Raw genomic sequence first — 922,746 nt, 5'->3', positions numbered from 1 at the left:
TACTGGATCTTGAAGATGCAGTGGAGCTTGATTTACTTAGCATGACAGAGTTTGAAAACATTTTGACCCACGTGGTAGATATTGACAATCTAAAATCCATCAACAACCCCATGCAAAGGCGTGGAGCGATGCGTGGAATTGCCATTGGTTACGCCATTCATGACATTGCCAATGCCTTTATGAAGCACCATGATGAGCTATTAACAGGTAAGTTTTCACACAAAGACTTGCTGGCAGTTAGTAGTAATAACGTACAAAACACCTTAGACAATGCCAAACAAATCGCCCAAGACAAAATTTTTCATCACCCAAGTAAAATTACCACCGAAATCGCAAGTTTTGGCTGCCTAGGTCTGCTGCTTGATTTATTTATCCCTGCAGTACACGCCAAAATCACAGGTCAACCACTCACGGTTAAAAACAATTTGACATTAAAGCTTATGAAAGATACACCCATTCGGGAGTATGATACCTTATACACAGGCTACATGAAAGTATTAGATTTTGTTGGTGGCATGACCGACAATCGTGCCGCCACACTTGCCAGAGAGCTATCAGGCGTAGGTATGATCTAATGCTACGCTTACCAAAAATTCGCCTGCCTTATGTGCTTGCCAAGCATTGTAAAAATAAGCCTATCAGCCGCTGTCTCACCTGTGGCGAAAAGTTACTGTGTCGTACGGTATTTGGTGATTATCTAAAGACCGATGACATTAGGATAATCGCCTGCCCTTATGTCTTTTGGCAATCAGACGATATCATCATCGCCCCTAATGGCAATCTGTATGTCCCAAAAAAGCATTATAAGGCAGATTATTCGGTGGAAAATACCACCTATCGCACCCTATTTATTCACGAGATGGCTCACGTTTTTCAGCACCAACAAGGGATTAACGTCTTATTAAAGGGGGCATTTTTACAATCGCTGCATTATCTTAGCCTTAAAAAATTTAATCCCTATCGCTACACATTGGATAAACAAAAAAGTTTTTGGGCGTATACTATCGAACAACAAGGCAAGATTTGTGAAGATATTTATTTAGGCAAACTAGATAATATCGTGTGTGAAAGGCAACCTAAACCGTATTTATAACAAGGAAAATCATGAATTTATCACAATGGCTAACGGTGGATATTAATCAGCTTATTGGAATTTTATTGTCGTTAATTGGCATTTATATCGGTGTGATTATCTACACTCGTCTACTTGGGCTTAGAAGCTTTACCAAATTATCAGGCTATGACTTTGCTATGACGGTGGCTATCGGTAGTATTCTTGCATCTACCGCTTTATCCGCTGAGCCAAGTTTATTACAAGGCTTGTTTACGATGGGGGCGTTGTTTGGGTTGCAGCGGATACTCTCATGGATTAGAATTCATCTTAAGCCTGTCAAACGCATGGTTGATAATCAACCGATGATTTTAATGGCACACGGTCAATACCTGTGGGATAATATCCATGCGTGTAATCTTAGCAAAAGCGACATTCAAGGCATCTTAAGGCAAAATAACATTAAATCATCAAGCCAAGTTTTTGCAGTGATCATGGAGACATCAGGCGATGTTAGCGTACTTAAAAATGATGATACCGACTTTGAGCCTGAGCTTTTTAATGACATTCGTGAGTGGGAGCTATTAAAAACATTGCACCCGCATAAAAAACACTGACAGTCTAAACTTTTACCATCTTAACATACTGCCAATGGATAACCATGACCCAAATCCCCCTAGCTGAACGCTTACGCCCAAAATCCATTGATGACGTCATTGGACAAACGCATTTGCTCGGGCAAAACGCCCCCATTAGACGCATCATAGAGCAAGGTCATCTGCCATCTATCATCTTACATGGTGAAGCAGGGATTGGTAAAACCACCATTGCTCGCCTACTTGCCGATGCGGTCGGTCGTCCGTTTCATGCCTTATCTGCCATTAGCTCTGGGGTGAAAGAATTACGAGAAGTACTGATCAAAGATGACAGCTTGTTTGGTGCTCGGGCGGTGGTGTTTGTTGATGAAATTCATCGCTTTAATAAAGCCCAACAAGACGCACTTTTAGGAGCGGTAGAAGCAGGCGACATTACACTCATCGGAGCGACCACCGAAAATCCGTCTTTTAGTGTCAATAATGCCCTACTCTCTCGCACCCAAGTGTATCGCTTACACCCCTTAAGCGATGATGAAATCACACAAATACTCAAGCGTGCCATTAACTGTGATGATGAATTTAATAAATTAACCATTACCCTTCAATCTGCTAGTGCAATCATGAAGCTAGCACAGGGGGACGCTCGTAAAGCATTAAATTTATTAGAATTAGCCGTGCAATCACACCCCAATTTTAATAAAAATTTACCGATTATCATTAATGATGAAAACGTAATAGCCGTAGCAGGCTCAACCCTAGTCCGCTATGATAAAGATGGCGATAACCATTATGATCTTGTGTCTGCTATGATAAAGTCGGTGCGTGGCTCGGATGCTGATGCGTCTTTGTACTGGCTTGCTCGCATGCTAAACGCTGGCGAAGACCCTGCATTTATCGCTCGCAGGCTTGTCATCTTGGCAAGCGAAGACGTAGGACTTGCCAATCCCAATGCCTTATTGCTTGCTCACACTGCTTTGCAAAGCATACAAAGTATCGGCATGCCTGAAGCCCGCATTATTTTAGGGCAAGTGGTGGTGTATTTGGCAAATAGCCCAAAATCCAACTCAAGCTACAAAGCCATTAACGAAGCCATAGCATTTACCAAAACGGACGGCTCGCCTGTACCATTACACCTAAGAAATGGGGTGACAGATCTCATGAAACAGCAAGGCTATGGGGTGGATTATGTCTATCCGCACGATTATCCCAACCATTATTACCCACAAACGTATTTGCCTGATAATTTGGTCGGTAAAGTGCAGTTTTATCGCTTTGGTGATAACCAAAAAGAGCAGGCAAGTTTTGGATTTATCAGGTGGCTTAAGGGCGATTAAGGGATGTATCATGCTTATAATAATCTGCCAATAGTCGCATTTTGATAATAACCATTTGACAAAAAAACATGTTTACCAGAATAAAATCTATCACGCCCAAAAACAAACCCTGCCCACATTGTCATCATACCCTACATGCTAAAAAAGTGCATGGCATTGTGTTTTGCACCCATTGTGATAATAGTGTGATTGTCAATCCTACACCTATTCAAAATACACAAAAAACCAATGACAATAACCCAGATGCGACTGCATCCATAAGCCTAAAATCTGCATTTATGGATTTTTATCAATATCATCAAAAACCAATCATCATCACACTCATTATCCCTGCTTTGTTGTGGCTTATGATTGGCACGGATTTTTTAAAAATATCATGGATTTATTGGCTGATGTTTTTTGGGGTGATGGTGGTTTCCGCCATTTTAAAAATCATTAATTATGAAAAAAACACCCAGTATTATCTTACGCACCATTATCCCATTAAAAAGGGCGTAGATAGCCTAACCGATATAAAAAATAATTTTAAATTTTCACTTGCTCATAATCAACTATCAGAGTATTTTGATCCATATTCGCCTTATTGTCCAAAATGTATCAGCCAGCGTTTGACATTAAATCCGCTAGATGAACATCAATACACCTGCCAAAATTGCCTTACTCATATCTGCCTACACCCAAAACTTATTAGCCTTAAAAAGTGGTATCACACTTATACTATGACGCCTTATTTATTTATAATTCCAAGTGCCATCAATCATGTTGATGGTGTGTATTTTTATTTGGTGTTGGAGTTGTTTATTATTGTGATGATTGCATTGAAATTTATGTTTTATTATTTATTTATAGGTTGTCCAAAATGGGTGGTGAATAAATAACTTTTTAAAACAATGCTGTTTATTTTCTCAAATACGCCTACCGTCTTGACTTTATGGGTTAAGGCAGGCTTGATGGTACTATGATACGGACAAATAAGTGGTTGTTTTGGCTGTTTTGGCACTACTTAAAAGTAGGTAAATTTTATATGGGATGCTAACTTAAACTTGCCACCTTTATAAATAAAAAAACGACCTTATTATACATTAAATCCTTTTATTTTTAGGCAATCTTATGGCACTAAATACCGCACAAGAAATCATTGAAGACATCAAAGCAGGCAAGATGGTTGTCTTGATGGATGATGAAGACCGTGAGAATGAAGGCGATATCGTTATGGCGGCAACCCACGTAACCCCTAAAGCCATTAATTTTATGATTACTCATGCTCGTGGGCTTGTGTGCTTAACGCTGTCTGAAGAACGCTGTCAGCAGCTTGAACTGCCTTTAATGAGCGATAAAAATGGAGCGAAATTTAGCACCAACTTCACGTTATCCATCGAAGCTGCCGAAGGCGTTACCACAGGTATATCAGCTGCCGACAGAGCTCGCACTATCCAAGCGGCAGTCGCCCCTTATGCTAAGCCATCCGATATCGTCCAACCGGGGCATATTTTCCCCATTATGGCAAAAAAAGGTGGTGTATTGCACCGTGCAGGGCATACCGAAGCGGGGTGCGATCTGGCAAGGCTTGCAGGACTTGAGCCGTCAGCGGTGATTTGTGAAATCATCAAACCTGATGGCGAGATGGCACGTCGTGATGATTTGGAAATTTTTGCCAAAGAACACGGTCTTAAAATCGGTACAATCGCTGACTTAATCCACTATCGCATGACCAACGAACAGACCGTTGAGCTAATTGATAGCCAAGAGTTTGAAAGCGAGTTTGGCACATTCACCCTACATCGATTTAAAGAATATGGTGCAAGCGAAATACACATCGCCCTTGTCAAAGGTGACCCAAGCAATGGCGTTGCTACCGTGCGTGTGCATGGTCTAAACCCACTTAAAGATTTATTTGCCGCCAAGCAAAGTAAACATGGCTGGAGTATGGCAAATGCACTATCTAAGATAGGCAAAAGTGAGCAAGGTGTGTTTGTGTGGATTGCAAGTACCAATCCTATTAACATCAGCCATGAGATTGATAAGCTTCATTCCTCTCAAAGCATCCACGAAACAAGCGAACCTTATCGCAGTATCGGTGTAGGTGCACAAATCTTAAAACAGCTTGGCGTTAAAGACATGCGATTACTCTCAAGCTCAGGTCGCTTTAATGTATCAGGCTTTGACCTTAATATCGTTGAGACCATCAATGCCAATGAATGTTAACGGATAATTTTTCCGCTTGATAAGTCGATGATTTGGCTGGGTTTATCAAAGCCTAAACTTTCATCCATCAGATAGCCCACCGAATCACCAAAATAGTTAGCCGCCTGCAAGAAGGTTGTCGCAGGGGGTTGATTGGCAATATTACAACTGGTCGATACCAAAAATCCATAAGGATTTTTATCACTTGTCAGTTTTTGGCAAATCAAATTTAAGGTGGGGTGCGTGGTGATTCTGACCGCTAAGGTGTTAAATCCCCCTGTCAAAAGTGTAGGTATATGACTTGATGGTGATATGGGTACAAGCCAAGTAATCGCTTGGTTTTGGTAGTGATGGCGGCTCATTTTTTTAAGCAGGTGTGCTTGGTTTTGTGGTGGTAAATCCACCAATAACGGTTTGATCTTCATCACATGATCGGTTAATACAATCAAACCTTTTGATGCTGGTCGTTGTTTTAGTTTTAAAACCTGCTCCACCGCCTGCTCACAAAATGCGTCTGCACCTATTCCCCACACACTTTCTGTGGGATAAGCAAGCACGCCACCACAGTGTAGATGATCGATTAATACATCTAATTGACCAACATTAAATACCTTTTTTGTTATCTTACAGTTTGACATACAGACCGCCTTTTTGAGTGATAAAACCAAGCACTTCAAGCTCCATCAGCTTTGCTAGCAGCGTGCCTGCATCTAGCTTAGTCATCACCACCAAACGATCTAAATCCACACCATCTGCCAAAATATAAGACAATACATCAAGCAAGTGTTCTGGCGGTAGCGGCAAATCGTTAGTCCATTGCTCATTTGGCTGAGTGTTTGTCTTTGCTGTTGCATTAGTGGTGTCGCCTTTAGAGAAAGTTTTTGGTAAGTTATTAAAAGGCACTTGTGTGTGATTATTAATATCTTCTAATATGTGGTTGGGGTGATAAATAAGGGTTGCCCCCTCACGAATCAAATGATGGCAGCCTTCAGTATTGGCATGATAAATATTGTTTGGTAGTGCAAACACTTGCTTGCCCTGCTCTGCAGCAAGCCTTGCTGTGATTAACGACCCACTTTGGATGGCTGCCTCGGTAACCACTGTCGCTATGGATAATCCTGCTACAAGCCTATTTCTGCGTGGAAACGTATGCTTACTAGCAGGGGTATGTGGTAACAGCTCGCTAACCAAGCAGCCGCCATCTTGGATAATTTGAGCAAATAACGCATGGTGATTTTTCGGATAGCATACATCAACCCCTGTGCCAGTCACACCAACTGTCCTACCAAGAAGTCCTTGTGCTTGAGTTAATGCCCCCAAATGTGCCGCCCTATCCACACCCTGAGCCAGACCGCTGGTTATGCTAAAGCCTGACTGCACCAAGTACTGAGCTAAATCAAAAGTGACCTTTTGGGCATACTCACTCGGCTTTCTACTACCAACAATAGCGATTTGGCGATCACTTAGTCGTGTGACATTGCCACGATAAAACAGCACAGGTGGCGGGTCATACAGCTCAGTTAGCTGTGATGGATAGTTATTCTCCCCAAAAAACAGCAGCGAATAAGCTTTGCGTGCCACATCATCATGCACTTGATCGATAAATGCCAAGACGTCAGACGCATCACCCAGTCGCTTAATGTGTGACGCATGAATAGACAATTGCCGCCACGCTGATTGTGACCCAGACAAGGCAGTTTTAGCACTACCAAAGGCATTCACAAGCTTATAATAGGATACTAAAGAAGTATTCACCACATACCATAAGGCAAGCATACTTTGGTGATCGTCAAGATGTTGATAAGCAGTGTTCATAAGCTTAATGATTGAAAATGTGGTGATTATTTTATCATGGATTATCTTAATAAGACGGTTAAACCACTTTGCTTCACTATCAATACAAGCGAGAGTAATATTACTTAGCACCCAATCTGATTGATAAAATTGGGTGCTTTATGGCTAGCAACATGATTATTTATTATGTTTCACATGAAACATGTTAAATTTTCACAACCTTCTCAATCTCTGCTCTAACCAATTCTGCTTTATTATCCAGCACAGTAACGAACTGTGGCAAAGTTTCAATATCTTTTGTGTGAGTAGGGCGTGGTATGTCAATCTCACCTAAGGCTTCTGCCATCGTTTCGCTAAATTTGGCAGGTAAGGCAGTTTCAGCACAGACGATGATTTCATTATCTTCACGCACAGAACGTGCCACTTTTACACCATCTGCGGTGTGTGGGTCTATCAAATCTTTATCGCTTTCATACACCGCTTTGATGGTGGCGATGCGGTCAGCGTGGGTAGATTTACCTGAAACAAAGCCGTATTTGCCGTTGATGTCAGTTAGTTTGTCTGATAAATCAAACCCTTTTTTACTATCCATCCAAAGCTGGCTGATGGTTTCGCCATTCTTATCACTTAGTAAGTAAATAAATCGCTCAAAGTTAGACGCTTTTGAGATATCCATAGATGGGCTTGACGTGATAAACGTTTCGCTTGGCGTGCGTGGCGTATATCTACCTTGGTTAAAAAAGTCATTTAGCACATCATTTTCGTTGGTGGCGACAATCAAACGATGGATTGGTAAACCCATTTCACGAGCGATATGTCCTGCACAAATATTACCAAAATTGCCAGACGGCACACAAAAACTAACCTTTTGGTCGTTATCTGTAGTGCTGGCAAAATAACCTTTAAAATAATAGACGATTTGAGCCAAAATCCGCCCCCAGTTGATGGAGTTTACCGTGCCAAGTCTATATTTAGCCTTAAAATCTTTGTCGTTTTGTAAAGCTTTAACAATATCTTGGCAATCGTCAAACATACCATCAATGGCGATATTATGGATATTTTTATCGGTCAAGCTGTACATTTGAGCCCGTTGAAATTCACTCATTTTGCCATGGGGCGACATCATAAATACTTCAATATTATCCTTGCCACGCAGGGCGTATTCGGCAGCAGAGCCTGTATCACCACTGGTTGCACCGATAATGGTAAGACGCTCGCCCTTTTGTTTGAGTACATATTCAAAGGCGTTACCCAAAAACTGCATGGCAATATCTTTAAAGGCAAGCGTCGGCCCATTTGACAACTCTAGGATTTTAATGCCGTCTTTAAGTGTACGAACAGGGGTAATCTCATCTGTGCCAAAGGCGATTTTGGTGTAAGTTTTATCAATCAACGCCTTTAAATCTGCCTTGTCAATATCGGTGGCAAATAAACTCATGATTTCAAATGCCAAATCGGTATAGCTCAACGCTCGCCACTTATCAAGGGTTACGCGGTCAATATGTGGATAGGTTTCTGGCAACATAAGCCCACCATCTGGGGCAAGCCCCATCAGTAGAACATCACTAAATTGCATTTTTGGGGTATTGCCACGAGTACTGATATAGTACATGGTTTTTCCTTATTTTCGTTTAATCTAGGCTAATCGATTATCATAACAAAATCTTGATAAATTGGCACAGTTTTTATGATCTTTTTGCACATTTCTACTTTTTTATCGTTTTTAAAAGCATTTTTAGACCATATTTAGATGATATTTTTTCTTTTATCATAGCCACTACCTGACAAAGACAACCGCTAAAACATTTGATTGACTGCATAAAAAAACCACCCACTTTTATGGACGGATTTTTTCAAGAGACTAGATTAATCTAAGCGGCTTTTAACCATATCATGCACGCTTTTTTAATCACTGCATTATCAATGTTGGATTTTTTTGCCCATTCATTAAGCTTGTTTTGATGATTTTTGGTAAATTTTTGATCATCAGCAAGCTTGCGATGCGTCAAGCGAAATAGTACAGCACGAATTTTTTTTTGTTCTTTATCCACTTGTTTACGCTCCTTAAACCATGCAAAACCAAGCACAAACAGAGCAGCAAAACCCCCACATAACCCACGATTGGATACATCACAAAAACAAGCTACTTAAAGCCTGCAAAGCTCAGCACAAACCCTACCGCCACAAGGGCAATATTTACCAGATTAAATTGTTTTTGTATTTTTGAGAATCGCTTGGCAAGAGCATAATACAAGCTGATCGCTGTATTAAAAATCATACCAAAAATTACCACCGACATCACCGACCCTAGTAGCGGATGAATTTTAGCAAACAGTACCTGTGTTGGGATATCAGCATCCTTAACCGCAGCAATCTTAAATAAACATCACAAGAGCGTTCAATGCAATAGTCAGTCCTATCAAAAACCCGCCAATCACCCCACCCCAAGTGGCATTTTTGATATGTACTGCTGAGCCACCAAGCACGAATGCCATCGACACTGCAGCGATTAAAGATAAGGCAAAATAATTTATAACAGATACCCAGACGCTTGGCGTAGCAGGATTAACACTCGTTGTGGCGATAGCATGAATATGTGCCAATCTACATCAGTTGTAGCCAGCGTATGACCTGCCAAGCCCACAATCATCACAAGCACGACAGGGGTAAGCACACCAATGGCTGCCGATACTTTTTCTAAATCCATCATACTCACAAAGATAATCAGTAAAGCACAAAGCAGCGACCCAATCGGGCGATCAATCCCAAAGCCTTGGTTAAGACTTACTCCTGCTCCTGAAATCATAATAAATCCAATCACAAAACAGGTAAAAATCAGCGACCAATCAAGTAGCTTACCAAGTAATGAGCTTGCGATATTATCCAATACCTCACTATGATCTTGGGCTTGATAATACGAGCCAAAGGTAAAGCGTAATACCACCAAAAATGACACTAAGCAGACCCAAAAGCACAACCCCAACCATACCCCAATTACCAAAACTCATAAAATACTGCAAAATATCTTGCCCTGATGCCACGCCTGCACCAACGATAATGCCCACATAGGATAAAGCAATGAGCATAATTTTCTTAAAATTCATATCTGATACCTTATAAAAATAGTCATAAAATAGCCATAAGATATCAATTTCTTTACAAAAAGATGTGATTTATCAATAAATTATAACCTTTGTAAAGAAATTGATACTTGCAAATTTGTCAAAATCAAATAAATGATTTATAGCCACCAATACGGTCTATTAGGTTTTTTTTAAGGCATAAAAATCCATACCAACATTAATAAATCATAATAAAAATTCATAACAATGATAACAAATTTTTTTTTAAAATTGACAAAAAACCACTATTTACTATGTCAGCAGGTATCAGCATTTAATGGTTTTAACGTATCTTTTAAGGTAAAATAACCTAACCGTGTGTGAATTAAAACTGACATAATCCACATAGCTTTTAAGCATTAAGCTATAAAAATCAGCACGCAACCAATAAAAAAGCAACCAAATGATGATGGTTACACTAACAACATCTCACAATTAAGATAAAAGACATGACTTACAAAAATCTGTCCAAACTCATTAAAGACCGTCAAAAGCCCATATTTGTGACGCTATTTACTACTTATGTTAGCTTTTGCGTTGGTGCATTTGCCCAAGATGCCAACACAAACCACCTAAATCACACACAACCATCTGTTCAAATATCCGCCCAAACCCTGCAGCAGACAAGTAAAGATAATTTTGCCAATCAAGAATTACCAAGCGATTACGAGCTTGCCAAGCGTCAGGCAAAAGACAATCCTAATAAACCTGATAACTTTGGTGAATATGTCACCAAACAAGCCCAAAAGATAACCCGTAGTAACGCCAGCCATCTAAATGGCTCTGATAATATTCAAGACAACCCGCCCACCTACCAAACTCAAATCCCCTTTAACCAAGCTGCTTATACCGAATATAACGAATATTACACACCCTTAAAGACTTTTAATGCAGGACTGCCCCAGCTTGACACACCGCCCAATCTATCGACACCACTTGCATGGCTTGAGTTTTTTAGCACCGCCATCGCAACCGATAACCCTTTTTTGGCAAGCTACGCCCTAAATCTTAATGCTTATTCAGCCCAAGAGCAATCCTTAATCGCCCCTAATCTTGCGGTAAAACTAGACTATCTACTCACCCAGCACGGACTTTATATTTTTGATGATTTACCTGATCGACCCGATGGACTGATTGAACCAACTGTCGGCAGTCAAAACCCATTAAAAGGCGTGCCAAGACGCAGTATCAAAATCGGCACTATTGCTTACAAAGACCGTCATATACCGCTTTATATTGAGCGTGTTAAAGTAGGCGATGACGCACCGATTTGGGTGTTATCTGGGGCGAGTAGTGAAAATATTAACCTGCTTTATGACCAGCACAAACCTGCCGAATTTGAGCGATTTTTTGCCGACTGGCTAAAGGGTAAGCTTTTTGGGATTAAGGTGTGGGAGCTGATTGCTCTGTTGCTGTTTTTTGCCTTATCGCTTGGGGTGTCATGGTTCATCAGCCGTGTCATTACGACAGTTTTAACCACAATTAAAAACAAAAGCAAAAACACACACGGCTCAGTACATACTTTTGCTAAGTCTAATTTTTTGACCGATTTGGCAAATAAAATCACCGTACCATTTATCTTAACCATGAGTTTTTTGGCGGTGTACTTACAAGTATCAGGCAGACTTCCCATTGACCCAATTGCTTCATCTACTCGTCCGGTTATTTGGGTAGCGTTGGTGCTGTTTACTTTATGGCTTGGCATTCGTACCATCAATTTTATCGCCAATCGCTATCGGGATTTTGGCATTGACAATTTAGATGACGAAGAGACTGATAAAACACGTAGACGACTTACTTATTTATCCTTGTTTCGCCGATTATTTATTTTTGTGATGATTATTGTAGGCTTCATCGCAGGTTTAAGTATGTTTACCGACTTAAAAGGACTTGGCACAACCCTTTTAACGTCAGCAGGGATTGCAGGGGCGATTATTGGTATTGCTGCACAGCCGATTTTAGGTAATATCATGGCAGGCGTGCAGGTAGCGATCACTCAGCCTGTGCGGATTGGCGATACGGTAACCCTTAAAGATGAGTGGTGTACGGTGGAAGATTTGCGTTACACCTATGCAGTGCTGATGACGTGGGATGAGCGTCGTTTGATTGTACCTATGCGGCATTTTGTTACCGATATTATCTGCAACTGGTCACACACCGACCCTGCCCAGCTTTATCCTGTATGGCTATATGTGGATTATGGGGCAGATGTAAAAGCCATCGGCGAGCAATTTATCAAAATCACCAAGGCTCATAAATTAAGCGACACTGACAATGAACCCACCTTTGTGGTCTCAGGCGTGTCCGAGCATTTTATTACTTTACGAGGGGTTGTAGCATCTAGCACACCAAACAATGCATGGCAGTTATCTTGTGAAGTGCGTGAAAGCATGCTTGAGTATCTTGCTCAAGAGCACGCCAAATTTTTACCCGCTGATAAAGTATTACTCAAAGATAACAATCCTTTTACAGACCCTTATGCACCATCTAACCACCCTAAATAACGATACTAAAAAAGGATTTTTGGATATACTTAACCCATAACTACTCTTTGGTAATATTTCACAGCGTATTTTAATAAACCTTAGCGACTAACTAAGGTTTATTAACATTTTAAATGCTTTGTATTTTTACAATTTTATATTTTTTGCAATAAGGCATAATAAAAGCCATCGCCATCATATTTATCCAATGGCAAGCATTGATAACCCACAGACTGCTTGATGTGATTAGGTAGGGTCAGTTCAATATCCACCGCACGAGCGTTCGGTGTGTTTGTCAAAAAATTGCTTATTTGTGCAGTATTTTCTGCCTTGATGAGTGAACAAGTGATATAAAGCAAATAGCCCCCCACCGCCAAACTTTGCCACAAATTCGCCAAAATCTGTGCTTGCAATTTGACCGTCTCAATGATGTCATTTTCTGTCCGCAAAAGGGCGATGTCAGGGTGTCTTCGTATCACCCCTGTGGCGGTGCAAGGTGCGTCAAGTACAATCACATCAAAGGGTATGTCCGCCTGATAAGTTGTCGCATCCGCACAAATCACGTCCGCCTTATCACCCAAATGCAGTCTTGCCAAATTCTTATGCACACGGTCAAGTCGTCTGTCATCACTATCAAGGGCGGTCATGTGTTTGATATCAAATGCACCGCTGTGGGACAGCTCCAAAATCTGAGCCAATTTCCCACCGGGGGCGGTACAAGCGTCCAGAATGTTTGGGTGCTTAGGCAATCTCAAAGATGCCAACAAATGCCCTGCAATTTGAGCGTGGCGGTCTTGTACACTCACATAACCTTCACAAAAATCAGGCAAGTCTTTGATTTTTATATTATCTTTTAATACAATACACCGCTCATCACGCACGCCCACAGGCACCACATCACAGGCGATATTGGCGTGATTGAGTCTTGTGGCATAATCATCTGGCGTACCAAACTTGGTATTAACACGCAAAAATATCGGTGCAGGCTGACGTAAATTTTGGCTTAATATCTCATAATGGGTTTGCCAGTCGCTTTTTAGGATTTTGGCAAGATGGTTGGGTAGACTGTGGTTTTTTTGTACTTTTTTGGCAAATTTGGCAGGATTGTTGGCAACTTTTCGCAATATCGCATTAACCAAACCCACGCCATAGCCTTTATTCAGCTCTTTTAGGGCATCTAGTGTGGCATTGATGGCGGCATAATCAGGCGTACTCATGTACAGTAGCTGATACAAGCCAACATTTAACGCCACACTCACGCCCCGATCGGTAGGCTGTCTTTCAATCAGACTCTCACCAATACGAGACAACGCCCACCATTGGCGGAGCGTGCCAACCGTCAGCTCATGGGCAAAGCCCCTATCATCATCGCCCACGACTGCAAGCAACTCATCAAGCAAAACAGATAACGACTGCCCTGCCAAAATCCGCTCAATGACGTGAATGACCTTAGCACGGGCAGATTTTTGTGTGTGTAAAATATCAAGCACCAAATATATCCCCATCAGCGATTTTGTTGGAATTAGCGATTTGCAGTGCGTCCAAAGGTTTGCCACCTGCCCATTGCATGGCGGTGATGTTAATCAGGTGTTGCACGCCATGTTCATCTGCCCCACACGCCACCAGTACCGCATTTTTGCCCACACTGACGATCGTGCCAGCAGGTTTTTGTGTGGTTTGGTCGGATTTGATGGGTTTGGCAGATAAGATTTTGACACGCTCATCATGGATAAAGGTATGGGCGTTCAAGGCACGGATTTGTCGGTTGATTTGACTGGCTGTATTTTGCCAGTTGATCTGCCCTTCTTCGGTGCTGATTTTATCGGCATAATTAGCTTGAATGTCATCTTGTTTGACGGCGTTTTTTTGAAAATTTGTCAAATCCTTGAACACACAAGATATCGCCACACCGCCAAGCTTGGCAAGTTTATCATGTAGGCTTTGGGTGGTGTCGGTGTCGTCAATCCCACACGCCGTCATGTAGAGCATATCGCCTGTATCCAAGCCTTGGTTCATCTGCATGATGGTAATACCCGTCTGATCATCACCTGCCAAAATCGCCCGATGAATGGGGGCAGCTCCACGCCATCTTGGGAGCAAGGACGCATGGATATTAAGACAGCCCAAGCGTGGCGTATTTAGCACGCCAAGCGGTAATATCAAGCCATAAGCACACACCACCATCACATCAGGACAATAACTGGCGAGCGTTTCACGTGAAACTTGTCCGTCCTCGTGTTTTAGGCTAAAACTTATCGGTTGTTCCACAGGGATATTGTGGGCAGTCGCAAGCTCCTTGACAGGCGAAGCGGTGAGTTTTTGTCCACGTCCTGCCTTTCTGTCAGGCTGAGTATAGACCGCCACGATGTCAATATTAAGAGCGTCTTGTTCGTCAATGAGTTGTTGCAAGGCGACTTTGGCGAAGATGGGAGTGCCCGCAAAAACCACCCTTAATTTGTCTTTTGTCGTCATTTTTATCTCTTTTTATGATAATTATGATAAGATTTATTAAAAAAAACCGCTTTTTATCAACAACTCTTCGGTGATGTTACTTGTCTTTGCTTCACACTCTTTTCTCCCAAAAACAAGTCGCTCCAAATAGCGTGCCACCAAATCCACCTCTATATTGACCGCACGACCCACCGCCCAATGCTTGGCGATGTTGGTCATATCGGCGGTATGCGGTATGATATTTAGGCAGACGATGTTTTGGTTGTGCTTAATGCGGTTGGTCGTAAGAGAAATGCCGTCCACAGTGATAGAGCCTTTGTCAGCGGTGTATTTCATAATCTCTGGCGGCAACACCACTTCTATATATACCGAACGTGCGTCCTTGGCGATTTTGGCGATTTTACCCACGCCGTCCACATGACCTGCGACAATATGACCGCCAAAACGAGTGGTAGGAAGCATTGCCTTTTCTAGATTGAGCGTATCGCCCACTCGCCACACCCCCAAAGCGGTGGTAGATAAAGTTTCACATGAAACATCTACTGCATAACTTGTCCCATCTATGGCAACCACCGTCAAGCAGATGCCGTTGGACGCAATAGAATCACCCAATTTCACATCAGTAAAATCAAGCTTGGGGGCAGATATGACCAATCGCACATCTCCACCTGTGGGGATGATGGCGGTGAGCGTGCCTGTGGTTTCTATGATGCCTGTAAACATAATTTACCCATTGTTTAATTTTTTAAATTATTAATACATACTAATGCTGTTATTAAAGATTATTATTAATTTAAAAAATCAATCATTCGGTTAATTGATATTTTATGATAGTCAAAACAAACAGTCTTCACAACCATTAACACTCTCACATACACATCAAGCCACCAATCAGGATAATTAAAAAGTTATGCTGTGGATAACTTAATTATACACACGGTAACCATCAATAATGTTTAAAACTTATCCACAATCAAAATTTGTTTCACGTGAAACTAAAAATATTCTTAGTTTATTCTAAGCCTTTGATAATAAAAGGCTTAGCAACCTAATATCATCATCAGCCGTCTAACATGCGTTCTAAAATTTAAGTTATCCACAGATGTTATTCATGTTTTTATGGCGGTTTTGGCGTGTTTGATTATGCAATACAAATCTGTGGATAACTCATTTACGACACTGTGGTTTTTGCCCAAATGTCATTTTTAAATCATCACCTAATCGCTCACAGCTCTCTAAATTAAAGCTTAATCTGTCGGCTAACTGATCAAATTTACCATCAAACATCGCCCTTGCTGTTTTACCAAGCAAACAAGGGGCTTGATACACAATCAGCTCATCAACAAATCCTGCTATCAAAAAACTCGTGGCAAGTGTACTGCCTGCCTCTACAAGCACGTCATAGCATTGATACTCACTTACTAATGTTTGCAGCAAACTCTTAATATCATCTTGCCAAAGTAGGGTGTTTTTATTGTTAAATACCTGATAATTATCGGTATTTTTTAATTTACCCGTTCTGTCCATCACCACAATTTTAGGTGGCGAAATATTTACCAAATCAAGCGTGTCAAGACGAACCGTTAATGCAGGATTGTCCGCCAAAACCGTCCTTGAACCTGTAATAATAGCCCCACTTCTAGCACGAAGCTTTTGCACATCTATTCGTGCCATCTCACCTGTAATCCATTTTGACTCACCGCTTGCCATCGCTGTGCGGCCATCTAGGCTTGTGGCAATTTTGACGCGTACATATGGCAAACCTGTTGCCATCGCCTTTAAAAACCCTGCATTAAGCTTGCGTGCTTCACGCTCACACACGCCTATTTGCGTGTCAATACCTGCATTTTGTAGCATAGATATGCCACGACCTGCCACTTGCGGATTAGGATCAAAAGTAGCGATAATCACCTTATTGATACCACTTTCTATCAGTGCTTTACTACAAGGTGGGGTTTGCCCATAATGACTACACGGCTCAAGCGTTACATACGCAGTCGCTCCTTTTATATCATACCCATGTGCTTTAGCGTCATTTAAGGCGTAAATTTCGGCATGTGGCAGTCCTGCTTTAGGGTGAAAACCTTGTCCGATTATTAAGTTATCCTTAACAATAACACAACCAACACAAGGGTTAGGGCGAGTGGTATACAGTCCTTTTTTGGCAAGACCTAAGGCAGCTTGCATAAATGTATAATCACTACTATCAGTCATGGCTATCGCCTTTAGGTTTGATATTAGCAAGCTCAGCTTTAAAAGCTTCTAAATCTTGAAAATCCCGATACACACTGGCAAATCGCACATACGCCACGTCATCGATGGCTTTTAACTCATTCATCACAATCTCGCCAAGCTGTTTTGAGCTAATCTCACGCTCGCCTGTCTGTCGCAGCGTTTTTTCAATACGGCTAATCATCGCCTCAATCTCATCAATGCTTATAGGGCGTTTTTGCAGAGGTAAAGAGATGGATCGTCGTAATTTGGCGGCATCATAAGGCTCAATCTTAGTACTAGCCTTGACAATTCTAGGCATAACCACCTCCATCACCTCAAAGGTGGTAAATCTTTCGCAGCACTCTAAACAATGTCGGCGTCGGCGGACTTGAAATCCATCTGCACACAGTCTAGAATCAATTACTTTGGTCTCACAAGCACTACAAAAAGGACAATGCACGACTATTTTCCTATACAAAAGCTTGAAAAAATCTTACCTAAAAGCTCATCACTACTTACCTGACCTGTAATCTCACCAAGTGATTGAGCAGACAGTCTTAGACTTTCTGCAACCAACTCGCCTGCATGAAAAACGGTCAGCTGCGTTTTAGCTTCATCAGCATAAAACTTGGCACGACTAATGGCATCTAAATGACGTGTGCGTGCAATCAAACTATTCTCAGATGGGTAAAAGCCCACTTTCTGGCATAAAGACTGACTTAGCCCATCTATCCCCTCACCTGTTTCACATGAAACATAGACAATATCATCAGTCAAATCCACAATATTTAACTCATTAGACCATTCTAGGTTGGCATTTAATAACCCCGTTAAGTCTTTTTGTTTTGTTTCACGTGAAACATCTAATAAATCGCACTTATTTGCCACCAACATAAGTCTATGAGCGATATTTTCTTGAAAATACAGCACATCATGATTGGCAAATAACTCAACGGCAAGCCTAATAGGATCTTCATCTGTACAAACATCATAAACCAAGATTAAAATATCAGCTTGATTAATAGCAGCCTTTGCCCTATCAATGCCGATTTTTTCTACCTTATCTTTCGTATCTCTTAAGCCTGCTGTATCAGTTAGATGAATTTTCAATCCATTTAGCACCAATGTTTCTTCTAGTGTATCTCGAGTTGTCCCTGCAATATCAGTGACGATGGCACGATCTGTTTTTGCTAATCGATTTAACAGACTTGACTTGCCTGCGTTTGGCTTGCCTGCCAACACCACATGAACACCATCTTTTAAAATCTGACCTTGTTTGGCAGTTGCCAAAATAGCATCCATCACCTGTAAAATGTCGTTTAGCCGCTTTAAAATTACCCCATCTGACAAAAAATCCACATCTTCTTCATCACTAAAATCAATGCTTGCCTCCACATACAGTCGTAAATTAATAATATCATCTTGCAAATCATTAATTAATGCTGAAAACTCGCCCGACAATGAGCGTATGGCACTCATCGCTTCAGCTGCAGTAGTGGCACTGATTGCATCACTAATTGCCTCAGCCTGCACCAAATCAAGCTTGTCATTATCAAAGGCACGCATTGAAAATTCGCCAGCTGCAGCCTGTCTTGCACCAAGCTCAAAGGTTCTAGCAAGCAGTAGGTTTTGTAGTACCATACCGCCATGGCCTTGTAGCTCTACGACATCTTCGCCTGTAAATGAATGCGGTGCATTAAAATAAATCACCACACCCTCATCAATGACAGTACTACCTTCGCCATAAAACTTCACAAAGTGAGCATGACGTGGCTTTAATGAATTCTTGCCTGTTATAGCAAGCCCAATATCATACGCCTTACCGCCAGATAATCGAATAATACCAACACCCCCTTGACCTGTGGGCGTGGCAATGGCTGAGATAGTAGGAAGCTGAGTCATTGTATTACCATAAATAAAGTTAACCTTTCATTTTATCATCTTTTTGGTTTTATTGTGAAATTTTCATCTAAAAATAAAAAATCTGCCGACCAATAAGATCGGCAGATTTTATGGCAATCATTTAACTTTATGATTGCGCCATATTTTTTGCTCTCATTTCACGCTCAACACGCTTATTTACTAAATGCTGATGTGTCATGCTAAATAAGTTATTCACCGTCCAGTACAGCACAAGACCTGCAGGGAAAAACAGCATAAACGCACCAAAAATCAGTGGCATGATTTTCATCATTTTAGCTTGCATCGGATCAGTTGGTTGTGGATTTAGCATCTGCTGAACAAACATGGTTGCCATCATAAAGATTGGTAAGATAAACCATGGGTCCATTGCTGATAAATCTTTAATCCATAAAATCCAAGGGGCATGGCGCAACTCAACGCTCTCTACCAAGCACCAATATAAAGCTAGAAAAATAGGCATCTGCATAAATATTGGTAAACATCCTGCCATCGGATTGACTTTCTCGTCACGATAAAGCTGCATCATTTCTTGGCTCATCGCCATGCGATCATCACCATGCTTTTCTTTAAGAGATTGCATTTTTGGGGCGATGGCACGCATTTTTGCCATCGAAACATAGCTCTTATTAGATAGCCAAAATAATGCGATTTTAATAAGCAGTGTTAAGCCAATAATTGCCCAGCCCCAGTTGCCTAGCACTTTATGCAAGGCTTCAAGCACAGCAAATAACACCTTAGAAATTGGCCACAGTATGCCATAATCAACCGTCTGCTCAAGACCTGTTGCAACCGTAGCCAGCTTGTCTTGTTCTTTTGGTCCTGCATACAGCGTAGCATCTAAAGTGATTTGCTTACCAGGTGCGACGTTCAGTACTGGGCTATTAAAGCCAATAAAGTGATTACCACCATTAACACGGCTAAAAAACTGCCCATCAAAATCGCCCGGCGTCCAAGCTGACACAAAGTAATGCTGGACGATACCAACCCAGCCATCTTTACTGACCGCATTTAGCTTGCCATCATCAAAGCTTTTAAATTTTAGCTTATTATAAGGTTCTTCAGGTACGCCCCACGCCCCACCAAGATAGGTCGCCATACTCATAAAGCCCTTATTCTCCATACCAGGATCTGAGCTTTCGTCACGCTTTAGCTGAGCATACATCTGCCCTTGCCACGCTTGATTTGACACATTATTAATGTTATAACTTACATTAATAGGGTACTGACCCTTAGTAAAAGTATAAGTTTTGGTAATGGTTACGCCATCTTTTTGATAGGTTAAAGGCACCTGTAGCGTATCTGCATCTGTTGCCATGGCATAGCTTGATTGGGGCGTGGTATAAACAGCACGTCCATCTGCAGTATCAATCCCATCTCTACCAACAAGACCAGACTGTGCAACATAAGTACGTGTACTGTTATTTTCAAGCAATACAAATGGCTGATCGCTATTTAATGTAGCAGCATGCTTTTTAAGGGCCGCATGAACAACATCACCCCCAACAGGATCGATCTGTATATCATAATAATCTGTAGAGACATGAATCATCTGATGGCTGGACGCCAAAACACTTGGTTTAGCACCTGATGTAACAGGCACATCGCCATTTACTGCCGTCGCAGGAATATCACTGCCTTGCACCGTTGCTATTTGATGATTAACCACAGGTTGATTCACTTGATCGTCACGCCAAGCCAAAATCAGCAAGTACGCTGTAATTAACATGGCAATAATGATCAAAATTCGAAGAATTTTTTGCATAACATTGTCCTAAGCTTAGTTAAAATACGCACGCCAAAGCACACGAAACGCACTTTTACCAATCAAAATTCTAAATAAACCGCCCATTCTACTAAAGTTTGGGGTAAAATCCTAGAAATTATTTTAATCACATAAATTTTAAGGCTTGGTAGCTGTATAAATATGCGACAACCGAGACGCATAGCTAAAAGCATCTTTAAAAACATAGGTTTGATAACAGGCGATGATTTGAGCATTCGCCTTTAAAAATTGATAATGGTAAAATGGCAGTGGCACAAAATCTATACCATGACCACCCCAAGGGTGGCACCGTAAGATGCGTCTTATGGCAAGCTTTCCGCCACGTCCAAAACCATGCCACAAAATGGCAGTCTTTGCATAATGCGAGCAAGTTGGATAATAGCGACATCTGGCAGGTATCATAGGACTAATCGCCTTTTGATAAAACCAAATACACCTTAGTATAATACGCCCAAAGATAGTCATGATGCTGGGTGATAAGTACGTAGTTTGCCAAATAAATGATTTAATTCACCATGAATATCACACTCTTTGGTAAAGCTTTTTTTGACAATCAATACCACATCAACTGACCCAATCTCTAAGGCTACATGGCGAAAATACTCTCGAGCCAGCCTTTTGGTCCAGTTTCTCATCACTGCGTGCTTTAGTTTTTTTTTGGTAATGGCAAGCCCAAGTCGTGGCTTCTTGGTATTGTTTTTTTGGACAAATAAAAGTAGATGATCGCTGTGGATTTTCTTAATCGGCTTATTAAAAACCAATTTATATTCATCTGGCGTTAAAATTCGTTGCGACTTACTAAAAGAATTTTTCTTCATGTTTTAGGACCACTAAACATCATTAAAAAAAGCACCATCAATGTGGTGCTTTTTATTCATCGATCGTTTATACAGTTAAACGATGACGGCCTTTGGCACGGCGACGTGCTAGAACTTGGCGGCCTTTTTTAGTAGCCATACGAGCACGGAAACCGTGGGTGCGTTTGCGTTTTAGAACGCTTGGTTGAAAAGTACGTTTCATAATAAACCTTAAGGTGTTGGCATCGCTAAGCTCTGCAGAAGCCTGACAGCGATGACTTGATTAAGTCACTAATGAATGACAAATTTAAATTCTTTTTGCCTAAGATTAGCAAAAATCTTACTCATTATACTAAAAATGATTTTTAAGGTCAAATATTTTTTTGTTTTTAGTGATAATCGCATCTTATTGGTGGTACTAATATGGTGTTATATAGATGTCCTAAGAACAGATTTTATGCCTTTATTTTTTAGCAAAAATTACAAAATTTAAAATGTTATCCACAGATTTTTAATTTTCTTATTCTTAAAATAAATAGAGAATATAATAATAATAAAGAGATACTAAAATTGTGGAAAAGTTAATTAATTTATTTAAAAACATTAACTTATATTGTGGAAAAATTTGTTTAAACTTTGTCAATAAACTGTGGAAAACTCTGTTGATAAAGTTATAAACAGAGTTTTCCATAAAGTTATCCACAATTTTAATCAAAAATTCTTGGCTATTGATTTAAGCTGTGTTACTATATGCACTTAATGATATTTGTGTATGAACTCATGTAAATTGAGTGACTTAGTCTTAGCTGAACCGTTAAGGGTGTTTTTTTTGGAGTATTGTGGCATGATGTCGCTTTTTGATGATACAGAGCTTGATGAACCGAAAGTTAAAAAACTTGAGAAGCTTGATAAGGCGGTCAAGCCAGCTGGGTCAATGGCATTTTGGCAAGCGTGTACAGCTGAGATTCAAGAAAGTGTGGGTAATTCAGAATACTCCACATGGCTTGCATCACTAAACCCAAAGATAGTCGGCGATGTACTCATATTGCAGACAATCAACTCGTTTTTTGTGAAGCATATTAAGACGCATTATCTAAAAGAGCTGCATCGCTTGGTGTCAAAGCACGCCCAAGGTATGTTCTCTGATGTGCAAATTGCAGTATTTCAAGACACCCAGTCAAATCAAAAGAGTGTGCCTGCTAAACGAGGTAAGACGGTTACGCAGATTGCAGAAGGTATGCAAATTGAAGAAAGATTTACTTTTGATGCGTTCGTAAAGGGTAAATCTAATGCGACTGCTTATAATGTTTGTCATGATTTATCTAAAAAAATGGGACAAAGCGACTACACGCTGTATTTTATCTATGGATCATCAGGATTGGGTAAGACGCATTTAATGCACGCAGTGGCTCACCGTTACCAAAAAGCAGGGCTAAGTTACTGTTACTTCACTAAAGATCGTTTTTTTGAAGAAACGGTGGAGGCGTTGCGTGGTGGTGAGGGTAAGACAGATGCCTTGATTAAACGCATTTGTAAAGCAGACTTGTTAATTGTTGATGATGTGCATTTAATTAATAATAAAAAAGCCCCGAAAGTGTCACAGCTTTTATTAACACTGTTTACTGAATTTACAAACGGCAAAAAAAGACTGATTTTGGCGTCAGATCGTCAGCCTTCTCAGATGGAAGGATTTGAGGATCGTTTCGTATCACGGTTTTCAAGTGGTGTGACAGTAGCGATTGAGCCGCCAGATATTGAGATGCGAGTTCAGATTTTGGAAAAAAAAGCCAGTCTTTGGCAGGTTGATTTGCCAAAAGAATGTGCACTGTTTATTGCTCAAAACGTACCGCCAGACGTTCGTCGCCTTGAAGGGGCATTAAATCAAGTGCGTGCTAGCGTGATTTATTCAAAAGAAGCTATTACATTACCACTTGTAAAGCATGCCATTAAAGATCATATCGAGGCTCGCGCCCGAGCGGTCAACGCTGAAAATATTCGTGAAGTGGTGGCTGAGTATTATGGCGTTTCGGTGAAAGATTTAATGGGTAAAAAGCGTGCTAGAAATATTGCACGACCACGCCAAATGGCAATGGCGTTAATTCGGGATCTAACCAAAGATAGCTTTCCTGAAATTGGTCAAGCATTTGGCGGACGAGACCACTCAACAGTCATGCATGCATGCGAAAAAATTAAAGAGCTGTGTGATGAAGATCCCAAAGTTCTTAAGGACTACTCATCTTTAAAGGCAACTTTAGAGTTTGCTTAAGCGATGCTGGGTGTGTTAAGTGACTGTAAGGCGTGCTAAAATATACCATTATTTGATTAAAATCGAGACAATATTATGAAATTATCAATCCAAAAAGACCTGCTTATTAATGCTATTAACATGGTGGTAAAGATTGCTGATAAGCACAATCAGCGTGTGGCTATCTTAGAAAATATTAAGCTTGTTTTAGAACCTAATATCTTAACGTTAACAGCATCCGACCTAGAAGTAGAGCTAACAGCAACAGTGCGACTGCCAGATAATGCTTGTATCAAAGCAGGAAGTACAACTTTGCCAGCAGAGAAATTTTTTGGTATTTGCCGAGCATTAGCAGGAGATATAGCAACCATAGATGCTGAAGATGGACGTTGTATTATTGGTAGTGATAAGGGTAAATATAACCTAAAAAGCAGACCTGCTCAGGATTTTCCAAGTATTGGTGTGCCAAATAATACTGTGCCGCTAAGTATTGACCGTACTGATTTGTTTGAGATGCTAGGACATACACGATTTGCGATGGCAACTCAAGATGTTCGTCATTACTTAACAGGTATGCTGCTTGAGATTAATGAAGATAAGCTGACTGCTGTAGCAACAGATGGGCATCGCCTGGCGGTGGCTCACCGTGCGTTATCTAAAAGTTATGATTCATGGGCTGTGATAGTTCCAGGTAAGGCAATCGTTGAACTTGAAAGGCTGCTTGCTGATTTAATCAAAGAAAGTAAAGAAGGCGATGTGGTGTTAGGCATTGATAACGACTTTTTACAAGTTTCCTTAAACTTTAGCGATGAAGGCGAGCTTGGTGGTATTAGTACGACGCTCACCGCACGCTTAATTGAGGGGCGATTCCCTGACTATCGCCGTGTTATTGCAGTAAATGCCAATCGATCTGCCGTCTTTAATAAAGAAGAGCTTGTAAATGTCATGCGTCGCTTGTCGGTGTTAAATAGCAAAGACTCTCCTGGTATTTTATTTGACTTTAAAGAGTTGGATAGGGTAAAGGTGAGTGTGCGAAATAGTTATCAAGAAGAGGCAGAAGAATTTTTGCCCGTGAATTACCAAGGTGAGCCACTTGAGGTATCATTTAACGAAGCGTATTTACGAGCTGTTTTAAGAACATTGGAGGGGCAAGTTTATTTAGGTATGACAGGCGATGTTAATCCTGTGCTTATTCATCAGGTGAATGATGAAATGAATCATCTGTATGTCGTTATGCCAATGCGAGTGTGATGTGATCACCAAGATTAATGTACATCAGCTGCGTAATATCAAACATGTCAGTCTTAATCTGGCATCGTGCAACCTAATGGTGGGGTTAAATGGCAGTGGCAAAACATCGCTTCTTGAGGCGGTGTTTTTGCTTTCTCGTGGAAAAACGTTCCGCCATCATGAGCCAAAACGCTATATCACGCATCACACCAAAACTTGCACGGTATGGGCAGCCACTGCCGATGGTGCGACATTTGCTTTGCAAAAGACGCTGGATGCAACACATCTTGCCACAACCACGCTTAAAGTTAATAATATTCATGTCTCATCTCAAAGCACGCTAAGCTTTCGCTTGCCGACGCTGCTAATTGATCCGTCAGGAATGGCGATTTTAGAGGAGGGAAGTGGTAGTCGCAGGCAGTTATTAGACTGGCTTTGTTTTCATCTTGAATCGCAATTTTATCCTGAATGGCTTGCTTATCAAAGACTTTTAAAGCAGCGAAATGCTTTATTAAAATCGCCAGCTGTGCTTGGTCGCCAAGAAGAGCTAGTAGCATGGGATAGACAGCTGTCATATCACGCTCATCATTTACACACCCATCGCCAAGCTGTGTTTGAGCGTTGGCAAATGATATTTCAATCCATGCTAGAGCGACTTTTACCACAGTATCAAGGCCAGATTGAATTAAACTATTTGGCAGGTTTTGATGCGACACAAGGGCTATTTGAGGTGCTTAAGTCACGACTTAGTGGTGATATTGAGTTGGGCTACACCAGAGTGGGTGCACACCGTGCAGATGTATCAGTGGTGCTAAAAAAAGTCAGTCATGGCGAAAAATTGCGTGAGCAGGCGGCAAATATCTTATCTCGTGGCGAGAAAAAGTTGCTCATCGTAGCACTTCGGCTGTCGCAGCTTTATATGATTTGTGAGCATGAGAATGCAAAAGCCATGCCTATGGTTTTAATTGACGATATTGATGCTGAGCTTGATAATAAGGCTGTGCATACATTGCTTGATGTGGTGTTAAAACTACCATGTCAAATCATAATCAGTAGTCTAAATATACAGATGAATGATATTATCACCCAAAAGCTTAGGACGCAGCATAAAGATGCATCGTTAAAAACTTATCAGATGTTTCACGTGAAACATGGTGAAATTTATCCTAAATCATCACAAGATGATTCAACCGACCTAAATAATACCTAAAGCAATCCTACATCATCGCTAAAGCCTTGCCAAACCTATGACTTTTTACAAAAAAAATGCTATAATAATGGGTATTTATTATTACAATAAAATCAAAATCGATCAGCTTGCTAAGACTTTGATTTTTAAGGAAGTATCATGACCGAGCAGACGCACGACCTTGAGCAGTCTCAAGCCCAAACTAACGATTACACCGCCAAAAACGTACGTGTCCTAAGAGGGCTTGAAGCGGTGCGTGTCCGTCCTGGAATGTATATTGGCGATACCGATGATGGCACAGGCTTGCACCACATGGTGTTTGAGGTGGTGGATAATGCCATCGATGAGGCGTTGGCAGGGCATTGCGATGAGATTAATATCGTCATTCATGAAGATGAGTCGGTGTCGGTTGCTGATAATGGGCGTGGCATTCCTGTGGACATTCACCCAGAAGAAGGGGTATCAGCAGCTCAAGTCATCATGACGGTGCTTCACGCAGGCGGTAAGTTTGATGATAATTCTTATAAAGTGTCGGGCGGTCTGCATGGCGTTGGGGTGTCGGTTGTTAATGCGTTATCTGAAAAGCTTATCTTAAACATCAGTCGAGATGGTTTTGCTTATACCCAAGATTACACTAATGGCGTTCCTGATTTTGAACTAAAAAAACTGCACGCAACCACAGAAACTGGCACTCAAGTAAGATTTTATCCATCTGCTGAGATTTTTAGTGGGACGATTTTTGATTATGACATTCTTGCCAAGCGTTTACGAGAATTATCATTTCTAAATTCAGGGGTGCGTATCGTATTGACTGATAAAAGAGATGGTAAGCAGCAGGTTTTTGAGCATAAAGGCGGTCTGGGCGAGTTTGTAGATTATATCAACGATGGTAAGCAGACATTAAATGATACATTTCACTTCACGGCTGATTCAAGTGATGGCATAGGCGTTGAGGTGGCTTTACAATGGTCGGACAGCTTTAACGAAAAAGTTTTATGCTTTACCAATAATATCCCCCAAAAAGACGGTGGAACACACTTATCAGGCTTTCGCTCAGCATTAACTCGCTGCCTAAATGCCTATATGGATAGTGAAAATATTGCTAAAAAAGAAAAGGTGCAAGTGACGGGCGATGACGCACGAGAAGGGCTTGTTGCCATCATCTCGGTTAAAGTGCCTGACCCTAAATTTAGCTCTCAAACCAAAGAAAAGTTGGTCTCAAGTGAGGTGAAAGGGGCGGTTGAAACTGCCATGAACGAACGCCTAAGTGAGTATTTACTTGAAAATCCAAGTGCAGCCAAAGCTATTGCTGGTAAAATCATCGATGCTGCTAGAGCTCGTGAAGCTGCTCGTAAAGCTCGTGAAATGACACGACGTAAGACGTCTTTGGATATTGCAGGGTTGCCAGGTAAGCTTGCTGACTGCCAAGAAAAAGACCCAGCACTTTCTGAGCTTTATTTGGTGGAGGGTGATTCGGCAGGGGGTTCTGCTAAGCAAGGACGTAGCCGTAAAACACAAGCCATTTTACCTTTAAAGGGTAAAATTTTAAATGTAGAAAGAGCCCGTTTTGACAAAATGCTATCATCTGCTGAGGTTGGTACGTTAATCACTGCTTTAGGTTGTGGCATTGGTAAGGATGAGTATAACCCCGATAAGCTCCGCTACCACAAAATCATCATCATGACCGATGCAGATGTGGACGGCTCACACATTCGCACATTGCTTTTGACGTTCTTTTTTCGTCAAATGCCAGAGCTGATTGAGCGAGGTTATATTTATATCGCTCAGCCGCCGCTTTATAAGATTAAAAAAGGCAAGCAAGAGTTATATCTAAAAGATGATGAAGCCTTAAAAGCGTATCTTTTATCATCAACGATTGATGATAATCAGCTGTTTTTAACCAAAGATACACCAGCTATTACAGGGCAGGCTTTAGAAAATTTGTTAAATGATTATAGTCTTGCTCAAAACACCACAAATCGCCTAAGTCAAAAGTATCCACGAGCTTTAATTAATGCATTAAGTCTTTTGCCTAAGCTTGAAACTGAGACTTTAAAAGATAAAGCTAGGCTTGGTGAATGGGCAGATAAGTTACAATCTATGATGAATGAAACTGCCGCTAAGTTAATGCCTAGTGTGTCGCTTGAACCGCTAGGGGGTGATGATAATTTAGGTATGTTTTTACCAAAAGTAACCATCTATGTGCATCAATTACCACAATATTATACCCTTGATCCGCTATTTATCGACTCAGGTGAGTATGCTAAGTTGTTAAAATTATCAAGCACATGGAATACGATTTTAACTAAAGACAGCTTTATTAGACGTGGCGATAAAGATATTGCCATTAAGGATTTTGATCATCTATGGGAGTTACTCATGACGGACGCTCGACGTGGACTTGGCATTCAGCGTTATAAAGGTCTTGGTGAGATGAATCCTGAGCAACTATGGGAGACCACCATGGATCCTGAAAATCGCCGAATGCTTAAAATCACTATTGAAGATGCTATCGCTGCTGATCACTTATTTACCTGTCTTATGGGTGATGATGTCGAGCCAAGACGTGCATTTATTGAAGAAAATGCTTTAAATGCAGACATTGACACCTAAAGTTAAGATGTTTAAAACATAAATAACCCTGCCAAGCGATACCGTCGTTTGGCAATATCTGATTAACCAATTACTTTATTTAATACCAAACAAAAGGCAAAACACATGACGCAGACCATCACCACTGACCGCATTTTAATCCTAGATTTTGGCTCACAATACAGCCAGCTTATCGCTCGCCGTGTTCGTGAAGCTGGCGTGTATTCTGAGATGTATGCGTTTGATATGTCTGATGATGACATCAAAGCCTTTAATCCAAAAGGCATCATTTTATCTGGCGGTCCTGAGAGCGTCCATGAGGCAGGCAGTCCACGTGCCCCCAAAGCGGTGTTTGAGCTTGGCGTACCTGTGCTTGGTATTTGCTATGGCTTTCAGACGATGGCAGAGCAGTTTGGTGGCAAGGTAGAAGCTGGCTTGGTGCATGAATTTGGTTATGCTGAGATTGACGTATTACACCAAGACCGTTTGCTCAGTAACATCGCCAACGACAAAAACCAAGTCCAAGTGTGGATGAGCCATGGGGATAAAGTATCTTTATTGCCAGAAGGATTTGTTAGCACATCAAGCACGCCTAGCTGTCCGTATGCATCTGCCAGCGATGAGCATCGTGGCTTTTATGGGGTGCAGTTTCACCCAGAAGTTACGCATACCGACAAAGGGGTGGTGCTGATTTCTAATTTTGTACATGGTATTTGTGGCTGTGGTCATGCGTGGAATTCTGAGAACATCATTGAGCTACGCATCGCCCAACTAAAAGAGCAAATCGGCGACCAAAAGGTATTGCTTGGCTTATCTGGCGGTGTGGATAGTTCGGTGGTGGCGGCACTTTTGCATAAGGCGATTGGCGACCAATTAACCTGCGTTTTTGTGGATAATGGCTTATTACGCCTAAATGAAGGCGATGAGGTTATGCAAATGTTCGCCCAGAATATGGGCATTCGTGTGATTCGTGCTGACGCTGAGTCTCGTTTTTTGATGGCATTGGCAGGCGTAACAGACCCAGAAGCGAAACGCAAAATCATCGGACGAGAATTTATTGAAGTGTTTTCAGAAGAAGCACGTAAGCTAGATGGCGTGAAATTCTTGGCGCAAGGGACGATTTATCCTGATGTGATTGAATCGGCGGCAAGCAAGCAAGGCAAGGCTCATGTCATTAAATCGCACCATAATGTTGGTGGTTTGCCTGATGATTTGGCGTTTGAACTGGTTGAGCCGCTGCGTGATTTATTCAAAGATGAAGTACGCAAATTGGGTGTGGCACTTGGCATTCCCCATCACATGATTTATCGCCACCCATTCCCAGGTCCGGGTCTTGGCGTGCGGATTTTGGGCGAAGTCAAAAAAGAATACGCCGATATTTTGCGTATGGCGGACGACATCTTTATGCAGGAGCTTCGTGCGTCTGGTTGGTATGATAAGACGGCACAGGCATTTGCGGTATTTCAGCCTGTCAAGTCGGTAGGGGTGGTCGGTGATGGCAGACGTTATGCGTGGGTGATTGCACTTCGTGCGGTTGAGACGGTGGACTTTATGACGGCACGCTTTGCCCATTTGCCTTATGATTTGGTGGATAAAATCTCAACTCGTATCATGAATGAAATCCGTGATGTGTCTCGTGTGGTATATGATGTCAGTAGCAAGCCACCTGCGACCATTGAGTGGGAGTAAATACATAAAAACCAAGTCTATGTGCTTGGTTTTTTTGGGTGTGATGATAAGATGAATTCAAAATATATGTTTCATGTGAAACATACAAATGGGCTTGCATGAATTGTGGTGTTATCTATTATCTCACCGGTATGATATACAAAGAATCTCTACTTTATCAATACACCTGTATTTATTAACAAAACCACCCTAATCATCTTGGTTGGTATTATTATTTATGATAGAATCAAGTTTTCTCACTTTTTATTGGAAATTGTCATGTATTGTCTTGACAGGCTGTATTTGCCCGCTATAATGCTCTGCGTACCTGCGTACCTGCGTACCTGCGTACCTGCGTACCTGCGTACCTGCGTACCTGCGTACCTGCGTACCTGCGTACCTGCGTACCTGCGTACCTGCGTACCTGCGTACCTGCGTACCTGCGTACCTGCGTACCTGCGTACCTGCGTACCTAGTCTAAGCCATACCCAAAATCTCTTAGTATCCCATCATACCCCATTCTTATCTCATTTAGCAAACCATCTGACCTGCACGGGGCAATCCCATGCAAGTTAAATCAGCCACTCAAACACACCCCCAGTCCCCATCTCAGACCAAGTCTCGTGAGCGTATCAAAGACCATGGCGAAGTTTATACAAATGAGCGTGAAGTCAATGCCATGCTTGATTTGGTCGCTCACCAATGCACCGACCCCGAAGCCACCTTTTTAGAGCCTGCCTGTGGTACGGGGAATTTTCTTGCGGTGATATTACAGCGAAAACTTACCGCCATTTACCAAAAACACAAAAAAATTCAATACAACTACGAATTAAACGCCATTACCGCCATTAGCTCCATTTATGGTATTGAGCTGTTGGCTGACAATGTCGCTGAATGTCGTGAGCGGTTATTAGCGATTTTTCAAAATCATTACTCATCTCATTTTAAAAACATTAACCCACGCTGTATAGACGTGGCACGTTTTTTATTATCAAAAAATATCTTATGTGGAGATGCTTTATCATTAAAGCAGAAAGACGGCACGCCCATTGTGTTTAGTGAATGGTCAATGCTTGGCACGGATATGATACGCCGTGAATATGTCTATCCTGATTTAATCAATAAATCCAGCGAGCGTGAATTGCCGTTATTTTCGGATTTGGGCGATGACGCTTATATCCCTGAGCCGATAAAAGAATACCCGCCTGTGTATTTTTTGGATATTGATTTAAGCGACAAGGAGTATAAAAAATGAGTGATTTAATCAATTACAACCCAGACGTTTTGGAATGCCTTGCCAATTTATCCAATGATGAAGTTTTTACCCCGCCAAAGCTCGTCAATGAAATATTGGACAGACTGCCCCAGGCATTATTTGAAAATCCAAACACGACATTTTTGGATCCTGTCTGCAAATCAGGTGTATTCCTACGAGAAATCACCAAACGTCTCATCAAAGGCTTAGAACACCAAATCCCAGACCTACAAGAACGGCTCAATCATATATTTAGCCAGCAACTCTACGGTATCGCCATCACACATCTGACCGCTCTATTATCACGGCGGAGCGTCTATTGTGCCAAGCGAGCAGGGGGAGAATACAGCATTTGTACAGCATTTGATGATAATGATGGCAATATCTTTTTCCCCCAAAGCGAGCATACATGGCAAAACGGCAAATGCACAGCCTGTGGAGCAAGTCAAGATGTCTATGACAAAAGTAACGGCAGTATCAGCCGTGAGCATGAATTTGAGACCCATGCGTATGCATTTATCCACCCATCTTTTTATGAATTGGAAATTAGTAAAATGAAATTTGATGTAATTATTGGTAATCCGCCGTATCAATTATCGGATGGTGGTGCTTCTGCAAGTGCCACGCCTATTTATCATAAATTTATCCAGCAAGCCAAAAAATTAAATCCGCATTATCTGATTATGATTACGCCTAGTCGTTGGTTTGCAGGTGGAAAAGGGCTTGATGAATTTCGTGATGAAATGCTAAATGATAGACGTCTAAAAGTTTTGGTTGATTATATTGATTCAAATGATTGCTTTCCAGGCGTGGATATTTCAGGCGGGGTTTCTTATTTTTTGTGGGATAAGAGCCACTCTGGAACTTGCTTGGTGGAAACCATTGAAGGAAATAGTATTGTTTCAAGAATGAATAGATATTTAAAAGAAGATGGCACTGAAACTTTTATTCGTTTTAATCAGGCAATTTCTATATTAAGAAAGATTAAAAATTTTAAAGAAAAAAGTTTTTCAAATTTGGTTAGTTCAAGAAAGCCATTCGGTTTTTCTACATCATATCGTGGACAATCAAAATCAAATAGTAACAGTGTTGAATTGTATACAAGCGATGGTATAAATTATATAAGTTTAAATGATATAGATAGGAATAGAAATTGGGTTAATCAGTATAAAGTTTATATTGCAAGAGCTTATGGGGAAAGAATTTCATCTAATTTTTGGGTATTAGGAAAACCATTTTTGGGTAAACCAAATACAGCTTGTACAGAAACTTATTTAGTTATTGGAACATTTGAAAATGAACAAATTTGCAAAAATGTAATGTCTTATATTAGTACAAGATTTTTCCGCTTTTTGGTTCTACTTAAAAAGAATACACAAGATGGAACTCAAAAAGTTTATCAATTCGTACCTATGCAAGACTTTTCAAAATCGTGGACAGATGATGAATTGTATCAAAAATATGGTTTATCTGATGATGAGATTGCTTTTATTGAAAAGATGGTTAGACCGATGGAGCTTGAAAATGAGTAAAAATTATACGTTAAAAACACGCAATGTATCTTTTAATCAAACTAATCTAGTTAAACATTTTCAATCTATTAGGGATAATGCCGAGCAAAATTTGGGCGGTATTGTTACTAATGCTGATGATATTTTGGATTTAAAAGATTTTTTAAGCTGTTTTTATAGCGGTAGAGATGAGTTAAAACAGCATTTTGATTTGGATAATTGTGAATTTTATGTGGATTATCCACCAAAAGAAATTCGTAATAGAAATAGCAAAAAAATGTTTTTATATTAGAGATTTGTCAGATAAAAGCAAATTCCGACAGGTTTCTATTTTATCAACAAAAGCGATTAAAAAGCCAACAGATTTTGAAAATTTTAAGGAATTTTGTCAAGATGTTATTCAAGACTTTAAATACGAAAAACGAAAAGAACTGGCGTCAATTGATGGATTAAATTATCAAGAATTTGATTTATATAGTAATCCCACAACGACACAAATTGTTCAAGAATTTTTGGATAAAAATGAATTGACGGATAAATTAGATTTAATTATCTCGCCAAATGATTTGGGAAATCATATTCCTTTTTTATTAGATGGTCATAAATATCTTGAACAAGATTTTTTAAATTTTTATCATCAAAAAGTTCAAAATGATGAAATTGAATTTTTCTTAAAAGCGAGAAAAACCCAATGAACCCACAAACCCCCGTCAATCTCACCGACACCCTAAACCCACCCCGCATTTATGCCTATACCGATGAGCGGTTTGACGGCTGTATCAAGGTCGGCTACACCACCAAGACCGCCTTGGAACGTGTGCAGGCACAGTATCCGATTGCCACACCACGCCAGAGCTGGCGGATTGTCTTTGATGAGCTGGCGGTTCGTGATGACGGCACGACATTTAGCGACCATGCCATTCATCAAGCCCTGATTAAGATGGGTTTTGACAGACCAAATGGCGAGTGGTTCGCTTGCACACTAGACGATGTCCATTCGGCATTTTTGACTGTTAAGACAGGCAAGGCGATGGCGGACAGGCGCACGGCAGATTTTGGGCTACGTCCTGAGCAGGCACAGGCGGTGGCACGCACCAAGGCGTATTTTGAGAGTTTTTCGGCAGAGCCTGCCAATCATGGCAAATCGCCCAGATTTTTGTGGAATGCCAAAATGCGATTTGGCAAGACTTTTGCCAGTTATCAGCTTGCCCGTGCGATGGGTTGGGAGCGTATACTGATTTTGACGTTCAAGCCTGCGGTGCAAGATGCTTGGGAAAATGACCTAAAAAGCCATGTGGATTTTGTAGGTTGGCAGTTCATCAGCAAAAACAGCGATTTGACGATTGACACGGCGGATAAAAATCGCCCGATTGTCTGCTTTGGGTCATTTCAAGACTTTTTGGGCAAAACCAGATCAGGCGGTATCAAAGCCAAAAATGAATGGGTACACGCCCTAAATTGGGACTGCGTGATTTTTGATGAATATCATTATGGGGCGTGGCGTGAGAATGCTCGTGATTTATTTGATGGCGAAACCGACAAAAAAGAGCAAGAATTTGCCGAAAGCTCATTTTTAAAAGACTTTGACCAAGAGCTTTTGCCGATTACCACAGACCACTATTTGTATTTGTCAGGCACGCCATTTCGGGCGATGTCGTCAGGCGAATTTATTGAAGAGCAGATTTTTAACTGGACGTATTCAGACGAACAAAAAGCCAAAGCCGAGTGGGACGACACATACGGCAAAAATCCGTATTTATCACTACCCAAGATGGTGATGATGACCTATCAGCTCCCTGATAGCATTCGTGATGTGGCAAAGAAAGGCGAGTTTAATGAATTTGATTTAAATGAGTTTTTTCGTGCGACAGGTGATGGCGATACGGCACGGTTTATCCATGAGAACGAAGTGCAACGCTGGCTAGAATTTATCCAAAACAAACTGCCTGAGATGACCGTAGACACCCTAAAAATGGGGGCAAAAAAACCGCCCATGCCATTTAGTGATGTGCATCTAAAAAATGGGCTACTGCATACTTTTTGGTTTTTGCCATCTGTGGCGAGCTGTTTTGCGATGAATAATTTATTGGCCCAAAAACAAAATCAGTTTTTTCATGAGTATAAAATTATCGTCTGTGCAGGCACGCAGGCAGGTATTGGTGTAGAAGCCTTGCCCCCTGTACAGCAGGCGATGGGCAGCAATCCTTTGACCACCAAGACCATCACGCTCTCCTGCGGTAAGCTCACCACAGGCGTATCGGTCGCTCCGTGGACGGGGATTTTTATGCTCCGTAATACCACAAGCCCAGAGACTTATTTTCAGGCGGCATTTCGGGTGCAGACCCCTTGGGTGCTTAAAAACTATGACCCCACCGACCCACATGGCGAGACCATCTTAAAAGAGCAGTGCTATGTCTTTGATTTTGCTCCCAATAGAGCCTTACGCCAAATCGCTGAATACAGCTGTCGGTTGGACAACACGAACACCAATCCTGAACAAAAGGTGGGTGAGTTTATCCGCTTTTTGCCTGTGCTTGCCTATGATGGTAGCACGATGAAGCAGATAGATGCAGGCGGCGTTCTAGACATGGCGATGAGTGGCACGACTGCCACACTTTTGGCACGGCGGTGGGAGAGTGCTTTACTTGTTAATGTGGATAACGACACATTGACACGGCTGATGAATGATGATAAAGCGATGAAAGCTTTAATGGGTATTGAAGGATTTAGAAGTCTAAACCAAGACATTGAGACAATCATCAATAAATCTGAAAACGTGGCAAAAACAAAAAAAGAAAAAGGCGATGAGCTGACACCCAAAGAGAAAAAAGAACTTAGCGATGAAGAAAAAGAATACAAATCGCTTCGCAAACAAATCCAAGAAAAACTCATCAAATTCGCCACACGCATACCCATATTTATGTATCTGACCGATTATCGTGAGCATTGTCTAGAAGATGTGATTACCCAGCTTGAACCTGATTTATTTCGCCGTGTAACAGGTCTTACGCAATCAGATTTTGCTCTGCTAAACCGCCTAAATGTCTTTAATGGCAGTCTGATGAATGATGCGGTATATAAATTTAAACGCTATGAAGACAGTAGTCTAGAATACACAGGGCTAGACAGACACAAAGACAAGGTGGGGCTTTATAATACGGTGGTGGGGCGAGATGAATTTGATAAAATAGATGTTTGATTACTTAAATGTTTGATGTACTTAAGATGCTTAGCCCATCAAAATTTCAACTTTATCCCAATCAACCACAACCATAATCTAACTTTATCACAACCCAAAAAAAAGCACCAAACCCTACAAATATCTAGGCTTGGTGCTTTGGTGTGATGAGCTTATTGATATTAAATCCTTATTGATTAAATGGCTGCGATGACCATAATCTCAATCAGCCATTTTGGATTGACTAATTTTGCTTCAATGGTCGCACGAGCAGGGGGTGTGATGCCTTGCACCCACGCATTCCACTCGGCATTAAATGCGTCAAAATTCGCCAAATCGGTAATGAACACCTGAGCAGATAGCAGTTTTGATTTATCTGTACCTGCCTTGGCAAGGGCTTCGTCTATATTGGCGAATACTTCACGAGATTGTCCTTTAATATCTAGGCTGTCGTCATTGGGTACTTGCCCTGCCAAATAGACCACGCCTTGATGAATGGCGATTTCGCTTAGGCTGTCGTTGCTGTCAAGTTTGGTGATGTTGCTCATGAATTATCCTTGTTGATTAAATGGGTTGTTGGTAGTTGGTTGTTATCGTTGATAGCGTGCCAAAGACAGACCATCTAGGCTGATGTCTGGGGTTTGTTTGGTGATGATGTCAGCGACAAGCTTGCCTGAACCGCACGCCATCGTCCAGCCAAGTGTGCCATGCCCTGTATTGATGAACAAGTTATCAAAAGAAGTTTCGCCGATGATGGGCGTGCCATCTGGTGTCATGGGGCGAAGACCTGTCCAAAAGCTCGCCTGCGATAGGTCGCCTGCGGGGAATAGGTCACGGGTTACCATTTCAAGGGTGGCACGACGCTGTGGGTTTAGTTTTAAATTAAATCCTGATAATTCTGCCATACCACCGACACGAATGCGATTATCAAAGCGAGTGATGGCAATCTTATAAGTCTCATCAAGCACGGTTGAGACAGGGGCAAGGCTTTCATCAATAATAGGTATGGTCAAAGAATACCCCTTGACAGGATAGACAGGCAGGCTTAATCCTAAGTGTTTGGCGATGGCACGAGAATAGCTACCAAATGCTAATACATAAGCATCTGCTTTAAGGATTTTGCCATCAACTAATACGCCTGTGATGGTCTGTCCGTTGTGCTGTATTTCTTGTACGGTCTGATTGAATAAGAATTTTACCCCCAAAGTTTCGGCGATTTTTGCCAAGCCTTTGGTGAATAAATTGCAATCGCCTGTCTCATCATTGGGCAGTCTTAGTCCGCCCACAAGCTTATCTTTGGCGTGTGCCAAAGCAGGCTCGGCACGAGATAATTCATCACGACCTAATAGCTCATAAGCGACACCGCATTCTTTTAACACTTCAATATCACGACCCACCACGTCTAGTTGGGCTTGTTTTCTAAATAATTGTAGTGTGCCTTTGGTGCGATGTTCATAATTGATGCCTGTGTCTTGGCGGAGTGCTTGCAGGCAGTCTCGGCTATATTCAGCGACACGCATCATGCGTTCTTTGTTGATGGCGTAGCGTTCGGCGGTACAGTTGGCGAACATTTGCTTTGCCCATTGGGTCTGCCAAAGTGTGCCGTCAGGTACGATGGCAAAGGGGGCGTGTTTTTGAAATAGCCATTTGGTAGCCTTGGCAGGGATGCCGGGGGCTGCCCAAGGGGTGGAATAACCGGGGGAGATTTGCCCTGCATTGGCAAAACTTGTCTCTTCGGCAACATTTGCTTGGCGTTCAATGACGGTTACATCAACACCTTGTTTGGCAAGATAATAAGCAGATGTAACACCAATCACACCACCGCCTAGCACAATCACTTTCATAGCAATCCTTATACAATCCTTGAATAACAAAATGACAACCAAATGATAACAACCCCATATGATAACAAGCACACTGATGAATAACAAGAGACTTTCCCTAAAAGATAAAAATATTTTATGTTTATCAAAAAATATGGTTTGGTTTTTTGGGGATTTGTTGTGTTACAATGTAATTAACTTGACGGAGTGCAATTTTAGATTGCCGAGATTGTGTCTTTTAACACAAAATCCGTTGAACCTGATGCAGTTAATACTGCCGTAGGAATCAAGTTAATCAAAGTCATTTTTCCGCCATTGGCAACCATACGGGCAAAATTTCTTTATTGGCTTGATTTGTTAAAGCCAATTTAAGGAAAAATGTATGAGCCAATTAACAAATCCCCACCTAAACCAAGTCGTCAATCAGCACGAACAAGACGCAAAAGACCTAACTCGCACCTTGCCAGCGTCTCGTAAAGTCTATGTACAGGGCAGTCGTGCCGACATTCGTGTGCCATTTCGTGAGATTAGCTTGACTGACACGCCAACAGGTCTCGCCCAAGACGGCGTGGAGAAAAATCCGCCAATTTTGGTGTATGATACGTCTGGCGTTTATACCGACCCAGATGTGCAGATTGACCTAAATCAAGGCTTACCAAAACTTCGTGAACAGTGGATAGTCGAGCGTGATGACACCGAGATTTTGGACGGTTTGACATCGGCTTTTGGTAAGGCACGCTTAAACGACATTCGCACCCAAGGCATTCGTTTTGCCCACATTTCTAAACCACGCCGAGCCAAACAAGGCAAAAACGTTACCCAATTACACTACGCTAAACAAGGCATCATCACGCCTGAAATGGAGTACATCGCCATTCGTGAAAACGGTCGCCAAGCAGATGGGGTGGATTTACGCCAACATCAAGGGCAAAATTTTGGGGCGAAAATGGTGCGTGAAATTACCCCTGAATTCGTCCGTCAAGAAGTCGCAAGCGGACGAGCGATTATCCCGAGTAACATCAATCACCCAGAGAGCGAGCCGATGATTATCGGGCGAAATTTTCTCGTGAAAATCAACGCCAACATCGGTAACTCGGCACTTGGCTCGTCCATTGATGAAGAAGTCGCCAAAATGACGTGGGCAACTCGTTGGGGGGCGGACACGATTATGGATTTGTCCACCGGCAAAAATATCCACGAAACTCGTGAATGGATTATCCGCAATTCGCCTGTACCGATTGGGACGGTGCCGATTTATCAGGCCCTTGAAAAGGTGGGCGGTGTTGCCGAAGATTTGACGTGGGAGATTTTTAAGGATACGCTCATTGAGCAAGCCGAGCAGGGCGTGGATTATTTTACCATTCATGCAGGGGTGCTACTTCGCTATGTACCGATGACAGCAAATCGCTTGACGGGCATTGTCAGCCGTGGCGGTTCAATTATGGCACAGTGGTGCTTGGCTCATCATAAAGAAAACTTTTTGTATGAGCATTTTGATGAGATTTGTGAAATTGCCAAAGCCTATGACGTGGCGTTTAGCTTAGGGGACGGACTTCGCCCCGGCTCAATCCAGGACGCTAATGACGAAGCTCAATTTAGCGAGCTTATCACGCTTGGTGAGCTGACAAAACGTGCGTGGGAGCATGACGTGCAGGTAATGATTGAAGGGCCTGGACACGTTCCCATGCATATGATTAAGGAGAATATGGAAATGCAGTTAACCCATTGCCATGAAGCGCCATTTTATACGCTAGGACCACTCACGACCGACATTGCCCCTGGGTATGACCACATCACCAGTGCCATTGGGGCGGCGATGATTGGCTGGTATGGTACGGCAATGCTGTGCTATGTTACGCCAAAAGAGCATCTAGGTCTGCCCAATAAAAAAGACGTTAAAGACGGTATCATCACCTATAAAATCGCCGCCCACGCCGCCGACCTTGCCAAAGGACACCCGCTGGCTCAGGTGCGTGATAATGCCTTGTCTAAGGCACGCTTTGAGTTTCGCTGGGAAGATCAGTTTAATCTTGCCCTAGACCCTGACACCGCCCGAGCCATGCACGATGAGACCATGCCAAAAGAAGCCCACAAGTCGGCTCACTTTTGCTCTATGTGTGGCCCGAAATTTTGCTCGATGAAAATCACCCAAAACGTGCGTGAGTATGCCAAGGGAATGGACGAGATGAAAGAGAAATTTAAGGAAGAAGGCAGTCGGTTGTATCGTGCTATATAGCCATAAGAAAATAAGGGGGTGGTTCAAAAAGTGTGTTAGTTTGGTTTTTTGTTCGCCCTGAGTAGTGAGCTTGCCGAACTATCGAAGGGCGGGAAAACCGTCATGGGCAGGCATAGCTCACCACAAACGGTTTTCTTGTCAGCATACTTTTCAAGCCATAGCCGAAAATAAAACCACCACAAAAGCCGTCCTTTGGGCGGTTTTTTGTTTATGTGATGATAAACTGTTATAATAGTAAGTTTTAATCGTATCATTTATAAAAAAAAACTCATGTCCCTATTTTCCTACTTTGAAAACCGCCTAGACACTTATCCTGACACCCCCATGCCCACCGCCAAAGACGGATTATTTGCCTTTTTGTGGGCGTGTACGGCGGGTGCTCGTGGCTGGATACTGATGCGTATGCTATTATCCATGCTTTTGGGAATATTTGGTTCGCTGTTATTTGCTTGGGCAGGTGATGTGGTAGATTGGCTGACCACTTATAGCCCACAGACCCTTTGGCAAGAAAAAGGGGCGACCATCATGCTGATTTTGGGCTTGTGTGTCTTGTCTATCATTGGCGAGTTTTTGGGGAATTTGATCCACTTTCAGACCTTGCAAGGCGTGTTTCCCATGCGACTTAGATGGTGGTTTCATAAGCACATGCTTGGGCAATCCATGCAGTTTTATCAAGATGAATTTTCAGGGCGTGTGTCTGCCAAGGTGATGCAAACCGCTCTTGCCGTGCGTGATACGATTATGACGATGGCGGAGATGATGTCATTTGTTATCGCTTATCTTGTAACGAGCGGTGTGATTTTGTTTGGGCTTGATGTGTGGCTGTTCTTGCCATTTGTGGCGTGGCTTGTTTGTGCAGGCGTGATTATGAAAATTTTTTTGCCACGTCTAAAACGAACCGCAAGTATGCAGGCGGACGCACGAGCCTTGATGACAGGGCGTATCACGGACGCTTATGCCAACATCAGTGCGGTCAAATTATTTAGCCATTCACACCGTGAGCTAGATTATTCCAAATCCGCCATGACGGACTTTATGAGTACTGTCCACGCCCAAATGCGGTGGGTGTCTTTGCTAGGTACGACCACTGAACTGTTGTCTTTGATGATGATTGTCGGCTCTACTGCCATCGGTGTCTATCTGTGGACACAAGGGCAGGTTACGGTGGGGGCGATTGCGGTGGCAAGTGGTATTGCCCTTAGATTAAAAGGCATGATTCAGTGGATCATGTGGCAGACGGCAACTTTGTTTGAGCATATCGGTACGGTGCAAGATGGTATGGGAACACTGACCATGCCACACGCCATCACAGACAAAGATGGTGCCAAGGATTTGGTGGTGACGGCAGGGGATATTGTTTTTGATGAGATGGTGTTTAATTATGGGCGTGGTGATGATCAACTTGGGCTATTTAATCAATTTAATCTTAGCATCAAAGCAGGCGAGAAAGTCGGTCTGGTGGGGCGAAGTGGGGCGGGTAAATCTAGCCTTGTCAATCTGTTGCTAAGATTTTATGATGTGGACGGTGGGCGAATTTGTATTGATGGTCAAGACATCAGCCAAGTTACCCAAAACTCACTTCGCCATCAAATCGGCATGGTAACCCAAGACACGTCCCTACTTCACCGCACCGTGCGAGAAAACATCGCCTATGGCAGACCTGATGCGACTGATGATGAGATTATCATGGCTGCCAAAAAAGCCCATGCGTGGGAGTTTATCCAAAGCCTACACGACAAATATGGCAATACAGGGCTTGATGTACAAGTCGGCGAGCGGGGGGTTAAGCTGTCTGGTGGTCAGCGTCAGCGTATCGCCATCGCTCGTGTCATGCTCAAAAACGCACCGATTTTACTGCTTGATGAAGCCACATCCGCCCTAGATAGTGAAGTAGAACACGCCATCACTCAAAGCCTAGACGACATGATGACCGGCAAAACCGTCATCGCCATCGCCCATCGTCTCTCCACGATTGCAAGCCTAGATAAGCTGGTTGTCATGGATAAAGGGGAGATTGTGGAGATGGGCAGTCATGATGAACTTATCGCTCGTGGCGGTATTTATGCAGGGCTTTGGGCAAGACAAAGTGGCGGATTTTTAGGAGAGATGGACGGCTGACGACTTGTTTTTTCAATGTTTTAAATATTTGCTGTTGATGCACAACCATACTCATCAAACCAAAGAAGGTAGATTATGTACCCATTTTTACGTTTAGCCAAAACCCTAGCCAAAAGCTCATTAGACTTTAAACAAGGCGACAAACTTCGCTTGACCGACACCGCCACATACCAATTTACGGTGCAATTAAATGACATTGATAATTTTTTGGAGATGAATAACGGACGGATTTTTACGCTATTTGATTTGGGGCGGACGGATTTTGCCATTAGGGCAGGACTTGGCAAAAAACTGCTTGAAAACCGTTGGGGGTTTGTGGTAGCAGGTAGTACCATTCAATACAAAAAGCGTATCCGTGCCTTTGACAAAGTTACCATGAAAACTCGTGTCGTAGCCATTGATGGGCGTTGGTTTTATATGGAACAAACCTTGTGGGTCAAAGGGGTATGTGCTTGTCATGCCTTGCTACGCACCGCCGTTACCAACATCAAAACAGGCAAGAGCATTGATAGTCAAGATGTGCTCAATCAGCTTGGTTATCATGATGTCAGTCTGCCACCTGATGAATGGGTGCAGGCGTGGATTGATGCCGATAAACTGCGTCCTTTTCCTTAACTAACCTTTATTGAGTTGGATTTTTGATACCCAAAACCCAAGAGTTTATCTTGGGTTTTTATTGGGTGTTTTGATTTGATTAGATGTTTTGATTAGGTGTTTTTGGCGGTAACTTTGCGTACTTTATCTCTGGCACGGTCTTGTTTTAGGCGAGACAAATAATCTACGAATACCACGCCATTAAGATGGTCAAGCTCGTGCTGAATACACACCGCAAGCAGTCCGTCTGCTTCTACGCTAAATTCATCGCCATGCTCATCTAATGCCTCTATGCGGACACGAGTGGGGCGAGACACCTCATCATACACCTCTGGGATAGACAGACAGCCTTCTTTGTAGGGGGCGACCTCATCGGTGAGTGGAGTTACTTTGGGGTTGATATAGACTTTTGGTTGTGGATCTTCATCTTGTCCTGCCAAATCCATCACCACCACACGAATGTGTCTGTCTACTTGGGTGGCAGCCAAGCCTATGCCTTGGGCATTATACATGGTCTCAAACATATCTTTGATGAGTGTTTTGATGTCATCATCAATCACCAAAACATCTTTGGCGACCGTCCGCAGGCGTGGGTCTGGATAATGTAAAATCGGTAAAAGTGCCATAGTTATCTCGATTAAAGGTTGAGTTATCTCATTATAATCCAAAGCACTTTGATTGGCAAAGTTTATGGCATAAGTTTATGACATCTTGGGGCTGATTTTTCATAAAAATTTCCCCCAAAATGAGTAAATTTTGTGTAAAATGGTGTTTTTGTCAAGCAAATGCCAAGACAGGAGATGTCATGAACGCCCCACGCACCGCACAAATTAGCCGAAACACCGCCGAGACGCAGATTTTTGTTGCCATCAACATTGACGGCACAGGCAAAAGTCAGCTAGATACAGGCGTACCATTTTTGGATCATATGTTAGAGCAAATCACTCGCCATGGTTTGTTTGACCTTGAAATCAAATGCACAGGCGATACGCACATTGATGACCATCACAGCGTAGAAGACATTGGCATCGCACTTGGTCAAGCCCTAAAAATTGCCTTGGGCGACAAAAAAGGCATTCGCCGTTATGGGCATTTTTATGCACCGCTTGATGAGAGCCTAAGCCGTGTGGTGGTGGATATTTCAGGTCGCCCAAGCCTGCATATGGACGTGCCATTTACTCGTGCTTATGTGGGCAGATTGGACGTGGATTTGTTCAGCGAGTTTTTTTATGGTCTTGTCAACAATGCCGCCATCACACTGCACATTGACAACCTAAAAGGCAAGAACAGCCATCATCAAATAGAAAGCGTGTTCAAAGCACTCGCCCGTGCCTTGCGTATGGCGTGTGAGATTGATGAGCGTGCCAATGGGGCATTGCCATCTACCAAGAATGTGCTGTAATAACAATGTGTTTGGCTGTATCGGCTTAATTTTATTGACTTAATATTGTTTTATTGACTTAATATTGTATTAGGTTAATTGTATCAACTAAATGATATCGGCTAAGGGTTTATCATGAATTTTTCAAAAATTGCTTTGCTTGACTATGGCGTGGGGAATTTATATTCTGTGGCAAATGCACTCACCAAATCAGGTGCAAAGGTCATCTTAACCAATAGACCTGCCGACATCAAACAGGCGGACAAGGTCATGCTACCGGGTGTGGGGGCGATTGGCGATGCCATGATGCACATGAAAAATGCAGGGGTGGACGTGGCAGTCAAGGACGCTTTATTGACCAAGCCTGTCATGGCGATTTGTGTGGGTATGCAGGCGATGTTTGATTATTCTACCGAAGGCGGACGAGTAGATTGTCTTGGTATTTTGGCAGGTAATGTCCAAAAATTTGACGACACATGGACAGACTGCGACCAACCAATCAAAATCCCCCATGTCGGCTGGAATGCGGTCAATACCGACACCGACCATGTGCTGTGGGACGGCTGTGGCGGTGAGCATTTTTATTTTACGCACAGTTATTATTGCACCCCTGATATGGCAGATGCTCGCAACGCTGGGGCTATTGTGGCGACGTGTGATTATGGGGTAAAATTTTGTGCCAGTGTCATCAAAGACAATCTATTCATCACGCAATTTCACCCAGAAAAAAGCCATCACGCTGGTCTAAAATTGCTGTCAAATTTCGTCAATTGGCAAATATGATGTTCCATGTGAAACCATATGCCGATGACATCAGTGGCTCAATTTAGCACCACAGCTGATACCCAAAATTTGGGGTCCATACTCTATATATTATATATACTGTCTATTTAATACCCAAAATCCGCCCCAATCTTTTGGGGCGCTTGTGTAGTGATGTTGGGCTTATTTTTAAAGACTTGCTAAATAAAAAAAGCCCAAGCTTTTATATAGTAAAGCTTGGGCTTAAAACATGGCTTAAATATGAGCAAAAAATACTACGCCAATCTCAACACATATAAAGGTTAGGTCTTACAAGCTTGACCCAACCTAAGGTTAGTAGCTAACCTGCCTTTGGATAAGCTGGATTTACCAACCTAGCCAAAGGCGGTTTGGTTAAGCGTGTGCTATGCAAAGCGACCAAATACCAAACTGCCGTTTGTACCCCCAAACCCAAAGCTATTTGAGATGGCATAATTGACATTATTGACACTGCGGGCGGTATGGGCAATGTAGTCTAAGGTGCAACGCTCATCAGGATTATCTAAGTTGATGGTGGGGGGTAGGTGTTGGTGTTGTAGAGCAAGGATAGTGAAGATGGCTTCCACCGCCCCTGCTGCCCCAAGTAGGTGTCCTGTCATGGATTTGGTTGAGCTGACCAAAATATCATCGCCAAACAAAGCTTGAATGGCGCGGCTTTCAGCGACATCGCCTGCTGGCGTACTGGTGCCGTGTGCATTGACATAGCCTATCATATCGGCATTTAGTCCTGCGTCATTTAGGGCGTTTTGCATGGCACGTTTTGCCCCTTCGCCATTGTCAGGCGGTGCGGTGATGTGGCTTGCGTCATCGCTCATGCCAAAGCCCACAAGCTCCGCTAAGATGGTCGCCCCACGAGCTTTGGCGAAAGCTAGGCTTTCTAATACCAATGCCCCTGCCCCATCACCCAACACAAAGCCATCACGGTCTTTATCAAAGGGGCGACTTGCTTTGGTGGGTTCGTCATTGCGTGTTGATAGGGCGTGCATTGCCCCAAAGCCTGCCAAGCCAAGCGGTGTGGAGGCTTTTTCGCTACCACCGACCAATACCGCATCAAGGTCGCCATAAGCAATCAATCTTGCCCCCAATCCGATGGCGTGCGTAGAGGTGGTGCAGGCAGTGGAGGTGGCAAGGTTTGCCCCTTTTAGAGCATGGCGAATGGCGATAAGCCCTGCTGGCATATTGACGATTGCCCCTGGTATGATAAAAGGCGAGACTTTTTTTGCCCCAAACGCCTTGAGGGTATCTCGGCTGTTTTCAATCGTTCCGATACCACCAATACCAGACCCCATCACCACCCCAAAACGCTTGCCGTCCACATTGATGGGTAGGCTGTCGCCTTTGATGTCGTCTATCAGCCCTGCATGATATAAGGCTTGGGCGGCTACTACTTGGGCGTAGTGCATAAATTCATCAAAACGGCGAATCTCTTTGGGATTTAAAAATTCACGAGCGTCAAAATCTTTGACAAGCCCTGCGATTTGTGAGCGAAATTCACCAATATCAATTTTATCGCTAAAGCTGTCAATCTTTGTGATACCGCTTTTGCCATTGATGAGATTTTGCCAAATGGTGTCAAGGTCGTTACCGACTGGCGTGATTGCTCCCATGCCTGTAATGACGACACGCTGATTGTCTGGACGGCTGTGGTGGATTGGTTTTTTTATCATAGGATTGTCCGCATTCATGTTTTGTTACAAATTGAATTTATCTTAGCATGATTTTATAGTGATGAAAAGTTTACAGATGTATTTTTTTATCAGTTTTTATATAATCAGATAGTTACCAGTAACTTAGTAACACATAAAATACACAAAACATACAAATTTTTTATTGTCTGTCGGTTTACTTTGTTATATCCTTATCATAGACATATATTTTTATTTTCTTTGTGATAATAACTATATTTGTGATGTATCGGCATATCTATTTTGGCTATGCCATTAACTTCCAAAAGGAGATAACAATGAAATTTGCATTACCAATTACCGCAGCTTGCGTACTTGCTCTAACTGGCTGTACCGCTACTGATCATATCATCAATAAAGCTCAAACCGTAACTCAAAATGCGGTTCAAACAGTTAAAAATGCGGTGAACGATTATCAGCCACACAGCAAGACTTTTATCTGTGAAAACGGCATGGCACCAAAAATTGATTACCTAAACGACAGCCAAATCAACCTAAACCTAGAAGGTAGAACTACCACTCTAGACGCTGCAACCGCTGCTTCTGGTGAGCTTTATGTTGCTGAAAAAGGTATCTTTGGCCATGGTGGCGAATGGCACCAAAAAGGCGATATGGCAACATTTAGCTACAGCAACCTACATGGTGTTGCAGCAGACATTAACTGTAAAGCTGAATAATAGCCAGTATTTTAACTTTTAACAAGTTAGTATACTAATAAAAAACCGCATTAATTTGCGGTTTTTTGTTGAGATTGATAAAACTTTTGATGTATTTTAGTTGATGAGTTTAGGGGAAACACACTTGCCCCAAAACGACCGCTTTATTAGCCCCTGTTACACTCGGTAGATTGGCTGGTTTAGATAGCATGGTCTGTCTGGCAAGCCAAGCAAAGGCGGTGCTTTCAACTAAGGTGGGGGCTATGCCAAGGGTGTCGCTAGACTGCACTTGCCAGTGGGGCAGATGATGAGCTAGTCTAATCATAAGATGGTCATTTAATGCACCCCCGCCACAGACGAACAGCACGCCTTTTGTGGTGGCAACTTTTGTGCCTGCGACATCATAAAGTGCATTGGCGACACTGACGGCGGTCAAATCCACAAGCGTCGCCTGTACATCTTGGGGGGTATAGTTGGGGGAGTGGCTCGTTCGGAATTTATCAAGTTCATCATCTAGCCAAGCTAGGTTAAATTCTTCACGACCAGTACTTTTTGGATAAGGTTTATCAAAAAAATCATGCGTTAATAGTTGTTTAAGTAGTAATGGAATGACCTGCCCAGATTTCGCCCAGTCGCCATTTTTATCAAAATCTGCCCCTGTATGACGTTTTACCCAGCCATCAAGCAGAAGATTGGCACAGCCTGTATCAAAGCCGATGACTTCATCAATGCCATCTGATAGCACCGTGATGTTGGCAATACCGCCAAGATTTAGCACCGCTTTGGGGCAGTCATCAAAATGATTAAATACAGCTTCATGAAAGGCAGGGGTAAGCGGGGCACCTTGTCCGCCTACTGCCATATCACGGCGGCGAAAATCTGAAACCACGGCAATGCCTGTTCTTTCAGCCAAGACATTGGGGTCTAAAAGTTGCAGGCTAAAGTGCCAATGTGGGCGATGACGCACCGTCTGACCATGACAGCCAATGGCAAAAATTTCATCAGCCGTCATGCCTGATTTATCCAAGAGTTCAAGCACCGCCTGTGAACATAGCTCGCCATAAAACACGCTCGCCCAACCAAAGACATCAAGCTCACTTTCAAATCCAAGCCCATTGTCCTTTATATAGCTATCTACACCGTTTGGGGTGGTTAATGCCAGTAATGCAGACTTTAAGTCGGTAGGAAAGGCTAGGCTATGATGGTTGATGATTGTAGGCTTATCATTATCAAATCGGCATAATACGGCATCTAATCCATCAAGGCTTGTGCCACTCATCATGCCAATAAAATAAAGCGGTTCGTGTTCATTTAATTCGGTATCATCAAAGTGCATAATTTTCTCGTTTATAAAGAGAGTAGAATAACAGACTTTAATAGAATTTGTAATATTCACATTGAAAATGTAACAAAATATATCAATAAATCTAAATATCAAGATTAATCATCCACATTTGTAACAAATAATTACCATATTCTCCTATTTTTTTTAAAAATCGCTTGCTATAATGCAATCGTGAACTAAATTTGGTTCATTTTTGATAAAGAGGAAATTATGAAAGCATTAAAAATGATTGCACCTTTATTTGTTTTAGGTGTTGGCTTGTCAGGTGTCGCTTCTGCCCAAACCACTATGAACCCTGAAACTGCTGATAATACCGCAGTTAAAGTACGCCAAGTAACCTACCAATGTAATATTGGTGGTACAACTAAGGTTACTTATGGGTTTAACAGACAAAACCTACCTACTTATGCAGAAATGAATTTAGGCGGTAAAAGCCGTTTTCTACCAATCAATTTAGAGCGTTCAGACATTGCAGGCACATACTTTGGTAATGATGATAGCTGGCAAATTGGTACAGATGTATTGACATTGGGTAACTATCACAAATCAGATGTGATAATCCACAGTCCAGCCGCTGAAACTGCTTACAAAGGTTGCCATGTAGTCAAAGTTAAGCGTATCAAAGGTTAATTTAGCTGATGGCTGATAGATGGCAAGAATATTTTATATTGCTTTTTATGCCATGAAATCAGCTTATAAAATAGCCACCTAAATCGGGTGGTTATTTTTTTGTCAAAAAATCCCCTACAAAACCAATCACTTACAAACTTTTCCTAACTTTCTTCAAAAAATCCCTTGACCCACATCAAATCTTAGGTATAATACGCACCACTCAGGCAGTTCAAGTTCTAAAAAACTTGTTAAATTTCAATAACTTAGTTAGTTTTAAACAAACTTCCAAAATTCTTGAAAAAAAGCTTGACATCAAATATTAAAAGCGTATAATACGCCACTCACAAAGTCAAGGCAGTTACTAACGATTACAAATAGCAATCGTAACCAACTTGATACAGTGAAAAAAAACAACTTAAAAAAAAGCTTGACATTATAACTTTTCAATATATAATGTACAGCCTTAATTGATACAGACGATGTATCATACACTATTTAAAATCAAACAAAGAACAACTTGTGTGGATTTTTGTCAATACAAGATAAATCAAATAATATAAATATGCAAGTATCATTTATTATTTATTATCATGACAAAAATACTCAAAGTTAATTCATTTACACGATGAGCAAATTTTGCTAGTAATAAAAATAAATGAGCCAAGTCCTAATCTTTAATTTACTTTAAAGCCTTAGGCAAAACAAAGATTAAACTGAAGAGTTTGATCATGGCTCAGATTGAACGCTGGCGGCAGGCTTAACACATGCAAGTCGAACGATGATTATCTAGCTTGCTAGATAGGATTAGTGGCGAACGGGTGAGTAATGCTTAGGAATCTGCCTATTAGTGGGGGATAACTATCCGAAAGGATAGCTAATACCGCATACGTCTTACGAGAGAAAGGGGGCTTTTAGCTCTCGCTAATAGATGAGCCTAAGTCGGATTAGCTAGTTGGTGGGGTAAAGGCCTACCAAGGCGACGATCTGTAGCTGGTCTGAGAGGATGATCAGCCACACTGGGACTGAGACACGGCCCAGACTCCTACGGGAGGCAGCAGTGGGGAATATTGGACAATGGGGGAAACCCTGATCCAGCCATGCCGCGTGTGTGAAGAAGGCCTTTTGGTTGTAAAGCACTTTAAGTGGGGAGGAAAAGTCAATGGTTAATACCCATTGACCCTGACGTTACCCACAGAATAAGCACCGGCTAACTCTGTGCCAGCAGCCGCGGTAATACAGAGGGTGCAAGCGTTAATCGGAATTACTGGGCGTAAAGCGAGCGTAGGTGGCTTATTAAGTCAGATGTGAAAGCCCCGGGCTTAACCTGGGAATTGCATCTGATACTGGTAAGCTAGAGTAGGTGAGAGGGGTGTAGAATTCCAGGTGTAGCGGTGAAATGCGTAGAGATCTGGAGGAATACCGATGGCGAAGGCAGCACCCTGGCATCATACTGACACTGAGGTTCGAAAGCGTGGGTAGCAAACAGGATTAGATACCCTGGTAGTCCACGCCGTAAACGATGTCTACCAGTCGTTGGGTCTCTTGAAGACTTAGTGACGCAGTTAACGCAATAAGTAGACCGCCTGGGGAGTACGGCCGCAAGGTTAAAACTCAAATGAATTGACGGGGGCCCGCACAAGCGGTGGAGCATGTGGTTTAATTCGATGCAACGCGAAGAACCTTACCTGGTCTTGACATATCTAGAATCCGAAAGAGATTTCGGAGTGCCTTCGGGAATTAGAATACAGGTGCTGCATGGCTGTCGTCAGCTCGTGTCGTGAGATGTTGGGTTAAGTCCCGCAACGAGCGCAACCCTTTTCCTTAGTTACCAGCGAGTTAAGTCGGGAACTCTAAGGATACTGCCAGTGACAAACTGGAGGAAGGCGGGGACGACGTCAAGTCATCATGGCCCTTACGACCAGGGCTACACACGTGCTACAATGGTTGGTACAAAGGGTTGCTACACAGCGATGTGATGCTAATCTCAAAAAGCCAATCGTAGTCCGGATTGGAGTCTGCAACTCGACTCCATGAAGTCGGAATCGCTAGTAATCGCAGATCAGAATGCTGCGGTGAATACGTTCCCGGGCCTTGTACACACCGCCCGTCACACCATGGGAGTTGATCTCACCAGAAGTGGTTAGCCTAACGCAAGAGGGCGATCACCACGGTGGGGTCGATGACTGGGGTGAAGTCGTAACAAGGTAGCCGTAGGGGAACCTGCGGCTGGATCACCTCCTTAACGATATTATCTGATTGGCAAGAATTCACAACAAGTTGTTCTTTGGAAAGATGTTTTAAAACGGGTCTATAGCTCAGTTGGTTAGAGCACCGTGTTGATAACGCGGGGGTCATAAGTTCAAGTCTTATTAGACCCACCATTAACACATGGGGTTATAGCTCAGTTGGTAGAGCGCCTGCCTTGCACGCAGGAGGTCAGGAGTTCGACTCTCCTTAACTCCACCATTAAAACATCAATAAGCATACATAAGCAATTTAAATAAGATTTCTTATTTATGCTTTAACTTTATAAACTGACGAAGTTTATATCATTATTTAACAACATATTATGAGTCTGGGTTAATTATTTATTCCAACAAATAATTAACCATGGTGATTATACCCAATATAATCACCTAAAAGTAAAGAGAACTGAATCAAGCGTAAACATAGGTAAATCGTTACAATCATTCTCATACATCACAAGTAAGTAAAACTACTTGGGGTTGTATGGTCAAGTAATGAAGTGCACATGGTGGATGCCTTGGCAGTCAGAGGCGATGAAAGACGTGATAGCCTGCGATAAGCGTCGGTGAGGTGGCAATATCCTGTGACCCGGCGATTTCTGAATGGGGAAACCCACTTATCATAAGATAGGTATTCTATCCTTTGGATAGAAGGCAAACCGGGAGAAGTGAAACATCTCAGTACCCCGAGGAAAAGACATCAATAGAGATTCCGTAAGTAGCGGCGAGCGAACACGGAGGAGCCGATCAAATTTACAGTAGCAAAATGGCGTGGGAAAGCCAACCATAGTAGGTGATAGTCCTGTATGCGAAACTGTTTATACGACATATTAAGTAGGGCGAGACACGTGAAATCTTGTCTGAAGATGGGGGGACCATCCTCCAAGGCTAAATACTCCTGACTGACCGATAGTGAACCAGTACCGTGAGGGAAAGGCGAAAAGAACCCCTGTTAGGGGAGTGAAATAGAACCTGAAACCGTGTGCATACAAGCAGTCGGAGCTGAATAATTTATTATTTGGTGACGGCGTACCTTTTGTATAATGGGTCAGCGACTTATATTCTGTAGCAAGCTTAACCGTTTAGGGGAGGCGTAGGGAAACCGAGTCTTAATAGGGCGACTTAAGTTGCAGGGTATAGACCCGAAACCGAGTGATCTATCCATGAGCAGGTTGAAAGTGCCGTAACAGGCACCGGAGGACCGAACCCACTGTCGTTGAAAAGCCAGGGGATGACTTGTGGATAGGGGTGAAAGGCTAATCAAACTCGGTGATAGCTGGTTCTCCCCGAAAGCTATTTAGGTAGCGCCTCGGACGAACACCATTGGGGGTAGAGCACTGTTTCGGCTAGGGGGTCATACCGACTTACCAAACCGATGCAAACTCCGAATACCGATGAGTGATATCCGGGAGACAGACGGCGGGTGCTAACGTCCGTCGTCAAGAGGGAAACAACCCAGACCGCCAGCTAAGGCCCCAAATTCCTAGTTAAGTGGGAAACGATGTGGGAAGGCACAGACAGCTAGGAGGTTGGCTTAGAAGCAGCCACCCTTTAAAGAAAGCGTAATAGCTCACTAGTCGAGTCGGCCTGCGCGGAAGATGTAACGGGGCTCAAACTAGGAGCCGAAGCTGCGGATTTAATTGTTTCAATTAAGTGGTAGGGGAGCGTTGTGTAAGCCTGTGAAGGTGTATCGTAAGGTATGCTGGAGGTATCACAAGAGCGAATGCTGACGTGAGTAACGACAAAACGGGTGAAAAGCCCGTTCGCCGGAAGACCAAGGGTTCCAGTCCAACGTTAATCGGGGCTGGGTGAGTCGACCCCTAAGGCGAGGCCGAAAGGCGTAGTCGATGGGAAATTGGTTAATATTCCAATACTTGTTTATGATGCGATGGAGGGACGGAGAAGGTTATGTCAGCCTGGCGTTGGTTGTCCAGGTGAAAGGATGTAGGTAGGTTTAGTAGGCAAATCCGCTAGACTATTACTGAGATCTGACAGCAAGCCAATTTATTGGCGAAGTGGCAAATACCATGCTTCCAGGAAAAGCTTCTAAGCGATAGTCTTAAACAAATCGTACCCGAAACCGACACAGGTGGTCAGGTAGAGAATACCAAGGCGCTTGAGAGAACTCTGCTGAAGGAACTAGGCAAAATGGTACCGTAACTTCGGGAGAAGGTACGCTGCTGATGGTGATAAGACTTGCTCTTTGAGCTATTGGCAGTCGCAGATACCAGGCTGCTGCAACTGTTTATTAAAAACACAGCACTCTGCAAACACGAAAGTGGACGTATAGGGTGTGATGCCTGCCCGGTGCTGGAAGGTTAATTGATGGGGTTAGCGTAAGCGAAGCTCTTGATCGAAGCCCCAGTAAACGGCGGCCGTAACTATAACGGTCCTAAGGTAGCGAAATTCCTTGTCGGGTAAGTTCCGACCTGCACGAATGGCATAATGATGGCAGCGCTGTCTCCAGCAGAGACTCAGTGAAATCGAAATCGCAGTGAAGATGCTGTGTACCCGCGGCTAGACGGAAAGACCCCGTGAACCTTTACTACAGCTTTACATTGAACTTTGACCTAACTTGTGTAGGATAGGTGGGAGGCTTTGAAGTGTGAACGCCAGTTTGCATGGAGCCAACCTTGAAATACCACCCTGGTTATGTTGGGGTTCTAACTTAGATGTAACAACATCAAGGACAATGTATGGTGGGTAGTTTGACTGGGGCGGTCTCCTCCTAAAGAGTAACGGAGGAGTACGAAGGTGCGCTCAGAACGGTCGGAAATCGTTCAAAGAGTATAAAGGCAAAAGCGCGCTTAACTGCGAGACCCACAAGTCGAGCAGGTACGAAAGTAGGTCTTAGTGATCCGGTGGTTCTGTATGGAAGGGCCATCGCTCAACGGATAAAAGGTACTCTGGGGATAACAGGCTGATACCGCCCAAGAGTTCATATCGACGGCGGTGTTTGGCACCTCGATGTCGGCTCATCTCATCCTGGGGCTGAAGCAGGTCCCAAGGGTATGGCTGTTCGCCATTTAAAGAGGTACGCGAGCTGGGTTTAGAACGTCGTGAGACAGTTCGGTCCCTATCTACCGTGGGCGTTGGAAATTTGAGAGGATCTGCTCCTAGTACGAGAGGACCAGAGTGGACGAACCTCTGGTGTTCCGGTTGTTTCGCCAGAAGCATTGCCGGGTAGCTACGTTCGGATGGGATAACCGCTGAAAGCATCTAAGCGGGAAGCCCACCTCAAGATAAGATTTCCCTAAAGAGCCGTTGTAGACGACGACGTTGATAGGTTGGGTGTGGAAGCATGGTGACATGTGTAGCTAACCAATACTAATTGCTCGTTTGGCTTGACCATACAACACCCAAGTGGTTTTGTATGATTAAAGTGTAAAGATTTTACCTAACAAGCTTGATAAAGAATATATCTTGAAGTAAATTTAATAAAAACAGACTCATAATCGTTGTTAATCCTTTTACGCTGACGACAATAGCAAGATGGAACCACCTGATCCCTTCCCGAACTCAGAAGTGAAACGTCTTAGCGCCGATGGTAGTGTGGTTCGCCCATGTGAGAGTAGGTCATCGTCAGCACTCTTATTTAAGACCCCCGCAAATGCGGGGGTTTTTGTTTTGTTTGTGTTTTGGTAGTCGTTTTGTATGTTTGATGATACAATTTAGATACATTTTTCCTATTGAATCGTTTTTTTTTTTTCATATAATAGGAAACCTATGCATAAAAGTAGGGTTTTTATGTAATTTTGGTATGCATAGAGCAATATTTTATTGCAATTATTTTTTTGTTTTTATAATACAGGACTTATCATATGCTATCTATCAAACAACTTTCGCTGGCAGCAGCGATAGCTACTACGTTTGTAGTATCTGCTCAAGCAAACACTGTGGTTGTGCCGAGTGGTAATAACGCTATCACATGGACTAAATCAGCGTCTGGTAGTTTAAACGATTTAGCACTTACTGACCGTACTGCCGCTCTTGTTTTTATTCGCCCTAGCACAAATGGCGTATCATCTGCTGATTCTAGCACTAACATCGCACTTGACGGTCGCTTTTTGACCAGCCTTCAAGATGGTCATTACTCAGCAGGTATCGTTTGTGCGGGTGATGTAAAACTGTCTGCCATTCCTACTGCGGCTAAAATCAATGATCTAAGCTTAGGTGCAGCAACTTTGCATCTTGATGCGGGTGAGACTCAGTATTTCTTGGTCGGTACCGAGCCAAATTACACCCCTGTTCTAAAGCAAATCACAGCCGAAGAAGCTGCTAAAACTTTATCAGCAGTTAATACTTATAAACAAAACCATCAAATCAGCCGTGTTAATGCAGATAACTGCCCTGCACCCGCTCCTAAGCCTGCACCAAGACCTGCTCCTGTAGTGGTACAGCCTACCCCTGTGGTAGCAGTGCCAGCTCCACAATACTATGTAGAGACCCGTCCTAATGTACGTCTTAACATCTTATTTGACTTTGATAAATCAAACATCAAAGCTCAATACCAAGATGAAGTACAAAAGGCAGCGAACTTCTTGGCTAAATACGCCGATGCTAATGTCATCGTAGAAGGTCATACCGATTCAGTAGGTAGCGACACTTATAACCAAAAGCTATCAGAACGTCGTGCTAATGCTGTGCGTAATGCTCTAGTATCTAACTATGGCATCGCCCCATCACGCATTCGTGCACAAGGCTTTGGTGAGACACGCCCTGTGGCAACGAATGCCACCGCTGAGGGTCGTCAAGACAACCGCCGTGTGATGGTTGTTATCCCAAGCGAATAATCTACTCAGGTAATTTAATCATTCTTTTTTAAATTATTCTTTTAATCATTTTATAAGATAAATATCTATGAAAAACATTATTGTAAAAATCAATGACGCGGTAAAAACCGTACAACAAATTGCTGTGACAACCAATGACGGTCAGCCAACCACCATCAAAGCTGGCAAACATGTCAATTACCAATTCATCGACCAAGCCAATGGTCGTGGTCCTGACCACATCGTCACCAAGCGTGTGAACAAAGACTTGCACATCTCTTTTGAAGATGAGGGTCAAGACAGTGATTTGATCATCGAAAACTTCTATGAAGATGACAATGCAGCCCTAATCGGTCAAGCAGAAGATGGTCAGCTTTATTACTATATCCCAGATACAGGCGAAGTGGCAGACTATGTAACCCAGCTTGCGATGGGTGATATTGAAGGTCAAGCCCTAGGTGGCAATGCTCTATCATCTCCTTGGTGGGCAGGTGTGATTGAAACCAAAGCTTCTATCTTGCCATGGCTTGTGGGTGGATTGCTTGGTGCAGGTGCTATCGCTGCTGCTGTTGCTGGTGATAAAGATGATAAAGACACAACACCGAACGCAAAAGCTAAAACCGCTACCCCATCAATCACCGCCGAAAACAAAGACAGTGATAACGATGGCGTAGATGACAAAACTGTCATTTCAGGTAAAACTGAGCCTAATGCTAAGGTTACTATTACCTTGCCAAACGGCAAAACTCAAACAGTAACTGCTGACAAAGATGGTAATTATAAAGTTGAAGTACCTGTACTAAAACAAGGTGATAAAGTTTCTGCAACTGCGACTGCACCAAATAAAGATGGTTCAGATCCAAAAGAAGCGACGGTACCTGCAGTAGACACAACACCGAACGACAACACCGCAGACGCTCCTACCATCACACCAAGCACTACTGATGGCTCTGTGACTGTTACCCCAGGTGCTGATAACAAAACCAATAAAGTTACCTTTACTGATGAAGCTGGTAAACCACACACCATCACAGCAACCAAAGGCAAAGATGGTTGGACGCTAGATGATAAAGATAACACTGGTGCAACCATTGACAAGGCGACTGGTAAGATCACTATCCCACAAGATTCTGTGAAAGATGGTAGCAAAGTGACTGCCACTGGTACTGATGACAAAAACAATCCATCAACAACCAGCAGCGGTAATGCAGGTAAAGATACCCCAGTAGACAACACCGCAGACGCTCCTACCATCACACCAAGCACTACTGATGGCTCTGTGACTGTTACCCCAGGTGCTGATAACAAAACCAATAAAGTTATCTTTACTGATGAAGCTGGTAATCCACACACCATCACAGCAACCAAAGGCAAAGATGGTTGGACGCTAGATGATAAAGATAACACTGGTGCAACCATTGACAAGGCGACTGGTAAGATCACTATCCCACAAGACGCCATCAAAGATGGTAGCAAAGTGACTGCCACTGGTACTGATGACAAAAACAATCCATCAACAACCAGCAGCGGTAATGCAGGTAAAGATACCCCAGTAGACAACACCGCAGACGCTCCTACCATCACACCAAGCACTACTGATGGCTCTGTGACTGTTACCCCAGGTGCTGATAACGTCACCAATAAAGTTATCTTTACTGATGAAGCTGGTAAACCACACACCATCACAGCAACCAAAGGCAAAGATGGTGGTTGGACGCTAGATGATAAAGATAACACTGGTGCAACCATTGACAAGGCGACTGGTAAGATCACTATCCCACAAGACGCCATCAAAGATGGTAGCAAAGTGACTGCCACTGGTACTGATGACAAAAACAATCCATCAACAACCAGCAGCGGTAATGCAGGTAAAGATACCCCAGTAGACAACACCGCAGACGCTCCTACCATCACACCAAGCACTACTGATGGCTCTGTGACTGTTACCCCAGGTGCTGATAACGTCACCAATAAAGTTATCTTTACTGATGAAGCTGGTAATCCACACACCATCACAGCAACCAAAGGCAAAGATGGTTGGACGCTAGATGATAAAGATAACACTGGTGCAACCATTGACAAGGCGACTGGTAAGATCACTATCCCACAAGACGCCATCAAAGATGGTAGCAAAGTGACTGCCACTGGTACTGATGACAAAAACAATCCATCAACAACCAGCAGCGGTAATGCAGGTAAAGATACCCCAGTAGACAACACCGCAGACGCTCCTACCATCACACCAAGCACTACTGATGGCTCTGTGACTGTTACCCCAGGTGCTGATAACGTCACCAATAAAGTTATCTTTACTGATGAAGCTGGTAAACCACACACCATCACAGCAACCAAAGGCAAAGATGGTGGTTGGACGCTAGATGATAAAGATAACACTGGTGCAACCATTGACAAGGCGACTGGTAAGATCACTATCCCACAAGACGCCATCAAAGATGGTAGCAAAGTGACTGCCACTGGTACTGATGACAAAAACAATCCATCAACAACCAGCAGCGGTAATGCAGGTAAAGATACCCCAGTAGACAACACCGCAGACGCTCCTACCATCACACCAAGCACTACTGATGGCTCTGTGACTGTTACCCCAGGTGCTGATAACGTCACCAATAAAGTTATCTTTACTGATGAAGCTGGTAAACCACACACCATCACAGCAACCAAAGGCAAAGATGGTGGTTGGACGCTAGATGATAAAGATAACACTGGTGCAACCATTGACAAGGCGACTGGTAAGATCACTATCCCACAAGACGCCATCAAAGATGGTAGCAAAGTGACTGCCACTGGTACTGATGACAAAAACAATCCATCAACAACCAGCAGCGGTAATGCAGGTAAAGATACCCCAGTAGACAACACCGCAGACGCTCCTACCATCACACCAAGCACTACTGATGGCTCTGTGACTGTTACCCCAGGTGCTGATAACAAAACCAATAAAGTTATCTTTACTGATGAAGCTGGTAAATCACACACCATCACAGCAACCAAAGGCAAAGATGGTTGGACGCTAGATGATAAAGATAACACTGGTGCAACCATTGACAAGGCGACTGGTAAGATCACTATCCCACAAGATTCTGTGAAAGATGGTAGCAAAGTGACTGCCACTGGTACTGATGACAAAAACAATCCATCAACAACCAGCAGCGGTAATGCAGGTAATGATGCGTCAGGTACTGCTGTTGCCGATGGCAGTGATGCAGTAGTGACTAAACCAAACACGCCAAATGCAGAAAAAGGTGCAGATGAAGGTACAAACCTAATCACAACTATTAAGCTAACTAATAACAATGGCGGTAGTATCCCTGCGCCGACCATTGAAAATGGTGAAGGCAATACAAAAGGTAAAGCCAATAATGGTGACTTTGATCTAACCAAGCAATCGTTCGTTGGTAAAGACAACCAAGGCAACCCAGTAAAAGATGGCGTAACCAAAAATGGCAATCAATTAACCATCAAACCAGGTGTTCAAACGATTGAAGTAACCACGCCAATCAAAAATGATAAGACCACCGAAGGCGATGAAACTGTCAAAGTGGTAGTTAACGGCAAAGGCAATGAAGTAACGATTAAGGATACTTCTGTTGCTCCTGTCAAAGCAAAAACCATTACAGGCATCAAACTAGCCGATAACCTAACCGATGAGACGCAAAACGCCCAAAACTTCTATCCAAATAAGGATACCAAGCCATACGTGGGCGATGTCAAATCTGGTAATGGCGATAAAGCAGTGAGTCTAGCGACTGGCTTAACCAACGATACCACGCCAACTCTAAACTTCTCGCTAGATAAGGCGCTGGCAACAGGTCAACAAGTTGTTGTGACTCGTTACACGATCGTGAACGGCGTTCGTACCAATGCTGAGGAAGTATTGACTGCAACCACTGGCAAAGACTTTGAATACACTGAAGCTGAGCTAGAGCAAACTTATGGCACTGACTATGAGTATGAAATCGAGCTATTGACAGACGGTGCAGTGACAGCTACCCAAAGCCATACCTTCCGTTTGGATACTATGGTAGAAGCAATGCAGGTAACTGGTACCACTTACAACGAGTCAACAAAGGGTATTGAATCTATCACCTTTACAGCTCGTGATAACTCAGAAGTGGGTGCAACTCTGTCAGCTACCTACAAGGTAGGTACTGAAACTAGACCGGCAACCGTTACCGAGACTAGCCCTGGCGTGTATGAGGTTAAAACTCCTGGCTTTAACCATCGTGATGTGAATGGCCTTGAGCTTACCATTGTTGATGCAGCAGGTAATGTCAACACACAAAAAGTTAATATGATTCGTAACCTATTAACAGATTACAACCTTGAGCAAGGTCCGGATACAACTGCGACAGGTACAGGTATTGGCAACCGTTCATATGCAAACAGCAATGGTGGCTATGATGATGGCTATCGCGATGGCGTAATTCAAAGTGTTGCAACTGCTGCTAACAGTGGTTTGACTGCAACTGCTGGCAATGATACGCTAATCATTGGTATGGAGTACTTTAATGACTTTACCACTGCGGGAACTACTGGATTACCTCTAAATGGCGTCATGTCAAATGAAAATAGTGCATCATTTAGAAACCCTAATAGATCGCCAAATATTGACACTGGCGCAGGTGACGACTTTATCCATGTTCGTGGTATGTTCCTAGCACCAGATGCTAACTATACTTGGACAACTGGAGCCGGTAACGATAAAGTACAAATTGACAATGAGGTGTTTAGCACTCTAGTTGGTAGTAACTTTAATCTAGATATGGCTGATGGGCATGACATGCTTTATGTTAATGGATATATTGCCGCTGCCATCAACTCAAATCTATCATTTGGTGCTGGCAATGACACCATGATCGTTCAAAGCAACTTTGATGGTAATAAAACCGTTGATTTTGGAGATGGTGACAACACCCTGAAAGTTGGTGGTTATATCAATAATCAAGGCACAATCACCTTTGGTGATGGTAATGACACTACAATTGTTGCAGGTGACTTTGTACACAATACCTTGGTTACTGGCGGCGGCAATGACAGCGTCTTTATCAGTGGTGAATTCTACAATGTCGGAAACTCTGCTAAGAAAACCATTATGGATACTGGCACCGGCGACGATGTCATCACCTTGAATAATCTAGGTTCAGTAGGTACTACCAGTGATAGTACTGCAGATATCCAAGTGTTAGCAGGTGAAGGTAACGACCAACTTACCATCACAGGTTGGGCGGTTCGCGGTTTGGTTGATATGGGTGCTGGCGATGATACCGTTAGTCTAAATGATATCTATAGCCCAGCAACCAACTCACAAGCCATGCGTATGGATGGCGGTATCGGCACTGATACGCTGAAGCTAACAGGTACCGAAGACAAAACCTTTGAAATGAAGAACTTCAGCAACTTCGAGAATGTCGATATGACAGCCGATGGTAAGCAGATGCTAAAAGTTACACTAAGCGATTTGGTTAACAATGAGTCGAACAAGCTGTACATCACTGGTGATTCATTGGATATTGTTGAACTAGGTACTGGTAATAACAACCTAGATGATAACTCAAACGGTTCTAATCTAGCCTGGACACCTATGGGTAAAGAAGGTGATTATAATGTCTATGTGATTAGCAGTGCTGATCAGTGGGTATATATCCACCAAGACATCACTCAAATCATCTAATGATGCCCTGATACCACAAGCTACACCAACCACCTCCGAAGTTCGGGGGTGGTTTTTTTATAGTTTATCTGTTGGGTTTGGTTCATAAGCCCTGTTTTTTGAAAGTTGAAAATTAAGTCATGATGGATAAGAAAACAGAACATAAACCGATTAAAATTTACGTCATTATAGGATAAGCATCTCACCTGTTAAGATGATGCTTTATTTGACAAAAATTTTAGTCACGATTACAATGCCAAATAACCATTTATTTTAGGGAAGTAGCGATGTTTGATTTGCCCATATCCTACCAACACATCATTAGCAAAAAAGCCGCTTTATACGGCATGAGCGAGATTGAGCTGATTACCAAGGCGATAGAAAGTTATGAGCCTGCTTTGTTTGATAGCGACGAGCTTAAGCAGTCCATTGACAGCGGTTTTGTAGAAGTGCCAGACTGGGCATTGACCGACCTAGACAGTATGGATAAATGGTTAAAGAACCCATGAATGTTGTATTTTCACACCATTTTAAAAAGCAGTTCTCAACTTTAAATGACCAAGCACGCCAAGCGATATTGGATTTTATCAAACACGCAAGGCAGCACGGCTTAAAAGGGCTACAAGGACGAAACAAGTCATCAATACCGCCTACCGTCCGTACCAAACGCCAAAGAGATGATTTTGCTTTTGCTCAAAAGTATTGTTTATGGCATTATCACATTGGTGTGCCGTACTATGTGGGTAATGACGGTGATAAAACCAGCGAGATGATTTTGCACTATCAACGATTAGACGATGAAATCAGGTTGTTGGCGATAGGTTCACCCACCTTTTAAATTGCCTAGCTGTGAGATGATTTGAAAAACTCTATTACTGATAACTCTATTACTGACAACTCTATTACTGATAAAAGCCCCAATATTGCAAAACACCCCAAAAGTTAGACAACTAAGCTTTGGGGTGTTCTTTATGAGGCATGCACAGTCTTTTAAACGAATGTCATTACGACCATTGAATTTTGAATTTGTTTTTAAAGCTATCGTAGGCTTTAGTCAGGATTGTAAGCCCCAACTTTTGTATTTATACCAAAGCGATACCCAACGCTTTTAAATGCTCGGTGTCATACTTCTACCCAACCTACCTACTTGCCCAATAGCTCAAACATTGATTTTATCCCCTTTTATCATGCGTTCGCCCAGTCCCAATAATTCACGCATGATAGGGTTCGGCGGTGGGGGATTTTCCAATAACTCTATAATCTGCATGGCTTGGCGTTTATTTAGGCGTAAATTTGCACCGTTTGGATTTAAACCATGCTTATCCAGTTCTAGCCAAATATCATCATTGATGTCTATATCATCTTTGGCAAAATTAGTTAATAGCTCGTTGACGCTCAAGCCCTGTTGTTCTGCCTTACAATGATGGCTTGTTCTATGTGTGGGAAGGTCAATTATCATGGTTTAACTCCTTATAATACTTATTCATCAGCCCATCATCTAAACTTAAAAGCTGTATTTGATAATTTAGGGCGGTGGCTAGCACAATGCAATCAGGTAATTTAATTTTATGGCGTTGTCGCAAATCAATCGCTTTATTTTCTATGGCTCTATTGATGGGTAATGACTTAAGGCTATCTAATAGCCAGTTTAAATTATTTTCATCGTCTTTGCTTAATTGCGAAAACCCCAAAACTTCCATGCGGTTAATAGGGCTGATTACACACTCTGTAAGTTCTATCTGTTTTGCTTGGATAATATCCAAAACTTGCTTATTGCCATTGTAAAACTCAATAATAAAACAAGTATCTAATAAATATTTAATCCCATTCATGACGCAGCTGCCTTTGAATGTCTAGCCCATCGCCTAAATAACTACGATTTGGCATATTATTTAAAGTATCAATCAGTAATGTTCTAGGTGGTTCTTTGGCAAACTTAGTTAATAACTCGTTGACGCTCAAGCCTTGCTGCTGTGCTTTGGCGATGATGGCTTGTTCTATGTGTGGGGGTAGGTCAATTATCATGGTCTTATCCGTTTTTTTATTTGTGCTTTTTATTTATGGTATCGGCATACTGAGTATAGCATATCACTTACGATTTTTATAGTAGATCGCTCCATGCAGACGGTGCAAGATAGGCTGATTTGGTTTGTAATGATGGTAAATAATGATATCATGATTAACATGACAATCACGCTTGTTATCCAAGAACTCCAAACAAATCCCAACAAAAGGAATATAAAAATGCAAGATAGTGTTGGTATACCAACACGATAAAGATTTTGATTTTAGTACAGCAAAACCAGCCACCAACCCCAATATTCTACAAGCAAGGGCAAGAAAAAAAAGCCCACGATGATTTGAGTATGTTTTTTGATGGTGATGTATTAGATGCCATCAAACAGCACAACACCCCACAAGACAGAAATGCGTGTCAATCAGATAATTCGGCTGTTATTTGTCAGCACTTAGAAATTAAAGCAAAAGCATGGGCAATAGAATAAGACAAGGAAATAAAAGATAAATAAATTTGGTGTTATTTTTTGATGAAACACAACAAAAACAAAGATCTGCCAAAAGTTAGATACTTTTGGGGTGTTTTTTATAAAATGTAAAAAGTTGTTTTAGGCTAGATGTCATCACCTATAAGCTTATCATTATAATCGAGTGGTTATTCATACTGAGTAAGTGTTGTGGGCTATTGTGCTTATAAAAGTAAGTTATGATAAGGCTGTGATTTTATTTGATGTGTTTATTTTAAGCTGCGATAATCACAAGGCTTAGTTAAGCGATAAAATCAAGCGTGGGCATTGGTGTGCCAAACTTTAGCCAAATTAAGTATTTATTTGACTTGGCATAATCTAGATATGTGTGGCATATCGCTTAGTGAGTTTAGATAGAAAATGACGAGCCACAGCCACAGGTCGTGGTGGCGTTAGGGTTATTGACAATAAAGCGAGAGCCTTCTAATCCTTCGGTATAATCAATAGTAGAGCCGTGCAGATACTGATAGCTTAGACTATCTACGACCAGTATGGCGTCATCGGTTGTAAAGGTGGCGTCGTCGTCTTCAATTTCTTCTGCAAAATCAAAACCATAAGAAAACCCCGAGCATCCTCCCCCTGTGACATACACCCGAAGCATAAGATTATCATTGCCTTCAGCTGCCTTAAGTTTTGAGATTTTTTTGGCGGCATTTTGTGTTAGGTTCATTGCATTAAACATAATAAAACCTGTATTTTAAGTTGTAATAACTGTAATATAATGGGATTGTTTTTACATTATACAAGAGTTAAGTTTGTTATAATAGCGGTTTTTATTGTCAGGACGTGTTTGTGATTGAGTTTAAAGATGCTGCGGTTCGGCGAGATGGTAAACTGCTATTTTCTGATGTGAATTTTCAGCTGCATAAGTCCCAAAAGATTGGCTTGACGGGTAATAATGGTGCAGGCAAATCCACCTTATTTGCTGTATTGCTTGGCGAACACGGGTTAGATGCAGGTCAACACCAGATGCCAGCTGATTGGCAAATCGCCCATATGGCACAAGAAGTGATGGCAACACACTTAACCGCCTTAGATTATGTGCTGTCTGGCGATGCTGAGTGGCATGATATTTATACAAAAATACAAGCCTACGATGAGCAAGACAATGAACAAATCGCGAAATTATACCAACGATTTGATGAGATTGATGGATTTCGTACTTCAGCTAAAGCGGCTCAGATTTTAGCTGGGCTTGGCTTTAGTGAGGCAGATCATGGCAGGTGCGTGGCTGACTTTTCAGGTGGTTGGCGAATGCGGTTAAATCTGGCTCGTACGTTAATGAACCGTGCAGATGTGCTGTTATTAGATGAGCCGACCAACCATTTGGATTTAGATGCAATTTTATGGCTTGAAGAATGGATTTTAAAGTTTGATGGGCTGGTGCTGGTTATCAGTCATGACCAAGCATTCTTAGATGCGGTGTGTAGCCATATTTTACACATTGAACAGGCAAAAATTACTTTATACTCAGGTAATTATAGCCAATTTATTCAAACTCGCTCCCAAAGGCTTGCCCAAGAGCAGCAAGCTTACCAAAAACAGCAGGAAACTCGGGCTCATCTAGAAGACTATATTCGCCGATTTCGTGCCAAAGCCACCAAGGCAAAGCAAGCCCAAAGTCGGATTAAGCAGCTGTCTGCCATGACCAAGCTTGCCCCTGTGATGGCAGATAGCGGTTTTGGCTTTGAGTTTTATCCGCCAAGCCACATGGCAAGCCCATTAATGACGCTTGAAAACGCCCAAATCGGCTACGATAAGCCATTGCTTAGCAAGGTAAACTTGCAAATTACCCCCGAGGTTCGCTTGGGTGTGCTTGGAGCGAATGGTGCAGGTAAATCCACCTTAATGAAGGCTTTAGTTGGGGATTTGCCTATCATGAGTGGTGTGCGAAAAGTCTCTTTGACGCTAAAATTAGGCTACTTTAATCAGCACCAGATGGATGCTTTGGATAATGAAGCAACGCCTTTGACGATGTTACGACGTCTGGCTGGGCAGACATCAGATGCTCAGTTGCGAGCATTTTTAGGGTCATTTGGCTTTCAGGGGGATAAAATTGATACGATTAGCCGATTATTCTCTGGTGGCGAAAGAGCAAGATTAACCTTGGCACTCATTGTTTGGCAGCGTCCTAACGTTCTTGTGCTTGATGAGCCGACCAACCACCTTGATTTGCAGATGCGAAATGCACTGATGTTAGCGTTGCAAGATTTTAAAGGAGCGTTAATCTTGGTGTCGCACGATCGTAATCTTATTATGGCAGTATGCGATCAGCTGGTACTTGTGGCAGATGGCAAGGTTACTGAGTTTACAGGCGATATGGCAGACTATACTGAGCATTTAAGACAAATAAAGCTTCAAAAAAAGACAAATCAAGCCAACGAAAAACCGCCATCAAGTGACACACAAGCTTTATCAAAAGAAGAGCGTCGCAAGCATAATGCTCAGATTCGTAAGACCACAGCCCCCATTCGTAAAAAGATTGATGAGCTTGAAGCAGTCGTTCAAAAAAGCACAGAAGCATTATCTGATATTGAAGAGCGTCTATCTGATCAGTCGTTATACGATGACATCAATAAAGAAAAACTGCTAGATCTGCTTGGCCAGCAGTCGCAATTACAAAAGCAAATTAATGATGGCGAAGAAGCCTTGCTTGAATTAATGGGTGAGTTAGAGTCATTAGAAGTATCTTTAATGGAATAATTATCATGAAAAATCAGTCGTTTAGACCGCCATTTTGGCTAAAAAACCCACATTTACAGACGATTTTACCAAAGTTTGTGGTGAAATATCAGCCCCAATATGAACGAGAGCTACTAAAAGATTCGCTGGGTGAGAGTGATGTGGCGTTTGATTTTTTGCCTGTGGCAGATGAAAAAGACGAACAGGGACGTTATAAAAAGCCTGTGGTGGTGCTGTTTCATGGTATGGAAGGCTCAAGCCAAAGTCATTATGCAAAAAATCTGGCAGAATTTATCCATGCGGCAGGCCATCATTTTGTGGTGGCTCATTTTCGTTCGTGTGGTGGTGTGCGTGTGAGTGGCGAAGTGTTTTATAACGCAGGCGACACCAAAGAAGTGCATCACTATCTAAGTATGTTACAAAGCTGTTATCAAACCATTCATGCGATGGGTGTGTCGCTTGGCGGTAACGCCTTGGCTAAGTACATGGGCGAGTATGCCGATAAAGCCATTGCAAAGACGGCAGTCGTTATCAGTGCTCCTGTTGATTTGGCAAGCAGTTCTGTTGCCATGCAGCGATTTATCGGACGGCATATTTATACGCCTTATCTGCTAAATCCCATCATTAAAAAAGCCTTAGAAAATCGTTTAACAGATGTAGAAGTAACTGCGTTAAAATCTGCAAAATACATCGGCGATTTTGATAACGCCTTTACCGCCCCTCGCCACGGCTTTTGCTCAAAAAATGACTATTATCGCCAAGCGTCTTCTTTGCCTTGGTTAAGTCAGATTGTCAAACCTGTGCTTATTATTACAGCAAAAGACGATCCGTTTTTAGGCGTGATTGCCGAGCCAACTGACGTTTCTAAAAGCGTGACACTGCTTAATACTAAGCATGGCGGTCATATCGGATTTTTGGATTTTGATCATAAAAAACGCCGCTTTAGAACCGATTTTATCCCAAAGCAGGCGTTAGGTTTTATGGGGCTTTTAGATTAAGTTTGCTTTAGCCCAAGCACATCTTGCATATCATACAGTCCTGCAGGCTGCTGACTTGCCCAGATGGCAGCACGCACCGCACCTGATGCGAAAGTCATGCGACTGGCAGCCTTATGGGTGATTTGGATAATCTCACCGTCCATGATAAATTCTACGGTGTGTTCGCCGATAATCTCGCCACCTCGAATGGCGTGCATACCGATATCACCAGCTTGGCGTTTGGCACTGCCGTGGCGTCCATGCACTAAGGCGGTTTTTAGGCTTTGATTGCGAGCTTTAGCAACTGCGTTTGCCATCATTAAGGCAGTGCCACTTGGTGCGTCAATCTTATGCTTATGATGGTGTTCGATAATCTCAACATCTGCATCAAGCCCAAGCACTTTGGCGGTGGTGCTTAGCAGATTTAAGGATAAATTAACCCCAGTAGAGTAGTTACCTGCATAGACGATGGCAATGTCTTTACTTGCTTGGTTAAGCTTGGCTTCATCTTCACAGCTTAACCCTGTGACACCCATGATGAGCGGTTTTTTGTGTGATATGCACTGAGAAAGCACGTCGTCTAAGGCTTCAGGCAAGCTAAAGTCAATTAAGACATCAACGCCACTTACATCTAAGGTGTCAAGTGTGACACCGCTACGATCTATCCCAATAAATTCGCCTGAATCCACACCGATGAGGCTAGATATAGGGCGAACGAACGCTCCTGCCAGTTTAGCTGATGGGTTGTTATGGACGGCCTCTAAAAGCATTCTTCCCATGCGTCCAGATGCACCCATGATGCCAATTTGAGTGATGCTCATAAAAATCCTTGCATTATTTAACTTAAATCTTTGTGATTATAGCCTAATTTTGTGTCATAAAAAAGCACGATTATATCGTGCTTTAGGTCGGATTAGTCAAACATATCTTTGACTTCATCTTTAAGCTTGTCAAAAAACCCTTTTTGTTTGGCAGCACCGCCATTTTTATCGTTTAGGGTGTTGCCAAATTGACGCAGTAGGTCTTTTTGTTGGCTAGATAAGTTGGTTGGCGTTTCAACCACAATGCGGCACAATAAATCCCCTTGGAAATTGCCACGCACACTTGAGACGCCTTTATTGCGTATGCGAAAAGTCTTGCCACTTTGGGTGCCTTCGGGGATTTTTAGCTTGACTCGTCCATCTAGTGTAGGAACTTCAATCTCGCCACCAAGCGTTGCTAAAGCGATGTTAGTTGGCACATCGACATGTAAATCTGAGCCATTTCGTGTAAAGGTGCTGTGCGGCTGCACCACCACTTCAACAAATAAATCGCCACTTGGCATGCCTGCATCGCCTGCTTCGCCTTTACCTGCTAGACGGACACGATCGCCATTATCTACGCCAGCTGGAATGGAGACTTCCAAAGTCTGTCTTTGTTGCTGTTTACCTGTACCGTGGCAGTCTGGGCAAGGATTTTTGATTTGCTTGCCTGTACCGTGGCAGTCTGGGCAAGTCTGCTGTACTGCAAAAAAGCCCTGCTGCATGCGTACTTGACCATGTCCATGACAGGTGCTACAGGTGCTGATGTCAGCATCAGATTTTGCCCCTTTGCCGTGGCACGTGTCACAAGTTACCGATGAGCTAAAGCTGATCTCTTTTTTACAGCCTTTTGCAGCTTCTTCTAAGGTTAGGGTGATTTTATAGAGTAGGTCGCTGCCTTTTTGGGCACGACTGCGTGATCTGCCACCACCAAAAAAGTCACCAAAGCCGCCGCCACTGCTACCACCGAAAGCTCCGCCAAAGATATCACCGAAGATATCGCTAAAGTCAGCATTACCAAAACCACCGCCAAAACCGCCATTACCCATGCCTTGCTCAAAGGCGGCATGACCCATGCGATCATAAGCAGCACGCTTTTCTTTATCGCCGAGCACTTCATAAGCAGTGGTTGCTTCTTTAAATTTTTCTTCTGCGGTGGGGTCGTCAGGGTTTTTATCTGGGTGATATTTCATCGCCAGACGACGATAGGCTTTTTTAATTTCTTTTTCGTCTGCTGATTTATCTACACCAAGCACACTATAAAAATCTTTACTCATTTTTTATCCAAGTTAAGTCAATTAGTTGCCAAAATATCCTTATACATGGTGGTCTTTGGCAAATAATCAAGCTAATTTGCTGTATTTGTTCAAATTTTACCAAAATATTTGACGATTTAGCTTGCAATAAAAAGTCGCCAACAAGGGCGACTTTAACGTGGTTTATAAGCCTGTTACAAGAGTACCTTGCTCAGTATAGATGGCTGGTGTGGCAAAAATTGCCAGACCCTGAGCAATCGTTTGGTTTGGTGCTAAGTGGTTTTCATTGCCTTGGCATTGTGCTTTTGGTGCGATGTCTTTCATAGCAAGATTGAGCAGGGCGGCACGCTTGGCATTATCAGATTCGCACCAGATTTGACGCATAGGCTCGATAGATTCGTCATATATGGGATAGCCGATAACTTTAATAGTGACCCCTTTGGCATTAAGATCACCGATTTTTTGGTGAAAAACTCGGCAGTAAGGGCAGTTGATGTCTGTTGCAACATATAGCACGGCTTTTTCTGTCTTAGCAGGGTAGATGATAAGCTCTTTGGTATCAAGGCGGCTTAAGACATGGCGGTTTTTACGCTGTTCAAAGTCGGCGTCTAATCCTGTAAATTTCCCATCTACAACAGCAGAAATTTCACCATTAATGAAATGGCGTGCATCTTTGCTCACCAAAAAAGGCGTGCCACCAAAACCTGATATACCCCACAGCAAGCTATCAATGCTTGTATGATAAAAGACGGTATTATCATCGATGTTTTTTAGATCAGCCATATTTGCAAGTAAATCAGACTTATAAGCATCACTGACAGGCGTGCCACTTTCGCCCGCTGTATCAGCAGTAATGGCTACGCTATCACTTGGGTTATTTTCGATGTTGCCTAAGATAGCATAATCAGCATTTTTGGTAATTAAGATGGATTCGCCCCCATTTGGGCTATTGACTGTGTATAAATCGGCAATCGGACTTGGACTAATGCTAAAATTGGTATGACTTGGCAGAGCTTGGCTAAGCACTTGGCGGATATTTGTGACCGCTGTATCCACGTCTTTAGCAAATAGGCTGCTGCTTGCTAGGCTAATGCTTATGGCAAGTAAAAGTTGGCTAAGTTTTAGGTGTTTTATCATAGTTGGCTTTCTCGTTCGTGTTTAAAATTGTTCAATCTCATCATCGGTCAAAAAGCGACACTCCCCTTTTTCAAGACCATCAAGGTTGATTGTGCCGATATTTGCTCGGTGTAACTCGATAACTTTATTACCAAAGTACGCCATCATGCGTTTGACTTGATGGTATTTGCCTTCAGTGAGTACCAGCGTGGCGTGTGTCTCGTCGGTAAATGACAGTTTGGCAGGGCAAGTTTTTTGGGTTTCGCCTTCTAATAATATGCCTTTAGCGACGTCATGAATTGCCTTTTGTTGCAATTCATCGCTCATAGGGTCGGCAAGCGTAATCTGATATGTTTTGGCAACATGACGTTTAGGGCTGGTTACTCGGTGTAAAAATTTGCCATCATCTGAGAGTATTAATGCCCCTGTGGTGTCTACATCAAGCCTTCCTGCCATGCGTAAGCTTGCTACTTCTGGCACAGCAATGAGATCAACGACGCTTGGGTGCTCTTTAGGCTTAAGCGAGCATTCAAACCCTTCAGGCTTATAAAGCAATAAATAACGATTGCCATCTGCCACAGACAGCGATTCTCCTGCCCACAGTACTTCGTCATTTGCCACGTCAATATGACGGCTGCCATCTTTGATGATTTCATCGTTTACGGTAATCTCGCCACGGTGCAAGACTTTTTTGGCATCACTTCGGGATAATTCGGTCGCTTTACTTAAAAATTTGTCTAATCGCATGCTATGCCTTAAAAGAGATTATAAAATTGACAAGTAGTTTATCATGAACACCGCGACAAACAAAACGATTGATAAAAATACATACAAGAAGCGATGATAAGTATGGATTTGGTAAGTATTTAGTAAGTATTTTACCCAAAGATGGTAATGATAGGGTGTGGTATGTCAGATTGGTCGCATTGATTGCTATATTGACATGGTAGCTTAGCTTTGTGCTGAGTCAATTTTTTGGCTACGAGCTGCCAAAAAACCCATGGGGATATTCACAATCATTAGCCCTAATAACACCATCAGTGGCAAGTGCCAATCGCCCATTTTCTCAAATAATAGCCCAAGCAGTAAAGGACCAAGTGTGGCAATCAAATAACCGACCGCCTGAGCCATGCCTGATAAATCTCGAGCGGTCTCAAAACTGCTCGTCCGCAAAGAAAACATCATCAGCACAAGCGTAAATGTCGCCGCTCCGCCAAAGCCCATCATGCCTGACCAAAGATACAGATAGTCTGGTAGCCACAGCAAGCCTGCTACACCTGTGGCATTTAATATCGCACACAATAGTGCAAAAATCTGCGTGGGGAAATCTCGCTTAATGAGATAGGTTAATAATAAAATAGCAAAAGGAGCGACCAACTGAAAAGCAAGCATTAAGCCTGTCGCCTGTTCAAGGCTTAGCCCATAGCCGATGCCTACGGAAGTTAAAAAACTTGCCGCCCAGTAGAACATGAGCGACTGCAAGCCTAGAAAAACAGCCATTTGCCATGCTTGGGCAGCTTTCCATGGGTTAAATTGCTTAAAATGCTGATGTGCCATAGCAGGCGTGGCAGAATGTTTGATTTTGGATTTTTGGTGGGTGATAAGCCAAATTACCGCTGCAATCACGCTAAATACCGCCCAAAGACTAAGCGACAGCTGCCATGTCAATGCGTGCGACATTGGCACAACAGCCCACGCTCCTAGCCCTGCAATGACTGATAGACTTAGGCTAAAAACCCCTGTGGCAAGTGCAATATGCGAGCCGATGTGTTTTTTGATAAAAGGTGCACTAAGAGCGTTTAAAATACCGATGGCAAGCGATAAAATGAGTGTGCCAATAAATAATAAGCCAATGCCTGACCATGAGCGAGTCGCCACACCAACTGCTAAAAGTAGTGTCATACAAATCATCATCATCTCAATGCCAAACCGCTTAGCCAAATATGGAGCGATGAGTGAGCCTATGGCAAATAGTGGCATGGGCAACGCCCCAAGATAGCCGATGGCAGCGGCATTCATACCAAAATCTGCCGACAGCATGGGCGAGACTGATCCAAGCATGACGATGGGCGAACGCATGTTGGCAGCGGTAAAAATAAGCCCTGCAAAAAACAGCGTCAGTGGAATGGCAGGCTTATGTATCACAGCAATAGCTAGGCTTTCTTAGCAAGTGATGCGGCTTTTTTGCTGACTTTAGCAGCGTTGGCGATTTGGCTTTCGCACTTATTAGGGTCGTTGCCACAAAATTGGCAATATTCATCGCCCATCAAGGTTGCCACACCGCCACATGAGCCTTTTAGGGGTTTTTTCTTGACAAGATAGCCAATGCCCATGAATAAAAAGAATAGGGCAAAAACCACAAGGGTGACAAAAAACATGGGTAAAAACTGCTGAATCATAGTGTTCATAATACACCTATTTTCTTAATTTTTACTCATTATAGCAGTTTTGGGGCATACTTTGCTAATGATATCAGATAATCAAAACACCGCTTAATTAGCGGTGTTGATAAATCGCATCTATAAATCCTTGCCTTAGCGTCTTTTAATGGCAGCTTCGTAGATGGCACGGTTTTGGGGAAGTAGCTTTTGCATTGCTATGATACGCTTGTCATTATTAGGGTGGGTTGACATGATGTTGCCAATAACCGTGTTACGACTTGAATCTTTGGCGTTCATCTTTCTCCATACATTGATGGCATCGGCAGGGTTGTAGCCTGCTTGAGCCATCAGCTGCATACCTAAGGCGTCCGCTTCGTATTCGTGATGACGAGAGTAGGGCATATCAAGACCGTATTGGTGCAGAATGCTTGCCCCTAGGTTAATCGTTTCGGTGCTATATCCTGTCTTGGCTTGGATTGCTGCAGAACCAAGCTGCATGGCGATACCCGATAGCATTTTACTACCGACTTGTTTTTTACTGTGCTCTAGTATGGCGTGTGCCATCTCATGACCTACAATCGCTGCAATCTCGCTTTCGGTTAGGTTGTGTGCTTTGGCAAGCCCTGTATAAAATGCCATTTTGCCGCCCGGCATAGCCCACGCATTTTCTATATCAGAGTGGATAACTGACATTTGCCAATCAAACTTTATGCCTGTTTGGTTTGCTGCATCAGCATAAGGTCTTAGGCGATGAAAGGCACGTTGCACTTTTTTAGCAATCGCTGAAGTGGTGTCAATGCGGGATTCGTTAAGGATTTGTTGGTATTGTGAGACAGCTTTAGCATTAAGTGCTGATGAATTATAACCTGATAAATCGGCTACTGTCGTACAGCCTGTTACTGCCAAAGTGGTAGTTAGTATAGCAATGCTGAGTTTTTTCATATTAAGTCCTTTAAAATCCATAAAAGTTAGACGCCACCAAAGGTGTCGGATCATCATAGCACAGCTATTTTGCAAATACAATCAACACGAAAGTGTGCTTTTTTGTGAATTTTTTATGGCTTTTGACGCACGAAAAAACACCACCCAAATCAATTAGGTGGTGTCTTTTAACGGTTTAGCTTAATGGCTTACCAAATTAACAACTTATCAGACTAAGATTATTTCTCATCTTTGACTTCGGTAAATTCAGCATCTACCACGCCATCATCAGCTTGGTTGTCAGCTTGTCCACTAAAGTCACCTGCCTGCTGTCCGCCTGCTGCTCCTGCATCTTGGTAAATCTTCGTACCGATTGGCAAGAACGCGTTATCAAGTGCTTCAATCTTAGCCTTGATGTCGTCCACATCATCTTCTTTGGTGGCGAGCTCTAGGGCTGAGATGGCTTCTTCGACTGCTGTTTTTTCTTCAGCTGTGGCTTTATCACCAGCTTCTTTTAGTGCTTTTTGTACTGCACCGATGCGTCCGTCTGCTTCATTGCGAGCGTTTGCAAGGTCAGCAAACTTCTGATCTGCTTCAGCATTGGCTTCAGCATCACGCACCATTTGCTCAATCTCTTCGTCAGTCAAGCCAGAGTTTGCCTTGATTTGGATAGATTGTGATTTGCCTGTGCCTTTGTCTTTAGCAGAGATGTTCATGATGCCATCTGCGTTGATGTCAAAGGTAACCTCAATCTGTGGCACGCCACGAGGAGCTGGTGGAATGTCGGTTAGGTCAAAGTTGCCCAAAAGCTTGTTTTGGTTGGCAATCTTACGCTCGCCTTGATACACCTGAATGCTTACTGCAGGCTGATTGTCGGCTGCCGTTGAGAACACTTGTGATTTTTTGGTAGGAATCATGGTGTTCTTTTCGATAATCGGTGTTAACACGCCGCCCATGGTCTCAATGCCAAGCGTCAGCGGAGTTACGTCAAGTAGTAGCACGTCTTTGATATCGTTTGACAGCACCGCACCTTGAGTTGCAGCACCAATAGCGACCGCTTCATCAGGGTTTACGTCTTTTCTTGGCTCTTTACCAAAGAACTCTTGCACTTTTTGTTGCACAAGTGGCATACGAGTTTGACCACCCACTAAGATAACATCATCAATGTCGCTTGCCGATAGACCTGCGTCTTCTAGGGCAGTCTTACAAGGGGCGATGGTGCGAGCCACCAGCTCTTCGGTCAAGGCTTCTAGTTTAGCACGGCTAATTGTTACTACCAAATGCTTAGGACCTGTCGCATCTGCGGTGATATAAGGCAGGTTCACTTCGGTGCTTGTGCTGCTTGACAGCTCAATCTTCGCTTTTTCAGCAGCTTCTTTTAGACGCTGCATAGCAAGTGGGTCGCCTTTTAGGTTCACGTCTTGCTCTTTTTTGAACTCATCTACTAAATAGTCAATGAGTGCGATGTCAAAGTCTTCACCGCCCAAGAAAGTGTCGCCATTGGTTGATAGTACTTCAAATTGTTGTTCGCCGTCCACATCAGCAATCTCAATGATAGACACGTCAAACGTACCACCACCTAAGTCATAGACAGCAATGGTGCGGTCGCCTTCTTTTTTGTCAAGACCAAAAGCCAAGGCAGCAGCGGTAGGCTCGTTGATGATACGTTTGACATCTAGCCCTGCGATACGACCTGCATCTTTGGTGGCTTGACGCTGGGCATCATTAAAGTAAGCAGGCACGGTAACAACCGCTTCTGTTACGCTCTCACCCAAATAATCTTCGGCAGTTTTTTTCATTTTTTTCAAAACTTCTGCACTGATTTGCGGTGGAGCTTGTTTTTTGCCATTTACTTCTACCCACGCATCGCCATTGTCAGCTTTGATGATTTTATAAGGCACAAGACCGATGTCTTTTTGTACTGCTTTATCATCATAACGGCGACCGATTAAGCGTTTAACTGCAAACAAAGTGTTGTTTGGATTGGTGACAGCTTGGCGTTTAGCCGATTGTCCAACCAAAGTTTCGCCGTCTTTAAATGCAACGATAGATGGTGTGGTTCTAGCACCTTCAGCATTTTCAATCACTTTAACTTTGTCGCCTTCATAAACAGCGACACAAGAGTTGGTTGTACCTAGGTCAATACCGATAACTTTACCCATAATTATTTCTCCAGTTTTTCTTTCTTTAAGGTTTTTGGCAACTGCCAAACTTGTCTCTTTATATTTGTGTCATTTTTGGCTTTTCAAGGGAAAAATTTTAATTTTTTTTTAAAAATTTCTCCAATTTAACTTATTGAAAAATAGAATAAAAACTACAAAACAGCGTCTTTATTTATTTTTGATAAGCTAAATGTGCCAACACTGCATAACAATGGTGCTGGCGTGTCATCAATTAGGCTTAACCGCCTACCATGACAATCGCAGGTCTTAATGTCCGCTCGTTTAATGTATAGCCTTTTTGTAGCACTTGCCCTACGATGTCTTTGTCCGCCTCTGGGTGAATGCCAACCGCTTCATGAAGGTCAGGATTAAAGGCTTCTCCCACTTCACCAACAGCGATGACGCCATTTTTCTCAAGGACGGCAATCAGTGATTTGTGGGTAAGTTTCACGCCTTCAATAACTGCTTCATCAGCATTTGCTAGGTTCTCGATGGCACGCTCAAGATTATCCACCACGTCTAACATTTCTTTGGCGAACTTTTGTAGGGCGTATTTTTTCGCCTTGTCCGTCTCTTGTTCCATACGGCGTTGGGCGTTATACGAGTCGGCATTGGCACGTGCAGCAGCTTCTTTGGCATTAGCGACCTGTGCTTCTAGTTCGGCAATCTTTGCACTTAGTTCGCACGTTTCGGTTTGTTTTTGCTCAGCGTTTTGCTCGCTGATTGGCTCGCTGTTTGTGGTGTCGTTGTCAGCGATGGTGTCAGCTGTTTGATTGTTTTGAGTGTGCTTAGTCATGATATCCTACCTAAAAAATGATAATAAAATCCTTATCTTGATAAAGACTTTGGAAAAATTTTCAAGGGCATGGGAATAAAATGTGGGGATTTTGATGAAATTTGGGAAAAATGCGAGTTGTTTTTAAAGATGATTTTATGAATTGGCATCAGCTCACAAAAATGAGATGATAAGGTGTCAGCCGATGGGTGGGTGCATACTTTATAGGCTTTGATATGTCATTTGTGTGGTCTAAGTCTAAGTTGAACAGGTGTTTGGTACGCCATTGGTAGAACGTATGATGTCATCAATCACATCTTGCACGTGTTGGGCGCTTAAGGCATCAATTAAGTGTGTGCGTGCTTTTGGGTAGGCGGTACGCACGATGTCGAATAATCTGTCACCAAGCGTCAAATAATGAATGCGATGGGCGTGCGTGCTACGCAAGCTTTGCCAGTTCTCAAATGCCATTTGACTGCTGATGAGCATGATGACAGGCTGATTGTGCATGATGAATTTATCAATCTGTGGGGTGATGGCATGATAATTATCTGCCAAATCGTGCGGTTTGGTGCGTTCGTACCACTCAATGACATCAATCTGTATTTGCCGATTGGCTAAGTCATCTTCTAAAAGCCTGCGACCACCCACGCCACGCCAAATTAGCACCTTATCGCTTGCTTGAAGGTTTTGGATTTGGGGGAGTTTTAGCATACCTTCGTTGTTCGCTGTAGTGGGCAACACTACGACAAAGCCAAAATCTTTAAGTACCTTGGCACTGGCTTCCCCAACTGCGATGACAGATGGGGCTTTGGCATTGGGTAATTGGCAGGCGGTGCTTATGCCTAAGTGCCTTAGAAAACAAATCGCACGTTTGGCAGACTCAACGCTTGTGATGATGAGTGCTTGATAAGGATTTTGGGTAATCAAATCCCTCATGATGGCTTGTTCATCGTTAGATAAAGCCACATCATCAATCCTAAGCAAAGGCAGTTCTACGCACGCACAAGACAGATGATGAAAGCAAATATTTCGGTGTGTGGGACGAGTGTTGATGAATAGGGCGTGATTCATGGGTGATTTTAGGTGTGATAAACTTCTTTTAAAATCTTGTCCGCTCCTTGGGATAATAAATCATTGGCAACTTGTATGCCTAAAATCTGGGCTAGACCTTCGTCATCGTCATGAGTTAAGGTGGTACTTTGAGTGGTTTTAAGTAGGGTTTTACCATCAATACTGCCAACCCGACCGCACAGTGTCAAGGTGTTGCCATTTAGAGTGGCAAAACCTGCAATTGGCACTTGGCAACCTCCTTCAAGCGTACGATTCATAGCACGTTCGGCAATGACACATAGGCGAGTCTGGGTATGGTTTAAAGGGGCAAGTAAGCTTAAAATAATCTCATCATCATCACGGCATTCAATTGCCAACGCCCCTTGACCGACCGCAGGCAGACTCAATTCATCGTCTAATTCGTGGCGAATGCGTGCATCTAGCCCCAATCGCTGTAAGCCACTTGTGGCTAGGATAATGGCATCATATTCACCATTATCCAGCTTAGATAGGCGAGTGCCGACATTGCCACGCAAGGATTTGATGACAAGATTGTCTTTGGCGTGGGCGATTTGGCATTCACGGCGTAGACTTGATGTGCCTAAGATTGCCTCAGCAGGCATCTCATCTAAGTGGAGGTATTTATTAGATACGAAGGCATCTGTTGGGGCGTGTCGCTCTAAATACGCCCCAAGTGTTAGACCTTCTGGTAATACCATCGGCACATCTTTTAAAGAGTGTACGGCAATGTCGGCACGTTTTTCATATAAGGCGTTTTCTAGCTCTTTGACAAAAAGCCCTTTACCTCCGATTTTGGCAAGTGGGGTATCTAGGATTTTATCGCCTTTTGTTACCATTTCAAGTAGTTTTACTTTCATGGTTGGGTAGAGTTTTTCTAAAATGTCTTTGACAAAATTGGCTTGCCACAGTGCAAGTGGGCTTTGGCGAGTGGCGATGGTGAGTGTGTCTGGGGTGGATATGGTCATGATGATTGTCTTTAAATGGCATCTAAGATAGGTCTAAGATATTGGTTAAAAAGTATATTTAATTCATATTATCATAATTTTGATAAATGTTTGGTAAATTTATTAAATATTTAAATATAAAATATTTGAATATAAGCGTTCTTTTTGATTAACTTTTGGGGCTACTTTTGTACTCATCTATTGTATTTATCAAGTCTGCCAACCGCAGTCGCACGTCTGCTAGACACCGCCAAAAGATGCTAAGCAGATTTCTGATATTTGGCAAGGTTTTGGGTGTTTGCTGTGTTATAATTTAGCCAAATTTGTATTAAATTAGGTATGACGATGACTGACCAAACTAAGCACCAAACCACAGCCCAAGCCGACCAAGCCACTTCTAACATCTGGGGCGGACGTTTTAGTGAAGCTACTGACCATTTTGTCGCCCAGTTTACCGCATCGGTGAATTTTGACAAACGCATGGCAAGTCAAGATATTGCAGGCTCTATTGCTCACGCCACCATGCTTGGGCAGTGTGGGATTATTACCAAAGACGAGAGCCGTCAGATTATAGATGGACTGACCCAAATCAAAGGCGAGATTGAACGTGGCGAATTTGTTTGGCAGGTCGCTCTTGAAGATGTGCATATGAACATTGAGAGTCGCTTGACTGCCTTGATTGGCGATGTCGGCAAAAAACTGCACACAGGACGCAGTCGCAACGACCAAGTGGCGACCGACATTCGTCTGTATTTGCGTGATGAAACCAAAAAAATTGTCAGCCTTATCGCCAAACTTCAAAGCGGTCTTTTGGATTTGGCAAGTCGCCACACACACACCATCATGCCGGGGTTTACGCATTTGCAGACCGCCCAGCCCATCAGCTTTGCTCACCATGTGATGGCATGGTTTGAGATGCTTGTGCGTGATGGTGAACGCTTTGTGGAGACCAGAAGACGCATTAACCAAATGCCACTAGGCTCGGCGGCTCTGGCTGGCACGACTTATCCGATTGACCGCACCATCACCGCTCGCCTGCTTGGTTTTGATGGCATTTGCCAAAACTCATTGGACGCAGTGTCTGATCGTGATTTTGCCATTGAATTTGTCAGTAATGCCAGTATTTTGATGATGCACCTATCTAGAATCAGCGAAGAGCTGATTTTGTGGATGTCGGCACAGTTTGCTTTTATTAACATTCCTGACCGTTTTTGTACAGGCTCGTCCATCATGCCCCAAAAGAAAAACCCTGATGTGCCAGAGCTTGTGCGTGGCAAGACGGCTCGTGTCTTTGGGCAATTAACAACCCTGCTTACGCTCATGAAAAATCAGCCTTTGGCTTATAATAAAGACAACCAAGAAGATAAAGAACCGCTGTTTGACTGCGTGGATACACTGACAGGCAGTCTCATCGCCTTTGCCGATATGCTTCCTAATATCACGCCAAATGCCAAGAATATGAAAGATGCCACCATGAAAGGCTACGCCACCGCCACTGATTTGGCAGATTATCTTGTCAAAAAAGGCTTGCCTTTTCGTGATGCTCATGAAGTGGTGGGGTCTGCGGTGGGATTGGCAGTGCAAAAAGATGTGGACTTATCAGAATTGTCGCTTGATGAGTTACAAAGTTTTAGCGATTTGATAGCCGATGATGTCTTTGATTGTTTGACCCTAGAAGGTTCGCTAAACGCTCGCAACCACATCGGTGGTACAGCCCCAAGCCAAGTGGAGCAGGCGATAGAGCGTGGGCGTGAGCGGATTGTCAAAGTTTGATTTGCAAAATAGGGTGAATTTAAATAAACTGATGGTACTGTCGGTTTATTTTTTTAAAAGGGGGTTGAATTATGCTTGCAACTTATCAAGCTAAATTAGTCAATAATCAAATTGAATGGTTAGATACACCGCCACAATCTGATGAAGAATTGTATTTGGCGATTACCATTCTACCAAAAGCCAAACCCAGCAAGCCCAAACGCCAAATGCCTGCGATGTTAAAGGGGTGTGGTGTGCAAAACGATGACATTATAGACACAAGCGAAATATGGCAAGATTGGGAATATTTAAAATAACCGCTAAAATAACCGAAATTTCAAACCTATACCAATCTTTGCTATAATACCCCCTTATCTGCCAATTAGGAAATCTTATGGAAATCTTCAATCCCAAAGACAATCTGGTGTTTTGTCGTAAATACCAAGAAAATTTGCCAAAACTACCAACCCCTCCATTCCCCAACGCCAAAGGACAAGAAATCCAAGACACCGTCTCGGCAAAGGCGTGGGGTGAATGGATAGAGCTACAAACCATGCTCATCAACGAAAAGCATCTTAGCATGGCAGATAAAGATGCCAAAAAATTCATCAATGAACAACGAGAGCTGTTCTTGGACAACGGCGATTATGAACGCCCAGCAGGCTTTAAGCCCAAGGCAGACAGCTGATGCTTGGCGTTGAGCGTGTTTTTGAGCCGATATTGACAGGCGATGCTCGCCCAAAACAGCTACATGAGTATCCTTGTGTGCACGTTCAGCCTGTGGCGTGGGGGGAGATGGACGGCTTTCATCATCTTAATAATGTCGTGTTTTATCGCTATGCTGAATCGGCACGTATCAGCTATTTGCGTGCGTCTGGACTTGTGAAGACACGCACCGACATTGCCACCATCTTGGCGGCGAACAGCTGTCAATATCTACGCCCTGTTGTCTTTCCTGATACGCTGCTTGTGGGTGTGCGTATCAAAAATTTGGGCAATACCAGTGTGGTATTTGAGCATATTTTTTATAGCACCGCCCAAAAGACAATCGTTGCCATGGGCGAAGCGGTCATGGTGCGAGCTGATGAACACGGCAAAAAACAAGCGTGGACGATTGATGAGCGTGCCACCTTTGAGCAGTTTGAAGCTCGGACACTCTAAGCTTGCCAACTGCCTATACAGTCCCAATCAACTGCCAACCGACCACCGCACACTGCCTTTTAATCCGCCAATACTAACCTCTAACTAAAAAGCAAAGCCCAAAACCATAAATTTTGGGGCTTGGGCTTGTTTTTAGGCTTTTTTGGTGTGTAGTCAAATCATGTATTTGCACCCAATGCGTCAATCAGCCGTGTGTGAATGCTTTCAAAACCGCCATTTGACATGATGATAATCGCATCGCCCGCCTTAGCGTGTGTGCTTAGATGGCTGATGATGTCATCTGTGCTTGGTAAGACAAGCTGATTGGGCGTGCCTGCAATCACGTCTGACAGCCCCCACGCAAGGCTTGTCGGCTCATACCACAGCACGCCATCTGCCAAACTAGCAGACGGTGCTAATAAATCTTTGTGGCTACCAAGTTTCATGGTGTTGGAGCGTGGCTCAATGACTGCCCAGATTCTGCGTCCGTGTAATTTTTTCTTGGCTCCGTCAAGTGTGGTTTTGATGGCGGTGGGGTGGTGGGCAAAATCATCAAAAACCAAAATATCGCCCACATCACCGACAAGCTCCATACGGCGTTTAATGCCACCAAAATTGGATAAAGCATCACATGCCACCTTGATGTCCACGCCGACATGATGGGCAGCACTGATGGCGGCTAGGGCGTTATTGACGTTGTGCAGTCCGCTCATTGCCCAGTTCACCACGCCTGTTTGTCCACCGATGGATACTATAAAAGATGAGCCGTCATCTTGGTTTAGCCTTGCCCAATTGTCGCCTGCCACCAAGCCAGATCCATCAATTGAGATGCGCACCACGTCCGTCCATACGCCCATGTCTAGCGTCTCTTCTAGGCTGTCTGTGCCACTTGGCATGATGATCTGACCATTGGCAGGTATCATGCGTATCATGTGGTGAAACTGTGTTTGAATGGCTGTTAGGTTGGGGAAAATATCGGCGTGGTCGTATTCTAGATTGTTTAAGATGGCGGTGGTTGGGCGGTAGTGGACGAATTTTGAGCGTTTGTCAAAAAACGCACTGTCATATTCATCTGCTTCAACCACAAAATAATCCTTGCCCAGATGACTGCTGTGTTTAAAGGCATCTTGCAGGCGAGCGTCATCGTTGTCAATTTGTGGCACGCCACCAATCAAAAACCCTGTATCAATACCAGCAAACTGCAAAATCCAAGCCAGCATGGTCGTGGTCGTGGTTTTGCCGTGCGTGCCTGCCACCGCCAACACATGGCGAGATTGTAGGACATAATCTGCCAAAAACTGTGGACCTGAGATATAAGGCAGACGCTCGTTTAGCATATACTCCACCGCTGGCATACCACGCTTACAAGCATTGCCCACAATGACAAGGTCTGGGGCAGGCTGTAAATGCTCTGCCTGATAGCCTGACATAATTTTGATGCCAGCGTTGTGTAATTGGGTACTCATGGGCGGATAGATGTTGGTGTCAGAGCCGGTAATGCGATGCCCCAAATCACGAGCCAAAAGGGCAAGCGACCCCATGAATGTACCACAAATGCCGAGAATATGAATGTGCATGATCATCACTTGTATGAATAAATGTGGGTAAATTATATCAAATTTTATCTGTCAAATGCCATGCGTGTTCGGCTTTATTACATGATGATGGCACTAATGTTAATCTTATAAAAATAATGTTAAAACTTTTAAAATTATTGTATTTTATTTTACTCACTTGTATGATAAATCAGGCTTAAGATTATAAAAAATCAGCGATTTTTACCTTAAAGATCAATCGTCAATGCGTAAGGTTTGGTATGATTGGTTAAAGCGATGATAGCCACTTGTCAGATGATTGATGAAGTTTTACCACATTTCCCACAATAATAACCGCAGGGGCAGGTAAACAAACCTTTGCTTGCCTATCCACGATGTCGCCAAGTGTGCCTTTTAATATCTGCTGGGTAGGCAAGCTTGCGTGTGAAATAATGGCAATAGGCGTGTCTGTTGTAACAGATGATGCCATAAGATTTGTTACCAGCTTATCAAGGGCGTGCAATCCCATATAAAACACCAAAGTTTCGTCTGCATGGTATGTACTTTTAAGACCGTCAAAATGCTCGCCTGTTTGGTAACATGCCGTTAAAAACCGTACCGAAGTTGCTACGCCACGATGCGTCAAAGGTATGCCAGATGATGCTGATGCTGAGAGTGCTGATGTGATGCCGCTGACCACTTGTACTGCTATGCCTGCTTGTTTACACGCCAATAGCTCTTCGCCACCACGCCCAAACACAAAGGGGTCGCCCCCTTTTAGGCGTAACACTCGCTTGCCGTCTTTGGCGTATTTGATAAGTAAGGCATTGATTTCATCTTGGCTTTTGGTGTGATAAGAGCGTTTTTTACCAACAAAGATTTTTTGGCTATCACGGCGACATAAATCTAAAATTACATCAGGGACTAGGGCGTCATACAGCACCACGTCCGCTTGACCCATAAGCCTTAACGCCTTTAAGGTCAATAAATCAGGGTCGCCTGTGCCTGCTCCCACGATGTACACTTCGCCAACAGATGGCTTTTTTGCTATAAAATCGCCCAATTCATCGTCCAAACTTTTTAATGACTTATCAGAAATGACTTTATTAAATACGCTTTCCCAAAAATGACGACGCTTACTGATGTGGGCTAATTTTTGTTTGACGATTACCCTAAAGTTGCCTGCTTGTTTGGCAATCGTGCCGATATTTTGGGGTAATATACGCTCTATTTTGGCACGCAAAAGCCTTGCCAATACAGGGGCGTTGCCATTGGTGGATATACCTATCATCACAGGATTTCTATCTACAATGGCAGGAAAAATAAAATCGCATAAATGTGGCGTGTCCACCACATTGACAGGGATGTTTAGGGTATGTGCCTGATGATAAATACGCTCGTTTAAGTCGTTGTCATTGGTGGCACAAATCATCAAGACAAACTTATCTGCTGTTAAATCGTGGGGTTCATACGATTTTTGTACCACCTTATGATGATGAGTGGTTAAAAAGGTGTAAAAATCGTCACTCACATTTTTGGCAATGACCGTGATTTTTGCCCCTGCCTTGTTCAGTAACATCGCTTTACGATAAGCGACATCGCCACCGCCAACAATGAGTATTGGCTTATCAGTTAAGTTAAAAAATAGCGGCAAAGTATTCATGGGTATCCTTTATCATCATTAACAAAATTATCATTAACGAAACATCGGCAACTGATTTGCTGACAAGCCCACATGGGCGGTTTGTAAGTCTTTTAAGGTCAGTGTTAAGGTGTCAGCTTGTCCGTCTGCCACCACAAAACCACTTGCTCCAGATTTGACAAAATAGCCTGCCTGGTCAGCAGCAAACTGCCCGATGATGATAATCTGACCTTGATAACCCTTTTGTCGGCAATGGCGAATAAGGCTAAACACTCGCCCATCTGTAAATTGTTTGATATAAAAAATAAGCGGTGTGTTATCACCATTTATAATCAAATCTTGCAATTTCTCAAACGTGGTGTCGGCAGTTAAAAATAACCCCAAATTCTCCCAACTTTTGTTTTCTTTATTACCAACGTCATCTATCATAACCTTGACGATATGCTCAAATTCTATCGTGTCAGTTGTGTTTGGCGATAATGAATACTGCTGATTGTCTTTAGTTAATAGCACCACGTCTACAGTTGCGATTTGTTCTTTGGTATTGAATAATTTCATATCTTTATCCTATCCATACACCGCTTGTTTAAAGGGGGTGATGCCCACTCGCTCCACAAAATCATAAAAACTCTCAAAGCTGTCATCATAGGCTTGGCGGTTATTCTTATAGACTTCGGTAATGGTTTTAATGGTGCGTGCCACGTCATCGGCAGGCACAGCGCGCCCCAATATCTGCCCAAGTTTGGCGTTTTGTCCAGAGTTGCCGCCCAGCGAGATTTGATACCAATGTTCGCCTTTTTTATCCACACCCAAAATGCCAATGTCGCCCACATGATGATGAGCACAAGCATTCATACACCCTGACATATTTAAACGAATCTCGCCCAAATCGTACAAATAATCTAGATCATAAAATTCGTCTTCAATTTGCTTGGCGATATTATGCGTGGTGGCATTTGCCAAAGCACAATAATCAAAGCCGGGGCAGACTATCATGTCGGTGAGCGTGCCTATATTTGCTCTTGCTAGATTTAAGCGGTCTAAGGCTTGCCACAGTGGATACAGCTCGTCTATTTTGACATCGCTAAAAACTAAATTTTGGTGGTGAGTGACACGAATTTCTCCAAAACTATAACGCTTTGCCAAATCTGCTAAAGCGTGCATTTGCTCGCTTGTCAAATCGCCTGCTGGCACATAGCTGCCATTGACATTACCCGCTTTAAGTGAGATGGTGACCGCTTTATAGCCTGTAATTTTGTGATTGACGGTATTGTGCTGATACCAGTTTTTAAACCGCTCATTTTTAAGATTTTTTTGTAAACTATGGGTGGCGTGCAACAGGTCAATTTGCTCATAATCTGGCAAGCTAAAATAACTGATTGCTTTGGCAAATTGTGCATCCGTTAAGGTCAAATCGCCATCTTTGCTAAATTGCCACTCATCAGCGACTTTTTTGGCAAAGACATCGCTGCCAAGTGCGTCCACTAAGATTTTAATGCGTGCTTTGTATTTATTGTCTCGTCTGCCTTCTAAATTATACACACGCAAAATAGCGTCCAAGTAGCTTAATAAATGACGACGTGGTAAAAACTCACAAATGACTTTACCAATCATTGGCGTTCGCCCAAGCCCACCGCCAACCATCACTTCAAAACCAAGCTCGCCCGACTTTTCTACCAAATGCAATCCAATGTCGTGAAGCTGTGTGGCTGCACGGTCGGCTTTGGTGCCGATGACAGCGATTTTAAATTTGCGTGGTAAGTAGGCAAATTCTGGGTGAAAACTGCTCCATTGGCGGATGATTTCGCAATAAGGGCGTGGGTCGGCAACTTCATCGGCACAAATACCTGCATAAGGGTCGGTGGTGGTGTTACGAATGCAGTTGCCTGATGTTTGAATAGCGTGCATTTGCACATCGGCAAGTGCTGCCAAAATATCAGGCACGTCACCAATATTCACCCAATTTAACTGCACATTGGTGCGTGTGGTAAAGTGGGCGTAACCTTTATCAAAGTTTGTGGCAATATCAGCTAGGGCGTGCAGCTGCTTGGCTGATAGCAGTCCATAAGGAATGGCGATGCGTAGCATGGGGGCGTGGCGTTGGACATATAAGCCGTTTTGTAATCTTAGGGGTAAAAACTCTTCTTCTGAAAGTTTGCCTGCCAAATATCGCTTTGTCTGATGGCGATACTGGGCAACACGTTCATACACCAAATCGGTGTCGGCATGGCTGTATTGATACATATTATCTCTTTTGGCTGTTGGTGGGCGTGCTAAACTTTCATATTTGCACTTAAAAATAAAAAAAGTCGCTGGTTTTTAAAACTTGCAGATAGTATTAAGATATCTGCAAAAGCTTTGATAGCAAAAAACAAGATTTGGCTTTTAATGCAAAAAACAGTCAACTACCTTTAACTGATTGATAAATCTAAAGCGTGTTATAAAGATTTAACACGCCTTTGGTTAGTTATCATAAAATGTTTGACCAACGTTTTAAAATGCCAAAATCGCATATCAATAACGCTATTTGGTATTTTGTAAGCCCCAACGCTTTTAGTATAGTGCATGACTATCACTCGTTACTTATCGGTAGGTGTACTATGTCTATTACCATTACTCCCATTAAACCCGCTATCGGTGCTGTCATTGATGGTATTGATTTAAGCGATATTCATGAACAAGAATTTGACATGATTAAACAAGCCTTGCTTGATTATCAAGTTATCTTTTTTCGTAAGCAGAATCTGACGCCAAGTAAGCAAGTAGCCCTTGCCAAAGGCTTTGGCTCACTGCATATTCACCCGATTTTCCCGCATATCCTTGATGTGCCTGAGATTATCGTGCTAGACAGTCATCAGACCGATTTGCGTGATAATGAGTTGTGGCACACGGACGTAACTTTTAGCCAAACGCCACCTTTAGGCTGTGTGCTACACGCCATAAAAGTCCCAGAAAAAGGCGGCGATACCCTATGGGCAAGCCTATCTGCTGCCTATGATGACCTTGATGACGACACCAAAGCCAAGTTACAAAGTCTAAACGCTGTGCATGACATTCGTCTGTCATTTCCCAAAGAACGCTTTGGGCAAACTGCCAAAGACATTGCAAAACTTGAGCAAATTATCAAAGACAATCCGTCTGTTATCCACCCTGTTATCCGCACTCATCCAGAAAGTGGACGACAAGGATTGTTTGTGAGTGAAGGTTTTACCAGTCATATTGACGGCATGGAAAAAAATGAAAGCCGTGAATTGCTCGATAAACTGTTTGCTCACAGCATCCAAGATAAGTTTAGTTTGCGTTGGCAGTGGCAAGCAGGCGATGTTGCCATTTGGGATAATCGTATCACTCAGCATAAGGCGTTATTTGATTATGGCAATGCTCATCGTATCATGCACCGTGCCACTGTAAATGGCGACGTGCCATATTTTAAAGCAGATTAAATACGCCCATGACCGCCAATAACAACCGCCAAATCTCACCCATTCAAGCCATCGCCGTAAGTGTTGGGGCGATGATTGGGTGGGGTGTATTTGTCATGCCAAGCGATTTATTTTTGGTCAAAAGCACGCTACTTGGGTCGGCGGTGGCGTTTGTGTTTGGTACATTGCTCATTACGTTGGTGGCTCGCTGTTATATGAATTTAATGAAGCTGCACAGCGATGAACAAGGGGGTGTGTTTTGGGTGCGTCATTATTTGGGCGACAGGCATGCCATGATTTATGGCTTTTGCGTGCTGGCGGGTTATTTGGCGATTGTGGCGTTAAACACGTCTGCCATCACGTTACTGCTTCGTAATCATTTGCCTGCTGATTGGCAATGGCTGCCTTTGTACCGTATCAACGATTGGCAAATGTTTGGCAGTGAGCTTATCATCTCATCTTTCGTGCTTGTGGCGTGTGCATGGATAAATAGCAAAGGCATTAAGCATGGGGCTTTGGTGCAGCTTATCATTGCCTTTTTGATGGTTGGAGCGATTATTGTCTTAAGTGTTGGCTCGCTTTGGGTCGCTCCCCATGCCTATTTACCACCCCTTAAATCAGAATTAGGGGCGTTTGACAGTGGCTCGTGGCTTGCTATACTTGCTATTGTGCCTTGGGCGTATGTCGGCTTTGAAACCACGCCAAACATCGCCAAAAATATTGCCACATCTAAAAAGCAAAGCACACACATCATCTACTTGTCTATTTTTTCTGGGCTTGTGTGTTATTTGCTTGTTAATTATTTTACTGCCTTAAATGTTAATTTTGATTATGCCGCTATCAAAGAGCTGTCATGGGCGACAGGTGCAGGCGTGCGTGAGCAACTTGGGTCGGCAGGTATGGCGATTTTGACGCTTGCTATGGCGTGTTCTATTATCAGCGGTATTAATGGCTTTTTGTTATCCGCTTTGTCATTGGTTGAATCCATGAACGAGCAGCGTGTACTGCCAACGTTTTTATTTCATGGCTTTCACGAGCAAAAGCCAAACCCGCTTATCATTACCATGCTAACCTTATTGTGTTTAAGCATGACTTTGCTTGGGCGTAATCATCTTTTGACGCTTGTCAATATCGCATCGCTTGGCATTGCATTTGGGTTTATTTATGTTATTTTGGCAGACATCATCTCACAAAAACAGCACAAAAAAAGACTGCGATTATCAAGCTGTCTTGCGTTGGTGGTGGGGGCGTGGTTTGTGTGGTTGGTTTTTTAAAAGCGGTGTCAAGCAGGTTATTTTGATAAAATGAATAAATCGCCCAATGTATCAAACCGCTCATGCATCTGCTGATTAAATCATCTTACGCATCATTTATGCTTTAATGCGTGTACTTAAAGCGATAGCACAAATTGGCAATCACCCAAAACAGCGTCCTAGCGATACATCAAAGACAAGCTTAATCATCGCTTTATCATAAAAAAAACTGGGCTATGTTTGCTTTATGAGAGATATTTATTTAAAAAGGTGGTATGACAATAAACATCAAAAAACACCGCATTACACGGTGCTTGACATAAATCTACTGGCTTATATGTGGTTGCTATTAGAGTAGTTAGTTTTTACAAGTTCCGCTAGTGTCTTGTAAGCGAATTTCTTTGCGTTTGAGAGCGTCTTGATGGCGTTTTTTTTGTTCATCGGTGATAAGCTTAAGTGCCGGCACAGGCGTGGAACAACCTTTTTCATCTACTGCTACCATCGTGAAATAACAGCTGTTGGTGTGACGAATCTTGCCTGTTTGGATATTTTGAGATTCTACACGCACGCCTACTTCCATAGAAATTCGCCCTGTGTAATTGACACTTGCTGAGAAAGTAACCAGCTCACCGACGTGAATTGGCTGGCAAAATACCACTTTATCCACTGATAAGGTAACGACGTATTTACCGCTATAACGACTGGCACAGGCATAGGCGACTTGATCGAGCAATTTTAAAATATCGCCACCATGAACATTGCCTGTAAAGTTTGCATATTCAGGTGTCATTAGAACAGACATTTGTAATTGGTGATGTTGGCTCATGGTTTTTCCTTGACTGATTGTACCCATATTTATTGGTTAAAATTGTAAAGCATAAGTGCTGTTTTGTCCATTGCCAAAGGTATAAATACCAAAAGGCTCTCATAGCTACTCAAGGCTGCCGCTTTCTTAAAGTAGTAAGTGGCTTTTATTTTTATCGCTTAAGCACTTTTAATCCCATGATTAGTACCACCCCAAATACTCCAAACATCGCCAAAGTCATCTCAGGAATGCTTATCCCAAGCAACTGCCAATCAATCACCGCACATTCACCAGAGCCTTTAAGTACTTGTTCAAACACTTGCAGTATTGGCAGTGTCTCTACCCAATAATTAAGCCCAGGCCCACACGCAGGCACTTGGTCGGCAGGCAGGTGCTGTAGCCACACATGACGAGCTGCCACGCCTATGCCCCAAAGCACGCCTATCATCATACCAAGCCAGACAGACAGTTTTGCCCACACTTTTTTGGGATTGATAAGCATACCAATAAAGGCAAAAGCCCCCATGATCCACACGCCAATCCGCTGAAAAATACATAAAGGGCAAGGATCAAGCCCCAAATGCTTTTGAAAATAAAAAATTGCTACCAATGTCGCCACAACACTCATTATAAATAAGCAGGCACACAGCGTTTGAAATGTTAGCTTTTTTGGCATGGCAGTCATACCTTAATCAGCGGTATTGCCGAAAAAATTCATCAAAACTTTGTGTTTCTTCTCGCTCAAGGCGTTGCTGTTCGGCGAACGACTGCACCGCAAGCTCATAGAATTTTAGGGTGTCTTCTACGCTGATGGCATGAGCAAGCAGCTCGTTTTGGTGCTTTTTGGCAAGCTCTTGACCTAGCTTCCATGTACTACCAAGTCTGCGACTGTCAGACTCAATCTGTGCAGATAAGGTCAGATTGGCATTATTTGCCTTGCCTTGCATGAGTGTTAAAGCGGTGCGATAGGTGTTACCGCCGTGATATTCATCAAATTTATCAGCGATTGGTTGCATTTGTATCAGTCGCTCTTCGATCCATGTGCTAAGCTTTGTATTGCCTGTGGTGGTATAGATAGTGGCATCAGGGCTGCGTCCATGATTGACGACAATCTCGACATTATCAGCAAGACGCTTTTCTTCATCAGGTAAAAGCTCAGGCGACTCTGAAAATAAGCAGTACAATGCTAAAATCTCCAAAAAGCATGCCGTTTCGGTGGTGATGCCAATATCGCTGTATGGGTCTAGGTCAATGGCACGAAATTCCACATAGGCGATGCCCCGCTTATCAAGGGCTTGGGTGGGGGTTTCGCCAGATTTGGTGACTTGTTTTGGGCGAATGGGGCTATAAAATTCATTTTCAATTTGTAAAATATGGTCGTTAATCTGTATTGGCTGACCATCTTTATCATCTACGCCAATCTTGCTAAAGTCAGCAAATGGTGTATCAATCGCCCGTCTTAAGCCCTTAATGTACTCACCAAGCTCATTATAACGAATGTCTAGGTCTTCTTGGACGCTGTTGGTGTAGCCAAGTTTACCCATGCGTAGGCTTGTTGCATAAGGCTTATAAAAAGTTGTGCAGCTGTCTTTGGTGAGTGGTATTAGATCATGCTTGCGACCTGTTAAAAAGCAGCCGCACACGCTTGGGCTTGCTCCTAGAAGGTATAGCACAAGGGGGGTTAGGCGTTTAAAGTTACGAATTAGGCTTAGATATTTTTCATTTTTAAATTCGGTAAGATCGGTACGGTTTTCTGCTTTCATCCATTCGCTAAATAAATCATCACCGATAGATAGGTTATAATGCAGTCCTGCTATAGTTTGCATTTTTCGTCCATAACGCACACCAAGCCCAGAGCGGTACAGGGTTTTTAGTCGTCCGATGTTAGATGTACCATAATTTGCCAATGGGATATCTTCATCATCATCAGAGAGCATGCACGGCATGGACAAAGGCCACATCATCTCGTCATTTTCTAGGCTGCGATGTACTAAGACGTGTAGCTGTCTTAGCATGTCAAGGGCGTCCTTGATTGTATCTTTTGGCTCGGTGATAAGTTCAAGCAAGTTCTCAGAATAATCTGTGGTGATAAAAGGGTGAGTTAGCTTTGAGCCAAGTCTTGCAGGGTGAAATGTCTTAGCAGAATGACCATCTGGCTGCATTCTTAACCCTTCTTTTTCGATGCCACGCTGCATGCCTGCGACAAGATTGGAGGTGAACCATGTGGGTAAAGTGGTGTTGGTGACTGTCATTGTTGTCTCTTTTATGAAAATTTAGCCCATTATAAAGATAAGTTTGAAAGTTGGCAAAGAAAATCATCAGTAAGTGTACCAATATGATGGGTGTTTGTTAAGGTGTTTTTATGCAGTAGTTGTCTTTAGTCTTGTGATTTTGCATAAAATTGTCTAAAAAATTATGCTAAAATGCACCGATAGTTAATGAAATATTAAGGTCAGTCATGAGTAATTTTCTTTCCCCAACCGAACAACTTAAACTGCTAAAGCGTGGCGTGGTAGACATCTATTCAGAAGATGATTTAATCAAAAAACTACAAGAAAATCGTCCACTACGAATTAAGCTAGGCATGGACCCCACCGCCCCTGATTTGCATTTGGGGCATACGGTTGTTTTGAATAAATTGCGTCATTTTCAAGATTTAGGGCATGAAGTGCTGTTTTTGATTGGTGATTATACCGCTCGTATTGGCGACCCAACTGGCAAAAACACCACTCGTCCGCCCTTGTCCGAAGCAGATGTCAAGCACAATGCCCAAACGTATGCCAGTCAAGTCTTTAAAATCCTAGATAAAGACAAAACCAAAATCATGTTCAATTCTGACTGGTTTGGGCAAATGTCGGCAGGGGATATGATTGCCCTAGCCAGTCAGCTGACCGTTTCTCGTATGCTAGAACGTGATGATTTTTCAAAACGTTATAACAGCCAAACACCGATTGCCATTCATGAATTTTTGTACCCATTGGTGCAAGGCTATGACAGCATCGCCATGGACAGCGATGTGGAGATTGGCGGCACGGACCAGACCTTTAATGTGCTGATGGGACGCACGCTCCAATCTCGCTATGGCAAACAGCCACAAGTGTGCTTGACCATGCCTTTGCTTGAAGGGCTTGATGGCGTGAATAAAATGAGCAAATCGCTTGGCAACTATATCGGCATCGCAGAGCCTGCTGGCGTGATGTACCAAAAAATCCTATCCATGCCTGACACACTGATTGCTCGTTATTTTGAATTGTTAAGTTTCAAGCCGATGAATGAAGTCAATGACTTGTTAGATGAGATGGCACAAGGACGCAACCCCCAAGAACTCAAACGGATATTGGCACTAGAATTGATTGAACGCTTTCATGACAAAGACAGTGCTGACAATGCCCATAAATCGGCAGGTAACCGCTTGGCGGACGGCGAGCTACCCATTGATTTGCCAGAAGTTACTTTGTCATTAAATGGAGCGGACAAATTATTTATCACGCAAATTTTAAACCAAGCCAGCCTTGCCAAAAACTCCGCCCAAGCCAAAGACATGCTCTCTCGTGGGGCGGTCAAAGTAGATGGCGAAGTTGTGGTCGCAGGATTTGCCTTAGAACAGGGGCAGACGGTCGTAATTCAGGCAGGTAAAAAGGCGTATGCTCGGGTGAGTGTGGTTAATTAAGGATACATAATGAAAATTATTTCTCTAAAAACAGGTCAAGAAATTTATGGGGTTATTTACAACAATAACCCTAGTCAAATCCAAGAGATTTTAAATGAGCCAAAAGTTTTGCATTGGCATAGTACATTTGAGCAGTCTCAAAAATACATGCAGCCACTTTTAATTGCTTTTAATTTCTGCTATTTTCAAAAAAGCAACACAGACAATGATGAATATTCTTATTTATTTGATAAAGTATCAAGCAATCATTTTATAGTGGGGATATTTGAAGAAATGGGTGGTAAAAATCACATTTACATACTGCAAAATTCCAATAATAACCCTATTGCTTTGGATAAGAACGTTTTGGATAGTGATATTAAAAATATCACTGTGAAAAATTTTGTTGAAAGATTTCTATTAATTAACCAAACATTATGAAATCATCAGAAATTATAGATTTGTTGTTGCAGGCACAGTCTTGTGCTGAAAAAACCCATGGAATTTCGAATATTTTGCAACCAGGTATTGTAAAAGAATTAATTATGGCTGAGATATTAGGTCACCAGCTTATACCACAGAAAGACCTCCCTGATGCCAAAGATGAAAGTGGTAATTTTTATGAATATTTAGCTAGCATTAGAAGGGTTAATACAAAAACAAATAAAGGTTGCAGTTTTCAAATGGATAGAATAACAAAAAGCAATCTTTCAAGAGTAACCAGAAATCGTGCTTTTTATTTTGGTATCTTTAAAAATCACCTGGAGATTGAACAGGTGTGGATTGTTGAAGTTCCCATAATTTTACAAGAAGTGGAAAGACAATTAGATAAATGTAAAAATGAAATAGCTCATGTAAATTTTCTATTAAAATGGCTTGAAACCAATGGCAAGTTAGTTTATCAAACCCAAAATCATGAATAATGCAAATTTAAAAACAGGCATCTACCGCCATTACAAAGGTAAAGAGTACCAAGTCCTGCACATTGCCCACCACAGCAAGACAAAAGAGATGCTTGTTGTCTATCGTGCCTTATATGGCGAGCGTGGGGTGTGGGTGCGACCTTTGGCAATGTTTTGTGAGATGGTAAACATAAACGGTCAAGATGTGCCAAGATTTAAGCTGATTAAAGAGTTATCATGCTAAGAAATTTTAAGGAATTGCCATGAGTGAATTTAAAATAACCGACCTTTAGGCGGATTATATGTTCTAGATACAGGTTTGCTTTATGATTTTCTTTAAGAGCTAAGCAGACAGCCGTATAGCCGTATATAAGTGGGCAAAAAGCTTATGCTAAAGTAGATCAGTCATCTATCATCTGGTTGATAGATAAATATTCACCAAATAGCAGACATAAAAAGCCGCACTAAGTTGTGCGGCTTTTGTCTATCGCTTAGTGTTCTTTAGCAGCTTCTAACGCTGATAAGTCTAAGTATTTATTGACAATTTCATTGTACTTGCCGTTTGTTTTTAGGGTGGCAAGTGCGGCGTTAAACTCATCTTTTAAAGGGTCGTTTTTACGTAAAGCGATAGCGACGGTATCACCGATGTCGATCGCATTACCTTTGATCTCAAAATCTTTACCAGCATCGGTTGTTAGCCAGTCTAGTGCTGGAACGATGTCACTCATCATTGCATCTGCACGACCTGCTGATAGATCTAGATACGCATTTTCTTGTTGGCCGTATGTTTTGAGCGTGGCGGCTGGTTGGTTAGCAGCAACCCAGTCAGATGATACCGTAGCAAGCTGAGCGGCAACGGTTTTGCCTTCTAGGTGGTTGGCATCCATATCCACGCCTTTTTTGCCAAGAAGTACGATGCTGTTATCAAAATATGAATCGCTAAAATCAACCACTTCAGCACGCTCTTTGGTTACAGACATACCAGCCATGATGGCATCAAATTTATTGGCAGTAAGACCTGGGATTAGTCCGTCCCAATCTTGAGATGAAATTTCACACTGGACTTTCATCTCATCGCATAAGGCGTTCGCCAGATCGATCTCAAGTCCGACAAGGTTGCCTTGGTTGTCTAGATAGCTAAACGGCTTAAAGCTTGATTCAGTTGCGATATGTACGACACGTTCAGCATCAGCTGCTGCTGTGGTCTGTTCGTTGGATTTATCGCTACCACAAGCAGTTAAAATGCCAGCGGTTAGTACGGTGGTAAGTAGTTTAATTTTCATGGTAATTTCTCTGGTTATTTATTAAAATTAGCCGTTTCAAGCTCGGCAAGTTTACCGCTTTGCTTGATCTTAGCAAGAGCAGCATTGATTTCATCTTTTAATGGATCGCCTTTACGCACAGCGATACCTAAATTGTCGCCATTGTCAAGCTCTTCGCCCACCAAGCCAAAGCCGTCAGAGTTTTGTTTTAGCCAGTCAGCGGCGGAGACTTTTTCTGCCATAACAGCAACGTTACGTCCTGCTTTCATGTCAAGATAGGCATTGGTATAGGTGTCGTACAGTTGCACACGGTTGCCATCTTTACCATCATACTTCTCGGTGATGTAGTCAGCTCCTGTGGTTGAGCGTTGTCCGCCTAGCACAGAATTGGTGATGTGGTTTGGGTCAAAGCTGCCGTCGTTTTTGGCAAGCCAAACGATGGTATTTGAAAAATAAGGGTCACTAAAATCTACTTGTTGTAAGCGTTCTTCGGTGATAGACATACCTGCGATGATGGCATCATATTTATTTGCCAACAAGCCAGGAATTAGCCCGTCCCAGTCTTGGGCGACAATCTCACACTTTGTTTTCATCTCTTCACAAACAGCATTGATGACATCGACATCAAAGCCGACAATCTGACCATCTGCAGTGGTGTCGTTAAACGGAGGGTAGGCAGCTTCTGTGGCTATACGAAGGGTTTTTTGTTCGCTATTGGCGTCAGTGGTAGCGACCTGTTCGGCAGGTTTATTGCATGCTGTTAATGTGGTGGCAGCAAAAACGGCTGTACCTAAAACAAGAGATTTTAAAGTTGACATAACAGTCTCCTTTTATTGGTGAAAAACTAACGGTGTGATGCCATAAATTCACGCACACGTTCTGATTTTGGGTTGTCAAAGACTTCTTCTGGCGTGCCGATTTCTTCGATACGCCCTTGGTGTAAGAAAACGACTTTATTAGAAACTTCACGGGCAAAACGCATCTCGTGAGTAACGATCAGCATGGTACGACCTTCATCAGCCAGTTCACGCATCACAGACAGCACTTCATTGACAAGCTCAGGATCTAAAGCAGATGTCGGCTCATCAAATAGCAGCACCTGTGGACGCATGGCAAGCGAGCGGGCAATCGCCACACGCTGACGCTGACCACCTGACAGATTATCAGGATAAGCATTTTGTTTATCTAGCAGACCTACTTTGTCCAATAATCGCTTAGCATCTTCGATGGCTTCAGCTTTATTAATCCCAAGCACTTGGGTTGGACCTTCGATGATGTTTTGTAAAATGTTCTTATGCGGCCATAAGTTAAAATTTTGAAAGACAAAACCAATTTGTGAGCGTAAGGTTTCTAGCTGTTTGGGGCTAGCTGCCACAAGTTCACCGTTTTTTGGCTTAAGCATCAGCTCTTCATTGCCTACGATGATTCTGCCACGACTGGGTTTTTCAAGCAAATTAATGCAGCGAAGCAGTGTGGACTTACCAGAGCCTGATGAGCCTAGGATGCTGATTACATCTCCATCATGGGCGGTAAGAGAGACGCCTTTTAGGACTTCTAGTGAGCCGTAATTTTTGTGAATGTCTTGTAAATCTAGGGCGATAGGGCGGGCATTTGTCATGATTAGGTATCGTTTATTTGGCACTAAAAGTAAATAGGCTATTTTCACCCAAAACCGCCATAAAAGGCAAACATTTTTTTACTTATTTTGCCAAAAACTTACAAATTTTTAACAGTTTTTATGATTTAACCCGTTATCCTTGTCTTTGGCTGTTATTTGTAAGAACCAAAGTTGAGCGATGAGTGTGTCAGTTGTCAAGTGTGACTTGCTGTTGTATTATGGCGTTTTAGGTAAAGATGCAAGGATTATCATGGCTATCAACGACATTCACGAGTACATGGCAAATGTAGGTAAGCGTGCAAAAGTGGCGGCAAGCACTCTAGCTGCGAGCGATACACAGACGAAAAATTTGGCGTTATGTGCCATTAAAAATGCGATTATCGACCATAAAGACGACATTTTAAGCCAAAACGCCATTGATGTGGCAAATGCCAAAAACAGTGGGCTAGATAGTGCTTTGCTTGATCGCTTGGTGATTGATGATGCTCGCTTTGATGGTATGGTCGCGTCTTTAAATGATGTCTTAGGGTTACAAGACCCTGTGGGTGAGATTGAGCAGATGACCTATCGCCCATCAGGGATTTGGCTTGGCAAGATGAGAGTGCCGCTTGGGGTGGTGGGTATGATCTATGAGAGCCGCCCAAATGTTACCTTGGAGGCGGCAAGCCTTGCTATAAAGTCAGGTAACGCCATTATCTTGCGTGGCGGTTCTGAGGCGTTTTACTCAAACCAAGCCATCGCCCGCTGTGTACACATGGGGCTAAAGGCAGCTAATCTGCCAACAGACTGCGTGCAAGTGCTAAAGACAACCGATCGCAGTGCTGTGGATAGCCTAATCACCATGACAGACTGCGTGGATGTGGTAATCCCCCGTGGCGGCAAGGGGCTTATTGAGCGTATCTCAAAGGGTGCTAGCGTGCCTGTCATTAAGCATTTAGATGGCAATTGTCATACTTATATTGATAAAGATGCGGATAATCAGATGTCGGTAAGTATTGCACTTAATGCAAAGACTTCTCGTTATGGCACGTGCAACACGACTGAGACTTTGCTTGTGCATGAAGACAAGGTAGATATTTTGGTAGATGTGTTGTCTGCTATGGCAGCTGCTGATGAAAATATGCAATTTAGAGTGTGTCATCGGTCGCAGTCGGTTTTAGCCAATGCTAAGCTTAATATAATACCTGCCACAGAAGATGATTGGTATGCAGAGTATTTGGCGCCGATTTTGGCGGTTAAGGTGGTAACAGACATTGATGAGGCGATTAGTCATATTAATCACTACGGCAGCCATCATACTGATGTTATTATCACTAATAACTATGCCGATAGCCAAAAATTCATTCGTCAAGTGGACTCATCTAGTGTGATGGTAAATGCGTCTAGTCGTTTCGCTGATGGTTTTGAGTATGGACTTGGAGCAGAAATTGGCATCTCAACTGATAAAATCCACGCTCGTGGGCCTGTTGGGCTTCATGGGCTTACTTCCCAAAAGTGGATCGTGCTTGGCAGTGGTCAGGTGCGATAAGCTAAACCCTAAGCTTATGGCTTAGGGTTTAGGGTTAATCCGATAAGTCTTAGGCGGTTTATCGGATTAATTGTGCGGTTTTGGGATATGAGCTAGAAACTAAAATGCTCAATATCCATCTGCATCATGACACTGCTTGGCGTTGTCATCGCTTCAGCATGAGCGTTGGTGCGTGGCAAAATTTTCTCAAAGTAAAATTGAGCGGTCTGGGTTTTGGCAAGATAAAACTCGTAAGGCTGCTCTCCGCCATTTTTCATCTTATCAAATGCAATCGCTGCCATGCGTGCCCAGTGATATGCCATCATTAGATAACCTGAGTACATTAAAAAGTCATCAGACGCTGCTGAGACGATATCACGGTCTTTGCGTGCAGTCAGCAGCAGGCGTGCAGTTAGCATATTATACTCAGCACACAGTTTGGTGAGCGACCAGACGAATTGACGCATGTCCTTATCTAAGGCGTACTCGCCACACCATTTCATAATGCCTGCAGTGTATTCACGCACCACCTTGCCACCGCCATGCAGCAACACTTTACGCCCTAATAGGTCTAATGCTTGAATGCCTGTCGTGCCTTCATATAAGGTTGAGATACGAGCATCACGAGCAATAAGCTCCATGCCAGTTTCTTTGATATAGCCGTGACCGCCATAGATTTGTTGACCGTGTTTGGCAGCTTCGATGCCAAGCTCTGTTAAGAACCCTTTTAGGATAGGCGTATAAAAGCCTAATTTATCATCCCACTTTTTGATGGCAGCTTCATCTTCTTTGATGATGGCATTTGCCAGATGATCAGCATAGCGTGCCGCATGGTAAACCATGGATCTTGCCCCTTCGGCAAATGCCTTTTGGGTCAGTAGCATACGGCGAACGTCTGCATGATGAATGATGGCATCAGCTGGCTTGTCAGGCTCTTTGACGCCCGATAAGGCACGCATAGAACGGCGTTCTTTGGCATATGGTAGGGCGTTTTGAAAGGCAAGCTCGATATGTGCTAAGCCTTGGATGCCTGTGCCGATACGAGCGGTATTCATGTAGGTAAACATCGCCTTAAGCCCTTTGTTGGGCTCGCCAATTAAAAAGCCTGTCGCTCCATCAAAGTTAATCACACAAGTGGCACTCGATTTAATGCCCATTTTATGCTCAATAGAGCCGCACACCACTTGATTGCGGTCGCCTAATTCTCCTGCCTCATTTGGTAAAAATTTTGGCACGATAAATAAAGAGATGCCCTTAGTGCCAGCAGGTGCGTCAGGTAAGCGAGCCAATACGATGTGAACGATATTTTCTGTTAGGTCGTGTTCGCCAGCTGAGATAAAAATCTTAGTACCTGTGATGGCGTATGTGCCATCTTCGTTTGGTGTGGCACGAGTTTTCATTTGGTTTAGGTCGGTGCCGCAGCCAGCTTCGGTTAAGCACATTGTCCCAGACCACTCCCCTGTAATTAGCTTAGGTAGGTAGATGGCTTTTTGGTCTGGTGTGCCATACTGTAAGATGGTGTTCACCGAGCCGATGGTAAGACCAGGGTACATAGACCACGGCCAGTTGGCTGTGCCCATCATCTCAGATTTGATGAGATTAAGCGACATTGGCAGGTTCATACCACCGTATTCTTCAGGAAATGAGATGCCTTGCCAGCCACCTTCAACGAACTGCCGATATGCTTGTTTAAAGCCTGTCGGTGTCGTTACCTCACCATCTTTAAAGCTGCACCCTTCAGCGTCTGCAGACTGATAAATAGGCGAAAGCACATTTTCAGCAAAGTCGGCAAAACCCTCGACAATCATGCTGACTGTCTCAGGGTCAGCGGTACTGCCATTATCTAAGCCTTGATAGTGGGAATGAAAGTCGAATACTTCATTAATTAAAAACTTAATGTCTCTAAGTGGTGCTTTATACGTCAGCATGGTATATTCCTTAATATTGTTATGGTCTGTGTGTCAAAAGGCGATTGTCGCCAATGAGTTTGTAATATACCGTAAATTTTATACAAATGATGTAACTTTTATTTATTTATAATTTATTTTCATTAAAATTTTAAATTTAAATAAATAAAAGTTATTAAAAAGCAAAGATTTAATTAGTGAACTATTGATTGCTTAGCCGTTCTAAGGTTGATTGGCTGACTTGGCAGTTAGTCCATAACGCAAAAGATAAGGCTGCTTGATGGATAAGCATGCCATATCCGTCTGACAGCTTTGCCCCACGCTGCTTAAAATGCTCTAAAAATTCTGATGGCTTGCCATACATCATATCATAAGCAAAATCTGCCGACAGCGATTGTGACAGAGCGAGTGTCTGGCTGTGCGTGGTGGCTGATGTGGCATTGATGATAACATCAAAGTGATGCGTGCCTGTGCTTAGCTTAGACAATTCATAGGCACACAGCGTGTCTGCAGATGATTTAAAGTCTGCCACAAGGCTTGTAGCCTTAGACAGTGTGCGATTAAAAATGTGTAGCTTTGCTCCTTGTTCTATAAGGGGTAAAATCGCCCCACGAGTTGCTCCACCTGCCCCAATGATGGCAACTGTTTTATCTTGTAAATTTATGCCTTGAGATTGTAGGTCTGATACAAGCCCACGTCCATCAGTGTTATCGCCATACAGTTTGCCATCTTGCATACTAAGCGTATTGACTGCCCCTGCTGCTTTGGCGTGATCACTGAGCATACCTGTGTCTTGGCACAGCTTAAACGCCATCTCTTTAAAAGGGAGTGTAACGTTCGCCCCTGTGCCACCACCATGAAAAAATGCCGATACGACTGCACAAAAGCTATCAAAATTATCTGGACAAAACTCACGAGAGTAGCGAATGGATTTGCCTAAGCTGTCTGCAAATGCGTGATGAATGTCAGGGCTTTTAGAGTGGCTGATAGGATTGCCGATAACGATAAAATGCTGCATATAAGGTGTCTTTTTTGAATAAAATTATGTCAGTTTTACTTGATTTGGTTAAAAATAGCAAGTTTTTTAAAATTTTTGTAAAATAGGGTGATAGGAGTTAAATCATGACGCAAATACAAACGGTGCAGTTTTATCATCTGACAGATGGTCAGATGGTGGCTTCAAATCAAGCGATGGATGAGCGAGCCTTTGCTTATGGTGATGGGTTTTTTAGCACGATGGGCGTAAAAGATGGCGTCATTTTATGGGCAGATTGGCATAGGGTGCGATTGGTGGATTGTGCTTGGCGATTCTGCCTAGATATTGATGTCAGCGAGATAATGACACATCTGACCGCATTGGCAGCAGCGATGGGCTATGGTATGCTAAAGATTATCATCACACGACACGCCCAAAAAGTGCGTGGCTATGGGTTTTTGGCGGCAAAAATAGGCAGGCGTGCTCAAGTCTTTATTAAGATTATGCCATCACCCATCTATGATGCTGTATCATTTATTGGAGAGTTTCCCATCCAAAAGTCTGGACAGGCTTGGTGCTTGACCGAAAAAATAGGCATTAGGCCCAGTCGGTTTTATGGGGTAAAATTAATCAGCTGTCATGAACACGTTTTTATCCATCATGAACTGTTACAAGCTCAAGCTGCCCAAGATAAGATTATAGAAGGGCTTGTTCAGAACACTGCAGGCGAGTGGATTTGTGGGGTTAGTAGTAATGTATTTTATCAGCTTGATGGCAAGTGGTACACGCCAAGCCTAAATGGCTCAGGTGTTAATGGTACAGTGCGTAAGGCGTTGTTATCTTATTCATTAGCAGTTGAACGGGTGCTGTGTGATAATGATTTGACCAAAATAACAGCAATGGCATTCACCAATGCAGTAAAAGGCGTTATACCCATTGATGGGCTGTGGTATCGTGATGTCTATCACGTCATGCAGACTAAGGACGCCTTGCCAAGTTTATTAGGCTATCGATGAAAAATCACACAAATTTTCTATGATTTGCTACAATAATCATCAAAATCAGCAAAGTATTAATTTATGAATCAGCCAAAAACACGCAAAACCACCAAAAGACACTATGTCAAAAAGCCTGACAAAAAACAGCCTAAGTCCCAGCTAAGATTTGTAGTGCTGGTTGTGCTAGCTTTGCTGATTTTGATGGGATTATTTATCGGCTATATGACGATTTTTGCCAAGACAAGTCAGCCATCTCAAATACTTGACGTCCAAAAAGGCGACACCTATCATGGCATACTTGTTCAACAAAAATGGCAGTCATCGCCTTTTGCATCTAATGCGATAACTAAGCTGTACTTAAAAATGTATGCCAATAAAGAGCTGCACGTTGGAAAATACCAAATTCCGACAAATGCCAGCTTAAAGCAGGTGGTGGATATTTTAAACGCAGGGGTTTTGGTTACGACCATTAAGGTGCAAATTATTGAAGGTAAGACCATTAAAGATTTGTACCACACGCTAAAAAATACCGATGGTGTCACGCTTGAGCTGTTAGCTCCAAAGACTGCCGATTATACGTGGCAGGATGTTGCAGCTGATAATAAGGCGGTGGCAGAAGCTTTGCAAATTGACAAGTCAAAAGGCGGGCAAGGCAATTTAGAAGGGTGGTTTGCTCCAAATACCTACTTATTTGATTATGGAACAAGTGACCGCCAAATCCTAAAACGACTATATAGCGAACAAAAAAAGCTCTTACAGGCAGAGTGGGATGACAAAGATGCCAATTTGCCTTATCAGTCGCCTTATGAAGCACTCATCATGGCAAGCATCATTGAAAAAGAAACAAGCATTGATGATGAGCGTCAAAAGGTAGCGGCAGTATTTATTAATCGCTTACGCCAAGGTATGCGACTACAAACAGATCCGACCATCATCTATGGTTTGTTTGATCGCTATGATGGTAAGATTTACCGTTCAAACATTAGCGAAAAAACCGCCTATAACACCTACCAGATTAATGGACTGCCACCAACGCCAATCGCCTTACCATCTGCTGCATCTATTCGTGCCGCTATGCACCCAGCAGATACAGATGTGGTGTATTTTGTGGCGACAGGCAAAGGTGGACACACGTTTAGCCGCACCTTAGATGAGCATAATCAGGCGGTTGCCAAGTATCGTGCCACTCTAAAGGATAATGCAAAATGAGTGCTTTATTCATCAGTTTTGAAGGCACAGAAGGGGTGGGTAAGACTACCGCCATCGACCATCTTTGCCAAACATTAGCCGATAAAGGGGTGGATTTTATCCGCACTCGTGAGCCTGGCGGTAGTATCGTTGCTGAGAAACTAAGAGCCATTTTGCTAGATAAAGACACTCAGATTAATGATGATACCGAGCTTTTATTAATGCACAGTGCTAGGGCTGATCATCTACATCAGACCATCTTGCCTGCACTAGCTGCCGATAAGTGGGTGATTTGTGATCGCTTTGTGGATAGCACAGTTGCATATCAAGGCTTTGGGCGGTTCTTTGGTGATAAGGCAGCTTTACAAAAAATCAAGCTTTTAACAGATGGCTTTGTGCCACGCTTGCCGGATTTAACGTTTTGGTTGGATTTGGATGTTCATCTTGGTATGAGCCGAGCATCTAAGCGTAGCGTCGCTGACCGCTTTGAGACTGAAAAGTTAGCGTTTTTTGAGCGAGTGTATGAAGGCTTACAGTATCAAGCCATGCACTATGATAGAATCTGCCGCATTGACGCTAGTGGTTCGCCAGAAGATGTCTTGGCAAAAATTATCTTAAAGCTTGAGCCATTTTTACCAAATGGCAATCAATAGATGATGAGCTTGTTTTAAACATTAAAAGCATTAATAAAAATTTTAGAAAAATTGCAACCAAATCTGCACATCACCAAAACAAGTGTGATAAACTAGGCTAATTTCTTGAATTAGGATAAATCAAAGTAGGTTCTCATGGCAGACGCATATCAAGATATAAAAAGCAGACTGCACGGCTCGATACCTGCGCTAATTACGCCGATGACGGTAGACGGTGCGGTAGATTATGACGCTCTTGCAAAGCTTATCGAATGGCAAATCGCAGAAGGTACGCACGCTATCGTGGCAGTTGGTACGACAGGCGAGTCGGCAACTTTATCTATGCAAGAGCATGCTGAAGTGATTAAGTTTTTTGTTCAGCAAGTGGCAGGACGTGTACCCGTCATCGCAGGTACAGGGGCAAATAACACGCTTGAAGCGATCGAATTAACCCAATACGCCAAAGACGCAGGGGCAGATGCTGCACTGCTTGTCGTGCCATACTACAATAAGCCTTCCCAAGAAGGTATCTATCAGCACTATAAGGCGATTGCCAATGCGGTGGACATTCCACAAATTTTATATAACGTGCCAGGACGCACCGTGGTAGATTTACAGCAGGCGACTGTAGAACGCCTGATGACCATTCCAAATATCGTCGCCATTAAAGATGCGACAGGCGATCTGACCCGTGGTCGGGCGTTAATTGAGGCAGTTAGTGATCACATCGTGGTGCTGTCAGGCGATGATCCGACCGCTTTAGAGCTTATTAAGCTTGGTGGCAGGGGTAACATCTCTGTAACGGCGAATGTCGTTCCTCGTGCGATGAGCCAAACTTTTACTTTGGCACTTGAGGGTAAATTTGACGAAGCGAACGCTTTGCACGACACCATTAAGCACTTACACAGCGATTTATTTTGTGAGGCAAGTCCTCAGCCAACTAAGTATGCTTTATACAAGATGGGCAAGATTGATAAAGGCATTCGCTTGCCACTGGTTTGGTTATCTAAAGAGTATCAGCCTGTGATTGATGCAGCACTGACCAAGGCGAATTTGATTTAATGGGTAAAAAGATGAACGTATTAAAAATTACATTTACAGCATTGGTTGTAAGCCTAGTTTTGACAGGCTGTAGTGCCACCAAAAATCTGTTGGCTAAGCGTAGTGACGGCAGTCTTGATTATCAATCAAGCCAAAAACTTGACCCAATTAAGCTTCCTGCTGATCAGGTGACAGGCAACTTTATTCCGCTATATCCAACCGTGGAGCTTGGTGATAATCAGCTTGATCTAAAAAACAGCTCAGGCAAGCAATATCAATTGCCAGCACCGCCAAGCATTCATTAATTTATTGGTTTTATTAACGACTTTTAGGGCTTTTCTATGGAAAAACAAGCACTTCTTTATACTGGTAAAGCAAAATCTGTCTATGAGACACATGATGCTGATTATCTGATTTTGCACTTTCGTAACGACGCCAGTGCATTCAATGGCGAGAAAATTGCCCAGCTTGACCGCAAGGGTAAGGTCAATAATCGCTTTAATGCTTTTATTATGCAAAAACTTGCCGAAGCTGGTGTTGAGACACACTTTGAGCGTCAGCTATCTGACGATGAAGTGCTGGTCAAACGCCTAAAAATGATTCCTGTGGAATGCGTGGTGCGTAACTATGCAGCAGGCGGGCTAATGAAGCGTCTAGGTCTAGAAGAAGGCTTGCCACTACTGCCACCAACGTATGAGCTTTTTTATAAAGACGATAAGCTTGGCGATCCAATGCTGTCAGAATCAACTGCTATCGCCCTAGGTTTTGCCACAGCTGATGAGCTTGATCAGATGAAGAAGCTCACTTATAAGGTGAATGAAGTTTTATCAGCTATTTTTGATGAAGCAGGTCTTTTGCTTGTGGACTTTAAGCTTGAATTTGGCTTATTCCAAGGTCGAATTGTGCTTGGTGATGAGTTCTCGCCAGACGGTTGCCGCCTTTGGGATAAACAAACTAAGAAAAAACTAGATAAAGATCGTTTCCGCCAAGGCTTAGGCGATGTGGTAGAAGGTTATGAAGAAGTCGCCCGCCGAATTGGTGTGCCACTAGAAGACTGATTGAGTCGATGAATAAAAAACCCAAAATGTGATGTTTTGGGTTTTTTGTAAGGAAAAAAGATGTATAAATTAATCATCTATATACCCCAAGAACATTTAGACGAGGTAAAAGAGGCGGTGTTTCAGGCAGGTGCAGGGCAGTTTGGTAATTATTCTTGCTGTGCTTGGGAGGTTTTGGGAGTAGGTCAGTTTAAGCCACTTAAGGGAGCTAATCCTACTATCGGTCAGGTTGGCACTCTTGAGACTGTCAAAGAATGGCGTGTGGAGATGATAGTGCCAGATGATAGGCTACATTCGGTTATTCAAGCCTACAAGAAAGCTCATCCTTATGAATGCCCTGCGTACGATGTGTATCTGATGGTAGATGTGTAGGCTTGATAATTAGGCATAAAGTACAAGAATTTATACTAATAAAATTAAAATATTCACCACATCAAATCTTAAAATGGCGTTGTCATTCATCAATATTTTTATGCCAATGCTATTTGTATTTTTAGGTGCTGTCGCTGTGGCGTTGCCCTTGCTTTTGGTCTTAGGCGGTCATAAAGTTGGCGCACGTCTGTTAAAGCGTATCCAAGACAAAGCAGAAAAACAAGCAGACAACAAAGTCATTATGCCAAATCCACAGGTTAACGAACCACGTTTTTAAATCATATTTTAGCTACTGATACAAAACAATAAAAACGACATCATGGGGTGTCGTTTTTTGTTTTGGTCGCTTCGTACATTGCACGAATTATCGCACACAATCCAAAACACACACCCACGCCAATCGGTGCAACCACAAGCCCTATAAATGGTGCTAATGCTCTGCCTGTGTCATTGGCAACCCTTTGTAGGGCGATTTGTTGGGTGGGTGTAATTTCATTGTCTTCAAAAAATCCATTATTATTCAAATCAAAACTTTGCAAAATCGCATTTAAATATTCACTTATCGCCCATGCCGTGCCGATAATGAGTAGATACGCAATTAGGCAAGTTATGGGAAATACAAAACGCAGTCGCAACTGGTATTTATATTTAATAAAATAGGCGATAAAGGGCGTAGTAAGTAATAAAAAGAATAAAGTGTTTTTTAAAATATACAAAATATTCGCCATACTGTTTACCACCCATAAATCAAATAACTTCTTATTTATTATTTTATTTATTATTTTGCCATACCATGTAGTTTTTGCAATTCTTGTAATAGTATCGCTCTATCATAGCCACGATACGGCTGCCCATCTACTTCACGAATTTGCAATCCATCAATAAAGCTAGTAGGCGGCATATGGTGGGCATACTTACCTTGTTTGTTTAAAACCATAATGGTCGGATAAACAACGATTTCATCTGTAAAATTCACATAATCCAAAGCCTGCTCGCCATTGGCATAATCTCCGTCAATATGAGCAATGACAAAGTTATCCGCCACATAATGATTTAATTTTATGGCGTTATCAATGTCATTTTGAGTAATATTTTCATTCATTACCCATTGCGACAAATCGCCATTACTATCACGCCAAACATAATCATGTGTTTGAATTTTCCCATTAAAATATCTATCCAAAACATGACACCAAATACACCATTCGCCCCCATAAATCATAAGAACATTTTTATTTTGAGATTGGGCGGTGGCAATGGCATTTTTGATAATTAATACTTGGTCGCCACATTCATCATGTAATTTGGCATTCCCATCACGGCAATTCACATCTGGTGTTTTTGGGAAATGCTCTATGGGTTTAATGGTGGGGGCGGTAGTATCGGCAAATGAACAAGCAGAGATTGCCAAACCAAATAGCAATCCAACATAAGGCAATTTTTTCATATTTTTCCTATTAACTATATAAATACAATAAAAGCCCATGATTTTATCACGGGCTTTTATTTAGGGCTTACCCACCAATCTTTTTATATTTCGTTCTTTTTGGTGTGGCATCTGCCCCCAATCGCTCCTTACGCCATTTTTCGTATTCTGAATAATTACCATCAAAAAATTCAGGCTCTTCATTCTCAAAAGATAAAATATGCGTACAAATACGGTCCAAGAACCATCTGTCATGCGAAACGACCATCACTGTGCCGGGGAACACTTGAATCGCATCTTCTAAGGCACGCAAGGTCTCCACATCAAGGTCGTTGGACGGCTCGTCCAGTAGGATAACGTTCGCCCCTTGTTTTAGGGTTTTGGCAAGTTGTAGGCGATTTCGCTCACCACCTGATAGATTGCCAACGAGTTTTTGTTGGTCTTGACCTTTAAAGTTAAAGCGTCCGATGTAGGCACGGCTTGGTGTGGTATACTCGCCCACCGTTATCATGTCAAGTCCGTCCGACACTTCTTCCCACACGGTTTTTTTGTCATCAAGATCATCACGCACCTGACCCACATAGGCAACTTTCACGCTCTCGCCAATCTCCACAGTGCCTGTGTCTGGCTTATCTTTACCTGTAATCATGTTAAATAAGGTGGTTTTACCCACGCCGTTAGGTCCTACGATACCGACAATCGCTAAGGGTGGCACGGTGAAAGATAGATTTTCATACAGCAGACGGTCGCCAAAGGATTTGGAAATGTTATTAACTTCAATCACTTTATTGCCAAGGCGTGGTCCCGGTGGGATATAAATTTCGGCGGTTTCGTTACGCTGTTGGAACTCTCGTGAGTTCATCTCTTCAAAGCGTTCTAGGCGAGATTTGGATTTGGCTTGCTGACCCTTTTGGTTTTTGCGTACCCATTCTAGCTCTTGTTTTAGGGCTTTGGCAAAGGCTTCTTCTTGTTTTTGTTCTTGTTCTAGACGTTTGTTTTTCTGTTCAAGCCATTCGGTATAGTTGCCTTGATACGGATAGCCATAGCCACGGTCCAGCTCCAAAATCCACTCAGCGACATTGTCAAGAAAATAGCGGTCATGCGTAATCGCCACAATCGTGCCAGAGTAGTCTTTTAAGAAACGCTCAAGCCACGCCACACTCTCTGCGTCCAAGTGGTTGGTCGGCTCGTCAAGTAGGAGCATATCAGGCTTGGATAACAGCAGGCGACACAATGCGACACGGCGTTTTTCGCCCCCAGACAGCTTAGACACATCAGCGTCCCAAGGTGGCAGACGAAGTGCGTCCGCTGCTTTTTCAAGCTGAGTATTTAGGTTGTGTGCGTCCCAAGCAGTGATAATATCTTCCATCTTGCCTTGCTCGGCAGCCAGCTTATCAAAATCAGCATCAGGCTCGGCATATTCGGCATAGATTTGGTTTAGGCGGTCAAGAGCGTCTAGGGCTTCACGCACGCCATCTTCTACATTACCACGCACGTCTTTGGTGGGGTCAAGCTGTGGCTCTTGGGGTAGGTAGCCAATCTTGATGCCTGTTTGTGGGCGTGCTTCGCCATTGTATTCGGTATCCACGCCTGCCATGATACGAAGAAGTGTGGATTTGCCAGCACCGTTTAGACCGAGTACGCCAATTTTCGCCCCTGGGAAGAAAGACAGCGAGATGTCTTTTAGGATTTCACGCTTGGGTGGAACAAGTTTTGACACTTTGTTCATGGTGTAGATGTATTGTGCCATGAGTTTCCTTGAATAAAATAAAAGTTAAACCAACTATTATCGCATGCTTTGGTTGGTGGGGCAAGCAGATTTGGGGAGTAAAAATTTGGCTAATGCCACGGATGCTATACCACCAATCAGCCCAAAAATCCCAAAAAACAAAAATCCAAATACACTTCTTTTAATAACATAATACACATCCATACCATCCATTAATAGGTCAAATATCCCAGTAATTAAAAAGCACAAAAATGTCATCACAAAACCAATGGTAAATATTCGCCAGTAATCAGAATCTTTCTTAATTCTTGTTTTTGTCAAAGATAGCGTCAATCCTGTCAAGAAAGCAGGTGCGGTGCCAAACATGACAGCAGCCTCCACCACCGCAAATAAAACATTCCAATCATCACCCAAGAAAAACAACCAAAATAAAAGCAACCATACAAACGGCAAACTTCCTAATAATCCGCCTAATAACGCATAACCTAGAATGACTTTTATGGTGGGATATTTTTTCATAAAAATCCTTGTTGAAGCTCCTAATTTATAACTTAAAACACCATGAACCAAATTAGCAAGCCCTAACGCTTTGGTACAAATAACCTTGCCAATACCACAGATGATAATCCGCCAAGTAGTGCAAACCAAAGCGTTGTAACTTCTTTTTTGGCTGACCAGTCCGACCAATCAGCCCCACTCAAAACCGTCAAAAGCATCAATCCCAAATAAGCCAGCACCACCGCCACAAAGCCGATAACAAAAGCCTTAAAATAACTTTTAAAATTACCTACATGGATTTTAAAAATTACCATCATTATTCCTGCCAATAACGCAGGCAACAAGCCTACCACAAAGGAAAAAATCAGTACCAAAAATATCATTTCAAAAATCACAAGAAAATAGCCATCTTGTGTATTAACTGTAAGATTAAAAAGAAAATAAGGCAAACTTAGCACGCCACCAACCACGCCACCTAATAGCGGATATAATATGATGATTTTGGCGGTGGGGTAATGCTGATTAGATAAATTCATAAAAGCCTAAATTTCATTTACTTTTTATCAATTTATGATAGCATAATGATGACAACATAAACATGATTTTCACAAAAGGACATCTGATGACTATTATGCTGTTTGTGTTATGATGGGATGTTTTTATTTATTCTAATTGATATGACTTATTCAACCCTATCTGCACCTTGCTCGGCTGTTTTTGAGATTAAAAAAAGCGAATTTCTTGCTTTTGCTCACCCCATCACCAATCGTGACCAATTAACGTTTCACGTGGAACACTACCGACAGACCTATCCAGATGCTCGCCATGTCTGCTACGGCTATATCATTGGTGATCCAAATAATACCACATCAGCAGGCTTTGATGATGATGGAGAGCCAAATGGCACAGCAGGTAGACCTATTTTAAACGTGCTACAACATAAAGCCATCGGTAATGTATGCGTCATCGTGGTGCGGTATTTTGGGGGTATTAAGCTTGGTGCGGGCGGTCTGACTCGAGCCTATGCTACAGCAACACAGATGGCTGTTGATAAGATGTCTTTGGCTGTCTTTGTACCACAATCCACCGTTAAGATTATGTGTGATTTTAAGGATGAGGCTCAAGTGCGGTACTTAACCGAGCAAGTCCAAGGCGAGATTTTAGAGGTGGATTATTGCAAAGCAGTCATGCTGACAGCACGGCTTGATGATGAAAAAATCGCTCAGTTTCAAGAAAGCTTAGGTGTCTTTGGTGAAATAATAACGCCATCAATCAAAAAATAACAAACCGTAAACCAAAGGAGCAAGTTTACGGTTTGTGATAGAGCGTCATGCGTTTCTAAGCTCTTCCATGATTACAGCTATATTCCGTGTGGCAGTCCATCTGCCTAATCCTTGCTGTATGAGTGCATTATGCCAAAATCACCATCGTATGAAAAGGTGTAAAAATCGTCAATGTTTGTAAGATTTGGCTTACAAAGCTGAACAATAAAACAAATTCATAAAGAACAAAGCCACAGACCGAAATCTGTGGCTTTATCTTAACGTTTATTACCTTGCGGTATCCTAGCTTAATCCATCAAAGCTTTCTCAATCCTTGAGAAACAACAGCAAATTTTATCAATCCTTAAAACCATCCATTTCCTTTGCTGTGTGTGTATTATCCTAAATTATGCTGAATAAGAAAAGACGCAAAAATCGTCAATGTTTGTAAGATTTGGCTTACAAAGCTGAACAACAAAACAAATTCATAAAAAACAAAGCCACAGACCGAAATCTGTGGCTTTATCTTAACGTTTATTACCTTGCGGTATCCTAGCTTAATCCATCAAAGCTTTCTCAATCCTTGAGAAACAACAGCAAATTTTATCAATCCTTAAAACCATCCATTTCCTTTGCTGTGTGTGTATTATCCTAAATTATGCTGAATAAGAAAAGACGCAAAAATCGTCAATGTTTGTAAGATTTGGCTTACAAATTATAAATGCTCAAGCAGTTCATCGGCATTGGTGATGACGTCAGCAAGTGTGTAGTCATCTAGCACCGTAATAAAAGCAAGCATCGCCTTACTAAACACGCCTTTTAGCTGGCATACAGGTGAGATAACACAGCTGCTTGTTACTTCTGCTGTGCTGATTTCAAGACTGGGTATGACGTCTGGAGGCGTTTTTTTTGATGGGGTATCAGAGCTGTCATCTAGGCAGTCTAGGATATAAAAATCGCTTTCAGTATGGCGAATGAGTGTGCCAATGTTAATCTGTTTTGGGTGTTTGGCAAGGCGAATGCCACCGCCTTTACCACGCACGCTTTCAATATAACCCAGCTTGCCCAGTTGATGGATGATTTTGGTTAAGTGGCTTTTTGAGATGTGGTAGCTGTCAGCGATGTCATTAATGTTGGCAAGTTCATGGTTTTTAGGCTTGATTGCCAAATAAATGAGCGAACGCAGAGCGTAGTCACTGTAATTGGTAAGACGCATTTTAAGATATATATTTTATAAATATTTAGATTATTATAACAAATTTTAGTTATGTTTTTAGTGGATTTATAATAAATAAATCATTTTATGCTAACTCCACCTTTAAACTTGCTTTAAAAAAGTGATTGGATTATAATTGTATCATTATACTAGAACACAAAAACAAGCAATGCCAAAATCCGCCCACCAATCTGCCCATGTCTATCTTGTGCAACTACTGTGTGAGAACCAAGATCCGCAGTACATCGAGAGTTTGCTATCAGCGATATTAACCCAAAAAGAGCAAGCCGAGCTTGCCAACCGCATCTTAATTTTTGCTCTGCTTCAACAAGGCTTGCCACAGCGTGAGATTGCCGAACGGCTTGGCGTGGGGATAGCTACTGTGTCAAGGGGGGCAAAAGCGTATCAAGTGAACGATGTAGCAAGTTTATTACCAAATTTAAAAGAACGGTTTTAATATGACCTTGCTCTTGTAGTTCATGACCAATGCTTGCCTTATGTAACAAACTTTCATGGGTAAGTTTTAGACGCTTAGACTTATTTTGTATTTTATAAGTTGTATAAACACCAATGCTATCATTTAAGTTTGGTGGTTAATCATAGCATGCTGGTTTTATCCGATTGCGTAGATAATGCCAATTTTTAAATAGCGAGAGTGAGCAAGGCATCTTTATGTACTAACTTAAGCTGTACTTGATGAAAGACAATGGGGCTAAAGTTACGATTATAATACCAAAACGAAGTAACTTTAATCCAAGCACTGAAGATCTTTAGTATGAATAAGACACTAATCACTGTCAATTATATGCAATTTTCAATCACTTAATTATCTTCAATCAAATGATTAAAAAATATTATCATTAAAATCAAGAATTTATTGGTGTTTTAAATATAAAATAGTTGCAAATTATATAAAATGCGATTAGAATGTATCATCATACTAGAACATTGAAACATCTATGAATACTCAAAACACACCACCAAAAATCCAAATCCCAAGTAAGCCACACCTGATAAAAATCGCTCAAGACATTGATTTTTTTGAGTTATTTAAACGTATTGAAGATAAATACGATTCTTGTTTTTTGCTAGAATCCTTGGGCGAAGACAGCCACATTTCACGTCATCATGCCATTGGTTTTGCTCCTGATAAAATCATTTTTGCCAAAGATCGTCACACCCTAAGCATAGATGATAACGGCACGATAAGTGATTATGTCTGCGACAATCCCTATCAGCTGTTACGACAAATCACACCCCAAAATGTGCTATCTCGCAACCACACGGGTGGCTTGGTTGGCTATTTGGGGTATGACAGTATTAATTTTTTTGAGCCAAGCCTTGATGTACAAGGTTCTGACGAGTTTGAACCGTTTAAATTTGGCTTATATTTGGACGGTTTAAGCCTTGATAAAATGACAGGCGAGATTTTTTATTTTTATTATCATAACAATCGTATTGATGAGATTAAAGTTTTGCTTGATATGCCAACACCTGAGCAAAAATCGCCAAAAGTGCGGTATTTGGGCGATGGCATGAGTAAAGACGAACACGCTAAAGCCGTACAAAAGGTCAAAGAAGACATCAAAGCAGGGCGAATTTTTCAATGTGAAGTGGGCTTTAAATCGCACTATGCCATTGATGGTGATACGTTACCGATTTACCAAAAACTGCGTGAAGTCAATCCATCTCCGCATATGTATTTTGTCAAATTTGGCAAGCAAAAAATCATTGGGGCATCGCCTGAGCTGCTGTTTCGTCTGCGAAATGGCGAAATGGAAACCTTTCCACTTGCTGGCACAACTAAGCGTGGGGCTAATGAAAGCGAAGATAGGCAGCTTGCCAGAGCCTTGCTTAATGACCCTAAAGAGATTGCTGAGCATAATATGCTTGTGGATTTGCACAGAAACGATATTGGGCGAGTGGCTCAGTTTGGCACGGTCAAAGTGCGAAATCTTATGGATATTAAACGATTTTCGCATGTTCAGCACATCTCAAGCGAGATAGTCGGTATTATTCATCCGTCTGAAGATATGTTTTCTGCCCTTGCGAGCAATTTTCCTGCAGGCACGTTATCAGGAGCTCCTAAGATTGAAGCGATTAAAATCATCAATGAGCTAGAGCCTGATGGACGTGGGGCGTATGGCGGGGCGTTGGGGCAATTTTCGTTTAATGGCGATTGTATTTTTGCCATTCCTATTCGCTCGCTGTTTATCAGTGGCGATAAGGCGTATGCTCAGACGTGTGGTGGTAATGTGTATGACAGTAATGCTGATGATGAATATGAAGAAATTGTGCGAAAATTGTCTGCGATGAAGGCGACTTTGGGTTATTTTATGGGGGAAGTAAAATGAATGTTTTAATCATTGACAATTACGACAGTTTTACCTTTAATTTATACCAATACATTGGCGAAATTTTGATAGATCGCCAAGGACAAACAGGGCAAAATTTTAGCGTAACCGTCAAACGTAATGACAAGATTACTCTTGATGAAATTAAAGCATTAAATCCTGATCGCATCATCATCTCACCGGGAGCAGGCTCGCCTGACGACCCCAATTATTTTGGCGTGTGTGGTCAAGTGATTACCACGCTTGGCAAAACCACGCCTTTATTGGGTGTGTGCCTTGGCATGCAGGGAATTGCCCACTTTTTTGGTGCTAAAGTGGTGCGAGCAAATACTCCTATGCACGGTAAAACATCACCCATTCGCCATGACGCAAAAGGCGTATATCAAGGCTTGCCACAGGGCATTGAGATTATGCGTTATCATTCGCTGATGGTAGATGCTGGCAGTCTGCCTGATTGCCTAGAAATTACAAGCATCGTCCAAAACTTTGACAATGACGATAAAGACATGATAACAGCAAGCAAGCTTGGTGATGAAATTATGGGCATTCGCCACAAAACCTATCCCATTCAAGGCGTACAATACCACCCAGAATCGTTTGCGACCGAAGGGGCAAAAAGATTGCTTGGAAATTTTATTTTACAAGGGGTGTAATGATTGGTATTAAAAGAAATATCTCACATAACCTGCCAAACCAATCTTATGTATATGCATCATGAATATACCGACACAAAAACAGCCAACTTCGTTTGTTGGCTGTTTTGGTTTAGGGATTATCATTAGGCTCATCTGTAGAGACGATGTCTTGTGCGTATTTTTTTAGCGGTGATGTTGAGTGATATGGCACAAGCCCAGATGGCACTACATGGCGAGCAGCATCAATATGCTTAATGCTGTCATCAAAAAAGATGTGTGGCAAGAAGCTTTGTAAGACTTTGGTTTTGCCAATACCGCCTAAGAAAAAGGCTTCATCAACGGTCACGCCCCATTGACGTAAGGTTTTTATGGCTCGTAAGTCCGCTGGGGCGTTGCGTGCGGTTACAAGGGCAATGCAGATGGGGCTTTTGTCGGCATTGATATTGGTGGGGAGTTTGGCTTGCAGGGCAGACAGCTTAATTAAAAAGTCAGCATAAGGGCCTTTATCTATGGGTGTGTCAGTCATCTGGTTTTCACGCTCATGAAAGGCTTGTAATCCCTTTTGTTTAAAGACAAGCTCGCCTGAATCATCAAACAGAACCGCATCGCCATCAAAGGCGATTCTAAGCTGATCGGTATCAAGCTCGCTGACATCAATGGGGGCGGCGTCTAATATGGCACAGGCACAGATGCGTTCATCTACCACCGCTTGAGCATCGGCTTGATTAGTGGTTAAAAATAGGTCTACGTCAAAATCAGCGATATAACGTGCCACACTATCACCTGAGACGAACGCCGATCGTGTGATGGGCAGTTCGTGTTGGCGAATGGCGTTTAGTACTTGGACGCCCATATCTGGCGTGGATTTTGAGACGATGACCACTTCTACTAAGGGCGATTCATCGTGATAATCTTTTTTTGTTTGGTAGCGGTTTAGGTTTAATAATGCTTTAATTAGGGGATAGCCTGCTCCTGCATCGAGAGGTTTGTTTTCTTGACTGATAACAAATTCTTGAAATTGCTTAGGGGCAGTCTTAGGGTTTTTGGTGGTGAGCTCTGCTAACTTATTTTCTAAATGTCTTAAGTCAAAAAGAGCGGTAGCACTGATCGCCACGATGAGTGTTTCGGAGAAGTTTACTGCCATTGTTATTACTCATTGGTTTGTATATAGCGGTATTATACCAAAAGTTGTCGTGGTTGTTGGGATTGGTTGTGGTTTTAGATTATAATCTTAGGTTAATAAGTGGCTTGTAATAGGTGGGCTTTTTGAATAATTTACCAATGATAAAAGGTGTATCGCCAAGCGTAGTATATTTACCAAAAATGATGGATAATCCTAATACGATTTTTGAGTTTTTTTGCCAAAAGTTTAGCCATATTAGCGAAGATGTGTGGCGGCAACGTTTTTTGTCAGGTCAAGTATTAGATGAGTGTGGGCAAGCCTTAAGTCTTGATACACCTTATCGTTATGGCAAAAATGTGTATTATTATCGCTGGGTTGATGGCGAGGTGGTAGTGCCATTTAGTCATAAGATTTTATACGAAGATGATGAGATTATCATTGTAGATAAGCCACACTTTTTGGCAGTAAGTCCAGCAGGAAGTCATGTCAGCCAAACGCTACTCACTCGGCTAAAGTATGAAACGCATAATCAAAATTTATCACCTATCCATCGATTAGATCGGCAGACGGCAGGGCTGATAATGATTAGCAAAAACCCAAAGACTCGAGACAGCTATCAAGCATTATTTCGCCATAATCGCATTACTAAGGTATATCACGCCATCGCCCCTGTCAGTAAGAACCAAGCTTTCCCATGTGAGTTATCGCTTCATCTGACTCGTGGCGAGCCATTTTATACGATGCGTGTTACAAAGGGTGAGCCAAATTCGCAGACCTTCATTGATCTGCTTGACGTGCAAGACAATCTTGCTAAGTATGAACTTAGACCCACGACAGGCAAGCTGCATCAGCTAAGAGTGCATTTAACTCATTTGGGTTTGCCGATTTTACACGATGAATTTTATCCTACGGTATGCCACCAGCCCAAAGATGATTTTACAAAACCTTTGCAGTTATTGGCAAAATCGCTACAATTTATCGACCCAATGACAGGTAGGCAGCAGTATTTTGAATCAACTCGCACACTTTTGTGGTAAGACTTTGAAAAGATAAGGATAAAACGGTATCTTTAAGAGAGTTTTAAAGTCTTGAGGATAAGCAATGACAGATTTTGTAACGTGTGATTTGCTAGATGGATATAATAGCGATGGCGTACAGGTTAACGCCTTATATTGATGGGAAATTTTACGAAAAAGAGCAGGCAAGATAGACATGACTTTGTGTTTAGTGGTGTAACCATTCGTGATGGGGCGTATATCTATGCCGATAATAACGGTATTTTGGTAGCCGATTGCCCTTGATTTAAGCTTTGATAAACTTTTTAAACTAAAATCCCCCAATGATTGGGGGATTTTGTTATATTGGCATTGCCGAAATTTTAGATGGTTTATTTGCCTGATTGTGCTTTTAGGTATTGCATAAGCAAAGGCACTGGGCGACCGCTTGCACCTTTAATGTCAGACTGCCATGCTGTGCCTGCAATATCAAGGTGAGCCCACGCTTGACCATCTTTAATAAATCGCTGTAGGAAACAAGCTGCTGTTACTGAGCCTGCTTCACGTCCACCGATGTTTTGAACATCTGCAAAAGTGGACTTTAGCTGATCGTCATATGCACTATCTAGTGGCATTTGCCATACTAAATCATCGGTGAAGTCACTCGCTGATTCTAGAGCAAATAGCGTATCTTCGTCGTTAGTATAGACGGCAGAACGTATGCTACCTAAGGCAATCACACAAGCCCCTGTGAGTGTCGCACTATCAATGATAACTTGTGGTTTGTAGTTTTCTTGGGTGTAGCATAGGGCATCACATAGTACAAGGCGACCTTCGGCATCGGTGTTTAAGATTTCAACAGTAGTGCCATTCATTGCAGTAACGATGTCGCCCGGTCTAGAGGCGTGACCTGATGGCATATTTTCAGCACAAGCAAGCACAGTTACCATATCTAGTGGTAAATTTGCTTCGCATGCAGCTTTGGTAGTGCCAAGCATAGCAGCAGCACCGCCCATGTCATATTTCATATCTTCCATGCCTGCAGCTGGCTTAAGCGAGATACCGCCTGTGTCAAAAGTAATTCCTTTACCAACTAAAGCTATCGGATTATCTAATGTGGCTGAGTCTGATTTGGCAGTCTTACCGAAGTATTCGATAACGACAAGCTTACCTTCTTCATCTGAGCCTTGAGACACTGCTAAAAAGCAGCCCATGCCAAGCTCTTTCATTTGTTCTTCACCAAGCACAGTAACACGCACTTTATCGCTATAATCTTGAGCTAATTTTTGAGCTTCGTTGGCAAGTGCACTTGGGCTTAATACGTTTGGTGCTTCGTTAGCGACATCACGGGCTAAGCTTTGACCGACGAAAGTTGCTTGCACTTGGGTTAGGGCGTCTTGATAGTCATTTTCGCTTTCTTTATTATTGATAAAAGCGATGGTGCTGATGGTATCAGCGTCCGACTTTTTGGATTTATGATTTTCAAAGCGGTAGCTTGCATTTAGTAGGGCAAGGCTAAACCAAGTAAAGTGCTTGTGGCAAATGACATCGCCCCAAATGATGGCTGCACTTTCGCTGTTTTTGATGGTTTTGTAGGCAGTGGTTGCCAGTTTTTTTATGTTGTTTACTAAGTTTTTGGTATCACCAACACCGATAACGCTAATAGCAGGGTTGTCGCTATTTAAAGCATAGTCGCTGATAACTTCGTTTGTATCGCCCTTAAAATTGGCAGCTTTAATGAGCGACTGAGCACGTTCAAGGTGAGCGGTATTTGCCAGAGCATCAGCAGCATTACCCAGTATATTGCCTTGTTTATCAGCAAAAAAAACCAAGTGTGATGCAGTGCTTGATTCGCTAAGTTTTGGCAAAACAGATAGATTAAACTTTGACATAACATAATCCTTTTTTAAAAATGAACCTAAAAGTGGCATGGATATTAAATCGCTTGCCTAAAATATATCAACCTAAAGTGTATCATATTTGGCGAAATATTATCAAAAAATCTAAAAAAAATCAGGGTTTTTGCTATAATAAGCCCTTTATATCAGTTGGGTGTTCTTGTGATTTTACGCCGCTATTTGGTCAGACAGGTTGTAATGACGACAACCCTTGTGCTTGGGTTTTTGGTCGTGATGCTGCTTGGCGGTCGTTTTATCCGTTACTTTGGTATGGCAGCAGAAGGCGGGCTAAGTGTCAGCGTTCTGTTTTCACTTATCACCTATAACTTGCCATATTTTTTAGAGCTGATTTTTCCTTTGTCATTTTTTGTGGCGTTAATGCTTGTCTTTGGTAGAATGTATGCCGATCATGAGATGGCGGTGTTAAACAGTAGCGGGATAAGCCGTGGTGCAATTGGCAGGCAACTTGGGGCTTTAATCTTGGTGTTTATCGTGCTGCAGGCGTGGATTACGTTTATTGCCAAGCCGTGGGGTGTGCATCGATCAGATACCATTTGGCATGAGCAATCAGTAGTGCAGGTTTTTGACTTAATCAAGCCAAAAACGTTCGTAAGTGTAGGTAAGTATCAACTGTATGTCGGTGAAATCGGTCAAGATAGACAATACCTAAAAGACGTCATCATCATCGAATCATCAGATAATCCCAATAAGCCAAATAAAGATGCCATCATCTATGCAAAATCTATGACGCAGACGAGTCATAACAGCGGTGCAATACAGCTTGATCTACATCAAGGCAGGCGTTATGAGGTAAATGCGACTACAGGTCAATACAACCAAATAGGCTTTGAGCGGTATCGTATCAGTCTAGCACAAGCAGCATCAGAAGATATTAGCTCACAAAGAGTTGAGGGCTTGACGACGTGGCAATTGCTATCAGCCATGAAAAATAAATCACCAAATAATGCCAGTCAAATCCAAGCTGAGTTTGGCTATCGTGCAAGCTTACCATGGTTGATACTTATTGCAGTAATGTTGGCATTACCATTGTCTCAGACCAAGCCACGCCAAGGCAGATGGCTAAAGCTTGTGCCTGCTGTATTTGTATTTGTTGCCAGTGTCATCGTACTCATCTCACTAAAAGAGACCATATCTAAAGGCAAGATGGGTGTATGGATTTATCCTGTGGCGGTTGTTGGTTTTGTTTTACTTGGATTGTATTTAAATTATCATGAACGTATCATCATGCGGTTACGCCTAAGCAAGGAGAGTGCGTCATGAGATTGATGATTTTACCCCGATATGTGATGACATCGGTGCTGCTTGCCATGCTAGGTTCTGTGGTGGGTTTATGGCTACTGCAGATGGTGTTTGCTTACTTGTCCGAGCTTGAAAACCTAAGCGATGCATATACCTTTAAAGATGCATTTTTATACATTTTGTATCGCTCCCCTTATTTTTTGGTGCAGTTTATTCCAACGGGCGTTTTATTGGGTTCGGTTCTAGGGCTTGGCATGCTTGCCACAAACAGTGAATTAATCAGCATGAGAGCGGCAGGGCTTGGCTTATATCGGATTATTAGCTGGGCGATGATACCTGCGATGCTCTTTGTGTTTGTTTCGCTTGGCATAAATCAGTTTGCACTGCCTGCGGCTAAGGAGTATTCTCAAGCACTACAAGCTCATCGACCAGTTAATACATTAGCTTCGGTGCAAGGCTATTGGTCGGTGCTTAATACCCCAAAGGGTCAAGATATTGTGTATATCAGTTATGCTGACAGCGATGGTAAACTTGGTTTGACCAAGCGGTATAGCCTAGACGCTAATAGCAATCTATCTCAGGTTGTACAAGCTGACTTTGGTGTCTATAACGCACAACCTAATATACCAGATACAAGTGATAACTACACATGGCAAATGCACGGTGTTCATCAGACGACCGTCACGCCCACAGGTGTGCAAGCTACCGCTTTAGACACTCAGACTTTAGCACTACCTATCGCTCCGTCTGATGTGCGTCTGCTGACATTACAGCCTGATGATATGTCCTTGACCGATCTTCAGGCTCATGCAAGGCTGATGAACTATCAAGGCAGACAATCATTACCGCATCAATTGTCGTTTTGGCAAAAGCTGCTGTCGCCATTTTCGGTGTTGTCGCTTGTGCTTGTCGCTTCTTCTTTTGTTTTTGGCTCTTTTCGCCATCAAAGTTTAGGCTTAAGAATTGTCATGGCGTTATTAACAGGACTGCTTTTTAGCTACTTGACAGACTTATCAGGCTTTATTGCATTGGCAACAGGCGTATCGCCTTTATTGATGGTGTTACTGCCTATCATTATCAGTGCCATAGCGGGCGTTTACCTTCTTAATCAGCAATAATCAACAAATAAACTGACAAATAAAAGGTTGGTCAAGTAAAGACAATGTAGTCTACTGTACCAACCTTTCTTTTTGGTGTTTTGGTGGTGATTGATTAGCTTTCGGCACCATCAGGCACGAAACAATAGCCAACACCCCACACTGTCTGAATGTAGCGAGCTTGGCTTGGGTTGTCTTCGATGAGACGACGTAGGCGAGACACTTGCACATCAATACTGCGTTCCATCGCCCCCCATTCACGCCCACGAGCTAAGTTCATAAGCTTATCTCGAGTGAGTGGCTCTCTTGGGTGTTGTACTAATGCTTTTAGTACGCTAAATTCACCTGTTGTTAAGGTAACGACATTGCCATCACGCTTTAATGTGCGAGTGGATAAGTCAAGTGTCCAAGGTCCAAACTCCACCACTTCCATTTGCTGGCTTGGTGCTCCGGGTAGTTCACGATTTTGGCGACGTAACACAGCCTTAATGCGAGCAAGCAACTCTTTGGGGTTGAACGGCTTAGGCAGATAGTCGTCTGCACCAGCTTCAAGCCCAGCAATGCGGTCAGCATCCGAGCCTTTGGCAGTGAGCATGATGATAGGTATGTCGGCATTTTCGGCACGCAAACGCTTACAGATGGCGATACCGTCTTCATCTGGGAGCATTAAGTCTAGCACGATGAGCGAGAACAGCTCTCTTGAGATGAGCTTATCCATTTGTTTACCATCATGAGCTACCCTAACAACAAAGCCGTCATCTTCTAAGAACCGCTGCAACAAGGCTCTAAGGCGGGCGTCATCATCTACAACTAAGATACGATGGGCGATGTTTTCATTATAGTCTGTCATAAGAAATCCTTCGTCAGTGAGCTTATGATTAGTGTACAACATTGCACAAAAAAATGTAACTGCTTTATCTAAATTACCCTATCATACCATGCTTTTTTAGTGAAAAAATGAAAAAATCTGCCATTTTTTGTGTATTTTTGGTAAAGCGGATTGGTTTTGGTGTTTGGCTAAAAACTTGCTATAATGATAAGGTTTTTGTGGCAATTCCCACATTTTAGCTAAAACGTGTGAAATATTTATCACACGCCCAAAATCTACTCAGTGTGCCGATTTTTAAGTGTATAGTCTATAAAAGCTGTCCAAATATGCACGATAATCGGCACACCTTAAACAAAGAGTTTTTATGATCCAGATTAGCACCGATTCACCAAGTACCAGCGAAAACGCCATTGACCAAATGATAATTTTTGATAAACTTGCTAAGAAAAATAACGTAAAAAAAGCACAAGTTATCGCTTTTGCTGAACTTTTAGACGATGGAGCAAGTGTGCCATTTATTGCACGTTACCGTAAGGAGAAGACGGGCGGTTTAGATGATGCGTTATTGCGTAGCCTAGAAAAAGACTTAGTGTATGAAAGAGAGATTGCCGCTCGTCGCCTAAAGATTATTGATTTATTAAAAACTCAAAACGCCTACACAGAAGATCTTGGTAAGCGTATCGAGGCTGCCACAAGCAAGCTTGAACTAGAAGAAATTTACCAGCCGTATCGTCCACGTCGTCGCTCTGTCGCAAGCCGTGCAAAATTAGCAGGGCTATTGCCCATCGCTCAGGCGGTGCTGTCAGGTACAGATCCAAAAATCGCATTAGATGGCTTTAGTTGCCCTGATACACTAACCGATGAGACAGGTGAGAGTTTTGAGGCGGACTTTCATGATTATGATAAGCAGCTTTTAGGCGTTCAGGCAATTATTTTAGATGAATGGGCTCAGTCTTTGGATTTGTTAGATGCGGTGCGTCTAGGATTTAATCAGACAGCAGTCATTAAAAGCGAGCTTGTCGGCGAAGAAAAGCGAGAGGCAGGCGAGAAGTTTAAAGATTATTTTGAGCACAGTGAGCCATTTGCTAAGCTGTCTAATCATCGTTTACTTGCTATGTTGCGTGGTCGCCAACAAAATGTACTGGTGCTAAGCGTTGATGGCGAAGATGAGCCGTTTATTGAGATGATTTTAAAGCATTTTAATATAGATAAATCAGCTGCTAATGGCGAGTTTTTGGCAAGCACTGCCGAGAAATTATGGTCAACCAAATGGCGTACACAGATTGAGCATCGCCTGCTAACTGAAAGACGTATCATGGCAGAGACAGATGCTATCGGTGTGTTTGCTGAGAATCTTAAGCATTTGCTGATGGCATCTCCAGCAGGCCGTAAAGTGATTTTAGGGGTCGATCCTGGCATTCGTCATGGTGTAAAAATGGCGGTCATAAGTGCCACAGGTGATGTACTGGCGACAGATACAGCTTATCCATTTGAGCCTTATAAGAAGTTAGATGAAGCAAAAGTCATCATTAAAAACTTAATTACTGATTATGGTGTAGAGCTTGTGGCTATTGGTAATGGCACAGCAAGCCGTGAGTCAGAAAGCCTTGTCAAATCCATTATTGAAGAGCATGGTTTATCCGCCAAGGCGGTGGTGATTTCAGAGGCGGGTGCGTCAGTATATTCTGCCAGCGAGCTTGCAAGTAATGAGCTTTCAGATCTTGATGTGTCCGTGCGTGGAGCGGTGTCTATCGCTAGACGACTTCAAGACCCATTGTCTGAGTTGGTTAAGGTTGAGCCAAAAGCGATCGGAGTGGGGCAGTATCAGCATGATGTGAACCAAGTTGAGCTTGAAAGCAGTTTGGATAAAGTAACAGAAGATTGCGTGAATGCGGTCGGCGTAGATGTAAACACTGCAAGCCCTGCTATTTTGGCGCACATTGCTGGGTTAAATAAGAACGTTGCCCATCAGATTGTAGAATACCGCCGTGCAAATGGTGAATTTAAGAATCGTGAAGAGCTAAAACGTGTTCCACGACTTGGCGTAAAGACGTTTGAGCAAGCGGCAGGATTTTTGCGAATTAAGGACGGCACAGAACCATTAGACGCTACTGGCGTACACCCAGAAAGTTATGGTTTGGTTCATGAGATTTTATTAAAATCAGGTAAAACTTTAAATGAGGTGCTTGGTAATGAACAGGTAGCCATGTCTTTAAATAAAGACTTAGATGATTTTAGTCAGCTATCTACGGTGCTTTGTGAGCTTGCCAAGCCCGCTCACGACCCTCGTGGCGAGTTTCGCACAGCGAATTTTAGCGATGATGTAAATTCTATTAAGGATTTAAAGGTTGGCATGGTGCTAGAGGGCGTGGTAACGAATGTTACAGCGTTCGGCTGTTTTGTGGATGTGGGCGTACATCAAGACGGCTTGGTGCATATTTCTGAGATGTCAGATGGTTTCGTGGATAATCCTGCAAGCATCGTTAAGCCGCAAGACATCATAAAGGTTCGTGTAATTGTCGTGGACGAAAAGCGTGGTCGTATCGGATTTAGCATGAAATCAGAACCGAAAAAATCTACCAAGCAAGAGCAGTCTGACGGTAAATCCAAAAAGTCGTCTTATCCTAAGTCTTTACAGAAGAAAAGTGCTAAGTCTGCCAAAGGTAGCAGTACCCATAAAACGGGTAGCTTTGGTGCTTTGTTAAAGCAAGCAGGGTTATAAATGCTTATCTACCCACCCAAGCCAAAAAAGCCAAACTTTATAAGTTTGGCTTTTTATTAAGCTAAAAAAATCCCCAAGACAGGCTTGGGGATGTTTAATGGGATTATTTACGGTCTTCAATTTTAACAAATTCACGGTGTTTTTCGCCAATATAACGCTGACGTGGACGACCGATTTTAAATGGTTCTGAGTGCATTTCTGTCCAGTGAGCAATCCAGCCTGCTGTACGTGCTAGGGCAAAGATTACGGTAAACATAGATGTTGGGATACCGATTGCTTTTAGAATGATGCCAGAGTAGAAATCCACATTCGGATATAGCTTACGATCGATGAAGTATTGATCAGATAGAGCAATCTTCTCAAGCTCCATAGCAAGCTGTAACTTAGGATCGTTAATACCAAGAGCGCCTAAAACCTCATCACAAGTCTCTTTCATAACTTTAGCACGTGGGTCGAAGTTCTTGTACACACGGTGGCCAAAGCCCATAAGCTTAGCTTCTTTGGTTTTTACTTTTTCCATGAATGGGGCGACATTCTCAACTGAGCCGATCTCATCAAGCATGGTTAGTACCGCTTCGTTAGCACCACCGTGAGATGGTCCCCATAGGGCTACGATACCTGCTGCGATACACGCATATGGGTTAGCACCTGTTGAGCCAGCTAGACGAACGGTAGAAGTTGAAGCGTTTTGTTCGTGGTCAGCGTGCAAAGTAAAGATTTTATCCATCGCCTTAACCAGTACTGGGTTTGGCTTATAATTTACATCGCCAGGTGTTGAAAACATCATGTATAGGAAGTTTTCAGCATAGCTGAAGTCTTTGCGTGGATATACGAACGGCTCTCCGATAGAGTATTTATAGCTCATTGCAGCAAGCGTTGGCATCTTAGCGATTAGATCTACTGCTGTATCATCACGATGATTCGGATCAGAGATGTCTAGATGGTTGTGGTAGAATGCTGATAATGCACCTGATACACCAACCATAATTGCCATTGGGTGGGCATCACGACGGAAACCTTCAAAGAATTTGCGTAGTTGGTCATGAACCGCCATATGCTCATCAATGCGTGCATAGAATTTTTCTTTTTGTTCTTTTGTTGGTAGATCACCATAAAGAAGAGCATAACAAACTTCTAAATAATCAGCGTTGTCGGCTAAGTCGTCAATGGCATAGCCACGGTGTAGTAGCTCGCCTTTTTCGCCATCGATGTAGGTTAGTGCAGATTCGACAGGGGCAGTTGCCATAAAGCCTGGATCATAGCTCCATAGACCTGCTTTAGCGACCGCACTGATGTCTAGAACAGGACGGCCAAGCGAGCTTTCTAATACTGGCATTTCATATTCTGTGCCGTCAACGACTAATTTCACTTGTTTTGACATAATAAACCTCTTGATGGTTGGTTGCGTTCTTCTTAACAAGTCAAAGTGACGTTATCCATAACAAACTTAAAAATGACCTGACAAAAAAAGAAACGATTTGAATCGCATTTACTTTACTTCCTTATGGCAAAATGCGACATCCTTGTTTTGCTTTTCGATACCCTACTTATCATAAATTATCATAAGTAATTAAGCTAGCATGTTGATGATACAAAAACTTTCTCAAACTTACAAGCATTTTTACTAAAAATTAAGAATAACCATTTTAAATGAATAAAAAATCTTGGCTAAAATCATGTAGTTATTGATAAAAATTATCATTAATAACAGTGTCACAATATCTAAAATGCCATATTTGTCAAAATATCACACTAATTTTGCAAAAATACGGTTTTTTGTTTGTAAAATTTCCCCAAGCGTTTTATAATTCATCTATTTTAGCAACGAAATTCATCAATAATCAGCAAAGCATTGAAAGGTCATTTGCTTTGTGGTGATTGTTTATGAATCATTATATATCATGTAATGCTCGCTGTGATCTGTGGCATAGACTACAGACACTATCAGCCAGCTCTCCTTGCCGTAAGTTGACGGCGAAATCAGATAAGGACGCCCGCTGTGAAAAGCAATAGACCAGTTAATTTACCCTTAAGCCAAGTAATCGCAGTGAACTCAAAGTCACCGATTGCGATGGCTTCTATCTTACACCGTATTTCTGGCATCGTGCTGTTTTTGCTCGTGCCTGTTATGCTGTGCATTTTGCAAACTTCACTCTCATCAGTTGAAGGTTTTGAAAGTGTTGCTCATAATGGATTTTTACGTTTTGTAGCGTGGATTTTTGTGGCAGCGACCGCCTACCACTTTGTGATGGGGATAAAACACTTGCTTGCTGATATGGGCATGAATGAAGAATTTAAATCAGGCAAAACAGCTGCAGTAATTAGCTTTATTATCGCTGCTGTGCTTATTGTCGCATCGTTTGTATGGGTGATGTTCTAATGAAAAGAAATAATTCAGGTATTAAAAGTGCGACAGGTCTGACAGGTTCAGGCTCTCGTGATTGGGTTTTGCAACGTATCAGTGCTGTGGTGCTTGCTGTATATGCAGTGGTTTTGGTGGGATTTTTCCTATTTAATACCGTTGATTATCAGGTATTTTACGGCTTTATGATGAGCTTGCCAATGAAGCTGTTCACCCTTGTTGCGATTTTATCGCTCGTATTTCACGCATGGGTGGGTATGTGGACAGTGTTCACTGATTACGTTAAATCAGGCGGTGTGCGTATGGTGCTACAATCTGCCGTGATTGTTGCGATTTTGGTGTATTTGTTCTGGGGCGTGATGATTTTTTGGTAAATAACCATTCATTGTCGCTAAGTTCATTTTATAAAAGCAAGGATTTATCATGGCTTTATTAGAAGAAAAAATTAATAACATTCCTACCTTAAATTTTGACGCTGTCATCGTTGGTGGCGGTGGTTCAGGTATGCGTGCATCATTGCAGTTGGTTGAAGGCGGTATGAAGGTTGCGGTATTGACCAAAGTTTTCCCAACTCGCAGCCATACGGTTGCAGCCCAAGGTGGTATCGGTGCAAGTCTTGGCAACATGAGCGAAGACAACTGGCACTTTCACTTTTATGACACGGTCAAAGGCTCTGACTGGCTGGGTGACCAAGATGCCATTGAGTACATGTGCCGTGAAGCACCAAAAGTGGTCTATGAGCTAGAACACATGGGCATGCCTTTTGACCGTAACGCTGATGGTACGATTTATCAGCGTCCATTTGGCGGACACTCTGCCAACTATGGCGAAAAACCTGTACCACGTGCGTGTGCGGCAGCTGACCGTACAGGACACGCCCTACTTCACACGCTGTACCAAAAAAACCTTGAAAAAGGCACGCAGTTTTTTGTGGAATGGATTGCTCTTGATTTAATCAAAGATGCAGACGGCAATATTAATGGCGTAATTGCACTTGACCAAGAGACAGGCAATATATCAGTATTCCAAGCACCAACCACCGTGCTTGCTACAGGTGGGGCAGGGCGTATCTTTAAAGCATCTACCAACGCTTATATCAATACAGGCGATGGTCTGGGTATGGCAGTGCGTGCAGGCATTCCGCTACAAGACATGGAGTTTTGGCAATTTCACCCAACAGGCGTGGCAGGGGCAGGCGTACTATTGACCGAAGGCTGTCGTGGCGAAGGGGCGATTTTACGTAATAAAAATGGCGAAGCCTTTATGGAGCGTTATGCCCCCACCTTAAAAGACTTAGCCCCACGAGATTTCGTTTCTCGTTCTATGGACCAAGAAATCAAAGAAGGCCGTGGCTGTGGTCCTAACGGCGATTATATCGTGATGGACATGACGCATCTAGGGCATGAAGGCATTATGAAGCGTCTGCCATCGGTGTTTGAGATTAGCCATAACTTTGCCAATGTGGACATCACCAAAGAGCCTGTGCCAGTTGTGCCAACCATTCACTATATGATGGGCGGCATTCCAACCAATATCCATGGGCAAGTAACCGTGCCTGTGCTTGATGGTAATGTAGATGAGCAAGGACTATACACCGAAGGTCGTGTGGTGAAAGGTCTGTATGCCATCGGCGAATGTGCGTGCGTATCTGTGCATGGTGCTAATCGCTTGGGTACGAACTCACTACTTGATTTAGTGGTATTTGGTCGTGCGGCAGGTCAGCACATCATTGATGAATTCCACCAAAATGACCACACCTATAAGCCAATGAACCCACGTGTGCTTGACTTTACTCAAGCCCGCCTTGATAAACTGCAAAATTCAACTGACGGCTACAACGCCCAAGACGTGGCAGATGAAATCCGTGAAGTCATGCAAGCCCACGCTGGCGTATTTCGCACCCAAGCGTTGATGGATGAAGGTCGTGAGAAGATTTTGGCGTTGGCTGATAAAGTAAATAACATTCATCTACAAGACAAGTCAGCTGTATTTAACACAGCTCGTATTGAAGCACTAGAAGTAGCAAATCTTTATGAAGTTGCTAAGGCGACCATGCTATCAGCTGCCCTACGTCACGAATGCCGTGGAGCACACAGTGTGCTTGATTATGAGCGTGATGAGACGGATGAATATGCACCACTGGGACGTAATGACCATGAGTGGATGAAGCACACTTTATGGTACTCAGAAGGTAACCGTATCATCTATAAGCCTGTGCGTAAGTCACCACTTACAGTTGAGTATTGCGAGCCACGTGTTCGTACGTTCTAATTTGTCAAATAAATTTTGAGTGCATGGCTTTGGCATGCACTCAACCAATTGGAGTAAAATTATGAGTCGTGGAACTCGCACCATTGAAATCTATCGCTATGATCCTGATAAGGACGCAGCACCTCGCATGCAGACTTATACGATTGAGCTGCTTGATTCTGATCGTATGCTCTTAGATGTGCTATTACGCCTAAAGAAACAAGATGAATCATTGACATTCCGCCGCTCATGCCGTGAAGGTATTTGTGGCTCTGATGGTATGAATGTCAATGGTAGAAATGGCTTGGCATGTCTAATCAACATGAATACTTTGCCAGAAAAAATCATCATCCGTCCATTACCAGGCTTGCCTGTGATTAAGGATTTGGTGGTGGATATGAACCAATTTTATGCTCAATATGAAAAAGTTCATCCATTTTTAATCAACGATCAGCCAGCACCACCTAAAGAGCGTTTGCAGTCGCAAGCGGATCGTGAAAAACTAAACGGTCTGTATGAATGTATCTTATGTGCTTGCTGTTCAACGTCTTGTCCGTCATTTTGGTGGAATCCTGATAAGTTCTTAGGTCCATCAGCCTTGCTGAACGGCTATCGTTTTATCATTGATAGCCGTGATACGGACACTCAAGCACGTCTATCACGTCTTGATGATCCGTTTAGCTTGTTCCGTTGCCGTGGCATTATGAACTGCGTAAGCGTTTGTCCAAAAGGACTAAACCCAACTCGTGCTATTGGTCACATCCGTAATATGTTACTTGATGTCGGTGCCTAAGCTTATCACAAAAAACCGCTTGCAAAATATGCAGGCGGTTTTTTGTTGCAAAGCAGATTAATTTGCTACGTCAATGAGTATTAACGATGTATTTGTTGGGAGAATAAATTGAATCTTTTGTATAAGATTGCAATGCTGCTAATCAGTATGATGATGATACACATTATTCATGCTAAAGGCGATGTATAACCGCTTAAATTTTTGAAGTGGGTAAAAGTAAAGCTAATTATACGATTAATGAAGTAATTGAACTTATTTAATAAATAAAAACACCGCCTTTATAGCGGTGCTTTTACGTTAATTTGATTTAATTTTATAAAGTAAAGCGTTAGATGCCAACATAACGAATGCGTTCTTTAAGTGGAGTAAATTCTTTGTCGCTTGCAGGGCTTTGAACACTGCCAAATACAAGCTGTGCCATTAATTTGTAAGTTTTTGGTACGTTCCATGTTTTTGCAACTTCATCATCAATGATGGGGTTGTAGTGTTGTAAATTTGCTCCCACGTCAACAGCGGTAAGTGCAGTCCAAATAGCGTATTGGTGCATGGCATTGGTATGCTCTGACCAAGTTGGGAAGTTGTCAGCATAGGTGGGAAACTGCTCTTGTAATCTTTTAACAATGTCTGTGTCTTCAAAAAATAACACCGTCCCTGCTCCATTTTTAAAGCCGTTTAGCTTTTGTTCGGTGGATTTGAATTTCTCAGCAGGAACGATTTTGCGTAGCTCCATCTCGGTTAATGACCAAAGTTTTTTGTGTTCATCGCCAAACAATACCACAAGGCGTGTAGATTGAGAATTGAAAGCCGATGGGGTGTGTAAAACAGCGTGCTCAATAATTTTTTTAATGTCAGTGTTATCCACGGGCAGATTATTGCCTAAATGATAAATGGAGCGACGTTTTTCTCGGATGTCATACAATGTATTGATGTTCATAATTTTCTTTAGCATTTGAGTGTGTCATTAAGATAACAAATGAATATTTATAAAGTATTACTCTTATGTGCACTAACTGTTATTTTTACAGGCATCTTGTGATAAAATTTTAAAAAAGACCTATGCAACTGGGTATTTTGGTGTAATTTATATCAATTTTTAAGCCCAATGATTTTTTAAAAAGATTACAACTTGTTATCTTATCTTAAATGGCGTAAACTATACAACTATGCGTATGTGTTATGCAATGGGTTAACGATTGTTCTAATTTATACAATCTAAATTCACTAAAAAATGGCAATCATCATGACAAAAACCAGTAAAGATACGGTGGCATATCAAAGCACCGAATTAACAGCAGATGGTGCGTCTTATATTGAAGCACTGTATGAAGATTATTTAGCGGACAAATCAAGCGTCAGCGAAGAGTGGCAAGACTATTTTGCCAAATTTGAACAAGCAGGCGATGCACCACATGGTGCGATTCGTGAGCAGTATGCACTGCTTGCTCGAAATCAAACGAACGCTCGTCCAGTAGCTAGCACACAAGGTGAGTGTGATCCTAAGCAGATGGCAGTACAGCAGCTGATTTCTGCCTATCGTCGCCGTGGACACCGTAAAGCAAAAATCGATCCGCTAGGACTTCAAGATCGTAGTGGCGTTGAAGATTTGACCTTGGCATATCATGGCTTGTCTGAGAGCGACTTAAACACCGTATTCCCAACCACATTAATGAATATTGGTAAGTCAGAAGCCAAGCTTAGCGAAATCATTGAAATCTGTGAACGTATTTATTGCGGTAGCATCGGCTATGAGTATATGCATGTATTTACCGCAACAGAGAAAAAATGGTTTGAAAAATACATCGAGCAAAATTTAGGATTTATCAATTTTGATAAAGATAAAAAATTAGAAATCCTTGACCGTCTGACGGCAGCCGAAGGTCTAGAGAAGTATTTGGCTCGTAAATATACTGGCGTAAAACGTTTTGGCTTAGAAGGTGGTGAAAGCTTTATCCCTGCTGTACATGAGATGATTCAGCGTGTGGGTAGCTATGGTGCCAAAGAAGTCGTGATTGGCATGGCTCACCGTGGACGCTTAAACTTACTTGTAAATATCATGGGTAAAAACCCATCTGAGCTGTTTGATGAGTTTGATGGTAAAGTGCAACCTACCGCAGGGTCTGGCGATGTTAAATACCATAATGGTTTTTCGTCGAACGTACATACTGATGGCGGTGAGCTACACTTAGCTTTGGCTTATAATCCATCACATCTTGAGATTGTTTCTCCTGTTATGCTAGGTTCTGTTCGTGCAAGACAAGCCAGACGTTCAGATGGCTATGGTCATGATATTGACAACAGTACCGTCCTGCCTATCGTTGTGCATGGTGATGCTGCCTTTGCAGGTCAAGGTGTAAACCAAGAAACATTCCAAATGTCACAAACTCGTGCCTATAAAACAGGCGGCACAGTGCATATTGTGATTAATAACCAAGTTGGCTTTACCACATCTCGTGTAGATGATGCACGTTCGACTGAGTACTGTACAGACGTAGCCAAGATGGTTCAAGCCCCTATACTGCATGTCAATGGCGATGATCCTGAAGCGGTGGTTTTTGCATCGCAGTTGGTTTTAGATTACCGTCGTGAGTTTGGTAAAGATGTCGTTCTTGATATTTGCTGTTATCGTCGTAATGGGCATAACGAGTCAGATGAACCATCTGCCACTCAGCCATTGATGTATCAAGTTATCAAAAAGCTGCCAACGACTCGAGCTAAATATGCCAAACAGCTCATTGGCCAAGGCGTCATTACTGAAGACGAAAACAACCAAATCGAAGACAGCTATCGCATCGCACTAGATAATGGTGAAGATGTGGCACGTGGTCTAGCGACAGAGCCTGACACAAGCTTATTTGTGAATTGGCAGCCTTATTTAGGCCACGAGCTTGAAGACGATTGGGAGACTGGTGTTGACATTAATAAATTAAAAGCCTACGGTAAAGCAATGGCAGAGCTGCCAGAAGGTTTCCAAGTTCAGCGTCAAGTCGGTAAAGTGCTAGAGCAACGCTTAGCGATGCAAACTGGCGAAGAGCTTTTAAACTGGGGTGCAGCAGAAACTTTAGCTTATGCAAGTTTGGTTGATGAAGGCACACTAGTTCGCATCACAGGCGAAGACGTGGGTCGTGGTACATTTAGCCATCGCCATAGTGAACTTCATAACCAAAAAGACGGCAGTCTTTACATTCCGTTGCAACACATCAGTGAAAATCAGGCACGTTTTGCGACATATAACTCGCTATTATCAGAAGAAGCGGTGCTTGCTTTTGAATATGGTTATGCGACCACCGTGCCTAATGCCTTGATCGTTTGGGAAGCTCAGTTTGGTGACTTTGCTAATGGTGCCCAAGTTGTTATTGATCAGTTCATCTCTAGTGGTGAGACAAAGTGGCAACGTGCGTGTGGTTTAACCATGTTATTACCGCACGGCTTTGAAGGTCAAGGTCCTGAGCATTCGTCTGCTCGTCTTGAGCGTTTCTTGCAGCTGTGTGCAGAAGATAACATGCAAGTGATTACACCAACAACGCCTGCACAGATTTTCCATGCTTTACGTCGCCAAGCGGTACGCCCGATTCGTAAGCCACTTATTGTGATGTCGCCAAAATCTTTGCTGCGTCATCCGTTAGCGACATCAAGCCTAGAGCAATTAGCAAATGGTAAGTTTGAGACGGTATTGCCTGAGATTGATTCAATCGACAACAGCAAGGTAACTCGTCTTGTGCTTTGTGGTGGCAAGGTGTATTATGAGCTTTTAGAGAAGCGTTGTGCACTTGGGTTGGATCATGTAGCGATTGTGCGTATAGAGCAACTATACCCACTGCCTGAAGAGCGTATTATTGAAGAGCTTAATAAATACGAGAACTTGCAAGAAGTGGTATGGACGCAAGAAGAGCCACTTAATCAAGGTGCGTGGTACTATTTAGCTCCTGAGATTTATCGCATTGTTCCAAACTCAACGAACGCAAAAGTCGCTAAGCCATCTGCTCGTCCTGCGGCAGCCGCTCCCGCAACAGGTTCGCCAAAAATCCACGCCGCTCAGCAAAAACAAGTCGTGGCTGATGGATTGGGCGTTGACGTAGAGAAGTTATAATGTTCATAGGCTTGGTTGATGGTTATCCATTAACCAAGCAAATATTTTGTAATTGGCAGGGTAATTTCAAGCTATTTAGCTTTATAGGTAATTTTATACCAGCTTGCGTTAAATACTAGCGAAAATGAGTAATTGAGATTTACAAAAGCCAAACTTTATTTTAAATTTGAAAAAACTTTAGGAGTTTATTATGGCGGATATTAAAGCCCCAGTATTTCCAGAATCTGTACCTGATGGCACGATTGTTGAGTGGCATGTTAGTGCAGGTGATGCGGTAAGCCGTGACCAACTACTAGCAGAAATTGAAACTGATAAGGTGGTTTTAGAAGTTATCGCTCCTGATGATGGCGTGATTACCACCATCGTTAAGAACGTTGACGATACTGTATTATCTGATGAAGTGATTGCTCAGTTTGAAGCAGGTGCAGTGGCGGCAGATACACCAAAAGCACTTAGTGAAGAAGAAGCAGAAACTGGCACAACGGTTGATCCTACAAGCGTTGCAGCACCTATTCAACCAAAAGAAGACACGAAAGCTGAAGGTGACTACAAAGATCAAAGTCCAGCTGTGCGTAAAGCCGCTAAAGAGTCAGGCGTAAATCCAGCTGATGTACAAGGCAGTGGACGTGGTGGACGTGTGACTAAGTCAGACATGGTAAATCCACAGCTTAAAACGACGTCTGGCAGTGTAATCGCTACTGCTATCGGTGAGCGTGCTGAGACTCGTGTGCCAATGACTCGCCTACGTAAGACTGTTGCAAATCGTCTGCTTGCTGCCACCCAAGAGACTGCCATGCTCACTACTTTCAACGAAGTGAACATGAAACCGCTTATGGATTTGCGTGCTAAGTATAAGGATCAATTTGAAAAACGTCACGGCGTAAAATTAGGCTTTATGTCGCTATTTGTTAAGGCGGCTACCGAAGCTTTAAAACGTTTCCCTGCGGTTAATGCATCGATTGATGGCGATGATATTGTTTATCATGGTTATTATGATGTAGGTGTGGCGGTATCAAGCGATCGTGGTTTGGTTGTGCCAGTGCTACGTGATACTGATGGTATGGGGCTTGCTGACGTAGAAAGCGGCATTCGTGACTACGCAACCAAAGCTCGTGAAGGTAAATTATCTCTTGATGAGATGACAGGTGGTACTTTCACCATCACCAATGGCGGTGTATTTGGTTCGCTAATGTCTACCCCAATCATCAATCCACCACAAACTGCCATTCTTGGTATGCACGCCATCAACGAACGCCCAATGGCGGTGAATGGTCAAGTGGTAATCCTGCCGATGATGTATTTGGCACTATCGTATGACCACCGTTTGATTGATGGTAAAGATGCGGTGCAGTTCTTGGTAACGATTAAAGAGCTGATTGAAGACCCTGCTCGTTTGATTTTGGATTTGTAACATGTACACTTTGCCAGCGGTTGGTGCGATATTGACGCACGATGAATTGATTTCTACATTTTCAGTGGCCAATACGGGCGGCATGCGCCGTAGCTTAAAAAATAATGTATTGGTTTTGATTCACAAGCATGATAGTGTGTATCACGACCGTTGGCAGAATGGCGTACTTTTGTACACAGGTATGGGACTACATGGCGATCAAGACATGAACGCCAGCCAGAACAAAACGCTTGCTCAGTCTCGTACCAATGGTGTTAATGTGCTGCTATTTAGTAGCAAGTATGCTAATGAGTACAAATTTGAAGGGGAAGTGGCACTGGCTGCTGACCCTTATTATGAAACACAGCAAGACGAGTCTGGCAAAACAAGACAAGTGGTGATTTTTCCATTACGATTGTTGAATAATTAAAGGTAAAAACTATGAAAACTTCTTACGATTTAGTTGTTATCGGTGGCGGACCTGGTGGTTATGAAGCCGCCATTCGTGGTGCTCAGCTTGGTATGAGTGTAGCTTGTATTGAAAAACGTGTTCATAAAGGCGAACCTGCCCTAGGTGGCACTTGTCTAAACGTGGGTTGTATCCCATCAAAAGCTTTGCTTGATAGTTCACATCGTTTTGAAGCAACAAAACATGAACTTGCTGAGCATGGGATTTCTACAGGTGAAGTAAGTATTGATGTTGCAAAAATGCTTGAACGCAAAGACGCTATTGTTAAGGGCTTGACAGGTGGTGTTGCAGGATTGCTAAAAGGCAATGGCGTAGATTGGCTACAAGGCACAGGCACGCTACTAGATGGCAAAGGCGAAACAAAAAAAGTACAATTTGCTCCCATTGATGGTTCAGATTCTAGCGAAATTAGCGCAAAAAGCGTGATTTTGGCAGCAGGTTCAGTGCCAATCGAAATTCCAGTTGCTAAAACTGATGGAGAGTACATTGTAGATTCAACAGGTGCTTTAGAATTTAGCGAAGTTCCAAAGCGTCTAGGCGTCATCGGTGCTGGTGTTATCGGGCTTGAGCTTGGTTCTGTATGGCGTCGTCTAGGGTCTGAAGTGGTTATTTATGAAGCTATGCCAGAGTTTTTAGCAGTAGCAGATAAAGACATCGCTAAAGAAGCGGGCAAGTTGCTTAAAAAACAAGGTCTAGACATCCGAGTTAATACTAAAGTAACAAATGCTGAAGTTGTTAATGGTGAAGTGGTCGTGACCACAGATGTGAACGGCGAAACTAAAACTGATACGTTTGATAAATTGATCGTTTGTGTGGGCCGACGTGCTTATAGTGAAAAATTATTGGCAGATGATTGTGGCATTGAGCTGACCGAGCGTGGTCTTGTAGCGGTTGATGATCAGTGTAAAACCAATCTTGACAATGTTTATGCCATTGGCGACTTAGTTCGTGGTCCGATGCTTGCCCATAAGGCAATGGAAGAGGGTATGATGGCGGTTGAACGCTTACATGGCGAAAAAGCCCAAGTGAACTACGATGCTATCATTAGTGTGATTTATACTCACCCTGAGATTGCGTGGGTAGGTTTGACCGAAGAGCAAGCGATTGCTAAGGGTCACGAAGTTAAAACTGGCTCATTTAGCTTAGCAGCGAACGGTCGTGCATTGGCTCAAGGCGAAGGCATGGGTTTGGTTAAAGTGGTTGCAGATGCTAAAACTGATCGCTTGCTAGGCATGCATATGGTTGGTGTGGGTGCTGGTGATATTGTCCATCAAGGTATGATTGCTCTTGAATTTGTGTCAAGCATTGAAGATTTACAGCTCATGACATTTGCTCACCCAACAGTGTCTGAAGCAGTGCATGAAGCAGCACTGTCAGCAGATGGTCGAGCGATTCACGCAATCCAACGTAAAAAACGTAAATAAATCATTGCTGAAAAGTTTTTAAGCCGTCAAGTACACTCTTGGCGGTTTTTTGTAGTTAAATTTGCCTAATCTACATGGGCGTATCCAATAAAAAGGCGAGAAAATATCTTAAATGTGGTTGACAAGTAAATTTTAGCTATATATAATACGCATCCTGTAATGGCGATGTAGCTCAGCTGGTTAGAGCGCACGACTCATAATCGTGAGGTCAAGAGTTCAAGTCTCTTCATCGCCACCAGATTTGTTTATTTATACAATAATTTGAACAAAAAAGAATTTGAAAAAAAATTCTTGACTTATCATCAAAATATTGTAGAATAGATTTTCTAACCAAATGGTTATCAAAATCGAAAAAACAACTTAAAAAAAAGCTTGACATTATAACTTTTCAATATATAATGTACAGCCTTAATTGATACAGACGATGTATCATACACTATTTAAAATCAAACAAAGAACAACTTGTGTGGATTTTTGTCAATACAAGATAAATCAAATAATATAAATATGCAAGTATCATTTATTATTTATTATCATGACAAAAATACTCAAAGTTAATTCATTTACACGATGAGCAAATTTTGCTAGTAATAAAAATAAATGAGCCAAGTCCTAATCTTTAATTTACTTTAAAGCCTTAGGCAAAACAAAGATTAAACTGAAGAGTTTGATCATGGCTCAGATTGAACGCTGGCGGCAGGCTTAACACATGCAAGTCGAACGATGATTATCTAGCTTGCTAGATAGGATTAGTGGCGAACGGGTGAGTAATGCTTAGGAATCTGCCTATTAGTGGGGGATAACTATCCGAAAGGATAGCTAATACCGCATACGTCTTACGAGAGAAAGGGGGCTTTTAGCTCTCGCTAATAGATGAGCCTAAGTCGGATTAGCTAGTTGGTGGGGTAAAGGCCTACCAAGGCGACGATCTGTAGCTGGTCTGAGAGGATGATCAGCCACACTGGGACTGAGACACGGCCCAGACTCCTACGGGAGGCAGCAGTGGGGAATATTGGACAATGGGGGAAACCCTGATCCAGCCATGCCGCGTGTGTGAAGAAGGCCTTTTGGTTGTAAAGCACTTTAAGTGGGGAGGAAAAGTCAATGGTTAATACCCATTGACCCTGACGTTACCCACAGAATAAGCACCGGCTAACTCTGTGCCAGCAGCCGCGGTAATACAGAGGGTGCAAGCGTTAATCGGAATTACTGGGCGTAAAGCGAGCGTAGGTGGCTTATTAAGTCAGATGTGAAAGCCCCGGGCTTAACCTGGGAATTGCATCTGATACTGGTAAGCTAGAGTAGGTGAGAGGGGTGTAGAATTCCAGGTGTAGCGGTGAAATGCGTAGAGATCTGGAGGAATACCGATGGCGAAGGCAGCACCCTGGCATCATACTGACACTGAGGTTCGAAAGCGTGGGTAGCAAACAGGATTAGATACCCTGGTAGTCCACGCCGTAAACGATGTCTACCAGTCGTTGGGTCTCTTGAAGACTTAGTGACGCAGTTAACGCAATAAGTAGACCGCCTGGGGAGTACGGCCGCAAGGTTAAAACTCAAATGAATTGACGGGGGCCCGCACAAGCGGTGGAGCATGTGGTTTAATTCGATGCAACGCGAAGAACCTTACCTGGTCTTGACATATCTAGAATCCGAAAGAGATTTCGGAGTGCCTTCGGGAATTAGAATACAGGTGCTGCATGGCTGTCGTCAGCTCGTGTCGTGAGATGTTGGGTTAAGTCCCGCAACGAGCGCAACCCTTTTCCTTAGTTACCAGCGAGTTAAGTCGGGAACTCTAAGGATACTGCCAGTGACAAACTGGAGGAAGGCGGGGACGACGTCAAGTCATCATGGCCCTTACGACCAGGGCTACACACGTGCTACAATGGTTGGTACAAAGGGTTGCTACACAGCGATGTGATGCTAATCTCAAAAAGCCAATCGTAGTCCGGATTGGAGTCTGCAACTCGACTCCATGAAGTCGGAATCGCTAGTAATCGCAGATCAGAATGCTGCGGTGAATACGTTCCCGGGCCTTGTACACACCGCCCGTCACACCATGGGAGTTGATCTCACCAGAAGTGGTTAGCCTAACGCAAGAGGGCGATCACCACGGTGGGGTCGATGACTGGGGTGAAGTCGTAACAAGGTAGCCGTAGGGGAACCTGCGGCTGGATCACCTCCTTAACGATATTATCTGATTGGCAAGAATTCACAACAAGTTGTTCTTTGGAAAGATGTTTTAAAACGGGTCTATAGCTCAGTTGGTTAGAGCACCGTGTTGATAACGCGGGGGTCATAAGTTCAAGTCTTATTAGACCCACCATTAACACATGGGGTTATAGCTCAGTTGGTAGAGCGCCTGCCTTGCACGCAGGAGGTCAGGAGTTCGACTCTCCTTAACTCCACCATTAAAACATCAATAAGCATACATAAGCAATTTAAATAAGATTTCTTATTTATGCTTTAACTTTATAAACTGACGAAGTTTATATCATTATTTAACAACATATTATGAGTCTGGGTTAATTATTTATTCCAACAAATAATTAACCATGGTGATTATACCCAATATAATCACCTAAAAGTAAAGAGAACTGAATCAAGCGTAAACATAGGTAAATCGTTACAATCATTCTCATACATCACAAGTAAGTAAAACTACTTGGGGTTGTATGGTCAAGTAATGAAGTGCACATGGTGGATGCCTTGGCAGTCAGAGGCGATGAAAGACGTGATAGCCTGCGATAAGCGTCGGTGAGGTGGCAATATCCTGTGACCCGGCGATTTCTGAATGGGGAAACCCACTTATCATAAGATAGGTATTCTATCCTTTGGATAGAAGGCAAACCGGGAGAAGTGAAACATCTCAGTACCCCGAGGAAAAGACATCAATAGAGATTCCGTAAGTAGCGGCGAGCGAACACGGAGGAGCCGATCAAATTTACAGTAGCAAAATGGCGTGGGAAAGCCAACCATAGTAGGTGATAGTCCTGTATGCGAAACTGTTTATACGACATATTAAGTAGGGCGAGACACGTGAAATCTTGTCTGAAGATGGGGGGACCATCCTCCAAGGCTAAATACTCCTGACTGACCGATAGTGAACCAGTACCGTGAGGGAAAGGCGAAAAGAACCCCTGTTAGGGGAGTGAAATAGAACCTGAAACCGTGTGCATACAAGCAGTCGGAGCTGAATAATTTATTATTTGGTGACGGCGTACCTTTTGTATAATGGGTCAGCGACTTATATTCTGTAGCAAGCTTAACCGTTTAGGGGAGGCGTAGGGAAACCGAGTCTTAATAGGGCGACTTAAGTTGCAGGGTATAGACCCGAAACCGAGTGATCTATCCATGAGCAGGTTGAAAGTGCCGTAACAGGCACCGGAGGACCGAACCCACTGTCGTTGAAAAGCCAGGGGATGACTTGTGGATAGGGGTGAAAGGCTAATCAAACTCGGTGATAGCTGGTTCTCCCCGAAAGCTATTTAGGTAGCGCCTCGGACGAACACCATTGGGGGTAGAGCACTGTTTCGGCTAGGGGGTCATACCGACTTACCAAACCGATGCAAACTCCGAATACCGATGAGTGATATCCGGGAGACAGACGGCGGGTGCTAACGTCCGTCGTCAAGAGGGAAACAACCCAGACCGCCAGCTAAGGCCCCAAATTCCTAGTTAAGTGGGAAACGATGTGGGAAGGCACAGACAGCTAGGAGGTTGGCTTAGAAGCAGCCACCCTTTAAAGAAAGCGTAATAGCTCACTAGTCGAGTCGGCCTGCGCGGAAGATGTAACGGGGCTCAAACTAGGAGCCGAAGCTGCGGATTTAATTGTTTCAATTAAGTGGTAGGGGAGCGTTGTGTAAGCCTGTGAAGGTGACCTGTAAGGGTTGCTGGAGGTATCACAAGAGCGAATGCTGACGTGAGTAACGACAAAACGGGTGAAAAGCCCGTTCGCCGGAAGACCAAGGGTTCCAGTCCAACGTTAATCGGGGCTGGGTGAGTCGACCCCTAAGGCGAGGCCGAAAGGCGTAGTCGATGGGAAATTGGTTAATATTCCAATACTTGTTTATGATGCGATGGAGGGACGGAGAAGGTTATGTCAGCCTGGCGTTGGTTGTCCAGGTGAAAGGATGTAGGTAGGTTTAGTAGGCAAATCCGCTAGACTATTACTGAGATCTGACAGCAAGCCAATTTATTGGCGAAGTGGCAAATACCATGCTTCCAGGAAAAGCTTCTAAGCGATAGTCTTAAACAAATCGTACCCGAAACCGACACAGGTGGTCAGGTAGAGAATACCAAGGCGCTTGAGAGAACTCTGCTGAAGGAACTAGGCAAAATGGTACCGTAACTTCGGGAGAAGGTACGCTGCTGATGGTGATAAGACTTGCTCTTTGAGCTATTGGCAGTCGCAGATACCAGGCTGCTGCAACTGTTTATTAAAAACACAGCACTCTGCAAACACGAAAGTGGACGTATAGGGTGTGATGCCTGCCCGGTGCTGGAAGGTTAATTGATGGGGTTAGCGTAAGCGAAGCTCTTGATCGAAGCCCCAGTAAACGGCGGCCGTAACTATAACGGTCCTAAGGTAGCGAAATTCCTTGTCGGGTAAGTTCCGACCTGCACGAATGGCATAATGATGGCAGCGCTGTCTCCAGCAGAGACTCAGTGAAATCGAAATCGCAGTGAAGATGCTGTGTACCCGCGGCTAGACGGAAAGACCCCGTGAACCTTTACTACAGCTTTACATTGAACTTTGACCTAACTTGTGTAGGATAGGTGGGAGGCTTTGAAGTGTGAACGCCAGTTTGCATGGAGCCAACCTTGAAATACCACCCTGGTTATGTTGGGGTTCTAACTTAGATGTAACAACATCAAGGACAATGTATGGTGGGTAGTTTGACTGGGGCGGTCTCCTCCTAAAGAGTAACGGAGGAGTACGAAGGTGCGCTCAGAACGGTCGGAAATCGTTCAAAGAGTATAAAGGCAAAAGCGCGCTTAACTGCGAGACCCACAAGTCGAGCAGGTACGAAAGTAGGTCTTAGTGATCCGGTGGTTCTGTATGGAAGGGCCATCGCTCAACGGATAAAAGGTACTCTGGGGATAACAGGCTGATACCGCCCAAGAGTTCATATCGACGGCGGTGTTTGGCACCTCGATGTCGGCTCATCTCATCCTGGGGCTGAAGCAGGTCCCAAGGGTATGGCTGTTCGCCATTTAAAGAGGTACGCGAGCTGGGTTTAGAACGTCGTGAGACAGTTCGGTCCCTATCTACCGTGGGCGTTGGAAATTTGAGAGGATCTGCTCCTAGTACGAGAGGACCAGAGTGGACGAACCTCTGGTGTTCCGGTTGTTTCGCCAGAAGCATTGCCGGGTAGCTACGTTCGGATGGGATAACCGCTGAAAGCATCTAAGCGGGAAGCCCACCTCAAGATAAGATTTCCCTAAAGAGCCGTTGTAGACTACGACGTTGATAGGTTGGGTGTGGAAGCATGGTGACATGTGTAGCTAACCAATACTAATTGCTCGTTTGGCTTGACCATACAACACCCAAGTGGTTTTGTATGATTAAAGTGTAAAGATTTTACCTAACAAGCTTGATAAAGAATATATCTTGAAGTAAATTTAATAAAAACAGACTCATAATCGTTGTTAATCCTTTTACGCTGACGACAATAGCAAGATGGAACCACCTGATCCCTTCCCGAACTCAGAAGTGAAACGTCTTAGCGCCGATGGTAGTGTGGTTCGCCCATGTGAGAGTAGGTCATCGTCAGCACCCTTATTTAAGACCCCCGCAAATGCGGGGGTTTTTGTTTTGGGAGAGGGGTGAAAGGTGAAAAAGGGCTATCATTTAGGGGGAAAGGTTGGTAGAATAGGGAGTTTGTTTAATGTATGAAGTGTGATTATGACTGATCTTGCTAATATCCGTAACTTTTCTATTATTGCTCATATTGACCATGGTAAATCAACCCTAGCGGACCGCTTTATCCAGGTATGTGGCGGTTTGTCTGATCGAGAAATGCAAGCTCAGGTGCTAGATAGTATGGATATTGAGCGTGAGCGAGGTATCACCATTAAGGCTCAGTCAGTTACTCTGTATTATACACACCCTAACGGTCAGAAATATCAGCTGAATTTTATTGATACGCCAGGACATGTAGATTTTAGCTATGAAGTTTCTCGTAGCTTGGCAGCTTGTGAGGGTGCATTACTTGTCGTGGATGCCGCCCAAGGTGTAGAAGCCCAAAGCGTGGCGAACTGTTATACTGCGGTAGAACAAGGGCTTGAGGTGTTGCCTGTCTTAAATAAGATTGATTTGCCTCAGGTTGAGCCTGAACGAGTGATTGAAGAAATTGAAGACATTATTGGCATTGAGGCGATTAATGCTCCTAGAGTTTCGGCAAAAACAGGTATAGGTATTGACGAGTTGCTACAAGCATTAGTTGAGACCATACCAGCACCACAAGGCGATCGTGATGCACCGCTTCAAGCTTTAATTATTGATAGTTGGTTTGATAACTATTTGGGTGTGGTCTCATTAGTTCGTGTACGAGAAGGGCGAGTAAACACTGGTGATCGTATTTTTGTCAAATCAACAGGTGAAAGCCATCTTGTAACAAGTATTGGTGTGTTCACGCCAAAACCTGTTAATACAAACAGCTTACAAGCAGGTGAAGTGGGCTTTGTGATTGCGGGCATTAAAGATATTGCTGGTGCACCTGTCGGCGATACTATCACGTTGGCTAAGACGCCTGAAGTGCCAAGTATTAAAGGCTTTAAAAAGGTAACACCTCAGGTTTATGCAGGTATGTTCCCTGTGGATTCATCTGATTTTGAAAAATTTCGTGAAGCCTTACAAAAATTACAAATTAACGATTCTGCCTTATTTTTTGAGCCAGACACATCTGATGCTTTGGGTTTTGGATTTCGTTGTGGGTTTTTGGGAATGCTGCATATGGAGATTATCCAAGAGCGTCTCGAGCGTGAATATGACTTAGATCTAATCACCACTGCACCAAGTGTTATTTATGAGATTGTCAAAAAAGGAGGCGGTATTGTCTATGTGGATAATCCATCCAAACTTCCTGATGTCGGGGTAATTGACGAATTCCGTGAGCCAATCGCTCGTTGCCATATTTTGGTACCCCAAGAATATTTGGGTAATGTAATCACACTTGCTATTGAGCGACGTGGTGTGCAGGTGGATATGAAATTTATGGCTCGTCAAGTTCAAGTGGTATTTGATATTCCGATGGGTGAGGTAGTGATGGACTTTTTTGACCGATTAAAATCTGCATCCCGTGGCTTTGCCTCTTTGGATTACGCATTTGAGCGTTATGAAGCAGACAGATTGGCTCGTGTTGATGTGCTAATTAATGGTGAGAAAGTAGATGCCTTGGCGATGATTTGTCATCAGGAGCATGCTCGTCGCCGTGGTGGGCAGCTGGTTGAGAAGATGAAAGAGCTTATTCCCCGACAGATGTTTGATGTGGCAATTCAAGCAGCGATCGGCAGTCAAATTATTGCCAGAAGCACGGTAAAAGCCATGCGTAAAGACGTTCTTGCTAAATGTTATGGTGGTGATGTGAGTCGTAAAAAGAAATTGCTAGAAAAACAAAAAGCAGGTAAAAAACGTATGAAGCAAGTTGGTAGTGTTGAGATTCCACAAGAAGCATTCTTAGCTGTGCTGAAAGTGGATAACTAACCAAATTGTAATACAGCAGATTTAAGGGGAAGTAAGTGGAATTTGATGTTAATTTAATCTTAGTACCAGTAACGTTGCTATTTTTAGCGGTTTGGCTGATTGATAAATTTAAACTCAAGCAGACAAAACGCACTACGCTTGTTCGTTGGTCGTATGAGTATCTGCCAATTTTAGCATTTTTGGTGGTGGTGCGTTCGTTTATTGTTGAACCATTTAACATTCCATCATCATCTATGGTGCCAACCCTGTACACAGGGGATTTCATTGCGGTGAACAAATCTGCTTATGGTGTGCGTTTACCCCTAATCCACACTAAGGTTTTAAATACAGGTGAGCCAGAGCGTGGCGATGTTGTGGTATTTCGTTATCCTGAAGTACCAAGTCGTTATTATATCAAGCGTATGATTGGTCTGCCTGGCGATATTATTGCGTTTGATAATGGCGTATTAAGTGTGAATGGCGAAAAAGTAACCACTGTATCAGCCATGTACGATATGCAGGATCGCTTTGTGGACACTATGATGCCAACCCAAATTGGCACTCAAGTATTAAGTGATGAAGAGCGTGCCAATTTTGGTCGCCAAGAAGAAAGCTATGCACGTTATTATCAAGAAACACAAGGTAATCATCAGCATTTGGTACGATATGTTGGTGATTTAAATGCTTCTCAGGCGGGTGACTTTTTAAATCAAGTTTCTCCAGAAGTAGCAACTTCTGGTGGTACTAAGTGGCATGTTACGGTACCTGATGGGCAGTATTTTGTGATGGGTGATAACCGTGATCGAAGTGAAGACTCTCGTTTTTGGGGTTTTGTACCAGAAAAGAATTTAGCAGGTAAGGCAACTTATATCTGGATGCATAAAGAGCCTGGACTAAATTTACCAAGCTTTGAACGCAATGGCAAAATTAATTAATTTGGAATAGCATGGAAATTCTAGATAATACGCAACATACATCTAAGAAAAAATCGTTAGAACAGCTGACTTATTTTGCCAATTTTGAGCAAGGTTTACCGATACTGTGCGATAAATTAGGCTATGTTTTTAAGGATCATAGCTTGCCAAGACAGGCGTTGACGCACCGTTCATACGATCCTAAAAACAGTTATGAGAGATTGGAGTTTTTGGGCGATGCTTTGCTTGGCATCATCATTGCTCAGACGCTTTTTACACGCTACCCAGATCATGATGAAGGCAAGCTGACCCGAATGCGAGCAACGCTTGTTCGTCAAGAAACATTGGTTCAAATCGCTGAAAAATTAGAGCTTTGTCGCCATCTTATTTTAGGCGTTGGTGAGCGTAAAGGGGGTGGTCGCCACCGTGCTTCAATCTTGGCAGACAGTGTTGAAGCACTTATTGCAGCAGTGTACCTAGATGCACAAGATAGATTTTTTGTGCGAGATTTGGTGCTTGAATGGTACGGTGATTTGCTTGATGGTATTGGCGAAGAAAAAATGCTAAAAGATGCCAAATCACGTTTGCAAGAGTGGCTACAGGGTAATCGTGTGCCATTGCCAACCTATGAGCTGGTAGAGATTGTAGGAAACGCTCCTAAGCAAACTTTTGTAGTAACCTGCCAAGTGTCGGTGGATGGGATAAGCCCCGTCACTGAAACGGGCGAATCTCGCCGCATTGCTGAGCAAAAATGTGCTGAACGCATGATTAATCAACTTAATAGATTAGGCAGTTAACTAAAAATGACAGATCAACACGACAACGAAACCGCCATCGCTTCTTTTTTTAATGAAAATCCTACGCCCATTACCATCAGCGATAAGTTTCGTGCAGGCTTTGTGGCGATTGTCGGTCGTCCAAACGTAGGTAAATCTACGCTAATGAATCATCTGCTTGGTCAAAAACTTTCTATCACCAGTCGTAAGCCACAGACCACACGCCATCGTATTCATGGGATTTTAACCGATTCTATTAAGCAAATCGTATTTGTGGATACGCCTGGCATTCACGCCAAAGAGGTCAAGGCAATTAACGAACGCATGAATAAAGCCGCCGTTTCTGCTTTATCAGATGTGGATTTGGTGTTGTTTGTGGTAGATAGCGTGCAGTGGCGCGAAGATGATCTGCTGACTTTAGAAAAGCTTGCCCAGACAAGCTTGCCTGTGGTACTCGTTATTAATAAAGCTGATACCATCAAGGATAAGGGTAAGTTGTTGCCTTTGATTGAAGAGTATAAGGACAGCTTTGACTTTGCAGATATTATCCCAGTGTCTGCACTGCGAGGGCATAACTTAGACGGACTTGAAAAGCTTATCACAAGTTATCTGCCAGTGCGTCCACCGATTTTTGATCCTGAGCAAATTACCGATCGCTCGGAGCGGTTTTTGGCAAGTGAGATTATCCGTGAAAAAATCATGCGTGCTTCTGGCGAAGAAGTACCTTATGATTTGACTGTTCAGATTGATGAGTTTAAAGACGAGCCTGCACACCAAGACCCTAAAACTGGCAAATGGCGTAAAGCGGTAACTTTCATTGACGCGACAATCTTTGTAGAACGAGCGGGTCAAAAAACCATCATTATCGGCGATAAAGGCAGCCGCATTAAGCAAGTGGGTATCGATGCACGTAAAGACATGGAGGCGTTGTTTGATCGTAAAATCATGCTGACCCTATGGGTGAAAGTCAAGCGTGGTTGGAGTGATGATGAGCGGGCGTTAAATAGCTTGGGTTATTAAAGACTAGACTAACGTGCGTAACGAGCCATTAACCGCCTATGTGCTACACACTCGTCCTTATCAAGAAAAAAGGGCGATTTATCAGTGCTTTAGTCAGGAATTTGGCATGGTACATGGCGTGGGTATGCGAGGCGTACCTTCTTTTGTGCCTGTTCGATTGTTCGCAAGTGGTCAAACAGCCTTAAAAAACTTCAGCCAAATCACAATTGATAGTGACAAAAATTCAACGCTTTTTCCTGTTCGTGGTCAAGCACAGTTTGCTTTGTTGTATCTGAACGAAATTTTATGTAAGCTTTTGGCACTGGAAAATGCCTGTCCTAAGCTTTGGCAAAGCTACCAAGACAGCATAAACGCTCTACAAGCACTTAGCCTGTCTCATTTGGACGATTCAAACACCCTAGGCATGAAGTGCATTTTACGTAAGTTTGAAAGAGCCTTATTTGATGAACTTGGGGCGATGATTGATTATGATGGTGATTATTTGGGCGAAACCCTTGCTCACAATGCCTATTATCAATTTATCCCAAATTCAGGCTTTACCAAAGTTGATACTTTTAAGAAAAATCAAAGTTATTTTTTAGGTGATACACTAAAACAAATGGGAAAATTTGGCATTAAAGATGAATTTTTGACGGAGTTTGGTCAAATTCATCGGCAATTACTTGATTTTTTATTAGACTTTAAGCCATTAAATAGTCGAAAGTTATGGCAAGCGTTTTATCGTTATCAACACTAACGACTGGCAGATGTTTTATCAATGGGGAAAATTATGAAAAAGTTACCAAGGCTTGGTGTAAATATTGACCACATTGCTACTTTGCGTAATGCTCGTGGCGTGGACTACCCTTGCCCAGTTCGCGGGGCTTGTGTCTGTGAGCAAGCTGGAGCTCAAGGCATTACGCTGCACTTAAGAGAAGATCGTCGCCATATTAAAGATAGCGATGTTTATGCCATTAAAGATGCCATTACGGTGCCTATGAACCTTGAGATGGCGGTTACTGATGAGATGCTTGCCATTGCTTGTGATGTCTGCCCAGAGTGGGTCTGTCTTGTGCCAGAAAAACGAACAGAAGTGACCACAGAGGGCGGGCTTGATGTGGTAAACTTGGTGCATATTGATGATTTTGTGGCAAAATTACAGTCCAAAGGTATTAAGGTGTCGTTGTTTATCGACCCAGACTTTGCCCAGATTGATAAGGCAATCTGTGTTGGTGCTGATGCAATCGAGCTGCATACGGGAGCTTATGCTAATTATGACTTGTTAGGCGATCACGATGCCACTCAGCATGAGCTTAACCGCATTATTGAGGCGGTCGGTTACTGCCAGCAATCGGCAGCCAAGCACAATCACACCATATTAATTAACGCAGGGCATGGATTGACCAGACGAAATGTTGCCAATATTGCCCAAATCGATGGTATTAACGAGCTAAACATTGGGCACGCTATTATCGCTGATAGTGTATTTATGGGGCTTACTGACGCGGTTAAAGCTATGAAAGATGCCTTTAAGATATGTTAAAAGATTATTTCTACAAGCTAAATGAAACATTGCCTTTGTGTAATATTGCATGGATTTTGTAAAAAAAGGGTTGTAAATTTTGTGTTTTTCCATTATTCTAAGCCCATCTATCTAAAATTGTGCATATTTTACTTTTACCGGCAATGGTATGGCATTTGACACAGCTTGATGGTAGAATGTTTTTGTACAAGTTTTAATGAAATCTAAACCATTCCTTGGAGGAATATTATGAAGTTAAACAAAATTGCTCTAGCAGTTTTTGCAACTGTAGCAACTGCTGCTTCTGCAGGCGTAACAGTAACTCCGCTAGTTGGTTACAACTATGTGGATGACAGTGCTGCAGCTAAACACCAACGTAAAACTTTTGAAGTAAATGTATCTGGATTGACCGATGAAGATGGCAAGTCAACCAAGGGTGTTGCTCTTGATAGCGGACTATATACTGGTGTAGCACTAGGCGTAGAGCTTACTCCATCTACTCAATTTCAAGTAGAATATGGCGTAACTGACGTTGACGCTTTTTCTTCAGAAAAAGACCATAAGAATGCAACTCTTCCAAAATTCTCTGGTAAGCAAGAAAACCTTTCTGGTAACTTCCTAGTAGGTACTGAGCAGTTCTCTGGCTATACTACTGGCAACCTTAAGCCATATGTACTAGTAGGTGCTGGTCAACAAAAAACTGAAGTGAAAAATGAGTCACGAAATAGTGATGCACTTGAATCTACTGATACCATCGGTAATTTAGGCTTTGGTGCTCGTTATCTAGTAAATGACGCACTTGCACTACGTGGTGAAGTTCGTGCAGAGCACAACTTTGATGAAAACTGGTGGAATGGTAAAGCTCTAGCAGGTCTAGAAGTAGCTCTAGGCGGTCGCCTAGCTCCAGCAGTACCAGTTGCTCCGATTGCTCAGCCAGTAGTTGAACCAGTTGCTCCTGTAGTTATTAAACAACCAGTTGTTGCTGTTATTGAAGAAACTGACAAAGACAGCGACCTAGACGGCGTATTTGATTCTGTTGATGCTTGCCCAGGTACTCCACGCAATGTCGTAGTAGATGCTCATGGCTGCCCATTGAAAGTTGATGTAACTACGCCACTACGCTTAGAGCTACGTGCTTACTTCGACCGTGATAAGTCTGACATCAAGCCTCAGTTCCGTGAAGACGTAGCAAAAGTTGCTCAAGCAATGCGCGAGTTCCCGAATGCTACTGCAACCATCGAAGGTCACGCATCTAAAGACAGCCCACGTTCAAGTGCAAAATACAACCAACGTCTGTCTGAAGCTCGTGCAAACGCTGTTAAGTCTATGTTAACTCGTGAGTTCAACATCGCTCCTAACCGTGTATCTGCAATCGGTTATGGCTTCGACCGCCCAATCGCACCAAACGACACTGCTGAAGGTCGTGCGATGAACCGTCGTGTATATGCAGTGATTTCTGGTGACAGAACTCAAACTGTAGAACAAACTAAAGATATGGTTGTACGTTAATTTTTAGTATAACTATGCTTAGTTCACAAAAAGCCGCCATTGTGCGGCTTTTTGTTATTTTATGCCTTATTTTTTTAATTCTTATTACCTAATAATTGTGTTATAATTAACGGTTTTCTACCGAATACTAGCCATAATATGTGGTGATTTATTCGCAAGCGATAAGCTTGATTCTTTTATGTTCTTAAGAACGCTATTTTTTACTGAGTTTTTTATGTCAAATTCTATCCAAAATCTACGCAATATCGCCATCATAGCTCACGTTAATCATCTATCATAAGACATAAAACGACATAGCAAGACAAAATCATAATAATAACAGTAGTTTAGCATAAAATTATCAAATAAATATAGACATAGTACGACACAATAAGACATAATAAGACACGATTTTTATGTACATAATTAAGTACATAATCGCCTAAAAAAAAATAATTTCATTTTATGTACAAAGGTGTCTTATGACTCTAACAGAATCGTGGCTAAAAGCAAATAACGGCAAGCACAGAGAGAAAGTAGAAGAGTTTGCTGACCGTGATGCGATGAGTGTTCGCATATCGCCAAAGGGAAAAATCGTTTTTCAGTTACGCTATCGTTTTGGCGGAAAGGCAAAAAGGCTAGACATAGGCACTTATCCGCTCATGACATTAAAGAAAGCTAGGGAGAGGGCAACAGAATACAGGGCGTTGTTGGACGAGAATAAAGACCCAAAATTTGAACTTACCAAAAATCAAGCAGTCAAAACGTTCAAAGAAATATTTGAGCTTTGGTATGATAACTATTGTATTAAGAATAAACAATCAGCAAGTCAAATTAAGCGTTCTATCGAGCGTCATGTTTACCCCAAATTTGGTTCTATGCCTGCGGATAAAATCACTTTACAGCACTGGCTTGATTTGATTGAGCCGATAGCTGAAAGCACGCCTGCGATGGCTTCACGCATTTTATTGAATGTAAAACAGACGTTGAAATGGGCGGTTAAACGTCAATACATTCCACACAATCCATTATCTGATATTTTCGCCCATGCGGACTTAGGTATTCGTAAGAATAAGAAAGAAAGGGTGTTAAGCGATGACGAGCTTGTACTGATTTTTGTAGCACTAAGAAAATCAAGAATAACGTTTAAAAATCGCTGTCTTGTTGAATTATGTCTGATGTTTGGCTGTCGCAAAGGAGAATTACTCAGAGCTAGCAAAAACGATTTTGATTTTGATAAAAAAGTTTGGACTGTGCCCGTTGAAAACAACAAAGTCGGTAAAAAAACAGGGCGTAAAATTATCCGACCGATATTGCCCGAGCAAGAAAAACTATTGTTGCAGTTGATTAAATTGAGCGAAATTGATTGCTTATTCCCACGAGAAGATAATACAGGCAGTGTTGGTGGAAATTCAAATTTGACATTACCAATCAATTTGAGACAGTTTATCAAGCGGTATCAAGGGGTTGAAATTCCAAACTGGTCAATGCACGATTTAAGACGCACAGCACGAACCAATTTTAGTAAATTTACGACAAGAGACGTGGCGGAAATTATGCTTGGTCATACGCTGGCAGGCGAGCAAGCAACGTATGACTACTATGATTATCTTGACGAGCAAAGGTTGGCGTATAGAAAGTGGATAGATAAAATAAACGAGCTTAAAGCTATTAGTGAGCTTCAATAGCGTTTTGCCACTTCATAATTTCACTAGCTTTGTATCTGTTTTCACGACCGAAGTTTTTATTTGGTTTTGGAAACTTAATACCACTCAAATGCTCTTTTTGCCATCTTAGTAGTGTGCGCGGACTAATTTTCATTAGCTCGCACACTTCTCTCGTCGTGTAAAATTGTTTATTCATAGTTATTCCTTATTTTTTTTTGAAGGTGCAAGTGGCAGTGGTTGCCAATATTCAACCTCATCAACTTCTGCGATAAAATAACCATCTTTTCTGCTAAAACATTGGAAGTAATCGCGACTATTGCCATCGTCACTTACTGTATCAGTATCTACCCTATATTCAGCAATTCTACTTACTCCATCATAAACAACAATAACTTCTTGATTTGTTTTGGGCAGACTCTCTTTTGTTCTTATCCATCCATTATTTTTAATAAGCACATCAAATATATTTAGCGTATGATAACAATCATCAACAGCTTCTATACCTTGACCGTCATCAATCAAATAAGTCAAATAATTTAATTTGGAATGGATGAGACGGTGTATTTGTTTGATTAAATGACCGCTTGTGCCGATGCTATTTACTAAGTCTTCTGCAAAACTGCAAATATGCTCTTGACCTTCTAGGTCATATCTACGAATCAAGTCTTTAATCAACTTTTCTTTTGCGAATTCTTTCATTTCTTTGTTAGTCCTTTTGTTAGTACGTGCCACGATATTGGATAAAGCAGGGCGATAATATCGCTCACCATCTTAGCTAGTTCTTGGATTTCTTTTTGGGCGTGGCTATCACTACGCAAATTGTAAAATCTAGCATAAGCAAGCAAAGAACCCGTCCACACCCATTCAGTCATAACGCCTTGTGGTAACACAAACCTAGCCTGTTCAGGTGCTATACCGTTTTCAATCATCTGCTCGTACATCTGGATAGCATTTTGACATTGTATCTCATACTCCTTCTGCCAGTAATTCTGCTTTTCTGTGCTTAACTCAGCACCGCTACCCTGTTTGATGTTACCATCAGGGGCTTGACGGAATTTTGGAATAAATAGTTTGGGTTTTGATTTAATGTATCTGCGTGATACTTCATTCTCAACAAAACCAATTTTATGCTTAAAGCACTGTGTTCTAATTGATATTGGTGCTTCAACACGCAAAGTAATAGCCGTGTGAGCGAACGGTATCTCATGCTTGTGTGTAGCTAGATACTTAATCAATCGTGCGTTCTCATCTTCAGGAAACTGTTTAGCACGCTTAGAATAGCTGACACGAGCAGAAGTAACTACGCTGTTATCATTGCCCATGTGGTCTATGTATTCTACGTTAATGCCTGTTTTATTTTGATTTGGTTCATCGGTGTTAAATTCACTGTTAATCTTTTCTTTCATTTCTTTGCTCCTTTTTCCAGTTTCGTCATACAAACTGTTCTAACTTCGGTGCTTCATAATCTGCGCCTTTGATAATCTTGCCATGCTCATTTCGGATAGGCTTGCCATTTTCAAACTTAGACCAATTCGAACGGTTTACTTCATCTAACGCACCATGAATGTCCATTCCCATGTATTCTGCTACACCGATTGCCGTTACGATTTGGTCACAGAGTGCGTCAAGTAGGGCAGTACGGTCTATTGATTGGATAAACCCTGCTACCTGTTCATTTGTACCGCCTTGTTTTAGTTCATCTGCTATCATGACAATCTCGGGGAGGGGTTCGCCAGTTAGAACTTCTATCATTTCCGTCACTTCTTCAAAATGACAACCAAGCTGTACTAAAATATTTTTATTGGTTGGTGCAGGCGTGGCGGTTTTGAACCATTCGCTAATTGATTTTAGGGTATCGTTACTCATTTCATTTCTCCAATTTGTTAATCAAAATTTAAACAATTTTAGCGACAAGCGTCTTTGCATATTAGCCCTTTAAGTAATCCGTAAAGCCCATCATACTTGCTTTGATTTTTTATACGCCATTGCAACTTCAGCATTGGTACATAAAATAGGAATACCCATGAGGTTACAACAATACACATATCATCAAAAATAATATGATAGTAACCAGATTTATTGGATTTTTGATTTATCATATTAGTAGCTACTCTTATTGATTTTTCTTGAACGCTCAAGTAACGATTTGCAAAATAAGTATCTTTTTTTGTAATATTCATGATTAATACTACATAGACACCCATTCATCGCCTCTTTCCACAGTGATTGTGCTTTTCTAAAGTGACCGCTACGTTCACACATAGCGGCTTGGTATTGTTTTGAATGCTTATTCATACTTAACCTCAAAAAGGAATGTCATCGTCTTTCACGCCTGCTCCATCAGCGGCGTCTTGGGGCGGTCTTTGCATTGACGTGCTTGGGCTAGGGGTCATGCCCTGCGGATAGCCATGTGGGGCTTGTGGGGCGTAACCTTGGGGCTGTTGCGAACGCTCCGCTGTTTGCTTGCTTGTCTCTGATGACTTTTGCGCATAAGCGATGGATTGTTCAATTTGCCCATCAACTATGGGTGTGTTATTTAAAAACTGCTTGGCATTTTGCTTGGTTTGGTAATGATAAACGGCTGATAGGTTTAAATTGTGCTTAATGCCGTTTTTCCCCTGGTAGTAGTTTTCCGATAAGATAATACCAACATAAGCCCCAACAAGCTCATTAGCTACCAAGCCTTGCTTATCCACCACGCCACCAGCTTCAAAATCATATGCCTTGTAAATTCCTTGGCTATTGCTTAACCCTTGGATATTATTAAAAGCAAGAATTGCATTGATTTGATGATAGCCTGATAGGCGTTCGCCTTGATTGCTTTCATAATAAATCTTGATTTCGTCCGCTGTCTCATTTTGGGCGTTTATAAAGTTTAAAGCGATGAATTTCGCTCCGTTCTGTGATACGCTCCAATATGCTTGCGTGATTTTTACCGCATGAAATTCATGCGGGCTAATACGGCTTGATGAATTGGCTTTGGCAGCTGAACTGTCATCACGGGTAAAATAAAAGTTCATGAGTTTTCTCCTGTTTTTGGGATATTGTAGTAGTCGCAAATTGCGTCATCTACGAAGTTTAAATCATTGGGAATTAACACATCATCGAACATCTCAAAGGGTGTTTTGACGGTGGTGTGTCCGTTGTTTTGGGTAATAAAATAATGCCCATTGTCAATGTGGGTTTGTAGTACAATACCCACCATGCCCTCGGGCGTGATTTTTTCATCAAGCATTTTGCCGATGGTTTTTAGCTTGGTTTTGCCGTCCACTTCATCAGTATGCGATAAAATATAAACACGCTGATAATCTTTCATGTGATAGTTGATGGTGTTTAGAATGTTCCAAATTCCCTTGCCGTTGGCGGTGTATTTGTCAAATCCCTTAATATCGCTATCACGCATAAAGCGGTTACTCATCAAATACTGAAAGTCATCTATCACGATGATGGGGGCTTTTGATTTTACTAGAAGGTAGCAAATCTCATCGGTGTTGTCTGTTACCACCGTCTTAAAATTCGCCCCTTTAAAGGGTAGGCGTTTGCCCACCACGTTAAAAAAACCAACCAAATTAGGGTCTAAGTTTTTAAGCGAAAATGATTTACCGCTCCCACTATGACCTAAAATAAAAGCTCCGATTGCCATAATCACACACCTTTTAAAATCATACCTTAACAAAAAAGATAGCAGGCGTGGCGGTTCAAGGTATGAAAATAACCGCCGTTCGGTTTGCAATTCCTAGCCTGCTAAAAGGGTTTTAACTAATTCTAATATGTTGATTTTGCACAAGTGCCACGCCATCAATCACAACACCTGCTTTTAACGCTTTGGCAAGAGAGGTATTGTCCGCCTTAATCTCTACCTTTTGAAATTCTTTGGGTAGTCTTGCAGGGGATACGTCAAGGCGTACTGATGGGGCGGATTTTTAAATCCATATCTTGCCTGTGGCAAATTCAAACTTATTGCGTCCAGAAGTTTGCATGGCGCTGAATACCGCATTTTTTAGCCTGTCATGGTTTCTTTGTAGCGATTGTTTTTTGCGATTTAGTCGGTCAATTTCCGCCTTAAACGCTTCAATACTGCTATCAAGATTTAACAAAACATAGCGGTAACTTTCTAATTTGTCGCTCAAATCCCCATCAATTAAGCCAAGTAGTTCGACAATTTCGTCGTCATCAGGGGCAGGGCGTTCGTTATCATCTAACCGCTCGCCCAAGGCTGTCATTCGGCTTTGGATTTCTTGATTGATTTGATATAAATTCATTGTATTTTCTCCACTAATTCATCATATCCGATACATTCATCAAGGAGTGCCATGTCCTGCTCATACTGCTCTTCATCAGTTATCTGCTCTTGTAGCAGTTCAATATACCAATCGCCTGTCAAGCTCATTGTTCCACCCCCCATTTTTTGGGGTCGCATTGAATGTTATACCCCTGTAATTTCCACGACATACATTCTTCAAAGTCTGCTTTTGCTTGTTGAGTGATTGCAATATCAAAACATTTTAAAAGTGCTAGGCATATCACAACTAACATCATAAAAAAACCAAGTGTATTTAAAATTTTATGTTTCATTGCAAAATCCTTAAAATGGCACATCAATATAGCGAAACCGCTCAAGCTGTCTTTTGTGTGCCGGCTCAAGGCTCGGTTCAATATCATGCAAAAACTCTAATACTTCTTGATTTTTGCTAATAAGATGCTTATTTGACAGTTCTGCAAGCTCAAGTTTTCTGTTAAGAATATCAATCTGATTTAGTAGATGCTTAACAATGCGTTTTCTTAAGTTCATATATCCTCCCGATTTAAGTTGATTGATTAAGAAAGACGATGTCTTTGTTGCTGAAGTCAAATGCTATAGATAAGTCTCTAAGTATCATTTTTTGAATTCTTGTTTTGCGTTTAATACCTTGCTTTACAAAATAAAATGGGTTGCTACTTGCATTTGGTGCAACATAAACTTCAATATCTGACACCCGCATTTTGTTTTGTAGATAGTCTTGAATAATTTTTGTGCTGTGTGTTTGAATCATTTTTAATCTCCTCTGGGTTGCTTCGTCTTGATGTGTGTATTATGCAATATTGCATTGAATAAGTCAAGCGTATTTGCATTAAAATAATGCAAATAATGCAAATAATGCAAAATAATTTTTAAATATATGATTTTTAAAGAAATTTTTTTTATTTATAAAATTTTGAAAAAATTATTGTATAATAATCATCAATACGCCCCCTACCGCTGTTTGCCGACGGGCAAGAAAAGTAGGGGCTTTTATAGCAGGGTAGAGCATTCGCCTTGTGGTGGTTGTAAGTTCAAGTCTTACTGACAACGCCAAATTTGCTGACCGACCTATGGACGGAACAGCTACGAAGCCATCTTTTTGGCTTTTGTTTTATTCCAACAAGGCAACTTAGCTGAGATAGATTAGCAGCAGTCCGAAACACTGCATAGGTTGGAGCGTTACCAACAGTTGCCACCATTTTAAGTCGCAGGTAACGGTATTTTTAATAACTCCCCTAGTCCTGCCAATCTTACGAGATTGGGCTAACAGGCTGGGGGCTTTTTATGGGCGAAAAAAAATCCCCTTATTCTTAGGAATTAAGGGGATTTTTAAAGGCTAGGGGGTTATTTACACAAACTCTCGCACGGAACGCCATCACCATCTTTATCAAGGCGTGATACACCGCACACGTTTAGATAATGCTTAGCTTCACTACACGTTGTCATCTGCTTGCAATACCGTTTACTACCACATTGCCCACCACTGCTTGCCAAATCTCTTTTTTCCTGCGATTGGGCTATCTGTTGGGTCTGGATAGGGGTGTTTTGCTCGCCACGCTTGGCACGTCTAAAATCGCTAGGATAGATGGGGTTTGGTTGCGACCAAATGCCGAGTTGTTGCAGGCGTGCATTGTTTTCTAAATCAATATAATAATTATCTTTAAGATATTCACGATAAGCCCACGCCATGCCGATAGCCACCATTTCTTGATTGATGTTTTTATCGTTATAATACACTTCTGCGACAGTGCGACCGTATTTGTCCGTTTGTTTTGCGTCAATTTCTACTGTTTTGTTAAAAATCATATCGGATAGGGCTTGCTTACTAGCTGTACCAAAATCTTGTGCTTTCTCTGGTGCATCTATCTGGTCAAATCGGATTTTGATTTGCGTCTTATCGTCGGTTAAGCAGTTGATAGTATCGCCGTCTGATATGCCCACGACTTTACAAGACACATCGTATTTTTGGATAGTTACGGGCGGTTCTTTGGTCTCGATTGTCGGTGGTGATACTACGACAACAGGCGGAACGGATGGAGCGGTACTTTCAGCAGGTGGCGGTGTGGTTGCGACAGGCTGGGCAATTTCTTGCTTGATTTCACGCTCTTTTTGCGCTCTTTGTGCTTGTTCAATCTTTCTAGCTTCTTTCGCTTTTTCTTTGACAGCAGGCGTGGCGAACACACCGACAGAGAACAAGGCAACAACCGATGACAATATGGTAACTAAAAACGGTTTGATTTTTAATTTACACTTGATGGGCGGTGTAATAAGCAAGGCACAAAACAGCATAACCAAAGTGCCAAAGCCATTTACCGTGTTGCTAAAAAACATAAAAACAGCTAAAAGCGCAATAATGCCAGCCCACGCCCACGATAAGAAATTAAATACTTTTTGGATTTTATTGCTCATCTGCTTGCCCCAAAGTTTTCAAAATATCCCATTTTGTTTATTTACCACACCATCAGACTAGACCAATTCCACACCCAGCCTAGCACTTGGATATTTTCGCTGTCAATCTCGTCCCCTGTGATTATTTCATCTTTATATTTTGGATTGTGACTGCGTATAATTAGACCTCCGTCTGGGCGAGGAATTAGGTATTTTACTCTAAGCATATTGCCGTGGCGAAAGGCGTAAATCTTACCTTCTCGGACGTCTGTCTTGCTTGTATCAATAGCAATCATTGAGCCGTCCAATATCAGCTCTTCCATGCTATCGCCCCGCAATGTCATACACACAACCTTACTCGGTGTTGCCCCTGCACGGCGTGCGGCGGTATAGGCATAGCGGATTTTTCTACGTCCTTCGTCGTGTACATCGCTATCAAATCCGCTACCGCCCAAAAATTCAGTATCTTTATAAAATGGTACTTCAAACTCATCATCATACAGCGGCGTTTCGCTATCCCAAAACTCCATATCTATTGCGTCTTGTTCGTCTAGTTGGGGTTCGTGATTTGGTTTTTTCTTTTGTTTTTCCAAATCCGTATAACGCAAGTCTGCCATAGGAACACCAAAAAAGTCCGAATATTGCTGTACCACACTATCTCGTGGGTTTTTGGTTGAGCCATTTAAAATGCGACTGGTAGTTGTTTGCGTAATGCCTGACTTGTCTTGCAGACCATTAGCGTTTAACCCTTGTTTTTTCATTAAAAAATCAAGGTTTTTTGCAAATAATAAGACATCAGACATTGTAATCACCTATTTTTAGTTACGCCCTATCATTGTATCAAAAACAATGCAAAAACGCATTACTTTTTTTTATTTCAATATTGCATTAAAAACCCTTGATTTTAATGCAAAATAGCTTTAAAATAGATGAATTTAATGCACAAAAGAGAAAAAATATGCAAGCAAGAGAAATGTTGCGTGAGCTTCAATCTATAAAAGGGGTGAGCTTGACGAAACTTGCAAAACAAATTGGGATTACGCAATCAACAGTACAGCGCATTGCAACAGGAAAAACCAAGCATTGCCACGCTGACACTTATATCACTATTTTGGAATTTTACAATCAAACAAAAACCCCTAGCGACAACTAGGGGCAGGAGACCAAAAATGCAAAAACATCGTACCAAAAAACCCACAAAAAAGCAAATGATTTTAGAACATTTGCTATCAGGTCGTACACTCACACAGCTAGAATGCACGAACTTGTATCATTGCACACGTCTAAGCTCTGCTATTCATGAGTTAAGGAAAGCAGGTCACGATATTGAGACGATTAAGTGCAAAAATACAGAAAGCGACGGTACGCACGGCAAATATAGATATATCGGAGTAGCGTCATGAGTAATTTTATCGCTAACAGCTTTCAAGTACCCAACGCTTTGATTGATGAAATGCTAGATAAAATCAGCGGTAATGCGTGCAAAATCTACTTGCTTATCGTGCGTAAAACACGTGGCTGGCATAAAGAAACTGACCGCATTAGTTACAGTCAAATCAAAAAAGCGACAGGGATTGGTAGCTATGCGACGATTGATAAAGCATTATCTGAACTTGTAGAAATAGGCTTAATCAGCGTCAAAAGTGGGAATGAAAAACAAGCGAACGAATACCGATTGAATGATGATTTTACTATTACAAAAACTGTAAAACCAAAAAACTGTAGTACTACAAAAACTGTAAAAGCTATTACAGAAAATGTAAAAGCTATTACAGAAACTGTAAAGGGGGGTATTACAGAAACTGTAAACACAGAAATACATTCTTTTAAAAACACTAATAATAAATACACTAAAGAGAAAGACAAGAGCGAAAACCCAAAAACGCAAAAAACTTCATCGGTTAAAAAACCATCAGACGTATCTGACGATGTTTGGCAAGATTTACTACACTTTCGTAAACAAAAAACCAAAACCGACATGACAGCGACCGCTTGGAAGCGAAACGAAAGTGAATTACGCAAAGCTCAATCCATGACAGGCGAAAGCATGGACGAGTTAATCGCCTTTTGGCTATCGGCAGGGTGGCAAGGTTTTAATGCCAAATGGTATCTAAACCGCATACAAGATAACGAACAAGGGGCGTTTTTGACAGAACTTCAAGCAGTTGATAATAAATTTAAACAAAACCCATTTGCTAACCCACAAGCGTTTATCGGAGCAGACCATGAATAATCAACTATCAACGGTTACAGCGACCATCTTTGCCATCAAATCCATTGTGCCAAAGAACTTTGCTAAAACTTTTGACGGTCTGACAATGGAGCAAATTGCTGTTGGGATGAACATTTGTATTTTTGATTTAAGCCAAGAGCAGATTGAACAGGGCTTGATAGCAGTTAGAAAAAACGGCTTTTGCCCTGACCCTGCTTTGTTTCGCCGTTGGTGCTTAGGGCTAAAAGATTTTGATAACACAGACGTTATCGCAGACAGCTACATCAACAAACACGGAGCGTTATCACAAATCATCAAATGGCAAAACGACCCAAAAACGCCAATCACAGTTGCGATGAAGCAAGCCTATGATGAGACCTACCATCTTTGGATAAGTATTCAATCATCAAGCGATACGACAAAAGCAGAATTGGCGTTCAAAGACTGTTATCAGATGATAGTAAGAGAATTTGTTAAGAATAAAAAACTTTGTGAGCCTTACGTTATGCCAACCGCTATCAGTCAATCATCAAACGAACAAAAGCACACGCCCGTTGATGGCAAAGAAGCCCAAATGAACATTGACAAAATTAAACGCACACTGGGGAAGAAAGTAGCATGAATTTACTATCAGGCTATCTAAAATTATATTTGAACAGCCAAAGTGATGAACCTAACATGGAGCTACACGGCGAATGGCAACACAGGTTCAAAAAGAAAAAAGAGAAAGCGTTTAAAAAACAGCGTAATTTCAAAGTCTGTTTTTACTTAAAAACACTTTGCGATAAAACTGTTCATGAAGTATGCGAATTTAAATGCTATGCAGACGAGCTTTCACAAGTCATCTATCAAATGGGCAAGCAAATCATCGATGAACACAAAGAGTGGCAATTTAATACTTTTGAAAGCTATGCGGTGGTGAGAGTATGAAACACTTAGCAAGTTTGGTTTTGCCTATGCCACCAACGGTCAATCAGTACTGGCGTTCTGCAAGTAACGGTTTTGCAAAAGGTGTCAAAGTTTATTTGTCAAAGCAAGCCCAAGCATACAAGCACGAAGTTTATCAAATCGTCAAAAAAGCAGGTTTAGACATACGCACCGACAAACGCCTAAAAATGTACGTTATGCTTAATTTTAAGGATAAGCGTAAAAACGACTTAGACAATCGCATGAAAGGCTTATTAGACGCTTTAACGCACGCAGGCGTGTATCAAGATGATAGCCAAATTGATAAATTGATTGTAGAGCGTGGCATTGAAAAAACAAATGCAGTAACTGTAAATATTTGGGAACTACCATGAAACTATTTATCAAAGACAGCACAATCACAAGCCCTACACACGTTTATAAGATACAGCAGGGCAAAGACATCTTAACCGTCTGCTATCACAATTTGCACACAAATGACAGCGACGAGCGTGCTTTTAAAGATAAAGACGATGCGTTGGATTGGATTAAAAACACGCACGCAAAAGACAAGATGAAGCCGTGGCTATCTGATGGTGAGAATGTCGTGTTTGAGTATGTGTAATGGCTAAGTATTATCACAAACAGACAGGTGATGTTATAGATGTTGTCAGAGCTTACAGATATGACAATGTTGAGTACGCACAAATAGAACAAGACGGCAAGCTAATCACTATCACATGGGACGAGCTATTACAAGATTATGAACTTAGACGAGAAACAAAATGAAAAATCTTAAATGGTACGACTGGCTTTATATTGTTTTTAGCGTATTGACTGTGTCACCCTTTTGTTTCTATATGTACGGCACTATGTACGGCACTATGATTTTTGGCGATGTATTTTTTAATGCTGAACAAAAACAGATATCGATTCTTATGGCGGTGATTTGGCTTGCTGTTTCGCTTTACTATCGCATGGAAAAAGATTTAAGAAAAATCTATGAGTAAACGCTATCGCATCACAAGCGACAATGTCTTACAAAACTGCGTGGCGGACATCTTAACAAGACAAGAACGAGGCGAGATAGTCAATGTCATCATCACAGATAAGGACGAGACCAGAAGTCAAGCCCAAAATCGCTTGCAACGTCTTTGGGTAAATGAGCTAGCCGAGCAGGGCGATTTGACCGCAGAAGAGTACCGTGCTTATTGTAAATTACATTTTGGCGTGCCGATTTTACGCAATGAAAACGAAGAATTTAGGGCAACTTATGATGAAAGGGTTAAATACTGTTACAGCTATGAGCAAAAGCTACAATTTATGGCATTGCCGTTTGATTTTCCTGTAACTAGATTGATGACGGTTAAACAGCACAAGCGGTATTTGGACGATGTGTATGTGCATTATACGGGACTTGGCTATGTTTTGACTATCCCTGATGATTTAAGGTGGTGTTATGAACGTTGAAACAAAGAATATGAAGAATAAGCGGGAAATCCTAAGCTTAATCGTTGATGATGAATACACGATGAAAGCAGTGGTTAAAATTTGGGGACGAATAGTTTATGTATCTATGGCAAATTGCCCAAAATCCCTAAACGACTTTCAATTAAGGCGGTTGGCGATAAGATTAGCAAGGCGGACGATAAGAGATGAGTAAATTATTTGATTGTATTGTGTTAATCACAGTTTTTATTTTTTCTATGTTAATGGTGGGGACGTTATGAACAACAATTTTAAAAATGGCTATGGTGTAACAGACAAGGGTTTTTTCATTATTTACGAGGATTTAGATGTGGAGTGTGGTTTTCCAAGCCATATACTTAATCTTAATCAAGTAACTACTCTTCGCAGAAAATATGTCAAGTCAAATCCCAGTTTGTCTATTTTATATGTCAATGGCAAGAAATGGTACAAGGGCAAGAGTATTGATGTTGATGATATGCTCAGTTGGATTGAATGGCATATGGGGGCGCAATCATGAAGGATTTTTATTTTAGAAGCGAATTTGCAATTTGGCTAGGCCATCAGTTAGTCAAATATGACCTAACTATGTTTGATTTAAAAGGCAGAACAGGTTGGGAATGGTATAAAACCGCAAACTATCTTAATGACAGACGTTATTTAAGCGATGATGACGCAGAAAAATTGGCATTTATTTTTGATGATGTGCCAAAACGTTTACAGGAAATGCAGACAAAAGCGGTCATGATTGACTGTCATAGATTGAGGGAGAAGTGGCAAATGATAATGAGCGAACAAGAAAAAGAGCAGATGAAAAATGGCAGTCAGAGACATGAACAAAGTAACTGATTTGATTTTGTGTTTTATTTTATTTAGTGCAGGCGTGTATGGAATGGGGGTGTTGTGATGAGCGAGATTAAAATAGGGCAAGTGTGGCAAAACATCAGAAATGGCGAAAAAGCCGAAGTTATTAAGATAGTGGGCGATTTAGTGCTTTTTAAGGTTGGTAACATTATTTGCTACACACCCAAACAAAAATTTTTAAATTGGTTTAGCTTGGAAAATCCCACGCCTGCACAAACCAAAGACGGTCAAAAGCACGACAATATCAACCCATCTCATTACAAATCCCACCCAAGCGGTGTAGAGTGCATTGCTATCACGGAACACATGAATTTTTGTCTTGGTAATGCAGTCAAATACATCTGGCGAGCAGGGCTTAAAACCGATAATGCGATTGAAGACTTGCAAAAAGCCAAGTGGTATATTGAGCGTGAGATTGAAAGGTTGAAAAAATGAACAGTAAAGAATACTACAACTGGCTACAAAAGTTTGAAAAACGCACAACAAGCGATGATGCATTTACGCCACCTGCTGTCTATGACGCTGTCCGTCAATATGTGCATGATGAGATAATGAATTTAGATGGTTTAAACGTAGTACGCCCCTTTTATCCTGATGGCGATTACCAAGCGGTGGATTATGGCGATGATGATATTGTCATTGATAATCCGCCATTTAGCATACTTTCTAAGATTTGCAGATGGTATCAAGAACGTGGCGTAAAATTCTTTTTATTTTGTCAAAACATGACGGCGTTTAGCACGGTGGCAAGAGAATATGGATTGACGGTTATTTTTACCAATAGTGAAATCATCTATGGCAATGGGGTAGAAGTTAAAACGGCATTTATAACGAATTTAACACCACATATTAAAGCCAAATCCGCCCCACGTCTTGCCATGGCGATAAATGCCTTGTTTGCCAAAGCTAATAAGTTGCCAAAATATCAATATCCCCCCAATGTACTAATGGCAAAAGATTTTAATAACATAGATGTAGATTTTGAAGTTAGAGTAGATGAGTGCGTTTTTATCAGACAACTAGATAGCCAAAAGTCGCATAAAAAGCAGATGTTTGGGGCAGGGCTTTTGGTATCTGACCGCATAGCCAAACAAGCCAAACAAGCCAAACAAGCCAAACAAGCCAAACAAGCCCAAATATGGGAGCTGTCAGAACGTGAACGAAAGATTATTGATAGGTTGGGGGAAATGAAAGAACATGGTTAAGCAACGGTTAAGCAAATAGGAAAAATGAAAGAACACAATAACCGAAAAATCGCCAAAGCCCATGCTGAATTCATCACAGGGCAAGCCTTACGCCAATATGTCGCTGATAAAGTCAAACAGTATGTAGGCGATAGCGTTAGCGTATTTGATGGAGCGGTAGGTTCAGGGCAGTTAGAACAGCATATAAGCCCTAAGCACGTCTATGGCGTAGAAATTCAAGACAAAGCGTGCGAAGTGTTTTTGGATAATTACCCTAATAGCAAGGTTTATCACGGCTCATTTTTTGATTTTAATGATGACCATGTAGCAGATTGTGTGGTGATGAATCCACCGTTTTCTATCAAGTTTAAAGAGCTATCAGACAGCGAGCGGACGATTATCCAAAGCGAATTTACTTGGAAAAAATCAGGCGTGGTAGATGATATTTTTGTTTTAAAATCATTAAAGCATACCAAAAGATACGGTTTTTATATCTTATCGGCAGGCGTGGGCTATCGTGCGACAGAAAAGACGTTTCGCACGATTATCGGAAACCGCTTAGCAGAGTGTAGTCGTATTAGCAACGCTTTTGATGATACCGCCATTGATGTGCTATTTTTCATCATTGATAAGCAAAAGACAGATGATAGCTACCAAAGCGAGTTTGTGGATTTTAAAACAGGTGAGATATACCAAGACACTTTTAAGATTGACCCTGATAGATGGGAAACCGCCAATAAACCTACCAAAGATGAATGGGCTGATTTTGATATTAACAAGATAAATGATGAACTTGATGATTTGGTATTAAAAAAGCTTGAAAACAGCCTACAAAATAAGCTTTTGATAAGCCAACTATTTAATCCTACAATGAACTTTTTAGCTTTTATTGACAAAATCATGGGAATTTGTGAGAAATTCAAAAAGCAATACGAGATGTCAAAATAAGGGGTTTTAATTGAACGAATTTCACGAATACGGCAAATGGGCAAGGCATAACCCTGACCGTTTAGGCTATCCATCCCCTTGGCTTGAGATGATAATGCGGGATAACGTGCCAAGCGAGCCGTTATCGTACACCATCACAGACGATAGGGCGATGATGATTGATAAGGCGGTGTGTAAATTGGCAAAGTATAGCCTTTTGCAATACCAAATCTTTTGTATGTATTATTTGGCACGACTAAGTGAGCGTAATATCGCCCAAATGGCAGACGAGCGAATATTAAAAAACAAGCGTAATCGTGTCAAAATTGAGCTTGAAAAAGCGTGTGCGTTTATTGCAGGCGTGCTTGAAGTAGAGAGTTAAAAAAATATTACTTTTTTGTTGCTAAAAGTTTAAAGGTTGTGTACTATATAAGCTCAATTTATTGCAGGAGTTTAAAGATGAACAAGCTAATCACAGCCCTAGTCGCAAGCACACTACTCGTAACAACCCCAGCACTAGCAAAAGGTAAACAACCTTGTAGCGGTAAAAAGGGTGGGATAAGTCATTGCAGTAACGGTAAATTCGTGTGTAAAGATGGTACGATAAGCAAATCTGAGAAAGTCTGCAGATAAACTTGAACCGCTCATACTTGGGGCGGTTTTTACTGTTAAAATTTTTGGTAAGGTAGCTATCAATGATGAAATAAATGTAGAAAAAGTGAAAGTAATACTAGATAATTGGCGATGTTATATATTGCAAGAGAAGAAAAAACTTAAAAAATAGAATTTTTTTTAAAATCAAAAAAAACACTTGACTGGCTAGCCAGTAGCAGGTATAATCTACCCATAATCAAGAAGTGTGTAAATTTTCTTGGTTATTATAAGAATTTGATTTTAAAACCCTTGCAGGCGTGCAAGGGTTTTTTATTTGCCAATCTTTCTAGAAGAAAAAGATAGTTTTTGCTTTACGCCATCAAATCACGACTGGCAAGCTGTGCCAAATAGTTGCTACGGCTTTTATATAGCGATTTATGAGCGGATACTTTTTCATCAATCCGTGCAATCAGACGAGATGGCAAGGTTACGTTGATTTTTTCGCTTTTACCCATATAGGCAGATAGGTCAATATCTACCACCGCCCATGTCATGCCTTGATAGTCTGGGTTTTTTGCATGGTCTGCAACATTTTTGGCAAGTGGAATGTCATCACCGTCCTTTGCTAATCCGTCAAGGTGTAGGCTGATGGCTTCATGAACGCTTTTGATGGCATCATCTAAACTGTTTCCTGCACTAAAACAGCCTGGTAAGTCAGGGACAATCACGCCAAAACATTCATTATCATTGGCAGGGCTTTCAATGGCGATGGGGTAATACATGGGTTCTCCTATGGGATTAAGTGCCAGCTGGGTTAGTTTAACCCAGCTTGTTTTAAATGCTCTTGTAGGTGCCAATGGGTATGTCTTTGTCAGGGTGCTTTACCGTAACTTTCCCCTTTTTAGTGGGGTGTTTGTATTGGTGATGGCTACCAACTACGTTTACTTCATACCAACCGTCATCAATGAGCATTTTGATGATAACACGGCTTTGCACTTAATCACTCCTGTTGTAAATATGGAGTTATTATAACCCCAAATGACAATTAGTTCAAGAGTTATTAGAGTTATTTTTAAAAATATTTGATAAAAAAGGAGCGTAAGCTATGGCGAAACTTACGCCAAAACAAGAACAATTTTGCCAAAAATACATAGAGCTGGGCAATGCGTCTGAAGCCTATCGCCAAAGCTACAATGCTAAAAATATGAAAGATGAAACGGTTAACCGCAACGCAAAAGCCTTATTAGACAACAACAAGATTACAACAAGATTAAACGAACTTCGCCAAGCCCACGCCAACCGCCATGATGTGACGATTGATGAGATGTTATCAGCTTATGATGAAGCATATCAAATCGCCAAACTGAACGAGAACCCAACGGCGATGATTAGTGCCATTAATGCCAAAGTTAAGGTCTTAGGCATGGATAGGCAGTCAAAATCAGAGATTAGGATTAAAGAGTTAGAAGCCCAATTAAAACAGCTTGAAATTGACCGCCTAAAAGCTCAGATGATAGACACTACAGGCAATGAAATTCAAATTAACGTGGTAAGGGTTAAAAATGAATGAAATTAGATTTAACACTGACCGCTCCACAAGACGACTTTGTATTTAGTGATGAGATTTATCCGCTATTTGTCGGTGGTTTTGGTAGCGGTAAATCAGAAGCGTTATTTAAACGCTTAATTATCCAAAAGCTAAAATACAGACAGTTAAGCCAAGGGTATTTTGCTCCAACGCATGATTTGATACGGCTTATTGCTTTTCCACGCATTAGCCAACTGCTGACAGATTGCGGTTTGTCGTTTAAGCTTAATAAATCTGAAAAGATATTTTATATCGCAGGTTTTGGTGAGATTATTTGCCGTAGCATGGATAATCCTGATAGCATTGTTGGTTTTGAAATTGCTGACGCTGTTATTGATGAGCTAGATACCTTAAAGACTGAACACGCTAAAAATGCGTGGAATAAAATCATCGCGCGGTGCCGTCAAAAAAAGCCTGATGGCAAGCCAAACACGGCAGCAGTTGGCACAACGCCAGAGGGCTTTCGTTTTTGTTATGAGCGTTGGGTAAAAAATAGCGGTACGCACTATCAGCTGTATCAAGCACCAACCGCGTCAAATCCTTATTTACCGCCAAGCTATATAGACAGCTTAAAGGCAAGTTATCCACAAAAGTTATTAGATGCTTATCTAAATGGTCAATTTGTCAACTTAACAAGCGGTGCGGTTTACCCTGACTTTAATCGCACGCTAAATCACACAGACGCTACGATACAAGCAGGCGAGACCTTGCATATAGGTATGGACTTTAACGTGCTTAAAATGGCGTGCGTGGTGTTTGTCGTGCGTGATGGTATGCCTTTGGCGGTAGATGAAATCACAGGCGTGCGAGATACGCCAACGATGGCACAGATACTAAAAGAACGCTATGGCGGTCATGAAATTTGTATTTACCCAGATGCGTCAGGACATAACACGAGCAGTAAGAACGCAAGCCTATCTGACCATGATATTTTAAGGCAATATGGCTTAAAGGTATATGTAAATAGCACCAATCCAAGCATTAAAGACCGCTTAAATGCGGTTAATCGCTTAATCTTAGATGGGCAAGGTAAGCGAACATTTAAAGTAAACACCAAGCAATGCACTGAGCTTACAGACGCACTAGAACAGCAGGTGTATGATAAAAATGGCTTGCCTGACAAGGACAATGGGCTTGACCATATCACAGACGCTTTTGGGTATTTTTTAAGCTATCGCTATCCTATATCACGCCCTGTTACACAATTTAATGTGAGTATGTATCTATAAAGCAAAATCCCAAGTTTTGGCGAACTTGGGATTTTTTATTTTCAACATTAGTAAGGAATGATGAAAACTTATGAATAATGATAAACGATTTTTTATAAAATTGCTAGGTATTTTTATGATTGAAATCACCAATGTAACACCTGAGAAAATCGGCAAATTGTTGTGGAAAATCACATATATGATTTGCGTGCTGATTGTCTTTGTAAAACTACCTGACTATATCAATGCAATTAAATGGTGGTGACATGAACCCTGATTATATTTTACCAGAGCTATTAGAAAAGATACCCATTTGGGCGATGGTGCAAGATTGCTACTTAGGACAACACGCCATCAATAAAAAGGGTGAGGTTTATCTGCCTAACCCTAGCCCAATTGATGAGCCGTTTGAGGTAAAACGCCAACGGTATATTGATTATCAAAAAAGAGCGGTTTTTTATAACGCCACACGCCACACAGCTAACGGCATGGCAGGTATGGTGTTCGCTAAGTACCCAACGCTTGACATACCAAAAGAGCTTGAATACTTAAAAAACAGCATTGATGGCGGTGCGTTATCGCTAGTAGGGCAAGCACGCCAAGCTTTTTTGATGTTATTACTTAAAGGGCGTGGCGGTCTTTTGGTAGATTTACATGAAATTAATGAGAAAGGTTATTTACCAACAAAAGACAGCGGTAATAGACCTAAAATTAAGCTGTATGACCCTGAAAATATCATCAATTGGCGTACCCAAATTATCAATAACAAAAGAGTACTTACTTTATTAGCGTTAAGAGAAAATTACGTTAAAGAAAATGGGGATTTATTCAAAAACGAAGTAGGCGAGCAGATTTTGGTGATACGCCAAGATGAAGCACAAGTTTTGTTTGACATTTTTAGAAAAGAAAATGGAAAATGGACAGGCAAAGGCTGGCGTGTCATGAAAAACGTCGATAGCATACCGTTTAGCTTCATAGGGGCAAATGATAATGATGAGACCGTAGATGATGCACCGCTTTATGATTTAGCGGTCGTTAATTTAGCACATTATCGCAACAGTGCAGATTATGAAGAAGGCAACTTCATCGCAGGACAGCCAAGCCTATTCATCACAGGCGTTAGCAATGAATGGTATCAAGATGTGATTAAAAACGGCAATCCGATTAGATTAGGGGCAAGAACCGCTAATTTATTAGGCAGCGGTGCAAATGCCTTTTTATTGCAAGCTAATGCAAACAGTGGCTTATATCAAGCCATGACGGATAAAAAAGAGCTGATGGTAGGCTTAGGGGCTAGGCTAATAGACACTGATAGCAGTGTCAAAACAGCCACACAAGCAGGGGCTGAAATGGCAGAAAAGACATCACAGCTTGCCCATTTAGCTAACAACTTATCAGACGCTTATAGCCGTGCTTTTAATTTTTGTGCAAAACTTTTAGGGGCTAATCATGAATGCGTAGTTACTTTTAACACCAAATTTAACACCGCTAAAATGACCGCACAAGAACGGGCGCAACTTATTGCAGAATGGCAAGGCGGTGCAATTACTTGGGACGAATACCGTGCAAGACTTGTTGATGATGAGATTGCATTTATTGAAGACGCTAAGCAAGCAAAAACGCAAATTGAAAACGATAACCCATTAAACGGAGCAGATTATGACTGAACAAACAAACGAACAAGCTAACCAAGAACAAGCTAGCAAGCAAGAATTTACACAAGACGATTACAACGCCTTAAAATTAGAAGTTGAAAAATTGCGTAAACATAGCGAGACGCTCTTGGCAGAAAAAAAAGCCGAACAAGAAAAGCGTAAAGCTGAACAAGCGGAAAAAGACCGCCTAGCTGAAGAAACTGCACGTAAAAAAGGCGATTTTGAGACGCTAGAAAGTCAATACAAGCAAAGAATTAGCGAGCTTGAAAATACAATCAATGAACAAAACAAACAGCGTGATTTAGACTTAGTAAAGTCGCACGCTGAGAAGTTGGCTAGTAGCCTATCGGATAATCCGAATAATCAAGCCATCTTGCAGATGGTTATTGAAAAAAGATTATCAGCCAAAGACGGTCAAGTCAAAGTATTAGATGATGGCGGTGCTATCACAATAAGCACGCTTGACGATTTGGCAAATGAATTAAAGGGCAGTGGTAAGTATGACAGCTTAATTGTGGGCGTTCGTGCATCAGGCACAGGTTCAACAGGCACAAGTGCAAAGCAAGCAAGCGATTATAGCGAAAGCGAACGTATTACATTAGCGAATAACAACCCTGCTTTATTTCATCAATTATTTGGAGTTTAATACATGGCAAATTTACGAGAACTTTTTAATAAAAACGTAACCTTGTCTTATCAAGTCAAAGACAATTTAGAGCGTTCAAAATTTTATCAATCAGGGGCGTTTGTCTCTGACTCACGCCTGCGCCCACTTTTAACAAGTGGCTCAAAAACCTTTGAAGTGCCTTTTATCCACCCAATTGACGGCAACCTTGAGGCAAACTACGGCAATACGATTATGACTGATATTGCCATGCCACGCACCATTGAAGGGTCTAAATCAAAAGGGCGTGTGGCGTTCTTAAACGAAGGCTTTATTGAAAGCCGATTAGAAAGCTATCTAACAGGTCAATCACCGCTACAAATGATTGCCCAAATGATTGATAACTTTTGGCGAACGCAAGCGGAAAACCGTGCGATTGCTACCTTGTTTGGTCTGTTAAATTATGACCAAGCCAACGGTAAAAAACTATCTTTTGATATTTCAAAAGCAACCGCTGATGAGACAAGCGGTTTTGATGTGAACGCCTTTATTGACGCAGACGGCTCGCTTGATGAGGCGTATCAAGGACAAGGCGTGATGGTAGTACACCCACTTATTGCCACCAAAATGCGTAAGCAAAAGTTAGTTGAACGTGTAACGACATCAGACAATCTAACGCCTGTGGAAACTTACAACGGTCGTACTATCGTGCAAAGCACCAAAGGCACAGTACTAGGCACAGGCAAAAATGCTAAATATGTCTCTTACTTGCTAGGTCGTGGGGCGTTTGCCGCTGACATGGTAACAGGGCTTGATGATTTAGAGCTTGAACGTACAGCCAACACAGGTAACGGTGCAGGTCATACCACGCTATGGACACGTCGCAATATGCTTATACACCCACAAGGGTTTAGCTTTATCGCCGAAGACAACCAATTAACGGGCGGTACGAAAAACGAAGCTTTATCAGCAAGTTGGACGGATTTGACCGCAGCGGCTAACTGGCGATTAGATGCAAGCGTAGAACAAACGCCTATCCGCTTTTTAATCACCAACCTTTAAGGAGTAACATATGGGATTGCCAAAAGATAAAGTAAAACCTGCCTATAACTTTACTTACCCATCAGAAAAAGATTATTTTGATGACAGTAAAGCAAGTATTACTAATGCCACCGTTACCGACACTACCAAAAGCGGTGTAGATTACGGCATAAAAGACCCGCAGGTTACCGAAGAAGTAACAGGCGGTAAGTCTGAAACAGGCAAGGTAGGAGCTTAAAGCAAAAACCCCAAAGACGGCAATCTTTGGGGTTTTTTAATACAAGATATTTGTACAATGCTTAACAATAAGGATTTTAACAAAATCTATGATGAATATCAAATAAATGGTGGTAAAAAAAATGCTAACTGATTTACCGATTGAACATGATGACAAACCACGCATTTTATTGATTATAAATGCCTATTTAAAAAATAAGGGTGTGCGATTTACAGGCGATGAAGTGCCAGAGCCTATCAAACAAGCAGGCGTGGAATTAGCACAAGCCTTTATCAAAGGTGAGCTATTAGCTGGGCGTGATGAAGGCGTCGTCGTATCTAAATCATCAAAGGCAGGCGAGGTATCTGTCTCAAAAAGCTATGCTGGTGGGGCAGACGGTCAGGCGATGGGGCAACATGAGATGATAGCCCTTGCTTTAATTGAGCCGTATATCGTTAAAAATGCAGGGTTTTTAAGTTTGCCAGTAACAAGGGGCTAATATGGGGCTAAATAGTGAAATTAGTGCTGATATTGCCAATGCTTTTGATACGGATTTAAATGACGCTGTAAAGTATTTTGATGGCGAACATAAAGATGGGCGTATTGATGGCTTAGGCGATTGGTTAGGCGATGATGATAAAACAAGAACAAGCTATTATGATGGACGTGGCGTGTTCGGTGGCTTTAACGCCCATGAAGTTGATGGCAATAGCATTTTGGCAACAGATACAAGGCTAATTTGCCTACAAACAGAAGTGTCTGACACGCCTGCTGTTGATGATGTGATAATAAACGATGATAACAAGTATCGCATTATTGCCATCAATAAAGACCCTGCTGATGTCAGCTATACAATACAATTAAGGGCGATATGAGTATTACATGGACAGTCCCACTTGATGAGATGTTTACCGAGAGCAAAAAACAAGTGCTAAGTGATTATGAAAACTTAGCATTAGAGCTTTATAACGCCATTATCGCCAATTCCCCTGTGGATAGCGGTCGTTATCGTGCTAATCATATTATGACCGTAAACAGTCAAGATTTTAGTGTAAACAATAGCAATACAGTAAGGCTTTATGCCAAAGGATTTTATAACAGTAAAAAGTTTTTACCGATTATTATTCAAAATAATTTGCCCTATGCTTACCGCCTAGAACACGGCTGGTCAAAGCAAGCCCCAAAGGGCATATACGCCTTATCAATGCAACAGGTGTCAAATGGACTATAACAGTTTTATCAACCGAATGCAGATTTATTTAGAAAGCCTAAAAGCCCATGAAGTCAAAGAATTCATCAAGGCATTAAGCCTAATTGATAAAGCAGTACAAAAAACATTAGCAACTGATGAATTAACAGACATTAGTCCAAGAAAATTTGCCCTTATTTTAAATGATTTGGAAGATGAGCTAAAAGATGAGATGGTATTGCTAACAAAAGCCTTTTATGAGTCAAGCCAAGCCATTGCAGATTATGCCTACACCGCAGAAAGTAAATATTTAGGGGTAAGCATAGGCACACTTGCCCTAAAAGATACACCCATGGCAAGCTTTGGGGGTGCTTTGGTAACAGAAGTATTAAAAAGCTTTGAGACAAACGAAAGTCAAAGAATAATAAACGCCATACGGCTTGCCCGTCATCAAGGTAAAACCAACAGCCAAATACGCCAAATCATATTAGGTACAAAAGCAAGGCGGTATCAAGATGGTATTACCAACGTAACCAAACGCCATGCCAATGCCATTGTAAGAACTGTTGTACAGCATGAAGCGTCACAAGCTAGGGGAGAGCTTGCCAAAGAGCTGGGTATTGATGAGATTAAAGTAGTAGCAACCTTAGACGGTCGCACAAGTAGCATTTGCCGTAGTCTTGATGGGCAAATCTTACCTTTATCACAAAAACCGCCTTATCATGTTAATTGCCGTACAAGCTACATTTTATGGAATGGCAAAGATGTAAAAACTCGTGCAAGTATGCACGGAGTAGTTCAAAACCAAACCTATTATGAATGGCTTGCCACGCAAGATGATAAGTTTCAAGATTTTGTGCTAGGTAAAGAACGTGCTAAGTTATTTCGTGATGGCGGTTTATCACCCAAACAGTTTAGCGATTTACAGCTAGATAAAAACTTTAAGCCTAGAACACTTGATGAGATTAGGGCAATGATATGAACATCACAACCATACAAAAACTAATCGCCAAACGTATCGCTACTATGCCAAATTACAATCCTAAGGCATGGGTTACAGGCAATCATAACTATGTGCCTACCGATATATGGCATAGATTAAGCCTACAAAGTGCAGGGGCTATCATGAGCGGTATGGCAGATAAGCCTATGAGCCGTGAGATAGGGGCGGTGGTGGTGCAAGTATTTACAAGGCAAAATATTGGCGAAAAAAGAGCAGTAGAACAAGCAGACACCATCGCTAATCATTTGGCGTATTATACTGATGAAAACTTAGAATTATTAACGCCATCGGTGGTTATAGTCGGTAGTGATAACGACTGGTGGCAAGTTAATGTGAGAGTGCCTTATCGGTATAAGTAAGCAAATTTTTGATTAAAATTCTAGGGTTTAGTATGCAATCTATCAATTTAAAGCCTGACAATTTTATTAAATTCTTTTGGCACATTGTGCTAATGATAGCGTTTTTAAAAGTAGTATGGGTAATTACCAACATTGCATTAGTGCATTTTGGTTAAGCCCTTAGCAATCGCCCATTAGGGCTTTTTTTTTGGAGTAAATTTATGTCAAGCGGTGCAAAAGTAGTAACAGCGTATGCCAAGCAGACCACAAAAACCGTGCCAACTACAGGCTGGAAAATCTTGCCAAATATCAAAAACGGCTTATCGGTTAATAACACACTAACTGATAGCGAAATGTTATCAGGTTCACGGATTAAATCGGCAGGCATGGTAACAGGCGGTGAAGTAGCAGGCGAGATAGAAACCGAATTACAATATGGCGTCTATGATGAGCTATTAGAAGCGGCATTTTTTAATGAATGGCAAGCAGACGCAAGAAATACTAAGTTAAAAAAGCTTAGCATTGGTGATACTAAAAAGATGTTTGCCATATCAAAAGACTTTAGCGATATTAACGTAAACCACGTCTTTACAGGCTGTGTTATCAATAGCCTAAAAATTGACATTACGACTGATAATCTTATCAAAGCTAATTTTGGGGTGATGGGGCAAGGCTATCAGCATAGCAAAGAGACATCATTTGCCAAAAGCCCTGCTACTGCTACTGTAGGCAAACCTGCAAGCGGTTTATCCATCGGTACAATCAAAAAAGATGGTGCTGATATTGGTATTTGTGTTGAAAGCTTTAGTTTTGAGATTGACAATGGGGCAGAAGTACAAAAGTGCTTAGGCGATAACATTTATGGCGGTAATATCGTCGCTATGCTTGCTAATATTTCAGGCAGTTTAACGCTTGCCTATGGCGTAAAATCGCATGATTTAATCGTCAATCAATTAACAGGGGCAACCGTATCGCTAGAAATCCCCATTTCATTTAATGAAACAGATAAATACATCATCAAAATCCCAAAAATGCAAGTATCAGGGGAAATTCCAAGCCCATCAGGGTCTGACCTTGTTACTGTTGATGTTAGCTATACCGTCGTTGAAGAAAGCCCAATTATTGAAAAACACCAAGCATAAGGAGAACACACATGGCATTTAGTTTAAAAGACTTAAAAAAACCAAATCAAGTTGTTGGCGAAGTTGTACGCACGATTAAGCACAAAAGCGGTTTACAGCTTGAGCTTGTTGTCAAACAAGACACCGCCTTTGAAAGGGCTTTATCTAAGGTACAAACCTTATTGAATGACACCAAGATTAAAAAAGATGATTTAAAGCGTGCTAACCAAACCGATATTACAACTAATGAAGCTTTACTAATGGTTATCGGTGAATACAACATTAAATCATGGAATGTAGATGTAAACGGTGAGCCTTTAGAGCCTAGCGGTGATAACCTGCTTATTGTCTTAGCAAATATCAGTGATGGCTTGCCTGAATTGTTAGACACGCTATTTGACACCTTTACCGAGATGGGGCATGAATATAGTGAGCAGGTGCAAAGCATGAAAAAAAAGCCATCGAGTACTACAACTGGCAAAAAACAAAGTCAGAATTAAGCCCAAAGCGGATTGAGATTTATCAAAGGTTAAACCTACCCTTGCCTAATGAGGTTTTGGGTAGTGCTTTACTTGATGATATTATCCATGTATTTGTGATGGCTTGCCGTGAAAGACGTTATGCAGAAGGTACGCCCTTACCGCTATCGGTTAGCGATGTTAGCCATGTACTCGCGGTGTATCATGTGAACATGGCAAGATGGCTGATTGATGATATTGTTTTTGCATTAGATGAGATTGTAAGGGGATAAAATGTCAGATACACGCATGAGCATCACCATTGATGTGAAAAATGCAGACCAATTAACAAAACTGCAACAAGCATTAAAAGACGTTGATAAAACGACGCATCAAGCAGGCAAAGGCATTGATGACGTTGCCAAACACTCAAAAGAAGCAAGTAAGCAAGCAGGTGGCTTATCAAAAGCCTATGGATTGTTAAAAACAGCGGTGGTTGGCTATTTATCAATCGGTGTGGCAAGTAACATTACAAATACAGCTGACGCGATGACTACATTAACCAGTCAAATCCGTATTGCCACAAATAGCACAGATGAATATAACAAAGCATTTCAATCGGTGCGTGAAATTGCTAACGCTAACGGCACATCAATGCAAGCGGTGGGTGAGCTATACACAGCAAACACTAGGGCGTTAAGCCAGCTTGGTAAAAGCCAAGATGAAGTAATCCATTTTACCAAAAACTTAACGCTTGCTATGAGAGTAGGTGGCGGTTCGGCAGAAGGTCAAGCAGCAGCAATACGCCAGCTAGGGCAAGCCTTAGCAAGTGGGACATTGCGTGGTGATGAATTTAACTCGGTGGCTGAACAAGCACCTGAGATTATGAACATTTTAGCCAAGCATTTAAAAGTTACCACAGGCGAGCTAAATGATTTGGCAAAAAAAGGTAAAATTACCGCTGATGTGCTTTATAACGCTATGGCAGGGGCAACAGACAACCTAAGCGAAAAGGCAGCTAAAATGCCTATGACCATTGCCCAAGCACGGCAAGTGGTTGAAAATGAATGGGGGGTGATGGTTGAAACTTTTGTCAATCAAACAGGCATTACAGATACTTTAGCTAAAATCGTTATATCAATTGCACAATTAATCCCTAAAATTACTGAAACAGTCAAAGAGTTTTTGGCTATGCCATCGGTGCTAACAGTCGTGCAAACAGGTACACAGCTACTTAGCGACGCATGGGATTTATTAAAGCAAGCTTTTGATGTCATCATGCCTATCGTCGGTGATGTCGTAGCTAAAATCATTGAATTAGAGCCGTATTTAACGCCCATTGCAGCAGGGGTGGCAAGTGCAGCAGCTGCTTTTAAAGCGTGGAATTTCGCACTTGGTATTTATAACGGTATCGTGGCTTTATCAGCGTCTGTTACCACCGCCTTTGCAGGGGCATTAGCATTTATCACAAGCCCCATTGGGATAGCGGTGCTTGCTATCGGTGCATTGGTGGCAGCAGGTGTGGCACTGTATAAAAATTGGGACACCGTCAAGGCAAAGGCGGTGGAGCTATGGAATGCCCTACCACAGATGGCGTCTAACGCTTGGCATGGTATTCAGTCGGCTTTCGCCGATGTGGGTGCTGTCATTGGTGGTGTGTGGGACACGATTAAAAAGGCAATCACCACCAAAATCGATGAGATTAAGCAGGTATTTTTTGCTTGGCTGTCTGGTATGCCAGCCCCTGTACAGGAGATGGTTACCAATGTCATTAGTATATTTAGCGGTATTGCAACGCTTGCAAGTGCCATTTGGTCAGGCATCACTACTGTAGCTCAGGCGGTATTTGTGGCAGTGGTCGGCATCTGGCAAGGGCTAAAATCAGCGGTGGCAGGTGCATGGCAAAGCATTGTGTCCATTGCAGCTGATGTGTGGCATAATGTCAAATTGGCGGTGGCAAGCACAATCAATGCAATTAAGCCTGTCATAACAAGCATTGCCAGCTTTTTTTCAAGTGCGTGGAATGTCTTGGTAGCTATCACACAAAGCATTTGGAATGGTATTAAAGCGGTGGTATCGGCGGCGATGAATGGCATAAAAGCCGTATTCACCGCAGGACTTACCGTCTTTGCCAGTATTTTTAACGCAGGATTTAACAGCATTAAAAACGCCTTTACCACCGCCTTTAACGTCATCAAGGCGTTGGTGCAAGGTGATATGGACGGCGTAAAAAAAGCAATCTTTGATGGCTTAAAAAACGCCTATGCCATCATCCAAACCATGCTAGGTAACATTGCAACAGCGTTTTTGGGGCTGGGTAGTAAGCTACTACAAGCTGGACGTGACGCTATCCAAGGCTTTATTAACGGCATAAAAGAAAAGTTTAATACAGCAATAAGCACGGCTAAAAACTTAGCAGATTCTGTCGTTACAAGCGTAAAATCTACACTTATTATTCGTTCACCGTCTCGTGTGATGAAAGCACTAGGCAAGCATACCGCTGATGGTTTTGCCTTAGGCATTCGTAATAATGCGAGTAAAGCTGCTAAAGCTGCCCAAAAAATGGCAGAAGACGCCAAAAAAGCGGTGGCTGACGCGGTGGATAGCATACAGCGTGAGATAGCCCTATTTGGCAATGATAGCCGTGTTGACGCCTTACAATACGACATCAAAGCAGGTAAATACGGCAATGCTGATACAACTAAGCTTAGTAAACTTACTCAAGAATACGAGCAGATACAAAAAAATGCCAAAGCTGATGAAAGACGCCAAAACGCCTTAAATCGTGTTATTGAGCTTGAAAATGCCATCAAAAAAGTTGGCATGGACAAATGGCAACTGTTGCAATTTGAATTAGATACCCTAGAAGAATACAAAGACGTATCAGATGAGATTAAGCAAAACATCATCAACACATCAAAAGCACTAGATGAGCATAAGCTTAATGATACGGTTAGCCAAGAAGTTGCCAAAATCAATAGCGAGCTTAGCAAAAACCAATATATCTTAGCGAATATCACAGATAAGTATGCAAGCTTAAAATGGGATAGTAAGCTTAAAGGCTATACTGATGCACAAGTAGATAGCATTGTTATGGCAACTAAGCAAGCGGACGCCTTTGCTGATTTTGTACAATCACAACAAGCCATTCAAGATGCATTAGCTAATAACACCAACGTTTATCAAGGTACGATTGATAAGCTTAAAGGGGCGTTAGGTGCACCAAATAGCACAATAGGCGGTATTGCTAACATTGCTACAAGCGTCTTTGATAATTATAGCGTATCAAAACAGCTTGATGAAAAGCACCAAGCTGAGCTTGACAAAATCAAAGCACAAGAGGACGCTAAAACCATCACAGAATACGAAGCACAACAAGCACGCCTAGAACAAATGCAGCAATACGAAATGGCGCGACAACAAATCAAAGAACGTAGCGAACAATCACTATTAGGCACGATAACAGGTGCTGCTAAGGCGATGTTTGGCGAAGGGTCTCGTGCTTATAAAGCGTTATTTGCTTTTGAAAAAGCGATGGCGTTAAAGCGTATTTTGGTGGCAAACCAAACCACATTAGCACAAGCGTGGGCGTCTGCCCCATTTCCTGCTAACTTAGGGGCGGTCGCGGTAGCAGCGGCTAAAAGTGGAGCGTTGGTTGCGGCACTAAACGCCATATCAGCCCCAGTAGGGCAAGCCCATGACGGCATTATGTCTGTGCCGAAGTCTGGTACGTGGAATCTAGAAAAAGGCGAGCGAGTGCTACCTAAGCACACCGCTCAAAATTTGGATAGAACCTTAAATAATCTGCAAGGCGGTGGTACGGTGGTAAACGTCAATGTTACCGTAAACAGCGATGGCACATCAGATACAAAAACATCGCACGAGCTAGGCAAAGGCTTTGGCAATGCTATTAAGCTTGCCGTGCAAACTGAGCTACAAAAACAGCGTCGTCAAGGGGGATTATTACATGGAACACTTTGATTATCGGTTACTGATTGATAGCGTGCATACCACGACCCCAAAGGCAAGCGTCATTAAATTTGGTGATGGCTATGAACAAGTATTTAGCCAAGGCATTAACACCATTGATGAAAAATGGAGCTGTAAACTACAAGATACCAAAAGCCAAATAGACAACGCTTATGGCTTTTTGATACGCACAAAGGGCGTTCATGCTTTTACAATACAGCCTGTGCCTAGTGAGCCTGTCATCACGGTAAGGCTTGACGGTGAAATAAGCCGAAGCAATATCGGTGGTGATGTTTGGCAATTATCATTTAATATTAGGCGTGTTTTTTAGTAACACTTAACTTAAACTTAAGCCCATTGATAATCAATGGGTTTTATTTTTACCACCTTTTAAGGTGCTATTTAAGGAGCAACCATGAAACAAATTACCGCAGATGAGCTTAACGTCTTAACAGGCTTTGGCTACAAGATAGAAGACTTAACCAAAAATCACGGCATTAGTAAGGCAGCTATCAGCTATGATGCTACTACTGATGATTTTAGCGTCTCTACCGATAAAACAAGCAAAAAAGGTCGTGCGTCAAGAATTGATATTGAGCTAATTAAGTTTGCTGATAATCAGATTACCAGCTTTGGTTATTATGGTTTGATTGTAGATAAGCTTGCACTAGAATATAAAGACAATCAATATTTTATTGAGATGGTTACCAAAGAGCCACAAGCTGATGAGTTGGCAACTGATGAACAAGACGCACAGGAAACCGACGAGCAGACAACTGACGAGCAAGTAACTGACGCACAGGCAACTGATGAGTAAGCACAATGAGCTTTAACGATGACATAAAGAGCCGTGAAATTACAGGGCTAGTTACCTTGTATGAATTAGATGCCACGCCCCTAGGGGCTGGCATTTATCGCTTTCATGGGCATAGTGGCGTGATTAATTTTCTAGGGGAAGACTACCACCCCATTGCCATTCGTGCTGATGGGCTAGAAATGCGCGGCGATGGCACAGCAAGTATGCCAAAGCTTATAGTCGCTGATAACTTAGATGGCGTACAAGGGGCGATTAGTGCCTTATGTAGGGTGTATCATGATTTTGCAGGGGCAAGGCTTAGCGTCTATCACACCCTTTCCAAGTATCTTGATGACGCCCACAACTACAAAAAACAAATTTGGGAAATAGAACAAAAGACAAACGAAAACCCAACGCATGGCGTGGTTGAGTTTGAATTATCTAACCCGATTGACTTTGAAGGTCAAAAAATCCCTGTTAGAAATATCACAAACTATTGCCATTGGGAGATGTGCAACCGCTATCGGGGTGAAGAATGCGGTTACACAGGGGCATTGATGTTTGATAAACAAGGCAATCCTGTGGATAACTTAGAACAAGACAAATGTGGGGGCTTAATGAGCGATTGTAAACTTCGTGGCAATGAAGACAGCTTTGGCGGATTTGTGGCGGCAGGGTTAATATGAGAATCACCAAAAAACTAAAACTAGCCATTGAACACCACGCTAAGGCAGAGTACCCCAAAGAGTGCTGCGGTCTTGTGATAAACGGTGAGTATTACCCATGCGACAACGTGGCGGATAACCCTAATGACACCTTTATCATTAGCCCAAAAGACTTTATCAAGTATTCAAGCTTGGGCGAGATACAAGCCATCGTCCACAGCCACCCTGATGGCGATGTACTGCCTAGCGAGCTTGACCGTGTGCAGATGGCAGTACATGACACCGACTGGCTAATTTGTGCGATTAGTTCTGATAATCAGTTTTATATCAAAAGCCATAAACCAAAAGCCTACACCGCCCCCTTATTAGGGCGTGAATATCACCACGGCGTGCAAGATTGTTATAGCCTTGTGCGTGATTATTATGAGCGTGAATTAGGCATAACGTTACCTGATTTTGACCGCACAGACGCATGGTGGGAAAATCAAGACCATAAACCGCTTTATCAAGATAACTTTAAAAAAGCAGGTTTTGTACAAATTGAGATAGACGAGCTACAAAAGCATGACGTGATACTTTGCTATGTCGGACGTACGCACCACATTAACCACGCTTTAATCTATCTTGATGATGGCAAGCTTACGAGCGAAAAAACACCGCCTACGCCCATGACAGGCTTAGTGCTACATCACCCCTACGGCACGCTGTCGGTGCGTGAGCTGTATGGCGAGACATGGCGTAAGCGGACGGCGTTGGTGGTTAGACATAAGCAATTTGCGGTCTAGTAATAGGCTTGATTGCTGAATAGTCAATGTTTGAGTTATGCTCGGCTTGCCATAGGTCGTATTTTTTTTGCATATCCAGCCAAAAGTTAGGATTTGTTCCTAGTAGATAATGCAACCGAACACTCATCTCAGCGGTGATGCTTTGTCTGCCATTTAAAATACGGCTAAGATTAGCACGAGTAATGCCTAGGCGTTCGGCAACTTCGGTTACGCTATGACCGTCTATATATTCACGCAAAACAAGCCCTGCGTGTGGGGGGTTGTGCATTCTCATAAAAGTCTCCTTAGTGATAGTCTTGGTAATCTACAATTTCGGCATTGCCATCGTCATTAAAGCGAAAAGTTAAACGCCAGTTGCCACTCACATTTATTGCCCAATACCCTGCCAAATTGCCTTTTAAAGGGTGCAAACGCCAATTTGCGGTATTCATATCAAGGGGGCTTTTGGCGGTATCTAGGGCGTTTAATTGTATGGCAAGTTTGTTTTTATGCTTAGCTTGAATGCCTTTGGTACTACCTGTGGTAAAAAAGTTTTCTAAGCCTTTGTGAGCAAACGACACAATCATAAACATTATCCATATAGCGTATAGATACATTATACAATAATTTTAGGTACTGTCAAATGAAAACCATCCACTTTTACGGCATTTTAGCTAAAAAATTCGGCACGCCCTTTGTGCTAGATGTTAAGACCGCTTTTGAGGCAACGCACGCCCTAGCGTGTCAAATACCTGCCTTTAAAGCATTTATGGCACAACGTGGCGTAAATTTAGCCGTATTTTTAGGCGATAAGGTATTAAAAAACAACATTGGTGAAACTCAAATCCATAACCAAACCGCCAAATCTGACATTCATATCGTGCCACAAATTGAAGGGGCTGGCGGTAAGGTTGGCGGTATTTTACAGACCGTGGCAGGGATTGCGATGATTGGTGTTGGCGTATTTTCCAGCACTATTACGGCAGGGGCGTCATCTGCCTTAATCGGTGTTGGTGCAGGGCTTTTGATGGGCGGTGTCTCAAGCCTACTTATGCCCACGCCAAAACATGAACCTGATGACCCTGACGGTAATAAAGCCAATAACGGCTTTGGGGCAGCGGTTACCACAGTAGCACAAGGCAATCCTGTACCCATCCTTTATGGCGAGCGTGAGATTGGTGGATTTGTAATATCTGCGTCTGTATATGCCCAAGATAAAATGATACAAGGGGTCGTTATGACAACGTTACACAATGCAGCTACTGACCTTATTAAAAAAGCATTTAAAGGTAAAGGGTAAAATCATGCAAATTCAAGGTGCTAAGAAAAAAAAAGACGCCAAGCCAAACATCGCCAAAGACACCGCCCAAAGCACAACCGTATTACAAGCGATGTATGGGCTATCAGAAGGTGAAGTGGCAGGGCTTGTTGATGGCGGTAAATCTATTAAATTAGATGGCACGCCTATCATCAATGACAATGGCGAGCCTAACTTTGATGGCGTGGAATGGTCGTATCGTGCTGGTACATTGGACCAAACACACATTGACGGCTTTAATGCGGTTGAAAACGAGATTGGCGTGGGCGTTGAGCTAAATAGTTCACGTCATTTTGTCAAAGAGATTACCAATACCCAGCTGTCTGCTGTGGTGGTTCGCATTGGCTTTAATGGCTTATACAAAACGCATGACAATGGCGATGTGGGGGCTTATCGCATTGATTATGCCATTGATTTACAAACTGATAACGGGGCGTATTTGACCGTATTAGATACCTTTATTGACGAAAAAGCGTCGCAAGGCTATCAAAAAAGCCATAGAATCAACCTGCCAAAAGCTAAAAACCATTGGACAATCCGAGTTCGTAGAAAAACGCCCAACCAAAACAGCGAGCTTATCGGCGATAAAATGCGCATTATCGCTTTGACCGAAGTTGTGGACGCAAAATTACGCTATCCTTGCACCGCCCTACTTGCCCTAAAATATGACGCAAATACCTTTGGTAATATTGCCAAATTATCGGTGCGTATGCGTGGCATGATTATCCAAGTACCTACCAATTATGACCCTGTAACACGCATTTATACAGGGCTTTGGGACGGCAGATTTAAGATGGCGTATTCTGATAACCCTGCATGGGTGCTATACGACATCTGCACGCATACACGATATGGGCTGGGCAATCGGCTAGATGGCAAAGTAGATAAATGGAGCTTGTACCAATTAGCCCAGTACTGCGATGAGCTGGTGGACGATGGGCGTGGCGGACGTGAACCACGTTTTCGTGTCAATGTGTATATTCAGCAAGCCCAAAATGCGTTTAGCGTTTTACAAAACCTATCATCTATCTTTCGTGCGATGAGCTTTTGGGACGGCGAAAAAATCGTCTTTGACGCTGACACGCCAAAAGAGCCGAGTTATCATTTTAATACGGCAAACGTGGTCAATGGCGAGTTTGTTTATACAGGCACACGAGCAAGAGACCGCCACACCATCGCCCAAATTGCTTATGATGACCCTGACAATGACTTTAAGACCGATTATGTTCACGTTAAAGATGAACAAGCGATAGCCAAATACGGCATACGTATCGTTAAGATTAACGCCTTTGGCTGTACCAGTCGCACCCAAGCCATCAGAGCAGGACGCTGGGCGTTATTATCCGAGCAGATGCAAACACAAACGGTAAGCTTTAGCGTAGGGCTTGACGGCTTTATCCCAAAAGTGGGCGATGTGATTAGTATTACCGATAACCGCCGCGCTGGTCTTAGTGGGCGGATTGTGGGGTCGGCTAATTTGGTTGAAAGCATGACCCCTACCACCACATCTAATCATCTGATTGTGGGCTTGGCATTAAAGCAAGCTTTTAATGATGGCGATAAAGTTACCATCAGCCTTAGTGCCACCGATGGTGAATATCTGATTTATAATTCAGAGTCAGCGGCGGCAAACGAGATTGGTCGCATAAACGTGGTAGATGGCACAGCTCGTGCTGTGATGACGTGGAACGTGGGGAAAAGTGGCAACAGTCATTTGTATATTTATCGCACAAGCACACGCCAAGAACGCACCATCAATCAAGTTACCCTAACCGCCACCAAGACACGCCATGTCGTACTAGACCGCACCCCCAAAGACCAAGATAGCATCATCGTAGGCGGTCGCACATTAAGCGTTGAAAGCATAAACGGCAATGAGCTACTGCTTAGCGATAAAGTGAATATTGGCGATGTGTGGAGCATGGGTGGGGCAGATAATTACCGCATTTTGCACATGACGCATAACGATGACCACACCTTTAGCATCACCGCGTTGCAGTATGAAATCGCTAAATTTAGCGTAGCAGAACACGGCTACACCATACCGCCTAAGCCTGTTAAAGTGCATGAGCAGGTACTTACCGCACCGTCATCTGTCAATATCAGCCAGTTTAACTACACGCACCAAGGCTTAAATCAAATCAAAATCACCATTGATTATTCACAAGTCTTAGCAGCAGATTACTATGTCGTAGAATACAATAAAGACGGCACAGGCTGGAAGCTATTAGGTGAAACGACCGCTACTAGTATTGATATTGATAACGCAGTAGCAGGTGAATATCTGGCACGAGTAAAAGCGGTGGACGGCTTTGGCAACAGCAGTCGCTATACGCTAAGCCATCAGACCACCATCACCGATAAAACCGCACCGCCTAAGCCATTATCAAGCTTTAGCGGTAAAGGCATATTATTTGGCATAGATTTATCATGGCAATATTCTGATGATACAGACATTGCCTTTGCCGAGATTGAGGTGAGTGATGATAAGCAAACAACTAGCATTCTTGGGCAATATGCCTATCCGACCAACACGGCTAATATTACAGGCTTACAAGGCAATCTGACACGCCATTACCGTGCAAGGTCGGTGGATAAGCTGGGCAATGTGAGTACTTGGAGCGAGTGGCAAACGATTACCACGTCTGCTGATACCAGCCAGATTTTATCGCTATTATCTGATGACATCACAGGCGATATGCTAGATAATGCGTTGCGTGGTAAGATTAACACCGCCTATGATAAGAGCGGACAAAATGAGACGAATCTTGCGACAGAAATCCAAAACCGCACGGCAGCCATCAATCAAGAAATCCAAAACCGCACGCAAGCCATCAATGCCAAAACAGGCGAAGTGCGTGGGCTGTTAAACGGACTGCAAACAGGCTTAACCCAGCGTATTGATGATGTCAGCGACGCCAACCGCCAAACCTTATCAGAGCTAAATGGCTACAAGACGGCTAATGATAGGGCTGTAGCAGGGGTAGTACAGCAGGTAAACGCCATTAGTGATAACACACAGGCGGCATCATCACGGCTTGATGGCTTGCAATCACGCTTTGATGGGGTGCTTAATTCTAAAAACTTATTACAAAATACCACAAATAGTACAACGGACCAGTTTTTGGTGGCAAGTTATCCCATCGTAAAAAACATAGCTACAGGGCAAAAGGTGCTAGTTAGTATCACCACCGACCCCCAAAGTGAGCTACTTGTTTATAACTCAAGTGCAGCAGGGGCAAATAGCATTGGGCGTATCACAGCCAACGGCACACCCCAACAGCTGACGTGGAACGCTGGGATAAGCGGTAATAACGCACTGCATTTTTATCGCACCAATATCCGTGACACAAGCCGTATATCTGTATCAAATGCAAGCTTAAAGGTGATAGATGGGGCGATAGATGATGTGAGTGCTGACTTAACCGAGTTTAAGCAGACACAGACAACGGCTACACAAGCGTTAAGCGAAAAAACCGAGCGATTAAGGGCAGATTTGGGGAGTAAAGCTAGTGCCAGTGCCTTAAATAACTACTACACCAAAGCCCAAACCGATAACGTGGTCAGTGGGCAAGTTCGGCAGTTTAATTCAAGATTAAATGGCAAAGCAGACAGTTCAGTTGTCAGTAGCCTATCAAGCACCGTTAGCCAGCAGGGGCGTGATATTACAAGTCAAGGGCAACAGCTAACCCAGCTTAATCAAAACCTTGGCAATAAAGCGAATGCTAGTGCCTTAAACAGCTTGACAAGTACGGTTACACAGCAAGGCGGTACTATCCGAGCCACCAGCGAAAAGGTGCGACAGCTTGAAACGAACGTAAACGGCTATAGCACCAAAATCCGTAACGTAGAGCAGTCTATTGATGGCGTAAGTGCGATTAAAGCGGTTACGGTGGATAATAACGGTGTCATCAGTGGCTATGGGCTTATCAGCGAGCTTAAAAATGGGCGTGTTACTAGCCGATTTGGCATTAACGCTGACCAGTTTTATTTGGGCAATCCTAATGATGGTAAAAAGCCGTTTACGGTATTAACTCACCCACAGACGATAAATGGCATAACTGTACCTGCTGGTATGTATATGCAAGGCGATGTCATCATCAGCGGTGGTACAATTAACATTAATGATAAGTTTATCGTGGATGCACAAGGCAACCTGACTGCCAAAAGCGGTGTGTTTGGTGGTATTGTTAAGGCTGAACGCTTGCAAGGTAAAATTGGCATTAATCAGCTAGATGAAACCGTCTTATTTCCGCATTATAAGGTTTATTATGCCAATCGTGTTTTAACACAAGCTGATATTAACCAGCCTAATAAATTTGGTGCATTTGATGAACAAGCTAAAGCACAGCTGGCTGATAAAGAGCGACTGCTAAAAGAAAAAAATCAAACTCTTTTTTCACTTTTGGGCTGGGATTTTAACGTTGACAAAATTTTGTCCGAAAAATCGGAAAAAAACGATTTAATTATTAATCTTAGTCGTGAAATACGTGAGCTTGAAGAACAAATTAGGCAGTTTAAACAAGAATCATCTAAGTTTGCCAAAATCTTTGATTACGAGTATAGCCATGTATTGCCGTCTTTGGGCGGACTTCAGCACGTTACATCACAGCGTGATGGCTCTCAAACTCCTGCTACGATGTACGAGATGAAAGTAACTGTTGAAAGGGCAACACAAGTTAGCCAAAAGCTTGTTTATGCTGATGATACGTTATTTTGTTATGTTGATGAAACGTTGCAATTTCAGCATAGCGGTCGTGAACGAAAAATCGTTAATTTGCAACTGCCAGCTGGCGAACATACGATACGCCTTATCGTCAATAACTGGGGCGGTGAAAGCTCAATCACGCTTTTAGGTGATTTTATTGACCATCAAAACATTAAATTTAAGTACTTTTAATTGTCTAGATGGTCAAACGCTAACACCGCACGAACAATCAGCTCGTTTTGGGGAATACCTAAGCGTTTGGCGGTCTGTTCAATCATGGCGATGTCGTCTATGTGTAGCTTAAAGCCCTTGGTTTTCATGCCACGCTTGGCATCGCTGTCGTATTGGATTTGATTGCGTGATTTTGGATTTGTGGTGTATTTTGGCATTTGACTTTTTCCTGTGGTGTGTTATTATAAGATTTAAGGAGATGAGCTAGGGTTTCCCCTAACTCCACCTTAGGCTATGCCCTTAGGTGCTTGATGTTAGTAAGCTGGCAGGCTATATAACACCAAGATAATCACAATGACTACTCTCATTGGTTATCTCCTGTTGGTTGATATTCCCTTTTTGGGGCTTCCTTAGTCAAGTGTGCCACCACTTGCTAAGTTGGTGTTATTATAGATTAACCTATAATAAAAGTCAAGTAAATTATACGTTTTCGTGTAAGTTACTTGGCTTTTTTTTCGTTTTTAAGGAGTAACATGTTCATTCAAATTTATGTCTATGACAAGACAACAGGTCAATATCTTTATCAAGACGTGGGTAATCCAAATGGTGTCATACGTGATTTATCCGATGATAAAGATTTCACCCTAACCCCACCGCCTGATAACGTCAAGCCTTGGCGTTGGATAGACGATAAGTGGATTACCGCCTAATGGGCGGTTTTTTATTGGAGAAAATATGACAGAAAACCAGTGGCTTCAAGTCTTAGTCACCTTGCCTTATGTGCTTGTGTTATCGCTATTAGGTGGCTTGGCAAGCTTTATCATGCGACTTAATACTGCCACCGAACCTAAGCCATTAGGCAAGATATTTTTAAACTTATTTGGTGAACTGTTTTTAAGTGGCTTTGCAGGTCTTACAACCTTTTTACTGTGCCGTGAATGGGAATTATCCTTAAACATCACCGCTGTGGCTGTGGCAATCAGCGGACACTTGGGCGGTAATGCCATCAATCAGTTAACCAAAATCTATGACAACGTAATCAACAAGGGGAGCTAATGCCACCAAAAATCAAACTTAGCTTGTATCGTGGTGATGATATTGCCAAGCGATTTAGATTTACGCAAGGCGATGCACCATACGACACAAGCCAAATTGCAAGGCTTGATTTACAAGCATACACTGAAACTAAAACTAAGCGTACACAAGTGCTGTCATTGTCTAGCGATGACGGCATTTTTATTGTAGATACTGGCGTTATTATCGTGAACTTTTCGCACGACATGACAGATAACGCAACATGGTCAATGGCAAAATACGACTTACAAGCAACGATGAAAGATGGGCGTATTAAGACGCTTGTGCAGGGGGTGATAAGCCTTACCCATGACATGACAAAAAGGGGATGATATGTGCAAATAGAGCTACACGTTGAACAAGACATCGAAGTTCAAATCGACGATGTTACACCCATCAATTTGCCTGAACAAGAAGGCGAGTTGGTCCTATTAGTAGAACACTGGCTAACCTACGGAGAATGATATGAGCCAAACAACCCAAGCAATGAAAAAAGTCGCTATCGCTGTCTATAACGTCAAGCAGAAAATAGGCGATACCCAAAACCTTAGCACAAATGATAAGACGCTGGCAGGGGCAATTAACGAAGTTGCTACAAAAGTACACAACATCACAGATGGGGCAAGCAGTGCGTTTGACACATTAAAAGAAATTGAGGACGCACTACAAGGCAGCTCGGCAACAGCAGAAATGCTAAAGCAAATCGGTGACATTAAAAATCGCTTACAAGCCCTAGAAAGTCATATTGACAATGACATCTTACAAACCATTGAAACCGCACTAACTACAGGAGCATAACATGAAACCAACCATTTCTAGCGTATTACAGCTTATCACAACACACATCATAGAGATTAAAGAGCTTTTGACTAAGATTGATAATAAACTTAACAAGTTGCCAAGCAACACCGAAACAACAACAAGCACCGATAAAACGGTAGGCATTGATGACATTGAGAAAAAAATCGCTGAAATCAATGAAAAAATCGATGCAAATTATGGTGAGAATAAGGCACGCCTAGATGGGCTTGATAAATTAATGGCTCGTGCTTTAAGAACCGTTGCTTTAACCGAAAAACAAAGAGATGCAGATAATGACCGCATCACAGATTATGATGAATACGAAAAATACGGCACAAATCCTGATAACAAAGACACCGATAATGATGGGTATAGTGATTATTCAGAAGTGATGGAGCATTCAGACCATAAAGATGAGACAAGCACGCCCAGTTATCCAATAGCTGATGATTGGCATATCACTGCCAAAAAGCGTGATGATGGTATTCTGCAGTTTTATTTGCATCTTACGTATCAAGGAGAACCCGTTATAGCCCCTAAGGTAAACTTAAAAGATTTTATTGGTCGGGTAATTGCTATAAATGACCACAGCGACGTAACCATCAATTTTAATGAAGATACTGTCATTACACCTGATGGGGCGGTTCTTCTTAATCTTGACGATGCGTTTAGTAAGGGTTTACATGAATTTGTTTTTAAGTTTAAAGACAGAACTGGTAAACATGATATGCCAGCTGGTCTATTTAGTTCAAAATATTATACTGCAAAAGAAGACGCAAACGAAGTAAGGCTTGTCTTAGACAGCATTCCTGAGAGTACTGAAACTAGAGTGAAAGCCGCTGAACAAGCTTTGCAGATAGCATACAATAAGCGACAAGAGATTGACAAATATAAGATTATCAGTCAAAAAGACGTTGATGAGCTTATCGCCTTAAATGACAAGGTAACTCAAGCTAAACTGACGGCTGCTGCAGCGGTTAAAATCTTGCCAGAAGACATCACAACCATCACAAAAGGCATTACTAAAGCTATGCTTGAAAATCGCCTTAGTGTGATTAAACTCGTTGAAGTACCAGCAGTCACAGACGCCTTAGAAGTTGAGGGATTTGAGTGAACATCAAACACATTCAAGAACAAATAAACACGCCTGCTGACGGCGTGTGGGGGGTGCAGTCACAGCGTGCATTAAAGCACGCTTTAGCTGTAGGCAAGACGATTAAAATCACGCAAAACATCAGCTTAAACGAGCTATTACACAGCAATACCGCAAAAGCTCGTGGCATTGATAATATCCCTGATGCTGGGGTATTGCAAAACTTGATAGATAGTAGCGTAAATCTGTGGCAACCTGTCAGAGACCTGCTTGGAAAACCCATTCATATATCTAGCGGTTATCGTTCGCCCAATGTCAATCGTGCGGTGGGTGGGTCTAATACATCAGCACACACTTTTGGGCGAGCAATTGACTTTAAGTGTCCTGAATTTGGCACAACACGACAAATTGCTAACTTTTTAAAAGACAAGCTAAAAAAGTTTGACCAGCTTATTTTAGAATTCCCTGACGAAAATAGCACATGGATACATTTAGGCTACAAGTCAAATGCTGGTGACCAGCGAAGTCAGTTTCTAACAGCTGTTAAGCGTGGCGGTCGGACAACGTATCTAGTAGGGCTTAAGTAAAAATAAACCCCCAAAGTTTGGGGGTTTATTGGTAGTTATTACTGATTTACAATCATATAATTTTCTAAGCCACTTCTGCAGTGGTAAACCTTTTTTACAATCATATAACTTTCTAAGCCACCTAAGCGGTGGTAAACATATTTTAAAATTATACAATTTTCTAAGCCACCTAAGCGGTGGTGAACCCTTTTAACAATTGTAGAACTTTCTAAGCCACTTTTTTGCAGTGGCGTAATAACTACATGAACTATCTTATTAAAATAAATTTGATTTGTCAAGTTTAATTTCATCAAATACTTTTACTTTTAGTTCAAGATTTTATAGTTCATTGAGTGATATTCGTAATCTTGTTTTAGTCTTGAAAACCGCCAGCGTGGGCGGTTTTCTTTAAAAATCTAAGTCTTATGTGTATTTTATAATCTAGAAAATCAACACTAGATATACATACCGTTAACTGTAACTAAGTGAACATATCTTCCGTGTCCGCTATTTTCTAAGAATAAATACGCATCGTGTTCTTCATCAAATTCATAGATTGTCTTTGTAGACTTGTCATAGCGATAACGCTCTATTTTAAATTGCTTATTTGCTTGTGAAAGAATGTCAAACACTTCACTTGCTTTTTTATTTGTGATTTTCTTATCTGCATAATTTTTGATAGTTAAATCACAAACAGTATAAAAATCTAGCTTATCAACATCAATCCCCAAAATCGCGTTGATTGTTTGCATTTCATTGGGGTGTAGAAAGCCGATGATATTCTCACGACATTCTTTGATTGCTTTCATTTCAGATTTTTTCATTTGTAAGCTCCTGTAGCTTTGGGTTGATTGTCGAGCTTTTGCTCTGTATATGTGCTTATTATATCTAATTATAATTAGATAATCAAGCATTATTTTCATTTTTTTTAAAATATTCTTCTAAAAATTCAAAAAATATTTTTGACAAATTGCCCGTTGCTTTTGCTTGTTTAAGCATTTGCATCTTTTGTTCGTCTTTTGTGCGTACAGTCCAACTTTCGCTAGTCTGTTGATATTGCTTAACTGCTCTTGCTTGAGCTTTGGTAGTGTTTGCCATTTTTTTTACTCCTTTATTCTTATAACAATATCGCAATTAATATCTATCAACTCATCTTTGCTTGCTTGTTGTAAGCCGTCAAAAAACGATATTAGTGTCTTGTCTAGCATGGGGCGATACAGCCTGTTTTGTTCATCGCTGATACGCCATGACTTAACTAGCGACTTTGTTATTTCAGAGTGCGTGCCACCAAGCTTAAAAATTTTGGCGGTCATGTCGTGGTTACGGTGTAAATTGAGCGTTGTTAATAAACGATTGAATACATAGTTATTGTTCATACATGACCTAGAAAATTTTTTTTTTTTGGGTTTTTCAAAAATCGCAATTAAGCTAATTTTTTGTCTGTCATTTTTCCATAAAATCTTACAACAAGCTGAGCGTGATAGTTGTAAAATTCCCTGCCGTGTTCACCGTTAAACTCATACGTTCTAGTACTACCATTTTTTTTATGAGTACCGATGATTGTCAAGCCGTTTTTTAAAGTGTGGTAAATTTCAGAATTAACAACAACTTCTGCATATCGAGTACCGTTTTTTGCAGTACCTCCGCTCATTTTGTTGTCATGAAAAAAATCACCAAATCCGAATTTATCAATATGTACTACTTTCATTTGTAAGCTCCTGTAGCTTTGGGTTGATTGTCGAGCTTTTGCTCTGTATATGTGCTTATTATATCTAATTATAATTAGATAATCAAGCATTATTTTCATTTTTTTAGCTTTTTTGTTGCGTTATCTGTATAATGCGACATCAAGTTATTAAGTTATGAACTTATGTGTACACAATAGTGTACATAAAAAAATAATCAACCAAAATTTTTAGGTAAAAACATGAATAATATCAAACAGTTAAGAAATATCGCCATTATAGCTCACGTTGACCATGGCAAAACCACGCTTGTTGATAAGTTATTACAACAATCTGGTGCATTGGGTGAGCGTGCAGGCGAGATTGAGCGTGTGATGGATTCTAATGCTTTAGAAAGCGAGCGTGGTATCACCATTTTAGCCAAAAACACATCAATCAAATGGCTCGACAAACGCACTGACACTACCTATCGCATTAATATCGTGGACACCCCAGGACACGCTGACTTTGGTGGTGAAGTGGAACGTGTGATGAGTATGGTGGACTGTGTACTACTGCTTGTTGACTCTCAAGAAGGCCCAATGCCACAAACTCGCTTTGTTACCCAAAAAGCTTTTGCTCGTGGACTTAAGCCGATTGTTATTTTAAATAAAATTGATAAGCCATCTGCTCGCCCTGATTGGGTAATGGATCAAGTTTTTGATCTGTTTGATAATCTAGGTGCAACCGATGAGCAGCTTGACTTTCCAATCGTATATGCTTCAGGTATGAACGGCATTGCAGGACGTGAGCCAGATAATCTTGCAACTGACATGACCCCATTATTTGAGACCATTGTTGATGTGGTTGAGCCGCCGAAGGTGGATGTAGATGGTCCGTTCCAAATGCAAATCTCAAGCCTTGACTATAACAGCTTTGTGGGTGTTATTGGTATTGGGCGTATTCAGCGTGGTTCTGTTAAGACAAACACGCCTGTCACCGTGATTGATAAAGAAGGTAAAACTCGCAACGGACGAATCTTAAAAATCATGGGTTATCACGGACTTGAGCGTGTCGATGTCGAAGAAGCTCACGCAGGTGATATCGTGTGTATCACAGGGATTGATGGGCTAAATATTTCAGACACTATCTGTGATCCTAAAGTAGTAGAGGCCCTGCCTGCACTGTCGGTAGATGAGCCAACCGTGTCTATGACCTTTCAAGTGAATGATTCACCATTCGCTGGTAAAGAAGGTAAGTTTGTTACTTCTCGTAATATTCGTGAACGTCTTGATCGTGAGCTTATTCATAACGTTGCCTTACGTGTGGAAGACACTGATAGTCCAGAGAAATTTAAAGTGTCTGGTCGTGGCGAGTTGCATTTATCTGTTTTGATTGAAAATATGCGTCGTGAAGGCTTTGAGCTTGGCGTATCTCGCCCACAAGTTATCATGAAAGAAATTGATGGTAAGATGTGCGAGCCTTACGAGAACGTAACTTTTGATGTTGAAGAACAGCACCAAGGTGCAGTTATGGAACAAATGGGCAACCGTAAAGGTGAGCTGACCAATATGGAAGTCGATGGAAAAGGACGCATCCGTATTGAAGCGGTTGTACCGTCACGTGGTTTGATTGGCTTTCGTTCAGAGTTTTTAACGATGACATCAGGCACAGGTATTATGACGTCAAGTTTTTCTCATTATGGCGAAGCTAAAAGCGGTACAGTGGCTGGTCGCCAAAATGGTGTGTTGATTTCTATGGTCAATGGTACGTGCTTGGCATATGCCTTATTTACGTTGCAAGACCGTGGACGTCTGTTTGCTAAACCACAGCTTGAAGTGTATGAAGGCATGATTATCGGTATTAATTCTCGCTCTGATGACATGGTGGTGAATCCAACTAAAGGTAAGCAGCTGACCAACGTGCGCGCTTCTGGTACGGATGAAGCCTTGACGCTAACACCTGCTGTTGAGTACACGCTAGAACAGGCACTTGAGTTTATCGAAGATGATGAGCTTGTGGAAGTTACGCCAAAATCAATTCGTATTCGTAAGCGTTATTTGACCGAAAATGAGCGTAAGCGTTTTAGTCGTAAAAAAGACGCTTAAGCCAGCAGTGGTTTACATAAAACCAACATAATACTTGATAGATGATACAGTAATTTTTATCCATTGTAGTATGATGTTGCCACTTTTTACAAGATAAACGTACTTTGTGCGTTTATCTTTGGTTATTTTTGGGAGTTAATCTTATGAGTATAATTCAAGAGTTTAAGGAATTTGCCCTAAAAGGCAATGTTATGGATTTGGCGGTTGGTGTCATTATTGGTGCAGCCTTTGGTAAGATTACGACATCATTGGTAGAAGATGTCATTATGCCAATCGTGTCTTTTATCATGGGTGGCGAATTTGATTTTAAAAATAAATTCATCTTACTTGGCGACGCTCCAGAAGGCGTGGCGATGACTTATGACGCCCTAAAAGAAGCAGGTGCTCCGATGTTGGCGTGGGGTAGCTTTGTGACAGTTGTCATTAACTTTATTATCTTAGCATTCATCATATTTTTGATGGTAAAAGGCATGAACAGACTGCGTCGTCAGCAGACCCAAGAGCCGGAATCTGCACCAGAGCCATCAGAAGAAGTATTATTGCTGCGTGAAATTAGTGCAAAGTTAAGTAAGTAAGTTATAAAGCCTTAAAAACCTAGTTTAGTTGCTAGGTTTTTTTTGGCAGTGCGGACAATACACACTGGCTCTGCCTGTTATCTTGACACTCTCAAGAGGCGTACCACAGACGGTGCAAGGCAGGTTTTGACGTCCATACGCAAGGAGTACTTGCTGAAAATAGCCTGTTTTTCCATTACCTGTGCTAAAGTCTTTTAAAGTTGTACCGCCTTGGATAATGGCTTTTTGTAGAATGGCTTTGATATGCTCAACAAGTGTAGCAATTTCATCAAAGCTAAGTAAATGTGCAGGCGTCTGTGGATGAATGCGTGAGAGAAATAGGCTTTCTGTGGCATAGATGTTACCCACGCCAACCACGCAGCTTTGATCCATGATGACAGCCTTAATGGGTTTGGCAATCGGTCTTTGGCGAGAATGAGTGATGTACTGATATAAGTAATCGGCATTAAAGTTACAGCTGAGCGGTTCTGGGCCTAAATGTGCCAAAAATCTATCATAAGCCAAATCGGTATTATCAATAAAATCATCATTAAACGCCCATAAAATCATTCCAAATCGTCTGGGGTCATGATAGTGCAATGGGGTGATATTGCCATCATCATCGGCAAAGGTAATCACCACATGGTCGTGCTTGATGGGCATTGGTGCGCCATCTTTGGCGGGTCTATTTTGAAGACTACCTGACATGCCTAAGTGGATAAGCAGTACCTTTTTTCGATTGTCTTGGGCGTTAAAAAAAGTCAATAGCAGATATTTGGCACGCCGAGACACATCTGTTAGCCTAAAGCCGACCAAAGTTGATAAGTCGCTGGGTATTGCATAGCGAAGCTTTGGCTGACTGATGGCGACACTGGCAACTTGTTGATTTAGTAGCACAGCAAGGCTTGTTTTTGTGGTTTCAACTTCAGGTAACTCTGGCATTAGCCATTACTCCGTTTTGCAAAAATGACGCTTGGCTGCTGTTCGATTTTATTTAGCAGACGAGATAAATGTGTTAATCCTGCCACTTCCACAAAAAACTTCATCTGACTGATGGCATCATCACAAAAAACAGTCTCAGCCCGATGAATATTCACTTTTTCTTTATCAATGACATGCACTAAGTCACGCAACAGACCATCACGGCTGTAAGCTTCTACGATAATGGCGACAGGTTGATAGCGTCCAAAGCTTTCTTGCCAGCGAGCAACGATACAGCGGTCAGGCTCTTTTTCGACCAAGCGCAGATATTCAGCACACGCTTGACTGTGAACGCTTATACCATTAGATAGGGTAATAAATCCTGCAATCGGCTCACCATGAATGGGGTTGCAGCATTTGGCAAGGTGTAGCTCTACATTATCAAAGCCTTCTAGATCGATTTTGTATTTATTGGTACGTACTGGTGTCTTAATCTCAATGGTGGATTCATTTACCTGAGGTATGGCAAGGCTAAGCTTGGTGGCAATCTTGCCGACAAGCTGTGCTGATCCAATCTCACCCATAAAGATGCCAAGGTATAGGTCTTCATCACTTTTGACATTAAATTCTTCAAAGTAGTCAGACAGCTTAACTTGGTTTAGGCTGATGGATAAGCGATCAAGCTCACGCAAAAATAGATTCTTACCTGTCTCAATGTTCTTATCACGGTCTTGTTTATTAAACCACTGCCGTAGCTTTGCCTTGGCTCGGTTGGTGTGAATATAGCCTAGCGATGATACCAGCCAATCTCGGTTTGGCTCTCGGCTAGATTTGGTGATAATCTCGACTTGATCGCCTGTCTTTGGCTGGTGAGTGAGCGGGACATACCGCCCATTGACTCGAGCTCCTTGGGCTCGATTACCGACTTCTGTATGCACATAATAAGCAAAATCTAAGACGGTCGCACCTTTTGGCATCTCGGTGATATCGCCATCACGACTAAAAACATAAATTCGTTCAGCGTTATCTAGGTCTAAATCGTCAATATCTGATTCGGTGCTAGCAACTTTATCGCCTTCTAAGAGCTGACGCAATGAGCTAATCTTTTGAACTAAATAGTTGTCTTGCTTGCCTTTAAGCCCTTCTTTGTAGTTTACATGTGCCGCTTTACCAAGCTCTGCTTCAAAATGCATGTCAAAGGTACGAATCTGTACTTCTAAGGTGCGGTGCTCGGCGATGACAACGGTGTGTAGTGACTTATATCCGTTAGGCTTAGGGTTTGTGATGTAGTCGTCAAATTGTTCTGGCACATGACGCCATAAGCCGTGAACCACCCCAAGCGTGTAGTAGCATTCTGCATTGGTATTAACAAGCACACGCAAGGCACGAATATCATACAACTGATCAAACGATAAGTTCTTTTTCTTCATCTTTCGCCAGATAGAATAGATGTGTTTGACACGCCCAGACAGCTCAAAGCTAATGCCTGCACCTTCTAGGGCATCTGCTAGGCTTTGCTTGACGGTGTCAATGTACAACTCACGTTCACTGCGTTTTTCGGCAAGCAATGAAGCAATTTTTTTATATTCATCAGGAGCAATATAGCGAAATGCTAAATCTTCAAGCTCCCACTTTAGCTGAGCGATGGAAAGTCTGTGAGCAAGTGGGGCGTAGATGGTCATGACTTCTCGTGCCACACGTTGCTGACGATCTTGTGGTGCAAAAGATAACTCACGCATGGCAAAGGTGCGTTCAGCAAGCTTAATCAATACGGCTCGCACATCATTGGTGGTGCTGACAAGCATGCTATAAATATTAGAAAGCTGTTCTCTTTGGTTGCCATCAAAGTAGTCTTCTAGTCGTTTATTGCTCTCGATACTCTCTGACAGCTTTCCGATGGCAAGCGTGTCTTGAACCAAATGAGCGACATCACTACCAAAATTTTGGCGAATAGTGTCAATACTCACCAACTCTCGGCGTGCTGTCCGATATAGCATGGCAGCGATAAGTGCGTTTTCGTCTTGGAATAGATACGCTAGAATATCTGCCATGCCAATGCCTGTGGCATAAGCCCCAGAGCGGCAGGCGTGTGGCTTGCCAGATTGAATTTTAACAAAATCGCACGCCTTTTTAAGCATGGGTAAGCTATCTTTGCCAAAGCGTTCAGAGACTGACTTAAGCCAAGCGTCCACATCAATGTCTGCTTCACTTAGGCTAGATGGCACCTGTGTGGTGCTTGAGTGATCAAGTGTGGTGGCAAGCTTAGGATGGGAAAGCTGAGCTTTAAAATCAGGATGCAATCGTGCAACCAGACTGGCTGTCAAAGTTGCACTGTCAGTGCTGCTGCTGTTGCCGCCAAGTAATGGCAAGCTGTCACGAATCTGTACCACAAGCTGTCCTTATTGCAAAAATAAAAGCTTTTTACGCTATTTTAGTTATTATGGCATTTTAGCGGTGAATTTAAAAGTAAAAACGGCTAAATTTTACCCAAAAAGCCGATACAATCGCAGGCATTATCTTTTGCTAAAAATTCATAATATTTTTTCCCGTTTTTTAATAATCTGTGTTATAATCTTTAGATTGTGAGTTAAACTCACTCGCTTGATGACATCGCCTTTTATTGATTTGAGTTTTATTTTGTGCGTTTGGGCAACTACTTTGCCAGAAAAACGCAACTTAAATGCCTGACGTTCTTTATTCGTTTGACGACACCCCAAGAATACCAAGCGTAAACCTGCCTAATTTTGCGATGATTTAGCTGTAAGCTGAGCGATAATCCAACCATATAATGCCTAAATTCACGATTACCTTGTATCTAAAGGTGGTTTGTGTATTCTTGTTCATCAGTGGTTTTTGCGTACCTATTTTTAAAGTGTAATTATGACGAACGAAACTCAAAATCCGTTAAACCTTAAAGCAATTTTAAGCCCAACCCTTGCCCAGCAGGCAATAGAAGATGTGGCGACCGATGAAACAACTTTTGCTGATTTAAACTTACATAAGCTGATTTTAAAAGCATTAACCAAATCAGGCTACACCAAGCCTACCCCAATCCAAGCAGGAGCAATCCCGCACGCCTTAGATGGTCGTGATTTATTATTGTCAGCACAAACAGGCTCTGGCAAGACAGCAGCATTTGTTCTGCCGATTCTGCACAGCTTAGCCACTCAGTCTGCCAAGCCAAAGACAGATGAAGTTAATAAAGATGATTTTAGTCAAAAATCACACGACCGTTACCAAAAAACCCCAATCAAAGCCCTAATTTTAACGCCAACCCGCGAGCTTGCCATGCAAGTTCAAGACAATGTGCGTAAGTACAGCGGTGAGCTTAAAGGCATCTTTAGTGTGCCGCTTGTCGGTGGTGCACCGTATAGCGGTCAGATTCGTGCCTTACGCAAAGGCGTCCAAATCGTCATCGCAACACCGGGACGCTTAATCGATCACATAAACAGTGAGCGAGTGGATCTGTCTGAGCTTGATACGTTGATTTTGGATGAAGCTGATCGTATGCTGGATATGGGCTTTGCCGATGACATCAGTGCCATTTTACAAGCTGCTCCAGAATCTCGTCAGACCATCATGTCATCAGCAACTTGGGATGGAGCAGTTGGTAAAATTGCAGAAAGTTTCACAGTAAATCCTGAACGTGTCGCCATTAAAGTAGAATCAGCTCACATTGATGAAAGTGTGTATTTTTGTGATGACTTTCACCATAAAAATAAGATTTTAATTGAGCTACTAAGTGACCCTAAGATTAGCCAAGCTGTGATTTTTACAGCAACCAAACGCAGCACCGAACAGCTTGCCGAGACGCTTGTTGAAGCAGGGCTAAAGGCACGTTATCTGCATGGTGATTTGCCCCAAGGCAAACGTAACCGCATTATCAGTGATGTAAAAAGTGGTAAATGTGACTTTCTTATTGCAACAGATGTCGCTGCTCGTGGTATTGACATCTCAAACATCAGTCACGTTGTAAACTATGATTTGCCACGCCAAGTAGAAGATTATGTGCATCGTATCGGTCGCTGTGGTCGTGCTGGACGCACAGGTGTGGCGATGAATCTATGCAGTATGGATGATCGTTCACAGTTGTTTAAGATTAACCATTATCTAAAGCGTGACATGAAGACGGCTGTTGTAGAAGGGCTTGAGCCAAGGCGTCCTGCCCCAAACCTTGACGATAATCGCCGTAAAAAAGACCGTGGTAATCGTCGTGATGGCGGTCGTGGCGGTCGATTTGAGGGGCGTAGTCAAGGGCAAGGCAGGTTTGATCGTAGGCTTAAGGCAGGTCGTGATGAGCGTCAGTTTGGGCGTGGTGACGACAACCGCAACCGCCGTAATGAGGGATATGCAGATAGACCCTATCGTAATGACAGAGCCGACACAAGCGAACGTCGCTTTGATGACAGACGAGATACTAGACGAGACGATAAACCACGCTTTAATGACAAACCACGTTTTGGTGACAAACCACGCTTTAATGACAAACCACGCTTTAATGACAAACCACGCTTCGGTGACAAACCACGCTTTAACGACAAGCCAAAATTTGGTGATAATAGACGTTCAGGATTTAGCGATAAGCCATCGTATTTTAGCGATAAGCCGTCATATAAGAAGAACGATCACCCATTTTCAAAGAAAACTCGTGGATCAGAGGAAGAAGTTTTTTTTGCTAAGCGTCAAGCAAAAAAAGCAAAACGTAAGTTTGGCGATGAATAGTCATTTTGTGTGTTCATACAAAGCCCTGCCGATAGCGGGGTTTTGTATTATAATACCGCCGATGAATATGGATGCTAAAGATGATGAATTTTGGACTAAATGCTGAGTTTGCCATTTATGTGCTAGATATGGTAGGTATCGTGGCATGCTCAGTTGCAGGAACGACGCTTGCATTATATAAGCGGTTTGACTTTTTTGGTTGCATTTTAGTTTCAATGGTAAATGCCATTGGTGGCGGTACTTTGCGTGATGTCATGCTAGATCGTCATCCGCTGTTTTGGATGACAGATCTTAATTATATGATTGTCATTACCTTGACATCGCTGTTATGCCAAGTGTTTTTTGGTCTGTATAAAAAAGTTGCAGGGGCTTTAAAATTCTTTGATGCGATTGGCTTGGCGGCATTTAGTGTGATCGGCTTAAAAGTCACTTTGTCTTTTGGAGCAAATCCTTTGGTGGCAGTATTAATGGCGGTGATGACAAGTATTGCTGGCGGTATCATGCGCGATATGATCTGTAATGAGGTGCCACTTGTGCTACAAAAAGAGATTTATATCAGTGCCAGCATCATCGGTTCGGTGTTATATTTTGGATTGGAGCAGATAGGCTTTAGTATGCACCTTGTAGAGATGCTGACGCTGCTGACAATCTTTGGTGTGCGAATGTTTGCCATTCGCTTTGATTGGCATTTACCATCTTTGGAATGGCGATTTGATCGCTAAGCTTTTTGTATAAACGTTTCTTTGTATCAGCAGATACATGTTAAAATAACTTTAAATTTTTGCTAAGTTTAATCATGCTTGCCTGTCCTATCTGTCATACCCCCTTAATGTATGCTCAAAAATCTTATACGTGCCAAAATCGCCACAGCTATGATGTCAGTAAAGATGGCTATGTCAATCTACACGTCGTCCAGCATAAACGCAGTCATCATGCAGGCGACACGCCAGAATCGGTGCAAGCAAGGCGACGCTTTTTGGCGGGTGGGTTTTATGAGCCGTTAAGAGCGAAAATCGGTGAGATTATAGCAGCCCAAAAAGTCCATACCGCACTTGATATTGGCTGTGGTGAAGGTTATTACACCGCTCAGATTGCCAAACAGACGCATCAAGTTTTTGCTTTAGATATCGCAAAACCTGCTGTAAAAATCGCTGCCAAATCCTACAAGTTATCACATAAAAACATTACTTGGATTGTCGGCACAGGATCACTTTTGCCAATCACTGATAACAGTGTGGATCTGTGTACCAGCTTGTTTAGCCCACTACCAAAATCTGAGATGTTAAGAGTGCTAAAAGATGGTGGTCTGATGTTAATGGCAACGCCTGCCCCTACGCATCTGTACGCACTTCGCCAAGGGCTGTTTGATACGGTAAATTTACACGAGCCTGGTAAGTTTGTAGAACAGATGAGTCCAGAATTTTATTTACTTAACACATGGCACGTGGATAATGAGATGACCCTAGATGCCCAAGCATTAAGCGATCTAATTGACATGACGCCTTATGCTTATAAAGCTCGCTTGGATAAAAAAACCGCCCTAAAGTCATTGGACGGTTTTAAGGTTTTGGCAAGTTTTTGTGTTTATTTATTTAAAAAGTGCGACACTTAGCACTATTATCTTGGTATCGGCAAATGGTGCTTAACGAATAAGCTGTCGCCTAAATTTTCTCAAATCGTGCAATACTCTCCACATGCCCTGTGTGGCTAAACATATCCATCACGCCTGCATGAGTTAGCTTATAACCTTGCTCAAGCAGTAGGGCGGTATCACGAGCAAGTGTTGCAGGGTTGCATGAAACATAAACAATGCGTTTGGCGTTAAATTTACCCAAGTACGCCATCACTTCCATAGCACCACTTCTAGGTGGGTCAATAAGTAGAGCATCCACTTCGCCTACCCACTCTTCGGCAGAAAAATCTTGTGTCAAATCTTGGGCATAAAACTTAGCGTGCATAATGCCGTTTGCTTTGGCATTCATGGCGGCACGCTCTGTCATCTCATGACTGCCTTCAACACCAATCACAAAACCTGTCTTACCCACACATTTAGCAAGCGGCAGGCTAAAATTGCCAAGTCCGCAGAATAGATCAAGCACTCGCTCGCCTGCTTTTAGATCCAATAGATCACAAGCAAGCTTGGTCATCTTGCGATTAACTGATAAGTTGACTTGGGTGAAGTCAAGGGGTGAAAATTCAAAAGTAACATCAAAATCAGCTAAGCGATAAAACAGTCCGCCAGTCGGTGGCACGGTCAAAGAGCTTGCTCGCCCATGGGGATCATCGATGCGATGCACGGTATCGCTACCTTTTGGTTGTAAGAACAGTTGCCAGTGACGCTTGGCAAAAAAGTCTTGTAGTTTATCAATATCGCCATCACAAAGTGGCTGAAGATGACGCACGATAACAGCAACCGACTTAGTACTATCTGCGACATCATCAAGCGTCTCACCCATGGCAAGCTCTAATTGGGCAATGTCATTACGCCCATCTAGACTTGTGATAAGGGCTTTTAGGTTATCAATCTCAAAGCCAATGCGAGTATCTAAAATGTGGCATTCATTTAAATTTGCTAAAAAATTACTGCTACGCTCACGAAAGCCGACAAGAGCAGTGTTCTTTTTTTCTACAAATCTTACGCCCATGCGTGCCTTGGTACGGTAACCTAGACGTTCTGCTGTGAGTGGGGTTAGCCAAGTCTCTGGCTGAGTGAGTGCTTGGTGGCTTAGTAGTTCTGCCAAGACCTTTTGTTTAAAGGCGATCTGCCCATCGGCTTGCCAATGCTGCAGACTACAGCCACCACACACCCCAAAATGTGGGCAAGGCGGTGTTTGGCGTTCAGGATTAGGGTTATTTAGCACAGTTAAAGCGTCACCTTCTTCAAAGGTTTTTTTGCTAGATTTAATCTGTACGCTGACGGTTTCGTTTGGTAGGGCAAAATTAACAAAGACTTTTTTGCCGTGCTTATCGGTAGGGTGTAAGCTTGCCTGCTCACCGACACCATACGCTGCCACGCCACGCCCATCATGAGCTAGATTGTCAATGACGAGCGTAACAGGCGGTGCGTCTTGTAAGCGTTTACGGGTGCGAGCATTGGTTTTGCTGTGTTTTTTATTTGGTGCTTGTAAGATGGTTGGGTTATGAACAGTCATGGTTGCCTTGCCAAAAAAGGTGGGTAAAAGGCTCAATTATACCACAGATTATCTATGACTCTTGCCAACCTTGTAAAAACTGCTGATGGCGTGGTTTTCCACTTGTATCAACTAAAGATTGGATAAAGTCTTGGGTGTGGGTTAGCAGCGTGTTTGCACTTTGCTCATCCATTTTACCTGTCAGCACAAGCCATCTTAGGTAAATAAACCACGTATTAATCACGTCGCTTTCACAATAATTAGTCAGCTTATGCCATTGATTTTTTAGCACCATTGGCACAACTTGAGAGCCATCTAAGTCACCTTTACCAGCAAAGCCACATAGGCTTGCGATGGTGTCAAGTTTTTGTTTATTTGACCACACGCCAAAGGAGAACTTATCCATCAGATCCACGTGTTTTTCGCTGTAACGGTTTAGATAATCGTTCTGCTTAAAGCCTGCATTCATGATGGGGCTAGCATCAATGTGGTGGTGCGTCATGCGATACAGCAGCACAGGCAAATCAAATCCTGATCCATTCCATGACACAATGATGGGCTTTTTGTCAAAAGCACGCAAAAATGTGCTAAGAATGCTGCGTTCGTCCCTACTATCTAGGCTTAATGATTTTAGGGTGAATTGCCCTTCATCAAACCATAAAAACGACAAGCACGCAATCTTATGCAAAGGGTGCTGCATAAAGCTATTACCCACTTCAGACTGTCTTAACGCCATCAAGGCGCTAAGCGTATCGGCCTCAGATAGACCTGCAAGCTCAGGATAAAGCTTTTTACCTGTCACGGTGTCAGGTATGGTCTCAATGTCAAATACTAAAATCGGTGGCATGGCTTATCCTTGTATCAAACAAAAATCGAGTCAACTGGTGTGGCTTAATTAATCTTCAACACCAAACAGCCCTGTTGATAAATACCTATCCCCTCTATCGCAGACGATAAAGACGATTACTGCTTTGGGGTCATTTGTAGTGATGGTCTTTGCCACTTGCTGGCTTGCCCAAGCTGCACCGCCAGATGACACCCCACAAAATACGCCTTCTTGCTTGGCAAGCTGTCGCATGGTGATCTCAGCGTCTTTTTGATTAACATCCATCACGACATCGACGAATGTTGGGTCAAAGATTTGTGGCAGATAGGCCCTCTCCCATCGGCGAATGCCTGCAATGCTTGAATGCTCATCTGGCTGTAGCCCGATAATCTGGATATTTGGGTTTTGTTCTTTTAAGAATTTTGAGACGCCCATAATCGTGCCTGTTGTGCCCATAGAGCTGACAAAGTGGGTGATTTTACCGTCCGTCTGCTTCCAGATTTCAGGTCCTGTGGTGCGGTAATGGGCTTGCCAGTTATCATCATTATTAAATTGATCTAAGACGATGCCTTTGCCATCGGCTTGCATTTGTAATGCTAGGTCACGAGCCTCTTCCATGCCTTGCTCAACCTCGATAAGTGTCGCACCATAGGCACGCATGGCGTCTTTACGTTCTTGGGTTGAGTTTTTTGGCATGATGAGCGTCATCTTATAGCCAAGCATGGCAGCCACCATCGCAAGAGCAATGCCTGTGTTACCGCTTGTCGCTTCGATGAGCGTGTCGCCCGGTGTGATTTGTCCACGCTTTTGGGCCTCGTTAATCATATTAAAGGCAGGGCGATCTTTTACAGAACCTGCAGGGTTATTGCCCTCAAGCTTGGCTAAGATGGTGACATGTGGTGTGCCAAAGCTATCAAGCAAAACCAAAGGCGTGTTACCTACTGTATCAGCAAGGTGTGTGGTGGTTAAAGCAGTGTGCATCATGATAAAATCCGTGTCATTAATTTGGTGTGATGTGATGGATTATAGCACATCTACCACGACAAAAAACTCTAAGCTTATACAGCGTTTTGGTTTTTTTTGTGATTTATTCGCTGTGTGAAACATGCTACACTAACCACAGTCATTTGTTAGGTATTATCTATGAATCACCCCCGACTAAAAGCCTTAAAAAGTGCTTATGGACAGCTGATTTTGTTGGTGTTTGTGCCAATCGCTATCTTAGCGATGGTTGGTGGTTTGCTTGTGTTTTTTGAAGTGCGTCGAGCCGTTTTATCAGAGCAAGACGTGCTTGCCCAAGCTGCATTAACACGCTATGAAGTGCAAGCACGTTCGCTACTTGCCCAAGATAATAATCCTAATATGACTACTACCTTAATGCAGATTACCCAAGACTGGAATGACGATGCCAACAGGTCTAATCTGCATGATCATGATGCCAGTTTATACGTTAAGCTTAGCAATTATTTTAACCAAATTAAGCTTCAGCATGTCCAGCGAATGGCGATTATGGATAGTCAGGCAAATATTGTGCTGACATCAGGGTCAAATAAGCAGGCTAAGTGGGGTGATTTTGATACAACCAAGCAAGTAGTTTCAAGACTTGCCACCGATTATGGCACAGCTTATGGGCGTGCTATACAAGTGGACCATCAGCGATTTTGGCTGTTTGTAGAGATGGATGATAGTCCCTTAATCATCACCTTTTATCGAGTGCTGTTGGCACTGTGTGTGACGGGACTTATCACCATTTTATTACTGCTTTTGATTTTAAATAGCTATTCTAAGCGATGGATTGCCCCCATTTATGAGATGCGGCTTTATCTACAAAAGCTAAATGTTGACAATTTAACTGAGCCACCAAGTATGCGTACAAGTGGTGAGTTTAAGCTGATTCAGCAAGATTTTGTCAGGGCGTTAAGACGGCTAAATGTCAGCTTTCAAGAGTTAAAGCAGCACGCTGATGAAACAGAAAGAGACTTACAACAAGCCTTTGACGAGATGGAAATGCAAAATATCTCCATTCGTAAGGCTCGTGATTTGGCGGTAAGTACAAGCCAAGCTAAGTCGGCATTTTTGGCAAATATCAGCCATGAACTTCGCACGCCACTAAACAGCATTGATGGGTTTATTAATCTGTTAGCTCGTAAAAAAGACCTAACAGGTGAGCAAAATTTATACGTTCAGACCATCAAAAAATCATCTGCCCATCTGCTTGCTTTGGTGAATGATGTACTCGATTTTTCAAAGATTGAAGCAGGTAAATTGGTGCTTGACAGCCATGAGTACGATTTGTACGCCACGATTTATGATGTGGTGGATATGCTGTCACCTACCGCCCTTGAAAAGCATTTACGCTTGGCGGTGTTATTTTATAATGACGTGCCAACGCACGCTATTGGTGATAGCTTGCGTGTTAAGCAAATTTTAACCAATCTTGTTGGTAACGCCATTAAATTTACCGATACAGGTGGTGTGGTTGTCAAAGTCAGCTTATCTGATGATAAGCCAAACTTTCTAAAAATTGCGGTGGAAGACACAGGCAAAGGCGTCAGCGAATCTGATAAAGAGCAATTATTTAAAAGCTTTAGCCAAGGGGATTTGTCGGTAACTCGGCGTTATGGTGGCACAGGTCTTGGTCTGGTTATTTCAAAGCAGCTAACTGCCTTAATGGGCGGTGATATTGGATTTTTTGATAATCAAAGCGAAAATGCTGCTAAAAACGGAGCGACTTTTTGGTTTGAGATGCCAACAGGGCTTAAGACTGCAGAAGTAACGGAGATACAAGAAGTTGTGCCGACACTTGGCACAAAGGAGCGACCGCTCTCTGTCTTGGTGTGGATTAACCATCTGCCAGCAGTTCAAGTACTAAAAGCAAGCCTAAGCCAAGATAACGTACATGTATTTTTTGCGATTGGCTTGGCAGATTTATTAGAGCAGCTTGACCATAAGGAGCATGGCTTTGATTGGGTGATTGTGGATAACTTTGGGCAAGACGCCGCCCAAGACGACATCCGAGCGATTTTACGCCAAATTCGCTTAAGATACCAAGGTCCATTAGCAGCGTACGGTTATCAGGTTGGCATGGATAATATGCTGTTAGAACGCTATAAAACCCATGCACTGTATGAGCCACTTGACCGTAGACAGCTTTATGCGATGCTTTGCAATCATGGCGATGCCTATGCTAAAAGCAAGTCTGTTGAGCTAAAATTTAAAGGCACAAGAGTGCTGGCAGTTGATGATCATTTGCCAAATTTATTGGTATTAGAAGCATTGCTTTGTGAGCTTGGGGTAGAAGTGATTCAAGCAAGTAACGGCTTTGATGCCATCGAGATGATGAGTCAGGTGGTGACCAATAGCCTTAAGCCGATTGATTTAATCTTTATGGATATTCAAATGCCAAGAATGTCAGGGCTTGAAGCAACTCAGCAAATTCGCAAGTTAGAGCAGACGCATAAGGCGAAGCCGACGCCTATCATCGCCTTGACTGCTCATGGGCTTGCAGATGAGAAAGACCGTCTGGTGGCAGCAGGGCTTGATGACTATGTTGGCAAGCCCATCGGGCATCTACAGCTGATGCAGACGCTAGAGCGATGGTTACACCACGATGTGACAGGGGTGGATGTCATGTCTAAAGCGGTATCAATGCTTAAGCCTGTGGCGATGAGTGACGCCACTTCTGTGGTAAATGCTGCTGATATTGATTGGGCGGATGCACTGCAGCGAGCAGCCAATAAAGTTGATTTGGCTGAAACGCTCCTACAGACCATAATCGACACAGCCGAGAGTGAAAAACAGCTCTTAGAGCGTGCGTGGGCGGATAGGAACAGAGCAGAGCTTGCTCAGATTGCTCATCGCATGGTGGGCGGCTCTCGCTATACAGGCGTGCCAAGATTACGCCATGCTGCACAAGACTTTGAAGAGCAGTGCCGAGCAGATGTTAGTCAGGTGAGTGCCAGTCATTTTATTAGTATGCGTCCAAGCTACCGTATGCTTATTGATGCGTTAGATGCCTTGCAAGCGATTGATTTAAATGAGTATTTACAATCATCATCGCACCATGATACAGCTGATGAAAATGCCATCACATGGAAAGTGATGTAATAGCTTAGTAAGCTAGCCATAACAACAAAGCGATGGCAAATCTACAGTCAAATTAAGCCAATCTATCAAGCAAAAACGACAAGCAATACTGCCACCCATTTTGTCAAACACCAAAGGTTTTAGCCGTGTGATGAACATATGTTGGCTACTGGTCATCATTGTCTTAGCATTTTTATGGTGGATATATTTATGGGTGTTTGTTTGGATTATTTGCCTAAGCTGTTTGTCTAGGCTTTGGGTAGTTTGGCTAAAGTGCTAAATTGTACTAATTTGTAAAGTAATATTAAGACTTGTGTTTAATTTATAACAGGCGATAAAGAGATTTGGGCGTTGATGACTAAAGTTTGTGCCCACTTTTTGGTAAATCTGTTATAATGCAGGTATTTTTCTTTTGCACCATCTTAAAAGGTATCGCCATGATTAGCACCATCGCAGGGCATCGTTTTTTAACGGATTTTCAAGCTCATCAATTAGCCACACAGCTTCGCCAAAAAGCAGGGCTACACATTGAGCGTATTGACAGCCAACAAGTGTATGTATTTGATTTGCCCCTAAGTGGTAGCGACCATCAAAAGGCGGTAAGCCTACTCAATCAAGGCGAGAAAATCCCTTTAACCACCGCCACAGACGACGAGCTACAACTCATCATCGCCCCAAGATTTGGCACGATTAGCCCTTGGTCATCTAAGGCGACCGATATTTTTAATAACTGTGGCATCAAGGTGGGTCGGATTGAGCGTGTTGTCATCTTTACGCTGACAGGCGACAATCTGCCTGCCAAATTACCAGTCGCCGCCGAGCGTATCTTGTACGACCGCATGACCCAAAGTTTGGTGTACGACTTGGACGAAGTGTCAGCTTTATTCATTGATGGCGAGCCTGCCCATCTAAGCACGGTGGACATCATGGGCTGTGGGCGTGATGCTTTGGTGGCAGCCAATCGTGAGTTTGGCTTTGCTTTGTCTGATGTCGATGTGGATTATTTGGTAGATAATTTCACCAAATTAGGTCGCAATCCGACCGATGTTGAGCTGATGATGTTCGCCCAAGCCAACTCTGAGCATTGCCGTCATAAGATTTTTAATGCCGAGTGGACGATTGATGGGCAAATACAGCCCAAATCACTGTTTAAGATGATTAAAAATACCCACGAGAAGCACGCTGACGGCATCTTGTCTGCCTACAAGGACAATGCAGCGGTGATGGCAGGCTTTAAAACGCCCCGTTTTTATCCCACCAAAAATACAGACCGTGAAGCACAGTACGGCTTTCATGATGAACAAATTGACATCTTGATGAAAGTGGAGACGCACAATCACCCCACCGCCATCGCCCCATTTGCAGGGGCAGCCACAGGAGCTGGTGGTGAGATTCGTGATGAAGGGGCGACAGGGCGTGGTGGCAAGCCAAAAGCAGGCTTGGCAGGATTTAGTGTGTCGCATTTGCACCTGCCAAATATGCTAGAAAAATGGGAAACATCAGGCAAGGTATCAACCAAGGACTATGGCAAGCCTGAGCGTATGGCAAGTGCTTTGGAGATTATGATTGACGGACCGCTGGGGTCGGCAGCCTTTGCCAATGAATTTGGTCGCCCAAATTTAAATGGTTATTTTCGTAGCTTTGAGCTAGACACGTCAGCCGACCAAGACGGCAGCCAAATGCGTGGCTATCATAAGCCGATTATGATTGCAGGGGGCTATGGTAACATCAAGCGTAATTTGGTACAAAAAAACGCCATTCAACAAGGCGATTTGCTCATCGTGCTTGGCGGTCCTGCCATGCAGATTGGTTTGGGTGGTGGTGCGGCAAGCTCGGTGGATAGTGGTGAGCTTGACGAAGGCTTGGATTTTGCGTCTGTACAACGTGATAATGCTGAGATGGAACGTCGCTGTCAAGAAGTGATTGACACCTGCTGGGCGATGGCAAAAGATGGCGATGATAATAACCCAATCGTCTCTATCCATGACGTGGGAGCAGGTGGGCTGTCCAATGCCATGCCAGAGCTTGTGGACGACCATGAGCTTGGGGCTCATCTTAATTTGCGTAAAGTACCTTCGCTAGAACAAGGTATGTCGCCAATGGCAATCTGGTCCAACGAAGCCCAAGAGCGTTATGTGCTTGCCATCTCACCCCAAAATGAAAAATTATTTGATGAAATCTGTGCTCGTGAGCGGTGTCCGTATGCCATCTTGGGCATAGCAACGGCGGTGCGTGAACTAAAAGTAGACGACAGCCTGCTGCCAGAACAGCCTGTGGATATGCCCATGCAGGTGCTATTAGGTGGCACGCCCAAAATGAAGCGTGCGTTTCATCGCAAGGACAATCCTTTGCGTTCGCTTGATGTCTCTGGGGTGGATTTGGCGACCAGTATTACAGATGTGCTAAGACACCCAACCGTTGCCAGTAAGTCGTTTTTGATTAGCATTGGCGACCGTTCTATCACAGGCATGGTTACCCAAGACCAGTATGTCGGACCTTATCAAGTGCCTGTGGCGGACTGTGCAGTTACGATGACAGGACTGCTTGCAGATACTGGCGAGGCGATGGCGATGGGTGAGCGTACGCCAGTTGCACTCATCAGCCCCAAAGCATCTGCACGGCTTGCGGTGGGCGAAGCCTTGACGAATATTGCGTCTGCTCGTATCAATAAGGTGTCAGATGTTACCTTGTCTGCTAACTGGATGGCAGCGTGTGGCGATGAGCGTGAAGATGAAGCACTGTATGATGCAGTGTATGCCATTGGCGAAGAGCTATGCCCTGCACTTGGCATTACCATTCCTGTGGGCAAAGACAGCTTGTCTATGAAGGCAAACTGGCAAGATGATGGCGTGGAGAAGACCGTCAGCTCGCCGATGAGTCTTATCATCACAGCCTTTGCCCCTGTACAAGATGTCGCCAAGACCATCACGCCAGAGCTTGTCAATACAGACGCAAAATTATTCCGCCTTGATTTATCCAAAGGCAAATACCGCTTGGGTGGTTCAATTTTTGCTCAGACATTAAGTCAGCTGGGCGATGATTGCCCTGATGTGGATAATGCGTCTGACCTTGGCAATCTGTTCGCTTTCATTCAAGCGGCAAGTGGGGCAGGGCTTATCCGTGCTTATCATGATATTAGTGATGGTGGTTTGGTGGCAAGTGTGGCAGAGATGCAGTTTGCCAGTCGCTTAAAAGTGGAATTAAACCTATCTGATGACAATCTACTAGGACAGCTGTTCGCCGAAGAGTTGGGGGCGGTCGTGCAGGTGCTTGCAGATGATGTGGCGACATTCATTGAGCTTGCCAAGACCCATCAGGTGGCGGATATGCTAAGCGACATTGGTCAAACTTATGCCACACCAAAAGGCGGGGCTAATCAAGACACATTAAGTATCATTACCCCAAGCCAAACCACCCAATTTAGCCGTGCTCAATTACAAGAACAATGGAGCAAGGTTAGCCATGCCATCGCAAGACTGCGTGATAATCCTGTGTGTGCCGACCAAGAGTTTGCACTCATCAGCGACCCTAGCCATCATGGACTGATTGCACAGGCGAATTATGAGCTGGATTTGGCGGTAGAAGCTCCTTATGTGAATAGTCGCACAAGCCAACCAAAAGTGGCGATTTTGCGTGAGCAAGGCGTGAATGGACATCTTGAAATGGCGGCAGGCTTTGTGCGTGCAGGCTTTGAAGCCATTGACGTGCATATGAGCGATTTGATGAGCGGACGCATTAACTTGCGTGATTTTGAAGGCTTGGTGGCGTGCGGTGGATTTAGCTATGGCGATGTGCTTGGGGCAGGCTCTGGCTGGGCAAACTCGGTATTATTCCATGATGAATTGCGTATGCAGTTTGCCAGATTCTTTCATCGCCAAGAGACATTCGCCTTGGGCGTGTGTAATGGCTGTCAGATGATGAGCCAATTAAAAGAGCTGATGGTGGGGGCTGACCATTTCCCACGTTTTATCCAAAACCAATCGGCACGCTTTGAAGCACGCACGGTCAATGTGCAAGTAGAGCGCACCAAGTCTGTGCTACTAAAAGGCATGCAAGACAGTATTTTGCCAGTTGCGGTGGCACATGGCGAAGGCTATGCGGATTTGACCGACAAATCAATCAATGAGCTTAGCCTACATGGTCAAATCGCCTTGCGTTATGTGGACAGTCAAGGCAATCCGACCGAGCATTATCCACTCAACCCAAATGGTTCGCCACAAGGCATCACAGGCGTGTGTAGTAGTGATGGGCGAGTTACTTTGATGATGCCACACCCAGAGCGTACCTTGCGTGCGGTGAACCATTCTTGGAAGCCTGACGCATGGCAACAAGATGGAGCGTGGTTACGTTTATTCCGCAATGCTCGTGCATTCTTGCGTTGATAGCAGTTAGGTGGTTTAGCGTGTCGCCAAAATAAGCTTAAGGTTTATTTTGGCGTGGTTTGATGAGTTGGGCTTTGATAACGTCGCTAAAAATGTTACAATGCTTTATCATTTTGCAATGCTGGCGTATGAAAGTTGTCTTTACATGCTGATGTGTTGCACCATTTTATCGTGTCAGGACGGACAGTTTTTACTGTCTGTTTTTTTTATTGGAGTGTTTATGGAATTTACATTAAACGGCTATTACACGCTGATTTTAGCAACGCTTGTGTTGCTTGTAGGGCGTTTTTTGGTAAAACGTATTAAATTTTTATCCGACTTTAACATTCCTGAACCTGTGGCAGGTGGCTTGGTTGGTGCGGCGATTGTTTATGGGCTAAATGTCGCCTTTGGTTATAGTTTTAATTTCCAAAAAGAATTGCAGACTGCTTGTATGCTCATGTTTTTTGCATCCATCGGTTTATCGGCAGACTTTAGCCGTCTAAAAGCAGGCGGCAAAGGCTTGCTGGTATTTTTGTTCGTGGTGTCATTTTTCATCATTTTACAAGATGCGGTGGGTGTTGGCCTAGCGAAGCTGCTTGACATTGATCCGTTACTTGGCTTAGTTGCAGGTTCGATTGCGTTAACGGGCGGACATGGTACAGCAGGAGCATGGGGTGCGACCTTTGAAGAGACCTATGGCGTTGTCGGGGCGACGACATTGGGTATTGCTTGTGCCACTTATGGCTTGGTATCAGGTGGTATTATTGGCGGTCCTGTGGCTCGTCGCTTGATTAATAAGCTTGGTATAAAGTCAAGTGTGCAAAGTGGCACGCCATTAAATGCTACTGCTCGCAGCTTAGATGGTACGCCTACTGACATTAAAGGCGGTGATTATTCCAGCGAAGAAATCTTTGAAAAATCAGATGATGTGCGTCTAATCACAGCGATTTCAGCGGTAGAAACTCTAGCACTGTTCGCTGCTTGCTTGGCATTTTCAGATATTATGGTGGGTGTTGCCAAGGATACTTGGTTTGAGTTGCCACAGTTTGTGTGGGCGTTATTTGGCGGTGTGGTGATTCGTAATATCCTAACCAATCTTTTTAATTTTGATATGTTTGATAGAGCGATTGATGTGTTTGGCAATGCATCTTTGTCGTTATTTTTAGCGATGGCATTATTGTCATTAAAACTGTGGGAATTAACAGACTTGGCAGGTCCAATTTTGATCATCTTGGTGGTGCAGACTGTTGTCATGGTGCTATATGCCACATTTGTGACGTATCGCATTATGGGTAAAGACTATGATGCTGCCGTTTTAGCAGCAGGTCATTGTGGTTTTGGTATGGGAGCCACCCCAACCGCCATCGCCAATATGCAGGCGATTACCGACCGCTATGTGCCATCGCATAAGGCATTTTTGATTGTGCCGATGGTGGGGGCGTTCTTTGTGGATATTGTCAATGTGGCGATTTTGCAGACCTTTATCGGTTTTATTGGCTAAGTAATTAAACCACCCCTAAAAACTAAAAACTTGGTGTTTTGCACCAAGTTTTTTTTTGCTTAATGTCACTTAAGTTTACGTACCGTTACATAAGCCCACTATTTTGTGATGATAAATTTTGTTATGATAGTGTAAACTTACCAAATTTAGGATGAACATCATGAGTTTATTACAAAACATTGTTACCCAAGTGGTCAAAAACGCCATTAGCGATGATAACCGTCATACGCAAAAAAATAGCCAAAATAGCGGAATTGGCGGTGCATTGGGCGGTATTTTTGGCGATGTCTTAGGTGATAACGACAGCCGTCAGCAAAAGTCACGCACCAGCCAAGGCGGGCTTGGTGATATCTTAGGCGGTGTGCTAGGTGGTGGACGCCAGTCAGGCGGTCAATTAGGCGACGTTCTAGGTGGTCTGCTTGGCGGTCAGTCTAAATCACCAAACGATCTAGGCTCTGTATTAGGTTCGGTGATTGGTTCGCAGATGGGGGGTCGTGGTAGCTTTAATAAATCGACCTTACTTGTGGCTTTATTACCCGTTGTGCTTGGATTTATCCAAAAAAGTGGCGGATTATCAGGCGTGCTGTCGAAGTTTGATAGTAATGGGCTTGGCAATAAAGCTCAGTCTTGGCTTAGCATTGACCGAGATAATGACGGCATTGATATAGGCGACATCAAAAGATTATTTGGCAATGATGAAATCAACAGCGTCTGTGAAAAAACAGGGGCAAGCCAAAATGAAGTATGTCAAGGCATCGCAGATTTACTCCCCCAAGTGATGGATGAACTAAGCCCACGCGGTAACTTAGAAGATGAGGGCAGAGCCAATCAAGAAATTTCTGAGATTTTACAAAAGCTGTAATCAGTAGCATAAAAACCGCTTAGACTGCTAAGCGGTTTTTGTTTGAGTGTTGTGGCTAAATGCCGAGCATTTTTGTGATGATACTATAATGGTCTTCAAACATTTTTTTGCCATCAAGCTTATTTAAGGGTAGCCAAAACGCTTGGGTAGCGTCATCTGCACCCACCACGTCAGGCAAGCTACTACCTTGAAGTTCATGATAAAACACTGTCGTCACCGTACGCCCACGAGCGGATCGATCAGGTGCATCGAAAGTGTGCGAGTGCTTAAAGCTACTCTTATCAAGGTGTAAGCTGGTTTCTTCTGCAAGTTCACGCAGTCCGCATTCGTGTAGCGTCTCATCTTTATCCAAAAATCCGCCTGCCATCGCCCAAAGTCCACGTCCATAATCACCGCCACGCTCTACTAATAAGATATGCCCACTTTGTACCACAAGCATATCAGCGGTAACAAACACAGGTGGATAGGGGGCGTCTTCCCACGCTTTTTGGTAGGCTAAGATGTGACGATATTCAGCTTGTAAGTTGGCGTAGGCAGGCGTGCTGATGAAATCTGCCAAAAATGCTTGCGATGATTGTGGCATACGTTCATCAATGACGCCTTGACCAAAATAACGCTGACGCAAAGGCGTGGCAGATAGCCCTTCAAAGCTTGGCAAAGCGATAAACTCCCAATCTGGAAATAAGGAAAGATAGTAAGAGCTGTCGTCTTTTTGGTGTCCGATAACGCCAATGCGATCACCTGCTTGGGTAACGCTTGCAACTGCTTGGCGAGTGTTTTGTAGCCATTTATGGTCATTATATAAGGTGTCATCAATGGGCAAGCAGGTGATTTTACGAGAGATTTCATCACTAAATGCCTTTAAAATCATCGCTTGGCGTTCATCAAAGTTAAATGGGTTTTTGATGGTGCGTGGGCTGTTTGCTGAGCCGATTAGTAAGATGACATGATCGGTGTGCTTTAAGGCTTCACGCACAACAAATTCATGACCGTGATGAAAAGGCTCAAAGCGTCCGATAAAAATAAGATGATCAAAGGTTGGCATGGGTTTCCTTAATTGTAAATCTTAGAATAATTAATCTACACCGTCATTGTACCGTGATTTGCCAAGCATCACAACAGCAGATGGTTGATCTTTAGCTTTGTAGCTTGCTTTAATCTAGACCCAAGCTATGATAAATTACGCTGTTATTTGAGACCATCATGCACGCAAATCAACCTTATCCATCTGCCAATCCTTATCCGCTCACGCACCCCAAATTTATTCGCTATCTGATGGCGATTGGCTTGTCGCTTGTGGCGGTGTCGCTGTTATATTTGGTGGGGGCAAATTGGTTTATGATGCCAAATGCCATCAAACTTGCTTTGCCAATGATATTGATGGTGCTGTTTGCTCTATTGTCGTTGATGGTGTCGCCAAAAGATGATACGACAAAAATCAGCACAGTAAAGCTACTTAAAAATACCTTTGAGACAATAAGCGGAGCGATGATAGGTTTATCGCTTGCGGTCATCGGACAAGTGTATCAAAGTGGGGCGGATAGTTTTTGGTTGTTTATGATTTGGACAGTTTTACTGCTGCCGTGGTGTTATCGGCAAAATATCGGCATTTTTGTGCTGATGGCTGTGGTCTCACAAGTGGCGTTTTGGCTTATGCTGACAAGCCAAAATATGGATTTTGGCGTGCTGATAACTGCTCTTGCACTGCTTACGTTGGCACAGTTTTTTGTTGCCAGTTGGTGGTATCGCTCGCTACTTTGGTTATTTGTGTTAGAGTGTGCAGTCATTGCAAGCATTGGTGCGGTTAGTATTAACTTTCATCAGTCAATAAGTTACATAAATTTCACGGGTTTTTTGGCACTTGTGATAATGTGGTGGTATGCCAAACGATGTGCTAATGCGTGGATTAGTAGTCTATCTTTGATTGGTTTTGGGACAGCGTTATTTGTGGGGCTGTGCGTTCACGTCTTTACTGATAAGCTTTTTGCCATTGGTTTTATGGCGATGTTGTGGTTTGGGGCGATGGGTTATTTGATTTTATGCCTATTTCCAAATGCCAACTATCATGCGATTGCCTTTGGGATTGGCGGCTGGTTTTCTGCTTGGTTTATCTCATTGTTTATGTTGTTTGATATTGATAACTTGCCACTTATCACAGGGCTGTTGTTTATCATTGTCGGTATCGCCATTTTAAAACAATATTATCATCATACTTATTTGCGTCATTTAGGTTATGCGTTATTTGCGATGGGTCAAGTGGCGTCTTATATTGGGGTGGATAAATACTTTGGGTTAAATAATTTTTGGATACAGCTACCCTTACAGACAGTATTGCTTGGTGTGCTGATTTATCTTCGGGTGCATTGGTTGTATCTAGCATTACAAATGCTTGCGTGGTATGGCATGATAAGTTATGACATCATGCAGATATTTGATGATACGCCAATCAGCCAAGCACTGCTCATGGTTGTTGGTACATTACCGATGGTTGCATTATATCAACGCAGGATTGAGTATTTAAAAAAACCATTGGCAATTACCATGATAGGTGTATTGGCTGTGCTTGCGGCGGTAAGCAGTTTTGATGAGATTGGATTGCTTAATTTTCATGCCAATATGGATTATGTGGTATTGCCGATTTTATTGATCGTATTTTATCAATTATATCAGCTAGATACATCAAAACATCATCTGACGACAATAGCGTTATTTTTAGGTTTAACAATCATGCTGATGGTGCTTGGCTATATCAATATCGGTGTGATGTTATTGATTTTGGCGTATGGCATTTATCAAAAAGATAAAGCAATTACTGTATTATCGGTATTTTTATTAATGTTTTTATTGTGGCAGTTATATTATTCGCTTGCCATACCTTTTTTATTAAAATTTATCACGTTGTTGTTGTCAGGCATGATGATGTTTATTCTAGCACTTATCATCAATAAAAAAGGTGACTGTCATGTTGCGTAAATATATGCCTTTACTAGCGGTTATAATAGCATTGATGGTGTTTGGACTTCTCATATATCGCCACCAAACACACCTAAATCAAGGGGTGATTATCTATGCCAAACTTGCTCCATTAGATCCACGCTCGCTCATACAAGGTGATTATGTGGCACTTAATTATGAGCTGTATATTGATGATGTTAATTATCCTTTGATTGACAAGCACATTGACAGTAAAGTGGTGTTAGACCACGAACAAAAAATCATCAAGACGTATTTAGACGGTCGGGGTGATGTTAAGTTACGACTAAAAGGCGATGGACGCAGGCTTGATGGCTTGTATCCTGCGGTTAGAAGTTTTTTGTTTGCCGAAGGGCTTGGGGCGTGCTATGAACAGGGCGAATATGCCAAGCTATCAGTGCTGCCAAATGGGGTGAGTATGCTTGTGGATTTGGTTGATGGGCGGTTACAGCCATTAAACTGTGAGCAAAGATTGACCGCACAGACTGACTAAAAATACCAGCTTTATAACCATTGGCTAAGAATAACCCATCTGCATAATTTAGAGCTTTAAAGCCAAGCATAAGATTGATAAACAAATAATGATGTCTATTAAAGTTAGCATTAATAATGGGTATATTTAATGGCACAACCTTAAAAAAATTATACTTAATAAAGCATAAATATGTTACCATAATAACCAAGTAAATTACTCGGAATTTTTATCACTTTAAAAGAGAACATCATGAGCCAAGAAAACACCGCCTTACAAAGCAATATTTCTATCACTAAATCTGCCCAAGAATACCTTGCCCAGCTACTTGCCAAACAAGAAGTTGAAGGCATTGGTGTGCGTATTTTTGTGGAACACCCCGGCACGCCACGAGCCGAATGCTGTATGAGCTACTGCCAGCCTGATGAGATTGATGAGACGGATTTACAGATTGCTTATGAAAAATTCACCGCCTATATTGACACGCCAAGCATTGCCTATCTGCACGATGCGGTGATTGATTATAATAAAGATCGTTTTGGTGGACAGCTGACTTTCCGTGCCCCAAATTCAAAAGTCCCCCAAGTGGGCGAAGATGCCAGCATTGAAGAGAGAATCTATTATGTATTACAGTCTGAAGTTAATCCACAGCTTGCCAGTCATGGCGGTATGGTGGAGCTTGTAGAGGTTATCGACGATGAGCATGGTAAGACCGCTGTGCTAAAATTTGGGGGCGGTTGTCAAGGGTGTAGTGCGGTGGATGTAACGCTGCGTCAAGGGGTGGAAGTACAGCTAAAACAGCAAATCCCAGAGCTTACGCACGTCATTGACGAGACTGACCATTCACAGACGCACAATGCTTATTACAAATAATCAATCATGAATGTAATGACAGACCAGAAAAAAGACCCAAAAAAAAATTGGGTCTTTTTTATTATGATATTAATATAAAGATTTCTAAGCTCTAATGAGCGGTGTGACAGGTTTTAACACTCATTGTTGACGAAGTTTGTGAAAGTGCTTATAATGATAATGGTTATTATTTTTTACTGCAATAGTATCTAGTTTGCCTATAATCTACCTAATGATGATACAAAGTGTTGGATTGGCGGGCATATACGCACTAAAAATAAAAGCCGACATCAAGGCATTAAGTAATAATCTTTATTCATAGCAATTATCCTAAAGATTGCTATGCCAATCAAAATCTTTCCCAAAGACTTTCAATAAGTATTGATGGCTTAATTTTCTTATGATGATGAAGTGATAAATCGTCTATTGGTTGGTGTTGGTGACATAAAAAGCAGGCGGAGGTGACAGATGTTGATTGTTAAATTTATTTTTTCTGTTTGCCTAGATGATTTGATTAAACATTTGATTAAAAAAGGCATACAATGAATAACTCTTTTAAACCCAATATGGCAACGCTTGGCATATTATTGCTGAGCATCACCCTAAGCAAATCTGCATTTGCCAATGACAAGACCATTATCACTGAACAAGATGATAAGCGTATCCAAGACCGCCAATTAACCCACATACAACCGCCGCCCACCTTGCCACAAGTTCATCTAGATAAGACGATGACGGCAGAGCAGACGCTGTCAATCAGTGCTGATGAACTGGTAAATTACCCCACGCTTATCCACCGTGCGATGGCGGCGGCACTCATGTATCAGCATGACGATGATGTGGTTTTTTTGTTGCCTTATTATGAACAGCTCCCCAAAGACCAACAAGACCAAATCGCATTGTCGTGGGCAAGGGGAGTGTCTTATGAAAAAAAAGGCAATTTGCCTTGGGCGATTCGTGAGTATCGCAATGTCTTATCGCACAATCATCAGGCAAATCTTGTGCGACTTCGCTTGGCGGTGGTGTTATCTGCCGATAAGCAGTTTAATGCTGCTGAAGACCAATTCACCAAAATATTAAGCGATAAAGAAGTGCCTGCTGATGTGGCAAATTTCATCGGTCATCATCTTGCTGCCATCAAGCGTCAAAATCAAGCATCATTTGGCGGTGGTATCAATTTTTTGAATGACAAAAACATCAATAACGCCCCAAAAAACAAAGACTTAGGCGGTGGTTGGGTCGCACCACAAGCCCAATCTGCACAGGGTTTCGGCATCAATTTTGATGCACAGAAAAAATGGCGACTACAAGATGGGTTTTTTGGGGAAATGAATGGCGACATTCGTGCTAAATACTATTGGAATAACAAGCCGTATAACGAGCTGACAGGGCGTATCAGTGCAGCAATAGGACATGAAAACGCCCGTCATAGCATCAGCATCGCCCCATTCGTTGAAAAAAACTATTATGCAGGTGGTGGCAAAAACACCCAACTACAATATTTTTCAGACACCAAAGGAGTGTCGGCAGATTTTCGCTATTGGCTTACGCCAAATTGGCGTCTGTCGGCATCAGGCGAGCTTGCCAGTTTGGATTATACCACTCGCCACCATTTGGACGGCTCATCACGCCATGTCGGTGCTAATCTGATGTATGTGGCAAACCCAAAAAGCTATTATTTTGTTGGGGTAGACCGTCATAAAAATAATGCCCAAGATGGCGATGATTCTTTTGTCAGACGTGGTGTGCGTGTCGGCACAGGGCAGGATTTGCCATACGGATTTGGTATGCAGCTGACTGCCAATTATGCCAAAAAAGACTATCGTGCGGCAGGATTTTTTGGCAAAGTTCAGCACAATGATGAATATGGGGCAGGGCTGTCGCTTTGGCACAAAAAACTCTATTTTGGTAAACTCACCCCACGCCTAACTTGGCAATACCAAAAGGTTGATAGCAATTTGCCATTATATCAATACGACAAGCATAAGGTATTTGTTGAACTAAACCAACGGTTTTGATGATGATTTAGGTGGTCTTGAGTGTGGCGGTTAAGCAGTCAAAACAAATAAAAAAGCCAAGGCAAAATACATCGTGATGCGATTAAGACATAGGTGCTTTTGTATGAATAAAAATCTACCGCTTAGCCAAAACACCACCTAAAAAACAAAACCCAGTTTGTGCATTACTAGGTTATTTTTACTTAAGCTTGAGCTACCACTGTTTTTTAAGCCAAATTTTAAGCCAAAATATCGCCATACGGCTTTTTATTTCATAAAAGCGTTATAATGATTTAGTAAACATAAATACAGCCAAAACATTTTGACTGTATTTAAAATTTAACGGCTTATTCTGCGGCTAATTGCACCACCAACAAATCGCTGTCTACATCAGGCAAAATGCTGTCTGCGGTTGCACCAGCAAGCCAAGCCGACAGTCCTGTTCGCTTGTGGCGACCGATGACCACCAAGTCAATGGCATGATTTTTGCAATAATCCACAATGCCTTTGCGTCCACTGATGGCGGTATTAATCTTCACGTGATCGGCGTGTAAGTTGTTGCGTGCCATGACTTGAGCCAGTCGCCCACGAGCCACCGCACAGCGTTCATTATCAGCTTCTTCATGCAAGACGGATGCTGGGATTAACTCATAACCAAAACCGATCATTGTCTCTTCAACCACATGAAGCACAGATAGTTCGGCATTAGGTGTGGTGTCTAAAATCCATTTGGCTTTTGTGGCGACCAAGTCGGTGTCATCTCTTAGGTCAGTTACCAATAAAACGTGCTGATACATGGTTTTTTCCTTTTGGTTGTCAATAAATGATTGGATGCCAATCCCTTTGAGTATAACAAACCTAACCTAAAACGTCAGCATTTTTTGGTGGATAGTATTATTTATCCTACCTACTCATTGATTGACAAGACTGCCAAGCCCCCTTACAATGACCCTTTTATTTAATAAGAAATCTTTTTTATGATAAATCATACCTTGCATGACAGTTTTGCCCATATCGCAACCCATCGATTAGACGCCTTAGATATTGACGTGATCATTGCTAAGCATAAGGCGACAGGAGCATTGCATTATCATTTGGCGACAGATAATGATGAAAACGCCTTAATGATTGGCTTTGCCACTCAGCCGATGACATCTCGTGGTGAAGCACATATCTTAGAACACGTCGTATTATGTGGCTCTGAAAAATACCCTGTTAGAGACCCATTTTTTAGTATGATTAAGCGGTCTTTACAGACCTTTATGAATGCGATGACTGCTGCTGATTGGACAGTCTATCCATTTGCCACCCAAAATAAAAACGACTTTTTTAACTTACTGTCTGTGTATGCTGATGCGGTATTTTTCCCAAATATTCATGCCTTAGACTTTGCCCAAGAAGGTATTCGCACCGAGCTTGATGATGATGGCAATTTGCATTATCACGGCATTGTCTTTAATGAGATGAAAGGGGCGATGAGTGGCGAGATTGAACAGCTGTATTATGCTTTGGCACAACATGTATTTGCTACGACGACATACCACTATAATTCAGGTGGCGATCCTAAGTGTATTGTGGATTTGACCCATGATGAATTGGTGGCATTTCATCAGACGCACTATCATCCAACTAATGCTATTATCATGAGTTTTGGTAATATTGCTGTGGGTGAGATTGAGGCTAAATTGCATGAAGATGCTTTATCACGCTTTAATGACACCGAAAAACCAAGTCGGGGTAAGAAGTTAACATCAGTAAAAGAAAGCCGACTGGCCGAGCCGATTCGTGTCTTTGATACCTATACGGCAGATGAGATGGGTGAGAAAATGACCCATCATGTGATGGCGTGGCTGCTACCAACCATCACCGATCCTAAGGAGCGTCTGGCTTTGCGATTGATGGAAGGTGTGTTGGTTGAGCATGCAGGTTCGCCTTTACGAGCCTATCTTGACAGCCACCCGCTTGGCACGTCGCCATCGCCACTTTTAGGCTTAGATGACAGCCATTATGAGATGGTGTTTTATGCAGGACTTCGTGGCTCAGAAGCGGCTTATGCTGATGAGGTGGAACAAGGCATTTTAGAGCTACTAAACACGGTGGCAAATGGCAAAATTAGTGATGAAACTATTCAGACGATTTTGCACCAAATAGAGCTCGATCAACGCCATATCGGTGGTGATAGTATGCCTTATGGTTTGACGCTGATGTTAGAGGGCTTTAGCACTGCCATCCATGGGGGTAATCCTGTGGATGTTTGGCAGATTGATGAGCATTTAACTTGGCTTCGTGAGCAAGTTAAAAAGCCGCATTGGGTGCAGCAGCTCATTAGGCAGCATCTGATTGATAATCCCCACCGAGTGCGATTAACCCTAAGCCCTGATGTTCATAAAGCCAAACGGCAAATGGATGAAGAGCGCACCAAGCTTGATACGTTACTCAGTACGCTCACCAAGGCTGATAAAGTTAAAATCACTGAGCAAACAGCCGATCTAAAAGCACGTCAAAATGCCTTAGATGATGTCAGCATTTTACCAAAAGTGGGGTTATCAGACATTCCAAGCAAGATTAGCTTTGTCAAAGACACCATTAAGCCCATCATCATCAACGGCGATTCTCGCACGTTGCATGAGTATCATGCAGGTACAAATGGACTGTATTATTATCAAGTGGTGACGAGCTTAGGCGATATGGCAGATGAGATTTTAACCAATCCTTTATTACCCATATACCTGACATTGCTTTCTGAGCTTGGTACTGATAAATATAATGCCCGTGATTTTCAGGCGGTGCAAGCTGCCCACTCATCAGGGGTAACAGCACGCATCAGCCAGCGAACCGACTTGCATAATAAAGACAAAATGAGCAGTTATTTTGTGGTGGCAACTCGAGCATTAAATCGTAAATTAGAGGCAATCGAGCTTGTGAGTGATGTGCTAGATGGCAGTATTTTTAGCGAAACAGATCGCATGCGTGAACTGCTCCAACAAAAACAATCTTCATGGCAGTCTCGCCTATCTGGCGCAGGACACGCCTATGCCATGCAGACGGCAAGCCGAAACATGAGCCGATTAGCTAAGATTGAGTACGCTTTTTCTGGGCTGCCTGCGTTGGGTGCATTAAAATCCTTCTTAAAATCTGCTAAAGACAATGATGATGCATGGCAGGCACTAAGTGAACGATTGGCTAATTTGCACGCCCAAATCACAAGCCTACCAAAAGATGTGGTGCTGGTCTGTGAAAGCGAGATGGTGGATGTCTTAACCACCAAAATCAGCGAAACACTCAAAAACACCAAGCCTTATACGCCAAACACAGCCAAAAAAGAACTGCCTTTTGATGAGCTTGCCGGCATTTTACATAATGATGGTAGCGAAGATATAGCGTGGCTGATTTCCACGAATGTCTATCATAATGCGGCGGTATATCCTGCGACCACATCAGATCATGATGACACACCTGCTTTAATGGTGCTTGCTCCTTTTATGCGAAATGGCTATCTACACGGTGCAATCCGTGAAAAGGGCGGGGCGTATGGTGGTGGTGCAAGTTTTGATAGCAACAGCTGTGCCTTTCGGTTCTATAGCTATCGAGATCCCAACTGTGCGATGACGTTTGAGCATTTTAACCAAAGCATTGATTGGGTGCTTGATGGTAATCATGATGATGAAAAATTAGAAGAGGCGATTATGGGTATTATTGCGGGTATGGATAAGCCTGCAAGCCCTGCTGGCGAGGCGGTAAAATCTTGCTTTAGTGATTTACATCAGCGTACGCAGGCGTGGCAGCAGGCGTTTCGTGCCAAGATTTTAGCGGTTAGCATTGATGACTTAAAGCGTGTGACTAAGACCTACCTAAAAGATAAACCGTATCAGCGAGCAGTGATTGCTCCGATGGAGAGTGCAGATACGGTTAAAGCTCTTGGTTTTACAGTCAAAACGCTTGGCTAATGTAGTGCTTTAGAGTCTATATTAAGGTGTATTGCAAGCCAAAAAAAGCAGCCGCTAAATAAGGCGGTTGTTTTTTTGTGTCAAAACTGCCAGCTAAATTTTAAATACATGTATGTTTTGTCTTTTTGGCATCAGTATTTTAAGTCAAATAGATAAAGGGTTGAATTTTGGCTTAGATGGTTTTGGTGAGTTTTGTCTTTATACTAGAGACCATACTATAATCTAGGGTTGTCCATAATCATGCGACAGCCCTTGTTATTTCTAGGGTTTTAGCGGTTTTGTTATCCGTGATTGTCTATGATTATCTATTGCAAGCCATGAAAAAAGTTGGTATTATTGTTGGTATTGTAGTTCATTTCCTTATAATACCAACAAATCCACGTGCAAGGCTTATCATTCATGGCTTTAACCGATACCGCTATTAAGAAATTAAAACCGTCCGATAAATGCACCGCCACACGCCCTGACAAGTACAGCGACATGAACGGCTTGCAACTATGGGTAAGATACACAGGTGTTAAATCATGGGTGGTTGCTTATCGCTATCAAGGCAAACAGCAAAATATCAGTTTAGGACTGTATCCATTTATCAGTTTAGCAGACGCACGAAACGAAACCACCAAAATTAGAAATGACCTAGCACAAGGCATTAACCCCAAAGACGAACGCCAAAAAGCCAAGCAAAAAGACAACCTAGACTTTGACCATTTTGCCCAAATATGGTTTGAACACCAACAAACACGCATAAAACCGCATACCTTTAAAAGAGATAAAGGGGTTTATTACAACCATATCAAGCCCCTATTAGGTGATAAAGACATTTACACCGTGCGATTGCCTGACATTATGGCGGTGCATGACCGTTTGGCATTGCAAGGCAAAACGTCCACCGCCCACAAGGTTATTGCTGATATTGGCAGAATTTACGACCATGCAATCATCAAAGGGCTTGCCCCAAACCTTGCTAACCCCATTCCAAGGGGTATTCATAAATCATTAGTAGAGCATAAAAGCAAGCACTATCCACGCATAAAAATAACCGAGCTACCAAAGCTACTAACCGACATTGATACTTCAAATAGTGAGCCATTAACTAAATTTGGCTTTTATGTGTTGTGTTATACGTTCGTTCGTACCAAAGAGCTATTAGGCATGACATGGCAAGAGTTGGATTTTGATAATTGCTTATGGAATATCCCTGCTAACCGCATGAAAAACGGCTTACCCCATGTTGTGCCACTAGCCCCACCAGTGATAGAGATTTTGCAGACGATTAAATCATGGCATTTGCATGATGAATTTGTGTTTTTTAGCAATAGGGGTAAGGATAATGTATTAAGTAGCAATGCCTTTACTGTTGCCCTAAAACGCATGGGCTACAAAGACAAAATGACAGGACACGGATTTAGGGGCTTGGCTAGTACTTCACTTTATGAAATGCAGTACAACCCACAAGCCATAGAGCTACAATTATCCCACGTCCAAGGCAGTAAGACGGTAAGAGCCTATAACTCCGCTAATCTGCTACCAGCACGAATAAAGATGGTGAATGACTGGGCAAATGTTGTAAATGAAGTCAAGCAAGGGGATTTTAGCACCTACAAAGCCAAATCGACCGCTGACGGCAATGAAATGGCGTTTATTAGCTTTTTACAAAGCCTAAGATACAAAGAGCAGGAAATTCAAGACGAGCTAGACATTCACCGCATGGAGCGGTTAGAAGTTTTGGCGGGCTAATTTTTAAGGTAAGTTTATGAAAATTCCACCATCACTATATAAGACAATAGCAGATTATCAAGAAACGAATTTACAATCTGCCCTTAGGCAAAATGCCAAATTGATTGATGAAGTTATACAGCAACTTCAAGAGGTATTTGGACCACCAATAGAGGTACAACAGGCGGTGCAAAAGCTAATGGCGAATATGCCACCAAGCATAGTATCACACACGCTACAAGACCAAAGACATCCCACGTACTTGAAAAAAATATCACACACGCTACAAGATCAAAAAAGAAAGCCCATTGTCATTGATGTAACGCCCACACAGACGGATAAAAAGCACAAAAAACTAAAACGAAAGATAAACGAGCTAGAAGCAGAAAACAAGGCATTGCGAGAAGTTATCTTAATGCTGACGCAACAAAAGCATGATGAGCCATCAAACAAAATTGCCAAACAAGATAAAATTATTAATGATTTAAATAAACAGGTTGAAAAGCTACAAAACGAGCTATTACAAGTTGGTGAACAAGGATTAACCCCCAACAGCAAAAGCACCATATCAAAATTATTATATGCTTTGATGACTGAACACGGTTACACACTAGACGGCACAACCAAAGGCAATTTAAATGATATATTGCTAAACTTAACCCATAAGCATAAAGTAGGTATAGCCAAAGAAACTGTTGCAAATTGGCTTGAATATCTAAACGACAAGTATTATTACAATCAAAAGGACAAATAAGCCCTTTTTTGTTGTAGCTTTTAGGGCTAAATAGCCCTATTTTTACGGCTATTTAGTCTTTTTTCATTTTATCAATGCACCTAAAATACACCCACAAACAACGCTAGACCATTATGGAGTGTATTTATGCAAAACCTACCCAAAGACGGCATGAGCCGTATTAATCAAATCTTACCTTTTTTACCCATTGGTAAATCCACCGTATGGAAATGGGTAAGGGAAGGCAAATTCCCTGAACCAGTCAAATTATCCAGCACTATGACCGCATGGCGTAACAGCGACATTCACGCATGGATAGAAGCACAGGGCAAATAAAAAAACACCCCTTTACCAATCTTTGCAAAGGGGGTTTATGACAAACTTAAGAGAAGTTTTTAATGTGAGTAAGTATAACATGAATTATTTTAAATTAAAACAGGTTTTTGATGAAATTATTTCACTTTCAAAAAATGATATTTTAGGCAATAATACGCCCACTACTAAATATCTAGCGGTAAAGCCAAACCGTCATACTTTGGCTATTTTTTCGCCCACCACAGGCGAAAACACCCCATATTCTGAAAAATCAGTTTATGGCGGGTTGATAGGGGCAAATACAAGACCGAAAGGAAATAGCCCCAGCCGTCTAGATACGGTAGTTGAGACCTGCCACCCCATTTGTTGGGTGGTAAAAGCAACTAAATATCTAGGAGCGTTCGCCATGAACCAATCTATCTTAAATCATTCCCTAACCGTTCTATCAGACGAATACCACCGCTATAACGAGCTACACGCACAAGAACCCTTTAACGGCTATTGTGAGCGTGCCAATGCCATTTATAACGCCATACACGCCCTAAAATCGCTTAATAACGCCCCTTGTGCTACCTATGCACCACCTAAGCCTAAAAGTGCCTTAAAACGCATTCTAGGCGTATTTAAAGGGGGTGCAAAATGAAATATCAAAACCTAACCGCCAAGCAATGCAACACCCTAGCCCATGCTGAAGACGTTATGAGTTCGCTTGAAGACATTAACAATATCATGGGCTTATTGTATGAGTACACTTGCAACCCAAATTTTGAACAAGAGAGAGTTAACAGCCTAATTTTTCTACTTTGGGAAAAGGTGGAACAAACCTACAAAGACAGCCAAAAAACGCATGATTTGTTAGATAGTTTGGGAGATGAAGCATGACCCATTATGAGTATGTGGTGAGTTGTCTTACCAAAGGATTTATGTCTTTGCAGTTATTTTCATCAAAAGAGCAGGCAATTAAGCATATCAGACAAATTAAGAGTAATTGTCCAAATGCTGAAATCCTAACCCAAAAGAAAGTAACCATCTTTGAAGAGTGGGAGCCTTGTGATGATAATTGATAGCATAGACCCAAAATTCAAAATAAATCCAAACGGTTTTTATAAAGGACGAGTAACAAGCAACAATATCATCTTAACCGATGATATTGATGTGCATGATACCTTAATGAAAATCGGTGTTGACGTGGTTTTTTATGATGATATTAACACCTTGGTGGATAACGCCATAGAAGAGCGAAAAAATATCAGAATTATCACCCAAAGCGAATTATTAAAAGGTGGGGATAAGAAGTTTTTGGTAAAAATGCCAAATAATCCCACTTTGCAAAGCTTGAACGCCTTATTTAAGCAAGGCGGTGAGCTTAATTTAATTTGTGCTTCTGATGTGAAGCCTATGCCGATAAAATGGCTATGGCGTGGCTGGTTACCACTTGGCAAATTAACCACCTTTGCAGGGGCTGGCGGTAGTGGTAAAACCACCATTGCATTAGACCTAGTACGAGCCATCACAACAGGCGGTGCATTCCCTGATGGGAGTATTTGCGACAATGTGGGCGAATGCGTGATTTATTCTACCGAAGATGACATTCACGACACACTAACGCCACGCTTAAAAGCAATGGGAGCTGACCTATCCAAAGTGCATTTTGTAGATAGCGTGATGGAAAAGGGAGAAGAGCGGTATTTTGACCCATCAGAAGACTTGCCACGGCTTGCAGAAGCATTACAAGGGCGTGATGTTCGCCTTGTGATGATTGACCCTATTTTGGCGGTGGTAAGCGGTAATATGCACCATGCCAACGAAGTGCGAGCGTCTTTGGATATATTGGTAAAAATGGCAAATGAGTTAGATTTTGCCATTGTTGGTATCACCCATTTTGCCAAAGGTACAAAAGGGCAAGACCCAACGGAGCGAGTTATCGGTTCTCAGGCATTTACCGCCTTAGCACGCATGGCATGGGTAACAGCACCAGCACAAGAGCCTGACAAGCCAAATATCTTTACCAAGACCAAAACCAATATCGCAAAGATTGATGGTGGTTTTGAGTATTTTATAGAGCCTTGCCAACTTGATGATATAGATACCACACGCATAAAATGGGGTAATTTTAAGCAAGGTACAACCAAAGAATTACTAAACCAAACCGAACAAACCGAAGAAGAAAAGGAGATGTCAAGTGCAGATTATGCCAAACAATTTTTATTAGAAATACTTCTAGATGTGGACGATATGAAAGTATCGGAAATTGAACAAGAAGCCAAAGAAGCAGGGTTTACTATTAAGCAGATTAGAAGTGCAAGGGAAAAGGTTTGTAACCGCCCTGAAAAGAAAAAAGATGGCTGGTATTGGAGCTTAAAACCTGCTTATAAAAACCACGAGCCAAGTATCTTTATTGATTTAAAAAACTAATCATAAAGGCAAAAATTAGGTAGGTATCCCTTATTATATGGTCATCTTGGTCATCTTGGGCAACTTAAAGTAAAATCAAGGCTTACAGAGTTTTTACCATGGTCATCTTGATTTTAAGATGCCCAACCAAAAAACCGCTACAACCCTTGAAAATACTACAAGATGACCAAGATGCCCAAGATGACAAACAAAAAAGGGATACCACCCCAAAAAACCCATCAATGATTTAAAAAACCAATCGGAGTAACAAAAATGACCGAACAAAATTTAACCCAAAATGATGACGTTTTAGACGTGCAAAATGATGAAAATTTGCTTAAACAAAACGAAAATTTAACCCAAAATTTAGATGAAAGTTTATCCAAAAATGATGAAAATTTATCAGAAAATAAAAACCAAAATGATGAAAGATTTATTAAAAAATCTGATGAAAACTTATTAGACAAGTCTGATGAAGTAACAAAATTAACCGCCAAAAACAGAGAGCTTTTGGGTAAATTAAAAGCAAGCAAACAAGATTTAGAGTTAAGTCAATCTAAAATATCAGAATTGCAAAAATTAAATGACGAATTGCAACAAGTTAAATCAGATTTTGAAGAATACAAAAAAACTGAATACTTAGAAGCGGTTTTTTATAATGTGATTGACGTTTTGCCAAGTAGTAGGGATTATATGGAATATGAATTAAGTAAACGAGGTTATAAAGTTATTTATGCTGACAACGAACCATTAAAACAAAGAGAAATCTGCAAGGATAGCAAAAAAGAAACTTATAAAACCGTTTTTAAAACTGGTTATTGTTTTGTCAATGCTGATAATGTGCTGGTAGATAGACGTGAGTTATACGAAATACGAGAACGTTTTCCAAGCCATTGTTATACTGAAGTAAGGGGAAGTGGCACAGGTTCGGACGCAATTGATTTACACTGGGAAGTTAAAGAGCTTTGTGAGTATAAAGACGGCGTATTTATTGGCAGACCAAAAGTAAAAGAACAAGTTACCAAGCTGGTTAAGTTCTTCAAAAGCGAACTGGAAAAAAAGCAAAAAGCAGTAGATTATTATAATGCCCAAATACCTGCACTTTTAGAGACTGCTGACCGTTTGCCAAACCAAACGTTATCAGATGATGATAGATTGCATTTTGGCTTAGAATAAAGTAAAATTAAGGGTGTTGGCAATGCTGACACCTTTTCTTTTTGGGCTATGCCCTATCTTTTTTTTGTACAATGTACACCCCTATTTTGTAATGCAAAATATTCACCAATTAACAGTAACTTTGCTATTGGAGAATATTATATGGCAACTACTCAATTAACGGACATTATCGAGCCATCACAATTTACCGATTATCTATTAGACAAAACCGCAACTAAAACCAAGCTGATTGAAAGTGGGCTTTTGGTTAAAAACGACCAAATTTCCAAATACTTAAAAGCTGGTTCAACGTCTTTTAACGTCCCTTACTGGAAAGACATTGCAATCGGTGCAGAAGCTGACATTATTTCTGACAATCCTGATGAACATTCCACACCAAAAAAGGTAAGTGCTTATAAGCAAAATATCAGAAAAGCATTTTTGCATAATTCATGGTCTAGCATGGGCTTATCTGCTGAAATTGCAGGAGCTGACCCTTTAAAGGCTATCCAAGAGCGTGTAACAGCCTATTGGGATAACGAGCTACAAAAACGCTTAATAGCGTCTATCCGTGGCATTGTGGCAAGCAACAAAGCAAATGGTGGTGATATGATACACGATATTACAACCGCCACAAAAACCAATAAATTTACATCAGAAGCGGTTATAGATACAGCGTCCACGCTTGGAGACGCATTTAATAGCGTGGTTGCGATTGCCATGCACAGTAAAATCTATTTTGACGCACTCAAAAGCGACCAAATCCAAACCGTAACACCTAGCCAAGGCAGACCATTTCAAACGTTTAGGGGCTTAATGGTTATCGTAGATGATGGTTTAACGCCTGACGATGATGGCAATTATTTAAGCGTGCTTTTGGGGGCTGGTGCATTTAGTTATGGTATTTCACAGCCATTGCACACACCTGCCACAGCCGTGGAGCTAATCAATAGTGCTGGTATGGGTGGCGGTATGAGTGTTTTGCATTCACGATTAAATCTAGCGGTTCACCCATTAGGTTATACATGGGTAGAGGGCGAGTTACAAGGCGAAAGCCCAACCATTAGCGAGCTTGCCAAAGCAGAACATTGGAAGCGTATGACAGAGCGAAAAAACATTCCTTTGGCATTTTTAATCAGTAAATAATAATAAGGGGCTAAGCCCCTTATTTTCTTTGGAGAAAAAACATGGCACAAAAAGGGTTAAATGCCAACAAAAAACAGCCCACAGCACAGCATATTAAGCTGATTGAACAAATGACCGCTAAAGGGCATTCCATTCCTAATATTGCCAAAGCGTGTAATATATCAAAATCGTTATTTTATGTATGGCGTGAAAAATTTCCAGAAGTAGAACAAGCCTTAGAGCTTGGACGTGAAAAAGAACGCCAAGACTTGCATAATATGCTATACACGCAAGCGATGGAAAAAGGCAATATCACCGCAGCGATTTTCCTACTAAAAGCAAGGCACGGCTATAAAGAATACGACCAAACCGACCAAGCCAACAAGGTTGCAATTACTTTTAATTTACCTGCACCTGCCCAAAATATGGACGATTATTTAAAGGTGGTTAGTCAGGGGGATAAATGATGCAAAATATTCCATTAAACAGTTTTCAAGAAAAAGTAATGGCAATTCCTGACGGTGTAGATATTGCCTTACTTGGTGGGCGTGGCGGTGGTAAATCTTACTGTATCGCTTTATTGATTTTACGACATATTGAGTTATACAAAGAAAAAGCACGGTGTTTATTTATACGGCGTACTTACAAAGGGCTTGCAGATTTTGAATTGATATGCCGTGAAGTGTTTGGCATGGTTTACGGACAAAGTGCAAGATACAATCAAACTGAACACGTTTGGCGTTTTCCTAATGGTGGTTATTTGGAGCTTGGACAGCTAGAAAGTCAATCAGATTATGCAAAGTATCAAGGGCGTTCATTTAATTTACTGGTTGTTGATGAAGCTGGGCAATTTTCTGAACCTAGATTATTGGATTTAATGCGTTCAAATTTGCGTGGTGATACAAAGACACCCATCAGAATGATTATTAGTGCAAACCCTGCAGGCGTGGGCCATCATTGGATAGCCAAAAGATTTGTATTTAATGGTTTTGAAGCATGGCAACCATTCCACGAGCCAAAAAGCAAAAGAACATGGGTACACGCCCCCAGTACATTTGCAGATAACCACTTTATAGACCGTGAACAGTATAACGAACAATTAACAGCGTCTTGTCCTGATGACCCTGAATTATTAAAAGCGTGGATTGATGGTAATTGGGCGGTAAACCGTGGGGCATACTTTGCCAATGTACTTGATGAAAAACGCATGATGATTGAAGAATGGACGGAAATCCCTGACGGTTGGCGTTATTGGTTAGCCCATGATTTTGGTTCATCTGCCCCTAGTGCAACGCTGGTAATCGCTGAAAGTTATGGCGATACAATCAATGGGCGTTATTATCCCAAAGGTTCGCTGGTGGTGGTTGATGAATTGGTAACGCATAAGCACGGTAATTTAAATGTTGGTTTAGGCTGGACAGTGCCAACACTAGCAGAAGAAATTAAAAAAATGTGCGATTATTGGAATATTAGAGCTAAGGGCGTTGCAGATGACGCAATTTTTGCCAAAGCTGGACACGCAACAGGTAGTATTGCCGATGAATTTAGAATGCAAAGCGTGCATTTTGAACCAGCTAAGAAAGCAGACCGCATTACTGGCTGGAATATTTTAAGGCGGTTGATGGCTGACGCTGGCAAACCTGATAGAGCTGGCTTGTATATTTCTAATCAATGCCGTTACTTGTGGGAAACTTTACCAACATTGTGTAGAGATGACAAAAGACCTGAAGACATGGCAAGCGATGGAGCAGACCACGCAGCAGACGCATTAAGATATGGGGTGCTTAAACGTGAACCTTGTATCAGTAAATTGGAAGTAAGGTGGTGGACGTGATTGTTGTTTGAAATGATTGTTTTTTGTCTGTTTGGAATGGTAAAAAAAGCCCCTTGTTTGTGATAAATAGGGGGTTACTTTTTATTTTGTTGGTATTATTGTTGGTATTGAAAAAATATATAAAAATAAAATTGTTTAAAATCAATTACTTATAAAGCCTGTTCCGTCTTTATACTAAGATTTATCCGTTTAAGGCATACCATTTAGTTGATCGAAGTAACAGGTGGCTAAAGATAAAGGCTTGTATTTTGGCAAGGGTATGGGATTTTGGTAAGCGACACCACAAATACAGCAAATGAATAAGCCAACCAACTGATTGGTAGTCCAAACAAAACCTTGTAAGACAACAAGGTTTTTATTGTTAAAAATATGATACAATCGCATAAATTTTTTTTAGAGTGTGCCTGCCTTTTGTATTTGCAATAAAAAATTGAGAAAAATCACACGTTTTTAAAAAAAAAGATTTAGCCATTTTTTATGCAAAAATGTTCAAAATCATTATCAAATGGTTTTTATTTTATAAAAGTGTTATAAAGGTTTAACATGCTTTAATCAACAAACCATCAATCAATTGGGCAAGAATAATAGGAATGAATGATGTCTAAAACTAACTTTGAACATTTGGATAAAAGTTTTATAGGGCACCCAAAACCCCTTCAAGGGCTGTTCTTTGTTGAGATGTGGGAGCGGTTTTCTTATTATGGCATTCGCCCGTTGCTTGTGCTATTTATGACGACCGCTTTGGTTTCTGGGGGATTTGGCTTTGATGATACGACTGCCACCGCCATTTATGGTATTTTTAGTGGCATGATATATTTGGCACCATTGGCAGGCGGTTGGCTTGCTGATAATTGGCTAGGTCAGGAGCGTTCGCTGTGGTGGGGCTGTGTGATTATGGCATTGGGTCATTTGGCGATTGGATTGTCTGCTGTGCCGATGCTTGGTATGACGATGTTTTTTGTTGGGCTGATTTTATTGGTATTGGGTACAGGTCTGTTTAAGACGTGTATTGCTGTCATGGTGGGGTCGCTTTATGATGAACAAGACGAACGCCGTGATTCAGGCTTTACGGTATTTTATATGTCAATCAACTTAGGGGCGATGATTGCTCCTATCATCACAGGATATTTTGCCGAAAATGGTCAATGGCATACAGGCTTTACCGTAGGGGGTATTGGTATGCTACTTGCCTTGTTGGTGTATCGTTTCATCGCCAAAAAACATCTGGCACAATATGCCAATGCCAAAGGCATGACGGTCAGTTGGGATAAGCCAAATCGCAAGGCTTCTCATGTGGGCAAGGTGGTCTTTGCCTTTTTGGTGGCATTGGGTGCGTTGGTGGTTTTGGTGGCGACAGGCGTGATTGGCATTGATGCGGTATTGATTCGTGATATGATGACGTATTTGATTATTGGTGCGTTATTTGCCTTTTTTGGGTGGGGATTTTTGTCTCATCGCTTTGATAAAGCAGAAAAAATGCGTCTGCTCGTGGCTTTCTTTTTGATCATCGGTGCGTCTTTGTTTTGGTCAAGTTTTGAACAGCAACCTGCTTCTTTTAACCTGTTCGCTGAGCGTTATACCGACCGTGATGTCAATGGCTTTGTGGTGCCTACGGTATGGCTTCAATCGCTCAATCCGATTTTTATTTTGATATTTGCCCCTTTGGTGAGTATGTTTTGGATCAAACTTGGCAAAAAACACAAAAATCCAAACAGCATGACAAAATTTGCCTTTGGTATGTTGCTTGCATCGGTGGCTTTTGCCATCATGATTATGGCAAGCAAACTCATCGTAGGCGGTAGTGCTAGTGTGTCTATGGGCTGGCTGGTTAGTTCGCTCTTATTTTTGACCTTAGCGGAGCTATTTATTTCGCCTGTGGGCATGAGTAGTATGACCAAACTTGCCCCAAAAGGTATGCAGGGCATGATGATGGGCATTTGGTATACGTCCATTTCGCTTGGGGGTCTGATTGGCTCTATCTCAGGCGGTTATGTGTCTGCCGAGACGATTGGCGATTTGCCAACTTTATTCACCGCATTGACGGTATTTTTGGTGATATGTGCGGTGATGTTGCTGATTTTATCTAAGCCCATCAACAAATTATTAAGCAACGCCGACCACAAGGCAAATGCCTAACAAGCGAATATCTAAATACATAAAAACACCGTCTGATGGCGGTGTTTTTCTATCTAGCATGATTTGATAAGGGGCTGTACTATTAGCCTTAAACACATCATTTTTTTAATGTTTTAGGCTGGTTGTAGGCAAGCCAGTTCAATTAAAACGTTTGTCTTTGATAAAAAGACAAACGTTTTTTTTGTTAACGCTGCTGTATTTGCCTTGGTGTCTTTGGCAAATGACCATATAGATCTTGCCATCATAGTTTAAAAGGCCAAAGACAGCGGCTTTATGTTAGCACCACGCCCAAGATTACCTTTACAAGCACCACCAAAATAGCTTTCATTAAGCTTTATCTTTTTATCAAAGTGTGTTTGAGTTTCTAGGTTAAGACAATACTGTATCAAAATTAAGAGTATCAAAGTTAAGATTTTGCGGTAAAAGAATATTACTTAAGATAAAACAACACTGCTTAAATTGTGCGTAAATAACCAAGTAAACCACTAGCTATTCTAGCTGTAACTTTGCGTCACTTTCGCCACAAAAGTTTAACTAGCAAATGTAAGTAACTTAACCTGTGGTTTTTACTGTGTTATAGTAAGTTTTTTTTATTTTTGTAGTATAGTGTCATAACTAATCTACGTTAGCCCTTTTTTTGATTAAGCAAAACAAGGATAAATCATATTTAGCAAGGATGAATAATGTTTAAAGCTTTAACTCAATTTAGTGTTGCATTGGTCAATCGTTACCTGCCATCACCGTTTATTTTTTCAATTTTACTCACACTGATTGCGTTTATGTTGGGTGTGGGTCTGACAAGTCAAAATATCATTGAGATGGCAGGACATTGGGGTAAGGGGCTTTGGTCGCTCCATGGATTTGCCATGCAAATGGCACTGATTTTGATAACAGGCTATGCTTTGGCAAACGCTCCAATTGTTCAGCGGTTTTTGGATTTTTTGGCAAGCCGTGTCAAATCGCCCACGATGGCGATTGTGCTGGTAACGCTTGTGGCGATGATTGGCTGTTTGTTAAATTGGGGTTTTGGGCTTGTAATTGGGGCGGTGTTTGCCAAAGCACTTGCCAAAAAAGTGCGCAGCGTGGATTATCCGCTTCTTGTGGCGTCAGCGTATTCTGGGTTTTTGGTGTGGCATGGCGGATTGTCAGGTTCTGTGCCTTTAACTTTAAGCTCAGGCGGTGAGACACTTGCCAAGCTGTCAGGCGGAGCGATTACTGATGCCATTGCACTTAGCCAGACGATTTTTTCTACTTATAATTTGGTGATTGTCAGCTTGATTATGCTGATTATTCCTGCTCTTAACGCACTTATGCACCCCAAAAATCCGCAAGTGGTCAATCCTGATTTGATTAAACAAAAAGTTATTACCCTGCCACCCACCGATACGCCTGCCCAAAAGCTGGACGACAGCCGTTTGATGATGATGGCATTGGTGGTGCTTGCCTTGTTATATTATGTGGGCGAATTTAGCAAAGGCGCGGACATTGGCTTAAACATCGTCATCGGCATATTTTTGTTTTTGGGTGTGATGGCTCATGGCACCATTGAGCGTTATTATCGTGCGGTGGGCGATGGCATCAGTGGCATTACAGGGGTTGTGCTGTTGTTTCCATTTTATGGGGGCATCATGGGGATTGTAACAGGGGCGAATGCTGATGGGGTGTCTATTGGTTCGCAAGTAACGCATTTTTTCTTAAATCATGCCAGTGCAGAGAGTTTTCCTATACTTGCATTTTTGAGTGCAGGGGTTGTCAATGTGTTTGTGCCTTCAGGGGGCGGGCAGTTTGCGGTACAAGGTCCGATTATGATACCTGCAGGTGCAGCTTTATCGGTAAATCCAAGTGTAACTGCTATGGCGATTGCTTGGGGTGATGCGTGGACAAATATGATACAGCCATTTTGGGCATTGCCATTGCTCGGTATTGTAGGGCTTGATGCTCGAGCAATTATGGGTTATTGTTTGTTGGTGCTGATTGTGTCAGGGCTGATTATTACAGGGACGTTTTATTTTTTGGTATGATAATTAAGATGCATCGCACTGATTGCAAAAGCCACAGCGTTACTCTACAATAAATAAGCGATTTATTTACGTCAATATAGGGAAAATTATGAACGACATCGTTGTTTTGTCTGCCACTCGTACGCCTATGGGGGCATTTAATGGGGTGTTTGCTGGTCTGTCCGCCAGTGATTTGGGAGCAACCGCCATTAAAGGGGCGTGTCAGCAAGCGGGTATTGATACCCATGACATTGATGAGGTGGTCATGGGCTGTGTGCTGTCGGCAGGACTTGGACAAGCCCCTGCTCGCCAAGCCATGATTAAAGCTGGGCTTGATGAAAAGGTCGGTGCGATTACGGTCAATAAAGTCTGTGGTTCAGGCTTGGTGAGTGTCATGCAAGCTGCCAATGCCATCAAAGCTAAACAAGCCAGTGTCATCATCGCAGGCGGTATGGACAGCATGACCAATGCCCCCTATGCTCTGCCTAAGGCTCGTGGCGGTATGCGAATGGGGCATGGCGAAGTTATGGATTTGATGTTCTTTGACGGACTGCAAGATGCCGAAAGTGGTAAACTTATGGGTGTATATGCCCAAGAAATGGCAGATAAAAAGGGCTACACTCGCCAAAGTATGGACGAATTTGCCATTTCATCGCTAAATAAAGCCAACGAAGCGATTACTAAGGGCTATTTTAAAGATGAGATTTGCCCTGTTATCATCAAGGATAAAAAAGGTGAGCAAGTTATTGATACAGACGAGTCGCCAAGCCGTGCCAAAGTGGATAAAATCCCCACGCTAAAACCTGCCTTTGCTAAAGATGGTACAATCACTGCTGCCAACGCAAGCTCTATTTCTGATGGAGCAGCAGCGGTTATTCTAAGCTCAAAGGCGTATGCAGACAGCCACGACTTGCCTGTACTTGCTAGCATTAAAGCCTACGCCACCCACTCACAAGCCCCCAGTGAATTCACCACAGCCCCCATCGGTGCGATTAAAAAAGTGCTGGATAAAGCAGGCTGGACGACAGATGAGGTAGATGTGTGGGAAATCAACGAAGCCTTTGCTATGGTAACGCTTGGAGCGATAGATGCCTTTGGGCTTGACCCTGCCAAAGTCAATATCAACGGCGGTGCGTGTGCCTTAGGACACCCGCTTGGCTGTTCTGGCACTCGCATTTTAGTAACGCTCATTCACGCCCTAAAACGCACAGGCGGCACAAAAGGTGTGGCAAGCCTATGTATCGGCGGTGGCGAAGGTGTGGCAATGGCGATTGAGTTGGCTTAATTTGGGATATGCTAATACTTCATCACCCAAATGCTTATATAAATAGGATATGTTAGTATTTTAACAAATAAGTAGAGCTGTCACTTTTGGATAAAAACGGACAAGTCTTGTTATTTGTGCCAAACCCTTGTGAATGCGATTGAGTATTTTTTGCAAGGTTTTGCTTAGATTAACTGCATTTGTCTTGTTTTTATTACTAAAGACGAAACATCAACACGCTGTATTTGTTTCTCTATTTGTTAAAAAAAATCATCATTTTTAAGGAAAAAAAATTATGGCAATTTCAAAAATTTACCCCACCGCCAAAGAGGCTTTGGCAGATGTGGTGGCGGACTCTCAAACCCTTGCTGTGGGTGGTTTTGGTCTGTGCGGTATTCCAGAAAAACTCATTGAAGCGTTATGCGATACAGGCGTCAAAAACCTAACTTGTATTAGCAATAATGCAGGCGTTGATGATTTTGGCTTAGGTTTGTTATTAAAAACTAAGCAAATTAGCACTATGATAGCGTCTTATGTAGGCGAAAACAAAGAGTTTGAACGCCAATTTTTATCAGGTGAATTAGAAGTGATACTCACGCCACAAGGCACGCTTGCCGAAAAACTGCGTGCAGGTGGGGCAGGCATTCCTGCGTTTTATACCAAAACAGGGGTCGGCACCCAAATTGCCGATGGCAAAGAAGTTCGTAAGTTTGATGGTCAAGAGTACCTTTTGGAGAAGTCTTTGACTGCTGATGTGGCACTTATCAAAGCCCAAAAGGCGGATAAAGCGGGCAATTTGGTGTTTAACAAAACCGCACGCAACTTTAACCCAGAGTGTGCGATGGCAGGAAAAATCACCATTGCTGAGGTAGAAGAGATTGTGGAAATCGGCGAGATTGATCCTGACCATGTGCATTTGTCAGGCGTGTTTGTGCAACGCATTGTGCTAAACACTGCCCCCGAAAAACGCATTGAAAATATCACCACCAAATAACTAAGGAATAATCATGGCTTGGAGCAGAGATGAGATGGCACAGCGTGCCAGTCAAGAATTACAAGATGGGTTTTATGTCAATTTAGGTATTGGGCTGCCAACCTTGGTGGCAAACCATATCCCTGATAGCGTCGATGTGTGGCTACAGTCTGAGAACGGACTGCTTGGCATTGGCGAGTATCCAAGTGTTAATGAAGTAGATGCTGACTTGATTAACGCTGGTAAGCAAACTGTTACTGCCAAAACAGGGGCGAGTTTTTTTAGTAGTTCCACATCATTTGCGATGATTCGTGGTGGACACATCAACCTTGCGATTTTGGGGGCGATGGAAGTGTCCAAGACGGGCGATTTGGCAAATTGGATGATACCAGGAAAACTGGTCAAAGGCATGGGCGGTGCGATGGATTTGGTAGCAGGCGTGCAACGTGTCATTGTGCTGATGGAGCAGGTGAATAAACACGGCGAGCCAAAAATTTTACCCGAATGCACTTTGCCACTGACAGGCAAAGGCGTTGTCAACCGTATCATTACCGAGCTTGGGGTGTATGATGTTACTGATAAAGGCTTGACATTGGTTGAGCTTGCCGATGGCGTAACCGTTGATGAAGTTAAGCAAAAAACGCCTGTGGATTTAGTAATTGCGGTGTAATTATTTGCAAATCAACAATAAAAAGTCTAAATTTAACGATTTAGGCTTTTTTAAAGCAATTATACTAAATCCGCCCAAGCCTTAGGAGATGCCTGTATAAAAGCAGGCAAGCTTATACAATGCTCATAAATAGCGACAATGTTTGGAAATTTTGACAAATCTACATTAAAGCGTTTGGCGTTATACACCTGCGGAATTAAACAACAATCTGCCATGGTAGGCGTATCGCCATAACAAAATTTGCGTGGTGTATCGCCTGGATAACGCTCTAGCATAAGTGTCTCTAAGGCGCCAAATCCTTGTGTAATCCAATGAGCATACCAAGTTTGTTTTTGTTCATCATTCACATTTAAGTCGTTTTTTAGGTAATTTAGCACTCGTAAGTTGTCAAGCGGATGAATATCGCACGCCACCAAATACGCCGCCGCACGCACCCAAGCGCGCTCTTGCACATCGTCTGGTAAAAGCGGTATTTGTGGGTATCTATCTTCTAGATATTCTATAATGGCAAGCGATTGAGTCAGTACAAAGCCATTATCATCAAGGGCTGGCACAAGCTGTTGCGGATTGATGGTTTGATAATCAGGGCTTTTGTGTTCACCCCCATTTTTCATCAAATGCACAGGCACAGTGTCATAGTCCACTTTTTTTAACGCCAACGCAATGCGTACCCGAAACGCTGCTGAGCTAAGAAAATAAGAATATAATTTCATCATCTAGTCCTGTTAGGCTTGATTGGTGGTATTACTAGGCAATTTGGTAATGGTAAAGCCTGTAAAACCAAAAATAATGGTTAAAAATAAACATAAATAACAAAAAAATGCATAAGGCAAATAAGCCAGCACCGATACGCCTAACTGCTCGCTAATAAACACGCCACACACACTCCAAGGCACCAGTGGGTTGATAACCGTCCCTGCGTCTTCAATGGTACGAGCCAAATTTTTGGGGTGTAAGTTTAAGCGGGTGTATTCGGTTTTAAAACTCTCTGCTGCCAACAAAATACTCAAATACTGTTCACCGATAAGTACATTCACCCCAAGTGATGTTAAAGCTACTGCCAAAGTAACTTGCCCTGCATTGATCAATTTATGTTTAATGCTGTTAAGCAACGCTGGCAAAATACCCAAATTATGCAACAATCCGCCCAAGCTTAATGCCAAAATCACGATGGTTTGGGTAAAAAACATACTGTTTAACCCACCCCGAGAAATTAAACTACCAATCGCTCCAAGCTCTAAGTTTTCGGCAGGTTTGTAGCCTTGGAAAAAATAACTGCCAATTTCAGATAGTGTGGGAGAGCTGTGAAAAAAGGTGATCATCACCGCACTGATAATAGTCATGATAATGGCGTATATCGCATTAACTTTAAATAAAATCAAACCGACTAGCAACGCAAAAGGCAATAACGCATAGCCTTGCACCAAGCCTGTGGCAACCAACTGCTCTTTTAGTTGCCCAACTTGACTTAAATCTGCCCCTGCATTTTGCCCCTGAAGAAACCATAACAATACTACCGTTAAAATCCAAGCAGGTACGGTGGTGTAGGTCATGTTGCCAATATGCTCAAATAAATCAATGCCTGCCACCGATGCTGAAATAGTGCAAGTGTCGGATAAGGGCGACATTTTATCGCCAAAAAACGCCCCCGATACCACCGCCCCTGCCACAATCGCTGTATTGGCATCAAACGCCCCTGCCATACCCATAAACGCCACGCCAATGGTGGCACAGGTGGTCAAACTACTGCCAATCGCCACGCCAATAATAGATGTTAAAATAAACGCTGACACATAAAAATATTGTGGAGAAATCAGCTCAAAGCCATAATACATCAAGGTAGGTATCGCCCCAGACATCATCAATGCCGATACCATCAGACCAATAAAAAAGAACAGATAAATCGCCCCAAAGCCACTCATCACCCCTTTTGCCATATAATCTTGCATGGTACTAAAGTCTAAGCCTTTAAAATAACCAAACAAAAACACGCCACAAATGACCAAAAGCAGTGCCAAATGTGGTATCCAGCCTAAGGCAATCATAACGACTGCCATCACCGCAATCATGGCAGTCGCCATTATCATCGCTGTTGGGGTAGTGATATTAACGTTTTTTGTTTTGTTAAAATTTGAATACATGAATATCCTTAATACAAAATAAGCACAAAAAGACTTGCGGCAAATAACCCTAGTCATTGGCAATAAAAACAGACGATTTTGGGGTTATGAGGTTAACATCAGGCAGGGTTAGACCATCGACCCAGCTATGCTAACTGGCAATATAAAGTATAGCAGTAAGTTAAGTATCTACAAAATCAAAAATCATAAAAAAATTATAAAAATTTTTGACGCCATCTTAGATAAACAATCTTAGTTATACTAGAATCATAAAAAAAAGCAAAACTAAGCATCTACAAATAAAATCACCTGAGTAAATTATTTGTTGTAGGCGTAACTGTAAGAGTAGTAGCACAGCTTGTACAAGTTAATAAAACAACCGCTGCTTATTATTTTTATCAGCATTATGTTGGTTAATCGGTGGATAAAGAGTTTACCCTAGTAGAGGACGTCGCCAATCTTGCACTGTTTTTATCGGCATTTCCAACTCATGTTTTTACAAGACAATCCATCGCGGCAAGTCATGGCTGGTTTATGAATCGATACGAAAAAGCAGCTGATCTAATCGCTAAAAATTAGGATAAAATAGACATTTGGCTAAGTTTAACTGGGCTACATGTCTGTTTTTATGTCAATCATCTTATGATAAAAAAGCGCTTTAATTTAACCGATGGTAAGTAAGCACTTATCAAACGAACGTCCCACCACTGGGTGAGACGTCATATTAATGTATTTTATCTACTCAAAAATATTACCTGTAAGATTAAACTCAATTCGCATGAGTTCTTGGAGTTTGAACTTTTGAGGTTTGCCAGAGGCAGTCATCGGAAAGTCTGTGACGAACTTAACGTAGCGTGGCACTTTATGATGGGAGATTTGGCAACGACAAAAATCTTGAATCTCTGTCTCGGTGCATGTGGCATTTTCATTTAGGATAATGCATGCGCATAATTCTTCGCCATAACGCTTATCAGGCAGCCCGATGACTTGCACGTCTGAGATAGCAGGGTGCTTATACAGCAGATCTTCGATTTCTTTAGGGAATAGATTTTCTCCCCCACGAATGACGACATCTTTGATGCGTCCTTTGATACGAACAAATCCTTCTTCATCCATCTCAGCGATGTCGCCTGTATGCATCCAGCCTTGCTTGATGACTTCTTTGGTTTTGTCAGGTTCACCCCAATACCCCGCCATTATAGAGTAGCCACGAGTACATAGCTCGCCTGCCACGCCCACAGGGACGATATGACCTTCTTCATTAACAATCTTAATCTCCACATGGGGATGAATGCGTCCAACCGTGCTAACTCGCTTATCAAGTGGGTCATCAACATGACTTTGGGTGCTGACAGGGGCAGTCTCAGTCATGCCATAGCAGATGGTAATCTGACTCATGTGCATACGCTCAATGACTTTTTGCATAATTTGTCTTGGACAAGGACTGCCTGCCATAATGCCAGTGCGTAAGCTGCTTAAATCATAGCTATCAAAAGACTTGTCTTCAAGCATGGTAATAAACATAGATGGCACGCCATATAAGGCGGTGCAACGCTCTTGATGAACTGCTTGTAAGGTATCTGTGGCATTATAAGCATAAGCAGGATACACCATCGTCGCCCCATGGGTAATGGCGGCAAGATTACCCATCACCATACCAAAGCAGTGAAACAGTGGCACGGCAATACAGATTTTATCTTTATCCGTTAGCTTGATGCCTTCACCCACAAAATAGCCATTATTAAGAATGTTATGATGGGTAAGCATGGTGCCTTTGGGGTTGCCTGTCGTGCCAGATGTGAACTGAATATTAACTACGTCATCAAATTGAAGTTGAGAGCTGACATAGTTAATGTGCTGCTCTTGAGCGAGCGTTGGCGGTGTTAATAGGTCTTGGAATCGATATAAACCATTGTGATGGTCTTCACTGATTTTAATGACAGTTTTTAGGTGGGGTAAGTTATGTGAGACCAATAACGTATCGGCTGATTGCCCAAGCTCTGGAGCGATACTGCTTAGCATGGCATGATAATCAGATGTTTTAAATGTATCGGCAATTACAATGCCCCGACATTCAACTTTATTGAGTACATACTCTAGTTCTTTGGCTTTATAGGCAGGGTTAAGATTGACAAGAATAACGCCAATTTTAAAGGCGGCAAATTGTGTGATCACCCATTCAACGCTATTTAATGCCCAAATCCCCAAGCGATCACCTGTCTTAAACCCAAGATCTAATAAAGATGCTGCAAAAGCATTTACTTTATCGTTTAGTGCTTGATAGGTAAGTCGCTTGTTTTGATGAACACTGACTAACGCTTCTTTATCACCGTATTGCTTGCAAGCACGGTCAAATGCTTCGCCAATTGTCAGTCCAATCAGGGGCTTGTCACTTGTGCCTGATAGGTAGCTTAACTTTTCATAATGCATGATTCTCTCCTTAGTTCATGATGAAATTACATACCTTGTACGTCCCGTCCATGGTAAGGCTTATGATTGTTTGCTTTATATTTGTGTTTAATAATTCCTTATTTTTGTTGATTGACTTAAGTATTGCACCGACTGCTGGTCAAGCTTGGCTACCCAATATGAACTGCATTTAGACAAAAGCTTGCCACTTGGGTGCTAAACATCTCTTTATCTATCGTCTGCGGATCTAAACTTAAAGGCTCAATGACAGCAAAAGTCATCGCCCCAACAATACACAAAGCAGTCGTACTGACGTCTTCAAAGTCAAAGCTATGTTGCTGCTTGCCTTCTAATAAAATGTGCTCGATGGCATCTTTGACTATTTGTTTGCTCTTAAAACGGGCTTCTTCTACTAATGCATCAGCAGGCTCAAGCATGAGTGAATAGGCAAGTTTTGGGTGATTTAATGCACGCTTAACGAAAGTTTTGATCGCTTTATACAGCTTATCATGTGCTGGCATAGAGCGGTTTGCGATGTTCATTAATATCGCAAGCTCAGCTTGTATTGCTTCAGACAGCACTTCGGTGATGATATGGCTTTTATTGTCAAAATATCGATAAACAAGCCCACTTGATACGCCAGCTCTTTCGGCAATCGTCTGAATCTGTGCTTCTTTAATACCGCCTTGACCAATAAGATATTTGGCGGCTTCCAAGATTGCCTGACGGTTTTGTTGTAAGCGTTTTTGCATTAGTTCAGAGCGTTTATAACCCATGAAATTTATTCTCTCTTATTTTAAAATGAATTGCAAATCATTTTTTTAAAGAAATTCACTTTTTTTATTAAAAAGACTGTGATACTCTATCGATAGTGAAATAAAAGCACATAAGCTAATCAAACCAGCGGATGGTGATTGCTTTGGTTTGTGCCGATACCAATAAGATCTGGCAACGAACGGCTTATGTTGCTAATCACTGTATTGTAACACAACCATCATCACCACACTGATATAAACCACACAAGGATGACTGCCATGACACTTTCTACTTTAACCTTTGGCTTAGATGAGACATTGCTTGCAGTGCAAGAACAAGTGCGTAAATTTTGCCAAAAACAAGTCGCCCCACTTGCCAAAGAAGCGGACGAAACCAATGAATTTCCAAGCCATCTATGGCGTAAATTTGGTGATATGGGGCTGCTTGGTATGACGGTTGATGAGCGTTATGGCGGCACTAATTTGGGGTATTTGGCACATATCTTAGTCATGCAAGAGATTTCTCGGGCATCAGCTTCCATTGGCTTATCTTATGGTGCTCATTCTAATTTATGCGTAAACCAAATTAACCTTAATGGTAATGAAGAGCAAAAACAGCGATTTTTACCTAAATTGATTTCGGGCGAATATATCGGGGCACTTGCCATGAGTGAGCCAAACGCTGGGTCAGATGTGGTAAGCATGAAATTAAAAGCTGAACAAAAGGGCGATGTTTTTGTATTAAATGGCTCTAAAATGTGGATTACTAATGGTGGCGATGCAGATGTTTTGGTGGTGTATGCCAAAACAGATAGTCAAGCAGGTGCTAAAGGCATGACGGCGTTCTTGGTAGAAAAGAACATGGAAGGTTTTAGTTGTGGCACGCATTTAGATAAGCTTGGTATGCGTGGATCAAATACCTACCCTTTGTTTTTTGATAATGTACAAGTGCCTGCCAAAAATGTGCTAGGTGGTGTAGGTAATGGCGTTAAAGTTTTGATGAGCGGTCTAGACTATGAAAGAGCGGTGCTAAGTGGCGGACCACTTGGCATCATGGATGCGTGTATGGATTTGGTGATACCTTATGTGCATGAGCGTGAGCAGTTTGGGCAGGCAATTGGCGAATTTCAGTTAATGCAAGGTAAGCTTGCAGATATGTACTCAACTTGGATTGCGTGTAAGGCGTTGGTTTATGCAGTCGGTGCAGCGTGCGATGCTAGTAATCATGATCGAATGTTACGAAAAGATGCTGCCAGTGCAATCTTATACGCTGCTGAGAAAGCCACATGGATGGCAGGTGAAGCCATACAGGTTTTAGGTGGTAATGGTTATATCAATGAATTTAGTGCAGGCAGATTATGGCGTGACGCCAAGCTGTATGAGATTGGAGCAGGAACGTCTGAAATTCGTCGGATGCTGATCGGCCGAGAGCTTTTTGCCCAGACCAAGTAACCAAAGCAATAAAGACGCTAACTTTGAGCCTATATTGTCAATGATAAGGAAAAAAAATGAGCCAAGCCACAAATCAGTTATCCAGTCGCATTAATGTGCGAGCCGAAGAATTTTTGGTAAATCATGCCGCCATGAATGCCATCGTGCAGGACTTAAAAAAGCTTAGCGGAGCAGTCGCTTTAGGTGGCAGCCAAGCATCTCGTGATAAGCACACAGCACGAGGAAAGCTACTTGCACGAGACAGGATTAATGCCTTACTTGACACGGGGTCAGCTTTTTTAGAGATTGGTCAACTGGCAGCTTATCAAGTTTATGATGATGATGTGCCATGTGCAGGTGTGGTTGCAGGCGTGGGTCAGGTGCAGGGGGTTAGCTGCATGATTGTGGCGAACGATGCTACTGTAAAGGGCGGTGCTTATTATCCTTTGACAGTAAAAAAGCATCTAAGAGCCCAAGAAATTGCCAAAGAAAACCGCCTGCCTTGTATTTACTTGGTGGATTCTGGCGGTGCGTATTTGCCACTTCAAGATGAAGTATTTCCTGATAAAGAGCATTTTGGGCGGATTTTTTATAATCAAGCCACCATGTCTAAGCTGGGTATACCGCAGATTGCAGTAGTTATGGGTAGCTGTACAGCTGGTGGGGCATATGTGCCTGCCATGAGTGATGAAACAATCATCGTGCGTAACCAAGGGACAATTTTTTTGGGAGGACCACCGCTGGTTAAGGCGGCGACAGGCGAGATTGTGAGTGCAGAAGACCTAGGCGGCGGCGATGTGCATACTCGTTTATCTGGCGTGGCAGATTATTTGGCAGAAAATGATGAGCATGCATTACTAATGGCACGTCAGATTATCGCCAACCTTAATTATCCCAAGCAAGCATTGCCAACTAAATTTACTGAACCTGTTTATGACGCCAAAGAATTATACGGCATCGTGCCGGCTCAAAGTAAGACACCATTTGATGTGCGTGAAGTTATCATGCGATTGGTAGATGGTTCTTGCTTTGATGAGTTTAAGGCACGTTTTGCCACCACGCTTGTGACAGGGTTTGCCAAAATTTATGGCATGCCAGTTGGTATTATTGCTAATAACGGTATTTTATTTTCCGAATCTGCCCAAAAAGGGACGCATTTTATTGAACTGTGTTGTCAGCGTAAAATCCCCTTGATATTTTTACAAAATATCACAGGGTTTATGGTGGGTCGGCAGTATGAAAATGAGGGAATCGCCAAGCATGGGGCAAAACTTGTGATGGCGGTGGCAACTGCCAACGTGCCAAAAATTACCTTGGTGATTGGCGGCTCGTTCGGTGCAGGTAATTACGGTATGTGTGGGCGGGCGTATTCGCCACGCTTTATGTGGACTTGGCCAAATGCTCGCATTTCAGTGATGGGTGGTGAACAGGCAGCAAGCGTCCTTGCAACGCTTAAAAAAGATCAATTAGCAAAGCAAAATAAAACATGGACAAGCCAAGAAGAGGCACAATTTAAAGCACCTATTCAGGCTCAGTATGAACGTCAAGGACATCCTTATTATGCATCAGCAAGACTGTGGGACGATGGGGTGATTGACCCTGCTGATAGTCGCCATGTGCTGGGATTAAGCTTGGCTGTCGCCATGAATGCACCGATAGATGAGATGGGTTTTGGTGTGTTTAGAATGTAGGCTAGCCCATAAAGCCTATTTATATAGGGCTTAAATTGGTGCTGATGACATAATATTGACTTAATTAAAGATATTTTATGACGGATAGTTATTACACGCTAAAATCTCGTAATCAGACTGATGGCGGTGTGATTGCATACTACCAAAGCAATAAACATGCTCAAGGGGCGTGGAATCCCCATGAGCAGCATATGGCCCCTGCCACAGGCGTGCTGTGTGCCGAACTTGAGACGTTTATGTCCCGAGATGATATGCGTATTGCAAGGATTAGCCTAGACATTTTGGGCTTGATTCATTTTGGTGAGTTTTGTATTCATACTAAGCTAATTCGTGCAGGGCGTACCATTGAGCTGATTGAAGCGGTGATGATAGCTTGCGACAAGGTTTGTATTGTGGCAAGAGCATGGCGACTTCAGATAAGTGATACCACAGCCATCGCAGGTCTTGAAAACCAAGACATAGTAGCACCCGATACTCTGCCTGATTGGGACGGTCTAAGTCATTGGGGTGGTGGCTATATCCAAAGCATTCGTGCTAAAGCTGACCTAAGCAATCGTCAAGGACGAGGGGTAGTCTGGATTAATACGGATTTACCGATGATTTATCATAATAATGATGCCTTGCCGACCTCTGATTTTGTACGTATCATGGGTATGGTAGATGTTGCTAATGGCATTGTGCCTCGTATTCATCAGCCAGATGGTATTCGGTGGATATTCCCAAATATAGATTTACAAATCCACCTATTACGCCTACCTATAGGGTCGTGGCTTGGTCTTGAAACCATGCAACAAATTGGCAATGATGGCGTGGGTCTGACAAGTAGCGTGCTACATGACAAGCAAGGTGTGTTTGGGCATAGTGAGCAGATTTTAACTGTTAGAAAACTGTGAGTTTTTACGACTTATAATGCTAACAACTAAAATGATGGATAATCAAGGAGATGAAATGGGGCGTCAATTTAACTTTATACAGTGTGTGATAAAGGGTGCAGTAGCTCGTGTGTGGGTGAATCGACCAGAAGTGCATAATGCATTTAATGCGGTGGTTATCCGCGAGCTGCATGACTGTTTTGAGATGATTAATGAAAGTCAAGACATCCGGGTGGTGGTGCTTGGCGGTCGTGGCAAAAGCTTTTCGGCAGGGGCAGATGCCAGCTGGATGAAAAAAGCAGGCGAGGCAAGTATGGATGATAATCATGCCGATGCTTTATGCTTAGCAGCAATGCTAAACAGACTTGCAACATTAAGACAGCCGACCATTGCACGAGTTCAAGGTGCAGCATTAGGCGGTGGTATGGGGCTGGCGAGTGCATGTGATATGTGTGTGGCGACCACTCGTGCAATCTTTGCAACATCAGAAGTGCGTTTAGGGCTTGCTCCTTCTACCATCAGTCCTTATGTCATTCGGGCGATTGGCACTAGGCAAGCGAGTCGTTATTTTTTAACTGCTGAGCGGATTACAGCTGACGTTGCTTGGCGTATTGGACTTGTACATGAAGTAGTTGATGACGAAGTAGCATTAGATGAGACGATTGATCATCTTATCGCCGAGATTTTAAAAGGAGCGCCTAAAGCCCAAGCCCAATCAAAAGTATTAATTAACATGGTGGCACATGATTTGCCAAATAATCAGATGCTTGATAAGACCGCAATGCACATTGCAGCACTAAGAACGGGCGATGAAGCTAAAGCAGGATTACAGGCATTTTTATCCAAGCAAACACCGCCTTGGGTGATAGATTGATAAAGTGGGTATTATGCTATCACCACAAGAATACGCTGATGTAACGTACTATCAACGACATGATGATAACCGATAACAAAGGAATTGACGATGTTTCAAAAGATCTTGATTGCCAATCGTGGCGAGATTGCTTGCCGTGTGATACGAACCGCCAAAAAACTTGGCATACAGACTGTTGCTGTTTACTCAGATGCTGATGCTAACGCCCAGCATGTCAAGCTTGCTGATGAGGCGGTGTTTATTGGTCAATCACCTGCCAGCTTAAGCTATTTGCAGGTGGATAAAATCATTGCAGCTGCTCTTAAGACCAATGCTAAAGCCATTCACCCCGGTTATGGTTTTTTATCTGAAAATGCCACTTTTGCTAAGGCTTGTCAAGATAATGACATTGTGTTTATCGGACCGCCTGTGGAGGCAATCTTGGCAATGGGTTTAAAGGCGACTTCAAAATCTTTGATGGAGCAAGCGGGGGTGCCATTGACACCAGGCTATCATGGCAAGAACCAAGAGTCAGACTTCCTAAAGCAACAAGCAGATCGTATCGGCTATCCTGTATTGATTAAAGCAAGTGCAGGCGGCGGTGGTAAAGGCATGAGCCTTGTGGAAGACGCAAAAGATTTTCTAGCATCTCTTGCTTCTTGTAAGCGTGAAGCGTTATCAAGCTTTGGTAATGATGATGTTTTAGTTGAGCGGTATGTCACTAACCCACGCCATGTTGAGGTGCAAATTTTTGGCGATAAGTTTGGCAATTATGTGCATATGTTTGAGCGTGATTGTTCAGTACAACGTCGTCACCAAAAAGTAATCGAAGAAGCACCTGCCCCTTTACTTCCCAAAGATAAGCTGCTTGTCATGCGAGATGCTGCCATTAACGCTGCTCGTGCAGTGAATTATGAAGGGGCAGGTACGGTAGAATTTATCGTAGAGCAAGATGGTACAGCGTATTTTATGGAAATGAATACACGCTTACAAGTGGAGCATCCTGTAACAGAGATGATCACTGGGCTTGACTTGGTTGAATGGCAGCTGCGTGTGGCTTTTGGTGAGCCATTGCCAAAAACGCAAGATGAAATCATATGTCAAGGACACGCACTAGAGGCTCGTATTTATGCTGAGATTCCTGAAGCAGGTTATATGCCTGCCACAGGAGTCATTCGTCATTTGACTTATCCTAAGCAAAACGACTGTATCCGAGTAGATAGCGGCGTAGTCTTAGGCGATGAGATTACCACATATTATGATCCTATGATTGCAAAGCTGATTGTTTGGGGTCAGCATCGTGATGAAGCCATAGATAGACTGCGTTATGCATTAAACCAAACGCATGTCGATGGCTTAGGTAATAACATTGCATTTTTGGCAAGAATATTACAGACGGATTCTTTTAGGCAAGCTAGGCTTGATACTAACTTAATTGGGCGAGAAGAAAATGTGCTATTAAATCCATCAACAGCAGTGGATAAAAAGTATCAAATCATGGCTGCATTCATCAATTTATTAAGCCAGATGAGTCATCATAATGGACTGTGGCACACACAGCCATCATGGCGACAAAACACCCAAGCCTATCAAGATGTCAGCCTTGTATCTCAAGGTGAGTTATACCATGTCCGTTTCACCAAAACAGCAGATGGCTGGATAGCTCGCCTTAATCATACCGATGATGAGTTGATAATAAACGGCTCGATTGATGGCGAAGGTCAAGCAACGATTCATTTAGATGGCATTCGCACAAAGGTTGCCTTTCATCGCCACCCACAGGGCTTTGCCTTGTTTAATGGGTCTTATTCGTTATCTTTTGAGTATCCTGCCACTTATGATAGTAAAAATCATGATGAGGATAATGGCTCGTTAAAAGCACCAATGCCCGGCATAATCACGTCTGTACTGGTATCGGCAGGGCAGCGTGTTGCTAAAGACGATGTATTGCTGACTATGGAGGCGATGAAGATTGTCTATACGATTAAGGCGATACAAGATGGTGTTGTACAAGCGTGTTATTTTGAAGTGGGCGAGCAGGTCAAGGCTGGCGATGAGCTGGTTGATTTTGTGGCAGACGACCAAAATAACGAATAGGGGTGATATATGACGAATGTTAAGATTGTAGAAGTAGGGGCAAGAGATGGTTTACAAAACGAAAAGACGCCCCTAAGTGTCGATGATAAATTGGCATTAATCACAGGTCTGATGGCGGCAAACTTAGTGTATATTGAAGTAGGTTCATGTGTATCACCAAAGTGGGTGCCACAAATGGCGGGTAGTACCAAGGTATTTTCAAAGTTGCCAAAACAATCTAAGACGCAGTTAAGCTTACTTACCCCAAACCTTAGGGGGTTACAAGATGCGTTAGCAGTTGGATGTAAGGATGTGGCGGTTTTTACTGCGGCTACTGACAGTTTTACCCAGCATAACATTAATTGTACGATTGATGAGAGTTTGGCACGCTTTGCAGATATTATTGCTCTTGCTAAAGATCATGATGTGCGTGTGCGTGGCTATGTGTCGTGCATGGTGGATTGTCCTTATGAGGGTGCGGTGTCGCCAAGTCAAGTTGCTCACGTGGCGCGTCGTCTGTATGATTTGGGTTGTGATGAGATTTCTTTGGGAGAGACCATTGGTACAGCAACCCCAAACCGTGTCAAACTTGCATGGCAGGCTTGTCTTGATGAGCTTGATAAGCATGTACTTGCAGGGCATTTTCATAATACTTATGGCATGGCGATTGCAAATGTTTATGCATCGCTTGAACAAGGTATACGAATCTTTGATTCATCTGTGTCAGGATTGGGCGGCTGCCCTTATGCTAAAGGGGCGTCTGGCAATGTCGCTACCGAAGATTTGCACTATTTACTAACTGGAATGGGGTTTCAGACAGGTATCGATATTGATCAGCTGATGAAGGTTAGCCAAATGATTAGTAAAAAGTTAAATCGGGATAATGGATCGCTGTTTACTAAGGCTAGACTGGCACAATGCACCAGTGCTTAATGAATAAAATGATGATTTTGGCTAATCGCCGATGTCATAGTGTGGTAAGGTGATGGCGGTCTATTAGTCACCAAAGCCACTCATGCTTTGCTTGAAATACATACGGTGTTATGCAATAATACCATGCAGATTTTAATTTAAGGAGTTAGCGATGAGATTAATCGCCATTATGGCAGCAAGTGTGGCACTTGTAGCTTGCAGTAACTCAGTGCCAGTTAAGGTGACTGATACATCAGCACCAGTCATCCAAGCACAAGCAGTAACACCTAAAATCAAAGGCACATGGATTGATGTACGCAGCCCACAAGAGTATGCGGAAGGGCATTTACAAGGGGCGACAAACATCACAGTAGAGGATATTGCTGACCAAATACACACCGTTCAGCCCAATAAAGACGCTCAAGTTAATCTGTATTGTCGCAGTGGTCGCCGTGCTGAAGCTGCTCGTGGCATCTTGACACAGCTTGGCTATACCAATGTGGTGAACCACGGTGCTTTTAATGATTTGGCGGAAAAAGGATACCCAGTCGCCCATAAGTAGCTAAAAGCTTAACTTACATAAATCAAGTACGCCAGTTCTGTGATGGGACTGGCTTTTGGTTTTTATAATGTTTATAAGTTTTATCATATTTATAAAAAGTAGCGTTTTGGGTGTGGTTGCAGTTGGCTTTAAATATAAACGAACAATATAAATAGGATTTAACTGCGATGATTTGGCTTGCGTTTTTGCTCAATGTATACAAAAACCTTACAAACTAATAATATACCAGATGGAAAAACATATTATACTAAATGATAAATTTGTAACAAAGGTAAGTATTCATGAAATTTTCAAAGATAACACAATCAGCTCTTTTAGCGTCAATCATTGTAGCAGCTCCGCTAGCAGCATCAGCAGACGACTTGCAGCTAAATCAAAGTGTAGCGACTACCCAAAGTAGTATTTCACTAGCCGATGCTATGAACCTAGCCAAGCGTCATGCACAAGGTACTATCGCTAATGTTAGCTTAGATGATAGCGGTGTCTATGATGTGACGATTTTTTCTAAAAATTACGAACATGAAGTCAGCGTGAATGCCCGTTCAGGTGAGATTCTAAGAACAGAACGTAGCAGTTTAGATCGTAGTGATAAGCGTAAATTGCGTGCTCTAAATTCAGTAAAAATCAAGCAAAACGATGCAGCAGACCGTGCTGTTAAGGCTGTTGGCGGTGGTCAAGCAGTAGAGATTGAATTTGATAAAGAGCGTCGTCTTTGGGTCTATGATGTAAAAGTTGTTAAAAACGGACAACAATATGACGTTCGTATTAATGCCAATACAGGTGCGGTGCTAAAGCAGCAAATTGATTACTAATCAGCCGATAAGTCACTAAAAAGCCAAGGTTGCATGCCTTGGCTTTTTAGTTTTGGGCGGTTAGGATTAAAAAAGACTTACTGTAATGGTAGGTCTTTTTTGTAATTAATTTTATTTAATATGTATAAATTGTTGACAAATCGTTTTTTTTTTGCATTATTATGCCACTTTAAATTATTTATAGGGTTTGATATGAGCAAAGTTCTTAAATTGATATTTTTCATCATTGTTATTGCGGTTATTGTCTCGATGTGTACTGACAATTCCAATGAGCAAAAAGCCAATGTAGAGCCTTCTGAAAAAGAAACGGAAACAACTATCAATAAAGAAGCAAAGGCAAGTGATTATAGTGATAGAGTGGTTTCTATTACCCAAGATGGTTTTCCCAAGATGTATAAAGCATGGGGTAAGCAGTGGGTAGATAAAATCAATGAAACCATGCCCATTGCTATTAATCATGTGGCTAAAAGTGAAAAATGCGATGAGCCTGTTGATATTGGTCTATCCAATGAAAGAAGTGAACCAAGAAAAGCAATGGTGTTTTATGTGGACTGTCAAAATGGTGAACGCTTTTATGTTACTGAACAAGATTTGAAGCAGGATACAATTGTTGGTGCCGAAAGTGAGAAATTAGCTGAGCCATCTGAGTATATTAGACCTTGCATAGAGGGAATTAAGGCTCGTGTAAATTATCCAGCAACTTTTGATGAAAAAACTTTATCAATTCGAGCTTATAAGGGAACTAGTGGCAATGTTGTTGTTAATGTACCATTTACTGCGAAAAATGGTTTTGGGGTCGAAGAAGAACATCAGGCTAGATGTGTTATTGATACTAGAAATAATTTAATTGTTGAGATGTAAGTAGGGTTGATATTGTCAAATCGTTTTGCATACAATTAATAAGGGCGGAAATTTCCACCCTTATTTTTTAAGCAAATCAGCCTTGCAATACCCCAATATCCGCCACACTTAAAAACAGCGTACGCACGTTATTTAAAAGTGCCAAGCGGTTATTTTTTAGATTTTCATCATCGGCATTAACCATCACATTATCAAAAAATGCGGTCAATGGCTCGGCAAGAGCGGTCAAGGCGGTCAATACGCCAACATAATCTGCCTTATCCTGCAAGGGTTTGACGGCGGTCTTGGCAGATTGCACCGCTGTGTAAAGTTGTTGTTCGGCAGGCTCAATCAATAAATCATCATCTACCGCATCGCCTACGTCTCCTGCTTTGGCAAGGATATTGGCGACACGTTTGTTGTTTTCTGCCAATACTTTGGTGTCAGGCAGACTGCGAAATGCCTGCACGGCACGAATGCGTTCATCAAAATCAAGCGGAATCTGTGGATTGATGGCTTGTACTGCCAAAATGGTATCAACGCTTATGCCGTGTTCTGTGTACATGGCACGGTAGCGTGAATTGATAAAATCCATGACGGCACAAAAAGTCTTGTCGGCATCGGCAATCTTGTCGCCATAATTTTTAATGGCATCATTTACCAGACTTGCTAGATTTAATGGCAATTTATTTTCAATCAAAATGCGTAACACACCAATGCTGGCGCGTCTTAGGCTAAATGGGTCTTTTGAGCCTGTCGGTGCTTCATTGATACCAAAAATTCCAACGAGCGTATCTAAGCGGTCGGATAACGCTAAGGCAATACCAATGGGGGTTTGGGGTAGTTTATCGCCTGAGAATTTGGGCAGATACTGCTCACAGATTGCATCGGCAACGCACGCCTTTTCGCCTGATTTGTGGGCATAATATGTCCCTGCCACCCCTTGCAATTCTGGAAATTCGCCCACAAGCGTCGTTGCCAAGTCTGCTTTTGACAGCAAGCCTGCTTGCAGTACATCATCGCTTGCAACCGTCCAGCCATGGGTTGCCATCGTTTCACTGATGAATGTAGATAATTTGGCAATGCGTTCAGATTTATCCCAGATCGTGCCAAGTTTGTCTTGGAACACACGATTTTTTAGCGTTTCGGCAAAGTCTGACAAGGGGCGTTTTTGGTCTTGCAAAAAGAAAAATTCGGCATCTGCCAAGCGTGGACGCACCACTTTTTCATTGCCTGATATGACCTGTGCTTTGTCAAGGCTATCAATATTGCTGACAAAAATAAAGTTTGGCATCAATTTGCCATTTTTATCTGTCAAACAAAAATATTTTTGGTCAGCTTGCATGGTGCTGATTAAGGCTTCTTGGGGGACTGCCAAAAACTTTTCATCAAATCCTGCTTTCATTGCCACAGGGTAGTCCACAAGGGCGGTAACTTCATCAAGCAGTTCGTCAGGCATGATTGCCACCGCACCGATTTCATCGGCTAATTGATGGGTTTGGGCGACAATGTCCGCTTGGCGTTTGTCAAAATCAGCAATCACAAACCGTTCGGCAAGCAATTTTTCATAATTATCCGCATGGTCAATCGTAAAAAATTCTGGGGCATGATGGCGGTGTCCACGAGACTGATTGCCCGTTTTGTGTCCTTGAATGTGTGCAGGGATAATCTTATCATCACTCATCAGCACCACCCATTTGACAGGACGCACAAATTCATTTTTGTCGCTACCTGAACGCATACGCTTGGCGATTGGTAGGTCGTCTAGGGCTTTTTGGATCAGGGTGGGGATTAGCTCTGCGACTTTTTCGCCTTTGATGGTGAGTGTGTAGGCGATGTATTCGCCTTTTTTATCGGATACTCGTGTTAAATCATCTTTGGTTAAATTTAGTCCGCTTGCGTTCAAGCCCTGCAAAAAGCCTGCCCCTGCACGAGTAAGATTGCCATCATCGTCAAAGGCTGTCTTGACACTTGGGCCTTTTTTGGTCTCGGTGCGGTCAGGCTGATACTCGCCCACGCCTGTGATAGACAGGGCAAGACGGCGTGGGGCACAGAATGCTTTGATGTCGTCAAAGGCGATGTTTTGCTCGGTGAGTGCCGTTTTGACATGGTCGGTCAAGGCATTTTGGAGTGTTTTTAAAGATTTTGGTGGCAACTCTTCGCAGCCAAGTTCAAATAAGATTGTGGTCATAAGTTTCTCAATTCATAAAAATATTTATTTAAAGTTTAATCGCCAATATTCGCCCACCAAGCCATCTACCATGTCGTCATGCTGATATACAAAGCCGTATTTGGTAAGTAAATGTTTGGAGATGGCGTTTTGTTTATTTACGGTGGCAAATAGATTGATATTTTTGTCTTTGGCGATGTCAATAAAATGACTGATGATAAAATTGGCAATACCTTTATGCCAAAACTGTGGCAAGATAAAATAGCCAAGCTCCGCTAAATTTTGCTCATATAATTTAAATTTAACAAAACCTGCATATTTATCATGATGATATATTTTAAAATAACCAAAATTATCATGCTCTGTATTACTCATTAACACCGTATCAAAAGCACGTTTAATTTCATCATTATCAATCGCCTTGCCTGTTACCGATTTCATTACCGTCTCATCGCTTAATACTTGATGATACAGATGATAATCTTGGGCGGTGAACTTGGCTAAGCTAATTTTGGCAATTTTAGGTGTTGTCATCTTTTAGCCATCTTGCCAAAGCCTCTGCCTTATGCTTATCGTCCGCCATTGGGAAGCCCAATTTGGCACGAGCTTTGGTATAGCTTGTCGCCACTTTGCGAGCCAATGTCCGCACACGCAGGATAAATCGTTGGCGTTCGGTAACGCTGATTGCCCCACGAGCGTCCAATAGATTAAAGCTGTGCGATGCTTTTAAGACCATCTCATAGGCAGGCAGTGGTAGATTGGCAACCACAAGGCGGTCAGCCTCACTTTCATAAAAATCAAATAACTCAAAGAGCTTATCCACATTGGCGTATTCAAAATTATAGGTGGATTGCTCCACTTCATTTTGATGGAACACATCGCCATAGGTAACTTTACCAAACTCGCCGTCCGTCCACACAAGGTCATACACGCTATCTACGCCTTGGATATACATGGCAAGGCGTTCTAGCCCATAAGTAATCTCGCCTGTAACAGGGAAGCACTCAATGCCACCGACCTGCTGAAAATAGGTAAACTGCGTAACTTCCATGCCGTTGAGCCACACTTCCCAGCCCAAGCCCCACGCACCCAAAGTCGGCGACTCCCAGTTGTCTTCTACAAAACGCACATCATGGGTCAATGTGTCAATGCCCAAGGCATGAAGCGAGCCTAAATACAGCTCTTGAATGTTATCTGGATTGGGTTTTAGTACCACTTGGAATTGATAATAATGTTGTAGGCGGTTGGGATTGTCGCCATAACGCCCATCGGTAGGACGGCGAGACGGCTGAACATATGCACTGTTCCACTTTTCAGGGGTCAAAGCACGCAAAAAGGTGGCGGTATGAAATGTGCCTGCCCCCATTTCCATGTCATAAGGTTGTAGGACGACACAGCCACGGCTTGCCCAATAATTTTGTAGGGTGAGAATGATTTCTTGGAAGGTTAGGAGCTTTTTGGTGGTCATGATACTGCCTTGAAATAAGAAGTTTGCATCATTTTATCACGTTATGGCAGATGAAAAAACCACTAAAATCACGCCATTACAATTAGGGTGATTTTAGCAGTGTGCCTACCTTTATTTGCCTTAAGATGGCGTTGTTTGCATGCTTTGATGTTAAAGCTTAGTATAGGCTAATTAACTTCAAATATTCGGCGATTTTCATAAGAATCAGCGGTGGCGTTTGGCATAATAATCCACAGTATGCAGTAAATTAAAATGCCGGGTACAGCAACGCTTGCACTTGAAATGATGAAAAATGCTAAGCGGGTGATGGTTGGCGACCAACCAAGATATTCAGCGATACCACCCATGACGCCTGCAATCATGCGGTGGTTTTTGGAGCGGTGTAGTTTGGTAAGCTTTGCCATACTGTACTTTCCTCTTGTTTTTATTTTGTGTATAATGTCTTGCTTTGTTATATAAAATAAGGTCAAACCGACCACTTTTCAACATGTAGGATGTAAAAATGACAACAGGATTGTTGATTGGCTATTTTGAACCGCTACACCTAGGGCATTTACAAGACATCAATGTTGCAGCAGGGCAGGTAGATACGCTGCATATCGTAGTGCTAGAGCGTGATGATGGTTCATCAGCGTTTGCTGTGAGCATTGAAGATAAAGCTAGAGCGGTGCAGGTGGCGTGTCAGCATTTTGGCTTTGTCAAGGTGCATACTGCAAAGACTTTAGGTATTGACGTTCGTTCTTGTTGTTATGATGAAGTGGACACTCCATTAACTTTTGATGTACTTAGGCAGCTTATTCATCATTTAAAGCTTGATGATGCCGTGGTGTTTTATCAGCATGATACTCAAGCACCGCTTGATGAGACAGCTTACTCAGATCAGTCTGCTATAGATTTGGCAAGTTTGCATTATAAAATAAAAACTTTGCCACAGACGGCATTTGACAGTAAAACAATCTACGACAACCCCCTTGTAAATTTTCATAGTATTGCACCATCTGCTCGGATAAATTACACCAAAACAATTTGTATCGTCGGGGGTGAAAGCTCGGGTAAGACGACACTTGTGCATAAGCTTGCCAACCACTATGGAGCGACGGTTGCTCTTGAGATGGGTCGCCTTTATGTGCATAGTGATCTAGGCGGCACAGAAGTGGGGCTACAGCTAAGCGATTATGCACTGATTGCTGCTCGCCATGCCAATGCCATTCATCAAGCAACGACGATGGCAACTGCGCCAGTGACTTTTGTGGATACCGATTTTGCGACGACGCAGGCATTTTGTGAAGAATATGAAGGACACACAGATGATGTCGTGGCAGCGTTTGCTATGACTAATCGCATGGATTTGACCATTATGCTGGATAATAACGTGCAATGGGTGGCAGATGGCATGCGTCAGCTTGGCAGCGATCAAGATCGTACACGCTTTGAGAATCGTTTGCTTTTGATGTTTGATCGTTATGACATTACACCACAGATGATCACCCATGACGATTACCATGAGCGATATTTGCAGGCACTGACTATCGTTGATGGCTTTTTATCCCAGTTACTCTCACATAAGGTAAATTCATGAGAATTGCACTTTTAGATAATATCACAGGCTTTGGTGAAAAAGACTGGAGTATGCATTGGATTTTATTGTGGTTCGCTTTAGGTGCGATAGCACTGTTTTTAGGCTTTTTATTGACCACTACCCAGTCAGGACTTGACTGGTTTTATTTGGCGGTGTCGTTGATTGGGCTTTTGTGCGTGGTTGGTCTTAGCTTTCGTAAAAATGTCTTAGGTAACGGCATGGGTATGCTTGCCACGGCAGGAGAAGTGATCGTACAAGGCACATCAGGAGCGGTAGGTTTAATGCTTGCTCCTTTATTTAACTTTTTTACCCATGTCTATGGCGTGTATTATTGGCGAAAAAACACCGATGCTGATGGCGAGATGATTCCAAAATCAGCCAACAAATATGTTTGGGTTACGACGATCATTTTTGTTGCAGTAGGGCTTTTGCTATTTCCTGTGATCAATGACTGGCTCATTGCTCGTGGTTATGGGGTGATTGAAGATGATGGTAGCCGTTTTTTTGGTGTGAGTTTTTTTGCCATCAATGTGGTGGCGTTCGTGCTGTCTATCACCGCCCAAGTCATGATGATTTTACGGTATTCGTTTAACTGGTGGATTTGGATTGCGGTAAACGGTGTTTGGCTGATTGTTAATCTTATGTCGGGCAATTACATATTCGCCATTCAGACGATGGTATATCAGGTGAATGCCATTGTTGGGCTTTATGGATGGTATCGCAGCGAGCATCTAAGATGATAAAAATGGGCGATGATTTGCCCATTTTTTTTAATCTTGTTTTAGGTAAGGCCATGCTGCCTTTAGGTAAATCATCATTGACCAAAGTGTTAAAATCACTGCCACAATCATCAGTACATAGCCGATGGTTTCTAACATTTGCCAGTTTAAAAGTAGTACAGTAATGGCGATCATCTGAAAGGTGGTCTTAAGCTTGCCCACATAGCTGACAGCAACGCTTGTGCGATTGCCAAGCTCTGCCATCCATTCACGCAAGGCAGATACAGCTATCTCTCTTGAAATAATAACGATGGCACTAATTGCCATGACGATATTGGCATGCCACTGTACTAGGATGATTAAGGCTGCCGCTACCATCAGCTTATCTGCCACAGGATCTAAGAAGCGTCCAAATGCAGAGCTTAGGTTCATCTTACGAGCCAAATACCCATCAAGCCAATCTGTTACTGCTGCTAAAACAAATAAAAAAGTCAGCAAAAAATGCCGCAGCATGCTATCACTGTACTCAAGCATACCAAGGCGTGCGATGGCATTATCACTAATGGCAGGCAAGCCAATGCCTAAGGCAGGCGGCCAGTATGCAATCAGAATGAACAGTGGTATCATCACAATGCGAGCGATGGTTAAGTTATTTGGTAAAGTAAAAATCGTCTTATCAGACGTATGACTTTGTATGGGTGGTGTTTTCTTTTCCATGATGGGGTGAAATCAAAAAATTACCATATGATACCTTAATCAGCTAGACTTTGGCAAAATATTTTAAAGTTTGGCTAATCGGTTGACTGCCATGTGTCTATTTTTGGCACATGGCGATGATGTCAAGTTTTTTATCATACAGTGAGAACGATTTGTCCATATCACTCATGCCAATCACAGTATGGTAGAAGTTGTCATGAGAAAAATGCTGCTCATCACTGATGGTTTTTAGGCAGTGCTTATCTATCCTTTTTGATTGATAAAACGCGTCATTTGCCCAAAATATCATCGGTACATGCGTCTGATGTTCTGGTGCGACTGCATAAGGTGTGCCGTGCAGGTAGATGCCATTTTCGCCAAGCGATTCACCGTGGTCCGAGACGTAGATTAAGCTTGATTTGATGCCGTCTTGAGCTTGTAAGTAGTTGATGGCTTTATCTAAGATGTAATCAACATATAAGATGGTGTTATCATAAGTGTTCACCAATTCTTCATTATTGCAAGTGTTGATTTTACTGGTTTTGCAAGTCGGTGTGAATTTATTAAACTCTTTTGGATAGCGTTCAAAATAGGTCGGACCGTGGCTGCCAATGGTATGTAGCACAATGACGGTGTCCTTATCTGTACGACCCATGATATCGTCTAAGTTATGAAATAAAATCTCATCTTGGCATTCGCCATCGTGGCATAGCCCATCGATGTTTAAGGCGGTGACATTGTCATTGGGGATGCGGTTACAGACGTCTTTGCAGCCAGAATCGTTATCTTGCCAGTTGGCATAAATACCCGCTCGTTGCATGATGTCCATAAGATTATCAGTAAAAGGGGCATCACCTATATTAAAGCTATCTTTTGGTAGGTGCGAGAACATACATGGCACAGAATAGGCGGTAGACGTACCACAGCTGATGGTGTTTTTAAAGTTAATGACATCATCTCTTGCGGCAAGCTTTGGTGTGGTTTGGCGAGCGTAGCCACTAAGCCCCCAGTTGGCAGCCCGTGTCGTTTCGCCCACGACCAGCACGGTGACGTTTCTAAGGTCGTCCGTTTTTTGTAATTTGGCATCTAGTCCGATGGTCTCAAAAGGGCGATTGGCATTTCGGCGTATTTTATAATGCTTGACACCTGTTGCGATGAAGTTGCTTGGAACGATGAGATTTTTAGTTTCTCGGTGATTTCTAAAAAATGACGCATAGTCTTGGTAAAATAATGCAGCGATCAATCCAGTCAAACCTATGCCAATGCAGATCGCCAGCAGACGAAAGGCGATTTCTTTGATGATTGGGCGGTAGATGATTTTTGTTTTTAGGTACAAAACGCTTGGCACGATACCAAAGATAACAATCCACGCCAAGTAGGGTAAGGTTATTAGTCTACTGCTCTCAGCTGGCGTGGTCTGTAAGACGTTGGTCAGCATATCATAATCAAAATACACCCCAAAAAATAGCGATTGATAGCTAATGGCTGCTGATATGGTTAGCAAAATGGGTATGATGATTTTATGGATGATTGGCAAGCCAATAACGCTAAATATCGCCCATAGCAAGCCAAAGATAAATACTGGCAGGCTAAATAAAAAAGCACCCGCAGAACCTTCATGATGAGCGATATTAAAGACTTTTTGATAAAAGGGAAAGTTTAATAGGCTAAAATATAATGAAACTAGCCCAAAAAGCCATATAGAGTACATTTTAGGGCGAAAGCGGCGATAAGACTGACGGTTAAGAGTGTATCTCATGGTGGTATCGTGGCTAAAATTTTGTAATATTATAGCATGAAAAATCTAAAGTACAGCGATGATTGATTATTGCTTTTTTTTATGGCTTTTAGTAGCCAACACAAGTTATCATAAGGATGACTAAATAGATGGCGGACGATTTTTTTTTGCCATTATTATAAAATGCAAGTAGAATGGCAATAAATACACTTTAATCCTAAGGAAAAATCATGAGTAACTCTAATCTTATCAATCCCCATGCAGATCGCTTGCATCAGCTGCGTGATGTCATGAAGTTGCACGGTATTGATGCCATCATCATTCCATCAAATGATCCACACATGTCAGAGTATTTACCCGAATACTACCAAGGACGTGCATGGCTGTCAGGCTTTACAGGTTCAGTTGGCACGCTTGTTGTTACGCAGAATTTTGCAGGCGTGTGGACAGATAGCCGTTATTGGGTACAAGCCCCAAAACAGCTAAAAGGTACAGGTATTGACCTAATGAAAATGGAGCAAGGCAAGCCTTCGTTTGCTAAGTTTTTAGCAGAGAATTTACCAAATAATGCTACTGTCGCCATTGATGGGTCGGTGCTGTCGGTGGCTGAGTATGATGACTTAAATGAAAAATTTGCCACCAAAGATATTAAGCTATTAACGGATCGTGATTTTTTGGCCAAAATTTGGCAAGACCGTCCAAGCTTGCCTTGTGCTAAGATTTATGAGCATCAGCCTAAGTTTGTGGATATGACAGCCAAAGATAAGCTGGCACAGGTGCGTGAGCAGATGACTGCAAAAGGTGCTAGCCATCATCTTATCTCAAGTTTGGATGATATTGCTTGGCTGACCAATCTGCGTGGGGCAGACGTCAGCTTTAACCCTGTGTTTTTGGCACATTTATTGATTGGGCATAAGTCTGTGACATTGTTTGTCCACCAAGATAAGCTAAATGATGCTGCTAAGGCCGCCTTAGATGGTGCAGGCATTGATGTATTAGATTATGATGATGTTCAAGCCAAGATTGCCAAGCTAGATGACTCCTTGCTGTTTGATCCTGCAAAGGTGGCTGTTAGCACGATAGAAAAACTGCCAAGTTTAGTAAAGCGTATTCAAGCGGTAAACCCAAGCACCATCTTAAAGGCGGTGAAGTCAGATGCTGATATCGCCCACATTAAGGATGCTATGAGAGCAGACGGTGCTGCACTGTGTGAATTTTTTGTGAAGCTTGAGCATAAGTTGGCAGCAGGCGAGCGTGTCAGCGAACTTGATATTGATGCTATGCTGCTTGAAGCACGCAGTCGCCAGCCTTATTTTGTCAGCCCAAGCTTTGATACGATCGCAGGATTTTGCAGTAATGGAGCGGTTGTGCATTATAAGGCAACCAAAGATAGTTTTGGTTACTTAGATGGCGATGGATTACTACTGATAGATTCTGGGGCTCAGTATGAAAATGGTACAACCGACATCACTCGCATGGCGGCGGTAGGCTGTATTTCAGATGAAGAAAAAAAAGACATTACTTATGTGCTAAAGGCTCATATTGCTTTGGCAAAGGCACATTTCCCTGCTAACATTCCTTCAATGCAGCTGGATGTTTTAGCCAGAAATCAGCTTTGGCAACATGGCTTAGACTATGGTCATGGCACAGGGCATGGCGTGGGTTATTTTATGAATGTTCACGAAGGTCCACAAGTTATTAGTAGGACTGCAGCACCCACCCCTGAACGCATTATGGTTAAAGGCATGATAACCAGTAATGAGCCTGGTCTGTACCGCACAGGTCAATGGGGCGTGCGATTAGAAAATCTTGTGTTGTGCGTGCCAGCGTGCCAGACGGAATACGGCGAGTTTTTAAAGTTTGAGAATCTAACGCTTTGTCCTTTTGATACTCGTTTGATTTTATCAAATCTTTTAACCCAAGAAGAAAAAGATTGGTTAAATGACTACCACCAAAAGGTTCGTGATGAATTAAGCGGGTTGGTTGATGGCGATGCCAAAGCGTGGCTTATAGAACGCACTAAAGCAATTTAGATGATCTTTTATCATTGATTAAATGAAAAACGAGTGCGTTATCGGTTATGATTGCACTCGTTTTATTATCGGCGTATTTAACTTAAGTGTTAAACGATTCATGCTTTAATAAATCAATGATTTTACCCACTTTATCAAAACATTCTTGGTATTCAGCATTGACGTCTGAGCAAATGGTGATGCCACCACCTGCCCAAAGCTCAACCACTCCTTGAAAGCTTTGAAGTGTGCGAATAAGCACGTTCCATTGACCTGTGCCATCAAAATTTAGATAACCTAATGTGCCACAATAAGCACCACGCTGTGTGCTTTCTAGCTCATGGATAATCTCACAAGCCCGTTTTTTGGGAGCACCTGTGATAGAGCCTGCAGGTAGACTGCCTAGCAAAACACTGATAGGGTGGCTATCAGGTTTTAGGACGGCGGTGATGGTGCTGACCATGTGATGAACGTTTGTAAAGCTTTCAATGGCAAATTTAATCGGTGTCTTAACCTGTCCGACTTTTGCATATTTACCCAAATCGTTACGCAATAAATCGACAATCATTAAGTTTTCGCTGATGTCTTTTTCGCTACTTGCTAATTCTGCTTTTAGACGTTCATCTGTCGCTTGGTTGTTGTGGCGTGGGCGTGTGCCTTTGATAGGCTTAGTGGTGATATGACAAGCATTATTTTGACGATAAAAAGTAAAGAACAGCTCAGGCGATACCGATAATAGCTCAAATCCATCAATGCACATAAACCCTGAAAAAGGTGCGTTCATCGCTTGATGCAGATGTGGCAGATGTAAGTGTAAATTATCCGCTAAGCCTTGCCAGCACTGGGTTAGGTTAATTTGATAAGCATCGCCTGACAGTAAGTAATCTTGGGTTTTATAAAAGGCGGTATGGTAGTCGTTTCGTTGCCATTTTGGGCTTAGGCCGATGGCGGTTTTTGGCGGTAGTATTTTGGTGAGAAGCTGAGTAATTTTTTGAGAAATTGTATCAAAGAACACTTGATTATCACCCCAAAAATTTACCAAAAATCCATCATCTGCTTGTGTAATCATCACATCATAATGCCCAAAAAACCCCGCCAATTGGTCATGCTTAAGGCAAATGTTTGGGTTTAGGGTGTTTGCTGAGAGGTCATAACCCATAAAGCCCATCAGACCGTGGTGGTATTTTGGGCTATCGCTTATATCTGTGGGATTTGCATAAGCTTCATAATAGCTGATAAGCTGTGCTTCTAGGGTCGCTTGGTTGCCAAAGCTTGTATTGGTGCTGTACTCTGTGATTTTATCACTTTGACGGGTGGCTTTTTTGATATAAAGTGGCACTGCTTGAGAAGTTTGTTGGCAGGCGTGCTTAGCATTTGGGTAAATTTTCCACGCAGTTTTTGGCAAGATGCCGACGACAGGGTGTCCGTTATTTTGTAAAAAGCAGACTTGCCAGCAGATATCATCATGAGCAAAAAGAGCAGCTAATGTTGTAAGGTTAAATGTGCTTGGAATGAAAGTGGTTTGCATGATGTAAACTTTAATTTGCTTAAAAAAGGTAAATTTTAAAGTAAAATTACCAAAAACATAAAGCCCTAAATGTAATCGCTTGGATTATAGTTAGGGCTTGGGAGCTTTGAACTAATTGAGCTAGTCGGTGAATTTTTTAATGACTAAGGCAGCATTTGTCCCCCCAAAACCAAAGCTATTTGTCATAATGCTGTTGAGCTTGGTGTCGCGAGTCTGGGTAACGATGTCGAATTTTGTAGCATTTTCGTCCATATCTTTAATGTTGATGCTTGGAGCGATGAAGTCATTGTTTAGCATAAGTAAGCAATAAATGAATTCTTGAACACCCACAGCTCCCAAGCTATGCCCTGTCATGGATTTGGTTGAGCTTATCGGCGGGGTTTTATCTGCACCGCCAAAGACATCGGCGATGGCGTTAAGCTCGGTGACATCACCAAGTGGCGTACTTGTGCCGTGGCTATTAATATAATCTACGGTATCAAGCCCTGCTTGTGTTAGAGCAATCTTCATACAGCGAGTTGCACCCTCACCGCTTGGTGCGACCATTTCTGCCCCGTCAGACGTTGCTCCGTAGCCGACCACTTCAGCTAAGATGGTCGCCCCACGAGCTTGGGCGTGTTCTAGGCTTTCAACGACAACCATACCGCCACCCCCTGCGATGATAAAGCCGTCACGTGTTGAGTCATAAGGGCGACTGGCTGTCTGCGGGGTATCGTTATACTGCGTACTCATCGCACCCATCGCATCAAACATACAAGACTGGGTCCAATGCTCGCTTTCTGCGCCGCCTGCCAGTACGATATCTGCTTTACCAAGTGCAATTAGTTCCATAGCATTGCCGATACAGTGGCTTGAAGTGGCACAGGCACTAGACACAGAGTAACTAATGCCTTGAATTTTTAGCCCTGTTGCTAAAGCCGCTGAGACGGTACTGCTCATGATTTTTGGCACAGCCATAGCCCCTACGCCACGCAAGCCTTTTTCACGCATCGCATCAACTGCACCCACCACGTCAGATGTCGATGCTCCACCAGAGCCTGCCACGACAGCAACTCGTGGGTTATTACCAACTTCTTCTAGGGATAAGCCTGCATGTTGAATGGCTTGTAGGGCACTGATGTAGGCATATAGACTGGCATCACTCATAAAGCGTTTTAGCTTACGGTCAATGCCTGTCATGTCTAAGGTATCTTTATCAATACTGCCTGATACGCATGACTTAAAGCCATGATTAGCATAGCTTTCGTTAAAGCGGATGCCAGATTTTCCTTCAATTAAGGATTGCTTAACACTGCCTAAATCATTGCCAATGCATGAGACGATGCCTGCACCTGTGATGACCACTCTTTTCATAATAAAGTCCATGTTGTGTTTACAGTTGTATCTTAATATTGTAACAAATTATCTTATAAAAAAGGGGAAATTTTAAACGTTTACTCAAAAAATTTAAGCAATAATTTAAGCAATCATGTATAAACGGTGTATAAATTGTTACATTTTTAGCTTACAATGGTAGTGATTATCATTTTATGGTAAATATAGCTGGTAAGAACCTATAGAATATGATAGGCTAGGATGTCTGGCAATATTAATTGGAGAACATGATGTCAAACACAAAAAATACCGATCAAGATTTCGCCCAAAGCTTACAAAACGACGAGAATATCGACGTAATCGCAGAAGTGGATATTGAAAATAAAGCAGTTCAGGACGTATTTGTGGTAAAAAATACCGCAAGCCAAGATAATGACCAAACGTCAGGGTCACAAGATGCTAAAGAAGCGGTGAAACAGACTGCTAAAGACGCTAAACAAACCGCTAAAGAAACCTTAGATAACACCAAAGCAGATGCTAAGCAATCGGCTAAAGATGTCGCAAAAGACGCAAAAGATGCTCTTGATGGTGCTAAAGAATCTGTTAAGGATACGGTTAAAGATACTGCCGATCAGGCAAAACAAAAAGCTAAAGACGTTGCTCAAAAAGCCGAAGATGCTGTAGAAAATGTTAAGGCAGATGCCAAGCAAGCTGCTGATACTGCCAAGCAAGCCGTTCAAGATGCTGCTACTAACACTAAAAACACGGCTCAAGAAGTGCTTGACAGTGGTAAGGCAAAAGTTGAAGAAGGCGTTGAGAAACTTGACGAAATCAAACAGCAGGCAGCTGAAGCCATCACAGATAAAAAAGACGAGCTAGCCCAAAAGGCAGATGATTTGACAGAGCAAGGCAAAGGCTTTGCTAAAGATGCCTTGGCAAAAGCTGATGAACTAAAAACTGAAGCGGTGCAACGCCTAAAAGACAGCACAACCGAAGCTAAAGAACGTTTAGTCAATGTAAAAGACGAAGCCAAAGCTGCGTTTGACAATGTGCTAGAAACTGCCAAAACTAAGCTTGATGACCTAAAAAGTCAAGCAGATGACCAGCTAGAAAGCGGCAAAGAGTCTGCTAAGGATGCTTTGCAGCAACTTGATGAAAAAACGCATGCTACTGAGTATGTAGAACAAGCCAAATCAGCTATCCAAGGTCTGCAAGATGACGCTAAAAAGTTACAAGATGATGTTCAAAATGCCGCCCAGAAGGCGAGCGAGTCGGCAGCAGCTTATGAGCAGGAAGGTAAATCAGGCTTTGCATTTAATCTAACGAAGCTTGGTGCTTACTTAGGTGGTCTGTATGGTGTAGACCAAAAAGAAGCATATCAAGGCATCGACTTAAATCAGCATGAATTTAAAGACAGTGCATTTTATAAGCAAGGTACGCATATTGCAGGGCAGTTGTTCGGCTCTAAAGTTGCTACAGCCCAAAAGCTGGTTACGAAAGTTGTGCCACAATCTAAATTTGACCGTTTAGCACAAAGTATATTTGACAAGCTGGCTGATTGGGCAGGTTCTTGGGCAACTAAAGATTTATCAAAAGACAGTCGTTTTCATCGTCTAGGACAGCTGACCGATCGTGAACGTGATGATTTTGCTCACGAAATCGCTAACCAAAACCGTGCTTTAGCGGCACTTGGCGGTGCGACTGGAGTGGCAGGTTTAATCGGTGTTATCCTAGATAGTGCTTGGCTATTACTTGTGTCATTGAAGTCGGTATATCAAATTGCTGCTATCTATGACAAGCCATTAACTGGCCGAGATGGTGCAAAATTAGCCTATGGCGTATTGTCTGGTGCAGGTCTTGAAAAACTTCAAGAAAAGCAAATCATATTGACAGCGTTGGCGTTAGCAAAAAGTGTGATTAGCCATGCTGACCAGACTGATGTGGCAACTGAGCTTAAGAAAGTGGGTAGTCAGTTTTCATCAGCACAGCTTTATACTAAGCAATTAGATGACCTAGCACAGTTTGTCAATTTAGATAAGCTAAATAACGGTTTGCTTGGTGCGATTTTGCCATTAGCATCTGTGGCTGTTGGCGTGCATTATAATAATGAGCTGATTAATGAAGTGCTTGGTACAGCCAAAGCAACTTTTAGACCTGAACGTCCAAAATTGCTTGTTGCACCCATTGAAGCTGGCAAAGATGATACTGCCACTGACGAATAAACAGTAGTTTTAAAGATAAAACATCAAGGGTGATGATGTTGCCCTTGATTTTTATTGTGCTAGGACATATAATATATTGCCCTTAATGGGATAAGTACGTCTTTTTGACATAAAAATTGATGTCACAGGACGATTTTTTAATCAACGGGAGAGAGTGCCTATGGCAACTACAAACCAGCTAATCCGCAAGGGTCGCAAAACAATCACGGAAAAGTCAAAAGTTCCTGCATTGAAAGCGTGCCCACAGCGTCGTGGCGTGTGTACTCGTGTTTACACCACCACACCAAAAAAACCAAACTCAGCCATGCGTAAAGTGTGCCGTGTTCGTTTGACTTCAGGTTTTGAAGTGTCAAGCTACATCGGCGGTGAAGGACATAACCTTCAAGAGCATAGCGTTGTACTAATCCGTGGTGGTCGTGTAAAAGACTTACCAGGTGTTCGTTATCATACCGTTCGTGGAGCGTTAGACTGTGCAGGCGTGAAAGATCGTAAGCAAGGTCGTTCTAAGTACGGTGCTAAGCGTCCTAAGGCATAAGCCTAAGACTTTTTATGCATGAGTAAATCTTTGGTGTGTCAAAGATAGCCATGCAGTAAGGCTGGTTAAACTAGCTTTTAATACCAGATTATCCTGAAGAAATAAGGAACTATTATGCCAAGACGTCGTGTCGTTGCTGCCCGTGAAATCCTACCAGATCCTAAATTTGGCAGCCAAACCATCGCAAAATTCATCAACCACGTAATGGTTGATGGTAAAAAATCAGTCGCAGAAAAAATTGTTTACGGTGCATTACAGACTGTTGCTGAAAAACGCAAAGTTGAAGATCCTGTAGCGTTTTTTGAAGAAGTGCTAGAAAGTGTTCGCCCAACCGTAGAAGTAAAAGCCCGCCGTGTTGGTGGTGCTACTTACCAAGTGCCTATGGAAGTACGTCCCTCCCGTCGTACAGCCCTAGCCATGCGTTGGCTTGCTGACGCTGCTGCTAAGCGTTCAGAAAAATCAATGGCATTACGCCTAGCAGGTGAGTTAAATGACGCCGCCGAAGGCAAAGGCGCTGCTATCAAAAAACGTGATGACGTTCACCGTATGGCAGACGCTAACAAAGCGTTCTCTCACTTTCGCTTCTAATTTGCTTTTGCAATTAAAAGCCGTTTGTCTTGTATGGGTGTATGCTCAGACAAGACAAACAAAATTAGTCTAGTATGAGTTAAATTATGTATCATGCTAGACCCCAATTTAACCCAATTTTTCATAGGAAAAATTATGGCTCGTAAAACCCCCTTAGATAGATACCGTAATATTGGTATCTCAGCTCATATTGATGCTGGTAAAACCACCACCTCTGAACGTATTTTGTTCTACACAGGTAAAAGCCATAAAATCGGTGAAGTGCACGAAGGCGCTGCAACGATGGACTGGATGGAACAAGAGCAAGAGCGTGGTATTACCATCACGTCTGCTGCGACCACTTGCTTTTGGTCAGGTATGTCAGACCAATTCAAAGAACACCGCATTAACCTAATTGACACCCCCGGCCACGTTGACTTCACCATCGAAGTTGAGCGTTCTATGCGTGTGCTTGATGGTGCTTGCATGGTGTATTGTGCCGTTGGCGGCGTACAACCTCAGTCTGAAACTGTATGGCGTCAAGCAAATAAATATAAAGTACCACGTCTAGCGTTCGTAAACAAAATGGACCGTACTGGTGCAAACTTCTTCCGCGTGGTTGAGCAAGTAAAAACCCGTCTAGGCGGTAATCCTGTACCTGTGGTTGTACCAATCGGTGCAGAAGATAGCTTTACTGGTGTTATTGATTTGCTAGAAATGAAATCAATTATCTGGGATGAAGCTTCTCAAGGTATGAAGTTTGAATACGGTGAGATTCCAGCTGATCTAGTAGATGTTGCTGAAGAATGGCGTAACAACATGGTTGAAGCTGCCGCTGAATCTTCAGAAGAATTGATGGATAAATACCTAGAAGAAGGTGATCTATCTCGTGAAGACATCGTTGCTGGTTTGCGTACTCGTACTCTAGCTTGCGAAATCCAGCCAATGCTTTGTGGTACAGCCTTTAAAAACAAAGGTGTGCAGCGTATGCTTGATGCGGTTATTGAATTCTTGCCAGCACCTGTTGACGTTGCAGCTATCGAAGGCGTACTAGACGACAAAGCAGAAACCAAAGCAACTCGTAAATCATCTGATGAAGAACCATTTGCTGCGTTGGCGTTCAAAATCATGAACGACAAATATGTTGGTAACCTAACTTTCGTGCGTGTATACTCAGGTGTTGCCAAACAAGGCGATAGCGTATACAACCCAGTTAAGATGAAGCGTGAGCGTATCGGTCGTATCGTTGAGATGCATGCCAATAGCCAAAACGAAGTTGATGAAGTACGTGCAGGCGATATTGTGGCCTTGGTTGGTCTAAAAGACGTAACCACAGGGGATACATTGTGCGATAATGACAATATCATTACTTTGGAGCGTATGGAATTCCCAGACCCAGTCATCAGCTTAGCAGTAGAGCCAAAAACCAAAGCTGACCAAGAAAAAATGTCTATCGCACTTGGCCGTCTTGCCAAAGAAGACCCTTCATTCCGTGTACGTACTGATGAAGAATCTGGTCAAACCATTATCTCTGGTATGGGCGAATTGCACCTTGATATTATCGTTGACCGCATGAAGCGTGAGTTTGGTGTAGAAGCGAACATCGGTGCACCACAAGTTGCTTATCGTGAAACTATCCGACAAACGGTTGAAGTTGAAGGTAAGTTTGTGCGTCAAACAGGTGGTCGTGGTAAGTTTGGTCACGTTTGGCTACGCCTTGAACCGCTTGATCCAGAAGGTGAAGTGGAATACGAATTTGCCGAAGAGATTGTGGGTGGTGTTGTACCAAAAGAATACCACGGTGCAGTTGATAAAGGCATCCAAGAACGCATGAAAAATGGTGTACTTGCAGGCTATCCAGTCGTTAACGTAAAAGCAACGCTTTATGATGGTTCTTACCATGATGTGGACTCTGATGAATTGTCATTTAAGATGGCAGGTTCTATGGCGTTCAAAAAAGGCTTCTTGCAAGCATCTCCTGCACTGCTTGAACCTATCATGAAAGTCGAAGTTGAGACTCCAGAAGACTACATGGGCGATATCATGGGTGACTTAAACCGTCGTCGTGGTATGGTTCAAGGTATGGATGACTTGCCTGGTGGTACTAAGGCAATCCGTGCTGAAGTTCCACTTGCTGAAATGTTTGGCTATGCCACACAAATGCGTTCTATGTCTCAAGGTCGCGCAACTTATTCTATGGAATTTGCAAAATACCAAGAAACACCGAAGAATGTTGCAGATGAGATCATCAAGAAATTCACTGCAAAAGACGACGACGAGTAATTTGTTGTTTGTTTTATCCCATCATCTTGGTTGCTGATGTGTTTTGCAACCAAGATGAATAACTTAATTTTAGTTAATTTGTCTAATATCTGTTGATTTAGACTGTTATAAAAGGAATACTATCATGGCCAAAGCCAAGTTTGAACGTAACAAGCCGCACGTAAACGTAGGCACCATCGGTCACGTTGACCACGGTAAAACCACTCTAACTGCTGCTATCGCAACTGTTGCTGCTAAGCACCACGGCGGTGAAGCAAAAGACTACGCTGCTATTGACTCAGCTCCTGAAGAAAAAGCACGTGGTATCACGATTAACACATCTCACATTGAATATGACACTGCCAATCGTCACTATGCACACGTAGACTGCCCAGGACACGCTGACTATGTTAAAAACATGATCACAGGTGCAGCTCAAATGGACGGTGCTATTCTAGTTGTATCAGCAACTGACGGCCCAATGCCACAAACTCGTGAGCACATCTTGCTATCTCGTCAGGTTGGTGTACCATACATCATGGTATTTATGAACAAGTGCGATATGGTAGATGACGAAGAACTTCTTGAGCTAGTTGAAATGGAAGTGCGTGAACTTCTATCTGACTACGACTTCCCAGGTGATGACACGCCTATCATCAAAGGTTCTGCTCTAGAAGCCCTAAACGGTTCTGACGGCAAATACGGTGAGCCAGCAGTTCTAGAACTATTAGACACACTAGACACTTATATCCCTGAGCCTGAGCGTGACATCGATAAGCCATTCTTAATGCCAATCGAAGACGTATTCTCAATCTCTGGTCGTGGTACTGTTGTAACAGGCCGTGTAGAATCAGGTGTCATCAAAGTTGGTGAAGAGATTGAAATTGTTGGTATCAAACCAACCGCAAAAACGACTTGTACTGGTGTTGAAATGTTCCGTAAACTACTAGACGAAGGTCGTGCAGGCGAAAACTGTGGCGTGCTACTTCGTGGTACTAAGCGTGAAGACGTACAACGTGGTCAAGTACTAGCAAAACCTGGTTCAATCACTCCACACACCAACTTCGACGCTGAAGTGTATGTACTATCAAAAGAAGAAGGTGGTCGTCACACGCCATTTTTAAATGGCTATCGTCCACAGTTCTACTTCCGTACCACTGACGTAACTGGTGCTATCACTCTACAAGAAGGTACTGAAATGGTAATGCCTGGTGATAACGTTGAGATGAGTGTTGAACTTATCCACCCAATCGCTATGGACAAAGGTCTACGCTTCGCTATCCGTGAAGGTGGCCGTACTGTAGGTGCTGGTGTTGTTGCTAATGTTAAGAACTGATCTTAACTTAACTACAAAGCTAAGCAATACAGAACTAAGCTAACAAAGTTAGTTTAACAAAACCCCTGCTATGTGCGGGGGTTTTTGTTTGGGGGCAAAAACATCATCAATCTTGACTGATTACCCTTAATCTAGCACAGGTTTGGCTGTATTTTCTTATTAGACTTATTAAGCGATATTTTTTAAAAAAGTGGTTGATTTGATGATGGGATTTGGATATGCTAGAAGCATTCATTATGAATTGTTAATAGTCATCAACAAGGAGAAAAACATCATGGAACGCCGCCGCTTTTTGCAATTGGGTTTTGGTTCGGCAATGGCCATGGGATTGCCAAACTTGGGCTTTGCTAGTGCCATACCAATCAACATTCCTAAACGCCTTAGTTCAAATCCTTTGCTGAATTTTGATGGATTGCCTGATTTTGCCGCCGTCAAACCGACCCATATTGAGCCTGCCATTGATTTTTTATTGCAATATAGCCGTGGTGTGGTTGAAGAGATTACTGCCCAAAAAAACATCACTTGGGAGAATTTTTATGTGCCACTACAAGAATCTCAAAATAAGCTAAACCGTGCATGGTCCATCGTCAGCCACTTGCATTCGGTTGAAAATAGCGATGATTTACGCAAAGCCTATGATAAGGCAGAGCAGATTTTAACTGACTATGAGACGTGGTATGGTATGCACCGTCCATTGTACGAGTCTTTTGATAAACTCAAACAAAGCAAACAATTTAAGCACTACACCAAAGCCCAAAAAAAGGCGATTGACGATGCTTTGCTTGATTTTAAATTATCAGGCGTGGCTTTGACAGGGGAAAAAGCACAACGTTATGCCAAGATTGCCGCACGTTTGTCTGAATTAAGTACGCAATTTGGCAATCATGTGATAGATGCAAGCAAAGGCTGGGAGCTTGTGGTAGATGATGTCGTGAAGCTTAAAGGGCTAAGCGAGCTTGCCATCGCTTCTGCTAAGGAAGCTGCCGACAAAAAAGGTGTGTCAGGTTATCGCTTTGCATTAAATTATCCAAGCTATGCCGCCATCATCACTTATGCTGACGACCGTGAACTGCGCAAAGAGATGTACACCCAATATCGCACTCGTGCATCCGACCAAGGGGCGAATGCTGGCAAATGGGATAATACGCCCATCATCAAAGAAATGACCGATTTACGTTTGGAGATGGCACAGCTGTTGGGCTATAAGAATTATGCCGAATATGCCCTTGCGACTCGTATGGCAGATAGCCCTGAGCAGGTTTTGGGCTTTTTGAATGAATTGCTTGATAAGGCACGTCCCAAAGCCGTCCTTGAGCGTGCTGCCCTTGAAAAATACGCCAAAGACAAGGGGCTGATTCAGGCGGACGAAACGCTAGAAGCGTGGGATTTATCCTATGTGTCCGAAAAACAAAAGCAAGAGCAGTATGACATTGACACCGAAGCCTTGCGAGTGTATTTCCCCATTGATAAAGTGCTGTCTGGTATGTTCAAGATTACTCATCGTCTGTTTGGTGTGGATATCAGCGAAAAATCTGGCGTGTCGGTGGTGAATCCTGACGTCCGCTTTTTTGAGATGTATAAAGACGGCAGACACATTGCGTCCTTTTATTTGGATTTGTATGCTCGTGATGACAAGCGTTCTGGGGCGTGGCACAGTGCTGCGATAAAACATTATAAAAAGCCAGATGGCACAATTCAGTTGCCCGTCTCAACGATTGTGTGTAATTTTCGTCCACCCAATCAAGGCGAGCCTGCTTTATTGCTTCATGATGAAGCAGAGACGCTATTTCATGAATTTGGGCATGGGCTACACAGTATGCTAACCCAAGTGGACGTGTTGGCATTATCAGGTACGTCCGTACCTTGGGACGCTGTGGAATTTCCTAGTCAAATGCTAGAAAATTGGTTGTGGAATACTGAGTCGTTGGTGCTGATGAGCGAACATTATCAGACCAAAGAACCCATTCCAAAGGCGATTATTGATAAAATGATTGCTGCCAAAAACTATCAAGCGGCGATGGGCATGGTGCGTCAGCTAGAATACGCACTGTTTGATATGCGACTTAATACCGAATACAAAAAAGGCGACACAAACACGATGGAGCGTATCCGTGAAGACATTCGCAAGCACGTTTCGGTCATTGGCGAGCCTAAGTGGGTGCGTACCGCTCATAGCTTTAATCACATTTTCTCAGGCGGTTATGCGGCAGGGTATTATAGTTATCTGTGGTCAGAAGTGTTATCCAGCGATGCTTATACTCGTTTTGTCAAAGAAGGTGTACTCAACGGCAAAACAGGTCAAGACTTTGTTGATGCCATCTTATCCAAAGGCGGTGTTGAAGAGCCGATGGATATGTTTGTGCAGTTTATGGGTCGCAAGCCGAATTTAGAAGCCTTATTAAAGGCAAAAGGAATCATATAACTGATATAAGGCACGGTCTTCTAGGCTGTGCCTTATTCTCTTGCCATTAACCCTCTTTATTGATTTGGTCGGTCAAAAAGACAAATCTGATGGCAAGGATAATGAGCAAAATCATCACTATTTTTTGCCTGTTGTTCTAAGGCAGCTTTATCGTTTAGATAGTATTCTATGGTTTGGCGTACGGTTTTAAATGCCAAATTCGCCATATCAATTTCATCAGGATAAAATAATCTGCATTCTAGACTTTCTGCCCCCACGCCAAATCTGCCATCTTTTAGCTTGGCAAGATACATGGCATGAATCTGCCCAAGATGGGGTAAATCAAACAGGGCAAACAGCCGTAAATCTGTCGCCACGCCGTCTGCTTCTTCTAGCGTCTCTCGCCTTGCACCATCTGCCATCGTCTCACCAAGCTCCATAAAGCCTGCTGGCAATGTCCAAAACCCAAATCGTGGTTCAATGGCTCTTTTGCACAATAAAATCTTGCCATCATGTACGGCAAGCACCCCACAAATCATCTTGGGGTTTTCATAATGAATATGACCGCACGCACCGCAAACCAAGCGTTCACGTTGGTCGCCATCAGGAATGGTGAGTGTGGCTGTGCTACCACATTGCAAACAAAAAGACATAATAACAGGCGTGAAACTGATGAGTTAAGCTATAATAATGAAAGGTTAAGTGTAATGGAAAATGCCACAAATGACAAATGATTTTCAAAACTATCGCCAACAAATATATACGGATAAAGCGATGATTGATGTGTTACCATCGCACCGTTTTTATGAGTTATCCCAACATTTGAGTAATTATCAAGGCGTGGATATATTGCCATTGACACAAAATAATGAGCTTTTGACAGGCTCAATCAAAGACAAAATAATCAAAAGCAAACCAATCAAAGGCAAACCAATCAAAAAATGCCAAAATCTTTTAAATAATCACTTTTTGCCACAGGCGTGCGTGCTGATTGTCATTACGGACGAAAATTGCCCAAAACTGCTTTTGACACGGCGGTCATACCACCTAAATAGCCATGCAGGCGAAGTGTCTTTGGTGGGTGGTAAGCGTGATGATGCGGACCTAAATTCTATTGGTGTCGCCTTGCGTGAAGCCTATGAAGAAGTCGGTTTGGCATCAAAGGACGTAACTGTGCTCGGCTATTTACCCATGCAGGTTTCTAAATCAGGTCTTTTGGTGCGTCCTGTGGTGGCGTGTGTGTCGCCGTCTGTGGCAGATGGACTGACATCTAATCCTGACGAGATAGCACGGATATTTTGGTTGCCGATTGATGTGCTAAATGCACCGCCTGCGGATTATGTGTTTGACGGACAGGCGGACAACACCAAACTACACACCCCTGCCTGGGTCTATGACTGCAATGATGATGGGCAAGTAGAAGTGATTTGGGGGCTGACAGGGCGGATATTGGCAAGTTTGATGGAGATTGGCTTTGGGGTGCGACATGAGTGGTATTATAAAGTGCGTTAAAATCTATCTGCCATATCACCAAAGCCTACAATCTTATCGCCCATAAGTTCCATAAATAATGCACTCGGATAATGCCGTGCCACATGATTTTTTAGATAATTTAGCGTGTCGGCACTGATGTCATCATCGCCATCAAAATAATGATTAAACACAACGCCTGCCACATCAAGCCCCCGATTGGCGATGGCTTCTAGGCTAAGTAGGGTATGGTTGATACTGCCTAGGCGAGCCGATGTTACGATGATGACAGGGTAGCCACAGTGGGCGATATGGTCTAATGTCAATAATTCATCGCTCATCGGCACCAAAACACCGCCTGCCCCTTCTAGTAGGACGATGTCATAATGGCTTTGTAGCCTTTGAGTTGCCTTGGTGATGATGGCGGTATCTATCGTTTTATTTTCTAGGCGAGCTGATAAATGGGGGCTGGCAGGCTTGGCAAACATCATTGGACAAGTCGTACCATCTGTATCCGTATCCTGCAAGCTAATGCCCATAAGCTGTCGGTGCGTAATGATGTCGTCCGCCACTTGCCCTGTTACGCCTGTTTGTACAAGTTTTTGGGTGATGACCGATTTGCCCAGCTTGATAAACTCACGAGCCAGCACACCTGTGGCATAAGTCTTGCCAATGTCAGTATCTATGCCTGTGATGAAATAAACACTCATGTTATTTTGTCCGTTTTGTCCGTCTGTTTTTGTGGTTGTTTAATCAGCTGTTACGCAAGTTTTGTTTAGGTATTCTGCCAACAATGCCACAAGCTGTGTGCATAAATATGCCAAATCATCATCGCCCATCACGATTGGGGGCATAAGATATACCAATTGACCAAAAGGTCGCACCCAAATGCCATATTTGGGCAGTAGCGATTGAAAGATGGGCATATTTATTGGGATTTTCATTTCAATCACGCCAATCGCCCCCAAGCATCGCACATCTGCTACCTGTTCCCAGTCTTGGCATACCGCCAAATGAGTTTCTAATTTGGCTTGCATGAGTTTGGCAAGGTGGGGCGTGTTGTATTCATGCACCAAATCAATGCTTGCAGATGCCACACCACACGCCAAAGGATTGCCCATAAAGGTTGGACCGTGCATGAGCGTGGGGCAGTCGCTGTGATGAATGCTTAGGGCGACATTGTCGGTTGTCATCACCACCCCAAAGCTCATCATACCCCCTGTCAAAGCCTTGCCTAGGGTCATGATGTCTGGGCAGATATTGGCGTGATTTACCCCAAACATTGCCCCTGTCCGCCCAAAGCCTGTGGCGATTTCATCACAAATTAGCAAGACATCATAATACTGACACAAAGAATGTAAATATGATAGATATTCTGGGCTATAAAACCGCATACCTCCCGCACCCTGTACGATAGGCTCAATGATAAAGCCTGCCAATGTTGCATGATGACGCACAAAAAAATCTGCCATTTGTGCTTTGGTTTCATCATCTAGTGGCGTGTCAAAGCCTGTAGGTGGTTTGGGCAAAAAATATTGCGTAGGTAGTTTTGTGCCATATAATGTGTGCATACTGTTGATGGGGTCGCACACGCTCATGGCGTGCCATGTGTCGCCATGATAGCCTGAATGCGTACTGGCGAAGGTGTTTTTTGTGGGGTTTTGTTTTGCAATGTGGTATTGCAACGCCATTTTTAGGGCGATTTCTACTGCCACCGAACCTGAATCGGCATAGAAAATTTTGGTTAAGTTTTTGGGGGTGATGCCAAGCAGTTTCTCGCCAAGTGTGATGGCAGGGGTGTGAGTTAAACCGCCAAACATCACATGACTCATCTTGGATAATTGTTTGGTAATGGCGTGATTTAACACAGGGTGATTGTAGCCATGAATTGCTGCCCACCATGATGACATACCATCTATCAGCTGAGTGCCGTCCGCCAAATAAAGGCACACGCCATCAGCATGGCTGACCACAAGATTATCATAAGCAGGCGGTAGGCTGGCATAAGGGTGCCAAAGATGGGTGCGGTCAAAGTGTTGTAACGCCTGCACGGTCATTTATTTATTCCAAAAATCATGATGGGTATTTGTGGTATTATAAATAGTTATTGTCAATCAGGCAAATAAAAACCACCCAAAAGAGTGGTTGGTAATGAGTGGTTTGGCAATTGGCAATATCGGTATATTTGTATGAATGATACTAGTACAAATGGCATTGATTAAGATGGTCTTTAAAGCTGTCGCCATGACTAATAATATCAGATATTTTATAAGTATTGCCAAACTCAGATAGTTTAATATCTACAAAAAAACTAGGGAAGTTTTGTCTCTTATTTACGATGTCTTTAAATTTGGCACGAACATCGCCATTTTTAAGGATTGAAAATTGAAACTGATTCATCTTAAAACCACCAAGTGGCGAATCTTGCGACCAGCCTAATAGGGCATTATCACCAAATCCCCAATCAGTACATGGATGGAAAGGGTCTCCTGAGATATCCCCCAAGTCTTTATTCTCATAGGCGTGCTTAACAGCAGAGCGTAGGCTATCATCAAGATAAGACCAAATAGGATTATCACCACAAATCGAGCTATCATTACAATCAATTGCACGCTGATATATTTTTTTGATCGTATCAACCTTTGTTTGGTCGTTGGCAATAGCACTAGCATTTACCAAAAGTAAACCGCCAAATGCAAGAGATAATTTTGTGCCGATAGCTTTCATGTGATAATCCATGTCGATATGTCCTTAGATTAAAAACAACTATAAATTTACGCCTTTTGTATTGCCAATGCTCGCAAGGCTTCTGGTGATGACCACAGACCTTCTAAATCATAAAATTCACGAGCCTGCGGTGTCATGATATGCACGACCACCGCCCCTAGGTCTACCCAAGTCCAATCGCTGTCTTTGTCGCCTTCACGCCCAAGTGGCATAAGCCCCGATGCTTTGGCTTTGGCACTCAGCTTTTTGCCAAGCTAGGCAGCTGGCAAATAAAGACACACGCCATCAGCATGGCTGACCACAAGATTATCATAAGCAGGCGGTAGGCTGGCATAAGGGTGCCAAAGATGGGTGCGGTCAAAGTCGGCTATATTCATGGCGTGATATTAAGCGTCACTTATGGCAGATAGGCTTTTATTTTGTTGGCAAGCTCATCTACTTGGGCGATTGTTGTATCAAAGCCCATCATCAAGCGAATCTCGCCAGTAAATTCATTCCAATCATAAAAATAAAAATCTTCGTGCAGTTTTGCGACGGTTTGCTTGGGTAAGATGACAAATACAGCATTAGACTGCACTTTTTGGGTGATGGTAACGCCATCTAAGTTTTGAATCTGATTTGCCAAGTGACGTGCCATTTCGTTGCTATGCTTGGCAAGCTCAAGCCATAACCCACTTTCTAGCCAAGTGACAAACTGAGCGGAGATGAAACGCATTTTTGAGCTTAATTGCATGGTCATTTTACGCATGTATTTCATGTTGGCATCAAACTCATCGTTTAGCACCACGATGCACTCACCGAGCATAAGTCCGTTTTTTGTTCCGCCAAGTGAGAGCATATCCACACCTGTATCGGCGATGTCTTTTAGGGTGCAATTTAGATAAGCACAGGCATTAGAGAGTCGAGCTCCATCAATATAGGTGTATAGCCCAAGTTTTTTGGCGTGTGCCACAATGGCACGCAGCTCATCAAGACTATAACACGTCCCAACTTCGGTCGTCATAGCAAGATGGACAATCGCAGGTTGTGAGCGATGCTCTTTACCAAAGCCATAAGCCTGAGTGTCAATGAGTTCAGGGGTTAGCTTGCCATCTTCGGTTGGTATGGTGAACATTCTAAAGCCACCAACGCACTCGGGGGCGTTACTTTCATCATTATAGATATGCCCCTTATCTGTACAAATCACCGCCCCAAATCTTGGGAGCATGGCAGTCAGTGCGGTGATGTTTGCCCCTGTGCCGTTAAAGACAGGATAAGCTGTGCCTTTGCCGAAGTGCTGTTTGACTAAGTCGTTTAGCTTGTCTGTCCACGCATCTGTTCCGTAGGCATAATCATGTCCGCAGTTGGCGTCACTGATGGCTTGTAAGATGGTGGGGTGTATGCCAGAGTAGTTATCAGAGGCAAAAGAATGGCTAAGATGATTCATGATAATCAAAACCTAAGTTAGTGGGTTGATGGTGCTAAGTGTCCGTTTAGCTTAAGCGTACTTGGTTTTATCTTAAATTTAGCAACCAAAAAGCCGCTTTATGTCTTCCTAGATGACCTAAGATATAGACCTAAGTGGTAAATGGACGTAAAAATTTGGCTAGGCGTGTAATTTTATCATCAGTAGACACGATAAAAAACACCTAACTGTATTTGGGTTATTCTTGTTTAACAGCTAATGCTCTTAGGGCGTCAGGTGATGACCATAAGCCTTCTAAGTCGTAAAATTCACGAGCTTGGGGAGTCATGATGTGTGCTACTACCGCACCTAAATCCACAAGCGTCCAGTCGCTATCTTTATCGCCCTCACGGCCAAGTGGCATAAGCCCTTGTTCTTTGGCGGCTGCACCAAGCTTGTCAGCCAGTGCCTTAACGTGGCGTTTACTGGTGGCGTTAGCGATGATGATGCGTTCAGCAATCTCGGTTAAATGATCGACGCTCATTACGGTGATTTGTTTAGCCTTTAGGTCGTCTAACGCATTAACAACGAGTGCTACTTGAGCATCCAATGATAGATTATTGGTATTTGTCATAATAGTTTTACTTAATTAAAATAACTTATTATTCTATCATAACTTTACATAAAGTGCGTGGTTTTTGATGTAGTTTGCAACGTTTACTGATAAAAACTGTTCAGCTTTTGGGTTGTTATTTGCCAGCATGGAGCGTATTTGGCTTGATGATGTCGCTATAATGGGTGTTGTATCTTGGTAAATCTGATGCGATTTATCCAAAAATTTGCTTAAACTGTCGGTGATGAGAGGGCTTAAGCTTGGCGGTAGTGGCTCTGATAGGTTAGATCTGTGAAATGCCCAAATATTCACAAAATCTAAAATCTTGTCGCCAGATTTCCATGTCGGCAAAGCGTGCAGGCTGTCTTGCCCCACGATAAAAATTCGCCGATCATTAGGGTGCTGATGGGCTAAATGCTTAACGGTATCAATGGTAAATACAGGTGGTGGCACAGACAGCTCAAAAGTATCAATGCCAATCGGTGTGCCAGCTGCGGCAAGTTGTAGCATGGCAGTGCGGTGCTTATCTGATGTGGGTTGTGACTTAAAAGGATTACCAGCAGTGGGCAGTAGATAAACATGAATGTCACAGGTGGGGCGATGTCGCTTAAGCGTGTCAAAGACGGTTGCTGCCATTTGTAAATGCCCCAAATGTATGGGGTCAAAGCTGCCACCTAAATAGGCACGAATGGTCTGATTCATGGTCGTTTATCGTGTTGGTTTTGGGTATTATAACTTGGGTTGTGACAGATTGCATCTGATTGGTATATCGCTACTGACATTTGACAGATTATGATAAAAGCCACATTATCAAAAGAGCAAGCACATTTTACCTTTAAAACGAGCAAATCACCCCCATTTAGACTAAAAATTATACGGATAAATCAATGAGCGAGTTTATGCATAAGCACATTAGTATCAAAGGGGCAAGAACACATAATCTAAAGAATATTGATGTGGATATCCCCCGTAACCAGTTTGTGGTCATTACAGGTCTGTCAGGGTCGGGCAAGTCGTCGCTTGCCTTTGATACGCTGTATGCAGAAGGTCAGCGTCGCTATGTGGAGAGCTTATCTGCCTATGCTCGCCAGTTTCTTAGTCAGATGCAAAAGCCTGATGTAGATAGCATTGAAGGCTTATCACCAGCGATTGCCATTGAACAAAAATCCACCAACCACAACCCCCGCTCAACCGTCGGCACAATCACAGAAGTGTACGATTATCTAAGGCTTTTGTTTGCTCGGGTGGGTGTGCCATATTGCCCTGAGCATGGCGAGCCTATGGTAGCTCAGACGGTATCGCAGATGGTCGATGAAGTGATGGCAAGACCTGAAGGCACAAAGCTGATGATTTTAGCCCCTGTGGTGCGTGAACGCAAAGGCGAGCATTTGGCTTTACTCGATCAGCTGTCTGCCCAAGGTTTTACTAAGGTGCGTATTGATGGTATAATTTACGATATTGATGAATTGCCAAGCTTAGAAAAAAACAAAAAGCACACCATCGATGTAGTGGTGGATCGGTTTAAAGTGCGTGAAGATTTGGGTAATCGGGTTGCTGAGAGTTTAGAGACTGCCTTAAGATTGGGTTCAGATTTGGCAATCATTCATCTGATGGATACTGCAGATGAGCAAATCTTATCTGCCAAGCATTCTTGTCCTGTGTGCGATAGAGCAGTGGCTGAGCTTGAGCCAAGGTTATTTAGCTTTAACAATCCGTTTGGGGCATGTCCTTCGTGCGACGGCTTAGGTAAGCGTCAGTATTTTAGTGCAGAGCGTCTGATTCACGAGCCACAAAAATCCCTAAATCAGGGGGCAATCCATGGCTGGGATAAACGCCATGCGTATTACTTTGGATTATTGACAACCGTTTGCGCGCATTTTGGCATCGATATGGACACACCATGGCAAGCGTTGGATAAAAAGCACCAAAACATCATTTTAAATGGTTCAGCAAAAGAAAAGATTAACTTTCAATTCACCGATGAGCGTGGACGTAAGACCAATAAAAATACGCCTTTTGAGGGGATTTTACCTTATCTAGAGCGTCGTTATCAATCCACAACGAGTAACCTTGTGCGTGATGAACTGGCGCGGTATCTATCAGACACCACCTGTAATGTCTGTGATGGCGTTCGTTTAAATGACATCGCTCGTCATGTGCAAGTTGATAATCGAGTGATTGGCGATATCATACATCAGCCGATTGGTGAGATTTGGCAATATTATGAGAAACTCACCATCGGCGGTCATAAAGGCGAAGTGGCGGATAAGATATTCAAAGAAATTCGTGAAAGACTTGGGTTTTTGGTGAAAGTTGGTCTTGACTATCTGACGCTGGCACGCTCTGCTGAGACGCTATCAGGAGGCGAGGCTCAGCGGATTCGCTTGGCAAGCCAAATCGGAGCAGGGCTTATGGGTGTGATGTATGTACTAGATGAGCCATCAATCGGTCTGCACCAGCGAGATAACGACCGCCTGTTATCTACTTTGACATATCTGCGTGATCTTGGCAATACAGTGATTGTCGTTGAGCATGATGAAGATGCAATCCGCACAGCTGACCACGTTATTGATATTGGCGTGGGGGCAGGCGTGCATGGCGGTCGAGTGATTGCACAAGGCACTGCAAGCCAAATTGCTAAAAATAAAGATTCCTTAACAGGGCAGTACTTATCAGGAAAACGCAAAATTGAAATTCCTAAAATCCGCCATACCCCAAAAACCATCGAAGTTAAAAAGGGTAAAAAAACACTACAAGAACCGCTGTTCATCCATTTAGAAGGTGCTAATGGCAATAATCTAAAAAATGTCAATTTATCTATTCCGATTGGGGTAATGACGTGTGTTACAGGTGTGTCAGGGTCTGGTAAGAGTACACTGATTAACCGCACCTTGATGCCACTTGCGGCAACAACACTAAACAATGCTACGACACTTATTGCTGAAAAACACGATAAAATTACAGGGCTTGAACACCTAGATAAGATGGTGGATATCGACCAAAGTCCCATTGGAAGGACGCCACGCAGTAATCCTGCCACTTATACAGGTGTTTTCACATTGATTAGAGACTTATTTACGCAGACGCCAGAGGCAAGAGCAAGGGGTTATCAGGCGGGACGATTTAGTTTTAATGTCAAGGGCGGACGCTGTGAGGTCTGCCAAGGTGATGGCTTGATTAAGGTTGAGATGCACTTTTTGCCTGATATGTATGTGCCGTGTGATGCTTGTCATGGCAAGCGTTATAACCGTGAGACTTTAGAAGTTCACTATAAAGGCAAATCCATCTCGGATGTGCTTGAGATGACGGTTGAAGAGGCGATGGTGTTTTTTGAGAACATTCCCGCCATTTACCGAAGAGTGCAAGCCTTATCTGAGGTTGGGTTAGACTACATTAAGCTTGGTCAGTCTGCTACGACATTATCAGGCGGTGAAGCCCAAAGGGTGAAATTAGCAAAAGAGTTATCCAAGCGAGACACAGGTAAGACCTTATACATTTTAGATGAGCCAACCACAGGTCTGCATTTTGCTGACATTGATAAGCTACTAAAAATCCTACACACCTTAAGGGATCGTGGTAATACGGTGGTGGTGATTGAGCATAATTTAGACGTGATTAAGACGGCTGATTGGGTGGTGGATCTGGGCTATGAAGGTGGTAGTGGTGGCGGAAAAATCGTTGCTTTTGGTACGCCAGAAGATGTGGCAAGTGACGAACGATCGCACACAGGTAGATTTTTAAAGTTGGTCTTAGAACAAGGTAAGTCAGATGTCTAAATTGATTAAATTTTCCCTTGTAGTTGCACTGCTACTGATACCAAGACGTAGCAGTCCTAAGCCTAATCATCATGACAAAAGCTGATTTTTATAAAAATTGGTGGTAATTTTTGTAAAATTTGATAAAGTAGGTAGAATATAAGCAAAAAATAGTGGTTTTTGCTTATCAACTAAAATTAGTACCCATTTTAAAGTGATTAGAGTATCTTATGAGTAGTGTAAATAAAGTAATTATTGTCGGTAGATTAGGGAATGATCCAGAAGTTCGCCAATTTCAAAATGGCGGTGGCGTGACGAACATCAGTGTCGCAACTAGTGAACGCTGGACAGATAAAAATACTGGCGAGCGTCGTGAACAGACAGAGTGGCATCGTATTAGTTTATTTAACCGTCTTGGTGAGATTGCTGCTCAGTATTTACGCAAAGGCAGTATGGTGTATGTTGAAGGCAGTCTAAACACTCGTAAATACACCGATAATCAAGGCATAGAGCGTTATAGCACTGAGATTCGTGCATCAGAAATGCGTATGCTAAGCTCAAGTGGCGATAATAATGGTGGCAACGGTTTTCAAAACAACCAAAATGGCAGCTGGGGTAACAACCAAAACCGTAATTTCAACCAAAATGCCAATCAAAACTCTGGTTTTCAAAATGGCGGCAACGGCTTTCAAAATAACAACGGTTATGCAAACCAAAATAGCCAAAATCAGTTTTCACAAAACGGCAATCAGTATGGCGGGCAGTCAAGCGTTGCACCACAAAATGGCTTTGCAGATCGCAGCTTAGCTTCGCAATCTCAAGGTAACTATAATAACTTTGCATCTCAAGAGGATGCTGGATACTCTGATAAAAACGCATTCGGTACGCCCAAGTCAGACACGCCACCACAAGCAAGTGGCACAGCCCCAAGCGTGTCAGATGATGATATGCCGTTTTAAGAATATCGTAACTTCCTAAAAAAGCACTCATCACGAGTGCTTTTTTATGTGTAAGTTGGTGGCGATGCTTGAATGTGTTATAATAGTACTATTTTTATAATTTAGATAACATCATGGATTCTATGATACAGCTTATCGATGTAAGCAAGGTCTTTAACATCCAAAAAGATAGTAAAACCACACAATTTACCGCTGTTCATCCAACTACTCTTTGTGTGCAACAAGGCGAGATATTTGGCATTATCGGCTCATCTGGTGCAGGTAAATCAACACTGATTCGCTGCATTAATTTGCTAGAGCGTCCGACAACAGGCAAGGTTATGCTAAGCGGTCAGGATTTAACCGCGCTTAGTGAGCGTGAACTTGTGGAGGCTCGTCGTCATATAGGCATGATTTTTCAGCATTTTAATCTGCTGCATTCTCGCACCGTGTTTGATAACATTGCTTTGCCTTTAGAGCTTTCCCAAACGCCCAAAAACACTATCCATCAAAAGGTGTCTCGTTTGATAGAGCTTGTCGGTCTTAATGGTAAAGAGCATGTGTATCCTGCTAATCTATCAGGTGGTCAAAAGCAGCGTGTTGCCATCGCTCGTGCCTTAGCGTGCGATCCAAAAGTGCTACTTTGTGATGAAGCGACCAGTGCCTTAGACCCTGCGACTACTCAGGCGATTTTATCTTTACTCAAAAAAATCAATCGCAAACTTGGCATTACCATCTTATTAATCACCCATGAGATGGATGTGGTTAAGCAGATCTGTGATAAGGTTGCGGTGATGGATCTGGGTGTGGTGGTTGAGTCTGGTAAAGTGAGCGAGCTTTTTGCTAATCCACAGACCGAACTTGCAAAGCAGTTCATCGGATCGACTTTCCACGTTCGTCTGCCACAAGCTTATCTATCTAAGCTAAGCCAAACGCCCACGCCTATGCAAACTTATCCTGTCGTGAAGTTTGGTTTTACTGGCAATTCGGTGGATATGCCGCTGTTTTCTCAAGCGACTAAGCAATATGGCGTGGAGTTTAATATTTTAACGTCGCAGATGGACTATGTAGGCGAGGTTAAGTTTGGCTTCACCATTGCTGAGATGATAGGCGATGTAGATAAGACACAGCAGGCGAGAAAATTTTTATATGAAAATGGCGTAACAGCAGAGGTGCTTGGCTATGTGGCATGAATTATATCAAGGCTTTATCGCTGAGCTGACACCGCAGATGTGGCAAATGGTCGCCAAATCCACTTATGAAACGGTGTATATGGGCATCATGTCCACTTTGATTTCGGTGCTATTTGGTCTGCCGATGGGGTTTTTTGCATTCTTAACTGGTAAAGATCGCTTACTTGCTAATAAACCGATGTTTGAGCTGCTTGATGTGGTTATTAATATTGGGCGATCCATTCCGTTTATTATTTTATTAATTATCCTATTGCCTGTTACTCGCTTTTTAGTGGGGACAAGTCTAGGTACGACAGCTGCCATTGTGCCTTTGAGCGTGGCGGCGATTCCGTTTTTTGCACGCTTGACGGCAAACGCATTAACCGAGATTCCAACAGGGCTGACCGAAGCTGCCAAATCCATGGGAGCGACCCGCTCTCAAGTGGTATTTAAGTACTATTTGCCAGAAAGTTTACCAATTTTAATCAATGCCATCACCATCACGATGATTACGCTTATCAGTTATTCTGCAATGGCAGGCGTGGTTGGTGGCGGTGGTCTTGGTAACCTTGCCATCAGTTATGGCGAACACCGTGGCATGGTCTATGTTAAGTGGCTTTCAACCATTATCATCGTGGCGTTTGTGATGATTTGCCAAAAAATTGGCGACGTATTAGCACAAAAGTACGACCATCGCTAAGTATTTATTCTAAAATGGAATAAGCTTTATACGAAAAAATTGAGTGATTTTGTTAATAAAATATTTCTATTTGGTTTAAATTATGCTTTAATATGCATTTACTGACGGTTTTTATGAAATCGTCATCTTTTTTTTATCACTTAAAACGAGAGAATGTTATGAAACTATCAAAATTTTTCGGTGTTTGTGCTTTGGCGTCTGGTATCGCACTTGCTGGCTGTGGTGGGGATAAGCCTGCTGACCAAGCAGCAACACCTGCAGCAACAGAAGAAGCCCAAGTCCTAAAGGTGGGCGTAATGAGCGGTCCTGAGCATGCAGTAGCAGAAGTGGCAGCAAAGATTGCTAAAGAAAAATATGGTCTAGTGGTAGAATACACCGAATTTAATGACTATGCGTTACCAAACACAGCAGTATCTAAAGGTGAGCTTGATGCGAACGCTTTTCAGCATAAGCCATACCTAGATAAAGACAGCGCTGAGAAGAGTCTTGATAACCTAGTAATCGTGGGTAATACTTTTGTATATCCACTGGCTGGTTACTCTAAGAAGATTAAAACAGTAGCAGAGCTACAAGATGGTGCAACCATCGCTGTACCAAACGATCCATCAAACCTAGCTCGTGCGTTAATTTTGCTTGAGAAACAAGGGTTAATTAAGCTAAAAGACAATACCAATTTATTCTCAACATCAATTGACATCATTGAAAACCCAAAAAATTTAAAAATCCAAGAAGTGGATACTTCAGTTGCAGCTCGTGCATTGGATGATGTGGATTTAGCGGTTGTGAACAACAACTATGCAGCCCAAGTTGGTCTAACAGCTAATGATGGTGTGTTCGTTGAAGATAAGGATTCTCCTTATGTCAATATCATCGTTGCTCGTGCTGATAACAAAGATTCTAAAGCAGTTCAAGACTATGTAAAAGCTTTCCAATCTGATGAAGTAGAAGCAGAAGCGAAAAAGCAATTTAAAGATGGCGTGGTTAAAGGCTGGTAATCAGCTGGCACTGATAAAACCCCTTGTTATTTGCAAGGGGTTTTTATTATGGTAAAAATCTATGGTCGTTGTGGTTAGCCGATTAACATTGCAATAATGATTAGTTGTGAGCAACCTTATGGGCTTTTGTATACTTGTGAACGTTGTCGCCTTAAGTTATGTTTATTAAACAACGGTAAATCTTAGCTGTCGCCACTAAACGATAACCAAAAATGTTAAGGCGTTTTTGTATTGCGTTCATCAATTTCTGCCATACTTGTTGCAGGAACGAACTGCTCACCATTGGTGTTAACACCATCTTGTGTGTGCTGTGTTTTTAGGGATTTGGCAACTTCTGGCGGCATGTAATTTTCATCGTGCTTGGCAAGCACTTCAGATGCGACAAAAACCCCATCTTTTAGTTCACCTGTAGCAACGACACCTGAGTTTTCGGCAAATAAATCTGGTAAAACCCCGCGATAGGAGACGGGTACGGTAGCCTTATAGTCAGTGATGGCAAACTGAACATTGAGCTGATCGGCAGGATCACGCTTAACGCTGCCTGCTACCACCATACCACCTGCACGGATACGCTTAGCTTGTGGTGCTTGACCTTGACTGATGGCAGTCGGATCAAAATAATAATCAGTCTGCTGACGTACGGCGTATAAAATTAGACTAACAGCGATGACTGCCCCAACAAGCATGGCAATAACCCACATTAGTTTTTTTTGTCTGGCTTGATTCATGGTGTACTCACAATTGTTGTTGGCGTTGTTTGTTGGTTAGGCGATCACGATGTCCCTTGGCGTATGATTGACGAGTAAGCTTGCTAATAGTGGATTTACGCTCATTTTTCACGAAAATGATTAATAAAAAGATGGCAACAAAGGTAATGCCATAACAAGCCCAAACGAAACTGCCATGCCCATCCATGTGCAAAAGGTCGCTAACACTAGAAAAATAAGGGGTCATGAGTCGCTCCTTTGGCCTGCATTGATAAGTCTTTGTACCCAAGATTTATTATGATCATAGGCTAGGGCGAGCGAGTTGGTGCGATAGATAGCAAGAGCTGCTGCCAAAAAGTACATGCCTAGCATTACAATCAATAGCGGCACCCACATAGTCGCTGACATTTTTGGTGTATTGGTAACGGTGAAAGTCGCCCCTTGATGTAGGGTATTCCACCACTCCACCGAATACTTGATGATTGGCAGATTAACTGCACCGACGACAGACAAAATGGCTGCTGCCTTGCCACGGTTTGGACTGTGAGCAAACGCTGAGAATAACGCCATCACGCCTGCATATAAGAACGCTAAAATCAGCATACTGGTTAATCGTGCATCCCACACCCAGTATGTTCCCCATGTGGGTTTTGCCCAGATTGAACCTGTCAGCAGTGATAGCACACAAAAAATAAATCCCATCGGTGCGATGGCTTGGGCAACAAGGCTTGCTGTCTTAATTTTCCATACTAAGAAAATCACCCCAAGTATTGCCAATGCAAAATAAATACTCATGGCAAGACTTGCGGTCGGCACATGAATAAAGATAATGCGATAGCTGTTACCTTGGAGATAGTCAGGCGGTGCAAAGCCCAGCCCCCAAATTGTCCCAACACCTAATAAAATTGCGGCAATTAAAGACAGCCATTTCACCCATGGTGAAAAGATATGAAAAAATCGCTCCGTGCCAACAGTGGTTAAAAATCCCTGCCATAAGCGAGAGGACAGCTTATCGCCTGCTTTTATGGTTTTGGAGGTTGGTTTTGGCATGACAGTGACCAATCAAAAGATGAATTTAAACTACCGTATTATACCACGCCTATCTAGACTTCTAAAAGTTTTTGTGTAGATTGGTAGCCACCATAAAGACTGCTATCAGCAGTAAATTGACATAAAAAAACCTTTCTATTAGCAGAAAGGTTTTTAAAAAAGCAGATTACTTAGCAATCTTTTGGCTTAGCTTTTCATAAAGCTCAGTCACTTTTTCTTTGGCAGTTTGGATAAGTTCATTATCCGCTTGCTCATCGATAACATCACCAAGTTTGGCTAAAAGCTCTTTGGCTTTAGATTTTTGGTAGACGGGCAATCTAGCACAGACATCAGCAACTTTGGCACGCACTTCGCCAATCACTGTCTCATCGCCTTTGGCATCTAAAATATCACAAATCCAACCTGCTAAGGCAACGCATTCTGCTTCTTTAAAGCCACGAGTGGTTACCGCTGGCGTGCCTAGGCGAATGCCTGATGTAACAAAGGGTGATTTGGGGTCGTTTGGTACGGCGTTTTTATTGACGGTGATGTGAGCATCGCCAAGCCATTTGTCTGCGTCTTTGCCTGTGATGCCTTGTTTGATTAGGCTGACGAGCATTAGGTGGTTCTGGGTACCGCCAGAGACCACGTCATAGCCACGATTGATGATGGTATTTGCCATGGCTTGGGCATTTTTGACGACCTGCTGTTGGTAGGCTTTGTAGTCATCGCTCATCGCTTCTTTAAAGCACACCGCTTTGGCTGCCACAGCGTGCATCAAAGGACCGCCTTGGCTACCGGGGAATACGGCTGAGTTTAGTTTTTTCTCAATCTCTGCATTCGCTTTGGCAAGAATAAGACCTGAACGTGGACCACGCAAGGTTTTGTGTGTGGTGGTGGTGGTAACATCAGCAATCTTGACAGGGTTAGGATACACGCCTGCTGCCACAAGACCTGCCACGTGTGCCATATCCACCATCAGATAAGCACCCACTTCATCGGCAATCTCACGAAACTTTTGCCAATCCACCACTTGGCTATACGCTGAGAACCCACCAATAATCATCTTAGGCTTGTGCGTGCGTGCTAGGCGAGCAACTTCATCATAATCAATAAATCCGTCATCGGTGATGCCATAATGTACTGCATTATAAGTCTTGCCAGAGAATGACACAGAAGCCCCATGCGTCAAATGCCCACCGTGAGCCAAGCTCATGCCAAGCACGGTATCGCCTGCTTCTAGGAGTGCCAAATAGACCGCCGCATTGGCAGATGAACCTGAGTGGGGCTGTACGTTGGCGTAGTCAGCACCAAACAGCTCTTTGGCACGGTCAATGGCGATTTGCTCAATGATGTCTACGTGTTCACAGCCACCGTAGTAGCGTTTGTTTGGATAGCCTTCGGCATATTTGTTGGTCAAAGCGGTGCCTTGGGCTTCCATGACCGCAGGCGAGCAGTAGTTTTCTGAGGCGATAAGCTCAATGTGGTCTTCTTGACGCTGGCTTTCAGCATCAATGGCGGCGGCAAGTTCTGGGTCGTAGGCGTGCAAAGAGATGTCTTTAAACATGGGGTTTTCCTTTCTAATGAAACTTAACACAAAGTCAAGGTTTGGGATAATATGCTCATTTAGTTTAGCATGAATTCATGACTAAAATCATCTATTTTGTTAATTTTTACTAAAGCTTTGGTGGTAATGAGCCAGTGTCGGCACCAGTTGTTTTTTACGGCTGACGATGCCCTTTAGTGTAAACAGTTTGCCATCATCATTGATATCAAATGCTTGTCTGATGATGGCGTTTTGGGCTTCGTCATACGCCATGATAAAGCTTGTTTTTGCTCGGATGTCCACCACAGCGATCATTAGATAATCTAAATTTTTGGTATTTTTAAGTAAAGCGGCTTGGCTTGTTAATTCATCCATGCGATTAAACACGTATGAGCTATCCATAGTTTCAATGCCTGCAATACCCCATTTTACAGTGCCGCTCATCTCATTAAAGCTAAATTCTTTATAGTCCCCAAGTAAGATGTCTTGGGCAGATAGATGTGTAAGGTTGCTTTTGGCGGTGAACAGCCGCTCAGCAAATTCATCCACACGGTGAATCTGTGCGATTTTAGCAAGCTTATCTACCGCTAGGATATCGCTGTCTGTGGTTGTCGGGCTTTGTAGATTTAGGGTGTCTGAGATGATAGCACCGAGCATCAGTGTGGCAGTCTTTGCTGTAATGGGAAGTCTTTTTTCGGTGAATAGGTCAAGTAAAATAGTACAAGTGCAACCAACAGGCATGATGCGAATGTAGGCAGGCGTTTTTGTGTTTAAGGCGATTTTGTGGTGGTCAATCACATGACTGATGGTAAAGTCTTCAAGATGGTTAATGCTTTGGGCTGTCTCATTATGGTCGGTAAGGCAGATGATATCACCTGAGTGAAGTATATCATAAGGCTGATCAGGATCTAAGTAAATGGGTGGGCGAGCTGATACTAAATTTAATAAAAACGTACTTTCGCCATTCATTTTGCCTAGGCGATAAGAGGCGGATGGAACGCCTTGTAAGCGAAAATATTCTGCTAAGACTAAGGCAGAAACGATCGCATCAGTGTCAGGAGATCGATGTCCAAAGATGTGGTGCATGAAGTTGTTTGAATGTGTCATTATGTGCTTTCATCGGTTAGGGTGGATTTTAGGCGATTGCTATAATCGCCAAGGGGGTGGCATTGTAAGCCTGTACCAAATTATACAAAATTGATTGCATAAAAGCTGTTATTGGCTCAATTTTAACAAAGCTCACCCAAAAACACCATAACGCAAGCAAAAGCAGGCGAAGTACTGTCAATGAACCACCAAAGCGTCTTATTATATTTAATATTTTAATAATAAAACTAGTATCATTTTTTATATAAATAGTGAATATACAGTTTCATAGGGTAGTCAAGGTGCAAAGATTTTTGTATGCTGTGTTTAAAGATGATGAAGTCAAATGGTTTGACCATCTTTTTCTTACCAAAACCCCGTGCCTAGCACATCATGACAATAAGGAGTAGTATCATGACACAGTCTTATCAATCAGCACTACAACACGTGAAGAACGTAAAAGCCAAGCTTGGCGATACTTGGGGTGCTATCTGCCCCGATGACGCTGCCCGTATGATGGTGCAAAACCGCTTTAAAACAGGACTTGACATCGCCAAATACACCGCATCAATCATGCGTCGTGACATGGCAGAATACGACGCTGATAACAGCAAATACACCCAGTCGCTCGGCTGTTGGCATGGATTTATCGCCCAACAAAAAATGATTGCCAATAAAAAATACTTTGGCACAACCGACAAACGCTACATCTACCTATCAGGTTGGATGGTGGCGGCACTGCGTTCTGAGTTTGGTCCATTGCCTGACCAGTCCATGCACGAAAAAACCGCTGTGCCAAAACTCATCGCCGAGATTTATACTTTCCTTCGTCAAGCAGATGCCAAAGAATTAAATGACCTATTTCGTGCCTTACAAAAGGCAGAAGAAGCAGGCGATACCGCCCTTGCCAAAGAGATTGAAAGTCAAATTGATAATTTTGAAACCCATGTCGTGCCAATCATCGCTGACATTGATGCAGGCTTTGGTAACGAAGAGGCGACTTATCTTTTGACCAAGCAGATGATTGAAGCTGGGGCGTGTGCCATTCAGATTGAAAACCAAGTGTCAGATGCCAAGCAATGCGGACACCAAGCAGGTAAAGTTACGGTACCGCACGAAGACTTTTTGGCTAAGATTAACGCCGTGCGTTATGCGTTTTTGGAGCTTGGCGTTGATGATGGCGTGATTGTCGCTCGTACCGACTCAGAAGGGGCGGATTTGACCCAAAAAATCCCAGTATCAAAAGAAAAAGGCGATTTGGCAAGCAAATACATCAGCTACCTAGAAACCGCCGAGATTGACATCGCTGATGCCTTTGATGACGAAATTCTCATCAAGCGTGATGGCAAATTACACAGACCCACTCGCTTGCCGTCAGGTTTATATCAGTTCCGTAAAGGCACACAGCATGACCGTGTGGTGCTAGACTGCGTAACATCACTTCAAAACGGTGCGGACATGATTTGGATTGAAACGCCAACGCCAGATGTGGCTGCCATTGCAAGTTTTGTGAACGACATCAAAAAACAAGTACCAGATGCCAAATTGGTGTACAACAATTCGCCATCATTTAACTGGACGCTAAACTTCCGTCAGCAAGCCTACGACCGCTGGGTTGCCGAGGGCAAAGATGTATCAGGCTACGACCGTGCCAAACTGATGGACGCACAATATGACGACAGCGAGCTTGCCCGTGATGCCGATGACAAAATCCGCACTTTCCAAGCTGATGCCGCTCGTGAGGCAGGCGTGTTCCATCACCTAATCACACTGCCAACTTACCACACTGCTGCCTTATCTACACATGAGCTTGCCAAAGGCTACTTTGGTGATGAAGGTATGCTCGCTTATGTGGCAGGTGTTCAGCGTAAAGAAATTCGTGGCGGAATCGCTTGCGTGAAGCATCAAGCGATGGCAGGCTCCGATATTGGCGATGACCACAAAGAGATTTTCTCTGGTGATAATGCCCTAAAAGCAGGAGATGCGAGTAAGAACACCATGAACCAGTTTGGCGGCTAAGACCTGCTCGGCTAAACGCTACTGCTTCGTCAAACTCGCTTGCAGTACTACTTGTACAGCTTCGCTCGTTTTCCTTGCATTAGCATTTATCCGCTTGGTCTCACCTAAATTGACTGTAAACGGTGTTTTGTAAAAAGCAAAGCACCGTTTTTTTTAAATGATTGATTTTAAGGATAAAATATGACCGACCGTATCCAAAAAGGCACACTTGCCATTGACAAGATTTTATTTGACTTTATTGAACAAGAAGCCCTACCTGTTGCACGGATTGACAGCAATACTTATTGGCAAAACTTTGAGCAAGTTGTGCGTGATTTGACCCCAAAAAATAAAGCCTTGCTTGCCAAGCGAGACGAACTACAAGCCAAGATTGATGAATGGCACAAAAACAACCCTTATGAGCTAAGTGCCTATAAAAGTTTTTTGACTGATATTGGTTATCTTGAACCAGAAGTTGATGATTTTCAAATCACCACAGACAATGTAGATGACGAAATTGCAACGATTTCAGGGGCTCAGCTTGTCGTGCCTGTGCGTAATGCTCGCTATGCCCTAAACGCAGGTAATGCCCGCTGGGGGTCGCTGTATGATGCTTTGTACGGCTTTGATGTTATCCCCCAAACAGACGGTGCGGACAAGGGGGTAGGCTATAACCCTGTGCGTGGGGCAAAAGTCGTTGAATTTGCCAAAAATTTCCTTGATGAGACTTTCTCCCTAACAGACGGCTTGCACAGCGATGTAACGGCTTATGCCATCAAAGACGCTAAACTTTTGGCACAAATCGGCGATAGCAAGACGACTTTAAAAAATGCCGAACAGTTAGTCGGCTATAATGGCGAGCCTGACAGCCCAAGCGAAATTATCCTAAAAAACAACGGCTTACACGTCATTATTCAAATTGACCGCACGCACGCCATCGGCAAGTCTGACAAAGCAGGTGTAAAAGATGTTGTGATGGAATCGGCGGTTACCACCATTCAAGACCTAGAAGATTCGGTGGCGGCAGTAGATGCCAGCGAGAAAGTAGAAGGTTATCGTAATTGGTTGGGTTTGATGAAGGGGGATTTGTCTGAACAAGTAGAAAAAAACGGCAAAACCATCACCCGCATGCTCAATGACGACCGCACTTATACCGACCTAAATGGCGACACCCAAACTCTGCATGGGCGTTCGGTCATGCTCCTTCGTAATGTGGGGCATTTGATGACCAATCCTGCCATTCTTGTAGATGGCGAAGAGATTTTTGAAGGGATTATGGACGCACTCATCACGCCCATGCTAAGTGCGGTTGATATTCGTGGCGAAAACACATTGCGTAACTCTCGTACAGGCTCTATGTACATCGTCAAACCCAAAATGCACGGCTCAGACGAAGTGGCGTTTGCTGTGGAGCTGTTTGAGCGTGCCGAAAAAGCCATCGGACTGCCTGCCAAATCGGTCAAAATGGGGATTATGGACGAAGAAAAACGCACGTCCGCCAACCTAAAAAATTGCATCGCCAAGGCAAAAGACCGCACCATCTTTATCAATACTGGCTTTATGGACAGAACAGGTGATGAGATTCACACCGCCATGCAGGCAGGGGCGTTTGTCCCAAAAGGCGACATCAAAAAGCAAGTTTGGTTTGATGCTTATGAAAAACGCAATGTCGCCATTGGTCTAAATGCAGGTCTGCGTTCAAAAGCCCAAATTGGCAAAGGTATGTGGCCAAAGCCTGATGAGCTTGCCGATATGTACCGCACGAAGATTGAACACCCCCAAGCGGGGGCAAGCTGTGCATGGGTGCCATCGCCATCTGGTGCGACCATTCACGCCATTCATTACCACCAGTGCTGTGTCTTGGACCGCCAAGATGAACTGCTTGGCGAAGCGGTGCCAAGTTTGGACGACTTATTGACCTTGCCTTTGGCGACAGACACCAACTTTGGCGATGAAGTCAAACGCCGTGAATTGGACAATAATTGTCAAGGTATTTTGGGTTATGTCGTCAGATGGGTAGATTTGGGCGTGGGTTGTTCAAAAGTGCCTGACATTCATAATGTGGGGCTGATGGAAGACCGTGCCACGCTACGCATTTCAAGTCAGCACATCGCCAATTGGCTAACCCATGGCATTGTGAGCGAAGACGATGTGATGGAAGCTTTAAAACGCATGGCAAAAGTTGTGGACGAGCAAAACAAGGGCGACCTTGAATATCGCCCAATGGCGAGCGATTTTGACAATAACATCGCCTTTAATGCCGCCAAAGACCTAATTTTCAAAGGCACAACCGAGCCATCTGGCTATACCGAGCCACTCCTACACAAGGCACGCTTGAAGCTAAAAGGCTATCAGGGGGATTAAAATCGCATTGTAGAGCAACCAAGCAATCCATCTATAGGGTGGATTGCTTTTAGTTTTTGTTGAGACGACTTAAAGCGATAACCAAGCAGTATATAAGCTGCTATGGATAAGGGGCGGGGTGAATGAAATCTGCGCCATTTTTTAACACTTTAAGCTGATTACAGCTACAAGTCAAAACTTAGCATTCACGCAATGCACAGACCATCAGCACAAGCATCAACGATTACCGTGCCATCGTCAGGGTGTGCCAAATACCAACTTGCCAATAAAGGTTCAAGCTCGGTGCGTATTTTTCGCCCAAGCCCCCTTGCTCCATACCGCACATCATAGCCATCGGCTAGGTAGTTGACAGCGTCATTGGTCAGCTGAACATGATGATCTTTTTTGCTTAGGCGGGCATTGAGTTTATCAAGTTCAATGTCAATCAGTTTGGGGATTTGGTCGTCGTTGATTTTTTGGTAAGCCAAGATACGCTCAATGCGGTTAATAAATTCAGGGTCAAATTTACGTTCAAGGGCTTTTTGGACTAAGGTTGTCTCGTCCAATTTTAATCTGCCTGCCAAGCTTTGTAGAGTGGCGGGCAGTTTATTTAATTGTTCCAAGCGAATTTGGCTGGCTCTTGCACCCACATTACTGGTCATAAAAATCATGCAATTACTAAAATCAATCGCCTTAGTACCAGAAGTTAGCGTGAGTTTGCCTGTATCTAGCACATTGAGCAATGCTCTAATCACTTCGTTGCTTGCTTTTTCTATTTCATCAAATAAGACGATACCAGGCTTAGAAAAACTGCCTGCAATCGCTTCAAGGTTAAATAACGTATTGCCTTCTTTGCTACCAACATAGCCCGGCGGTGCTCCTGTCAGGGCGGCACTATAATGCTCTTGGGCTAAGGTGTTCATGTCAATACGACAAAAGGCGTTGGCATTGCCGTAGATAGCTTCGCTGATGATACGCACCGTTTCGGTCTTACCAACCCCTGTCGGTCCAAGCATTAAGGTAACGGATAAGGGTTTGTCTTTTGGGTTGAAATCTGCCTTAACCACCGTCAGCATTTGTTCAATTTGTTGTAGGGCATCGCCTTGTCCTACGATTGTGGCAGAAAGTTTCGCCATAATCTCATTGACATCAAAAGCAAAGCGGGCATATTTGGCGTGTGTGATGGCTTGCTCGGCTTTTTCTGATTTGGCGGGTGTCTGATGATTGGCTTTTTGGCGTTTTTCTTCGTTTTCTGCTTGATTTTGGGCAAGGCGATCACTCATAAAGGTCATGGACGTTCCTTTTGGTGTATTTGGGTAGTTTGATAGGGCTTTTTTGATAGGACTTTATGGTGGGCTGTGCCAACCAAAAGGATTGGTCGGCACAGCCTGACATGGATAAAAGCCTAGACGTGTTTTTCTTTGCCTTCGTGGGGTACGTTACCCACAGGGCATTCGGCAACGCCTACGGTCGTGCGAGTGAATTGCTCTACGTTTTCTTGGGCTTTTTGTGCGTCCAATACCCATGTGCGATAAAACTCAAAGGGACAATCAGCAATGCCTTTATCGCCATCGCCATCATTATGAGTGGCTGTATAACCACGATGTAACAATTTGAATAAATGGTTTTGAGATTGGTCGTATTTTCTGGCATCACGGATTTCGGTCAAAGATAATTGGGCGTATTGAATGCCGTTTTCTTCGGTGCCACACCGTCCTAGTGTTCGCCCATCAAAGCCAATCAGTGCTGAATGACCAAAGTAGGTATACACACCATCAAATCCTGTGCCATTGGCGACTGCCACATAGCAGTTATTGCACCATGCCATCGTTTGCGACATCATCACTTGTTGGTCTAATGCAGGGTACATATAGCCTTGACAGCGAATGATAAGTTCAGCCCCTTTCATCGCACAATCTCGCCAAATCTCAGGATAGTTGCCGTCATCACAGATAATCAAAGACAGCTTAATCCCCTTAGGACCTTCGCTCACATAAGTGGTATCGCCAGGACACCAGCCTTCTATGGGACACCAAGGAATGATTTTGCGGTATTTTTGGACAATCTCGCCTTGGTCGTTGATGAGAATTAGGGTGTTGTATGGTGATTTTTTGGGGTGTTCTTCGTGGCGTTCGCCTGTGATGGAGAACACGCCCCAGACGTTATTATCACGGCACGCCTGTGAAAAAATCGCCGTCTCATCACCAGGGACGGTTGCGGCGGTTGCCATCATCTCATCGGCATCATACATGATACCTTGGGTGCTGTATTCTGGAAAGATAATCAAATCCAAACCCGGCAAACCCATCTTAATGCCCTTAATCATTTCACTGATTTTATGGCATTCTTCCAAGACTTCTGCCTTGGTGTGCAGGCGGGGGATTTTATAATTGACGACAGCAACACCAACGGTATTTGGGCTGCTACTGATATCACCATGACGCATTGTTCACTCCTTGTTGTTTTTACAGGTTTTGATTATTGGCATTCCTTTAACATTAAATTAGCACCATTCACGTACATTGACAAGTGTTTTTTATTATTTTTTTTTGCAAAATATTATTCCAATATTATCCCATACCCAACTTAAAAAAACTCTCAAATTGCAAAGGTGGGTGAGTTGGTTATTGTCGGTTTTATTGAACTTGCAAAACCCAACGTGTGCATTCATGTGTTTTGCATGTTCCTATGTTGGGTTTGTTTCATGAAGGCTCAATCTATCATTGATTTTTTTAAAGTCAAAATTAAGTTAAGATTGATGTACTTGTCATTTTTTTAGTGTGCTATAATTCTTGGTATACTTGCTGATTTTATCTACATTTTTGTAGATGAGATGGTTGTTGCCATACTATTTTTGCGACATGTTTTATGAAACAAAGAACCTTAATGAGCTGTATTACAGCGATGTGTTTGGTTGTTGCTTGCCATGCCCAAACCAACACACCAAGCCAAGCCCACACCACACAGGACGATACCATGCACGTTTTGCCAAGCGATACTTTAACCCAATTAAAGGGGCTGCCTAATCTTGCTCATCATCTTGGCAAGATGGGTGCTGATATGATTGACCCTAATAAGCCGACTTTGATTAAGTTTTGGGCGAGTTGGTGTCCTTTGTGTTTGGCGACCTTGCAAGAGACCAACGACTATCGTGGCAACCCTGCTTTTGATGGGGTGAATTTGGTGAGTGTGGCGACACCTGGTTATTTGGGTGAGCAATCTTATGATGATTTTGTGGCGTGGTATGATAAGGTGGGCGTGGATTATCCAAATCTGCCCGTGCTTGCTGACCGCACCCAAAATCTTGCCAAAACCTTTGGGGTGAGTGTCTATCCAAGTTGGGTGATTTTGGATAAATCAGGCAATGTGGTGCGTGTTGTGAAGGGCAATCTGACGCACGCCCAAGCGATGGCTTTGGCAAATAGTAGCGACAGTGATTTTGCCGAACTAAAAATGCAAGATTTGACTGCCAAAAATACCCAAAAAGCCTATAAATCAGACGGTATGCCCATGCACACCAAAACCATCTATTTGGCTGGGGGTTGTTTTTGGGGTTTGGAGGCGTACTTTGAGCGAATTGATGGCGTGGTAGACGCTGTCTCAGGTTATGCCAATGGCAATACCGCCAATCCAAGCTATCAAGAGGTGATTGCAGGTTCAGGTCATGCCGAGACTGTCAAAGTAACTTTTGATACAGATAGGCTTAGCTTGGAGGACATACTGGCTTATTATTTTAGAGTCATTGACCCAATCAGTGTCAATAAGCAAGGCAATGATAGGGGTGTGCAATATCGCACAGGTGTTTATTATACAGACGCAAGCGATCGTGCGGTGATTGCCAACGCACTTTATGACTTATCCAAAAAATTTAATCAGCCGATTGCTGTACAAAACGAAGCATTGACACATTTTTATGAAGCTGAGGATTATCATCAAGATTATTTGACCAAAAATCCAAACGGCTATTGCCACATTGATGTATCCAAGGCGTATGTACCCCTAGAAAATAAAACCCAGTCCACCCATCTATCACCTGCAACCACGTTGGCTGATGCCCTAAACCCAAAACGCTACCAAAATTTTGACAAAGCCACGCTCAAAGATAAGCTGACGCATGCTCAATACAACATCACACAAAACGCAGGCACGGAACGGGCGTTTAGCCATGCTTATGATCATTTGTTTGAAAAAGGGCTATATGTGGATATCGTCAGTGGCGAGCCGCTTTTTTTATCCAGTGATAAATACAATTCTGGCTGTGGTTGGCCATCTTTTACCAAGCCGATTGATCCTGCGGTGATTACTAGACATGAGGACAACAGCTTTTATATGAAACGCACAGAAGTGCGGTCTCGTGTGGCAGACAGTCATTTGGGTCATGTGTTTGAAGATGGTCCCAAAGACAAAGGCGGACTTAGGTATTGTATCAATGGTGATGCTTTGTTGTTCGTGCCTTTTGATGAATTGGACGCTAAGGGTTATGGAGCGGTGAAGTCGCTGTTATAAGTAATAAAATTATAATGACACTGTGCCCAGACGTCCTGATAGGCGATGCATGTTGGGTATTTTGCTTAGTGTTATTTTAAATCGTTATATAACGACATGAGTAAAAAGGGTGTGAAAGCATCCTTTTTTATGAAAGTGTGGTTAAAAATAAAATAAAGCGGATTGATATAAATTAATTAAAATCATAGAGTTATAAAAAATTTAACTGATTTTTAATTTTTTTTTGTGGGTGGTGTAAGAAAACCCCTACCTGATTCGTCTAATTCATTAAGCAGCTACTAATATCATGGCTGTGGGGCATGTGATGATGTCATGCTATGCCCAATTTTATCCCAATCCATCTTTAAGGAAATGTTATGAAAAAATCTACCGTTGTGGCACTAACCGCTTCATCTTTATTGGCATTATCAGCAGCTCACGCTAATCCATTCACCTCAACAAGCACCTCAAATAACGCCAAAGACTCAAAATGTGCCAACGCCAGCTGCGGCGGCAAAAAAACACACAACAAAAAATGTGCTGACGCTTCTTGTGGTGCTGCCAAAAGCACAGCGACCAAAAAAGCAAACGCCAAATGTGGCGAAGCTAAATGCGGTGCAACTGCCACAACAAGCAAAAAAGCCGATGCCAAATGCGGTGAAGCTAAATGTGGTGGTAGCAACTAATCATCATGCTATCATGCCTACATGATTGAGTGCCAAATTCTATGAATACATAGGATTTGGTCAAATCTACCCTTGCTGTCGGCTGTGTTTAACACAGCTGATAGCAAACCTAATCTTACATCAAAGCCTGTAACACCCACGAATACCACAAAAGCATGGTAAGGATAGACAATGACTACGATATCCGATATATCCAATGTCCCAACAAAAACCGCCCAAACAACACCTGCTACTCAATTACCAACACCCAAAGCACCAACAGGTGCAGGACTTGGCTTTCGCCGAGAGCTGATTGACGAGCTTAATCAAGCACAGCCACTTGGCATTGATTTTTTTGAAGTGTCGCCTGAGAACTGGCTGACGGGCAAAGGGGCGATTGACGGAGCTTATCATAAACAGCTACGTGCCTTTACCGAGCGTTTTGACTTTGTGTGTCATGGGCTATCTTTATCTATTGGTGGCATACAGTCCTTAGACGTTGAATTATTAAACAACATTAAACGTTTCATGAAAAGCCATGATATGTCCTTATATACCGAGCATTTGTCTTGGTGTAGTGATGACTGGGGGCATTTATATGACTTATTGCCCATTCCTTGTACAGAAGAGGCGGTCAAGTGGGTTGCTGGGCGTATCAAGCAAGCACAAGACATCATGGGTCAGAAAATTGGCTTTGAGAACGCTTCTTATTATTTTCGCCCCACACAAAGCACGCTCTCTGATGCCGAATTTATCAGTGCGGTGTGTGCAGAAGCCGACTGTTTGCTACATTTAGACATTAACAACATTTATGTCAATAGCAAAAATTTTGGCTTTGACCCCCACGCCTACTTGCGGTCATTGCCCTTAGAGCGGACTTGCTATTTACACATGGCAGGGCATTTTACCGAAGAAGATGGCTTTATTGTGGACACGCACGGCAATCAAGTGGTTGAAGAAGTGTGGGCGTTGTTGGCGGACGCTTATGAGTTAATTGGTCAAAAAACAGGCAAACCTGCCAGTAGTCTGCCCACTTGCCTAGAAAGAGATTTTAATTTCCCTGCACTAGATGAGCTGATGGGTGAAGTGGCACGCATTCGCCAATATCAAAATCACAGCAGTCAATACCATCAAAAAAAGCACGACACCGAAGAGCCACTCATGCTATCTGCTTAATGAATGATGAATGACAAGACTTGACATTGAACACAGGCAAAATAAGAAGCGAAAATCATGACTGCGTTAGACCATTCGCCATTGGCACAGTTTTATACACAATTTGGTCGCTATTTGCGACAGCAAACACACGATGCGTCCGATGATACGCTTGTGCCAGCTCGTGTTGGCAAATTGTATCAAAGTTTGACCTTTAATAGTGTAACCAATTTTATTCACGCCTGCTTTCCGATTTGTCGCAGGCTACTCGGCGATGAGTTTGATGACTTGTGTAAGCAGTTTTTTGATAGTTATGCTCTGCACAGTCCTTATTTTACCGACATCAATCGGGATTTTGCCCACTTTTTGGACACCCAGTGCAAACAAGGCACACTGCCTAACGTGATTGGCGAGCTGGCTCATTATGAGCATTTGGAGCTTTTGGTGGAAGTACTGCCAAGCCTTATGCCAAAGTGCCTAGTACAACAAGAAAATCGCAAAATTTTCTTAAACGCTACCGCCCACATCATGGACTATGAGTTTGCTGTTCATCACGCAAATATCGCAGATGACGTGGAAGACATCGCCTGTGAGTTAAGTTTTGTGGTGGTGTATCAAAAATCTGATGGTGGTGTGTATACTTTGGCTATCAATGCACTGACTTATACATTATTACAATTTTTGATGGAGCGTGATACACCTTTTGTGAGTGTGTCTGCGTTGTTTGAGACTTTTCTTATCGGCATGGGCAGTGTATTTGATGAAAAAATGCGTGGATTTGCAGAAGAGTTGCTAGATTTTTTAACCAATGAAGAGATATTGATTGATGAGTATGATGACAAAGCTATGTAGCACCCAAAACCGACTAGCACGCACGATTAGCCAATTAGACTTTGTGCCATTAGTTGCCATTAGGGTGTATCTTGCCCCTATTTTTATCATTGCAGGGCTACATAAGTGGCTACATTTTTCAGATATGGTGGCGTGGTTTGGCAATGATGATTGGGGGCTTGGGCTACCCATGCCAGCTTTGATGGTTTCGTTGGCGATTTTTGCTGAATTGGTGGGCGGTGTGGCAATCTTGTTTGGGATTGCGACCAGATTATTTAGCATTCCCATGCTCATCGCCATGCTTGTGGCACTATTTAAGGTGCATTGGGAGCATGGGTGGTTTGCCATTGCCCCAAGCGACCCTGCGACCAGTACGGCACAGTTTTTTGCGTGGTTTAATATAGACTTAGCCCAGCAGAGTCTGGCAAATAGCGTAGAAGTTGGCGAACGGCTTGGCATGGCAAGACAAATCTTAGAACAGCATGGCAACATGGACTGGCTGACCGAGACAGGGAATTTTGTCGTCTTAAATAACGGCATTGAATTTGCGGCAACTTATGTTGTAATGCTCTTGGTGTTGCTGTTTTTTGGGGCAGGCAAATTTTTGAGTGTGGATTATTGGCTTGCCAAAGCGATGCACAAACACACACAGCCCAAAACCATCACATACCACGAAATGAAGACAAGTCATGACACATTCACCAAAAGATGAATTGAATGCACACAAAGATGAGCTCAATGACGGTGCGATAGACGATTTATACCCCATGCTATTAGGTTTTGCCGTCTCTCAGCTGAATAATCACGCCTTGGCAGAAGATGTGGTACAAGACGCTTGGCTTCTTGCAGTATCGCACCAAGATAAATTTGTCGGTAAATCCGCCTTCAAAACTTGGGTATTTGCCATCTTAAAAAACAAAATCATTGATGTGATTCGTGGTCAAAAACAGATGCTTAGCCTATCTGATATGAGCGATGATGGCGATCAGGTGATGATTGCCACGCTATTTAATCAAAAAGGAGCATGGCATGGCGATGTGGACGTGGCGGACCTTTCATCATGGCGATGTGATGATGACAGCGAATCGGCAGAATTTTGGCAGGTGTTGGAGCTGTGTTTGTCGCACTTACCGCCTTTGTATGCACGCATTTTTTTGATGAAAGAATGTATCGGCTTTGAAGCAGACGAGATTTGTAAAACGTGTGCAATCAGTCCGTCCAACTTTTATACCACAATGCACCGCACTCGCCTAAGGCTACAACAATGCTTGCAGACGCATTGGTTTGATGTATGATGGTATTTATAACAACATTAGCTACAACAACATTAGCACGGAATAAAATATGAGCGATGAATGCAACACGAAAGCTGATCATGGGGAACAAATGACTCACCCAAAAGGACACTGCTATAAAGTCAGCCAACTGATCACTCTAAAAAAGGACGGTCGATTAACTTGGATTGAGCAGCTTATGCTAAGCACGCACTTAGTCATGTGTAAGAAGTGTCGTCAGTTCACAAAAAATGTCGATGAGATGAGTGCGATGATGAGAAGTTTTAATCGTCAAGATTAGGGCGTATGCTTGATTTTAGACCATTAAAATGTCGTTGGTTTGGATTAAAAATGTCTTAGTAAACCCAATCACTTATGGCAGTGCTGTATAAATACAAGCACTGCTTTTTTAAGAAAACCAAACTGCTTAAACAGTCACTTAAGGCTGGGTTAGTTCACACATGAGATATAAACTCATCAATCTGCCTACATAAAATACCCCATAATGTTCTTTGGGCATTTAGACTACCCCAAGCGTTATGTGGTGTAAAAAACACTCTAGGATGGTCTTTTAGGTTTAGTAATGGCTCATCATCATTAAATGGCTCGTGGGGAAATACGTCTGTTGCATAGCCTGTGATTTGCCCTGTGGTAATGGCATGGACGATGGCATGGCTATCTACGATGTCACCGCGTGCGACATTAATGATGACAGGCTTTTTATGCATCTGCTCTAAGGTGTCGTTACTGATAAGATGGTAAGTGTCATCAGTTAACGGGCAGTGCAAGCTTAGTACGTCAGCGGTCTGTAATACCGTGTAAAAGTCGCTGTATTCTTTACTTCTTGGCACTCGCCCACGCCGTTCGGCAAACAGTACGGTCATACCAAAGGCTGCAGCGATTTTACCGACCTGCCGCCCAATATTGCCAGAACCGATGATGCCGATGGTCTTACCTGATAAATCAAAAATCGGCTCATCTAATAGACAAAATCGCCCATCAGCCTGCCAAGTACCGTCTGTGGCTTTTTGGTGGTAGTGGCGAGCTGCCCGCATGATATTTAACAGCAGCATAAATGTATGCTCAGGGACGCTCTTAACTGAATAGCCTGCGACATTTTTGACGGTGATACCGCACTCATCACACGCCTTGACGTCAATGTTATTTACGCCTGTGGCGGTAACGTGGATTAGTTTTAGCTTGGGGAGCTTACTGATGATATCTGCTGTGATAACGACTTTATTGGTGATAATGATGTCAGCATCATAGCAACGATCGATGATCTGGTCTGTCTTTGTACTGTCGTAGCGTTCGTAGTCTGTGATGCACTTTGGCAGTGATAAATCAACTTGGCTGCTGAAAGTGGCAGCATCTAAAAATACAGCTTTCATGATGAAACTAAGGGTTGTGAGTGTCGCTAAACTATAACAGATTTTAATGCCATTTTGATAAAAACATCAAAAAAAGGTGCGAAATTTAACGAAGTTTAGTAAAATGAAAGTTTTTGTTTGCGGTTTAACATATACTAGGCTTAATGTGTTAAGCTCTGGTAAACGACTTAAGTAAGAGTGTTTTATGAGCCAATTATTTGCCATCGGTCAGCGTTATTTGTCAGATTCTGAGAGTAATTTAGGTCTTGGGGTGGTCGTCGATGTTGATGATCGCTGCGTGCATATTTTATTCCCGCAGTCTGAAGAGACACGAGTCTATGCTAAAGCATCGGCACTCTTATCTCGTGTGGTGTTCTGTGTCGGAGATACTATCAGCGATCAGGATGGCAATCGCTATGTGGTGGAACGCTGTGAAGAGATTGCACACGTCATGCGATACCATCTAACCTGCGGTAAGTCCTTGATGGAGACAAGGCTTGCAGCAAATATCTCACTGGCGAAACCCTTAGAGCGGCTGTTAGCGGGGCGTATTGAAAATAGCGAATGGTATGATTTACGCCAAGACGCCTTAAAAGTTAAGGCGATGTTAAGCCGTCACCCCTTGCGTGGGCTTATCGGTGCTAGAGTGGACATCATTCGCCACCAGCTGTATATCGCTCATGAAGTTGGCAAGCGTCTAGCACCAAGGGTGCTTTTGGCAGATGAAGTCGGTCTTGGCAAGACTATCGAAGCTGGGCTAATCATTCATCAGCAGATTATGACAGCTAAGGCGAGCCGAGTGCTGGTACTCGTACCAGACAGCTTACAGCACCAGTGGATGATTGAGCTAAAAAGTCGGTTTAACTTGGATTTTGCATTATTTGACTTGGTGCGTACAGCGTCTATCAAAGAGCATAATCCTGATCAAAACGTCTTTGCCACAGAGCAGCTGATTATTGCAAGTATTGATCTATTGCTTGACCATCATGACTTATATGAGCAGGCATATGCAGCAGGGTTTGATTTGCTTGTGGTAGACGAGGCTCATCATTTGCACTGGGATAGCGAGCAGGGCGGTAATGATAAATATGACTTGGTGGCAGATTTTGCTCAAAATACAGCAGGCGTGCTATTACTAACCGCAACACCAGAGCAGCTGGGTGTGGAGAGTCATTTTGCTCGTCTTAGATTGCTTGACCCACATCGCTTTGATGATTTAGATGATTTCGTTGATTCTCAAGAGGCTTTTGCTGATGTGGCAGCGGTGGCAACTTTATTGATTGATGGCAAGCCTTTAAGTGATAAGCAGATTGCTGCAGTCGCAGGTTTGCTTGGCTTTGATAAAAGTGACATTGATGATATTAATCATAATGAAAAGTTAAGAACACATATCATTAATGAACTGCTAGATCGCCATGGCACAGGGCGGGTACTGTTTCGTAATACTCGTGAGAGTGTGCAAGGTTTCTTTGGGCGTACGAGCATTCCGTATCCTTTGCCGTTGCCAAACGCATGGCAAAACACACACTACACGCATGGTAAATTGCGTGAGCAGCTGTGGGGAGAGGAGAATTATCCTGATGGTTCGTGGCTTGAGCATGATCCACGAGTGGGCTGGCTTATTGGCTTATTAAAAGATGACCTAAAACATAAAAAGGCTTTATTAATCGCAAGATCTGGTGCGACTATCGAAAGCTTAGAGGCGGTCTTACGTCTGCACGCAGGTATTAAGACGGCAGTCTTTACCGAGCAGATGACGCTGCTTGAGCGAGATCAGGCAGCAGCATACTTTGCTGATGAGGACGGAGCTCAGATTTTATTATGTTCAGAGATTGGCTCAGAGGGGCGTAACTTTCAGTTTGTTCAAGACTTAGTGCTGTTTGATTTGCCTGCCAATCCTGATACACTAGAGCAGCGTATCGGACGACTTGACCGCATTGGACAGATTGCTAAGATTACCTTACATGTGCCTTTTGTGGTAGGAACAGCCCAAGAAAAGCTGTATAACTGGTATGATAAAGCACTAAATATCTTTAACCAAATTAGCCCAACTGCCCAAACTGTTCAAGAAACTTACATCGCAAGCTTAAAGCCATTATTACAAGCTCCAAGCACTGATGATAACCTTGATGCTATTGCTCATATCATCGCAGATGGGGCAGCTCTTCGCTGTAAGCTAGAAGCTGAGTTGCAAGCAGGGAGAGATCGCTTGCTTGAGTATAATTCTTGCAGACCAAAGACAGCCGCTCGCATTGCAGATGCTATGCACACATTGGATAGGTCAACATTACTACCAATGTTTTTAGATCGATATTTTGAGGCGGTCGGCATTGATTATAGTGTACAACGCGATAATTCATGGGTGGTACATCCGATTGACGCCAGTGAGATTGACATTGAAGGGGTGGAGAGCTTACCGCTTGATGAAGACGGCATGACATTGACTTTTAGTCGCACGCAAGCGTTAATTCGTGAAGACATGCAGTACATGACCTATGAACACCCTTTGGTGTCGGCAGTCCTAGAGATGCTAACAAGTGGTACATTTGGCAATACGCAAGTTGCCTTATTAAAGACTGCTGCCATGCCACAAGGTATGCTATTACTTGAATGTCATTTTAGAATTGAGGTGGTCGCCCCAAAACAGCTTAATCTATCTGCTTACATTCCTACACAGGTGGTGCGTGTACTGCTAAGTGAGCGTGGCGATAATCTTAGCAATGTCGCAACCCCAGAAAAACTGCTGCCATTAATTGAAAGGCTTGATAAATTTAAGGCACGCCAAGTGGTGAAAGCTCGCACCCATGTTATCGAGACGCAGGCAGGATGTGCCAAAGACATTGCAAGCAAAGAGCTGGACGCTATTAGTCAGCAAGCGATGGCACAGTTTAGCGAGCAGATGAATAAAGAAATCAGTCGCCTAAAACGCTTACAACTGATTAACCCAAATGTACGAGATGACGAAATCGCACAACTAGAAGCGATGCACACTCAGGGCGTGGAGGCGTTAAGCCAGCTGTCGCTTGTGCCTGATAGCATTCGTGTATTGGTTACAGTTAAGCCACATTAACATTAAGGAAGTCTATGCCGCATTTAATCGTAGAATTATCCCAAGGCTTTGAGCCATCTATAGAAAAAGGATTGCTAACCAAGCTAAATGAAGGGCTATTTAGGAGTGGTGAATTTACCCATAGCCGAGACATTAAAAGTCGTATTCATCGCGCTGATAATAGCTTGATTGGACTGTCGGCAGATGATGGTGAACTGTTTGTTGTGGCTCATTTAATGATTATGAGTGGGCGTGATGATGCAACCAAGCGATCGCTTGTGCAGTCAGTGTTAGATACGCTTGTGGCTCATTTTACAGGTCAGTATGATACTGTGCAGTTTGCGGTAAACTTACAGGAGCTATCACCGTTTTATCAAAAAATTACTGTTTAGATTGAGATGTATTTTAACCTAAACTAACTATGTTTAATGGTCTAAAAGTGGCTAAATTTTGCACAGCTGTGTTAAGTTGCTTGATAGTATTTTAATATTATTAAGCAACTGATGGTGATTTTGCTGGCGATTGATTCTATTTTAGCCACATTCTTAAATTAGGGATTTGCCCTAGTGAGCTGTCTTGATTAAGGAAGATTATGTCATTTGCCCAAGTTTTTACACGTTCGGTGGTTGGCTTACACGCACCACAGGTTCTAGTAGAGGTACATCTGTCGCAAGGCATGCCCGCCCTAACCATCGTTGGCTTGCCAGAGGCGAGCGTGCGAGAAAGTAAGGACAGAGTGAGATCTGCTATCTTAAACAGTGATTTGGATTTTCCAAGCAGAAGGCTTACTATCAATCTAGCACCTGCCGATTTACCAAAAGATGGTGCAAGACTTGACTTACCAATCGCCATTGGTATATTAGCAGCAAGCGGTCAGATTGACGAAAAAATCCTAGAACAGTATGAGTTTGTGGGTGAGCTTGCCTTAAATGGCGAGCTTAGAGCAGTGTCAGGGGTATTATCGGTTGCCAGAGCCATCAAGGCGAACGGCGATCAGCGTACGCTAATCGTGCCACGAGCTAATGCTGATGAGGCAGCTAAGGTGGCAGGAGTAACCGTACTGGCAGCTGACAGCTTGGCACAGGTATATCGGCACTTAGAGGTGGTCTGTGGTATGAGTCAGGCTAAGGAAGATCTACTGCCTATCACCATGCCAAGCCTAAATGAAAAAAGCATTAAGTATTCGTTAGACTTATCCGATGTAAAAGGTCAGCATCACGCACGCCGAGCCTTAGAGATAGCAGCGGCAGGTGGGCATTCCATTTTATTTAAGGGTTCTCCAGGTTCTGGCAAGACGCTGATGGCATCTCGCTTGCCTAGTATTTTGCCTGACTTGACAGACGAAGAAGCCTTAGAAGTGGCGAGCATCTATTCGGTGGCGGGTGTGGAGTATGAATTCGGTGAGCGTCCTTTTCGTTCATGCCATCATACCATTTCAGCTGTCGCCTTAGTAGGGGGTGGCTCAAAACCGAAACCTGGCGAGATTAGTCTTGCTCATCAAGGTGCGTTATTTTTAGATGAGTTGCCAGAATTTGATCGTAAGACGCTAGAGGTGCTAAGACAGCCTTTAGAGTCAAAGCAGATTATCATTAGCCGAGCGAACAGTCAGGTGCAGTTTCCTGCTAATTTCCAACTAATTGCTGCCATGAACCCTTGCCCTTGTGGTTATCATGGCGATAAGAGTAATCGTTGCCATTGCAAGCCTGAGCAGGTCAGACGTTATCAAGATAAAATATCAGGGCCACTGATGGATCGTATCGATCTGCATATCCATGTACCAGCCTTGCCCATTGATGATTTACAAAACGCTCCAAGCGGAGAAAGCTCAAGCGTAGTCAGACAAAGGGTCGTTGCCGCAAGACAAAGACAAATCAATAGACAGGGCAAAGCAAATAATGAACTATCGCCAAGCGATATTGATCGTGTGGCAAGGCTTGGAGAAGTTGAACAAAGTCTATTAAGAACCGCTCAATCTCGCCTAAATTTATCAGCTCGCAGTTATCATCGGGTGCTGCGTGTGGCTCGTACGATTGCTGATTTGGCAGGTAGTGATGCCATTAACACCGCTCATGTCGCCGAAGCATTAAGCTATCGTGCTTAATTGGTTCGTTTAACGTTGGCGGTTGGAAGTTTTGCCTGATAGTGGGTGATAATATAATTTACCAATGCCCCAAATTCATCAAACACGGCATCAGGCTTGCTTTGGGTGATAGATTCGCCGTAGTTATAGCCATAGCTTAGAGCCAGCGTGGTCATGGTTGCCGCTTTGCCTGCCAGTATGTCATTTTTAGAATCGCCCACCATGATGGCGTGCTGTGGCGATATCTTTAGCTTATTGCAGATATACAGCAGTGGCATAGGATCGGGTTTTTTGTTGCTTAGCGTATCGCCACCAACCACACAAGTAAAAGTCTCTTGCAGATTAAAAGATTGTAAGATATTAGGTAAAAATCGCTCAGGCTTATTGGTGGCTAAAGATAGAATAAAGCCAGCATCAAGCAGTCGTTGTAGCCCATCTTTAACACCATGATACAGCTTAGTATGCTTGCAGTCACCTGTGGCATAATAGGTTAAAAATAGCTCATGTGCCTGATCTAACTTCTCATCACAGCCGTCTAATCCTGCCCAAGCAAGTGCACGTTGAACGAGTACCATAGAGCCATTGCCCACCCAGTTTCGCACCAGATTTATAGGAGCTTTTGGTGCATTTAGCCAAGTTAGCATATCGTTGGTGGCAGCCGCTAGATCAGGCACGCTATCAATTAACGTGCCATCTAAATCAAAAATAATCAAGCTTTTGGTGGGATTTTTCATGATAGTCTTTAAAGTAGGGTGGTAAATGATTGTAACACAGCCTATGGATATGCCAAAATCTCAACTGTTCTTAGTATTTGTAACAAATTATGTCAGATATTCAATAAATTGACCAACAAGCTTAGCATTTGTTTCAAAACTTTACACATCACATCTAAAACATGCACAAACCATCAATAAAACTTTGTTATGATGTGTCAAGTGAAATGCGATTTAGGTATTTATAGTAAATTTCATCAAGCGATTTTAAAACAAGTGATTCTAAAATTAATATAGAACCCTTGAAAAATACCTATTTGACCATATATTTAAGTTAAGACACATCCATCGTGCGATTGATATCGCCATTAACAGGAGAAATACGATGAAAACTTTAAATAAAGTTGCCTTGGTTCTTGCCGCTTCAGTTGCTGCTGTAAGTGCGAACGCTGCCATCTCTTATGGCACATCAGCAGACGCTGCACCATACATTGGTGTAAAAGTAGGTCAAGTTAATACAGACCTAAGCAACGCTCCAAGCTCTATCGCTTATGGTGTTTATGGTGGCTACAACCTAGACCAAAACTTCGGTGTAGAAGCAGAATACCTTGCTAGTGAAAATAAAGATTACACCGCACAAGGCATCAATCGTGAATATGATGCGAAGACCTATGGGGTGTATGGTACTTATCGTCACCACCTAAATAACACGCCATTTTATGCCAAAGGCAAACTTGGTCTAGCAAAAACTGACATTGATGATAAATCAGTTAGCGGTACGTCAACCACTTCTAAGGACGAAACAGGTCTTGCTGGTGGCGTAGCACTAGGCTATAACGCAACATCTAACATCGGTGTAGAGCTAGGCTACAACTACCTAAGCTCTGATGCAAACACATGGGGCGTAGGTGCACACCTAAAATTCTAATCTTTTGATTAGACCAAAATAACGGCAAAGTGATTTGCCGTTATTTTTTTGTAACGCTATTAGTCAGTCCTTTATAACTGATCTGATTTAGTCTGATATCTATTTAGCCTGATAACGGGCGTAAAAAAATGACCAAGATAGTAATCTTGGTCATTTTTAATATGGTGGCGTGAGGCAGGATCGAACTGCCGACACACGGATTTTCAATCCGTTGCTCTACCGACTGAGCTATCGCGCCATGTCGTAAGCTAATTGCTTAACAGTGGTGCGTATAATAACACAATTTCATAATAAAGCAAGTGCTTTTTTCATATTTTTGGATTTTTTTATCAAAATTAAGAAAATTATCCAAAAATCACACTTTTATTGTATGATACCAACTTTTATTTATGTTGGGGAATTTGTCATAATGACCACCTTTTCTACTTGTCAAACAACGCTTTATGATGTGGCAGATGAGATAATTTTACAGCTACACGATGACTTGGCTCAGATGTTTGATGATATAAAGCTGCCAAATCTGTTAGATGAGGCGGCTCGTTATGCAATGTCAAATGGTGGTAAAAGAGTGCGTCCGCTTTTAGTGGCAGCAAGCTTTTTGGCGTGCTGTCCAAGTGGTGATATATCTGATGAGATTCTTCGGCGTGCCATGATGGCAGTTGAGCTGATTCATGGTTATTCGCTTGTGCATGATGATCTGCCGTGTATGGATGATGATGAGTTGCGGCGTGGCAAGCCAACGTGCCACGTGGTCTATGGCGAAGCGACAGCACTTTTGGTGGGTGATGTGTTACAGTCTTTGGCATTTGAAGTGCTTACAGCCCCACTTAATGATCAAAGCTATCATCTAAAAATATCACGCCTTTTGGCTATTTTATCTAAGGCTGCTCGGCAGATGGTAGCAGGGCAGCAGCTGGATCTAAGTGGTGAGAGCTGTGATGCATTGCTGACACAAGCAGAATTAGAGGCGATTCATAGACAAAAGACAGGTGCTTTGATTGAGGCGGCAGTTTTGATGGGAGCGGTCTGTGCAAACGTGAGTGATGACGCACTTACTAACCTTAGGCGTTACGCACACGCCATTGGGCTTGCCTTTCAAGTGCAAGACGATGTGCTTGATGTTGTCTCTGACACTGCCACTTTAGGCAAGCCTACTGGTAGTGATGAGAAATTACAAAAATCCACTTATGTTCGCTTGCTTGGTGTCAAACAGGCAAGTGCGTACGCCAACCAATTATTTGATGACGCACGTCAAGCGGTGCTAGAGTATGGCGAGCATAACCTACTTATTGAGATGATCGACTGGCTTGAAAAACGTACCCATTAGCCGATTAGCTTATCCATGGCGGCAGGTTTGGCAAGATTTACACCATCTGCCCATGTAAACTTTGCATGAACATCAGATAGTGCGTGATTGATGCGTTCTATAAGCTTATCATCAGCAGTAATAGAAACAATCGCCAAATGCCAGTGAAAATGCGTCAAAGTGTGCTTAATGTGGCGACAGATGGGTGCAGGCTTAGAGATTTTTTGTGCTAACACATTAGCGATTTGACCATCACCGAGTGGCATATCTGTTTGGGATAATGCCAGTGAAGATGGGCAAAGTAACTTAGCTGATATGGCATGACAAAACGTATCGGCATCAGTCTGTATCAGTGGCAAGCACCACAAGCCTTCCCAGATGCCATGACCGCTTGGGTGCTGTCTTTTAAGCCATAGCGTTTGCCCCATATAGGTGAGCTGTATGGCAAAAGCATATCGGTGTGGCTTGTCGGTTTTTTTGGGCTTAACGGGATACTGTTCAGGATTGCCGTTGTGGTGGGCGATGCAGTCAGATGAGATTGGACAGCGATGACAGGCAGGTTTTTTGCGTGTACACAGCGTAGCTCCTAGATCCATCATGGCTTGGGCATAGTTACCACTATTTATATTGGGTGTCAGTCGTTCTGCTAATACCCACAGCTCTTTGCTTGTGGCACTTTTGGTGATGTCGCCATCAATCGCTGCCCAGCGTGTCAATACACGTTTGACATTACCATCACAGATGACGCCACGACCACGCACACCCATGGCGACAATCGCCCCTGCGGTGGACTGACCAACACCGCAAATCATCTGCCAGTCTGATACGGTTTGTGGAAATTGCCCTGTTTGGTCGATAAATTGTGCAACTTGCTTTGCTCCTTGGTGCAGATTTCTAGCACGAGCATAATAGCCAAGCCCCGCCCATAGTGCCGCCACGTCGTCCCAGCTTGCTTGTGCTAAATCTTGAACGGTGGGAAAGGCGGTGATGAATTTTTCAAAATACCCAAGCACGGTGGCAACTTGTGTCTGCTGTAACATCACCTCAGACAGCCAGACCGCATAGATGTCAGCGTCTGCTTTATGGTGCTGTTGCCATGGCAAATCATGCCGTCCGCATTCATCAAACCACGCTAAAAGACGAGATGCAAAGGTGTTGTAATTTTGTTTTGGTGTAGGTATGGTTGTCAAAAGATAATCGCTCATGGTGATGTGTGTGCATTATAGAAATTTTAGGGATAAATTACAAATTTCATCAAATAATCAACAAAATCTTAGCTTGCTTGATATAATGGCAAGTATGAATAATATGATTTTTAAAGTTGTGATTGGTATTTTGGTTGTGTTGTTGTCGTGCTTGTCTGCTCACGCTAGGCAAGCTTATGCGATTGCTCAGGATTTTTTGGCGTGTCGCCAAAATTTCTATCAAGACACAGCACCCACGTTCACCAAAGCAAAGCATGAACAGCTTTCCAAAAAAACCCAAGGCTTGTGCTTTCATGGCTTTGCGGTATTGCACTCAGGCGTATCACGCACGCCTTTTTGGTCGGCAGAGCATCTAACAAGACAGCGAATTAAGCAAGCAACCAAGCTTGTGCGTGAAGATAGCTTTCGTGCAGAGAGTCGCTTACCTCATGGCGATAGGGCAGAATTAAAGGATTATACACGCTCAGGTTATGACCGTGGACACCTTGCCCCAAATGGCGATATGGCGAATAAATCTCAGCAGTTTGATAGCTTTAGCTTGGCAAACATCGCCCCCCAAAACGGCACGCATAACCGCACATTATGGCGACAGCTAGAGAGCAATACTCGCCATCTTACCAACCAATATGGCGAGTTATATGTAGTGACAGGCGTGGCATTTTTGGGTAAGAAGGTGAATCGCATTGGCGATCGAGTATTAGTTCCAAGCCACTTTTATAAGGCAATTTATATCCCAAGTGAACAGGCGGCAGGCGTGTATTTTTCCCAAAATAGCGAAAACGCAAGCTACGAAATCATCAGCCTAAAAGAGCTTGCCAATAGAACTGGGGTAAACGCCATGCCTGCTTTATCCACGAGTATTAAAAGCACAGCCTATGCTTTGCCACGTCTGCCAGAAGAAGAAACCCAGCAAGATGAACCTATTATCTCAAGCGTGGAAGACTTAACCAAAGCGAGCAGCTGGCAATTACTGCTGCTTGAGATTTTTAAGGCATTGCTTCATCATCTGCAGTCAAATTAACAGCATAAGCGTTATAATAAAAAGGAAGTGTAATGGATATTTTTCAAAACGATGCCCAAGTTTTATCAATTGGCAATCTGACCATCGAGAATGGGACAACTAGCATTATCATCTCAGGCGATGTTGAGATTAATCAGACTGACACAGGCAGACAGCAGGCAAAAGCCTTACAAGAATTTGCAAATGCTTTGATAGCGTGGTTTGATGAGCAAGGCACACAAGAGATACAGCCAGTGACAAACCCCCTAAGCGAAGTGGATAATCCTTTTGCCTAAGGGTTTTTTTAGGATAGTGTGACTATCATATATATTGCTTTTTTTAGATAAGCTCGTTATAATGAATTGGCAGGATTTTTTGCCAAAATTCATATAGGAGTTTATGATGAAAATAACATCAAAAATCATCGCCGTAACGGCAGGCTTAGCACTTTCTGCTGCGGCATCTGCAGGGATTGAAGGTAAATGGCAGACTTTCGATGATAAAGACGGTCAGCCAAAAGCGGTAGTACAAATCACCGAAAGCAATGGCGTTTACACAGGTAAGATTGTCTGTGGCAACACCCCAAAAGCTAAGCAGTTCGTGAATGAAGTCGTTATCCGTGGTTTAAAAGCCAAAAGCGGCAATAAATATGGCGACGGTAAAATTTATGACCCTAATAGCAAAAAAGAATACGATCTTGCTGTAACCGATAAAGGCAATCAGCTTCATTTACGTGGATATATGGGCGTTAAGTTCGTAGGGCGTTCTCAGACGTGGAAAAAAGACACTGGACTGTGTAAGTAGTCTAAGTTAATAAAAAAAACGCATGGTTTCATGCGTTTTTTTTGTTTTATAGAGCCGCTTGGTCTATTTCGCCAGTGCGAATGCGGATAACACTGTCTAAAGATGTTATAAAAATCTTACCATCGCCAATCTTGCCAGTATTGGCTGTATCAATGATGGCGTTGATGATTTGTTCGACCATATCATCAGTACAGGCAATCTCGATTTTAATTTTTGGTAAAAAATCTACGACATACTCAGCCCCACGGTACATCTCAGTATGACCCTTTTGGCGTCCAAACCCCTTAACTTCAGTAATGGTAATGCCATTTACGCCAAGATCTGACAGGGCTTCACGAATATCATCTAGCTTAAATGGCTTGACGATGGCAGTAACGAGTTTCATGACTTATCCTAAGTTAATTTGTTATTGATGGCTTATTATATAGTCAATTTATCAAAAAATCCAATGCGTAAATAATCGCACAGCATGATTAAAAACTGCTACAATAATTACCTAATTTTTTGATTTTTTGGGGTAGTATGAGAGCTGTGCAACGTTATGCCGTGATTGGCTTGGGTGGGTCTGGTTTATCAGCGATCAATTTTTTGGTTGAGCAGGGTTTTGATGTTGTTGTGACAGATGAGAGCAGCACGCCAAACTTAGCTTGTAAGCTTCCAAAAGGCGTGCAGACTGCCTTTGGTGGTATTGACAAGCAAGCATTAATGTCTGCTGATCGCATCGTTATTAGCCCAGGGGTGAATCCAAGCCACCATGCTATTCAATCGGCAAAAAAAGCAGGGATTGAAGTTATTAGCGATGTGGCGTTATTTATTGAAACATTAAAGCAAACAGATGCATCACAAGGCAAGCATACACCAGTGGTTGCCATTACAGGCTCAAATGCCAAATCAACCGTAACCACGTTGGTGGCAGAGATGGCAAAGACCGCAGGTAAAGTGGTTGGTGTGGGCGGTAATATCGGCACGCCCGCCTTAGAGCTACTAAAAATAGATAACCTAGAGCTGGCTGTATTAGAGTTATCTAGCTTTCAGCTTGAACACCTTTTGGATTTAGGTGCAAGTGTTGCCACCATTTTAAATTTATCTGCCGATCATCTGGATCGTCATGGTGATATGGCAGGTTATTTGGCAGAAAAATTACACGTCTTTGAGCAAGCAAAAGCTGCCGTTATCTGTGTGGATGATGTAAGCTTAGCGATGGCTTGTCGTGATGAGCTGGACAAGCAGGACACTCAAGCACGCATTATTACGACAAGTGGGGTTATCCATGACAGCCAAACGACACCAAAGACGGATTTTTATTTGGCAAGGCAGCAGGGCGTTATCTATCTGTGTCATGATAATAATAGGCTAATTAGTGCAGATGAACTGCAAATTAAAGGCAGTCATAACTTACTAAATGTATTAAGTGCATTTGCACTATCTTTGGCGGTGGATATACCAATAGCTGCTATGGTTGATACGGTGCGAGATTTTAAAGGCTTGCCCCATCGATGCGAGTATGTCTGTAAGATTGGCAATAAGGCGTATTTTAATGATTCTAAGGGGACAAATATTGGTTCTACCATAGCCGCCATTATCGGACTAGGGGAAGTTTATGGTGAGCGGTCTTTGGCTTTGATTTTAGGGGGATTGGCAAAGGGACAAGACTTTAGTGAGATTGCACCGTTTGTAGAGCAGTTTGTGCATTCGGTTTATTTAATCGGTCAAGACGCCCCATCTATCCGAGCAGGACTATTATCTGTGCCAAGCCTGCAAGATCGCTTGGTAGATGCCAAGACACTACAAACAGCAGTTCAGATGGCAAGCCAAAGCGATGCAACAGCAGTACTGTTATCACCTGCGTGTGCAAGCTTTGATCAGTTTAGCGGCTATGCTCAGCGTGGTGAGTGTTTTGTAAAATTAGTTCAAGATTTATCCTGCTAAAGCGATATGCCAAAAAACAAAACCGTCTTTTAGGCGGTTTTGTTTTTATGATGAGATGGTGCTTAGGACAACTAAAGGTTATCCAAGTACTTTTCTGCATCAAGTGCCGCCATACAGCCTGTGCCAGCGGATGTAATCGCTTGGCGATAAATGTGGTCAGCAACATCACCGCAGGCAAATACCCCATCAATGCTTGTCGCTGTAGCATTGCCTTGTAGTCCGCTTTTTACGGTGATATAGCCATCTGTCATATCCAGCTGTCCTTCAAAGATGGCAGTATTTGGTTTATGTCCGATGGCAACAAACATACCCATAGCATTTAGCGTCTTACTTGAACCATCTTTATGGTCAATCACCACACCAGTAACGCCCATATCATCGCCCACTACTTCACGCACGGTGCTGTTCCATTCGATGCGAATGTTGCCATTTTTTACTTTTTCAAAGAGCTGATCTTGCATGATTTTTTCAGCTTTTAGGCTGTCACGTCTGTGAATAAGTGTAACACTTTTGGCGATATTAGCCAGATACAAGGCTTCTTCTACTGCCGTATTACCGCCACCAATCACGACAACGTCTTGGTTTTTATAAAAAAAGCCGTCGCAAGTGGCACACGCTGACACGCCACGCCCCATAAAGGCAGTTTCGCTTTCTAGTCCTAGGTATTGGGCGGTCGCTCCTGTGGCGATGATTAACGCATCGCAGGTGTACTCGCCATTATCACCAATCAGCTTAAATGGGCGAGTGGTCAGCTCGGTGCTATGAATATGGTCATAGACAAGCTTGGTGCCAAACCGTTCGGCATGTTCTTTCATATGATTCATAAGTTCATTGCCTGTTAGCCCTTCGTGTCCACCTGTCCAGTTATCAATCTCAGTGGTGGTGGTCAGCTGCCCGCCCACTTGTAAGCCTGTAATGATGATGGGATTTAGATTGGCACGAGCGGCATAAACAGCTGCCGAATAGCCTGCAGGACCTGAGCCTAAGATGATTAGGCGGTGATGATTTGACATAAGTATTCCTTATTATGGATAAAAGTGGGCTAAGTATAGGTGACAGAGCATTAAAAATGCAAGCGTTGTAATGAAAATGATGTGTTTTGTAAAAATTTTTAAACAACGCTAAAATTTTTTTAGCACAGATGTCAGCAATCTTATATAATGTAAGGTTCGTTTGGCAACCCATCAAAGCATATCATGAAACACACCATCAATAAAATTCTCCAACATGAACACGCTGTACAGCTTTTAGGTAAGCTGCCATCGATTACGCAGTTTATTTTTAGTGCATTTGGCTTACTGCTATTTGGATTTTTATTTATTTCGCTGTTATCTTATAGCCCTGTTGATCCTGCTTGGTCTCATGTCAGTACAGATCAGGCGGTGGTGAATGTCGGCGGCGTTCTTGGGGCGTGGGTTGCTGATATTTTGCGAGTGTTTTTTGGGTTAGGTTCGTGGTGTTTTGTGCTATTTTTGGCATATGAACTGGTGCGACTTTGGTGGACTGGCACGTCAGTTTTTTGGGGTCTAAGACTGCTTGCCTATGCGTTCTTATTATGCTTTATAAGTGCATTATTAGCACAGATGGGCGTAACTGCAGACTTATGGTCTGGTATCTTGCTTGGTGGGCTTGTGGGTTTTGAAATCCAAAGCGGTCTAGCCAGTGTATTTGGTGCGTTTGGCACAGCAGTCTTTTTGGTGGTGATGACGCTATTTGTGGCAACATTAACGTTTGAGATTCGTTGGCTTACGATATATGAGCGATTGCTTAACTGGCGAAGAAAATCAAAAAGTGATGATCAGGCATTTGATGAAGTGGTGCTAGAAGATGTTCAAGATACCCAAGATGAGCAAGATAAGACGCTTAGCGAAGAAAGTGCGACATCTAACTACCGCCCGCATAATCACGCAGGCACGCTTGAGAGTTTTTTGGTAAATTCAGGGTTGCGTGAAGATTTAATCGCAAAAAAACACAGTGCCACCAATGAGCCTAACGTTACAGCTAAGCCTAAAGTTGCCGAAGTGAATAACTCACCTAAAGATGAGGCTTGGGAAGAAGATATGCCAGTATCTGCGCCGCATTATGATGATGTGGCAACATCATTACAAGCACAGTTGCAAGCAGATGATGAACGATTTGCAAAAATTGCCCAAGCGGCATTGTCAAAATTATCAGACGATGGCGAAGAGGTGGATAAGGCGGTGTTTGATGGTATGGATTTTGATCAGCTAAGTACCTATCAAGACGACACGGCTAAATCATTATCTAGTACAGATGAGCCTACCGATACTGTATCTGAAGATAAAACACATCAAGATGATGATGTGAAAGAGAAATTTTTTGGCGGTTTTGATGATATTGGGTCATTTCAAGGCGATACAGAAAATCAAAACAGTAATCAAGATGGTAACCAAAACGAAGATGAAACGCAACTTGTGCAGCATTTGGCTATGCCTATTGAGCCAAAAGCACAGACAAACGAAGATTTATTTGCCCCTGTGGAGGCTAAGTCTCGGGCGATGAGTACGCTTGAATATCGCATGAGCCTACCCCCAGTGCCAACGCTAGATATTCTAGATAAGCCTGATTTAAATAAAGAGCCAAGCTATAATGATCAGCAATTACAAGAGCTTGCAAGCTTGCTTGAGATTAAACTAAAAGAGTTTAATATTAATGCCACAGTCGTTGCAGCAACGGTGGGTCCTGTTGTAACACGCTTTGAGGTGGATTTAGCTCCAGGTGTGCGGGTGGCACGGGTAAATAACGTCGCCCAAGATTTGGCTCGCAGTTTATCAATGGAGAAGCTGCGTGTGGTTGATGTAATTGCAGGCAAGCCTTATATCGGCATTGAAGTGCCAAATAAAAAAAGAGAGCTTGTGCGTTTTATTGAGCTTTTGGATAATGCTGATTTTAAAAATGGCAAAAGAGAGATTGCAATTGCAATTGGTAAGAACATTCATGGTGAGCCTGTCATTTCTGATCTTACCAAAGCACCGCATATGCTTGTTGCAGGACAAACACGTTCAGGTAAGTCGGTCTTTGTAAATAGTATGCTACTTTCTATGTTGCTTAAATACACATCAGATGAGCTAAAGCTGATGCTGATTGATCCTAAGCTTTTAGAGCTTGCAAATTATAGCGATATTCCGCATTTGCTTACCCCTGTTATCACTGACATGACCGAAGCGACAGCAGCATTAAATTGGTGTGTTAATGAGATGGAACTTCGCTATCAGTTGATGGGTAAGCTGCGTGTGCGTCAGATTTCAGAATTTAATAAGGCGATTAAAGCAGCAGAACAAAGTGGTGAGCCTATCTTAGATCCGTTATGGCGTAAAGAAGACAGCGTCAGCGTTCAATCTGCACCCAAGCTTAAGCCCTTACCGTATATCGTCATTGTGATGGATGAGTTTGCAGATATGATTATGCAGCTTGGTAAGACAGCTGAAGAGCCGATTGTCCGCCTTGCCCAAAAGGCTCGTGCAGCAGGTATTCATCTGATTTTAGCCACCCAAAAACCCATCGCAACTGTCGTTACAGGCTTAATTAAGGCAAACTTGCCGTGCCGTGTGGCTTTAAGCGTGTATTCTAAGATGGATAGCCGTGTGATTTTAGATGAGTCAGGTGCAGAAGACTTATTAGGTAATGGTGATATGCTATTTGTCGCCCCAAATGAGAACACGCCTGAACGTATCCAAGGTGCATTCGTTAGCGATGATGAGGTAAACCGTGTGTGTGATGCATGGCGTGAGCGTGGACGACCTGAGTATATTGACCTGTCAAGTAGCTATACTTTTGAAGGTGAAGGAAGCGGTGATAGCAACACAGCAGGCGATGATGAGTTATTTGATCAAGCGTTGGAGTTTATCTTGGAGACTCGTAAGATTTCAATTTCGGCAATTCAACGTAAATTTTCCATCGGTTATAACCGTTCGGCTCGTATCGTTGATATGATGGAAGAAAAAGGTCTGGTGAGTGCTGCTGATAGTAGTGGCAGACGTCAGTTGCTGATGTAGGTGTGGCATGGATAATCAGACCATCGCCATTATCATCGTGCTGATTGTAGCAGGCTTTATTTTAGGTAGTATCTTTGGTGCTAAGCCACGGGCATACGAGGTGCGAGTGGCAGACCTTCGCCTAATTGCTCGTAAAATGCAACTAAATCCACGCCTTGTACCTGCTGCTGACTGGCTACAGCCTGTGCGTACAGGTATGATTGCTCAGTATAGCGTGGTTAATGACTCTTGGCGATTGCCCTTGCGACGATTTTTGTGTGTGAATGGTCAGTGGCAAGCACTAATGGGCGACGACATGGCTACAGATGACATCATGCCAATACTTAAAGAGTTAAGCTTAAGTGAGATTGGTAAGCTGTCTTTTGGACTACAAGCTAAGTCAAACGGCATCGTTTTTTATTGGCACGATAGTTTATACCAAGGTTTAAAACCCACTGGGCACCTTAACGCTGTGCTAGCAGAGCAAGATTTAATGCAACTAAAATCTTTGCTTGAGCGTATTGCCCAGCAAATGATTAAATATCCTAAAACGCCCTAAAACACGTATTTTTAGCCAAAAAACAGCATAATTTTGATAAAGTGATTGATAAAATCACTGTTATGCATTATAAAGTGGAACAATATTTATAAAGCGATTGACTTTTATCAAAAACTGGTAAGGTGAAGACCTACGACATGGACGGACCGGTTTTATGATCAACTTAAGGTAACATCATGGCACTCCCAAAAAAACCCAGTTCACGTACCAAAAACACCGTCAGTAAGGGTAAAAAAACAACGACAAGTAAATCTGTTGCAGTAAAGTCATCGGCATCAGCCAAGGGCAAGGCATTAGTGATTGTCGAATCACCTGCTAAGGCTAAGACGATCAACAAATATTTAGGGTCAGATTATGTTGTCCGCTCAAGCGTAGGTCATGTGCGTGATTTGCCTGTATCAGGCACAGGTAAGTCAGTAAAACCTGACGAAACAGGGCTTAGCCGTGAGCAAAAAGCCCAAAACGCACTCGTGAGACGTATGGGCGTAGATCCTGAACACGACTGGATCGCCCACTATGAAATCTTACCTGCTAAAACCAAAGTTATCAAAGAGCTAAAAACACTTGCCAAAGATGCAAGCCACATTTATCTTGCGACCGACTTGGATAGAGAAGGTGAAGCGATCGCATGGCATCTAAAAGAAACCATTGGCGGTGATGATGGCAAATACAGCCGAGTGGTGTTTAATGAGATTACCAAAAACGCCATTCAAGATGCTTTTAATCAGCCAAGCACACTTAATTATGACCGTGTCAATGCCCAGCAAGCCCGCCGTTTTTTAGATCGTGTGGTTGGCTTTATGGTATCCCCCCTTTTATGGGCGAAAGTCGCTCGTGGCTTATCGGCAGGGCGTGTGCAGTCGGTGGCGACGCGTCTTGTGGTGGAACGTGAACGTGAAATTCGTGCTTTCACTCCAACTGAGTATTGGCAAATTCATGCAGACACGCACCCAAAAAACTCAAAACAAGCCATCAATTTAGAAGCACTTAAGTATCAAGGTCAAGCATTACAGCTTGTTAATGAAACTCAAACGCAAAAGATTGTCGATATTTTGCAAAGTGCTGATTTTATCGTATCAAATACCGAAGCCAAACCCACTCAGTCTAAGCCATCTGCTCCTTTTATCACATCTACCTTGCAGCAGTCGGCAAGCACACGGCTTGGCTTTAATGTCAAAAAAACCATGATGCTTGCCCAGCGTCTGTATGAGGCAGGGCATATTACTTATATGCGTACTGATAGCACTTTTTTATCAAAAGATGCCATTAATGGCGTGCGAGATTATATTGACAGTCAATTTGGGCAGCAATATTTGCCAAAATCGCCCAATGCCTATGGCAATAAACAAAATGCCCAAGAGGCTCACGAAGCCATTCGACCTTCTCATGTTACAGTGCTTTCAAGCCAATTAAGGGATATGGATAGAGATGCTCAGCGTCTGTATGAGCTGATTTGGCGACAATTCGTGGCGTGTCAAATGCTCCCTGCCAAGTATCAGTCCTTAACTTTAACGGTGATGGCAGCTGACGTGGAGCTTCGTGCCAAGGGGCGGGTCATGACTTTTGATGGTTATACTAAAGTACAGCCCCCCGCTAAGTCAGATGATGTATTACTGCCTGATGTTAAGATTGGCGATGCACTCGTGGTGGATAATATTATTCCAAGTCAGCATTTTACAAAGCCGCCTGCCCGCTACACTGAAGCCAGCCTTGTTAAGGAGCTTGAAAAACGTGGCATTGGCAGACCGTCCACTTATGCCAGTATCATCTCGACCATCCAAGAGCGTGGCTATGTCAAGCTTGAAAATAAACGCCTATTTGCCGAAAAAATGGGCGAAATTGTAACCGATCGCTTGGTAGGTAGTTTTCCTGATTTGATGAATTACACCTTTACTGCTCATTTAGAAGACAAATTAGATGACGTGGCACAAGGCATACGCCCTTATAAAGGCGTGCTTGATGAGTTTTATGGTGACTTTAAAACTAAGCTTGACATTGCCAAAACCAAAGATGGTATGAAGCCTAACGACCCTACCGACGTGCCTGATGTGCATTGCGATTTATGCTCTCGTCCTATGCAAATTCGTACAGGGGGAACGGGCGTATTTTTAGGCTGTACAGGCTATAACCTACCGCCTAAAGAACGCTGTAAAGGCACAAAAAATCTCATGCCTGTAGAAGCCTTCGCCAATCAAACTGCCGATGATGAAACAGACGAAGTTAACGCCTTGCTTGAGAAAAAACGCTGCCCTAAGTGCAACACTGCTATGGATGGTTACATCGTGGATGGTGGATTAAAATTGCACGTTTGTGGCAATAACCCTGACTGTGATGGCTATGTGTTAGAAAAAGGCGTGTTTGAGATTAAAGACGGTAATGCGGATGCACCAAGCATAGACTGCAACAAATGCGATGGGCAAATGGTGTTAAAAACAGGGCGGTTTGGAGCATATTTTGCCTGCCAAAAATGCGATAATACCAGAAAAGTACTAAAAAATGGCGAACCTGCTCCGCCACGCATGACCCCTATTAACATGCCAAACTTACGCTCACAAAAATTTGACGATCATTATATCTTGCGTGAAGGGGCAGCAGGACTGTTTTTGGCGGCAAGCAAATTCCCCAAAGTGCGTGAAACTCGCCCACCAAAGCTTAGCGAGCTTAGAGCCATTAAAGATGAGCTTGAGCCAAAATTTCACTATCTGTTTGACGCACCAGACACGGATGATGATGGCAATCCTACCATTTTACGGTGGTCTCGCAAAAATGCTGAGCAGTATATCGGCTCAGAAAAAGACGGTAAGGCAACTAAGTTTGCACTCGTGTGGAGAAAAGGAAAGTGGGTAAGTGAGTAATGATTGACTTGTTTTGTCATGAAATTTGTGCCTTATGATATTGTCAACCAAGTGCAGATGGGTATGAATACAAATTGCAAATCTATTTTGGTTGTGTTGGGCAGCATTGGTAGGGTGTAACAGCATAGAATTTGCGTACAAATCCTAATCAAGTCATTTGTGTTTTATTTGTCAAGCAGGATGGATAGCCGTATTTGGCGGGGGATAGCAGCCCATAGGGCAGTAATCAAGCCAATATCAGTGTAAGGCGGGGCTATTTGTGGCATTTGTATGGTCACAAAGGGTGGCACAAAGAGCGTGCTGGTTTGCCCGTGTATGACGATAAATTAACTTTGGATAATAGCGAACACGCTTGTAAGGGTGGTGTATTCTAATACCCATGATTTGCGACCGCTTGGCATAACTTCAATAGACAAGCCTTCACCTGCTGATAGCGAATAGCGTTTTTCGGTGGGTTTTAGCCCTTTAATTTTGTTGTCGGTAAGCATTCTGTGTGTGTATCTCGTGTGTGGCTGTGTGTGAATCTGTGTGTAAAATGGTTTGGTGTTCGTTTATATATTATGATACAACACGACTTCACAAGATACAATAAGACAATAAAAAAGCCTTGATTTACAAGGCTTTTTGATAGTTTATGATACTTAAAAATACTCAATGATTTTTAGCGATTTAGGTATGTGGTGGAGATGGCGGGAGTTGAACCCGCGTCCGCCAGCACTACGTCTATGACTCTACATGTTTAGATTCTGTCTATGGCTTTAATCCGCACCGAACCGACAGTCAGGATGGATTGGACGATTTGCTAAAAGTTTCGCTTAACTCATCGCAACGCTAAATTAAGCTATCCTTTGTGCGTTCGCATCTAGGTGAGCAACCAGACCAAAGGCAATCTGTGCCGACCCAAACAGCCCTTAGGCTGCTAGTGCGTAAGTTTCGTCGTTTGCGACTATTTTAAATTGTATTTTTATTTACGAGTGGCATACTCACTCGACATGCATCATTAGGTTTCGCTACCAGCGTCGAAGCCAAAACATCCCCATAGATTTTTGATTATACCAAAAAATAAGCTTGGGTGCAAACCCTAAAGTTATGGCAAAGCAGTCAGTAGGTTAGATTTTAATGTGGTGAGTATTTTTTCATCTAAAGCTTGTCCATTTTCACCACTAATAAAAAACATATCTTCAGCCCGTTCGCCTAAGGTAGTAATCCTAGCACCGTGCACTTCGATATCAAGCTTGCTAAAGACACTGCCAACTTTAGCAAGTAGGGCGGGACGATCCTTAGTGATAAGTGTCATAGCGTGTTGGTTAGGGCGTGCAATGGATTTGGATTTCTCAAAATTCACTTGGGTGGGTACGCTAAAATGCTTTAATTTACCATCAGTGATAAAATCCCATGTCGGCACAGGGCAGTTCGTTTGCTCAAAAGCGGATACAAGTTTTTGTTGTAATTGGTTTTGGCGGTTAAAATCGCTTAAAATGTCATTTTTGTCGTGCTGTGCTGCAAATCGGTCAAGTAGGACATAGACGTCAAGTGCGGCAGGCACACCATCAATATGAACGGTTAAGATGGTTGCATCAAGTACAGACAGTCCCATTTTATCAAGTACGCAGACAGTCTTAGCAAATAAGTCATTTTGGTTTTGGGTGCAGATGAATAATGAAACAGCCCCTAATGCTAAGTCAGAGTGATGTTGGAGTGTGATGATGGGTGTTTTTTTTAAAAACTGAGTTTTATGAGCTAAAATCACTTCAGATTGCCAAGCAATGTCGGCGTGTTTTTGCTTTAAAAAGAAATCTTCACCAAACCCACGCCATAAATTATCTAAAGCTGTATCATTGATTGAGCCTAATAAGGCTTTGGCTTTTTGTTTGCGATTATCAATCACCACGTCCTTATCAGCAGCATACGCCCCAAGACTAAGTACTCGGCGAGTGCTAAGATACAGCTGTTTTAATAAAGATGCTCGCCACGTATTCCATAGCTGTGAGTTGGTGGCATTCATATCGGCGACCGTCAGAACATACAGATGATTTAGTCGGGTAATACTGCCTACAAAATCAGCAAAATCAGCAATGACTTGCGGGTCTGAGATGTCTTTTTTTTGGGCGGCAAGCGACATGGTGAGATGCTCACGCACAAGCCACGCCACAAGCTGTGAATCAACGTCGGTCATGCCATGTTTTTTACAAAATTCATAAGAAAGCCCTTCTCCTAGCTGGCTGTGATCGCCACCACGTCCTTTGGCGATGTCATGAAAAAGTGCTGCGATAACTAGGATATCTTTGCGGTTAATGTTACGGTAAATCTCACTGACTAAACCAAATTTTTGTTGGTAAGTCTCATTGTGCTTATCGCCAAATCGATGTAGCACCCGTAGCAGTAATAAGGTGTGAGCATCTACCGTGTAGCGATGAAATAAGTCGTACTGCATAAGCCCTGTAATTTTACCAAAATCTGGTAAATATCTTGACAATACGCCATAGCGAGCCATCGTGCGTAAGCGATGAAACAGCAAATTAGTTTCTTGTAAATTTGCCAAAAATAATGCTTGATGAGTGGGGTTGTTGCGATAAGATTCGTTAATTATATCGCTTGCGGTGTATAGTGATTTTAGGGTGCTGGCGTGGATATGTTTGATGTTTTCACGCCCCATGACTAAGAAAATGCGTAGCAATGCATCAGGTTTTTTGGTGAATAAATTGGCATTAGTTGCACAAATTTGCCATTCAAAAGCAGCATTATTAGGCTTATTATCTGATCTACTATCTGAGATGATGACGCTAGTAGTAGCGTGATTTTGGGATGTTAATTCACGAACCTGATAAAAATCATCATCAAGCTTACGACGCTCGTAAGTTGGGTTTAGGTATTTTTCATTAAAATAAGCACACAATAGCTTAGACAGTGCAGCAAGCTTCATGGCGTGGCGATAGTACTGACGCATCATCGCTTCTAAGGCTTGGGTGATTTTGGTGTGTTCGTCATGTAAAGTGGCAAAGCCCATACGAATGGCAAGCGATTTTTGATGATCAAACAGCAGACGATCTTCTGGTCTGCCAGTCAAAGTGTGCAGATGATGACGCATACACCATAAGAATGCTTGAGCGTCTTGTAGGCTGGTGACGGTTTCTGCGTCTAAAAATCCTACTTTTGCCAAGTCTGACCATGTCTGTACGTCATTAAATACGAACTTGCCAAGCCACATGATAATATGCAGATCTCGTAACGCACCAGGGGAGAGCTTTAGGTTTGGTTCAAGATTGTACTCAGTGGCGTTTTGTGATAGGTAGCGAGTTTTGGCCTCATTGATTTTAACATTAAAAAAATCTTTAGCGTGCCATGCTGCTGTGACGAGTTGGTTAGGTAGATCGATAAAGTCTTTATTACCTGTAAGAAATCGAGCTTCTAAAAGGGCGGTGGCGATGGTCTGATCATGGATAGCTTGGTTGGTCTGGGCGGGCGTTCGCACCGAGATGGCAGGCGTGATGCCAATGTCCCATAGGCTTGCGACAAAGGATTCGATGATTTCTTGGCTGTCGTCAACGCCTTCACCAAACAATAAAATGTCCACATCTGACTGCGGTAAAAGCTCGCCACGACCATAGCCTCCGACTGCAAACATCGCAAGGCAGTTTGGCAGACTGTGAGTATTAAACAGTGTGATTAAAGCATGATCAACGCATGCGGTGCGTAGCTGCACAAGTTGCTTGATTTGGTCTACTCCATGCCATCCAAGCTGCACCATGCGTTCATCAATGGCTTTATCAACTAAATTTAGCCATGATTTGATTTTAGCATTGACATTAGCAATGCCTTGATGCTCTGATAATGGCGGTATCGTTAATGATAGATTTTCACTGAGTCTTGTTATAAAATCATGGTGGTACATGGCAATCTCTATGCGATAAACTAAGATGATAATAAGTAATAAAAAACGGCCGATTGAGCCGTTTAGTGTCTTTCATAGTCGCTTTAGCTAATGATAAAGCTAAGATCTTCATCATCTCTGGCTGTGGTAACGATACAGCCGTTATCTGTCACAATTAATGTATGCTCCCACTGAGCAGACAGTTTACGGTCTTTGGTGATGGCAGTCCAGCCGTCTTGCATCACTTTGGTTTGCCATACGCCTTGGTTAATCATTGGCTCAATGGTGATTGCCATGCCTGACTTAAGCTGTACGCCTGTGCCTTTTTTGCCGTAGTGTAGCACTTGTGGTTCGCAGTGAAACTCTTTGCCCAGTCCATGTCCGCAGAACTCACGCACGATACTAAAGCGTTCAGGCTCGACGACTGATTGAATGGCAGCTCCGATATCCCCAAGATAAGCACCGTCTTTGACGACGCTCATGCCCGCATAAAGTGCTTTTTGGGCGACGTCGCAAATACGCTGTGCCATAATTGACCCTTCGCCGATGACCCACATTTTTGATGTGTCGCCATAGTAGCCATCTTTAATGACGGTAACATCGATATTGATGATGTCGCCATCTTTTAAAATGCGATCGTGATCAGGAATACCGTGGCAGACGACGTGGTTAATGCTAGTGCAGATAGATTTTGGAAATCCGTGATAGCCAAGACACGCAGGAATGGCATGTTGGGTGTTTACAATGTAATCATGAGCGAGGTCATCTAGCTTGCCTGTGCTAACGCCTGCCTTGACATGATTGTCCAGCATTTTTAGCACGTCTGCAGCCAAGCGTCCTGCAGTTTGCATTTTTTGGATTTCATCAGCGGTTAGAATGGGGATATTTTTATTCATCATAGGCTCTTTATTTGGTTTTAATTGATGCTATTTTAGCATTTTTTGGGTAATTTTACTTAATAAATATAAAGCCTACTACCAAAAATATCAGTCTTCATCAAGCAAATCACGCTCACGGGCAGCCGCTAAGATGGTACTGCTACGATTACCTGTGCGACAAAAAATGTGCAACGGGCGTTCGGTTGAATTAAAAAAGTCAGCAAAATCTTCAACGTGGTTCATGTCTAGCATGCCACCAGAAAAGGCAATTTGCTTATAGGCGATGCCATGAGCATGGGCGGCAGCTTCAATCTGGCTTGACGTTGGTTGGTCAGCAGCTTCACCATCAGGGCGGTTATTGATCAGGGTTTTTACGCCCATTTTAGCCAATTTTTCAACATCTTCTGGGGTAATCTGCCCTGAGATGGTGATGCGAAATTCTGGAGCGACGTCGGTCATGGTTTTTCCTTATTAAGTAATGTAAAACTTCGTCTAGCTTACTTGGTTTTTGGTATTTTGGCAAATAAAAAGTTTGTTGCGTTGTTTATTCACTATATAATGGATAAATATAAAGCTGATCAAAATTACCACAAATCTTGTGATACAATTTAAGCCATTATAAGCATAAATCATTCGTGCAGCATGCATAAGGATAATTATGAAATCGCTTGTTAATCATTTACACACCGCCAAAAATAAACTCGTTAATAAACTGCCAAACTTAACCGCAAAGTCTAGGTCTGATAATGACAAGATAGATGTGCAGACGCCTTATCCGCATTTGTTTGAGCCGCTTGATTTAGGATTTACCACCCTAAAAAATCGCATTATCATGGGGTCTATGCACACAGGTCTTGAAGACAGGTTTTATCATTATGGGAAGCTTGCTGCTTATTTTGAGAAGCGAGCAAGTGGCGGTGTGGGAATGATTATTACAGGCGGTATTTCTCCAAATAAGACAGGCTGGCTGGCCCCGCTTAGCGGTACGCTAAATACCTTTGGCGATACGTTGCATCATGCTCGCATCACTCGAGCGGTACATCGACATGACACGAAGATTTTATTGCAAATTCTCCACGCAGGGCGATATGGTTTTCACCCCTTTGTGATGGCACCTAGTGCGATAAAATCACCCATTTCGCCATTTAAGCCACGCCAGATGAGTGCAAAGAACATTGATGAAACCATTAACGACTTTATCCAAACTGCCACGCTTGCCAAAAAAGCAGGCTATGACGGCGTGGAGATCATGGGTTCAGAAGGCTATCTGCTCAATCAATTTTTATCAAATCGCACCAATAAACGCACTGACGATTATGGCGGCAGTCTAAAGAACCGAGCCAGGCTTGCCTTAGATATCGTGCGTGGCATTAAACTGGCGTTAGGGACAAATTTTATCATCAGCTTTCGGCTGTCAATGGCGGATTTGGTAGCGGACGGAGCGACCATGGATGATGTAAAGACGCTAGCAAGATGGCTTGAACAGGCGGGCGTTACGATGATTAACACAGGGATTGGCTGGCATGAATCTTATGTGCCAACGATAGTCACTTCAGTGCCAAGAGCGTGTTTTATTCCATTTACCGAAGCAGTAAAATCAGCAGTTAATATTCCTGTTATCGCTGCCAACCGTATTAATATGCCAGACACGGCGGAGACAATTTTGGCACAGGGTCGAGCAGATCTTATACAAATGGCGCGCCCTTTTTTGGCGGACAGTCAGTGGGCAAAAAAGGCAAAACAAGGCAATGCTAAGCTTATCAACACCTGTATCGGCTGTAACCAAGCGTGTCTTGATCATGTATTTGAGAATAAGCGTGTGTCTTGCTTGGTCAATCCGATGGCGTGCCACGAGACGCAATATCAGCTAAAGCCAGCTAAGCGTGCCAAGAAAGTTGCCGTGGTGGGTGCTGGCGTTGCAGGCTTGTCGGCAGCAATCACCTTGGCTAAGCGTGGGCATGATGTGGTGGTTTTTGAGCAAGAAGCGGTGATTGGCGGACAGTTTAATTATGCCAAAGTCATTCCCGGTAAAGAAGAGTTCTTTGAGACGATTCGTTATTTTCGTGAAGAGCTGATAAGGCTTAAGGTTGATGTTCGGGTTAATATAACGGTGGACAGAAAGCTTTTAGAAACTGGTGATTTTGATGATGTCGTTGTAGCAACTGGAGTTATCCCACGCACGGTTCAGGTGGCAGGTATAAGCCTGCCACAGGTGATGAGCTATGCTGAGCTGCTGTCTGGACAAAAGATAGCAGGCGAGCGAGTGGCAGTGCTTGGAGCAGGCGGTATCGGTTTTGATGTGGCACAATTTTTGGTGTATGGCAACGTTATACCTATTGATGTTCACGAGGCGACATTTACCCCAAAAGCCCAGACTCGGCAGGAGTTTTGTCGGCAGTGGGGCGTGGACTTACAAGGTGATTATCAGACTAAAGGTGCGTTAACCACGCCAAATCCGCCCAAGTCAAATCGCCAAGTTTATCTATTACAACGCAGTAAAAGCCGTCTGGGCAAAAGCCTTAATAAGACCACAGGCTGGGTGCATAAAGCTGTTATACGGCAGGCGAATGTCGTGCAAATGAAGGGCGTATGCTATGATAAAATCACCGAAGAGGGGATATGGGTCATAACAGAGGGTCAAAGTCAGCTTTTGCGTGTGGATAGTATCGTGATTTGTGCAGGTCAAGAGTCGGTAAATAAGCTTATGCCTGAGCTTGGATCTACACCAAAGGCACAGTATCATATCATCGGCGGCGCTAAAAATGCCGAACGGCTAGATGCTAAGCGTGCGATTAAAGAAGGTTTTGAGGTGGGGCTAATTATATAATCGGGATAATTATCAAATTTTCTTAAAAAAACTATTGACACACCCTAAAAAGTGGGTATAATACGCACCCATACAGCAAATGCTGATAAGCGGGAATAGCTCAGTTGGTAGAGCACAACCTTGCCAAGGTTGGGGTCGCGAGTTCGAATCTCGTTTCCCGCTCCAAATATTTAAAAAGCCACTTTTAATGAAAGTGGCTTTTTTGTTGTGTGTAACATTAGTAACTTAGAGTGCATAAAATACTTATCAAGCAATACACATAGCCTTTTTAAGGCACACAGGTTTAAACATAAAAATCTTTGTACCTTTTTTTTGTGCCTAAAACGTGCCTAAGATGAATTTTAGCGAGTTTTAAGAATGGCTAAAATGACCACGACTTTAATTTAGGCACATTGCTATTAAAAGTTAAATTTTACCTTATTTATCTAGTAATTCATTTGGTGCATATTTAAAAATATTCCCCACCTGTATCTCTAAAAATTCACAAAGCTTACCCAAGGTCTCTAAATCAATTCTTGATGACTCGTCATTATAAAGCTTATGAAAAGTCGTCTTGCTCATACCCGTCGCTCTTACCACATCGGCAACTCTGATTTTTTTTCTGCCAAAATGACAGCAAATCTATTTAAAAATTATAAAAATTACCTTTTTGTGATAAAAATATTTACATAATAGTAAAAATAAGGCAGTGAAAACACTGCAAAAGCAGTAAAAAACTTACCAATTAATATCACCAATGTTCCAGCTCTCAAAATAGACAATAAACAATTAGGGAAAAAATTAGGAAAGTATGTTAGTGATTTTGGTGGAAATCCTTCAAATCCACAAGATAGAAAAATGGTCATTGAAAAAATTTATGATATAAGCAATAATCCCGACAAAGTTATATTTGGTACTTTTGCTGGCCAAAGTCCTAATGGGGAAAGAGAGTCTGCTCATTTTAGAATAAAAGGTAATTATTGTTCAAACTCAATCTGGTAATGGTATGATGGGGTTAGATTATATGTATCAGCCTTATATTTTACCCTTAGATATTGATGATAATATGCTTGGTGAAATATTGTTGAAATCTTTATATAATAGCAGAACATTTATTGTGGGCAGTAAAGAAATTGTAATTTTTTTTTGATTTGACCAAAGCTAAGAGTAGCTATGAAAGCTTAGATAGATCAGTTATGTCAGTTTTTGGGCTACAAATCAAAAAAAACATTATTTAAAAAAATATGATGCTTTGTGATGTATACTTGTTTGATGGTATGATAAATATTTATCCTAATCGCCATGTTGGATTTGATGCTTGGGAAGGCTTGGATGATGATAAGACAGTTACCTTACCTTTGGATGGCATATCCCATGAAGTTGGAAAAAGCTTGCGTTTGGTGTTGAATTCTTGCTTATAGTCTGCATTAAATCAAAGATAAAATAGGTTCTCCAAAAAAAGAGTTAGATAGACTCCTAAGGGAATCAGGTGGAGATTTAGCCTATATTGAAAGAAAGCTCAGTTTGAGTGATGGATATTTATCCAAAGCTAAATTTCTGTTTATCAACAAAAAAAATGGGGGCTGTACTAGATTAACCTTAAACTCCACACCATTTCCTAAGCACTTTAAGCTGATGAGAGGCGAGCCATAGTTAAATCTAAATTAAGTCTTTGATAAAAAGATGAATGTTTTTCTTATCAATGTTGTTATATTTGCGTAGTGTACGCTTAGCTTGCGACCAAAACTCTCAATACTATTGGTATGATTGTAAGCTTTTTTTTGATGAACAAACTCTTTACTAAGATAGCTTTCATTAAGTTTTATTTTTTTTATCAAAGCATGTTTTAGCTTTAAAGGCTGGGCATTCTTATTACAAGGCGGATCTACAACAAAATAACGGCTGCTAAATTTGGGAACATCTAAAGTAAATCGTTGTACTTTTGGTGACTGCTTAGAGCATAAAAATTCAAGTAGGCTTAACTAAAATTTTTCTTATTTTACAAATAGTTAGTTTGAATTTATAGTATATCACATGGTGTAATCTACTACCAATCCAACCTTAACCATAGTAAAAAGACCTATCACAGTTGGCAGGTCTTTTTTATATTTTTATAAAATCAGGCTTAATACGCCTAAGTAATCAATCCAAAAAATTGCAATAAAAACAATAATGTAAATCCACTCAAAAATGCAATACCGACAATCGCAAACCATTTCATGAAAGCAGATAATTGATTCTCGCTCTTGATGAGTGAATAGTTTAAATAGGCGAAAATCGGTGCGGTTACAAAAGCACTGATCATGGCAAATTTTAGCAATGCCGCCATTTGCCCCAAGAAAAAGGCGATTAGAACATAGCCTGCGATGGCAGTTAAGGTCGTCCATATTTTGACATAGTTTTCGGTCATGCTGGTATCGCCTGTCTTGATGAGCGACAAACTCTCTGCGTTGGTACGCCCATAGCCATCAATACAGGTAATCACCGTGCCATACATACACAAAAAAGCGATGAAAGTAACAAGCAATCTAGACCATTCGCCAATGGTTTGGGTATACATCTGTATGAGCTGTCCTACATAAGCACCGCCTTGCATGGCAATTTCTTTACCCGACCCATATTGAACCAACACCCCAAGTGCCAAGAAAAACAACGCCAAAATCGCCGAAGTCATATAACCCACATTAAAATCCACCATGCCTTGATAACGACTGGTATGATCGGTGTGAATTTTCTTGGCGGTCCAAACCGAGGTAATCGCTGAAAATTCAAGCGGTGCTGGCATCCAACCCATCAATGCGATGATAAACCCAAGTGCTGCTAGATTCCAAGGCGATGTTTCAATAAAGTCAGGTTGCATGACAGAAGGCTTGCCTACCGCCACTGCAACTGCTGCCAATGTCGCAACCGTCAAAGCTACGATGATCCATTTGGTAACATTATCAAGCAGTTTGTAATGTCCTGCCACCAATAGCACCCATGACGAAACCATCACAATGGCAGACAATGTCAAAGTACCAAGTTCAAATGGTAGCATATGCCCCAAGATGACAGCACACAGTAGGGCGACTGCCCCTGTGCTGATGACACCAGAGATGATACAAAGAACAAAAAACACCCATAGGTAGGCACGAGATTTTTTGGCATAGCCGACCACGAGACTATTGCCTGTGCTATAAGCGTATTGTGTGCCGAAACGATAAAAAGGATATTTGAACAGGTTGGCAAGAATAATCATGATGGCAAGTTGCCAACCATATAACGCCCCAGCTTGGGTTGATGAAATTAAGTGTGAACCACCGATTGCTGCCGATGCCATCAAAATACCAGGCCCAAAAGCACGCCAATTTAGCTCCTTGCCCGTGCCGACTTGTGATGAGTCTGTCATAATCCACCTTTGTAGAATAAAAAAATAAGATGTAAATTACATATCCATATATTAAAGCAACATTAACACATATTAAAACAAAGGTGCAAGAAATACTATTAATAAAATTTTCAATCACTTTAGTAATAAATCATAACTATAAGTTATTCATATTTATGGATTTTTGTAAAAGGTTACTGATGTCCAATCATGTCTTTTTGTCTTTATGTACTTGATATATCCTACAAAATATATACCACAAAAGCACGCCTTGCAAAAGCTAAAAAAATAGCAGATAATGAAATAATGCCGACAAAGCAAACCCATCAAGATTTTGACAAACGAACAACACACAACCAATCAAGCTAAGGAAGCAAGATGTCTCATCGGTTTATAGAAGCGATTGATAAATTAACACAGCGGTTTGGTGACAAGCTCTCTACGAATATGACGGTGCGAGTACAGCACGCCCATACGATGACATGGCTTGATAATGAGCCAAGTGATGCTGTGCTTAGTGTCATGGATAAATATGAGGTCAGCGATGCCATCAAGATTTGCCAAGAATACGGCATGCCTGTCATTGCCTTTGGCATGGGGTCATCGCTAGAAGGGCAATTAAATGCCCCACGAGGTGGACTGTGTATTGACATGAGCCAGATGAATGCGATTGTGCAGGTAAATAATGAGGATTTGACCGCCACAGTGCAAGCAGGCGTTACTCGTGAAGCATTAAATCAGTATCTTAGGGACACAGGGCTGTTTTTTCCAATAGACCCAGGTGCGAATGCCACGCTTGGCGGTATGGTGGCGACAAGGGCGAGTGGTACGAATGCGGTACGTTATGGCACGATGAAAGATGTGGTGCTGTCTTTGGAGGTTGCCATGCCAAATGGCGAGATCATCAAGACCGCCAGTCGTGCCAAAAAATCATCGGCAGGCTATGATTTGACACGGCTTATCATCGGCTCTGAGGGGACGCTTGGGATAGTTACCGAGATTACTGTCAAGCTTTTTGGCGTGCCTGAATGTATTGGTAGTGGTATTTGTCATTTCCCCAATGTGGATATGGCTTGCCAAGCGGTCATGACGACCATTCAATTTGGATTGCCAATTGCTCGCATTGAGCTACTAGATGCGATGCAGGTAAAGGCGTGTAATGCTTATTCTAAGCTTAATTTGAGCGAAACAGCGACATTGTTGGTAGAGTTTCATGGCACGGATACAGGCGTTGTTGAACAGGCGACTTTGTTTGGTGAGATTATTGCAGATTTTGGTGGTACAGATTTTGTATGGGATACCGATGAAGCCAAGCGTAAACAGCTGTGGGCAGCACGGCATAATGCCTATCACGCCAGCCGTGCCTTACGCCCACATGCCAGTGGTTTATCTACCGATGCCTGCGTGCCAATCTCACGACTTGCCGAGTGTGTTACCGACACCATAAAAGACATAGAAGCTCGTCAGATGATAGGTCCTGTGGTGGGTCATGTGGGCGATGGTAATTTTCATGTCATGTTACTTGTGGATACAGATAATGATACTGAGGTTGCCCACGCCAAAGAAATCTTGGAGAGACTTGCTCGGCGTGCCATTGACATGGACGGTACTTGTACGGGCGAACATGGCGTAGGGCAGGGTAAGCGTCAATATATGAACGATGAGCATGGCGGAGCGTTAGCATTCATGAAAAGCATTAAGCACGCCATTGACCCTAATAACATCATGAACCCTGATAAGATTTGGTTGTAAGTTTATTGACGGTTAATCTAAATAGTCAAGCTAAGATAAATCAAGCTTTGGCTAATAAGCCATTTTTATAGTCTTTTCAACCCACAATAACAAACTAAGCCCATACATCTTGCTTTGATTTTCAATCTTTGCTTATTCCCTAAAACCCCATACCAACACTAAATCCACTCACCCAATCTTTATCTGAGAAATGATTTGGCTCATGAATGGCTTTGGCGGTGAACAGGCCATAGTTGAAACTGGCGTAAGGATGATTGGTAGTTGGGGTGATTTGTCCTTTAATGCCTATAGCAGCGCCAACTAGGCTATGACCAAGTAGTAGTTTATCTTGTTCGTGATTTTTGTTTTTCACAAAGCCAGCATCCATTCCTAAATAGATACTGTGATGATGTTTGGTTTTGTGGGTTTGTTTGGGATTAAGCCAAGATGGGCAGTAGCTAAAATCTTGTTTTAACCCCAATCTCAACTTTCCCAACAACCTTAAAATAAAAAAGACATAACCCAATCCTATTTTTAGCACAAAAACGGAGCAAGTTATGTCTTATGATGATTTTATCATTACCGTGTGCCTTATGGTAGATGTTTTATATAAAAGTATTGTAACAACTCCTATCAGAACTCGTGGCTTTCCCCCTGCCTTGTCTGATAGTGAAGTGATTACTATGCAGATTGTGGCAGAGTGTTTAGGTGTAGATACAGACAGGCAAATGTGGTCTTACTTTAAAAACCACTACACACACCACTTTCCCAAAATTGGCTCATACCCCAACTTTGCCAAACACTGTGCCAATTTGTATTGGGTAACAAACAAGATGATGAATGCACTTGCCATACAAAATAAAGCCAGTCAAAACTCATCGCCTGATTTGATAGATAGCTTTCCTATATCTGTATGTCGCTATGGTAGAGCAAGACGACACAAGAACTTTAATGGCATGGTTGCTTTTGGCTACTGTGCCAGTCAAGATGAGCATTACTTTGGCTTTAAGGCACATCTACTGACCAACACACAAGGACAAGTGATAAGCTACACGCTAACAGGGGCAAACGTAGATGACAGACAAGTGGTATTTGAGCTAACAGATAACCTACAAGGTCAGGTGTTTGGTGATAAGGGTTGTTTATCCAAAGATTGACAAGATGGGTTAAAAAGATATGCCATTGATTTGCAAACTCCCCTTAGGGATAATATGACAGATGATAAAGATAAGGGCTTTTTGTCTTACCTTAAAAAGAAAAAAAAGACCATAGAGACTACCATCTCTCAACTGTCAGATAGGTTTAACATACAAAAGGTAAAAGCAAAAGACATATACCACTTGTCTTGTCGTTTTGTTAGAAAGCTACTTGCTCATACTTTTTGTGTGCAGATTAATAAACAACTTGGTAATCCGCCACTACAATTTGAGATGATTTTAAGTTGAGAGTGGGGTTTATCATTTGCATTTTATAGTTATATGCTTCACTAGCGTAAAACAAGAAATGAACCATATCTATCCATCCACCCTGTTCTGTGTAAATATATCTAGATTTTTTATTATTGAAGTAGCCCGTTTGCGTTGGCTCCAACATCAAATTTTTTTCATTCAAGGATAAAAGGTAGGCATGTGCGTCATCACCACGAAGTAATCCAACTTTACGTATAGAGCTGTTTAGCAAGCCTTCAAAATCTTCTGCCATCCCAACCAATTCTTTATTGACAGCATTATTAACCACCGCCATTAGGCAGGGTGATCTTATGTCCATTGGTCATCCAATCGCCTACCATCTCTCCTATGATAGAGCCAACTGCCCCAGCTTTGCAAGAACTATCTTTGACTTTGGCAGACAGACAGCCTGTTAATCCTGCACTAAGCTTATGGGCGATGTTGGCGATGAGTGTGACACCAGCCTTAGACACAAGAGAAGAAAAGGCAGTGTGCCATTGAGTTGGCAACGACGTTTGAGCAAGACTGTTTGATAAAAAAATACCCCTACCATCATGCTTTGAGGCTTATCTATCATACAAGTTGAGAATGAGGTATTAGAAGAATAAATATAAATATTTTAACTCTGTGAATTTTATTTCGCTACTCTCATAAGATGATAAATAAAAGTTTGCGTTATTTAGTTTTCCTTTATATTTAACTGGCATGGTAAAGTTTTCTACAATTATCTTTCCATCAATTTTCTTGTTTTTTATATATATGTATGTTTCATTTGGATATTCAGCATAAGAATAAATAAGATAAGCGTACCTACTCAACAAAATACCATCATACACTCTAAAAAAAGTATCTCTACCTGCATTATGTTGTATTATAGTTATACAAATATCATCACAATAATAATATGCTTTTTCTTTTGCTATAAATAGATATAATAAAATAATTAAAGACAACAATAAAATAATTATTTTAAAATAAAATATTATTATATATCTAAAAAAACTCATTAATAGCTCCTTATTTTGTTTGGCAATCAGAACCAAGTTTTGCATTATCAATATTGCATTCTATCCTTTTTATTCCTAAATTATATCCATACCTACTTCTTAGGTATTGGTAATCTATTTCGCCATATCTGGGGTAATTACCATAAACTTTACCTGTAGTTAAATGATTCATTAATCCAGCTATACCACCAACATGCAATGCACCACTAGCCTTTTGAAAATCCTCATAAGGTATACCTAAAGTAGCAGCATTCATCCCTGCTAGAATATTTCCACCTTCTCTTAAAGTTACATATTTCCCATGAAATAAATATCCATCATAAGCCTTTCTAGTCCCATCCGCATAAGTGGTTCCATTTCCATGAGCTTCTTTAATATCATAATTCCCCATTCCGGGTATATATTTCTGATAGGGAAGGCTTTTCCAGGCCACTGTTAGTATAAAGTCATTTATTTGGATAGAGTATTATCCTTAATCCATCCATTTCGTTGAGCGATCTTAGATAATGTGTCTTTGATATATGAAATTTTCTTATCTCTTGACAAACCAGGACCATTAACTTTTTGGTTGTACTCATGTAATGATGGTATGTAATCAACAGCCTTAACCCCAGTAGCAGTAGGCTGAGTTGGGGAATGAAGTTTGGGATCGTACTAACGACCATCAGAACCCTGATAAACTGTAACTTGTTTGTCTTTATCGTCTTTAAAAGTATAAAGTTTTCGTCCATCAATCGTAGTTTTTCCTGTTGCTACTGCACCATTTGGGAGATTATTCCAACAATCATTATGCACCCACACTCCATACTTACCGATATGGTAGGTGTGGAGGTCTTGTACTTCAAAGTTATAGGTAGTGTTGATTAATACATATTAATATTATTAAAAAAATATTTGATATCACTTAAAAATAAATCAAAGTTTTTTACACTAATTATTTTAATAATAGGCACATTAACATCGATATTTTTATATTCAAAAAAATGATCTGTGTATAGTTTAAAATAAAAATATAAATTGTCTTTACTTCTAATACATCGCTTCATAAAATCATCGAATGTATCTTCTAAAGTAAACGCATTTTTATTTTCTAATTCACCACCCAATGCCATTTTGGTAAATACATCAATATTCATATTCTCATAAAAATAAACATTTTCCAATAATAAACTTTCTAATGAAGCGATAAAGCTAGGAATATAAGTTGGAGAATCCAATGTTCCAATTCTTGTATTACCTATTATCAGAACAAGATGAGCCATATTATTACAATATGTAACAATATCTACTTCAAGATAAATATCTTTATTTCCTATTAACTTCATATTTAACTACCTTTTTAATTCATTGGGGACATCTGTGATTTTAATAGATCTTGATTCTCCTTTTGATGTTTTTCCATTAGTAGAGCCATTCCAATGAAAATTACCATTTCCATCATTTTGAAATCTATGGCAAAAGGACATGGAAGAACCACCACCATCACTAATACTAACAGCCACATCACAGTAGCAGGAACGACTTATCAAAATGTGGGTGGTGATTATATCCTAGATGGTGCCATAGAAAAAGGCAAGCACATGACAGGGCATATCAGCGGAGGTATTCATGCCACCAGCCGTCAAGATACCAAAACCTATGAGGGCAGACAAAGCAGTGCTGGTTTTAATGTGGATATCGATTTAGCCAAACAAGGTGCAGGCTCAAGTATTGCAGTCAATGGTGGTCGCACCAAAGCAAATGCCGATTATAAAGCAGTAACCGAACAAACAGGATTTGCCTACCAAAAGTCTGATGTTATTGTCCATGGTAAAAGCACATTCAAAGGAGCTTACTTTACCACAGCTACCCAAAAAGATAATCAAACCCAGTTTAATGGTGGTTTACAAGTCAGCGATATTCAAAACCACAGCAATTATAAAGCCGATGACATTAATGTCGGTATTTCTACCAAAGCAGGTCAAAAACCTAAAATCAGTGGCATAGGTTATGGCAAAGACGGCGACAACCAAACTTCCACCACCTATGGTGCAGTAACAGGTATGGCAGGTAAGTTTGAGATAACCACCAATAATGTAAGTACACTCAATGAAACACTGGTCAATAACTTTGATAAGGATAGGGTCAATCAAGAGATTGATGCTCAGATAGCCATCACCCAAGAATATGGTAAAGAAATGCCAAAAGCGATTGGGGATTATGCAAGTAATAAATAGCTTGAGCTAATCAACAAAGGTAATATTGATGAAGCCGAAAAATGGGCAGAGGGCGGTATCTACCGTGTCGCACTTCATACATTATCTAGTGCTTTAGCCACAGGTTCAATTGAAGGGACAGTTGCAGGCGGTGGAACAGCGATTGTTATTCCAAAAGTTGATAAATACCTAGAACAACAAGGTTATGATAAACAAACTCGAGATACAGTCTTACTTACACTATCAGCAGGTATTGGTGGTGCTATTGGCGATAACACCGCAAGTGTGGCCAATAGCGTTAATCAGACGGAGAATAATTATTTGAATCATATTGAGAATGCCAAATTAGCTAAGTTGCAACAGGAAAAACAAAGACTTCTTAGCAGGTATTCAACTAGACTTAGTTGTTTGATTGACTCTGATTGTAAGTCAAAACTTGATAGACTTGATTACCAAATAAAAGAGTTTGACAATCTTGGTGAAAAAAGAGATAAGGATTTTAATGCAGCGTATGATAATTGTCGTGCTGGCAAAGGTTGTCAACAATTCTATTATTTGCATGTGACTCAAAGACAACGATGGAATGCTGAGGCAAATAGTTTATTTTTACAAGATAATACGAATGGCAACATGAATAATTGGAAACCAATGCTTGATGAAGAAAATATTTTTCATAATTTTGATGCAAATGGTATTCCAAATAAATTACCTAATGGACATTATCGTTATAAGAAATTTGTTCATAATAATGGACGGTTAGAAATAGTGATCGATACTAAAGATGGAATATTAAGTCCTGATGATTATAGCAGAATAGTCAATAATCCAACAAATGCCGGTAGCTACAATTATTACGCTCCCAGAACTGAAAAAATCGGACATAAGGATTATGACGTAGATCCCTATATTGACTTTGGTAGTGGAAAGGGAGATATAACTTCATTAGAAAGTAGACGAAATGTGCCAATTAGACAGATTGGCTCAATGCCAAGTAAAGTTATTTTTGGAGAGTTGCCACCTATTCTAGAGGTGAAAGGAAGTATTGCTAACAATGCGACCCAAAATATAGTTGATAAAGCATTAGATAGCTTTGAAAAGGAGAAGAAATAGTGAATAGTTATCTACTTTTTATCGTAGCTATATTCTCTTTTATATATTAATATTCATCGCTGTGCAAAGGTATAAAAATCATTGATGGATAAAAAGTTGTACAACATGATATTCTTTATGACAATTACATCGTTAGTTTTCCTAATATTATATTTGCTATATGGTGCATACATAGTTTTCAAGATGGGTATGGGTGTATAATGGGGCGGATTAGCATTTAAGAACAAGGGTATAAGCCATGAGAACGGAGGCTTTATTTTTTAAGACACTATTTTTGGTTTTTTTATCATTTTATATTGTATCTTACTTTATTTTTTTGATACTGGTAATATCTATAGAGATTGGAGGAGATGGCATCGCTCCTAGCTTTATTGAATCAATTAAGATAATAGCAATGGCACCGTTTTTCCTTGATTTTATTGCCACTATATTTTTTTCCCCAGTCTTGTTGCTTGTATGTTTTATTCAGTGGTGGGTAAGGAATAAATCATTAAAAAATTTGATATCATTTTTATTGATAATAATTTATGGTTTTATGATTTTAAAGTTTCCCAGTTTTCATTTCTACAATACAAATTCTCATGATATTATGGATGAAATGTTATATTATTTTTTGGTATCAATACCATCAACTCTGCTTTTTATGGCTTTACTGTTCTATTTAACCAAGAATCAAAGAAGCTAAATTTTTATGATGAACAACCTACGCCTATTTTATGGCATCACATCCGCCCTATATGCACCTAACGGCAACGGCATCACAGGCGACATATCCAGAGTATTAAGCCCAGAACTTTCCTATCAAATCGGACAACACTTTAAACAAAACAACACCGAAGGTACTGCCCCACACATTTTATCCCATGCCCTACTAGGAGCTGCCACAAGCTATGCGACAGGCAACGACCCAACGACTGGAGCGTTGTCTGCGATGGGTGCTGAGGCTACTGCCAAACCTTTATCTCAATATCTATTTGGCACTTCTGACACAAGTAAGCTAACCACAGAACAAAAACAGACGGTAAGTAGTATTGCAAGCCTTGCAGGACTTGGAGTTGGTGCGACGACTGGCGATGTGGCAGAAGCGGTGAATGCAAGTGAAGTTGGGAAAGTGGCGGTGGAGAATAATGGAGGTGCAAACTATATGCAAAAAGGTAGAGCCTTAAATGCTCGTGCGTGCAGGAATGGGGATGTTAATGCTTGCGAGGTAAGAACCCTTGGTGACATCTTTGGGGAATACGCTGATAAATATCATGATTTAACAATATATTCGGTAAGTGCTGGTGTGTTTTCATATACCATTGTTGTAAACAATAGAAATGGCAATGTTTGGATTGGTGGAATGCCTAAATCAGATGAATACCAAGCTGGATATGGAATTACCATAAATCCAAAAGATTATGTAAATAGAATCCAAGACGATATTAAAGCTAAAGGCTTCAAAAAACCTGTTTCTTTGGGGATTTCTGTTCAGGTTGGAACAGTTATTGGTGCGGGTAGTAGCGAGGCAAAAGTGGATCAGGCGATTGGAGGTAGATCTCTTGGTTTGCAAGGTTGTCATTATGCTTGTTTGAGTGTATCTAGAGGTGAAGGGAAGGAAGGGTATTGGACTGTGGCAACAGGTGTAGGTACTACCCAAGTTGGTGTTGGTGGCACTGTGATGCGACAGCTGACAGATACCGAGAAGAAGATCTTAAAAGACTTAGGTGTTTTAAAATGAATCTACTCAATAAAATCATACTTATCGTAGGTGGTATAATAAGCACCGCTTTATTTGGGCTGTATTTTTATAAATTGTACGACAAAAGTTTTGAAAAGGCGAATCCTTATTTGTATCAATGGAAATACTATGATTTGCCAAATAAAGAGAAAATGGCTCAAGTTGTTGATGAATTGACAGATTTTGACAGATCCTATTTAGATGAAGATTATTTTAGAAAAGCCGACCATTATTACTTTTCAAGATATTTTGCCTATGATAAATCTGAAAATGTCATGATTAAAATCATTGCAGACAAAAAATTTGTTGTGCTTGAAGTGGATGAGAAAAAAATATTTTGCTTGAAAGATGGTATGTATGTTGAATTTAAGATAGATGAACGAGAATTTTTTGGCATACATGTATTTTGGAGTCCTAGAAGTGAATGCCGTAAACACTGGTGGGGCGGTAAAAATCCACGAGCTTTGCAAGATTTGGCATCTTACGCCAAAGCATTAGAATAAATCAACTCGTACCACAACGTGATTATATATTTTTACAAGGCACTAATTATCCCATGCCCTACTAGGAGCTACCACAAGCTATGCGACAGGTAATAATGTAGCACTAGGAGCATTCAGTGGAGCAACCAGTGAAAAAGTCGCCCCTGCCTTATCCAAAATCTTATATGACAAAAACCAACCTAGTAAGCTCACTCAAGAACAAAAAGACACCATCACAAGCATCATAAGACTAGGTACAGTTGCTACTACCTACACCACCACAGGTGATGTGGCAGAAGCAGTAAATGCAAGTGAAGTGGCTAAGGTGGCGGTGGAGGATAATCAATTTAGTTGGACACCAAGTAACTTTAATATATCTACAACAGACATCAATCACCAAATTGTTAAAGCTGAGCATTGTCAAAGAAACCCAAATTTAGAAGGTTGTAGTGATGCCAGACAGAAAAATTCAAATGCTAAAAGTAAGGATTTGCCATTTTTATTTTATGTAATGCCTGAGCATATAACTCCGTTTTTGAGTAGCAGTCAGAAATCAGTAGCGGAAACAATGAAGCCTATCATGAAGTTCAATAGATTGGCTGCAACTACTGCTGGATATACCCCTTATGTCTTCGCAGCAGCTTCAGTTACTCCAACAACAGTCAAAGTAGGCTCTGCAACTTCTGCTGTAAGCTACCATGCAACCACTCCTAAAAATGAACGAAATGCTTTGGGTTATATATCCAATACTGTTACAGGGGGTCTTGGAGGGGGAGCGTTAAATATGACCAAAAATACAACACAAGCAATTACTGTTGGTGTTGCAGCGGCATATAGTAATCAAATTATTTCTAACAAAGGCGATGATTTTAGTGTTAAGCCATCTCATGTGGTGAATGGGTTTACTTATGGTGCAGGAAAGTATCTTGGTAACTACAATTGTGGTGATTTGTGTCAGACCTCAATTACTGTGGCTCCTAATGCGTCATTTGGAAAAATTTCGGATGAGCTATATAAAAAATACACCATTTCTATAGATAAACAAAAAAAAGGACAATAAAAATGAATCGAAGTAATATTTATTATTTTGTCATAGATAGTAATTTTATAAATAGGGTTAATAGAGCTTTCATTATATTATTCTTATGTTTGGCTTTTATGTTATTTTTTTCTTATTATGTGTTTACTTCTAATGCATGGGCTGTTCAAATTTTCGGAGTAAAAATTTCAACATACTATCTGCCACCAATAATATCGTTGGCAGTGGTATCAATCGAAGAGATTGCGCTACTTATAAACTATGGCAGAAAGTCTTTTAAAACCATCAGTATTGTCGATAGTACGATAAAAGGAAAAGGTTTTTTAAATCAAAAAATCATGATTGATAATCCCATCATCTTGGATTGGGATTACTCTATAAAAAAGAATTGGATTATCACCAAAAAAGATCCAATTTTATCCGTCAGCTTTATTAAATTAACTAATGGACATAGCATTTTTTTTATACCACACAGTAAAGCCGATAAGAATTTTATCAGTCATTTGGAAAGTGTTGCGAAATAATAAAATATCATACAAATGTTGTTACTGTTAAAATTGACCCAACAACAGGCAATTCTACATGATATAAGGCAACAAAAACCAACCATAAAACGTACTACGCCATTAATAACTTGCAAAAAAAACAGTGAATGGAATATGTGTTTCTTACCAATGAGGGAGGATTGAATGAATATAATTAAAAATTTAGATTATGATAGATATAATAAATACATTAATCAAAAATATTTAGATGAAAAGAATTTTGAAATGGTGCCAACAATTTTCGCTTTTCTTTGCTTATCTTATATTTTTTTTAAACTCATGCCAAATTCTCACACATATTTTTCTTTATTTCTTTGTGTTGTTGGATTTCTATTTATTTTGCAGAATATTTTATATAAATTTTTCTTAAAAAGAACTGTTGTGGGAATATTTTTTCTTGATGGCAAAATGGCATTGAAATTTTCAAAATTTCAATATGAATATTTAAACAATATTGAAGTAATTGAAGTTAAAAAAATGACACTATTAAGCAAAATAATTTCGCATTATGCTTATGATGCAATATCCATATCAAGCAACAATAAAAAATATTTTATTCCATACAACGAAGAATACAAAGATGAATTGATTAAAATTTTGAGTATGTATCAAAAGATTGGGAACGATGGTAGTGCAGAGAGCAGAAAATTTACCAAATGACAATCCATACAAACTATCATTGGGTACGTTGGAAAAACAATAGGGGCTGTAGTAGATTACACAATGTGGTATACGACAAAAATGAAGATAACTCGTTGTAAACTAACTAAAAAAGTTCAGTTAAAACTACTTGAATTTTTCATCGCCCAAGTTACTGCTAGAACAGCCAGTAATTTGTTAGGCATTTAAGCATAATTTAAGCAGCGTTATTTTATCATAAAATCTTAACTGTGATACAATACCATCTTAGCCTAGAAGCTCAAACACTCTTTGATGGAGAAGTTGAGCTTGATGAAAGTTATTTCGGTGGTGTTCTAAAGGTAAACGTGGACACAGAGCAGGTGGCAAAACCGCTGTCTTTGATCTTTTAAGGCAAATGGTAAAGTTTATACTGTTGTTGTTAAAGACACCAAAACAGACACACTCATGCCTATCATTACAAGCAAAGTCGAGCCTGACAGCATAGTTTACACAGACAGCTACCGAAGTTACAATGCTCTTGATGTATCAGACTTCAAACACTTTCGGATAAATCATTCAAAAGAGTTTGTTAACCAAGAAAATGCTTACAATCACATTAACGGCATTGAAAATTTCTGGTCGCAAGTCAAACGTGTGCTACGCAAATACAACGGTATTGACAAGAAAAACATTCATCTTTTTATCAAAGACGGAAGTTTAGATTTAACTATGGATCGCCTCTCATCAGCTTAAAGTGCTTAGGAAATGGTGTGGAATTTAAAGTTAATCTAGTACAGCCCCTTTTGTTTTAATGTACGTAACAGGAAATATGAAGTTTAGTCTTAAAAATTATGATGATAGAGAAGATATGCCATCAATAAATGATATATATGGCTTAACAGATCAAGTAATAAAAGATTTGCCAAGTCCAGATAAAATCTATCACAGAGTAAAGCCAGAGGTGGTATCTGTTTATATAACATATATTAATTTAGATAATAAACAAAAAGAAAAGTTAATAAAAAACATAGAAAGTCAAAGAAAGTGGGTTTTTCTTGATAACAATAAAGATGGAATGAATTATTGCCACAACCAATATCATTTAGTAATATACGAAGAAGCCATTACCAATGATGTGATGATTTCAATTGGTTGGTCTCAAGCAAGTAAGTGTCGTAGAACTTATCTCAACATAAATCAAGGCAAAAAAACAAGACAGTAATTTATTAAAATGTATCAAAAAAATTGGAGATAGTAATGACCAAGTATGTACACATTAAGAGATTTTCTTCCTTATTTGTACAGTGTAAGAAGATGATTTACTCTACTTCTTATCAGAAGAAGATTATGACACCTATTATAATTGTGATTTAAAAACCACCACCAAACAAAATCAGGCTTCATCAAAGGCAGTGTGGTGTCAGCAGGTAACCAAAGCAATGACAACGTGCATGACCTAACCCATGGCACGGTGGTGATTAACGCCAAATCAGCGAGCATCCAAAATATGAATGCCACCACAGAAACCTACAATCACCAACACCAAAAAACCACAGGTTTAACGATGGGTGTGTCAAACAGCCTAGTTGACCAAGTACAAAGCATTAACAATCTGGTAAAAGCGGGTGAAGCTGCCAACTTTACAAATCTTCTCACGGTTTAGCACAGGCATGACACGGTTAGAACTTTCATGACATTTTTCTTACACGACCGCTAAAGCTTCCAACCTAAAAACAAAAAAACCCTAAAAAAATAATTTAGGGCATCAAATGGGGGCTGTTTGATGTGGCGGTGACGGAGAGATTCGAACTCTCGATAGGCTATTAACCTATACACACTTTCCAGGCGTGCGCTTTCAACCACTCAGCCACGTCACCATGACAGCGTATTATACACAAGTTTTTATGCTTTGTCATAAAAAAATTGTTTAAGCAAGCCGCCTTTTGTGAAATGCAGCTGCGTGCTAAATGTCGTTATTGTCAAAAATATGCTACAATGTACGCCAAATAACACGTTAAATTAACACGTTAAATAACAAAGGAAAAATATGACTAATACCAACTGTGATGCTGTTTTAACGCATAATTTAGAGCTTGTTAAGCATTTCACCGAAGATAAAAATTTAGCCAGTTTATGGTCGTGGTTTGCCCGCATTTGTGCCACACCACACCCAAGCTACCATGAAGAGACCTTGGCACAAATGATTGTAGCGTGGGCAAAATCTCAAAACTTAGAAGTATACCGAGATAGCGTCGGCAATGTCATCATTAAAAAGTGTGCAACCAAAGGTTATGAGAATCGCACGCCGATTGCTTTGCAAGCCCATTTGGATATGGTGCCACAGGCAAACGCAGACACGCCACATGATTTTAGTGTCGATCCCATTAAGCTACGCCTAGATGGCGATTGGCTGATGGCGACAGGCACGACACTTGGGGCTGATAACGGTATCGGCATGGCAAGCTGTCTTGCAGTCTTGGCAAGTGATGATCTGCCACACCCACGTCTTGAGGTGCTACTGACTATGACCGAAGAAACGGGCATGGTTGGCGTGAAGGGCTTGCAAGCAGGCACACTTACTGCACCTATCATGATTAACACAGATACCGAAGAGATTGGTGAGGTGTACATCGGCTGTGCAGGCGGGATTGATGCTGACCTAAGTCTGCCTGTTGACTGGGAAGATCACAGCTTTAATTTGGCGATTGACTTGACCATTAAAGGGTTAAAGGGTGGACATTCTGGACTTGACATTGATCAAAATCGCAGTAATGCCATTAAGGTTTTGGCTAGATTGCTAAAAGATGTGCATAGCAAGCATGGTGATAAATTTGCCATCGCAAGCATTTTGGGTGGCACACTAAGAAACGCCATTGCCAGAGAGTCAAATGCGGTCATTGTGCTAGATGCGGCTGATGAGCAGGAAATTTTGACGACTGTTCAGCAGTCATTTGAGGCCATTTTTACTGAAATTTGCCACGCTGAGAAAAACGCCAAAATGATTACTGCAAAGACAGACTTGCCAAGTTGTGCTCTTAGCTTAACTTCTACTGCTAAGGTGATTGATTTTATTAATGTATTGCCAAGTGGTGTGGTGCGATTTAGTGACGTCGCGGAAGATACAGTGGAGACGTCGCTATCGTTTGGCATGCTGTCATTGGGAGATAAACTTGAGGCGGTACTGCTGATACGCTCATTACTAGAAAGTGGCAAGACGTCTGTTATGCAGACCTTATCAAGCTTGGCTGCCTTAGCAGGAGCACAGGCGGTGTTTGATGGTGACTATGTCGGCTGGAATCCTGATCTAGAGTCAAACATTACCCCCTTAACCGTTGAGCTTTATGAGCAGATTTTAGGTGAAAAACCCCAAGTAAAAGTCATTCATGCAGGGCTAGAATGTGGTCTAATTAAGCAAAGCCACCCAGATTTAGACATCGTATCTATTGGTCCGACCATTAAAAACGCCCATTCTCCTGATGAGAAAGTTCAGATAAGTACGGTTGAGACTTATTGGCAGTTGTTAATAAAAATCCTAGCAAATGCTCCAAAGGCTTAGGTGTGGCTACCTGTGACGGTTGATAAGCAGATTTTATCAGACATACGCCCAAGGTTTTGGGAAAGATGTGCTTTAGATGAGATGACTCATCGTGAATGGGAAGCCTTGTGTGACGGCTGCGGTGTATGCTGTTTGGTGAAGTTTTTGGATGAAGATGATGTCCACTTTACTGAATATACGGACGTGGCGTGCCAACTTCTCGACTGTCAGTCTGGACTGTGCAGTAACTATGAACACCGCCAAAATTATGTGCCAGACTGCATTCGTTTAACACCTGACATGCTGCCAGATATGATGTGGCTACCAAGGCATTGTGCCTATAAGCGGCTATATCTAGGTCAAAACTTACCCAAGTGGCATCGGCTGATTGGTGATGAAAAGACACACCAGCAGGGTCTAGCCCGAGTAGGCGTGGCTCGTCGCTGTGTGAGTGAACGCAATTTTAATGATGAACAGATAGAAGAACGCGTCATTCGCTGGGTGAAAATTTAACATTTTTTAATAGATTGCTTGCCAAAACACAAAAATTGGGCTAAATTTAGCAACTGCAACATAGCTTACTTTATTCTTATTTTAAACGAGGTTAAAACGCCATCATGTCAGATGACAGTTCTGGTTGGTCAATGCGTGGGCTTAAACGCTGGCTTAGTACCGCACCTGAGACCCGAGACGATTTGTTAAAACTAGTACAAGACTCTCGGCAATTCTTAGAGCCTGATACGGTTGATATGCTCGAAGGTGTGCTTGATCTGCCTGCCACCCAAGTGCGAGAAATCATGACGCCACGCCCACAAGTCGTTACCATCAGTAGTGATGGCGATTTTTCGGATATATTATCTACTGTGCTTGAGACAGAGCATTCTCGCTATCCTGTAACTGATAGCCGTGATAATGATGCAGTGCTTGGTATTTTATTAGCAAAAGACCTTATCCCCATTCTAAAGGCTCGCCTAGAAGGGGCAGAAGCAACCTTAAGGCTGACCGATATTGTGCGTAAGCCTTTATTTATCAGCGAGACGGCACGATCTGATACGTTACTACGATCGTTACAGCGTGCCCAAGTACATATGGCGATCGTCATTGATGAGTTTGGTTCAGTGTCAGGCGTGGTAACGATGGAGGATTTACTTGAGGAGATTGTTGGCGACATCGTTGATGAGCATGATGATCTTAATGAAGACAGTGATATTAATAACATTATTCCTCATCCAGATAAGCCAGGCGTGTGGCTGGTACAAGCTTCAACACCTATCAGCAGCTGTAATGAGAAGCTTGGCACAGATTTTGATGATACCGAAGTAGATACTATGGGCGGCCTGGTTATGCAGGCATTAGGTTCGGTGAGTGATTTGGCAGGCGAGGTTGTGCAGATTGATGATTGGCAAATCACCGTCATTGATGTAGAAGGTCGCTTTATTCACTTACTTGAGTTGACGCTTGTGCCACAACGGCAAGATTAATCTTTTTTCTACTAGAGAGCACAGTTGATCGCTGTGCTTTTTTTTATTGATATTTGTTTTTTATACAAAATCGTATTTTGTTTAAATTTGCTAAACAAAGATTGATAAAGTTTGTTAAAATTAGCTAATTTGTTAAAACGATACATATCATGACTCAGACATTACGCCGCTACACCACTAAACCTACTAAAACCCAATCCATCTTACGTATTCCCACAGGGGCTGCACTAATCATCGCATTATGCGCTGGTATGATTTTTAGCTTGTCATTAGCACCTTATTACATTTGGGGGATTGCCATCTTATCGCCTTTAGTGCTTTATGTTTTGCTGTCGGGGGATATTTCTACCAAGCGAGCATTTTGGACAGGTCAGTTCTACGGTTTTGGGGTATGGATGGTGGGAGCGTTTTGGCTTTATACTTCGATTCATCTGTATGGTGGGATACCGTCTTGGCTTGCGGTCGTAATGGTGGCTATTGTAGCAATCGTGATGGGATTGTTTCATGGCGTGATGTCTTGGGCTTTTGTGCGATTTTTGGGTAGGCAGCCACTTGCTTTTGCATCCTTATGGGTAGCTCAAGAGTGGCTAAAAACGTGGCTTTTCACAGGCTTTCCTTGGCTATTTGTGGGTTATGCATTTACAGAACAGGTCTGGATTAATCAGCTAGCCCCAGTGCTTGGTGTGCTTGGTGTCAGCTTTGTTGTTGTGCTTTTATCAGCAAGTCTTGTGGAGCTTTTTCGTAGAAAAGTCGGCTACCTTATCATCAGCTTTAGCCTTATTATACTTGCTGTTTTATTGCATTTTAGTGGCGTAACGTGGGCTGTGCCGACAGGTCAGACGATGTCGGTGTCGCTTGTGCAGGGTAATATTTCGCAGGATATAAAGTGGCTGACAGACTACCGCTTAAAGACACTTGAAATCTATGAGTCTTTATCAAAAGATGAATGGGGGCGTGATCTGGTGGTGTGGCCAGAAGCTGCTGTGCCGATGTTCCAAGACGAAATCGAGCCATTTACGCATGCACTATCTTTGCAGGCAAAACAAGCGGGCAGTACATGGCTAACAGGCATACCTTACCATACTAAAGATGATGGGGGGCAATCGCAGTTTTATAATAGTGTTCTTGCCTTAGGCGATAGCGAAGGGGTTTACCAAAAACAAAATCTTGTGCCTTTTGGGGAGTATATTCCTTTTCAGGGGTTGCTAAATGTCTTGCCAGACTTAGCAGGTATGCAGAACATGGCAGGTTTTAGCCGTGGATTATCCAACCAAGCCCCGCTTAAGGTAAAAGGGCATGATATGGGAGTGGCGATTTGCTATGAAGTGGCATATCCTGAGACGACTCGCCAGAACGCTCGCCATGCAGGCTTTTTATTGACTGTGTCAAATGATGCGTGGTTCGGCATGAGTGCAGGACCTTGGCAGCACTTACAGATGGTGCAGATGCGTAGCCTTGAGACGGCACGCCCCTTTGTCCGAGCGACGAATACGGGCGTGACAGCTTTTATTAATGAAAAAGGACAGATTGTCAGTACCGCACCACAATTTAAACGTGTGGTGCTGCGAGGTGATGTGGCGACATTTACAGGACAGACGCCGTTTGTTATATTTGGGCATTATCCGATTTTAGGGTTAAGTTTGTTGCTGATTTTACTAAGTTTTGTGGTGAAGCGTCAATCAGGTCAAAGCGGACGCACTCAAAAATACTACACAGGGCAAGGCGTCCGAGACTAAAATCATCGCCTACTGCATGAAAAGTACTTACAATATATTAAACTATTGTACAAAAAAGTAAAATTTGGTATATAATAGGGTTATTTATAAAGCACTAAGCCAAGCAGTCGCAGGCTGTATGTGCATAACTTTTAGATGGTAGGTGAATTATGGCACATGATGCATCAGAAAACAGCCCAGTTAAAGAACTTTTAACCTCTTTAATTGGCATCACTTTATTTTTAGCGATGGTTGTGGGGATTGGCGTTTTTGCTTTCTTGCGTCCAGCAGGCGAGCACCACAGTGAACCATTACAGACTGCTGAGACAGCGGTAGAAACAGTTGCCAAGTAAGGCAGTCAGATAAAAACCTTGCCAATGAGCAAGGTTTTTTTATTGATTATCGTTACAAGCTAACTCAGCGTTACGCTTTTTATTTAGTCAAACTGTGCTAGCATCTCATCGATACGTGCATCTTTGGCTTGCCATATTTGGTCAAGCCAATCAAATAAGGCTGATTTTGTCGTATCATCGCTGTCGTATTTGCCCTGTACAAGGCTGCTAAATAACGTATCGTCCATCTTAACAGGGCGAATATCCACCGCCAAGCGAGTGATTTTACCTTGCCATAGGTCTGTGTAAGTGGGTATGCCATCAGGATAGACGAGCGTCATGTCTAAAATGCCATCAATCTTATCACCTAGGCTATGAACCGCTAGAGCAAAACCGCCTGCCTTGGGCTTTAGTAGATGGCGATAAGGTGAGTTTTGTTTGGCATGCTTGGCTTGTGTAAAGCGAGTGCCTTCAAGATAGTTCAATAAAACAAAAGGCTTGTCTTTGAGCAGTTGGCAGGCTCGTTTTGCCTCTTGGATATCTCGACCAGCAAGGCTTGGGTTTTTGGCAATTTGCTCTTTAGAGTGGCGTTTCATCATCGGAAAGTCAAGAAAATAAAAGGTCTGACCGACAATAGGGATATAAATGAGCTCATGCTTGGTAAAAAAGCGTGTGATAGGCAGACGGTTTTCGCTGATGTATTGAATGATACTGGTATCTACCCATGATTGGTGATTGCAGATAAGCAGATATTTGCCATTTGGGTTTAGGTTATCAGGCAGAGTGATACGCCAATCTTTATTTGGCAAGATTTTATCAATCAATAAATTATTCGTTGTAATCCAATGCTTGGTAATGCCAATCACCGCATCATCAGCACGCTTAGAATTGCCAAGCGTTTTGGCAAGTCCAGCAGCATAGATGGGCAGCCCTACTGCCAAGCTGTTTAGGGCTATTGTCCCTGAGCCTGCAGCTAAAGACAGCTTTTGGGCAAGCTTTGGGAATGAGTGATGTAGCTTTTGGGTGAGCTTAAAAGGGCTTCTAGCGGGTTTTTGGGAGTGATGTGTCATGCAAGTTCCAACAAAAGGCGATAAAATTTACCACATTCTAACAAAATATCGCCGATTTTGGCGATTTTATTTATAAAATATACACAATTAGATACATAGTTACAACACAATATTTATTTTTTATAGGTATACTGATGATAAATACCCATAAGTATAAGCATAAGGAGCTTATCATGAAAAGCGTTAAATTATTTGCAGTATCAGCCCTAGCCTCCACTATGGTTCTAACAGGCTGTGCAACTGGCAATGGCACAAACGGCAGTACTGCTAAGAATGCAGGTCTAGGTGCGTTAGGCGGTGCAGTGCTAGGTGCGGTTATCTCAAAAAGTACAGGTGGCGATAACACAGGTCGTGACGCTGCTATTGGTGCGGCACTAGGTGCAAGTGTGGGTGCGTATATGAGCCGCCAAGAAGCCCAGCTTAAGCAACAAACTGCTGGCACAGGCATTGAAGTTGCTCGTGATCCAAACACCAATAACATCAGCCTTGCTATTCCAGAAGCCATCACATTTGATGTGGCTCGTTATGACATCAAATCACAGTCATACCGCACGCTAAACCAAGTGGCGAATACGTTGGCACAGTACGACCAAACTAATATCCAAATTAATGGCTATGCTTCTGTGGAAGGCGACAGCGACTTTAACTATCGTCTATCACAAAACCGTGCTCAAGCAGTAGCAAATTATCTACAACGTCAAGGCGTGTCATCGCACCGTATCAGTGCTTATGGACGTGGCGAGACAAGTCAGTTTGGACCATCTTATGAAGACAATCGCCGTGTTGAGATTACTATTTTAGCACCAAATGATATCAGATAATTATCATGCTGTGCAATAAAAAACCCCTTAGTTAAGGGGTTTTTTGTGTTATTTTACTGATGATGCTCTTTTAAATTCATTTTAATGTACACTACACTTAAGGCGCAGTTTGCCCATCATGGCATCTGGCTTATTATCACCAAAAAATCTGTTAAAAATATCAATTTTCGCATGAAGCCAAATAAGCTGTATGTGAGTATACCGCATCTGCTTAATCCTAACCAAGCGATAAGCTTGATTGAGAGCCGATTGGCTTGGGCGATTGATGTTAATGCTAAGCTAATACAGCAAAACACCGCCCAAACATCACCCATACTGTGGGGTCGGCCACTTGACATCCAAGCTTATTGTGATAAAAATGGCATAAAGACTGATGATATTAAGCTTAGCAATACCCACAAACAAAATCTTTTGATGGTAATCTATCGGCAGGCATTGCAGGGAAAATTACCCATATTGGCACAGACGTGGCAGCCTATCGTGGGGCGTTGTGCAAGTGAAATTCGCCTAAAGAAAATGACGACACGGTGGGGGGGCTGTAATACCCATTCGGCTAGAGTTTGGCTATCGATATATCTGGCAGCTTATCCTTATGAATGCACAGAATATGTCTTTGTGCATGAATTATGCCACTTGCACCATGCCAATCACAGCAAGGCGTTTTGGCAGTCGGTTGAGCAGGCGATGCCAGACTATCGCAAGTGGCATAATATCTTAAGGCAGCGTAGTATCTAAGCGTCATGATCTGCTAGGGCTTTGCTAAAAATCTGACTAAGTAGCTTAACATCATTTACTCGAGCGTAGTTTAGCCGTGTAATAAAAGCAAGCTTACGGTGTGGCCCACGCTCTGCTAATGGCACAGCGGAAATGGTGTCAAGATTACTGATCTGGTCAAGAGCCATCTTAGGCACAAGTGTCGTCCCCATGCCTGCAATCGCCATCTGAATGATGGTGTTTAAACTGGCATCAAAAAAGTTTGATTTAACTTCATGCTGATCCATAGCACACACAGACAGTGCCTGATCTGTCAGACAATGTCCTTCGCCAAGTAACAAAAGATTTGACCTTGCCAATTCACTACTGGTAATGTGGGGCAGGTTGGCTTTTGGGTCGTTATTTGGAAAAATCGCAAAAAAATCTTCTGCCCAAAACTCAAAACTGTGTAGCCCATCTACAGCATAAGGCAGGGCGATGATGGCGGTATCAATATGCCCATAACGAACCTGTTCGATGAGCCGCTCCGTTTGTTTTTCGATAATCGACAGCTTAAAGCTTGGGTATCTTGCCTTTAAGACAGGAAGAACTTTCGGTAGTAAATAAGGAGCGATGGTGGGGATAATGCCGATTGCCATTGGATAGGCAAGTGCGATCTGGTGGCTATGAGCTCTTGTTGTTAGGTCATTAACTTCGCTAAGTACTCTTAAGGCACGTTCAATAAGCTCTTCACCGATAGGCGTGATTAAGACTTGTTTGTTATTACGTTCAAAAATCTGAGTATCAAGCTGTCTTTCAAGCTCGGCAATGCCTAAGCTGAGTGCTGACTGAGAGATATTACATTCTTCAGCAGCACGCTTAAAGTGTTTATGCTTAGCAACCGCAAGGGCAAATTCTAATTGACGAAGAGTAATCATGGTATGGCTATTATCATTAGGGCGTGTTGATAATTCATCACGCAAAGACTTATAAAAATAGGGTGTGTTGGTTTTTAATTTTCAAATAAATAAATTATTCGTTTTTGGGTAAAAACGGCTAAGTTTTTGTCGTTTTTTTAAAGCCCGTGGGTGTGGTGAGATATTTTTGTAGGCTTTTAAAAAAAACTGATTTTGTGCCAATCTAAAATCGGTCTAAAAATAGCGTGTTTTATTATCAAAGACGAAAAGTTACCACGCCCATTATTGGGATATTTTACACTTAAGTTTAATAAAACAAAACAAAATATTTAAAATTTTTAACTGGATAAAAATTATAGATTTTATACGTGAAAAGTAGGTTAAAACGCTAAACCAAGTCTTGATTTGGTCGGTAAAATCTAATCGGTATTAAATTTAAGATGATAAAAGCCCTAATATTTGCCAAAGTTTTTTATTTTGATTTAGATGTTATTTGACTAATGGCAGGCGTGAAGTTATCCGCTAATAAGTTTAGAAAAAAACAAACCCCAGCAGGTGGGGCTTGTTACATTATTTAGCTAAGAATTAGGCTTTAGTTGCTAGATATCGACCAAGTTCGTCTTTTAGTGCAAGCTTTTTACGCTTTAAAGATTCGATTTCGCTTTCACGGCTAACAGCTTGCACAGGATCGTTTTCGATGTTAGTAATTTCTTCATCAAGCTGATTGTGTTCATCAAACAGCTTAGTGAAGTGCAAGTCATTTTCTGCTTTTAGCTTTGTCATTAGTTCACGGTATTCTGGAAACATAACATTCTCCTTTTGGTGGTTAAAATTTTATGTAGGGTTATATTAACAAGAATGACACAGCTTAGCAAGCTGATTTGAGTAATTTTATAACGATTGGTAAAATTTATAAAATATATAAATGTGTGCAGTTTTTATCATCATAATATTTTACATTCTAAATTCTTTTTTTTCTAGGCTTTTGGGTATTAATGTCTAGGTAAATTGGTAATGGTGCCAGCTTTCAATCATAATCTAAGTGAAGTAAGCAACAAAATATGGCAATATTAGGTTTAGGCTTTATTAGATGCTGTATGAGTATATAGCGAAAAATTATCCAACCTATAACTTTTGTGATGGGAAAAAGATGCCTAAGACATTGAGAGCCTAATTTTTTATGCCTTTAACGACTGGTAGTCAGCTATCGGTCAATCTTACTTAACATATAAAGACCTATGCCATCACGGCAAAAGAACATATCAGCATGTCTAACATTGAGAAAGTGGATGATGGCTATCGCATCACGTTAAATACAGGGCTTGTATCTGAGCCGTAGCATCATCGTGGCAGGAGCCAAATGGCGCAAGCTTGGCATATCAGGTAAAGATGAGAATATTGGTGGTGGCGTGGCGTATTAACTACACTGTGATGGGCTATTTTTAAAGAAAAGCCCAGTGGCAGTCGTCGGTAGCGTTAATTTGGGTGTAGAAGCGGCACTTAATTTGGTAGGTATTGTGCAAGATGTGATCTTACTTGAGTTTGGTGACAGCTTACAGGCAGATCACGTGCTAATTGATAAAGTTGTTATTAAACAAAATATTTGAATACTTAATGATATAAGCTTAGCTCTTAAAATAAAAGCCTATCAATGACTGATAGGCTTTTTTAATTACATATTTGGATAATTTGGTCCGCCACCACCTTCAGGAGTTACCCAAGTGATATTCTGAGCAGGGTCTTTGATGTCGCATGTCTTACAGTGAACGCAGTTTTGACTATTAATGACAAACCTAGCACCATGCTTGGTGGTCTCGTCTGCTACCACTTCATATACGCCTGCTGGGCAGTACAGTCGAGCAGGCTCTGCATAAATTGGTAGATTTTGCTCAATAGGTACAGTAGGGTCGGTGAGCTTTAGATGGCAAGGCTGATCTTCGGCGTGGTTGGTGTTCGAGATGAATACGCTAGACAGTTTATCAAAGATAAGTTTACCATCTGCTTTGGGATAATCAGGCTGATAAGCGTGATCGGCTTTATCAAGCTGATGGTAATCAAAGCTGTTATCATGAATGGTAAATGGTACTTTACTGCTGAGTAAATTTTGTTCCACAAAGGTAAAAGCACCGCCCATCCATAGACCCATGCGATGCATAGCAGGCGAGAAGTTGCGTGCTTCATAAGCGTCAGTAAATAGCCACGAGTCTTCAAATGCGGTCTGATATTCTGTCACTTCATCGTGGCTGCGTCCATCAACGATCGCTTTAAAGATACTCTCAGCAGCAAGCATACCTGATTTCATGGCGGTATGAGTGCCTTTGATTTTGGCAGGGTTTAAAAAGCCTGCATCATCGCCTACTAAGACACCGCCAGCGAAGCTAAGTTTTGGCAGGCTGTTTAATCCGCCCTTGGTTAAGGCTCTTGCTCCATAGGATAGTCGTTTGCCCCCTTCTAAGATTGGGCGAATCAGTGGGTGTAGTTTTAAGCGTTGCAACTCATCAAAGGGTGAAACGTAAGGATTATGGTAGGATAAATCAACTACGATGCCAAAGCTGACTTGATTATTTTCGGCAAAATACAGCCACCACCCCCCTGATGTGCCTGTATCACTTAATGGCCAGCCAGAGCCATGTAATACCACACCTTCTTCGTGTTTATCCGCGTCAATCTCCCATAATTCTTTTAGACCAATGCCATAATGTTGCGGGTCTTTACCTTCATCAAGGTAAAAGCGACTGACAAGCTGCTTGCCTAAGTGCCCCCGACATCCTTCGGCGAATACGGTGTATTTGGCCAAAAGCTCATAACCTGCCTCAAAACTGGGTTTGGCTTGACCATGAGCATCCAAGCCCATATCGCCTGTTTGGACGCCACGTACAGATCCATCATGATTATAGAGAATCTCACTGGCAGCAAAGCCTGGAAATAGCATAATTTCCATGCTTTCTGCTTGCTCGGCAAGCCATCTGACGACATTGCCCAGCGAGACGATGTAATTGCCTTCGTTATGCATACTCATAGGCACAACTGAGCTTGGTAGCTTGACAGATTTTGTGGCACTGCTTAGCGTATACACACGATCTTCTTTGACGCTTACATTTAATGGTGCTCCCATCTCTTGCCAGTTTGGGAAAAGTTCGCTTAATGCACGTGGCTCGATGACCGCTCCACTTAACGTGTGTGCTCCAAATTCTGATCCTTTTTCCAAAACACACACCATAAATTCATCCATGCCTGCGTCATTGGCAAGCTGTTTTAGACGAATGGCGGTGGACAATCCTGCAACGCCGCCGCCTACGATGACGACATCAAATTCCATGGATTCTCTTTGAATTGGTTCTTGCATTGGGTTTCCTTTGGCTATTTATCTAATGCCTTTTAGTGGGTGAGATAGTCATTTTACCAAGCATTGGGCAGATTGACAATTAGCGAATGCGTGTATAACAGATTTAACAGGACGTCTTTTGGGGATTTTGGTGCAATCTATTTGCTTTTTTAGGTGTTTTTAGGCACAATGAGTGTCTAAATTTAATAATAACGCTGTTTGCGATGGTGTGTTCGGCACGCCATAATTTAAGGATAACCATGAATGCCAATCACCATAAACACCCAACGCAACAAAACGCACTTGACCATCTGATTCAAGCGATACCCAGTGAGCGCCCTATACCACCGCTTGAGCTGTGGTCGCCTAAGATTATCACACCGTTTGATATTAGGATTGCCGATAATGGCGACTGGTATCACGAAGGGGTGAAAATAACCCGCCAATCATTGGTGGATTTATTTGCCAGCGTGCTGTGGGCACAGATTGAAGGCGATAAAAAACGCCATTTTTTAAAAACACCAAGCCATCAATACGAAATCTGTGTGGCGGATGTGCCATTGTTTATCAATCAAGTGGAAGAGGTGGCGATAGATGGCATGACATTGATTAAATTTACAACAACACATGGCGATGAAATTTTCTTAGATGAACAGCATATACCTTATTTTAAGACGGTGATGAATGATGGCGTGCTTGATGAGCGCCTGCATATTGATACTCGCTTTAATCTTACAGCACGTGTGAATCGCAATGTGCTGTATCACTTGGTGGAGATGGGTCAGCTGACAGATAAGGGGACAGGCACGGTGCTAAGCCTAACAAGTGGCAATCAGACGTTTGAGATTAAGCAAGATAAGCGGTGAATGCGATGAATAATGCACCAATCGGGGTGTTTGATAGCGGAGTAGGCGGTCTGTCGGTGTTCTTGCATTTAAGACGAACTTTGCCAAATGAGCAATTTATCTATTATGCTGACACTAAAAACATACCTTATGGCGATAAATCTGCAGAGCAGATTTTAAGGCTAACCTGCCAAGCGGTGGAAAAATTATGCCAAGCAGGCTGTAAGCTTATTGTCATCGCCTGTAATAGTGCTTCTGCTCACGCACTTGAAGTATTAAGGCAGCAGTTTTTAATCCCAATCGTGGGGCTTGTTCCTGCACTAAAGCCTGCTTGTTTTTTGACCAAAACCAAGCAAGTGGCTGTGCTTGCTACGAGAGCCACGCTTGATGGTAAACTGCTACAACAGGTCATCTGTGATGTCGCCATGCCAAGCAACATCACTGTTCATAAGCATTTTGAGCCAAGCCTTGTGCCGTGGGTGGAGGCAGGTAAGCCGATTGATAGCCCTGTGGCAAAGCTTTTGGTTAAGCAAGTCAAAGCATGGGCGGATGATGGCGTGGACACCATTGTGCTTGGCTGTACGCATTATCCGTTTTTTAAGGCTTTTTTAGCAGAAGAAATCGCTGCACGTCGTTTACAGATGGAGCTTGTGGATTCTGGGGAGGCGGTGGCAAATCGAGTTTGTGATTTATTGGTGGAATTATCACTTGACCATCAAACACAGCAGATGAGCGATTTGATTTTTTATGCTAGCCATTTAGATGATAAAATTCAGACAACTGTTCGGGGGCTGGTGGGCGATGGGGTTGTTTTTGTGGGCGATGGATTTTTTGAGAATTAGAGGGTAGATTTGCTTTTTTTGGATAAATTTGGTTTAATGGAGATATATCTAATTTAGGAGAAAATCATGACCGATCATAAAGAGCTGATTAATCAGCTGGACAAACTAGAAGATGCGATGCACGACGCAGAAAAAACACGTACGCTAGAAGAGCAAGTTGCTTATCTTAAGTCCCAAGGCATTGACCCTGCCAAAAGTTATGCCAAGTGGGATGATGACGAAGAAGAATCCTAAATCATAAAAACGGCTACACTAAGTAGCCGTTTTTATTGACCAAAAAACACTAAGGCATGGGAATGAGCGAAACTGTGCCATCTGCATTTAGCACCTTGCGATATGTTATCGCCTTAGGCTGTGTTGGCGTACTGCTGCTGTATGGATAAGCTTGTTGTGTACTGATCTGAGATGTAATCAGTCTATGGAATTTTTGACCTGCTCGTCCATCTACACTCACACCCATTTTACGCTGATAATCCATAATCGCACGACGTGTATTATCCCCAATAATGCCATCAACATTACCAATGTCATAGCCTGCATTGAGCAAGGCTTGCTGAATTTCTTTGGCTTCACGGCGACCAATACCTGCATCATCTGTTGGCCAAGGCGTGGCAAAGTTGGTATTGGTGCTTTCATATTCAAGTAAAGTAGCTAAATGGGCGATGGCAAGAGCGTAGCTTTCAGAGGCGTTATAGCTATAAAACGTGTCAAAGTTTTTCCCCACTAGGAAGGCAGGCCCATTTTTACCAGCAGGAAGTAGCAGTCCTGCCGATGTCATATTATATGGTAGTGGTCTGCCGTCAGGTAGCGTAATCCCCATGCTTTGCCAATAGCTGATGGGTTTTTTATTTCGGCGTCCGCTTGTGCCATCATAGCCATTAAGCACAACTTCATAACCCCAAGGCTCACCTGTGCGATAGCCACGTTTTGACAAAAAGTTGGCAGTGCTTGCCAAGGCGTCGGCTTTAGAGTTTACCAAGTCTTTACGACCATCACCATCAAAATCCACTGCAAGCTCTAAAAAGGTGCTTGGCATAAACTGTGTCTGACCAAAGGCACCCGCCCATGAGCCTGTCATGTCAGCAGGGGAAATGTCTCCGTTTTGGACGATTTTTAAGGCGTTGGCATATTCGCTGCGAAAGTAGCTTTGGCGACGATCAAAGCAAGACAGCGTCGCTAGGCTTGTGAACAGGTCTTTTTTACCCAGCGTCTGACCAAAGTTAGATTCCACGCCCCATACGCCAAGCACATGCTCTGCTTTAACGCCATAACGTGCCTCAATACGACGCAGTGTATCAGCCATCTCACGCTTGGCATTTAGACCGTCTGCCACACGCTCACTATCCACCAAAGAAGCGTGGTAATCCCAGACATCCTTTTTAAATTCTGGCTGATAGTTTAAAGAGCGAATGACCGTAGGATCAGGCTCGCTTGGGCGATAACGTTCAAATGTATCGCCAGATACGTCACGAAAAGCTGCTGTATATTTTAGTCCATCAAGGCATTGATGAAATTGACTGCTTGATAAGCTTGGCAAATCATCTGCGATTGCAGGCGTGCTAAGTGTCAGTATGGCGATAAGCGGGGTGTATTTTTTCATGATAATCTGTAAAATCGCAAGTGTGATGAGTGTCTAATTATAACAAAAGCTGTAACCGCTTGGGGTGTTTTTATTGGTTAATCAATATTAAAGCGTTATCACCAAACTTGCTCATAAGCATAGTTTGGTGTGTGAATTGGTAAGTGTTTAGGCGGTATGCGAAGGGATTTTATAGGCTTTGCTGTATTTTTCTAGATACCACATTAAAAACCCTGCGCCGACACAAAGCGACACAACAAGTGCTGTCCAAAATCCATAGATTCCCATACCCATAAAAAATGCTAAGATAAAGCCGGGTATCAGACCGCAGCCCCAAAAGGCAGTAGCATGAATAATCATGGGGATTTTAGTGACTTTATAGCCACGTAAGGCATAGCTTGCCACTGTCTGGGTTGCATCAAACATCTGAAATGCTGCAGCAAACAGCATGATGTTTGTGGCGATACCGATGACCGCTAAATCGTCAGTGTACATTTTAGCCAGTGGATAGCGAGCGACTACCAAGAAGATAGCTGTTATCATGGCAGCAACAATCGCACTAGACACCGATACACCGCTGATATAGCGAGCTTGGGCGGGTCTGTTTTGACCAAGTGCATAGCCGATACGGACGGTGCTTGCTGTTCCGATACTCTGCGGAATCATATAAATTAAGCTAATAAGGCTGATGACAATCTGCTGGGCGGCGACAAGATTTTCGGTATGCCCATCAAGCTTTGCCACTAAGAACATAATGCAGGTAAATAAGCTAATCTCAATGAAAAACGAAAAGCCAATCGGTATGCCAAGTCGTGCAATATCACCAAATAGCTTAAGATCAGGCAAGCTAAATTTATCGGTTAGACCAAACTCTTTAAAGTACTTATCTTTAGCGATGAATAGCCCAAGCACGATGGCATTTACCCAAAATACAATCGCTGTTGCCAGACCACAGCCAGCACCACCAAGCTTAGGCATGCCAAATTCACCATAAACAAAAATCCAGTTTAGGGGAATGTTTAGAAAAAAGCAAAGCCAGCTGACCCACATGATGGCTTTTGGGCGGTTTAAGCTTGAAGCATAAGCATGAAGACTGCGATGAATCATGGCAGCAGGCATGGCAAGACTTGCAAACCAAATGTAGTTTGAGCCGACGGTTTGTGTGTAGTCGGTGAGATCAAAAAATGCCTGAAATGGACGAACAGCAAGCCACATGAGTAGCATGCCTATTAAGCCCATTAACGCACCAAACCAAATGCCTTGACGCCCCATTTCACCGATGGCTTGAGAGTTACCACCTTTAACGGCAGCACCGTGAGCTTGGGAAATCATCGGATTTAGGGCGGTCATTACGCCAAGCATGGTGATGTATATGGTGATAAAAAAACTATTACCTAAGGCGACAGCCGCCAAGTCTTCTTTACCTGCACCACCTGCCATGACAGTATCAATAAAGCCTGTTCCAACTTGGGCAACTTGTGAGAGCATCATGGGCAGCCCAAGTGTTAAGATGGCGATAAATTCTTTTTTATAAGTGGCGAATGAATAGCGATTAATGTCTAAGAGCATAGTAATATGGTCAAAAATGCGTATTGTAACTGATTTTATATAAAAAGTGGGGATTTGACTTGTCTTTGATGAGAAAATTAGGCAAAATGCCAAGCATTTTATCTAAATGTTATATTCATGCAGGCACTCATTTGACTGTTTGAGTTTGATGGCGTATTTTATTTTGATGGTGTATTTTATTTTAAAGAAGGCTTGCTTTTTATGACCGACTTGCTGACGCTTTTGGCGAACTTTCTAAAAAGTCATGCCAGTCAAGCCCAAGATACAGCCCAATGGTATCTGGCGTGTAGTGGTGGTCGAGATTCTATGGCGTTGGCGTTTGCTTGTGTGCTACTACATAAAGCAGGTAAGCTAGATTATCTGCCCACCTTAATCCATGTCAATCATAATCTACAACGTAGTAGCGATTTATGGGCAGATTTTGTGGTGCAATTTGCCAAATGTCACCATTTACCTTGTCAAGTAGTGTCGGTCGATGTCTGCCATCACAGTGAAAATGGTGCAAGACAAGCACGTTATCAGGCGTTTTTTGAAGTGATGTCAGATGGCGATGCGATTTTGTTGGCGCATCATGCAGATGATCAGGCTGAGACCATGCTTATGCGTCTCATCAATGGCACAGGACTACATGGTCTAACAGCGATGAAACCTGTTCAAATTAAGCGAAATATCAATCAAGACGGCACATCTAAAGCCATCAAGGTGTATCGCCCTTGGCTTTTTGCCGGTCGTGATTTAATTGATCAATTTTGCCAAACGCATCAGTTGCAATACATCGACGACCCCACTAATTTTACAGGCAAAAACACAAGAAGCATTCTTAGACAAAACGTTTTGCCAAACTTATATAAGCTAAATCCAAAGTTTACTCAAAACTTTGCTAAAGCCAGCTGCCATCTTGGTCAGATTGACGAATTTATCACCCACCATGTGGATCAGGCGATAGAAGAGTGCGTGCAGGTTAGGCACACATTTGAAAGCCAGCTTTGTATTGATAAGCTTAATTGCCATCACTCTGCCATTATCCCGCTCATTATCCAAAGATTTATACAAGGCGATGAGATTGCTCCTTGTGGCAGTCAGTTGATTGATGACATCACGCATCTGATAACTCGTAATGATGGCGATCATGCCACAAGATTGTTTTGGCAAGGCGTAAAAGACAGTTTTGTGTTCATGCGATATGATAATGTGCTTTATCGCTTGAATGTGCGACTTTGGCAGGCATTGCAAGGCGATTTTATGTGGCAAGATGGCTATTTCATCAGTAAGATTGATAACGCCATCGTTTTTAATGCCCCAAAAACCAAGCCACGACCGCTCGCAAAGACTGATAAAGTTATCATCAAACACCGAGCCTTATCAGGCAAAAAACTTTACCAAACAGTGCGTATTGCACCATGGCTTAGACGACATTTATGGTTAGATGGCGACCATCTGATGAGTCTTGGCGTAACGTGGTCAAGCGATTTGGTGAAATGCTATAAATAAGGTACAATGCAAGTCTACTTTGGCATTGCCAATAACCCTATAAAATAAATACTGGAGCGTATCATGACTGATTTTAACACCGACTTAACTGTTTTAAATGATAAGTCCATCATCTTTGTGGGTGGTGGCAATATGTCATCTGCCTTGATCGATGGGCTTATCAATGCTAAACGCACAAAAAATATCAGCATTGACATTCGTGTGTCTGATCGTAATCAGCCTAAGCTTGATGAATTTACCAAAAAAGGCGTAACGTCTGTACTGTCAAGCGATGCCGATGAGCTAATCTGCACAAGCGATATCGTCGTGCTAGCTGTTAAGCCACAAGTGATGGCGGACGTATGTAAGAGTATTAAGCCTGCCTTAGGTCATGGTCAGCTTATCATCTCGGTGGCAGCAGGGCTTGGTATGGATAAGCTTTATGCTATGACAGGGTCAGATAGGGTGGTGCGAACCATGCCAAATTTACCATCAACGGTAGGGTTTGGAGCGACTGGGCTTTTTGGGAAAGTTGCACAATCAGATAAGGATCTAGCAGCAGCGGTGATGGCGGCATCTGGGATTGCTGTTTGGGTAGATGATGAGAGCGATTTGCATGCGGTAACCGCAGTGGCAGGCTCAGCACCAGCATACTTTTTTTATATGTTAGAACAGATGGTTGATAAAGCAGTGCAGATGGGTCTAGATAAAGATAAGGCTTTGGCATTAGCTACCCAAACCATGCAAGGTGCTGCAGTTATGGCAACCAACGCCAATCCAAGTGAGCTTAAACAAAAAGTCATGTCCAAGGGCGGTACGACATTTGCTGCCATCTCAAGTATGGAGCAAAATGGCGTAGGTAAATGCATTCAGCATGCCATGCAAGCTTGTGCCGACCGTAGTATTGAGCTTAGCCAGTCTTAGCTGTATTTATTGACATTACCCTAATTAATTTAAAAAAAACGATTATTTTATGAACAGTCCTATTTATCTTATCGTCAATATGCTGATTAATTTTGGTTTATTGGCACTTTTTTTGCGTTTTATGATGCAGTTTGCTGATATTAATCCACGCCATCCTTATATGCTCGCTGTTCGCCGTTTTACGGGTGTTGTTGATGTGTTTTCCCGCATATTTCCTAATGTGATGGCAGGGCGAATCAGTTTGGCAGCGATTGCATTAATGTTGCTGCTGTATTGGGTAAATCTTGTGGCAGATGCGTTTATTTTGCAAGAATCTCTGACAGCATTACAGGTGTTTTTTATTGGAACAATCCAAGCGATTATTAAGTTTTTAGCCATGCTTCGCTACATTATTTTAGCGTCTGTGGTAGCAAGCTGGGTGATTATGCTTGCCAACGTCATGCATCCTGCTCTTGAGCTTGTCATGGCGTTATCTGAGCCGATTATCGCACCGTTTCGCCGTATCGTGCCAAATTTAGGCATGCTGGATTTATCACCGATTGCAGCATTATTTGGCTTGCTTTTACTCCAAAAGTTCGTTGAAATCGTAGCGATGAATATCTTGCAAGGCATCGCATAACTTACTATTGGTTATGCACCCAAAGCACCTAAATCCCTATTAGGCATTTATGATAAAAAAAGCAGCTTAACGCTGATAAGGTGTCGTGTAAAACCGATTGGGAATCAGCTGAGCTTTGGGGTTATTGGGGTGGGGAGTGTCGGCATGGTGTAGTGTTTTGGCAATCCAATCATCAGCACGCATGACGGCACTCATCAAATCATCACCCATCGCCAATCGCCCTGCGATATGACTTGCCAAAGAACAGCCTGAGCCATGAAATTCGCCATCTAGACGAGTGATGATACTGGTGTGAGCGATTTGACCGTCAATATACAAAAACTGCTGAATGTCGCCTTCATCAAAATCATGCGATGTCTTGACAAGCACGGCTTTAACGCCTGCATCATTTAAGGCTTTGGCACAGTCATGCAAATCATCAAGCCCTGCTAATGCTCGCAGTTCGTGTGTGTTTGGCGTGATGATGGTGGCGTAGGGCAAAAGCTGTTTAAAGGCGGTTACGAGCGTGTCTTTATCACCAAGACTGCCCCCAGAATTTGCCACAAGCACAGGGTCTAGCACGAAGGGTGTATCAGGAGCGATACGTCCTGTACGAAATAATTCGGCGAGCAGATTGATGTTATCAACCGTGCCAAGCATACCTGATTTGATGGCTTTGACTGGTAAATCATCAAGCACGGCAATCGCTTGGGCTTTTAATAATTCACAAGACACCGCCTCAAAACCAAATACTGCCTGCGAGCTTTGGACGGTGATAGCAGTACACGCCACCGCTGCATGAGCATAAGCTTGCCCGATGGATTCAATGTCTGCCTGCAAACCTGCCCCACCCGATGGGTCAAGCCCTGAAAAACACAAAACAACTGGACGCATAACACACCTTTAATAGACGCCATATTAGGTATTTATAATAGCATTTTTATTGCGTGGCGAGTGCATTTTAAAATTATTTTAAAAAATTTTATCAAAATGTCTTGCATTATCCTGAAAATTTGATATAATTTTCGCCCACAACGGTGACGTGGGTGAGTGGCTGAAACCACATCCCTGCTAAGGATGCATACGGGAAACTGTATCGAGGGTTCGAATCCCTCCGTCACCGCCATTTTTTATTTTTTAAAATTGAGTTTAAAAAATAAAAAAAGTGCTTGACTTACTAAATTTATCCAGTATAATAGCACACCATCAAGCAATAGCTTGATAAATAAGCGCCCGTAGCTCAGTTGGATAGAGCACTTGGCTACGAACTAAGGGGTCGGGAGTTCGAATCTCTCCGGGCGCGCCATATAAAGTAAATCACCAAAGTCATAGATTTTGGTGATTTTTTATTTTTCTGTTATAATTCTTGCTACTTTTCATTGATCTATACAGCCACCATGCTAAAACAAGCTAAGAATAACCGTCCGATATCTACTGCCACCACCCAAGCCCAAGATATCATCATCGCTAAGCCTATCGTACGATTGGTTGCTATGCTTTATGATGGCATGCTGATTTTATCCATGCTGTTCTTGGTGTCATTGGCGTTGGCTGTGGTAGGGACTTTGGCATTTGGTGAGGTGGGTAAGACGGCAGCAGATGCTCAATCGCTGCCAGTCTGGTATCAAAATGGCGTCATGTCGCCAGCATTTGTGCTGACGTTGATAGGTTTTTATGGGGTTTTTTGGCGTAAGTCAGGGCAGACATTAGGCATGCAGACATGGCAATTAAAGACGGTGACTGCAACAGGTGAACTACTAGGCTGGTCACAAAGTGTGCGACGTATTATTTGTGCTTGTTTGTTGCCTTTACTGTGTGCGATGATTGGGGCTTTGGTGTATCATGCTCGGCTTGCAGTGATTGCCAGTGCGTTCTTAGGGCTGCTTGGCAATTATATCTTTGGTATGTTTCACGCTAAGGGGTTGGCTTTTCATGATATTTTATCAAATACCATGACCCTAAAAATTCCTAAATTTGAACACGAAGGTCTATTTGCTTCTTTTAAAAGATCAAAAAAATAAGCCAATGATGGCTTATTTTTTTAGTTTAGCGTGCTAAATCACCTTAGAAAAACGTCTTGCGTGCTTTTTACTTAAGTATTCATCAAAGACCATAGCGACATTACGCCCAAGAATTCTTCCCTTTGGTAGAATACGAACGCCATGCTCATCAATACGTACCAAACCATCGTTTTGCATGTCTTGTAGGGCGTTGATTTCTTCAGCAAAGTAGCTTTTAGCATCAATTCCAAATCGCCCACTGACATCAGCGTAGTCTAAATAATCATGGCATAATAAATTCATAATGACATAGCGACGAAGGGCGTCTTTTGGGTTGGCTTTGATGTGTTTGACCGCAGGCAATTGACCATCAGCAATCATGGTGGTGTACTGCTTAAGATCGGTATGGTTTTGTAGGATATGGCGACCGATTTGACTGATTGCAGATACGCCAAAACCAATCAGGTCGCACTCGCCAAGCGTGGCATAACCTTGAAAATTACGGTGTAATTTGCCATTTCGCTGAGCGATTGCCATTTCATCATCAGGCTTGGCGAAGTGATCGATGCCGATGTATTGATAATTTGCTAAAGCTAGTGCATTAATGGTATTGCCAAACATGGTCAGCTTGTCAGAAGGGCTAGGCAAGTCAGTTTCATTAATGCGTTTTTGGGCAAAAAAACGCTCGGGCAGATGTGCATAATTAAAGACTGACAGGCGGTCTGGAGCGATATCGATAATTTTAGCGACGGTCTTTGCCATGCTATCGGTAGTCTGATGGGGCAATCCATAAATCAAATCAATGTTGATGGATTTAAAGTCCAATTGGCGTGCCTCTGCCATCACAGCCCGCACAAGAGATTCAGGCTGAACTCTATTGACGGCGATTTGTACTTTTTCTTCTAAATCCTGCACCCCAAAACTTAGCCGATTAAAGCCCAGACTTTTGAGTGTGCTTAGGGTATGCTCGCCCAATTCTCTGGGGTCAATTTCTATGGAATAGTCGCCATCATCAGCAAAATCAAATTCATGGTGCAAAAATTCCCAAAGTCTTATTAGTTCATCATCACTAAAAAAAGTCGGCGTGCCACCGCCAAGGTGTAGCTGTTTGACGATGGGCGTGCCTTGGAGCAAGGATTTTTTGTGCTGAATCTCTTTGATGAGATAATCCAAATAGTCGCCAGCATCGCTATTTTTCTTGGTGATGATTTTGTTGCAACCGCAGTAGTAGCACAAATGCCGACAAAATGGGATATGAAAATACAGCGATAAGGGGGTACTTGGGTCTTTTTGTTGGAGAATTTGTTGTTCTGTGCCGTCTTTGATGGGCAAAAATTCTAAGGCAGTGGGGTAGGAAGTGTAGCGTGGACCTTGTCGGTTGTATTTATTGATGAGCTGTTCATCAAAAGTTACGCCACAAAAATGCAGTGGCTCTAAGTTGGCATAAGGATTCATAACGCACCTTGTCTTACAAAGTTTAGGCTTAATTATAGCACTGATGACACAGCTTGTCTTTGGCGTTTGGACTGATTGACGTGGTTAAACTACCTTGGTCAGCCAACTTTAAGTCAGCCAGTTTAAAAATTTAGCCAAGCTTAAAGCCGTTGATGATATTGCGTGCCTTATCTAGCTCGCCTGCCATGATAAGGTCAAGATTGTCCAACGCACAATTTAAGGCACGCTCAATACTGATGGCATCATCACAGCTTGGCTTGGACAGTACCCAAGCACTCACACGGCTGGCATGACCGGGGTGTCCGATACCGACACGCAGGCGATGAAAATCCGCCCCAAGATGTGGCACGATGTCTTTTAGTCCGTTATGCCCACCATGTCCGCCACCCATCTTTAAGCGAATGCTACCAGCTGGAATGTCAAGCTCATCATGAGCGATGAGAATCTCGCTTGGCTTGATGCCATAAAACTTAGCCATCGGTGCAACAGCAAGCCCTGAGCGATTCATCAGCGTGTGCGGTTTGAGTAGCCGAACATCATGACCACAAATCACGCCACGACCGACATCGCCCAAGAATTTTTTGTCATAATTTAGACGGATGCCATATTTTTGGGCAATCAAATCTATGAACCAAAAGCCTGCATTATGCCGAGTGTCTTGATAACTGTTGCCGATATTGCCAAGTCCCACAATGAGTTTGATCATACCATATTCCGTGATACTAAAACGCATATTCTAACATTTTTTAGCCATTTCCCAAAACAAAAAGCCAATGAATGTCATTGGCTTTTTTGAGTAACTCATAGGCTTATTCTTTGTCAGACTTATCTTCGTCTTTATCTTCATCTTTGCCATCTTTGTCGTCAGATTGAGCTTCGCCTTCAACGGTCTCAATGTCGCCTTCAATGACTTCGGTTTCGTCCACTTCTTCTTCTGGCTCTTCTTCAACAGTCGGTGCTTGTACGCTTACTACCACACGGTCTGTTGCACCGCTATCTAGGTCAGCGATGGTTACACCGTCTTCTAGTTTGATGTCAGATAGACGTAGCAAATCACCAATTTCAAGTTTGCTTACATCAACTTCAATAAATTCTGGCAATTGACGTGGCAAGCAGTTGATGTCAAGCTCGGTGATGTTGGTTTGTAGTACGCCGCCAGCTTCTACGCCAGTTGCTTCACCAACAAAGTGTACAGGTACAGTAAACTGCATGGCTTGACCACGAACAATACGCTGAAAATCGGCGTGTAGTGGCAGACCCTTAGATGGGTGGCGTTGTAATGCTTTGATGATGACTTCTTCTGTATTGCCATCTACCACTAGGGTGATGATGCTTGAAAAGAATGACTCTTCGCTTAGGGCTTTGATAAGTTCGTTGTGCTTGATGGCGATGCTCAGTGCTTCACCTTCACCGCCATACACAATGGCAGGAACTAGGTTTTCTTTACGCAGGCGGCGGCTCGCACCCTTACCCTGCTTGTCTTCGCTACGCAAAACAGCGTTTAATTTATAGCTCATGATGATTCCTTAAAAATTAAAAATAAATAAGCTTGCGACCAGCTTATTTGAGAACTGCCTTTATTAATTTATCAAAAAAGACAACTAGATATTATAGCACTATTTTAAAAGCAAAAGAAGATAAATTTAGCTAAAAAATTGATAAAAATACAGTAAATTGAATAAAAATTTTAATAATTATGCTAAAAAGTTGCCATCTTGTTATAATAGCGTTGCTAAAGGTCTTTTTTAAGATCTTATTTGTATCGTAGAATTTTGTTTGTCTTAGCACTTTATAATACAAAATTAAGAAGTTAAGTCCAAAGACAAATATAAAAATATCGTAAAATCAAGGAGATACCATGAATGGTGTTATTGAATCTGGCGTGTGGATTTCGCTCGCTCTTTATTTTCTGCTGATGATCGGCATTGGCGTATATGCGTATTTTAAGCAAAAAAGCGACGTGGAAGGCTATATGCTAGGCGGTCGTAATCTAGGGCCTGCAGTAACCGCTTTATCAGCAGGTGCTTCAGATATGTCAGGCTGGCTACTTTTGGGCTTGCCTGGGTATATGTATTCATCTGGCATTGTGAGTATTTGGATTGCACTGGGTCTAACCATTGGTGCAACCTTAAACTACATTATCGTCGCTCCACGTCTTCGTGTGTTCACTGAAGTGGCAGATAATGCCATTACCTTGCCTGACTATTTCTCAAATCGGTTTAACGACTCATCGCATATGCTGCGTATGACTTCAGCGATTGTTGTTATCGTATTTTTTACAGTATATACAGCAGCAAGCTTAGTGGGTGGTGGTAAACTATTTGAAAGCTCGCTTGGCTTAGATTATCAGCTTGGGCTTTGGGTTACTGCTGGCGTGGTCGTGGCTTATACGCTGTTTGGCGGCTTTTTGGCAGTGTCTATGACCGATTTTGTACAAGGTGTGATTATGCTTGTCGCCATGCTACTTGTACCAATCGTGGCATTTACTAACATTGGCGGTTGGGATGTAGGTATTTCGGTCGCACATAGCGTAAATCCTGAGCTATTTAACTTAATGAATGGTGTAACCGTCATGGGCGTTATCTCGCTGATGGCGTGGGGTTTTGGCTACTTTGGTCAGCCGCATATCATCGTGCGTTTTATGGCGATTCGCTCGGTAAAAGATGTGCCTGTGGCTCGTAATATCGGTATGAGCTGGATGATTCTTAGCTTAATCGGTGCGTTAATGGTGGGCTTATCTGGCGTCGCTTATATTAAAAATCACAATATGACATTAGAAGATCCAGAGACGATTTTCTTGGTGTTCTCTCAGCTTTTATTCCACCCACTGATTTCAGGTTTTTTGCTTGCAGCAATTTTAGCGGCAATTATGAGTACCATCTCAAGTCAGCTTTTGGTGGTGTCAAGCTCGCTGACTCGTGATGTGTATAAGCTGTTTCTTGATAAGGAGGCTTCTGAAGCTCGTCAAGTACTAGTAGGGCGTATCTCAGTGCTGGCGGTAGCAGTTGTCGCTATTATTTTAGCGGGCGATAAAAATAGCTCGGTATTGAGCCTAGTGTCACATGCATGGGCAGGTTTTGGGGCAGCATTTGGTCCGCTGGTTATCTTAAGCTTAATGTGGAAACGCATGAACCGTAACGGTGCTCTTGCTGGTATGATTGTGGGTGCATTAACGGTAATTATCTGGGTGTATGGTGGTTTTACCATCGGCGGACAGCCTGCTAATGATGCCATTTATTCTATCTTACCTGGCTTTACGTTTAGTGCGATTGCAACGGTTGTGGTTAGTCTAATGACTGCACCACCAAAAGCAAATATCGTCGCAAAATTTGAAGAAATGCAAAGAGGTCTAAGAGGCTAATTTCTTGGGCAAGAAGATTAAAAACACCGTCTTAGGGCGGTGTTTTTGTTGCGATATACGCCCATTAAATGTATGATGGTTTTATTTAAAAGACAAGTTATGACAAAAGTAATCTTATTTAACAAGCCTTTTGGGGTGCATAGCCAATTTAAAAAAGACAATGAGACAATGCCAACGCTACTTGATTATTTTAGCGATAAATCTTTAAGAGTGGCGGGGCGTTTGGATAAAGACAGCGAAGGATTGTTGGTTTTAACTGATAATGGTGCATTAAACCATGCCATCACCACGCCTACGCCAAATGCCAAAAAACTCTTTGGTAAGACTTATCTTGTACAAGTAGAAAACACCCCCACCAAGGCACAAATAAAGGCGTTAGCAGACGGTGTTTGGTTAAAAGATGGCAAAACATTGCCTGCCATCGTCAAGCACCTAGATGAGCATGAGTTACCTGTTGTGCTTTGGGAGAGAAATCCACCCATTCGTGAACGAAAAAACATACCAACAGCATGGCTTATGATGACGATATTTGAAGGAAAAAATCGTCAAGTTCGTCGCATGGTTGCCCATGTCGGCTTGCCGTGCCTGCGATTGATTCGCTATCAAGTGGGACCTTGGTCGCTTAAGTTAGCAGGCATCATTGGCGTTGGAGAATACCGCACATTAACCTTATCAGATGACCAGCTGCTAAAAATAGGGGTGATTAAGCATCGCTTACAGCCCCATTTAAAACCAAGCTTTTCAAATAACAGTGAGAAAAAAGCTACGCCCAAAATCCATCAAGCCAAGCACCGTTAGGCATAGCAGTGATGGTGATTTGTTCATTTTGATGGTCAAGCTCTCTTGCTTGCACGTTAAAATGACACAGACGATCTTGGTGAAACGCCCATACACAGATTGGCGTTGATTGGTGCTTTTGACGTTGGATAGCGGCATTAAGTACTGATGACGTGGCACGAATGCCATCAATGGCAATAATGGTGTCCATTGCAGATAATCCTGCACGACTGGCATCGCTATTTGTGTCAATATGGGTGATTTTAAGACCTGCAGGCGTGCTGTTAGTTTGCATACCCCACGGTTTATCAAGATTCTTTTTGGTATAGGTAACCCCAAGCATTGTCAGAGTTTCGTTAATAGGCAACTCATCTGTGCCAATAATGTATTTTTGATAAAATTCTTGCCAAACAGACGGTGCGATAAAATAGCTGATAGTCTCGCTTAAGTTTTCATCTGTCATGCCAAAGCGACCATTTGGTGTGGTTTTTGCTTTATTATAAAAGGCTTTTATGACATCAAACAAGCGATACCGACCCGCTGAATGCGTCATGAGAGTAACATCAAGCAGCCATGCGACCAACGCCCCTTTGTTATAATAACTAATGCTGTGGTTGCTAGAATTTTCGTCAGGGCGATACAGCTTAATCCACGCATCAAAGCTTGATTCGGCAACGCTTTGATGATGTCGCCCATTGGTTGCTTGATAGCGATTAATTTGGGCTGTCAGCAGTTTGGCATAGTCATCTTTATTGATAACTCCTGATTGTAATAGCATAAAATCATCAACGTAGCTGGTAAAGCCTTCAAATACCCATAGAAGTGGCGTATAAGCTTCTGCTTGTAGACTACTTGTCATCATGACATCAGGGCGGACAGTTTTGACCCACCATGCATGAAAATATTCATGGCTACATAGCCCAAGTAGCCGTTGATAGTCAGCCGTTGGCTGCTTAGGCTCATGAATACTTGGCAGGTCACTTCTTGGACTGACAAGGGCGGTTGAGTTAATATGTTCAAGTCCACCGTACTCGTTATCGGTTGCAAGCAACATAAAGGTGTAGTCACCAAACGGTACATCTTCAAGCCAAGTAACATAGCTTTGGCAAATCTTGCGAACGTCTGTTTTTAGACGATCTAGGTCGCCAAAATGAATACCACTAACAAAAAACCTATGAGCGATGGTCTTATGATTGCAGCTGACATCAAAGCAAAATTCATCTTGAGATGCAATCTCAAATGGATAATCATAGCTTTCAAAGGCTTGGATAGGACGCAGTTGATAAAGCGTGGCATCACCATCGTGGTGTGTGTCATGCGGTAGTCCACAAGCAAGTATGGCATTTGGATTGCGATCAAAAAAAGCATTTGGCACAGACAGTGTGATTTGGCACATTGCTTGTTCGCACTGGGTCACCATCAGTAAGAGCGATGTAAAATTACCAAATAATCTTAGATGATCAACAAATGCCGTCCGTACCGATAAGTCATAGCAGTACACTTCATACTGTATGCTGACTGTCTCGCCTGCATGGACGTGAGATAGTTGCCAAGTGTTTTTGCTAAGCTTATCGGCTCTGTGTGTGATGTCTGTGCTGTATTTTACGTTTGTGATATTTTTGCTAAATTCACGAATCAAATAGCTGCCTGCAATCCAGCTTGGCAGCCATACTGTGGGCGAGTTAGTTTTAGCAATGAAGTCTAGCTTAACATTAACAAGGTGTTCATTGAATCGGCTAAAGTCTAGATGATAAGTTAGGTGGTTCATAAAATCTGATTGTCAAAATGAAAAATATCATAATGCACCTAAATGAAAAACTCAACCCAAATATTATTATCGCCATCAAGTTACGATTTTGTAAATTTACGACATAATGGCTGAAAGTCTGTTATAATATGCTTAGGTATTGCTAAATTTTATTAAAATGAATTTGGCAATGTAATAAACTAAAGCGGTGACATACCGCAAATTTAGGTGATTTATGACTACAATCGCAAAAGATACCGTTGTTAAGTTTAACTACACACTGACGAACGATAAAGGCGAGACATTAGATCAATCTCGTGGTGAGCCGTTGGCATATCTACACGGTCATCACAATATCATTCCGGGTTTAGAAGCCCAAATGGAAGGTAAATCAGCAGGCGATAAGTTCACTGCCACCATCGCCCCAGAAGATGCGTATGGCGAATATATCGCAGAAGCGGTGCAATCTGTGCCACGTGCCAATTTCCAAGGCGTGGATAACATTGAAGCAGGTATGCAGTTCCAATCACAAACCGATGACGGTCATGTGATGCTGGTTACGGTCAAAGAAGTGACTGATGAAGAAGTGGTTGTAGATGGTAACCACCCATTGGCAGGTCAGGCTTTAACTTTTGATGTGGAGATTGTAGAGGTGCGTGCAGCGACTGCTGATGAAATCGCACACGGTCATGCACATGGTGCTGGCGGTCATCAACACTAAGTTTTGGCTTTTTGTTTTTACTGTTTATCAATACGATCAAAACCCTACCAGACGATGGTGGGGTTTTGTCATATTCGTATGATTGCCTAGTATTTTACGGTCATCAGATTGACTGTGCGATGGGTGATTTAAAAAAATAACGCCAATATAAAATTGGCGTTAATTCATCAAAATGGTGATGGTTTCTTAGATAAATCAGTTCATATTGGCAGTCAAAACAAACAAATCCCAATAACCATTGCCGTCATCACTGCTAATCTCGGTAGCATAATGCCATAAATCGCTATCATCTACCACGCAGTATCCGCCTGTTTTGCTGGGGATTTTTTCTAGGACGGTGTCAGGGTCGTTATCGCTATAGATACGAAGCTCTGCTCCTTCGGCATTTTTGAAGCTGACGGTGAACATACCAATGCGGTTGTAGCCGTCTTGATGAATGCCTTCTGGGGTGGTTACGGTAGGTTTGGCTGGGTCTTTGGCGACCACACGAATTTGATGTACATCAATAGTTGCGTCTTTTGGTAAACCGCCTTCGTTAGCAAAGGTATCAACAATGCGTAAAAAACCTTCGCTGGCAATGAGTTCATCGCTGATGTCGTCATATTCACGCACCACATCGCCTTGGAATTTATTAAATTCACTGCTTTGGCAAAAGTTTGTGCCACGCAGTAAATCAATGTGCTTGTCGTCTTTGTTATAGACGATTTTGGAATAACGACGCAGGCGATAGCTACCATCTTTATAGACGCTAGGTTTTAGTCCATCAAAATCACCCTCTAAGGCAGCGATGATGTCGGTTGGTAGGGTTCCTGTGTGCAGTAGTGAAGCCATAAGATATCCTTATTATGAAAAAAATAGGCATACTTAATATAACAAAAAGTATTTTAAATGGCAATAAAAAAGTAATGATTTTGTTGTTAATTTTTTTTAAAATTTAAAGTGGAAGTTAGGCAAAAATAAAGATAAAATTTATCGCCAAAAAAAAGCCAAACCCACGTTGGATTTGACTAAATTTTTAATTATTTGCTTTACCCAAGCATCTGCTTTAACAGCTGATTGATCTGTGCAGGGTTTGCCTTGCTATATACCGCTATTGCTCCGAAAGTCAGGTCAGGCAGACTGCTGTCCACAATGTCTGCCCCTGTGGCAAAGAGTAGGCTGTCGGCACGGTGGAGTAGGGGCTTGATTGGTTTTGTGTTATCATTTTTCATTATTCAAGAGTGCCTACTAATTCTTTTAACTTTTTGATAATTAACGCTTTTCTTTTTTCCACAAATACATCAAAATTCATTAAACTCAAATCAATATCGGGAATTAAATGATTATCCAAAAATTCTTCTTTGTTTTTGGTTTGCGTTTCTTGAGAAACCCATTCTGCTAATTCTTTGTTTTGTTTAGATGAATTTTCATTTGCACCGAGCATTTGTAAATTGATAATGGAATTATAAACCTCACGACTATATTTTTCTTTTAAGTCATCGCTTAATAGCTCGTAGCTAGTTTCTGGGTGCAAATGGTCTTTATGAAAATTGTTGTTTTTGTAATCTAAATTGGGATAAAGTAATGACAATATAGAGAAGGCATACTTATCTTCATATTGTATATTTAAAATATTATCATAATCAATAACCATGTCTTTTCTAATACTATCAAGCATTTGAATTTTAGGAAATATATCAATGTCTAATTTAATTGGTTCTTTTACCACATCATTGGAAAAAACTTTTCTGATTTGAGATAATGTACTATCAGAAGTACCGCCAAAAACTCTGTTTATTAGTACAATATGTAGCCATTCTTTTATGATTTTTCTTTCATTCTTAAATTCTACTTTATGGGTAAAGTCTTTATAGATATTTCTATGATATAAGTAATAAATAATAGGAATGATGGAATTTTTTGATGTTAAATTATATTCATCAAAACCAAATGATTTAATCAAATCAAAGGTAGATAAAATAGCATTCTTAATACTTAGCCAATTATCTTCAAATATTTTTGCTTTTTCCGATGAAAAATTTGTTACTTTAAAGCCAATATCTGTACTATATAGGTATAAAAATGTTTTTAATATTAAATCTTTTGATATATGAAAATCTTTATTTTTTATCTCATCAACCAAGCCTAATATTTCTCTTCTTGCGTCTTTGGTTTTCCAATTTGAAATAGCAATAGACATAATTAAATCCGAAAAACTTAATGCTATTCCGCCACTATTTATTCTTATAAATATTTTTAATGCTTTATCTAGATTTTGTTCTTCTTCTAGATAAAAATTTATAATTTGTCTCTCATGAATAACTCTTTTTAGTTGTCTGATAGATTTTCTAGCAAATTCGCTGTCCAAATTCTTTATCATATCACCTAATTTTTTATCATCAGTATAGTCTAAAATATGTGATACTCTGAACCATTTTTGCTCATCTTTATCATAGAAATTTTTTTGGTTGGTTAAATTTCTATCTAAAAATTGAAACTGATATTTTCTTCCATTTTCTTGTTCAGATAGTTCCTTTGTAATATTTAAATACAAATCCCTAGTAGGTAATGAATTTTGATTATCTTCCCATTTTTTTCTAGGGGTTTTATAGGCAAAACTTCCCTTTAAGCCAATATATAATGATGTTAATCTTTGTTGTCCGTCTAAAATGGCGTAAAACCCATTGGATCCAGATGTGTTGTATTCTTCATTGTGGGTTTTGTAGCGTTCACGAAAATCTTTAATGATTTTATAAAATTTAAATTGATTGACATTTTGTTCTTGAACCTCCCAAAATAAAAATGAGCTGATTGGGTAGCCTTGCATAAGTGAATCAAAAAGCTGCTCAATTCGATCGTGTTTCCAAACAAATTCTCTTTGAATAGCTGGAACTAAGTATTTACTATTTTCAATTTGACTTATCGCATTCGCAATAGTGACTGGTGTTTGAAATGACATAATTATATTATTCCCTTTTGTTAATATATTTTATGATAAAGCCAAATCTATTTGGATTTGGCTTTATCATTTACCCAATTCACCCAATCATCTCTTTTAACAACTGATTGACCTGAGCTGGGTTTGCTTTGCCACGACTTGCTTTCATGACTTGCCCAACCAGCCCATTAAAGGCTTTTTCTTTGCCAGATTTGTACTCGTCCACCATCGCTTGATTATTCGCCAAGACTTCGCTGATGATGGCGGTAATCGCCCCTGTGTCGGTTTCTTGTTTTAGTCCTTTTTCATTGATGATTTCATCGGCGGTTTTGTCAGTCTCCCACATAAAACTAAACACTTCTTTGGCGATTTTACCGCTGATGGTGTTGTCATTGATACGCATGATAAGCCCTGCCAAGCGTTCGGCGGAGATGGGGGAGTTTGCAATTGTCAGTTCATTTTTATTTAATGCCCCAGACAGCTCGCCCATGACCCAGTTTGCCCCAATCTTGGCGTAGTTTTTTCCAATAATATCAACTACTTGCAAAAAATAATCCGACAATTCACGGCTACCGTTTAGCACGAGTGCGTCATAAGCAGTCAAGCCAAATTCATTCACAAATCGCTCTTTACGATGACTAGGTAGCTCTGGCATATCGGCACGCACTTTGGCGAGCGTTTCATCAGAAATCACGACAGGCAATAGGTCGGGGTCTGGAAAATAGCGGTAGTCGTTGGCTTCTTCTTTGGTACGCATGGCACGGGTTTCATCTTGCTCAGGGTCGTATAGGCGAGTGGCTTGCACGACTGTTCCACCGTCTTCAATCAGATCGATTTGTCGCTCCACTTCTGATTTGATGGCACGTTCAATAAAGCGAAATGAATTTAGGTTTTTTAGCTCACAGCGTGTGCCAAAGGGGGTGTTTGGCTTATGCACTGAGACGTTGATGTCGGCACGAAACGAGCCTTCTGCCATGACAGCGTCTGAGATGCCAAGCCAAGTAACCAGCTCATGAATGGTCTTGACATAAGCCACAGCTTCACCCACCGAACGCATATCAGGTTCAGAGACAATCTCAATCAAGGGTGTGCCAGCACGGTTTAAGTCCACGCCTGTCATCTGTGGTACAGCATCATGCACTGATTTTCCTGCATCTTCTTCTAGGTGAGCCCGTGTGATGCCGATACGCTTGGTGTATTCGTCTTTTTGCCCTGCATTGACGAGCACGTCAATGTAGCCTTTGCCGACAATAGGGTTTGCCATTTGGGTGATTTGGTAGCCTTTGGGTAGGTCAGGATAAAAGTAGTTTTTGCGGTCAAAGGTGTTATAGGTGCCAAGTTTGGCATTGACTCCTAAGCCAAATTTTAAGGCACGCTCAATCACGCCTTCGTTCAAGACAGGCAATGCCCCAGGAAAACCCAAATCCACAATCGTGGCTGCCGTGTTCGGTGCTTGCCCAAAGGTGGTGGGAGCGTTTGAGAATATTTTGCTGTCCGTGTTTAACTGGCAATGGATTTCAATGCCGATAATCACTTCATAGCCGTCAATGAGTAGGTTGGGTGAATTGGAGATGGTCATGTTGTTTTCTCTTTTAAACAATAAACTAGTTTGTGAATAATTAGGGTATGTTGAACGCTTGCATTTTATAACTTGTATTTTATAAAAAAGTGTTAGAAAGTTTAATGTGCCTTAATAAAGGTTAAACATTGTCCGCCCTAATTTGCCAATTGATGGGATTTTGGCTACCGTGTAATACTGCAAAAACAATCACATCAAAACCATCAATCTGATAATGTACTGCATAGGGGAATTTATGCAATAAAATTTTGCGAGTATTTTGATAAATAATTGCATGGCTGTCTGCCATATAGCTTAATTTTTCCAAGGTGTGTTCAAGAGCAGTCAAAAAACGTTTGTCCAGATTGTTCGCTTGGCTTTTGTACCAATGGGCAATTTGTGCAATATCATTTTGTGCTTCACTGCGAATTAAAATATTAAAAGCCATACAGTTAACCAAGTGTTTTGCGAATATCAGCCAAAACCGATTGATAGGGCTTGCCTTTATTGCCATCAGATTGGTAACTTGCCAAGCGTTCATCTAAGATTTTTCGGTGCATTGGGCTTAATTCATCATCTGATGGCTCATGACTTTTTTTGTGAAGCCATAAATAGGGTTCGGATACTGTTTTAAAAAAGTCTGATAAATTGTCTTCGCCCACTTGACTAACCAATTCTTGATAATAGACATCATCAAATTGCAAAGTAACAGTTTGCATACCAACTCCTTAGCTTTCGCTCTTAATTCTTGCCATCGTATAGGCATTGACGAACTTGCCGTGTCTAAATGCAAACTGCCTATGCTCGCCTTCAATGTCAAAGCCAAATTTTTGATACAGCTGAATGGCTTTTTCGTTATCGGTATAAACGGTGAGTTCTAGGCGAGTTAAATTAAGCCAATTATCCGCCAAATCAATGATGGTATTTAGTAGTTTTTTGCCGATGCCTTGACCTTGATGCTCATCGTGTACCGCAATCACAAAACTGCCAATATGTCGTCTGCGTTCAGCTGTTTCAAGTTTTAAGGCAACATTGCCAACCACCTTTTGGTTGACACCATCATCACATACCGCCACAAAAGAATGCACATGGTCAGGGATATTGCCAAGCCACTTTTTCCAATTATCCGCCGATTGACTGGGTAGATGTAGGGTTTGGCTATATACACTTGGGCTAAGATAAAGTGCTTGTACGCCATCGCTGTACTTTTGTTCTGTGCGTTTGATGATGATGTCCATCATGTTTTCCTTAAAATTAAGTGTTGGCAAACTTAGGCAGTTGCTCATGAAAATCAGTATTCGCCTGATAAATATGAGCTGTCTTTAAAAGCTCGCTTTCTGCCCAATGCTTGCCAATCAGCTGTAAGCCCACAGGCAAGCCGTTTGCTTGTCCGACTGGGTGGGAGAGTGCAGGCAGTCCTGCCAAATTTACGCCAATGGTATAGACATCGCCAAGATAAATGGTGGCAGGGTCAAGCGATTCGCCCAATTTGTAGGCGGTTGTCGGTGCGGTGGGGCTTGCGATGATATCGCAGGTTTCAAAGGCTTTTTTGAAATCTTCCATGATGATACGGCGAACCTTTTGGGCTTTGGTATAGTAGGCATCAAAATAGCCTGCCGATAGGGCGTATGTCCCCATGATGATACGGCGTTGCACTTCCGCCCCAAAACCTTCTGAGCGACTGCGTGTGTACAAATCCATCAAATCTTTGGGGTCTTCACAGCGATAGCCAAAACGCACGCCATCATAGCGAGACAAATTGGAGCTGGCTTCGGCGGGGGCAAGCAGATAATAAGTCGCCAAAGTGATTGCAGGGTCGGTGATGTCCACTTCCACAATCGTCGCCCCCAGCTCTTCATAGGTAGCCAAGGCGGTGCGGATTGATTTTTCAACATCGCTGTCCAAGCCTTGACCAAAATAGGCTTTGGCAACACCGATTTTTTTGCCTGCTAAGGGCTTATCGTCTGTCTTAACCGCCAAAATGTCCGCCACATAGTCATCATTGGGGCGGTTGATAGATGTTGCGTCCTTGACATCGTGTCCTTGCATGGGGTTTAACAGATACGCACAATCAAGGGCAGATTTGCCAAAGGTGCCTGCTTGGTCTAGGCTTGACGCATAGGCAATCATGCCATAGCGAGACACACGCCCATAGGTGGGCTTGATGCCAGTTACGCCACAAAAACTTGCTGGCTGACGGATAGAGCCACCTGTGTCTGAGCCTGTGGCGACAGGGGTAAAGCCACTTGCTACCGCAGCTGCCGACCCCCCAGATGACCCCCCAGGTACACGGGCGGTATCCCAAGGATTATGCACTGCCCCAAAGTATGAAGATTCGTTATCCGACCCCATGGCAAACTCGTCCATGTTGAGCTTGCCTAGGTTGATAAATCCTGCCTTGGCGATATTCTCAACCACGGTTGCGTCATAAGGCGAGACGAAGTTATATAAAATCTTGGAGCCTGCCGTAGTCAGTACGCCTTTGGTGCATAGGTTGTCTTTATGAGCCATCGGCACGCCAAGCAGGGGGCGTGTGTCGCCTTTGGTACGCAATTGGTCCGCTGTTTGGGCATTTTTTAGGGCATGATCAAAATCATGGGTGATAAAGCTGTTGATTGTGTCATCGTATTTGCCAATGCGATTGATGAAATATTCTGTCAGCTCCACGCTTGAAAAGTCTTTATTGGTCAAGCCTTGTGCCAATTCATGGACGGATAATTGATGAAATTGTGTCATGTCATTGCCTGTCATATTTGGATATTTTAAATGATTTTTGGTGTTTAACTGCTTTGAAATCGCCCTAAGCTGTACATCGTTTTTAAGCTTTAACTGCTTTGGGTAACTAAGCTGTTTTGTTTATTTTTGTTGGGCGGTGTATTTGTTATTTGCTTGTCTAGGTTACTTGTCTGGACTCTTGTGCTTGATGATTACTTATTATTCAATCACTTGTGGCACAAGATATAAGCCGTCTTGTACATTTGGGGCAACCTTTTGAAAGCTGTCTTTGTCAATGTTGGTATCTGCCACGTCCGCACGCAAATCGGTGCAGGCTTCATGAATATTGGCAAGTGGGGCGATGTCTTGTGTGTCTACATCGTCTAATACGTCCATCATGGCTAGAATTTTATCAAGACCGCTGGCATAGCTTTGGGCGGTGGTGTCATCAATGGCAAGGCGTGAGAGTCTGGCACAATTTTGTACATCTTGGGCGGTGATGGTCATTGGCATTCCTTAAATTTAGGCATCAATAAAAATGATATAATTGTATCATAGCTTGTTGTCTGCTCAAAATTATTTATGTTTTTAAGTCTAATTTGCCCAAACGTCCGAAGTGGCGAAAAAATCAAGGAGAGCGTATAATTGGCATTGGTTGTATCTAATCATCGTGTGATTACCCTTACTTTTAATAGGCATTTTTCATTGCAAATACAAAAGGCAGGCACGCCCTAGTCATACAGGGTATTTTTAAATCAATTTTTAAATAACTAAAATGGTAAAACTAAAATAGCAAATAGGCAAATATATGCAAAATCCACACATCATCTTAGCTTCAACATCGCCACGTCGCCAAGAGCTTTTGGCTGCCGCAGGTGTGGATTTTAAGGTTTTAAAGGCTGACATTGACGAAACGTGGCAAGCAGGCGAGTGTGCCAAAGATTATGTCGTGCGTATGGTACAAAATAAGGCACAGCAGGCTGTACAGCTACTACAAGATACCCAATCATCACAAGATACGCATCAATATTCATGGGTCATTACCGCAGACACGATTGGTGTGCTTGATGGGGTGGTGCTGACTAAGCCAGTTGATCGGGCAGATGCGTTTATGATGTGGGATAAGATGTCAGGTAGGACGCATGAAGTTTGGACGGCGGTTTGTATTAGTGGGCTACAAGATGGTGTCATCACACATCAAAGGCATTTTATTTGTACCACAGCGGTTGAATTTGTGGTGCTAACTGATGACATGAAAGACCGCTATTGGCAGACAGGCGAGCCACAGGATAAGGCAGGTGCCTATGCCATACAAGGCGGTGCGATGGCGTGGGTAAAGGCGATTCATGGCAGTTATACCAATGTCGTAGGCTTGCCACTTGCCCAGACTGTGGCGTTAATTGATGAGATGTGTCATGACAGATAGGCACGTCCTTTTAATTCATCAGTCTGATGAATACATTTGGCAGGCAGCCTCCTTAAAGCATGGACAATTAACTAATTTTAGCGTGCTTGGCGATACGCTTGTAGGTTCAATTTTTTTGGGTAAGGTTGTGCGGATTTTACCCCAGTTAAATTGTGCTTTTGTGGATATTGGTCGAGATTTGATGGCGTTTTTACCTGCTGATCAGCTGATGATGATAAATGGTAAAAAATGTCTATCCACTTTATATACAGGCGAACTCATTTTAGTTGAAGTGATTAAAGATGAGATTGGCGATAAAGGGGCTACCATTAGCACAGACATCGGCTTTGATGGGCAATACATAAGATGGTTGCCAAAATCATCTGCCAAGCACCACATTTCTAAGCGATTAGATCGCAGTGCTAAGGCGATGGCAGAGCAAGTTTTAGATACGATTAAAATGACGGGTAGTGTGATTATCCGTACTAATTTTGCACTGCTTAAGCCCCAATCTTTTAATGAAATATACGCCATTATTTATTCACAGCTTGAGTATCTTATGCAGATTTATCACGATGTGATAACCGCCTACAAAACCACCAAAAAGCCGATGCTTTTATACCAGCAGGCGTTAGCATCGCAGCTGGTGAATGACGCTATTTTTGAAGTGTCAGACTTACCTGATGTGATTTTAGCGGATAATCAAGCCATCTGTGTGCAGTTACAGTCACTACCTATAAAGGTGAGCTATTGTGCGGCAGCGTTTGCTGATTTTGCCGTTATTGATAAGCTTACTCGAGCGTTGAATCGTAAAGTGGTTTTGCCATCAGGGGGTTATCTGTTGATTGATGAATGTGAGGCGATGACAGTTATTGATGTTAATTCAGGGTCATTTGTTGGCAAGGCAGGCGTGAACGTTGCTCATCAAACCAATCTTGAAGCGATTGCTGTTATTGCTACTCAGCTAAAACTTCGGGGGCTTGGCGGTATCATTATAATAGATTTTATTGACATAAAAGACGCTGCAATGCGAAAAAGTGTGTTAAAATCACTTAAAAATACCCTGAAAAAAGACAGTTTTATCAGTTATGTATCTGATTTTAGCCGACTTGGCTTAATTGAAATTGCTAGGCGTCGTACATCGTATCGTTTAACATCATCTATGATAAATCTGAATTAAAAAACATAATATAGACTTGCTTTTGTCTAAATTTTGTGTATAATATAGGAACTTTTATTGTTTAGCGTTGTCGTTTTTGGTATAAGTTTTTGCTTTTACTAAAAATTTAAAAAGTAGTCATCATTGGCGAAAAAGACAACGATACAGCCGAAGCATCGTTTTTGGCACTATAAAACACTTCTCTGTTGCTATCCTTTAGGATGGTAGACAGGGATTGGCTTATTTTGTCTAAAAGCAATGCGATTGGACAAAATATTAAAAAAATGGCAACCTAATCCTTCACAGTGGTGAAGTTAGAGGTTAAAAAAGCACTTAATTAGGAGCTTGTTGGCATGGCTAACCAGAGAATCCGTATCCGACTAAAGTCTTTCGATTATCGTTTGATTGATCAGTCGGCACAAGAGATTGTCGATACTGCAAAACGTACAGGTGCGCAAGTTTGTGGCCCTGTGCCGTTGCCGACTCGTATTGAGCGGTTCAACGTATTGACATCACCACACGTCAACAAAGACGCTCGTGACCAGTATGAAATTCGCACCCACAAACGCATGATTGACATTGTGCAACCAACTGATAAAACAGTTGATGCATTAATGAAACTTGATTTGGCTGCTGGTGTTGATGTTCAAATCGCCTTAGGCTAATGAACAACTGGTTTAATATTAAACGAATGATTAATTAATGAGGTCTAACATGGCGATTGGTTTAGTCGGTAAAAAATGCGGTATGACCCGAGTTTTTACTGAAGCAGGCGTATCTATTCCTGTAACAGTAGTTGAGGTTGAAGCAAACCGCATTTCGCAAATCAAAACAGTAGATACCGATGGCTATAACGCAATTCAAATCACCACAGGTGAGCGTCGTGAAAGTCGTGTAACTGCTGCTCAAAAAGGACACTTCGCAAAAGCTGGCGTAGCTGCTGGTCGCGGTGTTTGGGAATTCCGTGCTGAAGATGCTGACCTTGAAGGTCGTGAAGTTGGCACAGAAATTTTGGCAGACTTATTTGAAGCAGGTCAGTTAGTTGATGTAACTGGTCAATCAAAAGGTAAGGGCTTCCAAGGTGGTGTAAAACGCCACAACTTCCGCACTCAAGATGCAACTCACGGTAACTCTGTATCACACCGTGTACTTGGTTCTACTGGTCAAAACCAGACACCAGGTAAAGTATTTAAAGGCAAAAAGATGCCAGGTCAAATGGGTAACAAGCGTGTTACCGTTCAAGGACTTGAAATCGTGTCTGTTGATGCTGAAAAAGGTGTACTAGTCATCAAAGGTGCACTTCCAGGTGCTAATGGTGGCGATGTTATCGTACGTCCGTCAGTGAAAGCCTAAGGGGATTAACGTGAATTTAAAAACTGTTACAGGTGCGGCGGTTGAATTATCAGAAACGACTTTTGGTCGTGAATTCAACGAAGCTTTAGTTCACCAAGTCGTAACTGCTTACCTAGCTGGTGCTCGTCAAGGTACTCGTGCACAAAAAACTCGTGGCGAAGTATCTGGTGGTGGTAAGAAGCCATGGCGTCAAAAGGGCACAGGTCGTGCTCGTGCGGGTTCTATCCGTGGTCCAATCTGGGTTGGTGGTGGTCGTGCATTTGCAGCCAAGCCACAAGACTGGTCTCAAAAAGTAAACCGCAAAATGTATCGTGGTGCGATGCAATGCATTTTGGCAGAGCTTGTTCGTCAAGACCGTCTGATTTTGGTTGATGACATTAAAGTATCTGCACCAAAAACTAAAGAAATGATTGCAAAACTAGCTGAGCTAAATGCTCCACGTGCATTGATCGTTACCAGCGAAGTTGATGAAAACTTGTACTTAGCTGCACGCAACATTCCGCATGTCAATGTACTTGGCACTCGTGAAGTTGATCCTGTCAGCCTAGTGTCTTTTGATAAAGTTATCATGACTGTTGATGCTGCCAAACAATTTGAGGAGTCACTAGCATGAGTAACGCAAGATTGTATCAAGTGTTAAAAGCACCTGTATTTTCTGAGAAATCTCAACGTTTGGGCGACAGCCTTGGTGTACAAGTTTTCAAAGTTGATAACAATGCAACCAAACGTGAAATCAAACAAGCGGTTGAGCTAATGTTTGAAGGCGTTGAAGTGGTTAAAGTAAACACCCTAAACACTAAAGGTAAAACCAAGCGTTTTGGTCGTGTTACTGGTCGCCGCAACGACGTGAAAAAAGCGTATGTCACCTTAAAAGCAGGTTCAGACGTACAAATCGGTGCTGGTGAAGAAGTCACTAGTGAAACAGCGACTAACGAATAAGGATTAAAATCATGCCTATCGTAAAAGCAAAACCAACCTCACCAGGTCGCCGCTTTGTTGAAAAAGTAGTGCATCCACACCTTTTTAAAGGTCGTCCTTATGCACCGCTTGTTGAATCAAAAGCTAAAACTGGTGGCCGTAATAACAACGGTCGCATCACTACCCGTCATATCGGTGGTGGTCATAAGCAACATTATCGTCTAATTGACTTTAAACGCAATAAAGACGGTATCATTGCAACTGTTGAACGCATTGAATACGATCCAAACCGTACTGCACACATCGCATTATTAAAGTATGCAGATGGTGAGCGTCGTTATATCATTGCCCCTAAAAAATTGGCAGTAGGCGATCAGGTTCAATCTGGTGAAGGTTCTCCAATCCGCCCAGGTAACTGTTTGCCACTTAAAAATATCCCAGTGGGTACTATCATTCACAACATTGAACTAAAAATCGGCAAAGGTGCTCAAATTGCCCGTTCTGCTGGTGCAGCGGTTCAATTGCTTGGTCGTGATGGTGCTTATGTGATCGTACGTTTGCGTTCAGGCGAAACTCGCCGTATTCACGCAAACTGCCGTGCGGTAATTGGTGAAGTTTCTAATACAGAAAATAACCTAAAATCACTTGGTAAAGCAGGTGCTAATCGCTGGCGTGGCGTTCGTCCTACCGTTCGTGGTACGGCTATGAACCCAATTGATCACCCACACGGTGGTGGTGAAGGACGTAACTTTGGTAAACATCCAACAAGTCCTTGGGGTCAGAAAGCTAAGGGTCTAAAAACCCGCTCTAATAAGCGTACTGACAATATGATCATCCGTCGCCGTCGTGCCAAGAAATAAAGGAAAAGTTTCATGCCTCGTTCATTGAAAAAAGGTCCATTTATCGATGCGCATTTGTTTGCCAAGGTTGAGAGTGCTCTTGAAAGCAACAGCCGCAAACCGATCAAAACTTGGTCTCGTCGCTCGATGATTCTACCACAAATGGTAGGTCTAACCATCTCAGTCCATAATGGACGTACACACGTACCTGTTATTGTAAGTGAGCAAATGGTTGGCCATAAACTCGGTGAATTCGCTCCGACCCGCTCATATCGTGGTCATGGCGTTGATAAGAAATCTAAGAGATAAGGTGCTACCATGGAAGTAACTGCAAAATTACGTGGTGCCGCCATTTCGGCACAAAAAGTAAGATTGGTTGCGGACGAAGTTCGTGGTAAATCAATCGAGCGTGCTTTGGATATCCTAACTTTTAGCAATAAAAAAGCTGCTAAATTAGTTAAGAAATGCCTACAATCAGCGATTGCTAACGCTGAACATAACAACGGTTTGGATATTGACACATTGCGTGTTTCTACCATTTACGTTGATGAAGGTATTACTTTGAAGCGTATTATGCCTCGTGCCAAGGGTCGTGCTGACCGTATCAGCAAACGCACTTGTCACATCACTGTTAAAGTAGGAGCATAATCATGGGTCAAAAAGTACATCCAATTGGTATCCGTCTAGGCGTTGTTAAAAAGCATAACGCAAACTGGTATGCAAGCCCAAAGCAATACTCTGAGTATTTGTTAAATGACTTTAAAGTGCGTGATTATCTACGCAACAAGCTAAAAGAAGCAATGGTCAGTCACATTTACATTGAGCGTCCTACTGGTGCGGCTAAAATTACCATTCACTCAGCACGTCCTGGCGTAATCATTGGTAAGCAAGGTGCAGATATCGAAGCACTTCAAAAAGAGCTTACTAAGCTTATGGGCGTGCCAGCTCAAGTAAACATCCAAGAAGTTACTCAACCTGATTTGGATGCACGTCTTGTAGCGGTAGGCATCGCTAATCAGTTAGAACGTCGTGTGATGTTCCGCCGTGCGATGAAACGTGCAGTACAAAACAGCATGCGTGCTGGTGCTGGCGGTATCAAAGTTGAGCTATCAGGTCGTCTAGGCGGTGCTGAAATCGCTCGTACTGAATGGTATCGTGAAGGTCGTGTGCCACTACACACACTCCGTGCCGACATTGATTATTCAGAAGTTCGTGCAGAAACCACTTATGGCACCATTGGTGTTAAAGTATGGATTTTCCGTGGTGAAATCCTAGATGGCATGAACAGTGTTTATAACCCTGTGGTTGAAGACAAGACTCGCGCACCTAAGCGTCGTGGTCGTAGCAATCGCCGCAATAACGACAGAGGATAAACTATGTTACAACCAAAACGTACCAAGTTTCGTAAAATGCACAAAGGGCGTAACACAGGTTTAGCTCAACGTGGTAACACGGTTGCATTTGGTGAAATTGGCTTAAAATCAGTTGGTCGTGGTCGCATGACTGCCCGTCAAATTGAAGCAGCTCGTCGTACCATTACTCGTCGCATTAAGCGTGGCGGTAAAATTTGGATTCGTGTATTCCCAGATAAGCCAATTACTGAAAAACCATTAGAAGTTCGTATGGGTAAAGGTAAAGGTCCTGTAGAATACTGGGTCGCTGAAATCAAGCCAGGCAAAATGCTTTATGAAATCCAAGGTGTTAATGAAGAGCTTGCACGTGAGGCATTGACGCTTGCGTCAGCTAAGCTACCATTCAAAACCACCATTGTTAAACGGACGGTAATGTAATGAAAACCAACGAATTACGTGAAAAGTCATTGGACGAGTTGGTACAATTGCTAGACGAAAAGCAACTTGATGCATTTCGTATTCGCATGGCGAAAGCAACTGGTCAGCTAGGTCAAACTCATGAAGTTAAGACAAATCGTCGTACGATTGCAAAAATCTTGACTTTGATCAATGAAAAACAAAGAGGCGATGCATGAGCGAGAATACCCAAACTCAAGAAGTTGGCGTTGTAACTGGTAAAGTCATCAGTAATAAGATGGATAAGTCTATTACTGTATTAGTTGAACGCCAAATTCGCCACCCAATGTATGGCAAGCAAGTCCGCCGCTCTACCAAACTAAAAGCTCATGATGAGAACAACGTTTGTCAAGAAGGTGATATTGTTCGCATCAAAGAGACTCGTCCTATTTCTAAAACCAAATCTTGGACTTTAGTAGACGTAGTTGAAGCTGCGGTTAAAATTTAAGCTATTTGCATTAAAAGTCATTTACTAGTATAATGGTCTTTTGACACATTATCCAAGACTTGATTATTCAAGTCTTGGTGATTAGACTTTTATTGTATTATTATTTATGGAGTAATGCGATGATTCAGACTGAAACAATGCTGGAAGTTGCAGACAACAGCGGTGCACGTCGTGTACAGTGCATTAAGGTATTGGGCGGTTCTCATCGTCGTTATGCCTCTGTTGGCGATATTATCAAAGTAACCGTAAAAGAAGCTATTCCTCGTGGCCGTGTTAAAAAAGGCGACGTGATGAATGCGGTCGTTGTGCGTACTAAAAAAGGCGTGCGTCGTCCAGACGGTTCGGTACTACGTTTTGATGATAACGCTGCTGTTATTTTAAACAATAACAAAGCACCGATTGCAACTCGTATTTTTGGACCTGTTACTCGTGAGCTACGTAGTGAACAATTTATGAAAATTGTTTCTCTAGCACCAGAAGTACTGTAACCTTTTTAGAGGCATCTTATGGCAAAGTTACGCAAAGGCGATACCGTGGTTGTGATTGCTGGCAAAGATAAAGGCAAGCAAGGCACAATTTTGGCGGTTAAAGCAGATCGTGTAAAAGTTGAAGGCATTAACATTGTAACCAAACACCAAAAACCTAACCAAGCGTTAGGCAAAGAAGGTGGCATCGTTAAGCAAGAAGCATTTTTACACATTTCAAACGTTGCGATTTATAACGCAGCAACCCAAAAGGCAGATCGTATTGCTTACCAAGTGAATGAAGCGGGTAAAAAAGTCCGTATCTATCGTTCAAATGGTGAAGTAGTGGCGACTGCATAAAATACTAAGGGTATATAGTAATGGCAAGATTAAAATCTTTATACAATGACCAGCTAAAGCAAAACATCAAAGATGAGCTTGGCTTGGAAAATGTTATGCAAGTGCCAAGAATTACCAAAATCACTCTAAATATGGGTGTTGGCGGTGCAGCACAAGATAAAAAATTACTTGAAGGTGCATTAGCAGATATGACTGCTATTGCTGGTCAAAAACCAGTAGTAACTAAAGCACGTAAATCTGTAGCAGGCTTCAAAATTCGTGAAGAATGGCCTATTGGTTGTAAAGTGACGCTTCGTGGCGAACAGATGTACGAATTTTTAGATCGTCTTATCGCCATTGCGATTCCTCGTATTCGTGACTTCCGTGGTTTTTCAGCAAAAGCATTTGATGGTCGTGGCAATTATTCGCTCGGCATCAAAGAGCAGATCGTTTTCCCAGAAGTGGATTTTGATAAAATCGATCGTATCCGTGGTTTGGATATCACTATCACCACCACAGCTGCAAACGATGATCAAGGTCGTGCATTGTTAAAAGCATTCGGCTTCCCATTTAGATAAGGTAAACGTTATGGCTAAAAAAAGCATGATTAATCGCGAATTAAAGCGCGAAAAAACAGTTGCTAAGTACGCCGAAAAGCGTGCAAAGCTAAAAGCAGTAATCAGTGACGTTAATGCAAGCGATGAAGAGCGTTTAGATGCAATGTTGGCACTTCAATCATTGCCACGTAACTCATCACCAGTTCGTCTACGTAATCGCTGTGGTTTGACTGGTCGTCCACATGGTTACTTCCGTAAATTTGGTTTGTCACGTAATAAACTGCGTGAACGTGTAATGCAAGGTGATGTACCTGGCGTTCGTAAAGCTAGCTGGTAAGGAGTTACGCTATGAGTATGCAAGATCCTGTTGCTGATATGCTAACCCGCATCCGCAACGCACAATCAAGAAACAAACCATCAGTTCAAATGCCATCTTCTAAGCTACGTAAGTCTATCGCTGATTTATTAGTTGCAGAAGGGTATCTAACTTCAGCAGAAGTTAGTGAGGCTGACAATGGTAAGAAAGTTCTAAACATTGAACTAAAATACTATCAAGGTAAAGGTGTTATCGATCAGCTGAAGCGTTATAGTCGCCCTGGTCTTCGCCAATATCGTGGCAAAGATGATCTCCCAAGCGTTCAAAAAGGCATGGGTGTAGCTATCGTTTCTACCAGTAAAGGTATCATGAGCGATCGTGCTGCACGTGCTGCTGGCATTGGTGGTGAAATCATTGCTTTAGTTGCGTAATTTTAATTATTCAGCTAAAAATAAAAATCCTTAGTTTGCACTAAGGATTTTTTCATGGTATAATAGAACGCTTTTTAAATAACTTATGTTTATTTAAATTGATTTTTTTTTGGTTCCGCTATTAATAGCGGTTGTAATTTTATTTAAAGGATATTCCTATGTCTCGTGTGGCAAAAGCCCCAGTAACGCTGCCAGCTGGCACTAGTGTTACTTTGAACGGTCAGCAGGTTGAAGTGAAAGGCAAGAATGGTTCTTTGTCTTTACGCCTGCATGATTTGGTCGAGCTAAAGCAAGAAGATAACGTTGTTACAGTTTCTCCTGTAAAAGACACCAAAGAAGCGTGGATGCATACTGGTACAGTGCGTGCACTACTAAATAACATGGTAAATGGCGTAACCAATGGTTTTGAACGTCGCTTACAGTTGATTGGTGTTGGTTATCGTGCCCAAGTAGCTGGTAATGTAGTTAATCTTAATTTAGGTTACTCTCACCCAATCGCTTACAATCTTCCTGAAGGCGTAACAGCTGAAAGCCCTACTCAAACTGAAATCGTACTTAAATCAAACGATAAGCAGAAATTAGGTCAAGCAGCTGCGAAAATTCGTAGTTTCCGTCCACCAGAGCCTTATAAAGGTAAAGGTGTTCGTTATAGCGATGAAGTCGTACTTCGTAAAGAAGCTAAGAAAAAATAAGTAAGGTGAGACACAATGTTCGATAAAAAAGCAGCTCGTCTTCGCCGAGCTAAAAAAACCCGTGCACACATCCGTCACCTAGGTGTAAACCGTTTGACAGTAACTCGCACTCCACGTCATATCTACGCACAAATTATCGCACCAACTGGTGGCGTTGTTATTACTCAAGCATCTACACTAGATTCAAGCTTGCGTTCTGGTGCAACTGGTAACGTTGAAGCTGCAAAAGCTGTTGGCGCTTTGATTGCAGAGCGTGCAAAAGCTGCTGGTATCACTAAGGTTGCATTTGATCGTAGTGGATTTAAATATCATGGCCGTGTTAAAGCTTTGGCTGACGCTGCTCGTGAAAATGGATTGGAGTTCTAATCATGGCAAAAGTTGAACAAACTGATGGTTTGGTAGAAAAATTGGTAGCGGTTGACCGTGTAGCAAAAGTTGTTAAAGGTGGTCGAATTTTTTCTTTCACTGCTCTAACTGTAGTTGGCGATGGTAATGGTCGCGTTGGCTTTGGTCGTGGTAAAGCACGTGAAGTGCCAGCTGCTATCCAAAAAGCACTAGAAGCTGCTAAACGTAATATGATTACTGTTGATCTAGCAGGTCATACGCTACAACACCCAATTAATGCACGCCATGGTGCATCAAAAGTGTATATGCAGCCTGCATCAGAAGGTACTGGCGTTATTGCTGGTGGTGCGATGCGTGCTGTACTTGAGGTTGCTGGTGTGCAAAACGTCCTGGCAAAATGCTATGGATCAACAAATGCTGCAAATGTTGTAAATGCAACATTTAAAGGCTTGCGTGACATGGTTTCGCCAGAGCAAGTTGCCGCAAAACGCGGTAAATCTGTTGAAGAGATTTTGGGTTAAGTAAGGTAAGTTACGATGAAAAAAATGAAAGTTACTCAAACTAAGTCGAGTAGCCATCGCTTAGCAAGCCATAAAGCTTGCCTAAAAGGCTTGGGGTTACGTCGCATTGGTCATACTGTAGAGGTTGAAGATACACCATCAACTCGTGGTATGGTAAATCGTGTAAATTACATGGTTAAAGTGGAGGAAGCGTAATGGGTCTTCGTTTAAATGAATTATCACCAGCATTAGGTGCTAAAAAGACTGCCCAACGCCGTGGTCGTGGTATCGGTTCAGGTCTTGGAAAGACTGGTGGTCGCGGTGTTAAAGGTCAAACTTCACGTTCTGGCTCAAGCGTTCCAGCGGGTTTTGAAGGCGGTCAAATGCCGATTTATCGCCGTCTGCCAAAATTTGGCTTCACCAGTAAATTGGCAATGACAACTGCAGAAGTGCGTCTATCTGAGCTAAATAAAATTGAAGGCAATGAGGTTACTGTTGAAAGCTTGAAAGCAGCTAACATCATTCGTGGCGATATGAAGCGTGCTCGTATTATTTTGTCTGGCGAAGTTACTCGTCCTTTAAACTTTAAAGGCGTTAAAGTAACAAAAGGTGCCAAGCAAGCAATCGAAGCTGCTGGCGGCAGTGTCGAGGAGTAATCTTGTGTCTAAGCAATCAATGCCAAAATCATCTATTCCATTAAATCCTTTTGTATTCATTAGGAAGTACAACGAATTGTGGCAAAGAATACTATTCTTGCTAGGGGCATTGATTGTTTATCGTTTAGGTTCACACATTCCTGTGCCAGGAATGAATCCTGATAGATTAGCCCAATTTTTTGATGGTAGTCAAAACACCTTTTTAGGCATGTTTAACATGTTTTCTGGTGGTGCTTTAGAGCGTATGTCTATTATGGCCTTAGGTATCATGCCTTACATTTCTGCATCTATTGTGGTGCAAATGATGTCTGCTGTGGTACCATCTTTAGAGGCACTCAAAAAAGAAGGTGAATCTGGTAGGAGAACGTTGAATAAGTACACTAGACAGGGTACTTTGGCTTTGGCATTTGTGCAAGCTGTTGGGATGTCGACAGGCTTAATTGCTGGTGGATTGACTTTAACAAGTGGATTGGCTTTTTACATTCCTGCGGTAACCTCTTTGGTTGCGGGAGCTATGTTTTTAATGTGGCTGGGCGAGCAGATTACAGAACGTGGTATAGGCAACGGCATTTCTATGCTGATTTTTGCTAGTATTGTGTCAAGTGCTCCAGGTATGATATCTCAAGCCTTTACCGATAACACCAATTTAATTGTATTACTGCTTTTTGCTGTATTAGGTCTTGCGGTAGTTGTGGCGATTGTGTATATCGAAAGAGCACAGCGCAGAGTCCCAGTAAATTATGCACAAAAGCAACAAGAAGGTCGTAAAATTTACGCACAACAACAATCACATTTACCACTTAAGATCAATATGGCTGGTGTGATTCCTGCGATTTTTGCTAGTTCTTTATTGCTTTTGCCTGCAACATTGGGTCAATGGGCAGGTTCTTCTGCTAATCCAACAACGCTTCAGAACATTGTGCAAAACATTTCTTTGGTTCTACAGCCAGGTAGTCCTTTGTATTTGCTTATGTTTGCAGTACTCATTATCTTTTTTTGCTATTTCTATACGGCATTGATGTTTAATCCTAGAGAGGTATCAGAAAATTTAAAGCGTAGTGGTGCATATATTCCAGGAATCAGGCCGGGCGAGCAAACTAAACGATATCTAGACTTTGTTTTAAACCGACTTACTTTTATTGGGGCGATTTATATGGCAATTATTTGCCTAATGCCTATGGTGATTCAAACATCATTTGGTGTGTCGTTTCAGTTAGGCGGTGCATCTTTATTGATTATGGTGGTGGTGCTTATGGATTTTATTGCACAAGTTCAAGCTCATCTTATGACCCACCAATATCATGATCAGACATTAATTAATACACCAAAGTAATGCGGTGTGAATAGGAGCATGACATGAAAGTTCAAGCGTCAGTAAAAAAAATCTGCGGTAGCTGCAAAATTGTTCGCCGTAAAGGTAAAGTACTTGTAATTTGCAGTGCAGAACCACGTCATAAACAGCGTCAAGGTTAATTAATAAATTAATACTTGAAATTTAGTGGCGGATGTAGTATCATCCGCTAATTGCCATGCTATTTTTTATAGCAGAGTAAACTCAGCAAAACAAATGCCTTGCATTTGTGCTAACGGAGAGAAATCAATGGCTCGTATTGCCGGTGTAAACATTCCGGACAACAAACATGCTGTGATTTCACTAACTTACATTTTTGGTATTGGACGCACTACCGCTAAGAAAATTCTTGCGGCAGTTGGCATTCAAGAAACAACCAAAATTGGTCAGTTAGATGATTCACAACTGGATGCTGTTCGTGTAGAAGTTGCAAATTATATGACAGAAGGTGACCTTCGTCGTGAAATTTCAATGAACATCAAACGTTTAGTTGACTTAGGTTGCTACCGTGGTCTTCGCCACCGTCGTGGTCTTCCAGTCAATGGACAACGTACTAAAACTAACGCGCGTACCCGTAAAGGTCCCCGCAAAGCAATTAAAAAGTAATTAACTTAGGAAGCTAAAAGATGGCAAAAGACACTCGTAGCCGCAAAAAAGTGGCTCGTCGCTCGGTATCAGAAGGTATCGCCCATATTCATGCGTCTTTTAATAACACCATTGTAACGATCACTGATCGTCAAGGTAATGCATTGGCTTGGGCCACCTCAGGTGGACAAGGCTTCCGTGGTTCACGTAAATCAACGCCTTTTGCTGCACAGGTTGCTGCTGAAGTTGCTGGTAAAGCAGCTCAAGAAACCTATGGCGTAAAAAATGTTGATGTCTTGGTTAAAGGTCCAGGACCAGGTCGTGAGTCTGCGGTTCGTGCATTAGGTGCATTGGGTTATAAAATTAACAGCATCAGCGATGTAACACCAATTCCACACAACGGCTGCCGCCCACCTAAGAAGCGCCGCGTTTAAGGAGAAAGACACATGGCCCGTTATATTGGTCCAAAATTAAAATTGTCACGTCGTGAAGGCACTGACTTACAACTGAAATCAGGTGTAAAGCCTTTTGATGTAAAGACAAAAAAAGCAGGTCGTGCTCCAGGTCAGCATGGCAACAGTCAGAACAAAACGTCTGAATACGCTTCTCAGCTTCGTGAGAAGCAAAAAGTAAAACGCATGTACGGTGTGTTAGAACGCCAATTTGCTAATTACTATAAAGAAGCTGCCCGTATGCGTGGTGCAACAGGTGAAAATCTACTTGGCATGTTAGAACGCCGTTTAGATAATGTTGTGTATCGTATGGGTTTTGGTGCGACTCGTGCAGAGGCACGTCAGCTTGTTAGCCACCGTTCAGTTTTGCTTAAGAAAGCTGGTCGTGATGAGTTTGTTCGTGTGAACATTCCTTCAATTCAAGTTCAAGATGGTGATGTGATTGCTATTCATGAAAAGTCTAAAGAGCAATTACGTATTAAAAATGCTATCGAGCTTGCCTCTCAGCGTGGTATTCCTGAGTGGTTGGAAGTTGACCATAGCAAATTGCAAGGCATCTTTAAGACCGCTCCTGAGCGTAGCGAATTGCCTGCTGAAATCAACGAGAACTTGATTGTTGAACTATACTCTAAATAATCTGAACTGATCGAGGTGACACTATGACAAATGCAACTGAGTTTCTTACACCGAATGCCATTAACGTGGATGCGGTTAATGAAACAACTGCTAAGGTCACGCTCGAGCCGTTAGAACGTGGCTTTGGGCATACTTTAGGTAACGCTCTTCGCCGCATTCTACTTTCTTCACTGTCTGGTGCAGCTGTTGTTGAAGCCGAGATTGAAGGTGTTGATCACGAATATTCAACTTTAGAAGGCTTGCAAGAAGACGTGTTGGATCTTCTTTTAAATCTTAAAGGGTTGGCTATCACTTTGCATGATCAAGGTGAAGCTTACCTAACTTTGGATAAAAAAGGACCAGGTGTCGTAACTGCTACCGATCTAGAATTACCACATAATGTTGAGATTGCTAATCCTGATCATGTCTTAGCAAATCTAAGCGATCGTGGACACCTGAAAATGCGTCTGCGTGTAGTAACAGGTCGTGGTTATGAGCCTGCTAACCAACGCCGTGAGACTGCTGAATCTAAATCTATTGGTCATTTAAAGCTTGATGCAAGCTTTAGCCCAATTTTACGCGTTGCTTATGATGTTGAGAATGCTCGTGTAGAACAGCGTACTGACCTTGATAAGCTGATCATTGAGCTTGAAACAAATGGGACAATTGATCCTGAAGAAGCAATTCGTAAAGCTGCGACTATTTTGCAACAGCAAATTGCAATTTTTGTAGATTTAGAAGCGGAAACACCACCAGAGCCAGTAAAAGAGAAAGAAGAGATCGATCCTGTGCTACTACGCCCAGTTGATGATCTTGAGCTAACGGTTCGTTCGGCAAATTGTTTAAAAGCTGAGAACATTTATTATATCGGTGATTTGGTGCAGCGTTCAGAAACAGAACTGCTTAAGACTCCAAATCTAGGTAAGAAATCATTGACTGAAATCAAAGACGTGCTAGCATCTAAAGATTTAGAGCTTGGAATGCGTCTTGATAACTGGCCACCTAGTGACCTTAGAGTTGATGACCGTTTTTCTTATCGTAGCCGTTAATTTAAGGATACCTGACCATGAGACATCGTAATAGTGGAGTGAAACTGGGTCGTACCAGTAGCCACCGCAAGGCTATGTTTCAGAACATGACCAATTCTTTAATTGAGCATGAACTGATTAAAACTACCTTGGTAAAGGCAAAAGAACTTCGCCGTGTGGCTGAGCCATTGATCACTTTGGCAAAAGAAGACAGCGTTGCTAATCGCCGTCTAGCTTTCAACCGCACTCGTAATAAAGCTACCGTAGGTAAGCTATTTTCTGAGCTTGGTCCACGCTACCAAGGTCGCCCAGGTGGATACTTGCGTATCATCAAATGTGGCTATCGTGATGGCGACAGTGCACCTATGGCTTATGTCGAGCTTGTAGATCGCCCATAATAAACACATTATGGATGAAAAAGACTTGGATTATTCCAAGTCTTTTTTTTGATGGGGCAAAAGCTTATTTTGTTAAATTCATTGGAAGATTATTTAAGGTGTCGGGCCTTTGCCAACATCTTTAGATTTACCAGTAATTTGTGTGAGCAGAGGAATGCTGACAGATGCTTGAAGCCCTCCGTCTGGGTGATTTGTGACGGATACAGTGCCTTGGTGTAATCGTGCAATACGATCAACAATTGCTAATCCAAGTCCGCTACCTTGTGTTGTTCTGGCGGACTCTCCGCGTTCAAATGGCTGCATGATGCGTGCCAATTGATCTTCTGCCACGCCATCGCCCTCATCTTTAACGCTGATGATTAGCATAGGATGGGGTGTGTCATTAACATCACTAGTGTCTTTGACTTCAGTATAGGCACTTAGATGAATGGGTTCTTTGCCATAACGGATGGCGTTATTGACTAGATTAATAACTAAACGTTTAATGGATAGGGGTCTGACAGGCACTTCTGTCTTTAGACATTGGTCGCAAATAAAGCGAACATCACCGAACTGCACCATAACTTCTTTAAAAATACCACTTAGATTGGTTGGGCGAACAGGTTCATCGGAACCATCTTTCATAAATGAAATAAATTGTTCCAAGATAGCATCCATATCTTCGATATCATAAACCAAGCCCTCTCGAAAAAATTCATCTGGCAACATTTCGGCAGTAAGACGCATTCGTGTAAGTGGCGTTCTTAAATCATGAGAGATGCCAGCAAGCATAATGGTACGCTCTTTTTGAGCTTGGTTTAGCGTAGTAAAGAGTTGGTTAAACGCAGTGTTTACTTGACGGATTTCTCTTGGGCCTTTTCTAGTTGGCAGGGTGGTTGCATGACCTTCGGTAATATAGCTATTGGCTGCTCTTTCTAGCTTGCGAAGTGGTCTATTTAAGCCTCGAACGAGTATGAATATCGTTAGAAGTGTCAATAACGGCAAGCCAAAACTGAAACTAAAAAGTAATCCGGGACTGTAATGAGAATAATAGGTGATGGGCTCACTAAGCCAAATCTCAGGATGCTCACTGTCTTGGATCCACAACATTGGTATGGGCTTAAATTTAAAATAAACTTGTACACTACGCCCAAGCTCACGCTCAACTTCAGATGACAGAACATCTGTAATGCTATCAACAAGCAGCTTATCTGTAACATCAGGAAAGTGTTCTGGATTACGAGTGATTTTGAGACGACTTTGTTGCTCTAGCCATTTTAATGTACTTGGATCATCTGCCCAGCGTTTATGTGTTTGGTTGATAAAATTTAATTCGCTTGCAAGATAATTTGCGTGGTTTTTTAGTTCTGGCAGATACAAACTTCGCCAAAATAACCACAATGACAACCCAACACTACTAAAGACGATAAAAAAAACCACAATGATGGTCTGCCATGTATTAGAATAAAATTGGTGGCGAAGCTTGAGCAGCAGAGTGTATAGTGACTTGTTCATGTTGTTCATGATAATGATGCTAAATTTTTAGAAATAGTATAAAACAATCACAACAACTTATGCAATTTTACTTTGATTTATGGTGTAAATTTGTTATAATTACAGCTTTAGTAATTCCATGCTTTCGGCTCATCCTCATTTTAGGCAGGAATATACTATCTAAATTCTTGCACCATACTTTTATCTTATTTCAAATTTTTTAAAGAGAGTTATCATGGTTGTAATTCGTTTAGCTCGTGGCGGCTCTAAAAAACGCCCATTTTATCAAATCGTTGTAACTGACAGCCGTTCACCACGTGATGGCCGCCATATCCAAAAAATCGGTTTCTTTAACCCGCTGGCTCGTGGTCAAGAAGAGGCTCTACGACTTGATCTAGAAGCATATAATGCTTGGATTGAAAAAGGTGCGCAACCTTCAGATCGTGTTGCTCAGCTAGCTAAAAGCAAGCAATCTGCATAATATTGCTTAAGCCTTAAATCGGTTTGTGTTCTTCTGCTTGGCAGTTTAATGCAAACCGATTTTTTATTTAAGCCTATATTTAACTTTATTGAAGTTTAAGTTATGATTAAAAAACCAAATCTTAGCCGTGCTCACACCATGCCAAATCCTGATGATTTAATTAAAATTGCCACGCTTCAAAAGCCTTATGGTATTAAAGGGTGGTTATGGGTATTTAGCGAGACGGATGAACGTTCTGACGTGTTTAATTTTCAGCCGTGGTGGATGAAAACAGCAACTGGATTTAAGCCTTTGACGGTGAGTGAGTGGCGACATCAAGGGGCAGGTTTGGTCGCAAGCTTCCAAGAAATTCCTGATCGCAATGTCGCAGAGACGATGCAGGGTGTAACGATTTGGGCGGATAAAGCAAACTTTCCAAAGCTTGACGATGATGAGTATTATTGGTCAGATTTGATTGGATTAACCGTCATTAATGAAGAGCATGAGATACTGGGTGTCGTTGAGAAATTATTTGAGACGGGTGCTCATGAGATTGTCTGTGTTAAGCCAACAGCTCAAAGCTTAGATGGCGAAGAAAGACTTATCCCTTGGCATAAAGACGTTGTGCTAAAGGTGGATCTGGATAGCCAGACGATGCTTGTCGCTTGGCAGTCAGATTATTAACATCGCTTAATTGGCAGTGGACTTATGTTTTTTGCAGTAATCAGTATTATGCCTGAAATGTTTCAGGCGGTTCAGGGTTTTGGTATTACCAGAAGGGCTTTTGAGCGTTCTCAAGCAACCCTTCACTTGATTAACCCAAGAGACTTTACTAAGGATAATTATCGCCGTATTGATGAGCGTCCTTTTGGTGGTGGTCCTGGTATGCTCATGATGGCAGAGCCTTTACAAAAGGCTATTTTACATGCAAAATCATTGTTTAAAGCACATTGCACTGCACATAATCTATCTGATACCCTATGTCCTGTCGTTTATTTGTCACCGCAGGGTGAGTCATTGTCTGAACCTAAAGTGGTTGATTTTGCCAAATTTGATGGCATGATTTTATTGTGCGGTCGATATGAAGGTGTGGATGAACGTTTAATTCAGTGTTATGTTGATACCGAGATTTCTATTGGTGACTATGTATTAACAGGCGGAGAGCTGCCTGCTATGGTGCTAATGGATAGCATTATCCGCAGATTGCCAAGCGTGATGAATGATGATAAATCTGCCAAAGAAGATAGCTTTGTAGATGGATTGTTAGATTGCCCGCATTATACTAAGCCGTATGATTTTCAAGGTCTAAAAGTGCCAGAAGTGCTGATGTCTGGGCATCATGCAAAGATTGCTAAGTGGCGGTTTTTGGAACAAGTTAAAAGAACTCAGAGCAGGCGTTTTGACCTGTGGGAGCGATTTACACCCACAAAGCAACAACAAAAATGGCTAGATCAAGCCGACTTATCTGATGATATATCGGCAGATTAGCCATTTATGGAAATATTGCGTTCGTTAATTATTTAAGAGATTAGCAATCAGTGTGCGATGACGGATCTTTTGTTTATCGGTTAATAAGCGATGAGCAGCAATAATCGTCTGCAAATCATGTAAGGCGGTATTAAAATCATCATTAATCACTAGGTAATCAAATTTATCGTGTTCACGCATTTCGGTGATTGCCCCTGCAAGACGTGTCTGAATGACTTCATTGCTGTCTTGCCCCCGATTAGATAGGCGACTGGCTAAGGCGTCACGACTTGGTGGTAGGATGAAAATCATCTGGGCTTTTGGGAATTTTTCTTTGACTTGTAATGCCCCTTGCCAATCAATCTCTAAAATGACATCGACGCCAGTTGATAGCAAATCTGCCACGGCTTGCTTGCTTGTGCCATAAAAATTGCCAAATACTTCAGCATATTCTAAAAACGCTTGTTCGTTAATCAATGCTTTAAAATCATCTGTATTGATAAAATGGTAATGTGTGCCTGCAATCTCACCCGGTCGAGGCTGGCGTGTGGTGTGTGAGACACTAACGGTGAGATTATCAGTTGTCGCTAATAGCTCTTTGACAAGGCTTGTTTTACCTGTACCTGAAGCGGCTGTGATGATAAAAAGTGTGCCCAAAGCGGTGTCAGCATGCATAAACATTTTCCAATCTAAAAATTGTCATTATACTATAAAATAGCCATAAAAAAGCACCCCTATAAGAATGCTTTTGTTGAGACATAGCTACTGGGTCAAATCGACGTTCTTAGTTTCTTTGGCGAACCAATAGGCGATAAAGCTTAATATTGCATTTACAGATAGGTATAGTCCCACGCCTGTCATTCCATAAAATTGGTTAATCTCAATGGCGACGATAGAAACGACAGATGCTCCTGTGATGGCAGCTAAGTTATAGGTTAAGCTAGCACCAGTATAACGAACTTGCGTTGGAAAGATTTCTGGTAAAATTGCTGCTACAGGGCCAAAAGCAAAGCCCATCAAGGTGAAACCTACCACCAAAAATGCGAGTACGGATGTTGGTGTGCCATTTACTAAAAAGCTTGGCATGGCAAGACCGAATACTACCAATAATGCCATTGTGATAAGTTGCAAGCGACGACGCCCAATGCGATCGCTGTACACGCCAGAAATACTCACAAAAATCCCAAAAATTACCGCTCCAATCAGCAAAAAGCCCGTGTAGGTGTTTGCTGCGATGCCAAGACCTGTCTGATGGCCAGCGTCTGAGAATGCCACGGGTGATTTTGAGTATACTTGGGCGAAGGCCGTCATGATATAAAATAAAACATACATTGTCGTCATCATTAGCGTGCCTTGTAGGATTTGTTGCCAGTGATTTTTTAGTACGCCAGAGATGGGGTCACCTTTGGTTTTGCCAGCTTTTTTGGCTGCTTCAAAAACGTGACTTTCATGCAGACTAAGTCGCATCCATAAGCCAACGGCAACTAACAAAAATGATGCGATAAACGGAATACGCCAGCCCCATTCTATCAGTGCTTCATGGCCAATGATCGCGCTAATAATAAAGAAAACAGCATTGGCAACAAACAAGCCAATCGGTGCTCCAAGTTGTGGAAATGTACCAAACCAAGCACGGCGATTAGCAGGAGCATTTTCAACAGCAACAAGTGCAGCCCCACCCCATTCGCCGCCAAGCCCAATGCCTTGTCCAACACGGAATATACATAATAAAATCGGAGCCCAAATCCCAATCTGTGCATACGTCGGCAAAAGACCAATAGCGATGGTTGAGATTCCCATGGTGAGTAGGGAGGCAACTAAGGTTTTTTTGCGACCAATTTTATCACCAAAATAACCAAACAACAGCGATCCAAGTGGCCGTGCAAAAAACGCCAATGCTAAAGTAGAAAGTGAGAGCAGGGTGGCAACCGTTGGGTCTGATTTATCAAAAAACTGCGTACTAAAGACTAAAACGGCAGCAGCAGCGTAGATGTAATAATCGTAAAACTCAATCGCTGTGCCAATCATCGATGATATGGCGACCTTGTAGGGGTTATTTTGTTGGGTGTGGCTCATCGCTGATATTCCATAAATTTATTAATATGATATTAATATATAACAATAAAAGTTACGCAATTATGACACAAGTTACTTGGCTTATATATGATAAATTTTTTGGTAAATTAGAACAATTTATCATAAATGTATACAGCTTAGTTTAAGTTTGCCCACCATAGTCTTGCCTTGAGTAGCCATAAAGGAGCAATTCCTGTAAAACTTTGAGCAATGTTGCCATCTTTGAGAATGACAAAAGATGGCGTCACTTGACCTTGCCATTGATTAAATACTCTGCCATCACTGTCATTAATGGTTAAAAAGTGATAGCCATGCTGGTTAAGATAAGCTGACAGTTCGTCATTATCACCACTTTGAACAGCGACGCTGACAACTTGGATACCATTTTCATGAAGCTTTGCGACATTAGGCGTGGTTAGGCGACACACCGAACACCACGTTCCCCAAAAGTAAACCAAGACAGGGGTTTTATGGCTTTGGGCGATGGCATCTTGAGCCTGCCCATGGGTGTCAATATAAGCTAGGCTCGGTGCAGCAGGTAGGGTGGGTGAACGCCACATATTAACCGCAATATAGATGATGATAAAAAAGGCGGCGTATTTAAGTAAAGACAATAAAGCTTTCGTAATATTTGACATGATTAAAGGTATTAAAGGTGTGTTAGTGAGAGTTGATACTAAAAAAGTAAGTCGCCTACCATACCAGTTAAGCGACTTAAAGGCGTGTTAGGCGTCAAAAACTTTACCACGGTTCATGATATTATTTGGATCAAAGACGGCTTTTAGTGCTTTCATATATTCAATTTCTGTGTCGGTTCTGGTGTAATTTAGGTATGGTTTTTTGGTCATGCCGACGCCATGCTCAGCACTGATTGAGCCTTTGTATTTTTTGACGGTATCAAACACAAGCGTATTGACCGTTTGGCATTTGGCAAAAAACTCGTCTTTAGTCAGATGATCAGGCTTTAGGATATTAAGGTGTAAATTACCATCACCGATATGCCCAAACCAGCAGATCTCAAAGTCAGGATAGTTGTCTTTGACAATCGTCCCAATATCATCAATAAAGTCGCCCAAATGAGTAATCAGCACTGATACGTCGTTTTTATAGGGAGTGAATACCGAAATGGTCTCAGAGATGCTTTCACGAAGCTTCCATAACTCAGCAAGCTGTCCAAGATTATCGCTCATCACGCCATCAATAATATGCCCGCTTTCCATGCAATCTTCAAAGACGCTCATGGCTGTATCTAGTACAGATTCGCTCACCGCTTCAAACTCTAGTAATACATAAAATGGCGTGCGACTCTCAAAAGGTTCTTTGATGTGCCCTGTAGCAAGCACCTTTTCTATGGCGATTGCATCAAAAAACTCAAAAGCGGTCAGATTTAGCGCTTGATTAAAGCGATTAAGCAGGCTGATAACACTACCAAAATCAGGCACGCCAAGCACCATAGCGGTTAGGTTGGTTGGTGGTTTTTCAAGCTTGATTAGGGCTTTTGTGATAAAACCAAGTGTGCCTTCTGCTCCGATGAATAGATGGCGAAAGTCATAACCTGTCGCATTTTTTAGCATACCACCGTTTAGCTCTAAGATATCGCCTTTACCTGTGACGACAGTTAGGCCTAAGATTTGGTTGCGAGTCATACCATAACGAATAACCTTAATACCGCCAGCATTTGTGCCGATGTTGCCTCCAATTTGGCTTGAACCACTGGATGCAAAATCTACCGCATAATACAAGCCCTTACTTTCGGCGAACTCTTGCAAGGTTTTTGTGATAACGCCTGCTTCAACTTCAACCATGCGATCGGCTGCATAAAACTCACCGATGGCATTCATCTTATCAAAGCTTACCACAACTTCTTGACCGCTTGCGACAGCACCTGCCGATAGCCCTGTGCGTCCGCCACTTGGCACTAACGGCGTCTTATGAATGTTGGCGATTTTAACGATGGTTGCCACATCTTTAGTGCTTTTTGGAAAAACAATGGCAAAGGCGTTTGGGGTAAAGTGTTTGGTCCAATCTTTACCCCAATATTCTAGGCTGTCAGCATCGGTTTTAATGTCAAGGCAAGGCAAGGCGGCTTGTAAGTTCGCCAAAAAGACGGTATGAGTCATGGCATATTTCCAAAAATAAAAGAAATGGCTATCATAGCAGATTATCGGATTTTGGTTAAGATGTTATGCTAAGTTTTGCCATAAATGAGTGTAAATTTGTTATAATGAACGCCATTTATCAGTCATGAGCAACCAATATGAAACCCTACACCCCAGAACTTCTTTGCCCAGCAGGTACCTTTAAAAATATGCAATACGCCTTTGCTTATGGGGCAGATGCTGTGTATGCAGGGCAAGCCCGTTATTCTTTGCGTGTCCGCAATAACGATTTTGATGAAGAGAATCTACAAAAAGGCATTGATTACGCCCATTCGCTTGGCAAAAAGTTTTATGTCGTGGTCAATATTCAAGCCCACAACGCCAAACTTAAAACCTTTATTGAAGACATTACGCCTATCATTAATATGAAGCCTGACGCACTCATCATGTCAGACGCTGGCATGATTATGATGGTGCGTGAAGCCTTTCCTGATATGGAAATCCATCTGTCAGTGCAAGCTAATGCTGTAAACTGGGCAACGGTCAAGTTTTGGGGGCAAATGGGCGTTAAACGTGTCATTGTCAGTCGTGAACTATCGCTTAAGGAAATTGAACAAATCATCAAACAAGTGCCTGACATGGATATTGAAGTGTTTGTACATGGGGCACTTTGCATGGCATATTCAGGTCGCTGTTTGTTGTCTGGCTACATTAACAAACGTGATGCTAATCAAGGCACTTGCACCAATGCTTGTCGTTGGAATTATAACACCTACAAGGCAGTAGAAAATGAAACAGGCGACATTGTTCCGGCTACGCCAGAGCTTTTTGTACCTAATCAAAGCGAAAACTCTATTACCAATGTTAATCTTAATGGCGATGTGGTCATGAGCGATGACTATGTACAAAAGCCGTCCGATGAAGTGGTACTATTAGAAGAGCAAGGTCGTAAAGGCGAGCTGATGGCGATGTATGAAGATGAACACGGCACTTATATCATGAACTCAAAAGATCTGCGAGCGGTGGAGCTTGTGCCTGAGCTTATCGCGATGGGCGTGCATTCTTTAAAGATTGAAGGGCGTACCAAATCGCATTATTATGTGGCACGCACCGCCCAAGTGTATCGTCGTGCGATGGACGATGCACTGGCAGGCAAGCCTTTTGACGCAAGCTTAATTACAGCGTTGGACGGTTTGGCAAATCGTGGCTATACCGAAGGATTTTTACGCCGTCATGTGCATTCAGATTATCAAAATTATGAACATGGCTCATCAAAAACTGATCATCAGCAGTTTGTCGCTGAAGTGGTCAAGTTTGACGAGCAGTATTTAACGCTTGAGATTAAAAATAAACTTATAGTGGGTGATACCATTGAGATTATGACCCCGAAAGGCAATGTCAGCTATGTGCTTGATGCCATGTGGGATAAAAAAGGCGAGCCGATAGATGGGGCGTTAGGCTCTGGGTGGGTGTGCCAAATTAACAATCCGTTTGAAGCGTTTGATGACAGCTTGCAATTTGCACTTGTGATGAAAAATGTGGATGAGCCGATGTTTAGTTAGGGGTATTAACAATCAATGAAACCAATATTAAAACAAGCAAGGAGTAAGACGCAAGCTACTTGATAAAATTAAGGCACTTCATCTGACACACAAGATATTGACAACAAGTGAGCTAAAACAATGCAAATTCAGAACGAAATTAAAAAATATCAAGCCTTGTATCGCAGATGGCTTGATATACAAAGCGACGATGATAAGCTGATAGCAGTTTTAAAAGAACGTGCTAAATTAACCCAAGAGCTGTCTTGGTTTTACTTTGGCGATCATACAGACAAGCCGTCAAGATGGTCTTGTCTGTATGATGAGATTGAGATGGGTGCGCAGGTGGATCTAAAGACATCGGGCGAATACAGCGTGATGAGCCAAGATACACTATGGGATATGGCTATTGCTGAGCGACAGTTTTATGAAGAATTACAGCAGCTGATAGAGCTTCAGTTACGCAAACTTAATAACGAAGACGAATCGCTGTAATCAATAACTACTAAGGCCAGTTCCCAAACGGTGACAAAAGCTGTTATTGGTGATAAACTATAAAACATATTTTGTAACATTTGGATAAATTATGACTTATCAGCGTACCATTGCACGCACCATTACAGCGACTGGCATCGGTCTACATAGTGGTAAGAAAGTTGCTTTAACCCTTATGCCTGCTCAGATTGATAGCGGAATTGTCTTTGAACGTAGTGATCTTGGCGAACGTCTAGCGGTATCTCCAAGTCAGGTACAAGATACGCTCATGTCATCAAATCTGACGAAGGGCGATGTTCGTATCGGTACGATTGAGCATCTGATGTCAGCCATAGCAGCGTTCGGTATCGATAATCTACTTATCCAAGTGGATGCACCTGAAGTTCCTATTATGGACGGATCTGCAGCTCCGTTCTTGTTTTTATTAGATGAGGCGGGTGTTGTAGAACAAAACGCCCCCAAAAAATTCATTAAAATTACCAAAAAAATTCGTATTGAAGAGGGCGATAAATGGGCGCAACTTGCACCGTATGATGGTGGGTTTTTGATGGATTTTGAGATTGATTTTGCACATGTAGCGATTGCTGCCACTGACCAAAAAACGACGTTAGACTTTGGTACAGCAAATTTTGCCAAAGAAGTGGGGCGGGCGAGAACTTTTGGCTTTTTAAAAGACTTAGAATACATGCACCAAAAAAATCTTGCTTTAGGCGGTAGCTTAGATAATGCAGTCGTGCTAGATGATACCACCATAATGAATGAGGGTGGGTTAAGATACCCCAACGAGTTTGTTCGTCATAAGATGTTAGACGCTGTGGGAGATTTATTTGTAATCGGACACGCCTTGCTTGGGCAATTTTCAGCTTACAAATCAGGGCATGCAGTAAATAATAAGCTAATTCGTGCCGTGCTTAGTGACCCAACCAGCTATGAAATTGTAACATTTTGTGACAAGAATGACTGCCCAATTGATTATGCACCTGCCATAATGGCAGATAATTAATTTATTGCTAAAATATTGCATCTTATTTTGCGTAGGTTTTTAGTAGTTTTGAGGTAATTTTAAGTAAATGATTTAAATTATCATTTATATTTATTTAGGTTGATATAGTTAACTTAGTATCGTGTTATTAAAAGCCCTTTAAGGTCAAGGATTTTGGTTGTATTTGGACATTTTTGATAAGGGTGTTTTAAACTGTGTTTAGCTAATCTTACAAATCAGTTTTTTGGCATACTGTGTTACATAACTTAACAAATTAGCTGTTACAAAAGCTTATCATTTTATTGAAAATAAGATACTTTGGTGGTTGTGCTGATTGGCTTTGGCAGGGCTGTCATGTATATATTTACTTGCGTTGCCATTTACTACAAAGGATGACAGTGTCGCGACTTTGGGTTATAATGTCTTTTGTGTTTTCGCTTAAGGCTTTTGCACCTTTAGTATTTAGTGCAAGTTTGGAGTTTTTTCAAAGCGATTTTGAAATTTAGGTACAACGATAACTTTCAATTCGTCTAGCTGACGAAACGCATGATCGAAATGACGTAAAGCCATTAAGCAGTGCTTTGATTGATAGCGTAAGTGATTTGCAGCTGTCACAGAGTGTAAAGCGATGGTAATCGTATGAGTGTCGGCGTAAGTGACGGTACAGCTATCTAGTATATCTTGTGGCAACAAGTGGGCTAAAGACAGTTGCACTTTTTTTGTGCAAGAGTGTAGATGCTGTAGTCTTGACAGTAGGTGTTTAGGGGGTTTTTTACCCGCTGCTGCAAGTTTTTCGGTTGTGCTTGCCAAGTGATTGGTAAACTTAAAATTAAAATCGGACATGACTACTCCTAAAAAGCCTTGGACATGGCGTCCAAAGAATAAGTGTACCATGCCTTATGAGTAAAGTGTAGTTGCACTGAACTGGTTTGTATGGATATAAATCGCAGGTTGCTTATTTTAATCAAAACCAATACAACACTCCACAAAAGGCTGACACAGTCGTATGTAAGTGTAAGGATTTTTTTTATGAAACGATTTTTTTGGCTTGCTTTTGCCATTATGCCGATGACGGTAGCAACTCATGCTCAGGCATCGATTGGCACCAGCCAAGTTACCGTGATTGAAAATGACATCGATAGTATTATTAATGATTTGATTAGTCAGTCAAATCAAGCTAACCGTAATATTGACCTTTCTTTAAATACAAGCCAAGTGGTACTACCAACCTTAAGTAGTACTAAATTAACTGCCAATAGTGCTCCAAATATCGCTGCCAATTTAGCATCTAACGCGGCTCATCACAGCTCTACTGGTCGCTGTGCGTTATATGTGCGTAAAGCTTTGCAGTCAGCAGGCTATGAATTTACCCCACAGCCTTCAGCTTATCAGTATGCCACCAACGGCACGTTGCAAAATGCTGGCTTTGTTAAGATTAATTCAGATAATTATCAGCCACAAGTGGGCGACGTTGTGGTATTTAATCGCACTTCTCGTAACCCGCATGGGCATATCCAGATTTATGATGGGAATGACTGGGTTTCAGATTTCCGCCAGCCAAATTTCAGCCCTTATCGTAACCATAATGGCTATACTGTATGGCGTGATGCACGTTACTTAGATGCTAGTGCAAACACTGGCACTATGATGGCAATGAACGACTACTAAAGGCAGGCATTAATAAAAAAAGCTGATTTTGATCAGCTTTTTTATCAACCTGATTTTGTGTTAACCGAGTTAAGCTAAATTTAGCGTCTGCCAGTATGCTTTATCATGAAAATCTGGCGGTGTGGCGTGTTGTACAGCATAAAAGTAAGCAGTATTGTCACGGTACAAGATGACGCATGGATTGATGTGTTTGATATCGCTAATTGGTATCTCAACACAGACGCTAATATGGCGAATAATCATACGATCATCATATTCTTGGGAGATAGACACACTGCCTGCTGCTTGCATAGGAGGTAGAGTGTTGGGCGTGCGATAATTTTGAAATTGGTAAATATTAAAATTGCCACTTAAAGCAACGTTTAGCTCGTAATATTGCCTTACATTATCTTTGCTCATAAAGCATTCAAGGCAGTTGTTTTCCCATAGATAATCTTGGCGAGTAACGTTGTCAGCGACATCATCAAGCTTTAACCAATCGGTCTTTTCGATGAAGTAGCTTAGATGAAGATGTTTGGAGTTATCATGGCAACTAAGTACAACCCAAATTTTAGGGGCGTTATCTGATGGCGTATCACAAAACACACTCAAGCTTAGGCATTGTGCCAAATGATAAAAAGCACTTTGATGATAAAAGTGCTTTTTGTGTTTTGTGATAAGTCTCTTATGTGGCACATCAAAACCCAAATCGTGATAAATTAGATAATTTATCATTTGGTTCTGGGTTAGCCTTTAATAGCAATACCATACGTCCGATGTGATGAATGACTTGTGCATTAGTAGCATCAGCAATGGCGTTGGCACATTCTTTACGAGTGGTACTATCGCCTGCTGGAATTTTGATTTTAATAAGTTCGTGATCGTGTAGGGCACGAGCAACTTCTTCTACCACAGTTGGCGTGATACCATTACCGCCAACAATCACCACAGGATCTAAACGATGACCGATGCCACGCAATGCTTTGATGTCTTGCATTTTTTGTTTTTTTGAAACCATAAGTTTTCCAAAATAAATTAATTTAGCTATTATATCAGAATTTATCCCAAAATTTATGCTAAAAATGCTAAACTAGCTATTATTTTTTTAAGTGTATTTTCATGGCAACACGTATCACAAACAAAAAGTTTTCCAAGTCGTCAAAGGCTTGGATGAAAGAGCATATTGATGATTTTTATGTGCAAAAAGCTCAAAAAGATGGTTACCGCTCCCGTGCGGCGTATAAGCTTTTAGAGATTAATGAAAAAACAGGCCTGATTAAAAAAGGTATGACAGTAGTAGATCTTGGTTCTGCACCTGGCAGCTGGTCGCAAGTAGCAGGGCAGCTGGTCGGTGATAGCGGAACGCTTATTGCATCTGATATCTTGCCTATGGATACGCTAGAGAATGTTACGTTTATCCAAGGTGATTTTCGTGAAGAAGAGACTTTCAATGCCATTATGGCAGAAGTTGGCAGTCGCTTAGTAGATGTGGTGATTTCAGATATGGCACCAAATACGTCAGGCATGGCGGCAGTAGATATGCCGCGCATGATGTATTTATGTGAGCTTGCGGTGGATTTTGCTTTGCAAGTACTTCCTGAAGGCGGTGCGTTAATTATGAAAGTATTCCAAGGCGAAGGCTCTCCAGAGCTTCGTGCTAAGATGCAACAAAAATTTAGCAAAATCAAAAGTATCAAGCCTGCAGCGTCTCGCCCCCGTTCTAAAGAAATGTTTTGGGTGGCAATCAAATAGATGCTTGATTTTTTGTAAATAAGCCTTATAAATAATAGAAGCCATTTTGGCAACAAGTAAATAACAGCGAAAAACGCTATAACAGGATGAGTTCGTGAGCGATATGGTAAAAAATACTTTATTGTGGTTGGTCGCTATCGGTGTGGTGATTGCGGTATTTGGTAATTTAGATCGTGCAGGTAAAGACGCCGACACTCTAAATTATTCGGCATTTGTGGTGGCGGTATCTGAAGGTCAAATTAAAGAAGTTAAGATTGACAATGAGGAAATCACAGGTAAGAAAGTAAATGGTTCAAGCTTTGAGACGGTACGTCCTGCCATCGCTGATAATGAACTTATGCCACTGCTTCGTGAGCATAATGTAGAAGTGCAAGGGTCTGTACCAGAAAAACAAAGCCTAGGCTCTCAACTTCTTGTTGCTGCTTTCCCTATTTTATTGATCGTCGGCTTGTTATGGCTATTTATGCGTGGCATGAGTGGCGGTAGCAGTGGTGGTGGCATGGGAGGCATGGGTGGCCGTAACCCAATGAGCTTTGGTAAATCTAAGGCAAAAATGCTTTCAGAGGATCAGATTAAGGTAACCTTTGCTGATGTGGCAGGGTGTGAAGAATCCAAAGAAGAGGTAGTTGAGGTTGTTGATTTTTTAAAAGACCCAAGCAAGTTCACTAAGCTTGGGGCGACTATCCCCCGTGGCGTACTGATGGTAGGTCCTCCTGGAACAGGTAAGACACTACTTGCCAAAGCGATTGCAGGCGAGGCGAAAGTCCCATTTTTTAGTATCTCAGGCTCAGACTTTGTAGAGATGTTCGTTGGTGTGGGTGCATCTCGTGTGCGTGATATGTTCACGCAAGCAAAGAAGAATGCACCTTGTATTATTTTTATTGATGAGATTGATGCAGTCGGTCGCCATCGTGGCAGTGGAACGGGCGGTGGTCATGATGAACGTGAACAAACCCTAAACCAATTGCTTGTTGAGATGGATGGCTTTGAGGGTAATGATGGTGTCATTGTTATTGCTGCGACAAACCGTGTGGATGTGCTTGATAAAGCCTTGCTTCGCCCAGGACGTTTTGACCGCCAAGTATCTGTCGGCTTGCCTGACATCAAAGGACGTGAGCAGATTTTAAATGTACATCTTAAAAAACTGCCACAAACCATCGGTGTAGATGTCAATGCCTTGGCTCGAGGCACACCGGGATTTAGCGGTGCTGAACTTGCTAATTTAGTGAATGAGGCAGCTCTTTTTGCTGCCAGACGCAATAAATCTCATGTGGATATGAATGACTTTGAAGATGCCAAAGACAAGCTATACATGGGGCCTGAACGTAAATCTATGGTGTTGCGTGAAGAAGAACGCCGTGCGACTGCGTATCATGAAGCAGGTCATGCCTTGGTAGCTCAGCTACTACCTAACACCGACCCTGTGCATAAAGTTACTATTATGCCACGTGGCTTTGCCCTTGGGGTGACTTGGCAGTTGCCTGAACAAGATGCGGTGAGTAATTACAAAGATAAAATGCTAAGTGAACTATCCATCTTGTTTGGTGGCCGTATTGCAGAAGAGATTTTTGTGAATCGTAAATCTACTGGTGCGTCCAATGATTTTGAGCGTGCAACTAAGATGGCACGTGCGATGGTCGCCAAATATGGCATGAGTGATAATCTTGGCATTATGGTATATGAAGCCGAAGAGCATGGCGGCTATATCGGTGGTTCTACACGCACCATCTCTGAGGCGACACAGCAAAAAGTAGATGACGAGGTTCGTGCTATTTTGGAACGTCAGTACGATGTGGCATACCAACTCATTGACAGTAATCATGATAAAATGCATGCCATGGTAGATGCACTCATGAAATGGGAAACCATTGACCGTGAGCAATTCTTACAAATCATGAATGGCGAAGAGCCACGTGAGCCTAAGGAATATCAGCACGATGTGCCAAAACTTATAAGCACGAATGACGACTTGCCACCGCCATTACCAATAGCTTAATCATAACAACTGAATCGTAATAAAAAACGCCATCTAAATGATGGCGTTTTTTATTACAATTAGAATAAAACATCTACTTTTATGGAGAGTTTTATCTGTGGGCGAGAATTATTAGCGTTCTAGATATTGTAATTTATCAGATACGCCATCCCACTTCTCATAATCAGGCAATGGGTCTTTTTTCTCGGTAATGTTTGTGAAAGTTGCTGACAGCTCTTCATTAATCTGCAAAAAGCCTTCTTGGCCCTCAGGTATTTCGTCTTCGCTAAAAATAGCATTAGCAGGGCATTCAGGTTCGCATAAGGCACAGTCAATGCACTCATCAGGATTGATGACAAGAAAGTTAGGGCCTTCGTAAAAGCAGTCCACAGGGCAGACTTCAACACAGTCGGTATATTTACAAAGAATGCAATTATCAGTTACAACAAAAGTCATAAGATCACCTTTTTGGCTAAGCACAGTTACCTATGCATCACTACAGTATGAGAGTGTCGCTATTGTATACCTTTTATGGCAGTTTGACAAATGACAGCCACAGGTTTTTTAGTCGATTTGGTAATATTGATATTAAGTTTAAGAAACTAGAGTGGCAAAATTAAAAGAGTGCTATCTTTAGTAATCTTTGAGTTTACTGTTTTAGTAGCCATAAAAATACGCCATTTTATTAGATTGTCTAATAAAATGGCGTGATTTAGTGTTTTAGATAGAGTTATACAGATTTTTGTTGAGCTTTTTGAGCTGTCTTATAGCAAGTCTCAATGTGATCAAAGGCGATTTTTTTAAAAATCATGTAACCCAAAGTAGCAGCGACCATCTGACCACCAAAAGGGATGTATTTAGCGACTTGTTTGCTTAAAATACGACCACCGAATCCTTGAATGGCTTTATTGGTAATACCACGAGTGGCAACCAGTCCACCCACTGCTAAAATACGGTCACGAATGGTTTTTTGTTGCATCTTTTTACCATCTTCTGTGCTGATGTCTGATGCATCTTTTAGACCAAATTTTTCGGTGATTTCAGGCAGTAGCTTTGATAGCATACCAACATCAATCGCAACATCTAAAAAGGGTACTGGGATAATGGCGGCACCAGCTGATAGCTTAGCACGAGATTTTGCCAAGGCTTGGCATTCTGTACGCACTTGCTCAAGGTTTAGATTTGGATCAACGTAGTCGGCTTGAGGTTGGCTAATTGGCTTACTTAAACTCATGATTCTTCCTTAGGTTGTTGGTAAATGGCGATACACGCTCGCCAAGGTGTTAATTGTATTAATTTTAGGGCATATTTGTCAAATTTCAAGGGCGTTTGGCACTTTGTTATGACCGTGCCGTCATTTTTATGCTTTTTGATTTTAGCCATGCTTTAACTGAGAGGGGCGAAATCCAGTTATTAGTAGCGTTACTCCGTACACGGTAGCACCAATGGCACATATGCCAATCAGTGCAACCACACGCAACCACTCGCTGCCGTGCGTTGGGAAATGAGGTAATATAAGATACAAAGTTATCGCCATCATTAAGGTGGCAAAACCAAATTGAGCAAATGGTTTTTTCCATGTTCTATCAAATTGCCAGATGCCTTGCTTTTGCAAGAAAAAGTATAATAATCCTGCGTTAATGAAGCTTGCACCAGTTGTGGCAAGTGCCAATCCGCCATGAAGTGGTAAATCAAGCAGATGAAATACGCCAATAAATAGCACGCTAAATATCATATTTGCAAAGACAGAAGCGATGCCAATTTTCACAGGGGTTTTGGTGTCTTGGCGTGCAAAAAAAGCAGGGGCAAAAATTTTAATCAGCATAAAGCCTAAAATCCCACCTGCCATACTTTTTAGGGCGATTGCACTCATAGTGGCATCGTGATGGCTGAATTCACCACGCACGAATAACGTCGTCATCAGCACATCAGACAGCACAAAAATCGCCACGCTAGCTGGTAGTCCCACCAAAATAATCAGGCGTGTTGCCCAGCTTAAGGTGTTTTTAAAGCCACTCTCATCTGCTTTAGCGATGCTAGATGATAGGCTTGGTAAAATCACTGTACCGATGGCAACACCAATTAGCCCAAGGGGTAGCTCACTTAGTCGTTCAGCAGCGTACAGCCAAGAAACAGACCCACCTTGCATAAGTGAAGCAAAAACAGTGTTTAAAAGTAGGTTTATCTGCGTGACTGATACGCCAAAAATAGCAGGCAGCATTAATGCTAAGATACGCTTAACGCCTTCATGTTTAAAGTCTACTTTGGGTGGGGCGAGCAGCTTTTGGGCAAATAGCTGTGGCAGCTGAATTGCCATTTGAAGTATGCCTGCCACAGCAACAGCAAAGCCTAACGCCATAATAGGGGTATTTAGCATAGGAGCGATGACGATTGCTGCGGTAATCATACTTAGATTTAGCAAAACAGGTGCAAAAGCGGGCATGGCAAACCGCCCATAACTTTGTAAAATACTCCCTAAAAACGCTGTCATTGAGATAAATAAAAGATATGGAAAAGTTAGGCGTAATAAAGTGCTTGCCATATCAGATTTGATGGCATCAAAGCCAGGGGCAAACAAATCGACCACTATGGGAGCAAAGACAATTACTATCACTGTCAAGGTCATTAAGATGCTCAATAAACACCCTGAAACTGAGCTGATGAGTAGCCGAACTTCATCTAAGCTATTTTTTTCTTTATATTCTGTCAAAACGGGGACAAAAGCTTGGCTAAATGCCCCTTCGGCAAATAATCTGCGTAAAAAATTGGGAATTTTAAAGGCAACCAAAAACGCATCCATTAGTCCGCCAGCCCCAAACACACCCATTAAAACCACATCACGCAAAAGCCCTAAAATGCGTGAGAGCATGGTCATCGCACTGATAACCATTGTTGAACGAAACAGACGAGATTTTGCCATAAAAATACCTAAGTGAATATAAGCGGCTTAATGTTCAGATTGTGGTTGGCGATCGTGTAGCATTTGGCGTAATTTAACCCAATCAAAATGTACGCCTGGATCGGTTTTTCGCACAGGAGCGATGTCGCTATGCCCCATAAGATGGTGTAAAGTATCAGGGTAAGCATGGTAAATCGCTAAAATGACGTCTGTTAGTACGTCGTATTGGACATCGGTAAATGCTGTATTATCACTGCCTTCAAGCTCAATGCCGATGGTAAAATCATTACAGTTATCACGCCCAAGATAGCGAGAGTGTCCAGCATGCCATGCTCTATCGTTGAAATTTACAAACTGAGTTATCACACCATCACGTTCAATAAATAGATGAGCAGATACTTGCATGGCATGAATTTCTTTAAAATAAGGGTGGTCATTTTTATCCAGCTTGTTTTGAAAAAATGCTTTTACAAAGTGTGTGCCATCTTTATTTGTCTTGCCAAATTGGTTTGGTGGAAGGCTGATATTATGAATGACAATACCGCAAATGCCGATCGAATTTGGCAGTGCTGGTCGTAAGTTAAAGTTCGGTGACGCGATGAATGCTGCTTGGGTCAGCACCCCATTTGCGATAGTAAAGCGTGTCATAATTGGTTATACTAGCGATAGTTTGGCGTATTTTAGCAGATTTTATATGAAGTTAGCTCAATTTTTCGTTAAAGGTGTTTTTTGTACTTCAATGCTTGCCATAAGTCTGCTTGGCAAAGCAGCAATAGGCGACAGTGGCGACCATCATTCTAAGATAGTGACAAGTCAAGTGGATGCTCAGACATTGGCTAAGCACCCAACTTGGAGAAGGTTGTTATTTTTACCAAAAGTTCCACAGGCTTATGAAAAAAGTGAAATTACCCAATCAAATTTCTTTTTGGTGCATGGTGATGTGGTAAATCCACAGGCTGAATTGCAAGCGATTATTCAAGCTTTATCTGTAAATGATTTAACGGTTATATGCCAATTCCCTGCACGAGCGGCGTTTGTCAGTCATCAGATAGGCATTTCATTTGATGATGAACAGTGCCACGATTTTAGTGTGTGGCAAAGCCAAATGGGTCTAGATGAGCTTGCCTTGGTATTTGCAAGCGAACATTCAGAAAATTTGGCTTCAGCATTTGCCCATGTGTTTATTCGCGCAAGTGACAAGGGTGCTTGGCATGATACTTCTATCAACTATACCGTATCTACAAATCCAAGCGACTCAAAGGCACTAGCCCTTACTAAAGCTTTGACTGGTCGCTCGCCTATGGTTTTACAGATCATGCCTTACACTAAAAAGACAGAACAATATCTAAGTGATGGGCGTGATGTGTGGGTATATCCTTTGGATTTAACTTCTGATGAAGTACGCCAAATCATGAGACATATCTATGAAACCAGAGCATTGAATCGACCTTATTTTTTTACGCATAAAAACTGTGCTACTGAGATTTTAAGGCTGATTGACGTGGTGCGTACTGACCAAAACCTAGCCGATAGCTCGGGGAAAATTACCACGCCATCTGAGATTGCACGCCTGCTTACAGAGCATGGCATGATTGCTAGCCGTGAATTTATTTCTTCAGAAGTTACTAAAGCTCAAGCAAATTTTAAAAAAGACATCACCCAAAGTTATCTAAATCAAAAAGATCCAGCTTTATCAGCACCCATGCACCGCATTGGCGTCGGTGTGGCAAAGGTGCAGGCCGATACGGCGTACACTTTAAGTATAAAAGGGGCGTATCATGACCTGCTAGATCGCCCCCAAGGTGTTAGACAGTTTCATGATTTAAGCCTACTAACTGCTGATATCGCATGGCAACACCAACAAGGCCCAAGCCTAGAAAGCTTTCGCTTATTATCCACCAGAAGTTATCATCCAGATGATGATAGACCATCGCACGGCATTCATTTGGGTCTGATTAAGGCTGTGGATGCGTCTAATACAGATAATACTCGGCATTTGGTGTTAGACGCTCGTCAAGAAAAGGGTAAGGCGTGGGTGGTTGGTGTAGATGGGTTACAAACACTAATGTGTCATGCATTTTTGATTAAGGGCGTTCAGCTTGGCAATATCAATCAAGGCTATCGTGTGGGTATTGGGGCAAATGCAGGCTGTGCTTATGTTGGTAATCGCTACCGAATGACAGGCGAAATGGAGTTGCCAATTTGGCTACACCCAGACAAAAGTGCAAGCCGTTCGGTATATGTACAGCCCACAGTTAAGGTGGCTGCTCAGTACGATATTAATCAAAACGAAGCAGTTAGACTGACAGGCAAGCTATCTAAAAATAATGCCCACACTGATAATGACGTGACATTGCAATACTTAAAGTATTTTTAGTTAATCAGTGATATTAACGATTTCTTGTTTGGCAATCTGAGAGCGTGATCGATTCTCAGGATTGACCCACTGGTGGGGCGTGCCTTGAAGTTGTTGACGAGTAAAGTCTAGCCAAATTGGCAATGCCGCCACACCGCCATATTCTCGCGCACCTAGCGTAGATGGCGTGTCAAAGCCGACCCACACCACAGTAGCACTCGTTGGGTGTATGCCTGCAAACCATGCGTCTTTTGCAAGGTTAGTTGTGCCTGTTTTACCGCCTACATCAGAGCGTCCCAGTGCCAATGCTCGACGTGCTGTCCCACTGGTGATAACTTCTCGCATCATGGTTGACATGTTATAAGCTGTCTGCGGGCTTAGCACTCGTGGAGCTTGAACGGCAGCATTATATTGGGCAGGCGTGGTAGGGTCTAGCCTATCCATCTGAGCAACTGCATCGGTATTTGAGCCATCATTGACATCACTTTCTGCTTTTTTGGTTTTTTGTTCTTTAAAGTTGTCCACGAGCATTTGATTATGCTGAGCTAAATCTTGGTTAAAGCAAATAGCACAGGCTTGGGCGGGATTGGCTTGGAAAATGATTTGATTATCAAAGTTATAAATCCGCTCAATAAAGTAAGGCTGAATGCGATGTCCGCCATTAATTATCGCACTAAAGCCTGTCGCCATCTGTAAGGGGGTAACGCTTGCTGCTCCAAGTGCTAGGGCATAACTACCTGGCAGGTTTTCTTTTTCTAAACCAAGCATGGTTAGCGTGTTTCTAGCATTCTCAAGACCAGCCGTGCGAAGTACTCGTACAGCTGGAGTGTTGCGAGATAATGCTAAGGCACGTCGCACTGTCATATCGCCTGTGTAACGACCATCGGAGTTTTTTGGTTGCCAACCGCCAATGCGAATGGCAGCATCAGATACTAAGCTATCGGGAGTTAATTTGCCAGTTTCTAAGGCGGCAGAATAAATAAAAGGCTTGATAATTGATCCAGGCTGGCGATAACCTTGAGTGGCTCGGTTAAACTTACTTTGGTTATAGTGAAAGCCACCGACTAAGGCACGCAATGCCCCATTTTCTGGATTTAAGGAAACAAGAGCACCTTGAACAACAGGTACATTTGCCATTTTCCACGCTGTCTTATCTTCGTTCAGCGGTGAGATGCGTACGATATTGCCTACTTTAACCATTTGATGAGCGTTACTAAAGCTGCCACCTGAGCGGTCGGCATCGTAATAGCGGCGTGCCCAATTCATACCAGACCAATTAATAGTGACAGTATCACCAGATTGAAGCTTAGCCTCAAAGCTGTGATCATTTACCTTGATAACTTCAGCAGGCAGTATGTCGTCAAAGGGTTTAAGTGATTGTAGATCGCCTTTTTCGGCCTCTACGCCTCGCCAGCCGTGACGAGCATCATAGTTTCTTAGTCCTGATTGCACCGCATTTTTAGCGGCAATCTGCTCTTTGCTGTCCACGGTCAGCTGAACACGCCAGCCACTGTCTATGACTTGCTCTCCATAGCGTTCAACTAAGGCAGAACGAGTCATTTCTGATAAGTAAAGCATATTTGCATCAAGCTGCTCTCGGTATAGGTTTAGTCCAATGGGTGCAGCGACTGCTTCATCATGCTCTGCTTGGGTGATAAATCCTTCGGCAAGCATACGCCCAATAATCCAGTTACGACGTTCTAAGGCTCGCTCAGGATTGACAACAGGGTTAAAGGTTGATGGTGCTTTTGGCAGACCTGCAATCATCGCCATCTCAGCGATGGTTAAGCGATCTAAAGTCTTGCTGAAATAACGTCGAGCAGCAGCAGCGATACCATATGCCCCTTCGCCTAGATAAATCTTATTGACATATAAAGTCAAGATTTGATCTTTGGTCATTTCATTTTCAATTTTACGAGCGATAAACAGCTCGGTTAGCTTACGGTTTAAAGTACGCTCTGAACTTAAAAAGTAGTTTTTAGCGACCTGCATGGTGATGGTTGAACCACCTGTTTGTGTGTCATCATCTGTGATAACTTCAGTGACCGCACGACCAAGCCCCTTAACGCTAATGCCACTGTGCTCAAAAAAACTACTGTCCTCTGCTGCCAAAAAAGCATGAATTAGATGCTCAGGAATCTCTTTACGAGTGATAGGAAGGGCGTAACGATTGCCGTATTGACCGATGAGCTTATTATCAGCCGTGTAGATTTGTAGGGGCATGGCAAGTTTATTTTCGTCAATGGACTTGACATCTGGCAAGGTTGGCTCAAGGTACATTGCCATGCCATAAAAGCTGATCGGAAGGGCTAAAATTAGAATCAATACCAATGCAAACAGTGCCACGGCACAGCGAATCATTATGATGATGATTGGTGCAAGCAAACGTTTATTTGGCTGGGTTTGGGTTGTCATACAGTGCCGTGCTCTATTTTTATATTCATCGGCTATTTTACCACGTTATCTAAATAAAATACCAGTTTTGTCATATCATATGTTTGCACTACTTTTGTCTGATAATAACCAAGCTTAAGCGTGATGAAACTTTCGCACGCTGTAAGCAGTCATGATATAATGTATTTATTTACTAAATTTAGATGGATGATTATGAAAGTTTTGGGCTTAGAAACGTCGTGTGATGAGACTGGACTTGCCATTTATGACAGTGAGCTGAACGAAGGTAGGGGCGGTATCTTAGCACAAGTGTTATACAGCCAAATTGAGCTACACGCCACTTATGGTGGTGTCGTTCCTGAGCTTGCCAGCCGTGATCACATTCGTAAGCTTGTCCCATTATTAAGACAAGTGCTTGATAAGGCAGACATCCAAAAATCCGACATCGACGCAATCGCCTACACTAAAGGCCCAGGATTAATCGGAGCATTAATGACAGGTGCGTTATTTGGACGCTCGCTTGCCTTTGGGCTTGGCGTGCCTGCAATCGGTGTGCACCACATGGAGGGGCATTTATTAGCTCCTTTGCTTGGTTCAGACGATGTAGCATTCCCATTTGTCTGCTTGCTTGTATCTGGTGGACATACCATGCTTGTGCGAGCTGATGGCGTCGGTCAGTATCAGATTTTAGGTGAGTCGATTGATGATGCAGCAGGCGAGTGTTTTGATAAAGCTGCTAAGATGCTAAACCTGCCTTACCCGGGCGGACCTAATATTGCTAAGCTTGCCGAAGCTGGTGATAAGTATGCTTACGAGTTGCCACGCCCTATGCTGCATAAGGGCTTGGACTTTAGTTTTAGTGGTATGAAGACCGCGGTACATAACCTGATTAAAGACATACCCAATTCTGATAGTGACCCTGTGGTGCGTGCCGATATTGCCGCAAGCTTTGAGTATGCTGTTGTTGATACGCTGGTCAAAAAAAGCGTGAAAGCCCTTAAGCAAACAGGTCTAAAAGATCTAGTCATCGCAGGTGGCGTATCAGCAAACACAAGTTTAAGGCTTAGCCTTGAGCAGGCATTAGATAAGATTGGGGCAAGTGTGCATTATGCACCGCCACATCTGTGTACGGATAATGGGGCGATGATTGCTTATGCAGGGTTTTGCCGCTTAAAAGCAGGACAACGAGATGATCTATCGGTCGCCTGTGTGCCTCGCTGGGATATGCAAACGCTTACCTTACCCAATCAAGACAGCCTAAGTCTTGGCAACTAGCTTTTGATGTGGTACTGATACGCCAATCGATATTTTAAGGGTTAAGCGTACTAAAAACATATATTTTTTTCATAAAAGAATTAAAAAATAAGAGTCTATTTTGTCTTTAACATCATTAAAAGTGGAATTATTACCACGCTTTTCGTCAAATTTTATCGCCAATATCAAAGCGGCATTTTATATGCTGTGTGGTAGTACTCGAGCGTTTTTGTTTGTGAAGCCGACCTTTGCACAGTTTGTACTATTTTTGGTGTCTGCACTGTGTGCTAATGTGTTATTTTCACATTTATCAGCGGATTTTGGCAGTTATTTTAATGAACAAGGTCTCATTAGCTACTTGGTTTGGCCTGCTATCATTGTGGTGGCAGGCATTATCATGGCAAAACGCACCCAAAATTACTCGCTGTTGTTCGTGCCTGCGATATTATGGCTGACAGCTGATACGGTGCTTGCCTTGCTCCAAAGTGCCATTCAGTTCTTAGACATTAAAGGTGTTTTGCCTGATGCTGTTTATACGGTGATGCCAACGCTATTCACCATTTTATTTATTTGGCAAACCGTTGCATTGCTGTGGATATTTGCCAAGCAGCAGCGGTGGGTCTGGTGGGAGCGAATATTGATGACGGTAGGCATGATAAGCTTACTTGGCGTGTGGCAAAAAAACGTCGCTGACCAACCGATTTTTAAGGCAAAACAAGTACAACCTAGTATCAGTGAAGCCATGTTTTACGCTCAGCCGATGATACTAGATACAGTCTTACAAGATATTCATCACGGGGTAAAAGGAACGACAGAGTGGTTCTTTGTGGGTATGGCAGGCTATGCAGACCAAGATGTATTTGCCAGCGAAATAGGTCAGGCAAAAGATTTGTTTGATGATAGATTTGGTACAAAAGGACGCTCGATTGAGCTTGTCAATAATCCCAAAACATGGGAAAGTGACCCAATCGCCAGTCGCACAAGCTTAGCTAGAACTTTAAAGCAAGTGGGCGAGCGGATGAATGTTGATGAAGATGTGCTATTTTTGGCACTTAGTTCGCATGGTGCGGTAGATGAAGCTGGCACGATTAGTGGCGATTTGGTGCTTAGCAATCCCCCCTTAGAACTTGAACTAATTGATCCAGTGTGGCTGCGTGGGGCTTTGGATGCTTCGGGTATTAAGTGGCGTGTCATCGTGGTGTCATCGTGTTACTCTGGTGCATTTATTGACAGATTAAAAAGCCCAACAACTGCCATTATCACTGCATCACGAGCCGATAGAGCCTCTTTTGGGTGTAGTAATGATGCGGATATGACTTATTTTGGTAGAGCTTTCTTTTCTGAAGGATTAAGACAGCAGACAAGCTTACGCCAAGCGTTTTTGCAAGCGACACGCCGCGTCTCTGAACGTGAAGCTTTGATGGGGTTTGAGCCATCTGAGCCACAGATGTCAGTAGGTGTGGTCATGCAAGAAGCCTTGCCAGAGCTAGAAAAGGCGTTATTCTTCCATGCTAAAGATCATGTGATTACCTTGCCAAAGACAAGTGTGATGCTAGATAAATAACAATAAAAAAGATTTGGTACTTGCCAAATCTTTTTTATTGTCCACTAATCTTATGTCTAAAAACACGTGTGGTAATTTGCGTGACAATTTGGTAATTCTGCCAAGTGATTAAATTATAAAGACATTTTTGCATCTAAGATGCTAAGGTAAACAAAAAGTTGCAAAAATGCCGATTTAATCATACTTTTAGGATTATTATTGACCTTGAAACCAAGTTGTGGCTAAAGTCTTGGCTTGCTGGATTTGGCTTGATGATAAATTTAGTGCCAACTCACCAACTTTTGCGTGGGCTTTAGCACGAATGCCTTTGTCAAGCATGCCATCACGACCTGAAAGATCATACCATTTATAAGCATCGACAAAGCGTTTTTGACTCTCGTCAATCATTGCTAGGGCGTAGCTGGCACGGTTATCGCCTAGGCGTGCTGCTTTTTCTAGCCATGTGCGACCAAGTGCCATACTGCCTTGAACGCCTTCGCCTTTAAGATACATAAAGCCAAGATTTAGCTGTGCTGGGGCAATGCCTTGTTCGGCAGCTTTGGTGTACCAATAGGCTGCTTTTTTTGCATCTTTTACCACGCCTTTTCCTTTTTGCAGACGCATGGCTAAGAAAAATTGAGCATGATGGTTGCCAGACTGAGCAAGGTGCGTAAGACCTGTAATATCCATCATCTCAAAACGAGAGACGTTTAGGGGTATGTTTGATGTTAATTCAGCAGAAGCTAAGCTGGCAGTACACAATGACCCGACCAATAACACAGCCTTTAACAGTTTCATAGTCACTCCTAATTGGTTTGTCAGTATGGTAACATTAAATCGGCAAAAACTCAATTTACCTACTTATATCAGCCCTTGGCGATGTGGTAGATTGCAACGTCAGCCAGTAGGTTTGGTGCATACTTGACGACTTTTTGCATGAGCTTAGAAGGTAGATGAGAGTCGTCATTAATCGCCACAGCATCTAAGATTTTAATATCGTTATCAGCACACAGTCTTTCAAAGTCCTTAAAAGTGCATAAATGAATGTTTGGGGTGTTATACCACTCATGTGGAATGGTCTTGCTGATAGGCATAATGCCTTTTAGCCCAAGATAGACACGGTTTTGCCAATAGGCGAAATTTGGAAACGTAACAATGCCTTCATTTGCCACTCTTAGCATATCTAGCAGTAGATTTTTGGGGTTTTTGACCGCTTGTAAGGCACGGGTCATCACCACAGTATCAAAGCTACCATCAGCAAACCTACCAAGCCCATCATTAAGATCTTGCTCGATGATATTTAGACCTCTACTAATGGCTTGGTTGATGTTATGCTCGTCAAGCTCTAACCCATAGCCTGTTACACCATGGTATTTTTGTAGGTGTTCAAGCAAGGCACCATCGCCACAGCCTAGGTCCAATACTTTTGAGTTCTTCTTAATCCATTTTTGGGCAAGTTGATGATCAATGTTCATGCGTTTTTCTTATAAGTTTTGAGTGGGTTTTAAGATTAGTGGAGCGTTTAAAAAGCCTTTTATGGCATGCACATACCTTGGAATGTCAAATAAAAATGAATCATGTCCATGCGGTGCATCGATATTCACATAGCTGACAGGCTTTTGATTGGCGATAAGTGCATCTGTAATCTCTGCTGAACGCTCTGGGCTAAATCGCCAATCTGTGGTAAAAGATACAATTAAAAACTGGCATTGCGTGCGTGCGAGCGTCTGCTTTAGTGCCGTTGCATCATCTACATCATCATCTGAGTAATACCGTGTGGGGTCGAAGTAATCGAGTGCTTTTGTCATCAGTAGGTAGGTGTTTGCATCGAAATTTTTGCTAAAACGCTCTCCTTGATATCGCAGATAGCTTTCAACCTGAAACTCTTCATCGTAGCCGTACATGAATTTACCAGACTTAAGATCTCGTCCAAATTTGGCTTTCATCGCATCTTCTGTGATGTAAGTAATATGCCCAAGCATACGAGCAAGCATAACCCCTCGGCGTGGGTAAGTGTCTTGTTCTAAGTATCTACCGCCATAAAAATCTGCATCAGATAAGATGGATTGGCGCGCCACCTCGTTAAAGGCAATGTTTTGGGCAGAGATTTTTGGGGTGCTGGCGATAATAACAGCGCGAGCGAGTCTTTCGGGGAAATCTACAGACCATTGCAGTGCTTGCATACCGCCCATAGAGCCACCTACGATGGCATGCCATCTATCGATGCCAAGATAATCTGAGAGCATGACTTGAGTTTTTACCCAGTCTTTAATGGTGATGAGCGGGAAGTCTGCCCCCCAGATTTTACCTGTATTAGGATTGATGGTGGTAGGGCCTGTTGAGCCGTGGCATGAGCCAATGTTATTTAAACACACCACAAAAAATTGACCAGTATCAATTGCCTTGCCTTTGCCAATCAGCTTATCCCACCAGCCAGGCTTGGTATCGGTTTTGCTGTGATAACCTGCTGCGTGATGACTACCTGATAAGGCATGGCAGATTAAGATGGCGTTTGTTTTGTCTGCATTTAATGTGCCATAAGTCTCAATCACTAAGTCAAATTCATGTAATGTACGCTGACATTCTAAGAGTAATGGCGTATCAAAATGTATGGTCTGTGGGCGAACGATGCCAACAGAGCTTGGGTCTAAATAAGGCGGTATGGTAGTCTGATTCACAAAAATTCTCAAAATGACAAATGCTAAAAAAATATAAAAGCTAGTGGTTTATTTTTAAGTAGGGGGCTAGTTTACTACCCATTATTTTGTAGGCGATAAAATATGTCACTTATGTTAGTGACCGACCAAAGTAAATAATCTAAGTCTGTGTAGTTTCACCTATCATTTTATGGGTTATTTTAAGGCTAAAAGCACCGCTTGGCAAGTTAAGTACAGAATCTGAGCAAAAAAGCCCTAAAAATGTTAAACTAACGCAGTTTAATCATCCTTAATCAGCAGTTATGAACCATCTTAATCAAAAAACCGCCGTCATTTTAATGAATCTAGGAACGCCAAGCGAGCCGACAACAGCAAGTGTGCGTGAGTATTTAAGAGAATTTTTGTCAGACAGTCGAGTTATTGAAATACCTAAACTCATCTGGCAAATCATTTTAAATGTGTTTGTGCTAAGTACACGCCCACGCCGTGTTGCCCACGCTTATCAGAGTATTTGGACACCACAAGGTTCACCGCTTTTGGCAATCTTAAAAAGCCAAGCCAAGCAACTTCAAGCACTATTGCCTGATATTTTGGTTGTTCCTGCTACCACTTATGGCAAGCCAAATGTTAAGCAAGTTTTGGCACAGTTACAGCAAGGAGATTATGATAGATTTATCATATTGCCACTGTACCCACAATACTCAGCCACTTCAACAGCTGCCGCATTTGATAAGGTTATGGCATATTGTATGTCGCATCGCAACATGCCTGCTTTAACATTAATTAAAGACTATCACGACTATCCTTTATATATTGATGCCTTAGCACGAAGTGTGCAGGCGTACTGGGCAACGCATGGACGTGCCGATAAGCTTTTGATGAGTTTTCATGGCATTCCTAAGCCCTATGCAGATAAAGGAGATCCGTACCCTGAACAGTGCCGTATTACCGCACAGCTTTTGGCAGATAAGCTTGGCATGGCAAAAGATGAATGGGCGGTAAGCTTCCAATCTCGCTTTGGTGCCCAAGAGTGGGTTAAGCCTTATACCGATGAGCTTTTGGGCGAATGGGGGAAATTAGGTCTATCTGTGCAGGTTATCAGCCCTGCATTCTCAGCAGACTGCTTAGAGACGCTAGAAGAACTGGCGGTAGAAAATCGTGACAACTACCTAAAAGCAGGTGGTAAATCTTATGCTTATATCCCTGCTTTAAATGACAATGCTGACCATATCCAGATGATGGCAAGCCTTGTTAAGCCTTATTTGTCAAGCTAAAAAAAATCGTCTTAAGTAATAGGTGTTAGGCATACACTAAGCCTACACGGTCGTTTTGTTTATAAAATTGCCAATCTAAATTCGCACCCATAAAAAAATCACCGCCACTTATTGGCGGTGATTGTCTTATTGGGGTAGGTTATAGTGCTGAGATGATTTGGTTTAGCGTATTACTTGGACGCATTGCCGCATCAATTAAGCTACGATCAGCAGCATAGTAGCCATGTACATCTACAGGCTTGCCTTGGACGTCATTTAGCTCAGCTACGATGGTCTCTTCATTTTGAGCAAGAGCATCGGCAACTGGTGCAAATTTTGCTGCAAGATCTAGGTCAGTCGTTTGGGCTGCCAACTCTTTTGCCCAATATAGTGCCAAATAGTAGTGGCTACCACGGTTGTCAAGCTCGCCTGCTTTACGTTTTGGTGACTTGTCGTTTAGCAGTAGCGTTTCGGTGGCTTTATCTAATGCATCTGCCAATACCTGAGCTTTGGCATTGCCTGTTTTTTGGGCAGTATGCTCAAGCGACACAGCCAAGGCTAAAAATTCACCCAAGCTGTCCCAGCGTAAGTGGTTTTCGTTATTAAACTGCTGAACATGCTTTGGTGCAGAACCGCCAGCACCCGTCTCAAACATACCACCACCATTCATAAGCGGAACGATTGACAGCATCTTAGCAGACGTGCCAAGCTCTAAGATTGGGAATAAGTCGGTTAGGTAGTCACGCATGACGTTACCTGTGACGCTGATGGTGTCTTCACCATTTTTTAGGCGAGTGAGTGTGAATTTTGCAGCTTCTGCCAGTGGTAAAATGTGAATTTCTAGCCCTTTTGTGTCTAGTGTTGCAAGCTCAGCATGGATTTTCTTAATAAGCTGTGCATCGTGTGCACGATTCTCATCTAGCCAAAATACAGCAGGCATACCACTTAGGCGTGAACGGTTTACCGCAAGCTGAATCCAGTCTTTAATCGGGGCGTCTTTGGTCTGGCACGCACGCCAAATATCGCCTGCTTCTACGTTATGGCTAAGCAGTACATGACCTGTTTCATCGATAACTTCAACTTTACCATCTGCTGGGATTTCAAAAGTCTTATCGTGTGAGCCGTACTCTTCTGCTTTTTGGGCCATTAAGCCAACGTTTGGTACGGTACCCATGGTGGTAGGATTAAACGCACCATGCTCTTTACAAAAATCAACAACTGCCTGATATAGACCTGCATAAGTGCTGTCAGGAATAGTGATTTTGGTGTCTTGAAGCTCGCCATGCTTGTTCCACATACGACCAGAAGAGCGAATCATCGCAGGAATAGAAGCGTCGATAATAACGTCGCTTGGAACGTGCAAGTTGGTAATGCCTTTATCACTATCCACCATGGCGATATCAGGACCGTTCTCATAGCACTGAGCGATTAGTGTCTCAACGTCGGTGCGAGTTGGCTCATCAAGCTTATCTAAGTTAGCAAACAGATTGCCTAGGCCGTTATTGACATTGACACCTGCATTTGCCAGTTGTTCACCATATTGTTCAAACACAGGTGCAAAGAAGGCTTTTACTGCATGACCAAAGATGATAGGGTCTGATACTTTCATCATGGTAGCTTTCATGTGTAGACTAAATAGTACGCCTTTGTCTTTAGCGTCTTGGATTTCTTTGGTTAAAAAGTCAACCAAGGCCTTTTTGCTAAGCACAGTAGCATCAATGATTTCCCCTGCTTTAAGAGCTAGTGGCTGTCTTAGGTTGGTTTTATTGCCATTTTTGTCGGTAAAAACGATGTCAACAGTAGTGGCATTAGGCACAGTCACAGATTTTTCGTTATGAAAGAAATCTTGGCTATCCATAGTAGCGACGTGTGTTTTGCTGTTTGCATCCCACTCGCCCATTGAGTGCGGGAATTTTTTGGCAAAGTTTTTTACCGCTTTTGGAGCACGGCGGTCAGAGTTGCCTTCACGCAGCACAGGGTTTACTGCAGAACCTTTAACACGGTCATAGCGTGCTTGAATGTCTTTTTCTTCGGCTGTGGTTGGGTTTGCAGGGTAATCTGGAATGTTATAGCCGCTGGATTGTAGTTCTTTAATAGTGGCGAGCAGCTGAGGAACAGAAGCTGAGATGTTAGGTAGTTTAATAACGTTCGCTTCTGGGGTTTTTACAAGCTCACCAAGCTCTGCTAGAGCGTCAGGCTTTCGCTGTTCTGCTGTCAAAAACTCTGGAAACTGTGCCAAAATACGAGCAGATAATGAGATGTCACTGGTTACAAAATCGATGTCTGAACTTTTGGTAAAGGCTTGAATGATTGGCAGTAGCGAGTGAGTCGCTAGGGCGGGTGCTTCGTCTGTATAGGTATAGATGATGGTTGATTTACTCATAGAATAACTCCAATTTATTTAAGAAATGGTGGTGAATTTGCTTTGAACATTAAGTGCAAAGCGGTCATTCATCATGCGGGCATTTGCTTTAGTCCATTAGTTAGCACTTGTTATTTTAACACTTTTAATGGATGAAAAACCATTCATTTTCAATGATGGCCGTTGTTTAATCATTTATTTAAAAAATAGTACCATTTATGTACATGATTTATAAGCATTCTGATGCGATTGAGTTAAATAGGTCATGCAGATGATGGCAAGTATAGCTTGATTTGGTGTTCATATTTTCTTTTATTGTTTAGGATAGATGAATATGATTTTATCATTTGAGCGTAGCTATGGCACAAATTGATGTCATTTGATGTCAAGCACTAACCGATAGGCACTTATTTGCTCAATATCTATTTGCTAATACCGCAAAATAACACATCTTTTAGCTTATCAAAATATGTGTGAATACCTAAGGGCAAAAGTGTTGTTAAAAATTATGCCAATAAGCGGGCGTTAAATTAATCTTGCTAAAACTTGAAAAATTTAGCAATAACCATAAATTATCTTTCATAAATTTAATAAACGGAGAATATCTATGAGTAACCCAACCACTCATCATTTTGAGACAGAAGTAGAGCGTTTGCTTCACTTGGTAACGCATTCTTTGTACTCAAACCCTGATATTTTTGTGCGTGAGCTTGTGTCGAATGCGTCAGATGCTTGTGATAAATTACGCTTTTTGGCGACAGGCGATGATAGCTTATATGAAGGCGATAGCGAGCTTGCCATTAAGATTGAAATGGACGACGCAGCAAAGACACTTACCATCAGCGATAACGGCATCGGCATGAATGAGTCAGACGTTATTGAAAATCTTGGTACGATTGCTAAATCTGGCACAAAAGCGTTTTTGGATAATCTATCTGAAAGCGATAAAAAAGACGGTAATCTTATCGGTCAGTTTGGCGTGGGCTTTTATTCTGGTTTTATTGTCGCAGACAGCATTACGGTTGAAACACGAAAAGCAGGCGAGCCAAGCGATAAAGGCGTACGCTGGGTGTCTGACGGCACAGGAAAATTCACTACCGAACACATGGATAAGCCAAAGCATGGCACGACCATTATTCTTCACCTAAAAGACGAATTCTCAGGCGAAGGTGAGACAAACTACCTAGATCGCTCTAAAGTTAAGTCGCTGGTTAATAAGTACTCAGACCACATTAGCTTACCCATTCAGATGCACAAGCAAGTCTGGCAACAAGAAGAGCAAGCAGATGGCGATGATACTCCCCCAAGCGGTCAGTACGTCACTACCGATGAATGGGAAACTATTAATAAGGCGTCTGCTTTATGGACAAGAAGCCCAAGCGACATCGATGAAAAAGAGTATCATGAATTTTATAAAACAGTGAGTTATGACTTTAACGAGCCGCTGACATATACACATAACCGTGTAGAAGGGCGTGTGCAGTACACCCAGCTATTGTATATCCCAAAAACCGCTCCATTTGACTTATATGCTCGTGAACACCAACGTGGTCTAAAGCTGTACGTTAAGCGGGTGTTTATCATGGATGATGCTGAGCAGCTTTTACCAATGTACTTACGATTTGTCAAAGGCGTGATTGATTCAGCTGATTTGCCACTAAATGTCAGCCGTGAAATTCTACAAGAAAGCCGTGATGTTAAGGCGATTCGTGATGGTAATGCTCGCCGTATTTTAACGCTTTTGGCAAGCTTGGCAAATTCTGAAGATGGCGATAAGCAAGAAAAATTTGCTCAGTTTTATGCTGAATTTGGCGACGTCATTAAAGAGGGGTTGGGTGAAGATCCGTCTAATCAAGAACGCATCGCCAAGCTACTGCGTTATCACACCAGCACGACAGATGGCTTAACCACAGGCTTTGCAGATTATAAAGCACGCATGAAAGAGGGTCAAAAAGCGATTTATTATTTGACAGCCGATAATTTAGCAGCCGCTAAAAACAGTCCGCAACTTGAGCTGTTTAATAAAAAAGGCATCGAAGTTATACTAATGACAAGCCGTGTCGATGAATGGGCGATGAACTTTTTGACCGAGTTTGACGGCACACCATTACAGAACATTGCTAAAGGTGCGGTAGATTTAGGCGACTTAACCGATGAAGCTGAAAAACAAGAGGCAAAGCAAGCACAAGAGAATCTAAAGCCTGTGATTGATAAGCTAAAAGACACCCTAAGTAAAAAAGCCAAAGATGTGAAGGTGTCAAATCGTTTGGTGGATAGTCCTGCGTGTCTTGTGGTGGGTGATGGTGAGCTTACACCACAAATGGCTCAAATGCTAAAAGCAATGGGTCAAGCAGTCCCTGATGTGAAGCCGATTTTGGAAATAAATCCTAATCACCCCTTGATTCAAAAACTAGAAACTTCTGAGCAATTTGATGATTTAGCTCAGGTGGTGTTTGATCAGGCGGTATTGGCAGATGGTGGACAGCTTGAAGATCCTGCAGGGTACTTAAAGCGTGTCAACGCACTACTGCTAAAATAGACACCTACTGTTAAATGCTTGCCATTCATGTCACACTACCTGATATGAATGGCAAAGTTAATTTGCCACATGATGATTAAGCAGTACATCGCAGCCTTTATCGGTGCAGGTCTTGGGGCTTGCTTAAGGCTTTGTCTTTCTACATTAAATGGCTGCTTTCGGCATACGATAACATGGCTGCCACTAGGTACGCTTATCTCAAACGTACTAGGTGGGCTATTGGCAGCCGTGGTGCTCGGTGTCTTACAAGACGTAAAACTATCTGAGACTGTTAAAGTATTTATAATGACAGGGTTATTGGGCGGATTGACTACTTTTAGTACCTTTAGCGTAGAAGTATTTTCGCTACTACTAAGTCACAAATGGCTTTATGGCTTAGGCTTAGTCATGATACATGTGGCTCTTACACTACTGGCAGTGGCATTGGGATTTATGGTGGCTCGCACCTATATCCATCTGTAATACTATTCATTGAACTTTATAAAATACTTCATAAAATTCACACCACTTGAAATTCACATCATTTGCTTGAGCAATTTTAAAAGTCAGGCTTGGTAATGCCATCTAATAGACTTAAAAATCCTTGAACATATGCTATATTCAAGCTGCTTTTACGAACAGCGGCATACAGCTGACAGTGTACGCCAGCACCTAAGGTGCGAGAGACGATCCAGCCTTTTTTTTCATATTCTTTTGCCACCCAGTCAGGTAGGGCTGCCACGCCACGATCGCTTGCAACAAGCTGAATGAGCATGGCGGTAAGCTCTGTTGTGCGGATGCTTTTTGGGGTAATGTTTGCAGGCTCTAAGAATTTTGCGATGATGTCAAGTCGTTTTTGCTCCACAGGATAGGCGATAAGTGTTTGGTTTTCAAGGTCTTTAGGCGTGATGATGCTTTGAGCTGCTAAGGCGTGTGCAGGCGATACAACAAGCCTACTTTCATAGGTGAATAAGGGTAGATAATGCACGCCATTTATTGGGATATTGCTTGCGGTAATTAGTAGATCAATATCGCCATCAATCAGCATTTGGTGCGGATCTGGTTCAAAGCCTGTGCTAAAATCAAGCTCCACATCGCTGTAGGCTTTGCGATAGGCATTTAAAATTGGCATAAGCCAATCAAAGCAGCTGTGGCATTCACTTGCCAATCTAAGCCGTCCTGCTTGACCGTGTGCCAGCCGTCGGATGTCTGCCTTGGTGCGAGCTACTAAAGGTAGAATGTTATCAGCAAGCTGCAATACAAGCTCGCCTGCAGGCGTGAAAGTAACGGGCCGAGTGCGACGATTGACAAGCGTAATGTCGTAATGATTTTCAAGCTCTTTGAGCTGATGGCTGATGGCAGAAGCTGTTAAGTTTAGCTCATCGGCAGTAGTGGCAAGCGAACCTAAGCGTGATAAGGTCTGAAGCATCAGTAAGTGACGAAGTTCAAGCATGGGATACAGTCTTTGGTGGTATCATAAAAAAAAGATGGCATGATTATAGCATAAATGCCATTAAATGAAAAATTTTTCATTTTAAAATGAAAAACTTGATTTTTATTCATCATTAAGCTGTGTTAATATACACGCCATCAATATTGGTTTTGATGAACTTTCATCATTTATGACAATATTTGTAACTTTCAACCCATAAATAAGGTAGATAACATGACTGTACAATCTCATATTCTAGGTTATCCACGTATTGGCGATAAGCGTCAAACTAAATTTGCCCTTGAAAAATACTGGAAAGGTAAAGCCACTAAAGATGAAACTTTAGCTGCATTGCAAGCGGTTTTTGATACCAATATCCAAAACCAAATCGACGCAGATCTATCAATCATCACAACAGGTGATTTTGCACACTATGATCTTGTGCTAACCCAAGCGGTATCTTTTGGCGTTGTGCCAAAGCGTTTTGCAGGCAGTGAAAGTCTAGACACTTTTGATCGCCAGTTTTATTTTGCTCGTGGTCGTGATTGCACCAATCAGTTTGAAGATACGCCAGCTTGGCAAATGACCAAATGGTTTGATACCAACTATCACTATCTAGTGCCAGAACTAACCGCTGATCAAGAGTTTAAAAACACTGACTTTACTCAAGTGTTCAAGCAAGTAGATGACGCCAAAGCAATCATCGCTAAAAATGGTGTAGAAAAAGCCCTAAAAGTGGTTTTGGTTGGTCCTTTGACTTTCCTTTATCTATCAAGCCTAAAAGCCGCTAGCCAAAACGGCAGTTGCTGTGGCTGTGGCACAACGCACAATGAAGATGCGGCAGGCGATGACGCTACTAAAATCGCATTGCTTGACAAGCTGCTGCCTGTCTATGCAGACCTACTAGCACAGCTTGGTGAGCGTGGCGTGGAATGGGTTCAGATTGACGAGCCGATTTTATCGCTTGACCTATCTAGCGAATGGCAACAAGCCTTTGAACGTGCATATAACGGCTTACAACGCACTCCACCAAAACTTATCGTAGCAAGCTACTTTGATACGCTAGGCAATAACTGCAACGTGGCTTGTAACTTGCCAGTAAGTGGCATTCATATCGACATCACACGTGCTAAGTCACCAAAACAGTACGTTACCCAAGTTATCGATCACTTACCAACGCATAAAGTGCTATCTATAGGCGTGGTTGATGGCCGTAGCGTATGGACGACTGACCAAGTACAAGCCAGCGAAATTTTAGGCGGTGCTTATGAACGTCTAGGCGAGCGTCTATGGGTAGGTAGCGGCTCTTCATTATTGCATTTACCAGTTGACCTAAGCCATGAAAACGTACCAAGTGAGCTAAATGGTAAACTTGCTTTTGCTAAACAAAAGCTTGCTGAAGTTACACTATGTGCTAAGCTTGCCACAGGCGATGCTAAAGCGGATAAGAACGCTACTAAGATTGACCTAACACCGTTAGCTGACAGTGCAAAAACTCGTACAGGCGTGTTTAAAGATCGTTACGCTAAGCAGCAAGAGCGTTTTAACTTGCCACTATTCCCAACAACTACCATCGGTTCATTCCCACAAACTCCTGAAATCCGTAAGGCACGTGCTGACTGGAATAAAGGCGTTATTAATGATGAAACTTATGAAAATGCAATGAAAGCTGAAATCCAAAAAGCATGCGATGAGCAAGAAAAGCTTGGTATTGATGTTTTCGTTCACGGTGAAGCAGAACGTACCGACATGGTTGAGTACTTTGCCAAGTACATGAAAGGTTTTTGGCTTGCGTCAAACGGCTGGGTACAAAGCTATGGCACCCGCTGTGTACGTCCACCAATCGTAGTAGGCGACATTAGCCGTCCAAATGCGATGACTGTGGATTGGACAGTGTATGCCCAAGGCTTGACTGATAAGCCGATGAAAGGTATGTTAACTGGTCCTGTGACTATTTTAAACTGGTCATTTGCACCAAGTGATACAGCGACTCGTGATATTCTTCGCCTACAAATTGCCGATGCGATTAACGAAGAAGTGCGTGATCTGCAAGACGCTGGTATTGGAATTATCCAGATTGACGAGCCTGCATTCCGTGAAGGTCTGCCACTAAAACAAGCCGATCAAGCTCACTATTGGGATGAAGCGGTGGCGACATTTAAGCATTCGTGCAGCATCGCTAATGAAGATACTCAGATTCATACGCACATGTGTTATTCAAGCTTCCATGACTGCTTAGAGCATATCAGTGCGATGGATGCGGACGTAATTACCATTGAAACTTCTCGCTCTGGCTTGCAGCTACTAGACGCCTTTAAAGGCGAAGGCTACCATAACGCAATCGGGCCTGGTGTGTACGACATTCACTCGCCACGCACCCCAAGTGCTGAGAATATGCAGGTGGTGATTGATGAAGCAGCCAAATACATTCCTGTTGAGCGTCTATGGGTAAATCCAGATTGTGGTCTAAAAACTCGTAACTGGGAAGAGACTATCTCTGCTTTGGATAACATGGTTAAGATGACGAAAGTTGTACGTGATCTGTATACCAAGTAATTAGTCGCCATAAAAACCGCCAATCGTATGATTTGGCGGTTTTTGTTTTGGGTTGTCTGTCATTGTTGGGCAATTTTTATGATAAAATGGTTGATATGATAAACTGTATTAAATTAAGCTATGCCCACATTTCATTTGAAAAAATTAAGATAAATGCAATTAGCTTTAAGTAAGGTTTATCAAATACTCATTGCACATAAGCTTTTATGAACATAAAAACTTTGACCAAAAATGGTAAGTTTAACTGTTTTTCACCCAAAAGTAGATATTTTTAATTAAAAATAAATTATCAATACACGTTAATTTACCACCATTTATGTGATGAATTATCAATACGCTCTTATTTTATAAGGAAAAAATCATGTCTGATATGAACGCAACTGTGACTTGGCTTAAAAACGACGCCATTAACTTTGAAGCAAAAAACGACTCAGGGCATAGTGTAATACTAGATTCTGAGCTGAAGTTAGGTGCTAAGCCGATGGAGTTATTACTAATGGGTGTGGGTGGCTGTGCAAGCTATGATGTGGTAAGTATTTTACAAAAGGCTCGCCAAGCCATCAGCGATGTTCGCTGTGAAGTTTTTGCAAAACGTGCAGACGCTATCCCTGCAGTCTTTACAGATATTCATTTACATTTTGTGGTTACGGGCAAAGATATCAAAGAAAGCCAAGTGGCAAAAGCCATTGAACTGTCAGCAACCAAGTACTGTTCAGCCTCAAAAATGTTGGCGGCAGGCGGCATTAACATCACACATGATTTTAAGATTATTGAAGGCTAATTATGAGTGCGATTGTTTCTAACTTCCCTCATCAACTATCAATCATCGTCATTTTGGTGGCAATTGCTTGCCTGCAGCCTTTGCTATTTGCCTTAATTGCTAAGATGGCGGGGAATTTTAAGAGTGCAGACAATGCCAATCCTCGTGAATTTTTTGCCAAAGCAACAGGAATGACTGCTCGGTTAAATGCCGCTCAACAAAACAGTTTTGAAGGATTACCCATCTTCTTAGCAGCAGTATTACTTGGTATGTACTGCTTTGTTCCCCAGAATATCATTAACTTTTGTGCTTGCTGTTATGTGGTATTGCGGTTTGTTTATGCAGTGTGTTATGCGTTTAACTTGGCGCTGCTACGCTCGGCGGTCTGGGTGATGATGATTATGATATGCTGTCAGTTATTTTATTTTTCTTATGTAATGATTAGGTAACTGCCTACATATTAGTGGCTGTCTGCTTGATTAAAGTATCGTTGCAACCCTTCTAACACCAAGTCTTGGCGAATAGTTACTTTTTTATTTAGATGCTGTGCGATGTGTGGAGCATCGCCACCTGTCATGATAAATTCATGGTTTGGGTGGCTTGTCATGACTTCGTGAATTGCTCCAATAATTGATAATAAAATGCCGTGATTAACCGCATCAACCGTCCGTGTCGCAGGCTGGACACCGCCATAGCTATCCATATGGCTAAACTGTCCAATTTGTTTTGTACCTACAAATAGTGATTCTCGTTGTAGGCGGGCGTTAGGGAAAATGTATCCGCCCAGATGTACGCCTTTTTCAATAATATCAATCGTCATAGCAGTGCCACAGCCGATAATACATTGGTGCTTTGAGCAATCTACAACCCCAAGCATCTGTAGCCAGCGATCCACACCAAGCTGATCTGGGTGGTAATGGCTTTGAATGAGTGGGTGGCTTTGATGCACTTTGGCAAATTCATAACGAATACCCATGATGTCAAGCGTCGCCAGTACTTTGGCATTAATCTTATCGCCTAAAACAGATGATATACCGATAAACGTCGGTTGTAGGCGGATGAACGTATCTGACAACCCCATCAAAAGCTCGGCAGGTGCCTGCAAGTGTAATTGGGCGTCGTGGTTTTTGATGATGCCATTTTCGCTTAGCCAGTATTTTAGGCGAGTATTGCCAAGATCAAGCCAAAGTTTTGTCATGTTATTACATCCGTATAAGGTGGTGTGGTTGATGATTTATCTGCATAAGGGGTAATTTGGGCTGTGCCAGCAAAAACTGCTTGAATGGTGTCTGTTTTATCGCACTGCACAAGTAAAGCTCCATTTAAATCAATACCAAGGCATTTGCCTTGATGGGTGATTTGCTCTTTGTTGTTTTGGGGGAAAATCTGTACTGATTGACCAGTTAGCACATGATGCGTATTAAACTGCGTGATGAATTGACTAATAATAGCCGTGTTCTGAGTATGGCTAAGCGTGTTATGGTGTAAGATGGCTTGCAGTATTGCTTGGGTTATCGGCAAGTATAATGCCTGTGCAGATGGCGTATCTTCACTTAAGTTGTGTAAGCTAATCGCTTGGTATAGCTTATCTTTAATCACAGGAGTGTTTTTGACATTCATACCAACGCCTATAATAACGCCCACCAACTGCGATTGACCTTGCAACTTAAAAAACACAGGCTCAATTAAAATACCCGATAATTTAAAAAACGTTTGTGCAATTTCATCATAAAAACCTAAGTCATTCGCCCACTTTATGCCTATTGTGGGCTGCTTTTGGGCGTGCCGCTTAGCGTTAAGGCTTGCGATGATTGGTATATCTAATAAATGTAGCCCAACCAGTAAGGATAGCAGCCCTGAAAGCTTATCTAGACCTATACTGTCTGAGTAGTAGGTGATGGGCGTATACAGCGACAAAAAGACGTTATCAGTGCCACTTTCCCAAGTGCGTCCATGCTGTCCACGCCCAGCATTTTGTGTGTTGGCGGTATATAAAAGGGTATATGTGTAGGGTAGCTTGCCTGTGGAGATGTCTGTCATTAGCTGGGTATTGGTACTACCTACGATGTCAAAATGACGATGTCTGTGAGCGATAATCTGCTGACATTCTGTGGTGATTTGATTGGTCATTGCTGTCTTTTTTAGCAAAAATTGGGCTATAATAGCATATTTTGATACCGATGAGAAAAATCAATGATGTATGTGTGGTTTATGGCAGCAGGGATAGTGGCGGGCTTGTGTGCAGGCTTGTTCGGTGTGGGCGGTGGCTTGATTATCGTGCCAGCCTTGGTGTGGATTTTTTTGGCGTATGGTATGCCAAGTGAGATTGTACCACATGTGGCGGTAGGAACGGCATTGGCAACCATCATCATCACATCTATTAGCTCCTTGAGTGCTCATCATAAAAAAGGCGGTGTGCGGTGGGATATTTTTAAGAACATTGCCAAGGGTTTGGTGCTTGGTAGTTTATTTGGGGCGTGGGTGGCAACCTTAATTAAAGGGGATTATCTGCAAGGCATTATTGGGGTTTTTGCTATCGCTATGTCTCTTAAAATGTTCATGAAAAAAGCAAACCAAGTACAAAACAGACCCCTGCCAAAAGATTATGAACAAGGCATGGCAGGGGTGATTATTGGTGCGATGTCAGCGGTGTTTGGTATTGGTGGTGGCAGCTTAACTGTGCCGTATTTGACCCATGTCGGCTTACCAATTAAGCAAGCGGTCGGCACAAGTTCGGCGTGTGGTTTACCAATTGCACTGGCAGGGGCGATAGGGTTTATGTGGTTTGGGCACTCAGCGGTTGAAAATATGAATGTGGCAGGTTTGGTTGGGTTTGTACATTTACCTGCCTTTGTGATGGTGAGTGTCATGAGTTTTATGACGGCTAAGGTTGGGGCAAAGTTTGCTCATAAACTGCCTGCTACCACACTTAAAAAAGCCTTTGCGTGTTTGTTATTCTTCGTGGGTTGCCAGCTAATTTATGGGGCGGTTGCCTAAAAATAAAAACTGATAAGATAAGTGGCTCTTAATGAAAGTTATTTAAAGGACTGGGGTGAAAGGGTGGGGCAGATGGCAAGATACTTATTTTTGGTCTTTTAAATATCATAGCAAGGTTTTACGACACTTGTTAAAGACGCCAAACAAACAATGCTCATGCTTATCATCCCGTTAATTAAGCCTGATAGCATTGTTTATGCAGATGGCTACAAGGGGTATAATGCCTTAGATGTGAGTGAGTTTTAAACACTTTTTGATAAATCATTCAATAAAGTTTGCCGATAAAAAAAACAGAGCTAATCACATCAAAGCACAAGAAAACTTCTAGTCGCAGGATAAGCGTACACGACGCAAATACAACGGTATTGATAAGAAAACTTCCATCTTCTTATCAAAGACTTAAAGTTTGGATTTAACTATGGCTTAACTGTAATCAGCTTAAAATATTAAAAAACGGTGTGGAGTTTGAGCTTAATCTAGTTTAGCCCCAATATAAATCTTGCCACGCCCAAACATTACCGCTTGCCCAGACAATTCCACACGCTCGCCTAAGTCGTTGCAGTACAAAATTCCGCCACGTTCGGACGCTTGATAGGCGGTAATGCCCACTTTGCCAAGCGTTTTTGACCAAAACGGCACAATATGGCAATGCCCCGCACCGCAGACAGGGTCTTCATTAATGCCAAATTTTGGGGCAAAACTTCTAGAAACGCAGTCAAATTTGCCGTGAGATGGTGCGGTGATATGGCACAACGCTCCGTCCAATTCGGTCAGTTTGGCAAAATCAGGTGTGCATTCACGCACAAGTTTTTCGTCATCAACCACAATCAGTAAATCTCTCGCCAAATACACGCTTTGCAGGGCGTGGGCTATGCTATCCCCTAAAGCGTTTTTGATTTTGGCAATCAATTCGTCTGTGATTGCCATATTTTTTAGCGTGTAGGCAGGAAAAGTCATTTTGAGTTTGACACCCACTTGTTGTACGGTAAGCTCTCCGCTTAACGTATCAAATTTGACCGTATCGCCTACCACGCCCACGCAGTTGAATAATACAAAAGCACTGGCGAGCGTGGCGTGTCCGCACAAATCAATCTCGCTTGTTGGCGTAAACCAACGCAGATGATAATTGCCGTTGTCTTTTTTTAGAATGTAAGCGGTTTCAGATAAATTGTTTTCTTTGGCGATGTTTTGCAAAGTCTCGTCAGGCAAGGGTGTATCCAAAAGACACACTGCCGCAGGATTACCGCCAAAAACGCTGTCGGTGAATGCGTCTATGATAAATTGGGGGATAGCTTGGGTCATGACTGCTCCAAATACAACGGTAAGGTTTTACCACACTTATTAAAGACACGAAAAAATATGCTTATGCCTATCATTAGTAAAATCAAGGCTGATGGTGTTATCCATACAGATAATTGTAAAGTTTAACACCCTTGATAAACCATAAGGCTCACTATCATGCGCTTGCAATCTTCATACAGCCAATACTGCCCAAAAAAGTATCAGCCGAATGGCGAATCTGCTGACAATCAATACCACGGCAAATGAATACCAATTTAGAAACCTGCTTTGACCACAAGGGTTTGGACAGATGTTCTGGTGGATATAGACAATGCTGCACACCATGGATAAAAATCGGCTGATCCACATTATCTAAGTAGAGCATGCCCTTAATTCTTAAAATATGCTCGCCATATTGATTCAAAAGCAAACTTAACCACAAACCAAACACCGCCCAATCAATTGCCTTGTCATATTCTAGGACGATGCTTTGGACTGCTTGATGTTTTTGTTGTTCAACGGCTTGAAAAAATCTTGGGTTGAGTGATGAAATAAAAGACAAATCCTTGGCGAATAAGGCGTGTACATCACTCAATATCGCCCTATCCACAAAGCTTGCATCAGGATTTAATGTGTTCAAATACGCTTGTAGGGCAGGTAATTGGGCGTGGTCTATGCGGTCAGTCTTACTCAAAACAATCTGCTGGCAGGCGGTTATTTGTGCCAACCACTCAGGCTGGGTGTGGGCTTGTGACAGAGCAAACTCGCTGTCCACCACGGTGGTCAAACCATGCACGCTAAAATGATTTTTAAGATGTACATCATGATTAAATAAGCTTAATATGGCAGCAGGATTGGCAAGCCCTGTCGTTTCTATGATGACTTTGTCAAAATAAGGCATTTGCCCTGTTTTAAGCTCACGCAAAATCTCTACCAACGTATGCTTAATGTCGGTTAAGACAGTGCAGCACATACAGCCAGAAGGCAGTAGATAAGTATTATCCGATACAGGTTCAATAAGCAGATGATCCAAGCCTATCTCGCCAAATTCATTGATCATCACCAAAGTTTGATGGTTTTGGTTGTTGCTTAAAATCTGCTGGATAAAAGTGGTCTTGCCACTGCCCAAAAAGCCTGTAATAATATGAACGGGAATGAGAGTGGCTAATGTCATATACCAGCCTTTGGCATCGCTTGTTGCAATTGCCCTAAATAAGTATCGTCCAAAACATCAAAACACTGATTGCTCAGCGATTTCACCGCAAGCCACAGCTCATCAAGCCCATTGACAATCTGCTGTTTGCCTGTGGCGGTTTGGAGCAGATAATTCACGCCATGCACATCAGACACCCTAATGCGATAAGGTGCGATGATTTGATTGAGCAGCTTTAAGCGTTGGTAACGGTCTTGACGGCGTGGCATCTCTTTTTTACGCAAGCTGTTTGTCCAATCTGTCTGCTCTTCTATCAGACCACAAAGACCACACATAAAAAATTCCTATTATTAGCGTGTTGAACCTTAATAACACTTTTTATAAAATAAAAATCATTGGATGATATTTTGATTGCTTAGTTTTTGGTGTAACAAGCACCCATCAATTGGTATTGGTGGTTTTTTAAAAAAGAGAAGCGATTGAACTTCTCTTTTTAACCTCTCTTTTTTGAGTGTGAATTTTGAAACATGAATTAAGATTTATTTTTGGCGTGGATTGCGTTTGGCAAAATCATCAGCAATCTCATTCATGGTAACAAACTTGACCCCATCGTGTGCCTTAAAGTGCTTGATTAGGCGTTCTAACATCAAAAGTACTTGGGGGCGACCTGAGACATCAGGGTGGATGGTGATTGGAAATACCGCATAATCCATATTGGCATAGACCCAGTCAAATTGATCACGCCACATCTCTTCTATATGACGTGGATTAACAAAGCCATGACTATTGGGCGACTTTTTGATGAACATCATCGGTGGCAAATCGTCCAAATACCAGCTGGCAGGCACTTCAATCAAATCCGTCTCCTGCCCACGCACCAAAGGCTTCATCCAAGTGTCTGGGTGCTGACTATAATCAATCTTCGTCCAAGAGTCGCCAACACGCACATAGTAGGGGGTAAAATCATTGTGCATTAAGCTGTGGTCGTACTTGATGCCTTTGGCAAGGAGCAACTCATTGGTAACATTACTAAATTCCCACCACGGAGCCACATAGCCTGTCGGTGCCTTACCAGCAAGCTTGGTAATCAAATCAAAGGATTTATTTAATACCGCTTCTTCTTGCTCACGAGTCATGGCAATGGGATTTTCATGGCTATAACCATGAATACCAATTTCATGCCCTGCATCAGCCACCATTTGCATCTGCTTGGGGAAGGTTTCTACCGAATGTCCCGGAATAAACCAAGATGTCGTCAACCCTTCTTTGTCAAATAAGTCCAACAAGCGGGGCGTAGCCACCTCTCCTGCAAACAATCCTCGAGAAATATCATCAGGCGAATCTTCGCCGCCATATGAACCCAACCAACCTGCAACAGCATCTACATCAATGCCAAACGATACGAAAATTTCTTTCGCCATAAAAAAACTCCTTTTGTTCGTGTTAATCACCAAAGTAAAAAAATACTTGGCGGTCGTGAATCTAAGTTTGTCAAACTTAGGGATTAAGAGCATAAGCACCTAGATGCTCAATACAAACAGCGTACTGCAAAATTTTAGTCTCCAAGCCTTGTTTGGCACTCATTGAAGCACCGATGGCAAGATGAGCTTGGTTAAACGCAATTGGGATATTCATAGTCGGCACATCCAAAAAGCTACCAATCATCGTCAGTTTTAAGGTTTGGGCATTGACAATCGCAAATTTCTCATCATCATTTTGTAATTCATCAATTAAAGGGGCGACATGAGCCACCGTTGGCATCAACAAAAGATGATCGCCAAGCTCATCACTTAGGCGGCTTTGTAATTTTTGACGCTGCTGATACAGCCGTATTTGGGTGCTGGCGTGGATATCTTTGGCAAGACTTAGGCGATTTTTAATTCGTCTGTCTAATAACCTAGCTTGATGGCTGTCTAATAAATGCTGATGCAGTGCATAAGCTTCGGCTGAACCAAGCCACTGCTGCTCAATTAAGTGCAAGCTGTCATGTAGGGCTTGGATTGTCTTAAAGACGATGGCACACCCCAATTCTTGCAATCTGTCCAACCAAGCCAAAAATGCCTGTGCCACTTCATCGCTTGCCAACGCTACGATGGCTTTATCCACAACAAAGACAGGGGCGAACGGCTTAAATATCCGCTCAAAACATGATTTTACACCTTTGAAATGATTTATGCTTAAAAAGGGTAAAAAATATTTTGGCTTATCAAGTATCTTTATTTATAGGGGTGTACTAAAATAACACTGACACTCACTTATATCATAAAGCCAAACTTATGATAACACAACAAAAAGCTTAAGTTAAAACTACTTGAATATTTTGTGCTTTTATAAATGCAGTAGAACCAAATACAGTATTCTTATCTTATCATAAAATCAAGCTTATAATAAAATACAAATTGGCTCTTAAAACCAACACCATCTTTGATGGTAAAATACAACTTGGCTTTGGCGTTACTTTATTATAAGCTTTTGGATAATATCTTTTATTTTCTCCTGCTCAAACTGCGTAACAAACTTCACATCAATGCCACTTTGCTCATTCATTGCAGAAAACCACCTTTGGGCGTGTTTGATTTTTTGGTTCTCAAATTGGCGCAAGCCACTTTCATCTGCCACGCCTTTGCTTTCTATCACCAGATTTAATGTCTCACCTTTAGCTGTTTTGACAATATAAGCAAAATCAGGCGAATAAGTCTTACCACCTGCCACAGGGATTTTAATGGCATTTTTGGGGATTTTGGTAAACACGATAATCTCGGTCGTATCCACTCCATTATTTTCAACAATATTTTGTTTTTCAATCTGACTGTCAAAAAACACTCTATCAAACAAAAAGTTGTCTAACGGTTTTTCATCAGTAAGTACGCCCCAATCTTGGTTAATCTCAATTTCAGGCAGGGCATTGCCTTGTTTGTCGGTCAATTTGGTTGGGTGAATTTGACCGCTGATTTTTTGATAACCGATTTCAAATTTACTCAAAGAGTGTTGTAACAGATAACCATCAAACCCACCGACAATAAAGCGTATCGTGTCATCATTTAAAAACCGCCCAATCTCAATTGTATCCTGCAACTCATAAAACGCTTGGTGAAGGGTTTGTATTTTAATGTAGGATTGTTGGGCAAGTTTTTGTAAAAACTCACGATAGTTTAGGGTGTTAATCGGTTCAAAAACGGCATTTTCCACGCTGGCAATCTCCTTAAAACCAACGGTATTTTCATCAATTTTTATGAGCGTTTGCGTTTTAACGGCAATGCCTGTGGCGGTAAATTTGCTTTGGTTTTCCACCAAAAACGCTTTGAATAAATCAAGCGTTTGATTTTCTGTCATCTCATAACGCAAAATCGCTTTTTGGTTAATCGCCTTCCACAAGTCTTTTAATTCATCGTATTTGCCCACACGCAAATTGGCAGTGTTTTTGCGTTTATCATTAACATTGGTGATTTTATCGCCTTTTAGTTTTTGAGCGGTAAAGGCAAGCGGATAAATCGCTTTTAATTGTGCCAAAACATCATCGCCCACCAAATTATCATCATCGTCCAATAAATCGGCTAATTTTTGGCGGATTTGTTTTTTGCTTTCATCATAATGATTTTGGATTTTGACAAATAAGTCATCATTTAACGCCGTTGGTATCACTTCACGCTCGCCACTTTGGTTAATCTCAGCCTTAAGTGTTTCCACAAAATCACTCTCGGAGCTATCCACAAAATAATGCAATTTAAAATCGCTATTTTTGACACGGCTCATATATTCATTGACAGGCAGTCTTAAGCCCCGCCCCACTTCTTGCAATTTACTGGTGTCAGAACCGCTAGAGCGTAATTTACAAATACCGAACACATTCGGATTATCCCAGCCTTCACGCAGTGTCCATTTTGAAAAAATAAAACGGCGTGGATTGTTTAGCGACAACAGACTTTCTTTATCGTGCAAAATCTCGCTGATTTGTTGGGCGATGTTCTCATCATCAGTGCTGTTATCTTTGGAGAAATAACCGCCGTGCGTGGCAGATACGTCTTTTAGCACAGTTTGGAGCGACCGATAAAACGCCGTGCCAACTTCTGCCGTCTGTAATGCTCGCTCGGCTTCGACTTGGACAATCTGTTCAAAACGGTTTTTCAAACTGCCTGAAACATTATCGCCGTCTCGGTAGCCTTTAATATCGTCAATAAAAAACAGCGTTAAGGGTTTGATTTTGTCATCACGGTTTAGCAGGATTTTTTCATTATCAAAATGCGTGCGAACCGCTTGGCTTATCATTGTATCCGTTACCAAATTGGCATAAGAATACGGCTTAAAAGTTTCGTTTAGTTGTAATTCAAATTCGCCATTTAGAACCACAAGCGACTTTTTGGCGTGAATATCGGTAATCACCAAATCATCAATGGCATGATGAATATGCTTTAAACTATCGCCTTTGGATAAAGTAAAAGTTTGTTTTTTGCCGTTTTCGTTTAATTCAAAAATCACATCATCGGTGTCGGTTTTGCCGATAAATTTAATGCTCGTTTTATTGTCGCCCTGCACTTCTTGAATATGGGCAACCACGCCTTTTACCAAATCTTGATTAAAGGCATCAATGGCTGATAAGCGGTAAATTAAGTTCTTAAATTTGTCATTAAAGGTCGCCCCATATCGCAAAATAAATTGCGGTTTAAGGCTCATCAAACTTTGCCACGTTTTATTGCTGTCATCAAAACGGTGCGGCTCGTCAATAATCAGAATCGGCTTGACCGAGCCAATCGCTTCAAAGGGCTTATCAAATTTATCGTTCAGCAAAATACTGCCATCATTGCCACTATCTTCGCCTTTCATCGTTTTGCTGTTTACCATCCCCATATTGAGCAGCAAAACGTGGATTTGCTTGGCATTGTCCGCCTGCACAAACTGCACAATTTCAGATGGCATGGGGCTGCCTCGTTTGCCTTTTTTTGTCTTTTGACTTTCCACAACATAAAGCTTGATTTGTGCTTGCCCATATTTACCGTCAAAATCCAAACGAAAATGCTCACGCAACGCATCTGATTTTAAAAACTGCTCGGTGCCTGCCTTAATGGATAAAGTCGGCACGACAATCACAAATTTATTCACGCCAAGCAAACGGTGCATTTCATACATCGTCTGCGTGTAAGTGTAGGTTTTGCCTGTGCCTGTTTCCATCGCAATATCTAGCACATTGGAAAAATCCGCCTGTTTATCAAGCTGATTTTGCGACTGGATTTTTTGGATATTTTCACGATACAGGCTGGCTGAAAACCCCAAAGTTGGATTTTCACCCACGCTATTATCAATTTTATTTGCCCCATTAAACACGCCCAAAACCGCATTTATCGCCCCTATTTGGTGGGGCAGCTCTTTTTCGTAATGAAAGCCCATGTTAGTACCTCACCAAAAGCGATAGATTTAGGTTTTTCTTGTTATTGTAGGTGTCTAATGCCTGTTTTAATTCTTTTTGTTTTGGGCTATCAATGTTCACACCATTTAGCACAATCCGTGTCGGTAAAAATACCTTGTCGTTGTCCAATTTATCCATTAAATTTTTGATATGACTGCTATCAAAACCGCTTGCCAAAAGATACAGATTATCACCACAAAGATGTGCAACATATCCGCCAAAATCAACCGCTTGCACGCTGTCTGTAAGTAGTTGCCCGTCATAGACACGCCAAGTGGTTAAAAGCGTTTGGTATTCGTCATCGCTTAATTGTTTTGCCAATGTATCCACCCAATCCAAACTTTTAGGCGTAATATTTTCATCATCAATCGCACGAAAATCGGCAGTAGTTTCAAAAATTTTAAAGCCTAAATCGCCCCCATAATCAGGATTTTCGCTTTTGATTTTTTGAGCCGAACGGATAATGCGTTCTTTGGTGATTTCAAAAATGGTTTTATAACCTGCCCTATGAGCATCACTTTCTTTGGAAACAATTTCAGGTAACTGAACACAAATATATTTCCTATTTGTTTCTTGTCGTACATTTAATGTCATAACAGCGTGGGCTGTTGTTCCACTTCCTGCAAAAAAATCTAAAATAACATCATTATTATCTGTAAAATGAAATAAAAGTTTTTCTATTAAATCTAATGGTTTTATTGTTTCAAACCCATGTTCTTTACCTAGAATTTCTAAAACTAGTGCTTTACCATTTTCGCTTGTTCCAACCGTATCTGATAAGTCTATCCAAAGCGGATAATGACTTTCGTTAATTTCATCAGATTTATAAATTTTTCTAAATATGGTTTTATTTTTAACGAAAACATCTCCTTTCTTTTCTAAATCTATCGCAGTTTGATTACCAATAGTCCAACGATTTCCATCTCTTGGGTAAACTCCAAGTATAGGAAAAACCATTTTTTCAGAACGCTTAATTCCTGTATTTTTTCTCTGCTGAACCTCTTCTTCTCTATAAAATTCACCATTTTCATTTTGGAAGGGGTAGTCTTTTTTCTCTTTCACTTCCAAATTGAATGGTGGGTGATCTTGCATACTCATTTTTCCATATACAAGAATATACTCATCTGATTTTTGAATTTTAAACTTCGCTGAACCTGCATTCATTGCTTTGGTTGTAGAAGTCCAAGAAGCCATACCATAAAAATTCTCCTCCCCAAATACTTCATCACACAATAATTTGAGCTGTGCTTGTTCATTATCATCAATACTGATAAAAATCACACCGTCATCTTTGAGTAATTCCCTTGCCACATACAGACGCGGATACATAAAGGTCAGCCACGCACTGTGCGAGTTGGATTTTTTGGCGGTAAAATCCAGCACCCGTTTTGCTTCATCTAGGCTCATATCGGCAAGCTCGGCAAGTTTTTGGGGTGTAAATTTACGATCGTCTTGATACACAAAACCATCTGAACCTGTGTTATAGGGCGGGTCAATGTATATCATTTTTACCTTGCCTTGATAGGCGTGTTTTAGGTGTTTTAACACTTCTAGATTATCACCTTTGATTAGCAAATTTTGGCTGTTTTTATTTTCAGGTAGGCTGTTATGGGCGGTGTTTTCACAGAGGAGGGTAGTCGGCGGACACTCACGCAAATAGCGTGCGTAGGATTTGCCCAGCCAATTCATCGTGTAGTATTCACGGCTTGTGGCGATATCTTGGGCGTGTAATTCTTGGGCGAATTTATCAGGCAAAAAATTACCGTCTTTATCAAAGCAGTGGGGGAAGTGGGTTTTTAGTAGGGTAAGTTTGGGATTGTCGCTAGTTTGACTATCAAACAATGTGTGCGATTGGGTTTGAATAGTCATTTTAATTCCCCTGTTTTGAATAATTGGGAAATTAAAATACGGGGGCAATTATGGCTTACATTGCGAATTGCGAATTGCGAATTGCGAATTGCGAATTGCGAAAAATTTTAAGCAATTTTATCGTGATGTCAAGTATTTTCATGATTATTTTTTCCATAAAAACAAATTTAGAGCTAAACTAGATTAACACTTATGTCATGCTTAGTTTATAAAGATTGCCGTGCAATACAGCAAAAACAGCAGATTAAACCACTTGAACTTTTCTTTGTCCAAGTTGCTGCCAACAGCTAGTAACCTGATAAATATTTATGCCAATATAACCTTATTATTCTACCACAAATGCACTTTGCAAGAGGAGTTTTAAGCTAATTTAGTGTAGCCCTGTCTTTTTTACACGCCCACATCACAGCCATATTTGTTTGTCGGCACAGCACTAATACTTCAATTATCATTGAAATATTATCTCGCCCCTGCTAAAATACCCCCTTTTAACAGCACGCATCTTCACTTATGAACCCCAAAACCGCAAGCAAACTTTTTGAAAGTCTGTCATCGCCCATTCGCTTGGCGATTTTTCAAATGCTCACACGAGCAGGAAAATCTGGGCTGGTGGCAGGTGATTTATCCAAAAAACTAGACATCGCCCCCAACAATTTATCCTTTCATCTAAAAACGCTCACCCACGCAGACTTAGTGCGTAGCGAACAGCAGGGGCGGTTCGTGCGTTATTATGCCAATTTGGATTTGATGAAGCAGTTAGCAGGCTTTTTGACGGACGAATGCTGTCAAGATAGTGGCGGGCGTTGTTAGTGTGGTTGTTTGTTTTTGATTGATTGACGGTAGGGCAAACCTGCGTGAGTTAGCCAAGCAAAGGCTTGGTTTTTTTGTTTTAGGCGTGCGATGGCCATGCCTTTTGATTTTGGTTGATTTTAGGAGTTTTTCATTGATTGACAGCATAAAACAGCAATGGTTTTGTAATGTGCGTGGCGATATGCTCTCAGGCTTGGTGGTGGGGCTGGCACTCATTCCAGAAGCGATTGCCTTTTCTATCATTGCAGGGGTTGACCCCAAAGTGGGGCTGTATGCGTCATTTTGTATTGCGGTGGTGATTAGCTTTGTCGGCGGTCGTCCTGCGATGATTTCGGCAGCGACAGGGGCGATGGCACTCGTGATGGTTACACTCGTCAAAGAACACGGTTTAGAGTATCTGCTGGCGGCAACGATTTTGACAGGAGTCATTCAGATTATCGCAGGCTTTTTAAAGCTTGGCTCGCTCATGCGATTTGTGGCTCGGGCGGTGGTCATCGGCTTTGTGAACGCCTTGGCGATTTTGATTTTTATGGCACAACTGCCAGAGCTGACGGGTGTAACATGGCATACTTACGCCCTTGTGGCATTGGGTCTTGCGATTATTTATCTATTTCCTTATATTCCCAAACTTGGCAAAATTATCCCATCGCCACTCGTTACCATCATCACGCTCACCGCTTTGACGGTGGCACTGGGCATTGATGTACGCACAGTGGGCGATATGGGGCAGCTGCCTGATACCTTGCCTGTATTTTTGTTGCCTGATATACCGCTAAACTTGGAGACCTTGTGGATTATTTTGCCGTATTCATTTAGCCTTGCGATGGTGGGACTGCTTGAATCCTTGATGACGGCGACCATCGTGGACGAGATGACCGAAACCGACAGCGACAAAAACCGTGAATGTAAAGGGCAAGGCATCGCTAACATTGCGTCAGGCTTAATGGGGGCAATGGCGGGCTGTGCGATGATTGGGCAGTCGGTGATTAACGTCAAATCAGGCGGTCGCACACGACTTTCTACCTTTTTGGCAGGTGTGTATTTGCTGATTATGGTGGTGTTTTTGGCGGATTTAATCAAAATTATCCCAATGCCTGCACTGGTGGCGGTGATGATTATGGTGTCTATCGGCACATTTAATTGGGCTTCAATCAAAGAGCTTAAAAGCCACCCTGTCGGCTTTAACGTGGTGATGGTGGTAACGGTCGCCATCGTGGTGTTTACGCACAATTTGGCACTGGGTGTATTTGCTGGCGTGCTGCTCGCCGCTTTGTTTTTTGCCAACAAAATCGGACGCTATATGGTGATAAATACCTTGCCGACCGACAGCCCCAAAAGTTTGGCATATGCTGTGGTAGGACAAGTGTTTTTTGCATCTGCCGATGATTTTATTGCCCAATTTAACTTTGGCAAACAAGGCATTACCGATGTCAGCATTGATTTGACTCACGCCCACTTTTGGGACGTAACTGCCATCTCAGCCTTAGATAAAGTGGTTATCAAATACCGCAAATTAGGGGCGAATGTGAGTGTATATGGCTTAAACGAAGCCAGCCAAACGCTCGTGGACAGATTCGGTGTACACGACAAATCCGAAGATGTGGATATTGTGATGGGGCATTGATTGGTGGGGCTTTCAGGCTGTCTGAAAGCCTAAATCAAAAGTAAATGCCGTCTGAAAGATTGGTTTTCAGCTTGTAGATACCATCTCTCCTCACCCCTTGTCAAGCCATATTTTCTATCCTAACTTGTGGGGTGTAGGGAGTTTGGTGTTTGATCACACCAAAGCAGATTTGTACCAATTTACGCATACAAGCACATAAAGCTTGCATTTTGCATTTGCCATTTTGTTGTAAGCGTTCGTATTGGTCTTTAATGTCTGGATTGTACTTGGTGGCAACAACTGCTGCCATATATAGCTTAGCTCTTAATTGAGCATTGCCTGTTTTGGCAAGTCTTGATCTGCCTTTAAACAATCCTGATTCTTGTTGTTTGGGAATTAACCCTAAAAAGGCAGAGACTTGTTTGGCATTGTTAAATTGCTTGGTATTAAACAGAGTTAGCATTTGTCTTGAAATGACTTGTCCTACTCCTTTGATGCTTTGTAAGAGTGTTTGCTCTTCTTTAAGTTTGGGGTGGTTGTTGATATGAGTGTCAATGTCTTGGTTTAATTTGCTGATTGCCAATTTTAATGCCACAATCATCTCATCAATGGATTGTTTAACAATGGGGGTTGTGTCTGCCACTTCTGCTTTTTCTTTGCGGTTTTCTTCTCGTTGTAAGTCTTCATTTAGAGCATCAAGACGAGAAAGCAAAGACTTTAAATGACGAGCTTCAATACTTGGGGCAATCCAAGCATCAGGGTGGGTGGCTCTGCCGTATCTGGCAAGGACAATACTGTCTTTTTTATCTGTCTTTTGTCTTACGCCTAAACTGTCTGCATAGTGCTTGACAAAGGCAGGATTGATGATAGAGACTTTAAAACCCAAATCGTGTAAATAATACGCCAAAGGTTCATGATACACCCCTGTGGCTTCCATAATAAGATGAATGTCATTGAAGCTGACATCTGTACCAAGATTGGTTTTAAGCCAATGAATGATGTGTTCAAAATCATCAAAGTGATTATTAAAGACTTTGGTTTTGACTTTCATTGTACTTAACTCTTTAAGCCAAGCCACATCCAGCTTGTGCTTACTAACATCAATACCAACATAATAAGTCATTGTCATCTAGCCTTGTTCATTCAGCGTCATGATTGAAAATCAATCAAGCGCTTGGATACCATTCAGATTGTACGATGATTAAAAAGTTACTCGGGTTTAATCTACGAGACAGCATCAAAGTACTCAGGTTGGGTAGAAACTGCCAAGTAACTTAGGGTGATGGTATAATCTACCATGCCATCACCAAGATAGCTAGTCTTGGTGGTGAGATACAAGGTTGGGTCAAGACCCAACGAAACCCATGCCGTCTGAAAACCCGTTCGGACAAATTTTCAGACGGCATATTTGTAAAACCGACCTTTCAGACTGCCTGAAAAAAAACGCTGTTTTTCATGAGCAAAACAGCGTTTTTATTTTAGACAAATCTCAATGCTCCTTTAACTCCGACCAAGCTCTACTGATGATTGCTTTGCTTGCAGATAGTGATAAATACACCATAATGCCTGCCACCAGCAAATCAGGGATTTTGGATTGGCTAAAATACACCGCAACCGCCGCCAAAACCACCATCACGTTGCCAATGGCATCGTTGCGAGAACACAGCCAAACGCTTTGCATATTGCTGTCGCCTTCACGAAAATGGTACAACAGCCACGCTGCGGTTACATTGACCGCCAAAGCAAGTAAGCCGACCACGCCCATATCGTGATAATTTGGTACATCGCCCATAAATAGATTGTATAAAGTTGTAAACAAAATCCAAAGCCCCATTAGCCCCATAGAAATACCCTTAATCAGGCTGGCTTTGGCACGAGTTTGCAAGGTTTTGCCCAACACAAACAGCGTGATGAGATAGTTGGCACTGTCGCCCAAAAAGTCCAAGCTGTCAGCCAGCAAGGACACCGAGCCAGACCGCCAGCCGATAAAGACTTCCACAAAAAACATGGAGAAATTGAGAATAAGCACAATCCACAATATATTGCGGTATCTGTCCGAGTGTACGGCGTTGTTTTGCGTAGAGCATTGGCAAGACATGATTTTACCCTTTTAAAATAACTGTTTATGGTTTATCATAAACCCTGTTGTCGGAACAAGGTCAAGCGTTTTATGAAAAATTTATTGCAGGTAAAAACCGTCAGCGAGCAAGTCGGCTTGTCGCTTGAAAGTATCCGTTATTATGAAAAAATGGGGCTGATTAGCCCCATTCGTGGCGAAAACGGCTATCGGCTGTTTAACCAAGAAATGACAGACACCCTAAAATTCATCAAAAACTGCCGTCATGTCGGTTTTTCTGTTGAAGAAATCAAAGCCTTACAGCAAATGCAAAGCCAACCGCACAACCGCTGTGATAACGCCACCGAACTGCTCACTCGCCATATCGCACGGATTGACGAGCAAATCGCACAATTACAGCACATGAAAGCCCACCTGACCGCCTTGCAAGGTTGCCAAGAAAACGACGTGGCACATTGCAAAGTGATAACGGGACTGCAAAAAAATTGTGAAGTTTGACCGTTTTGGCTGCCTGAAAATTAAAAATCTATGCCGTCTGAAAAAAACGCTGTTTTTAAAACAGCGTTCTTGTTTAATTTTGGTTGCCCTTGTAAGCCTGATACACTTGGCTGGTGCCGTCTTTTTGCACCAAAAGCACGTTGTAATCATGCTTTTTACCCTGATAGGCTTCGCCGTCCATACCGGGCGAGCCAAGTGGCATGGCGGGGGTTGCCAGACCTAGGGCATTAGGCTTTTGTGTGAGCAGACGCTTGATGTCGGATGCCGGCGTGTGTCCTTCAATCACATAACCGCCCACTTTGGCGGTGTGGCAGGACGCAAATTTTTCAGGCATACCGAGCTTGGCACGCATTTCACGGTTGCCCGTGTTGTGGACGCTCACGGTAAAGCCGTTTTTCTTCATGTGTTCTACCCATTCGCCACAACAACCGCAATTGGCGTCTTTCCACACTTCCACATGATTGACGGCTTGTGCTGGGCGGTTCATGACAAACAAGGATACCGCCCCTGCGATGATAGAAACACTTAACACGCCTGTTGCCAATGCTTTTTTCATGCTACGCATAAAAACTCCTAAATCCTATTTAAAGGCAAGATTTGCCCGACCAAACCAGCTGGCTTGGCGGGCGACAGGTTTATTTTTTGAGCCATTGCTCCATCTGTTTGATTTCGGGGTCTTGGGCTTTGATGATTTGTTCAGCGAGTTTTCGCATTTCTGGGTCTTTGCCGTATTTAAGCTGAACTTCTGCCATCTTAATCGCCCCCAAATGGTGCGGTATCATGGAGCGGGCAAAGGCTCGGTCGGCATCGCTGTCGGCAACGCCTACCATCATCTCATCGTGCAGGGCGTTCATCGACTGCATATATTCTTGGGTGTGCGGTGCTTGGTTGGCTTTATTTTGGTTCATGGCATTCATGTCGTGGTTCATCGCCCCCATTTTGGCGTGATTGTTCATCATGTTTTCGTGCATTTGCGACATATTATTTTGCTGGGTGGTATTGGCAATGGCAAATCCGCCCACACCGCCAAGTGCCACAGACAGCACGGCAACGGTAAGGTATTTTTTTAAATTGTTCATAACAGCTCCTTAAAGCATGGATAAAAATGGATAAATTAAGTTGGTTTGTTTGCCATACCAAGCCGTGATGACTTGGCATGGACTTGTTTAAAAACAGCGTTTGCCCTTATTGGCAGTTGCACGAGCATTGCTCGGTAGTGCATTGGCAGTCCGCACAGCAAACGCAAGTGCAGTTGGCGTTGTGTGTGCCACAAGGGCAGTTGGGACATTGGCAAGTTTTGTTTTTGATGTTCATAACATTTCTCCGTTTTGGATTGATAAACCAGAATGTTCTGGACGGATACACAAGCAGTATTGCTGTTTTGCTGTGTATGGACATATAATAATCCTTAACCTTGCGTCAAGGTCAAGGGTTTTTCAAAACTTTTATGTTACGTTTTGTAAAGGAGAAAAAACCATGAAAATCAGCGAAGTCGCCAAAATCACCGGTCTATCCAGCAAACAAATCCGAGATTACGAAAAATTGGGCTTGCTTACCCCTGCCGAACGCACCTTTTCAGGCTACCGTGATTACAAACAAGCGGATTTGGCACGGCTTCACTTTATCCACCACGCCCGAGAAGTGGGCTTTGGCTTGGCACAAATCGGCGAATTGCTCGCCTTGCAAGACAACCCCAACCGCAAAAGCTGTGATGTCAAAGCCCTGACCGCCAGCCATATCGCCACGTTGGCTCAAAAAATCGCCCAGTTGGAACAGATGAAAAATACCTTGCAGGCGTGGCACGACGAATGTGCAGGCGATGAGCGTTCACATTGTGCGATATTACAAAATTTACAGTAAGCGGTTTCAGACAGCCTGAAAGGTCGGTTTTTGCCAAAATGCCGTCTGAAAACCAATCTTTCAGACGGCATTGTTTTTTGGTTTTTCAATTTGGGTTTTCAGGCTGCCTGAAAAATAAAAACGCCCATCATTTCAACCATCATTGAAATATCTGTACGTCTTTGCTAAAATACCCCTTCAATCCAACGGATAAACACAAGCCATGAACACTCAAAACGCAAGCCTACTCTTTGAAAGCCTGTCATCGCCCATTCGTTTGGCGATTTTTCAGGAACTTACCAAAATGGGAACGGAGGGCATGATTGCAGGCGATTTGGCAAAAATACTGGGCATCGCCCCCAACAGCCTTTCTTTTCATCTTAAAACATTAAGCCATGCTGGGCTGGTGCAAAGCGAACAGCAAGGGCGGTTTGTGCGTTATTACGCCAATTTGGATTTGATGATGGCGTTGGTGGTGTTTTTGACGGACAAATGCTGTCAGGACAGTGGTGAGAATTGCTAAGCGTTTGTAGGCTAACTAAAAAATATAAGCGCATTTTAGGGATTGTTATGTATTTTTATATAGATGAGAGTGGTAATTCTGGTTCAAACCTTTTTGATTTAGACCAACCATACTTATATTACGGAGTATTGAGTTCTAAATTTGATTTAGACATCGTAGCCCAACAGGATGTTATAAATTTAAAGAATAAATTGTCAGTGAGTGAATTGCATGCTAATGAGCTGGGTAATGGTGGATTAGTTAGAATTATTGATGATTTAGGAGATATATATCAAAAATATGACATATATTTTGATTGTTGTAGGCTAAATAAAAAAGATTTTGCAATTATCAGTTTTTTTGACCAAGTCTTCGACCAAGGTGTTAATCCTGCTGTTCCTTGGAATTGGTATTGGACACCATTAAGATATCCTTTGCTACTTGCAATCGCAGAGTTATTTGATGATGATTTAGCTAATCAGGCTTGGAAAGCACGCATAAATATAAATTCAAAAGAGACAGAAACTAGTCTGGTTGATATTTGTGAACAAATTTTACTTAAAGCATCTTGTTTTTCAGATAAACGCTTAGTTGAGATTATTTCCGATGCAATGAAATGGGTGATAAAAAATCCTTCCGAGATTGGTTACAATGTTCATTCCAAAGAAAATATATTACAAGTTTCACCAAATATCACATCCTTTCAATCAGTAATTTTTATGATTTGTCATAGAATTGAACAAAATCAATCAAGTGCAACAAAAATTATTGTGGATATTCAGTCTCAATTTAACAAATCACAAAATTGGCTAACTAAACTATATCAAAATATCAGTAATAGTACAGACACAAATTTACAAATTGGTCCATTTTTACCAAGTATAAACTTATCAAATATGCCATCAATAGATATAGATTATAAGTCAAGTGATAGTAATGTTGGCTTGCAATTAGTAGATATTCATTTATGGATTTGTAGAAGATTTTTAGAAAATAAAAATTTAGCTAATTCACTAAATCGATTTTTTGCAATTCAATCTGAAAATACTCTATTTGATGAAATATCTCTAACGTCTATATCAGAACGATGGGCTAAATGGTTTTGTGAGCTTTCCAATCCGTTGGAGTTGGATTTACAAAGAGCCACGAACTTTGCGAATTAATTGAACAAAAGAGACGACCTTATATCATCAAATAAACCAAATTAGAAGATTGATGATAGCACCTGCAAGTATTCGAACAAGGTTTTTTCAGACAGCTTGAAAAATACAAGCGATAGGATTTTACAAAAATTTTGCGATTTCCGACCGCTCTTTTATTTCAATAACCATTGAAATATCTAAAAACCCCTGCTAAAATGCGCTTAAATCTCACCTGATGGCTTTATCAGGTTATTTTTGCTTTTATAATTCAATATTTCTTGAATAATTAAACTAATGACGGAGGGCACTATGCCAAGTGCTAATACATCAAACACCCCAATCACCATCTACCACAACCCAAACTGCGGTACGTCCCGCAACACTTTGGCGTTAATTCGCCATTTGGGTATTGAGCCGACCATCATTCATTATCTGGACAATCCGCCTGATGAAGCGACTTTGCGTGAGTTAATCGCCAAAATGAATATCACACCACGCTCACTACTTCGCACCAATGTTGAACCATACGAACGCTTAAATTTAGAACGCCCAGAGCTGTCTGATGACAAGCTCATTTCGGCAATGCTTGCCCAGCCGATTTTAATCAATCGCCCGATTGTTGTCACCGAAAAGGGCGTGAAACTGTGCCGTCCGTCCGAAGTATTTTTGGACATCTCGCCTGTGCCTTTGAAAGCGGATTTTGTCAAAGAAGATGGCGAAATCATCACCAAACAACACCCAAAACAAGGAGCATAAAATGGGAAATTTTGAACGATTTTTAAGTATTTGGGTGGCTCTTGCCATCATTTTGGGCGTGGTCATTGGGGTTAATTTCACTGATACGGTGGGAAAGATTGCGACACTACAAATCGCCCACATCAATTTGCCGATTGCCGTGCTGATTTGGCTGATGATTTATCCGATGATGATTCAGATTGACTGGTCTGCCATCAAAGATGTCGGCAAAAAGCCGAAGGGCTTGGCGATGACTTTGGCAGTAAATTGGCTGATTAAGCCCTTTACGATGGCTCTGGTCGGTTGGCTGTTTTTTCGGTTGCTGTTTGCTGATTGGGTGGACGCACAGACGGCACAAGAATACATCGCAGGTATGATTTTGCTCGGCGTGGCTCCGTGTACGGCGATGGTGTTTGTGTGGTCTGGGTTGGTCAAGGGCGATCCGAACTACACACTCGTGCAGGTGTCGGTGAACGACATCATTATGATTTTTGCCTTTGCACCGATTGCAGGCTTGCTACTTGGTGTAAGCGACATTAGTATTCCTTGGCAGACCTTGATTGTAAGCACGGTTTTGTATGTGCTTTTGCCCCTTGTCGCAGGCTGGCTAACTCGCAAAATTTTAATCAAATCTGACCGCTCTATCGCTAAATTCACCGCCAAATTAAAGCCCTTTTCCATCTTTGGCTTGCTTTTGACAGTGGTGCTGTTGTTTGCTTTTCAAGCAGGTACGATTTTGTCAAATCCGTTTGTGATTGTGCTGATTGCCATTCCACTTTTAGTGCAGACCTATGGCATTTTCTTTTTGAGTATGGGAATTGCCAAATGGCTTAAATTACCGCACGAAATCTCTGCTCCCGCCTGCTTGATTGGCACGAGCAACTTTTTTGAACTTGCCGTAGCGGTGGCGATATCTCTATTTGGCCTGCACTCTGGGGCGGCATTGGCAACGGTGGTGGGGGTGCTGGTGGAAGTGCCTGTGATGTTGTCGCTGGTGTGGCTGATCAATCGGGGGAAAAATTAGACAGGCAAAGCGGTCATTGTTTTTATATTTTTTACATTCACCATCTTAAAAGGTATTTATTATGAAACTCTCACAAATCAAAGACATCTTGGGTTCTGTTGATAACATCTCGTTTATACTAGAAGACGGTACGACAGTGCCACCACATTTTCACGTTACCGAAGTGGGGCTAATTAGTCAGCATTTTATTGATTGTGGTGGCACGGTTAGACAAGAAAATACTGTTAATTTTCAGTTGTGGACTGCCGATGATTTTGACCATAGGCTAAAAGCATACAAGCTACTTGATATCATCAAACTTTCCGAAGAAAAGCTCAATTTACCTGATGTAGAGATCGAGGTAGAATACCAATGTGATACCATTGGTAAATATGATTTAGCATTTGACGGCACACATTTTTTACTCAAAAATAAACACACTGTCTGCCTTGCCGAAGACCAATGCGGTATTCCTGCCAAGCCACAAAAATCCAAAATGAAACTTTCAGAATTTGGTCAAGTCTGTAAGCCTAATTCAGGGTGCTGTTAATTATGTATAATCTGCTGATGGTTGCAATAGGCGGTGGCTCTGGGGCGGTACTGCGTTGGGGACTTAGTCAATGGAGCGGGCAGACGGCATTATCGCTTGGAATGCTGACGGCGAACTGGCTTGGGGCGTTTTTGATTGGTGTACTGGCACAATGGCTGGATAATCCGCACTATAAACTGCTATTGATCACAGGCTTTTTGGGTGGGCTGACGACTTTTTCTAGTTTTTCATTAGAAGTGGTAACGCTGATCCAAAACGGACGGTTTTTTGGGGCATTGATGGCGGTTGTGCTACATGTTTTGGGTTCATTGGCTTTGACGGCTTTGGGAATGTATGTAGTGCAGGGAAAGTGAAAGTGAAAGATTGAGCAAGCGGTTGGATTTTGGTGATTTTTAGTGAAATTTCATTTTAAAAATGCTTTACAACACCAATCAACCACTTGAACCACCAAACACACCAACGATTGATGGGCATCTTGAATATTAAAAGCCAAATTTAACTGATGTTATTCATCGCTGTTTTTTGTTACAATAGTCCAAACCCACACCAAAAATCAACCATGACCATCAAAACCACACTTACCGAACTCCAACACAAAGCCAAAACATGGCGAAATGACATCACCTTCACCCAAGACGTTTTGGGTAAGCCGTTTAGTTTTGCCACCACTTGGGGGATTTTTAGTCCTGAAAAATTGGACGATGGCAGTCTTATGCTGCTTGATTATATTGATTTTAAAGATGATGACACCAGCATTGACTTAGGCTGTGGCTATGGCGTACTTGGCATGACAGCCGCTCGTGAATGCCCAAACGGTCAGCATTTTTTGATAGATAAGGACTTTGTGGCGGTAGAATACGCTCGCTTAAACTGTGAGAAAAATGGGCTAAAAAACACGCACGTACAGCTCTCCAACGGCTTTAATCAGGTAGACAATACCCAAAAATTTAGCCTAGTCATGAGCAATCTGCCTGCCAAAGCAAGCAAAGAACAGCATTATTTGTATCTGCTAGATGCCTATGAACGCATGGAGATGGGCGGACGCTTTTATGTGGTTACCATCAATGGGTTAAGGGATTTTATGAAACGCTCGTTTACCGAAGTGTTTGGTAATAGCGACAAAATCAAACAAGGCAAGACTTATACGGTAACGCTTGCGGTGAAAGAGTGACTAGGCAAGCCATGAAGTGTTTTGGCAAGTTTATAATGGCATAGCCATAAGCTTGCCGCTACCAACGCTTTAAAAATCACACGCCTAATGTGATAAGAGTACTGTCACAGTTTGCTTATTTGGTTTATGCGTATTTTATCGCTTTTGGTTGTTATTTTATGAGTGGCTTAAATTGATTGGTGCGATACTCATAGGATGATATTGCAGTGCAAATCTTTTAAAATCATGTGTAAAATGCTGTAAAATATGGCATAATAGAGCGATTATTTTGGTGTAATTTGCCTGTTTGGCAATTTTGATATTTGGAGCAACCATGAAAATTCAAAGCATTTTAGGTCTTGTTTTATCAGCAGTAGTGTTAACAGCATGTGGCGGACACCACGAAGAAGTGGCAGCGGTTGATAAGCTGGCAGAAGCCCAAGCGATTGCCAAAGAAAAAGCACCCCAAGTTGAAGAAATTAAGTTTGACGATGAAGGTCAGCCTAGCATGGTTCAATTAGCAGCCGATGCTGCACCTGCCAGTGCGACAGCGACGGATACAGCCAGTGAGACTGCACCTGCTACTACGGACGCACCTGCCACAGCTGAAGCGGTACAGGCGACTGAAACGGCTCAATAATTTAAAATCTTTCTTGCTTTTATGATAGTAAATGGCTATAATATGGGGCTTGTTGTGCAATAGGTGCGGCAAGCCCCAAGCCAAAGGTTGGTTTGGTTTATTTTTCCGATCTGAGCTGATGCCTACGTCAAGACCGTAACGCTATATATTATAATACAGCCTGATTGATGCAACCTGTCTTGATTTTTAGGAGTGATTCTATGCCTTCAGTTAAGGTAAAAGAAAACGAACCAGTTGATATTGCTATCCGTCGCTTTAAGCGTGCTTGTGAAAAAGCAGGTGTCCTAGCTGACGTACGTAAAAAAGAATTCTTTGAAAAACCAACGCAAGAGCGTAAGCGTAAAAAAGCCGCTGCTGTTAAGCGTTACAAGAAAAAAGTATGGCGTGAGCAAGTACGCACTGTGCGTAAATACTAATCATAGCCCAGCTTATGATAAAACCCCAAGTAAAGCTTGGGGTTTTTGTTTTGGTGGTTTTTGCTATTTTTGGGCGATGAAATAACTTGCGTGATAGCTTAATGGATATTGCCAAGTACCATCGGCTGTGTGTACGCCAAATCGTTCTTGATAAGCTGTCTTAAAGGCGTGTAAATTGGTTTTATTCCATATAAAACCGCTATTTGTTGCTGTCGTGCCTGTTAGCTTTAAGTGATGTAAAACCGCCATAGGGTCATTAAAGTATAACGTCTGCGTACTTGTTGATGTGTGTAACAGCTTAAATCCAGCCTGATTTAAAAGCGATATTTGCTCATCTGTGCTGCGATAGTCTAACCCACGACCAGTTAGGCTTTTGATTTCGTGCAGGTTGTTTGGCAAAAAGTCTGAGAATGCTAAAATACCACCGCTTGCCATATGGGTGTGGATTTTTTGGTATAACTGTGCGACATCATCAATCCATTGTAAGCTTGAGCTTGCTGTCACAAGATTTAGATGGTGAGGCAAGGCGACTGCCAAGACATCACCGATGATGTGGTGAGTTTTACCGTGGGGGTTGGGCAAGTTTTTGGTGATTTTATCGTATAGGTCGTTTAAAAAAATGCTATCAATGCGTAAATTTTCAAATAACAGCTTACTAAGATTGCCAGTGCCGCAGCCGATTTCTAGGACGGTATCTAGTTGCCTGCTAGGTAAGTAGGGCAATATTTTTGTGATTAGATGCTGACAAATGACATATTGAGCGGTCGCATGCTGATTATAGCTGTCGTATGCTTTACTAAAATGCTTAGCAACGCCCAAAATAGTGGGTTTTGTTATTGGTAAATCGGTCATAACCGCCCATCAAGTAACGGCAAAGCGTCTTTTAAGGTGGTAAGAACATCATCAATATCTGCCTTGGTGATTAGGCTGTTTAGGCAGATACGAAGTCGTGCAGCATTCTGTGGCACGGTAGGCGGACGCACCGCTAGGGCGAAAATCCCTGACCGTTTTAGATGCTTTGATAAAGTTAAGGCATTGTGGTTACTGCCGACTATGATGGGCGTGATATGGCTGTTTGATGGGCAGTTAAGCCCTAGTGATTTTATTTTTTGGATAAAGTATTGAGTGTTTTGAGCAAGCGTTTCTCGTTCATCTTGCATGGTGATAATGTGGCTAAAGGTAAAAGCTGTCCATGCTGCATTAAGGGGTGGTAGGGCGGTGCTAAAAATCAGCGACCGCATGGTGTTAATCAAGTAGGCTTTCATATCGACATGGCAGATTACATAACCCCCAACAGAAGCGATAGCTTTACCAAACGCTCCTACGATAAAATCAACGCCGTCAATCACGCCTTGCTCTTGACACACGCCAAGCCCATGCACACCACGCACGCCAATACCATGGGCTTCATCTACATACAGTAAGACATTGGGATATTGGTGCTTTAGTGCAACTAAGCTTTGCAAATCTGTGACATCGCCATCCATGCTAAAGATGCTTTCGGTCACGATGATGGCTTGATCGTATTGATGAGCGTACTTATCAAGCAGCTGCTTTAGCTGGTCTAAGTCTTGATGGCGATAGCGTAGATATTTAGCCTTAGCAAGGCGTACGCCATCAATGATACTAGCGTGTACCAATTTATCAGCTAAAATAAGTGTTTTATCTGTGCCAATGGCAGGCAAAATGCCGATATTAGCATGATAGCCACTGTTAAAGGTTAGGGCGTGAAGTTCGGTGTTGCCTGACTCACTAAATGCCTTGCCAAGCAGTGCTTCAAGCTGCATATGCTCATCAAAACTGCCTGTCAAAAGACGTGATGAAGAGGCACTAAGGCGATAAGAATGATGACAATCAAAAAACTTTTGTTGTAATTGACCATCTTGAGCGATACCAAGATAGTCGTTACTGGCAAGATTAAGTAGAGGCGGATGATTAGCCCCTTGATTAATCCACTGGCAGCTTTGCTGATGAGTTCGAAGCTCTCGGTAGTTATCCAAGCTTTTGAGGGTGTTGACTTGCTTGGTATAGTTTGCCAGTGGTGTGTTCATTATTGTGGTTGGCTGCTAGAGCTTGGGTATTGGCCGCCTTTACGCTGAGTTTCTTGCATATCTGTTAGAGCAGCTTGTGCTTTTTTGTTAGCGTCGTATTCATGACCTTCGCCAACAGGGTATTGCGTGTTTTCTAACTGGGAAAAATTGCTTTGTTTGTAGAAAACTTTGTCAAAAGTAGAGGTCATGGCGTTACAGCCTGTTAGGATAACTGCCAATGATGCCAAAAGTGCAAGTTGTTTCATAGTAAAGTTCCTGTGATTGATGCAATCATTATACTAAAGCTTTGGATTTTTGCAATGATGATTATTTTATTGTTTTGTAACGACGTTAAAGTTAAACAGCAGTCTAAAAGACCAGTTGGTTTTGGTCAGTCATATAAAACATCTCAAATGATTTTTGGTAAATTATGATAAAATAGGCGGCTATGATTGCAAATAGATAGGAAATACCCACCTTTTTGTTGGCATAACTTATTACATTACAAAACTACGAATATAATGCGATTAAAATCTTTAAAACTTGCTGGCTTTAAATCCTTTGCCAATCCGACAACTTTCACTTTTAAGCATGACATTACTGCCATCGTCGGACCAAATGGCTGCGGTAAATCAAACGTCATTGATGCGATTCGCTGGGTGCTTGGAGAGACTTCTGCCAAGCAGCTGCGTGGGGCGTCCATGAGTGATGTGATTTTTGCAGGTGTGGAGGGGCGTGCCGCCAAGAGTCTTGCAAGTGTGGAGCTGACCTTTGAGCATACCCAAGATGAGACGACAGGGATTCGCCATGCGTTAAATCTCTACCAAGAGCTGACACTGCGTCGCCAAGTTACTCGAGAGGGTAAGTCAGACTACTATATTAATGGTCAAAGAGTGCGTCGCCGTGATGTGGTAGATGTGTTTTTAGGAACAGGGCTTGGTGCTAGAAGTTATGCGGTCATCGAGCAGGGTATGATTGGGCGTATCGTTGAGAGTAGTCCCATGCAGCTAAGAGAATTCATCGAAGAAGGTGCAGGCGTCTCTCGCTATCAGGCACGTCGAGATGAAACAGAAAAAAAGCTTGCAGAAACTCAAGATAATCTAGAGCGACTAAGCGATCTACAAGGTGAGCTCAAAAAACAGCAACGCACCCTAGAACGCCAAGCAGAATCGGCCAAAAAATACCAAGCCTTAAGCGAAGAGCTTGCTAAGATTAACCAAGAAGATCTGCTAAAGCGTATCTTTGAGGCGTGGCAGTATCATGAACAAAATCAGCAACAAGAGCAAGAGGTGAATGCTCATCTAACGACATTGCAAGCGTCGGTTAATCGCGCTAAAGCTGAGCTTGATAAGCTGTCGGCTAAGGTTGCCGAAGGGCAGTGGCTAAAAGACGATGCCAAGGATAAATACCATAACGCCCAGATGGCAGAACAAACGGCACAGCATAATTTTTATACGATGAGCCAAGAGCTAAGCCAAGTAGATGAAAAACAAGCACGGCTTATCGCGACACAAAAAGACGCCCAAGAAAGCATGACCCATGCTAAGGCTGATATTGATAAGATAGATGCTGAGCTTATCAGTATCACCCCCTTACTTGCCGACGAAAGTGACAAGCTAAAATCGGTACAAGAATCGCAAAACCAAGCACAAGACGCTTGGCAAAAAGCTCGCCAAGATCTTACAGCCTTGCAAGAGCAAAAAAACTCACTACAAAACGCCAAAAAACTTGCCGAAACCCAAAAGAGTCGCACGCTTAGCTTGCGTGAAAAATGGATTAAAAAGCATAACGACTTATCACTTAGTGCAACAGAATTTAGCGATGATACAAAAGATAATGATCGATTGATAAGACTGACTGAGCAAATTGATATTGCTGAAGATAAGCTGATTAATCTACAAGACAATCAAACGATTAAGACAGATGTAGAGACGACAGAAGTTAACCTAAAAAATACACAAACACAAGTTACAACATTACAAAAGCGTCATGCAATCTTAATGGCAGAGTATGAGTTTTTACATAAAATCGTTCATAAAAAACCAGAGCAGGCGTTGCAGTCAGCAGATAAGCCATCGCCTTTAATGGGTCTATCTACCCTAAAAGAACATATCCGCCTAAGCCAGATGGGCGAAAATTATGCAGCGGTGCTTGATGGCTTTTTAGGGTTTTGGTTAGATGCTTGTATATCAGATACTATGCCAGATGCTGTATTTTGGCACATTCCTGCCAAGGATATGCCTAAAGCGATATTAACCATCGGCACTAAAGCCCATAGCGAACAGCACACTCAGTTATTACCAATCAATCGCTTGATAGACACGCCAAAGCTAGCATTATTTGAGCGGTGTTATTTATGCATAGATGAGCTTGATGAAGCAAATGATTTGACCAAGCGGTATGCCGATTTGCTAAGTACAGGTGCTGTGATTTTAACGATGAACGGCTGGATTGTCGGTGCGTTCGGGACTTTACACATTACTAAGTTTGGCTCACAACATGACAATTTTTTGGCACAAAAAGCAGAGTACACCAAACGTTTGGCTGTGCTAGAAGATGATTTAAACACGCTTGAAGAAGAGTTAGAAGGTCAGCAGACTAAGATGAAGGCGTTATCTGCTCAGCTTGAAAACCAAAAAATTCTACTCGACGAGCATACCGCTCAAAAGACAGCAGCCACAGCAGCATTGCATAAATTGCGAGAAGAACAAACGGTATTACAAAGCCAGATAAAACTTGAACAACTCAAAAAAGACAATTTTACAAAAAATAAAGCAATCTTAGACGAAGAAAAAGCCGAAATCGTCCAAGAATTAAAGGCGTTAGAGCAAGAAATCACAGATATTACTCAAAAGCTGGCAGAACACTTACCAAAGCTTACTCAGTCTGAAAAAGATTTGGCGCACTTAACAGCTAAGCTTGATGAGCTTAATCGTGTGATTAAGCACCACCATGACAGTAGCCAAGATTTACAATTAAAACACAGTGCATTAACCCAAAGCTTAACGCATAATAAAAGACTGCTTGAGATGGCAGATAAAAATGCCAAACAGGCGGCTTTAGACCTTGCTAAGCTGACCGAGAGTCAACAGCGGCTCGATGATAAACTGCCGCAAGCTGAGCTTATCTTTAAGGAAGCTAAAGCCCAAACCATGCGATTAAAAATCATCAGCGAAGAGCATGAAGCAGCAGCTAAAGCCTTACAGCTAATGCACACTAAGCTACAAGAAGACTTAACGCAGTCGCACGCTGAACTTGCCAAAGAACAAGCTAAAGCTGCCCAAGTGGGTGCAGATACAGCCGTGGCGTTAAGTCGTTTACAAGATTTTGGTGAGCAGATGAGAAAGTGTGATGAGACGTTTAATCTATCATCAACGCTTGCAGATTTTCGCCAAAAAACGCCTAAGTTTAAGGATAATTCTGCTCGCATTAGTGCAATTAATGATGAAATTGCCAAGATCGGCGCGGTAAACCTTGCTGCCGCTGCCGAGCTTGATGAGCTAAATGCTAGAGTATCGCCAATGGATGCACAGATCTCTGACATCACCGAGAGTATGATAAAGCTCCAAGATGCGATTCGGGCGATTGATGAGAAGACAAAAACGCTATTTTTAGCGGCATTAGATGCAGTAAACACAGAGCTAAACGCTTTATTTTCCAAGGTATTTGGGGGTGGTACGGCAAGCTTAACGTTAATGGAGGATGATAGCCTGCCAAAGTCGGATAAATGGCGAGCAGGGCTTGTTTTGATGGCTCAGCCTAAGGGCAAGCGAAACTCACGCCTTGCTGTGCTGTCTGGTGGCGAAAAAACATTAACCGCATTAAGCTTAATTTTTGCAATCTTTAAGCAGCACCCAGCACCATTTTGTCTGCTTGATGAAGTGGACGCCCCGCTTGATGATGCGAACGTCGGACGCTTTACAAGCTTAATCCATGAGCTTGCAGACAGCGTGCAGTTTATTTTTATCAGTCATAATAAGCTTGCCATGCAAATTGCCGATGAGTTAAAAGGCATCACCATGCCGACAGCAGGTGTTTCAAGTCTTGTTACGGTTGATTTGGCACAAGCTGAAAAATATTTAGAACAATAACGAACAATAACTAAGAGCAATTACATGAATCACTTGTCTAAAGATACAATTTTTACCACGCCCTTAGATGAGAACGCCCGATTTAGCTTTGATGAAGAAGTGGTAGCGTGCTTTCCTGATATGATACGCCGCAGCGTACCGGGCTATGGGCAGGTGCTGTCTATGCTCCCTATTTTTGCCAAAAGACATCTGGCTTTTGGTCAAAGTGATAATCAGGGGCGTAAGTTTAGTCGTATCTATGATTTAGGTACATCTTTAGGGGCGGTGATTTTTTCGCTGGCAGGCGAGTTTGGTGAGCGTGATTTGCAGTTGATTGGTGTGGATATCTCACAGCCAATGACCGATAAAGCAAGTAAGATGTTAAAAACGCATTATCCAAATCATGACATCATGATTATTACTGATGATATTTATGAGCTTAAGTTACAGCCGTGCGATATGATTGTGCTAAATTTAACCTTACAATTTTTATCGCCTGATAAGCGACTACAATTGCTTAAAAAATGCCATCAAGCATTAACTAAAGGCGGTATTTTAATCCTGACCGAAAAAACGCATTTGCTAAATGAAGAGCAGGATGCTTGGCAGGTGGAGCGTTACTATGACTTTAAGCGAGCTAATGGTTATAGTGAGATGGAGATTAGCGGTAAGCGTAATGCACTTGAGAATGTACTGATAACCGACACCGAACAAATGCACCATGATCGGCTAAATAAAGCTGGCTTTGATAAAGTGATAACGTGGTTTCGCTTTTTAAATTTCATCTCTATGGTGGCATTTAAGTGATTAAATAACAGTTTGGTTGTGTTTTTGGTTTTTAGGATATGCCGTCATAAGTGCCAAAATTACCAAGCAGCTTTACCAAATGGCTTTGCATATAAAAACATATAAAATGACTTTACATCAATGAGAAAAGCAATGAGTCTGACATCAAAAAATAACAAAAGCATCGCTCAGTTTGAGCGTGATTTGTATCTGACTTTATTGGATTTATCCCAAAAAAATCCCCAAATACAAAACTGGCTTACTTTATTGCCTACTTGGCTTTTTGATATAAAAAATAAGTCACGCTATGCCCATGCTCCTTTTTATGCATCAGTGATACAAAAGTTGCCAACGATTGATGATAAAGAGGTTTGTTTGGTAGATGAGGTAGCGGTCAGATTTCAATGGCAAAAGGCAGACCTTAAGAAAGCTGAAAACCTACTAAAGAGCCTAATGCCATGGCGTAAAGGTCCTTTTTGCTTGGGTCAAGGCGATGATAAGATATATATTGATACCGAATGGCGATCAGATTTTAAATGGGATAGAGTAGCTATTCATCTAGATTTAAGGCATAAGACGGTGTTAGATGTTGGTGGTGGTTCTGGCTATCACGGCTTTCGTATGATAGGAGCGGGTGCTGATACGGTCGTGGTGATTGATCCATCTTGCTTATTTTATCATCAATTTATGGCGGTCAAGCACTTTGTGGGTGAGGTAAATGTGCATTACATTCCTGTGCCATTAGAGGCACTGCCTGCTTCTGCTGTTTTTGATGTGGTGTTTAGCATGGGTGTTTTGTACCACCGTGCATCGCCATTTGAGCATTTTGAGCAAGTAAAAACACAGCTTAAAAAAGGTGGCGAGTTTGTGCTTGAGACACTCGTCATTGATGGCGATGAAAATACCGTGCTTGTGCCATCGGATCGTTATGCTATGATGAATAATGTGTATTTTTTACCAAGCATTAAGGCCCTTGAAAAATGGCTAATCAAGGCAGGGTTTACAGATGTTCGATGTGTGGATATTAACATCACAACCACAGATGAGCAGCGAGCGACCGAATGGATGGGTTACCAATCTTTGGCTGATTTTTTAGATAAAGACGACGACAGTAAAACATCAGAAGGCTACCCACGACCAAAGCGTGCAGTCATGATTGCTAAGAAATGATTGACAGATTTTACATAAAATAAGTTAGTATTTACATCACTGCAAAAAAGTGGTGAGAAAAGTACAGAAATGCTTTATAATGCGTGCCATACACCCACAAGGTTTAATCTTGACGTGTCAGATTAAAAAGGGTATCTGTTGAAGACAGCATTCATGGATGATGGATATTGCTTTGGCATCACAAGCTAAATGCAGTCTTTTGGAGTAACAAGGATGGTTTGGTCTAGTGCCAAGCCTTTTTTTTATGAGTATAAATTATGTACGACAGTCCATTTTCATGTGCAGCTAAGCCTACATTTGTAGAAGGCTTGCATTGCGTAGTCAATACATTTAATGCCCCGCTTTGGGATATTTTGGTGTGGGTCTTGGTTGGTGTGGGGTTTTTCTTTACATTGATGACAGGATTTGCGCAGTTTCGCTTGTTTGGAAACAGTGTCAAAACCATGCTAGGTAGCCGTAAAGCTGCAAATACTGGCGAGGGTATCACCGCTTTTCAGGCTTTTGTAACAGGTCTTGCCAGTCGTGTTGGTGTGGGTAACATCGCAGGCGTGGCAATCGCCATCAGTGTAGGCGGTGCAGGTGCGGTATTTTGGATGTGGTTCATCGCCTTAATCGGCATGGCGTCCGCCTTATCAGAATCAAGCTTAGCCCAACTGTTTAAGGTCAAAGATGCAGTAACAGGTAAATTTCGTGGCGGTCCTGCTTATTATATCGAGCAAGGCTTGGGTCAAAAATGGCTGGGCGTGGTCTTTGCTGTAGCACTGATCGTGTGTTTTGGTTTGGTATATGAATCAATTCAGTCAAACACCATCACCCAAGCACTGCAATCAGCGTCAGGCTGTGTGGCAGATGGCGATTCATGTCATGATGCATGGGCAACGTATAAGCACTTTGTAGCTCTTGCTCTTGTGGTGATGACAGCCCCTGTGATTTTTGGTGGTATTGGTCGTGTGGCGAAGATTGCTGAGAGCATTGTGCCATTTATGGCGGGTATCTATTTACTTGTGGCGTTTTATATCATCATTATTAATATTGGTGAAGTGCCGGGCGTACTAGCTTTGATTTTTAGTAAAGCGTTTTCTTATGAAGCAGCTGGCGGCGGTCTGTTTGGATCGCTTGTTTCGCAAGCGATGATGCTGGGGATTAAGCGTGGTCTATATTCAAACGAAGCAGGTCAAGGCTCAGCCCCGAACGCAGCGGCAGCCGCTAGTGTCAAGCACCCTGTAGAGCAAGGCGTCATTCAGATGCTAGGCGTGTTTGTAGATACATTGATTGTTTGTTCTTGCACAGCCTTTGTCATTTTGCTTGCTCCGATTGCAAATGATGCAGCAGATGGTGTACAGTTGACCCAGCTGGCTTTAGAAAATCACGTCGGCATGTGGGGACAGTATTTCTTGGCATTGATGATTCTTTTGTTTGCATATTCTACCATCATTGGTAACTATGCTTATGCTGAATCAAATATGCAGTTTTTGAAAAACAACCCAGTAGTATTGAACGCTTTTCGTGTCGCTGTCTTAGTATTTGTGTATTTTGGTGCGGTGGCTAAAGTATCTGTTGTATGGGACATGGGCGACTTGACCATGGGTACGATGGCGATGATTAACTTAATAGCGATTGCTTTACTATCTAAGTACGTTTTTACTCTTGTTAAAGACTACAGTCGTCAGCTTAAATCAGGCATAGCAGAGCCTGTGTTTGATCTCAATCAGTTCCCTGAATTAAGATCAAAAGTAGATGCTAAAATCTGGGAAGGTGGTGTTGTTAAAAGCGACGTGGTGAAAAAATAACACCGTCTTAAAAATACATTTTGCTTGTTAAATTTACTTAAATAACGTTATCTGTACTTATTTTGCTTGATGTTGTAATTTTTAAGCTTAGTGTAACCCCAATAAAAAGAGCGTAATCAGTTACGCTCTTTTTGTTTTTGGTGATTAGGCAATCAATGATTTATAACCAATTATTTGCCTGTCAGCTGTCCTGCTATCCAACGCTTTAGTGGTGGTAAATGATTACTCACTCTAAGGGCGACATCACGCACCATCTTCATGGGTTTTTTATCATCGGTGAATAAAGACACCATAGCATTTGTGCCGTGATATAGTGGGCGAGTGTGTAGCTGATGGGTGTGATTATAACGGCGTAGTAGTGAGCTTGAGCCGATGTCATCGCCTTTTTGGTGAGCGTTTAAAATAAGATTGCTTAGCGTTTCGGTGCTAAGTAAGCCTAGGTTAAAGCCGTGAGCGGTAACAGGGTGCATACCGACAGCACTGTCGCCGATGAGAGCGGCACGAGTAGAAACGAAAGTCTTGGCGTGAACACCCATGAGTGGGTAGTGATGTACTGTGCCTGCCAGTGTGATTTTACCAAGTTTATCACTCATCATACGCTGAACTTCTGCCGCTAGTTCTTCATCGCTTAGGCTAAGTAGGCTATCAGCTTGAGTATTATCAATGGTGATAACACAGTTGGTTAGGTTGTCATGTAGCGGTAATAATGCCAAGGTGCGACCATATAAGAAGCACTCTTGGGCGGTTGCTTCGTTAGATAATGGGTGCGACACCCTAAATACCATCACTATGCGTCCAAAATCATTCATATCAGCACCGATGCCAAGCTGTCTTCGTACAAATGACATACGGCTATCTGCGCCGACTAATAAGTCAGATGTGTATGTATCGCCATTATCAAGCGTTACAAAGGCTTGCTGTGCAGAAGTTTGTACACTTTTTACGGTCGTATCGGTGATGATTGTGACGTTTGGCAGCTCTTTGACTTCATCATATAAGGCTTGTCTGATGTTGTGGTTTGAGATAAGGTTGCCTAAGCGGTCAATAGAGCTTAATGCCTTTAGGTCTTTTGGCAGCTTAAAATGCAAAGCGTAGTTAAAGTCACCATTATACACTTTAGCTTCATGCAGCTTATAGATTTCTTTAGGATTAAAACGCTGCCATACCCCTAGGTTTTGGAGTATCTCTTTAGACTTATGCGTTAGTGCGATTTCACGCCCATCGTAGGCAGGGTGTGCAATGCTCTCAAGCGGTGCTTTTTCTAAAACGGTGATACGCAGATCGCTATTTTTGAATTGACAAGCGAATGCAAGACCTGCAGGCCCTGCGCCGATAACGATGATGTCGCTGTGATGGTTCATTGATGTTCTACTTATGTTAAGTTATTTATACTGTGCTATTTCACTTTTTACGGCGGTTTTTAGCCATGATCTAAGCTCATCAGACAGCTGATCTATATGCTCTATAACGAACTCATCAAGCTGATTATTTAGTTTGGCGATGATACGCTCTTCCATGAGTTCTAATTCATGCTCATTTATTGGTGATTTATCATCTGTTAAAGAAAGACTTTCTGGGTTTTGAAGAACCGTGCTGGTTGATGTGCTAAGATTTTCTTGATGCTTGGTGAGTAGTGGCTCGATGGTGTCGGCAAAATTACCATGACGAAAGCGATAATCTTTGGCTAACGTGTCGCCTTTTAGCATATCAATGATGTCGTCTAATTCTTGGTGAAACATATCCTTTACTTGAGCTGGAGCGGCTTGCCAACGTTTTTGAAATTGTAAAGAAGGGGAGAAATTTGCCATAACAATCCTTAATTTTATTGCTTTAAATGAATATATTTCATCATTGTAATGCAATTTTTAGCAATGATAAAGGTTTATTTAAAATATATTTTTATTTAAAGGTTGCTTGATAAGCATCGCTTTTAACCAGCTCAAATTTATCTTTATCTTTATTTTTGATGATAAATAACGCTTTGATGTTGTTTGAGTTGGCGATGGCAAGTGCTTGCTGAAAGCTTGTAGCGGTTAGTGCGGTCGCCCACCCATCAGCTAAGGCGACGCTGTCATGCACGACCGTTACGCTGGGTGCTCCATCTGCCACAGGGTGGCTTGTGTGCGGATTAATGCTGTGGCTATAACGCACACCGTCAAACTCTATTGAGTTACGGTAGTTGCCAGAAGTGGCGATGTTTAGCCCATCACCGTTTTGGGTAATGGTGGCGATGACGTTACGATCTTGGACTGTACTGCCTTCAATAGGGCTGTCAATGGCAAGTGTCCATGGTTGGTTCTTGGCGTTATGTCCGTGTGTTGCAACTTCGCCACCGATTTCTACCATGTAGTTGGTGATGTGGTATTTTGAGCGTAAGACATCAGCAATGGCATCCACGCCATAGCCTTTGGCGATTGCAGAAAAGTCAAGTCCCACGCCGTCTGTCGTCTTGGTCAGTGTATTGCCGTTTAGAATGACTTTATCTAATCCGATTTTATCCTTGGCAGCATTGATTTCAGATTCACTTGGTGGCGATTGTAAGCGTTCTACATTCATCTTGCTACCAAACCCCCAAAGTTCCACGAGTGGATAGACGGTAGGATCAAAAACCCCACCACTTTGGGCGAAAATGGTACGACTGTCTGCTAAGACACGACTAAAGTCGTCATCAATCTGAATGGAGTCACCTGCTCTTAGCTGGTTAAACTTAGAAATGGTGCTGTCTTTTTCGTAAGTGGACATACTGTGGATAATGTCATCAAGCCTATCATCAATGCTTGCACTGATGGCGGATTTATCGACGTTTTTTGGCAACTCAAAGGTGATGTGATAGCTTGTCCCCATCGTCTGCCCTTCAAGCTTTTGGTAGTTTGGTGTATCAGAGCAGGCTGTTAGTATGATTGAGCCAAAAATCAAAGGCATAAAGATAGAACGCATAATAACCCCTAGAGTATTAATGTGCAAGTTTACGTTGCCATGTGCTAAAACGAAATTGGATACCGCTTTTTTCATCTGTCATTACATCAGATTGAAAAGTTTGCTGAAAATCGCTTAACTGTGATGGATAAAAAGTATCGCCCGCCACGTCAAGGTTTACATAAGTAATCTCAAGTCTGTCTGCCATATCAAGGCTTTGCTTATAAATCTCTCCGCCACCGATGATGAATACCGCTTGCTGATTAGCAGATTTGGCTATGTTTTTTGCCATGCTGATGGCATGTTCTAAAGAGTGAGCCACTTTAACATCGTCTGCTTGCCAAGCGGTGTCACGAGTAATGACAATATTTGTGCGATTTGGCAATGGGCGACCAAGTGACTTAAAAGTCTTTCGCCCCATGATGATAACGCCACCTGTTGTTAGCGATTTAAAGTGCTTTAGGTCATCTGGGATATGCCAAGCCAGCTGATTGTCTTTACCGATACAGTGGCTGTTATCCACCGCCACAACATGAACGATTTGAATGTCTGTCATGATTATACTGCCACGTCTGCTTTGATTGCTGGGTGATGGTCATAATCTAAGATTGTGATGTCATCATAGCTAAACTCAAAAATATCTTTAACATTTGGATTTAATTGTAATCGGCATAATGGTAAAGTTTTTCGTCCCAGCTGTTTTTTGGCTTGCTCAAAATGATTGTGGTATAAATGCGTATCGCCGCCTGTCCAGATAAACTCACCGACATTTAGATTGCACACTTGGGCGACCATGTGCGTCAGTAAAGCATAGCTTGCGATATTAAATGGCACGCCTAAAAATACGTCGGCAGAACGCTGATACAGTTGGCATGATAGCTTATTATTTACCACATAAAACTGAAATAGCGTATGGCAGGGCGGTAGGGCAACTTCATTGGCTTCGTTAGGATTCCAGCCAGAAACAATCAAACGCCTAGAATCTGGATTGGTCTTAATCTCATTAATCAGCCATTTAATCTGGTCAAATCCATCTGATTGATAACTGCCATCAGCATTCTTAGTTGCCCCAAAGTTTCGCCATTGATGTCCGTACACCGCCCCTAAATCACCTGCTTGCCTGTTAAAGCGTGCAGTCTGCTGTGCAGTCGCCCATTCGTCCCAGATGGTAACTTTATTGTCTTGTAGGTATTTGACGTTGGTATCGCCTTTTAAGAACCACAGTAGTTCAATGGCAACCGAACGAAAATGTATTTTTTTGGTGGTGAGCAGCGGAAAGCCGTCAGCTAAGTTAAATCGCATTTGGTAGCCAAACACTGAGCGTGTGCCTGTTCCTGTACGGTCAGACTTATCTTGTCCGTGATCTAAGATGTACTTGAGTAAGTCTAGATAGCTTTTCATGGTTTTTGCCAGTCGTAAATTTGTTTTTGATATGCGATGATGAATAAGATTACACCTAAGACGATCATCGGTAGGCTGTACAGCTGCCCTTTACTCATCCACCCAAAAAACAGCTCATAACCGACATCAGGCTGACGGAAGAACTCTGTGGTAAAGCGACTAATGCCGTAACCTAATAAGAAAAGAGCAGATACTGCATAGCGTGGGCGGGGCTTAGCACTAAAAAACCATAAGATAATAAATAATAACACCCCTTCGCTAAATGCTTGGTAAAGCTGTGATGGGTGGCGTGGAAGTAGCCAGTAGCCATGAATGTTTTGGGCGATGGCTTGCAGAGTAGGATTGGCTTGTAGTAACTCAAAATCAGCCTGTGCTGCTTGGGGAAAATACATCAGATAGCGAATAGAGCTGTCTGATACACGCCCCCATAGCTCGCCATTAATAAAGTTGCCAATGCGTCCAAAAAGTAGCCCTGTCGGCACGGCAGGTGCGATAAAGTCTAATACGCTAAAGACAGACTTTTTATACTTATGAGCAAAGTAAAACATGGCAAGTACCACGCCCATAAATCCGCCGTGAAAGCTCATACCGCCTTCCCATACCTTAAACAGATAAGCAGGATTGGCAATTAATTCGCCAAAATTATACAGCAGTACATAGCCAATGCGACCCCCTAAAATGACGCCTAACGCCCCATAAAAGACTAAATCAGAGACCATCTCAGTATTAAAATCACTGCGTTGCTTGGCTCGCACCATCGCTAATAGATAAGCAAATCCAAAGGCGAGTAGATACATTAGTCCATACCAATGCAGCTCAATAAAACCAGCATCAAGTGCGACAGGATCAGGTTGGGGGTGGATAATCGCCATAATATAGCCTTAGTGATGACAAAATACCGCTATTATAGCTTAAAATGTCGTTTTTTGATAGGAGATACTGTTGTATTTGGCAGCGTATAAGTGTGCTTTTGGTTTGTGGCAGTCTAATACTGGATAACAAAAAACCGAGACAATGCTCGGTTTTTAGGTCAGCTTTCAGGGCTTAAGGGTAGTTGCCAGATTAGCTCTTGGAGAGCTTTTTGGTATACGCCACGCTTAAAAGCGACCACTTGATCTAAAGGATACCAATAGCTGACCCATCGCCATTCGTCAAACTCAGGCTTAGCTGTGTCAAAGCGAATTTGCTGGGCATGGTGTTCATCTAGGCGGAGCAAAAACCATTTTTGCTTTTGTCCAATACACAGTGGCTCTTGACCGACTCGCACATAACGCTTAGGCAAGCGATAGCGGAGCCAATCACGTGTCACCGCCAGCACTTGAACTTGGTGGGGACGCAGCCCAACTTCTTCATACAGTTCACGATACATAGCATCAATCGGCGTTTCACCGTAGTCAATCCCACCTTGCGGGAACTGCCAGCTGTCATGTCCGATACGCTTTGCCCAAAGTACTTGCCCCTGTGTATTTGCCAAGATGATACCGACATTGGCTCGAAAACCATCCGAATCAATCATGACCTAACTCTTTATTTTCAGTTTTAATTATCTGTTATTAAAGCAAATTTTAGCCAAAAAGTACAGTCAAGCTGGTGAGTATTTGTAAATAAATTTCTCAAATGTCAATTTTAGGTGGTTTTATAGGTATAAGCTTTAGGGGGTATTAGACTTAATAAGGCTAATAAAGCCATGATAAAACCCCCAAGCTATGACTTAGGGGCTTAAAGTTTGCTAGGGCTTAATTAATCAGCTCTTAACAGTTCGTTAATGCTTGTTTTGGCACGAGTTTGGGCGTCTACTTTTTTGACGATGACTGCACAGTATAAGCTGTGTGAGCCGTCTTTGCTTGGTAGGCTGCCTGATACCACGACTGAGCCTGCAGGAATGCGACCATACGTAATCTCTCCTGTGGTACGGTCATAGATTTTGGTGGATTGACCGATATACACACCCATAGAGATAACCGAGCCTTCTTCTACGATAACACCTTCTACGATCTCACTTCTAGCACCGATAAAGCAATTATCTTCAATGATGGTTGGGCTTGCTTGTAATGGTTCTAGCACGCCACCAATGCCCACACCACCTGATAGATGGACGTTTTTACCAATTTGGGCACATGAGCCGACAGTTGCCCACGTATCTACCATTGTGCCTTCGCCAACATATGCACCGATGTTTACATAAGACGGCATTAAAATTGCACCTTTGCCGATGAATGAGCCTTTACGAGCGACAGCAGGCGGCACGACACGAATGCCTGCATTGTTGAAATCTTCTACGCTCCAGTTGGCAAATTTGGTTGGCACTTTGTCAAAAAACTGCAAATGCTCGCATGATGGCATGGCGTAGTTATCATTTAGGCGAAATGACAGCAATACTGCTTTTTTTGCCCATTCATTAACCACCCAGTTGCCATCTATTTTTTCGGCAACTCTTAATGAGCCATTATCTAGTTGTTCTAGTGCTAAATTAACTGCATCACGCACTTCAGTAGGAGCATTAGCAGGGCTGTAATCGGCACGGCATTCAAAGGCTTGTTCAATGATGGTGGCTAGGTTTGACATGATGATTCCTTTTAGGTTGGATAATAAAAATAGATGAATGTAATTAGGGTGTGCTTTTTGTATCATGCTTTTTTCAAAATTAAAATCATTTGATAATATCTTGAAAATTTTGCATTAAAAATGGCAGACACACCCTAATTTTACCATTAATTTTATCATAGTTGTTTGGGAAATTCCCACCAAATCCATTTTTGTAAAAGATAAAATCCTTATGGTTGATAAGATTGTTAGTGATTAGGCGTGCGTGTGGCGTATAAGCCATGCTAAGACATCGCCAAACACCATACAATGATTGGTTTCTTGTAATGGTTCATGTCGCATATTGACATACAAGCGACTGGTAACATCAGCCCCTATGGCGATAAGCTTATCATGCAGGCGTGGCACATCTGCCCCCATACTGCCAACAGGGTCATCTTTTCCGCTGATGAGTAAGATAGCATAGTCTTTAGGGATTTGGGTGAGCCATTCACCACGGCACGCTTTTTTAACAAGAGCGTTTAGCGTGAAAAATCCATTATTGGTAAAGGCAAAGCCACAAAGCGGATCAGACTCAAAAGCTTTAATATTATCAGTATTCTCAGATAGCCATGCAAAGGGGCTTGATGAGACTGGTGAGCGAAGCTGACTGAGTAAAGAGTCGTTTAATAGCCAAGCTAGTCGTTTATTTTTTAGTGTGGGATAAAAACGATTTAAGACTGTAAGAGCAGGTGTTGCGATAACACCAAGTGCACCGACGCGATCACCTGCTCCCATCAGTATCGCCCCATGAAAGCGATGAGCGTGGTGAGTTAAGACCAATCGCACGATGAATGAACCCATGGAATTTCCTAGGATAAACTGCGGAACGTTTGGTGTTAGTTCCTTGAGTTTATCTGCCATGATAATGACGTCTTTACACAGCGTTTGGATAGGGTGATCTGTACCAAAAAATCCAAGTTCGTGAGATGATTTGGCGGTTTTACCATGACCAAGTTGATCAAATACGCCCACAAAAACCCCATGATCTGCCAAAAACTGAGCAAATTTGGCATATCGTCCACCATGCTCGCTCATGCCATGCACGATGAGTAAGGCTGCTTTAATATCGCCTTTGGGTTTATAAAAGGTGTGGTGAAGTAGGTGGGTGAGGTTAGAAGATAAAATGGGGGTCATGGCGGTTAGTCTTAAGTCGATTTATAAAAATGATACATATAAGTATTCGCCTAACTATCAATCGATATCTGCTATAAAAACTTAAGTGACTAAGCGTGTGTGACACTTTAGTCTGTCATAGTGATGATGTTAGCGTGCTAAGGGCGTAACTTAACGCCCTTATTTGATGATTGATTACATACAACCTGCTTTTTCGCCACGTTCTGCTTTTTCTAGCCTTTCAGCTGCTAAGGCTTTTGATGAACGCACGGGCGGCGGACAGTCTTCACCATAATACTGACGGTCGGCAAAGTAGCTTGAGCGTACCATAGGATTTGCCCAAATATTAAAAAAGCCCAATTTTTTGCCGTATTCGGTGTAGCGAGCGAACTCGTCAGGGTGGACATATCTATCCACAGGGGCGTGTGATTTACTTGGGGCAAGATATTGCCCAATGGTGATAATATCTACGTCGTGGGCTTTTAGGTCGTCAAGTAAGGCGTACACTTCGTCTTCGGTCTCACCAAGTCCCACCATAAATCCACATTTGGTGGCAATGTCTGGACGGCGAGCTTTGTATTCTTTGAGTAAATTTAAAGAATGCTGATAATCTGATCCTGGGCGAAATGCCTTATATAAGCGTGGCACAGTTTCAATATTGTGGTTAAACACATCAGGGGCGGTCTCGGTCAATAAATCTAAGGCAAGCTGTTCACGCCCCCGAAAATCAGGCACCAAAATCTCAATTAAGCAGTTTGGGCTTAAGGCTTTAGACTGTTGTATCACTTCCACAAAGTGTCCTGCACCCCCGTCTTTTAGGTCGTCTCTGTCTACGCTCGTAATCACAGCGTATTTTAGACCAAGTCCCAAAATAGTCTCAGCGGTGTGGCGTGGTTCATCGACATCTAGGGGGTTGGGTCTGCCATGTGCCACATCACAAAACGGACAACGGCGAGTACAAATATCGCCCATAATCATAAATGTCGCTGTGCCATCAGCAAAGCATTGCGGCAGGTTTGGGCAAGCGGCTTCTTCGCAGACGGTATAGAGCTTTTGGGTACGCAAGGTGGATTTGATACGCTCAACTTCGGCAGGGCTAGATAATTTGACCCGTATCCAGTCAGGTTTTTTGGGTGTATCTACCGTAGGAATGACTTTAATGGGAATACGAGCGACTTTGTCGTAGCCACGCAGTTTTTCGCCTTGAATAGCCTTTTTTGGGGCGGGGCGGGCGGCGGGTGTAAAGGTCTCAACAGTCATGATATTCTCAAATTTGATATAAAATTTGGGGTTATTTTACGCTAATTTTGATAAAAAAGCGACTGTCTGGGTGTAATTATTCATTGTGGCTTTTTATTGTATTTTAAAAAAACTACCTTTTAACTATTGCAAAAAATTAAAAATTACGGTAGTTTTACTATTCTTTTTTATTATGTTAAGGATATCTTTATGAAACAATCAATGAAACAAGCCATATTGGGAATGAGTATTGCTTTATCAAGCTTATCTTTGGTGGCGTGTGGTGGTAATGACAACGCTCATAAATCAGCTGAAGTTCAAAGCGGAGCAGATCAGCTTGAGACGAAATTTTTAACTGTTGGTACGGGCGGTGCTTCAGGTCCATATAACATCATCGGCACATCATTAACCGAATTGTATGCTAAGACTTTTGGTGTCAATGCTAAGACTCAGACTACAGGAGCTTCTGTTGAAAACCTAAACTTGCTAGCACAAGGCAAGTTAGAAATGGCGTTCGTAATGAGTGATTCACTAAGTGATGCTATCTCTGGGGAAGGAAGTTTTTCTACTAAGATTGATAACGTCTCTCAGATTGCAAGCTTATATCCAAACTATGTACAAATTGTCGCATCTGGAACATCAGGCATTAAATCAATTGAAGATTTAAGAGGTAAGCGTGTAGCAGTAGGGGCTCAAGGCTCTGGGGTGGAGAGAGCTACACGAGCACTACTTGAGGGTTTTGGTATTACTTATGATGATATTAAAGTAGATTACCTAGGCTATGCTGAGGCTTCTGATGCTCTAAAATCAGGGAAATTAGACGCAGCCTTTTTAACCAGTGGCTTGCCAAACTCATCTTTGATGGAATTGCAGCAGGGTTTTGATTTACAGCTTGTTTCAATCTCTGCTGATAAATTAGCTGAAATTGCTAAGAGCAAGCCTTTTTTTATTCCAATGGATATACCAGCTGGCACTTATAAGAATGATGCAGACATTCCAACGGCTGCAATTTTAAACGCTTTGGTTGTGCGTAGTGACTTAAGTGAAGATGATGTGTATAAGATTACAAAGACGCTATTTGAAAATTTAGAAAGCTTAAAAAGTGCTCACCAAGCTGTAAACGATATTGATGTTCAAAAAGCTCAAACAGGGTTAGTTGCACCACTTCATGCAGGAGCAAAACGTTATTATGATGAGTTAAACTCAGCAAAATAATAGCGATCATGAAAAGATTTACGATCACAACGGTGGCAGTTTTTGCGATGGTTGTGATCGGTTTTTTATTAAAAATCCCGCTCAGTTCAACGGTGTTATTATCAGCTGCAGATGCCCAAATTCAATGCCAGTTGCCCAAAAAATTCTCTCTTAAATGGCGACATTCTGTGGAGAAACAATTTTGGCGTGAGTTTTATCAAGTCCAAAATGACCAATTATTCTTGTATTTAAGCCATGTTCAGACATTCGGTGCAGGTGTTCCCAACGATCCTTTAGTGGTAGAAGCTCCAGCAGGTTATATTGGGCAACGGATTGATAGAATTTTACCAAAGATTAACTGGGTGGTATCTCGTAATATGCAAGGCGTGGTTTTGTTTGACCATGAGCAAACCACAAAACAGTTGTCCATTTATCAGATTGTGCCTGATTATTCAGTGATACAGATTGCCATTGTTAATCTGTCATTTTGGGAGAAAATAACTGTTCCAAGCTGTGTGAGATTTACAGACAATCCTTATTAAGTTATTATGCTTTAGAAGAATTAACTATGACCAATCAAACCCCTTTACCGAATGACCCTCTAACAAACACCCAAGAAATTCTAGAAAAGTATGATCGTGAATCAGTAACACGGACCGTATCCAATCAAGTGGTGCGTTATCTTATTGGTTTGATTGCTATTTTTTATTCAGTGTTTCATTTGTATATCACCTTTAATCCTCTGCCAGAATTAATCCAAAGATCTGTTCACGTGGCGGTTGGTGTTGCATTAATATTTTTAATTTATCCTGCTACTAAAAGATCAAGTCGCAAGTTAGTTTCTTGGTTTGATTGGTTGTGGCTCATCTTATCTTTATCTACCGCTGGGTATCTGATCTGGGAGTATCAGGATATCGTTTCGGTGCGTGGTGGTATTCCCAATCAATGGGATATAGTATTTTCTGCCATTACTGTGCTTGTGGTGCTTGAAAGTGCAAGACGCATCACAGGTTGGATTTTACCAGTATTTGCATTGGTTTTTTTAGCTTATCCTTTTGTCAGTCATATGGGCTTTATGCCTGATAGATTGTTAACTCGCCCTTATGATTTGGGAGATATTTTTGGGCAACTGTATCTAAAGACAGAAGGTATTTATTCGACAGCAATTGGTGCATCAGTAACTTTTATATTTCTATTTATCCTTTTTGGGGCTTTTTTATCTCGCTCAGGGATGGGGCGGCTATTTAATGACTTGGCATTGGCATTAGCAGGTCATAAGCAAGGCGGTCCTGCAAAAGTTGCTGTTATTTCTAGTGGGTTTATGGGGTCAATTAATGGAGCTGCCGTTGCCAATGTCGTAGGGACAGGTGCTTTTACTATCCCTTTGATGAAAAAAGTTGGCTATGATAAGAATTTTGCTGGGGCGGTGGAAGCCAGTGCTTCTGTCGGTGGGCAAATCTTACCACCTATCATGGGAGCGGCAGCTTTCATCATGGCTGAGACGACGGGCGTGGCTTATGGTACAATCGCTATGGCGGCCGTACTTCCAGCGTTGTTATACTATTTGGGTGTGATTGCTCAAGTACATTTTCGTGCTGGTAAAAATAATTTGCGTGGTATACCCAAAGCAGATTTACCACGAGTAAAAGAAGTGTTAAAAGCTCGTGGTCATATGCTACTTCCTATCGTATTTTTGGTGATTTTACTTGCTAATAATATGCCTGTTGGTTATGCGGCTGCTTATACGATCGGCATAACAGTATTGGTCAGTCAGCTGCGTGCTGAAACTCGCATGGGCGTAAAAGATATTCTAGCAGCCTTAGAAGATGGAGCAAAACAGTCATTATCTACGATGGCTGCTTGTGCGGTCGTTGGTATCGTTATTGGTGTGGTCAATCTTACAAGTTTTGGCACGGTTATGACATCTTCTATTGTAACGCTTGGTGCAGGCTCGCTCTTATTAACATTGATTTTAACAATGCTCGCTTCTATGGTACTCGGTATGGGACTGCCGTCAATTCCAGCATATATCATTACAGCTACCATGGCAGCCCCCGCACTTGCCAATTTTGATATCCCTGTGCTTGTGGCACATATGTTTGTCTTTTATTTTGGTATTTTTGCAAACATCACCCCACCTGTTGCTTTAGCTGCTTTTGCAGGAGCGGGGATTAGTGGCGGTGATCCAATGAAGACAGGCTGGCAATCTCTTAAATTGGCTCTTGCAGGATTTATTGTGCCATTTATGTTTGTCTACAATCCTAATATGATGATGATTGATACAGCAGATATTGCAGTAACTGCTAAAGAATTTGCGATGCCAGCATGGCATATTATCGTTAGTGTTGCCGCCACGTCTATTATCGGTGTTTTGGCACTATCAGCAGCCGTCGAAGGATTCTTTAAGAAAGTTATGTCTTTATGGCAGCGTATCATCTTAGCGTGTGGGGCATTTTGTTTAATCATCCCAGAAACTGTTACCGATCTTTTTGGCATCATTGTGGTGGCGGTGATACTTGTGCTAAATATTAGACAAAATAAAGCTTATCGTGGCAATACTGCATAGCACCCATTCACCCAAGAAAATACCAACATTTTTTAAAAAAATGTTGGTTATGGGAGTAAAACTTTTGAAATTAACGCCATTTTAGGCTATCATAATGAGAATGTATTTTTACCGTCTAGGCACTTGATTTTTGATTTATGTGATGATCAATACATCAGGCACTTAGGACTAATTTTAGCCATCATTACAAGGAAATTGTTATGTCAGATATGCTAACTGAATATCGCAAACACGTCGCTGAGCGTGAAGCACTTGGTGTGCCGCCCCAGCCATTGACCGATGCTCAAACTGCTGATTTGGTTGAACTTTTAAAAAACCCACCAAAGGGCGAAGAAGAATTTTTAACCCACCTACTTGAAAATCGTGTACCAGCAGGCGTGGACCAAGCTGCTTATGTGAAAGCTGCCTTTTTAAGTGCTATTGCTAAAGGTGAGACGACGTCACCACTGTTAGACAAAGAGCGTGCTGTGTATCTGCTAGGTACAATGCTTGGTGGTTATAATGTCGCACCGCTGGTTGATTTATTAGATGATGATAAACTTGGTGAGTTAGCTGCCAAGGCACTTAAAAAAACCTTGCTTGTGTTTGACGCATTCCACGACGTGGAAGAAAAAGCCAAAGCTGGTAACGAGAATGCTAAGTCGGTACTACAATCTTGGGCAGATGCTGAGTGGTTCACTAGCCGTCCAGATGTGCCAGAAGAGATGAAAATCACCGTATTTAAAGTAACTGGCGAAACAAATACAGATGATCTATCACCTGCCCAAGATGCGTGGAGTCGTCCTGATATTCCACTACACGCTAATGCCATGCTTAAAAACGAGCGTGATGGCATCTATCCAGAAAAAAATGGCGAAGTAGGTCCATTAACCCAAATTAAAGATCTAATCGCTAAAGGCAACCCTGTCGCCTATGTGGGTGACGTGGTCGGTACTGGCTCAAGCCGTAAGTCAGCAACGAACTCTGTGCTATGGTTCTTTGGTGATGATATTCCATACATTCCAAATAAGCGTGATGGTGGCGTATGTCTAGGTGGTAAGATTGCACCGATTTTCTTTAACACCATGGAAGACGCTGGGGCATTGCCAATCGAGATTGATGTTTCTGAAATGAACATGGGTGATGAAGTTACCCTAAAAATCGATCATGACACTGCTAGTGTTACCGCCCTTAAAGACGGCAAACAAATCGCCGAATCTAAACTAAAAACCCCAGTACTGCTTGATGAAGTGCGTGCAGGCGGACGTATCAACCTAATCGTAGGTCGTAGCCTGACAACTAAGGCACGTGAGTCTTTAGGTCTAGAGCCATCTACATTATTCCGCAAGCCAGAACAGCCAGCCGACACAGGCAAAGGCTTTACGCTTGCCCAAAAGATGGTTGGACGTGCATGCGGTCTCCCAGAAGGTCAAGGCGTTCGCCCAGGCACTTACTGTGAGCCAAAAATGACTACCGTGGGTTCTCAAGATACCACAGGTCCTATGACCCGTGATGAGCTTAAAGACTTAGCATGCTTAGGTTTTACTTCTGATTTAGTGATGCAGTCATTTTGTCATACAGCTGCATACCCTAAGCCTATCGATGTGAACACTCACCACACTTTGCCTGATTTTATTATGAATCGTGGCGGCGTTTCTTTACGTCCTGGCGATGGTATTATTCACTCATGGCTAAACCGTATGCTACTGCCTGATACTGTGGGTACAGGTGGCGATAGTCATACACGCTTCCCAATCGGTATTTCATTCCCAGCAGGTTCAGGTCTTGTGGCATTCGCTGCTGCAACAGGGGTTATGCCACTTGATATGCCAGAGTCTGTACTTGTTAAGTTTAAGGGCAAAATGCAGCCAGGCATCACCTTGCGTGATTTGGTGCATGCTATCCCTTATGTGGCAATCCAAGAAGGCGACTTAACTGTTGAGAAGAAAGGTAAAAAGAACATCTTTAGCGGGCGTATCCTTGAGATTGACCTAACTGAGATGGAAAACTCTTTAACTGTTGAACAAGCTTTTGAATTGTCTGACGCATCGGCAGAGCGTTCAGCAGCAGGCTGTGCTATCACGGTGGCTGAAGATAAGGTTGCTGAATACCTGCGTTCTAACATTGTCATGCTAAAATGGATGATTTCAGAAGGATATGGCGATGCTCGTACGCTAGCCCGCCGTGCTGAAAATATGCAAAAATGGCTTGATAACCCGAGCCTACTTAAGGCGGACGCTGATGCCGAATACGTTAAAGTCTATGAAATAGATCTAAGCGACATCAAAGAGCCTATCTTGTGCTGCCCAAATGATCCAGATGATGCAAAATTATTATCTGATGTGGCAGGTGATAAGATTGATGAAGTGTTCATCGGTTCTTGCATGACGAACATTGGTCACTTCCGTGCAGCGGGTAAATTACTGTCTGAAGTACCTGCAGGCAGCTTAACCACTCGTCTGTGGATTGCTCCACCGACTAAGATGGATGAGCGTCAGCTAATGGACGAAGGTTATTATAATACTTTTGCCCAAGCGGGTGCTAGAACTGAGATGCCGGGTTGTTCACTATGTATGGGTAACCAAGCCCGTATCGCCCCAAAATCTACCGCTGTATCTACATCAACACGTAACTTCCCGAACCGATTAGGTCAAGGTGCGAACGTGTATCTAGCGTCAGCGGAGCTTGCAGCAGTCGCTTCAGTGCTTGGTAAACTGCCAACAGTTGAAGAATACATGCAGTATGCTGGTAAGCTTGAATCTATGGAAGCAGAAATTTATAATTATCTAAATTTTGACCAAATGAGCGACTACACCGACAAATCAAATCAAATCGATGTCGCACAGCTGTCATAATTGCCTTTAAAAACAAAAAACACCGTCTTTTGGCGGTGTTTTTTATGCTGGTAAATAAGGCATGCTAGATTAGGGCATTAAGCACCAGGAGCTTTTGTTGAATTTTGAATGTTATTTTTAAAATTTAAGCATATTATACCCTTCGATGATTTATGAAAAATACAACAGATAGCATAGATTTTTAGCCAATGAATAAAAGTTAGATAAAAACTTTAATTTTTTTTGAAAAAAGTGTATCATATTAAATAGTTGGCATTATTATTGGCTAATGTTTTGTGGCTTTATTTTAAAGCTTAATTTTAATCATGTTAGAGAAAGATAGCCTTAAGCAAATTTTCTTCAACCCTTATCTGAGATGGTAATCCGATATGAGCGTTACGCCTGTTACTCCCACACATTCTTCCAACCAATACTACCTAGACCGCCAAGAGCTTATGGAGTCTAATGTTCGCAGTTACCCACGTAAATTACCCCTTGCCATTGCCAAAGCCCAAGGCTTGCACGTTTATGACGTGGAGGGTAATGATTATTTAGACTGTCTTGCAGGAGCAGGGACGTTAGCGTTAGGACATAATCATCCTGCGGTGCTAGAAGCCTTGCAAGACGTGCTTGCCAGTGGGTTGCCACTACACACCCTTGACATCACAACCCCTGTCAAAGACGCCTTTACTGAGGCATTGCTTGGCTGTTTCCCTAAGGATTTTGTGTTGCAGTTTTGTGGCCCAACAGGGGCGGACGCTACCGAGGCGGCGGTAAAACTTGCTAAGACTTATACAGGTCGTGATAATGTGATTGCCTTTAGTGGTGGTTATCATGGCATGACGCATGGTTCGCTTGCGATGACAGGTAATTTATCTGCCAAAGAAAAAGTCGGCAATCTGATGGCAGGCGTGCAGTTTATGCCGTATCCACACGAATACCGCTGCCCGTTGGGGCTTGGTGGCGACAAGGGTGTGGACGCTTTGACTTATTATTTTGAAAACTTTATTGAAGATGTGGAAAGCGGCGTGGTTAAGCCTGCTGCCGTGATTTTAGAAGCCATTCAAGGCGAAGGCGGTGTCGTTCCTGCCCCTAAAAAATGGCTACAAAAGATTCGTGAAGTTACCGCCAAGCATGACATCGTTTTGATTTTGGACGAAGTGCAAGCAGGCTTTGCTCGCTCTGGTAAAATGTTCGCTTATCAGCACGCTGACATTATCCCAGATGTCGTGGTAATGAGTAAGGCGGTGGGCGGTGGTTTGCCCCTTGCGGTACTTGCCATTAACAAAAAATTTGACGCATGGTTGCCAGCAGGACACACAGGCACATTCCGTGGTAATCAGCTTGCCATGGCAGCAGGCTTAAAGGTTCTAGAAGAGATTAAAAACAACAATTTAGCAGAAAATGCCCACATTCAAGGCGAGTTTTTGCGTAGCGAGATTAGCAAATTGCAAGCAGAATTTGGCTGCATCGGTCATGTGCGCGGGCGAGGCTTGATGAATGGCATTGAGATTGTGGACGAGCGTAAAGCGGCTGATTCTATGGGGTCATATCCTGCTGACAGTGAGCTTGCTGCTGCCATTCAAACAGCGTGTTTTAATAATAAATTATTGCTTGAAAAAGGCGGTCGTGGCGGTACAGTTATTCGTATTTTATGCCCGATTACCATTACCCATGATGAATGCGTGGAAGTGGTTAAACGCTTTAAGCAGTCACTCATCGATGCGTTAAAAGCGGTGCGTGGTTAATGATTTATTAAGCTTATGACGGCAAAGTCAGTTTGCATGGCTTTGCCGTTTTTTATGCTAAAGATACAAAAATTTTATCCTTAGGTATGTTATCTGGGCTATCTAAAAATACTAAAAATACAAATCTTTATATTACCTGCTTTTTTGTTTATCAAAATTTTGAAAATAAAATCCACACTTGATATTCGACAGATATGTCTGATGATTTTATGAGCTTTATTATATATTATAAAAGGTCGGTAAAGACAGTGATTTGTCAATTTGCTAGATTTTATAATGCAAAAAGTTATATTATCAAAACTTAAGATATTAGCGTGGCTCTTTGTTTAGATAGATGATAAAGCGATAAAGCTAAGTATTTTTATGTTCAAAAATAGACAAAAACATTATTGGTGTTAAACGCGTACAGTAAGGGTAAATTTATAAGTGAGTAAAGATGGTAAAATAATCATAGCCAATCAATTGTATTGAAAATTAAACGATTGGATTTTTATGAGTTCAAATTTTACAATTACAAATTTGATAATTACCAAGCTGCGTTCGTTGGTAAGTTTATTTAGCCATTTTTATGCCTATTTGCTTTTTTATTATTATAGGTTTATAAAATTTCATCTTCTTTATTAAAAAAGGAAAAGCCCATGCCAAGCCTATCTGAAAACCGACAAGCTTTATTTTGCAATGACTCTAAGTCCATTGCTGATTATAAAAAAAACATGAACACCGCCGTGCAAGCTGTCAGCGACTGGCTACAAAACGACAAAATGTACACAGGTGGTAGTATTAGACAATTAAGAGAAAAAATCGCTTTTAACCCAAACAAAGACGGCTTGGGGCTAGAAAACGCCCTAAACCGTGCGGTAGAGATTTTTTTGAACAACAGCCTAAAAGTCCATCACCCCCATTCACTCGCTCATCTTCATTGTCCAACCATGGTGGCAAGCCAAATTGCTGAAGTTTTGATTAACGCCACTAACCAGTCTATGGACTCGTGGGATCAGTCGCCAGCAGGGTCATTGATGGAAGTGCAGATGATTGACTGGTTACGCCAAAAAGCAGGTTTTGGGGTAGGAACGGCAGGCGTGTTCACGTCAGGTGGTACGCAGTCTAATTTGATGGGTGTGCTACTTGCTCGTGACTGGTGCATTGCCAAGCATTTTAAGAATGACAAAGGTGAACCGTGGTCAGTACAACGCCTTGGCATTCCTGCTGACGCTATGCAAAAAGTTAAGGTGTTATGCTCGCAAAATGCCCATTTTAGCGTACAAAAAAACATGGCGATGATGGGTATGGGTTTTCAATCGGTCGTTGCGATACCTGTCAATGACCATGCCCAAATGGATACGGCAGAGCTTGAACGCATTATGAGCGAATTGACCGATAAGGGTAACATCATTGCGTGCGTGGTGGCAACGGCAGGCACGACCGATGCAGGGGCGATTGATGATATCAAAGAAGTGCGTAAGATTACAAACGCCCACGGTGCGTGGCTACATATTGATGCGGCATGGGGTGGGGCGTTATTGTTGTCCAACCAATACCGTGATAAGCTCGCTGGCATTGAAGAGGCTGACTCTATCACTCTTGATTTTCATAAGCATTATTTTCAAAGCATTTCGTGTGGGGCGTTTTTACTAAAAGATGAACAAAATTACCGCTTTATGCACTATGAAGCAGAATATCTCAATTCTGCTTATGATGAAGAGCATGGCGTACCAAATTTGGTATCAAAATCATTGCAGACGACTCGCCGATTTGACGCTTTAAAACTGTGGCTTACCATTGAGGCTTTGGGTGAAACGCTTTATGGTGAGATGATTGACCATGGTGTGGATTTGACCTGTGAAGTGGCCGATTACATCAAGGCAAGTGATGAGCTTGAACTGCTTGTTGAGCCACAATTTGCGTCTGTGCTGTTTCGTGTTGTGCCAAAGGGCTATCCTGATGAGTTGATTGATAGCTTAAATCAGAATGTGGCAGATGAGCTGTTTGCCAAAGGTGAGGCAAATATTGGCGTAACTCGTGTGATTGATAATAACCGTGATGTACAGTCGTTAAAGATGACCACCTTAAGCCCAATTGCCACATTAGATAATGTCAAGGCGTTATTAGCTCAAGTGCTAGAGCAGGCAAACGCCATTAAAGATGATATTCAAAACGGAGTTTATACACCACCGATTGATTGATTATGAATTAAAAAACCGATTGAGTTTTAATTCAATCGGTTTTTTATGTTAAGGCAGTTGGTTGATTGCTAAGTCCATGATTTCAAATAGTTCATCAATCTCATCTACCGTATTATAATGCAGACAGCCAAGTCGCAATACCGCAGCTGTTGGAGATAGGCTTTCTACCAGCGTTTTGGCATAAAAATTACCACAACCAAGAGCAATGTTGCGTGTTCCTAGGTATTCACTGAGTGCAGCACCATTTTGGATTTTCCCATCTTTTACAAGGTTGAAGGCAAAAGTAGGTGTGCGATCATTTGCGGTGGTTTTACCGTACAGTTTTAAGTGGGGACGACGGGCAAAATGCTCTAAAATCCGCTTATTTAAAGTAAGCTCATGGGCTACTACGTTTTGGTAGGCAAGGCTTTTATTATCCTGTGTAAGGGCGGTAGATGGTGTATCAAATGCTAAGTTTGCCCAGTAGTTCATCATGGCGATAAAGCCTGCTTGAGCTTCAAAAGACTGCGTGCCTTGCTCCCAAGACATGGGGGCGATATTGGTGGCAGGCTCAACTTTATAGGGGTTTAAGTGTTGCAAATGTTCGTGTTTGGCGTACATCATGCCAAGATGAGGGCCGCCAATTTTATAAGCAGAAGCAAAAATAAAATCTGCCCCCATCTGTGCAGCGTTAACAGGTAAATGCACGATGGCATGAACCGCATCAACACTGACCAAAGCATTTACTGATTTGGCTTTATCAATGATGCGTTTGACATCGACGATTGTCCCAATGACGTTTGAGGCTAAAGTGACTGCTACCAATCGGGTTTTTTCATCGATTAAAGTATCTAGCATATTATAATCTAAGTCATTTTTATCGGCATTTAAAGCAATGGTGCGAACCTCTACGCCTTTATCGTGTGCTGCTCGCTCCCATGAAGAGACGTGCGAAAAGTGGTTTAGGCTACACACGACTATGTTCTCGCCTGCCTGCCATGTTTGAGCGATGGCACGACTGACGTTAAACATCAGACTTGTAGAATTTAGCCCAAAGACAATAGAATCGCTATCTGCACCAAGCCAAGTAGCTGCCTGCTGTCTTGCGGTACGGTTAATTTGTGTGGTGTTTTGCCCTGCATGGTTATGACCACCCATATTACTATTACCAAGGCGTAAATAATCACTGATGGCGTCAATGACGGTATTTGGCAGCTGTGAGCCGCCTGGTCCATCAAAGTACAAGGGTTTTTGTCCTGCATCATCCAAGCGTTGCAAGGCATCAAACTGAGCCCGAATATGATTTAACTGATTAGAGGTAAACATAAATTTCCTTAAGTTAAGTGCTGTTGTGGTGGTAAGATAGTTGCGTGATTATGTAATATGAGTCATCAATGCAAATAAGTTAAATTTTTAGTGCCTTTTGGGCTAGTTGCTATAACGGCACGCAACACCGCCCTGCAAGCGGACAGTGTTACCGCCTTGCACAAGCTATCACTTGCCAAAAGCCGGGTTACACTTACTTGACCATTAAAAATTAAACTTAGAATAACGACGAAAGGCAAATTCCTCATCTTTATATTTTCTAGACTTTAGAATATCAAAAAAAAAAAGACTGCAATTGGCTAATTAGTGTGCGGTCAATAGTGCCTGCGTGCAGACTAAAGCTGGCAGGGGAAGTTGCCATAAACATTCCTTGTCGGATTGATAAACTCGGTCAATTTATATCATAAAAAATAATTATAATCAACCAAATAAATAAGTTATTAACTTTAGGTAATATGATAAGAAAAATTTGATGAAATGACAATTGTTTTATTTGCATTGGTTAGTATTTATAAACCATTAAAAAAACATGATATCTGGCAGTATGTCAAGTGAAGATGTATTTATAATGATATTATTGGCTTTAGTTTTAGTTATTTATACTACCGTTATAGTTGTAAAACAAAGATAAAAATGAAAAATATTTGATTGATTGTTGATATGTAAAACGGCTTTGCTTGTCATGAACAAACAAAGGCAGTTTCTCAAAATATAAAGCATTTGCTTGATCTAAAAAAATTTGACAGTGTTATTGCGACAAGATTTTTTAAATGCTGATAATAGCACCTATGAAAGATTTTTTAATTGGCATAAGCTTAAAGATGATTACGAAAAAAGCCTTATTGATGGCTATGCTCAATATGTCGACGTTGTGTTTGATAAATACATATACAATTGTATCAATCCTAGCTTTATTCAAAGAATCTCTTAGCTTAATGATGGAAAAGTACCCAATAAAATATTTGTTGTGGGTGTGGATACAGATTGCTGTTTTAACTGTCGCAACCAGCTTGTTTGAATATAACATAAGACCTATGGTGCTAACCCATTATTGTGGCTTTAATGGCGGCAAGGTTTCTCACCAAGCGGGCGTGCAGTGCTTAAAAAGCTCGATTGGTGATAAGCAAATATTAGATATTAAAATTGATGAAAAAACAGACCTATCAGCCTTCTAAATACAAGCTATTATCATAAAAAAAGCAAGACTTTTAGCCTTGCTTTTTTATGACAATGATTGACCTATTATTCTGCCAAATTGCTTGCATCGTGCGACATAACATCTTGACCGACATCAGTCATCAGTGATAGATAGCGTTCATAGTGTTTTAAGATGTCGCTGATAAGCTCATTATGCGTCATATAATGTACTTCATAGCCTGTACGACCATCAAAGAAGTAGGTTAAAGGTTCATAACTTACCGTCTCTTGAATGTGTGGCAGGTTGCTGTCATGCACCATCTGTTCAGCAATCTCTCGGCGAACCGAACGAATACCATAGCTAAAATCACGCACCGTGTCTTGGTGGATAATCAGCTCGACTGCAGGCTCGTCTGCTTCAAAGAGTGTCTGAATTTCAACGCTTAGACCGTACTTATCGATAAGCTCAGTACGCAGCTCACGCATGGCAGGCAGGGCAGTGCCTTTTAAAAATTGTAAGATCTCTTTTTCGTCGCTTTGATTAAGCATGACATTTAGGCGTTCTCTCCACTTATCGCCTGTCCATGTGATGGAGCTTGTGGCAAAATCGCTACTAAAGTATTTGGTGTCAGCAATTAAGGCTATAAATAACGCTCCACACATCAGTAGCATAATCACAGCAAAGGGAAGTGCTACAATTAAGGTAACTGTCTGTAAAGTGCCTAATCCACCAAAGGCGATCAACACGATGGATACCACCGACATTAACACACCCCACATGATAGCTTGCCAAGCTGGAGAAGCCATTGATTTATCACGAGAGGCGATGTTATTTAGTACATAAATGCCTGAGTCAGCAGACGTAATAAAAAACAAGCCAATGCTAAGTAAAGCAACCAGACTGGTTAATCCAGATAAAGGCAATAAATCTAAGAAGCGGAACAGCAGTACTTCTGGCGTGCCAGTCAAAGCAGAGAGTGAGCCATCTGTAACGTTTGTATCAAGCCAAATGGCACTGTTACCAAATATGGTAAACCACAAAATACAAAAAATCGTAGGAATGCCAAGCACACCAAAAATAAACTCACGAATCGTACGCCCACGGCTGATACGTGCGATAAATAGACCGACAAATGGAGCCCATGAACACCACCATGCCCAGTACAGCACTGTCCAGCCATTAAACCATCCAGTGTTTTGCGGTTCGTAGACATAAGTTTTAAAGCTTAAGCGAACAAGGTTGCTAAAATATACGCCTAAATTATCATTAAATGCCCCTAGTAGGTACAGCGTAGGACCTGTGGCAAGCACAAACAGCAATAAGCAGATGGCAAGCACCAAGTTAATCTCGCTAAGCATTTTTACGCCTTTACCGACACCGCTGATGGCTGACAGCATTGCCAATATCATGACGACGATGATGACGATTAGCTGAAGCCCAAAGCTTGTTTCGCTTATCCAGCCCATCTCCACAAGCCCTGACCCCATCTGAGCTGAGCCAAAGCCAAGCGTTGTGATGATACCAAACAATGTAGCGGTTAAAGCAAGAATGTCAATGACATTACCTATACCGCCATTAATTTTGTCTTTTAGTAGTGGATAAAAGCATGAACGTAAGGCAAGCGGTAGCTTATAACGAAAGGCGAAATAAGCCAAAGCAAGTGCGATAACAGCATAGATAGCCCAAGCGTGCATCCCCCAGTGGAATGCGGTATGTAGTAGTGCTTGCTTACTCATCTCTTGGGTCGTGCCTGTTGTGATGTCTGAGCCAAAATGTGACAAAGGTTCTGCCACGCCAAAGAACATCAAGCCTACACCCATACCAGCGGCAAACAGCATGGCAAGCCATGAAAAAAAGCCAAATTCTGGACTTTCTTCATCTGTGCCAAGCTTAATATTGCCAAATCCACTGACTGCCAAGAAAAATAAGAAAAACAAAAAAAGCGATACTAAGAAGATATAAAACCAACTAAAGTTGGCAAAAATACCTGATTGAGCTTCGCTTAAAATAAAGCCCATTTGCTCAGGCAATAAAAGGGTGGCAGCGACCAGCACCACCACAAAAAAAATCGTCACTCCTGTTACAACAGGATTAAAGGACGACTTTTCATAAAAACGTTTTAAACTCATTGAAGTGTCCTAAAGTCGTTCGTTAAGTTAAAAAGTTTTTATCAAATACGCTTGCTAAATATGCAAAAAATAAACGTCATTTGATAAAAATTTTATTAAAATTCAAAGCCATAAGATGGGCTTAAGTTAACTAGCTTAACAAATTAGATACAATTTTTCAAATTTGATTTATTAGATAACAAGAATAATATCCAAGAAAAACCTTATAAATGATTGATATTTATAAGGTTAATTAATAAACATTTATTTACAATTTAATTAACGTTATGATTATTGTAAGTTATATCTCGGTAATAAAACCCCACATTAGTAGGGTGTTTTATTAGATGTGTGGTCTAGCAAGCGATTTTTACGCCCATACTGGCATGACATCAATTTGTGGCACACAGGGTAAAAATGAGCTTTTGATTATATGCTTGTATTAAGCAAGTTTTGATTGCTGACAAATACATCATAGATATGATTGCCAATGGTGTTTTGGGTGGTCTTAGGTCGTCAGTGCTAAAAATTAAGATATTGTCTTGGGTCTATACGGTGAGATTTAATCATGATAAAAACGCCTTACTACTAAAAGGTAAGACGTTTTTATTGTCAGATTGCTTATAAGATGCTGTGACACGCTTATAAGATTTTCCTTAAAAAACGCACCATTTTTCCTATCTAAATGACCAATTTCAAAGGTAGCGCGCTTTAACAGATTAGGTGATTTTCTTTGATTTTTTGCCAGTAACCAGACGATAGATGGGTAATAGCACCATCATAGCTGCTAAGCACCATAAAGCGATGGTGATTGGGCTGCCCCATAAAATACCAAGATCGCCTTGAGAGATGGATAGGGCGCGACGTAGGCTAGATTCCATTAGATTCCCTAGAACATAGCCTAAGATAAGAGCAGATAATGGAAAGTTTAGCTTACGCAAGAAATAGCCAAAAACACCCAGAGCAATCATTAGTATTAAGTCAAAAGTTGTGCTGTGAATAGAGTACACCCCCACAAAACTCACCGCTGCGATGGCGGGGATGAGAATGTAGTTTGGAATGTCTAAGAGCTTAGCAAAGAACTTCACGAGTGGTAAGTTAAGGGCTAATAAGATGATGTTACCAATGAATAATGATGCAATCAAACTCCATACAATATCAGGCTGTTCAGCAAATAACTGCGGACCTGGTGTGATATTGTATAGTGTTAATGCTCCCATCATAACAGCAGTTGTACCAGAGCCTGGCACGCCAAGAGTTAGCATGGGTATAAATGACCCGCACGCTGAAGCATTATTGGCGGCCTCTGGAGCGGCAATCCCACGTAAATCACCGTTACCAAACTTACCTGTTTCACCTGCGATTTTACGCTCGTTTGAATAAGTCATTGCACTGGCAATGGTTGCTCCTGCACCAGGCAGCACACCCACAACAAAACCAGTCAGACCGCTACGAACGATTGCCCCAAGACTAAAGACAAATTCTTTAAAGCTAAGTAAGCTACGTTTGCCCTGCTCAAGTGCCTTTTGACCTGTGGCAGTGTTTTCTAGCATGATGAGAATCTCACTAACGCTAAAAAAGCCAATAACAATGGTGGTAAATTGGATGCCATCTGCAAGATTAACCGAATCAAAGGTAAAGCGGTACACGCCTGTAACAGCATCTACACCGACCGTCGCTAGTACCAATCCTATTAAAGCTGCGACGCCTGTTTTGATTGGTGCATCACCGACTAGACCGCTAAGAGAAGTGATGGCAAACACCATAAGAACAAAGTATTCGGCAGGGCCAAATGATACTGCCCAGTTGGCTAGTAATGGAGCAAATAACACCACGCCAGTAATGGCAATCATTGAACCGATAAACGAGCTAAATGCAGATAAAGATAAGGCAATGCCTGCTTTGCCTTGCTTGGCAAGTGGATAGCCGTCAAGTGTGGACATGATGGCAGCAGCATCGCCTGGCACGTTAATGAGAATGGCTGAGATACGGCCACCATATTCACAGCCTAGATAGACAGCCGCAAGTAAAATCAATGCCGATTCAGGCGGCAAGCCTAAGGCATAAGCAATGGGTAGTAAAATTGCCACGCCATTGATTGGACCTAAGCCAGGAAGCATACCAACGATTGTACCGATAAAAGCACCAATAAGAGCAATGAGTAGGTTCTCAGGCGTCATGGCAATGCTAAAGCCATGCATTAAAAAATCAAAAGTTCCCATGAAATCATCCCACCAAAAATGCTAAAGGACCAGCGGGTAAGCTGACTTCAAGCGGTCCATTAAATAAGAAAAATGAAGCAATAGCAATCACCGCTGATGAAACAAAAGCCTTAATCCACGACCCACCAAATAAAATACCTAAAGCCCATGCCATGAGTGTTGTGGCAATGATATATCCAAGCACTTCAAATAATATAGCATATAAAGTCAGTGCAACCGTACACACTACCAAATGCTTGATGATGGGTGCAGATAGACCCATTTTTACTTTATCAGCGAATCGAGCTGGTCTTAAAGCGATAATGCCAGTCAGTATTGCTAATAAAACCAGCAACATAACTGGATAGGGGCGTGGTCCAATAGGGTCGTAGGCAATAGCAGCAGTATAACCCCATGCCATATACAGCATGATAAGACAGGTGCATGCCAATAATCCAGAAAAAATACGTTCTATCATGAATTTGCCTTAATTTTAAGCAAGGCAAGAAACCTTGCTTAAAATAAATTTTAGAGCGGGTTTGATAATCTATTTGTTTTCTACAAGATTAAACTCTTGAGATCTTTGACGTAGTGCTTCTGTTTCTTTATAGATGTACTGAGTAAGCTCATCACCTGTCATGGCAAATGGTAGAAGTTCACGTTGAGCACGCAGTTTGGCAAATTTTGGATCAGCAAGCATGGCGTCAAACTGGGCTTTCCACCACTGGTATGACTCTTCTGAGACATCTGGACCCATGTAGTAACCACGAATGACAGGCCACTGCACATCATAACCTTGTTCTTTTGCAGTTGGAATGTCTTTCATGCTTTCGCCTTCAAGTCGCTTATCGGCAAATACAGCAAGCACTCGTAATTTACCTGCTTCAACGTGCGGCATAACTTCAGCAATGCCTGCACTCACTGCTTGAATATGGTTACCAAGTACGGCAGTCACAGCTTCACCACCACCTTCCATTGCCACATATCCCATATCGTTTGGATTAATGCCAGCAGCTTTTGCGAGTAGGGCAGTTTGCATCCAGTCTTGGCCGCCGACACTACCACCTGCCCCAAAGGTGATGGATTTTGGATCTTTTTTAAGAGCATCAACAAGGTCTTGTAGGTTCTGATAAGGTGAATCGGCATTTACTGCTACCATGCCATAATCTGTGCCGACAGCAGCCAGCCATTTAACGTCTTTTTCGGTGAATTGACCAAATTTGCCTTGAGCTAGGTTTAAGATTGAACCAGTTGAAAAGGCAATAATCGCATCGCCATTAGCACGGTCGTTGGCAGCGATTTTGTTGTAGGCTACCGCACCCACACCACCTGGCATATAAGTCACACGCATTGGCTTATCTAGTAGGTCTAGATCTTTTAGACCAGATTGTGCAAGCTTACATGTCAAATCAAACCCACCACCCGGCTTAGCAGGAGCGATACATTCTGGGCGTTTTGGTGATGTGCCAACATCTGATTTTACGGCTTCATTCTTATCGCCACCACATGCTGTTAGTGCCAAAATAGATAAACCAAGCATTCCGTATTTAAGTGCTTTCATTGCATTTTCCTTAAAAATAAGGGTAAACCTTAGTGTTGATGGTTAATGTTTCATTACCAATGTTTAAAATTTTGCTAAATTAGGTAAGAAAACTGATTTTGTTTTGTAACTCAAAGTTAATCTAGTATTACAAAATCTGGTTATGATAAAAGAAAATAATGTAACTTACAATCAAAATATTATGTTTTAATCAAACAAGTGTGATAAAAGGTTTGTGTATCAAAACTATTGCTGATAAGATACTTTTTTCCAAAGAGTAAAGGAAATATTGCAATGTATGAGCAGAGTATCTGGACTGATTTGACCTTGTCTATAATCAATCTTTTCACTTCTGCTTTAGCAGGTATTACAGGTGTTGGCGGTGGGACTATCCTTATTGGACTCATGCCGATGTTTTTGCCTGCTTTTGCCATCGTACCAATACATGGGATAACCCAACTGTCTAGTAATGTTAGCCGTATTTGGTTTGGTCGTGATGAGATTGACTTTACTCATTTAAAACCATTTGTTATCGGTGCATTTACAGGTGTCATTGTTTTTGGGGTGTTGGTACGCTTTGTCCAGCTTGATTTGGTGCCACTGTTTATTGCGTGCTACATCTTACTAACGCAGCATTCAAGCCGCATTAATCAGCTGTTAAAAGGTATTGAAAACTTTTATTTAATTGGGTTTTTGCAGGTGGGCATAGGTATGTTTGTTGGAGCGCCTGGACCGCTACATATGCCAATGTTGCTTAAACTTTATGACGATAAAAGTGTTGCTGTAACTGTCGGTTCAATGATGATGACGGTGGTGCATACACTAAAGCTTATGGTGTATGTGTCAATGGGCTTTGCTTTTTGGCAGTATTGGCAATTAATTGGATTAATGGTGGCAGCAGCAGTATTTGGCTCGTATCTAGGCGTACGACTTCGCCATCGTCTGCCGATGACATGGTTAAAGGTGGCTATGCCGTGGATATTAACGGTCATAGCGATAAAAATTATCTGGGATAATGCTGTAAAGTTTGGCTGGTTTGTTTGGTATTAACAAGAAGTTATCCACGCATTCCTGCTAAAATCCCACTACAAATAATCAGACCAATGCCGATAAGCGATAGGATGTCTAACACTTCGTCAAACACAACAAATCCATATAAAGTTGATAAAAGCACGGTGCAGTAGCTTAGTGATGCCACCATAAATTTACGCCCAACCTTATAGGCGTGCGTCATCATCAGCTGGGCGGCGAGAGCAGTTATACCAATGCCAAGCACAAAGGGTAAGATTTCCCAAGTGATGATGGTCCAGCCTTGAATGGTGGTTGCGATGGCAGAAAGTACTGTCGCTACGAGTGCAAAATAAAACACAATCCGCCAAGACGGTTCACCAAGCAGTGATAGCTCTCGCACTTGCAAGTAAGCATATCCTGCCATTGCGCCGCTTGAGATGCCGATAATGGCAGGCGTGATACCGCTTGACATGATGGCAGGCTTTAGCAGTAAGACGATGCCACCAAAACCAATGACCAAAGCGAACCATGTCAAAGGGTGAGGACGCTGACCTAAAATAATCACCGACCACACCGCTAAAAATATCGCTGATGTGTAGTTAAAACTAATGGCGGTGGCAAGTGGTAAGTGACTAATGCCATAAAAAAACATCAAAACACTAATACCGCCAACCATGCTGCGATAAAAGTGAGCTTTTGGGTATTTGGTGTGAAAATTTCCGCCCGTCAAACCAGCGTGCAGCCCTAATACAAGTGTTGCAAAACCCATTCGCCAAAACGACAGTTCATAGCCGTGCATGGCAAATTTTTGGGCGGACATTTTAACCAAAACTCCCATCATGGTGAAGCAGACTGCTGCTGCTATCATCCATAAAGAACCAAGATAAGAGCCTGTGTGTGGGCTGGGCGACTTTGTCATATTTTACCAAAAGTAATTTTGCCTTGTCCGTCATGCAGCTTGGCATACTATGAATGGGCGAGCCAAAGGGCTTATAAAAGGTGGTTAGCTACCAATATCTATACACCAGTATTTGGTGGTGATGTATTCATCAATGCCGTATTTTGAGCCTTCACGCCCAAATCCTGACTGCTTAACCCCGCCGAATGGAGCAACTTCAGTGGAGATAAGCCCTGTATTTTGCCCAACCATGCCATATTCTAGCTGCTCGCACACACGCCACGCTCTGGCATGATTTTGGGTATAAAAGTAAGCCGCTAAGCCATAGATGGTATCGTTGGCTTGATGGATGACAGTTTGCTCATCATTAAAGGTGCGAATGGCAACAATCGGACCAAAGATTTCTTCATGACCGATATCCATCTGATCTGTGATGCCTGTGATGATGGTCGGCATAAAGCTAAGCGGTGAAGCTTGGTGTTTTTTGCCACCTTGCACTAATGTCGCCCCTTTATTTAGAGCGTCTTTTAAAAGTTGTTCAACCTTTGTAAGGGCGTCTTCATCAATCAATGGACCGATGTTAGTTGCCGTATTTTTGCCATCTCCGACTTGCAATTCATTAACCTTTTTGGTGAAAATTTCCAAAAAGGACTCAAGTATTTTTTCATGAATATAAATGCGATTGGCACAAACGCACGTTTGTCCTGCGTTACGAAACTTCGATGCGATCAGACCGTCTGCTGCTTTTTCCACATCGGCGTCGTCAAAAACGATAAAAGGAGCATTTCCGCCAAGCTCCAGCGAAAGCTTTTTAATGGTGCTGGCACATTGTGCCATAAGCTTTCTACCTACTTTTGTTGAGCCTGTAAAAGACAGCTTGGCAATACGTGGATCTTGAGTAAACACATCGCCAACCGTGCTACTGTTACCAGTAACAACTTGTAGCACGCCTTTTGGAATGCCCGCTTGTACGCTTAAGTAAGCTAAGGCAAGAGCTGAGTAAGGCGTTTTGGTTGCAGGCTTTACGATGATGGTACAACCTGCTGCTAGAGCAGGGGCGACTTTTCGGGTAATCATCGCTGCTGGAAAGTTCCAAGGGGTAATGGCAGCACAGACGCCAACGGCTTGTTTTAGGACGACGTGACGCTGAGTTGGTTTTTTGGCAAGGATAACATCACCATAGACACGCTTAGCTTCTTCAGCAAACCATCGAATAAAGCTATTGGCGTAGTCAATCTCACCACGAGACTCAGTGATGGGCTTGCCTTGTTCGGTCGTCATGATAAGAGCAAGATCATCGGCATTTTCATCAATTAAATCCGCCCAGCGATGCAGTGCCTTACTGCGTTCTTCGGCAGTTTTATTTTGCCACTCTTCTAAGGCATCTTGTGCATAGCCGACTGCTTGGGTGATTTGTTCTGTGGATAGGCTTGGCACAGTGCCGATGATATCACCGCTAAAAGGATTAATAACGTCTATGGTTTCGTTGTTATCGGCTTGTTGCCATTTGCCATTAATCAGGCAGCAAGTTTGGAAAAGATGGGGGTTTTTTAGTGTTTTCATAAGTATAAATATGTCTTTATTAAAAAGTATATTGTAGCATACTTTAGCCAGCTATGTTTGTTAGAGAGCTTTGTCTTGGTTTGGGTGGTTGGGTGTATTTAGCAGTAGTTTTGAGTCTTTTTTGACGGCCTATCACGAATACCAAAAGGACTAATTCTGATAAAGTAAAAGGCTTTTCGTATTTCTACAAAAGCCTTGAACTATTATTTGGTCAGCCATAAACCGCCCCCATCAGAATGCTTATCAGGACGGTTAGGCGTGCATTTTGTCGCTAGGCTGTAAGCGTTTAATGGCGGTATCTGTAAGGCTCATTGCTGGTATATTTTAAAAATAAACTACAATACCAACAATAATACCAACTTTTTTCATGGCTTGCAATAGATAATCATAGACAATCACGGATAACAAAACCGCTAAAACCCTAGAAATAACAAGGGCTGTCGCATGATTATGGACAGCCCTAGATTATTATATGGTCGGAGTGGCGGGATTCGAACTCGCGACCCCTTGCACCCCATGCAAGTGCGCTACCAAGCTGCGCTACACCCCGAATAGTTCTGATATTTTACTCGTATTTTATAAAATTGCAAGTGATTTTAGGTTATCTTTTTATGTTTCTTTGACAAGTTTGGGCATTGTTCTACTGACGCTAAGTGCTACCCAAGCAGGACCGATGAGCAAAAATTGTAAATCTTGAAAGAAAGAGGGCTTTGCTCCTTCTATCTTATGACCGATGAATTGACCAATCCACGCTAAAATAAAAATCATTATCCATATCCAAAGTGGCAATGCTAAAAGATGCACGATTGCGACACAAATCCCCATAAAAAATGCCATTGCCAAGAATAACGATTTAGATAACCGCAAATAAAACCAAAGCACCAATACGGCTGCAAACATCATCACAGCATAGTGAATCGCCATTAAAAAAGCAACAATGGTTAAAAAGATGATAGGCACACAAACAAAATGAATTTTTTTATTTGTGATATTTTTATGACTGACTGCATAATCGCTAAGCCAGCTATTTAGGCTCTTTTGGCTTTTTAGTAACATGACAACCTCCCTTTGTTTTTCTTGAAAGTGTAGCATAGCCTAAAAATAAAATAAATATCAAATTAAAAAACCACCCAAATCTTTTGGGTGGTCTTAAGCTTGGGATTAACCGCCAAAGTCGTCAAGCAAGATGTTTTCATCTTCTACGCCCAAGTCTTTGAGCATCTTAATGACAGCGGCGTTCATCACTGGTGGCCCACACATGTAGAATTCACAATCTTCAGGAGCAGGGTGATCTTTTAGGTAATTATCATAAAGCACGTTATGAATAAAGCCTGTATAACCTTCCCAGTTGTCTTCTGGCTGTGGGTCAGATAAAGCAACATGCCACTCAAAGTTGTCAAACTCTTCAGCAAGCCCATCGTAATCTTCTACATAGAACATCTCACGCTTAGATCTAGCACCATACCAAAAGCTGATTTTGCGGTCAGAATTTAGACGTTTTAGCTGATCGAAGATGTGCGAACGCATAGGAGCCATACCTGCACCACCACCGATAAATACCATCTCAGCTTTAGTGTCTTTGGCAAAAAACTCGCCATAAGGGCCTGACACGGTGATTTTATCACCTGGTTTTAGACTAAACACATAAGATGACATTTTACCTGGTGGAATGCCTTCAGGCCCACGTGGCGGTGGACTTGCGATACGAATGTTAAACTTGATGATGCCTTTTTCTTCTGGATAGTTTGCCATTGAGTAAGCACGAATCACAGGCTCATCTACTTTAGAAGTGTACTGCCATAGATTAAATTGATCCCAGTCTGGACGGTATTCTTCTGCAATATCAAAGTCTTTATAATGCACTTCATGTGCTGGTGCTTCTAGCTGTACATAGCCACCAGCACGAAATGGCACAACTTCGCCTTCAGGAATTTTAAGGGTCAGTTCTTTAATGAAAGTAGCAACGTTATCATTAGAGATAACTTCGCATTCCCATTTTTTAACATCAAAGAATTCAGGGTCAATCTCAACTTTCATGTCTTGCTTAACGGCTACTTGGCACGCCAAACGCCAGTTATCACGAATTTCACCTTGGGTAAAGTGTCCTTCTTCTGTCGGTAGGATTGAACCACCGCCTTCGGTCACTTGACAGCGACATTGCCCACAAGTGCCACCACCACCGCAAGCTGAAGATAAAAATACGCCTTCGCTGGCAAGTGTTTGTAGTAGTTTTCCACCAGCTGAAGTGGTGATGTTGTTTTCTGGATTGTCGTTGATGTTGATTGTTACTTTGCCTGAACTAACTAATCGTGAGCGTGCTACCAAAATGACAGCAACCAAGCTCATGATAATGGCAGTAAACATGGCAACACCGCCAAATGCTGTACCAAATTCCATGATACTTTACTCCTAATCAGTTATAGCGACATGCCGCCGAATGACATAAAGCCAAGCGACATCAGTCCTACAGTAATAAAGGTAATGCCAAGTCCACGTAAAGGAGCAGGCACGTCCGAGTATTTCAGCTTCTCACGAATCGCTGCCAGTAGTACAATCGCTACCGCCCAGCCAAGACCTGAGCTTAGACCATAAACGGCAGATTCAGCGATGGTGTAATCTCGCTCTACCATGAACAGTACGCCACCCATGATGGCACAGTTTACTGTGATAAGAGGTAAGAATACCCCTAAAGCGTTATACAGTGCAGGCATAAATTTATCAAGGAACATTTCCAAGATTTGCACAGTTGCTGCAATCAGTGCGATATAAGACAGCAGACCTAAGAAGCTTAAGTCCACATCAGGAAAGCCCGCCCAAGCAAGTGCACCGTCTTTTAATAAAAATTGGTACAGTATATTGTTTAATGGCACAACGATAGCCATTACAGCAATAACTGCCACGCCAAGACCGATAGCGGTAGGCACTTTTTTAGAGACAGCAATGAATGTACACATCCCCAAAAAGTAGGACAACGCCATATTTTCAATGAATACGGATGTGATAAATAAACTGATATAATCGCCCATTAGTGACCTCCCATGCCTTTAGATTGTGCCTTCATGACAAACTCGGCAGGCTCTTGTTGTGCTGGTTTCCAAATGCGTAAAATGGCGATGAATAAAGCAATCACAAAAAAAGCAGATGGCGGTAGTAGCAGTAAGCCATTTGGTACATACCAGCCGCCATCAGTCACTTTTTCTAGGATTTGAAAGCCAAATAACGACCCACTTCCTAGTAGCTCACGAATGGTTGCCACAAAGATGAGTACGGCAGAGTAACCTAGACCATTACCAATGCCATCAATAAAGCTTGGTACAGGTGGGTTGCTCATGGCGAACGCTTCAGCACGTCCCATCACGATACAGTTGGTAATAATTAGACCAATGAACGCTCCAAGCGATTTGGCAGTGTCATAAGCAACAGCTTGTAAGATTTGATCTACGATAATTACAAGTGAAGCGATGATTACCATTTGTACGATAATACGAATCGATGACGGAATTTTATTACGAATAATCGAAATAAAAAAGCTTGAAAATGCAGTTACCAATGTCAAGCCAATGCACATGACAAGGGCGTTTTGGATGCTTGTAGTAACCGCCAATGCCGAACAAATACCCAAAATCTGTAAAGCGATGGGGTTGTTGTTAATAATCGGCGTGGTTAAAAGACTTTTTTTGTCAGCCATAATTACGCTCCTTTACCGTACTTTTGGCGTAAGTTGTCCAAGAATGGCTTATAACCATCTTCGCCTAGCCAAAATTGTATCATGTTATTTACGCCACGCCCTGTAAGCGTTGCTCCGCTGATACCATCAATGTAGTTTTCTCGGCTATTACCTGCTTTTGTAATACCTGTGATAATCTGACCTTGGTCGTTATAGACACGCTTACCTACCCATGTATCACGCCACCAATCTTCTTCGATGAGTGCACCTAGGCCGGGAGTTTCTTTGTGTTGGTAAAAACTAACGCCTTTAATGGTATTCATATCACCTTCTAAGGTAACTAGTCCATAAATCGTACCCCATAGACCATAACCATAAAACGGCATGACGATAAGCTTAGGTGAGCCATCGGCAGCTCTTTGGATATAGACTTTGCCATATTTTGGCACACGCCCGATGCGTACGATGTCGTTTGTGAGCGTGCTACTCATGCTGGGTGTTTTGCTAGCTTTACCCATATCATAAGTTTCAACATTAATGCCTTGTGCCTGAATGACATCATCGCTAATAAACTCACCGGTCTGCATATCAATAAGCTTAATTTCGAAGTCTTTGATACGATCGACAACGACAGCATTGGTGTCAGTTGCTGGGTCAAATTGACCAGCAGCAACGAGTACGTTTTTATTTAAGTCTAATAAAGCGTTTTCGTTTTGTTTAGGCTTAAGACCTACGGCAACTGCCGCCACCATGACCGAACACACAAGACAAAGCACGAGGGCGGTCATTATTGTACTGGCGTTACTATTTTTCGCTGACATGGGCTAATCTCCGTGTTGCTTGGCGTTTGATGTTGGCTTGTGTGACAAAATAGTCAAATAGCGGTGCAAACAAGTTGGCAAACAAGATGGCAAGCATAATGCCTTCTGGGAATGCTGGGTTAATCACACGGATTACCACAGTCATAAAGCCGATAAGCAGTCCATAGAACCAGCGACCAGTATTCGTTTGAGCGGCTGATACAGGGTCGGTCGCCATGAATACCGCACCAAACATAAAGCCACCTAAAACCAAGTGCCAATGTGGTGCAAGGCTCATCATCGGATTTTCACTGCTGCCAAAGATATTAAAAACAAAGGCAGTCAGTACAAGACCGATCACAGCACCTGCGATAACACGCCAAGAGGCGATTTTAGTGATTAAAAGACCAGCCATGCCGATTAAGATAGCAAGCGTTGATACTTCGCCGATTGAGCCTGACATATTGCCAAAAAAAGCATCTGTCCAAGTGATGGCATTGCCATACGCATCGATAAATTGATCTGGTAGAATGCCAGTAGCTGCCTGACCAAGTGGTGTTGCACCACTATAACCATCTACTGTGTTTAGGCTTTTGACCGCTGTCCAGACTGTATCGCCTGACATATAAGCAGGGTATGCAAAATAAAGAAATGCACGACCTGCAAGAGCAGGGTTTAAGAAGTTTTTACCTGTGCCACCAAAGACTTCTTTTGCAACAACAACACCAAAGCTGATACCTAAGGCGACTTGCCAAAGTGGAATATCAGGTGGTAGTGATAAAGCGAACAGTACTGAGGTTACGAAAAATCCTTCATTAACTTCATGCCCGCGTACGACTGCAAAGATAACTTCCCAAATAATACCTACCACAAAGGTTACCGCATAGATGGGTAAAAACTGCATTGCACCATAGACAAAGCAGGCCAAAATGCTGTTTGGATCATAACCTACCAATGATGTGATGGCAGTACGCCACCCTTGTGCTTGTAGCCCATAATGAGCCATGGCAGTTAATGCCTGAAAGCCAGTGTTATACATACCCCAGAACATGACAGGGAAAGTACATAGCCAAACTGTAATCATGATGCGTTTAAGATCGATACCATCGCGCACATGAGAAGCACTGTGAGTTTGTGTGCCTGGCTGACGGAAAAATGTGTCAAACATCTCAAACACGGCGTAGTATTTTTCGTATTTACCGCCTTTGGTGAAGGACGATTCCATACGGTCAAAGATATTGTGAATAAATTTCATCTTTGGTTATCCTTCCATCTCAATGCGTGTTAAGTTTTCACGCAGAATGTCACCATACTCATATTTGCCTGGGCAAACAAAGGTGCATAATGCCAAATCTTCTTCATCAAGCTCTAAAGCACCTAAATCAACTGCTGTAATGATGTCTTCTACAATAAGTGCACGCAGAAGTTGAGTAGGTAAGTAGTCTTGAGGCATGACTTTTTCATAAGCACCGATAGGCACCATCGCACGGGGTGAGCCGTTCGTGCTTGTGGTCATAGTGAACTTTTTGCTCTTTGAGAATTTTGATAGATAAATTGGCATCTTAGAGAAGCGATTTAGCCCTAATGAGAAAAAGTGCAGGGCAGGGCGTTCACGACCTTCTGTTAGGACACTTACTTGAGTGTGGAAGCGTCCTAAGTGAGCCACAGTCAGCGAATATTGACGACCAGAAAGCACAGAGCCTGAGATGATGCGGTTATCTGTACCGATAAGTTCACCATCAGTAAGCTTTGATAGGTCAGCTCCACGGGTTGTGCGAATGTAGCGAGGGTTGGCAACAGATGGACCTGCCAAGCTGATAAGACGCTCGGTATAAAGCTTGCCTGTGGTAAACAGCTTGCCGATAGCAATCACATCTTGATAACCAATTGTCCAGACGCTAACACCACGACTTAATGGATGTAAAAAGTGAATATGCGTGCCTGCATTGCCTGCTGGATGAACACCAGTGAATTGGTGATATGTTGTTTCATTGGCAACTTTCACACGTGGCAATTCTACCTTGCCATGACAGACGTATGTCTTTGGCGACAGTGTAGATAGCACTGCCAAGCCGTCATTAAAGGCTTGTAGCTTATCACTGTCTTCAAGTACCGCTATAGGATCGATTGCCAAAGGGTTGGTGTCTGTTGCTGTCACAAAAATTGCAGACGGTATGTCTGTAATTTCTGGTGTACGGCTAAAAGGACGTGTGCGAAATGCAGTCCACTCACCAGAATTCACCAACTGGTGGACAACCGCTTCACGATTTAGCGTGCTTAGGCTATCGCTATCATAGGCACTAAATGTGATTTCGTCGATAATACTGTCGTCAATCTCAATGACTAGACTCTCAAAAACACGACGTGCACCACGATTAATGGCAATGACACGACCTGATGCAGGAGCGGTGTAGATCACGCCTTCACGTTTTTTGTCGGTAAAAACTGCCTGACCTTTGGCGACGATATCGCCTTCTTTGACGAGCATTGTAGGACGCATGCCAATATAATCGTAGCCGATTAGGGCGGCATGCGTGGGCGTATGTTCGCTGATGGTGCTTGACGGTTCGCCAGTAATTGGCAAGTCAAGACCTTTTTTGATGGTAATCATAAGCTAAATACTCTTAGTAAAATAACCATACCAGACTCCTGTTGGTACAACGGCGAACCGCATAAGAGCTTTAACGCTGACCTTAGACTCCTTAACAACACGTTAATGCTTGTGGTTACAGTGGCGACTGGCTACCCTTTTTGTTGCATTTTAAATGCACAAAATTTCATCTATCATACCATAAATTGCTATAAATTTGTAGGGTTTTTCATAAGGTTGCTAGAGATTAGCAAATTTGTAACCAAAGAAATGCAAAAATGGATACATTGGAAAATGCAAACCATTAAAAATTTGGCTAACAAATCTTATAAAAAGTTTGTTACAATGCCAAAATGATTTATTTGCGTGCTTTTATTTAATTTTAAGGAAACAATCATGTCTATGCTGATTATCCCTGCCATCGACCTAAAAGATGGTAAATGCGTTCGTTTAAAGCAGGGGCGAATGGAAGATGATACCGTATTTGGCGATGACCCGACCGCGATGGCGGTAAAGTGGGTTAATCAAGGGGCAAGGCGTCTGCATTTAGTGGATCTTAATGGGGCATTTGATGGCGTGCCTGTGCATAAATCTGTGGTGGCAGACATTGCAAAAGCCTGTCCAAACCTACCCATTCAGTTAGGCGGTGGCGTAAGAAGTCTAAGAACTATTGAAGAATATCTGTCAGTAGGATTAAGCTATATTATTATTGGCACAAAAGCAGTCGAAGAGCCTAAATTTGTGGAAGAAGCTTGCCGTGAATTTGGCGGTCATATTATGGTGGGCATTGATGCCAAAGAAGGCTTTGTGGCGACGCATGGCTGGGCGAATGTGACAGATGTTAAGGCAACTAAGCTTGCCAAACGTTTTGCTGATGCAGGCGTATCAAGCATTGTTTATACTGATATCGCTAAAGATGGCATGATGCAAGGGGTAAACCTAACGCAGACAGTTGAGCTTGCTAAGTCATGTGGTTTACCTGTCATTGCATCAGGCGGTGTTAGTCATCTTGATGATGTTAAGGCGTTAAAGCCTTACAGTGAGTATCTACTTGGAGCAATCACAGGGCGTGCCATTTATGAAGGCACGCTAGATTTGGCAGCGGCGCAGGCATTTTTGGATCTGTGATTAGATGTGTTTTTGAGTATCATCTTTGGCTTGTTTAAGTATATAAAAACCCGCTTTATATATTAAGCGGGTTTTTTTAGTTAGTCTTTTTTAGATCTTGCTTTTTTGTTTGTTCTTGGCTTTTTGGTCTTTGGTTTGGCGTTTTCGTTCAGCTGTTTAACTAAAGCAAAGTCAATCTGAAGCAGATCCATGTTCACGCCTGCAACTTTCACAAGCAGCTGTTGACCCAAACCGTATACATCGCCTTTATCGCCAACAAGCGTTTGGGTCTTCTCATCATAAGTGAAATAATCATCACCCAGCCCAGAGATATGAATTAACCCATCAATAAATAGCTCGTTTAAGGTAACAAATAGCCCAAAGTTCGTTACAGTCGTGACCGTGGCGGTAAATTCATCGCCTACATGACGAGTCATGTAGTGGCACTTAAGCCATGTTTCCACTTCTCGGCTGGCTTCTTCGGCACGGCGTTCGGTTGTTGATGTCTGCTCGCCAGCTTCATCAAGATTTTTGTATAGTGGTGTAGCAGGCTTTTGTTTGGTCACCTTATCTTTGATGGCACGGTGTAGCATAAGATCTGGATAACGGCGAATGGGTGATGTGAAATGACTATATTCATCATAAGCAAGACCAAAATGCCCAATGTTATCAGGACTATAATTTGCTTGCATCATAGAGCGTAGTAACATACTGTGAATACTTACAGCGTCTGCTCTGTCTTTAGTGGCATGAATGATACGCTGATAATCGGCATGTGTTGGGTTCTCACTTGGGAAAGACAGTCCAAAAGTTTTAACATATTCAGACAGACGAAGTGATTTTTCTTCACTTGGTTTATCGTGGTTGCGATATAGCACAGGCAGTTCATGCTCTAGGGCAAAATTGGCAGCACAAGTATTAGCAAGGAGCATCATCTCTTCAATGAGTTTATGGGCATCGCCACGAGTGCGTGCTTTAATGTCTTTGATGTCGCCATCTTCATCAAAGACGATGTAAGTTTCAGCAGTTTCAAACGCCATAGCACCACGTTCTTCACGCTTTTGCTCTAGTAATTGGTATATTTGGTGTAGCGTATCTACTGATTTTAAAACATCAGGATTTTGCACCAAATCATCAGGCAGTGTTTCGTTGGTTGGATCATCAAGATAGGCATTTACTTGATTATAAGTGAGTCGAGCTTTAGAATGCATAACCGCAGGATAAAACTCATAGCCTGTCACTTTACCAGCACGAGATAGCTTAATATCAGCGACCATACACAGTCTATCAACTTTTGGATTTAATGAGCATAGTCCATCTGATAGCACCGTTGGCAACATGGGAATAACCCGATGTGGGAAATACACAGATGTGCCACGTTCATAAGCGTCAACATCAAGTGGTGAGCTTGGAGTGACATAATGACTGACGTCAGCGATGGCAACGACCACACGAAAGTTACCCCCTGCACGTTTTTGGGCAAAGACAGCATCATCAAAATCACGTGCATCTTCACCATCAATGGTAATTAGTGGTAAATCTCTTAGGTCAGTGCGATTTTGAATGTCTTGTTTGCTCGGTTCATCATAACGATAAGCCTGATCTAAAGCTGCCTTGCTAAACTCATTTGGAATACCGTGATTTTGTAAAGTGGTTTCAATGATTAGTTCTCTATCATTTAGACCGCTTAGCAGTTGGGTGATTTTACCTGTGGCATACTCTTGATATGTCGGAAAATCAATCACCGCAACTTTAACGCTATCACCTAAGTTTGCCCCAAATTCAGAGACGTTTTCATCGGTGAGTGTGATGGGCTGGTGGGCATTTACTCCGCTTAACTGTACAAAATAGCCATCATCATCAGAGCTTAGCACGCCAACAAATTCAGTCTGAGCGTGCTTGATGACATTGACAATACGCGCCTCAGGCTTGCCTCGAAACTCCGTTGCCACCGCCTCTACTGTATCGCCATCAAACACCACTCTAAGCTGTTTTTCGTGTAAGAATAAATCTGGCATATCATCTAGGACAACAAATCCAAAGCCTTTAGCGTTGCTTGCCACCTTGCCTGTTACGATGGTTGGCAGTGGGGCGATGCTAAAATGAATGCCATCTGTGCGTTCAAGTTGATGATCTCTTAGCATGGCTTTTAGGCGGTTATTTAAGGCAAAAAATCTATCCTCGTCGCCTAAGATTTCAAAATGTAAGCCTAAGCTTTCTATGGTTGCAGCTTCACCACGGTTATTCATTTGTGCGACAGTTTGCAAAATGAGCAGGCGTGATGGGATAGGGTTTTGGTATTTTGACGCCTCTACGTTGGCGTTCGGATCATTCCAGTGTTGGGTAGTCATATGCTTTATTAACTTCTAAAACGGATAAGTTAGGTAAATTGTTTAAATCATTGTATCATATCACAACAGATTTTATTAAATGCTTATATAAAATAATGGATAAGTAAAATGATGCAAATGTTCTATCAAAAAGGTGTGGTTGGCGATGTGATCTTGGATAATATCGCAAGCCTTGAGTTATGCTTACAAGCAGACGATGCTTGGGACAGATACGCGATACAAGATGTTCTTAATCAGTATGGGTCGGGTGCTTTATGGCAAATGTCTGATGATGTATTGGTGGGTTATTGTCTATTTTCTTGTGTATTTGAGATGGCAGAAATTTTACGTATTGGCACGCACCCAAGATATCAAAAGCAAGGCATAGCAAGGGGGTTGATTAAAAAACTTTGCCAGTTATGCACCAAAGACTTTGTGCCATGCGAAAGGATTTTATTAGAAGTGCGTGCTGATAATATGCCTGCAATTTATTTATACCAAACCTGTGGTTTTGTTCAGATTGACGTGCGTAAAAACTATTATAAGACGTCATCAGGTGCTATTGATGCTATTATTTTTCAAAAACAGTTATTAATATGATAACCAACCCTAGAAATCTTAAGGTATAACCATTAGGGTTGGTTTGGTATTAGATTTGCTTATTTCTTTTTGGCAGGTCCAAGTAGCATACCCATTTGGCGACCTTCTACTTTAGGAGCTTGTTCAAGTGTCGCAAACTCTTCAGTGTCTTTTACAATTCGCTCAAGCTGTGCTTTGCCGATTTCTTGGTGAGCCATCTCACGCCCACGGAAACGGATAGATACTTTAACTTTGGCTTTTTCTTCCAAAAACTCCAAAATCTTACGCAGTTTAACTTGATAATCCGCCTCTTCTGTTCCTGGACGAAGCTTGATTTCTTTAACTTGTGTGACTTTTTGGTTCTTTTTGGCTTCTTTTGCTTTTTGCTTTTGATCGTACAAGTAACGCTTGTAGTCCATGACTTTACATACAGGGGGCTTAGCGTCTGGTACAATCTCTACCAAATCAAGTTCGCTGTCTTGTGCAGTTTTTAGGGCAGTTTTTAAATCAACGACGCCTGCTTGCTCGCCATCGGCATTAACCAAGCGGACTTCTTTTGCACGAATGTCTTCATTCACGTTTAGACGATTGGACGGTTTAATAAGTCATACTCCAAATAAAAAGATAGATACTTATTCTACCCAATTTCACAATGAGTTACAAGACTTGTTACAAAAAATCCACTTTTTATCAGTGGATTTGGATTTATCTAGCAATCATTTTAGAAGTTTGGCGGTGATTTTGTACCAAAGCCCGCCATATAATAACTATCCAAGGTGATGGCATAAGAATTGTGATATTTATCAAATACTACATATGAACTGTGATAAGCTGCATATACGAACCAAAAACTTTCCCCAAAACATCGGCATTGCTTGGTGTTTTGGCAACCATCGGTGGATAAAAGTCGTGATAATCTTATGCTTACCATCAAATACAAATTAGTACAGCTTGCCTTTATAATTTGAAAAAGGTTATAAAAAAGTTCAAATTTGACATCTGTGTAGTATTTTTTAATATTTGTTAAATAATGGCGTTAAATAACAAAAAAGTCGGACGTAAAGCCGACTTTTTTGTTTTAGTTTATTCCGCTTTCGCTTCAACCCGTCCTTTCATCGCAATCGCTTTATCCAGGATTGCCACAAAATCATCTAGATTCATACTGCCTAAATTGTCGCCTTCACGAGTACGTACGTTTACTGTGCCACTTTCTACTTCTTTATCGCCCAGTATTAGCATAAAGGGTATGCGTTCTAGGGTGCGTTCACGGATTTTAAAGCCGATTTTTTCGTTTCTGACATCGCCAATTGCACGGTAGCCTGCACTGCTAAGCTTGTTCACCACTTCGTTTACGTTGTCTGCTTGCTTGTCGGTGATGTTCATGACGGCAACTTGTGTCGGTGCAAGCCATGCAGGGAAAAGACCTGCATAATGCTCAATCAAAATACCGATAAACCGCTCAAAACTGCCCAAAATCGCACGGTGTAGCATGACAGGACGCTCACGCTCGCCAGTTTCACCCACAAATTCGGCATCTAGGCGTTCTGGTAGGTTAAAATCTAGTTGCAATGTACCGCATTGCCATTCACGACCTAGGCAGTCTTTTAGAGTAAATTCAATCTTAGGACCATAAAACGCCCCTTCGCCTGCTTGTAGTTCCCAATCTAGACCTGCGGCATCTAATGCGTCCGCCATATCTTTTTCGGCTAAATCCCAAAGCTCATCTGAGCCGACACGCTTGTCAGGGCGAGTGGAGAGTTTCATCAGTACCTGATCAAAACCAAAATCTTGATACACCTTTAAGGTCATTTGAATAAAATCAAGAGCTTCTTGTCTGATTTGAGCATTGGTACAAAAGATATGAGCATCATCTTGCACAAAACCACGCACACGCATGATGCCATGCAACGCCCCAGACGGCTCATTACGGTGGCATGAGCCAAATTCAGCAAGGCGTAGCGGTAAATCACGATAAGACTTTAAGCCTTGATTGAACACTTGCACATGGCAAGGGCAGTTCATGGGTTTGATGGCATAATCACGGTTTTCGCTAGATGTGGTGAACATATTTTCGGCATAGTTTTCCCAATGCCCAGATTTTTCCCACAGGCTTCTGTCTACAATTTGTGGGGTTTTGATTTCTAGATAGCCGTTGTCTTTTTGTACTTTACGCATATACTGTTCAAGTATTTGCCAAATTGTCCAACCATTGGGGTGCCAAAACACCATACCGGGGGCTTGTTCTTGCAAATGAAACAGTCCTAGCTGTTTGCCAATCTTTCTGTGGTCTCGTTTCTCAGCTTCTTCTATGCGTTTGATGTAGGCTGCCAAATCTTTTTTGTCTGCCCACGCTGTGCCATAGATTCTTTGTAATTGCTCGTTTTTGGCATCGCCACGCCAATACGCACCGCTCATTTTGGTTAATTTAAAGACTTTCAAAAAGCGAGTATTCGGCACGTGTGGACCACGACACATATCAATATATTCTTGATGATGATACAGTCCCATGTGTGTCTCATCAGGCATATCTTCTACCAGACGTAGCTTGTAGGTTTCGCCACGCTCGCTAAATGTCTTGATGACTTCATCTCGTGGGGTCATTTTTTTGATGACATCATAATCTTGGTTGATGAGTTCTTTCATGCGTGCTTCAATCGCCGCCATGTCGTCAGGCGTGAAAGGGCGTTCGCTATAAATGTCATAATAAAAGCCATCTTCAATCACAGGTCCGATGACCATCTTGACCTCAGGATACAGCTGTTTGACGGCATGACCAAGCAGGTGGGCACAAGAGTGGCGAATGATTTCTACGCCAGCTTCATCTTTGGCGGTGATGATTTGCACATTGGCATCGGTGGTGATGGGGTCGCAAGCGTCTACAAGACGACCGTTCACACGCCCTGCGATGGTGGCACGAGCTAAGCCTGCTCCGATGTCTTGGGCGATTTGCATTACAGTAGTGGCGTTGTCATAGTGTCTGATACTACCATCTGGCAGAGTGATTGCGACCATAATTTTTCCTAAGTTTGGTAAATATTGGCTAGTTATTTGGGTAATTTTTTATTATAACAAAGTTTGCTACAATAACCAATATGTGCCAGTCGTATCGGTGAAAAAATAAGAAAAGAAAATAAGTATAAAAGCGGAGTTTAAAGGGTTTATACAGAAATTTATTGGTCATTACATATCTCAATTTCCAAAAAATCGGCAAAACCCCTTGACTTTATAAATGATAATAAATATCATTATCAAAATATCAGCTAAGATATGTGTCGTTCATAAATGCCGTTCAAATATAAATAGTGCTATTTTTTGGGCAGTTTATCATAAGTGTTCATTTTATTTGGTTGTTGGGAGGGATGATGAAATCATTAAAAACATTAGGGGCGTGTTTTGCGTTTGTGTTGGCATTGACAGGCTGTAACCAGCCCACTGAACACACCGCAGACACCGCCAAACAAGAGCCTGCCGTTCAAGCAGACCACAAATTTACCGTACTGACGACCTTTACCGTCATTCAAGACATCGCCCAAAATGTGGCAGGCGATGCTGCCGATGTGCAGTCCATCACCAAAGCAGGTGCTGAGATTCATGAATATGAACCAACACCCCAAGACATCGCCAAAGTCAATCAGGCGGATTTGATTTTGTATAATGGACTAAATTTGGAGCGGTGGTTTGAAAAATTCTACCAAGGTGTTAAAAATGTGCCTGCTGTGGTGGTTACAGAAGGCATCACACCCCTGCCCATCAAAGAAGGGTCGTATAAAGATATGCCCAATCCGCACGCGTGGATGTCGCCATCTAATGCGTTGATTTATGTAGAGAATATCAAAAATGCTTTGATAAAATATGACCCTGAGCATAAAGACGTGTATATCAAAAATGCCGAAGCTTATCGCCAAAAAATCAAAGAGCTTGACGCACCCTTGCGTGCCAAATTAGAACAAATTCCCCAAAATGAGCGGTGGCTTGTCAGTAGTGAAGGGGCGTTTAGTTATTTGGCGAAAGATTATGGTCTAAAAGAAGCATATTTATGGCCCATCAATGCCGAACAACAAGGCTCACCCAAGCAGGTCAAAGCGTTGATTGATACTGTGCGTACCAACAAAATCCCTGTGCTATTTAGCGAAAGCACCATCTCTGATAAGCCTGCCCGTCAAGTTGCCAAAGAAAGTGGGGCTTATTATGGCGGTGTCTTGTATGTAGATAGCTTGTCTGAGCCAAATGGGGCAGTACCAACTTATCTTGACCTGCTCAATGTTACCGTCTCTACGGTGGTCAAGGGATTTGAAGATGCTAAGAAAAAGTAATGACAAGAAAAAGTAATTAAAAGTGTACTAGGACAATCAGCAATCGGTGTATGGCTGATTGTCATTTTTATCAAATTTTGTCATGCCAACATACATCAATCTTAAAAAAAGACACTGCTTAATTTTTTAAATATTTTTAGGATAACCAAGTCTTTTGTTTTTTAAATTGTTCATCAAACATCAATCCTTTATAATAATTCAATCATCATGAGGGTCTTTGCTTATTTGATGTTCGTTATAAATAAGATATGAAAAACAAGACATTGGTGAAATAAGATATTGATTTAAAAAACACAAAATCTTCATCTTGGCGTTTTTATGTTTTTTAAATTAACAAACTAACGATGCGACCATGCAAAAATTACCACATGCCACCACAAAACCCATCGCCAAAATAGACGTAGCAGGCGTGAACGTCCGCTATGCCAATGGTCATCATGCGTTGTACGACATGACTTTTTGTTTGACTGGGGGGACGACCTGTGCCTTGGTGGGGGTCAATGGCTCTGGCAAATCCACGTTATTTAAATCCATCATGGGGCTTGTGTGTCCGCAATCTGGACAAATCCGCCTATGTGATATGCCCATCAATATCGCACTTAAACAAAATCTGGTTGCCTATGTCCCCCAAAGCGAAGAAGTGGATTGGCAGTTTCCTGTGTCGGTATTTGATGTGGTAATGATGGGGCGTTATGGCTACATGAATTTTTTGCGAATACCCAAAGCCATAGACAAACAAAAAGTAGCAGATGCGATGGCTCGTGTGGACATCAGCCACCTACAAGACCGTCAAATCAGCGAGCTGTCAGGTGGTCAAAAAAAGCGAGTATTTTTGGCAAGGGCGTTGGCACAAGAAAGCAAAATCATCTTGCTTGATGAGCCGTTTACCGGCGTTGATGTCAAAACCGAAAAAGCAATCATGGCACTGCTTGATGACTTGCGTAGCGAAGGGCATTTGATTTTGATTTCTACGCACAACTTAGGCACGATTCCTGAATTTTGCGACCAAGTGGTGATGATTAACCGCACGGTATTGGCGGCAGGCAGTACGGCTGACACTTTTACCCAGACCAATCTAGAAAAAGTCTTTGGCGGTGTGCTAAGACAAATTCGCTTGGGCGGTAGGGATTTGCATGATGATGATGACCGCCGTTCGGTAACGATTTTGGCGGACGATGAAGTGCCTGCGGTGTTTTATGGCGTGCAAGATGGCACAACCAAAAGCAATGACTACACCGAAGAAAAACACAGCCGTTTGGCACAAATCAATATCAATGCCTTTAAAGATGTCAGTGGCTGTGGTCAAGCAGGCGGTGGCGGAGTACAAATTTTTGACCCAAAAAGTGGCAGTACTTATCCATCACAGACACAATCAGCCACCACAGCCAGCCACTCGCCATCAAAGGATACGCCATGACACAGATAGCCATGACACAGATAGTTACGCTATTATTAGAGCCTTTTGCTTATGAATATATGCTAAAAGCTGTGGCACTCAGTGCGTTGGTGGGTGGGGTGTGTGCGTTTTTGTCGGCGTATTTGATGCTAAAAGGCTGGTCGCTCATTGGCGATGCGTTATCTCATGCGGTCGTACCGGGGGTGGCGATTGCTTATGCCTTTGGCTTGCCTTATGCGGTGGCGGCGTTTTTTTCAGGGATTTTGGCGGCATTATCTATTTTGTGGATTAAGGCATTGACTAATCTAAAAGAAGATGCGGTCATTGGCTTTATTTTTACCACCTTTTTTGCTTTGGGGCTGTTTATCATTTCGGTCAATCCAACCGCCGTCAATGTGCAAGAGATTATTTTTGGCAATATTTTGGGCATTAGCGACACCGACATGGTGCAAGTGGCGATTGTCATGGGCGTGTGTTTGCTTTTTTTGCTTATTTTTTGGAAAGACTTGTTGTTGGTTTTTTTTGATGAAATTCAAGCTCGTGCAGTAGGGTTGTCGCCCAAGGTGTATCAGGTGCTGTTTTTTAGCTTGTTGTCAGCGTGCGTGGTGGCAGCCTTGCAGACGGTGGGGGCGATTTTGGTGATTGCGATGGTGATTACCCCGGGGGCGACCGCTTTTCAGCTGACCGACCGTTTTCGTCCGTTGGTGCTGATGGCGATTGCCTTTGGGGTGCTGACAGGGGGTGTTGGGGCGTATTTGAGCTATTATCTGGACGGTGCGACAGGTGGGGTGATTGTCGCTTTGCAGACTGCTTTATTTGTATTGGCGTTTTTGTTTTCGCCGAAGTTTGGGGTGATGACGCAAAGATTTGCAAAAAATCAACTAACAAGATAGCATGATTTGTGATTAAATATACTTGTTTTTTAGTGGAGAATTGTTATGAATATAAAATGGTTTGAAAAGTCAGTGGAATATGCTTTTGTGCGTCAATTTGACTTTATTGCCACTCCTTTGGACGGCAATTTAGAAAAAATGGGCGATGTTATTTTTGGTGAAGACGATAAATTTTTTTTGGTAGAGTTTAAACGAACATCCGAACTAGCATGTATCCAAAGTGAACAGAAGAAGTATACTGATTTTCAACATTCTATTAATACTTTAAGTAGTTCCCAATCATCATCTTGTCATTTTATAATTTATGGGGCTAATAACAATCAAAGTTTTGTTCTATTGATGACAAATTATTGTGATTTTTTAAATAATAATTTGAAGGATAGGTTTTACTCTGTAGATAAAAAAAGGTTATTTGATTCTGCAATTTCATATCAGGATTTTAAACAATACTTAGAAGTTGTTATTGAGGAAAAACTAAAAGGTAAGAAAGAGGGTTCGGCAGGTGGTATTATCCATGAGTTGGATAATATGCTGGTCGTAAATAATGAAGGTGTGGTTGCATCATTATTTGAAGCCATACAAGAGTTTAAATTGGAAAAAAACTTGGACTTGTCCCAAAAAATACAAAAAGATCATACACCTAACCGTTCATGTGATATGGACGGACCCAGTTTTTGACAGGTGGTTACAAACGATGACTAACCTCTTATCCTACCTAGCCGAACCCCTATCCCACACTTTCATGCAACACGCCTTGATTTCGGCGATGGCAGTGGGTGTGGTGTGTGCGGTGCTGTCGTGTTTTGTGGTGCTAAAAGGCTGGTCGTTGATGGGCGATGCGATAAGCCATGCGGTGTTCCCGGGGGTGGTCGTGGCGGTGTGGGCAGGTCTACCCATATCGCTCGGGGCGTTCGTGGCAGGGCTGTTTTGTGCGGTGTCGGTGGGCTATCTAAAAAGCAACACTCGCATCAAAGAAGACACGCTCATGGGCATTGTCTTTGCAGGTATGTTTGCACTCGGACTGATTATGTTCACCAAGATTGATACCGACCAGCACTTAAAGCACATTTTATTTGGCAATCTTTTGGGTATCGGACAAGATATGCTGTATCAGACGCTTGCCATTTGTGCGGTGGTGTTTGTGGCGATGATGCTCAAAAAATCAGACCTGCTACTTTATTGTTTTGATGTCAGCCACACCCGAGTGGCAGGGCTGTCGCCAAAGTTTTTGCATTATGGACTGCTTGTGCTGTTGTCGGCGACCATTGTTGTTGCCATGCAAGCCGTTGGCGTGATTTTGGTGGTGGCAATGCTCATCTCGCCTGGCATTACGGCATTTGTGCTGTGTCGGCGGTTTCATACCATGTTGGTTGTGGCGGTGTTAAGTTCGTGTTTAACAAGTTTTATGGGCGTGATTTTAAGTTATCATTTAGATTCAGCGACAGGGGCGACCATTGTGCTATTGCAAGCGGCAGCGTTCGTGTTGGCGGTTTTGTTCGCCAAATCAAAACAAAAATACCAGTCAACAAAACCCACACCAAGTACCACTTCATGATTGCCCTTACAAGATAAGCAACCGATACGTTCAAGTCATTTGGCTTGATTGGATAAATTTTGATGGGTAGATTGTGGTGGATAGATTGTGGTGGGTGGTTTTGGGGGCAGACAGACGGCTTTAAAATTTAACAAAAAATTTGGCTAAGTCAAATATTTGCCAGCTAGAAGTTCTGGTTGCCATTTGGTTAAGTTTGATGGGATAAACTTAATCAAATGGTAACCGCATTTGACTGTTATTTGACCGACATTTGCCATCATTTTAGATTGTCAAAGACTTATCGTATCAATTTTATCGTCTATTCGGGCGGTATTTTGAGTGTCTAGATTAGCGTCCCATTCATCAAGCAAAAGTATGGCGTATCATCATGTGTCAGCTCGTCAATCTCACTCATGAGTCGTTGCCCTGTTGAGCCAAAATTATTATCAAAACACAGCTCGTGCTTGGCAGGCAGGTAATAGGACTTGGCATACAACCGCTCTTTGATGGTCAAAAGCACACAGGACTTGCCCACGCCATTATCGCCAACGAGCGTAATACGCCCTGTGCGTGGCGGATTGTCCAAAAGTTTTGTCAAATCAAATACTCGCCCTGTCTGCTTGACCAAAATTTTATCGCTTTGTATGAAATTAGCAAGCGAGATTTTGGGTGTCTTAAAAATACCCAACAGCCCATCAACCCTTGCCGATAGTGCCATCAGATTAGCCTGATAAGCGATGATGGCTTCGCACATTTGTAGCATTTGAATTTGACGTGGCAAGGTGGCGACCAATACAGCAAGCATGGCGATATTGTGGTGGTGTTGCCAAAACAGCCACGCCGTAACGCCCAGTGCAGACGACATCAAAGATAGCATACCAAGATTGGCACTGACATGATGAATCAGCTTGGCACGCACGACCGCACGTTTGGCGGCAGCTAGGCTGTCATTGACTTTGTGGCGGTGGCGAGTGTGATTGTAGGTGTTGAATATGATGATATTATCCCACGCATAGGATAGGGCGGACAGCACCGACAGGCGAGTGTTTTGGGCGACAGTGGCACTTGTGCTTAGGCGGTTTTTAAAGAGCCAAACCACCCCCAACGCCAAAACAAAGCCCACCGCATAACCCCACAAAATTCGCCCATCAATCACCCACGCAATCACAAATAGATTGAAACCGACATTAAAGATAAGTGATGTCAAATCATAAATGGTCAGTAGCGTATCATCAAGGGTCAGCTTGGCTTCTTGGGATAATAGGGCTTTGGCATTTTGTGTAAGGTTGCCATCATGATAGTGGCAGGCTTTGCCTAGAAAATGTCGTTCAAAATCATCATGGTAGCGTAGTAGAGCGTCAAAAGTTGCCCGCTCAAAATAAATACTACCAAGATAAGCAGGGATAAATACCCCCACCAAACTGCCGACAAATCCAAATAAGTAGCCCACGTTTAGGCTGCCATGAGCCACGCTTTGGGCAAGTTTGCTGATACAATAAGTAGAAAAAGCAACCAACAGTTGCATCATCACAACAAAAAATAGGCTCGTCAAAAAAGCACGATTACCCAATATAAATCGTCTCATACATAATCCTTGTTCAACTAAAATAAAAATTAGCTTGATTAGTTTGATGACGATAATTACATTGGACAATTCCTTCTTTGGCGATGATGGTATTGATGATGGCGGTATTTGCACCGCTCAAATGGCTATTAAATTGAATAATTAAATGGATAAATTTCTGATCAGGTATAACAATCAAATCGCAACCAAATCAATAATACACGAAATAATACATGAATGGCATAAAAGATACAACAAAAATATCAAAAAAAATCCCCACAAAAACAATCACTTACAAACTTTTCCTAACTTTCTTCAAAAAACCCCTTGACCCACATCAAATCTTAGGTATAATACGCACCACTCAAGCAGTTCAAGTTCTAAAAAACTTGTTAAATTTCAATAACTTAGTTAGTTTTAAACAAACTTCCAAAATTCTTGAAAAAAAGCTTGACATCAAATATTAAAAGCGTATAATACGCCACTCACAAAGTCAAGGCAGTTACCAACGATTACAAATAGCAATCGTAGCCAACTTGATACAGTGAAAAAACAACTTAAAAAAAGCTTGACATTATAACTTTTCAATATATAATGTACAGCCTTAATTGATACAGACGATGTATCATACACTATTTAAAATCAAACAAAGAACAACTTGTGTGGATTTTTGTCAATACAAGATAAATCAAATAATATAAATATGCAAGTATCATTTATTATTTATTATCATGACAAAAATACTCAAAGTTAATTCATTTACACGATGAGCAAATTTTGCTAGTAATAAACATAAATGAGCCAAGTCCTAATCTTTAATTTACTTTAAAGCCTTAGGCAAAACAAAGATTAAACTGAAGAGTTTGATCATGGCTCAGATTGAACGCTGGCGGCAGGCTTAACACATGCAAGTCGAACGATGATTATCTAGCTTGCTAGATAGGATTAGTGGCGAACGGGTGAGTAATGCTTAGGAATCTGCCTATTAGTGGGGGATAACTATCCGAAAGGATAGCTAATACCGCATACGTCTTACGAGAGAAAGGGGGCTTTTAGCTCTCGCTAATAGATGAGCCTAAGTCGGATTAGCTAGTTGGTGGGGTAAAGGCCTACCAAGGCGACGATCTGTAGCTGGTCTGAGAGGATGATCAGCCACACTGGGACTGAGACACGGCCCAGACTCCTACGGGAGGCAGCAGTGGGGAATATTGGACAATGGGGGAAACCCTGATCCAGCCATGCCGCGTGTGTGAAGAAGGCCTTTTGGTTGTAAAGCACTTTAAGTGGGGAGGAAAAGTCAATGGTTAATACCCATTGACCCTGACGTTACCCACAGAATAAGCACCGGCTAACTCTGTGCCAGCAGCCGCGGTAATACAGAGGGTGCAAGCGTTAATCGGAATTACTGGGCGTAAAGCGAGCGTAGGTGGCTTATTAAGTCAGATGTGAAAGCCCCGGGCTTAACCTGGGAATTGCATCTGATACTGGTAAGCTAGAGTAGGTGAGAGGGGTGTAGAATTCCAGGTGTAGCGGTGAAATGCGTAGAGATCTGGAGGAATACCGATGGCGAAGGCAGCACCCTGGCATCATACTGACACTGAGGTTCGAAAGCGTGGGTAGCAAACAGGATTAGATACCCTGGTAGTCCACGCCGTAAACGATGTCTACCAGTCGTTGGGTCTCTTGAAGACTTAGTGACGCAGTTAACGCAATAAGTAGACCGCCTGGGGAGTACGGCCGCAAGGTTAAAACTCAAATGAATTGACGGGGGCCCGCACAAGCGGTGGAGCATGTGGTTTAATTCGATGCAACGCGAAGAACCTTACCTGGTCTTGACATATCTAGAATCCGAAAGAGATTTCGGAGTGCCTTCGGGAATTAGAATACAGGTGCTGCATGGCTGTCGTCAGCTCGTGTCGTGAGATGTTGGGTTAAGTCCCGCAACGAGCGCAACCCTTTTCCTTAGTTACCAGCGAGTTAAGTCGGGAACTCTAAGGATACTGCCAGTGACAAACTGGAGGAAGGCGGGGACGACGTCAAGTCATCATGGCCCTTACGACCAGGGCTACACACGTGCTACAATGGTTGGTACAAAGGGTTGCTACACAGCGATGTGATGCTAATCTCAAAAAGCCAATCGTAGTCCGGATTGGAGTCTGCAACTCGACTCCATGAAGTCGGAATCGCTAGTAATCGCAGATCAGAATGCTGCGGTGAATACGTTCCCGGGCCTTGTACACACCGCCCGTCACACCATGGGAGTTGATCTCACCAGAAGTGGTTAGCCTAACGCAAGAGGGCGATCACCACGGTGGGGTCGATGACTGGGGTGAAGTCGTAACAAGGTAGCCGTAGGGGAACCTGCGGCTGGATCACCTCCTTAACGATATTATCTGATTGGCAAGAATTCACAACAAGTTGTTCTTTGGAAAGATGTTTTAAAACGGGTCTATAGCTCAGTTGGTTAGAGCACCGTGTTGATAACGCGGGGGTCATAAGTTCAAGTCTTATTAGACCCACCATTAACACATGGGGTTATAGCTCAGTTGGTAGAGCGCCTGCCTTGCACGCAGGAGGTCAGGAGTTCGACTCTCCTTAACTCCACCATTAAAACATCAATAAGCATACATAAGCAATTTAAATAAGATTTCTTATTTATGCTTTAACTTTATAAACTGACGAAGTTTATATCATTATTTAACAACATATTATGAGTCTGGGTTAATTATTTATTCCAACAAATAATTAACCATGGTGATTATACCCAATATAATCACCTAAAAGTAAAGAGAACTGAATCAAGCGTAAACATAGGTAAATCGTTACAATCATTCTCATACATCACAAGTAAGTAAAACTACTTGGGGTTGTATGGTCAAGTAATGAAGTGCACATGGTGGATGCCTTGGCAGTCAGAGGCGATGAAAGACGTGATAGCCTGCGATAAGCGTCGGTGAGGTGGCAATATCCTGTGACCCGGCGATTTCTGAATGGGGAAACCCACTTATCATAAGATAGGTATTCTATCCTTTGGATAGAAGGCAAACCGGGAGAAGTGAAACATCTCAGTACCCCGAGGAAAAGACATCAATAGAGATTCCGTAAGTAGCGGCGAGCGAACACGGAGGAGCCGATCAAATTTACAGTAGCAAAATGGCGTGGGAAAGCCAACCATAGTAGGTGATAGTCCTGTATGCGAAACTGTTTATACGACATATTAAGTAGGGCGAGACACGTGAAATCTTGTCTGAAGATGGGGGGACCATCCTCCAAGGCTAAATACTCCTGACTGACCGATAGTGAACCAGTACCGTGAGGGAAAGGCGAAAAGAACCCCTGTTAGGGGAGTGAAATAGAACCTGAAACCGTGTGCATACAAGCAGTCGGAGCTGAATAATTTATTATTTGGTGACGGCGTACCTTTTGTATAATGGGTCAGCGACTTATATTCTGTAGCAAGCTTAACCGTTTAGGGGAGGCGTAGGGAAACCGAGTCTTAATAGGGCGACTTAAGTTGCAGGGTATAGACCCGAAACCGAGTGATCTATCCATGAGCAGGTTGAAAGTGCCGTAACAGGCACCGGAGGACCGAACCCACTGTCGTTGAAAAGCCAGGGGATGACTTGTGGATAGGGGTGAAAGGCTAATCAAACTCGGTGATAGCTGGTTCTCCCCGAAAGCTATTTAGGTAGCGCCTCGGACGAACACCATTGGGGGTAGAGCACTGTTTCGGCTAGGGGGTCATACCGACTTACCAAACCGATGCAAACTCCGAATACCGATGAGTGATATCCGGGAGACAGACGGCGGGTGCTAACGTCCGTCGTCAAGAGGGAAACAACCCAGACCGCCAGCTAAGGCCCCAAATTCCTAGTTAAGTGGGAAACGATGTGGGAAGGCACAGACAGCTAGGAGGTTGGCTTAGAAGCAGCCACCCTTTAAAGAAAGCGTAATAGCTCACTAGTCGAGTCGGCCTGCGCGGAAGATGTAACGGGGCTCAAACTAGGAGCCGAAGCTGCGGATTTAATTGTTTCAATTAAGTGGTAGGGGAGCGTTGTGTAAGCCTGTGAAGGTGACCTGTAAGGGTTGCTGGAGGTATCACAAGAGCGAATGCTGACGTGAGTAACGACAAAACGGGTGAAAAGCCCGTTCGCCGGAAGACCAAGGGTTCCAGTCCAACGTTAATCGGGGCTGGGTGAGTCGACCCCTAAGGCGAGGCCGAAAGGCGTAGTCGATGGGAAATTGGTTAATATTCCAATACTTGTTTATGATGCGATGGAGGGACGGAGAAGGTTATGTCAGCCTGGCGTTGGTTGTCCAGGTGAAAGGATGTAGGTAGGTTTAGTAGGCAAATCCGCTAGACTATTACTGAGATCTGACAGCAAGCCAATTTATTGGCGAAGTGGCAAATACCATGCTTCCAGGAAAAGCTTCTAAGCGATAGTCTTAAACAAATCGTACCCGAAACCGACACAGGTGGTCAGGTAGAGAATACCAAGGCGCTTGAGAGAACTCTGCTGAAGGAACTAGGCAAAATGGTACCGTAACTTCGGGAGAAGGTACGCTGCTGATGGTGATAAGACTTGCTCTTTGAGCTATTGGCAGTCGCAGATACCAGGCTGCTGCAACTGTTTATTAAAAACACAGCACTCTGCAAACACGAAAGTGGACGTATAGGGTGTGATGCCTGCCCGGTGCTGGAAGGTTAATTGATGGGGTTAGCGTAAGCGAAGCTCTTGATCGAAGCCCCAGTAAACGGCGGCCGTAACTATAACGGTCCTAAGGTAGCGAAATTCCTTGTCGGGTAAGTTCCGACCTGCACGAATGGCATAATGATGGCAGCGCTGTCTCCAGCAGAGACTCAGTGAAATCGAAATCGCAGTGAAGATGCTGTGTACCCGCGGCTAGACGGAAAGACCCCGTGAACCTTTACTACAGCTTTACATTGAACTTTGACCTAACTTGTGTAGGATAGGTGGGAGGCTTTGAAGTGTGAACGCCAGTTTGCATGGAGCCAACCTTGAAATACCACCCTGGTTATGTTGGGGTTCTAACTTAGATGTAACAACATCAAGGACAATGTATGGTGGGTAGTTTGACTGGGGCGGTCTCCTCCTAAAGAGTAACGGAGGAGTACGAAGGTGCGCTCAGAACGGTCGGAAATCGTTCAAAGAGTATAAAGGCAAAAGCGCGCTTAACTGCGAGACCCACAAGTCGAGCAGGTACGAAAGTAGGTCTTAGTGATCCGGTGGTTCTGTATGGAAGGGCCATCGCTCAACGGATAAAAGGTACTCTGGGGATAACAGGCTGATACCGCCCAAGAGTTCATATCGACGGCGGTGTTTGGCACCTCGATGTCGGCTCATCTCATCCTGGGGCTGAAGCAGGTCCCAAGGGTATGGCTGTTCGCCATTTAAAGAGGTACGCGAGCTGGGTTTAGAACGTCGTGAGACAGTTCGGTCCCTATCTACCGTGGGCGTTGGAAATTTGAGAGGATCTGCTCCTAGTACGAGAGGACCAGAGTGGACGAACCTCTGGTGTTCCGGTTGTTTCGCCAGAAGCATTGCCGGGTAGCTACGTTCGGATGGGATAACCGCTGAAAGCATCTAAGCGGGAAGCCCACCTCAAGATAAGATTTCCCTAAAGAGCCGTTGTAGACTACGACGTTGATAGGTTGGGTGTGGAAGCATGGTGACATGTGTAGCTAACCAATACTAATTGCTCGTTTGGCTTGACCATACAACACCCAAGTGGTTTTGTATGATTAAAGTGTAAAGATTTTACCTAACAAGCTTGATAAAGAATATATCTTGAAGTAAATTTAATAAAGATTAAATCAATTTAATAAATTAAATTTAAATAAAAACAGACTCATAATCGTTGTTAATCCTTTTACGCTGACGACAATAGCAAGATGGAACCACCTGATCCCTTCCCGAACTCAGAAGTGAAACGTCTTAGCGCCGATGGTAGTGTGGTTCGCCCATGTGAGAGTAGGTCATCGTCAGCACCCTTATTTAAGACCCCCGCAAATGCGGGGGTTTTTGTTTTGGGAGAGGGGTGAAAGGTGAAAAAGGGCTATCATTTAGGGGGAAAGGTTGGTAGAATAGGGAGTTTGTTTAATGTATGAAATGTGATTATATTAGGAGTTTTTTATGGGTTATCAAAAAGGATTTACTCTAATTGAATTGATGATTGTTGTAGTGATTATCGGCATTTTGGCGATGTTTGCTATTCCTAAATTTCAGGATCGGACGATAGCTGCTCAAGTTAATAGAGTTGTTATGGAAACAAGCCAATTGCGTAGTACTGTTGATATTTGTCAAATGCAAGGTGATGATGAAACAACATGTGAGCTAGGCTGGACAAAAAGTAATTTATTGGATACTGATGAAACTCAAAATGCAGCCGAAACAACTGCTAATACAGGTCAAAAAGGATTGGTTGTTACTCTAGGCAATTCACCAACGATTAAGGCTGTATTAGGCGGTGATGCCGCTACTCAGTTAAAGTCAAAGCATGTTACATGGGCTAAGATCGATGGAGCTTGGTCGTGTACTTCTAATATTGAGCAAAAATACTTAACTAAAGGGTGTCAACATAAAGATAACTAATTAATACATTATTATTTACAAATAGTCTTTTATTTGCTAGAATAGGTACTCCATTTTTTACAATGGATTTACCTTTAACCAAAACTACACACACGAAACTAATTTACATATAAGTATTCAGGGTGTTGGATTGCTTGATTAATTGATCAATTACTGTGATTAATGCGTGCAATCTAATTTGATGCTTAATTTCGTGGAGGCGTAACCCAAACTAGGAAAACTGACATGTCAGAAAAAAACCCTACTCAAATCTCAATGCGTGATTTATTAGAAGCTGGTGCTCACTTTGGTCACCAAACTCGCTTCTGGAACCCAAAAATGAACCAATACATTTTTGGTGCTCGCAACAAAATTCATATCATTAACCTTGAGCACACTGTTAAGCAGTTTAACGAAGCTTTAACTTTTGCTAATCAGCAAGCTGCTAACCGCAATAAGATCCTATTTGTTGGTACTAAACGTGCAGCAAGCCAAGCAATTCGTGAGCAAGCTACTCGTGCAGGTATGCCTTACATCGATCATCGCTGGCTTGGCGGTACTTTGACTAACTGGAAAACCATTCGTCAATCTATCACTCGTCTAAAAGATTTAGAAAAACAAGCAGAAGACGGTACTTTTGCTAAGCTAACCAAACGTGAAGCTTTAGAGCGTACTCGTGACATGGAAAAGCTTGAGCGTGGTCTTGGTGGTATTAAAGACATGAATGGCCTACCTGATGCTATTTTTGTAATTGATGTAGACCATGAAGCCATTGCTATTAAAGAAGCTAAAAACTTAGGTATTCCTGTAATTGGCGTTGTTGATACTAACTCTAATCCTGATAACGTTGACTATGTGATTGCTGCTAATGATGATGCAATCCGTGCAGTGACTTTATACGCTACTGCAATGGCAGATGCAATTATCGCTGGTAAAGAGTATGCTAAGACTCAAGGTGGTGCTAATGCACAAGCTGCTGATGAAGAAAAGCAAGCTAGCCGTGATAATGCTACCGCAGAAGTTGAAGACAAGGTTGATCAAACAGGTCAAGTGGTAAATAACCCACACGGCTAATTTGATAATCGTAAATATAATGGCGGTGATAAGAACCGCCATTTTGGTTAATAAATTCATATTAATAAGGGTATATTATGAGTCAAGTATCTGCAAAACTTGTAAAAGAATTGCGTGATCGTACTGGTCTTGGTATGATGGAATGCAAAAAAGCACTAGAAGAAGCAAATGGCGATATTGAGCTTGCCATTGATAACTTACGTAAATCAGGTCAAGCAAAAGCTGCTAAAAAAGCAGGTAATATTGCAGCTGATGGTGCAATTATTATTGCTCAAGAAGGCAATAAAGCATTACTATTAGAAGTTAACTGCCAAACAGACTTTGTAGCAAAAGATGAAAACTTCACCGCATTTGCTAACCAAGTTGCTCAATTAGCATTAGCGAATGACACAACTGATGTAGCTAAGATTGCTGAATTGCCATATGGCGATGGTTCTAATGTTGAAGAAGCTCGTGTGGCTTTGGTTCAAAAAATTGGCGAAAATATCCAGATTCGTCGTGCCGAAGTGATTGAAGGGGCAAATCTTGCTGCTTATCGTCACGGCATTCGTATCGGTGTGGTAGTGTCTTATGAAGGCGGTAGCGAAGAGCTTGGTAAAGCTGTTGCAATGCAAGTAGCTGCATTTAACCCACTAGCGGTAAATGAAGAAAGTGTACCTGCTGATATCTTGGCTCGTGAAAAAGACATCATTGAAGCCAAAGCCAAAGAATCTGGCAAGCCTGAAAACGTGGTTGAGAAAATGATTACTGGTGGTATCCAAAAATACCTAAACGAAGTAACGCTTGTGAACCAACCTTATGTTATGGACAATGATAAAAAAGTCGGCGATGTTCTAAAAGCTGACGGCGCTACTGTTCTTAGCTTTAAACGCTTAGAAGTGGGTGAAGGCATTGAGAAAAAGCAAGAAGACTTTGCTGCTGAAGTAGCTGCCGCTCAAGCTGCTGCTAACAAATAAGCCAATTGCTTAAACAAAAAGCCCGATTGTAATGATTGGGCTTTTTTATTATGATAAATTCTGACCGCCTTTATTTAGGCGTTACAATCAAAACTTTTGACCACAAAATTACTTGACAAACTCAAATTTAGCATTACAATAAGTCATTGACAAAAATTTATCCATTTTTTTTGATAAATTTCACATTTATATAATTTTAAAAGAGTGAAAATTATATAATCCCCAAGCTACGACCCTGCCGCATCGCAATTTTTATAAAATTGTTGGTTTTATGTGTAAGATTTTTATGTGAGTTCATTTTCTAAGTGACTGGGCGAATGACAGTTCGTCTTACTTTGATATTGATTGTCATGATAAATTTTACATTGTTTTAACGGTTATTTTCATTGTTTAAAACAGTAACGATGAATAAGGGTTTTATTATGCAACAATTTATCCTAATCCGTGGGCATCAAGGCTCAGGTAAATCTACTTTTGCAAAGCAAAAAATTGACGAATTTTTAAAAACTTATCCCAATGCTCTAATTATTCATTTGGAAAATGACTTGTTATTGACCGATGAAAAAGGCGTGTATCGCTGGTCTGTGCAAGCGGTGGATAAAGCACAACGTCAAAACTTAGCGACTTTCAAAAACGCCTTAAAGCAAGGGCGACAAAATCCAAGTCAGCACATTTTAATCGTTAATTCTAACACCAACCAAAAGGTTGCAGCTTGTACTCATCTTATGCAAATGGCAAAAAAGTTTGATTTTGAGGTACAAGTGTATCGCTTGCACAACTTTTTTAACAACACACACAACGTTAAACAAGCAGATGTTTTGACTGCTTATATCAACTTAAACAACAACCGTTTAAAAGAAGAAATTCACGTTCCTGCGATTAAGCCTATTGATGCAGCAACGCAAGCTTTGGTTGATAAAATGAATACCTTTAGTCAAGGGAAATTACCTTTTGATGAAGTACAAAACACCTTTGTTACCGATGAATATTTAACTTTTGCTCGTAAAAACTTTAGCAAAAAGACAAGTAAGCGTTATCCTGAGCTGTCGGTGCTTAAATATGCCCGCAAGGTGTTTTATGAAAATAGTTTTGATGATGCTTTGCTTGAAATGCGCGGGCTTATCGTGGATAGCCATAACCGTATTATTGTCCGTCCATTTAAAAAAGTGTTTAATTATTCTGAACGCATTACTCAAAACAGCCGTTATCCGATTACCATAAGCGATGATACGATTGTTAATGCGGTGGTTAAGGTTAATGGTTTTTTGGGCGTGTGTACGTTTGTGGATTTGGATAACACACACCCAAGTTTTGGAGCGAGTTTTAATCGCCAAGTGCTGTATTCTACCACAGGCTCGCTTGATAGCGATTTTGCCAAAATGACTCAAAGCCACTGCCAGCAATATGAGTCTGTATTTAAGGCTTTCCCCAACCATACTTTTTTGTTTGAAATTACTGATCCGGCTGATGTGCATATCATCAATGAAGATTTTGGTGAAACCTTGATTGGCGTGGTGGATGTGGCGACAGGTGTACAATTTGATGAAAAAACATTGGACGAAATTGGCAAAAAATTTGGCTTAAAACGTCCACAAGCCATTGAAAAAATTCCTTTTGGTGAATTAAAGGCGTTATTAAAAATGGTCAAGCACGAAGGGTTTATGGTGTTTGATGAGCATTGGCGATTATTGTTTAAATTAAAATCGCCGTATTATTTGATTTCAAAGTTTTTGGGTAGAAGTACCGATAAAAATTTAAGCCATAAATTAAACACCACCCAATTAAATAAACAAGAATTTGATGAAGAATATTATCCGCTTGTGGATTATATTAAGGCAAACAAACAGATGTTTAACCAAATGAATGAGTTGGATAAAATTGCGTTTATTCAAGGGTTTTTGGAAAAGTTGGATTAAAAATGAGCAAAATATTTTTCACTTCTGATTTACATTTTTCGCATAAAAATATTGCTAAATTTTGCCCACATACTCGCCCACAAGGCACGATTGATGTGCTTGATGAGTATATGATTGAGCTATGGAATGACACGGTGGGTGTTAATGATGTGGTCTATAATTTGGGTGATTTGAGTTTTTCTTATGACTTGTGTCGTATTAAAACAGTACTTGAGCGACTAAATGGGCAACATCATTTGATTTTTGGTAATCATGATGACGTGATTGCCACGCATTTGGATAAATTGTTGACCGCCAAAAAGTTAGACGGACACCCAATGCTTTCGTCCGCCCAAGCGTATTTAAAACTAAAAATCGCTGATAAGACATTGATTTTGTTTCATTATCCGATTAATGAGTGGGATGGCTGTCATAAGGGTTATTATCATTTGCATGGGCATATTCATGACCGCATGGCAGATGTGGCTGGGCGGATTTTAAATGTAGGGTTTGATTTGCATGGTAAGTTTTTAACGCTTGATGATGTGGCAGGGTATTTGGGCGATTTACCAAAACTTAATCATCATGGTGATGATAGTCTTTTAGGTGGGCTTGATGTGCCAAAGGCGTTGGAAACAGGGTCTTATGTGCAAGTGTGCCAAGATGATGAGTGGGGACGGTTTTTGGTGGATAGCCACAGTTTGATTGAGCAAAAATTTACTGCAGTAAATTCCCAAGAAATTTACCCCAGAACCGTGTAAAATAAACACTATATTTTTTTGGAGTAATACATGAATATACAAACACACGCATTTGATAAACAAGCCTTTATTCAACTACTGCTTGATTGTGGTGTCCTAAAATTTGGTGAGTTTACCCTAAAATCTGGACGAGTCAGCCCCTACTTTTTTAATGCAGGGCTATTGGCGAGCGGACAAGCCTTGGATATGCTGTCTTGTGGTTATGCTGATGTGCTTGCCAGTCAATTGAAAGATAAGGATAATCCGACCATTTTTGGAGCGGCGTATAAAGGCATTCCTTTTGTGGCAACCACCGCCCAGACCTTGTGGCAGGCTCATGGCATTGATGTGGCGTGGGGTTATAACCGCAAAGAAGCCAAAACGCATGGCGAAGGTGGCAGTCTTGTGGGGGCGGATTTGTCAGGTAAGTCGGTATGGGTGATTGATGATGTGATGACAGCAGGGACCGCCGTGCGTGAAGTGGTGGAGATTTTGCAAGGTGCTGGGGCAAGCTTGGCAGGGATAGTGATTGCACTTGACCGCAAAGAAAAAGGGCAAGATGACCGCAGTGCCGTCTGTCAAATCAAAGATGATTTTGGTGTGAGCGTGCATAGCTTGATTGATATTGATGATATTATTGATTTTTTGGGCAATCAAGATGGTGATGAGTATTTGACCAAAATGATGGCGTATCGCAAGCAGTATGGGGTGTAATGTATGAAAGCACTGAATTTTCTTATCGTCATGGACGACATTTCCACAATCAACTACAAAAAAGACTCAACGCTTGCCATGATGTGGGCGATTGATGAGCGTCATCATCGCCTGTTTTATTGTAATATTGATGACCTTTGGCTTGATCGTGGTAGGCTGATGATTGATGCTTGGGCACTTAGCGTCTTTAAAAATCCCAATCATTTTTATGAATTGGGCGAGAAAGTCAGCGTTCAAGCGACTGATTTTGATGTCATTTTGATGCGTAAAGACCCACCTTTTGATATGCAGTTTTTGTATGCACTGCATTTGTTAGATTATGCTAAGCGTGCAGGTGTGTTGGTTGTTAATGACCCAAATTCGGTGCGTGCGTGCAACGAAAAATTGTTTGCAACACAGTTTAGTCAGCACATGAGTCCAACCATCGTAACCGCTAAGCAGTCGCACATTCGCACGTTTATTGATGAGCATCAAGATGTGATTGTCAAACCGCTTGATGGCATGGGTGGCATGGGGATTTTTAGATTGACGGCAGACAGCCCAAATATTGGCTCAACGCTTGAAATACTCACCCAAATGCAGACTTTACCGATTATGGCTCAAAAATACCTACCCCAAATCAAAGATGGCGATAAGCGGGTGCTTATTGTTGGTGGCCAGGTTGTGCCTTATTGTTTGGCACGCATTCCACAAGGTGGCGAGACTCGGGGTAATTTGGCGGCAGGCGGTCTTGGCGTTGCCATGCCTTTGACGGCTGATGAATTAAAAGTTGCCCAAGAAGTTGCACCTGTTTTGCTTGAAAAGGGCTTGTATTTTGTCGGTTTGGATTTGATTGGTGCTAAAATCACCGAAATTAACGTAACGTCGCCAACTTGTGTGCGTGAGATTGACACTGCCTATGGGACGCAGATTGCCACAGATTTTATTGTGTTTATTGAAAATTTATTAAACCAGTAATTAAACAAGTGAAACAGTGTTTTTTAATTTTATGGTGTTTTACAAAACGAACGAGACAATCGTTCGTTTTTATTATTCAAGTACACATCAAATCTGCTAAAATAGCACAAAGTTTCATTCATCACTATTTATGTCAAGCCAACATACCTACGTTGCCATTCATATAGACGTGGTTATTCCTATAATGCCATCACCACCTTGTGCTGTGCGACGGGCAGCGTGCTGACCCAAAGTCATTTGGGTAAAATTTATCTCATTGACGATGGCTCTACCGATGACACAAGGTAAGTCATCACAAGTCTGCAACAAGAAAACCCCACTAAAAAGTGTTAACAGCCACAGGTAAAATGCCAATTAAGCTGTCGTGATGGTGTTGGCAGGCGTGCTGATAGATAAGAGTTGGGTGGATAAATATTTTTTAACAAAATCATTCATTTGCCTTGTAATTTACCTTGTTTTGTTACAAAATAGGGGGATTGTATCTAAAATGGGGTAAATGATGAATGTATTAATCATGGCAGCAGGCACAGGCGGACACGTTTTTCCTGCGTTAGCGGTGGCAGACGAGCTTGCCAAGCAGGGGGTGACCATTCACTGGCTTGGCACACCAAACGGCATGGAAAATGAGCTGGTTGCTAAGCATGGGTATGTATTTCATGCCATTGACATGCAAGGCGTGCGTGGCAAAGGCGTGGCAAAATTTGTAAAACTGCCCATCATGCTGACAAAGGCGGTCGTCCAAGTGCTAAAGATTATCAAAGATAATAATGTCCAAGCATCTGTGGGTTTTGGTGGCTATGTGACTGCACCTGGCGGGCTTGCTACTAAGCTTGCCAAAAAGAAACTCATCATTCACGAGCAAAACGCCATTGTGGGTATGAGTAATCGTCATTTGGCACGCCATGCTGATCAAGTGTTGCAGGCATTTGATGGGGCGTTTGATTTTATGGCAGATTCATTGGGTCAGCGTTTACATACGGTTGGCAATCCTGTGCGTGAATCGATTGCCAAGCTACCTAAGCCAAGCGAGCGTTATTATCCTAATGATAAGTCACCCCTAAAGTTATTGGTTATTGGCGGTAGTCTTGGTGCGATGGCAATAAATAACGCTATTGTCGAGCTGCTAAAAATCAGCAAACGTCCTTTATCTGTACGCCATCAGTGCGGTAAAGCCAACCATCAAGATATGCTGGTTGCTTATTCTCAAGCAGGGGTTGATTTAAACTTCCATACGCTTGAGCTTACCCCCTTTATTGATGATATGGCAGCCGCCTACGCTTGGGCGGACGTGGTGGTGTGTAGAGCAGGGGCTTTGACGGTAACGGAGATTGCCAGCGTGGGCGTTGCTCCGATTTTTATCCCATTACCGCACGCTGTGGACGACCACCAAACCGCCAATGCCAAGAGTCTAACCGAGCATGGGGCAGGGATTTTGTTGCCCCAAAATGAACTGTCGGGCGAAAAACTTGCACAGATTCTAGGCAATCTTGACCGCCAAAAATGCCTAGACATGGCAACTAACGCCCGAGCCTTTGCCAAAACAGACACGACTACGCAAGTGGCGGATATTGTGGAGCGTGTGGTTAAGGCATGAGTGATACCCATTAACCCCTTATCAGGTTGTTGGTACGCCTGTATTTGACCGTTGGTTAAGCAAATTACGCAACAGACGTGTAAAAATGCAAATTGCTGAACGTCTTTTTCGTATTGAAAATGAAGGATTTTTTTGGCGACATTAATTCAGTCGGTGGTGGTGTTCATGAATTAAGATTTCATGACGGGGCGGGTTATCTTGTGTATTATGTTATTCGTGGCAACGTGGTAGTTGTTTTGCTGTGTGGTGGCGATAAAGATAGCCAGCAAGATGATATTAAAAAAGCCAAATTGTTATCATCGGAGATTGACAATGAAAATGAGTGAATTAAAAAAAAATTTGACCCAGTTGATTATATGCAAAGCCATGAAGATATTGAATTATTTCTTGAAATGGCAATGACAAATGGCGGTGGCGTAGAGCATATCAAACAAGCCTTTTTGGTGGCTGAAAAAGCCCGTGCCAAATTGGATAAAGAAAATAATGAGATAAGTTTGAACGATTTAATCGCCAGTGCCATTGCCAAAGTAATGACCAATCAAAAAAGTGTTCAGTTTGGCTAATTGGATATTAAAATGTTTCATTATAAAATCAACGACGCATTAAGCCTAACCTTAGTACATTCATCATTTGCCAGTCAAATGAATGATATTGTTAATGTCCAAAAAGATTATTTGGGCAAATGGCTACCGTGGGCGAATAATTTTAGCGAAAATAGCTATCGTGAATTTGTCAAATTTGCCTTACACCAATATGCTGATGATAAAGCCATTCATACTCATATTATTTATGATGATAAAATCATCGGGGCGGTGAGTTTAAATAACATTTATCATCATCTAAAAAAGGCGGAGATTGGCTATTGGCTACACCAAGAGTATCAAGGGCGTGGTATCATGACCCTTGCTGTGCGTGCGATTATGGATATTGCCAAAGATACTTATGGCATGGACGTGGTGGACATTAAGGCAGGTGAGCATAATACCCCAAGCCGACAAGTCGCCGAGCGATTGGGATTTGAGTTTTGTGGTATCATTGCCAATAATGAAAACGTCAATGGTGAGATTATTAACCATGCGGTTTATATGTATCGGTTTTGATTGGTATCTACGTTATTTGTATAAATGGGTTGAAAAATGACTGCTAATTTTCAATTAAATAAAAAATACAAAAGAAGTGATGTTTTGGATTTGATTGGCGTGCCAAAAGATGAAAATGGTTATCGGGGCGGGGTTTATGCAACTGGATATTTTAAGTTTGAAAATGCCTATTATTTATTTGTAAATATTGGCATAGAAGGCAGAACGGGTCATGATTATGACAATAAGTTTTTGTCTGATGATGAAATATACTGGTTTGCAAAAAGCAATGCCAAAATGGGACAATCTCAAATACAAGAATTGTTAAACCCAAAAACATCAATCAATCTATTTTATCGTGAAGCCAACAGAGATGATTTTACTTATTTTGGTAAAGTTAAAGCAATATCTTATCAGGATATGAAACCAGTTCAAATTACTTGGCGTATTGTCGGCGACAATTAAAAAATTCACTTATTTAAACCCATTTAACACCTAAAAAGAGAAAAAGTTATGCCAAATTCAACCAACGTCAAAACCCTACCCAAACAACTCATAGAAATCCCCGAAATGCGACGTATCGGCAATATTCATTTTGTCGGTATCGGTGGGGCAGGGATGTGCGGTATTGCCGAAGTGCTTGCCAATCAAGGCTACACCGTTACAGGCTCAGACATCAAAGAAAGTGCGGCAACGAGACGTTTAGAAAGCCTTGGCGTAACCGTCTTTATCGGACACGACAGTAAAAATATCCAAAATGCGGACGTGCTGGTCGTCTCATCTGCCATTGACAAGACCAACCCTGAGATTCAGACTGCCCTACAAGCTCGCTTGCCTGTGGTTCGCCGTGCCGATATGCTGGGCGAGCTTATGCGATACCGCCATTCTATTGCGGTGGCAGGGGCTCACGGTAAGACCACGACTACAAGCCTTTTGACGATGATTTTGACCGAAGCAGGGCTTGACCCCACTTATGTGATTGGCGGTAAATTAAACGCATCTGGCAAAAATGCATCTTTGGGAAGCTCTCGCTATTTGGTGGCAGAAGCGGACGAGTCGGACGCATCGTTTTTGTCGCTACGTCCGATGGCAAGTATCGTTACCAACATTGACGAAGACCACATGGATACCTATGGGGGCAGTTTTGAAAAATTAAAACAAGCTTATATTCAGTTTTTGCACAATATGCCCTTTTATGGCTTGGCGGTGGTGTGTGGCGATGATGAAGACTTGTACGGCATGATTGACGACATCGCACGCCCTGTCTTGACTTTTGGGCTAAAAGAGCATAATGACGTGCAAGCGGTGGATTTGGTGGTGGACGGTACTCGCACGCATTTTACCGTGCTAAGAAAAGACCGTGAGCCACTTCGCTTAACGTTAAATATCCCAGGCGAGCATAACGTTTATAACGCCCTTGCTGCCATTACCCTTGCCACCGATGAAGGTGTGGACGATGGGGCAATTATCCGTGCGGTGGGTAAATTTGCAGGCGTGGGACGGCGGTTTGAACAGCAGGCGGACGTGTCGGTGGACGGTGGCAACGTGCTACTTATTGACGACTACGGTCATCACCCTGCCGAAGTTCAAGCCACCATCAAGGCGGCTCGCCAAAGCTATCCTGATCGCCGCTTGGTGATGATGTTCCAGCCGCACCGTTATAGCCGCACCCGAGATTGCTTTGATGATTTTGTCGATGCATTATCGCAGGTAGATGAGTTGTTGTTATTAGAGGTGTATTCAGCGGGAGAATCACCGATTGTGGGGGCAGATACAAAAGCACTGGCTCGTAGTATCCGCCTAAGAGGGCAAGTTGAGCCGACACTTGTGGATAACGATAATTTGCCTGAGACTATGAAGCGTATATTAAAGGGTGGCGATCTGCTTATCACGCAAGGAGCAGGCAATGTGGGGCAGATTTGTCAAGATTTAGCAAAAAATGAGTTGTTTTTAGAAAAATAAATGCCGATAAAGCATATGCTTTTGTCTTTGTTTGATAAATTAAAAGTGTTAAGCAAAGGGCTAAAAGTGTATGTTTGTGCTTTTTATAGATAAATGCTTTTTGCACCTTTTAAACATCGCTTGTGCGTAAAAATTTTAACATACTAATAAGCTAATAAGGCTAAAACATGAATAAAATTGATGTAAAAAAATTTGGCAAAGTTGCTGTGGTTTGTGGTGGCTTTAGTGCCGAGCGTGAGGTATCACTAAACAGTGGAAAAGCGGTGCTAAACGCCCTTTTGTCAAAAGGTGTAGATGCACACCACTTTGATCCAAAAGACGCTGACATCAGCGAGCTAAAGCACTTTGATAGAGTCTTTAATGTGCTGCATGGCACTTTTGGCGAAGATGGTAGTTTACAAGGCGTGCTTGATGGTTTTGGTGTGCCTTATACAGGCTGTGGCGTGTTAGCTTCTGCCATCGCCATGGATAAGTTTCGTTGTCGCTTGCTGTGGCAATCTTTGGATTTGCCGAACGTGCCTTATGTGGTGCTCCATGATGACAGTGATTTTGATCAGGTGGAGATGGATTTTGGGTTGCCGTTATTTGTCAAGCCAGCTGCCGAAGGTTCATCGGTGGGCGTGGTGATGATTGAAAAGGCAGGCGAGCTTGCCAAAATCTATCCTACTTTAAAGCAATATCATGGCGAGATTTTGGCAGAAAAAGCCATCACAGGCGGTGAATACACACTATCGTTATTGGGTGATAAAGCCTTGCCTAGCATTCGCATGATTCCAAAAAATAAATTTTATGATTATGAAGCCAAATACTTGCGTGATGACACCATCTATCAATGCCCATCTGATTTGACCGCCGAGCAAGAACAGCAGATGAGTGTGCTTGCCAAGCGTGCCTTTACTGCGGTAGGTGGCGTAGGTTGGGGGCGAGTGGATTTTTTGAAAGATACAGATGGTAAGCTGTACCTATTAGAACTAAATACCGTCCCCGGCATGACAGACCATTCGCTTGTGCCAATGGCGGCAAAGCAAGTTGGTATTGATTTTGCTGATTTGTGCATCAATATTCTTGAGCAGACTTTATAGAGATTTTGGTAAAAATTAAGTAGTTGATTTATATTTTATGTTGGTTGATGTTTCTTATAAGTCATTTTTTATACAAAAATTGTAAATGCTTGTAAAAACTTAACTTTTAATTATCATTTGGCTTTTACTTATATTTAAAATGCGTTATCATACGCGTTTTTACTAATCTTATGCCAAACCTATGATGGGCAATCAATGAGCGACACATCTTCCAAAAGTTTGAACCTTAAATTCTGGCATGCCGCTCTTATCTTGGTGGTGTTGCTTGTTGTTTTTGGTTTTACAGTAGCTCGGTTAATTAATAATGCTCCTGCAAGACCAATTGCGGTGGATAGTCACAATCTAAGTACAGTACAAGCTAAAAATATTGAAGAGATTGCTCAGTCATTTGGCGATGTTCAGTTTTTTAATGCAGACCTTACTGCCATTCATCAGGCGGTAAGTCAGTTGGCTTGGGTTGAGCGAGTAAGCGTAGTAAGAGACTGGTATCAAGGCGTACTAATTTCTGTTACCCCAAGACAGGCTGTCGCAAATTTTGGCAGTGATCGCTTGATTGATACCAATGCTGTGGTATATGTCCCCGCTGATAGCCAAGAGCTTATGAATAAAAAGCTCGTCAATCTTTATGGGGAAGATGTGCAGTCTCATCAGATTATGCAAAAAATGCAACGAATCAATGAATGGTATGCACCGCTTGGATTAACTGCAAGAGATCTGATTTTAACACCTAGACAGACTTGGGTAGTTCGATTTGAGAATGGCTTGCGAGTCATTGTTGATTATGAGAATACCGATCAAAAGCTTTACATGCTGGCAACTTTACTGGGCTCAAACTTTAAGTCTGATATCTCAAAAATTCAGTCGGTAGATTTGCGTTATAAAAATGGTTTTGCGATAGCATGGAAGAGTCAATCTGCTGATAAAACTTAGTCGTTTTAAGCTTTATTTAAGTATTTTGTGAGTACTTTTTTAGTTCTCACCCTTTTAGATTTGTAATAAAAGTGCTACAATGTCAAGGATTTATCCCTAGATTTGTTTATTTTAAAGACAAGTTGGTTAATTGTTGTATTTTTTTTTGATTATTTAATATTTTTGATGGTTGATAAATGATGCAGAACCTGAAGGTTGCGATACATTTAAGCTCGACTGCAGTTTATACAGCGGTCGGCTGTTTTGATGGATCGCCAGAGAATCGCCGAGTGAAAGTAGCGGGCGTTGGGCTTGCTCACACGGATGGCTTTTTTCAAGGTAGAGTAGAGCACCGTGATCATCTATTGGGAGCGATTAGTAAATCTGTACAAGAAGCTTGCGATATGGCAGGCGTGCAGGTGTATTCAGCTTGCTTATCATTTGCATCATCAGGAATGAAATCGAGCAACTCATCATGCAGTATTGTTATTGAGTCTGACATTACAGATGAGCTGGGCAAGGTAGAAAAAGAACATATTTTAGCAGCCTATGACCGAGCAAGTCAGAAGCTTTATAATCAAGATCGCAGCTTATTTCAAATGATTCGTCAATGCGTTTATGTTGATGGACAGGTGACAAAAGATGCAGTCGGTATGCTTGCCAATAAAATCAAAGTCGCAAGCCATGTTATTAGTCTGCCAAAAAACTATCATGGACAAATTCAGCATGTCATTGAGCCTTCTGGGTTTGAAGTTGAGGCAATGTTGTTTGATGGCGTAGTGAGTGCTGAGTATGCCTTGACCAAAGAAGAGCGAGAGCAGGGCGTTTGTTTTATTGATATTGGTGCTGGTACAACCAAAGTATGTGTGTATTACCAAGGCGTTTTGTTATTTACGCATTGTTTGGATATGGGCGGTCACGCCGTTACGCTAGATATTGCGTCTGAACTTGGCTTAAGCCCCCAAGATGCAGAAAGATTAAAAATACAGCACGGTGGCGTTGTTATTGAGCCAGCAGACCGTGCAACATTCATCACCTATAAAAAAAGTACAGGTGATGAAGTGACAATCAGCTTACACCGCTTAATGAGTATTATTGAAGCTAGATATCATCTAATCTTTGATGAGCTGGCTAAGGTCTTTGACGAACAAGGCTTATTTGCAATTTTTGGGTCAAATATTGTCTTGGCAGGTGAAGCAACAAAAGCAAAAGGGTTGTCTGGCTTTTTAGCGAAGAAATGGAGCGTTGCTGCTCGTAGAATTGAGCCAAACAAACAAGTAAGCGTAAGTGTCGGCGCTAAAGGGCTAAGCGATGAGCAGATTCTCTCGTTGCAAGAGCATCTTAAGAGTACGAAATTACATAGCGTTATCGGCTCATTGATGTATCAACAAAGTGAGCAGTTTATGCGTGATGATTCTGCTTCTTTGTATTATTTTGAAGAAAAAAATGGTGTTTTTGATAAGGTTGTACAAGGCTGGAAGTCCTTTACGCAGAATATCAAAAACTGGGTTTAGGGTGTTACTTTAATAAAATTTTATGGAGTTCGGTATGTCTACATATGGTTTAGCAGACAGTTCACAATTTGATACAGATGGTCAAGCACGCCTTATCGTGTTCGGTGTCGGTGGTGGTGGCGGTAATGCGGTAAACCACATGATCAACCAAGGTGCAAAAGGTGTGACCTTTGTCGGCATTAATACTGACCGCCAAGCTTTAGATACGCTTGCTACGCCAAATAAATTACAGCTTGGTAAAGGCTTAGGTGCAGGCGGAAACCCTGAAGTTGGTCGTGAGGCTGCAGAAGGCGACGAAGAAGATATCCGTGCATTTTTAGAAGGTTATGACATGGTATTTATCACCGCTGGTATGGGTGGTGGTACAGGTACTGGTGCTGCCCCTGTAGTTGCACGTATTGCAAAAGAATTGGGGATCTTGACAGTTGCTGTGGTAACCACGCCTTTTACTTTTGAGGGTAAAAGACGTATCATGGCAGCTAAAGATGGCGTAGAACAGCTTGTGCAGCACGTGGATTCTATCATTACCATTCCAAATGAAAAGCTCCAACAAGTGCATCGCAACCTTACAGTAAAAGATGCGTTTAAAAAAGCAGATGATGTATTATTACACGCTGTGAATGGTCTAGCCCAAGCGATTACTTCAGAAGGATATATGAACCTTGACTTCCAAGACGTGCGTACTGCAATGGCAGCACGTGGTCATGCAATGATGGGTGTAGGACGTGCTAGTGGTGAAAATCGTGCTCGTGAAGCCACCGAAAAAGCCATCCGTTCGCCGCTACTTGATGATTTGCGTTTAGAAAATGCCAAAGGGCTAATCATTAATATCACAGCTGCCGATCTGAAGATGGATGAAGTGGGCGAAGCTGCTGAAGTGGTTGAAAGTATTACCGATCTTGACAATGCAAACATTTTTTATGGCTTTGTTGAAGATGAGAGCATGGATGATGATATCCACATCACTGTGATTGCAACAGGTCTTACAATGGACGACAAGCCAAAAACAGCTTCATCAGCGTCTGGCTATCAAAGTGCACTTTCTATGTCAAAAGGTCAGCCGTCAGCCCAAGTTCGTCCAGCGGCTAAGCCTATTAATATCGCTGATTATCTACAAAACCGCCAGCAAGGCGATGATGAGTAATCGCCATCACATATCAAAAAGTCTCACTTTTGTGGGGCTTTTTGTTTTTAGCACCACATAGCTTACGGTAATACAAATGAAATATGATCTACACAGTCACAGCACATGTTCAGATGGCACTTATCCACCTGATCAACTTATTCATAAGGCAAGTCTAGCAGGCATTACCATGTTTGCTCTGACAGATCACGACACTGTATCTGGGCTATGCCAAGCACGCAGTACTGCCGAGAGTCTGGGCGTACAGTTCATCAATGGCGTTGAGATAAGTTGCACGCATGCTTTATCTGGTGGCTACGGCAAGCATAAACAGATCAATCAGATAATCCATGTGGTGGCACTAGACTTTGATGATGTGAAGCAGATGGATAAAGCCTTGCAAGCCTTACAAGAAAGTCGCCATAATCGGGGTTTTGCTATTATCCAAAAGTTAGGTCAGCTATTAGGCGCTAATAACGCCGATCATAGTGAATTAACTGAGCTTTTATGGCAAAAAGTATTGGTAAAGACAGATGGTAATCCACAAGCGGTGGGCAGGGCACACATCGCCCAAGTTTTGTATGAGCTTGGATTTGTACCAACCATTCAATCGGCTTTTGATAAGTATCTTGCAGACGGTAAAGCTGCCTATGTTGCAATCGATGCCATGAATATGGAGCAGGCGATAGCACTGATTCATCAGTGTGGTGGTCTTGCTGTATTGGCTCACCCGACACGCTACGGACTGTCAGCAACTAGAACCAGAAGGCTGATTGAAGATTTTGCAAACTTAAAGGGTGATGCGTGTGAATTACCAAATGGCGAGCCAGACAGCTTAAGGGCGATGGTAGATCGCAGTATCGCATCCCATGGGCTGCTTGTTTCTGTTGGTAGCGATTTTCATGGAGAAAATATGCCTTGGCGTAAGATTGGTTCAACCTCTATTCCTAAGCCAGAGCAGATTGGGGTCTGGGAGAAGTTTGGTGCAGCTAGTTACACCCCTTAGTCAATTTCATCTAGGGTATCAAGTGTGTACTTTAAGGCATCAAAACATACGCCATTATCAAACCCACGATACTGTAAGAATCTTAATTGACGAGCTTTATCTTTTTGATCTTTTGGCAAATGATTGCCGTATTTTTTGCAGCGTGCTTCAACAGCAAGCTTTAGCCAGCTCACCGCTACCTGCTCGGTTTGGTCATCGGTGTGCAATATGGTGTCGTCAAGCACATCAACGCCTGCCTTGGCAATCATCTCATCAATTGAGTAGGCTAAGGTAATGCCTGCTTTTTTAATACTATGAGCAATGTGCTTTTTGCCACGACCACGCCGCACGCCTTCACGCACCAGCATACAGGCACATCGTTCATCGCTTTGGTAGCCTTTTTTAGCAAATTCTACTAATAAAGCTTCCACCATTTTAGGGTCTTGGTCTTTATCTAGTAATTTTTGGCGTAATTGCTTAGTAGAGAGTTCACGATTAGATAGATAATAAAATGCCAGCCATCTAAGGCGATTCACCGCTTTATTGTTTTGGTAAATAGGCTCTTTTTTAACATCGCTTAGTAGCTGAGTAAGCTGATGATTATCTGCATGCTTGGGGTTTAAATTATTGACAGCTTTGATGGGGGTAGTTGACGTGATTGCTTTGGTATTATCTTGGGCAACGAGCGATGATTGTGGGGTAGCTGGGGTATGCGTAAATGTTTTTGGTGCTAAATTTTTGGCAGAAGTGGGGTTATTCATTTCTGCCAAAATTTCGTCTAGGGTTTTGATTTTACTCATTAAAATACGTTACTATCTTCCATGCCCTCGATAAACTCAGGTGGTTCGTCACTGTCATTAGTAGCGGTTACTGACCCAAGCTTTTCGGTACGGATTTTTGTCTCAACTTCTTGGGCGATGTGCAGATTATCTTTTAGGTATTTGACAGTATTTGCCTTGCCTTGACCGATTTTACCATCGCCATAGCTGTACCATGCACCAGATTTGCCAATCGCTCCAATATCCACACCCAAATCAATAACTTCACCGAGTCGATTAATGCCTTCGCCGTACATGATTTGAAATTCGGTTTGGCGAAACGGAGGTGCCATTTTATTTTTGATAACTTTAACACGGGTTTCTGAGCCAACTATCTCTTCGCCTTCTTTAACTGAGCCAATACGACGGATATCAAGGCGTACGGACGCATAGAACTTTAAAGCATTACCACCTGTTGTGGTCTCTGGGCTACCGAACATTACGCCAATTTTCATACGAATTTGGTTAATAAAGATAACCATGCAGTTTGAACGTTTGGCATTACCTGTAATTTTGCGTAAAGCTTGGCTCATTAGGCGAGCTTGCAGTCCCATGTGACTGTCACCCATCTCGCCTTCAATCTCAGCTTTTGGGGTTAAGGCGGCAACAGAATCCACGACAATCATATCTACTGCACCAGAACGCACAAGCATATCAGCAATCTCAAGAGCTTGTTCGCCATTATCAGGCTGAGATACCATCAGTTTATCAATATCAACGCCTAATTTACGAGCGTAAATAGGGTCTAAAGCATGTTCAGCATCGATAAAAGCACAAGTACCACCTTGTTTTTGGCATTCGGCGATGGTTTGCAGGGTTAGCGTGGTCTTGCCTGAGCTTTCAGGTCCAAAGATTTCAATGATACGACCTTTTGGCAGTCCACCAATCCCAAGGGCGATATCAAGCCCAAGTGAGCCTGTGGAGATGACATCAACATCAATCTTGGCAGATTCATCACCTAAGTGCATGATGGTATTTTTACCAAATTGCTTTTCAATTTGGGCTAGAGCGGCTTTTAATGCCTTTTCTTTATTTTCGTCCACGATATTTCCTTTTAGTATGAGTGTTAATATAAGTGGTTTAGTTTCTTATTATAGCAGATTTTAACAATAATTTATGGATAAATGTTAAAAGCGACCTAAAGTCTAGCAGTGTTTGTCAGCTCATAGCTTTAAGTAAGATTATGCCCTTCATGCAAATTAAAATAAAAGTTATCCACAATTTAATACAATAAAGTCTTATCTTGTTTTGTGAAACATCGTTTAAAAATCAGGGTTTTAAATTGATGATTATTAAGCCATGTATTACTGGATAGAATTTTTATAAGCTATTGTTTTATAAATAAAAATAATAAACATATGGAAAGTATTATTTTATATAAAATTGACCTAGACCCACCGTATTTTGGGCGGTTGAAAGAAAAAATATCGCCTTTTCCACAAAGTTATCCACAGTTTTTGGGGATAACTTTTTTGGTGGGGTCTAAGAGTAGAGTTTGTAAGGGTTTGGGGAATTTTATACTATTATGCCAATCTTATGCTAGTTGCACATTTTTATTATATTATTGTCATGTTCCACAAAAATTTATAAAAGTAAGCTGCCTAAAGTTTAGCATTTTTGATACATTAAATCCCAAGAACTACGTCCGTAATCTTGACCCCGTTTTTCAAACTTCGTCTCGGGTCGAAAGTCTGGGCGGGGAGTGAAGTTGCCTTTACCACTGATATTGTTAAAGATAGGCATGCCATCTAATACGTCTAGCATCCATAAGGCATAATGCTCCCAGTCAGTGGCAGCATGAAATATACCACCAGTTTTTAGGCTATTGCCGACGATTGTCATGCGGTCACAAGTTACGAAGCGACGCTTATAGTGACGCTTTTTTTGCCATGGGTCAGGAAAATACAGCTGCACGGTATCTAAGTGCTCGCAAGGTAGATTGGTCAATAGTTTAATCGCATCGCCATTGATAACTTTTAGATTGGTCAGATTAAGTGCGTGGGCTAAAAATGCACAGCGGCCAATGCCTGGCTCATGCACTTCAATGCCGACAAAATTACGCTTTGGCATATTTTGTGCCATCTCAAGCAGACTATCGCCCATGCCAAAGCCAATCTCTAGCGTCAAAGGAGCGTCATAGCCGTTTGGCGAATCTTTAAAGTGTGTGCGTAAATCTGTAATGTGGCTGGTATCGCCAAGCTTACCGAGCGTACCATCGTGGTTAATAATGTAGTTGGCGTACTCACTTGATGTTAAGGCAAGTTCAGCGTTATGATTCATGTGCGTGCGACGCTTCATAAATGTGTTAATGTTACGAAATTGCTCTGGCGTCTTTGCTAGATGAGCAATCTCATCGCTGATGATGTCTGGGTTAATGACAGGTGTCTGGCGATCGCCGCCGACAGGCTCTAGGATTGGTGTTTGGGTATTTTTGGTGTTCATAGATTATGGTTTATTTGTGAATAAAAAAGGCGTAAAATAAGCCAGTCATTATAAATTAAGCCCATGACAACCGCAAACCAATTTTTTAAGATTGTGCATTGGTGATTTGATGTTTTTACGACTGCCTTTTTTAGAGCAAACCACGCCACCACCTTTTTATCAAGGTGATATTAGTCACACGCAGCGAGATCAGCTAGATCGCTGGTTTATCGGATTGCGTTCTCAGAAGTATTATCTTAAGCGTTTTGGTGAGTTTGACCAAAAGGGGCGACTATATGCACGTTGGAATTGGGCAGCGTTTGTTTGCACCTTTGGCTGGCTACTATATCGTAAGCGGTATTTGGATTGCGTGGTGTATTGCATTGCAGGCTGGTCATTTATTAAGGTAAATATTGCCATTATTTTGGCGATTTTTGAATTTTTAGGCATGCGATTTATCACACCTGATTGGCAGATTTTTGTAAGAGTTTTGGTAGGAGGCTTTGTTTGGTTGTTTTGGGCGTCTATGGTTGCAAGATGGGCGGATGCTTATTATTACCGTATGGCACGTCGTGAGATTGCTGATGCATTGGCATTATATCCAAATGATACACACTCACAAAAGCAACATCTTCATAAAGAAGGTGGCGTGTCAATTTTTGGGCTATCATGTGCATTTACAATATTTGGTCTGATTTTGGCAATAATCGTTTTTCAGTTTATGCCTATCATCAGTCAGCAAAAAGAGCAAGACATTATCTTTGAGAGCTATCAAGCGGCAAATACCGCCAAAAATCAAGTGGCTCAAATCTACAAAAATACAGGGAAATGTCCAGTGAATCTGCCCGTATCAATATCAGGTCAGCGTGTGGCAATGCAAGTGGTAGATAAAGTTGCAGGCGTTACTACGGACTGTGCTATTATCGCAACCGTATCAGGTGCGTATTATCCTATCCGTTATTTGAACGGCGAAACGCTTGTGCTGTATCGCTTCGTGGAAGAAGATGGCGAAACAATCTGGCGGTGTCAGACGTCGTTAAATAAGAAACGTACACCCAAAAAATGCATCGGTTAGCTTAGATGTTGATGAGCGTTTAGCTTTTACCAAGCCATCGGATCGATGTCCAAGGTCAGCTTGACGGCTTTTGAGGTGGGTAGGCTAATGATGTGCTGCCAGTAGGTGTTTAGTAATCCATGTAAAGATGCTCTGTCTTTAGCGATGATGAGCAGCTGCACATGATAACGCCCATTTTTCTTAGTCATAGGAGCGTCAGTGCTGATAAATGTTATGGCTTTAAAAGGCGATAATGTCTGCCCAATTTGAGTGATGGCAAGCCGTGCGGTGTCTAGGTTATGGCTTTCGGCACGAACAAGAGCAGCATGGCTAAAAGGCGGCAGACTAAGCATACGGCGTTCATCTAATAGACTTTTTGCAAATGCTTTGTAGCCTTGCTGTGCAAGCAAGGTTAGCATGGGATTATCTGGCTGGCGGGTCTGAATTAGCACCTTGCCTGCACGTCCTGCACGTCCTGCACGTCCTGCAACTTGAATGATTCTTTGGGCGGTGTGTTCTGGCGAGCGAAAATCTGGTGATAAAAATCCAACATCAGCATTGGCAATAACCACCAAAGTGACGCTTGGAAAATGATGCCCCTTAGCAATCATTTGAGTGCCGACCAAAATCATCGGCTCACCTGTTAAAATGTGAGCGTGCATTTGCTCCCAAGCCCCTTTTTTACGCATGGTGTCACGGTCTATCTGCACGATGGGGTAGGTGCGTTTATTCGTCTGGGGGTTGCCAAATAAGGCGTGCAGATGCTCGGTAAGCTTAGTTGTTCCTGTGCCAATGCTATCTAAGTTTTGGCTGTGGCATTCAGGACAGGCACAAGGTAAGGCTGTCTGATAGCCACAGTGATGGCATTTTAGATGGTCGATTCTTTTATTGTTGTACTTATGTAAAGTAAGGTGGGCGTCACAGCGTGGGCAGTCAGCTTGCCAGCCACAGGCATCACATAATAAAATCGGAGCATAACCACGCTGATTAATAAAAACCATCACTTGTTCGCCACGTTCTAGGTGCTCGTGAATATGATAAACAACCTTCTGGCTAAGCGTGGTGTCGTGCGTGCGTCCATCGGTATGAGTTGCATAGCGTGTGCCAAGTCGCATATCTACAAGCTCCATCTGTGCTATCTTGGCATTAGCCGCTCTGTGGGTGAGCGTAAGTTCGGTGAGTTTACCATCATAGACAAGCTTAATTTGCTCTAGGCTTGGCGTTGCTGTGCCTAATACGACAGGTATATTATTGCGGTAACCACGCCAAATAGCGACATCACAAGCATGATATCTTAGGTGGTCTTGCTGCTTATATGAGCTGTCATGGGCTTCATCGATAACAATCAAACCTAGATTGTCAAATGGATATAATATGCTAGAGCGTGTGCCGATGATGATTTGGGCTGTGCCATTACGGCAGTCTTGCCAGCCTTGTAAGCGTTCTGTGTCATTCATGCCAGAATGCAAAACGCAGATATTGGCATCAAATCGTGAACTAAAGCGTGCTTTTGTCTGGGGGGTTAGCCCAATTTCTGGTACTAATACGAGCACCTGTTTATCCAAAGATAGCACATACGCCATTGCTTGTAGATAAACTTCCGTCTTGCCAGAACCTGTAATGCCGTTTAGTAAAAACCCTTGATAAGCTTTATCAGTTACTGATTTGATAATACTGTCTATGGCGTGTTTTTGTTCTGCTGTTGGCGTTAAAGGTGTATTGATTACTTGAGCAGGCTTAGGTTTTATAATAGCTTTTTTACATTCTTGTCTTTCAATTAGATTTTTACGGTAAAGTGCATTTAAGGTAGGGCGGGTTATGCCAAGCGATAATAAATGGCTTTCTTCTTGTGCTTGGTTAAATTGGGCAATGATGTTAAATTGTTCACGTTGCTTTTTGGCGGTTTTTGATAGATGTGCATTGATAAAATCATCAGATAAGGCAGCTTTACTGATTTGCCAAAACGTGATGGGTCGATCTATATTTTCGCCTTGATTGATGAGCGTAGGCAACATGACGTTAAAGGTATCGCCTAATGGGTGGTGGTAATAGCTTGATAGCCAGTGGGCTAATGTCAGCAGCTTGTCATGAATGATGGGTGTATCATCTAAGACGTTAATGATAGGCTTTAGCTTATCATGCGATACTTGTGCTTGATGAAGTGGAATGTGTGCTAAGATAATGCCGACAAGTTTTTGGCGACCAAATGGAGCAAGCACTCGCACCCCTATCTTAGGCAACGCACCATCTTTAAGATAATCATTTGGGCAAAGATAGTCAAATAACTGATATAAGGGTACAGGCAGAGCAAGACGTAATAGCATCATAATAGGCTTGGATAAAAAAAAGGGGCGATATATGCCCCTAATGCGGTGTGGCCTGTCTTATTCAATCCACAAAATCGCTTCAATCTCAACTGCACCGCCTTTAGGCAAGGCTGCCACTTCAAGAGCTGCACGAGCAGGATAAGGAGCACTAAGACGCTTTTCAAATACAGCATTTAGCTTAGAAAAATCGCTAAGATCATCTAGTGAGACATTAAACTTCACGACATCAGCAAGCGAACCCCCTGCAGCTTTTGCGATGGCTTCGATATTATCTAAAGCCTGTTCAGCTTGCTCGGTAAAGCCGTCGTGCAGCTCCATTGTTTTTGGGTCTAGACCCAGCTGTCCTGATACATAGACGGTATTACCGACTTTTACAGCTTGTGAGTACGTGCCAACAGCGGCAGGAGCGTCATCGGTGTGGATGATTTGTTTTGTCATAATAATGCCTTAATGAGTTAAGATTTTTTGGTATTAAAGTAAGCGACTAATTTATCAAACAAGCTCATCGCAGGCGTGTTAGAGTAAATAACGCCAGCAGAAACGTTATCTGCTGTCTTTGGCAAGATTTTCGGCTCAGTCTTACCTAGAAAGTGAGCTGCTTCTGCTTGTGAATTAAGGTCGATATTACAGCACATAAAAATCCTCCATATTTTTACCAACTCTTATAGATCTATATTATCCTAAACATTAGGTAAAATTCAAGCAATTTTTGTTACGAACGATACCTGATCAAACTAAAGACCATTTAAAACTGATATAGTCGCATGATATTAGGGTAGCCTAGAATTTGGCGAAGTCTTACAACACCTTCATCTAAGTGATCACGAGACCGCACGACGACATGAAATAAAGTTGAGCCTGTCTTGCTGTCTTTATTATCCATCTTAATCGATGTCTGCTCTACACCGATATTAAAAGCACGAAGTTCATAGATGGCTTGACTGATTTGTTCTTCATTTAGCATGGCAAAGATGCGTAACGTAGCAGGAAAATGCAGCTGATGTGCCTTCTGGTCGATATCTACATTAGGCTTCCAGCTAACCTGAATAATCTGATAGGGGTTATCGGCGCGCACCGCAGCGAGCGAATAGCATTTATGGCGGTGAATCACCAAGCCCTTGCTTGATGATAAATGCCCAACGATATGATCGCCATAGATGGGGTTACAGCACTTACCAAAGGCAACTTCCACGCCACGCACACCTGCTAATAGGTGCTTTGACTGGGTGATTTGGTTAAGATCAGCGGTGTCAATTTCTTCGCTAAACAACCGAGAAACGACCATCTGTGGTAAAAGCGTGCCGCCAGCAATCTGTAAAAATAGTTCGTTCTTATCGGATAGCCCACGCCAGTTTAGGATGTCTTGCCAGTCAAGTGGCTCAAGGTCGGTGATGCTTTTTCCATAGGTGCGTAAAGCTCGGTCTAAGGCTTCATAGCCGTGTTTGACTTTATCGCTGTCTGGCAGGCGTTTTAAGACCCGTAAGATTTCGGCACGAGCTTTATTAGTTGCAACAAAGCCTAGCCATTCTGCTTTTGGTATGGCGTTTTTATCGGTGTCAATGCTGACACTATCACCATCTGCCAGGACATTACCAAGCTTGCCATGTTTTCCATTAATATCAGCTCCTGTGGCGATGTTACCGATGGCAGGGCCGACAGCATAGGCGAAATCAAGGGCGGTTGAGCCTCGTGGTAGCTCATAAGCACGACCTTTTGGGCTGTAACAGACGATTTTACGTTCGTGTAGGTAGTTTATCAGTTCATCAATGATGGCGACAGAATCTGCATTCACATTCTCATCAGTATTGCGATCGAGTTTTTCTGCATTAGCAAGGTCTTTCATATTGCGTAAGCTTGCTTGGATGACTGATTGGCTGACGTCTCCTTTATCACGACTAATAACACCAAGTCTTGCCGCTTCTTGCATCCGCTTGGTGAGTAAAGTTACCTTAATGTGATTATAGTCTTGCTCATAGATAAGAGTTAGCGACTGATTGCCACCAGCCAGGGGTTTACGGATATTATCTTGAATCTGTTTGTCGGCGATGTTATGCTCTTTAACCAAATAATCAGCTAATATGTCACAAGACTTAATATCATCAAGCACTACCTCAAAATCATACTGACGAGCAAGCTTGCTAATCTCGCCACGATTCTTAAAAAACTGACGGTACATGGATGCACGATTATCCAGTACTTGGACATTGCCATTTAGCTTAAGCTGCTGAAGTAGGTGCTGTAAATAGGTGCTGGTTTCTAGTTTTTGAAAATTACGCCCTAGCCCATGCTGAAGTAGCTTATCGGTAAACTTGGTGTACATGGCAGGGTTTAGGTTGCGATAGCACAGCAGTTCGATATAATCAGCGATGTCATTTAGCCCCATAATGCGAGCAAATGGGATATAAAAATCTAGGGTCTCACGAGCAGTGCGTTTTTGTTTTTCTTCGCTGACAGCATCTAGGGTAGACATATTATGCAGGCGGTCAGATAGCTTGATAATCAGTACTCTAGGATCTGAGATGGTCGCTGTGAGAATCTTATGAAAGGTTGCAGCTTGGCTTTGCTGACGGCTCATGCTAGATGACTTAAGCTTGGTGACTCCATCCACAAGACACGCCACCGTCTGCCCAAATTCTGCAATTAAGTTGTCATGGGTAACGTCTGTGTCTTCCACCGTGTCATGCAAGATGGCAGCGATAATCGTGTCTTTATCAAGCTTAAAGCCTGCAATAATCTCAGCAACAGCGATGGGGTGAGTAATGTAAGGCTCGCCTGATTTACGTTTATCTTTAATGTGGGCGACATCGCCAAAGTGGCACGCACGCCAGACATCGGCACGCTCTTCATCGCTTAAATAGCCAGCCGCACGCATTAAGCTGTCGGCAGACTCATCGACTAAAGGGTGGCTAAAACGATCTGATATATCATAAGAATGATGAGCTGGCATGGATAACTCGGCTTGCTGATGTTCGTTAGTAAATATTAAGTGGTAAGCTTGCGACATCAGCTAAAAAATCGCAAATTTTGACCATCTTAACAAAGGGTAATATAGCCTTATACTACACCAATTATCGGGTGGCTTGTCAATAGGTTTTTGTGTAAATTTTCAAAAAAATCTTATCAAAAATAGTCCGCCATATAATAAAAAACCACACAAGATACTGTGCGGTAAATTAATGGATTGTGTCGATTAGAAGTCTGCAGGGTTTAGTGATAAATCAAAGCGTTCAACCGTTTTTACAAAGACTTCTTCAGGTTCGTCTAAGATGGTTCGAGTAACGTTACCTGCAGCAATCTCACGTAGGGCAAGCACAGTTGGCTTGTCGTTTTGGACAGCTACCGTAGGATCTACATTACCTTGTGCTAATTGGCGTGCACGACGACTGGCAACCAAAATCAGCTCAAAACGGTTATCAACATTTTCTAAGCAATCTTCAATAGTAACTCGTGCCATAGTGCGATCTCTTTTAATAAATAATAACGGATAGCTCGCCATTTTATCAAAGTTTATGGTGATTGCAAAGTGTTTATTTGCAAATTTGGTTTGCAAATTTGGCGTCATTTACCTTTGGCGTCCGCCCAGATGATTTTATGCAGCTGCAGACCAAATCGCACAGGCAGTGCGTCTGCCAGTATCCACTCTGCCAGATCGGTTGCAAGGCTTGGCATGGCATCTAAAGATTTGCTTGAATCGTGTAAATTAAACATAGGTGACAGCCATACTGTTCCGCATTTTTGGTGCAGACGGTGCTCATCGATGATTTTTTTTGCCCAGTCATAGTCGGTGCGATTGGCGATGACGATTTTGATTTGGTCGTGGGGTGTAAGATGGGCTAGATTTTCCCATAAATTCTTATCGCATTCTCCAGATGATGGGGATTTTAGGTCCATGACTTTTGAGACGGCAGTAGGGACTTGTGCCACTGATAAAGCCCCTGCAGTCTCAAGTGATATCTCATAGTCTTTAGCCAGCAAGGCGTGCATCAGTGCGATGGTATTGGGCTGTGCTAATGGCTCACCGCCAGTTAGGCAAATACGCTGGCAGGGGTAGGATTCGATGATGGCGATAATCTCATCTAAAGACAGTCTCTCACCGCCTGTAAATGAATAAGTAGTATCACAATAAGTGCAGCGTAATGGACAGCCTGTAAGACGTACAAATATGGTCGGCAAGCCTGAACTGAGTGCCTCGCCTTGCAAGGAGTAAAATATTTCGGTGATCTTAAGTCCTGCTTGGGGGTCGGTGGTGGGGATTTGGGTGTTTCTTAATGGGTTATTTGTCATGATAATGGCTAGTTAAAATCACTATTTTAAGCCAAAATTCTAAAATTTACATCATCTTTTTTACCAAAAATAAAACCGCTAAAAAGTAACTCTTTCTTAGAATGCGTTAGTGCGTGCTGTTACCACAGTCATCAAAGTAGCAATTTTACTTATTTTTGGGGCTTTTTAAGTCCATCTATCTTTATCTAAAGCTCAGGTTTGGTGTTTGATTTGTGTTGTTGTTTGGCTTAAGAAAGTTTTTTTAATGAAGTAAAGGGCGTGCATTAAAAGATTTATTTTTTAAAAGATGCTTAAGATAGCAAATTTTAGAATAAATGTAAGCTAAAATTAAGCGTTGGATAATTAGGGTAAAATCCTTTTTATTCTGATGATTTTAGGCATAAAAAATCCCATCATGCGATGGGATTTTTGGTGAGCATAAAACAGTATTATTCATGCTCGTTATACTGGGGTACAGGTTTTTTAAATCCAGAAGTTTTAATACCAAGCCATACAAAGCCAAGTGCTGCCCAAGCTAAGCCGACATTTAGTGTAATTTTATCCACTTCAAGCCACATTAAAAATACGCTGATAAAGCCAAGCACAGGCACGACAACATAGCTAATAAATTGTTTTAGCGAGCCGACTTTCTTATCACGGATGGCATAACGAAAGATTACCGATAGATTTACAAAGCTAAATGCCGTCAATGCACCAAAGCTGATTAGGTTTACCACCGCCTCAAGGCTGATAAAACCTGCGGTTAAGGCAACTGCACCTGCAATCAGAATGTTATTTACAGGCGTAAAGAATCTTGGGCTAATTTGACCAAAGATTTTATTACTAATCACGCCGTCACGACCCATGACATACATCAGTCTTGATACACCTGCGTGAGCTGATATGCCTGATGCCATTACTGTTACGATAGCAAAGCCAAGTACCCATGCTTGAAATAGTGAGCCACCAACCAACATCAAGACTTCAGGCTGAGTCTCATCAACAAGCTCAAAGTAAGTGCTAGGGTTTGATGGGAAGAAGACTTGCATAAAATAGGTACTGATGATAAAGACCACACCTGCGATGAGCGATGTTAAGATCATGGCTTTTGGTAGGGTGTTTTTGACGTCTTTGGTCTCTTCAGCAAGGCTTGATAATGAATCAAATCCTGTGAACGAGAAGCATAAGATGGTCGCCCCTGTGATGAGTGCACCGACTGATGTCATCTCATTCCAAAATGGCTTTAAGCTCCACATTTCATAAGCGTCTGCCATGATTGTGCCATCGGCATAAGTCCCCATTTGCAGCTTAGTATAGATCAAATAGACGAACACGCCGATGACAATTAACTGTACAAACACAATCCAGCTGTTAAAATAGGCAACCACTTTTGAGCCAAATATATTCACCCCAGTCATAAGAGCGGTAAGGCTAATCACCCACACCCAGTGATTTACACTTGGGAAAAGAGCTTCTAAATAGATTACTGCCAAGATGATATTGACCATCGGTGATAGCAGGTAATCAAGCCAGCTTGACCAGCCAACCATAAAGCCCATAGATGGGTTGATTGAGCGTTGGGTATATGTGTAAGCAGAACCAGAAGAAGGATAGGCTCGGATCATGTGCCCATAGCTGATAGACGTCAGCAAAATAGCAACCAGAGCGAAGATATACGACATCGGCACATGACCGCCACTGTCACGAGATACCATACCGAAAGTATCTAATAAAGTCATCGGCTGAATATAGGCAAGACCGATGATAATGACGTGCCATAGTCCAAGATTTCGTTGCAACTTAGCAACGTTAGTAACAGGTGTACTCAACGTAGAGTCCTCCAAAAGCGTGCGTAAACGCAAAAAAGAGAAAAGCGTTGGGATCTTAATACTGTTATCAAACGTACTTTTGGCAGATTGATTAATCTGTTATCGGGTGTGTTTGAGATTTGATTAAGCTATCAACTCCAAATATTTACAAAATAAATCCCAAAAAACCAACTTAGCTTTGGGATTGTGAAAATAGAACGCACATTTTACACGAAAATGTAAAAAATACCAAATACTTTGTAAAAAACCAGCAAGATTAATAAGGCAGCGTAAGACTTCGTCCACCATCTACTGGTAACACTTGCCCTGTGATGTAGTCAGTTGTTGCCAAAAAGAGTACAGCTTTTGCGATATCGCTTGGCGTGCCAATTTTTGCAAGTGGGATGGAGTGCTGCATATGTAATGCAAAATCATCGTCAAATTGTGGGCTATCTTCTGGCAGAATGTTCACGCCAGGCGATACGCCATTAATGCGTACATTTGGGGCAAATTCCAAAGCAAGAGATTGTACCATCGCAAGCTGAGCGGCTTTTGCCATAGTGTAGATGGGGTGCTTAATAAAAGGCTTGCCCTGTGCGTGAATATCTAAAATGCTGATAATGCTACCACAGTTTTTGACAAGCTGCGGATAAAACAGCTGACTTAAGATAAGCGGTGCTTTGGCATTGGTTAAAAATAAATCATGCCAATGGCGATGTAGGGTGTCAAAATGAGTGGCATTGAGTAGGTCTGTCTTAACGTTACTAGGATAAAAGCTTGATGCATTATGCACCAGTATATCAAGCCCACCAAAGGCATTTATAACTTCGGTATAAAATGTATGGAGCTGAACCATATCATCAACGACTGCCAAGTCTGCTTGTATCACCTTAGCAGAGCTTGGTCGGATAGCATTGAGCGAGCTTGCAAGCGATGCAGCATCATTTAGACTTTTATTGCAGTGAATAATTACATTAAAGCCAAAGCTATGAAATGCCATAGTGATGGCTTTACCGATACGCCTACTACCCCCAGTGATTAGGGCGGTTTTTGTGTTTTGAGCTTTCATATTTATCATCACATTAAGTGTAAAATTATATGCTATCGTCAGTGTGTCTGCTTAAGGCTTGTAGTGCCATGATACGCAGGCGTGTCAGCTCATCGCCGATTGCCTTACCCTTTAGATTGGTATCTACATCATGAATGCTGACACTTTGGTAGGTACTAATGGCTGATTTTAGGTAATTTTTATCTAAGTTTGTGCCGTGCAAGATATCAACAGCGTCCATCAGCTTAAAAAGGCTGTCATCGCCTTTATGAGCTTTGGTGTTTTCAATAAGCTTTAGCAATGTGTCCGCCTTTAAGTGCTTTAGGTCTATCAAATCATCGTGATGAACCAAAAACAGTTGGGCGAAATTTTTTATCGCATTGGGGATTTTTAGGGTGCTTGCGATGGCATTTAGCTGAGCCAACTGATTAGGGTCATTTAAGAATACGCTGATTAATAGGCTAAATTTAACCCTGATAGGCTGGTGGAAAGCAGCAGCTAAAGCGGTGAAAGTCGCGGATTTAGCGGCAGGGTTGTTCGCCCATGATGTGGCAAGATTAGGTAAAATAAATGGCAAGATACCGAGCTTATCTAAAAGACTAAAATACGCAAAGCCATGCACTTCATCTAGGGCTTTAGTTGTCTCTGTCCAGATACGCTCACAGCTTAGCTGAGATAATTCGCCACGGTTGGCAATCTGCTGCATGAGTTTTACGGTATCTGGATGAACATGAAACCCTAAGCCAAAAAACCGAGCAAAAAATCGAGCCACTCTAAGTACACGCAGTGGATCTTCATCAAAAGCACCTGATATATGACGAAGGGTTTTATCTGCTAAGTCTTTTTGTCCACCATAAGGGTCGATAATTTCTGTTGTTTTTGGAGTATCATCAAACAGCCCCTTAGTTTGGATTGCCATGGCGTTAATCGTCAAATCTCGCCGAAGCAGATCATCTTTTAAAGATACATTGGTCGTATCTACGCTAAAGCCCTGATAGCCTTGACCTGTCTTACGTTCGGTTCGTGCTAAGGCGTATTCATCATGGCTGTATGGATGTAAAAACACAGGAAAATCTACCCCTATTTGGGTAAAGCCTAAGTCAAGTAAGTCTTGTGGTGTCGCTCCCACCACGACGAAATCCTTGTCCTTAACGGGTAGGTCTAGTAAGGTATCACGGACGCTGCCACCGACAAGATAAGTCTTTAGTGTCATTTATGGTAATCTTGATTTAGTTTAAATTTTTATCATTTACTATAACATAAAAAAGCACCCCATTTGAGTGCTTTTTTATGAATTGATTTATTGATTATTTAGCCACTTGTTGGGCGTCTGAGACAGCGATTGCTGTCATATTTACGATACGGCGTGCTGTCGCTGTCGGTGTTAAGATGTGTACAGGTCTATCTGCACCAAGTAAGATAGGGCCTATCGCTGCTGAGCCTGTTGCTGATTTTAGCAGATTAAAGGCGATGTTGGCACTATCAAGTGTCGGCATGATTAGTAGGTTTGCTGAGCCTTTAAGTGTGCTAAAGCTGTAATCTTGGTTGCGTAAGTTGGCATCTAATGCCACATCACCATGCATCTCACCATCAAACTCAAAATCGACATCCATCTGTGTCAATAAGTCATGCACTTTGCGCATCTTAGTGGCTGAATCTTTATCAGAAGTACCAAAATTTGAGTGCGACAGTAGGGCAACTTTTGGTGTAATACCAAAACATCGCACGCTTTCTGCTGCTAGTATGGTCATCTCCGCCAACTCTTCTGCTGTCGGATCTTCATTAATGTAGGTGTCTGCAATGAAGATGTTGCGGTTTTGCATAAGCACAGCACTCATCGCATAAAATTGGCTGATGCCATCACGTTTGCCAATAACACGGCGTAGGTAATTTAAGTGCAGATGGTAAAAACCAAATGTGCCGCAGATGAGACCATCGGCATCACCAAGCTCTACCATGAGTGAACCATGCAAAGTGGTCTTACGACGGACATCTCGGCGAGCCAGCTCAAGGCTGATGCCATCACGCTGCACTTTTTTATAATAGTGGTCGTAATAGACGTCGTTGCGTGGGTTGTTCATCGGATCGATGATGGTGATGTTTTTGCCATCAATAAGACGCAGTCCTAAAGACTTGATTTGTTGATTGATAACATCAGGGCGACCGATTAAGATTGGTTTGGCAATCTCTTCATCGACGACTACTTGCACCGCTCTTAGAACGTTAATATCTTCGCCTTCAGAATAAACGATGCGTTTAGGGTCTGATTTAGCTTTATTAAATACAGGTTTCATTGCCAAAGCAGAGTTATAAACGAACTCAGAGAGCTTTTGGCGATAGATATCAAAGTTTTCAATCGGCAATGTCGCAACACCGCTATCCATCGCTGCTTTTGCAACTGCTGGAGCGATTTCTAAGATTAGGTTTGGTTCAAGCGGGCCTGGAATAAGGTAGTCGCGTCCAAATCTTTTGGCTTGATCTAGCGTTGTAACGTGTTCGTTGGTTGAAGAGTCGCTATGTGCCATGGCAGCGATGGCATGCACACAAGCAAGTTTCATTTCTTCGTTGACGGTTGTCGCACCAACATCTAAAGCCCCACGGAAAATATAGGGGAAGCATAGAGCGTTATTGACCTGATTTGGGTAGTCTGAACGACCTGTTGCCATAATGACATCTGAGCGAACCGCATGAGCAAGTTCTGGCATGATTTCAGGCGTTGGGTTGGCAAGTGCAAAGATGATTGGATCTTTTGCCATAGATTTGACCATTTCTTGGCTAACCACGCCCGGCCCTGATAGACCTAAGAATACGTCGGCATTTTCCATCACTTCTGCCAAAGTCGTCTTATCGGTATCACGAGCATAACGCAGTTTAGATTCATCTAGCTTATCACGCTTGGTGGTGATGACGCCTTTAGAATCTAGAACATAGATGTTATTTTTATTTACACCAAGTGCCACGACTAAGTCAAGGCAGCTAATCGCTGCAGCCCCCGCTCCTGAGCAGACAAGCGTAATATCGCTGATGTTTTTACCGTTTAGTTGTAAGGCATTTAAAAGAGCGGCAGCTGAAATAATGGCTGTACCATGCTGATCGTCATGGAACACAGGAATGTTCATGCGTTCACGCAGTTCACGCTCGATTTTAAAGCATTCGGGGGCTTTAATGTCTTCTAGGTTAATGCCACCAAACGTTGGCTCAAGACTTGCAACAGTTTCGATGAATTTATCAGGGTCGTTTTCGTTAATCTCAATATCAAATACATCTACACCAGCGAACTTTTTAAATAGCACACCTTTACCTTCCATAACAGGCTTAGATGCTAAAGCACCGATGTTACCTAAGCCAAGCACGGCTGTACCATTGGTGATGACACCCACTAGGTTGGCACGAGCAGTGTACTTAGCAGCAGCAGATGGATCTTTTTCAATCTCAAGGCAAGGTACTGCAACACCGGGAGAGTAGGCAAGAGCCAAGTCACGTTGGTTTGCCATTTGTTTGGTTGGGGTGACTGAGATTTTACCAGGGCGGGGATGTTCGTGATAGTGTAGGGCATTTTGTTCAAACTGCTTTTTTTGTTGGTCGGCGTCGCTGTTAAAAGCGGTGTCATCAACTCTTTCTTGGGCTGTTGCTGTCATGATGTACCTTGATTTATTTTAATGAATAATGGTAAATTTATTCTAACATGATTTTTGGGCTTCTGCTAGGTGCAAGTTAATGGGCTTGTACAAAATCTAAGCTAAAAAGTAAACAGGTTTTGCTCTGTGTTAGCGGCTGTTTTAGGATATAAATTGACAGCCCCACATTGTTTAGTGGAGCTGTTTTTATTATTCGTTCATCAATTGAGCTGCTCTTAGGGCAAAATAACTTAAGATGCCATCGCAACCAGCACGACGAAATCCGATTAAACTTTCTAAGATAACTGTCTCGGTTAGCCAGCCGTTTTGGATGGCTGCCATGTGCATGGCATACTCACCAGAAACTTGGTAAGCAAAAGTCGGTATGCCAAAGCAATCTTTTACTTCACGAACCACATCAAGATAAGGCTGGCCTGGTTTTACCATTACCATGTCCGCCCCTTCGCTAATATCTAGGGCGACTTCATGTAAGGCTTCAGCTCGGTTAGCAGGGTCCATTTGGTACTGCTTTTTATGACCTTTTAGGTTGCCACTGCTGCCCACTGCATCACGAAATGGGCCGTAGTAGGCAGAAGCGTATTTGGCAGAGTAAGCCATGATGGCTGTATTATGAAAGCCTTCAGTTTCTAGGGTTTGACGCATCACGCCGATACGCCCATCCATCATGTCGCTTGGTGAGATGATGTCTGCTCCTGCCTTAGCGTGAGCGAGCGTCTGCTTTACAAGGGTATCTATGGTGATATCATTTATCACATAGCCTGACTGGTTGATGATACCATCTTGACCGTGGGTGGTATAAGGATCTAAGGCGACATCTGTCATGACAGTCATCTCTGGTATGGCGTCCTTAATGGCAGACACAGCACGGCAGGCGAGCGTATTTGGGTTATAAGCTTCTTCGCCATGTTCGCTTTTTAGTTTTGGGTCAATGACAGGAAAAATATCAAGGGTGCGCACGCCGTTTTGGTAGAGTTCTTTGGCGTGATTAATTAGTAAGTCAATAGATAGGCGTTCGACATTTGGCATAGACTGGATGGATTGACGTTCACCTTTGCCATCTAACACAAAAACAGGTGCGATTAGATGGCAGGGTTTAATGTCGGTTTCACTGACCATTGCACGAATGGCATCTGTTGTACGCATACGGCGTAGTCGTGTGGCAGGGTAAGTGCGATTGAAGGTATAGTTTGTCATGAGCATCACCAAGTATGTTAGCTTTTAGGTGCTTATCATAGCATATTTTTACTTGGTTTTGGCGTAAGTCTTAGCTTGCTAAAAGGTCATTTTGGTAAAATCTTGGCACATTCGCTGATTGACTGACCAAGGGTAGCTTTGTGTCCAGTCACGCATCTTTTTGAGAGTTAAGCGGTATTTGGGTTGGCTTGATAAGAAATTAAGTGTGTCTTTGGGATTGCTTGTGTGAGTGATGAATATAGACAGCTGTTGGCGATAAGCGTAGGCAAATTCAACCCGCTCACTGGGGTTTAGCATAGATGGACACATCTCTGAAAACACCTGTAAAAGGGCGATTTCATAAAGACTTGCATTTAATTCAGCGTAGTTTGATGAGCCGACAGCTTTAATAGCACCAGCATGACTTGACTGAATCGCCCCAAGTAGTAGAACACAAACAAAGCCAGTGATGCAAAGCGAGTCGACAGATACTGTGATTAATCTCTTCATACAACATGATTATGACTTAAAGTGCGATTATAATAAAGGGTTTGGATTAAAAAATCACATCACTTATCAGCTCTTTGTGTAGGTTTATTGTAGTGACAAGCGGGTTATTGCAACATAATTGTAATATTTATAAAAATCTGTAAGAATTCCCTGTGTTAGTGCAAAATAAACGAAAGAATCTCGTGATTGCTTATTTATGGGTAATTTAAGACAAACGATGATAAATCCTTTATACTATGCATGATCAAACTTTATAAATATAAAATGCTAAATCATGACCTCTTTTAACCGCTTAATCGACCCAAATCCCAAAAAAGATGATCTACTTGATCGTGCCATCCGTCCTGCGACACTAGCTGACTATATTGGACAGCCAAAAGTTCGTGAGCAGATGGAAGTGTTTATTACTGCTGCCAGACGCCGAGAAGAAGCTTTAGATCATGTGCTGATTTTTGGACCGCCGGGACTTGGTAAAACCACACTTGCTAACATCATAGCACGTGAGATGGGTGGTAATTTACGCTCCACATCAGGGCCTGTACTAGAAAGAGCAGGTGATTTGGCAGCGATGCTTACCAACTTAGAAGAAGGCGATGTGCTATTTATTGACGAAATTCATAGACTAAGCCCTGTTATCGAAGAAATCTTATACCCTGCGATGGAAGATTATCAGCTAGATATCATGATTGGCGAAGGCCCAGCTGCTCGCTCCATTAAGCTTGATTTACCCCCGTTTACACTTGTGGCAGCAACCACTCGGGCAGGCCTACTCACCTCGCCACTAAGAGATAGGTTTGGGATTACTCAGCGGCTTGAGTTTTATGATGTAAACGATCTTAGAACAATCGTACAACGTTCAGCAAGACTAATGGGCATACAGATGGACGATGGCGGTGCGTTAGAAGTTGCTCGTCGCAGTCGTGGTACGCCACGAATCGCTAACAGACTGCTGCGTCGCGTGCGTGATTATGCTGAAGTAAAAGGCGATGGCTTAGTAAATGCGGTCATGGCTGGCAATGCCTTAGATATGTTATCGGTGGATAAGCAGGGGCTTGATCACCTAGATAGGCGTTATCTGCAGATGCTTAAGGAAAGGTTTAATGGTAGACCTGCTGGGGTTGAGGCGATCGCTGCTGCTATGGCAGAAGATCGTGGCACGCTTGAAGATGTGATCGAGCCTTATCTGATTCAGCAAGGCTATATTCAAAGAACGCCAAAAGGACGTATTTTACTTGATAAGGTGTACCAAGATTGTGTTTTTGACGCTTAACGATGATTAAAACGTTACTCATCTGTGTGTCTATCTGATTATTTTGTATTTAATTTGTGATTAAATGCTAGATTGATGATGGTGAGTAGCGTTTATTTTAGCTTTTTTGGTTATAATTTTGCTATAATAGCTAAGCTTTATGGTATGGACTGGCTTTGTGGCATTAAGTTAATCCATTAAGAATTGAGCTTTCGTATCACTATTTAGATTATAATATCAGACCAAGTTAATTTGGCAATTTAACCATGAAAACATCACAAAAAACACAACGTAAACTCAATAAGCTAAAAGTTGCTTTGGGTTTTGCGATAGTCAGTCTGTGCAATCAGGCAGTGGCAGGCGTAAACCCCATTCAGGTGAACGAGCTAATCTCTTATGCAGTGCAAACACACCCACTCATCAGTGCTGCACGTGCCGACCAGCAAGCAACGACCGAGGGCGTAACAGCAGCAAAATTAGGGTTCTTTCCGACGCCATCTTTAAGCACAAGTCATAACAACGCAAATGGCATAACAACAAGTCTAATTGTGCGTCAGCCAGTATGGACAGGGGGTAAGCTGACTGCTGATGTGAACCGAGCTATTTATGACGATAAAGCAGCAACAGCTAAGATTTTAGAGCAACAAAACACTGTCGCTAAAAATGCTATTGATATTTGGCAAGGCTATATCTATTCATTAGCACTACAAGAACTGTATGTCAGCAATCTTAAGCAGCTTGATGAGTTTGAGGCAATGATGAAGCGACGTGTTGCCCAAGGTGCTTCAGCAAAGATTGAACTTGAGTTGATTACCAACCGTATTTTACAAGACCAAAATGCCTTACAAGGTGCTATTGAGCAACAAAAAATTGCCGAAGCACGACTAGAGCAGCTGATTGGACAGCCGATAGAGCGGATAGAATCTGGTCTTTCTTTGGCTAAAATGACTCAAGAAGTGAAGAAAAATGCAGCCAATTTTGGTCAGTTGGCGTTCGGTGATATTAGCCGAACTCATCCGATTGTTATAAGACAGCAGTACGAAATTGAGGCGGCACGCCAAGATGTGAAAGCTCAAAAGGCAAACTATTATCCCAAATTATACGTCCAGTATGAGAATAATTACCACCACCGCACACGCGACCATTCAGATGATGTGATGGTTGGCGTAAGCTATGATCCAGGAGCGGGGTTTTCTAATTTGGCGTTGTCACGTGCGTCCGAATCTCGTGTCCAAAGCTTAACCCAAAGCCAAGAAGCGGCTAGGCGTACCGTTATGGAAAACATACAAACACAGTATCAGCAGTTCATCAGTGCAAAAGATCAAGAGTTGTCACTTACTGCTGCAGTAGGTGGTGCTCAAATTGTGCTTAATTCATATCGCCGTCAATTCATCGCAGGGCGAAAAAGCTGGCTTGAGGTGCTAAATGCTGTGCGTGAGCAATCGCAATACGAGCAGCAGCTACGACAGGTGCAAGCTCAAATGATTGCAAGTTTTTACAAACTACAAGTAGATTTTGGGCTGATGCCATGGCAACAAGGCTATAAGCTTGATGTGAATCGTCATGCTGAGTTTAGCCCATTTAAAGAGCTAAGTACAATAGTTGCTAAGACCAACGAGATTTTAGCAGTGTCTAATTCAGCAGTGCCTAATGAGAATGATGAAGATGACATTAGTCAAGACAGTATCATGCATCAACATCATCATTTAGCAAAAAACCAAGTTAAGTTTCGTTCAGAAGAAGCAAGCATTCGCCAAGATGGTACGATGATTAGTATGCCTTATAATATGAATGATAATCAACCTAAGACTAATGGCAAAAGCCAATTACAATCTGTTGATGAAGTGCAAGAAGAAGTGCTAATTGATGAGGTGCAAAGCCACCCTAATGATATCAAACTTAGCCAGTAAGTGTTATATATTAAAAGTTACGATAAGCCGCCAAACAATCAAGGAATCTTTGTCACATGCTCGAGCAAAATCATCAGGTTTCTACCACAATACTAAACCCAGAAGAACTTGCATTTGCCTTATCAATCCTGCTAAAAGAGCAGGGTTTTCCAGTGGATAAGAGCCGTTTGCAAACTGCATTAGATCGCACAAAGGGGATTAGTGACCCTTATTCTAGTATCATGACGATGCTTCAGATACTTGGTGTTCACGACATTCCTGAGCGTCTTGATGCACCAGATGGAGCGTACATGCCATTGATTGCTTATCATAAGACTTTGGGTTTTGGTCGTATCGTCCAACAGCCCCAAGAAAATCAATGGTTATTCGCCCAAGAGCATGGCTCACGCCACTGCAAGGCTGACGAATTTAGCATGGTTGCTCGTGTTATACTTCATGAGAACCAAGCCCTAAAACAAAAAGTATCCTTTAAGACATTATTGACCGATAGCGTAAAAAGTCACAAAAACGTCATCATAGAGGCAGTGATTGCATCATTCATCATTAGCTTGCTTGCATTGGCAGTTTCTTTGTTTTCAATGCAAGTCTATGACCGTGTGATTCCGACCCGCAGTCAGTACACGCTGATTATCTTATCAAGTGGTGTGGCATTGGTGATTTTATTTGAAGCTTTTATGAAATTTGCCAGATCTAAAGTAATGGATCGCATGGTTGCAGGTATGGATCAAGGCTTATCACGAGCAATTTTTGAAAGACTGCTTAAGGTGCGTGTTGATAGTATGCCTAATTCGGTAGGTTCTTTGGCAGCACAGCTTCGTGGTTATGAGCAAGTTCGCAGCTTTTTTACAGCAAGTACGCTATTTACCCTTGTTGATCTGCCGATGAGTATTTTATTCATCATCTTGATTGCTGTTATTGCGTCACCATTTGTAGCTTTAGTGCCAATTATTGCTGCAGTCATCGGCATCTTTTTAGGTCTGATGAATCGCAAAAAAATTGATAAGATTGCAGCTGAGGGAGCATCAGCTTCATATGCCAAGACGGGTATTTTGGTTGAGGCGGTTGAAGGTGTAGAAACCATCAAAGCGGGTGCGGGTAACTGGAAATTTTTATCACGCTGGTTGAATGTGACAAACCAAACAACCACGAATGACTTAAAAATGCGTCATGCACAGGATAATTTAAATTATAGTGTGCAAATGCTTCAACAGGTCAGTTATGTGGGTATTGTCATCACAGGTTCATTTATTGTCATGAGTGGACAGATGACGATTGGTGGGCTGATTGCCAGTACCATTCTTGGTGGTCGTGTATTAGCTCCTATTATGAACGTGCCAAATATGTTGGTGCAGTATTCGCATGCTAAGGCATCACAGGCAAACATCGAAAAATTATTTGAATTGCCCCAAGACAATGCCGGTGTCAGCTATCCTTTATCACCATCAAAAATTTATGGAAATTATCACTGCAGTCAGGTTGGGTTTAATTACCAAGGTAATGAAAGAATGGCATTGCGAGTGCCAAATCTCACCATCCGTGCAGGCGAGCGTGTGGCAATTTTAGGTGCGATAGGCTCTGGAAAATCAACCTTATTAAAGCTGTTATCTGGCTTATATGCCCCAAGCAGTGGTCATATTTTGCTTGATGGACTTGACATGACGCATTTAAGTCGTGAAAGTTTGTCTGATCAAGTAGGTTATCTGCAACAAGACCATCGACTATTTCAAGGCACACTGCGTGATAATTTACTAATTGGTATGCCAACACCATCTGATGACGTGATTAATCGTGTATTACACCGCACAGGATTAATCCGATTGGTGTCTAATCACTCAAGCGGTTTAGATTTGCCAATTAGTGAAGGCGGCAAGGGTTTATCTGGTGGGCAAAAACAGCTTGTTGCATTTACACGACTTGTTTTGACTCAGCCGTCAGTCTGGTTACTTGATGAACCGACAGCGTCTATGGATAATTCGCAAGAACAGCAGTGCTTGCAAGTATTGGCTCAAGAACTTCAAGACCCAAGTAAAACTTTGATTGTCTCAACTCATAAGCTTGGTTTGTTATCGCTCGTTAATCGAATCATTATTATGGCAGATGGTCAAGTTGTGATGGATGGTCCAAAGCAAGCCGTTCTTGAGCAACTACGCAAAAATGAAGAAGAGGCTAAAAAACAACAGGCAAAAGTTGTGAGTGAGCAACAAGCAAAATTACAAGCTCAGGCAAAACAGCAGCCAGAAGATGGGTCGCAAAGCGAATAAGGACCTGATCGGTGAATTTATATATACGCCAGCTGCAAACATTTGCCGCTGCAACTGGAAATGGAAATTAAGATGTCAAATACATATCAATACCAACCTTACAAGCCGGATACCAGCCGTGCAAGAATCATCGTATGGGTCGCTTTGGTGACTGTGATTGCATTGTTGACTTGGGCTTATTTTGCTAAGATTGATCAGGTAACTCGTGCCACAGCCACCGTTATTGCAAGTGCTAGAACCCAAGAGGTTCAGGCATCTGAAGGTGGTATTCTGACTCAGCTGTTGGTTCAAGAGGGTGATGAAGTCAGACAAGGTCAACTACTTGCTGTGCTAGAAGAAGAGCGAGCGCAGGCAGCGGTAGATAATTCAGCAACTAAAGTTGCCGCCTTGCAAGCCCAAGTATCTCGCTTGGAGGCTGAGATTTTTAATAAGCGACTTGTTTTTCCAGAGAGTGTTTATCGCTACCCTGAATATATTCAGAACCAAACAGAGCTTTACAACAGACGCCGCCAAGCTATCCAAGAAGATGTATCATCATTACAAAATATGCTAGAACTTGCAAAAAAAGAGTTGCGTATTCATGAACCGCTTTTAGAGGCAGGAGATGTCAGTCAAGCAGAGGTGATTAAACTACAAAGGCAAGTATCTGATGTTGAAGCTCAGATTGCCAATAAGCGTAATAAGTACTTTGAAGAAGCACAGGCAGAACTGACAAAAGCCCAAGAAAATTTAGAAGCAGAACAAGAACAGTTGCGTGAACGCACCCAAGTTTTAGGTGAGAAGCGATTGATTGCACCGACTGACGGCAAGGTCAAGAATATCGAAGTAACCACCATTGGTGGTGTGGTGCGAGCAGGTGATACCATCATGCAGCTTTTACCAACAAGCAGTGATTTGATTGTTGAGGCAAAAGTCAGCCCTGCAGACATTGCTTATGTCAAAGAAGGTCAAGTGGCAAGCGTTAAGCTAGATGCATACGATTATTCGATTTTTGGTGCTATGAAAGGCGAAGTGACTTACATTAGCCCAGATACGCTAATGGAACGCACCGAACGAGGTGAAAAACCTTATTATCGTGTACAAATTCACATCTCTGGAGCGGAGTTTTCAGGTCGTGCAGATGATATCGTCATCCGTCCTGGTATGACAGCAAGTGTTGATATTAAAGCGATGGAGCGTACAGTCTTATCTTATCTAACCAAGCCGATTACCAAGACATTATCTGAGGGCTTTGGCGAGCGTTAATTTAAAGAAGATGAACGTGAAGGTGTATTTAGGCGTTATTATGGCGGCATTATTAAATGGTTGTACAAGCGACGATACGAACAATCAATCTGGGTGCCAAAATGACGTCGCCATTCACAGCTTTCAAAATCACCACTCTAATGTGCAAGTTTTAGCTTGTGGCGTGGTGGTTGCGATATTAAAAGATGATAACCGTGGCAGTCGTCATCAGCGATTTATTGTGCAGTTATCTAACTCATCTCAAACGGTACTTGTGGTACACAATGTTGATGTCGCTCATCGTGTCAATGGGCTAAATGAGGGTGATTTTGTTGCGTTATATGGTGAGTATGAATATAACGATCAAGGTGGCGTTATCCATTGGACGCATCGAGATGTCGCAGGTCGCCACCAAGACGGCTATATCAGCCATAATGGCGTGCGGTATTATTGATTTTAGTGAAGTTTAAGTCGACTATTTGGTAGAAGTGACGATGAAATTATCATGTGCAATTAAGGCGTTAAGCCTGTCTATGCTTGCATTAAGTGGCGCTGCGTATGCTAATGACGTGGCAAGTCAGACAGATGCTAAAAGTGTAAATGAGCTTGGATTTGATCAAAAATCTAAGCAAAACTTACTTGAAAAATGCACCCAGATTACTGTAAATACGACCCGCTTAGCATGCTTTGATCAAGTTATGGATAATGAAGACACCAAAGTATTGGCAGATAAAAAACCCATCGTCATCAGCCAGACTATTAAGAGTATTTTTACTGGTGATCCTGCTTTGGTGCGTGATGATGTGCTGTCTGTTGGATTGACGATAGAACAGCAGGCAAAGAATACAGAAATTGTAAAAAGTCTAAATCAGCGTTATTCACCACTTAGCCTTGCTTATGATTTAGATAAGAACAGCGAACAAGGCTTATGGACTGCCAGACCACATAACCCAACTTATGCATTGCCATTATTCTTAAATGCTCGCCCAAACCGTAGCCCAGGGACGCCTAACCAAAGAACGCAAGATTTCTCGTTAAATGAAATGCGTGAAGCTGAGTTAAAGTTCCAAGTGTCCTTAAAGACAAAGGCTGCTGAGGACTTGTTTGGCACTGACGCTGATTTATGGATGGGCTACACTCAGCAGTCACATTGGCAGGTATATAATGAAAACAGCTCTCGTCCATTTCGTGCCCATGATTATCAGCCAGAGGTGTTTGTAACTCAGCCTGTGAAAGCGGATTTGCCGTTTGGTGGCAGTTTGCGTATGCTTGGAGCAGGTTTGGTACACCATTCTAATGGAGAAAATGATCCGCTATCACGTTCGTGGAATAAAGCATATTTGATGACTGGTATGGAATGGAATAAGCTGACGGTTATGCCGCGTTTATGGACAAGAGTTTTAAAGGGAACTGACTCAAAAAAGCCTGATGATAATCCTGATATTTTGGATTATTATGGATATGGTGATATAAAATTTATCTATGAGCTTGATAAAGGCAAAAATATCTCAGGAACGGTGCGTTATAACCCTACCACGCATAAAGGAGCATTGCAGCTTGACTATGTACGCCCGCTTGGTAAAGGCGTGAGTGGCTACATTCAGTTTTTTAAAGGCTATGGGCAGTCGATTATTGATTATAACCATGAGTCAACGACGCTGGGTGTAGGTGTCATGCTAGACAGTGGTTGGACTGGGCTTTAACGATTGGTATCACATCACATTACCACGATTTTACCACCTTATCCGCTTGCTGTGTTACCTAGAAAATGGGTGATGCAGCATGGTCGGCAGTTATCTTTTTTAGCTTGTCGCTGTGTGCTGTGCCGACAAGTCATGATAAGGCAGAGTCTGCTATCACAGTTATATGATCCGTGCTGCGCATTTTTATGCGAGACTTGCCATAATCTTACCACTTGGCAAGTGCCAATGGCAAAAATTCCAACCAGCAATCGTAAGTTACCGCTATTTGCGGCAAGTTTTTATCAGTATCCGATAAACCATGCGTTAAATGCCTTTAAGGATAAAGAGCATTTGCCTTCTTTTTTGATGTTAATTCACGCATTAAACCTTCTGCCAAAGCCAGAAGGGGCAAGCAGGCATAATACCGTGATTATCCCTGTACCAACGACCAACCAGCGTCTAAAGCATCGGGGTTTTAACCCAACACTTGCATTGGCTCGTTATCTGTCTTATCACTGGAAAATCCCTGTTTGGCAAGGGGTGGTAAGGATCGATGATGCTTCTCATCAGCGTGGTCTTGATCGTGACAAGCGTCTAAAAAACATCAAAAACGCTTTTTACGTTTCAAAAGTGTTATCTGTCAAGCAAGCGGTTTTGTTTGATGATGTGGTCACCACAGGTGCAACACTGTCTGCTATGGCGAGTGCGTTATGGCAAACTGACCCAGATTTAAAGATGTTGGCGGTGTGTGTCGCTCACGGTCGAGATGGATTTTCAAAGTTAGGGGGCTAGGATAGGCGATGATAAAACAAAGTGGCTTTAGCTTGATTGAAGTATTGGCAGCACTGATGATTTTTTCGGTGGCAATTTTTGGGATTTTAGCAATATTTCTAAAAACAGGCCATGCCAGCAAAGACGCCTATATCCGCACTCATGCGACGACACTACTAACTTCTGAATCTGAAAAAGTCCGATTTATGAATCACGCCCAAAAACAAAGCTACACAGCGACGTTTATACCGCTGATTCAGGCGGTGCAGTCGGATACGCCCTTAATGAATTATCAAAAGTTAGCCCAAGCTATGAATAGACCGAACTGCCAAACTGCGGTGTGCCGTAATACTGAGTTTGGCAAGGCAAATGCCATCAGTGCTGCTCACTATGCCGCCAATGAACAGGCGATGATTATCGCCCAATTTTGCCCACACGCACCACAGAGTATCTGTATTATCATCGCTTGGGGTGATACCAAGCCACTAATAGGCTCAGCAAAGCCTGCATGCATTAACACCAAAGGGCAATATCATAGTGGAGCAACCTGCGTATATTTGGAGAGTTATTAGTGCGTGAACGTGGCTTTAGCTTGCTTGAGTTGATGGTTGTGCTTTTGATTAGTAGCGTTCTGCTTTTGGCATTAATGCAAGTGTATACGCTTGGCATAAAAAGCACAACCACCCAAAAAACCACGGCAGAGTTAATGGCTACTAAGACATTTGCCCTGTCAGATATGGTTAAAAATATCCGCTTAGCAGGGCTTGATGTAGGCGATGATATATTGTCTGGTGGTGCAGCTGGTGTATTAACAGATGTTAATCAGCTGGCTAAGCAGCACTTACAAGGCGGTCAGGCTTTGTCCTCGCTATTGACACGCATGGATCAAGAGGGTACATCGCATACGACAGATAGACGGTCTGATCAGCTGACGATTATTTATCGAGCTGCCCAAGATATGTACGACTGTGAGGGTGCTTTAGTGCTTGGACCTAGGCAGGTCAGGTTATCGTCTGGTAAGCAGGCTATGATTGCAGGGCAAGTGGTAATTGAGCGGTATTTTATTGGTGAAAGTGTATCATCTGGCTCTCCTACTAACCAAGATAGTTCATCTAAATCTTTGAGCCTGCGGTGCGATGCTGGTAAATTTGTTCCTGAAGCGATTAAGCGAGATGGCACCAGAAATGGTAAGTCAAGTATGTATAATCACGCCATTATTGATGCACAAAGCCCTAAGGCGAAAAAAGTAAATACCATCTATCAGTTTGGTGATAATGGCGTGGTTATCGCTGATGATGTGGTTGGGTTTTGGGTGCAGATGAGCATTCAGACGACTGATGGAGTGCGGTGGCTGTCTCCCAAGCAATACCACGACGATTATGCCAAAACCCACCAGCACAAGCCTATCGTTTTGCTAAAAGTCGCTTTACTGAATCGTTCATCGGTTGCGATGCCAACTGATGATGTAATGCCAGCTGCATTTGACATTTTTGGTAAGCGTACCCAGATTCAAGAAAATTATCTCAATTACCGCCTAAAATTACATCAAGTAGACATTGCATTAAGAAATGTCGCAAATGAAGGTGTATTGCCATGAATGTCAAGTCATCTGATGGTATGGAGCAAGGTTTTGTATTGGTGGCAGTGTTGATTGTGCTGTTAATTTTAAGTGTGTTGGCAGCGGCATTTATTAAGCAAAGCCTGACAGATGCACGCTTAGCACAGGCAAGTCGCACGATGGAATTATTACTAATAACAGCCGATAAGGCTTTACAAAGCCTAACCACTCCTAAGGCATTGGCAATGGCAGCGTCTGAGCGTGGCGTAATTGGTAAGCTAATTGACATACACCAAAATAACGTTGATGATACATCGGTTGCCATGCTGTGCTATACCCCCACACTTGGCGAACAAAATTTTCAGGCGGTTCGTGCAAGTTTCAATCAATCATCAAAGGGTTGGTGTGATTTGAGTGCTGCAAATGCAGTCCAAATGTGGATAATGGTGCAAAACGAACCCATCCAAGGGGATTTTCGTCATATCCGCACAGGTAGATCTGCAGATATGGCAAATGAGCAGTTCGCTTATGGTGTAAACTTGCGGATTAGTGCGTATGCATTGGCGGTGCAAATCAATGGAAAATTGGCACATCAGGCAGTATCTTCATGTATGAGCGTATCTCCAAAGCAAAGTGTAGAGTGCCTAACTAAAGCAGGCGTATTTTATCAGATGGCTGTCCAAGAGTATGGGTATGAGTAGTTGGCGAGCGTGGATATACTTGGCTGTGTTGGCATTTACCAATACAGCGTTTGCTAATGGGTTTGGATCAAGCATTCTTGCAAATATAGCACCATCTTTAGATAGTGTGCTAATTTTTGAGATAGATAACAGCACACGCAGTGGCGTTCGCTCTATTCAGCAGGCTGATAAGATATGCGATGTATCAGGCGATATGGTTATACATAACCATGTAATGGCACAGTCAGTGCAGATTGGCGATGAACGTATCACTTATACCATGCACGGCTGTCGTCGTGGTAATCAAACCATCTATGATGCTAAATCAGTAGCGACTGCTGCGTTACTGACTTTATTAACAAAAGATTTTTCTGTAGACCACCTTGCTATCGTCGTTCATGGTGATCATGGTTCATCATTCATAAAGTCACAAGATACCCAAGCTGGGCGGGCAGCATTGGCCAAAAAGATTGCTCGTTTATCTACCGATGACCAAAGCTTAAGCCGCATCTTTGATGATAATCATCAGTGTTCGTCACACGTTAAAATTCAAGCAAATGCCACTTATGCAGAACATTTAGATACACAAATCCATCAGATTATTACTACTGCCATTCATCAAGTGCCAAATGATACAACGCCTGTGGTGAGCATGATGCACACTCATGGCGATCATGTATATGTCGCAACAGCACATCAAAAAGAAGGTCGCTGGCACGGTAATTTGCTAAAATTTCCTGCAAAACACGGTAATTTAACTTGGCAGTATGGCAAAGACGGTGACGGGCGATTGACTTGGCTTGGTGGTGTTGATGTATGGGCAGCATCTACAGATGTCGGCATGAATGCACAGCGAAAGATACACCCTCAGGATAATTCAATTTGGGTGCGTCAATCCCCAACATCCGACAAATTTGTTCAGCTATCTATCGGCAAGCGTGATATTATTGGGCTTCGATTGCTTAAAGATGGCTATTCTGCCAGTCAGCTGATCCATTTGGTACAGCTTTTGGGGGTGGATACGTCAGGCATATCAGCAGCTGTAAGTAATAATGAACTGACTGATATACTAAATGCCAGAGCAAGACGTGGTGTAAAACCGACTATGGGGGCGATTGTTCACAGACCCTATATTCATGATCGCCTAATGATTATCACAGATACCCAAGGTGTCTTGCGTGGGGTAAATCTAGACAGCGGACGGCAGGTGTTTGCGATTTTGCCAAGACTTATAACAGGTCAATTTGGACTAGATGCCGCTTGGGTTTTGTCAGATTTTAAGCAGGGTGATGCCAGTCGTATGATGGCAGTAGGTGGCTTTGGTGAGAGCGATAAAGGGATTACTGCACTTGACATTACCAATACATCTTATGGCGTAGCTCCAAGACTATTATACGATTTGACCCCATCTGATTTACCTAAGCTGTCACATATTTATGCTGCTATTAGTGCAACACAGCTGACGCTAGCAGATGGTAAAACTGTGCCTGCTCTTATCTTTGGCGGTGGCACGACACCTTGTCATATGCCTTTTATCGCTTGTGATGGAGCGTCTGCAAATGCTATCTATGCTGTGCACGCAAGATCTGGCCAATCTTTAGCGGTATGGACGTCGACAAAAGCGATGAATGACAGTCGTCTGATGGTGCATGACATTGCAGCGCCGCTAACCTTAATTGATAAAGATCGTGATTTTGTAGCTGATCATCTGTATGCTGCTGATCTAGGCGGTCAGATTTTCCGTGTGGATTTCGTGGGTGATATAGAGCACTCACCTGTATGGCGTATTTTTTCGGCACATGGTGATTATTTTGCATCAGATCGTAGCCGAGTGGCATTTTACCAAAAACCACAAGTTAGCTTGCACCGCATAGCAGGGCGTAAACGCACCGCAGTCATTAGCATTGCTTCATCTCACCAATCACCACATTTAGCAGATGATAAAAGTTATCTTTTTGGTGTGTTTGATGATGGCTTAACAAATCAGATAAACCATGCCAAAAGCCGCCATATTACCCAAGATGGGCTTATCAGATTAGATGGCAGATCAAATGCAATTTTACCAAATCAGATTCGTCATGCTCGTGGGTGGTATCGCACGCTTAAGGTGGGTGATGATTTTGCAAGTGGTAGCTATGATGGCAGGATTTGGCATGCTGTGCATAACCCAAAGCAAAGTATGCACTACCTAACAGCTTATAAGTATCTTTTACCAAAGCCATCTTGCCAAGGCTCACCGATTATATCGCAACTGCAAGGGTATTGCTTACCCTTTGGTGTGTGCCAAAACCGCAGTAATGGCAACTTACCAATGAGCTTTGTGGATTCTGTGGATGGTATGGGTAGTATGAGTACGATGGTAAATGGCGTTTGGCAGGTGAATTTGATTAATAAAAATAATCAGCATTCATCTATAAATACCCCAAAGTCTGTGGGCATTCTCACTCCAGATGATACCACCAAAGACGCTCCGACTGCGGTGGAAAATGATGTGAACACGCTAAGTGGCGTACTTGTACCACAACGATGGTATGATTTTCGCTTGCTTAATCATAACTTAGAGTAATATCATGGATAGATTATGAACCAAAGAGCTGTTTTAGGATTTACTTTAGTTGAACTTTTAGTTGTACTGGTGATTATAGCGGTGCTTGTTATGATTGCGATACCCCGCTATCAAGCCCATCAAGCAAAAGCAGCTAAACTTAATCTGATGAGTCAGATGCAAAGTCTAGCTACAAGGCTAGATATGGCAACGACTGTAAAAGGCGTTCATTTATTGGATTTAGATGATTATCAAGGTTTGTCTGATGATGGTGATTATCAGCTAAACGCCCAAGCAACGGGTAGTTTTTGGCAAATTGTTGCCACACCCATATCTAAAAATGCCCCAACATTTAGCTTAGACCAAAACGGTAAAAAGTGCCAGCATCAAGACGATAAAAGCCAGTGTGGCATGGGCGATGAGTGGTTAGTGCAGCGGTGATAAGCGTGCCATATTTGGTAGCGTGACCCATGATTCACAAAATAAGCCATTGTTTATCATAAGAAATGCAGAAAATCAGGATAAAATGTGGTAGAATAGCCCATTGTTATTGAAAAATGGAATGTTTACCCCATAAACTGGGTGTAATACATTCTTAGTTTGTATAATTTTTGTAACAATTGGTTACATAAAATTACAAAAAGCATATAAAAATGATGATGACAAAATCAATCAAATGCTTTTTAATAGCAAGCAAGATTTGACCAGTATTTTTAATTTCTTATAGGTCAATAAACTTAACTTTTTGGAGAAGCGAATGAAAGCTATCAAATTATCTGCAATCGCAGTTGCTCTATTATCTACCACTGCTATGGCAAATGTGGTAACTGACGGCGTTAAAACTACTGGCACAACCGTTGTGAACAGTGGCAAGACTCTATTCACTACCCTATCTAAGCCAGCATCTATCAGTGCTGAAGTGAGCACACTAGGTTACGGTGGTAGTATCGCATGGTCTGCAAACGAAAAAACTGAAGTTGTTGCTGGTTGGAACGGTGCAGACACTGAAGGTACTGTTGACCTAAATGCTAACGACTCATACCTAAACTACAAAAAAGTACTAGGTAAAGGCTATGAAAACTTCAAAGGTGATTTTGCCTACGATCTAAGCCTAAACAACCCATACATCGGTGTAAACCTACGCCCATTTGCTAACAGCGTTACTGTAAGCACAGGCGTGATTTATAGCGATAACAAACTAAAAGCAAAACTAAGCCCGAAAGCTGGTGAAACTGCCGACATTTCTATTGATGGTAGAACACACACTATCGGTTCTGGTGAAAGTGTAGCGATTGAAGCAAAACACAAAAACACACTAGCACCTTATGCAACTATTGGCTATCGTCCAAACCTAAGCGAGCGTTGGGGCTTGTTTGGTGAAGTGGGTGCAGCTTATGTAGGTGACATCAAAGCCGATGTTAAATCAAGTGCTAAAGATCTGGTACTAGAAAGTGATGTTAAAAAAGAATTTGAAGAAGCAAGCCTTGAGTGGTGGCCTATTGTTAAAGTTGGTGCAACTTTACGCTTCTAATCTAATCTAGTATAGATTAAACCAAAGAAAACAGCATAGTTATGCTGTTTTCTTTTTTTTGTAGTTGATTCAATAAATAAGCGACGTTTATTTAAGGTGTATTTTACAATTTAATATCTTTTGTGTAGATTTTGCTCGTTTCTTGGCTGATAAGCCCCTGATTGACAAGCTTAGCTAGTGCTTGATCAAGCGTTGTCATGCCTTGGTTCAGACCAGTTTGCATGGCTGAGTGGATTTGGGCTAATTTATGTTCTCGTATCATATGACGAATGGCAGGCGTGCTGATGAGAATTTCGTGAGCCGCTATTCTTCCGCCACCGACTTTTGGCAATAATGACTGGCTGACAACTGCCTGTAGCGATTCTGAGAGCATGGTGCGAATCATTGCCTTATCATCTGCATTAAACACATCCACAATCCTATCAATTGTCTTTACCGCACTAGCAGTATGTAGCGTTCCTAGCACCAGATGACCTGTTTCAGCGGCGGTGAGTGCTAAGCGAATACTTGCCAAATCACGTAGCTCACCCACTAAGATAACATCAGGATCTTCACGCAAAGCGGACTTTAATGCTTGCTCAAAGCTTGCCGTATCTCTTTTAACTTCACGCTGACTAATTAGGGAGTATTTAGCATGATGGATAAACTCGATGGGATCTTCGATGGTGAGTATGTGCTTATTTTGGGTGTGGTTGATATGGTCAATGATGGCGGCTAGTGTGGTAGATTTACCAGAGCCTGTCGCCCCTGTGATGAGTACTAGACCTTGTGATAATGTGGCGATTTTCTCAAAAACAGCCCCAAAAGATAGCGAGGCTAACGTAGGAATGCTATCTGGAATGTGGCGAAAAACAGCCGCTACACCACGATGATGAGTAAAAGCATTGACACGAAATCTCCCAACTTGAGGAATTTGTAAGGCGTAATCTAGCTCTTTTTGGGAACAAAATTCATCAAACTGACCATCTGACATGGAAGCTTTGATAAGTGCAATCGCAGCATCAGCACTAAGCGGCGGTAAATCAGTGCGAGTAATTTGCCCGTCTATACGCATGATGGGCGGCTCGCCAGTACTTAGGTGTAAGTCGGAGGCGTGATGATGTGTTACAAATGCAAGTAATTGATTAAGGTTAGGTGTGTTTGTCATTGTGATATGGGTAAAATAGATATTAAAGCACGTTTACTGGTAGATGAAAAGCGTTTTATGCTTTAAAATACATGCTAAAGGTTTTTAGACTCAAAATATCTATTTTATGGTGGGTTTGTATTTGATGATAAATAACCGTATTTTTGTAATCTATAATATAATAAAAATGGGCTAAACATGAAAGTAGCAGATGAAATGATAAAGACACACACCTTACTGCAAAATTATCAAGCGGTTAAAACTGCCTTAGGTAAAGCCAATCAAGGTGCTGGTCGCAAAGCAGGGGCTTTATTATTAGCGGTATCAAAAACTAAGCCGGCTCAAATGATACGAGAGCTGTATAAGGCAGGGCAGGTAGATTTTGGTGAGAACTATCTACAAGAAGCCTTGCAAAAACAGCAAGAACTCCAAGACCTGCCCATTATATGGCATTATATCGGTAGTATTCAGCGAAATAAAACCCGAGATATCGCCACGTGTTTTGATTGGGTGCATACAGTTGAGCGTGCACTTATCGCTCGCAGGCTTAGTCAGCAGCGTGAAGGCTTACCGCCATTAAATATCCTAATTCAGGTGAATATCGATGATGAAGACAGCAAGTCTGGCGTGCTTGCTCAGGATTTATTTGGGCTAATTGACGAGATAATAGGCTTGCCAAATCTTAGTCTGCGAGGGCTGATGATTATTCCTGCAAAAGCAAATGATAACGCCTTTATCCGCACGAAAGTCTTATTTGATCAAGTGGTAAAAAAATACAATCTGCCAAATTGGGATACGCTATCTATGGGCATGAGTGGCGATATGACCCAAGCGGTCGCTGCTGGCTCAACGATGGTTCGTGTGGGGACGGCAATCTTTGGCGACAGAGAGTATTCTTAATAAAAATGACACGTTCAAACGTGTCATTTTAGTCTTAGATTAGATATCGCCTTAGATTAGATATCTAGCCCTTGATGGACCAACCATTCACCAAAGGATAGCGACGTTCACGGCCGAAAGATTTTTTGGTAATTTTTGTGCCAATCGCACCTTGGCGGCGTTTATGCTCAGCTTTATCTACCATGTCAAGCACGCGTTCAACCGTGTCAGGATCAAAGCCTGCTGCACAGATTGCCTTATAGCCTAGATCTTCATCAATGTACATTTTTAAGATTGCATCGAGTGTGTCATAAGCAGGCAAGGTGTCTTCGTCTTTTTGATCTGGACGTAATTCTGCTGATGGTGGGCGAGTGATGACACGCTTAGGGATAACAGGATCATCTTCTAGGCGATTGCGATAGTTGGCTAGACGATAGACGTCCGTTTTGTAGACGTCTTTAAGTACGTCAAATCCGCCAACCATATCGCCGTAGAGTGTGGCATAGCCTACTGCGTTTTCTGATTTATTGCCTGTGCTTGCAACCATATGCCCAAACTTATTAGATAACGCCATAAGAATCATGCCACGAGCTCTGGCTTGTAAGTTTTCTTCGGTAACGTCAGGCGTACTACCTGCAAACAGTGGTGCAAGTGATGAGCGTAAGCCTGCTACCGCATCATGGATTGGGCAGACGGTATAAGAGACGTTGAGGCGAGCGGCTTGGGCAGCAGCATCTTCTAGGCTCATGCCTGATGTGAATTCATATGGCATCATGACGGCATAAACTTTATCTGCACCTAAGGCATCTACGGCGATGCACAAGGTTAAGGCGCTATCAATACCCCCAGATAAGCCGATGATAACCCCTTTAAAGCCTGAACGATTGACATAATCACGCAAACCCACAACCAAGGCTTGGTACATCTCTGATTCTTCAGATAGTACGATAGGAGGCTTAACTTGGGTGTCAAATGTTTTGGCGGTGGCGTTAAACTGTGCCATAATCAGCTGATTTAAGAATCGAGAGCCTTCATGAGCGATACTACCATCTGCCTGCACGATGAGTGACCCACCATCAAAGACAATGTCATCTTGAGCACCCACTGTATTTGCATAGATGATGGGTAGATTGTGCTTAGTGGCTTGGGCATGCAGTTGTTCTTTGCGCTTGGCTTGTTTGCCGATTTCAAAAGGCGAGGCATTTAGCACAACCACCAAATCTGCCCCTTCGTTTTTTAGGGCGGCAATCGGTGCATCATGCCAGATATCTTCGCAAATCAACAGACCAATCGTTGTGCCTTTATAGTCAAATAAAACGTGGTTAAAGCCTTTTTTGAAATAACGTCGTTCATCAAAAATACCATAGTTTGGTAAGCACTGTTTATGATAAAAACCTTTTTGGCTGCCGCCTTGTAAGATAGCGGCAGAGTTAAAGGTGCCGTGATGGTCAATGTGTGGATACCCTAAAATGGTAACAATGCCATCAATTTGAGCCAGCTCATTCATCGCTGATCGAACACGTTCGCCTAGGGTTGGGCGAAGTAGTAGATCTTCTGGCGGATAGCCAATCAATGACAGTTCAGGGAAGATGACAATGTCAGCACCTTGGCTTTTGGCACTTAAAGCTAGTGCTTTCATTTTTTTGACATTGCCTGCAATATCACCTACCCAGAAGTTTGTTTGCATAATAGCAAAATTAATATGACCTTCGGGAGTGTCAATACTGTGTATTTGAGACGTATCACACGGCTCTATTGGGTTGTTTTTTGGCATTGTTATAATCCTAATGATGTAATGTGATGCAAATTGTATTTTCTTAGATTGCACGGTTAATATATCATAAATCAAGCATGCAATCATCATGTCTGCATACCAAATAACAGTATAGCATAATCAGGCATATTTTGTGATATAGTACGTCTGGTTTATTAGATGTTTATTTAAGCTGTTTGGCTCATTATAGAGGTAAAATTATGTTCGCTGTTTTAATTAATGTCATTATCATCTTATTGATTATGAAAATATTTTTTAAATTCATGTACCCAAAGCCACCCCGTGACTTTTTCCCAAAAGAGGGCGATGATACAAGCCTGCGTCATTGCGACTATTGTGGGCATTCATTAGCGACGTATCGAGGAATTGTGGTGCATGATGATGACAAGGAGCGGTTTTTTTGTAATGATGAGCATCAAAGTAAGTTTTATAAAAATAACCCGTCTGTGCCATAAAAAACCACTCAAAAGAGTGGTTGTGATCTTATGGTTTTGATACCGCTTGGATATCTTGGGTGATTTTATCGATGAGTAAATCAATCTTTTTATCGTTAAGACTCTTTTGGTAAAGCGCATCTTGTAGATTTTGGAGCTGGTCGAGTAATTCTAAGCACACCAGCACCAATAACTCTTCGTTATTTGGGCTTTTATTGGAGATGGCACGGCGAAGAGTACGGATTTTCTCGTTAAGCTTATCAGCGGTTGCTTCAAGTTGCTTGATTTTATCAGCAGGGCAAGCAATGCGGTGAGTTGTTCCTGAAATACTAATACTGACAGGTTTTACTGTACTGTTTTTGTTTACAGCATCTTTCATATTGGTAATTTGGTTCGGCTTTTGGGTGTTATCTGCCGTCTTTGTAGTGTCGGTCATTGGTGCGTCCTTAGTGGATTAATTTGGTTTAGTGTCAATCTTAGCAAGCCAATCTTGAATGACTTCAGCGCGAGAGATGGCTAAGTTGTTTTTATTTTTCAGTTCTTGATTTTTCTCAGACAGCGTGTGGTTTTGTTCAACTAGGCTTTCAATTTGTGATTGTAAAGCGGTGCGTGACTGTTCAAGCTGCTCAATCTGAACAGTTTTTTGTTTAGCGTCAGCTTTTGTGCTGTTAAGCTCAGATTGCAAGTTAGCAATCTGCTGCGGCTTATCATCATGTGCGATGGCGTGCCGAAGCTTAGACAGCTCAGCTTGAGCGTTGTTGTATTTTTGGGTTAATTCATGAACGGCTTGTTCTAGGTCTTTTAATTTATCAATCATAAGTTTCTCAATTAAAAATAAAAAGTGGCTACTAGTGTATCACTTGGTAAATCATTGACAATATTACCAACTTTTTTGGTAAATTAACAACAAAAATCTACAATTTTATGCAGTTTTTTATCATTTATCTTGTCTTTTATAAAAAAGACGGCATAAAAGACGGTAAATATACTTAAGTAATAAGGAGTTGGTTTATGAGCGATCATTTGTCAGGTTGGGATGATTGGACGGCAGCATTTAGCGGTTGGACAGATGTGTCTATTAGTGAGCTTCATGGTCTGATGACGGGTGTGATGACGGTGTGTAATGCACCCGATGAGGCGGTTTGGACGCAGTTGTTAGAAGAGTTAAGTTTTAGTGTGCCAGATGAGGCAGCACTTGAGTTATTAACTCAATATGCTGAGGATGTCAGCTTTGCTCTAAAAGATAAAGATGATGCTTATGCTTATGAACCGCTTGTGCCAGACGATGAGCATGATCTGTATGAGCGAGTTTTGGCACTAAAAGACTGGGCAGGTGGCTTTTTGACAGGAATTGGTGTTGCAGGCGTGGCGATACAATCTGAAGAAAAAGAGATGATTAAAGATCTATCTCAGATCGCTGCCATTCGCCTAGATGATGAGGAGTCTTTAGAAGGTGGTGAGGAGATGTGGCTGCATTTATTTGAGTTTGCTCGCATGGTTCCTGTGGGATTATCGGTGCGAAAGCGTGGCGAGGTGAAAGACTTGCCATTATTAAAAGGCTTAGCACCAGACGCCAAAACCGCCAAAGAAGTCAGCGAAGAAAAGCTGTTGTATGTTGATGCGATGCACCAAAAGCAGTGAGATTGACGATAAGCCTGATGGGCAAAAGCCAGATACACCTAAATGCTAGGATAAATGCTAAAATTGCTTTATAATGAGCGGTTTGTGATAAATGAATAACGCTTTATGCAGACGATATATTTAGACCCAAATGCACCCATAAATCTTCCGCCAATCGCCTTGACAGTGGGTAATTATGATGGCGTGCATCTTGGTCATCAAGCAATGCTATCAGCACTAATTCAAGACGCTGCTTCTCGCTTTTTAAGCTCGGCGGTAATGGTGTTTGAGCCGCAACCTAGAGAGTTCTTTGCTTTTGATAATCCGCCACCACGACTGACAAGTTTGGCAGAAAAATCACATATTTTAGCCAAGCTTGGGGTGGATTTTTTGTTGGTGGTGGATTTTAACCAAGCCTTTTGTTCGCTGACAGCCACAGAGTTTGCCGCATTGTTAGGGCGTCTAAATGTGCAGCATTTGGTATTGGGCGATGATTTTCGCTTTGGGTCTGGGCGTGTTGGCGATAGAGCATTTTTGCGTCAAGCGGGCTTTAGTGTTGATAGCCTAAAGACCATCACCCTAGCAGGCGATAGAATTAGCTCGACAGCAGTACGCCAAGCCTTACAAATAGGTGATTTAGCGACAGCAAAGCACATGCTAGGACGTGATTATGCGATTACAGGCGTGGTGGTGAGCGGTGATAAGATTGGGCGTACGCTTGATTTTCCGACCGCAAACGTTGCTTTAGAGCGTCAAAAACCTGCTTTGCAAGGGGTTTTTGGTGTAGATGTTTTTGCTTATAAAGATGGTGAAAGGTTGTCTTGGTCATTATTAAGCGATGGTCAGCAGACGGGCGTATCTGGTGTATCTGCAGGCAGTTTATTTGGGGCTGCAAATATTGGCATTCGTCCAAGCGTGGGCGGTGCAGATTATCGTTTGGAGGTGTATTTACCGAACTTTTTGGGTGATTTATATGGCGTAACCCTTAAAGTGGTTTTTTTGCATTACTTGCATGGCGAACGCCACTATGACAGCTTAGATGCCTTAAAGTTAGGCATTGCTGAAGATGTGCGTGCTTTACTGGCATGGCGTTATTGCCACGACTAGGACAAGCATAAAAGGTTTGTACAATAAAAAAGCTGACATTAGATCAGCTTTTTTATTGATTTATTTATGATATATCAGTTATCTGCCTGCTCATGTAAGCGAGCATTTAGCTCATCAATAACCAACGCCCATACAGCATCTAATTTCCATTCTTCAGCGATAAAAGCACGCTGCCCATCATCTAAAAAAGATGCTTCTTTTAGGCTAGTGTTTTCGTCTAGTTGATGGGTTTGGATGAACTTTTCGATTGCTTCATCTGTATGCTCAAGCCCCAACTGTTTAAACAGTTCGTTCATGGTGTATTCAGTATCGCCTAACATGGTATTTCCTTAAAAAATAAAGATAGATTTTTATCAATATAACAATGCTATATCACATAAATATTACATTTGGTTGGTAATTTGTACAAAATACTCACTAAAAAACAGTTTTTCACGCCATATTGTTAAGTTATATCATAACATAATGATTTTAAAAAGTATTTTTTCTAAAATTGCTTTTTTTTCTAAAAAAAATCTGTTAAATTAGAAATAAGAAACATGGCAAATCAATGTTTCTTTATAATCAACCATCAATAAAAGGATGAAATTATGAGCAAGACCATGAAAGCAATGACGTATTATGGCAAGGATGATTTGCGTTTTGAAGAGCGTCCTGTGCCAACCATCATTGAGCCGACCGATGCGATTATCAAAATGGTCAAAACCACCATCTGTGGTACAGACTTAGGCATTATTAAAGGCAAAAACCCTGAAATTGAAGCCACCGCTCGTGAAAAAACAGGCGAATGGAACGGCCGTATCCTAGGACATGAAGGTATCGGCATCATTGAAGAAGTGGGCGAGTCTGTCAAAAACTTTAAAAAAGGTGACAAGGTCATTATCTCTTGTATTAGCCGCTGCGGTGCGTGTGAAAACTGCCAAAAGCAACTGTATTCACATTGTCAAAATGGCGGTAGCTGGATTATGGGCTATATGATTGATGGGACGCAAGCTGAATATGTACGTACGCCATTTGCTGATACGAGCTTATATCATCTACCAGAAGATTTAAATACCGATGTGGCGGTATTTTTATCAGACGCATTGCCAACAGGGCATGAGATTGGCGTACAGTATGGCGATGTCAAGCCAGGTGACGACATTGTGATTGTCGGTGCAGGACCTGTGGGTATGGGAGCGTTATTAACTTCACAGCTTTATTCACCTGCTACCATCATCTCGGTGGATATGGATGAAAGTCGCCTAAAAATGGCAAAACAAATGGGTGCAACCCACACCATCAACCCAAGCAAAGAAGATGTAGTGGCTCGTGTTAATGAAATCACAAACGGACGTGGCGTGGATACTGCTATTGAAGCAGTAGGCGTACCTGCAACTTGGGAAACTTGCCAAAGCGTGATTAAGGCAGGTGGTAATATTGCCGTCGTTGGCGTGCATGGTAAAGCGGTGGATTTTGAGCTTAATAAACTGTGGATTAAAAACTTAACCATTACCACAGGTCTTGTTAATGCTAACACCACAGGCATGCTATTAAAAGCGTGTCAATGCAACAAATTGCCGATGGAAAAACTTGCCACGCACCATTTCAAATTCAGCGAATTTGAAAAAGCTTATGACGTGTTCAAACATGCCGATGAGCATAATGCGATGAAAGTTATCATTGAATATGAGTGATTTTTGGGCATTCATTAAGTAGGTATGAAATAAAAAACGCAAGTTAAAACTTGCGTTTTTTTTTTGCGTTTAAAATTATGTCAAATTGTTTATTTATAAAGCCTTAGCCTAAAACTTCTGTAATCTCACCTTCAACCAAGTGCATACTGATTGCCTTGGTGATTTTGACCATGACAAATTTGCCAAGCAAACTTTCGTCTCCTGCAAAAATCACCGAGCGGGTATTATCTGCACTACCATGCAAAAACCCTTCACGTCTGTTGGCTTTTTCTTCTACCAATACACGCACCGTCTGACCCACCATGCCTTGTGTTTTGGCAAAAGTAGATGTTTTAATCACTTCTTGGAATGTCGCTAGTCGTGCTTTTTTGGTGTCAAGACTGACATCATCAGGCAAGTCAGATGCAGGCGTGCCGGGGCGTTTTGAGTAGATGAAACTATAAGAATGGTCAAAATCTAAGTCTTTGGCAAGTTGTAGTGTGTCATTAAAATCAGCGTCCGTCTCCCCTGGAAAGCCGATAATAAAATCGCTGGACAAATACAAATCAGGACGCACAGCACGCAGTTTATTGATTTGATTGATATAAACATCAATGGTGTGGTTTCTTTTCATGGCTTTTAAGATATTGTTTGAGCCACTTTGTACAGGCAAATGCAGGTGCGAGACCAGTTTTGGCAAGCTCTTATAAGCGTCTATGATGTCATCGGTAAATTCAAGGGGGTGGCTTGTGGTGTAGCGAATGCGTTCAATGCCATCAATGTGTGAGACATAATGAAGCAGTTCGCTAAATCGGCAAACCGTGCCGTCATCTTTGTCGCCACGATAGCCATTGACGTTTTGTCCAAGCAGGTTAATCTCACGCACGCCTTGTTCTGCTAAGGTGGCAATCTCAGCCAACACATCATCTAGTGGGCGAGACAACTCTTCGCCACGAGTATAAGGTACGACACAAAATGAGCAGTACTTAGAACAGCCTTCCATGATGGACACAAATGCCTTATAGCCTTCTACTCTTGGCTCTGGCAAAAAATCAAATTTTTCTATACTTGGAAAAGACACGTCCACCACGCCGATGCGGTTTTTGGACAAGGTGTCTGTTTGTTTGGTGGATTTGTCATACAATTCAGGCAGGCGGTGCAAGGTCTGCGGTCCAAAGACCATGTCCACAAAAGGGGCTCTTTTTTGGATATTGTCGCCTTCTTGGCTTGCCACACAGCCACCTACGCCGATGATGAGATTGGGGTTTTTTTGTTTGAGCTTTCGCCATCTGCCAAGCTCACTAAATACTTTTTCTTGGGCTTTTTCACGAATAGAGCAGGTGTTCATGATGAGTACATCAGCTTCGTTGATGTCTTTAGTGATGACCATGCCATGACTGTCGCCTAGCACATCGCCCATTTTTTGGCTGTCGTATTCGTTCATCTGACAACCTTGGGTTACGATATATACTTTTTTTGGGGCGGTGGGGTCTTTGGGCAGGTGTTTTAACTGCTCAAGTGTTAGGGTGTTTTCTCTATGGATTTGGGTATTTTTAGGGTTAAATACGGTAGCGGTCATGGTTTTCTCCAAGGGCTTTAGACGGGTTGGTATTAACAAACTTGCTATTATAGCATAATCAGTGTAAATATCATGGCATAGATGAATTTAGCGGTTATAAAAAGTTACAATTTAACCACTTACCGACACCTTAAAATTTGATAGGATAGAGATATTTTGATTTAAAAGTAATGAGTTATGGTAGTCTCAACTCCAAAAACACACGTTAAGACCATTTGTGATACGGTACTTTTTTTATGTATCGGTGCGATGGCTTTACCACTGATGGCAAATGCCAACAACGAAGATATTTATCAGTTTATCGATGCTGAACGCCAAAAATCAAACCCAACTGCAATGGCAGATTATGAATATGCTATGTCTGATTCACTATTTGCGGCATATCCGACTTATTGGCGACTAAATTATAACTTATCAAGCCAGTCACCAAAGGTGATAAATGACTTTGTGCATAAATATCCAAGCCATGTAATGAGCGAAAAACTAGCAGCAGATTATGCCGAAACCAAAGCAAGGCAGGGCGATTATGCCAGCGTGCGAGCAGTGACCCACTCCATTGAGAATGCCGATGAATCAGAGGCGTGTGCGATAGCCCTTGGGCAAAATGCCATCGGTGATGCCAAGGCTTTATCTCAAAAAGAAGATGTCTGGCTAAACACCCACCTTGATCGTTCACTTTGTGAGAAATTAGCCACCCAGATGGCAGATCACCCTAATATCAGCAATACTGATCTTGAAAACAGACTGGTTAGAATGTTAAGAATTGACTACCGCCAGCTGTCTAGTAAAAAGCCACCGCTTGATCAGTCTAAAGACATTCTAAAATTAGCAGGTAAATTAGGCATAGCCATTGACTATGCGACGATTTTAGAAATCCGTCAAAATCCCAATGGCTTTTTAACTCGTTTTCAGAATGAACCATACAGCCAAACCAACCAATATCTATACATCTATGCCATCAGTCAGATAGCACATCGTTCATATTTACAAGCAGCTGACCAACTAAATTATGACATCACCCAAGATCGCACACGCCATCACAAACTGCTGTCAGATATGGCGATTCGCTATGCGTGGCGAAGCATTGCGGTAAAACGCATGAATATGAATACTGATGACGGCTTTAGTATGGATGCGGTAAATTGGTTTCGAAGTAGTATCGGCGTCCCATTTAATTATGAAGAATCTGAAGATTATGCCCAAGCGGCGATTTATTTTGGGCAGTGGCATGACGTCGTAACAGCAATCAGCACGATGAGTATTCAAAATCAGCAAAAAAGAGTGTGGCAATACTGGCTGGCTCGTAGCTTTGAGCAGATTGGTAAGACTACTGAGTCACGCGGCATTTACCAAAATTTAGCAAAAGAGTTAGACTATTATGGGCTGCTTGCCAAAGATAGACTGGGTCAGACTTTAACAGCAAGAGAGCTTGGTGGTACTCAAACACCTAAGGCTAGCCATTATGACAACCAAAGAGTGATGCAAAATCCGTACTTTGCTCGTGCATTTTTAATGATGGAAAGTGGCGTATCTGATGTGCATGCTGGGCGTGAATGGAACTGGGCGGTTAAAAAAGCCCGTGATACAAACGATGCAAACCTAGCAATCGCTGCTGCTAAAAAGGCGTATGATTTAGGGCTGTATCATCGCAGTATTTATGCGATTGATAACATGCCAAACCTAAGAGCAGCACCGCTGTCACATCCGCTTGCTTATTATGATGAAGTGGTTAGCCACAGTCAAAATGCAGGCATTGATCCTGCTTGGGCGTATGGCATTATTCGCCAAGAAAGTCGCTTTCAAGCTGGGGCAAAATCTAATGCTAATGCAGGTGGCTTGATGCAGATTATTCCAAGTACTGCAAGGCTTATCGCCCAAAGAATGGGTGAAACAGCAGGCAGTATGAATAATCCTGATACCAATATCCGCTATGGTACATGGTATCTAAACAATCTGGCAAACACTGCAAATGGGCAAATTGCCGTTGCCACAGCAAGCTATAATGCAGGACCAAACGCTGCTAAAAAGTGGCTACCAAAACACGGCAGTATTGCAGCTGATCAGTATGTTGAGGCTATTCCGTATTATGAAACCCGTGATTATGTCAAGCATGTCATGGAAAATGCGACAATTTACAGCTCTTTATTAGGGCGTTATACGCCTATCTCGACCCGCATGGGGGTGGTGGCAGCTTATTAATTTTTCTGATGTTTTGTTTTGTTGCGATTTATGATTAAAAGTGCTACACTTGACAGGTCTTAGCTTAGCGATAGCTTGGCAAGATGTGCTGATGATTTATAATCTTAAAAGGCTTTAAATTATAAAATCCACCCCATTTATTTTTTTTTGAGGATACAACAATGAGTAAACAACCCGTTCGTGTTGCTGTGACAGGTGCTGCAGGTCAGATTGGTTATAGCCTACTATTTCGCATCGCTTCAGGTGAGATGCTTGGTAAAGACCAGCCGGTTATTCTACAACTGCTAGAGATTCCAGTAGAAAAAGCTCAACAGGCTCTACAAGGCGTGATTATGGAACTTGATGATTGTGCATTCCCACTACTTCACGATGTAATCGGTACAGATGACCCAAATGTGGCATTTAAAGACGCTGATTATGCATTGCTTGTGGGTGCTCGTCCCCGTGGTCCTGGCATGGAACGTGCTGATTTACTCCAAGAAAATGCTAAGATTTTCACCGTTCAAGGTAAAGCCCTAAATGACGTGGCAAGCCGTGATGTTAAAGTTCTGGTAGTTGGTAATCCTGCTAATACCAATGCTTATATCGCGATGAAGTCAGCACCAGACCTACCTGCTAAAAACTTCACAGCAATGTTACGTCTTGACCATAACCGTGCCTTAACTCAAATCGCCAAAAAAACAGGCAAAGCAGTTAAAGATATTAAAAATTTAACCGTATGGGGCAACCACAGCCCAACTATGTACGCTGATTACCGTTTTGCCACCATTAATGGCGAAAACGTAAAAGACATCATTAACGACCAAGAGTGGAATGCCAATACTTTCTTGCCAACAGTTGGTAAGCGTGGTGCAGCCATTATTGAAGCTCGTGGATTGTCATCTGCTGCTTCTGCTGCCAATGCAGCAATCGATCACATCCGTGACTGGGCACTTGGCTCAAACGGTGAATGGGTAACAATGGGTGTGCCATCTGACGGCTCTTATGGTATCCCAGAAGGTGTGATTTTTGGTTTCCCTGTAACTACCGAAAATGGCGAATACAAAATCGTTCAAGGGCTTGAGATTGATGACTTTAGCCAAAAATACATTGACACTACGCTAAATGAATTAATCGAAGAACGTGATGCGATTAGCCATCTGCTATAATTTAGTTTTGTTCTTTTGGTAACTAAAAACACTCAAGCTTGCTTGGGTGTTTTTTATTAAAAGTATACTATGGATAAGGATAAAAGAAGATTTGATGCAGCAGATAAACATTAGTATAAAACAGCACCTAAAGCTTGCAACGCCTATCATGCAAGCACCGATGGCAAAAGCAAGTAATGCAAGCTTTGTGGCAGCAGCTTCCACGGCAGGTGCGTTAGGTTCGCTAGGGGCGGGCATGATGCCACCTAAGCTAATGATAAGTGAGATTAGTGCTATTAAAACTCTCACTAACCAACCTTTTGCGGTAAATTTAATGGTGCTACGAGATCATCAAACCCAAAAATTTACCCACGCCATGCCAGATTGGCTTATCCAAAAGTATGCTTTGCTGGGTGTTAATCCTAATCTTGGTGCTAAGCCTGCATTGGATTTTAAAGAACAGTTTCAGGTATTAATTGACCACCCTGTGCCTGTGGCAAGCTTTACGTTTGGTATTTTAACCCATGATGAAGTTGCTAAGCTTAAGCAGGTAGGTACGCTTGTTATTGGTACGGCAAATCACTGTGATGAAGTGGTGTTATGGCAACAAATGGGGGGCAGATGCGGTCGTGGTGCAAGGCAGACAAGCGGGCGGACACCAAGGTGGTTGGCTGTATGATGAAGCTGAACGCATAACGACATTTGAGTTACTAACCCAAGCCTTAAAGCTGAGCTGTGTGCCGCTAATTGCGTCAGGTGGCATTGCAGACGCCAAAGCGGTGCGTGATGCACTGATGATGGGTGCAGATATGGTGGCAGTTGGAACGGCATTTTTGACGACGACAGAATCGGTGATTGATGAATTATGGAAAGCAAAGTTGCTAAGTGCTTGTGCAAAAGATACTCATTTGACAAGATTATTTTCTGGCAAGCTTGCAAGGGGACTTGTGAATGACTATCTGCGTGAGTTTGCCGATATTGATGGCGTCATTAAGCACGCACAGATACCGCCTTATCCTGAATTAAACGCCATGACAAAAGAACTTCGTGCTACGGCAAAGCATCTAAAAGACCCTAATCTTATGAGCTTATGGGCAGGTACGTCGGTGGATAAATGCCGTGATGAAAGCATATCAGAACTCATCGATAGACTGTTAAATTAGTCTTATCTTTATCGTCTGCACTGTGGCTTGTTTTAACCACTTTGGCAAAGTCGGCGGTTATAGTGACGGCGTGGCAAATATAAAGCCTAACAATAAAGTTAGGCTTTAGGCGGTATTAACAGGCTAATGGTTGGCGATAAACCCTTCTTCTTGATTTTTAGCCCAAGTAGGGTGATCGGCATCTTTGATGGCACCTCGCAATATCAGATAGCCTGCAATCCCAGAGATGAGCGAACCTAAGATGATACCAAGACGTGGATCAAAAGCGTCTGGCACACCATTAAAGGCAAGCCCTGAGATGAACAGACTCATGGTAAAGCCGATACCACAAAGCAGACTTGCTCCATAAATTTGTCTATAATTTGTGCCTGATGGTAGGCTTGCAAGCTTTAGCTTAATGGCGAGTAAAAATACGCCCATAACCCCAATCTGCTTACCAAAAAATAAGCCAAGCGTGATTCCAAGTGGTACGCTGTGAGTTAAGCTTGACAAGTCTGTCCCCACCAAAGAGATACCTGCATTAGCAAAAGCAAATAATGGCAAAATACCATAGGCAACTGTGTTGCTTAAATCATGCTCTAGCTCTTCAAGTGGAGAGTGTTCTGGGTCGTATTTATTACGCAGTGGAATAAAAAATGCCAACAACACCCCAGCCAATGTTGCGTGTACGCCTGATTTGAGCATGGCTGCCCACAGCACAAGCCCAATCAGCAGATAAGGGGTAAGGCGGACAACGTTAAAGCGATTTAGGGCGAATAGTAGGGGTAAGCATACGCCAGCGATAGCAAGCGATGTCAAGGATAAGTCGGCAGTGTAAAATAAAGCAATGATGATGATTGCCCCTAAATCATCAAAGATAGCGATGGATACCAAGAACACTTTTAGGGCATTTGGCACTTTATTACCTAAAAGGCTAAGCACCCCAATGGCAAAGGCGATGTCGGTAGCAGCAGGGATTGCCCACCCTGATAAGTGTTCACTGTTTTGGTAGTTAAACAAAGCATAGATTACTGCAGGAGCGATCATACCACCTACTGCACATAAGGCAGGGAGTAAAATTTGCTTAATGTCAGATAGCTCACCGACCAAAGCTTCACGCTTTAGCTCAAGTCCAACCAAAAAGAAAAATATCGCCATCAGCCCATCGTTGATCCAGTGATGGGCGTCTTTATTGATAGAAAAATTACCAATCTGCACCACCACAGGAGCATGGATAAAGCCATGGTATAAGTCGTGTAAAGGAGAGTTGGCGACAATCATAGCAAGCATCGCTGCTAGTGCAAGAATGATGCCTCCTGCTGCCTCTAATTCAAAAAATGCCTTGATGCGACCTATTGCCATGTATTTACTCCCCTTTGGTTTATTTATGTATTGCTAAGATGCGTGCAATTAACACAAATTGAGCGATAGACCTTGGTTTTTTTAAGCGTAGACTACCGATCATTAAATTATTTTTTAAACACTCCAATTTACCATAAAAAAAGGTAGGGATAAAGCTTTTTTGTGTTTATCTATACTACTTAAGGTAGTGATGTCCTAAAGTCGGTATCAGTTTTTCATAGAAGATTACTTGTAAAAGCATTATAATCGGCATTTTATTTGTGGAAAAGCCCAAGATGGATTTGTCTTTTACGTTTAATATCATTGTCATGCTCTTTTTTGTGGCGTTATTTGCAGGATTTATTGATGCGATGGCAGGCGGTGGCGGACTGTTGACGATACCTGCACTGCTACTGACAGGCATGAACCCTGTGGCAACCCTGGCAACCAATAAACTACAAGCCTGTGCAGGGTCGCTCTCAGCAAGTGTCGCCATGATAAAAAAAGGATTGGTTCACCCCAAGATGATGAAAACTGCTTTGATGATGGCGTTCATCGGTTCTGCGGTGGGGACGATTTTGGTGCAATTATCGCCCCCTGATTTTTTGCGTAAAGCCTTGCCCTTTGTCATAGCAGGGGTGGGGATTTATACCTTATTTAGCCCAAATCTTGGCAAATTAGAAAGCACGCCACGCATGAGCCAAGCGGTTTATGAAAAAACAGTCGCTCCCCTTGTCGGCTTTTATGATGGGTATTTTGGACCGGGGACAGGGACGTTTTTTAGTTTATCACAAGTTGTCTTGCGTGGGCGAGAGTTGGTGGCTGCCACAGCAAGGGCGAAGCTCTTAAATTTTGCCACCAATATTGCAAGCTTGATTTTCTTTATTTTGGGCGGGCAAGTGGTGTGGGTTGTTGGGTTTGTTATGATGGCAGGGCAGGTCATTGGGGCGTATCTTGGCAGTCATTTGGTGGTCAAAGGTGGGGCGAAATTTATCCGCCCTGTGATTGTGGTGATGTGCTTTGCGATGGTGGGGAAATTGGTGTGGGGCTAGATTGACGTAAAGATGAGATGGGGATTGGATATGGAGTTGATATGGACTTAAATTAAAAAAAGTTTTATGGGGGTTTGATTGTCTTTTATTTTAGTGATATGTCGCTACTATTGATGGTGATGTGGCTATCTTACCAAATCACCAAAAATCCACTCATGCTTAGTGTGCTTGTTTTTATCAGCACCATCATACCTTTTGTCATCAAAAAAAATCGCCAAAGTTAATCTGCTGTCATTGCCCATGTCTTGGCTGATGAAAGTTCGGATTGTGTTATATTTGTTTGTACTGATGTTGTCTGCCATCAATCCTAATACATACACGTTTATCGGCATGGCATTAAGTTTGGGTATCTTGGGCGTGAGTATATTGAGCAACTACGAATCTTATAATAATTGCCTTGTGGTTAAGCAGTTGGTTAGTGCTGATAAAGCGTCAAGATATATGCAGGCAGTCATTCAGATTGGTGCTTTTGCTGGGGCGATGATTGGCGGATTTTTATTAAGCCATTTTACATTTTTTTTTGGCGGTGCTTATCATCGCTTTGATTGACATTGCTTTTTGTATTTTTAATTTGTTTTTGGTTAAAAAAGGTAAGTTTGAGCAAATACAGCTTCAAAAACAACACAGCACCACCAATCATAACAGCTTTCATCATCAGTTAGACCGTAAATCGGTTTATCTGCTGTGTGCTTTGCTTGGGTTTCTTGGCATTCATATCATCAGTTTTAATATCACAACACCAATCATTTTTCAAGAAATTAGGCAGTGGACCGCCCAAGATTATGGGTTGTCTAGTGCCTGTGCAGGCGTGGGGCTTTTTCGGCAGTTTTTTGAAAAATGGTGTCAAAAAATGTTTGGCGATGGCGTTTTTGATGATTGTGGCTGATGTTGTATTTGTGTTGTCTGACATCAAGATGGTGTCGTTTTTGATGTGTTTTTTTATTGGGTTATTTATGAATAGTGTCAGAATGTTGGTTAGGGCGAATTTATCTTTGCTTGCCAAAGATGACAACCAAGCATCAATCATTGGGCAATACAGTGCGGTGAGTTATACTTTATTTCAAGCAGGTGCCAGTTTGACCATTGGCTATATTTTGGCAACATCTGGCAACATTACTATGGCTCAATTATTTTTGCCGTTGATGGTGGTGGTTGTTCTTATTTTGTATGTGTTTTGGACAACAAAAATCAATACCAATCGCATCTAAACCAATTGCATTAAACCAACAGCACTAAACCGATTGCATTAAACCAACAACATCTAAGCCAATGTTTAAATGGTGCTGGGGATAGCTTGGGACTGTGCAATGGGGCTGTGCAATGGGCAGTGCGTGATGGGGTTACTTGCGATGGTTTTTTGCGTTATAATGGCTGTTTTATAGCCATGTTAAGCCTATCCATGAAAAACGCCAATATCTTGCTTGCCATCACAGGCGGTATCTCTGCCTACAAATCTGCCATTCTTGCTCGCCTACTCATCAAAGCTGGGTGCGATGTGCGTGTGATGATGACTGATGGGGCGTGTGAATTTATCACGCCGTTGACGTTGCAGGCATTGACAGGGCATGAAGTACATACCGATTTACTTGATGAGACTGCTGAGCGTGGCATGGGGCATATCGAGCTTGCCAAATGGGCGGATTTATTGGTGATTGCCCCAGCGTCTGCCAATACCATCGCCAAACTCGCTATGGGCTTGGCGGATAATCTTGTGAGTACCGTCGCCCTTGCCACGACTGCCCCCATCTTGGTTGCCCCTGCCATGAACCAAGCGATGTACCATCACGCAATCGTACAAAATAATCTAGACACGCTCATCAAGTTTGGACATCACATCATCATGCCTGCCAGTGGCGAGCAGGCGTGTGGGGATATGGGGGTGGGGCGATTGCCTGAGCCAGAAGACTTGTGCGAGCGGATTTTGGATTTTGTCAGCTCAAAGCAGTCGCCACCCCTTCTTCTTGCCGATAAAAAAGTCGTCATTACCGCAGGGGCAACGGTTGAGCCGATAGACCCTGTGCGGTTTTTGTCCAATCATTCCACAGGCAAAATGGGCTTTGCTTTGGCTCGTGCGTGCGTGCGTGCAGGGGCAGATGTTACCATCATTGTAGGCAAATCGGTACAACTGCCCACACCCATTGGCATAACACGCCTAAATGTCGGTACGGCAGATGAGATGCTCACCGCTTGTCAAGGTGCGATGACGGACGACGGCGACACCATTTTTATTGCAACTGCCGCTGTGGCAGATTATAAAGTTGCCAATGTCGCTACCCAAAAAATCAAAAAAGTAGACGGACAAGACAGCTTGACACTTGAACTGATTAAAAATCCTGATATTTTAGCCACCATCAGTCAAAATTTCCCCCACGCCATCATGGTGGGCTTTGCTGCTGAGACTTTTGATACAGAAAATTATGCCAAAGGCAAACTTGTCGCCAAAAACTTAGACATGATAGCCGTCAATGACGTATCAGACCAATCCATCGGTTTTGGCAGTGATGATAACGCCATGACGGTGTTTTTTGCCAAGCAATATGAACAAGATAAGGTGGTGCTATCTAAGGCGAGTAAGGATAATATCGCACAGCAACTGGTGGCGTGCGTGGGGCAGGTATTGGCTCATCGGGCAACAGCACAAGACGAAAGATAAAGCAAGAAAAAACAACCACATCAACTACGCCATTTTCTCCCAAAAGACCATCATTTGCTCTGATTTGGGCGAATGACTAAGCAAAGCATCTATGAAATTTGAACTTTGGCTCATTCCTTTATTTATCATCGCAAGTGTGCTACACGGCATTGCAGGCATGGGATTTCCGCTCATCACCATTGGGGCGTTGAGTGGGTATGGGCTGACCTATGCCATCATCTTGGTCTTGGTGCCAACCGCTGTACTTAATCTCGTCGCATGGCTTGGTGGCGATGGCGGTATTTGTCATAATTTTTGCTTTTATCTTAAAAAATACCTACCCTTAGTCATGCTCTCGGTACTCGGCTCGGCGATGGGGGCGTATCTGCTTTTGGTGGTTAATTCGGCGTATCTGATGCTTGCTTTGAGTGTCGTGGTGCTGTGGTATGCCATCACAAGCCTTTTGGGTAAAAAGATTGTCCTGCCAAATACGACTGCATCGCTAATTATCATGGCGTTAATTGCAGGCGTGGTGGGCGGTGCGACCAATGCCATGTCGTCTGTGCTACTGATGTATCTATTGTCCATGACGGACGATAAGATGACGATCATTAAGGTGGGTAATCTGTGTTACTTTGTCAATAAACTTGTGCAAGTGATTGTATTAAAAGATATTATTATGACCGTGCCAATGGCGACGTGGGGTGTGATTGGTCTTTTGACGGTGCTGTCGGTTGTGGGGATTTTGGTGGGTGGGCGTGTGGGCGGATATTTACCAACGGACAAATTTCGCTTGCTGATTTTGCTGATTTTATTGTTGCTTGGTATCAAAGTCGGCTGGCAGGGCATCAATATGTTATTGATATAATGTTTTTATGTTAAGTCGTTTCATATGATTGTCTTAAATGTTGTCTTAAATGTTGTCTTACTTAAATGTTGTCTTAAATTTTAACTGTTGATTGTCTGTTTGATTGTCGTCAAGTACAAGATTGGCAAATACTTTTGTTGGGCATTGCCATTGTGATGGTTTGTTTTGGTATGTTGACACAAAAACCATTTGGCAATTGACCAAAAATAGTGTATTTTATAAAACACTTGTTTTCTAAATAAAGCACAAACCACATTTGCTTTGATAAATATGTTGTGATTACTACAACACCTGCTAAATATTGTAAACAACTGCCAAAACGACCAAAAAAGGAAGTCACTATGAATCATTGCCACTTTACCACCCCTGCCAGTCGCCCTTGGGTTCAAACTTATGCCAAATATGGATTGGACATTGATTTGAAGATACCAAGCCATGTTCATTCTTTGATTGATGTTTTTGAAGAAGCGTTCGCCAAGCATGGCAATCATGTGGCATTTAGCTGTATGGGTGCGTCCATGACCTACAAACAGCTGGATTTGTACAGCAGACAGATGGCGGCTTATTTACAGTCGCTTGGGCTGACCAAGGGCGATAAAGTGGCGGTGATGATGCCAAATATTTTGCAATATCCCATCGCCATGATTGCCATCATCAGAGCAGGGCTGACGCTCGTTAATGTCAATCCGTTATACACCCCAAGAGAGCTTGAACATCAGCTCAAAGACAGTGGTGCCAGCGTGCTGTTTATTGTGGAGAATTTCGCCCATACTTTTGAAAAAGTGCAAGACAAAAGCGGTATTAAACACGTGATTGTGGCGACACTGGGCGATATGCTCGGCATAAAAGGATTTTTGGTAAATACAGTGGTGCGTCATGTCAAAAAAATGGTGCCAAAATGGCAAATCCCCAATCATATCAGCTTTAAAGATGCCTTAGACAGTGTGTCTGCCAGTCGCTACCAAAGACCAAACCCAAGCCTTGATGATATTGCTGTGTTGCAGTACACAGGTGGCACGACAGGTGTGGCAAAAGGGGCGATGTTAAGCCACGCCAATTTGGTGTGTAATATTGAGCAGTGCATGACCTTTGTTACCAAAGTATTCGCCGATGATGATGACGCTCATCATCAATACATTGCCACAGCATTGCCTTTGTATCATATTTTTTCATTTACCGTCTCTATGCTTGGCATGAAAATGGGTTTTGCCATGCTACTTATCACCAACCCCAGAGATTTGGCGGCGGTAACCAAAGACTTTGCTAAATATAAGCCAGCATTTTTCCCTGCGGTCAATACCTTATTTAACGCCTTGGCAAATCACGAAGGCTTTAAGGCACTAGACCACAGCAACCTAAAACTGTCGTTGGGTGGCGGTATGTCTGTACTGCCAAGCACCGCCAATCTTTGGAAAAATCTGACAGGCAACGAGATTATTGAAGGCTATGGCTTATCTGAGACATCGCCTGTACTCACGCTCAATCCACCGGGGGGTTACACGGGTAAAATTGGCATTCCTTTTCCATCAACGGACATCATCTTATTGGGTGATGACGAATGCGAAGTGCCACTTGGCGAAGCAGGCGAGATTTGTGCCAAAGGCCCACAGGTGATGGCAGGCTATCATAATCGCCCAGACGAAACGACAAAATCCATGACAAAAGACGGCTATTTTCGCACAGGCGACATCGGCGTGATGGACGATGATGGTTTCATTAAAATCGTTGATCGCAAAAAAGACATGATTTTGGTATCGGGGTTTAATGTCTATCCCAACGAAGTAGAAGAGTGTATCGCAGGTCATGCCAAAGTCTTGGAATGTGGCGTGATTGGTGTAGATGACAGCCACAGTGGCGAAGCGGTCAAGGTGTTCATCGTGAAAAAAGACAGCAGTCTGACCGAAGAAGAGATTAAGGCATGGGCAAAAGAGCATCTGACTGGCTATAAACGCCCAAGATTTATTGAGTTTATTGATGAATTGCCAAAATCTAATGTTGGCAAAATTTTAAGAAAAGATTTGCGTGTGCTTGAAGATAGCAAGCAACAAGGCGGTCAATAACCATTAAGCAATAACCAAAATTGCCCAAAACCGCCTTGCAAACAACATAAGAGTGATATGGGTAAGTGAATAAATCAACAAATAAAAACCGTCTTTTGACGGTTTTTATTTGCTAAGCTGACTGGGTTTATTTTAGCTTATCGCCAACCAAACCTTTGACGGTATTGACAATGTCTGCTGGTATGACGATGGTTTTGGCGTTGGTTGATTGAGCCATCTCATTCATTGCCTTGATGTATTGTTCGCCAAGCAAATAGATGACAGGCATTTCTTTGCCGTCCATAGCTTGACTGATAAGGCGGATAGATTCTTCTGAGCCACGAGCAAGCACCACTTGGGCTTCGGCATCACGGCGAGATGCTTCAAGTCGTCCATCTGCTTCTAAGATTGCTGCTTGTTTTTGACCATCGGCACGAGTTACGGTGGCACGGCGTTGTCGTTCAGCCGCTGCTTGCTCTTCCATCGCCAACTGCATGGTGGTTGATGGTTTGATGTCTTGGATTTCTACGGTTTTTAGGGTGATGCCCCAATCGGCAATGTCATCTGAGATGGCGTGTTTTAGCTGTGCTTTGATTTGATCACGGCTAGATAAGGCGTTATCCAAATCCATCTCACCGACAATGGAGCGTAGTGATGTTTGTACCAGATTTTGAATGCCGTACTGATAGTTTTCTATCCCATAGACCGCATGTTCTGGGCGGATAATGCTGATGTAGGCGACGGCATTGGCGATGATGACCACGTTGTCTTTGGTGATGACTTCTTGGCTAGGAATGTCTAATACGATGTCTTTGGTGGTAACTTTATATGACACCGTATCCACAAAAGGAATGATGAAATTAAGACCGGGTTCTAAGGTGCGATGGTATTTGCCAAGTCGTTGGACAACCCATTTGTAGCCTTGTGGCACAAGACGCACGCCCTTAAATATGGTAAAAATAGTAAAAATCACGAGCACAACCAATATCACATTCGTTGCGATGAATTGTCCTAATATCATATCTATGATGTCTGTTGTCATAAGCTTACTCCGATGACGTTTTGTGTGGGATACACACTTTAAAATTCAATGTCAATCAAGCGTGGTTTTGATAAGATGTTTTTTCAATAAGATGTTTTTGTACAATCAGTTTATTGCCGATGATTTGAGTGATTTGTACACCATCACCCACCATCAATATCTCATCGCTTTGGCATTCCCACTGCCTTGACCCAAGTTTTGGCACGGCAAATTGCACCACGCCCAAATGACCTTGTGCATTGATGATGACCCCTGTATCACCAATAATACTGCTACCCCCAAGCCCTGCCGTGGTTTTATTTGTCATCTTGGGTTTAAAGAATGCAAACCAAGTAGCACAAAGCAGTACAGAAACAATAAGCCACAAGAGCAGTACAGAAACAATAAGCCACAAGACAACTAAGACAGACATTGATGGGGATAATACCCATGCGATGAGTGCCACCAATATCGCCGACAGCCCAAACCACAGCAAGAAAAAGGTGGGTACGAATATCTCTAATAGGCAAAGCACCAACCCAAAAACGAGCCAATGCCAAGCTTGTATCGCCATGATGATTCCTTAAATAATTGGGTGTGTGATTATTATAGGGTATTTACAACAAAAATATATAAAGATATGCAAAAATATGCTAATCTACCAAACAATTAACCCAAGCCCTTAATTTCCAAGCTCTTATTCTAGCTCTTATATTCTAGTTCTTATGTTATGAAGTTATTAAAATCCCTAGTGTTGCTCGCTGTTTTTGGGTCGGTTATGCCAAGCTATGCCGATGATTCATTGGTTATTAATACCGCACTCAATGGCGGAGTTTCTGCTAATCAAGCCCATGCAACCAATGACACAGCCCCACAAGATAACAGCGTTCTTAAATTTACACCAAAAGACACGCACGACTATTCATTATTAAAATCCCAGCTACTTGGTATTTATACTCAAATAGATGGTCTAAAAGATGTGCAGATTGCCGTAGATGGCTTGGGTGTTACGTTGTCAGGCGATGTGCCAAATGACGCCAAAGCTACACAGGCGGTCAATCTTGCTAAGCAGATGAGTAGTCTACCAGTCAATGATGAGCTTACTCGTACGCTAGATTTACAAGAGAATGTCACCCCATTTTTAAAAAATCTAAAAGACCGTTCGGTAGATGTGGTGCGTGCCTTGCCCTTATTAGCGTTGTCGCTTTTGGTGATGTGGATTTTTTGGAAAATTGGTGGGTTTTTCGCTGGACGTGAGTGGTTTTGGCGAAAAATCACGCCGAACGTTTTTGTGGCTGAACTTGTCTCGCAAATTATACGTTTTGGCTTTGCTCTGATTGGTGTGATTGCAGGGCTGTATTTGATGGGGGCTCAGGCGATTATTGGCACATTGCTTGGTGGGGCAAGTATTTTGGGCGTGGCAGTGGGCTTTGCGGTGAAGGATTCTATTGAAAACTACATTGCATCTTTGATGTTATCGCTTCGTCAGCCATTTCGTGTCAAAGACCATGTAAGAATCAATAATTATGAAGGTATCGTGGTTCGCTTGACCAGTAGGGCAACCATTTTAATGACATTAAATGGTAACCAATTACGATTGCCCAATTCAGAAGTTTTTACTGGGACAATTTTAAATTATTCTAAAAATACGGACAGGCGTTTTGTGTTTGAATTGGGGGTTGACCCAGATGATGACCCATTGGCAGCCATCAAAGTGGGGGTAGATGCATTAAATCAGCTAGATTTTGTATTAGATACGCCCAAAGCGAGTGCCAATATCATTGATGTGGGCGATTTTGCGGTGATTATTGAATTTTCTGCATGGGTTAATCAAGAACAAATCAATTTTAAAACAGCCAGAACGCTAGGCATTCGTGAAGTGAAACACGCTCTTGAAACACATGGATTTGCTCTGCCTGGACCCAATTATCAGATTCGCTTTGATGATAAGATTGAGACGATGACCGCCAGTGCCTTAGAACAAAAATTGGACGTCAATCAAGCTCAAAAGTCTCAGGCTCAAAAATCGCAGAGTAAAGATGAAGCTCGAGCAAGGGCAAAAGGTATTTTGTGCGGTGTGCCAGAAGATGAGATTGTTAATACTGTGCCTGATATTCGGATATTGCATACACTAGATGAAGAACTACAAAAACGTCAAGACGACCTATTAAATGATAAAAGTCCACAAGAATAGAGTGTGTTGATATTTTTCATTGTAGGTTTTTAATTTGGACAAAAACTTGTTACAATAGTCTAAATTTTTATAAGAGTAATTGCCATGCGACACAATCACCGTGCTTTTAACGAGCTTCGCTCCATTTCATTAACACGCAACTACACCAAGCACGCAGAAGGTTCTGTGTTGGTGTCGTTTGGCGATACCAAAGTGCTTTGTACCGCAAGTATTGAGACAGGTGTGCCACGTTGGTTAAAAGGACAAGGACAAGGCTGGCTGACCGCCGAATACGGTATGCTACCACGAGCCACAGGCACCCGCACCCAACGAGAAGCGACTCGTGGCAAGCAGTCTGGACGCACCCAAGAAATTCAGCGACTCATTGGGCGGTCGTTGCGTGCGATGATTGATTTGTCCAAACTTGGTGAGAAGACCATTTATATTGATTGTGATGTCATTCAAGCTGATGGCGGTACTCGCACCGCCAGTATCACAGGGGCGGCGGTGGCGGTCATTGACGCATTAGAAAGCCTACAACGAGATAAAAAACTGACCAAAGACCCATTGATTGGTCTTGTGGCGGCGGTCTCGGTGGGCATCAAAAATGGACAAGCGTACTTGGATTTGGACTATGCCGAAGATTCTACTTGTGATACGGATTTGAATGTCGTGATGACGCAGATGGGCGGAATTATTGAGATACAAGGGACGGCAGAAGATAAGCATTTTAGCCGTGATGAGCTCAATGTCATGCTAGATTTTGCCGAAAAAGGCATCGGCGAGCTGTTTGAAATCCAAAAGCAAGCGTTGGGTTGGTGATGCTAAAAGTAATAGATGATGGCGTAGAGATTGCACTGCATGGCAAACAGAGTAACTCGCTGTTTTGGGTGTCAATCGTTTTGGTGGTGCTTGCACTCATCGTGGCGGTGGTAGCGATGACCCAAAAGGTACAGATAACGATTGGTATGATGGCGGTATTTGCGGTGGTGATTTTTATTTTTAATACAATCAAGGCGAAAGCCAAAAGCCGTCTATCTATCACATCTGGTCATTTGGTGCTAAAAAATCAATCCTTTTGTTGTGGTCATCATGCCGTACAGCTTAGCCCAACCGCCCAAATCATTGTCGCCAATGACACGCTGATTATCAAGGATAAGGATAAAACGTGGCAAATTTCAGGATTTGAGCATGAAAAAGAGCTGATGGTCGCCCAATCGGTGCTGATGGGTAAAGATATCGCCAAACAACAAAAAACCATCAAAATGCAGGGCTAACTTTTATCCTTTTTTGTCTTTATCCACTTTTTGCCTTTGTCATTGAAAGCTGTGGTGTGTTTTTGATGGCTATGCTAAATATGCTGTGCTGAGTATTTGGCTTGTTGTGTGCTGATATTGTGATGCTGATATTGTGATGCTGATATTGTGATGCTGATATTGTGATGCTGATATTGTGATGCTGATATTGTTGGGTGTTTCGGTTAAAACGACTTTGCTTAAAATAGCTAATGGCTTTACCTAAAACGGCTTAATCACGACAAGTAGCACAACACCAATTAAGATAAACACAGGGATTTCATTAAACCATCGCCAATAGACGTGAGATTTGTAGGCGTGGTTAGCCATCAGTTTTAGGCGAAACTTACCACAGACCACATGATACACGGTCAATAAAATCACCAAGATGATTTTGGCGTGTAGCCAGCCTTGCGTTTTGTAAATATCCCAATTCATCACCACCATAGACAATCCCAATAGCCAAGTTAGCATCATGGCAGGATTCATGATGCCACGATATAGCTTTCTTTCCATGACAACAAACCGCTCTTGGCTGATGACATCATCGCTCATGGCATGATATACAAACAAACGGGGCAAATAAAAAATCCCCGCAAACCAACAGATAACGGCAATAATATGAAAGGCTTTAAGATACATCAACATGGTATTGGCTTTAATAAAAAAAAAGATGGCATATTATACCATCTTTTTTTGTGGGTGGTGGGTGCTTAAAATTGACTTTGTAGCCCAACAAAGCCACCAAGATGGGTGTCGGTGTCTTGGTTTTGGCGATTGGCAGTGATGCTGGCACTTAGGGTGTTGTTGCCAAGATGTATCACGCCACCAAGATTGGCTGTGGTGCTGTTTGGTTTATCATTTTTGATGGTGGTTTGAAACCCTTTGGTGTATTCATGAATAGACGGCAAAGACGTGGTGATGACTTGTGGGTCATCATTGCTCAGTGAGCGTTCATGACCAATCCCTGCGATAATCTGTGCGTTGTCCGTGAGATGATACGCCACGTCTACGCCAACGTTGGCATTGATGAGTTTTTGGCTTTGCTCATGAAAACGCAGTGCGGTAGACAGGTTTGGCTCATTTTCGGTCAGTGTGTCAATGCGTAGTTTTTGTATGTTAGCACCCACATAAGGACGCACGCTTAGACGGTTCATATCAACGCCATAGCTTGCTTGTAGATTGGCGTGCGTGCGTCTGGCGGTTGTTTTGCCTGTATGTGTGCGTGCTTGTCCGTCCCATGCAACCGTTCTTTGGCTTTCAATGCCAAGTCTGTCCATGCCTGCACTGGCATTGACACGAATATTGCCGATGTCATGGCGATGATAAAGCCCAACGCCCACTTGGTTCGTGCGTGCGGTCAGGTGTTTGTCAAGGGTGCTGTACTTAGAAGCTTGGTTTAGATAGATGCCTGTGTGGCTGTTTTCGTTGGCGTGGTCTAAGCCTAAGGTAAATGCAGGTCTGTTTTTATTGTCATTTTGCTTGGCAGTATCAACAGACAGCTTCGCCCAAAGCGAATTTTGTGCTGTATTTGTTGGCGTTTGACCCAAAAGATTCAGCTGTTTATTTAGCTCATCGGCAGTAGTATTGCCTTGAATGAATAGCTGTCTGGGCAGGCGGGCAAATTTAGCAGGGGTGTCAATGATGGACGTATAATACTGAGCCAAAATACGGTGCGTACGACCTGATGGGTGAATGCCATCAGCAAAAGCGTAGGTTTCGTTGGCGTTGGGTTCGGTGCTTTGCCAATCGCTTTGTTTGCATAAAATCGCTTGGGCAGATTCGCCCCCTTGATTTGGACAAGCGGTGTCTGTTACATTGGTGAAGCCAAATGCTTGAGGATTGGCGTTGGCTTCTTGGAGTAGGGCAAAGGTGTTGGCAGGTATGACGTTGGCGTTGCTGTTGTTTAGATTTTGATATAGGCTTCGGTTGTAGATACCAGAGGCTGTGGTGGCGGTGACTGACTGTTCGGCGTTTTGTATCAAGCGTGGTGTTTTGCCCACATCAGGCAGATTAGGCACCAAAATATGCCTTGCACCAGCGGTATGCAGGGTGTTCACCACATCGCTCTCGTCAGTCGCTGCTTTTTTGATGGCTTTGATGGCATCTGTGGTGTTGTTGATTTGGGCGGCTGCCAACAAGTCATTTGCACCGATCCACACTGCATATAGAGCATCTTTATCAGCTTGTTTTGCTTCTTTTAAGTAGCCATCAACTTGCTTGTTCACAGGGGCGACTGACACAAAACCAAACAAGTTTACAGGGGTACTCACCTGAGCGGAGCTGACGGCGTAGTTGGTCTGATTGAGCTTATCTTTGTGGGCGATGGCATCGTGTCCATAATGCTTGGCAAGTACGCCTGCCCAAGTGGGGTCAGGATTGGTGGTGAAAGAGTTTTGTAATTCGCCTGTGATATTTTTGATAAAGCCACTATTGACGGTATTTGCCAAGCGACCAGAGTCGGTTAGGCTATCACCAAAAAAGATGGTCTGGCTAAACTCTTTGGCATAAACATGACTGCTAAGTACAGCGATGACAGATAGGCATAATGCCTTTTTTGTGGAACAAATTTTCATAAAAATACCCTTGATGAATTAAAGTTAAAAGCCATAACAAGGCTCATTAAAGCTGTCTTAGTTGCTTTATTTGGTTTGGCTTGATTGGCACTTGCGGATTTGGTCAAGTTGTATTTGTAATAAGCCAACTACCAAGACCGCTCATGTGCTTCATGGATAATCGTGTAGGACGATGGCATACATGAATACAGACACATGAATACAAGCTAAGCGGACAGCGAGCATGGCTCATCACGATAATCATTGCCTGTCATGGCATTGATGATTTTTGGTTTGGGAGTGGGCTTTTGGGCAGTCAAGCCAAGCTCTGCCATGAGACGGTCATCATTGGCTTGTGATTGGTTGCCTGTGGTGAGCAGTTTATCACCATAAAAAAACGAATTTGCCCCTGCCATAAAGGCAAGTGCCTGCTCGCCGTCTGTCAGGCTTTCACGCCCAGCCGACAGACGCACATAGCTTGTCGGACAACAAATGCGAGTAACGGCGATGGTGCGTATCCATTCAATGACGGATAATTTGCCTTCTGATAGCACCTTGTCGCCCAGTGGCGTGCCTTTGATGGGGACAAGCAGGTTGACAGGAATGGACTGTGGCGGTAGGGGCATTTGAGTGAGTTCAAAAATCCAATCAATGCGGTCGTCTCGGCTTTCGCCCATACCAACGATAGATCCTGAGCAGACGTTAATGCCTGCATCTCTGACGTGTTCTAGTGTCTGCATACGGTCATCGTATGAGCGAGTACTGGTTACTTGGCTATAATAGTTTCTTGATGTGTCTAGATTGTGATTATAATAATCAAGTCCTGCCGCCGCCAAGGTTTGGGCTTGTTCTGGTTGTAGCATACCCAAAGTCATGCACGTCTCTAAGCCCAATGCCTTAACTTCGCCAATCAGCTCAACCAAATAGGGCATATCTTTTGGTGATGGGTGTTTCCATGCCGCCCCCATACAAAAGCGAGATGAGCCTGATGCTTTGGCACGTCGGGCTTCTTTGATAACTTTGGCGATTTCCATGCGTTTTTCGGCGACCAAACCTGTCTTATCACGATGATGACCTGACTGCGAGCAGTAGCCACAGTCTTCTGGGCAGTTGCCTGTTTTGATGGACAGTAGTGTGCTGATTTGCACTTCGTTGGCATTAAAATGCTGACGATGGACGCTTTGAGCCTGCATGAGCAAATCCATGAGTGGCAAATCAAATAAAGCAGAAATATCGTTTTTGGTGCGACGGACGGGAGTAAAATTCATGGCGGTGCCTTGGTAGATAAGATTCTTGTTGGTTGTCAATCCTTTTGACAAGTGTATTCACACAAGATTTAGATTGGTTTAGTAAACAGTTGTTCTTATTTTAATCAATTTATTCAAAAATAGCAAACCTGCTTTTAATAATGATGGGCTAAAAACAGGTTAATGATTGGGCTATTTTAGCTTATTTTTAATGGCGTTGATGATTTGTTTGGTGTAGGGTTTAGCTTGATCGATATAAGTTTGATATTCATCAGGGATTTTGGCAGCATGTTTGGCAACGCCTGCAAACCACAGCACCAATTTATAATCGCCTGTTATCGTTACCTCGCCATCTTGGACAGCGGTCATAAAGGCAGTAACATCAGACTTAGCAAGCATCTTAGCACCTGTCATAGAGTCCTTAAAAGCGATACTTAAATCGGCATTATTAGCTGTACCTGCTACTTGATGAAAATGACTATTTTTAAAGCGGTAATAGCGTGCGACAGTGGGGCTTGTGAACTGTATTGTGATGTTTTTGCCTTCAATTAGGCGGTTAAATGATGCGTTTTCACGATTTTTGGCAAGTGAATGTAAACGAAAGCCTAGGCCTGCAAGCAGTAAATCTAGTGCATCTGTTTTGACATCAATAATAGGCAAAGTAAACATGATATTCCTTAAAAACAATAAGCGTATTTTATGTGTTATATATAGTAGCATAACCTAGTGCGTATAGCACACCTTCAAGACCTGTAATATTCACAGCTGCATCAGCACGAGCCTGAACGATGGGTTTGGCGTGATAGGCGATTCCAAGTCCTGCAGCCATCATCATTGGCAGGTCATTTGCCCCATCTCCAATACAAACCATCTGGTCGGTATGAATACCGAGTTTGTCAGCGACTTTTTGGACGATTTGAGCTTTACGATCGCCATCTAAGATGGTATCTGTCACACGACCAGTTATCTTACCTTCCACTGCTAATAAATCATTGGCATAATACTCATCTATGCCAAGCGTGGTTGCGACATATTTGGCAAAAGGCGTAAATCCACCAGAGACTAAGACGGTGTGAAAACCGAGAGCCTTTAGGGTTTTGATGAGTATTTTTGCACCAGGGCTAAAGCTTAGGTTGTTTTGAATGATGGTATCAATGATGGTAATATCAGCTCCTTTAAGTAGGGCGACACGACGGGCAAAACTTGTACTAAAATCAATCTCGCCACGCATGGCAGACTCGGTAATTTCGCTGATTTTATCTTCAACGCCACAGAATTTAGCAAGCTCAACGATGACTTCTTGCTCAATCAAGGTGGAATCCATATCAAAGCAAGCAAGCTTATATTCTGTTAGCACCTTAGAAATTGGTAAAATATGTACATCGGCATGATAATCTTGTAAAGCTAGGGTAATCTGTTCATCAATAATGTGAGCAGCAGCAGCTCGCTTGGCTTTCGTCATGGGTAGGTTATAAGCTGGAGTTAGCACATAGCGATGAACATACACAGTTAAGGTGTCGCTGTCAGCTTTTGGTGTATCATTATCTTGGACGAAAGTAATTTGCCAATTTGGATTTTTAGCTTGCCAGTTGCTTAAAGAAGATTGTATATACTCGCCTACGTTATCACGCTTGGATACAACGATTACCGCAAAAGCAGGCAGGGCATCTAAATCATGCACGCTTAACGTGCCAGTAAGGGCGGGCAGGGCATGGGTTAAAGTGGTGTACCAGTTTTGTTTTTGTTGATGGTGATGCTTAGGATAATCTAAAGCGTAATCTGTCATGGCAATTCCTGTGATGACATATGTGGTAGAAGTTGGTAAATGTAGCCAAACTTACATATTGACCACAACAGCGATTTTATAAGAGCAAAACATAAAAAAACAAAAAGTGCTTTGATATTAACTAAACTTATCACATTTTGCAAATTTTTATCATAAATTTTTACTCATTTTCATCGTTTTATTGCGATTTTGTGGTATTCTAGCGAGTTTATACAGTCATACTTTTTTTACTATCATTCATTTGCCAAAACCAATTAAGCAGTGCCATGACCTATTTAGCCCCTAGACAAGTACTATTTGCTTTTGTTGTGTTAGCCAGTTTATGCCTACACATCTTATTTTTCATTGTCAGCGAAGAAAGACAGATGCGTGAGACGTATCAGACAGCGATCCAGCAATCGGCAGATTTGCTCGCCCAAGAGATGACCGTACCTTTACCAGCGTCTGATCGTGTTAGTATGAGCGTTATCGGTAAGCGTTATGTAGATGAAGAACAAATCGCATTTGTTGGCGTGTATGACACAAAAGACGTGCTAATCGTGCCTGTGGGTAATGAAAGTGGCGATGGAGCGAGTGTAAAAGTACCCGTTGTAACAGGAGATAAGGCACTAGGTAGCGTAGTGGTGAAAGCTGAGTCCATTGGACGTGCGTCTATCATCGCTAAGCATTGGCTGTTCTTATTGAGTTCTATTGCCTTGCATGCGATACTGTGGTTACTGTACGGCAATCTTGCACGCCCAACCCAAGAGATGCAGCTTAAGATTGCTAAAGATGTGCGCAATCGTCTGTTAGAGCATGGTGTGCTTATCCATCCTGATTCGTTTATGCATGAGGAAAAAAGCCGTCAAGATTTGTCTGTAATGCAGACTACGCACGCTCATAAAGACCAAGATGACAGCACTGCTAAGGCAACAACCGATGAGCTTAAATCAGCAGATGACAGCACGCATCAAAAGGCAGATTTTGTAGTACAAGTATTGTATAACGACCCAAACAACCTATTATCTGCTGTTCATGTGGATACCAAAAAAGCGTACTTCTCGCTATGCACTCAGCTATTAGAAAAGGCAGTGGTGCACTTGATGACATCGCCTTTGGTCGTGGGTGTTAAGGCAAGAGTAATCAAAGACTTTGATGATAAAGGGGCGACAGTTGCTCTATATGGCGAAGATGATCGTGCAAAAGTCGCTACAGCTGCATTTTTATTATCAAAACTGGTGATTATGCTAAATAACATCATCTATGAAAAACACCGTGAATCTCAGCGATTTGCCTTACACGTCAAAACAGTGGTCAGCGATGCAGTATATGCTGACACCATGCGTAAAATGACTAAGCGGCACGATCAGTCGCCAATGCTATTATTAGATGAAGTGTCTTATAACGAAGTAAAAGTCGGTGCTGAACTTGAGCCTATAACAGATACCACGGTCGGCACAGATAGCACAATGTATCAAATTGTGTCATTAACTTCAGCTACGACAGACCGTCTGCAGTCACTCAGAGATGGTGTCTTATTGTCTGATGAGAACTAGCTTAACATCTAAAATACGACTGCCCTTAAAAATTGCTTGACAAAAGTAAAAATAACCGATATAAGGCATAATTAAACACCTACAAAAAAGTCAGTATAAGCAGATGTGGTGTTGAATGACTTTTGGTGATAGTCCAAGCCTTAATATATTGGAGGTTTTATGAGTGATATTGATGATGATTTTGATGATGATTTTGAGGAAGATGTTGATGCTAAGCTGGCAGATGACACTAAAGCCAAGCCACTTGAAAAACGTCTAAAAATTGATGCGTTACTAGAAGAGCAACGTCTAAAGAAGTTAGAGCGAGCATTGTCAGACGATGACTTTGATGAGTTTGATATTGAAGGCGATGACGACTTTGATGATATGTAAACCTTAAGCCTGTGCCTTTCACAGGCTTAATTAATTTAATAATAATCTTAATGAAACCGTGAGGATATGATGAATAAACAAGAATTATTTGATTATTTGGCATCAGATGCCAACCAATTGGGCTTAGACCCGATTGCCGCACATGGCTTTTTGACCGCAACGGTGGTGGGCAAGCCCCTACCAAATTGGATTTCAGCTTTCTTTGAAGGGGGCGAAGAGCAGGTATCTGATGAGGTCAAAGAGGCTTTAGTTGCATGGCGACAAGAGCTGTACGACACACTAAAAGCAGAACAGCCGATTGAACTGCCTTTTGATGCCAGTGAAGAAGCAGAAGATTTTAGTGATGAGGGCGATTTGGCGGCGTGGGCAATTGGCTTTGTAGATGCCATGTACTCAGACGAGAACGTAGATTGGTTTGATGATGAGAATACCGAAGAAGATGTGGCAATGCTCACCTTGCCGATGGTCATACTCTCTGGCATTGACCCTGAAATGGACGACATGCGTGATGAAGAAACGCTAGCACAGATGGCAAATGCCCTAGAAGATAACATCACGGAACTGTTTTTGTTATTCCATACCGATGAATAGTCTTTTAAATGCTCTTTTGGGTGTTTGGCTGTTTACAAGATGATGCCGTGAATGCAAAATGATGTTGAATGACTGCCGTGTTTGCCATTAACCAAGCGATAAAACAGAACAAAAATATTATCAACATCGCCTTATTTATTGCGATAAAAATGTTGTGATAGAAGTTGTGATAGAATGAATCAAATAAGATTTATTATTATTTGATGTTTTATTGTGTCAAAAAAAATTGTGTAAAGAGATAAGTATGCAACTGTCTAATTTAGAGCACCTACCAAACCATACCATCACCGAACGCCTAGATGTGGTCTATGGTAGCACGGTACGCACCAAACACGTTGGTAAGGATTTTTTGGCAGGACTAAAAAATATCGTAGGTGGCGAATTGGTTGCCTATACCCAATTGCTAGAAGAAGCACGCACCGAGGCTGTGGAGCGTATGATTGCCAAAGCCACACAGCTTGGGGCAGATGCCATCGTGGGGGTGCGATTTTCTACATCTAATGTGGCAGCGGGTGCGTCTGAGATTTTTGTCTATGGCACGGCGGTTAAGGCGATAAGAAACACCCCAAATCATCAAGACATACCACGTTACAATCCCTTTGGGGAATGATGATGAAAGATGTGACTGCTTTTATTTTAAACAATCTACAAATTGTTATCGCTGTTGTTTTGTTTTTTGTTGGTTGGTATTTTGGCAGGGCAAATGAGCATAAACACTTAGCCAAGCTTGATGAAGATGAGAAACTGCTTGCTCATATCATCATCTCAAATGAGCGATTTTATATGCCCATCACACAGACAGACGGACAGCTTGTGATGGGGAGTGTGTCTGTTGCCCAAGACCGATTTAAGCTCGTGTTTGCAGACTTTCTTAGCCTGTTTGGTAGGAATCTAACGGTGTATGAAAATCTGTTGGAGCGAGCCCGCCGAGAAGCGGTGGTGCGTATGAAACGCCTTGCCCAAAGCCACGGCTATAACCAAATCTACGGCATTAGGATTGAAACATCAAGTATAGATGCAGGTGGTGTAGAAGTGTTGGCTTATGGCACAGCGGTGATGAGTGAGACAAACCCAAAGGTGTCGCCAAGACTGCCATAATCTAAAAATTGATATTGTGTCTTGTTCTTATTAAAATTTATTTATTCTTAATTTAACTTTAACAAGGATGTTTACTTATGATGAAAAATAGTTACGAATCGCAACTTGTTGAGATTTCTCCAAATATTTTAGCTAAGCTGGATTTAAATTATCAAGGCGGAAGTCACAAATTCAATCATCACATTAAAATCTGAGTGCCAAATAACTAAAAAAATGGAGCCAAAGTGTGAATAAGTATATATTTGGTGCCTTAATCTGCATTTCGTTATTGGCATTGGGCGGCATATTTGTCAGATATAGTGCATTAGAGCCGATTAACACCGCTTTTTATCGTGTGTTATTTGCCTTGCCTATATTTTATATTTTATGCAAAAGAAACAAAAAAAGCTCTTTAAGTATCAATAATAAGCACAAATTATTTGCCATGCTCTCTGGTGTGTTTTTAGCTTTGGATCTGGTGCTATGGAACATCTCTTTTTCTTATACTACGGTGGTTAATGCCAATCTTTTATCCAACCTTGTTGCTTTAACGGTTGTGCCAATTTCTTATTATTTATTTAAAGAAAAACCTACGCTTTCTTTTTTGATTTCAGCCCCTGTGATGGTTTTTGGTGTTGTTTTACTATTTTTAGAAAAAGCACAATTAGGTTCAAATCATACTTTAGGAAATTTGTTGGCATTGGCAACATCGTTTTTTTATGGACTTTTTTTGGTAACTGTATATAAATTAAGAAAAGATATTGATTTTATGGTTATCATGTATTATTCATGTATTGGTTCTATTATTGCATTAATACCATTTGTTTTATTTGAGGGTTTTTCACTACCAACCAGCATCAACGCCATCATTCCATTACTAGGATTGGCAATTTTTTCTCATGTTTTAGGACAAGGTGGCATGAGTTATTTTTTGGGGCATTTAACTGCCATATCCGCTTCGCTAATTGTGCTTAGCCAGCCAGCTATATCTGCTTTGTATGCTTATGTCTTATTTGGCGAATATTTAACAAAATTACAATTTATCGCAATTATTATCATTATGCTTGGATTGTTTATCGGTAAACTCAATGATAATACAATTAGACATTTGCTGACATTAAAAAAATCTGATAGCATTTTGTAGATATATAAAAAATCTACACAACCCCCTAATTTTACGGTAAAATTAGGGGGATTTTATTTTTTTATAAGCAATGATTAACAGGTAATTTTATGAATAAATTAGCGACTACTTATAATCCAGCTGAACTTGAAGCAGGTATGTATCAGATTTGGGAGCAACAAGGCTACTTCAAACCTACGCTTGACAAGCCAAAATCCTTTTCTATCGTCATTCCGCCACCGAATGTAACAGGTTCATTGCACATGGGGCATGGCTTTAATAATACAATCATGGACGCACTCACTCGTTTTCATCGCATGAAAGGCTATAACACTCTGTGGCAACCCGGTACCGACCATGCAGGGATTGCTACGCAAATGGTGGTGGAGCGTCAGCTTGGTTTGCAAGGCGTAAGTCGTCATGACTTGGGGCGTGAGGCATTCATTGATAAAGTGTGGGAATGGAAAAATGAGAGTGGCGGTAACATCACACGCCAAATCCGCCGTCTTGGGTCAAGTGTAGACTGGTCTCGTGAACGTTTCACGATGGACGATGATTTATCCCAAGTGGTCAAAGAAGTGTTTGTCCGTCTGCACGATGAAGGTCTGATTTATCGTGGTAAAAGATTGGTGAACTGGGACCCAAAACTACAAACCGCCGTCTCGGATTTGGAAGTAGAAAACCGTGATGAAAAAGGCTTTATGTATCATGTTCGCTACCCATTTGTGGACAAAGACGAAAGCTTTGGCGGTGGCTATATGCACATCGCCACCACTCGCCCAGAGACAATTTTGGCGGACGGCTGTTTGGCAGTACACCCTGATGATGAGCGTTATAAAGACGTGATTGGCAAGATGGTACACGTTCCCATGACCGACCGCATCATTCCAGTTGTCGCAGACCCTTATCCTGACCCTGAGTTTGGCACAGGGTGCGTGAAGATTACCCCTGCTCACGATTTTAATGATTATGAAGTCGGCAAACGCCACGACATTGAGATCATCAATTTGATGAATCTTGATGCTACGATGAATGACAATGCCCCAGAACGTTATCGTGGGCTTGACCGCTTTGATGCTCGCACAAAAATCGTGGAAGATTTGCAAGAGTACGGCTATCTTGAAAAAATTGAACCCCACGAATTAAAACGCCCCTATGGCGACCGCTCTGGCGTGGTGATTGAGCCACTGTTGACCGACCAATGGTATGTCAAAATCGCACCGCTTGCTAAGCCTGCCATACAGGCGGTAGAAAATGGCGACATCAAATTTGTCCCAGAGCAGTACACCAATATGTACATGGCGTGGATGAAAGACATTCAAGATTGGTGTATCTCACGCCAGCTGTGGTGGGGACATCGCATTCCTGCGTGGTATGATGAGACTGGCAATGTCTATGTGGGGCGTGATGAGAGTGAAGTGCGTGTCAAATACGACTTAGGCGACATACCGCTTCGCCAAGATGAAGACGTACTAGATACTTGGTTTAGTTCTGCACTTTGGACGTTTAGCACGCTTGACTGGACAGGCACGGACAAAGATTTTGATAATGCCATTTTGCAACATTTTCACCCAACAAGTGTGCTGGTTACTGGCTTTGACATCATATTCTTTTGGGTGGCTCGCATGATTATGATGACCTTGCATTTTGTCAAAGACAAAGATGGCAAACCGCAAGTGCCATTTAAAACCGTCTATGTACATGGTCTGGTGCGTGATGGTGAAGGTCAAAAGATGAGTAAATCTAAGGGTAATGTGCTAGACCCTTTGGATTTGATTGATGGCATTGATTTGGACGCTTTGGCTGCCAAACGCACCACAGGTCTTATGAACCCCAAAGATGCCACCAAAATTGAAAAAGCGACACGTAAAGAATTTCCCGAAGGGCTGATGGCTTATGGCACGGACGCACTTAGATTTACTTTTGCAAGCCTTGCTAGTACAGGGCGAGATATTAAATTTGACCTAAAACGTGTGGAGGGTTATCGCAATTTTTGTAATAAAATTTGGAATGCCAGCAAGTTTGTGCTGATGAATGTAGAAGGTAAGAGCATCAGCGACACCAAACGACCCAAGCTTTGGGAATTGTCCGAAAAATGGATAATCAGCCGACTACAAAAATGCGAGCAGGCGGTCAATACTGCCTTTGAGACTTACCGTTTTGATTTGGCAAGTCAGGCGATTTATGACTTTATTTGGAATGAATATTGCGATTGGTACTTGGAGCTGGTCAAACCTGTCTTAAATGACGACACGGTAGCTGATGAACGTAAGGCAGAAATTCGCCGTGTGCTACTTGCCACCTTGGAGACTGCACTGCGACTAATCCACCCAATCATGCCATTTATCAGCGAAGAGATTTGGCAGACCATCGCTCCCATGTTGGGTATCAAAGGCAAGAGTATCATGCTTGCAGATTTTCCTGTGGCAAATCAAGAGCTTATCAATGAGCAAGCCGAGCATGATATGGCGTGGCTACAAGGTTTAATTGGTGCGGTGCGAAATATCCGTGGCGAGATGAAACTGGGCAATGCTGTGCGTCTGCCTGTATTGCTACAAGGTGTGAGCGATGAAGAGCGGTCAAGCCTAAACCGCATTGAAAGCCAGTTCAAGGCACTTGCCAAAGTAGAGAGCCTAACGATTGTGGGCGACAATGATGAAGTTCCATTATCATCGCAAGCTCTAATCGGCTCTTTAAAAGTTTTGGTGCCGATGAAAGGCTTGATTGACCCAAGTGCTGAGCTTGCCCGCCTACAAAAAGTGCGTGATAAACTACAACAGCAGGCGGACGCTATCACTAAGAAATTGGCGAATGAAGGGTTTGTTGCTAAGGCTCCTGCGAGTGTGGTAGAAGCGGAGAAGGGGAAGTTGGCGGAGTTGCAAGGGCAAGTGGGGGAGATAGATAAGCAAATGGAGCAGTTGAGAGCGTTGTGATTTGTTGAAAAATAATCAATCCCTAGCTATGATGGTTGGGGGTTGTTTATTTTATGGAGTGTATCATGCAAAGAGTGATTGTGCCACCAAAGTCTGAATGGGATAATTTGCGGCAACCTTTGGAGTCAGGAGAAAGGCAATTTATTGAGTATTTAGATAAACATTTGAATGCAAATTGGGAAATTTATATTCAACCTGCTTTTAATGGACTTTGTCCTGATGTTATTATTGTAAATCCGAAAGTTGGTATTTGTATTTTTGAAGTTAAAAATTGGAACTTTGATGCTATCCATTATTATTCAGATTATGCCAATAATGGAAAACTGCATTTAAAAGCACAAAAGGGGGTGGAAAAACCTTATCGCCCTGAAAACCCTGTTGATAAATTATTGCTGTATAGGAAAGAAATGATTCATCTGTACACGCCACAGTTGGGTACTGAAAGTGGTAAGAGAGTGTTGTTTTGTGGTTTGGTTTTCCCATCGGCAACACAAGAGCAGTTAAGTAAGGCTGGAATTTATAGTATTTTTGAAAATAGGGGGCGTAGAATTTTTAATAAAGAGAATCCCTATGCAAAATATTTTGTTATTTCCCAAGAATCTTTTTATGACGATATTAATAATGTATTTCCAAAACGATTGCTAGATAATAAAAATTCAACCATGAATGATATTGTTGCTAGTTATTTAAAGTTTTGGTTAATAGAGCCTGATGCAAATAAGGAACAAAGACAACCATTGCAATTGGATAAAAAACAATTGGAGTTTGCGACAACTCGCACAAAGTCTGGTTATAGACGTTTAAAGGGTCCAGCTGGTTCAGGAAAGTCAATTGTTGTTGCTAAAAAAGCAACTCATTTATTGGAGCAAGGAAAATCTGTATTGGTCGTTAGTTTTAATATTACTTTGTGTAATTATCTTACTGATTTGGCGGTTAGAGAGTATTCAAAAGCAAGAAAAGAAGGTGTATGGCTTAATTTTCATTATTTATGTTCAAGAATTTGTATAGAATCAGGGTATGATAAAGAATATAATGCCTTATTTCAAAATTTAAAAAATGACGAATTTGTTGATGATAATAAACTTTGTGCATTGGTAGAGCAATGTTTAGATGAAGGGCTTTTTAATGAGAAATATGATGCCATCTTAGTTGATGAGGGTCAAGATTATAATCCAAGATGGTGGAACATATTAAGAAGGCTATTAAATGATGGTGGTGAAATGTTATTAGTTGCAGATTCAACCCAGGATATTTATGCTAAAAATAATCTTTGGACTGATGATGCGATGACCGATTGCGGTTTTTCTGGTCGTTGGTCAGAGTTAAACGCCACTTATAGATTACCATTCCCTGTCATTCCATTTGTTTGTGATTATATAGATACATTCTTACCAAATTCAAATATCATAAAGCCAGAGCCAATAGAATTTGATGAAAATGATATGTTTTCATCAGATGCAAGTAATGCAGGAAACTTTCAATTTAGGTGGATAAATGAAATAAATTTAGATAAGTCAATTTTAAGAAATCATATTCTAGAATTTGAAGGTGTAGCTAGGAGTTTAAATATGGCATTTGCCGACCAAACTATCATTACTACAACACATAATCTAGGGTTGCAAATATGCGAAGTCTTAAAATCTAATGGAAAAAGATATACTGATATATTTTCCACAGATAAATTGGAGTCTCGCAGAAAGAAACAATATTTCTTTAAAGGTGCTCAAACAATTAAAGCCTGTACAATTCACAGTTACAAAGGCTGGGAGTCAAAGGCTTTAATGATAATCTTAGATGATTTATCTTTTGTAGAATGTGCATATGAGTTAATTTATGTGGCTTTAACAAGAATTAAAAAAGATGATACGTCTGTAATTTATGTTGTGTGTTCTGATAGTAGGTTATTTGATTTTGGAGAAAGGTGGCATAATAAATTTAATCAAAGTTAATAAATTGTTCAATCTAGTTTTTCTAAAACCAAACTTGGTATAAATATTGTTAGGTTGGTAGGTTAATAATCTCATTATCCTACCAGCCCACTCGCCACCCTAAACACCCCACAATGCCCATCAACCACCACATTTACATCATCACTATATCCCCCGCCCATGACCACCACCACAGGCACACCAAACTGATAAGCGGTGGTTAGGACAATCTCATCTCGCTCATGACAGCCTGCCATCGTTAGCGACAGTTTGCCGAGCTTATCGGTTGCCAATACGTCCACACCTGCTTGATAAAAGATGATGTCAGGATTTGTCTGTTTGATAAGATTTGGCAGAGTGTCTGTTAGGATTTGTAGATATTCATCATCGCCTGTACCATCGGCAAGCTCAATATCTAGGTCGGACGGTGGTTTGATGAATGGGTAATTTTTCTTGCCGTGCATACTAAATATAAATACACTAGGATTATTTGCCATAATGGACGCATTGCCATTGCCTTGGTGTACGTCCAAATCCACGCTTAATATCTGCCGAGCTTGACCCCTTTGCAAGAGTAAATTACTTGCTACGCACACATCATTAAACACACAAAACCCTTCGCCATGGTCTGCAAAACCATGATGCGTTCCGCCTGACGTGGACAGTGATATGCCGTATTGTAGTGCGTATAAGGCACATTCATAGGTGGCGTGGGTGATGTAGCGTTCTCTTTTGACAAGCTGTGCTGACATTGGCAGACCGATTTTACGAATCTCTTTGTCAGATAGTGTGCCTGTTTTTAATTTATGCCAATAATCATTACTGTGCGTGCTTAGGATTTCACTCTCGGAGAGCATTTGTGGGTGGAATAAATTATCTGCACGAATCACGCCATCATTGATGAGTTTTTTGGGGATTAGGTCATATTTTGCCATGGGGAAGCGATGACCCATAGGCAAGGGGTGGCAAAACAGGGGTGAGTGGGCGATTTTAAGCATGGTTATTGGACAGTGCTTGTCGGGGTAAATTGATCTGTATCATCAGCATTATTCCCATCATCGCCATCAAGTCTTAAATAGGGGCGTAAATCATAACCATATAAGTCATTGGTAAGCACATCGTCAATCAGCTGTTTGGCAATTTTAGTCAGCCCTAGTACGCCATGCATATGACTCATGACAGAGTGCGTATTGATAATGGTAAATTCAGCATCCATAAAAATCTTCACTCGCACTTCACCATCATTTGGGTCAAGCTCAATACTGCCAAAGCCTAGACTGTTATTGACATAAGCGATTTTAGCCATGGCAGCAGCAAAATACGACTGCGGTACAATTTCATCTAAAATACCAAAAATACTAACCAGCTGATTTGTTTCATTAATGCGAAATACGCAGGCCAAATCATCGCCATCATCATCACCAAAGCTTAAAATTAGATGATGGATACGAGATTCATCAGCTTTTGGCGGTCGGTGTTCGTAATACAAATCTTGCTCATCAAGCACTTGTTTAATAACGGTTGTGATGGGCTGTAAATAAAAGTCTTTTTGGTCATTGATCGTTTTTTGATTAAGCCAAAAATCAGCCAAATGGTTTGGATTTGTTGTATCACTTGGGGTGTTTTGATGATTAGACACATCGTCTTTAGGCATATCGCTTGGCGATGACTGAAATAGCTGCCGTAATTTTTTAAAAAGGTTCATAAAAGGTCTTGGTTGAATGACAAAAGATAAATGGGCTAAAATCGCTTAGCTATCATAGCAAATCTGGTCAATTTTTGGGCAAAATTTTGTAAATTTTGGTATGATGGGCGGTGATATTTAGCCATAACACATCTACCATGACTGATTTTTCTCATCTTAATACCACTTCGCCTAACTGCGTCTTTGCCATGCAAGGCGTGGACGTACAGCGGGGCGATTTTGTACTGTGTAGCGATGTTCGCCTAACTTTACACGCTGGTGATATTTGCCATCTCATTGGAGAAAATGGCTTAGGTAAGACGACACTACTGTCGCAGATTGCAGGGATTTTACCGATGATGACAGGTAAGATGATGATCGCAGGCGACTTAGCACCTGTGTATGTGTCGCATCAGCTTGGCATTAGTGAGCATTTGACAGTAGCTCAAAATCTGCAATTTTTATTATCACTGTATGGTGTGGATGGCAGCAAGACTGTGATTGAACAAGCTCTTGAAAGGGTGGGTTTGCAAGGTTTAGAACAAATGCCAAGCGGTCAGTTATCAGCAGGTCAGTCTCGGCGAGTTGGTTTGGCTAGGCTTTTTGTGCTGGACGTAGAGCAGTCGCCATTTTGGCTACTTGATGAGCCATTAACCGCTCTTGATGTGGCGATGGTAGCCGATATCGAAGAGCGGATTAGGCAGTTTGCAAGTTGTGGCGGTGCAGTGCTTATGACCAGTCACCAGTTGGTGCGTATCCATAATTGCACCTTAGATTTGGCGGAGTTTGCGTTATGATGAAGTCAGCATTTTTGGCGATGATGGCACGAGAATGGCAAATTAAACGCCAAGGGGCGGTGCAGTGGCTGTTTCCATTGGTGTTGTTTTTGCTCATTATTACGTTATTTCCTTTGGCGATTGGCAGTGAGCCTGCCTTATTGCTGCGTTTGGCAAGCTCGGCAGTGTGGATTGCAACCTTGATTGCTCTAGTAATTGGTGTAGATGATTTATTTCGTGATGACATGGCGAACGGTGTTTTAGCTCAGCTTGTCGTCTCAAGAGCACCACTGCCAGTATGGGTGCTTGCCAGATTGATTATGCACTGGGTTTTTAGTGCAGGCTGTGTGGCGGTATTATCGCTGCTTGCTGTGCCGTTGTTTGACATGCCAGTTAAAGATGCTGTAATTTTAATGGTATCTATCGTGGCAGGTTCACCGCTTATGCTTGCCTTATCTGCCATTGCCAGCAGTTTGACGCTCACGCTTAAAAATGGAGCGGTGCTTGTGCCACTCATCGCTTTACCCATGCAGCTACCTGTGCTGATTTTTGCGACAGGAGCGGTGGATTTATACGCCACAGGACTAAATGGACTGCCTACACTTGCTTTGCTTGGGGCAGGAAGTATTATTGCTATGCTGATTACGCCATTTGTGGTGGCAAGTGTATTAAAGATGGTATGGTCGGATTAGTAAAAAAGCTTATGCTTAGGTAAGGGCATGAAGCGTGCTGAGAGTGAAAAACCGCTTTTTATTAAGCGGTTTTTTAGTTAAAATTCTTGAAAGCATTCAAAAATTGGCATGGTTTGGCGAATGCTTTTTTGGGCAGCTTTATCAAAGTCTGCATAAATGATTGCAAAGTCATCTGTACATTGGGTGTTGTTGGTCGTGGCGATAATCTGACCATTAGCGTTGACCATCATCGCATGACCCCACGTCTGGCGAGTACGCTCGCCAATGTGGTGTGTGCCACCTTGGGTGCTACCAATGATAAGGCATTGACTGTCTAAAGCTCTTGCTTGGAGTAGCGTTTGCCAATGTGTTTTACCTGTTTGGTAGGTGAAAGCTGCTGGCATGCTGATGATGTCTGCTCCCATATTTCGAAGCGTCTGAGCAAGGCGTGGAAATCTCACATCAAAGCAAATCATCAGACCAAGATGAATGATTTGACCATCTATGTTAAGCGGTACGACCACAGGCGTATCACCTGCTTCAAAGGTGTTATTTTCATCATAGCCACCCGTGCTATCATCTACGGTGGCACGAAATAGATGGATTTTATCGTATCGGGCAATCTGCTTACCTTGTGGATTAAAGACAAGACTAACTTGGCGAAATCTATCACCTAAGACATCCGTGCCATCAGGGCGAGTAGGGCAAGGCAACGTACCCGCCACTAGATAGATGTGGTGGGTTTTTGCTAGATTGCCCATAAATGCGACCATCTCATCAAATCTATCGGCAAGTTTGTCTTGTCTTCCCATAACACAAGCGTTCTCAGGCAGTATGATGAGCTGCGCTTGATTGGCAGCTTGGCTTACTGCTTTTTTGATGGTGTCTAAATTGGCGTCAATGTCAGTTTGGCTACATAACTGAATGCTTGCAATACTAAGGCTCATCTTAACCTCCGCCCACAGCTTGGACGACTTCTATGTTCATGCCTTCGGTGATAAGGGTGTCGGCAAGGCGTGATTTTGGGACGAGATTGCCGTCAATTTCAACGGCGAATCTGCCTTGGGTCATCTCTAGGCTCGTCAGTAGATCTAGAACATTGGTCTGGTCGGTGGTGGTGGCATTGCCATTTAGGTTAATATTGGTCATATTTGGTTTTATTTAATAGGTTTGGTTTTGGGTAGAGTGGTGCTGCCTTGCTTATGCAATGTGCCAAATGTAAGCGTCAGCCAGCCCATAATCATAAGCGTGCCACCGATGGGGGTAATCATGCCCAGCCATTTTGGTGCACCAAGTGCCATGGCATAGAGCGTTCCGCTAAAAATAACGATACCTGCTTGTAGCAGATAGGCGGGCAATGAGATTCGATATTGTGTGGTGGCATTTAACACACCGATGGCAAGCAAGCCTAGGGCGTGAACGAACAGATAAAGCGTGGCGGTATGCCAAATTTCGATGGCGTAAGGGTCTGCAAAGCCCTGTAAGCCATGAGCACCGAATGCACCAAGCCCTACACCGATGGCTAGGTTTAGTGCTGCCGTCTTTAGCCAGATAAGTTGGCTGTTATGAACAGTAGCTTTGGTCATAATTATCCGCCTAGCATGACATCATCAACGGTTAGCACGTTTTTAATTTTTTCCATGGCGTTCTTTTCAATCTGACGTACTCGCTCAGCAGAAATGTTATAAACTGCCGCCAAATCATGCAAGGTAGATTTTTGGTCAGCAAGCCAACGCTGGGTGATGATGTCTCGTGAACGCTCATCAAGCTCATTCATAGCAGCGTGCAAAGCGGCAGATGTGTTTTCTTCCCAGTCGGTCTCTTCGACGACATCGGCAGGATTAACCTCATCTTCTAAGTATAGCTGTGGTGCATAGCGACCGTCATCTTCATCTGAATCTTGCATCTCAAATGACGCATCATAGCTGGTTAGGCGGCTTTCCATCTCAAAGACTTGCTTGACGGTGACGTCTAAGTCTTTAGCGATGGCGGTTGCTTCTTCTAGGGTGAGTTGGTTACTTGATTTTTTAAGACTTCTTAGGTTAAAGAATAATTTACGGTGTGCCTTAGTGGTGGCAACTTTCACAATTCGCCAGTTTTTAATGACAAACTCATGAATTTCTGCTTTAATCCAATGCACCGCAAAGCTCACCAAACGTACGCCTTTATTGGGGTCGAAACGCTTGACAGCTTTCATAAGTCCTAAGTTGCCTTCTTGGATAAGGTCGGCTTGTGATAAACCGTATCCTGAGTAACTTCTGGCAATGTGAATGACGAAACGCAAATGACTCATCACAAGTAGCCGAGCAGCTTCTACGTCGCCATCATCATAATATCGATGGGCAAGCGTTTTTTCTTCTTCAGGCGTAAGAATGGGTATTTGATGCACATTATTGATGTATGCCCCAAGATTAATACCAGGTGCAGATAGGCTAGTTGGCATGGCTGGAACTAAGTCTTTAGTGGCGACATCATAGACCGCTTCTGTGACGTCTGTCTCGTCATAATCGATCTTGTGAAACTCATCTAAATCTTCGCCATAAGATTCGATATCCGATGGCTCATAGTCTTCTTCATAGTCGTCATCGAACTCATTATCATAGTCATCTGACTGAATGTTTTTGTTGCTCATTGTGTTTTCTTTTTTTTGGTATAATGGGTTTATTGTACGGCTTTAATGGTTTTCGTGCTAGTCTTTTTTATACTGTTTTTGTAATAATAAAGTGAAAAATGCTGTTGCCTTGTGTGTCATTTGTTTCCCAAGTCTGTACTGCTAGCTTATTTTTTTGGCAATAGCGAACCAAGTCGTTTTGGGAGTTTTTATCGCTGGCGATGAGATACAGGCTACCTCCTAATGCGATATTGCGTAGGCTTAATTTTGCTTTTAGCAGTGGCATAGGACAAGATAGCCCCCGTGCATCAAAAAAGGCGGTAATAAGCGTATTAGCGTCCACATCTTGTAAATGTGCGGCGATTACATCACGTTCGGTTTTGGTGAGTTGTGTTGATATAGTCAGCATGGATTTGTCTGATTTGGGGTTTTGGGTATTTTAGCACACAAATAAAAGATGTCGCATGGAAAGTTATCGTTGGCGTATGTTGAAGTGCTTTTATGTTTGTCGCCAAAAAGTTGTGATATGGTTGATTGCCATGCGTGTATTATGCTGTGGCAATATGACAAGTTTGTGATGTTTTTATGACAGTTTGATGACAATTTTTATAAAAACACCACAGGTAATGGCTAAAATGTATTGATAAGTATAACTTATCTGCCATAATATTCACTACATATTCATGAAATATTTGGCTGAAATGTCGCCATAAAAGACTTTGTCTATTACACTTAAACACTTGGCATGAGCGGTTTTCAGGTGTATGATAAGAACTTAACGTATTATGTGCTGATATTGACATATGCGGTGACTTACTTAAGTTGTTATTTAAAAGGACTAAAATGAACTATCTAGATCACCCACCATTTGACGTGCTAAACAGTGATGAACGCACCAAGCTTGAAAAACACAGCCAAATCGTCTATCTAGATGAAGGGCAAAGCGTGCCAAGCCAGTGGCAGGGTGATTTTTTTGTGATTATTAAGGGAGCGTTAAAGCAATTTTTGGCAGATGAGCTGATTGCAGGGCTTAGCGTGTCTGATTGGTTTAACACAACCACAAAAAACGGTGAGACTTACAACTTTATCACCAGTGAACAAAGCTTGCTGTATCGTATTAACGGTAACGCCCTAAATGATATTGCCGATCAAAATCCCACCCTAAAAAAACTGCTCTACGCTGACCTAGCTTCTCGCCGAGAACTCCAAAACGTGCGTCATGCTCATTATGAGAGTCAGCAGTTATTACATCAAAGCATTGAAAGCCTAGGACATCACATCAAGCCTGCACATTTTGTTGCAAGCACTGCGACATTATTAGAGGCGACGATTGCCATGAATGAGGTGCATGCCAAACACGTTTTGGTTAAGGGTGATAAAGTGGGTATGTTTACCCAAGCAGATGTATGTCATGCGGTGGGCGATGGAGCAGATTTTGATACATCTGTGTTGCCTTATACGAATTTTAACTTAAGCACCATCCATGTTAAGCAAGACCTAAGTGAGGCACTGCTTATCATGCTAGAACGTAAGATTCACCGCCTACCCATAGTTGATGACCATGGGGATATTGTGGGTGTATTAGGGCAGACCGAGCTTTTAAATTTTCTGACCAACCACTCACAGCTGATTGTCGCTAAGATTGAACAGGCATCAAGCCTTGAAAGTCTTGGCATGGCGGTGGATATGATCGGTAAATATATCCGAAATAGTGTGCAGACTGGTGTTAAGACGCACGTCATTAGTCGCACTGTTCAAAGCTTAAATGCTCAAGTCTTTGCTAAAGCGTGGTCACTCATTGCACCCCAATCTGTGGTGGATAATACATGTTTATTTGTGATGGGGTCTGAAGGGCGTGGTGAGCAAATTATGCGTACTGATCAAGATAATGCCCTAATTATCAAAGATGGTTTTTATGATGCCAATCTAGCAGAATACGCCCAACGCTTTAACGATGCTTTGGCTCAGTTTGGCTATCCTTACTGTGATGGGCATATCATGCTAAATAATGAGCTGTGGCGAAAGCCCTTGAGTGCATTTAAAGATCAAGTATTATCATGGTATCAGCACGCAGACGAGAGTATGATTTGGCTTGCAACTTTGCTAGATGCACATTTTGTGGCAGGCGATAAAGATTTATTTGATGAGCTGATGGCATACACGATGGACGCCAAAAACCATGCGGCTGCTAATTTTATTAACCGTTTTGCTAAAGCGATTTTACAGTTTGGCGACGGCAGCCATTTTTGGCAAAAATTCACAGGATCTGCCAATCATGATGTTGACCTTAAAAAAGCGGGTATATTTCCCATTGTGCATGGCGTACGGGCTTTGGCACTGGAGTATGGCATCACAGTAACCAGTACGAGAGCAAGACTAGATGAGCTAGAAAAGCAAAGCGTACTTGATCAAAAAACGACATTAAATCTAAAAGAGGCCTTAGACTTTTTTCTCACCAAGCGTCTTTTGGTGGCACTTGCTACCACAGATAAATCTGCTCGCAAGGTAAATCCAAATCAGCTATCTGCTCTTGAGCGAGATTTACTTAAAGAAAGTTTGGCGGTGGCAAAAGACTTTAAGGGCTTTGTCACAAGACATTATCGCCTTGATGTGTTTGGGGTGTGATGTGTTTGATTTTATAAGACGTGTATTTTTAAGTGAGCATAAGAAACACCACCAAAAATCTCTACTAATTCGCCCAGAGTTTGGCTATTTATTTGATGGCATACCTGATGAGTGGGTGAGTCTTGATCTTGAGATGACAGGGCTTAATCCGAAAACCGACCATATTTTAAGCGTCGGAGCAGTAAGCATCAAGCACAAAGATGGAGTATTAACGATGGACACAGCAGATGCTTTATCCATCGTCTGTCGTCCGCCAGTAATGCCAGATACGAGTACTATCGTCATTCATGGACTTCGCCCCATAGATGTCCAAAATGGCGTAAGTTATAATGAGATGCTTGAGCGGTTATTGCCGTTTATAGCGGGGCGTACTGTGGTGGGTTTTTGTGTGGATATGGATATGAGATTTTTAAATGCTTTAGCTGCTCCTTATCTTGGGGTTAAGCTGCCAAATAAGACGCTAGATGTTAGCGTGCTTGATCAAAAGATTCGCCAAAAAAAGCAGCGTGATCCAAACGTTTTCGTTGAGAAAAAGCACCTAAACCAACTGCTAAAATCTTATAAAATCCCATTATTACCTGCTCATGACGCCCTAAATGACGCTATGATGACAGCGATGCTGTTTTGCCATCTTAATAAAAACCACCCATAGAGCTATCAGCTGATTGTGGTAATCTATGCAATGCGCTATGGGTGATAGTGGTGTAAAGCTTGATGATAAACCTATCAAGGCGTTAGAGCTTTTTTTACCAATCCGCTGATGACTGAAGGGTCGGCTTGACCTGCAGTCTTATCTTTAACAGCATTCATTACACGCCCCATGTCTTTCATGCTGTTAGCAGACAGCTCGCTGATGGTTTCGTTAATGATGGTAATAAGCTTATCTTCTGACAACTGAGCGGGTAAGAATTGGCTAATGACATTGATTTCAAATTGTTCTTTTTGTGCCAAGTCTTCACGCCCATTGGCTTTATAAATCTCAAGCGATTCTTGACGCTGCTTGGTTTGTTTTTGGAGAATTTCAAGAATGCCTTTATCATTAAGCTCAGTTTGGTTATCAATTTGCACCTGCTTGATGACAGCTTGAATGCCACGCAGAATCTTTACGGTATCCATCTCACGAGCTTTCATGGCGGTTTTAACAGCTTCGGTGATGGTGTTTTGTAGGGTTGACATAAAATTTTTCCTTATGATGATAAAAAGTGAATTAGGCTGTACTAGTCATTTTGTAATGCAAGCAGTCTGTCATAAACTTCGCTCTTTTTTAGCCCCAGTACATCAGCCACAATACCACAAGCTTTCTTGGGTGGTAATTCGCCAGCAAGAGCCAAAAGCCAGTTATCGTAATTTTCTTGGGTGCTTTGTTTGGTTTGACCACTAACGACAAGCACCATTTCGCCTTTTTGTTGGTTTGGATCGTTTTGGATGAATGTAAGTAATTCTGATAGCGGTAGCTTTTTGATGGTTTCAAATGTCTTGGTTAATTCACGACATAGCGTCGCTTCACGTTCATCACCAAATATGATCGCCATATCGGTTACGCATTCGCTAATGCGATGGGGTGCTTCATAAAAAATAAGCGTTTCAGTACGATTTTTATAGTCTTCAAGCAGTTTTTGGCGGGCATGAGATTTTGCAGGTAAAAATCCCATAAAGCTAAATTTATCAGAAGGCAATCCTGCTGCTGATAATGCCCCAACCATCGCACATGCTCCGACGATGGGTACGACTTGGATATCATGTTCGTGAGCAGCCCGCACAAGACGAAAGCCAGGATCGGAGATTAGTGGTGTGCCAGCATCACAGATAAGAGCAATCGACTGCCCGCCTTGCAGTTTTTCGATGAGTTTTGGCGTCTGGCTGTCGGCATTATGTTCATGATAAGCGGTGGTAGCAGTGTTGATGTTATAAAAATTTAAAAGCTTGCCACTCGTTCTAGTGTCTTCGCACGCCACGATGTCTGCATGATTTAGCACGTCTAAGGCTCTTTTACTAATGTCGTTAAGATTGCCGATGGGTGTGGCAACTATATATAACGTACCATTACTCATGACCGTTTTGTCCTAGCTTTGTCGTTGTTTCATCTGCTGTATCTGTCAGCTTTTGTTCGCCTAGATGCAACCAGTCGCCAAGCACGCACGCTAAGTCTTCTACACCTTCTTTTTTTAGGGCAGAAAATAGCTGGATGGAGAAAGGTAAGTCCAGACTTTCAAGGTGTTTTTTGGTTTGTAGTAGGGCTGATTTTTTTGCACCGCTTTTAAGCTTATCTGATTTGGTGAGTAGAACATGCACAGGTAGATTACCGTCTTTTGCCCAGTGTAGCATTTGCTCGTCAAAATATTTTAAGGGGTGGCGAATATCCATTAGTAGCACAAGCCCAGCTAGGCTTTGGCGATCTACAAGATAGGCCTCTAGCTCTTTTTGCCATTTGATTTTCATCTGCTCTGGAACAGCAGCATAGCCATAGCCTGGCAAATCCACGATGCGAGCGTCTTCTGAACCGACATTAAAAAAATTGATCATCTGCGTTCGACCAGGTGTCTTTGATGACCGAGCAAGCTGTTTTTGGTGGGTTAGGGTGTTAATGGCAGATGACTTGCCTGCGTTAGAACGTCCAGCGAACGCCACCTCAAAGCCTGTATCGCTTGGGCATAGTTTAAAAGTCGGGGCAGACATAGCAAAAGCAGTCTGACGAATTTGTTTAAGATAATCTTCGGTATTCATGATATCGCTTCAAGTAAGTTATCTTAAGTTTAGCATATTTCACCAAAATTTGTACATAAATACACTAACATTACACCAAAACCCAGCTCATCGCACGATACTAATTCAAGATCAATCCGAGTTGTTATAGCAGCTATATATTATAGCAGCTATATAAAAGATATCTTGCAAAATGATAAAAAGATGCCATAATGACTTTATATTCGTTTAAATGTGGTCAGCTTTTAATAAGATATATTTGGAAAATTAATGAAAATATTATTAAATCGTGCCATGATTATGATGGCTTTAAGCTTACTGCCTATGGGTTTGGCACATGCAGATGTGGTCAGTAAGTATGAGAATACATGTGCTACTTGTCATGAGCCAAATAATGACTTTAATGCACCTGCTAAGGGCGATACTGCTCGGTGGAATCAGCTAAAAATCCAAAAAGGCACAGATGGCTTGGTCCGCTCAGTCGCTCAAGGCACATCACAAATGCCTGCAATGGGCCTGTGCCAATCTTGCAGTCATGATGATTTTGCCAAGTTGATTGACTATATGTCACAATAATCAATGATTTTTTTGAATTTTTCAATAAAAAACGACTTTTTTGAAAAAATGTTGCTAATACCACAATTTTTGTGGGAATTTTTGTTAAATTCTTGCTATAATAGCAAATATTTTTAGGCAATCGCTGTATTTTTACTGCCGAATGATAGCGTTTACTTCTCATTGTGTTATTTGAACAAAACCCAAGACGTGGGCATTCCCCAATAGTTAGTAGGAACTTGTTATGAAACCTGCCAATAAAGCCATTTTAGCCAAAATTCTTCTTGCATCTAGTGTCGGTGTTGCAAGCCTGACTGCTGGTGCTGCCGTCAATGTACCTAATTATGATATCGAAGCAGGTAAGGTGATCGCTGATGCGGTCTGTGCTGCTTGTCATGGTGCAAACGGTGTAAGTGTCGCTCCAGCTCAGCCAAATCTTGGCGGTCAAAATGTAAAATATCTTTATAAGCAACTGGTTGATTTTAAGACCAAGGCACGCCGTAATGGCATTATGGAAGCTCAGCTTGTCGGCCTAACCCAACAAGACTTGGCAAACGTAGCAGGTTATTACGCAAGCCAAGCACCATGGACACCAGGCTATGGTAATAAGGCAACTTATGCTGCCGCCCAAAAGCTTTACTTGGGTGGCGATAAATCTCGTGGCGTTATCCCATGTGCAGGTTGCCATGACCCTAAAGCTCAAGGTAATGAATGGGCGGCATTTCCACGCATTGGCGGTCAGCATGCGACATACTTGGCAACTCAGCTGAAGATGTTCCGTGCCGCAGGTCGTGAAGATGATGTTATGGAAACTGAAACTCGCACCAATGACTCCGCCAAAAAAGGTGAAAAGGGTATGATGCAGACTGTAGCTGCTAAGCTATCTGATAAAGATATTAAGATTCTCTCTGAATTCTTATCAGCGGTTCACTAATCACTATTCCTTAAAAAGCCCCAATTTTTGGGGCTTTTTTGTGGGCGTGGGTATTGTATGAGTTTTGATTTTTATAAATACAGCTACTTTATGTTACAATAGAGCTTTATTTTTGGTTGTTGAAAGATTATGTTGCATAAAAACACAGTTTTTTTGGTTGCGTCTGCATTGCCCCTACTGATGGTAAGTTTGGTTGCACCAAGAATATCCCATGAGCTTGATGTTTGGCTAATGTGGGTGGGTGCGATGGTATTAGTCGGACTACCTGTCTTGCTTGCAGAGTTTGCTTTATCTGCCAGAAGTGGCACAACCCCATGGCTTGGCATGCAAAAGCTAACTCGTGAAGCGGACGCTTCTTTTATGTGGAGACTATTCTCAGGGCTGTCAGTTCTTGTGGCTGTGTTGATGGCAGCATCAATTACATCACGTCTGGCACTTGGTGTGTGGGCTTATCTACCAAGTGTGGCTGCTGATTTTGGTATGCCTGCCATCGCTTTAAGTGCAGCCTTTATGGTGCTAGCATTAATTTTAAGCCTGCTAAAGGATAGACTGCTGCCAGTGGGTCTACTGCTCGTAGTCATCGGTGCGGCAATGGCACTGTTTGGCAATGGCGTAAATAGCGAAGTTGGTGTACCTATGATGACAGAGGTTACCTTTGGTGATTTTGCTAAGGCGGTGATTTTAGCATTGTTATCAGTGGGTGTAGGAACAGGTCTTTATTGGTTTGGATTACCCAAAGCGATGAATGAAGCGGTGAATGCCAAAAAATCGCTATTTGGTCTGACGTTTCCTATTTGGCTCACGCAGCTTGTTTTTGGATCATTTGCTTTACTTGCTGGTAGTGCGATGACCACGCCATTATCGTTTATGGTATCAGGTCTAGGCATGCTATTTATAGCAGCATTTTTCTTATATTACGCGTCATCACAGCTGACGGCACGCTTAGGTTTGCTGATAGGTGGTATAACAACTTTAGTTTTGGCCTTGCTTTTTGCACCGATTCCGTTTGGGGTGTTGGCGGTTGTGCTTGTGGTGCTTGGGCTAATATCAGTGCTAAATTTGTCAGTGTTTGCAGGCTTTATTATGAAAATTAGCCATCTTAGAAAAACACTAAATTTCACCAGTGAAGGTAGATATAACTTATGGCGTGTGTTGGTGCGTATCGTCGTGCCTGTCGTGGTGTGCTTAGCATTGGTTGGGTGGCTTATCGGATGGCTATAGACCAAAACACCAAAATACAAGTGGCATTGGCATATGCAGAGCCAGCGGATAGTAAGCAGCACTATGAGGAATTTTGGGTAGACCAAGGCAGCACCATTTATGAACTGTTGCAATTAAGTGGCTGGCTGTCTTTAGAAGTGTTGGCAAACTTTGCTATTTGGTGTCGTAATCATGCTTATGATTCGCCCAATCATCGAGCATGGTATGTGGGTGTGTACAGTGAGAAAAAGCGACTTGATGATGTGCTTAAGGCAGGTGATCGAGTAGAGATTTATCGTCCGCTATCTTATGATCCGATGACACGCCGTAAACACAAATCCAAGCCAACTGTACGTAAGCTTGGACGTGTGTTAGGATAAGCTGGTGGTTATTGGCTTTTATCTGCTACACGAATAACTTGACCATTGGTATTAAAATAAACACTGATATAATGGCTGGCATTTTTAACATCTTTTTTACCTTGACGTTTGCCATCTGTGCCAGCGGTGTAGTCGTAGATATAGTCCCAGCGGTATGGATTTAGGGTATCACGCACAGCTGGACTACCTAGGATTTCTAAAACTTGATCGGCTGTCATACCTGCTTGTATACGATTGGCATCAGTTTTGGTGAAAGGCGTCCCTTGGGGCAAATCAATGGTATAGACCTTAAAGATACCACAACCAGTTAAAGCAGCAGCACTAAGAACAGCAGCTGCAATAAGTTTTACATTAACAAATGTTCGCATGATAAATCCATAAAACTTTAAAAGATGCAGCAATATTAACGATAACTGTCTAAATATGCAAGTTTTTTCAAATATGTATAGGATTTTGATGTGGATTTTTGATTTTTTGGGTATAAAATTTCCCCAAATTGTGTTAAATTATTAAGATAAACAACGAAAAAGGGTGATATATGGCTTTTACCAATAAAGATTTACGCAAGGCAGGACTTAAGGTAACATTGCCACGAATTAAGATTCTAGAGTTACTAGAGAATGCTGAGCATCATCATATGAGTGCTGAAGGTGTGTACAGGGCGCTTGCAGAGCAGGGTGAAGATGTTGGTCTGGCTACGGTATATCGAGTACTTACTCAGTTTGAGCAAGCAGGCATTGTAGAGCGTCATAATTTTGAGAACAATTTATCAGTATTTGAGATTGTTCAAGATGAACACCACGACCATTTGGTTTGTGATGTATGCGGAAAGATTATTGAGTTTCATAATCAAGTAATCGAAGAAGAGCAGCACAAGGTTGCTAAAGAGTGCAATTTTAAACTGTCTGGTCATTCGCTTGTGCTGTACGGCGTATGTGATAGTCCAGAATGCCAAAAGACGCTTGAATAAACGCTAAAATAACGGCATTTATCTACGGTATTTATCTATGATAAGCCAGTCAAATTGCTAACATGACTGGCTTTTTTATGGATGTATTGTGGGTAAAATGTATCTGCCATCGGTTAAGGTGATGGCGTATCTTAAATAACATAAAGGAAATTTGTATGTCGGTTTTAAATAACAACCCTAAAAAAATCTACCTAAAAGATTACACACCACCTGTATTTAGTGTGGAGAGTATTGATCTAGACATTAGTTTGTTTGAGCAATACGCGACCGTTAAAGCCAAGCTTAAGATGGTCCGCCAAACTGCAGGCGACTTGGTGTTATTTGGGCGTGGATTAAAGTTAGAGCAAATCAAGCTAAACGGCACTGCTTTAACAAAAGATGATTATACGCTTGATGATGAGAGTCTGACCATTTCTCATGCACCAGATGTAGCTTGTGTAGAGACGGTAGTTCGTATCACACCACAGACAAATACGACGCTTGAGGGCTTGTATCAAGCAGGCACAGGCGATGAAGCGATGTTTGTTACTCAGTGCGAGCCAGAAGGCTTTCGTAAAATTACCTTTTTCCCCGACCGCCCTGATGTTTTGACTGTCTACACCACACGGGTGGAGGCTGATAAGAAATACCCAACTTTATTAGCCAACGGTAACCTAATAGAGATGGGTGAGATAGATGGCGGTCGTCATTATGCCATTTGGGAAGATCCTACCAAAAAGCCTAGCTATTTATTTGCTTGCGTAATCGCTGATCTAAAAGTTATGCAAGACAGTTACACCACAATTGACAATCGAGAGGTTTTGCTTGAAATTTATGCTGACAAAGCAGACATTGATAAATGTCATGTCGCTATGCAAGCTCTCAAAGATGCCATGCGCTGGGATGAAGAAAATTATGGGCGTGCCTATGACTTAGATCGCTATATGATCGTGGCGACGGGGCAGTTTAATATGGGAGCGATGGAAAATAAGGGTTTAAACATCTTTAATACATCTTGTACACTATCAAGCCCAGAGACGACCACCGATGAGCGTAGTTTTTTTGTGAAGGCGGTGATTGCCCATGAGTATTTTCATAACTGGACTGGCAACCGCATTACTTGCCGTGATTGGTTTCAGCTGTGCCTAAAAGAAGGATTTACAGTTTTTCGTGATCAGAGTTTTTCGGCAGATTTTCGTTCGGCGGCTGTACAGCGAATTGATGAAGTATCAACACTAAAAGCAACCCAATTTCCAGAAGATGCAGGCGTGCTATCCCACCCTGTGCGTCCTGATAGCTTTGTGGAGATTAATAATTTTTACACCGCAACTGTCTATGAAAAAGGGGCGGAGATTGTCCGTATGATTGCCAATTTACTTGGAGAAAATAAATTTCGCCAAGGTGCTGACGAGTATTTTCGCCGTTATGATGGGCAGGCGGTAACGGTAGAAGATTTCTTGTCAGCGATGGCGACAGCAGATAGCCGAGTGCTTGATTTTATGGCTTGGTATCAGCAGCCTGGCACACCTGTGGTGTCTGGTCGTTATCAGATGGCTGATAATGATACGCTGGTTGTTACTTTATCTCAGTACACACGCCAAGTCGCAGGTTTTGGGTCGCCAACTGTCCTACCAATCCCTGTTAATACAGCGATTTTTGATGGCAATACAGGTGAGATTTTAGGTGAGCAGATGCTATTATTAACAAAAGAAACTCAAGATTTTGAGTTTAAGAATGTTAAGCTTAGTGCTGATGCTAAGCCTGTCGTTTCGGTGCTGCGTAATTTTTCAGCACCTGTGCAGATTGACTTTAACTATTCTGATAGCGATTTGGCAAAGCTGGTTAAGTTTGAAACTGAAGGCTTTAACCGTTGGCAAGCCGTGCAGTCCTTAGTAAATCGATTGTTATCGGGTAAATCTGATGCTGTAGATGTGTGGATTGACTCATTAAAAAGTGCAGTTGATGAGCTTATCGATGTCGATCCTATGCTGGCTGCTAGATTGTTTGATATACCAAGCCAAAAAGAGCTGGCACTTGGTTATGATCAAGATTATGATCCAAAGCATGTAAAAGCTGTGCGTGATGCGTTAAAGCAGCAATTGGCTTATGCCCTAAGCGACGATATTGTCCGATGGTATAACAAGCTACCAATCACCACTTATAGTGATACGCCAAATGCCCAAGGCCAAAGACTATTACGCAATGTGCTGCTTGATTTGGCATTAACCGCACAGCAAGTTTTGGCTGTATCTTGGGCTTATCATCAATATGACAATGCCACTTGCATGAGCGAGCGAATCGGAGCGTTATCGGCGATGATTAATTTTAATCTGCCTAAAAAGCAAGCTTATGTTGCAGATTTTTATGAGCGATTTAAAGATGAAGATTTGGTGGTGGATCTGTGGTTTCATGCACAAGCAGCTTCACCGATGGCAAGCGTCGCTGATATTGATGTGCTGATGAAGCGAGATGATTATGACTGGAATACCCCAAATCGTGTGCGTACCACCTTAGGTGCACTTGCTGCCAAGCCAACAGAGCTTTGGACCCAAGAAGGCGTAGATCTGTATCTTTCTGCAGTTGCACGGCTTGATGTTATCAACCCTGTGTTAGCGTCTCGTATTCTATCGGCATTGGCTCGTTGGTACACATTGGGCAAGGTAGACAAGCAGATGGTTCAAGCACGCTTAATCGCTTTAAAACAGACGGCAAGCTCAAAGAATGTGCTTGAGTTTTTAGGCAGTATGTTAGAAGCAAACTAATGCATAATACCAATCAAGCGACCAGACCACCTTGGTATTATGTATGGATTATTGCTGCTGCCAAGCCGATTTACCGATGGATCGTTTACCGTAAATCTCACCATAAGCCCACCTATCAGGCACAAGTGCAAGAGCGTTTTGGCAAAGGGTATATACCTTCGCCAAAATCAACGCCTAACGCTTTGGTGATATGGTGTCATGCCGTATCGCTTGGTGAGATTAATACTGCTTATCCACTGCTAAAAATCTTATTACAGCGTGGTTTTTGCTTGTGGATTACCAGCACGACCCAGACAGGCTTTGATAGGGTGAAGGTGCTGTTTGCTGAGCAAATCAATAACCAGACGGTGTCGCATAGTTTTGTGCCTGTAGATGATTTGGCGACGGTTAGGCGATTTTTAGGTCATGTTCGCCCCGTTATGGCGGTATTTGTTGAGACTGAATTGTGGGCAAATACGCTTTACGAACTTAAAAATCGTAAAATCAGCTCAGTGATGATTAACGCTCGCTTAACCCAAAAATCATTTGATGGTTATGCTAGGTTTGGTAAAATCAGCCGTTCTATGATGGATAATCTATCTTATATCATCGCTCAAGACACCGCTTCTGTTCGGCGATTTTTACAGCTTGGTATAGATGAAGATCGTATTTGTCAAATGGATTCTTTAAAGTGGGCAAGCTTTGCAAAGCCGTCTATCAACCACAAAAAGCTGCTTGAAAGTGTGGCATCGCAGTTAGCTGATAGACCTGTTTGGGTAGCGGCAAGTACGCACGACACTGAAGAAGCTTTGGTATTACAAGCCCATAAAATGATACGAAAAAAGCACCCAGATGCTTTGCTGATTATTGTTCCCCGCCACCCTGAGCGGTTTAATGCGGTTGCTGGCTTATGTTATGATAGTGGGTTTGATGTAGCACGTCGCTCCTTAGATGAGATGATAAGTCATAAGACAGCGGTGTATCTGGCAGACAGTATGGGTGAGCTTATGGTGTGGTATGCCTTGGCTGATGTAGCTTTAGTAGCGGGGTCTTTTCTTGACATGGGTGGGCATAATCCGATAGAGCCTGCAAGCCTTGGTAAGCCTATTATTATGGGTAAATTTGTCAAAAACTGCGAAACGCTGGTAGAAAGCTTAGCGGCAGCTCATGCATTAGTACAAGCAGATGATGCTTGTGATGTGGCGGCATTTGCCAGCGATTGGTTTAGCGATAAGCAAAAAGCCAGTAGGGCAGGGCAAGCGGCTAAACAGTTAGTTTGCCAAAACTCAGACATCGCCCAGCGTATGGCGGACAAGCTGTTAGCGGTGCTGATGTCTGAATATAACCAAGATAAGCAGGCGTAATGTGAATGTTATTGTATTAAAAGAAAGTTGTTTTAATCAAAACTCTGCCATTATCACCAAGGCAAACATCATCACACACATTCAAAATGTGCTAAAGCCTAGCGTGGGAGACTGGCTAAAAATTGCTAAAATCAATGGATTAATGGGTGTTGGCAAGGTGCAACACCTAACTGATGAGAGCGTGGTTTTATCCGATGTATGTCTTGATCAGTTGCCACCGCCTAAGCTTGACGTTACTGTGATATTGGCTCTGCCACGCCCAAAGGTGCTAAGACGGCTGATGATAGACATGACAGCGATGGGCGTCGATCACATCGTACTTTTAAACAGCTATCGCACAGATAAAAGCTACTGGGGTTCGCCACTATTACAAAGGCTAGATGAATTTGTGATAGAAGGCTTATCTCAAGGTGTGGATAGCGTACCACCAAAAATAACGCTCGCCAAAAGATTTAAGCCTTTTGTACAAGATGAATTGCCAAGCTTGATGGCAGGGCAAGCGGTGGTATTTCATCCTTATGCTACGCAAACTTTTACCGACAGTATGGCAATAAATATAAAAACAGAACTGCCTAAGGTGGTCATTATCGGAGCTGAAGGTGGATTTATCCCTTATGAGATTGATTTGCTTGGTTCAGTTGGCGTGCTATCTGTCAGTCTTGGTAAGCGAATCTTAAGAACAGAAAGTGCGGTCAGTGCAGTGCTTGGGCATTGGTTGGGATGACGGCATTTATTCATCATCTTTAGTTGCTATGATGTGTAAGTAGCGACCCATGCGACAAAACGGCTCTTGCCTGCTGTATTTTAGCTCCATGGCAATGACATCTTCGGTGTTGGCAAGCCCGCCACGCTTTAGGGGTGTGTAATCGCTAAAGTTTCGAATGCCTGACTTTAGTCTGATGGTGTAGTGATGTCTATTTAGCCAGTCTGATACTTTTGTTGGCTCAACAGGGTGATTGGGCGTTAAGCTTTTATTATCGGCAGGTTTTGGTGTGTTTAGATGGTGAAAATTCCCCATAACTAGATTGCGATAGATTTTACTGGCAGGATTATAAAAGCACAAAGATAACGCCCCATCTGGGTGTAGATGATCATCAAAAAACCCCATAATATCTTCAGGCTTATCAAGCCATTCAAGCACTGCATGGCATAAAATTAAGTCAAACTGCTCTCCAGTTATCTTTTTGGACAGCTGTTGGTAAGGGCAATGAATAAAACGCAAATTTACTGTATCTATACCTAAATCAAAAGCATTTTGGCGTGCCATATTTAGTAGGTTGCCTGAGATGTCATTAATGGTGCAGTGATGACCTTGTTGGGCAAGCCCAAGGCTTATTTGGGCAAGTCCTGCACCCACATCTAATACTCTTAGTGGGCGATTTAGCTTTTTGGTGAGTATTTTTACAGTTTGTGATATGTCGTGGCTAAGTACAGCAAGACGAATTTGTCCCTTTAGTCCGCCATAGACTTTTTTGGCAAAATGGTCGGCAATGGCATCAAAATTACGATCGTGCTGATGGTGTGACATAACAGCGAATTCCTTTACAAATATAAACATAATTTACGATAAAGATACACGATAATTATCAATCAGGCAGTATCCACCATGATAAAAGCTGTGCTATAATCTTTCGGTTATCAATTTTAACACATTGCAAACGTGATGGGTAAATTACGGTCAAAGCGACGGGTATAAATATGAAAATACAACAATTACTAAAACAATCAATCGCTGTGCCTACGCTAGTGGCATTAACTTTAGTGGGCTGCGATAAACCTAAAGAGAATGAAGAGTTTGGCGAAGATGTTGTCATTGAGCCAGTTTTACAAGATGTTGATGTGATGTGTGATGCAGCGGTGAATCAATATCGCCTTGTTGATGCGGTGCGTCAGACCTTGCTTGCTGAAGCATTATTAATTGTTCAAGAACACCAAGTTTCCCAAGATGACGAGCTTGATGGACTTGTCCGCCATAAAATTGACAACATTGCCATCAAACTGCAAAATGTCGTCAATCAGCATGGCGATTGCAGTGCTGATGTGGTGTTTGAGTTATCGCCACAGGATGTTAAGGCAGCAGATGGTTTATTTACCCAATATGGATTGCCCACCTTACAAGAACAAGCGATTCAAGTCAATGCAGCCTTAATCGGCGGACGTGTGATTGCAAATGATGTCAGCTATGCATTAAATAGTGAGCAGGCTAATCTACACGATAAAGCAGCGACAACGCTTGTGGCACATATCCTTGTAGCGGCAGTCAATCAAGGTGCGTCAAGCTTTCAAGCGACTTTGCAGCCACGAGTATTAGAGACTGAAACGCTTGATTCATCACGTGCTGATGAGATGATGTATGAGTCTCAAAGCAATGAAACATCAAATCGCCTTGAAGTACAGTCAATACCAAAACCTAAGCTTGAGCCAAAAACGCAGGTTAGAGCTGAACCAAAAAATGACGCACGAGCAGAGCCTAAGCCAGTGGTAAAATCAGAGCCAAAGCCTAAACTTGAGCCTGAAACTAAGACTAAAGCTGAAACTAAGCCAAAACCTAAACTTGAGCCTGAGACTAAGCCTGAGCCAAAAGCTGTGCCAACACAAGCTACTTCTTCTGCCACAGGTGATCTTGAGCTGACTATTGTAGAGAGTGACGAGACCTACTAACTTCCTACAAAAGAGCAAAACCCCAAGTTAATTCTTGAGGTTTTGCTTTTTATTGGATTGCAGAATTATTACAGACTATTACAATGACTTAATTTGTGATACAATATCCAGTTAGCTTAGGGGTGTTTAACTGTATCGAACTATCAGCTACCATCACAAAGCAAATGTATCAGCACAACGGAACTTAAAAATAGTGTCAAATCAGTTTTTTGACTGATTACTTTTGGAGAAAAAGATGCAAGCCATCAAACCTGTCGCCATTGCTTTATCAGTTGCTGCTTTATTTGGCTGTTCGCAAGATAAGCCGCAAGCCACCGAACAAACTGCCCAAGAGCCAGTAACTCAACCATCTCAAGAACCTAAAACCATCGCCATTAGTGCGATTGTAGAACACCCTTCTTTAAACGACATTCGTAAGGGTTTAATCTATGGCTTAGGTGAGCTTGGCTATAAAGACGGTCAAAACCTAACTGTAAACTTCCAATCTGCTCAAGGCAATATGGCGACAGCAGGGCAAATCGCCAAGCAATTTGCTGCTGATAATCCTGATGTAATTGTGGCGATTACCACGCCAACAGCCCAGACAGTAGCTGCAGTTACCCAGAGCATCCCCCTTGTTTATACTGCTGTCTCAGACCCTGTTGCTGCCAAGCTCTTGGATGAAGATGGTAAACCAACTCAGCCTAACGTAACAGGTCTATCAAGCGAATTACCACTTGCCCCGCAGATTGACATGATAAAAAAAGTTGTGCCAAACGCCAAACGCATTGGTTTTGTGTATAGTCCAGGTGAAGCGAATTCTGTAAGCATTCGTGATAGATTGCTTGTGGAATTACCAAAGCGTGGCATGGAGCTGGTTGATGTGCCAGCCAATCGTTCAGCGGATGTAGCAGATGCTGCTCGTGCTTTAGCAGGTAAAGTGGACTTATTCTACACGTCACTTGATAATGGGGTAGCATCAGCGATGGAGGCTTTGGTCGGTGCAGCAAATGAACAAAAAGTGCCAGTGTTGACCTCTGATGAATTTTCGGTACGCCGTGGTGCGACTGCTGCCCTTGGGGTGAATGACTTTGACTTTGGTGTGGTAACTGCCAAGTTAGTCGCCGATGTCCTAAATGGCAAATCACCAAGCGAAGTTGCACCAAGCAAAATGAATACCATGACATTTTACATTAGTCCAAAACATGCTAAAACTCAAGGTGTTCAAGTGACAGACGCACTACTAAAAGATGCCATTAACGTAGACACAACACCACCTAAAGAATAAGATTATGCACCAAACCGCTAAACGAGAATCCAAAGTTTGGCGGATTGCAGGTTTGTTTAGGTATCTTAATAGGGCAATCCATATAAACACTTATGAATAATCATAAATTAATTGCTTTATGATAAAGATTTATTTAGGATAGGCACTATTAACAAACCCGCTTGGTTTATTTGTTTAAAGATTGATTATGGCAATGCTGCCAAGGAACTGGAGAACTATGATGTTTCATTCAACTCACACATTTAAAAAATTAGCAGGCTTAGGTCTAATTACAGCGGCACTTTTTGGCTGTAGTGGCAACGAAACCACTAAGGCGGATACTGCTACTGCTACAGACACAAAAACAGTAGCAATCACTGCTATTGTTGAGCATCCAGCATTAGACGCAGTACGTCAAGGTGCGATTGAAGAGCTAGCAACAGCGGGCTTTAAAGAAGGTGAGAACCTAACTGTAAACTTCCAATCTGCACAAGGCAACCAAGCCACAGCAGGACAAATCGCTAAGCAGTTTGCGGCAGATAATCCAAATGCCATCATCGCCATTGCCACGCCATCAGCTCAGGCAGTGGTTGCAGCCACAAGCGAGATTCCTGTCGTATTCTCAGCAGTAACCGATCCAGTTGAAGCAAAACTTGTGTCCAAGCTTGAAGGTAGTGGTGCAAATGTCACAGGTGCATCTGATGCACTACCCCTTGAGCCACAAGTAGCACTAATCCAAGAGATTTTACCAAACGTAAAAAATGTTGGCTTTGTTTATAGCCCAGGCGAAGTAAACTCTGTGGTAACACTAAAAGCACTAAAAGCTGAACTTGCTGCCAAAGGCATCAACTTGGTTGAAGCTCCTGCCCAAAAGTCAAGCGATATTGCCATGGCAACCCAAAGCCTTGTAGGTAAAGTGGACGTCATTTACACATCGACTGATAATAATGTGATTAACGCTTATGAAGCACTTGCTCAAGTTGCCAAAGAAGCAAAAATCCCACTGATTTCTGCTGACCCGAACACCATTGAGCGTGGTGCCGCTGTAACGCTTGGTGTGAACTATCTGGATTTAGGACGTGAAACAGGTAAAATCACAGCACGCATTTTAAAAGGTGAGAAAGCAGGTGATATTCCTGTCTATTTAGCCCAAAGTTTAGAGCTTGGTGTGAATGCTAAAAATGCCGCTGATCAAGGCATATCTATACCAAAAACCGTAACTGATCGTGCGTCAAAGGTTGTTCAATAATCCTATGAGATTGTCATAAGCACACACCAAGCTATTTGGTGTGTGCTTTGATTTTAAGTTGTAATAAAAACAAGGGTGCTTTATGTCAATGATTGCCTTTTTTGGTGCACTTGAAAGCGGATTGATTTACGCTTTGATGGCACTTGGTGTACTCATTTCGTTTCGGATTTTAGATTTTCCAGATTTGACAGCAGATGGTAGTTTCCCACTGGGTGGAGCAGTAGCAGGTATTGCCATCGTTTCTGGCTTTAATCCATGGGTGGCGTGTCTTTTTGGTATGTTGGCAGGCTCAGCAGCAGGTGTGATAACCGCTTGGCTAAACGTTAAACTTGGCATTTTGCACCTTTTGGCAGGTATCTTAGTGATGACCGCCTTGTACTCCATTAATTTACGCATCATGGGAGCACCGAATTTATCATTGCTTGGCGAGCCAACGGTATTTGCACCATTTATTGAAGATGGCAATGGTTTTTGGGTGCGTGTTGTGGTTGCAGGCGTGGTTGTGTTGATTGCCAAGCTTGTGCTTGATTGGTTTTTTAGCACCGAGATGGGATTGTCAATGCGTGCCACAGGTTCAAACTTACGCATGGCACAAGCCCAAGGGATTAATACTTCATGGATTATCATCGTTGGTATGGCAATTAGTAATGGTTTGATTGCCTTATCAGGTGCGTTGTTTGTACAAACCCAAGGCGGGGCTGATATTTCTATTGGTATTGGCACAATTGTCATTGGCTTAGCGGCTGTCATCATCGGTGAGACAGTGATTACTGCCAAAAAAATGTTTTGGGTGACGCTATCTGTTGTGGTTGGTGCAGTGCTTTATAAGCTATTTATCCAAATTGCTTTATCCAGCCAGACGCTAAGAAGTATTGGGTTTGGTCCCCAAGATCTTAATTTGGTGACTGCACTTTTAGTGGTTATCGTTTTGATGCTACCAAAATACCGCAGCCGTTTGATGAACGCCTTTGGTGTAAAGCGAAAATCTGATCGCATAACCACAGATTAAGGATGTGATATTATGATGCAAGCAAATAATTTGTGCTTAACTTTTAATAAAGGCACACCGATTGAAAATCCTGCCTTGCGTGGTGTCAGCCTAAACATCGCTGATGGTGAATTTGTGACCGTGATTGGCACGAATGGTGCGGGTAAATCTACATTTTTAAACACCATCAGTGGTGCTTTGGCGGTGGATAGTGGGTCTGTTATCATTAACGGAACAGATGTCACCAAAAAGCCCACGCATAAACGCAGCCATTGGGTAGCTAGGGTGTTCCAAGATCCGATGGCAGGAACTTGCGAATCTTTAACCATTGAAGAAAATATGGCATTGGCTTATAAGCGGGGCAAAGGGCGTGGTCTTAAAAATGCACTAAATACAAATAATCGTGAGCTGTTTCGTGAGAAATTGTCTGTGCTAAAATTAGGGCTAGAAAATCGCTTAACTGACCGTATGGGCTTGCTTTCAGGTGGACAACGTCAGGCAGTAAGCCTACTGATGGCAAGCTTACAGCCTTCTAAAATCTTACTGTTAGATGAGCATACTGCAGCCCTTGACCCTAAAACTGCTGACTTTGTGTTACAGCTGACCGATCAAATTGTCACTGAGAATAAACTGACTACCATGATGGTAACGCATTCTATGCAGCAAGCCTTAACGCATGGAACACGCACTGTTATGCTTCACCAAGGCCAAGTCGTGCTTGATGTCTCAGGTGATGTACGCCGTGGAATGACTGTGGCAGACTTACTTGAGATGTTTGAAAAAACTCGTGGCGAGAAAGTCACTGATGACAGCCTTATTTTAGGCTGATGACGGCGATAAGCCACTGATTGCTACACCAAAGGAGTTGATATGATCAAAAAGCACTGGGTATTTATTTCTCACTTTTTACGCATTTTGGGCATTTTGGCAATCTTGGCTGCTGTGATTTTAGCGCCATTTCGTGCTTATGTTGCATTGGTATTTATGGCGGTGTGTGCACTCATTGCAGATTATATCTTATTTTCTTATCATGCCGCCACCCGCCCTAGTATCAAACAAGGCAAGTTTAAGATGCTGATAATGTCAGCAGTTGTATGGATTTGCCTAGTTGGTTTGGTGTTTTATATTAGACCATTTGGATAAGCAGTTTATTTTAGTGATGACATTACTAAAAAAGCAGGGTTTTTCCCCTGCTTTTTTATTTAAGCTTAAAATTAGTGTTTAGGTGCAAATTCTAAAAGCTCTTTATTAATATCGGTTTTAGCGACATTATTGGCGTAGTTGCATAGTGTTGCTAATGCCACACCCATCACGACATCAAGCACATTTTGGTCGTTATAGCCCGCTGCTTTAAAGGTATTTAACGCTTCATCAGATACTGCACCACGGTTGTCAATGAGTGACATGGTAAATTGGGCTAAGGCTTGATATTTTTCATTACTGTCAATGGCAGTTCGGTTGCGTAAAGCTTCAAGTACGTCATTTGGCATTTTAAGCTTAAGCGTGCCAAGTTTTGTGTGACCTGCTACACAAAAGTCGCAGCCATTATGAGCAGCAGCAGTAATTTGCACCACTTCTACTTCTTCAGCTGTTAGTGAGTTAGCGGCATTCATTTTACCAACTTCTTGATAAAATTCTAAGGCTTGGGGTGAGTTTGCTAAAACACCGATGAGATTTGGGATAAATCCGTTGGCTTTTTGGACGTTCTCCATGCGAGTTTTTGCTTCGTTTGGAGCGGTTTCAAGGCTGTGGACGGTTAGACGTGCCATAAGTTTCTTCCTTTTTTTTGTGAGTGTTTCTATCTAATTGGGTATGATTTTTAAAAATACAAGTGCGTCATGAAAATTTATAAAAATAATTATAAATCAATATGTTATGGAATAATTTATCTATTTAATATTTTTATTATTGAAAAATTTGAATTTGTCAAGCATATATTTAGCATCTGACACACATTGTGCGTTTATTGAATAAGTAACGATTTTAGTTCGCTTATGTTTAACTTTAATAAGTTTAACTTTAATAACAAGTTAAAAACGCAAGCCAGCTTATCTAATCAACCACAAATGTGATAACTATTAAAAAGAGGAAATTATATGAATTTTGATAAATTTACAACAAATTTACAAGCTGTCGTCCAAGAAGCTCAAAGTTTGGCACTCGGTAAAGATCATACCGCCATTGAGCCGATTCATCTTTTGAGTGTGTTATTAAAAGATGAGAGCGTCTTAAATATTTATGAGCAAGCTGGGGCAAATATCCATGCGTTAAAGTTAGATGTTCAAAAAACGCTAGAAAACCAAGCGGTGATTGGCACACCAACAGGTGATGTGAATATTGGTCAAAACGCTGTTAAGGTACTAAACCTTGCCGAACGCCACGCCCAAAAAGCAGGCGATCAATTTTTAGCGACTGATTGGGTGATTGTGGCACTTGCTGAGATTGGAGAAACTGCCAAAATACTTAGTAAAGTAGGCGTAAATGAGCCAAAATTACGCCAAGTAATTGAATTTATTCGTGGAGGGGATAGCGTGAACGAACAAAACAGCGAAGATAAACGTGAAGCATTAAAAAAATACACCACAGATCTCACCGCTCGTGCTGAAAGTGGTAAGCTTGATCCTGTGATCGGTCGTGATGAAGAAATCCGCCGCACTATTCAGGTTTTATCAAGACGTACGAAAAACAACCCTGTACTAATCGGCGAACCAGGTGTCGGTAAGACTGCCGTGGTTGAGGGCTTGGCTCAAAAAATTGTCAATGGTGATGTGCCAGAAGGTCTGCGTAATAAGCGTGTGTTATCGCTTGACATGGGTGCACTGATTGCAGGGGCAAAATACCGTGGCGAGTTTGAAGAGCGTCTTAAAGCCGTATTAAATGACTTGGCAAAATCTGATGGTCAAATCATCTTATTTATTGATGAAATTCATACGATGGTTGGTGCAGGCAAGTCTGATGGGGCGATGGATGCAGGTAATATGCTAAAACCTGCCTTAGCTCGTGGAGAGCTACATTGTGTGGGAGCGACAACGCTTGACGAATATCGTCAATATATCGAAAAAGACGCCGCACTTGAGCGACGTTTTCAAAAAGTGCTTGTTGATGAGCCGAGCGTGGAAGACACGATTGCTATTTTGCGTGGACTTAAAGAGCGTTATGAGCTTCATCATGGCGTAGATATCCAAGACAGTGCCATCATCGCTGCTGCTCGCATGAGTAACCGCTACATCACTGACCGCAATTTACCAGATAAGGCAATTGATTTAGTAGATGAAGCAGCAAGCCGCCTAAAAATGGAGCTTGAAAGTAAGCCTGAAGCGTTAGGTAAGCTTGACAGTCGCCTGATAGGGCTAAAAATGCAACGTGAGACCCTAAAAAGTGAAGAAGATGCAGGTGCAAAAGCTCAACTTGAGTTGCTAGATGAACAAATTGCAGAGCTTGAAAAAGAGTATGCCGATCTTAATGATATTTGGCAGGCAGAAAAAGCGATGGTTAAAGGCAGTCAGCAGTTAAAAGATGAACTCGATAAAGCCCGTATTGCTTATGAAAAGGCGAGCCGTGAGGGTGATTATGAGTCTATGAGTCGTCTGCAATATGAGACTATCCCAACGCTTGAAAAACGCCTAAAAGAGTCTGACTTAGCAGAGCGAGGTGAGCAGACAACGAAACTTTTACGCAATAAAGTGACCGAAAATGAGATTGCAGAAGTCGTCTCAGCCGCCACAGGTATTCCTGTTTCTAAGATGATGGCAGGTGAACGTGAAAAGCTACTTCAGATGGAAGATAAGCTACACGAACGTGTCATCGGTCAAGCTGAAGCGGTAGAGGCGGTCGCTAACGTTGTGCGTCGTACCCGTTCTGGTCTGTCTGATCCGAATAAGCCGAGCGGTTCGTTCTTATTTTTAGGACCGACAGGTGTGGGTAAAACTGAGCTTACTAAGGCGTTGGCAAACTTTTTGTTTGATGATGAAAATGCCATGGTTCGCATTGACATGAGTGAGTTTATGGAAAAACACAGCGTCAGCCGTTTAGTGGGTGCACCCCCAGGTTATGTCGGCTATGAAGAGGGTGGACTTTTGACCGAAGCGGTACGCCGCAAGCCTTACAGCGTAGTGCTGTTTGATGAAGTTGAGAAGGCTCATCCTGATGTGTTTAACATCTTACTTCAAGTCTTAGATGATGGGCGTTTAACCGACTCCCAAGGGCGTGTGGTAGATTTTAAAAACACCGTGATTATCATGACGTCTAATTTGGGCAGCCATAAAATCCAAGAAATGGCAGGTGGCGACTATGAAGAGATTAAGTCAGCGGTGATGGATTCGGTAAACAGCCATTTTCGTCCTGAGTTTATCAACCGTATTGATGAAATCGTGGTATTCCACCCGCTAGGAGAAGCTCAGATGGCAGGTATTGCAAGCATTCAGCTTGACCGATTGCGTAAGCGTCTAGCAGAAAGAGAAATTAGCTTGGTCTTGTCAGATGATGCGATGAAGCAGTTAGTTGAGGTTGGTTATGATCCTGTGTTTGGAGCAAGACCGCTTAAACGTGCTATCCAGCAAGAGATTGAAAATCCATTATCAATCAAGCTGTTATCAGGTGAATTCGTGGCAGGAGATACGATTCATGTGGGTGCCTTTGATGGCAAGCTTACCTTTGATAAATAAGCATAGCTTTTGATGTACCTGTGCGATATGATAAAAACAGATCGATAAAAGTCGGTCTGTTTTTTATTATCAAGGCAAAAAGACAAATTGCAATGCTTTTTGTGTTCTTTAATGATTGTCTTTATAAAGTGTAAAAATTTTGGTAATATGGCAGATTATTTATTTGAGAATAAGCCATGACAACGAACAACCTACACCTTTATAACACCCTAAGTGCCCAAAAACAAAAATTTACACCCATTCATGCAGGCAAAGTCGGTATGTATGTCTGTGGCATGACGGTTTATGACTACTGCCACATCGGACACGCTCGGGTGATGGTAAGCTTTGATGTGATTTATCGCTGGCTTATACACTTAGGTTTTGATGTCAATTATGTACGAAACATCACCGACATTGATGATAAAATCATTGCTCGTGCCAATGAAAATGGCGAGAGTATCTTTGCTTTGACTGACCGTTTTATCAAATTTATGCACGAAGATGCCGATAATTTGGGCTGTCTGCGACCTGCACTTGAGCCAAAAGCGACCGATTTTATTGATAAAATGCAAGGATTAATTAAAACGCTTGAAAGTAAAAACTTTGCCTATCAAGGGGCAACAGGTGATGTGTACTATGCGGTGGATAATTTTGCTGACTACGGTAAATTATCCAAACGCAAACTTAATGAGATGCAAGCAGGGGCAAGCGAGCGTACCAATGTAGCCACCGATAAGAAAAATCCTTTTGATTTTGTGCTGTGGAAGTCCGCTAAAGCAGACGAGCCATCTGAAACGAAATGGCAATCGCCTTGGGGCGTGGGTCGCCCCGGTTGGCATATTGAATGTTCTGCTATGAGTACTTGTTGCTTGGGAGAGACCTTTGATATTCATGGCGGTGGGCATGATTTGCAATTTCCCCACCATGAAAACGAGATTGCTCAATCTGAAGGAGCGACAGGTAAAACTTATGCCAACAACTGGCTGCACGTTGGTTTTGTTAATGTAGATGGTGAAAAGATGAGTAAATCGTTGAACAACTTTTTTACCATTCGTGATGTACTAAAAGATTTTCATGCCGAGACCATTCGCTTTTTTATCTTATCAAGCCATTATCGCAGTCCGATTAACTTTTCGGATACGGCATTAAAAGAAAGCCATACCGCTTTATCAAGACTTTATCACGCCCTAAAACCATTTGATAAAAATGACATTTTAATTAATAATGATGAAAAAACACAGTTTTGGGCAAGTGAGTTTGGACAAACATTCACAAATGCGATGAATGATGATTTTAATACCGCCAAAGCAACCAGCGTGCTGTTTGGCGCGGCAAGTGAGATTAATAAAGCCGTAAAAAATGGCGATTATGAACAAGCTAAACAGTTTGCCAAACTGCTAAAAACCCTAGCCGAGCCGTTAAATATCGCTCAAAGTAATCCCAATGAGTTTTTACAAGCCATCATTGGTGAAGAGCAAGGTCTGTCAAAGAATGAAATTTTATCCAAAATTGAAGAACGTAAACAAGCCAAAATAAATAAGAATTTTACTTTGGCAGATAAGATTCGTGAAGACTTAAAATCGCAAGGCGTGGAGTTAGAAGATACTCGCCAAGGCACGACGTGGCGACGGGTGTAGATTGGTTTAGGCCATTAAAAGTCCGCCAAATGAAGGCGGATTTTTAATGAGATGATGTGCCATTGATTTACTTTTATTCATCTAAGCTTTCTAGACGGATACGCACCACAGGCTCTGTCACAGCATTGAGTGCTTCAATTTGTGCGATGGCAGTACTCATTTTCTTTTCGATGACAGGTAAAGTTAGGATAATGACAGGCACAAGCCCTGATTTATGGGCATCTCTTTGTAAGATGGCATCAATGTTAATACCGTTATCACTAAGAATACGAGTGACATTAGATAGCACGCCAAGCTCATCTTTAACGGTCAAACGCAGATAATAGCCAGAAGTCATTTCATCACTTGATAAGATGCGAGCATCAGACAGCTCTTCTGGAACGAATGCCAAATGCGGTACATCGCTTGGTGTGGCAGCTGTGATGACGTAGATAAGATCCATCACGTCCGCCATCACCGCAGAAGCGGTCGCCCCTGCACCTGCTCCATCACCATAATACAGTGACTGACCTAGTGGGTGGGCATCTACCATGACGGCATTTTTTACACCGTGAACGTTGGCAAGTAGGGTGTTATCGGGGATAAGCGTTGGGTGAACACGCAGTTCAAACCCATTGTCTCGACGAAAAGCAAAACCTAAGTGTTTAATGTTATAGCCTAATTCTTTGGCGTATACGACATCTTGCAGACTGACTTTGGTAATGCCTTCACAGTACACTTTATCAAATTGAATGGGAATACCAAAGGCGATGGACGCAAGTAGTGATAGCTTATGAGCAGCATCGATGCCTTCTACGTCAAATGTCGGATCAGCTTCAGCATAACCTAAAGCCTGAGCTTCGGCAAGTACATCGTCAAATTTACGGCTTTTTTGCTGCATTTCACTCATGATGAAGTTGCCTGTGCCGTTAATAATGCCTGCAAGCCAGTCAATTTTATTGGCGGCTAGAGCTTCACGAATAACCTTGATGATAGGAATGCCACCTGCTACCGCCGCCTCATAACGCACCTGGACACCGCATTCTTCAGCTAAAGTGAAGATTTCATTGCCATACTTGGCAAGTAGGGCTTTATTGGCGGTAACTACATGTTTTTTATGGCGGATAGCATGCAGAATAACATCTTTAGCAACGGTAGTGCCTCCGATAACCTCAATGACGATATCAACATCTTGAGCTGCGGCGATCGCCATAAGATCAGCACTTTGTTTGATGGTGGGGTCGATATCATCACGTTGGCGACGAGTGCCGACATGAGTGATGGCGATGTTATGACCGCTTCGGCGAGCCAATTCTTTGGCGTTGTCTTTTAATAAATGGATAACACCCGTCCCAACTGTGCCAAGTCCTAGCACTGCAAGATTGATGGATTTATTCACAAGAGATTCTCAACTTTTTGATAGATGGGATATTTTTAAGATGATTAACTTAGCATAACTTCAGCAAACTTGCTAGTGCTTTTGCATAATTTTTTGCGTATTTAAATTTATTAACATTTATCAATATCAACTTGTATTGGGATTAAAAAAAATAAAGTTAAATTGTCGTTTATGTTAGCTCTATGGGGTTGATTGGTCGTTATAGGCAGATTTAGAATAAAGCCAAATTGTTAAAGCGTATCCTTAATCTAAACTAACTGTAATCTAAACCAACTATATTTTAACGGTCTAAACATGGCTAAATCTTACAAAATTTCATTAAATTGCTTGATAGTATTTTATATCAAGCAATTTGTCTTATTTTGTTAATGATTTATCTTAATTTAGCCGCATTTTAAATTAGATATGCTTGTAAGATATAATCTGGTTGTTAAACCACAATTATTTATTGTCAATTGCTGCTTGGATTAAGCGGTCTGCTGGCAAATATCCACCAATCTGCACACCACTTTCGGCAAATATTGCAGGCGTGCCATTTACCCCGAGTGAATGCCCAAGATTAATCTGTGAATGAACAGGATTATCACACGTTGGGGCGGTAATGTTTTCGCCTTTTTTGGCACGAGTTAGGGCGTTGTGGCGATCAGCACTACACCAAATCGCTTCTGTTAGTGGTATCGTCTGTTCGCCTCTTGGCCACGCCAAGTAACGAACTTCAATGCCGCCAGCAGTGATTTGCTTGATTTCACTGTGAAGCTTTTGGCAGTAATGACAAGTTGGATCAGAAAAGACATAGATAGCAGCCTTAGTGTCGCCTACAGCAGGGTAGATAATCATGTCTTTTTTATCAACGTTTGACAGCTTATCTTTGGCGATGTCTGCTTGAATGCTTGATGTAATGTCAATTGGTGCACCATCACCAAGCTTGACGATTTGACCTTGGATTAAGTGTTCGCCATTTACGTCAGTGAACATAGCAGGTGCACCTTCAAAGCTAACCCAGTACATGCCAGGCATGGCGGTCGCTACAGCAGAGGTTACTGTAATGTCAATGCCTGATTTATCCAAATTATCTTGCAAGGCTTTGGCAACGTCGCTAAGCTGTTTATCTGTGGTATTTTTGGCGATGTTAGCAGAGGTCGTCTGAGTCTTAGCTGGCTTAGATGCGGTATCGGTTGATGAAGCGTTATTACAGGCGACTAGTAGTGAGCAAGTAACAGCAAGAGTTGCTAAGGTTAGTTTTTTCATTTAAATTGACCAATGATAATTTTTTGCGTATTATGCCAAAGTTTATGATTATTTACCAGTTTTTATTAGGCAAGTAAGTAGTTTGGATAATAATTTTGATAAATTCATTGATTTTAAGCCGTAATTTTTGATACAATACAGCGTTATTTTACAAGCCTGATTGCGTAATGTCGCTTTTTAATCACAGGCTGCCCACCCCAAGGAAAATAACCTATGCTACGCATTGACTATGACGCATTGACCTTCGATGATGTTCTGCTACTTCCAGCCTATTCTGAAGTTTTGCCTAAGCAGACTAGCCTTGTTACCAGACTGACCACCGATATTAATCTAAACCTACCCATCATCTCAGCGGCAATGGATACTGTAACCGAATCTAAGATGGCAATCGCCATGGCACAGCTTGGAGGATTGGGTATTATTCATAAAAATATGGATATCGAACATCAAGCAAGCCGAGTTCGCCATGTGAAAAAGTTCGAGGCAGGTACGGTTGCAGATCCTGTGACTGTGCACCCTGATGTAACTGTTGGCGATCTGCTGAACTTAACTCGTGTGCATAAGATTAGCGGTGTTCCTGTTGTGGAGGCTGGCACAGATAAGGTGGTGGGTATTGTAACCCATCGTGATGTGCGTTTTGAGACTAATCTTGATAAGAAAGTCAGTCAAGTAATGACGCCAAAAGAAAAGCTGGTTACCGTAAGAGAAGGCACGCCCCAAAAGCAAATCAAGGCACTACTGCATGAACACCGTATTGAAAAGGTTGTGGTCATTGATGATGAGTTTCGCCTAAAAGGCTTGATTACGGTGAATGATTTTACCAAAGCTGAAAATAACCCAAATGCTTGTAAAGACCAAAAAGGTCGCTTGCGTGTGGGTGCGGCGGTTGGCACAGGTGCTGATACCGAAGCTCGTGTAGAGGCGTTAATTGATGCCAATGTAGATGTGATTATTGTAGATACTGCTCATGGGCATTCTAAGGGCGTTATTGATCGTGTGGCATGGATTAAGAAAAATTACCCAAATACACAAGTGATTGGCGGTAATATCGCAACAGGCGATGCAGCCTTAGCATTAGCAGACGCAGGAGCAAATGCTGTTAAAGTAGGTATTGGTCCAGGATCAATCTGTACAACCCGTATTATCGCAGGGATTGGTGTACCTCAGATTTCTGCCATTGACAGTGTGGCAACCGCCCTAAAAGATCGCATTCCATTGATTGCTGATGGCGGTATCCGTTTTAGTGGTGATATGGCAAAAGCAATCGCAGCAGGGGCAAGCTGTATCATGGTAGGCAGTCTTTTGGCAGGTACAGAAGAAGCGCCTGGTGAAGTAGAGCTGTTCCAAGGGCGTTATTACAAAGCTTATCGTGGCATGGGTTCGCTAGGTGCGATGAGTGGGCAAAATGGCTCATCTGATCGTTACTTCCAAGATGCTAAAGACGGTGTTGAAAAACTTGTGCCAGAGGGTATTGAAGGTCGTGTCCCTTATAAAGGACCTGTGGCAGGTATTATCAATCAGCTAGCAGGTGGCTTAAAGTCGTCTATGGGCTATACAGGCTGTGCAACCATTGGTGAGATGCGTACCAAGCCAACTTTCGTAAAAGTAACATCAGCAGGTATGAAAGAATCACACGTGCATGATGTTCAGATTACCAAAGAAGCCCCAAACTATCGTCAAAACTAAAAAATAAACCGCCCACATCGTGGGCGGTTTTTGTGTGGTGTGCTTGGCGGGAATCGAACCCACGACCTTTGGCTTCGGAGGCCAACACTCTATCCAACTGAGCTACAAGCACAAATTGGTAAAGATTATACCAAAACTTTGTTAAAATTGCCATACAGTAAGTGTGGTTTGAGTGTTATTTATCTAATTTTTAATAACTTTTAAGCTATTTTTGCCAGATTGTAAAAAACTATGGCATTTTATCCTGCTTTTCCCTTATAATATTAGGGATAAATTTACGTTTTGAATTTGTAATCGTTATGCGATTTTAAATTCAAGTTACCCAGAGCACTGCTCAAGGCTAAGACGAGATGATGACAATGAAGAGATTTACAGCATTATCCATTGCCACGTTGTTGGCGTTTTCTACCATCACAACTTACGCTCAAACTGAGACGCAAGCAGACGCTGCCGCTACTCCTGAAGTACAAGCAGATGCAGCCGCCGCTGACGCACAAGCGGATGCATCAGCAGAGCCAGCCGCTCCTGTTGCACCATCAGAACCAATCCCTGAAGACAGCGAGCAAGTTAAAAAATTAATCGCACTTTACCCAAATCTAGTGGCTCGTATTGCTCCACATGGTAAGGTATGCTTTGAGGGTGAAGAGTGTGATATTAACATCACCGTCCTAGCCCCTGCGGTAGAAGGTCAGGCACGTGATGGCGAAAGTTTATATAAAGCCATCTGTTCAACTTGTCATGACTCTGGATTGATTGGTGCTCCAAAAGTTGGTAATGCAGGTGACTGGGGTCCTCGTATTGCTAAAGGCAAGGCCACTTTATATGACCACGCTACCAATGGCTTTAATGCCATGCCTGCTCGTGGCGGTGCTGACATTTCTGACGATGAAGTTAAGAATGCGGTTGATTATATGGTTGGTCAATCAAGCTAAGATTGCCAATAACATCGTCTAATGACCAACCAACTTAAGCAACTTTAGCTTAGGTTCGTTGGTCTTTTTGTCATAAAGCCATATTAACACGTTAATTTTAAAGACCACCCACCTTAAATCACGGTCAGTTTTATCAAATCCACAGATTAAAAAAATTAACTTTAATTTATCAAAAACTCACCCATTAATTACCAACCAATCATCAAAAACCTAGTAACAACATGACCATACCTGCCTTAAAACTCACAAACTTAACTAAAACTTACTCTAACGGCTTTACTGCTCTAAAAGGCATTGATTTAACCGTGCCACAAGGCGGTTTTTTTGCTTTATTAGGGGCGAATGGTGCGGGTAAATCCACTACCATTGGCATCATCAGCTCGTTATTTCAACCGTCTGCTGGTTCGGTTGAGATTTTTGGTGTGGATTTATTATCAAGCCCTAGTAAGGCAAAAGAATTCTTAGGTGTTGTGCCCCAAGAGTTTAATTTTATGCAGTTTGAGCAAGTTATTGATATTTTAATCACGCAAGCGGGTTATTTTGGTATTACCAAGAAAGTCGCCTTACCACGAGCCGAACATCTATTAAAGGCATTAGGTCTGTGGGAGAAACGCCATGAGAAAGCACGTTCATTATCGGGCGGTATGAAACGCAGATTGATGATTGCTCGTGCCTTAATGCATAAGCCAAGGCTACTGATTTTAGATGAGCCAACAGCTGGCGTGGATATTGAGCTGCGTCGCTCTATGTGGGATTTTATGCAGCAAATTAACGTGAATGAAGGCACGACCATTATCTTAACCACGCACTATCTTGAAGAAGCAGAACAGCTGTGTAAAAATATCGCTATTCTTGACCATGGCGAGATTCGTATTAATACCGATATGAAAAGTTTGCTTGCAAGTCTTGATGTAGAAACTTTTATCCTTGATTTAACAAACCCGCTAAATGAAGATATTCATCTAAATAATGTGGTAAAAACGGCAAAAATAGATGATATAACCTTAGAAGTGACCCTAAAAAAAGGCGAGAGTTTGAACGATGTTTTTGCTCAGCTTACCGCCATAGGTGTAAATGTCGCTAGCATGCGAAATAAGGCGAACCGCTTAGAAGAGTTATTTTTAGGTATTGTTGAGAATAATTTAACCGAAAAACTGACAAATTCATAGCCATATTGACACTTTTAACAAAAAGCTTTTATGACTAGTAAAGCATTTTTGCTATATAAATAGTGTTATTTAAGTCCAATATGCCCTAATGTCTAACACGATATAAAAAATAAAAAGAGCTGTATATGACCCTACAAAAACAATGGATAGCGTTTATGACGCTTGTCTATAAAGAAGTAAAACGTATTTTACGCATTTGGCCACAGACATTATTACCACCTGCCATTACCATGAGCTTGTATTTTGTGATTTTTGGTAAGATGATAGGGGAGCGTGTCGGTATGATGGGCGGCGTCAGTTATATGCAGTTCATCGTGCCGGGTCTTATTATGATGGCAGTAATTACCAACAGCTACTCTAATGTCGTATCATCGTTTTTTGGTACTAAATTTCATGGCAATATCGAAGAGATGCTAGTAAGTCCGATTTCTAAGCATACGATTGTGCTTGGATTTGTAGCAGGGGGCTTATTCCGTGGGCTTGCAATCGGTGCGATTGTAACGGCTTTGGCGTTATTTTTTACTGATTTAAGCTTGGTTCATGCCTTTGTGACGGTATTTACTGTGGTTATGACAGCGACATTATTTTCGCTTGCTGGCATGATTAATGCGATTTTTGCGCGTTCTTTTGATGATATTTCAATCATTCCAAGCTTTGTGCTGACCCCTTTGACTTATTTGGGCGGTGTATTTTATTCGCTTGATAATCTATCGCCATTTTGGCAAAATTTATCTTTACTAAATCCCATTGTCTACATGGTGAATGCCTTTCGTTTTGGGGTGCTGGGATATTCTGATGTTAATGTGTGGGCATCGCTTGCTGCCATTGGTGTGTTTACGGTGATTTTTTATGTCGTGGCGTACGGGCTTTTAAAGGACGGCAAGCGGATTAGAATTTAATATGAAATATTTTTTGGTATTTTAATGCGATGTTGAAGTGAGTTTTTATTAAGATTGCCAAGAAAAATTTGATACTTATGCCTTAGCATTGCTTGATAAGCATGGTAATTTAAAAGCAAAAATCAATCGTATGTCAATTGATGATATAAATATGAATTTTATTAAACATGATACTTCTGTTATCTATTATATATCTGATCATGTTTGTAATTTTAAGGAGACAGCATGAGCATTCACGGCGTGCTTGGCGAAAATACTACCTATCCTAAAACTTATAATCCTGCTATTTTATACCCCATCTCACGGCAAATTGGGCGAGATGAGATTTTAAAAGAAACAGGATTTGATTTTAATCATCATAAATTTAAAGCTAAAGTTAATGGATTAGACGCTTGGCAAGCCTTTGAAATCTCTTGGCTAAACCCCATTGGTGTATCACAAGTGGCTATGGCACGATTTTTTATCCCTAGTGATTCGCCTAATATTGTAGAATCCAAGTCTTTAAAATTGTATCTAAATAGTCTCAACTTTACCAAATTTAATCATATTACTGATGTTCAAAACACCATTAAACAAGATTTATCAAATTGCGTGGGCGTGGATATTGAAGCACAAATCATTGATTTAGATTCTGATGAACTAACTATCTTCAAACCGATGGGAATTTGTATTGATGAGTGTTTAAATGAGCTAAATCAAGAGATTGCCTTAAGTGATGATATTGATAATAGCTTTTTAAAAACTGTCATGCAACATGACAAAAAGAGTGAATTAAAAACCCATCAATTTTATTCCAATCTGTTACGCTCTAATTGCCCTGTCACCAACCAGCCTGACTGGGGGACGGTACAAGTTGAAATTAGCACAGAATATGATTTAGATTTTGGGCAGATTTTAAAATACATTTTATCTTTTCGCAAGCATAATGGTTTTCATGAGCAGTGCGTAGAGCGGATATTTGCTGATTTTATGACCTACTTAAAGCCAACAACCCTTAAGGTTGCCGCAAACTACACTCGTCGAGGCGGTATTGATATTAATCCTGTGCGAGTATATGGCTGTGATTTAACAAAGACAGGGAGACTTGTGCGTCAGTAATTTAGATAAAGCTACCAAATATCGCCTAAATGCGGTATTTGGTAATATGATAAATCGTTAAGATAGGCTATTAATAAACTAGAAATTAAAAAACACCTTAAGCAATCACTTAAGGTGTTCTTAAAAATAGTGGCATCCCATAGGGGATTCGAACCCCTGTTACCGCCGTGAAAGGGCGGTGTCCTAGGCCTCTAGACGAATGGGACGCAGGACGTAAAACTGATTTAATATCGTTTTACCAACTTATCGGACGCTTTCACCGTTATTTCCGAAAGTGCGGCTATTATATCAAATATTTTAGCCCAGTCAAGAGTTTTTTAATATTTTTTTAAATCTTTTGCTTATTTAATCTTTAAAATTGTTAAATTGAAGTGGTATGCCAAAAGATTTTTCTTTTAAAAACGCCATTGCTTGTTGTAGATTATCTCTTTTTTTGTCGCTGATACGCACTTTATCGCCTTGTATGCTGGCTGATACTTTTAGATCAGATTCTTTTAAGGCTTTAGAGATTTTTTTGGCGTTATCTGAGTCAAGCCCATCTTTTAGGTTGATGATTTGTTTGCTGTGTTTGCCTGACTGGGCTTTATCTTGGGGGTCTAGCGTTTGCAAATCCACACCACGCTTGATAAGCTGTTTTTCTAAAATGGCAAAGACGTTATCAACTTGTAACTCATTATCGGCTGTGATGGTGATGGTTTTGGCTTTGTCATTAAGCTCAACTGTAATGTCTGAACCTTTAAAATCAAAGCGTGTGGCGATTTCTTTATCGGTGTTACCAATGGCATTGCGAACTTCTTGGGTGTTTAGCTCTGAGACGACGTCAAATGATGGCATGATTATTCCTTATGCTACTCTATAAGTTTAGGGTTAGTCTTAATAAACAATAAGTTAAGCCTAAATTTTTGAATGTTTAAGCTTGCTATTTGGCTATTTTATCATAAAATCAGCGGTAAGTCTTAAAACCTTCAAAACCGTTATCTTAAACAAGTATCAAAAAAATAATCAAACACGGCAAAAATGACACGAACACTGCATCGGATAAGAACTTTAAGCCTAGAACACTTGACAAGATTAGGGTAATACACCCTAGGGCTTTGATAGGGCGTTTGGCGATGTGTTACAATTTATAATCATTGATGACACCCAAACGCAAGGCGGTACATTTGCTGCTTTTAAAGGGTATATTGAACAAGGTCAAAGTGTCGTTATCGTTAGTTATGCTTTGACAGCTAAACAATATTTATCATAATTAAGACTTGATGATGTGTTAAATGAATTAAAGAGTAAATATGGCGAACTTGAACACTTCGGGCAAACCACATTCGGCTACGATTTCTCCAAACTTACGCAATGGGAAGCAAAATTCATCATCAATTTAAGTAAGACCGCTCACGAAGTCCGAGATATTATCCTTAAGACAAAGCAAAATTGATGCCTATCATCAGATGATAAAAATGGATTAAAAATGATAGTTAAACACCGCCCAAATAAAGCGGTGTTTTTATTGGTAACAATCTTGCGTTTTAAAAGATTGTGTCATTGTCCTAATAGGGTGTTTATACTTAGTTTTTCACCCAAACCCAAACCCTAAATAAAAAACCCCACACACAGTGCAGGGCTTGTAGACTAATTAAACTAAGGCAAATTCATCAAACAATCACAAAAGACGATGGGTCAATGTTTAGTCCTGCACCGATGTTTGCAAAATCAATCGGCTTGCTCTTATCTTCTGCATTGCCGTCTGCATCATAAGACAGCATACCTGTGTCTTTGTTATACACCAAATAGCCTTCGCTTAATAGCGTACTCTTATCAGCATCGCCTTTGAACTTCTCTAAACCTTTGAATACACTGGCAGACAGCTCAAGCTTATCTTGACCTACTATAAAGTCGGTGATGGTATCAATGGCAGGCTTATCACCAAGTCTGCTATTAAACACAAATACATCATTACCATCGCCACCTGTCATCAAGTCCATACCTGCACCACCGATGATTCTATCATTACCTGCCATACCAAAGATGGTATCACCTGCTATATTGGCAGTGATGGTATTATCAAGCTCATTACCATAGATGAGTACAGATGTCTTACCAATGGCTTTTAGGTTCTCTAAGTTTGCACCGAGTGTATAGTGAGTGCTGGTCTCCACAGTGTCTGTGCCACCATCTTTGGTCTCAAAGATAATATCGGCTTTATTATCCACCACATAGGTATCATTGCCCTTACCACCTTCTAGGTAGTCAATGCCAAGACCACCATCAATGCGGTCATCACCATCACCACCATAGATGTTGTTGGCGGCATTGTTGCCTGTAAGCTTATCATTATAGGCAGTACCGATGAGATTTTCAATTTGTGTGCCATAGCCGATAAATGCTTGACCGTCTGTATAGGTGTTCTCTACCCATACGCCTTCATAGTGGCTCTTTTTACGCCCAGAATCTTCATAGTTATGGCGAGTTTGCTCAGCCACCGCAAAGTTATATGGCTTAGTATCGCCAACATAAATCCAACTACCGGGGGTGAGATTGACATTCACGCCTTGCTTTTCTAGCGAAGCGTCAAAGGTGTCTACACCACCACCGTCCCAAATATAGCGGTTGGCATCAGAGCTGTACAGGTCGTATTCTTTAAATGTATAGACATCATTGCCTGCACGCACATTTTTATTGACACCCAGCTGATAATGCAATGCCGCCAAATCGTACATTCTTAGATTGCCAAATGTAGAATACCCTGACTCATTGGCATATAAGTGATAGCTCATGTCAGTAAATTCAGGCGTTTCTTCATAATAATGGATATGCTCAGGCTTGTTTGGCAACTGTGAAAATTGAATGGACTCATGGCTGTGGTGCATACCCAATGTATGAGTAATCTCATGCAAGGCGGTATATTCTGCCAAATATTCCTTACCTGTCAAATTAGGCGTTTTGTTGAGCCACAAATAACTGCCGTGTGCAGCAACACCCAAAGAACCATTCTTAAAGTCGGTATAAAACAGGTGTGTATTGGCTTTGGTGATGTCGTCTGTTTCTTCAAAATTTACATTAACAAACTCACCGATTTTCTTATAAGCACTACGCAAATTAGCCTTTCTGTGTTCAGGCATCTCTTCGGTCGTCTCTAAATTAAAGAAGGCTTCTGCACGCTTTCTATCACCGCTTGGGCTAAATTTAAGATGGTTGTCTTTGGTGATTTGGGGATTATCTAGCAGGGTTTGATAATCTTGTAGACCTTTGGCAAAATAGTATTTGATGGTCGGCGTATGTCCATCTTCATAGCCACCTACAGGAATGTCATACACATGATAGGTTTCTGGGGTAAAGCGTTTAAAGAACGGATTGTACAGTTTTGCTTGCCCCAATTCTTTGACAAAATAAGCACTTGGGTCGGTATTGATGTCATGCCCAGACACAAAAGGATTGTCCGTCTGTGCCAAGCCATGTTTGGCATAGCCTTGCTCATCGCTGATTGTGATGGCTTGACCTGCTTTGTCTGTGGTAGTTAGGGTTGCTGTGATTTTGGCTTTATCGCCTGCTAGGGTGCTAAGTGTGTCGGTATCTACAGCCACGCTAAAATGTAGATGATCATCTACGGTGGTGGTGTAGCTTTTATCACCGACTTGCACGGTAACTGTGTCGCCTTGTTTGGCACTACCGCCAACCACGCCTGCCACTTCGGTGGTGTGATGGGCATTGAGTGTATAGTTGCCACTTGCGTCTTTGGTTGCTTGATGATCTAGGACAAATGAGCTGACGGTGCTGTTGTCTAGTTTGATGTGGTTGATTTTGATGTCGTTGGTTTCAGACAGATTTTTTGGCTCATTGTTTGCGTCCAATCTCCAGTTTTCTGCCAAAAACTGATACGTGATGGGTTTGCCATTTAACGCTTTGGCATCTTCAAGACTTAAATCCAAATGAAACTTGCCGTTATCCACGCCCACTTGGTAGGTTTTATCGCCGATTTGTAGTATCACGGTACGCACGAATTTGGCATTTCTGCCTTCATAGCCTACAAAGGTTGCCGTGCCATCAATACGCACTGCTTGACCTACGTTGTCAGCTTTGATACCAAAGTTGTCGCCGATTTTGGTGATGTCAATATGACCATCAGCTTTATTACCTTCTGCTTTGCTGTCGTCTGCATTATTGTGTTTTTTAAGAGCGAATGCACCGCCTGCGAGCAGACCACCTGCTGATAGCACTTTCCATAGTGGGGTGTAAGCGGCACTTGATGACAGGCTTGCTGATTGGCTTGTAAGGTCTGCCGTTACAGGCTGAGCTGTGGCACTGATTTCTGCCATTGGCACATCACCAAAACTTGCGTCCATCAAGGAATCTGCTGATACTTGACTTGGGTAGTAGTCATAATAATTTTCAATGATGACATCTGGCACATCGGTGGTATTATCTTCATCAAAAATCCACAAATCATCGTTTGATTGATGAACTTTGACTTTTTTGGCGATGTTGGTAGGGTCTTTGATACTGTAATTGGTGTTGACATCTGCTTTGATGATGGTGGTGGCTTGTGGGGTAAGTTCAACTGGCGTAACCAGATTGTCCTTGGTGATGATGATTTTGGCTACCATAATGTATCCTTACTGGTTGGTTTGTAAACAAGAAAACAACATAAAAACGCACAAGCAAAACTTGGCGTACAAATACTAACAAACTTTATAGATAAAATAAATAGGCATGAGTAAATTTTATAAAATTCTTGCTTTGTCGCTAAGTCTGGGTGTTTGATGGGTATAAAGTGATGTGATGGCTTTGTGCTTAGGGTAGATGTGTTCCGCTTTAGTCATAGCATTAAGCTAAAGCACCAAAGCTACCAAAAAGTAATTAAAAGACTTGATGGAATATAACCACAAAGCCTACGATGATTGATGCCAAGCATCGTCTATTAATCGTGTTTTGGCAGCTTTGGTGTATGGTGGATATTTATTTTGTGGTGGTCGTTAAATGGATAAATGCATGAGCATCTGCCCCCACTGAGCTTGGTCGCCATCTTTGAGCAAAATTTCATGCACAACACCTGCCTTGTCACAAAGCACAGGAGTGAGAACCCCTAAGGCTTTGATGTTTGCTACGACATCGCCGATATTGACCTTATCGCCTTGTTTGACTTGGGTATAAAACCACCCCACCGCAGGCGAGCTGATGGTATGTGTTGATGTGTTGTTAGGCTTAGTTTCTTGGGGCAAGTGTTGTGGCGTACCACCGCTTAACTGTAATGTGTCGGTTGACTGTAAGAGAGTGCTGGGTGTATTTACCACACGGATACTTTGGTTGCCATCAGTGATGATAACTTCACCAAGCGAGCTTTGGCTAAACATGGTAACTACTTGTTCAATTTGTTTGATGTCTATCATATTATCCTGCCAAATATTTATAAATGGTGATGATGCTAAGCACTGACATCGCTATTGCCACAAGCCAACCAAACACCGCCATCCATACAGGGTGTTTATAATCCCCGATGATATTTTTGCGATAAGCAGCAAGCAAAATAACAACCAATGCAATAGGCAATACCAAGCCGTTTAAAGTACCCACCAACACCAATACTTGGGCAGGCTTACCAATGGTTGCAAACACCAATGTGGAGATGGCAATAAAGCCGATGATAAAATAACGACTGTGCTTGGCAATGCCTGCATGAAAATTGGTCATAAAAGAGACTGATGTATAAGCACAACCAATAACAGAAGTGATGGACGCTGCCCAAATCACAACCCCAAAGATGATTCTACCCACATCGCCAAGACCATGCACAAACGGCGTAAGAGCAGGGTTATCCGTCATCATTGGTACGCCTGCGGTGACCACGCCAAGACACGCCAAAAATAAGAACACTCGGATAATAGATGCTGCCAAAATACCTTGAATGGAGCTTTTGGATACAGCAGGTAGATTTTCTCGTCCTGTAATACCAGCATCAATGAGTCTGTGAGCCCCAGAAAAAGTGATGTAACCACCCACCGTACCACCAACAAGCGTAACAATTGCCATCGCATCAATCTTATCTGGGCTAACCGTACGGGCAATCGCTTCACCAAAAGGTGGATTGGTATTAAATACCACATAGATGATGAGTGCAATCAGCACAAAGCCCATCATTTGGGCAAACTTATCCACGAGCGAGCCTGCTTCTTTGCTTAAAAATATTCCCACAGCAATCACGCCAGAGATTATCGCCCCAATAACAGGATTAATGCCAAAAACCGACTGCACCCCAAGACCTGCACCGCCGATATTGCCGATATTAAAAGCAAGTCCGCCCATGATGATTAAGGCTGCCAGTACATATCCCATGCCTGGCAAAACAAGATTGGCAAGCTGTTGGGCTTTCATTTTTGAAATAGAAATCACTCGCCAAACGTTTAGCTGAACGCCAATATCTATAATAATTGACATCAAAATCACAAAACCAAAACTTGCACCAAGCTTTTCGGTAAAAGTGGCGGTTTGGGTCAAAAATCCTGGCCCTACCGCTGATGTTGCCATCAAAAATGCCGCTCCTAAGATGGCAGAGCGATTGGTAGTGATATTTTTCATAAATTTCCTTATAGCTTATAGATTATTAAAAAATCATGGTTAACAATCAACCAATATGAACGCCTTTATTGAGTAGTGTGTCTTTGATTTTGTGGGCAAATACCAAAGCGTGCTTGCCATCGCCATGCAAACAAATGCTGTCCACGTCCAGCGTGATCACCGAGCCGTCCACCGCCACTACTTGTCCGTATTCTACCATGCGTAGCACTTGTGCGATGGCTTCGTCTGTATTGTCAATCAAGGCATTTGGCTGTGTGCGAGCAACCAGTGTGCCATCTGCATTGTAACGCCTGTCAGCAAAAACTTCACAAATGGTGTCAAGCCCTATGTTTTGTCCAGCTTGTATCAGCTCACCGCCTGACAAGCCCATCAACGCCAGTGTTGGGTCAAACTCATAGACGGCTTGGGCGATGGTGTGGGCAAGTTTGGGGTCTGTGCTGGCTTGGTTGTACAACGCCCCATGTGGTTTGACGTAGCGTGCAGACAATCCCATCATTTGGCATACCGATTTTACCGCACCCATTTGATAAAACAACAACGCACGTACTTGCTCATCTGGCAGATTTTGGGGGGTGCGTCCAAAGTTTTGGCGGTCATCGTAGCTTGGGTGTATGCCAATTTTTACGCCATGCGTTTTGGCAAAGCCGAGCGTTTTTACCATATCTGCCACACTGCCTGCATGGAGACCTGCACAGATATTGGCAGAGCTGATGATTGCCATTAGGTCTTGATCAAAACCAAAGCCTTCACCAACGTCTGCATTTAAATCAATATTCATCACATACCTTGTATTAAATTGAATGTTAAAAGACTAAATTGAATGTTAAAAGCGTTTTGCGATGTCGCCAACTTGTTTGATGTGGGCGTTTTGATGGCGTATTTTTGCCCAAGCAAATGCTGGATCTACCCACTCAAACTGTACTTGTCCGCCAAATCGCACTTGGGCAAGTCGTCCCAAATCTGCGTCAATCACCGCCCCTATCTTAGGATAACCGCCTGTGGTTTGAGCATCTGCCATCAGTACAATCGGCTTGCCATCTGGTGGGATTTGTATCATGCCACACGCCACGCCATGCGAGTTCATCTCTATTTTATCAAAAACAAGTGGCATGCCATCTAAGCGATAGCCCATGCGATTGGAGTTGGGTGAGAGCGTGTAGGATTGGGTGCTAAAATTATCTTGGTCTTGGACGATGTGTGCATATTCGCTACTTTTTGTGGCATGAATTAAGGTGGCTTGATGGCGGTATTGATCAAGATGATGGGGGTCTGGCACGCCCATCAAGCTTAATTCAAAGCCCTGATGATAAGGTAAATCATCGCCTGCCATCAGTATTCGCCCAAGCCCACCGAGTTGAATTTTTATATCGGTGCTTTTTGAGCCCAATTCATCATCAACATCAAATCCGCCTTGTACGCACAAATAACTGTACATACCTGCTGTCATGCCTTTGATATTTAGGGTTTGTCCATGTTTGGCAAAGTAGCGATAGCCTGTATGAATTTTTTGGTCGTCAAGTGTGGCTTGGACGGTTGCCCCCACCAAGCAAAAACTCACATCACAGCCAAATGTCGCCACAAACTTACCCTGCGTGATTTCAATAGCACAGGCACCATCATCATTGCCAAGTAGGGCGTTGCCAAGTCGCAACGACAAGCTATCCATTGCCCCACATCTGCCAATACCCAAGCCTAAAAAGCCCACACGCCCCAAATCTTGAATACTGGCAATGGCGGTTATTTCATTGATTTTTAACATATTATTCCTTATGCCACTTTAACCACAATACTTTTAATCACACTTTTAACCACAATGATTTTAACCACAATATTTAAAATCCCCATCAAAAACAGTAACAAATTCGCTTGTGGTTTTTCCTAAAATCCACAATTTGGCTCATGGCTCATGATTTATCATAAATACAAAAGTTCAACACACTATTTTAAAATATCTACCGCCACAAATTGCAAGGTGTCGCCTGCGTTTAGTAGTGTGGGCGGATTTTGAGTTTTATCAAATAACGCCATATCCGTCCGCCCCAAAAGTTGCCAACCACCAGGCGAGCTAAACGGATAAATGCCCGTCTGAGCCCCACCAATGCCCACCGAGCCTGCTGGTACATGGGTTCTAGGTTTGGCGTGGCGTGGCAAATACAGCTCTTTGGGCAGTCCGCCAAGATAGGGAAATCCTGCAATAAAGCCAATAAAATAAACCGTATAAATAGGACTGGTGTGGCACGCCACAAGCTCATCTACACTCATGCCAAGTCTTTTGGCACTGTCTGCCAAATCCACGCCATGCTCGCCACCATAGACAACAGGGATTTTGATGTGTTTGCCTGTGATGATGTCGGTATCATCAAAATTGACAATAAAGTCATGGGTAATCTTGTCTAATTGGGCTTTTTTTGTCGCAAAATCTGCCATCAATGTATGAATGCTTGCGTCATCAGTCTTTAAATACAGCGTTAACGTATTCATGCCCACCACAATATCTGCCAAAGCAAAAGGGCAGGCAGGCGTGGCAAGATAAGATGACAAAGCCCAGCAGATTTTTTGTTGATGAAGGCTAATTTTGTCGCCTAAGAATAGCGAAAGCGTCCGTTCTGATGATACTTGCCAGTGGGTGTGAATGTCCATGTGATGACCTAGCTATTTGTGATTTGGTTGTGTGTGATTGGGTGGATTGGTCTGATTGGCAGTCAATCCACCAGTATCATGCTGATTATAATGAGCCAACCACTCGCCAAGATAATGAATACTGACTCCGCCTTTGCCAAATGCTTCATCATCAAACATCGCTTGATGCAATGCCTTATTGGTCAAAATGCCTTGAATATCAAGCTCATATAAGGCGGATTTCATCTTTTGTAGAGCAAGCTGTCTTGTTGGGGCGTGAACGATGATTTTGGCAATCAGGCTATCATAATAAGCAGGGATTTGATAGCCAGTATAAATATGGCTATCTACTCGTACGCCTTGTCCTGCTGGCAGATGGCAGTGGGTGATTGTTCCTGCTGATGGCATGAGCGTAAAAGGGTGTTCGGCATTGATACGACATTCAACAGCGTGTCCATTCATGGCGATGGCATCTTGGCTAAACGCTAAGGGCAGACCTTCGGCGATACGGATTTGCTCGGCAATCAGATTAACCCCTGTAACCAATTCGGTAACAGGGTGCTCTACTTGTATGCGAGTGTTCATCTCAATAAAGAAAAATTCGCCATTTTCATACAAAAATTCAAACGTACCTACGCCACGATAGCCCATATCAAGGCACGCTTTTGCACATACTACGCCGATATTATCTCTTTGTGCTTGGCTGATAAAAGGAGCAGGAGCTTCTTCTATGACCTTTTGGTGTCGGCGTTGCATGGAGCAGTCTCGCTCGCCTAAGTGTATGGCGTTGCCGTGGCTGTCAGCGATGATTTGAATCTCAATATGGCGTGGGTTTTGTAGGTATCGCTCCATATAGACCGCTTCATCACCAAAGGCACTCATCGCTTCTTTTTTGGTCATGGCGACCGCAGGCAATAAGTCATCTATTGTGTGTGCCACTCGCATACCACGCCCACCACCGCCAGCGGCGGCTTTGATGATGATGGGAAAACCAACTTGCTTGGCGATGGCGATGATGGCATTCTCGTCATTAGGCAATGCCCCATCAGATCCCGGTACACATGGCACGCCTGATGCCATCATGGTGGCTTTGGCAGCAATTTTATCGCCCATCATGCGGATATTGCTGGCGGTAGGTCCGATAAAGATGTAGCCTTGCTCTTCTACAAATTCGGCAAAATCAGCATTTTCTGATAAAAATCCATAGCCGGGGTGAATGGCATCTGCACCTGTCAGCTCGGCAGCAGCCACGATGGCACGCTGATTCAGATAGCTGTCTTTTGGCAAGTGGCTACCGATACAGACTGTCTCATCAGCAAGACGGCAAGGCAGGCTGTCTTTGTCGGCAGTAGAATGCACTAATACCGATTTTATGCCCATCTCTTTGCAGGCACGAATGATTCTAAGGGCAATCTCTCCACGATTGGCGATAAGAATTTTGTTTAATTGTTTCATTTATCCATTGTCCTTATTAAGATTTTATTTGAGCATTTTTATCAATTAAGTGCTTTAAGTTGCCCATTCAAACCATTCAAAGCGACCCAATCACAAATAGTGGTGCGTCATATTCCACCATGTCGCCATCATTTGCCAAAATCTTGTCAATCACGCCAGCTTTATCTGCTTTCACCTCGTGCATGATTTTCATTGCCTCTATGATGCACAATGTATCGCCTGATTTGACAAAGTCGCCAATCTCTACAAAATTGGGCGTATCTGGGCTTGCCTTACGATAAAATGTACCAAGCATCGGCGATAAAATGCTGTGTCCGACTTGGGGGTTTTGTGGTTCGTGGCTAATTTGCGTTGGGGTAGGTGGTGTGTGATTTTGGGGTGCTTGATTTTTTGTTAGGTGAGTTTGTGGCAAGTGGTTTTGGGATAAGTAATTTTGGGATAAGTAATTTTGGGGCAAGCCATTTTGTGGCATAGGGCTTGTGTCTGCGTATTTTTGAATTTTGATGATTTGATTGCCGTCTTGTATTTCTAGGGCGTGGATTTTGGCAGTTTGGGTAAGTTCAATTAGGCGGGCAAGTGCGTCAAAGTCAATATTCATTTTTGTACTCCTTGTGATTTGGGCGTTGTTTTATCATGCTGTTATTTGTAAATTTATTATATATGAAATAAAATTACTTGTATAGACAAATAATGCCATCATAAAACAACTTTTATTGTAAGTATATGGTCACCCAATTTGAACGTTTTGGTTAGAGAGTGTTTGTATTATAAATACCAACAAATTTACAGCCTTTAGGGATAATATTTAGCAACAGTCATTGCTATTATATAGGCGTTAAGCTTTATTTTGACTTTAATTCAATCTATTTAAGAAGTGGGCAATGGCTTGGTTTGGCGTGATATAACAGTATAGACGTTTTTTAATTAACAGTGTTTTTGTGTACTGTTAATTGGACTGTTATTATCTGTAGATTTCAATGGACTTTAACGAATTTAAGTGAACGATAAGAACAAATAAAAAACCCTTAAAGCTAATAACTTCAAGGGTTTTAGAACATCAACGAACGATTATGAATCGTTTAGATGGTACCAGTGGTCGGAACATAAATAAAGATATAACTCATTGATTTTATTAGGTTCTTGTTTTTGAAAATTGATTTTAGGTACTAAAATAGGTACTAAGTTGTTAAGTCCACACTTGTTCACTAATTTAAAAATAGGCTCATTTTTACATCAAAAACATAAAAGTTGGGGTAATGTTAGGGTTTTAAAAATCTTGTTGTAATCTCGTGGTTCCAAAAACCTTAGGGGTAATCTTAGGGTGGTTTAACAAAAAACTTAGTATAATCTTAGTGTAATACCCAAATAAAAAACTTGCCGTAATCTTGCCGTTGAAAAACAAACCCCATGCAAGCGGTGTTTTGGCTTATGGGTAAATTATCTCATCTTTATCGCCAAAATGCAAAATAGGGCGGTTTGTGCGTATTTTTACATGATAAAAAGGGCGTTTGAGAAACGACCCCATGCAAGGCTAATTTTGCCAGCTTTCCCATAAGCAAAAAAATGCAAAAATAATATCATAACTAATAGGGGGGTATTCCCCCAAAAAAACCGCAACATCGCAACAATCCTTTATTTATAAGGCTTTAAACCGCAACAAAAAGGGCAACATATCCGCTACAAAAAGGGCAACACCTTAAATTTTACCTAGCCTATTTTTGGGGTGTGTTGCGGTTTTTCTTGGTGGTGTTGCGGTTCGTGTTGCGGTTATGTTGCGGATAAAAAACCGCTACAAGCCTTGTATTTATTGACTTGTTGCGGTGTTGCGGATTTTTTACCCTAAAATACCCCCTATTGTATTTGTGGCAATAAAAACGGATTTTCATCAGCTTGTGGCGGTGGTAAATAATTATCCCATACTTTTTGAAAATCAGATTTCAAAAAGCCCTTTATGGTGGTTGGATTATCCTTAATTCGCATATCTTTGGATTTAATACCAAATGATTTTAGCTTTTTGGCGAATTGGTGGGCGGTCATCTCTTGCCCGTTATTGATGGTTTGCCACATGGCTTCATCTAGGGCGTTTAACTTTTCAAGCAACAATTTACTGCTCATGCGTTCGCCATTCCAAATCTCCCTAATATCTGCCAATAACTGCTCATTGATAGACGGTTCGCCCTTGATTTGGCACATGGCAAGGCAAGCGTGTTTTGCGGTGTCATATTTGCCTAGTACGGTGGCAATCTGTAACAGTATGTACCAATTATCAAAACTTCTATCATCAATGGGCAACAGCTCAATTTGCACGCCTGCAACCGCTTGGCGGTTATCCATCGCCCATCGCTTGCACTTTTGGCGAATAATGTCGGTTTGACTGTGGGGCAAGGTGGCTTTGTTTAGGCGGTGTACTTTGTCATCTTTGCCTTTTCGTCTTAGCTCAAATCTGATAGCACGGCTTGCAAATGTGCCTTTCATCTCGCCAATACCACAAAATACCTTTGCCCCAAAACTATCAAACACATCAAATCCACCCCCTTTATCCATGTTCGTTCTAGCAGTCTTTGAGTTATGGCGTGAATAACCGCTATTAACAATGCCTAATAGCTTGTCATTGTGCTTTAAATTGGTATCTATCTCATCAACCAGTAATGTAGGCTTGTAGCGTTCCATCACACGATAAATCACCGCCATTGTGGGGTTTTGGGTGACAAATGGGCGGTTTACCACACGTTCAAATAGCCCTAGTAGGGTAGATTTACCGCATGATTTTTCAGGGGCGGTAATCCACGCAATAGGGGCAATGTCGCTAATATCCACAAGGTAACTAAACATCACCCATAACACAAACGCAACTTTTAACGGCTCATCTATGACAATGTGGCGGTTTACCAACTCATAAAGGGCGGTATAAATCTCATCATGGCTTACCGCTGTATCAAATGGCGTGGGGTCTGTTACCAAATCGCCTTGCTTGTACTCATACACCCATTGTAATAACCTATCTTTGCTGATACTGTACCTTTTGGCAACCTGTGGTAGTAGCAAATGCAATCGCATTTCATCAAGGTTTGCAAGCTCTGCAATGTGGCTTTGCAATTGTATTACCTGCTCATCAAGGGCTAATAGGTCATTTGCATTGTCTGTATTTAGTAATGACAAATCCAGTAAGGGCAAGTGTTGCACTTCCCATATTACATCATCATCTTTGCCAAATGCCTTGATAAAGTCGTAACAATCCCCTTTGGGTGGTAAATCATCGCCATTTGGCATTTTCACGCCTGCAATATCAATCACGCTATAAGCGATATTAAGCCCATCTAGGGCGTTGGCAAGTTCGCCTTGCCATTTTATACCGCTGTCATCGTTATCACGCCATAGCACGCATTTACGCCCTTGTAGGGGTGTTAAATCGCATTTATCCACGCTTGTTGCTCCCCCTGTTGTTGTGGCGGTCAATCCAATATTAATTAGGGCGTGAACGCATTTTTCGCCTTCCACGATATACACCACATCGCCTAATGGTTTTGGTTGGTAAAGGGGCTTTTTATCTATTGCTTTTGGTTCGCCCATTTTGTAGTATTTGCCGTTAAAGTGAAAGGGCTTTATCCACTTTTTGCCGTCTTTGTCAAAACGTACTTTGACAAACAATTCTTGCCCATCTTGATAATAAGGGTAAGTGGCGGTTAAATCGTCAAGGCTTGCCCCCATGCCTAAAAGCCCTTTATCACGGCTTAACGCCCCTTGTAGGGCTTGTTGTAGTAAATCATTCATCATACGCCCCCAAATCAATCATGGCTGTTTTGTAGTCTTTGGCAGTCATACGCATATAAAACGCAATCATGCTCCCTTTTTCGTGGCAGGCGTGGCAAATAAAACCGCCATGCGTGCCGTTTACGCTCATGCTGGCGTGCTTGTCATCATGAAAGGGGCAACGTGCCATATTCCAATTGGTGTGTTTAATCACAATGCCAAAACGCCCATAAAGATTGCTTGGCGTAGGCAGGCGTGATTTATTAAATTGCTTTTTGTGTCTTATGGGGCGAATAAATTGGGTAAGGTTACTCATGCTTGCCCCCATTCATCGGTAATTTGTATGTTGGTATAGCCGTCTATTTTGGCTTTGGGGAAATCTTGTTTTAACTGCTCATAAAACAAAATGGCGGTGTCTTTATCGCCAAACTCTTTACGAACGTTTAGCTCATGGCTAATTACGATATAGGTTTCTTGGTGTCTCATTTTGCACCCCCTTTAAATACGCCTAGAATGCGTTTTAAGGTACTTTTAGGCTTAGGTGGTGCATAGGTAGCAAAAGGGGCGTTATTAAGCGATTTTAGGGCGTGTATGGCGTTATAAATGGCATTGGCACGCTCACAATAGCCTTGATAAGGGTTTTGTGCGTGTCGCTCATTATAGCGGTGGTATTCGTCTGTTAAGACGGTTAGGGAATGATTGAGAATGCTGGTATTCATGGAATACGCTCCTTTACAATTTTTGAGTAAAAGCCCTGCAAAAGGGTGGTGTGGTCTCACTCTCGGTATGTAAAGTAACCGCTCTACATATTCGCCAAATGGCTTATTTTGTAGTATCAACCACACCATAAGAGAATAACACCAAAAGGCGTTAGATATGGTGGGCTTGCCCTGTGAATAGGCAATAAAAAAGCCAGTTTGGGCGGTATGGCGAACCGCTTTACATTTTTGAGAGAGAACGCTATTTTGCAAGCATTCGTTGATTTTAGCAAGTGAAATAAATTCACGTTTTGCCGTTGTTTTTTGAATTATATTCATGTAGAATACTCCTATCGGTTACACCGCTTAGCATAGATTGGCTAGGCGGTATTTTTTTTGGCTCGGTTTTGTGTAGTTTTTTTTGGCGGTGTAGTTTTTTGGTTTTTCCTGTCATATTTTTAAAAATCATTTCTTGCTACAAGCCTTGCTATGTCTAGCTTGTGGCGGTTTTTGTGATTTTGGTTTTTTGGTGGTTTTGTAAGGTTTTTTGGCTGTTCGGTTTTGGTTGCCTGTGTAGTTTTAATAACCATATAAGCCCTTAATCTTGCCAGCTTTCACGCCTGCAATGTAGGCTTTATCTAGCCAATAAATGCCGTATTTCTTGCCACTTGGTTCATGGTGCAAGCGTGATTGAATGGGTATGCCATCATCACGCCTAAGCTCACCTAATCGCTGTGCTAGGCTCATACAATTAAAAAGTTTTAAGGCTTGTAATGGGCTTATTGTTTCCCCTGTCATTAGGTGGTTGTAAAGGGTTTGTTTTAGGCTCATTGTTTTAGCTCCATGTTATCTTTGGTTGTAGGTTGTCTTTGGTCTGTTTGATTGCCCCTAATAGCCATTCATAATAGGCAATACAATCATCACTAAGCCCCATAAATTCATCTGTAAGCTCGGCTTTGGCTAAGGTGTGCTTGTCTGCCATACCAGCCCTTAAAATGGCGTGCGTGGCTTGTGTGTGGGCGTCATGAAATTCACAAAATGTCTCAAAGTTTTGGCGTGGGCTGTCTGTTGGTCTCATGCTTGCCCCCATTCGTTGGGGTTTTTTAGCCACGCTAATACGTCATCATTACGCCATGCGGTGCTATTGCTTGATAATCTGATAGGCTTTGGGAATGTGCCATCATTACATTTACGCCATAGCGTTGTGCGACTAAATGGCAATAGCGGTAAAATGGCTTTGGCGGTGGATAAACCGCCTTTGGGTAGGGTTGGTTGAATGGCTTTCATATAATACGCTCCTGTTTGAAATGCGATGGGCGTATTGTAGGGGTGATTTTTAAGTAAAAATAGCGGTGCAAGTAGGGATTAACCTAGCCTACCATTTAGCCAAAATAAAAAGCCCTTAATATCAAATTAAGGGCTAAAAGCTAGGTTTTATAAGGCTTTTAAATGGTGGGGTAAGTTATCAAAATGGCACATTATCAGATGATGAAAAAGAACTATTTTGTGGTAAATTTATTTTTAATTCATCATAAATTGGCATTGGCGGTTCTAATGGTGGGGTAGGTTGTTTTAAGTTGGGGTTGCCCTTAGCCGCTCCGCCTTTTTTATTCCAATTTGCCACGCTTGCTAACTCCTTTGCTTTTGTATCGCCCATTAGCTCTTTGGGGTTTGTGTGATTTTCCCATTTGTAGGCTTGGGCATTTTGCTTTATCCAGTTTGCCATAAATTCTTTGGTTGTGCCGTCATAATGGGCGGTTTGTGCCACTTCCCAAGCTTTAACACATAATGCCAAGTCAGGGCTGTAACAATCATGATTGGGGTTCATATAATCATCTTTTCGCCCATTTGGGAAAAATGCGGTGGGGAATACGCCCCTATTTTCTAGCCATTGTTTTATGTCATTCCTAGTTATGGTGGTTTGTGCGGTGTTAATTGTACCAATAGCCAACCAATCTTTATTTAAATCATTTTGTATTAAATTTTGCCCATTATCATTCATGACAATTTGGGCTTTTAATTCCCCTGCAATAATTGCCCTTGTTAAAATTTTGGTTATCATACTAAAAACTTCGCTAGCATTTTCAGGCATAGACTCATTGGTATTTAGGTAATATTTATCCTGATAACTACAAAAAACATCGCTAGGGCTTGCCCCTGCAATGAACGCCCCTATTTCATTTATGCTTAATCTATCCATAAGTTTAAATAGTTCATCATTGGTAATGCCTTTCATATCTCATACCTTTCATATCTCATACCTTAACAAAAAAGATAGCAGGCGTGGCGGTTCAAGGTATGAAAAATAACCGCCTTTCGGTTAATTACTCCTAGCCTGCTAAAAGGGTTTAAACTGTTAAATCTTTTAAAATATCTGCAAGGTGGGTATAATTCATTTCACTGCTTGCCACTTTTACCATCAAATCATCTAATCCGCTATTGGGGGCAATGTTAATACCTTGCATATCCAAATAAGTTAACATAACCACAAGGGCGGTTCTTTTATTGCCATCATTAAAAGCGTGTGCTTTGGCTAATGCTACGGCATAAAATGCCCCTATCAAATATACATTATCCAATGGCTCATAACTCATTTGATTGTCAATGCGTGATAAGCAACTTTCAAGGCTTGCCATGCTTGCAATGCCCTTTAAGCCTTTTTCATTTGCCAAAATCTCGTCATGAATGGCTATCACAAAATCTATATCAATCATTTATCCGCCAATGCCTTAATTTCTTTTTTATGGGTATTTATAACACGTTTGGCAGAGTTTAAAATTACGCGTTTTCCTGCTTCACCTGTTAAGTGCATAATAACTGGCTTGGTGTTGGTGGGTTTACTCATGGTGTTTTTTCCTTAGTTATAAAAAGGGTTTTTCTACATTATAAAAAAGACTAAATCTGACTAACTGGATAAGCTAATTTTAAGCCATTGTTAATACGGATAAAGCCCAATCGCTCATAATAGCTTGCTAATGCTTCATTTTTTGCGTCTATCATGGCGAACGTTATGCCTGTGTCGGTGCTAAGGGCTTTGATTTTTTCTAGGGCGTGGCGAATGGCTTTTTTACTTAACCCTTGCCCTTGATAATCTCTACTTACACCAATACGCCCTATGGTAATGATGGGGATTTGTCTAGGATAGCCCTTGATTATGCCGTCATTATCAAAATGGGCGTTAGATAGCGTATAAAATGCCTGTATCTTTGCCCCATCGCTTAAAACGTGTGTTTTAGCTATGTTCTTTTTGGCGTGTTGGTTCGCCATTGTTTTTAAATAGCGGTTAATGGCTTCATTGCCACAATCAAACGCTTGTCGGTCATGGGATTTGTCTAGTAATACAAACATCAGCTATCCCCAAATAACAAGGCTCTTGCCTTTGGGTTTGGCGGTGGTGGGTTATCTAGAATTTGCATTAAATGGCGTGCTTCATCTGCGTTAATATCCATGCTGTCAGCGTTTAAACCGTGCTTATCCAGTTCTAGCCAAATATCATCATCATTCACGCCTGCATAATCTTTGGCTAATAGCTCATTGACTGTTAAGCCTTGTTGCTGTGCTTTGGCGATAATGGCTTGCTCTATGTGTGGGGGTAGGTCAAGTATCATTTTTTGGTTTTCCTGTAAGATTTTTAAAATCATTTCTTGCTATAAGCCTTGCTATGAATAGCTTGTAGCGGTTTTTGTGATTTTGGTTTTTGGGTGGTTCAATTATTGTGCAAAACTTCAATCAAACTAGGATTGATGAATAGCTTTTCTTTACCAGCTCGTACTTCTTGCAATACGCCAATTTCAACCAACTTAGCTAAGTAGTTACTGGCTGTTTGGCGTTTGGCTATGCCTTTATCCACTAGGTTTGTGATACGGCAATAGGGCATTTCAAATATCACATCAACCAACTCACGGCTATAAATAGCACCTGCTTTGTCTTTGATGGTTTGGGCGGTGTGGGCGTGCAAATCCTTGATGGCTAGAATTTTGGCGGTTGTCCATTCGCTCGTATCTTTGATGGCGTGCAAAATGTAGCTAATCCACGCCTGCCAATCGTGATTTTTGGTTACGCCCAAAAGTCCATGATAATAACCTGCCTTATTCGCCAATATAAAACGGCTTAAATACAAAATGGGCAAATCTAGTAAGCCCTTATCAATCAAGAATAAAATATTTAATATTCGCCCTGTACGTCCGTTGCCATCAAAATAAGGGTGTATGGCTTCAAATTGATAATGCAAAATTGCCATTTTAACAAGGGGGTCTAGGTCATCATTTGCGTGCAAAAACTGCTCCCAGTTTGCCAACAGTTCTAAAATAGTACTTGGGTCATTAGGCGGTGTGTAAATGGTTTGCCCTAGTGCGTTTTTTAGGGTTACATTGCCGTTTCTTATGCTCATGCTTACGCCTTTGATGGTTTGGCAAATGTCTAAGGCGGTTTGGGCGGTTAAGGGGCGTTCTTTGATTGTCTGTATGCCTTGATAAAGGGCGGTTCGGTATCTTAAAGCTTCTTTGGTGGCGTGGTCTGCTATGTTATCATCATAGGCATATTGAAAAAGTTTGTCGGTGGTGGTTACGATATTTTCAATTTCACTACTGCCTTGTGCTTCTAGCAAGGGAATAATGTTAATTAGCATGGTTTGGTTTGGGATTAACTCGCCTGCTTGTCTTAGCCCTGCAAGGCTTGCCCTAGCTTCAACGCATAATTTTAAAATGGCTTTGGTTTCCACGTCTTGCATGGGCGGTAGGGGCGGTAAATCGTTGTAGGGTAAATCTGCTTGCCAGCTCATTATGCCATCTCATGTTTAAAAATTGCTAAAACGTAAACATGATAGCATAGATATGTTGATATCGTAAACATGATAATCGCCTTATACTTAAAAATTAGTAAACGTAAACATGGCAGGCGTGGGATAACAACATAAAAAATCCCATCATGGGGCTTTGTTCTTATGTGTGTAAATCTTGCAACATCAACGCCCTTAATAGGCGATTGGCTTTGGTCTGATAGCCCTTACCGTCTTTTTTAAGCCATGCCAAAACATCGCTATCAAGTCTCATGGTTACTTGTTGCTTGGTGGGCTTAAAATGGGCAATCTGCTCATCTGTAAGCGGTGGTATGTCGCTGTAATCAATATCGCCATCTTTTAGGGCTTTTAACCGTTCTAGCTCGTCATGATTTAGCGCTGTTTGTGCGATTTGGTCTAGGGTCATTCTAACGATAGCCATATTTTTTAATCTCCGATTTGCTTAGTTTGCGTGCCGTCTCAAAACTTACGCCGTGCTTTTGGCGGTTAATGGCGTTCTTTTGTTCGTCCCATTCAAAAAGCATTATCTAGCCTTATAATTACATTTTTATAATTACAGTCTATAACAATCATCTTTTATTTGCAACTTTTTAAAAAGGCGTTATGTCCTAAAATCTTAAACAAAAACCCTTTAATTTTTACTTTTAAAGAGAAAATTACTACCTAATTACTAACTTTTACTACTCAATTACTACCCTAAACCCCCTAATTACTACTCAATTACTACTCTAAAAAATACTTAAACCCTTATAAATAAAGGCTTATACTACTTTACTACCGTTACTACTCACTTTTTTGGCGAAAACTTAAAAATAAGCCCATAAAAAAACCCCCATCAGGGGGCTTGTAACATCTTTAAAATCCCATCTTTACCCATCATGTTAATTAAGGCTTGCAAAATATCGCTCGGCTTTTCACGATACACGCCCTTGTAATGGGTGGTGTCTTTGCCCATTGCCAAATCATCGATATAATCTGCCCATGTCTGCATCAGCTCACACCGCTTGGCGTACAAATCCGCTCGCATATAGGGGTTATCGCCCTTAATAACGTGTCCTAACATCATCTCGGTTATCATGTCGTTATAATCAAGCTCGCCCATCAGTAGCGTTTTGGCACTTGAACGAAAGCCATGCGATGAATGCTTATTTTGAAATCCAAGCCGTTTTAGGGCGGTATTGGTCGCTCCATCTGATATTATGCCGTCTTTGGTATCTTTGGCAAATACATGGGCTTTTTGCCCTGTTAGGCGGTGCTGGGCTTGTAAAATGGCTATCACTTGCCTAGATAGTGGCACGGTCATTTTTTCAATCATACGGATATTACTGTTTGATTGTCCTTTGATGGGTGTAAGCTCCCATTTGCCGTTGTCCAAATCCAAGTCAGCCCATTTCATACGCCGTATATCCCCATTTCTAACGCCTGTGTAGGCAAGTAGTAGCATGTTATGGCGTGTATGATAGTCCATGCGGTCATCATCAAAAATTGCACGCATAAGCCTACCAAATTCAAGCGGTTTAACTAATGCCTTACGGTTACCGTATTCTACGGTTTGTAAAATATGGCTCTTTTTGGCGGTGGTAATGTGGGCGGTGGGGTTATCCATGCAATAGCCATTAACACACGCCCATGCAAACATATCAACCAAAAAGCCCCTACATCGCTCTGCTTTATCGCTTGGTAGCTCTGGATTATTCCTTTGGCGGTATTTTTGTTCAATGTCCTTTAACAGCTCCACAATGTCCGTATGCGTGATTTGGTGTAGTGGCATATCCCCAAATCTATCAATAAAAATTTGTAAATCCCTATGCCGTCTTATGGTACTGTTATCTTTCCAGCCTTTTGTCTTAGCCCATGCCATACAGATAAGGCTAAATTTGTTTTTATCTTGGCGTTCTTGTTCTTTGGCAATCTTATCATAATGGGCTTTGGGGTCTATGCCTTGTGCGATAAGCTCGTTTAGCTCTTGCCATTTGGTGAATGCTTGTGCCATGCTAACCGTTGGGTAAGCTCCGATGGTGATTTTGGGCTGTTTGCCATCTTTGGCATAGCGATACACCCATACCTTGCTTGCGCCTTTTTTGGTGGGGCTTACTTTGATGAATAAGCGTGGTTTGCCGTAAATGTCTGCAAAATAGGGTTTATCGCCATCTTTTAGGGCGGTTATTTGTTTGTCGGTTTTGATTTGGTACATGAAAATTTTTGGGTACTAAAATAGGTACTAGGATTATGCAACAATTTGAACAGCCATGCAACAACGTTAAGATAACAAAAAACCCCAAAACCTTTATATTATGGGGCTTTGGGGCTATTTTTTGCTTTTTTGAAATGCTTTAAAAAAGCATAATGGTACCAGTGGTCGGACTCGAACCGACACGCTTTTAAAGGCAACGGATTTTGAATCCGTCGTGTCTACCAATTTCACCACACTGGCATAAGTGGCTAAGCTAATTGCTTATGGCAGGACATTATATAGATTTTATGGCATTCGTCAAGCATTTTTTTTAGATTAACTGCAATTTAATTATAAAAATACACGCCATATAATAAATATTACCGCTAGAAGCTCAAAAATAATTCCAGCCCACCAAATAGGCACTGTCATGCCGATGGCAAGGCACACAAAAAATCCACCCACAGCAATCCAGTCGTAGCGTTTATTGTTTAAAATATCGCCACGCAGTGCTTGTAGTTCACGCAGCTGCTCATCTTGTCTAGCTCCTAATGCTGCTAAAGACTGCACACTTTGATTTAGTAGTTTAGGCAAGTCGGTGGTGGAAAGGAGTAGTTCTGGTAGTTGATCTTTAATTTCTTGGAGATTTTTAACAGGATCTAGCTGCTCACGCACCCAAGCGGTTAAAATTGGCTTAGCAAGTGACCAAATATCAAGGTTGGGGTATAAATCACGCCCTAAGCCTTCGACATGAACGAGTGTCTTTAAAAGTAGCATAAGCTGTGGCGGAATGGTCATGCGATGGCGACGTGCGATATTTAGAATTTCAAATAAAATCCCTGCAAAATCAAGCTCGCTCATCGGCTTAGAAACCATGGGACTGACAGTGCGTGCCATATCAGTTATCAAGGCATGCTTGTCAGCAGATGGCGGAATCCACCCAGCTTGTGAGATGATATCAACCAGCATAGGGTAATTGCCATTCATGACCGATAATAGCATGCGAGCAACAATCAGCTGATCATCTTTGGAGAGCTGTCCCATGATGGCACAGTCTAAGCCTAGATATCTAGGGTTTTCTACCGCTTGCCCATCTGGCAGTGTTTCTACAAAGATATTACCTGGGTGCATATCGGCATGAAAAAAGTTATCCCGAAATACTTGAGTAAAAAAGATGGTTAAGCCATTTTTGGCAAGGGTGGCTCGATCATAGCCAAGCTTGTCAAATTCATTCGTCTCATCAATGGGTATGCCACTGATTCGCTCAGAGACCATAACTGCAGGTTTTGCGATATACACTTGTGGCACATAGATTAGCTTTGAACCCTCAAAGTTGCTACGCATACGCATAGCATTGCTCGCTTCTAGCGTCAAATCTAGCTCATTAAGCATGATTTGACGATAGTCTTCTACGATGTCAATTAGGTGAATAGAGCGTGCCGCCTCAGTTCTTGCTGAAAGCCAGCTTGCCATATCACGCAAAAGCTCAAAATCATTAATGATGCCTGCTCTAAGGTTTGGGCGAACTACTTTAACCACTACCTCTTTACCGTCATGCAGTGCAGCTGTATGAACTTGGGCAATGCTGGCAGCAGCAAGCGGCACTTCATCAAACCGAGCAAAAATTTCATGAATTGGCTTACCAAGCCCAATTTTCATGTCTTCAATTTGACAGGTGGCGGTGGTGATGTCAAAAGGGGCAACTTTATCTTGTAATAAAGACAGCTGAGCGATAATCTTAGGGGGTAATAAGTCGGCACGAGTTGATAGTAGCTGACCTAATTTTAAAAACAGCGTACCCATTTCTTCAAGAGCAAGTTTTAGCCCAAGTGGGTGGTGAGATTTGCCAATGCTTGCAGGATGCAGGCGAATTAAGCGTGCCAAAGGAGCAAGCTCTGGCACATCCTTAAGGTGTGTATCCAAGCGATACTTGGCGGCGATTCGGTAAAGTGCAAGCAGGCGTTTACGATGAGAGATGAGCATGGTTTAATTTTGCTATGTGGTTGATTTTAAGATTTTATCTAGTAGCTTATAAGCACTACTAGTCTGAAAATCGTTCAAAATATCTGTTAGATTTAAAATATCAATATTTTTAAATAAGTAGTAAGCATTCACAAAAACTTGCTCATCACCCTTAATGCACTCCCAATTCAAATCATCCAGGTGTGTTCTAAAAACAGTGATGAGTTCACTGGGGGTTTTGATGTGTAAGGTGCAGTCAGGTAGAGTGATTAAATCATAAGGCTTAGGCTCAAAAATGGCACTACGAACAGGCTCAAAGCGAATATGCTCAGCCCCAAATACCACATCGATCTGTATGTCTGGCTTTACTAATGACACTCGCAAAACCTTGTTAGTTAAGACGATTAAATCAAAGCGGCTGGTAGTACTCGTATCAATGGCGGTATTGATGAGTTTTTCGATGCTTGCTAGAATAAAAGTGCTTAGCATATTAATGTGGCTTAAACCCACGGTGTACAGCAACGATACCGCCTGTTAGGTTGTGATAATCACAATTTACAAAGCCAGCTTGTTCCATCATACCTTTTAAGGTGGCTTGGTCAGGGTGCATGCGAATAGATTCTGCTAGGTATTGGTAGCTATCAGCGTCATTAGCGATAACTTTCCCCATTAGTGGTAGGGCGGTAAAAGAGTATAAGTCATAAGCCTTTGATAAAGATTCAAAAATTGGCTTTGAGAACTCAAGCACAAGCAGTCGTCCACCTGGTTTTAGCACACGAAACATAGACTCTAAGGCTTTTTGCTTATCGGTTACATTTCTAAGTCCAAAGCTAATAGTTACCAAATCAAAGCTATTATCATCAAATGGGGTTAGTGTTTCTGCATTGGCGAGTACAAAATCAACATTATTACAGCCAGCGTTAATTAGGCGTTCACGTCCGACATTAAGCATTGCTTCGTTAATATCTGACAAGATTACACGTCCTGTCTTGCCTACTTCTCGGCTAAATACTTTCGCCAAGTCGCCTGTACCACCTGCTATATCAAGTACGCTTTGACCTGTGCGTACGCCAGTTAAACCGATGGCAAAACGCTTCCATAACCGATGAATGCCAAAACTCATCAAATCATTCATAATGTCGTATTTTTTGGCAACAGAAGTGAAAACTTCTGCAACTTTTTGTTGTTTTTCGTGGGCATTAACCGTCTGATAGCCAAAGTGAGTGGTCTCACCAACATGGTCAGAATAGTTATTATTTGTCGGTGTTTCACCTTTTGGCGTTTGTAATTTAGACTGTCCTTGTGGTGTGCCCGTAGGTAGGATATTTGGGTTTGTAAATTCGTTATCAGATTGCTGGCTCATAATATGCCCTTATTGTTGTGTCAAATTATGGATTTAAAATCAATCTATCATATCATAAACACAAGTATAAATGTATGAGCAAAATGCCAATTAAGGATAAAATTATCAAAAAGACCAATAAAGGCGGTAAAAATGGGATTTTTCTGTTTTGGCGTCTAATTTTCAAACAATATCTTAAAAAATTGTTGCTAATTGTGGTAAAATTGTCAGCCAAATACTGACTGTCTGTGTGATACGTTCGGCATTATTTAGTGACGCCTTAGTTATTTAAGACTTTAGCCGTTGGTGCATTAAAATTTTTGCATCTGCTGTGATTGGCATGCAATTTTGACACAGTTTAAACCCAAATTTTTGGCGGATTTATGGCAAATTCATCAGCAAAACAATCAACCCCTTTAGCAGCTAACCTATTTTTTGGATTGTTGCTGGCAGGGATGAGTTTGTATTTTGTGATGTGGGGTATGGAATATACACTACATCAGCAAGTTGCACTATTTATGGTGGCGACTTTCTTTGGTATTTTTATGGCGTTTAACGTCGGTGGTAATGATGTCGCCAATTCATTTGGCACTTCTGTGGGGGCAGGGACGCTGACCGTTACTCAGGCTTTGGCAGTGGCTGCCATCTTTGAAGTGTCAGGTGCGGTGCTTGCTGGGGCTGCTGTTACAGATACGATTAGAAGTGGTATTGTAGATATTAGCGACTTGGGCGTAACCCCAAATCAGTTCATCTATTTGATGTTATCCGCATTGGTAGCAGCAGCATTTTGGTTGCTTTTTGCTACCAAAAAAGGTCTACCAGTATCTACCACGCACGCCATCATTGGTGGTATTGTCGGATCATCCATCGTGCTTGGTACAACCATTGGTGGTATAGACGTTGCTTTTTCTACTATAAAATGGTCAAAAATCGGTGAAATCGCAACGTCGTGGATTATCTCGCCTGTCTTAGGTGGTGCATTGTCCTATGTGCTTTATGGGTTAATCAAGCGAAATATCTTGGCGTATAACGAAGAAAAAGAAATCATCGTCAAAGACATCAAAGAGCGTAAGAAAAAAGCCAAGCGTGAACAAAAAGAGTATTTTGACTCATTATCAGAGTCTGATAGACTGCCTTATACATCGGCATTATTAAGAGACCAAGAGGCATTTAAGGATAATGATTGCCATATTGATGAGCTTGAGACTGCCTATTATAAGCAGCTATACAGATTAGATGAAGAACGCAGTCAGATTGACACCCTTAAGGCTCTAAAAACTTGGGTGCCACTCATCGCCGCATTTGGAGCGATTGTCATGACGGCAATGGTGGTGTTTAAGGGATTAAAAAATACAGGATTAGATTTATCGCATCTGCACGCAAGCTTAGTCATGGGAATGATTGGGGCGATGGTTTGGCTAACAGCCTTTGTGTATACGAAGACCATTCGTGGCAAGCATAAAGAAGACCTTGGCAAGGCGACATTTATTATGTTTAGCTGGATGCAAGTATTCACTGCGTGTGCTTTTGCCTTTAGTCATGGCTCGAATGATATTGCTAATGCGGTCGGACCATTTGTCGCAATTATGGATGTGATTCGTAACAACGCCATTGAAGCTCAAGCAAGTGTGCCTGCACCTGTGATGCTCACTTTTGGTGTGGCATTAATTGTGGGTCTTTGGTTTATTGGCAAAGAAGTTATCCAAACTGTCGGCACTAATCTTACCGAAATGCACCCAGCATCAGGGTTTGCAGCCGAGCTTGCCGCTGCTGCTGTCGTGATGGGAGCGTCAAGCCTTGGCATTCCTGTATCAAGTACGCATATCTTAGTGGGGGCTGTGCTGGGTATTGGGCTTGTGAATAAGAATACCAACTGGAAACTTATGCGTCCAATTGGCTTGGCTTGGGTTATTACCTTGCCTGCAGCTGCAACAATCAGTGCGATAATTTTCGTGATTTTATCGGCTGTTATGTAAATTTGATCATCTCATTAAAAAAGCCCGCTGTATTAAGGGCTTTATTTATGATTATTGATGAAATGATAAATCTTGTGTTAATAACTAAACTTACTTTGATAAGTGATAAGTAACTAAAAGGTATAAATCTAAATGAGCACCATCGAACCAACCATCGAACAGCGTCGTATCATCTATCAGGCTAGACGTGGACTAAAAGAACTGGATTTTTATATCGATCCTTATGTAAAAAATCATTATTTATCTGCAGATGATGTTGAGCAGGCGGCATTTGTACGCTTGTTAAGCTATGAAGATCCTGATTTGTTGCTGTTTTTTTTGGGTCAAGCAAATCCTGATGATGTTGAAGTGGGTAAGCTTATCGACAAGATGAAGCGTCTAAAATACGCATAACTAAAATATGTGTAAATAGTATCGTTCATGACAAGCTTTTCAAAACATAAGCTTATCATCAGTGCGCCAATTTGTTTTGTGCTGTTGCCGATTGGCTTTGCGTTATCGGTGATTATGATTAGTGCTTTTTTGGCATGGGTGGGGCAGATAGTTTGGTGGCAGTGGTTGATTTTTAGCATCTTAAGTGCGGCTCTTTTATTTCATATTGTAACTAAGCCTGTGCTTTGCCACATCAACACCACCGAGATAGATGGCGTATGGCAGCTTACTATTCATCTGCCGATTAGCCAGCAAGAACAGCTGTGGCAAGCTTATTTAACAAAGGCGACGTATTTAAATATCGTCGGTGGCGTGGTGCTTATGAGTTTTTATGTGGTTGAGCCTAGGCGAAGATATTTTTTTTGCGATGATCACCAAAAACAGCACAACCAATGACAGTTTTCGTAAATTAAGCGGTGTGGCACATAGCTTAATAACAGGTAAATAAGATGGCAAATTTAGCATTATTTGACTTAGATATGACTTTATTAGATGTGGATAGCGACCACAGTTGGGGACAATATATCGTACAAGAGGGCTTGGTAGATGCCAAGATTTATGCTGATGCAAATGATAAATTCTACCAAGATTATATTAATGGCACGCTAGATGCGGTGGAATATAATGAGTTTGTAGCAGCATTTTTAACCACTAAAACGTATGATGAGTTGGATGTATATCGTAAGCAGTATCTACAAAAAGTGATCGTGCCTGCTATGAGACCTAAGGCGATAGCTGCCATTGCAAAGCATAGACAAATGGGCGATACGGTTGTGGTAATCAGTGCGACCAATGACTTTGTCGTTGTGCCGATCGCAGCTTTATTTGGTGTGGATAGCGAACATACGCTGGCAACTAGACTTGAGTTTATCAATGGGCGATATACGGGTAAGGTGTTGGGACGACCTAATTTTAAAGATGGTAAGATTTATCACTTAGATGCGTTCATTGACGATAAAAAACAAGCAGGCATAACCTTTGATCGTCTGATTGCTTATTCTGATTCAAAAAATGATCTGCCACTACTAAGCCGTGCAGATGATGCTATTTGTGTCAATCCTGATGCAGTTTTGCGTGAACACGCCATAAAAAATGGCTGGCGTATCGAAGACTGGGCGATGGCGTAAGTTATCTGCTCTAAACTATAATGAAGCTTGCGGTTTTGTGAAAACTTTATTTTAAAAAACTTGCAGACAACACCAATTGGTTAATAGATACTCAAAAGTGTTTTTATCTGTTTTTAAAAGAATGTGAACGACATTTTAACAACAGCAACCTAAAATCTAATTATATCAATTAAAATAATGGGTTAAAAGGGATTTAGGGGTAGTTGTCTAGGGTAGTTTCTCGTAAAATTTAGCATGGGCATAGTTTGTTAAAATACCACCGTCTTCAAAAAAGTGACAACTGCTCGCTATCGTCTTTATCTTGTAAGTTTGAGAATGTAACGCCAACCAACCTAACAGGCATAGTGCGTGGACTGTGCCAGTACAGTTCTTGTAGCCAAGCGATGATGTTTTTGGTATTAGTAAAGGCGGTTTTTACAGAGTGGCTGCGTGTGATTTGGCTAAAGTCGCTGTATTTTAGCTTAAGGGTGACTGTGCAAGCACGTAAATTTTTGGCGGTTAACTGAGTGAAAGCCTCGCAAGCTTGTTCGGCAATTTGAGAAAGTATAAATAGGTCATCGCTGCTATTTTCGCTAAAAGTTATCTCTGTGCCAACAGATTTACGAATGCGATCTGAAACAACTTCTCTGTCATCGATGCCATGGGCGATGTGATGGTAAAATGTACCACGCTTATTACCAAATAATTCTACCAAACGCATGTGTGATAAGGCTTTTAGCTCTCGACCATGCGTAACGCCGATTTCATGTAGTCTTTTGGCAGATGATTTTCCAATGCCGAAGAATTTTTCGATGGGTAAATCATCGATAAAAGCAGGGGCGTCTTTGGGTGTGATAACAGCAATGCCGTTGGGCTTATTGATGTCGCTTGCGATTTTGGCAAGCATTTTATTAAAAGACACACCTGCTGACGCAGTTAGACCTGTCTTTTTATGGATTTGACCACGAAGCCAGTCCGCCATAAGTGTGGCTGAACCATTACAAAAAGGGCGACCTGTCACATCAAGATAAGCCTCATCAAGCGATAATGGCTCAACCAAATCGGTAAGTTTATGCATGATGGTGTGAATATCACGGCTGACCGCACGATACACCTCAAAGCGGGGACGCACAAAAATGGCATGGGGGCAACGCCTTTTTGCCTCAAAGCAACTCATCGCCGAATGCACGCCAAAGGCTCGCACTTCATAACTGGCAGCAGCGACGACGCCACGCCCATTAGGGTCGCCACCAACGATGAGCGGTCTCCCTTGATAGCTGGGGTTGTCTCGCTGCTCAACACTAGCAAAAAATGCATCCATGTCAATGTGGATGATTTTTCTTATGGGTTCGCTAGCATTCATGAAGTCATATGATCAATCATAAAAAGACTTGCCATTGTCACGATGCCTGCTGTCTCGGTGCGTAAAATCCGTTCACCTAACGTCCACGTTAAAAACCCGTGGGAGCAAGCCTTAGCGATTTCATTTTCAGACAGCCCACCCTCTGGACCGATTAAAATACTAATGCTATTAGGTAGGGGTGCAGGCGTGTAAACGTGCTTATCAGAACTTAACGCCATCACAAGCTTAAGTGTATCATGACAATTTGCCAAAAACTCATCTAGCTCAACAGGCGGTAGAATCTTAGGGATAATGTTAAGTCCACACTGCTCGCAAGCAGAAATGGCAACCGCTTGCCAATGGCTGAGTTTTTTAAGGTCTCTTTCGTAACGCAGGCGTTCTGAGCGTTCAGTGATGATGAGTTGAATGGCAAAAACGCCCATTTCGCACGCTTTTTGGATAGTATAGTCCATGCGTTCACCCTTACTCATCGCTTGAGCTAGGGTGATGTGCTGATAAGTGGTGCGATTATTTGGGTTAAAATGGGTGAGCATAACGACAGCACGCCGTTTATCAATGTCTGTAATGACTGCGGTATATTCGCCACCTTGACCGTTAAAAAGTGTCGCTGCATCTCCGATTTTTGCACGCAACACTTTGCACCAATGGTGATAAACATCATCTGGCAAGGTAAGCGACTGATTGACAGTAAGTGGCAAATCAACAAAAAATCGACTCATGATACGCTCTTTAGTCGGTTAGACCTAAAGCCTGAACTAATTCCTTATTCGGCTTGACACTATTCATGCTATAAAAATGCAAGGCAGGCACGCCTTCTTTAATCAGTTTTTCGCATAAATTTAGCACCACATCAAAGCCAAATGCACGAATAGACTTAGTGTCATCTCCAAACTCTGCAAGCTGCTTACGGATATAGCGTGGAATGTCCGCCCCAGAGCTGTCAGCAAAACGAATAAGATTGCTTGCCTTGGTGATCGGCATAATACCTGCGATGATAGGGAATTTATCTTGGTGTACACCACGCTTAGCTAACTCATCTCGTAAATACAAATAGCTGTCTACGTTATAAAAAAATTGGGTAATTGCTTCGCTAGCACCTGCATGATATTTATTGGTTAGTACATCGATATCATGGGAGAAGTTTTTGGCTTGTGGGTGCATCTCAGGATAAGCAGCAACTTTAATTTTAAAATGATCGCCGCTGTGTGTGCGAATGAACTTTACCAAATCAAGAGCAAAGGGCAGTTCACCATAGCCCACTTGTCCTGATGGTAAATCACCACGCAAGGCGACAATGCGATTAATACCAAGCGATTTATAATAATCTAACAGTTCGCCAATTTCGGCTTTACCATCGCCGATACATGATAGGTGGGGTGCAATGCTGGTGGTTGATTTTTCGGTCAATGCCTTAACAATGCCAAGCGTGCGTTCACGAGTGCTACCACCTGCACCATAAGTGACTGAGAAATATTTTGGGTTTAGGGCATTTAGCTCATCAAAGGTCTGCATAAGCTTAACTTGACCTTCGTCTGTCTTAACTGGGAAAAACTCAAAAGAAAAAGGCGTTTTGTCGTTAGGTGTGGCACGTTTTTCAGTGGCTTGTTTGGCTAGGTCTGTTTTTAGGGTATTTAGTAAATTTTCAATCTGCTGAATGTGGTTTAATGAGTCCATAAACTTAAGCTCTTATTAGGGTGATGAGCGGTCATTATAAGTGAAATCGATGAAATTTTAAAGAGATTGCTGTCACGCTTGTAACGCAAGTTAAGCAATTTTATTATGATGAATGGATTTTGTAAAACAATAGTGCTAAATGCTTGTTTTTATGAACTAAGATTGATAGCATTGAGAGTTTAAAAAAATAAAGCTAATATAATTAAAGTTAATATGATGATAAAGATGAGAGTTTTTGGTTGTATTTTAGCCATGCTGATGGCCTTTGGTGTGGTAAATGCCCAAGCTGCCATTTCTGACCCTTTGGCTTCAGGTGATGCTGCAGAAGAGGCGGTGGTTGAAAAAGACACGTTTGGGCGAGACACGCCACGCAGTACGATGCAAGGGTTTTTGCAGGCTTTAAGCGATGATAATCCTGATACGATTCGTCAGTACTTAGATGATGATTTCATCACGGATGAGAATTTATATATAACCATCGCCAGTCTAAAAACGGCACTTAATCAAGGCGGTAGATTAGATTCTGACTTGGCAATCAGTGATAAACCCGAAGGAGACTTAGCAGATAAACTACCAAGCGATAAAGAAAAGGTAGGAGTAGTCACGTTACCATCGCAGAAGTTTGATTTGCTTTTAACACAAAAACAAGACCCTAAAGGCATTAGCTATTGGCAGTTTTCCAAAAAGACACTAGAAAAGATAAATGAAGCTGACACGGTGAGAACCCGAAAGCTGGCTGAAGTGTTTGGCTTGGATTTTGCACAAGGCAAGACAATATTAGGTCAAGATTTGGTTGATTTGACATCGCTTGTTATTTTAATTGGTGGTGGTTTATTTGCAACATGGATATTTGTGTGGGTAATGTATTGGTTTTTTGCATTATTATACCCACGTGTCAGTGGCAGAGAATTTAAGATACCGCCTAAAGTGGTATTGCCCTTAACTGTTGTGCTTTTGGCATATTTATTGCCTGAGCTGATGGTGGCAGCAAGCATTCCTGTAGCAGTTAGACAAACCGTCATGCGAGCGGCAGATGTTGTTGCTTGGGTGGCGATGGCATGGCTGGTTTTACGCTTAATTGATGCGGTGTTTGTGCGTGCTGAAAATCAGAGTGTAAAGCGTAACCGATTAGAGCAGGCATCTATTTTAAATCTACTTAGAAAGATTGCTAAGGCTGTCATGCTGATTTTAGCAATAATCATCATCTTTGGTAATCTTGGTTTTGATTTGACAACGGGGATTGCCGCACTGGGTGTGGGTGGTTTGGCATTGGCTTTTGGTGCTCAAAAGACCATTGAAAATTTGATTGGCTCGGTTGTTATCGTGGCAGATCGTCCTGTACACGTGGGGGATTATTGTAGCTTTGGTGATATGGCAGGTACGGTGATTGATATTGGCATTCGCTCAACACGGATTCGCACGCTAAACCGCACAGTGGTAACCGTCCCTAATGGTGAATTTAGTTCCATGAAGATTGAAAATTATGCCGCAAGAGATATGTTTCATTTTGTGCATAATTTATACCTTAAAAGAAGTGCCAAGCCTGCTGAGATGGCACGCATGGTGAAAGATTTACAGCACTACTTAAAAGAGCATCATCTGGTGATAGAAGAATGGACGCAGGTGCGAGTCAGTGAGCTGCGTCAAGACTGCTTTGTGGTAGAATTAAGATGCTACATTGATACAAAAGATGTGGTTGACTTTTTTGGCAAGCAATCTGATTTATTATTAGAAATTTTAACCTTAGTTGAAGATTACGATGTGGAGCATGCCTTGCCAAGCCAAGAGATTGCATTTACACATGACGCACAAACTAAAGACGTCTTAGACGCATTCACAAAAGATGAACCAACCACGACACAAGGAAAATAACCATGTTTACTGATAGCCATGCCCATTTCACATACCTAAAGCCCTATGAGAATGATCGCACCGCACTTTTAAGCCATATGAAAGCTGCTAATGTCAGTCGAGCAATGGCAATCATGTGTAAGCTTGATGAGTATGATGCGATTAAGTCATGGGTGGATTTATCTGACGATACGCTTGATATTGGAATGAGTGTTGGGTTGCATCCTTGTCAAGATGAGCAAATGTTATCTAGTATCACAGTAGAAGACCTACTAAAGCTAAACTTTGAAAAAGTGTGGGCATTTGGTGAGACGGGTCTGGATTATTATTGGGATAGCGATAAAAAGCAAGCCCAACAACATAGTTTTGCCACGCACATTCACGCAAGCCAAGCTGTAAAAAAACCCATTATTGTTCACACTCGAGCCGCTTATCATGACACGCTAGATATTTTAAAATCAGAAAAATGCACACATGGCATTATCCACTGCTTTACTGAAGACTATGACTTTGCTAAAGCTGCACTGGATATGGGGTTATACATTTCTTTTTCTGGCATTGTAAGTTTTAATAAATCAGGCGAGCTGCGCGATGTCGCCAAAAAACTACCGCTTGATAGAATATTGATTGAGACTGATAGCCCATATCTTGCCCCTGTGCCAAAGCGTGGACGTGATAATGAGCCGTCATTTGTGCCGTATGTGGCTGATGTATTGGCAGAGCTTTTTGGCAAATCACGTGAAGAGATTGGACGCATTACTAGTGAGAATTTTAGTAGGCTTGTTGGCTTAGACTAAGTATATCCATCATGCCAAAAGGGTAACATAAAAGGCGTGTCGGCGTGATTAATATCGGAATATGCACTCCTAAGCTATCGATGATAGGTACGCTTTGACAATCAACCAAATCAAGCGTTTGAATAGGTGGTAAGTTTTGAATTGTGGCGGTTTGGGCGAGTAGTTCGCTTGCGATCTGACACAGATGGCAGCCGTCTGTGCCGATAAGATACCAATCATTTAAAGTGTGATCGGCTTGAAATTCTGCCAAAATTTGCAGTCGAAACTGATAAAACTCATCTGCTAAGAGTGTGCTTAGCCCGAATCGATCGTGCTTTAGGGTGTGCAAGTGGTTGTGAAATTTCTTAGGATTCATAACAGAAAATAACTTAAGCATGCTAAAATAAGACCAAAGCTATCTTATCATATCTTATGGATGTTCTATGCTAAAAAAGCTATTTAGATGGGTTATTTTACCACTATTGGGACTGTTTTTGGTGTTCCATATGGGGGTGGTTGCCATGCTTGGCTTATGGAAGGTCGTACCTGTGACGAACTCTATGTTTATGCTATCGCACCGTTTACAAGGCGGTGATGTGGTGCAGACGTGGGTGGATTATGAGAGTATTGCAAAAACTGCCAAGCAAGCAGCGATTGCCAGCGAAGATGGGCAGTTTAGCTATCACGATGGTTTTGACTTTGACAGTATTGAAAAGGCGATTAAAAAGAATGAGAAAAAGGGCAAAGTATCTGTAGGCGGCTCAACCATCAGCCAGCAGCTTGCCAAAAACTTATTCTTAACGTCGCATCGCTCCTACATTCGTAAGGGCGAAGAGGCGATTATCACCGTATTGATGGAAAGTATGTGGGATAAGCGTCGTATCTTAGAAGTGTATTTAAATGTCGTGGAATTTGGAAATGGTATCTATGGCATAGAGGCTGCTGCACAGCATTATTATGGTAAATCTGCCAAAAATCTCAGCCGTGAGCAAGCTGCATGGCTGCTTAGCATTTTACCAAATCCTAAGTATTATGAAAGCCATCGCAATGCTAGAGGTTTGCGTAAAAAGCAGCAAATTGTCATGCGACGTATGGGCTTGGTCAAACTACCAGATTGATATGTAAAAGTGCCAAGCGTGGGATTTTTCTCACTATTAATAGCTATTTAAAACAAATAAAAGGAAAGGTTATGATGACTACAAATCAAAACCAAATAAGCCAAGCCATCACAAGCATTGAGCAACAGGCAGTTGAGAGCGTTCTTGGGCAGACGCCGCCACCGACAGAGCTGTATCAGCTGCGTGGTGATGTCTTAGATGAAAAGGGCAATTTTACGCCTGAATGCTTCATCAATCGTGATTTATCAACGCTTAGATTTCAGCTTCGAGTATTAGTACAGGCAAATAATGCTAGCTTTCCTTTGCTTGAGCGAATGTTCTTTTTGACGATTTTCTCGTCAAACATGGATGAGTTTTTTGAGATTCGCGTGGCAGGCTTACTCCAAAAACAAAAAAATGGCGATAAGTCAAGTAGTCTAGATGGCCGTAAGCCATCTGAATTGTTGGCAGAAATCAGCCAAATCGCACATCGTGCTGTTGATGAGCAATACCGTATCTTAAATGACAGTATCTTGCCAGAGCTGGCACGTCATGACATTCGCTACCTAAAGCGTCATGAGCTGACACCTGCCCAAAAAGACTGGATGCGTGAGTATTTTTTTAGTCAGGTACTGCCTGTGTTAACGCCCATCAGTATTGACCCTGCTCACCCATTCCCAAGGCTTGTGAATAAGTCGCTAAACTTTATTGTTAGTCTAGAGGGTAAAGATGCATTTGGGCGTGATATTAACCTTGCCATCGTACCTGCTCCCCGTTCACTACCTAGAGTGATTCGCTTACCTGATGAACTGACAGGCGGAAAAGAGCATCATGTCATGCTCTCAGCTGTCATTCATGAGCATGTAGACGCACTGTTTTTGGGGATGAAAGTAACAGGCTGCCATCAGTTTCGCTTAACACGCAATGCTGATCTTGCCTTAGCAGAAGATGTCGATGATATCGCTAAGGCATTAGAAGGTGAGCTTGATAATCGCCGCTTTGGTCATAAAGTAAGGCTTGAGGTAACCACCAACTGCCCAAGACCGACTTATGAATTTTTATTAAATCAGTTTAAATTGGATGAAAGTCAGCTATATCGTGTAAATGGTCCAGTTAATCTAACACGAATGCTAACTAATTTTGACCGTCCTGAGCTTAAATTTAAGCCGTTTACCCCAGCCATCGTTAAAGCGTTTCGTGGTATGGAGAGCGTCAGACACCCAAATGATAGTACTTGCATGTTTAATGTCATCGCTAAAAAAGACGTGCTTGTCCATCATCCGTTTCATGCGTTTACCCCTGTTGTCAATCTTTTGTGGCAAGCAGCAAACGACCCAAATGTACTTGCTATTAAGCAGACAATTTACCGCTCTGGCACGAATTCTGAGATTGTTCAAGCACTTGCAGCAGCAGCAAGAAACGGCAAAGAAGTTACTGCGGTGATTGAGCTTCGTGCCAGATTTGATGAAGCAAGTAACATTGCTGTGGCAAATATGCTGACCGAAGCGGGGGCTGTTGTCGTCTATGGTGTCGTCGGCTATAAGACACACGCTAAGCTTATGCTGATTGTTCGCCGAGAAAATGGCAAAATTCGCCGTTACACTCATCTAGGCACGGGTAATTATCATGCTGGCAATGCCAAGGCTTATACCGATTATGGGCTGTTTACTGCTAACGAAGAGATTTGTGAAGATGTACATGGTGTGTTTGTACAGCTGACAGGCATGGGTCGCCCAATGCCATCACATCAGATTTATCACGCACCATTTACTTTGCATGATGGTCTACTTGCCATGATTGATAATGAGATTAACCATGTCAAAAATGGTAAGCTGGGTAAAATTATCCTAAAATGCAATGCCATCACTGAGCGTCAAATCATTGAGAAGCTTTATGAAGCCAGTCAGGCAGGTGTGCAGATTGATTTGATTGTTCGCTCTATCTGTTGTCTGCGTCCACAAGTGGCAGGGCTTTCTGAAAATATCAGAGTTCGCAGTATCGTTGGAAGATTCTTAGAGCATACTCGGGTGTATTATTTTGCCAATGATGGCGATGAAAAGCTGTATTGTGCTAGTGCCGATATGATGGATCGCAATCTATTGCACCGTGTGGAAGTAGCATTTCCGATTGTAGATAAAAAGCTGTTTTGTCAGATTTACCAAGATGGCTTGATGAACTATCTACAAGATAATGTGCAGGCGTGGGAGCTTGATGGGCGTGGTGAATGGAATCAAGTGTTGCATAATGATAAGCCAATCCATAACGCCCAAGCGGTTTTATTGGATAAGATATGTCGTTAGTATGCCCTTGTGGAGGTGATGGCGGTGCTACCGCTTATGACGATTGTTGTCGTCCGTTTCATATAGGTGGCATCGCACCTACTGCTAACAAGCTGATGCGTTCACGGTTTAGTGCGTTTGTACTAAAGAATATTGATTATATTATTGATACCACACTACCTACTCAGCAAGAACAGCTTGATAAAGCGGCATTGCAGGCGTGGGCTGATGAAATGCATTGGACGCATTTACAAATCAAAAACCACTTTCCCAAGATTGGTAAGCGTCATGCCACGGTGCATTTTTGTGCGTATTTTGATAATGGCATGGGTAAGGTAGGGTGTCATGATGAGCTTTCTGCCTTTGTGTGGGTGCAAGATAGGTGGTATTTTCTTGATCCAACTTTACCCATTCATCTGACGAATAAGCAGCCTTGTTTGTGTGGCAGTGGCGAGAAGTTTAAGGCTTGTTGTGCTAAGTTTTTGTTTTAATTAAATAAATTTGACATATCTTTTTAATTTGTAGATTTAAACTTATAAAATAAAGCGTGCGGTGTGCGTTTTATGTTTTTAGTAGCTAAGTGGTTAGACGTATTTTATGAAATTAATTATTAAAGTTCATCCTGAGATTATGATGAAAAGTCAAAGCGTTCGTAAACGCTTTATAACTGTATTATCGGGTAATATCCGTAAAACGCTCAAAGAAGGCGATGATACGGTTACGGTTATGCAGCATTGGGACTATATTGAAGTGCGTAATAAAGATGAAAAAAAGAAAGATTTTATCTTAAATGCGTTAATGTGCATTTCAGGCATTCATCATTTTTTAGAAGTTGAAGAAGTGCCATTTAATGATTTGCATGACATCTGCGAAAAAACGATTGAACGGTATGCAGATGCCATCGCTGATAAGACTTTTTGTGTGCGTGTTAAGCGTCGTGGTAAGCACGGTTTTAGCTCACTTGATGCCATGCAGTACGTTGGTGGCGGGCTAAATCAAGCGGTTGCCAGTGCTAAGGTTAAGCTTAAAGATCCACAGATAACTGTTAAGCTTGAGATTGAGGGCGATAAGTTACTGTTCGTCAAGGCACGTTTTGATGGGCTTGGTGGCTTTCCTATGAGTACCCAAGAAGATGTGTTATCGCTGATATCTGGCGGTTTTGATAGTGGCGTGGCAAGTTTTGAGTTTATTCGTCGTGGTAGCCGTGTGCATTATTTATTCTTTAATATGGGTGGTAAGACCCACGAAATCGGTACTAAACAGATGGCGTACGAGCTATGGAAAAAGTACAGCTCATCGCATAAAGTTCGCTTTACGACAGTAGATTTTGAGCCTGTGGTCGCTGAAATTTTAACAAAGATTGACGATGGGCAGATGGGCGTTGTGTTAAAGCGTATGATGATGCGTGTGGCAAGTCAGATTGCCAAAAATTACCGCATTGAAGCTTTAGTGACAGGCGAGGCACTAGGGCAGGTGGCTAGCCAAACACTGACAAATTTGCATATGATTGATAAGGTTGCTGATACTTTAATTTTACGTCCGCTTATCACGCACGATAAACAAAAAATCATCGAGATTGCTGAAAATATAGGCACGGCTGATATTGCCAAATCCATGCCTGAGTTTTGTGGTGTTATCTCAAAGTCACCAACCGTAAAAGCAGTGGAACATAAACTTTTGGCCACCGAAGCTAATTTTGACTTTGATGTATTGCAGATGGCTATAAAAAATGCAGTAACAATGGACATCACTGACGTCAAAAATAAGATAAATGGTGAGATAAAGGTAGCAAAACAAGAGCATGTGCATCACTTATCTGAAAATACGGTGATTATCGATATTCGATCGCCAGATGAGATAGATGATGATCCGCTAGTTTTACCGAATGTGCAGGTTGTAGCCATGCCATTTTACCAGCTTGGCAGTAAATTTGGTGAGCTTGATCAAAATAGCAACTATTTGCTGTATTGCAAAAAGGGTGTGATGAGCGGCTTGCAAGCTGTTTATTTGACTGATAAAGGCTTTAATAATGTCGGTGTTTTAAAGCTATAATGTGATAACTATAATAAAAAGCACTCAATTTAGAGTGCTTTTTAGTTTGTTTATTTACTTGCTAAGCCAGTCTTTAAGCTGTTTGGCTTGTTCGCTTGCGTTACCAGTGTAGGTGGCAGGCGTAAGCTCAGCTAGGCGTGCTTTATCTTCGCTTGGCACTGCACAAAGCTCATCGCTATTTACAAAATCTACCATCATCTGGCGAGTCATGGCTTGACCACGAGTCAAAGCCTTTAGTTTTTCGTAAGGCTTTTCAACATTATAGCGACGCATGACAGTCTGAATCGGTTCAGCAAGCACTTCTTGGGCATTGTCTAAATCTTCAGCCAAGCGACTTTCGTTCACTTCTAGTTTGCCAATGCCTTTTAAGCACGCTTCAAAGGCAATCAGACTTTGGGCAAAACCTACGCCCATATTACGCAAAACAGTGCTATCGGTCAGATCGCGTTGCCATCTTGAGATTGGTAATTTTTCGCCTAAGTGAGCCAGCACCGCATTAGCGATACCAAGATTGCCTTCAGAGTTTTCAAAGTCAATCGGATTAACTTTATGTGGCATAGTTGATGAGCCTACTTCGCCATCTTTAAGCTTTTGTTTGAAAAAACCAAGAGAGATATAACCCCATACGTCACGGTTAAAGTCGATTAAGATGGTGTTAAAGCGACGCAGTGCATCAAACAGCTCTGCCATGTAATCATGAGGCTCAATTTGGGTGGTATAGGGGTTAAAGGTTAGCCCTAGGCTTTCCACGAAGTTTTTAGCATTGCTTGCCCAGTCAATCTTAGGATAGGCAGATAAATGGGCGTTGTAGTTACCCACCGCACCGTTAATCTTACCGAGCAATTCCACCGCTTCAAATTGTTTGATTTGGCGTGATAAGCGGTAGGCGACGTTTGCCATCTCTTTGCCAAGCGTTGTTGGGCTTGCAGTTTGACCATGCGTACGCGACAGCATTGGCAGGTCGGCAAAATCTTCAGCCAATTTGGTAATTTTAGATAAAATTTCATTCATGCTATCAAGCAGAACATCACGCCCAGATTTTAGCATAAGTGCGTGCGATAGGTTATTAATGTCTTCTGATGTACAAGCAAAATGGATAAACTCGCCTGCGTTTTTTAGCTCATCAATGTGGGCGATTTTTTCTTTTAGGAAGTACTCAACAGCTTTTACATCGTGGTTGGTTGTGCGTTCGATTTCTTTAATGCGTTCGGCATCTGCACTGCTAAAGTTAGCAACGATGGCGTCAAGTGCAATATTTGTGGTATCAGAAAATGGCTTGATTTCCCCAATTTCTGGGTGATTGGCTAGGGTTTGAAGCCAGCGAACTTCTACGGTAACACGAGCATGGATTAAACCAAATTCGGATAAATAAGGACGCAAGGCATCACACTTAGAGGCGTAACGACCATCAAGAGGGGATAGGGCGGTCAAAGCTGACAAAGACATGGTAATTCCTTAAGTTTAACAGATTGATGAGTGTTGGTTATTATAACAAATTTATCTAATAATTTGTGGGTTTTGGGGTGTTTATGCTGTAGGTGAATGTGCGTTTTCAATCACCCCGCCCCCCAAGCACACTTCGCCATCATAAAACACCACCGATTGCCCTTCGGTTACCGCTCGTTGGGGCTTGTCAAAAATGGCTTTAATGCCATCATCGGTGGCAAAGACGGTACATGCTTGGTCAGGCTGACGGTAGCGAGTTTTGGCAGTACAAGTATATCCTGTGGTAAGTAGCCCATCAGGCACGCCTGCCACCCAGTCCATTTTAACCGCAGTCAGCATTTGGCTTAATAATAAGGGGTGGTCATGTCCTTGCCCGACAATCAAACGGTTGTTTGCCACGTCTTTTTGTAGCACAAACCACGGCTCATCAGGGCGATTTGCCACACCGCCCACACCAATACCGCCACGCTGTCCGATGGTATAATACATCAGCCCATCATGAGTACCAAGTTTTTGACCGTCATCGCTATAAATATCGCCTTGTTTGGCAGGCAGGTAGGTTTGTAAAAAGTCTTTAAATCGTCTCTCGCCAATAAAACAAATGCCTGTTGAGTCTTTTTTATTGGCGGTGGCAAGCCCATACTCTTCGGCAATTTGTCGTACCATTGGTTTTTGTAATTGCCCAATGGGAAACAGTGTTTTGGCAAGTTTATCCCCACCAACAGCGTGTAAAAAATAACTTTGGTCTTTGTTCGTATCTACGCCACGCAGTAGGTTGGCATAAGTTTTGCCTGAGATTTTAAAGATATGCGAGCGATTGGCATAATGCCCTGTGGCAATAAAATCTGCACCCAAGCCAAATTTGGGGTTGGTGGCATAGTCTAAAAACGCCTTAAATTTAATCTCTTTGTTGCACAAAATATCAGGATTGGGCGTGCGATATGCCTGATATTCTGCCAAAAAATGCTCAAACACATTATCCCAGTATTCGCTTGCAAAGTTAGCGGTGTGCAGCGGTATGCCAATTTTGTCGCACACCGCCTGTGCATCCGCCAAATCTGTCATAGCGGTGCAGTATTCTGTGCCGTCATCTTCTTCCCAGTTTTTCATAAACAAACCTTCTACCATAAAGCCTGCTTGTTTTAATAACAAAGCAGACACTGAGCTATCTACACCGCCACTCATGCCAACGATAACTTTGGTTTGGGTAGGGTTTGGGATGTCATCTAGGGTAAAAGGGGTGGTTTTAGTGGTCTGTGTCATGGGCTTACTTCTTTAAATTATTTTTCAATGCGTATTTTTTAGCAATGTGGTAAAATGGGCAATGCTTGGTTGGATTGGAAAATTACAAGCAATCTAACTTAGCATAAACGATAAACTAACCCTTGAATTTTACCACAAAAAGAACAATTATGATAAAAATCGGACACGGTATTGACGTTCACGCCTTTGTAGATGAGCAAAAAGAGGGGCAATTTGTGGTATTTGGTGGGGTTAAAATCCCCCACAACAAAAGCATTTTGGCTCACTCTGATGGTGATGTGGTGCTACACGCTTTGGCGGACGCACTTTTAGGGGCGTTGACACTTGGCGACATTGGACAGCATTTTCCAGATACATCGGCGGATAATAAAGACTTGGACAGTCGTGTGATACTACGCCACGCCTATGAATTGATACTCTCAAAAGGCTATATTCTTGGCAATGCAGACATTAGTATCATTTGTGAAGCTCCCAAGATTTTACCCCATCGTGATGCCATGCGTGCCATCATTGCCACAGATTTACAAACCAACAAAGATAACATTAGTATTAAGGCTACCACCAACGAAAAAATGGGGCATTTGGGACGTGGCGAAGGTGTGCAAGCTCATGCGGTGGTATTACTAACCAAAACGCCACACAATAACAATCTAATAGATGATATGGCAAATACACCATGACCAATTTTCTAAAAAATAACCCTGCTTTATTATTGATTGATTTACAACAAGGCTTTAACCAAAGCAATCATTGGGGCGGTAACAGAAACAATCATAATGCAGAAACAGTCTGTTATCAGCTTTTGAGCAAATGGCGTGAAAATAATTTACCTATTATTCATATTCGTCATGCCAGTACTGATATGAACTCGCCATTACACCCTGATAATCCTGGTTTTGAGTTTATGGAACTAACCAAGCCAATCAAAGATGAACTTATTATTACCAAAAATGTGAACAGCGGTTTTATTGGTACAAACTTACAACAGATACTCAATGCTCAAAATATCAAGGTTTTGGTTATTGTGGGTTTGACGACAGACCACTGTGTTTCTACCACCACTCGTATGGCAGGTAATTTTGGTTTCAAGACGTATGTGGTAGAAGATGCGACCGCCACTTTTGATAAAATTGGCATTCATGGCGAAAAGTACGATGCCCAAACCATTCATTTGACTGCTTTGGCAAGTTTGCACAAAGAATTTGCTACCGTTATCTGTAGCGATGACTTATTTAATAGGCTATAACTTACTATTTTAAATGAGTAATCATGCCTTAATTTAAACCACTTTAATGTTAAAATGGAGAAATTTATGACCGACATTAATCCTGAAGTTAAATCCTTGATTGAAAACCAAATCAAAGACCACAGCGTTTTGCTTTATATGAAAGGCACGCCACAATTTCCCCAATGCGGATTTTCGGCTCGTGCGGTGGAAGTATTAACCCAAATCGGTAGACCTTTTGCGTTCGTTAATATCCTAGAAAACCCAGAAATCCGCCAAACTTTGCCACTTATTGCCAACTGGCCAACGTTCCCACAACTTTGGGTAGGTGGCGAGCTGATTGGCGGTAGCGATATTATCTTGCAAATGTATCAATCAGGCGAGTTAAAACCGCTTGTTGAAGAACACAGCCCTGAAGTATAATTGACAATCGCTCTAAGAAACGGTTATGAAGATAACCGTTTTTGGCGTTTTTGGTGATTTTTAAAATGACTCAAAAAATCAAAAAAATTTCTAATGATATTTTAATCTTATGCGAAAACCCCAACACAGCCCTACAAGCCATTCATCTGATTATGATGGCAGGCGGGGCAGGTGAGCTGTCATGGCAAGTGGTTTATAATCGTGTCATGGCAGATGGCGATGTGCAGGCAGCTTATTATCTAATCGCCTTTGCCCAAAAAACCGACGATTTACCATTTGATGTGTTACCACTTATTCACATGGTATTAGATAAGGGCGATGAAAAATTAAAATCTGCCATGCTCGATAAATTACCCGATGTGGCAAAAGAACAGCTAAAGCAAGAAGGTCTGATTTGATGGGTGTGTTTTATGCCATGCTATCGGTAATGAAGTGATAAAAAGTGGCGATGAATAAAAGTGCGATTGCTTGCGATGAGCTGTTAGTAGTTCGTTCGGTGGGGCTAGATGATTTGCCTGCTTTAACTTGTATCTATAATCAAGGCATTAGAACAGCTAATGCCAATGAACACAAGGTCGATATCGTAAATAGAACCGCATGGTTTGCCAAGCATGATGAGACCTGCCCTATTATAGGGGTTTATCTAAATGAACGCTTAATCGCATGGTCAAGCTTAAGTGAATTTCATCCTTTACCTGCCTATAAAATTACTCGAGAGATTAGCATTTATGTCGATCGGGCGTTTATCGGACAAGGCTTAGGCAAGCTTTTATTAGAACATATGCTAAAGATTGCCAAAGAATTAGGTGTTATCAATGTTGTGGCGTTGGTGTTTAGCGATAACATCGCAAGCATTAAGCTTTTTGAGAAATTTGGATTTGGGTGCTGGGGTGTTTGGCAACAAGTTTGTCGTTTTAACCACAATGGCAAAGATGAGTTTAAAGATGTGACAGTACTTGCAAAGTCAATGGTGTAATTAACAGTGGTTTTGTGAAAGAATGATACATAAAAGCATGATAAAGATAGGTAAAAAATGAACTTTTTAAACGGTTATGATGTCGTCGTTATCGGTGGTGGGCATGCAGGTACCGAAGCGGCTTTGGCGGCAGCTCGCATGGGCTCAAAAACTTTACTACTTACTCATAATATTGAGACGCTTGGTCAGATGAGCTGTAACCCTGCTATTGGCGGCATTGGTAAATCACATCTGGTACGTGAAGTGGACGCATTGGGCGGGGCGATGGCACTGGCGACCGATAAAGCAGGTATTCAGTTTCGAGTGCTTAATGCTAGAAAAGGGGCAGCGGTGCGAGCCACTCGTGCCCAAGCCGATAGAGTGCTGTATAAATCTGCCATTAGGCAAGTTCTTGAAAATCAAGAGAATTTACACATTTTCCAAGCGTCTTGTGATGATATTTTGGTGGAAAATGGTAAAGTTGTGGCGGTTGTTACGTCCACTGGAATAAAAATTGCCACTAAGACAGCTGTTTTGACATCTGGCACATTCTTAGGTGGTGTGATTCACGTTGGTCTAAAGCACCAAAATGGCGGACGTATGGGCGATATGCCGTCCATCGCACTTGCTCATAGATTGCGTGAACTAAACTTGCCTGTCGGACGACTTAAAACAGGTACGCCAGCACGCATTGACGCACGCAGTGTGGACTTTAGTGTCATGACAGTGCAGCCGGGGGATACGCCGCTACCTGTGATGAGTTATATGGGTGATGTGTCAATGCACCCACGCCAAATCAACTGCTACATTACGCATACTAACGAACGCACTCACGATATTATTCGCGCCAATCTTGACCAAAGCCCAATGTTTAGCGGTAAGATTGAAGGGGTAGGCCCTCGCTATTGCCCAAGCATTGAAGATAAAATTCATCGTTTTGCTGATAAAAACAGTCATCAGATTTTCATTGAGCCTGAAGGCTTAACCACACATGAGCTATACCCTAATGGTATTTCTACCAGCCTGCCATTTGATGTGCAGATTGATTTTATTCGATCTATGAAGGGGCTTGAAAATGCCCATATCACTCGACCTGGATATGCCATTGAATACGATTATTTTGACCCACAAAATTTAAGACCGACACTTGAAACCAAATCCATTGATCATCTGTATTTTGCAGGGCAGATTAACGGTACGACAGGCTATGAAGAAGCTGCAGCCCAAGGTATGCTTGCAGGAATTAATGCCAGCCTAAGCGTACAGCAAAAAGAACCTTGGACGCCAAAACGCTCTGAAAGCTATCTTGGGGTGTTGGTGGATGATTTGATTACACATGGCACAAAAGAGCCGTATCGTATGTTTACAAGCCGTGCTGAACATCGCCTATTACTTAGAGAAGATAATGCTGATCAACGTCTGACAGCAATCGGACGAAAGCTTGGCTTGGTTGATGATGAACGTTGGGCGGTATTTAGCCAAAAAATGGAAGCACTTGAGCGTGAAACGGCACGCCTAAAAGAAATTTGGGCAACACCAAATAATGCGATTGGTAAAGCATTTATGGAAAATACAGGTGAGATATTAACCAAAGAAAATCATTTGTTAGATTTATTAAAACGCCCAAATATCAGCTTTAGTGATATCGCTAAAGTGGCTGACAGCGATGTATCATCTGATGTGGGTGAACAGATAGAGATTGGGGTAAAATACGAAGGTTATATCAGTCGCCAAAATGACGAAATTGAGCAATTAAAACGCCTAGAAGAAATGCCACTTCCAGATGATTTTGACTATCAGTCAGTATCAGGCTTATCTAACGAAATCGTGCAAAAGCTAAGCCATGTCAGACCTGCAACTTTAGCACAGGCGGGGCGTATCAGCGGTGTAACGCCTGCAGCGGTGAGTTTGCTTGCGATGACGCTCAAAAAAAATAAAAAAGCTAAAACAGCTTTCTAATTCTTAGCGATGAAATGATGCCTACCTGCGCTTAGATTTGTATCATAAAAGTTACGCATAGACTCGTTAAAACAAGATATTTTATTGGTATGATGCTAAATTGATGAGTTTGTTTATTGTTGGCGGTAGTTATAGGGGTGTGTGATGGCGTTTACTACTGTATTACAGGCAATCAGTTTTGCATTGGTCATCGTATTTCCTAACCTTGCTTTGATGGCGTTAGGCTTTGGCTTGCAGCGATTTACCATGCTAAATCAGACTTTTGTGGATACTGCCAGCAAGCTTGTGTTTAATTACTGCTTGCCTTGTTTGTTGTTTTTAAGCGTAATTAAAAGTCAGATTGATTATAGCGAACAGATAACGTTAATCGGTGCAGGGTTTTTGACCACTTTTGTGCTGTTTTTTGGTTCGGTGGCATATGCCAAATGGCGAGTGCCTGATGTGCGTGATAAAGGTGTGTTTGTGCAGGGGGTGTTTCGCTCTAATATGGCGATTATTTCCTTGTCAGTTGTGACCAATGCGTACGGTGAGCTTGGTACGAGTGTGGGGGCGGTGTATATGGGTGTAATTACCATCTTATATAACGTGCTTGCCGTGATTGCATTGTCTGGCACAAGCATGCAGCGTTCTGCAGGTTTATCACAGCAATTTTTTGGCATCACTGTAAATATTATTAAAAATCCGCTGATTATCGCATTGGTTTGTGCCTTTGTTTATAAAGGTTTGGACTTGCCAAGTCTGCCTAAGCCCATCGCTGATACAGGACAGCTTTTGGCAAATACTGCCTTACCTTTAGCCTTGATTTGCACAGGTGCAGCTTTAAATGTAAAATCTATGTTCACCTTATCAGGTGTGTCAATGCAGGCAAGTATCGGACGGGTTATCATCGCTCCTTTAGTGGCGGTAATGACAGGGGTTATGATGGCATTGCCACCTTTATATTTTGGCGTGCTATTTGTTATGGTGGCAAGTCCTGCGGCAGCAGCAAGCTATGTGATGGCAAAGGCAATGGGTGGTAACGATGTGCTGGCAGCAAATATCTTAGCATTCACGACAGTATTTAGTATGATAAGTCTGACGGTGGGCATGGTGCTTTTAAGACTGATAGGTTGGGTGTAGTTATAAAAAGTATGATCAAGGCTCAATACATTCTAAGAATATTCTAAAAAGACAACTCATTAGGCTGTCTTCTTAATTAATAAGACGTTAAACTTAATTAAGATGTAATATAAACTAGCGTCATTTACACTCTTATGAGAAAATAACGCCATGAACATACATAAAAATACCAGACTATTACCCTATCAACGAGAAGCGATATGGCAAGCCTACCATACAGACAAAGAAAATGTCACTTCACTAGCTTTGCGTTATGGCGTATCACGACCAACGATTTATAAAGTTTTAAAACTTGCTCGCATTCGCCTACTTAAACCCCAAAATAGCACCAATAACCGCTTTAAACAAGCACGTTTTGGGATTAAAAGACTGGCTAAGGTGGAAAAGTCAATTCAAGACAAACTCAAAAAACAAGCCAGACGTTACAATAAAAGCTACCCCGGTGAGATGGTACATGTTGATACCAAACGCTTACCACTACTTAAAGGGCAGAGCACACAAAGCCCAAGAGAATATCTATTTGTTGCCATTGACGATTACTCTCGTGAGCTGTATGCGACTATTATGCCTGACAAGACAGCATGCAGTGCCACTAAATTTTTAATAGAGCATGTGATAAAGCCTTGTCCTTATGTCATTGATGTGATTTATTCTGATAATGGCACAGAGTATAAAGGGACAAAAGACCATGAATTTGTTAAAGCCTGTTATCAAAATAACATCAATCAAAAATTTACCAAAGTAGGCAGACCACAGACTAATGGTAAAGCGGAGCGTGTTATACGTACATTACTACAAATGTGGCATGATAAACATGAGTTCATAGATAACCAACACAGACAACAAGAGTTAAATCGTTTTATTAACTTCTATAACACAGTTAAGCCACATAGTGCCTTAACCAAAAAAGACAGTTTAGGCAAAACTCAAACTTTAACACCTTATGAGTGGCTTGAACTTTATTTTAGTCAAAGTGTAAATAACAGTTGAGGTTTTTACACTTTCTCATAAAATAAACCTAACAGATTGCAAGATTATCATCAATATCCACCATAGCATTGGGATATGCCAAAGTTTAGAGCTGAATACAACTCTTTATTCAACCTATCTTGTTCATAATAATCTAGGTAGGTTGTTGGTGCAACTAGCGTTCTAAGGTCATCAATCTTTATGTAGGATGCGGTAGCATTCAAAATACAATCACACAAATCTTTTGAATTTTTTTCCAAACCCTCCAGTCCCAAGACAAAACCCCTTTGGCAGTCACGAATATTGCGCTTGATAAATAATTCGCGCACCTCGTCATCTGAAACAGCATTTTGAAATATACTATTTCTATCATGTTTACTGCAAGATACCAATAAAAATAAGGCAATAAAAGTCAAAACCAACCTTTTCATGATTTCAACTAAATAAGTACATTAGACCGCGAATCATACCTATCGGAAAAATAATAATATCAATTGCCGCCCACATAAATTTATCACTAGAAAAATCAACAATGGCTGAATAAATAGGAAGAATTATTGATGCTGCAGTGAAAACCAAAGCAAAAATACCACCAAATGCATCACGAGAATCGCTCATAAAATCTCCAATAATCTATAGATGAGTAATTATTTTACATTATAAACTTTTATTACTCTTCTTTCAAGTATGAATTTGAACAAAAATAGATTATTTTATAAATCAACTTGGTTTTAAGATGGCGCAAATTATCAGCACTCAGATTGATAAATTAATCGGAAAAAGAATTCAATTAAAACGTAAAGAAAAAGGATGGTCTGCAGAAAAGATGGCAGAACTACTAGATGTATCACAACAACAACTGTCAAGATATGAAAGAGGTGTGAACAAAATTAATGTAGCTCATTTGGTTGAAATTGCTAATCTTTTGCAAACTCCAATTGACTATTTTTTTGAAGACTGTATAAAGAAAGTGGATTATCAACAAAACTCTTATGATGCGGCTTGGCAAAAACTGACTAATGAACAGAAAAGGGCAGTTTTAACACTTATCCAGACCTTGACCAAATAATGCTATTAAGCTGATCATAGAAACTGGATTAAGATTGCCAATCACATGTCAAAACTCCAATCTTTCGAATGTATTATTTTAGATTTGCAATGCTTAAAACCCCTATTGACAAAAGTAGTCAACAGGGGTTTTTAAAAGTCAAAACATCTTCTAGTTCTTAAACTTCACAGGTCGCTCAGCATTAGGATAATGATGTTCATGCTCAACATCGCATTCTTCGCCCACCGTATTGCCCTTATCATCTTTTGGTTTTTCGATATAGCCTGTGCGCTCATGAACGGGCAAGTATTCATGCTCCCACACCATCACCGCCTGCATACAGGTCTGACGCTGTTCATCGGTAAGACGCACACCATTTTCCCACTTGCCAAGCTCAATGGCGGTGCGGAATTTGGCGACAATTTCGGGATTTAGGCTGTTTAGAATGTCTTCTTTATTCATCGTATTTCCTTGGGCTTATTCTGTTTTTAGGGAAAATTCTTCGCTGTACAGATTCCAATTAAGCTTCGTGCGACACGCCTCATAGAAGCTATAACTTGGCGGGTGTAAGAGCAACAAAGTCTTATCATGCTTGGCGATGAGTAGGGTTTGGTTGTTATCAAGCGGTGCTGATGCCTTGCCGTCCGCCCCAACCATTGGCTGTGTGCGATTGTCTTTATGAATGTTAATGGCAAGCTGACTACTGCCCGCCACCACCAAAGGACGGCTCGATAGCGTGTGCGGGTGCATAGGCACAAGACAAATAGCATCAATGGTCGGGTGAATGATAGGTCCACCCGCCGATAAAGAATAAGCGGTTGAGCCTGTTGGTGTCGCTACGATTAGACCATCTGCGTGCTGACGATACACGTCCGTTCCGTTAATTTTTAGTTGAAAATCAATGGTATGCACCGATTTGCCTGCGTGCAGAACGATGTCATTTAATGCCACATCTTCATGAATCACCACATCGGTCGGTTTGCCGTCATCATCATTATTGACAATTTTAAATGCCAATAAAAAACGCTCCGCAATCCAATAATCGCCATTTAACACCTGCGTTACTCGCTCGGTCAATTCATCAGGATTTACGTCTGCCAAAAATCCAAGTCGCCCACGATTCACACCAAGCACAGGCACGCCCGTCCCTGCCAAGACGCTCGCCATTTGTAGCATAGAGCCATCACCACCGACCACGATGGCAAAATCACAATGCTCACCGATTTTTTGGCGTGGTACAATCTTCAACTGATTGCCATCTACTTGATCAAAATCAATGCCCAAGTCTTCAATTGTCGCTGTCTGCGTATCAATGACGATAGACAGCCCCCTACCGCTCAATAATGCAATCAGCTCATTTAAAGTCTCAACCACGCTTGTTTTACCAGCACGCCCCATCAAAGCGATACGCTGAAATTTTGGGCGTTTTGGATAATTATTCACAAAATTTGACATAGCACACAACAACAAAAATAAAGCGTATCATATCAAAAAATCCCACAATAGCACAACCTAAGTTTTTGGTGGGTTTTGGTGGGTATGCTTTTTTAATTTATATGTAATATAAACTAGCGTCATTTACACTCTTATGAGAAAATAACGCCATGAACATACATAAAAATACCAGACTATTACCCTATCAACGAGAAGCGATATGGCAAGCCTACCATACAGACAAAGAAAATGTCACTTCACTAGCTTTGCGTTATGGCGTATCACGACCAACGATTTATAAAGTTTTAAAACTTGCTCGCATTCGCCTACTTAAACCCCAAAATAGCACCAATAACCGCTTTAAACAAGCACGTTTTGGGATTAAAAGACTGGCTAAGGTGGAAAAGTCAATTCAAGACAAACTCAAAAAACAAGCCAGACGTTACAATAAAAGCTACCCCGGTGAGATGGTACATGTTGATACCAAACGCTTACCACTACTTAAAGGGCAGAGCACACAAAGCCCAAGAGAATATCTATTTGTTGCCATTGACGATTACTCTCGTGAGCTGTATGCGACTATTATGCCTGACAAGACAGCATGCAGTGCCACTAAATTTTTAATAGAGCATGTGATAAAGCCTTGTCCTTATGTCATTGATGTGATTTATTCTGATAATGGCACAGAGTATAAAGGGACAAAAGACCATGAATTTGTTAAAGCCTGTTATCAAAATAACATCAATCAAAAATTTACCAAAGTAGGCAGACCACAGACTAATGGTAAAGCGGAGCGTGTTATACGTACATTACTACAAATGTGGCATGATAAACATGAGTTCATAGATAACCAACACAGACAACAAGAGTTAAATCGTTTTATTAACTTCTATAACACAGTTTAGGCAAAACTCAAACTTTAACACCTTATGAGTGGCTTGAACTTTATTTTAGTCAAAGTGTAAATAACAGTTGAGGTTTTTACAATTAAGACGTTAAATCAACACCACCCAACTGTCGTTTATCCAAGCTGTCATGCTTGGTAGGGTGTTTGGTGGTATATCATCAATGGTTAGAACGCCGCCTTCGATTAATCTGACAAATAAGCTATGCTCACTTTCTTTAAGGCAAATCAAATCGCCATTGACATACCATTTGTCATCACATAGCACAAAGCGACTGGCGGGGTTTAGCATGACAACTTCACCGTTTGATAATCGATCCATCAGATCGTCTGTTGTTATCTCATCTTCAAAGGCAAGTAAATCGTATTGACGCTTGCTGACAAGCTCAGCAATGGCAGTCTGAATAATGCTATCACCAGCCGATGAGTTTAGCAGCTCAATAAGCCTAGATTTAATGGATTGAATACTCTTGTGGCTTAGCTCATTTGGGTTGTCTTGCATGGCTTGGGGTAAGAGCATGGGAGAAAATAGGGCGTGTTCTGTGGTTGCGATATCAGCGATTTCATCTAATACTTGCACAAGATTAGGGCGGCGAAACCCAAAGCTAAAAGTTAAGCAATCATCCATCGCAACGCCATGGTGCGACAAACAGGGTGGCACATACAAGACATCGCCTGCTTCTAAAACTTCATCAAAAATAATCTCACCCATATCATCAAGCAAGCGAATGGGCTGATTTGGTACGAAAGCAGTACCAGTATTTGGCGTAGGATCGCACATCTTACCTAAAGTCCAGCGACGAGATCCAAAGCCTTGTGCTAAAAATACGTCGTATTCATCATAATGCTCACCAACGCTACCACCTTTAGGGGCAACTGATACCATAATATCATCTTGTTGCCATTTTGGGATAAAGTCGAACGCTTGCCATAGCGTCCCCAGCTCAGGCGACCACGCTTCTAGGTTTTGGACAAGCACAGTCCAGTAAGTTGGGGTGTTTTGTAAGTCGCTTTCGCTTAGCGGGGAATTTTTTAGGCTCCACTGAGTGGGATTGTCTTGTTTTTGGGTGATAAGTCTGGCTGATACACCTTCTTGTACTGCTAAATCTAGCACATCTTCTGGCTCAAACATACCAATGATTGCAGGCAATCCATTTTTAATGAGTAAAGGCTTTTTTTGCCAATAGTCTTGTAAAAATACTTCAGGTGTGATGCCATTAGGTAGGCAAAAGGGTAAGCGATCGCATTGTTCGGTGGTTGTCATGATATGCCTTAGTTTGTGTTTTTTTTGGTTTGTTGGCTTGGGCTTTGGTGTGATATTCTTAACCAATAGCCAAGCTGTCTTTACTGTATAAATATGGTTAGTGTATTAAAGCTTATAACACTTTTAAGATATATAACACTTTTAAGATAAAAATCATTTTATCATATGTTAAGCGTTTTATATGAAAAATAGCTACTCTACCACTTAATTGGTTAAGTTAAAATCAACTTTAATGATTAAGTGCTTTGGTTTTTTAAAACTTGTCTGATGCAAATATTAGACTTGCCTTTTTTGCTTGAAAAAATATGTGATTTTTCTTTATTTTTCATGGCAAATACAAAAGTTCAACACATTATATAGTTTAGCAATTTTTTATCATAAAACCAATCAGAAAGCAAAATTTTGGCATAATTGTGCTAAAATAACGATACATTGATACCAAAAATAAGGGCGAATGATGACGCAGATTAACGAAGTAAATTCATATGATGACGAGTTGCAAGAACAAGAGTTTGAGTATTTTTTAGAAGAGGGTAACGAGGCGATAACCCAAGCGGACATTGCTGAGCTGTATCAAGATTTGGCTCAGGCTGAAGAAAACCTGATTAGTATCCGTGATTTTATTCGCTTTTGTGTGACGAAGTTACGCCAATATGACGTGGTAGTCGCCCAAGGAACAACAGATGAATTTGCAGAAAGCGCTGCTATTGTCTTACATTCTTTGCATTTAACATGGTCAGCAGATGAGCAAATCTTAGACTGCCGCTTAACCCAAGCTGAAAAGCGTGCAGTATTAACCTTGCTTTCTGAACGAATCATTCAGCGTAAGCCACTTAGCTATCTGATTAACTTGGCGTATTTTTGTAACTTGCCATTTTATGTTGATGAGCGTGTGCTGATTCCACGCTCGGCAATTGCTGAGCTGATTAATCAGCGTTTTTATCCTTATTTTGATGTTGATGATGCCAAAAAAGCCCAATTCTTTGAGCATGGTCTAAGAGAGTTGCAGCTTGCACCACCTGAAAGAATATTAGATCTATGTACAGGTTCAGGCTGTATTGCCATTGCTTTGGCGACTGTATTTGCTGATGCAACTGTCGATGCTGCTGATATTGATAAGGACGCACTAGAAGTGGCATGGACGAATGTTGAGCATCATGATTTGGCACATCAAGTTACGCTTATAGAATCAGATTTATTTTTTAAAATCCCTGCTGAAAATCAGTATGAGCTGATTGTCACAAATCCGCCTTATGTGGATTCAGCAGCGATGGCAGAGCTACCGCCTGAGTTTTTGCACGAGCCTGAGCATGCATTAGCAGCAGGACAAGACGGCTTAGATTTGGTGCATCAAATTTTACACGATGCACCAGATTATCTCACCCGTGATGGGCTTTTGGTGTGCGAAGTGGGCGATAGCGAATGGCATTTACGCCAAGCTTATCCGAATATCCAATTTGATTGGTTAGAGTTTGAAAAAGGCGGTAGTGGTGTGTTTGCGATTACTTGTGAAGAATTGCTTGACTACCGTGATGAGTTTGCCAAACAAGTAGCAAGGGTAAAAGGTGAGTAAGGCGATAGCGTAAAAGCCTGCATTGATGTTTTAAGTTAAGTCATTGACGTATTAAGCGAGCTATTTCATGGCAAAAAAATCAAGCTATGTCTGCCAGTCATGCGGTGCAAATTATGGCAAATGGTCAGGGCAATGCACCGACTGTGGCGAGTGGAACACGCTGATAGAAGCACCGAACATCGCCATGCCACACCATCGCACCGCTAAATCAACTTCTGGTAGTGCCAGCACCAAGGTGACAAACTATGCTGGTGCAGTCAGTGGGGTGATGAGCCTTGATGAAGTGGGTGTTACACTTGAGACTCGTATGCCGACAGGGATTAGTGAGTTTGATCGTGTGCTTGGTGGCGGGCTTGTAGCAGGTTCTGTGGTGCTAATTGGTGGAGACCCAGGTATTGGTAAATCTACGATACTATTACAAACCGCCATTAACATGGCAGCGATTGATAGCTTAGCAGGTTCAGCGTTATACATCACAGGTGAAGAAAGCTTATCTCAGGTCGCTATGCGTGCCAAGCGTCTGTGCCTACCGACCGATCGCTTGCGTGTGCTTGCTGAGACGAATGTTGAGACCATTTGTGCAGCCTTAACCAGCGAACAGCCAGCTGTTGCGGTGATAGATTCTATTCAGACGTTATACACAGAGGCGATACAGTCTGCTCCCGGTGGCGTGGCACAGATTAGAGAGTCTGCTGCCATGCTGACTCGTTTTGCCAAGCAGACGGGAACCGCCTTATTTCTTGTTGGTCATGTTACCAAAGAAGGCTCGCTTGCTGGCCCTAGAGTACTAGAGCACATGGTAGATACGGTGTTGTATTTTGAGGGTGAGAGTGACAGTCGCTTTCGTATGATTCGTGCAGTCAAGAACCGCTTTGGTGCAGTCAATGAGCTTGGTATTTTTGGCATGACTGATACAGGGCTTAAGGAAGTGGCTAATCCATCTGCGATTTTTTTAAGTCGTTATGAAAAACCCATCGCAGGCTCGGTGGTGATGGTGAGCCGTGAAGGTACACGCCCACTGCTCGTGGAGGTGCAAGCCCTTGTTGATGACAGTCATGGGCAGTCAAGACGTATGGCTTTAGGGCTTGATTATCAGCGTTTAGCCATGTTACTGGCTGTCATGCACCGCCATGGTGGCATTCACACGAGTGGGCAGGATGTGTACGTCAATGTCGTCGGCGGTGTTAAAGTTATGGAGACAGGCTCAGACTTAGCGGTGTTACTTGCTTGTGCATCAAGCTTGCGTGCTAAAGCATTGCCGCCACGCCTTGCCGTGTTTGGAGAAGTGGGGCTGAGCGGTGAGATTCGTCCTGTGCCTAACGGTCAAGAGCGTTTAAAAGAAGCCAGTAAGCACGGCTTTACTCATGCCATCATTCCTAAGGCGAATGCCCCAAAAGACCAAACGATGTTTGGCGGCATTCACGTCATCGCTGTCGATCGTCTCGATGATGCTCTTGCTAAGGCATTTGAATTATTTTAAGGCACGCTAGATGATACGCCACCTAAAACAGCATAGTTTGGTATTTTTATTACTCATCATGTGGCAGGCAGTGGTGGGATTTGGCTTAGTGCCAGATTATCTACTGCCTTCTCCTTGGCAGATTATTTGGGCATTTATTGATGATATTGCATTGCTGGGCATGCATGCCAAATATACGCTATGGACAGCGTTTTTAGGTGTGGTGATTGGACTTATATTAAGTTTTGTTTTAGCGATTTTGATGGATTTATCTAAAATTTTTAAAGAGCTGACTTATCCTGTTTTGTTATTAAATCAGACCATACCTACCATTGCTATAGCTCCGCTTTTGGTGATTTGGCTTGGTTATGGTATTTTACCAAAGGTGGTTTTGGTGGTATTGTCGGTATTTTTTCCAATGACAATCGCACTGCTTGATGGCTTTAACTCAATCCAAAAAGAACAGCTTAATTTATTTCAATCATTAAAAGCCACAAAATACCAGCTGTATCGCCACTTAAAAATCCCTTCTGCGATGGGTTATTTTTTTACGGGGTTAAAAGTTGCCTTATCTTATGCGTTAATTTCGGCGGTGATTGCTGAGTGGTTGGGCGGTTATCATGGGCTTGGTGTTTATATGACTCGAGTAAGAAAGTCCTATGAGCTTGATAATATGTTTGCGGTGATATTTTTTATTAGTGTTTTGACGTTGATGTTAATTGCTTTGATAAAGCTTATCGAAAGGCGTGTCTTAAGATATTACTATGTAAAATAATCAGTTATTAATAAAAGCTTAATAAAAGCTTAATAAAAGCTTAATAAAAGCTTAATAAAAGCTTAATAAAAGCTTAATAAAAGCTTAATAAAAGCTTAATAAAAGCGTTGCAAAGTTTTTATTAATTATCTATACTGTAAAAATAGTCGGGGTGCTTTTTAAATTATACAAAAAAGCTGAGATGATACCCGTGAACCTGATACAGTTAATACTGGCGTAGGAAACTTATGATTAATCTATTTTTTTTTGGCTTATGTCAGATTGCTGTTAGCTTTATTCTAAATTGTCGTCTTTTTAGACGCTTTAAATCGGAGTAACTTATGCAAATGACATTTGCAAATAAATTTGTCGCGGTTTTGACAGCAGGCTTATTGCTTGTAGGGTGTAAGCCACCTGTCAAAAGTAGCGATACCACTCAACAGGCTGAACCCTTGATCATTGCCCTTGACTGGGTGCCAAACACCAACCATACTGGGCTGTATGTGGCATTAGATCAAGGGTATTTTGCTAAACAAGGCTTTGAGGCAAAAATCGTACAGCCATCAGAGGATAGCTCATCAACGCTTGTGTCAAGTGGGCGTGCAGATTTGGGCGTGTATTTTCAGCCAAATATGGTAAAACGTCTCAATAAGGGCGAGCCTATCACCGCTGTAGCAGCGATTGCTCAGCATAACAGCGTAGGATTGATGTCGCTTAAATCTCTAGGTGCGACATCGCCAAAGGATTTGCATGGCAAGCGATATTCTACTTGGGAAGATCCTGTGGACGATGCGACTGTGGCAAGTATTGTTGGTGCGCCGTTAAATCCTGTGCCAGGTGAGAGCACTGATGCAACTTCAGCATTACGATTAGGTCAGTTTGATTATTTGCTGGCATATTACAGCTGGGATGGCATTCATTCAGAGCTTAAAGGCGTGGATACGAATTTCTTTTATTTAAAAGATGCTGATCCTGTGTTTGACTATTATGCTCCTGTGCTAATTGCAAATAGCGATGAACTGACTAAAAACCCAGAAAAATATAAAAAAGCACTTAGTGCCATTAAGGATGGCTATCTATACGCCGCTAAAAATCCAGAAAAAAGTGCAGATATTCTATTAAAGCATGCACCAGAAACCAATAAAGAGCTTGCACATGCTAGCCAAAAGTACATGAGTGCACAATATCTAGATGAGAAGGGCGATTGGGGTCGTTTTGATTATGATCGCTGGGATCGTTTCTTTGATTGGGTGTATGCCCAAGGACTGGTTAAAAAACCATTTATGCCCCAAGCAGGCGTGACCAATGATTACCTGCCCGCTGAGCAAAAATAACATGGGCTTATAAATGCTAACTTGATGGCTGTGCATAAATGAGTACGATAAATCTGCCACCTAAAAAGCTCAGCTTGGTGGATATTCACCACACATTTGATGGTGATGAACTATTGCATGGGCTTAACTTATCCATTGACGAAGGCGACGTTGTTGCCATCGTTGGGGCAAGTGGCGTGGGCAAGACAACGTTATTTAATATCGCAGCAGGGTTATTAATGCCGACATCAGGCAGAGTTTTTATTCATGGCATGGACGTGACAGGCAAGCCAGGTCATGTGGGCTATATGCTCCAAAAAGATTTGCTCTTACCCTTTAAGACTGTTTATGACAATATCGCTTTACCCCTAGTTTTGGCAAAAATGTCAAAGGTGCAAATCGCTCAGCACATTATGCCAAAGCTCGCGGAGTTTGGCTTGGTGGGGCAAGAGCTAAAATATCCAAGTCAGCTTTCAGGAGGTCAAAGACAGCGTGCTGCATTGCTAAGAACCTATCTGAGTAATGATGGTGTTATGTTGCTTGATGAGCCGTTTTCTGCTCTTGATTTTATGACAAAATCGGCAATGCATATTTGGTTTGATGATTTTCGCCAAAAGGCAAGTTTAGCTTGCTTGATGATTACGCATGATATTGATGAGGCGATTGCATTAGCAAGTCGTATCTATGTACTTAAGGGTAAACCTGCAACTTTTACTGCTTGTTTTGATGTGCCAGATATGCCAAATTTTACTCAAAGTTCGGCATATTTAAGATTAAAACAAGAGCTGCTACAAGCATTATCCTAAGATGTTATCTAAATTGTGATAAGTGCAATTAAAAAACCAACCGATCGGTTGGTTTTTTAATTGGACCTGTGATGTGCTTAGTTAGGTGTATTTTTTTTTTGAAGATTATGGTTTATCAACACGCTCAATGCTGACATTACCCACACCTTTACTGGTAATGCCGATGGCTTTAGCAGCACCATAAGATAAGTCAAGCACACGATTGCCATGGAAAGGACCACGATCATTCACTTTTACCACAACTGACTTACCGTTGTCTTTATTGGTAACTTTAATGTAGCAGTTAAGTGGTAGTGAGCGATGGGCAGCAGTTAGGGCATTCATATCAAAGCGTTCGCCACTGGCAGTCTTGCGACCATGAAACTGACGACCATACCAAGATGCTAAGCCTGTTTGCTTAAAGCGTTTTACGGTGTTTGATGCCACTGCTGTTAGTTTTTCTAAAACAGGCTCTGAGTCGTTAACAGCGACATCAGTCTTATTTACAAGCGGACTGTTTAGTGCCAAGGATGCAGGCTGTCTAACCGACTTGACAAGGCTTGATGCGTTGTCATACTGTTCGGTAAGCTTACTCAAAACCTTATCAATGTCGCTCTCATTTGTATCACTAGCCTGAGCTGGTAGGCTAAGACTAGCGGTCAGTAAAGCTAGACTTAAAAAGTTAAGATGTTTTTTCATTACTACCTCGCATAACCATAAGCACTGTGCGTTATGGTTAACTTTTACGTCACATTGTACGATAGATGTGCGTTTTGGTGTATTTCTTATCCGTCAAAAGACGTATAATTTTAATAAAACTAAAGTGCCTTAAGTTTAAAAACAACTAAGAATATCTAAATTTAAGGCATAGTATATATTGGATGATTCCAATCTTTATATAGTAACACCATTTTTTTAAATTTCAAGGCATAAATTTAATTTAAAAACAACAACTTAAATAAAAAAGTGTTGATTTTGCTTAAAATTAATGCCAAAAGGAGTGGATTATTCGACATTTATTAGCTGTAAAATTAAGCCTAAAATTTGCCACACAATTTTAGGTTTTGGGGCAGAAGATGATATAATAAAGCAATCTTTAAAGATGATTCGTCATGGGGTAGGGTATGCGATCAAGTAAATTTCAGATAAAATTTAAAACCCAAAGAGTATCGCAAATAATAACAGGGCTGATGGCATTGTCAATGATGTCTGCTGTACAGGCTAAAACAACCCATCTTGAAGTGGCTACCTTTGACCATCATAACCATAGCCATAGCCATAGCCATGAGCATGATAAGCATAATGAGATGGTCGGTAGTGCTGAGCATTTTTGGCAGTGGCTGCAGGATCATCCCGATCAAAAAGATGCTGTCATACACTACCAGACTTATCTTGCAACTCAGCTTGGCAGTGCAAAAGCTGTGCCGCCTTTACATAATCTACTGACGACAGCACGTTCTTGGCGTGAATGTAATGCCGAGCCTTATCAAGTGCCACCAACTGAACTTTGGGCTAAGATTTTACCGACCATTCAGCTGTATCATGAATTACGCCAAGTTGGGATTTTGCCACCTAGTACTAAGATTCGCTCGGTGTATCGTAATCATGCGTTAAATCAATGTGCTGGCGGTGCTAAGGCAAGTAAGCACACCATGAATGCCGCTATTGATATTTGGGTGCCAACTTATGACGCTAATAGCAGTGAGATGCTGCAGCTTCAAGATATGCTGTGTCAATTTTGGCATGAGCAAGGTGCAAAATGGCAGCTTGGTCTAGGTGTTTATGCCACAGGAGCTTTGCATTTAGACACCCAAGGCTATCGCAAATGGGGGGTAAATTACACGCAGCCTAATTCAGTTTGTCGTTATACACCACCATTAACGGTAGATTACTAATGTCAAAAGATAGCCAAATTGGCATTCAAAATCGCCACATTGCTTCATTAATCGGCATTGATTTATGGGTGGATAAGCGGGCAAAAATATGCCACACAAAGCCGTATATTGATCGCATTAATCAGTGTTTTCAAGTGCAGCCAGACGCCATCTTAGATGAAAGTATGAATACTGATACAGTTTGGCATGACAAGCTTGATGTATCCGATAAAAAAGCCGTCAGTGTAATAAATGCTACAACTAAAAGCGAACCGATAGATGAATTAAGCCCAAGCGAGACAAAAATTCGCTATCAGCTACAAGGATTACGCTATGGCACTTGGGTGCTTATCGTTGATAAACTTCAGATGACACCTGAAGAAAAATCACTGTGGCTGTCTTTGCAAGATGCCTTAAAGCGAACAGCGACAAGTAGCGGCATGGGGTTTTTACTTCATGAAGCACACTATCCATTCACGAAAGATGATAATCAAAGCTACGATGTGGCATTGGCTAAGAGTGGTTTTGGTGGTTTTTTTGTGCCGTTTTTAATAGGAAGTTTTGCTAAGCAAAAGCCAAGCGTGGTTTTTTTGAGTAATATGGGTGAGTTTATGTACGATTTAGGTATAATTGACACTATCCACGCTCAGATAGATAAGGTGGTCACACTACCGACACTGTCTACTATGCTAAAAAATCCATCTACCAAAAAAGCATTTTGGCAAACCGTTGTGGGTTAACTGTTAACAAGTCAAGCGACTAACTCCTGCCCCGTCAAGTTCGCTTGCTCCGCCTGATGTCTTTTTCACATAAATTTTTGTGCCTATCCGTTCTTTTAGGGCATTTACATGAGAGATGATACCGATGAGTTTGCCGCTGTCATACAGCCCTGATAGGGCGGTTAATGCCACGTCCAAAATCTCATCGTCTAGTGTGCCAAACCCTTCATCTAAAAACAGCGAATCAATCTGTACATCATCACTACTCATCTTGGAAAGCCCCATCGCAAGAGCGAGCGATACAATAAAACTCTCTCCACCTGATAGATTTTGCGTACTACGCATCTCGCCACCTTGAGCGGTGTCAATCACGCTAATATCCAACGTGCTTTTATTACCCTTATCATCGCCATGCACCAGCACATATCGCTTACTCATCTCACCCAAAATCTCATTGGCATGGTGAAGCATCAGCTCAAGCGTCAGCCCTTGCACAAAATTTCTGTATTTGTTGCCGTCTGATGAACCAATTAGGGCGTTTAATTGTTCCCAAATTTTGATGTCATTTTCATATCTAATTATCTTTTGGGTGAGTTCTTTGTTCTGCTGACGAACTGATTGCTCATTTGCCAAGATGGTTTTATTTTTGCCATTGTCTTCACTTAAATCATTATTTTGATGTTGCAATAACATTTTATCAGCTTGTAAAGTTTGTAAGTTTAAGCTTTTTAAAGATGGATTTGTTTTTATTAATTGCTCTAACTTTTCACTTTCTGCTTTTAATTGTTCTTCATTGTTTTGTAGATGAATGGTTAAATGCTGATGAGTGGCGGCTAATTCATCCATTACATCTTTAGGCAGTATCGCTTGAATAAAGTCGTCCTTGTCCTTAAAAGATTTTTCTGTTAAGGCGTGATAAAACTCGTCTTGAGAGATGGTGAGCGTTTGTTCAATCTGTTTTAAGGTATTTTGATGATAATCCAATTTATCCTTTTGTTTTACCAGCTCGCTGCTTGCGGTATAAAACGCTTGAGTCGCTTCATCTAATCGTTGTTTACATTCTGCCAAAGATTTTTGTAATTGCTGTTCTTCATCGTCCACATTTTTTTCGCCAAATAGTGTTTGGCGTTCTTTGATGGTGCTTTGATATTTGTCATCAAGCTCGGCAATCTGTTGGCATATTTTTTCTAAATTAGCTTTGGCATTATTTAACCGCTCTTGTTGATTGTCTAAATGTAAAGTGTTTTCATTAATGGCTTTTGTTAATTGCTCTTTTTGTTGCACCAAAGATTGATATTCTTGATGAAGATAAGTTAAATGCGTGATACGTTCGCTAAGCGTTTGGCATGCGATATCAAAACACGCTTGTAACGACTGATGATTATTATACGATACTTCCACAGCCGTTTGTTGATATTTGGATAAATAACCATTGATATCATTGATTGTATTATCAATCGTTAATGTTATTTCATCTTTTTCTTTGTTATAAGTCTGATGATTTTGATTTAATAAATTAAGCTGCTCTTTTAAGGATATGCCTTGATTTTTAATCATAGATTCTTCATTACTAAGCTGTGATAATTTGCTATTAAGCTTGATTAATTTATCTTGGTAATCAAGGTAATGCTGTTCTTGATCGCTAAGTTGTCGCTCTTTTTGGGCGATTGTTTGTTGAATATCATCACAATTATCAGCACAGACAACGATATCAAATTTTTGTAATAATTGATTGATGTATGAAATTATATCGCTTATTTCTTGTTGGTAATCATCACGTTGTTTTTGTAGTTTATGCTGCTCGTCATTGCAATGACTTAGGTCTTTATTAATGCCAATGAGTTCATTGTTGTGTTGTTGCACTTCATCAGATAGTTTGGTAATTTCTTGTTCAATAGCGGTAATTTTTGCTTTATGGTCTTTATTGTCATAATGATGCACATTATCTAGGCTTGATTTATAAGGGTGATCTAGTGAGCCACACAGCGGACAAGGCTCACCGTTTTTTAGAGCGTCAAACTTTTGTTTTAATAAAGTCAGCTCTTTGGTTAGTTCATCGTTGTGCTTTAGTGTGTTTAAATAATCATTTTTTTTGGCAAGTTTTTTATTAATGTTCTCAATGTTTATGGTTAAGTTTTTTTGTGTGCTTAATAAGCTGCTTTGTTTGTCTTGATGAGTTTTAATTTGCTCATGGGTTGCGGATAATTTTTGCGTCAGTTTTTGATGTTGCTCAAAGCACTCTATGCTACGCACACATTTATTTTTATCATTTTGTAAAGATGAACCATAATGATTGATTTTTGAGATATCAAAGGCTTGGCGGTCAAGTGCAAACAACTGACAAAACTCATCACAGCTTTTATCAAATTGCTGCTTTGTTTGTTTAAGCGTATGATTAACGGTTTTATAATCTTCTCTTTTGTTGTTGATTAGTATTCCAAAAGCCTTAATTTTTTGAGCGTTTTCTTGAATATTTTGCCCAATTTTAATGAGCTGATTGGTGTGAAGGCTAAATTGATGGTTTAAGCCTGATAGCATGCCTAAATCACCGCCTAAGTCATTCCCAAAATTATCGGTATGATGGTCGCTTTTGTTGTTGAGAGTGGCTAATTGCTCTTTATCGGCATTTAATTTGTTATGAAATTTATCAATCGCTTTTTGATAATCATCTATCTGATGTTGATGATTGGTTTTTTCTGTGTTTAAAGATTGTAAGTTTATTTTTAGATGATAAAGAGTGCTGTCTAGGTTTCTAACTTGCCTAAAGACAGGTAAGGCAGTTTGTTGTTCGTTTTGTTTGGTATCAAAATCAAGTTGTGCTTGCTGCTGGCTGTTTTTGGCATCTGCCAGCTGTTCTTGCAACGCAGGCAGGTTATCTTTTAAAGCGTTAATATTTTGTTTGGTGTGATTTTTTTGGGCGATGCTGTCGTTGATTTTTTGATATAAAGGGGTGATGCTATAAGCTAAATTAGCCTGCTGTAAGCGTGCTAAATCTGGGGCAAAATCGTGTAGCTTTTGACTAAAATGATGGATATTATCTTGAGCGGTGTCTATTTTTTCTTGTAGACTATTTTTGTCAAAAATAAGTTTAATATTTTGCTCGATGTCATTTATTTTTGTTTGATTGGTTAATAAAGCCTGTTCGGTGTTTTTGATGGTTTGTTGTAAATTTTCAAAATGCTCTTGGCTCATCATTTGGCTACCGCTTAGTTTGTTTTTTAAAGCGGTTAAGTTTTCGTTTTTTTGTTTGTGAATCTCAAAGGTCTTTTGGCTGATTTGGCTATAAATTTGAGTGCCTGCAATTTTTTCTAAAATCTCGCCACGCTCGTTGGCATTCGCCTTTAAAAATGCCGAAAATTCACCTTGGGCAAGCATGACTGAGCGGGTAAATTGCTCAAAATTCATGTGTAAAATATCCACCGCAAGCTTATCGCACAGGTTTGGTTTGGTTTCAATGATTTTGCCATTGTTGTCAAAAGGGTGGCTAATGCTACTAATCTCTCGTTCAATAGCTTGTAATTTACCGTCCGCCTTACCTCTTGCTCGTCTTTGTGACCAGTAAAAACGGTGCAGTTTATTGCCAATTTGCAATTCCACCTGTGATGAGCATTCTGCTGCGGCGACACTCATCAAGTCGTTTTGGGCGGTGCTAATTTTGTTGATGCGTGGGGTTTTGCCAAAAATTGCCAAACATATCGCATCAAAAATTGTGGTCTTACCTGCTCCTGTCTGCCCCACGATGGCAAAAATACCATCTCGATTAAAAGCTTCGTCGGTAAAATCAATGCACCATTTGCCTTTTAAAGAATTGATGTTTTGTAGACTAAGATTTAAAATCTTCATAATAATTAATAGGTCTAATAATGTTGATAGGTTTTGTGGTTATAAAGCGTTATCATCGCTGTCATGAATGGCGTGCAGTACTGCTTGGTAGGCATGGATAAGTGCTTCATGCCCGCTGTCTAATTCTGCTCGCTCAAGGCGTTTTTTAAAGACATCAAGCTCACTTAGCTCTTTGAGACTTTCGCCTTGATGTGTTGCCTTTAAGATGTGTTGATACTGACTTTTGTTGATGATGTTAAGTGCGGTGATGGGAGTGTGTTCAAGCATCTGCCTAATTAAACTTGCAAGCTGTGGCATTAGCGTATCGCCTGTGTATTCTATCTCGGCATAGGTTTTTTGGTCTTGTGCTATGAGTTGATTAAGCTTATTGCTAATGGTATCAAAATCACCTTTGATACGCACAAGTGGCACAAAAATAGGCACTGCCAACGAGTAAATCGTCGGTGTTTTTGGGTCAAAATCAGCGATTAGTACTTGTTTTATCTTGCCCGCTTCACCAAAACCCATGGCAATGGGTGAACCACAGTAGCGGATACGGTCTTGGTTTGCTACTGTCTGCGGTGCGTGAATGTGTCCGAGTGCGACATAATCTATGCTCTCATCAAAGACGCTGGCGTCTAGTTGTCCAAGTGTGCCGACCACCGTCTCTTTTCGCATACCGTCATCTTCTGATGATACACTTGCCCCTGCAGCGAACAGATGCCCTGTGGCGATGATGGGGGTTGCTTTCGTGCAGTCTGCTTGTAGGGCTTTGGCATACTCGCTTAAGGTGCGGTAGTGTTTGGCAATACCATCGTTGGTTTGGGTAAGCTTTTGGGAGCTATCATCAAAACTACCGCTTGCTCGTATATCCTTATCTCGTAAATACGGCACGGCAAGGACGATAGCAAGTGTATCGTCGTCTTGCTTTAGGACGATGACTTCGTCTGTGGGATCGTCTGTGGCTTGACCGATGACTTGTACGTTGAGCGATTTTAATAGGGCTTTGGGGGCGTCCAAAAAAGTGGGGCTGTCGTGGTTGCCTGCGGTGATGATGATATGCTCGCAGTGACTTTTGGCAACCAAACCTAAAAAATCATAATACAGCTCTTGGGCTTTGTTGCTTGGGGTCATGGTGTCAAATACATCGCCTGCCACAAGTAGCACATCAATCTTATGGCGGTCAATCACGGTGATTAGCCATGTTAAAAACGCTTCAAATTCATCATAGCGAGTTTGGTTAAATAGGCGTTTGCCGATGTGCCAATCAGAGGTGTGTAAAACACGCAAGGCAGTGGGGGATTTTGGGGGAATGGGGGCAAAAGTTGGCATTGATGATAAGCGATTGTCATAAAGTTTTAGTGTATAAAAAAAGACCACCAAATACAAGGGGGTCTTTTTGTAAATTAGACGACCGTTCGCACAGTTTTAGCCTTGTCAAGGGCGGTGTATAGGCGATTAACTTCATCGGCAGAGGTTAGATAAAGCTTGGCTTTGATGGCATGAAAGCGACCTGTTTTGGAGGGGCGAATTTGCACGCTTGCCATATCAAAGGTGGGGAAAATCTCTGCCAAAATCAGCGTAACTTCATTTTTTAGGGTGTCATGCTCACCTTCATGCCCGATGATGCTAAGCGGATATTCCATGGGAAACTCCCATAATTCTGGATTTTGAATCTCAGTGCGTGTGGCATTGACGGCGGTAGGTGTGCAGTTTAGGTTGGTTATTTTGGTGGTCATTTTATTGCCTTAAATATAGTTGTAATGACTAGTAGATGGGGGTTTTATAATAAAAGTCAATCCCTGCTAGCATATATACAAATACAACCGTTATTTTATATTTTCACCAATTTTTTAAATGATTATTAAAAAACCTGCCATCTTGTCATAGTATAAAGGGTGGGTTGGTCGTCTTTTGACATCTTTTACTGTTTTAATGACAAAACAATCAGCAGATTAAATCTTTAAAAATAAGGCAAAAAAAATCTCTGCCTTATTTTTATTTATTTTAAATCAATCATTTTCTAAGAACGACCGTAAATGCTCAGAGCGGCTTGGGTGGCGAAGTTTACGCAACGCCTTAGCTTCGATTTGGCGGATACGCTCACGAGTTACATCAAACTGCTTGCCAACTTCTTCTAAAGTGTGATCAGAAGCTAAATCAATGCCAAAACGCATTTTTAGAACTTTAGCTTCACGGTCGGTAAGATTACTAAGTACGGCACGAGTCGCTTCACGCAAGCCTTCAGCGGTTGCACTTTCCACAGGGCTTGAGATGGTGCTGTCTTCAATAAAATCACCCAAGTGGCTGTCTTCATCATCACCAATGGGAGTTTCCATTGAGATAGGTTCTTTGGCGATTTTTAGTACTTTACGCACTTTGGCTTCGTCCATTTCTAGACGTTCGCCAAGCTCTTCAGGTGTCGGCTCACGCCCCATTTCTTGTAAGAGCTGACGGCTAACACGGTTAATCTTATTAATCGTCTCAATCATATGCACAGGGATACGAATAGTACGAGCTTGATCGGCAATCGAGCGGGTGATGGCTTGACGAATCCACCAAGTGGCATAAGTTGAAAACTTATAGCCACGGCGATATTCAAACTTATCTACCGCTTTCATCAGGCCAATATTACCCTCTTGAATTAAGTCAAGAAACTGCAAACCACGATTGGTGTACTTTTTAGCGATAGAAATTACAAGACGTAAGTTGGCTTCTACCATTTCTTTTTTGGCACGGCGAGTCTTAGATTCACCGATTGCCATTTGGCGAGCGACTGCTTTCATGCTCTTAACGTCCATGTGAAGCGTCTTTTCGTGTTCAGCGATTTGACGTTGAAGGCTAATAACCTTATCTTGAACACTAGCCAAAGTTTCAGCAAAACTTGGCTCACCTTCAATACGAGTTGGTAGCCAGTCTAAGTTGGTTTCATTGGCTGGGAAGGTTTTTTTGAACTCATCTAACGGCATTTTACCACGACGAATGACGAGACGCATAATTTTACGTTCGCAGTCACGCACGTCTTGGTAGACGCTGTTCATCAGCTCCATAATCTGATCGCTTAGACGATTATTTAGCTTAATTAGCATAAATTTATCAGCAAGCTCATCATAGGCAGCTTTGGTTTTTTTGTGGCTGTGTCCATGCTTTTCTAGAGCGGTTTGTGCTGTGTTAAATAGCTCTTGGATTTCTTCGAAACGCACACGCACTTCTTCAGGGTCTAGGTTGCTATCATCATCACTGGTGTCGATATCGCCATCATCCTCTTCATCATCGCTATTATCATGATCGTGTGCTTCTTTAAGATCAGCAGGACGAAGCTCGGCTTCTTCGCTTGGAATAAACTCATCATCTTCTAAGGTGAGAAATCCTGTAACGATGTCAGAGATTTTCTTTTCTCCAGCTTGAACTTGAGCATATTCTTCAAGGACAAATTTAACCGTACCGGGCCAATATGCCATGATGTACTGCACTTCTCGTGTGCCTTCTTCGATACGCTTGGCAATCTCGATTTCGCCATCACGAGTCAGTAGATCTACCGTTCCCATTTCACGCATGTACATACGCACAGGATCGGTGGTGCGACCTGGTTCAGTTTCCACACTAGCAAGTACAGCTGCTGCTTCATCTGCAACCATATCGTCAGCACCGCCACTACTGTTTTCGGTAAGCAAAATATCATCAGTATCAGGGGCGACTTCATAAATGGGAATGCCGACATCTGTTAGCGTCTGAATAATGTCTTCAATTTGATCGCTTTCGGTGACAGATTCTGGCATTTGGTCATTAACTTCAGCATAAGTTAGATAACCTTGCTCTTTGCCAAGCTGAATTAGGGCGGCTAATTGGGAAGTGGTTTCGTATTCGCTCATAGATGCTCTTTTATGCCTGTGTCTAAAAAATTATTATAACACATGATAAGGGCGGGTCACCGATTTTTAAAGTGTTTGTCTTGATTTTCTTTTTGGTTCATTGTGTTATAATATGAATCATTTTATCTAGGGTGTACCCACTTTTTAACAGATAATGTGCAATTTTTAACCATAAACATAAAAAGTTGTGCATCCTTAGTGTTTTAGTGGTTATTCGCGAAGTAAGTCGATTTAGTTTTATTAAGGATTAGGCATGGCAGGCAACACAATCGGACAATCATTTACCGTAACCACTTGTGGTGAATCGCATGGGGCAGGCTTAATGGCAATCGTAGATGGCGTGCCACCAGGCTTAGAGCTTTGTGAAGCTGATTTGCAAGTTGATCTTGACCGCCGTAAACCTGGCACAAGCAAATTTGCCACCCAACGCCGAGAAGACGATATTGTTGAGATTATCTCAGGGGTGTTTGAGGGTAAAACCACAGGCACGCCAATTGGGCTACTCATCCGTAACACCAACCAAAAATCTAAAGATTATAGCGACATTAAAGATACTTTTCGTCCAAACCATGCTGATTATACCTACACGATGAAATATGGGTTTCGAGATTATCGTGGTGGTGGACGCTCTTCTGCTCGTGAGACAGCTGTACGAGTGGCGGCAGGAGCGATCGCTAAGAAGTTTTTGCAGGAGCATTTAGGCGTGCAGGTGCGAGGATTTGTCAGTCAAATTGGTAACGTTAAGGCTAAGTTGATTCCTGAACATGATATTGATTGGCAACTTGTCAATAGCAATCCATTTTTCTGTGCTGATATGGATGCTGTGCCTGAGTTTGAGAAACTTATCACCGAGTGCCGAGAAAAAGGCACAAGCGTGGGAGCGAAAATTACTATTTTAGCAACAGGTGTGCCTGCAGGGCTTGGTGAGCCTGTGTTTGATCGCTTGGATGCTGACATTGCCTATGCGATGATGGGGATTAATGCTGTCAAAGGCGTTGAAATTGGCGATGGTATGTTGGTTGCTGAGCAGTTTGGACACGAAAGCCGTGACGAATTAACGCCAGATGGCTTTTGTGCTAATCATGCAGGTGGCATCTTAGGGGGTATCTCAAGCGGTCAAACGATCATTACTAAAATTGCCCTAAAACCAACTGCCAGTATTACCACGGCAGGTAAAAGCATAGATGTTAATGGTAGGGCGGTTGAAATGCTAACCAAAGGGCGACATGATCCTTGTGTGGGTGTGCGTGCCACTCCGATTGCTGAAGCGATGCTTGCTATCACGCTGCTTGATCATTATTTACGCCATCGTGGGCAAAATGCTCATGTTGTGCCACCGTTAAAGCCAATCGTGTGATATCCCATGACGCCAGCAACCAAGCTTTTAAAAAAGTACGCCATTGATTTTAGCTTGCACGAATATGACCATGACCCCAATAACAGCAATTTTGGTCAAGAGGCGGTTGATAAACTTGGGCTTAGTGCTGATGTGGTGTTTAAGACGCTGCTTGTCTGTGATGATAAGTCGCACTATGTGGCAGTTTTGCCTGTGAGCCATCAGTTAAGTTTGCGAAAGCTAGCAAAGTCGCTTGGCGTAAAAAAAGTGCAGATGGCACAGCTTGCCAATGCAGAACGTATCACAGGGTATATCGCTGGCGGTATCAGCCCTATTGCACAAAAAAAACGCCTAAAAACAGTGGTGGATAAATCCGCCCAAGCTTTGCCAAAAATGTACATCAGTGGTGGAAGACGTGGTTTGGATATCGGCATTTCCCCAAGCGATTTGGCACAAATTTTAGGGGCGGCGTTTTGTGATATTGTAGATGTGTAATTAACATATCTTTTGGGTGGGTCGCCGTATCTGATACGACGTTACGGTGCTTTGGTGGCTCAATTAAGGGCTTTATTAGGCAGTAATTAGAAGTAATGGCAAATAAATGAGACGACTTAAAAAATACCAGGTGAGTTGCATATTTGCGGCGGGTGCGACGCTGTTTGGCTGTGCCCAAGAAAATCCAAATTTTACTAGACTTGAGCCTACTGAAACCAACTCAACCTATGATGAGGTGCAGCCAGTGGTGGAAGATGAGCTTGCCAAGACTAACTCTATTGATACTAAAGATGTCAACGCCCAAAAAAACAGTAAAACCACTGACATCAAAAAGACTGATCTTGTGACACAACGCTTAAATGCTCACGGGCTAAAGTCAAAAAAAGAGGCTTGCCCAAAATTGGTGCAAAAGCGTGTAGATAGAACCACCATTTCTCGTGAAGATAGCATAAGAACTAAGAGTTGCGATTATTTTATCTATCCAAACGTGGGTGATGAAATTACTGTGAGCGTGTCTGATAGACGGATGAAATTACAGCTAATAATGCCTTATGATCATGATTTTGCTAATGGCAGTTATCGTGCCACTGCTTATGGTCGCCACGTCATTCGTTTAGAGTATGACTCAGCTGATCGCAGACCTGATGTCATGGATTATACGATTCATGTAGATATCAAACCGACTGACGCGACTAACTAAATAAACTTAACTATCATAGGAATACCATGACAAACGAAACCTCTTCAAATCAAGGCTGGTTTGCCCGCATGAAACAAGGACTGTCTAAGTCTAGCAAGAACTTTACTGAGGGCATGATGAATGTGTTGGTCGGAGGCAAGGAGATTGATGATGAACTTCTAGAAGAGGTAGAAGATCAATTGCTTGTTGCTGATATTGGCGTTGATGCAACGAATCAAATCATTAAAAATCTGACAGAAGCGACAGCACGAGGCGACTTAATTTATTCGCATTCGCTATATAAAGCACTAAAGCAAGAGTTGGTGCAAATCTTATCGCCTAAGGTAGCACCGCTTGTTATTGATACCACCAAAAAGCCCTTTGTGATTTTAATGGTGGGTGTTAATGGTGTGGGTAAAACCACCACGATTGGTAAGCTTGCAAAACGCTTACAAGCTGAAGGCAAGTCAGTGATGCTTGCAGCAGGCGATACGTTTCGAGCGGCGGCAACAGAGCAGCTGCAGATTTGGGGTGAGCGTAATCACATTCCTGTGATTGCCCAAGGTCATGGAGCAGATAGTGCGTCGGTTATCTTTGATGCGATGCAATCGGCAAAAGCCAAAGGGATTGATGTGTTAATTGCAGATACGGCAGGGCGACTCCAAAATAAGACCCATTTGATGAATGAGCTTGAAAAAGTAATCCGTGTGATGAAAAAAGCAGACGCTAGTGCTCCGCATGAGACCATGATTGTGTTAGATGCAGGCACAGGACAAAATGCGATTAATCAAGTAAAAGTATTCTCAGAAGCTGTACCACTAACAGGCATTAGCGTCACCAAACTAGATGGCACAGCTAAAGGTGGCGTGGTCTTTAATATCGCCCAAAATACTAAATTTCCAATCCGTTATATCGGTGTAGGCGAGAGCATTGATGATTTGCAATCTTTTGACCCTAAAGAATTTGTAGATGCTTTATTTGTTGATGATAAATAGATTTTTAATGCTATACAAGCTATTAATATGAAGTGATTTTAATGATAACCACTTACTATACACCAACGCATAACTTGCCTACCATCAGTCTTACCATAAGAGATGGTAAGCTTTTGGTGCTTGATTGGTATTGTGATAAAACGGTTAAACTACTAGATCGCTTAAATCATCAATCTTGCGTCATACCTGTTCATAAGTTACAAAACTCAGATCAAAATCAAGCGGCTGCTATACAAGTTTGTCAACAGCTTGATGAGTATTTTCAAGGCAGGCGTCAGCGGTTTAGCATACCGCTTGATGTATCGCACGGCACGCCATTTCAAAGACAAGTATGGCAAGCTTTGTGTAATATTAATTATGGTGAGACGATAAGTTATAAGGCGTTAGCAGAGCGTATCGGAAAGCCGAAGTCGTTTCGAGCAGTTGCTAATGCGAATGGCAAAAATCTTATCTCATTAATCATACCATGCCACCGAGTGATCGCATCTGATGGTGGACTTGGTGGCTATACAGGCGGCATAGATATTAAAACAAAGCTGCTTGAGCTTGAGCAAAGTGCGTCATAAGAGCGATAAATGTCATTTTTTTTGTATTTATCTGCTATAAACCGATACCTAAAAGCTTTCTATGACTACTATCAAGCATAAAATCATGGTATAATAAGGATTATTTTTCTCATTAATACAGGGTGTGTTTTTCATGTCGTATGCGTTACTTCGTCCTTTTTTGTTCAACATGGATCCTGAACAGGCACATGAATTGACCCTTGATCTTTTAAATAAAGCCCATCATGCAAAGCTACTGAATTTTTTTGCCACTCGCCAAAGCTTGCCAGTTACTTGCATGGGTATTGAGATGCCAAACCCTGTTGGGCTTGCTGCAGGTCTTGATAAAAACGGTGCTTATATTGATGCACTTGCTGAGCTTGGCTTTGGTTATCTTGAGATTGGTACAGTAACGCCACGTCCTCAGGCAGGCAATGGTAAGCCTCGTTTATTTCGCCTACAAGAAGACGGAGCGATTATCAATCGGATGGGCTTTAATAATGACGGGGTTGATACTCTAATTGCAAATGTCAAACGTGCTAAATACAAAGGCGTGCTTGGCATTAATATTGGTAAAAATGCCACCACGCCAGTAGAAAATGCTTTAGATGATTATATCTATTGCCTTGAGCGTGTTTACCCCTACGCCAGCTACATCACTATTAATATCTCAAGCCCAAATACTAAAAATTTACGAAGCCTGCAAAATGCCGATGCTTTAAGTGTACTACTTGATGGGATTAAAAAATGCCATCAAAGATTGACGCTTGAGCATGGATTTTATGTGCCGCTTGCCCTAAAGATTGCACCAGATTTGGATGAATCGCAGATTAACGAGATTGCCAAGGCGGTGCTTAATTTTGATATTGATGGGCTGATTGCCACAAACACCACTTTATCACGAGCAGGCGTGGAAAATAGCTCGCAAAAAGACGAAACAGGCGGTTTAAGTGGTCGTCCGATTGGACATCACAGTACGGCTGTGCTGGCTCAGTTTGCCGATCGTTTATCGGATAAAGTGGATTTGATCGGTGTTGGCGGTATTGACAGTGGTAACATTGCTGTTAAGAAAATGCAGGCAGGAGCGACAGCTGTACAGCTGTTTTCTGGCTTGGTTTATCAAGGACCCAAATTGATTGATGATTGTGTAAGAGCCATTGCTGAGCATATGGATCGCCATTAAGCCATGACGTTAATTGACATAGGTATTAGCTTTGTGGTTTTTTTGGGTCTTTGGAGAGGGTTTAATGCGGGTGCAGTAAAGACAGCCACTTCTTTAATAGCGTGGCTTTTGGCTTTGATTGTAGCGTCAAAGACTGTTAAGCAAGTAGCTCCCTTATTTGAAAATGTCGTTAGCGATCCTATATTGCAGGTGGCGGCGGCATTTTTAGTGCTGGCATTAATTGTTGTTACTGTGGTGCATTTATTGGCAAGAGCGGTTGTTGGCACATTAAAGGCACTGCATTTAGGTTTTTTGGATAGAATGCTTGGCGGTGTGCTTGGGTCGCTAGTAGGCGTACTAAAAGTGTTGATTGTGCTTGGTATTACATCGCCTTTTTTGATTCATTTACCAACATGGCAAGAATCTGCTCTTGCCCAAAGTTTACTGCCTTACGCCCCAATGGCTAAGCAACTGCTTCAAGAGGCGTTTGGCACAGCATGGCAACAAATTCAAAATCCTTATAGTTAGATTACATCATAAGAATTTATTACTTAGCTTGATTACTTAGCTTGACTTATTGAAATTTTCACCTTAATAACACTTGGAGCGACTATGTGTGGTGTGATTGGCGTTGCGGCGCATGAACCTGTAAATCAAATGCTGTATGATGGATTGACCATGCTTCAGCACCGCGGACAAGATGCTGCTGGTATCGTTACCCTAAAAGACGACAGATTATACTTGCGTAAAGATAACGGCATGGTGCGAGACGTCTTTCTTACTCAGCACATGGTGCGATTGGTCGGTAATTTTGGCATCGGTCATGTTCGTTATCCGACAGCTGGTACATCTAGTACTGCTGAAGCTCAGCCTTTGTATGTCAATTCGCCTTATGGTATCGCCTTAGCTCATAACGGTAACTTAACCAATGCTGAAATGCTTGCAAAAGAACTGTATGCAGGCAATCGTCGTCATCTTAATACAGATTCAGATTCAGAAGTATTATTAAACGTATTTGCTAATGAATTGCAAAATTTTACCAAGTCATCTTTAGATGCAAATGATATCTTTGAGGCGGTGCAAGCTGTTTATAGTCGCTGTGAAGGTGCTTATGGTGTAGTTGCTATCATTGCAGGTCATGGTATGCTTGCTTTTCGTGATCCAAATGGCATTCGCCCTTTGGTATATGGTCGCCGTTTGACCGAAAATGGTGTCGAGTATATGGTGGCATCAGAGTCTGTGGCATTGACTGCATTAGGCTTTGAGATTGTGCGTGATGTTGCCCCTGGTGAAGCGATATTTATCGATCTTGACTATAATTTGCACACCAAGCAGTGCGTAGCTGATGCTAAACGCTCGCCTTGTATTTTTGAGTATGTGTATTTTGCAAGACCAGATTCTATCATCGATAATATTTCAGTGCATAAGGCACGTATGCGAATGGGGGAAAAGCTTGCTGAGCGTATCGTTGCTGAATGGGGTGAAGATCATGGTATTGATGTGGTTATTCCAATTCCAGATACGTCGCGTAATTCTGCACTTGAGCTTGCAACGCATCTTGGGGTGAAGTACCGTGAAGGTTTTACTAAGAACCGCTATATCGGTCGCACCTTTATTATGCCAGGACAAGGTCAACGTAAAAAATCTGTTCGCCAGAAGTTGAACGCCATTCCGCTAGAGTTTAAGAACCGAAATGTACTGCTTGTTGATGATTCTATCGTGCGAGGGACAACTTGCCATGAAATCATCCAAATGGCACGAGATGCAGGTGCAAAAAATGTCTATTTTGCATCAGCTGCACCTGAGGTTAAATTCCCAAATGTCTATGGTATCGATATGCCGTCACGTGCTGAACTGATTTCATCTGGGCGTAGCGTGGAAGAGGTGCGTAAAATTATCGGTGCAGATCGCTTGATTTTTCAGGATTTAGACGATTTGATAGAAGCGGTCAATAATACCAAGTACAGCCGTGTAGATACCTTTGATTGCTCGGTCTTTAATGGTGAGTATATCGCAGGTGGGATTGATGATAGCTACTTGACTGCACTACAAAATAAACGCAGTGATGCCGCTAAAAATAAGGTAGTTACTGTGGACACACCTGTAGACATTACTGGCATTACAGGAGCTTAAAACACCATGAGACATCATACATTAGGCTTTGTTATGTTATCTTTGAGTGCGTCGGTATTGATGGCGTGCCAAAGCTCGCAGACTGTAGATAGACCCCCAATACAGATTATTGAAGGCAAGGCTTCTGTGTCTACTTTGCCTAAAGAGGTACGTCAGCCAGCTGTTGTCTATACGCCAAAAGTTCAACACATCGCCAAAGAGCATGTCGCTATACCCCAACAAACCGCATCGCCTAAACAGATGCACTATGCAAGCTTTAGCGATTGGAAGGCAGATTTTATTCGTCGTGCAGCACTACAAGGGTATGATACTTGGCGTTTAGAAAACTTACTTTCACAAGCAGATTACTTATCTAGTGTTATCTCGCTTGATCGATCTCAGGCAGAATTTACTAAGATGCCTTGGGAGTATGTAGAATCTGCCGTCAGCCACAATCGCATTCAACAAGGTCGCTCTAAGTTAAATGCGTATCGCACAACTCTTGCCGATGCTGAAAGTCGTTATGGAGTGCCAAAGCAAATCGTAGCAGCGATATGGGGTATGGAGTCCTCTTATGGAACGGGCATGGGCAATACAGATTTGGTCAGTGCGTTAGCCACCTTAGCTTATGATGGCCGTCGACGTGAATTTGCCGAAGGTGAGTTAATCGCCATGATGCGTATGGTGGAGCGTGGTGATGTGTCGCCAAATCAGCTAAAAGGTTCATGGGCAGGTGGCATGGGGCATACACAGTTTATTCCAAGCACTTGGCTTTTGCACGGCGTAGATGCAAACGGTGATGGTTATTATAGCCCATGGCAAGCAAGCGACGCTCTATCATCAACAGCCAACTATCTAGGCGATGCTGGCTGGGTGCGTGGTTTAGCACCATATTATGAGGTGAGCTTGCCAACGCAGTTTGATTACCGTTTAATCGGTCAAAAGCAATCACTTGATTTATGGCGTCAAGCAGGGGTTTTGCCTGTGGATGAGCCTTTTTATGGTGCAGCCATCGCTGAATTATGGTTGCCAGCAGGTATTCACGGGCCTGCATTACTAATAACGCAAAACTTTGATGTTATCCGAGTGTATAATAACTCATCAAGCTATGCACTCGGTGTATCATTACTTGCTAAACGTATCGGCGGCGGTGAAGGGCTGTCAGCAGCATGGCCAAAGCACGAACGACCATTATCACGCACCCAAGTAAAAATGCTACAACAAAAACTCACCGCTTTAGGCTTTGATACCCAAGGGATTGACGGAGTGGCAGGCTCAAACACTAAAAAAGCGTTTGCCAAGTGGCAGACAGCGCACGGTCAGATTCCAGATGGCTTTATCAGTTTAAGCTCTGCCGATGCTCTAATTTGGTAACTGCTTTATAGTTAGTGGTTTATCGCCAATACATATCATAACCTAAAAAAACCGCAAAGAATTTTTTGCGGTTTTTTGTGTAACTTAAAAAGTTTTTTTTGTTTTTAAGTAATGCCACAGTATTTTGACATCGTCTATAACTGAACTGCTTTACCAGCGAGTATGCTGCTCTAGCAGGGTTGATACAGCATCGCCAAGCGAGTCAATATCCTTGGTAGATAGATTTTTCATTGGTGCGTGTACGAGCCAATCATTATCGGTACGCTGTATGTGCCAAGCAAGAAAAGATTGGCAGTCACCTTCTATTGCATCTAAATGAAAGCTGTGAGCGATGTTATTTTCATTATCAGTTAGTGTTGCTATCCCTTTTTTGGCAAATCGCAGTGGTTGGTTGTGGTAGCTTGTGATGACAAATGCCGCATGATGAATGTTATCGTCTAAGTCTAAGGCTCGCACACGAATCTCTTCTTGGTTGATGAGCGTTTCTTCAAAGGATTTTGATCCAATTAACGCATCACCGCCATGGCGAACAGTTTCGCTATTATTTCTTAGCTTGCCGTACCAAATAATATCTAAAGGTTTTCGTGTATGGTTATACAGAATGCAGACAATATCAATATCCATGGCAATGGGCGAATTATCGACCTTGGGCAGTTTGGCAAGCCATGCATCTTTGCCACGTTTTGGCAGTTCGGTGTGTTCGTATTTTACGCCTGCAACAAGATAAGCTCCAAACAGCTGCAATTGTGTTAATGTGCGTGGCTCAAAGTGACTGATGAGCGTCGTGTTGGTGACGAGACTTTGTGTTTTAATGGCTGACATGATGTTTTCCTGTGTATGAGTTGATGTTATTGTAACAAAATTTTTGGGATTTTCCTACCAAATCACTACTAAGCTAAGCTGATAAGCCATTTTGATACAAATTTTTACAAGAAATTTAAACAGATGGTGCTATGATATAACAAAATTATTGTAATGAATGTTTTTTATGCTTTTTTTAGGAAAATTAAGACGCTTTGTTTTGACCTCTCGCAGTTTTGTAATTATATTGTCATTAACGTTGGTAGCGTGTCATTGTATTGAGAGTAATGGCTTTGATCGTCAAGAGCAGCAGGTTGCTTCAACTTCCAAGCGACAGCAAGACAGTAGCCATGACACTAAGCCAATGACGCTACTTGATGATATTGCACATTATCAGTGGACATTAATACGGGCTGATCAACAAGAGCAATCTGCAACAGATTTTGATCAAGTAATCGCCCAAGCTCAAGCAAAGTTTGAGCTTAATGGCGGTAAGTTAACAGCGACAGCAGGCTGTAATCGATACTCAGCTGATGTTGCGATGAAGCACGGTCATTTGTACACAAGCCATAATGCATCGACTTTAATGGCATGCTATGATAGCCAAACAAAAGCAGAAAGTACGTTATTTAACGCCTTTCATGGCAGTCGTTTTTACTTGACCAAATCGTCAGATGGAATGTTGGCAACCTTAACGCAGGTTAATGAAGATCTAACGCTGACTTGGCAAGGTCAAGCGACACTTGAATCATTATATGGCAAAGCTAAAACGATGTTTTGGGAAATAGACCCAAATGCCAAAGAATGTATAGATGGCAGTGTGCATTGCCTAAAAGTTCGCAGTATTGATTATGATGATATGGGTATCGAAGTCAGAAAGGGGGCGTGGCGAAATTTTAAAGGTGAAATTGTAGGATACACACACGATCCAAGCTTACGCCAAATTATCCGAATTAAGGTGTATCATACACCAAATCATGCCAATGACTATATCTATGTATATGATACAGCAGTCAGTTTAGAAGCGACCAACGCCAACTTTTAGGCTAGATTGCTAGTTACGTTTTATTAACAGTCTTAACTTAGCCGTCTTTTTAAATCACATGCTTGATGAGTGTGTGATTTTATTTTATGCTGTTGATGGCACAAAGTAGATGCTCTTTTAATCTGGGTAGTTCATGCGTGGATACGCCATTTAGCCAAACACCATCTACTGCCATGCGTACAAGGTGTAATCTGTCGTCACTGTCAGTTTTATGGTGCTGGTGAAGCTTATTATCAAGCCATTGTTGCCACTGCTGCCTAAGAGAACTCTCGGCGGTAATGGGTTTTATTAATCCAGACCATTGACTGCCAAGACCGATGTTTTTATCATCAAAAAAAACTCGTACATAAGCAGTGGTAAAGACTCCAAAGGCGTTTTGGTCGGCAATCTGACTAATGATGGCAGTGTTAAGCTGAGCGATGAATAGTGAGACGACACTTGAGATTAAATCATCTTTACTCTTAAAGTGATGAAAAAGTCCGCCTTTACTAACCCCAGCTAATGTTGCTACCTTTTGCATGGACAGCTGAGCAATACCATCTTCAAGCATGATATCTTTGGCAGCAATCAGTAATGTGTGTCTTAACAGCTCTGGGTTGTTTTTACGCTTTTGGGGTGTGCTGTCAGTGGCTTTAACTTTATTTTCGTCAAATAAATCAGTCATAAATCACATCCTTGCGATAGCGTGTTGGGTCAGCGACGCCTGCATCAAGAAAGCCTTGACGTCTAAGTGAGCAGCTGTCGCACACACCACATGCCAAGCCAGACTCATCCGCTTGATAGCACGATACAGTTTGCCCATAATCTACGCCAAGCTTAAGCCCAAGCTTTAGGGTTTGTGCTTTAGATAGGAGCTGTAAAGGAGCAACGACCGACAGCGTATTGCCTGCTCTTCCCGTCACGGTGGCAAGATTGGCAAGCCTTTCAAAGGCTTCAATAAAATCAGGTCTGCAGTCAGGATAACCTGAAAAATCCACCGAGCTTACGCCAATGACGATGTAGTTTGACCCAGTTACTTCAGCTGCTGCTAAGGCGTATGATAAAAAGATGGTATTGCGTGCTGGCACATAAGTTACAGGTACAGCATCTGAATTAGCATCATATTCTGGCACATCTATGCTATTATCTGTCAAGGCACTGCCACCAAGCTGAGCGATATCTATGTCGATAATACGGTGATCCACATCCAGTGCTTTTGCAATGTTTTGGGCGGCAATCAGTTCACTTGAATGGCGTTGTCCATAGCGAAAGCTAATCGCAGTAATGTGTTTAAACTGAGATTTTGCCCAATAAAGGCAGGTGGTGGAGTCAAGACCACCAGAAAATAAAACGACGGCATTTTGGTCTTGGTAGTGATTTAGCTCTGTGTGATTCATAAATAAAATAGTATAAAAATGTGTTTTTAAAGAGATGGATTTTTTGATATTTTGGATGAAATTTTATCATGAAATGTGCGTTTATGTTATAATAATTTATTCTAAATCGTGTTTTTAATTTCATTATTATTGTAAGACTAACGTTCATAATTGACGATTAGCACAACCCCACCAACCCTAAGATTACCCATGCAAAACATCACCTTACTAGGAGCAACAGGCTCAATCGGCGACAGTACGCTTGACATCATTCGCAGACATTCTGATCGCTATCAGATTTACGCCTTGTCAGGTTTTCGCCAGCTAACCAAACTGTTTGCTTTATGCCAAGAGTTTAGCCCAAAGCGAGTGTGCGTCGCACAAGATGACGTTGATGCTTTTGCAGATAAGATACGACGTGCAGGGCTTGCAACAGAAGTAGTCGGTGGTCAAGATGGGCTGTGTGATTTGGCAAAAGATTCTCATAGTCAGACAGTGGTCGGAGCGATTGTTGGTTCGGCAGGATTGCCATCTATACTGCAAGCGGTGAAGTCGGGTAAAAAAGTGCTACTTGCCAACAAAGAAAGCCTTGTCATGGCGGGTGATTTGGTGATGAATGCTGCACGTCATAGTGGTGCAACCATCTTACCGATTGACAGTGAGCATAATGCTATTTTTCAGTGTTTGCCAAAAGCAGTACAAGAAGATAATCACGCCATTCATAATGTGGGTTTTGGTATAAAACGTCTTTGGCTAACGGCAAGTGGCGGCTCTTTTTTACATAAATCGTATGATGAGATGAAAAAGGCGAGCGTGTCAGATGCCATCAAACACCCCAACTGGTCGATGGGACAAAAAATCTCAGTAGATAGCTCAACGATGATGAATAAAGGACTTGAGCTAATTGAAGCGTGTCATTTATTTAACCTAAGTCAAGATAAAATTGATATCGTCATTCACCCACAAAGTATCGTGCATTCGATGGTTGAGTATATCGATGGTTCGTTTTTGGCACAATGCGGCACGCCAGACATGAAGACACCCATCGCCCACGCTTTGGCATATCCAGATCGTATTGATAGTGGCGTAAGTTCGCTTGATTTATTTAAGATGGCAGATTTGCAGTTCATTCGCCCAGATGAGTTAAAATTTAAAAGCTTAAGTCTAGCTCGATATGCTGTAAGCTGTGGCAATGGGGCAACCATCGCTTTAAATGCTGCTAATGAGATAGCAGTTGATGCTTTTTTAGGGGGTAAGATTGCATTGACCGACATTGCTGATGTGGTAGAAAAAGTACTTCATTGTGATGATTTATCTAAAGATTTTGGGGTGAGCTTTACTGATTTGACCGATATTTTAACGTTTGATCAAGCTGTAAGATTGGCAAGTAATCGCTTAATAGGAGCTTTATAATGACCGCTTTTGCTATGCTATTGTCTGCTGTTTTGGTGCTGTTGCCACTCATCGCCTTGCATGAATGGGGGCATTATATTGTCGCACGGCTATGCGGTGTTAAGGTGCTGACCTATTCTATTGGTTTTGGTAAACGACTGTTTGGTTGGACTAGTCCAAAAACTGGCATTGATTATCGTGTGTGTGCCATACCATTTGGCGGTTATGTCAAAATGCTTGATGAACGTGAGGGCGAGGTGGCAGAGGGTGAGCGTCATCTGGCATTTAATAATCAGCACCCCCTAAAGAAAATCGCCATTGTTATTGCAGGCCCAGTGATGAATTTCATCATTGCCATAGGGTTGTTTTTTATCATTTTATTACAGCCAATAGAGCAGCTTAATACGAAAATTGGCAGTATCCTACCAAGCTCGCCTGTCGCTTTTAGCCAAATAAAACAAGGTGAGCAAATTATCGCCATTGATAATAAAGCGGTTGATACTTGGGAGGAGATTAGCTATGCCTTAGCAGATCATATGGGTGAAACTAAGTCGGTGAGTATTACGACAGATAAGGCGACGCATGTAGTTCACATCGCCCATTTTATGCAAGATACACAAGCAGGATTAGATCCCTTAACTGCTTTAGGTGCACTGCCTTGGCGACCTGAGTTGCCAGCGGTCATCGGTCAGATAACCGATGGTGGTGCGGCAGATCTGATGGGCTTAAAAACAGGCGATAAAATCATCAGCATTGATGATAAGCCGATGGCACAATGGCTAAGTGTAACAGAAGTGATTCGCCAAAATCCAGAAACCATGCTTAAGTTTGGTATTATGCGAGATGGCAAAAACCTGACAATCCCTGTCATGCCACAAGCCACCAAAGAAAAAGGACAAATCGTTGGTAAAATTGGAGCGGGCGTGGCGTTTAGCGGTCCAATCAGTATACCTGATGATTATAAAGTTACCATACATCATTCATTTGGCGAAGCGGCAGCTTTATCGGTTCAAAAGACCTATGATTTGTCTGTAATGACGATAAAATCAATCGGTAAGATGCTTACAGGTTTAATTGGGCTTGACAATCTGTCTGGACCGATAACCATCGCTGACGTTTCTTACCAAAGTGTGCAAATGGGTTGGATGCAGGTGCTGTCTACGATGGCACTAATTAGCATATCACTTGCGGTGCTTAATCTATTACCCATTCCTGTGCTTGATGGCGGGCATTTGATATTTTATACTTATGAGCTAATCTTTGGGCGACCAATGAATGAGCGTTTTTCTGTCGCTGCCTTAAATATAGGTATGCTGATGTTATTATGTGTGATGGTGCTTGCGATTAGTAATGATATAACACGATTATTGGGGTAGGATTCTTTGGACTTTATGCCATCGATTGCAGACTTTTTATGCAAAAGATGGCATAATTTACATTTTATGCTTGCCAAAAACTGTTTTTTGGCTTACCTTTAGCAGCATTGCAGATTTTATTACTTGTCAAATCAAGCTTGGTTTGACGTGAATAATGATTTATTGATAACACTATTAGGTGAAATTATGTATCAGCCTTCTTTTTCTCGGTTTATGACCACAAGCATCGCTGCAGCGGTGATGACAGTGATGGCAACCCAAGCCCATGCCGAAGCTTTCGTCGCTAAAGACATCGCTATTACAGGATTGCAGCGGGTTACTATTGAAAGCTTACAGACGACTTTACCGATTCAAGTTGGTCAGACTGTAACAGATGATTTGCTTGCTGACAGTATCCGTGCATTATATGCCACAGAGCAGTTTAGTGATGTGCAAAGTGCTGTACAAGATGGTCAAGTGGTGTTCCATGTAACAGAGCGTCCAACCATCGCTGAGATTAACTTTGATGGCAATAAACTAATCCCTAAAGAAGGGCTGACAGAAGGCTTAAAAAGCGTGGGACTTGTGGTAGGTAATACGCTAAAACAATCCACAGTTCATGCGATTGAAAATGAGTTAAAAAACCAATATATCTCACAAGGTTACTATAATAGTGATATTAAAGTGGTTCAGACCAAGCTTGATGGTAATCGCGTTAAGCTTGATTTAAAATTCATCGAAGGTAAGCCTGCTCGTGTGGTGGATATTAATATTATTGGCAACCAATATTTTAGCGATGACGACCTAAAAGATGAATTTATCATTAAAGATAAAAAGCTAAACCCACTATCTGGTAAAGATAAATACACCCAAGACAAATTTAATGCCAGTCTTGAGGCGATTAAAGCCAAATACCTTAACGAGGGTTTCGTACGCTTTAAAATTAACGAAGCGACGCTAAACATTGATGAAGATAAACAAAAAATATCCATTGAGCTTGCGATAGAAGAAGGGCAAAGGTATCAATTTGGGTCGGTGAATTTTGTTGGCCCAAGTACATACAGTAAAGTGGGTTTAGATCAGCTTATCACCTTTAAAAAGGGTGATGGTTACTCTCAAGCAGCACTTAATGAGACAACTGTCGCCATCGCAAATAAATTCGGTGACGAAGGCTATTATTATGCCAAAGTTGATCCAGTAGGACGTATTAATGATGAGACATTAACGGTTGATGTGGATTATAAGATTGATCCTGAACGCCCAATCTATGTGCGTCGTATTGAGTTTAATGGTAACGTTAAAACCAAAGACGAAGTGCTTCGCCGTGAGATGCGTCAGCTAGAAGGGGCTTTATCTTCTAACCAAAAGATTGCCTTATCGCGCGCTCGACTATTGCGTACAGGCTTTTTTAAAGATGTACAAGTTAACGTGCGTCCTGTGTCAAACTTCCCCGACCAAGTTGATGTGGTTTATAATGTCGTTGAGCAGCCTTCTGGCTCGTCTTCAATATCAGCTGGCTATTCACAGTCTGGCGGTTTGACATTTCAGTTTGATTTATCCCAATCAAACTTCATGGGTACTGGCAATCGCCTGACTGCAGGTATGATGCGTTCTGAGTCGATGGATTCATACAGCCTTGGCTTGGCAAATCCCTATTTTACCAAAAATGGCATTTCTCAGAGTGTCAACGCCTATTATCGTAAAACCAAAAGTGACAGCAAAAATATCAGTAATTACCTGCTAGATTCCTATGGTGCAGCATTAAGTTATGGCTATCCGATTAATGAAAATCAACGTATTAATGGTGGTTTGACCGTCGATAATACCAAGGTGCGTGGCGGTCGCTTTATGGGGATTAGCAACGTTGAGCAGCTGATCGCCGATGGCGGCAAAACAGATCTTGTAAATGGTCAGTTTTCTAAAGACTACACCACTTATGGAGCGACACTTGGCTGGACATATTCTACTTTAGATAGACCCATGTTACCAACTAAAGGCATGAATCATGATTTAGGTTTGACAGTTGGCTTTGGTGATAAGAATTATCAAAAAGTCGTCTATCGTGGCAATTATTATCAGCCTTTATATAAAGGTACGATTTTGCGTGGCTGGGCAAAGCTTGGTTATGGTAATAATCTGCCATTTTATGAAAATTTCTATGCAGGTGGTTATGGCTCCGTGCGTGGTTATAATGCTTCAAGTCTAGGGCCACAATCTCAACCTTGGACTGCTGCCAGCCAAGGTGGTGGCTATGCCCGTGGCGAAGAAGTGGGTGGTAATGCAATGGCTTCTTTTGGTGCTGAGCTAATTTTACCACTACCATTTAAGGGCGATTGGAAAGATCAAGTGCGTCCTGTGTTATTTGTAGATGCAGGTCAAGTCTTTGACACAACAGGGCGTGACAAAGAGTATAAGACCTACCGTTACAATTATAAAGACCCTAATGATGCCAATAAAACACTGATTGGTAGCAAGACTTATCCGCTGATCACTCAGGATAAAGAGCTTCGATACAGTGTTGGTGCAGGGGCAACATGGTTTACTCCGATTGGACCAATTTCTATCAGCTATGCTAAACCGTTAAATAGCAAAAAAGGCGATCAAACAGATAAAGTCCAATTCCAGATTGGCAGTATGTTCTAATGATATCGCTAGAACGGCTGATCTGCGCGATTGAACTGGTGCAGCCTGTACTAAACAAAGCTGATATAAAACCAACTGGTCGGTTTTTTAAGAAAGTTGCATCCTTAGCACAGGCTGACGCTGACTGTGTAGCGTTCATCTCCCAAGCAAAATACGCCCATGAACTGCCATTAACCCAAGCAGGTGTGGTGCTTGTGGGTGAACAATTTGCTTGTGACGTGCCAACCACTGCCACTGCCATTATTGTAAAAGACGCGTATTTGGCATATGCCAGTATTAGTACATTGTTTGAAAATACATCAACTAAGACAGGCATTCACCCAACTGCTATCATTAGCCCAACAGCTAAAATAGGCAAAAACGCCCAAATTGGTGCTTATGCTGTGATCAATGAAGGCGTGGTTATCGGCAATGAAGCCAAAATTTCCCAAGGCGTTAGCATTGGTGAATATACCATCATTGGAGATAATAGTATTATCTATCCGCATGTGTATATCGCTTACCACACAGTGATTGGGAATAATGTGCGAATCCATGCCCATGCATCCATTGGTTCTGAGGGTTTTGGTTTTGCCCCACATCCAAGTGCGACAGGCTTAAAATGGCAGCGTATCGCTCAGCTTGGACGAGTCATCATTGGTGATAATGTGCGAATTGGCGCCCAAACCTGCATCGATAGAGGTGCTATCGGCGATACTGTCATTGGTAATCATGTTATTATCGATAATCTTGTGCAAATAGCCCATAATGTTAAGATTGGCGATGGCACAGCGATGGCAGCGATGGTGGGGATAGCTGGTAGTACTGTGATAGGTCGTAACTGTATTATAGGTGGGAATGTCGGCATTAGCGGGCATCTTAATATTGCAGATAATGTGACTTTGACAGGCAGAACTTTTGTGACAAGTTCGATTGAGCAAGCGGGTAGTTATTCATCTGGCACAGTAGCGATGCCGACCATGAAATGGCGTCGTGCTGCGGTTAAATTTCGCCAAATGGGTAATAAATAACACTATTTTTTTATTACTGAAACTTCAAGGAAAAATAATGACTCAACATCTTATCGATTATAATTTATTAACCGAAGCGGACTTAACAGCGTTATCTAAAAGACAAGTAACCATGCCGCTAAAGTTTGAGCAATTAAAGCACTATCTGCCACATCGTTATCCGTTTATGTTGATCGATCGTGTGACTGCTTGCTCGCCTGATAACTGGATCACTGGCTATAAAAATCTATCGATTAATGAAGAGTTTTTTAATGGGCACTTTCCAGATAACCCAATCATGCCAGGCGTGTTAATGGTAGAGGCGATGGCACAGTTGTCGGGTGTGCTTGGATTTATCAGTGCTGGCACATCATCTGAGGATGGTTATTTGTACCTATTTGCTGGTGTGGATAAAGTGCGATTTAAAAAGCTGGTCAGCCCAGGTGATCAGCTCGTGATTCGTTCAAAAGCAATTATGAATAAGCGTGATATTTACAAGTTTTCTTGTACAGCTCATGTTGATGGGCAACTTGCTTGTAGTGCTGAAGTGATGATTGCTCGCCAAAAAGTCAGCGACATTGAGAAATAAGCAACCGTTAAGGAGTTTAGTGGCATGAACATTCATCCAACAGCGATCATAGATGATAGTGCAGTCATTAGTCCTACGGCTGTGGTCGGGCCTTACTGTATTATCGGTAAAAACAGTAAAATTGGTGAGGGCAGTATCTTGCATCGCCATGTTGTTATTGGTGAAAATACCACAATCGGTAAGCATAACGAAATCTATCAGTTTGCCAGTGTGGGAGAAAATCCCCAAGACTTAAAATATGCGGGCGAACCTACTTACTTACAGATTGGTGATTATAATCGTATTCGTGAATCTTGCACATTTCATCGTGGCACAGCCCAAGATCGCAGCCTGACCAAAATTGGTAGCCATAACTTATTTATGGTAAACACACATATCGCCCATGATTGTTCGGTTGGTGATTATAACGTGCTTGCTAATAATGTCGGTGTGGCAGGTCATGCACATATTGGCAATCATGTCATTATTGGTGGTCAGTCAGGCGTGCATCAGTTTTGTCGCATTGATGATTATAGTATGATTGGTGGCGCAAGCTTAATCCTAAAAGACGTTGCTGCTTTTGTTATGGTGTCTGGCAATCCTGCAAAAACGCATGGCTTAAACAAAGAAGGCATGCGTCGCAAAGGCTGGAGTCGTGACACGATACAAGCCATTGATGAGGCGTATCGCTTGATATTTCGTTCAGGGCTATTGCGTCAGCAGGCGATAGCAGAGCTTGAATCCATGCTAGAGCGTGAGCCAAAAATTGCACTGCTAATTAACTCTTTAAAAAATACCGAGCGTGGCTTAACTCGTTAGGTGGATATTTCTGCTCATAGGCGGATATTTTTATTTTATAGTATTGCTAAAATATTGATTTATTGCTAAGTATCTGTTAGTATGCAAAAAAAGGCAAGGAAAATTTTGGCATTTTTCCTAACCCATAGCGTATTGTTATGGGTTTTTGTGTATCCGTCAAAGTAACTTGTCATGATTTATCCACCCTCAACGTGGATAGTGATAGTATGGAACGAATGTTCGGGACTGACATTCATATAGATTAGATGAGGAGAGTCTTATGGCGGCACAACGTGAGAGTTGGTCAGCGCGCTCTGGCTTTATTTTAGCAGCAGTGGGTTCTGCTGTCGGATTGGGGAATATTTGGCGTTTCCCTTATGCAGCTTATGAAAATGGCGGTGGTGCATTCTTTGTGCCTTATTTGATTGCCTTAGCAACAGCAGGCTTTCCGCTGCTATTTTTAGATTATGTCGTTGGCCAAAAGTATCGTGGTGCACCACCGACTGCTTATGGTCGTATGCTTAAATCTGCTGAGAGTGTCGGCTGGTGGCAAGTAGCAGTATGTACGGTGATCGGCATCTATTATGCGTCCGTTCTAAGCTGGGCAGGTCAATATACGATTTATGCCACAACACAGGCTTGGGGTAGCGATACAGAAGCCTTCTTTTTTAGCCACTATCTACAAAATGTTGATATCGCAGAGGGCTTAAGTTTCGTACCTGGCTTATTTACAGGACTTATCATTGTATGGGCTATTGTACTGCTGATCATGTACGGCGGTATCCAAAAGGGTGTAGAGCTATCAAATAAAATTTGTATTCCGCTACTTGTATTAATGTTTATCGTGATGGTGGGTAAAGCGGTGACATTGCCAGGGGCATCGCTAGGCTTGCAAACATTTTTTGCACCAAACTGGTCGGCGATGGCCAATCCAAGTGTATGGTTGGCGGCTTATGGACACGTGTTTTTCTCAATGTCGATTGGCTTTGGTATTATGGTAACTTATTCATCTTATCTAGGTAAGAATGCAAACCTTACTGGCTCAGGCTTGACGGTTGGTTTTGCTAATTCATCTTTTGAGTTACTAGCTGGTATCGGTATTTTCTCTATCTTAGGCTTTATGGCGGTGCAGTCTGGCTTGCCAGTTGAAGAAGTGGTTAAAGGTGGCATCGGTCTTGCATTCATCGCATTCCCAAATATCGTTTCTACTATGGGTGATACAGGCACAATCATTGGTGTGTTATTCTTTGCATCACTGTTCTTGGCAGGCTTAACATCAATGGCAAGTATCTTACAGGTGCCTGTGTCAGCAGTCCAAGATAAACTTGGGTGGTCAAAAAATAAAGCAGTGACCATCGTGGGTGGTAGCTGTGCAGTAGTCTCAACAGTGATGTTCTCTACTACAGCAGCGATTACTTTTGTTGATGTGATTGATAATTTCACTAATAACATCGGTGTAGTGTTTGGTGGTTTATTATCTATCATCTGGGTGACATGGCTAAACCGCCAAATAATCCCAAAATTGGTTAATCATATTAATGCTATTTCAAGCTTTAAGGTTGGTCAAGGCTGGGTATTCATGCTGACTATTGTAACGCCAATCTCGTTATTAGTAGCTCTTGTTCTTAGCATGAAAGGCTTACTGACAGAAGGCTATGGCGGTTATAGCTTTATGGTACAGGCTTTGTTTGGCTGGGGCGTTGTGGCAATTTTTGCACTAAGTGCTTTGATTTTTCCAAAAATCAAAAGTCACCCAAGCCACTATAATCATCATCAATAAAGGAGTGTTGTTATGACTATGTCAGCTATAACTATTATGCTTATTGCTATGCTATTAATCTGGGGTGGATTGTTATTATCATCGATTCATTTGGTCAAAAATCCAGATATTCCACTAGAAAGCGTGCCTGATGATTTGTAAGTATTAAAAGTGCTTATGCTAGATATTTGCTGTGTGGGCATAAATACTACATTTTATTTAAGGTAAATTATTCTTACACTTAAAACCACTTGTGTGACAAGTGGTTTTATTGATATGTAAGACTTATAAAAATTGATTAGTTGTTATTCTTATTAAACTCTGGTACTTCCATACTCCATCTAGCGTAAAATTCTGCGACAAATTCATCAAATTTATCAGCTTCGATTGCTGTGCGGATGTCTGCCATCAGACGCTGATAGTAACGTAAGTTATGAATAGTGGCAAGCTGAGCTGATAGCATCTCGCCACAGCGATGCAGGTGGTGGAGATAGGCTAAACTGAAATTTTGGCAAGTGTAGCAATCACAATGCTCATCAAGCGGACGCTTATCGGTGCGATATTGGCTATTTTTAATACGAATGACGCCTTTATTTTCGGCATTGCCTGTAACAAAATAATGCCCATTACGTGCATTACGAGTTGGCATGACGCAATCAAACATATCCACCCCACGGCGTACCGCTTCAACGATATCAGCAGGCTTACCCACGCCCATTAAATAACGTGGCTTATCAGACGGCATACGATGTGGCAGGTAGTTTAGCACCTTAATCATCTCATCTTTAGGCTCTCCCACTGACAGCCCACCTATCGCATAGCCATCAAATGGCATGGTAAGCAGACCTTCAAGCGATTGCATACGCAAATCTTCGTACATGCTGCCTTGGATAATACCAAAAAGAGCGTTTTTGTTACCAAGTTTATGATGTTCATTAATACAGCGTTCACCCCAGCGAAGTGAAAGCTCAAGAGACTTTTGAGCTTGCTCAAGTGTAGCAGGATAGGGCGTGCATTCGTCAAACTGCATGACAATATCCGAGTTAAGGTCGTTTTGGATTTGCATGGATACTTCAGGCGATAAGAATACTTTTGCTCCATCAACAGGCGAGCGAAATGCCACGCCTTCTTCGCTGATTTTACGCATAGCTCCAAGGCTAAACACTTGAAATCCGCCAGAGTCAGTTAAAATGGGCTTATCCCATCCGATAAAGTGATGTAATCCACCAAACTCACGAATGACATCCATTTTCGGGCGTAACCACAGATGAAAAGTGTTGCCAAGTATAATATCAGCACCAATGCCATGAATGTCACGAGGGAGCATGCCCTTGACTGTGCCATAAGTCCCAACAGGCATAAATGCAGGGGTCTGTACGTCACCATGAGCCAGATGAACCGTACCACGGCGTGCGTGGTTATTACCGTTATCGGTATTGTGTAAGGTAAATTTCATAATATTGATCATTTAATAAAATGAGTAATTATAGCATTATTTGGTGGGTTTTGGGGTGGTAATAACGTGGTTATTTAGTTTGATTGTATCATCTTGTTTTGTCATAAAATCAGGCTTTTGATGGGCGTGATTTTCAACATTTTGGCTGTTAAAACGTTGATTAAAAAAAAGACTGATAAGACAAAATTATTCCCAACTTTTGATGGTAGTATCCTGCCAAAAAAGTATTTTACAGTATATCGTATACTTAAGATTGTCATCCCTGTAAGCTCTATTAGCTTGTTTGCATCGTTGAGCAAGGCTAATGTAGTTAAACTTTGATGATACTTAGCTATAAAGTTGCCTATTAAGAACTATCCTAAGCTATCTTAAAAAAATTAAGCAACAAATAGGTGTATCAAGGCAAATAAACACAAAAAAGCGGATGGGTAATATTACCTTTAAATATATGAGAGCTTTATCTTGAGAAACCATTTAAAATATGGTATAAAAGCCTTTTTAAAAATTAATGTCGCAGCTGATATTTATTGATAAATTTTAGTTATCAATCATCAAGCCGTTATTAATTACAAAATTGACACCGTTTATCAAAAAAGGACAAGTCATGGCGTTAATCGTCCAAAAATACGGCGGTACTTCTATGGGGAATACCAGCCGTATCAAAAATGTCGCCAAGCGTGTTAAGCGTTGGCATGATCATGGTCATCAAGTCGTGGTGGTGGTTTCTGCCATGAGTGGTGAAACCAACCGTTTGATTGGTCTGGCGCGAGAAATCAGTAATGATCCAGATCCACGAGAATATGATCAAATGGTCGCCACTGGTGAGCAGGTCTCGATTGCTTTACTCGCTATGGCGTTGAAGGATTTGGGTGTAGAAGCTAAGTCTATGACAGGGCGTCAGGTTACCATTAAGACTGACACGACGCATGCTAAAGCCCGTATTGAACACATCGATGCTGATAATCTAAAGCGTGAGCTTGCTGATGGCAAGGTTTTGATTATTGCAGGATTTCAAGGGGTGAATGAGCATAACGACCTAACTACCCTTGGTCGCGGTGGCTCAGACACCACAGGCGTGGCAATCGCAGCTGCTATTGGTGCAGACGAATGCCAAATCTACACCGATGTGGATGGTGTATATACCACTGACCCTCGTGTAACCTCAAAAGCAAAAAAACTATCAAAAATCACATTTGAAGAAATGCTTGAAATGGCAAGCTTAGGATCAAAAGTGTTGCAAATTCGTTCAGTAGAGTTTGCTGGTAAATACCGTGTACCACTGCGTGTGCTTTCTAGCTTTGATGAAGGTACAGATGGGGCGTTTGACGAGGAATTTAAACAAAACGTAGGTACGTTAATCACAATTGACGAAGGAAATGATATGGAACGTGCAGTTATCTCAGGTATTGCTTTTAATCGTGATGAAGCCAAAATCGTACTATTGGGCGTGCCTGACCGTCCTGGTATCGCATCAGCAATTTTAAGCCCGATTAGTGTTGCTAATATTGAAGTGGATATGATTGTCCAAAATATCGCAGAAAATGGCGTAACAGATTTTAGTTTCACAGTTCAGCGTAGTGATTATGATAGAGCCTTAAAAATCCTAAACGAGAAAGTAAAGGACGATATCGGTGCTGCTGAGATTGTCGGTGATAATACTGTGGTCAAAGTATCTATTGTTGGCGTGGGTATGCGTTCACATGCAGGTGTGGCAAGTAAAATGTTTGATACTTTAGCCAGTAATCATATTAACCTACAGATGATCTCCACTTCTGAGATTAAAGTATCGGTGTTAATTCAAGAACAGCATTTAGATAAAGCAGTAAAAGCACTACATACCGCTTTTGGGCTTGACCGTGAAGACGGCGAAAGTATAGTTGCAGGACTTTAAGATTTATTAGAAGTCCTAACAGTTTGTTTGGTTTATTGTAACAGCTTGATTAAATTCACTAAAAACTGCTGACATTCTGCCCAAGACGTTTTATAATGCGTCTTTGGGTAATTTTAATTTCTATGTAGTTATTTTAAATTCTTCATAGTAAGGAGCTACTATGCTTATTTTAACTCGTCGTGTAGGCGAAACATTAATGATTGGCGATGAGGTCAGTGTGACTGTGCTTGGTGTTAAGGGTAACCAAGTGCGTTTGGGGGTGAATGCTCCAAAAGACATCGCAGTACACCGTGAAGAGATTTACCAACGTATTCAGCACGAACGTTCCATGCAGATGCATATGAGCCATCTTGAGCAGGATGGTTTTGCACCGCCATCATTTGACGATGATGATTATTTCAACCGCTAGGATGGATTATGAATCATACTGATATTTCACGTTTACTGCATGGCATTCGGTCAAATGCATTAAATTTTGCTGATGTACTTGCGTATATTGATGCCAATTATCACTATACACCAGTGGCTTTTCATAATGGTGAGGTGGTGAATGCCCCAGGCGTAAACGAGGGTAGTGCTAAAGTATTTGGCTTAGCAAAGCTACATGGTCTAAACCAGCTAGATACGCTTAGTTTGTTTGCTGAGCATTATCAGGCTGTACAAGCTACGCCAGATGGCATAGATCATGCCAACATTCGTAATTTTATGCATTACGGTTGGCGTGGCTTTGCAATGCCTAAGAATGCTTTGAGTATCAAATAGTCATTATCAACCTAACCGCTGACTTAATTTTTATTAAATCTGCCCCTATTTTAATTTTTTGCTTGAATATTTATTGCAGATAGAGTAAAATATGGGCTTTAATTTTTCTGCTACTTCTTGATTGTCGTCGCCTTTAACGGTCAAAAAAGAGTGGCCTAACCATATGGTTTAATCATAGTTATGCTAAGTCCATACCTTATTTAATAGCACTTTGATTAAACGGCACAACCGATACCGCTCAATATCCGTGCCATATTAGATTAGGAGTTCACCATGTCTCGAGTATGTCAAGTGACTGGAAAACGCCCACTAGTGGGTAACAATGTATCACATGCTAACAACAAAACACGTCGCCGTTTTCTTCCAAACCTACACAACCACCGCTTTTGGGTAGAGTCTGAGAACCGTTTCGTTCGCCTTCGTGTATCATCTAAGGGTATGCGTATCATTGATAAGCACGGTATCGACAAAGTACTTGCTGATCTACGTGCACAAGGTCAAAACATCTAATTGTTTTGTTAGGCTTATAAGTTAAAGGACATCATCATGAGAGATAAAATTAAACTCGTTTCTACCGCTGGTACTGGTTATTTCTACACCACAACTAAAAATAAGCGTACCATGCCTGGCAAAATGGAAATCAAAAAGTTTGACCCAAAAGTACGCCAACACGTATTGTTTAAAGAAGCAAAAATTAAGTAATCCGTTTAATAAAAAAACCACACGATGTTGTGGTTTTTTTTATTAATAGGTGGTTGATATTATTAATTTAGATACATTTAATTAGTAATATCAATCGCTTATGTTGCATTTAGGGTAAATAATTTGGGTGATTTATCTTGAGATTTTAGAATAAATTTATTATAATAGGTGCTACTGGAGCATTCGCCAACAAAGCGTATTCCTGAGCCGATAATCTTATCTTAGGGTTGTGCTACTATTACTTTGTTGTGCAGACCTGCATCTTTATGATGAATCAGGAAGCCGTAATAAGTGATGGCATAACCCGCCTTGAACTGTACGGTTCATGGTAACCCCTTTGTAGCGGTGCTTTGGTATTTATTTTTAAATTTTTTAAAAAAATAGTATTTTTTGCTTGACAATTAATCAAGCCATTAATATAATACGCACCATATTAAGCGAACAGCTTAGACTTTCCCCAATAGCTCAGTTGGTAGAGCATCGGACTGTTAATCCGTGTGTCCCTGGTTCGAGCCCAGGTTGGGGAGCCATATTATAAAACCCTTCATATTTTGAAGGGTTTTTTCTTTTTTGATGCCTACCTGCTTATTGCAATTCTTTAATTTGCCCTTATTTAAAGTACATTAAATTTTTACTTAAAGGGTATTGTTTTGGCTACAACACATAATTTAACTCTAGATCTTAATACTGACCAGCTTAAAAATGTACTAGGTGAATATAATAAGCATCTAAAGTATCTCCAAGAGCGTCTTGATATCGACATCATGCAACGTCAAAACCAATTTATAATCACAGGCGATGAAGTGGCTTGCGAGCGTGCGAAAGTAATTTTAACTAAGCTTGCAGAGCTTTCTTATGATGATATCGAGGGTGAGACATTGCACCTAATTATTCAAGCAGCACTTTCTGAGCGTTCAGAGGGTGAGCAAGTGGCAGGCGTCCAAAAGCGTAGCGATAGGCACGATACGCATACTCATGTCAGCCTAAAGACACGCAAGGGTAAAATCACACCCCGTGGACAAAATCAGCAGCGTTATGTCCAAAAAATCCTAGCGTCTGATGTGTCATTTGGTGTTGGTCCTGCTGGTACTGGTAAGACTTATCTGGCAGTAGCTTGTGCGGTTGATATGTTGGAGCGAGGTGAGATTGAGCGAATCTTATTGGTGCGACCTGCCGTGGAAGCTGGCGAGAAGCTTGGCTTTTTGCCGGGCGACTTAACTCAAAAGATTGACCCTTATTTACGCCCACTGTATGATGCGTTATATGAAATGCTTGGGTTTGAGAAAGTGGGTAAGCTCTTAGAACGCCAAGTGATTGAGGTAGCTCCATTGGCCTATATGCGTGGGCGAACGTTAAATAATTCATTTGTCATTTTAGATGAAGCTCAAAACACCACGCCAGAACAGATGAAAATGTTCTTAACACGACTTGGTTTTGGTTCTCGTGCGGTGATTACTGGCGATATGACGCAGGTGGATTTGCCACGAGGACATAAGTCGGGTCTATCGCAGGCGATTCAGATTCTTTCTAAAATTGATGAGATTCATATTACTCGTTTTGATAGTAAAGACGTAGTGCGTCACCATCTGGTACAAAAAATCGTCCAAGCCTATGATGCGTTTGATGATGAGCAAGAGCAAAAAGCTTGGCAACGTAAACAAGAAAGACTTGCTGCACAAGCTCAGATTAATCAAGGTGAAGTATGACGGCTACAACTTTCGCTTTAGATTTTGGTGCGTTATCTGATGAGGTGATGGAACAATACACTCAAGCGAAGCTTGATAAGGTGCTTGAGTGTGTGCTAGACGTTATGGAGTACAAACGCCAAAATGGGCTTAAGTTTGCTTATTTTGAGGGTATTGATGATGATATCTGGTGTAAGCCAAAACAGCTGAGTGTATACATTGCCGATGCCATCGAAGCACAAGAGCTTAATCGCGAGTATCGTCAAAAAGACTATGCAACGAACGTTTTGTCTTATCCAAGCCAAATGTCAAGTGAGATTTTAGCTGTATTGCCACAATTGCCATTAGGTGAGCTTGTCTTATGCCATGAAGTGGTGGCAAAACAAGCAAGCGAACAGGGCAAGGCATTTTATGATCACTTGGTACATTTATTGGTGCATGGTATTTTGCATTTGCTTGGTTTTGATCATGAGCTTGGAGATTTACAGGCGGATGAAATGGAAGGCTTTGAGATAGAAATTTTGGCAAAATTAGGCATTAATAATCCTTATTCTTGAGAATAGTTAATCTTTTTCACAGACCTACTGCCAAATTTGATTTTTCGCTTATCCTAAGCTGTGCCTATTAGTAATAAAAACTGCACGGTTACTGTTGTTGCTACTAACGGTTTAACAAATTGATATTTTACAGTAAACTCAATATTTAAAAATAAGCAATAAAAAAGGGACAAAGAATTTTTTTCTGTCCCTTTTTATTAATTAGACCAGTTGTTCGGCAAGCCAGTCACTAAGTGCATTCATGGCTTGTGGCAACTTCTCAACGTCAGTTGCTCCACCTTGAGCAAAATCAGGCTTACCACCACCTTTACCACCAAGCTGTGAAGTGGTGTGCTTGATAATGTCGCCTGCTTTTACTTTGCCCGTTAGGTTTTTACCGACGCTTGCAGTGATGGCGATTTTATCATCATGCACGCTTGACAGTACCACAATGCCATCATGAAGTTTTGATTTCATGTCATCTGATAGCGTGCGCAGTGCTTTGCCATCTAAGCCGTTTATCGTAGCGATAAGTACCTTTTGACCATTGATTTGCTTAGTGTTTTCAGTTAATGATTGGGCTTGTAGACTTGCCATTTTCTGGTTTAGACGCTCAAGCTGTTTTTCTAATGAGCGGCTCTTATCTGCAAGCTGTGAGACTCGATCGACAATCTCATGGCGTTTCGCCTTAAATTGATCAGCTAAAATATTTAGCTGTTGATTGCCTTGCTGAATATAGCGTAACGCTCCCATGCCTGTCAAGGCTTCAATGCGACGGACGCCTGCTGAAATACCTTGTTCGCTGACAATCTTAAATAGACCGATTTCACCAGTATGATGTACATGAATACCACCACAAAGCTCAATAGAGAAAGCTTCTTTATTTTCTTTCTCGCCCATCGTTAGTACACGCACTATATCGCCGTATTTTTCACCAAACAGTGCCATCGCTCCTTTTTTCATGGCGGTGTCAATGTCTAAAAGTTCGGTTTGAACGGGGGTGTTTTTTTGAATCTGTTCGTTAACCATGCGTTCAATTTGTACCAACTCTTCATCGCTGACGGCAGAATCGTGGGAGAAGTCAAAACGTAGAACATCGCTTGATACCAAAGAGCCTTTTTGGGTAACACCATTGCCAAGCAAAGTACGCAAGGCAGCATGCAGTAAGTGCGTGGCAGAGTGGTTTTTGGCAGATGCATGGCGAACGTCTGATGATACTAAGGCGTTGGCTTTTTGGTTTGGGGTGATTTGACCCATTTTAACTGTGCCATAATGAATGATAGCTTGTCCAGATTTTTTGGTATCTTCGACGGCAAACACACCTGATTGCGTGCTAATTTCACCTGTCTCGCCTACTTGACCGCCACTTTCGGCATAAAATGGTGTGGTGGATAATACAATAACACCTTCTTCACCTTCTTTTAGGCAGTCTGTCTGTTTACCATCTTGGTACAGCCCAACGATACTGCTTTGTTGATGATAAAGGCTGTACCCAGTAAATTCAGTTGGTGTATTAACCTTAATGGCGGCGGTGTAGTCTAAATCAAACTTGCCAGCATCTCTGGCTCTTTGACGTTGCTCTTGCATACAAGCATCAAAGCCTGTGTCGTCAATACTGATACCACGCTCACGGGCAATGTCTGATGTTAAATCCACAGGGAAACCGTAAGTGTCGTACAGCTTAAAGACGGTTTCGCCAGATAAGATATCTCCATCATTTAGCACTTCAAGCTCGCTTGATAACAATCTTAAGCCTTGGGCAAGAGTTTTGGCAAATTGCTCTTCTTCTTTTAAAATGACGGCTGCAATTTCATCTTGCTTTGTGACAAGCTCAGGGTAGGCTTCGCCCATTTCACGCACCAAGGCTGGTACGATTTTATAAAAGAAGTTTTCTGTTGCACCAAGCTTATTACCATGACGAACAGCTCGGCGAATGATGCGGCGAAGTACATAGCCACGACCTTCATTGCTTGGGCGAACACCATCAGCAATAAGAAATGAGACAGCTCGGATATGGTCAGCAACTACTTTAAATGACGGCTCGTATGTGCTATCAACGCCAATCACTTGGGCGGTAAAATCCATGAGTTTTACAAAAAGATCCACTTCGTAGTTGCCAAATTTACCTTGCATGATAGAGCTGATACGCTCAAGCCCCATGCCTGTATCCACAGATGGTTTTGGCAGTGGCTCTAGTGTTCCGTCTTTTTGACGGTTAAATTGCATAAATACACAGTTCCATACTTCTACATAGCGATCGCCGTCTTCTTCTGGTGTTCCTGGCAAGCCACCTTCCATGCTGTCACCGTAGTCATAAAAGATTTCACTACACGGACCACAAGGGCCTGTGTCGCCCATCGCCCAAAAGTTGTCTGATTGGTACAGTCCGCCTTTATTATCACCAATACGGATAATGCGGTCGGGTGTTAATCCGATGGTGTTATGCCAGATGTCATACGCCTCATCATCTGTATGATATACAGTAACATAAAGTCGGTCTTTAGGCAGGGCAAGCCAGTCATCAGCGGTTAGAAACTCCCACGCAAATTTAATGGCGTTTTCTTTAAAATAATCGCCAAAACTAAAGTTGCCAAGCATTTCAAAAAAAGTATGGTGGCGAGCGGTATAGCCGACATTGTCTAAATCGTTGTGTTTTCCGCCTGCACGCACGCATTTTTGGGAAGTGACGGCACGGTTGTAATTGCGTTTTTCTAGTCCTAAAAATGTGTCTTTAAACTGGTTCATTCCCGCATTAGTAAAAAGCAGCGTAGGGTCATTATGTGGAATAAGGCTAGATGATGCGACATGGGTGTGGTTTTTGCTTACAAAAAAGTCGATAAAGGCTTGACGCACTTCATGTAATTGTAGGTTTTTTTTAAGCTGACTCATAAAAATCCTTAATGGTGAGAAACTGGCAAATTAATAATCAATTTTAGCATAAACTTGGGCAAATTAAAGCATTTTTCGAGATTTCTACCCTTTAAAATATAAAAAGCTAAGGCTGATGAATATATCAAAAAATCCCATAAAAATTTTAAGGATTTTTTTGTAAATACGCTTAACATTTTGTTAAAAAAGGTGTATAAATGTAGATATAAAAGCTACATTTAATACTAAAGCTAAATTTAGGCGTACCTTAAATGTATCGTTTTATATTCTAAGAAATTGATTTGTATTGTGGTTTGGTTTAATCGGAGTTTAAGATGAATATTCCTCTATTGACAGCAATTTTTTCTATCGCTTCTACGGTTGCAATGGGCATTTTGATTATCATTGCGGTGGTGACAGGTCATGATAGCAGTATGGTAATTTTAGCGGCGGTTGTTGTAGGTTTGATCATCAGCTTGCCAGTTGCGGTGATTGTTACCAAAAAACTAAGCCAACTAACCAGCAGCCCAACTAAAGCACCACAGTAATCAATATATTAACCTTAAAAATCGCAAAGTGGTCATCTTTGCGATTTTTTATTTGGCAGGTGCTTTTGATTCATCAAAACAGCCCAATAATATCCCCATCTACCACATCAATATGATTGGCGGACGGCACTTTTGGCAGACCCGGCATTTTCATCATCTCACCACACAACGCTACCAAAAAACCTGCTCCGTTTGAGATGGTGATGTTTTTGATGTGAATATCAAAGCCTGACGGTCGCCCTAAAAGCTTGGGGTTATCTGAGAGTGAATATTGCGTTTTTGCCATGCAAATAGGCAGCTTATCAAGCCCTAATTTTTGTATTTTACGCATATCAGCCTTGGCATCATTACTAAATTTCACACCGTCCGCTCCATAAATTTTTTGGGCGATGGCTGTGATTTTATCTTCAATGCTTTGGTCAGTGTCATAGGCAAAACGAAATTTATTCTCGCTTTGGGTTAATGCCACTACTTTTTTGGCTAAGTCTATGCCACCTGTGCCGCCTTGCTCCCACACTTTGGCAACTGAGACATCTACCCCTTTATCTTGGCACGCTTTTTTAATCAGCTCAATTTCATCAGTAGTATCTGACACGAAAGCGTTAATCGCTACCACGCACGGCAAGCCAAAGACAGTTTGAATATTATCAATATGTTTTAATAAATTTGGTAAGCCTTTTTGTAGAGCGTCTAAATTTTCACTTTTTAATTCGTCTTTGGCGACACCGCCATTGTATTTTAAAGCTCGCACCGTTGTGACAATGACCACCGCATCAGGGCGTAAGTTTGCCAAACGGCATTTGATGTCGCAAAATTTCTCCGCTCCCAAATCTGCTCCAAACCCAGCTTCAGTAACCACAAAATCTGCTAAATTTAGGGCAGTGCGTGTCGCTATGACTGAATTACAGCCGTGAGCAATATTGGCAAAAGGACCACCATGAATAAGAGTAGGCGTGCCTTCAATGGTTTGTACTAAATTAGGCTTGATGGCTTCTTTTAACAGAGCAGCCATCGCTCCATGGGCGTGCAGGTCTTTGGCAAAAACAGGAGTATTATCAAAGCGATAAGCAACAATCATCTCACCTAAACGGTGCTTTAAATCGTCTAAGTCTTTGGCAAGACAAAACACCGCCATGACTTCACTTGCCACTGTGATGTCAAAGCCATCAGGGCGTATCACGCCATCGGTAGGCTTACCCATGCCGCCTATTATATTTCGCAGTTGGCGGTCGTTCATATCTAAGGCACGTCGCCAGACAACTTTTTTGGGATTGATATCAAGCTCATTGCCTTGATAAATGTGGTTGTCAATTAATGCAGCAAGCAGATTGACACTGCTTGTGATGGCATGAAAATCACCTGTAAAATGTAAATTGATATCTTCCATTGGCAGTACTTGAGATAGACCACCACCTGCTGCACCACCTTTGATGCCAAAGACAGGTCCAAGCGATGGTTCACGCAGTGCAAGGGCGACATTTTCGCCGATGTGGGCTAAAGCATCTGCCAGACCGATGGATAGGGTGGTTTTACCTTCGCCTGCAGGTGTTGGATTAATGGCAGTAACAAGTATTAATTTACCGTTTTTATTGGATTTGGTAAATGTAGATTTGGGATCAATTTTGGCTTTGTATTTGCCGTATTGTTCAATGTCATCAGCAGATAGACCAAGTTTTTGGGCAATCTTGCCGATGGGAAGAATGTCTGCCATGGCGTTTTTGGCGATTTGTGCGTCGGTTAGGTGAGTCATAAGATGTTCCTTTAAGATGCTCTTTAATGTATTATTTTTAGTATAGCATAAGTTGTGGTACTTGCAGATTAGGGTTGGGGTATTTACATAAAAAAAAGACGGCATAAAACCGTCTTTTTATCAATCGTACGCAGGTGTTAGATTGTGCAATCATTGCTTTTTAGGTATTCTTGAAACTCATCATTGCCACCGATGTGTTTGCCACCGATGAAAATCTGCGGTGTAGTTTCAAGTCCAGTAATGGCACGCACTGATGTCATAGACGCATCGCGACCTAATACGATTTCTTCATAAGCTAAGCCACGCTCATCAAGCGTTTGCTTGGCTTTGGCACAGTGCACGCAGCCAGGCTTAGTGAAAAGAGTTACAGATGGTTTGACTTCCCAGCTTGGGTCTAGGTGCTTTAGCATGGTCTCAGCATCAGATACTTCAAAGGGGTCACCGTCTTTTTGTGGTTCATCGAAGATTTTTGTAATAATACCGTCTTCAACCAGCATGGAATAACGCCATGAACGCTTGCCAAAGCCTAGGTTTTCTTTACCAACTAAGCGACCCATACCTTCTGTAAATTCACCATTACCATCAGGGATAACAGTAATGTTTTGGCATTCTTGGTCAGCTTTCCATGCGTTCATTACAAAGGTATCATTAACAGATACGCAAATGATGTCATCAACACCACATTTCTTAAATTCGTTACAAAGCTCGTTATAACGTGGTAAATGTGTGGATGAGCAGGTAGGAGTAAACGCACCAGGCAGTGAGAATAGAACGACTTTTTTGCCTTTAAATAGATCGTCGGTAGTCACATCTACCCAAGCATCGCCTTGGCGAGTGTGAAAAGTAACGCTAGGGACCTTTTGTCCTGTCATGTCCTTAAAGCTCATAGACAGCTCCTTTTAGTGAATTATGAGTTAAAAAAATAAATCTTACTTATTATAACCAGTTAAAATGGTATTTATCAAGGGTATGATGATTATTTTATCAATAAAATGTGTCAGTTGGGATAAATTTTACTCAAGTGCATAATCTACCGCTACTGGTGCATGGTCACTAAACCATTCATCACGATACACCCATGCTCCTAATGTGCGTGCTTTCCAGTCTGGGCTACAGGCGTGATAGTCAATCCGCCAGCCGACATTCTTTGCTCGTGCTTGCCCACGATTAGACCACCATGAATACAGTTCGCTGTCTTGGCGTGCCGTGCGAAATGTATCCACATACCCAAGCTCATCGTAAATATGATCAAGCCATGCTCGTTCATGGGGTAGGCAGCCTGATGCTTTTTGGTTGCCTGACCAGTTTTTGATGTCAATGCGTTTATGGACGATATTATAGTCGCCACAGATGATGACTGAGCGGTCTTCATCTCGCCAACGTTTTAAGATGGCTTTATATTCTTCTAAAAATAAATCTTTGCGTGCTTGGGCTTCATCGCCTGATGAACCACTAGGCAGATAAAGTGAGGCGATATGCACAGGCTTGGCAAGTCCAAATTGACTAAAGTCAAACTTGCCACAAGTAAACCGACCTTGGCTATCTGCAAGCTCAAAGCCCAATCCATCTGTCGGTATAAATGGTAATCGGCTATAGATTGCTGTGCCTGCATAGCCTGCTTTTTGGGCGGGAAAGAGATGGCAGTGCCAGCCGTCAGGTTTAAAATCATCCGTCCACTGGTGCTGTTGAATCCGTGTCTCTTGCATGCAGATTACGTCAGCATCACTTATTGCTAGCCAGTTTAATAGACCCTTTTTAGTAGCGGCTCTTAGCCCATTTACATTCAAGGAAATGACACGTAGTACATGCTTGTTATTTATGACTGTTTTTGGTGGAAAATGATAGGTCATGGTTTCACTACAATAAAATAAGCATTTTAACATAAATCAACATAAATTCATCATCTACTTCACCACTAAGATATGGATAAATTTTATTTTAGTGTCCGTATTTATCATCATTTTGCAAATATAAAAGTGTTAATTTAGATGTCTTGCTAGAAGCCTTAGATTGCCACACTTTATTATAATAAGCCATATTTAGTAAATGCCACTCAGTTATTTTATATAATTATCCTCGTTAAGCTGCATTTGCCACAAAACTGTAAAAAATTGCAACAATAACAGCTGCTCATTTTATTTAATATATTTAAAATAAATTTGACCAAAAAACCTTGGAATGAAGTATGTATAATAATATTTGGGATGTTAGCAGGTTACGATGGTAAGAAAGTTTAAGCATCAAAAATAAAAAAGTACCTACAGTAATTGTGCTAAACAGCTGGGAGATTCAGATGGTAAAATAACACTAAACAAAGTAAAGTTGAAACGTTAGTCGCAATATGCTTGGTGCGGCAGCATAGCAATCTGATATTAGCCCTGAGCTACTTATCAAATATCTTATACGCATGTCCAGCGATGGGAGCGTTACTAAGAACCCTGCTTAATACAGCAAGGCTTTAGGGTGTCTGATGATGTTTGGGTAGCTGGTATTTAATCATCAAGCAAAGTTTCTTCACTAGATTTCCAATTATAAGCCCCATACATCAGTATTTGCATTTGTCTTGTACAGCGATGTAGCATGTCTTGCTTTTGTTTTTCTAGATCTTTTTGGGGGAATTGCTCAAACTCTTCATCGTCTAGATTAGGCGTGTAGGTGAGTTCAAGCCAATCAATAATCCAAGAAAATGACAGATTGACACCAATTTCAGCGAGCAAATAACGGTCATCACTGCCAATATGCTCAAAGGCAGGTTGCAAGGCAAGGTCGTCTGCCATGATTTTGGCAAAAAAATGAATCTGCTGACTGATGGCATTACGTACCGCCCAAGACCCACCAAAACGCTCTGAGGCGATGAATTGCCAATAACGTGGCTGTGCGTCTACCGCCTTAAAAAACAGCTGTACAGATTTGGCGATTTGGCGTTCAAAACTGCGTTTTTTACCCAGTTGCATATGCTCACGAAGTACCGATAAAGCCTCGCCAAGCTCATCTTCTACCAAAGCTTTACCAAGACTTTCCATATCATCAAAATGACGATAAAAGGCAGTTGGCACCACACCGACTTCTCGTGTGACTTGGCGTAGGCTGATGGAGCTATATCCTTGACCTGTCATACATAAATCAAGCACCGCATTAAAAAATGCTTGGCGTGTTTGAAGTTTTTTTTGCTCTCGGGCGGTGGGTTTGACCATTGTACTTGCACTCATGAACACTCTCTTTTTTTTGGTTATTAATTGGTCTATCAATGCGAAGTGTTTATAATTAAAAAAATTCTTAGAATTATGGCGAACTAAAAAGTCCGCCATAATAGTATTTTTTGATGTGATACTAATTAGTTGCTTAGATTATTGCTGTCTAACGCAGTCAAGTAATGGCTTGCCATCAAGTGAGGTGATTTTAGCAGTATTGTCACTCAAATCAAGAATCATGCCTTTATTGTCGTTGGCAATGCTATCATCATCTGAGATGTAGCGATTAGGTGATTGAGCATCTGCATCCAAATCATAAGTAATCTCATCTAATGTCAGATGAGCCTCGCGCTTGCCTTCGTGGTTATGCTCAGCGATATTGGCAGGAATGTCGCCACACTGATACAGCTCGCCCATGTTGTGTTGAGTGCCGTCATGATCATGGTCGTCATGGTCATGGGTTTCTTGGACTGGTTGGGTTGTCTGGACTTCTTGGGTGGTCTGAGTATCGACTACAGCAGTTCTTGTTGTATCCACAACTTCTTCTGTTTTTTGCTCTGCCTTATGGCAAGCAGTCAGGGCTAAGCTTGCAACTAGGGTGCTTAACAGTAATTTTTTCATGGTGATAACCTTTTTTAAAAAAAATAAGATGATATGATAAATCATTTTTGACAAAATGTAAATTAAATATCAGATGTCACTTAAGTCACTTAAAGTGTAAGCATTCAATCACACGTTAAAGCGAAAATGCATCACATCGCCATCTTGGACGACATAGGTTTTGCCTTCTAGGCGAGATTTGCCAGCGGCAGCAGCCCCTTTTTCGCCATCATGAGCGATAAAGTCATCATAGCTAATCACCTCGGCACGGATAAAACCACGTTCAAAGTCGGTATGAATAACTCCTGCTGCTTGTGGTGCAGTCGCCCCAACAGGCACAGTCCACGCACGCACTTCTTTTACGCCTGCGGTGAAGTAGGTTTGTAGGTTTAACAGCTCGTAACCTGCTCTGATGACACGGTCAAGTCCAGCTTCACTCATGCCCATGCCCTCTAAAAACTCTGCCTTTTCGTCTTCGTCTAATTGGGCAATTTCTGCTTCTATTTGATTGCACAAAGGCACGACAATGGCGTTGTCTGATTCGGCAAATTCACGCACTTTATCTAAATAAGGGTTGTTTTCAAAGCCGTCTTCTGCGACGTTGGCGATGTACATGACTGGTTTTAGGGTGATAAGGCCATAGCTTTTGATGAGTTTTTTCTCATCGTCATCAAGATTTGCCATGCGAGCAGGTTTACCATCTGCCAAATATGGCTCAATTTTTTGGAATACTGCCAAAATCGCTTGTGCGTCCTTATCACCGCCTTTGGCTTTTTTGGCGTTGTTGGTGATGGCACGAGTAACCGCTTCTAGGTCGGCAAGGGCAAGCTCGGTGTTGATGGTCTCAATGTCGGATAAAGGATTGACACGACCGTCTACATGAATGACGTTATCATCATCAAAGCACCGCACGACGTGGGCGATGGCATCTGTTTCACGGATATTGGCAAGAAATTGGTTGCCCATGCCTTCGCCCTTAGAAGCACCTGCCACAAGCCCTGCAATATCCACAAATTCCATGGTGGTTGGCAACACTCGCTCAGGATTGACGATTTTTGCCAATGCCTTTAAACGGGGGTCTGGTACAGGTACGATGCCTGTGTTGGGGTCTTTGGTACAAAAGGGGAAGTTTTCGGCGGCAATACCTGCTTTAGTAAGTGCATTAAATAGGGTGGATTTACCCACATTTGGTAGGCCTACGATACCGCAATTAAAACCCATAGGATAGTCTCTTGTTAAATCTGATGAATAAGCCTTTTATTATACCAAAATTTATGATGAATTTGTTAGGATAAATTTATAAATACTTTTTGAGAATTTAGTAAAAAAATGCTATGATAGAAAAGTTTTGTTGTGAAACAAAATTTCATATCAACCTAATTTAAGGAAAAAATCATGGCTATCGAACGTACTTTATCTATCGTAAAACCTGATGCAGTTGGTGCTAACCACATCGGTGAAATTTTCTCTCGCTTTGAGAAAAACGGTCTAAAAATTATCGCAACTAAAATGAAGCATCTATCTCAAGCAGACGCTGAAGGTTTTTATGCAGAGCATAAAGAGCGTGGTTTCTTTGGTGATTTAGTATCATTTATGACTTCAGGTCCTGTGGTGGTGTCTGTACTAGAGGGCGAAAATGCAGTATTAGCACACCGTGATATTCTAGGTGCTACCAACCCTAAAGAAGCGGCAGCTGGCACTATCCGTGCTGATTTTGCAACCAGCATTGATGAGAACGCTGCTCACGGTTCAGACAGCACAACATCTGCTGAGCGTGAAATCGCTTATTTCTTTAGCGATGACGAAATCTGCCCACGCACGCGTTAATCGCTTGCTAAATCTTAGCAGACATTAATAAAATTAATAAAAACGATCGCTGTTTTAGTGGTCGTTTTTATTTGTAAATTTTTAGCTAATTAATGCAGTTATCATGACTTTTTGCCAAAAATTTTATATAATGAATCGTTTAGCTGCCCTTTAACTAAGTCCACCGATTTATCTTAGCCGCCATTATGAATAAAATCCCTGTATATGCACAAGATAGCACCGATAAAACCAACCTGCTTGGTATGAGCAAAAACGAGCTTACTGAGTTTTTTAAAAACCTTAACGAAAAGCCATTTCGAGCCACCCAAGTGATGAAATGGATTTATCAATTTGGGGTAACTGATTTTTATCAGATGACCAATTTGTCTAAAAATTTGCAAGAAAAATTAGAAACAGTAGCGTGCATCACGCCGCCTAAGGTTAAATTTAAACAATTTAGCGATGACGGTACGCGTAAATGGGTGTTTGAAGTGGCTGGCGGTTCACTTGTAGAAACGGTACTTATTCCTGCTGATGATAATAAACAATTTGGACGAAAAACCTTGTGTATTTCATCACAAGTGGGCTGTGCATTGGATTGTTCGTTTTGTAGTACAGGTAAGCAAGGGTTTGAGCGAGATTTGTCCGCCAGCGAAATCATCGGTCAGCTGTGGGTGGCAAACCAATCTTATATGGAAGATGTTGCCCCAGCCAAGCGTGAAAACCGAGTAACCAATGTGGTGATGATGGGCATGGGCGAGCCTTTATTAAATTATAAGCCTGTGGTTGCCAGTATGTCTTTAATGCTTGATGATCACGCATTTGGTCTATCAAAACGCCGTGTAACGCTCTCAACATCTGGCATTGTGCCAAAAATGTATGAGCTTGCCAAAGATATTGATGTGGCACTTGCCATCAGCCTGCACGCCCCCAATGATAAGCTGCGTAACGAGCTTGTACCGATTAACAAAAAATACCCTTTGGCAGAGCTTATCCAAGCTGCTAAAGCCTATGTCTATGATGAAAACCCACGCCACAAAAAGCACGTTACCATTGAATATGTCATGCTAAAAGACGTCAATGATACAGATGTTCATGCTCATGAGCTTATTAATTTATTAAAAGAGTTGCCGTGTAAAATTAATCTGATACCATTTAATCCCTTTCCGCACGCCCCTTACGAGCGGTCAAGCAACAATCGCATTCATGCCTTTAGTAATATTTTAAATAATGCAGGTTTTGTGTGTACCATTCGCCAAACTCGTGGCGATGATATTGATGCGGCGTGCGGACAGCTTGTTGGTCAGGTGGCGGATAAAACACGGCGTTCGGCAAAATGGCAACAAAGTATCCAAAGTCGCCAAAAAGATTAATTTTTAATTGATGGTGTGAAATGTTTGGCAAAATAGCCATTAATTGTTAGAATGGGTTTATCATGCGAGTGCAATATTTTAAGCTTGGGCTTATTTTAGCGGTCACAGTCCTATTATCTGCGTGCCACAGTATGCCAGATGGCGGCAATCAGATTGACGAAATTTTGATGCTAAATAGTGATAAAAACACTGAACTTGCACGCATTCGTACCGCCTTGGCTGCCCAGCATATCACTGATGGTCGGCTTGATGAAGCAAAGCGACAGCTCGATAAGGCGTTTCTTGCTGACACTTTATATGCGCCCGCTTATGATATGATGGGTGTCTTGTTGCAGACAGAAAGTAGTGCGATAAACCTTCAAAAGGCAGACGGTTATTTTCGTAAGGCTATCGATTTAGATGGCAAATTTATGCAAGCGTTTAATAACTATGGCGTCTACTTGGCACGCATGGGGCGTGAGCATGAAGCGGTGCATTATTTTGGTGTAGCAGCTGCAAGTCTAGGCTATGTGGGACGTATCCAAAGTCTAGAAAATCTTGGATTTACCTTACAAAAGCTGGGTGATCAATCAGGTGCTAAGCAGGCTTTTACCAAGGCGATACAGGCAGGCAGCACAAACCCACAAGTTCGTGAGCAGCTGACACACTTGATGAGCCATGATCCAGATTAATAATCTTTAAACACATTTTGGAAGAGATATGTCAAATCACAGTCCCATCAAACGCCGTCTTACTCGCAAAATCCATGTAGGCTCTGTCGCCATCGGTGGTGATGCGCCCATCAGCGTGCAAAGTATGACCAATACAGATACCTGTGATGTGGCAGCGACTGTCGCCCAAATACAGCGTTGCGTAGATGCAGGGGCGGATCTTATGCGTGTGTCCACACCGACGATGGAGAGCGTGCAGGCTTTTGCTGACATCAAAAAACTGGTGAATATTCCGCTCATCGCCGACATTCATTTTGACCACAAAATCGCCTTGGCGGCAGCTGATGCAGGGGCGGACTGTTTGCGTATCAATCCTGGCAATATTGGCAATGACGCCAAAGTGCGTGAAGTGGTCGCCTGTGCCAAGTACCACAATATCCCCATTCGCATTGGCGTGAACGCAGGCTCACTAGAAAAAGATCTACAAAAAAAATATGGCGAGCCAACAGGCGAAGCAATGCTAGAATCTGCCATGCGTCATATTGATATTTTAGAAAAACTGGATTTTCAAAATTATAAAATCTCTGTCAAAGCCAGTAATGTCTTTTTGACTTTGGACGCATATCGACTCATCTCTGCCCAAATTGACAACCCCTTGCATTTGGGGGTAACAGAAGCTGGCGTGTATCGCACAGGCACGGTCAAAAGTGCGATTGCCTTGGGTGGGCTTTTGCTTGATGGCATTGGCGACACCATGCGAATATCGCTCGCTGCCGCCCCAGAAGAAGAGATTAAAATCGGCTTTGATATTTTAAAATCATTGGGCATTCGCTCTAATGGCGTGAATTTTATCGCTTGCCCTAGTTGTAGTCGCCAAGAATTTGATGTCATCAAAGTGATGAATGAACTAGAAGCAAGACTAGAAGACATCAGAGAGCCACTAAATTTATCGGTCATCGGCTGTAAGGTCAATGGACCGGGTGAGGCCAAAGAGGCGACCATCGGTGTGGTGGGGGCAAATCCTAATTCTTTGGTGTATAAAATGGGACAAAAAAGCCATCTGATTGACACTAATAATCTTGTCAATGAAATAGAGCAGATGGTGCGTGAAAAAGCCCGTGAGCTTGGTGAAGCTCGTGCGATTGCCAAGGCAAAAGAGATTATTAGAGTGGGATAAATGGATAATTTAAACACCGATAAATTAAGTTTTACCGAACTTGCGATATTGGCGATGAGTATGGTCAATCGTCCTGTTACGCCAAGTCAATTATGGGAATTTGTTGTCCAAAATAAACTACAATATCGTTTAAATACTTTTGATGATAATACAGGGTGTTTTTCTGGTAAAACCCCCAATATTACTTTTATGAGAATTATTTATACTGACAAAAAGCATTTTCAAGAAATGCCCAATACCAAGCCTAAGCAGTATATTTTAAAAAATCAAAACAATGACGAGTTAAATCAAGAAGTTCAAGAAATTGTTAAGTTAGAAAATTCTAAAAAGTTTAATCAAAAATCTTATTTTCATGAACGTGATTTACACCAAGTGCTGAGTTATTTTTTAAGGCACGATGATTACTTTATGGCGTATTCAAAAACCATCTTCCATGAGACAAGCCAAAAAGGGATAAAAGGTGAAGATAGATGGTTGTATCCTGATATGGTGGCGGTGAGTTTTGAATATGCTAATTACCAAAAAAGCTGTGTGTTAAATTTTATTAACAAATTTGACCAATTGCCCATCAAAGTTTTTTCGTTTGAAATTAAAAAAGAATTAAATTTTAGTAATTATAAAGAAAGTTTTTTTCAGGCGGTGAGTAATTCTAGTTGGGCGAATGAGGGATATTTAGTGGCGGTAAATATTAAGCCAGACAGCCAATTTATAGAAGCCTTACAAAAATTAAGCATCAGTTTTGGTATTGGTATTATTGAATTAAATCTGATAGATATTCATCAAAGCAAGATTGTATCGCCTGCCAAATTTAAAGAAAATATGGATTATTCGGTCATCAGCGAACTTGCCAACAAAAGCCCAAATTTTGCAGGATTTTTAAAGACGATGACCGACTTTGATGTGAATAATCCCAATCGCTATAAAGATGAATTTGATGAAATTTTGACCGATGGTCAATTGGCACAATGTTTAAGTAAATTAACAAAGTTTAAATAAATTAACAAGTGAGTAAATGATGAGTAAAATCACCGCCATTCGTGGCTTTAATGATATTTTACCAAGCGATGCTAAAAAATGGCGACACGTTGAAAATATACTAAGTCAAGTGCTTGATGGCTATGGATTTAGTCAAATTCGTCTGCCATTGGTTGAAGAAACACAGCTGTTCGCTCGTGGTGTGGGTGAAGCAACCGACATTGTAGAAAAAGAGATGTTTAGCGTCGCCAATCATAATTCCCAAAACAGCGAAAAGGGCGAAAGTGCTAGCTTTACCTTACGTCCAGAAGGGACAGCAGGGTGTGTGCGTGCAGTGGTGGAGCATAATCTAACTCGTGGTGATACGCCTAAGCTTTGGTACATGGGGGCGATGTTTCGTTATGAACGTCCGCAAAAAGGGCGTTATCGTCAGTTTACTCAGCTTGGTGTAGAAAGCTTTGGTAGCCCGTCGCCTGACGCTGACAGCGAGCTTATCGCTTTGACTTATACCATGTGGCAGCGTCTTGGCATTTCTGATCATGTTTGTTTGCAGTTAAATACACTTGGAGAAGCCGATGAAAGATTGGCTTATAAGACGGCTTTGGTGGATTACTTATCCACGCATTTTGATAAACTAGACGACGATAGCCAAAGGCGATTAACCACAAATCCTTTACGAATTTTGGATAGTAAAGATGAGCAAACTCAAGCGGTACTACTTGGTGCACCAAAATTATCAGATTTTTTAGGCGAGGCGAGTCGTACTCACTTTAATCAAGTTCAAAGCTATCTAAAGGCACTTGGTATTAAGTTTGAAATTAACGAAAAATTAGTTCGTGGGCTTGATTATTATAACAAAACCGTCTTTGAGTGGGTAACAGATAAGCTAGGCTCGCAGGCAACCGTGTGTGGCGGTGGGCGTTATGATGGCTTGGTAGGTATTGTCAAAGGTAAGCCTGAGCAATCTGAGCCTGCGGTAGGTTTTGCAATGGGGTTGGAGCGATTGATGTTGCTTATTGATGAAGTTGCCCCGCTAAAGAATGTTTCTGATTGTGATGTGTTCGTGGTGGCAAGTGAAGATGAGTATTTACATGCTGTCGTGTATGCCAACCAATTACGACACGCACGCCCAAGCCTTAAAGTAAAAATGGCTTCAGCAACTTCATTAAAATCACAAATGAAAAAAGCGGACAAATCAGGAGCTGCATTCACCGTTATTATAGGTGCTGACGAAGTGGCAGGCGACACGGTAAGTGTAAAAGATATGGCAACAGGTGAGCAATCATCTCAGTCAAAAGACGCCTTTGATTTTAAAATTTAAAGAGAAGAATATGACACAAAACGCAGATAAAAATCAAGACAATCAACAAGCACTAAACGCCTTAAAACAGCACGGTAGCAAGATATTGTGGGCGATTATTTTGGTATTGGCGGCTTTTTTTGGGTGGCAATACTATCAAAATCATTATGCCAAAGTAGATGTGGTAGCAGCCGATAGTTATGCGTCAATCAGTCAACGAAATGACGCGGTTATTTTAGCCGAGCAAAACCCTGATCTTGACGACACCGCCAAAAAAGCATTGGCAGATGATAAGGCTCGGCTGTATACTGATATTGATAAGCTTGTGGCAGAGCATGGCGATAGTGTTTACGCTTGGCAGGCATTGATGTTAAAAGCACGCCACCAAAGTGATGAAGAAGACTATCAAGCTGCTGCTGATTCACTAAATCAAGCGGCAGCGATTAAGCTAGATGATGCAGGCTTGATGGCGATTACAGATTTACGCCTTGCTCAAGTTTTGCTTGCCAAGGGTGATGCAGATGGTGCAAAAGCAGTGATGCAAAAAGCATTGCCAGAAGCCTTTGAGGCGTCAAAACAAGAAGTGCTTGGCGATATTTATGTGGCAAAAAATGACATCGAGAATGCAAAAGCTGCCTATACCGCTGCTTGGGAGTCTTTGCGTGATCGCCAAGAAGAGCGTGCACTACTTAGCCTAAAATTACAGTCTTTGGGTGTAGAGGTAGAACCGATTAGCACGCCATCAGTGGTCATTGACGAACAGTCAGCACAAATCACTGAAGCTACACACTAAGCATTAATTATTATCGTAATTTTAAAAAGGAAATGCCATGCGTACAAAAATGATTCACACAGCACTTGCTTGTGCATTACTTGCTATGACGGCAACTGGTTGTAGTAAAACTTTAAAGGCTGAACCAAAAACGCCTGCAAAACTTGTGCAAATTCAAGCCCCAATGACTGTGTTGCAGTTACAGCTTGAGCAGCGATTAGATACTGACGGTAAAATTCCTAGATCGCTAAAACTTAATAAGAAAATGACGACAGATTTACAGGTGGCAACTCATGGTGACGTTTTTTTTGCAGCCAGCGAAGGTGGTGTGGTAAGTGCAATAAATGCCACAGGCAAGCTTTGGTCTATCGCTGTCAAAGATGCGATTACCAGTGCGGTGGCGTTAAGCTTAGATGGTAAAGTGGCGGTAGTTGGCACGCATTCAGGCAAGGTTGTGGCATTAGACGCTAATAATGGTAATGTCTTATGGGCAAAAAGCCTGCCTACAGTCAGCTATACCCCCGCTTTAGTGAGCTCAAATCGAGTACTGCTTTCTGGCAACAATGGAACGCTTTACGGTTTGGATCGTGCAACAGGCGACGTGGTTTGGCAGTTTGATACGCAGTTTAGCACTCTAGGTATTATTGGAGCTGCTAAGCCAATCGCAATTGATCGAGATACAGCAGTGTTTGGCACGACTGATGGGCGTATTCATGCACTTAATATACAAACAGGTGTGCCAATGTGGACTCGTGCTGTTGGTATGGCGGCAGGTGGTAGTATGACTGATCATCTAAAAGATGTCGATGCTATGCCACTTGTGGTGGGTAGTCGTCTTTATGTAACAAGCTTTAGCGGTCCATTTGTTGGCTTTGATATGACCACAGGACAGAAGATGTTTGCTAAGCCAATCAAAAGCTTAACAACCCCTACGCATTTAGGGGGTATGATTGTGGTTACAAGTACAAGTGGCGATGTGACGGCTTTTAACGCTATAACAGGCGATGTATTGTGGGAAAATAAAGAGTTAAAATACCGCAAATTAACCAATCCTGTCGCCATTGGTAATTATATTGTTGTGGGTGATTTTGAAGGTGTGATTCACATATTTGACACATCAGGTAAAATCATCAGTCGTGAAAAATCTAAAGGTCGTCTGACGAGTTTGCAGAGCAACCAAAATCGTCTTTATACCCAAACTCAAGCAGGCGTGGTGAATGTTTGGCGGTTTTAAGTTTGTAACTTTTTAAGTTAGCTAAAGGTGATGATTACAATGCTTTTATATTGGGTGTGGTAATTGACTGACTTAGACCGTCTTGTTATTGGAAAAGATAATCACAGATGCCCGAAAGTGTATGGCATCTGTGGTGTTTTTGAGATATAAAATTTAAAAGTTGAAATTATGAGTATTAAACCAGTTGTCGCCTTAATCGGCAGACCTAATGTTGGTAAATCTACGCTGTTTAATCAGCTGACTAAGTCTCGCCAAGCACTTGTGGCAGATATGGCAGGCTTAACTCGAGATCGTCAGTACGGTGATGCGACTTATGAAAATAAGTCATTTATCGTTATTGATACAGGTGGTATCGGTGAGGCTGATGATGGCACGGGGAATATCGATGATTATATGGCAACCCAATCTTACACCGCCATTCATGAGGCAGATATCATCGTATTTGTCGTAGATGCACGCTCTGGCATGATTGGAGCAGACCAAGAGATTGCACGTTTTTTACATACGCTTGGCAAACCTGTCTTTTTGGTTGCTAATAAAATGGATGGCGTGCATGAGGCGGCATCGGCAGAGTTTTTTGCCATGGGCTTTGGTGAGCCAGTACCAATGGCAGCCAGTCATGGCAAGGGTGTACACAACCTGCTTGAAGTGCTGACAGCAGACTTTGCCGAAGATTTACCCGAAGAAGAAAACGAAGCTGGTCTTAAGCTTGCCATCATCGGCAGGCCAAATGTCGGCAAATCAACTTTGGTCAATCGCTTGCTTGGCGAAGAGCGGGTGGTTGTGTTTGATATGCCTGGCACGACACGAGACAGTATTTACATTCCGTTTGAGCGAGAAGGGCGTAAATACACACTCATTGATACAGCAGGCGTACGTCGTCGTGGGCGTATCGACGAAAAGGTGGAGAAGTTCTCGGTTGTCAAAACCTTACAAGCCATTAAAGATGCTAACGTCGTCGTCGTGGTCATTGATGCCAAAGAGGGCATCGTTGATCAGGATTTACATATGCTAGGCTTTGCATTAGATGCAGGGCGAGCGATTGTCATTGCCATTAATAAATGGGATGGGCTAAGCCAAGACCAAAAAGACATTGTTAAGATTGAGATGGATAGACGTTTTCACTTTATTCCTTGGGTGAAGATTCATCTGATTTCTGCTTTATATGGAAACGGTGTGGGCAATCTATATCCTTCCATTCATAAGGCATATGATGCATCGATGTTTAAGGTATCCACTTCTCGTTTAACACAGATTTTACAAGATGCCGTAGAATCGCATCAGCCGCCAATGGTGAATGGAAGACGTATTAAACTTCGCTATGCACACCTTGGCGGACATAACCCACCTGTGATTGTTATTCATGGCAACCAAACTTCAGCCCTACCAAAAAGCTACCAACGCTATTTGGAGAATGTATATCGCAATGTATTTAAGCTTGAAGGTACACCGTTACATGTGGAGTTTAAGAAAAACGCCAACCCATATGAAGGCAAAAAAAATCCTGTGGTGAAAAATAAAGCCAAAAAATTGCGTGAGAAAAAGCGTATCGCTGAATTTAAAAAGCGTGAGAAAAAGCGATAGTTTGGTTAGACGGCACTAAAGCGAGTGGGTTCCCCTGCTTTAGTAGACTTGATTTTATCAAATCTGTCTTTATATAAACGGCACTTTAACTTTAGTGCCGTTTTTATGCAGGTGAATATTCTAAGATTTGCAGTGATTGATGATACAACAACTGCACGGATATATTTGCTTTAGGTGGGTAAACTATTCATAGGGTAAATGTAGTGAGCATTAAATTAAAATGGCAAATATAATAAAATATGAAGGATACTGATGATGAATATAACAACTAAGCAGATTAAAGTTAGAAATTATGTCGCAAAGCACATTAATTTTCAAAAAGGCGGCGTGCATGATAAAGATAATCCAAAAACTCGCCATAAAAAAGCAAGAAAAAGAGCAAAACTTGCACTATCATGGCAAGCATTTGATTAGGTAGTTTAGTAGGCTTAAAGCGATTAATTTGGTGTATCTTTAGCTGTCAAAAGCATGGTTTTCATTGGGTTAAAGCTTTTACGGTGTTCGGGCAATATGCCAAAAGTAGTGATGGCGTGAGTGTGAAATTTACTAGCATAGCCCTTATGCTTATCCAGTCCATAATCAGGGTAGAGTTTGGCATAATGCAGCATGCTATCATCTCGATGTACTTTTGCTAAAATACTCGCACAAGCAATGCTGCTGTGTTTACTATCGCCTTTAATCAGTGTCTGAAGACGTGACTGATAACACAAAAAACGATCAGAAAGTATTGGCATGGCATTGCCATCAATGATAATCAATGGAGCGTGCGAAAGCGTGATGTGATTTAAACTGATGAGATGCTCAATCGCTAATCGCATACCTAATAGCGTTGCTTGATAGATGTTGATGTCGTCAATGACAAAGGCGGGAATATCAACAAGGACATAGCTTTGGCAGATGGACTGAATGTGAGAAGATAATAATGCTCGCTTTTTAGGACTAAGCTTTTTACTGTCATTTAATAAAGCGATAGGTGAAGCCGATAGATCGATAACTCCAAATTCGCCAGTAAGCTTTGGCGATAAGATAACTGCACTGACCGTCATATGACCAAACAGACAGCCACGCCCAACTTCATCAACGCCAATAACGATGGGCGTCACACCATCAAAAGGTGTGTTAATTTGGCTTTTAATGGCACAGTAGTTATCATGTGATGAAATCGTATGTGCTGGCTTATTCATGACAAAACTTACCATAATAATTAAGCGTGCTGACAGCAGGATTGGCGGTGGATTCTTGACGTAACCAAGTATTAAGCTGATGCAGTTTTTGGCGTTGTGCTTGGTTTGTATCGTTTAAGATGATTAAGGCGTACTCTGCAATCTGTTTGGGTTCGGCATTTTCTTGAATTAGTTCTGGCACGATGGCGCACCCTTTTTGTTGATTTGATAAAATGTTTGGTAGAGCAACATAAGGGGTTTTAACTAATCTTTTAGCGATAGCATAGCTAATAGGACTGATTTTATAGACAACTACCATGGGTCGTTCTAATAATTGAGCTTCTAGTGTGGCAGTGCCTGATGCCAATAAAATAATATCGCTTGCATTCATTGCAGTTTGGCTTGTGGTGAGTGTGTTATTTGTGTCTGCTTGACAAATGATATGGGTGAGTTTGATGATGTCATTGGCGTGTTTGTGCAACAGATTACTGGTATAATCGGCGTGTTCTTGGCTAACTACAGGCAAAACAAAATGACAATTAGGCAAGCTTTTAGCAATCAGTAGCATGCTTTTAGCAAGCAGCGGTAAAATAGCATTAATCTCCGATAGACGAGAGCCTGCCATGACGCAGATGGTAGGGTGATTGGGATTAGCTTGAATTGGCAGGTGGTGCCGCTTAAAAAATTCTTGCCTAATGATGGGTAACTTTCGTTCATCTGCCGTCAGTGTATTTAGCAAAGGATGACCAACACATACGGCAGGGTGATGGTGCCTTTGGTAAACATCTAACTCAAAAGGAAATAAGCACAGCACCAAGTCGGTCGCCTGTTTGATGCCATGAATGCGATTTTCACGCCATGCCCACACGCTAGGGCTGACGTATTGCACACAAAAAATACCCTTTGATTTTAATACCTTACCTAATCTTAAATTAAAATCAGGTGCGTCAATGCCCACAAAAATATCAATGCCTGCTTGATGAAATTCGCCCAAAATTTGACGTTTTGCCAATATCAAATCAGGCAAATGCTTGATGACTTCGGTAAGCCCCATAACCGATAATCTACGCATATCAATGATGGAGATTAGCCCAGCTTTCGCCATTTGATTGCCACCCACTCCCACCCAGCGGATATTTGGGTGTATGGCGTTCATCTTGTGCATGAAATCTGCACCCAGTGCATCGCCTGAGATCTCGCCTGCCACGATGCCGATGGTGAGTGGTTGTTTGTTATCCATTGATTTTATTGCGTTTTAGTAGGACAAGTACCGCCCCATTACCGCCATCATTGGCAGGGGCGGAGACAAACGCCATCACATCGCTGATTTGGCGTAACCAACCATTGACGCAGGTTTTGATGATGGCATCTGTGCCTTTGCCATGCACGATTTTTACGACTGTCTCGCCGTTTTGTTTGGCGTGATGAATGAGTGTTAAGACCGCATTTCTGGCATCTTCAATACTAGACCCATGCAAATCTACGGCATCATACCAACGCAATTTGCCTTGTTTTAATTGTTCAAAAATTTTATTTTGTAGGGTGGGGTTTTTATAACTCAAAAAAGCTTCGCCTGCCACAGGGTTTAATAAAGCTTGCATATCCGATAAATTGACACCGCCAAGCTCATCACCCCCTTCGGCATTGGCACGGCGGTAGATGGCGTTGTCGTCTTTTTGGGGTTTTTGGGCGATGGTTTTTTCGTGTTTGAGTGGGGCGACACCGCTCATCGCTTGCATGAATAGCACTTTATCATCGTCAATAAGTTCGCTATTAAAGCGTTTGACTTGTTTGGCGACATCACCTTGCTTCATGATGCTTTGGCTGGTCGGTTTGCCATTGATGTCGGTTTCGGGTTTGGTGGATTTACCGCCCAAGTCTTTTAATTGGGCTTGAAAATCTTTGGATAATAGGTCTTTGAAGGTGGTCATTGGTGGATCCAAAATGAATAAAGATAAAGCTTAACTTTTTGAGTATAGTATAAGCCAGTTGTCAGATGAATGTTTCTGACAACTAGCTTATTTTGATTAATTATAGTTCAGGGATGACTTTGTTGTTATTGTATGCTAAGCGTTTAAGTGCTTGAATGTGTTCGTCTTTTTGGGCGATTAACTCATCTTTGTGAGCAATGATGAGTTTTAATTTCTCAATCTCAACTGTAAGATTTTGGTCATTATTATAGTAGTGATTATTACTATGATTTTCGCTAATCTGGCAGACAACGTGTTTATTATCAAGCCTTAGTAATTCAATAACTTTAACACCTAAAGTGTTTGCAATTTCATCTAATCTTTCGAGGTTTGGCGTGCTCTCGCCACGTTCAATTTTGGCGTAACCATTTCTGGTCATACCAAGCTTTTCTGCCATCTCTTCTTGTGTCCAACTACGATTTTCTCGCAGTTCACGAATGGTGTCAAAATTAATCATAGAAACCTACAATAATTATATAAAAAACCAACTGGCAGTTAGCACATGGGAATTGATGGTTGGTTTAAAGTTTTAATGGCTTATTGTAACATGAACGAATAATTTTTTGCAATTAATGGAATCTTCATGAAAAGACTTTTATTTTTGGGTTTTGGATTTATTTTAATGACTCAAGCAAGCGCTTACGAGGTTAAAAAAGTATGCGCAAAATATCAAACCAATTATTCTTGGTCGAAATCATATCAGGTGCAGTCTCATATTTATAGTGGACAAGAGCTCAACGAAGCTACCGGCAATGCATATATGGGCAAGTATAGTATGTTTGATCATTATGCGGTTATATGGTGGGATGCGGGACAGGCTAGTATTATTAAATTAAGTGGATTTTACACATCGGGGATGATGATGCTTTATCAAAATGGTACAGATCAAAATGGGCGAGCTTGGCAGTTGTCAGACAATAGTTATGGAATTTGCATTTAGGAGCTTCAATGAAAAAATCAGCAGGCTTGGTTTTAACGGTTGCTTTATTTAGCGCGTTTAGTACATTGGTAAATGCTACCTACATCCCAAATATATTTGGAGCTTATAATCGTGGCGTAGAAAACGCTCGTTATGAAAACAATCAGGACGTCTATTATTACTATCAAACACAGGCCCAGCCCAGGATATATGTTGATGTTTATGAGCCTGGCAGAAGAGGGCCGGTAGGTGGAAATCAAGTTTCTCTGAGGAAAAATCAAAATATATGCTGGCAGGTTTACCCCGTACCAAATGACAATCAGTATTATATTAGTGAGCTCTTTAATTTACCGCAGTCTGTTCGTTTAGGTGTACCATTTTTCGGGCAAAATACCACTGAAGACGAGATTCATAACGGAGGACAAATAACTAATTATACTTATGGCTATAATAGAAAGCAAATAAGCAAAACTAACAGCTTGAGTTCTTGCTGGGTATTTGAATCAGCAAGAACACCAAAGGGTGTTTACTTGATGTCTGTGAAAGTTGGCCAAGTTGATTTTGGTAGTATCAAATTTGAAATTGTGGATTAGATTACTTACTACCGACATAATAAAGAAAATTGGAAATTTTGATGAAAAAATTAGTTTTTTGTGCTTGTCTAGCTTTTGCCAGTCAATTAGCGATAGCAGCAAATTGGGTTGTTTCACCCGTAAGTAGTTATGAAGGTAAAGAGAAAACTTATATTGACCACAGTAGTATTCAAGGTTATTATTTTAATGGTTATAGTAAAGGCAAATATTATGTGATGGCTTGGGTTAAAAAAGAATATCCTGGTGCGCAGAAATTGAGAGATGGCCGAGTGTATCAAGAGTCCAAAGAGCTATGGTATGTTGATTGTTCTGCTAAGAGATTTTCGATTGGGGATATGGTTTATTATACAAAAAATGGAAATAAAGTTGTCTGGAGTGGGGCTGGTTATGTGCTCACTTACTCATCTGATAGTTGGATGAGAGCCATTCCTGATACGGTAGGCGATGGAATCGTTCAGAACATCTGCCTGGCGTATCAGGTGCAAAGTATAACCAATCAGACAAGCTGATTGTATTTTTATTATCAAAGACTGGTGATTGCCGGTCTTTGATGTTTGTTTAATATTGTCTTGATGGATTTGTAGCAAGGTCAAATCATCAGAAAATTCAAATTATTGGCTTTTTGTTGATATGGGTAAAATTCATACACATTATGATAATTTAAAGGTGGCTCGAACGGCTGATGCCGTTGTCATCAAAGCAGCTTATAAGGCGTTGGCACAAAAATATCATCCTGATAGAAACCCAGGCGATCCTGAAGCTGAGCGTATCATGAAGCTGATTAATAAAGCTTATGAGGTTTTGTTTGATCCGGTAAGAAGGTCAGAGTATGATCGGTGGATTGATGAGCAGGAAAGACGAGCGGAGCAAAATTCTCGTTATTCATCTTTTGATCATACTTCGCAATATCATACCGCTAATGATACTACTAGCAAGGGCGATAAGGATAGGCGAAATGATGAATATGTGTCAAGTGATGACATTAGGACTTCATCTGAGATGGTAAACCCAAAACCTATCGAAAGAGACTATTTTTCCGTGCGTGGACGGATGCGACGCCGAACTTATGCCATTTGTTATTTGTCAACAATGGTGGCGGCGATTTGGATAGGACAGGCTATTTTGGTGTCATTATCCATGGTGGGAGTTGAACTCGCTGGTGTGGGCTTGTTTTTCGTTGGTGTTATCACTACCTTACCCCTGGTTGTATCGCAATACTTTGTCATCAAGAGACTGCACGATTGCAATCATTCTGGCTGGTGGTCACTCATTCCTTTATTGCCGATTGTACTATTGTTTTTACCACCTAGCAAAGGGGCGAATCGCTTCGGGGTTGACCCGCGGGACCCTAATGATAAGCCTAGTCATACTGTTTATGAAGAAGATTATTCATTACTGTGTATTGCGATAATTGCATTAATTATCCAGATGTTTGTAATTTCTAGCAATACATCTGTCATTGACTACAGTACTTCAAGCATGGATTCATTATCCACCGTTCCGACAATAAAGAGTGATGAGGTAGAGCATGGTTGGGATGAAACAACTGCTGAAGCAGTGATGATTGCAGAGCAGACTGCTACTGCGGCACAAATGGCTGCTGAACAAGCGGCTAATGCAGCACGGATAGCTGCTGAGCAAGTATCTTCCGAAGCTCAGATTAATGCAGATTACGCAGCTGCTGAAGCTGAATATCATGCGGCTGTGGCAGAGATTAATGCTGTGTGGGATGCTTTACATCCCAACTTTCGCAATCAAATAAGAAATGAGCAAAAAACTATTAATCAGCGGCGTGAGAGGAAATGTATTGATTATGCTAACACAAATAGTAATAGGGTGGATATTGCTAAAACAATGCGTTATCGCTGTGAAATTCCACAACTGAAGGAGCGCACTGATTATCTTCGAGCACAGTTACATACTGTGGCTTTAGAGGTTAAACCACTGCCATGGACAGGGGAGACAAATCAGCCCGATCTTTATGGTGATACATACCTGCAAATTAAAACAAATCGTCATTATCATCATCTTATTAAAATTATTGATGCAAATAATCATCGTGAGGTCGCTTGGTACTTTGTGCGTAGAGGCGATATTATAAATCTTAATTTGCCTATCGGAGAATATATTGTGAAATATGCTTATGGGAATGCTTGGTTTGGTTATGACAATCTATTTGGTGATGATACTATGTACGCTCAAGTTGATGAGATTTTAGACTTTTACAGTTATCAAAGTTATGAGCTGGATTTGATGCGGCAGGTAAATGGTAATTTGCGAACAAGCATTATTGATAAAAGTCAATTTTGATAAAGAGTTATCGTTGGTAAATTTTATTGATATGCTTGCGATGGTAGATTTTATGGAGGTATAAAGTATTCCTATCTCTTTCCACTCAGCATCCCACTCGCCACAATCACACCAATCCCCAAGAGACTCAACCAGTCCAGTCGCTCACCGAACAGCCACACGCCAAAGAGTATCGCGAACACCACGCCCAGATAGGATAGTGTGGCTACGACGAATTTTCGTCCTACTTGGTAAGCGTAAGTTAATAACAACTGCCCCAAAAGCGCGGTCACGCCGATGCCGATGATGTATGGCAGATTAGATAGAGTAACAGGGCTAAAGCCAAAATATAACGCTAGCAGCCCTGCGATGATGGTGGATAATAATGAAAAATAAAACACGATTCGCCACGCAGGCTCACCAAGCAAACTAAGCTCACGCACTTGCAAATAGGCATAGCCAGAGATTGCCCCACTCACCAAGCCCAAAATCATGGCGAAGATGTCGCCATCTGCACTGGGTCTTAGCAGTATCAGCACGCCAACAAAACCCAAGATGAGAGACAGCCATGTGATGGGCGTTGGTTTTTGTTTCAAGATAATGACGGATAACAGCCCCAAAAATATCGCAGACGTATTTTGTAGGGTGCTGGCGGTCGCAAGTGGCAGATGTAAGACCACATAAAAATTCATCAAAAGAGCGACAGAGCCTGCCAAAGACCGCCAAAAATGCTCTTTTGGGTAGGGGGTGCGAAAGTCTCGCCCTTTTATCCATGAATAACCCCCAAGTACAATCAAGGAGAATGCCACACGCCAAAAGGTAATCTCATAGGTGTGCATGGCAAATTTTTGACCAGAAAATTTGATAAAAACGAGCATCAAAGCAAAACCAAGACTTGCCAATACCATATAAAATGACCCAAAAAATGAGCCTTGATTATTTGGGTTGGGGCTGTTTGGGTTGTCTGGGCTGTTTGGCGTGCTTGATGGACTGGGATTGGTCATGATTTGATGGGTAATGATTTGGATAAAATGTATGAATAAAAAACTGTGCTTAATGCCAGATTGGATATGAGCTTGGATTAACTAAAAACAAAGAATAAATAAAAACCAAAAAAAAGGGGGTGAAAAACTTTTCTCCCCTTGATGTCAATATGATTGGTATTTTGGATTAAGTAGCAGTTTTTGTAAAATGTAAAAGTTGCTACTTAATCATCTTAAACATTCATTGTCAAAAGCGTGCCAATTAACGATTGGGCAAATAGGCTTTGACATCTTTGGCAAACTGTCTTAGGGTTTCAACGGTGGCTTCCCAATCCAAACAACCATCGGTTACAGATTTACCGTATTCTAATTGTGATAAATCAGCAGGGATATTTTGTCTTCCGCCTTTAAGGTGGCTTTCTATCATAAGCCCCATGATAGAAGTGTTGCCATTTTGGATTTGTCCTGCGATGTTTTGGATAACCATAGGTTGCAAGTAAGGGTCTTTGCCGCTATTAGCATGACTGGCATCAACCATAATTTTACCGTTAGTTTTACCTTTGGCAAGCTCATCTTCAGCAGCGGCAATGGCGGTCTCGTCATAGTTTGGCTGGTCATTCCCACCACGCAAGACGACGTGGGCGTACTGATTGCCTTTTGATTTAATGATGCATACTTGACCATCTTCTGATAGACCTAAAAAGCTATGCCCAGATTGCACCGCTTGCATGGCATTAACAGCAACTGTCATACTGCCGTCTGTGCCATTTTTAAAGCCAACAGGGCAGGACAAGCCACTGCTCATCTCACGGTGCGTCTGAGATTCGGTGGTTCTAGCCCCAATCGCTGACCAGCTGATTAGGTCTTGAATATACTGCGGCGTATTTGGATCAAGTGCTTCGGTGGCACATGGCAAGCCTTTTTCGTTTAAGTCAAGAAGTAGCTTACGAGCCAAGCCAAGACCATGCTCAATATCAAAGCTGTCATTCATGTAAGGGTCGTTAATCAGACCTTTCCAGCCTGTGGTGGTGCGAGGTTTTTCAAAATAAACACGCATAACGATAAATAGCTCGTTAGACAACTCTTCGGCAAGTACTTTTAGGCGGTCGGCATATTCGTGGGCTGCTGTAACATCATGAATAGAACAAGGACCTATAACCACTAAAATGCGATTATCTTTACCATCAAGGATATTTTCAATGGTTTTACGACCGTTGAGTACGGTTTGGTAAGCGGTATCCGTGAGTGGGTATTTGCTTTTGAGTTGATGGGGGGTAATTAGAGGGATAAACTTTTCAATATTCACGTCGTCGATTTCTGCATTGTGAGTGGCGGTTTGGCTCATGGCTAAATTCCTAAAATTAAAATTACTGATCTTAAATGACTCAAATCCATTTGACGTACAGTCAATTGAAATGCTAGGGGTTATATTATGCACACAATAACTGTAATTAACAAGTTAAAAATCTTTTAATTATCATGAAATTTACTCAATTATGCTGGGATTTGATTGTCTGTGATTTTGTATGCTTTCGCTTCATCGCATGCTGTGATATGATAATGCGATTTTGATAGTTTAACGATTTGGTGACTATGAGTAATAACAACATAACGTACAGCGACATACAAAGTATTGTGGCAGATGATTTTGCCATTATGGATAAGCAAGTTTTTGGTAGCTTAAATTCAAAAGTGCAGCTGGTCATGAGTGTCTCAAAGCACGTCATCGATGCAGGCGGTAAAAGAATGCGTCCACTTATCACACTTTTAACTGCAAGAATGCTAGATGATCGTCAAAATGCCCAAGCCATGGAGCTTGCAGCGATTACCGAGATGCTGCATACTGCAACTTTAGTGCATGATGATGTGATTGACGCATCAGGATTAAGAAGAGGCAGACCGACAGCGAATGCCACGTGGGATAATGCCACAGCCGTTTTGGTGGGAGATTATCTGATTGCTCGTTCGTTTAATTTATTGGTGGGATTTAGCAATCTACCTTTATTAAAGCTATTTTCAGATGGTACATGCGACATTGCCGAAGGTGAAGTGTTGCAGTTACAACACCAGCATAATCCTGAGGCGACCGAAGACGATTATTTGCAGATTATCGATGGTAAGACATCACGGCTATTTATGATGGCAACCAAAGGGGCAGGTATCTTAGCAGGTCGAGATGACTTGCTAGAAGACTTAGGGGCGTTCGCTTATCATTTTGGCAATGCGTTTCAGATTATCGATGATGTGCTTGATTTTAGTGGTGATAGTGAGATTATGGGTAAGAATTTAGGTGATGATTTGGCTGAAGGAAAGCCTACGCTACCTATTATTAAAACCTTGCAACTTCTAAAAGAACAAGGCAATGATGATTATGACAAGTTGCGTGTCGCTGTTCAGACAGGTAAAGTGGATAATGTAGGTAAGCTTATTACTATGGTGCAGTCGTCAGGGGCGTTAGATTACTGTAAAAAGCGGGCATTTGATGAGACTTATGCTGCCCAAAATGCCCTAAAAAACCTACCAGACAACCGCTATCGCCAAGGTCTTTATGAGCTAACTAAGCTTGCCAGCAGTCGCTTGATGTAGCTTTTGGTTGGCTTAGCTACATGGCTGAATAAATACTTCTTGAATTAAAATCTTGCGACCTTGCCAATCATAGACAGTATTTCTACCCCATGATTGATTGTGGTGGTCATAAAAGTAGCTGCGAGTAAAGGGTAGCGTCTGATTTTTTTTAAATAGAACATAGCCGACAGGTGTGGTCTTTAGGTGTTTAAGTCGCTTGGCACTACCTGTTAGGCTTGTCAGTGGAAAGATACTTGTGGCATTTACTTTGGGTATGTCACCACTGGCTGATAGCAGTACTTTACGCACTTTACCAAGGCTAGGTCTGTGCACAGGTAGATTTAGTAGTTTTTTTTCATCAAAGGTTAACGGTCTGATGATTTGACTGATGACTTGTACGCATAAAGGCTTTCTTGATTGTCTTTCAAGTAGGGCGGTTAATGAGCCATCAGCAGTCAGATATTGCAGTAAATTGGGTGCTACGTCAGATAAGTGCATAGCGTGCTTGGGGTGTGATGTCATAAAATATGCCCAATGATAAGCTTTACGATATTTTAGCATAAGATGGCTTTTATGATAAAATAAATACCCACTACCCACCCAGTAAATATTTATAAATAAACTAAGTGATTATCTATGAGTCAATTAAATTCTCGTCAGCAAGAAGCATTAAAATACGTTTTAGGTCCACTCCTTGTCTTGGCGGGGGCAGGCTCTGGTAAAACAAGCGTTATCACCCAAAAAATCGCTCATTTAATCACCAACTGCAATATTCCTGCCGACCGTATCACAGCGATGACCTTTACCAATAAGGCTGCTCGTGAGATGAAAGCTCGTGTTCAAAAGCTACTACCCGCTGAACGTAGCCGAGGGCTTACTGTTTCTACATTTCACCAGTTTGGTTTGCAGTTTTTACGCTTTGAGTTGGTGCATACACCACTTAAAAGTAACTTTAGTATCATGGATGGCGAAGACAGTAAAAGACTGCTTATGGATCTTATGCAGCGAGATAACCTAAGTGGTGCAGACAGTAGAGAGCTTGTAGGCAAGGCAATTAAGATGATTTCTGATTGGAAAAATGATCTTATCCCACCAGAAAAAGCTGCTGACACCTTAAGCGATCCAGAAGATATGATGTTTGCTCATCTTTATGGGTTATATGAACGCAATCTACGAGCCTATAACGCTGTGGATTTTGATGATTTGATTGTATTGCCAGTAAAAATCCTAAAGCAAAATGAGCAAGTGCGTGATAAATGGCAGACTCGCATTCGTTATCTGCTTGTGGATGAATATCAAGACACCAACACCGCACAGTATGAATTAATAAAGCTATTGGTTGGTACTCAGTCAAGGTTTACGGTGGTGGGCGATGATGATCAGTCTATTTATGCTTGGCGTGGTGCGAAGCCTGAAAATATGGCACTGCTAAAGCAAGATTTTCCCACTTTACAGGTGGTTAAACTTGAACAAAATTACCGATCTACTGGCAAGATTTTAACTGCCGCTAATTCAGTGATTGCCAATAATGAACACCTTTTTGATAAGGTATTGTGGTCAGATAAGGGTGAAGGCAAACACATCCGAGTGTTGACTTGTCTAAACGAAATAGATGAAGCAGAGCGTGTTGCCAAAGAAATCGTAGCTCACCGAGTAACGCACGATGGTAAATGGGAGCAGTATGCAGTATTGTACCGTAGTAATTTTCAGGCACGATTATTAGAGGCAGAGCTAAGACAGCTGGGCGTACCTTATAAGCTGTCTGGCGGAACTTCTTTTTTTGCTCGTTCTGAAATTAAAGATGTGATGAGCTATTTAAGAATCATCTTAAACCCTGATGATGATGCGGCATTTTTACGCATTATTAATACACCAAAGCGTGGCATGGGTTCAGTAACGCTTGAAAAGCTTGGATTGCTTGCCCAAGAATACGAGATTTCGCTATTATCTGCTTGTCAACACGCAGGCTTAAAGGCAGCGGTGGGTAATAAGGCAAGCCACACATTGCTTGATTTTGCCAAGTTTATAGAGAGATACACCAAAGAGCTTTATGATAATTCAGATCCAATGGGGCTTGTTAGGCAGATGATTGAAGAAACAGGCTATATTGACTACATTAAAGACGACAGTAAGACGCCACAGCAAGAAAAAGTACGCCTTGAGAATATCGAGCTACTTTATGCTTCTATGTCGTCGCTAATCGATCGTGCTGAAGATGATGATGAGAAAACCATTGAGTCTGTTATCCGTAAGATGATGCTGCTTGATATGTTAGAGCAGCAACAAGAAGAAGAAAATATCAACAAAGTAAATCTTATGACGCTGCACGCTGCTAAGGGTTTGGAGTTTGATTATGTGTATATTATGGGGGTAGAAGAGGAGATTTTACCGCACCGCAATTCCATCTTAAGCGATACTGTAGAAGAAGAACGGCGATTAATGTATGTGGGTATCACCAGAGCAAAGCTTGAGCTGACTTTATTGCTTGCCAAGCAGCGACGTGTGGGGCGTGATATGCGTCATACGACACCTTCTCGATTCTTAGATGAGTTGCCGCTAGAGCACATTGACTATCCTGCCAAAAAAGGAGCTTCTAAGCTTACCAAAGAGCAAGCTGCTGATCATTATTTAGCGAATATTAAAGCGATGCTTGCTAAGAAAAAGTAAGCACAAGGCGTGCTGTCTTAAGCGGTGCTAAAAGGTGTAATCTTTTTGAATTTGGGAAAAATTTAGCACGACTTACTAAAATGTGCTAAAATTATCGCAATTTGTTTTAATTTATAATCAAAAAAAAGGTGAAGCCGTGTCTGATAAAAATCCTAAGTTTTCTCGTATTTTATTAAAATTGTCAGGTGAAGCGTTGGCAGGCGGTAAGGATATGGGGATTGATGCCTCTATCTTAGATAAGATGAGTCTGTCAATTGCTCATTTATGTGGGTTAGGCGTTCAGGTGGGTATCGTGGTCGGCGGCGGTAACTTGTACCGTGGTAGCACTCTACAAAAAGAAGGCTTGGTTGGACGTGTAACGGGCGATCAGATGGGTATGCTTGCAACTGTAATGAATGGTCTTGCTATGCGTGACGCGTTGGTTCGCCGCAACATTAAAACTCGTCTAATGTCTGCACTTTCAATATCTACAGTGGGTGAGTCTTATTCTAGTCGTGAAGCGATTCGTCATTTAAATAATGGCGAGGTTTGTATCTTTGTAGCGGGGACGGGAAATCCGTTTTTTACTACCGATACAGCGGCCTGCTTGCGTGGTATTGAGATTGAAGCAGGTTTGATTTTAAAGGCGACTAAGGTTGATGGGGTATATGATAAAGACCCAAATACCCATGAAGATGCCGTAAAATACGACAGCTTAAGCTTTGATGAAGTGCTAGAACGTAAGCTTGGCGTAATGGATCTTACCGCAATCGCTCTATGTCGTGAGCATAATGTGCCGTTACAAGTGTTTGATATGAATAAGCCAAACGCCTTGCTTAACGTTGTGATGGGCGAAAAAGAAGGTACTCGTGTCTATCATTAGACCAAATGCAGTTCAAATTTCACCATAAGTTTACAATCTATAACTATTAAGGAATTTATATGTTAAATGCAATCCATGATGATGGCGAAAGCCGTATGAACAAATCAGTAGAAGCATTAGAAAATGCCTTTGCTAAACTGCGTACAGGGCGAGCCCACCCTGGTATCTTATCTAGTGTGATGGTCAATTATTACGGTGCGGACACGCCATTAAATCAGGTGGCAAGCGTGAACGTTGAAGACAGCCGTACGCTACTTGTCCAGCCTTTTGAGCGTTCAATGGTGCAAGCGGTTGATAAAGCAATTCGTGAAGCTGACTTGGGGCTAAACCCAATGACCGCTGACGTAATTCGTGTACCAATGCCAGCATTAACCGAAGAGACTCGCCGTGATATGCAAAAACTGGCACGCTCAGACGCTGAACAAGCTCGTATATCTGTGCGTAACATTCGCCGTGATATGATGAATGATGTAAAAGCCTTGGTTAAGGATAAAGAAATCTCAGAAGACGACGAACGTCGTGCAGCTGATGTCATTCAAAAGATGACAGATAAATTCATCGGTGTGATTGATGCACGCCTTGAGAAAAAAGAAAGCGAACTGATGGAAGTGTAAATCATCAAGCCTAACTAAAAACCGTGATGGGGATACCAAAGCGGTTTTTGTTCTTTATATCAGTTTATACAATTATCCCGCCTATTATTAATTTAATCAATTTAAAAAAGCCCATAACTTATGTCAAATATTAACCACTCTGTTGTTGTGCCTGAACACGTTGCAATTATTATGGATGGCAATAATCGCTATGGCAAGGCTCAAAACCTAGCTACTGGCATGGGGCATAAGGCGGGTAAAGACGCACTAGACCCTATCGTAGAGCATTGCTTGGCAAAAGGGATAAAGGTGCTGACGGTTTTTGCATTTTCATCGGAGAATTGGGCAAGACCAAAGGGTGAAGTAGATTTATTAATGGCACTACTTAAAAACACCATTAATGAACAAATGCCACGCATGCATAAATATCAAATTCGCTTAAGATTTATTGGGGATCGCAGCCGCTTAAGCGATGATTTAATCCAATTAATGTCGGATGCTGAAGCACAAACAGCACAGTTTTGTGCTATGACTTTAGTTATCGCCATCAGCTATGGCGGTCAATGGGATATGACGAACGCCTGTCAAACACTCGCCAAAAAGGCAGTGAGTGGTGAGATTGATGTTTTAGACATTAACACAGACATGCTTGGCAAATACGTTTGCTTGTCAGATTGCCCACCTGTGGATATGCTAATCCGTACAGGTGGCGAATTTCGCATTTCTAATTTTTTATTATGGCAAGCTGCATATGCAGAGCTGTATTTTACCCAGACGTTGTGGCCAGAATTTACCCCAGAAGAGTTTGATGAAATACTGACTGATTTTGCTATGCGTGAACGCCGATTTGGGCAAACCCAAGAGCAAATCGCTTTGCAACAAACCCAAAAAAACACAAGGATAAAATATGTGGCAACGAATTAAAACCGCCATTATCTTGGTGCTGATTGTCGGTGTGGCGATGTTCACCACACGTTTGCCAGTATTATTTTTACCATTATTGGCATTAGGTACACTTATCGCTAGCCATGAATGGACGAAGCTTATGCCTAAGATGAAGTTCCCAGCACGATTTATCCTGCTGTCATTGGTGGTAACCATGATCAGTATTTTAATTGCTTATGTTTGGGTGGTATGGTGGCTTTTGTCATTTGGCATTTGGGTGATGGCACTAAAATGGGTGCTTGTATATCCTGACCAAGAAAAATGGTATGGACGCCGTTTATTTTTTATGGGTATTGTTATTTTAACTGCCAGCATTACAGCAATGTACAGCTTATGGTCCATGTCACCTTGGTGGCTGATGTATGTCTTTTTATTGGTGTGGTGTGCTGATAGTGGCGCTTATTTTGTGGGTAGAAAGTTTGGCAGACGTAAGCTTGCCCCTAATGTATCGCCAAATAAGAGTGTTGAAGGTCTGATTGGCGGACTGGTAACGGCAGGCGTTGTGGTCGTAGGGGTGAGTATTTGGCTTGGATTTAGTGGCACAGCTTTCGTCGCCTTTTTGTTATTGTCGGTGCTGACCGTCATGGCTAGCGTACTGGGTGATTTGTTTGAGTCGATGTTAAAGCGTCGAGCAGGCATTAAGGATTCTGGTACGATTTTACCTGGTCATGGCGGCGTGCTTGATCGCATTGATTCATTGTTATCTGCCACCCCAGTCTTTGCACTCGGAGTTTGGGTACTTGTATATGCCAATGTATTGCCACATTTAACGCAGCTAAACTAAGGCGAGTTACTTGATTAATAAGTAAACTTTTTATCAAGTTCATGCTTGGCATGAGCGATATAGACCTGTTTTGATATGACATAAGAGCTTATGATATGGATACCGAATTTATTAAAATTTTTCTGGCATTTTTGGTGCTGATGAATCCCTTTAGTGCTTTAGGGTTATTTTTAAATCTTACCAAAAATTACAGTGTTGCCGATCGCCGTAAGGTAGCACAGATTGCTTGCACGACCATTTTTGTAACGATTGCATTTTTTGCCTTGCTTGGGGAATTTTTATTAAAATTCTTAGGGATTTCTATCGGTTCATTCCAAGTGGCAGGTGGCATCTTGGTGTTTTTAATTGCCATTAGCATGATGAATGGTGATGGCAATCCTGTTAAACCCAATGAAGAAGATATTGAAATTAAAACAACCTTAACTGCTTCAGCGGTAGTGCCACTTGCAATACCAATGATGATTGGACCTGGCGGTATTTCAACTGTTATTATTTATTCAAGCCGACCTGGCGGTTGGTTTGAGACAGTGGCGATTATTGCAGCTGGTCTTTTTATCAGTTTGTTTTGCTATTCTGGCTTGATGGCAGCGGGTCGTTTAAGTCGATTTTTGGGGAATACGGGTTTAAATATTTTAAGCCGTGTGATGGGTATGCTGCTAGCTGCGGTGGCTGTTGAGATTACCATTAATGGGCTAAAGGCGATTTTGCCATATGTGATGAGTTAAATTAGTCCAATAAAAAGCCGCTCGCTAAAATCTAGTGAGCGGCTTTTTATTGCCGATTATCGGCTATAAATCATTGAGTAAATCTGCCAATGCCTTGCCTGCATCATTTGTTTTCATGAACTGCTCACCGATGAGAAAATGATGAATGTTATTATCAAGCATTAGCTGAATATCTTTGGCATTATCAAGACCGCTTTCACTCACAATCAAGGCGTCCTTGCCAAGCGTGTCAAATAACGCCTGACATAGTCGAATGCTGTGCTGTAAATCCACTTCAAATGTGTTCAAATTACGGTTGTTGATACCATAGATATTATGGGTAGAATAAGGCAACTTTAATGCACGCACTAGCTCTTCTTTGGTGTGAATTTCAATCAAGACATCCATTTTAAGTTCTATGGCGGTAGCATGAAGGCGTGATACTGTCTCATCATCAAGGCAAGCCATAATCAGTAAAATACAGTCTGCACCCATTAAGCGAGATTCATAGATGTGATACTCTGACACCATAAAATCTTTACGCAGTATGGGCAAATGACTAACCGACCTTACTTGTGCTAAGTAATCTTCATGACCTAAGAAATACTCACGATCAGTTAGCACCGAGATGCAAGCTGCCCCTGCGTTTTGATAGCCGATAGCAGCAGATTTTGGGTCAAAATTTTGACAAATCACCCCTTTTGATGGCGATGCCTTTTTAACTTCACTGATAATGCCTATTTTGCCAGCTTTTGCTTTTTGGCGTAAGGCGTTTGCAAATCCTCTAGGGGGCTCTGTTAAGTCGGCAACTTTTTTTTGCAAGGCATCAAGACTTATTTTGGTTTTTGCAGCAGCGATTTCTTGATGTTTGGTTGCTATGATTTTTTGTAAAATGCTAGGTGTGTTTTGCATGATAATCACTGTTTAAATAAAGTTAAAGGCTTTGGGTGAATTTGGCGTATTCGTCAAGCTTAACGAGTGCCTTGCCACTTTCAATCACACGGCGAGCCGTAAGTACACCTTGGGTGTGGCTATCTGCTAGACCTGACACATAAATAGCTGCACCTGCATTGATGGCAAGAATATCTTGGGCTTTTTTGATGGTCTGATCCTCGCTTTTGCCAGCTAAAGCAGCACGGATAAGCGTCAGACTTTCAGAAGAATCATGCACCTTTAGTCCGTTTAGAGTTTGGGAGTTGATACCAAAGTCTTCTGGGCTTACATTATAAGTGCTTATCTTGCCGTTTTTTAACTCTGCAACGTATGTCGCTTCCGCTAAGCTAAACTCATCAAGCCCATCATGTGAGCTTGCTACGATGACATGATTTGCCCCAAGATTTCTAAAAACGTGAGCCAGTGGTTCGCATAATTCTTCGCTAAATGTGCCGATGACGGCATTTTTAACACCTGCAGGATTGGTCAGCGGTCCTAAAATATTAAAGATGGTACGTGCTTTTAGTTGGCGACGCACACCAATGGCGTGTTTCATAGCGGCGTGGTAATTTGGAGCAAATAAAAATCCAATGCCTTGCTTGGTAATGCATTCTAAGGTCTGCGACTTATCTAAGTTTAGTGCGATGCCTGCTTGTTCAAGCAAATCCGATGAGCCTGAACGTGTAGATACGCCACGATTGCCATGCTTAGCGATAGTAACCCCAGCTGCTGCTGCCACGAAGGCACAAGCTGTTGAAATGTTAAATAGGTTTGCCCCATCTCCACCGGTCCCCACGATATCAACGACATAATCAAGCGATGGCAGGGTGATTTTATCAGCAAGCTCAATCATGACAGATGCACATGCGGTAATCTCGTCAATGGTCTCGCCTTTAATGCGTAAGGCGACAAGAATCGCTCCCATTAAGGCATCAGGGCAGCGTCCTTGCATGATGATAAGCATGACTTGACGCATGAGTGTGCTGTCTAAATCAATGTTATTTAGTAGTTTATCTAAAGCGGTGGTGAGAATTTGACTAATCTCATCGTCAGATAAGTTTAAGATGTCGTGGGCGGTATTCATGATAAGCCTTGAAATAATGAGTGTTGTCTGTCATGCTACTTTGGGTAAGTGTTGATTGTCAAGCTTGGCAAGTCCATGCTGGTGCAAAAAGTTATTAAAAATCTGATAGCCATGCTCACTAAGAATGGATTCTGGGTGAAACTGTACCCCTTGTATTGGTAAAAATTGATGGCGAACGCCCATAATTTCTTTGATTGAGCCATCTTGGTTCGCAGTCCAAGCAGTAACGCTTAGGCACTGTGGTAGGCTTGCCTTATCAATGACTAAAGAGTGGTAGCGTGTGGCATCAAAGGGTGCTGGCAAGTCAGTAAATACCCCCAAGCCATCATGGTAAATACTAGATAGTCTGCCGTGCATGATTTCATCGGCTTGCACCACACGACCCCCAAAAGCCTGCCCAATCGCCTGATGTCCAAGACACACCCCAAGCGTGGGGATTGTCGTGCTGATATGCTTTAAGATGGGTAAGCTGATGCCTGCTTCGTTCGGTGTACAAGGACCTGGACCAAGCACGATGGCATCAGGTTTTAGTTGTTTGATGTCATCAAGGCTGATTTGATCGTTTTGTTTGACAATGACATTTTGTTGCAGCTCACTAAAGTACTGCACGATGTTATAAGTAAAGCTACAAAAATTGTCAATGATTAGAATCATTAATTTATCTCGTTGATTGTGTTGATATTTTATTTAAATAGCCATTATTTTGTATTGCCGATGATTGGCATAAACCAGATAATATGAAAAGTCATTCTATCAGAATTTATATTATATTTCATTAAAATGCGACAACTTTTAGTGCTATTTTAAGCATTATAAAATTTAGCTAATTTTCTTAATCATGCAAAAATTATTTGCCATAAAATCACCCCATAATCTTTGTGTTGTGATAAACTTATAAAAAAAATTAGGGTGTATTGATATTTATTATTTTTATCCCAAAACACAAGTATATCAATACACCTTGCCTTTAATAACTTGCGTGATAGATTGTCGCCACGCCTTATTTATATCATATTATTTATGCAAATTCGTAAACTTTTTAAATTTGAAAATGCACATATTGTGCGTAATTGCAGCTCAGACCGCTGTAAATTTTCTATTCATGGGCATAGCTATAAAGTTGAATTGATTTTAGAAGCTCATCGCTTGGATCATGGGCAGATGGTTTATGATTTTGGTCTGTTAAAGTCATCAATCAAAGACATTATTGACAGCTTTGATCATGCCATCACGTTTTGGGATAAGGATGACGTTGATTATATTGATGCGTGTAAACGCTTTAGTGATCGATGGATTAGCCTGCCTGTTTCACCATCTGCTGAGCAGTTTAGCCGTGTGATTTTCTTTTGGGCAAGTCAGATTTTAAAACAAACCATAATGCAAAATGGAGAAAGCGACGTCAGCGTCTATTCAGTTATCGTGCATGAGACAGATACTGGCTATGCTCAGTGCTTTATTGATGATGTGAATAATAAGCAGATGGGTGTATTAAACTTAGAAGACTTTAGGTTTAGCGACCAAGTTAAAGCCGAATGGCATGATCCTAAGATGTACGATAAGCTGCTAAATGGACAAAAATTCATCAATCCTAGGGTAGTACTACAAGTAACAGACTAGCTTATTGGTTTTCATAAAAATACCCAGTTTGATAGGCTGGGTATTTTATTTACTTTTAATTAGGTTATTTAGGCAGATTTGGTGGTCTCTCAGGTTTTGGCAGCGGATTGTCCGCACCTGAAAAATCATCATGTTGAGCTGGTGGAGTGGCGTCGTTTACTACATTTTCTGCTGTATCAACAACCTCAGGTGATTCGTTTTCTTGGGGTTTTTTCTTAGATAGACGCCCAAGTCTACGTACAACATAACTATCGGGCAGGACACGTCCTTGGGGCTCTTTTTCATCAATAATCTCTTCATAAATGATTCTACCTTCGCTGTCAATGCGAGTGTATTTCACCGATTCATTGCGTGGCAGAAAAAAGTCTAATGGGCGTACCAAAAAATGCTCAAAGACAAGCCGATTTAGTCGCTGCCACTCAAAGAAGCGTACTTCTTTTGAGCGTAAGGCAACAAATAATGCAAGCGAAAAGCTTACCATTAAGTTTACCATACCGATGAGTAAAACGCCCACAAATGAGATCAAAATCAGCTGCCATGTCAAATCTGCGGCAGGTAGATAAAACAGTCCATGTACAAAGTTGGCAGCTGAAAAAGCAATGTGGCGAATGTCAATTGGCAAGCCTAGCATATAGCCGATGGTTGCAGTTGAGCCTAAAAAACAGCCAAAAATGAAGTTTCCCATAATCGCACCAAGGTTGGCTTCCACAAAGTTGCCAAGTTTGTCTTGCCACGATTTAGACATAATCTTAGCAAGCAAAGGGTGACGTTTTACACGTTCGCCAACTTTATTATATGCTGCTAAGTTATCATAATAGCCAGAGATGAGACCTGATAAGAATAAGTACACGCCTGCAATCGCTGCATGTGGTAAAGATAGGGAGTGAATCGGATCTAAGTCGTGTAATAAATGTGCCGCCTGTACCCCAGTAATCATAGGTGAATCATTAAAATACACCCAAGCATACGCAATGGCTAATGAGATAGGCATGGCAATAGAAATGTTGCCTAAGATGGCAACAAACTGCGTTCTTAAAATATCTACTATGATCTCAGAAAGCTTGATGAGTTGCTGAGTTTTCTTGTTGTTTGTGCCATTGCCTTCAGATAGTGTGGATGCGATGGCAGCAGCTGTCATGGCAGGCTGTTTGGTTGCAACAGTACCACCTGCGATATGAATCACCACAAAGCCTAGACCATAAATCATACTGTTCATAAAAGCACTGCCAACTGGTGCTAAGACCAGTCGGTAACCTAAGATTTTTAAGGTTGCCATAAATGCGATGAAAAAGCCGCCGAGTGCTGCTTTTTTGTACATTTTACGGTAACCTGCCTTATCGGTGCTGATGTAATGTTCACCCACCTTGCTGGCATTTTCAGTCACCTTTCGTGACAAAAGTTTGGTATTACTTTCAATCAGATAACTAAAGCTGTAACGAGTTTTGGCGGTCAGGGCAATTTGAGAAGTTAGCTCAACAATGGCGTTATCACGCTGCTTTTTATCACATAAAAGAGCAATCAAGACACCCATGCGATGCAAGCTTTGCTCAAGGCGAACAATTAGGTTGGTTAAGCGAATAGAAATACCAGTTTTATAAATGCGTTTTCGCACATTAACCACGATGTCATTACATTGTTCTAGCATGACTAACAGCTGTGCAGGGTAGATATCATCTTCTGGTGCAATATCAGTCAGCGAGTCTAGGTCGTGTGCCTTACGGTAGTCGTTTGCAAACAGTACAGCTTCTTGGTTTTGGGCGACAAAAGCGGCAGAATGATTTAGCATCTGCGGGTAGGCGATCATTAGGTCAGGATGCAATCCCATGCCAGCGATACGATACGATAAAATAACAATGGCGTTTAGAATGTTATTTTTGGCGGTGGCAACTAAATGTAAATCATCAGATTTTACCTTTAATAAATCCACCAACGCTTCCCAATGCTCTTCTGCAATCGTACTAAGCCACTGTAAATCATTATCTTGATCAAATAAGTATGCCGCCAATTCAACCACAGAATCTTCTTGGGGTAAAAGTGGTAAAAAACGGTGGGCGATGAGTCGATTAAAACTTTGAAAAAATCCATGATCAAGTGCAATACCAGTATCTACATACAATGGAATCTGGCTGTATTGGTTGATAAGGCGTAAGATAAATGCCACCAAGCCTTCACCATATTCAGGATTGGCTTGCAAAATTTCAATCAATTCTAATATTTTAGCATTGCTAGCTTCTTGATCATCTTTGGGAGTGCGAAGATAGTCAATGAGTCGCTTAAGTGACTGTGCTTCTGGTAGATCGCTCAGTGCAGCAATATGTTTAAGAATATGGTCTAAATCGGCAGGGTTGGTCATCACCAATTAATCTCCAGTAAAGCAGTGTTCATTTGCAGGTTGCCAATTCTACCACAAAAGCTTTTTTTTGTCGTTCACTCAATAAAAATACCCTGATGATACAATCAGGGTATTTGGCATAAATAAGTAGACTTATTCGTAATTATCAATGCTTGGGCAAGAACACATAAGATTCTTATCGCCATAGACATCATCTACACGCCCAACGCTTGGCCAAAACTTATGACGGCGGACGTATTCTAATGGGAATGCAGCATAATCACGGCTATAAGGGCGTTCCCAAGATTTGGCTGTTACGACACTTGCAGTGTGCGGAGCGTTCACCAGTGGGTTATTGTCTAAAGTATAGCCATGATTACCAGCTTTCACATCCAGTGCTTCTTGCTTGATTTGTTTGAGTGCTGAAATAAAGCGGTCAAGCTCGGCAATATCTTCTGATTCGGTCGGCTCAATCATGAGTGTACCTGCTACAGGAAAGCTCATGGTCGGTGCGTGAAAGCCATAATCCATCAAGCGTTTGGCAATGTCAGTTTCAGTGATGCCTGTTTCTTCTTTGAGCGGACGAATGTCAATGATACATTCGTGTGCCACAAAGCCATTTTTACCTTTATATAAAACAGGATAATCGCTTTCTAAGGACTTAGCGACATAGTTGGCGTTTAGTAATGCACGCTTGGTTGCTGCTGTTAAGCCATCGCCGCCCATCATGGTGATGTACATCCACGAGATTGGCAAGATGCTTGCTGAGCCATACGCTGCTGCTGATACAGCTGAATTATTCTGAGCGGCGTTAAATACAGGGGTTACGCTGTGGCTTGCAATAAACGGTGCAAGGTGTGATTTAAGTCCAATCGGCCCCATGCCAGGACCACCACCACCATGTGGAATGCAGAAAGTCTTATGTAGGTTCATGTGTAGTACGTCAGCACCTACGTCAGCAGGCTGCATTAGACCAACTTGAGCATTCATGTTAGCACCGTCCATATACACTTGACCGCCATGCTTATGGATTAGGTCGCAAATGTCACGAATGCCTTCTTCAAATACGCCATGGGTAGATGGGTAGGTGATCATAAATGCACCTAGGTTGTCTGAATACTCTTCACATTTGGCATTTAAGTCGTCTAAATCCACGTTACCATGCTCATCGGTTGCCACGACGACGACTTTCATACCCATCATTTGGGCAGTAGCAGGGTTTGTGCCGTGTGCAGAGCGTGGGATTAGACAGATGTTACGGTTCGTCTCCCCTAGGCTTTCATGATAACGACGAATTGCCAATAAGCCTGCATATTCACCAGACGCACCAGAGTTTGGTTGCATGCTAATCTCATCAAAACCTGTGATGGCTTTAAGCTGGGTTTGTAGGCTATCAATCATTTCAATGTAACCGACCACTTCGTCACTTGGAGCAAATGGGTGTACGTTGGCAAATTCATTCCATGTAATGGGCAACATCTCGCTTGTGGCGTTAAGCTTCATGGTACAAGAGCCAAGCGAAATCATGCTACGGTTCATCGCTAGATCCTTATCTTCTAAAGACTTAAGGTAGCGAAGCATTTGGTGTTCGGTGTGATGACTGTTAAAGACAGGGTGCGTTAAAATGTCATCTTTACGTAGCAGGCTGTCAGTTAGGGCAAATGTTACATCGTTAAGATCGCCTGTTGCTCCGAAAAACTCACATAAGTTAGCAAAATCGTCTTTTTCTGTCAGCTCGTTAAAGGCGATGGATAAAGCGGTATTGCTTGCTTTGTGTAACGTGTAGCCTGCTTTTTTTGCTGTTTTATAGATATTATCGGCTTTATCGCCACATTCTACAAGTACAGTATCAAAAAACACATCATGGCGTACACTTAGTCCTGCCGATGTTACTGCTTGACTAAATGCGACTGCCAAAGCGTGGATACGAGTGGCGATGCGTTTTAGTCCTGTTGCCCCATGATAGACGGCATACATTCCTGCTAAATTTGCCAAAAGTACTTGGCTTGTGCAGATGTTGGAGTTGGCTTTTTCACGGCGGATATGCTGTTCACGAGTCTGCAGTGCCATGCGTAGGGCGGTATTGCCTTGGGCATCTTTGGATACGCCGATGATACGACCTGGGGCAAGACGTTTGTCTTTGTCTTTAAAGGCGAAATAAGCAGCGTGCGGTCCACCAAAGCCCATCGGAATACCAAAACGCTGGGTGCTACCAAGTGCGATGTCAGCACCCATCTGGCTAGGTGATTTTAAAAGGACAAGGCTTAAAATATCGCTTGCTACAATGGCGTATGCACCTTTATCCTTAACAGCCTTGATGATGTTTGTTAGATCGATTACATCGCCTTCTTTGCCGACGTATTGGAAGTAAGCCCCAAAGAAATCACCATTTTTGGCGGTGTCAAAGTCGCCTACTACAACCTCAAAATCAAAGTATTTGGCACGAGTGTAAATTACATCAAGTGTCTGCGGATAAGTGCGTTCATCTACAAAAAATTGGTTTGATTTAGATTTGCTGGCACGCTTTGCCATCGCCATCGCTTCAGCAGCAGCGGTCGCTTCATCAAGCAAACTTGCACCTGCCAAATCCATACCTGTTAAGTCCACGCATACTTGCTGGAAGTTAAGCAAAGCCTCAAGGCGACCTTGAGCGATTTCTGCTTGATAAGGGGTGTAGGCGGTGTACCAGCCGGGGTTTTCTAGTACATTTCTTTGGATTACCGCAGGTAGGCGAGTGGGGGCGTAGCCTTGACCGATATAGCTTTTAGAAACAGTGATTTTATCTGCCATCTTGCGAAGTTTGGCAAGGGCTTCATGCTCGGTGGTGGCGTTTGGCAAGTCAAGTTTTTTATCTAAACGTACAGGCTTTGGCACAACAGCATTGATAAAACTGTTCAAATCATCAAAACCTACGGCTTGAAGTAATGTGTCTTCACGGTCAAACTGAGACTTCCCCAAATGACGCTCAACAAAAGCATTTTGGTTAAAAAGCTCATTAAAGGTGGTTTTGGTCATAACATTATCCTTAAACTTGGTGTGACTGTATGAGAAATTTATTGGTTGAATGGTTGCTTTTATAAATTAGACCAATCATTGAACCAACAAATTTAAAAATGCAATCTTGATAAGCTTGATTATCTTTAATTGATAAATAAGCACCCTCTCTGGTTTAGAGAGGGGCTAAGATGAAGCTGGTATTACAAGCTGCTCTCGTACTCGTCTGCCGTCATTAAGTTGTCATAGTCAGACGCATTTTCAGGTTTGATTTTAAAGAACCAAGCCTTACCGTATGGGTCTTCGTTGGCAAGCTCTGGACTATCTACCAGCTCTTCGTTGATTTCTACGATTTCGCCTGAGATGGGAGCGTACACATCAGACGCAGCTTTTACGCTCTCAACAACAGCAATCTCTTCATCAGCAGAAACGGTACGCCCCACTTCTGGCAATTCAACAAATACGACATCGCCAAGCAAGTCTTGGGCGTGGTCAGTGATACCAACGGTGATGATGCCGTCATCTTCTAATTTTAGCCATTCGTGGCTTGCGACATATTTTAGGTCGGCTGGGATATTACTCATGGGTCTCTCCTAGTGAGTGGGTTGTTGGGGGTTGTTTGTTTATTTTTCGCATTGTTTGGTTTGTTCATTATAATGACCGCCGCCATCTAAGCATTCATCTTTGGCATCACAGGCACTTAATACCAAAGTACAGCACAGCATTAAGCCAAGCATACGCATTGTTTTCATCAGTTTCTCCTAATGAGTAATAAAAATGAGTGAGTTAAAATTATTCAAAGCATTCTTGTTGATGGCCTATCCAAAAGTATGTTAAACCAAAGCTTAGAATCAGACTTAATCAAACTGCTTTTGACCATTTCTGACAAATGGCAGTTTTAATACACGCACGTCCACTTCCTTGCCACGCATGACGACTTTGGCAGTCTCACCCTTAAAATCAACAGGCACACGAGCAATGGCGATGGATTGATTTAGGCTTGGGGAGAATACACCACTGGTTGTGATGCCATTGCCGTTGTCGGTGATCACTTCCATGCCAGAGCGAAGCACACCACCTTTACCAAGCAGTAAGCCGACTTGTTTGACTTTGACACCGTCCGCTTTTAATGCCATTAGGGCAGATTTACCGACAAAATCACGAGTTTCGTCTTTTAAATCTACCGTCCACGCCATACCAGCTTCTAGGGGACTGGTTTCATCGTCCATGTCGTTGCCGTACAAGTTCATGCCTGCTTCCATACGCAGAGTGTCTCTTGCCCCAAGTCCTGCTGGTTTTACGCCAGCTTTTGATAACTCATTAAAAAACGCTACCGCTTTTGTCGCAGGCAAAATCACTTCTACACCATCTTCGCCTGTGTAGCCTGTGCGAGCAACGAACCAATCATCATCGCCTACCTGTGCCAAATCTGCACCAACGAATGGTTTTAGACCATTTACCACGTCTGCCCAATGCGGTTTGACGGTGAGTAGTTTTTCAATCGCTTTTGGTCCTTGAATGGCAAGCATACCCAAATCATAACGTGGGGTTAAAGTGATACCAAATTCTTGACCGATTTTGGCAAATTGAGCGGAGTCTTTTTCACGAGTTGCCCCATTGGAGACGATACGATAGGCGGTCTCGTCTTCATTTTTGCGATAGACGATAAGGTCGTCAATCACACCGCCATTGTCATTGAGCATGGCAGAATATAAGGCTTTACCGACAAAAGATAGTTTGGCGACATCGTTGGCGATGAGTTTTTGAAAAAAGGCACGAGCGTTGTCGCCAGTTACGTCTGTGGTAAGCATATGCGACACATCAAACATACCTGCATCGGTACGCACGGCATTGTGTTCATCAATTTGGCTGCCATAATGGATGGGGAGCTCCCAACCTGCAAAATCCACGATTTTGGCGTTGTGGGCGACATGAGCGTCAAAGAATGGGGTGCGTTGTGTTGTCATGGCGTGTTTTCCTTAAGGTTGCAAAATAATCATGCAAAAACTGCTAATGATTAGCAAATAAAAAACACCCCATCTGTCCTGTTACCTGAGATTTTCATTAAGCTAAAGTCGCCAAACCCATGTGCCTAACTTTTTCCCTTCGGTGCTACCAATTAGCTCTCCAGAGTGGTTAATTTGCAATCGGCAAATTAAGTTTTTCAGTCCTTTTACCTGAGCGATTATAGGGGAGTTTGGGCTAAGCCCGTCACGATACGCCTTCGGTGGGTTTTTAGCAACAAAACCACTCTCCTGAAAAACATCTCTATTATGAAAAAAATTGCTTGATTTTACAAGTAAAATTTTACCTTTTTAACAAAAATATCAAAAGATAAGAAAAATTCTAACGTTAATGTAATGCAGATAATCCTGTGCTAAGCTGTAAAATAAATTTACCTTATAATGCCCAATATGGGATATCGCCATACACTTCACCAAAGAAATCTAAAATTGTTCGCACAGCAAGACAAATGTGGCGAGTATTAAATGTACTTAAGTTTTACGCGTTACTGCAAAGTCGTATTCAGGCAGAAGTTGTACCAAATCCCCAGATTTAATATATTCGCTAATAACCCACTCAGGCTGTAAGACACCCCCTATATCTGCCAAAGCACAAGTTGTGATGGTTTTTGCCATTATTAGCAAGCATTTTTTTTAAGATAAAAGTTTTTGCTATAATCATTTAAATTTTCTGAGAGAAAAATAATGCACGCATTTACTTTTTATAATCCTACTCGTATTGAGTTTGGTGAAAATAAAGAAGCAAACATTGGCGATTATATGAGCGAATTTAGGGTTAAAAAAGCTCTGATTGTCTATGGTAGTAATAGAATTAAAGACGATGGGCTTTTTGATATAGTTGTTCAGTCTTTGCATGATAACGATATAGATTTTGTGGAATGCGGAGGTATTAAGAGCAATCCTGTGCTATCAAAAGTGCGTGAGGGTATAAATATTGCCAAAAGTGCTAAGGTGGATTGTGTTTTATCAGTTGGCGGTGGTTCTTGTCTTGATAGTGCCAAAGCAATCGCAGCAGGGGCTTTAGCAGATGAAGATGTGTGGGAATTTTTTGTGGGTAAGAAGGTGGTGGACGCCTTACCTATCTTTGACATTATGACTTTAGCTGCCACAGGCAGTGAGATGAACAGTGGTGGGGTGGTCACGAACGATGAAACGCTCCAAAAGTACTCTATTGGTGGCAAGCCATTGTTCCCAAAAGTTTCAATCATCAATCCAAAGCTACAAACTACAGTAAGCCGTGAGTATCTTGTGTATTCAGCAAGTGATGTTATTGCCCATAGCATCGAGGCGTATCTTACCGCTAAAGACCGCCCAAACATCGTTAATCGCTTGGTGGAAAATAACATTAAAACGGTTATGGAAACGACCGAAATCTTACTAGATAACCCAGACGATCTTGTAGCAAGGGGTGATTTTGCATGGGCGGCAACGCTTGCATTGAACGGCTTGACGCATGCAGGCGTGCAAGGTTTAAGCTTTCCTAATCATATGATAGAGCATGCCATGAGTGCAGTGTGTGATGTGCCACATGGAGCAGGTCTATCGGTGGTAATGCCTGCATGGATGATGTGGTATCAGAAGAATAACTTGCCACAATTTGAGCGATTTGCCCACAAGATTTTTGGTAAGAAAAATGCTACAGACGGCATTATTGCTTTGAAAGCTTGGTTTGATAAAATCGGCACGCCAACCACATTAGCACAGCTAAATATCGATGATGAGACGCTTGATGCGGTTATTGATAACGCCTTAGATAATGCCAAAGCATGGCAAATGGATGATATATATGACAGACAGGCACTTGAAGAAATTTTTAGTTTAGCAAAGTTGTGATTCATGGCTTAAATTGCGATACAATCATTAAAACATAAAGAACAGACGGTAAAAAATTATGGCAAAATTACGTTTTTTAACCACGCCTTTTAGCGTGAAAAACCTGACTCTTAAAAACCGCATTGTGATGCCACCTATGTGCCAATATCAGGCAACTGATGGCATGCCAAATGATTGGCATTTGGTGCATTACACCGCCCGAGCGATAGGTGGGGTGGGTTTAGTTATTGTGGAGATGACAAACGTTACTCCAAATGGACGCATTTCCCCACGATGCTTAGGATTGTGGAATGACGATCAACGTGATGAATTTAAAAAGATTGTTGACTTAGTACATAAGCACGATGCTAAAATCGCCATTCAGATTGGGCATGCAGGTCGTAAAGCGGTGGGGCATGCTGACTGTGTCGCCCCTAGTGCTATCATCTATGAAAATGATGTAGAAAGCGGAGAATGGGCATACCAAACCCCAAAAGAGCTGACAACTGACGAGATAAAAGATCTGGTTTGTGCCTTTGGAGAATCGGTAAAAAGAGCGGTGGCAGCAGGTTTTGATGCGATTGAGATTCACGGAGCACATGGCTATTTGATTCACCAGTTTCATGCGCCACGCACCAATAAACGCACAGATGAATACGGTCAAGATAAGTTTTTATTTGGTGAGCAAGTCATTAAAGCAGCTAAAGCTGTCATGCCAGATGATATGCCGCTTATTGTTCGTATTTCTGCCCAAGAATATGCCAAAGATGGCTATGATTTAGACTATGGAGTAAAGATTGCAGAGCGTTATCAGCAGGCGGGGGCAGATATTATGCATGTTTCTGGTGGCGGTGACGGTAAGCTTGACAAAAATCATACGCCACCTATCAGTGCAGGCTATCAAGTGCCATTTGCACGCACTATTAAGCAGGCAACAAAATTACCGACCATAGCAGTTGGTATGATTGACACAGCAGATGTTGCCGAGCTTATTATTGCAAATGGTGATGCTGACTTAGTGGCGGTAGGGCGTGCATTGCTAAGAGACCCACATTGGGCGTTAAATGTGCAATACGATAAAACTACAAATAACGCAAGCCAACTACAATTTATCCCAAAAAGTTATGAACGTGGCTATCTATAACCGCCTTGATTATTAAAGCTTTAAAATATTGAGAGCTTTTTAATGAGTGATATAGATATGAGAGTATTAACTTGTATGATAAAAAGTGCTGGGTAAATTATAGTTTCATAAAGCTGTCTGTATTTATCTTGTGCGTTTTATGTGCATCGCTTAATAATAAAGCCCACCAATCACGATGGGCTTTATTAAGGTTTGGTTAATTGTATATTGGACGCATTTGCCTTGTTTATTGATATAAAAGCTCTTGTCATTTAACCAAACTCTCGCCATGCCGTCTGAGAAAAGTAATAAATATTTATCACTTTCATATACATCATATTTAATCGGCACGACCACTTTACCTGTTTTATCAATATAGCCTTTATATTGTTTACCTTTATCAAAGCATTCATATAACAGATGATACATGTAGATTATTAGGGGTAAATGTCTTGGTATACAGTCGCTGTAGTTCAGCTTTATCAGCGTCATAGCTTAGATGAGCCATGGCTCTGTCATATATCTTTTGGGCAAGTCTTGTCGCTGCCAGTTTTAGCTCGTATTCTGGGGCGTGGCGAGCGATAAGATCTAGGCATTTTAGCAGATGAATATTCACATCTAAGTCCCCGTGAGCGTCTTTGGCAATCGGCATAAATACAGGGTTTAAAAATTCTTTGATATTAAGTGGTACGATGCTTAAATTCTTATAACTGCTAATTTGCTCATCGCTTGGCTTGGTGTCTATTAAGATGCGTGTGATCGCATCAAGCGTTAAGGCGGTGCTGGCAGGATCATTAATGGCTGCTGACATTGACTTTTGACCAACTTCGCTTAGCACTAATATCCCAAAACGTGGATCATCACCATAGCCACGAGCAGGGCGTAAGGTGAATTCATGGCTGATTTTCTTACTGATTTTGTGCTGAATGATGGCTAGGCTTGTTTTAAATTGATCATCTAGGCGTTGTTTGGGTTGATTAATGAACACTTGAAAAACTGTTTCATTTGGTTCAACAAAATCACCAACACGGTGACAAATATGCAAATGCAGTCCGTATTCTTCGGTAATTTTATGCAAGTCTTCTAAGGAGATGTAGCTGATATAACCTGATTTTGTCGCAGTGACATTAAAAAAATGAATCGCACCATCAGGAATGGCGGTTAGTAGTCCTAGATTTGGGCTGTTACGATGGCTAGCAAGTGAGCGACTGGCGATAGTTTCTATCTTATTAATCGTATCGCCAAATGAACCTAATTGAGACAGTGTCTGCACCCAGCGAATGAGCGTGATAATCAAATAGATAAGCACGCAAATGGTACTGATAAACAGCACGAATCGCCCAGCGATGCCATAGTACTGCATGCCAAGGGCAATTTTGGCGATGATGGCATAAATAAATGCTGAGATAAAGCTTGTGATGGCGATGCGTGTATCCCTATCTGCCACCAGCAGTAGCCGAGCTCTGGGTGATGTCCCGCTAGCAGTGGAAGCAAGAGCAGATACCATGATGGACAGTGAAAAGGTGGTAACAGCAAGCATGCTTGATGCGATGATATTTAGTAAGTTATATAGTGTTTCTGGAGCAATCTTAGGAACGCCATCAGAATTCATAAAGCGATTGGCAAGCTTGGCTAATAGCGAAAAAATAAGAGCGAAGATAGCCCCAAGAGCAGGCTGAACCCAAAGGTTTTGAGCAGGGTCTTTTAGCCAGAGTTTGAGGTTTTGAAGTTTGTTAGTAATCATGGGTATTTAACGCTGTGGTGGTTTATAAATTGTAGCTTTATTTGCGTGTGAATAATAGCTAAAATTGCTAAATTTTAGGTAATTGTTGGGGTTTTGCCAAAAACTTGTTAAAATACTCTAAATTACCAAGATGATAAGAGTAAAAACCATGCACTGTGATGTCTATAAATTTCCAAAAAGTGAAGATTGGTACGTCTATATTGCACGACCAGATTATCCAAATGACACCGATGAGATTCGTGATTGGCTAGGTGTGTTGCCATCTGATGTGCGTGCTAAGCTTGGATTATCCCAATTTGTCATGCACTTGGATTTATCCACAAAAGATAAGCTAGCTAGAGCGGACATCGCAGAAGTAAAAGCTAAGCTTGCTGAACAAGGCTATTACATTCAAGCACCGCCAGCCGATATTTTAGCAGCACAGGCGATGGCAAAGGCAAAGGCACTCCAAGATAAGCAGTATGACTAAAGGCGTTTTGGTAAAACCAAAAACTGTGTTACAATACTGTTTCAAATTTATTCACACTCATACTGTGATCAAGATTATTATGATCAAAATAATTAGCAAGTTGAACGTCTATGGAATGGTTACAAAACCTAGTTAAAAATCTCCCACTTGAGGCAATTAGCGATGCATTGGCAAGTTTGCTAAGCTTATGGGGTGGTCTAGTTGAGAATGTGCCTTATGGCGATTTGCCATTTTTGGTCTATGTAGTCAGCTCTGTGTTAGTCATTTTGCTGTGGCTATTTATCATGTCTATGCTACCACGTCCGATTAAGGGTATGAGCTTGGCACTGATTATTGCTGTGCTATTCGCTCCTGGTACAGCTGCTGGAGATTCAGGGGATATCGTGCCTGCTATTATCGGGGTGGCATACAACATACTTATGAAAGACTTTGCTGGAGCGTTAGTTGCTAGCTTGCCTATATTAGCGGTGTTTGCTGTACTACTGTTTTTGGGGGCAATTTGGCAAATGCTAAAAAGCGTGGTAACCACCCATGCCCAAAGAGCATATGATCGTGATAAGATCCAAGCCCAAAAACAGTATGATCTGCAAGCAAGAACTGGCAAAATCATTGAGACCGCCGACTCTGATAAGTTATAAATTTCTTGCAATATTTTAAATGTGGTGTATAATACGCACTTTGTTAAACAGTTTTGACTCATCAGAGCTGATTTTCAATCTCCTTGCTGCCATATGTATGGTGGCTGTTTTAATCCGTAGGGAGTCCTTATGAGACATTATGAAGTGGTGCTACTGGTTCATCCAGACCAAAGCAACCAAGTTGCCGATATGGTAACTAAATACCGTTCTATCGTAGAAGAAAATGGCGGTGCAAACCACCGTTTAGAAGACTGGGGTCGCCGTCAACTAGCATACCCAATCAACAAAATCCACAAAGCACACTATGTGCTACTTAACATCGAATGTAATGATGCAACGCTAGCACAGCTAGAAGAGTTATTCAAATACAACGATGCGATTATTCGTAGCCTGATTATCCGCCGTGAAGACGCTATCACTGAACAGTCGCCACTAGCGAAAGAAGCAGAAGATAAACGTACTCGCAAAGCTAACCGTCGTAACGATGTTCGCACCCAAGACGGTGAGAATGCCGCTGCTGACAGCGAATAATTATTAAGGAGATTTATCATGGCACGTTTTTATCGTCGTCGTAAGTTCTGCCGCTTTACTGCTGAAGGCATCACCCATATCGATTACAAAGATGTAGAATTGCTAAAACAATACATCAGCGAAAATGGCAAAATTGTTCCTAGCCGTATCACTGGCACTTCTAATAAGTATCAGCGCCAATTGGCTGTTGCTATTAAACAAGCTCGTTATTTGGCACTATTGCCATATACCGACAACCACAAGTAATTAACGGAGAAAAATCATGCAAGTTATTCTATTACAGCGTGTCGTTAATCTTGGTAAACTTGGTGAAACGGTTGATGTTAAAGCTGGTTATGGTCGTAACTACCTAATCCCACAAGGCAAAGCATTGCCTGCAAACGAAGCAAACATTGCTAAGTTTGAAGCACGTCGTGCTGAGCTAGAAGCTGTTGAAGCTGAAGAGCTAAAAGTAGCACAACAACGTGCTGACGCCTTGACTGATGTGAATGTCATCATGCGTGCTAAGTCTGGTGACGAAGGCAAACTATTTGGTTCTATCGGTACACGTGACATCGCAGATGCTCTAACTGCTTCTGGTCTAGAAGTAGATCGTCAAGAAGTTAAGCTTCCTGAAGGTCCATTCCGTCAAGTAGGTGAGTATAAAGTGACTGTTCAGCTTCATCACGACATCACTGCCGAGATTTTAGTATCTATCCTATCAGAAGATGCTCAATCAATAGACGAAGACGAAGAGTAATCTAAGTACTTTAAAAACCCCAAGTTTTCTTGGGGTTTTTTATCGTCCTAATAAAGCGAATAATCATTGAGCTAATAAGTAAACACATTATTTGCCTATTGAGCTTGAGATGCTACAAGATGCTCGTGAAGAATCTTTCGAAGCTGTAAGATGGTCTTTGGGTTCTCGTGAATATCATGTCCACCAATGACGATCGTTTCACTTTTTGCACCATCAAGGTGTGAGCTGGTAAAAGGAACGATACCATCAGAAATCAGCTTGCCTGCTGTATCACCGCCGTTTTGACTATCACCTTTGATGTCGCCCATGATGGTATGATAAGTGACATTGTCATTAATTTGTACATTTTTTGTCAGTGCCACAAAAGATGATTTATCTGAGAGCTGGCTTGCTCCATTATCTAGGTACAAAGACCCTAAAACCGATGTTTTAACCGCTTCTTGATCGCTGATATGAGCTAGCGTTCCTGTGATTGTTTTTGTTAGATTAAGTGGTAGCGTAATAATACGTCTGGCGGCACGTGTGAACCAATAATCTGCATAGGTTGTCCCTTTAAAAGGCGATGAGATAAAAACAGCGGTATTCACTTGTGGTAGCGTGTTTAGGGTGAAGCGATTGGCAAGTGTATCATGATATGTTTGAGACAGTAGTTTGGTTGCCAGCTTATCTTTTTTGCCTTGGATGTAATCATGCTCGGTGTCTTGGGTGATTTCTTGGAGTTTATCAAGCAGGTTGTCATCAGATACCAATAGGCGACTAATGACGCCACCCATACTATGCCCGATGATGACGTCATGGTGGTTGGCAGCGTGCTTTGCTGATGGATCAACTTTATCAAATGTTGCCATGATTAGCTTATGAATATGATACCTGTTTTCTAAGATGGGTAGGTTGGTTGAGTAGGCGATTTGCCATACTTGATAATTATCTCTTAAGATAGGATCGGCAAGTAGGCTGTTGGTAAGATTTATCCACGTATTAGGGCTAGAAGCTAGACCATGCAACATAATGATGACTTTTTGATTGGGGTTGTAAGGCGATAGCATATAGAGTTCTGGTAAGGTAGCATGATTTTGCTTGGTAAGCATATTTAAAAGACTAAGCTGTCTTAGGTTGTTCTCTGCCAGCCAAGATGCGTAGGCGGATGAGAAATTTGCCACCAATGAGTAATCTTGTCCTAAAATGTCTATTTTCTTAGTCTGATATGGGTTAAACAAATGGGCTTGGAATTGGTGCGTATGTAGCACTTCATCAAGTGTATTGCCCACAGGTTTAATAATAGCGGTCAGTAATAGATGACCCATAGGGTGAATGCGATCATTGATACTTTGGTCAAGGTTGTCGTTATTTTTACCCAGCCTTTCTAGTAATGCTGCAGTGTCAGTCTTTTTACGGTGCTCAAGTGAGCTAACAAAAGAAACGCCAATTCCAGAGCGTGTGCTGGTAATCTGCAAGTTAGGCTTTTGGCTATCATAAGTGGAGATAAGCTCGGTAAGTTTACCATTTTGGTCTTTTAGGTTGTTAGTATAATAAGGGTCGTCAGCGATGTAGATGGTTAGCTGACTAGCTTGTTGGTTTGCTGTTTTTGTTATTAAGGTATCGTAATGTTTTTGGTGGTATTTGTGATCTGTGACGGAATTTTTCGTGTGAAATGAGTGAGAGAAAATTCCATTGGGGTTGTGAATTTGGCTGATGATGGCATTAATCGCAAGGTGATATAAATCTTGAGCTTTAATATCACTGTCTTTAATGATATGTCTTTGTTGGTTTTTGCCCGCCAATGCATCATAAAATAAGTAAGCATAGCTATAACGCACGGTATGATATAAGGCTTCTAGCTGAAAATTAGAACAGATGGTCTTTGTTTGTTGTTGGGTTTGTGTCGTCGCATCATCTACAGGAGCGTTGGCATAATATGGATCGATGGGCGGACGAGTAAGCAAAGTTCGACATTCTGGTTTTTGAGCTAAATATAAAGCTTGGGCATAATGAAGTTCAGCTAATATCGCCAGCGTATCTTGGCTAATATCTTGACTAAAAACAGATTGCTGAACCGCTTGAATGCAATCTTGAAACTTAGTCATGCAGGTTTTTTCATCAAGCCCTGAAGAAAGTAGGGCAGCTTGTGATAAATGGCTGATGTTAGATGAAGTGGCAATACTACTACGAGATTCTTTGATGGCGTTCGCTTGGATTTTACTTTGAGGCAGAATAGAGGTGCACCCACAAAATAGCACAGTACTGGCACATAAACTTAGTAATTTTGGCCTAAAATTTCGGACTGATGTCATGATTAAACCTTGATAAAGCCATTATTAGCTTACAATGGAACATAATTGGTCTTATTTTACCGTATTTTCATAAAATTAAAATCAGTCTTTTTGGATTAATAAAAAACCTGCCAAGATAGGCAGGTTTGTTTAATTTATTGGTAAGGCTTAATGCTTAGGTCGTTATCAGGGATTGTCCAGATGTAATATCCGCCATTTTCCACGATATTGACTTGCTTGGTAATCTGCTCATTAAGAGGGTGCTTAGCTTGTAGCTGCTTGAGTCGGCGAACTGCAGCAGGTTTATTGTCGCTTAATAAGTCAGCTTGGGCTAGGCTTTGCTCTGCTTCAAGATAGCCAAGTGAAGCGGCTTTTTCTAGGTATTTTTTACCATCGGTGAAAGCACCTGTCTCTGCCAACATCATGCCAAACATGAAGTTGGTTTCGGCATCTTGTGGTTTCATCTTAATGGCTTTTTGAATGTGTTTTAGTGCACGCACTGCATAATCTGTGCCGATATTTAGGTTTCGAGCCATGCTGTTTAGCTTGACCGCACGCAGCACGACATCAAACGAGGCATCAGAAGCACTAGCATAAGGCTCTATCCAGTCGGATAAATGTTTGATGTTTTGTTCGGCGGTATGCTTTGAAGTAGCGTTTGGAAAGTTTGGTGGATAATGGCGTGCATTAGGTGAGACATCATCAATAAATTCATCAAGCAACGTAACGTCAATCAAAGTTTTACCTGAGCGATTGGCAGGAATAAGCACCGTATCAATGGTCTGAACGTGACTAATGCTAACTGATGGCGTAGGCAGGCTTTTAATCGGTGTGGTGAGTAGATTGGTGTGATTGCTCGTGATGACGCTCGTAATCTCACCACGCATAGCAGGGCTTTCGTATGTTTTGGCAAAACCTTGAGAACTCATGATTGCACTTAAGCCAAGTAAAAGAAGTGTTTTTTTCATAAAATTATCCATTAAATCAATGATAACCTAGCTAGGTTGGTTAAAAATAAGTTTTTAATGCAAGTGGTTAATAATAACAGATTTTACAGTTTGATTTGTTTTATTTTGGTGAAATTTTGCAAATCTATGTTGATGACAGTAAAAATATCACGCATTTTACGATGGATAAAGTGATAACGCTTTTAAATGAGTTGTTTAAGTTACAATTATATAAGTTACAATCATAAATTATGTTGATTTAAAATAACCCATTTAAAGCGTTGCATCATGCACTTTTTAAATCATGTGATGGTCTTTAGAGTGCTAATCAATCACATCATTTGTTTTGGGCGTCATGGTGTGCTGATATTGATGAAGTTTTTTGTACAAAAAAAGACCAAATATCGCATTAATGATGCCAGTAATTAAGAATAGCTGAGGTAGATCAAGCTTTAAGACAGCAAGAATGATGATAGAAAAAATTGCCGATCCCACCATAAAGATAGCATTAAAGATGTTATTTGCCCCAATAATGCGTGAACGGTGGCGTGCAGGGGCGTATGTCTGCATAAAAGAATAAAGCGGAACAATGTAAATACCGCCAAAAAATCCTAATAAGAACAATGCTCTGCATACACTTAAAAACCCATCCATGTGTAAGATTTCATAGATAGAATAAGCATTTTGGGGTTGAATGGCGTTTAAAGCGTTTAGTGAAAAGTATAAATCTATGGCAAAAATACTTAAGCCAGTAATGCCAATTGGTAATAATTTTAGGCTGATTTGGTTTTTGGCAAGGGTCTTACATAACAGCGATCCGATGGCTGTGCCAACAGAAAAAAGTGTTAAAAGTAAAATGACGACACTTTCATTACCATGTAAGATGGTCTTACTAAATTCAGGGGTTTGGGTAAGAAAGGTTGCACCATAAAACCAAAACCAGCTATTACCTAAGATGATAAAAAATAGCAATGGCAAGCCATACAAGTACTTAACAAGCGAGATAGTTGGACGTAAAAGGTGATAGTCTATGCAAATATCTGGGGCATTTGGCGGTGTTTTAGGTAGGTATTTGGAGGCGATAAAACCTAAAATAGCGATGCTGATGGTGCTGATAATTAGCCAAAGCGTTGGGTTTTTAAGCTGAGTGAGCATACCTGCCATCATCATGCCTGTTAAGATAGCAAGGCTTGTACCTGTCTGAAATAAGCCATTTGCCCCAACAAGCTCGTCTTTTCGCATGACTTGGGGTAGATAGGCATACTTAATCGGACCAAAAAACGCTGAGTGTGTTCCCATTAAAAATAACGCAATAAATAATAGCCAATACCACTCAAACACAAACCCAATAGCCGCTAACACCATGATGATAATCTCTAACAGCTTAATCGCTTGGGTTAGGCGTGATTTTTCATATTTATCAGCAACTTGCCCTGCAATTGCGGAAAATAAAAAGTAGGGTAGTATGAATAATAATGCTGCAAGATTATTGAGTAAGCTTACAGCAACATTTAATTTGGCAGCGGCTGTGTATGTTAGCACCAAGATTAATGCTTGTTTAAATACATTATCATTAAATGCCCCTAAAAACTGGGTAAAAAACATAGCACTAAAGCGGCGGTGCTTAAATAAAGAAAACTGACTGGCCATAGAGCTTTTGGTATTATGAGAAATTAGAATTGTGATATAATAGCACCAATTTGTATTTTAATCTTTAGTTTTGTGGTTTTGATAAAGTTTTAACAGTAATTTAGCATAAGTTTAACAAAAGCTGCACAAATTTGGTAAAAGGACAGTATGACAGGTTTGATAAGCCCCTATTTTTTGGCAACTGCTGATCGCAAACACCCAAAAACTGCACTAAAGCCCAATCGCTTGGTGGTTGCGATGGCAGCTGTGCTAACGGTGCCGTTTTGTCAGTTAAGCTTTGGGCAGTCTTTTGTACCTAGCGACCAAGAGACTGATGAACTGCCAGCACAGCTGTACACGCCAAAACAAATTGAAGATCGACTAAATCAAGCCTTGCATGATGGCGTGTTTGATGAGACTATTTTTGACGATGTCATTGTTTCTAGATTGGGCGATAATTCTAATCCCATTGGGTTTGATGATGATACAGTGATTGACTTGCCAGAGCCCGACTCCCAAAAAACCCTTGGTATCGGTGCTGATGGTAAGCCTATCACTCAAACAGGCATTAATCCTGATGTGTACATACCCAAGTATCACCGCGAGCAAGATTATACGACCGAAGTGGCAACGCATCATGTTGATGAGATTAAACCTGATGGGCTATTAAAACGCCTGTATGATCGTGTGTTTAATGATGGCGTCAGTAGCGTGCCAAGGCTTGATGTTAGCTTATTTCATAGTCATGGCGATATTAATAACACAAGCATCGATAACCTGACTAAAATCAAACGTGGTGATGCCAAAGATGAGCCGTATGCCAATATTAAGGCAGCTCTTGAGGATATTACCGCAGAAAGCACGGCAGATTTTCGCTCTGCAATGCCAAGGCTTATGCAGACCGCCCAAGCTGCCGCACGAGCAGTTGGGTATTATGATGTTAAACTTCGTATCACAAAGCAGGAGTTTGGCAAAATTAACGTCATTATTGATGATATTGGTGAACCTGTTATCGTAGATCATCAGATCTTAGAAGTGCGTGGCGAAGGTGCAGGGGATCGTGCTTATCAAGAGGCGGTATCGTCTGAAGTACTTAAAATAGGCGATACATTTCATCATGGTAAATACGAATCTAATAAGTCTTTGATAGCAGAAATTGGCGATGAGCGTGGCTATTTTGATGGGCGTTGGCTAGATAGCTCAGCAGATGTCATCTTGCCTGATAATGCTGCTGATGTGAGTCTTGTGTATGACACAGGTGAGCAGTATCAGTTTGATGATGTGGTGTTTTTTACCATTGACCCTAAGACAGGGCAATATACCACAGACCCTGATAAATTACCCGTAAAAGCAAAGTTATTAGAAAAGTTGGTTAATTTTCAAATGGGCGATGCTTATAATCGTCAATCGGTTCAAAATCTATCCAGTGATCTTTTGGCAACTGGGTACTTTAACACTGTCAATACCGAAACCGTATTCCCAGGTGGTGATGATGCAGAGGGAATTGACTTTGAGCAAGGTGATGGCAACGACGATCAAAAGCCTGCTGAGGTGGATAACAGCATCGTCCAAACAACCCAAACGATAGATTTAGGCGATGGCATTACCGCAGATGTAACGCCTGTTGAGTTTAGCACTTCTCAGATAATCCAAGATAAGTTGGCACTGGTGACCCAAAAAGCCAATCGACTGTATAACGCCCCTGAAGATCGCTTGCTTGCAATCAATACCCAAAGCAAGTCTAAAAGTATCTTAGCTAAAATCAGTGATGCGGTAAGTAATGTGGCACGAGCCATACTGCCTGACGATGACGGCGAAGTTGATTTTTCAAAACAGCAGCCTAAACTTGCCAATAAAAAAACACCGCAGCAAGTACAGCAAGATAAGAAAGTTCCGTTGTATGTTTTTGTGATGGCAGACAAGCCACGAGATGCTCAAATCGGTCTGGGCTGGGGGTCTGATAGCGGTACACGTGTCGTAACTAAGCTTGAGCATAATCTCATCAATAAAGATGGCTATCAAGCAGGCGTGGAGCTTGGGGTTTCACCCCATCAAAAAAATGCAACCTTATATGCTTCTAGACCACTAAGCCATCCGCTTAATGATAAGCTTAGAGCTGCTTTAAGCTATGAAGAAAAGGCGTTAAATAACGGTGCAAAAGGCTTTGATTTAAAAACAAGAACTTTAGAGCAAAGTGTTAGCCGTAACACCATTAAAGAAAATGGATGGAATCGCAATTATTCACTTCGTTATCGCTTAGATGAACTGCAAACAGGTATAAAAGGCGAGCGTATTAAGGATTTGCCAGTAAAATTCGCTGATGGCAGACCCACCCAAGAGGCACTTTTGGCAGGTGTATCGTTTAGCAAAAATTCTATGGACGATATTGCCAATCCCATGCGTGGCTATCGCCAGCAGTATTCTTTGGAGTTGGGATCAAAGCATTTGATGACTGATACGGATATGGCAATCGTTCGAGCAGGAATTAATGGCATGTATAGCTTTGGCGATAACGCATACGGCAAGAACCGTGCCCACCAAGTCAGCGGTAGCCTAAATGCTGGCTATATCGTTGCTGATGATTTTAATGACGTGCCTTATAAGCTGCGTTTTTTTGCAGGGGGTGATCAGTCAATTCGTGGTTATAATTATGAAAGCCTTTCCCCCATTTCTGATAAGGGCTATCTTACAGGCGGTCAGGCATTGGCGGTGTTAAGTGGCGAGTATAATTATGAGATCATGAAAGGTCTGCGTTTAGGAGTGTTCGCCGATGTGGGTAATGCTTATGACAAGAACTTTAATAACGAAACAAAAATTGGTGCAGGCGTAGGCGTGCGTTATGCTTCTCCTGTGGGTCAAGTGCGTGTAGATGTGGCGACTGGTATCAAAGAAAAAGACCGTTCTGTTAAGTTGCACTTTTTTATTGGCTCACCATTTTAAACGTATCTAAATACTAAAGAGCACAGTCGCTACTGGACGATTTTAGACTTAATTTTCATTTAGGCAGAGTGCCATAATTTAATACCAATAAAATACCTTATGACAACAAAAACCACAACTTCGATAGGTGAAAAACCCCCCAGCCCAAAGGCAAAAAAGCCCCGCTGGCTATTGTGTTTAATTTATCTATCAGCTGCTATCGCCGCCCTTGTAATATTAGTGGCAATGCTGATATTTTATGCTGTCAGCACAGACACAGGCACCAAATTTCTATTAGAAAAAATAGCTTCTGAGACTGGCACGAAGTTAAAATACAACAAAGGTAATCTACGCCATGGCGTGTGGGTAAGTGATGTAGATATTGCCCAAGGCGAAGACATCACATTACAAGTAAACAAAGCCTATATCCAGATTGGCTGGCGGGCGGTGCTTGCTCGGCAGGTTCATTTGACTAAGGCAGATATTGATGAGCTTGTGATTAATAATAAAAAGCCGCCTACTGGTGAGCCTTTTGATTATGCGACGATTAAGCTGCCGGTTGATTTATTATTACAAGATGTTACTGCAAATAAGGTAACTTATAAGCAGGCGACTGTCGATCCTATTTATGTGTATGATATCGCTGTTAAAAAGCTAGATTGGTCAGGCACTCAAGTGCAGCTGACGGACGGTAATCTGACCTATAATGATGTCATGTCGGTGCATCAAGTATATGGCGGTATTGACCTTCAGGGTGACTATCCGCTACATGCCACAGCTGATGTTAAAATTAATGCCTTAGATGATCTGTATGTTGATGTCTTAAAGGTTAAAGCAACAGGTTCTTTAAAACACACCAAAGGCACAGTAACCAGTAAATATAATAAACATGATGTTCACGGTGTATTTGATGTGCGTGGCTTAGAAGATGGTTCGCCATTTAATGCAAAACTTTCTTATGATAAGGTTTTACTGCCTTATGCTACTGATCAGCAGATATTTTTAGAAGATGGTGTTATCACGGCAAGCGGTGTGATTGATAACATCAAGCTTAGCATCGATTCTGACCTTAAAGCAAAAGACATACCGAATGGTCGGTATGTAGGTCGTGGCGTGGTTCGTGATGGTGGTATGGACATTCCGTTCTTACAGGCGACCACAGCAAACGGCGTGCTTAATGCAGATGGTAGGATGGAGTGGTCAGATGGCTTTGAATTAGATGCTGTGCTGCGAGGTGATGGCTACCAAATCCGTAATGACGTGCCTGCCGAACATGATAATCTAAAGCCTTATTTGCCTAAGACATTGACAGGCAGTTTGGGTGTGCGTTATGTAAATTTAGACAAGCCTACCAACACCACCCAACTTGAATTTGACCTAGAGCAACAAGATGGCGAAGTGGTGCAAGCGACCTTAAAGCAGTCGCAGCACGCACCAAATCAGCCTTGGCATATTGATGCAAGTTGGAGAAATTTGCATCGTACCAATGTGCCAAGTCTTGATGTGATTCATAGTCCTGTCGGCAAGGCAAGCATTATCGCTGGCGATGGCTATACCCAGATTGACGCCCAAGCAAAAATCAACGCTTTATCAACAGCACCAAAGGGCGATTATACGGTTAAGACGACACTAAAAGGTGATGATATTCAGCTAAGCCGCCTTGATTATCAAGGGGTGATGGGAGATTTGTATGGCAATGGCACTATTCGTCTTGCTAATAACAAACGACCATTAACTTGGCAAATGAATCTAAAAACCAACAAATTGATCCCAAATGCGTATTTTGATGTGCCAAATAAAACGCCAATCAAGACCCTTTTTGGTGACATCAAGGCCCGTGGCGTGATGAGAGAATTGGAGCGTGGTAGAGCTATTCATGATGTGAGCATTGATTCTACCGACTTAACCGCCATATTAGCGGATCAATCAAAAACTAAATCCCCCCAAAAGGTTCATATTGCAGGTCAGGGTAAGTCTGTCATACATCTAAATGATGGCAAGATTCAGCATTTTGACGCTACTTTTTTAGGTGATGTGGATCAAAATATCCAAGCAGGTGTTGATCGTGCTGCAGTTAAGCTGCATGTTTTGGGTGATATGGATCAGATTAATATTAATACGCTTAATGCCAAAGGGGATTTTGGTGCTGTGTTGGCATCTGGCAGTGTACAGATGACAGATGGCGTGGCTTGGAATGTGGTGGCAGATTTAGACGGGGTGGATACGAAGCGATTTGCCGATAAGCCTGAGTTTGCAGCAATTTTAAATGGGCGATTAATCAGCTCTGGGCGTTATAAAAACGACGCATTAAGTAACGTTGTTGCAAAGTTTAACGGACAGATAACCAATGATACCATCAAAAACGGCAACCTTAGACTGGATTTGACAGGTGATAATAACAAATTTAACATCAGCCAGCTAAATTTTAATCATGGTGACAGCAGTCTGTCTGCGACAGGATGGGTGGATATTAGCCGTGGCTACCAGTGGAATGTGATGGCAGCTGCCAAAAACTTTAATATAGGTATGTTCTTGCCAAGCTCATCTAGTAACATCACAGGCGGACTGCGTACTCATGGAAGATGGGATAATGACGCTCAGATTGTAGCGATTGAAGATCTAAATGTTCAAGGCAGTTATAATAAAAAGCCAGTAAGTGCATCAGGTTCGCTATATGCCCATTTGGTTTTACCAAAAGATTTGACAGCCTATTTAAATGAACTTAAACAAGCAACCAAGTCAAAATCAACAGAACAGTTGCTAGGCTTAAGGGGGGTGATTGACGACAAAGCACGTCAAGCCCAAGGTATCGTTCGCTCTTTAAATGCCAACCATCTAAACGTCCGTATGGGCAATGACTTTATTTCAATGAATGGTAATAAGCAAAGATTTGTTACCAGTGTGAGTATCCAAGATCTTAGCCAATATATTACCGACGCTCGTGGTAAGGTAGATGGCGGTCTTATCTTAATAGATGACGGACGTGCCTTGCCATCGGTTTATATTGACTTGATTGCAAGTGGGGTGCGTGTGGCGGGTATTATTATCCAAGATGCTAGCGTGCTTGGAAAGATTGTCAATCTGGGTAATTCTAACAGTCAGCTTATACTAAAGGCAACGGACGTTGTTGCTTTTGGGCGCGTCCTAAAAGCAGTGCGTGTAGATTTTGAAGGAATTGAAAGCGAGCATAAGCTTGCGATTAAAGCACAAGGGGCGACCGCTGACTTGCAGGCTAAGGTGACAGGCGGTCTTAATCGTCAAACGATGCATTATGCAGGCGTGTTAAGTGACGCTAAGATTTACACCAAGCAAGGAAAATTTATTCAAAATCAGCCAGCCGAATTTGATGTTGGTATTGAAGACACTAAAGTTCAGCTTGCTTCTCATTGTTGGCAGTCGCTTAGCGCAAATAGCACCCAAGGCTCATTATGCTTTAAAGACACTTTAAGCTACACACCAAATGGCGGTCACGTTAACGCAATTATCCAAAACCTAGATACTTCTGTGCTTGATTTTGCGATGCCCAAAGACATCACTTGGCAGTCTGTATTAAATGGCAAGGTGCAGGCACATTGGCAAAAAGGCACAAACCCTACGATTAATGCTGTGCTGTATTCAGATCATGGGCGTATTGGTGTGCATCAAGAAGATGTCGGTTATACTGACATGCCTTATGATAGGGTCTCTGTTATTGCACACAGCGTCCCCGAAGGGCTTAAGCTTAGAACGGATATTGCAGGAGCGGTGGGGCGTGGTTATGTTGACGTCGTGGTTGATCCATTTAAACAAACTAAGCCTATCACAGGTGCTTTGGTTGTTAATAACATAAATTTAGCTGTTTTGGGCCCATTTTTCCCTGAACTGCAAACCTTATCTGGGGAGGCGAGTGCAGCAGGCGGTGTGGGTGGCACGTTATCAAACCCATTATTTTATGGCAATGCGTCTTTAAAAGATGGAAATGTTGCCATCGCAGGACTACCTGTCAATCTCCAAAAAATCAATCTAGATGCTAAGATTCGAGGTAAAAACGCCACGATTGAGGGGAGTTTATTTAGCGGTCAAGGTCAGGCACAAGTTGCAGGTCAGGCAGATTGGCAAGATGACATACAGGCTAAAGTACGCATTGCTGGCGAAAATTTAGATGTGGTAAAACCGCCATTATTAACAGCCCAGATTAGTCCAGATGTTGAGGTGGTGGTTAGACCTTCTGAAAAATACGTAGATATTAAAGGTGTGGTATCTGTACCAGTAGCAACCATCAGACCGCCAGAGGCAAGCGAAGACATCGTTGTAGAGTCGCCAGATGTTACCGTGCTTGACCGCCGAAACTCAGGCAATGTGGATAAAGTACTGTCTACTGTCAAGCCATGGAGCATTAACGTAGATCTTGGCTTAGACTTAGGTAACGATGTCGTGTTTCGTGGATTTGGTGCAAAACTGCCTTTAGCAGGGGCATTGCACATCACCCAAGAAGGACAGGGCGGGCTGCATGGCTTGGGCGTTATTCAGGTGTCAGAGCGTGCTAAGATTGATGGCATTGGCCAAAACCTTGAGCTTAATTATGCCCAAATTCGCTTTAACGGTGGTGATATTACAAATCCTAGATTGTCAATAGAGGGTGAAAAACAAATTGAGGGTAAGACAGTAGGTGTGCGTGTGCGTGGCATGGCGAGCGACCCTGCCATCACTGTGTATAATGACGCTGGATTAAGCGAACAGCAGGCGATGAGTGCCTTGGTAACAGGACGCATCAGTGAAGCTGCTGATTCACAAATCTCAAAACAAGGTTTTCGCTCGCAAGTTACAAACAACTTGGTGGCAGCAGGGCTAAGCTTTGGTCTGTCTGGCACTCGTAATCTGACTAACTCCATTGGTCAGGCTTTAGGACTTCAGAGCTTAACCGTCGATGCGTCAGGTAATGCCCAAGATACAAGTGTAAATGTTACAGGTTATATTTCACCAGACTTATACATTCGCTATGGCGTTGGTGTGTTTAATGCTGATTCGGTATTATCCATGCGTTATCAGCTGACTCGTCGTATTTATGTTGAGGCTACGAGTGCCACCGAGAATACAGTAGATGTCATTTATCGCTGGAAATTTTAGTAAGAAGTGGCATAAAATCAAAAAGCACCGAGCAATGTCGGTGCTTTTATCCATTGACCAAAACGCATGGGTTATTTGGTGAGAATAAGGCGGTTATTACGAGTTAAGCGTAAGCGATACTCTTCTCCTTGATGTTCAATGCGGACTTCCTTGGTCATGGCAAATAGGTTTTGTGAGTGCAGTGTCGGCAGGCGAGTGCTTTCACGATTGCTAAAATAGCGAGCGATGGTCATAGTCATGGCGATATTCCTTATAAAGTGGGTTGCAGGTTTTTTCCTGAGCCACATTGGCTAAACTTTGTTAAAGATTGCTCAAGTTGTCTCAATAAAATGATACTTATTAATATATAATAATAATTATCATTTATAATCATAATAGCAAAGGATTTTAAAAAAGTAAACTAAATTTTTATTTTTTTATTATTTTTTTAGGCATTAAGCCTTATCTTTGGTTTAAAAAATAAGATAAATGTAAGTCAGTCCTAAGTGGGGTTTGTCAATGACACCTACTGCGTTTACAAGCTTTAATAAAAGATTGTAAGCTTTGCTGTTTTTACTTAAAAATAAAGATTTTTAAAATAATTTAAGTAAAACAAAAACCATCAATGCACTGTCATTTATAACTGTTTACATGATAAAGTTATAGATAAGCCTAATGTTAAATAAGATACTAAATAAGATGATAAAGGATGCATATGCTGTGCCAGATAAACCAACAACACATTAACTTAAAGACGATATCAGTTGCTATTGCTGTGCTAACTTATGGCGATAAATTTTTATTGGCAACTCGCCACACCCATCAGCATCAGGGTGGTAAGCTTGAGTTTGTCGGCGGTAAAATCAACAAATCAGAGAGCCCTGTGTTAGCTTTAGTGCGAGAGCTGCAAGAAGAGCTTGGACTTGATGTGGCTGCACGCCAAGCAGTTAAGATGGGACGTATCTGCCATCGTTACGAAGATAGGGCGGTACAGTTGCATGTTTTTTTGGTTGAGCTAAACGATACTCAGTATGACAGTCTTAAAAACCAAAGGCTTGGTAAAGAAAATCAGCCTTTAACGTGGCTTGATTTTGATGAATTGGTGGCAGTACGACATCGTCTGCCAGCCGCTAATCAGCCGATTTTGACATGGCTGACGCTCCCTAAGGTAGTGGCTATTTCCCATGAGTTGGCGGCGTTTGACACGATTGATGATTGTATTGTTACTTATCAATCACTCCCTGCACAGACAGCGTTATATCTGCGATTAAAATGCGATAAAGCTATCGAGCAACAAGTCATTTATGACATCAGCCAAGCTAGAGCTGATGTGCCACTGTTTTTACCCTTACAAAGTTATAAAAGCCTGCCAGAGCCTAAATCATCTAATATTTTGGCAGTGTGCCTAACCCAAGATGAGCTAATGGCGTGCTGTGCTGATGATTTGGTAGGTTTACCACCGATTATGGCAAGCTGTCATGATGGTGATAGTGTCATGAAACTAAATCAGCTGTCTGAAAAAATAACCGTCTTAGGGGCTTTCGTCTCTCCGGTTCAGCCCACTGCCACCCACCCTGATGCTGCGGCACTTGGATTTGAGAAATTTGGTAAACTTGCTCGTTTTTGCAATGTGCCTGTCATGGCATTAGGTGGATTAGCCCCAAGCGATTTGGCACTTTGCCAACGCTATGGAGCGTGGGGTGTTAGTGGCATTCGTAGTTTTATAAAGGCTTAGGTTGAGAGTGTTACTAAGTCGCTTGATGTGCGTAATATATATGCTCATCATACAGCTGATATCCTTGTCGTTATTGACACCAAGAACTTATCAAGATGCCTTACCATGACATCTATCATAAAAAATCAGCCCTTATTTAGGACTGATTTTATTTCATCATTCTGCTAAAATCGCAAAAATCTCTTGCTGCATTTTGGCTTGTAATTTAGCATTTTCTGGATTATTTGATGGTGCTATAAGAGCTCCAAAGATATGGTTTAGATTGGCAAGATACTCTGACGATACTTTTTCTAACTTTTTGGTGATGCTTTGACCTTCTTTAGTAGAAAGAAATTGATTATACGCATCTACTTCAGCTTGAGTGTAACTGGCTTTAGCAGCTGCAATAAAGGCATCTAGGTTTTGTTTTTTAAATTCAGTATCGTTGAGAAAGGAGCTTGCCGTTTGTCGAGTGTATTTTTCAAATACATCACCGATACGTCTTTTTTGGTCGGCGGTGATGGTGTTATTTTGCTCAACTAACTCTTCAAATGCCATGCGCTGACTATGTAAGGCGGCATAAACACCAACTTCTATTTGTTTGTCTAGGTCTTGTAGCTGTGCTAATTTGATAAGTGAGCTATCGCTTGGGGTTTTGGCAACCGCAGAGCTTGTAAATAAACTGATGGAAAGTAGGGCGATGGCAAGTTTTTTCATACATTTTTCCTTTAGTAAGTAGTAAGTTGCTAAGATGACAATATAACTCATTTTCATTTATCCGTCAATTTTACCGCCCCACATATTTATAAGCTCATAGTTTTGGGGAAAATGACATTTTAGATTAGCATGGGTACTGCTTTTATCTGAGCATTGCCAAAGTTTGTAGCAGTTTTGTTGATGATTGCGTGATAACTAAAAGGGCGATAGCTAAAAAGGTTTGTGATACTTTGTTTGTGGCTTTGGCGATAGGCGTAACCATCAGCTAATACACAGCGGATATGATGGCTTATCACTTGTTGTTTTTAGCGGTAAGCTATTGAATTTTTTTTAATTATTTGTAAAATGTTCAATAAAAAATTTGGATAATGAGCATGAACTATGACCGCCTAAAAGATAAACTTGCCATTCTTGCCGATGCCGCCAAATATGATGTATCTTGTTCATCAAGCGGCGGCAACCGCAAAAACCACAACAAAGGCTTGGGCGACTCATCAGTTTCAGGTATTTGCCACAGCTATACCGAAGATGGTCGCTGCGTATCACTACTTAAGATTTTATTTACCAATCATTGTATCTATGACTGTGCTTACTGCACATCACGGCGAAGCCATGACACACCACGAGCGGCTTTTACAGTAGAAGAAGTGGTTGATTTGACCATGCAGTTTTATCGGCGAAATTATATTGAAGGCTTATTTTTAAGCTCAGGTATTTTTAAGTCGCCTGATTATACCATGGAGCGACTGGTGAGAGTAGCAAAGGAGTTACGCACCATTCATAAATTTAATGGCTATATCCACCTAAAGACCATTCCTGGTGCGTCTGATGAACTGATGCAAGAAGCGGGGCTGTATGCTGACCGCTTAAGCGTAAATATGGAAATCCCAACCAAGTCAGGTCTAGCACTGCTTGCTCCTGAAAAAAATCACGATGATATGAAAGCCCCAATGAAAACGGTGCAAGAGCAAATCGTGGTGTTTAAAGAAAGCCGGAAACAGCATAAGCACGCCCCAAAATATACGCCTGCTGGGCAAAGCACCCAATTTATTGTCGGTGCTACCAAAGAAACAGATTTACAGATTATCCGTCTATCTAGTCATTTTTATAAACAATACGATTTAAAACGAGTGTATTACTCAGGCTATGTGCCGATGCTGACTGACAGCCGTCTGCCTGCGATTGGTACGCCTGTACCGATGGTGCGTGAAAACCGCCTGTATCAAGCCGATTGGCTTATGCGATTTTATGGGTTTGAGGCTGAAGAAATTCTGCCAAGCGACAGTCCTTTTCTTGACCTTGACTGCGACCCAAAGCTGGCTTGGGCGATTCGCCATCGTCAGCATTTTCCTGTCAATATCCAAACCGCTCCGTACAAGATGATTGTGAGAATACCGGGAATTGGCACTCGCACCGCCAAAAAAATCGTTACTGCTCGCAAATTTACCACGCTCACGCTTGATCATCTTAAACAAATGGGGGCGGCGGTCAATCGTGCCAAATATTTTATCGCCTTACGGGGTCGTAATGAACACTTGGTTCATTTGACCCAAGATAATTTTCGCCAATATATACTCGCCCAAACGCAAACCAAGTTCAAAGATGAGCGTCATGGGCAGTTAACGTTGTTTTAGATTTAAAGTATGTCAAATTCAGTTGCGATTGTTGAGCCGCCGATAGTGGTTTTTGACGGCAGTTTTGAAGGCTGGCTGACCGCTGTTTTTGCTGTGTATGAGAATCATTGGCAGCACGCTCAGATTATATCAATCATCGCTGAACATGACTTTTTACCAAATCTTTGGCAAACAACTTTTGTGGTAAAAAGTGATGTGGATAAAGCCAAAAGGGTTAGTCATAAACTTAAAAGCGTGTTTGGTAACAATGGTTTTAGGCAATTATTATGGGCGTTCTTATCCGAGCAGCCAACTGTCTATGGTCATTTATTTGGGGTAGTGCGTTATCAGTTGGCTTGCCCAGATGTCAATGTGTGGCAAGATTATACGCACACTGATGTAATGCCTGTTTTAAAATTGATTAAGATGGTTGGGCGAGAACGCCACCGAATGCAAGCTTTTGTGCGGTTTGAGCATATGGAGCAAGATGTGTATTTTGCTAGAGTTGAGCCAGATTTTAATGTCTTACCACTGCTGTCTAATCATTTTAAGAACCGTTATGCTGACCAAAGTTGGGCAATCTTTGATGTCAAGCGTGGTTATGGTATTTTTTATGATAAAGATGACCCGAACGCTGAGGTACAACTGATTACTGACGTTGATGAAAATGCTTTGGTACGCCCACATGATTTCCATAGCGAATATGAAAAAAAGTACCAACATCTTTGGCAAAAATACTTTACCCATGTAACAATCAAAGAGCGAAAAAATCCCAAATTACACATTCAGTATCTGCCAAGACGCTATTGGAAATATTTGACCGAAAAAAACTTATTTTAAATTTAAAAATCTTTATACCACTAAATTGTTGTTATTAATAAAATTTTTAATAAAATAATAAATTAAAAAAGACATACTAAGAATAACTAAAACTTTATAAACTAAAACTTTATAAAAAGCAGCGTAAGAGACGCCTATTTGCTTAAAATAAAAACACTTTTACTTACCACAAGCAAAAACACCCTAAGCTTATAAGCTTTAATAGGTTAAGTGGTGATGGCTGTGATAAGATTGGTTAATGAAAAGTCAATATTATCTTGTTTGGATTAAGGCTTTGTCTATAACTATGTTTTGTTTGTTAATTTTTATACAGCTATTTGTTAAAAAAAAGTTACTATTATGCTGTGTTTTAACAGATGAACTCATCGCTGCCACACATAAAGAAGCAAAAAATATGTTTTATTATCCTATAGATGATAACTTATCATTAACTTTAGTACATCCACGCTTTGCAATTCAAATGTGCAAGATTGTTCATGCTTAAAAAGACTATCTAGGGTATTATGACCAAAGCGGTTAAGGCAATAATGGATATCGCTCATCGCATCTATGGCGTAAAAGTGTGACAAATTCGAGCTGCTGAGCATAACTCCCCAAGCCGCAAAGTTGCACAGCGATTAGGTTTTAAGTTTCACGGTATTATCCCTAATAACGAAAATCTTAATGGTGTGATTGTCAATCATGCGGTATATACATGGCGGTTTGATTAAGATTTTAATGGATTTCATCAATGTGCTTGATGTTGATTCATATTAGGTTGATGAGGTAATTTAACCTACCGTTGTTTTAAGTGATTAGTCATTTATGGCGGCGGTATTATTTTGTATGTCGGCAGATAATGGACGATAAATTGTCACCAAAATCTATCAACCATGTAACCGCTTAGATAAATGGGATAAAAGCATTTAGCCTTAAACTAAGTTTGGGGTGTAACCACTACACCCCAAAGTATATAATCATCTATCGCTCCAGCTGAGTGACATCACGCACCGCCCCTGTATCTGCTGATGTGGTTAACAGAGCATAAGCACGCAAGGCTTGTGAGACGTGACGTTCACGAGCGACAGGTTGCCATGCGTTTTTGCCACGAGCAATCATCGCTTGACGGCGTTTGGCAAGCTCATCATCAGATACGTCCAAGTGAATCTTGCGGTTTGGAATGTCAATGATGATGGTATCAAACTCTTCTACCAAGCCAATCGCTCCGCCTTCAGCAGCCTCAGGACTTGCGTGTCCGATGGATAATCCTGACGTACCACCACTAAATCTACCATCTGTAAACAAGGCACAGTCTTTGCCAAGCCCCTTGGATTTTAGATAAGATGTGGGGTAGAGCATTTCTTGCATGCCCGGTCCGCCTTTTGGACCTTCATAGCGGATAATGACGATGTCGCCTGCGATAATCTTATCTGCCAAAATCGCCTCCACTGCATCATCTTGGCTTTCAAACACCCTTGCACGTCCTGTAAATTTTAAAATGCTCTCGTCCACACCTGCAGTTTTAACCACGCAGCCACGCTCGGCAATATTGCCAAATAGCACTGCCAAACCACCGTCTTTAGAATAAGCGTGCTTGATATCGCGGATGCAGCCAGATTCACGGTTTAGGTCAAGGTTTGGGTATTTGTTGTTTTGGCTAAACGCCTGTGTGGTTCGTACACCTGCAGGAGCAGATATGTAACGACTGCGAGCCTCCTCATTGTCAGGGTTTATAATATCCCATTTCGCCAAAGCGTCTGCCAGCGTAGGGGCGTGGACGGTTGGCACATTTGTATCCACCAATCCTGCACGGTCAAGCTCTGCCAAAATCGCCATGACGCCACCTGCTCTGTTTACGTCTTCCATGTGGTATTTTTGGGTGGCGGGGGCAACTTTACACAGACACGGCACGGCACGGCTTAACCGATCAATATCCGCCATTTTAAAATCCACACCAGCTTCGCTTGCGGCAGCGAGCAGGTGTAAAATGGTGTTCGTGCTGCCACCCATGGCAATATCAAGGCTCATGGCATTGCAAAAGGCGGATTTAGTGGCGATGTTTCTTGGTAATATGCTGTCATCGTCTTGCTCGTAGTAGCGTTTGGCAAGGGCAACTATGGTGCGTCCAGCCTCTAAAAACAGCTCTTTACGCTTGGCGTGTGTGGCAAGTAGTGAGCCATTGGCAGGTAAAGATAAGCCGAGTGCCTCGGTCAAGCAGTTCATAGAGTTGGCGGTAAACATACCAGAACACGAGCCACAAGTTGGGCATGCCAAGCGTTCAACTTTTGCCACGTCATCATCGCTGATTAAATCGTCTGCCGCATCAATCATTGCATCTACCAAGTCAAGCTTACGCACCTTGTCGCCTTTCTCGTTGGTCACGGTTTGATGCGTAGTGTGTCCATCACCAAGTGTGGTAGCTAGCACCTTACCTGCTTCCATTGGGCCACCTGATACAAAAATCGTAGGAATGTTTAATCGCAAGCTTGCCATAAGCATACCGGGGGTAATTTTGTCGCAGTTGGAGATACATACCAAAGCGTCCGCACAATGGGCATTGACCATATATTCCACGCTGTCGGCAATCAAATCACGGCTTGGCAAACTGTACAGCATGCCGCTATGACCCATGGCAATACCATCATCAACAGCAATGGTGTTAAATTCTTTGGCAACGCCACCTGCTTTTTCAATCTCACGAGCCACGAGCTGCCCCATGTCTTTTAAATGGACGTGTCCGGGAACAAATTGGGTAAACGAATTGGCAACAGCGATAATCGGTTTGTCAAAATCGCCATCGGTCATACCTGTGGCACGCCAAAGGGCTCTTGCCCCTGCCATGTTGCGACCTTGCGTTGATGTTTTTGAGCGGTATTGTGGCATGAAACAATCCTTAGTTAGAGTAGGTTTTAGATTTTTTGGAGTGACAATCCAAGCATTGCCATAAAAGTAAATTTTTATTCTAATTAGTATTATAAACTAAAATTTTTATAAATCGTCATTATAAACCAAAATATTGCCACTATTTTATCGTATATTAGTATGAAATAACTAGATTTAGGCATAAGTTTAGGAACTGCTTTAGATAACTATCTTAAACTTTTCGTAACTTATTGTTTTAATTAAGTTGTTGTAATTGGCTTAATTAAGTTTTTTGGCTTAAAGTTTTGGCTTTTGTTATCAAAATATCGTTTCTAGTTTATCATTAGCTTTGTTAATAGCCACTTATGTTTAATTTAGTGTCTAGGCATCACAAAATAAATACCTTGTGATTAGGCTTTCACCAGCCAAAGATAGCGGTTTTATCACCAGTGCTACGATGACATCAGGTAATTTTTTTTGTATCATATTTTTATCTTTGAATATTTTAAATGTTACAAAAATACTATAGTTAAATCTGTTAATTTTGCTATGATAAAGGTAATTTTTATCAATAAGGATTTACCATGAATATACAGCACCATAAAGACCAACTGCTAACGCTAAAGGCAGAGTATGAGCAACGCATTAATAAACTTTCTGATCACCTGCAACATCCACAAGATGAGATGAATCAGCACTGGGACGATCAGGCGGTAAAATTCACAGAAAACGATATGCGTAAAAAGCTTCTTGTGGAGGCAGAGCAAGGTTTGGCTCTGGTCAACTCAGCCTTAAGACGTATGGAACAAGGCGACTATGGTATTTGTGACGAATGTGGCGAAGAGATTAGTGAAAATCGCTTACAAGCGGTTCCTTATGCTCGTGAATGTATTACTCATGCCAAGTAAGCTTTGTGCATGTGTAAGATAAAAGCGGGAAGTTTATACGCATAAAACAAACACTTAATTTTTAGATTAATTTAGTGTTTGTTTTAGTAATTGTAAGTAAAACTGCTTGAAAAATCTAAGCTTATTGGTATAATTGTCAGCCTTAATTTTGGGTTTAATGCTTGAGTAATAGGGTGATAAGATGGCAGCACATGATGAGCAGACAACGTTTAATATGCGGGTAAATAAGAATCTTGCAGAGCAATTTAAACAAGCGGCAAAAGAAAACAATCGTACAGCAAGCCAGCTTTTGCGTGATTGCATGATTGAGTATGTTAAGAAAAATCGGCAAGGCGACATGTTTAAACGCTAATAAAAAACCCTAAATCTAATTTAGGGTTTTTTTTATTATTGCCACGCTTGTTTAATCCAATCACTAGGCAGTACATGACGATACCATTTACCACCACCGCCTTGGATGGCGTCTGGCGGATTGATTTCACCATGAAAAATGATAATTTTTGCATTGGCTGGTTTTTTAGGGGGAATAAAATATGCTAAGGGAATATTATGCAAGCAGTGGTATTTAAAGCTTACGCACCATGAAGCGTCCCAATATTCTAAGTGATGGTGTTTGCGAAGGTAATTGGATAAAAAAGCCTGCTCATGCCGCACTTCTTGGCGAATTTTCTCAAAATTTTGTTCAAAATAAGACAATAAATCAGGATAGGTGTTTTGCCCTACCTTAAAGCGATAGACAGATGAGTTGCCAACCAAACGCCACGGCTTTTTCCAATCTCGAATAATCATCACGCTGTCTTCATGCTCTGCTTGGTGCGTAAAAAAGCAGTCAATATTATCAACAATAACGATATCAATATCTAAAAATAACGCTGTGCCTTTTAAATCATATAGGTTTGGCGTAAAGGTGGTAAGCTTTTTCCAGCCACGTTCTGGCAAGTTTGCAGGTAAATTTAACTCTGGGATAGGGTAGCACTTGATTTGTGGGTCAATCCCTGTATCATCGTCAGTTAAGCATACCATCTGAAAGTCAAGCGTAAGATGGCGTTTGACCATGTTATGCAGACGGTTGACATATTCAGCACCATACTTTTTGCCCCATTTCATGCAGATGATATAGCGATTTTCGTCTAAAGATGCTGACATGGTTAAACTTCCTTAAGTGTCTGCTTGCGAGCTTTTGCAAGTGTATCGGTATCTAAGGCGTATACATCATCGCCAATTGGTGTGTGCTTAAAGCGTTTATAGTTCCATGTGTAGTGCAAAGGAAAACGCTCAATCATGGTTTCAATCGCCTGATTAAAGGCAAGTGTAGCGGTGTGAATGTCTTTGTGATAAAGGTTTGGATCATCAAGCCTATCACAATATATGTCAAAGCCTTGACCATCTTCACGCTGTATGCAAGTTAAGCCGACCAAGGCACATTGTGTCTTTTGGGCAAGCTTTGGGGCAAGCGTGCTAGTCATGGTGGGAACGCCAAAAAACGGCACGACCACACCACCTGAAGGGTCAGGCACATGATCTGGCAAGATAATGCTAAAACCGCCACTTTTTAGGGTTTTAAAGATTGCTTTAACGCCAGTTGCATCCGTAGGAACTAAGGTAGCATTTAGACGTTGACGACCTTGAAGTACGAACTCATTAATCAGTTCGCCTTTGACAGGCTTATACATGATGGTGGGAGAGCCAAACTGATTTAGCCACGCATTCATGATTTCCCAAGCACCTAAATGAGGCACAATTGCAAGCATACCATTTGGATTATCTAATGCATCAAGCAAAACCTGCTGACGGTGAACGGTATGGATTTGGTCGATGCTCCACTGAGGTGGCATCGCCCAGCTTTTAATCGAGGCGATCATATTGACCGCCTGTTGTTTTAGTGATTTTTTAACAAAAACTTCACGCTCTGTTTCGCTCATCTTTGGGTATGCCAATAGCAGATTGGTGCGAATGATATTCATCACCTTATGATTGGTGTTCAAATTAAGAACGAAACTTGCAAAATGTGCCAAAAGATAAAGCATCCACATTGGCACATAGCGTAGTAGCTGATAAGGATTGCTCCCCATTTAGTTATTCCGTTTTTTGCTCTTTTTCACGCACACGAATGCCAAGCTCACGAAGTTGTTTATTATCCACTCCAGCAGGTGCTTCAGTTAGCGGGCAGTCAGCCGTCTTGGTTTTTGGGAAGGCGATAACATCACGGATTGAGCTTGCTCCAACCATGAGCATGATTAAGCGATCTAAACCAAAGGCAAGTCCGCCGTGTGGTGGTGCACCATAGCGTAATGCTTCTAATAAGAACTTAAACTTAAGTTCAGCTTCTGCTTTATCAATGCCTAGTGCATCAAATACCGCTTCTTGCATCTCAACAGTGTTAATACGCAGTGAGCCGCCGCCAATTTCAGTACCATTTAGCACCATGTCATAAGCGACTGACAGTGCAGTTTCTGGGTGGTTTTTCACGTCTTCAACAGAGCCTTTTGGCTTGGTGAATGGGTGGTGAACAGACGTCCATTTGCCATCATCAGTTTCTTCAAACATCGGGAAATCAACTACCCACAAAGGTGCCCACTCACAAGTTAGCAGATTTAAATCCATGCCTATTTTGACACGAAGTGCCCCCATGGCGTCGTTAACGATTTTTGCTTTATCAGCACCAAAGAAGATAAGATCGCCATTTTGGGCTTGAGTGCGTGATATAAGCTCAACAAGCACATCATCGGTCATATTTTTAATGATAGGCGACTGCAGACCAGACTCTTTATCAACGCCGTTATTGATATTGCTAACGTCATTTACTTTAATATAAGCAAGACCTTTAGCACCATAAATTCCTACAAATTTTGTATACTCATCGATTTGTTTACGGCTTAGCTCCGCACCATTTGGAATGCGTAGAGCGACCACGCGACCTTTAGGATCTTGGGCGGGTGCGGCAAATACCTTAAATTCGACGTTTTGCATAATGTCTGCCACATCGATAAGTTTTAGTGGGATACGTAAATCAGGCTTGTCAGAAGCGTAGTCACGCATTGCATCGGCATAAGTCATACGTGGAAAGTCGTCAAACTCCACATCTAGCATGGTCTTAAATAGGTTTTTGGTTAGACCTTCAGCGATATTCATAATTTCTTCATCATCTAAAAATGAAGTCTCAATATCTACTTGGGTAAATTCTGGCTGACGGTCAGCACGCAAGTCTTCATCACGGAAGCATTTGGCGATTTGATAATAACGATCAAAGCCAGAAACCATCAAAAGCTGTTTAAATAGCTGTGGCGACTGTGGCAGGGCGAAAAAAGAACCTTGACGAGTACGAGATGGCACTAAGTAATCTCGCGCACCTTCTGGTGTGGCACGTGTCAAGATAGGCGTCTCAACATCTAAAAATCCATGGTCGTCAAGATAGCGGCGGATTGTTGATGTCGCTTTTGCACGAAAAACCATGCGTTCTTGCATCTCTGGGCGACGCATGTCAAGAAAGCGGTATTTTAGGCGAAGCTCTTCAGAGACAGTGATGTTATCATCGTTTAGTGGAAATGGCGGTGTGTCAGCCTTAGCAAGCACTTCAATTTCTTTACCAAGCAATTCTACTTGACCACTTTTCATGTTGGCGTTTTCAGTGCCTTCGTAACGACGACGAACTCGCCCTGTGATTTTGAGCAAATATTCTGAACGTGCCGCATCAGCAGTAGCAAATGCTTCTGGAGTATCAGGGTCAATCACGACTTGAAGTAAACCTTCACGATCACGCATATCTAAAAAGATAACGCCACCATGATCACGACGACGGTGAACCCAGCCTGCTACAGTAATGGTTTGATCAATCAATTCTTCGGTGACTAGACCGCAATAATGACTACGCATCATAGTATTTGCCTTTAATAAATAAACGAGCTTACGTTAATTGTTAAATTAAGCACAAAAACGCACAAAATTAGGTTAATCTAAACGATACATTATGCCTTGTAATTTTATTTGTTGCAAGTTCTTATAGCATATTTAATCGCTTTTTATTTTTTGGTACTAAAAATATAAACATTGCCGCCTGCCATCTTAGGTTTTATGCCTTTAGTATATGGTAAAAATGCTTAGTTTGTGCTATGATTGGTCGTTTTGTATTTTTATGTTGCAAGTATAAGATTATTCTAAGAAATTTTATAAATTTTTGTTTATATTTACTGTTGTATTTTTATTATTGAATCGCTAGAGCTGGAGATTAAATCGCCTAATGGATACCTTAAACATATTATACCTTGTGGCGTCTGTGTTGCTTTTTATTAGCATCATGACTTCCACGCTTTCAGCCAGACTTGGCGTGCCATTGCTATTGTTCTTTTTGGGTGTTGGTATGCTTGCAGGTGAAGAAGGGGTTTTGGGTATTCGCTTTGCAGAATATAATTTGGCAAATTTTGTAGGTCAGGCGGCATTGGCGTGCATTTTGCTTGATGGCGGTTTACGAACCTCTTTGCATTCTTTTCGTGTTGGATTAAAACCTGCAGTAACGTTGGCAAGCTGGGGTGTGATTGCAACCGTAGCGGTTCTTGGGGTTTTTGCCACTTGGCTTTTGGGGATTGATTGGCGGCTAGGTATTCTTATGGCGGCAATCGTAGGCTCTACCGATGCAGCGGCGGTATTTAGCCTTTTGCGTAACGGTGGCGTTAAGCTAAACGACCGTGTGCAGTCCACGCTTGAGATAGAATCAGGGGCTAACGACCCATTGGCAATCTTACTCGTTACTGCGATGATTGCCCTAAACCTTGATCCAGAAAGTCAGTCAATTGGCAGTATCGCACTGATGCTACTACAACAAATCAGTGTGGGTTTGATTGCAGGTTTGTTGGCAGGCTGGGGTCTATCAAAGCTATTGCCAAAAGTGTATTTGGCAGAAGGCATGTATGCCATCTTAATCGTATCGGCAGGTTTTGCAGTGTTTAGCTCAACCAACTTGCTTGGTGGCAGCGGATTTTTGGCGGTATATTTGGCAGGTGTTGTGATTGGTAACACCAAAATTCGTGCAACAGAGCATGTGCTTAGGGTGATGGATAGCTTTGCTTGGCTGTCTCAGGCGGTCTTGTTTGTGGTGTTAGGGTTACTCGTTACACCATCTCAGATGCTTGAAGTGTGGCATTTTTCACTTATCATCTTTTTGTTTTTATTGTTTGTGGCGCGCCCATTTGCTGTAATGACTTCGCTTTTACCATTTCGCTTTAAGGGGCGAGAGATTGGGTTTATTTCATGGGTGGGATTGCGTGGTGCTGTGCCAATTACGCTTGCCATCATTCCTGTTATGATGGCAGTTCCAGGTGCAGATTTGGCATTTAATATTACCTTTGGCGTGGTGATATTATCTCTACTTACCCAAGGTGCAACCATTCCATTTATGGCGAAGATTTTTAGGGTGTGGGTACCAACAAATGAAGAGCCAAAAGAGCGTCATGAAATCTGGGTAGGTGATCAAGCGAACATTACTTTATATGAGTTTGAAGTAAAGGCAGGCGCCTTTGCTATTGGTCGCCACCCTAAAAATATTTCATCAAAATACAAAAGCTCGGAAGTAAAACTCTTTGCTGTTGTGAGAAATCAAAGACGTGTTGCTGTTGATGAGTATACCACGCTAAAGGTTGGCGATATCGTGTGGTATGCATTGTCAGGCGACTATGCAGCGAGTATTGCTAAGATTTTCAATAACTCTGCAACACTATACCAAAAGAACAGTCAGTTTTATGGCGATTGGTTGCTCTCGCCCCATGTTCGTATTTCTGATTTGCCATTTTATCCCACCAATCAACGGTCTGCCATTTATCATAAGCTCGGTAAAATGTCGCCCGTTGTGAGTGCACTTGATGTATTTACGCCGCCAAATGCGGTGGATTTAGCCGATGTAGATGATGAATTGATGGAAAAGCTGACAAGTGCAAAAGATAAAACCATTGAAGAGTATATTTTAAGCCATCTAAAGACTGAGCCAGTAAAAGGAGATGAAGTTCGCCTAAATCATGCTTGGTCTTTGATTGTGCGAGATGTGGATACCCAAGGGCGTCTGCGTGGTGTGGGTCTAAAAAACCTACTTAAAAATGACTAATTATCTTTATGAGATCTTTTATTTTAACAATTTGCCCTTATTGAGTAGTGATATATTTAAATCACACGTAATAAGTTATATTGGTTTTGGTATTTGCTCACTTAGATAAGCTAGAGCGGGCATACTGATATAAGCCTAAAGTTACGCTTAAATTCCCTTAGCAAAAATGAGAAAATTATGCTCTTTCATAGTACTAAAAAACCTGTTGAATTACAGATTATTCATCTAAATGAAATTCAAGAAAAACGTCAAAAGCAGCTTGAAAATGTATTTTCCCAAAAAAAAGACACGCAATCTGCTTTAACAAGGTTATGCAAGCTTTTAAAGACAAAAGCAAGTAAAATAAACGACCATGATGCCAAAGACGATAGGTCGTCTGTGCATCATGTTTTTGTGCTAGACTTTGATGGCGATATTAAGGCGAGTGCGGTCGCTCATCTGCGTGAAGAGATTAGCACAATTATTAGCGTCGCTCAAGCAGGCGATGAGGTGGTGCTACGCCTTGAAAGCGGTGGTGGTCAAGTAAATGCCTATGGTCTAGCAGCAGCTCAGTTGGATCGCCTAAAGAAGGCTGGGCTTAAACTAACCGTTTGTGTGGATAAGATTGCTGCAAGTGGTGGGTATATGATGGCGTGTGTGGCAGATACGATCATCGCCAGTGATTTTAGCGTGATTGGTTCGGTTGGCGTTGTTAGCCAATTGCCAAACTTTCACGAACTCATGAAAAAGCATGACATTGGTTTTGAGATGTTTACAGCTGGTGAATATAAGCGCACCGTTACCATTTTTGGTGAAAATACAGATGAAGATCGTGCTAAGTATCAAGAAGATCTTGAACGAATTCATGTGCTATTTCAAGACTTTGTTGGCAAACACCGCCCTAAGCTTGACGTAAAAAAGATTGCAACGGGTGATTATTGGTTTGGACCTGATGCGTTGGCACTTGGTTTAATTGATGAGATTGGTACGTCTGATGCGTATATTTTATCCTTAATGGATCATTGTGATGTTTTTGCACTACATTCAAGAGCAAAGCCAACTTTGATAGAAAAGCTAGGACTAACAGAGCAGATGGGGCAGAGTGTATCGGCAATGGTGGATCATATCAGTCAGGCTGTACCAAATGCGTTATCTAAGCTATATAGACCATAAATGTGATAAGATAGCGATCGTTGTGATATTATAGTCATAAAAACCATCGCTTATTTTTAAAATACTGATACAATGATGGGTCTAAGCTGTTTTTACTTGTCATTGTATTACATTTCTCTTTTTTTTGTATTTGATGAACCATGAAGAAACTAGAAGAAGCATTTGCGAAGATCGATAAATTTGGTCGTGTTATTGCAAATAAATTTAATAAAATCAGTGATTTAAATAAAATTCGTGGCATAGGCGAATCTAAGACTGTATTAATTACAGGTGCTAGCTCCGGGCTTGGTGCAGCGATGGCTCGTAAGTTTGCTTTCTTAGGCTATGATTTGGCGATTTGTGCCAGACGGTTAGACCGGCTTGAGATGCTTAAGACGCAGCTTGAGCATGAATATGGCATTAAAGTACACGTGAAGGCTTTAGATGTCACCATGCATGATGATGTGTTTAGTGTTTTTGAAAGTTTCGCTACTGAATGTGGCGGTCTAGATAAAGTTATCGTGAATGCTGGCGTGGGCGATAGTCGTGTAATCGGCCATGGTCGATTTAATATTAATAAAGTCACTGCTGAGACAAATTTTATCGCAGCATTGGCACAGTGCGAAGCTGCCATGCAGATTTTCCGTCGTCAAAACAGCGGGCATTTGGTGGTTATCTCTAGTATGTCAGCTGTGCGTGGTCTGCCACGTCATTTGACGACTTACGCTGCTGCCAAAGCAGGTATTGCTGCACTTGCCGAAGGTATTCGTGCTGATACGATTACTGAAAAATTACCCATCACGGTATCAACGATTTATCCTGGCTATGTTCGCACTGATTTAAACACATTCGTCTCCCCACAAACAACCCTATATGTCCTAATCTAATAATCTTTATCTCCTTTCAAGTCAATTCAATCTAATCACTTTATCATACCTCTATAATAGCCCCAATTCCTTTAACAAACTTTCAAATTAAAAATAAATCCACACAACCCCACATCATCCACCCCCCCACAAAACAATATATTACTATAAACAAATCCACTCACCACCACCAACCCCTTTCTATTACCTACAAAACATTTATTAATCAAACCCAACTAAAAATTAACTCTTCCTTGCCCACATCCAACTCATTTAAATATACTCCAATCCTACTCTATCACCCCACAAATCAATCTCATATAATAATAAACACACTACCCATCAATCTAAACTAATCTAATTATCATTGATAAAACATTCGACTAACAAATAACCACCACCAACCACCTAATCGATATCAACCTACCCCCCTCATCTTCCCTCAAAACATTATACCACTTCCTACTCACCCCCACCATTCAACAAAAATCCCCCAACAAAATACCTAAAACCCCCACCACCCCTATCTATTAACTCTTACCTCCTCCCCAAACCCCCCTACCTAAATCAATTCATCACTTCACCCCCCCACCCCATTATATCAATCACACTTCAAACACCAATTAATCCCACATACATCTCCAAATATAAATCCATTAAACCCCTTATTATAACCCCCCCCCCCCCCACCCCCCCCCCCCCCCCCACCCCCCCCCCCCCCCCCCCCCCCCCCCCCCCCACCACAACCCCCCCCCCCCCCCCCCCCAAACCAAAAAAAAAAACAAACAAAACACCCCCCCCCCCCCCCCCCCCCCCCCCCCCCCAAAAAACCCAATAACAACAAAATAATAAATATATATATAATATTATTATATATAAAATTTTTTTTTATTTTTATATAATAACCCCCCCACCCCCTCTTTATATATATATTTACCCCCCCCCCCCCCCCCCCCCCCCCCCCCCCCCCCCCCCCCCCCCCCCCCCCCCCCCCCCCCCCCCATTTTTTTCTCCACCCAAACCCCATTTTTTTTTTGTGGCAATCATTGTACACAATTTTATTGTCATGTGTCCAAAAAATTTGCTACAATCTATTTTTTAATTAATGAGAATATGATGACGACTTTTGTAAGCTTTAACATTAATGGATTGCGTGCCAGACCCCATCAGCTTGAAGCGGTGAGAGATATTTTAAATGCCGATATTATTGGCCTGCAAGAAACCAAGGTTCATGATGAGGCTTTTCCATTTGAGATGGTTAAAGATTTAGGGTATCATGTGGAGTTTTTTGGTCAAAAGTCGCATTATGGCGTGGCAATCTGCTCTAAAGTCGCCCCTATTTTTGTGCAAAAGGGCTTTCCAACAGATCCAGAAGACGCCCAAAGACGCTTTATTCACGCAAGGTTTGAGATTAATGGTCAAGAAATCGACGTGCTAAACGGCTACTTTCCCCAAGGCGAGAACCGTAAGCATGAGACAAAATTTCCGATGAAACGCAAATATTATGCTGATTTGACCCACTACATTTTACAGCTTATCGCTGAAAATCGCAGTATTATCTTAATGGGAGATATGAATATCGCTCCAGAAGATTTAGATGTAGGGATTGGTGAGAAAAATGCCAAGCGTTGGCTGTCGCAAGGCATCTGTTCGTTCTTGCCAGAAGAGCGTGAGTGGTATCAGACATTACTTGCGACTAAGCTACATGACACGTATCGCCATCTATACGCTGATGGAACGACTTTGAGCTGGTTTGATTATCGCTCCAAAGGTTTTGATGATGAGCCAAAGCGTGGACTGCGTATCGATCATATTTTAGCTACATCTGATTTGATGGATAAATTAACTGATGCGGGTGTCAGTTATGAGCTAAGAGCGATGGAAAAGCCAAGCGATCATGCCCCAATCTGGGCTACATTTGATTGCTGATAGCCCCCAAACTTAGTACAATCACTATGTTAAAATCAGCGATTGTACTAAGTTGCATTGATGATTAAGTGTTATTTAAAGCGTTATCTAAAGTGTAACTGCACAAATGCAATAGTAAGGAAATCTTATGCCAGTCAAAAACGCAGCTTTAGTCAGATTAAACCCAGTCAAAGGCATTAAAATCGGTATCGCTAAAGCTTATGTTCGCTATGTGAACCGTAAAGATTTGACGGTATTTGAGATTTGTGAAGGGGCAAACGTAGCGGTGGTTACTACTCAGAACCAATTTTGTGCCGCTCCTGTACAACTGGTGCGTGAATTTATCAAAAATGATAGCCCACGTTACTTGCTTATCAACACAGGTAATGCCAACGCAGGCACAGGTGAAGATGGTCTAAATCGTGCCAAAGCCACTTGCCAAGCCTTAGCGGATAAAACCGCAGTGAAAATAAGTCAAGTGTTGCCTTACTCTACAGGTGTGATTGGTGAAAGCTTGCCAAGCGATAAAATCATCGCAGGGCTTGATGATGCTTTGACAAATCTTGATGAAGATAATTGGCTAAATGCATCCCATGCGATTATGACGACCGACACCACGCCTAAGGGTCATAGCGAGATTATAGAAATTGACGGCATAACCTACACGGTAACAGGTATTAGCAAAGGGGCGGGAATGATTCGCCCAAATATGGCAACTATGCTTGGCTTTGTGGCAACGGACGCAAGTATCGATAAACGCTTGCTACAAGATATTTTAACCAAAACGGTAAATAAGTCGTTTAACCGTATCACGGTGGATGGCGACACTTCCACCAACGATTGCTGCACGCTTATTGCAACAGGGCAAGTGGGCGAACACATTGACAGCGAAAATCACCCACATTTTGCTAAACTGTACCAAGCGATAGCAACAGTGATGTTAAAAATCGCCCAGATGATTGTGCAAGATGGCGAAGGGGCGACTAAATTTATCACGGTAAAAGTCACAGGTGGAAAAACAACCCAAGACTGTGCCAAAATTGCCTATGCAGTGGCTCACTCACCACTTGTTAAGACCGCTTTTTTTGCTTCTGACCCAAATTGGGGGCGGATTTTGGCAGCAGCAGGCTATGCAGGCGTGGATTTTGAGCAATCAAAAGTAAGTGTGTCGCTTGATGAAGTTAAAATCTGTGAACGTGGCGGATTAGCAGATGGTTATAGTGAAGAGCGTGGTCAGGTGGTGATGAGTCGCCCTGAAATTACCATTCATATTGAACTTGGACAAGGGTGGGCAAGTGATACGGTTTACACCTGTGATTTATCGTATGATTATGTGAAAATCAACGCTGATTATCGCAGTTAATTGAATTTCAATTAAAATGCCATTAAAACCGCAAGGGTAATCGTATTTTTCCCATGCTTATCAATCAAGTTTAAAACCAACTTTTAGCTTTTTATTGATGTTATTTTAATCATTAGGTCAATTTTTAATCATTAGGTCAATTATGAAAAAACTTTCAACCTTAATTTTCATCATTAGCACCGCCTTTATCCTACAAGGCTGTGTTCATAAAGTCGTTACTGTACCTGTTAAGGTCGCTTATAAAACCACCAAGGGTGTGGTCAAGGGTACAGCCAAAGTGGTTAAAGCAGTTATCCCTGATGGCGACAAGAAAGATGATGAGTAAAATTAACATTAAGTTACAATTTTTAATATTTTAGTAAATATTTTATGCTATGATTGAGCCGTAACATTTTTTAAATCTAACATCACAAAGGAGAAACTTATGAAGAAGTTGACCGTTGCTGCCATCGCAGGTGCTATTGCTCTAACTGGCTGTGCTACCAACCTAAAAGACACACGTAATGTCATCGTTGAAGGCGAAGTTAAAGAAGTAAAAATCCAAAACATCTCAAGCTTTGAAGTGGAAATCGCTCCACGCAAGGCAGTTTGTGATGTGACTAATACTGCTGGAGTAAATACTCAAGTTGAATGCTTGCAGTATCGTCGTCCTTTTGATCGCAACTTTAACGTTCTAAGTGGCGATATTGAAGGCTTTAATTACGAAGATGGCTATCGTTATGTATTAGACGTTAAGCAAACAAGCGTTGTAAACAGTGATGCTAAAGCTGTACAACCTGTTTGGTCACTAAATAAAATCATATCTAAGACAGCTGAAATTGTACAGTAAGTTGTAGTTAATAAAAAGCCCCAAGCTTGGCATTGGGGCTTTTTTATGCTTATTTTTTATGCTTATTTAGCATTGGCTAAATCCGCCAGCATTGATGCTTGCAATGGGAATACGCCCATCAGCATAGATTGCCAGACCACCACGGGCAGTTTCCTTGTATTTATCCATCATATCTTTGCCAGTTTCTTTCATCGTGGCAATCGCTTTGTCTAAAGATACATAATGTGTGCCATTACCACGTAAGGCAAGCCTTGCAGCATTAATCGCTTTGATTGAAGCCATGGCATTTCTTTCAATACAAGGCACTTGAACAAGCCCTGCTATCGGATCGCACGTTAGCCCTAGGTTATGCTCAAGCCCAATTTCAGCGGCATTTAGGCACTGGGCAACGGTACCGCCCATGACATGAGCAAGACCTGCTGCTGCCATGGCACATGCCGAGCCGACTTCACCTTGACAGCCGACTTCTGCTCCAGAGATAGAAGCATTTTGTTTAATTAATGCTCCGATAGCACCTGCCACAAGTAAAAACTCACGCACGCCTTCATAACTAAAACCAGTAACAAAACCCCGATAATAATGCAATACCGCAGGAATGATGCCAGCTGCTCCATTTGTTGGAGCGGTAACAACTTTACCGCCAGCGGCGTTTTGTTCATTGACGGCTAGAGCGTACAGGTTTACCCAGTCCATCGCTAATAAGCCGCCATCATTTGCTTTGCCATATTCTTTGGATAATATGTCATACAGTGCTTTAGCACGACGCTTAACCCCTAAGCCACCTGGCAGTACGCCATCTTTTTGACAGCCTTCAGTTACGCAGGCTTGCATAACATCCCAAATGTCATTGAGATAGTCACGTACTTCATCTTTCGTTCGAATCGCAGTCTCATTGAGTTGCATCAGTTCAGCGATATTTATTGAATGCTCTAAACAAATTTGAGCCAATTCTTCTGCCGAAGAAAAAGGATAAGGAAAAGGTGAGGTTTGTTCGTCTTGGGAAAGTGGGTTGCCATTTTTGATTTCTTGGCTGTCCACTACAAATCCGCCACCGATAGAGTAGTAAGTTTCATTAATGCACGCACCATCGTTCATAATAGCATTGATCATCATGCCATTAGGATGGTGGGGTAAATTTACTTCATCATACCACAGTATATCAGTGTCATAATTAAACGTAATGGTGTGTTTGCCCCCAAGTTTTAATTGATGATGTTCTAAAACATCGGCAATATATTGTTCAGTTTTTTTGGTATTGATGGTGCGTGGATTATGACCAAGCAATCCTAATATGACAGCAACATCAGTAGCATGCCCTTTGCCTGTGGATGATAGCGAGCCATATAAATCAATGCGAATTTGCTTGGTCTGAGAGATACGCTCTCCTAATAAAGTCAAAAATCGGTTGGCGGCAACCATCGGCCCGACAGTGTGTGAGCTTGATGGACCGATGCCAATTTTAAATAAGTCAAAAATGCTAATCATATCAAGCCTTAGGCGTTTGTTGTGGTTTGGCTATTTTAAAAAAGTTTTGGTTGGCTATTTTAACAAAAATTTCTAAAAAACTGTATCTATCATCTACTGAAACTTAAAAATAATTAAAAAATCAATAAAAGTTATTGTAAATAAGAGTAATTATTGTTATTATGTACTTATTAAAGGATAACCATTCTCTTTTAAGTGAGTGGCAGAACTAAACAACTAGGGGTTGGTATGTACGTTTGCATTTGTCATGATGTGAAAGACACTCAGATTAAGACGGCGATGGCTCAAGGTGTAGATACGCTAGAAAGCTTACAAAAAACACTGTCTGTTGGCACTTGTTGTGGCTGTTGTATGCCGATGGTTCAAGATTTGCTCGATGAATATCACACTAAATTTGTCGCTGTTGATGCGATGGCGAGCTGATTAATTATTTCTATAATATATCTATCCAATAATTTTGATTTATTTTTTTAATGTACGTTACTGGTGGAGAGTTATTTTTTTAGGATATTTTAACTCTCGTTAGTCTTATGTAATGTGCTACTTTATCTAATAACAATAATAAAATCATAAAGTTATCTTAATCCAAATCAGTTCTTCAACTGTCATAAGCTTAGATAAAAATTACAGCTATGTTGGTAGTCATTTTCATGCCGAAAGTCATTCTCAGTTCAATAAAGATACAAATTGTAGCTTGGATTGTGTTGATTTTGTGTTACTATAATTACCATATTTATTTACTTCCACTCAACTAATTTATGGGGCAGACTATGAAATCATCTCAAAAAGTCATCGACTATCTTAACTTTCTTCTAGCTGGTGAGCTTGGTGCTCGTGATCAATATTTTATTCACTCCCAGATGTATGCCGAATGGGAGCTTGGTAAGCTGCACGATCGCATTTATCATGAGATGGAAGATGAAACTTTGCATGCTCGATTGATCATCAATCGCGTTATTATGCTTGGTGGCATTCCAAATATGCAAGTAAGCAACCTTAATATTGGTAATGATGTGCCAAGTATGCTAAAAAGCGACCTTGAGCTAGAATACAGCGTCCAAGAACATCTAAAAGAAGGCATTGCTCTGTGCGAAGCTGAGCGTGATTATGTAACTCGTGATATGCTAGTAAAACAACTAGAAGATACCGAACAAGATCATGCACATTGGCTTGAAAAGCAGCTGCGTTTAATTGACTTAATGGGTTTAGAAAACTATCTTCAAAGTCAAACTGGCGAGCCAACTTTCGCTACGGTTACTCACTAATCACATAAAGGAGTATCTACATGAAGGGTGATAAAGAAGTTATTCGTGCATTAAATGCTGTATTGGGTCAATCATTGATTGCGATTAACCAATATTTTTTGCACGCACGCATTGCAAAAAACTGGGGTGTTGAAGAGTTAAATAATGCCATCTATAAGCAGTCAATCCGTGAAATGAAATGGTCTGATGTTCTCATTGAGCGTATCCTTCTTTTGGAAGGATTGCCAAATTTACAAGAGCTTGGCAAATTACTTATCGGTGAAAATGTCGAAGAGATTTTAGATTGTGATTTACGTTTAGAAAAACGTAAGCATGACGTTCTTGTTGATGCGATTGCTTTATGCGAGCAAAAGCGTGATTTTGTTTCTCGTGCAATTTTGGTTGAGCTAAAAGATGGCAATGAAGAGCATGAAGATTGGCTAGAAACTCAGCAAGAGCAGATTGAACGCATAGGTATCCAAAATTATATCCAGCAACAATCGCAAGCGTAAAGCCATGAGATAAACAAAAGCCGACTAAATGGTCGGTTTTTTATTTTGGTGTTTGTTTGAATGTATTAGCATGGCTATTTTGGATATTTAGTAAAAAAATAGTCATTATTTTTTTATTTATTAAAAAGTATAACTAAATATGCCAAAAATGCTATAATAAACTTAAGTGTAAGTCTCATTGGATTTGCATTTTGCTTAAAATAAGACTGATATTTGGTTGAATTTATAAAGCAACTATTTTGTATTTATGGTGTACAAACAATGTCATCATAATTGTGTTTTTATTTTTTAGGATGTAGTTATGACCACTTATTATAAAGACCCTGATCATGTAGAGACCCAAGAGTGGCTCGACGCATTTGAATCAGTGATTAAAAATGCCGATAAAGATCGTGCTCAGTTTCTGCTAAAAGCACTATATAACATGGCAGTACAAGAAGGGTTGCCATTTAATCGTCTAGATACAGCCTATATTAACACCATTCCTGTTGAAGACGAGCCGACTTATCCAGGTGATTTGCACATGGAGCGTAAAATCCGTGCTTTGGTGCGTTATAATGCGATGGCGATGGTTGCCCGTGCTAATGATAACGATGATGAACTTGGCGGACATTTGGCGACTTTTGCCTCATCAGCTACCTTGTATGAGACAGGATTTAACCACTTTTGGCGCGCACCGAGCGAACAGCATGGCGGTGATTTGATTTATTATCAAGGCCATGGTTCACCAGGTATGTACGCACGTTCATTCTTAGAAGGACGTTTAAGCGAAGAGCAGCTTGTTAATTTTCGCCGAGAAGTGGGTGGCAAGGGTCTGTCAAGCTACCCGCACCCATATTTGATGCCTGATTATTGGCAGTTCCCAACCGTATCAATGGGTCTTGGTCCTTTGATGAGTATTTATCAAGCCCATGTCCAAAAGTATCTAACTAATCGTAAACTCATCAAAGATGAAGATCGCAAAATTTGGGCATTCTTAGGCGATGGTGAGACCGATGAGCCAGAAAGCTTAGGTGCAATCAGCCTTGCTGGGCGTGAGAAGCTTGATAACCTAATTTGGGTAATTAACTGCAACCTACAACGTCTCGATGGTCCTGTACGCGGCAACGGTAAAATTATCCAAGAGCTTGAGTCGGTATTTCGTGGTGCAGGCTGGCGTGTCATTAAGGTGATTTGGGGTGGTAAGTGGGATAGCTTGCTTGCTAAGGATGATTCAGGAGCGTTAAAACAGCGTATGCTAGAAGCGGTTGATGGTGATTATCAGCTGTATAAAGCACGTGATGGCAAGTTTGTCCGTGAGCATTTCTTTGGCAAATACCCTGAGCTTGCTGAAATGGTAAAAGACTGGACGGACGAAGAGATTATGCATCTTGACCGTGGCGGTCACGATCCACGAAAAGTGTATGCCGCCTATGCTGAAGCCATGAAAGCTAAAGGGCAGCCGACCGTTATCTTGGTTAAGACTGTGAAAGGCTACGGACTATCTAATCAAATTCAAGCGGTGAACAAAGCACACCAATTGAAAAAGCTAAATGCTGAAGGTCTAAAATACTTCCGTGAGCGTTTTGACTTGCCGTTAAATGACGAAGAAGTTAAGGGTTTGCCATTTTTGCGTCCAAGCGAAGATTCGGCAGAGTATCGTTATTTGATGGGTCGTCGTCAAGCACTTGGTGGGCATTTACCGAGCCGCCGTAGTGGTCATGTTCCTTTAAATATCCCTGATTTGTCAATCTTTGATCAAGTGCTACAAGGCTCAAAAGGCAAAGAACAATCAACCACTATGGTATTTGTTCGCCTACTTTCTGCCTTACTTAAAAATAAAGATCTTCAAAAATATGTCGTGCCAATCGTTCCTGACGAGGCTCGTACATTTGGTCTTGAGGGTATGTTCCGTCAGCTTGGGATTTACTCTGCCGCCGGACAAAATTACGTTGCTGAGGATGCCGATGCCTTGATGGGATATAAAGAGGCTATTGATGGGCATATGTTAGAAGAGGGTATTAATGAAGCAGGTGCAATGAGTGCATGGATTGCTTTGGCGACCAGCTACTCAACTAACGCCTTGCCGATGATTCCTATGTACATCTATTATTCAATGTTCGGTTTCCAACGTGTGGGCGACTTGGCTTGGGCAGCAGGCGACTGTCAAGCTCAAGGCTTCTTATTTGGAGCCACAGCAGGGCGTACCACGCTAAACGGTGAAGGTTTACAGCACCAAGATGGCCATAGCCAAATCCTGTTCGGCACGGTGCCTAACTGTGTCAGTTACGACCCATGCTTTGGCTATGAATTGGCGGTGGTGCTTCATGATGGCTTGCGTCGTATGTATGGCGAAGGTGAGCGTGTGTACTACTACATTACCTTGATGAATGAGAACTATACTCATGAAGCTATGCCTGAGGGTGTAGAAGAGGGCATTAAGCGTGGTATGTATTTGCTTGAAGATGGTGGCGATGATGCAACTGTTCAGCTGCTTGGCTCTGGGGTCATTTTGCGTGAAGTGCAAAAAGCAGCTAAAATCTTGGCTGATGATTATAACATCAAATCAAATGTGTATAGCGTAACCAGCTTTAATGAGTTAACTCGTGATGGTATGGCGTGTGATGATTATAACCGTTTGCACCCATTAGAAGAGTCAAAAACACCTTGGATTGCAGAACAGCTTGCTGGTAAGAGTGGCATTGTTGTAGCGGCGACTGATTATATGCGTAATTACGCTGAGCAAATTCGTGGCTGGCTACCAAAAGATATGAGCTATGCGACGCTTGGTACTGATGGCTTTGGTCGTTCAGATACTCGTGAGAACTTACGCAGTTTCTTTAATGTGGATGCAGCTCATATCGTTACAGCAACACTTAAACAGCTTGCTGATAAAGGTCAGGTACAAGTGCAGGTTGTTGCAGATGCGATTGCTAAATTTGGCATTGATGCTGACCAAGCCCCTGCATGGCAGCCACAGCCACATTATGATTATTTCCCAGATGCCCCTGCAGTATCGGTTGGTGTAAATCCGAACCCTGTGCCAGAGCTGATTGATGAAGAATAAAGTGTATTATTTAGAACACTCACTTTAAATTGATATAAAGGTGTCAAGCTTGCTTAAAAAACACAAGTTTGACATCTGTAACAGGAGAACATCATGGAAATTAAAGCCCCTGATATGGGTGTAGAAAGTGCCGAAGTTGCAGAGATTTTGGTAAAAGTTGGCGATGTCGTTGAAGAAGGTGACAGCTTAATCTTAGCAGAGTCGGATAAGGCTTCTGTGGAAGTGCCAGCCCCCCAAGGCGGTAAAGTCAGTCAAGTTTTAGTCAGTATAGGCGATCAGATCGCCCAAGGCACAGGGCTAATCGTGCTTGAAGCTGCAGGTGGTGAAGAAGCTCAGGCAGACGAGATTGCAGATGAGACCAAAAAAGAGCAGACTGATGCTAAGCCACAAGCAGAACAGACTAAAGTGCAAGAAGCAGCTAAACCATCTGAGCAAACCACCAACAGTAGCCAAACCTACAATCTGCCAGACTTAGGTGTAGAAAATGCCGAAGTTGCCGAAGTATTGGTTGGTGTTGGGGATAGTGTTACTGAAGGTCAGTCGTTGATTTTAGTAGAGTCGGATAAGGCTTCTGTGGAAGTGCCAGCTCCTGCTAATGGCGTCATTGAGACAGTGCTTATTAAAGCAGGCGACACTGTGGCAAGTGGACAAGCTTTTGTTACGATTAGCACGAGTGATACGAAAGTACAATCTCATGCAGATACTAAACAAGTAAAAGCGGACACCCAAAAAGTACAGGCAGATCAAGCACCAAATCAAAACCAGCAATCTCAATCAGCTGACAATACGACAAAGTTGCCAGAAAATGAAGTGAATATTCGTGCCAAAGATGCTCACGCAGGACCTGCAGTACGCAAGCTAGCTCGTGAACTGGGCGTGGATATTAGTCAAGTGACAGGTACAGCGATTCATGGGCGTATTTTAAAAGAAGACTTGTTTGGCTATGTGAAGTCTGTCATGCAAAACTCAAGCAAACAGATTATTACAAGCCCTGCAGCGGCTGGCGAGATTCTTAGATTGCCACCACTGCCTGATATGAGCAATAAAGAGATTTGGGGTGAGACCAAGGCGGTAGAATTGAGCCGACTTCAAAAAGTATCAATCCCGCAGTTAAATCTAAATACTTTATTGCCACAGGTAACTCAGTTTGATCTAGCGGATATTACTGATACTGAAAGCCTAAGAAATGAGCTAAAAGGCGACTTTAAAGCACAAGGCGTAAGTTTGACAATCTTAGCATTTATTGTAAAAATTGTCGCTTATGCTTTGGTGCAGCACCCTAAATTTAACAGCCACGTCTCTGACGATAATACCCAAATGATTTTACGCAAGTCGGTGAATATGGGTATTGCAGTTGCAACTGATGATGGTTTGATTGTGCCTGTTATTCGTAATGCTCAAGATAAAGGCATTAAACAAATCGCCATTGAGATTGGTGAACTTGCCAAAAAAGCACGTAATAAGAAACTGACTGCAAAAGACTTGCAGGGTGCTTCATTCACCATCTCAAGTCAAGGTAATATGGGCGGTACATACTTTACACCGCTGGTTAATCACCCGCAAGTTGCAATCTTGGGTATATCTGAATCGACTTATCAGCCACGTTGGAATGGTAAAGAATTTGAGCCACGCTTAATGTTGCCTTTATCATTATCATACGATCACCGAGCGATTAATGGGGCAGATGCGGCGGTATTTACTCGTTATATCGCCAAACTATTAGCTGACCCTAGAAAAGTACTTTTATAAACTTTACTGTAATTAAAAACGCCCATCTAAGTAGATGGGCGTTTTTATGTATTTTTAAGATTGATGCTTAAAATTGGTATAACAGACCTAAGCTTGTGCTAGATTTGGTGCTACCATCTGTCAGCGGACTGTCTTTTTGTGTACTTGACAGCCATTCAAATTTTTGGTTGCCAAAGGCACTGATGCGGTCATTTATTTTATAAAAAGCACTGGCAGAGATATAAGGTGAGATGCCTGATTTGGCTTGATACGATCTCAGACCTGATTTGGCTACTTCTGCATCTGATACGCCATAATAGTAATTATTATGCTTTTTGTCGTACCATGTCGCTCCAACTTTAGGATAGACGGTAAGATTGTCATCTAAGAAAGTAAATTTTGAACGGTGGGTTAGGCTGATGATTTGACCATCACTATGATTTGAGATGTCTTTTGCTGCTTTTATTTCAAAGCCACCAACTGGAGTGATGTGCATATAACTGACGTGAGCATTGATTGAGGGTTTGCGTTCATCGAGCTGCTTTAGTTGGGTGCTTTTGGCATCTTTTGGCTCAAAGTGTGTATCATCGTAGCTAAGCCCAATGCGTACCCAATTTTGAGAATCTTTATAAGGATAATAACCACCTTCAGCACCTTCAAGATAAAAGCGATTATTATCGTATAAAAATAATGGTGATATGCCAATTTTATCATCAGCGGCATAAGCGTCGGCTTTTAATGAGGCGATAGCTCCTGCTTGTAATCGAGCATCGTGATTTATCGGTAAGCTTGCAGCTTGTGAGACGGTAACAAGCAAAAACGGTAGGGTGAGTACCAAGTATTTCATAATCTACTCCAATGTGAACATTAGCATCATTCTAGTGGAATTGGTATAAATTGCAAGCGTTAGGCATGAATTTATGTCATTGTTATGAGATTAACTGCCAAAACGAGCAAATAAATCATAGTCGCTGGCTTCATCAATGGTAACGGTTATAAACTCCCCCACAGTAACTGTGTCGTCAATCTCATCGACATAGACATGACCGTCAATCTCTGGTGCGTCAGCAAAACTTCTGCAAATGGCAATATTTTCATCGGTATCAATTTCATCTACAAGCACGGTTAGAGTTTTGCCGACTTTTTCTTGAAGTTTATCAGCAGAGATTTGTTGCTGTAGTGCCATGAGTTGTTCGTAACGCTCTTGCTTGATGGCTTCTGGCACAGGGTTTGGTAAATCATTTGCCACAGCACCATCAACTTCTGAATAGGTAAAGCAGCCAACACGATCAAGGCGTGCAACTTTTAGCCACTCAAGTAGGTATTGAAAATCTTCTTCGGTTTCGCCAGGAAAACCTACAACAAAAGTGGAACGAATGACAATATCTGGAAAAATTTCACGCCACTTGGCAATGCGTTCAAGTACATTTTCGCTGTGAGCAGGGCGTTTCATGGCTTTTAGCACGCTTGGTGAGGCATGCTGAAAAGGGATGTCCAAATAGGGTAACAGCCCACCTTTTCCGTTAAATTTTGCCATGCTATCAGCCATGATTTGAACCACATTATCCACATGAGGATAAGGATACACATAATGTAAACGCACCCAAATGCCAAGTTTAGCAAGGGCTTGGCATAAGTCAAAAAACTTCGTTTTTAGAGGTTCGCCTTGCCAAAATGCCATCTTATACTTTAAATCAAGACCATAAGCGGAGGTGTCTTGGCTGATGATGAGCAGCTCTTTGACGCCTGCGTTTTTTAGGGAGACTGCTTCTTTCATAACGCTATCAATGGTGCGACTGGCTAAATCACCACGAAGGCTTGGAATGATGCAAAATGTGCAGCGGTGATTACAGCCCTCTGAGATTTTTAGGTAGGCGTAATGTGCAGGGGTAAGTTTTATGCCTGCTTCATTGATTAGATCAATCTTTGGGTTGTAGTCTTTTGGCTTTTTGGGTTTTGGCACATGATGGGTGACTGCCTGTACTACCTCGTGGTAGGCATGGGCACCTGTCACCGCCAATACAGCAGGGTGCATGGTGTAAATACGTTCTGCATCTTTTCCAAGACAACCTGTAACGATAACTTTACCATTACTGGCAATTGCCTCGCCAATGGCATCTAGGCTTTCTTGGACAGCACTTTCAATAAAGCCGCAAGTATTCACCACAACAAGATCGGCACCATCATAGTCTTTGGCAACTTGATAGCCTTCTTTGGTAAGTTCTGTGATAATGCGTTCGCTATCCACCAACGCTTTAGGGCAACCAAGAGAGACAAAGCCAATTTTTGGGTTGGGGTTAGGGCTTAAGGTTTGGTTTGTTAGGCTTGCGGTATCGCTGATTGAACGATTTTCATTATGATTGGCTTTATGATGAATAGGATTAAAAGTCTGTACGGTCATGGCGATCAGCTAAAGTCAGTTGAGTATTGATAAAGATAACTTACCATTATATCACAGTTCATCTGGCTGTTTGCTGATTTTGGTAAATATGCTTTAAATAACAAAAGCCCCAATGACAGCTTGGGGCTTAGATTTATAGGTTTTGAGTGGCAAAAGTATCGCACGCTTGTAAATCACCTGTTTGAAACCCACGATAAAACCATCGTTGGCGTTGTTCGCTTGTGCCATGTGTAAAGCTGTCTGGCACCGCATGGCCGTGAGATTGGTGCTGAAGATAATCGTCGCCGATTTTTTGGGCAGCATCTAAGGCTTCGTTAATGTCATTTTGTTCCAAAAACCCAGTGCGTTCATGGGTGTGCTTTGCCCATAATCCAGCAAAGCAGTCGGCTTGCAATTCTTGTCGTACAGATAAGTTGTTTGCAGCAGCAGGATTGGCACTTGCTTGAGCTTGGCGAACTTTTTGGGAGATGCCAAGTAAAGTTTGGACGTGATGCCCAACTTCATGGGCGATGACATAGGCTTGAGCGAAATCTGCCGCTTGGTCGCTGCGGCTAAGCTCGGTTTGGTTTTGCTCACCAGTAATGCCAAGCTGTACTCTCATATCCCTAAAAAACTGAGTATCTAGATAGACTTTCTGGTCGGCAGGGCAATAAAAAGGACCGCTTGCTGATGATGCCATACCACAAGCTGACTGGACAGACTGCTCAAACATCACCAATGATGGCGGTGTATAACTTTTGCCATATTGAGCAAAAATCGTATTCCATGTGTCTTCTGTATCCGCTAAGATAGTCGCTACAAATGCGTGGGATTCTGTCTGCTCGGTAGTCTGATGTGCTGGTGCTTGAACTTGTCTAGGTTGGGTGATTTGTTCGGCGACGCCAAGCGTAGTTTCTGGACTGATGCCAAACACTTTCCAAATAATGATGGCGATAATCACTCCAACAATACCTACGCCACCAGCTCTGCGTCCGCCACCACGACGATCTTCGATATTGCTACTTTGTCTTCTGCCTTTCCATTTCATGATAGTACCTATTCATTGTCATTGTGCATATTGCTTATTATAATGGTTTTTCGGTCTTGGTGCATAGTTGTTTTGTGTTTGGTTGATTTGTGTTATGATGGCACTAATGTATTTCATGGAAATTTTATATGACAAAACTTCTTGATTGTGTAGTGGTTGAACACAGCCCAAATAGCCAAACGATTGATAAAGCGGTCATTTGGCTACATGGTTTGGGGGCGAGCGGGCATGATTTTGAGCCGATCGTTCCAGAGCTTGGGCTTGGTGAATTGGCTGTGCGATTTATATTTCCGCACGCTCCTAAGATACCTGTTACGGTGAATGGGGGCTATATCATGCCTGCATGGTATGATATTTTAGAGATGACGCTTGATCGTAAAGTGGATGTGGCACAGATTATCCAATCTAGTGATTATATTAACGACTTGATTGATGAGCAAATCAAACAAGGCGTACCCAGTGAGAATATTATTATTGCAGGGTTTTCACAAGGGGGAGCTGTAGCGTATCATAATGTACTGACGAATTCACGATCTTTAGCAGGGCTTTTGGCGTTATCTACTTATTTTGCCACAGCTGAACAAGTGCAGTCCATACCGACTAATCATGCCGTGAGAGTAAGAATTGATCATGGTGACTATGATAATGTCGTGCCAGCTGTGCTTGGTGTGCAAGCTAAAGAAAAATTAACAAATCTTGGATTATCTCCAAGCTTTACTACCTATCCTATGGCTCATCAAGTCTGCATGCAGCAGATTAAGGATATTGGGCGTTGGATTGTTGATGTATATCAGGCTAGATAGTCAAAAATAGCATAAAAAACTGGTCTTAAGTTGTGCTTAAGACCAGTTTTAAGGCGTGTTAGAAAGCTTAGTTTTTGCCACGATAGGTGATGCGCCCTTTACTTAGGTCGTAAGGCGTCATCTCAACTTTTACTTTATCGCCTGTCAGAATGCGAATATAGTGCTTACGCATCTTACCTGAGATGTGAGCGATGATTTCGTGTCCGTTTTCTAGGCGAACTTTAAATAGAGTGTTTGGTAGCGTGTCAATAACTTCGCCTTCAAATTCAATGATATCGTCTTTTTTTGCCATAGTCTATTTCAAAGTTAAAATAAAAGCTTATTATACTGTATTTTTTATAAAAAATCCATGTTTATTTATTTAAGGTAAATTCAGCCAAAGTGGTGTTAATGGCAATTTTGGCAATAATTTTTGAAATTTCTCAGGATAATAGGCGTTGATAAAATACAGTCCATCAGCTGCTGCAGTAGGCGGTGCAAGCGAGCGATTTTTGGCATGCATGAGTGGCATAAGCTCATCAACAGACATTTCGCCACGTCCGATTGCAAATAGCGTCCCCATGATGTTTCTCACCATGTGATGTAAAAACCCATCAGCTTGGATATCTAGCACCAAATAAGCACCTTGCATGAATAAATCAGCATGACTTACCGTGCGAATGGGCTGATTTGATTGGCAGGCGGCGGCTCGAAAGCTGCTAAAATCATGCGTGCCGACAAGTTGCTGACTTGCTGCAATCATGCTTTGAATATCAAGCGGTGCAAACTCATGCGTCACTTGATGGTGTAATAAAGCGGGGCGATAAGGCTGGTTTAGGGTGATATAGCGATATCGACGTGCTATTGCACTAAAACGCGCGTGAAAATCGCTTGGCATAGGTACAAGCCACCGCAAGGCAATGTCGTCAGGAAGTAAGCTGTTAGCACCACGAAGCCAATTATAAGGGGTGCGGTTGGCGTGTGTACAAAAATGGGCAATCATATTGCCTGCATGGACGCCTGCATCTGTTCTACCTGCTGCGATTAGCTCAATGGGTTCATTAGCGATTCTTGTAAGAGCGTATTCTATTACTGCCTGCACGCCGATGACTTCTTCTTGGCGTTGCCAGCCCCGATAATTGGTGCCGATAAACTCGATACCTATGGCGTAAGTTTGGGGCATCATTAGTTTAGACCCTGTTGCCAGTGGTTGGCGTTGAGCTGATTATTCACGCTAAGCCATAATGCACGCCCAAAAATTGCAGCAATGCTAAGCACATGACCACTTAAAACCCCATACTGGTACTGCCAAGAGCCTGCAGCATAATCGGTGCTAACTCCGCCAAATGGGCATTGTGTGGTACATATAACCTTGATATCATTATCAGCTAGGCTTTGGAGCGTGTCAGCGAGTGATGAATTGTAAGGCAAGTTACCAGCACCAAAGGCAATCATGATGACTGCTTTGGTATCTTTTGGGAGATGATTTAGCTGATAATCTAATACGCAAGCGTCATTTGGTAGAGCGAAAATAGGATAAATGACCGTATGCTTAGCTTGGCTTTGTAGGGCATTTAGCGATGCCAACCGGTTGTTTTGCCAAGTTTTGGCGTGGTATGGCTTAGGTTTAGGTTTATTATTCTCGGTTATGACTGTACCGATAAAAGCGTCCTTGTCTTGGCTGTTAATTTTTTGGGTGTTATCAGCGAAAAATGTATGACCATTAAACTGCACAAATACGCCATGCGATAAGCTTTGTGCCACAGCTAAAGCACCTGATAGATTTGCCAAAGCGTCACTATCTGCATTGATGGTATGAACGGGGTTGTCAGGTATAAATAAAGGCTGCATACTGCCTGTAACGACAAGCGTCATATCCATGCAATCATGAAAGGCATTTGCTAAAAATGCTGCCAAATAGCTTAGGCTATCTGTACCAGTGATTAAGACAAAATGCCTAGCCCCTTTGGTATAAGAAGTTAAGATTAATTCATAAAAATGTACAAAGTCAGCAGGTGTGAGTGAACTGCTATCTTTAACACAGTTGTTTGGTAGAATATCAATAGATAGCTGGGGAAAGGTGTGGTCTAGTGTGTCTTTTAACGTGGGTAAAAAAATGTCAGCTTGCAAGGGTGATAAAGGCACACCATGACTGCCAAAAGTGCCACCTGCATAAATAATATAAGTTGTGTTGTCTTGGTATTTCATAAGATAAATGGTATAAATTTAGAGATTATCAAAAAAAGCACACCGTAGGCGATGTGCTTGTTGGCTTAGGTTAGATACGTCCTTGAATGATGGCAAGCATACGACGAAGTGGTTCAGCAGCCCCCCAAAGTAGCTGATCGCCCACCGTGAACGCCGTCAAGTATTCGCTGCCCATGTTCATTTTGCGTAAGCGACCGACAGCAATACCTAATGTGCCGGTCACTGCAACAGGTGTTAAGCGTTCCATGCTGTCAGCTTTATCATTTGGCACGACATCAAGCCAAGGGTTTTTGCTGTCAATGAGTGCTTGTTCAATCTCATGAAGCGGTATGTCTTTTTTTAATTTAATGGTTAAGGCTTGGCTGTGGCAACGCATCGCACCGATACGCACGCAGATACCATCGATATTGATAAGATTGCTATCGTTCTTGCCTAGGATTTTATTGGTTTCAGCTTGTCCTTTCCACTCTTCACGAGATTGACCGTTGTCAAGCTGGCTGTCAATATAAGGAATTAGACTACCTGCTAATACTGCACCAAAATGCTTGGTGGGGAAAGTATCGCTACGCTGTGTATCAGCAATGGCTTGATCAATTTGTAAAATGGCAGAAGCTGGGTCAGTAAGCTTTTCGGCAACACTATCGTGCAGCACGCCCATACCTGTGATAAGCTCTCTCATGTTATTTGCACCAGCACCGCTGGCAGCTTGGTAAGTCATGGCTGAGACCCATTCCACCCAGTCACGGCGAAACAGTTCGCCAATCGCCATAAGCATTAGACTGACCGTGCAGTTACCACCAATAAAGTCTTTTTTGCCACTGGCTAGGGCAGTATCAATCACATCACGATTTACAGGATCTAAGATGATGATGGCATTATCATCCATGCGTAAGCTACTTGCCGCATCAATCCAATAACCATTCCAGCCACTATCTCTTAAGGGCTGATGAATGGCTTTGGTGTAATCACCGCCTTGGCAGGTGATAATTACGTCGCACTTGGCAAGCTCGGTTAAGTCGTGAGCGTCCTTTAGGGTGCTTGGAGCTACACCATCAAAGTTGGGTGCTTGACCATTTGGGTTGCTTGTTGAGAAAAATATCGGTGTGATGTGGTTAAAATCCCCTTCTTCAACCATGCGATTCATAAGTACTGAGCCGACCATGCCACGATAGCCGACCAAACCCACAGTCATTTTATTGCTCATAATGCGATCCTTTTGATGGATTAATGGTAGTGATAAAGTAAAAATTAGCCAAACGCAGGTGGTCTTCGTGGAATGGCGGATAAAAATTCATTGCGAGCTTGGGCATCTTCTGAGAGCTGACCTAGCATACTCATGGTGCGAGTGGTGGATTGTTGTTTGCTAACGCCGCGCATCATCATACACATATGGCTAGCGTCCATAACGACAGCTACGCCATGACAGTCGGTTAATTCTTGAATGGCGGTGGCAACTTGCTTGGTAAGGTTTTCTTGGATTTGTAGGCGGCGTGCGTACATATCCACAAGGCGTGCAACCTTAGAAAGTCCAAGCACCTTGCCATTTGGCAAATAACCAACATGAGCAACGCCATAAAATGGCAAAATATGGTGCTCACACAGTGAATAAAATTCAATATTTTGAACCAAAACCAGTTCAGGATTATCCGATGGAAAGATGGCGTCATTTGCTACGACGTCTAGCGTCTGATGATAGCCACGTGTTAGATATTGAAATGCCTTAGCAGCACGCATGGGCGTATCAAGTAAGCCTTCTCGCTCTAAGTCTTCACCACAGCTTTTGATGATGTTAGCATAGTGGTCAGCGGTCGTATGAAGGTCTAAGTTTGAATCGTTTTGATAAGATGAATTACACATGACAGATTTTATAAAAAGTTTAAACACGATAGCATAACGCAAAATGAGATTTTATCAAGTGCTAAGCATAAAAAACATCAAAAATTTTAGAAATATGGATAGATGAAAGCCAAAAAACCCCATCTATTAGTAAATTACCAAGAAAGCTGATGAAAATCGTGGCAGTTTTTGGTTAAATTTGTTATATTTTTGATAATTTTTTGTTTTTAGGATTTATCATGACAAAAATCAAAGTAGCTATTGTCGGTGGTACGGGCTACACAGGAGTGGAGCTGATTCGTCTTTTGGTCAATCATCCAAACGCACACATTGAGCTTTTAACATCACGTAGTCAAGCGGGGCGTCATATTAGTGAGATTTTTCCAAGTTTGCGTGGGCTTGTAGATGTCGTGTTTAGCGACGCCTGCATTGATGAGCTAAAGCGGTGTGATGTGGTGTTTTTTGCCACACCGCATGGGGTCGCCATGAAAGATGCAGTAGCATTAACCGAGCATGGTGTCAAGGTGATTGACCTGGCAGCAGATTTTCGCTTGCAGGATTTGGCAGCTTTTGAGAAATGGTATGGCATGCCACATGACTGCCCTAATCTTTTAAAATCAGCGGTGTATGGTCTGCCTGAAGTAAATCGAGAGCAGGTAAAACAAGCCATGGTGATTGGCAATCCTGGCTGTTATCCCACCACAGCAATTTTGGGCTTAAAGCCTGTTATTGACACCCAAAATACCCAAGATAAACCCTTAATTGAGTCGCACATTATCATTGATGCCAAATCAGGTATTTCTGGTGCGGGGCGAAATGCCAAGCTTGAACTAAACTTTGCTGAAAGCGGTGATAATTTTAGTGCTTATGGTGTAGCAGGGCATCGCCATTTGCCAGAGATTGAGCAGGGCGTTCATAAACTTTTGGGCTCAAAATTTCAACAAAAAATACGCTTTGTGCCACATCTGGTACCTATGATAAGGGGAATGTTTAGCACCATTCATCTGCACTTGACCGATTTTGGTAAAGCGGTAGATTGGCAAGGCGTTTTTGAGCAAGTCTATAAAAATGAGATTTTTGTTGATGTACTGCCAAAAGGACTGCTTCCAAAAACCGCCATGAGCCGAGCATCAAATTACTTAAGAATTGGCGTGCATCAAGATAATGATACCGATACATTGACTGTGTTGGTTGTGCAAGATAATCTGGTAAAAGGTGCAGCAGGTCAAGCGATTCAAAATATGAATATCATGTTTGGCTTAGATGAATCAATGGGGCTTAATGTTGTGCCAAGCTGCCCATAAGGCAAAAGTAGTTTAGGCTTGGTACTATTTATAAAAGCATAATAATCCCATACACAAAGCCAAATGATAAATAACCGATAAGTCTTAGTAAGACATTGGTCATTTTTTTTTGTGATTTATGGCAGCGGTGGATATTGGGAGGCATAAAAGTTTTTATCCATCTTATCATTCATACAAATTTTTATTCGTACAAATTATGATTTGTTAATAATATGCTATTAATCACAATAAACCCAATTTAAAAGGTAAGTTTGGCTTGTTTTTTTATGCTTTATGCTTATCTATAAATAAACCTATAATAAAAGGCGACCGACATGGCAACCCACGAACAAAGCTTTAAAATTGATGGCATGAGCTGTGCTGCTTGTGCCACACGCATTGAAAAAGTCTTAAATAAAAAAGCAGGCGTTACCCAAGCTTTGGTTAATTTTGCAAGCGAAACTGCAAGCATACAAGCTGATGGCGTCAGCGATGAACAGATCTGTGAGTGGATTAAAAAAGCTGGTTATCAAGCCAAGCCAATAAATGACAATCATACTGATGAGACGTTAGGCACCGCCACAAAAGCACCATGGGAGATTTTAGCATTAGCGGTTTTATCGTTGCCATTTTGGGTGGGTATGCTTGGCATGATGGTAGGCTCGCATGCACTCATGCCACCGATTTGGGTGCAGTTTATTCTTGCAACGATAGTGCAATTTGGCTTTGGGTGGCGTTTTTATAAAGGGGCTTACGATTCACTTAAAGGCGGTCTTGCTAATATGGATGTGCTTGTGGCACTCGGTACAAGCGTCATTTGGCTGTATTCGCTATATGTTTGGCAATGGGCTGACGGGCATCATGTGTACTTTGAAGCGTCTGTTATGGTGATTTTGTTCATCAGCTTGGGTAAATTTCTTGAAATGCGTACCAAAAAACAAAGCTTAGACAGTATGGCACTGCTCATGGAGTTATTACCAAGTACTGTGTCGGTAAAGGTGGGCGATTCTTGGAAAGAGCGTTCTATTGATACGCTAAATATAGGCGATGTTTTGCTGGGTCGTATGGGGGATAAAATTGCCGTAGATGGCACGATTACAAAGGGCGTTGGCATTACCAATGAAGCTCACTTAACAGGCGAAAGCCGTGCTATCACTAAGCAGCAAGGCGATACTGTGCTTGCAGGCAGCGTTATTATGGATGGCAGCTTTGAGTATCAGGCGACGGCAATGGGACGTGATACGGCGTTGGGTGATGTGATGTCAGCATTACAAGCAGCTTATGGTTCTAAAGCAAATATTGCACGCCTTGCTGATAAAGTGGCAGGCGTGTTTGTGCCAGCAGTTGTGGTCATTGCCTTACTTGTTTTTGTGGCGAATTATCTGTGGCTGTCGCAGTTTGATGCTGCACTCATGAGAGCGGTTGCTGTGCTTGTCGTTGCCTGCCCTTGTGCTTTGGGGCTTGCGACGCCAGTTGCCATTATGGCGGGTATGGGCGTTGCAACATCACACGGCGTGCAATTTAAAGACGCTCCTAGTCTTGAACTTGCTGGCAGCATTGATATGATGGCGTTTGATAAGACAGGAACATTAACGCTTGGTAAGCCAAGCATTCGTAGTATTCATCTGTTTGATAAAAGTAAGACGGGTGATGAAGTGCTTGGTATTGCCGCAAGTCTTGAGCAGCACGCCAATCATCCGCTAGCGACAAGCATTGTGCAAGCAGCAAAAGATAAAGCCATTGAGCTTTACACCGTAACACACGCAAATAATCTTGTTGGTCAAGGCGTGGTAGGTGAGATTATGGGCGTAGGCGTGGTTAAGGTCGGCTCACCTAAGTTTGTCAATGCCAAAGACTTTGAGCAGGTGCTAGAAGGCTTGATAACCCAAGAGAACTTCTGGGATTCTGCAAGCATTGTGATGGTTGCGATAAATGACACACTGATTGCAATGATTGCAATGACAGATGAGCTTGATCAGCACGCTAAAGCTGTCATTAAAAAGCTTGAAGCCGAACAAGTATCGGTGGCGATATTAAGTGGTGATAAACAAAGCGTGGCTGATGATGTGGCAGGTGAGCTTGGGATTATGCATGTATTTGGGGGGCTATCACCTACCGATAAAGCTAAAAAAGTTGCCAGTCTTAAACAGCAATATCGTGTGGCTATGATTGGTGATGGGGTGAATGACACGCCTGCGATGAAAATGGCAAGCGTAAGTTTCGCTATGGGCGAAGGTACAGATGTCGCCAAGCATTCAGCAAATGCCATATTGGCGGGTAAGTCGATTGCACACGCTTATTATGCTTATAAAATTGCCAAGCTAACTTTAAAAAACATTAAACAAAACCTGTTTTTTGCATTTATTTATAACATTGTCGGCATTGGTTTTGCGGCAGTCGGCGTGCTTACGCCGATATATGCAGCAGCGATGATGGCGTTAAGCTCCATTTCGGTTTTGGCAAATGCATTGCGATTAAAACGCATTAAATTGAATGATTTTTAATATTTTTGTGTTTGAGTGTAAAAATTTCATTAATACTAGAGCAGTATTTGCTATAATGTCGCCATTTTACAGTAACTCAATATTTCTATGTTAGCTAAGAACCTAAAAAACTCTATCATTTATCAAGGTGCGATCGGTCAAATCATAGCACTGTTTTTGGCGGCATTATTATTTTCATGTGCTGTCGTTGCGGTGATTGGTTATAAAGTAGGCTTTAGACAAGGGGCTCATAACGTAACAGCAGCGATGAAGACAGATGGTGCTCATCTGAGTGCTGAAGACGCTGCTAAGCTTCGTGCAGATAATAATCAACTTCGTCTGCAAGTTAGCCAAATCACCCAAGAACGTGATATTACATCGACTAATTTATACCAGCTTCAGGCAAATTATGACGCTTTGCAAGCTAAAAATGCCCAGCTCCAACAGTTAAATGACATCCTAAAATCATCTGCTGCTGAGCATGGTGGCATTGCCCTTAAAATCTTATCGGCACACATTGAACCTTTAGAAGGCGATGCGTATGAGTACCGCTTTGATGTGGCTATGGTCGATGTAAATGGTCAAGCAGCACGCATGATACCTAAGCTTACCTTGTTAAACTCAACCAGCATGGTGCAGATTCCGCTTGAGCCGTCTAGCTATCAGATTGATGGGGTTGCTAAGATTCAAGGGCGTTTTATCATGCCAAAAGACTTCACACCACAGCAGATGAAAATCGAGTTGGTGGCAGGCGATCAGAATTTGCAACAGCTGTATAACTGGCAGTTCGGTAAGGTTAAAAAATCGCCATAAATCAACCAGTAATAGCGTGAAATTTTCAAAAATTCTAATGGTATGATAAAATTAACGCCTTTTTTATATTTTATTGACAAAACCAAAAGGGGGTAAGTGTGGCACAGATATTAGACGGTAAAGCATTGGCAAGTTCTATTGAAAATGAACTGTCGGCACGAGTGGCAACCTTAAAACAAAAAACAGGACGCACGCCGATTTTGGCGACCATTTTGGTGGGTGATGACCCTGCCAGTGCAACTTATGTGCGTATGAAGGGCAATGCTTGCAAGCGAATCGGCATGGACAGCATTCGTGTGGAGATGCCAAGTGAGACAACCACCAAGGAGCTATTGGCAAAGATTGATGAATTGAACGCCAATCCTGATGTTCATGGCATCTTACTACAACACCCTGTGCCAGCACAAATTGATGAGCGTGCTTGTTTTGATCAGATCCGCCTTGCCAAAGATGTGGACGGCGTTACCTGTCTTGGCTATGGGCGTATGGCGATGGGTGAGTCTGCTTATGGCTCTTGTACACCCCAAGGCATCATGCACCTGTTGGCACATTATGACATCAATCTGTCTGGCAAGCACGCTGTGGTGGTGGGGCGTAGTGCGATTTTGGGCAAGCCGATGGCAGCTATGCTACTTAATGCCAATTGCACCGTTACCATTTGCCATTCACGCACACAAAATCTTGAAGAGCATATCCGCCAAGCAGACATTGTCATCGGTGCGGTGGGCGTGCCAGAACTCATCAAAAAAGACTGGATTAAGTCAGGTGCTGTCGTTGTTGATGCAGGATTTCACCCAAGCGATACAGGGGGCTGTGGCGATATTGAGCTTGATGGTATTGAAAATATTGCATCTGCGTACACGCCAGTACCAGGTGGCGTAGGTCCAATGACCATCAATACACTCATTCGCCAAACGGTAGAAGCTGCCGAAAAAGAAGCTGGTATCTAAAAACGCACATCTCATCGGATAAACAACCAGCAAATTTTACGTCAATATTCTATCAATCGACCAGATGGTTTTGTCTGTTTGGGCGATTGTTGGTAATTGGCAGTTAAAAACAGCGGTTAAAACAGTTGCTCTTTTGTTGTCTTATTTTATCCTAAGTATTTTAGGTTGTCATAGACACTTGAGTAAACAAGTGGTAAGATGGTTAGTATTGTTTAGCACCTTGACTTTATTTGATAATCTTTAATCCAAATAGAAAACTTGGTGATAGCATTTCATTAACAATCCAAATCTAAGACAACCCAAGCTATTAGGTAAATTAAACATACCAAATTCACCCAATCCATATTGGAGACCAATCATGAAATTAAAAACCTTAACCATCGCTACCGTGACGCTTGCGATTTTGGCAGGGTGTAGTAATGGTGAGCAGGTCATCGCCCCTGCCACTAAGTCTGCCCTAAGCACAAATGCCAACATCAATACTCAGCCTGTGGGTCAATATGCCAATATCCAAAGCAAGCAAGGCTTATTTGACATTGCTAAGGCAGTCGCCATCGCCGAGACCAAGACAGGCGGTAGGGCGGTGAATTTAGAAGTACAAGGGCTGATTGCACACAGTGCTACGGCTTCTGCGATGGTTTATACCATTGAGACCATTAGCACCACGCACGAATATCAAGTTTGGATTGATGCTCGCACAGGCGAAGTACTATCTATCCAAAAAGAATATGACCTAAACGTATTGCCAAATGTCAAGCTAAGTTTGGCAGACGCATTGACAATCGCCCAAAATCTAGGCAAGGGTGTGGTGCGTGAAATCAGTTTGGACCATGAAATCACAGGGGCGAAATACGAAGTGGACATCATCGGCGATTATCCTTATCAAATTTTGATAGATGCGTCAAACGGTGCGATATTAAAAAGCCAAGTTAAATACGATGACTAACTTATATTTGATAAGCACCTAGTATCATTCAAAAAAGCCCTGAGTTGGGCTTTTTGATTTGATGGATTGATGTCGGATAGATATAAAACAAAGACCTACAAAAGACATAAAGGTGTGCCCAAGCGATGAAATAAAAACGCTAATAACAAAACTTATGTCAGCAAGGTAAGTACTGCTTTTGAACCGACAAACCCAATGGCAAGCAGGATAAATCCATAGATGGTAAAATTTGCCGCACGTTTTCCACGCCAGCCTTGACGATAATGACCCACAATAAAAATACCAAAAACAAGCCATGACAGCAGACTAAAAAATAGCTTATGTGCGATGTGCTGTGCCATGATATTATAAGTGGCAACCACGCCAAGCCCAAGTGCAATGCTCAAAATCACAAAACCCACCAATATCATGTCAAACAGTAGGCTTTCCATGCTTTGTAGGCTTGGTAATTTGCTTACCCAAAATCTGTGTATGGTCTTGTGTTTAAGCTCTCGGATTTGTAGGCGTAAAATGACAGCTTGCACGGTTGCCATCAGTAGCACGCAGTACGCAGAAAAAGAAAGCAATATGTGTATTTGTAATAAGGGGCTTAGGTGGGTTAAAGGTTCATAACTGGCACGCCCAAAATACCCCATGCTCAGCCCAATCAAGGCGGTGGGTGTAGCGAGTATGCCCAGACTTAAAATTGGACGATATAGGCTAAATAACACAAAAAACACCAAAAAAAACAGGCTAATCAGACTGATGCTATTAAAGATGTTGAAATTTAGCCCATACAAGGTAATGACTTGTGGATACAATAAAAGACCGTGCAATCCTGCCCCAAGCAATAACACCAAAATAACAGCGGTTTTATTGATGGGTTGCTGTTTGATGAGTTTTTGGTATAAGGTCAGACCTGTGATGGCGTAAATCAATGCGGTCAATAAATAAATAATTAGCACAACAACCCCTAAATTTGGATAAAAACGCCACAAATGACGTATTTTTCCCCATACTTTTAATTAAAATTGGCATAATTGCATAATTTATCATAAAATAGGGGGGATTTGTAGCAGTCTTGCTGTTTGATTTTAAATTTAACTTTGAAATGATTTAACTTTGGAATAATTATGTTTGATACTTTAACCGAACGATTGTCTGGTAGTTTGCGAAATATTGCAGGCTCAGGGACTTTGAATGAAGATAACATCAAAGATACCTTGCGTGAAGTGCGTATGGCATTGTTAGAAGCGGACGTTGCCTTGCCTGTCGCCCGAGAGTTTGTTGCGAAAGTCAAAGAAAAAGCCCTTGGTCAAAATGTGTTAAAGGAATTACAGCCGGGTCAAGCCTTTGTTAAAATCGTCTATGACGAGCTGTCTGAGATGATGGGTTCTGCCAATCAAGGCTTGCAGATGACAGGCAAACCGCCGATGGTTTATCTGCTTGCAGGTCTACAAGGTGCTGGCAAAACAACAACCGCAGGCAAACTTGCCAAATACCTACACGAAAAACAAAAGAAAAAAGTCATGTTGGTCTCGGCGGACGTTTATCGTCCAGCAGCCATCAAGCAGTTGGAGCAGGTCGCTTCTCAGGTGGGTGCAAGTTTTGTACCATCGCATAGCAACGAAAAACCCATAGACATTGCTCGTCATGCCATAGAGCAGGCTAAGGTGCAGTTTCAAGACATTTTGATCATTGATACAGCAGGGCGATTGCACGTTGACCATGAGATGATGGATGAGATTCAAGGCTTGGCAGCAGCGGTCAATCCTGCTGAGATTTTGTTTGTTGTAGATAGTATGACAGGTCAAGACGCTGCCAATACCGCCAAGGCGTTTAATGATGCGTTGCCACTGACAGGTGTGATTCTCACCAAAACCGATGGCGATGCTCGTGGCGGTGCTGCATTGTCTGTAAAAGCGATCACTGGTAAGCCGATTAAGTTTTTGGGTCGTGGCGAGAAGCTAGATGCACTTGAACTGTTTCACCCAGAACGTATCGCTCAGCGTATATTGGGTATGGGCGATGTGCTGTCATTGGTTGAGGAGGTGGAGAGTAAAATTGACCGTGAACAAGCCGAACGCATGGCAAAAAAACTACAAAAAGGCGGTGAGTTTGACTTAGATGATTTGCTCAATCAATTTGAGCAAATGAAAAGTCTAGGCGGTATGGCAGGCTTTTTGGATAAAATGCCGGGTATGGGTGGTGCTGATATTCAAAAGGCGATGGAAGAGGCGAAACCTGAGGAGAAGGTCAAAGAGATGGAGGCACTCATTCACTCTATGACACCGTTTGAGCGTCAAAATCCTGACAAAATCACCCCAAGCCGTAAACGCCGTATCGCTGCTGGTTCTGGCAAGCAAATCCAAGACGTGAACCGCCTGCTAAAACAGCACAAGCAAATGGCAAAAATGATGAAAATGATCAGCCGTCCTGATGGCATTGGCAAAATGATGAAAGCGGTACAAGGGCTAACCAAAGGTATGTCTGGCGGTCCTTTGTTTGGCGGTCAGGCTCAGGCTCAGCCAAATATGGACACCACCCAACTGCGAAAATCCATGACAGATTTGGGGCTTGATCCGAACAATATGCCAAGCATGGAAGAGATGCAAAAGCAGATGCAGGAGATGGAGGGGCAATTTCCTAATTTTAAAAAACGCTTTTAATCATGAAGGCAACCAAAACGACCCAAAACCGACAAAACACCCAACTGGGTTTGGGTGTTTTTCGTTGTTTGACCATGTTTGACCATTTTCAACTACCTTTAACCATTCAACTACCTTTAACCATTGGGCGATAACAGCCATGCCAAATACCCCAAAAAACAAAGCGACCATCATCGCTTTTGATACGATTTTTGAACAATGCTCTATTGCCATTTTGCAAGAGGGCGACATTCTGTACACTAAGACCGTAGCAGGGGGGCGTGGGCAGACTGAGATTATTTTACCGATGCTGGACAAAGCCTTACAAAGTGTGGGGCTAACGGTGTCGGACGTGGGAGCGTGGGCGTTTAATCGTGGGCCAGGGGCGTTTAGCGGTATTCGTATCAATACCGCCCTTGTGCAGGCGTTATCGGTCGCCAATGATGCCCCTTGCATTGGCATATCTAGTCTTTTGGCATTGGCACTGATGGCACATGATGGCGAAAATTTGCCAAATGGCACGACCATCACCGCTGTCATGGACGCACGCCAAAACCAAGTTTATGCAGGCGATTTTATTATCCAAGATGGCAAAATCATTGCCCAAGATGAGTATTTATTAGATTATGATGGCGTTGTGGCAAGTGATGTGGTGGTAGGTGATGGCGTGGATTTGATTCAAGCTGATGCCAAAAAGCTAAACATACGCCCAAATGCAAGTCATATCGCACGCCTTGCCTATCCGCTGTTTTTGGACGGCAGGGCGGTAACTGCCGAAAACGCCTTGCCTGTGTATCTACGCAACAATGCGTGGAAGACGCTAGCGGAGCAGGGCAAGAAGTAGCAAATTTAAAATATGATGAAAAATTTTACTTTTATTGATTTGTTTGCAGGCGTGGGTGGTTTTCATTTGGCATTGTCCAAGTTTGGTGCAGAATGCGTCTTTGCGTCCGAATGGGATAAACACGCCCAAAAGACTTATCAGGCGAATTTTCATATTGAACCATTTGGCGATATCACAGACATTCACGAGAACGACATTCCACAGCATGATCAAGGTAATACGCTAAAAACGGTATTAAGTATTTTAGATGAGCTTAATTATCATGTTTATTATCAAATTTTAAATGCGTCTGATTTTGAATTACCACAAAATCGTGAGCGGATTTATTTTGTGTGCTTTCATAAAGGTTTAAATATCAAAGAGTTTACCTTTCCAAAACCAAGCGATAAACAGGTAAGTTTGCAAGACTTTTTGGAAAATAATCCTATTGCTAAAATTGTCCACCGTGATGACATTGTTTTTACCAGATCCATTGATGGTCAATCTGATATGTTTGGCTTAGAAATCTTGCCAAATAAACCCATTCAAATCGGCAGAGTTGGCAAAGGCGGACAAGGTGAACGCATTTATCACCCCTTAGGACACGCCATTACGCTATCAGCTTATGGTGGCGGTGTTGGCTCAAAAACAGGACTTTATAAAGTAGGCGATACTGTACGCAAATTATCTACGCGCGAGTGCGCTAGAATTTTGGGCTTTGGTGATGATTTTAAAATTGTTTCTAGTCAATCGCAAGCCTACCAACAATTTGGCAATAGCGTGGCGGTCAATGTTTTGGTTGCTATTATCAAACAAATTCAACAAACTCTGAGAAATGAAAATGCCAAATTTCAATTTTAAGCAACTATTATATATGGTATCAAAAAATTATTTGAAGAAAAGATGATGAAAAATTTTACTTTTATTGATTTGTTTGCAGGTGTGGGTGGTTTTCACTTTGCCTTAAAAGAGCTTGGTGGCGAATGTGTTTTTGCTAGCGAGATAGATAGTAATGCTCAAAAAACGTATTTTGCTAATCATGGTATTGTACCGTTTGGCGATATTACACTTGATGAAGTTAAGTCTAAAATTCCACAAAATTTTGATATATTATGTGCAGGGTTTCCTTGCCAAGCCTTTTCTATTGCAGGCTACCAAAAAGGTTTTTCCGATAGTCGTGGCACACTGTTTTTTGATATTGAAAAAATCATAGAAAAACACCGCCCAAAAGTAGTGTTTTTGGAAAATGTCAAAAATCTTGTTAGTCATGATAAAGGCAATACCTTTAAAGTAATTTTGGATATTTTGGAAAATAAGCTAAATTATATATGAATAATGCCAATAAACACGAACATTATGAATTGTTAAATTTGCTAGGCTACGGCTTAGCAAAATTTAATCATGAATTTATCAAACAATTTAACTGTAAAAGCAAAGAGCAATTTTATCAATATTTTGTAGATTTAGGCATTGTGCAGACCAAAAGCGTAGTTAAAAATCGCCAAGATTTATTTGACCCTTATTTTGATAATGGCAGGCAAGGTTGGTGGCAGAAAAAGGAAGTTTATGAACACCGCAAAATTTTGATTGATAGTTTATTTGGTCATGAAAATGTGGTCAATTATGCTAATATTGTAAAACTTATTTTAAAAAATAATTATGCAGTAAGTGATTTGTTAATTGCAGACAAAATAGAACCAATTACCCAATCTAAATTTAAAAAAATGCAAGAGACTGGGTTGGAAGCTGAACTATATTTTATCAATAACTACCGTACAATAGAGATTTTTGGTAATGGCATTTTAGAAGATGCAAGGCTATTTGGTGATGGTTATGATTTTCAAATTAGCACCAATACCAATAATTATTTAGCAGAAATTAAAGGTGTTCGCCAAAATAAAGGTAAAATCCGATTAACCGAAAATGAATACATCAAAGCGTGCGAATATAAGCATGATTATATTTTAACCCTAGTGATGAATTTAGATGATATCCCACTATTTTTGACGATTGATAATCCTGTCAATAATCTGGCTTTTAAAGAAGTGATTCTTCAATCCAAACCTATTAAAGAATATCATTTAGAGCGTGAAATATGTTAGCTTTTAGTAAAAAACAAGCCATATTTTTTGAATGTTTAAAATTTAAGAATGGTTCTTATGGTGATACCATTCGTGAAGATATTTTGTATTATTTTGATAATTTGGAGAATGATACAGAATTTTTGAACAAATTTCAAAGCGAAGACGATATTGAACAATTTACGAATATGCTTGTATCTAAAATTATCCTGAATGAACATCAAGACGGCTTAGACGACATCATTACCTATTATTGCAATTACTAAAATAACATAAAAAAGAGCTTATCATGGACATCATCTTATTTCTAAAAGCCATCATCATGGGCGTTGTAGAAGGCATTGCTGAGTTTTTACCGATTTCTAGCACAGGCTATCTGATTTTATCGGCGGATATCTTAGATTTTTGGGATAAAGATAAGCAAGATTTATTCATTGTCTTCATTCAGCTTGGGGCGATTTTGGCGGTGATTTATGATTATTGGGGTAGGCTGCGGCACGCCTTGATGGGGCTAATCATAGGCAAGGCAGAAGGTCTTGCCAATCCACGCAGGCTTGGGGTCTCACTCATCATCGCCACATTGCCTGTCATGATTGTCGGCTTTACCGCCAAAGACTACATCACAGGTGTGTTGTTTCACCCACTGGTGGTGGCGACCATGCTCATTGTCGGGGCAATGCTCATCATCTATGTTGAAAAGCACCCAAGCCCCATCACCGCACATGAAGCTGAACAAATAGACATCAAAACCGCCCTAAAAATCGGACTGGCTCAATGCCTTGCCCTAATCCCCGGCACAAGCCGTTCTGGGGCGACCATCATTGGGGCGTTGTGGGTGGGTGCGTCTCGCCGTGCTGCCACTGAGTTTTCGTTCTTTTTGGGCATTCCTGTCATCGTGGGGGCAGGGTTGCTTGAACTCATAGACAAAAAAGACAGCCTACAAAGCACCCAAGATTGGGCGGTTTTGGGCGTAGGGACGCTGGTGTCTTTTGTGGTGGCACTTTTGTGCATTCGGTTGATGGTGGCTTGGGTGTCTCGTCATGATTTTATGATTTTTGCTTGGCTACGTATCATCACAGGCGTGCTTGTGTTGCTTGCGTATTTTGGGTTTGGTTATCAATTTCAAGGCTAAAATTAAAACTTAAAATGAAGCTTAAACATGAACATTGCAGTCATCGGCACACATCACGACAAAACCATCTTTGATAAATTAAACCTGATCAAAAACAGCCATGATTCGTCATTGGATTTATCATTTGTCGCATTAAGCAAATTATCCGATAAATTTATCATGACAACTATCAATGACAATCCAAATACGACCATCGTTGCAATCGTTAAAAATACACCAACCTTGATAAAACTAGATAATGGCAATTTAATCAAATCACATCTAAACTGGCAATCTCTTACCAAACGTATCGTTACCGCAGGGCGAAAGTCGGAGCTGATTTTGCAGGCGTGCAAATTGACCGATGGCATGAATGTCATAGATGGCACGGCAGGCTTTGGGCATGACAGTTTGATTTTGGCAAGTACTGGGGCAAAGGTTGTGTTGATTGAACAAAATCCATTGATTGCGTTGTTGTTATTGTTTGAAAAACAGATGATGAATGACAACCCAAATTGGCAAAAATTATTAAGCCGAATTACGATTCATCACGCTAATTTTTTAAATCAAGATTTTATGATACATTTACCAAAAGCCGATGTGATTTATCTTGACCCCATGTTCCCAAGCGACAGCTATACCGCCAAAGTGGGCAAAAATATGCAGGTTTTGCATGAATTGGCAAATCCGCCAAGCCTTGATGATGAAATGCGATTTTTGCACATTGCCCAAAACCAATTAACAGATAACGGCAAAGTGATTGTCAAACGTCCAATACTAGCCCCTTATTTGGCAAATCAAACACCAGCACAAAGCATAAGTAATGATGCGATACGCTTTGATAAGTATCAGTTTTAGATGGTTTTGGTTGGGTTTTGATATTTTTAAAGGATAAGTAATATGAAATATGAATATGTGGTGTTAGGCGTTGTCATTGTGATGACGTGGCAAAATTTTGCCATAAGACGGCAATTAAAAAAATTTATGGCAAGCAATGGATAAAACCAAATATGTCAGCCGTTATCTTGAAATATTGGCAGACACCAAAGACCAAACGCAAGCGGTCAAAAAATTGCGTCAAGAATTTAAAGAATTGGGTCTTTTGCAGGCGGTACAGATTAGTCAAATCGCCCATCAGCATGATAAGAAATAACACCAAGAAAACACCAAGAAAATAGCAAATGACTTTTTATGACAAATTCATCGCATGGCTACAATTAACTTGCTTTGATACGTATAAAAAGATGGCTGGTTGTAAGATTTGTCAGGCTAACTGTTATCTTAATAACTGATTAATAAACCCTGCTAGTTGCAGGGTTTATATTTGGTAAGCTAATTACCCAATCCAAGCAAATTTAACCAAAAACAGCAAGGCAACAATGATAACAGGGGCGTTTAGCTCTTTTAGGCGACCTGTGGCAGCTTTCATAATGCAGTAGCTGATAAAACCAAAAGCAATACCTTCGGTGATAGAATAGGTAAAAGGCATCATAGCGGCGGTGATGAAAGCGGGTACTGCTTCGGTTAGATCGTCCCAAGCAACTTTAACAAGGCTTGAAGTCATTAAAATGCCTACAAATACAAGTGAACCTGCGGTGGCATAAGCTGGCACGATGGCAGCCAATGGCGATAAAAAAATGGTGCATAAAAATAACACACCAACCACGACAGCGGTTAGACCTGTACGACCGCCAACAGACACGCCAGCACCACTTTCAATATATGTACTGATGGCAGATGTCCCCATAAATGAACCTGCCATGGCACTTGTGCTATCTACAAGCAAAGCCTGCTTCATCTTGGGAAATCGCCCTTGTTCGTCGCTAATGCCTGCCTTATCGGTAACAGCGATGAGCGTGCCAGATGAGTCAAATAAGTTTACTAACATGAATGAAAAGATAATACCAAGCAAGGCAGTATCAAACGCTCCAGCAATATCCACTTGACCAACAACAGGGCTTAAACTTGGCGGCATGGATAAAATTTGTCCGCTAAGCTGTACACTATCATCAAACATTAATGCCAGTGCGGTAACGATGATGATTGAAACTAAAGCTCCTGAATGTCGTCCCATCGCCGCCATCACGACAATAATAAAAAACCCAAGCACGCCCATTAATAATGTGGGTGAATGTAAATTGCCAACAGTAACAAGCGTGGCTTCGTTTGCCACCACAAGCCCCATATTTTTTAGTCCAATCAGTGCGATAAATAGCCCAATGCCAGCTCCTATGCCGACACGCAGCGACAGCGGAACACTGGTCATCAGCCAATACCGAACCTGAAAAATGGTCAGTAAAAACAATCCAACTGACCCCCAAAATATAGTCCCCATACCCACTTGCCATGAATAGCCAAGTTTAGAAACCACCACGAACGCAAAAAAGGCGTTCAATCCCATGGCGGGGGCTAGAGCAATGGGCAGGTTGCTAAACAGCCCCATGGCTATCGTACCAAAGGCTGCAATTAAGCAAGTAGTCACAAAGACGACTTGCGTATCCATGCCAGTGACACCTAAGATGGATGGATTGACAAAGACGATATAAACCATCGTAAAAAAGGTGGTAATACCTGCGATAATTTCTGTCTTTGGGTTTGTGTGATTTTGTGATAATTTAAAAAATCGGTGGATGAAAGAGGAATTTTTCATTGGTTTTCCAAAAATAAGAGGGTAAAAGCAATGAAAAACAAATTAGATAGGTTTGTTTTTCTGTTGGATTTTAACACAGTTTTGACGATAAAAAAACCGCCTAAGTGCGGCACTATGATGGCATAAGTATGATGAATATCAGTCGTTTTCTGCTTTTATACATACCAAATGGTCGTGCTTATCTTTATAGACGAGCTTACAATTTGGCATAAGCGACTGATATACTGCCAAAGTCTCAGCAATCATCTGCTCTACAACATATTCGTGCGTCATAGCAGGACGAAGGGGGTTGGTGAGATGATATCGCACAGATTTACATAAGTCGATCGCTTTTTTTTGTTTAATGAGTCCTTGGGGGTAAAGGTTAGTCAAAATATCGCCACTTGCTCCTGTCGCCCAACCAATGACAGGTGTTCCAAGATGAATGGCTTGTAAGGCGGTCATGCCAATACTCTCTGGACGATTGGCAAGGCATAAGACGACATTGGCAGAAGCGAGCCACTCTTTGGTGTCGGTGGGTCTACGACCGATGAATGTCACTCGATGGCGAAGGTTAAGTGCATTTAGGCGTTGGACGAATTCTTCATGGCTGACATCTTGACTGCTAAGATTGGTAAAGTCGTCATCCATGATAATGGCGTGAATGTTATCATAATCATCTTGTAAGTTGCCTAAAACGTCAATCAACCATTCATGACCGTATTCGTGACCGATTGGTGTTGGGAAAATAAGCCATTTTTTATGCTCAAGCTCTGGATGCTGAGCAAAAACAGAATGCAGCCAATGAACAGATGAGTGATGGCGGTAGGGGTATTTTCGCACATCTACGCCACGCCTTACCTCCACAATATCAAAATCACATCGATCCACGCCAAGCTCTTGCTTTTTAGCTGCCAGTTTTGTTTTAAGGTGGGTATCAATGCTGTGTGATGCAGTGATAATGACATCGGCATCAAATAAAACCTTTGTGTATGAATTTAAAGGATAAAACCCATAAAACATTGCCACAATTTTCGGTCTGTCTTCAGTCGGCATGGCGCGTAATGCCCAATGCAATACCCAAGCAGGCGTGCGAGAGTGAACGTGAACGATGTCAGGCTTTTGGTGGGCGATGATTTGTCTAAGCTTAAAGACATGACGTAAAGATAGCCATGACTTTTTTGGCATGGCTAACTGATAATACTGTGTGCCATCTCGTAAAAAACGCAACACCAATTCATCGCTTGGGTCGGCAGCCCCAATCACGATGGATTCATGACCTGCTTTCATTAAAGCGTGCGTAATAGGGTAGATGCCACGCTCGGATTCATCATGCTTTAGCGAAGAAGATAGATGTAAGACTTTCATGGCTATCGTAAAGCACTAATTATGCTTTTGTTAGAGCTGTCATTAAGTGGGCGACATGTTCTTTGGCTTTGACATTTCTAAAGCTGTGTGTCATGTTGCCAGTTTTATCAAAAACAAAAGTAGAACGAACAATGCCTAAGTGCGTCTTACCGTACATCATTTTTTCTTTAATAACGTCAAAATGCTGGCAAAGCATCTCGTCAGTATCGCTAATTAGGGGAATACTCAACTCTTTTTTGGTGATGAAGTTTTCGTGTGAGCCAATACCGTCCCTTGAGACGCCAAGCACCGTATAACCTAAGTCAGATAAGGCTTGTAAGTGTGTGCTAAAATCAGTAGCTTGAGTGCTGCACCCTGCGGTGTTATCTTTTGGGTAAAAGTATAAAATTAACCCCTTGTCAGATTGTGCGACATAATCTGCTAGGCTTTTTGATACGGTTTGAAATCCGTCTTTGGCATTACCAGAGACGATGGTGCTAGTAAAGGTGGGTAAAAAGATGGTTTCGTGTGTATTATTCATAACTATAATCTTTGGTTGTGTTGTGTCATTTAGTGGATAAGATAAGCTGACTATATCATAAAACCATAAAGATTGCTTTGATGATTACCAAATGTGTCAGTTGTTACAAAATGGTGTTACAAATATGTATCAAAAAACGCTAAATTTTGGTAAAATACCGCCATTTTATGGCAAGCTTGGCAGATCGTCTGGCTTATCATCTACCAAGACGGTCTTGCGATCGTCTTTTTGTATTTAAGGTGTGTGATTTTATGTCTTTATCTTCTTATTTTCAAGTACAATCTCGCGGGTCGTCTATCCGTCAAGAAGTCGTAGCAGGACTTACGACATTCTTAGCAATGGTATATTCGGTAATCGTCGTACCAAGTATGCTAGGCGATGCAGGCTTTCCTGCTGAGTCGGTATTTATTGCAACTTGTCTTGTGGCAGGGCTTGGCTCTATCTTAATTGGGCTTTGGGCAAATGTTCCAATGGCTATTGGCTGTGCCATTAGTCTGACAGCATTTACAGCGTACAGTCTGGTGATTGGTCAAGGCATCAGTATTCCTGTGGCATTGGGGGCAATATTTTTAATGGGGGTGGTCTTTACGCTAATCTCAGTAACAGGCATTCGTGCTTGGATTTTGCGTAATTTACCAAGCTCTATTGCACATGGGGCAGGCATTGGGATTGGGCTATTTTTATTACTGATCGCTGCTAATGGTGTAGGTTTGGTTGTCTCAAATGACGCAGGCTTACCTGTAAAGATGGGTGAGTTTACTTCGTTTGCAGTCATTATGTCGCTTGTTGGTTTGGCAGCTATCATTGGTCTTGAGCGTCGCCGCATTAAAGGTGGTATTTTATGGGTGATTATCGCTATTACAGTAATCGGCTTAATATTTGATCCAAACGTTCGCTTTGATGGTGCGGTATTTAAGCTACCAAGTTTTGGCAGTCAGTCGCTTTTTGGTGCGATGGATGTGATGGGTGCGTTAAATACAGCGATTTTACCTGCGGTGTTTGCACTGGTAATGACAGCTATCTTTGATGCGACAGGCACAATTCGTGCCGTAGCAGGACAGGCAAATTTGCTGGATAAAGATGGGCAAATCATAGGCGGTGGTAAGGCATTGACAGCTGACTCTATGTCAAGCATATTCTCAGGAGTGCTAGGAACTGCTCCTGCAGCCGTTTACATTGAGTCAGCTGCAGGAACTGCGGTGGGTGGTAAGACAGGTCTGACTGCCGTCGTCGTGGGCGTGCTGTTTTTATTTATGCTTGTACTTCAGCCACTTGCTTTTCTTGTGCCATCTTATGCGACGGCTCCTGCTTTGATGTATGTGGGTTTATTAATGCTAAGTAATGTCTCTAAGCTTGACTTTGATGACTTTATTGGTGCGATGAGTGGGCTTGTCTGTGCGGTGTTTATTGTTCTGACAGCAAATATCGTAACTGGTATTATGCTAGGGTTTGGCTCTTTGGTGCTTGGGCGAGTCATTTGTGGTGAATTTAACAAGCTTAATATCGGCACAGTTGTGATTGCTGTGGTGCTTGTGGCATTTTATGCGTTAGGCTACGCGATTTAAGATGTTTTTACCCATAAAATAAACCCCAGCTCATTGGGGTTTATTTTTTTTAGGCACTCATGACATGATAAGATGGCATGCCAATATCCCCATGCAACTTGGTAAGATCTAATAGCACCAAAGCACCTAAAACGGTATGTCCTGCCTTTTGACATAGAATTTTACTTGCCTTTAGCGTGCCACCTGTAGCAAGCACATCATCAACCAGTAATACGTTAGAGATAGGCAAATCTGCCTTAATCTCTAGCGTGTCTTCACCATATTCAAGCCCATAGCTTTCGCTAAAAACAGGGGGTGGCAGTTTGCCTTTTTTGCGAATCAGCATAAGCGGTTTTCCTGTGCGTCCTGATAGCAGACTTCCAATCACAAAGCCACGAGCTTCAGTTACTGCAAAGCAATCAATTTGTTCTAATAAGCTTGGTGAAAGTTCTGCAAGCAGTGCATCGATAAGCTCACTGACGTGATTGTATAAAAGCGGGGTGATGTCATAAAAATCAATCCCTTCTTTGGGAAAATTAGGAATGGTGTGGATAATTTGCCAAAACGGATGGTTGCTTTTCATATCAATAAAACCTTAATCAAAATGCAGACCATTATAGCCTAAAATCAAGCAAGACGAAACATGAAGTATTATTATATTAAACTAAAACACCATGTATGAAAGTATGTATGGCGATAAAACTATATCAAAATAAAATGCTACACGTCAAATGCGGTAGATTATAAAACTTTTATTTAACAAATTTAGTTAATCAATAAATTACAATTTTAAATAAACAAAATATGCTTGTCAAAGTATGAAAAATAGTTTGCTTTTTGGCGTTATTTCAGTTATGGTAAACGTATCCGCTTGACATGAAGCTGGGCGGATAAATTCACTAACACAAGGAAATTGTTATGCGTTATGCCAACCCAAATACTAAAGGATCAAAAGTTACTTTTAAGGAAAAATACGACAATTTTATCGGTGGGCAGTGGGTCGCCCCTGTTGATGGTCAGTATTTTGATGATATCTCACCAGTTGATGGTAAAGCGTTTGCTAAGGTTGCAAATTCTAACCATAAAGATGTAGAGCTTGCTTTAGATGCAGCTCATAAGGCGTTTGATACGTGGGGTAAGACATCAGTACAAGAGCGTTCTAATCTACTGCTTAAGATTGCTGACCGCCTAGAAGAAAATTTAGAAGTACTTGCTATTGCCGAAACATGGGAAAATGGCAAGCCTGTGCGTGAGACGCTTGCTGCCGACATTCCTTTGGCGATTGATCATTTTCGCTATTTTGCTGGATGTCTTCGAGCCCAAGAAGGGGGTATCAGCGATATTGACCACGATACTGTGGCATACCATTTTTATGAACCGATTGGCGTGGTGGGGCAGATTATCCCTTGGAATTTCCCGATTTTAATGGCAGCATGGAAAATCGCTCCTGCATTGGCAGCGGGTAACTGCATTGTGCTAAAACCTGCTGAACAAACGCCTGTAAGTATCATGTTTTTAGTAGAATTGATTGAAGATTTACTACCAAAAGGCGTGCTAAACATCGTCAATGGTGGCGGTGTGGAAGTGGGTAAGCCGCTTGCAACCAGTCCACGCATTGCCAAAGTGGCGTTTACAGGTTCAACCGAAGTTGGGCAAAAAATCATGGAATATGCCACCCAAAACATCATTCCTGTTACGCTCGAGCTTGGTGGTAAATCGCCTAATGTATTCTTTGCAGACGTGATGGATAAAGATGATGAATTTTTGGATAAAGCCTTAGAAGGTTTTGCCATGTTTGCTTTAAACCAAGGCGAGGTGTGTACTTGCCCATCTCGTGCACTAGTTCATGAGTCCATCGCTGATGAGTTTATCAAAAAAGCCATTGAGAGAGTAAAAAACATAAAAACAGGACATCCGTTAGATACTGACACCATGATAGGGGCTCAAGCGTCTGACGAGCAGCAACAAAAAATCCTAAAATACATTGACATCGGTCAAAAAGAGGGTGCGGAGCTTTTGACAGGTGGTGGCGAACGTAAGGAAAATCCAGACGGCGGTTTTTATATCGAGCCTACTGTCTTTAAAGGCACAAACGATATGCAGGTGTTCCGTGATGAGATTTTTGGTCCTGTGCTGACGGTTACCACGTTTAAAGACTTTGATGAGGCGATGAAAATTGCCAACGATACCATGTATGGACTTGGTGCAGGCGTGTGGACTCGTGATGGCACAACCGCTTATCGCGCAGGGCGAGCAATCCAAGCGGGACGTGTGTGGACAAACTGCTATCACATCTATCCTGCTCACGCTGCCTTTGGTGGTTACAAAAAATCAGGTATCGGACGTGAAACTCATAAAATGATGCTATCTCACTACCAGCAGACCAAAAACTTGCTTGTAAGCTACTCTCCAAAAGCAATGGGATTTTTTTGATTTAAAAATCATATCAAACCATAACATAAAAAAATCGGATGGCGGTGCTGTCCGATTTTTTTAAAAGTTTTGGGTTAATATTTTGCCAATTTGTGTTTTTCTTTTTAAGTATATATCTACCGCTTGTATTTGATTTATTTATATATTTTTTAAACTTAAAGAAAAGCCATGCTATAACTCCTTGAGTAAAGTTATACTTAATTTAATTGTTTTCAAACTTTATGAAGTTATTTTTTTTAATCGTTATTAAATCTCTGCCCACTTTTTCTTATCCTTAAAATTACACTCATCAAACACGGGGCATTCATTGCATTTAGGGTGGCGTGCGGTGCAGGTATAACGCCCATGCAGTATTAGATAGTGATGGGCATCTACCAAAAACTGTGACGGTATTACAGTCATAAGCTTATCTTCTACGGCTCGCACGGTCTTACCTGTGGCAAGCCCTGTGCGGTTGCCAACTCTAAAAATATGCGTATCTACTGCCATCACAGGCTCGCCAAAGGCGGTATTTAAGACCACGTTGGCAGTTTTACGTCCGACACCTGCTAAGGCTTCAAGTTCAGCTCTGGTGTTTGGCACTTCGCCTTGGTGTTCATTGATGAGATCGGCACAAGTTTTGATGACATTTTTGGCTTTTGAGTTGTACAGTCCGATGCTGTTGATGTAGCTTTTTAGACCATCTTCGCCCAAGTTTAAGATTGCTTGTGGGGTGTTTGCCACTTTAAACAACTTGTCGGTGGCGATATTGACGCTTTTGTCGGTGGCTTGGGCAGAGAGCATGACGGCGATGAGCAGCTCAAAGGTAGATGAATAATTTAGCTCAGTAACAGGCTCATCGATCGTTTGGGATAATTTTAGGAAAAACTGATAAACTTTTGCCTTGCTCATTTTGCGAGAAGGCGGGGTTATGGAAGTTTTGGCAACCTTTGGCTTATTTTGAACTGTCATGATGATTTTTCTACCTGTGTGTCATTTTTAATGTCTTTAATGTCGTTTTTAGGTTCTTTGTTTTGGTCTTTACTGTTATCGGCTTTTTCATCTTCTTTATCTTCCCATTCATAAAGCCGATTTAAAATTTTACCAAACAGGCTTTTTTTCTTATATAGACCTTTTTTGGTCTTGGTATTAATATCAATACCAGTCAATAAACTTAAGGCTTCGTTGATGTGATTTACAGCATATAGGTGAAATTTACCATCTGCCACTGCGTCCACGATATCATCTCTTAGCATTAGATTGGTGACGTTAGTTTGGGGTAAAATCACGCCTTGCGTACCATCAAGCCCTTGTTCGACACATGCATCAAAAAACCCTGCAATTTTAGCATTGACACCGCCCACAGCTTGGGCTTCGCCTAATTGATTCATACTACCTGTAATGGCAAGGTTTTGAAAGATGGGAACATCTGCTAGGGCAGATAACAAGGCACACGCTTCAGCAAGGGTGGCACTGTCGCCATCAATATGGGCGTAACTTTGTTCAAATGCTAAGGACGCACTAAAGTTTAGCTCCACAAATTCGCTAAATAATGAGCGTAAATAGCTTGTCATAATCAGCATACCTTTGGCGTGTAAACTGCCACCAAGCTCCACATCTCGTTCAATGTCTAATATCTCACCTGAGCCAAATTTAGGGGCGATTAGGGCAGTTAGCCGTGCTGGCATGCCAAACTCGCTATCAGCATAAGCCACAACGGTTAAGGCGTTGATTTGTCCCACTTGTTTCCCATTGGTTTTGATGATTTGAGAGCCTGTTTTGATTTCTTGCCAATACAGCTCTTGTAAATAGCCCTTGCGTTCGGTCATGTCGGCAAGTGTGGATTTAACGTGTTGTGATTTGACAAAAGCACTACCATCTAACAGAGCATGGCGTGATGATTCTACAAGCAGCTGCATTAGTCTATCGCTATGCAAGTCAAATTTATGCTTATCATCGGCAAGCACCGAAAGTTCATCTAAAATCACTGCAAATGCCAAGTCGTCAAATTTAGGCAGTTTTTGCTTAGCAATCATGTCTGTCATTTTGCCAATCAAGGCAGCTTGGCTTGTAAGATTGCGTTCGGTAGTCTCTGCAAAGTCGGCACGAATCTTAAATAGGGCGTTAAATTCTGGCTCAAATTCTAAAAGTTCATAATACAAATCAGGCTCACCAAGTAAAATGACCTTTATATCAAGAGCGACTTCTTCAGGCTCAAGCGAGACAGAGCCTGTCATGGTAAGCATTTGTTCAAGGCTTGCCATGCGAATTTTTTGAGATTGCAAGGCACTTTTTAGCCCTTGCCATGCATAAGGATGCTCAAGTAAACTACTAGCTTCTAGTAGTAGATAGCCACCATTAGCACGATGTAAAGCTCCTGCTCGTATCATGCTAGCATCAGTCATCACCGTCCCAAGCTCTGTGGTGTATTCAATATGTCCTAATAAGTTGGCATAAGTTGGCATATCTTCATAAATGATGGGTGCGTGCTGATGGTCGCTGTGGCTGACGAGTACGTTGACAAAGTAGCGATAGGGTATATTATTTACCGTTTTATTCAAAAAGTTTTCATCATTATCAACGATAAATAATACATTTTGGATGATGTCATTTTGGTAATTGCGTAAATAAGTGGCGATTGGTTTATCTGTGTATTTTTCAAAAAGTGGTGAAAATAACGGCTCACAGAGCTTTTGTACGATTGTTTTATGTAGCTCATCGATACGTCCGTTGATTTGTTCTTCTAAGTCATCTAAGGCGATAAGCGTCTTATTAAGCTGTTTTTGTAGCCGTGTTTGGGCGGATTTGCTGACGGTGATACTGTCATCAATGACGGTTAGTTTTGCACTTTGGTGCAGTGCCAAGTCGTTTGGTAGCAGTGTCAGATTATGTGGCTTAGCGGCGTTATTTAGGGTGTCAATGAGCAGCTGTTCTTGGGCTTGACCATCTGCTTTAATCGCTTGAAGGGTGTTTTGATAACCGATACTGCCAAATTTTACCAAAAGCTTTTTATAAAAGGTGTGCCAAAGTTTATGCACGTCCTTAGCAAATGTATTACCTTGACCGCTGGGCAAAGTTAGGGCGACAGGCTTTCTTGGATTGTCAAAGCAATGCACATAAACTAAGTCAGGGGGCGTTGGCTCGTTATTGGCGCGATTTTTTAGCAGATTGGTAACCATGGCACGCTTGCCAAGCCCATTTTCGCCGACGGCAAAAACGTGATAACCACGAGCCTTAATGTCAAGTGCGGTATTGATGGCTTTAACCGCACGAGCTTGACCAAAGGTGCTATCAAATGTCGAAGCCTTGGTTAAGTTGTCTGGGTTTGTGTAGCTTTTGGCATCTTGTGGTGTAAGTCTATGCTTATCTTTTAGTGTCTGATAAAATGATGATTGGTCAATGACGTTGTCAGGTTTAGTCATAAAAATCTTGGCAGTTAATTTGTTAAATTATCATGGTATAAATTAACGCTATTTTAGCAGATTAAAGCATGATAAAATAGGTAATTTCTGACATTTATCAAAGACGGCATTTATCATAAACACATGACGCAACAATTCTCAAAAATCGCCCCCTTTGCCGATGATTTTTACGAACAAATCATCGCCGCTGCAAGTTTGCTTGGCATACATCTTAGTGATGAACAAGTACAAGCCTTGCTTCGTTATTTAGACGGTTTATTGCTATGGGGTAAGGCTTATAACCTAACAGCCATTACCAGTCCACATCAAGCCTTAGTCAAGCATATTTTTGACTGTATGGCAATCGTGCCTGATTTGCCATTGGCGGATAAGTCAGACATCAGGCTTTTAGATATTGGAACAGGGGCGGGGCTGCCATCTGTCATTATTGCAATTTTACGCCCTGATTGGCAGATTACCGCTCTTGATAGTAACAGCAAAAAAGTGCGATTTATTCGCCAGATTATCAGTGAGATTGGGTTATCAAACGTAACGCCAGTTGCCAGCCGTATCGAGAATCATCATGAGATGTTTAAGGGTAGCTATGACGTCATTACTTCAAGGGCATTTGCTTGCCTATCAGATTTTGTTTGTCTTGCTGAGCCTTGTTTGGCAAGTGATGGTGTGTTATATGCCATGAAAGGCAAGCTACCAAGTCATGAAGAGCTTACTGATGTTGAAGGGTTAAATCTTCGGCAATGGCAGATTAGCACTAAGTCTATCAACGTGCCAAAGCTTGGTGACGATCGCTGTGTGGTGTATTTACAAAGTATATAATTTAGCATTAAATTTACTTTACAAAGCCACGCTTCATTTAAATAAACATTGACCAATCACAGCTAAAAAATAAAATAGTTAAGCAGAATATTTATGGAAATCATCGCAATCGCCAATCAAAAAGGTGGGGTGGGTAAAACCACAACCGCTGTTAATCTTGCCGCAGCTTTACATTATATCGCCCATAAAAAAGTGCTACTTATTGACCTAGATGCACAAGGCAACGCCACAACAGGTGTGGGCGTGGATAAAAATGCACTGACGTACACGGCAGCGGATGTGCTAATTGATGACGTGTCATTAGCAAAAGCCATCACCCCTTCATCTTCTGGGATTGATGTAGTGGGTGCAAACCGTGATTTGGCGGGGATTGATATGGCATTAGCAGAAGTTGAAGATGCTCCATTTTTACTAAAAAACGCTATTAAAAAAGCTACTACAAAAGGTAAGATGGACTATGATTTTGTGGTGATTGACTGTGCACCAAGCCTATCTATCTTAACAGTAAATGCTTTTTGTGCAACAAAAGGCGTTATCATTCCAATGCAGTGCGAGTATTATGCTCTAGAAGGCGTGGTGGACTTGATTGACACCATCAAAAAACTAAGCGAGCTAAACCCTGACTTATATGTGCGTGGCGTCGTGCGAACCTTATTTGATGGTCGTAATACGCTTGCCCAAGATGTCTCTGATGAGCTTGAAAAGCACTTTGGCAATCTTATGTATCAGACGATTATCCCAAGAAATGTACGTCTGGCAGAAGCCCCAAGCTTTGGGCAGTCGATATTTGGCTATGAGAAATCATCAAAAGGTGCTAGAGCTTATCACCAGCTTATGAATGAAGTGCTAAACCGCATTGATGAACCAAGCCAGTCTCAAGCACAAATCAGCACCGCCTTTGCATGGTAAATCACGCCAAAAATGTGCTACAATGATGATTTTGATGATAGATTTGCCAAAATATAGCGAGAATCAAGCATGAAAAAACGTGGACTTGGTGCCAGACGTGGCTTAGATGCACTGATTAATAGTGTAAAAACCGAGAAAAAAATCGCTCAAGCGGTAAGTCTTGACGACAAAAACTCACCCACTAAAGAAGAAAAGCCCCAAATTGCAAAATCTCAAGAGTTAAAGGCCAGCTTAGAAAAATCTGCCAAAAAGACCACTAAGCCCAAAAAGCTTGAAAACATCAATATCACAGTAGATGGCGAGCAGGTCAAGTTGATTGATATTGATCCACATCGCTTACAGTCTGGCAAGTATCAACCACGCAAAGTGATGGATGAAGTCGCTCTTAATGAGCTTGCAGAATCTATTAAGCAGCACGGTGTCATGCAGCCTATCGTCATTCGCCCGTTATTATCCAGCGAAGATAAGAACAATGATCAAGTAACGCATGAAATCATCGCAGGCGAAAGACGCTGGCGAGCAGCAAAAATCGCAGGTCTAAAACTTATCCCTGCCATAGAGCGAGTGCTGTCTGATGAGATCGCCATTGCCTTGGCACTCATTGAAAATATCCAACGTGAAGATTTGAACGTCTTAGAGCAGGCGGTTGCCTTGCAAAGATTTCATACCGAATTTGGCATGAGTCATGCGATGATTGCCGATGTTGTTGGTAAAGCCAGAGCGACGGTAACCAATCTTTTACGTCTTAATAACTTACATGACACCGTCAAAGAATACATGACAGCCAATCAGCTTGATATGGGTCATGCACGCACGTTATTGGCACTCTCCACGAAGCAGCAGCCCATCATCGCCAAAAAAATCATTGACGCTAAGATGACGGTCAGAGATGCCGAAAAACTGGTCAAATCTATCCTAAACCCTGAACCTTTAAAGTCTGACAGTGTCAATTCACACGAGATAACTCGTCTAAATCAAAAAATCTCTGATATGCTTGGTGCAAGCACTAAGCTTAAACAAAATAAGACAGGTAAGGGCAGTTTGGAGATTTTTTTTCATGATGATGAAGAGTTGCGTGCACTGTTAGCTCAGCTTAATGTCTCACTTTAATTGTAGCGATAATATGACAGAGCCTACGCCTACATCGTTTAATTCAAATGATAAATTTGCAGTATTTTTGCGTCTAATCGGCTATTTAACGCCGTATTGGTGGGCATTTGTTTTGGTGATTGTTGGATTTACGATTGGAGCTGCAGCGGAAGTTTCTTCGGCTAAGCTGTTTGAATACATCATTGATGCCATCAATAATGACGACCAAACCCGAAAATTTTGGTTTCCTTTTTTGGTGATTTTATTATTCATCTTTCGTGGGCTTGGTGCTTTTTTGGGTGGTTATTATTCTGCATTAATGGCGCGAAGCTTGGTGCATAAGCTTAGAGTTGAAGTGTTTGAGAAACTGCTAAAACTACCATCGTCTTTTTATCTTAACAATCCTTCTGGAAAAATTTCATCTAAGCTGATTTTTGATGTTGAGCAAGTTACAGCTGCCAGCACAGAATCTTTGACCACGCTGTTAAAAGATGGATTAACCGTCATTGCGTTGATTGGTTATTTATTTTATAGCAATTGGCGTCTTACTTTGGTGTTGCTTATTGTTGTGCCACCGATTTTTTTATTGATTAAGCGTGTTTCTACGAAATTTGCCAGCTTATCCATTGATATTCAAGACTCTATCTCATCAGTTAGCCACATCACCAATGAGGCGATTACAGGCTATCATGTCGTCAAAAACTATGGCGGTCAGCATTATGAATTGGCTCGCTTTATCAAGGCATCTAAGGATAACTTAGAAAAAGGCATGAAAATTACCGTGCTTGCTGCCATTAACTCGCCACTCATTCAGCTATTGATGGCGATTGGTATGTGCTTTGTGATTTGGCTGTCGCTACGTCCTGAAGTGCTTGGCGGTATGACGGCAGGGAAATTTGCATCCTTTTTAATCGCCGCAGGTTTATTGGCTCGCCCTGTAAAAGCCTTAACGGACGTCAATCAAAAGCTACAACGTGGGATTGCTGCTGGTGTTTCTATTTTTGGTTTACTTGAAATTCCTGAAGAGGCGGACACAGGCACACTTGATACGAAGGTTGTCGGTAATATTCGCTTTGATAATATTAGTTTAACTTATGCAGACGGTACTCAGGCGATTAAGAGCTTTAGCCTTGATATCAAAGCAGGTGAGGTGGTGGCGGTGGTTGGGCGGTCAGGTTCTGGCAAGACCACATTGGTCAATCTATTGACCAGAACACTGACACCCAGTGCAGGCGAGATTTTGATAGATGGCATACCCATTCATGACATCAAACTTGATGCTTTGCGTGAACAGATTGCGGTGGTAGACCAGCAAGTTACGCTGTTTTTGGACAGTATTTTTCATAATATCGCTTATGGCAAACTGTCTGATAAAACCGCCGAACAAATCATTCAAGCTGCCAAATCAGCACACGCCCATGATTTTATTATGAACTTGCCAAATGGCTATGACAGCTTTATTGGGGCGGACGGTCTGCAACTGTCTGGTGGTCAGCGTCAAAGACTGTCTATCGCCAGAGCCTTATTAAAAAACGCCCCCATTTTGATCTTAGATGAAGCCACGTCTGCCTTAGATAATGAAAGCGAATTTTATATCCAAAAGGCACTTGATGCGGTGATGCAAAATCGCACCACGCTTGTCATCGCCCACCGCCTATCCACCATTCAAAATGCCGACCGCATCATCGTCATGGACAAAGGTCAAATCGTGGAGCAAGGCTCGCATGATGAGCTGATGGCTCGTGGTGGGGTGTATCAGACCATGTATGAGCGGACCTTTGATGAATGAAAAAGTTAGAGCTTATCATCACTCGGGCATGGCAACAGCAAAGCCGATGGCTTAATCTGCTTGCCCCTTTATCCGCCCTTTATAAACGTGTCAGCGACCATCATAAGCATCAATACAAGACAGGCAAAAAACCAACATACCACGCCCCAATCCCTGTGATGGTCATCGGTAACATCACCGTAGGCGGTAGTGGCAAAACGCCACTCATCATCGCTTTGGTGGCATATTTACAGCAAAAGGGCGTAAGGGTCGGCGTGATTAGCCGTGGCTATGGACGAGCAGATGACACGCCTGCTCTTGTGCAAGCAGACAGCACGCCCCAGATGGTGGGCGATGAGCCGTGCTTGATTGTGTCTAGTACAAATGTTCCGATGGCAGTGGGGGTAAATCGTGGACAAGCCATTGATTTACTTATCCAAAACCACCCAAATTTGCAGTTTATCATCAGTGATGATGGGCTACAACATCATGCCTTGCACCGAGATGTAGAGTGGATAGTGGTAGACGGTGTGCGTGGTTTTGGTAATGAAAAGCTTTTGCCACAGGGCTTTTTGCGTGAGCCTTTAAGCCGTCTTGATGGGGCGACTGTGATTTACCACGACCCAAGACCCGAGCAGTATCCGCCTGATAGCCTACTTATGCACCTAGTCCCAAGTGAGCCTGTACCGCTTGTGGGGGTGGACAAAATCCTATCACCACAAACCGTCTATGCGGTGAGTGGCATTGGTTATCCACAGCGGTTTTTTAAGACCTTAACCGATTTGGGCTTTGGGGTAATACAAAAGCCTTTTGGCGATCATCATAAGTTTGGACTTGATGATTTGGCAAATTTAACCGAGTATCCGATTGTCATCACCGCCAAAGATGCGGTCAAAGTGCGTGAGCTTGCCAAAGACTCTCATCACGCCATTTTTGATAATATTTGGATATTGCCTGTTAAGGCGGTGCTGTCAAAGGCGGTGTATGATGAGATGGATAGGGTGGTTAAGAATTTTATCTAAACTTAACATACCTTATTTTTAACTTTTATTATGGATAAAATTTAAAGTATAGAGTGGGACAAGTTGGGCTTACGAAACCTAACAAATGCAACCAATTTAGTTGGGTGTCGCTATCGCTCCACGCCAACCCACATAAGACTTTCTAATTGGACATTATAAAATTGATAGTGGGGCATATGGGCTTTGAATGAAGGGTTATGTATTTATCACGCCAATTCGGTAACTGTCGCTTTGGTATTATCTGTTGTACTACTTGGATAAAATGTGAATGACAACGTGATTATGATGAAAAAATTTTAATGACATCACATCAATTGCACAAGTAGATGTCGCCAATTTCCATCATTGGCTAAGACGAGCTAAAATACTTTATCAATTTAATCATATCGGAAAATCCCATGACCATACCCAAAAACCACCCCAAAACCCACATCGTTATCCCCGCCCGCTACCACTCCACTCGCTTGCCTGCCAAGCCGTTACTTGACATTCATGGTAAGCCGATGATACTTTGGACGGCGGACAAGGCGATGAGAGCCACCTTTGCCGACAGCGTGTGTGTGGCGACCGATGATGAGCGGATTTTTGGGGTGTGTGAGCGTGCAGGCGTGCCTGTGGTGATGACAGGCGAGCATGAGTCAGGCACGGACAGGCTTGGTGAAGTGGCAGATTTGCTTGGTTTTGGTGATGATGACATCGTCATCAATATGCAAGGTGATGAACCGCTTGTACCGCCTGCACTCTTAGAGCAAGCCAAAAATCTACTCATAGAGCAGGGCGACTGTGTCATGGCGACACTGTGCGAAGTGATTGATAATTATGATGATTTTTATAAAAATTCGGTGGTAAAAGTCGTCAAAGCGGGCAAGCAAGCGTTGTATTTTAGCCGTAGCCCAATCCCTTTTGACAGAGACGGACATTTAAAGGGCGAGCTTGGCGACACACCCAAAAATGCCTATCGCCATCTGGGACTGTATGCTTATCGTGTGAGCCTTTTAAGGCAATTTGGCAGATGGGAACAAGGCTGTCTTGAACGGATAGAAAGCCTAGAACAGTTACGCATTTTAGAAAACCATCACAAAATCGCCATTGATGTTGCTTGTGTGGATTTACCGCTTGGGGTGGATACTAAGGAAGATTTGGATAGGCTAAATAATATGAGCATAGATGAGTTTTTGAAGTTTTAAAATTTGTGGATGTAAAAATGACCGCCATTTATTTTATTCGCCACGGCGAGCCAAATTATCATAATCGTGATGATGTCAATCGTGAATTAACCGACAATGGCATTATTCAAAGTTATAAACTTATTGATGTGTTTAAGGATAAGCCTATTGATGAATTTTTTAGCAGTCCTTACAAAAGGACGATAGACACCATCAAGCCAACCGCTGATTATTTTAAAAAAGAGATTGCGATTATTGATGAGTTTCGTGAAAGAAAAATCGGCACTTGGGTAGATGATTTTGATGAATTTAGCCAAAGACAATGGCAGGATTTTGAATTTAAATTACCAAATGGCGAGAGTTTAAAAGAAGTCCAAGATAGAAATATTCACGCATTAAATGAATTATTAGCCAAATACAAAAATCACACGTTGGTTATTGGTACGCATGGCACGGCATTATCCACCATTATCCACCATTATCAATTATTATGGCGATTTTGGTTATGATGATTTTAATCGCTATAAACATAAATTCCCTTGGATTATGGTATTTGAATTTGATGAATTTGTCTTAAAAAAACTAAGTGAACTTAAAATAACATGACCAACCACAACCCACAATTACCCTATTTCTCCCCCTTACTGCCTTGGCAAGCACAGGCGTGGGAGCAATTGGTACATCAGTTTTATGATGATAAATTACCGCATGGACTACTGGCAAGCGGTATGGCAGGTATTGGCAAGCGGGCGTTTGTGTGGCGTGCTGTGGCGTGGCTGTTGTGCCAAAACAAAAGTCAGGACAAAGGGCAAGATGGGGCGTGTGGGGCGTGTGAGAGCTGTACTTGGCTCATCGCAGGTACGCACCCTGATTTGTTGGTGTTGCCGTCTGCCAGTCTGCCGACTTCTGACAATAATGAACCATCATCTATCAAGATTGACGACATACGGTCTGTACAAGAATACAGCCACAGCAAGGGGCATGGTCTGCGTCTTATCGTACTAGATTATGCCGACAAATTGACACTAGGGGCGGGGAATGCCCTTTTAAAAACCTTAGAAGAACCACGATTTGGCGTGCATTTAATCCTAATCACAGACCACCCAACCAAGCTACTACCCACCATCAAAAGCCGTGTGCAGGTATTGCCACTTAATACTATTATTTATGATGGGGCGTTGCAGTTTGTGGCGGATAAATTGGGTGATGTAGATTTGGCAAGATTGACGCTGAATTTGGCAGATGGTGCGGTATTGCGTGCGGTGGATTTGCCCAATCAAGCATGGTTTGATAAAAGAGTGCTGTGGCTAAAAACGTGGCTTGCCCTACGAGCAGGCACTCGTTTGCCTATTTTAGCCAGTGATTATTGGCAAGGCGTGCTATCTTTTACCGATTTTGTGGTGCTAACAAGGCTTATGCTGGCTGATGTGGTGCGAGTTAATTTGGGTATGGATAGTTTGCATACAGACATTGATATAAAAAATTTAATGAATAATCAATCACAAAGTAAGCCACTGAGTTTAGAAAAGCTAGAAATATTTTTAACAAAACTTGACGACCTACTCACCGCCACCGCTCAAAATGTCCAAGAAAAAATGGCGTATGATGAGATTTTTTGTGATTTGACGGATTTATAAATACAAATGCTAGAAATTCTCTACCAAGATGACGACCTTGTGGCGGTCAATAAACCTGCTCGTATGCTCGTTCATCGCTCGTGGCTAGATAAGCATGAGACCGTATTTGTGATGACGCTACTGCGTGATATGCTTGGTCTTTATGTCTATCCTGTACACCGCCTAGACCGTCCGACATCAGGGGTGCTTTTGTTCGCCAAATCGTCTGATACGGCTCGGACGCTATCTTTGCAATTTGAACATCATACCGTACAAAAGACCTATCTTGCGGTGGTGCGTGGTCATCTTTTGGGGTGTGGGCGAATTGACTATCCGCTTGCCGTCAAGCTTGACAAAATCGCTGATAAATTTGCCAGTGATAAAGCCCCACAGTCTGCCATTACTGATTATGAGAATTTGGCGACTTGTGAAATGCCCTTTGTTTCTGCCAAACGCTATGCCACGTCTCGCTATTCGCTGGTCAAACTTATGCCAATCACAGGACGTAAGCACCAATTAAGACGGCACATGACACATCTATTTCACCCAATCGTAGGCGATACCACGCATGGCGACACCGCCCAAAACAAAGCGGTGCAAGCACACACAGGCGTATCACGGCTACTGCTTCATGCCCACAGCTTAACCTTTGATGACATGAATGGCAACAAAGTGCAGGTCATCGCTCCGCCAGACGATGAATTTAATCAGGTGATGGCGGTGTTTGGGTGGGGTGGTTGTCTTGTAAGTAACAGTGGTTTGTCTATTGATACGGTAAATCTAAATTTAGCCCAATGATGTATGCTTATTTAAAATAGCAAAGGCTGTGATGGGTTGGCTAAAGGCTTGCAATGGCAGTTAAATGATTGATTTGATTAAGCTTTTTTGTGTGTTGCTTTTGGTGTCAATAAAAATTTTTATAATAAAAGCCCCCTTATGTTAGGGGGCTTTTATTTTTACCTAATGTGCTTAAAATTTCATAGTAAAATCAAGCATTAAGCCGTGACTGTCATAGTTCTTACGCCATTTACCCAGATAGCCAAGACTTAAACTTGTGTGCTGGGTTGGCTTGTACGACATACCAAGTCCCACTTTACCGCTGACATTGCCA

At 42.1% G+C, this 922,746-nt stretch carries 883 protein-coding genes, 17 tRNA genes, 9 rRNA genes, 2 other RNA genes, 10 pseudogenes and 4 riboswitches (2 of these 925 cut by a window edge); of the genes and pseudogenes, 547 read left to right on the top strand and 374 right to left on the bottom strand.

Annotated features, from left to right (window positions below; translation table 11 throughout):
- The 6 genes from LU293_RS05160 to ribBA all read left to right on the top strand — a co-directional run.
- Positions 1-575, top strand: partial view of a deoxyguanosinetriphosphate triphosphohydrolase gene (locus LU293_RS05160; RefSeq protein ID WP_242745985.1) — the 3' end only. It extends 781 nt beyond the left edge of the window; 575 of the gene's 1,356 nt are visible here — the last part of the coding sequence; its start codon lies beyond the left edge, outside the window; it ends in the stop codon at positions 573-575.
- Entirely contained in the window at positions 575-1,093 is a 519-nt protein-coding gene (locus LU293_RS05155; RefSeq protein ID WP_242745983.1) for a hypothetical protein, read from the top strand. Before LU293_RS05160 ends, LU293_RS05155 begins: the two co-directional genes overlap by 1 nt.
- 11 nt (positions 1,094-1,104) lie before the next feature.
- Complete coding sequence (locus tag LU293_RS05150; protein WP_242745981.1) at positions 1,105-1,668, top strand: DUF421 domain-containing protein; 564 nt, start codon at positions 1,105-1,107, stop codon at positions 1,666-1,668.
- Between the two features lie 44 nt (positions 1,669-1,712).
- The gene (locus tag LU293_RS05145) at positions 1,713-2,981 is read left to right on the top strand and encodes a replication-associated recombination protein A (protein WP_242745980.1); all 1,269 of its coding nucleotides are present in this window, start codon (positions 1,713-1,715) and stop codon (positions 2,979-2,981) included.
- A gap of 68 nt (positions 2,982-3,049) precedes the next feature.
- On the top strand, positions 3,050-3,859 hold the full coding sequence (locus tag LU293_RS05140; RefSeq protein ID WP_242745979.1) for a hypothetical protein: 810 nt from the start codon (positions 3,050-3,052) through the stop codon (positions 3,857-3,859).
- A 232-nt stretch (positions 3,860-4,091) separates the two neighbouring features.
- The gene (gene ribBA, locus LU293_RS05135; protein ID WP_242745978.1) at positions 4,092-5,186 is read left to right on the top strand and encodes a bifunctional 3,4-dihydroxy-2-butanone-4-phosphate synthase/GTP cyclohydrolase II; all 1,095 of its coding nucleotides are present in this window, start codon (positions 4,092-4,094) and stop codon (positions 5,184-5,186) included.
- Here ribBA and LU293_RS05130 read toward each other — a convergent pair.
- The 7 genes from LU293_RS05130 to LU293_RS05100 all read right to left on the bottom strand — a co-directional run bounded on the left by LU293_RS05130 (position 5,183) and on the right by LU293_RS05100 (position 10,063).
- The gene (locus tag LU293_RS05130) at positions 5,183-5,803 is read right to left on the bottom strand and encodes an L-threonylcarbamoyladenylate synthase (RefSeq protein ID WP_242745977.1); all 621 of its coding nucleotides are present in this window, start codon (positions 5,801-5,803) and stop codon (positions 5,183-5,185) included. The genes ribBA and LU293_RS05130 overlap by 4 nt on opposite strands.
- Positions 5,790-6,980: a DNA-processing protein DprA gene (gene dprA / locus LU293_RS05125; RefSeq protein WP_242745976.1), complete on the bottom strand. Its 1,191-nt coding sequence runs from the start codon at positions 6,978-6,980 to the stop codon at positions 5,790-5,792. The genes LU293_RS05130 and dprA overlap by 14 nt, the downstream gene beginning before the upstream one ends.
- Positions 6,981-7,164: 184 nt before the next feature.
- Positions 7,165-8,571, bottom strand: a complete 1,407-nt coding sequence (gene thrC / locus LU293_RS05120) for a threonine synthase (protein WP_242745973.1) — start codon at positions 8,569-8,571, stop codon at positions 7,165-7,167.
- 259 nt (positions 8,572-8,830) lie between these two features.
- Positions 8,831-9,010, bottom strand: coding sequence for a hypothetical protein (locus LU293_RS05115; protein ID WP_242745971.1), 180 nt, complete (start codon positions 9,008-9,010; stop codon positions 8,831-8,833).
- 92 nt (positions 9,011-9,102) lie between these two features.
- Entirely contained in the window at positions 9,103-9,258 is a 156-nt protein-coding gene (locus LU293_RS05110) for a hypothetical protein (RefSeq protein WP_242745969.1), read from the bottom strand.
- 231 nt (positions 9,259-9,489) lie between these two features.
- On the bottom strand, positions 9,490-9,915 hold the full coding sequence (locus LU293_RS05105) for a YkvI family membrane protein (protein ID WP_242745967.1): 426 nt from the start codon (positions 9,913-9,915) through the stop codon (positions 9,490-9,492).
- Positions 9,854-10,063, bottom strand: a complete 210-nt coding sequence (locus tag LU293_RS05100; protein WP_242745965.1) for a hypothetical protein — start codon at positions 10,061-10,063, stop codon at positions 9,854-9,856. The genes LU293_RS05105 and LU293_RS05100 overlap by 62 nt, the downstream gene beginning before the upstream one ends.
- Positions 10,064-10,530: 467 nt before the next feature.
- Between LU293_RS05100 and LU293_RS05095 the strand changes: the two genes are divergently transcribed.
- Entirely contained in the window at positions 10,531-12,585 is a 2,055-nt protein-coding gene (locus LU293_RS05095; protein ID WP_242745964.1) for a mechanosensitive ion channel family protein, read from the top strand.
- Positions 12,586-12,719: 134 nt separating this feature from the next.
- Here the strand turns inward: LU293_RS05095 and rsmB are convergent, their stop codons facing one another.
- The 10 genes from rsmB to rpmH all read right to left on the bottom strand — a co-directional run bounded on the left by rsmB (position 12,720) and on the right by rpmH (position 21,955).
- A complete protein-coding gene (rsmB, locus tag LU293_RS05090; protein ID WP_242745961.1) occupies positions 12,720-14,120 on the bottom strand; it encodes a 16S rRNA (cytosine(967)-C(5))-methyltransferase RsmB in 1,401 nt (466 codons plus the stop codon).
- Positions 14,047-15,042 (bottom strand): methionyl-tRNA formyltransferase, encoded by a 996-nt coding sequence (gene fmt / locus LU293_RS05085; protein ID WP_242749672.1) that lies wholly within the window; start codon positions 15,040-15,042, stop codon positions 14,047-14,049. Before fmt ends, rsmB begins: the two co-directional genes overlap by 74 nt.
- A 30-nt stretch (positions 15,043-15,072) precedes the next feature.
- Complete coding sequence (locus tag LU293_RS05080) at positions 15,073-15,738, bottom strand: riboflavin synthase (RefSeq protein ID WP_242745959.1); 666 nt, start codon at positions 15,736-15,738, stop codon at positions 15,073-15,075.
- 444 nt (positions 15,739-16,182) lie between these two features.
- Positions 16,183-17,229 (bottom strand): bifunctional diaminohydroxyphosphoribosylaminopyrimidine deaminase/5-amino-6-(5-phosphoribosylamino)uracil reductase RibD, encoded by a 1,047-nt coding sequence (gene ribD / locus LU293_RS05075; protein WP_242745957.1) that lies wholly within the window; start codon positions 17,227-17,229, stop codon positions 16,183-16,185.
- Entirely contained in the window at positions 17,222-17,689 is a 468-nt protein-coding gene (nrdR, locus tag LU293_RS05070) for a transcriptional regulator NrdR (RefSeq protein ID WP_242745955.1), read from the bottom strand. The genes ribD and nrdR overlap by 8 nt, the downstream gene beginning before the upstream one ends.
- Positions 17,690-17,691: 2 nt before the next feature.
- Complete coding sequence (mnmE, locus tag LU293_RS05065) at positions 17,692-19,131, bottom strand: tRNA uridine-5-carboxymethylaminomethyl(34) synthesis GTPase MnmE (protein WP_242745953.1); 1,440 nt, start codon at positions 19,129-19,131, stop codon at positions 17,692-17,694.
- Between the two features lie 127 nt (positions 19,132-19,258).
- A complete protein-coding gene (gene yidC, locus LU293_RS05060) occupies positions 19,259-20,914 on the bottom strand; it encodes a membrane protein insertase YidC (protein ID WP_242745951.1) in 1,656 nt (551 codons plus the stop codon).
- Positions 20,915-21,052: 138 nt separating this feature from the next.
- Positions 21,053-21,400, bottom strand: a complete 348-nt coding sequence (yidD, locus tag LU293_RS05055; protein ID WP_311195303.1) for a membrane protein insertion efficiency factor YidD — start codon at positions 21,398-21,400, stop codon at positions 21,053-21,055.
- Positions 21,397-21,753 carry a ribonuclease P protein component gene (gene rnpA, locus LU293_RS05050; RefSeq protein ID WP_242745949.1) on the bottom strand — a complete coding sequence of 119 codons (357 nt, stop codon included), beginning with the start codon at positions 21,751-21,753 and terminating at the stop codon, positions 21,397-21,399. The genes yidD and rnpA overlap by 4 nt, the downstream gene beginning before the upstream one ends.
- Before the next feature lie 67 nt (positions 21,754-21,820).
- Complete coding sequence (rpmH, locus tag LU293_RS05045) at positions 21,821-21,955, bottom strand: 50S ribosomal protein L34 (RefSeq protein ID WP_003662232.1); 135 nt, start codon at positions 21,953-21,955, stop codon at positions 21,821-21,823.
- Positions 21,956-22,504: 549 nt separating this feature from the next.
- Here rpmH and dnaA point away from each other — a divergent pair.
- From dnaA to LU293_RS04995, 10 genes are all read left to right on the top strand, one after another.
- Positions 22,505-23,998, top strand: a complete 1,494-nt coding sequence (gene dnaA / locus LU293_RS05040; protein WP_242749580.1) for a chromosomal replication initiator protein DnaA — start codon at positions 22,505-22,507, stop codon at positions 23,996-23,998.
- A 75-nt stretch (positions 23,999-24,073) separates the two neighbouring features.
- On the top strand, positions 24,074-25,228 hold the full coding sequence (gene dnaN / locus LU293_RS05035; RefSeq protein ID WP_242749578.1) for a DNA polymerase III subunit beta: 1,155 nt from the start codon (positions 24,074-24,076) through the stop codon (positions 25,226-25,228).
- 1 nt (position 25,229) lies between these two features.
- A complete protein-coding gene (gene recF, locus LU293_RS05030; protein ID WP_375540359.1) occupies positions 25,230-26,417 on the top strand; it encodes a DNA replication/repair protein RecF in 1,188 nt (395 codons plus the stop codon).
- 138 nt (positions 26,418-26,555) lie between these two features.
- Entirely contained in the window at positions 26,556-29,009 is a 2,454-nt protein-coding gene (gene gyrB, locus LU293_RS05025; protein ID WP_242749574.1) for a DNA topoisomerase (ATP-hydrolyzing) subunit B, read from the top strand.
- A gap of 105 nt (positions 29,010-29,114) precedes the next feature.
- The gene (guaA, locus tag LU293_RS05020) at positions 29,115-30,677 is read left to right on the top strand and encodes a glutamine-hydrolyzing GMP synthase (RefSeq protein ID WP_242749572.1); all 1,563 of its coding nucleotides are present in this window, start codon (positions 29,115-29,117) and stop codon (positions 30,675-30,677) included.
- 544 nt (positions 30,678-31,221) lie between these two features.
- Positions 31,222-31,911: a DNA methyltransferase gene (locus LU293_RS05015; protein ID WP_242749563.1), complete on the top strand. Its 690-nt coding sequence runs from the start codon at positions 31,222-31,224 to the stop codon at positions 31,909-31,911.
- The gene (locus LU293_RS05010) at positions 31,908-33,443 is read left to right on the top strand and encodes an Eco57I restriction-modification methylase domain-containing protein (RefSeq protein WP_242749561.1); all 1,536 of its coding nucleotides are present in this window, start codon (positions 31,908-31,910) and stop codon (positions 33,441-33,443) included. The genes LU293_RS05015 and LU293_RS05010 overlap by 4 nt, the downstream gene beginning before the upstream one ends.
- On the top strand, positions 33,436-33,714 hold the full coding sequence (locus tag LU293_RS05005) for a hypothetical protein (RefSeq protein WP_242749559.1): 279 nt from the start codon (positions 33,436-33,438) through the stop codon (positions 33,712-33,714). The genes LU293_RS05010 and LU293_RS05005 overlap by 8 nt, the downstream gene beginning before the upstream one ends.
- Complete coding sequence (locus tag LU293_RS05000; protein ID WP_242749558.1) at positions 33,653-34,117, top strand: hypothetical protein; 465 nt, start codon at positions 33,653-33,655, stop codon at positions 34,115-34,117. Before LU293_RS05005 ends, LU293_RS05000 begins: the two co-directional genes overlap by 62 nt.
- A complete protein-coding gene (locus tag LU293_RS04995; protein WP_242749556.1) occupies positions 34,114-36,621 on the top strand; it encodes a GIY-YIG nuclease family protein in 2,508 nt (835 codons plus the stop codon). The genes LU293_RS05000 and LU293_RS04995 overlap by 4 nt, the downstream gene beginning before the upstream one ends.
- Before the next feature lie 176 nt (positions 36,622-36,797).
- Here the strand turns inward: LU293_RS04995 and LU293_RS04990 are convergent, their stop codons facing one another.
- A complete protein-coding gene (locus LU293_RS04990) occupies positions 36,798-37,148 on the bottom strand; it encodes a RidA family protein (protein WP_242749548.1) in 351 nt (116 codons plus the stop codon).
- 42 nt (positions 37,149-37,190) lie between these two features.
- Positions 37,191-38,444 carry a D-amino acid dehydrogenase gene (locus LU293_RS04985; RefSeq protein WP_242749546.1) on the bottom strand — a complete coding sequence of 418 codons (1,254 nt, stop codon included), beginning with the start codon at positions 38,442-38,444 and terminating at the stop codon, positions 37,191-37,193.
- A gap of 172 nt (positions 38,445-38,616) precedes the next feature.
- Positions 38,617-38,726: riboswitch (TPP riboswitch) on the top strand.
- 79 nt (positions 38,727-38,805) lie between these two features.
- Between LU293_RS04985 and thiC the strand changes: the two genes are divergently transcribed.
- The 3 genes from thiC (at position 38,806) to LU293_RS04970 (ending at position 43,392) form a co-directional block, all read left to right on the top strand.
- Positions 38,806-40,659 (top strand): phosphomethylpyrimidine synthase ThiC, encoded by a 1,854-nt coding sequence (thiC, locus tag LU293_RS04980; RefSeq protein WP_242749545.1) that lies wholly within the window; start codon positions 38,806-38,808, stop codon positions 40,657-40,659.
- A gap of 270 nt (positions 40,660-40,929) precedes the next feature.
- A complete protein-coding gene (locus tag LU293_RS04975) occupies positions 40,930-42,777 on the top strand; it encodes an ABC transporter ATP-binding protein (RefSeq protein ID WP_242749543.1) in 1,848 nt (615 codons plus the stop codon).
- A gap of 75 nt (positions 42,778-42,852) precedes the next feature.
- Positions 42,853-43,392, top strand: coding sequence for an acyl-CoA thioesterase (locus tag LU293_RS04970; protein ID WP_242749541.1), 540 nt, complete (start codon positions 42,853-42,855; stop codon positions 43,390-43,392).
- 92 nt (positions 43,393-43,484) lie between these two features.
- Here the strand turns inward: LU293_RS04970 and def are convergent, their stop codons facing one another.
- Positions 43,485-43,997 carry a peptide deformylase gene (gene def / locus LU293_RS04965; protein ID WP_242749539.1) on the bottom strand — a complete coding sequence of 171 codons (513 nt, stop codon included), beginning with the start codon at positions 43,995-43,997 and terminating at the stop codon, positions 43,485-43,487.
- Positions 43,998-44,176: 179 nt separating this feature from the next.
- Between def and hisB the strand changes: the two genes are divergently transcribed.
- Both hisB and hisH read left to right on the top strand, forming a co-directional pair.
- A complete protein-coding gene (gene hisB / locus LU293_RS04960; protein WP_242749531.1) occupies positions 44,177-44,773 on the top strand; it encodes an imidazoleglycerol-phosphate dehydratase HisB in 597 nt (198 codons plus the stop codon).
- Between the two features lie 111 nt (positions 44,774-44,884).
- A complete protein-coding gene (hisH, locus tag LU293_RS04955) occupies positions 44,885-45,535 on the top strand; it encodes an imidazole glycerol phosphate synthase subunit HisH (protein ID WP_242749661.1) in 651 nt (216 codons plus the stop codon).
- A 383-nt stretch (positions 45,536-45,918) separates the two neighbouring features.
- Here hisH and fabF read toward each other — a convergent pair whose 3' ends face one another.
- Entirely contained in the window at positions 45,919-47,220 is a 1,302-nt protein-coding gene (gene fabF / locus LU293_RS04950) for a beta-ketoacyl-ACP synthase II (protein WP_242749529.1), read from the bottom strand.
- Between the two features lie 296 nt (positions 47,221-47,516).
- Between fabF and LU293_RS04945 the strand changes: the two genes are divergently transcribed.
- Positions 47,517-47,915 (top strand): MliC family protein, encoded by a 399-nt coding sequence (locus tag LU293_RS04945; protein ID WP_242749527.1) that lies wholly within the window; start codon positions 47,517-47,519, stop codon positions 47,913-47,915.
- A 109-nt stretch (positions 47,916-48,024) separates the two neighbouring features.
- Here LU293_RS04945 and LU293_RS04940 read toward each other — a convergent pair whose 3' ends face one another.
- A complete protein-coding gene (locus LU293_RS04940; RefSeq protein WP_242749525.1) occupies positions 48,025-49,230 on the bottom strand; it encodes an anhydro-N-acetylmuramic acid kinase in 1,206 nt (401 codons plus the stop codon).
- 219 nt (positions 49,231-49,449) lie between these two features.
- Here LU293_RS04940 and LU293_RS04935 point away from each other — a divergent pair, with 219 nt between their 5' ends.
- The 10 genes from LU293_RS04935 to LU293_RS04890 all read left to right on the top strand — a co-directional run bounded on the left by LU293_RS04935 (position 49,450) and on the right by LU293_RS04890 (position 63,378).
- Positions 49,450-49,869: an ACP-like domain-containing protein gene (locus LU293_RS04935; protein ID WP_242749523.1), complete on the top strand. Its 420-nt coding sequence runs from the start codon at positions 49,450-49,452 to the stop codon at positions 49,867-49,869.
- A 692-nt stretch (positions 49,870-50,561) separates the two neighbouring features.
- Positions 50,562-52,093 (top strand): 16S ribosomal RNA (locus tag LU293_RS04930).
- A gap of 62 nt (positions 52,094-52,155) precedes the next feature.
- A tRNA-Ile gene (locus tag LU293_RS04925) sits at positions 52,156-52,232 on the top strand.
- Between the two features lie 9 nt (positions 52,233-52,241).
- Positions 52,242-52,317: transfer RNA gene (locus LU293_RS04920), tRNA-Ala, on the top strand.
- Between the two features lie 266 nt (positions 52,318-52,583).
- A 23S ribosomal RNA gene (locus LU293_RS04915) occupies positions 52,584-55,449 on the top strand.
- A gap of 122 nt (positions 55,450-55,571) precedes the next feature.
- Positions 55,572-55,685 (top strand): 5S ribosomal RNA (gene rrf / locus LU293_RS04910).
- Together the 16S, 23S and 5S rRNA genes with 2 tRNA genes alongside form the textbook arrangement of a ribosomal RNA operon.
- A 233-nt stretch (positions 55,686-55,918) precedes the next feature.
- Positions 55,919-56,890: an OmpA family protein gene (locus LU293_RS04905; protein ID WP_242749521.1), complete on the top strand. Its 972-nt coding sequence runs from the start codon at positions 55,919-55,921 to the stop codon at positions 56,888-56,890.
- A gap of 67 nt (positions 56,891-56,957) precedes the next feature.
- The gene (locus tag LU293_RS04900) at positions 56,958-62,561 is read left to right on the top strand and encodes a hypothetical protein (RefSeq protein WP_242749519.1); all 5,604 of its coding nucleotides are present in this window, start codon (positions 56,958-56,960) and stop codon (positions 62,559-62,561) included.
- Positions 62,562-62,827: 266 nt separating this feature from the next.
- The gene (locus LU293_RS04895) at positions 62,828-63,049 is read left to right on the top strand and encodes a hypothetical protein (RefSeq protein ID WP_242749517.1); all 222 of its coding nucleotides are present in this window, start codon (positions 62,828-62,830) and stop codon (positions 63,047-63,049) included.
- Positions 63,046-63,378, top strand: a complete 333-nt coding sequence (locus tag LU293_RS04890; protein ID WP_242749515.1) for a hypothetical protein — start codon at positions 63,046-63,048, stop codon at positions 63,376-63,378. The genes LU293_RS04895 and LU293_RS04890 overlap by 4 nt, the downstream gene beginning before the upstream one ends.
- 321 nt (positions 63,379-63,699) lie before the next feature.
- Here LU293_RS04890 and LU293_RS04885 read toward each other — a convergent pair whose 3' ends face one another.
- From LU293_RS04885 to LU293_RS04875, 3 genes are read right to left on the bottom strand one after another with little or no spacing between them, the layout of a single operon-like run.
- The gene (locus tag LU293_RS04885) at positions 63,700-63,999 is read right to left on the bottom strand and encodes a hypothetical protein (protein WP_242749513.1); all 300 of its coding nucleotides are present in this window, start codon (positions 63,997-63,999) and stop codon (positions 63,700-63,702) included.
- Positions 63,989-64,372 (bottom strand): PIN domain-containing protein, encoded by a 384-nt coding sequence (locus LU293_RS04880; RefSeq protein ID WP_242749511.1) that lies wholly within the window; start codon positions 64,370-64,372, stop codon positions 63,989-63,991. The genes LU293_RS04885 and LU293_RS04880 overlap by 11 nt, the downstream gene beginning before the upstream one ends.
- On the bottom strand, positions 64,359-64,565 hold the full coding sequence (locus tag LU293_RS04875) for a hypothetical protein (protein WP_242749509.1): 207 nt from the start codon (positions 64,563-64,565) through the stop codon (positions 64,359-64,361). The genes LU293_RS04880 and LU293_RS04875 overlap by 14 nt, the downstream gene beginning before the upstream one ends.
- 257 nt (positions 64,566-64,822) lie before the next feature.
- Between LU293_RS04875 and LU293_RS04870 the strand changes: the two genes are divergently transcribed.
- The gene (locus LU293_RS04870) at positions 64,823-65,044 is read left to right on the top strand and encodes a hypothetical protein (protein WP_242749507.1); all 222 of its coding nucleotides are present in this window, start codon (positions 64,823-64,825) and stop codon (positions 65,042-65,044) included.
- A gap of 388 nt (positions 65,045-65,432) precedes the next feature.
- On the opposite strand, the gene erpA is transcribed toward LU293_RS04870, so the two are convergent.
- A complete protein-coding gene (gene erpA / locus LU293_RS04865; RefSeq protein WP_375540352.1) occupies positions 65,433-65,765 on the bottom strand; it encodes an iron-sulfur cluster insertion protein ErpA in 333 nt (110 codons plus the stop codon).
- Positions 65,766-65,875: 110 nt separating this feature from the next.
- Here erpA and LU293_RS04860 point away from each other — a divergent pair, with 110 nt between their 5' ends.
- Positions 65,876-67,786 carry an ATP-binding cassette domain-containing protein gene (locus LU293_RS04860; protein ID WP_242749505.1) on the top strand — a complete coding sequence of 637 codons (1,911 nt, stop codon included), beginning with the start codon at positions 65,876-65,878 and terminating at the stop codon, positions 67,784-67,786.
- 5 nt (positions 67,787-67,791) lie between these two features.
- Positions 67,792-68,763, top strand: coding sequence for a YheT family hydrolase (locus LU293_RS04855; protein WP_242749503.1), 972 nt, complete (start codon positions 67,792-67,794; stop codon positions 68,761-68,763).
- Here LU293_RS04855 and dapB read toward each other — a convergent pair.
- The 11 genes from dapB to hemC form a co-directional block, all read right to left on the bottom strand.
- Entirely contained in the window at positions 68,760-69,563 is an 804-nt protein-coding gene (gene dapB / locus LU293_RS04850; RefSeq protein ID WP_242749501.1) for a 4-hydroxy-tetrahydrodipicolinate reductase, read from the bottom strand. The two genes, LU293_RS04855 and dapB, sit on opposite strands and share 4 nt — an antisense overlap.
- Before the next feature lie 92 nt (positions 69,564-69,655).
- Positions 69,656-70,819, bottom strand: a complete 1,164-nt coding sequence (gene dnaJ / locus LU293_RS04845) for a molecular chaperone DnaJ (protein WP_242749499.1) — start codon at positions 70,817-70,819, stop codon at positions 69,656-69,658.
- 162 nt (positions 70,820-70,981) lie between these two features.
- Complete coding sequence (locus LU293_RS04840) at positions 70,982-71,935, bottom strand: thioredoxin fold domain-containing protein (protein ID WP_242749497.1); 954 nt, start codon at positions 71,933-71,935, stop codon at positions 70,982-70,984.
- 21 nt (positions 71,936-71,956) lie between these two features.
- Complete coding sequence (locus LU293_RS04835; protein WP_242749495.1) at positions 71,957-72,661, bottom strand: pseudouridine synthase; 705 nt, start codon at positions 72,659-72,661, stop codon at positions 71,957-71,959.
- A gap of 204 nt (positions 72,662-72,865) precedes the next feature.
- Positions 72,866-74,059: an MFS transporter gene (locus tag LU293_RS04830; protein ID WP_242749493.1), complete on the bottom strand. Its 1,194-nt coding sequence runs from the start codon at positions 74,057-74,059 to the stop codon at positions 72,866-72,868.
- Between the two features lie 8 nt (positions 74,060-74,067).
- The gene (nqrM, locus tag LU293_RS04825) at positions 74,068-74,322 is read right to left on the bottom strand and encodes a (Na+)-NQR maturation NqrM (protein WP_242749491.1); all 255 of its coding nucleotides are present in this window, start codon (positions 74,320-74,322) and stop codon (positions 74,068-74,070) included.
- A gap of 126 nt (positions 74,323-74,448) precedes the next feature.
- Entirely contained in the window at positions 74,449-75,237 is a 789-nt protein-coding gene (locus tag LU293_RS04820; RefSeq protein WP_242749489.1) for a M48 family metallopeptidase, read from the bottom strand.
- A gap of 218 nt (positions 75,238-75,455) precedes the next feature.
- Complete coding sequence (gene dnaK, locus LU293_RS04815; protein ID WP_242749487.1) at positions 75,456-77,378, bottom strand: molecular chaperone DnaK; 1,923 nt, start codon at positions 77,376-77,378, stop codon at positions 75,456-75,458.
- 238 nt (positions 77,379-77,616) lie between these two features.
- Entirely contained in the window at positions 77,617-78,174 is a 558-nt protein-coding gene (gene grpE / locus LU293_RS04810) for a nucleotide exchange factor GrpE (RefSeq protein ID WP_242749485.1), read from the bottom strand.
- A gap of 237 nt (positions 78,175-78,411) precedes the next feature.
- Positions 78,412-79,227 carry a uroporphyrinogen-III synthase gene (locus tag LU293_RS04805; RefSeq protein ID WP_242749483.1) on the bottom strand — a complete coding sequence of 272 codons (816 nt, stop codon included), beginning with the start codon at positions 79,225-79,227 and terminating at the stop codon, positions 78,412-78,414.
- Positions 79,228-79,235: 8 nt separating this feature from the next.
- A complete protein-coding gene (gene hemC, locus LU293_RS04800; protein WP_242749469.1) occupies positions 79,236-80,192 on the bottom strand; it encodes a hydroxymethylbilane synthase in 957 nt (318 codons plus the stop codon).
- Positions 80,193-80,516: 324 nt separating this feature from the next.
- Here hemC and argH point away from each other — a divergent pair, with 324 nt between their 5' ends.
- From argH to LU293_RS04780, 4 genes are all read left to right on the top strand, one after another.
- Positions 80,517-81,944, top strand: a complete 1,428-nt coding sequence (gene argH / locus LU293_RS04795) for an argininosuccinate lyase (RefSeq protein WP_242749466.1) — start codon at positions 80,517-80,519, stop codon at positions 81,942-81,944.
- Positions 81,945-82,015: 71 nt separating this feature from the next.
- Complete coding sequence (locus LU293_RS04790; RefSeq protein ID WP_242749464.1) at positions 82,016-82,240, top strand: hypothetical protein; 225 nt, start codon at positions 82,016-82,018, stop codon at positions 82,238-82,240.
- Between the two features lie 77 nt (positions 82,241-82,317).
- Entirely contained in the window at positions 82,318-82,611 is a 294-nt protein-coding gene (locus tag LU293_RS04785) for an oxidative damage protection protein (protein WP_242749462.1), read from the top strand.
- Positions 82,611-83,084: an acyl-CoA thioesterase gene (locus tag LU293_RS04780; RefSeq protein WP_242749460.1), complete on the top strand. Its 474-nt coding sequence runs from the start codon at positions 82,611-82,613 to the stop codon at positions 83,082-83,084. The genes LU293_RS04785 and LU293_RS04780 overlap by 1 nt, the downstream gene beginning before the upstream one ends.
- Before the next feature lie 158 nt (positions 83,085-83,242).
- On the opposite strand, the gene mpl is transcribed toward LU293_RS04780, so the two are convergent.
- The 4 genes from mpl to LU293_RS04760 form a co-directional block, all read right to left on the bottom strand.
- Complete coding sequence (gene mpl, locus LU293_RS04775; protein ID WP_242749458.1) at positions 83,243-84,640, bottom strand: UDP-N-acetylmuramate:L-alanyl-gamma-D-glutamyl-meso-diaminopimelate ligase; 1,398 nt, start codon at positions 84,638-84,640, stop codon at positions 83,243-83,245.
- Between the two features lie 247 nt (positions 84,641-84,887).
- Positions 84,888-86,261 carry a siroheme synthase CysG gene (cysG, locus tag LU293_RS04770; protein ID WP_242749456.1) on the bottom strand — a complete coding sequence of 458 codons (1,374 nt, stop codon included), beginning with the start codon at positions 86,259-86,261 and terminating at the stop codon, positions 84,888-84,890.
- A gap of 33 nt (positions 86,262-86,294) precedes the next feature.
- Entirely contained in the window at positions 86,295-86,798 is a 504-nt protein-coding gene (locus tag LU293_RS04765; RefSeq protein WP_242749454.1) for a DUF934 domain-containing protein, read from the bottom strand.
- Positions 86,799-86,807: 9 nt separating this feature from the next.
- Positions 86,808-88,484, bottom strand: coding sequence for a nitrite/sulfite reductase (locus LU293_RS04760; RefSeq protein ID WP_242749452.1), 1,677 nt, complete (start codon positions 88,482-88,484; stop codon positions 86,808-86,810).
- 356 nt (positions 88,485-88,840) lie between these two features.
- On the opposite strand from LU293_RS04760, the gene tauD reads away from it, so the two are divergent.
- Entirely contained in the window at positions 88,841-89,683 is an 843-nt protein-coding gene (tauD, locus tag LU293_RS04755; protein WP_242749445.1) for a taurine dioxygenase, read from the top strand.
- A gap of 8 nt (positions 89,684-89,691) precedes the next feature.
- Entirely contained in the window at positions 89,692-90,936 is a 1,245-nt protein-coding gene (locus tag LU293_RS04750) for an APC family permease (RefSeq protein ID WP_242749443.1), read from the top strand.
- A gap of 337 nt (positions 90,937-91,273) precedes the next feature.
- Here the strand turns inward: LU293_RS04750 and LU293_RS04745 are convergent, their stop codons facing one another.
- The 3 genes from LU293_RS04745 to gshA form a co-directional block, all read right to left on the bottom strand.
- Positions 91,274-91,741, bottom strand: coding sequence for an acyl-CoA thioesterase (locus LU293_RS04745; RefSeq protein WP_242749441.1), 468 nt, complete (start codon positions 91,739-91,741; stop codon positions 91,274-91,276).
- A gap of 151 nt (positions 91,742-91,892) precedes the next feature.
- Positions 91,893-92,396, bottom strand: a complete 504-nt coding sequence (locus tag LU293_RS04740) for a disulfide bond formation protein B (RefSeq protein WP_242749439.1) — start codon at positions 92,394-92,396, stop codon at positions 91,893-91,895.
- 16 nt (positions 92,397-92,412) lie between these two features.
- The gene (gene gshA, locus LU293_RS04735) at positions 92,413-93,972 is read right to left on the bottom strand and encodes a glutamate--cysteine ligase (RefSeq protein ID WP_242749437.1); all 1,560 of its coding nucleotides are present in this window, start codon (positions 93,970-93,972) and stop codon (positions 92,413-92,415) included.
- A 206-nt stretch (positions 93,973-94,178) separates the two neighbouring features.
- Between gshA and tyrS the strand changes: the two genes are divergently transcribed.
- Genes tyrS through LU293_RS04715 form a run of 4 tightly spaced genes read left to right on the top strand, consistent with a single transcriptional unit; the run spans position 94,179 to position 96,515 of the window.
- The gene (gene tyrS / locus LU293_RS04730; RefSeq protein ID WP_242749435.1) at positions 94,179-95,390 is read left to right on the top strand and encodes a tyrosine--tRNA ligase; all 1,212 of its coding nucleotides are present in this window, start codon (positions 94,179-94,181) and stop codon (positions 95,388-95,390) included.
- 9 nt (positions 95,391-95,399) lie between these two features.
- Positions 95,400-95,810 carry a hypothetical protein gene (locus tag LU293_RS04725; protein WP_242749433.1) on the top strand — a complete coding sequence of 137 codons (411 nt, stop codon included), beginning with the start codon at positions 95,400-95,402 and terminating at the stop codon, positions 95,808-95,810.
- Complete coding sequence (locus LU293_RS04720; RefSeq protein WP_242749431.1) at positions 95,807-96,292, top strand: PDDEXK family nuclease; 486 nt, start codon at positions 95,807-95,809, stop codon at positions 96,290-96,292. The genes LU293_RS04725 and LU293_RS04720 overlap by 4 nt, the downstream gene beginning before the upstream one ends.
- Entirely contained in the window at positions 96,285-96,515 is a 231-nt protein-coding gene (locus LU293_RS04715; protein ID WP_242749429.1) for a DUF1653 domain-containing protein, read from the top strand. The genes LU293_RS04720 and LU293_RS04715 overlap by 8 nt, the downstream gene beginning before the upstream one ends.
- 247 nt (positions 96,516-96,762) lie before the next feature.
- Here the strand turns inward: LU293_RS04715 and LU293_RS04710 are convergent, their stop codons facing one another.
- Genes LU293_RS04710 through LU293_RS04700 form a run of 3 tightly spaced genes read right to left on the bottom strand, consistent with a single transcriptional unit; the run spans position 96,763 to position 99,151 of the window.
- Positions 96,763-97,554 (bottom strand): transporter substrate-binding domain-containing protein, encoded by a 792-nt coding sequence (locus LU293_RS04710; protein ID WP_242749427.1) that lies wholly within the window; start codon positions 97,552-97,554, stop codon positions 96,763-96,765.
- Positions 97,555-97,568: 14 nt separating this feature from the next.
- On the bottom strand, positions 97,569-98,351 hold the full coding sequence (locus LU293_RS04705) for a transporter substrate-binding domain-containing protein (RefSeq protein WP_242749425.1): 783 nt from the start codon (positions 98,349-98,351) through the stop codon (positions 97,569-97,571).
- A 26-nt stretch (positions 98,352-98,377) separates the two neighbouring features.
- Complete coding sequence (locus tag LU293_RS04700; protein ID WP_242749423.1) at positions 98,378-99,151, bottom strand: ABC transporter ATP-binding protein; 774 nt, start codon at positions 99,149-99,151, stop codon at positions 98,378-98,380.
- Between the two features lie 250 nt (positions 99,152-99,401).
- On the opposite strand from LU293_RS04700, the gene LU293_RS04695 reads away from it, so the two are divergent.
- Entirely contained in the window at positions 99,402-100,679 is a 1,278-nt protein-coding gene (locus tag LU293_RS04695) for a glutamate-5-semialdehyde dehydrogenase (RefSeq protein WP_242749422.1), read from the top strand.
- Between the two features lie 92 nt (positions 100,680-100,771).
- Here LU293_RS04695 and LU293_RS04690 read toward each other — a convergent pair whose 3' ends face one another.
- Positions 100,772-102,586 carry an acyl-CoA dehydrogenase C-terminal domain-containing protein gene (locus LU293_RS04690; protein ID WP_242749420.1) on the bottom strand — a complete coding sequence of 605 codons (1,815 nt, stop codon included), beginning with the start codon at positions 102,584-102,586 and terminating at the stop codon, positions 100,772-100,774.
- Between the two features lie 181 nt (positions 102,587-102,767).
- Positions 102,768-103,583 (bottom strand): shikimate dehydrogenase, encoded by an 816-nt coding sequence (gene aroE, locus LU293_RS04685; protein WP_242749418.1) that lies wholly within the window; start codon positions 103,581-103,583, stop codon positions 102,768-102,770.
- Positions 103,584-103,687: 104 nt separating this feature from the next.
- On the opposite strand from aroE, the gene LU293_RS04680 reads away from it, so the two are divergent.
- The 8 genes from LU293_RS04680 (at position 103,688) to LU293_RS04645 (ending at position 109,107) form a co-directional block, all read left to right on the top strand.
- Positions 103,688-104,557, top strand: a complete 870-nt coding sequence (locus tag LU293_RS04680; RefSeq protein ID WP_242749416.1) for an aminotransferase class IV — start codon at positions 103,688-103,690, stop codon at positions 104,555-104,557.
- A gap of 63 nt (positions 104,558-104,620) precedes the next feature.
- Positions 104,621-105,748, top strand: coding sequence for an endolytic transglycosylase MltG (gene mltG, locus LU293_RS04675; RefSeq protein WP_242749414.1), 1,128 nt, complete (start codon positions 104,621-104,623; stop codon positions 105,746-105,748).
- Positions 105,745-106,380, top strand: a complete 636-nt coding sequence (gene tmk, locus LU293_RS04670) for a dTMP kinase (RefSeq protein ID WP_242749412.1) — start codon at positions 105,745-105,747, stop codon at positions 106,378-106,380. Before mltG ends, tmk begins: the two co-directional genes overlap by 4 nt.
- 135 nt (positions 106,381-106,515) lie before the next feature.
- A complete protein-coding gene (dapA, locus tag LU293_RS04665) occupies positions 106,516-107,421 on the top strand; it encodes a 4-hydroxy-tetrahydrodipicolinate synthase (protein WP_242749410.1) in 906 nt (301 codons plus the stop codon).
- Between the two features lie 11 nt (positions 107,422-107,432).
- On the top strand, positions 107,433-107,705 hold the full coding sequence (locus tag LU293_RS04660; protein ID WP_242749408.1) for a hypothetical protein: 273 nt from the start codon (positions 107,433-107,435) through the stop codon (positions 107,703-107,705).
- A 36-nt stretch (positions 107,706-107,741) separates the two neighbouring features.
- Positions 107,742-108,458 carry a phosphoribosylaminoimidazolesuccinocarboxamide synthase gene (gene purC / locus LU293_RS04655; protein WP_242749406.1) on the top strand — a complete coding sequence of 239 codons (717 nt, stop codon included), beginning with the start codon at positions 107,742-107,744 and terminating at the stop codon, positions 108,456-108,458.
- Between the two features lie 60 nt (positions 108,459-108,518).
- Positions 108,519-108,830, top strand: coding sequence for a YqfO family protein (locus tag LU293_RS04650; protein WP_242749404.1), 312 nt, complete (start codon positions 108,519-108,521; stop codon positions 108,828-108,830).
- Positions 108,831-108,930: 100 nt separating this feature from the next.
- Positions 108,931-109,107, top strand: a complete 177-nt coding sequence (locus LU293_RS04645) for a hypothetical protein (protein ID WP_242749402.1) — start codon at positions 108,931-108,933, stop codon at positions 109,105-109,107.
- Positions 109,108-109,147: 40 nt separating this feature from the next.
- On the opposite strand, the gene LU293_RS04640 is transcribed toward LU293_RS04645, so the two are convergent.
- The 5 genes from LU293_RS04640 to LU293_RS04620 form a co-directional block, all read right to left on the bottom strand.
- The gene (locus LU293_RS04640) at positions 109,148-109,558 is read right to left on the bottom strand and encodes a hypothetical protein (RefSeq protein WP_242749400.1); all 411 of its coding nucleotides are present in this window, start codon (positions 109,556-109,558) and stop codon (positions 109,148-109,150) included.
- A 50-nt stretch (positions 109,559-109,608) separates the two neighbouring features.
- Positions 109,609-110,277 (bottom strand): thioredoxin domain-containing protein, encoded by a 669-nt coding sequence (locus LU293_RS04635; RefSeq protein ID WP_242749398.1) that lies wholly within the window; start codon positions 110,275-110,277, stop codon positions 109,609-109,611.
- Between the two features lie 67 nt (positions 110,278-110,344).
- Entirely contained in the window at positions 110,345-112,006 is a 1,662-nt protein-coding gene (gene ettA, locus LU293_RS04630; protein ID WP_242749397.1) for an energy-dependent translational throttle protein EttA, read from the bottom strand.
- Positions 112,007-112,042: 36 nt separating this feature from the next.
- Entirely contained in the window at positions 112,043-112,504 is a 462-nt protein-coding gene (locus LU293_RS04625) for a hypothetical protein (RefSeq protein ID WP_242749395.1), read from the bottom strand.
- Positions 112,505-112,566: 62 nt separating this feature from the next.
- A complete protein-coding gene (locus LU293_RS04620) occupies positions 112,567-113,019 on the bottom strand; it encodes a hypothetical protein (protein WP_242749393.1) in 453 nt (150 codons plus the stop codon).
- A gap of 141 nt (positions 113,020-113,160) precedes the next feature.
- Between LU293_RS04620 and LU293_RS04615 the strand changes: the two genes are divergently transcribed.
- On the top strand, positions 113,161-113,766 hold the full coding sequence (locus LU293_RS04615; protein WP_242749391.1) for a YigZ family protein: 606 nt from the start codon (positions 113,161-113,163) through the stop codon (positions 113,764-113,766).
- Positions 113,767-114,460: 694 nt separating this feature from the next.
- Here LU293_RS04615 and LU293_RS04610 read toward each other — a convergent pair.
- On the bottom strand, positions 114,461-114,961 hold the full coding sequence (locus tag LU293_RS04610; RefSeq protein WP_242749389.1) for an Rrf2 family transcriptional regulator: 501 nt from the start codon (positions 114,959-114,961) through the stop codon (positions 114,461-114,463).
- Between the two features lie 136 nt (positions 114,962-115,097).
- On the opposite strand from LU293_RS04610, the gene LU293_RS04605 reads away from it, so the two are divergent.
- The 3 genes from LU293_RS04605 (at position 115,098) to LU293_RS04595 (ending at position 117,968) form a co-directional block, all read left to right on the top strand.
- Positions 115,098-115,418: a Trp family transcriptional regulator gene (locus LU293_RS04605; protein ID WP_242749387.1), complete on the top strand. Its 321-nt coding sequence runs from the start codon at positions 115,098-115,100 to the stop codon at positions 115,416-115,418.
- Positions 115,419-115,920: 502 nt separating this feature from the next.
- Positions 115,921-117,315: an anthranilate synthase component I family protein gene (locus LU293_RS04600; protein ID WP_242749385.1), complete on the top strand. Its 1,395-nt coding sequence runs from the start codon at positions 115,921-115,923 to the stop codon at positions 117,313-117,315.
- Positions 117,312-117,968: an anthranilate synthase component II gene (locus tag LU293_RS04595; RefSeq protein WP_242749383.1), complete on the top strand. Its 657-nt coding sequence runs from the start codon at positions 117,312-117,314 to the stop codon at positions 117,966-117,968. Before LU293_RS04600 ends, LU293_RS04595 begins: the two co-directional genes overlap by 4 nt.
- A gap of 112 nt (positions 117,969-118,080) precedes the next feature.
- Here the strand turns inward: LU293_RS04595 and LU293_RS04590 are convergent, their stop codons facing one another.
- Complete coding sequence (locus LU293_RS04590) at positions 118,081-119,094, bottom strand: 5'-nucleotidase (RefSeq protein ID WP_242749381.1); 1,014 nt, start codon at positions 119,092-119,094, stop codon at positions 118,081-118,083.
- A gap of 137 nt (positions 119,095-119,231) precedes the next feature.
- On the opposite strand from LU293_RS04590, the gene LU293_RS04585 reads away from it, so the two are divergent.
- Both LU293_RS04585 and LU293_RS09820 read left to right on the top strand, forming a co-directional pair.
- On the top strand, positions 119,232-120,110 hold the full coding sequence (locus LU293_RS04585) for a pseudouridine synthase (protein WP_242749657.1): 879 nt from the start codon (positions 119,232-119,234) through the stop codon (positions 120,108-120,110).
- A gap of 151 nt (positions 120,111-120,261) precedes the next feature.
- A pseudogene (locus LU293_RS09820) lies at positions 120,262-120,374 on the top strand (RraA family protein); the annotation flags it as partial.
- Positions 120,375-120,460: 86 nt separating this feature from the next.
- Here LU293_RS09820 and LU293_RS04580 read toward each other — a convergent pair.
- Complete coding sequence (locus tag LU293_RS04580; protein WP_242749379.1) at positions 120,461-121,960, bottom strand: leucyl aminopeptidase; 1,500 nt, start codon at positions 121,958-121,960, stop codon at positions 120,461-120,463.
- A 168-nt stretch (positions 121,961-122,128) separates the two neighbouring features.
- Here LU293_RS04580 and lptF point away from each other — a divergent pair, with 168 nt between their 5' ends.
- Together lptF and lptG are read left to right on the top strand one after the other, a co-directional pair.
- Positions 122,129-123,247: an LPS export ABC transporter permease LptF gene (gene lptF / locus LU293_RS04575; RefSeq protein WP_256462125.1), complete on the top strand. Its 1,119-nt coding sequence runs from the start codon at positions 122,129-122,131 to the stop codon at positions 123,245-123,247.
- A complete protein-coding gene (lptG, locus tag LU293_RS04570) occupies positions 123,244-124,344 on the top strand; it encodes an LPS export ABC transporter permease LptG (RefSeq protein ID WP_242749375.1) in 1,101 nt (366 codons plus the stop codon). The genes lptF and lptG overlap by 4 nt, the downstream gene beginning before the upstream one ends.
- 94 nt (positions 124,345-124,438) lie before the next feature.
- Here lptG and ompR read toward each other — a convergent pair whose 3' ends face one another.
- The gene (ompR, locus tag LU293_RS04565) at positions 124,439-125,173 is read right to left on the bottom strand and encodes an osmolarity response regulator transcription factor OmpR (RefSeq protein ID WP_242749372.1); all 735 of its coding nucleotides are present in this window, start codon (positions 125,171-125,173) and stop codon (positions 124,439-124,441) included.
- Between the two features lie 397 nt (positions 125,174-125,570).
- Between ompR and LU293_RS04560 the strand changes: the two genes are divergently transcribed.
- Positions 125,571-127,874: a helix-hairpin-helix domain-containing protein gene (locus LU293_RS04560; RefSeq protein ID WP_375540358.1), complete on the top strand. Its 2,304-nt coding sequence runs from the start codon at positions 125,571-125,573 to the stop codon at positions 127,872-127,874.
- Between the two features lie 103 nt (positions 127,875-127,977).
- Here LU293_RS04560 and gltA read toward each other — a convergent pair whose 3' ends face one another.
- Positions 127,978-129,255, bottom strand: coding sequence for a citrate synthase (gltA, locus tag LU293_RS04555; RefSeq protein WP_242749355.1), 1,278 nt, complete (start codon positions 129,253-129,255; stop codon positions 127,978-127,980).
- Positions 129,256-129,873: 618 nt separating this feature from the next.
- On the opposite strand from gltA, the gene sdhC reads away from it, so the two are divergent.
- From sdhC to LU293_RS04535, 4 genes are all read left to right on the top strand, one after another.
- Positions 129,874-130,254, top strand: a complete 381-nt coding sequence (gene sdhC / locus LU293_RS04550; RefSeq protein ID WP_242749353.1) for a succinate dehydrogenase, cytochrome b556 subunit — start codon at positions 129,874-129,876, stop codon at positions 130,252-130,254.
- Positions 130,254-130,610: a succinate dehydrogenase, hydrophobic membrane anchor protein gene (gene sdhD, locus LU293_RS04545; protein ID WP_242749346.1), complete on the top strand. Its 357-nt coding sequence runs from the start codon at positions 130,254-130,256 to the stop codon at positions 130,608-130,610. Before sdhC ends, sdhD begins: the two co-directional genes overlap by 1 nt.
- A gap of 49 nt (positions 130,611-130,659) precedes the next feature.
- Positions 130,660-132,507, top strand: a complete 1,848-nt coding sequence (gene sdhA, locus LU293_RS04540; RefSeq protein ID WP_242749344.1) for a succinate dehydrogenase flavoprotein subunit — start codon at positions 130,660-130,662, stop codon at positions 132,505-132,507.
- Between the two features lie 61 nt (positions 132,508-132,568).
- Positions 132,569-133,279, top strand: coding sequence for a succinate dehydrogenase iron-sulfur subunit (locus tag LU293_RS04535; RefSeq protein ID WP_242749335.1), 711 nt, complete (start codon positions 132,569-132,571; stop codon positions 133,277-133,279).
- A gap of 328 nt (positions 133,280-133,607) precedes the next feature.
- Here the strand turns inward: LU293_RS04535 and LU293_RS04530 are convergent, their stop codons facing one another.
- Positions 133,608-134,213: a nitroreductase family protein gene (locus tag LU293_RS04530; protein ID WP_242749327.1), complete on the bottom strand. Its 606-nt coding sequence runs from the start codon at positions 134,211-134,213 to the stop codon at positions 133,608-133,610.
- Positions 134,214-134,519: 306 nt separating this feature from the next.
- Between LU293_RS04530 and LU293_RS04525 the strand changes: the two genes are divergently transcribed.
- The 18 genes from LU293_RS04525 to LU293_RS04440 all read left to right on the top strand — a co-directional run bounded on the left by LU293_RS04525 (position 134,520) and on the right by LU293_RS04440 (position 155,723).
- Entirely contained in the window at positions 134,520-137,366 is a 2,847-nt protein-coding gene (locus LU293_RS04525; protein WP_242749325.1) for a 2-oxoglutarate dehydrogenase E1 component, read from the top strand.
- A 190-nt stretch (positions 137,367-137,556) separates the two neighbouring features.
- Complete coding sequence (gene odhB / locus LU293_RS04520) at positions 137,557-138,777, top strand: 2-oxoglutarate dehydrogenase complex dihydrolipoyllysine-residue succinyltransferase (protein WP_242749324.1); 1,221 nt, start codon at positions 137,557-137,559, stop codon at positions 138,775-138,777.
- A 1-nt stretch (position 138,778) separates the two neighbouring features.
- A complete protein-coding gene (locus LU293_RS04515) occupies positions 138,779-139,186 on the top strand; it encodes an SRA domain-containing endonuclease (RefSeq protein WP_242749322.1) in 408 nt (135 codons plus the stop codon).
- A gap of 11 nt (positions 139,187-139,197) precedes the next feature.
- A complete protein-coding gene (gene lpdA, locus LU293_RS04510; protein WP_242749320.1) occupies positions 139,198-140,649 on the top strand; it encodes a dihydrolipoyl dehydrogenase in 1,452 nt (483 codons plus the stop codon).
- A gap of 161 nt (positions 140,650-140,810) precedes the next feature.
- Positions 140,811-140,887 (top strand) — tRNA-Met (locus LU293_RS04505).
- Positions 140,888-141,304: 417 nt separating this feature from the next.
- A 16S ribosomal RNA gene (locus LU293_RS04500) occupies positions 141,305-142,836 on the top strand.
- A gap of 62 nt (positions 142,837-142,898) precedes the next feature.
- A tRNA-Ile gene (locus LU293_RS04495) sits at positions 142,899-142,975 on the top strand.
- 9 nt (positions 142,976-142,984) lie between these two features.
- A tRNA-Ala gene (locus LU293_RS04490) sits at positions 142,985-143,060 on the top strand.
- Positions 143,061-143,326: 266 nt separating this feature from the next.
- Positions 143,327-146,192, top strand: a 23S ribosomal RNA gene (locus tag LU293_RS04485).
- 122 nt (positions 146,193-146,314) lie between these two features.
- Positions 146,315-146,428, top strand: a 5S ribosomal RNA gene (gene rrf / locus LU293_RS04480).
- 129 nt (positions 146,429-146,557) lie between these two features.
- Positions 146,558-148,357 (top strand): translation elongation factor 4, encoded by a 1,800-nt coding sequence (lepA, locus tag LU293_RS04475; RefSeq protein ID WP_242749318.1) that lies wholly within the window; start codon positions 146,558-146,560, stop codon positions 148,355-148,357.
- 35 nt (positions 148,358-148,392) lie between these two features.
- A complete protein-coding gene (lepB, locus tag LU293_RS04470; protein WP_242749311.1) occupies positions 148,393-149,271 on the top strand; it encodes a signal peptidase I in 879 nt (292 codons plus the stop codon).
- Between the two features lie 11 nt (positions 149,272-149,282).
- Positions 149,283-150,047, top strand: coding sequence for a ribonuclease III (gene rnc / locus LU293_RS04465; RefSeq protein WP_242749309.1), 765 nt, complete (start codon positions 149,283-149,285; stop codon positions 150,045-150,047).
- Positions 150,048-150,053: 6 nt separating this feature from the next.
- Positions 150,054-151,046 carry a GTPase Era gene (gene era, locus LU293_RS04460; RefSeq protein WP_242749294.1) on the top strand — a complete coding sequence of 331 codons (993 nt, stop codon included), beginning with the start codon at positions 150,054-150,056 and terminating at the stop codon, positions 151,044-151,046.
- A gap of 13 nt (positions 151,047-151,059) precedes the next feature.
- Complete coding sequence (recO, locus tag LU293_RS04455) at positions 151,060-151,782, top strand: DNA repair protein RecO (protein WP_242749292.1); 723 nt, start codon at positions 151,060-151,062, stop codon at positions 151,780-151,782.
- A 33-nt stretch (positions 151,783-151,815) separates the two neighbouring features.
- Entirely contained in the window at positions 151,816-152,568 is a 753-nt protein-coding gene (locus LU293_RS04450) for a pyridoxine 5'-phosphate synthase (RefSeq protein ID WP_242749290.1), read from the top strand.
- 228 nt (positions 152,569-152,796) lie between these two features.
- Positions 152,797-154,056, top strand: coding sequence for an OmpA family protein (locus tag LU293_RS04445; protein WP_242749288.1), 1,260 nt, complete (start codon positions 152,797-152,799; stop codon positions 154,054-154,056).
- 461 nt (positions 154,057-154,517) lie between these two features.
- Positions 154,518-155,723 (top strand): tyrosine-type recombinase/integrase, encoded by a 1,206-nt coding sequence (locus LU293_RS04440; RefSeq protein ID WP_242749286.1) that lies wholly within the window; start codon positions 154,518-154,520, stop codon positions 155,721-155,723.
- On the opposite strand, the gene LU293_RS04435 is transcribed toward LU293_RS04440, so the two are convergent.
- From LU293_RS04435 to LU293_RS04375, 15 genes and pseudogenes are all read right to left on the bottom strand, one after another.
- Positions 155,707-155,898 carry a helix-turn-helix domain-containing protein gene (locus LU293_RS04435; protein WP_242749284.1) on the bottom strand — a complete coding sequence of 64 codons (192 nt, stop codon included), beginning with the start codon at positions 155,896-155,898 and terminating at the stop codon, positions 155,707-155,709. The two genes, LU293_RS04440 and LU293_RS04435, sit on opposite strands and share 17 nt — an antisense overlap.
- A gap of 2 nt (positions 155,899-155,900) precedes the next feature.
- Complete coding sequence (locus LU293_RS04430; RefSeq protein ID WP_242749282.1) at positions 155,901-156,401, bottom strand: DUF551 domain-containing protein; 501 nt, start codon at positions 156,399-156,401, stop codon at positions 155,901-155,903.
- On the bottom strand, positions 156,398-157,108 hold the full coding sequence (thyX, locus tag LU293_RS04425) for an FAD-dependent thymidylate synthase (RefSeq protein ID WP_242749280.1): 711 nt from the start codon (positions 157,106-157,108) through the stop codon (positions 156,398-156,400). The genes LU293_RS04430 and thyX overlap by 4 nt, the downstream gene beginning before the upstream one ends.
- A 25-nt stretch (positions 157,109-157,133) precedes the next feature.
- Positions 157,134-157,568 (bottom strand): nucleoside triphosphate pyrophosphohydrolase family protein, encoded by a 435-nt coding sequence (locus tag LU293_RS04420; protein WP_242749278.1) that lies wholly within the window; start codon positions 157,566-157,568, stop codon positions 157,134-157,136.
- 38 nt (positions 157,569-157,606) lie between these two features.
- Positions 157,607-157,882, bottom strand: a complete 276-nt coding sequence (locus LU293_RS04415; protein ID WP_242749276.1) for a hypothetical protein — start codon at positions 157,880-157,882, stop codon at positions 157,607-157,609.
- Entirely contained in the window at positions 157,803-157,997 is a 195-nt protein-coding gene (locus LU293_RS09920; RefSeq protein ID WP_375540351.1) for an ANR family transcriptional regulator, read from the bottom strand. The genes LU293_RS04415 and LU293_RS09920 overlap by 80 nt, the downstream gene beginning before the upstream one ends.
- 8 nt (positions 157,998-158,005) lie before the next feature.
- Positions 158,006-158,722 (bottom strand): hypothetical protein, encoded by a 717-nt coding sequence (locus tag LU293_RS04410; protein WP_242749274.1) that lies wholly within the window; start codon positions 158,720-158,722, stop codon positions 158,006-158,008.
- The gene (locus tag LU293_RS04405; RefSeq protein WP_242749272.1) at positions 158,719-159,345 is read right to left on the bottom strand and encodes an ATP-binding protein; all 627 of its coding nucleotides are present in this window, start codon (positions 159,343-159,345) and stop codon (positions 158,719-158,721) included. Before LU293_RS04405 ends, LU293_RS04410 begins: the two co-directional genes overlap by 4 nt.
- Before the next feature lie 112 nt (positions 159,346-159,457).
- Positions 159,458-159,964 (bottom strand): annotated as a pseudogene (locus tag LU293_RS04400) (siphovirus Gp157 family protein).
- Positions 159,961-160,092 carry a hypothetical protein gene (locus LU293_RS09815; protein ID WP_256462124.1) on the bottom strand — a complete coding sequence of 44 codons (132 nt, stop codon included), beginning with the start codon at positions 160,090-160,092 and terminating at the stop codon, positions 159,961-159,963. Before LU293_RS09815 ends, LU293_RS04400 begins: the two are co-directional and overlap by 4 nt.
- A complete protein-coding gene (locus LU293_RS04395; RefSeq protein WP_242749264.1) occupies positions 160,089-160,277 on the bottom strand; it encodes a hypothetical protein in 189 nt (62 codons plus the stop codon). Before LU293_RS04395 ends, LU293_RS09815 begins: the two co-directional genes overlap by 4 nt.
- Before the next feature lie 10 nt (positions 160,278-160,287).
- Positions 160,288-160,494: a hypothetical protein gene (locus LU293_RS04390; RefSeq protein ID WP_242749262.1), complete on the bottom strand. Its 207-nt coding sequence runs from the start codon at positions 160,492-160,494 to the stop codon at positions 160,288-160,290.
- 13 nt (positions 160,495-160,507) lie between these two features.
- Positions 160,508-160,735 carry a hypothetical protein gene (locus tag LU293_RS04385; RefSeq protein ID WP_242749260.1) on the bottom strand — a complete coding sequence of 76 codons (228 nt, stop codon included), beginning with the start codon at positions 160,733-160,735 and terminating at the stop codon, positions 160,508-160,510.
- A 593-nt stretch (positions 160,736-161,328) separates the two neighbouring features.
- Positions 161,329-162,315 carry a thermonuclease family protein gene (locus LU293_RS04380; RefSeq protein ID WP_242749258.1) on the bottom strand — a complete coding sequence of 329 codons (987 nt, stop codon included), beginning with the start codon at positions 162,313-162,315 and terminating at the stop codon, positions 161,329-161,331.
- A gap of 119 nt (positions 162,316-162,434) precedes the next feature.
- A complete protein-coding gene (locus LU293_RS04375; protein WP_242749256.1) occupies positions 162,435-163,175 on the bottom strand; it encodes a LexA family transcriptional regulator in 741 nt (246 codons plus the stop codon).
- A 104-nt stretch (positions 163,176-163,279) separates the two neighbouring features.
- Here LU293_RS04375 and LU293_RS04370 point away from each other — a divergent pair, with 104 nt between their 5' ends.
- The 18 genes from LU293_RS04370 to LU293_RS04285 all read left to right on the top strand — a co-directional run bounded on the left by LU293_RS04370 (position 163,280) and on the right by LU293_RS04285 (position 170,565).
- Positions 163,280-163,525, top strand: a complete 246-nt coding sequence (locus tag LU293_RS04370) for a helix-turn-helix domain-containing protein (protein ID WP_242749254.1) — start codon at positions 163,280-163,282, stop codon at positions 163,523-163,525.
- A 16-nt stretch (positions 163,526-163,541) separates the two neighbouring features.
- Positions 163,542-163,775 (top strand): helix-turn-helix domain-containing protein, encoded by a 234-nt coding sequence (locus LU293_RS04365; RefSeq protein ID WP_242749252.1) that lies wholly within the window; start codon positions 163,542-163,544, stop codon positions 163,773-163,775.
- Entirely contained in the window at positions 163,772-164,605 is an 834-nt protein-coding gene (locus LU293_RS04360) for a replication protein (protein ID WP_242749250.1), read from the top strand. Before LU293_RS04365 ends, LU293_RS04360 begins: the two co-directional genes overlap by 4 nt.
- Entirely contained in the window at positions 164,598-165,206 is a 609-nt protein-coding gene (locus LU293_RS04355) for a hypothetical protein (RefSeq protein ID WP_242749248.1), read from the top strand. The genes LU293_RS04360 and LU293_RS04355 overlap by 8 nt, the downstream gene beginning before the upstream one ends.
- Positions 165,203-165,514 (top strand): hypothetical protein, encoded by a 312-nt coding sequence (locus LU293_RS04350; protein WP_242749241.1) that lies wholly within the window; start codon positions 165,203-165,205, stop codon positions 165,512-165,514. Before LU293_RS04355 ends, LU293_RS04350 begins: the two co-directional genes overlap by 4 nt.
- The gene (locus LU293_RS04345; RefSeq protein ID WP_242749239.1) at positions 165,511-165,885 is read left to right on the top strand and encodes a RusA family crossover junction endodeoxyribonuclease; all 375 of its coding nucleotides are present in this window, start codon (positions 165,511-165,513) and stop codon (positions 165,883-165,885) included. Before LU293_RS04350 ends, LU293_RS04345 begins: the two co-directional genes overlap by 4 nt.
- Positions 165,882-166,115 carry a hypothetical protein gene (locus LU293_RS04340; RefSeq protein WP_242749237.1) on the top strand — a complete coding sequence of 78 codons (234 nt, stop codon included), beginning with the start codon at positions 165,882-165,884 and terminating at the stop codon, positions 166,113-166,115. Before LU293_RS04345 ends, LU293_RS04340 begins: the two co-directional genes overlap by 4 nt.
- Positions 166,115-166,279: a hypothetical protein gene (locus tag LU293_RS04335; protein ID WP_242749235.1), complete on the top strand. Its 165-nt coding sequence runs from the start codon at positions 166,115-166,117 to the stop codon at positions 166,277-166,279. Before LU293_RS04340 ends, LU293_RS04335 begins: the two co-directional genes overlap by 1 nt.
- Positions 166,276-166,500, top strand: a complete 225-nt coding sequence (locus LU293_RS04330; RefSeq protein WP_242749233.1) for a hypothetical protein — start codon at positions 166,276-166,278, stop codon at positions 166,498-166,500. Before LU293_RS04335 ends, LU293_RS04330 begins: the two co-directional genes overlap by 4 nt.
- Positions 166,493-166,960 carry a NinB/YbcN family protein gene (locus LU293_RS04325; RefSeq protein ID WP_242749231.1) on the top strand — a complete coding sequence of 156 codons (468 nt, stop codon included), beginning with the start codon at positions 166,493-166,495 and terminating at the stop codon, positions 166,958-166,960. Before LU293_RS04330 ends, LU293_RS04325 begins: the two co-directional genes overlap by 8 nt.
- Entirely contained in the window at positions 166,950-167,153 is a 204-nt protein-coding gene (locus LU293_RS04320; protein ID WP_242749229.1) for a hypothetical protein, read from the top strand. Before LU293_RS04325 ends, LU293_RS04320 begins: the two co-directional genes overlap by 11 nt.
- A gap of 63 nt (positions 167,154-167,216) precedes the next feature.
- Complete coding sequence (locus LU293_RS04315; RefSeq protein ID WP_242749227.1) at positions 167,217-167,477, top strand: hypothetical protein; 261 nt, start codon at positions 167,217-167,219, stop codon at positions 167,475-167,477.
- Complete coding sequence (locus LU293_RS04310; protein WP_242749225.1) at positions 167,474-167,806, top strand: hypothetical protein; 333 nt, start codon at positions 167,474-167,476, stop codon at positions 167,804-167,806. The genes LU293_RS04315 and LU293_RS04310 overlap by 4 nt, the downstream gene beginning before the upstream one ends.
- Positions 167,807-167,863: 57 nt before the next feature.
- A complete protein-coding gene (locus LU293_RS04305; protein ID WP_242749223.1) occupies positions 167,864-168,256 on the top strand; it encodes a DUF3310 domain-containing protein in 393 nt (130 codons plus the stop codon).
- The gene (locus tag LU293_RS04300; protein ID WP_242749221.1) at positions 168,253-169,026 is read left to right on the top strand and encodes a hypothetical protein; all 774 of its coding nucleotides are present in this window, start codon (positions 168,253-168,255) and stop codon (positions 169,024-169,026) included. The genes LU293_RS04305 and LU293_RS04300 overlap by 4 nt, the downstream gene beginning before the upstream one ends.
- 24 nt (positions 169,027-169,050) lie before the next feature.
- Positions 169,051-169,953, top strand: coding sequence for an N-6 DNA methylase (locus LU293_RS04295; protein WP_242749218.1), 903 nt, complete (start codon positions 169,051-169,053; stop codon positions 169,951-169,953).
- 10 nt (positions 169,954-169,963) lie between these two features.
- Complete coding sequence (locus LU293_RS04290) at positions 169,964-170,314, top strand: antiterminator Q family protein (RefSeq protein ID WP_242749215.1); 351 nt, start codon at positions 169,964-169,966, stop codon at positions 170,312-170,314.
- 77 nt (positions 170,315-170,391) lie between these two features.
- Entirely contained in the window at positions 170,392-170,565 is a 174-nt protein-coding gene (locus tag LU293_RS04285; protein ID WP_242749213.1) for a YdcA family protein, read from the top strand.
- Positions 170,566-170,897: 332 nt separating this feature from the next.
- Here LU293_RS04285 and LU293_RS04280 read toward each other — a convergent pair whose 3' ends face one another.
- On the bottom strand, positions 170,898-171,308 hold the full coding sequence (locus LU293_RS04280) for a type II toxin-antitoxin system HicB family antitoxin (protein ID WP_242747592.1): 411 nt from the start codon (positions 171,306-171,308) through the stop codon (positions 170,898-170,900).
- 32 nt (positions 171,309-171,340) lie between these two features.
- A pseudogene (locus tag LU293_RS04275) lies at positions 171,341-171,498 on the bottom strand (type II toxin-antitoxin system HicA family toxin).
- Positions 171,499-171,631: 133 nt separating this feature from the next.
- On the opposite strand from LU293_RS04275, the gene LU293_RS04270 reads away from it, so the two are divergent.
- The 20 genes from LU293_RS04270 to LU293_RS04180 all read left to right on the top strand — a co-directional run bounded on the left by LU293_RS04270 (position 171,632) and on the right by LU293_RS04180 (position 187,163).
- A complete protein-coding gene (locus tag LU293_RS04270) occupies positions 171,632-172,096 on the top strand; it encodes a terminase small subunit (RefSeq protein ID WP_242747596.1) in 465 nt (154 codons plus the stop codon).
- Positions 172,093-173,343: a terminase large subunit domain-containing protein gene (locus tag LU293_RS04265; RefSeq protein WP_242749202.1), complete on the top strand. Its 1,251-nt coding sequence runs from the start codon at positions 172,093-172,095 to the stop codon at positions 173,341-173,343. Before LU293_RS04270 ends, LU293_RS04265 begins: the two co-directional genes overlap by 4 nt.
- A gap of 115 nt (positions 173,344-173,458) precedes the next feature.
- Positions 173,459-173,587 carry a hypothetical protein gene (locus LU293_RS09810; RefSeq protein ID WP_256462123.1) on the top strand — a complete coding sequence of 43 codons (129 nt, stop codon included), beginning with the start codon at positions 173,459-173,461 and terminating at the stop codon, positions 173,585-173,587.
- A 1-nt stretch (position 173,588) separates the two neighbouring features.
- On the top strand, positions 173,589-174,989 hold the full coding sequence (locus tag LU293_RS04260) for a DUF4055 domain-containing protein (protein ID WP_242749200.1): 1,401 nt from the start codon (positions 173,589-173,591) through the stop codon (positions 174,987-174,989).
- Complete coding sequence (locus tag LU293_RS04255) at positions 174,982-175,623, top strand: hypothetical protein (protein ID WP_242749199.1); 642 nt, start codon at positions 174,982-174,984, stop codon at positions 175,621-175,623. Before LU293_RS04260 ends, LU293_RS04255 begins: the two co-directional genes overlap by 8 nt.
- A gap of 3 nt (positions 175,624-175,626) precedes the next feature.
- A complete protein-coding gene (locus LU293_RS04250) occupies positions 175,627-176,643 on the top strand; it encodes a hypothetical protein (RefSeq protein ID WP_242749197.1) in 1,017 nt (338 codons plus the stop codon).
- A gap of 10 nt (positions 176,644-176,653) precedes the next feature.
- Entirely contained in the window at positions 176,654-176,860 is a 207-nt protein-coding gene (locus LU293_RS04245) for a hypothetical protein (protein WP_242749195.1), read from the top strand.
- A gap of 121 nt (positions 176,861-176,981) precedes the next feature.
- Positions 176,982-177,338 (top strand): hypothetical protein, encoded by a 357-nt coding sequence (locus LU293_RS04240; RefSeq protein WP_242749193.1) that lies wholly within the window; start codon positions 176,982-176,984, stop codon positions 177,336-177,338.
- 1 nt (position 177,339) lies between these two features.
- The gene (locus LU293_RS04235; protein ID WP_242749191.1) at positions 177,340-177,714 is read left to right on the top strand and encodes a glutamate 5-kinase; all 375 of its coding nucleotides are present in this window, start codon (positions 177,340-177,342) and stop codon (positions 177,712-177,714) included.
- Entirely contained in the window at positions 177,711-178,070 is a 360-nt protein-coding gene (locus LU293_RS04230; RefSeq protein ID WP_242749189.1) for an HK97 gp10 family phage protein, read from the top strand. Before LU293_RS04235 ends, LU293_RS04230 begins: the two co-directional genes overlap by 4 nt.
- The gene (locus LU293_RS04225; protein ID WP_242749187.1) at positions 178,060-179,010 is read left to right on the top strand and encodes a structural protein; all 951 of its coding nucleotides are present in this window, start codon (positions 178,060-178,062) and stop codon (positions 179,008-179,010) included. Before LU293_RS04230 ends, LU293_RS04225 begins: the two co-directional genes overlap by 11 nt.
- Positions 179,007-179,390: a phage tail terminator-like protein gene (locus tag LU293_RS04220; protein WP_242749185.1), complete on the top strand. Its 384-nt coding sequence runs from the start codon at positions 179,007-179,009 to the stop codon at positions 179,388-179,390. Before LU293_RS04225 ends, LU293_RS04220 begins: the two co-directional genes overlap by 4 nt.
- A 200-nt stretch (positions 179,391-179,590) precedes the next feature.
- Entirely contained in the window at positions 179,591-180,511 is a 921-nt protein-coding gene (locus tag LU293_RS04215) for a phage tail tube protein (RefSeq protein ID WP_242749183.1), read from the top strand.
- 11 nt (positions 180,512-180,522) lie between these two features.
- Positions 180,523-180,990 (top strand): hypothetical protein, encoded by a 468-nt coding sequence (locus tag LU293_RS04210; protein WP_242749181.1) that lies wholly within the window; start codon positions 180,523-180,525, stop codon positions 180,988-180,990.
- A 41-nt stretch (positions 180,991-181,031) separates the two neighbouring features.
- Positions 181,032-181,241: a hypothetical protein gene (locus LU293_RS04205; protein ID WP_242747610.1), complete on the top strand. Its 210-nt coding sequence runs from the start codon at positions 181,032-181,034 to the stop codon at positions 181,239-181,241.
- A gap of 1 nt (position 181,242) precedes the next feature.
- Complete coding sequence (locus tag LU293_RS04200) at positions 181,243-184,929, top strand: tape measure protein (RefSeq protein WP_242749173.1); 3,687 nt, start codon at positions 181,243-181,245, stop codon at positions 184,927-184,929.
- A complete protein-coding gene (locus LU293_RS04195) occupies positions 184,916-185,248 on the top strand; it encodes a phage tail protein (protein WP_242749171.1) in 333 nt (110 codons plus the stop codon). The genes LU293_RS04200 and LU293_RS04195 overlap by 14 nt, the downstream gene beginning before the upstream one ends.
- Positions 185,249-185,332: 84 nt before the next feature.
- The gene (locus tag LU293_RS04190; RefSeq protein WP_242749169.1) at positions 185,333-185,734 is read left to right on the top strand and encodes a hypothetical protein; all 402 of its coding nucleotides are present in this window, start codon (positions 185,333-185,335) and stop codon (positions 185,732-185,734) included.
- A gap of 5 nt (positions 185,735-185,739) precedes the next feature.
- A complete protein-coding gene (locus LU293_RS04185; RefSeq protein ID WP_242749167.1) occupies positions 185,740-186,399 on the top strand; it encodes a phage minor tail protein L in 660 nt (219 codons plus the stop codon).
- Positions 186,396-187,163, top strand: coding sequence for a C40 family peptidase (locus LU293_RS04180; protein ID WP_242749165.1), 768 nt, complete (start codon positions 186,396-186,398; stop codon positions 187,161-187,163). Before LU293_RS04185 ends, LU293_RS04180 begins: the two co-directional genes overlap by 4 nt.
- On the opposite strand, the gene LU293_RS04175 is transcribed toward LU293_RS04180, so the two are convergent.
- Entirely contained in the window at positions 187,138-187,437 is a 300-nt protein-coding gene (locus tag LU293_RS04175) for a HigA family addiction module antitoxin (protein ID WP_242749163.1), read from the bottom strand. The genes LU293_RS04180 and LU293_RS04175 overlap by 26 nt on opposite strands.
- 10 nt (positions 187,438-187,447) lie before the next feature.
- On the bottom strand, positions 187,448-187,729 hold the full coding sequence (locus tag LU293_RS04170) for a type II toxin-antitoxin system RelE/ParE family toxin (RefSeq protein WP_242749161.1): 282 nt from the start codon (positions 187,727-187,729) through the stop codon (positions 187,448-187,450).
- A 56-nt stretch (positions 187,730-187,785) separates the two neighbouring features.
- Here LU293_RS04170 and LU293_RS04165 point away from each other — a divergent pair, with 56 nt between their 5' ends.
- Together LU293_RS04165 and LU293_RS04160 are read left to right on the top strand one after the other, a co-directional pair.
- Entirely contained in the window at positions 187,786-188,442 is a 657-nt protein-coding gene (locus LU293_RS04165; protein ID WP_242749159.1) for a tail assembly protein, read from the top strand.
- Positions 188,443-188,446: 4 nt separating this feature from the next.
- Positions 188,447-193,360 carry a TipJ family phage tail tip protein gene (locus LU293_RS04160; RefSeq protein ID WP_242749157.1) on the top strand — a complete coding sequence of 1,638 codons (4,914 nt, stop codon included), beginning with the start codon at positions 188,447-188,449 and terminating at the stop codon, positions 193,358-193,360.
- Here the strand turns inward: LU293_RS04160 and LU293_RS04155 are convergent.
- On the bottom strand, positions 193,357-193,557 hold the full coding sequence (locus tag LU293_RS04155) for a hypothetical protein (RefSeq protein WP_242749155.1): 201 nt from the start codon (positions 193,555-193,557) through the stop codon (positions 193,357-193,359). The two genes, LU293_RS04160 and LU293_RS04155, sit on opposite strands and share 4 nt — an antisense overlap.
- A gap of 315 nt (positions 193,558-193,872) precedes the next feature.
- On the opposite strand from LU293_RS04155, the gene LU293_RS04150 reads away from it, so the two are divergent.
- The 7 genes from LU293_RS04150 to LU293_RS04125 are packed head-to-tail and all read left to right on the top strand — an operon-like array spanning position 193,873 to position 196,894.
- Entirely contained in the window at positions 193,873-194,049 is a 177-nt protein-coding gene (locus LU293_RS04150; protein WP_242749153.1) for a hypothetical protein, read from the top strand.
- A 25-nt stretch (positions 194,050-194,074) separates the two neighbouring features.
- Positions 194,075-194,395 carry a phage holin family protein gene (locus LU293_RS04145; protein WP_242749151.1) on the top strand — a complete coding sequence of 107 codons (321 nt, stop codon included), beginning with the start codon at positions 194,075-194,077 and terminating at the stop codon, positions 194,393-194,395.
- Positions 194,395-194,745 (top strand): hypothetical protein, encoded by a 351-nt coding sequence (locus LU293_RS04140; protein ID WP_242749149.1) that lies wholly within the window; start codon positions 194,395-194,397, stop codon positions 194,743-194,745. Before LU293_RS04145 ends, LU293_RS04140 begins: the two co-directional genes overlap by 1 nt.
- 3 nt (positions 194,746-194,748) lie before the next feature.
- On the top strand, positions 194,749-194,877 hold the full coding sequence (locus tag LU293_RS09805; RefSeq protein WP_256462122.1) for a hypothetical protein: 129 nt from the start codon (positions 194,749-194,751) through the stop codon (positions 194,875-194,877).
- Between the two features lies 1 nt (position 194,878).
- Positions 194,879-195,211: a hypothetical protein gene (locus tag LU293_RS04135; RefSeq protein WP_242749147.1), complete on the top strand. Its 333-nt coding sequence runs from the start codon at positions 194,879-194,881 to the stop codon at positions 195,209-195,211.
- A gap of 1 nt (position 195,212) precedes the next feature.
- Positions 195,213-196,328: a GA-like domain-containing protein gene (locus tag LU293_RS04130; RefSeq protein ID WP_242749146.1), complete on the top strand. Its 1,116-nt coding sequence runs from the start codon at positions 195,213-195,215 to the stop codon at positions 196,326-196,328.
- Positions 196,325-196,894 (top strand): D-Ala-D-Ala carboxypeptidase family metallohydrolase, encoded by a 570-nt coding sequence (locus tag LU293_RS04125; RefSeq protein ID WP_242749144.1) that lies wholly within the window; start codon positions 196,325-196,327, stop codon positions 196,892-196,894. Before LU293_RS04130 ends, LU293_RS04125 begins: the two co-directional genes overlap by 4 nt.
- Before the next feature lie 38 nt (positions 196,895-196,932).
- Here the strand turns inward: LU293_RS04125 and LU293_RS04120 are convergent, their stop codons facing one another.
- From LU293_RS04120 to LU293_RS04100, 5 genes are all read right to left on the bottom strand, one after another.
- Complete coding sequence (locus LU293_RS04120) at positions 196,933-197,172, bottom strand: hypothetical protein (protein WP_242749142.1); 240 nt, start codon at positions 197,170-197,172, stop codon at positions 196,933-196,935.
- Positions 197,173-197,328: 156 nt separating this feature from the next.
- Positions 197,329-197,697: a DEAD/DEAH box helicase family protein gene (locus tag LU293_RS04115; protein WP_242749140.1), complete on the bottom strand. Its 369-nt coding sequence runs from the start codon at positions 197,695-197,697 to the stop codon at positions 197,329-197,331.
- 82 nt (positions 197,698-197,779) lie between these two features.
- Positions 197,780-197,971, bottom strand: a complete 192-nt coding sequence (locus tag LU293_RS04110) for a hypothetical protein (protein ID WP_242749138.1) — start codon at positions 197,969-197,971, stop codon at positions 197,780-197,782.
- 5 nt (positions 197,972-197,976) lie between these two features.
- Positions 197,977-198,249 carry a DUF1456 family protein gene (locus tag LU293_RS04105; RefSeq protein WP_242749136.1) on the bottom strand — a complete coding sequence of 91 codons (273 nt, stop codon included), beginning with the start codon at positions 198,247-198,249 and terminating at the stop codon, positions 197,977-197,979.
- Positions 198,250-198,296: 47 nt separating this feature from the next.
- Positions 198,297-198,581, bottom strand: coding sequence for a hypothetical protein (locus LU293_RS04100; protein ID WP_242749134.1), 285 nt, complete (start codon positions 198,579-198,581; stop codon positions 198,297-198,299).
- A 219-nt stretch (positions 198,582-198,800) separates the two neighbouring features.
- Between LU293_RS04100 and typA the strand changes: the two genes are divergently transcribed.
- Both typA and mscL read left to right on the top strand, forming a co-directional pair.
- Entirely contained in the window at positions 198,801-200,645 is a 1,845-nt protein-coding gene (gene typA / locus LU293_RS04095) for a translational GTPase TypA (RefSeq protein ID WP_242749132.1), read from the top strand.
- 143 nt (positions 200,646-200,788) lie between these two features.
- The gene (mscL, locus tag LU293_RS04090; RefSeq protein ID WP_242749130.1) at positions 200,789-201,220 is read left to right on the top strand and encodes a large conductance mechanosensitive channel protein MscL; all 432 of its coding nucleotides are present in this window, start codon (positions 200,789-200,791) and stop codon (positions 201,218-201,220) included.
- Between the two features lie 24 nt (positions 201,221-201,244).
- On the opposite strand, the gene mutM is transcribed toward mscL, so the two are convergent.
- Together mutM and LU293_RS04080 are read right to left on the bottom strand one after the other, a co-directional pair.
- Complete coding sequence (gene mutM / locus LU293_RS04085; protein WP_242749128.1) at positions 201,245-202,141, bottom strand: bifunctional DNA-formamidopyrimidine glycosylase/DNA-(apurinic or apyrimidinic site) lyase; 897 nt, start codon at positions 202,139-202,141, stop codon at positions 201,245-201,247.
- On the bottom strand, positions 202,141-204,510 hold the full coding sequence (locus tag LU293_RS04080; protein ID WP_242749126.1) for a RelA/SpoT family protein: 2,370 nt from the start codon (positions 204,508-204,510) through the stop codon (positions 202,141-202,143). The genes mutM and LU293_RS04080 overlap by 1 nt, the downstream gene beginning before the upstream one ends.
- 490 nt (positions 204,511-205,000) lie before the next feature.
- Here LU293_RS04080 and LU293_RS04075 point away from each other — a divergent pair, with 490 nt between their 5' ends.
- The 3 genes from LU293_RS04075 (at position 205,001) to LU293_RS04065 (ending at position 208,454) form a co-directional block, all read left to right on the top strand.
- Positions 205,001-206,842, top strand: a complete 1,842-nt coding sequence (locus LU293_RS04075) for a DEAD/DEAH box helicase (protein WP_242749124.1) — start codon at positions 205,001-205,003, stop codon at positions 206,840-206,842.
- A gap of 80 nt (positions 206,843-206,922) precedes the next feature.
- A complete protein-coding gene (locus tag LU293_RS04070) occupies positions 206,923-207,564 on the top strand; it encodes a trimeric intracellular cation channel family protein (protein ID WP_242749122.1) in 642 nt (213 codons plus the stop codon).
- 74 nt (positions 207,565-207,638) lie between these two features.
- Positions 207,639-208,454: a putative RNA methyltransferase gene (locus tag LU293_RS04065; RefSeq protein WP_242749120.1), complete on the top strand. Its 816-nt coding sequence runs from the start codon at positions 207,639-207,641 to the stop codon at positions 208,452-208,454.
- Between the two features lie 49 nt (positions 208,455-208,503).
- On the opposite strand, the gene rlmD is transcribed toward LU293_RS04065, so the two are convergent.
- From rlmD to cysM, 3 genes are read right to left on the bottom strand one after another with little or no spacing between them, the layout of a single operon-like run.
- Positions 208,504-209,994, bottom strand: coding sequence for a 23S rRNA (uracil(1939)-C(5))-methyltransferase RlmD (gene rlmD, locus LU293_RS04060; RefSeq protein WP_242749117.1), 1,491 nt, complete (start codon positions 209,992-209,994; stop codon positions 208,504-208,506).
- A gap of 52 nt (positions 209,995-210,046) precedes the next feature.
- The gene (locus tag LU293_RS04055; RefSeq protein ID WP_242749109.1) at positions 210,047-210,820 is read right to left on the bottom strand and encodes a 3'-5' exonuclease; all 774 of its coding nucleotides are present in this window, start codon (positions 210,818-210,820) and stop codon (positions 210,047-210,049) included.
- Between the two features lie 48 nt (positions 210,821-210,868).
- Positions 210,869-211,783, bottom strand: coding sequence for a cysteine synthase CysM (gene cysM, locus LU293_RS04050; RefSeq protein WP_242749107.1), 915 nt, complete (start codon positions 211,781-211,783; stop codon positions 210,869-210,871).
- A gap of 159 nt (positions 211,784-211,942) precedes the next feature.
- Here cysM and LU293_RS04045 point away from each other — a divergent pair, with 159 nt between their 5' ends.
- Positions 211,943-214,906, top strand: coding sequence for an ATP-binding protein (locus LU293_RS04045; protein WP_242749105.1), 2,964 nt, complete (start codon positions 211,943-211,945; stop codon positions 214,904-214,906).
- 12 nt (positions 214,907-214,918) lie between these two features.
- Here LU293_RS04045 and LU293_RS04040 read toward each other — a convergent pair whose 3' ends face one another.
- Positions 214,919-215,065, bottom strand: a complete 147-nt coding sequence (locus LU293_RS04040) for a hypothetical protein (RefSeq protein WP_242749103.1) — start codon at positions 215,063-215,065, stop codon at positions 214,919-214,921.
- 257 nt (positions 215,066-215,322) lie between these two features.
- Between LU293_RS04040 and purL the strand changes: the two genes are divergently transcribed.
- The 3 genes from purL to LU293_RS04025 all read left to right on the top strand — a co-directional run bounded on the left by purL (position 215,323) and on the right by LU293_RS04025 (position 221,612).
- Positions 215,323-219,267, top strand: a complete 3,945-nt coding sequence (purL, locus tag LU293_RS04035; RefSeq protein ID WP_242749101.1) for a phosphoribosylformylglycinamidine synthase — start codon at positions 215,323-215,325, stop codon at positions 219,265-219,267.
- Positions 219,268-219,487: 220 nt separating this feature from the next.
- The gene (gene gltS / locus LU293_RS04030) at positions 219,488-220,750 is read left to right on the top strand and encodes a sodium/glutamate symporter (protein ID WP_242749099.1); all 1,263 of its coding nucleotides are present in this window, start codon (positions 219,488-219,490) and stop codon (positions 220,748-220,750) included.
- 160 nt (positions 220,751-220,910) lie between these two features.
- Complete coding sequence (locus LU293_RS04025; protein WP_242749097.1) at positions 220,911-221,612, top strand: YidB family protein; 702 nt, start codon at positions 220,911-220,913, stop codon at positions 221,610-221,612.
- Positions 221,613-221,667: 55 nt separating this feature from the next.
- Here the strand turns inward: LU293_RS04025 and LU293_RS04020 are convergent, their stop codons facing one another.
- A complete protein-coding gene (locus LU293_RS04020) occupies positions 221,668-222,657 on the bottom strand; it encodes a bifunctional nicotinamide-nucleotide adenylyltransferase/Nudix hydroxylase (protein WP_242749095.1) in 990 nt (329 codons plus the stop codon).
- 158 nt (positions 222,658-222,815) lie between these two features.
- On the opposite strand from LU293_RS04020, the gene LU293_RS04015 reads away from it, so the two are divergent.
- From LU293_RS04015 to LU293_RS04000, 4 genes are all read left to right on the top strand, one after another.
- Positions 222,816-224,585: a DUF2157 domain-containing protein gene (locus tag LU293_RS04015; protein WP_242749093.1), complete on the top strand. Its 1,770-nt coding sequence runs from the start codon at positions 222,816-222,818 to the stop codon at positions 224,583-224,585.
- Complete coding sequence (locus LU293_RS04010; protein ID WP_242749091.1) at positions 224,575-225,078, top strand: GDYXXLXY domain-containing protein; 504 nt, start codon at positions 224,575-224,577, stop codon at positions 225,076-225,078. Before LU293_RS04015 ends, LU293_RS04010 begins: the two co-directional genes overlap by 11 nt.
- A gap of 231 nt (positions 225,079-225,309) precedes the next feature.
- Entirely contained in the window at positions 225,310-225,930 is a 621-nt protein-coding gene (gene nfuA / locus LU293_RS04005; protein WP_242749089.1) for a Fe-S biogenesis protein NfuA, read from the top strand.
- A gap of 521 nt (positions 225,931-226,451) precedes the next feature.
- Positions 226,452-227,927 carry a surface lipoprotein assembly modifier gene (locus LU293_RS04000; RefSeq protein WP_242749087.1) on the top strand — a complete coding sequence of 492 codons (1,476 nt, stop codon included), beginning with the start codon at positions 226,452-226,454 and terminating at the stop codon, positions 227,925-227,927.
- Between the two features lie 326 nt (positions 227,928-228,253).
- Here LU293_RS04000 and LU293_RS03995 read toward each other — a convergent pair whose 3' ends face one another.
- Complete coding sequence (locus LU293_RS03995; RefSeq protein ID WP_242749079.1) at positions 228,254-228,703, bottom strand: universal stress protein; 450 nt, start codon at positions 228,701-228,703, stop codon at positions 228,254-228,256.
- A gap of 180 nt (positions 228,704-228,883) precedes the next feature.
- Here LU293_RS03995 and LU293_RS03990 point away from each other — a divergent pair, with 180 nt between their 5' ends.
- From LU293_RS03990 to LU293_RS03910, 17 genes are all read left to right on the top strand, one after another.
- Positions 228,884-231,853, top strand: a complete 2,970-nt coding sequence (locus LU293_RS03990) for an insulinase family protein (protein WP_242749078.1) — start codon at positions 228,884-228,886, stop codon at positions 231,851-231,853.
- A gap of 399 nt (positions 231,854-232,252) precedes the next feature.
- The gene (locus LU293_RS03985) at positions 232,253-233,590 is read left to right on the top strand and encodes a tyrosine-type recombinase/integrase (protein ID WP_242749076.1); all 1,338 of its coding nucleotides are present in this window, start codon (positions 232,253-232,255) and stop codon (positions 233,588-233,590) included.
- Between the two features lie 16 nt (positions 233,591-233,606).
- The gene (locus LU293_RS03980) at positions 233,607-234,323 is read left to right on the top strand and encodes a hypothetical protein (RefSeq protein ID WP_242749074.1); all 717 of its coding nucleotides are present in this window, start codon (positions 233,607-233,609) and stop codon (positions 234,321-234,323) included.
- A 126-nt stretch (positions 234,324-234,449) separates the two neighbouring features.
- Positions 234,450-234,638 (top strand): helix-turn-helix transcriptional regulator, encoded by a 189-nt coding sequence (locus LU293_RS03975; RefSeq protein ID WP_242749072.1) that lies wholly within the window; start codon positions 234,450-234,452, stop codon positions 234,636-234,638.
- A 37-nt stretch (positions 234,639-234,675) separates the two neighbouring features.
- A complete protein-coding gene (locus LU293_RS03970; RefSeq protein ID WP_242749070.1) occupies positions 234,676-235,260 on the top strand; it encodes a hypothetical protein in 585 nt (194 codons plus the stop codon).
- Complete coding sequence (locus LU293_RS03965) at positions 235,257-235,499, top strand: hypothetical protein (protein ID WP_242749068.1); 243 nt, start codon at positions 235,257-235,259, stop codon at positions 235,497-235,499. The genes LU293_RS03970 and LU293_RS03965 overlap by 4 nt, the downstream gene beginning before the upstream one ends.
- Entirely contained in the window at positions 235,496-235,681 is a 186-nt protein-coding gene (locus LU293_RS03960) for a hypothetical protein (protein ID WP_242749066.1), read from the top strand. Before LU293_RS03965 ends, LU293_RS03960 begins: the two co-directional genes overlap by 4 nt.
- The gene (locus tag LU293_RS03955) at positions 235,671-237,032 is read left to right on the top strand and encodes an AAA family ATPase (protein ID WP_242749063.1); all 1,362 of its coding nucleotides are present in this window, start codon (positions 235,671-235,673) and stop codon (positions 237,030-237,032) included. The genes LU293_RS03960 and LU293_RS03955 overlap by 11 nt, the downstream gene beginning before the upstream one ends.
- A 252-nt stretch (positions 237,033-237,284) precedes the next feature.
- On the top strand, positions 237,285-238,187 hold the full coding sequence (locus LU293_RS03950) for a hypothetical protein (protein WP_242749060.1): 903 nt from the start codon (positions 237,285-237,287) through the stop codon (positions 238,185-238,187).
- Between the two features lie 141 nt (positions 238,188-238,328).
- Positions 238,329-239,312, top strand: coding sequence for a hypothetical protein (locus tag LU293_RS03945; protein WP_242749058.1), 984 nt, complete (start codon positions 238,329-238,331; stop codon positions 239,310-239,312).
- A gap of 41 nt (positions 239,313-239,353) precedes the next feature.
- The gene (locus tag LU293_RS03940) at positions 239,354-239,758 is read left to right on the top strand and encodes a helix-turn-helix domain-containing protein (RefSeq protein ID WP_242749056.1); all 405 of its coding nucleotides are present in this window, start codon (positions 239,354-239,356) and stop codon (positions 239,756-239,758) included.
- Positions 239,755-241,125 carry a phage terminase large subunit gene (locus LU293_RS03935; RefSeq protein WP_242749054.1) on the top strand — a complete coding sequence of 457 codons (1,371 nt, stop codon included), beginning with the start codon at positions 239,755-239,757 and terminating at the stop codon, positions 241,123-241,125. Before LU293_RS03940 ends, LU293_RS03935 begins: the two co-directional genes overlap by 4 nt.
- 597 nt (positions 241,126-241,722) lie before the next feature.
- Positions 241,723-243,261, top strand: coding sequence for a peptide MFS transporter (locus LU293_RS03930; protein WP_242749052.1), 1,539 nt, complete (start codon positions 241,723-241,725; stop codon positions 243,259-243,261).
- Positions 243,262-243,944: 683 nt separating this feature from the next.
- A complete protein-coding gene (locus LU293_RS03925; protein WP_242749050.1) occupies positions 243,945-245,282 on the top strand; it encodes a short-chain fatty acid transporter in 1,338 nt (445 codons plus the stop codon).
- An 88-nt stretch (positions 245,283-245,370) separates the two neighbouring features.
- Positions 245,371-246,546, top strand: a complete 1,176-nt coding sequence (locus tag LU293_RS03920) for a thiolase family protein (protein ID WP_242749048.1) — start codon at positions 245,371-245,373, stop codon at positions 246,544-246,546.
- A gap of 274 nt (positions 246,547-246,820) precedes the next feature.
- Complete coding sequence (locus LU293_RS03915) at positions 246,821-247,519, top strand: CoA transferase subunit A (protein WP_242749045.1); 699 nt, start codon at positions 246,821-246,823, stop codon at positions 247,517-247,519.
- A 13-nt stretch (positions 247,520-247,532) separates the two neighbouring features.
- Positions 247,533-248,168: a 3-oxoacid CoA-transferase subunit B gene (locus LU293_RS03910; protein ID WP_242749042.1), complete on the top strand. Its 636-nt coding sequence runs from the start codon at positions 247,533-247,535 to the stop codon at positions 248,166-248,168.
- Positions 248,169-248,227: 59 nt separating this feature from the next.
- Here LU293_RS03910 and maiA read toward each other — a convergent pair whose 3' ends face one another.
- Together maiA and nhaC are read right to left on the bottom strand one after the other, a co-directional pair.
- Positions 248,228-248,881 (bottom strand): maleylacetoacetate isomerase, encoded by a 654-nt coding sequence (gene maiA / locus LU293_RS03905; protein WP_242749655.1) that lies wholly within the window; start codon positions 248,879-248,881, stop codon positions 248,228-248,230.
- 12 nt (positions 248,882-248,893) lie between these two features.
- The gene (gene nhaC / locus LU293_RS03900; protein ID WP_242749039.1) at positions 248,894-250,309 is read right to left on the bottom strand and encodes a Na+/H+ antiporter NhaC; all 1,416 of its coding nucleotides are present in this window, start codon (positions 250,307-250,309) and stop codon (positions 248,894-248,896) included.
- A gap of 288 nt (positions 250,310-250,597) precedes the next feature.
- On the opposite strand from nhaC, the pseudogene LU293_RS03895 reads away from it, so the two are divergent.
- Together LU293_RS03895 and LU293_RS03890 are read left to right on the top strand one after the other, a co-directional pair.
- Positions 250,598-250,690: pseudogene (locus LU293_RS03895) on the top strand (IS1595 family transposase); the annotation flags it as partial.
- A gap of 18 nt (positions 250,691-250,708) precedes the next feature.
- Complete coding sequence (locus LU293_RS03890) at positions 250,709-250,867, top strand: hypothetical protein (RefSeq protein WP_242749036.1); 159 nt, start codon at positions 250,709-250,711, stop codon at positions 250,865-250,867.
- A 159-nt stretch (positions 250,868-251,026) separates the two neighbouring features.
- Here LU293_RS03890 and LU293_RS03885 read toward each other — a convergent pair whose 3' ends face one another.
- Positions 251,027-252,718 (bottom strand): AMP-binding protein, encoded by a 1,692-nt coding sequence (locus tag LU293_RS03885; protein WP_242749033.1) that lies wholly within the window; start codon positions 252,716-252,718, stop codon positions 251,027-251,029.
- 149 nt (positions 252,719-252,867) lie between these two features.
- Positions 252,868-253,473, bottom strand: coding sequence for a TetR/AcrR family transcriptional regulator (locus LU293_RS03880; protein ID WP_242749030.1), 606 nt, complete (start codon positions 253,471-253,473; stop codon positions 252,868-252,870).
- A 258-nt stretch (positions 253,474-253,731) separates the two neighbouring features.
- Here LU293_RS03880 and LU293_RS03875 point away from each other — a divergent pair, with 258 nt between their 5' ends.
- The 9 genes from LU293_RS03875 to LU293_RS03835 all read left to right on the top strand — a co-directional run bounded on the left by LU293_RS03875 (position 253,732) and on the right by LU293_RS03835 (position 263,522).
- Positions 253,732-254,904 carry an isovaleryl-CoA dehydrogenase gene (locus LU293_RS03875; protein ID WP_242749027.1) on the top strand — a complete coding sequence of 391 codons (1,173 nt, stop codon included), beginning with the start codon at positions 253,732-253,734 and terminating at the stop codon, positions 254,902-254,904.
- A 56-nt stretch (positions 254,905-254,960) separates the two neighbouring features.
- Positions 254,961-256,574: a carboxyl transferase domain-containing protein gene (locus LU293_RS03870; protein ID WP_242749024.1), complete on the top strand. Its 1,614-nt coding sequence runs from the start codon at positions 254,961-254,963 to the stop codon at positions 256,572-256,574.
- A 77-nt stretch (positions 256,575-256,651) separates the two neighbouring features.
- Entirely contained in the window at positions 256,652-257,467 is an 816-nt protein-coding gene (locus LU293_RS03865; RefSeq protein ID WP_242749022.1) for a thioesterase family protein, read from the top strand.
- A gap of 55 nt (positions 257,468-257,522) precedes the next feature.
- Complete coding sequence (locus tag LU293_RS03860) at positions 257,523-258,320, top strand: enoyl-CoA hydratase-related protein (protein ID WP_242749020.1); 798 nt, start codon at positions 257,523-257,525, stop codon at positions 258,318-258,320.
- Positions 258,321-258,410: 90 nt separating this feature from the next.
- Positions 258,411-260,396 (top strand): acetyl/propionyl/methylcrotonyl-CoA carboxylase subunit alpha, encoded by a 1,986-nt coding sequence (locus LU293_RS03855; RefSeq protein WP_242749018.1) that lies wholly within the window; start codon positions 258,411-258,413, stop codon positions 260,394-260,396.
- A gap of 9 nt (positions 260,397-260,405) precedes the next feature.
- Positions 260,406-261,308, top strand: a complete 903-nt coding sequence (locus tag LU293_RS03850) for a hydroxymethylglutaryl-CoA lyase (RefSeq protein ID WP_242749016.1) — start codon at positions 260,406-260,408, stop codon at positions 261,306-261,308.
- Between the two features lie 151 nt (positions 261,309-261,459).
- The gene (locus LU293_RS03845; RefSeq protein ID WP_242749014.1) at positions 261,460-261,849 is read left to right on the top strand and encodes a rhodanese-like domain-containing protein; all 390 of its coding nucleotides are present in this window, start codon (positions 261,460-261,462) and stop codon (positions 261,847-261,849) included.
- Between the two features lie 281 nt (positions 261,850-262,130).
- On the top strand, positions 262,131-262,661 hold the full coding sequence (locus LU293_RS03840) for a PepSY domain-containing protein (protein ID WP_242749012.1): 531 nt from the start codon (positions 262,131-262,133) through the stop codon (positions 262,659-262,661).
- A 192-nt stretch (positions 262,662-262,853) separates the two neighbouring features.
- Positions 262,854-263,522 carry a hypothetical protein gene (locus LU293_RS03835; protein ID WP_242749008.1) on the top strand — a complete coding sequence of 223 codons (669 nt, stop codon included), beginning with the start codon at positions 262,854-262,856 and terminating at the stop codon, positions 263,520-263,522.
- 76 nt (positions 263,523-263,598) lie between these two features.
- Here LU293_RS03835 and glyS read toward each other — a convergent pair whose 3' ends face one another.
- The 4 genes from glyS to LU293_RS03815 all read right to left on the bottom strand — a co-directional run bounded on the left by glyS (position 263,599) and on the right by LU293_RS03815 (position 267,543).
- Positions 263,599-265,692, bottom strand: coding sequence for a glycine--tRNA ligase subunit beta (gene glyS, locus LU293_RS03830; RefSeq protein WP_242749005.1), 2,094 nt, complete (start codon positions 265,690-265,692; stop codon positions 263,599-263,601).
- Positions 265,693-265,716: 24 nt separating this feature from the next.
- Positions 265,717-266,205, bottom strand: a complete 489-nt coding sequence (locus tag LU293_RS03825) for a GNAT family N-acetyltransferase (protein WP_242749002.1) — start codon at positions 266,203-266,205, stop codon at positions 265,717-265,719.
- The gene (gene glyQ, locus LU293_RS03820) at positions 266,192-267,139 is read right to left on the bottom strand and encodes a glycine--tRNA ligase subunit alpha (protein ID WP_242748999.1); all 948 of its coding nucleotides are present in this window, start codon (positions 267,137-267,139) and stop codon (positions 266,192-266,194) included. Before glyQ ends, LU293_RS03825 begins: the two co-directional genes overlap by 14 nt.
- Before the next feature lie 167 nt (positions 267,140-267,306).
- Positions 267,307-267,543 (bottom strand): PspC domain-containing protein, encoded by a 237-nt coding sequence (locus LU293_RS03815; RefSeq protein WP_242748996.1) that lies wholly within the window; start codon positions 267,541-267,543, stop codon positions 267,307-267,309.
- Positions 267,544-267,641: 98 nt separating this feature from the next.
- Here LU293_RS03815 and nadR point away from each other — a divergent pair, with 98 nt between their 5' ends.
- On the top strand, positions 267,642-268,718 hold the full coding sequence (nadR, locus tag LU293_RS03810) for a multifunctional transcriptional regulator/nicotinamide-nucleotide adenylyltransferase/ribosylnicotinamide kinase NadR (RefSeq protein WP_242748993.1): 1,077 nt from the start codon (positions 267,642-267,644) through the stop codon (positions 268,716-268,718).
- Complete coding sequence (gene pnuC, locus LU293_RS03805; protein WP_242748991.1) at positions 268,715-269,458, top strand: nicotinamide riboside transporter PnuC; 744 nt, start codon at positions 268,715-268,717, stop codon at positions 269,456-269,458. The genes nadR and pnuC overlap by 4 nt, the downstream gene beginning before the upstream one ends.
- A gap of 30 nt (positions 269,459-269,488) precedes the next feature.
- Here the strand turns inward: pnuC and pgsA are convergent, their stop codons facing one another.
- A complete protein-coding gene (pgsA, locus tag LU293_RS03800) occupies positions 269,489-270,154 on the bottom strand; it encodes a CDP-diacylglycerol--glycerol-3-phosphate 3-phosphatidyltransferase (protein WP_242748988.1) in 666 nt (221 codons plus the stop codon).
- 97 nt (positions 270,155-270,251) lie between these two features.
- Positions 270,252-271,892 carry a phosphoethanolamine transferase gene (locus LU293_RS03795; RefSeq protein ID WP_242748985.1) on the bottom strand — a complete coding sequence of 547 codons (1,641 nt, stop codon included), beginning with the start codon at positions 271,890-271,892 and terminating at the stop codon, positions 270,252-270,254.
- A 209-nt stretch (positions 271,893-272,101) separates the two neighbouring features.
- On the opposite strand from LU293_RS03795, the gene LU293_RS03790 reads away from it, so the two are divergent.
- A complete protein-coding gene (locus tag LU293_RS03790) occupies positions 272,102-273,904 on the top strand; it encodes an aminopeptidase P family protein (protein WP_242748982.1) in 1,803 nt (600 codons plus the stop codon).
- An 82-nt stretch (positions 273,905-273,986) separates the two neighbouring features.
- On the opposite strand, the gene LU293_RS03785 is transcribed toward LU293_RS03790, so the two are convergent.
- Together LU293_RS03785 and LU293_RS03780 are read right to left on the bottom strand one after the other, a co-directional pair.
- Entirely contained in the window at positions 273,987-275,411 is a 1,425-nt protein-coding gene (locus LU293_RS03785; protein WP_242748979.1) for an anthranilate synthase component I family protein, read from the bottom strand.
- A gap of 120 nt (positions 275,412-275,531) precedes the next feature.
- A complete protein-coding gene (locus LU293_RS03780; RefSeq protein ID WP_242748976.1) occupies positions 275,532-276,764 on the bottom strand; it encodes a beta-ketoacyl-ACP synthase II in 1,233 nt (410 codons plus the stop codon).
- 251 nt (positions 276,765-277,015) lie between these two features.
- On the opposite strand from LU293_RS03780, the gene LU293_RS03775 reads away from it, so the two are divergent.
- The 6 genes from LU293_RS03775 (at position 277,016) to LU293_RS03750 (ending at position 286,069) form a co-directional block, all read left to right on the top strand.
- Positions 277,016-278,947 carry an EcsC family protein gene (locus LU293_RS03775; protein ID WP_242748973.1) on the top strand — a complete coding sequence of 644 codons (1,932 nt, stop codon included), beginning with the start codon at positions 277,016-277,018 and terminating at the stop codon, positions 278,945-278,947.
- Between the two features lie 160 nt (positions 278,948-279,107).
- On the top strand, positions 279,108-279,482 hold the full coding sequence (rpsL, locus tag LU293_RS03770) for a 30S ribosomal protein S12 (RefSeq protein WP_242748970.1): 375 nt from the start codon (positions 279,108-279,110) through the stop codon (positions 279,480-279,482).
- A 114-nt stretch (positions 279,483-279,596) separates the two neighbouring features.
- The gene (rpsG, locus tag LU293_RS03765; RefSeq protein ID WP_242748967.1) at positions 279,597-280,070 is read left to right on the top strand and encodes a 30S ribosomal protein S7; all 474 of its coding nucleotides are present in this window, start codon (positions 279,597-279,599) and stop codon (positions 280,068-280,070) included.
- A 135-nt stretch (positions 280,071-280,205) separates the two neighbouring features.
- Positions 280,206-282,332 carry an elongation factor G gene (gene fusA, locus LU293_RS03760; RefSeq protein WP_242748964.1) on the top strand — a complete coding sequence of 709 codons (2,127 nt, stop codon included), beginning with the start codon at positions 280,206-280,208 and terminating at the stop codon, positions 282,330-282,332.
- 124 nt (positions 282,333-282,456) lie between these two features.
- Positions 282,457-283,647, top strand: a complete 1,191-nt coding sequence (tuf, locus tag LU293_RS03755) for an elongation factor Tu (RefSeq protein ID WP_242746475.1) — start codon at positions 282,457-282,459, stop codon at positions 283,645-283,647.
- Positions 283,648-283,921: 274 nt separating this feature from the next.
- Positions 283,922-286,069 carry a M3 family metallopeptidase gene (locus tag LU293_RS03750; protein WP_242748961.1) on the top strand — a complete coding sequence of 716 codons (2,148 nt, stop codon included), beginning with the start codon at positions 283,922-283,924 and terminating at the stop codon, positions 286,067-286,069.
- 56 nt (positions 286,070-286,125) lie between these two features.
- Here LU293_RS03750 and LU293_RS03745 read toward each other — a convergent pair whose 3' ends face one another.
- A complete protein-coding gene (locus LU293_RS03745; RefSeq protein ID WP_242748958.1) occupies positions 286,126-286,701 on the bottom strand; it encodes an NUDIX hydrolase in 576 nt (191 codons plus the stop codon).
- 70 nt (positions 286,702-286,771) lie between these two features.
- Between LU293_RS03745 and LU293_RS03740 the strand changes: the two genes are divergently transcribed.
- Complete coding sequence (locus tag LU293_RS03740) at positions 286,772-287,560, top strand: NUDIX hydrolase (protein WP_242748955.1); 789 nt, start codon at positions 286,772-286,774, stop codon at positions 287,558-287,560.
- Here the strand turns inward: LU293_RS03740 and bioD are convergent.
- The 8 genes and pseudogenes from bioD to nadD form a co-directional block, all read right to left on the bottom strand.
- Entirely contained in the window at positions 287,557-288,228 is a 672-nt protein-coding gene (gene bioD, locus LU293_RS03735; RefSeq protein WP_242748952.1) for a dethiobiotin synthase, read from the bottom strand. The genes LU293_RS03740 and bioD overlap by 4 nt on opposite strands.
- A 39-nt stretch (positions 288,229-288,267) precedes the next feature.
- Positions 288,268-289,575 (bottom strand): adenosylmethionine--8-amino-7-oxononanoate transaminase, encoded by a 1,308-nt coding sequence (bioA, locus tag LU293_RS03730; RefSeq protein ID WP_242748949.1) that lies wholly within the window; start codon positions 289,573-289,575, stop codon positions 288,268-288,270.
- A 142-nt stretch (positions 289,576-289,717) separates the two neighbouring features.
- Complete coding sequence (locus tag LU293_RS03725; RefSeq protein ID WP_242748946.1) at positions 289,718-290,245, bottom strand: hypothetical protein; 528 nt, start codon at positions 290,243-290,245, stop codon at positions 289,718-289,720.
- A 47-nt stretch (positions 290,246-290,292) separates the two neighbouring features.
- Positions 290,293-290,490, bottom strand: a pseudogene (gene rsfS / locus LU293_RS03720) (ribosome silencing factor); the annotation flags it as partial.
- A gap of 9 nt (positions 290,491-290,499) precedes the next feature.
- A complete protein-coding gene (locus LU293_RS09800) occupies positions 290,500-290,622 on the bottom strand; it encodes a hypothetical protein (protein WP_256462121.1) in 123 nt (40 codons plus the stop codon).
- A gap of 20 nt (positions 290,623-290,642) precedes the next feature.
- Entirely contained in the window at positions 290,643-291,671 is a 1,029-nt protein-coding gene (locus LU293_RS03715; protein ID WP_242748940.1) for a threonine aldolase family protein, read from the bottom strand.
- Positions 291,672-291,888: 217 nt separating this feature from the next.
- A complete protein-coding gene (rsfS, locus tag LU293_RS03710; RefSeq protein ID WP_242748938.1) occupies positions 291,889-292,263 on the bottom strand; it encodes a ribosome silencing factor in 375 nt (124 codons plus the stop codon).
- Between the two features lie 36 nt (positions 292,264-292,299).
- Positions 292,300-292,944, bottom strand: a complete 645-nt coding sequence (gene nadD, locus LU293_RS03705) for a nicotinate (nicotinamide) nucleotide adenylyltransferase (protein WP_242748935.1) — start codon at positions 292,942-292,944, stop codon at positions 292,300-292,302.
- Positions 292,945-293,129: 185 nt separating this feature from the next.
- Here nadD and uvrA point away from each other — a divergent pair, with 185 nt between their 5' ends.
- The 5 genes from uvrA to LU293_RS03680 all read left to right on the top strand — a co-directional run bounded on the left by uvrA (position 293,130) and on the right by LU293_RS03680 (position 299,802).
- Positions 293,130-296,018, top strand: a complete 2,889-nt coding sequence (gene uvrA, locus LU293_RS03700; RefSeq protein WP_375540350.1) for an excinuclease ABC subunit UvrA — start codon at positions 293,130-293,132, stop codon at positions 296,016-296,018.
- Positions 296,019-296,227: 209 nt separating this feature from the next.
- Positions 296,228-296,956: a single-stranded DNA-binding protein gene (locus LU293_RS03695; protein ID WP_242748932.1), complete on the top strand. Its 729-nt coding sequence runs from the start codon at positions 296,228-296,230 to the stop codon at positions 296,954-296,956.
- A 122-nt stretch (positions 296,957-297,078) separates the two neighbouring features.
- Positions 297,079-298,128 carry a methionine ABC transporter ATP-binding protein MetN gene (metN, locus tag LU293_RS03690; protein WP_242748929.1) on the top strand — a complete coding sequence of 350 codons (1,050 nt, stop codon included), beginning with the start codon at positions 297,079-297,081 and terminating at the stop codon, positions 298,126-298,128.
- Entirely contained in the window at positions 298,118-298,807 is a 690-nt protein-coding gene (locus LU293_RS03685; protein ID WP_242748924.1) for a methionine ABC transporter permease, read from the top strand. Before metN ends, LU293_RS03685 begins: the two co-directional genes overlap by 11 nt.
- 158 nt (positions 298,808-298,965) lie before the next feature.
- Positions 298,966-299,802, top strand: coding sequence for a MetQ/NlpA family lipoprotein (locus tag LU293_RS03680; RefSeq protein WP_242748921.1), 837 nt, complete (start codon positions 298,966-298,968; stop codon positions 299,800-299,802).
- Between the two features lie 215 nt (positions 299,803-300,017).
- Here the strand turns inward: LU293_RS03680 and ccmE are convergent, their stop codons facing one another.
- From ccmE to LU293_RS03655, 5 genes are all read right to left on the bottom strand, one after another.
- On the bottom strand, positions 300,018-300,530 hold the full coding sequence (gene ccmE, locus LU293_RS03675; RefSeq protein WP_242748918.1) for a cytochrome c maturation protein CcmE: 513 nt from the start codon (positions 300,528-300,530) through the stop codon (positions 300,018-300,020).
- A 7-nt stretch (positions 300,531-300,537) separates the two neighbouring features.
- Positions 300,538-300,756: a heme exporter protein CcmD gene (ccmD, locus tag LU293_RS03670; protein ID WP_242748915.1), complete on the bottom strand. Its 219-nt coding sequence runs from the start codon at positions 300,754-300,756 to the stop codon at positions 300,538-300,540.
- Positions 300,753-301,559: a heme ABC transporter permease CcmC gene (ccmC, locus tag LU293_RS03665; protein WP_242748912.1), complete on the bottom strand. Its 807-nt coding sequence runs from the start codon at positions 301,557-301,559 to the stop codon at positions 300,753-300,755. The genes ccmD and ccmC overlap by 4 nt, the downstream gene beginning before the upstream one ends.
- Before the next feature lie 166 nt (positions 301,560-301,725).
- Entirely contained in the window at positions 301,726-303,105 is a 1,380-nt protein-coding gene (gene glyA / locus LU293_RS03660) for a serine hydroxymethyltransferase (RefSeq protein WP_242748909.1), read from the bottom strand.
- A 99-nt stretch (positions 303,106-303,204) separates the two neighbouring features.
- Positions 303,205-304,191, bottom strand: coding sequence for a manganese-dependent inorganic pyrophosphatase (locus tag LU293_RS03655; protein WP_242748906.1), 987 nt, complete (start codon positions 304,189-304,191; stop codon positions 303,205-303,207).
- Positions 304,192-304,584: 393 nt separating this feature from the next.
- On the opposite strand from LU293_RS03655, the gene LU293_RS03650 reads away from it, so the two are divergent.
- Together LU293_RS03650 and LU293_RS03645 are read left to right on the top strand one after the other, a co-directional pair.
- Positions 304,585-306,189 (top strand): isocitrate lyase, encoded by a 1,605-nt coding sequence (locus tag LU293_RS03650; protein WP_242748903.1) that lies wholly within the window; start codon positions 304,585-304,587, stop codon positions 306,187-306,189.
- 180 nt (positions 306,190-306,369) lie between these two features.
- Positions 306,370-308,532 (top strand): malate synthase G, encoded by a 2,163-nt coding sequence (locus LU293_RS03645; protein ID WP_242748900.1) that lies wholly within the window; start codon positions 306,370-306,372, stop codon positions 308,530-308,532.
- 185 nt (positions 308,533-308,717) lie between these two features.
- On the opposite strand, the gene LU293_RS03640 is transcribed toward LU293_RS03645, so the two are convergent.
- Together LU293_RS03640 and LU293_RS03635 are read right to left on the bottom strand one after the other, a co-directional pair.
- Positions 308,718-309,803 carry an AAA family ATPase gene (locus LU293_RS03640; protein WP_242748896.1) on the bottom strand — a complete coding sequence of 362 codons (1,086 nt, stop codon included), beginning with the start codon at positions 309,801-309,803 and terminating at the stop codon, positions 308,718-308,720.
- Between the two features lie 113 nt (positions 309,804-309,916).
- On the bottom strand, positions 309,917-310,957 hold the full coding sequence (locus LU293_RS03635) for an aliphatic amidase (RefSeq protein WP_242748875.1): 1,041 nt from the start codon (positions 310,955-310,957) through the stop codon (positions 309,917-309,919).
- A 422-nt stretch (positions 310,958-311,379) separates the two neighbouring features.
- Between LU293_RS03635 and msrAB the strand changes: the two genes are divergently transcribed.
- The 7 genes from msrAB (at position 311,380) to LU293_RS03600 (ending at position 317,222) form a co-directional block, all read left to right on the top strand.
- Positions 311,380-313,017, top strand: a complete 1,638-nt coding sequence (gene msrAB / locus LU293_RS03630; protein WP_242748873.1) for a bifunctional peptide-methionine (S)-S-oxide reductase MsrA/peptide-methionine (R)-S-oxide reductase MsrB — start codon at positions 311,380-311,382, stop codon at positions 313,015-313,017.
- A gap of 356 nt (positions 313,018-313,373) precedes the next feature.
- Entirely contained in the window at positions 313,374-313,682 is a 309-nt protein-coding gene (locus tag LU293_RS03625) for an HvfA family oxazolone/thioamide-modified RiPP metallophore (RefSeq protein WP_242748871.1), read from the top strand.
- A 171-nt stretch (positions 313,683-313,853) separates the two neighbouring features.
- A complete protein-coding gene (locus tag LU293_RS03620) occupies positions 313,854-314,837 on the top strand; it encodes an HvfB family MNIO-type RiPP peptide maturase (protein WP_242748868.1) in 984 nt (327 codons plus the stop codon).
- 57 nt (positions 314,838-314,894) lie between these two features.
- Positions 314,895-315,668 carry an HvfC family RiPP maturation protein gene (locus LU293_RS03615; RefSeq protein ID WP_242748866.1) on the top strand — a complete coding sequence of 258 codons (774 nt, stop codon included), beginning with the start codon at positions 314,895-314,897 and terminating at the stop codon, positions 315,666-315,668.
- Positions 315,640-316,359, top strand: a complete 720-nt coding sequence (locus LU293_RS03610) for an HvfX family Cu-binding RiPP maturation protein (RefSeq protein WP_446030811.1) — start codon at positions 315,640-315,642, stop codon at positions 316,357-316,359. Before LU293_RS03615 ends, LU293_RS03610 begins: the two co-directional genes overlap by 29 nt.
- Complete coding sequence (locus LU293_RS03605; protein ID WP_242748864.1) at positions 316,337-316,942, top strand: sigma-70 family RNA polymerase sigma factor; 606 nt, start codon at positions 316,337-316,339, stop codon at positions 316,940-316,942. The genes LU293_RS03610 and LU293_RS03605 overlap by 23 nt, the downstream gene beginning before the upstream one ends.
- A 49-nt stretch (positions 316,943-316,991) precedes the next feature.
- Positions 316,992-317,222 carry a hypothetical protein gene (locus tag LU293_RS03600; protein WP_242748861.1) on the top strand — a complete coding sequence of 77 codons (231 nt, stop codon included), beginning with the start codon at positions 316,992-316,994 and terminating at the stop codon, positions 317,220-317,222.
- A 154-nt stretch (positions 317,223-317,376) separates the two neighbouring features.
- Here the strand turns inward: LU293_RS03600 and LU293_RS03595 are convergent, their stop codons facing one another.
- On the bottom strand, positions 317,377-318,312 hold the full coding sequence (locus LU293_RS03595; RefSeq protein ID WP_242748858.1) for an NAD(P)-dependent oxidoreductase: 936 nt from the start codon (positions 318,310-318,312) through the stop codon (positions 317,377-317,379).
- 184 nt (positions 318,313-318,496) lie between these two features.
- Here LU293_RS03595 and rapA point away from each other — a divergent pair, with 184 nt between their 5' ends.
- From rapA to LU293_RS03580, 3 genes are all read left to right on the top strand, one after another.
- Positions 318,497-321,361, top strand: coding sequence for an RNA polymerase-associated protein RapA (gene rapA, locus LU293_RS03590; protein ID WP_242748856.1), 2,865 nt, complete (start codon positions 318,497-318,499; stop codon positions 321,359-321,361).
- Between the two features lie 14 nt (positions 321,362-321,375).
- Positions 321,376-321,732: a 5-carboxymethyl-2-hydroxymuconate Delta-isomerase gene (locus tag LU293_RS03585; protein ID WP_242748853.1), complete on the top strand. Its 357-nt coding sequence runs from the start codon at positions 321,376-321,378 to the stop codon at positions 321,730-321,732.
- 200 nt (positions 321,733-321,932) lie between these two features.
- Complete coding sequence (locus LU293_RS03580; protein ID WP_242748851.1) at positions 321,933-323,441, top strand: YifB family Mg chelatase-like AAA ATPase; 1,509 nt, start codon at positions 321,933-321,935, stop codon at positions 323,439-323,441.
- On the opposite strand, the gene LU293_RS03575 is transcribed toward LU293_RS03580, so the two are convergent.
- Positions 323,438-324,154 carry a phosphoglycolate phosphatase gene (locus LU293_RS03575; protein WP_242748848.1) on the bottom strand — a complete coding sequence of 239 codons (717 nt, stop codon included), beginning with the start codon at positions 324,152-324,154 and terminating at the stop codon, positions 323,438-323,440. The genes LU293_RS03580 and LU293_RS03575 overlap by 4 nt on opposite strands.
- Before the next feature lie 364 nt (positions 324,155-324,518).
- Here LU293_RS03575 and LU293_RS03570 point away from each other — a divergent pair, with 364 nt between their 5' ends.
- Positions 324,519-325,061 carry a porin family protein gene (locus LU293_RS03570; RefSeq protein WP_242748846.1) on the top strand — a complete coding sequence of 181 codons (543 nt, stop codon included), beginning with the start codon at positions 324,519-324,521 and terminating at the stop codon, positions 325,059-325,061.
- A gap of 162 nt (positions 325,062-325,223) precedes the next feature.
- Here the strand turns inward: LU293_RS03570 and LU293_RS03565 are convergent.
- A tRNA-Phe gene (locus LU293_RS03565) sits at positions 325,224-325,299 on the bottom strand.
- A 171-nt stretch (positions 325,300-325,470) separates the two neighbouring features.
- Between LU293_RS03565 and LU293_RS03560 the strand changes: the two genes are divergently transcribed.
- Positions 325,471-326,388 carry a polyprenyl synthetase family protein gene (locus tag LU293_RS03560; protein WP_242748844.1) on the top strand — a complete coding sequence of 306 codons (918 nt, stop codon included), beginning with the start codon at positions 325,471-325,473 and terminating at the stop codon, positions 326,386-326,388.
- Here the strand turns inward: LU293_RS03560 and mutY are convergent.
- On the bottom strand, positions 326,385-327,572 hold the full coding sequence (gene mutY / locus LU293_RS03555; RefSeq protein WP_242748841.1) for an A/G-specific adenine glycosylase: 1,188 nt from the start codon (positions 327,570-327,572) through the stop codon (positions 326,385-326,387). The two genes, LU293_RS03560 and mutY, sit on opposite strands and share 4 nt — an antisense overlap.
- Positions 327,573-327,666: 94 nt before the next feature.
- Between mutY and LU293_RS03550 the strand changes: the two genes are divergently transcribed.
- From LU293_RS03550 to LU293_RS03540, 3 genes are all read left to right on the top strand, one after another.
- Positions 327,667-328,593, top strand: a complete 927-nt coding sequence (locus tag LU293_RS03550) for a DNA/RNA non-specific endonuclease (RefSeq protein WP_242748838.1) — start codon at positions 327,667-327,669, stop codon at positions 328,591-328,593.
- Between the two features lie 32 nt (positions 328,594-328,625).
- Entirely contained in the window at positions 328,626-328,868 is a 243-nt protein-coding gene (locus tag LU293_RS03545) for a hypothetical protein (RefSeq protein ID WP_242748836.1), read from the top strand.
- A gap of 103 nt (positions 328,869-328,971) precedes the next feature.
- Positions 328,972-329,376, top strand: a complete 405-nt coding sequence (locus tag LU293_RS03540) for a DUF2147 domain-containing protein (protein ID WP_242748834.1) — start codon at positions 328,972-328,974, stop codon at positions 329,374-329,376.
- Positions 329,377-329,422: 46 nt separating this feature from the next.
- On the opposite strand, the gene glnK is transcribed toward LU293_RS03540, so the two are convergent.
- A complete protein-coding gene (glnK, locus tag LU293_RS03535) occupies positions 329,423-329,761 on the bottom strand; it encodes a P-II family nitrogen regulator (RefSeq protein WP_242748831.1) in 339 nt (112 codons plus the stop codon).
- A gap of 137 nt (positions 329,762-329,898) precedes the next feature.
- On the opposite strand from glnK, the gene murD reads away from it, so the two are divergent.
- A complete protein-coding gene (murD, locus tag LU293_RS03530; RefSeq protein WP_242748828.1) occupies positions 329,899-331,305 on the top strand; it encodes a UDP-N-acetylmuramoyl-L-alanine--D-glutamate ligase in 1,407 nt (468 codons plus the stop codon).
- Between the two features lie 71 nt (positions 331,306-331,376).
- Here murD and trxB read toward each other — a convergent pair whose 3' ends face one another.
- The gene (gene trxB / locus LU293_RS03525; protein ID WP_242748826.1) at positions 331,377-332,318 is read right to left on the bottom strand and encodes a thioredoxin-disulfide reductase; all 942 of its coding nucleotides are present in this window, start codon (positions 332,316-332,318) and stop codon (positions 331,377-331,379) included.
- A 183-nt stretch (positions 332,319-332,501) separates the two neighbouring features.
- Between trxB and LU293_RS09940 the strand changes: the two genes are divergently transcribed.
- From LU293_RS09940 to topA, 3 genes are all read left to right on the top strand, one after another.
- On the top strand, positions 332,502-335,321 hold the full coding sequence (locus LU293_RS09940; RefSeq protein WP_242748824.1) for a DNA translocase FtsK: 2,820 nt from the start codon (positions 332,502-332,504) through the stop codon (positions 335,319-335,321).
- A gap of 7 nt (positions 335,322-335,328) precedes the next feature.
- Positions 335,329-335,859, top strand: a complete 531-nt coding sequence (locus tag LU293_RS03515) for a hypothetical protein (protein ID WP_242748821.1) — start codon at positions 335,329-335,331, stop codon at positions 335,857-335,859.
- 176 nt (positions 335,860-336,035) lie between these two features.
- On the top strand, positions 336,036-338,714 hold the full coding sequence (gene topA, locus LU293_RS03510) for a type I DNA topoisomerase (RefSeq protein ID WP_242748818.1): 2,679 nt from the start codon (positions 336,036-336,038) through the stop codon (positions 338,712-338,714).
- A gap of 326 nt (positions 338,715-339,040) precedes the next feature.
- Here the strand turns inward: topA and LU293_RS03505 are convergent, their stop codons facing one another.
- From LU293_RS03505 to LU293_RS03485, 5 genes are all read right to left on the bottom strand, one after another.
- Entirely contained in the window at positions 339,041-339,202 is a 162-nt protein-coding gene (locus tag LU293_RS03505) for an Arm DNA-binding domain-containing protein (RefSeq protein WP_242748816.1), read from the bottom strand.
- A gap of 190 nt (positions 339,203-339,392) precedes the next feature.
- Positions 339,393-339,752, bottom strand: a transfer-messenger RNA (tmRNA) gene (ssrA, locus tag LU293_RS03500).
- 49 nt (positions 339,753-339,801) lie between these two features.
- On the bottom strand, positions 339,802-342,606 hold the full coding sequence (glnD, locus tag LU293_RS03495; RefSeq protein ID WP_242748814.1) for a [protein-PII] uridylyltransferase: 2,805 nt from the start codon (positions 342,604-342,606) through the stop codon (positions 339,802-339,804).
- Positions 342,607-342,689: 83 nt separating this feature from the next.
- Positions 342,690-343,481, bottom strand: coding sequence for a type I methionyl aminopeptidase (map, locus tag LU293_RS03490; RefSeq protein ID WP_242748810.1), 792 nt, complete (start codon positions 343,479-343,481; stop codon positions 342,690-342,692).
- 90 nt (positions 343,482-343,571) lie between these two features.
- Positions 343,572-343,922, bottom strand: coding sequence for a protein tyrosine phosphatase family protein (locus tag LU293_RS03485; RefSeq protein WP_242748808.1), 351 nt, complete (start codon positions 343,920-343,922; stop codon positions 343,572-343,574).
- A gap of 301 nt (positions 343,923-344,223) precedes the next feature.
- On the opposite strand from LU293_RS03485, the gene LU293_RS03480 reads away from it, so the two are divergent.
- A complete protein-coding gene (locus LU293_RS03480) occupies positions 344,224-346,290 on the top strand; it encodes an NADPH-dependent 2,4-dienoyl-CoA reductase (RefSeq protein ID WP_242749649.1) in 2,067 nt (688 codons plus the stop codon).
- Positions 346,291-346,379: 89 nt separating this feature from the next.
- Positions 346,380-346,455 (top strand) — tRNA-Gly (locus LU293_RS03475).
- Positions 346,456-346,707: 252 nt separating this feature from the next.
- On the opposite strand, the gene LU293_RS03470 is transcribed toward LU293_RS03475, so the two are convergent.
- Positions 346,708-346,884 carry a helix-turn-helix domain-containing protein gene (locus LU293_RS03470; RefSeq protein ID WP_375540357.1) on the bottom strand — a complete coding sequence of 59 codons (177 nt, stop codon included), beginning with the start codon at positions 346,882-346,884 and terminating at the stop codon, positions 346,708-346,710.
- A gap of 361 nt (positions 346,885-347,245) precedes the next feature.
- On the opposite strand from LU293_RS03470, the gene LU293_RS09905 reads away from it, so the two are divergent.
- Positions 347,246-347,419, top strand: coding sequence for a contact-dependent growth inhibition system immunity protein (locus tag LU293_RS09905; protein ID WP_375540356.1), 174 nt, complete (start codon positions 347,246-347,248; stop codon positions 347,417-347,419).
- Between the two features lie 94 nt (positions 347,420-347,513).
- Positions 347,514-347,690 (top strand): contact-dependent growth inhibition system immunity protein, encoded by a 177-nt coding sequence (locus LU293_RS09900; RefSeq protein WP_375540349.1) that lies wholly within the window; start codon positions 347,514-347,516, stop codon positions 347,688-347,690.
- 178 nt (positions 347,691-347,868) lie between these two features.
- Here the strand turns inward: LU293_RS09900 and LU293_RS03465 are convergent.
- Both LU293_RS03465 and LU293_RS03460 read right to left on the bottom strand, forming a co-directional pair.
- Positions 347,869-348,071, bottom strand: a pseudogene (locus LU293_RS03465) (IS1595 family transposase); the annotation flags it as partial.
- 332 nt (positions 348,072-348,403) lie between these two features.
- The gene (locus LU293_RS03460; RefSeq protein WP_242748805.1) at positions 348,404-349,657 is read right to left on the bottom strand and encodes an NRAMP family divalent metal transporter; all 1,254 of its coding nucleotides are present in this window, start codon (positions 349,655-349,657) and stop codon (positions 348,404-348,406) included.
- Positions 349,658-350,014: 357 nt separating this feature from the next.
- On the opposite strand from LU293_RS03460, the gene LU293_RS03455 reads away from it, so the two are divergent.
- Positions 350,015-351,388, top strand: a complete 1,374-nt coding sequence (locus LU293_RS03455; protein ID WP_242748803.1) for an FAD-binding oxidoreductase — start codon at positions 350,015-350,017, stop codon at positions 351,386-351,388.
- Between the two features lie 139 nt (positions 351,389-351,527).
- Here LU293_RS03455 and LU293_RS03450 read toward each other — a convergent pair whose 3' ends face one another.
- The gene (locus LU293_RS03450) at positions 351,528-351,740 is read right to left on the bottom strand and encodes a hypothetical protein (protein ID WP_242748800.1); all 213 of its coding nucleotides are present in this window, start codon (positions 351,738-351,740) and stop codon (positions 351,528-351,530) included.
- Between the two features lie 184 nt (positions 351,741-351,924).
- On the opposite strand from LU293_RS03450, the pseudogene LU293_RS03445 reads away from it, so the two are divergent.
- Positions 351,925-352,812, top strand: a pseudogene (locus LU293_RS03445) (IS982 family transposase).
- On the opposite strand, the gene LU293_RS03440 reads toward LU293_RS03445, so the two are convergent.
- The 6 genes from LU293_RS03440 to LU293_RS03415 form a co-directional block, all read right to left on the bottom strand.
- On the bottom strand, positions 352,760-353,068 hold the full coding sequence (locus tag LU293_RS03440; RefSeq protein WP_242748797.1) for a hypothetical protein: 309 nt from the start codon (positions 353,066-353,068) through the stop codon (positions 352,760-352,762). The pseudogene LU293_RS03445 and the gene LU293_RS03440 sit on opposite strands and share 53 nt — an antisense overlap.
- 28 nt (positions 353,069-353,096) lie before the next feature.
- Positions 353,097-353,324, bottom strand: coding sequence for a hypothetical protein (locus tag LU293_RS03435; protein ID WP_242748794.1), 228 nt, complete (start codon positions 353,322-353,324; stop codon positions 353,097-353,099).
- Between the two features lie 87 nt (positions 353,325-353,411).
- Positions 353,412-353,822 carry a hypothetical protein gene (locus LU293_RS03430; RefSeq protein WP_242748792.1) on the bottom strand — a complete coding sequence of 137 codons (411 nt, stop codon included), beginning with the start codon at positions 353,820-353,822 and terminating at the stop codon, positions 353,412-353,414.
- Between the two features lie 10 nt (positions 353,823-353,832).
- Positions 353,833-354,213: a hypothetical protein gene (locus LU293_RS03425; RefSeq protein WP_242748789.1), complete on the bottom strand. Its 381-nt coding sequence runs from the start codon at positions 354,211-354,213 to the stop codon at positions 353,833-353,835.
- 263 nt (positions 354,214-354,476) lie between these two features.
- Positions 354,477-354,617, bottom strand: coding sequence for a hypothetical protein (locus LU293_RS03420; protein ID WP_242748787.1), 141 nt, complete (start codon positions 354,615-354,617; stop codon positions 354,477-354,479).
- Between the two features lie 68 nt (positions 354,618-354,685).
- On the bottom strand, positions 354,686-355,147 hold the full coding sequence (locus LU293_RS03415) for a hypothetical protein (RefSeq protein ID WP_242748785.1): 462 nt from the start codon (positions 355,145-355,147) through the stop codon (positions 354,686-354,688).
- Positions 355,148-355,273: 126 nt separating this feature from the next.
- Here LU293_RS03415 and LU293_RS03410 point away from each other — a divergent pair, with 126 nt between their 5' ends.
- From LU293_RS03410 to LU293_RS03365, 10 genes and pseudogenes are all read left to right on the top strand, one after another.
- On the top strand, positions 355,274-356,038 hold the full coding sequence (locus LU293_RS03410; protein WP_242748782.1) for a hemagglutinin repeat-containing protein: 765 nt from the start codon (positions 355,274-355,276) through the stop codon (positions 356,036-356,038).
- A gap of 300 nt (positions 356,039-356,338) precedes the next feature.
- Positions 356,339-357,127, top strand: coding sequence for a hypothetical protein (locus LU293_RS03405; protein ID WP_242748779.1), 789 nt, complete (start codon positions 356,339-356,341; stop codon positions 357,125-357,127).
- 691 nt (positions 357,128-357,818) lie between these two features.
- Positions 357,819-358,847: a VENN motif pre-toxin domain-containing protein gene (locus LU293_RS03400; RefSeq protein ID WP_242748777.1), complete on the top strand. Its 1,029-nt coding sequence runs from the start codon at positions 357,819-357,821 to the stop codon at positions 358,845-358,847.
- Positions 358,844-359,350 (top strand): hypothetical protein, encoded by a 507-nt coding sequence (locus tag LU293_RS03395; RefSeq protein WP_242748774.1) that lies wholly within the window; start codon positions 358,844-358,846, stop codon positions 359,348-359,350. Before LU293_RS03400 ends, LU293_RS03395 begins: the two co-directional genes overlap by 4 nt.
- Positions 359,351-359,618: 268 nt before the next feature.
- On the top strand, positions 359,619-360,389 hold the full coding sequence (locus tag LU293_RS03390; protein ID WP_242748772.1) for a hypothetical protein: 771 nt from the start codon (positions 359,619-359,621) through the stop codon (positions 360,387-360,389).
- A 2-nt stretch (positions 360,390-360,391) separates the two neighbouring features.
- A complete protein-coding gene (locus tag LU293_RS03385) occupies positions 360,392-360,892 on the top strand; it encodes a hypothetical protein (protein WP_242748769.1) in 501 nt (166 codons plus the stop codon).
- Between the two features lie 165 nt (positions 360,893-361,057).
- A complete protein-coding gene (locus tag LU293_RS03380; RefSeq protein WP_242748766.1) occupies positions 361,058-361,573 on the top strand; it encodes a hypothetical protein in 516 nt (171 codons plus the stop codon).
- Between the two features lie 81 nt (positions 361,574-361,654).
- Positions 361,655-362,315, top strand: a pseudogene (locus LU293_RS03375) (IS1595 family transposase).
- Positions 362,316-362,363: 48 nt separating this feature from the next.
- Complete coding sequence (locus LU293_RS03370) at positions 362,364-362,756, top strand: hypothetical protein (protein ID WP_242748764.1); 393 nt, start codon at positions 362,364-362,366, stop codon at positions 362,754-362,756.
- A 195-nt stretch (positions 362,757-362,951) separates the two neighbouring features.
- Complete coding sequence (locus LU293_RS03365) at positions 362,952-363,197, top strand: hypothetical protein (protein WP_242748762.1); 246 nt, start codon at positions 362,952-362,954, stop codon at positions 363,195-363,197.
- Positions 363,198-363,320: 123 nt separating this feature from the next.
- Here LU293_RS03365 and LU293_RS03360 read toward each other — a convergent pair.
- A tRNA-Ser gene (locus LU293_RS03360) sits at positions 363,321-363,411 on the bottom strand.
- A gap of 170 nt (positions 363,412-363,581) precedes the next feature.
- On the opposite strand from LU293_RS03360, the gene LU293_RS03355 reads away from it, so the two are divergent.
- The 5 genes from LU293_RS03355 to LU293_RS03335 all read left to right on the top strand — a co-directional run bounded on the left by LU293_RS03355 (position 363,582) and on the right by LU293_RS03335 (position 368,618).
- Positions 363,582-365,090, top strand: a complete 1,509-nt coding sequence (locus tag LU293_RS03355) for an aminoacyl-histidine dipeptidase (RefSeq protein ID WP_242748760.1) — start codon at positions 363,582-363,584, stop codon at positions 365,088-365,090.
- Positions 365,091-365,102: 12 nt separating this feature from the next.
- Positions 365,103-365,582: a YcgN family cysteine cluster protein gene (locus LU293_RS03350; protein ID WP_256462120.1), complete on the top strand. Its 480-nt coding sequence runs from the start codon at positions 365,103-365,105 to the stop codon at positions 365,580-365,582.
- 104 nt (positions 365,583-365,686) lie between these two features.
- Complete coding sequence (locus LU293_RS03345) at positions 365,687-366,550, top strand: transporter associated domain-containing protein (protein ID WP_242748758.1); 864 nt, start codon at positions 365,687-365,689, stop codon at positions 366,548-366,550.
- A gap of 149 nt (positions 366,551-366,699) precedes the next feature.
- Positions 366,700-368,286, top strand: a complete 1,587-nt coding sequence (lnt, locus tag LU293_RS03340) for an apolipoprotein N-acyltransferase (protein ID WP_242748751.1) — start codon at positions 366,700-366,702, stop codon at positions 368,284-368,286.
- Between the two features lie 149 nt (positions 368,287-368,435).
- Entirely contained in the window at positions 368,436-368,618 is a 183-nt protein-coding gene (locus LU293_RS03335; protein WP_242748749.1) for a hypothetical protein, read from the top strand.
- An 83-nt stretch (positions 368,619-368,701) separates the two neighbouring features.
- Here LU293_RS03335 and yihG read toward each other — a convergent pair whose 3' ends face one another.
- Complete coding sequence (yihG, locus tag LU293_RS03330) at positions 368,702-369,667, bottom strand: 1-acylglycerol-3-phosphate O-acyltransferase, YihG family (protein ID WP_242748746.1); 966 nt, start codon at positions 369,665-369,667, stop codon at positions 368,702-368,704.
- Between the two features lie 173 nt (positions 369,668-369,840).
- On the opposite strand from yihG, the gene LU293_RS03325 reads away from it, so the two are divergent.
- Positions 369,841-370,488, top strand: a complete 648-nt coding sequence (locus LU293_RS03325) for a YiaD family glycine zipper/OmpA-like lipoprotein (RefSeq protein ID WP_242748744.1) — start codon at positions 369,841-369,843, stop codon at positions 370,486-370,488.
- Positions 370,489-370,572: 84 nt separating this feature from the next.
- The gene (locus LU293_RS03320) at positions 370,573-371,223 is read left to right on the top strand and encodes a M48 family metallopeptidase (RefSeq protein ID WP_242748742.1); all 651 of its coding nucleotides are present in this window, start codon (positions 370,573-370,575) and stop codon (positions 371,221-371,223) included.
- Here LU293_RS03320 and LU293_RS03315 read toward each other — a convergent pair.
- Positions 371,220-372,119, bottom strand: a complete 900-nt coding sequence (locus LU293_RS03315; RefSeq protein ID WP_242748740.1) for a hydrogen peroxide-inducible genes activator — start codon at positions 372,117-372,119, stop codon at positions 371,220-371,222. The two genes, LU293_RS03320 and LU293_RS03315, sit on opposite strands and share 4 nt — an antisense overlap.
- A gap of 564 nt (positions 372,120-372,683) precedes the next feature.
- Complete coding sequence (locus LU293_RS03310) at positions 372,684-372,905, bottom strand: HP1242/YdcH family protein (protein ID WP_242748737.1); 222 nt, start codon at positions 372,903-372,905, stop codon at positions 372,684-372,686.
- Positions 372,906-373,555: 650 nt separating this feature from the next.
- Here LU293_RS03310 and LU293_RS03305 point away from each other — a divergent pair.
- Entirely contained in the window at positions 373,556-373,705 is a 150-nt protein-coding gene (locus tag LU293_RS03305) for a hypothetical protein (RefSeq protein WP_242748735.1), read from the top strand.
- 65 nt (positions 373,706-373,770) lie between these two features.
- Here the strand turns inward: LU293_RS03305 and LU293_RS03300 are convergent, their stop codons facing one another.
- Positions 373,771-375,444, bottom strand: coding sequence for an electron transfer flavoprotein-ubiquinone oxidoreductase (locus tag LU293_RS03300; protein ID WP_242748733.1), 1,674 nt, complete (start codon positions 375,442-375,444; stop codon positions 373,771-373,773).
- 239 nt (positions 375,445-375,683) lie between these two features.
- On the opposite strand from LU293_RS03300, the gene LU293_RS03295 reads away from it, so the two are divergent.
- The 3 genes from LU293_RS03295 (at position 375,684) to LU293_RS03285 (ending at position 377,344) form a co-directional block, all read left to right on the top strand.
- A complete protein-coding gene (locus tag LU293_RS03295) occupies positions 375,684-376,289 on the top strand; it encodes a DUF1285 domain-containing protein (RefSeq protein WP_242748731.1) in 606 nt (201 codons plus the stop codon).
- A gap of 5 nt (positions 376,290-376,294) precedes the next feature.
- Entirely contained in the window at positions 376,295-377,110 is an 816-nt protein-coding gene (gene murI, locus LU293_RS03290) for a glutamate racemase (RefSeq protein WP_242748717.1), read from the top strand.
- 66 nt (positions 377,111-377,176) lie between these two features.
- A complete protein-coding gene (locus LU293_RS03285) occupies positions 377,177-377,344 on the top strand; it encodes a hypothetical protein (RefSeq protein ID WP_242748715.1) in 168 nt (55 codons plus the stop codon).
- 49 nt (positions 377,345-377,393) lie between these two features.
- Here the strand turns inward: LU293_RS03285 and LU293_RS03280 are convergent, their stop codons facing one another.
- Together LU293_RS03280 and LU293_RS03275 are read right to left on the bottom strand one after the other, a co-directional pair.
- Complete coding sequence (locus LU293_RS03280; protein ID WP_242748713.1) at positions 377,394-378,710, bottom strand: lytic murein transglycosylase; 1,317 nt, start codon at positions 378,708-378,710, stop codon at positions 377,394-377,396.
- A 147-nt stretch (positions 378,711-378,857) separates the two neighbouring features.
- Positions 378,858-380,258: an MATE family efflux transporter gene (locus tag LU293_RS03275; protein WP_242748711.1), complete on the bottom strand. Its 1,401-nt coding sequence runs from the start codon at positions 380,256-380,258 to the stop codon at positions 378,858-378,860.
- Between the two features lie 201 nt (positions 380,259-380,459).
- On the opposite strand from LU293_RS03275, the gene tilS reads away from it, so the two are divergent.
- The 3 genes from tilS to LU293_RS03260 all read left to right on the top strand — a co-directional run bounded on the left by tilS (position 380,460) and on the right by LU293_RS03260 (position 383,271).
- On the top strand, positions 380,460-381,749 hold the full coding sequence (gene tilS, locus LU293_RS03270) for a tRNA lysidine(34) synthetase TilS (RefSeq protein WP_242748709.1): 1,290 nt from the start codon (positions 380,460-380,462) through the stop codon (positions 381,747-381,749).
- Between the two features lie 63 nt (positions 381,750-381,812).
- Positions 381,813-382,652 (top strand): pyrroline-5-carboxylate reductase, encoded by an 840-nt coding sequence (gene proC / locus LU293_RS03265; protein WP_242748707.1) that lies wholly within the window; start codon positions 381,813-381,815, stop codon positions 382,650-382,652.
- 49 nt (positions 382,653-382,701) lie between these two features.
- The gene (locus tag LU293_RS03260) at positions 382,702-383,271 is read left to right on the top strand and encodes a YggT family protein (RefSeq protein WP_242748694.1); all 570 of its coding nucleotides are present in this window, start codon (positions 382,702-382,704) and stop codon (positions 383,269-383,271) included.
- Between the two features lie 66 nt (positions 383,272-383,337).
- Here LU293_RS03260 and LU293_RS03255 read toward each other — a convergent pair whose 3' ends face one another.
- Positions 383,338-384,144 carry a hydroxymethylpyrimidine/phosphomethylpyrimidine kinase gene (locus LU293_RS03255; RefSeq protein ID WP_242748692.1) on the bottom strand — a complete coding sequence of 269 codons (807 nt, stop codon included), beginning with the start codon at positions 384,142-384,144 and terminating at the stop codon, positions 383,338-383,340.
- Between the two features lie 142 nt (positions 384,145-384,286).
- Here LU293_RS03255 and LU293_RS03250 point away from each other — a divergent pair.
- The 3 genes from LU293_RS03250 to LU293_RS03240 all read left to right on the top strand — a co-directional run bounded on the left by LU293_RS03250 (position 384,287) and on the right by LU293_RS03240 (position 385,271).
- A tRNA-Ser gene (locus LU293_RS03250) sits at positions 384,287-384,376 on the top strand.
- A 103-nt stretch (positions 384,377-384,479) separates the two neighbouring features.
- Positions 384,480-384,556 (top strand) — tRNA-Arg (locus LU293_RS03245).
- Positions 384,557-384,647: 91 nt separating this feature from the next.
- On the top strand, positions 384,648-385,271 hold the full coding sequence (locus tag LU293_RS03240; protein WP_242748690.1) for an RDD family protein: 624 nt from the start codon (positions 384,648-384,650) through the stop codon (positions 385,269-385,271).
- A gap of 33 nt (positions 385,272-385,304) precedes the next feature.
- Here the strand turns inward: LU293_RS03240 and hemN are convergent, their stop codons facing one another.
- From hemN to LU293_RS03225, 3 genes are all read right to left on the bottom strand, one after another.
- The gene (gene hemN / locus LU293_RS03235) at positions 385,305-386,705 is read right to left on the bottom strand and encodes an oxygen-independent coproporphyrinogen III oxidase (protein WP_242748682.1); all 1,401 of its coding nucleotides are present in this window, start codon (positions 386,703-386,705) and stop codon (positions 385,305-385,307) included.
- Between the two features lie 130 nt (positions 386,706-386,835).
- Complete coding sequence (pth, locus tag LU293_RS03230; RefSeq protein ID WP_375540348.1) at positions 386,836-387,438, bottom strand: aminoacyl-tRNA hydrolase; 603 nt, start codon at positions 387,436-387,438, stop codon at positions 386,836-386,838.
- Between the two features lie 76 nt (positions 387,439-387,514).
- Positions 387,515-388,225: a 50S ribosomal protein L25/general stress protein Ctc gene (locus tag LU293_RS03225; RefSeq protein ID WP_242749641.1), complete on the bottom strand. Its 711-nt coding sequence runs from the start codon at positions 388,223-388,225 to the stop codon at positions 387,515-387,517.
- A gap of 338 nt (positions 388,226-388,563) precedes the next feature.
- Here LU293_RS03225 and putP point away from each other — a divergent pair, with 338 nt between their 5' ends.
- Together putP and LU293_RS03215 are read left to right on the top strand one after the other, a co-directional pair.
- The gene (gene putP, locus LU293_RS03220) at positions 388,564-390,066 is read left to right on the top strand and encodes a sodium/proline symporter PutP (protein ID WP_242748674.1); all 1,503 of its coding nucleotides are present in this window, start codon (positions 388,564-388,566) and stop codon (positions 390,064-390,066) included.
- A 99-nt stretch (positions 390,067-390,165) separates the two neighbouring features.
- On the top strand, positions 390,166-390,864 hold the full coding sequence (locus LU293_RS03215; protein ID WP_242748672.1) for a pseudouridine synthase: 699 nt from the start codon (positions 390,166-390,168) through the stop codon (positions 390,862-390,864).
- Here the strand turns inward: LU293_RS03215 and LU293_RS03210 are convergent.
- Positions 390,830-392,611: a M61 family metallopeptidase gene (locus LU293_RS03210; RefSeq protein ID WP_242748670.1), complete on the bottom strand. Its 1,782-nt coding sequence runs from the start codon at positions 392,609-392,611 to the stop codon at positions 390,830-390,832. The genes LU293_RS03215 and LU293_RS03210 overlap by 35 nt on opposite strands.
- Positions 392,612-392,825: 214 nt before the next feature.
- Here LU293_RS03210 and LU293_RS03205 point away from each other — a divergent pair, with 214 nt between their 5' ends.
- Positions 392,826-393,311, top strand: a complete 486-nt coding sequence (locus LU293_RS03205; RefSeq protein WP_242748668.1) for an FKBP-type peptidyl-prolyl cis-trans isomerase — start codon at positions 392,826-392,828, stop codon at positions 393,309-393,311.
- Between the two features lie 195 nt (positions 393,312-393,506).
- Here the strand turns inward: LU293_RS03205 and LU293_RS03200 are convergent, their stop codons facing one another.
- From LU293_RS03200 to gatC, 9 genes are all read right to left on the bottom strand, one after another.
- Positions 393,507-394,142: a 2OG-Fe dioxygenase family protein gene (locus LU293_RS03200; protein ID WP_242748666.1), complete on the bottom strand. Its 636-nt coding sequence runs from the start codon at positions 394,140-394,142 to the stop codon at positions 393,507-393,509.
- A gap of 197 nt (positions 394,143-394,339) precedes the next feature.
- Positions 394,340-394,522 (bottom strand): hypothetical protein, encoded by a 183-nt coding sequence (locus tag LU293_RS03195; RefSeq protein WP_242748664.1) that lies wholly within the window; start codon positions 394,520-394,522, stop codon positions 394,340-394,342.
- Entirely contained in the window at positions 394,522-396,249 is a 1,728-nt protein-coding gene (locus LU293_RS03190; protein ID WP_242748662.1) for a DUF262 domain-containing protein, read from the bottom strand. The genes LU293_RS03195 and LU293_RS03190 overlap by 1 nt, the downstream gene beginning before the upstream one ends.
- 79 nt (positions 396,250-396,328) lie before the next feature.
- A complete protein-coding gene (gene gatB / locus LU293_RS03185; protein ID WP_242748660.1) occupies positions 396,329-397,807 on the bottom strand; it encodes an Asp-tRNA(Asn)/Glu-tRNA(Gln) amidotransferase subunit GatB in 1,479 nt (492 codons plus the stop codon).
- A 121-nt stretch (positions 397,808-397,928) separates the two neighbouring features.
- Positions 397,929-398,234, bottom strand: coding sequence for a type II toxin-antitoxin system RelE/ParE family toxin (locus LU293_RS03180; protein WP_242748658.1), 306 nt, complete (start codon positions 398,232-398,234; stop codon positions 397,929-397,931).
- A gap of 4 nt (positions 398,235-398,238) precedes the next feature.
- Positions 398,239-398,505: a hypothetical protein gene (locus LU293_RS03175; RefSeq protein ID WP_242748656.1), complete on the bottom strand. Its 267-nt coding sequence runs from the start codon at positions 398,503-398,505 to the stop codon at positions 398,239-398,241.
- Between the two features lie 9 nt (positions 398,506-398,514).
- Complete coding sequence (locus tag LU293_RS03170) at positions 398,515-399,027, bottom strand: GNAT family N-acetyltransferase (RefSeq protein ID WP_242748654.1); 513 nt, start codon at positions 399,025-399,027, stop codon at positions 398,515-398,517.
- A 13-nt stretch (positions 399,028-399,040) separates the two neighbouring features.
- A complete protein-coding gene (gatA, locus tag LU293_RS03165; RefSeq protein ID WP_242748651.1) occupies positions 399,041-400,522 on the bottom strand; it encodes an Asp-tRNA(Asn)/Glu-tRNA(Gln) amidotransferase subunit GatA in 1,482 nt (493 codons plus the stop codon).
- Positions 400,523-400,720: 198 nt separating this feature from the next.
- The gene (gene gatC, locus LU293_RS03160) at positions 400,721-401,008 is read right to left on the bottom strand and encodes an Asp-tRNA(Asn)/Glu-tRNA(Gln) amidotransferase subunit GatC (protein ID WP_242748649.1); all 288 of its coding nucleotides are present in this window, start codon (positions 401,006-401,008) and stop codon (positions 400,721-400,723) included.
- Between the two features lie 301 nt (positions 401,009-401,309).
- Here gatC and LU293_RS03155 point away from each other — a divergent pair, with 301 nt between their 5' ends.
- From LU293_RS03155 to rplQ, 30 genes are all read left to right on the top strand, one after another.
- The gene (locus LU293_RS03155) at positions 401,310-401,927 is read left to right on the top strand and encodes a Maf family protein (protein ID WP_242748647.1); all 618 of its coding nucleotides are present in this window, start codon (positions 401,310-401,312) and stop codon (positions 401,925-401,927) included.
- A complete protein-coding gene (locus LU293_RS03150) occupies positions 401,917-403,086 on the top strand; it encodes a ribonuclease E/G (RefSeq protein WP_242748645.1) in 1,170 nt (389 codons plus the stop codon). Before LU293_RS03155 ends, LU293_RS03150 begins: the two co-directional genes overlap by 11 nt.
- Positions 403,087-403,418: 332 nt before the next feature.
- On the top strand, positions 403,419-403,730 hold the full coding sequence (gene rpsJ, locus LU293_RS03145; RefSeq protein ID WP_078275906.1) for a 30S ribosomal protein S10: 312 nt from the start codon (positions 403,419-403,421) through the stop codon (positions 403,728-403,730).
- Positions 403,731-403,779: 49 nt separating this feature from the next.
- A complete protein-coding gene (rplC, locus tag LU293_RS03140; protein WP_242748643.1) occupies positions 403,780-404,418 on the top strand; it encodes a 50S ribosomal protein L3 in 639 nt (212 codons plus the stop codon).
- Positions 404,419-404,428: 10 nt separating this feature from the next.
- A complete protein-coding gene (rplD, locus tag LU293_RS03135) occupies positions 404,429-405,031 on the top strand; it encodes a 50S ribosomal protein L4 (protein WP_242748641.1) in 603 nt (200 codons plus the stop codon).
- Positions 405,028-405,357: a 50S ribosomal protein L23 gene (gene rplW, locus LU293_RS03130; RefSeq protein ID WP_242748639.1), complete on the top strand. Its 330-nt coding sequence runs from the start codon at positions 405,028-405,030 to the stop codon at positions 405,355-405,357. Before rplD ends, rplW begins: the two co-directional genes overlap by 4 nt.
- Before the next feature lie 11 nt (positions 405,358-405,368).
- Complete coding sequence (gene rplB, locus LU293_RS03125; protein WP_242748637.1) at positions 405,369-406,196, top strand: 50S ribosomal protein L2; 828 nt, start codon at positions 405,369-405,371, stop codon at positions 406,194-406,196.
- A 12-nt stretch (positions 406,197-406,208) separates the two neighbouring features.
- On the top strand, positions 406,209-406,484 hold the full coding sequence (gene rpsS, locus LU293_RS03120; protein WP_242748635.1) for a 30S ribosomal protein S19: 276 nt from the start codon (positions 406,209-406,211) through the stop codon (positions 406,482-406,484).
- A 9-nt stretch (positions 406,485-406,493) separates the two neighbouring features.
- Positions 406,494-406,823 (top strand): 50S ribosomal protein L22, encoded by a 330-nt coding sequence (gene rplV, locus LU293_RS03115; RefSeq protein ID WP_242748633.1) that lies wholly within the window; start codon positions 406,494-406,496, stop codon positions 406,821-406,823.
- A gap of 2 nt (positions 406,824-406,825) precedes the next feature.
- Entirely contained in the window at positions 406,826-407,548 is a 723-nt protein-coding gene (gene rpsC / locus LU293_RS03110; protein ID WP_242748631.1) for a 30S ribosomal protein S3, read from the top strand.
- A 3-nt stretch (positions 407,549-407,551) separates the two neighbouring features.
- Entirely contained in the window at positions 407,552-407,965 is a 414-nt protein-coding gene (rplP, locus tag LU293_RS03105; RefSeq protein ID WP_242748629.1) for a 50S ribosomal protein L16, read from the top strand.
- Positions 407,965-408,162: a 50S ribosomal protein L29 gene (rpmC, locus tag LU293_RS03100; protein ID WP_242748627.1), complete on the top strand. Its 198-nt coding sequence runs from the start codon at positions 407,965-407,967 to the stop codon at positions 408,160-408,162. Before rplP ends, rpmC begins: the two co-directional genes overlap by 1 nt.
- The gene (gene rpsQ / locus LU293_RS03095) at positions 408,159-408,431 is read left to right on the top strand and encodes a 30S ribosomal protein S17 (RefSeq protein ID WP_242748625.1); all 273 of its coding nucleotides are present in this window, start codon (positions 408,159-408,161) and stop codon (positions 408,429-408,431) included. Before rpmC ends, rpsQ begins: the two co-directional genes overlap by 4 nt.
- A 119-nt stretch (positions 408,432-408,550) precedes the next feature.
- Positions 408,551-408,919 (top strand): 50S ribosomal protein L14, encoded by a 369-nt coding sequence (rplN, locus tag LU293_RS03090; RefSeq protein WP_066885074.1) that lies wholly within the window; start codon positions 408,551-408,553, stop codon positions 408,917-408,919.
- Between the two features lie 18 nt (positions 408,920-408,937).
- A complete protein-coding gene (gene rplX / locus LU293_RS03085) occupies positions 408,938-409,255 on the top strand; it encodes a 50S ribosomal protein L24 (protein ID WP_242748623.1) in 318 nt (105 codons plus the stop codon).
- 20 nt (positions 409,256-409,275) lie between these two features.
- Positions 409,276-409,812: a 50S ribosomal protein L5 gene (rplE, locus tag LU293_RS03080; RefSeq protein WP_242748621.1), complete on the top strand. Its 537-nt coding sequence runs from the start codon at positions 409,276-409,278 to the stop codon at positions 409,810-409,812.
- 10 nt (positions 409,813-409,822) lie between these two features.
- A complete protein-coding gene (gene rpsN, locus LU293_RS03075; RefSeq protein WP_242748619.1) occupies positions 409,823-410,128 on the top strand; it encodes a 30S ribosomal protein S14 in 306 nt (101 codons plus the stop codon).
- Positions 410,129-410,139: 11 nt separating this feature from the next.
- Positions 410,140-410,538 (top strand): 30S ribosomal protein S8, encoded by a 399-nt coding sequence (gene rpsH, locus LU293_RS03070; protein ID WP_242748617.1) that lies wholly within the window; start codon positions 410,140-410,142, stop codon positions 410,536-410,538.
- A gap of 158 nt (positions 410,539-410,696) precedes the next feature.
- Positions 410,697-411,230 (top strand): 50S ribosomal protein L6, encoded by a 534-nt coding sequence (rplF, locus tag LU293_RS03065; protein ID WP_242748609.1) that lies wholly within the window; start codon positions 410,697-410,699, stop codon positions 411,228-411,230.
- Positions 411,231-411,245: 15 nt separating this feature from the next.
- A complete protein-coding gene (gene rplR / locus LU293_RS03060; protein WP_242748607.1) occupies positions 411,246-411,596 on the top strand; it encodes a 50S ribosomal protein L18 in 351 nt (116 codons plus the stop codon).
- Positions 411,597-411,598: 2 nt separating this feature from the next.
- Positions 411,599-412,096, top strand: coding sequence for a 30S ribosomal protein S5 (gene rpsE / locus LU293_RS03055; RefSeq protein ID WP_242748605.1), 498 nt, complete (start codon positions 411,599-411,601; stop codon positions 412,094-412,096).
- Between the two features lie 15 nt (positions 412,097-412,111).
- Positions 412,112-412,291: a 50S ribosomal protein L30 gene (rpmD, locus tag LU293_RS03050; RefSeq protein ID WP_242748603.1), complete on the top strand. Its 180-nt coding sequence runs from the start codon at positions 412,112-412,114 to the stop codon at positions 412,289-412,291.
- On the top strand, positions 412,291-412,731 hold the full coding sequence (gene rplO, locus LU293_RS03045) for a 50S ribosomal protein L15 (RefSeq protein ID WP_242748601.1): 441 nt from the start codon (positions 412,291-412,293) through the stop codon (positions 412,729-412,731). Before rpmD ends, rplO begins: the two co-directional genes overlap by 1 nt.
- Before the next feature lie 19 nt (positions 412,732-412,750).
- Entirely contained in the window at positions 412,751-414,064 is a 1,314-nt protein-coding gene (gene secY, locus LU293_RS03040; RefSeq protein WP_242749639.1) for a preprotein translocase subunit SecY, read from the top strand.
- A 23-nt stretch (positions 414,065-414,087) separates the two neighbouring features.
- The gene (gene rpmJ / locus LU293_RS03035) at positions 414,088-414,204 is read left to right on the top strand and encodes a 50S ribosomal protein L36 (protein ID WP_049236838.1); all 117 of its coding nucleotides are present in this window, start codon (positions 414,088-414,090) and stop codon (positions 414,202-414,204) included.
- Positions 414,205-414,331: 127 nt separating this feature from the next.
- Entirely contained in the window at positions 414,332-414,688 is a 357-nt protein-coding gene (gene rpsM / locus LU293_RS03030; RefSeq protein ID WP_242748599.1) for a 30S ribosomal protein S13, read from the top strand.
- Positions 414,689-414,708: 20 nt separating this feature from the next.
- A complete protein-coding gene (gene rpsK / locus LU293_RS03025) occupies positions 414,709-415,101 on the top strand; it encodes a 30S ribosomal protein S11 (protein ID WP_036364258.1) in 393 nt (130 codons plus the stop codon).
- A gap of 12 nt (positions 415,102-415,113) precedes the next feature.
- Positions 415,114-415,755 (top strand): 30S ribosomal protein S4, encoded by a 642-nt coding sequence (gene rpsD / locus LU293_RS03020; protein ID WP_242748597.1) that lies wholly within the window; start codon positions 415,114-415,116, stop codon positions 415,753-415,755.
- Positions 415,756-415,778: 23 nt separating this feature from the next.
- Positions 415,779-416,783, top strand: coding sequence for a DNA-directed RNA polymerase subunit alpha (locus LU293_RS03015; protein ID WP_242748589.1), 1,005 nt, complete (start codon positions 415,779-415,781; stop codon positions 416,781-416,783).
- A gap of 17 nt (positions 416,784-416,800) precedes the next feature.
- Positions 416,801-417,160 (top strand): 50S ribosomal protein L17, encoded by a 360-nt coding sequence (rplQ, locus tag LU293_RS03010; protein WP_242748587.1) that lies wholly within the window; start codon positions 416,801-416,803, stop codon positions 417,158-417,160.
- A gap of 93 nt (positions 417,161-417,253) precedes the next feature.
- Here the strand turns inward: rplQ and LU293_RS03005 are convergent, their stop codons facing one another.
- Entirely contained in the window at positions 417,254-418,663 is a 1,410-nt protein-coding gene (locus LU293_RS03005) for an ATP-binding protein (RefSeq protein ID WP_242748585.1), read from the bottom strand.
- A gap of 205 nt (positions 418,664-418,868) precedes the next feature.
- On the opposite strand from LU293_RS03005, the gene rpsP reads away from it, so the two are divergent.
- The 3 genes from rpsP (at position 418,869) to trmD (ending at position 420,581) form a co-directional block, all read left to right on the top strand.
- Positions 418,869-419,114, top strand: coding sequence for a 30S ribosomal protein S16 (gene rpsP / locus LU293_RS03000; RefSeq protein WP_242748583.1), 246 nt, complete (start codon positions 418,869-418,871; stop codon positions 419,112-419,114).
- Positions 419,115-419,216: 102 nt separating this feature from the next.
- Positions 419,217-419,777 carry a ribosome maturation factor RimM gene (gene rimM, locus LU293_RS02995; protein WP_242748581.1) on the top strand — a complete coding sequence of 187 codons (561 nt, stop codon included), beginning with the start codon at positions 419,217-419,219 and terminating at the stop codon, positions 419,775-419,777.
- 24 nt (positions 419,778-419,801) lie between these two features.
- Complete coding sequence (trmD, locus tag LU293_RS02990; protein ID WP_242748572.1) at positions 419,802-420,581, top strand: tRNA (guanosine(37)-N1)-methyltransferase TrmD; 780 nt, start codon at positions 419,802-419,804, stop codon at positions 420,579-420,581.
- Between the two features lie 24 nt (positions 420,582-420,605).
- On the opposite strand, the gene gmk is transcribed toward trmD, so the two are convergent.
- From gmk to LU293_RS02970, 4 genes are all read right to left on the bottom strand, one after another.
- Complete coding sequence (gene gmk / locus LU293_RS02985) at positions 420,606-421,235, bottom strand: guanylate kinase (RefSeq protein WP_242748562.1); 630 nt, start codon at positions 421,233-421,235, stop codon at positions 420,606-420,608.
- Between the two features lie 87 nt (positions 421,236-421,322).
- On the bottom strand, positions 421,323-422,636 hold the full coding sequence (locus LU293_RS02980; protein WP_242748560.1) for a metabolite/H+ symporter: 1,314 nt from the start codon (positions 422,634-422,636) through the stop codon (positions 421,323-421,325).
- Between the two features lie 137 nt (positions 422,637-422,773).
- Positions 422,774-423,274 (bottom strand): protein disulfide oxidoreductase, encoded by a 501-nt coding sequence (locus LU293_RS02975; RefSeq protein ID WP_242748558.1) that lies wholly within the window; start codon positions 423,272-423,274, stop codon positions 422,774-422,776.
- A gap of 87 nt (positions 423,275-423,361) precedes the next feature.
- The gene (locus LU293_RS02970; RefSeq protein ID WP_242748556.1) at positions 423,362-424,756 is read right to left on the bottom strand and encodes a D-2-hydroxyglutarate dehydrogenase; all 1,395 of its coding nucleotides are present in this window, start codon (positions 424,754-424,756) and stop codon (positions 423,362-423,364) included.
- A 137-nt stretch (positions 424,757-424,893) separates the two neighbouring features.
- Here LU293_RS02970 and trhP point away from each other — a divergent pair, with 137 nt between their 5' ends.
- The 3 genes from trhP to lpxC all read left to right on the top strand — a co-directional run bounded on the left by trhP (position 424,894) and on the right by lpxC (position 427,774).
- Complete coding sequence (gene trhP / locus LU293_RS02965) at positions 424,894-426,297, top strand: prephenate-dependent tRNA uridine(34) hydroxylase TrhP (RefSeq protein WP_242748554.1); 1,404 nt, start codon at positions 424,894-424,896, stop codon at positions 426,295-426,297.
- A 120-nt stretch (positions 426,298-426,417) separates the two neighbouring features.
- Entirely contained in the window at positions 426,418-426,771 is a 354-nt protein-coding gene (locus LU293_RS02960) for a DUF4298 domain-containing protein (protein ID WP_242748552.1), read from the top strand.
- A gap of 91 nt (positions 426,772-426,862) precedes the next feature.
- Positions 426,863-427,774 (top strand): UDP-3-O-acyl-N-acetylglucosamine deacetylase, encoded by a 912-nt coding sequence (gene lpxC / locus LU293_RS02955; RefSeq protein WP_242748550.1) that lies wholly within the window; start codon positions 426,863-426,865, stop codon positions 427,772-427,774.
- 441 nt (positions 427,775-428,215) lie between these two features.
- Here lpxC and LU293_RS02950 read toward each other — a convergent pair whose 3' ends face one another.
- Complete coding sequence (locus tag LU293_RS02950) at positions 428,216-428,596, bottom strand: hypothetical protein (RefSeq protein ID WP_242748548.1); 381 nt, start codon at positions 428,594-428,596, stop codon at positions 428,216-428,218.
- A gap of 186 nt (positions 428,597-428,782) precedes the next feature.
- On the opposite strand from LU293_RS02950, the gene LU293_RS02945 reads away from it, so the two are divergent.
- The gene (locus tag LU293_RS02945; protein ID WP_242748540.1) at positions 428,783-429,421 is read left to right on the top strand and encodes a CHAP domain-containing protein; all 639 of its coding nucleotides are present in this window, start codon (positions 428,783-428,785) and stop codon (positions 429,419-429,421) included.
- A gap of 69 nt (positions 429,422-429,490) precedes the next feature.
- Here the strand turns inward: LU293_RS02945 and LU293_RS02940 are convergent, their stop codons facing one another.
- Positions 429,491-430,135 (bottom strand): DOMON domain-containing protein, encoded by a 645-nt coding sequence (locus LU293_RS02940; protein WP_242748538.1) that lies wholly within the window; start codon positions 430,133-430,135, stop codon positions 429,491-429,493.
- A complete protein-coding gene (locus tag LU293_RS02935; RefSeq protein WP_242748536.1) occupies positions 430,098-430,418 on the bottom strand; it encodes a YhbY family RNA-binding protein in 321 nt (106 codons plus the stop codon). Before LU293_RS02935 ends, LU293_RS02940 begins: the two co-directional genes overlap by 38 nt.
- Positions 430,419-430,519: 101 nt before the next feature.
- Between LU293_RS02935 and LU293_RS02930 the strand changes: the two genes are divergently transcribed.
- On the top strand, positions 430,520-431,152 hold the full coding sequence (locus tag LU293_RS02930; protein WP_242748534.1) for an RlmE family RNA methyltransferase: 633 nt from the start codon (positions 430,520-430,522) through the stop codon (positions 431,150-431,152).
- 103 nt (positions 431,153-431,255) lie between these two features.
- Positions 431,256-433,148: an ATP-dependent zinc metalloprotease FtsH gene (gene ftsH, locus LU293_RS02925; RefSeq protein WP_242749637.1), complete on the top strand. Its 1,893-nt coding sequence runs from the start codon at positions 431,256-431,258 to the stop codon at positions 433,146-433,148.
- A gap of 111 nt (positions 433,149-433,259) precedes the next feature.
- Here ftsH and fdxA read toward each other — a convergent pair whose 3' ends face one another.
- The 4 genes from fdxA to ampD form a co-directional block, all read right to left on the bottom strand.
- Positions 433,260-433,583: a ferredoxin FdxA gene (fdxA, locus tag LU293_RS02920; RefSeq protein ID WP_242748532.1), complete on the bottom strand. Its 324-nt coding sequence runs from the start codon at positions 433,581-433,583 to the stop codon at positions 433,260-433,262.
- A gap of 274 nt (positions 433,584-433,857) precedes the next feature.
- The gene (locus LU293_RS02915; protein ID WP_242748530.1) at positions 433,858-434,361 is read right to left on the bottom strand and encodes a hypothetical protein; all 504 of its coding nucleotides are present in this window, start codon (positions 434,359-434,361) and stop codon (positions 433,858-433,860) included.
- A gap of 141 nt (positions 434,362-434,502) precedes the next feature.
- Complete coding sequence (gene murJ / locus LU293_RS02910; RefSeq protein WP_242748528.1) at positions 434,503-436,047, bottom strand: murein biosynthesis integral membrane protein MurJ; 1,545 nt, start codon at positions 436,045-436,047, stop codon at positions 434,503-434,505.
- A gap of 27 nt (positions 436,048-436,074) precedes the next feature.
- On the bottom strand, positions 436,075-436,677 hold the full coding sequence (gene ampD / locus LU293_RS02905; protein ID WP_242749635.1) for a 1,6-anhydro-N-acetylmuramyl-L-alanine amidase AmpD: 603 nt from the start codon (positions 436,675-436,677) through the stop codon (positions 436,075-436,077).
- Positions 436,678-436,720: 43 nt separating this feature from the next.
- Between ampD and LU293_RS02900 the strand changes: the two genes are divergently transcribed.
- Positions 436,721-438,403, top strand: coding sequence for an Lnb N-terminal periplasmic domain-containing protein (locus LU293_RS02900; protein WP_242748519.1), 1,683 nt, complete (start codon positions 436,721-436,723; stop codon positions 438,401-438,403).
- On the opposite strand, the gene LU293_RS02895 is transcribed toward LU293_RS02900, so the two are convergent.
- A complete protein-coding gene (locus LU293_RS02895; protein ID WP_242748517.1) occupies positions 438,404-440,797 on the bottom strand; it encodes a penicillin-binding protein 1A in 2,394 nt (797 codons plus the stop codon).
- A 192-nt stretch (positions 440,798-440,989) separates the two neighbouring features.
- On the opposite strand from LU293_RS02895, the gene tsaD reads away from it, so the two are divergent.
- Complete coding sequence (tsaD, locus tag LU293_RS02890; protein ID WP_242748515.1) at positions 440,990-442,051, top strand: tRNA (adenosine(37)-N6)-threonylcarbamoyltransferase complex transferase subunit TsaD; 1,062 nt, start codon at positions 440,990-440,992, stop codon at positions 442,049-442,051.
- A gap of 100 nt (positions 442,052-442,151) precedes the next feature.
- Positions 442,152-443,594, top strand: coding sequence for a C13 family peptidase (locus tag LU293_RS02885; protein ID WP_242748513.1), 1,443 nt, complete (start codon positions 442,152-442,154; stop codon positions 443,592-443,594).
- Positions 443,595-443,789: 195 nt separating this feature from the next.
- Here the strand turns inward: LU293_RS02885 and LU293_RS02880 are convergent, their stop codons facing one another.
- The 3 genes from LU293_RS02880 to metX form a co-directional block, all read right to left on the bottom strand.
- Positions 443,790-444,371, bottom strand: a complete 582-nt coding sequence (locus LU293_RS02880) for a tetratricopeptide repeat protein (protein ID WP_242748511.1) — start codon at positions 444,369-444,371, stop codon at positions 443,790-443,792.
- A gap of 68 nt (positions 444,372-444,439) precedes the next feature.
- Positions 444,440-445,048, bottom strand: a complete 609-nt coding sequence (gene metW, locus LU293_RS02875; RefSeq protein ID WP_242748509.1) for a methionine biosynthesis protein MetW — start codon at positions 445,046-445,048, stop codon at positions 444,440-444,442.
- A 9-nt stretch (positions 445,049-445,057) separates the two neighbouring features.
- On the bottom strand, positions 445,058-446,251 hold the full coding sequence (metX, locus tag LU293_RS02870) for a homoserine O-succinyltransferase MetX (RefSeq protein ID WP_242748507.1): 1,194 nt from the start codon (positions 446,249-446,251) through the stop codon (positions 445,058-445,060).
- A gap of 281 nt (positions 446,252-446,532) precedes the next feature.
- Between metX and hemH the strand changes: the two genes are divergently transcribed.
- Entirely contained in the window at positions 446,533-447,504 is a 972-nt protein-coding gene (gene hemH / locus LU293_RS02865; protein WP_242748505.1) for a ferrochelatase, read from the top strand.
- A gap of 139 nt (positions 447,505-447,643) precedes the next feature.
- Here hemH and LU293_RS02860 read toward each other — a convergent pair whose 3' ends face one another.
- Positions 447,644-449,866, bottom strand: coding sequence for an NADP-dependent isocitrate dehydrogenase (locus LU293_RS02860; protein WP_242748503.1), 2,223 nt, complete (start codon positions 449,864-449,866; stop codon positions 447,644-447,646).
- Positions 449,867-450,452: 586 nt separating this feature from the next.
- On the opposite strand from LU293_RS02860, the gene htpG reads away from it, so the two are divergent.
- Positions 450,453-452,384 carry a molecular chaperone HtpG gene (htpG, locus tag LU293_RS02855; RefSeq protein ID WP_242748501.1) on the top strand — a complete coding sequence of 644 codons (1,932 nt, stop codon included), beginning with the start codon at positions 450,453-450,455 and terminating at the stop codon, positions 452,382-452,384.
- Positions 452,385-452,432: 48 nt separating this feature from the next.
- Entirely contained in the window at positions 452,433-452,846 is a 414-nt protein-coding gene (locus tag LU293_RS02850; protein WP_242748499.1) for a fluoride efflux transporter FluC, read from the top strand.
- A gap of 76 nt (positions 452,847-452,922) precedes the next feature.
- Here the strand turns inward: LU293_RS02850 and LU293_RS02845 are convergent, their stop codons facing one another.
- On the bottom strand, positions 452,923-453,816 hold the full coding sequence (locus tag LU293_RS02845) for a LysR family transcriptional regulator (protein ID WP_242748497.1): 894 nt from the start codon (positions 453,814-453,816) through the stop codon (positions 452,923-452,925).
- A gap of 213 nt (positions 453,817-454,029) precedes the next feature.
- Here LU293_RS02845 and metE point away from each other — a divergent pair, with 213 nt between their 5' ends.
- The 3 genes from metE to LU293_RS02830 all read left to right on the top strand — a co-directional run bounded on the left by metE (position 454,030) and on the right by LU293_RS02830 (position 457,560).
- Positions 454,030-456,351, top strand: a complete 2,322-nt coding sequence (metE, locus tag LU293_RS02840) for a 5-methyltetrahydropteroyltriglutamate--homocysteine S-methyltransferase (RefSeq protein ID WP_242748495.1) — start codon at positions 454,030-454,032, stop codon at positions 456,349-456,351.
- Positions 456,352-456,721: 370 nt separating this feature from the next.
- Positions 456,722-457,132 (top strand): OsmC family protein, encoded by a 411-nt coding sequence (locus LU293_RS02835; protein ID WP_242749633.1) that lies wholly within the window; start codon positions 456,722-456,724, stop codon positions 457,130-457,132.
- A 2-nt stretch (positions 457,133-457,134) separates the two neighbouring features.
- Positions 457,135-457,560, top strand: a complete 426-nt coding sequence (locus LU293_RS02830) for an MAPEG family protein (protein ID WP_242748493.1) — start codon at positions 457,135-457,137, stop codon at positions 457,558-457,560.
- Positions 457,561-457,571: 11 nt separating this feature from the next.
- Here LU293_RS02830 and LU293_RS02825 read toward each other — a convergent pair whose 3' ends face one another.
- Together LU293_RS02825 and LU293_RS02820 are read right to left on the bottom strand one after the other, a co-directional pair.
- Positions 457,572-458,309: a type III pantothenate kinase gene (locus LU293_RS02825; RefSeq protein ID WP_242748491.1), complete on the bottom strand. Its 738-nt coding sequence runs from the start codon at positions 458,307-458,309 to the stop codon at positions 457,572-457,574.
- The gene (locus LU293_RS02820) at positions 458,306-459,241 is read right to left on the bottom strand and encodes a biotin--[acetyl-CoA-carboxylase] ligase (RefSeq protein ID WP_242748489.1); all 936 of its coding nucleotides are present in this window, start codon (positions 459,239-459,241) and stop codon (positions 458,306-458,308) included. Before LU293_RS02820 ends, LU293_RS02825 begins: the two co-directional genes overlap by 4 nt.
- 63 nt (positions 459,242-459,304) lie before the next feature.
- Here LU293_RS02820 and LU293_RS02815 point away from each other — a divergent pair, with 63 nt between their 5' ends.
- Both LU293_RS02815 and LU293_RS09895 read left to right on the top strand, forming a co-directional pair.
- Positions 459,305-460,108, top strand: coding sequence for a sulfite exporter TauE/SafE family protein (locus LU293_RS02815; RefSeq protein WP_242748486.1), 804 nt, complete (start codon positions 459,305-459,307; stop codon positions 460,106-460,108).
- Positions 460,109-460,173: 65 nt separating this feature from the next.
- Positions 460,174-460,558: pseudogene (locus LU293_RS09895) on the top strand (transposase); the annotation flags it as partial.
- Between the two features lie 21 nt (positions 460,559-460,579).
- Here the strand turns inward: LU293_RS09895 and LU293_RS02810 are convergent.
- From LU293_RS02810 to LU293_RS02780, 7 genes are all read right to left on the bottom strand, one after another.
- The gene (locus tag LU293_RS02810) at positions 460,580-461,410 is read right to left on the bottom strand and encodes a PhzF family protein (protein ID WP_242748484.1); all 831 of its coding nucleotides are present in this window, start codon (positions 461,408-461,410) and stop codon (positions 460,580-460,582) included.
- 154 nt (positions 461,411-461,564) lie between these two features.
- Positions 461,565-462,563 carry a CobW family GTP-binding protein gene (locus LU293_RS02805; RefSeq protein ID WP_242748482.1) on the bottom strand — a complete coding sequence of 333 codons (999 nt, stop codon included), beginning with the start codon at positions 462,561-462,563 and terminating at the stop codon, positions 461,565-461,567.
- The gene (locus LU293_RS02800) at positions 462,560-462,877 is read right to left on the bottom strand and encodes a hypothetical protein (RefSeq protein ID WP_242748480.1); all 318 of its coding nucleotides are present in this window, start codon (positions 462,875-462,877) and stop codon (positions 462,560-462,562) included. The genes LU293_RS02805 and LU293_RS02800 overlap by 4 nt, the downstream gene beginning before the upstream one ends.
- A 204-nt stretch (positions 462,878-463,081) precedes the next feature.
- Positions 463,082-463,963, bottom strand: a complete 882-nt coding sequence (locus tag LU293_RS02795; protein WP_242748478.1) for a polysaccharide deacetylase family protein — start codon at positions 463,961-463,963, stop codon at positions 463,082-463,084.
- Positions 463,964-464,039: 76 nt separating this feature from the next.
- Positions 464,040-464,648, bottom strand: coding sequence for an amidase family protein (locus LU293_RS02790; RefSeq protein ID WP_242748476.1), 609 nt, complete (start codon positions 464,646-464,648; stop codon positions 464,040-464,042).
- A 348-nt stretch (positions 464,649-464,996) separates the two neighbouring features.
- Complete coding sequence (locus LU293_RS02785; protein WP_242748474.1) at positions 464,997-467,924, bottom strand: type III restriction-modification system endonuclease; 2,928 nt, start codon at positions 467,922-467,924, stop codon at positions 464,997-464,999.
- 1 nt (position 467,925) lies between these two features.
- Positions 467,926-469,812 (bottom strand): site-specific DNA-methyltransferase, encoded by a 1,887-nt coding sequence (locus LU293_RS02780; RefSeq protein WP_242748472.1) that lies wholly within the window; start codon positions 469,810-469,812, stop codon positions 467,926-467,928.
- 510 nt (positions 469,813-470,322) lie between these two features.
- Here LU293_RS02780 and LU293_RS02775 point away from each other — a divergent pair.
- Complete coding sequence (locus LU293_RS02775) at positions 470,323-470,622, top strand: ArsR/SmtB family transcription factor (protein WP_242748464.1); 300 nt, start codon at positions 470,323-470,325, stop codon at positions 470,620-470,622.
- A gap of 133 nt (positions 470,623-470,755) precedes the next feature.
- Positions 470,756-472,246 carry a SulP family inorganic anion transporter gene (locus tag LU293_RS02770; protein ID WP_242748461.1) on the top strand — a complete coding sequence of 497 codons (1,491 nt, stop codon included), beginning with the start codon at positions 470,756-470,758 and terminating at the stop codon, positions 472,244-472,246.
- 100 nt (positions 472,247-472,346) lie between these two features.
- On the opposite strand, the gene LU293_RS02765 is transcribed toward LU293_RS02770, so the two are convergent.
- The 3 genes from LU293_RS02765 to LU293_RS02760 form a co-directional block, all read right to left on the bottom strand.
- Complete coding sequence (locus tag LU293_RS02765; protein ID WP_242747192.1) at positions 472,347-473,348, bottom strand: IS110 family RNA-guided transposase; 1,002 nt, start codon at positions 473,346-473,348, stop codon at positions 472,347-472,349.
- Between the two features lie 101 nt (positions 473,349-473,449).
- Entirely contained in the window at positions 473,450-473,581 is a 132-nt protein-coding gene (locus tag LU293_RS09795) for a hypothetical protein (protein WP_256462119.1), read from the bottom strand.
- Positions 473,582-473,714: 133 nt separating this feature from the next.
- Positions 473,715-474,323 (bottom strand): cation efflux transmembrane domain-containing protein, encoded by a 609-nt coding sequence (locus tag LU293_RS02760; RefSeq protein ID WP_242748459.1) that lies wholly within the window; start codon positions 474,321-474,323, stop codon positions 473,715-473,717.
- 72 nt (positions 474,324-474,395) lie between these two features.
- Between LU293_RS02760 and LU293_RS02755 the strand changes: the two genes are divergently transcribed.
- Positions 474,396-474,800, top strand: coding sequence for a MerR family DNA-binding protein (locus LU293_RS02755; RefSeq protein WP_242748434.1), 405 nt, complete (start codon positions 474,396-474,398; stop codon positions 474,798-474,800).
- Positions 474,801-474,873: 73 nt separating this feature from the next.
- On the opposite strand, the gene LU293_RS02750 is transcribed toward LU293_RS02755, so the two are convergent.
- Positions 474,874-475,365: a DUF411 domain-containing protein gene (locus LU293_RS02750; protein WP_242748432.1), complete on the bottom strand. Its 492-nt coding sequence runs from the start codon at positions 475,363-475,365 to the stop codon at positions 474,874-474,876.
- A 70-nt stretch (positions 475,366-475,435) separates the two neighbouring features.
- On the bottom strand, positions 475,436-475,879 hold the full coding sequence (gene copM / locus LU293_RS02745; protein ID WP_256462118.1) for a CopM family metallochaperone: 444 nt from the start codon (positions 475,877-475,879) through the stop codon (positions 475,436-475,438).
- A gap of 397 nt (positions 475,880-476,276) precedes the next feature.
- Here copM and cueR point away from each other — a divergent pair, with 397 nt between their 5' ends.
- The 10 genes from cueR (at position 476,277) to rpsU (ending at position 482,777) form a co-directional block, all read left to right on the top strand.
- Positions 476,277-476,660 carry a Cu(I)-responsive transcriptional regulator gene (cueR, locus tag LU293_RS02740; protein WP_242748430.1) on the top strand — a complete coding sequence of 128 codons (384 nt, stop codon included), beginning with the start codon at positions 476,277-476,279 and terminating at the stop codon, positions 476,658-476,660.
- A gap of 202 nt (positions 476,661-476,862) precedes the next feature.
- Complete coding sequence (locus LU293_RS02735) at positions 476,863-477,162, top strand: ArsR/SmtB family transcription factor (RefSeq protein ID WP_242748428.1); 300 nt, start codon at positions 476,863-476,865, stop codon at positions 477,160-477,162.
- A gap of 47 nt (positions 477,163-477,209) precedes the next feature.
- Positions 477,210-478,304 carry a DUF3800 domain-containing protein gene (locus LU293_RS02730; protein ID WP_242748426.1) on the top strand — a complete coding sequence of 365 codons (1,095 nt, stop codon included), beginning with the start codon at positions 477,210-477,212 and terminating at the stop codon, positions 478,302-478,304.
- Between the two features lie 288 nt (positions 478,305-478,592).
- Positions 478,593-479,039: an arsenate reductase (glutaredoxin) gene (arsC, locus tag LU293_RS02725; protein ID WP_242748424.1), complete on the top strand. Its 447-nt coding sequence runs from the start codon at positions 478,593-478,595 to the stop codon at positions 479,037-479,039.
- 1 nt (position 479,040) lies between these two features.
- Positions 479,041-480,042: an ACR3 family arsenite efflux transporter gene (gene arsB / locus LU293_RS02720; protein ID WP_311195315.1), complete on the top strand. Its 1,002-nt coding sequence runs from the start codon at positions 479,041-479,043 to the stop codon at positions 480,040-480,042.
- Positions 480,043-480,103: 61 nt separating this feature from the next.
- Positions 480,104-480,571 (top strand): DUF6428 family protein, encoded by a 468-nt coding sequence (locus tag LU293_RS02715; protein WP_242748420.1) that lies wholly within the window; start codon positions 480,104-480,106, stop codon positions 480,569-480,571.
- 2 nt (positions 480,572-480,573) lie between these two features.
- Positions 480,574-480,924, top strand: a complete 351-nt coding sequence (gene crcB, locus LU293_RS02710) for a fluoride efflux transporter CrcB (protein WP_242748418.1) — start codon at positions 480,574-480,576, stop codon at positions 480,922-480,924.
- Between the two features lie 206 nt (positions 480,925-481,130).
- A complete protein-coding gene (locus LU293_RS02705) occupies positions 481,131-481,742 on the top strand; it encodes a class I SAM-dependent methyltransferase (RefSeq protein WP_242748416.1) in 612 nt (203 codons plus the stop codon).
- Positions 481,743-482,055: 313 nt separating this feature from the next.
- The gene (locus LU293_RS02700) at positions 482,056-482,361 is read left to right on the top strand and encodes a hypothetical protein (RefSeq protein WP_242748414.1); all 306 of its coding nucleotides are present in this window, start codon (positions 482,056-482,058) and stop codon (positions 482,359-482,361) included.
- 200 nt (positions 482,362-482,561) lie between these two features.
- Positions 482,562-482,777 carry a 30S ribosomal protein S21 gene (gene rpsU, locus LU293_RS02695; RefSeq protein WP_242748412.1) on the top strand — a complete coding sequence of 72 codons (216 nt, stop codon included), beginning with the start codon at positions 482,562-482,564 and terminating at the stop codon, positions 482,775-482,777.
- 63 nt (positions 482,778-482,840) lie between these two features.
- On the opposite strand, the gene LU293_RS02690 is transcribed toward rpsU, so the two are convergent.
- The 3 genes from LU293_RS02690 to LU293_RS02680 are packed head-to-tail and all read right to left on the bottom strand — an operon-like array spanning position 482,841 to position 485,073.
- Positions 482,841-483,629 (bottom strand): methyltransferase domain-containing protein, encoded by a 789-nt coding sequence (locus LU293_RS02690; protein ID WP_242748410.1) that lies wholly within the window; start codon positions 483,627-483,629, stop codon positions 482,841-482,843.
- Positions 483,626-484,828, bottom strand: coding sequence for an aminotransferase class I/II-fold pyridoxal phosphate-dependent enzyme (locus LU293_RS02685; protein ID WP_242748408.1), 1,203 nt, complete (start codon positions 484,826-484,828; stop codon positions 483,626-483,628). The genes LU293_RS02690 and LU293_RS02685 overlap by 4 nt, the downstream gene beginning before the upstream one ends.
- Positions 484,828-485,073: a hypothetical protein gene (locus tag LU293_RS02680; RefSeq protein WP_242748406.1), complete on the bottom strand. Its 246-nt coding sequence runs from the start codon at positions 485,071-485,073 to the stop codon at positions 484,828-484,830. Before LU293_RS02680 ends, LU293_RS02685 begins: the two co-directional genes overlap by 1 nt.
- A gap of 255 nt (positions 485,074-485,328) precedes the next feature.
- Here LU293_RS02680 and smc point away from each other — a divergent pair, with 255 nt between their 5' ends.
- The 4 genes from smc to LU293_RS02660 all read left to right on the top strand — a co-directional run bounded on the left by smc (position 485,329) and on the right by LU293_RS02660 (position 492,623).
- On the top strand, positions 485,329-488,898 hold the full coding sequence (smc, locus tag LU293_RS02675) for a chromosome segregation protein SMC (RefSeq protein ID WP_242748404.1): 3,570 nt from the start codon (positions 485,329-485,331) through the stop codon (positions 488,896-488,898).
- A 24-nt stretch (positions 488,899-488,922) separates the two neighbouring features.
- On the top strand, positions 488,923-489,684 hold the full coding sequence (gene cmoA, locus LU293_RS02670; protein ID WP_242748402.1) for a carboxy-S-adenosyl-L-methionine synthase CmoA: 762 nt from the start codon (positions 488,923-488,925) through the stop codon (positions 489,682-489,684).
- Positions 489,685-489,816: 132 nt separating this feature from the next.
- A complete protein-coding gene (gene cmoB / locus LU293_RS02665) occupies positions 489,817-490,833 on the top strand; it encodes a tRNA 5-methoxyuridine(34)/uridine 5-oxyacetic acid(34) synthase CmoB (RefSeq protein WP_242748400.1) in 1,017 nt (338 codons plus the stop codon).
- Between the two features lie 257 nt (positions 490,834-491,090).
- Positions 491,091-492,623, top strand: a complete 1,533-nt coding sequence (locus tag LU293_RS02660; RefSeq protein ID WP_242748398.1) for an alanine/glycine:cation symporter family protein — start codon at positions 491,091-491,093, stop codon at positions 492,621-492,623.
- A gap of 170 nt (positions 492,624-492,793) precedes the next feature.
- Here LU293_RS02660 and ubiM read toward each other — a convergent pair whose 3' ends face one another.
- From ubiM to lipA, 10 genes are all read right to left on the bottom strand, one after another.
- Entirely contained in the window at positions 492,794-493,984 is a 1,191-nt protein-coding gene (gene ubiM / locus LU293_RS02655; protein WP_242748396.1) for a 5-demethoxyubiquinol-8 5-hydroxylase UbiM, read from the bottom strand.
- 21 nt (positions 493,985-494,005) lie between these two features.
- Positions 494,006-494,431 carry a hypothetical protein gene (locus LU293_RS02650; protein ID WP_242748394.1) on the bottom strand — a complete coding sequence of 142 codons (426 nt, stop codon included), beginning with the start codon at positions 494,429-494,431 and terminating at the stop codon, positions 494,006-494,008.
- 91 nt (positions 494,432-494,522) lie between these two features.
- Positions 494,523-495,560: an FAD:protein FMN transferase gene (locus LU293_RS02645; RefSeq protein ID WP_242748392.1), complete on the bottom strand. Its 1,038-nt coding sequence runs from the start codon at positions 495,558-495,560 to the stop codon at positions 494,523-494,525.
- A gap of 16 nt (positions 495,561-495,576) precedes the next feature.
- Positions 495,577-496,101, bottom strand: a complete 525-nt coding sequence (locus tag LU293_RS02640) for a dihydrofolate reductase (RefSeq protein WP_242749629.1) — start codon at positions 496,099-496,101, stop codon at positions 495,577-495,579.
- The gene (thyA, locus tag LU293_RS02635; RefSeq protein ID WP_242748390.1) at positions 496,098-496,940 is read right to left on the bottom strand and encodes a thymidylate synthase; all 843 of its coding nucleotides are present in this window, start codon (positions 496,938-496,940) and stop codon (positions 496,098-496,100) included. The genes LU293_RS02640 and thyA overlap by 4 nt, the downstream gene beginning before the upstream one ends.
- The gene (lgt, locus tag LU293_RS02630) at positions 496,937-497,812 is read right to left on the bottom strand and encodes a prolipoprotein diacylglyceryl transferase (RefSeq protein ID WP_242748388.1); all 876 of its coding nucleotides are present in this window, start codon (positions 497,810-497,812) and stop codon (positions 496,937-496,939) included. The genes thyA and lgt overlap by 4 nt, the downstream gene beginning before the upstream one ends.
- A 158-nt stretch (positions 497,813-497,970) precedes the next feature.
- Positions 497,971-498,456: an RNA pyrophosphohydrolase gene (locus LU293_RS02625; RefSeq protein ID WP_242748386.1), complete on the bottom strand. Its 486-nt coding sequence runs from the start codon at positions 498,454-498,456 to the stop codon at positions 497,971-497,973.
- Positions 498,457-498,680: 224 nt separating this feature from the next.
- On the bottom strand, positions 498,681-499,505 hold the full coding sequence (dapD, locus tag LU293_RS02620; protein WP_242748384.1) for a 2,3,4,5-tetrahydropyridine-2,6-dicarboxylate N-succinyltransferase: 825 nt from the start codon (positions 499,503-499,505) through the stop codon (positions 498,681-498,683).
- Positions 499,506-499,739: 234 nt separating this feature from the next.
- On the bottom strand, positions 499,740-500,660 hold the full coding sequence (locus LU293_RS02615) for an alpha/beta fold hydrolase (protein ID WP_242748382.1): 921 nt from the start codon (positions 500,658-500,660) through the stop codon (positions 499,740-499,742).
- A gap of 174 nt (positions 500,661-500,834) precedes the next feature.
- A complete protein-coding gene (lipA, locus tag LU293_RS02610; protein WP_242748380.1) occupies positions 500,835-501,899 on the bottom strand; it encodes a lipoyl synthase in 1,065 nt (354 codons plus the stop codon).
- 189 nt (positions 501,900-502,088) lie between these two features.
- On the opposite strand from lipA, the gene LU293_RS02605 reads away from it, so the two are divergent.
- The 6 genes from LU293_RS02605 to LU293_RS02580 all read left to right on the top strand — a co-directional run bounded on the left by LU293_RS02605 (position 502,089) and on the right by LU293_RS02580 (position 512,382).
- Positions 502,089-503,093, top strand: a complete 1,005-nt coding sequence (locus LU293_RS02605) for a TAXI family TRAP transporter solute-binding subunit (RefSeq protein ID WP_242748378.1) — start codon at positions 502,089-502,091, stop codon at positions 503,091-503,093.
- An 8-nt stretch (positions 503,094-503,101) separates the two neighbouring features.
- Entirely contained in the window at positions 503,102-503,614 is a 513-nt protein-coding gene (locus tag LU293_RS02600; protein WP_242748376.1) for a DUF1850 domain-containing protein, read from the top strand.
- A 26-nt stretch (positions 503,615-503,640) separates the two neighbouring features.
- On the top strand, positions 503,641-505,638 hold the full coding sequence (locus tag LU293_RS02595; protein WP_242748374.1) for a TRAP transporter permease: 1,998 nt from the start codon (positions 503,641-503,643) through the stop codon (positions 505,636-505,638).
- Positions 505,639-505,847: 209 nt separating this feature from the next.
- Entirely contained in the window at positions 505,848-508,472 is a 2,625-nt protein-coding gene (locus LU293_RS02590; protein ID WP_242749627.1) for a bifunctional aconitate hydratase 2/2-methylisocitrate dehydratase, read from the top strand.
- Positions 508,473-508,840: 368 nt separating this feature from the next.
- Positions 508,841-510,199, top strand: coding sequence for a diaminobutyrate--2-oxoglutarate transaminase (locus LU293_RS02585; RefSeq protein ID WP_242748372.1), 1,359 nt, complete (start codon positions 508,841-508,843; stop codon positions 510,197-510,199).
- Between the two features lie 638 nt (positions 510,200-510,837).
- The gene (locus LU293_RS02580) at positions 510,838-512,382 is read left to right on the top strand and encodes a pyridoxal phosphate-dependent decarboxylase family protein (RefSeq protein WP_242748370.1); all 1,545 of its coding nucleotides are present in this window, start codon (positions 510,838-510,840) and stop codon (positions 512,380-512,382) included.
- Positions 512,383-512,430: 48 nt separating this feature from the next.
- On the opposite strand, the gene LU293_RS02575 is transcribed toward LU293_RS02580, so the two are convergent.
- Complete coding sequence (locus LU293_RS02575) at positions 512,431-513,687, bottom strand: aminotransferase class V-fold PLP-dependent enzyme (protein WP_242748368.1); 1,257 nt, start codon at positions 513,685-513,687, stop codon at positions 512,431-512,433.
- Between the two features lie 788 nt (positions 513,688-514,475).
- Here LU293_RS02575 and LU293_RS02570 point away from each other — a divergent pair.
- The gene (locus LU293_RS02570; protein ID WP_242748366.1) at positions 514,476-514,862 is read left to right on the top strand and encodes a hypothetical protein; all 387 of its coding nucleotides are present in this window, start codon (positions 514,476-514,478) and stop codon (positions 514,860-514,862) included.
- A 67-nt stretch (positions 514,863-514,929) separates the two neighbouring features.
- Here the strand turns inward: LU293_RS02570 and LU293_RS02565 are convergent, their stop codons facing one another.
- The 4 genes from LU293_RS02565 to LU293_RS02550 all read right to left on the bottom strand — a co-directional run bounded on the left by LU293_RS02565 (position 514,930) and on the right by LU293_RS02550 (position 520,695).
- Complete coding sequence (locus tag LU293_RS02565; protein ID WP_242748364.1) at positions 514,930-516,954, bottom strand: BCCT family transporter; 2,025 nt, start codon at positions 516,952-516,954, stop codon at positions 514,930-514,932.
- A 698-nt stretch (positions 516,955-517,652) separates the two neighbouring features.
- On the bottom strand, positions 517,653-519,155 hold the full coding sequence (locus LU293_RS02560) for a tripartite tricarboxylate transporter permease (RefSeq protein ID WP_242748361.1): 1,503 nt from the start codon (positions 519,153-519,155) through the stop codon (positions 517,653-517,655).
- 4 nt (positions 519,156-519,159) lie between these two features.
- Positions 519,160-519,612: a tripartite tricarboxylate transporter TctB family protein gene (locus LU293_RS02555; RefSeq protein WP_242748359.1), complete on the bottom strand. Its 453-nt coding sequence runs from the start codon at positions 519,610-519,612 to the stop codon at positions 519,160-519,162.
- 69 nt (positions 519,613-519,681) lie between these two features.
- On the bottom strand, positions 519,682-520,695 hold the full coding sequence (locus LU293_RS02550) for a tripartite tricarboxylate transporter substrate binding protein (protein WP_242748357.1): 1,014 nt from the start codon (positions 520,693-520,695) through the stop codon (positions 519,682-519,684).
- A 273-nt stretch (positions 520,696-520,968) separates the two neighbouring features.
- Between LU293_RS02550 and LU293_RS02545 the strand changes: the two genes are divergently transcribed.
- Entirely contained in the window at positions 520,969-521,724 is a 756-nt protein-coding gene (locus LU293_RS02545; RefSeq protein ID WP_242748355.1) for a sulfite exporter TauE/SafE family protein, read from the top strand.
- 7 nt (positions 521,725-521,731) lie between these two features.
- Here LU293_RS02545 and LU293_RS02540 read toward each other — a convergent pair whose 3' ends face one another.
- The 10 genes from LU293_RS02540 to LU293_RS02495 form a co-directional block, all read right to left on the bottom strand.
- A complete protein-coding gene (locus LU293_RS02540) occupies positions 521,732-522,604 on the bottom strand; it encodes a DMT family transporter (protein ID WP_242748353.1) in 873 nt (290 codons plus the stop codon).
- A gap of 84 nt (positions 522,605-522,688) precedes the next feature.
- A complete protein-coding gene (locus LU293_RS02535) occupies positions 522,689-524,146 on the bottom strand; it encodes an NAD-dependent succinate-semialdehyde dehydrogenase (RefSeq protein WP_242748351.1) in 1,458 nt (485 codons plus the stop codon).
- 473 nt (positions 524,147-524,619) lie between these two features.
- Positions 524,620-524,696: transfer RNA gene (locus tag LU293_RS02530), tRNA-Pro, on the bottom strand.
- Positions 524,697-524,755: 59 nt separating this feature from the next.
- The gene (locus tag LU293_RS02525; protein WP_242748349.1) at positions 524,756-525,202 is read right to left on the bottom strand and encodes an Mpo1 family 2-hydroxy fatty acid dioxygenase; all 447 of its coding nucleotides are present in this window, start codon (positions 525,200-525,202) and stop codon (positions 524,756-524,758) included.
- A 105-nt stretch (positions 525,203-525,307) separates the two neighbouring features.
- The gene (gene nqrF / locus LU293_RS02520) at positions 525,308-526,543 is read right to left on the bottom strand and encodes an NADH:ubiquinone reductase (Na(+)-transporting) subunit F (RefSeq protein WP_242748347.1); all 1,236 of its coding nucleotides are present in this window, start codon (positions 526,541-526,543) and stop codon (positions 525,308-525,310) included.
- Between the two features lie 20 nt (positions 526,544-526,563).
- Entirely contained in the window at positions 526,564-527,172 is a 609-nt protein-coding gene (gene nqrE / locus LU293_RS02515) for an NADH:ubiquinone reductase (Na(+)-transporting) subunit E (protein ID WP_242748345.1), read from the bottom strand.
- Entirely contained in the window at positions 527,172-527,834 is a 663-nt protein-coding gene (locus LU293_RS02510; protein WP_242748344.1) for an NADH:ubiquinone reductase (Na(+)-transporting) subunit D, read from the bottom strand. Before LU293_RS02510 ends, nqrE begins: the two co-directional genes overlap by 1 nt.
- A 2-nt stretch (positions 527,835-527,836) precedes the next feature.
- Positions 527,837-528,634: a Na(+)-translocating NADH-quinone reductase subunit C gene (locus tag LU293_RS02505; RefSeq protein WP_242748343.1), complete on the bottom strand. Its 798-nt coding sequence runs from the start codon at positions 528,632-528,634 to the stop codon at positions 527,837-527,839.
- Entirely contained in the window at positions 528,618-529,868 is a 1,251-nt protein-coding gene (locus LU293_RS02500) for an NADH:ubiquinone reductase (Na(+)-transporting) subunit B (RefSeq protein ID WP_242748342.1), read from the bottom strand. Before LU293_RS02500 ends, LU293_RS02505 begins: the two co-directional genes overlap by 17 nt.
- Positions 529,869-529,874: 6 nt before the next feature.
- Positions 529,875-531,224, bottom strand: coding sequence for a Na(+)-translocating NADH-quinone reductase subunit A (locus LU293_RS02495; protein WP_242748341.1), 1,350 nt, complete (start codon positions 531,222-531,224; stop codon positions 529,875-529,877).
- A 381-nt stretch (positions 531,225-531,605) separates the two neighbouring features.
- Between LU293_RS02495 and hisA the strand changes: the two genes are divergently transcribed.
- Positions 531,606-532,331, top strand: coding sequence for a 1-(5-phosphoribosyl)-5-[(5-phosphoribosylamino)methylideneamino]imidazole-4-carboxamide isomerase (hisA, locus tag LU293_RS02490; protein ID WP_242749620.1), 726 nt, complete (start codon positions 531,606-531,608; stop codon positions 532,329-532,331).
- A gap of 80 nt (positions 532,332-532,411) precedes the next feature.
- Here the strand turns inward: hisA and rnr are convergent, their stop codons facing one another.
- Positions 532,412-534,661, bottom strand: coding sequence for a ribonuclease R (gene rnr, locus LU293_RS02485; protein ID WP_242748340.1), 2,250 nt, complete (start codon positions 534,659-534,661; stop codon positions 532,412-532,414).
- Between the two features lie 117 nt (positions 534,662-534,778).
- Here rnr and rimI point away from each other — a divergent pair, with 117 nt between their 5' ends.
- Positions 534,779-535,240 (top strand): ribosomal protein S18-alanine N-acetyltransferase, encoded by a 462-nt coding sequence (gene rimI, locus LU293_RS02480; protein WP_242748339.1) that lies wholly within the window; start codon positions 534,779-534,781, stop codon positions 535,238-535,240.
- Between the two features lie 59 nt (positions 535,241-535,299).
- Here the strand turns inward: rimI and infC are convergent, their stop codons facing one another.
- Complete coding sequence (gene infC / locus LU293_RS02475; protein WP_242748338.1) at positions 535,300-535,797, bottom strand: translation initiation factor IF-3; 498 nt, start codon at positions 535,795-535,797, stop codon at positions 535,300-535,302.
- 505 nt (positions 535,798-536,302) lie between these two features.
- Entirely contained in the window at positions 536,303-538,231 is a 1,929-nt protein-coding gene (gene thrS / locus LU293_RS02470) for a threonine--tRNA ligase (protein ID WP_242748337.1), read from the bottom strand.
- A 350-nt stretch (positions 538,232-538,581) separates the two neighbouring features.
- On the opposite strand from thrS, the gene LU293_RS02465 reads away from it, so the two are divergent.
- From LU293_RS02465 to LU293_RS02445, 5 genes are all read left to right on the top strand, one after another.
- Entirely contained in the window at positions 538,582-539,532 is a 951-nt protein-coding gene (locus LU293_RS02465) for a metal ABC transporter substrate-binding protein (protein ID WP_242748336.1), read from the top strand.
- Positions 539,533-539,884: 352 nt separating this feature from the next.
- A complete protein-coding gene (locus LU293_RS02460; RefSeq protein WP_311195314.1) occupies positions 539,885-540,949 on the top strand; it encodes a metal ABC transporter ATP-binding protein in 1,065 nt (354 codons plus the stop codon).
- A complete protein-coding gene (locus tag LU293_RS02455; protein WP_311195313.1) occupies positions 540,946-541,821 on the top strand; it encodes a metal ABC transporter permease in 876 nt (291 codons plus the stop codon). Before LU293_RS02460 ends, LU293_RS02455 begins: the two co-directional genes overlap by 4 nt.
- 45 nt (positions 541,822-541,866) lie before the next feature.
- Positions 541,867-542,499 carry a hypothetical protein gene (locus LU293_RS02450; protein ID WP_242748335.1) on the top strand — a complete coding sequence of 211 codons (633 nt, stop codon included), beginning with the start codon at positions 541,867-541,869 and terminating at the stop codon, positions 542,497-542,499.
- Between the two features lie 16 nt (positions 542,500-542,515).
- Positions 542,516-543,376 (top strand): metal ABC transporter permease, encoded by an 861-nt coding sequence (locus tag LU293_RS02445; protein WP_242748334.1) that lies wholly within the window; start codon positions 542,516-542,518, stop codon positions 543,374-543,376.
- Between the two features lie 322 nt (positions 543,377-543,698).
- Here LU293_RS02445 and LU293_RS02440 read toward each other — a convergent pair whose 3' ends face one another.
- Positions 543,699-544,940, bottom strand: a complete 1,242-nt coding sequence (locus tag LU293_RS02440) for a hypothetical protein (RefSeq protein WP_242748333.1) — start codon at positions 544,938-544,940, stop codon at positions 543,699-543,701.
- An 830-nt stretch (positions 544,941-545,770) separates the two neighbouring features.
- Between LU293_RS02440 and LU293_RS02435 the strand changes: the two genes are divergently transcribed.
- The 12 genes from LU293_RS02435 to gshB all read left to right on the top strand — a co-directional run bounded on the left by LU293_RS02435 (position 545,771) and on the right by gshB (position 557,848).
- Positions 545,771-547,302, top strand: a 16S ribosomal RNA gene (locus tag LU293_RS02435).
- Between the two features lie 62 nt (positions 547,303-547,364).
- A tRNA-Ile gene (locus LU293_RS02430) sits at positions 547,365-547,441 on the top strand.
- Between the two features lie 9 nt (positions 547,442-547,450).
- Positions 547,451-547,526 (top strand) — tRNA-Ala (locus LU293_RS02425).
- Positions 547,527-547,792: 266 nt separating this feature from the next.
- Positions 547,793-550,658, top strand: a 23S ribosomal RNA gene (locus LU293_RS02420).
- A 157-nt stretch (positions 550,659-550,815) separates the two neighbouring features.
- A 5S ribosomal RNA gene (gene rrf, locus LU293_RS02415) occupies positions 550,816-550,929 on the top strand.
- A 145-nt stretch (positions 550,930-551,074) separates the two neighbouring features.
- Positions 551,075-551,533, top strand: coding sequence for a pilin (locus tag LU293_RS02405; RefSeq protein WP_256462117.1), 459 nt, complete (start codon positions 551,075-551,077; stop codon positions 551,531-551,533).
- Between the two features lie 225 nt (positions 551,534-551,758).
- Positions 551,759-552,586: a 30S ribosomal protein S2 gene (gene rpsB / locus LU293_RS02400; protein WP_242748332.1), complete on the top strand. Its 828-nt coding sequence runs from the start codon at positions 551,759-551,761 to the stop codon at positions 552,584-552,586.
- Positions 552,587-552,663: 77 nt separating this feature from the next.
- Positions 552,664-553,542, top strand: a complete 879-nt coding sequence (gene tsf / locus LU293_RS02395) for a translation elongation factor Ts (protein ID WP_242748331.1) — start codon at positions 552,664-552,666, stop codon at positions 553,540-553,542.
- Between the two features lie 422 nt (positions 553,543-553,964).
- The gene (locus LU293_RS02390) at positions 553,965-555,458 is read left to right on the top strand and encodes an RNA ligase (RefSeq protein WP_242748330.1); all 1,494 of its coding nucleotides are present in this window, start codon (positions 553,965-553,967) and stop codon (positions 555,456-555,458) included.
- A gap of 2 nt (positions 555,459-555,460) precedes the next feature.
- Entirely contained in the window at positions 555,461-556,198 is a 738-nt protein-coding gene (locus tag LU293_RS02385) for a phosphoesterase (RefSeq protein WP_242748329.1), read from the top strand.
- Positions 556,199-556,228: 30 nt separating this feature from the next.
- Positions 556,229-556,891 (top strand): orotate phosphoribosyltransferase, encoded by a 663-nt coding sequence (pyrE, locus tag LU293_RS02380; RefSeq protein WP_242748328.1) that lies wholly within the window; start codon positions 556,229-556,231, stop codon positions 556,889-556,891.
- A gap of 3 nt (positions 556,892-556,894) precedes the next feature.
- A complete protein-coding gene (gshB, locus tag LU293_RS02375) occupies positions 556,895-557,848 on the top strand; it encodes a glutathione synthase (RefSeq protein WP_242748327.1) in 954 nt (317 codons plus the stop codon).
- 159 nt (positions 557,849-558,007) lie between these two features.
- On the opposite strand, the gene LU293_RS02370 is transcribed toward gshB, so the two are convergent.
- Entirely contained in the window at positions 558,008-558,157 is a 150-nt protein-coding gene (locus tag LU293_RS02370; RefSeq protein WP_242748326.1) for a hypothetical protein, read from the bottom strand.
- Between the two features lie 187 nt (positions 558,158-558,344).
- Here LU293_RS02370 and murG point away from each other — a divergent pair, with 187 nt between their 5' ends.
- From murG to LU293_RS02315, 11 genes are all read left to right on the top strand, one after another.
- Positions 558,345-559,442: an undecaprenyldiphospho-muramoylpentapeptide beta-N-acetylglucosaminyltransferase gene (gene murG, locus LU293_RS02365; RefSeq protein ID WP_242748325.1), complete on the top strand. Its 1,098-nt coding sequence runs from the start codon at positions 558,345-558,347 to the stop codon at positions 559,440-559,442.
- Positions 559,443-559,561: 119 nt separating this feature from the next.
- The gene (locus LU293_RS02360; protein WP_242748324.1) at positions 559,562-559,768 is read left to right on the top strand and encodes a type II toxin-antitoxin system RelE/ParE family toxin; all 207 of its coding nucleotides are present in this window, start codon (positions 559,562-559,564) and stop codon (positions 559,766-559,768) included.
- 30 nt (positions 559,769-559,798) lie between these two features.
- Positions 559,799-560,005 (top strand): hypothetical protein, encoded by a 207-nt coding sequence (locus LU293_RS02355; RefSeq protein WP_242748323.1) that lies wholly within the window; start codon positions 559,799-559,801, stop codon positions 560,003-560,005.
- Positions 560,006-560,017: 12 nt separating this feature from the next.
- Positions 560,018-560,542, top strand: coding sequence for a GNAT family N-acetyltransferase (locus tag LU293_RS02350; RefSeq protein WP_242748322.1), 525 nt, complete (start codon positions 560,018-560,020; stop codon positions 560,540-560,542).
- A gap of 36 nt (positions 560,543-560,578) precedes the next feature.
- Positions 560,579-560,986, top strand: a complete 408-nt coding sequence (locus LU293_RS02345; RefSeq protein WP_242748321.1) for a DUF3427 domain-containing protein — start codon at positions 560,579-560,581, stop codon at positions 560,984-560,986.
- 48 nt (positions 560,987-561,034) lie between these two features.
- Positions 561,035-562,483 (top strand): UDP-N-acetylmuramate--L-alanine ligase, encoded by a 1,449-nt coding sequence (gene murC / locus LU293_RS02340; RefSeq protein ID WP_242748320.1) that lies wholly within the window; start codon positions 561,035-561,037, stop codon positions 562,481-562,483.
- A gap of 167 nt (positions 562,484-562,650) precedes the next feature.
- Positions 562,651-563,565 carry a D-alanine--D-alanine ligase gene (locus tag LU293_RS02335; protein WP_242748319.1) on the top strand — a complete coding sequence of 305 codons (915 nt, stop codon included), beginning with the start codon at positions 562,651-562,653 and terminating at the stop codon, positions 563,563-563,565.
- 195 nt (positions 563,566-563,760) lie between these two features.
- A complete protein-coding gene (locus LU293_RS02330) occupies positions 563,761-564,495 on the top strand; it encodes a cell division protein FtsQ/DivIB (protein WP_242748318.1) in 735 nt (244 codons plus the stop codon).
- A gap of 176 nt (positions 564,496-564,671) precedes the next feature.
- Positions 564,672-565,988, top strand: coding sequence for a cell division protein FtsA (gene ftsA, locus LU293_RS02325; RefSeq protein ID WP_242748317.1), 1,317 nt, complete (start codon positions 564,672-564,674; stop codon positions 565,986-565,988).
- A gap of 34 nt (positions 565,989-566,022) precedes the next feature.
- Positions 566,023-567,132, top strand: coding sequence for a cell division protein FtsZ (gene ftsZ / locus LU293_RS02320; protein ID WP_242748316.1), 1,110 nt, complete (start codon positions 566,023-566,025; stop codon positions 567,130-567,132).
- 76 nt (positions 567,133-567,208) lie between these two features.
- Positions 567,209-568,117, top strand: coding sequence for a PHP domain-containing protein (locus tag LU293_RS02315; RefSeq protein ID WP_242748315.1), 909 nt, complete (start codon positions 567,209-567,211; stop codon positions 568,115-568,117).
- Here LU293_RS02315 and LU293_RS02310 read toward each other — a convergent pair.
- From LU293_RS02310 to trmB, 3 genes are all read right to left on the bottom strand, one after another.
- Positions 568,114-568,896, bottom strand: a complete 783-nt coding sequence (locus LU293_RS02310; RefSeq protein WP_242748314.1) for a regulatory protein RecX — start codon at positions 568,894-568,896, stop codon at positions 568,114-568,116. The genes LU293_RS02315 and LU293_RS02310 overlap by 4 nt on opposite strands.
- Entirely contained in the window at positions 568,896-569,957 is a 1,062-nt protein-coding gene (gene recA, locus LU293_RS02305) for a recombinase RecA (RefSeq protein WP_311195312.1), read from the bottom strand. The genes LU293_RS02310 and recA overlap by 1 nt, the downstream gene beginning before the upstream one ends.
- A gap of 565 nt (positions 569,958-570,522) precedes the next feature.
- The gene (gene trmB, locus LU293_RS02300) at positions 570,523-571,356 is read right to left on the bottom strand and encodes a tRNA (guanosine(46)-N7)-methyltransferase TrmB (protein WP_311195311.1); all 834 of its coding nucleotides are present in this window, start codon (positions 571,354-571,356) and stop codon (positions 570,523-570,525) included.
- 109 nt (positions 571,357-571,465) lie between these two features.
- Between trmB and LU293_RS02295 the strand changes: the two genes are divergently transcribed.
- Complete coding sequence (locus tag LU293_RS02295; RefSeq protein WP_242748313.1) at positions 571,466-572,410, top strand: pilin; 945 nt, start codon at positions 571,466-571,468, stop codon at positions 572,408-572,410.
- A gap of 26 nt (positions 572,411-572,436) precedes the next feature.
- Here LU293_RS02295 and LU293_RS02290 read toward each other — a convergent pair whose 3' ends face one another.
- The 12 genes from LU293_RS02290 to LU293_RS02235 all read right to left on the bottom strand — a co-directional run bounded on the left by LU293_RS02290 (position 572,437) and on the right by LU293_RS02235 (position 587,156).
- Complete coding sequence (locus LU293_RS02290; RefSeq protein WP_242749610.1) at positions 572,437-574,713, bottom strand: primosomal protein N'; 2,277 nt, start codon at positions 574,711-574,713, stop codon at positions 572,437-572,439.
- 60 nt (positions 574,714-574,773) lie between these two features.
- Positions 574,774-575,154, bottom strand: a complete 381-nt coding sequence (locus LU293_RS02285; protein ID WP_242748312.1) for a RidA family protein — start codon at positions 575,152-575,154, stop codon at positions 574,774-574,776.
- 17 nt (positions 575,155-575,171) lie between these two features.
- A complete protein-coding gene (locus LU293_RS02280; RefSeq protein ID WP_242748311.1) occupies positions 575,172-575,351 on the bottom strand; it encodes a hypothetical protein in 180 nt (59 codons plus the stop codon).
- 110 nt (positions 575,352-575,461) lie between these two features.
- The gene (locus LU293_RS02275) at positions 575,462-577,663 is read right to left on the bottom strand and encodes a RelA/SpoT family protein (protein ID WP_242748310.1); all 2,202 of its coding nucleotides are present in this window, start codon (positions 577,661-577,663) and stop codon (positions 575,462-575,464) included.
- A gap of 243 nt (positions 577,664-577,906) precedes the next feature.
- Positions 577,907-578,170: a DNA-directed RNA polymerase subunit omega gene (gene rpoZ / locus LU293_RS02270; RefSeq protein ID WP_242748309.1), complete on the bottom strand. Its 264-nt coding sequence runs from the start codon at positions 578,168-578,170 to the stop codon at positions 577,907-577,909.
- Positions 578,171-578,274: 104 nt separating this feature from the next.
- Positions 578,275-579,000: a radical SAM protein gene (locus tag LU293_RS02265; protein ID WP_242748308.1), complete on the bottom strand. Its 726-nt coding sequence runs from the start codon at positions 578,998-579,000 to the stop codon at positions 578,275-578,277.
- A 428-nt stretch (positions 579,001-579,428) separates the two neighbouring features.
- Complete coding sequence (locus LU293_RS02260; RefSeq protein WP_242748307.1) at positions 579,429-580,808, bottom strand: APC family permease; 1,380 nt, start codon at positions 580,806-580,808, stop codon at positions 579,429-579,431.
- A gap of 256 nt (positions 580,809-581,064) precedes the next feature.
- Positions 581,065-581,856 (bottom strand): pteridine reductase, encoded by a 792-nt coding sequence (locus LU293_RS02255; protein ID WP_242748306.1) that lies wholly within the window; start codon positions 581,854-581,856, stop codon positions 581,065-581,067.
- A 25-nt stretch (positions 581,857-581,881) separates the two neighbouring features.
- Positions 581,882-583,048 (bottom strand): tRNA nucleotidyltransferase/poly(A) polymerase-related protein, encoded by a 1,167-nt coding sequence (locus LU293_RS02250; RefSeq protein WP_242748305.1) that lies wholly within the window; start codon positions 583,046-583,048, stop codon positions 581,882-581,884.
- Positions 583,049-583,142: 94 nt separating this feature from the next.
- Entirely contained in the window at positions 583,143-585,473 is a 2,331-nt protein-coding gene (locus tag LU293_RS02245) for an NADP-dependent malic enzyme (protein ID WP_375540347.1), read from the bottom strand.
- Between the two features lie 189 nt (positions 585,474-585,662).
- Positions 585,663-586,667: a porphobilinogen synthase gene (gene hemB / locus LU293_RS02240; RefSeq protein WP_242748304.1), complete on the bottom strand. Its 1,005-nt coding sequence runs from the start codon at positions 586,665-586,667 to the stop codon at positions 585,663-585,665.
- Positions 586,668-586,745: 78 nt separating this feature from the next.
- Positions 586,746-587,156 carry an MCR_0457 family protein gene (locus tag LU293_RS02235; RefSeq protein WP_242748303.1) on the bottom strand — a complete coding sequence of 137 codons (411 nt, stop codon included), beginning with the start codon at positions 587,154-587,156 and terminating at the stop codon, positions 586,746-586,748.
- Positions 587,157-587,430: 274 nt separating this feature from the next.
- Between LU293_RS02235 and ruvB the strand changes: the two genes are divergently transcribed.
- The 13 genes from ruvB to LU293_RS02170 all read left to right on the top strand — a co-directional run bounded on the left by ruvB (position 587,431) and on the right by LU293_RS02170 (position 602,567).
- Positions 587,431-588,426 (top strand): Holliday junction branch migration DNA helicase RuvB, encoded by a 996-nt coding sequence (gene ruvB, locus LU293_RS02230; protein WP_242748302.1) that lies wholly within the window; start codon positions 587,431-587,433, stop codon positions 588,424-588,426.
- A gap of 245 nt (positions 588,427-588,671) precedes the next feature.
- Entirely contained in the window at positions 588,672-590,315 is a 1,644-nt protein-coding gene (locus LU293_RS02225; RefSeq protein ID WP_242748301.1) for a TolC family protein, read from the top strand.
- 56 nt (positions 590,316-590,371) lie between these two features.
- Positions 590,372-592,576 (top strand): type I secretion system permease/ATPase, encoded by a 2,205-nt coding sequence (locus LU293_RS02220; protein WP_242748300.1) that lies wholly within the window; start codon positions 590,372-590,374, stop codon positions 592,574-592,576.
- 72 nt (positions 592,577-592,648) lie between these two features.
- Positions 592,649-593,821, top strand: coding sequence for an HlyD family type I secretion periplasmic adaptor subunit (locus LU293_RS02215; RefSeq protein WP_242748299.1), 1,173 nt, complete (start codon positions 592,649-592,651; stop codon positions 593,819-593,821).
- 40 nt (positions 593,822-593,861) lie between these two features.
- On the top strand, positions 593,862-594,254 hold the full coding sequence (locus LU293_RS02210) for a DUF3465 domain-containing protein (protein ID WP_242748298.1): 393 nt from the start codon (positions 593,862-593,864) through the stop codon (positions 594,252-594,254).
- A gap of 40 nt (positions 594,255-594,294) precedes the next feature.
- On the top strand, positions 594,295-595,503 hold the full coding sequence (locus LU293_RS02205) for a phospholipase A (RefSeq protein WP_242748297.1): 1,209 nt from the start codon (positions 594,295-594,297) through the stop codon (positions 595,501-595,503).
- 3 nt (positions 595,504-595,506) lie between these two features.
- Positions 595,507-596,274, top strand: coding sequence for a ComF family protein (locus LU293_RS02200; RefSeq protein WP_242748296.1), 768 nt, complete (start codon positions 595,507-595,509; stop codon positions 596,272-596,274).
- An 8-nt stretch (positions 596,275-596,282) separates the two neighbouring features.
- Positions 596,283-596,825, top strand: coding sequence for a type IV pilus modification PilV family protein (locus tag LU293_RS02195; protein ID WP_242748295.1), 543 nt, complete (start codon positions 596,283-596,285; stop codon positions 596,823-596,825).
- Positions 596,825-597,850, top strand: coding sequence for a prepilin-type N-terminal cleavage/methylation domain-containing protein (locus LU293_RS02190; protein WP_242748294.1), 1,026 nt, complete (start codon positions 596,825-596,827; stop codon positions 597,848-597,850). Before LU293_RS02195 ends, LU293_RS02190 begins: the two co-directional genes overlap by 1 nt.
- Complete coding sequence (locus LU293_RS02185; protein WP_242748293.1) at positions 597,847-598,512, top strand: hypothetical protein; 666 nt, start codon at positions 597,847-597,849, stop codon at positions 598,510-598,512. The genes LU293_RS02190 and LU293_RS02185 overlap by 4 nt, the downstream gene beginning before the upstream one ends.
- Positions 598,499-601,057, top strand: coding sequence for a PilC/PilY family type IV pilus protein (locus LU293_RS02180; RefSeq protein ID WP_242748292.1), 2,559 nt, complete (start codon positions 598,499-598,501; stop codon positions 601,055-601,057). The genes LU293_RS02185 and LU293_RS02180 overlap by 14 nt, the downstream gene beginning before the upstream one ends.
- Positions 601,058-601,072: 15 nt before the next feature.
- Positions 601,073-601,477, top strand: a complete 405-nt coding sequence (locus LU293_RS02175; protein ID WP_242748291.1) for a prepilin-type N-terminal cleavage/methylation domain-containing protein — start codon at positions 601,073-601,075, stop codon at positions 601,475-601,477.
- Positions 601,478-601,793: 316 nt separating this feature from the next.
- Positions 601,794-602,567: a hypothetical protein gene (locus LU293_RS02170; protein WP_242748290.1), complete on the top strand. Its 774-nt coding sequence runs from the start codon at positions 601,794-601,796 to the stop codon at positions 602,565-602,567.
- Positions 602,568-602,670: 103 nt separating this feature from the next.
- On the opposite strand, the gene LU293_RS02165 is transcribed toward LU293_RS02170, so the two are convergent.
- On the bottom strand, positions 602,671-603,714 hold the full coding sequence (locus LU293_RS02165; protein WP_242748289.1) for a type IV pilus twitching motility protein PilT: 1,044 nt from the start codon (positions 603,712-603,714) through the stop codon (positions 602,671-602,673).
- A 177-nt stretch (positions 603,715-603,891) separates the two neighbouring features.
- Between LU293_RS02165 and LU293_RS02160 the strand changes: the two genes are divergently transcribed.
- On the top strand, positions 603,892-604,593 hold the full coding sequence (locus LU293_RS02160; RefSeq protein WP_242748288.1) for a YggS family pyridoxal phosphate-dependent enzyme: 702 nt from the start codon (positions 603,892-603,894) through the stop codon (positions 604,591-604,593).
- Between the two features lie 64 nt (positions 604,594-604,657).
- On the opposite strand, the gene LU293_RS02155 is transcribed toward LU293_RS02160, so the two are convergent.
- A complete protein-coding gene (locus LU293_RS02155; RefSeq protein WP_242748287.1) occupies positions 604,658-606,346 on the bottom strand; it encodes an NAD+ synthase in 1,689 nt (562 codons plus the stop codon).
- Between the two features lie 200 nt (positions 606,347-606,546).
- Between LU293_RS02155 and LU293_RS02150 the strand changes: the two genes are divergently transcribed.
- A complete protein-coding gene (locus LU293_RS02150) occupies positions 606,547-606,801 on the top strand; it encodes a hypothetical protein (protein ID WP_242748286.1) in 255 nt (84 codons plus the stop codon).
- Between the two features lie 28 nt (positions 606,802-606,829).
- Here the strand turns inward: LU293_RS02150 and zapA are convergent, their stop codons facing one another.
- On the bottom strand, positions 606,830-607,216 hold the full coding sequence (gene zapA / locus LU293_RS02145) for a cell division protein ZapA (protein WP_242748285.1): 387 nt from the start codon (positions 607,214-607,216) through the stop codon (positions 606,830-606,832).
- A gap of 18 nt (positions 607,217-607,234) precedes the next feature.
- Positions 607,235-607,597 (bottom strand): hypothetical protein, encoded by a 363-nt coding sequence (locus LU293_RS02140; protein WP_242748284.1) that lies wholly within the window; start codon positions 607,595-607,597, stop codon positions 607,235-607,237.
- A gap of 194 nt (positions 607,598-607,791) precedes the next feature.
- On the opposite strand from LU293_RS02140, the gene LU293_RS02135 reads away from it, so the two are divergent.
- The gene (locus tag LU293_RS02135; protein ID WP_242748283.1) at positions 607,792-608,421 is read left to right on the top strand and encodes a UPF0149 family protein; all 630 of its coding nucleotides are present in this window, start codon (positions 607,792-607,794) and stop codon (positions 608,419-608,421) included.
- Between the two features lie 105 nt (positions 608,422-608,526).
- The gene (gene ribF / locus LU293_RS02130) at positions 608,527-609,507 is read left to right on the top strand and encodes a bifunctional riboflavin kinase/FAD synthetase (RefSeq protein ID WP_242748282.1); all 981 of its coding nucleotides are present in this window, start codon (positions 608,527-608,529) and stop codon (positions 609,505-609,507) included.
- Positions 609,508-609,581: 74 nt separating this feature from the next.
- Here the strand turns inward: ribF and LU293_RS02125 are convergent, their stop codons facing one another.
- On the bottom strand, positions 609,582-609,827 hold the full coding sequence (locus LU293_RS02125; RefSeq protein WP_242748281.1) for a DUF2789 family protein: 246 nt from the start codon (positions 609,825-609,827) through the stop codon (positions 609,582-609,584).
- A 270-nt stretch (positions 609,828-610,097) separates the two neighbouring features.
- On the opposite strand from LU293_RS02125, the gene LU293_RS02120 reads away from it, so the two are divergent.
- Positions 610,098-611,183: a zinc-dependent alcohol dehydrogenase family protein gene (locus tag LU293_RS02120; RefSeq protein ID WP_242748280.1), complete on the top strand. Its 1,086-nt coding sequence runs from the start codon at positions 610,098-610,100 to the stop codon at positions 611,181-611,183.
- 103 nt (positions 611,184-611,286) lie between these two features.
- On the opposite strand, the gene miaB is transcribed toward LU293_RS02120, so the two are convergent.
- Positions 611,287-612,741, bottom strand: coding sequence for a tRNA (N6-isopentenyl adenosine(37)-C2)-methylthiotransferase MiaB (gene miaB / locus LU293_RS02115; RefSeq protein WP_242748279.1), 1,455 nt, complete (start codon positions 612,739-612,741; stop codon positions 611,287-611,289).
- A 177-nt stretch (positions 612,742-612,918) separates the two neighbouring features.
- Between miaB and LU293_RS02110 the strand changes: the two genes are divergently transcribed.
- The 4 genes from LU293_RS02110 (at position 612,919) to LU293_RS02095 (ending at position 617,230) form a co-directional block, all read left to right on the top strand.
- Positions 612,919-614,940: a lytic transglycosylase domain-containing protein gene (locus LU293_RS02110; RefSeq protein ID WP_242748278.1), complete on the top strand. Its 2,022-nt coding sequence runs from the start codon at positions 612,919-612,921 to the stop codon at positions 614,938-614,940.
- Positions 614,941-615,101: 161 nt separating this feature from the next.
- Positions 615,102-616,088: a malate dehydrogenase gene (locus LU293_RS02105; protein ID WP_242748277.1), complete on the top strand. Its 987-nt coding sequence runs from the start codon at positions 615,102-615,104 to the stop codon at positions 616,086-616,088.
- Between the two features lie 94 nt (positions 616,089-616,182).
- Positions 616,183-616,746 (top strand): nitronate monooxygenase, encoded by a 564-nt coding sequence (locus tag LU293_RS02100; protein WP_242748276.1) that lies wholly within the window; start codon positions 616,183-616,185, stop codon positions 616,744-616,746.
- Positions 616,655-617,230 carry an NAD(P)H-dependent flavin oxidoreductase gene (locus LU293_RS02095; protein ID WP_242748275.1) on the top strand — a complete coding sequence of 192 codons (576 nt, stop codon included), beginning with the start codon at positions 616,655-616,657 and terminating at the stop codon, positions 617,228-617,230. The genes LU293_RS02100 and LU293_RS02095 overlap by 92 nt, the downstream gene beginning before the upstream one ends.
- 123 nt (positions 617,231-617,353) lie before the next feature.
- Here the strand turns inward: LU293_RS02095 and nhaA are convergent, their stop codons facing one another.
- Positions 617,354-618,571, bottom strand: a complete 1,218-nt coding sequence (gene nhaA / locus LU293_RS02090) for a Na+/H+ antiporter NhaA (protein ID WP_242748274.1) — start codon at positions 618,569-618,571, stop codon at positions 617,354-617,356.
- Positions 618,572-618,846: 275 nt separating this feature from the next.
- Here nhaA and LU293_RS02085 point away from each other — a divergent pair, with 275 nt between their 5' ends.
- From LU293_RS02085 to LU293_RS02055, 7 genes are all read left to right on the top strand, one after another.
- Complete coding sequence (locus LU293_RS02085; RefSeq protein ID WP_242749606.1) at positions 618,847-619,602, top strand: TSUP family transporter; 756 nt, start codon at positions 618,847-618,849, stop codon at positions 619,600-619,602.
- A gap of 195 nt (positions 619,603-619,797) precedes the next feature.
- The gene (locus tag LU293_RS02080) at positions 619,798-620,151 is read left to right on the top strand and encodes a hypothetical protein (protein ID WP_242748273.1); all 354 of its coding nucleotides are present in this window, start codon (positions 619,798-619,800) and stop codon (positions 620,149-620,151) included.
- Positions 620,123-620,488: a hypothetical protein gene (locus LU293_RS02075; protein WP_242748272.1), complete on the top strand. Its 366-nt coding sequence runs from the start codon at positions 620,123-620,125 to the stop codon at positions 620,486-620,488. The genes LU293_RS02080 and LU293_RS02075 overlap by 29 nt, the downstream gene beginning before the upstream one ends.
- Complete coding sequence (locus LU293_RS02070) at positions 620,433-620,810, top strand: hypothetical protein (RefSeq protein WP_242748271.1); 378 nt, start codon at positions 620,433-620,435, stop codon at positions 620,808-620,810. The genes LU293_RS02075 and LU293_RS02070 overlap by 56 nt, the downstream gene beginning before the upstream one ends.
- 176 nt (positions 620,811-620,986) lie before the next feature.
- Complete coding sequence (gene coaBC / locus LU293_RS02065; RefSeq protein WP_375540355.1) at positions 620,987-622,255, top strand: bifunctional phosphopantothenoylcysteine decarboxylase/phosphopantothenate--cysteine ligase CoaBC; 1,269 nt, start codon at positions 620,987-620,989, stop codon at positions 622,253-622,255.
- A 91-nt stretch (positions 622,256-622,346) separates the two neighbouring features.
- Positions 622,347-623,102 (top strand): TSUP family transporter, encoded by a 756-nt coding sequence (locus LU293_RS02060; protein ID WP_242748270.1) that lies wholly within the window; start codon positions 622,347-622,349, stop codon positions 623,100-623,102.
- Positions 623,103-623,443: 341 nt separating this feature from the next.
- The gene (locus LU293_RS02055; RefSeq protein ID WP_242748269.1) at positions 623,444-625,162 is read left to right on the top strand and encodes an AMP-binding protein; all 1,719 of its coding nucleotides are present in this window, start codon (positions 623,444-623,446) and stop codon (positions 625,160-625,162) included.
- Between the two features lie 127 nt (positions 625,163-625,289).
- On the opposite strand, the gene LU293_RS02050 is transcribed toward LU293_RS02055, so the two are convergent.
- Positions 625,290-626,162 (bottom strand): SPFH domain-containing protein, encoded by an 873-nt coding sequence (locus tag LU293_RS02050; RefSeq protein WP_375540354.1) that lies wholly within the window; start codon positions 626,160-626,162, stop codon positions 625,290-625,292.
- A gap of 76 nt (positions 626,163-626,238) precedes the next feature.
- Complete coding sequence (locus tag LU293_RS02045) at positions 626,239-626,736, bottom strand: NfeD family protein (RefSeq protein ID WP_242748267.1); 498 nt, start codon at positions 626,734-626,736, stop codon at positions 626,239-626,241.
- 156 nt (positions 626,737-626,892) lie between these two features.
- Between LU293_RS02045 and LU293_RS02040 the strand changes: the two genes are divergently transcribed.
- The 3 genes from LU293_RS02040 (at position 626,893) to LU293_RS02030 (ending at position 629,612) form a co-directional block, all read left to right on the top strand.
- Positions 626,893-628,356: a mechanosensitive ion channel domain-containing protein gene (locus LU293_RS02040; RefSeq protein ID WP_242748266.1), complete on the top strand. Its 1,464-nt coding sequence runs from the start codon at positions 626,893-626,895 to the stop codon at positions 628,354-628,356.
- A gap of 84 nt (positions 628,357-628,440) precedes the next feature.
- Entirely contained in the window at positions 628,441-629,157 is a 717-nt protein-coding gene (gene rph, locus LU293_RS02035) for a ribonuclease PH (protein WP_242748265.1), read from the top strand.
- Entirely contained in the window at positions 629,157-629,612 is a 456-nt protein-coding gene (locus LU293_RS02030; protein WP_242748264.1) for a hypothetical protein, read from the top strand. The genes rph and LU293_RS02030 overlap by 1 nt, the downstream gene beginning before the upstream one ends.
- A gap of 240 nt (positions 629,613-629,852) precedes the next feature.
- Here the strand turns inward: LU293_RS02030 and LU293_RS02025 are convergent, their stop codons facing one another.
- From LU293_RS02025 to serB, 5 genes are all read right to left on the bottom strand, one after another.
- Complete coding sequence (locus LU293_RS02025) at positions 629,853-630,278, bottom strand: CopD family protein (protein WP_242748263.1); 426 nt, start codon at positions 630,276-630,278, stop codon at positions 629,853-629,855.
- Positions 630,279-630,343: 65 nt separating this feature from the next.
- The gene (locus LU293_RS02020; RefSeq protein WP_242748262.1) at positions 630,344-632,206 is read right to left on the bottom strand and encodes an autotransporter domain-containing protein; all 1,863 of its coding nucleotides are present in this window, start codon (positions 632,204-632,206) and stop codon (positions 630,344-630,346) included.
- A 206-nt stretch (positions 632,207-632,412) separates the two neighbouring features.
- The gene (bioB, locus tag LU293_RS02015) at positions 632,413-633,453 is read right to left on the bottom strand and encodes a biotin synthase BioB (RefSeq protein ID WP_242748261.1); all 1,041 of its coding nucleotides are present in this window, start codon (positions 633,451-633,453) and stop codon (positions 632,413-632,415) included.
- A 171-nt stretch (positions 633,454-633,624) separates the two neighbouring features.
- The gene (locus LU293_RS02010) at positions 633,625-634,101 is read right to left on the bottom strand and encodes a hypothetical protein (RefSeq protein WP_242748260.1); all 477 of its coding nucleotides are present in this window, start codon (positions 634,099-634,101) and stop codon (positions 633,625-633,627) included.
- Positions 634,102-634,129: 28 nt separating this feature from the next.
- Positions 634,130-635,218, bottom strand: coding sequence for a phosphoserine phosphatase SerB (gene serB / locus LU293_RS02005; RefSeq protein WP_242748259.1), 1,089 nt, complete (start codon positions 635,216-635,218; stop codon positions 634,130-634,132).
- Positions 635,219-635,484: 266 nt separating this feature from the next.
- On the opposite strand from serB, the gene LU293_RS02000 reads away from it, so the two are divergent.
- The 8 genes from LU293_RS02000 to LU293_RS01965 all read left to right on the top strand — a co-directional run bounded on the left by LU293_RS02000 (position 635,485) and on the right by LU293_RS01965 (position 644,798).
- On the top strand, positions 635,485-636,753 hold the full coding sequence (locus tag LU293_RS02000) for a hypothetical protein (RefSeq protein ID WP_242748258.1): 1,269 nt from the start codon (positions 635,485-635,487) through the stop codon (positions 636,751-636,753).
- 159 nt (positions 636,754-636,912) lie between these two features.
- Positions 636,913-637,125 carry a PA3496 family putative envelope integrity protein gene (locus LU293_RS01995; protein WP_242748257.1) on the top strand — a complete coding sequence of 71 codons (213 nt, stop codon included), beginning with the start codon at positions 636,913-636,915 and terminating at the stop codon, positions 637,123-637,125.
- Positions 637,126-637,194: 69 nt separating this feature from the next.
- The gene (locus tag LU293_RS01990; RefSeq protein ID WP_242749602.1) at positions 637,195-637,716 is read left to right on the top strand and encodes a YecA/YgfB family protein; all 522 of its coding nucleotides are present in this window, start codon (positions 637,195-637,197) and stop codon (positions 637,714-637,716) included.
- Positions 637,717-637,960: 244 nt separating this feature from the next.
- Entirely contained in the window at positions 637,961-638,326 is a 366-nt protein-coding gene (locus LU293_RS01985; RefSeq protein WP_242748256.1) for a YbjQ family protein, read from the top strand.
- 2 nt (positions 638,327-638,328) lie between these two features.
- Entirely contained in the window at positions 638,329-638,814 is a 486-nt protein-coding gene (locus LU293_RS01980) for a YbjQ family protein (RefSeq protein WP_242748255.1), read from the top strand.
- Between the two features lie 226 nt (positions 638,815-639,040).
- Positions 639,041-639,937, top strand: a complete 897-nt coding sequence (locus LU293_RS01975; RefSeq protein ID WP_242748254.1) for a DMT family transporter — start codon at positions 639,041-639,043, stop codon at positions 639,935-639,937.
- Positions 639,938-640,026: 89 nt separating this feature from the next.
- Positions 640,027-642,849: a valine--tRNA ligase gene (locus tag LU293_RS01970; RefSeq protein WP_242748253.1), complete on the top strand. Its 2,823-nt coding sequence runs from the start codon at positions 640,027-640,029 to the stop codon at positions 642,847-642,849.
- Positions 642,850-642,914: 65 nt separating this feature from the next.
- Positions 642,915-644,798 (top strand): UvrD-helicase domain-containing protein, encoded by a 1,884-nt coding sequence (locus LU293_RS01965; protein WP_242748252.1) that lies wholly within the window; start codon positions 642,915-642,917, stop codon positions 644,796-644,798.
- A gap of 74 nt (positions 644,799-644,872) precedes the next feature.
- On the opposite strand, the gene LU293_RS01960 is transcribed toward LU293_RS01965, so the two are convergent.
- Together LU293_RS01960 and LU293_RS01955 are read right to left on the bottom strand one after the other, a co-directional pair.
- Positions 644,873-645,775: a histone deacetylase family protein gene (locus LU293_RS01960; protein ID WP_242748251.1), complete on the bottom strand. Its 903-nt coding sequence runs from the start codon at positions 645,773-645,775 to the stop codon at positions 644,873-644,875.
- A gap of 2 nt (positions 645,776-645,777) precedes the next feature.
- Positions 645,778-646,482 (bottom strand): type III secretion system chaperone family protein, encoded by a 705-nt coding sequence (locus tag LU293_RS01955; protein WP_242748250.1) that lies wholly within the window; start codon positions 646,480-646,482, stop codon positions 645,778-645,780.
- Positions 646,483-646,619: 137 nt separating this feature from the next.
- Between LU293_RS01955 and ccmA the strand changes: the two genes are divergently transcribed.
- A complete protein-coding gene (gene ccmA, locus LU293_RS01950) occupies positions 646,620-647,258 on the top strand; it encodes a heme ABC exporter ATP-binding protein CcmA (protein WP_242748249.1) in 639 nt (212 codons plus the stop codon).
- Positions 647,255-647,929 carry a heme exporter protein CcmB gene (locus tag LU293_RS01945; protein WP_242748248.1) on the top strand — a complete coding sequence of 225 codons (675 nt, stop codon included), beginning with the start codon at positions 647,255-647,257 and terminating at the stop codon, positions 647,927-647,929. Before ccmA ends, LU293_RS01945 begins: the two co-directional genes overlap by 4 nt.
- Before the next feature lie 77 nt (positions 647,930-648,006).
- Here the strand turns inward: LU293_RS01945 and LU293_RS01940 are convergent, their stop codons facing one another.
- The 5 genes from LU293_RS01940 to LU293_RS01920 form a co-directional block, all read right to left on the bottom strand.
- Entirely contained in the window at positions 648,007-648,855 is an 849-nt protein-coding gene (locus LU293_RS01940; RefSeq protein ID WP_242748247.1) for a nitrilase-related carbon-nitrogen hydrolase, read from the bottom strand.
- 1 nt (position 648,856) lies between these two features.
- Positions 648,857-649,057: a sulfur carrier protein ThiS gene (thiS, locus tag LU293_RS01935; protein ID WP_242748246.1), complete on the bottom strand. Its 201-nt coding sequence runs from the start codon at positions 649,055-649,057 to the stop codon at positions 648,857-648,859.
- Between the two features lie 8 nt (positions 649,058-649,065).
- Positions 649,066-649,461, bottom strand: a complete 396-nt coding sequence (locus LU293_RS01930; protein WP_242749600.1) for a DUF423 domain-containing protein — start codon at positions 649,459-649,461, stop codon at positions 649,066-649,068.
- Positions 649,462-649,496: 35 nt separating this feature from the next.
- Positions 649,497-650,351, bottom strand: a complete 855-nt coding sequence (gene rpoH / locus LU293_RS01925; RefSeq protein ID WP_242749598.1) for an RNA polymerase sigma factor RpoH — start codon at positions 650,349-650,351, stop codon at positions 649,497-649,499.
- Positions 650,352-650,607: 256 nt separating this feature from the next.
- Positions 650,608-650,928 (bottom strand): sulfurtransferase TusA family protein, encoded by a 321-nt coding sequence (locus LU293_RS01920; protein ID WP_242748245.1) that lies wholly within the window; start codon positions 650,926-650,928, stop codon positions 650,608-650,610.
- A gap of 434 nt (positions 650,929-651,362) precedes the next feature.
- On the opposite strand from LU293_RS01920, the gene LU293_RS01915 reads away from it, so the two are divergent.
- Together LU293_RS01915 and LU293_RS01910 are read left to right on the top strand one after the other, a co-directional pair.
- Positions 651,363-653,144, top strand: a complete 1,782-nt coding sequence (locus LU293_RS01915) for a DUF294 nucleotidyltransferase-like domain-containing protein (RefSeq protein ID WP_242748244.1) — start codon at positions 651,363-651,365, stop codon at positions 653,142-653,144.
- Position 653,145: 1 nt separating this feature from the next.
- On the top strand, positions 653,146-653,796 hold the full coding sequence (locus LU293_RS01910) for a 3'-5' exonuclease (RefSeq protein WP_242748243.1): 651 nt from the start codon (positions 653,146-653,148) through the stop codon (positions 653,794-653,796).
- A gap of 74 nt (positions 653,797-653,870) precedes the next feature.
- On the opposite strand, the gene LU293_RS01905 is transcribed toward LU293_RS01910, so the two are convergent.
- The 3 genes from LU293_RS01905 to yihA are packed head-to-tail and all read right to left on the bottom strand — an operon-like array spanning position 653,871 to position 655,868.
- On the bottom strand, positions 653,871-654,320 hold the full coding sequence (locus LU293_RS01905) for a GatB/YqeY domain-containing protein (protein ID WP_242748242.1): 450 nt from the start codon (positions 654,318-654,320) through the stop codon (positions 653,871-653,873).
- Positions 654,321-654,361: 41 nt separating this feature from the next.
- Entirely contained in the window at positions 654,362-655,195 is an 834-nt protein-coding gene (rsmI, locus tag LU293_RS01900; protein ID WP_242748241.1) for a 16S rRNA (cytidine(1402)-2'-O)-methyltransferase, read from the bottom strand.
- Positions 655,188-655,868, bottom strand: coding sequence for a ribosome biogenesis GTP-binding protein YihA/YsxC (gene yihA / locus LU293_RS01895; protein WP_242748240.1), 681 nt, complete (start codon positions 655,866-655,868; stop codon positions 655,188-655,190). Before yihA ends, rsmI begins: the two co-directional genes overlap by 8 nt.
- A gap of 249 nt (positions 655,869-656,117) precedes the next feature.
- Here yihA and LU293_RS01890 point away from each other — a divergent pair, with 249 nt between their 5' ends.
- From LU293_RS01890 to LU293_RS01875, 4 genes are all read left to right on the top strand, one after another.
- A complete protein-coding gene (locus tag LU293_RS01890) occupies positions 656,118-656,423 on the top strand; it encodes a c-type cytochrome (protein WP_242748239.1) in 306 nt (101 codons plus the stop codon).
- 223 nt (positions 656,424-656,646) lie between these two features.
- Positions 656,647-657,336 carry a c-type cytochrome gene (locus LU293_RS01885; RefSeq protein ID WP_242748238.1) on the top strand — a complete coding sequence of 230 codons (690 nt, stop codon included), beginning with the start codon at positions 656,647-656,649 and terminating at the stop codon, positions 657,334-657,336.
- A gap of 129 nt (positions 657,337-657,465) precedes the next feature.
- Complete coding sequence (locus LU293_RS01880; RefSeq protein ID WP_242748237.1) at positions 657,466-658,557, top strand: hypothetical protein; 1,092 nt, start codon at positions 657,466-657,468, stop codon at positions 658,555-658,557.
- A complete protein-coding gene (locus tag LU293_RS01875; RefSeq protein ID WP_242748236.1) occupies positions 658,548-658,916 on the top strand; it encodes an RnfH family protein in 369 nt (122 codons plus the stop codon). The genes LU293_RS01880 and LU293_RS01875 overlap by 10 nt, the downstream gene beginning before the upstream one ends.
- Before the next feature lie 8 nt (positions 658,917-658,924).
- Here the strand turns inward: LU293_RS01875 and LU293_RS01870 are convergent, their stop codons facing one another.
- A complete protein-coding gene (locus tag LU293_RS01870; RefSeq protein ID WP_375540346.1) occupies positions 658,925-659,317 on the bottom strand; it encodes an outer membrane protein assembly factor BamE in 393 nt (130 codons plus the stop codon).
- A gap of 137 nt (positions 659,318-659,454) precedes the next feature.
- On the opposite strand from LU293_RS01870, the gene fur reads away from it, so the two are divergent.
- From fur to LU293_RS01850, 4 genes are all read left to right on the top strand, one after another.
- Complete coding sequence (fur, locus tag LU293_RS01865; protein WP_242748234.1) at positions 659,455-659,886, top strand: ferric iron uptake transcriptional regulator; 432 nt, start codon at positions 659,455-659,457, stop codon at positions 659,884-659,886.
- Positions 659,887-660,041: 155 nt separating this feature from the next.
- A complete protein-coding gene (gene pepN, locus LU293_RS01860; RefSeq protein WP_242748233.1) occupies positions 660,042-662,627 on the top strand; it encodes an aminopeptidase N in 2,586 nt (861 codons plus the stop codon).
- Positions 662,627-663,970, top strand: coding sequence for a 3-deoxy-D-manno-octulosonic acid transferase (locus LU293_RS01855; RefSeq protein ID WP_242748232.1), 1,344 nt, complete (start codon positions 662,627-662,629; stop codon positions 663,968-663,970). Before pepN ends, LU293_RS01855 begins: the two co-directional genes overlap by 1 nt.
- A 1-nt stretch (position 663,971) precedes the next feature.
- On the top strand, positions 663,972-664,694 hold the full coding sequence (locus LU293_RS01850; protein ID WP_242748231.1) for a 16S rRNA (uracil(1498)-N(3))-methyltransferase: 723 nt from the start codon (positions 663,972-663,974) through the stop codon (positions 664,692-664,694).
- Positions 664,695-664,700: 6 nt separating this feature from the next.
- On the opposite strand, the gene LU293_RS01845 is transcribed toward LU293_RS01850, so the two are convergent.
- Positions 664,701-665,498: a methyltransferase domain-containing protein gene (locus LU293_RS01845; RefSeq protein ID WP_242748230.1), complete on the bottom strand. Its 798-nt coding sequence runs from the start codon at positions 665,496-665,498 to the stop codon at positions 664,701-664,703.
- 170 nt (positions 665,499-665,668) lie between these two features.
- Here LU293_RS01845 and LU293_RS01840 point away from each other — a divergent pair, with 170 nt between their 5' ends.
- From LU293_RS01840 to LU293_RS01815, 6 genes are all read left to right on the top strand, one after another.
- The gene (locus tag LU293_RS01840; protein ID WP_242748229.1) at positions 665,669-666,631 is read left to right on the top strand and encodes a hypothetical protein; all 963 of its coding nucleotides are present in this window, start codon (positions 665,669-665,671) and stop codon (positions 666,629-666,631) included.
- A 235-nt stretch (positions 666,632-666,866) separates the two neighbouring features.
- Positions 666,867-667,898 (top strand): ABC transporter substrate-binding protein, encoded by a 1,032-nt coding sequence (locus LU293_RS01835; RefSeq protein ID WP_242748228.1) that lies wholly within the window; start codon positions 666,867-666,869, stop codon positions 667,896-667,898.
- 220 nt (positions 667,899-668,118) lie between these two features.
- Positions 668,119-669,126: an ABC transporter substrate-binding protein gene (locus LU293_RS01830; protein WP_242749596.1), complete on the top strand. Its 1,008-nt coding sequence runs from the start codon at positions 668,119-668,121 to the stop codon at positions 669,124-669,126.
- 82 nt (positions 669,127-669,208) lie between these two features.
- Positions 669,209-670,135, top strand: coding sequence for an ABC transporter permease (locus tag LU293_RS01825; RefSeq protein ID WP_242748227.1), 927 nt, complete (start codon positions 669,209-669,211; stop codon positions 670,133-670,135).
- Positions 670,136-670,147: 12 nt separating this feature from the next.
- Positions 670,148-670,942, top strand: a complete 795-nt coding sequence (locus tag LU293_RS01820) for an ABC transporter ATP-binding protein (protein ID WP_242748226.1) — start codon at positions 670,148-670,150, stop codon at positions 670,940-670,942.
- A 42-nt stretch (positions 670,943-670,984) separates the two neighbouring features.
- Positions 670,985-671,257: a hypothetical protein gene (locus LU293_RS01815; protein WP_242748225.1), complete on the top strand. Its 273-nt coding sequence runs from the start codon at positions 670,985-670,987 to the stop codon at positions 671,255-671,257.
- 71 nt (positions 671,258-671,328) lie between these two features.
- On the opposite strand, the gene LU293_RS01810 is transcribed toward LU293_RS01815, so the two are convergent.
- Positions 671,329-671,883, bottom strand: coding sequence for a carboxymuconolactone decarboxylase family protein (locus tag LU293_RS01810; RefSeq protein ID WP_242748224.1), 555 nt, complete (start codon positions 671,881-671,883; stop codon positions 671,329-671,331).
- Between the two features lie 327 nt (positions 671,884-672,210).
- On the opposite strand from LU293_RS01810, the gene clpB reads away from it, so the two are divergent.
- Together clpB and cysS are read left to right on the top strand one after the other, a co-directional pair.
- Positions 672,211-674,778: an ATP-dependent chaperone ClpB gene (gene clpB / locus LU293_RS01805; protein ID WP_242748223.1), complete on the top strand. Its 2,568-nt coding sequence runs from the start codon at positions 672,211-672,213 to the stop codon at positions 674,776-674,778.
- 176 nt (positions 674,779-674,954) lie between these two features.
- Positions 674,955-676,397: a cysteine--tRNA ligase gene (cysS, locus tag LU293_RS01800; RefSeq protein ID WP_242748222.1), complete on the top strand. Its 1,443-nt coding sequence runs from the start codon at positions 674,955-674,957 to the stop codon at positions 676,395-676,397.
- A 73-nt stretch (positions 676,398-676,470) separates the two neighbouring features.
- Here the strand turns inward: cysS and LU293_RS01795 are convergent, their stop codons facing one another.
- Both LU293_RS01795 and LU293_RS01790 read right to left on the bottom strand, forming a co-directional pair.
- Positions 676,471-677,775, bottom strand: a complete 1,305-nt coding sequence (locus tag LU293_RS01795) for a homoserine dehydrogenase (protein ID WP_242748221.1) — start codon at positions 677,773-677,775, stop codon at positions 676,471-676,473.
- Between the two features lie 441 nt (positions 677,776-678,216).
- Positions 678,217-679,023: a DsbC family protein gene (locus LU293_RS01790; RefSeq protein WP_242748220.1), complete on the bottom strand. Its 807-nt coding sequence runs from the start codon at positions 679,021-679,023 to the stop codon at positions 678,217-678,219.
- Between the two features lie 213 nt (positions 679,024-679,236).
- Between LU293_RS01790 and guaB the strand changes: the two genes are divergently transcribed.
- A complete protein-coding gene (gene guaB, locus LU293_RS01785; RefSeq protein ID WP_242748219.1) occupies positions 679,237-680,709 on the top strand; it encodes an IMP dehydrogenase in 1,473 nt (490 codons plus the stop codon).
- 35 nt (positions 680,710-680,744) lie between these two features.
- On the opposite strand, the gene LU293_RS01780 is transcribed toward guaB, so the two are convergent.
- Positions 680,745-680,821: transfer RNA gene (locus tag LU293_RS01780), tRNA-Arg, on the bottom strand.
- Between the two features lie 238 nt (positions 680,822-681,059).
- Here LU293_RS01780 and LU293_RS01775 point away from each other — a divergent pair.
- The 4 genes from LU293_RS01775 to queF all read left to right on the top strand — a co-directional run bounded on the left by LU293_RS01775 (position 681,060) and on the right by queF (position 684,807).
- The gene (locus LU293_RS01775; RefSeq protein WP_242748218.1) at positions 681,060-681,641 is read left to right on the top strand and encodes a c-type cytochrome; all 582 of its coding nucleotides are present in this window, start codon (positions 681,060-681,062) and stop codon (positions 681,639-681,641) included.
- Between the two features lie 221 nt (positions 681,642-681,862).
- Positions 681,863-682,810 (top strand): ABC transporter ATP-binding protein, encoded by a 948-nt coding sequence (locus LU293_RS01770; protein WP_242748217.1) that lies wholly within the window; start codon positions 681,863-681,865, stop codon positions 682,808-682,810.
- Between the two features lie 125 nt (positions 682,811-682,935).
- A complete protein-coding gene (locus tag LU293_RS01765; protein ID WP_242748216.1) occupies positions 682,936-683,709 on the top strand; it encodes an ABC transporter permease in 774 nt (257 codons plus the stop codon).
- A gap of 225 nt (positions 683,710-683,934) precedes the next feature.
- Entirely contained in the window at positions 683,935-684,807 is an 873-nt protein-coding gene (gene queF, locus LU293_RS01760) for an NADPH-dependent 7-cyano-7-deazaguanine reductase QueF (RefSeq protein ID WP_242748215.1), read from the top strand.
- 130 nt (positions 684,808-684,937) lie between these two features.
- Here queF and LU293_RS01755 read toward each other — a convergent pair.
- Positions 684,938-685,013, bottom strand: a tRNA-Glu gene (locus LU293_RS01755).
- Between the two features lie 139 nt (positions 685,014-685,152).
- Positions 685,153-685,641 carry a YajQ family cyclic di-GMP-binding protein gene (locus tag LU293_RS01750; protein ID WP_242748214.1) on the bottom strand — a complete coding sequence of 163 codons (489 nt, stop codon included), beginning with the start codon at positions 685,639-685,641 and terminating at the stop codon, positions 685,153-685,155.
- A gap of 280 nt (positions 685,642-685,921) precedes the next feature.
- Between LU293_RS01750 and LU293_RS09790 the strand changes: the two genes are divergently transcribed.
- Entirely contained in the window at positions 685,922-686,056 is a 135-nt protein-coding gene (locus tag LU293_RS09790; protein ID WP_256462116.1) for a hypothetical protein, read from the top strand.
- Between the two features lie 400 nt (positions 686,057-686,456).
- Here LU293_RS09790 and LU293_RS01745 read toward each other — a convergent pair whose 3' ends face one another.
- The 28 genes from LU293_RS01745 to ubiE all read right to left on the bottom strand — a co-directional run bounded on the left by LU293_RS01745 (position 686,457) and on the right by ubiE (position 710,192).
- A complete protein-coding gene (locus tag LU293_RS01745; RefSeq protein ID WP_242748213.1) occupies positions 686,457-689,405 on the bottom strand; it encodes a M10 family metallopeptidase C-terminal domain-containing protein in 2,949 nt (982 codons plus the stop codon).
- Between the two features lie 369 nt (positions 689,406-689,774).
- Positions 689,775-690,188, bottom strand: a complete 414-nt coding sequence (locus tag LU293_RS01740; protein WP_242748212.1) for an acetyl-CoA carboxylase biotin carboxyl carrier protein — start codon at positions 690,186-690,188, stop codon at positions 689,775-689,777.
- Between the two features lies 1 nt (position 690,189).
- Complete coding sequence (locus LU293_RS01735) at positions 690,190-691,374, bottom strand: NRAMP family divalent metal transporter (RefSeq protein WP_242748211.1); 1,185 nt, start codon at positions 691,372-691,374, stop codon at positions 690,190-690,192.
- Between the two features lie 46 nt (positions 691,375-691,420).
- Complete coding sequence (gene pxpA, locus LU293_RS01730; protein WP_242748210.1) at positions 691,421-692,152, bottom strand: 5-oxoprolinase subunit PxpA; 732 nt, start codon at positions 692,150-692,152, stop codon at positions 691,421-691,423.
- 45 nt (positions 692,153-692,197) lie between these two features.
- Complete coding sequence (locus LU293_RS01725) at positions 692,198-693,133, bottom strand: 5-oxoprolinase subunit C family protein (RefSeq protein ID WP_242748209.1); 936 nt, start codon at positions 693,131-693,133, stop codon at positions 692,198-692,200.
- A gap of 179 nt (positions 693,134-693,312) precedes the next feature.
- The gene (gene pxpB / locus LU293_RS01720) at positions 693,313-694,014 is read right to left on the bottom strand and encodes a 5-oxoprolinase subunit PxpB (RefSeq protein ID WP_242748208.1); all 702 of its coding nucleotides are present in this window, start codon (positions 694,012-694,014) and stop codon (positions 693,313-693,315) included.
- Positions 694,015-694,026: 12 nt separating this feature from the next.
- Positions 694,027-695,448 carry an acetyl-CoA carboxylase biotin carboxylase subunit gene (gene accC, locus LU293_RS01715; RefSeq protein WP_242748207.1) on the bottom strand — a complete coding sequence of 474 codons (1,422 nt, stop codon included), beginning with the start codon at positions 695,446-695,448 and terminating at the stop codon, positions 694,027-694,029.
- A 76-nt stretch (positions 695,449-695,524) separates the two neighbouring features.
- Positions 695,525-696,046 (bottom strand): acetyl-CoA carboxylase biotin carboxyl carrier protein, encoded by a 522-nt coding sequence (gene accB / locus LU293_RS01710; protein WP_242748206.1) that lies wholly within the window; start codon positions 696,044-696,046, stop codon positions 695,525-695,527.
- 1,253 nt (positions 696,047-697,299) lie between these two features.
- A complete protein-coding gene (locus tag LU293_RS01705; protein WP_242748205.1) occupies positions 697,300-699,222 on the bottom strand; it encodes a DUF3631 domain-containing protein in 1,923 nt (640 codons plus the stop codon).
- On the bottom strand, positions 699,212-699,514 hold the full coding sequence (locus LU293_RS01700) for a CHC2 zinc finger domain-containing protein (protein ID WP_242748204.1): 303 nt from the start codon (positions 699,512-699,514) through the stop codon (positions 699,212-699,214). Before LU293_RS01700 ends, LU293_RS01705 begins: the two co-directional genes overlap by 11 nt.
- Positions 699,511-699,684, bottom strand: a complete 174-nt coding sequence (locus LU293_RS01695; protein WP_242748203.1) for a hypothetical protein — start codon at positions 699,682-699,684, stop codon at positions 699,511-699,513. The genes LU293_RS01700 and LU293_RS01695 overlap by 4 nt, the downstream gene beginning before the upstream one ends.
- Positions 699,681-700,235, bottom strand: a complete 555-nt coding sequence (locus tag LU293_RS01690; RefSeq protein ID WP_242748202.1) for a hypothetical protein — start codon at positions 700,233-700,235, stop codon at positions 699,681-699,683. The genes LU293_RS01695 and LU293_RS01690 overlap by 4 nt, the downstream gene beginning before the upstream one ends.
- The gene (locus LU293_RS01685) at positions 700,201-700,350 is read right to left on the bottom strand and encodes a hypothetical protein (protein WP_242748201.1); all 150 of its coding nucleotides are present in this window, start codon (positions 700,348-700,350) and stop codon (positions 700,201-700,203) included. The genes LU293_RS01690 and LU293_RS01685 overlap by 35 nt, the downstream gene beginning before the upstream one ends.
- 125 nt (positions 700,351-700,475) lie before the next feature.
- On the bottom strand, positions 700,476-700,727 hold the full coding sequence (locus LU293_RS01680) for a helix-turn-helix domain-containing protein (RefSeq protein WP_242748200.1): 252 nt from the start codon (positions 700,725-700,727) through the stop codon (positions 700,476-700,478).
- Positions 700,728-700,731: 4 nt separating this feature from the next.
- On the bottom strand, positions 700,732-700,974 hold the full coding sequence (locus tag LU293_RS01675; protein WP_242748199.1) for a hypothetical protein: 243 nt from the start codon (positions 700,972-700,974) through the stop codon (positions 700,732-700,734).
- Positions 700,971-701,183 carry a helix-turn-helix transcriptional regulator gene (locus LU293_RS01670; protein WP_242748198.1) on the bottom strand — a complete coding sequence of 71 codons (213 nt, stop codon included), beginning with the start codon at positions 701,181-701,183 and terminating at the stop codon, positions 700,971-700,973. The genes LU293_RS01675 and LU293_RS01670 overlap by 4 nt, the downstream gene beginning before the upstream one ends.
- Before the next feature lie 178 nt (positions 701,184-701,361).
- Complete coding sequence (locus tag LU293_RS01665) at positions 701,362-702,132, bottom strand: hypothetical protein (protein WP_242748197.1); 771 nt, start codon at positions 702,130-702,132, stop codon at positions 701,362-701,364.
- Positions 702,133-702,244: 112 nt separating this feature from the next.
- Positions 702,245-702,610, bottom strand: a complete 366-nt coding sequence (locus LU293_RS01660; RefSeq protein ID WP_242748196.1) for a type II toxin-antitoxin system death-on-curing family toxin — start codon at positions 702,608-702,610, stop codon at positions 702,245-702,247.
- Positions 702,607-702,741: a hypothetical protein gene (locus tag LU293_RS09785; protein ID WP_256462115.1), complete on the bottom strand. Its 135-nt coding sequence runs from the start codon at positions 702,739-702,741 to the stop codon at positions 702,607-702,609. Before LU293_RS09785 ends, LU293_RS01660 begins: the two co-directional genes overlap by 4 nt.
- A gap of 50 nt (positions 702,742-702,791) precedes the next feature.
- On the bottom strand, positions 702,792-703,244 hold the full coding sequence (locus tag LU293_RS01655) for a GNAT family N-acetyltransferase (RefSeq protein ID WP_242748195.1): 453 nt from the start codon (positions 703,242-703,244) through the stop codon (positions 702,792-702,794).
- Positions 703,244-703,504 (bottom strand): hypothetical protein, encoded by a 261-nt coding sequence (locus tag LU293_RS01650; protein WP_242748194.1) that lies wholly within the window; start codon positions 703,502-703,504, stop codon positions 703,244-703,246. The genes LU293_RS01655 and LU293_RS01650 overlap by 1 nt, the downstream gene beginning before the upstream one ends.
- 98 nt (positions 703,505-703,602) lie before the next feature.
- Positions 703,603-704,679, bottom strand: a complete 1,077-nt coding sequence (fic, locus tag LU293_RS01645; RefSeq protein ID WP_311195317.1) for a protein adenylyltransferase Fic — start codon at positions 704,677-704,679, stop codon at positions 703,603-703,605.
- Between the two features lie 157 nt (positions 704,680-704,836).
- A complete protein-coding gene (locus tag LU293_RS01640; RefSeq protein WP_242748192.1) occupies positions 704,837-705,115 on the bottom strand; it encodes a BrnA antitoxin family protein in 279 nt (92 codons plus the stop codon).
- 414 nt (positions 705,116-705,529) lie between these two features.
- On the bottom strand, positions 705,530-706,888 hold the full coding sequence (locus tag LU293_RS01635; protein ID WP_242748191.1) for a tyrosine-type recombinase/integrase: 1,359 nt from the start codon (positions 706,886-706,888) through the stop codon (positions 705,530-705,532).
- A gap of 153 nt (positions 706,889-707,041) precedes the next feature.
- Positions 707,042-707,128: transfer RNA gene (locus LU293_RS01630), tRNA-Leu, on the bottom strand.
- A gap of 90 nt (positions 707,129-707,218) precedes the next feature.
- Positions 707,219-708,850, bottom strand: a complete 1,632-nt coding sequence (locus tag LU293_RS01625; RefSeq protein WP_242748190.1) for an ABC1 kinase family protein — start codon at positions 708,848-708,850, stop codon at positions 707,219-707,221.
- Positions 708,851-708,862: 12 nt separating this feature from the next.
- Entirely contained in the window at positions 708,863-709,318 is a 456-nt protein-coding gene (locus LU293_RS01620) for a hypothetical protein (RefSeq protein ID WP_242748189.1), read from the bottom strand.
- Between the two features lies 1 nt (position 709,319).
- Positions 709,320-710,192 carry a bifunctional demethylmenaquinone methyltransferase/2-methoxy-6-polyprenyl-1,4-benzoquinol methylase UbiE gene (ubiE, locus tag LU293_RS01615; protein ID WP_242748188.1) on the bottom strand — a complete coding sequence of 291 codons (873 nt, stop codon included), beginning with the start codon at positions 710,190-710,192 and terminating at the stop codon, positions 709,320-709,322.
- Positions 710,193-710,554: 362 nt separating this feature from the next.
- Here ubiE and LU293_RS01610 point away from each other — a divergent pair, with 362 nt between their 5' ends.
- The 4 genes from LU293_RS01610 to LU293_RS01595 all read left to right on the top strand — a co-directional run bounded on the left by LU293_RS01610 (position 710,555) and on the right by LU293_RS01595 (position 713,706).
- A complete protein-coding gene (locus LU293_RS01610) occupies positions 710,555-712,147 on the top strand; it encodes an inorganic phosphate transporter (RefSeq protein ID WP_242748187.1) in 1,593 nt (530 codons plus the stop codon).
- Between the two features lie 132 nt (positions 712,148-712,279).
- Positions 712,280-712,540, top strand: coding sequence for an FAD assembly factor SdhE (locus LU293_RS01605; protein ID WP_242748186.1), 261 nt, complete (start codon positions 712,280-712,282; stop codon positions 712,538-712,540).
- A 27-nt stretch (positions 712,541-712,567) separates the two neighbouring features.
- The gene (locus LU293_RS01600) at positions 712,568-712,975 is read left to right on the top strand and encodes an NfeD family protein (protein ID WP_242748185.1); all 408 of its coding nucleotides are present in this window, start codon (positions 712,568-712,570) and stop codon (positions 712,973-712,975) included.
- Between the two features lie 53 nt (positions 712,976-713,028).
- The gene (locus LU293_RS01595) at positions 713,029-713,706 is read left to right on the top strand and encodes an HAD family hydrolase (RefSeq protein WP_242748184.1); all 678 of its coding nucleotides are present in this window, start codon (positions 713,029-713,031) and stop codon (positions 713,704-713,706) included.
- A gap of 265 nt (positions 713,707-713,971) precedes the next feature.
- On the opposite strand, the gene dinB is transcribed toward LU293_RS01595, so the two are convergent.
- The 3 genes from dinB to metF are packed head-to-tail and all read right to left on the bottom strand — an operon-like array spanning position 713,972 to position 716,722.
- On the bottom strand, positions 713,972-715,048 hold the full coding sequence (dinB, locus tag LU293_RS01590) for a DNA polymerase IV (RefSeq protein WP_242748183.1): 1,077 nt from the start codon (positions 715,046-715,048) through the stop codon (positions 713,972-713,974).
- The gene (locus tag LU293_RS01585; protein WP_242748182.1) at positions 715,045-715,767 is read right to left on the bottom strand and encodes a 16S rRNA (uracil(1498)-N(3))-methyltransferase; all 723 of its coding nucleotides are present in this window, start codon (positions 715,765-715,767) and stop codon (positions 715,045-715,047) included. Before LU293_RS01585 ends, dinB begins: the two co-directional genes overlap by 4 nt.
- A 10-nt stretch (positions 715,768-715,777) precedes the next feature.
- Complete coding sequence (metF, locus tag LU293_RS01580; RefSeq protein WP_242748181.1) at positions 715,778-716,722, bottom strand: methylenetetrahydrofolate reductase [NAD(P)H]; 945 nt, start codon at positions 716,720-716,722, stop codon at positions 715,778-715,780.
- A 225-nt stretch (positions 716,723-716,947) separates the two neighbouring features.
- Between metF and LU293_RS01575 the strand changes: the two genes are divergently transcribed.
- Together LU293_RS01575 and LU293_RS01570 are read left to right on the top strand one after the other, a co-directional pair.
- A complete protein-coding gene (locus tag LU293_RS01575) occupies positions 716,948-718,594 on the top strand; it encodes a mechanosensitive ion channel family protein (protein ID WP_242748180.1) in 1,647 nt (548 codons plus the stop codon).
- Between the two features lie 2 nt (positions 718,595-718,596).
- Positions 718,597-719,370, top strand: a complete 774-nt coding sequence (locus LU293_RS01570) for a TatD family hydrolase (protein WP_242748179.1) — start codon at positions 718,597-718,599, stop codon at positions 719,368-719,370.
- Here LU293_RS01570 and LU293_RS01565 read toward each other — a convergent pair.
- Positions 719,345-719,746 carry a hypothetical protein gene (locus LU293_RS01565; protein WP_242748178.1) on the bottom strand — a complete coding sequence of 134 codons (402 nt, stop codon included), beginning with the start codon at positions 719,744-719,746 and terminating at the stop codon, positions 719,345-719,347. The genes LU293_RS01570 and LU293_RS01565 overlap by 26 nt on opposite strands.
- A 46-nt stretch (positions 719,747-719,792) precedes the next feature.
- Between LU293_RS01565 and mtgA the strand changes: the two genes are divergently transcribed.
- From mtgA to thiI, 4 genes are all read left to right on the top strand, one after another.
- The gene (mtgA, locus tag LU293_RS01560) at positions 719,793-720,467 is read left to right on the top strand and encodes a monofunctional biosynthetic peptidoglycan transglycosylase (protein WP_242748177.1); all 675 of its coding nucleotides are present in this window, start codon (positions 719,793-719,795) and stop codon (positions 720,465-720,467) included.
- A gap of 74 nt (positions 720,468-720,541) precedes the next feature.
- The gene (ppk1, locus tag LU293_RS01555; protein WP_242749594.1) at positions 720,542-722,746 is read left to right on the top strand and encodes a polyphosphate kinase 1; all 2,205 of its coding nucleotides are present in this window, start codon (positions 720,542-720,544) and stop codon (positions 722,744-722,746) included.
- Positions 722,737-723,216, top strand: coding sequence for a YchJ family protein (locus LU293_RS01550; protein WP_242748176.1), 480 nt, complete (start codon positions 722,737-722,739; stop codon positions 723,214-723,216). Before ppk1 ends, LU293_RS01550 begins: the two co-directional genes overlap by 10 nt.
- A gap of 106 nt (positions 723,217-723,322) precedes the next feature.
- Complete coding sequence (gene thiI / locus LU293_RS01545; RefSeq protein WP_242748175.1) at positions 723,323-724,777, top strand: tRNA uracil 4-sulfurtransferase ThiI; 1,455 nt, start codon at positions 723,323-723,325, stop codon at positions 724,775-724,777.
- 54 nt (positions 724,778-724,831) lie between these two features.
- On the opposite strand, the gene purB is transcribed toward thiI, so the two are convergent.
- Both purB and mnmA read right to left on the bottom strand, forming a co-directional pair.
- Complete coding sequence (purB, locus tag LU293_RS01540; protein WP_242749592.1) at positions 724,832-726,217, bottom strand: adenylosuccinate lyase; 1,386 nt, start codon at positions 726,215-726,217, stop codon at positions 724,832-724,834.
- An 87-nt stretch (positions 726,218-726,304) separates the two neighbouring features.
- Positions 726,305-727,486 (bottom strand): tRNA 2-thiouridine(34) synthase MnmA, encoded by a 1,182-nt coding sequence (mnmA, locus tag LU293_RS01535; protein WP_256462114.1) that lies wholly within the window; start codon positions 727,484-727,486, stop codon positions 726,305-726,307.
- Positions 727,487-727,635: 149 nt separating this feature from the next.
- Between mnmA and ispF the strand changes: the two genes are divergently transcribed.
- From ispF to LU293_RS01495, 8 genes are all read left to right on the top strand, one after another.
- A complete protein-coding gene (gene ispF / locus LU293_RS01530) occupies positions 727,636-728,166 on the top strand; it encodes a 2-C-methyl-D-erythritol 2,4-cyclodiphosphate synthase (RefSeq protein WP_242748174.1) in 531 nt (176 codons plus the stop codon).
- Positions 728,163-728,732: a cysteine hydrolase family protein gene (locus tag LU293_RS01525; RefSeq protein WP_242748173.1), complete on the top strand. Its 570-nt coding sequence runs from the start codon at positions 728,163-728,165 to the stop codon at positions 728,730-728,732. The genes ispF and LU293_RS01525 overlap by 4 nt, the downstream gene beginning before the upstream one ends.
- 66 nt (positions 728,733-728,798) lie before the next feature.
- Positions 728,799-729,134, top strand: coding sequence for a Grx4 family monothiol glutaredoxin (gene grxD, locus LU293_RS01520; protein WP_242748172.1), 336 nt, complete (start codon positions 728,799-728,801; stop codon positions 729,132-729,134).
- A gap of 65 nt (positions 729,135-729,199) precedes the next feature.
- A complete protein-coding gene (locus LU293_RS01515) occupies positions 729,200-729,532 on the top strand; it encodes a hypothetical protein (protein WP_242748171.1) in 333 nt (110 codons plus the stop codon).
- A gap of 50 nt (positions 729,533-729,582) precedes the next feature.
- Positions 729,583-730,110 carry a GNAT family N-acetyltransferase gene (locus tag LU293_RS01510; RefSeq protein WP_242748170.1) on the top strand — a complete coding sequence of 176 codons (528 nt, stop codon included), beginning with the start codon at positions 729,583-729,585 and terminating at the stop codon, positions 730,108-730,110.
- A 57-nt stretch (positions 730,111-730,167) separates the two neighbouring features.
- Complete coding sequence (gene mnmG / locus LU293_RS01505) at positions 730,168-732,048, top strand: tRNA uridine-5-carboxymethylaminomethyl(34) synthesis enzyme MnmG (protein WP_242748169.1); 1,881 nt, start codon at positions 730,168-730,170, stop codon at positions 732,046-732,048.
- Between the two features lie 144 nt (positions 732,049-732,192).
- The gene (locus LU293_RS01500; RefSeq protein WP_242748168.1) at positions 732,193-733,167 is read left to right on the top strand and encodes an AEC family transporter; all 975 of its coding nucleotides are present in this window, start codon (positions 732,193-732,195) and stop codon (positions 733,165-733,167) included.
- 150 nt (positions 733,168-733,317) lie between these two features.
- Complete coding sequence (locus LU293_RS01495; protein ID WP_242748167.1) at positions 733,318-734,157, top strand: integrase core domain-containing protein; 840 nt, start codon at positions 733,318-733,320, stop codon at positions 734,155-734,157.
- Between the two features lie 50 nt (positions 734,158-734,207).
- On the opposite strand, the gene LU293_RS01490 is transcribed toward LU293_RS01495, so the two are convergent.
- Positions 734,208-734,552 carry a hypothetical protein gene (locus LU293_RS01490; RefSeq protein ID WP_242748166.1) on the bottom strand — a complete coding sequence of 115 codons (345 nt, stop codon included), beginning with the start codon at positions 734,550-734,552 and terminating at the stop codon, positions 734,208-734,210.
- Positions 734,553-734,571: 19 nt separating this feature from the next.
- Entirely contained in the window at positions 734,572-734,754 is a 183-nt protein-coding gene (locus LU293_RS01485) for a hypothetical protein (protein WP_242748165.1), read from the bottom strand.
- A gap of 118 nt (positions 734,755-734,872) precedes the next feature.
- Between LU293_RS01485 and LU293_RS01480 the strand changes: the two genes are divergently transcribed.
- Positions 734,873-735,205: a helix-turn-helix domain-containing protein gene (locus LU293_RS01480; protein WP_242748164.1), complete on the top strand. Its 333-nt coding sequence runs from the start codon at positions 734,873-734,875 to the stop codon at positions 735,203-735,205.
- 150 nt (positions 735,206-735,355) lie between these two features.
- Here LU293_RS01480 and LU293_RS01475 read toward each other — a convergent pair whose 3' ends face one another.
- On the bottom strand, positions 735,356-735,646 hold the full coding sequence (locus LU293_RS01475; protein WP_242748163.1) for a YeaC family protein: 291 nt from the start codon (positions 735,644-735,646) through the stop codon (positions 735,356-735,358).
- 15 nt (positions 735,647-735,661) lie between these two features.
- Positions 735,662-736,639, bottom strand: coding sequence for an NAD(+) kinase (locus tag LU293_RS01470; protein WP_242748162.1), 978 nt, complete (start codon positions 736,637-736,639; stop codon positions 735,662-735,664).
- Between the two features lie 149 nt (positions 736,640-736,788).
- Here LU293_RS01470 and LU293_RS01465 point away from each other — a divergent pair, with 149 nt between their 5' ends.
- Positions 736,789-737,523, top strand: coding sequence for a DDE-type integrase/transposase/recombinase (locus LU293_RS01465; RefSeq protein ID WP_242748161.1), 735 nt, complete (start codon positions 736,789-736,791; stop codon positions 737,521-737,523).
- A 90-nt stretch (positions 737,524-737,613) separates the two neighbouring features.
- Here the strand turns inward: LU293_RS01465 and LU293_RS01460 are convergent, their stop codons facing one another.
- Entirely contained in the window at positions 737,614-738,786 is a 1,173-nt protein-coding gene (locus LU293_RS01460) for a cupin domain-containing protein (RefSeq protein WP_242748160.1), read from the bottom strand.
- A 457-nt stretch (positions 738,787-739,243) separates the two neighbouring features.
- On the opposite strand from LU293_RS01460, the gene prmB reads away from it, so the two are divergent.
- From prmB to LU293_RS01435, 5 genes are all read left to right on the top strand, one after another.
- Positions 739,244-740,359, top strand: a complete 1,116-nt coding sequence (gene prmB, locus LU293_RS01455; RefSeq protein ID WP_242748159.1) for a 50S ribosomal protein L3 N(5)-glutamine methyltransferase — start codon at positions 739,244-739,246, stop codon at positions 740,357-740,359.
- 67 nt (positions 740,360-740,426) lie between these two features.
- Positions 740,427-741,839, top strand: coding sequence for a DNA repair protein RadA (radA, locus tag LU293_RS01450; protein ID WP_242748158.1), 1,413 nt, complete (start codon positions 740,427-740,429; stop codon positions 741,837-741,839).
- Positions 741,840-741,849: 10 nt separating this feature from the next.
- The gene (locus LU293_RS01445) at positions 741,850-742,593 is read left to right on the top strand and encodes an ABC transporter permease (RefSeq protein WP_242748157.1); all 744 of its coding nucleotides are present in this window, start codon (positions 741,850-741,852) and stop codon (positions 742,591-742,593) included.
- A 137-nt stretch (positions 742,594-742,730) separates the two neighbouring features.
- Positions 742,731-742,833, top strand: a riboswitch (TPP riboswitch).
- An 80-nt stretch (positions 742,834-742,913) separates the two neighbouring features.
- On the top strand, positions 742,914-743,906 hold the full coding sequence (locus tag LU293_RS01440; RefSeq protein WP_242748156.1) for an ABC transporter substrate-binding protein: 993 nt from the start codon (positions 742,914-742,916) through the stop codon (positions 743,904-743,906).
- Positions 743,907-743,944: 38 nt separating this feature from the next.
- Positions 743,945-744,691 carry an ABC transporter ATP-binding protein gene (locus LU293_RS01435; protein ID WP_242748155.1) on the top strand — a complete coding sequence of 249 codons (747 nt, stop codon included), beginning with the start codon at positions 743,945-743,947 and terminating at the stop codon, positions 744,689-744,691.
- Between the two features lie 105 nt (positions 744,692-744,796).
- On the opposite strand, the pseudogene LU293_RS09890 reads toward LU293_RS01435, so the two are convergent.
- Positions 744,797-745,144 (bottom strand): annotated as a pseudogene (locus tag LU293_RS09890) (septal ring lytic transglycosylase RlpA family protein); the annotation flags it as partial.
- Positions 745,145-745,794: 650 nt separating this feature from the next.
- Here LU293_RS09890 and LU293_RS01425 point away from each other — a divergent pair.
- Entirely contained in the window at positions 745,795-746,565 is a 771-nt protein-coding gene (locus LU293_RS01425; RefSeq protein WP_242748153.1) for a D-Ala-D-Ala carboxypeptidase family metallohydrolase, read from the top strand.
- Complete coding sequence (locus LU293_RS01420) at positions 746,565-747,284, top strand: hypothetical protein (protein WP_242748152.1); 720 nt, start codon at positions 746,565-746,567, stop codon at positions 747,282-747,284. The genes LU293_RS01425 and LU293_RS01420 overlap by 1 nt, the downstream gene beginning before the upstream one ends.
- 3 nt (positions 747,285-747,287) lie before the next feature.
- Here the strand turns inward: LU293_RS01420 and LU293_RS01415 are convergent, their stop codons facing one another.
- The 4 genes from LU293_RS01415 to rpoD all read right to left on the bottom strand — a co-directional run bounded on the left by LU293_RS01415 (position 747,288) and on the right by rpoD (position 754,957).
- On the bottom strand, positions 747,288-751,106 hold the full coding sequence (locus LU293_RS01415; RefSeq protein ID WP_242748151.1) for an AAA family ATPase: 3,819 nt from the start codon (positions 751,104-751,106) through the stop codon (positions 747,288-747,290).
- Positions 751,107-751,145: 39 nt separating this feature from the next.
- Complete coding sequence (locus tag LU293_RS01410; RefSeq protein ID WP_242748150.1) at positions 751,146-752,417, bottom strand: exonuclease SbcCD subunit D C-terminal domain-containing protein; 1,272 nt, start codon at positions 752,415-752,417, stop codon at positions 751,146-751,148.
- Positions 752,418-752,491: 74 nt separating this feature from the next.
- Complete coding sequence (locus LU293_RS01405) at positions 752,492-752,824, bottom strand: YbeD family protein (RefSeq protein WP_242748149.1); 333 nt, start codon at positions 752,822-752,824, stop codon at positions 752,492-752,494.
- A gap of 273 nt (positions 752,825-753,097) precedes the next feature.
- The gene (gene rpoD / locus LU293_RS01400; RefSeq protein ID WP_242748148.1) at positions 753,098-754,957 is read right to left on the bottom strand and encodes an RNA polymerase sigma factor RpoD; all 1,860 of its coding nucleotides are present in this window, start codon (positions 754,955-754,957) and stop codon (positions 753,098-753,100) included.
- A 253-nt stretch (positions 754,958-755,210) separates the two neighbouring features.
- Between rpoD and aroC the strand changes: the two genes are divergently transcribed.
- The 9 genes from aroC (at position 755,211) to LU293_RS01355 (ending at position 763,655) form a co-directional block, all read left to right on the top strand.
- Positions 755,211-756,314 carry a chorismate synthase gene (gene aroC, locus LU293_RS01395; RefSeq protein WP_242748147.1) on the top strand — a complete coding sequence of 368 codons (1,104 nt, stop codon included), beginning with the start codon at positions 755,211-755,213 and terminating at the stop codon, positions 756,312-756,314.
- Between the two features lie 6 nt (positions 756,315-756,320).
- Positions 756,321-756,788 (top strand): Cys-tRNA(Pro) deacylase, encoded by a 468-nt coding sequence (gene ybaK, locus LU293_RS01390; protein WP_242748146.1) that lies wholly within the window; start codon positions 756,321-756,323, stop codon positions 756,786-756,788.
- Between the two features lie 106 nt (positions 756,789-756,894).
- Positions 756,895-757,488 (top strand): hypothetical protein, encoded by a 594-nt coding sequence (locus LU293_RS01385; protein WP_242748145.1) that lies wholly within the window; start codon positions 756,895-756,897, stop codon positions 757,486-757,488.
- A gap of 26 nt (positions 757,489-757,514) precedes the next feature.
- Entirely contained in the window at positions 757,515-758,462 is a 948-nt protein-coding gene (ftsY, locus tag LU293_RS01380; protein ID WP_242748144.1) for a signal recognition particle-docking protein FtsY, read from the top strand.
- 41 nt (positions 758,463-758,503) lie between these two features.
- Positions 758,504-759,028 carry a methylated-DNA--[protein]-cysteine S-methyltransferase gene (locus LU293_RS01375; protein WP_242748143.1) on the top strand — a complete coding sequence of 175 codons (525 nt, stop codon included), beginning with the start codon at positions 758,504-758,506 and terminating at the stop codon, positions 759,026-759,028.
- Positions 759,029-759,161: 133 nt separating this feature from the next.
- A complete protein-coding gene (locus LU293_RS01370) occupies positions 759,162-760,190 on the top strand; it encodes a quinone-dependent dihydroorotate dehydrogenase (protein ID WP_242748142.1) in 1,029 nt (342 codons plus the stop codon).
- A 3-nt stretch (positions 760,191-760,193) separates the two neighbouring features.
- Entirely contained in the window at positions 760,194-760,697 is a 504-nt protein-coding gene (locus tag LU293_RS01365; protein ID WP_242748141.1) for a CvpA family protein, read from the top strand.
- A gap of 84 nt (positions 760,698-760,781) precedes the next feature.
- Entirely contained in the window at positions 760,782-762,302 is a 1,521-nt protein-coding gene (purF, locus tag LU293_RS01360) for an amidophosphoribosyltransferase (protein WP_242748140.1), read from the top strand.
- A gap of 6 nt (positions 762,303-762,308) precedes the next feature.
- Complete coding sequence (locus tag LU293_RS01355) at positions 762,309-763,655, top strand: lytic murein transglycosylase (RefSeq protein ID WP_242748139.1); 1,347 nt, start codon at positions 762,309-762,311, stop codon at positions 763,653-763,655.
- Between the two features lie 150 nt (positions 763,656-763,805).
- Here the strand turns inward: LU293_RS01355 and LU293_RS01350 are convergent, their stop codons facing one another.
- Entirely contained in the window at positions 763,806-764,477 is a 672-nt protein-coding gene (locus tag LU293_RS01350) for a TerD family protein (RefSeq protein ID WP_242748138.1), read from the bottom strand.
- 166 nt (positions 764,478-764,643) lie between these two features.
- Here LU293_RS01350 and LU293_RS01345 point away from each other — a divergent pair, with 166 nt between their 5' ends.
- Entirely contained in the window at positions 764,644-765,501 is an 858-nt protein-coding gene (locus LU293_RS01345) for an META domain-containing protein (protein ID WP_242748137.1), read from the top strand.
- 79 nt (positions 765,502-765,580) lie between these two features.
- Here the strand turns inward: LU293_RS01345 and LU293_RS01340 are convergent, their stop codons facing one another.
- Both LU293_RS01340 and queC read right to left on the bottom strand, forming a co-directional pair.
- Positions 765,581-766,165 carry a TetR/AcrR family transcriptional regulator gene (locus LU293_RS01340; RefSeq protein WP_242748136.1) on the bottom strand — a complete coding sequence of 195 codons (585 nt, stop codon included), beginning with the start codon at positions 766,163-766,165 and terminating at the stop codon, positions 765,581-765,583.
- The gene (gene queC, locus LU293_RS01335) at positions 766,158-766,877 is read right to left on the bottom strand and encodes a 7-cyano-7-deazaguanine synthase QueC (RefSeq protein WP_242748135.1); all 720 of its coding nucleotides are present in this window, start codon (positions 766,875-766,877) and stop codon (positions 766,158-766,160) included. The genes LU293_RS01340 and queC overlap by 8 nt, the downstream gene beginning before the upstream one ends.
- Positions 766,878-767,066: 189 nt before the next feature.
- Between queC and dxr the strand changes: the two genes are divergently transcribed.
- The 8 genes from dxr (at position 767,067) to LU293_RS01295 (ending at position 776,522) form a co-directional block, all read left to right on the top strand.
- Positions 767,067-768,269, top strand: a complete 1,203-nt coding sequence (gene dxr, locus LU293_RS01330) for a 1-deoxy-D-xylulose-5-phosphate reductoisomerase (protein ID WP_242748134.1) — start codon at positions 767,067-767,069, stop codon at positions 768,267-768,269.
- Entirely contained in the window at positions 768,269-769,624 is a 1,356-nt protein-coding gene (gene rseP / locus LU293_RS01325) for an RIP metalloprotease RseP (RefSeq protein ID WP_242748133.1), read from the top strand. Before dxr ends, rseP begins: the two co-directional genes overlap by 1 nt.
- 186 nt (positions 769,625-769,810) lie before the next feature.
- Positions 769,811-772,246 carry an outer membrane protein assembly factor BamA gene (gene bamA, locus LU293_RS01320; RefSeq protein WP_242748132.1) on the top strand — a complete coding sequence of 812 codons (2,436 nt, stop codon included), beginning with the start codon at positions 769,811-769,813 and terminating at the stop codon, positions 772,244-772,246.
- Positions 772,246-773,256: a UDP-3-O-(3-hydroxymyristoyl)glucosamine N-acyltransferase gene (lpxD, locus tag LU293_RS01315; RefSeq protein WP_242748131.1), complete on the top strand. Its 1,011-nt coding sequence runs from the start codon at positions 772,246-772,248 to the stop codon at positions 773,254-773,256. The genes bamA and lpxD overlap by 1 nt, the downstream gene beginning before the upstream one ends.
- Positions 773,257-773,293: 37 nt before the next feature.
- Positions 773,294-773,824: a 3-hydroxyacyl-ACP dehydratase FabZ gene (gene fabZ, locus LU293_RS01310; RefSeq protein WP_242748130.1), complete on the top strand. Its 531-nt coding sequence runs from the start codon at positions 773,294-773,296 to the stop codon at positions 773,822-773,824.
- Between the two features lie 24 nt (positions 773,825-773,848).
- Complete coding sequence (gene lpxA, locus LU293_RS01305; protein ID WP_242748129.1) at positions 773,849-774,622, top strand: acyl-ACP--UDP-N-acetylglucosamine O-acyltransferase; 774 nt, start codon at positions 773,849-773,851, stop codon at positions 774,620-774,622.
- Positions 774,623-774,881: 259 nt separating this feature from the next.
- Positions 774,882-776,381: a sodium-dependent transporter gene (locus LU293_RS01300; protein WP_242748128.1), complete on the top strand. Its 1,500-nt coding sequence runs from the start codon at positions 774,882-774,884 to the stop codon at positions 776,379-776,381.
- Positions 776,382-776,393: 12 nt separating this feature from the next.
- Positions 776,394-776,522 (top strand): methionine/alanine import family NSS transporter small subunit, encoded by a 129-nt coding sequence (locus LU293_RS01295; protein WP_242748127.1) that lies wholly within the window; start codon positions 776,394-776,396, stop codon positions 776,520-776,522.
- Positions 776,523-776,658: 136 nt separating this feature from the next.
- On the opposite strand, the gene tgt is transcribed toward LU293_RS01295, so the two are convergent.
- Positions 776,659-777,816 (bottom strand): tRNA guanosine(34) transglycosylase Tgt, encoded by a 1,158-nt coding sequence (gene tgt / locus LU293_RS01290; RefSeq protein WP_242748126.1) that lies wholly within the window; start codon positions 777,814-777,816, stop codon positions 776,659-776,661.
- A 604-nt stretch (positions 777,817-778,420) separates the two neighbouring features.
- Between tgt and LU293_RS01285 the strand changes: the two genes are divergently transcribed.
- From LU293_RS01285 to ybeY, 9 genes are all read left to right on the top strand, one after another.
- The gene (locus tag LU293_RS01285; protein WP_242748125.1) at positions 778,421-779,707 is read left to right on the top strand and encodes an aspartate kinase; all 1,287 of its coding nucleotides are present in this window, start codon (positions 778,421-778,423) and stop codon (positions 779,705-779,707) included.
- A 160-nt stretch (positions 779,708-779,867) separates the two neighbouring features.
- Positions 779,868-780,116, top strand: coding sequence for a carbon storage regulator CsrA (gene csrA / locus LU293_RS01280; protein WP_311195310.1), 249 nt, complete (start codon positions 779,868-779,870; stop codon positions 780,114-780,116).
- An 8-nt stretch (positions 780,117-780,124) separates the two neighbouring features.
- Positions 780,125-780,469, top strand: a complete 345-nt coding sequence (locus tag LU293_RS01275; protein WP_242748124.1) for a HopJ type III effector protein — start codon at positions 780,125-780,127, stop codon at positions 780,467-780,469.
- 273 nt (positions 780,470-780,742) lie between these two features.
- Positions 780,743-780,979: a 50S ribosomal protein L28 gene (gene rpmB / locus LU293_RS01270; protein ID WP_242748123.1), complete on the top strand. Its 237-nt coding sequence runs from the start codon at positions 780,743-780,745 to the stop codon at positions 780,977-780,979.
- 36 nt (positions 780,980-781,015) lie between these two features.
- Positions 781,016-781,171 (top strand): 50S ribosomal protein L33, encoded by a 156-nt coding sequence (rpmG, locus tag LU293_RS01265; RefSeq protein ID WP_078253122.1) that lies wholly within the window; start codon positions 781,016-781,018, stop codon positions 781,169-781,171.
- 168 nt (positions 781,172-781,339) lie between these two features.
- A non-coding RNA gene (ssrS, locus tag LU293_RS01260) (6S RNA) lies at positions 781,340-781,532 on the top strand.
- A gap of 93 nt (positions 781,533-781,625) precedes the next feature.
- Positions 781,626-781,701, top strand: a tRNA-Asn gene (locus LU293_RS01255).
- Between the two features lie 120 nt (positions 781,702-781,821).
- A complete protein-coding gene (locus LU293_RS01250; protein WP_242748122.1) occupies positions 781,822-782,877 on the top strand; it encodes a PhoH family protein in 1,056 nt (351 codons plus the stop codon).
- Positions 782,878-782,924: 47 nt separating this feature from the next.
- Positions 782,925-783,413: an rRNA maturation RNase YbeY gene (ybeY, locus tag LU293_RS01245; RefSeq protein WP_375540353.1), complete on the top strand. Its 489-nt coding sequence runs from the start codon at positions 782,925-782,927 to the stop codon at positions 783,411-783,413.
- A 201-nt stretch (positions 783,414-783,614) separates the two neighbouring features.
- Here the strand turns inward: ybeY and alaS are convergent, their stop codons facing one another.
- Entirely contained in the window at positions 783,615-786,281 is a 2,667-nt protein-coding gene (gene alaS / locus LU293_RS01240; RefSeq protein WP_242748120.1) for an alanine--tRNA ligase, read from the bottom strand.
- Positions 786,282-786,595: 314 nt separating this feature from the next.
- Here alaS and LU293_RS01235 point away from each other — a divergent pair, with 314 nt between their 5' ends.
- Positions 786,596-786,808 carry a hypothetical protein gene (locus LU293_RS01235; RefSeq protein ID WP_242748119.1) on the top strand — a complete coding sequence of 71 codons (213 nt, stop codon included), beginning with the start codon at positions 786,596-786,598 and terminating at the stop codon, positions 786,806-786,808.
- A 73-nt stretch (positions 786,809-786,881) separates the two neighbouring features.
- Here the strand turns inward: LU293_RS01235 and LU293_RS01230 are convergent, their stop codons facing one another.
- The 6 genes from LU293_RS01230 to ychF form a co-directional block, all read right to left on the bottom strand.
- The gene (locus LU293_RS01230) at positions 786,882-788,558 is read right to left on the bottom strand and encodes a formate--tetrahydrofolate ligase (protein WP_242748118.1); all 1,677 of its coding nucleotides are present in this window, start codon (positions 788,556-788,558) and stop codon (positions 786,882-786,884) included.
- A 137-nt stretch (positions 788,559-788,695) separates the two neighbouring features.
- Entirely contained in the window at positions 788,696-789,445 is a 750-nt protein-coding gene (locus LU293_RS01225; RefSeq protein ID WP_242748117.1) for a glutathione peroxidase, read from the bottom strand.
- Between the two features lie 126 nt (positions 789,446-789,571).
- Positions 789,572-790,408, bottom strand: coding sequence for an exodeoxyribonuclease III (locus LU293_RS01220; RefSeq protein ID WP_242748116.1), 837 nt, complete (start codon positions 790,406-790,408; stop codon positions 789,572-789,574).
- 642 nt (positions 790,409-791,050) lie between these two features.
- Positions 791,051-791,767 carry a TetR family transcriptional regulator gene (locus LU293_RS01215; protein WP_242748115.1) on the bottom strand — a complete coding sequence of 239 codons (717 nt, stop codon included), beginning with the start codon at positions 791,765-791,767 and terminating at the stop codon, positions 791,051-791,053.
- A gap of 138 nt (positions 791,768-791,905) precedes the next feature.
- On the bottom strand, positions 791,906-792,370 hold the full coding sequence (locus tag LU293_RS01210; protein WP_242748114.1) for a hypothetical protein: 465 nt from the start codon (positions 792,368-792,370) through the stop codon (positions 791,906-791,908).
- 108 nt (positions 792,371-792,478) lie between these two features.
- Positions 792,479-793,570, bottom strand: coding sequence for a redox-regulated ATPase YchF (gene ychF, locus LU293_RS01205; RefSeq protein ID WP_242748113.1), 1,092 nt, complete (start codon positions 793,568-793,570; stop codon positions 792,479-792,481).
- Positions 793,571-793,744: 174 nt separating this feature from the next.
- On the opposite strand from ychF, the gene ndk reads away from it, so the two are divergent.
- The 10 genes from ndk (at position 793,745) to LU293_RS01155 (ending at position 803,634) form a co-directional block, all read left to right on the top strand.
- A complete protein-coding gene (gene ndk, locus LU293_RS01200) occupies positions 793,745-794,176 on the top strand; it encodes a nucleoside-diphosphate kinase (RefSeq protein ID WP_242748112.1) in 432 nt (143 codons plus the stop codon).
- Positions 794,177-794,361: 185 nt separating this feature from the next.
- Positions 794,362-795,528, top strand: a complete 1,167-nt coding sequence (gene rlmN / locus LU293_RS01195; protein WP_242748111.1) for a dual-specificity RNA methyltransferase RlmN — start codon at positions 794,362-794,364, stop codon at positions 795,526-795,528.
- A 62-nt stretch (positions 795,529-795,590) separates the two neighbouring features.
- Positions 795,591-796,199, top strand: a complete 609-nt coding sequence (locus LU293_RS01190) for a pilus assembly protein PilW (protein ID WP_242748110.1) — start codon at positions 795,591-795,593, stop codon at positions 796,197-796,199.
- Positions 796,200-796,227: 28 nt separating this feature from the next.
- Entirely contained in the window at positions 796,228-797,355 is a 1,128-nt protein-coding gene (gene ispG / locus LU293_RS01185; protein WP_242748109.1) for a flavodoxin-dependent (E)-4-hydroxy-3-methylbut-2-enyl-diphosphate synthase, read from the top strand.
- Entirely contained in the window at positions 797,356-798,351 is a 996-nt protein-coding gene (locus tag LU293_RS01180; RefSeq protein WP_242748108.1) for a hypothetical protein, read from the top strand.
- Positions 798,352-798,370: 19 nt separating this feature from the next.
- On the top strand, positions 798,371-799,651 hold the full coding sequence (hisS, locus tag LU293_RS01175; RefSeq protein WP_242749588.1) for a histidine--tRNA ligase: 1,281 nt from the start codon (positions 798,371-798,373) through the stop codon (positions 799,649-799,651).
- Positions 799,652-799,661: 10 nt separating this feature from the next.
- A complete protein-coding gene (locus tag LU293_RS01170) occupies positions 799,662-800,423 on the top strand; it encodes a YfgM family protein (RefSeq protein WP_242748107.1) in 762 nt (253 codons plus the stop codon).
- A gap of 37 nt (positions 800,424-800,460) precedes the next feature.
- Positions 800,461-801,636 (top strand): outer membrane protein assembly factor BamB, encoded by a 1,176-nt coding sequence (bamB, locus tag LU293_RS01165; RefSeq protein ID WP_242748106.1) that lies wholly within the window; start codon positions 800,461-800,463, stop codon positions 801,634-801,636.
- A 168-nt stretch (positions 801,637-801,804) separates the two neighbouring features.
- A complete protein-coding gene (gene der, locus LU293_RS01160) occupies positions 801,805-803,220 on the top strand; it encodes a ribosome biogenesis GTPase Der (RefSeq protein WP_242748105.1) in 1,416 nt (471 codons plus the stop codon).
- 252 nt (positions 803,221-803,472) lie between these two features.
- Complete coding sequence (locus LU293_RS01155; RefSeq protein WP_242748104.1) at positions 803,473-803,634, top strand: hypothetical protein; 162 nt, start codon at positions 803,473-803,475, stop codon at positions 803,632-803,634.
- Positions 803,635-803,657: 23 nt separating this feature from the next.
- Here the strand turns inward: LU293_RS01155 and rnhB are convergent, their stop codons facing one another.
- From rnhB to LU293_RS01135, 4 genes are all read right to left on the bottom strand, one after another.
- On the bottom strand, positions 803,658-804,404 hold the full coding sequence (gene rnhB / locus LU293_RS01150) for a ribonuclease HII (RefSeq protein ID WP_242748103.1): 747 nt from the start codon (positions 804,402-804,404) through the stop codon (positions 803,658-803,660).
- Complete coding sequence (gene lpxB / locus LU293_RS01145) at positions 804,397-805,623, bottom strand: lipid-A-disaccharide synthase (RefSeq protein ID WP_242748102.1); 1,227 nt, start codon at positions 805,621-805,623, stop codon at positions 804,397-804,399. The genes rnhB and lpxB overlap by 8 nt, the downstream gene beginning before the upstream one ends.
- Entirely contained in the window at positions 805,616-806,314 is a 699-nt protein-coding gene (locus LU293_RS01140) for a Smr/MutS family protein (protein ID WP_242748101.1), read from the bottom strand. Before LU293_RS01140 ends, lpxB begins: the two co-directional genes overlap by 8 nt.
- Before the next feature lie 100 nt (positions 806,315-806,414).
- Positions 806,415-806,810, bottom strand: a complete 396-nt coding sequence (locus LU293_RS01135) for a helix-turn-helix domain-containing protein (RefSeq protein WP_242748100.1) — start codon at positions 806,808-806,810, stop codon at positions 806,415-806,417.
- Between the two features lie 126 nt (positions 806,811-806,936).
- Here LU293_RS01135 and LU293_RS01130 point away from each other — a divergent pair, with 126 nt between their 5' ends.
- The 4 genes from LU293_RS01130 to LU293_RS01115 all read left to right on the top strand — a co-directional run bounded on the left by LU293_RS01130 (position 806,937) and on the right by LU293_RS01115 (position 810,175).
- A complete protein-coding gene (locus tag LU293_RS01130) occupies positions 806,937-807,293 on the top strand; it encodes a hypothetical protein (protein ID WP_242748099.1) in 357 nt (118 codons plus the stop codon).
- 8 nt (positions 807,294-807,301) lie between these two features.
- Positions 807,302-807,865: a PM0630 family protein gene (locus tag LU293_RS01125; RefSeq protein ID WP_242748098.1), complete on the top strand. Its 564-nt coding sequence runs from the start codon at positions 807,302-807,304 to the stop codon at positions 807,863-807,865.
- A 41-nt stretch (positions 807,866-807,906) separates the two neighbouring features.
- Positions 807,907-808,374, top strand: coding sequence for a surface-adhesin E family protein (locus tag LU293_RS01120; RefSeq protein ID WP_242748097.1), 468 nt, complete (start codon positions 807,907-807,909; stop codon positions 808,372-808,374).
- 121 nt (positions 808,375-808,495) lie between these two features.
- Positions 808,496-810,175: a DnaJ domain-containing protein gene (locus LU293_RS01115; protein WP_242748096.1), complete on the top strand. Its 1,680-nt coding sequence runs from the start codon at positions 808,496-808,498 to the stop codon at positions 810,173-810,175.
- 71 nt (positions 810,176-810,246) lie between these two features.
- Here LU293_RS01115 and LU293_RS01110 read toward each other — a convergent pair whose 3' ends face one another.
- Positions 810,247-811,158 carry a DMT family transporter gene (locus tag LU293_RS01110; RefSeq protein WP_242748095.1) on the bottom strand — a complete coding sequence of 304 codons (912 nt, stop codon included), beginning with the start codon at positions 811,156-811,158 and terminating at the stop codon, positions 810,247-810,249.
- A 241-nt stretch (positions 811,159-811,399) separates the two neighbouring features.
- Complete coding sequence (locus LU293_RS01105) at positions 811,400-812,482, bottom strand: 3-deoxy-7-phosphoheptulonate synthase (protein ID WP_242748094.1); 1,083 nt, start codon at positions 812,480-812,482, stop codon at positions 811,400-811,402.
- Positions 812,483-812,730: 248 nt separating this feature from the next.
- On the opposite strand from LU293_RS01105, the gene LU293_RS01100 reads away from it, so the two are divergent.
- On the top strand, positions 812,731-813,723 hold the full coding sequence (locus LU293_RS01100; RefSeq protein WP_242748093.1) for a polyprenyl synthetase family protein: 993 nt from the start codon (positions 812,731-812,733) through the stop codon (positions 813,721-813,723).
- 12 nt (positions 813,724-813,735) lie between these two features.
- Here the strand turns inward: LU293_RS01100 and LU293_RS01095 are convergent, their stop codons facing one another.
- Complete coding sequence (locus LU293_RS01095) at positions 813,736-814,224, bottom strand: chorismate--pyruvate lyase family protein (protein WP_242748092.1); 489 nt, start codon at positions 814,222-814,224, stop codon at positions 813,736-813,738.
- Between the two features lie 114 nt (positions 814,225-814,338).
- Between LU293_RS01095 and LU293_RS01090 the strand changes: the two genes are divergently transcribed.
- The 6 genes from LU293_RS01090 (at position 814,339) to LU293_RS01065 (ending at position 820,278) form a co-directional block, all read left to right on the top strand.
- Positions 814,339-816,369, top strand: a complete 2,031-nt coding sequence (locus LU293_RS01090) for a UvrD-helicase domain-containing protein (protein WP_242748091.1) — start codon at positions 814,339-814,341, stop codon at positions 816,367-816,369.
- Positions 816,370-816,505: 136 nt separating this feature from the next.
- Positions 816,506-817,231: a UMP kinase gene (pyrH, locus tag LU293_RS01085; RefSeq protein WP_242748090.1), complete on the top strand. Its 726-nt coding sequence runs from the start codon at positions 816,506-816,508 to the stop codon at positions 817,229-817,231.
- Positions 817,232-817,290: 59 nt separating this feature from the next.
- Positions 817,291-817,845, top strand: a complete 555-nt coding sequence (frr, locus tag LU293_RS01080; RefSeq protein ID WP_242748089.1) for a ribosome recycling factor — start codon at positions 817,291-817,293, stop codon at positions 817,843-817,845.
- A 120-nt stretch (positions 817,846-817,965) separates the two neighbouring features.
- On the top strand, positions 817,966-818,748 hold the full coding sequence (uppS, locus tag LU293_RS01075) for a polyprenyl diphosphate synthase (protein WP_242748088.1): 783 nt from the start codon (positions 817,966-817,968) through the stop codon (positions 818,746-818,748).
- On the top strand, positions 818,732-819,553 hold the full coding sequence (locus LU293_RS01070; protein WP_242748087.1) for a phosphatidate cytidylyltransferase: 822 nt from the start codon (positions 818,732-818,734) through the stop codon (positions 819,551-819,553). Before uppS ends, LU293_RS01070 begins: the two co-directional genes overlap by 17 nt.
- 95 nt (positions 819,554-819,648) lie before the next feature.
- Entirely contained in the window at positions 819,649-820,278 is a 630-nt protein-coding gene (locus tag LU293_RS01065) for a MarC family protein (protein ID WP_242748086.1), read from the top strand.
- A gap of 63 nt (positions 820,279-820,341) precedes the next feature.
- Here the strand turns inward: LU293_RS01065 and trpC are convergent, their stop codons facing one another.
- From trpC to LU293_RS01050, 3 genes are read right to left on the bottom strand one after another with little or no spacing between them, the layout of a single operon-like run.
- Positions 820,342-821,172 carry an indole-3-glycerol phosphate synthase TrpC gene (trpC, locus tag LU293_RS01060; RefSeq protein ID WP_242749586.1) on the bottom strand — a complete coding sequence of 277 codons (831 nt, stop codon included), beginning with the start codon at positions 821,170-821,172 and terminating at the stop codon, positions 820,342-820,344.
- A gap of 19 nt (positions 821,173-821,191) precedes the next feature.
- The gene (trpD, locus tag LU293_RS01055; protein ID WP_375540345.1) at positions 821,192-822,274 is read right to left on the bottom strand and encodes an anthranilate phosphoribosyltransferase; all 1,083 of its coding nucleotides are present in this window, start codon (positions 822,272-822,274) and stop codon (positions 821,192-821,194) included.
- 30 nt (positions 822,275-822,304) lie between these two features.
- On the bottom strand, positions 822,305-822,928 hold the full coding sequence (locus tag LU293_RS01050; protein WP_242748085.1) for an anthranilate synthase component II: 624 nt from the start codon (positions 822,926-822,928) through the stop codon (positions 822,305-822,307).
- A gap of 366 nt (positions 822,929-823,294) precedes the next feature.
- On the opposite strand from LU293_RS01050, the gene LU293_RS01045 reads away from it, so the two are divergent.
- On the top strand, positions 823,295-823,891 hold the full coding sequence (locus tag LU293_RS01045) for a 6-pyruvoyl trahydropterin synthase family protein (protein ID WP_242748084.1): 597 nt from the start codon (positions 823,295-823,297) through the stop codon (positions 823,889-823,891).
- Positions 823,892-823,955: 64 nt separating this feature from the next.
- Here the strand turns inward: LU293_RS01045 and LU293_RS01040 are convergent, their stop codons facing one another.
- From LU293_RS01040 to LU293_RS01020, 6 genes are all read right to left on the bottom strand, one after another.
- Positions 823,956-826,244 (bottom strand): site-specific recombinase, encoded by a 2,289-nt coding sequence (locus tag LU293_RS01040; protein ID WP_242749582.1) that lies wholly within the window; start codon positions 826,242-826,244, stop codon positions 823,956-823,958.
- Between the two features lie 132 nt (positions 826,245-826,376).
- Entirely contained in the window at positions 826,377-829,238 is a 2,862-nt protein-coding gene (gcvP, locus tag LU293_RS01035; RefSeq protein WP_242748083.1) for an aminomethyl-transferring glycine dehydrogenase, read from the bottom strand.
- 182 nt (positions 829,239-829,420) lie between these two features.
- Positions 829,421-829,801: a glycine cleavage system protein GcvH gene (gcvH, locus tag LU293_RS01030; RefSeq protein WP_242748082.1), complete on the bottom strand. Its 381-nt coding sequence runs from the start codon at positions 829,799-829,801 to the stop codon at positions 829,421-829,423.
- Between the two features lie 39 nt (positions 829,802-829,840).
- Positions 829,841-829,969, bottom strand: a complete 129-nt coding sequence (locus LU293_RS09780; protein WP_256462113.1) for a hypothetical protein — start codon at positions 829,967-829,969, stop codon at positions 829,841-829,843.
- A gap of 105 nt (positions 829,970-830,074) precedes the next feature.
- Positions 830,075-831,184, bottom strand: a complete 1,110-nt coding sequence (gene gcvT / locus LU293_RS01025; protein WP_242748081.1) for a glycine cleavage system aminomethyltransferase GcvT — start codon at positions 831,182-831,184, stop codon at positions 830,075-830,077.
- Positions 831,185-831,247: 63 nt separating this feature from the next.
- A riboswitch (glycine riboswitch) is annotated at positions 831,248-831,358 on the bottom strand.
- Between the two features lie 14 nt (positions 831,359-831,372).
- Positions 831,373-831,485, bottom strand: a riboswitch (glycine riboswitch).
- Between the two features lie 227 nt (positions 831,486-831,712).
- Positions 831,713-831,856: a hypothetical protein gene (locus LU293_RS01020; protein ID WP_242748080.1), complete on the bottom strand. Its 144-nt coding sequence runs from the start codon at positions 831,854-831,856 to the stop codon at positions 831,713-831,715.
- A gap of 69 nt (positions 831,857-831,925) precedes the next feature.
- On the opposite strand from LU293_RS01020, the gene LU293_RS01015 reads away from it, so the two are divergent.
- The gene (locus LU293_RS01015) at positions 831,926-833,074 is read left to right on the top strand and encodes an iron-containing alcohol dehydrogenase (protein WP_242748079.1); all 1,149 of its coding nucleotides are present in this window, start codon (positions 831,926-831,928) and stop codon (positions 833,072-833,074) included.
- Positions 833,075-833,132: 58 nt separating this feature from the next.
- Positions 833,133-834,197: an NADH:flavin oxidoreductase/NADH oxidase gene (locus tag LU293_RS01010; RefSeq protein WP_242748078.1), complete on the top strand. Its 1,065-nt coding sequence runs from the start codon at positions 833,133-833,135 to the stop codon at positions 834,195-834,197.
- Between the two features lie 150 nt (positions 834,198-834,347).
- On the opposite strand, the gene LU293_RS01005 is transcribed toward LU293_RS01010, so the two are convergent.
- Both LU293_RS01005 and LU293_RS01000 read right to left on the bottom strand, forming a co-directional pair.
- The gene (locus LU293_RS01005) at positions 834,348-834,605 is read right to left on the bottom strand and encodes a WG repeat-containing protein (RefSeq protein ID WP_242748077.1); all 258 of its coding nucleotides are present in this window, start codon (positions 834,603-834,605) and stop codon (positions 834,348-834,350) included.
- The gene (locus LU293_RS01000) at positions 834,586-835,920 is read right to left on the bottom strand and encodes a DUF2254 domain-containing protein (RefSeq protein ID WP_242748076.1); all 1,335 of its coding nucleotides are present in this window, start codon (positions 835,918-835,920) and stop codon (positions 834,586-834,588) included. The genes LU293_RS01005 and LU293_RS01000 overlap by 20 nt, the downstream gene beginning before the upstream one ends.
- A gap of 148 nt (positions 835,921-836,068) precedes the next feature.
- On the opposite strand from LU293_RS01000, the gene LU293_RS00995 reads away from it, so the two are divergent.
- The 5 genes from LU293_RS00995 to rplI all read left to right on the top strand — a co-directional run bounded on the left by LU293_RS00995 (position 836,069) and on the right by rplI (position 838,297).
- The gene (locus LU293_RS00995) at positions 836,069-836,389 is read left to right on the top strand and encodes a YcgL domain-containing protein (RefSeq protein ID WP_242749801.1); all 321 of its coding nucleotides are present in this window, start codon (positions 836,069-836,071) and stop codon (positions 836,387-836,389) included.
- A 110-nt stretch (positions 836,390-836,499) separates the two neighbouring features.
- On the top strand, positions 836,500-837,027 hold the full coding sequence (locus tag LU293_RS00990) for a hypothetical protein (protein WP_242748075.1): 528 nt from the start codon (positions 836,500-836,502) through the stop codon (positions 837,025-837,027).
- Between the two features lie 129 nt (positions 837,028-837,156).
- A complete protein-coding gene (gene rpsF, locus LU293_RS00985) occupies positions 837,157-837,558 on the top strand; it encodes a 30S ribosomal protein S6 (RefSeq protein ID WP_242748074.1) in 402 nt (133 codons plus the stop codon).
- Between the two features lie 18 nt (positions 837,559-837,576).
- The gene (gene rpsR, locus LU293_RS00980; RefSeq protein ID WP_049235696.1) at positions 837,577-837,804 is read left to right on the top strand and encodes a 30S ribosomal protein S18; all 228 of its coding nucleotides are present in this window, start codon (positions 837,577-837,579) and stop codon (positions 837,802-837,804) included.
- 16 nt (positions 837,805-837,820) lie between these two features.
- Positions 837,821-838,297, top strand: a complete 477-nt coding sequence (gene rplI, locus LU293_RS00975) for a 50S ribosomal protein L9 (protein ID WP_242748073.1) — start codon at positions 837,821-837,823, stop codon at positions 838,295-838,297.
- 95 nt (positions 838,298-838,392) lie between these two features.
- On the opposite strand, the gene LU293_RS00970 is transcribed toward rplI, so the two are convergent.
- The 3 genes from LU293_RS00970 to LU293_RS00960 all read right to left on the bottom strand — a co-directional run bounded on the left by LU293_RS00970 (position 838,393) and on the right by LU293_RS00960 (position 843,164).
- The gene (locus tag LU293_RS00970; RefSeq protein ID WP_242748072.1) at positions 838,393-840,588 is read right to left on the bottom strand and encodes an esterase/lipase family protein; all 2,196 of its coding nucleotides are present in this window, start codon (positions 840,586-840,588) and stop codon (positions 838,393-838,395) included.
- 134 nt (positions 840,589-840,722) lie between these two features.
- Positions 840,723-841,535: a tetratricopeptide repeat protein gene (locus LU293_RS00965; protein ID WP_242748071.1), complete on the bottom strand. Its 813-nt coding sequence runs from the start codon at positions 841,533-841,535 to the stop codon at positions 840,723-840,725.
- A 303-nt stretch (positions 841,536-841,838) separates the two neighbouring features.
- On the bottom strand, positions 841,839-843,164 hold the full coding sequence (locus tag LU293_RS00960; RefSeq protein WP_242748070.1) for an MFS transporter: 1,326 nt from the start codon (positions 843,162-843,164) through the stop codon (positions 841,839-841,841).
- Between the two features lie 147 nt (positions 843,165-843,311).
- Between LU293_RS00960 and LU293_RS00955 the strand changes: the two genes are divergently transcribed.
- Both LU293_RS00955 and LU293_RS00950 read left to right on the top strand, forming a co-directional pair.
- Positions 843,312-846,083 carry an autotransporter assembly complex protein TamA gene (locus LU293_RS00955; RefSeq protein ID WP_242748069.1) on the top strand — a complete coding sequence of 924 codons (2,772 nt, stop codon included), beginning with the start codon at positions 843,312-843,314 and terminating at the stop codon, positions 846,081-846,083.
- A 99-nt stretch (positions 846,084-846,182) separates the two neighbouring features.
- Positions 846,183-851,168, top strand: a complete 4,986-nt coding sequence (locus LU293_RS00950) for a translocation/assembly module TamB domain-containing protein (RefSeq protein ID WP_242748067.1) — start codon at positions 846,183-846,185, stop codon at positions 851,166-851,168.
- 71 nt (positions 851,169-851,239) lie between these two features.
- On the opposite strand, the gene hemP is transcribed toward LU293_RS00950, so the two are convergent.
- A complete protein-coding gene (gene hemP, locus LU293_RS00945) occupies positions 851,240-851,401 on the bottom strand; it encodes a hemin uptake protein HemP (protein WP_242749793.1) in 162 nt (53 codons plus the stop codon).
- Positions 851,402-851,862: 461 nt separating this feature from the next.
- On the opposite strand from hemP, the gene LU293_RS00940 reads away from it, so the two are divergent.
- Entirely contained in the window at positions 851,863-852,882 is a 1,020-nt protein-coding gene (locus tag LU293_RS00940) for an NUDIX domain-containing protein (RefSeq protein ID WP_242748065.1), read from the top strand.
- Between the two features lie 156 nt (positions 852,883-853,038).
- Here the strand turns inward: LU293_RS00940 and LU293_RS00935 are convergent, their stop codons facing one another.
- Positions 853,039-853,578: a DUF2059 domain-containing protein gene (locus LU293_RS00935; RefSeq protein WP_242748063.1), complete on the bottom strand. Its 540-nt coding sequence runs from the start codon at positions 853,576-853,578 to the stop codon at positions 853,039-853,041.
- A 374-nt stretch (positions 853,579-853,952) separates the two neighbouring features.
- Here LU293_RS00935 and LU293_RS00930 point away from each other — a divergent pair, with 374 nt between their 5' ends.
- Both LU293_RS00930 and LU293_RS00925 read left to right on the top strand, forming a co-directional pair.
- Positions 853,953-855,212, top strand: a complete 1,260-nt coding sequence (locus tag LU293_RS00930) for a putative DNA modification/repair radical SAM protein (protein ID WP_242748061.1) — start codon at positions 853,953-853,955, stop codon at positions 855,210-855,212.
- A gap of 9 nt (positions 855,213-855,221) precedes the next feature.
- On the top strand, positions 855,222-856,031 hold the full coding sequence (locus tag LU293_RS00925) for a TIGR03915 family putative DNA repair protein (protein WP_242748059.1): 810 nt from the start codon (positions 855,222-855,224) through the stop codon (positions 856,029-856,031).
- Between the two features lie 960 nt (positions 856,032-856,991).
- Here LU293_RS00925 and ilvD read toward each other — a convergent pair.
- Positions 856,992-858,893, bottom strand: a complete 1,902-nt coding sequence (gene ilvD / locus LU293_RS00920; RefSeq protein ID WP_242748057.1) for a dihydroxy-acid dehydratase — start codon at positions 858,891-858,893, stop codon at positions 856,992-856,994.
- A 563-nt stretch (positions 858,894-859,456) separates the two neighbouring features.
- Between ilvD and LU293_RS00915 the strand changes: the two genes are divergently transcribed.
- Both LU293_RS00915 and LU293_RS00910 read left to right on the top strand, forming a co-directional pair.
- A complete protein-coding gene (locus LU293_RS00915; RefSeq protein ID WP_242748055.1) occupies positions 859,457-859,780 on the top strand; it encodes a TraR/DksA family transcriptional regulator in 324 nt (107 codons plus the stop codon).
- A gap of 181 nt (positions 859,781-859,961) precedes the next feature.
- Positions 859,962-860,132 carry a YlcI/YnfO family protein gene (locus LU293_RS00910; protein WP_242748053.1) on the top strand — a complete coding sequence of 57 codons (171 nt, stop codon included), beginning with the start codon at positions 859,962-859,964 and terminating at the stop codon, positions 860,130-860,132.
- 35 nt (positions 860,133-860,167) lie between these two features.
- Here LU293_RS00910 and LU293_RS00905 read toward each other — a convergent pair whose 3' ends face one another.
- Genes LU293_RS00905 through aspS form a run of 3 tightly spaced genes read right to left on the bottom strand, consistent with a single transcriptional unit; the run spans position 860,168 to position 863,656 of the window.
- The gene (locus tag LU293_RS00905) at positions 860,168-860,926 is read right to left on the bottom strand and encodes a glycosyltransferase (protein WP_242748051.1); all 759 of its coding nucleotides are present in this window, start codon (positions 860,924-860,926) and stop codon (positions 860,168-860,170) included.
- A 2-nt stretch (positions 860,927-860,928) separates the two neighbouring features.
- Positions 860,929-861,852: a lysophospholipid acyltransferase family protein gene (locus LU293_RS00900; RefSeq protein ID WP_242748049.1), complete on the bottom strand. Its 924-nt coding sequence runs from the start codon at positions 861,850-861,852 to the stop codon at positions 860,929-860,931.
- 4 nt (positions 861,853-861,856) lie between these two features.
- Positions 861,857-863,656 (bottom strand): aspartate--tRNA ligase, encoded by a 1,800-nt coding sequence (gene aspS / locus LU293_RS00895; RefSeq protein WP_242748047.1) that lies wholly within the window; start codon positions 863,654-863,656, stop codon positions 861,857-861,859.
- 361 nt (positions 863,657-864,017) lie between these two features.
- Between aspS and LU293_RS00890 the strand changes: the two genes are divergently transcribed.
- The 7 genes from LU293_RS00890 (at position 864,018) to LU293_RS00860 (ending at position 871,968) form a co-directional block, all read left to right on the top strand.
- Positions 864,018-865,871 carry a potassium/proton antiporter gene (locus LU293_RS00890; RefSeq protein ID WP_242748045.1) on the top strand — a complete coding sequence of 618 codons (1,854 nt, stop codon included), beginning with the start codon at positions 864,018-864,020 and terminating at the stop codon, positions 865,869-865,871.
- Positions 865,872-866,048: 177 nt separating this feature from the next.
- A complete protein-coding gene (gene sohB / locus LU293_RS00885) occupies positions 866,049-867,023 on the top strand; it encodes a protease SohB (protein ID WP_242748043.1) in 975 nt (324 codons plus the stop codon).
- Between the two features lie 140 nt (positions 867,024-867,163).
- Positions 867,164-867,889, top strand: coding sequence for an SDR family oxidoreductase (locus tag LU293_RS00880; RefSeq protein ID WP_375540344.1), 726 nt, complete (start codon positions 867,164-867,166; stop codon positions 867,887-867,889).
- Positions 867,890-868,984: 1,095 nt separating this feature from the next.
- A complete protein-coding gene (gene xthA, locus LU293_RS00875; RefSeq protein WP_242748041.1) occupies positions 868,985-869,797 on the top strand; it encodes an exodeoxyribonuclease III in 813 nt (270 codons plus the stop codon).
- A gap of 127 nt (positions 869,798-869,924) precedes the next feature.
- Entirely contained in the window at positions 869,925-871,139 is a 1,215-nt protein-coding gene (argJ, locus tag LU293_RS00870; protein ID WP_242748039.1) for a bifunctional glutamate N-acetyltransferase/amino-acid acetyltransferase ArgJ, read from the top strand.
- 142 nt (positions 871,140-871,281) lie between these two features.
- Complete coding sequence (locus LU293_RS00865; RefSeq protein WP_242748037.1) at positions 871,282-871,464, top strand: NF038104 family lipoprotein; 183 nt, start codon at positions 871,282-871,284, stop codon at positions 871,462-871,464.
- A gap of 99 nt (positions 871,465-871,563) precedes the next feature.
- Complete coding sequence (locus LU293_RS00860) at positions 871,564-871,968, top strand: DUF4377 domain-containing protein (RefSeq protein WP_242748035.1); 405 nt, start codon at positions 871,564-871,566, stop codon at positions 871,966-871,968.
- Between the two features lie 66 nt (positions 871,969-872,034).
- On the opposite strand, the gene LU293_RS00855 is transcribed toward LU293_RS00860, so the two are convergent.
- Positions 872,035-873,453: an L-serine ammonia-lyase gene (locus LU293_RS00855; protein ID WP_242748033.1), complete on the bottom strand. Its 1,419-nt coding sequence runs from the start codon at positions 873,451-873,453 to the stop codon at positions 872,035-872,037.
- A 228-nt stretch (positions 873,454-873,681) separates the two neighbouring features.
- On the opposite strand from LU293_RS00855, the gene LU293_RS00850 reads away from it, so the two are divergent.
- The 5 genes from LU293_RS00850 to LU293_RS00830 all read left to right on the top strand — a co-directional run bounded on the left by LU293_RS00850 (position 873,682) and on the right by LU293_RS00830 (position 880,004).
- Positions 873,682-873,876, top strand: a complete 195-nt coding sequence (locus LU293_RS00850) for a (2Fe-2S)-binding protein (RefSeq protein ID WP_242748031.1) — start codon at positions 873,682-873,684, stop codon at positions 873,874-873,876.
- Positions 873,877-874,223: 347 nt separating this feature from the next.
- Positions 874,224-874,718 carry a bacterioferritin gene (gene bfr / locus LU293_RS00845; protein ID WP_242748029.1) on the top strand — a complete coding sequence of 165 codons (495 nt, stop codon included), beginning with the start codon at positions 874,224-874,226 and terminating at the stop codon, positions 874,716-874,718.
- Between the two features lie 20 nt (positions 874,719-874,738).
- Positions 874,739-875,209, top strand: a complete 471-nt coding sequence (gene bfr, locus LU293_RS00840; RefSeq protein WP_242748027.1) for a bacterioferritin — start codon at positions 874,739-874,741, stop codon at positions 875,207-875,209.
- Positions 875,210-875,510: 301 nt separating this feature from the next.
- The gene (aceE, locus tag LU293_RS00835) at positions 875,511-878,255 is read left to right on the top strand and encodes a pyruvate dehydrogenase (acetyl-transferring), homodimeric type (protein ID WP_242748025.1); all 2,745 of its coding nucleotides are present in this window, start codon (positions 875,511-875,513) and stop codon (positions 878,253-878,255) included.
- Between the two features lie 93 nt (positions 878,256-878,348).
- Positions 878,349-880,004: a 2-oxo acid dehydrogenase subunit E2 gene (locus LU293_RS00830; protein ID WP_242748023.1), complete on the top strand. Its 1,656-nt coding sequence runs from the start codon at positions 878,349-878,351 to the stop codon at positions 880,002-880,004.
- 67 nt (positions 880,005-880,071) lie between these two features.
- Here LU293_RS00830 and LU293_RS00825 read toward each other — a convergent pair whose 3' ends face one another.
- The 3 genes from LU293_RS00825 to ypfJ all read right to left on the bottom strand — a co-directional run bounded on the left by LU293_RS00825 (position 880,072) and on the right by ypfJ (position 883,411).
- Positions 880,072-880,830, bottom strand: coding sequence for a MipA/OmpV family protein (locus LU293_RS00825; protein WP_242748020.1), 759 nt, complete (start codon positions 880,828-880,830; stop codon positions 880,072-880,074).
- 90 nt (positions 880,831-880,920) lie between these two features.
- Positions 880,921-882,384 carry a 30S ribosomal protein S12 methylthiotransferase RimO gene (gene rimO / locus LU293_RS00820; RefSeq protein ID WP_242748018.1) on the bottom strand — a complete coding sequence of 488 codons (1,464 nt, stop codon included), beginning with the start codon at positions 882,382-882,384 and terminating at the stop codon, positions 880,921-880,923.
- Positions 882,385-882,517: 133 nt separating this feature from the next.
- Positions 882,518-883,411 carry a KPN_02809 family neutral zinc metallopeptidase gene (gene ypfJ, locus LU293_RS00815; protein WP_242748016.1) on the bottom strand — a complete coding sequence of 298 codons (894 nt, stop codon included), beginning with the start codon at positions 883,409-883,411 and terminating at the stop codon, positions 882,518-882,520.
- A 128-nt stretch (positions 883,412-883,539) separates the two neighbouring features.
- Here ypfJ and LU293_RS00810 point away from each other — a divergent pair, with 128 nt between their 5' ends.
- Positions 883,540-884,214 (top strand): alpha/beta hydrolase, encoded by a 675-nt coding sequence (locus LU293_RS00810; protein ID WP_242748014.1) that lies wholly within the window; start codon positions 883,540-883,542, stop codon positions 884,212-884,214.
- A 67-nt stretch (positions 884,215-884,281) separates the two neighbouring features.
- Here LU293_RS00810 and infA read toward each other — a convergent pair whose 3' ends face one another.
- The 5 genes from infA to folE all read right to left on the bottom strand — a co-directional run bounded on the left by infA (position 884,282) and on the right by folE (position 888,258).
- Complete coding sequence (gene infA, locus LU293_RS00805) at positions 884,282-884,506, bottom strand: translation initiation factor IF-1 (protein ID WP_169391838.1); 225 nt, start codon at positions 884,504-884,506, stop codon at positions 884,282-884,284.
- Positions 884,507-884,575: 69 nt separating this feature from the next.
- On the bottom strand, positions 884,576-885,376 hold the full coding sequence (gene truA / locus LU293_RS00800; RefSeq protein WP_242749791.1) for a tRNA pseudouridine(38-40) synthase TruA: 801 nt from the start codon (positions 885,374-885,376) through the stop codon (positions 884,576-884,578).
- Between the two features lie 2 nt (positions 885,377-885,378).
- Positions 885,379-886,401: an asparaginase domain-containing protein gene (locus LU293_RS00795; protein WP_242748012.1), complete on the bottom strand. Its 1,023-nt coding sequence runs from the start codon at positions 886,399-886,401 to the stop codon at positions 885,379-885,381.
- A 70-nt stretch (positions 886,402-886,471) separates the two neighbouring features.
- On the bottom strand, positions 886,472-887,593 hold the full coding sequence (asd, locus tag LU293_RS00790) for an aspartate-semialdehyde dehydrogenase (RefSeq protein ID WP_242749789.1): 1,122 nt from the start codon (positions 887,591-887,593) through the stop codon (positions 886,472-886,474).
- A gap of 56 nt (positions 887,594-887,649) precedes the next feature.
- Positions 887,650-888,258 (bottom strand): GTP cyclohydrolase I FolE, encoded by a 609-nt coding sequence (gene folE / locus LU293_RS00785; protein WP_242748010.1) that lies wholly within the window; start codon positions 888,256-888,258, stop codon positions 887,650-887,652.
- Between the two features lie 218 nt (positions 888,259-888,476).
- On the opposite strand from folE, the gene argC reads away from it, so the two are divergent.
- The 5 genes from argC (at position 888,477) to LU293_RS00760 (ending at position 894,712) form a co-directional block, all read left to right on the top strand.
- On the top strand, positions 888,477-889,541 hold the full coding sequence (gene argC / locus LU293_RS00780) for an N-acetyl-gamma-glutamyl-phosphate reductase (RefSeq protein WP_242748008.1): 1,065 nt from the start codon (positions 888,477-888,479) through the stop codon (positions 889,539-889,541).
- Positions 889,542-889,855: 314 nt separating this feature from the next.
- Entirely contained in the window at positions 889,856-892,024 is a 2,169-nt protein-coding gene (locus LU293_RS00775; protein WP_242748006.1) for a heavy metal translocating P-type ATPase, read from the top strand.
- A gap of 87 nt (positions 892,025-892,111) precedes the next feature.
- On the top strand, positions 892,112-892,816 hold the full coding sequence (locus tag LU293_RS00770; protein WP_242748004.1) for a hypothetical protein: 705 nt from the start codon (positions 892,112-892,114) through the stop codon (positions 892,814-892,816).
- A 98-nt stretch (positions 892,817-892,914) separates the two neighbouring features.
- A complete protein-coding gene (folD, locus tag LU293_RS00765; protein ID WP_242748002.1) occupies positions 892,915-893,766 on the top strand; it encodes a bifunctional methylenetetrahydrofolate dehydrogenase/methenyltetrahydrofolate cyclohydrolase FolD in 852 nt (283 codons plus the stop codon).
- 358 nt (positions 893,767-894,124) lie between these two features.
- A complete protein-coding gene (locus tag LU293_RS00760; protein WP_242748000.1) occupies positions 894,125-894,712 on the top strand; it encodes a PepSY domain-containing protein in 588 nt (195 codons plus the stop codon).
- Positions 894,713-894,864: 152 nt separating this feature from the next.
- On the opposite strand, the gene LU293_RS00755 is transcribed toward LU293_RS00760, so the two are convergent.
- Positions 894,865-895,656 carry a cytochrome C assembly family protein gene (locus LU293_RS00755; RefSeq protein ID WP_242747998.1) on the bottom strand — a complete coding sequence of 264 codons (792 nt, stop codon included), beginning with the start codon at positions 895,654-895,656 and terminating at the stop codon, positions 894,865-894,867.
- Positions 895,657-895,824: 168 nt separating this feature from the next.
- On the opposite strand from LU293_RS00755, the gene ffh reads away from it, so the two are divergent.
- The 9 genes from ffh (at position 895,825) to LU293_RS00710 (ending at position 902,507) form a co-directional block, all read left to right on the top strand.
- Positions 895,825-897,360: a signal recognition particle protein gene (gene ffh, locus LU293_RS00750; protein ID WP_242747996.1), complete on the top strand. Its 1,536-nt coding sequence runs from the start codon at positions 895,825-895,827 to the stop codon at positions 897,358-897,360.
- Positions 897,361-897,499: 139 nt separating this feature from the next.
- Positions 897,500-898,183, top strand: coding sequence for a tRNA (adenosine(37)-N6)-threonylcarbamoyltransferase complex dimerization subunit type 1 TsaB (gene tsaB, locus LU293_RS00745; protein ID WP_242747994.1), 684 nt, complete (start codon positions 897,500-897,502; stop codon positions 898,181-898,183).
- Between the two features lie 12 nt (positions 898,184-898,195).
- Positions 898,196-899,023, top strand: a complete 828-nt coding sequence (locus LU293_RS00740; RefSeq protein WP_242747992.1) for a DNA cytosine methyltransferase — start codon at positions 898,196-898,198, stop codon at positions 899,021-899,023.
- 45 nt (positions 899,024-899,068) lie between these two features.
- Positions 899,069-899,494 (top strand): DNA (cytosine-5-)-methyltransferase, encoded by a 426-nt coding sequence (gene dcm, locus LU293_RS00735; RefSeq protein WP_375540343.1) that lies wholly within the window; start codon positions 899,069-899,071, stop codon positions 899,492-899,494.
- On the top strand, positions 899,491-900,264 hold the full coding sequence (locus LU293_RS00730; RefSeq protein ID WP_242747990.1) for a protein NO VEIN domain-containing protein: 774 nt from the start codon (positions 899,491-899,493) through the stop codon (positions 900,262-900,264). Before dcm ends, LU293_RS00730 begins: the two co-directional genes overlap by 4 nt.
- Positions 900,258-900,509 carry a hypothetical protein gene (locus tag LU293_RS00725; RefSeq protein WP_242747988.1) on the top strand — a complete coding sequence of 84 codons (252 nt, stop codon included), beginning with the start codon at positions 900,258-900,260 and terminating at the stop codon, positions 900,507-900,509. The genes LU293_RS00730 and LU293_RS00725 overlap by 7 nt, the downstream gene beginning before the upstream one ends.
- Positions 900,510-900,532: 23 nt before the next feature.
- Positions 900,533-901,375 carry an undecaprenyl-diphosphate phosphatase gene (locus tag LU293_RS00720; RefSeq protein WP_242747986.1) on the top strand — a complete coding sequence of 281 codons (843 nt, stop codon included), beginning with the start codon at positions 900,533-900,535 and terminating at the stop codon, positions 901,373-901,375.
- A gap of 27 nt (positions 901,376-901,402) precedes the next feature.
- Positions 901,403-902,212 (top strand): class I SAM-dependent methyltransferase, encoded by an 810-nt coding sequence (locus LU293_RS00715; RefSeq protein WP_242747984.1) that lies wholly within the window; start codon positions 901,403-901,405, stop codon positions 902,210-902,212.
- A 136-nt stretch (positions 902,213-902,348) separates the two neighbouring features.
- Positions 902,349-902,507 carry a hypothetical protein gene (locus LU293_RS00710; protein ID WP_242747982.1) on the top strand — a complete coding sequence of 53 codons (159 nt, stop codon included), beginning with the start codon at positions 902,349-902,351 and terminating at the stop codon, positions 902,505-902,507.
- A 183-nt stretch (positions 902,508-902,690) separates the two neighbouring features.
- Here the strand turns inward: LU293_RS00710 and LU293_RS00705 are convergent, their stop codons facing one another.
- The 3 genes from LU293_RS00705 to LU293_RS00695 all read right to left on the bottom strand — a co-directional run bounded on the left by LU293_RS00705 (position 902,691) and on the right by LU293_RS00695 (position 905,871).
- On the bottom strand, positions 902,691-904,004 hold the full coding sequence (locus LU293_RS00705; protein ID WP_242747980.1) for an NCS2 family permease: 1,314 nt from the start codon (positions 904,002-904,004) through the stop codon (positions 902,691-902,693).
- Between the two features lie 138 nt (positions 904,005-904,142).
- Complete coding sequence (locus LU293_RS00700; protein WP_242747978.1) at positions 904,143-905,351, bottom strand: glycosyltransferase; 1,209 nt, start codon at positions 905,349-905,351, stop codon at positions 904,143-904,145.
- Between the two features lie 19 nt (positions 905,352-905,370).
- Positions 905,371-905,871, bottom strand: a complete 501-nt coding sequence (locus tag LU293_RS00695) for a peroxiredoxin (protein WP_242747976.1) — start codon at positions 905,869-905,871, stop codon at positions 905,371-905,373.
- A gap of 251 nt (positions 905,872-906,122) precedes the next feature.
- Here LU293_RS00695 and LU293_RS00690 point away from each other — a divergent pair, with 251 nt between their 5' ends.
- Complete coding sequence (locus LU293_RS00690) at positions 906,123-907,436, top strand: NCS2 family permease (RefSeq protein WP_242747974.1); 1,314 nt, start codon at positions 906,123-906,125, stop codon at positions 907,434-907,436.
- Between the two features lie 49 nt (positions 907,437-907,485).
- On the opposite strand, the gene LU293_RS00685 is transcribed toward LU293_RS00690, so the two are convergent.
- Positions 907,486-907,998, bottom strand: coding sequence for an adenine phosphoribosyltransferase (locus tag LU293_RS00685; RefSeq protein WP_242747972.1), 513 nt, complete (start codon positions 907,996-907,998; stop codon positions 907,486-907,488).
- Between the two features lie 335 nt (positions 907,999-908,333).
- Between LU293_RS00685 and exaC the strand changes: the two genes are divergently transcribed.
- Positions 908,334-909,848, top strand: coding sequence for an acetaldehyde dehydrogenase ExaC (exaC, locus tag LU293_RS00680; RefSeq protein WP_242747970.1), 1,515 nt, complete (start codon positions 908,334-908,336; stop codon positions 909,846-909,848).
- A 246-nt stretch (positions 909,849-910,094) separates the two neighbouring features.
- On the opposite strand, the gene nth is transcribed toward exaC, so the two are convergent.
- Positions 910,095-910,739: an endonuclease III gene (nth, locus tag LU293_RS00675; protein WP_242749787.1), complete on the bottom strand. Its 645-nt coding sequence runs from the start codon at positions 910,737-910,739 to the stop codon at positions 910,095-910,097.
- A gap of 56 nt (positions 910,740-910,795) precedes the next feature.
- Positions 910,796-913,249, bottom strand: coding sequence for an ATP-binding protein (locus tag LU293_RS00670; RefSeq protein WP_242747968.1), 2,454 nt, complete (start codon positions 913,247-913,249; stop codon positions 910,796-910,798).
- Positions 913,250-913,372: 123 nt separating this feature from the next.
- Here LU293_RS00670 and rsmG point away from each other — a divergent pair, with 123 nt between their 5' ends.
- From rsmG to truC, 9 genes are all read left to right on the top strand, one after another.
- The gene (gene rsmG / locus LU293_RS00665; RefSeq protein ID WP_242747966.1) at positions 913,373-914,065 is read left to right on the top strand and encodes a 16S rRNA (guanine(527)-N(7))-methyltransferase RsmG; all 693 of its coding nucleotides are present in this window, start codon (positions 913,373-913,375) and stop codon (positions 914,063-914,065) included.
- 93 nt (positions 914,066-914,158) lie between these two features.
- Positions 914,159-914,974, top strand: coding sequence for a ParA family protein (locus tag LU293_RS00660; RefSeq protein ID WP_242747964.1), 816 nt, complete (start codon positions 914,159-914,161; stop codon positions 914,972-914,974).
- A gap of 69 nt (positions 914,975-915,043) precedes the next feature.
- The gene (locus LU293_RS00655) at positions 915,044-916,084 is read left to right on the top strand and encodes a ParB/RepB/Spo0J family partition protein (protein WP_242747962.1); all 1,041 of its coding nucleotides are present in this window, start codon (positions 915,044-915,046) and stop codon (positions 916,082-916,084) included.
- Positions 916,071-917,852: a lipid A export permease/ATP-binding protein MsbA gene (gene msbA / locus LU293_RS00650; RefSeq protein WP_375540342.1), complete on the top strand. Its 1,782-nt coding sequence runs from the start codon at positions 916,071-916,073 to the stop codon at positions 917,850-917,852. Before LU293_RS00655 ends, msbA begins: the two co-directional genes overlap by 14 nt.
- Entirely contained in the window at positions 917,849-918,853 is a 1,005-nt protein-coding gene (lpxK, locus tag LU293_RS00645) for a tetraacyldisaccharide 4'-kinase (RefSeq protein WP_242747960.1), read from the top strand. The genes msbA and lpxK overlap by 4 nt, the downstream gene beginning before the upstream one ends.
- Positions 918,854-919,251: 398 nt before the next feature.
- Positions 919,252-920,040, top strand: coding sequence for a 3-deoxy-manno-octulosonate cytidylyltransferase (kdsB, locus tag LU293_RS00640; RefSeq protein ID WP_242747958.1), 789 nt, complete (start codon positions 919,252-919,254; stop codon positions 920,038-920,040).
- Positions 920,041-920,057: 17 nt separating this feature from the next.
- Positions 920,058-920,528 carry a histidine phosphatase family protein gene (locus tag LU293_RS00635; protein WP_242747956.1) on the top strand — a complete coding sequence of 157 codons (471 nt, stop codon included), beginning with the start codon at positions 920,058-920,060 and terminating at the stop codon, positions 920,526-920,528.
- A 93-nt stretch (positions 920,529-920,621) separates the two neighbouring features.
- A complete protein-coding gene (locus LU293_RS00630) occupies positions 920,622-921,656 on the top strand; it encodes a DNA polymerase III subunit delta' (protein ID WP_242747954.1) in 1,035 nt (344 codons plus the stop codon).
- A gap of 6 nt (positions 921,657-921,662) precedes the next feature.
- Positions 921,663-922,433 carry a tRNA pseudouridine(65) synthase TruC gene (truC, locus tag LU293_RS00625; protein WP_242747952.1) on the top strand — a complete coding sequence of 257 codons (771 nt, stop codon included), beginning with the start codon at positions 921,663-921,665 and terminating at the stop codon, positions 922,431-922,433.
- A gap of 171 nt (positions 922,434-922,604) precedes the next feature.
- On the opposite strand, the gene LU293_RS00620 is transcribed toward truC, so the two are convergent.
- Positions 922,605-922,746, bottom strand: the final stretch of a protein-coding gene (locus tag LU293_RS00620) for an autotransporter domain-containing protein (protein WP_242747951.1). The gene runs 3,689 nt beyond the window's last position; 142 of the gene's 3,831 nt are visible here — the last part of the coding sequence; its start codon lies beyond the right edge, outside the window; the stop codon is at positions 922,605-922,607.

This window comes from Moraxella nasovis (assembly GCF_022701215.1).
Classification (GTDB): Bacteria; Pseudomonadota; Gammaproteobacteria; order Pseudomonadales; family Moraxellaceae; genus Moraxella; species Moraxella nasovis.
Note: the sequence above shows the minus strand (reverse complement) of the source record. Positions and strands in the feature narration are given on the sequence as shown.

Excerpts from the sequence above, each read along its gene's own strand:
- nadD (WP_242748935.1), bottom strand. The coding sequence starts at position 292,944 with ATGAATCAGACCATTCGTGCCTATTTAGGTGGCAGCTTTGACCCCATA.
- rimM (WP_242748581.1), top strand. The coding sequence starts at position 419,217 with ATGATTAAAAAACCAAATCTTAGCCGTGCTCACACCATGCCAAATCCT.
- LU293_RS01090 (WP_242748091.1), top strand. The coding sequence starts at position 814,339 with ATGAGTCAATTAAATTCTCGTCAGCAAGAAGCATTAAAATACGTTTTA.
- ychF (WP_242748113.1), bottom strand. The coding sequence starts at position 793,570 with ATGGGTTTTAATTGCGGTATCGTAGGCCTACCAAATGTGGGTAAATCC.
- LU293_RS01215 (WP_242748115.1), bottom strand. The coding sequence starts at position 791,767 with ATGAGTGCAAGTACAATGGTCAAACCCACCGCCCGAGAGCAAAAAAAA.
- LU293_RS00715 (WP_242747984.1), top strand. The coding sequence starts at position 901,403 with ATGAACATTGCAGTCATCGGCACACATCACGACAAAACCATCTTTGAT.
- LU293_RS04320 (WP_242749229.1), top strand. The coding sequence starts at position 166,950 with ATGAACGTTGAAACAAAGAATATGAAGAATAAGCGGGAAATCCTAAGC.
- LU293_RS03940 (WP_242749056.1), top strand. The coding sequence starts at position 239,354 with ATGGCACAAAAAGGGTTAAATGCCAACAAAAAACAGCCCACAGCACAG.
- LU293_RS02750 (WP_242748432.1), bottom strand. The coding sequence starts at position 475,365 with ATGCGTAGCATGAAAAAAGCATTGGCAACAGGCGTGTTAAGTGTTTCT.
- bamA (WP_242748132.1), top strand. The coding sequence starts at position 769,811 with ATGTATCAGCCTTCTTTTTCTCGGTTTATGACCACAAGCATCGCTGCA.
- LU293_RS04355 (WP_242749248.1), top strand. The coding sequence starts at position 164,598 with ATGAATAATCAACTATCAACGGTTACAGCGACCATCTTTGCCATCAAA.
- ruvB (WP_242748302.1), top strand. The coding sequence starts at position 587,431 with ATGACCTCTTTTAACCGCTTAATCGACCCAAATCCCAAAAAAGATGAT.
- LU293_RS04310 (WP_242749225.1), top strand. The coding sequence starts at position 167,474 with ATGAAGGATTTTTATTTTAGAAGCGAATTTGCAATTTGGCTAGGCCAT.
- LU293_RS00695 (WP_242747976.1), bottom strand. The coding sequence starts at position 905,871 with ATGAATAATACACACGAAACCATCTTTTTACCCACCTTTACTAGCACC.
- LU293_RS02900 (WP_242748519.1), top strand. The coding sequence starts at position 436,721 with ATGAAGTTAGCTCAATTTTTCGTTAAAGGTGTTTTTTGTACTTCAATG.
- LU293_RS00825 (WP_242748020.1), bottom strand. The coding sequence starts at position 880,830 with ATGAAATACTTGGTACTCACCCTACCGTTTTTGCTTGTTACCGTCTCA.
- LU293_RS04895 (WP_242749517.1), top strand. The coding sequence starts at position 62,828 with ATGTTTGATTTGCCCATATCCTACCAACACATCATTAGCAAAAAAGCC.
- copM (WP_256462118.1), bottom strand. The coding sequence starts at position 475,879 with ATGAACAATTTAAAAAAATACCTTACCGTTGCCGTGCTGTCTGTGGCA.
- LU293_RS03310 (WP_242748737.1), bottom strand. The coding sequence starts at position 372,905 with ATGTTTCCAGAATACCGTGAACTAATGACAAAGCTAAAAGCAGAAAAT.
- LU293_RS02705 (WP_242748416.1), top strand. The coding sequence starts at position 481,131 with ATGACCATCAAAACCACACTTACCGAACTCCAACACAAAGCCAAAACA.
- LU293_RS01480 (WP_242748164.1), top strand. The coding sequence starts at position 734,873 with ATGGCGCAAATTATCAGCACTCAGATTGATAAATTAATCGGAAAAAGA.
- LU293_RS01415 (WP_242748151.1), bottom strand. The coding sequence starts at position 751,106 with ATGAAGATTTTAAATCTTAGTCTACAAAACATCAATTCTTTAAAAGGC.
- LU293_RS03680 (WP_242748921.1), top strand. The coding sequence starts at position 298,966 with ATGAAACTATCAAAATTTTTCGGTGTTTGTGCTTTGGCGTCTGGTATC.
- LU293_RS04885 (WP_242749513.1), bottom strand. The coding sequence starts at position 63,999 with ATGATAATTGACCTTCCCACACATAGAACAAGCCATCATTGTAAGGCA.
- LU293_RS05080 (WP_242745959.1), bottom strand. The coding sequence starts at position 15,738 with ATGTTTACAGGCATCATAGAAACCACAGGCACGCTCACCGCCATCATC.
- LU293_RS03260 (WP_242748694.1), top strand. The coding sequence starts at position 382,702 with ATGAACAGTCCTATTTATCTTATCGTCAATATGCTGATTAATTTTGGT.
- rpoD (WP_242748148.1), bottom strand. The coding sequence starts at position 754,957 with ATGAGCGAATACGAAACCACTTCCCAATTAGCCGCCCTAATTCAGCTT.
- LU293_RS02250 (WP_242748305.1), bottom strand. The coding sequence starts at position 583,048 with ATGACACTAAAGACTTATCTTGTCGGTGGCAGCGTCCGTGATACCTTA.
- rplV (WP_242748633.1), top strand. The coding sequence starts at position 406,494 with ATGGAAGTAACTGCAAAATTACGTGGTGCCGCCATTTCGGCACAAAAA.
- LU293_RS04740 (WP_242749439.1), bottom strand. The coding sequence starts at position 92,396 with ATGCCAAAAAAGCTAACATTTCAAACGCTGTGTGCCTGCTTATTTATA.
- rnhB (WP_242748103.1), bottom strand. The coding sequence starts at position 804,404 with ATGAATAAGCCAGCACATACGATTTCATCACATGATAACTACTGTGCC.
- LU293_RS02195 (WP_242748295.1), top strand. The coding sequence starts at position 596,283 with ATGATAAAACAAAGTGGCTTTAGCTTGATTGAAGTATTGGCAGCACTG.
- LU293_RS01790 (WP_242748220.1), bottom strand. The coding sequence starts at position 679,023 with ATGAAAAAACTAACCTTAGCAACTCTTGCTGTTACTTGCTCACTACTA.
- arsC (WP_242748424.1), top strand. The coding sequence starts at position 478,593 with ATGCCAAGTGCTAATACATCAAACACCCCAATCACCATCTACCACAAC.
- LU293_RS03750 (WP_242748961.1), top strand. The coding sequence starts at position 283,922 with ATGGAACGCCGCCGCTTTTTGCAATTGGGTTTTGGTTCGGCAATGGCC.
- LU293_RS05095 (WP_242745964.1), top strand. The coding sequence starts at position 10,531 with ATGACTTACAAAAATCTGTCCAAACTCATTAAAGACCGTCAAAAGCCC.
- rpsM (WP_242748599.1), top strand. The coding sequence starts at position 414,332 with ATGGCTCGTATTGCCGGTGTAAACATTCCGGACAACAAACATGCTGTG.
- LU293_RS02765 (WP_242747192.1), bottom strand. The coding sequence starts at position 473,348 with ATGACTTATTATGTTGGTATTGATGTTAGTAAGCACAAGCTGGATGTG.
- LU293_RS03275 (WP_242748711.1), bottom strand. The coding sequence starts at position 380,258 with ATGCTCTTAGACATTAATCGCTATTCATTCGCCACTTATAAAAAAGAA.
- glyA (WP_242748909.1), bottom strand. The coding sequence starts at position 303,105 with ATGTTTAAAGACATCTCTTTGCACGCCTACGACCCAGAACTTGCCGCC.
- grxD (WP_242748172.1), top strand. The coding sequence starts at position 728,799 with ATGACCGACATTAATCCTGAAGTTAAATCCTTGATTGAAAACCAAATC.
- bfr (WP_242748029.1), top strand. The coding sequence starts at position 874,224 with ATGAAATCATCTCAAAAAGTCATCGACTATCTTAACTTTCTTCTAGCT.
- tsf (WP_242748331.1), top strand. The coding sequence starts at position 552,664 with ATGAGTCAAGTATCTGCAAAACTTGTAAAAGAATTGCGTGATCGTACT.
- LU293_RS03995 (WP_242749079.1), bottom strand. The coding sequence starts at position 228,703 with ATGTATCAGCACGTTTTATTGGTAACTGACCTAAGAGATGACACCGAC.
- LU293_RS03825 (WP_242749002.1), bottom strand. The coding sequence starts at position 266,205 with ATGACAACACCTAAAATTGCCAAAATTAGCTTAGCCAAGTTCACCGCC.
- LU293_RS04535 (WP_242749335.1), top strand. The coding sequence starts at position 132,569 with ATGAGTCGTGGAACTCGCACCATTGAAATCTATCGCTATGATCCTGAT.
- nhaC (WP_242749039.1), bottom strand. The coding sequence starts at position 250,309 with ATGTATTCAAATTTTAACAAAACAAAAAACGTTAATATCACTACCCCA.
- ubiE (WP_242748188.1), bottom strand. The coding sequence starts at position 710,192 with ATGAGCCAGCAATCTGATAACGAATTTACAAACCCAAATATCCTACCT.
- LU293_RS00900 (WP_242748049.1), bottom strand. The coding sequence starts at position 861,852 with ATGGGGAGCAATCCTTATCAGCTACTACGCTATGTGCCAATGTGGATG.
- LU293_RS01350 (WP_242748138.1), bottom strand. The coding sequence starts at position 764,477 with ATGTCAGCCATTAAAACACAAAGTCTCGTCACCAACACGACGCTCATC.
- yidD (WP_311195303.1), bottom strand. The coding sequence starts at position 21,400 with ATGACTATCTTTGGGCGTATTATACTAAGGTGTATTTGGTTTTATCAA.
- LU293_RS01475 (WP_242748163.1), bottom strand. The coding sequence starts at position 735,646 with ATGAATAAAGAAGACATTCTAAACAGCCTAAATCCCGAAATTGTCGCC.
- LU293_RS01915 (WP_242748244.1), top strand. The coding sequence starts at position 651,363 with ATGAACTATCTAGATCACCCACCATTTGACGTGCTAAACAGTGATGAA.
- LU293_RS05010 (WP_242749561.1), top strand. The coding sequence starts at position 31,908 with ATGAGTGATTTAATCAATTACAACCCAGACGTTTTGGAATGCCTTGCC.
- LU293_RS01605 (WP_242748186.1), top strand. The coding sequence starts at position 712,280 with ATGAGCACCATCGAACCAACCATCGAACAGCGTCGTATCATCTATCAG.
- gatB (WP_242748660.1), bottom strand. The coding sequence starts at position 397,807 with ATGACCATCTCCAATTCACCCAACCTACTCATTGACGGCTATGAAGTG.
- hemH (WP_242748505.1), top strand. The coding sequence starts at position 446,533 with ATGAACCATCTTAATCAAAAAACCGCCGTCATTTTAATGAATCTAGGA.
- rplO (WP_242748601.1), top strand. The coding sequence starts at position 412,291 with ATGGGTCTTCGTTTAAATGAATTATCACCAGCATTAGGTGCTAAAAAG.
- LU293_RS03880 (WP_242749030.1), bottom strand. The coding sequence starts at position 253,473 with ATGGGTTATAAACGCTCTGAACTAATGCAAAAACGCTTACAACAAAAC.
- LU293_RS00960 (WP_242748070.1), bottom strand. The coding sequence starts at position 843,164 with ATGGCCAGTCAGTTTTCTTTATTTAAGCACCGCCGCTTTAGTGCTATG.
- LU293_RS04315 (WP_242749227.1), top strand. The coding sequence starts at position 167,217 with ATGAACAACAATTTTAAAAATGGCTATGGTGTAACAGACAAGGGTTTT.
- LU293_RS02150 (WP_242748286.1), top strand. The coding sequence starts at position 606,547 with ATGTTCGCTGTTTTAATTAATGTCATTATCATCTTATTGATTATGAAA.
- LU293_RS01945 (WP_242748248.1), top strand. The coding sequence starts at position 647,255 with ATGATGAAGTCAGCATTTTTGGCGATGATGGCACGAGAATGGCAAATT.
- LU293_RS03985 (WP_242749076.1), top strand. The coding sequence starts at position 232,253 with ATGGCTTTAACCGATACCGCTATTAAGAAATTAAAACCGTCCGATAAA.
- LU293_RS02000 (WP_242748258.1), top strand. The coding sequence starts at position 635,485 with ATGACCTATTTAGCCCCTAGACAAGTACTATTTGCTTTTGTTGTGTTA.
- LU293_RS01620 (WP_242748189.1), bottom strand. The coding sequence starts at position 709,318 with ATGCTAAGCACTTTTATTCTAGCAAGCATCGAAAAACTCATCAATACC.
- LU293_RS05145 (WP_242745980.1), top strand. The coding sequence starts at position 1,713 with ATGACCCAAATCCCCCTAGCTGAACGCTTACGCCCAAAATCCATTGAT.
- trpD (WP_375540345.1), bottom strand. The coding sequence starts at position 822,274 with ATGAATACCGCCCACGACATCTTAAACTTATCTGACGATGAGATTAGT.
- LU293_RS03970 (WP_242749070.1), top strand. The coding sequence starts at position 234,676 with ATGACAAACTTAAGAGAAGTTTTTAATGTGAGTAAGTATAACATGAAT.
- LU293_RS01705 (WP_242748205.1), bottom strand. The coding sequence starts at position 699,222 with ATGATGAATGATTTACTACAACAAGCCCTACAAGGGGCGTTAAGCCGT.
- rapA (WP_242748856.1), top strand. The coding sequence starts at position 318,497 with ATGAGCCAATTATTTGCCATCGGTCAGCGTTATTTGTCAGATTCTGAG.
- cmoA (WP_242748402.1), top strand. The coding sequence starts at position 488,923 with ATGAATCACTTGTCTAAAGATACAATTTTTACCACGCCCTTAGATGAG.
- thiS (WP_242748246.1), bottom strand. The coding sequence starts at position 649,057 with ATGACCAATATTAACCTAAATGGCAATGCCACCACCACCGACCAGACC.
- dxr (WP_242748134.1), top strand. The coding sequence starts at position 767,067 with ATGCAAAACATCACCTTACTAGGAGCAACAGGCTCAATCGGCGACAGT.
- grpE (WP_242749485.1), bottom strand. The coding sequence starts at position 78,174 with ATGACTAAGCACACTCAAAACAATCAAACAGCTGACACCATCGCTGAC.
- LU293_RS05100 (WP_242745965.1), bottom strand. The coding sequence starts at position 10,063 with ATGAATTTTAAGAAAATTATGCTCATTGCTTTATCCTATGTGGGCATT.
- LU293_RS01960 (WP_242748251.1), bottom strand. The coding sequence starts at position 645,775 with ATGCTTAAAATCGCCCACTCACCCCTGTTTTGCCACCCCTTGCCTATG.
- ftsY (WP_242748144.1), top strand. The coding sequence starts at position 757,515 with ATGACAAACGAAACCTCTTCAAATCAAGGCTGGTTTGCCCGCATGAAA.
- rpmD (WP_242748603.1), top strand. The coding sequence starts at position 412,112 with ATGAAAAAAATGAAAGTTACTCAAACTAAGTCGAGTAGCCATCGCTTA.
- LU293_RS00685 (WP_242747972.1), bottom strand. The coding sequence starts at position 907,998 with ATGAAAAGCAACCATCCGTTTTGGCAAATTATCCACACCATTCCTAAT.
- LU293_RS02565 (WP_242748364.1), bottom strand. The coding sequence starts at position 516,954 with ATGAGTTTAAAACGTTTTTATGAAAAGTCGTCCTTTAATCCTGTTGTA.
- metW (WP_242748509.1), bottom strand. The coding sequence starts at position 445,048 with ATGAACATTGATCATCAACTTGCCCAAAAATGGATTAAGAAGAACTCA.
- rimO (WP_242748018.1), bottom strand. The coding sequence starts at position 882,384 with ATGACCGTACAGACTTTTAATCCTATTCATCATAAAGCCAATCATAAT.
- crcB (WP_242748418.1), top strand. The coding sequence starts at position 480,574 with ATGTATAATCTGCTGATGGTTGCAATAGGCGGTGGCTCTGGGGCGGTA.
- LU293_RS03600 (WP_242748861.1), top strand. The coding sequence starts at position 316,992 with ATGAGCGATGAATGCAACACGAAAGCTGATCATGGGGAACAAATGACT.
- LU293_RS01120 (WP_242748097.1), top strand. The coding sequence starts at position 807,907 with ATGAAAAAATTAGTTTTTTGTGCTTGTCTAGCTTTTGCCAGTCAATTA.
- LU293_RS01875 (WP_242748236.1), top strand. The coding sequence starts at position 658,548 with ATGGCTATAGACCAAAACACCAAAATACAAGTGGCATTGGCATATGCA.
- bfr (WP_242748027.1), top strand. The coding sequence starts at position 874,739 with ATGAAGGGTGATAAAGAAGTTATTCGTGCATTAAATGCTGTATTGGGT.
- LU293_RS03400 (WP_242748777.1), top strand. The coding sequence starts at position 357,819 with ATGATGAACAACCTACGCCTATTTTATGGCATCACATCCGCCCTATAT.
- LU293_RS02585 (WP_242748372.1), top strand. The coding sequence starts at position 508,841 with ATGAGCGTTACGCCTGTTACTCCCACACATTCTTCCAACCAATACTAC.
- LU293_RS03320 (WP_242748742.1), top strand. The coding sequence starts at position 370,573 with ATGTACACTACACTTAAGGCGCAGTTTGCCCATCATGGCATCTGGCTT.
- LU293_RS00970 (WP_242748072.1), bottom strand. The coding sequence starts at position 840,588 with ATGACATCAGTCCGAAATTTTAGGCCAAAATTACTAAGTTTATGTGCC.
- LU293_RS01770 (WP_242748217.1), top strand. The coding sequence starts at position 681,863 with ATGACCATACCTGCCTTAAAACTCACAAACTTAACTAAAACTTACTCT.
- glnD (WP_242748814.1), bottom strand. The coding sequence starts at position 342,606 with ATGTACCACCATGATTTTATAACAAGACTCAGTGAAAATCTATCATTA.
- LU293_RS04710 (WP_242749427.1), bottom strand. The coding sequence starts at position 97,554 with ATGAAAATTAAACTACTTACCACCGTACTAACCGCTGGCATTTTAACT.
- LU293_RS04840 (WP_242749497.1), bottom strand. The coding sequence starts at position 71,935 with ATGATAAAACACCTAAAACTTAGCCAACTTTTACTTGCCATAAGCATT.
- dnaA (WP_242749580.1), top strand. The coding sequence starts at position 22,505 with ATGAACTCATGTAAATTGAGTGACTTAGTCTTAGCTGAACCGTTAAGG.
- LU293_RS01570 (WP_242748179.1), top strand. The coding sequence starts at position 718,597 with ATGTTTACTGATAGCCATGCCCATTTCACATACCTAAAGCCCTATGAG.
- rpsF (WP_242748074.1), top strand. The coding sequence starts at position 837,157 with ATGAGACATTATGAAGTGGTGCTACTGGTTCATCCAGACCAAAGCAAC.
- LU293_RS04695 (WP_242749422.1), top strand. The coding sequence starts at position 99,402 with ATGGCTATCAACGACATTCACGAGTACATGGCAAATGTAGGTAAGCGT.
- LU293_RS01100 (WP_242748093.1), top strand. The coding sequence starts at position 812,731 with ATGAGTAATAACAACATAACGTACAGCGACATACAAAGTATTGTGGCA.
- LU293_RS01740 (WP_242748212.1), bottom strand. The coding sequence starts at position 690,188 with ATGATAGACATCAAACAAATTGAACAAGTAGTTACCATGTTTAGCCAA.
- LU293_RS02930 (WP_242748534.1), top strand. The coding sequence starts at position 430,520 with ATGGCAACACGTATCACAAACAAAAAGTTTTCCAAGTCGTCAAAGGCT.
- LU293_RS04855 (WP_242749503.1), top strand. The coding sequence starts at position 67,792 with ATGAAAAATCAGTCGTTTAGACCGCCATTTTGGCTAAAAAACCCACAT.
- LU293_RS01370 (WP_242748142.1), top strand. The coding sequence starts at position 759,162 with ATGTCGTATGCGTTACTTCGTCCTTTTTTGTTCAACATGGATCCTGAA.
- sdhD (WP_242749346.1), top strand. The coding sequence starts at position 130,254 with ATGAAAAGAAATAATTCAGGTATTAAAAGTGCGACAGGTCTGACAGGT.
- pepN (WP_242748233.1), top strand. The coding sequence starts at position 660,042 with ATGTCGGTTTTAAATAACAACCCTAAAAAAATCTACCTAAAAGATTAC.
- LU293_RS01125 (WP_242748098.1), top strand. The coding sequence starts at position 807,302 with ATGAAAAAATCAGCAGGCTTGGTTTTAACGGTTGCTTTATTTAGCGCG.
- LU293_RS02850 (WP_242748499.1), top strand. The coding sequence starts at position 452,433 with ATGGCAAAGTTAATTTGCCACATGATGATTAAGCAGTACATCGCAGCC.
- rph (WP_242748265.1), top strand. The coding sequence starts at position 628,441 with ATGCGACACAATCACCGTGCTTTTAACGAGCTTCGCTCCATTTCATTA.
- ompR (WP_242749372.1), bottom strand. The coding sequence starts at position 125,173 with ATGACAGACTATAATGAAAACATCGCCCATCGTATCTTAGTTGTAGAT.
- exaC (WP_242747970.1), top strand. The coding sequence starts at position 908,334 with ATGCGTTATGCCAACCCAAATACTAAAGGATCAAAAGTTACTTTTAAG.
- gyrB (WP_242749574.1), top strand. The coding sequence starts at position 26,556 with ATGACCGAGCAGACGCACGACCTTGAGCAGTCTCAAGCCCAAACTAAC.
- LU293_RS03840 (WP_242749012.1), top strand. The coding sequence starts at position 262,131 with ATGAAATTTTCAAAGATAACACAATCAGCTCTTTTAGCGTCAATCATT.
- LU293_RS03945 (WP_242749058.1), top strand. The coding sequence starts at position 238,329 with ATGGCAACTACTCAATTAACGGACATTATCGAGCCATCACAATTTACC.
- LU293_RS04025 (WP_242749097.1), top strand. The coding sequence starts at position 220,911 with ATGAGTTTATTACAAAACATTGTTACCCAAGTGGTCAAAAACGCCATT.
- LU293_RS03910 (WP_242749042.1), top strand. The coding sequence starts at position 247,533 with ATGGCTTGGAGCAGAGATGAGATGGCACAGCGTGCCAGTCAAGAATTA.
- LU293_RS01515 (WP_242748171.1), top strand. The coding sequence starts at position 729,200 with ATGACTCAAAAAATCAAAAAAATTTCTAATGATATTTTAATCTTATGC.
- LU293_RS03650 (WP_242748903.1), top strand. The coding sequence starts at position 304,585 with ATGACACAGTCTTATCAATCAGCACTACAACACGTGAAGAACGTAAAA.
- LU293_RS01225 (WP_242748117.1), bottom strand. The coding sequence starts at position 789,445 with ATGAGCTTTAAGGACATGACAGGACAAAAGGTCCCTAGCGTTACTTTT.
- LU293_RS05015 (WP_242749563.1), top strand. The coding sequence starts at position 31,222 with ATGCAAGTTAAATCAGCCACTCAAACACACCCCCAGTCCCCATCTCAG.
- rimI (WP_242748339.1), top strand. The coding sequence starts at position 534,779 with ATGTTCTATCAAAAAGGTGTGGTTGGCGATGTGATCTTGGATAATATC.
- bamB (WP_242748106.1), top strand. The coding sequence starts at position 800,461 with ATGCGTACAAAAATGATTCACACAGCACTTGCTTGTGCATTACTTGCT.
- LU293_RS03925 (WP_242749050.1), top strand. The coding sequence starts at position 243,945 with ATGTTTAAAGCTTTAACTCAATTTAGTGTTGCATTGGTCAATCGTTAC.
- LU293_RS03685 (WP_242748924.1), top strand. The coding sequence starts at position 298,118 with ATGTGGCATGAATTATATCAAGGCTTTATCGCTGAGCTGACACCGCAG.
- LU293_RS03835 (WP_242749008.1), top strand. The coding sequence starts at position 262,854 with ATGAGCAAAGTTCTTAAATTGATATTTTTCATCATTGTTATTGCGGTT.
- thyX (WP_242749280.1), bottom strand. The coding sequence starts at position 157,108 with ATGAAAGAAAAGATTAACAGTGAATTTAACACCGATGAACCAAATCAA.
- gshB (WP_242748327.1), top strand. The coding sequence starts at position 556,895 with ATGAAAGCACTGAATTTTCTTATCGTCATGGACGACATTTCCACAATC.
- ybaK (WP_242748146.1), top strand. The coding sequence starts at position 756,321 with ATGACGCCAGCAACCAAGCTTTTAAAAAAGTACGCCATTGATTTTAGC.
- LU293_RS02650 (WP_242748394.1), bottom strand. The coding sequence starts at position 494,431 with ATGGCAAATTTCTCCCCTTCTTTACAATTTCAAAAACGTTGGCAAGCC.
- LU293_RS01990 (WP_242749602.1), top strand. The coding sequence starts at position 637,195 with ATGAATAAACAAGAATTATTTGATTATTTGGCATCAGATGCCAACCAA.
- LU293_RS01890 (WP_242748239.1), top strand. The coding sequence starts at position 656,118 with ATGAAAATATTATTAAATCGTGCCATGATTATGATGGCTTTAAGCTTA.
- LU293_RS03300 (WP_242748733.1), bottom strand. The coding sequence starts at position 375,444 with ATGCAAGAACCAATTCAAAGAGAATCCATGGAATTTGATGTCGTCATC.
- yihA (WP_242748240.1), bottom strand. The coding sequence starts at position 655,868 with ATGAATACCGAAGATTATCTTAAACAAATTCGTCAGACTGCTTTTGCT.
- LU293_RS01275 (WP_242748124.1), top strand. The coding sequence starts at position 780,125 with ATGAATCATACTGATATTTCACGTTTACTGCATGGCATTCGGTCAAAT.
- LU293_RS03240 (WP_242748690.1), top strand. The coding sequence starts at position 384,648 with ATGCTAAAACAAGCTAAGAATAACCGTCCGATATCTACTGCCACCACC.
- rlmN (WP_242748111.1), top strand. The coding sequence starts at position 794,362 with ATGAATAAAATCCCTGTATATGCACAAGATAGCACCGATAAAACCAAC.
- lpxA (WP_242748129.1), top strand. The coding sequence starts at position 773,849 with ATGAACATTCATCCAACAGCGATCATAGATGATAGTGCAGTCATTAGT.
- LU293_RS02615 (WP_242748382.1), bottom strand. The coding sequence starts at position 500,660 with ATGACCCCCATTTTATCTTCTAACCTCACCCACCTACTTCACCACACC.
- LU293_RS03615 (WP_242748866.1), top strand. The coding sequence starts at position 314,895 with ATGACTGCGTTAGACCATTCGCCATTGGCACAGTTTTATACACAATTT.
- pth (WP_375540348.1), bottom strand. The coding sequence starts at position 387,438 with ATGCGTTTTAGTATCACGGAATATGGTATGATCAAACTCATTGTGGGA.
- thiI (WP_242748175.1), top strand. The coding sequence starts at position 723,323 with ATGAAATTAATTATTAAAGTTCATCCTGAGATTATGATGAAAAGTCAA.
- LU293_RS02860 (WP_242748503.1), bottom strand. The coding sequence starts at position 449,866 with ATGAGTAAATCAACCATCATCTATACCTATACAGACGAAGCACCCGCC.
- LU293_RS01355 (WP_242748139.1), top strand. The coding sequence starts at position 762,309 with ATGAGACATCATACATTAGGCTTTGTTATGTTATCTTTGAGTGCGTCG.
- LU293_RS00670 (WP_242747968.1), bottom strand. The coding sequence starts at position 913,249 with ATGACTAAACCTGACAACGTCATTGACCAATCATCATTTTATCAGACA.
- LU293_RS01525 (WP_242748173.1), top strand. The coding sequence starts at position 728,163 with ATGACCAATTTTCTAAAAAATAACCCTGCTTTATTATTGATTGATTTA.
- LU293_RS01835 (WP_242748228.1), top strand. The coding sequence starts at position 666,867 with ATGCAAGCCATCAAACCTGTCGCCATTGCTTTATCAGTTGCTGCTTTA.
- LU293_RS03990 (WP_242749078.1), top strand. The coding sequence starts at position 228,884 with ATGATAAATCATACCTTGCATGACAGTTTTGCCCATATCGCAACCCAT.
- LU293_RS01180 (WP_242748108.1), top strand. The coding sequence starts at position 797,356 with ATGGATAATTTAAACACCGATAAATTAAGTTTTACCGAACTTGCGATA.
- LU293_RS01840 (WP_242748229.1), top strand. The coding sequence starts at position 665,669 with ATGAAAATACAACAATTACTAAAACAATCAATCGCTGTGCCTACGCTA.
- LU293_RS02690 (WP_242748410.1), bottom strand. The coding sequence starts at position 483,629 with ATGACCGATTTACCAATAACAAAACCCACTATTTTGGGCGTTGCTAAG.
- typA (WP_242749132.1), top strand. The coding sequence starts at position 198,801 with ATGAATAATATCAAACAGTTAAGAAATATCGCCATTATAGCTCACGTT.
- LU293_RS00955 (WP_242748069.1), top strand. The coding sequence starts at position 843,312 with ATGACAGGTTTGATAAGCCCCTATTTTTTGGCAACTGCTGATCGCAAA.
- dapB (WP_242749501.1), bottom strand. The coding sequence starts at position 69,563 with ATGAGCATCACTCAAATTGGCATCATGGGTGCATCTGGACGCATGGGA.
- LU293_RS03935 (WP_242749054.1), top strand. The coding sequence starts at position 239,755 with ATGATGCAAAATATTCCATTAAACAGTTTTCAAGAAAAAGTAATGGCA.
- purL (WP_242749101.1), top strand. The coding sequence starts at position 215,323 with ATGATTAGCACCATCGCAGGGCATCGTTTTTTAACGGATTTTCAAGCT.
- LU293_RS02010 (WP_242748260.1), bottom strand. The coding sequence starts at position 634,101 with ATGTTTACTTTGCCTATTATTGATGTCAAAACAGATGCACTAGATTTA.
- truA (WP_242749791.1), bottom strand. The coding sequence starts at position 885,376 with ATGCCCCAAACTTACGCCATAGGTATCGAGTTTATCGGCACCAATTAT.
- ccmA (WP_242748249.1), top strand. The coding sequence starts at position 646,620 with ATGACTGATTTTTCTCATCTTAATACCACTTCGCCTAACTGCGTCTTT.
- LU293_RS04935 (WP_242749523.1), top strand. The coding sequence starts at position 49,450 with ATGAAAGCATTAAAAATGATTGCACCTTTATTTGTTTTAGGTGTTGGC.
- hemB (WP_242748304.1), bottom strand. The coding sequence starts at position 586,667 with ATGACAAACTATACCTTCAATCGCACTTACCCTGCCACACGACTACGC.
- arsB (WP_311195315.1), top strand. The coding sequence starts at position 479,041 with ATGGGAAATTTTGAACGATTTTTAAGTATTTGGGTGGCTCTTGCCATC.
- gltS (WP_242749099.1), top strand. The coding sequence starts at position 219,488 with ATGGAATTTACATTAAACGGCTATTACACGCTGATTTTAGCAACGCTT.
- LU293_RS04645 (WP_242749402.1), top strand. The coding sequence starts at position 108,931 with ATGCCAATGCTATTTGTATTTTTAGGTGCTGTCGCTGTGGCGTTGCCC.
- LU293_RS02295 (WP_242748313.1), top strand. The coding sequence starts at position 571,466 with ATGTTTTTACGACTGCCTTTTTTAGAGCAAACCACGCCACCACCTTTT.
- LU293_RS04580 (WP_242749379.1), bottom strand. The coding sequence starts at position 121,960 with ATGTCAAAGTTTAATCTATCTGTTTTGCCAAAACTTAGCGAATCAAGC.
- metN (WP_242748929.1), top strand. The coding sequence starts at position 297,079 with ATGATACAGCTTATCGATGTAAGCAAGGTCTTTAACATCCAAAAAGAT.
- lpxK (WP_242747960.1), top strand. The coding sequence starts at position 917,849 with ATGAAAAAGTTAGAGCTTATCATCACTCGGGCATGGCAACAGCAAAGC.
- LU293_RS01565 (WP_242748178.1), bottom strand. The coding sequence starts at position 719,746 with ATGCTTAAGTTATTTTCTGTTATGAATCCTAAGAAATTTCACAACCAC.
- LU293_RS05005 (WP_242749559.1), top strand. The coding sequence starts at position 33,436 with ATGAGTAAAAATTATACGTTAAAAACACGCAATGTATCTTTTAATCAA.
- LU293_RS02155 (WP_242748287.1), bottom strand. The coding sequence starts at position 606,346 with ATGCCAAAAAACAACCCAATAGAGCCGTGTGATACGTCTCAAATACAC.
- LU293_RS09920 (WP_375540351.1), bottom strand. The coding sequence starts at position 157,997 with ATGAATAAGCATTCAAAACAATACCAAGCCGCTATGTGTGAACGTAGC.
- LU293_RS03345 (WP_242748758.1), top strand. The coding sequence starts at position 365,687 with ATGTCAGATGACAGTTCTGGTTGGTCAATGCGTGGGCTTAAACGCTGG.
- LU293_RS01295 (WP_242748127.1), top strand. The coding sequence starts at position 776,394 with ATGACTATGTCAGCTATAACTATTATGCTTATTGCTATGCTATTAATC.
- LU293_RS01435 (WP_242748155.1), top strand. The coding sequence starts at position 743,945 with ATGAGTACGATAAATCTGCCACCTAAAAAGCTCAGCTTGGTGGATATT.
- LU293_RS02445 (WP_242748334.1), top strand. The coding sequence starts at position 542,516 with ATGACTAACCTCTTATCCTACCTAGCCGAACCCCTATCCCACACTTTC.
- LU293_RS01725 (WP_242748209.1), bottom strand. The coding sequence starts at position 693,133 with ATGTTAAAAATCAATGAAATAACCGCCATTGCCAGTATTCAAGATTTG.
- lpxC (WP_242748550.1), top strand. The coding sequence starts at position 426,863 with ATGACTTATCAGCGTACCATTGCACGCACCATTACAGCGACTGGCATC.
- LU293_RS04110 (WP_242749138.1), bottom strand. The coding sequence starts at position 197,971 with ATGGCAAACACTACCAAAGCTCAAGCAAGAGCAGTTAAGCAATATCAA.
- LU293_RS00660 (WP_242747964.1), top strand. The coding sequence starts at position 914,159 with ATGGAAATCATCGCAATCGCCAATCAAAAAGGTGGGGTGGGTAAAACC.
- LU293_RS04175 (WP_242749163.1), bottom strand. The coding sequence starts at position 187,437 with ATGAGAATGCACAACCCCCCACACGCAGGGCTTGTTTTGCGTGAATAT.
- ribF (WP_242748282.1), top strand. The coding sequence starts at position 608,527 with ATGCAGACGATATATTTAGACCCAAATGCACCCATAAATCTTCCGCCA.
- LU293_RS02210 (WP_242748298.1), top strand. The coding sequence starts at position 593,862 with ATGGCGGCATTATTAAATGGTTGTACAAGCGACGATACGAACAATCAA.
- LU293_RS04750 (WP_242749443.1), top strand. The coding sequence starts at position 89,692 with ATGACCGCCAATAACAACCGCCAAATCTCACCCATTCAAGCCATCGCC.
- LU293_RS01940 (WP_242748247.1), bottom strand. The coding sequence starts at position 648,855 with ATGAGCCTTAGTATTGCAAGCATTCAGTTATGTAGCCAAACTGACATT.
- lptG (WP_242749375.1), top strand. The coding sequence starts at position 123,244 with ATGAGATTGATGATTTTACCCCGATATGTGATGACATCGGTGCTGCTT.
- LU293_RS02785 (WP_242748474.1), bottom strand. The coding sequence starts at position 467,924 with ATGGGCTTTCATTACGAAAAAGAGCTGCCCCACCAAATAGGGGCGATA.
- trhP (WP_242748554.1), top strand. The coding sequence starts at position 424,894 with ATGAAACCCTACACCCCAGAACTTCTTTGCCCAGCAGGTACCTTTAAA.
- LU293_RS02025 (WP_242748263.1), bottom strand. The coding sequence starts at position 630,278 with ATGTTGATGTATCTTAAAGCCTTTCATATTATTGCCGTTATCTGTTGG.
- LU293_RS01460 (WP_242748160.1), bottom strand. The coding sequence starts at position 738,786 with ATGACAACCACCGAACAATGCGATCGCTTACCCTTTTGCCTACCTAAT.
- LU293_RS01220 (WP_242748116.1), bottom strand. The coding sequence starts at position 790,408 with ATGACCTATCATTTTCCACCAAAAACAGTCATAAATAACAAGCATGTA.
- LU293_RS04780 (WP_242749460.1), top strand. The coding sequence starts at position 82,611 with ATGCTTGGCGTTGAGCGTGTTTTTGAGCCGATATTGACAGGCGATGCT.
- bioB (WP_242748261.1), bottom strand. The coding sequence starts at position 633,453 with ATGAATTTTACTCCCGTCCGTCGCACCAAAAACGATATTTCTGCTTTA.
- LU293_RS04195 (WP_242749171.1), top strand. The coding sequence starts at position 184,916 with ATGGAACACTTTGATTATCGGTTACTGATTGATAGCGTGCATACCACG.
- LU293_RS01190 (WP_242748110.1), top strand. The coding sequence starts at position 795,591 with ATGCGAGTGCAATATTTTAAGCTTGGGCTTATTTTAGCGGTCACAGTC.
- LU293_RS02795 (WP_242748478.1), bottom strand. The coding sequence starts at position 463,963 with ATGGCGAAAGAAATTTTCGTATCGTTTGGCATTGATGTAGATGCTGTT.
- LU293_RS03585 (WP_242748853.1), top strand. The coding sequence starts at position 321,376 with ATGCCGCATTTAATCGTAGAATTATCCCAAGGCTTTGAGCCATCTATA.
- LU293_RS03865 (WP_242749022.1), top strand. The coding sequence starts at position 256,652 with ATGACGGATAGTTATTACACGCTAAAATCTCGTAATCAGACTGATGGC.
- LU293_RS02205 (WP_242748297.1), top strand. The coding sequence starts at position 594,295 with ATGAAATTATCATGTGCAATTAAGGCGTTAAGCCTGTCTATGCTTGCA.
- dapD (WP_242748384.1), bottom strand. The coding sequence starts at position 499,505 with ATGTCAAACCTAGCCACCATCATTGAACAAGCCTTTGAATGCCGTGCC.
- nhaA (WP_242748274.1), bottom strand. The coding sequence starts at position 618,571 with ATGGCAATAGGTCGCATCAAGGCATTTTTTGAATTAGAGGCAGCAGGA.
- LU293_RS04300 (WP_242749221.1), top strand. The coding sequence starts at position 168,253 with ATGAACAGTAAAGAATACTACAACTGGCTACAAAAGTTTGAAAAACGC.
- LU293_RS04285 (WP_242749213.1), top strand. The coding sequence starts at position 170,392 with ATGAACAAGCTAATCACAGCCCTAGTCGCAAGCACACTACTCGTAACA.
- LU293_RS02570 (WP_242748366.1), top strand. The coding sequence starts at position 514,476 with ATGAAAGATTTTTTAATTGGCATAAGCTTAAAGATGATTACGAAAAAA.
- LU293_RS00930 (WP_242748061.1), top strand. The coding sequence starts at position 853,953 with ATGAACTATGACCGCCTAAAAGATAAACTTGCCATTCTTGCCGATGCC.
- LU293_RS02030 (WP_242748264.1), top strand. The coding sequence starts at position 629,157 with ATGCTAAAAGTAATAGATGATGGCGTAGAGATTGCACTGCATGGCAAA.
- LU293_RS02185 (WP_242748293.1), top strand. The coding sequence starts at position 597,847 with ATGAATGTCAAGTCATCTGATGGTATGGAGCAAGGTTTTGTATTGGTG.
- LU293_RS02315 (WP_242748315.1), top strand. The coding sequence starts at position 567,209 with ATGAAATATGATCTACACAGTCACAGCACATGTTCAGATGGCACTTAT.
- hemC (WP_242749469.1), bottom strand. The coding sequence starts at position 80,192 with ATGACCATATCCACCCCAGACACACTCACCATCGCCACTCGCCAAAGC.
- LU293_RS04990 (WP_242749548.1), bottom strand. The coding sequence starts at position 37,148 with ATGAGCAACATCACCAAACTTGACAGCAACGACAGCCTAAGCGAAATC.
- fdxA (WP_242748532.1), bottom strand. The coding sequence starts at position 433,583 with ATGACTTTTGTTGTAACTGATAATTGCATTCTTTGTAAATATACCGAC.
- rplI (WP_242748073.1), top strand. The coding sequence starts at position 837,821 with ATGCAAGTTATTCTATTACAGCGTGTCGTTAATCTTGGTAAACTTGGT.
- LU293_RS04305 (WP_242749223.1), top strand. The coding sequence starts at position 167,864 with ATGAGCGAGATTAAAATAGGGCAAGTGTGGCAAAACATCAGAAATGGC.
- LU293_RS04160 (WP_242749157.1), top strand. The coding sequence starts at position 188,447 with ATGCAAATTCAAGGTGCTAAGAAAAAAAAAGACGCCAAGCCAAACATC.
- lipA (WP_242748380.1), bottom strand. The coding sequence starts at position 501,899 with ATGACTGTTGAGACCTTTACACCCGCCGCCCGCCCCGCCCCAAAAAAG.
- tgt (WP_242748126.1), bottom strand. The coding sequence starts at position 777,816 with ATGAAATTTACCTTACACAATACCGATAACGGTAATAACCACGCACGC.
- tilS (WP_242748709.1), top strand. The coding sequence starts at position 380,460 with ATGACCGACTTGCTGACGCTTTTGGCGAACTTTCTAAAAAGTCATGCC.
- LU293_RS04875 (WP_242749509.1), bottom strand. The coding sequence starts at position 64,565 with ATGATAATTGACCTACCCCCACACATAGAACAAGCCATCATCGCCAAA.
- LU293_RS02390 (WP_242748330.1), top strand. The coding sequence starts at position 553,965 with ATGCAACAATTTATCCTAATCCGTGGGCATCAAGGCTCAGGTAAATCT.
- LU293_RS04055 (WP_242749109.1), bottom strand. The coding sequence starts at position 210,820 with ATGCCACCGATTTTAGTATTTGACATTGAGACCATACCTGACACCGTG.
- LU293_RS04405 (WP_242749272.1), bottom strand. The coding sequence starts at position 159,345 with ATGGCAATCGGAGCTTTTATTTTAGGTCATAGTGGGAGCGGTAAATCA.
- LU293_RS01510 (WP_242748170.1), top strand. The coding sequence starts at position 729,583 with ATGAATAAAAGTGCGATTGCTTGCGATGAGCTGTTAGTAGTTCGTTCG.
- LU293_RS02245 (WP_375540347.1), bottom strand. The coding sequence starts at position 585,473 with ATGACAGCAACAGCCCAAGAAAGAGTTGATGACACCGCTTTTAACAGC.
- LU293_RS03380 (WP_242748766.1), top strand. The coding sequence starts at position 361,058 with ATGAATATAATTAAAAATTTAGATTATGATAGATATAATAAATACATT.
- LU293_RS01675 (WP_242748199.1), bottom strand. The coding sequence starts at position 700,974 with ATGAGACCAACAGACAGCCCACGCCAAAACTTTGAGACATTTTGTGAA.
- LU293_RS04360 (WP_242749250.1), top strand. The coding sequence starts at position 163,772 with ATGAGTAATTTTATCGCTAACAGCTTTCAAGTACCCAACGCTTTGATT.
- LU293_RS04720 (WP_242749431.1), top strand. The coding sequence starts at position 95,807 with ATGAAATCATCAGAAATTATAGATTTGTTGTTGCAGGCACAGTCTTGT.
- mtgA (WP_242748177.1), top strand. The coding sequence starts at position 719,793 with ATGCTAAAAAAGCTATTTAGATGGGTTATTTTACCACTATTGGGACTG.
- LU293_RS01440 (WP_242748156.1), top strand. The coding sequence starts at position 742,914 with ATGCAAATGACATTTGCAAATAAATTTGTCGCGGTTTTGACAGCAGGC.
- LU293_RS02835 (WP_242749633.1), top strand. The coding sequence starts at position 456,722 with ATGAACGCAACTGTGACTTGGCTTAAAAACGACGCCATTAACTTTGAA.
- LU293_RS03570 (WP_242748846.1), top strand. The coding sequence starts at position 324,519 with ATGAAAACTTTAAATAAAGTTGCCTTGGTTCTTGCCGCTTCAGTTGCT.
- cmoB (WP_242748400.1), top strand. The coding sequence starts at position 489,817 with ATGAGTCTGACATCAAAAAATAACAAAAGCATCGCTCAGTTTGAGCGT.
- alaS (WP_242748120.1), bottom strand. The coding sequence starts at position 786,281 with ATGAGTCAGCTTAAAAAAAACCTACAATTACATGAAGTGCGTCAAGCC.
- LU293_RS04000 (WP_242749087.1), top strand. The coding sequence starts at position 226,452 with ATGAATAACTCTTTTAAACCCAATATGGCAACGCTTGGCATATTATTG.
- LU293_RS03915 (WP_242749045.1), top strand. The coding sequence starts at position 246,821 with ATGGCAATTTCAAAAATTTACCCCACCGCCAAAGAGGCTTTGGCAGAT.
- serB (WP_242748259.1), bottom strand. The coding sequence starts at position 635,218 with ATGACAGATTACGCTTTAGATTATCCTAAGCATCACCATCAACAAAAA.
- LU293_RS01015 (WP_242748079.1), top strand. The coding sequence starts at position 831,926 with ATGCACGCATTTACTTTTTATAATCCTACTCGTATTGAGTTTGGTGAA.
- LU293_RS04325 (WP_242749231.1), top strand. The coding sequence starts at position 166,493 with ATGAGTAAACGCTATCGCATCACAAGCGACAATGTCTTACAAAACTGC.
- murD (WP_242748828.1), top strand. The coding sequence starts at position 329,899 with ATGAGAGCTGTGCAACGTTATGCCGTGATTGGCTTGGGTGGGTCTGGT.
- LU293_RS02625 (WP_242748386.1), bottom strand. The coding sequence starts at position 498,456 with ATGATTGATTCGGATGGTTTTCGAGCCAATGTCGGTATCATCTTGGCA.
- LU293_RS04165 (WP_242749159.1), top strand. The coding sequence starts at position 187,786 with ATGAAAACCATCCACTTTTACGGCATTTTAGCTAAAAAATTCGGCACG.
- LU293_RS01830 (WP_242749596.1), top strand. The coding sequence starts at position 668,119 with ATGTTTCATTCAACTCACACATTTAAAAAATTAGCAGGCTTAGGTCTA.
- LU293_RS02285 (WP_242748312.1), bottom strand. The coding sequence starts at position 575,154 with ATGACAAAACAAATCATCCACACCGATGACGCTCCTGCCGCTGTTGGC.
- LU293_RS02505 (WP_242748343.1), bottom strand. The coding sequence starts at position 528,634 with ATGTCAGCGAAAAATAGTAACGCCAGTACAATAATGACCGCCCTCGTG.
- LU293_RS03015 (WP_242748589.1), top strand. The coding sequence starts at position 415,779 with ATGACAAATGCAACTGAGTTTCTTACACCGAATGCCATTAACGTGGAT.
- LU293_RS03430 (WP_242748792.1), bottom strand. The coding sequence starts at position 353,822 with ATGAGTTTTTTTAGATATATAATAATATTTTATTTTAAAATAATTATT.
- LU293_RS00705 (WP_242747980.1), bottom strand. The coding sequence starts at position 904,004 with ATGAAAAATTCCTCTTTCATCCACCGATTTTTTAAATTATCACAAAAT.
- LU293_RS00720 (WP_242747986.1), top strand. The coding sequence starts at position 900,533 with ATGGACATCATCTTATTTCTAAAAGCCATCATCATGGGCGTTGTAGAA.
- rplF (WP_242748609.1), top strand. The coding sequence starts at position 410,697 with ATGTCTCGTGTGGCAAAAGCCCCAGTAACGCTGCCAGCTGGCACTAGT.
- LU293_RS00880 (WP_375540344.1), top strand. The coding sequence starts at position 867,164 with ATGAAGAAACTAGAAGAAGCATTTGCGAAGATCGATAAATTTGGTCGT.
- LU293_RS04395 (WP_242749264.1), bottom strand. The coding sequence starts at position 160,277 with ATGAAACATAAAATTTTAAATACACTTGGTTTTTTTATGATGTTAGTT.
- ftsA (WP_242748317.1), top strand. The coding sequence starts at position 564,672 with ATGATGCAGAACCTGAAGGTTGCGATACATTTAAGCTCGACTGCAGTT.
- thiC (WP_242749545.1), top strand. The coding sequence starts at position 38,806 with ATGAGCCAATTAACAAATCCCCACCTAAACCAAGTCGTCAATCAGCAC.
- mnmA (WP_256462114.1), bottom strand. The coding sequence starts at position 727,486 with ATGACACAGACCACTAAAACCACCCCTTTTACCCTAGATGACATCCCA.
- prmB (WP_242748159.1), top strand. The coding sequence starts at position 739,244 with ATGACGCAGATTAACGAAGTAAATTCATATGATGACGAGTTGCAAGAA.
- lpxB (WP_242748102.1), bottom strand. The coding sequence starts at position 805,623 with ATGGATAACAAACAACCACTCACCATCGGCATCGTGGCAGGCGAGATC.
- LU293_RS04345 (WP_242749239.1), top strand. The coding sequence starts at position 165,511 with ATGAAACACTTAGCAAGTTTGGTTTTGCCTATGCCACCAACGGTCAAT.
- mnmE (WP_242745953.1), bottom strand. The coding sequence starts at position 19,131 with ATGACTCAGCTTCCTACTATCTCAGCCATTGCCACGCCCACAGGTCAA.
- nqrM (WP_242749491.1), bottom strand. The coding sequence starts at position 74,322 with ATGAACACTATGATTCAGCAGTTTTTACCCATGTTTTTTGTCACCCTT.
- LU293_RS04660 (WP_242749408.1), top strand. The coding sequence starts at position 107,433 with ATGAACGTATTAAAAATTACATTTACAGCATTGGTTGTAAGCCTAGTT.
- LU293_RS02680 (WP_242748406.1), bottom strand. The coding sequence starts at position 485,073 with ATGAAACAACTTGCACTTTTGGCATCATTGGCAGTTATCCTAACAGGC.
- guaB (WP_242748219.1), top strand. The coding sequence starts at position 679,237 with ATGCTACGCATTGACTATGACGCATTGACCTTCGATGATGTTCTGCTA.
- LU293_RS01825 (WP_242748227.1), top strand. The coding sequence starts at position 669,209 with ATGTCAATGATTGCCTTTTTTGGTGCACTTGAAAGCGGATTGATTTAC.
- mscL (WP_242749130.1), top strand. The coding sequence starts at position 200,789 with ATGAGTATAATTCAAGAGTTTAAGGAATTTGCCCTAAAAGGCAATGTT.
- LU293_RS02960 (WP_242748552.1), top strand. The coding sequence starts at position 426,418 with ATGCAAATTCAGAACGAAATTAAAAAATATCAAGCCTTGTATCGCAGA.
- LU293_RS04945 (WP_242749527.1), top strand. The coding sequence starts at position 47,517 with ATGAAATTTGCATTACCAATTACCGCAGCTTGCGTACTTGCTCTAACT.
- LU293_RS02815 (WP_242748486.1), top strand. The coding sequence starts at position 459,305 with ATGATGTATGTGTGGTTTATGGCAGCAGGGATAGTGGCGGGCTTGTGT.
- LU293_RS03190 (WP_242748662.1), bottom strand. The coding sequence starts at position 396,249 with ATGTCATTTCAAACACCAGTCACTATTGCGAATGCGATAAGTCAAATT.
- trmD (WP_242748572.1), top strand. The coding sequence starts at position 419,802 with ATGTTTTTTGCAGTAATCAGTATTATGCCTGAAATGTTTCAGGCGGTT.
- LU293_RS04640 (WP_242749400.1), bottom strand. The coding sequence starts at position 109,558 with ATGGCGAATATTTTGTATATTTTAAAAAACACTTTATTCTTTTTATTA.
- LU293_RS02225 (WP_242748301.1), top strand. The coding sequence starts at position 588,672 with ATGAAAACATCACAAAAAACACAACGTAAACTCAATAAGCTAAAAGTT.
- uvrA (WP_375540350.1), top strand. The coding sequence starts at position 293,130 with ATGAGCGAGTTTATGCATAAGCACATTAGTATCAAAGGGGCAAGAACA.
- LU293_RS04260 (WP_242749200.1), top strand. The coding sequence starts at position 173,589 with ATGAACCCTGATTATATTTTACCAGAGCTATTAGAAAAGATACCCATT.
- sdhA (WP_242749344.1), top strand. The coding sequence starts at position 130,660 with ATGGCTTTATTAGAAGAAAAAATTAATAACATTCCTACCTTAAATTTT.
- rplC (WP_242748643.1), top strand. The coding sequence starts at position 403,780 with ATGGCGATTGGTTTAGTCGGTAAAAAATGCGGTATGACCCGAGTTTTT.
- LU293_RS02830 (WP_242748493.1), top strand. The coding sequence starts at position 457,135 with ATGAGTGCGATTGTTTCTAACTTCCCTCATCAACTATCAATCATCGTC.
- LU293_RS03325 (WP_242748744.1), top strand. The coding sequence starts at position 369,841 with ATGAAAAGCGTTAAATTATTTGCAGTATCAGCCCTAGCCTCCACTATG.
- LU293_RS01685 (WP_242748201.1), bottom strand. The coding sequence starts at position 700,350 with ATGACAGGAAAAACCAAAAAACTACACCGCCAAAAAAAACTACACAAA.
- LU293_RS00760 (WP_242748000.1), top strand. The coding sequence starts at position 894,125 with ATGAAATTAAAAACCTTAACCATCGCTACCGTGACGCTTGCGATTTTG.
- LU293_RS00915 (WP_242748055.1), top strand. The coding sequence starts at position 859,457 with ATGAATATACAGCACCATAAAGACCAACTGCTAACGCTAAAGGCAGAG.
- LU293_RS04590 (WP_242749381.1), bottom strand. The coding sequence starts at position 119,094 with ATGGCAGTAAACTTCTCCGAAACACTCATCGTGGCGATCAGTGCTACC.
- fusA (WP_242748964.1), top strand. The coding sequence starts at position 280,206 with ATGGCTCGTAAAACCCCCTTAGATAGATACCGTAATATTGGTATCTCA.
- LU293_RS00725 (WP_242747988.1), top strand. The coding sequence starts at position 900,258 with ATGTTAGCTTTTAGTAAAAAACAAGCCATATTTTTTGAATGTTTAAAA.
- ribD (WP_242745957.1), bottom strand. The coding sequence starts at position 17,229 with ATGACTGATAGTAGTGATTATACATTTATGCAAGCTGCCTTAGGTCTT.
- rplP (WP_242748629.1), top strand. The coding sequence starts at position 407,552 with ATGTTACAACCAAAACGTACCAAGTTTCGTAAAATGCACAAAGGGCGT.
- LU293_RS01640 (WP_242748192.1), bottom strand. The coding sequence starts at position 705,115 with ATGGCTATCGTTAGAATGACCCTAGACCAAATCGCACAAACAGCGCTA.
- LU293_RS04370 (WP_242749254.1), top strand. The coding sequence starts at position 163,280 with ATGCAAAATAGCTTTAAAATAGATGAATTTAATGCACAAAAGAGAAAA.
- LU293_RS02310 (WP_242748314.1), bottom strand. The coding sequence starts at position 568,896 with ATGAGTAAAATCAAAACCCTAGACGAAATTTTGGCAGAAATGAATAAC.
- LU293_RS01980 (WP_242748255.1), top strand. The coding sequence starts at position 638,329 with ATGAAAGATGTGACTGCTTTTATTTTAAACAATCTACAAATTGTTATC.
- gshA (WP_242749437.1), bottom strand. The coding sequence starts at position 93,972 with ATGACAGTCACCAACACCACTTTACCCACATGGTTCACCTCCAATCTT.
- LU293_RS04330 (WP_242749233.1), top strand. The coding sequence starts at position 166,276 with ATGAAAAATCTTAAATGGTACGACTGGCTTTATATTGTTTTTAGCGTA.
- LU293_RS04620 (WP_242749393.1), bottom strand. The coding sequence starts at position 113,019 with ATGAATTTATCTAATCAGCATTACCCCACCGCCAAAATCATCATATTA.
- LU293_RS02140 (WP_242748284.1), bottom strand. The coding sequence starts at position 607,597 with ATGATTGATAAATTAAAAGACCTAGAACAAGCCGTTCATGAATTAACC.
- LU293_RS04805 (WP_242749483.1), bottom strand. The coding sequence starts at position 79,227 with ATGAATCACGCCCTATTCATCAACACTCGTCCCACACACCGAAATATT.
- accB (WP_242748206.1), bottom strand. The coding sequence starts at position 696,046 with ATGAATATTGACTTTGACGCACTTGCCCGCCTAATTGAACTTACCCAA.
- LU293_RS04220 (WP_242749185.1), top strand. The coding sequence starts at position 179,007 with ATGAACATCACAACCATACAAAAACTAATCGCCAAACGTATCGCTACT.
- rpsH (WP_242748617.1), top strand. The coding sequence starts at position 410,140 with ATGAGTATGCAAGATCCTGTTGCTGATATGCTAACCCGCATCCGCAAC.
- LU293_RS03440 (WP_242748797.1), bottom strand. The coding sequence starts at position 353,068 with ATGGCAGAAGATTTTGAAGGCTTGCTAAACAGCTCTATACGTAAAGTT.
- rlmD (WP_242749117.1), bottom strand. The coding sequence starts at position 209,994 with ATGACTGTTCATAACCCAACCATCTTACAAGCACCAAATAAAAAACAC.
- LU293_RS03255 (WP_242748692.1), bottom strand. The coding sequence starts at position 384,144 with ATGCGTCCAGTTGTTTTGTGTTTTTCAGGGCTTGACCCATCGGGTGGG.
- LU293_RS00740 (WP_242747992.1), top strand. The coding sequence starts at position 898,196 with ATGATGAAAAATTTTACTTTTATTGATTTGTTTGCAGGCGTGGGTGGT.
- LU293_RS03150 (WP_242748645.1), top strand. The coding sequence starts at position 401,917 with ATGACAGATAGGCACGTCCTTTTAATTCATCAGTCTGATGAATACATT.
- LU293_RS01010 (WP_242748078.1), top strand. The coding sequence starts at position 833,133 with ATGGCAAAATTACGTTTTTTAACCACGCCTTTTAGCGTGAAAAACCTG.
- nqrF (WP_242748347.1), bottom strand. The coding sequence starts at position 526,543 with ATGGAATTTGGTACAGCATTTGGCGGTGTTGCCATGTTTACTGCCATT.
- LU293_RS02780 (WP_242748472.1), bottom strand. The coding sequence starts at position 469,812 with ATGACTATTCAAACCCAATCGCACACATTGTTTGATAGTCAAACTAGC.
- bioD (WP_242748952.1), bottom strand. The coding sequence starts at position 288,228 with ATGAGTGTTTATTTCATCACAGGCATAGATACTGACATTGGCAAGACT.
- proC (WP_242748707.1), top strand. The coding sequence starts at position 381,813 with ATGACTGATTTTAACACCGACTTAACTGTTTTAAATGATAAGTCCATC.
- LU293_RS04820 (WP_242749489.1), bottom strand. The coding sequence starts at position 75,237 with ATGAAAAAACTCAGCATTGCTATACTAACTACCACTTTGGCAGTAACA.
- LU293_RS01815 (WP_242748225.1), top strand. The coding sequence starts at position 670,985 with ATGATCAAAAAGCACTGGGTATTTATTTCTCACTTTTTACGCATTTTG.
- LU293_RS04615 (WP_242749391.1), top strand. The coding sequence starts at position 113,161 with ATGACTTATTCAACCCTATCTGCACCTTGCTCGGCTGTTTTTGAGATT.
- LU293_RS04135 (WP_242749147.1), top strand. The coding sequence starts at position 194,879 with ATGAGCCAAACAACCCAAGCAATGAAAAAAGTCGCTATCGCTGTCTAT.
- LU293_RS04635 (WP_242749398.1), bottom strand. The coding sequence starts at position 110,277 with ATGAAAAAATTGCCTTATGTTGGATTGCTATTTGGTTTGGCAATCTCT.
- LU293_RS04790 (WP_242749464.1), top strand. The coding sequence starts at position 82,016 with ATGCTTGCAACTTATCAAGCTAAATTAGTCAATAATCAAATTGAATGG.
- LU293_RS00950 (WP_242748067.1), top strand. The coding sequence starts at position 846,183 with ATGACAACAAAAACCACAACTTCGATAGGTGAAAAACCCCCCAGCCCA.
- LU293_RS02590 (WP_242749627.1), top strand. The coding sequence starts at position 505,848 with ATGCTAACTGAATATCGCAAACACGTCGCTGAGCGTGAAGCACTTGGT.
- mutY (WP_242748841.1), bottom strand. The coding sequence starts at position 327,572 with ATGAGCGATTATCTTTTGACAACCATACCTACACCAAAACAAAATTAC.
- def (WP_242749539.1), bottom strand. The coding sequence starts at position 43,997 with ATGGCACTTTTACCGATTTTACATTATCCAGACCCACGCCTGCGGACG.
- LU293_RS02595 (WP_242748374.1), top strand. The coding sequence starts at position 503,641 with ATGACCAATCAAACCCCTTTACCGAATGACCCTCTAACAAACACCCAA.
- LU293_RS09900 (WP_375540349.1), top strand. The coding sequence starts at position 347,514 with ATGATGCTTTGTGATGTATACTTGTTTGATGGTATGATAAATATTTAT.
- LU293_RS01995 (WP_242748257.1), top strand. The coding sequence starts at position 636,913 with ATGAGTGATATTGATGATGATTTTGATGATGATTTTGAGGAAGATGTT.
- LU293_RS01880 (WP_242748237.1), top strand. The coding sequence starts at position 657,466 with ATGTTGCATAAAAACACAGTTTTTTTGGTTGCGTCTGCATTGCCCCTA.
- rplN (WP_066885074.1), top strand. The coding sequence starts at position 408,551 with ATGATTCAGACTGAAACAATGCTGGAAGTTGCAGACAACAGCGGTGCA.
- LU293_RS02450 (WP_242748335.1), top strand. The coding sequence starts at position 541,867 with ATGAATATAAAATGGTTTGAAAAGTCAGTGGAATATGCTTTTGTGCGT.
- ubiM (WP_242748396.1), bottom strand. The coding sequence starts at position 493,984 with ATGAACCATCACAGCGACATCATCGTTATCGGCGCAGGGCCTGCAGGT.
- pnuC (WP_242748991.1), top strand. The coding sequence starts at position 268,715 with ATGAGAATTGCACTTTTAGATAATATCACAGGCTTTGGTGAAAAAGAC.
- LU293_RS01655 (WP_242748195.1), bottom strand. The coding sequence starts at position 703,244 with ATGTTTGTATTACTAGACAAATCCCATGACCGACAAGCGTTTGATTGT.
- LU293_RS04020 (WP_242749095.1), bottom strand. The coding sequence starts at position 222,657 with ATGCCAACCTTTGATCATCTTATTTTTATCGGACGCTTTGAGCCTTTT.
- LU293_RS02040 (WP_242748266.1), top strand. The coding sequence starts at position 626,893 with ATGAAGTTATTAAAATCCCTAGTGTTGCTCGCTGTTTTTGGGTCGGTT.
- LU293_RS04690 (WP_242749420.1), bottom strand. The coding sequence starts at position 102,586 with ATGCTGACGTATAAAGCACCACTTAGAGACATTAAGTTTTTAATTAAT.
- LU293_RS04230 (WP_242749189.1), top strand. The coding sequence starts at position 177,711 with ATGAGTATTACATGGACAGTCCCACTTGATGAGATGTTTACCGAGAGC.
- LU293_RS01115 (WP_242748096.1), top strand. The coding sequence starts at position 808,496 with ATGGGTAAAATTCATACACATTATGATAATTTAAAGGTGGCTCGAACG.
- LU293_RS01690 (WP_242748202.1), bottom strand. The coding sequence starts at position 700,235 with ATGAATATAATTCAAAAAACAACGGCAAAACGTGAATTTATTTCACTT.
- LU293_RS04585 (WP_242749657.1), top strand. The coding sequence starts at position 119,232 with ATGATAAAAGGTGTATCGCCAAGCGTAGTATATTTACCAAAAATGATG.
- yidC (WP_242745951.1), bottom strand. The coding sequence starts at position 20,914 with ATGCAAAAAATTCTTCGAATTTTGATCATTATTGCCATGTTAATTACA.
- dinB (WP_242748183.1), bottom strand. The coding sequence starts at position 715,048 with ATGAATGCTAGCGAACCCATAAGAAAAATCATCCACATTGACATGGAT.
- sohB (WP_242748043.1), top strand. The coding sequence starts at position 866,049 with ATGCTCTTTCATAGTACTAAAAAACCTGTTGAATTACAGATTATTCAT.
- LU293_RS02455 (WP_311195313.1), top strand. The coding sequence starts at position 540,946 with ATGACACAGATAGCCATGACACAGATAGTTACGCTATTATTAGAGCCT.
- csrA (WP_311195310.1), top strand. The coding sequence starts at position 779,868 with ATGCTTATTTTAACTCGTCGTGTAGGCGAAACATTAATGATTGGCGAT.
- LU293_RS03335 (WP_242748749.1), top strand. The coding sequence starts at position 368,436 with ATGGCACATGATGCATCAGAAAACAGCCCAGTTAAAGAACTTTTAACC.
- LU293_RS01595 (WP_242748184.1), top strand. The coding sequence starts at position 713,029 with ATGGCAAATTTAGCATTATTTGACTTAGATATGACTTTATTAGATGTG.
- yihG (WP_242748746.1), bottom strand. The coding sequence starts at position 369,667 with ATGACACATCACTCCCAAAAACCCGCTAGAAGCCCTTTTAAGCTCACC.
- LU293_RS03740 (WP_242748955.1), top strand. The coding sequence starts at position 286,772 with ATGACAAATGATTTTCAAAACTATCGCCAACAAATATATACGGATAAA.
- argC (WP_242748008.1), top strand. The coding sequence starts at position 888,477 with ATGACAAAAATCAAAGTAGCTATTGTCGGTGGTACGGGCTACACAGGA.
- LU293_RS02975 (WP_242748558.1), bottom strand. The coding sequence starts at position 423,274 with ATGTCAAATATTACGAAAGCTTTATTGTCTTTACTTAAATACGCCGCC.
- LU293_RS04010 (WP_242749091.1), top strand. The coding sequence starts at position 224,575 with ATGTTGCGTAAATATATGCCTTTACTAGCGGTTATAATAGCATTGATG.
- LU293_RS02760 (WP_242748459.1), bottom strand. The coding sequence starts at position 474,323 with ATGTCTTGCCAATGCTCTACGCAAAACAACGCCGTACACTCGGACAGA.
- LU293_RS01405 (WP_242748149.1), bottom strand. The coding sequence starts at position 752,824 with ATGACCACCAAAATAACCAACCTAAACTGCACACCTACCGCCGTCAAT.
- LU293_RS04065 (WP_242749120.1), top strand. The coding sequence starts at position 207,639 with ATGCTTGCCTGTCCTATCTGTCATACCCCCTTAATGTATGCTCAAAAA.
- LU293_RS02280 (WP_242748311.1), bottom strand. The coding sequence starts at position 575,351 with ATGTGCTGTAATATCGACCTTAATTCACAAGCAGAAGCAGCTCACTTT.
- LU293_RS02510 (WP_242748344.1), bottom strand. The coding sequence starts at position 527,834 with ATGGCTGACAAAAAAAGTCTTTTAACCACGCCGATTATTAACAACAAC.
- LU293_RS03745 (WP_242748958.1), bottom strand. The coding sequence starts at position 286,701 with ATGTCTTTTTGTTTGCAATGTGGTAGCACAGCCACACTCACCATTCCT.
- frr (WP_242748089.1), top strand. The coding sequence starts at position 817,291 with ATGTTAAATGCAATCCATGATGATGGCGAAAGCCGTATGAACAAATCA.
- purC (WP_242749406.1), top strand. The coding sequence starts at position 107,742 with ATGGAAAAACAAGCACTTCTTTATACTGGTAAAGCAAAATCTGTCTAT.
- LU293_RS03170 (WP_242748654.1), bottom strand. The coding sequence starts at position 399,027 with ATGATGGACATCATCATCAAACGCACAGAACAAAAGTACAGCGATGGC.
- LU293_RS02605 (WP_242748378.1), top strand. The coding sequence starts at position 502,089 with ATGAAACAATCAATGAAACAAGCCATATTGGGAATGAGTATTGCTTTA.
- LU293_RS04240 (WP_242749193.1), top strand. The coding sequence starts at position 176,982 with ATGCTAACTGATTTACCGATTGAACATGATGACAAACCACGCATTTTA.
- LU293_RS03370 (WP_242748764.1), top strand. The coding sequence starts at position 362,364 with ATGAAGTTTAGTCTTAAAAATTATGATGATAGAGAAGATATGCCATCA.
- rpsE (WP_242748605.1), top strand. The coding sequence starts at position 411,599 with ATGGCAAAAGTTGAACAAACTGATGGTTTGGTAGAAAAATTGGTAGCG.
- LU293_RS01045 (WP_242748084.1), top strand. The coding sequence starts at position 823,295 with ATGCAAATTCGTAAACTTTTTAAATTTGAAAATGCACATATTGTGCGT.
- LU293_RS03950 (WP_242749060.1), top strand. The coding sequence starts at position 237,285 with ATGACCGAACAAAATTTAACCCAAAATGATGACGTTTTAGACGTGCAA.
- tauD (WP_242749445.1), top strand. The coding sequence starts at position 88,841 with ATGTCTATTACCATTACTCCCATTAAACCCGCTATCGGTGCTGTCATT.
- LU293_RS03550 (WP_242748838.1), top strand. The coding sequence starts at position 327,667 with ATGAATAATATGATTTTTAAAGTTGTGATTGGTATTTTGGTTGTGTTG.
- mnmG (WP_242748169.1), top strand. The coding sequence starts at position 730,168 with ATGAACTTTTTAAACGGTTATGATGTCGTCGTTATCGGTGGTGGGCAT.
- LU293_RS03625 (WP_242748871.1), top strand. The coding sequence starts at position 313,374 with ATGAAAAAATCTACCGTTGTGGCACTAACCGCTTCATCTTTATTGGCA.
- LU293_RS03455 (WP_242748803.1), top strand. The coding sequence starts at position 350,015 with ATGTCTCATCGGTTTATAGAAGCGATTGATAAATTAACACAGCGGTTT.
- LU293_RS00700 (WP_242747978.1), bottom strand. The coding sequence starts at position 905,351 with ATGAAAGTCTTACATCTATCTTCTTCGCTAAAGCATGATGAATCCGAG.
- rpsP (WP_242748583.1), top strand. The coding sequence starts at position 418,869 with ATGGTTGTAATTCGTTTAGCTCGTGGCGGCTCTAAAAAACGCCCATTT.
- LU293_RS03205 (WP_242748668.1), top strand. The coding sequence starts at position 392,826 with ATGACTACAATCGCAAAAGATACCGTTGTTAAGTTTAACTACACACTG.
- gmk (WP_242748562.1), bottom strand. The coding sequence starts at position 421,235 with ATGCATGCTGACACCGCTTTGGGCACACTTTTTATCATCACAGCCGCT.
- LU293_RS00770 (WP_242748004.1), top strand. The coding sequence starts at position 892,112 with ATGTTAGCTAAGAACCTAAAAAACTCTATCATTTATCAAGGTGCGATC.
- LU293_RS02895 (WP_242748517.1), bottom strand. The coding sequence starts at position 440,797 with ATGACAACCCAAACCCAGCCAAATAAACGTTTGCTTGCACCAATCATC.
- LU293_RS02580 (WP_242748370.1), top strand. The coding sequence starts at position 510,838 with ATGCCAAGCCTATCTGAAAACCGACAAGCTTTATTTTGCAATGACTCT.
- murJ (WP_242748528.1), bottom strand. The coding sequence starts at position 436,047 with ATGGCAAAATCTCGTCTGTTTCGTTCAACAATGGTTATCAGTGCGATG.
- maiA (WP_242749655.1), bottom strand. The coding sequence starts at position 248,881 with ATGAAATTATATTCTTATTTTCTTAGCTCAGCAGCGTTTCGGGTACGC.
- rpmG (WP_078253122.1), top strand. The coding sequence starts at position 781,016 with ATGAGAGATAAAATTAAACTCGTTTCTACCGCTGGTACTGGTTATTTC.
- murG (WP_242748325.1), top strand. The coding sequence starts at position 558,345 with ATGATGAATGTATTAATCATGGCAGCAGGCACAGGCGGACACGTTTTT.
- LU293_RS04115 (WP_242749140.1), bottom strand. The coding sequence starts at position 197,697 with ATGAAAAAATCTGAAATGAAAGCAATCAAAGAATGTCGTGAGAATATC.
- rplX (WP_242748623.1), top strand. The coding sequence starts at position 408,938 with ATGGCAAAGTTACGCAAAGGCGATACCGTGGTTGTGATTGCTGGCAAA.
- LU293_RS03885 (WP_242749033.1), bottom strand. The coding sequence starts at position 252,718 with ATGCATTATGAAAAGTTAAGCTACCTATCAGGCACAAGTGACAAGCCC.
- LU293_RS00655 (WP_242747962.1), top strand. The coding sequence starts at position 915,044 with ATGAAAAAACGTGGACTTGGTGCCAGACGTGGCTTAGATGCACTGATT.
- asd (WP_242749789.1), bottom strand. The coding sequence starts at position 887,593 with ATGACTGTGGGTTTGGTCGGCTATCGTGGCATGGTCGGCTCAGTACTT.
- LU293_RS04145 (WP_242749151.1), top strand. The coding sequence starts at position 194,075 with ATGACAGAAAACCAGTGGCTTCAAGTCTTAGTCACCTTGCCTTATGTG.
- LU293_RS02215 (WP_242748299.1), top strand. The coding sequence starts at position 592,649 with ATGTCAAATACATATCAATACCAACCTTACAAGCCGGATACCAGCCGT.
- LU293_RS04415 (WP_242749276.1), bottom strand. The coding sequence starts at position 157,882 with ATGAATATTACAAAAAAAGATACTTATTTTGCAAATCGTTACTTGAGC.
- LU293_RS04105 (WP_242749136.1), bottom strand. The coding sequence starts at position 198,249 with ATGAACAATAACTATGTATTCAATCGTTTATTAACAACGCTCAATTTA.
- gcvH (WP_242748082.1), bottom strand. The coding sequence starts at position 829,801 with ATGAGTAATATCCCAGCCGACCTAAAATATGTCGCAAGCCACGAATGG.
- LU293_RS01070 (WP_242748087.1), top strand. The coding sequence starts at position 818,732 with ATGTGGCAACGAATTAAAACCGCCATTATCTTGGTGCTGATTGTCGGT.
- LU293_RS00830 (WP_242748023.1), top strand. The coding sequence starts at position 878,349 with ATGGAAATTAAAGCCCCTGATATGGGTGTAGAAAGTGCCGAAGTTGCA.
- LU293_RS02235 (WP_242748303.1), bottom strand. The coding sequence starts at position 587,156 with ATGAAGAGATTAATCACAGTATCTGTCGACTCGCTTTGCATCACTGGC.
- LU293_RS04015 (WP_242749093.1), top strand. The coding sequence starts at position 222,816 with ATGCACGCAAATCAACCTTATCCATCTGCCAATCCTTATCCGCTCACG.
- LU293_RS01985 (WP_242748256.1), top strand. The coding sequence starts at position 637,961 with ATGCAACTGTCTAATTTAGAGCACCTACCAAACCATACCATCACCGAA.
- LU293_RS01745 (WP_242748213.1), bottom strand. The coding sequence starts at position 689,405 with ATGGTAGCCAAAATCATCATCACCAAGGACAATCTGGTTACGCCAGTT.
- LU293_RS05130 (WP_242745977.1), bottom strand. The coding sequence starts at position 5,803 with ATGTCAAACTGTAAGATAACAAAAAAGGTATTTAATGTTGGTCAATTA.
- LU293_RS02095 (WP_242748275.1), top strand. The coding sequence starts at position 616,655 with ATGAAGTGGTGTTATGGCAACAAATGGGGGGCAGATGCGGTCGTGGTG.
- LU293_RS02020 (WP_242748262.1), bottom strand. The coding sequence starts at position 632,206 with ATGAAAATTTGTTCCACAAAAAAGGCATTATGCCTATCTGTCATCGCT.
- LU293_RS02110 (WP_242748278.1), top strand. The coding sequence starts at position 612,919 with ATGGTAGTCTCAACTCCAAAAACACACGTTAAGACCATTTGTGATACG.
- LU293_RS04600 (WP_242749385.1), top strand. The coding sequence starts at position 115,921 with ATGAATACTCAAAACACACCACCAAAAATCCAAATCCCAAGTAAGCCA.
- LU293_RS01500 (WP_242748168.1), top strand. The coding sequence starts at position 732,193 with ATGGCGTTTACTACTGTATTACAGGCAATCAGTTTTGCATTGGTCATC.
- LU293_RS01660 (WP_242748196.1), bottom strand. The coding sequence starts at position 702,610 with ATGATTGATATAGATTTTGTGATAGCCATTCATGACGAGATTTTGGCA.
- LU293_RS01470 (WP_242748162.1), bottom strand. The coding sequence starts at position 736,639 with ATGTCAAATTTTGTGAATAATTATCCAAAACGCCCAAAATTTCAGCGT.
- LU293_RS03180 (WP_242748658.1), bottom strand. The coding sequence starts at position 398,234 with ATGGCTTTTAATATTTTAATTCGCAGTGAAGCACAAAATGATATTGCA.
- ftsZ (WP_242748316.1), top strand. The coding sequence starts at position 566,023 with ATGTCTACATATGGTTTAGCAGACAGTTCACAATTTGATACAGATGGT.
- LU293_RS01750 (WP_242748214.1), bottom strand. The coding sequence starts at position 685,641 with ATGCCATCATTTGACGTCGTCTCAGAGCTAAACACCCAAGAAGTTCGC.
- LU293_RS03695 (WP_242748932.1), top strand. The coding sequence starts at position 296,228 with ATGAGTAGTGTAAATAAAGTAATTATTGTCGGTAGATTAGGGAATGAT.
- queF (WP_242748215.1), top strand. The coding sequence starts at position 683,935 with ATGAGCATTCACGGCGTGCTTGGCGAAAATACTACCTATCCTAAAACT.
- LU293_RS03175 (WP_242748656.1), bottom strand. The coding sequence starts at position 398,505 with ATGCAAACTGTTACTTTGCAATTTGATGATGTCTATTATCAAGAATTG.
- rpoZ (WP_242748309.1), bottom strand. The coding sequence starts at position 578,170 with ATGGCACGAGTTACTATTGAAGATTGCTTAGAAAATGTTGATAACCGT.
- LU293_RS01820 (WP_242748226.1), top strand. The coding sequence starts at position 670,148 with ATGATGCAAGCAAATAATTTGTGCTTAACTTTTAATAAAGGCACACCG.
- ccmC (WP_242748912.1), bottom strand. The coding sequence starts at position 301,559 with ATGCCAAAACCAACCTCCAAAACCATAAAAGCAGGCGATAAGCTGTCC.
- LU293_RS00635 (WP_242747956.1), top strand. The coding sequence starts at position 920,058 with ATGACCGCCATTTATTTTATTCGCCACGGCGAGCCAAATTATCATAAT.
- LU293_RS02980 (WP_242748560.1), bottom strand. The coding sequence starts at position 422,636 with ATGAGCCACACCCAACAAAATAACCCCTACAAGGTCGCCATATCATCG.
- gcvP (WP_242748083.1), bottom strand. The coding sequence starts at position 829,238 with ATGACCAAAACCACCTTTAATGAGCTTTTTAACCAAAATGCTTTTGTT.
- LU293_RS03875 (WP_242749027.1), top strand. The coding sequence starts at position 253,732 with ATGACACTTTCTACTTTAACCTTTGGCTTAGATGAGACATTGCTTGCA.
- cysM (WP_242749107.1), bottom strand. The coding sequence starts at position 211,783 with ATGATGCACACTGCTTTAACCACCACACACCTTGCTGATACAGTAGGT.
- argH (WP_242749466.1), top strand. The coding sequence starts at position 80,517 with ATGACTGACCAAACTAAGCACCAAACCACAGCCCAAGCCGACCAAGCC.
- mutM (WP_242749128.1), bottom strand. The coding sequence starts at position 202,141 with ATGCCAGAGTTACCTGAAGTTGAAACCACAAAAACAAGCCTTGCTGTG.
- rplE (WP_242748621.1), top strand. The coding sequence starts at position 409,276 with ATGGCAAGATTAAAATCTTTATACAATGACCAGCTAAAGCAAAACATC.
- LU293_RS01375 (WP_242748143.1), top strand. The coding sequence starts at position 758,504 with ATGATAACCACTTACTATACACCAACGCATAACTTGCCTACCATCAGT.
- LU293_RS04170 (WP_242749161.1), bottom strand. The coding sequence starts at position 187,729 with ATGATTGTGTCGTTTGCTCACAAAGGCTTAGAAAACTTTTTTACCACA.
- LU293_RS04700 (WP_242749423.1), bottom strand. The coding sequence starts at position 99,151 with ATGACAAATGCCCGCCCTATCGCCCTAGATTTACAAGACATTCACAAA.
- rplQ (WP_242748587.1), top strand. The coding sequence starts at position 416,801 with ATGAGACATCGTAATAGTGGAGTGAAACTGGGTCGTACCAGTAGCCAC.
- LU293_RS05110 (WP_242745969.1), bottom strand. The coding sequence starts at position 9,258 with ATGTCGGTGGTAATTTTTGGTATGATTTTTAATACAGCGATCAGCTTG.
- LU293_RS00940 (WP_242748065.1), top strand. The coding sequence starts at position 851,863 with ATGCTGTGCCAGATAAACCAACAACACATTAACTTAAAGACGATATCA.
- LU293_RS04530 (WP_242749327.1), bottom strand. The coding sequence starts at position 134,213 with ATGAACATCAATACATTGTATGACATCCGAGAAAAACGTCGCTCCATT.
- LU293_RS09940 (WP_242748824.1), top strand. The coding sequence starts at position 332,502 with ATGAAACACACCATCAATAAAATTCTCCAACATGAACACGCTGTACAG.
- LU293_RS02105 (WP_242748277.1), top strand. The coding sequence starts at position 615,102 with ATGAGTAAACAACCCGTTCGTGTTGCTGTGACAGGTGCTGCAGGTCAG.
- LU293_RS01170 (WP_242748107.1), top strand. The coding sequence starts at position 799,662 with ATGACACAAAACGCAGATAAAAATCAAGACAATCAACAAGCACTAAAC.
- LU293_RS02600 (WP_242748376.1), top strand. The coding sequence starts at position 503,102 with ATGAAAAGATTTACGATCACAACGGTGGCAGTTTTTGCGATGGTTGTG.
- LU293_RS02715 (WP_242748420.1), top strand. The coding sequence starts at position 480,104 with ATGAAACTCTCACAAATCAAAGACATCTTGGGTTCTGTTGATAACATC.
- ettA (WP_242749397.1), bottom strand. The coding sequence starts at position 112,006 with ATGGCACAATACATCTACACCATGAACAAAGTGTCAAAACTTGTTCCA.
- rpsL (WP_242748970.1), top strand. The coding sequence starts at position 279,108 with ATGGCAACTACAAACCAGCTAATCCGCAAGGGTCGCAAAACAATCACG.
- LU293_RS09815 (WP_256462124.1), bottom strand. The coding sequence starts at position 160,092 with ATGAGCTTGACAGGCGATTGGTATATTGAACTGCTACAAGAGCAGATA.
- LU293_RS01600 (WP_242748185.1), top strand. The coding sequence starts at position 712,568 with ATGACAAGCTTTTCAAAACATAAGCTTATCATCAGTGCGCCAATTTGT.
- LU293_RS02660 (WP_242748398.1), top strand. The coding sequence starts at position 491,091 with ATGTACGACAGTCCATTTTCATGTGCAGCTAAGCCTACATTTGTAGAA.
- LU293_RS04200 (WP_242749173.1), top strand. The coding sequence starts at position 181,243 with ATGTCAGATACACGCATGAGCATCACCATTGATGTGAAAAATGCAGAC.
- LU293_RS01005 (WP_242748077.1), bottom strand. The coding sequence starts at position 834,605 with ATGTATCATCTGTTATATGAATGCTTTGATAAAGGTAAACAATATAAA.
- LU293_RS01650 (WP_242748194.1), bottom strand. The coding sequence starts at position 703,504 with ATGATACTTGACCTACCCCCACACATAGAGCAAGCCATTATCGCCAAA.
- rpsJ (WP_078275906.1), top strand. The coding sequence starts at position 403,419 with ATGGCTAACCAGAGAATCCGTATCCGACTAAAGTCTTTCGATTATCGT.
- murI (WP_242748717.1), top strand. The coding sequence starts at position 376,295 with ATGAATAATGCACCAATCGGGGTGTTTGATAGCGGAGTAGGCGGTCTG.
- LU293_RS00890 (WP_242748045.1), top strand. The coding sequence starts at position 864,018 with ATGGATACCTTAAACATATTATACCTTGTGGCGTCTGTGTTGCTTTTT.
- LU293_RS04280 (WP_242747592.1), bottom strand. The coding sequence starts at position 171,308 with ATGTATTACCCCATCGCCATTGAAAGCCCTGCCAATGATAATGAATGT.
- LU293_RS01635 (WP_242748191.1), bottom strand. The coding sequence starts at position 706,888 with ATGTACCAAATCAAAACCGACAAACAAATAACCGCCCTAAAAGATGGC.
- LU293_RS02085 (WP_242749606.1), top strand. The coding sequence starts at position 618,847 with ATGGATTTGTCTTTTACGTTTAATATCATTGTCATGCTCTTTTTTGTG.
- LU293_RS02360 (WP_242748324.1), top strand. The coding sequence starts at position 559,562 with ATGAAGGATTTTTTTGGCGACATTAATTCAGTCGGTGGTGGTGTTCAT.
- LU293_RS01765 (WP_242748216.1), top strand. The coding sequence starts at position 682,936 with ATGACCCTACAAAAACAATGGATAGCGTTTATGACGCTTGTCTATAAA.
- LU293_RS01300 (WP_242748128.1), top strand. The coding sequence starts at position 774,882 with ATGGCGGCACAACGTGAGAGTTGGTCAGCGCGCTCTGGCTTTATTTTA.
- ybeY (WP_375540353.1), top strand. The coding sequence starts at position 782,925 with ATGGAACAATACACTCAAGCGAAGCTTGATAAGGTGCTTGAGTGTGTG.
- LU293_RS04440 (WP_242749286.1), top strand. The coding sequence starts at position 154,518 with ATGACTCTAACAGAATCGTGGCTAAAAGCAAATAACGGCAAGCACAGA.
- gatC (WP_242748649.1), bottom strand. The coding sequence starts at position 401,008 with ATGACCATCACCGCCCAAGATGTACAAAATTGTGCCAGACTCTCACGC.
- LU293_RS03295 (WP_242748731.1), top strand. The coding sequence starts at position 375,684 with ATGAATGCCAATCACCATAAACACCCAACGCAACAAAACGCACTTGAC.
- der (WP_242748105.1), top strand. The coding sequence starts at position 801,805 with ATGAGTATTAAACCAGTTGTCGCCTTAATCGGCAGACCTAATGTTGGT.
- LU293_RS01670 (WP_242748198.1), bottom strand. The coding sequence starts at position 701,183 with ATGAAAGCCATTCAACCAACCCTACCCAAAGGCGGTTTATCCACCGCC.
- LU293_RS02275 (WP_242748310.1), bottom strand. The coding sequence starts at position 577,663 with ATGCCAGCTCATCATTCTTATGATATATCAGATCGTTTTAGCCACCCT.
- LU293_RS03595 (WP_242748858.1), bottom strand. The coding sequence starts at position 318,312 with ATGAAAGCTGTATTTTTAGATGCTGCCACTTTCAGCAGCCAAGTTGAT.
- LU293_RS04760 (WP_242749452.1), bottom strand. The coding sequence starts at position 88,484 with ATGTATCAATACAGCCATGCCGACACCGATTTGGTGTATGAACGTGTT.
- LU293_RS00710 (WP_242747982.1), top strand. The coding sequence starts at position 902,349 with ATGGATAAAACCAAATATGTCAGCCGTTATCTTGAAATATTGGCAGAC.
- LU293_RS03815 (WP_242748996.1), bottom strand. The coding sequence starts at position 267,543 with ATGGCAAAGCTTACCAAACTACACCGCTCCAAAAACCACCGCATGATT.
- LU293_RS04385 (WP_242749260.1), bottom strand. The coding sequence starts at position 160,735 with ATGATTCAAACACACAGCACAAAAATTATTCAAGACTATCTACAAAAC.
- LU293_RS03930 (WP_242749052.1), top strand. The coding sequence starts at position 241,723 with ATGTCTAAAACTAACTTTGAACATTTGGATAAAAGTTTTATAGGGCAC.
- dcm (WP_375540343.1), top strand. The coding sequence starts at position 899,069 with ATGAAAAATTTTACTTTTATTGATTTGTTTGCAGGTGTGGGTGGTTTT.
- LU293_RS00935 (WP_242748063.1), bottom strand. The coding sequence starts at position 853,578 with ATGAAAAAACTTGCCATCGCCCTACTTTCCATCAGTTTATTTACAAGC.
- rpoH (WP_242749598.1), bottom strand. The coding sequence starts at position 650,351 with ATGCCAACTAGCCTATCTGCACCTGGTATTAATCTTGGGGCATACATC.
- purF (WP_242748140.1), top strand. The coding sequence starts at position 760,782 with ATGTGTGGTGTGATTGGCGTTGCGGCGCATGAACCTGTAAATCAAATG.
- LU293_RS01230 (WP_242748118.1), bottom strand. The coding sequence starts at position 788,558 with ATGACTCACCTAACCGACGCACAAATCGCCAAAAACGCCATGGCAGAC.
- LU293_RS01235 (WP_242748119.1), top strand. The coding sequence starts at position 786,596 with ATGAATATTCCTCTATTGACAGCAATTTTTTCTATCGCTTCTACGGTT.
- LU293_RS02945 (WP_242748540.1), top strand. The coding sequence starts at position 428,783 with ATGAAACGATTTTTTTGGCTTGCTTTTGCCATTATGCCGATGACGGTA.
- LU293_RS04265 (WP_242749202.1), top strand. The coding sequence starts at position 172,093 with ATGAAATTAGATTTAACACTGACCGCTCCACAAGACGACTTTGTATTT.
- LU293_RS04340 (WP_242749237.1), top strand. The coding sequence starts at position 165,882 with ATGAAACTATTTATCAAAGACAGCACAATCACAAGCCCTACACACGTT.
- LU293_RS02160 (WP_242748288.1), top strand. The coding sequence starts at position 603,892 with ATGAAAGTAGCAGATGAAATGATAAAGACACACACCTTACTGCAAAAT.
- LU293_RS02820 (WP_242748489.1), bottom strand. The coding sequence starts at position 459,241 with ATGACCAATCAAATCACCACAGAATGTCAGCAGATTATCGCTCACAGA.
- ppk1 (WP_242749594.1), top strand. The coding sequence starts at position 720,542 with ATGACTACAAATCAAAACCAAATAAGCCAAGCCATCACAAGCATTGAG.
- LU293_RS01680 (WP_242748200.1), bottom strand. The coding sequence starts at position 700,727 with ATGAGCCTAAAACAAACCCTTTACAACCACCTAATGACAGGGGAAACA.
- LU293_RS04375 (WP_242749256.1), bottom strand. The coding sequence starts at position 163,175 with ATGTCTGATGTCTTATTATTTGCAAAAAACCTTGATTTTTTAATGAAA.
- LU293_RS04180 (WP_242749165.1), top strand. The coding sequence starts at position 186,396 with ATGAGAATCACCAAAAAACTAAAACTAGCCATTGAACACCACGCTAAG.
- LU293_RS04185 (WP_242749167.1), top strand. The coding sequence starts at position 185,740 with ATGAGCTTTAACGATGACATAAAGAGCCGTGAAATTACAGGGCTAGTT.
- LU293_RS00925 (WP_242748059.1), top strand. The coding sequence starts at position 855,222 with ATGTCAAATTCAGTTGCGATTGTTGAGCCGCCGATAGTGGTTTTTGAC.
- LU293_RS04045 (WP_242749105.1), top strand. The coding sequence starts at position 211,943 with ATGAATCACCCCCGACTAAAAGCCTTAAAAAGTGCTTATGGACAGCTG.
- cysS (WP_242748222.1), top strand. The coding sequence starts at position 674,955 with ATGACAACGAACAACCTACACCTTTATAACACCCTAAGTGCCCAAAAA.
- LU293_RS01285 (WP_242748125.1), top strand. The coding sequence starts at position 778,421 with ATGGCGTTAATCGTCCAAAAATACGGCGGTACTTCTATGGGGAATACC.
- rsmI (WP_242748241.1), bottom strand. The coding sequence starts at position 655,195 with ATGAGTAATGGTACGTTATATATAGTTGCCACACCCATCGGCAATCTT.
- LU293_RS03540 (WP_242748834.1), top strand. The coding sequence starts at position 328,972 with ATGATGAAAATAACATCAAAAATCATCGCCGTAACGGCAGGCTTAGCA.
- LU293_RS04215 (WP_242749183.1), top strand. The coding sequence starts at position 179,591 with ATGTCAAGCGGTGCAAAAGTAGTAACAGCGTATGCCAAGCAGACCACA.
- LU293_RS03460 (WP_242748805.1), bottom strand. The coding sequence starts at position 349,657 with ATGACAGACTCATCACAAGTCGGCACGGGCAAGGAGCTAAATTGGCGT.
- LU293_RS04985 (WP_242749546.1), bottom strand. The coding sequence starts at position 38,444 with ATGAAAGTGATTGTGCTAGGCGGTGGTGTGATTGGTGTTACATCTGCT.
- LU293_RS00850 (WP_242748031.1), top strand. The coding sequence starts at position 873,682 with ATGTACGTTTGCATTTGTCATGATGTGAAAGACACTCAGATTAAGACG.
- LU293_RS02060 (WP_242748270.1), top strand. The coding sequence starts at position 622,347 with ATGAAATTTGAACTTTGGCTCATTCCTTTATTTATCATCGCAAGTGTG.
- metF (WP_242748181.1), bottom strand. The coding sequence starts at position 716,722 with ATGGACTCATTAAACCACATTCAGCAGATTGAAAATTTACTAAATACC.
- rpsQ (WP_242748625.1), top strand. The coding sequence starts at position 408,159 with ATGAGCGAGAATACCCAAACTCAAGAAGTTGGCGTTGTAACTGGTAAA.
- LU293_RS01050 (WP_242748085.1), bottom strand. The coding sequence starts at position 822,928 with ATGATTCTAATCATTGACAATTTTTGTAGCTTTACTTATAACATCGTG.
- LU293_RS03560 (WP_242748844.1), top strand. The coding sequence starts at position 325,471 with ATGACCACCTTTTCTACTTGTCAAACAACGCTTTATGATGTGGCAGAT.
- argJ (WP_242748039.1), top strand. The coding sequence starts at position 869,925 with ATGCCAGTCAAAAACGCAGCTTTAGTCAGATTAAACCCAGTCAAAGGC.
- map (WP_242748810.1), bottom strand. The coding sequence starts at position 343,481 with ATGAATAAAAATATCCCCATTCTAACCGCTGATGAAATCCAAAAAATG.
- LU293_RS04410 (WP_242749274.1), bottom strand. The coding sequence starts at position 158,722 with ATGAACTTTTATTTTACCCGTGATGACAGTTCAGCTGCCAAAGCCAAT.
- secY (WP_242749639.1), top strand. The coding sequence starts at position 412,751 with ATGCCAAAATCATCTATTCCATTAAATCCTTTTGTATTCATTAGGAAG.
- LU293_RS02645 (WP_242748392.1), bottom strand. The coding sequence starts at position 495,560 with ATGCGTTCTATCTTTATGCCTTTGATTTTTGGCTCAATCATACTAACA.
- LU293_RS01585 (WP_242748182.1), bottom strand. The coding sequence starts at position 715,767 with ATGAGTCGATTTTTTGTTGATTTGCCACTTACTGTCAATCAGTCGCTT.
- LU293_RS04625 (WP_242749395.1), bottom strand. The coding sequence starts at position 112,504 with ATGAAAAAATATCCCACCATAAAAGTCATTCTAGGTTATGCGTTATTA.
- LU293_RS01775 (WP_242748218.1), top strand. The coding sequence starts at position 681,060 with ATGATGACAATGAAGAGATTTACAGCATTATCCATTGCCACGTTGTTG.
- LU293_RS02175 (WP_242748291.1), top strand. The coding sequence starts at position 601,073 with ATGAACCAAAGAGCTGTTTTAGGATTTACTTTAGTTGAACTTTTAGTT.
- LU293_RS01155 (WP_242748104.1), top strand. The coding sequence starts at position 803,473 with ATGATGAATATAACAACTAAGCAGATTAAAGTTAGAAATTATGTCGCA.
- LU293_RS04150 (WP_242749153.1), top strand. The coding sequence starts at position 193,873 with ATGTTCATTCAAATTTATGTCTATGACAAGACAACAGGTCAATATCTT.
- ypfJ (WP_242748016.1), bottom strand. The coding sequence starts at position 883,411 with ATGAAATGGAAAGGCAGAAGACAAAGTAGCAATATCGAAGATCGTCGT.
- LU293_RS04350 (WP_242749241.1), top strand. The coding sequence starts at position 165,203 with ATGAATTTACTATCAGGCTATCTAAAATTATATTTGAACAGCCAAAGT.
- ftsH (WP_242749637.1), top strand. The coding sequence starts at position 431,256 with ATGGTAAAAAATACTTTATTGTGGTTGGTCGCTATCGGTGTGGTGATT.
- pyrE (WP_242748328.1), top strand. The coding sequence starts at position 556,229 with ATGAATATACAAACACACGCATTTGATAAACAAGCCTTTATTCAACTA.
- truC (WP_242747952.1), top strand. The coding sequence starts at position 921,663 with ATGCTAGAAATTCTCTACCAAGATGACGACCTTGTGGCGGTCAATAAA.
- LU293_RS04835 (WP_242749495.1), bottom strand. The coding sequence starts at position 72,661 with ATGCGATTAGACAAATTTTTAAGTAAAGCGACCGAATTATCCCGAAGT.
- LU293_RS09810 (WP_256462123.1), top strand. The coding sequence starts at position 173,459 with ATGATTGAAATCACCAATGTAACACCTGAGAAAATCGGCAAATTGTTG.
- LU293_RS03410 (WP_242748782.1), top strand. The coding sequence starts at position 355,274 with ATGGCAAAAGGACATGGAAGAACCACCACCATCACTAATACTAACAGC.
- fur (WP_242748234.1), top strand. The coding sequence starts at position 659,455 with ATGGCTTTTACCAATAAAGATTTACGCAAGGCAGGACTTAAGGTAACA.
- LU293_RS04250 (WP_242749197.1), top strand. The coding sequence starts at position 175,627 with ATGGCAAATTTACGAGAACTTTTTAATAAAAACGTAACCTTGTCTTAT.
- LU293_RS04365 (WP_242749252.1), top strand. The coding sequence starts at position 163,542 with ATGCAAAAACATCGTACCAAAAAACCCACAAAAAAGCAAATGATTTTA.
- guaA (WP_242749572.1), top strand. The coding sequence starts at position 29,115 with ATGACGCAGACCATCACCACTGACCGCATTTTAATCCTAGATTTTGGC.
- LU293_RS03545 (WP_242748836.1), top strand. The coding sequence starts at position 328,626 with ATGGATATTTTTCAAAACGATGCCCAAGTTTTATCAATTGGCAATCTG.
- LU293_RS02465 (WP_242748336.1), top strand. The coding sequence starts at position 538,582 with ATGAAATCATTAAAAACATTAGGGGCGTGTTTTGCGTTTGTGTTGGCA.
- LU293_RS04225 (WP_242749187.1), top strand. The coding sequence starts at position 178,060 with ATGGACTATAACAGTTTTATCAACCGAATGCAGATTTATTTAGAAAGC.
- LU293_RS01140 (WP_242748101.1), bottom strand. The coding sequence starts at position 806,314 with ATGACCACCTTCAAAGACCTATTATCCAAAGATTTTCAAGCCCAATTA.
- LU293_RS00865 (WP_242748037.1), top strand. The coding sequence starts at position 871,282 with ATGAAAAAACTTTCAACCTTAATTTTCATCATTAGCACCGCCTTTATC.
- hisS (WP_242749588.1), top strand. The coding sequence starts at position 798,371 with ATGAGTAAAATCACCGCCATTCGTGGCTTTAATGATATTTTACCAAGC.
- LU293_RS02355 (WP_242748323.1), top strand. The coding sequence starts at position 559,799 with ATGCAAAGCCATGAAGATATTGAATTATTTCTTGAAATGGCAATGACA.
- rsfS (WP_242748938.1), bottom strand. The coding sequence starts at position 292,263 with ATGACAAATACCAATAATCTATCATTGGATGCTCAAGTAGCACTCGTT.
- LU293_RS02730 (WP_242748426.1), top strand. The coding sequence starts at position 477,210 with ATGTATTTTTATATAGATGAGAGTGGTAATTCTGGTTCAAACCTTTTT.
- LU293_RS04245 (WP_242749195.1), top strand. The coding sequence starts at position 176,654 with ATGGGATTGCCAAAAGATAAAGTAAAACCTGCCTATAACTTTACTTAC.
- LU293_RS04515 (WP_242749322.1), top strand. The coding sequence starts at position 138,779 with ATGTACACTTTGCCAGCGGTTGGTGCGATATTGACGCACGATGAATTG.
- LU293_RS05150 (WP_242745981.1), top strand. The coding sequence starts at position 1,105 with ATGAATTTATCACAATGGCTAACGGTGGATATTAATCAGCTTATTGGA.
- LU293_RS02800 (WP_242748480.1), bottom strand. The coding sequence starts at position 462,877 with ATGTGTGGTCTTTGTGGTCTGATAGAAGAGCAGACAGATTGGACAAAC.
- LU293_RS04040 (WP_242749103.1), bottom strand. The coding sequence starts at position 215,065 with ATGATGACCAGTAGCCAACATATGTTCATCACACGGCTAAAACCTTTG.
- LU293_RS02350 (WP_242748322.1), top strand. The coding sequence starts at position 560,018 with ATGTTTCATTATAAAATCAACGACGCATTAAGCCTAACCTTAGTACAT.
- LU293_RS03200 (WP_242748666.1), bottom strand. The coding sequence starts at position 394,142 with ATGGCTTCACTACTGCACACAGGAACCCTACCAACCGACATCATCGCT.
- LU293_RS04680 (WP_242749416.1), top strand. The coding sequence starts at position 103,688 with ATGACGCAAATACAAACGGTGCAGTTTTATCATCTGACAGATGGTCAG.
- LU293_RS04610 (WP_242749389.1), bottom strand. The coding sequence starts at position 114,961 with ATGCGTCTTACCAATTACAGTGACTACGCTCTGCGTTCGCTCATTTAT.
- tuf (WP_242746475.1), top strand. The coding sequence starts at position 282,457 with ATGGCCAAAGCCAAGTTTGAACGTAACAAGCCGCACGTAAACGTAGGC.
- LU293_RS02460 (WP_311195314.1), top strand. The coding sequence starts at position 539,885 with ATGCAAAAATTACCACATGCCACCACAAAACCCATCGCCAAAATAGAC.
- LU293_RS04705 (WP_242749425.1), bottom strand. The coding sequence starts at position 98,351 with ATGTCAACTTTAAAATCTCTTGTTTTAGGTACAGCCGTTTTTGCTGCC.
- gatA (WP_242748651.1), bottom strand. The coding sequence starts at position 400,522 with ATGACACAATTTCATCAATTATCCGTCCATGAATTGGCACAAGGCTTG.
- LU293_RS02170 (WP_242748290.1), top strand. The coding sequence starts at position 601,794 with ATGAAAGCTATCAAATTATCTGCAATCGCAGTTGCTCTATTATCTACC.
- LU293_RS01665 (WP_242748197.1), bottom strand. The coding sequence starts at position 702,132 with ATGAAAGGCATTACCAATGATGAACTATTTAAACTTATGGATAGATTA.
- LU293_RS01340 (WP_242748136.1), bottom strand. The coding sequence starts at position 766,165 with ATGACTGATTTATTTGACGAAAATAAAGTTAAAGCCACTGACAGCACA.
- LU293_RS02560 (WP_242748361.1), bottom strand. The coding sequence starts at position 519,155 with ATGGGAACTTTTGATTTTTTAATGCATGGCTTTAGCATTGCCATGACG.
- LU293_RS09780 (WP_256462113.1), bottom strand. The coding sequence starts at position 829,969 with ATGAAAACAATGCGTATGCTTGGCTTAATGCTGTGCTGTACTTTGGTA.
- LU293_RS02050 (WP_375540354.1), bottom strand. The coding sequence starts at position 626,162 with ATGATATTAGGACAATTCATCGCAACGAATGTGATATTGGTTGTGCTC.
- LU293_RS03965 (WP_242749068.1), top strand. The coding sequence starts at position 235,257 with ATGAAATATCAAAACCTAACCGCCAAGCAATGCAACACCCTAGCCCAT.
- LU293_RS00965 (WP_242748071.1), bottom strand. The coding sequence starts at position 841,535 with ATGAAAAAAACACTTCTTTTACTTGGCTTAAGTGCAATCATGAGTTCT.
- LU293_RS04435 (WP_242749284.1), bottom strand. The coding sequence starts at position 155,898 with ATGAATAAACAATTTTACACGACGAGAGAAGTGTGCGAGCTAATGAAA.
- LU293_RS03640 (WP_242748896.1), bottom strand. The coding sequence starts at position 309,803 with ATGACCTTTATGAGTGATCGCCTTGCCCAAAATCAAGCAGAAAACGAA.
- lepA (WP_242749318.1), top strand. The coding sequence starts at position 146,558 with ATGACTGATCTTGCTAATATCCGTAACTTTTCTATTATTGCTCATATT.
- LU293_RS03775 (WP_242748973.1), top strand. The coding sequence starts at position 277,016 with ATGTCAAACACAAAAAATACCGATCAAGATTTCGCCCAAAGCTTACAA.
- LU293_RS04155 (WP_242749155.1), bottom strand. The coding sequence starts at position 193,557 with ATGCCAAAATACACCACAAATCCAAAATCACGCAATCAAATCCAATAC.
- hisA (WP_242749620.1), top strand. The coding sequence starts at position 531,606 with ATGCTGATTATCCCTGCCATCGACCTAAAAGATGGTAAATGCGTTCGT.
- LU293_RS02045 (WP_242748267.1), bottom strand. The coding sequence starts at position 626,736 with ATGGCGATACAAGCTTGGCATTGGCTCGTTTTTGGGTTGGTGCTTTGC.
- bioA (WP_242748949.1), bottom strand. The coding sequence starts at position 289,575 with ATGACCGTGCAGGCGTTACAACACTTTGACCGCACCCATCTTTGGCAC.
- nfuA (WP_242749089.1), top strand. The coding sequence starts at position 225,310 with ATGAGCCAAGAAAACACCGCCTTACAAAGCAATATTTCTATCACTAAA.
- nadR (WP_242748993.1), top strand. The coding sequence starts at position 267,642 with ATGACAACAGGATTGTTGATTGGCTATTTTGAACCGCTACACCTAGGG.
- LU293_RS04070 (WP_242749122.1), top strand. The coding sequence starts at position 206,923 with ATGATGAATTTTGGACTAAATGCTGAGTTTGCCATTTATGTGCTAGAT.
- LU293_RS02335 (WP_242748319.1), top strand. The coding sequence starts at position 562,651 with ATGAATAAAATTGATGTAAAAAAATTTGGCAAAGTTGCTGTGGTTTGT.
- LU293_RS03960 (WP_242749066.1), top strand. The coding sequence starts at position 235,496 with ATGACCCATTATGAGTATGTGGTGAGTTGTCTTACCAAAGGATTTATG.
- cysG (WP_242749456.1), bottom strand. The coding sequence starts at position 86,261 with ATGAATACTTTGCCGCTATTTTTTAACTTAACTGATAAGCCAATACTC.
- cueR (WP_242748430.1), top strand. The coding sequence starts at position 476,277 with ATGAAAATCAGCGAAGTCGCCAAAATCACCGGTCTATCCAGCAAACAA.
- LU293_RS03955 (WP_242749063.1), top strand. The coding sequence starts at position 235,671 with ATGATAATTGATAGCATAGACCCAAAATTCAAAATAAATCCAAACGGT.
- rpmJ (WP_049236838.1), top strand. The coding sequence starts at position 414,088 with ATGAAAGTTCAAGCGTCAGTAAAAAAAATCTGCGGTAGCTGCAAAATT.
- LU293_RS04975 (WP_242749543.1), top strand. The coding sequence starts at position 40,930 with ATGTCCCTATTTTCCTACTTTGAAAACCGCCTAGACACTTATCCTGAC.
- pxpA (WP_242748210.1), bottom strand. The coding sequence starts at position 692,152 with ATGAATATTGATTTAAATGCAGACGTTGGTGAAGGCTTTGGTTTTGAT.
- dprA (WP_242745976.1), bottom strand. The coding sequence starts at position 6,980 with ATGAACACTGCTTATCAACATCTTGACGATCACCAAAGTATGCTTGCC.
- LU293_RS01130 (WP_242748099.1), top strand. The coding sequence starts at position 806,937 with ATGAAAAGACTTTTATTTTTGGGTTTTGGATTTATTTTAATGACTCAA.
- rpsS (WP_242748635.1), top strand. The coding sequence starts at position 406,209 with ATGCCTCGTTCATTGAAAAAAGGTCCATTTATCGATGCGCATTTGTTT.
- LU293_RS02735 (WP_242748428.1), top strand. The coding sequence starts at position 476,863 with ATGAACACTCAAAACGCAAGCCTACTCTTTGAAAGCCTGTCATCGCCC.
- LU293_RS03855 (WP_242749018.1), top strand. The coding sequence starts at position 258,411 with ATGTTTCAAAAGATCTTGATTGCCAATCGTGGCGAGATTGCTTGCCGT.
- LU293_RS01625 (WP_242748190.1), bottom strand. The coding sequence starts at position 708,850 with ATGCTCATCTCTCATCGTAAACGCCTGCTTGCACTTTACCGAATCGCC.
- LU293_RS05140 (WP_242745979.1), top strand. The coding sequence starts at position 3,050 with ATGTTTACCAGAATAAAATCTATCACGCCCAAAAACAAACCCTGCCCA.
- ndk (WP_242748112.1), top strand. The coding sequence starts at position 793,745 with ATGGCTATCGAACGTACTTTATCTATCGTAAAACCTGATGCAGTTGGT.
- ccmD (WP_242748915.1), bottom strand. The coding sequence starts at position 300,756 with ATGACCCCTTATTTTTCTAGTGTTAGCGACCTTTTGCACATGGATGGG.
- glyQ (WP_242748999.1), bottom strand. The coding sequence starts at position 267,139 with ATGACCACCAAAAAGCTCCTAACCTTCCAAGAAATCATTCTCACCCTA.
- LU293_RS04745 (WP_242749441.1), bottom strand. The coding sequence starts at position 91,741 with ATGAGCCAACATCACCAATTACAAATGTCTGTTCTAATGACACCTGAA.
- LU293_RS04270 (WP_242747596.1), top strand. The coding sequence starts at position 171,632 with ATGGCGAAACTTACGCCAAAACAAGAACAATTTTGCCAAAAATACATA.
- erpA (WP_375540352.1), bottom strand. The coding sequence starts at position 65,765 with ATGTTTAATGCAATGAACCTAACACAAAATGCCGCCAAAAAAATCTCA.
- infA (WP_169391838.1), bottom strand. The coding sequence starts at position 884,506 with ATGGCAAAAAAAGACGATATCATTGAATTTGAAGGCGAAGTTATTGAC.
- LU293_RS04525 (WP_242749325.1), top strand. The coding sequence starts at position 134,520 with ATGACAAAAACCAGTAAAGATACGGTGGCATATCAAAGCACCGAATTA.
- LU293_RS02755 (WP_242748434.1), top strand. The coding sequence starts at position 474,396 with ATGAAAAATTTATTGCAGGTAAAAACCGTCAGCGAGCAAGTCGGCTTG.
- LU293_RS03005 (WP_242748585.1), bottom strand. The coding sequence starts at position 418,663 with ATGAACAACATGAACAAGTCACTATACACTCTGCTGCTCAAGCTTCGC.
- LU293_RS02575 (WP_242748368.1), bottom strand. The coding sequence starts at position 513,687 with ATGTTTACCTCTAATCAGTTAAATCATATTCGGGCTCAGTTTGATGCC.
- LU293_RS01735 (WP_242748211.1), bottom strand. The coding sequence starts at position 691,374 with ATGAAAAATATCACTACCAATCGCTCTGCCATCTTAGGAGCGGCATTT.
- LU293_RS03580 (WP_242748851.1), top strand. The coding sequence starts at position 321,933 with ATGTCATTTGCCCAAGTTTTTACACGTTCGGTGGTTGGCTTACACGCA.
- LU293_RS02495 (WP_242748341.1), bottom strand. The coding sequence starts at position 531,224 with ATGATTACCATCAAAAAAGGTCTTGACTTGCCAATTACTGGCGAACCG.
- topA (WP_242748818.1), top strand. The coding sequence starts at position 336,036 with ATGGCACTCCCAAAAAAACCCAGTTCACGTACCAAAAACACCGTCAGT.
- LU293_RS04380 (WP_242749258.1), bottom strand. The coding sequence starts at position 162,315 with ATGTTTTTTAGCAACACGGTAAATGGCTTTGGCACTTTGGTTATGCTG.
- uppS (WP_242748088.1), top strand. The coding sequence starts at position 817,966 with ATGTCAAATATTAACCACTCTGTTGTTGTGCCTGAACACGTTGCAATT.
- LU293_RS04420 (WP_242749278.1), bottom strand. The coding sequence starts at position 157,568 with ATGAGTAACGATACCCTAAAATCAATTAGCGAATGGTTCAAAACCGCC.
- LU293_RS03280 (WP_242748713.1), bottom strand. The coding sequence starts at position 378,710 with ATGAAAAAATACACCCCGCTTATCGCCATACTGACACTTAGCACGCCT.
- LU293_RS01955 (WP_242748250.1), bottom strand. The coding sequence starts at position 646,482 with ATGAACCTTTTTAAAAAATTACGGCAGCTATTTCAGTCATCGCCAAGC.
- LU293_RS01465 (WP_242748161.1), top strand. The coding sequence starts at position 736,789 with ATGAACATACATAAAAATACCAGACTATTACCCTATCAACGAGAAGCG.
- LU293_RS01695 (WP_242748203.1), bottom strand. The coding sequence starts at position 699,684 with ATGAGACACCAAGAAACCTATATCGTAATTAGCCATGAGCTAAACGTT.
- tmk (WP_242749412.1), top strand. The coding sequence starts at position 105,745 with ATGAGTGCTTTATTCATCAGTTTTGAAGGCACAGAAGGGGTGGGTAAG.
- LU293_RS01575 (WP_242748180.1), top strand. The coding sequence starts at position 716,948 with ATGAGAGTTTTTGGTTGTATTTTAGCCATGCTGATGGCCTTTGGTGTG.
- LU293_RS02825 (WP_242748491.1), bottom strand. The coding sequence starts at position 458,309 with ATGACAAAACTTTGGCTTGATCTTGGCAATACTCGCCTAAAATACTGG.
- LU293_RS04210 (WP_242749181.1), top strand. The coding sequence starts at position 180,523 with ATGGCATTTAGTTTAAAAGACTTAAAAAAACCAAATCAAGTTGTTGGC.
- LU293_RS01970 (WP_242748253.1), top strand. The coding sequence starts at position 640,027 with ATGAATAAATTAGCGACTACTTATAATCCAGCTGAACTTGAAGCAGGT.
- hemN (WP_242748682.1), bottom strand. The coding sequence starts at position 386,705 with ATGAATCCTTATGCCAACTTAGAGCCACTGCATTTTTGTGGCGTAACT.
- lnt (WP_242748751.1), top strand. The coding sequence starts at position 366,700 with ATGACTCAGACATTACGCCGCTACACCACTAAACCTACTAAAACCCAA.
- LU293_RS03415 (WP_242748785.1), bottom strand. The coding sequence starts at position 355,147 with ATGAAGTTAATAGGAAATAAAGATATTTATCTTGAAGTAGATATTGTT.
- rpsC (WP_242748631.1), top strand. The coding sequence starts at position 406,826 with ATGGGTCAAAAAGTACATCCAATTGGTATCCGTCTAGGCGTTGTTAAA.
- LU293_RS00630 (WP_242747954.1), top strand. The coding sequence starts at position 920,622 with ATGACCAACCACAACCCACAATTACCCTATTTCTCCCCCTTACTGCCT.
- LU293_RS02545 (WP_242748355.1), top strand. The coding sequence starts at position 520,969 with ATGTATGAGCAGAGTATCTGGACTGATTTGACCTTGTCTATAATCAAT.
- rpsU (WP_242748412.1), top strand. The coding sequence starts at position 482,562 with ATGCCTTCAGTTAAGGTAAAAGAAAACGAACCAGTTGATATTGCTATC.
- tsaD (WP_242748515.1), top strand. The coding sequence starts at position 440,990 with ATGAAAGTTTTGGGCTTAGAAACGTCGTGTGATGAGACTGGACTTGCC.
- LU293_RS03860 (WP_242749020.1), top strand. The coding sequence starts at position 257,523 with ATGGGGCGTCAATTTAACTTTATACAGTGTGTGATAAAGGGTGCAGTA.
- LU293_RS02940 (WP_242748538.1), bottom strand. The coding sequence starts at position 430,135 with ATGATAAATTATCTAATTTATCACGATTTGGGTTTTGATGTGCCACAT.
- trmB (WP_311195311.1), bottom strand. The coding sequence starts at position 571,356 with ATGAACACCAAAAATACCCAAACACCAATCCTAGAGCCTGTCGGCGGC.
- LU293_RS05000 (WP_242749558.1), top strand. The coding sequence starts at position 33,653 with ATGTGGATTATCCACCAAAAGAAATTCGTAATAGAAATAGCAAAAAAA.
- LU293_RS04445 (WP_242749288.1), top strand. The coding sequence starts at position 152,797 with ATGAAGTTAAACAAAATTGCTCTAGCAGTTTTTGCAACTGTAGCAACT.
- LU293_RS02345 (WP_242748321.1), top strand. The coding sequence starts at position 560,579 with ATGACTGCTAATTTTCAATTAAATAAAAAATACAAAAGAAGTGATGTT.
- LU293_RS02915 (WP_242748530.1), bottom strand. The coding sequence starts at position 434,361 with ATGAGTTTAAGTAAGCCAATTAGCCAACCTCAAGCCGACTACGTTGAT.
- LU293_RS04075 (WP_242749124.1), top strand. The coding sequence starts at position 205,001 with ATGACGAACGAAACTCAAAATCCGTTAAACCTTAAAGCAATTTTAAGC.
- ispF (WP_242748174.1), top strand. The coding sequence starts at position 727,636 with ATGATAAAAATCGGACACGGTATTGACGTTCACGCCTTTGTAGATGAG.
- queC (WP_242748135.1), bottom strand. The coding sequence starts at position 766,877 with ATGAATCACACAGAGCTAAATCACTACCAAGACCAAAATGCCGTCGTT.
- glnK (WP_242748831.1), bottom strand. The coding sequence starts at position 329,761 with ATGAAACTCGTTACTGCCATCGTCAAGCCATTTAAGCTAGATGATATT.
- LU293_RS01485 (WP_242748165.1), bottom strand. The coding sequence starts at position 734,754 with ATGAGCGATTCTCGTGATGCATTTGGTGGTATTTTTGCTTTGGTTTTC.
- tyrS (WP_242749435.1), top strand. The coding sequence starts at position 94,179 with ATGAGTAATTTTCTTTCCCCAACCGAACAACTTAAACTGCTAAAGCGT.
- rpsN (WP_242748619.1), top strand. The coding sequence starts at position 409,823 with ATGGCTAAAAAAAGCATGATTAATCGCGAATTAAAGCGCGAAAAAACA.
- LU293_RS04235 (WP_242749191.1), top strand. The coding sequence starts at position 177,340 with ATGGGGCTAAATAGTGAAATTAGTGCTGATATTGCCAATGCTTTTGAT.
- aroE (WP_242749418.1), bottom strand. The coding sequence starts at position 103,583 with ATGCAGCATTTTATCGTTATCGGCAATCCTATCAGCCACTCTAAAAGC.
- dapA (WP_242749410.1), top strand. The coding sequence starts at position 106,516 with ATGGCAGACGCATATCAAGATATAAAAAGCAGACTGCACGGCTCGATA.
- glyS (WP_242749005.1), bottom strand. The coding sequence starts at position 265,692 with ATGACCACAATCTTATTTGAACTTGGCTGCGAAGAGTTGCCACCAAAA.
- LU293_RS04940 (WP_242749525.1), bottom strand. The coding sequence starts at position 49,230 with ATGCACTTTGATGATACCGAATTAAATGAACACGAACCGCTTTATTTT.
- LU293_RS04900 (WP_242749519.1), top strand. The coding sequence starts at position 56,958 with ATGAAAAACATTATTGTAAAAATCAATGACGCGGTAAAAACCGTACAA.
- LU293_RS01610 (WP_242748187.1), top strand. The coding sequence starts at position 710,555 with ATGGCAAATTCATCAGCAAAACAATCAACCCCTTTAGCAGCTAACCTA.
- kdsB (WP_242747958.1), top strand. The coding sequence starts at position 919,252 with ATGACCATACCCAAAAACCACCCCAAAACCCACATCGTTATCCCCGCC.
- LU293_RS01855 (WP_242748232.1), top strand. The coding sequence starts at position 662,627 with ATGCATAATACCAATCAAGCGACCAGACCACCTTGGTATTATGTATGG.
- LU293_RS09785 (WP_256462115.1), bottom strand. The coding sequence starts at position 702,741 with ATGAGTAAACCCACCAACACCAAGCCAGTTATTATGCACTTAACAGGT.
- LU293_RS01385 (WP_242748145.1), top strand. The coding sequence starts at position 756,895 with ATGAGACGACTTAAAAAATACCAGGTGAGTTGCATATTTGCGGCGGGT.
- LU293_RS02775 (WP_242748464.1), top strand. The coding sequence starts at position 470,323 with ATGAACCCCAAAACCGCAAGCAAACTTTTTGAAAGTCTGTCATCGCCC.
- LU293_RS03425 (WP_242748789.1), bottom strand. The coding sequence starts at position 354,213 with ATGGGGAATTATGATATTAAAGAAGCTCATGGAAATGGAACCACTTAT.
- fabF (WP_242749529.1), bottom strand. The coding sequence starts at position 47,220 with ATGATAAAAAAACCAATCCACCACAGCCGTCCAGACAATCAGCGTGTC.
- LU293_RS02845 (WP_242748497.1), bottom strand. The coding sequence starts at position 453,816 with ATGCTTGAACTTCGTCACTTACTGATGCTTCAGACCTTATCACGCTTA.
- rplB (WP_242748637.1), top strand. The coding sequence starts at position 405,369 with ATGCCTATCGTAAAAGCAAAACCAACCTCACCAGGTCGCCGCTTTGTT.
- LU293_RS04130 (WP_242749146.1), top strand. The coding sequence starts at position 195,213 with ATGAAACCAACCATTTCTAGCGTATTACAGCTTATCACAACACACATC.
- LU293_RS02685 (WP_242748408.1), bottom strand. The coding sequence starts at position 484,828 with ATGAACACACCACTGGCAAACTATACCAAGCAAGTCAACACCCTCAAA.
- hemP (WP_242749793.1), bottom strand. The coding sequence starts at position 851,401 with ATGACCATCGCTCGCTATTTTAGCAATCGTGAAAGCACTCGCCTGCCG.
- LU293_RS03790 (WP_242748982.1), top strand. The coding sequence starts at position 272,102 with ATGAGTAACTCTAATCTTATCAATCCCCATGCAGATCGCTTGCATCAG.
- LU293_RS03215 (WP_242748672.1), top strand. The coding sequence starts at position 390,166 with ATGACAAAAGTAATCTTATTTAACAAGCCTTTTGGGGTGCATAGCCAA.
- LU293_RS03920 (WP_242749048.1), top strand. The coding sequence starts at position 245,371 with ATGAACGACATCGTTGTTTTGTCTGCCACTCGTACGCCTATGGGGGCA.
- era (WP_242749294.1), top strand. The coding sequence starts at position 150,054 with ATGACAGATCAACACGACAACGAAACCGCCATCGCTTCTTTTTTTAAT.
- ccmE (WP_242748918.1), bottom strand. The coding sequence starts at position 300,530 with ATGAATCAAGCCAGACAAAAAAAACTAATGTGGGTTATTGCCATGCTT.
- LU293_RS04715 (WP_242749429.1), top strand. The coding sequence starts at position 96,285 with ATGAATAATGCAAATTTAAAAACAGGCATCTACCGCCATTACAAAGGT.
- LU293_RS01365 (WP_242748141.1), top strand. The coding sequence starts at position 760,194 with ATGACGTTAATTGACATAGGTATTAGCTTTGTGGTTTTTTTGGGTCTT.
- ribBA (WP_242745978.1), top strand. The coding sequence starts at position 4,092 with ATGGCACTAAATACCGCACAAGAAATCATTGAAGACATCAAAGCAGGC.
- LU293_RS01905 (WP_242748242.1), bottom strand. The coding sequence starts at position 654,320 with ATGTCAACCCTACAAAACACCATCACCGAAGCTGTTAAAACCGCCATG.
- LU293_RS04995 (WP_242749556.1), top strand. The coding sequence starts at position 34,114 with ATGAACCCACAAACCCCCGTCAATCTCACCGACACCCTAAACCCACCC.
- zapA (WP_242748285.1), bottom strand. The coding sequence starts at position 607,216 with ATGACCGACACTACAAAGACGGCAGATAACACCCAAAAGCCGAACCAA.
- LU293_RS03155 (WP_242748647.1), top strand. The coding sequence starts at position 401,310 with ATGCAAAATCCACACATCATCTTAGCTTCAACATCGCCACGTCGCCAA.
- LU293_RS04650 (WP_242749404.1), top strand. The coding sequence starts at position 108,519 with ATGTATAAATTAATCATCTATATACCCCAAGAACATTTAGACGAGGTA.
- LU293_RS04295 (WP_242749218.1), top strand. The coding sequence starts at position 169,051 with ATGAAAGAACACAATAACCGAAAAATCGCCAAAGCCCATGCTGAATTC.
- LU293_RS04725 (WP_242749433.1), top strand. The coding sequence starts at position 95,400 with ATGAAAATTATTTCTCTAAAAACAGGTCAAGAAATTTATGGGGTTATT.
- LU293_RS02550 (WP_242748357.1), bottom strand. The coding sequence starts at position 520,695 with ATGAAAGCACTTAAATACGGAATGCTTGGTTTATCTATTTTGGCACTA.
- LU293_RS03725 (WP_242748946.1), bottom strand. The coding sequence starts at position 290,245 with ATGAAAGCTATCGGCACAAAATTATCTCTTGCATTTGGCGGTTTACTT.
- folE (WP_242748010.1), bottom strand. The coding sequence starts at position 888,258 with ATGTGTAATTCATCTTATCAAAACGATTCAAACTTAGACCTTCATACG.
- clpB (WP_242748223.1), top strand. The coding sequence starts at position 672,211 with ATGAATTTTGATAAATTTACAACAAATTTACAAGCTGTCGTCCAAGAA.
- LU293_RS02385 (WP_242748329.1), top strand. The coding sequence starts at position 555,461 with ATGAGCAAAATATTTTTCACTTCTGATTTACATTTTTCGCATAAAAAT.
- LU293_RS02950 (WP_242748548.1), bottom strand. The coding sequence starts at position 428,596 with ATGTCCGATTTTAATTTTAAGTTTACCAATCACTTGGCAAGCACAACC.
- LU293_RS02880 (WP_242748511.1), bottom strand. The coding sequence starts at position 444,371 with ATGAAACTGTTAAAGGCTGTGTTATTGGTCGGGTCATTGTGTACTGCC.
- nqrE (WP_242748345.1), bottom strand. The coding sequence starts at position 527,172 with ATGGGCGATTATATCAGTTTATTTATCACATCCGTATTCATTGAAAAT.
- metE (WP_242748495.1), top strand. The coding sequence starts at position 454,030 with ATGACTGTACAATCTCATATTCTAGGTTATCCACGTATTGGCGATAAG.
- rpmH (WP_003662232.1), bottom strand. The coding sequence starts at position 21,955 with ATGAAACGTACTTTTCAACCAAGCGTTCTAAAACGCAAACGCACCCAC.
- LU293_RS01345 (WP_242748137.1), top strand. The coding sequence starts at position 764,644 with ATGCTTTTTTTAGGAAAATTAAGACGCTTTGTTTTGACCTCTCGCAGT.
- LU293_RS03605 (WP_242748864.1), top strand. The coding sequence starts at position 316,337 with ATGACACATTCACCAAAAGATGAATTGAATGCACACAAAGATGAGCTC.
- LU293_RS04430 (WP_242749282.1), bottom strand. The coding sequence starts at position 156,401 with ATGAAAGAATTCGCAAAAGAAAAGTTGATTAAAGACTTGATTCGTAGA.
- LU293_RS01135 (WP_242748100.1), bottom strand. The coding sequence starts at position 806,810 with ATGATTAATTTTGACACCATTCGTGAACTGCGAGAAAATCGTAGTTGG.
- LU293_RS00990 (WP_242748075.1), top strand. The coding sequence starts at position 836,500 with ATGGAATGGTTACAAAACCTAGTTAAAAATCTCCCACTTGAGGCAATT.
- LU293_RS02540 (WP_242748353.1), bottom strand. The coding sequence starts at position 522,604 with ATGACAAAGTCGCCCAGCCCACACACAGGCTCTTATCTTGGTTCTTTA.
- LU293_RS00690 (WP_242747974.1), top strand. The coding sequence starts at position 906,123 with ATGTCTTTATCTTCTTATTTTCAAGTACAATCTCGCGGGTCGTCTATC.
- LU293_RS03845 (WP_242749014.1), top strand. The coding sequence starts at position 261,460 with ATGAGATTAATCGCCATTATGGCAGCAAGTGTGGCACTTGTAGCTTGC.
- LU293_RS01550 (WP_242748176.1), top strand. The coding sequence starts at position 722,737 with ATGTCGTTAGTATGCCCTTGTGGAGGTGATGGCGGTGCTACCGCTTAT.
- LU293_RS04100 (WP_242749134.1), bottom strand. The coding sequence starts at position 198,581 with ATGAAAGTAGTACATATTGATAAATTCGGATTTGGTGATTTTTTTCAT.
- murC (WP_242748320.1), top strand. The coding sequence starts at position 561,035 with ATGCCAAATTCAACCAACGTCAAAACCCTACCCAAACAACTCATAGAA.
- LU293_RS03635 (WP_242748875.1), bottom strand. The coding sequence starts at position 310,957 with ATGCGTCATGGTGATATCAGTAGCAGCCCAAATACCGTTGGTGTTGCT.
- ispG (WP_242748109.1), top strand. The coding sequence starts at position 796,228 with ATGTCAAATCACAGTCCCATCAAACGCCGTCTTACTCGCAAAATCCAT.
- rpsG (WP_242748967.1), top strand. The coding sequence starts at position 279,597 with ATGCCAAGACGTCGTGTCGTTGCTGCCCGTGAAATCCTACCAGATCCT.
- lpdA (WP_242749320.1), top strand. The coding sequence starts at position 139,198 with ATGAAAACTTCTTACGATTTAGTTGTTATCGGTGGCGGACCTGGTGGT.
- LU293_RS03315 (WP_242748740.1), bottom strand. The coding sequence starts at position 372,119 with ATGATTACTCTTCGTCAATTAGAATTTGCCCTTGCGGTTGCTAAGCAT.
- LU293_RS01065 (WP_242748086.1), top strand. The coding sequence starts at position 819,649 with ATGGATACCGAATTTATTAAAATTTTTCTGGCATTTTTGGTGCTGATG.
- LU293_RS02440 (WP_242748333.1), bottom strand. The coding sequence starts at position 544,940 with ATGAGACGATTTATATTGGGTAATCGTGCTTTTTTGACGAGCCTATTT.
- ilvD (WP_242748057.1), bottom strand. The coding sequence starts at position 858,893 with ATGCCACAATACCGCTCAAAAACATCAACGCAAGGTCGCAACATGGCA.
- LU293_RS01210 (WP_242748114.1), bottom strand. The coding sequence starts at position 792,370 with ATGAAAAAATTACTGTTAAGCACCCTAGTTGCAAGCTTAGCCCTGACT.
- LU293_RS03655 (WP_242748906.1), bottom strand. The coding sequence starts at position 304,191 with ATGACACATTCAAACAACTTCATGCACCACATCTTTGGACATCGATCT.
- LU293_RS01105 (WP_242748094.1), bottom strand. The coding sequence starts at position 812,482 with ATGAGCCAAACCGCCACTCACAATGCAGAAATCGACGACGTGAATATT.
- rseP (WP_242748133.1), top strand. The coding sequence starts at position 768,269 with ATGACCGCTTTTGCTATGCTATTGTCTGCTGTTTTGGTGCTGTTGCCA.
- htpG (WP_242748501.1), top strand. The coding sequence starts at position 450,453 with ATGAGTAACCCAACCACTCATCATTTTGAGACAGAAGTAGAGCGTTTG.
- LU293_RS03620 (WP_242748868.1), top strand. The coding sequence starts at position 313,854 with ATGACTACGATATCCGATATATCCAATGTCCCAACAAAAACCGCCCAA.
- LU293_RS03575 (WP_242748848.1), bottom strand. The coding sequence starts at position 324,154 with ATGAAAAATCCCACCAAAAGCTTGATTATTTTTGATTTAGATGGCACG.
- LU293_RS00860 (WP_242748035.1), top strand. The coding sequence starts at position 871,564 with ATGAAGAAGTTGACCGTTGCTGCCATCGCAGGTGCTATTGCTCTAACT.
- thyA (WP_242748390.1), bottom strand. The coding sequence starts at position 496,940 with ATGAAAAGCTATCTAGACTTACTCAAGTACATCTTAGATCACGGACAA.
- LU293_RS02180 (WP_242748292.1), top strand. The coding sequence starts at position 598,499 with ATGGGTATGAGTAGTTGGCGAGCGTGGATATACTTGGCTGTGTTGGCA.
- LU293_RS02525 (WP_242748349.1), bottom strand. The coding sequence starts at position 525,202 with ATGTTACTAAAAAGCCAAAAGAGCCTAAATAGCTGGCTTAGCGATTAT.
- coaBC (WP_375540355.1), top strand. The coding sequence starts at position 620,987 with ATGTTAAGCCTATCCATGAAAAACGCCAATATCTTGCTTGCCATCACA.
- rpsB (WP_242748332.1), top strand. The coding sequence starts at position 551,759 with ATGTCAGAAAAAAACCCTACTCAAATCTCAATGCGTGATTTATTAGAA.
- rsmG (WP_242747966.1), top strand. The coding sequence starts at position 913,373 with ATGACGCAACAATTCTCAAAAATCGCCCCCTTTGCCGATGATTTTTAC.
- rnc (WP_242749309.1), top strand. The coding sequence starts at position 149,283 with ATGGAAATTCTAGATAATACGCAACATACATCTAAGAAAAAATCGTTA.
- LU293_RS03980 (WP_242749074.1), top strand. The coding sequence starts at position 233,607 with ATGAAAATTCCACCATCACTATATAAGACAATAGCAGATTATCAAGAA.
- msrAB (WP_242748873.1), top strand. The coding sequence starts at position 311,380 with ATGAAACAAAGAACCTTAATGAGCTGTATTACAGCGATGTGTTTGGTT.
- LU293_RS02500 (WP_242748342.1), bottom strand. The coding sequence starts at position 529,868 with ATGAAATTTATTCACAATATCTTTGACCGTATGGAATCGTCCTTCACC.
- LU293_RS01000 (WP_242748076.1), bottom strand. The coding sequence starts at position 835,920 with ATGATTACTAACAAACTTCAAAACCTCAAACTCTGGCTAAAAGACCCT.
- smc (WP_242748404.1), top strand. The coding sequence starts at position 485,329 with ATGCGATTAAAATCTTTAAAACTTGCTGGCTTTAAATCCTTTGCCAAT.
- rpsK (WP_036364258.1), top strand. The coding sequence starts at position 414,709 with ATGGCAAAAGACACTCGTAGCCGCAAAAAAGTGGCTCGTCGCTCGGTA.
- rpsR (WP_049235696.1), top strand. The coding sequence starts at position 837,577 with ATGGCACGTTTTTATCGTCGTCGTAAGTTCTGCCGCTTTACTGCTGAA.
- LU293_RS09800 (WP_256462121.1), bottom strand. The coding sequence starts at position 290,622 with ATGAATATAGCCGACTTTGACCGCACCCATCTTTGGCACCCTTATGCC.
- tsaB (WP_242747994.1), top strand. The coding sequence starts at position 897,500 with ATGCCAAATACCCCAAAAAACAAAGCGACCATCATCGCTTTTGATACG.
- thrS (WP_242748337.1), bottom strand. The coding sequence starts at position 538,231 with ATGGTCGCAATCACTCTGCCAGATGGTAGTATCAGACACTATGACAAC.
- accC (WP_242748207.1), bottom strand. The coding sequence starts at position 695,448 with ATGAAACAATTAAACAAAATTCTTATCGCCAATCGTGGAGAGATTGCC.
- LU293_RS01700 (WP_242748204.1), bottom strand. The coding sequence starts at position 699,514 with ATGAGTAACCTTACCCAATTTATTCGCCCCATAAGACACAAAAAGCAA.
- xthA (WP_242748041.1), top strand. The coding sequence starts at position 868,985 with ATGACGACTTTTGTAAGCTTTAACATTAATGGATTGCGTGCCAGACCC.
- LU293_RS00855 (WP_242748033.1), bottom strand. The coding sequence starts at position 873,453 with ATGATTAGCATTTTTGACTTATTTAAAATTGGCATCGGTCCATCAAGC.
- LU293_RS01410 (WP_242748150.1), bottom strand. The coding sequence starts at position 752,417 with ATGCCAACTTTTGCCCCCATTCCCCCAAAATCCCCCACTGCCTTGCGT.
- LU293_RS02330 (WP_242748318.1), top strand. The coding sequence starts at position 563,761 with ATGAGCGACACATCTTCCAAAAGTTTGAACCTTAAATTCTGGCATGCC.
- LU293_RS01425 (WP_242748153.1), top strand. The coding sequence starts at position 745,795 with ATGCGATCAAGTAAATTTCAGATAAAATTTAAAACCCAAAGAGTATCG.
- LU293_RS00995 (WP_242749801.1), top strand. The coding sequence starts at position 836,069 with ATGCACTGTGATGTCTATAAATTTCCAAAAAGTGAAGATTGGTACGTC.
- LU293_RS00775 (WP_242748006.1), top strand. The coding sequence starts at position 889,856 with ATGGCAACCCACGAACAAAGCTTTAAAATTGATGGCATGAGCTGTGCT.
- LU293_RS01445 (WP_242748157.1), top strand. The coding sequence starts at position 741,850 with ATGATACGCCACCTAAAACAGCATAGTTTGGTATTTTTATTACTCATC.
- nth (WP_242749787.1), bottom strand. The coding sequence starts at position 910,739 with ATGAGCAAGGCAAAAGTTTATCAGTTTTTCCTAAAATTATCCCAAACG.
- LU293_RS03645 (WP_242748900.1), top strand. The coding sequence starts at position 306,370 with ATGACCGACCGTATCCAAAAAGGCACACTTGCCATTGACAAGATTTTA.
- LU293_RS04560 (WP_375540358.1), top strand. The coding sequence starts at position 125,571 with ATGATAATTTTTGATAAACTTGCTAAGAAAAATAACGTAAAAAAAGCA.
- LU293_RS03795 (WP_242748985.1), bottom strand. The coding sequence starts at position 271,892 with ATGAGATACACTCTTAACCGTCAGTCTTATCGCCGCTTTCGCCCTAAA.
- LU293_RS00730 (WP_242747990.1), top strand. The coding sequence starts at position 899,491 with ATGAATAATGCCAATAAACACGAACATTATGAATTGTTAAATTTGCTA.
- LU293_RS04390 (WP_242749262.1), bottom strand. The coding sequence starts at position 160,494 with ATGAACTTAAGAAAACGCATTGTTAAGCATCTACTAAATCAGATTGAT.
- trxB (WP_242748826.1), bottom strand. The coding sequence starts at position 332,318 with ATGTCAAATCATCACCGCCTAATCATCTTAGGCTCAGGTCCTGCAGGC.
- LU293_RS04765 (WP_242749454.1), bottom strand. The coding sequence starts at position 86,798 with ATGAAATTATTCAATACCAAAGAACAAATCGCAACTGTAGACGTGGTG.
- LU293_RS02405 (WP_256462117.1), top strand. The coding sequence starts at position 551,075 with ATGGGTTATCAAAAAGGATTTACTCTAATTGAATTGATGATTGTTGTA.
- pxpB (WP_242748208.1), bottom strand. The coding sequence starts at position 694,014 with ATGGACATTCACACCCACTGGCAAGTATCATCAGAACGGACGCTTTCG.
- LU293_RS01095 (WP_242748092.1), bottom strand. The coding sequence starts at position 814,224 with ATGACATCACACCCCAAGCACGCTATGCACTTATCTGACGTAGCACCC.
- rnpA (WP_242745949.1), bottom strand. The coding sequence starts at position 21,753 with ATGAAGAAAAATTCTTTTAGTAAGTCGCAACGAATTTTAACGCCAGAT.
- LU293_RS02135 (WP_242748283.1), top strand. The coding sequence starts at position 607,792 with ATGAGCGATCATTTGTCAGGTTGGGATGATTGGACGGCAGCATTTAGC.
- LU293_RS04905 (WP_242749521.1), top strand. The coding sequence starts at position 55,919 with ATGCTATCTATCAAACAACTTTCGCTGGCAGCAGCGATAGCTACTACG.
- LU293_RS00905 (WP_242748051.1), bottom strand. The coding sequence starts at position 860,926 with ATGTCAGCATCTTTAGACGAAAATCGCTATATCATCTGCATGAAATGG.
- LU293_RS01020 (WP_242748080.1), bottom strand. The coding sequence starts at position 831,856 with ATGGCAAAAACCATCACAACTTGTGCTTTGGCAGATATAGGGGGTGTC.
- LU293_RS03285 (WP_242748715.1), top strand. The coding sequence starts at position 377,177 with ATGACCGATCATAAAGAGCTGATTAATCAGCTGGACAAACTAGAAGAT.
- LU293_RS02265 (WP_242748308.1), bottom strand. The coding sequence starts at position 579,000 with ATGACAAATAACCCATTAAGAAACACCCAAATCCCCACCACCGACCCC.
- aroC (WP_242748147.1), top strand. The coding sequence starts at position 755,211 with ATGGCAGGCAACACAATCGGACAATCATTTACCGTAACCACTTGTGGT.
- rpmC (WP_242748627.1), top strand. The coding sequence starts at position 407,965 with ATGAAAACCAACGAATTACGTGAAAAGTCATTGGACGAGTTGGTACAA.
- LU293_RS01920 (WP_242748245.1), bottom strand. The coding sequence starts at position 650,928 with ATGCTGACTATATCAACACAACTCACCAAAACCGAACGTGATGTAATC.
- aceE (WP_242748025.1), top strand. The coding sequence starts at position 875,511 with ATGACCACTTATTATAAAGACCCTGATCATGTAGAGACCCAAGAGTGG.
- LU293_RS00810 (WP_242748014.1), top strand. The coding sequence starts at position 883,540 with ATGACAAAACTTCTTGATTGTGTAGTGGTTGAACACAGCCCAAATAGC.
- LU293_RS02220 (WP_242748300.1), top strand. The coding sequence starts at position 590,372 with ATGCTCGAGCAAAATCATCAGGTTTCTACCACAATACTAAACCCAGAA.
- LU293_RS04255 (WP_242749199.1), top strand. The coding sequence starts at position 174,982 with ATGACTGAACAAACAAACGAACAAGCTAACCAAGAACAAGCTAGCAAG.
- LU293_RS04880 (WP_242749511.1), bottom strand. The coding sequence starts at position 64,372 with ATGAATGGGATTAAATATTTATTAGATACTTGTTTTATTATTGAGTTT.
- LU293_RS02055 (WP_242748269.1), top strand. The coding sequence starts at position 623,444 with ATGAATCATTGCCACTTTACCACCCCTGCCAGTCGCCCTTGGGTTCAA.
- LU293_RS03210 (WP_242748670.1), bottom strand. The coding sequence starts at position 392,611 with ATGAACCACCTAACTTATCATCTAGACTTTAGCCGATTCAATGAACAC.
- rnr (WP_242748340.1), bottom strand. The coding sequence starts at position 534,661 with ATGACTACCCAACACTGGAATGATCCGAACGCCAACGTAGAGGCGTCA.
- LU293_RS02535 (WP_242748351.1), bottom strand. The coding sequence starts at position 524,146 with ATGAAAACACTAAAAAACCCCCATCTTTTCCAAACTTGCTGCCTGATT.
- ffh (WP_242747996.1), top strand. The coding sequence starts at position 895,825 with ATGTTTGATACTTTAACCGAACGATTGTCTGGTAGTTTGCGAAATATT.
- LU293_RS02125 (WP_242748281.1), bottom strand. The coding sequence starts at position 609,827 with ATGTTAGGCGATACTGAATACACCATGAACGAACTGTTTAAACAGTTG.
- dnaJ (WP_242749499.1), bottom strand. The coding sequence starts at position 70,819 with ATGAGTAAAGATTTTTATAGTGTGCTTGGTGTAGATAAATCAGCAGAC.
- rpsD (WP_242748597.1), top strand. The coding sequence starts at position 415,114 with ATGGCCCGTTATATTGGTCCAAAATTAAAATTGTCACGTCGTGAAGGC.
- LU293_RS03870 (WP_242749024.1), top strand. The coding sequence starts at position 254,961 with ATGAGCCAAGCCACAAATCAGTTATCCAGTCGCATTAATGTGCGAGCC.
- LU293_RS03515 (WP_242748821.1), top strand. The coding sequence starts at position 335,329 with ATGGATAATCAGACCATCGCCATTATCATCGTGCTGATTGTAGCAGGC.
- hisB (WP_242749531.1), top strand. The coding sequence starts at position 44,177 with ATGAACGCCCCACGCACCGCACAAATTAGCCGAAACACCGCCGAGACG.
- LU293_RS02255 (WP_242748306.1), bottom strand. The coding sequence starts at position 581,856 with ATGAAAGCTCAAAACACAAAAACCGCCCTAATCACTGGGGGTAGTAGG.
- LU293_RS02810 (WP_242748484.1), bottom strand. The coding sequence starts at position 461,410 with ATGACCCAAGCTATCCCCCAATTTATCATAGACGCATTCACCGACAGC.
- rplW (WP_242748639.1), top strand. The coding sequence starts at position 405,028 with ATGAGTAACGCAAGATTGTATCAAGTGTTAAAAGCACCTGTATTTTCT.
- rplR (WP_242748607.1), top strand. The coding sequence starts at position 411,246 with ATGTTCGATAAAAAAGCAGCTCGTCTTCGCCGAGCTAAAAAAACCCGT.
- gltA (WP_242749355.1), bottom strand. The coding sequence starts at position 129,255 with ATGTCAAAACAAGTGAAATTAGTCGTTGACGGCACAGAATATGAAATG.
- LU293_RS05155 (WP_242745983.1), top strand. The coding sequence starts at position 575 with ATGCTACGCTTACCAAAAATTCGCCTGCCTTATGTGCTTGCCAAGCAT.
- odhB (WP_242749324.1), top strand. The coding sequence starts at position 137,557 with ATGGCGGATATTAAAGCCCCAGTATTTCCAGAATCTGTACCTGATGGC.
- LU293_RS01495 (WP_242748167.1), top strand. The coding sequence starts at position 733,318 with ATGAACATACATAAAAATACCAGACTATTACCCTATCAACGAGAAGCG.
- LU293_RS04450 (WP_242749290.1), top strand. The coding sequence starts at position 151,816 with ATGAAAAAGTTACCAAGGCTTGGTGTAAATATTGACCACATTGCTACT.
- LU293_RS02100 (WP_242748276.1), top strand. The coding sequence starts at position 616,183 with ATGCAGCAGATAAACATTAGTATAAAACAGCACCTAAAGCTTGCAACG.
- putP (WP_242748674.1), top strand. The coding sequence starts at position 388,564 with ATGAATGGTGTTATTGAATCTGGCGTGTGGATTTCGCTCGCTCTTTAT.
- lgt (WP_242748388.1), bottom strand. The coding sequence starts at position 497,812 with ATGGCGATTATCCACCCCCAACCTGATCCTGTCGCACTTGATGCTGGT.
- LU293_RS04970 (WP_242749541.1), top strand. The coding sequence starts at position 42,853 with ATGTACCCATTTTTACGTTTAGCCAAAACCCTAGCCAAAAGCTCATTA.
- LU293_RS02805 (WP_242748482.1), bottom strand. The coding sequence starts at position 462,563 with ATGACATTAGCCACTCTCATTCCCGTTCATATTATTACAGGCTTTTTG.
- LU293_RS03785 (WP_242748979.1), bottom strand. The coding sequence starts at position 275,411 with ATGCAAACCACTTTCATTCCAAGCACATTTAACCTTACAACATTAGCT.
- LU293_RS01810 (WP_242748224.1), bottom strand. The coding sequence starts at position 671,883 with ATGGCACGTCTAACCGTCCACAGCCTTGAAACCGCTCCAAACGAAGCA.
- dnaK (WP_242749487.1), bottom strand. The coding sequence starts at position 77,378 with ATGGGTAAAGTTATCGGTATTGACCTAGGTACAACCAACTCTTGTGTC.
- LU293_RS01885 (WP_242748238.1), top strand. The coding sequence starts at position 656,647 with ATGAAACCTGCCAATAAAGCCATTTTAGCCAAAATTCTTCTTGCATCT.
- LU293_RS03195 (WP_242748664.1), bottom strand. The coding sequence starts at position 394,522 with ATGAAAAATGATAACACAAAACCAATCAAGCCCCTACTCCACCGTGCC.
- LU293_RS03505 (WP_242748816.1), bottom strand. The coding sequence starts at position 339,202 with ATGCTTACCGACAACAAAATTAAAGGGCTAAAACCCACCGAAAAACGC.
- thrC (WP_242745973.1), bottom strand. The coding sequence starts at position 8,571 with ATGTACTATATCAGTACTCGTGGCAATACCCCAAAAATGCAATTTAGT.
- LU293_RS02970 (WP_242748556.1), bottom strand. The coding sequence starts at position 424,756 with ATGACTCATACCGTCTTTTTGGCGAACTTACAAGCCGCCTTGCCTTGC.
- LU293_RS01040 (WP_242749582.1), bottom strand. The coding sequence starts at position 826,244 with ATGACCAACCCTGCCGATTTAGACCATATTCTTAAACATATTGCTGCA.
- LU293_RS04335 (WP_242749235.1), top strand. The coding sequence starts at position 166,115 with ATGGCTAAGTATTATCACAAACAGACAGGTGATGTTATAGATGTTGTC.
- LU293_RS03485 (WP_242748808.1), bottom strand. The coding sequence starts at position 343,922 with ATGACCGACGTCGCTCCAGAATTTCGCATCACCATCTCAGGGCAGATT.
- miaB (WP_242748279.1), bottom strand. The coding sequence starts at position 612,741 with ATGACCGCTACCGTATTTAACCCTAAAAATACCCAAATCCATAGAGAA.
- LU293_RS04890 (WP_242749515.1), top strand. The coding sequence starts at position 63,046 with ATGAATGTTGTATTTTCACACCATTTTAAAAAGCAGTTCTCAACTTTA.
- pgsA (WP_242748988.1), bottom strand. The coding sequence starts at position 270,154 with ATGGAAAAGAAAACACCACCCATACAAAGTCATACGTCTGATAAGACG.
- LU293_RS02700 (WP_242748414.1), top strand. The coding sequence starts at position 482,056 with ATGAAAATTCAAAGCATTTTAGGTCTTGTTTTATCAGCAGTAGTGTTA.
- radA (WP_242748158.1), top strand. The coding sequence starts at position 740,427 with ATGGCAAAAAAATCAAGCTATGTCTGCCAGTCATGCGGTGCAAATTAT.
- mltG (WP_242749414.1), top strand. The coding sequence starts at position 104,621 with ATGAATCAGCCAAAAACACGCAAAACCACCAAAAGACACTATGTCAAA.
- dnaN (WP_242749578.1), top strand. The coding sequence starts at position 24,074 with ATGAAATTATCAATCCAAAAAGACCTGCTTATTAATGCTATTAACATG.
- LU293_RS01110 (WP_242748095.1), bottom strand. The coding sequence starts at position 811,158 with ATGACCAATCCCAGTCCATCAAGCACGCCAAACAGCCCAGACAACCCA.
- LU293_RS03355 (WP_242748760.1), top strand. The coding sequence starts at position 363,582 with ATGACTAATACCAACTGTGATGCTGTTTTAACGCATAATTTAGAGCTT.
- LU293_RS01420 (WP_242748152.1), top strand. The coding sequence starts at position 746,565 with ATGTCAAAAGATAGCCAAATTGGCATTCAAAATCGCCACATTGCTTCA.
- LU293_RS04190 (WP_242749169.1), top strand. The coding sequence starts at position 185,333 with ATGAAACAAATTACCGCAGATGAGCTTAACGTCTTAACAGGCTTTGGC.
- LU293_RS02935 (WP_242748536.1), bottom strand. The coding sequence starts at position 430,418 with ATGGTTTCAAAAAAACAAAAAATGCAAGACATCAAAGCATTGCGTGGC.
- LU293_RS03850 (WP_242749016.1), top strand. The coding sequence starts at position 260,406 with ATGACGAATGTTAAGATTGTAGAAGTAGGGGCAAGAGATGGTTTACAA.
- LU293_RS04785 (WP_242749462.1), top strand. The coding sequence starts at position 82,318 with ATGGAAATCTTCAATCCCAAAGACAATCTGGTGTTTTGTCGTAAATAC.
- LU293_RS00910 (WP_242748053.1), top strand. The coding sequence starts at position 859,962 with ATGGCAGCACATGATGAGCAGACAACGTTTAATATGCGGGTAAATAAG.
- aspS (WP_242748047.1), bottom strand. The coding sequence starts at position 863,656 with ATGATGCGTAGTCATTATTGCGGTCTAGTCACCGAAGAATTGATTGAT.
- lpxD (WP_242748131.1), top strand. The coding sequence starts at position 772,246 with ATGATATCGCTAGAACGGCTGATCTGCGCGATTGAACTGGTGCAGCCT.
- rpmB (WP_242748123.1), top strand. The coding sequence starts at position 780,743 with ATGTCTCGAGTATGTCAAGTGACTGGAAAACGCCCACTAGTGGGTAAC.
- LU293_RS02555 (WP_242748359.1), bottom strand. The coding sequence starts at position 519,612 with ATGATAGAACGTATTTTTTCTGGATTATTGGCATGCACCTGTCTTATC.
- gcvT (WP_242748081.1), bottom strand. The coding sequence starts at position 831,184 with ATGACAACACAACGCACCCCATTCTTTGACGCTCATGTCGCCCACAAC.
- LU293_RS02165 (WP_242748289.1), bottom strand. The coding sequence starts at position 603,714 with ATGACAAACACACCTAACCTTAATCAATTACTTGCATTTGTAACACAT.
- LU293_RS04595 (WP_242749383.1), top strand. The coding sequence starts at position 117,312 with ATGAATGTTTTAATCATTGACAATTACGACAGTTTTACCTTTAATTTA.
- LU293_RS04140 (WP_242749149.1), top strand. The coding sequence starts at position 194,395 with ATGCCACCAAAAATCAAACTTAGCTTGTATCGTGGTGATGATATTGCC.
- LU293_RS02120 (WP_242748280.1), top strand. The coding sequence starts at position 610,098 with ATGAGCAAGACCATGAAAGCAATGACGTATTATGGCAAGGATGATTTG.
- LU293_RS03395 (WP_242748774.1), top strand. The coding sequence starts at position 358,844 with ATGAATCTACTCAATAAAATCATACTTATCGTAGGTGGTATAATAAGC.
- mpl (WP_242749458.1), bottom strand. The coding sequence starts at position 84,640 with ATGCACATTCATATTCTCGGCATTTGTGGTACATTCATGGGGTCGCTT.
- LU293_RS03975 (WP_242749072.1), top strand. The coding sequence starts at position 234,450 with ATGCAAAACCTACCCAAAGACGGCATGAGCCGTATTAATCAAATCTTA.
- LU293_RS00795 (WP_242748012.1), bottom strand. The coding sequence starts at position 886,401 with ATGAAATACCAAGACAACACAACTTATATTATTTATGCAGGTGGCACT.
- LU293_RS03780 (WP_242748976.1), bottom strand. The coding sequence starts at position 276,764 with ATGAAAAGAGTGGTCATCACAGGTGCAGGCATCGTCTCATGCATTGGC.
- LU293_RS01965 (WP_242748252.1), top strand. The coding sequence starts at position 642,915 with ATGCAAAGAGTGATTGTGCCACCAAAGTCTGAATGGGATAATTTGCGG.
- msbA (WP_375540342.1), top strand. The coding sequence starts at position 916,071 with ATGTCTCACTTTAATTGTAGCGATAATATGACAGAGCCTACGCCTACA.
- LU293_RS03385 (WP_242748769.1), top strand. The coding sequence starts at position 360,392 with ATGAATCGAAGTAATATTTATTATTTTGTCATAGATAGTAATTTTATA.
- fabZ (WP_242748130.1), top strand. The coding sequence starts at position 773,294 with ATGACTCAACATCTTATCGATTATAATTTATTAACCGAAGCGGACTTA.
- LU293_RS02290 (WP_242749610.1), bottom strand. The coding sequence starts at position 574,713 with ATGCTATTACGTCTTGCTCTGCCTGTACCCTTATATCAGTTATTTGAC.
- LU293_RS01845 (WP_242748230.1), bottom strand. The coding sequence starts at position 665,498 with ATGTCACACCATCAGCACGATCGTAATTTTGATGCCATTGCCGACCAT.
- LU293_RS03715 (WP_242748940.1), bottom strand. The coding sequence starts at position 291,671 with ATGAATCATCTTAGCCATTCTTTTGCCTCTGATAACTACTCTGGCATA.